Origin of the sequence: Klebsiella sp. BIGb0132, from assembly GCF_024810075.1 — a bacterium.
Classification (GTDB): domain Bacteria; phylum Pseudomonadota; class Gammaproteobacteria; order Enterobacterales; family Enterobacteriaceae; genus Klebsiella; species Klebsiella terrigena.
Genome location: NZ_JANUDW010000001.1, coordinates 343,644 through 1,266,389, shown reverse-complemented (window position 1 = coordinate 1,266,389; position 922,746 = coordinate 343,644). Strand labels below are relative to the sequence as shown.

829 protein-coding genes, 16 tRNA genes, 2 other RNA genes, 15 pseudogenes, 1 riboswitch and 1 other annotated feature (2 of these 864 running past the window's edge) are annotated in these 922,746 nt (G+C 58.4%); of the genes and pseudogenes, 443 read left to right on the top strand and 419 right to left on the bottom strand.

From position 1 onward, the window contains the following. Positions 1-277: the 3' portion of an ammonium transporter AmtB gene (amtB, locus tag M2416_RS05845; RefSeq protein ID WP_041144331.1), read on the top strand. Its footprint begins 1,013 nt before the window's first position; the window shows 277 of its 1,290 coding nt (coding positions 1,014-1,290); its start codon lies off the left edge, out of view; it ends in the stop codon at positions 275-277. A 65-nt stretch (positions 278-342) separates the two neighbouring features. On the opposite strand, the gene tesB is transcribed toward amtB, so the two are convergent. Further along, a complete protein-coding gene (gene tesB, locus M2416_RS05840) occupies positions 343-1,206 on the bottom strand; it encodes an acyl-CoA thioesterase II (RefSeq protein ID WP_076944679.1) in 864 nt (287 codons plus the stop codon). 219 nt (positions 1,207-1,425) lie between these two features. On the opposite strand from tesB, the gene M2416_RS05835 reads away from it, so the two are divergent. Next, on the top strand, positions 1,426-1,953 hold the full coding sequence (locus M2416_RS05835; protein ID WP_259222628.1) for a YbaY family lipoprotein: 528 nt from the start codon (positions 1,426-1,428) through the stop codon (positions 1,951-1,953). A gap of 33 nt (positions 1,954-1,986) precedes the next feature. Here the strand turns inward: M2416_RS05835 and M2416_RS05830 are convergent, their stop codons facing one another. The 3 genes from M2416_RS05830 to M2416_RS05820 all read right to left on the bottom strand — a co-directional run bounded on the left by M2416_RS05830 (position 1,987) and on the right by M2416_RS05820 (position 3,037). After that, positions 1,987-2,298, bottom strand: a complete 312-nt coding sequence (locus tag M2416_RS05830) for an MGMT family protein (RefSeq protein ID WP_041144334.1) — start codon at positions 2,296-2,298, stop codon at positions 1,987-1,989. A gap of 65 nt (positions 2,299-2,363) precedes the next feature. Then, on the bottom strand, positions 2,364-2,771 hold the full coding sequence (locus tag M2416_RS05825; RefSeq protein WP_045854230.1) for a hypothetical protein: 408 nt from the start codon (positions 2,769-2,771) through the stop codon (positions 2,364-2,366). Further along, positions 2,768-3,037 carry a hypothetical protein gene (locus tag M2416_RS05820; RefSeq protein ID WP_139339368.1) on the bottom strand — a complete coding sequence of 90 codons (270 nt, stop codon included), beginning with the start codon at positions 3,035-3,037 and terminating at the stop codon, positions 2,768-2,770. Before M2416_RS05820 ends, M2416_RS05825 begins: the two co-directional genes overlap by 4 nt. A gap of 18 nt (positions 3,038-3,055) precedes the next feature. On the opposite strand from M2416_RS05820, the gene ffs reads away from it, so the two are divergent. Continuing rightward, positions 3,056-3,152: signal recognition particle sRNA small type (gene ffs / locus M2416_RS05815), an RNA gene on the top strand. Between the two features lie 142 nt (positions 3,153-3,294). On the opposite strand, the gene M2416_RS05810 is transcribed toward ffs, so the two are convergent. The 3 genes from M2416_RS05810 to rihB all read right to left on the bottom strand — a co-directional run bounded on the left by M2416_RS05810 (position 3,295) and on the right by rihB (position 6,257). Beyond that, positions 3,295-3,861 carry an HD domain-containing protein gene (locus M2416_RS05810; RefSeq protein ID WP_083708695.1) on the bottom strand — a complete coding sequence of 189 codons (567 nt, stop codon included), beginning with the start codon at positions 3,859-3,861 and terminating at the stop codon, positions 3,295-3,297. Positions 3,862-3,997: 136 nt separating this feature from the next. Continuing rightward, positions 3,998-5,248, bottom strand: a complete 1,251-nt coding sequence (locus M2416_RS05805) for a NupC/NupG family nucleoside CNT transporter (protein WP_259222623.1) — start codon at positions 5,246-5,248, stop codon at positions 3,998-4,000. A gap of 76 nt (positions 5,249-5,324) precedes the next feature. After that, entirely contained in the window at positions 5,325-6,257 is a 933-nt protein-coding gene (gene rihB, locus M2416_RS05800; RefSeq protein WP_076944682.1) for a ribosylpyrimidine nucleosidase, read from the bottom strand. A 139-nt stretch (positions 6,258-6,396) separates the two neighbouring features. On the opposite strand from rihB, the gene yeiL reads away from it, so the two are divergent. The 3 genes from yeiL to M2416_RS05785 all read left to right on the top strand — a co-directional run bounded on the left by yeiL (position 6,397) and on the right by M2416_RS05785 (position 8,036). Continuing rightward, complete coding sequence (yeiL, locus tag M2416_RS05795) at positions 6,397-7,092, top strand: transcriptional regulator YeiL (RefSeq protein WP_076944683.1); 696 nt, start codon at positions 6,397-6,399, stop codon at positions 7,090-7,092. A 474-nt stretch (positions 7,093-7,566) separates the two neighbouring features. Then, positions 7,567-7,824, top strand: a complete 258-nt coding sequence (locus tag M2416_RS05790) for a hypothetical protein (RefSeq protein ID WP_045854235.1) — start codon at positions 7,567-7,569, stop codon at positions 7,822-7,824. Then, entirely contained in the window at positions 7,821-8,036 is a 216-nt protein-coding gene (locus M2416_RS05785; protein ID WP_045854236.1) for a hypothetical protein, read from the top strand. Before M2416_RS05790 ends, M2416_RS05785 begins: the two co-directional genes overlap by 4 nt. A gap of 132 nt (positions 8,037-8,168) precedes the next feature. Here the strand turns inward: M2416_RS05785 and yczR are convergent, their stop codons facing one another. Beyond that, positions 8,169-9,596, bottom strand: coding sequence for a MocR-like transcription factor YczR (gene yczR, locus M2416_RS05780; protein ID WP_259222620.1), 1,428 nt, complete (start codon positions 9,594-9,596; stop codon positions 8,169-8,171). 87 nt (positions 9,597-9,683) lie between these two features. On the opposite strand from yczR, the gene yczE reads away from it, so the two are divergent. Both yczE and M2416_RS05770 read left to right on the top strand, forming a co-directional pair. Further along, on the top strand, positions 9,684-10,298 hold the full coding sequence (gene yczE / locus M2416_RS05775; protein ID WP_076944685.1) for a membrane protein YczE: 615 nt from the start codon (positions 9,684-9,686) through the stop codon (positions 10,296-10,298). A 92-nt stretch (positions 10,299-10,390) separates the two neighbouring features. Continuing rightward, positions 10,391-10,744 (top strand): DUF1428 domain-containing protein, encoded by a 354-nt coding sequence (locus tag M2416_RS05770; protein WP_076945463.1) that lies wholly within the window; start codon positions 10,391-10,393, stop codon positions 10,742-10,744. 66 nt (positions 10,745-10,810) lie between these two features. Here M2416_RS05770 and M2416_RS05765 read toward each other — a convergent pair whose 3' ends face one another. After that, the gene (locus M2416_RS05765) at positions 10,811-12,370 is read right to left on the bottom strand and encodes an EAL domain-containing protein (RefSeq protein ID WP_259222617.1); all 1,560 of its coding nucleotides are present in this window, start codon (positions 12,368-12,370) and stop codon (positions 10,811-10,813) included. A 264-nt stretch (positions 12,371-12,634) separates the two neighbouring features. Continuing rightward, on the bottom strand, positions 12,635-13,744 hold the full coding sequence (locus M2416_RS05760) for an ABC transporter ATP-binding protein (protein WP_259222615.1): 1,110 nt from the start codon (positions 13,742-13,744) through the stop codon (positions 12,635-12,637). Between the two features lie 354 nt (positions 13,745-14,098). Here M2416_RS05760 and M2416_RS05755 point away from each other — a divergent pair, with 354 nt between their 5' ends. The 6 genes from M2416_RS05755 to M2416_RS05730 all read left to right on the top strand — a co-directional run bounded on the left by M2416_RS05755 (position 14,099) and on the right by M2416_RS05730 (position 21,412). Further along, positions 14,099-15,331: an extracellular solute-binding protein gene (locus M2416_RS05755; protein ID WP_041144343.1), complete on the top strand. Its 1,233-nt coding sequence runs from the start codon at positions 14,099-14,101 to the stop codon at positions 15,329-15,331. 134 nt (positions 15,332-15,465) lie between these two features. Next, a complete protein-coding gene (locus M2416_RS05750; RefSeq protein ID WP_076944689.1) occupies positions 15,466-16,773 on the top strand; it encodes a carbohydrate ABC transporter permease in 1,308 nt (435 codons plus the stop codon). Positions 16,774-16,783: 10 nt separating this feature from the next. Further along, entirely contained in the window at positions 16,784-17,635 is an 852-nt protein-coding gene (locus M2416_RS05745; protein ID WP_041144345.1) for a sugar ABC transporter permease, read from the top strand. Between the two features lie 4 nt (positions 17,636-17,639). Continuing rightward, positions 17,640-18,842, top strand: coding sequence for a glycoside hydrolase family 53 protein (locus M2416_RS05740; protein WP_259222612.1), 1,203 nt, complete (start codon positions 17,640-17,642; stop codon positions 18,840-18,842). A gap of 130 nt (positions 18,843-18,972) precedes the next feature. After that, entirely contained in the window at positions 18,973-21,030 is a 2,058-nt protein-coding gene (locus tag M2416_RS05735; protein WP_123551461.1) for a beta-galactosidase, read from the top strand. A 67-nt stretch (positions 21,031-21,097) separates the two neighbouring features. Next, entirely contained in the window at positions 21,098-21,412 is a 315-nt protein-coding gene (locus M2416_RS05730; protein ID WP_041144347.1) for a glucose PTS transporter subunit EIIB, read from the top strand. A 218-nt stretch (positions 21,413-21,630) separates the two neighbouring features. Here the strand turns inward: M2416_RS05730 and M2416_RS05725 are convergent, their stop codons facing one another. After that, on the bottom strand, positions 21,631-22,902 hold the full coding sequence (locus tag M2416_RS05725) for a maltoporin (protein ID WP_076944691.1): 1,272 nt from the start codon (positions 22,900-22,902) through the stop codon (positions 21,631-21,633). A 269-nt stretch (positions 22,903-23,171) separates the two neighbouring features. Between M2416_RS05725 and M2416_RS05720 the strand changes: the two genes are divergently transcribed. The 3 genes from M2416_RS05720 to ykgO all read left to right on the top strand — a co-directional run bounded on the left by M2416_RS05720 (position 23,172) and on the right by ykgO (position 24,767). Then, on the top strand, positions 23,172-24,245 hold the full coding sequence (locus M2416_RS05720; protein WP_076944692.1) for a LacI family DNA-binding transcriptional regulator: 1,074 nt from the start codon (positions 23,172-23,174) through the stop codon (positions 24,243-24,245). A 118-nt stretch (positions 24,246-24,363) separates the two neighbouring features. Then, positions 24,364-24,627 (top strand): type B 50S ribosomal protein L31, encoded by a 264-nt coding sequence (locus tag M2416_RS05715; RefSeq protein WP_076944693.1) that lies wholly within the window; start codon positions 24,364-24,366, stop codon positions 24,625-24,627. Further along, positions 24,627-24,767, top strand: a complete 141-nt coding sequence (gene ykgO / locus M2416_RS05710) for a type B 50S ribosomal protein L36 (protein ID WP_003859006.1) — start codon at positions 24,627-24,629, stop codon at positions 24,765-24,767. Before M2416_RS05715 ends, ykgO begins: the two co-directional genes overlap by 1 nt. Here the strand turns inward: ykgO and M2416_RS05705 are convergent. Next, entirely contained in the window at positions 24,764-25,474 is a 711-nt protein-coding gene (locus M2416_RS05705; protein ID WP_259222602.1) for a GNAT family N-acetyltransferase, read from the bottom strand. The genes ykgO and M2416_RS05705 overlap by 4 nt on opposite strands. Before the next feature lie 101 nt (positions 25,475-25,575). Here M2416_RS05705 and pdxR (M2416_RS05700) point away from each other — a divergent pair, with 101 nt between their 5' ends. Next, the gene (gene pdxR, locus M2416_RS05700; RefSeq protein WP_259222601.1) at positions 25,576-27,033 is read left to right on the top strand and encodes a MocR-like pyridoxine biosynthesis transcription factor PdxR; all 1,458 of its coding nucleotides are present in this window, start codon (positions 25,576-25,578) and stop codon (positions 27,031-27,033) included. Here the strand turns inward: pdxR (M2416_RS05700) and M2416_RS05695 are convergent. Then, positions 27,005-27,472, bottom strand: coding sequence for a YlaC family protein (locus tag M2416_RS05695; RefSeq protein ID WP_133596456.1), 468 nt, complete (start codon positions 27,470-27,472; stop codon positions 27,005-27,007). The genes pdxR (M2416_RS05700) and M2416_RS05695 overlap by 29 nt on opposite strands. Between M2416_RS05695 and M2416_RS26965 the strand changes: the two genes are divergently transcribed. After that, complete coding sequence (locus M2416_RS26965; RefSeq protein WP_371823018.1) at positions 27,462-27,599, top strand: hypothetical protein; 138 nt, start codon at positions 27,462-27,464, stop codon at positions 27,597-27,599. The genes M2416_RS05695 and M2416_RS26965 overlap by 11 nt on opposite strands. Here the strand turns inward: M2416_RS26965 and maa are convergent. From maa to acrA, 5 genes are all read right to left on the bottom strand, one after another. Next, entirely contained in the window at positions 27,571-28,137 is a 567-nt protein-coding gene (maa, locus tag M2416_RS05690; protein ID WP_259222598.1) for a maltose O-acetyltransferase, read from the bottom strand. The two genes, M2416_RS26965 and maa, sit on opposite strands and share 29 nt — an antisense overlap. Before the next feature lie 148 nt (positions 28,138-28,285). Then, positions 28,286-28,504 (bottom strand): HHA domain-containing protein, encoded by a 219-nt coding sequence (locus tag M2416_RS05685; protein ID WP_041144355.1) that lies wholly within the window; start codon positions 28,502-28,504, stop codon positions 28,286-28,288. 26 nt (positions 28,505-28,530) lie between these two features. After that, positions 28,531-28,905: an Hha toxicity modulator TomB gene (gene tomB / locus M2416_RS05680; protein ID WP_041144356.1), complete on the bottom strand. Its 375-nt coding sequence runs from the start codon at positions 28,903-28,905 to the stop codon at positions 28,531-28,533. Positions 28,906-29,380: 475 nt separating this feature from the next. Then, entirely contained in the window at positions 29,381-32,527 is a 3,147-nt protein-coding gene (acrB, locus tag M2416_RS05675) for a multidrug efflux RND transporter permease subunit AcrB (protein ID WP_041144357.1), read from the bottom strand. A gap of 34 nt (positions 32,528-32,561) precedes the next feature. Beyond that, positions 32,562-33,743: a multidrug efflux RND transporter periplasmic adaptor subunit AcrA gene (gene acrA, locus M2416_RS05670; RefSeq protein ID WP_076944698.1), complete on the bottom strand. Its 1,182-nt coding sequence runs from the start codon at positions 33,741-33,743 to the stop codon at positions 32,562-32,564. A gap of 142 nt (positions 33,744-33,885) precedes the next feature. Here acrA and acrR point away from each other — a divergent pair, with 142 nt between their 5' ends. Together acrR and mscK are read left to right on the top strand one after the other, a co-directional pair. After that, entirely contained in the window at positions 33,886-34,536 is a 651-nt protein-coding gene (acrR, locus tag M2416_RS05665; RefSeq protein ID WP_041144359.1) for a multidrug efflux transporter transcriptional repressor AcrR, read from the top strand. A 142-nt stretch (positions 34,537-34,678) separates the two neighbouring features. Further along, entirely contained in the window at positions 34,679-38,023 is a 3,345-nt protein-coding gene (gene mscK / locus M2416_RS05660) for a mechanosensitive channel MscK (RefSeq protein WP_076944699.1), read from the top strand. 39 nt (positions 38,024-38,062) lie between these two features. Here the strand turns inward: mscK and rsmS are convergent, their stop codons facing one another. After that, entirely contained in the window at positions 38,063-38,239 is a 177-nt protein-coding gene (gene rsmS / locus M2416_RS05655; protein ID WP_071844892.1) for a pleiotropic regulatory protein RsmS, read from the bottom strand. A gap of 14 nt (positions 38,240-38,253) precedes the next feature. Next, a complete protein-coding gene (gene priC / locus M2416_RS05650) occupies positions 38,254-38,781 on the bottom strand; it encodes a primosomal replication protein N'' (protein ID WP_041144361.1) in 528 nt (175 codons plus the stop codon). Positions 38,782-38,850: 69 nt separating this feature from the next. Between priC and M2416_RS05645 the strand changes: the two genes are divergently transcribed. The 9 genes from M2416_RS05645 (at position 38,851) to M2416_RS05605 (ending at position 48,251) form a co-directional block, all read left to right on the top strand. Beyond that, entirely contained in the window at positions 38,851-39,228 is a 378-nt protein-coding gene (locus tag M2416_RS05645; RefSeq protein WP_041147537.1) for a DUF454 family protein, read from the top strand. A 150-nt stretch (positions 39,229-39,378) separates the two neighbouring features. After that, entirely contained in the window at positions 39,379-39,930 is a 552-nt protein-coding gene (apt, locus tag M2416_RS05640; RefSeq protein ID WP_041144362.1) for an adenine phosphoribosyltransferase, read from the top strand. 92 nt (positions 39,931-40,022) lie between these two features. After that, on the top strand, positions 40,023-41,927 hold the full coding sequence (gene dnaX, locus M2416_RS05635; RefSeq protein ID WP_076944701.1) for a DNA polymerase III subunit gamma/tau: 1,905 nt from the start codon (positions 40,023-40,025) through the stop codon (positions 41,925-41,927). Continuing rightward, positions 41,260-41,324 (top strand) — a sequence feature (DnaX frameshifting element). (Overlaps the previous gene by 65 nt.) 57 nt (positions 41,928-41,984) lie before the next feature. Next, complete coding sequence (locus M2416_RS05630; RefSeq protein ID WP_041144364.1) at positions 41,985-42,317, top strand: YbaB/EbfC family nucleoid-associated protein; 333 nt, start codon at positions 41,985-41,987, stop codon at positions 42,315-42,317. Next, a complete protein-coding gene (gene recR / locus M2416_RS05625; protein WP_041144365.1) occupies positions 42,317-42,922 on the top strand; it encodes a recombination mediator RecR in 606 nt (201 codons plus the stop codon). The genes M2416_RS05630 and recR overlap by 1 nt, the downstream gene beginning before the upstream one ends. Before the next feature lie 159 nt (positions 42,923-43,081). After that, a complete protein-coding gene (htpG, locus tag M2416_RS05620) occupies positions 43,082-44,956 on the top strand; it encodes a molecular chaperone HtpG (RefSeq protein WP_259222587.1) in 1,875 nt (624 codons plus the stop codon). A gap of 192 nt (positions 44,957-45,148) precedes the next feature. Next, positions 45,149-45,793 (top strand): adenylate kinase, encoded by a 645-nt coding sequence (gene adk / locus M2416_RS05615; RefSeq protein ID WP_041144367.1) that lies wholly within the window; start codon positions 45,149-45,151, stop codon positions 45,791-45,793. A gap of 127 nt (positions 45,794-45,920) precedes the next feature. Continuing rightward, a complete protein-coding gene (hemH, locus tag M2416_RS05610) occupies positions 45,921-46,883 on the top strand; it encodes a ferrochelatase (RefSeq protein ID WP_259222584.1) in 963 nt (320 codons plus the stop codon). Between the two features lie 63 nt (positions 46,884-46,946). Beyond that, on the top strand, positions 46,947-48,251 hold the full coding sequence (locus M2416_RS05605; protein ID WP_041144369.1) for an inosine/guanosine kinase: 1,305 nt from the start codon (positions 46,947-46,949) through the stop codon (positions 48,249-48,251). Between the two features lie 83 nt (positions 48,252-48,334). On the opposite strand, the gene ybaL is transcribed toward M2416_RS05605, so the two are convergent. Both ybaL and M2416_RS05595 read right to left on the bottom strand, forming a co-directional pair. Continuing rightward, positions 48,335-50,011 carry a YbaL family putative K(+) efflux transporter gene (gene ybaL / locus M2416_RS05600; RefSeq protein WP_045854259.1) on the bottom strand — a complete coding sequence of 559 codons (1,677 nt, stop codon included), beginning with the start codon at positions 50,009-50,011 and terminating at the stop codon, positions 48,335-48,337. Positions 50,012-50,334: 323 nt separating this feature from the next. Beyond that, entirely contained in the window at positions 50,335-51,555 is a 1,221-nt protein-coding gene (locus M2416_RS05595) for an MFS transporter (protein ID WP_259222580.1), read from the bottom strand. A gap of 163 nt (positions 51,556-51,718) precedes the next feature. On the opposite strand from M2416_RS05595, the gene ushA reads away from it, so the two are divergent. Next, positions 51,719-53,371, top strand: coding sequence for a bifunctional UDP-sugar hydrolase/5'-nucleotidase UshA (gene ushA, locus M2416_RS05590; protein ID WP_259222578.1), 1,653 nt, complete (start codon positions 51,719-51,721; stop codon positions 53,369-53,371). A gap of 68 nt (positions 53,372-53,439) precedes the next feature. On the opposite strand, the gene ybaK is transcribed toward ushA, so the two are convergent. From ybaK to M2416_RS05530, 12 genes and pseudogenes are all read right to left on the bottom strand, one after another. Further along, on the bottom strand, positions 53,440-53,919 hold the full coding sequence (gene ybaK, locus M2416_RS05585; protein WP_076944707.1) for a Cys-tRNA(Pro)/Cys-tRNA(Cys) deacylase YbaK: 480 nt from the start codon (positions 53,917-53,919) through the stop codon (positions 53,440-53,442). A 201-nt stretch (positions 53,920-54,120) separates the two neighbouring features. Further along, positions 54,121-54,915, bottom strand: coding sequence for a TraB/GumN family protein (locus M2416_RS05580; RefSeq protein WP_076944708.1), 795 nt, complete (start codon positions 54,913-54,915; stop codon positions 54,121-54,123). Between the two features lie 143 nt (positions 54,916-55,058). Then, on the bottom strand, positions 55,059-57,560 hold the full coding sequence (gene copA / locus M2416_RS05575; protein WP_259222574.1) for a copper-exporting P-type ATPase CopA: 2,502 nt from the start codon (positions 57,558-57,560) through the stop codon (positions 55,059-55,061). 424 nt (positions 57,561-57,984) lie between these two features. Next, positions 57,985-58,332, bottom strand: coding sequence for a DUF1493 family protein (locus M2416_RS05570; protein ID WP_259222573.1), 348 nt, complete (start codon positions 58,330-58,332; stop codon positions 57,985-57,987). Further along, positions 58,317-58,583, bottom strand: a pseudogene (locus tag M2416_RS05565) (STM2901 family protein); the annotation flags it as partial. The gene M2416_RS05570 and the pseudogene M2416_RS05565, both read right to left, overlap by 16 nt. Positions 58,584-58,883: 300 nt before the next feature. After that, a complete protein-coding gene (locus M2416_RS05560; protein WP_076944711.1) occupies positions 58,884-59,654 on the bottom strand; it encodes a heme ABC transporter ATP-binding protein in 771 nt (256 codons plus the stop codon). After that, positions 59,651-60,643 carry a FecCD family ABC transporter permease gene (locus M2416_RS05555; RefSeq protein ID WP_259222571.1) on the bottom strand — a complete coding sequence of 331 codons (993 nt, stop codon included), beginning with the start codon at positions 60,641-60,643 and terminating at the stop codon, positions 59,651-59,653. Before M2416_RS05555 ends, M2416_RS05560 begins: the two co-directional genes overlap by 4 nt. Before the next feature lie 51 nt (positions 60,644-60,694). After that, complete coding sequence (gene chuY, locus M2416_RS05550; protein ID WP_259222569.1) at positions 60,695-61,318, bottom strand: anaerobilin reductase; 624 nt, start codon at positions 61,316-61,318, stop codon at positions 60,695-60,697. Beyond that, complete coding sequence (gene hutX, locus M2416_RS05545) at positions 61,318-61,812, bottom strand: heme utilization cystosolic carrier protein HutX (protein WP_045854271.1); 495 nt, start codon at positions 61,810-61,812, stop codon at positions 61,318-61,320. Before hutX ends, chuY begins: the two co-directional genes overlap by 1 nt. A 3-nt stretch (positions 61,813-61,815) precedes the next feature. Then, positions 61,816-63,162: a heme anaerobic degradation radical SAM methyltransferase ChuW/HutW gene (hutW, locus tag M2416_RS05540; RefSeq protein WP_259222567.1), complete on the bottom strand. Its 1,347-nt coding sequence runs from the start codon at positions 63,160-63,162 to the stop codon at positions 61,816-61,818. 20 nt (positions 63,163-63,182) lie between these two features. Continuing rightward, positions 63,183-64,010 (bottom strand): heme/hemin ABC transporter substrate-binding protein, encoded by an 828-nt coding sequence (locus M2416_RS05535; RefSeq protein ID WP_259222565.1) that lies wholly within the window; start codon positions 64,008-64,010, stop codon positions 63,183-63,185. Continuing rightward, on the bottom strand, positions 64,010-66,142 hold the full coding sequence (locus M2416_RS05530; RefSeq protein ID WP_259222564.1) for a TonB-dependent receptor plug domain-containing protein: 2,133 nt from the start codon (positions 66,140-66,142) through the stop codon (positions 64,010-64,012). Before M2416_RS05530 ends, M2416_RS05535 begins: the two co-directional genes overlap by 1 nt. 287 nt (positions 66,143-66,429) lie before the next feature. Between M2416_RS05530 and cueR the strand changes: the two genes are divergently transcribed. Continuing rightward, entirely contained in the window at positions 66,430-66,840 is a 411-nt protein-coding gene (gene cueR, locus M2416_RS05525; protein WP_041144379.1) for a Cu(I)-responsive transcriptional regulator, read from the top strand. Here the strand turns inward: cueR and M2416_RS05520 are convergent. Continuing rightward, complete coding sequence (locus M2416_RS05520; RefSeq protein ID WP_076944717.1) at positions 66,837-67,301, bottom strand: NfeD family protein; 465 nt, start codon at positions 67,299-67,301, stop codon at positions 66,837-66,839. The genes cueR and M2416_RS05520 overlap by 4 nt on opposite strands. Then, complete coding sequence (locus tag M2416_RS05515) at positions 67,298-68,215, bottom strand: SPFH domain-containing protein (RefSeq protein ID WP_041144381.1); 918 nt, start codon at positions 68,213-68,215, stop codon at positions 67,298-67,300. The genes M2416_RS05520 and M2416_RS05515 overlap by 4 nt, the downstream gene beginning before the upstream one ends. 137 nt (positions 68,216-68,352) lie before the next feature. Here M2416_RS05515 and fetA point away from each other — a divergent pair, with 137 nt between their 5' ends. Together fetA and fetB are read left to right on the top strand one after the other, a co-directional pair. Then, positions 68,353-69,030, top strand: coding sequence for an iron efflux ABC transporter ATP-binding subunit FetA (gene fetA / locus M2416_RS05510; RefSeq protein ID WP_115193425.1), 678 nt, complete (start codon positions 68,353-68,355; stop codon positions 69,028-69,030). Beyond that, positions 69,017-69,799 carry an iron efflux ABC transporter permease subunit FetB gene (gene fetB / locus M2416_RS05505; protein ID WP_041144383.1) on the top strand — a complete coding sequence of 261 codons (783 nt, stop codon included), beginning with the start codon at positions 69,017-69,019 and terminating at the stop codon, positions 69,797-69,799. Before fetA ends, fetB begins: the two co-directional genes overlap by 14 nt. Before the next feature lie 53 nt (positions 69,800-69,852). On the opposite strand, the gene M2416_RS05500 is transcribed toward fetB, so the two are convergent. The 3 genes from M2416_RS05500 to tesA are packed head-to-tail and all read right to left on the bottom strand — an operon-like array spanning position 69,853 to position 72,191. After that, a complete protein-coding gene (locus tag M2416_RS05500; protein WP_041144384.1) occupies positions 69,853-70,707 on the bottom strand; it encodes a thioredoxin family protein in 855 nt (284 codons plus the stop codon). A gap of 58 nt (positions 70,708-70,765) precedes the next feature. Next, complete coding sequence (locus tag M2416_RS05495; RefSeq protein ID WP_175636930.1) at positions 70,766-71,575, bottom strand: SDR family oxidoreductase; 810 nt, start codon at positions 71,573-71,575, stop codon at positions 70,766-70,768. Then, positions 71,565-72,191 (bottom strand): multifunctional acyl-CoA thioesterase I/protease I/lysophospholipase L1, encoded by a 627-nt coding sequence (gene tesA / locus M2416_RS05490; RefSeq protein ID WP_095094542.1) that lies wholly within the window; start codon positions 72,189-72,191, stop codon positions 71,565-71,567. The genes M2416_RS05495 and tesA overlap by 11 nt, the downstream gene beginning before the upstream one ends. On the opposite strand from tesA, the gene ybbA reads away from it, so the two are divergent. After that, positions 72,159-72,845: a putative ABC transporter ATP-binding protein YbbA gene (gene ybbA, locus M2416_RS05485; protein ID WP_076944721.1), complete on the top strand. Its 687-nt coding sequence runs from the start codon at positions 72,159-72,161 to the stop codon at positions 72,843-72,845. The genes tesA and ybbA overlap by 33 nt on opposite strands. Further along, positions 72,842-75,256, top strand: a complete 2,415-nt coding sequence (gene ybbP, locus M2416_RS05480) for a putative ABC transporter permease subunit YbbP (RefSeq protein WP_259222556.1) — start codon at positions 72,842-72,844, stop codon at positions 75,254-75,256. Before ybbA ends, ybbP begins: the two co-directional genes overlap by 4 nt. 86 nt (positions 75,257-75,342) lie before the next feature. On the opposite strand, the gene M2416_RS05475 is transcribed toward ybbP, so the two are convergent. After that, complete coding sequence (locus M2416_RS05475; protein WP_041144389.1) at positions 75,343-75,651, bottom strand: monooxygenase; 309 nt, start codon at positions 75,649-75,651, stop codon at positions 75,343-75,345. 313 nt (positions 75,652-75,964) lie between these two features. On the opposite strand from M2416_RS05475, the gene M2416_RS05470 reads away from it, so the two are divergent. Continuing rightward, positions 75,965-77,110 carry a porin gene (locus tag M2416_RS05470; protein ID WP_041144390.1) on the top strand — a complete coding sequence of 382 codons (1,146 nt, stop codon included), beginning with the start codon at positions 75,965-75,967 and terminating at the stop codon, positions 77,108-77,110. A 60-nt stretch (positions 77,111-77,170) separates the two neighbouring features. Here the strand turns inward: M2416_RS05470 and mnmH are convergent, their stop codons facing one another. The 5 genes from mnmH to ppiB all read right to left on the bottom strand — a co-directional run bounded on the left by mnmH (position 77,171) and on the right by ppiB (position 81,272). Continuing rightward, entirely contained in the window at positions 77,171-78,247 is a 1,077-nt protein-coding gene (gene mnmH / locus M2416_RS05465; RefSeq protein ID WP_148250935.1) for a tRNA 2-selenouridine(34) synthase MnmH, read from the bottom strand. Between the two features lie 111 nt (positions 78,248-78,358). Beyond that, the gene (gene purK, locus M2416_RS05460) at positions 78,359-79,426 is read right to left on the bottom strand and encodes a 5-(carboxyamino)imidazole ribonucleotide synthase (RefSeq protein WP_041144392.1); all 1,068 of its coding nucleotides are present in this window, start codon (positions 79,424-79,426) and stop codon (positions 78,359-78,361) included. After that, a complete protein-coding gene (gene purE, locus M2416_RS05455; protein WP_045854285.1) occupies positions 79,423-79,932 on the bottom strand; it encodes a 5-(carboxyamino)imidazole ribonucleotide mutase in 510 nt (169 codons plus the stop codon). The genes purK and purE overlap by 4 nt, the downstream gene beginning before the upstream one ends. Positions 79,933-80,051: 119 nt before the next feature. Further along, positions 80,052-80,774 carry a UDP-2,3-diacylglucosamine diphosphatase gene (gene lpxH, locus M2416_RS05450; RefSeq protein WP_259222550.1) on the bottom strand — a complete coding sequence of 241 codons (723 nt, stop codon included), beginning with the start codon at positions 80,772-80,774 and terminating at the stop codon, positions 80,052-80,054. A gap of 3 nt (positions 80,775-80,777) precedes the next feature. Next, a complete protein-coding gene (gene ppiB / locus M2416_RS05445) occupies positions 80,778-81,272 on the bottom strand; it encodes a peptidylprolyl isomerase B (protein ID WP_041144395.1) in 495 nt (164 codons plus the stop codon). A 173-nt stretch (positions 81,273-81,445) separates the two neighbouring features. On the opposite strand from ppiB, the gene cysS reads away from it, so the two are divergent. After that, positions 81,446-82,831 carry a cysteine--tRNA ligase gene (gene cysS, locus M2416_RS05440; RefSeq protein ID WP_259222548.1) on the top strand — a complete coding sequence of 462 codons (1,386 nt, stop codon included), beginning with the start codon at positions 81,446-81,448 and terminating at the stop codon, positions 82,829-82,831. A gap of 105 nt (positions 82,832-82,936) precedes the next feature. Here cysS and ybcJ read toward each other — a convergent pair whose 3' ends face one another. Both ybcJ and folD read right to left on the bottom strand, forming a co-directional pair. After that, complete coding sequence (gene ybcJ, locus M2416_RS05435; RefSeq protein WP_041144397.1) at positions 82,937-83,149, bottom strand: ribosome-associated protein YbcJ; 213 nt, start codon at positions 83,147-83,149, stop codon at positions 82,937-82,939. A gap of 1 nt (position 83,150) precedes the next feature. Then, entirely contained in the window at positions 83,151-84,017 is an 867-nt protein-coding gene (folD, locus tag M2416_RS05430) for a bifunctional methylenetetrahydrofolate dehydrogenase/methenyltetrahydrofolate cyclohydrolase FolD (protein ID WP_041144398.1), read from the bottom strand. A gap of 353 nt (positions 84,018-84,370) precedes the next feature. Between folD and M2416_RS05425 the strand changes: the two genes are divergently transcribed. Next, positions 84,371-84,447 (top strand) — tRNA-Arg (locus M2416_RS05425). A gap of 36 nt (positions 84,448-84,483) precedes the next feature. On the opposite strand, the pseudogene M2416_RS05420 reads toward M2416_RS05425, so the two are convergent. Together M2416_RS05420 and M2416_RS05415 are read right to left on the bottom strand one after the other, a co-directional pair. Continuing rightward, a pseudogene (locus M2416_RS05420) lies at positions 84,484-84,904 on the bottom strand (tyrosine-type recombinase/integrase); the annotation flags it as partial. A 30-nt stretch (positions 84,905-84,934) separates the two neighbouring features. Beyond that, the gene (locus tag M2416_RS05415) at positions 84,935-85,144 is read right to left on the bottom strand and encodes a hypothetical protein (protein WP_259222545.1); all 210 of its coding nucleotides are present in this window, start codon (positions 85,142-85,144) and stop codon (positions 84,935-84,937) included. Positions 85,145-85,188: 44 nt separating this feature from the next. Here M2416_RS05415 and M2416_RS05410 point away from each other — a divergent pair, with 44 nt between their 5' ends. The 6 genes from M2416_RS05410 to M2416_RS05385 all read left to right on the top strand — a co-directional run bounded on the left by M2416_RS05410 (position 85,189) and on the right by M2416_RS05385 (position 99,516). Then, on the top strand, positions 85,189-86,850 hold the full coding sequence (locus M2416_RS05410; RefSeq protein WP_259222544.1) for a ShlB/FhaC/HecB family hemolysin secretion/activation protein: 1,662 nt from the start codon (positions 85,189-85,191) through the stop codon (positions 86,848-86,850). Positions 86,851-86,862: 12 nt separating this feature from the next. After that, positions 86,863-97,620 (top strand): hemagglutinin repeat-containing protein, encoded by a 10,758-nt coding sequence (locus tag M2416_RS05405; RefSeq protein ID WP_259222543.1) that lies wholly within the window; start codon positions 86,863-86,865, stop codon positions 97,618-97,620. Beyond that, a complete protein-coding gene (locus M2416_RS05400) occupies positions 97,617-97,955 on the top strand; it encodes a hypothetical protein (RefSeq protein ID WP_259222541.1) in 339 nt (112 codons plus the stop codon). Before M2416_RS05405 ends, M2416_RS05400 begins: the two co-directional genes overlap by 4 nt. A gap of 121 nt (positions 97,956-98,076) precedes the next feature. Further along, positions 98,077-98,628 carry an immunity 42 family protein gene (locus M2416_RS05395; RefSeq protein WP_259222540.1) on the top strand — a complete coding sequence of 184 codons (552 nt, stop codon included), beginning with the start codon at positions 98,077-98,079 and terminating at the stop codon, positions 98,626-98,628. A gap of 465 nt (positions 98,629-99,093) precedes the next feature. After that, entirely contained in the window at positions 99,094-99,300 is a 207-nt protein-coding gene (locus M2416_RS05390; RefSeq protein WP_259222539.1) for a hypothetical protein, read from the top strand. A gap of 21 nt (positions 99,301-99,321) precedes the next feature. Continuing rightward, positions 99,322-99,516 (top strand): DUF4926 domain-containing protein, encoded by a 195-nt coding sequence (locus M2416_RS05385; protein ID WP_259222537.1) that lies wholly within the window; start codon positions 99,322-99,324, stop codon positions 99,514-99,516. A gap of 51 nt (positions 99,517-99,567) precedes the next feature. Here the strand turns inward: M2416_RS05385 and M2416_RS05380 are convergent. Next, positions 99,568-99,795: pseudogene (locus tag M2416_RS05380) on the bottom strand (SymE family type I addiction module toxin); the annotation flags it as partial. A 21-nt stretch (positions 99,796-99,816) separates the two neighbouring features. Beyond that, on the bottom strand, positions 99,817-100,014 hold the full coding sequence (locus M2416_RS05375; protein WP_259222536.1) for a hypothetical protein: 198 nt from the start codon (positions 100,012-100,014) through the stop codon (positions 99,817-99,819). Positions 100,015-100,833: 819 nt separating this feature from the next. Here M2416_RS05375 and M2416_RS05370 point away from each other — a divergent pair. The 3 genes from M2416_RS05370 to M2416_RS05360 are packed head-to-tail and all read left to right on the top strand — an operon-like array spanning position 100,834 to position 102,546. Beyond that, entirely contained in the window at positions 100,834-101,511 is a 678-nt protein-coding gene (locus M2416_RS05370) for a CsgG/HfaB family protein (RefSeq protein WP_141334886.1), read from the top strand. A gap of 12 nt (positions 101,512-101,523) precedes the next feature. Continuing rightward, a complete protein-coding gene (locus tag M2416_RS05365) occupies positions 101,524-101,868 on the top strand; it encodes a DUF4810 domain-containing protein (RefSeq protein ID WP_076944770.1) in 345 nt (114 codons plus the stop codon). A 12-nt stretch (positions 101,869-101,880) separates the two neighbouring features. After that, the gene (locus M2416_RS05360; protein WP_259222530.1) at positions 101,881-102,546 is read left to right on the top strand and encodes a DUF799 domain-containing protein; all 666 of its coding nucleotides are present in this window, start codon (positions 101,881-101,883) and stop codon (positions 102,544-102,546) included. A 428-nt stretch (positions 102,547-102,974) separates the two neighbouring features. Here M2416_RS05360 and M2416_RS05355 read toward each other — a convergent pair whose 3' ends face one another. Continuing rightward, the gene (locus M2416_RS05355; protein ID WP_259222529.1) at positions 102,975-103,895 is read right to left on the bottom strand and encodes a LysR family transcriptional regulator; all 921 of its coding nucleotides are present in this window, start codon (positions 103,893-103,895) and stop codon (positions 102,975-102,977) included. Positions 103,896-104,011: 116 nt separating this feature from the next. On the opposite strand from M2416_RS05355, the gene M2416_RS05350 reads away from it, so the two are divergent. Further along, a complete protein-coding gene (locus M2416_RS05350) occupies positions 104,012-105,205 on the top strand; it encodes a serine hydrolase domain-containing protein (RefSeq protein WP_259222528.1) in 1,194 nt (397 codons plus the stop codon). Continuing rightward, positions 105,202-106,374, top strand: a complete 1,173-nt coding sequence (locus tag M2416_RS05345) for an MFS transporter (protein ID WP_259222527.1) — start codon at positions 105,202-105,204, stop codon at positions 106,372-106,374. The genes M2416_RS05350 and M2416_RS05345 overlap by 4 nt, the downstream gene beginning before the upstream one ends. A gap of 23 nt (positions 106,375-106,397) precedes the next feature. On the opposite strand, the gene M2416_RS05340 is transcribed toward M2416_RS05345, so the two are convergent. Together M2416_RS05340 and M2416_RS05335 are read right to left on the bottom strand one after the other, a co-directional pair. Further along, a complete protein-coding gene (locus M2416_RS05340; RefSeq protein ID WP_259222525.1) occupies positions 106,398-107,006 on the bottom strand; it encodes a nucleotidyltransferase domain-containing protein in 609 nt (202 codons plus the stop codon). Between the two features lie 161 nt (positions 107,007-107,167). Then, complete coding sequence (locus M2416_RS05335) at positions 107,168-107,749, bottom strand: DUF308 domain-containing protein (protein ID WP_259222523.1); 582 nt, start codon at positions 107,747-107,749, stop codon at positions 107,168-107,170. A gap of 213 nt (positions 107,750-107,962) precedes the next feature. Between M2416_RS05335 and M2416_RS05330 the strand changes: the two genes are divergently transcribed. The 5 genes from M2416_RS05330 (at position 107,963) to M2416_RS05310 (ending at position 112,968) form a co-directional block, all read left to right on the top strand. Next, positions 107,963-108,241 (top strand): LysR substrate-binding domain-containing protein, encoded by a 279-nt coding sequence (locus tag M2416_RS05330; RefSeq protein ID WP_310504009.1) that lies wholly within the window; start codon positions 107,963-107,965, stop codon positions 108,239-108,241. A 141-nt stretch (positions 108,242-108,382) separates the two neighbouring features. Then, positions 108,383-109,735 (top strand): NtaA/DmoA family FMN-dependent monooxygenase, encoded by a 1,353-nt coding sequence (locus M2416_RS05325; RefSeq protein WP_076944778.1) that lies wholly within the window; start codon positions 108,383-108,385, stop codon positions 109,733-109,735. Positions 109,736-109,742: 7 nt separating this feature from the next. Then, positions 109,743-110,696, top strand: coding sequence for a glycine betaine ABC transporter substrate-binding protein (locus tag M2416_RS05320; protein WP_045854303.1), 954 nt, complete (start codon positions 109,743-109,745; stop codon positions 110,694-110,696). Continuing rightward, a complete protein-coding gene (locus tag M2416_RS05315) occupies positions 110,693-111,505 on the top strand; it encodes an ATP-binding cassette domain-containing protein (protein ID WP_076944779.1) in 813 nt (270 codons plus the stop codon). Before M2416_RS05320 ends, M2416_RS05315 begins: the two co-directional genes overlap by 4 nt. Then, on the top strand, positions 111,502-112,968 hold the full coding sequence (locus M2416_RS05310; protein WP_076944780.1) for an ABC transporter permease: 1,467 nt from the start codon (positions 111,502-111,504) through the stop codon (positions 112,966-112,968). The genes M2416_RS05315 and M2416_RS05310 overlap by 4 nt, the downstream gene beginning before the upstream one ends. A 200-nt stretch (positions 112,969-113,168) precedes the next feature. Here M2416_RS05310 and M2416_RS05305 read toward each other — a convergent pair whose 3' ends face one another. Continuing rightward, positions 113,169-114,158, bottom strand: coding sequence for a GlxA family transcriptional regulator (locus M2416_RS05305; RefSeq protein WP_259222519.1), 990 nt, complete (start codon positions 114,156-114,158; stop codon positions 113,169-113,171). Between the two features lie 253 nt (positions 114,159-114,411). On the opposite strand from M2416_RS05305, the gene M2416_RS05300 reads away from it, so the two are divergent. The 4 genes from M2416_RS05300 to M2416_RS05285 all read left to right on the top strand — a co-directional run bounded on the left by M2416_RS05300 (position 114,412) and on the right by M2416_RS05285 (position 118,297). Then, complete coding sequence (locus M2416_RS05300) at positions 114,412-115,248, top strand: alpha/beta fold hydrolase (RefSeq protein WP_076944788.1); 837 nt, start codon at positions 114,412-114,414, stop codon at positions 115,246-115,248. A gap of 212 nt (positions 115,249-115,460) precedes the next feature. Further along, positions 115,461-116,162 (top strand): winged helix-turn-helix domain-containing protein, encoded by a 702-nt coding sequence (locus M2416_RS05295; protein ID WP_123706853.1) that lies wholly within the window; start codon positions 115,461-115,463, stop codon positions 116,160-116,162. Between the two features lie 20 nt (positions 116,163-116,182). After that, complete coding sequence (locus M2416_RS05290) at positions 116,183-117,427, top strand: sensor histidine kinase (RefSeq protein ID WP_175636933.1); 1,245 nt, start codon at positions 116,183-116,185, stop codon at positions 117,425-117,427. Positions 117,428-117,517: 90 nt separating this feature from the next. Next, positions 117,518-118,297, top strand: a complete 780-nt coding sequence (locus M2416_RS05285) for a MipA/OmpV family protein (RefSeq protein WP_259222517.1) — start codon at positions 117,518-117,520, stop codon at positions 118,295-118,297. A gap of 350 nt (positions 118,298-118,647) precedes the next feature. Here the strand turns inward: M2416_RS05285 and M2416_RS05280 are convergent, their stop codons facing one another. Continuing rightward, positions 118,648-118,998: a DUF1304 domain-containing protein gene (locus tag M2416_RS05280; RefSeq protein ID WP_076944791.1), complete on the bottom strand. Its 351-nt coding sequence runs from the start codon at positions 118,996-118,998 to the stop codon at positions 118,648-118,650. Between the two features lie 383 nt (positions 118,999-119,381). Between M2416_RS05280 and M2416_RS05275 the strand changes: the two genes are divergently transcribed. The 3 genes from M2416_RS05275 to M2416_RS05265 are packed head-to-tail and all read left to right on the top strand — an operon-like array spanning position 119,382 to position 120,861. Then, the gene (locus M2416_RS05275) at positions 119,382-119,885 is read left to right on the top strand and encodes a hypothetical protein (protein ID WP_041144411.1); all 504 of its coding nucleotides are present in this window, start codon (positions 119,382-119,384) and stop codon (positions 119,883-119,885) included. A gap of 9 nt (positions 119,886-119,894) precedes the next feature. Further along, positions 119,895-120,341 (top strand): DUF421 domain-containing protein, encoded by a 447-nt coding sequence (locus tag M2416_RS05270; RefSeq protein ID WP_041144412.1) that lies wholly within the window; start codon positions 119,895-119,897, stop codon positions 120,339-120,341. Positions 120,342-120,354: 13 nt separating this feature from the next. Further along, on the top strand, positions 120,355-120,861 hold the full coding sequence (locus tag M2416_RS05265) for a 2-oxo-tetronate isomerase (protein WP_259222509.1): 507 nt from the start codon (positions 120,355-120,357) through the stop codon (positions 120,859-120,861). A gap of 149 nt (positions 120,862-121,010) precedes the next feature. On the opposite strand, the gene M2416_RS05260 is transcribed toward M2416_RS05265, so the two are convergent. The 4 genes from M2416_RS05260 to M2416_RS05245 all read right to left on the bottom strand — a co-directional run bounded on the left by M2416_RS05260 (position 121,011) and on the right by M2416_RS05245 (position 125,037). Further along, complete coding sequence (locus M2416_RS05260; RefSeq protein WP_259222508.1) at positions 121,011-121,637, bottom strand: IbrB-like domain-containing protein; 627 nt, start codon at positions 121,635-121,637, stop codon at positions 121,011-121,013. Next, positions 121,637-122,851 (bottom strand): phosphoadenosine phosphosulfate reductase, encoded by a 1,215-nt coding sequence (locus M2416_RS05255; RefSeq protein WP_259222874.1) that lies wholly within the window; start codon positions 122,849-122,851, stop codon positions 121,637-121,639. The genes M2416_RS05260 and M2416_RS05255 overlap by 1 nt, the downstream gene beginning before the upstream one ends. 48 nt (positions 122,852-122,899) lie before the next feature. Next, positions 122,900-123,562, bottom strand: a complete 663-nt coding sequence (locus M2416_RS05250) for a hypothetical protein (RefSeq protein ID WP_139339371.1) — start codon at positions 123,560-123,562, stop codon at positions 122,900-122,902. 608 nt (positions 123,563-124,170) lie between these two features. Then, positions 124,171-125,037, bottom strand: a complete 867-nt coding sequence (locus M2416_RS05245) for a GNAT family N-acetyltransferase (protein WP_123706862.1) — start codon at positions 125,035-125,037, stop codon at positions 124,171-124,173. An 841-nt stretch (positions 125,038-125,878) separates the two neighbouring features. Here M2416_RS05245 and M2416_RS05240 point away from each other — a divergent pair. The 7 genes from M2416_RS05240 to lysS all read left to right on the top strand — a co-directional run bounded on the left by M2416_RS05240 (position 125,879) and on the right by lysS (position 136,710). After that, positions 125,879-126,799 carry a Kdo(2)-lipid IV(A) acyltransferase gene (locus M2416_RS05240; RefSeq protein ID WP_259222507.1) on the top strand — a complete coding sequence of 307 codons (921 nt, stop codon included), beginning with the start codon at positions 125,879-125,881 and terminating at the stop codon, positions 126,797-126,799. A gap of 73 nt (positions 126,800-126,872) precedes the next feature. Further along, positions 126,873-127,499: a CatB-related O-acetyltransferase gene (locus M2416_RS05235; protein WP_259222506.1), complete on the top strand. Its 627-nt coding sequence runs from the start codon at positions 126,873-126,875 to the stop codon at positions 127,497-127,499. Positions 127,500-127,945: 446 nt separating this feature from the next. Beyond that, positions 127,946-129,469 (top strand): lysine decarboxylation/transport transcriptional activator CadC, encoded by a 1,524-nt coding sequence (gene cadC, locus M2416_RS05230; RefSeq protein ID WP_041144420.1) that lies wholly within the window; start codon positions 127,946-127,948, stop codon positions 129,467-129,469. A gap of 365 nt (positions 129,470-129,834) precedes the next feature. After that, on the top strand, positions 129,835-131,172 hold the full coding sequence (gene cadB, locus M2416_RS05225) for a cadaverine/lysine antiporter (RefSeq protein WP_041144421.1): 1,338 nt from the start codon (positions 129,835-129,837) through the stop codon (positions 131,170-131,172). Positions 131,173-131,254: 82 nt separating this feature from the next. Continuing rightward, a complete protein-coding gene (gene cadA / locus M2416_RS05220; RefSeq protein WP_259222505.1) occupies positions 131,255-133,402 on the top strand; it encodes a lysine decarboxylase CadA in 2,148 nt (715 codons plus the stop codon). Positions 133,403-133,461: 59 nt separating this feature from the next. Continuing rightward, positions 133,462-134,934, top strand: coding sequence for a dipeptide permease DtpD (gene dtpD / locus M2416_RS05215; RefSeq protein WP_195709729.1), 1,473 nt, complete (start codon positions 133,462-133,464; stop codon positions 134,932-134,934). 258 nt (positions 134,935-135,192) lie between these two features. Further along, complete coding sequence (gene lysS, locus M2416_RS05210) at positions 135,193-136,710, top strand: lysine--tRNA ligase (RefSeq protein ID WP_041144424.1); 1,518 nt, start codon at positions 135,193-135,195, stop codon at positions 136,708-136,710. 79 nt (positions 136,711-136,789) lie between these two features. On the opposite strand, the gene M2416_RS05205 is transcribed toward lysS, so the two are convergent. The 6 genes from M2416_RS05205 to M2416_RS05180 form a co-directional block, all read right to left on the bottom strand. Continuing rightward, positions 136,790-138,178, bottom strand: a complete 1,389-nt coding sequence (locus M2416_RS05205) for an amidohydrolase family protein (RefSeq protein WP_259222502.1) — start codon at positions 138,176-138,178, stop codon at positions 136,790-136,792. Positions 138,179-138,202: 24 nt separating this feature from the next. Further along, positions 138,203-139,153, bottom strand: coding sequence for a carbamate kinase family protein (locus M2416_RS05200; RefSeq protein ID WP_259222500.1), 951 nt, complete (start codon positions 139,151-139,153; stop codon positions 138,203-138,205). A gap of 80 nt (positions 139,154-139,233) precedes the next feature. Then, positions 139,234-140,652 carry a YlbE family protein gene (locus M2416_RS05195; protein ID WP_259222498.1) on the bottom strand — a complete coding sequence of 473 codons (1,419 nt, stop codon included), beginning with the start codon at positions 140,650-140,652 and terminating at the stop codon, positions 139,234-139,236. Next, positions 140,652-142,199 carry an acyl-CoA synthetase FdrA gene (gene fdrA / locus M2416_RS05190; protein ID WP_259222497.1) on the bottom strand — a complete coding sequence of 516 codons (1,548 nt, stop codon included), beginning with the start codon at positions 142,197-142,199 and terminating at the stop codon, positions 140,652-140,654. The genes M2416_RS05195 and fdrA overlap by 1 nt, the downstream gene beginning before the upstream one ends. Continuing rightward, entirely contained in the window at positions 142,177-143,052 is an 876-nt protein-coding gene (locus tag M2416_RS05185; RefSeq protein ID WP_259222495.1) for an oxamate carbamoyltransferase subunit AllH family protein, read from the bottom strand. The genes fdrA and M2416_RS05185 overlap by 23 nt, the downstream gene beginning before the upstream one ends. 39 nt (positions 143,053-143,091) lie before the next feature. Further along, positions 143,092-143,697, bottom strand: a complete 606-nt coding sequence (locus M2416_RS05180) for an ankyrin repeat domain-containing protein (protein ID WP_259222493.1) — start codon at positions 143,695-143,697, stop codon at positions 143,092-143,094. A gap of 264 nt (positions 143,698-143,961) precedes the next feature. On the opposite strand from M2416_RS05180, the gene M2416_RS05175 reads away from it, so the two are divergent. The 7 genes from M2416_RS05175 (at position 143,962) to M2416_RS05145 (ending at position 150,202) form a co-directional block, all read left to right on the top strand. Further along, positions 143,962-144,456 (top strand): DUF1097 domain-containing protein, encoded by a 495-nt coding sequence (locus tag M2416_RS05175; RefSeq protein WP_259222491.1) that lies wholly within the window; start codon positions 143,962-143,964, stop codon positions 144,454-144,456. 158 nt (positions 144,457-144,614) lie between these two features. Continuing rightward, positions 144,615-145,547 (top strand): LysR substrate-binding domain-containing protein, encoded by a 933-nt coding sequence (locus M2416_RS05170; RefSeq protein ID WP_041144432.1) that lies wholly within the window; start codon positions 144,615-144,617, stop codon positions 145,545-145,547. A 134-nt stretch (positions 145,548-145,681) separates the two neighbouring features. Further along, entirely contained in the window at positions 145,682-146,026 is a 345-nt protein-coding gene (locus M2416_RS05165) for a DNA breaking-rejoining protein (protein WP_259222488.1), read from the top strand. A 72-nt stretch (positions 146,027-146,098) separates the two neighbouring features. Further along, a complete protein-coding gene (locus M2416_RS05160; protein WP_259222487.1) occupies positions 146,099-146,266 on the top strand; it encodes a hypothetical protein in 168 nt (55 codons plus the stop codon). A 452-nt stretch (positions 146,267-146,718) separates the two neighbouring features. Continuing rightward, on the top strand, positions 146,719-147,642 hold the full coding sequence (locus M2416_RS05155; RefSeq protein ID WP_041147543.1) for a sugar ABC transporter substrate-binding protein: 924 nt from the start codon (positions 146,719-146,721) through the stop codon (positions 147,640-147,642). A 33-nt stretch (positions 147,643-147,675) separates the two neighbouring features. Continuing rightward, positions 147,676-149,160, top strand: a complete 1,485-nt coding sequence (locus M2416_RS05150; RefSeq protein WP_259222485.1) for a sugar ABC transporter ATP-binding protein — start codon at positions 147,676-147,678, stop codon at positions 149,158-149,160. A gap of 19 nt (positions 149,161-149,179) precedes the next feature. Then, complete coding sequence (locus M2416_RS05145; protein ID WP_175636947.1) at positions 149,180-150,202, top strand: ABC transporter permease; 1,023 nt, start codon at positions 149,180-149,182, stop codon at positions 150,200-150,202. A 44-nt stretch (positions 150,203-150,246) separates the two neighbouring features. Here the strand turns inward: M2416_RS05145 and M2416_RS05140 are convergent, their stop codons facing one another. From M2416_RS05140 to M2416_RS05105, 8 genes are all read right to left on the bottom strand, one after another. Continuing rightward, on the bottom strand, positions 150,247-151,944 hold the full coding sequence (locus M2416_RS05140; protein ID WP_259222483.1) for a GGDEF domain-containing protein: 1,698 nt from the start codon (positions 151,942-151,944) through the stop codon (positions 150,247-150,249). A 319-nt stretch (positions 151,945-152,263) separates the two neighbouring features. Next, on the bottom strand, positions 152,264-153,493 hold the full coding sequence (locus tag M2416_RS05135) for a Zn-dependent hydrolase (protein ID WP_259222482.1): 1,230 nt from the start codon (positions 153,491-153,493) through the stop codon (positions 152,264-152,266). Continuing rightward, a complete protein-coding gene (locus M2416_RS05130; protein WP_041144439.1) occupies positions 153,490-153,972 on the bottom strand; it encodes an L-2-amino-thiazoline-4-carboxylic acid hydrolase in 483 nt (160 codons plus the stop codon). The genes M2416_RS05135 and M2416_RS05130 overlap by 4 nt, the downstream gene beginning before the upstream one ends. A gap of 17 nt (positions 153,973-153,989) precedes the next feature. Continuing rightward, positions 153,990-155,147 carry a branched-chain amino acid ABC transporter substrate-binding protein gene (locus tag M2416_RS05125; RefSeq protein WP_259222481.1) on the bottom strand — a complete coding sequence of 386 codons (1,158 nt, stop codon included), beginning with the start codon at positions 155,145-155,147 and terminating at the stop codon, positions 153,990-153,992. Between the two features lie 27 nt (positions 155,148-155,174). After that, a complete protein-coding gene (locus M2416_RS05120) occupies positions 155,175-155,894 on the bottom strand; it encodes an ABC transporter ATP-binding protein (protein ID WP_167692083.1) in 720 nt (239 codons plus the stop codon). After that, positions 155,887-156,654 (bottom strand): ABC transporter ATP-binding protein, encoded by a 768-nt coding sequence (locus M2416_RS05115; RefSeq protein ID WP_041144442.1) that lies wholly within the window; start codon positions 156,652-156,654, stop codon positions 155,887-155,889. Before M2416_RS05115 ends, M2416_RS05120 begins: the two co-directional genes overlap by 8 nt. Then, a complete protein-coding gene (locus tag M2416_RS05110; protein WP_076944814.1) occupies positions 156,651-157,760 on the bottom strand; it encodes a branched-chain amino acid ABC transporter permease in 1,110 nt (369 codons plus the stop codon). Before M2416_RS05110 ends, M2416_RS05115 begins: the two co-directional genes overlap by 4 nt. Positions 157,761-157,768: 8 nt before the next feature. Continuing rightward, the gene (locus tag M2416_RS05105) at positions 157,769-158,683 is read right to left on the bottom strand and encodes a branched-chain amino acid ABC transporter permease (RefSeq protein WP_227503288.1); all 915 of its coding nucleotides are present in this window, start codon (positions 158,681-158,683) and stop codon (positions 157,769-157,771) included. Positions 158,684-158,890: 207 nt separating this feature from the next. Between M2416_RS05105 and M2416_RS05100 the strand changes: the two genes are divergently transcribed. Continuing rightward, entirely contained in the window at positions 158,891-159,820 is a 930-nt protein-coding gene (locus M2416_RS05100) for a LysR substrate-binding domain-containing protein (protein WP_041144445.1), read from the top strand. A 4-nt stretch (positions 159,821-159,824) separates the two neighbouring features. Here the strand turns inward: M2416_RS05100 and M2416_RS05095 are convergent, their stop codons facing one another. The 6 genes from M2416_RS05095 to M2416_RS05070 all read right to left on the bottom strand — a co-directional run bounded on the left by M2416_RS05095 (position 159,825) and on the right by M2416_RS05070 (position 166,943). Continuing rightward, the gene (locus M2416_RS05095) at positions 159,825-160,367 is read right to left on the bottom strand and encodes a hypothetical protein (protein WP_259222475.1); all 543 of its coding nucleotides are present in this window, start codon (positions 160,365-160,367) and stop codon (positions 159,825-159,827) included. 54 nt (positions 160,368-160,421) lie between these two features. Continuing rightward, positions 160,422-161,435, bottom strand: a complete 1,014-nt coding sequence (locus M2416_RS05090; protein ID WP_041144447.1) for a LacI family DNA-binding transcriptional regulator — start codon at positions 161,433-161,435, stop codon at positions 160,422-160,424. Positions 161,436-161,456: 21 nt separating this feature from the next. Beyond that, positions 161,457-162,866, bottom strand: coding sequence for a sucrose-6-phosphate hydrolase (locus tag M2416_RS05085; protein WP_259222473.1), 1,410 nt, complete (start codon positions 162,864-162,866; stop codon positions 161,457-161,459). Further along, a complete protein-coding gene (locus M2416_RS05080; protein WP_076944818.1) occupies positions 162,866-164,236 on the bottom strand; it encodes a sucrose-specific PTS transporter subunit IIBC in 1,371 nt (456 codons plus the stop codon). The genes M2416_RS05085 and M2416_RS05080 overlap by 1 nt, the downstream gene beginning before the upstream one ends. A gap of 94 nt (positions 164,237-164,330) precedes the next feature. Then, positions 164,331-165,848 carry a carbohydrate porin gene (locus M2416_RS05075; RefSeq protein WP_259222469.1) on the bottom strand — a complete coding sequence of 506 codons (1,518 nt, stop codon included), beginning with the start codon at positions 165,846-165,848 and terminating at the stop codon, positions 164,331-164,333. A gap of 171 nt (positions 165,849-166,019) precedes the next feature. Beyond that, on the bottom strand, positions 166,020-166,943 hold the full coding sequence (locus M2416_RS05070; RefSeq protein WP_076944820.1) for an aminoimidazole riboside kinase: 924 nt from the start codon (positions 166,941-166,943) through the stop codon (positions 166,020-166,022). A 255-nt stretch (positions 166,944-167,198) separates the two neighbouring features. Between M2416_RS05070 and M2416_RS05065 the strand changes: the two genes are divergently transcribed. The 3 genes from M2416_RS05065 to M2416_RS05055 all read left to right on the top strand — a co-directional run bounded on the left by M2416_RS05065 (position 167,199) and on the right by M2416_RS05055 (position 169,508). Beyond that, positions 167,199-167,840 (top strand): helix-turn-helix domain-containing protein, encoded by a 642-nt coding sequence (locus M2416_RS05065; protein ID WP_115193392.1) that lies wholly within the window; start codon positions 167,199-167,201, stop codon positions 167,838-167,840. A gap of 142 nt (positions 167,841-167,982) precedes the next feature. Next, positions 167,983-168,366, top strand: a complete 384-nt coding sequence (locus M2416_RS05060) for a DUF3302 domain-containing protein (protein WP_076944822.1) — start codon at positions 167,983-167,985, stop codon at positions 168,364-168,366. Next, a complete protein-coding gene (locus M2416_RS05055) occupies positions 168,366-169,508 on the top strand; it encodes an HlyD family secretion protein (protein ID WP_259222464.1) in 1,143 nt (380 codons plus the stop codon). Before M2416_RS05060 ends, M2416_RS05055 begins: the two co-directional genes overlap by 1 nt. A gap of 57 nt (positions 169,509-169,565) precedes the next feature. Here the strand turns inward: M2416_RS05055 and M2416_RS05050 are convergent, their stop codons facing one another. Genes M2416_RS05050 through M2416_RS05040 form a run of 3 tightly spaced genes read right to left on the bottom strand, consistent with a single transcriptional unit; the run spans position 169,566 to position 172,573 of the window. After that, positions 169,566-170,372: an ABC transporter ATP-binding protein gene (locus M2416_RS05050; protein WP_259222463.1), complete on the bottom strand. Its 807-nt coding sequence runs from the start codon at positions 170,370-170,372 to the stop codon at positions 169,566-169,568. Continuing rightward, positions 170,369-171,397 carry a FecCD family ABC transporter permease gene (locus M2416_RS05045; RefSeq protein ID WP_175636948.1) on the bottom strand — a complete coding sequence of 343 codons (1,029 nt, stop codon included), beginning with the start codon at positions 171,395-171,397 and terminating at the stop codon, positions 170,369-170,371. The genes M2416_RS05050 and M2416_RS05045 overlap by 4 nt, the downstream gene beginning before the upstream one ends. Before the next feature lie 57 nt (positions 171,398-171,454). Continuing rightward, a complete protein-coding gene (locus tag M2416_RS05040; protein WP_259222461.1) occupies positions 171,455-172,573 on the bottom strand; it encodes an ABC transporter substrate-binding protein in 1,119 nt (372 codons plus the stop codon). A 270-nt stretch (positions 172,574-172,843) separates the two neighbouring features. Between M2416_RS05040 and M2416_RS05035 the strand changes: the two genes are divergently transcribed. Both M2416_RS05035 and M2416_RS05030 read left to right on the top strand, forming a co-directional pair. Further along, a complete protein-coding gene (locus M2416_RS05035; protein WP_041144458.1) occupies positions 172,844-173,239 on the top strand; it encodes a hypothetical protein in 396 nt (131 codons plus the stop codon). Between the two features lie 188 nt (positions 173,240-173,427). Beyond that, positions 173,428-173,931: an RcnB family protein gene (locus tag M2416_RS05030; RefSeq protein ID WP_259222459.1), complete on the top strand. Its 504-nt coding sequence runs from the start codon at positions 173,428-173,430 to the stop codon at positions 173,929-173,931. Between the two features lie 57 nt (positions 173,932-173,988). Here the strand turns inward: M2416_RS05030 and M2416_RS05025 are convergent, their stop codons facing one another. Next, the gene (locus M2416_RS05025; RefSeq protein ID WP_259222458.1) at positions 173,989-174,579 is read right to left on the bottom strand and encodes a lipid-binding SYLF domain-containing protein; all 591 of its coding nucleotides are present in this window, start codon (positions 174,577-174,579) and stop codon (positions 173,989-173,991) included. A 530-nt stretch (positions 174,580-175,109) separates the two neighbouring features. Here M2416_RS05025 and M2416_RS05020 point away from each other — a divergent pair. From M2416_RS05020 to M2416_RS04970, 11 genes and pseudogenes are all read left to right on the top strand, one after another. Then, positions 175,110-176,288, top strand: coding sequence for a M20 aminoacylase family protein (locus M2416_RS05020; RefSeq protein WP_076944829.1), 1,179 nt, complete (start codon positions 175,110-175,112; stop codon positions 176,286-176,288). Between the two features lie 19 nt (positions 176,289-176,307). Further along, the gene (locus M2416_RS05015; RefSeq protein ID WP_041144462.1) at positions 176,308-177,084 is read left to right on the top strand and encodes an ABC transporter substrate-binding protein; all 777 of its coding nucleotides are present in this window, start codon (positions 176,308-176,310) and stop codon (positions 177,082-177,084) included. A gap of 181 nt (positions 177,085-177,265) precedes the next feature. After that, positions 177,266-178,219 (top strand): aldo/keto reductase, encoded by a 954-nt coding sequence (locus M2416_RS05010; protein ID WP_259222456.1) that lies wholly within the window; start codon positions 177,266-177,268, stop codon positions 178,217-178,219. Between the two features lie 79 nt (positions 178,220-178,298). After that, positions 178,299-178,412, top strand: a pseudogene (locus M2416_RS05005) (aldehyde dehydrogenase family protein); the annotation flags it as partial. A gap of 349 nt (positions 178,413-178,761) precedes the next feature. Then, a complete protein-coding gene (locus tag M2416_RS05000; RefSeq protein WP_076944843.1) occupies positions 178,762-180,066 on the top strand; it encodes an NAD(P)/FAD-dependent oxidoreductase in 1,305 nt (434 codons plus the stop codon). A 333-nt stretch (positions 180,067-180,399) separates the two neighbouring features. Next, positions 180,400-181,485, top strand: coding sequence for a YncE family protein (locus M2416_RS04995; RefSeq protein WP_076944844.1), 1,086 nt, complete (start codon positions 180,400-180,402; stop codon positions 181,483-181,485). Between the two features lie 59 nt (positions 181,486-181,544). Beyond that, positions 181,545-183,743: a TonB-dependent receptor gene (locus M2416_RS04990; RefSeq protein ID WP_259222450.1), complete on the top strand. Its 2,199-nt coding sequence runs from the start codon at positions 181,545-181,547 to the stop codon at positions 183,741-183,743. Positions 183,744-183,870: 127 nt separating this feature from the next. Next, a complete protein-coding gene (gene pheP / locus M2416_RS04985) occupies positions 183,871-185,247 on the top strand; it encodes a phenylalanine transporter (protein ID WP_041144467.1) in 1,377 nt (458 codons plus the stop codon). A gap of 186 nt (positions 185,248-185,433) precedes the next feature. After that, complete coding sequence (locus M2416_RS04980; protein ID WP_166793768.1) at positions 185,434-186,639, top strand: MFS transporter; 1,206 nt, start codon at positions 185,434-185,436, stop codon at positions 186,637-186,639. 17 nt (positions 186,640-186,656) lie between these two features. Continuing rightward, positions 186,657-187,685 carry a sugar phosphate isomerase/epimerase family protein gene (locus M2416_RS04975; RefSeq protein ID WP_076944846.1) on the top strand — a complete coding sequence of 343 codons (1,029 nt, stop codon included), beginning with the start codon at positions 186,657-186,659 and terminating at the stop codon, positions 187,683-187,685. Further along, the gene (locus M2416_RS04970; RefSeq protein ID WP_259222449.1) at positions 187,682-188,833 is read left to right on the top strand and encodes a Gfo/Idh/MocA family protein; all 1,152 of its coding nucleotides are present in this window, start codon (positions 187,682-187,684) and stop codon (positions 188,831-188,833) included. Before M2416_RS04975 ends, M2416_RS04970 begins: the two co-directional genes overlap by 4 nt. 38 nt (positions 188,834-188,871) lie before the next feature. On the opposite strand, the gene M2416_RS04965 is transcribed toward M2416_RS04970, so the two are convergent. Next, positions 188,872-189,288, bottom strand: coding sequence for an Exc2 family lipoprotein (locus M2416_RS04965; RefSeq protein ID WP_259222446.1), 417 nt, complete (start codon positions 189,286-189,288; stop codon positions 188,872-188,874). 308 nt (positions 189,289-189,596) lie between these two features. Between M2416_RS04965 and M2416_RS04960 the strand changes: the two genes are divergently transcribed. Further along, complete coding sequence (locus tag M2416_RS04960) at positions 189,597-190,577, top strand: LacI family DNA-binding transcriptional regulator (RefSeq protein WP_076944849.1); 981 nt, start codon at positions 189,597-189,599, stop codon at positions 190,575-190,577. 2 nt (positions 190,578-190,579) lie between these two features. Here M2416_RS04960 and M2416_RS04955 read toward each other — a convergent pair whose 3' ends face one another. Together M2416_RS04955 and M2416_RS04950 are read right to left on the bottom strand one after the other, a co-directional pair. Then, positions 190,580-191,824: a mechanosensitive ion channel family protein gene (locus tag M2416_RS04955; protein WP_076944850.1), complete on the bottom strand. Its 1,245-nt coding sequence runs from the start codon at positions 191,822-191,824 to the stop codon at positions 190,580-190,582. Positions 191,825-191,901: 77 nt separating this feature from the next. Then, positions 191,902-193,329, bottom strand: coding sequence for an MFS transporter (locus M2416_RS04950; RefSeq protein WP_259222444.1), 1,428 nt, complete (start codon positions 193,327-193,329; stop codon positions 191,902-191,904). 109 nt (positions 193,330-193,438) lie between these two features. Between M2416_RS04950 and M2416_RS04945 the strand changes: the two genes are divergently transcribed. Both M2416_RS04945 and M2416_RS04940 read left to right on the top strand, forming a co-directional pair. Further along, a complete protein-coding gene (locus M2416_RS04945) occupies positions 193,439-194,308 on the top strand; it encodes a helix-turn-helix transcriptional regulator (RefSeq protein WP_259222443.1) in 870 nt (289 codons plus the stop codon). 174 nt (positions 194,309-194,482) lie between these two features. Then, positions 194,483-195,445, top strand: coding sequence for a DUF2157 domain-containing protein (locus tag M2416_RS04940; protein ID WP_374761784.1), 963 nt, complete (start codon positions 194,483-194,485; stop codon positions 195,443-195,445). Here M2416_RS04940 and nfsB read toward each other — a convergent pair. The 3 genes from nfsB to M2416_RS04925 all read right to left on the bottom strand — a co-directional run bounded on the left by nfsB (position 195,442) and on the right by M2416_RS04925 (position 197,184). Then, positions 195,442-196,095, bottom strand: coding sequence for an oxygen-insensitive NAD(P)H nitroreductase (gene nfsB / locus M2416_RS04935; protein ID WP_259222441.1), 654 nt, complete (start codon positions 196,093-196,095; stop codon positions 195,442-195,444). The genes M2416_RS04940 and nfsB overlap by 4 nt on opposite strands. Before the next feature lie 139 nt (positions 196,096-196,234). Next, positions 196,235-196,603, bottom strand: a complete 369-nt coding sequence (locus M2416_RS04930; protein WP_076944855.1) for an MmcQ/YjbR family DNA-binding protein — start codon at positions 196,601-196,603, stop codon at positions 196,235-196,237. After that, positions 196,603-197,184, bottom strand: a complete 582-nt coding sequence (locus M2416_RS04925) for a TetR/AcrR family transcriptional regulator (RefSeq protein WP_076944856.1) — start codon at positions 197,182-197,184, stop codon at positions 196,603-196,605. Before M2416_RS04925 ends, M2416_RS04930 begins: the two co-directional genes overlap by 1 nt. Before the next feature lie 193 nt (positions 197,185-197,377). Here M2416_RS04925 and M2416_RS04920 point away from each other — a divergent pair, with 193 nt between their 5' ends. Together M2416_RS04920 and M2416_RS04915 are read left to right on the top strand one after the other, a co-directional pair. Then, positions 197,378-198,478, top strand: a complete 1,101-nt coding sequence (locus M2416_RS04920; protein ID WP_259222439.1) for an MBL fold metallo-hydrolase — start codon at positions 197,378-197,380, stop codon at positions 198,476-198,478. A gap of 32 nt (positions 198,479-198,510) precedes the next feature. Next, positions 198,511-198,852 (top strand): RamA family antibiotic efflux transcriptional regulator, encoded by a 342-nt coding sequence (locus M2416_RS04915; protein WP_041144482.1) that lies wholly within the window; start codon positions 198,511-198,513, stop codon positions 198,850-198,852. A 36-nt stretch (positions 198,853-198,888) separates the two neighbouring features. Here the strand turns inward: M2416_RS04915 and M2416_RS04910 are convergent, their stop codons facing one another. Then, positions 198,889-201,033: a TonB-dependent siderophore receptor gene (locus M2416_RS04910; RefSeq protein ID WP_076945469.1), complete on the bottom strand. Its 2,145-nt coding sequence runs from the start codon at positions 201,031-201,033 to the stop codon at positions 198,889-198,891. Between the two features lie 154 nt (positions 201,034-201,187). Between M2416_RS04910 and M2416_RS04905 the strand changes: the two genes are divergently transcribed. Beyond that, positions 201,188-202,810 (top strand): alpha/beta hydrolase-fold protein, encoded by a 1,623-nt coding sequence (locus tag M2416_RS04905; protein WP_259222437.1) that lies wholly within the window; start codon positions 201,188-201,190, stop codon positions 202,808-202,810. On the opposite strand, the gene M2416_RS04900 is transcribed toward M2416_RS04905, so the two are convergent. Continuing rightward, the gene (locus M2416_RS04900; RefSeq protein ID WP_045854375.1) at positions 202,739-202,987 is read right to left on the bottom strand and encodes a DUF1158 domain-containing protein; all 249 of its coding nucleotides are present in this window, start codon (positions 202,985-202,987) and stop codon (positions 202,739-202,741) included. The two genes, M2416_RS04905 and M2416_RS04900, sit on opposite strands and share 72 nt — an antisense overlap. A gap of 498 nt (positions 202,988-203,485) precedes the next feature. Here M2416_RS04900 and M2416_RS04895 point away from each other — a divergent pair, with 498 nt between their 5' ends. From M2416_RS04895 to M2416_RS04885, 3 genes are read left to right on the top strand one after another with little or no spacing between them, the layout of a single operon-like run. Beyond that, a complete protein-coding gene (locus M2416_RS04895; RefSeq protein ID WP_259222435.1) occupies positions 203,486-206,209 on the top strand; it encodes a cation-transporting P-type ATPase in 2,724 nt (907 codons plus the stop codon). A 58-nt stretch (positions 206,210-206,267) separates the two neighbouring features. Next, the gene (locus M2416_RS04890; protein WP_259222434.1) at positions 206,268-207,347 is read left to right on the top strand and encodes an efflux RND transporter periplasmic adaptor subunit; all 1,080 of its coding nucleotides are present in this window, start codon (positions 206,268-206,270) and stop codon (positions 207,345-207,347) included. 13 nt (positions 207,348-207,360) lie between these two features. After that, positions 207,361-210,465 carry an efflux RND transporter permease subunit gene (locus tag M2416_RS04885; protein WP_259222433.1) on the top strand — a complete coding sequence of 1,035 codons (3,105 nt, stop codon included), beginning with the start codon at positions 207,361-207,363 and terminating at the stop codon, positions 210,463-210,465. Here the strand turns inward: M2416_RS04885 and M2416_RS04880 are convergent. Continuing rightward, the gene (locus M2416_RS04880; RefSeq protein ID WP_041144488.1) at positions 210,462-211,190 is read right to left on the bottom strand and encodes a phosphodiester glycosidase family protein; all 729 of its coding nucleotides are present in this window, start codon (positions 211,188-211,190) and stop codon (positions 210,462-210,464) included. The genes M2416_RS04885 and M2416_RS04880 overlap by 4 nt on opposite strands. Before the next feature lie 49 nt (positions 211,191-211,239). Continuing rightward, positions 211,240-212,355, bottom strand: a complete 1,116-nt coding sequence (locus tag M2416_RS04875; RefSeq protein WP_041144489.1) for a YbdK family carboxylate-amine ligase — start codon at positions 212,353-212,355, stop codon at positions 211,240-211,242. Positions 212,356-212,718: 363 nt separating this feature from the next. Between M2416_RS04875 and M2416_RS04870 the strand changes: the two genes are divergently transcribed. The 7 genes from M2416_RS04870 to M2416_RS04840 are packed head-to-tail and all read left to right on the top strand — an operon-like array spanning position 212,719 to position 220,759. After that, positions 212,719-214,383, top strand: a complete 1,665-nt coding sequence (locus M2416_RS04870; RefSeq protein ID WP_115193372.1) for an ABC transporter substrate-binding protein — start codon at positions 212,719-212,721, stop codon at positions 214,381-214,383. Between the two features lie 18 nt (positions 214,384-214,401). Beyond that, on the top strand, positions 214,402-215,355 hold the full coding sequence (locus tag M2416_RS04865) for an ABC transporter permease (protein ID WP_041144491.1): 954 nt from the start codon (positions 214,402-214,404) through the stop codon (positions 215,353-215,355). 2 nt (positions 215,356-215,357) lie between these two features. Continuing rightward, positions 215,358-216,251, top strand: coding sequence for an ABC transporter permease (locus M2416_RS04860; RefSeq protein ID WP_041144492.1), 894 nt, complete (start codon positions 215,358-215,360; stop codon positions 216,249-216,251). A gap of 3 nt (positions 216,252-216,254) precedes the next feature. After that, a complete protein-coding gene (locus tag M2416_RS04855; protein WP_259222428.1) occupies positions 216,255-217,298 on the top strand; it encodes an ABC transporter ATP-binding protein in 1,044 nt (347 codons plus the stop codon). Further along, positions 217,288-218,298, top strand: a complete 1,011-nt coding sequence (locus M2416_RS04850; protein ID WP_041144494.1) for an ABC transporter ATP-binding protein — start codon at positions 217,288-217,290, stop codon at positions 218,296-218,298. The genes M2416_RS04855 and M2416_RS04850 overlap by 11 nt, the downstream gene beginning before the upstream one ends. Positions 218,299-218,316: 18 nt before the next feature. Continuing rightward, positions 218,317-219,501, top strand: coding sequence for an amidase (locus M2416_RS04845; protein ID WP_115193370.1), 1,185 nt, complete (start codon positions 218,317-218,319; stop codon positions 219,499-219,501). Next, complete coding sequence (locus tag M2416_RS04840; protein WP_143717074.1) at positions 219,491-220,759, top strand: Zn-dependent hydrolase; 1,269 nt, start codon at positions 219,491-219,493, stop codon at positions 220,757-220,759. Before M2416_RS04845 ends, M2416_RS04840 begins: the two co-directional genes overlap by 11 nt. 32 nt (positions 220,760-220,791) lie before the next feature. Here the strand turns inward: M2416_RS04840 and pdxR (M2416_RS04835) are convergent, their stop codons facing one another. Beyond that, positions 220,792-222,258 (bottom strand): MocR-like pyridoxine biosynthesis transcription factor PdxR, encoded by a 1,467-nt coding sequence (pdxR, locus tag M2416_RS04835; protein ID WP_041144497.1) that lies wholly within the window; start codon positions 222,256-222,258, stop codon positions 220,792-220,794. 232 nt (positions 222,259-222,490) lie between these two features. Here pdxR (M2416_RS04835) and M2416_RS04830 point away from each other — a divergent pair, with 232 nt between their 5' ends. The 4 genes from M2416_RS04830 to M2416_RS04815 are packed head-to-tail and all read left to right on the top strand — an operon-like array spanning position 222,491 to position 225,464. Next, positions 222,491-223,342, top strand: coding sequence for a transporter substrate-binding domain-containing protein (locus tag M2416_RS04830; protein ID WP_259222423.1), 852 nt, complete (start codon positions 222,491-222,493; stop codon positions 223,340-223,342). A gap of 47 nt (positions 223,343-223,389) precedes the next feature. Further along, positions 223,390-224,031: an amino acid ABC transporter permease gene (locus M2416_RS04825; protein WP_041144499.1), complete on the top strand. Its 642-nt coding sequence runs from the start codon at positions 223,390-223,392 to the stop codon at positions 224,029-224,031. Between the two features lie 13 nt (positions 224,032-224,044). After that, on the top strand, positions 224,045-224,710 hold the full coding sequence (locus tag M2416_RS04820) for an amino acid ABC transporter permease (RefSeq protein ID WP_041144500.1): 666 nt from the start codon (positions 224,045-224,047) through the stop codon (positions 224,708-224,710). Then, complete coding sequence (locus M2416_RS04815; protein WP_041144501.1) at positions 224,703-225,464, top strand: amino acid ABC transporter ATP-binding protein; 762 nt, start codon at positions 224,703-224,705, stop codon at positions 225,462-225,464. The genes M2416_RS04820 and M2416_RS04815 overlap by 8 nt, the downstream gene beginning before the upstream one ends. 50 nt (positions 225,465-225,514) lie before the next feature. Here M2416_RS04815 and M2416_RS04810 read toward each other — a convergent pair whose 3' ends face one another. Next, a complete protein-coding gene (locus M2416_RS04810) occupies positions 225,515-226,279 on the bottom strand; it encodes an SDR family NAD(P)-dependent oxidoreductase (protein ID WP_259222420.1) in 765 nt (254 codons plus the stop codon). Between the two features lie 180 nt (positions 226,280-226,459). On the opposite strand from M2416_RS04810, the gene M2416_RS04805 reads away from it, so the two are divergent. Further along, positions 226,460-227,797 carry an aspartate aminotransferase family protein gene (locus M2416_RS04805; protein WP_076944870.1) on the top strand — a complete coding sequence of 446 codons (1,338 nt, stop codon included), beginning with the start codon at positions 226,460-226,462 and terminating at the stop codon, positions 227,795-227,797. Between the two features lie 66 nt (positions 227,798-227,863). Here the strand turns inward: M2416_RS04805 and M2416_RS04800 are convergent, their stop codons facing one another. The 5 genes from M2416_RS04800 to M2416_RS04780 form a co-directional block, all read right to left on the bottom strand. Further along, positions 227,864-228,568: an ABC transporter ATP-binding protein gene (locus tag M2416_RS04800; RefSeq protein WP_259222417.1), complete on the bottom strand. Its 705-nt coding sequence runs from the start codon at positions 228,566-228,568 to the stop codon at positions 227,864-227,866. Further along, positions 228,555-229,391, bottom strand: coding sequence for an ABC transporter ATP-binding protein (locus tag M2416_RS04795; RefSeq protein ID WP_259222415.1), 837 nt, complete (start codon positions 229,389-229,391; stop codon positions 228,555-228,557). Before M2416_RS04795 ends, M2416_RS04800 begins: the two co-directional genes overlap by 14 nt. Further along, on the bottom strand, positions 229,384-230,217 hold the full coding sequence (locus tag M2416_RS04790; protein ID WP_076944873.1) for an ABC transporter permease: 834 nt from the start codon (positions 230,215-230,217) through the stop codon (positions 229,384-229,386). Before M2416_RS04790 ends, M2416_RS04795 begins: the two co-directional genes overlap by 8 nt. Further along, positions 230,217-231,266 carry an ABC transporter permease gene (locus M2416_RS04785; RefSeq protein ID WP_076944874.1) on the bottom strand — a complete coding sequence of 350 codons (1,050 nt, stop codon included), beginning with the start codon at positions 231,264-231,266 and terminating at the stop codon, positions 230,217-230,219. The genes M2416_RS04790 and M2416_RS04785 overlap by 1 nt, the downstream gene beginning before the upstream one ends. Before the next feature lie 92 nt (positions 231,267-231,358). Beyond that, positions 231,359-232,927, bottom strand: coding sequence for an ABC transporter substrate-binding protein (locus M2416_RS04780; protein WP_259222411.1), 1,569 nt, complete (start codon positions 232,925-232,927; stop codon positions 231,359-231,361). Between the two features lie 210 nt (positions 232,928-233,137). Here M2416_RS04780 and M2416_RS04775 point away from each other — a divergent pair, with 210 nt between their 5' ends. The 7 genes and pseudogenes from M2416_RS04775 to M2416_RS04750 all read left to right on the top strand — a co-directional run. Further along, a complete protein-coding gene (locus M2416_RS04775; protein WP_259222409.1) occupies positions 233,138-233,851 on the top strand; it encodes a GNAT family N-acetyltransferase in 714 nt (237 codons plus the stop codon). A gap of 4 nt (positions 233,852-233,855) precedes the next feature. Then, a pseudogene (locus M2416_RS04770) lies at positions 233,856-234,340 on the top strand (recombinase family protein). A 158-nt stretch (positions 234,341-234,498) separates the two neighbouring features. Further along, positions 234,499-234,864 (top strand): hypothetical protein, encoded by a 366-nt coding sequence (locus tag M2416_RS04765; protein ID WP_259222407.1) that lies wholly within the window; start codon positions 234,499-234,501, stop codon positions 234,862-234,864. 294 nt (positions 234,865-235,158) lie between these two features. Continuing rightward, entirely contained in the window at positions 235,159-235,812 is a 654-nt protein-coding gene (locus M2416_RS26960; RefSeq protein WP_374761782.1) for a CPBP family intramembrane glutamic endopeptidase, read from the top strand. Between the two features lie 101 nt (positions 235,813-235,913). Further along, on the top strand, positions 235,914-237,167 hold the full coding sequence (locus M2416_RS04760) for an HlyD family secretion protein (RefSeq protein ID WP_259222871.1): 1,254 nt from the start codon (positions 235,914-235,916) through the stop codon (positions 237,165-237,167). Next, positions 237,167-239,359 carry a peptidase domain-containing ABC transporter gene (locus M2416_RS04755; protein WP_259222405.1) on the top strand — a complete coding sequence of 731 codons (2,193 nt, stop codon included), beginning with the start codon at positions 237,167-237,169 and terminating at the stop codon, positions 239,357-239,359. Before M2416_RS04760 ends, M2416_RS04755 begins: the two co-directional genes overlap by 1 nt. Positions 239,360-239,422: 63 nt before the next feature. Next, positions 239,423-239,704 (top strand): annotated as a pseudogene (locus M2416_RS04750) (GNAT family N-acetyltransferase); the annotation flags it as partial. Between the two features lie 68 nt (positions 239,705-239,772). Here the strand turns inward: M2416_RS04750 and M2416_RS04745 are convergent. The 8 genes from M2416_RS04745 to M2416_RS04710 form a co-directional block, all read right to left on the bottom strand. Then, positions 239,773-240,558, bottom strand: coding sequence for an SDR family oxidoreductase (locus tag M2416_RS04745; RefSeq protein ID WP_076944877.1), 786 nt, complete (start codon positions 240,556-240,558; stop codon positions 239,773-239,775). Positions 240,559-240,668: 110 nt separating this feature from the next. Then, on the bottom strand, positions 240,669-241,466 hold the full coding sequence (locus tag M2416_RS04740; protein ID WP_041144511.1) for an SDR family oxidoreductase: 798 nt from the start codon (positions 241,464-241,466) through the stop codon (positions 240,669-240,671). A 66-nt stretch (positions 241,467-241,532) separates the two neighbouring features. Next, positions 241,533-242,600 (bottom strand): ABC transporter permease, encoded by a 1,068-nt coding sequence (locus tag M2416_RS04735; RefSeq protein ID WP_076944878.1) that lies wholly within the window; start codon positions 242,598-242,600, stop codon positions 241,533-241,535. A gap of 17 nt (positions 242,601-242,617) precedes the next feature. Next, positions 242,618-244,162, bottom strand: coding sequence for a sugar ABC transporter ATP-binding protein (locus M2416_RS04730; protein WP_076944879.1), 1,545 nt, complete (start codon positions 244,160-244,162; stop codon positions 242,618-242,620). Position 244,163: 1 nt separating this feature from the next. Beyond that, the gene (locus M2416_RS04725; RefSeq protein WP_076944880.1) at positions 244,164-244,784 is read right to left on the bottom strand and encodes a DUF2291 family protein; all 621 of its coding nucleotides are present in this window, start codon (positions 244,782-244,784) and stop codon (positions 244,164-244,166) included. Positions 244,785-244,827: 43 nt separating this feature from the next. Then, positions 244,828-245,763, bottom strand: a complete 936-nt coding sequence (locus M2416_RS04720; RefSeq protein ID WP_045854405.1) for a D-ribose ABC transporter substrate-binding protein — start codon at positions 245,761-245,763, stop codon at positions 244,828-244,830. A 132-nt stretch (positions 245,764-245,895) separates the two neighbouring features. Then, positions 245,896-247,416, bottom strand: a complete 1,521-nt coding sequence (locus tag M2416_RS04715) for an FGGY family carbohydrate kinase (protein WP_076944881.1) — start codon at positions 247,414-247,416, stop codon at positions 245,896-245,898. Between the two features lie 359 nt (positions 247,417-247,775). After that, positions 247,776-248,726, bottom strand: coding sequence for a sugar-binding transcriptional regulator (locus M2416_RS04710; protein WP_076944882.1), 951 nt, complete (start codon positions 248,724-248,726; stop codon positions 247,776-247,778). A 463-nt stretch (positions 248,727-249,189) separates the two neighbouring features. Here M2416_RS04710 and M2416_RS04705 point away from each other — a divergent pair, with 463 nt between their 5' ends. Both M2416_RS04705 and M2416_RS04700 read left to right on the top strand, forming a co-directional pair. Further along, positions 249,190-250,020 (top strand): transketolase, encoded by an 831-nt coding sequence (locus M2416_RS04705; protein ID WP_045854408.1) that lies wholly within the window; start codon positions 249,190-249,192, stop codon positions 250,018-250,020. After that, the gene (locus tag M2416_RS04700) at positions 250,013-250,948 is read left to right on the top strand and encodes a transketolase family protein (RefSeq protein WP_259222394.1); all 936 of its coding nucleotides are present in this window, start codon (positions 250,013-250,015) and stop codon (positions 250,946-250,948) included. Before M2416_RS04705 ends, M2416_RS04700 begins: the two co-directional genes overlap by 8 nt. 30 nt (positions 250,949-250,978) lie before the next feature. Here the strand turns inward: M2416_RS04700 and entD are convergent, their stop codons facing one another. Further along, positions 250,979-251,608 carry an enterobactin synthase subunit EntD gene (gene entD, locus M2416_RS04695; protein WP_259222392.1) on the bottom strand — a complete coding sequence of 210 codons (630 nt, stop codon included), beginning with the start codon at positions 251,606-251,608 and terminating at the stop codon, positions 250,979-250,981. A 67-nt stretch (positions 251,609-251,675) separates the two neighbouring features. After that, positions 251,676-253,901 (bottom strand): siderophore enterobactin receptor FepA, encoded by a 2,226-nt coding sequence (gene fepA / locus M2416_RS04690; protein WP_259222391.1) that lies wholly within the window; start codon positions 253,899-253,901, stop codon positions 251,676-251,678. A 242-nt stretch (positions 253,902-254,143) separates the two neighbouring features. On the opposite strand from fepA, the gene fes reads away from it, so the two are divergent. The 3 genes from fes to entF are packed head-to-tail and all read left to right on the top strand — an operon-like array spanning position 254,144 to position 259,531. Next, positions 254,144-255,376: an enterochelin esterase gene (fes, locus tag M2416_RS04685; protein ID WP_259222390.1), complete on the top strand. Its 1,233-nt coding sequence runs from the start codon at positions 254,144-254,146 to the stop codon at positions 255,374-255,376. 59 nt (positions 255,377-255,435) lie between these two features. Continuing rightward, complete coding sequence (locus M2416_RS04680) at positions 255,436-255,639, top strand: MbtH family protein (RefSeq protein WP_045854413.1); 204 nt, start codon at positions 255,436-255,438, stop codon at positions 255,637-255,639. A 10-nt stretch (positions 255,640-255,649) separates the two neighbouring features. Further along, positions 255,650-259,531, top strand: a complete 3,882-nt coding sequence (entF, locus tag M2416_RS04675) for an enterobactin non-ribosomal peptide synthetase EntF (RefSeq protein ID WP_259222389.1) — start codon at positions 255,650-255,652, stop codon at positions 259,529-259,531. A 113-nt stretch (positions 259,532-259,644) separates the two neighbouring features. Here the strand turns inward: entF and fepC are convergent, their stop codons facing one another. The 3 genes from fepC to fepD are packed head-to-tail and all read right to left on the bottom strand — an operon-like array spanning position 259,645 to position 262,432. Continuing rightward, positions 259,645-260,439: an iron-enterobactin ABC transporter ATP-binding protein gene (fepC, locus tag M2416_RS04670; RefSeq protein WP_041144524.1), complete on the bottom strand. Its 795-nt coding sequence runs from the start codon at positions 260,437-260,439 to the stop codon at positions 259,645-259,647. Then, on the bottom strand, positions 260,436-261,428 hold the full coding sequence (gene fepG, locus M2416_RS04665) for an iron-enterobactin ABC transporter permease (RefSeq protein ID WP_041144525.1): 993 nt from the start codon (positions 261,426-261,428) through the stop codon (positions 260,436-260,438). Before fepG ends, fepC begins: the two co-directional genes overlap by 4 nt. Continuing rightward, a complete protein-coding gene (gene fepD, locus M2416_RS04660) occupies positions 261,425-262,432 on the bottom strand; it encodes a Fe(3+)-siderophore ABC transporter permease (protein WP_133596741.1) in 1,008 nt (335 codons plus the stop codon). The genes fepG and fepD overlap by 4 nt, the downstream gene beginning before the upstream one ends. Positions 262,433-262,712: 280 nt before the next feature. Between fepD and entS the strand changes: the two genes are divergently transcribed. Then, positions 262,713-263,954 (top strand): enterobactin transporter EntS, encoded by a 1,242-nt coding sequence (entS, locus tag M2416_RS04655; protein WP_076944890.1) that lies wholly within the window; start codon positions 262,713-262,715, stop codon positions 263,952-263,954. Between the two features lie 41 nt (positions 263,955-263,995). Here the strand turns inward: entS and fepB are convergent, their stop codons facing one another. Next, on the bottom strand, positions 263,996-264,955 hold the full coding sequence (gene fepB, locus M2416_RS04650) for a Fe2+-enterobactin ABC transporter substrate-binding protein (protein WP_076944891.1): 960 nt from the start codon (positions 264,953-264,955) through the stop codon (positions 263,996-263,998). Positions 264,956-265,142: 187 nt separating this feature from the next. On the opposite strand from fepB, the gene entC reads away from it, so the two are divergent. The 7 genes from entC to M2416_RS04615 all read left to right on the top strand — a co-directional run bounded on the left by entC (position 265,143) and on the right by M2416_RS04615 (position 272,593). Next, on the top strand, positions 265,143-266,318 hold the full coding sequence (gene entC, locus M2416_RS04645) for an isochorismate synthase EntC (RefSeq protein ID WP_259222384.1): 1,176 nt from the start codon (positions 265,143-265,145) through the stop codon (positions 266,316-266,318). Between the two features lie 9 nt (positions 266,319-266,327). Beyond that, complete coding sequence (entE, locus tag M2416_RS04640; RefSeq protein ID WP_259222382.1) at positions 266,328-267,935, top strand: (2,3-dihydroxybenzoyl)adenylate synthase EntE; 1,608 nt, start codon at positions 266,328-266,330, stop codon at positions 267,933-267,935. Between the two features lie 13 nt (positions 267,936-267,948). After that, positions 267,949-268,800, top strand: a complete 852-nt coding sequence (locus tag M2416_RS04635; RefSeq protein ID WP_045854420.1) for an isochorismatase — start codon at positions 267,949-267,951, stop codon at positions 268,798-268,800. Beyond that, positions 268,800-269,555: a 2,3-dihydro-2,3-dihydroxybenzoate dehydrogenase EntA gene (gene entA / locus M2416_RS04630; protein WP_041144531.1), complete on the top strand. Its 756-nt coding sequence runs from the start codon at positions 268,800-268,802 to the stop codon at positions 269,553-269,555. Before M2416_RS04635 ends, entA begins: the two co-directional genes overlap by 1 nt. Then, complete coding sequence (gene entH / locus M2416_RS04625; protein ID WP_259222379.1) at positions 269,556-269,969, top strand: proofreading thioesterase EntH; 414 nt, start codon at positions 269,556-269,558, stop codon at positions 269,967-269,969. It begins immediately after the preceding gene. A gap of 258 nt (positions 269,970-270,227) precedes the next feature. Further along, positions 270,228-272,333, top strand: coding sequence for a pyruvate/proton symporter CstA (cstA, locus tag M2416_RS04620; protein ID WP_259222376.1), 2,106 nt, complete (start codon positions 270,228-270,230; stop codon positions 272,331-272,333). Between the two features lie 62 nt (positions 272,334-272,395). Then, positions 272,396-272,593 carry a YbdD/YjiX family protein gene (locus M2416_RS04615; RefSeq protein ID WP_041144534.1) on the top strand — a complete coding sequence of 66 codons (198 nt, stop codon included), beginning with the start codon at positions 272,396-272,398 and terminating at the stop codon, positions 272,591-272,593. A 9-nt stretch (positions 272,594-272,602) separates the two neighbouring features. Here the strand turns inward: M2416_RS04615 and M2416_RS04610 are convergent, their stop codons facing one another. Continuing rightward, entirely contained in the window at positions 272,603-273,346 is a 744-nt protein-coding gene (locus M2416_RS04610) for an SDR family NAD(P)-dependent oxidoreductase (protein WP_259222363.1), read from the bottom strand. A gap of 104 nt (positions 273,347-273,450) precedes the next feature. Further along, on the bottom strand, positions 273,451-274,542 hold the full coding sequence (locus tag M2416_RS04605; protein WP_259222361.1) for an oxidoreductase: 1,092 nt from the start codon (positions 274,540-274,542) through the stop codon (positions 273,451-273,453). Positions 274,543-274,705: 163 nt separating this feature from the next. Here M2416_RS04605 and M2416_RS04600 point away from each other — a divergent pair, with 163 nt between their 5' ends. Genes M2416_RS04600 through M2416_RS04585 form a run of 4 tightly spaced genes read left to right on the top strand, consistent with a single transcriptional unit; the run spans position 274,706 to position 279,542 of the window. Further along, complete coding sequence (locus tag M2416_RS04600) at positions 274,706-276,208, top strand: sugar ABC transporter ATP-binding protein (protein WP_241722048.1); 1,503 nt, start codon at positions 274,706-274,708, stop codon at positions 276,206-276,208. After that, positions 276,205-277,203, top strand: a complete 999-nt coding sequence (locus tag M2416_RS04595; RefSeq protein WP_259222358.1) for an ABC transporter permease — start codon at positions 276,205-276,207, stop codon at positions 277,201-277,203. The genes M2416_RS04600 and M2416_RS04595 overlap by 4 nt, the downstream gene beginning before the upstream one ends. Before the next feature lie 20 nt (positions 277,204-277,223). After that, positions 277,224-278,288 (top strand): sugar ABC transporter substrate-binding protein, encoded by a 1,065-nt coding sequence (locus M2416_RS04590; RefSeq protein WP_076944898.1) that lies wholly within the window; start codon positions 277,224-277,226, stop codon positions 278,286-278,288. Between the two features lie 9 nt (positions 278,289-278,297). Continuing rightward, positions 278,298-279,542, top strand: coding sequence for an LVIVD repeat-containing protein (locus tag M2416_RS04585; protein WP_076944899.1), 1,245 nt, complete (start codon positions 278,298-278,300; stop codon positions 279,540-279,542). 59 nt (positions 279,543-279,601) lie between these two features. On the opposite strand, the gene mtnK is transcribed toward M2416_RS04585, so the two are convergent. Next, entirely contained in the window at positions 279,602-280,801 is a 1,200-nt protein-coding gene (mtnK, locus tag M2416_RS04580; RefSeq protein WP_076944900.1) for an S-methyl-5-thioribose kinase, read from the bottom strand. 103 nt (positions 280,802-280,904) lie between these two features. On the opposite strand from mtnK, the gene mtnA reads away from it, so the two are divergent. Next, positions 280,905-281,933 carry an S-methyl-5-thioribose-1-phosphate isomerase gene (gene mtnA / locus M2416_RS04575; RefSeq protein ID WP_259222353.1) on the top strand — a complete coding sequence of 343 codons (1,029 nt, stop codon included), beginning with the start codon at positions 280,905-280,907 and terminating at the stop codon, positions 281,931-281,933. A 40-nt stretch (positions 281,934-281,973) separates the two neighbouring features. On the opposite strand, the gene M2416_RS04570 is transcribed toward mtnA, so the two are convergent. The 7 genes from M2416_RS04570 to codB all read right to left on the bottom strand — a co-directional run bounded on the left by M2416_RS04570 (position 281,974) and on the right by codB (position 290,532). Further along, positions 281,974-283,242, bottom strand: coding sequence for a histidine-type phosphatase (locus M2416_RS04570; RefSeq protein WP_259222352.1), 1,269 nt, complete (start codon positions 283,240-283,242; stop codon positions 281,974-281,976). A 25-nt stretch (positions 283,243-283,267) separates the two neighbouring features. Continuing rightward, positions 283,268-284,623, bottom strand: a complete 1,356-nt coding sequence (locus M2416_RS04565) for an MFS transporter (protein WP_041144543.1) — start codon at positions 284,621-284,623, stop codon at positions 283,268-283,270. 111 nt (positions 284,624-284,734) lie between these two features. Beyond that, positions 284,735-285,544 carry an inositol monophosphatase family protein gene (locus tag M2416_RS04560; protein WP_259222350.1) on the bottom strand — a complete coding sequence of 270 codons (810 nt, stop codon included), beginning with the start codon at positions 285,542-285,544 and terminating at the stop codon, positions 284,735-284,737. A 119-nt stretch (positions 285,545-285,663) separates the two neighbouring features. Beyond that, positions 285,664-286,653 (bottom strand): LacI family DNA-binding transcriptional regulator, encoded by a 990-nt coding sequence (locus M2416_RS04555; RefSeq protein ID WP_259222348.1) that lies wholly within the window; start codon positions 286,651-286,653, stop codon positions 285,664-285,666. A gap of 143 nt (positions 286,654-286,796) precedes the next feature. Next, positions 286,797-288,035 (bottom strand): cytosine deaminase, encoded by a 1,239-nt coding sequence (gene codA / locus M2416_RS04550; RefSeq protein ID WP_259222347.1) that lies wholly within the window; start codon positions 288,033-288,035, stop codon positions 286,797-286,799. Beyond that, entirely contained in the window at positions 288,032-289,267 is a 1,236-nt protein-coding gene (locus M2416_RS04545; protein ID WP_259222346.1) for a PucR family transcriptional regulator, read from the bottom strand. The genes codA and M2416_RS04545 overlap by 4 nt, the downstream gene beginning before the upstream one ends. A 2-nt stretch (positions 289,268-289,269) precedes the next feature. Continuing rightward, positions 289,270-290,532 (bottom strand): cytosine permease, encoded by a 1,263-nt coding sequence (gene codB / locus M2416_RS04540; protein WP_115193339.1) that lies wholly within the window; start codon positions 290,530-290,532, stop codon positions 289,270-289,272. Between the two features lie 566 nt (positions 290,533-291,098). Between codB and M2416_RS04535 the strand changes: the two genes are divergently transcribed. From M2416_RS04535 to M2416_RS04525, 3 genes are read left to right on the top strand one after another with little or no spacing between them, the layout of a single operon-like run. After that, a complete protein-coding gene (locus M2416_RS04535; protein WP_041144548.1) occupies positions 291,099-291,710 on the top strand; it encodes a methylthioribulose 1-phosphate dehydratase in 612 nt (203 codons plus the stop codon). A 25-nt stretch (positions 291,711-291,735) separates the two neighbouring features. Then, on the top strand, positions 291,736-293,232 hold the full coding sequence (locus M2416_RS04530) for an FGGY-family carbohydrate kinase (protein ID WP_259222343.1): 1,497 nt from the start codon (positions 291,736-291,738) through the stop codon (positions 293,230-293,232). Then, positions 293,229-294,257, top strand: a complete 1,029-nt coding sequence (locus tag M2416_RS04525) for a 2-hydroxyacid dehydrogenase (RefSeq protein ID WP_259222341.1) — start codon at positions 293,229-293,231, stop codon at positions 294,255-294,257. The genes M2416_RS04530 and M2416_RS04525 overlap by 4 nt, the downstream gene beginning before the upstream one ends. 15 nt (positions 294,258-294,272) lie before the next feature. On the opposite strand, the gene M2416_RS04520 is transcribed toward M2416_RS04525, so the two are convergent. Genes M2416_RS04520 through M2416_RS04500 form a run of 5 tightly spaced genes read right to left on the bottom strand, consistent with a single transcriptional unit; the run spans position 294,273 to position 299,742 of the window. Further along, a complete protein-coding gene (locus M2416_RS04520) occupies positions 294,273-295,217 on the bottom strand; it encodes a carbohydrate kinase family protein (RefSeq protein ID WP_259222340.1) in 945 nt (314 codons plus the stop codon). 10 nt (positions 295,218-295,227) lie between these two features. Then, positions 295,228-296,229 carry an ABC transporter permease gene (locus M2416_RS04515; protein WP_259222338.1) on the bottom strand — a complete coding sequence of 334 codons (1,002 nt, stop codon included), beginning with the start codon at positions 296,227-296,229 and terminating at the stop codon, positions 295,228-295,230. After that, positions 296,226-297,215 (bottom strand): ABC transporter permease, encoded by a 990-nt coding sequence (locus M2416_RS04510; RefSeq protein ID WP_041144553.1) that lies wholly within the window; start codon positions 297,213-297,215, stop codon positions 296,226-296,228. Before M2416_RS04510 ends, M2416_RS04515 begins: the two co-directional genes overlap by 4 nt. Beyond that, positions 297,212-298,717, bottom strand: a complete 1,506-nt coding sequence (locus M2416_RS04505) for a sugar ABC transporter ATP-binding protein (RefSeq protein WP_175636949.1) — start codon at positions 298,715-298,717, stop codon at positions 297,212-297,214. The genes M2416_RS04510 and M2416_RS04505 overlap by 4 nt, the downstream gene beginning before the upstream one ends. 44 nt (positions 298,718-298,761) lie before the next feature. Further along, a complete protein-coding gene (locus tag M2416_RS04500) occupies positions 298,762-299,742 on the bottom strand; it encodes a sugar ABC transporter substrate-binding protein (protein WP_076944913.1) in 981 nt (326 codons plus the stop codon). Between the two features lie 415 nt (positions 299,743-300,157). On the opposite strand from M2416_RS04500, the gene M2416_RS04495 reads away from it, so the two are divergent. After that, entirely contained in the window at positions 300,158-302,479 is a 2,322-nt protein-coding gene (locus tag M2416_RS04495; RefSeq protein WP_259222335.1) for a molybdopterin-dependent oxidoreductase, read from the top strand. Between the two features lie 44 nt (positions 302,480-302,523). Here M2416_RS04495 and M2416_RS04490 read toward each other — a convergent pair whose 3' ends face one another. Both M2416_RS04490 and mtnC read right to left on the bottom strand, forming a co-directional pair. Beyond that, positions 302,524-303,066 carry a 1,2-dihydroxy-3-keto-5-methylthiopentene dioxygenase gene (locus tag M2416_RS04490; RefSeq protein WP_259222333.1) on the bottom strand — a complete coding sequence of 181 codons (543 nt, stop codon included), beginning with the start codon at positions 303,064-303,066 and terminating at the stop codon, positions 302,524-302,526. Continuing rightward, on the bottom strand, positions 303,063-303,752 hold the full coding sequence (mtnC, locus tag M2416_RS04485) for an acireductone synthase (RefSeq protein ID WP_041144558.1): 690 nt from the start codon (positions 303,750-303,752) through the stop codon (positions 303,063-303,065). Before mtnC ends, M2416_RS04490 begins: the two co-directional genes overlap by 4 nt. A gap of 222 nt (positions 303,753-303,974) precedes the next feature. On the opposite strand from mtnC, the gene M2416_RS04480 reads away from it, so the two are divergent. Then, positions 303,975-305,120 carry a pyridoxal phosphate-dependent aminotransferase gene (locus tag M2416_RS04480; protein WP_175636950.1) on the top strand — a complete coding sequence of 382 codons (1,146 nt, stop codon included), beginning with the start codon at positions 303,975-303,977 and terminating at the stop codon, positions 305,118-305,120. Positions 305,121-305,269: 149 nt separating this feature from the next. Here M2416_RS04480 and citR read toward each other — a convergent pair whose 3' ends face one another. Both citR and dsbG read right to left on the bottom strand, forming a co-directional pair. Next, entirely contained in the window at positions 305,270-306,169 is a 900-nt protein-coding gene (gene citR, locus M2416_RS04475; protein WP_041144560.1) for a DNA-binding transcriptional repressor CitR, read from the bottom strand. A 205-nt stretch (positions 306,170-306,374) separates the two neighbouring features. Continuing rightward, entirely contained in the window at positions 306,375-307,121 is a 747-nt protein-coding gene (gene dsbG, locus M2416_RS04470) for a thiol:disulfide interchange protein DsbG (protein WP_259222331.1), read from the bottom strand. A gap of 403 nt (positions 307,122-307,524) precedes the next feature. Here dsbG and ahpC point away from each other — a divergent pair, with 403 nt between their 5' ends. Continuing rightward, entirely contained in the window at positions 307,525-308,088 is a 564-nt protein-coding gene (gene ahpC / locus M2416_RS04465; RefSeq protein ID WP_045854446.1) for an alkyl hydroperoxide reductase subunit C, read from the top strand. 244 nt (positions 308,089-308,332) lie between these two features. Then, positions 308,333-309,898, top strand: a complete 1,566-nt coding sequence (gene ahpF / locus M2416_RS04460) for an alkyl hydroperoxide reductase subunit F (protein ID WP_259222328.1) — start codon at positions 308,333-308,335, stop codon at positions 309,896-309,898. 104 nt (positions 309,899-310,002) lie between these two features. Here ahpF and uspG read toward each other — a convergent pair whose 3' ends face one another. After that, a complete protein-coding gene (gene uspG, locus M2416_RS04455) occupies positions 310,003-310,431 on the bottom strand; it encodes a universal stress protein UspG (RefSeq protein ID WP_041144564.1) in 429 nt (142 codons plus the stop codon). Between the two features lie 185 nt (positions 310,432-310,616). Continuing rightward, positions 310,617-311,027: a nucleoside diphosphate kinase regulator gene (rnk, locus tag M2416_RS04450; protein WP_041144565.1), complete on the bottom strand. Its 411-nt coding sequence runs from the start codon at positions 311,025-311,027 to the stop codon at positions 310,617-310,619. Between the two features lie 244 nt (positions 311,028-311,271). Between rnk and M2416_RS04445 the strand changes: the two genes are divergently transcribed. Further along, positions 311,272-312,102 (top strand): alpha/beta fold hydrolase, encoded by an 831-nt coding sequence (locus M2416_RS04445; RefSeq protein WP_259222325.1) that lies wholly within the window; start codon positions 311,272-311,274, stop codon positions 312,100-312,102. A gap of 31 nt (positions 312,103-312,133) precedes the next feature. Here the strand turns inward: M2416_RS04445 and rna are convergent, their stop codons facing one another. After that, positions 312,134-312,931: a ribonuclease I gene (gene rna, locus M2416_RS04440; RefSeq protein ID WP_076944920.1), complete on the bottom strand. Its 798-nt coding sequence runs from the start codon at positions 312,929-312,931 to the stop codon at positions 312,134-312,136. Positions 312,932-313,012: 81 nt separating this feature from the next. Beyond that, entirely contained in the window at positions 313,013-314,386 is a 1,374-nt protein-coding gene (dcuC, locus tag M2416_RS04435; RefSeq protein WP_259222324.1) for an anaerobic C4-dicarboxylate transporter DcuC, read from the bottom strand. 292 nt (positions 314,387-314,678) lie between these two features. Between dcuC and pagP the strand changes: the two genes are divergently transcribed. Next, positions 314,679-315,254, top strand: a complete 576-nt coding sequence (gene pagP, locus M2416_RS04430; protein ID WP_374761781.1) for a lipid IV(A) palmitoyltransferase PagP — start codon at positions 314,679-314,681, stop codon at positions 315,252-315,254. A gap of 193 nt (positions 315,255-315,447) precedes the next feature. Beyond that, a complete protein-coding gene (gene cspE, locus M2416_RS04425; RefSeq protein ID WP_004859511.1) occupies positions 315,448-315,657 on the top strand; it encodes a transcription antiterminator/RNA stability regulator CspE in 210 nt (69 codons plus the stop codon). Between the two features lie 57 nt (positions 315,658-315,714). Here the strand turns inward: cspE and crcB are convergent, their stop codons facing one another. Further along, positions 315,715-316,098 (bottom strand): fluoride efflux transporter CrcB, encoded by a 384-nt coding sequence (crcB, locus tag M2416_RS04420; RefSeq protein WP_041144570.1) that lies wholly within the window; start codon positions 316,096-316,098, stop codon positions 315,715-315,717. Positions 316,099-316,188: 90 nt separating this feature from the next. Between crcB and M2416_RS04415 the strand changes: the two genes are divergently transcribed. Continuing rightward, complete coding sequence (locus tag M2416_RS04415) at positions 316,189-316,977, top strand: deaminated glutathione amidase (protein WP_076944923.1); 789 nt, start codon at positions 316,189-316,191, stop codon at positions 316,975-316,977. 127 nt (positions 316,978-317,104) lie between these two features. Next, positions 317,105-317,311, top strand: coding sequence for a twin-arginine translocase subunit TatE (tatE, locus tag M2416_RS04410; RefSeq protein ID WP_041144572.1), 207 nt, complete (start codon positions 317,105-317,107; stop codon positions 317,309-317,311). A gap of 238 nt (positions 317,312-317,549) precedes the next feature. Here tatE and lipA read toward each other — a convergent pair whose 3' ends face one another. The 15 genes from lipA to leuS form a co-directional block, all read right to left on the bottom strand. After that, on the bottom strand, positions 317,550-318,515 hold the full coding sequence (gene lipA / locus M2416_RS04405; protein ID WP_041144573.1) for a lipoyl synthase: 966 nt from the start codon (positions 318,513-318,515) through the stop codon (positions 317,550-317,552). Positions 318,516-318,700: 185 nt separating this feature from the next. After that, the gene (locus tag M2416_RS04400) at positions 318,701-319,654 is read right to left on the bottom strand and encodes a YbeF family transcriptional regulator (protein WP_259222320.1); all 954 of its coding nucleotides are present in this window, start codon (positions 319,652-319,654) and stop codon (positions 318,701-318,703) included. A gap of 138 nt (positions 319,655-319,792) precedes the next feature. Further along, complete coding sequence (gene lipB, locus M2416_RS04395; RefSeq protein WP_237372851.1) at positions 319,793-320,437, bottom strand: lipoyl(octanoyl) transferase LipB; 645 nt, start codon at positions 320,435-320,437, stop codon at positions 319,793-319,795. A 94-nt stretch (positions 320,438-320,531) separates the two neighbouring features. After that, positions 320,532-320,795: a DUF493 family protein YbeD gene (ybeD, locus tag M2416_RS04390; protein ID WP_041144576.1), complete on the bottom strand. Its 264-nt coding sequence runs from the start codon at positions 320,793-320,795 to the stop codon at positions 320,532-320,534. 114 nt (positions 320,796-320,909) lie between these two features. After that, positions 320,910-322,109: a D-alanyl-D-alanine carboxypeptidase DacA gene (gene dacA, locus M2416_RS04385; RefSeq protein WP_041144577.1), complete on the bottom strand. Its 1,200-nt coding sequence runs from the start codon at positions 322,107-322,109 to the stop codon at positions 320,910-320,912. A gap of 142 nt (positions 322,110-322,251) precedes the next feature. Further along, the gene (gene rlpA / locus M2416_RS04380; protein ID WP_259222314.1) at positions 322,252-323,385 is read right to left on the bottom strand and encodes an endolytic peptidoglycan transglycosylase RlpA; all 1,134 of its coding nucleotides are present in this window, start codon (positions 323,383-323,385) and stop codon (positions 322,252-322,254) included. Positions 323,386-323,395: 10 nt separating this feature from the next. Beyond that, positions 323,396-324,508, bottom strand: a complete 1,113-nt coding sequence (mrdB, locus tag M2416_RS04375) for a peptidoglycan glycosyltransferase MrdB (protein WP_041144579.1) — start codon at positions 324,506-324,508, stop codon at positions 323,396-323,398. Continuing rightward, complete coding sequence (mrdA, locus tag M2416_RS04370) at positions 324,508-326,409, bottom strand: peptidoglycan DD-transpeptidase MrdA (protein WP_041144580.1); 1,902 nt, start codon at positions 326,407-326,409, stop codon at positions 324,508-324,510. The genes mrdB and mrdA overlap by 1 nt, the downstream gene beginning before the upstream one ends. A 27-nt stretch (positions 326,410-326,436) precedes the next feature. Continuing rightward, positions 326,437-326,904 (bottom strand): 23S rRNA (pseudouridine(1915)-N(3))-methyltransferase RlmH, encoded by a 468-nt coding sequence (gene rlmH / locus M2416_RS04365; RefSeq protein WP_041144581.1) that lies wholly within the window; start codon positions 326,902-326,904, stop codon positions 326,437-326,439. A gap of 3 nt (positions 326,905-326,907) precedes the next feature. Further along, positions 326,908-327,225, bottom strand: coding sequence for a ribosome silencing factor (rsfS, locus tag M2416_RS04360; protein WP_004859547.1), 318 nt, complete (start codon positions 327,223-327,225; stop codon positions 326,908-326,910). Positions 327,226-327,434: 209 nt separating this feature from the next. After that, positions 327,435-328,064: an adenosylcobalamin/alpha-ribazole phosphatase gene (locus M2416_RS04355; protein ID WP_259222305.1), complete on the bottom strand. Its 630-nt coding sequence runs from the start codon at positions 328,062-328,064 to the stop codon at positions 327,435-327,437. 56 nt (positions 328,065-328,120) lie between these two features. After that, positions 328,121-328,771, bottom strand: a complete 651-nt coding sequence (nadD, locus tag M2416_RS04350; RefSeq protein ID WP_167692051.1) for a nicotinate-nucleotide adenylyltransferase — start codon at positions 328,769-328,771, stop codon at positions 328,121-328,123. Then, positions 328,764-329,795 carry a DNA polymerase III subunit delta gene (gene holA, locus M2416_RS04345; protein WP_259222301.1) on the bottom strand — a complete coding sequence of 344 codons (1,032 nt, stop codon included), beginning with the start codon at positions 329,793-329,795 and terminating at the stop codon, positions 328,764-328,766. The genes nadD and holA overlap by 8 nt, the downstream gene beginning before the upstream one ends. Then, complete coding sequence (lptE, locus tag M2416_RS04340) at positions 329,795-330,385, bottom strand: LPS assembly lipoprotein LptE (RefSeq protein ID WP_237372845.1); 591 nt, start codon at positions 330,383-330,385, stop codon at positions 329,795-329,797. The genes holA and lptE overlap by 1 nt, the downstream gene beginning before the upstream one ends. 14 nt (positions 330,386-330,399) lie before the next feature. Continuing rightward, a complete protein-coding gene (gene leuS / locus M2416_RS04335; RefSeq protein ID WP_259222299.1) occupies positions 330,400-332,982 on the bottom strand; it encodes a leucine--tRNA ligase in 2,583 nt (860 codons plus the stop codon). Between the two features lie 225 nt (positions 332,983-333,207). On the opposite strand from leuS, the gene M2416_RS04330 reads away from it, so the two are divergent. Next, on the top strand, positions 333,208-333,690 hold the full coding sequence (locus M2416_RS04330; RefSeq protein ID WP_041147547.1) for a zinc ribbon-containing protein: 483 nt from the start codon (positions 333,208-333,210) through the stop codon (positions 333,688-333,690). Between the two features lie 58 nt (positions 333,691-333,748). Here M2416_RS04330 and M2416_RS04325 read toward each other — a convergent pair whose 3' ends face one another. The 9 genes from M2416_RS04325 to miaB all read right to left on the bottom strand — a co-directional run bounded on the left by M2416_RS04325 (position 333,749) and on the right by miaB (position 342,995). After that, on the bottom strand, positions 333,749-334,474 hold the full coding sequence (locus tag M2416_RS04325; RefSeq protein ID WP_076944931.1) for an amino acid ABC transporter ATP-binding protein: 726 nt from the start codon (positions 334,472-334,474) through the stop codon (positions 333,749-333,751). Beyond that, positions 334,474-335,148 (bottom strand): glutamate/aspartate ABC transporter permease GltK, encoded by a 675-nt coding sequence (gene gltK / locus M2416_RS04320; RefSeq protein ID WP_041144588.1) that lies wholly within the window; start codon positions 335,146-335,148, stop codon positions 334,474-334,476. The genes M2416_RS04325 and gltK overlap by 1 nt, the downstream gene beginning before the upstream one ends. A 2-nt stretch (positions 335,149-335,150) precedes the next feature. Next, on the bottom strand, positions 335,151-335,891 hold the full coding sequence (locus tag M2416_RS04315; RefSeq protein WP_041144589.1) for an amino acid ABC transporter permease: 741 nt from the start codon (positions 335,889-335,891) through the stop codon (positions 335,151-335,153). A 163-nt stretch (positions 335,892-336,054) separates the two neighbouring features. After that, positions 336,055-336,966 (bottom strand): amino acid ABC transporter substrate-binding protein, encoded by a 912-nt coding sequence (locus tag M2416_RS04310; protein ID WP_041144590.1) that lies wholly within the window; start codon positions 336,964-336,966, stop codon positions 336,055-336,057. A gap of 375 nt (positions 336,967-337,341) precedes the next feature. Further along, complete coding sequence (lnt, locus tag M2416_RS04305) at positions 337,342-338,880, bottom strand: apolipoprotein N-acyltransferase (protein WP_041144591.1); 1,539 nt, start codon at positions 338,878-338,880, stop codon at positions 337,342-337,344. Positions 338,881-338,902: 22 nt separating this feature from the next. Beyond that, on the bottom strand, positions 338,903-339,781 hold the full coding sequence (gene corC, locus M2416_RS04300) for a CNNM family magnesium/cobalt transport protein CorC (protein ID WP_041144592.1): 879 nt from the start codon (positions 339,779-339,781) through the stop codon (positions 338,903-338,905). 98 nt (positions 339,782-339,879) lie between these two features. Then, positions 339,880-340,347, bottom strand: a complete 468-nt coding sequence (gene ybeY, locus M2416_RS04295) for an rRNA maturation RNase YbeY (protein ID WP_041144593.1) — start codon at positions 340,345-340,347, stop codon at positions 339,880-339,882. Continuing rightward, positions 340,344-341,390, bottom strand: a complete 1,047-nt coding sequence (locus M2416_RS04290) for a PhoH family protein (RefSeq protein ID WP_041144594.1) — start codon at positions 341,388-341,390, stop codon at positions 340,344-340,346. Before M2416_RS04290 ends, ybeY begins: the two co-directional genes overlap by 4 nt. 180 nt (positions 341,391-341,570) lie before the next feature. After that, positions 341,571-342,995, bottom strand: coding sequence for a tRNA (N6-isopentenyl adenosine(37)-C2)-methylthiotransferase MiaB (gene miaB / locus M2416_RS04285; RefSeq protein ID WP_041144595.1), 1,425 nt, complete (start codon positions 342,993-342,995; stop codon positions 341,571-341,573). Between the two features lie 291 nt (positions 342,996-343,286). On the opposite strand from miaB, the gene ubiF reads away from it, so the two are divergent. Further along, positions 343,287-344,462 (top strand): 3-demethoxyubiquinol 3-hydroxylase, encoded by a 1,176-nt coding sequence (gene ubiF / locus M2416_RS04280; protein WP_076944933.1) that lies wholly within the window; start codon positions 343,287-343,289, stop codon positions 344,460-344,462. Between the two features lie 122 nt (positions 344,463-344,584). Here the strand turns inward: ubiF and M2416_RS04275 are convergent. The 12 genes from M2416_RS04275 to nagB form a co-directional block, all read right to left on the bottom strand. Further along, positions 344,585-344,659, bottom strand: a tRNA-Gln gene (locus M2416_RS04275). 35 nt (positions 344,660-344,694) lie between these two features. Next, positions 344,695-344,769 (bottom strand) — tRNA-Gln (locus M2416_RS04270). 45 nt (positions 344,770-344,814) lie between these two features. After that, positions 344,815-344,891: transfer RNA gene (locus M2416_RS04265), tRNA-Met, on the bottom strand. Between the two features lie 21 nt (positions 344,892-344,912). Further along, a tRNA-Gln gene (locus M2416_RS04260) sits at positions 344,913-344,987 on the bottom strand. A gap of 37 nt (positions 344,988-345,024) precedes the next feature. Then, positions 345,025-345,099: transfer RNA gene (locus tag M2416_RS04255), tRNA-Gln, on the bottom strand. 22 nt (positions 345,100-345,121) lie between these two features. After that, positions 345,122-345,206 (bottom strand) — tRNA-Leu (locus M2416_RS04250). A gap of 10 nt (positions 345,207-345,216) precedes the next feature. Then, a tRNA-Met gene (locus tag M2416_RS04245) sits at positions 345,217-345,293 on the bottom strand. 227 nt (positions 345,294-345,520) lie between these two features. Next, positions 345,521-347,185 carry an asparagine synthase B gene (gene asnB / locus M2416_RS04240; RefSeq protein WP_041144597.1) on the bottom strand — a complete coding sequence of 555 codons (1,665 nt, stop codon included), beginning with the start codon at positions 347,183-347,185 and terminating at the stop codon, positions 345,521-345,523. 278 nt (positions 347,186-347,463) lie between these two features. Then, complete coding sequence (locus tag M2416_RS04235) at positions 347,464-348,216, bottom strand: HAD-IIA family hydrolase (RefSeq protein ID WP_041147548.1); 753 nt, start codon at positions 348,214-348,216, stop codon at positions 347,464-347,466. A gap of 52 nt (positions 348,217-348,268) precedes the next feature. Further along, the gene (nagC, locus tag M2416_RS04230) at positions 348,269-349,489 is read right to left on the bottom strand and encodes a DNA-binding transcriptional regulator NagC (RefSeq protein WP_123707013.1); all 1,221 of its coding nucleotides are present in this window, start codon (positions 349,487-349,489) and stop codon (positions 348,269-348,271) included. Positions 349,490-349,497: 8 nt separating this feature from the next. Next, a complete protein-coding gene (nagA, locus tag M2416_RS04225; RefSeq protein WP_076944935.1) occupies positions 349,498-350,646 on the bottom strand; it encodes an N-acetylglucosamine-6-phosphate deacetylase in 1,149 nt (382 codons plus the stop codon). A gap of 141 nt (positions 350,647-350,787) precedes the next feature. Beyond that, a complete protein-coding gene (nagB, locus tag M2416_RS04220; RefSeq protein ID WP_259222283.1) occupies positions 350,788-351,588 on the bottom strand; it encodes a glucosamine-6-phosphate deaminase in 801 nt (266 codons plus the stop codon). Between the two features lie 312 nt (positions 351,589-351,900). Between nagB and nagE the strand changes: the two genes are divergently transcribed. The 4 genes from nagE to M2416_RS04195 all read left to right on the top strand — a co-directional run bounded on the left by nagE (position 351,901) and on the right by M2416_RS04195 (position 357,922). Further along, positions 351,901-353,853: a PTS N-acetyl glucosamine transporter subunit IIABC gene (gene nagE / locus M2416_RS04215; protein WP_076944936.1), complete on the top strand. Its 1,953-nt coding sequence runs from the start codon at positions 351,901-351,903 to the stop codon at positions 353,851-353,853. A gap of 179 nt (positions 353,854-354,032) precedes the next feature. After that, positions 354,033-355,700, top strand: a complete 1,668-nt coding sequence (gene glnS, locus M2416_RS04210) for a glutamine--tRNA ligase (RefSeq protein WP_259222281.1) — start codon at positions 354,033-354,035, stop codon at positions 355,698-355,700. 438 nt (positions 355,701-356,138) lie between these two features. Then, complete coding sequence (chiP, locus tag M2416_RS04200) at positions 356,139-357,542, top strand: chitoporin ChiP (RefSeq protein WP_237372834.1); 1,404 nt, start codon at positions 356,139-356,141, stop codon at positions 357,540-357,542. A gap of 47 nt (positions 357,543-357,589) precedes the next feature. Continuing rightward, a complete protein-coding gene (locus tag M2416_RS04195) occupies positions 357,590-357,922 on the top strand; it encodes a ChiQ/YbfN family lipoprotein (RefSeq protein WP_259222276.1) in 333 nt (110 codons plus the stop codon). Between the two features lie 79 nt (positions 357,923-358,001). Here M2416_RS04195 and fur read toward each other — a convergent pair whose 3' ends face one another. The 4 genes from fur to ybfF form a co-directional block, all read right to left on the bottom strand. Then, entirely contained in the window at positions 358,002-358,454 is a 453-nt protein-coding gene (fur, locus tag M2416_RS04190; protein WP_045854481.1) for a ferric iron uptake transcriptional regulator, read from the bottom strand. A gap of 292 nt (positions 358,455-358,746) precedes the next feature. Continuing rightward, the gene (fldA, locus tag M2416_RS04185) at positions 358,747-359,277 is read right to left on the bottom strand and encodes a flavodoxin FldA (RefSeq protein WP_148250773.1); all 531 of its coding nucleotides are present in this window, start codon (positions 359,275-359,277) and stop codon (positions 358,747-358,749) included. A 150-nt stretch (positions 359,278-359,427) separates the two neighbouring features. Continuing rightward, entirely contained in the window at positions 359,428-359,721 is a 294-nt protein-coding gene (ybfE, locus tag M2416_RS04180; RefSeq protein WP_041144611.1) for a LexA regulated protein, read from the bottom strand. 133 nt (positions 359,722-359,854) lie between these two features. Beyond that, on the bottom strand, positions 359,855-360,628 hold the full coding sequence (ybfF, locus tag M2416_RS04175; protein WP_259222275.1) for an esterase: 774 nt from the start codon (positions 360,626-360,628) through the stop codon (positions 359,855-359,857). Between the two features lie 183 nt (positions 360,629-360,811). Here ybfF and seqA point away from each other — a divergent pair, with 183 nt between their 5' ends. Together seqA and pgm are read left to right on the top strand one after the other, a co-directional pair. After that, positions 360,812-361,360: a replication initiation negative regulator SeqA gene (gene seqA, locus M2416_RS04170; protein ID WP_076944944.1), complete on the top strand. Its 549-nt coding sequence runs from the start codon at positions 360,812-360,814 to the stop codon at positions 361,358-361,360. Positions 361,361-361,393: 33 nt separating this feature from the next. Continuing rightward, a complete protein-coding gene (gene pgm, locus M2416_RS04165; protein ID WP_041144614.1) occupies positions 361,394-363,034 on the top strand; it encodes a phosphoglucomutase (alpha-D-glucose-1,6-bisphosphate-dependent) in 1,641 nt (546 codons plus the stop codon). Positions 363,035-363,140: 106 nt separating this feature from the next. Here pgm and kdpE read toward each other — a convergent pair whose 3' ends face one another. Genes kdpE through kdpF form a run of 6 tightly spaced genes read right to left on the bottom strand, consistent with a single transcriptional unit; the run spans position 363,141 to position 370,960 of the window. Continuing rightward, positions 363,141-363,818, bottom strand: coding sequence for a two-component system response regulator KdpE (gene kdpE, locus M2416_RS04160; RefSeq protein ID WP_076944945.1), 678 nt, complete (start codon positions 363,816-363,818; stop codon positions 363,141-363,143). Between the two features lie 19 nt (positions 363,819-363,837). After that, the gene (gene kdpD / locus M2416_RS04155; RefSeq protein WP_259222269.1) at positions 363,838-366,534 is read right to left on the bottom strand and encodes a two-component system sensor histidine kinase KdpD; all 2,697 of its coding nucleotides are present in this window, start codon (positions 366,532-366,534) and stop codon (positions 363,838-363,840) included. Positions 366,535-366,536: 2 nt separating this feature from the next. Then, positions 366,537-367,112 (bottom strand): potassium-transporting ATPase subunit KdpC, encoded by a 576-nt coding sequence (gene kdpC, locus M2416_RS04150; RefSeq protein ID WP_115193310.1) that lies wholly within the window; start codon positions 367,110-367,112, stop codon positions 366,537-366,539. Positions 367,113-367,122: 10 nt separating this feature from the next. Continuing rightward, positions 367,123-369,171, bottom strand: coding sequence for a potassium-transporting ATPase subunit KdpB (gene kdpB / locus M2416_RS04145; RefSeq protein WP_259222267.1), 2,049 nt, complete (start codon positions 369,169-369,171; stop codon positions 367,123-367,125). 20 nt (positions 369,172-369,191) lie between these two features. Beyond that, the gene (kdpA, locus tag M2416_RS04140; protein ID WP_259222264.1) at positions 369,192-370,871 is read right to left on the bottom strand and encodes a potassium-transporting ATPase subunit KdpA; all 1,680 of its coding nucleotides are present in this window, start codon (positions 370,869-370,871) and stop codon (positions 369,192-369,194) included. After that, positions 370,871-370,960, bottom strand: coding sequence for a K(+)-transporting ATPase subunit F (kdpF, locus tag M2416_RS04135; protein WP_015584874.1), 90 nt, complete (start codon positions 370,958-370,960; stop codon positions 370,871-370,873). Before kdpF ends, kdpA begins: the two co-directional genes overlap by 1 nt. A gap of 309 nt (positions 370,961-371,269) precedes the next feature. Between kdpF and M2416_RS04130 the strand changes: the two genes are divergently transcribed. The 3 genes and pseudogenes from M2416_RS04130 (at position 371,270) to phrB (ending at position 373,536) form a co-directional block, all read left to right on the top strand. Continuing rightward, positions 371,270-371,476: a DUF2517 family protein gene (locus tag M2416_RS04130; protein WP_076944951.1), complete on the top strand. Its 207-nt coding sequence runs from the start codon at positions 371,270-371,272 to the stop codon at positions 371,474-371,476. A gap of 101 nt (positions 371,477-371,577) precedes the next feature. After that, positions 371,578-372,066: pseudogene (locus tag M2416_RS04125) on the top strand (YbgA family protein); the annotation flags it as partial. Between the two features lie 27 nt (positions 372,067-372,093). Further along, on the top strand, positions 372,094-373,536 hold the full coding sequence (gene phrB, locus M2416_RS04120) for a deoxyribodipyrimidine photo-lyase (RefSeq protein WP_259222260.1): 1,443 nt from the start codon (positions 372,094-372,096) through the stop codon (positions 373,534-373,536). Here the strand turns inward: phrB and dtpD (M2416_RS04115) are convergent. Continuing rightward, positions 373,508-374,986 carry a dipeptide permease DtpD gene (gene dtpD / locus M2416_RS04115; protein ID WP_143717044.1) on the bottom strand — a complete coding sequence of 493 codons (1,479 nt, stop codon included), beginning with the start codon at positions 374,984-374,986 and terminating at the stop codon, positions 373,508-373,510. The genes phrB and dtpD (M2416_RS04115) overlap by 29 nt on opposite strands. Before the next feature lie 270 nt (positions 374,987-375,256). On the opposite strand from dtpD (M2416_RS04115), the gene M2416_RS04110 reads away from it, so the two are divergent. The 6 genes from M2416_RS04110 to nei are packed head-to-tail and all read left to right on the top strand — an operon-like array spanning position 375,257 to position 379,837. Further along, complete coding sequence (locus tag M2416_RS04110) at positions 375,257-376,000, top strand: type 2 GTP cyclohydrolase I (RefSeq protein ID WP_076944954.1); 744 nt, start codon at positions 375,257-375,259, stop codon at positions 375,998-376,000. Positions 376,001-376,013: 13 nt separating this feature from the next. Continuing rightward, entirely contained in the window at positions 376,014-376,670 is a 657-nt protein-coding gene (gene pxpB / locus M2416_RS04105; protein ID WP_259222256.1) for a 5-oxoprolinase subunit PxpB, read from the top strand. Beyond that, a complete protein-coding gene (gene pxpC, locus M2416_RS04100; protein WP_259222253.1) occupies positions 376,664-377,596 on the top strand; it encodes a 5-oxoprolinase subunit PxpC in 933 nt (310 codons plus the stop codon). Before pxpB ends, pxpC begins: the two co-directional genes overlap by 7 nt. Beyond that, positions 377,586-378,344, top strand: a complete 759-nt coding sequence (gene pxpA, locus M2416_RS04095) for a 5-oxoprolinase subunit PxpA (protein WP_259222252.1) — start codon at positions 377,586-377,588, stop codon at positions 378,342-378,344. The genes pxpC and pxpA overlap by 11 nt, the downstream gene beginning before the upstream one ends. 41 nt (positions 378,345-378,385) lie before the next feature. After that, a complete protein-coding gene (pcp, locus tag M2416_RS04090) occupies positions 378,386-379,030 on the top strand; it encodes a pyroglutamyl-peptidase I (RefSeq protein ID WP_259222251.1) in 645 nt (214 codons plus the stop codon). A gap of 15 nt (positions 379,031-379,045) precedes the next feature. After that, entirely contained in the window at positions 379,046-379,837 is a 792-nt protein-coding gene (nei, locus tag M2416_RS04085) for an endonuclease VIII (protein WP_259222250.1), read from the top strand. A 70-nt stretch (positions 379,838-379,907) separates the two neighbouring features. On the opposite strand, the gene M2416_RS04080 is transcribed toward nei, so the two are convergent. From M2416_RS04080 to M2416_RS04055, 6 genes are all read right to left on the bottom strand, one after another. After that, positions 379,908-381,293, bottom strand: a complete 1,386-nt coding sequence (locus M2416_RS04080) for a sugar porter family MFS transporter (protein ID WP_259222249.1) — start codon at positions 381,291-381,293, stop codon at positions 379,908-379,910. Positions 381,294-381,306: 13 nt separating this feature from the next. Beyond that, positions 381,307-381,810: an RbsD/FucU domain-containing protein gene (locus M2416_RS04075; RefSeq protein WP_259222248.1), complete on the bottom strand. Its 504-nt coding sequence runs from the start codon at positions 381,808-381,810 to the stop codon at positions 381,307-381,309. A gap of 85 nt (positions 381,811-381,895) precedes the next feature. Then, positions 381,896-383,278, bottom strand: coding sequence for a sugar porter family MFS transporter (locus M2416_RS04070; RefSeq protein ID WP_259222246.1), 1,383 nt, complete (start codon positions 383,276-383,278; stop codon positions 381,896-381,898). A 14-nt stretch (positions 383,279-383,292) separates the two neighbouring features. Continuing rightward, the gene (locus tag M2416_RS04065) at positions 383,293-384,246 is read right to left on the bottom strand and encodes a 1-phosphofructokinase family hexose kinase (protein ID WP_259222245.1); all 954 of its coding nucleotides are present in this window, start codon (positions 384,244-384,246) and stop codon (positions 383,293-383,295) included. Beyond that, positions 384,243-385,586 (bottom strand): FGGY-family carbohydrate kinase, encoded by a 1,344-nt coding sequence (locus M2416_RS04060; RefSeq protein WP_259222243.1) that lies wholly within the window; start codon positions 385,584-385,586, stop codon positions 384,243-384,245. Before M2416_RS04060 ends, M2416_RS04065 begins: the two co-directional genes overlap by 4 nt. 22 nt (positions 385,587-385,608) lie before the next feature. Beyond that, on the bottom strand, positions 385,609-387,006 hold the full coding sequence (locus M2416_RS04055) for an FAD-binding oxidoreductase (protein ID WP_259222242.1): 1,398 nt from the start codon (positions 387,004-387,006) through the stop codon (positions 385,609-385,611). Positions 387,007-387,173: 167 nt separating this feature from the next. Here M2416_RS04055 and M2416_RS04050 point away from each other — a divergent pair, with 167 nt between their 5' ends. Continuing rightward, positions 387,174-388,025 (top strand): class I fructose-bisphosphate aldolase, encoded by an 852-nt coding sequence (locus M2416_RS04050; protein WP_123707040.1) that lies wholly within the window; start codon positions 387,174-387,176, stop codon positions 388,023-388,025. Between the two features lie 15 nt (positions 388,026-388,040). Further along, on the top strand, positions 388,041-388,991 hold the full coding sequence (locus M2416_RS04045; RefSeq protein ID WP_259222239.1) for a YhfZ family protein: 951 nt from the start codon (positions 388,041-388,043) through the stop codon (positions 388,989-388,991). Positions 388,992-389,070: 79 nt separating this feature from the next. Here M2416_RS04045 and gltA read toward each other — a convergent pair whose 3' ends face one another. Then, complete coding sequence (gltA, locus tag M2416_RS04040) at positions 389,071-390,354, bottom strand: citrate synthase (RefSeq protein ID WP_041144630.1); 1,284 nt, start codon at positions 390,352-390,354, stop codon at positions 389,071-389,073. 180 nt (positions 390,355-390,534) lie between these two features. Beyond that, a complete protein-coding gene (locus M2416_RS27035; protein WP_421672170.1) occupies positions 390,535-390,666 on the bottom strand; it encodes a hypothetical protein in 132 nt (43 codons plus the stop codon). A gap of 324 nt (positions 390,667-390,990) precedes the next feature. On the opposite strand from M2416_RS27035, the gene sdhC reads away from it, so the two are divergent. The 27 genes from sdhC (at position 390,991) to pnuC (ending at position 414,907) form a co-directional block, all read left to right on the top strand. Next, positions 390,991-391,395, top strand: a complete 405-nt coding sequence (gene sdhC, locus M2416_RS04035; RefSeq protein WP_045854497.1) for a succinate dehydrogenase cytochrome b556 subunit — start codon at positions 390,991-390,993, stop codon at positions 391,393-391,395. Then, entirely contained in the window at positions 391,389-391,736 is a 348-nt protein-coding gene (gene sdhD, locus M2416_RS04030; RefSeq protein WP_041144632.1) for a succinate dehydrogenase membrane anchor subunit, read from the top strand. Before sdhC ends, sdhD begins: the two co-directional genes overlap by 7 nt. Beyond that, entirely contained in the window at positions 391,736-393,502 is a 1,767-nt protein-coding gene (sdhA, locus tag M2416_RS04025) for a succinate dehydrogenase flavoprotein subunit (RefSeq protein WP_041144633.1), read from the top strand. The genes sdhD and sdhA overlap by 1 nt, the downstream gene beginning before the upstream one ends. 15 nt (positions 393,503-393,517) lie before the next feature. After that, a complete protein-coding gene (gene sdhB, locus M2416_RS04020) occupies positions 393,518-394,234 on the top strand; it encodes a succinate dehydrogenase iron-sulfur subunit SdhB (RefSeq protein WP_076944960.1) in 717 nt (238 codons plus the stop codon). Between the two features lie 507 nt (positions 394,235-394,741). After that, on the top strand, positions 394,742-397,549 hold the full coding sequence (gene sucA, locus M2416_RS04015) for a 2-oxoglutarate dehydrogenase E1 component (protein ID WP_076944961.1): 2,808 nt from the start codon (positions 394,742-394,744) through the stop codon (positions 397,547-397,549). Positions 397,550-397,563: 14 nt separating this feature from the next. Then, on the top strand, positions 397,564-398,784 hold the full coding sequence (gene odhB / locus M2416_RS04010) for a 2-oxoglutarate dehydrogenase complex dihydrolipoyllysine-residue succinyltransferase (protein WP_076944962.1): 1,221 nt from the start codon (positions 397,564-397,566) through the stop codon (positions 398,782-398,784). 121 nt (positions 398,785-398,905) lie between these two features. Next, positions 398,906-400,072 (top strand): ADP-forming succinate--CoA ligase subunit beta, encoded by a 1,167-nt coding sequence (gene sucC, locus M2416_RS04005; protein ID WP_041144637.1) that lies wholly within the window; start codon positions 398,906-398,908, stop codon positions 400,070-400,072. Then, complete coding sequence (gene sucD / locus M2416_RS04000; RefSeq protein WP_041144638.1) at positions 400,072-400,941, top strand: succinate--CoA ligase subunit alpha; 870 nt, start codon at positions 400,072-400,074, stop codon at positions 400,939-400,941. Before sucC ends, sucD begins: the two co-directional genes overlap by 1 nt. 1,277 nt (positions 400,942-402,218) lie before the next feature. After that, entirely contained in the window at positions 402,219-403,787 is a 1,569-nt protein-coding gene (gene cydA / locus M2416_RS03995; RefSeq protein WP_041144639.1) for a cytochrome ubiquinol oxidase subunit I, read from the top strand. A 15-nt stretch (positions 403,788-403,802) separates the two neighbouring features. Further along, positions 403,803-404,942 (top strand): cytochrome d ubiquinol oxidase subunit II, encoded by a 1,140-nt coding sequence (cydB, locus tag M2416_RS03990; RefSeq protein WP_076944963.1) that lies wholly within the window; start codon positions 403,803-403,805, stop codon positions 404,940-404,942. Between the two features lie 17 nt (positions 404,943-404,959). After that, positions 404,960-405,073, top strand: coding sequence for a cytochrome bd-I oxidase subunit CydX (gene cydX / locus M2416_RS03985; RefSeq protein ID WP_004100325.1), 114 nt, complete (start codon positions 404,960-404,962; stop codon positions 405,071-405,073). Between the two features lie 130 nt (positions 405,074-405,203). Then, on the top strand, positions 405,204-405,488 hold the full coding sequence (gene ybgE, locus M2416_RS03980; RefSeq protein ID WP_041144641.1) for a cyd operon protein YbgE: 285 nt from the start codon (positions 405,204-405,206) through the stop codon (positions 405,486-405,488). 285 nt (positions 405,489-405,773) lie between these two features. Beyond that, positions 405,774-406,178, top strand: coding sequence for a tol-pal system-associated acyl-CoA thioesterase (gene ybgC, locus M2416_RS03975; RefSeq protein ID WP_041144642.1), 405 nt, complete (start codon positions 405,774-405,776; stop codon positions 406,176-406,178). Next, positions 406,175-406,867, top strand: coding sequence for a Tol-Pal system protein TolQ (gene tolQ / locus M2416_RS03970; RefSeq protein WP_115193300.1), 693 nt, complete (start codon positions 406,175-406,177; stop codon positions 406,865-406,867). The genes ybgC and tolQ overlap by 4 nt, the downstream gene beginning before the upstream one ends. A 3-nt stretch (positions 406,868-406,870) precedes the next feature. After that, the gene (gene tolR / locus M2416_RS03965) at positions 406,871-407,299 is read left to right on the top strand and encodes a colicin uptake protein TolR (RefSeq protein WP_015367661.1); all 429 of its coding nucleotides are present in this window, start codon (positions 406,871-406,873) and stop codon (positions 407,297-407,299) included. Positions 407,300-407,401: 102 nt separating this feature from the next. Continuing rightward, positions 407,402-408,736, top strand: a complete 1,335-nt coding sequence (gene tolA, locus M2416_RS03960) for a cell envelope integrity protein TolA (protein ID WP_259222227.1) — start codon at positions 407,402-407,404, stop codon at positions 408,734-408,736. Between the two features lie 129 nt (positions 408,737-408,865). Continuing rightward, a complete protein-coding gene (tolB, locus tag M2416_RS03955) occupies positions 408,866-410,158 on the top strand; it encodes a Tol-Pal system beta propeller repeat protein TolB (protein WP_041144645.1) in 1,293 nt (430 codons plus the stop codon). Positions 410,159-410,192: 34 nt separating this feature from the next. Continuing rightward, a complete protein-coding gene (pal, locus tag M2416_RS03950) occupies positions 410,193-410,717 on the top strand; it encodes a peptidoglycan-associated lipoprotein Pal (protein WP_004859700.1) in 525 nt (174 codons plus the stop codon). Positions 410,718-410,726: 9 nt separating this feature from the next. After that, a complete protein-coding gene (cpoB, locus tag M2416_RS03945) occupies positions 410,727-411,524 on the top strand; it encodes a cell division protein CpoB (RefSeq protein WP_041144646.1) in 798 nt (265 codons plus the stop codon). Positions 411,525-411,686: 162 nt separating this feature from the next. Then, a tRNA-Lys gene (locus tag M2416_RS03940) sits at positions 411,687-411,762 on the top strand. A 147-nt stretch (positions 411,763-411,909) separates the two neighbouring features. Next, positions 411,910-411,985: transfer RNA gene (locus tag M2416_RS03935), tRNA-Val, on the top strand. Between the two features lie 3 nt (positions 411,986-411,988). Further along, positions 411,989-412,064: transfer RNA gene (locus tag M2416_RS03930), tRNA-Lys, on the top strand. Between the two features lie 236 nt (positions 412,065-412,300). Next, positions 412,301-412,376, top strand: a tRNA-Lys gene (locus M2416_RS03925). A 130-nt stretch (positions 412,377-412,506) separates the two neighbouring features. Beyond that, positions 412,507-412,582, top strand: a tRNA-Lys gene (locus tag M2416_RS03920). A gap of 43 nt (positions 412,583-412,625) precedes the next feature. Continuing rightward, a non-coding RNA gene (locus M2416_RS03915) (RtT sRNA) lies at positions 412,626-412,762 on the top strand. Positions 412,763-413,110: 348 nt separating this feature from the next. Further along, complete coding sequence (gene nadA / locus M2416_RS03910; protein WP_076944966.1) at positions 413,111-414,154, top strand: quinolinate synthase NadA; 1,044 nt, start codon at positions 413,111-413,113, stop codon at positions 414,152-414,154. 33 nt (positions 414,155-414,187) lie between these two features. After that, positions 414,188-414,907, top strand: a complete 720-nt coding sequence (pnuC, locus tag M2416_RS03905; RefSeq protein WP_041144648.1) for a nicotinamide riboside transporter PnuC — start codon at positions 414,188-414,190, stop codon at positions 414,905-414,907. On the opposite strand, the gene zitB is transcribed toward pnuC, so the two are convergent. Together zitB and M2416_RS03895 are read right to left on the bottom strand one after the other, a co-directional pair. Next, positions 414,904-415,842: a CDF family zinc transporter ZitB gene (gene zitB / locus M2416_RS03900; RefSeq protein WP_259222219.1), complete on the bottom strand. Its 939-nt coding sequence runs from the start codon at positions 415,840-415,842 to the stop codon at positions 414,904-414,906. The two genes, pnuC and zitB, sit on opposite strands and share 4 nt — an antisense overlap. A gap of 121 nt (positions 415,843-415,963) precedes the next feature. Next, on the bottom strand, positions 415,964-416,311 hold the full coding sequence (locus tag M2416_RS03895) for a YbgS-like family protein (protein ID WP_259222218.1): 348 nt from the start codon (positions 416,309-416,311) through the stop codon (positions 415,964-415,966). Positions 416,312-416,629: 318 nt separating this feature from the next. On the opposite strand from M2416_RS03895, the gene aroG reads away from it, so the two are divergent. Beyond that, positions 416,630-417,682: a 3-deoxy-7-phosphoheptulonate synthase AroG gene (aroG, locus tag M2416_RS03890; protein WP_076944968.1), complete on the top strand. Its 1,053-nt coding sequence runs from the start codon at positions 416,630-416,632 to the stop codon at positions 417,680-417,682. A 90-nt stretch (positions 417,683-417,772) separates the two neighbouring features. Here the strand turns inward: aroG and gpmA are convergent, their stop codons facing one another. From gpmA to modE, 7 genes are all read right to left on the bottom strand, one after another. After that, positions 417,773-418,525: a 2,3-diphosphoglycerate-dependent phosphoglycerate mutase gene (gene gpmA / locus M2416_RS03885; protein WP_041144652.1), complete on the bottom strand. Its 753-nt coding sequence runs from the start codon at positions 418,523-418,525 to the stop codon at positions 417,773-417,775. Between the two features lie 332 nt (positions 418,526-418,857). Then, positions 418,858-419,901: a galactose-1-epimerase gene (gene galM / locus M2416_RS03880; protein ID WP_259222216.1), complete on the bottom strand. Its 1,044-nt coding sequence runs from the start codon at positions 419,899-419,901 to the stop codon at positions 418,858-418,860. Continuing rightward, entirely contained in the window at positions 419,895-421,043 is a 1,149-nt protein-coding gene (gene galK / locus M2416_RS03875) for a galactokinase (RefSeq protein ID WP_259222214.1), read from the bottom strand. Before galK ends, galM begins: the two co-directional genes overlap by 7 nt. Positions 421,044-421,045: 2 nt before the next feature. After that, on the bottom strand, positions 421,046-422,092 hold the full coding sequence (galT, locus tag M2416_RS03870; protein WP_076944971.1) for a galactose-1-phosphate uridylyltransferase: 1,047 nt from the start codon (positions 422,090-422,092) through the stop codon (positions 421,046-421,048). A gap of 9 nt (positions 422,093-422,101) precedes the next feature. Continuing rightward, positions 422,102-423,118, bottom strand: coding sequence for a UDP-glucose 4-epimerase GalE (galE, locus tag M2416_RS03865; RefSeq protein ID WP_041144656.1), 1,017 nt, complete (start codon positions 423,116-423,118; stop codon positions 422,102-422,104). Between the two features lie 206 nt (positions 423,119-423,324). Further along, entirely contained in the window at positions 423,325-424,800 is a 1,476-nt protein-coding gene (modF, locus tag M2416_RS03860) for a molybdate ABC transporter ATP-binding protein ModF (protein ID WP_259222211.1), read from the bottom strand. Between the two features lie 67 nt (positions 424,801-424,867). Continuing rightward, entirely contained in the window at positions 424,868-425,656 is a 789-nt protein-coding gene (gene modE / locus M2416_RS03855) for a molybdenum-dependent transcriptional regulator (RefSeq protein ID WP_041144658.1), read from the bottom strand. 152 nt (positions 425,657-425,808) lie between these two features. Here modE and M2416_RS03850 point away from each other — a divergent pair, with 152 nt between their 5' ends. The 4 genes from M2416_RS03850 (at position 425,809) to modC (ending at position 428,635) form a co-directional block, all read left to right on the top strand. Beyond that, on the top strand, positions 425,809-425,958 hold the full coding sequence (locus M2416_RS03850) for an AcrZ family multidrug efflux pump-associated protein (protein ID WP_041144659.1): 150 nt from the start codon (positions 425,809-425,811) through the stop codon (positions 425,956-425,958). A gap of 153 nt (positions 425,959-426,111) precedes the next feature. Beyond that, positions 426,112-426,888, top strand: coding sequence for a molybdate ABC transporter substrate-binding protein (gene modA / locus M2416_RS03845; RefSeq protein ID WP_259222209.1), 777 nt, complete (start codon positions 426,112-426,114; stop codon positions 426,886-426,888). Then, a complete protein-coding gene (gene modB / locus M2416_RS03840) occupies positions 426,885-427,574 on the top strand; it encodes a molybdate ABC transporter permease subunit (RefSeq protein ID WP_041144661.1) in 690 nt (229 codons plus the stop codon). Before modA ends, modB begins: the two co-directional genes overlap by 4 nt. Before the next feature lie 2 nt (positions 427,575-427,576). Next, positions 427,577-428,635 carry a molybdenum ABC transporter ATP-binding protein ModC gene (modC, locus tag M2416_RS03835; protein ID WP_259222207.1) on the top strand — a complete coding sequence of 353 codons (1,059 nt, stop codon included), beginning with the start codon at positions 427,577-427,579 and terminating at the stop codon, positions 428,633-428,635. Here modC and M2416_RS03830 read toward each other — a convergent pair whose 3' ends face one another. Continuing rightward, positions 428,636-429,454, bottom strand: a complete 819-nt coding sequence (locus M2416_RS03830; protein ID WP_076944976.1) for a pyridoxal phosphatase — start codon at positions 429,452-429,454, stop codon at positions 428,636-428,638. A gap of 173 nt (positions 429,455-429,627) precedes the next feature. Here M2416_RS03830 and pgl point away from each other — a divergent pair, with 173 nt between their 5' ends. After that, positions 429,628-430,623: a 6-phosphogluconolactonase gene (pgl, locus tag M2416_RS03825; protein ID WP_259222205.1), complete on the top strand. Its 996-nt coding sequence runs from the start codon at positions 429,628-429,630 to the stop codon at positions 430,621-430,623. 78 nt (positions 430,624-430,701) lie between these two features. Here the strand turns inward: pgl and M2416_RS03820 are convergent, their stop codons facing one another. The 4 genes from M2416_RS03820 to M2416_RS03805 all read right to left on the bottom strand — a co-directional run bounded on the left by M2416_RS03820 (position 430,702) and on the right by M2416_RS03805 (position 434,090). Then, positions 430,702-431,505 carry an anti-sigma factor family protein gene (locus M2416_RS03820; protein ID WP_115193289.1) on the bottom strand — a complete coding sequence of 268 codons (804 nt, stop codon included), beginning with the start codon at positions 431,503-431,505 and terminating at the stop codon, positions 430,702-430,704. Beyond that, entirely contained in the window at positions 431,502-432,053 is a 552-nt protein-coding gene (locus M2416_RS03815) for an RNA polymerase sigma factor (protein WP_071845005.1), read from the bottom strand. The genes M2416_RS03820 and M2416_RS03815 overlap by 4 nt, the downstream gene beginning before the upstream one ends. Continuing rightward, a complete protein-coding gene (locus tag M2416_RS03810; RefSeq protein WP_259222203.1) occupies positions 432,040-432,591 on the bottom strand; it encodes a tetratricopeptide repeat protein in 552 nt (183 codons plus the stop codon). The genes M2416_RS03815 and M2416_RS03810 overlap by 14 nt, the downstream gene beginning before the upstream one ends. A gap of 215 nt (positions 432,592-432,806) precedes the next feature. Continuing rightward, positions 432,807-434,090: a putative acyl-CoA thioester hydrolase gene (locus M2416_RS03805; protein ID WP_041144668.1), complete on the bottom strand. Its 1,284-nt coding sequence runs from the start codon at positions 434,088-434,090 to the stop codon at positions 432,807-432,809. Between the two features lie 275 nt (positions 434,091-434,365). On the opposite strand from M2416_RS03805, the gene hutI reads away from it, so the two are divergent. The 6 genes from hutI (at position 434,366) to M2416_RS03775 (ending at position 442,211) form a co-directional block, all read left to right on the top strand. Continuing rightward, positions 434,366-435,625 carry an imidazolonepropionase gene (gene hutI, locus M2416_RS03800; RefSeq protein ID WP_259222200.1) on the top strand — a complete coding sequence of 420 codons (1,260 nt, stop codon included), beginning with the start codon at positions 434,366-434,368 and terminating at the stop codon, positions 435,623-435,625. Further along, positions 435,622-436,578: a formimidoylglutamase gene (hutG, locus tag M2416_RS03795; RefSeq protein WP_259222198.1), complete on the top strand. Its 957-nt coding sequence runs from the start codon at positions 435,622-435,624 to the stop codon at positions 436,576-436,578. The genes hutI and hutG overlap by 4 nt, the downstream gene beginning before the upstream one ends. 56 nt (positions 436,579-436,634) lie before the next feature. After that, complete coding sequence (locus tag M2416_RS03790) at positions 436,635-437,360, top strand: histidine utilization repressor (protein ID WP_259222196.1); 726 nt, start codon at positions 436,635-436,637, stop codon at positions 437,358-437,360. 142 nt (positions 437,361-437,502) lie between these two features. After that, the gene (gene hutU / locus M2416_RS03785; RefSeq protein WP_259222194.1) at positions 437,503-439,188 is read left to right on the top strand and encodes a urocanate hydratase; all 1,686 of its coding nucleotides are present in this window, start codon (positions 437,503-437,505) and stop codon (positions 439,186-439,188) included. A 1-nt stretch (position 439,189) separates the two neighbouring features. Continuing rightward, positions 439,190-440,722 carry a histidine ammonia-lyase gene (gene hutH / locus M2416_RS03780; protein ID WP_143967529.1) on the top strand — a complete coding sequence of 511 codons (1,533 nt, stop codon included), beginning with the start codon at positions 439,190-439,192 and terminating at the stop codon, positions 440,720-440,722. A gap of 100 nt (positions 440,723-440,822) precedes the next feature. Then, entirely contained in the window at positions 440,823-442,211 is a 1,389-nt protein-coding gene (locus tag M2416_RS03775) for an amino acid permease (RefSeq protein WP_259222188.1), read from the top strand. Positions 442,212-442,261: 50 nt separating this feature from the next. Here the strand turns inward: M2416_RS03775 and M2416_RS03770 are convergent, their stop codons facing one another. After that, positions 442,262-442,738, bottom strand: coding sequence for a kinase inhibitor (locus tag M2416_RS03770; protein WP_041144674.1), 477 nt, complete (start codon positions 442,736-442,738; stop codon positions 442,262-442,264). A gap of 69 nt (positions 442,739-442,807) precedes the next feature. Further along, positions 442,808-444,097 (bottom strand): adenosylmethionine--8-amino-7-oxononanoate transaminase, encoded by a 1,290-nt coding sequence (gene bioA / locus M2416_RS03765; protein ID WP_259222184.1) that lies wholly within the window; start codon positions 444,095-444,097, stop codon positions 442,808-442,810. Positions 444,098-444,182: 85 nt separating this feature from the next. Between bioA and bioB the strand changes: the two genes are divergently transcribed. The 4 genes from bioB to bioD are packed head-to-tail and all read left to right on the top strand — an operon-like array spanning position 444,183 to position 447,831. After that, entirely contained in the window at positions 444,183-445,223 is a 1,041-nt protein-coding gene (gene bioB / locus M2416_RS03760) for a biotin synthase BioB (protein WP_071844899.1), read from the top strand. After that, positions 445,220-446,377 carry an 8-amino-7-oxononanoate synthase gene (gene bioF, locus M2416_RS03755; protein ID WP_076944985.1) on the top strand — a complete coding sequence of 386 codons (1,158 nt, stop codon included), beginning with the start codon at positions 445,220-445,222 and terminating at the stop codon, positions 446,375-446,377. Before bioB ends, bioF begins: the two co-directional genes overlap by 4 nt. Then, the gene (gene bioC / locus M2416_RS03750; RefSeq protein ID WP_259222181.1) at positions 446,361-447,116 is read left to right on the top strand and encodes a malonyl-ACP O-methyltransferase BioC; all 756 of its coding nucleotides are present in this window, start codon (positions 446,361-446,363) and stop codon (positions 447,114-447,116) included. Before bioF ends, bioC begins: the two co-directional genes overlap by 17 nt. Beyond that, positions 447,109-447,831, top strand: coding sequence for a dethiobiotin synthase (gene bioD, locus M2416_RS03745; protein WP_041144678.1), 723 nt, complete (start codon positions 447,109-447,111; stop codon positions 447,829-447,831). Before bioC ends, bioD begins: the two co-directional genes overlap by 8 nt. Here bioD and M2416_RS03740 read toward each other — a convergent pair. Then, a complete protein-coding gene (locus tag M2416_RS03740; protein ID WP_041144679.1) occupies positions 447,773-448,495 on the bottom strand; it encodes an ABC transporter ATP-binding protein in 723 nt (240 codons plus the stop codon). The two genes, bioD and M2416_RS03740, sit on opposite strands and share 59 nt — an antisense overlap. Before the next feature lie 737 nt (positions 448,496-449,232). Between M2416_RS03740 and uvrB the strand changes: the two genes are divergently transcribed. After that, positions 449,233-451,248: an excinuclease ABC subunit UvrB gene (gene uvrB / locus M2416_RS03735; protein WP_041144680.1), complete on the top strand. Its 2,016-nt coding sequence runs from the start codon at positions 449,233-449,235 to the stop codon at positions 451,246-451,248. 269 nt (positions 451,249-451,517) lie between these two features. On the opposite strand, the gene pmrB is transcribed toward uvrB, so the two are convergent. The 4 genes from pmrB to yvcK all read right to left on the bottom strand — a co-directional run bounded on the left by pmrB (position 451,518) and on the right by yvcK (position 455,955). Then, positions 451,518-452,615: a two-component system sensor histidine kinase PmrB gene (pmrB, locus tag M2416_RS03730; protein ID WP_076944989.1), complete on the bottom strand. Its 1,098-nt coding sequence runs from the start codon at positions 452,613-452,615 to the stop codon at positions 451,518-451,520. 4 nt (positions 452,616-452,619) lie between these two features. Beyond that, the gene (gene pmrA, locus M2416_RS03725; protein WP_045854540.1) at positions 452,620-453,294 is read right to left on the bottom strand and encodes a two-component system response regulator PmrA; all 675 of its coding nucleotides are present in this window, start codon (positions 453,292-453,294) and stop codon (positions 452,620-452,622) included. Then, positions 453,291-454,937, bottom strand: coding sequence for a phosphoethanolamine transferase EptA (gene eptA, locus M2416_RS03720; protein WP_259222175.1), 1,647 nt, complete (start codon positions 454,935-454,937; stop codon positions 453,291-453,293). Before eptA ends, pmrA begins: the two co-directional genes overlap by 4 nt. 112 nt (positions 454,938-455,049) lie before the next feature. After that, positions 455,050-455,955, bottom strand: a complete 906-nt coding sequence (yvcK, locus tag M2416_RS03715; protein ID WP_259222174.1) for a uridine diphosphate-N-acetylglucosamine-binding protein YvcK — start codon at positions 455,953-455,955, stop codon at positions 455,050-455,052. A gap of 209 nt (positions 455,956-456,164) precedes the next feature. Continuing rightward, positions 456,165-456,303: riboswitch (molybdenum cofactor riboswitch) on the top strand. Here yvcK and moaA point away from each other — a divergent pair. From moaA to M2416_RS03685, 6 genes are all read left to right on the top strand, one after another. Further along, positions 456,291-457,280, top strand: coding sequence for a GTP 3',8-cyclase MoaA (gene moaA, locus M2416_RS03710; protein WP_076944993.1), 990 nt, complete (start codon positions 456,291-456,293; stop codon positions 457,278-457,280). Its footprint overlaps the riboswitch before it by 13 nt. A gap of 22 nt (positions 457,281-457,302) precedes the next feature. Continuing rightward, positions 457,303-457,815, top strand: coding sequence for a molybdenum cofactor biosynthesis protein B (gene moaB, locus M2416_RS03705; protein ID WP_076944994.1), 513 nt, complete (start codon positions 457,303-457,305; stop codon positions 457,813-457,815). A gap of 3 nt (positions 457,816-457,818) precedes the next feature. Continuing rightward, entirely contained in the window at positions 457,819-458,307 is a 489-nt protein-coding gene (gene moaC, locus M2416_RS03700) for a cyclic pyranopterin monophosphate synthase MoaC (protein WP_041144687.1), read from the top strand. Continuing rightward, the gene (gene moaD / locus M2416_RS03695; RefSeq protein WP_076945475.1) at positions 458,300-458,548 is read left to right on the top strand and encodes a molybdopterin synthase sulfur carrier subunit; all 249 of its coding nucleotides are present in this window, start codon (positions 458,300-458,302) and stop codon (positions 458,546-458,548) included. Before moaC ends, moaD begins: the two co-directional genes overlap by 8 nt. A 1-nt stretch (position 458,549) precedes the next feature. Continuing rightward, positions 458,550-459,002 carry a molybdopterin synthase catalytic subunit MoaE gene (gene moaE / locus M2416_RS03690; RefSeq protein ID WP_041144688.1) on the top strand — a complete coding sequence of 151 codons (453 nt, stop codon included), beginning with the start codon at positions 458,550-458,552 and terminating at the stop codon, positions 459,000-459,002. Positions 459,003-459,046: 44 nt separating this feature from the next. Next, positions 459,047-459,751, top strand: a complete 705-nt coding sequence (locus M2416_RS03685) for a Bax inhibitor-1/YccA family protein (RefSeq protein WP_041144689.1) — start codon at positions 459,047-459,049, stop codon at positions 459,749-459,751. A gap of 64 nt (positions 459,752-459,815) precedes the next feature. On the opposite strand, the gene M2416_RS03680 is transcribed toward M2416_RS03685, so the two are convergent. From M2416_RS03680 to M2416_RS03670, 3 genes are read right to left on the bottom strand one after another with little or no spacing between them, the layout of a single operon-like run. Further along, on the bottom strand, positions 459,816-460,781 hold the full coding sequence (locus M2416_RS03680; protein WP_076944995.1) for a lysylphosphatidylglycerol synthase domain-containing protein: 966 nt from the start codon (positions 460,779-460,781) through the stop codon (positions 459,816-459,818). Next, a complete protein-coding gene (gene clsB / locus M2416_RS03675; protein WP_259222167.1) occupies positions 460,781-462,025 on the bottom strand; it encodes a cardiolipin synthase ClsB in 1,245 nt (414 codons plus the stop codon). The genes M2416_RS03680 and clsB overlap by 1 nt, the downstream gene beginning before the upstream one ends. After that, positions 462,022-462,783 (bottom strand): endonuclease/exonuclease/phosphatase family protein, encoded by a 762-nt coding sequence (locus tag M2416_RS03670; RefSeq protein WP_259222166.1) that lies wholly within the window; start codon positions 462,781-462,783, stop codon positions 462,022-462,024. The genes clsB and M2416_RS03670 overlap by 4 nt, the downstream gene beginning before the upstream one ends. A 131-nt stretch (positions 462,784-462,914) precedes the next feature. Here M2416_RS03670 and M2416_RS03665 point away from each other — a divergent pair, with 131 nt between their 5' ends. Beyond that, positions 462,915-463,349, top strand: a complete 435-nt coding sequence (locus M2416_RS03665; RefSeq protein WP_041144693.1) for a YbhQ family protein — start codon at positions 462,915-462,917, stop codon at positions 463,347-463,349. A gap of 431 nt (positions 463,350-463,780) precedes the next feature. Here M2416_RS03665 and M2416_RS03660 read toward each other — a convergent pair whose 3' ends face one another. Genes M2416_RS03660 through cecR form a run of 5 tightly spaced genes read right to left on the bottom strand, consistent with a single transcriptional unit; the run spans position 463,781 to position 469,470 of the window. Further along, positions 463,781-464,887 (bottom strand): ABC transporter permease, encoded by a 1,107-nt coding sequence (locus M2416_RS03660; RefSeq protein WP_041144694.1) that lies wholly within the window; start codon positions 464,885-464,887, stop codon positions 463,781-463,783. A gap of 58 nt (positions 464,888-464,945) precedes the next feature. Beyond that, entirely contained in the window at positions 464,946-466,067 is a 1,122-nt protein-coding gene (locus M2416_RS03655) for an ABC transporter permease (RefSeq protein WP_045855428.1), read from the bottom strand. 1 nt (position 466,068) lies between these two features. Beyond that, the gene (locus M2416_RS03650) at positions 466,069-467,808 is read right to left on the bottom strand and encodes an ATP-binding cassette domain-containing protein (RefSeq protein WP_195709631.1); all 1,740 of its coding nucleotides are present in this window, start codon (positions 467,806-467,808) and stop codon (positions 466,069-466,071) included. After that, a complete protein-coding gene (gene hlyD, locus M2416_RS03645) occupies positions 467,801-468,796 on the bottom strand; it encodes a secretion protein HlyD (protein WP_259222162.1) in 996 nt (331 codons plus the stop codon). Before hlyD ends, M2416_RS03650 begins: the two co-directional genes overlap by 8 nt. Further along, complete coding sequence (gene cecR / locus M2416_RS03640) at positions 468,793-469,470, bottom strand: transcriptional regulator CecR (protein ID WP_135185005.1); 678 nt, start codon at positions 469,468-469,470, stop codon at positions 468,793-468,795. Before cecR ends, hlyD begins: the two co-directional genes overlap by 4 nt. Positions 469,471-469,727: 257 nt before the next feature. Between cecR and rhlE the strand changes: the two genes are divergently transcribed. The 3 genes from rhlE to ybiB all read left to right on the top strand — a co-directional run bounded on the left by rhlE (position 469,728) and on the right by ybiB (position 474,546). Beyond that, a complete protein-coding gene (gene rhlE / locus M2416_RS03635) occupies positions 469,728-471,101 on the top strand; it encodes an ATP-dependent RNA helicase RhlE (protein WP_259222157.1) in 1,374 nt (457 codons plus the stop codon). Positions 471,102-471,308: 207 nt separating this feature from the next. Then, entirely contained in the window at positions 471,309-473,453 is a 2,145-nt protein-coding gene (dinG, locus tag M2416_RS03630) for an ATP-dependent DNA helicase DinG (protein WP_076945002.1), read from the top strand. A 124-nt stretch (positions 473,454-473,577) separates the two neighbouring features. Next, entirely contained in the window at positions 473,578-474,546 is a 969-nt protein-coding gene (gene ybiB, locus M2416_RS03625) for a DNA-binding protein YbiB (RefSeq protein WP_076945003.1), read from the top strand. A gap of 249 nt (positions 474,547-474,795) precedes the next feature. On the opposite strand, the gene ybiJ is transcribed toward ybiB, so the two are convergent. The 6 genes from ybiJ to M2416_RS03595 form a co-directional block, all read right to left on the bottom strand. Then, positions 474,796-475,056, bottom strand: a complete 261-nt coding sequence (ybiJ, locus tag M2416_RS03620) for a DUF1471 family protein YbiJ (protein ID WP_041144702.1) — start codon at positions 475,054-475,056, stop codon at positions 474,796-474,798. 285 nt (positions 475,057-475,341) lie between these two features. Beyond that, positions 475,342-475,608, bottom strand: a complete 267-nt coding sequence (locus tag M2416_RS03615; RefSeq protein ID WP_076945477.1) for a DksA/TraR family C4-type zinc finger protein — start codon at positions 475,606-475,608, stop codon at positions 475,342-475,344. A 192-nt stretch (positions 475,609-475,800) separates the two neighbouring features. Beyond that, a complete protein-coding gene (gene ybiX / locus M2416_RS03610) occupies positions 475,801-476,478 on the bottom strand; it encodes a PKHD-type hydroxylase YbiX (RefSeq protein ID WP_041144703.1) in 678 nt (225 codons plus the stop codon). A 45-nt stretch (positions 476,479-476,523) separates the two neighbouring features. Beyond that, a complete protein-coding gene (locus tag M2416_RS03605; protein ID WP_076945478.1) occupies positions 476,524-478,812 on the bottom strand; it encodes a catecholate siderophore receptor Fiu in 2,289 nt (762 codons plus the stop codon). A 286-nt stretch (positions 478,813-479,098) separates the two neighbouring features. Beyond that, a complete protein-coding gene (locus M2416_RS03600; protein WP_259222154.1) occupies positions 479,099-479,362 on the bottom strand; it encodes a YdgH/BhsA/McbA family protein in 264 nt (87 codons plus the stop codon). 171 nt (positions 479,363-479,533) lie between these two features. Beyond that, a complete protein-coding gene (locus M2416_RS03595; protein WP_076945005.1) occupies positions 479,534-480,148 on the bottom strand; it encodes a flavin reductase family protein in 615 nt (204 codons plus the stop codon). 95 nt (positions 480,149-480,243) lie between these two features. Here M2416_RS03595 and rlmF point away from each other — a divergent pair, with 95 nt between their 5' ends. Beyond that, on the top strand, positions 480,244-481,158 hold the full coding sequence (gene rlmF, locus M2416_RS03590) for a 23S rRNA (adenine(1618)-N(6))-methyltransferase RlmF (RefSeq protein WP_259222153.1): 915 nt from the start codon (positions 480,244-480,246) through the stop codon (positions 481,156-481,158). Positions 481,159-481,219: 61 nt separating this feature from the next. Here the strand turns inward: rlmF and ybiO are convergent, their stop codons facing one another. The 6 genes from ybiO to rhtA form a co-directional block, all read right to left on the bottom strand. Further along, complete coding sequence (gene ybiO / locus M2416_RS03585) at positions 481,220-483,436, bottom strand: mechanosensitive channel protein (protein WP_259222151.1); 2,217 nt, start codon at positions 483,434-483,436, stop codon at positions 481,220-481,222. 109 nt (positions 483,437-483,545) lie between these two features. Then, positions 483,546-484,268 (bottom strand): glutamine ABC transporter ATP-binding protein GlnQ, encoded by a 723-nt coding sequence (gene glnQ / locus M2416_RS03580; protein WP_259222148.1) that lies wholly within the window; start codon positions 484,266-484,268, stop codon positions 483,546-483,548. Beyond that, positions 484,265-484,924 (bottom strand): glutamine ABC transporter permease GlnP, encoded by a 660-nt coding sequence (gene glnP, locus M2416_RS03575; protein ID WP_041144708.1) that lies wholly within the window; start codon positions 484,922-484,924, stop codon positions 484,265-484,267. The genes glnQ and glnP overlap by 4 nt, the downstream gene beginning before the upstream one ends. 165 nt (positions 484,925-485,089) lie before the next feature. Further along, complete coding sequence (gene glnH / locus M2416_RS03570) at positions 485,090-485,836, bottom strand: glutamine ABC transporter substrate-binding protein GlnH (RefSeq protein WP_041144709.1); 747 nt, start codon at positions 485,834-485,836, stop codon at positions 485,090-485,092. A 407-nt stretch (positions 485,837-486,243) separates the two neighbouring features. Beyond that, a complete protein-coding gene (dps, locus tag M2416_RS03565) occupies positions 486,244-486,747 on the bottom strand; it encodes a DNA starvation/stationary phase protection protein Dps (RefSeq protein ID WP_259222146.1) in 504 nt (167 codons plus the stop codon). Positions 486,748-486,990: 243 nt separating this feature from the next. Further along, complete coding sequence (gene rhtA / locus M2416_RS03560) at positions 486,991-487,878, bottom strand: threonine/homoserine exporter RhtA (protein ID WP_076945007.1); 888 nt, start codon at positions 487,876-487,878, stop codon at positions 486,991-486,993. A 353-nt stretch (positions 487,879-488,231) separates the two neighbouring features. On the opposite strand from rhtA, the gene ompX reads away from it, so the two are divergent. Further along, on the top strand, positions 488,232-488,741 hold the full coding sequence (gene ompX / locus M2416_RS03555; protein ID WP_076945008.1) for an outer membrane protein OmpX: 510 nt from the start codon (positions 488,232-488,234) through the stop codon (positions 488,739-488,741). A gap of 104 nt (positions 488,742-488,845) precedes the next feature. Here ompX and M2416_RS03550 read toward each other — a convergent pair whose 3' ends face one another. Further along, complete coding sequence (locus M2416_RS03550; protein ID WP_076945009.1) at positions 488,846-490,423, bottom strand: phosphoethanolamine transferase; 1,578 nt, start codon at positions 490,421-490,423, stop codon at positions 488,846-488,848. 268 nt (positions 490,424-490,691) lie between these two features. Further along, the gene (mntS, locus tag M2416_RS03545; protein WP_041144714.1) at positions 490,692-490,817 is read right to left on the bottom strand and encodes a manganase accumulation protein MntS; all 126 of its coding nucleotides are present in this window, start codon (positions 490,815-490,817) and stop codon (positions 490,692-490,694) included. Positions 490,818-491,000: 183 nt separating this feature from the next. Between mntS and mntR the strand changes: the two genes are divergently transcribed. From mntR to M2416_RS03515, 6 genes are all read left to right on the top strand, one after another. Continuing rightward, positions 491,001-491,474 carry a manganese-binding transcriptional regulator MntR gene (mntR, locus tag M2416_RS03540; RefSeq protein WP_076945010.1) on the top strand — a complete coding sequence of 158 codons (474 nt, stop codon included), beginning with the start codon at positions 491,001-491,003 and terminating at the stop codon, positions 491,472-491,474. Then, positions 491,471-492,583 (top strand): anion transporter, encoded by a 1,113-nt coding sequence (locus M2416_RS03535; RefSeq protein ID WP_259222141.1) that lies wholly within the window; start codon positions 491,471-491,473, stop codon positions 492,581-492,583. Before mntR ends, M2416_RS03535 begins: the two co-directional genes overlap by 4 nt. A 107-nt stretch (positions 492,584-492,690) precedes the next feature. Continuing rightward, a complete protein-coding gene (locus tag M2416_RS03530) occupies positions 492,691-493,728 on the top strand; it encodes an aldo/keto reductase (RefSeq protein WP_259222140.1) in 1,038 nt (345 codons plus the stop codon). Between the two features lie 161 nt (positions 493,729-493,889). Next, positions 493,890-495,263, top strand: coding sequence for a glycoside hydrolase family 1 protein (locus tag M2416_RS03525; protein WP_259222139.1), 1,374 nt, complete (start codon positions 493,890-493,892; stop codon positions 495,261-495,263). Positions 495,264-495,368: 105 nt separating this feature from the next. Next, entirely contained in the window at positions 495,369-496,688 is a 1,320-nt protein-coding gene (locus M2416_RS03520) for a PTS sugar transporter subunit IIC (protein WP_045854577.1), read from the top strand. 12 nt (positions 496,689-496,700) lie between these two features. Further along, the gene (locus M2416_RS03515) at positions 496,701-497,414 is read left to right on the top strand and encodes a GntR family transcriptional regulator (RefSeq protein ID WP_076945013.1); all 714 of its coding nucleotides are present in this window, start codon (positions 496,701-496,703) and stop codon (positions 497,412-497,414) included. A 63-nt stretch (positions 497,415-497,477) separates the two neighbouring features. Here M2416_RS03515 and ldtB read toward each other — a convergent pair whose 3' ends face one another. Then, complete coding sequence (ldtB, locus tag M2416_RS03510) at positions 497,478-498,398, bottom strand: L,D-transpeptidase (protein WP_115193996.1); 921 nt, start codon at positions 498,396-498,398, stop codon at positions 497,478-497,480. Positions 498,399-498,767: 369 nt separating this feature from the next. On the opposite strand from ldtB, the gene M2416_RS03505 reads away from it, so the two are divergent. Then, the gene (locus tag M2416_RS03505; RefSeq protein WP_076945014.1) at positions 498,768-500,363 is read left to right on the top strand and encodes an ABC-F family ATPase; all 1,596 of its coding nucleotides are present in this window, start codon (positions 498,768-498,770) and stop codon (positions 500,361-500,363) included. Positions 500,364-500,455: 92 nt separating this feature from the next. On the opposite strand, the gene M2416_RS03500 is transcribed toward M2416_RS03505, so the two are convergent. Both M2416_RS03500 and M2416_RS03495 read right to left on the bottom strand, forming a co-directional pair. After that, complete coding sequence (locus M2416_RS03500; protein ID WP_259222132.1) at positions 500,456-502,822, bottom strand: glycoside hydrolase family 31 protein; 2,367 nt, start codon at positions 502,820-502,822, stop codon at positions 500,456-500,458. Positions 502,823-502,836: 14 nt separating this feature from the next. Beyond that, positions 502,837-504,138 (bottom strand): MFS transporter, encoded by a 1,302-nt coding sequence (locus tag M2416_RS03495; protein WP_259222130.1) that lies wholly within the window; start codon positions 504,136-504,138, stop codon positions 502,837-502,839. Between the two features lie 301 nt (positions 504,139-504,439). Between M2416_RS03495 and M2416_RS03490 the strand changes: the two genes are divergently transcribed. Next, positions 504,440-505,513, top strand: coding sequence for a LacI family DNA-binding transcriptional regulator (locus M2416_RS03490; RefSeq protein WP_041144723.1), 1,074 nt, complete (start codon positions 504,440-504,442; stop codon positions 505,511-505,513). On the opposite strand, the gene M2416_RS03485 is transcribed toward M2416_RS03490, so the two are convergent. From M2416_RS03485 to moeA, 6 genes are all read right to left on the bottom strand, one after another. Next, positions 505,510-506,775 (bottom strand): DUF1479 domain-containing protein, encoded by a 1,266-nt coding sequence (locus M2416_RS03485; RefSeq protein WP_041144724.1) that lies wholly within the window; start codon positions 506,773-506,775, stop codon positions 505,510-505,512. The two genes, M2416_RS03490 and M2416_RS03485, sit on opposite strands and share 4 nt — an antisense overlap. 140 nt (positions 506,776-506,915) lie before the next feature. Next, a complete protein-coding gene (locus M2416_RS03480; protein ID WP_259222125.1) occupies positions 506,916-507,731 on the bottom strand; it encodes a Cof-type HAD-IIB family hydrolase in 816 nt (271 codons plus the stop codon). 202 nt (positions 507,732-507,933) lie between these two features. Then, positions 507,934-510,366 (bottom strand): formate C-acetyltransferase/glycerol dehydratase family glycyl radical enzyme, encoded by a 2,433-nt coding sequence (locus tag M2416_RS03475; RefSeq protein WP_259222123.1) that lies wholly within the window; start codon positions 510,364-510,366, stop codon positions 507,934-507,936. A 4-nt stretch (positions 510,367-510,370) separates the two neighbouring features. Continuing rightward, positions 510,371-511,270 (bottom strand): glycyl-radical enzyme activating protein, encoded by a 900-nt coding sequence (locus M2416_RS03470; protein WP_259222121.1) that lies wholly within the window; start codon positions 511,268-511,270, stop codon positions 510,371-510,373. A 152-nt stretch (positions 511,271-511,422) separates the two neighbouring features. Beyond that, a complete protein-coding gene (moeB, locus tag M2416_RS03465) occupies positions 511,423-512,178 on the bottom strand; it encodes a molybdopterin-synthase adenylyltransferase MoeB (RefSeq protein WP_041144727.1) in 756 nt (251 codons plus the stop codon). After that, positions 512,178-513,413, bottom strand: a complete 1,236-nt coding sequence (gene moeA / locus M2416_RS03460) for a molybdopterin molybdotransferase MoeA (RefSeq protein ID WP_041144728.1) — start codon at positions 513,411-513,413, stop codon at positions 512,178-512,180. Before moeA ends, moeB begins: the two co-directional genes overlap by 1 nt. A 254-nt stretch (positions 513,414-513,667) precedes the next feature. Between moeA and iaaA the strand changes: the two genes are divergently transcribed. From iaaA to gsiD, 5 genes are all read left to right on the top strand, one after another. After that, on the top strand, positions 513,668-514,609 hold the full coding sequence (gene iaaA / locus M2416_RS03455) for a beta-aspartyl-peptidase (RefSeq protein ID WP_041144729.1): 942 nt from the start codon (positions 513,668-513,670) through the stop codon (positions 514,607-514,609). A 13-nt stretch (positions 514,610-514,622) separates the two neighbouring features. After that, a complete protein-coding gene (gene gsiA, locus M2416_RS03450; protein WP_041144730.1) occupies positions 514,623-516,479 on the top strand; it encodes a glutathione ABC transporter ATP-binding protein GsiA in 1,857 nt (618 codons plus the stop codon). A 37-nt stretch (positions 516,480-516,516) separates the two neighbouring features. Then, entirely contained in the window at positions 516,517-518,058 is a 1,542-nt protein-coding gene (gsiB, locus tag M2416_RS03445) for a glutathione ABC transporter substrate-binding protein GsiB (RefSeq protein ID WP_076945020.1), read from the top strand. 97 nt (positions 518,059-518,155) lie between these two features. Beyond that, entirely contained in the window at positions 518,156-519,076 is a 921-nt protein-coding gene (gene gsiC / locus M2416_RS03440; RefSeq protein ID WP_076945021.1) for a glutathione ABC transporter permease GsiC, read from the top strand. 1 nt (position 519,077) lies between these two features. Further along, positions 519,078-519,989, top strand: a complete 912-nt coding sequence (gsiD, locus tag M2416_RS03435) for a glutathione ABC transporter permease GsiD (protein WP_259222119.1) — start codon at positions 519,078-519,080, stop codon at positions 519,987-519,989. A gap of 86 nt (positions 519,990-520,075) precedes the next feature. Here the strand turns inward: gsiD and rimO are convergent, their stop codons facing one another. Together rimO and M2416_RS03425 are read right to left on the bottom strand one after the other, a co-directional pair. Then, positions 520,076-521,401 carry a 30S ribosomal protein S12 methylthiotransferase RimO gene (rimO, locus tag M2416_RS03430; protein ID WP_076945022.1) on the bottom strand — a complete coding sequence of 442 codons (1,326 nt, stop codon included), beginning with the start codon at positions 521,399-521,401 and terminating at the stop codon, positions 520,076-520,078. Positions 521,402-521,528: 127 nt separating this feature from the next. Then, the gene (locus M2416_RS03425) at positions 521,529-522,767 is read right to left on the bottom strand and encodes an oligosaccharide MFS transporter (protein WP_170197853.1); all 1,239 of its coding nucleotides are present in this window, start codon (positions 522,765-522,767) and stop codon (positions 521,529-521,531) included. A gap of 408 nt (positions 522,768-523,175) precedes the next feature. On the opposite strand from M2416_RS03425, the gene bssR reads away from it, so the two are divergent. Both bssR and M2416_RS03415 read left to right on the top strand, forming a co-directional pair. After that, positions 523,176-523,559 (top strand): biofilm formation regulator BssR, encoded by a 384-nt coding sequence (gene bssR / locus M2416_RS03420; protein ID WP_133596998.1) that lies wholly within the window; start codon positions 523,176-523,178, stop codon positions 523,557-523,559. 102 nt (positions 523,560-523,661) lie between these two features. Continuing rightward, positions 523,662-524,777: a PQQ-dependent sugar dehydrogenase gene (locus M2416_RS03415; RefSeq protein WP_259222118.1), complete on the top strand. Its 1,116-nt coding sequence runs from the start codon at positions 523,662-523,664 to the stop codon at positions 524,775-524,777. A gap of 2 nt (positions 524,778-524,779) precedes the next feature. Here the strand turns inward: M2416_RS03415 and M2416_RS03410 are convergent, their stop codons facing one another. Continuing rightward, positions 524,780-525,400, bottom strand: a complete 621-nt coding sequence (locus M2416_RS03410) for a glutathione S-transferase family protein (protein ID WP_041144737.1) — start codon at positions 525,398-525,400, stop codon at positions 524,780-524,782. A 256-nt stretch (positions 525,401-525,656) separates the two neighbouring features. Here M2416_RS03410 and dacC point away from each other — a divergent pair, with 256 nt between their 5' ends. Continuing rightward, positions 525,657-526,859 carry a serine-type D-Ala-D-Ala carboxypeptidase gene (gene dacC, locus M2416_RS03405; RefSeq protein WP_041144738.1) on the top strand — a complete coding sequence of 401 codons (1,203 nt, stop codon included), beginning with the start codon at positions 525,657-525,659 and terminating at the stop codon, positions 526,857-526,859. A gap of 28 nt (positions 526,860-526,887) precedes the next feature. On the opposite strand, the gene deoR is transcribed toward dacC, so the two are convergent. Both deoR and ybjG read right to left on the bottom strand, forming a co-directional pair. Then, entirely contained in the window at positions 526,888-527,646 is a 759-nt protein-coding gene (gene deoR / locus M2416_RS03400) for a DNA-binding transcriptional repressor DeoR (protein WP_045854601.1), read from the bottom strand. A gap of 120 nt (positions 527,647-527,766) precedes the next feature. After that, positions 527,767-528,360 carry an undecaprenyl-diphosphate phosphatase gene (gene ybjG, locus M2416_RS03395; RefSeq protein ID WP_259222117.1) on the bottom strand — a complete coding sequence of 198 codons (594 nt, stop codon included), beginning with the start codon at positions 528,358-528,360 and terminating at the stop codon, positions 527,767-527,769. 323 nt (positions 528,361-528,683) lie between these two features. Here ybjG and M2416_RS03390 point away from each other — a divergent pair, with 323 nt between their 5' ends. Further along, positions 528,684-529,919 (top strand): MFS transporter, encoded by a 1,236-nt coding sequence (locus M2416_RS03390; RefSeq protein ID WP_045854603.1) that lies wholly within the window; start codon positions 528,684-528,686, stop codon positions 529,917-529,919. Positions 529,920-529,967: 48 nt separating this feature from the next. Here the strand turns inward: M2416_RS03390 and M2416_RS03385 are convergent, their stop codons facing one another. Both M2416_RS03385 and M2416_RS03380 read right to left on the bottom strand, forming a co-directional pair. After that, positions 529,968-530,780 carry a Cof-type HAD-IIB family hydrolase gene (locus tag M2416_RS03385; RefSeq protein WP_076945028.1) on the bottom strand — a complete coding sequence of 271 codons (813 nt, stop codon included), beginning with the start codon at positions 530,778-530,780 and terminating at the stop codon, positions 529,968-529,970. Then, a complete protein-coding gene (locus M2416_RS03380) occupies positions 530,780-531,982 on the bottom strand; it encodes an MFS transporter (RefSeq protein ID WP_076945029.1) in 1,203 nt (400 codons plus the stop codon). The genes M2416_RS03385 and M2416_RS03380 overlap by 1 nt, the downstream gene beginning before the upstream one ends. 152 nt (positions 531,983-532,134) lie before the next feature. On the opposite strand from M2416_RS03380, the gene M2416_RS03375 reads away from it, so the two are divergent. Continuing rightward, positions 532,135-532,680 (top strand): TetR/AcrR family transcriptional regulator, encoded by a 546-nt coding sequence (locus M2416_RS03375; protein ID WP_195709620.1) that lies wholly within the window; start codon positions 532,135-532,137, stop codon positions 532,678-532,680. A 278-nt stretch (positions 532,681-532,958) separates the two neighbouring features. Here the strand turns inward: M2416_RS03375 and M2416_RS03370 are convergent, their stop codons facing one another. Beyond that, a complete protein-coding gene (locus M2416_RS03370) occupies positions 532,959-534,644 on the bottom strand; it encodes an aspartate:alanine antiporter (protein ID WP_041147558.1) in 1,686 nt (561 codons plus the stop codon). Positions 534,645-534,913: 269 nt separating this feature from the next. On the opposite strand from M2416_RS03370, the gene ybjM reads away from it, so the two are divergent. Next, entirely contained in the window at positions 534,914-535,297 is a 384-nt protein-coding gene (ybjM, locus tag M2416_RS03365) for an inner membrane protein YbjM (RefSeq protein WP_076945031.1), read from the top strand. A 6-nt stretch (positions 535,298-535,303) separates the two neighbouring features. Here the strand turns inward: ybjM and M2416_RS03360 are convergent, their stop codons facing one another. Then, positions 535,304-535,567, bottom strand: a complete 264-nt coding sequence (locus M2416_RS03360) for a GrxA family glutaredoxin (protein WP_004859945.1) — start codon at positions 535,565-535,567, stop codon at positions 535,304-535,306. A 204-nt stretch (positions 535,568-535,771) separates the two neighbouring features. On the opposite strand from M2416_RS03360, the gene M2416_RS03355 reads away from it, so the two are divergent. From M2416_RS03355 to M2416_RS03300, 12 genes are all read left to right on the top strand, one after another. Then, complete coding sequence (locus M2416_RS03355; protein WP_041144746.1) at positions 535,772-536,062, top strand: YbjC family protein; 291 nt, start codon at positions 535,772-535,774, stop codon at positions 536,060-536,062. Beyond that, positions 536,046-536,768, top strand: coding sequence for a nitroreductase NfsA (gene nfsA, locus M2416_RS03350; RefSeq protein WP_076945032.1), 723 nt, complete (start codon positions 536,046-536,048; stop codon positions 536,766-536,768). The genes M2416_RS03355 and nfsA overlap by 17 nt, the downstream gene beginning before the upstream one ends. 116 nt (positions 536,769-536,884) lie before the next feature. After that, the gene (rimK, locus tag M2416_RS03345; RefSeq protein WP_259222105.1) at positions 536,885-537,787 is read left to right on the top strand and encodes a 30S ribosomal protein S6--L-glutamate ligase; all 903 of its coding nucleotides are present in this window, start codon (positions 536,885-536,887) and stop codon (positions 537,785-537,787) included. 88 nt (positions 537,788-537,875) lie between these two features. Further along, entirely contained in the window at positions 537,876-538,358 is a 483-nt protein-coding gene (locus tag M2416_RS03340) for a type III secretion system chaperone family protein (protein ID WP_259222102.1), read from the top strand. A gap of 347 nt (positions 538,359-538,705) precedes the next feature. Continuing rightward, positions 538,706-539,818: a spermidine/putrescine ABC transporter substrate-binding protein PotF gene (gene potF, locus M2416_RS03335; RefSeq protein WP_041144750.1), complete on the top strand. Its 1,113-nt coding sequence runs from the start codon at positions 538,706-538,708 to the stop codon at positions 539,816-539,818. 163 nt (positions 539,819-539,981) lie between these two features. Further along, entirely contained in the window at positions 539,982-541,115 is a 1,134-nt protein-coding gene (gene potG / locus M2416_RS03330; protein ID WP_259222100.1) for a putrescine ABC transporter ATP-binding subunit PotG, read from the top strand. Between the two features lie 10 nt (positions 541,116-541,125). Then, positions 541,126-542,079 carry a putrescine ABC transporter permease PotH gene (potH, locus tag M2416_RS03325; RefSeq protein ID WP_076945033.1) on the top strand — a complete coding sequence of 318 codons (954 nt, stop codon included), beginning with the start codon at positions 541,126-541,128 and terminating at the stop codon, positions 542,077-542,079. After that, on the top strand, positions 542,076-542,921 hold the full coding sequence (gene potI / locus M2416_RS03320; RefSeq protein ID WP_041144752.1) for a putrescine ABC transporter permease PotI: 846 nt from the start codon (positions 542,076-542,078) through the stop codon (positions 542,919-542,921). Before potH ends, potI begins: the two co-directional genes overlap by 4 nt. A 76-nt stretch (positions 542,922-542,997) precedes the next feature. Next, a complete protein-coding gene (locus tag M2416_RS03315; protein WP_041144753.1) occupies positions 542,998-543,471 on the top strand; it encodes a YbjO family protein in 474 nt (157 codons plus the stop codon). A 42-nt stretch (positions 543,472-543,513) separates the two neighbouring features. Next, positions 543,514-544,644 carry a 23S rRNA (uracil(747)-C(5))-methyltransferase RlmC gene (rlmC, locus tag M2416_RS03310; protein WP_259222098.1) on the top strand — a complete coding sequence of 377 codons (1,131 nt, stop codon included), beginning with the start codon at positions 543,514-543,516 and terminating at the stop codon, positions 544,642-544,644. A 78-nt stretch (positions 544,645-544,722) separates the two neighbouring features. Further along, the gene (locus M2416_RS03305) at positions 544,723-545,439 is read left to right on the top strand and encodes a response regulator transcription factor (RefSeq protein WP_135184990.1); all 717 of its coding nucleotides are present in this window, start codon (positions 544,723-544,725) and stop codon (positions 545,437-545,439) included. Next, positions 545,436-546,908: a sensor histidine kinase gene (locus tag M2416_RS03300; protein ID WP_259222094.1), complete on the top strand. Its 1,473-nt coding sequence runs from the start codon at positions 545,436-545,438 to the stop codon at positions 546,906-546,908. Before M2416_RS03305 ends, M2416_RS03300 begins: the two co-directional genes overlap by 4 nt. Before the next feature lie 75 nt (positions 546,909-546,983). Here M2416_RS03300 and artJ read toward each other — a convergent pair whose 3' ends face one another. The 6 genes from artJ to M2416_RS03270 form a co-directional block, all read right to left on the bottom strand. Continuing rightward, the gene (artJ, locus tag M2416_RS03295) at positions 546,984-547,715 is read right to left on the bottom strand and encodes an arginine ABC transporter substrate-binding protein ArtJ (protein WP_241721914.1); all 732 of its coding nucleotides are present in this window, start codon (positions 547,713-547,715) and stop codon (positions 546,984-546,986) included. 181 nt (positions 547,716-547,896) lie between these two features. After that, positions 547,897-548,565 (bottom strand): arginine ABC transporter permease ArtM, encoded by a 669-nt coding sequence (gene artM, locus M2416_RS03290; protein ID WP_076945036.1) that lies wholly within the window; start codon positions 548,563-548,565, stop codon positions 547,897-547,899. After that, positions 548,565-549,281: an arginine ABC transporter permease ArtQ gene (gene artQ / locus M2416_RS03285; RefSeq protein WP_076945037.1), complete on the bottom strand. Its 717-nt coding sequence runs from the start codon at positions 549,279-549,281 to the stop codon at positions 548,565-548,567. Before artQ ends, artM begins: the two co-directional genes overlap by 1 nt. A gap of 6 nt (positions 549,282-549,287) precedes the next feature. Further along, positions 549,288-550,019: an arginine ABC transporter substrate-binding protein ArtI gene (gene artI / locus M2416_RS03280; RefSeq protein WP_041147560.1), complete on the bottom strand. Its 732-nt coding sequence runs from the start codon at positions 550,017-550,019 to the stop codon at positions 549,288-549,290. Between the two features lie 20 nt (positions 550,020-550,039). Continuing rightward, complete coding sequence (gene artP / locus M2416_RS03275) at positions 550,040-550,768, bottom strand: arginine ABC transporter ATP-binding protein ArtP (RefSeq protein WP_076945038.1); 729 nt, start codon at positions 550,766-550,768, stop codon at positions 550,040-550,042. A 223-nt stretch (positions 550,769-550,991) separates the two neighbouring features. Beyond that, a complete protein-coding gene (locus M2416_RS03270; protein ID WP_041144761.1) occupies positions 550,992-551,510 on the bottom strand; it encodes a lipoprotein in 519 nt (172 codons plus the stop codon). 308 nt (positions 551,511-551,818) lie between these two features. Here M2416_RS03270 and M2416_RS03265 point away from each other — a divergent pair, with 308 nt between their 5' ends. Then, the gene (locus M2416_RS03265) at positions 551,819-552,685 is read left to right on the top strand and encodes a hypothetical protein (protein ID WP_259222086.1); all 867 of its coding nucleotides are present in this window, start codon (positions 551,819-551,821) and stop codon (positions 552,683-552,685) included. 52 nt (positions 552,686-552,737) lie between these two features. On the opposite strand, the gene M2416_RS03260 is transcribed toward M2416_RS03265, so the two are convergent. Together M2416_RS03260 and yahO are read right to left on the bottom strand one after the other, a co-directional pair. Then, positions 552,738-553,925, bottom strand: a complete 1,188-nt coding sequence (locus M2416_RS03260) for an OmpP1/FadL family transporter (protein WP_076945039.1) — start codon at positions 553,923-553,925, stop codon at positions 552,738-552,740. A gap of 305 nt (positions 553,926-554,230) precedes the next feature. Beyond that, a complete protein-coding gene (yahO, locus tag M2416_RS03255; RefSeq protein ID WP_041147562.1) occupies positions 554,231-554,503 on the bottom strand; it encodes a DUF1471 family periplasmic protein YahO in 273 nt (90 codons plus the stop codon). A 530-nt stretch (positions 554,504-555,033) separates the two neighbouring features. Here yahO and M2416_RS03250 point away from each other — a divergent pair. After that, positions 555,034-555,864, top strand: a complete 831-nt coding sequence (locus M2416_RS03250; RefSeq protein ID WP_259222082.1) for an N-acetylmuramoyl-L-alanine amidase — start codon at positions 555,034-555,036, stop codon at positions 555,862-555,864. Positions 555,865-555,871: 7 nt separating this feature from the next. On the opposite strand, the gene M2416_RS03245 is transcribed toward M2416_RS03250, so the two are convergent. From M2416_RS03245 to poxB, 4 genes and pseudogenes are all read right to left on the bottom strand, one after another. After that, positions 555,872-556,885: an NAD-dependent epimerase/dehydratase family protein gene (locus M2416_RS03245; protein ID WP_259222080.1), complete on the bottom strand. Its 1,014-nt coding sequence runs from the start codon at positions 556,883-556,885 to the stop codon at positions 555,872-555,874. 96 nt (positions 556,886-556,981) lie between these two features. Next, positions 556,982-558,415 (bottom strand): SDR family oxidoreductase, encoded by a 1,434-nt coding sequence (locus M2416_RS03240; protein WP_259222078.1) that lies wholly within the window; start codon positions 558,413-558,415, stop codon positions 556,982-556,984. 10 nt (positions 558,416-558,425) lie between these two features. Beyond that, entirely contained in the window at positions 558,426-559,427 is a 1,002-nt protein-coding gene (gene ltaE / locus M2416_RS03235) for a low-specificity L-threonine aldolase (RefSeq protein WP_259222076.1), read from the bottom strand. A 116-nt stretch (positions 559,428-559,543) separates the two neighbouring features. Continuing rightward, positions 559,544-561,252: pseudogene (gene poxB, locus M2416_RS03230) on the bottom strand (ubiquinone-dependent pyruvate dehydrogenase). A gap of 151 nt (positions 561,253-561,403) precedes the next feature. On the opposite strand from poxB, the gene M2416_RS03225 reads away from it, so the two are divergent. Continuing rightward, positions 561,404-561,838: a DoxX family protein gene (locus M2416_RS03225; RefSeq protein ID WP_259222074.1), complete on the top strand. Its 435-nt coding sequence runs from the start codon at positions 561,404-561,406 to the stop codon at positions 561,836-561,838. A 46-nt stretch (positions 561,839-561,884) separates the two neighbouring features. Here the strand turns inward: M2416_RS03225 and hcr are convergent, their stop codons facing one another. From hcr to aqpZ, 4 genes are all read right to left on the bottom strand, one after another. Beyond that, entirely contained in the window at positions 561,885-562,853 is a 969-nt protein-coding gene (gene hcr, locus M2416_RS03220) for an NADH oxidoreductase (protein ID WP_259222073.1), read from the bottom strand. A gap of 11 nt (positions 562,854-562,864) precedes the next feature. Next, complete coding sequence (gene hcp, locus M2416_RS03215; protein WP_259222071.1) at positions 562,865-564,517, bottom strand: hydroxylamine reductase; 1,653 nt, start codon at positions 564,515-564,517, stop codon at positions 562,865-562,867. Positions 564,518-564,662: 145 nt separating this feature from the next. Next, positions 564,663-565,562: a LysO family transporter gene (locus M2416_RS03210; RefSeq protein WP_076945045.1), complete on the bottom strand. Its 900-nt coding sequence runs from the start codon at positions 565,560-565,562 to the stop codon at positions 564,663-564,665. Positions 565,563-565,688: 126 nt separating this feature from the next. Continuing rightward, positions 565,689-566,384, bottom strand: coding sequence for an aquaporin Z (gene aqpZ, locus M2416_RS03205; RefSeq protein ID WP_041144770.1), 696 nt, complete (start codon positions 566,382-566,384; stop codon positions 565,689-565,691). A 392-nt stretch (positions 566,385-566,776) separates the two neighbouring features. Here aqpZ and M2416_RS03200 point away from each other — a divergent pair, with 392 nt between their 5' ends. The 3 genes from M2416_RS03200 (at position 566,777) to macB (ending at position 571,595) form a co-directional block, all read left to right on the top strand. Beyond that, complete coding sequence (locus M2416_RS03200; protein ID WP_076945046.1) at positions 566,777-568,435, top strand: ATP-dependent endonuclease; 1,659 nt, start codon at positions 566,777-566,779, stop codon at positions 568,433-568,435. Between the two features lie 101 nt (positions 568,436-568,536). Continuing rightward, the gene (macA, locus tag M2416_RS03195; protein WP_076945047.1) at positions 568,537-569,652 is read left to right on the top strand and encodes a macrolide transporter subunit MacA; all 1,116 of its coding nucleotides are present in this window, start codon (positions 568,537-568,539) and stop codon (positions 569,650-569,652) included. Next, the gene (gene macB / locus M2416_RS03190; RefSeq protein ID WP_076945048.1) at positions 569,649-571,595 is read left to right on the top strand and encodes a macrolide ABC transporter ATP-binding protein/permease MacB; all 1,947 of its coding nucleotides are present in this window, start codon (positions 569,649-569,651) and stop codon (positions 571,593-571,595) included. The genes macA and macB overlap by 4 nt, the downstream gene beginning before the upstream one ends. 68 nt (positions 571,596-571,663) lie before the next feature. Here the strand turns inward: macB and cspD are convergent, their stop codons facing one another. Continuing rightward, positions 571,664-571,885: a cold shock-like protein CspD gene (gene cspD / locus M2416_RS03185; RefSeq protein ID WP_041144774.1), complete on the bottom strand. Its 222-nt coding sequence runs from the start codon at positions 571,883-571,885 to the stop codon at positions 571,664-571,666. 325 nt (positions 571,886-572,210) lie between these two features. Between cspD and clpS the strand changes: the two genes are divergently transcribed. Together clpS and clpA are read left to right on the top strand one after the other, a co-directional pair. Beyond that, a complete protein-coding gene (clpS, locus tag M2416_RS03180) occupies positions 572,211-572,528 on the top strand; it encodes an ATP-dependent Clp protease adapter ClpS (RefSeq protein WP_041144775.1) in 318 nt (105 codons plus the stop codon). A 30-nt stretch (positions 572,529-572,558) separates the two neighbouring features. Next, positions 572,559-574,838 carry an ATP-dependent Clp protease ATP-binding subunit ClpA gene (clpA, locus tag M2416_RS03175; RefSeq protein ID WP_076945049.1) on the top strand — a complete coding sequence of 760 codons (2,280 nt, stop codon included), beginning with the start codon at positions 572,559-572,561 and terminating at the stop codon, positions 574,836-574,838. A 136-nt stretch (positions 574,839-574,974) separates the two neighbouring features. Here clpA and infA read toward each other — a convergent pair whose 3' ends face one another. The 5 genes from infA to trxB form a co-directional block, all read right to left on the bottom strand. Beyond that, positions 574,975-575,193: a translation initiation factor IF-1 gene (gene infA / locus M2416_RS03170; protein WP_002211347.1), complete on the bottom strand. Its 219-nt coding sequence runs from the start codon at positions 575,191-575,193 to the stop codon at positions 574,975-574,977. Between the two features lie 510 nt (positions 575,194-575,703). Next, positions 575,704-576,408, bottom strand: coding sequence for a leucyl/phenylalanyl-tRNA--protein transferase (gene aat / locus M2416_RS03165; RefSeq protein WP_076945485.1), 705 nt, complete (start codon positions 576,406-576,408; stop codon positions 575,704-575,706). Between the two features lie 144 nt (positions 576,409-576,552). Further along, complete coding sequence (gene cydC, locus M2416_RS03160; RefSeq protein ID WP_259222058.1) at positions 576,553-578,274, bottom strand: heme ABC transporter ATP-binding protein/permease CydC; 1,722 nt, start codon at positions 578,272-578,274, stop codon at positions 576,553-576,555. Further along, a complete protein-coding gene (gene cydD, locus M2416_RS03155; protein ID WP_041144778.1) occupies positions 578,275-580,041 on the bottom strand; it encodes a heme ABC transporter permease/ATP-binding protein CydD in 1,767 nt (588 codons plus the stop codon). A 113-nt stretch (positions 580,042-580,154) separates the two neighbouring features. Then, entirely contained in the window at positions 580,155-581,123 is a 969-nt protein-coding gene (gene trxB, locus M2416_RS03150) for a thioredoxin-disulfide reductase (protein WP_041144779.1), read from the bottom strand. Positions 581,124-581,654: 531 nt separating this feature from the next. On the opposite strand from trxB, the gene lrp reads away from it, so the two are divergent. The 9 genes from lrp (at position 581,655) to M2416_RS03105 (ending at position 595,556) form a co-directional block, all read left to right on the top strand. After that, positions 581,655-582,149 (top strand): leucine-responsive transcriptional regulator Lrp, encoded by a 495-nt coding sequence (lrp, locus tag M2416_RS03145; protein WP_000228469.1) that lies wholly within the window; start codon positions 581,655-581,657, stop codon positions 582,147-582,149. Positions 582,150-582,284: 135 nt separating this feature from the next. Then, complete coding sequence (gene ftsK, locus M2416_RS03140) at positions 582,285-586,520, top strand: DNA translocase FtsK (RefSeq protein WP_259222053.1); 4,236 nt, start codon at positions 582,285-582,287, stop codon at positions 586,518-586,520. 132 nt (positions 586,521-586,652) lie between these two features. Next, a complete protein-coding gene (lolA, locus tag M2416_RS03135; RefSeq protein ID WP_259222051.1) occupies positions 586,653-587,264 on the top strand; it encodes an outer membrane lipoprotein periplasmic chaperone LolA in 612 nt (203 codons plus the stop codon). A gap of 8 nt (positions 587,265-587,272) precedes the next feature. After that, positions 587,273-588,616 carry a replication-associated recombination protein A gene (locus M2416_RS03130; protein WP_041144782.1) on the top strand — a complete coding sequence of 448 codons (1,344 nt, stop codon included), beginning with the start codon at positions 587,273-587,275 and terminating at the stop codon, positions 588,614-588,616. A gap of 92 nt (positions 588,617-588,708) precedes the next feature. Next, positions 588,709-590,001, top strand: coding sequence for a serine--tRNA ligase (serS, locus tag M2416_RS03125; protein WP_041144783.1), 1,293 nt, complete (start codon positions 588,709-588,711; stop codon positions 589,999-590,001). Positions 590,002-590,202: 201 nt separating this feature from the next. Beyond that, entirely contained in the window at positions 590,203-592,641 is a 2,439-nt protein-coding gene (dmsA, locus tag M2416_RS03120; protein ID WP_259222047.1) for a dimethylsulfoxide reductase subunit A, read from the top strand. Positions 592,642-592,651: 10 nt separating this feature from the next. After that, complete coding sequence (locus M2416_RS03115) at positions 592,652-593,269, top strand: DMSO/selenate family reductase complex B subunit (protein WP_041144785.1); 618 nt, start codon at positions 592,652-592,654, stop codon at positions 593,267-593,269. 1 nt (position 593,270) lies between these two features. Next, positions 593,271-594,134, top strand: a complete 864-nt coding sequence (locus M2416_RS03110; RefSeq protein WP_076945053.1) for a dimethyl sulfoxide reductase anchor subunit family protein — start codon at positions 593,271-593,273, stop codon at positions 594,132-594,134. Between the two features lie 273 nt (positions 594,135-594,407). After that, complete coding sequence (locus M2416_RS03105) at positions 594,408-595,556, top strand: MFS transporter (protein ID WP_041144787.1); 1,149 nt, start codon at positions 594,408-594,410, stop codon at positions 595,554-595,556. A gap of 37 nt (positions 595,557-595,593) precedes the next feature. Here the strand turns inward: M2416_RS03105 and M2416_RS03100 are convergent, their stop codons facing one another. Genes M2416_RS03100 through M2416_RS03080 form a run of 5 tightly spaced genes read right to left on the bottom strand, consistent with a single transcriptional unit; the run spans position 595,594 to position 599,361 of the window. Next, the gene (locus tag M2416_RS03100; RefSeq protein ID WP_259222044.1) at positions 595,594-596,034 is read right to left on the bottom strand and encodes a PTS sugar transporter subunit IIA; all 441 of its coding nucleotides are present in this window, start codon (positions 596,032-596,034) and stop codon (positions 595,594-595,596) included. Between the two features lie 48 nt (positions 596,035-596,082). Next, complete coding sequence (locus M2416_RS03095; protein ID WP_123707182.1) at positions 596,083-596,994, bottom strand: transketolase family protein; 912 nt, start codon at positions 596,992-596,994, stop codon at positions 596,083-596,085. Next, entirely contained in the window at positions 596,994-597,791 is a 798-nt protein-coding gene (locus M2416_RS03090) for a transketolase (RefSeq protein ID WP_076945056.1), read from the bottom strand. Before M2416_RS03090 ends, M2416_RS03095 begins: the two co-directional genes overlap by 1 nt. An 11-nt stretch (positions 597,792-597,802) precedes the next feature. Further along, complete coding sequence (locus M2416_RS03085; RefSeq protein WP_045854645.1) at positions 597,803-599,068, bottom strand: PTS ascorbate transporter subunit IIC; 1,266 nt, start codon at positions 599,066-599,068, stop codon at positions 597,803-597,805. A gap of 17 nt (positions 599,069-599,085) precedes the next feature. Further along, positions 599,086-599,361, bottom strand: a complete 276-nt coding sequence (locus M2416_RS03080; RefSeq protein WP_045854646.1) for a PTS sugar transporter subunit IIB — start codon at positions 599,359-599,361, stop codon at positions 599,086-599,088. Between the two features lie 122 nt (positions 599,362-599,483). Here M2416_RS03080 and M2416_RS03075 point away from each other — a divergent pair, with 122 nt between their 5' ends. Then, positions 599,484-600,332, top strand: coding sequence for a MurR/RpiR family transcriptional regulator (locus M2416_RS03075; protein ID WP_076945058.1), 849 nt, complete (start codon positions 599,484-599,486; stop codon positions 600,330-600,332). 78 nt (positions 600,333-600,410) lie between these two features. On the opposite strand, the gene pflA is transcribed toward M2416_RS03075, so the two are convergent. The 4 genes from pflA to ycaO form a co-directional block, all read right to left on the bottom strand. Continuing rightward, positions 600,411-601,151, bottom strand: coding sequence for a pyruvate formate lyase 1-activating protein (pflA, locus tag M2416_RS03070; protein WP_045854648.1), 741 nt, complete (start codon positions 601,149-601,151; stop codon positions 600,411-600,413). A gap of 205 nt (positions 601,152-601,356) precedes the next feature. Next, a complete protein-coding gene (gene pflB, locus M2416_RS03065) occupies positions 601,357-603,639 on the bottom strand; it encodes a formate C-acetyltransferase (RefSeq protein WP_041144789.1) in 2,283 nt (760 codons plus the stop codon). A 51-nt stretch (positions 603,640-603,690) separates the two neighbouring features. Then, positions 603,691-604,548 (bottom strand): formate transporter FocA, encoded by an 858-nt coding sequence (gene focA / locus M2416_RS03060; RefSeq protein WP_041144790.1) that lies wholly within the window; start codon positions 604,546-604,548, stop codon positions 603,691-603,693. Positions 604,549-604,931: 383 nt separating this feature from the next. Continuing rightward, on the bottom strand, positions 604,932-606,692 hold the full coding sequence (gene ycaO / locus M2416_RS03055; protein ID WP_259222032.1) for a 30S ribosomal protein S12 methylthiotransferase accessory factor YcaO: 1,761 nt from the start codon (positions 606,690-606,692) through the stop codon (positions 604,932-604,934). A gap of 139 nt (positions 606,693-606,831) precedes the next feature. Between ycaO and M2416_RS03050 the strand changes: the two genes are divergently transcribed. The 13 genes from M2416_RS03050 to M2416_RS02990 all read left to right on the top strand — a co-directional run bounded on the left by M2416_RS03050 (position 606,832) and on the right by M2416_RS02990 (position 622,040). Further along, positions 606,832-607,524, top strand: coding sequence for a DUF421 domain-containing protein (locus M2416_RS03050; RefSeq protein ID WP_041144792.1), 693 nt, complete (start codon positions 606,832-606,834; stop codon positions 607,522-607,524). Positions 607,525-607,835: 311 nt separating this feature from the next. After that, the gene (serC, locus tag M2416_RS03045; RefSeq protein ID WP_041144793.1) at positions 607,836-608,924 is read left to right on the top strand and encodes a 3-phosphoserine/phosphohydroxythreonine transaminase; all 1,089 of its coding nucleotides are present in this window, start codon (positions 607,836-607,838) and stop codon (positions 608,922-608,924) included. Positions 608,925-608,996: 72 nt separating this feature from the next. Next, a complete protein-coding gene (gene aroA, locus M2416_RS03040) occupies positions 608,997-610,280 on the top strand; it encodes a 3-phosphoshikimate 1-carboxyvinyltransferase (RefSeq protein ID WP_259222030.1) in 1,284 nt (427 codons plus the stop codon). Between the two features lie 193 nt (positions 610,281-610,473). After that, a complete protein-coding gene (gene cmk, locus M2416_RS03035) occupies positions 610,474-611,157 on the top strand; it encodes a (d)CMP kinase (protein WP_041144795.1) in 684 nt (227 codons plus the stop codon). A 135-nt stretch (positions 611,158-611,292) separates the two neighbouring features. Continuing rightward, positions 611,293-612,966, top strand: coding sequence for a 30S ribosomal protein S1 (gene rpsA, locus M2416_RS03030; protein WP_004860074.1), 1,674 nt, complete (start codon positions 611,293-611,295; stop codon positions 612,964-612,966). Between the two features lie 151 nt (positions 612,967-613,117). Next, positions 613,118-613,405, top strand: a complete 288-nt coding sequence (gene ihfB, locus M2416_RS03025; RefSeq protein ID WP_004100704.1) for an integration host factor subunit beta — start codon at positions 613,118-613,120, stop codon at positions 613,403-613,405. A 209-nt stretch (positions 613,406-613,614) separates the two neighbouring features. Next, entirely contained in the window at positions 613,615-615,879 is a 2,265-nt protein-coding gene (locus M2416_RS03020) for a ComEC family protein (protein ID WP_259222025.1), read from the top strand. Between the two features lie 36 nt (positions 615,880-615,915). Beyond that, the gene (gene msbA / locus M2416_RS03015; protein WP_041144797.1) at positions 615,916-617,664 is read left to right on the top strand and encodes a lipid A ABC transporter ATP-binding protein/permease MsbA; all 1,749 of its coding nucleotides are present in this window, start codon (positions 615,916-615,918) and stop codon (positions 617,662-617,664) included. After that, positions 617,661-618,641: a tetraacyldisaccharide 4'-kinase gene (gene lpxK / locus M2416_RS03010; RefSeq protein ID WP_076945065.1), complete on the top strand. Its 981-nt coding sequence runs from the start codon at positions 617,661-617,663 to the stop codon at positions 618,639-618,641. The genes msbA and lpxK overlap by 4 nt, the downstream gene beginning before the upstream one ends. Before the next feature lie 57 nt (positions 618,642-618,698). After that, complete coding sequence (locus M2416_RS03005; protein ID WP_259222022.1) at positions 618,699-619,928, top strand: winged helix-turn-helix domain-containing protein; 1,230 nt, start codon at positions 618,699-618,701, stop codon at positions 619,926-619,928. Positions 619,929-620,081: 153 nt separating this feature from the next. Next, positions 620,082-620,264 (top strand): protein YcaR, encoded by a 183-nt coding sequence (gene ycaR / locus M2416_RS03000; protein ID WP_041144800.1) that lies wholly within the window; start codon positions 620,082-620,084, stop codon positions 620,262-620,264. Next, positions 620,261-621,007, top strand: a complete 747-nt coding sequence (gene kdsB / locus M2416_RS02995; RefSeq protein WP_041144801.1) for a 3-deoxy-manno-octulosonate cytidylyltransferase — start codon at positions 620,261-620,263, stop codon at positions 621,005-621,007. The genes ycaR and kdsB overlap by 4 nt, the downstream gene beginning before the upstream one ends. 139 nt (positions 621,008-621,146) lie before the next feature. Beyond that, the gene (locus M2416_RS02990; RefSeq protein ID WP_041144802.1) at positions 621,147-622,040 is read left to right on the top strand and encodes a YcbJ family phosphotransferase; all 894 of its coding nucleotides are present in this window, start codon (positions 621,147-621,149) and stop codon (positions 622,038-622,040) included. On the opposite strand, the gene elyC is transcribed toward M2416_RS02990, so the two are convergent. Further along, on the bottom strand, positions 622,017-622,796 hold the full coding sequence (elyC, locus tag M2416_RS02985) for an envelope biogenesis factor ElyC (RefSeq protein WP_259222018.1): 780 nt from the start codon (positions 622,794-622,796) through the stop codon (positions 622,017-622,019). The two genes, M2416_RS02990 and elyC, sit on opposite strands and share 24 nt — an antisense overlap. Positions 622,797-622,916: 120 nt before the next feature. Between elyC and cmoM the strand changes: the two genes are divergently transcribed. From cmoM to M2416_RS02950, 7 genes are all read left to right on the top strand, one after another. Further along, complete coding sequence (gene cmoM, locus M2416_RS02980) at positions 622,917-623,717, top strand: tRNA uridine 5-oxyacetic acid(34) methyltransferase CmoM (protein ID WP_076945068.1); 801 nt, start codon at positions 622,917-622,919, stop codon at positions 623,715-623,717. Continuing rightward, a complete protein-coding gene (mukF, locus tag M2416_RS02975) occupies positions 623,714-625,036 on the top strand; it encodes a chromosome partition protein MukF (RefSeq protein WP_041144805.1) in 1,323 nt (440 codons plus the stop codon). The genes cmoM and mukF overlap by 4 nt, the downstream gene beginning before the upstream one ends. Further along, the gene (gene mukE / locus M2416_RS02970) at positions 625,017-625,721 is read left to right on the top strand and encodes a chromosome partition protein MukE (protein WP_041144806.1); all 705 of its coding nucleotides are present in this window, start codon (positions 625,017-625,019) and stop codon (positions 625,719-625,721) included. Before mukF ends, mukE begins: the two co-directional genes overlap by 20 nt. Then, positions 625,721-630,169 carry a chromosome partition protein MukB gene (gene mukB, locus M2416_RS02965; RefSeq protein WP_259222014.1) on the top strand — a complete coding sequence of 1,483 codons (4,449 nt, stop codon included), beginning with the start codon at positions 625,721-625,723 and terminating at the stop codon, positions 630,167-630,169. Before mukE ends, mukB begins: the two co-directional genes overlap by 1 nt. 197 nt (positions 630,170-630,366) lie before the next feature. After that, positions 630,367-632,157 (top strand): L,D-transpeptidase, encoded by a 1,791-nt coding sequence (ldtD, locus tag M2416_RS02960; RefSeq protein ID WP_259222012.1) that lies wholly within the window; start codon positions 630,367-630,369, stop codon positions 632,155-632,157. A 304-nt stretch (positions 632,158-632,461) separates the two neighbouring features. Next, complete coding sequence (locus tag M2416_RS02955) at positions 632,462-633,013, top strand: YcbK family protein (protein ID WP_041147566.1); 552 nt, start codon at positions 632,462-632,464, stop codon at positions 633,011-633,013. Positions 633,014-633,026: 13 nt separating this feature from the next. Then, the gene (locus M2416_RS02950; RefSeq protein WP_041144809.1) at positions 633,027-633,674 is read left to right on the top strand and encodes an MBL fold metallo-hydrolase; all 648 of its coding nucleotides are present in this window, start codon (positions 633,027-633,029) and stop codon (positions 633,672-633,674) included. 66 nt (positions 633,675-633,740) lie between these two features. Here the strand turns inward: M2416_RS02950 and M2416_RS02945 are convergent, their stop codons facing one another. The 4 genes from M2416_RS02945 to pncB all read right to left on the bottom strand — a co-directional run bounded on the left by M2416_RS02945 (position 633,741) and on the right by pncB (position 639,566). Beyond that, positions 633,741-634,931 (bottom strand): amino acid aminotransferase, encoded by a 1,191-nt coding sequence (locus M2416_RS02945; RefSeq protein ID WP_041144810.1) that lies wholly within the window; start codon positions 634,929-634,931, stop codon positions 633,741-633,743. A gap of 191 nt (positions 634,932-635,122) precedes the next feature. After that, complete coding sequence (locus M2416_RS02940) at positions 635,123-636,205, bottom strand: porin (protein ID WP_076945072.1); 1,083 nt, start codon at positions 636,203-636,205, stop codon at positions 635,123-635,125. 591 nt (positions 636,206-636,796) lie between these two features. Then, positions 636,797-638,197: an asparagine--tRNA ligase gene (gene asnS, locus M2416_RS02935; protein ID WP_128878676.1), complete on the bottom strand. Its 1,401-nt coding sequence runs from the start codon at positions 638,195-638,197 to the stop codon at positions 636,797-636,799. A 166-nt stretch (positions 638,198-638,363) separates the two neighbouring features. After that, positions 638,364-639,566 (bottom strand): nicotinate phosphoribosyltransferase, encoded by a 1,203-nt coding sequence (gene pncB, locus M2416_RS02930; protein WP_259222007.1) that lies wholly within the window; start codon positions 639,564-639,566, stop codon positions 638,364-638,366. A 329-nt stretch (positions 639,567-639,895) separates the two neighbouring features. Between pncB and pepN the strand changes: the two genes are divergently transcribed. Further along, the gene (gene pepN, locus M2416_RS02925) at positions 639,896-642,511 is read left to right on the top strand and encodes an aminopeptidase N (protein ID WP_259222005.1); all 2,616 of its coding nucleotides are present in this window, start codon (positions 639,896-639,898) and stop codon (positions 642,509-642,511) included. A gap of 50 nt (positions 642,512-642,561) precedes the next feature. Here pepN and ssuB read toward each other — a convergent pair whose 3' ends face one another. Genes ssuB through ssuE form a run of 5 tightly spaced genes read right to left on the bottom strand, consistent with a single transcriptional unit; the run spans position 642,562 to position 646,806 of the window. Further along, the gene (gene ssuB / locus M2416_RS02920) at positions 642,562-643,335 is read right to left on the bottom strand and encodes an aliphatic sulfonates ABC transporter ATP-binding protein (protein ID WP_259222003.1); all 774 of its coding nucleotides are present in this window, start codon (positions 643,333-643,335) and stop codon (positions 642,562-642,564) included. Next, positions 643,332-644,123 carry an aliphatic sulfonate ABC transporter permease SsuC gene (gene ssuC, locus M2416_RS02915; RefSeq protein WP_259222001.1) on the bottom strand — a complete coding sequence of 264 codons (792 nt, stop codon included), beginning with the start codon at positions 644,121-644,123 and terminating at the stop codon, positions 643,332-643,334. Before ssuC ends, ssuB begins: the two co-directional genes overlap by 4 nt. A gap of 10 nt (positions 644,124-644,133) precedes the next feature. Then, a complete protein-coding gene (gene ssuD / locus M2416_RS02910) occupies positions 644,134-645,279 on the bottom strand; it encodes an FMNH2-dependent alkanesulfonate monooxygenase (RefSeq protein WP_259221999.1) in 1,146 nt (381 codons plus the stop codon). Continuing rightward, complete coding sequence (locus tag M2416_RS02905) at positions 645,276-646,238, bottom strand: sulfonate ABC transporter substrate-binding protein (RefSeq protein WP_076945076.1); 963 nt, start codon at positions 646,236-646,238, stop codon at positions 645,276-645,278. Before M2416_RS02905 ends, ssuD begins: the two co-directional genes overlap by 4 nt. Beyond that, entirely contained in the window at positions 646,231-646,806 is a 576-nt protein-coding gene (gene ssuE, locus M2416_RS02900; RefSeq protein WP_076945077.1) for an NADPH-dependent FMN reductase, read from the bottom strand. Before ssuE ends, M2416_RS02905 begins: the two co-directional genes overlap by 8 nt. A 252-nt stretch (positions 646,807-647,058) precedes the next feature. Between ssuE and pyrD the strand changes: the two genes are divergently transcribed. Both pyrD and zapC read left to right on the top strand, forming a co-directional pair. Then, positions 647,059-648,069 carry a quinone-dependent dihydroorotate dehydrogenase gene (gene pyrD / locus M2416_RS02895; protein WP_041144820.1) on the top strand — a complete coding sequence of 337 codons (1,011 nt, stop codon included), beginning with the start codon at positions 647,059-647,061 and terminating at the stop codon, positions 648,067-648,069. A 167-nt stretch (positions 648,070-648,236) separates the two neighbouring features. Further along, the gene (gene zapC / locus M2416_RS02890; RefSeq protein WP_041144821.1) at positions 648,237-648,779 is read left to right on the top strand and encodes a cell division protein ZapC; all 543 of its coding nucleotides are present in this window, start codon (positions 648,237-648,239) and stop codon (positions 648,777-648,779) included. Positions 648,780-648,816: 37 nt separating this feature from the next. Here zapC and M2416_RS02885 read toward each other — a convergent pair whose 3' ends face one another. Beyond that, positions 648,817-649,926, bottom strand: a complete 1,110-nt coding sequence (locus M2416_RS02885; protein ID WP_259221995.1) for a YcbX family protein — start codon at positions 649,924-649,926, stop codon at positions 648,817-648,819. A 98-nt stretch (positions 649,927-650,024) separates the two neighbouring features. Here M2416_RS02885 and rlmKL point away from each other — a divergent pair, with 98 nt between their 5' ends. The 6 genes from rlmKL (at position 650,025) to rmf (ending at position 657,947) form a co-directional block, all read left to right on the top strand. Continuing rightward, positions 650,025-652,130, top strand: coding sequence for a bifunctional 23S rRNA (guanine(2069)-N(7))-methyltransferase RlmK/23S rRNA (guanine(2445)-N(2))-methyltransferase RlmL (rlmKL, locus tag M2416_RS02880; protein WP_076945079.1), 2,106 nt, complete (start codon positions 650,025-650,027; stop codon positions 652,128-652,130). A 12-nt stretch (positions 652,131-652,142) separates the two neighbouring features. Then, a complete protein-coding gene (locus M2416_RS02875) occupies positions 652,143-654,050 on the top strand; it encodes an ABC transporter ATP-binding protein (RefSeq protein WP_041144824.1) in 1,908 nt (635 codons plus the stop codon). A gap of 14 nt (positions 654,051-654,064) precedes the next feature. After that, positions 654,065-655,333, top strand: a complete 1,269-nt coding sequence (pqiA, locus tag M2416_RS02870; protein WP_115193224.1) for a membrane integrity-associated transporter subunit PqiA — start codon at positions 654,065-654,067, stop codon at positions 655,331-655,333. Next, complete coding sequence (gene pqiB / locus M2416_RS02865) at positions 655,323-656,960, top strand: intermembrane transport protein PqiB (RefSeq protein ID WP_076945081.1); 1,638 nt, start codon at positions 655,323-655,325, stop codon at positions 656,958-656,960. Before pqiA ends, pqiB begins: the two co-directional genes overlap by 11 nt. Continuing rightward, positions 656,960-657,523 (top strand): membrane integrity-associated transporter subunit PqiC, encoded by a 564-nt coding sequence (gene pqiC / locus M2416_RS02860; protein ID WP_259221990.1) that lies wholly within the window; start codon positions 656,960-656,962, stop codon positions 657,521-657,523. Before pqiB ends, pqiC begins: the two co-directional genes overlap by 1 nt. Before the next feature lie 256 nt (positions 657,524-657,779). After that, on the top strand, positions 657,780-657,947 hold the full coding sequence (rmf, locus tag M2416_RS02855; protein WP_004871568.1) for a ribosome modulation factor: 168 nt from the start codon (positions 657,780-657,782) through the stop codon (positions 657,945-657,947). Positions 657,948-658,011: 64 nt separating this feature from the next. Here the strand turns inward: rmf and fabA are convergent, their stop codons facing one another. Together fabA and M2416_RS02845 are read right to left on the bottom strand one after the other, a co-directional pair. Beyond that, positions 658,012-658,530, bottom strand: a complete 519-nt coding sequence (gene fabA, locus M2416_RS02850) for a bifunctional 3-hydroxydecanoyl-ACP dehydratase/trans-2-decenoyl-ACP isomerase (RefSeq protein WP_041144828.1) — start codon at positions 658,528-658,530, stop codon at positions 658,012-658,014. A 69-nt stretch (positions 658,531-658,599) separates the two neighbouring features. Continuing rightward, positions 658,600-660,357 (bottom strand): AAA family ATPase, encoded by a 1,758-nt coding sequence (locus M2416_RS02845; RefSeq protein ID WP_041144829.1) that lies wholly within the window; start codon positions 660,355-660,357, stop codon positions 658,600-658,602. Between the two features lie 185 nt (positions 660,358-660,542). Here M2416_RS02845 and matP point away from each other — a divergent pair, with 185 nt between their 5' ends. Further along, complete coding sequence (gene matP / locus M2416_RS02840; protein WP_041144830.1) at positions 660,543-660,995, top strand: macrodomain Ter protein MatP; 453 nt, start codon at positions 660,543-660,545, stop codon at positions 660,993-660,995. Positions 660,996-661,098: 103 nt separating this feature from the next. On the opposite strand, the gene ompA is transcribed toward matP, so the two are convergent. Beyond that, entirely contained in the window at positions 661,099-662,169 is a 1,071-nt protein-coding gene (gene ompA, locus M2416_RS02835; protein WP_259221985.1) for a porin OmpA, read from the bottom strand. Between the two features lie 352 nt (positions 662,170-662,521). Further along, positions 662,522-663,031, bottom strand: a complete 510-nt coding sequence (sulA, locus tag M2416_RS02830) for an SOS-induced cell division inhibitor SulA (RefSeq protein ID WP_041144831.1) — start codon at positions 663,029-663,031, stop codon at positions 662,522-662,524. Positions 663,032-663,495: 464 nt separating this feature from the next. Here sulA and M2416_RS02825 point away from each other — a divergent pair, with 464 nt between their 5' ends. Further along, positions 663,496-664,095 carry a TfoX/Sxy family DNA transformation protein gene (locus M2416_RS02825; RefSeq protein WP_076945085.1) on the top strand — a complete coding sequence of 200 codons (600 nt, stop codon included), beginning with the start codon at positions 663,496-663,498 and terminating at the stop codon, positions 664,093-664,095. Positions 664,096-664,108: 13 nt separating this feature from the next. Here M2416_RS02825 and yccS read toward each other — a convergent pair whose 3' ends face one another. Together yccS and M2416_RS02815 are read right to left on the bottom strand one after the other, a co-directional pair. Beyond that, positions 664,109-666,244: a YccS family putative transporter gene (gene yccS, locus M2416_RS02820; RefSeq protein WP_076945086.1), complete on the bottom strand. Its 2,136-nt coding sequence runs from the start codon at positions 666,242-666,244 to the stop codon at positions 664,109-664,111. 17 nt (positions 666,245-666,261) lie between these two features. Continuing rightward, the gene (locus tag M2416_RS02815; protein WP_041144834.1) at positions 666,262-666,708 is read right to left on the bottom strand and encodes a YccF domain-containing protein; all 447 of its coding nucleotides are present in this window, start codon (positions 666,706-666,708) and stop codon (positions 666,262-666,264) included. A gap of 122 nt (positions 666,709-666,830) precedes the next feature. Between M2416_RS02815 and helD the strand changes: the two genes are divergently transcribed. Then, a complete protein-coding gene (helD, locus tag M2416_RS02810; protein WP_259221980.1) occupies positions 666,831-668,885 on the top strand; it encodes a DNA helicase IV in 2,055 nt (684 codons plus the stop codon). Between the two features lie 28 nt (positions 668,886-668,913). Here the strand turns inward: helD and mgsA are convergent, their stop codons facing one another. Beyond that, on the bottom strand, positions 668,914-669,372 hold the full coding sequence (gene mgsA, locus M2416_RS02805; RefSeq protein ID WP_041147568.1) for a methylglyoxal synthase: 459 nt from the start codon (positions 669,370-669,372) through the stop codon (positions 668,914-668,916). Positions 669,373-669,526: 154 nt separating this feature from the next. Between mgsA and M2416_RS02800 the strand changes: the two genes are divergently transcribed. Then, the gene (locus tag M2416_RS02800; protein WP_041144836.1) at positions 669,527-669,940 is read left to right on the top strand and encodes a CoA-binding protein; all 414 of its coding nucleotides are present in this window, start codon (positions 669,527-669,529) and stop codon (positions 669,938-669,940) included. A gap of 33 nt (positions 669,941-669,973) precedes the next feature. On the opposite strand, the gene hspQ is transcribed toward M2416_RS02800, so the two are convergent. Both hspQ and rlmI read right to left on the bottom strand, forming a co-directional pair. Further along, positions 669,974-670,291, bottom strand: a complete 318-nt coding sequence (gene hspQ, locus M2416_RS02795; RefSeq protein ID WP_041144837.1) for a heat shock protein HspQ — start codon at positions 670,289-670,291, stop codon at positions 669,974-669,976. Between the two features lie 59 nt (positions 670,292-670,350). Beyond that, the gene (gene rlmI, locus M2416_RS02790) at positions 670,351-671,526 is read right to left on the bottom strand and encodes a 23S rRNA (cytosine(1962)-C(5))-methyltransferase RlmI (protein WP_172620479.1); all 1,176 of its coding nucleotides are present in this window, start codon (positions 671,524-671,526) and stop codon (positions 670,351-670,353) included. Between the two features lie 218 nt (positions 671,527-671,744). On the opposite strand from rlmI, the gene M2416_RS02785 reads away from it, so the two are divergent. From M2416_RS02785 to yccX, 3 genes are read left to right on the top strand one after another with little or no spacing between them, the layout of a single operon-like run. Next, positions 671,745-672,299, top strand: coding sequence for a YbhB/YbcL family Raf kinase inhibitor-like protein (locus M2416_RS02785; protein ID WP_259221975.1), 555 nt, complete (start codon positions 671,745-671,747; stop codon positions 672,297-672,299). An 18-nt stretch (positions 672,300-672,317) separates the two neighbouring features. Beyond that, positions 672,318-673,106: a helix-turn-helix transcriptional regulator gene (locus M2416_RS02780; RefSeq protein WP_259221973.1), complete on the top strand. Its 789-nt coding sequence runs from the start codon at positions 672,318-672,320 to the stop codon at positions 673,104-673,106. A gap of 53 nt (positions 673,107-673,159) precedes the next feature. Then, entirely contained in the window at positions 673,160-673,441 is a 282-nt protein-coding gene (yccX, locus tag M2416_RS02775) for an acylphosphatase (protein WP_041144841.1), read from the top strand. On the opposite strand, the gene tusE is transcribed toward yccX, so the two are convergent. Next, positions 673,438-673,767 carry a sulfurtransferase TusE gene (gene tusE / locus M2416_RS02770; RefSeq protein ID WP_041144842.1) on the bottom strand — a complete coding sequence of 110 codons (330 nt, stop codon included), beginning with the start codon at positions 673,765-673,767 and terminating at the stop codon, positions 673,438-673,440. The two genes, yccX and tusE, sit on opposite strands and share 4 nt — an antisense overlap. 87 nt (positions 673,768-673,854) lie before the next feature. Then, positions 673,855-674,514, bottom strand: a complete 660-nt coding sequence (gene yccA, locus M2416_RS02765; protein ID WP_041144843.1) for an FtsH protease modulator YccA — start codon at positions 674,512-674,514, stop codon at positions 673,855-673,857. Between the two features lie 267 nt (positions 674,515-674,781). Here yccA and M2416_RS02760 point away from each other — a divergent pair, with 267 nt between their 5' ends. Together M2416_RS02760 and M2416_RS02755 are read left to right on the top strand one after the other, a co-directional pair. Beyond that, entirely contained in the window at positions 674,782-676,410 is a 1,629-nt protein-coding gene (locus M2416_RS02760) for an ABC transporter substrate-binding protein (RefSeq protein ID WP_259221971.1), read from the top strand. A gap of 143 nt (positions 676,411-676,553) precedes the next feature. After that, positions 676,554-676,641 (top strand) — tRNA-Ser (locus M2416_RS02755). Between the two features lie 280 nt (positions 676,642-676,921). Here the strand turns inward: M2416_RS02755 and M2416_RS02750 are convergent. After that, positions 676,922-678,094 carry an NAD(P)-dependent alcohol dehydrogenase gene (locus M2416_RS02750; RefSeq protein ID WP_259221970.1) on the bottom strand — a complete coding sequence of 391 codons (1,173 nt, stop codon included), beginning with the start codon at positions 678,092-678,094 and terminating at the stop codon, positions 676,922-676,924. A gap of 233 nt (positions 678,095-678,327) precedes the next feature. On the opposite strand from M2416_RS02750, the gene M2416_RS02745 reads away from it, so the two are divergent. The 5 genes from M2416_RS02745 to M2416_RS02725 all read left to right on the top strand — a co-directional run bounded on the left by M2416_RS02745 (position 678,328) and on the right by M2416_RS02725 (position 682,733). Then, positions 678,328-679,284: an AraC family transcriptional regulator gene (locus M2416_RS02745; RefSeq protein ID WP_076945092.1), complete on the top strand. Its 957-nt coding sequence runs from the start codon at positions 678,328-678,330 to the stop codon at positions 679,282-679,284. Between the two features lie 335 nt (positions 679,285-679,619). After that, complete coding sequence (locus tag M2416_RS02740; RefSeq protein ID WP_076945093.1) at positions 679,620-680,669, top strand: NAD(P)-dependent alcohol dehydrogenase; 1,050 nt, start codon at positions 679,620-679,622, stop codon at positions 680,667-680,669. A 293-nt stretch (positions 680,670-680,962) separates the two neighbouring features. After that, positions 680,963-681,319 (top strand): cyclophilin-like fold protein, encoded by a 357-nt coding sequence (locus tag M2416_RS02735; RefSeq protein WP_076945094.1) that lies wholly within the window; start codon positions 680,963-680,965, stop codon positions 681,317-681,319. A gap of 125 nt (positions 681,320-681,444) precedes the next feature. Beyond that, on the top strand, positions 681,445-681,942 hold the full coding sequence (locus M2416_RS02730; RefSeq protein ID WP_374761780.1) for a (R)-mandelonitrile lyase: 498 nt from the start codon (positions 681,445-681,447) through the stop codon (positions 681,940-681,942). Next, entirely contained in the window at positions 681,942-682,733 is a 792-nt protein-coding gene (locus M2416_RS02725; RefSeq protein WP_259221968.1) for a carboxymuconolactone decarboxylase family protein, read from the top strand. The genes M2416_RS02730 and M2416_RS02725 overlap by 1 nt, the downstream gene beginning before the upstream one ends. Before the next feature lie 106 nt (positions 682,734-682,839). On the opposite strand, the gene M2416_RS02720 is transcribed toward M2416_RS02725, so the two are convergent. The 3 genes from M2416_RS02720 to M2416_RS02710 all read right to left on the bottom strand — a co-directional run bounded on the left by M2416_RS02720 (position 682,840) and on the right by M2416_RS02710 (position 685,954). After that, positions 682,840-683,739, bottom strand: a complete 900-nt coding sequence (locus tag M2416_RS02720) for a LysR family transcriptional regulator (protein ID WP_259221966.1) — start codon at positions 683,737-683,739, stop codon at positions 682,840-682,842. Between the two features lie 83 nt (positions 683,740-683,822). Further along, the gene (locus tag M2416_RS02715) at positions 683,823-684,995 is read right to left on the bottom strand and encodes a MalY/PatB family protein (RefSeq protein WP_259221963.1); all 1,173 of its coding nucleotides are present in this window, start codon (positions 684,993-684,995) and stop codon (positions 683,823-683,825) included. Beyond that, a complete protein-coding gene (locus tag M2416_RS02710) occupies positions 684,992-685,954 on the bottom strand; it encodes a DUF3737 family protein (protein ID WP_259221961.1) in 963 nt (320 codons plus the stop codon). Before M2416_RS02710 ends, M2416_RS02715 begins: the two co-directional genes overlap by 4 nt. A gap of 301 nt (positions 685,955-686,255) precedes the next feature. Between M2416_RS02710 and M2416_RS02705 the strand changes: the two genes are divergently transcribed. Continuing rightward, entirely contained in the window at positions 686,256-687,125 is an 870-nt protein-coding gene (locus tag M2416_RS02705) for an aldo/keto reductase (protein ID WP_076945100.1), read from the top strand. A gap of 98 nt (positions 687,126-687,223) precedes the next feature. On the opposite strand, the gene M2416_RS02700 is transcribed toward M2416_RS02705, so the two are convergent. The 4 genes from M2416_RS02700 to M2416_RS02685 are packed head-to-tail and all read right to left on the bottom strand — an operon-like array spanning position 687,224 to position 689,830. Beyond that, entirely contained in the window at positions 687,224-687,826 is a 603-nt protein-coding gene (locus M2416_RS02700) for an NAD(P)H-dependent oxidoreductase (RefSeq protein ID WP_076945101.1), read from the bottom strand. Positions 687,827-687,873: 47 nt separating this feature from the next. Next, complete coding sequence (locus tag M2416_RS02695) at positions 687,874-688,896, bottom strand: aldo/keto reductase (RefSeq protein WP_259221957.1); 1,023 nt, start codon at positions 688,894-688,896, stop codon at positions 687,874-687,876. Positions 688,897-688,948: 52 nt separating this feature from the next. Continuing rightward, on the bottom strand, positions 688,949-689,242 hold the full coding sequence (locus M2416_RS02690; RefSeq protein WP_259221955.1) for a YciI family protein: 294 nt from the start codon (positions 689,240-689,242) through the stop codon (positions 688,949-688,951). Positions 689,243-689,254: 12 nt separating this feature from the next. After that, a complete protein-coding gene (locus M2416_RS02685) occupies positions 689,255-689,830 on the bottom strand; it encodes an NAD(P)H-dependent oxidoreductase (RefSeq protein ID WP_259221954.1) in 576 nt (191 codons plus the stop codon). A gap of 270 nt (positions 689,831-690,100) precedes the next feature. Here M2416_RS02685 and M2416_RS02680 point away from each other — a divergent pair, with 270 nt between their 5' ends. After that, positions 690,101-691,009 carry a LysR family transcriptional regulator gene (locus tag M2416_RS02680; protein ID WP_076945105.1) on the top strand — a complete coding sequence of 303 codons (909 nt, stop codon included), beginning with the start codon at positions 690,101-690,103 and terminating at the stop codon, positions 691,007-691,009. Between the two features lie 489 nt (positions 691,010-691,498). Here the strand turns inward: M2416_RS02680 and M2416_RS02675 are convergent, their stop codons facing one another. Further along, on the bottom strand, positions 691,499-692,023 hold the full coding sequence (locus tag M2416_RS02675) for a lipocalin family protein (protein WP_076945106.1): 525 nt from the start codon (positions 692,021-692,023) through the stop codon (positions 691,499-691,501). A gap of 118 nt (positions 692,024-692,141) precedes the next feature. Between M2416_RS02675 and M2416_RS02670 the strand changes: the two genes are divergently transcribed. The 10 genes and pseudogenes from M2416_RS02670 to M2416_RS02630 all read left to right on the top strand — a co-directional run bounded on the left by M2416_RS02670 (position 692,142) and on the right by M2416_RS02630 (position 699,824). Further along, positions 692,142-692,867, top strand: a complete 726-nt coding sequence (locus tag M2416_RS02670) for a MerR family transcriptional regulator (protein WP_259221950.1) — start codon at positions 692,142-692,144, stop codon at positions 692,865-692,867. A gap of 220 nt (positions 692,868-693,087) precedes the next feature. Further along, a complete protein-coding gene (locus M2416_RS02665; protein ID WP_041144851.1) occupies positions 693,088-693,522 on the top strand; it encodes a nuclear transport factor 2 family protein in 435 nt (144 codons plus the stop codon). Then, the gene (locus tag M2416_RS02660; RefSeq protein ID WP_259221949.1) at positions 693,519-694,238 is read left to right on the top strand and encodes an SDR family NAD(P)-dependent oxidoreductase; all 720 of its coding nucleotides are present in this window, start codon (positions 693,519-693,521) and stop codon (positions 694,236-694,238) included. Before M2416_RS02665 ends, M2416_RS02660 begins: the two co-directional genes overlap by 4 nt. Next, positions 694,235-694,681: pseudogene (locus tag M2416_RS02655) on the top strand (NAD(P)-binding protein); the annotation flags it as partial. The gene M2416_RS02660 and the pseudogene M2416_RS02655, both read left to right, overlap by 4 nt. Beyond that, positions 694,677-694,769: pseudogene (locus tag M2416_RS02650) on the top strand (hypothetical protein); the annotation flags it as partial. The pseudogenes M2416_RS02655 and M2416_RS02650, both read left to right, overlap by 5 nt. A gap of 21 nt (positions 694,770-694,790) precedes the next feature. Continuing rightward, positions 694,791-694,868 (top strand): annotated as a pseudogene (locus tag M2416_RS26920) (DUF3833 domain-containing protein); the annotation flags it as partial. Positions 694,869-694,881: 13 nt separating this feature from the next. Further along, complete coding sequence (locus tag M2416_RS02645) at positions 694,882-695,841, top strand: YbgA family protein (RefSeq protein WP_076945110.1); 960 nt, start codon at positions 694,882-694,884, stop codon at positions 695,839-695,841. A 400-nt stretch (positions 695,842-696,241) separates the two neighbouring features. Further along, positions 696,242-697,891: a putative bifunctional diguanylate cyclase/phosphodiesterase gene (locus M2416_RS02640; RefSeq protein ID WP_076945487.1), complete on the top strand. Its 1,650-nt coding sequence runs from the start codon at positions 696,242-696,244 to the stop codon at positions 697,889-697,891. 341 nt (positions 697,892-698,232) lie between these two features. After that, the gene (locus tag M2416_RS02635) at positions 698,233-699,288 is read left to right on the top strand and encodes a catalase family peroxidase (protein ID WP_076945488.1); all 1,056 of its coding nucleotides are present in this window, start codon (positions 698,233-698,235) and stop codon (positions 699,286-699,288) included. Further along, positions 699,285-699,824, top strand: coding sequence for a cytochrome b (locus tag M2416_RS02630; protein WP_076945111.1), 540 nt, complete (start codon positions 699,285-699,287; stop codon positions 699,822-699,824). Before M2416_RS02635 ends, M2416_RS02630 begins: the two co-directional genes overlap by 4 nt. Positions 699,825-699,880: 56 nt before the next feature. On the opposite strand, the gene M2416_RS02625 is transcribed toward M2416_RS02630, so the two are convergent. After that, complete coding sequence (locus M2416_RS02625) at positions 699,881-700,636, bottom strand: SDR family oxidoreductase (RefSeq protein WP_259221946.1); 756 nt, start codon at positions 700,634-700,636, stop codon at positions 699,881-699,883. A gap of 355 nt (positions 700,637-700,991) precedes the next feature. Here M2416_RS02625 and M2416_RS02620 point away from each other — a divergent pair, with 355 nt between their 5' ends. After that, complete coding sequence (locus tag M2416_RS02620; protein WP_076945114.1) at positions 700,992-701,573, top strand: TetR/AcrR family transcriptional regulator; 582 nt, start codon at positions 700,992-700,994, stop codon at positions 701,571-701,573. On the opposite strand, the gene M2416_RS02615 is transcribed toward M2416_RS02620, so the two are convergent. Continuing rightward, positions 701,564-702,139: a nuclear transport factor 2 family protein gene (locus M2416_RS02615; protein ID WP_259221944.1), complete on the bottom strand. Its 576-nt coding sequence runs from the start codon at positions 702,137-702,139 to the stop codon at positions 701,564-701,566. The genes M2416_RS02620 and M2416_RS02615 overlap by 10 nt on opposite strands. 127 nt (positions 702,140-702,266) lie before the next feature. Here M2416_RS02615 and M2416_RS02610 point away from each other — a divergent pair, with 127 nt between their 5' ends. Beyond that, positions 702,267-703,223: a LysR family transcriptional regulator gene (locus M2416_RS02610; protein WP_259221943.1), complete on the top strand. Its 957-nt coding sequence runs from the start codon at positions 702,267-702,269 to the stop codon at positions 703,221-703,223. Here the strand turns inward: M2416_RS02610 and M2416_RS02605 are convergent. The 7 genes from M2416_RS02605 to M2416_RS02575 form a co-directional block, all read right to left on the bottom strand. Continuing rightward, a complete protein-coding gene (locus M2416_RS02605; RefSeq protein ID WP_259221940.1) occupies positions 703,215-703,916 on the bottom strand; it encodes a GntR family transcriptional regulator in 702 nt (233 codons plus the stop codon). The two genes, M2416_RS02610 and M2416_RS02605, sit on opposite strands and share 9 nt — an antisense overlap. A 136-nt stretch (positions 703,917-704,052) precedes the next feature. Further along, positions 704,053-705,246, bottom strand: a complete 1,194-nt coding sequence (locus M2416_RS02600; protein WP_259221938.1) for an enolase C-terminal domain-like protein — start codon at positions 705,244-705,246, stop codon at positions 704,053-704,055. A 1-nt stretch (position 705,247) separates the two neighbouring features. Continuing rightward, positions 705,248-706,567, bottom strand: coding sequence for an MFS transporter (locus tag M2416_RS02595; RefSeq protein ID WP_076945119.1), 1,320 nt, complete (start codon positions 706,565-706,567; stop codon positions 705,248-705,250). A 345-nt stretch (positions 706,568-706,912) separates the two neighbouring features. After that, positions 706,913-708,313, bottom strand: coding sequence for a heavy metal sensor histidine kinase (locus M2416_RS02590; RefSeq protein WP_259221933.1), 1,401 nt, complete (start codon positions 708,311-708,313; stop codon positions 706,913-706,915). After that, on the bottom strand, positions 708,310-708,984 hold the full coding sequence (locus M2416_RS02585; protein ID WP_259221931.1) for a heavy metal response regulator transcription factor: 675 nt from the start codon (positions 708,982-708,984) through the stop codon (positions 708,310-708,312). Before M2416_RS02585 ends, M2416_RS02590 begins: the two co-directional genes overlap by 4 nt. A 40-nt stretch (positions 708,985-709,024) precedes the next feature. Continuing rightward, a complete protein-coding gene (locus M2416_RS02580; RefSeq protein WP_374761779.1) occupies positions 709,025-709,795 on the bottom strand; it encodes an alpha/beta hydrolase in 771 nt (256 codons plus the stop codon). Positions 709,796-710,022: 227 nt separating this feature from the next. Next, entirely contained in the window at positions 710,023-710,577 is a 555-nt protein-coding gene (locus tag M2416_RS02575) for a TetR/AcrR family transcriptional regulator (RefSeq protein ID WP_259221927.1), read from the bottom strand. Positions 710,578-710,662: 85 nt separating this feature from the next. Here M2416_RS02575 and M2416_RS02570 point away from each other — a divergent pair, with 85 nt between their 5' ends. Then, the gene (locus tag M2416_RS02570) at positions 710,663-711,406 is read left to right on the top strand and encodes a glucose 1-dehydrogenase (RefSeq protein ID WP_076945123.1); all 744 of its coding nucleotides are present in this window, start codon (positions 710,663-710,665) and stop codon (positions 711,404-711,406) included. 60 nt (positions 711,407-711,466) lie between these two features. On the opposite strand, the gene M2416_RS02565 is transcribed toward M2416_RS02570, so the two are convergent. After that, on the bottom strand, positions 711,467-711,904 hold the full coding sequence (locus M2416_RS02565) for a RidA family protein (protein WP_076945124.1): 438 nt from the start codon (positions 711,902-711,904) through the stop codon (positions 711,467-711,469). 110 nt (positions 711,905-712,014) lie between these two features. Here M2416_RS02565 and M2416_RS02560 point away from each other — a divergent pair, with 110 nt between their 5' ends. The 4 genes from M2416_RS02560 to M2416_RS02545 all read left to right on the top strand — a co-directional run bounded on the left by M2416_RS02560 (position 712,015) and on the right by M2416_RS02545 (position 715,822). Further along, the gene (locus tag M2416_RS02560; RefSeq protein ID WP_076945125.1) at positions 712,015-712,614 is read left to right on the top strand and encodes a TetR/AcrR family transcriptional regulator; all 600 of its coding nucleotides are present in this window, start codon (positions 712,015-712,017) and stop codon (positions 712,612-712,614) included. 46 nt (positions 712,615-712,660) lie between these two features. Further along, on the top strand, positions 712,661-714,112 hold the full coding sequence (locus M2416_RS02555; RefSeq protein ID WP_259221923.1) for an MFS transporter: 1,452 nt from the start codon (positions 712,661-712,663) through the stop codon (positions 714,110-714,112). Between the two features lie 73 nt (positions 714,113-714,185). Next, positions 714,186-714,503, top strand: a complete 318-nt coding sequence (locus tag M2416_RS02550; protein WP_076945127.1) for an EthD family reductase — start codon at positions 714,186-714,188, stop codon at positions 714,501-714,503. Positions 714,504-714,796: 293 nt separating this feature from the next. Beyond that, positions 714,797-715,822, top strand: coding sequence for an LLM class flavin-dependent oxidoreductase (locus M2416_RS02545; RefSeq protein ID WP_076945128.1), 1,026 nt, complete (start codon positions 714,797-714,799; stop codon positions 715,820-715,822). A gap of 46 nt (positions 715,823-715,868) precedes the next feature. Here M2416_RS02545 and M2416_RS02540 read toward each other — a convergent pair whose 3' ends face one another. Both M2416_RS02540 and M2416_RS02535 read right to left on the bottom strand, forming a co-directional pair. Beyond that, on the bottom strand, positions 715,869-716,204 hold the full coding sequence (locus M2416_RS02540) for a gamma-glutamylcyclotransferase family protein (protein ID WP_045854744.1): 336 nt from the start codon (positions 716,202-716,204) through the stop codon (positions 715,869-715,871). Between the two features lie 85 nt (positions 716,205-716,289). Next, positions 716,290-716,607, bottom strand: a complete 318-nt coding sequence (locus M2416_RS02535; protein WP_259221919.1) for a putative quinol monooxygenase — start codon at positions 716,605-716,607, stop codon at positions 716,290-716,292. 572 nt (positions 716,608-717,179) lie between these two features. On the opposite strand from M2416_RS02535, the gene M2416_RS02530 reads away from it, so the two are divergent. From M2416_RS02530 to M2416_RS02500, 7 genes are all read left to right on the top strand, one after another. Continuing rightward, positions 717,180-718,004: a winged helix-turn-helix domain-containing protein gene (locus M2416_RS02530; protein ID WP_259221917.1), complete on the top strand. Its 825-nt coding sequence runs from the start codon at positions 717,180-717,182 to the stop codon at positions 718,002-718,004. Then, positions 717,994-718,488: a hypothetical protein gene (locus M2416_RS02525; protein WP_259221916.1), complete on the top strand. Its 495-nt coding sequence runs from the start codon at positions 717,994-717,996 to the stop codon at positions 718,486-718,488. Before M2416_RS02530 ends, M2416_RS02525 begins: the two co-directional genes overlap by 11 nt. Before the next feature lie 259 nt (positions 718,489-718,747). Then, a complete protein-coding gene (locus M2416_RS02520) occupies positions 718,748-719,335 on the top strand; it encodes a helix-turn-helix transcriptional regulator (RefSeq protein ID WP_259221913.1) in 588 nt (195 codons plus the stop codon). A gap of 287 nt (positions 719,336-719,622) precedes the next feature. Next, complete coding sequence (locus tag M2416_RS02515; RefSeq protein ID WP_259221911.1) at positions 719,623-720,171, top strand: fimbrial protein; 549 nt, start codon at positions 719,623-719,625, stop codon at positions 720,169-720,171. A 67-nt stretch (positions 720,172-720,238) separates the two neighbouring features. After that, positions 720,239-720,943, top strand: coding sequence for a fimbrial biogenesis chaperone (locus M2416_RS02510; protein ID WP_259221910.1), 705 nt, complete (start codon positions 720,239-720,241; stop codon positions 720,941-720,943). Between the two features lie 58 nt (positions 720,944-721,001). Continuing rightward, positions 721,002-723,491 carry a fimbria/pilus outer membrane usher protein gene (locus M2416_RS02505; protein WP_259221909.1) on the top strand — a complete coding sequence of 830 codons (2,490 nt, stop codon included), beginning with the start codon at positions 721,002-721,004 and terminating at the stop codon, positions 723,489-723,491. A 42-nt stretch (positions 723,492-723,533) separates the two neighbouring features. Further along, positions 723,534-724,622 (top strand): fimbrial protein, encoded by a 1,089-nt coding sequence (locus M2416_RS02500; protein WP_259221907.1) that lies wholly within the window; start codon positions 723,534-723,536, stop codon positions 724,620-724,622. 16 nt (positions 724,623-724,638) lie between these two features. Here M2416_RS02500 and M2416_RS02495 read toward each other — a convergent pair whose 3' ends face one another. Beyond that, a complete protein-coding gene (locus tag M2416_RS02495; protein WP_259221905.1) occupies positions 724,639-725,046 on the bottom strand; it encodes a hypothetical protein in 408 nt (135 codons plus the stop codon). A gap of 333 nt (positions 725,047-725,379) precedes the next feature. Here M2416_RS02495 and pdxR (M2416_RS02490) point away from each other — a divergent pair, with 333 nt between their 5' ends. From pdxR (M2416_RS02490) to M2416_RS02455, 8 genes and pseudogenes are all read left to right on the top strand, one after another. Then, positions 725,380-726,789, top strand: a complete 1,410-nt coding sequence (gene pdxR / locus M2416_RS02490) for a MocR-like pyridoxine biosynthesis transcription factor PdxR (protein ID WP_259221902.1) — start codon at positions 725,380-725,382, stop codon at positions 726,787-726,789. 173 nt (positions 726,790-726,962) lie between these two features. Further along, positions 726,963-727,999: pseudogene (locus tag M2416_RS02485) on the top strand (iron ABC transporter substrate-binding protein). A gap of 94 nt (positions 728,000-728,093) precedes the next feature. Continuing rightward, positions 728,094-728,339, top strand: a pseudogene (locus M2416_RS02480) (iron ABC transporter permease); the annotation flags it as partial. Between the two features lie 170 nt (positions 728,340-728,509). Next, positions 728,510-729,240: pseudogene (locus M2416_RS02475) on the top strand (ATP-binding cassette domain-containing protein). 373 nt (positions 729,241-729,613) lie between these two features. Further along, positions 729,614-730,675 carry a DUF4433 domain-containing protein gene (locus tag M2416_RS02470; RefSeq protein WP_259221901.1) on the top strand — a complete coding sequence of 354 codons (1,062 nt, stop codon included), beginning with the start codon at positions 729,614-729,616 and terminating at the stop codon, positions 730,673-730,675. Between the two features lie 4 nt (positions 730,676-730,679). Next, positions 730,680-731,405, top strand: a complete 726-nt coding sequence (locus M2416_RS02465; RefSeq protein ID WP_259221900.1) for a DarT1-associated NADAR antitoxin family protein — start codon at positions 730,680-730,682, stop codon at positions 731,403-731,405. Between the two features lie 17 nt (positions 731,406-731,422). Then, the gene (locus M2416_RS02460) at positions 731,423-731,662 is read left to right on the top strand and encodes a hypothetical protein (RefSeq protein ID WP_076945131.1); all 240 of its coding nucleotides are present in this window, start codon (positions 731,423-731,425) and stop codon (positions 731,660-731,662) included. Further along, a complete protein-coding gene (locus tag M2416_RS02455; protein ID WP_076945132.1) occupies positions 731,659-731,979 on the top strand; it encodes a hypothetical protein in 321 nt (106 codons plus the stop codon). Before M2416_RS02460 ends, M2416_RS02455 begins: the two co-directional genes overlap by 4 nt. A gap of 378 nt (positions 731,980-732,357) precedes the next feature. Here the strand turns inward: M2416_RS02455 and M2416_RS02450 are convergent, their stop codons facing one another. Both M2416_RS02450 and hpxD read right to left on the bottom strand, forming a co-directional pair. Further along, complete coding sequence (locus M2416_RS02450; RefSeq protein ID WP_259221896.1) at positions 732,358-733,329, bottom strand: PDR/VanB family oxidoreductase; 972 nt, start codon at positions 733,327-733,329, stop codon at positions 732,358-732,360. Between the two features lie 12 nt (positions 733,330-733,341). Further along, positions 733,342-734,379: a molybdenum cofactor-independent xanthine hydroxylase subunit HpxD gene (hpxD, locus tag M2416_RS02445; protein WP_259222862.1), complete on the bottom strand. Its 1,038-nt coding sequence runs from the start codon at positions 734,377-734,379 to the stop codon at positions 733,342-733,344. A 127-nt stretch (positions 734,380-734,506) separates the two neighbouring features. Here hpxD and hpxR point away from each other — a divergent pair, with 127 nt between their 5' ends. Next, on the top strand, positions 734,507-735,439 hold the full coding sequence (gene hpxR, locus M2416_RS02440) for a LysR family hpxDE operon transcriptional regulator HpxR (protein WP_259221894.1): 933 nt from the start codon (positions 734,507-734,509) through the stop codon (positions 735,437-735,439). 6 nt (positions 735,440-735,445) lie between these two features. Here the strand turns inward: hpxR and hpxO are convergent, their stop codons facing one another. Further along, positions 735,446-736,600, bottom strand: coding sequence for an FAD-dependent urate hydroxylase HpxO (gene hpxO, locus M2416_RS02435; RefSeq protein ID WP_259222861.1), 1,155 nt, complete (start codon positions 736,598-736,600; stop codon positions 735,446-735,448). Between the two features lie 329 nt (positions 736,601-736,929). Between hpxO and uraD the strand changes: the two genes are divergently transcribed. Further along, positions 736,930-737,448 (top strand): 2-oxo-4-hydroxy-4-carboxy-5-ureidoimidazoline decarboxylase, encoded by a 519-nt coding sequence (gene uraD / locus M2416_RS02430; RefSeq protein WP_259221893.1) that lies wholly within the window; start codon positions 736,930-736,932, stop codon positions 737,446-737,448. After that, a complete protein-coding gene (gene uraH, locus M2416_RS02425) occupies positions 737,445-737,771 on the top strand; it encodes a hydroxyisourate hydrolase (RefSeq protein WP_041144874.1) in 327 nt (108 codons plus the stop codon). The genes uraD and uraH overlap by 4 nt, the downstream gene beginning before the upstream one ends. A 26-nt stretch (positions 737,772-737,797) precedes the next feature. On the opposite strand, the gene guaD is transcribed toward uraH, so the two are convergent. Together guaD and M2416_RS02415 are read right to left on the bottom strand one after the other, a co-directional pair. Further along, positions 737,798-739,123, bottom strand: a complete 1,326-nt coding sequence (gene guaD / locus M2416_RS02420; RefSeq protein WP_259221892.1) for a guanine deaminase — start codon at positions 739,121-739,123, stop codon at positions 737,798-737,800. 109 nt (positions 739,124-739,232) lie between these two features. Further along, positions 739,233-740,732, bottom strand: a complete 1,500-nt coding sequence (locus tag M2416_RS02415; protein ID WP_259221890.1) for an NCS1 family nucleobase:cation symporter-1 — start codon at positions 740,730-740,732, stop codon at positions 739,233-739,235. 143 nt (positions 740,733-740,875) lie between these two features. Between M2416_RS02415 and M2416_RS02410 the strand changes: the two genes are divergently transcribed. The 3 genes from M2416_RS02410 to puuE (M2416_RS02400) are packed head-to-tail and all read left to right on the top strand — an operon-like array spanning position 740,876 to position 743,298. Then, entirely contained in the window at positions 740,876-741,592 is a 717-nt protein-coding gene (locus M2416_RS02410; RefSeq protein ID WP_259221888.1) for a GntR family transcriptional regulator, read from the top strand. After that, positions 741,592-742,329 (top strand): allantoin racemase, encoded by a 738-nt coding sequence (hpxA, locus tag M2416_RS02405; protein ID WP_259221887.1) that lies wholly within the window; start codon positions 741,592-741,594, stop codon positions 742,327-742,329. Before M2416_RS02410 ends, hpxA begins: the two co-directional genes overlap by 1 nt. Before the next feature lie 24 nt (positions 742,330-742,353). Beyond that, the gene (puuE, locus tag M2416_RS02400) at positions 742,354-743,298 is read left to right on the top strand and encodes an allantoinase PuuE (protein ID WP_259221885.1); all 945 of its coding nucleotides are present in this window, start codon (positions 742,354-742,356) and stop codon (positions 743,296-743,298) included. Positions 743,299-743,349: 51 nt separating this feature from the next. On the opposite strand, the gene hpxZ is transcribed toward puuE (M2416_RS02400), so the two are convergent. Genes hpxZ through hpxW form a run of 4 tightly spaced genes read right to left on the bottom strand, consistent with a single transcriptional unit; the run spans position 743,350 to position 746,908 of the window. Continuing rightward, positions 743,350-743,736: an oxalurate catabolism protein HpxZ gene (hpxZ, locus tag M2416_RS02395; RefSeq protein ID WP_041144880.1), complete on the bottom strand. Its 387-nt coding sequence runs from the start codon at positions 743,734-743,736 to the stop codon at positions 743,350-743,352. Continuing rightward, positions 743,733-745,130 carry an AtzE family amidohydrolase gene (locus M2416_RS02390; protein ID WP_259221883.1) on the bottom strand — a complete coding sequence of 466 codons (1,398 nt, stop codon included), beginning with the start codon at positions 745,128-745,130 and terminating at the stop codon, positions 743,733-743,735. The genes hpxZ and M2416_RS02390 overlap by 4 nt, the downstream gene beginning before the upstream one ends. Continuing rightward, complete coding sequence (gene hpxX / locus M2416_RS02385) at positions 745,127-745,315, bottom strand: oxalurate catabolism protein HpxX (RefSeq protein WP_041144882.1); 189 nt, start codon at positions 745,313-745,315, stop codon at positions 745,127-745,129. The genes M2416_RS02390 and hpxX overlap by 4 nt, the downstream gene beginning before the upstream one ends. A gap of 9 nt (positions 745,316-745,324) precedes the next feature. Then, complete coding sequence (hpxW, locus tag M2416_RS02380; RefSeq protein WP_259221881.1) at positions 745,325-746,908, bottom strand: oxamate amidohydrolase; 1,584 nt, start codon at positions 746,906-746,908, stop codon at positions 745,325-745,327. A gap of 251 nt (positions 746,909-747,159) precedes the next feature. Between hpxW and hpxU the strand changes: the two genes are divergently transcribed. The 8 genes from hpxU to M2416_RS02340 all read left to right on the top strand — a co-directional run bounded on the left by hpxU (position 747,160) and on the right by M2416_RS02340 (position 754,893). Further along, a complete protein-coding gene (hpxU, locus tag M2416_RS02375; protein WP_076945142.1) occupies positions 747,160-747,999 on the top strand; it encodes a MurR/RpiR family transcriptional regulator HpxU in 840 nt (279 codons plus the stop codon). Positions 748,000-748,213: 214 nt separating this feature from the next. Next, positions 748,214-748,999 carry a transporter substrate-binding domain-containing protein gene (locus tag M2416_RS02370; RefSeq protein ID WP_259221878.1) on the top strand — a complete coding sequence of 262 codons (786 nt, stop codon included), beginning with the start codon at positions 748,214-748,216 and terminating at the stop codon, positions 748,997-748,999. Between the two features lie 9 nt (positions 749,000-749,008). Further along, positions 749,009-749,674, top strand: a complete 666-nt coding sequence (locus M2416_RS02365; RefSeq protein WP_041144886.1) for an amino acid ABC transporter permease — start codon at positions 749,009-749,011, stop codon at positions 749,672-749,674. After that, positions 749,674-750,330 carry an amino acid ABC transporter permease gene (locus M2416_RS02360; RefSeq protein WP_041147572.1) on the top strand — a complete coding sequence of 219 codons (657 nt, stop codon included), beginning with the start codon at positions 749,674-749,676 and terminating at the stop codon, positions 750,328-750,330. The genes M2416_RS02365 and M2416_RS02360 overlap by 1 nt, the downstream gene beginning before the upstream one ends. Further along, complete coding sequence (locus M2416_RS02355) at positions 750,311-751,048, top strand: amino acid ABC transporter ATP-binding protein (protein ID WP_259221875.1); 738 nt, start codon at positions 750,311-750,313, stop codon at positions 751,046-751,048. Before M2416_RS02360 ends, M2416_RS02355 begins: the two co-directional genes overlap by 20 nt. A 157-nt stretch (positions 751,049-751,205) precedes the next feature. Then, a complete protein-coding gene (locus tag M2416_RS02350) occupies positions 751,206-752,447 on the top strand; it encodes a pyridoxal-phosphate-dependent aminotransferase family protein (protein WP_259221873.1) in 1,242 nt (413 codons plus the stop codon). Then, the gene (gene hpxK, locus M2416_RS02345; RefSeq protein WP_259222860.1) at positions 752,444-753,691 is read left to right on the top strand and encodes an allantoate amidohydrolase; all 1,248 of its coding nucleotides are present in this window, start codon (positions 752,444-752,446) and stop codon (positions 753,689-753,691) included. Before M2416_RS02350 ends, hpxK begins: the two co-directional genes overlap by 4 nt. Before the next feature lie 296 nt (positions 753,692-753,987). Continuing rightward, complete coding sequence (locus tag M2416_RS02340; RefSeq protein WP_259221871.1) at positions 753,988-754,893, top strand: GGDEF domain-containing protein; 906 nt, start codon at positions 753,988-753,990, stop codon at positions 754,891-754,893. 8 nt (positions 754,894-754,901) lie between these two features. Here the strand turns inward: M2416_RS02340 and M2416_RS02335 are convergent, their stop codons facing one another. After that, positions 754,902-755,735: a helix-turn-helix transcriptional regulator gene (locus tag M2416_RS02335; RefSeq protein WP_045854767.1), complete on the bottom strand. Its 834-nt coding sequence runs from the start codon at positions 755,733-755,735 to the stop codon at positions 754,902-754,904. A gap of 251 nt (positions 755,736-755,986) precedes the next feature. Here M2416_RS02335 and M2416_RS02330 point away from each other — a divergent pair, with 251 nt between their 5' ends. Beyond that, entirely contained in the window at positions 755,987-756,754 is a 768-nt protein-coding gene (locus tag M2416_RS02330) for a phytanoyl-CoA dioxygenase family protein (protein WP_259221868.1), read from the top strand. 52 nt (positions 756,755-756,806) lie between these two features. Here the strand turns inward: M2416_RS02330 and M2416_RS02325 are convergent, their stop codons facing one another. From M2416_RS02325 to M2416_RS02305, 5 genes are read right to left on the bottom strand one after another with little or no spacing between them, the layout of a single operon-like run. Further along, positions 756,807-757,148 carry a PTS fructose-like transporter subunit IIB gene (locus M2416_RS02325; RefSeq protein WP_045854769.1) on the bottom strand — a complete coding sequence of 114 codons (342 nt, stop codon included), beginning with the start codon at positions 757,146-757,148 and terminating at the stop codon, positions 756,807-756,809. Positions 757,149-757,163: 15 nt separating this feature from the next. Further along, positions 757,164-758,039, bottom strand: a complete 876-nt coding sequence (locus tag M2416_RS02320) for a [formate-C-acetyltransferase]-activating enzyme (RefSeq protein ID WP_259221865.1) — start codon at positions 758,037-758,039, stop codon at positions 757,164-757,166. Further along, on the bottom strand, positions 758,005-760,302 hold the full coding sequence (locus M2416_RS02315; protein ID WP_259221864.1) for a formate C-acetyltransferase: 2,298 nt from the start codon (positions 760,300-760,302) through the stop codon (positions 758,005-758,007). Before M2416_RS02315 ends, M2416_RS02320 begins: the two co-directional genes overlap by 35 nt. A gap of 48 nt (positions 760,303-760,350) precedes the next feature. Beyond that, positions 760,351-760,671: a PTS fructose-like transporter subunit IIB gene (locus tag M2416_RS02310; RefSeq protein WP_045854772.1), complete on the bottom strand. Its 321-nt coding sequence runs from the start codon at positions 760,669-760,671 to the stop codon at positions 760,351-760,353. A 20-nt stretch (positions 760,672-760,691) separates the two neighbouring features. Then, on the bottom strand, positions 760,692-761,768 hold the full coding sequence (locus M2416_RS02305) for a PTS fructose transporter subunit EIIC (protein WP_259221861.1): 1,077 nt from the start codon (positions 761,766-761,768) through the stop codon (positions 760,692-760,694). A 310-nt stretch (positions 761,769-762,078) separates the two neighbouring features. On the opposite strand from M2416_RS02305, the gene ptsP reads away from it, so the two are divergent. Further along, positions 762,079-764,580, top strand: a complete 2,502-nt coding sequence (gene ptsP / locus M2416_RS02300) for a phosphoenolpyruvate--protein phosphotransferase (RefSeq protein WP_259221860.1) — start codon at positions 762,079-762,081, stop codon at positions 764,578-764,580. A gap of 114 nt (positions 764,581-764,694) precedes the next feature. Here the strand turns inward: ptsP and M2416_RS02295 are convergent, their stop codons facing one another. Beyond that, positions 764,695-765,780 (bottom strand): tartrate dehydrogenase, encoded by a 1,086-nt coding sequence (locus M2416_RS02295; RefSeq protein WP_259221858.1) that lies wholly within the window; start codon positions 765,778-765,780, stop codon positions 764,695-764,697. A gap of 82 nt (positions 765,781-765,862) precedes the next feature. Here M2416_RS02295 and M2416_RS02290 point away from each other — a divergent pair, with 82 nt between their 5' ends. Then, complete coding sequence (locus M2416_RS02290) at positions 765,863-766,828, top strand: LysR substrate-binding domain-containing protein (protein ID WP_259221857.1); 966 nt, start codon at positions 765,863-765,865, stop codon at positions 766,826-766,828. A gap of 29 nt (positions 766,829-766,857) precedes the next feature. Here M2416_RS02290 and puuE (M2416_RS02285) read toward each other — a convergent pair whose 3' ends face one another. The 5 genes from puuE (M2416_RS02285) to puuD form a co-directional block, all read right to left on the bottom strand. Next, entirely contained in the window at positions 766,858-768,123 is a 1,266-nt protein-coding gene (gene puuE / locus M2416_RS02285; RefSeq protein ID WP_259221855.1) for a 4-aminobutyrate transaminase, read from the bottom strand. Between the two features lie 47 nt (positions 768,124-768,170). Further along, positions 768,171-769,451 carry an NAD(P)/FAD-dependent oxidoreductase gene (locus M2416_RS02280; protein ID WP_041144902.1) on the bottom strand — a complete coding sequence of 427 codons (1,281 nt, stop codon included), beginning with the start codon at positions 769,449-769,451 and terminating at the stop codon, positions 768,171-768,173. Positions 769,452-769,453: 2 nt separating this feature from the next. After that, positions 769,454-770,941, bottom strand: a complete 1,488-nt coding sequence (gene puuC / locus M2416_RS02275) for an aldehyde dehydrogenase PuuC (protein ID WP_076945151.1) — start codon at positions 770,939-770,941, stop codon at positions 769,454-769,456. Between the two features lie 304 nt (positions 770,942-771,245). Beyond that, positions 771,246-771,803, bottom strand: coding sequence for an HTH-type transcriptional regulator PuuR (gene puuR / locus M2416_RS02270; RefSeq protein WP_041144904.1), 558 nt, complete (start codon positions 771,801-771,803; stop codon positions 771,246-771,248). Between the two features lie 25 nt (positions 771,804-771,828). After that, positions 771,829-772,581 carry a gamma-glutamyl-gamma-aminobutyrate hydrolase gene (gene puuD, locus M2416_RS02265; protein WP_200851418.1) on the bottom strand — a complete coding sequence of 251 codons (753 nt, stop codon included), beginning with the start codon at positions 772,579-772,581 and terminating at the stop codon, positions 771,829-771,831. Positions 772,582-772,805: 224 nt separating this feature from the next. On the opposite strand from puuD, the gene M2416_RS02260 reads away from it, so the two are divergent. After that, complete coding sequence (locus M2416_RS02260) at positions 772,806-774,227, top strand: glutamine synthetase family protein (protein ID WP_123551196.1); 1,422 nt, start codon at positions 772,806-772,808, stop codon at positions 774,225-774,227. Positions 774,228-774,580: 353 nt separating this feature from the next. Next, on the top strand, positions 774,581-775,972 hold the full coding sequence (locus M2416_RS02255; protein ID WP_076945155.1) for an APC family permease: 1,392 nt from the start codon (positions 774,581-774,583) through the stop codon (positions 775,970-775,972). A gap of 73 nt (positions 775,973-776,045) precedes the next feature. On the opposite strand, the gene M2416_RS02250 is transcribed toward M2416_RS02255, so the two are convergent. After that, positions 776,046-776,168 carry a small membrane protein gene (locus M2416_RS02250; protein ID WP_095096195.1) on the bottom strand — a complete coding sequence of 41 codons (123 nt, stop codon included), beginning with the start codon at positions 776,166-776,168 and terminating at the stop codon, positions 776,046-776,048. A gap of 231 nt (positions 776,169-776,399) precedes the next feature. Here M2416_RS02250 and M2416_RS02245 point away from each other — a divergent pair, with 231 nt between their 5' ends. Continuing rightward, positions 776,400-776,624: a hypothetical protein gene (locus tag M2416_RS02245; RefSeq protein WP_045854783.1), complete on the top strand. Its 225-nt coding sequence runs from the start codon at positions 776,400-776,402 to the stop codon at positions 776,622-776,624. A gap of 21 nt (positions 776,625-776,645) precedes the next feature. Here the strand turns inward: M2416_RS02245 and M2416_RS02240 are convergent, their stop codons facing one another. Further along, the gene (locus M2416_RS02240) at positions 776,646-777,395 is read right to left on the bottom strand and encodes an SDR family oxidoreductase (protein ID WP_259221845.1); all 750 of its coding nucleotides are present in this window, start codon (positions 777,393-777,395) and stop codon (positions 776,646-776,648) included. Positions 777,396-777,496: 101 nt separating this feature from the next. Here M2416_RS02240 and M2416_RS02235 point away from each other — a divergent pair, with 101 nt between their 5' ends. Both M2416_RS02235 and agp read left to right on the top strand, forming a co-directional pair. Next, a complete protein-coding gene (locus tag M2416_RS02235) occupies positions 777,497-777,856 on the top strand; it encodes a winged helix-turn-helix transcriptional regulator (RefSeq protein WP_045854785.1) in 360 nt (119 codons plus the stop codon). A 99-nt stretch (positions 777,857-777,955) separates the two neighbouring features. Then, positions 777,956-779,203 (top strand): bifunctional glucose-1-phosphatase/inositol phosphatase, encoded by a 1,248-nt coding sequence (gene agp, locus M2416_RS02230; protein ID WP_259221844.1) that lies wholly within the window; start codon positions 777,956-777,958, stop codon positions 779,201-779,203. 49 nt (positions 779,204-779,252) lie between these two features. Here agp and M2416_RS02225 read toward each other — a convergent pair whose 3' ends face one another. Together M2416_RS02225 and wrbA are read right to left on the bottom strand one after the other, a co-directional pair. Next, positions 779,253-779,480, bottom strand: a complete 228-nt coding sequence (locus M2416_RS02225; RefSeq protein WP_041144910.1) for a YccJ family protein — start codon at positions 779,478-779,480, stop codon at positions 779,253-779,255. Positions 779,481-779,500: 20 nt separating this feature from the next. Continuing rightward, positions 779,501-780,097 carry an NAD(P)H:quinone oxidoreductase gene (gene wrbA, locus M2416_RS02220; protein WP_041144911.1) on the bottom strand — a complete coding sequence of 199 codons (597 nt, stop codon included), beginning with the start codon at positions 780,095-780,097 and terminating at the stop codon, positions 779,501-779,503. A 382-nt stretch (positions 780,098-780,479) separates the two neighbouring features. Here wrbA and M2416_RS02215 point away from each other — a divergent pair, with 382 nt between their 5' ends. Then, positions 780,480-780,653, top strand: a complete 174-nt coding sequence (locus tag M2416_RS02215) for a con-10 family general stress protein (protein ID WP_041144912.1) — start codon at positions 780,480-780,482, stop codon at positions 780,651-780,653. 173 nt (positions 780,654-780,826) lie between these two features. Further along, positions 780,827-781,768 carry a DMT family transporter gene (locus M2416_RS02210; protein WP_076945158.1) on the top strand — a complete coding sequence of 314 codons (942 nt, stop codon included), beginning with the start codon at positions 780,827-780,829 and terminating at the stop codon, positions 781,766-781,768. Positions 781,769-781,803: 35 nt separating this feature from the next. Here M2416_RS02210 and rutG read toward each other — a convergent pair whose 3' ends face one another. From rutG to rutA, 7 genes are read right to left on the bottom strand one after another with little or no spacing between them, the layout of a single operon-like run. Next, positions 781,804-783,123, bottom strand: a complete 1,320-nt coding sequence (gene rutG / locus M2416_RS02205) for a pyrimidine utilization transport protein G (RefSeq protein ID WP_045854790.1) — start codon at positions 783,121-783,123, stop codon at positions 781,804-781,806. Positions 783,124-783,144: 21 nt separating this feature from the next. After that, positions 783,145-783,639, bottom strand: a complete 495-nt coding sequence (gene rutF / locus M2416_RS02200) for an NADH-dependent FMN reductase RutF (RefSeq protein WP_041144915.1) — start codon at positions 783,637-783,639, stop codon at positions 783,145-783,147. 9 nt (positions 783,640-783,648) lie between these two features. Continuing rightward, positions 783,649-784,239, bottom strand: a complete 591-nt coding sequence (locus M2416_RS02195) for a malonic semialdehyde reductase (RefSeq protein WP_041144916.1) — start codon at positions 784,237-784,239, stop codon at positions 783,649-783,651. Continuing rightward, complete coding sequence (rutD, locus tag M2416_RS02190) at positions 784,236-785,036, bottom strand: pyrimidine utilization protein D (RefSeq protein ID WP_259221838.1); 801 nt, start codon at positions 785,034-785,036, stop codon at positions 784,236-784,238. The genes M2416_RS02195 and rutD overlap by 4 nt, the downstream gene beginning before the upstream one ends. Continuing rightward, positions 785,033-785,428 carry a pyrimidine utilization protein C gene (gene rutC / locus M2416_RS02185; RefSeq protein ID WP_041144918.1) on the bottom strand — a complete coding sequence of 132 codons (396 nt, stop codon included), beginning with the start codon at positions 785,426-785,428 and terminating at the stop codon, positions 785,033-785,035. Before rutC ends, rutD begins: the two co-directional genes overlap by 4 nt. Continuing rightward, entirely contained in the window at positions 785,421-786,131 is a 711-nt protein-coding gene (rutB, locus tag M2416_RS02180) for a pyrimidine utilization protein B (protein WP_259221836.1), read from the bottom strand. The genes rutC and rutB overlap by 8 nt, the downstream gene beginning before the upstream one ends. Further along, positions 786,131-787,222: a pyrimidine utilization protein A gene (rutA, locus tag M2416_RS02175; protein WP_128878545.1), complete on the bottom strand. Its 1,092-nt coding sequence runs from the start codon at positions 787,220-787,222 to the stop codon at positions 786,131-786,133. The genes rutB and rutA overlap by 1 nt, the downstream gene beginning before the upstream one ends. Before the next feature lie 285 nt (positions 787,223-787,507). On the opposite strand from rutA, the gene rutR reads away from it, so the two are divergent. Then, positions 787,508-788,146, top strand: coding sequence for an HTH-type transcriptional regulator RutR (gene rutR / locus M2416_RS02170; protein ID WP_041144920.1), 639 nt, complete (start codon positions 787,508-787,510; stop codon positions 788,144-788,146). Here rutR and M2416_RS02165 read toward each other — a convergent pair. Together M2416_RS02165 and putA are read right to left on the bottom strand one after the other, a co-directional pair. Further along, positions 788,143-788,538: a lysozyme inhibitor LprI family protein gene (locus M2416_RS02165; RefSeq protein ID WP_259221835.1), complete on the bottom strand. Its 396-nt coding sequence runs from the start codon at positions 788,536-788,538 to the stop codon at positions 788,143-788,145. The two genes, rutR and M2416_RS02165, sit on opposite strands and share 4 nt — an antisense overlap. Before the next feature lie 136 nt (positions 788,539-788,674). After that, positions 788,675-792,637 (bottom strand): trifunctional transcriptional regulator/proline dehydrogenase/L-glutamate gamma-semialdehyde dehydrogenase, encoded by a 3,963-nt coding sequence (gene putA / locus M2416_RS02160; RefSeq protein ID WP_259221834.1) that lies wholly within the window; start codon positions 792,635-792,637, stop codon positions 788,675-788,677. 481 nt (positions 792,638-793,118) lie between these two features. On the opposite strand from putA, the gene putP reads away from it, so the two are divergent. Both putP and M2416_RS02150 read left to right on the top strand, forming a co-directional pair. Further along, entirely contained in the window at positions 793,119-794,627 is a 1,509-nt protein-coding gene (putP, locus tag M2416_RS02155; protein ID WP_041144923.1) for a sodium/proline symporter PutP, read from the top strand. 147 nt (positions 794,628-794,774) lie between these two features. Next, the gene (locus M2416_RS02150) at positions 794,775-795,209 is read left to right on the top strand and encodes a DUF3574 domain-containing protein (protein WP_259221833.1); all 435 of its coding nucleotides are present in this window, start codon (positions 794,775-794,777) and stop codon (positions 795,207-795,209) included. A gap of 105 nt (positions 795,210-795,314) precedes the next feature. Here the strand turns inward: M2416_RS02150 and M2416_RS02145 are convergent, their stop codons facing one another. Further along, the gene (locus M2416_RS02145) at positions 795,315-796,499 is read right to left on the bottom strand and encodes a NupC/NupG family nucleoside CNT transporter (RefSeq protein WP_041144925.1); all 1,185 of its coding nucleotides are present in this window, start codon (positions 796,497-796,499) and stop codon (positions 795,315-795,317) included. A 273-nt stretch (positions 796,500-796,772) separates the two neighbouring features. Here M2416_RS02145 and efeU point away from each other — a divergent pair, with 273 nt between their 5' ends. The 4 genes from efeU to phoH all read left to right on the top strand — a co-directional run bounded on the left by efeU (position 796,773) and on the right by phoH (position 801,374). After that, entirely contained in the window at positions 796,773-797,612 is an 840-nt protein-coding gene (gene efeU / locus M2416_RS02140; RefSeq protein WP_076945168.1) for an iron uptake transporter permease EfeU, read from the top strand. A 48-nt stretch (positions 797,613-797,660) separates the two neighbouring features. Then, positions 797,661-798,788, top strand: a complete 1,128-nt coding sequence (gene efeO, locus M2416_RS02135; RefSeq protein ID WP_076945491.1) for an iron uptake system protein EfeO — start codon at positions 797,661-797,663, stop codon at positions 798,786-798,788. 4 nt (positions 798,789-798,792) lie between these two features. After that, positions 798,793-800,076 (top strand): iron uptake transporter deferrochelatase/peroxidase subunit, encoded by a 1,284-nt coding sequence (gene efeB, locus M2416_RS02130; protein WP_259221832.1) that lies wholly within the window; start codon positions 798,793-798,795, stop codon positions 800,074-800,076. 509 nt (positions 800,077-800,585) lie between these two features. Further along, complete coding sequence (gene phoH / locus M2416_RS02125) at positions 800,586-801,374, top strand: phosphate starvation-inducible protein PhoH (RefSeq protein WP_041144929.1); 789 nt, start codon at positions 800,586-800,588, stop codon at positions 801,372-801,374. A 92-nt stretch (positions 801,375-801,466) separates the two neighbouring features. Here the strand turns inward: phoH and M2416_RS02120 are convergent, their stop codons facing one another. From M2416_RS02120 to M2416_RS02110, 3 genes are all read right to left on the bottom strand, one after another. Continuing rightward, positions 801,467-802,708: an MFS transporter gene (locus tag M2416_RS02120; RefSeq protein WP_041144930.1), complete on the bottom strand. Its 1,242-nt coding sequence runs from the start codon at positions 802,706-802,708 to the stop codon at positions 801,467-801,469. A gap of 203 nt (positions 802,709-802,911) precedes the next feature. After that, a complete protein-coding gene (locus tag M2416_RS02115; RefSeq protein ID WP_259221831.1) occupies positions 802,912-804,195 on the bottom strand; it encodes a Zn-dependent hydrolase in 1,284 nt (427 codons plus the stop codon). A 13-nt stretch (positions 804,196-804,208) separates the two neighbouring features. After that, complete coding sequence (locus tag M2416_RS02110) at positions 804,209-805,576, bottom strand: dihydroorotase (protein ID WP_259221830.1); 1,368 nt, start codon at positions 805,574-805,576, stop codon at positions 804,209-804,211. Positions 805,577-805,750: 174 nt separating this feature from the next. On the opposite strand from M2416_RS02110, the gene M2416_RS02105 reads away from it, so the two are divergent. The 6 genes from M2416_RS02105 to M2416_RS02080 all read left to right on the top strand — a co-directional run bounded on the left by M2416_RS02105 (position 805,751) and on the right by M2416_RS02080 (position 815,264). Further along, a complete protein-coding gene (locus M2416_RS02105) occupies positions 805,751-806,647 on the top strand; it encodes a LysR family transcriptional regulator (protein ID WP_076945172.1) in 897 nt (298 codons plus the stop codon). 223 nt (positions 806,648-806,870) lie between these two features. Further along, the gene (locus M2416_RS02100) at positions 806,871-807,971 is read left to right on the top strand and encodes a DUF917 domain-containing protein (RefSeq protein WP_076945173.1); all 1,101 of its coding nucleotides are present in this window, start codon (positions 806,871-806,873) and stop codon (positions 807,969-807,971) included. Further along, complete coding sequence (locus M2416_RS02095) at positions 807,968-809,620, top strand: urocanate hydratase (protein WP_259221828.1); 1,653 nt, start codon at positions 807,968-807,970, stop codon at positions 809,618-809,620. The genes M2416_RS02100 and M2416_RS02095 overlap by 4 nt, the downstream gene beginning before the upstream one ends. A 19-nt stretch (positions 809,621-809,639) precedes the next feature. Then, positions 809,640-810,974: an MFS transporter gene (locus M2416_RS02090; protein ID WP_259221827.1), complete on the top strand. Its 1,335-nt coding sequence runs from the start codon at positions 809,640-809,642 to the stop codon at positions 810,972-810,974. Between the two features lie 88 nt (positions 810,975-811,062). Next, positions 811,063-812,727: an HAL/PAL/TAL family ammonia-lyase gene (locus tag M2416_RS02085; protein ID WP_076945175.1), complete on the top strand. Its 1,665-nt coding sequence runs from the start codon at positions 811,063-811,065 to the stop codon at positions 812,725-812,727. Between the two features lie 389 nt (positions 812,728-813,116). Further along, the gene (locus tag M2416_RS02080) at positions 813,117-815,264 is read left to right on the top strand and encodes a TonB-dependent receptor family protein (protein WP_259221826.1); all 2,148 of its coding nucleotides are present in this window, start codon (positions 813,117-813,119) and stop codon (positions 815,262-815,264) included. Between the two features lie 189 nt (positions 815,265-815,453). Here M2416_RS02080 and M2416_RS02075 read toward each other — a convergent pair. The 3 genes from M2416_RS02075 to M2416_RS02065 form a co-directional block, all read right to left on the bottom strand. After that, positions 815,454-815,541: transfer RNA gene (locus M2416_RS02075), tRNA-Ser, on the bottom strand. A gap of 145 nt (positions 815,542-815,686) precedes the next feature. Next, on the bottom strand, positions 815,687-816,364 hold the full coding sequence (locus M2416_RS02070; RefSeq protein WP_076945177.1) for an isochorismatase family protein: 678 nt from the start codon (positions 816,362-816,364) through the stop codon (positions 815,687-815,689). A gap of 19 nt (positions 816,365-816,383) precedes the next feature. Then, on the bottom strand, positions 816,384-817,244 hold the full coding sequence (locus tag M2416_RS02065) for a pirin family protein (RefSeq protein ID WP_259221825.1): 861 nt from the start codon (positions 817,242-817,244) through the stop codon (positions 816,384-816,386). A gap of 114 nt (positions 817,245-817,358) precedes the next feature. On the opposite strand from M2416_RS02065, the gene M2416_RS02060 reads away from it, so the two are divergent. Continuing rightward, positions 817,359-818,264 carry a LysR family transcriptional regulator gene (locus M2416_RS02060; protein ID WP_259221824.1) on the top strand — a complete coding sequence of 302 codons (906 nt, stop codon included), beginning with the start codon at positions 817,359-817,361 and terminating at the stop codon, positions 818,262-818,264. A 15-nt stretch (positions 818,265-818,279) separates the two neighbouring features. Here the strand turns inward: M2416_RS02060 and M2416_RS02055 are convergent. From M2416_RS02055 to M2416_RS02010, 10 genes and pseudogenes are all read right to left on the bottom strand, one after another. Continuing rightward, a pseudogene (locus M2416_RS02055) lies at positions 818,280-818,962 on the bottom strand (hypothetical protein). 197 nt (positions 818,963-819,159) lie between these two features. Further along, positions 819,160-819,570 (bottom strand): RidA family protein, encoded by a 411-nt coding sequence (locus M2416_RS02050; RefSeq protein WP_076945180.1) that lies wholly within the window; start codon positions 819,568-819,570, stop codon positions 819,160-819,162. Positions 819,571-819,597: 27 nt separating this feature from the next. Beyond that, complete coding sequence (locus M2416_RS02045) at positions 819,598-820,338, bottom strand: amino acid ABC transporter ATP-binding protein (protein ID WP_045854809.1); 741 nt, start codon at positions 820,336-820,338, stop codon at positions 819,598-819,600. After that, positions 820,338-820,991, bottom strand: coding sequence for an amino acid ABC transporter permease (locus M2416_RS02040; protein WP_045854810.1), 654 nt, complete (start codon positions 820,989-820,991; stop codon positions 820,338-820,340). Before M2416_RS02040 ends, M2416_RS02045 begins: the two co-directional genes overlap by 1 nt. 9 nt (positions 820,992-821,000) lie before the next feature. Further along, positions 821,001-821,660, bottom strand: coding sequence for an amino acid ABC transporter permease (locus M2416_RS02035; protein ID WP_076945181.1), 660 nt, complete (start codon positions 821,658-821,660; stop codon positions 821,001-821,003). Further along, positions 821,650-823,020, bottom strand: coding sequence for an MmgE/PrpD family protein (locus M2416_RS02030; RefSeq protein WP_259221821.1), 1,371 nt, complete (start codon positions 823,018-823,020; stop codon positions 821,650-821,652). Before M2416_RS02030 ends, M2416_RS02035 begins: the two co-directional genes overlap by 11 nt. Positions 823,021-823,070: 50 nt before the next feature. Continuing rightward, positions 823,071-823,859 (bottom strand): transporter substrate-binding domain-containing protein, encoded by a 789-nt coding sequence (locus M2416_RS02025; RefSeq protein ID WP_076945183.1) that lies wholly within the window; start codon positions 823,857-823,859, stop codon positions 823,071-823,073. Between the two features lie 54 nt (positions 823,860-823,913). Then, positions 823,914-824,870 carry an agmatinase gene (locus M2416_RS02020; protein WP_076945493.1) on the bottom strand — a complete coding sequence of 319 codons (957 nt, stop codon included), beginning with the start codon at positions 824,868-824,870 and terminating at the stop codon, positions 823,914-823,916. A gap of 44 nt (positions 824,871-824,914) precedes the next feature. Beyond that, positions 824,915-825,787 carry a MurR/RpiR family transcriptional regulator gene (locus M2416_RS02015; RefSeq protein ID WP_259221820.1) on the bottom strand — a complete coding sequence of 291 codons (873 nt, stop codon included), beginning with the start codon at positions 825,785-825,787 and terminating at the stop codon, positions 824,915-824,917. A 380-nt stretch (positions 825,788-826,167) separates the two neighbouring features. Continuing rightward, positions 826,168-826,255 (bottom strand) — tRNA-Ser (locus M2416_RS02010). Positions 826,256-826,523: 268 nt separating this feature from the next. Here M2416_RS02010 and ghrA point away from each other — a divergent pair. From ghrA to M2416_RS01980, 6 genes are all read left to right on the top strand, one after another. After that, positions 826,524-827,462: a glyoxylate/hydroxypyruvate reductase GhrA gene (ghrA, locus tag M2416_RS02005; protein ID WP_259221819.1), complete on the top strand. Its 939-nt coding sequence runs from the start codon at positions 826,524-826,526 to the stop codon at positions 827,460-827,462. Positions 827,463-827,546: 84 nt separating this feature from the next. Beyond that, positions 827,547-828,284, top strand: a complete 738-nt coding sequence (locus M2416_RS02000) for a phosphatase (RefSeq protein ID WP_045854817.1) — start codon at positions 827,547-827,549, stop codon at positions 828,282-828,284. A 22-nt stretch (positions 828,285-828,306) separates the two neighbouring features. Continuing rightward, positions 828,307-828,861, top strand: a complete 555-nt coding sequence (locus M2416_RS01995; protein WP_076945186.1) for a TorD/DmsD family molecular chaperone — start codon at positions 828,307-828,309, stop codon at positions 828,859-828,861. A gap of 102 nt (positions 828,862-828,963) precedes the next feature. After that, positions 828,964-829,455, top strand: a complete 492-nt coding sequence (locus M2416_RS01990) for a DUF1097 domain-containing protein (protein ID WP_123551476.1) — start codon at positions 828,964-828,966, stop codon at positions 829,453-829,455. A 369-nt stretch (positions 829,456-829,824) separates the two neighbouring features. Next, on the top strand, positions 829,825-830,349 hold the full coding sequence (gene ymdB, locus M2416_RS01985) for an O-acetyl-ADP-ribose deacetylase (RefSeq protein ID WP_133597443.1): 525 nt from the start codon (positions 829,825-829,827) through the stop codon (positions 830,347-830,349). A gap of 65 nt (positions 830,350-830,414) precedes the next feature. Beyond that, complete coding sequence (locus M2416_RS01980) at positions 830,415-831,005, top strand: TetR/AcrR family transcriptional regulator (protein ID WP_076945494.1); 591 nt, start codon at positions 830,415-830,417, stop codon at positions 831,003-831,005. 50 nt (positions 831,006-831,055) lie between these two features. Here the strand turns inward: M2416_RS01980 and mdoC are convergent, their stop codons facing one another. Beyond that, positions 831,056-832,219 (bottom strand): glucans biosynthesis protein MdoC, encoded by a 1,164-nt coding sequence (mdoC, locus tag M2416_RS01975; protein WP_076945189.1) that lies wholly within the window; start codon positions 832,217-832,219, stop codon positions 831,056-831,058. 252 nt (positions 832,220-832,471) lie between these two features. Here mdoC and mdoG point away from each other — a divergent pair, with 252 nt between their 5' ends. The 3 genes from mdoG (at position 832,472) to M2416_RS01960 (ending at position 836,840) form a co-directional block, all read left to right on the top strand. Further along, positions 832,472-834,025 (top strand): glucans biosynthesis protein MdoG, encoded by a 1,554-nt coding sequence (gene mdoG, locus M2416_RS01970; RefSeq protein WP_076945190.1) that lies wholly within the window; start codon positions 832,472-832,474, stop codon positions 834,023-834,025. Then, positions 834,018-836,546 carry a glucans biosynthesis glucosyltransferase MdoH gene (gene mdoH, locus M2416_RS01965; protein WP_259221812.1) on the top strand — a complete coding sequence of 843 codons (2,529 nt, stop codon included), beginning with the start codon at positions 834,018-834,020 and terminating at the stop codon, positions 836,544-836,546. The genes mdoG and mdoH overlap by 8 nt, the downstream gene beginning before the upstream one ends. Before the next feature lie 66 nt (positions 836,547-836,612). Further along, positions 836,613-836,840, top strand: coding sequence for a YceK/YidQ family lipoprotein (locus M2416_RS01960; RefSeq protein WP_076945192.1), 228 nt, complete (start codon positions 836,613-836,615; stop codon positions 836,838-836,840). Here the strand turns inward: M2416_RS01960 and M2416_RS01955 are convergent, their stop codons facing one another. The 3 genes from M2416_RS01955 to M2416_RS01945 form a co-directional block, all read right to left on the bottom strand. Next, positions 836,841-837,227, bottom strand: a complete 387-nt coding sequence (locus M2416_RS01955; protein ID WP_259221811.1) for a MysB family protein — start codon at positions 837,225-837,227, stop codon at positions 836,841-836,843. Positions 837,228-837,318: 91 nt separating this feature from the next. Beyond that, on the bottom strand, positions 837,319-838,569 hold the full coding sequence (mdtG, locus tag M2416_RS01950) for a multidrug efflux MFS transporter MdtG (protein WP_259221810.1): 1,251 nt from the start codon (positions 838,567-838,569) through the stop codon (positions 837,319-837,321). A gap of 149 nt (positions 838,570-838,718) precedes the next feature. Continuing rightward, complete coding sequence (locus M2416_RS01945; protein ID WP_076945195.1) at positions 838,719-839,642, bottom strand: Kdo(2)-lipid IV(A) acyltransferase; 924 nt, start codon at positions 839,640-839,642, stop codon at positions 838,719-838,721. 210 nt (positions 839,643-839,852) lie between these two features. On the opposite strand from M2416_RS01945, the gene trhO reads away from it, so the two are divergent. Beyond that, the gene (gene trhO / locus M2416_RS01940; protein ID WP_041144947.1) at positions 839,853-840,917 is read left to right on the top strand and encodes an oxygen-dependent tRNA uridine(34) hydroxylase TrhO; all 1,065 of its coding nucleotides are present in this window, start codon (positions 839,853-839,855) and stop codon (positions 840,915-840,917) included. Here the strand turns inward: trhO and M2416_RS01935 are convergent. The 7 genes from M2416_RS01935 to mdtH form a co-directional block, all read right to left on the bottom strand. After that, positions 840,903-841,016, bottom strand: a complete 114-nt coding sequence (locus M2416_RS01935; protein ID WP_071844905.1) for a DUF2770 family protein — start codon at positions 841,014-841,016, stop codon at positions 840,903-840,905. The genes trhO and M2416_RS01935 overlap by 15 nt on opposite strands. Positions 841,017-841,092: 76 nt before the next feature. Next, the gene (solA, locus tag M2416_RS01930; protein WP_259221809.1) at positions 841,093-842,211 is read right to left on the bottom strand and encodes an N-methyl-L-tryptophan oxidase; all 1,119 of its coding nucleotides are present in this window, start codon (positions 842,209-842,211) and stop codon (positions 841,093-841,095) included. Between the two features lie 125 nt (positions 842,212-842,336). Continuing rightward, entirely contained in the window at positions 842,337-842,591 is a 255-nt protein-coding gene (gene bssS, locus M2416_RS01925) for a biofilm formation regulator BssS (protein WP_041144949.1), read from the bottom strand. Between the two features lie 391 nt (positions 842,592-842,982). Next, positions 842,983-843,234, bottom strand: coding sequence for a DNA damage-inducible protein I (dinI, locus tag M2416_RS01920; protein ID WP_041144950.1), 252 nt, complete (start codon positions 843,232-843,234; stop codon positions 842,983-842,985). Positions 843,235-843,305: 71 nt separating this feature from the next. Further along, positions 843,306-844,352, bottom strand: coding sequence for a dihydroorotase (pyrC, locus tag M2416_RS01915; RefSeq protein WP_041144951.1), 1,047 nt, complete (start codon positions 844,350-844,352; stop codon positions 843,306-843,308). Between the two features lie 122 nt (positions 844,353-844,474). Further along, on the bottom strand, positions 844,475-845,035 hold the full coding sequence (locus M2416_RS01910) for a lipoprotein (protein WP_045854830.1): 561 nt from the start codon (positions 845,033-845,035) through the stop codon (positions 844,475-844,477). A gap of 113 nt (positions 845,036-845,148) precedes the next feature. After that, positions 845,149-846,357 (bottom strand): multidrug efflux MFS transporter MdtH, encoded by a 1,209-nt coding sequence (mdtH, locus tag M2416_RS01905; RefSeq protein WP_259221806.1) that lies wholly within the window; start codon positions 846,355-846,357, stop codon positions 845,149-845,151. A gap of 229 nt (positions 846,358-846,586) precedes the next feature. Between mdtH and rimJ the strand changes: the two genes are divergently transcribed. The 4 genes from rimJ to murJ all read left to right on the top strand — a co-directional run bounded on the left by rimJ (position 846,587) and on the right by murJ (position 850,401). Continuing rightward, the gene (rimJ, locus tag M2416_RS01900) at positions 846,587-847,171 is read left to right on the top strand and encodes a ribosomal protein S5-alanine N-acetyltransferase (protein WP_045854832.1); all 585 of its coding nucleotides are present in this window, start codon (positions 846,587-846,589) and stop codon (positions 847,169-847,171) included. 9 nt (positions 847,172-847,180) lie between these two features. Continuing rightward, positions 847,181-847,828, top strand: coding sequence for a YceH family protein (locus tag M2416_RS01895; RefSeq protein WP_132510992.1), 648 nt, complete (start codon positions 847,181-847,183; stop codon positions 847,826-847,828). Between the two features lie 2 nt (positions 847,829-847,830). Then, positions 847,831-848,754 (top strand): Gfo/Idh/MocA family protein, encoded by a 924-nt coding sequence (locus M2416_RS01890; protein ID WP_076945201.1) that lies wholly within the window; start codon positions 847,831-847,833, stop codon positions 848,752-848,754. 111 nt (positions 848,755-848,865) lie between these two features. Further along, entirely contained in the window at positions 848,866-850,401 is a 1,536-nt protein-coding gene (gene murJ / locus M2416_RS01885; RefSeq protein ID WP_041144957.1) for a murein biosynthesis integral membrane protein MurJ, read from the top strand. Between the two features lie 52 nt (positions 850,402-850,453). On the opposite strand, the gene M2416_RS01880 is transcribed toward murJ, so the two are convergent. Then, the gene (locus tag M2416_RS01880; RefSeq protein ID WP_259221804.1) at positions 850,454-851,668 is read right to left on the bottom strand and encodes an MFS transporter; all 1,215 of its coding nucleotides are present in this window, start codon (positions 851,666-851,668) and stop codon (positions 850,454-850,456) included. A 16-nt stretch (positions 851,669-851,684) separates the two neighbouring features. On the opposite strand from M2416_RS01880, the gene M2416_RS01875 reads away from it, so the two are divergent. Continuing rightward, positions 851,685-852,713 (top strand): LysR family transcriptional regulator, encoded by a 1,029-nt coding sequence (locus tag M2416_RS01875; protein ID WP_259221803.1) that lies wholly within the window; start codon positions 851,685-851,687, stop codon positions 852,711-852,713. Between the two features lie 40 nt (positions 852,714-852,753). Here M2416_RS01875 and rne read toward each other — a convergent pair whose 3' ends face one another. Beyond that, the gene (gene rne, locus M2416_RS01870; protein ID WP_259221802.1) at positions 852,754-856,125 is read right to left on the bottom strand and encodes a ribonuclease E; all 3,372 of its coding nucleotides are present in this window, start codon (positions 856,123-856,125) and stop codon (positions 852,754-852,756) included. Positions 856,126-856,947: 822 nt separating this feature from the next. Here rne and rluC point away from each other — a divergent pair. Further along, positions 856,948-857,901: a 23S rRNA pseudouridine(955/2504/2580) synthase RluC gene (gene rluC, locus M2416_RS01865; protein WP_166646121.1), complete on the top strand. Its 954-nt coding sequence runs from the start codon at positions 856,948-856,950 to the stop codon at positions 857,899-857,901. An 85-nt stretch (positions 857,902-857,986) separates the two neighbouring features. On the opposite strand, the gene M2416_RS01860 is transcribed toward rluC, so the two are convergent. Continuing rightward, entirely contained in the window at positions 857,987-858,571 is a 585-nt protein-coding gene (locus tag M2416_RS01860) for a Maf family protein (protein WP_259221801.1), read from the bottom strand. A gap of 141 nt (positions 858,572-858,712) precedes the next feature. On the opposite strand from M2416_RS01860, the gene yceD reads away from it, so the two are divergent. From yceD to ptsG, 14 genes are all read left to right on the top strand, one after another. Beyond that, positions 858,713-859,234 carry a 23S rRNA accumulation protein YceD gene (yceD, locus tag M2416_RS01855; protein ID WP_041144962.1) on the top strand — a complete coding sequence of 174 codons (522 nt, stop codon included), beginning with the start codon at positions 858,713-858,715 and terminating at the stop codon, positions 859,232-859,234. Positions 859,235-859,250: 16 nt separating this feature from the next. Beyond that, positions 859,251-859,424: a 50S ribosomal protein L32 gene (gene rpmF / locus M2416_RS01850; RefSeq protein ID WP_071844907.1), complete on the top strand. Its 174-nt coding sequence runs from the start codon at positions 859,251-859,253 to the stop codon at positions 859,422-859,424. Between the two features lie 150 nt (positions 859,425-859,574). Next, positions 859,575-860,672: a phosphate acyltransferase PlsX gene (gene plsX / locus M2416_RS01845; RefSeq protein WP_217698309.1), complete on the top strand. Its 1,098-nt coding sequence runs from the start codon at positions 859,575-859,577 to the stop codon at positions 860,670-860,672. A 54-nt stretch (positions 860,673-860,726) separates the two neighbouring features. Next, positions 860,727-861,680, top strand: coding sequence for a beta-ketoacyl-ACP synthase III (locus M2416_RS01840; RefSeq protein ID WP_045854840.1), 954 nt, complete (start codon positions 860,727-860,729; stop codon positions 861,678-861,680). Positions 861,681-861,695: 15 nt separating this feature from the next. Next, positions 861,696-862,625 carry an ACP S-malonyltransferase gene (fabD, locus tag M2416_RS01835; protein ID WP_259221800.1) on the top strand — a complete coding sequence of 310 codons (930 nt, stop codon included), beginning with the start codon at positions 861,696-861,698 and terminating at the stop codon, positions 862,623-862,625. A gap of 12 nt (positions 862,626-862,637) precedes the next feature. After that, the gene (gene fabG, locus M2416_RS01830; RefSeq protein WP_041144966.1) at positions 862,638-863,372 is read left to right on the top strand and encodes a 3-oxoacyl-ACP reductase FabG; all 735 of its coding nucleotides are present in this window, start codon (positions 862,638-862,640) and stop codon (positions 863,370-863,372) included. 210 nt (positions 863,373-863,582) lie between these two features. Next, positions 863,583-863,819: an acyl carrier protein gene (gene acpP / locus M2416_RS01825; RefSeq protein ID WP_000103754.1), complete on the top strand. Its 237-nt coding sequence runs from the start codon at positions 863,583-863,585 to the stop codon at positions 863,817-863,819. Positions 863,820-863,908: 89 nt separating this feature from the next. Beyond that, positions 863,909-865,150, top strand: coding sequence for a beta-ketoacyl-ACP synthase II (gene fabF, locus M2416_RS01820; protein WP_041144967.1), 1,242 nt, complete (start codon positions 863,909-863,911; stop codon positions 865,148-865,150). Between the two features lie 131 nt (positions 865,151-865,281). After that, positions 865,282-866,091 carry an aminodeoxychorismate lyase gene (gene pabC / locus M2416_RS01815; RefSeq protein ID WP_076945211.1) on the top strand — a complete coding sequence of 270 codons (810 nt, stop codon included), beginning with the start codon at positions 865,282-865,284 and terminating at the stop codon, positions 866,089-866,091. Between the two features lie 2 nt (positions 866,092-866,093). Beyond that, positions 866,094-867,116 (top strand): cell division protein YceG, encoded by a 1,023-nt coding sequence (yceG, locus tag M2416_RS01810; RefSeq protein WP_259221796.1) that lies wholly within the window; start codon positions 866,094-866,096, stop codon positions 867,114-867,116. Then, positions 867,106-867,747: a dTMP kinase gene (gene tmk / locus M2416_RS01805; protein ID WP_259221794.1), complete on the top strand. Its 642-nt coding sequence runs from the start codon at positions 867,106-867,108 to the stop codon at positions 867,745-867,747. The genes yceG and tmk overlap by 11 nt, the downstream gene beginning before the upstream one ends. Further along, positions 867,744-868,748, top strand: a complete 1,005-nt coding sequence (gene holB / locus M2416_RS01800; protein WP_259221792.1) for a DNA polymerase III subunit delta' — start codon at positions 867,744-867,746, stop codon at positions 868,746-868,748. Before tmk ends, holB begins: the two co-directional genes overlap by 4 nt. A gap of 10 nt (positions 868,749-868,758) precedes the next feature. Next, positions 868,759-869,544, top strand: a complete 786-nt coding sequence (locus M2416_RS01795; RefSeq protein WP_259221791.1) for a metal-dependent hydrolase — start codon at positions 868,759-868,761, stop codon at positions 869,542-869,544. Between the two features lie 304 nt (positions 869,545-869,848). Continuing rightward, a complete protein-coding gene (gene ptsG, locus M2416_RS01790; RefSeq protein WP_041144973.1) occupies positions 869,849-871,282 on the top strand; it encodes a PTS glucose transporter subunit IIBC in 1,434 nt (477 codons plus the stop codon). Positions 871,283-871,397: 115 nt separating this feature from the next. Here the strand turns inward: ptsG and fhuE are convergent, their stop codons facing one another. Continuing rightward, positions 871,398-873,581 carry a ferric-rhodotorulic acid/ferric-coprogen receptor FhuE gene (fhuE, locus tag M2416_RS01785; protein ID WP_259221790.1) on the bottom strand — a complete coding sequence of 728 codons (2,184 nt, stop codon included), beginning with the start codon at positions 873,579-873,581 and terminating at the stop codon, positions 871,398-871,400. Positions 873,582-873,944: 363 nt separating this feature from the next. Here fhuE and hinT point away from each other — a divergent pair, with 363 nt between their 5' ends. The 8 genes from hinT (at position 873,945) to M2416_RS01745 (ending at position 880,087) form a co-directional block, all read left to right on the top strand. After that, complete coding sequence (gene hinT / locus M2416_RS01780) at positions 873,945-874,301, top strand: purine nucleoside phosphoramidase (protein WP_041144975.1); 357 nt, start codon at positions 873,945-873,947, stop codon at positions 874,299-874,301. Positions 874,302-874,304: 3 nt separating this feature from the next. Further along, entirely contained in the window at positions 874,305-874,679 is a 375-nt protein-coding gene (locus M2416_RS01775) for a YcfL family putative periplasmic lipoprotein (RefSeq protein WP_076945219.1), read from the top strand. Between the two features lie 21 nt (positions 874,680-874,700). Continuing rightward, complete coding sequence (lpoB, locus tag M2416_RS01770) at positions 874,701-875,330, top strand: penicillin-binding protein activator LpoB (protein ID WP_161795674.1); 630 nt, start codon at positions 874,701-874,703, stop codon at positions 875,328-875,330. Next, a complete protein-coding gene (gene thiK / locus M2416_RS01765) occupies positions 875,311-876,126 on the top strand; it encodes a thiamine kinase (protein ID WP_259221788.1) in 816 nt (271 codons plus the stop codon). The genes lpoB and thiK overlap by 20 nt, the downstream gene beginning before the upstream one ends. A 28-nt stretch (positions 876,127-876,154) precedes the next feature. Next, positions 876,155-877,165, top strand: coding sequence for a beta-N-acetylhexosaminidase (gene nagZ / locus M2416_RS01760; RefSeq protein ID WP_161795650.1), 1,011 nt, complete (start codon positions 876,155-876,157; stop codon positions 877,163-877,165). A gap of 36 nt (positions 877,166-877,201) precedes the next feature. Further along, entirely contained in the window at positions 877,202-877,744 is a 543-nt protein-coding gene (gene ycfP / locus M2416_RS01755) for an alpha/beta hydrolase YcfP (RefSeq protein ID WP_041144980.1), read from the top strand. A gap of 236 nt (positions 877,745-877,980) precedes the next feature. Continuing rightward, positions 877,981-879,285: an NAD(P)/FAD-dependent oxidoreductase gene (locus tag M2416_RS01750; RefSeq protein WP_076945221.1), complete on the top strand. Its 1,305-nt coding sequence runs from the start codon at positions 877,981-877,983 to the stop codon at positions 879,283-879,285. A 262-nt stretch (positions 879,286-879,547) separates the two neighbouring features. Beyond that, a complete protein-coding gene (locus M2416_RS01745) occupies positions 879,548-880,087 on the top strand; it encodes a glycine zipper 2TM domain-containing protein (RefSeq protein WP_052698707.1) in 540 nt (179 codons plus the stop codon). A gap of 54 nt (positions 880,088-880,141) precedes the next feature. Here the strand turns inward: M2416_RS01745 and M2416_RS01740 are convergent, their stop codons facing one another. Further along, positions 880,142-882,328 carry a TonB-dependent siderophore receptor gene (locus tag M2416_RS01740; RefSeq protein WP_259221786.1) on the bottom strand — a complete coding sequence of 729 codons (2,187 nt, stop codon included), beginning with the start codon at positions 882,326-882,328 and terminating at the stop codon, positions 880,142-880,144. A 264-nt stretch (positions 882,329-882,592) separates the two neighbouring features. Then, the gene (locus tag M2416_RS01735; RefSeq protein WP_041144984.1) at positions 882,593-883,228 is read right to left on the bottom strand and encodes a TetR/AcrR family transcriptional regulator; all 636 of its coding nucleotides are present in this window, start codon (positions 883,226-883,228) and stop codon (positions 882,593-882,595) included. A 249-nt stretch (positions 883,229-883,477) separates the two neighbouring features. Between M2416_RS01735 and bhsA the strand changes: the two genes are divergently transcribed. Beyond that, a complete protein-coding gene (gene bhsA / locus M2416_RS01730; RefSeq protein ID WP_041144985.1) occupies positions 883,478-883,735 on the top strand; it encodes a multiple stress resistance protein BhsA in 258 nt (85 codons plus the stop codon). Positions 883,736-884,284: 549 nt separating this feature from the next. Here the strand turns inward: bhsA and ldtC are convergent. Together ldtC and mfd are read right to left on the bottom strand one after the other, a co-directional pair. After that, entirely contained in the window at positions 884,285-885,247 is a 963-nt protein-coding gene (ldtC, locus tag M2416_RS01725; RefSeq protein WP_259221782.1) for a L,D-transpeptidase LdtC, read from the bottom strand. Positions 885,248-885,410: 163 nt separating this feature from the next. Next, complete coding sequence (gene mfd, locus M2416_RS01720) at positions 885,411-888,857, bottom strand: transcription-repair coupling factor (RefSeq protein WP_259221781.1); 3,447 nt, start codon at positions 888,855-888,857, stop codon at positions 885,411-885,413. Between the two features lie 352 nt (positions 888,858-889,209). On the opposite strand from mfd, the gene lolC reads away from it, so the two are divergent. From lolC to M2416_RS01685, 7 genes are all read left to right on the top strand, one after another. Then, on the top strand, positions 889,210-890,409 hold the full coding sequence (lolC, locus tag M2416_RS01715; RefSeq protein WP_132510967.1) for a lipoprotein-releasing ABC transporter permease subunit LolC: 1,200 nt from the start codon (positions 889,210-889,212) through the stop codon (positions 890,407-890,409). After that, positions 890,402-891,103, top strand: coding sequence for a lipoprotein-releasing ABC transporter ATP-binding protein LolD (gene lolD / locus M2416_RS01710; RefSeq protein WP_041144989.1), 702 nt, complete (start codon positions 890,402-890,404; stop codon positions 891,101-891,103). Before lolC ends, lolD begins: the two co-directional genes overlap by 8 nt. Further along, positions 891,103-892,347, top strand: a complete 1,245-nt coding sequence (gene lolE / locus M2416_RS01705; RefSeq protein WP_259221778.1) for a lipoprotein-releasing ABC transporter permease subunit LolE — start codon at positions 891,103-891,105, stop codon at positions 892,345-892,347. The genes lolD and lolE overlap by 1 nt, the downstream gene beginning before the upstream one ends. Positions 892,348-892,420: 73 nt before the next feature. Continuing rightward, on the top strand, positions 892,421-893,332 hold the full coding sequence (gene nagK / locus M2416_RS01700; protein ID WP_259221777.1) for an N-acetylglucosamine kinase: 912 nt from the start codon (positions 892,421-892,423) through the stop codon (positions 893,330-893,332). A gap of 14 nt (positions 893,333-893,346) precedes the next feature. After that, a complete protein-coding gene (gene cobB / locus M2416_RS01695; RefSeq protein ID WP_115193146.1) occupies positions 893,347-894,171 on the top strand; it encodes a Sir2 family NAD+-dependent deacetylase in 825 nt (274 codons plus the stop codon). A 190-nt stretch (positions 894,172-894,361) separates the two neighbouring features. Beyond that, a complete protein-coding gene (locus M2416_RS01690) occupies positions 894,362-894,655 on the top strand; it encodes a hypothetical protein (protein ID WP_115193145.1) in 294 nt (97 codons plus the stop codon). A 100-nt stretch (positions 894,656-894,755) separates the two neighbouring features. Next, positions 894,756-896,387 carry a long-chain fatty acid--CoA ligase gene (locus M2416_RS01685; RefSeq protein ID WP_259221776.1) on the top strand — a complete coding sequence of 544 codons (1,632 nt, stop codon included), beginning with the start codon at positions 894,756-894,758 and terminating at the stop codon, positions 896,385-896,387. Here M2416_RS01685 and potD read toward each other — a convergent pair. From potD to potA, 4 genes are all read right to left on the bottom strand, one after another. Then, entirely contained in the window at positions 896,384-897,430 is a 1,047-nt protein-coding gene (potD, locus tag M2416_RS01680; protein ID WP_259221775.1) for a spermidine/putrescine ABC transporter substrate-binding protein PotD, read from the bottom strand. The two genes, M2416_RS01685 and potD, sit on opposite strands and share 4 nt — an antisense overlap. Before the next feature lie 80 nt (positions 897,431-897,510). Beyond that, entirely contained in the window at positions 897,511-898,302 is a 792-nt protein-coding gene (gene potC / locus M2416_RS01675) for a spermidine/putrescine ABC transporter permease PotC (RefSeq protein WP_041144996.1), read from the bottom strand. Continuing rightward, positions 898,299-899,156 (bottom strand): spermidine/putrescine ABC transporter permease PotB, encoded by an 858-nt coding sequence (gene potB, locus M2416_RS01670; protein ID WP_259221773.1) that lies wholly within the window; start codon positions 899,154-899,156, stop codon positions 898,299-898,301. The genes potC and potB overlap by 4 nt, the downstream gene beginning before the upstream one ends. Continuing rightward, positions 899,140-900,258 carry a spermidine/putrescine ABC transporter ATP-binding protein PotA gene (gene potA / locus M2416_RS01665; protein WP_133597518.1) on the bottom strand — a complete coding sequence of 373 codons (1,119 nt, stop codon included), beginning with the start codon at positions 900,256-900,258 and terminating at the stop codon, positions 899,140-899,142. Before potA ends, potB begins: the two co-directional genes overlap by 17 nt. 274 nt (positions 900,259-900,532) lie before the next feature. On the opposite strand from potA, the gene pepT reads away from it, so the two are divergent. Then, entirely contained in the window at positions 900,533-901,765 is a 1,233-nt protein-coding gene (gene pepT / locus M2416_RS01660) for a peptidase T (protein ID WP_076945228.1), read from the top strand. Positions 901,766-901,837: 72 nt separating this feature from the next. Here the strand turns inward: pepT and M2416_RS01655 are convergent, their stop codons facing one another. From M2416_RS01655 to M2416_RS01640, 4 genes are all read right to left on the bottom strand, one after another. Further along, positions 901,838-902,959 carry a ribosomal protein uL16 3-hydroxylase gene (locus M2416_RS01655; RefSeq protein WP_259221771.1) on the bottom strand — a complete coding sequence of 374 codons (1,122 nt, stop codon included), beginning with the start codon at positions 902,957-902,959 and terminating at the stop codon, positions 901,838-901,840. Positions 902,960-903,100: 141 nt separating this feature from the next. After that, entirely contained in the window at positions 903,101-904,567 is a 1,467-nt protein-coding gene (gene phoQ, locus M2416_RS01650) for a two-component system sensor histidine kinase PhoQ (RefSeq protein WP_041145005.1), read from the bottom strand. Further along, positions 904,564-905,238 (bottom strand): two-component system response regulator PhoP, encoded by a 675-nt coding sequence (phoP, locus tag M2416_RS01645; RefSeq protein WP_041145006.1) that lies wholly within the window; start codon positions 905,236-905,238, stop codon positions 904,564-904,566. Before phoP ends, phoQ begins: the two co-directional genes overlap by 4 nt. 181 nt (positions 905,239-905,419) lie before the next feature. Beyond that, positions 905,420-905,860 (bottom strand): winged helix-turn-helix transcriptional regulator, encoded by a 441-nt coding sequence (locus M2416_RS01640; RefSeq protein WP_259221768.1) that lies wholly within the window; start codon positions 905,858-905,860, stop codon positions 905,420-905,422. A gap of 116 nt (positions 905,861-905,976) precedes the next feature. Between M2416_RS01640 and M2416_RS01635 the strand changes: the two genes are divergently transcribed. After that, positions 905,977-907,191, top strand: a complete 1,215-nt coding sequence (locus M2416_RS01635) for an MFS transporter (protein ID WP_259221766.1) — start codon at positions 905,977-905,979, stop codon at positions 907,189-907,191. A gap of 33 nt (positions 907,192-907,224) precedes the next feature. Here M2416_RS01635 and M2416_RS01630 read toward each other — a convergent pair whose 3' ends face one another. Together M2416_RS01630 and M2416_RS01625 are read right to left on the bottom strand one after the other, a co-directional pair. After that, entirely contained in the window at positions 907,225-908,004 is a 780-nt protein-coding gene (locus M2416_RS01630) for an SDR family oxidoreductase (protein ID WP_076945232.1), read from the bottom strand. After that, complete coding sequence (locus M2416_RS01625) at positions 908,004-908,315, bottom strand: nuclear transport factor 2 family protein (protein ID WP_076945233.1); 312 nt, start codon at positions 908,313-908,315, stop codon at positions 908,004-908,006. Before M2416_RS01625 ends, M2416_RS01630 begins: the two co-directional genes overlap by 1 nt. A gap of 100 nt (positions 908,316-908,415) precedes the next feature. Between M2416_RS01625 and M2416_RS01620 the strand changes: the two genes are divergently transcribed. After that, positions 908,416-909,333, top strand: a complete 918-nt coding sequence (locus M2416_RS01620) for a LysR family transcriptional regulator (RefSeq protein ID WP_259221765.1) — start codon at positions 908,416-908,418, stop codon at positions 909,331-909,333. 6 nt (positions 909,334-909,339) lie between these two features. On the opposite strand, the gene purB is transcribed toward M2416_RS01620, so the two are convergent. From purB to rluE, 5 genes are all read right to left on the bottom strand, one after another. Next, positions 909,340-910,710 carry an adenylosuccinate lyase gene (purB, locus tag M2416_RS01615; RefSeq protein WP_076945235.1) on the bottom strand — a complete coding sequence of 457 codons (1,371 nt, stop codon included), beginning with the start codon at positions 910,708-910,710 and terminating at the stop codon, positions 909,340-909,342. Between the two features lie 3 nt (positions 910,711-910,713). Beyond that, positions 910,714-911,355 carry a high frequency lysogenization protein HflD gene (hflD, locus tag M2416_RS01610; RefSeq protein WP_041145013.1) on the bottom strand — a complete coding sequence of 214 codons (642 nt, stop codon included), beginning with the start codon at positions 911,353-911,355 and terminating at the stop codon, positions 910,714-910,716. Positions 911,356-911,413: 58 nt separating this feature from the next. Further along, complete coding sequence (gene mnmA, locus M2416_RS01605; protein ID WP_139339378.1) at positions 911,414-912,520, bottom strand: tRNA 2-thiouridine(34) synthase MnmA; 1,107 nt, start codon at positions 912,518-912,520, stop codon at positions 911,414-911,416. A gap of 185 nt (positions 912,521-912,705) precedes the next feature. After that, positions 912,706-913,152, bottom strand: a complete 447-nt coding sequence (locus tag M2416_RS01600) for an NUDIX hydrolase (protein WP_259221763.1) — start codon at positions 913,150-913,152, stop codon at positions 912,706-912,708. 18 nt (positions 913,153-913,170) lie between these two features. Further along, a complete protein-coding gene (rluE, locus tag M2416_RS01595) occupies positions 913,171-913,821 on the bottom strand; it encodes a 23S rRNA pseudouridine(2457) synthase RluE (protein ID WP_259221761.1) in 651 nt (216 codons plus the stop codon). Between the two features lie 233 nt (positions 913,822-914,054). On the opposite strand from rluE, the gene icd reads away from it, so the two are divergent. Continuing rightward, positions 914,055-915,305: an NADP-dependent isocitrate dehydrogenase gene (gene icd, locus M2416_RS01590; protein ID WP_041145017.1), complete on the top strand. Its 1,251-nt coding sequence runs from the start codon at positions 914,055-914,057 to the stop codon at positions 915,303-915,305. Positions 915,306-915,614: 309 nt separating this feature from the next. Here the strand turns inward: icd and M2416_RS01585 are convergent, their stop codons facing one another. Both M2416_RS01585 and M2416_RS01580 read right to left on the bottom strand, forming a co-directional pair. Continuing rightward, positions 915,615-916,241, bottom strand: coding sequence for a hypothetical protein (locus M2416_RS01585; RefSeq protein WP_259221760.1), 627 nt, complete (start codon positions 916,239-916,241; stop codon positions 915,615-915,617). A gap of 250 nt (positions 916,242-916,491) precedes the next feature. Then, on the bottom strand, positions 916,492-917,607 hold the full coding sequence (locus M2416_RS01580) for a nickel/cobalt efflux protein RcnA (protein WP_076945496.1): 1,116 nt from the start codon (positions 917,605-917,607) through the stop codon (positions 916,492-916,494). A gap of 123 nt (positions 917,608-917,730) precedes the next feature. Here M2416_RS01580 and rcnR point away from each other — a divergent pair, with 123 nt between their 5' ends. Then, positions 917,731-918,003 carry a Ni(II)/Co(II)-binding transcriptional repressor RcnR gene (rcnR, locus tag M2416_RS01575; RefSeq protein WP_045854885.1) on the top strand — a complete coding sequence of 91 codons (273 nt, stop codon included), beginning with the start codon at positions 917,731-917,733 and terminating at the stop codon, positions 918,001-918,003. 821 nt (positions 918,004-918,824) lie between these two features. Continuing rightward, complete coding sequence (locus M2416_RS01570; protein ID WP_076945239.1) at positions 918,825-920,999, top strand: TonB-dependent siderophore receptor; 2,175 nt, start codon at positions 918,825-918,827, stop codon at positions 920,997-920,999. A 62-nt stretch (positions 921,000-921,061) separates the two neighbouring features. On the opposite strand, the gene iraP is transcribed toward M2416_RS01570, so the two are convergent. Further along, positions 921,062-921,403, bottom strand: coding sequence for an anti-adapter protein IraP (gene iraP / locus M2416_RS01565; RefSeq protein WP_076945240.1), 342 nt, complete (start codon positions 921,401-921,403; stop codon positions 921,062-921,064). A gap of 481 nt (positions 921,404-921,884) precedes the next feature. On the opposite strand from iraP, the gene M2416_RS01560 reads away from it, so the two are divergent. Continuing rightward, on the top strand, positions 921,885-922,100 hold the full coding sequence (locus M2416_RS01560; protein WP_139339379.1) for a hypothetical protein: 216 nt from the start codon (positions 921,885-921,887) through the stop codon (positions 922,098-922,100). Between the two features lie 118 nt (positions 922,101-922,218). Here M2416_RS01560 and M2416_RS01555 read toward each other — a convergent pair whose 3' ends face one another. Next, positions 922,219-922,746: the 3' portion of an AraC family transcriptional regulator gene (locus M2416_RS01555; RefSeq protein WP_259221758.1), read on the bottom strand. 267 nt of this gene lie beyond the right edge of the window; the window shows 528 of its 795 coding nt (coding positions 268-795); its start codon lies off the right edge, out of view; its stop codon occupies positions 922,219-922,221.

Here is a 922,746-nt window from a genome sequence, read left to right as displayed (position 1 = left end):
CGGCGTGCACGGCGTCTGTGGGATTGTCGGCTGTATCCTGACCGGTATCTTTGCCGCGACTTCTCTGGGTGGTGTGGGTTATGCAGAAGGCGTCACCATGGGGCATCAGCTGCTGGTGCAGCTGGAAAGTATCGGCATCACCATCGTCTGGTCCGGCGTCGTCGCCTGGATCGGCTATAAAGTTGCTGATATGACCGTCGGTCTGCGCGTGCCGGAAGAGCAGGAACGCGAAGGTCTGGACGTCAACAGCCACGGCGAAAACGCCTACAACGCCTGAATCCTTGTGTTATCTCCAGTAGCAGCAAAGCCTCCCTCGGGAGGCTTTTTTTATGCCGTTACGCCCTATGCGTTGCGGTTGCGCATCACGCCTTCCTGCACCGTTGAGGCCACCAGGGTGCCGTCCTGGGTATAGAACTCGCCGCGCACGAATCCTCTGGCGCTGGAGGCTGAGGTGCTCTCAACGCTGTACAGCAGCCACTCATTAATGTTGAACGGGCGATGGAACCACATCGAGTGATCGATCGTGGCTACCTGCATTCCGGGCTCAAGGAAGCCCACGCCGTGCGGCTGCAGCGCGACCGGCAGGAAGTTAAAGTCCGAGGCGTAGCCCAGCAGGTATTGATGGATGCGGATGTCCTGCGGCACGGCGCCGTTGGCGCGCATCCATACCTGGCGGGTCGGCTCCGCGGCGTGGCCTTTTAGCGGGTTATGGAACTCAACCGGGCGGATCTCCAGCGGCTTATCGCAGAGGAACTTATCTTTGACCTGCGGCGGCAGCAGGTGCGCCAGCTTACGGGCAATATCGGTCTCTGAAGGCAGGGAGTCCGGCGCCGGGGCCGCTGGCATCGTTTTTTGATGCTCGTAGCCCGGCTCCGGGGCCTGGAAAGAGGCGGTCATATAGAAAATCGGCTTGCCGTTTTGAATCGCGGCCACCCGGCGCGCGCTGAAGCTGTTGCCATCGCGCAGGACTTCGACATCATAAATAATCGGCTTCTGGCTATCGCCGGGGCGCAGGAAGTAGCTGTGGAACGAGTGGATCAGACGCTCGGCAGGCACGGTCTCTTTCGCCGCGTACAGCGCCTGGCCGACGACCTGGCCGCCAAAAACCTGACGTAGCCCCAGATCTTCGCTCTGCCCGCGGAACAGCCCCTCTTCAATTTTTTCCAGATTTAACAATGCCAGCAGATTGGTTAGTGCCTGACTCATATTTACCCTCAATCGGTGATAACCGCTTCTCGCGGCGCGTATTGAGGCAAAGTATAACCTGGAATCGCAAGTGGTCCGATGGGTGTAATAATCTGAATAAGGGGTCGTTTGCAGGAAGAGATCTGAGATCTGTGCCACACTTATGCACGATACAAATGTTCATGCCACTCAGTCGGTAGGACATGCTCCTGTGTATATAGGGATGAAAAGGAGAACAACATGAAATTTGCCTATATGTTAAGTGCTTTAGCCGTTGCCACCGCATTGACCGCCTGTGCCAATAATCACAGCGACAGTGCGAAAAATAACGCGGCTGCCGCCGATCCTTACGGCATCGCGTCACTGACGTCCTCGCAGCAACAGCCTAACGTTTCCGGGACTATCTCTATTCGGCAGAAAGTTGCCCTGCCGCCGGATGCGGTACTGACCGTGACCTTGTCTGATGCTTCCCTGGCCGACGCGCCGTCGCGCGTGCTGGCGCAGAAAGCCGTACGTACCGAAGGCCAGCAGCCGCCGTATAACTTTGTTCTGCCGTACAACCAGGCGGATATAAAGCCTAACGCGCGTATCCTGCTGAGCTCGGCCATTACGGTCAATGGTCAGCTGATGTTTATCACCGATACGGTCCAGACGGTGGTCAACGGTGGCGGCAGTCGTGCCGATCTGCTGCTGGTACCGGTACAGCAAACCGCGGTACCTGTCGCCGGCGATGGCGCAGCGGCGAACACGCAGGCCGTCGCGCAATAAGACCTCACATGCCCCTGTTCAGGGGCATTTTTTTTAATAAATCCAGCGATAGTGCTGCAGGTCGATATGCCCGCTGCCGGAGACCTGTACCCCCTCGGCCAGCAGCGCCTGGCGCTGACGCTGCAGGTCCGGGCCCGTCAGTGAAATATCGCCATGCCGATTGACCACCCGATGCCACGGCAGAGCGGAGCCTTCCGGCAGACGCTTGAGCACGCCGCCCACCTGGCGGGCCGCGCGCGGCGAGCCTGCCAGCAGCGCGACGTCGCCGTAGGTGGCGACATAGCCTTCCGGTATAGAGGCGATAATCTGCCATACCCGCTGAGGAAATGTGTCTTGAGGATCCATGAGGCGCCCTGTTGCCGGGAAAGGTTCAGGATAAGCGCTGGATAACGGGCTGTACAGCCCGCGGCTTAAGCGGAATGCGCGAGGGTAAACTCCAGCGCCAGGCCGAGGGTCTGCATCCCGTGTATGTTGTCATGCGGAGTCAAAGCCATCAGGCTTTCGAGAAACTTCAGCCGCCGCGACTGAGCGTTAATAATCAGCTTTGCGCGCAGGGCCGGGAGCTTCTGCGAGGTGATGGGGTAAACCACGCGCCCGCAGACCGCGATAGGCAGCCTGCGTAACTCGACGCTCTGCAGCACGCCGACGGTGGAGTAGAGCAGCGCAACCGGCGTCACCGCCAGCATCGTGCCGCTGCTGATGGTGATAAAATCCAGCACCAGCTCCGGGCGCAGGTAGTGCAAGCCCTTGAAGGATACGGTCACGCCGTCAATCGCCGGCATCGCCAGAGTTGACGTCAAACGCGGTGATTCGCTCATTGATTCCCCATAACGATAAGATGTTGATTTAAAAAGAGGGCTTCGGTATCCGATGAAGTATGGATGAGCATGAAGCATTCTGCCGCGACGGCGCTCGCAATCTCTTGTATTGCCCGGTAAGGATTGGCGCGAAGTTTAACAGCCCGGCCGGCGGCGGGTTTTCGCCAGCCTGTTGGCGGCTTTGCGCAATAAACCAGCATCCGATCGACGCCAGCTTGCAATTCAGCGCCGCAGTAGGGATAATGCGCCGGCGCGTTGGTTAACAACGCTCTCAATGGGGGCTCTGTTGGTTCTCCCGCAACGCTACTCTGTTTACCAGGTCAGATCCGGAAGGAAGCAGCCAGAGCAGACGACGTGTGTGCCGGGATGTAGCTGGCAGGGCCCCCACCCAATTCTGCGCCAGAGCGCTGAAAATCCATCTTCTCCGTAGAAAAACCTCCGCTTAAGCTCGGCATGCCGGCAGCCACGTATTCCGTTGAGCCACGACTTGTCTATGCGTTGACCGTGTAACGCCCGCTAAATACTAGCAAAAATGCTTCATTATTAAACTCTCGCAGGTTTCCCATAGCGCAGGTGAGCCTCTTTTTATCGTCGGCCCATAGCGGGTTAATACCTGTTCAGGCGATACGCCGTTTTCTTGCCAGGTTCCTCCATCGGTAAAGATATTCACCAGCAGGGGCTGAAAGCGATCGAGGGCTTTAGCAAACCGCGCATCTGCGGTTTCTGCCTGCTCAAACTCCTGCCACAAATTATTGAGCTCATGGCATTGCGGCTGCGGCAGCAAACCAAACAGCCGCGCTGCAGCCGCTGACTCCTCTTGATAGAGCTCGCCTGAATAAGCGCGATGAATGGGATGATCGCCAACGTCTATTTCGACAACGTCATGCAGCAGGAGCATTTTTATCACCCGCGAGGGATTAACCGTACCGCTGGCGTATTCGCTCAGGATTAAGGCGTACATCGCCAGATGCCAGGAGTGCTCGGCGGAGTTTTCCCTGCGGCTTTTATCAAGCAACGGTGATTGGCGTATCACCGTTTTAAGTTTGTCGATTTCTCGCAGAAACGTTAACTGTTGTTCCAGGGCCGTCATGGCATTTTCCTTCATTCAGAGAATGTATTGTGAGTATGGGCGCCCGCCCAGGTTCAGGAAGCGGGTGGGTGGCAGAGGGGATCCGACCGCTGGATGATGGCCGCCCGGAGCGGCCGCCATCGCAGAGGCCTGACGCTTAGCCAATACCGATAAAGAAACCGGCGATAGTGGCGCTCATCAGATTAGACAGGGTCGCGGCGAGCAGGGCCCGCATGCCCAGGCGGGCTATTTCAGAGGTGCGCTCCGGTGCCACGGCGGAGAATGCGCCAACCACCACGCCGATGGAGCCAAAATTGGCGAATCCGCACAGGGCGAACGACACGATGGCGATAGTTTTACTATCCAACAGGCCGGGAGCGTGTAGGTAGGGTGAGAAGCTCAGATAGGCAACAAACTCATTCACCACCAGCTTCTGGCCGATCAGGCTGCCTGCCAGCGCAGCGTCGCTCCAGTCAACGCCCATCAGCCACGCCAGCGGCGCCAGCACCACGCCCAGAATAGCCTGCAGGCTTGCATGACCATAGCCAAACCAGCCGCCGACGCCGGCCAGAATCCCATTGATCAGCGCGATGATGCCAACGAACGCCATCACCACCGTTGCCAGCCCGGCGGCGATTTTCAGGCCAATGATGGCGCCGGATGCTGCAGCTTCTATAAAGCTGCGCGCGGGGGTCTCATTGAATGAGAGATTATCAAAATCGACCTTCGACTCTTCCGTGGCGGGGCTGAGTAGACGAGCGAACAGAATGCCACCAGGAATCGCCATCAGCGAGGCGGCCAGCAGGAACTCGATCGGCACGCCGAGCCCCGCGTACCCCACCATCGTTGAGCCGGCAATCGACGCCATGCCGCTGCAGATTGCGGTAAAGAGTTCATTGCGGTTGAGACGATGAATAAACGGTTTGACGATCGCCGGAATTTCATTCTGCCCAAGGAATATCGTCGTCACCGCGACAAAAGATTCGATCTTACTAATCTTCAGGGCCTTCTGAAATAATCCGCCTAATATACGAATTAAAAAACCCATGACCCCGATGTAATACAGGATACTCACCAGCGCGGTAATGAATATAATGGCTGGCAAGACGCGAAAGGCAAAAACAAAGCCGGCACCGTCAAATACCTTATCCATTTGCGGTCCGGCGAGGGCGCCAAAGATAAAGGCGCTGCCGGCGTCGCTATAGGATAATACGTGATGAATTCCGTTTGCCGCTTTCTCGGCCAGCCATTTTCCCGGCGGGAGATATAGCATGGCGCCGCCAATAATAATCTGTATTAACAGTGCCGCTCCGGTAGTGCGTAGGCTAATGCTTTTTTTATTAACTGATAGCAGAAATGCAATCGCCAGCAGTACCACCATACCAAGAATGCTTCTCAGTATATCCATAATGATCTCTCTTCATGTCATCTTTGGGATGTTTCATCGCGGTATGGGCGACTGCATTCTGCCCATGGTGGTTTAATTAATGATATTTACGCACGCACTCTTCGACCAGGTCCCAGAACCAGTCGGTATCCAGGGTTATGCCGACTTTGGTATTCGGCGCCTGGCCAAGCACGCCCAGCTCGTCGCAGACCGTGCGGCCATAGCATGGCCCGCTGTTGACGTCGATCTCGACGTACATCTCCTGCACCTTGAAGGCGTCGGGGTTGATGAGGTAGGCAACGCAGGTGGCATCGTGCACCGGGCCGCCTTCCAGGCCATAGTTGTCGTGTTGCGTCTTCAGCGTGAAGTTCATCATGTCGCTGAAGAGCTTACCTGCCGGACCGCCGGCATTCTCCATGCGCGCGATAATATCCGGGGTACAAACCGTTTGGTGGGTCAAATCGAGCCCCATCATCACCAGCGGAACGCCAGAGGTAAAGACCACGCGAGCGGCCTCGGGGTCGGCGAAAATATTAAACTCGGCGGAAGGGGTGAAGTTCCCGGTACCATAGGCGCCGCCCATCAGCACGATTTCGCGTATTTTGGGAATAATCGCCGGCTGCATCCGCATCGCCACCGCGATATTAGTTAACGGCCCCACCGGGACCAGCGTAATATCTCCTGCGCTGTCCATTAACGTATCAATAATAAAGTTAACCGCGTGCTTTTTTTCGGCCTCGCGAGTGAGCGGACCGAATACCGGGCCGTCCAGTCCGGTTTCGCCATGAATGTTATCGGCGACAATTTGCTTACGCATAATCGGCTGCGGCATCCCGGCATGTACCGGAGCATCAATATTCAGGGTTTGACAAACGTTCAGGCCGTTAATCAAGGTTTTATCGAGGGTTTGATTTCCCGCCACGATGCTGATGCCCACTAATTCAATTGCCGGATGTTTTGCGGCGAGCATGATTGCTATTGCGTCATCGTGACCCGGGTCGCAGTCCAGAATTATTTTGCGCGCTGTCATTTTTATTCCTCATCTTTTATTTTTGGCTCACCTGAATATTCTTTATGAAGAAATAAGCAGGTGCAGTAGGGTTGACGTTTTCACCTTATCAGCGGCAAAATATTGCAGGCATGAGAAATCTCATATAGGCAGGCGACAGATGAAAGAAGTACAGAATGAATCCTTTAAAAATCAATTGATAAAGGAGTCTGGCTATGCCGATAAATTTTCAATGGATGTGATCCGCAACACACATTTACTCCATGCCCAGGCCGGAGACTACATTGTGCGGGAGGGCACGTTACCGACCTTTCTTTTTTATTTGGTGCGCGGACGGACCAAACTTTACGTCACGTTAGCCAATGGCCGAATATCCCTGGTAGATTTCTTTAGCGCCCCCTGTTTTATCGGGGAAATAGAAGTATTAGATGAGCAGCATCCCTCTCGGGCGGTGCAGGCCATTGAGGAGTGCTGGTGTCTGGCATTGCCGGTCAAAACCTTACGCAGCGCACTGCTCAACGATACGTTATTTCTGCGCAACGTCTGCCTCGGGCTGGTTGGCAAGAATCATCGCAATATTGTTACGTCGACGCGTAACCAGGCCTACCCGCTGCTCAATCGCCTGGCGGCTTTTATTTTGCTGACCGAGCACGATGCGCACTACAAAGAAAAGCATACTCAGGTCGCGGAGTATCTTGGCGTAACCTATCGCCACCTGCTGTATGTGATTGCGCAGCTGTGCGCTCAGGGAATACTGCTCAAACTCAATACCGGCTATGCGATTAGTAATAAAAAAGCGCTAACGGCGCTGGCGCGCGAGATGGACCCCAATACGACTATTGCCGGCAGTGAGTGAAGCTCGCGCCGCGCCAGCCGCCCGAAGGCGGAAGCAGCAAAAGGAGCCATCCTGCGGGACGGGAAGCAGGCCGCCCGCGACAGGGATGAAACCAAACTGGATAGCCTGAGGGTGGACCTCGCAGGGGGCGGCAGTTGCCTTCCATTGAGTGAAGCTGTTCCACGCAACGCGGTGGCTGATTGTCGATCGGGATCCGTTCTTCATCTGCTTCTACGCGACCCGAAGAGGCTCGCCGTCCGGCAGCGGCAAAGAATTTATTTTTTTGCACAAACTCGACTCTTCTGCTACCCAGAAAATGAGTTGTCATAATTTTGAAATAATAATGAAATATATCCGTCATGCGTTCGTCATAAATAACTGGCAGATTAGCAGTGGGAATTTGTTGCCAGATTACAAGCCGTAAATATATGTCTGGATCAACATGTTAACTTCGTGTATTAATTATGATGAATTTATTGCACGGGAAGCGTGACTATGACCACAGTGGTTTTGAACGTAAAAATTGATGCAGAATTAAAAGAGAAACTGCGTCACTATGCGGAAGTAAATAACGAAAATCTGGGTACTGCGACGGAGAAACTGCTGCTACTCGCTTTTCAAATAGCGGATTCAGCGGACGAGGCGGGGGTTTCGGAAGAGGATATTGACAGCCAGCATACCGAAGAGGAAGCGACCCCATTAACCCCTAAAGAAATCAAAGCATTAAGAAAGATTCTGAAGAAGAGAAAATGAAACAACAACTCTCTACAGCCAGCAGCTACAGCGAAGCCTGCGACATGTTACGTTCAGGGTATGTGAAGCACGTTCGCCTGAACTGGAATATCGGCAGCGATGAGTTCTTTCGCATTGCTTCCGACTGGTGCGAAACCGGGGCAAAAATAAAAAAAGATGACGATGGTTTTATTATCTCGTTAAAAAGTTTTCCCATTCCGCGCCAGCATTAATGAAATGCGGTTAATTTTGTCATTCTGCTGACATATTGCAATGACAAGATGAACTGCAATTTTATAAAAACATCTCATATCCGTCATGGACGATGATTTTTGACGGGCTGAACCCAGCCCGTCGATATTTTATTATATTATTTTCCGCGCCCGCGTATTTTCACTGTGCTGTGCAAGACTATGCCACAGCGGCTGTAGCGTGGTGAAGGCGCTGCGCAGCGCCTCATCTTCCAGCGTAAACGGCAGCCGCAGATAGCGATCGAAAGCCCCTGCCAGGCCAAAGCGCGTCCCGGTTCCGATATGAATACCGCGGCTTTCTGCCCGCGCGGAAAGTATCGTCGCCAGCATCCCCGGTAGTTCAACCCAAAAAGAGAGCCCGCCCTCCGGCGGCGTAAAGTGCCAGTGGGGAAAATATTCAGCCATTAATTTACCGCACATATCCCGGCGGGCGGCCAGCATTGCCCGACGCGGCGGCAGCAGCTGTTTTTCATTCTCCAGCAGCCAGCAGCAGGCCAGCTGTTCGAGCAGTGGCGATCCGAGGTCAAGGGAGTCACGGGCCTGGACGAGCGAGGCGATGGTTCGGGACGAGGCGCGGATCCAGCCAATGCGCAGCCCGCCCCAGAAGCTTTTGCCGGCGGAGCCGATGGTGATAACCGGCGCCTCGGGATTGAAGGTCGCCAGCGGCGGCGGCGGCGGGGCGTTGTACCATAAATCAACCATTGTCTCATCGACCACCAGCGTGGTGCGCGTATGGGCCGCAATATCAGCCACCCGCTGGCGGGTGGCGCTATCCATGCAGCGGCCGGTGGGATTGTGAAAGTCCGGCATCAGCCAGGCCAGGCGCGGGGCGGTTTGCGCAATGGTTGCCGCCAGGCCGTCGCAGTCCCAGCCCTGGGCGGGCAGCGCTACGCCAACCGGCCGGCAGGAGGCTCCCTGAATCGCGCTGATCGCCATGGGATAGGTTGGGGCGTCGACCACCACGCGGTCGCCGGGTCCGGTCATTAAGCGCAGCACCAGCGCCAGGCCGCTAAGCGCGCCGTTAACAATCATCACTTCATCAGCCTGGGTCGCTAAACCGCGCTCGCAGTAGCGGCGAGCTATCGCCTCGCGCAGCGTCGGCAGCCCCTGCTGATCGTAGCCGGTGCTGGTCAGGTGCTGGGGCATCGCGCCCAGCGCGTGATGGTAGGCCTGATGGATTTCCGGCCCGGCGCTGAGGGCGGCGGTGGCCAGGTTCACCGACGTGGTGCTGGCGGCCTGTTCCGCCGTGGCAGCCTGGCGCTGGGGCAGGGCGATGCGCGAGCCGCTGCCCTGGCGGCTGTAAAGATACCCCTCTTCCCGCAGCTGGCCGAGCGCACTGGCGATGGTCGTGCGGCTAACGCTCAGCGCCGTCGCCAGCTCGCGCTCGCCGGGCAGGCGCGTTTCCAGCGTCAGGCGGCCGTCAAGGATCAGTAGCCTCAGGGCTTCTGCCAGCTGGCGCCAGAGCGGGGTGCGGGAGGCGGACTCCTGCCAGTTTCCCAGCAGGCGCACTAAAGATTGCGTACCAAATCGACGAGAAGCCATAGCGATCCACTTTTGTAAAACTGGCCATTAATTATCAATCCATTTTTGCCGATGATGGAAAGGTCCGCAATCATCCAGAGGTAAAAAATGTTACGTCGTCTACTGCAGCTCTATATCGGCCTCGTTCTGTACGGCGTGTCGACCGCGCTCTTTGTGCACGCCAATCTCGGAGCCGACCCGTGGGATGTTTTTCATCTCGGCATGGGTAAACAGTTTGGTCTGGATTTTGGCACGGTCATGATCCTGACCGGCGCGGCGGTCCTGCTGCTGTGGATCCCCCTGCGCCAGATGCCCGGGCTGGGCACCATCAGCAATGTGATCGTGCTGGGCCTGGCGGCAAATGCGACCCTGGCCGTTTTGCCGCCGCTTGAATCGGTGGTGGCGCGCAGCCTGCTGCTGGTCGGCGCGGTGATCCTCAACGCCCTGGCAACCGGTATGTATATTGGCGCTGGATTCGGCCCCGGGCCGCGCGACGGTCTGATGACCGGACTCCATGCCCGTACCGGCTGGTCGCTGCGCGGGATCCGCACCGCCATCGAGGTATCGGTACTGCTGATTGGCTGGATGGCCGGAGGCACCTTTGGCATCGGCACCGTGCTGTATGCGCTGACCATCGGGCCGCTTATTCAGCTCTGTTTACCCTGGTTCCGCCAGCCCGTCGCTGCGCAGCCCGTTGCCGCTGGCCGCGAAGCCGCATCCTGATTTTATGCCGTCTTCGGCGATGACAACTAAACTTAACGCTGCAGATGCCGCCGGGTTCGCCGGCTGCGCTGTTCACTTCGGAGATAATGCTCATGAAGTACGTTGATGGTTTTGTCGTTGCCGTGCCCGCGGAAAATAAGGAGGCATACCGCGAGATGGCAGCGAAGGCCGCGTCACTGTTCAGAGAGTTTGGCGCGCTGCGCGTTGTGGAGTGCTGGGCGGACGACGTGCCGCAAGGCAAGTACACCGACTTTCGGATGGCGGTAAAAGCCGAGGACGATGAAGAGGTGGTATTCAGCTGGATCGAATATCCGTCGAAAGAGGCGAGGGATAACGCCAACGCAAAACTGATGACGGACCCGCGGATGAAGGTGCTGGGAGAAGAGATGCCCTTTGACGGCCAGCGCATGATCTTTGGCGGCTTTGCGCCGCTACTCGATGAATAATCTGCCAGCAGCACCATCCCCGCGGCCCGCCGGTTTCGGGGATGGTGATAGCCAGTTACGCGGCGTTCACGATCCCTTCAGGTTATTTTCCGCCCACAGAATAAACTTCTCTTTCGGCAGCGCTTTGCTGTACAGCCAGCCCTGGGCGTATATCACGCCGTGATCGCGCAGCCAGTCGCGCTGGCGTTCGGTTTCCACGCCTTCCGCAACCGTCGCCAGGTCGAGCGCTTTTGCCATCTCGATGATGTGCGGCGTCAGCGGTTTATACTCCAGCGTGTCAACAAACGATTTATCGATTTTCAGGGTATCGACGTCCAGCCGCTGCAGGTAGCTCAGGCTGGAGTAGCCGGTACCGAAATCATCGATGGAGATGCGGTGCCCTGCCTGACGGTAGCTGGCGATCACCGGCAGCGTGGTTTGCGGGTCAACGAAGCCGCGCTCGGTAATCTCCAGAATGATCTGCTGCGCGGCGATATTCCAGTGCTGAAGCTGTTCGCGCAGAAGTATCGGCAGCTTTGGCGAGCGCAAATCATCTACTGACAGATTAATGGAAATATGGACCTCCGGCCGCCGCTGTAGCCAGGGGCCGAGGTCGGCAAAAATGGTGCGGACGATATCTTCGGTTAAGCGGGTAATCAGCCCGGTTTGCTCGGCGAGCGGGATAAAAATATCCGGCGACAGAAAGCTGCCGTCGGGCTGCTTCCAGCGCGCCAGCGCTTCCGCCCCCGCGATTTTGCCACTCTGCAGCGAAACAATCGGCTGATAGTAGACCTGGATGGCGTTGGAGTTCAGGGCATCCAGCATCCCATAGCGCGGCGAGCGCAGTCGACGCAGCAGCCGCAAAATTAAAAATGAGGCCAGCAGGCTGGTAAACAGGCCGATGGGCACCCACAGCAGCAGCTGATGCCGCCATCGCTCCTGCAGCGGCAGGGTCGAAGACCAGGTCGCAATCCCGAGGCCCAGCTCCGGGATGCGGTGAATGCGGAAAACGGTATTGTCGAGGGTCAGCGTTTTGGCACTCTGATTTTTTATTTTCTCCCAGATAAGCGGATCGATCTTTTCACTACTGACGATCGCCCGTTCGCGCCGGGTGCCAAACAGAACGGTGTGGATCTCATCCGGGCTCAGCTGGACGACGTCGATAAACGATGCGGGATCTATCATCACCATATGGTTATCGCTGCCCAGGGCCGTCATCCGGCGCTGCATGCCGAGATCGTTGAGGGTTGTCAGCCAGGCGCGGTAGCCGTCGGAGGTGATGCTATCGGGCTCGGGAAATTTGACGGGCGCGCTGCGGTCTTCAAGCGAAGAGCACTGCGGGACTGAATCATGCAGCCACAGCACTTCCTGCACGTAGCGATGGGTATAGGCAATGCGCCGCATCGCCTGTAAATGCTGCGGGCTACACGAGGCGTAGGGAATAGCCTCCGCTTCCTGCAGCGCCTCTTTCGCCTGATCGGCAACCTGCTGCACCCGCGTTAAAACGCGTGCGGAGTAGTTATCCAGCTCGCTATAAAACTGCATTTTTGCCTGACTTGTTGCCAGCCAGATGCTCAGCCCGGTGGGCAAAATAATGGCGAGAATCAGCACCCCCGTAACCAGACTCACCAGGTGTCGGGTTGTCATGAGAATATCCTTATGTCAGAGGGGGTTCGCTGAGTATACCCGATAGCGGAAAAAGGTCGCGGTGCCGGTGAATTATTATTGGATGTAAAAAATGCCCGAACCGGCAGATGCCGTCGGTTCGGGCTAAGATGGACGATCCGCTGCGTTCAAGGCGTTGAGCGCGCGGAGAAAACGAGGGCCGGAATGCCTTTCGCGCTAGCGTTCGGCACCCGGTAACAGCTTAATCGCCGATCGTGACAGCGAGATGTTGCGCATCATGAAGGACTAGTGGGCGTCCGGAGCGGCAATATCGGCGCTGATGCGCAGGTTATTTTCATCAAAGACCATGCAGAAGCTATCGTCGAAGGCGACGTCGATTTTCTGCCACGGCCGGAAGTGGACGTCGCCGGGGAGCAGGATTTTGACATTATCGTGACCGTAGCACTGGCCGAACAGATAGGTGTTGTTCCCCAGTCGTTCAACGACTTCGCACTGGAAGCCGACGACCGTCCCGCTGCGAACGTCGGTCGACAGATGCTCAGGGCGGATCCCTAACGTGACGCTATCGCCGGGCCGTACCGGGGCGGTGGTGATATTCAGCGTCAGGTGATGATCCTGCGCCATCTTCACGCTGAGCTGGCCCGGCTGCCATGCGGTGACCGTTGCGGGCAGGAAGTTCATCTTCGGCGAGCCGATAAACCCGGCAACGAATTTATTGACCGGGTTGTAGTACAGCGACATCGGCGAGCCCATCTGCTCAACCTTGCCGTAGTTCATCACCACTATCTTATCGGCAAGGGTCATAGCCTCAACCTGATCGTGGGTGACATACACCATGGTGGTTTTGAGCTCATGGTGTAGTTTGGCGATATGCAGACGCATCTCGACGCGCAGCTCGGCGTCGAGGTTAGAGAGCGGTTCGTCGAACATGAACACCCGCGGGTTGCGCACGATGGCGCGGCCGATCGCCACGCGCTGACGCTGGCCGCCGGAGAGCTGTTTGGGCTTGCGGTCCAGCAGATGCGAGAGCTGCAGGGTTTTCGCCACCATTTCAACCTGACGGCGAATCTCGTCTTTTGGCACCTTATTGACCTTCAGGCCGTAGCCCATGTTTTCCGCGACCGTCATATGCGGATAGAGCGCATAGGACTGGAATACCATCGCCACGCCGCGGTGGGCGGGAACAACGTCATTCATCACCTCATCGCCAATCAGCACCTCACCATCGCTGACCTCTTCAAGACCGGCAATCATCCGCAGCAGGGTTGACTTTCCGCAGCCGGAAGGCCCAACGAAAACCGCAAATTCACCATCTTCGATATCAAGATTAACCTGATGCAGCGTCACGGTACTGCCAAACCGTTTGGTGACATTCCTCAGTCGTATATTGGACATCAACGTTCCCCGGGGTTAGTAGTCGTTATTTGCCGTTGGGATTAGGGTTGCAGCGGGTTTTTGTATTACGTGTAACAACTCGTCTGACCGATGATCAACAGCACTGAAATCATGCTATGACTATAACTTCCAGTATTTTTGCGCCCTACACCGATGTTTCATTTCTGCAATCACGATCACACAACTGGTAGCTTCATATGGTTTTATCCGCCTTCAAAGCGTAGCGTATAACAAATCACGGAAATCGTATTTTAGCGTTATAAATCACCATAAAGTGCCTGATGTAAACATCGACAAACGTCGAATGGCTTAATAAAAACCAATAAATTGTTATACCTTCACATGAGGTTGATAATGAAAAAGAACACTCTTGCCGCACTTATCCTCACGACGCTGGCTGCCGGACAGCTGGTTAGCCTGCAGGCGCAGGCCGCCGGCCAGCTCAACGTCTGGGAAGACATCAAAAAATCCGACGGCATCAAAGCCGCGGTGAGCGATTTTGAAAAACAGTACGACGTGAAGGTCAGCGTGCAGGAAATGCCCTACGCGCAGCAGCTGGAAAAGCTGCGTCTCGATGGCCCGGCGGGTATTGGCCCTGACGTACTGGTTATCCCCAACGACCAGCTGGGCGGAGCGGTGGTTCAGGGGCTGCTGTCGCCGCTGAAGCTGGAGCAGGCGAAACAAGAGGCGTTTACGCCGGCATCGATCGGCGCTTTCCGCCTCGATAATGTGCTCTACGGCGTGCCGAAAGCCGTAGAAACCCTGGTGCTGATCTATAACAAAGACCTGATCGACAAGCCGCTGGATAGCCTGCAGGCGTGGTATGACTTCTCGAAGGCGCAGCGTGCGCAGAACAAATACGGCCTGCTGGCGAAGTTTGACCAGATTTACTACAGCTGGGGGGCGATTGGCCCGATGGGCGGCTATATCTTTGGCAAAAACGCCAACGGCGGCTTTAACCCGCAGGACGTCGGTTTGAATAAACCGGGGGCCGTCGAGGCGGTGACCTTCCTGAAAAAATTCTACAGCGATAACGTCTTCCCGGCGGGGATCCTTGGCGATAACGGCCTGAACGCGATCGACTCGCTGTTTACCGAGAAAAAAGCGGCGGCGGTGATCAACGGCCCGTGGGCCTTCCAGCCGTATGAAGCGGCAGGGATCAACTACGGCGTCGTACCGCTGCCGACGCTGCCGGACGGTAAGCCAATGAGCTCTTTCCTCGGCGTGAAAGGCTACGTGGTATCGACCTGGAGCAAAGACAAAGCGCTGGCGCAGCAGTTTATTGAGTTTATCAATCAGCCGCAGTACGCCAAGGCCCGCTACGTTGCTACCGGTGAAATCCCGGCGCTGAAGGCGATGATTGACGACCCGTTAATCAAAAATGATGAGAAGGCCAGCGCGGTGGCGGTGCAGTCGGCACGCGCGACGGCGATGCCGGGGATCCCGGAGATGGGCGAGGTTTGGGGGCCGGCTAACGCCGCGCTGGAGCTGAGTCTGACCGGCAAACAGGCGCCGCAGGCGGCGCTCGATAACGCGGAAAAACAGATCAAAATGCAAATTGAAGCGATGCAGGCCAGCAACCAGTAATTGCGATGTTCGCCACTCTGCAGGCAACGCGTAGGTTGGCGACGTTGATTCGCGCTGTAACGCAGCGCGAACGATCCAGGGTATCGCTGTAACAGAACGGGCGGGGAACCTCCCGTTTTCAGAAGGAGTCGTGTGTGATTATCAATCCCAGCGAAAATATTGCCGCAGCGCGCGGCGCGGGACGCCATGCGTGGTGCGGCCTGCTGCTGGCTGTGGTGCCGGGTTTTGGCCAGTTTTATCATCGTCAGTGGCTGAAGGGGCTGGTTTTCCTCGTGCTGCTGAGCAGTTTTATGAGCGTTTTTTACGACTTCCTGCATCAGGGGCTGTGGGGACTGTACACCCTCGGTGAAGAGGTGCCGCGAGACAACTCTATTTTCCTGCTGGCAGAGGGGATAATCAGCGTGCTGATCGTCGCTTTCGGCGTGCTGGTTTACTTTCTCTCACTGCGCGACGCCTGGGTCAACGGCAAAAAGCGCGATGAGGGCGTGGCGCTCAACAGCGTGCGCAAACAGTACCAGATGCTGCTCAAAGACGGCTTCCCGTATCTGATGATTACTCCCGGCTTTATTCTGCTGGTGTTTGTCGTGATCTTCCCGATTTTGTTCGGTTTCGCGATTGCGTTTACCAACTACAACCTCTACCACACGCCGCCGGCGAAGCTGGTGGACTGGGTGGGATTAAAGAACTTTATTAATATCTTTACCCTCTCTATCTGGCGCTCGACGTTCTTTGACGTCCTGCAGTGGACGGTGGTCTGGACCCTGCTGGCGACCACCCTGCAGTGTACCGTTGGCGTTCTGCTGGCGATCCTCGTCAACCAGAAAGACCTGCGCTTTAAGCCGATGATCCGCACCATTTTCATTCTGCCGTGGGCGGTGCCGGGCTTCGTCACCATTCTGGTGTTTGCGGGAATGTTTAACGACTCGTTTGGGGTGATTAACAACGCGATCCTCTCCTTCTTTGGCATCAGCCCGAAGGCGTGGCTGACCGATCCGTTCTGGACGAAAACCGCGCTGATTATGATGCAGACCTGGCTGGGCTTCCCGTTCGTATTCGCCATGACCACCGGAGTGCTGCAGGCGATCCCCGACGATCTGTATGAGGCGGCAACGATGGATGGCGCCAGCGCCTGGACCCGTCTGCGGACGATTACGCTGCCGCTGGTGCTGTACTCGATTGCGCCGATCATCATCACCCAGTACACCTTCAACTTTAACAACTTCAACATCATTTACCTGTTCAACAACGGCGGGCCTGCGGTGGCGGGGTCGAACGCCGGCGGGACGGATATCCTGGTGTCGTGGATCTACAAGCTGACGATGTCGTCTTCGCAATATGCCATTGCGGCGACCATTACCATCCTGCTGTCGATTTTTGTCGTCGGCCTGGCGCTGTGGCAGTTCCGCGCCACTAAATCCTTTAAAAATGACGAGATGGCGTAAGGGAAGCAACATGGCTAAATCACCCAGTATTAAACGCGAAAAGTGGATTCGCCTGTCGCTCACCTGGCTGGTTATCGCCGCGGTGTCGGCGATCATTATCTATCCGCTGGTCTGGACGGTTGGGGCGTCGCTGAACGCCGGCAACAGCCTGCTCAGCACCTCGATTATTCCGGAGAACCTCTCCTTCCAGCACTACGCCGATCTGTTCAACGGTAACGTGAACTATCTGACCTGGTACTGGAACTCGATGAAGATCAGCTTCATGACCATGGCGCTGACCCTCATCAGCGTCAGCTTCACCGCCTACGCCTTCTCCCGCTTTCGTTTTAAAGGGCGGCAGAACGGGCTGATGCTGTTTCTGCTGCTGCAGATGATCCCCCAGTTTTCGGCGCTGATTGCGATCTTTGTCCTCTCGCAGCTGCTGGGCCTGATCAACAGCCATCTGGCGCTGGTGCTGATCTACGTTGGCGGCATGATCCCGATGAACACCTGGCTGATGAAGGGCTACCTCGACGCGATCCCCAAAGATCTGGACGAGTCGGCGCGCATGGACGGCGCCAGCAGCCTGCGGATCTTTTTCGAAATCATCATGCCGTTGTCGAAGCCGATTCTGGCGGTGGTCGCGCTGTTTTCGTTCACCGGCCCGCTGGGGGACTTCATTTTATCGAGCACTATCCTGCGCACGCCGGACAAATACACGCTGCCGATCGGCCTGTATAACCTGGTGGCGCAGAAAATGGGCGCCAGCTACACCACCTATGCGGCGGGCGCGGTGCTGATTGCGGTACCGGTAGCGATTCTCTATCTGGCATTACAAAAATACTTTGTTTCCGGCCTGACCTCTGGCAGTACAAAAGGATAACCCCATGAAAAGATTAACGCCCGCGCTGCTTGCTGTTTGTCTGGCATGCAGTTTTTCCGCCAGTTTGCATGCTGCCGATACGCTGCAAACGCGCTCTTTTAACAATATGCCCGCCGACTTTATCAAAGGCGCGGATATTTCCACCCTGCTGGATGCCGAAAAGCACGGGGCAAAGTTTTATAACCACAGCAACCAGCTGCAGGACCCCATCGCGATCCTCAAGGCTGACGGCGTTAACTATGTGCGCCTGCGCCTGTGGGTTGACCCGAAAGATGCGCAGGGCCAGGCCTACGGCGGCGGCGATAACGATCTGGCGGCAACGCTGGCGCTGGCTAAGCGGGCAAAAGCGCAGGGCATGAAGCTGCTGCTCGACTTCCACTACAGCGATTTCTGGACCGACCCGGGCAAGCAGTTCAAGCCGAAAGCCTGGGAAAAGATGGATTATCCGCAGCTGAAAACCACTATCCACGACTATACCCGCGATACCATCGCCCGCTTTAAGCAGGAGGGCGTGCTGCCGGATATGGTGCAGATTGGCAATGAAATTAACGGCGGCATGTTGTGGCCGGAAGGCAAAAGCTGGGGGCAGGGCGGCGGCGAGTTTGACCGGCTGGCCGGCCTGCTGAACGCCGCCATCGATGGCCTGAAGGAGAACCTGAAGGGCGGCGAGCAGGTCAAAATCATGCTCCATCTGGCTGAAGGCACCAAAAACGATACCTTCCGCTGGTGGTTTGATGAAATCAGCAAGCGCAACGTGCCGTACGACATCATTGGCCTGTCGATGTACACCTATTGGAATGGCCCGATTAGCGCGCTGAAGGCCAATATGGACGATATCAGCAAGCGCTATAACAAAGACGTTATCGTGGTGGAGGCCGCTTACGCCTACACCCTGGAGAATTGCGACAATGCCGAAAATAGTTTCCAGGCTAAAGAGGAAAAAGACGGCGGCTATCCGGCAACGGTGCAGGGACAATATAATTACGTTCACGATTTAATGCAGGCCGTTGCCGATGTTCCTGACCATCGCGGCAAGGGCATATTTTATTGGGAGCCCACGTGGATTGCCGTGCCGGGAAATACCTGGGCCACGCCGGCGGGAATGAAATATATCCATGATGAGTGGAAGCAGGGAAATGCCCGCGAAAACCAGGCGCTGTTTGATTGCCAGGGTAAAGCATTACCGTCGATGAAAGTCTTTAATTAATATCCCCGAGACGTATTGAGCTTCGCCGGCGCCGGCGGCATTTGGCTACCGCGCCAGGGATTAATTGCCCGTCGGCCGATGCTCAAATTATTCAGGGAATATATGAATGTTAAACTTCAGGATGTTTATTATGAAAAAATTTGCGCCTTTGAGTCCGAAGGTTAATGCGCTATTGCATGGTGCGGACTACAACCCGGAACAGTGGGAAAACTATCCCGATATTATCGACCAGGATATTGCCATGATGCAGCAGGCAAACTGCAACGTCATGTCGGTGGGTATTTTCAGCTGGGCCAAACTTGAACCTCGGGAAGGCGTATTTGAGTTTGGCTGGCTGGATAGCATTCTGGATAAGCTCTATGCCGCCGGCATTCACGTATTTCTTGCCACCCCGAGCGGGGCGCGGCCGGCCTGGATGTCGCAGGCCTATCCGCAGGTGCTGCGCGTGGGGCGCGACCGCGTGCCGGCGCTGCACGGCGGGCGGCACAACCACTGCATGAGCTCGCCGGTATACCGGGAAAAAACCTTCAAAATAAACAGCCTGCTGGCGGAGCGCTATTCACGGCATCCGGCGGTGCTGGGCTGGCATATCTCCAACGAATACGGCGGCGAGTGCCACTGCGATATCTGCCAGGAGCGCTTCCGCGACTGGCTGAAGGCGCGCTATGAGACGCTGGATAATCTCAACCATGCCTGGTGGAGCACCTTCTGGAGCCACACCTATAGCGACTGGTCGCAGATTGAATCTCCGTCCCCGCAGGGGGAGGTCTCCATCCACGGCCTCAACCTCGACTGGCATCGCTTTAACACCGCCCAGGTTAGCGATTTTTGTCGCCATGAAGTTGCTCCGCTGAAAGCGGCAAATGCCGACCTGCCGGTGACCACAAACTTTATGGAATATTTCTACGATTACGACTACTGGCAGCTGGCAAAAAACCTCGATTTCATCTCCTGGGATAGCTACCCGATGTGGCATCGCGACAAGGATGAGACGACGCTGGCCTGCTACACCGCGATGTATCACGACATGATGCGTAGCCTGAAGGGCGGTAAGCCGTTTGTGCTGATGGAGTCGACGCCGAGCGCAACCAACTGGCAGCCGACCAGCAAGCTGAAAAAGCCGGGCATGCACATTCTCTCCTCCCTGCAGGCGGTGGCCCACGGCGCGGATTCGGTGCAGTACTTCCAGTGGCGCAAGAGCCGGGGTTCGGTGGAGAAATTCCACGGCGCAATTATCGATCACGTCGGGCACCTTGATACCCGCGTCGGCCGGGAAGTGACCCGGCTGGGTGAGATGCTGAGCCAGCTGCCGGAGGTGGTTGGCTGTAGCACCGATGCCAAAGTGGCGATCGTTTTCGATCAGCAAAACCGCTGGGCGTTGGACGATGCCCAGGGGCCGCGCAATATGGGTATGGAGTATGAAAATACCGTTAACGAGCACTACCGCCCGTTCTGGGAACAGGGTATTGCGGTGGATATCATCGATGCCGATGTCGATTTAAGCCCCTATCGGCTGGTGATTGCGCCGATGCTCTATATGGTTCGCGACGGCTTTGCCGAGCGCGCCGAAGCGTTCGTTGCCGGCGGCGGTCATCTGGTGACCACCTACTGGACCGGGATTGTAAACGAGAGCGATCTTTGCCACCTCGGCGGCTTCCCGGGCCCGCTGCGCAACCTGCTGGGAATTTGGGCGGAGGAGATTGACTGCCTGAATGACGGCGAACGTAATCTGGTTCAGGGGCTGGCGGGCAATGAGAGCGGCCTGCAGGGCCCTTATCAGGTGCGCCACCTCTGCGAGCTGATCCACGCTGAGGGCGCGCAGCCGCTGGCGACCTATCGGGATGATTTCTACGCCGGGCGGCCGGCGGTGACCGTTAACCGCTTTGGCAAAGGCAAGGCCTGGCACGTGGCGTCGCGCAACGACCTGGCCTTCCAGCGCGATTTCTTCGCCTCAATAAGCAAAGAGCTGGCGCTGCCGCGGGCCGTTGACGCTGATTTCCCGCCGGGCGTCGTGGCAACGGCGCGTACCGACGGTGAAACGACCTTTGTGTTCCTGCAAAACTACAGCGCCCAGCAGCATAGCGTGACGCTCCCGCAGGGCTATCGCGACTGCCTCTCCGGCGCCGCGGCTGATGCGCCTCTGAGCCTGAGCGCCTGGGATTGCCGCATCCTCAGCCGCAAAGCGTAATTCCTCTCTGCCCATGCCTGCTCTTGCGAGCAGGCTTTTTTTTATCTGTTATCATCTGGAGCGTATTATGGTGAGTTTAAAATCCTTCCTGCACTATTTCTCCCAGCCCCGCCCGACGGTTCCGCTCAGCGATGTGGAAAAGCAGCAGGTTCAGTCCCTCATTTCCGCCTTTGGCGGCGAGGAGAATATTGTTAACGTTGATGCCTGTATTACCCGCCTGCGGGTCACGGTAAATAATCTGGCGGTTGTTGACTCTCAGGCTTTACAGCAGCAGGGGGCGTTGGGCGTTATTATCCTTGGGCAGCAGGTCCATGCTATTTTTGGCAAACAGTCGGATGCCCTGCGTCAATTATTAGACGGCCATTTTACCGCTCGTCGTTAAATAAAAAAGGGATAACTCAACGGTGAGTTATCCCTGATATACGCCGCATATTTCACGCCGTAGGTGGGCAGCTGCTGTTGTTAAAAAACGCTTTCATGCCTGCCGCCGTCCTGCGACCCGAATTATTCAGGATATTAAAATAGCAATGGCAATACTCATTACCGGAGGGTAATTAACAACCTTACAGCTGGAGATAAAACGATATTACGCGATATTTATTACCACCAGGCTTCGACCTGGACACCAAAGTTCCACGTGTTGCTGGCAGTCTGATCTTCAAATGGCTTACCGTGCTCGGAATCATTCAGGTAGGAGGCAAAAATACGCAGCTCCGGGCGCGACATAAAGTCAGGACCGTCGGCGAGGCCTAGCGCAATGGTGTACTTCTCACCCGCCTGCTTGTAGTCGGTATTGTTCTTGTAGCTATCTTTCTGGTAGAACCCGCCCACCTCGCCGATCAGCCGTACGTACTCCGTAAACTGATACTGTCCGCGGGCGACGAGAGAAAGCATCCGCGTTTTATTGGTGTAGTCGGTGATGTCGTCGGCGGAACCCCAGGTCAGAACGTGGTTAATGGAGAACTTCTCGGTAATCGGGATCAGGCCGGTATTGATAACGCGATAGCCGCTGGCGTCGTTGACGTAGTTCCACATGTCGTACCAGCCGCCGCCCTGGGAGACCATATTTTGTGCCAGCCCTTTATTGGCGTACTGCAGCACCAGCTTGTTATAACCACCCAGCATATCCTGGCTTATCTCACCGGTCAGCATGACGCCGTTTTCAGCATCGTAGAGTCCGCCGTAGCTGTCCTGCTTTTTAGTGGTGTTCGGCATGGCGTAGTCGATACCGAATTCGGTCCACGAGCCGGACCACGGTTTCCAGCCGGCGTAGCGCAGATCGAGATAGTTAATATTGACGTTGCTGTCGCCATCGACGCGGTAGTCGACGTCGTTAGCGTCGCCGCGGATCCATGCGAACGAGACCGCGCCCGGGCCCAGGGTGTAGTTTTCGAGCCCGGCACCGGAGCCGGAAATGTTCCAGTATTTGGTATCAATGATGTGCAGATCGTGGCGCTGGTAATAGCGTTTACCGCCCCATATCACCGCGTTCGGGTCGCCCGGGACCAGGCCTTTAATCTGCAGGTTGAGCTGGCGCAGGCCAAACTGCGCGTCGTCGTTAAGCGTGGTTTCGTTATCGTTGGAGCCGTCTGACACCATGCTGACCATGCTATCAAGATAGAAGCTGACGTCGTCCTTTTTATAGACTTCCGAGCCGAGCTCCAGCTCGCCGTAGGTATCGGATTCGTTGCCCAGGCGGCCAATCTTATTCTTTTGCCATTCGGCGAGACTACCATCACCGGAGACCCCAACCCCGGCGCGCATATAACCATGAAAATCGATACCCGGAACCGTCGCGGTGGCTGCGATTACGGAGGGTGAAATCAGCGCGGCGGTTAACGCAGCAGAAAGAGTGCGCAGCGTAGTGTTCATGTCTATCCTCTTATTGTTTTGTATTACGTTCACATTAACGATGTCATAAAATGCCTAAACGTAAATTCAGGCAAATGAACGATCGCGATAGTGTGACTAAGTGCAAATAAAATCGCGTATTTTGTTACGGTCGGTGAGTCCATTCACAATTTAATGTATTGTGAGCGTAATACTTTTACTGACGGTTTTTCGCCGAGGGACGTCGCGGGGAGCGTTTTTTCAAATAGCCCCTGTTACAATCCAGGGATAACAACATAAGGAACCGGACCATGAAGTCTAAAAGTGCAACCTTAGAAGATGTCGCTCGCCATGCGGGGGTCTCTTATCAGACGGTGTCCAGGGTACTGAATAAATCTGCCAATGTATCCGAAGCCACGCGTCACAAGGTGGAGAAATCTATTGAGTTGCTGCGCTACGTGCCAAATCGCCTGGCTCAGCAGCTGGTGGGTAAGCAAAGTCGGACCGTGGGTCTGGTGACCATTTCGCTCGCGCTGCACGCGCCTTCGCAGGTGGCGGCGGCGGTGAAACGCTACGCTAACGTTGAAGGGTATCAGGTGCTGATCTCAATGATTGATGAGAGCGTCAACCAAAGTATCCAGGATTCGATCAACGAGCTGAAGTCTCAGCTGGTAGACAAGGTGATCATTAACGTCCCTCTGGATACCGAACAGGCGCAGAAAATCGCCGCTGACAATGACGACATCGTATGTTTGTTTTTAGACGTTGATCCCTACAGCTCGGTGTTTAACGTTTCGTTTAACCCGGCCGACGGCACCCGTGCGAGCGTGAAATATCTCTATGAGATGGGCCACCGTGAAATTGCGCTGCTGGCCGGCCCGGAAAGCTCCGTATCGGCCAGGCTGAGGCTGAAAAGCTGGCTTGAAACGCTGGAGGGCTATGGCCTGCAGCCGGTAACGGTGATCCGCGGCAACTGGGATGCGCAAAGCGGCTATGCCGGGGCTTTACAGATGCTGCGCGAGACGCCGAAATTTAGCGCGGTGCTGGTCGGCAACGACCAGATGGCGCTGGGGGTATTGAGCGCTTTCCATCAGCATCAGGTGCCGATCCCCGGTGAGAAGTCGGTCATTGGCTATGATGACACCTATGAAAGCTCCTTCTTCTATCCGGCGTTAACCACCGTTTCACTGGATCTCGATTTACAGGGGAAAGAGGCCGTGCGCCGCATCCTGGACAGCGGCGATAGCGAAAAGCTGAACACCTCCTCCATTCTTCCGGCACGGCTGGTGGTACGTCACTCTACCGGGCCCAAAATGGAGCAGGGCAAGAACCTGCAGGCCATTGCCGAGCAGCTGCGCGCGCTTGCCCATCAGCTGAATCCCTGATAGCCAGCGGACGGGCGTCTCAGCCCGCCGCCTAAATCCCTTTGCTGTTCATGGTTGATCTTTGTTGTTTACCGGCGTAACCTTATTGTTATGTTATAACATATCTAATGAGGTCATCATGAAAGCGAATATTCATCCGCATTACCGCACCGTTGTGTTTCACGACACCAGCGCTAATGAATATTTTAAAGTGGGTTCGACGATAAAAACCGAGCGTGAGATCGATCTGGAAGGGGTGACCTATCCGTACGTGCCGATTGACGTCTCCTCCAAATCGCACCCGTACTACACCGGTAAGCAGAAAACCTTCTCCAATGAAGGGAGCACCGCTCGTTTCCGCAAGCGTTTCGGCAGCTTTATTGATGCGAAAAGGAGCGAATAATGCAGGTGCTTAATTCTTTACGCAGCGCCAAACAGCGCCATCCGGACTGCCAGATAGTCAAACGCAAAGGGCGGCTGTACGTCATCTGCAAAAGCAACCCCCGCTTTAAGGCCGTGCAGGGGCGGAAAAAAAGGCGCTAGCCTGCCTGAGGGCGAAGGCTCTCAAGGGTACGGATCTGCTGGCCATCGGCGCTGAAATTGTCGCTGGCCAGCCATCTCTGCATAGCGCTATCAATCTGCGGCCACTCCGTATCGATTATCGAAAACCAGTCGGTATCCCGGTTGTGGCCCTTTATCACCAGCGCCTGACGAAAGCGCCCCTCATAGTGAAAACCTAGTCGCCGCGCCGCCCGACGTGAAGGCTCGTTCAGACTGTTACATTTCCATTCGTAGCGGCGATAGCCGAGGGTATCAAACGCGTAGCGCATCAGCCGCCAGTGCGCTTCGGTAGCCATTGCCGTTCGGCTAAGCAGCGGCGAAAAATGCACGTGCCCCACCTCGACAACGCCATTATTTGCATCAATTCTCATCAGCGCCAGCGAGCCGACGGGCAGTTGGGTCTGGCGGTCAATCACCGCAAAATGAAGCGGGTCGCTAAGTTCGGCTACGCTGGCTACCCATGCGCTAAACTCTTCGACGCTGCTATCGGGCTCACGCAGCAGCCAGGTCCAGCTGCGCGTATCCGGGGCCAGCTGATGGGCGGCGAAGAGCGCCTCAGCGTGCTTTCCGGCCAGTGGCTCCAGATAACAGAGGCGTCCTTGCAGGGTCTGCCGCTGCGGAGCGGGACGTGGCTGCCAGTCGGGCAGGGCATCGCCGACGGGTTGGCCGAAGTGGTTATGCTGACTCATTTTGCTTTCCTTATATGGACGTATGCGCTGAGACTAAGGCCTTGTTGGTTCCATAAAAAGTGCCATTGAACTATATTTTGATGGTGCCACGAGGAGCCGCAATGAATATCCCTGACGATGCCTTTTTCACTTTACTGGAACATGCCCTGCGCGACAGGGGCGATGAGACACTGCAGCGGACGCTGTACCACGCGCTGCGTGGCGCTATTTTGCAGGGGACTCTGGCAGGAGGCAGCCGTCTGCCTGGCTCACGTGCCATCGCCAGCTGGCTCAATCTGTCGCGCAACACGGTTAACGCGGCGCTGGAGCAGCTGGCGATGGAGGGCTACTTGCTGCGCAGCCGGCAGGGGACGCACGTGGCGGCGCTGAGCTCTGCGCAGGAGAGCAAGGTTACGCTACCGGCGATTGCGCTGCCGGAACGGCTGCTGGCGCTCCCGGCGGGGGCCAGGCGCGACTCTCCTGCTCTGGCCTTTACTCCCGGTACGCCGGCGATTAACTACTTTCCTCTCTCCATCTGGCGACGTCTGCTCGATCGCGTCCTGCGCGAAGAGGGCAGCACGCTGCTGGGCTACGGCGATGCGGCGGGGGAGCTGGCGCTGCGGGAGGCTATCGTGCGCCACCTCGCGCTGTCGCGCGGTATTCGCTGCGATGCCCGGCAGATTGTCATTACCGAAGGCGCGCTTGAGGGGGTCAACCTCTGTACCCACCTGCTGAGCGTCGCTGGCGACACCGCCTGGGTAGAGGAGCCGGGCTATTTAGGCGCCAAAAGCGTGTTTCTGAAGGCCGGGCTGCGGGTGAAGGGGATGGCGGTCGACAGCGAAGGTATGCGTCCGGAGGTGGATGAGGGCGAAACGCCGAGGCTCATTTTCACTTCCCCTTCGCACCAGTATCCATGCGGAGCGGTGATGAGCGCCGGGCGACGTCTGGCGCTGCTGGAGTATGCGCGCCAGCATAATGCCTGGATCGTGGAAGATGACTACGATAGCGAGTTTCGCTACAGCGGTGAGCCGATCCCGGCGATGCTGGGAATGGTAAAAGACGCGCCGGTGGTCTATCTCGGTACGTTCAGCAAAACGCTGTTCCCGGCGCTGCGGATTGGTTTTGTGGTCATGCCACCGGCGCTGGCCGCCGCGGCTCAGGGGGCGGTTAGCGCGCTGCTGCGGGGCGGCCATCGGGCTGAACAGCGGGCGCTGGCGCTCTTTATCGAAGAGGGCCACTATGCCCGTCATCTGGCCGCCATGCGCCGTTTGTACCGAAAGCGTCAGCTGCAGCTACGCGAGGCCCTGGCCAGGGAGCTGACCCAGCCTTGCGACATTCTCGGCGGCGAGGGCGGGCTGCACCTGACGGTCGCCGTTGAGGGGATTGATGATGTGGCGGTGGTTGAGCAGGCCCGCCAGTTTCAGCAGGCCCCTGCGGCGTTAAGCCGCTTCTATCTGGACGCTCGGCGCGCGCGAAGCGGGCTGGTGCTGGGATATGGCAATACGTCCGCTTCGCATTTTGCTCCGGCGCTGCGGACGTTAAATCGTCTTATCAGGCAGTGCCGACGCGGGTCAGGCTGAAGACATCGTAGAACGACAGCTCGCCTTTGGTAGCAATCATTTTTTGCAGCTGTGTTTTCTGCTCGCCCGCTACGCGCGGCGACTGCAGGATCCGTTCGATCAGCTGAGGCGGGACGAAGCGGGTGTTGTACCATTCGCCGTTGTAGCAGACGCGAAAGTCCAGGACGTCGATATCTTCGTAGCGATAGCGCGGATAGACGTCAAAGAAAAAGAAGCCGTTCAGCAGGACAAACAGCACCACCAGTAGCCATACGGAATCCACCAGCGTCTCTGAGGTGAACATGACGACGAAGGTCGCAGCAAAGGCGGCGTACATCGCGACGAACAGCCACGGATGATTGCGAATAAAACTGATACTGAAGCGCGGACGGTTGTCGCGCTTCTCTTTCACATTGAGCTCATCAATGGTATTGGTCAGCAGTTGCTGTATTTCTGTCATTTTGTCCCCGAATTCTACTAAGGCCCAGCCTGAAGGCTATTTTATGTTGCGGGAATCAGATGGAAAAGTAACAGATCAGTTGCGGAAAAGCATAACAGTTACTCTTTTTCCGCTTCCAGCATCCTGATGATTTGCGCGGGATTGCCGCCAACAACCGCATTCGGCGGAACGTCTTTGACGACCACGGCCCCGGAGGCGATGACGGCGTTATCGCCAATCGTCACGCCAGGGTTAATCACGGCGCGGCCGCCAATCCAGACGTTATTCCCGATGGTGACCGGTTTACCGTACTCTCTGCCGCTGTTGCGCTCGACCGCATCGAGAGGATGGGTGGCGGTATAGATATGTACGCCGGGTGCCAACATGCAGTTATCGCCGATCCTTATCGGGCAGACGTCGAGCATGACGCAGTCGAAATTAGCGTAGAAATTACTGCCGAGGTAAATATTGTAACCATAGTCACAGCGGAAGTTGGGCTCAATATAAGCATCGCCCGCCTGACCAAATAACGCTGTCAGACAGTTTTTGCGTAGTTCACGTTCTTCCGGCGCCGAATGGTTGTAGCGATGCAGCTCCTGCCTGGCATGCAGGCGATCCGCGCGTAGCGTCGCATCTCCGGGCTGATACAGCTCTCCGGCGATCATCTTAAGCTTCTCTTCACTCATGGGGCTTTCCTCAAATAGCGGGTGGGCCACAGTATAAAAAAGAAACCGGTTTCAGATACGCCGTTTGGCTATTTATGCGAGTAATATCACAAATATACCCGAAGTGAGGGGAGGGGCTGATTACCGCCTGGTCGTTACCTGAAATGAATTAGCGAATGAATTTCCATACCGACGTCGGGATTTTGTCGTAGAGCTTATTCATGGTCAATTCGGCAAGACGGTGATCGGCCGCTGAGTAAAATACAGCCAGTTCGTTGTCCGGAAGTTCGTATTTATTTTTTTCAATTACGCGTTCCAGCGTATCAATTGTCTGACAACGGCGTAAGCGCATCAAATAGTCTGTTTTGGTTAATGGTTCACCAGACATAAATTCACCTTTAGATTGTAATAATACTAACAAGAAAGACTCGCCGGATTTTCCCGGCTGGCGTTAACAAAACAACGGAATAACCGATTTCCCGATTTACGCCATTTCTGCAGGTCTACGCTGTTAATGCCGTAGCTGCTAAACAACATGAAAGTGTCATCAAGGTATTCATCGAGCTGAGCAATCAGTTTATTATCCTCAGCGTACTTAATTTTATAATTAAGCGCGAAGGTAGCAATGTGATCGATCAATTCATTAAGCTGAAGATTGACAGCCGACGTCGGGTCATTGACCCACCCGTGGTTGCTCTCTTCCAGGTTTGCAAGGCAATCATGATACAGGGTTTCGCAGAGAAATCGAAGCTGTGCGATATCATGTCTTTTTGGCGAGTATTCGTCCATAACACATCCCCTTTTGAGTGGTTTTAAACGACGACTAACAAGCACCGTTGTGGGATGAACACGACTAACAGACCTGGCACATACATTGTAATCCTGTTGATTTAACTATAATCCACTCTTAAACAGATTTCACCGTGCTATTACGAAAAATTACAATTATTACCCTTAATTTATCTTAACGCATCGGATTCTATTATACCGCAACATATCAAGGTGATGGCTATCGCAAAGCACACCTTATGGATCATTGGTTTAGCAGGTTATTTTGTCATGCGCCCGTCGGCAGCCACGGATAACGCTGGTATTAAGAATATTCTGAGTGAGGCCGAAGGGTAAAACCGTGAAGAATAATCTGATAAAAATAGGTTACATCATATCTTCGCTGATTATATAGCAGAACATCCGCTAAACAATCACATTGTGTGCGCTTTCATCGATAAAAAAAGGGCCGCAAATGCGGCCCTGAGTTGAGAGATTAATGATGCCCGGTCGGATGACTGTGCTCAATATCTTCCGTTTTCTTGCTGAAACGGCGACGAACGACCACGAAGAATACCGGCACGAAGAAGATTGCCAGAACCGTCGCGGTGACCATCCCGCCCATTACGCCGGTACCTACGGCGTTCTGCGCACCGGAGCCTGCGCCGGAGCTGATAACCAGCGGCATAACCCCGAGGATAAAGGCCAGCGAGGTCATCAGGATTGGACGCAGACGCATACGTACCGCCTCCAGCGTCGCCTCAATCAGGCCCTTGCCTTCTTTATCCATTAGGTCTTTGGCGAACTCTACGATAAGTATCGCGTTCTTCGCCGACAGGCCGATGGTGGTCAGCAGACCTACCTGGAAGTAGACGTCGTTAGTCAGGCCGCGGAAGGTTGCGGCCAGCAGCGCGCCGATAACCCCGAGCGGTACAACCAGCATAACCGAGAACGGAATCGACCAGCTTTCATACAGCGCTGCCAGACACAGGAATACCACAATCAACGAGATGGCATACAGTGCAGGAGCCTGGTTACCGGACAGACGTTCCTGATAGGACATACCGGTCCAGTCGTAGCCAACGCCAGCCGGCAGTTTGCCCGCCAGTTCTTCCATCAGGTTCATGGCTTCACCGGTACTTCTACCCGGAGCCGCCTGACCGAGGATTTCCATCGACGGCAGACCGTTATAGCGTTCCAGACGCGGTGAACCGTACTCCCAGTGCGACGTTGAGAAGGCCGAGAACGGCACCATCTGCCCGTCGCTACCGCGAACGTACCAGTTGCCAATATCTTCTGGCAGCATGCGGTATTTCGCTTCGGACATCACGTACACTTTCTTCACGCGACCGCGGTCGATAAAGTCGTTGACGTAGCTACCGCCCCAGGCTGCGCCCAGCGTGGTATTGATGTCACTGATGGATACGCCCAGCGCCTGCGCTTTCTCCTGATCGATATCTACCTTGAACTGCGGAGTATCTTCCAGGCCGTTCGGACGCACGCCGACCAGCAGGTCAGGGTGTTTCGCCACTTCACCAAACAGCTGGTTACGCGCCTGGGTCAGTTTTTCGTGGCCTAAGCCACCCTGGTCGATCAGCTGGAAGTCAAAGCCGGTTGCGGTACCCAGCTCGACGATAGCCGGCAGGTTAAAGGCGAAGACCATCGCATCTTTAATCTGCGAGAAGCGCGCCATCGCACGACCGGTAATCGCTTCAACCTTGTTCTCGCTGCCCGGACGTTCGCTCCAGTCTTTCAGAGAAACGAACGCAATACCGGTGTTCTGACCACGACCCGCGAAGCCAAAGCCGTTAACCGCGAACACGGATTCAACGTTGGCTTTCTCTTTCGTGAGGTAGTAGTCCGTCATCTCATCCAGCACTTTCTGCGTACGCTCCTGGGTGGCGCCAGCAGGCAGCTGCGCCATGCTCAGGAACACGCCCTGGTCTTCATCCGGCAGGAACGAGCTCGGCAGACGAACGAACAGGAATGCCATTCCGACAACGATGATCAGATACAGCACCAGATAACGACCGGTACTGCGCAGGATGTTGCCTACGCTATCGGTGTAGTGGTGGGTGCTCTTATCGAACATGCGGTTAAACCAGCCAAAGAAGCCTTTGTGCTCGCCGTGACCGCCTTTAGCGATAGGTTTCAGCATCGTGGCGCACAGCGCCGGCGTCAGAATCAATGCCACCAGTACCGACAGCGCCATCGCCGAAACGATAGTGATGGAGAACTGACGATAAATCGCCCCGGTTGAGCCGCCGAAGAAGGCCATCGGGATGAATACCGCCGACAGGACCATCGCGATACCGACCAGCGCGCCCTGGATCTGGCCCATAGATTTACGGGTTGCTTCCTTCGGCGGGAGCCCCTCCTCGGCCATGACGCGCTCGACGTTTTCTACCACCACGATGGCGTCATCCACCAACAGGCCTATCGCCAGCACCATACCAAACATGGTTAAGGTGTTTATCGAGAAGCCAAAGATGGCGAGGATGGCGAATGTCCCTAACAGGACCACCGGAACCGCGATGGTTGGAATCAGCGTGGCGCGGAAGTTCTGCAGGAACAGGTACATAACCAGGAAGACCAGGATAATTGCTTCAACCAGCGTTTTAACCACTTCATGAATGGAGATTTTCACGAACGGCGTGGTGTCATACGGGTAAACAATCTTCAGGCCTGACGGGAAGTACGGCTCCATTTTTGCCAGTTCAGCGCGAATGGCGTTTGCGGTATCCAGCGCGTTAGCGCCGGTCGCCAGTTTGATACCCAGACCGGAAGCCGGCTGGTTGTTAAACTTCGCGATGATGTCGTAGTTTTCGCCACCGAGCTCGACCTTCGCCACGTCGCGCAGGCGAACCTGCGAACCGTCCTGGTTCACTTTCAGCAGGATGTTGCTAAATTCGTCCGCAGATTTCAGACGCGTTTGCGCAATGATCGAAGCGTTCAGCTGCTGGCCTTTCACCGGCGGCGTACCGCCTAACTGACCGGCTGCAACCTGGGCGTTCTGCGCTTTAATGGCGCTAATGACATCGACCGGCGTCAGCTGGAAGTTGTTCAGCTTGTTCGGATCCATCCAGATACGCATCGCGTACTGGGAACCAAACAGCTGAACGTCGCCCACGCCCGACGTACGGCTGATCGCATCCTTCATGTTGGCGCCAACGTAGTCGGAAATATCCTCCTGCGTCATGGTGCCGTTGGTGTTGATAACGCCGACAACCATCAGGAAGCTGCTGGAGGATTTCTCCACGCTCACGCCCTGTTGCTGTACTTCCTGTGGCAGCAGCGGCATAGCGAGCTGCAGTTTGTTCTGCACCTGCACCTGCGCGATATCCGCGTCGGTACCGGACTGGAAGGTCAGCGTGATCTGAACCGTACCGGTTGAGTCACTGTTGGAGGACATGTACATCAGGTTATCGATACCGTTCATGTTCTGTTCGATAACCTGCGTGACGGTATCCTGCACCGTTTTCGCATCAGCACCAGGGTAGGTTGCGGAAATTGTCACCGCCGGCGGCGCAATCGTTGGATATTGCGCGACAGGCAGCTTCAGGATCGCAAGTCCCCCAGCTAGCATGATTATTATGGCGATCACCCATGCGAATATGGGGCGATCGATAAAGAAATTAGGCATGTCTTAACGGCTCCTGTTTAAGTTAAGACCTGGTTTACTCTGACTGAGCGTTGCTTGCAGCTTGCTGCTTATCGTCAGAGGCTACTTCCTGCGCTTTCACCTGCACGCCTGGTTTTACTTTTTGCAGCCCGGTGACGATGACGCGATCGCCCGATTTCACCCCGGTAGTGACCAGCCATTTATCGCCAATCGCCTGCGTTGCAGTGACCTGACGAACCTCGACCTTATCGCCTTCGCCCACCACCATTACGCTGGCATCACCGCGCGGAGTGCGGGTTACACCCTGCTGTGGTACCAGCAGTGCGTCAGGGTTGGTGCCTTCTTGCAAACGCGCGCGGACGAACATACCTGGCAGCAGGGAGTTATCCGGGTTCGGGAAGATAGCGCGCAGAGTGATAGAACCGGTGGTCTGATCAACGGTCACGTCAGAAAACTCCAGCGTGCCGCCCTGCGGATACTTCAGACCATCGCTGGTGACCAGCTCGACCTTAGCTTTCCCGTTTTCCTGTTTCAGCTTACCGTTTGCCAGCTCCTGTTTCAGGCGCAGGAAATCGTTGCTCGACTGGGTCACGTCAACGTAGATCGGGTCCAGCTGCTGAACGGTGGCCAGCGCGGTGGTCTGGCCGTTCTGCACCAGCGCACCTTCCGTCACTGCCGATTTACCAATACGACCGCTGATAGGCGAAGTCACTTTGGTATACGCCAGGTTAATACGCGCGGTTTCCACGGCAGCTTTTGCCGCCACGACGGCAGCATTGTTCTGCTGAGCGTCAGCAACTGCGGTGTCGTAGTCTTGTTGACTGATATATTTGGTGCCTAACAGTTTCTGGTAACGCTTGACCGTCAGCTGGGCGATGTTTGCCGCCGCCTGTGCTTTGGCTAAGTCGCCTTTCGCGCTTTCGTAGCTGGCCTGATAGGTTGCCGGATCGATCTGATAAAGGGACACGCCTGCCTGGATATCGCTACCTTCAGTGAAGTTACGTTTCAGAATAATGCCACTCACCTGAGGGCGAACTTCAGCAACGCGGTATGCACTGGTGCGGCCAGGCAGCTCGGTGGTGATTTGTAGAGGTGCGGATTTGAGCGTCACAACGCCGACTTCCGGCATTTGCTGGGCCCCTTGTTGAGCCGGTTTGTCGTCACATCCTGTTAGCGCTAAGCTGCCTGAGAGCATCAGAACGACCGCCAGAGGCGTTAACCCTCTGTTTTTGTTCATATGTAAACCTCGAGTGTCCAATTTCAAATTGTTCAGTGGCTCAAACGACCACAAACCCACTACTGTGTTTCTATTATGGTCATGCTATGGTACATACATTCATAAATGTATGTAAACGTAACCTCTGTAAACTCATCGACCTATGGCACGAAAAACCAAACAACAGGCACTTGAAACCCGGCAACACATTCTGGACGTTGCTCTGCGTTTGTTTTCGCAGCAAGGCGTATCATCTACCTCGTTGGCAGCAATTGCAAAAGCTGCAGGGGTGACGAGGGGGGCTATCTACTGGCATTTCAAGAATAAATCAGATTTATTTAATGAAATATGGGTGCTTTCGGAGGCCAGCATTAGTGACCTCGAAGTTGAGTATCGGGCAAAATTCCCCAACGATCCACTGTCAGTTGTTCGTGAGATCTTAGTCTATGTTCTTGAAGCAACGGTGACAGAAGAGCGTCGGCGGCTGATGATGGAAATCATCTTCCATAAATGCGAGTTTGTGGGCGAGATGACGGCGGCCCAGGAGGCGCAGCGCAGCCTCTGTCTCGAGAGCTACGATCGCATCGAGCACACCCTTAACGAATGTATTGCGGCGAAGATGCTGCCGGCCAATTTATTAACCCGGCGGGCGGCGATTTTAATGCGCAGCTACCTTTCGGGCCTGATGGAAAACTGGCTATTTGCGCCGGACTCTTTCGATCTGCAAAAAGACGCGCGCGAATTTGTCGAGACGCTGCTCGAGATGTATCAGTTTTGCCCGTCACTGCGGGCTCCAGCCGAGGCCGCGCTCTAGCGCTTCGCTTAAGTTCCCGACCTGAACCGGCGCGAAAAAATGCCGCTATCCGCCGCTATTCGCGCGCGGGTAGAAGTGCTATTCTGCGCGCTGCGACGACCCCCGGTATTCTCCGGCTTCTGCAACCACTCATGTTAACACTATGCTGCATACTATTCGTTGGCGAAACGCCATTTCCGCTTTTGTAATTGTACTGATGTTTTTCGTTGGCAGCCTTGGCGCAACGCGGGCCTTTGCGGCCGATTTACCCGATCGCTCCGAAGTGCAGAGCCAGCTCAATACGCTGAATAAGCAGAAAGAGCTCACTCCCCAGGACAAGCTGGTTCAGCAGGACCTGACGCAAACCCTCGAAACGCTCGATAAAATTGAGCGCATCAAGTCGGAGTCGGCCCAGTTGCGCCAGCAGGTCGATCAGGCCCCGGCGAAAATGCGCCAGGCGGTCGATGGCCTGAACGCGCTCGGCGATGTGCCTGACGATGAGGCCACGCGCAAAACGCTGGCCTCGCTGTCGCTCCGTCAGCTGGAAGCCCGCGTCACCCAGGCCCTCGACGATCTGCAAAATGCCCAGAACGATCTGGCGACGTACAACAGCCAGCTGGTTGCTTTGCAAACCCAGCCGGAGCGCGTGCAGAACGCGATGTACTCGGCGTCCCAGCAGTTGCAGCAGATCCGTAACCGGCTGAACGGCACCTCGGTGGGGGAAGAGGCCCTGCGTCCAACCCTGCAGGGGCTTCTGCTGACCCAGCAGGCGCTGCTGAACGCGCAGATCGACCAGCAGCGTAAAAGCCTGGAAGGGAATACCGTCCTGCAGGACACGCTGCAGAAGCAGCGGGACTACGTCAGCGCCAACAGCAACCGTCTGGAGCATCAGCTGCAGCTGCTGCAGGAAGCCGTTAACAGCAAGCGGCTGACGCTGACGGAAAAAACCGCGCAGGAAGCGGTGACGCCCGATGAAACCGCGCGCATTCAGGCCAATCCGCTGGTGAAGCAGGAGCTGGAGATTAACCACCAGCTTAGCCAGAGGCTGATATCGGCGACTGAAAACGGCAACCAGCTGGTGCAGCGCAATATTAAGGTCAAAAACTGGCTCGATCGCGCGCTGCAGTCGGAACGCGACATTAAAGAACAGATTTCGGTCCTCAAAGGCAGCCTGCTGCTGTCGCGTATCCTTTACCAGCAGCAGCAGACCTTGCCGTCTGCCGACGAGCTGGAGGATATGACCAACCGCATCGCCGACCTGCGCCTCGAACAATTTGAGGTTAACCAGCAGCGCGACGCCCTGTTCCAGAGCGACGCCTACGTCGCAAAACTGGAAGAAGGGCACAGCAGCGACGTGAATCAGGAAGTGCACGACGCCCTGCTGGACGTGGTAGATATGCGCCGAGAGCTGCTCGATCAGTTCAACAAACAGCTGGGTAATCAGCTGATGATGGCGATCAACCTGCAGATTAACCAGCAGCAACTGATGAGCGTCTCCAGCACCCTGAAGGCCATCCTGACCCAGCAAATTTTCTGGGTTAACAGCAACAAGCCCATGGACTGGGAGTGGATCAAATCCTTCCCTGAAGCGCTGAAAGGGCAGTTTAAGGCGATGAAAATCACCGTAAACTGGGAAAAAGCCTGGCCCGCCGTCTTTGTGGCCTTCCTTGCCGGGCTGCCGCTGCTGTTGATTGCCGGCCTTATCCGCTGGCGCCTGCAGTGGCTGCGCAGCTACCAGGCAAAGCTGGCGTCGCAGGTCGGGCAGCTGCGTAACGATACCCAGCTGCATACGCCAAAAGCGATTTTGATCGATCTGATTAGGGCTCTGCCGGTGGTGCTGCTGATCCTCGCCGCGGGCCTGATTCTGCTGACGATGCAGCTCAATATCAGCGATCTGCTGTGGGCCTACAGCAAGAAGCTGGCGCTGTTCTGGCTGGTGTTTGGCCTGTGCTGGAAGGTTCTGGAAAAAGACGGCGTGGCGGTGAGCCACTTCAATATGCCGCCGCAGCTCACCAGCCACTGGCGTCGGCAGATTGTCCGCGTCAGCCTGGCGCTGCTGCCGCTGAACCTGTGGTCGGTTATCTCCGAACTCTCTCCGCTGCATCTGATGGACGATGTGCTGGGGCAGTTCGTTATCTTTATCAACCTGCTGCTGATTGCGGTGCTGGTGTGGCCTATGTGCCGCGAAAGCTGGCGCGACAAAGAGTCGCACAGCCTGCGCCTGGTGACCGTCACCGTGCTGTCGATCGTTCCCATCGCGCTGATGGCGCTGACCGCAACCGGCTACTTCTATACCACGCTGCGCCTTGCCGGCCGCTGGATTGAAACCGTCTATCTGGTGATGCTGTGGAATCTGCTGTATCAGACCGTGCTGCGCGGCCTGAGCGTGGCGGCCCGCCGTATCGCCTGGCGTCGCGCGCTGGCTCGCCGTCAGCACCTGGTCAAAGAGGGCGCCGAAGGCGCCGAGCCGCAGGAGGAGCCGACGATCGCGCTGGAGCAGGTCAACCAGCAAACGCTGCGCATCACCATGCTGGTGATGATCGCCCTGTTCGGCATTCTGTTCTGGGCTATTTGGTCGGATCTGATCACCGTCTTCGCCTATCTCGACAGCGTCACCCTGTGGCACTACAACGGCACCGAAGCCGGCGTCAACGTGGTAAAAAGCGTCACCATGGGCAGCCTGCTGTTTGCGATAGTGGCCTCGATGGTGGCCTGGGCGCTCATCCGCAACCTGCCGGGTCTGCTGGAAGTGCTGATCCTGTCGCGGCTCAACATGCGCCAGGGGACGTCGTATGCGATAACCTCGATTCTGAACTATGCCATTATCGCCATTGGCGCGATGACGGTGTTTGGCTCGCTGGGGGTATCGTGGGACAAACTGCAGTGGCTGGCGGCCGCGCTGTCGGTAGGTTTGGGCTTTGGCCTGCAGGAAATTTTCGGTAACTTCGTTTCCGGCCTGATTATCCTCTTTGAACGCCCGGTACGCATCGGCGATACGGTGACCATCGGGACCTTCTCCGGTACCGTCAGCAAGATCCGCATCCGCGCGACCACCATTACCGACTTTGACCGCAAAGAGGTGATCATTCCGAACAAAGCGTTCGTGACGGAGCGTCTGATCAACTGGTCGCTGTCTGACACCGTTACCCGCGTCGTCATCCGCCTCGGCGTGGCGTACGGCTCGGATCTGGATAAGGTGAAGGAAGTCCTGCTGCAGGCCGCGCATGAGCATCCGAAGGTGATGCCTGAACCAGCGCCGGCGGTCTTCTTCACGACCTTTGGTGCCAGCACGCTGGATCACGAACTGCGTCTCTACGTTCGCGAACTGCGCGATCGCAGCTACACCGTGGACGAGCTAAACCGCGCCATCGATCGCCTGTGCCGTGAAAACGATATCAACATCGCCTTCAACCAGCTGGAAGTTCATCTGCGTAATGAAAAGGGTGATGAAGTGACGGAGCTGAAGCGTGAAGTTAAAGGGGACGATCCTTCCCCGGCGCTCGGTTAATTGACTCTCGGGGCGGCCGATGCGCCGCCCCGCAGCCCGCTACTGTTCCTTATTGTTCTGCGCCGATCCCGGCGCGTTCTTTAGCTTGGCTTCATAATCACGGCGAATGATTTCCAGCGCGCCGAGCACCGTGCGCGGGCTGACCTGGTTCTCTTCGAGCAGCATGATTAAATCGACGGCCAGTTTGACTTCATCCGGGGCATTTTCTAGCGACATTTTCATTCCTTCCGTTAGCGCGTCATGCGTGCCAGCACGCTCTCTATTTTTTCCAGCGCGTCGCGGCAGCGGGCCAGGCGTCCGGCATAGGCCTCGACCTCTTTCGCCAGGCGCTGTTGCTCATCGAGCGTCGTCGCCTGCAGCCACTGCCGCTGGCGATCGTTGCGCATGGCCAGCAGGCGACGCTCATACTCCTGGTGCTTCAGCCGACGCCGCTGCCAGCGGCCAAGCCCCGATGCCGCGCTGTCCCAGCTGCGCAGCGACCAGGTTGCCGTCTCGCGGCTGATGGCGACAATTTGCGCGGTCAGACGCTCTGCCAGCCAGGCAACCTGCGGCAGCTGCTGGTGGGCGACGGCCTGCTGTAATTTGGCAAAATTATCCTGGGCTTCATCCAGATAGGCCTGCATCAGCGTGCTGCGGGTACGGAACAGCTGGCGATCGAAGCGGGCACTCAGCGTTGCGTGGTTCGCCAGCGGCGCGACCTCTGCGGCCAGCCGGGCAAGCTGCTCTTCCAGCGAGTGTAAAAGCCGGGTTGTTTTCAAATAACTCCTCCCTACCCTGATAAGCAACTATGCTACAGTAGCCACATCTGCTTGATAACGATTCGCATTATGCCACGTATTATTTTAATCATCATTGGCTGGCTGGCGGTAGTTCTGGGAACGCTGGGCGTCTTCCTGCCTTTACTGCCGACGACGCCGTTTATTCTGCTGGCGGCCTGGTGCTTTGCCCGCTCATCGCCGCGTTTTCATCACTGGCTGCTGTATCGCTCGTGGTTTGGCGGCTACCTGCGCCACTGGCAGCAGCACCGCGCCATGCCGCCCGGCGCCAAGCCGCGGGCGATAGCGATGATTATACTGACCTTTGCCATTTCCCTGTGGCTGGTTAAGCTTACGTGGGTACGCATCATGCTGCTGGTGATTTTGGCCTGTCTGCTGATATTTATGTGGCGTATTCCGGTGGTTGATGCAAAGCAACAAAAGCACTGATGCGCCATAATGCCTGTTGCAATTGTCGCTGACAGTCAGTAAATTCGAGCGTTTTCGAGCGCGGGTACGCCTGGTCAAAGGTTAATCAAATGTTTCCCTGGCCCGTTTGGCGCGTCCGTGAGTAACACCGTTTTTATCAGGCATAAACTTATGACCGCAACTGCACAGCAGCTTGAATATCTGAAGAACAGCATCCAAAGCATTCAGGACTATCCGAAACCGGGTATCCTTTTCCGTGATGTCACCAGCTTGCTGGAAGACCCGCAGGCCTATGCCCTGAGCATCGAGCTGCTGACCGAGCGTTACAGAAATGCCGGCATCACCAAGGTGGTGGGTACCGAAGCGCGCGGTTTCCTGTTTGGCGCACCGGTTGCGCTGGCGCTGGGTGTTGGCTTCGTTCCGGTACGTAAACCGGGTAAGCTGCCGCGTGAAACTATCTCCGAGAGCTACGAGCTCGAGTACGGCACCGACAGCCTGGAAATCCACGTTGACGCCATCAAAGAAGGCGACAAGGTGCTGGTGGTTGACGATCTGCTGGCGACCGGCGGCACCATCGATGCGACCGTCAAGCTGATCCGCCGTCTGGGCGGTGAGGTGCAGGATGCTGCTTTCGTCATCAACCTGTTCGATCTGGGCGGCGAGCAGCGTCTGGATAAGCTGGGCATCAACAGCTACAGCCTGGTTCCGTTCCCGGGTCACTAAGCATTTCCCGATACATAGCCTCGCCGATCCGGCGGGGCTGTGATAGCATGGCCCCTTCGTGATTTCACCTTCCAGCGTTTCAGAGCCAGCCCATGAGTTATCAGGTCTTAGCCCGTAAATGGCGCCCACAAACCTTTGCTGACGTCGTCGGCCAGGAACATGTGCTGACCGCACTGGCGAACGGCTTGTCGTTAGGGCGCATCCATCACGCTTATCTCTTTTCCGGCACCCGCGGGGTAGGTAAAACCTCCATTGCGCGCCTGCTGGCAAAAGGGTTGAACTGTGAAACCGGCATTACCGCCACGCCGTGCGGCGTGTGCGACAACTGCCGTGAAATAGAGCAGGGGCGCTTCGTCGATTTGATAGAGATCGATGCCGCCTCGCGGACGAAAGTCGAAGATACCCGCGATCTGCTGGACAACGTTCAGTACGCGCCGGCCCGTGGCCGCTTCAAAGTCTACCTGATTGATGAAGTCCATATGCTGTCGCGCCACAGCTTCAACGCGTTGTTAAAGACGCTGGAGGAGCCGCCCGCGCACGTCAAATTCCTGTTGGCCACCACCGATCCGCAAAAGCTGCCGGTGACGATCCTGTCGCGCTGCCTTCAGTTCCATCTGAAGGCGCTGGACGTTGAGCAGATCCGCCATCAGCTTGAGCATATCCTCGGCGAAGAGCAGATTGCCTTTGAATCCCGCGCGCTGCAGCTGCTGTCGCGTGCGGCGGACGGCAGCCTGCGTGACGCCCTGAGCCTGACCGATCAGGCCATTGCCAGCGGCGATGGTCGCCTGACGACGGAGTCGGTCAGCGCGATGCTTGGCACCCTGGACGACGACCAGGCGCTCTCTTTAATTGAGGCGCTGGTAGCCGCCGACGGCGAGCGGGTGATGGCCGGCGTTAACGAGGCCGCGTCGCGCGGCGTTGAGTGGGAGGCGCTGCTGGTCGAAATGCAGAGCCTGCTGCACCGCATCGCGATGGTACAGCTGTCGCCCTCGGCGCTGGGTGCCGATATGGCCGCGATAGAGCAGCGCATGCGCGAGCTTGCGCGCACCGTCCCGCCAGCCGATGTACAGCTATACTATCAGACGCTGCTGATTGGCCGTAAAGAGCTGCCCTATGCCCCGGACCGGCGCATGGGCGTTGAGATGACCCTGCTGCGCGCGCTGGCTTTCCATCCGCATAAGCCGCTGCCCGAGCCTGAGGTCCGGCCGGTGCAGACCATAGCTGCCGCACCGCCGCAGGCCGCAGCGGCGCCGCCGGTTCAGCCGCCGCCGCAGAATTTGCCGCAGAATACCAGTCAGGTACTGGCGGCGCGGAGCCATCTGCAGCGTAATCAGGGAGCACCCAGCCCAAAAAAGAGTGAACCGGCAGCCGCATCCCGCGCGCGGCCGGTGAATAACTCTGCGCTGGAGCGTCTGAGTTCGATTACCGAGCGCGTGCAGGCACGACCTGCTGCAGCGGCGCTGGAGCAGGCCCCGGCGAAGAAAGAAGCCTATCGCTGGAAATCAACGACTATCGTCGAAACGGTGAAGGAAGAAGTCGCCACGCCGAAGGCGCTGAAGAAGGCGCTGGAGCATGAGAAAACCCCGGAGCTGGCGGCAAAGCTTGCCGTTGAAGCGGTCGAACGCGATAGCTGGGCGGCGGAAGTTAACCAGCTTGCGGTGCCGAAGCTGGTCGAGCAGGTGGCGCTCAACGCGTGGAAAGAGCAGGACGGTAACCGTATCTGCCTGCATCTGCGGCCGAGCCAGCGGCATCTCAACTCCGCTGGCGCGCAGCAAAAGCTGGCGGAAGCGCTCGGCGTTTTATACGGCGCAGCGGTTGAACTGACCATCGTGGAAGACGATAATCCTGCGATGCGCACGCCGCTGGAGTGGCGGCAGGCAATTTATGAAGAGAAGCTCACGCAGGCGCGTGAAGCGATTATTGCGGATAACAACATCCAGACGCTGCGCCGGTTCTTCGATGCAGACCTGGATGAAGAGAGTATTCGCCCCATTTGATGACAAGTTCGACTTGCCATCATCATCCTTAACGATGACCTACTGAGAGAGAAGCCTATGTTTGGTGGAAAAGGCGGCCTGGGTAACCTGATGAAGCAGGCCCAGCAGATGCAGGACAAAATGCAGCAGATGCAGGAAGAGATTGCCCGGCTGGAAGTGACCGGTGAATCCGGCGCAGGACTGGTTAAAGTCACCATCAACGGCGCGCACAACTGCCGTCGCGTGGAGATCGACCCAAGCCTGCTGGAAGATGACAAAGATATGCTGGAAGACCTCGTGGCTGCGGCCTTCAACGATGCGGCGCGCCGCATTGAAGAGACCCAGAAAGAGAAGATGGCCTCCGTCTCTTCCGGTATGCAGCTGCCGCCTGGCTTTAAGATGCCGTTCTGATGCAAACCAGCCCGCTGTTAACTCAGCTTATGGAAGCACTGCGCTGCCTGCCGGGCGTTGGCCCGAAGTCGGCGCAGCGCATGGCGTTTACGCTACTTCAGCGCGATCGCAGCGGCGGGATGCGTCTGGCGCAGTCATTGACGCGCGCCATGTCGGAAATCGGCCACTGTGCCGATTGCCGCACCTTCACCGAGCAGGAGGTGTGCAATATTTGCAGCAATCCGCGCCGCCGGGAGAACGGGCAGATCTGCGTGGTGGAGAGTCCAGCGGACATCTACGCCATCGAGCAGACCGGGCAGTTTTCCGGCCGCTACTTCGTGCTGATGGGCCACCTGTCGCCGCTTGACGGGATTGGACCGGATGACATCGGGCTTGACCGCCTGGAGCAGCGGCTGCGTGACGAATCGATGCAGGAAGTGATCCTCGCCACCAACCCCACGGTGGAAGGCGAAGCGACCGCGAACTACATTGCCGAACTCTGCGCGCAGTACGGCGTCGAGGCCAGCCGCATCGCCCACGGCGTGCCGGTTGGCGGCGAGCTGGAGATGGTTGACGGCACCACGCTGTCACACTCCCTCGCCGGACGGCATAAGATCCGGCTTTAGTCCGACATTCAGGCTGCTGGCGCGCGTCGTCCGCAGCCTGAATTATTTCGCGCATTCGGCATTTTTCGCGGTCATTGCTTGAAAAATTTTCCTGCCGTCCCCATCTCACACTCAACGGTTTTTTTACCATTAAACATGGCATTGTTGAGGTTAAGCTAGATGAAAGGACAAGAAACTCGCGGTTTTCAGTCAGAGGTAAAACAGCTTCTGCACCTGATGATCCACTCTCTCTATTCCAATAAAGAAATCTTCCTGCGCGAGCTTATTTCCAACGCCTCCGATGCGGCCGACAAGCTGCGCTTTCGCGCGCTGTCGCAGCCGGATCTCTACGAGGGCGACGGTGAGCTGCGCGTGCGGGTCTCTTTTAACAAAGATGAGCGCACCCTGACCATCGCCGACAACGGCATTGGGATGAATCGCGACGAGGTTATCGATCATCTCGGGACGATTGCCAAATCCGGCACCAAATCGTTCCTCGAATCGATGGGCTCCGATCAGGCAAAAGACAGCCAGCTGATTGGCCAGTTTGGCGTCGGCTTCTACTCCGCGTTTATCGTGGCCGATAAGGTCACCGTACGCACGCGCGCCGCGGGCGATAGCGCCGAAAACGGCGTATTCTGGGAGTCCGCCGGCGAAGGCGACTACACCGTTGCCGACATCACCAAGGCCGATCGCGGAACTGAGATAACCCTGCATCTGCGCGAAGGTGAGGATGATTTCCTCAACGACTGGCGCGTGCGCTCGATCATCAGCAAATACTCCGACCATATCGCGCTGCCGGTAGAGATTGAAAAACAGGAAGAAGTTGACGGTGAAACCGTTATCTCCTGGGAGAAAATCAACAAGGCGCAGGCGCTGTGGACGCGCAATAAGTCGGAAATTAAAGACGACGAGTACCACGAGTTCTATAAGCACATTGCCCACGACTATAGCGACCCGCTGACCTGGAGCCACAACCGCGTTGAAGGGAAGCAGGAGTACACCAGCCTGCTGTATATCCCGTCCCAGGCGCCGTGGGATATGTGGAACCGCGATCATAAACATGGCCTGAAGCTGTACGTTCAGCGCGTCTTCATCATGGACGACGCCGAGCAGTTCATGCCTAACTACCTGCGCTTCGTCCGCGGCCTCGTTGATTCCAACGACCTGCCGCTGAACGTATCGCGCGAAATCCTGCAGGACAGCAGCGTCACCCGCAACCTGCGCAGCGCGCTGAGCAAGCGCGTGCTGCAGATGCTGGAAAAGCTGGCGAAAGACGATGCCGAAAAATATCAGACCTTCTGGCAGCAGTTCGGCCTGGCGCTGAAAGAGGGCCCGGCGGAAGACAGCGCGAACCAGCAGACCATTGCTAAGCTGCTGCGCTTCGCCAGCACGCATACCGACTCCGCCGCGCAGACCGTGTCGCTGGAAGAGTACGTCTCCCGCATGAAAGAAGGGCAGGAGAAGATTTACTACATCACCGCCGACAGCTACGCCGCCGCGAAGAGCAGCCCGCACCTCGAGCTGCTGCGTAAGAAAGGCATCGAAGTGCTGCTGCTCTCTGACCGCATTGACGAGTGGATGATGAGCTATCTGACCGAGTTCGACGGCAAGGCGTTCCAGTCGGTAGCCAAAACCGACGAGTCGCTGGATAAGCTGGCGGATGAAGTCGATGAAAGCACCAAAGAGGCCGAAAAGGCGCTGGAGCCGTTCGTTGACCGCGTGAAAACGCTGCTGGGCGAGCGGGTGAAAGAGGTTCGCCTGACCCACCGTCTGACCGATACGCCGGCCATCGTCACCACCGATGCGGATGAGATGAGCACCCAGATGGCGAAGCTGTTCGCCGCTGCGGGCCAGGCGGCGCCGGAAGTGAAGTACATCTTTGAACTGAACCCGGCTCATCAGCTGGTTAAACGCGCCGCGGATACCCAGGATGATACTCAGTTTGGCGAATGGGTTGAGCTGCTGCTCGATCAGGCGCTGCTGGCCGAGCGCGGTACGCTGGAAGATCCTAACCAGTTTATCCGCCGCATGAACCAGCTGCTGGCATCCTAACTCCTGCCCTCAATACCCTCTCCCGAAACGGGGGAGGGTATCTGCCTCAAACCTTCTGAAATACCCTCTTCAGCCAAAATAAACTGACCATTAACCGTTTCAGCCGTTCTGCCTTCCTTGAGCCATCTGCGTTCTGGTGGTATGGTTTAGCGTTTTTGAAAAATAGAATCGACTTTTGAGGGGATTTTCGTAATGCGTATTATTCTGCTTGGCGCTCCGGGCGCGGGTAAAGGAACTCAGGCTCAGTTCATCATGGAGAAATACGGTATTCCGCAAATCTCTACCGGTGATATGCTGCGCGCGGCTGTGAAATCTGGCTCTGAGCTGGGTAAGCAAGCCAAAGACATTATGGACGCTGGCAAGCTGGTGACCGATGAGCTGGTGATTGCGCTGGTGAAAGAGCGTATTACCCAGGAAGATTGCCGCAACGGCTTCCTGCTCGACGGCTTCCCGCGCACCATTCCTCAGGCTGACGCTATGAAAGAAGCGGGCATCGCCGTCGATTACGTCCTTGAGTTTGACGTACCGGACGAGCTGATCGTCGATCGCATTATCGGTCGCCGCGTCCACGCCGCTTCCGGCCGCGTTTACCACATCAAATTCAACCCGCCGAAGGTTGAAGGCAAAGATGACGTGACCGGCGAAGAGCTGAGCACCCGTAAAGACGATCAGGAAGAGACCGTGCGTAAGCGCCTGGTGGAATACCATCAGATGACCGCGCCGCTGATCGGCTACTACCAGAAAGAAGCGCAGGCGGGCAATACCCAATACGCCAAAGTTGACGGCACCAAAGCCGTGGCTGAAGTTCGCGCTGAGCTGGAAAAAATCCTCGGCTAATCCCGTGCGTTCTCATCCCGTCATTACGGGGTGAGAACACCTCTCATTCTACCTTTTTCTATGATTGGTTCCGTTTAGCGCCATTTCAGCTACAATTGGCTGCGATTCAAATGGTTAAGAGGCGGTAATGCATCAGACGAAAACAGGTATCTTGCTGGCCAATTTAGGCACTCCCGATGCGCCCACGCCCGACGCGGTGAAGCGCTATCTGCGACAATTTCTGAGCGACAAACGGGTCGTTGATACGCCTCGTCTGCTGTGGTGGCCGCTGCTGCGCGGTGCGATCCTCCCTCTGCGCTCCCCGAGGGTGGCGAAGCTTTACCAGTCGGTCTGGATGGAAGAGGGCTCGCCGCTGATGGTCTACAGCCGTCAGCAGCAGCAGGCGCTGGCCACCCGACTGCCGGAGACGCCGGTGGCGCTGGGGATGAGCTACGGTTCCCCCTCGCTGGAAAGCGCGGTGGATGAGCTGCTGGCCCAGGGCGTTGACCATATCGTGGTGCTGCCGCTCTATCCCCAGTACTCCTGTTCCACCGTGGCGGCGGTATGGGACGAGCTGGCGCGGATCCTTGGCAAAAAGCGGGCGATCCCGGGCGTTTCCTTTATCCGTGATTACGCCGACGACGCGGACTATATTGCGGCGCTCGCCGCCAGCGTTCGCGCTTCGTTTGCCGAACACGGCGAGCCGGACGTGCTGCTGCTCTCCTATCACGGTATTCCGCAGCGCTACGCTAGCGAAGGGGATGTCTACCCGCAGCGCTGCCGCGACACCACCCGTGAGCTGGTCTCCGCGCTGGATCTCTCTCCCGACCGGGTGATGATGACCTACCAGTCGCGCTTTGGCCGCGAGCCGTGGCTGACTCCGTATACCGACGAGACGCTGAAAATGCTGGGCGAGCAGGGCGTGAAGCACGTCCAGGTTATCTGTCCTGGATTTTCCGCCGACTGTCTGGAGACGCTGGAAGAGATTGCCGTGCAGAACCGCGAGTTCTTCCTCGAGGCCGGCGGACAGAAATATGAATATATTCCCGCTCTCAACGCCGACGCGGCGCATATTGAAATGATGGTTAACCTGACGGCAGCGTATCGCTAATCGCGTGCGGCGCGGGGAATATGCTACTATTCCCCGCCTGTCCACTGCCACTAAACCACCACTATGAAATTTCCCGGTAAACGCAAATCTAAACACTACTTCCCCGTCAACGCCCGCGATCCGCTGCTGCAGCAAATTCAGCCGGAAAATGAATCCGCTATCTCCTGGGTGGTCGGCATTGACCAGACGCTGGTAGATATCGAAGCGAAAGTGGATGAGGCGTTTATCGAGCGCTACGGCCTGAGCGCCGGACATTCGCTGGTGATTGAAGATGATATCGCCGAGGCGCTTTATCAGGATCTGCTGCATAACGATCTGATCACCCACCAGTTTGCCGGTGGCACCATTGGCAATACCATGCACAACTATTCGGTGCTGGCGGACGATCGCTCGGTGCTGCTTGGCGTGATGTGCAGCAATATCGACATCGGCGGCTACGCCTATCGCTATCTTTGTAATACCTCCAGCCGTACCGATCTTAACTATCTTCAGGGCGTGGACGGGGCGATCGGCCGCTGCTTCACCCTGATCGGCGACTCCGGCGAGCGCACCTTCGCCATCAGCCCAGGGCACATGAATAAGCTGCGCCCGGAGAGTATCCCGGAAGCGGTGATTGCCGGCGCTTCAGCGCTGGTCCTGACCTCGTATCTGGTGCGCTGCAAGCCCGGCGAACCGATGCCGGACGCCACGATGAAAGCGATTGAGTATGCGAAAAAGCACGACGTGCCGGTGGTGCTGACGCTGGGCACTAAATACGTCATTGCCGACAACCCGCAGTGGTGGCAGGCCTTCCTGAAGGAAAATGTCTCGATTCTGGCGATGAACGAAGAAGAGGCCGAGGCGCTGACCGGGCTTGCCGATCCGCTGCTGGCCTCGGATAAGGCGCTGGAGTGGGTTGATCTGGTGCTATGCACCGCCGGGCCTGCGGGCCTGTATATGGCCAGCTTTACCGAAGACGAGGCGAAACGCAAAACCCAGCACCCGCTGCTGCCGGGAGCCATTGCCGAGTTTAATCAGTACGAGTTCAGCCGCGCGATGCGCCATCAGGATTGCCAAAACCCGCTGCGTATTTACTCCCACATCGCCCCGTACATGGGCGGGCCTGAGAAAATCATGAATACCAACGGTGCCGGCGACGGCGCGCTGGCGGCGCTGCTGCACGATATCACGGCCAACAACTACCACCGCAATAACGTCCCCAACTCCAGCAAGCACAAGTGCAAGTGGCTGACCTACTCATCCCTGGCGCAGGTGTGCAAATACGCGAACCGCGTGAGCTATCAGGTACTGAATCAGCACTCGCCGCGTTTAACCCGCGGGCTGCCGGAGCGGGAAGACAGCCTCGAAGAGGCGTACTGGGAGCGCTAGACGCGTTTCCCTCGCCGCAGGGGAGGGAAACCGTTAGACAGGACTGGAGCGCGCCCTCAGACGAGGTGAGAGGGCGTCAGAGCCTAGCCGGTGACCACTTCACCCGCCGGCGGCGTTTCCAGCAGCAGCAGCATGGCGCGGGCAATTTCGCGCTCGCCCATGACCACCTGGTTCGCGCCGCGTTCGACAATATAGTCCACTTCGTCATCATAGTGCGCGCGGGCGATAATCTCGATGTTCGGGCACTTCTCGCGCGCAGAGGCCACGATTTCTCCCGCCTCGTAGCCGTTAGGGATGGTCAGCAGCAGCCAGCGGGCGCAGTCCAGATGCGCCAGATTCATAATCTCTTCGTTTGCCGCATTGCCCAGCACCGCACGGATGCCGCGTTCGCGCAGCTCGTCCACGCGGGTGCGTGACGTTTCGATAACCACCAGCGGAATACCCTGCGCCATCAGCTTCTCGCCGAGCAGGCTGCCGACGCGGCCAAAGCCCACCAGCAGCGCGTGATTGCAGATATCGACCGGAATTTGCTTCTCTTCTTCCAGCACCTCTTCGAGGGTTTGCTCGTCGAGGGTTTCGGTTTTATCGAGGTATTTCTCCAGCAGCGCGAACAGCACCGGGTTGAGCATAATGGAGATAATCGCCCCGGCAAGCACCAGGTTCTGCCCGGCCTGCGGCAGCAGATCCAGCGCCATGCCGAGCCCGGCGAGGATAAAGGCGAACTCGCCGATTTGCGCCAGGCTGGCGGCGATGGTCAGCGCGGTGCGCGGAGAGTGGCCGAACATCCGCACGAGGAAGTAGGCCACTACCGATTTACCGAAGATGATAATCGCCAGCGTTGCCAGCACCGCCAGCGGCTGCTCCAGCAGGATCATCGGGTCGAACAGCATGCCGACGGAAACAAAGAACAGTACCGCGAACGCGTCGCGAAGCGGCAGCGTATCGTGGGCGGCCCGGTGGCTGAGCTCGGATTCGTTGAGCACCATGCCGGCGAAAAAGGCGCCGAGGGCAAAGGAGACGTCAAACAGCTCAACCGCGCCGAAGGCAATGCCGAGCGCCAGCGCCAGCACCGAAAGCGTAAACAGTTCGCGCGAGCCGGTTGCGGCGCTGCGCGACAAAATCCACGGCACCAGGCGGCGGCCAACCAGCATCATAATGGCGATAAAGGCGACGACTTTGCCGATAGTGATGCCCATATCCACGGCCAGCGACGCCAGGCCGACGTCGCCTTTTTCCGTCATTCCGGCGACGGCGGGCAGCAGGACCAGCGTCAGCACCATCACTAAATCTTCGACGATGAGCCAGCCGATGGCGATTTGCCCTCGCTGGCTATCAATAAGCTGGCGTTCTTCCAACGCGCGCAGCAGCACCACGGTACTGGCGGTAGAAAGACACAGACCAAAAACGATACCGGTCATCAGCGACCAGCCCAGCATCGCTGAAAGCGCCATACCTAGCAGCGTTGCCACGCCTATCTGGGCAATCGCGCCGGGGATGGCTATCGACTTTACCGCCATTAAATCTTTTAAAGAGAAATGCAGACCGACGCCGAACATCAGCAAAATGACCCCCAGCTCGGCCAGCTCTGGCGCCAGCTTGGTATCAGCAACAAAACCCGGGGTGAAAGGGCCGGAGAGTACGCCCGCTAACAGGTAGCCCACCAGTGGAGAAATACGTAGCTTATTGGCGATCATGCCAAAAATAAAAGCGAGGACCAGCCCGCCGACAATGGTGGTGATAAGCGGTGTTGCGTGGTGCATTCCGTCTCCTTGCATGTGGTGAGCCAATCCATTTTCGGTATTAAGCACCTCATCCTTCAGGCTGCCTCGGCGTTAGCTTCGCGCGTTCATCCTGCTCGCGGCCCTGATGCAACTCGAATGATAGGGTGCATAAACCTAAAAAACCGATTAATAGTTTATGACATTTTTAGCCGTTTTGTTTATGAATAATTATTGAATTATGCCGAAAACTGGAATTAGCCCGCAAAAAAGCACAGATCGGAAAACAGGGGCAGGTAATGCCGGGCGATCCTGATGGGGTAAGGGGTGACGGCAGCCAAAGTTTCACTTTGGCTGCCGTATAATCACGCTTTTTGATGATTGTTAGGGAGGAATATCGTCAATATGCCGAGCAGAGGCAGGAAAGCGCAGATTTTATAGACCAGCTCGATACTGGTGTGATCGGCTAACAGCCCCAGCACCGCGGCTCCCAGGCCGCCCATGCCGAATGCAAAGCCGAAGAACAGGCCGGAAACCATGCCAATTCGGCCCGGTAATAGCTCCTGGGCGTAAACCAGAATGGCAGAAAACGCCGATGCGAGGATAAAACCAATTATCATGGTCAAAATCCCCGTCCACTCGAGGGTGGCATAGGGTAAAATAAGGGTAAACGGCGCTACGCCGAGGATAGAACCCCAAATAACGTATTTCCGCCCAATTTTATCGCCGACAGGCCCGCCAATCACCGTTCCTGCGGCAACCGCGAACAGGAAGATAAACAGGTGAATCTGCGCGTTTTGGATCGATAAGCCAAACTTATCCATCAGATAAAAGGTGTAATAGCTGCTAATGCTCGCCATATAGAAGTATTTCGAGAAAATAAGCATCAGCAGGATGCTTACCGCCAGAATAACTTTATTTTTGGGCAGCGGATTAGCGATGACGGCCTTAGGTTTACCTTTGTTCATCCGATGCTGCGCGGCATACCAGCGGCTGATTTGCGACAGCACAACGATAGCCAGCAGCGCGGCCAGCACGAACCAGGCAACGTTGCCTTTGCCGTAAGGGGCAATGATGACCGCCGCCAGCAGCGGGCCCAGCGAGCTGCCAAAGTTTCCGCCAACCTGGAATAGCGACTGCGCCAGGCCGTGGCGTCCGCCGGAGGCCATGCGCGCCACGCGAGAAGATTCCGGATGGAAAACCGAGGAGCCGGTACCGACCAGCGCAGCGGCCAGCAGCACCGTGCCAAAGCTTCCCGCCAGCGCCAGCAGCACCAGCCCACAGAGGGTAAAGCACATGCCAATGGGCAGCGACCACGGCATCGGGTGCTTATCGGTTATATAGCCCACCACCGGCTGCAGGAGCGAAGATGCGAGCTGGAAGGTGAGGGTGATCATGCCGATCTGCACAAAGGAGAGGGAAAACTCCGACTGTAGCAGCGGGTAGATCGCGAGGATCAGCGACTGGATCATATCGTTCAGCAGGTGGGAAAGGCTGATGGCCCCCAGAATGCGAAATGAGGTGCGTGCTTTTTGCGGCGGCGCAGCGGAGCCGGATAAGGGTTGAGCGGTCTGATTCATTGCCATAGATTCACTTAAAGATTCTTATTAGAGGATGCAGGTGGAATTATTATCTGACTAACATACCCGCGCCTAAGGTTTGAAGGAAGCCGCAATTCTGAAAACATATTTGTCTAATGGCTTAACTCGCTATACTTTCGGCACTTGTTATTAAATCAGGGAGTGAAAGATGCAATTTGTGAAACAGGGCGTGGCGCTGGCGCTATTGGCGACGCTATCGCTGGGAAGTCTGTCAGCGCAGGCCTATGAGCAGGATAAAACCTATAAAATCACCATCCTGCATACCAACGATCATCACGGACATTTCTGGCGTAGCGATTACGGTGAATACGGTCTGTCGGCGCAAAAAACGCTGGTGGACGGTATTCGCAAAGAGGTTGCCAGCGAGGGCGGCAGCGTGCTGCTGCTATCCGGCGGCGATATTAATACCGGGGTTCCGGAGTCTGATTTACAGGATGCGGAACCTGATTTTCGCGGCATGAACCTGGTGGGCTACGATGCCATGGCGGTGGGCAACCACGAGTTCGATAATCCGCTCAGCGTGCTGCGCCAGCAGGAGAAGTGGGCTAAATTCCCGTTCCTGTCGGCCAATATTTACCAGAAAAGCACCGGTGAGCGCCTGTTTAAGCCCTGGGCCCTGTTTAAGCGCGGCGGGCTGAATATCGCGGTGATTGGCCTGACGACGGACGATACGGCGAAAATTGGCAACCCGGAGTACTTCACCGATATTGAATTCCGCAACCCGGCGGAAGAAGCGAAGCTGGTGATTCAGGAGCTGCAGCAGAATGAAAAGCCGGACGTCATTCTGGCGACGACCCATATGGGCCATTATGACAACGGCGCTCACGGTTCGAATGCCCCGGGTGACGTGGAGATGGCGCGCAGCCTCCCTGCCGGAGCGCTGGCGATGATCGTCGGCGGCCATTCGCAGGATCCGGTATGCATGGCGGCGGAGAATAAAAAGCAGGTGGACTACGTTCCCGGTACGCCGTGCGCGCCGGACAGGCAAAACGGTATCTGGATAGTCCAGGCGCACGAATGGGGTAAATACGTGGGCCGTGCGGATTTTGAATTCCGCAACGGCGAAATGAAGCTGGTGCACTATCAGCTGATCCCGGTCAACCTGAAGAAAAAGGTGACCTACGACAACGGCCAGAGCGAACGCGTGCTCTATACGCCGCAGATCCCGGAAAACGCGCAGATGCTGTCGCTGCTGACGCCGTTCCAGAATAAGGGCAAAGCGCAGCTGCAGGTGAAAATCGGCAGCGTCAACGGCCATCTTGAGGGCGATCGCAGCAAGGTACGCTTCGTGCAGACCAATATGGGACAGCTGCTGCTGGCGGCGCAGATGGCGCGCAGCGGCGCTGATTTTGCGGTGATGAGCGGCGGCGGTATCCGCGACTCCATCGAAGCCGGGGATATTACCTATAAAGACGTGATGAAGGTACAGCCGTTCGGCAACGTGCTGGTGTATGTCGATATGAACGGCCAGGAGGTGACGGAGTATCTCACCGCCGTGGCGCAGATGAAGCCCGATTCCGGGGCCTATCCGCAGTTCGCCAACGTCAGCTTTGTGGCGAAAGACGGCAAGCTGAATGATTTGAAAATCAAAGGCCAGCCGGTCGACCCGGCGAAAACCTACCGCATGGCGACCCTGAGCTTTAACGGCACCGGCGGCGACGGCTATCCGCACATCGACGCTAAGCCAGGCTACGTCAACACCGGGTTCATCGACGCTGAGGTGCTCAAGGAGTATATCCAGAAGAACTCCCCGCTCGACGCGGCGGCGTTTGAGCCGAAAGGCGAGGTGAGCTGGCAGTAACGGGACCGCATCGCTCGCCGGGTCGTGGGGTCAGCCCGGCGAAGCGTAGCGCGAGGTGGCTGGAAAGATTAATCGCGGCGGGCAATATCGGCGAACTTCGCATCCAGGATTTTCGCCAGATCGCTGGCCGCCAGCTCGATATCCAGCCCGCGTTTGCCGCCTGAGATATACACGCTGGCGAACTCCTGCGCCGGGGCGTCAATCACCGTCGGCAGGCGTTTTTTCTGCCCAAGCGGACTGATGCCGCCGACCAGATAGCCGGTTACCCGCTGCGCCACCATCGGGTCGGCCATATCCACTTTCTTCGCGCCCAGGGCTTTGGCCACTTTTTTCAAATCCAGCTGACCGGCAACCGGGGTGACCGCGACGGCCAGATGCTTCATATCCCCGTTGAGCGCCACCAGCAGCGTTTTATACACCCGATCGGCGTTCAGGCCGAGCTTGCGCACCACTTCGTCGCCGAAATTGGTTTCGCCGGGATCGTGATCGTAGCTGTGGATCGTAAAAGCAATTTTGTTTTTTTCGAGTAACTTAACGGCGGGAGTCATCGCTATCCTTCTTACCAACCGATCTAATGTACGTTAAGCATACGCCTGATGATTGTGTAAAAAATAGTACCATCTTGCGCAATAGTATTGGCAGTGATGGTCACTTTGAGCGACAATCGAACGATCCGAGGTGCGAATCTCGGGATAATAATAATGATGAAATTCCTCTTTGACGGGCCAATAGAAATATTGGCCATTTTTTTACGTCAGCATATCAGGCAGGTTCCCTTCACCGTATAAATGCAGCGCGCCGACGGCGACAACGTAGCGCCCCGGAGGCAGAGCCAGCAGCGTCTCGCGCCAGGCGAGGTTGCGCTGATGCATCAGAACATCGTACAGCGACTGGCTAAAGGTTGTGGGTAGCGAGGTCGCCCCTGTTGCCGGCGGCTGCTCCAGCCACCAGCCGATCATCACCTGCAGAAGACGGGCGTTGGTTCGCCAGTGGGTCAGGGTGTCTTCCAGCAGCGCCAGTCCGCCGTCGGGCAAATCGCGCAGCAGCGCAATCTGGCTATCGGTCCCCTCCAGCTCCATCACCCGCACGCGGCTTTCGCGCGCCGCCATCAGCAGTTGATAATCAATCCCGTAATCCGGACGAAGCCCCAGCTTTTGCGCCTGGGTCGCCTGCAGCACCATGGCCACCTGCCACAGCGGCTGGCTGTCGAAGAGGGCGGTTGCCAGCCCCAGCTCCGCGGCGCGGGCTTCCAGCTCAACGAGCTGTTCGCGGCTCAGGCGCTCGGCCAGCGGCGGATAAGAGGGGAGGTTGCTGAAGGGCGTTTCGTTCCCGGTTATATCGGCTTCCACAATCAGCGCATCGGCCTGGCGAATTTTTTTCAGCAGCCTGGCCGGAGGCGGCGCCATATCGCGGGTGCCCATATGAATGCTGCCGACGAGGTGCAGATAGCGCCCGCCTGGGAGGGTAACATCCAGTGCCGGCCAGGAATAAGACGAGCCAACGGCGGCTCGCCACAGCATTTTTATTCGGTTTAACAGGCCCATACGCGCTCCGCAAAGTGAAGAACTCATGCTAGCGCGCGCGGCCTGAGGGTGCAAGCGTGGGCGGGAGGATCGGCGTGCGATAGCCCGGACAGGGCGGGATGCCGCTGTCCGGGAAGGGGTCAGGTGCTGATCCGCGCGAGGGGCTACTCTTTTGGTTTAAAACGCAGCAGACGGTTGGCGTTGCTCACCACGGTAATGGAAGAGAGCGCCATCGCCGCCCCGGCAACCACCGGGTTGAGCAGCGTGCCGGTCAGCGGCCAGAGGATCCCGGCGGCAATCGGAATGCCCAGCGAGTTATAGACAAAGGCGCCCAGCAGGTTCTGCTTCATATTACGCAGCGTGGCCTTTGCAATCGCCAGCGCGTCGGCGACGCCGTTCAGACTATGGCGCATCAGGGTAATCGCCGCCGTTTCAATGGCGACGTCGCTGCCGCCGCCCATCGCAATGCCGACATCGGCCTGCGCCAGCGCCGGAGCGTCGTTAATACCATCGCCGACCATCGCGACCTGGTGGCCCTGGCTTTGCAGACGCTTGATGGCATCGGCTTTACCGTCCGGCAGGACGCCGGCAATCACCTCATCGATACCCGCCTCTTTGGCGATGGCGTTGGCCGTAATCGGGTTATCCCCGGTGAGCATCACCAGACGGTAGCCCTGGCGATGCAGGCGGGCCAGCGCTGCCACGCTGTCGCTGCGCAGCGGATCGCGAATGGCGATCAGCGCGGCAACCTCGCCGTCGACCGCCAGCAGCACCGGCGTGGCGCCCTGCGAGGCCTGAGCGTTGAGATCGCTCTCCGCCGCGTCGGTGGCAATATGCTGCTCGTTGAGCAGCGCCTGGTTACCGAGCAGGAGACGATGGCCGTCGGCTTCGCCGCTCACCCCCAGCCCGCGAAGGGTACGGAAGTTGCCGACCGTTGGCAGCGTGCTCTCCGCCGCTTTGTCGAGGATCGCCCGCGCCAGAGGGTGGCTGGAGCCCTGCTCCAGCGCGGCGGCCAGGCGTAAAGCGCTCGCCTCGTCGAGAGCGGTAAAGGTTTTCACCGCCACAACCTGCGGTTTCCCTTCGGTCAGGGTCCCGGTTTTATCGAATACGACGGTATCCAGCTGGCTGGCGCGCTGCAGCGCATCGGCATCGCGCACCAGCACGCCGTACTCCGCCGCCCGCCCGACGCCGGAAATAATCGACATCGGCGTGGCCAGGCCCAAAGCGCAGGGACAGGCGATAATCAGCACCGTGGTGGCGATGATCAGGGTATAGACGATTTGCGGCGCCGGACCGAAGAAGTACCAGATTGCCGCGCTGAACAGCGCAATAACCACCACCGTCGGGACGAAGACGGCGGAAATTTTATCCGCCAGCTGGCCGATTTCGGGCTTACTGCTCTGCGCCTGGCGCACCATGCGGATAATACGCGCCAGCGTGGTCTGACTGCCCACGGCGCTGGCGGTAAACAGGACGCTGCCGTCCTGCACAACCGTACCGGCGTGCAGGGGATCTCCGCCGCCTTTCTGCTGCGGGATCGGTTCGCCGGTCAGCATGGCTTCATCCATCCAGGCCTCGCCCTGAGAGATGATGCCGTCAACCGGCACCCGGTCGCCGGTGGTCAGACGCAGGGTCATGCCGGGCATCACGTCGGCCAGAGGGACGCTTTTTTCGCCCTCGGGCGTGACGACGCGTGCCGACGGCGGCGTCAGATCGAGCAGCTTTTCCAGCGCTCGCGAAGAGCGCTGCCGGGCGCGGGCTTCCAGCATATGGCCGAGGTTAATCAGGCCGATAATCATGGCGCTGGCTTCATAGTAGAGGTGGCGGGCTTCCATCGGGAACCACTGCGGCCACAGGTTGACGCTCATCGAGTAGAGCCAGGCGACCCCGGTGCCCAGCGCCACCAGCGTATCCATGGTGGCGGTAGCGTTTCTCAGGCTTTTCCAGGCGCTGCGGTAGAAGTGGCCGCCGGCAAAAACCATCACCGCCAGGGTGACAAGCCCGATAGCCAGCCACAGGGAGCGGTTGTCGTCGGTGACCATCATGTTGTCACCGAACATTCCCCACACCATCACCGGAACGCCCACCAGCAGGGCGACGATCGCCTGCCAGCGGAAGCGTTTCATGGTGGCGATGGCGGTTTCCTGCTGGCGCTCGCGGCGCTCCAGGTCATCTTCGATAGCCTCGGCACCGTAGCCTGCTTTCTCCACCGCCTGCACTAATTCTGCGGCGGACGCGCTGCCCATGACCAGCGCAGTGCGTTCCGCCAGGTTTACCCGCGCCTGCGCGACGCCCGGTACCGCGGCAAGCGCCTTCTGTACCCGGGAAACGCAGCTGGCGCAGCTCATGCCGTTGATCAGCAGCTGTTGGCTGTCATCGCTATCATGGGCTGCCGGAAGCGCAGGAGAGGCCGCTGTCAGTGCTTCCGACGGGAGTGTTGATTCCGCCAGCGGTTTAGCCTTTGGGTGGCTGAGCTCCGCACCGTATCCGGCTTTCTGAATCGTGTCGATGAGCGCTTCAGCGCTGGCGCTACCGGTGACGTGGGCTTCGGTCGTGGTGACCTCCGCCAGCTCAACGTCAGGACGCTGCTCCAGGCTCTCTTTTACGCGTTTGACGCAGTGGCCGCAGGTGAGGCCATCGAGCGTCAGGTCGATGGTTTGTGACATAACAAACTCCTTTATTACGTGGATGAGCTGACTGTGATAAAGGTTAAACCTTCCAGCAAGGGGAAGGTCAAGGCGTTTATTGTGTCGGGTCGGTTTCAGTGCTCCAGCGCGATAGCGCCCGAATACTCGATCCCCGAAAAACGGCCGTAGACTTCAGTTCAGGTCATTCTGTTTTCGAGTTCAATGTTAAGAACGACGTCTATTTTTCTGTTTTAATCGTGAGTCGTTACGGCATTGATACTGTTTTTATGCTTAATATTGCGGGTATTACTTCGCTAAAACGGATGCTGGACTGACAGCCACAAAATGAGCCAGGGGAATTGGCCGGCACGTAAGGACATCTAAAGTGGAATTCCAGATATTCTGATTCAGCTGGCGTGATTAACCCTCCTCGCACGGGGAGTTATTTGCAGTGATGTCTTATTCAGTCGTACAGCCATTTACCCGCTTTGGCTGATTCGGCAAACATTCTTATGGTTAAAGGCTTGCGGGTTCTCTCAATATCCTCGCGCTTAGCCTTAAACCACCGCGTTAGTTGCGGTGTGTTTTCCCATGGAAAATAAGATGACCATTTGACAGCAGATAGATCGACATTAAACCGATCCTCAAATTTATCCAAAGCATCGTGGAGGTCGTCGCCGGGAGCATCAAACAAATCATCGTCGAGCTCCAAAGGAATCTCGTTCCAGCCGCCGTCTAAATATCCTGAGATCTCTTTCCTGAAAAGCGCCAGCACCTCTTCCGATATGGGATCCATCAAAAGGATGTCCACCGTATACGATGCTTCGGGCGGGCTATGAGGTTGTATTTTTCCTGAGTTTTTCTTGCTGTCTGGTAAATTGAATTTACAAGACCTATCCAACCTAACCAGGGAATATAGCGAGCGATAACCGCAGCAAGGTTATTCGTTTTACGCATTCTCACGCCGACGGCCCCAGGAACTCTGATGCCAAATGGCGTTCGGGCATTTCTCAAAATTATTCTCCCGTATCTGGAAACAACACTCGTGCCTTTTATACCATCTTATATCAGCGGATTGTTAGTTCTTGTTTTTTAACCGTCAATAATATTCTGTTTTTCTTGAGAGTATTATAGATTGATAATTCAGGCCTATATGATGAGTTGATTTATATTTCATATCGATAATTTGCTCATTAGTATGAAATACTGAATCATCATGGCGGTAATTAAGGGAAACCCCAGCGCAAAGAAATCCGATGAGCTTTACTTTGGGAGTGCCTGAAACTTCGAACTTCAGCTAGTGAAAAAGCACCAGACCACTCTGGAGAAAAGGGGAGTTCCACCGCCGGAATCCCCCTTTGCTTAATGGTCAAGAACGATAAGCGGCGTTTGATTTTCAGACCCTTTAATTACCGTGATATCCGCGCCGTAGAGGTCTTTCAGCGCCCGCTGCTGCATAACCGCCTGCGGGCTGCCGCTATCGACGACGCGCCCCCTATCCATCAGCACCACGCGGTCGGCATAGCGGGCGGCGAGATTAAGATCGTGCAGGACGCAGCAGACGTTGAACTGCCGCTCGCGCACCAGCCGGCGCAGCAGGCGGAAAAGATGCTGCTGGTGGTGAATATCGAGGGCGGAAGTGGGCTCATCCAGAAACAGCCATTTGGGCGACGGGATCGGCTCCCAGAGCTGCACCAGCAGGCGCGCCAGCTGTACCCGCTGCTGCTCGCCGCCGGAGAGCTGTCGATAGTCGCGGGCGGCCAGCTCGCGGCAGTCGCACAGCGCCATAATGCGATCCGTTTCATCATGGGAGCCGCGCGTCCGCCAGGGGTACCTTCCCATGCGGATCACCTCCTGCACGCTGAACGGAAACGCCATATGCCCGTTCTGCCGCATCACGGCGCGGGTCTTCGCCAGCTCGGTTATCGACCACGCCTCCAGCGGCGTACCGAGCAGGGAGCATCGTCCGCCGTGCGGCCGCAGATAGCCCGTGAGCTGGCGCAGCAGCGTCGATTTTCCGGCGCCGTTCGGGCCGAGAATGGCGACGATCTCCCCGCCGGGCAGCGTCAGGGAGACGTTATCGGTCAGATGCCGTCCCTGCAGGGTATAAACCAGATTTTCGGCCTGAATCATGACGCCCTCCGGCCGCGCAGTATCAGCCACAGAAAATAGGGGCCGCCGATCAGGCTGGTCAGCAGGCCGACGGGCATCTCCGCCGGCTGCACCAGCGTGCGGGCGAGGGTATCGGCCACCAGCAGCAGGCAGGCGCCGGCCAGGGTCGAGCAGGGGATAAGCCAGCGATGGTCGGCCCCGGTGGTCATGCGGATCAGGTGCGGGACAACCAGACCAATAAAGCCGATAACGCCGCTCACCGATACCGCCGCGCCCACCAGCAGCGAGCTGAGCAGCAGCAGCTGCTGACGCTTACGGCTAACGTTAACGCCGAGATAGTGCGCCTCTTCATCGCCCAGCTGCAGCAGGTTGAGCGTCCCGGCAAGAAACAGCGTGGCGACAATGGACGGCAGAATAAACGAGCCGGCGACCAGCAGCGTAGGCCACTGCGCCTGGCCAAGATTGCCCATCATCCATAGCGTGAGCTGGCGCAGCTGCTGCTCGTCGCCGATGTAGCTCAGCACGCCGATCGCCGCGCCGCACAGCGCGTTGATGGCGATCCCGGCTAACAGGAGCTGCATCATGCCGCCGTGAGCGTGGCGCCGGCTGATGAGAAAAATCACCACGCAGACCGCCATACTGCCGGCGACGGCGAAAATCATCTGCTCGTACAGCGCCAGAACCACCGGAAATGAGAAGGGCAGAACGATCGCCACCCCCACCATCAGCGCGGAGCCGCTGCTGACGCCGAGCAGGCCGGGGTCGGCCATTGGGTTACGAAACAGGCCCTGCATAATGACGCCAGCCGTCGCCAGCGCGCTGCCTACCAGCACCGCCAGCAGAACGCGGGGCAGGCGAATATTCAGCCAGATATCGCGGTATTCTTCGTCAAACAGCGCGCTGAAGCTGATGTCCAGCGCGCCCTGGCTGGCGCCAACCAGCACCAGCGCGGCCAGCAGCAGCGAAAGGCCCGTCAGAACGCCGACGGAAGAGAGTGAATCCTTGAGCACGCAAAACTCCATTACGTCTTTGCGGCGCGGGCGAGCCGCGCCGCGAGGGGATTACGCCGGCTTCAGGCCCGGCTCAATCAGGCTGTAGCTCTGATTGTTGAGCGTCGGCGCGGCGGCCAGCTCGTGAATATGCGCGGCAACGTCCGCGCGCCTCACGAAACCGTGGCACTCCTGATTCTGCAAGCGCTGCGCTTTACCGCTCGCCTCGCCGTTGAGCAGGCCGCCGGGGCGCAGGATGGCATAATCCAGGCCGCTGGTTTGCAGCCAGCTTTCCGCCAGCGTCTTTTCGCGCACCGCCTGGCCGAACGCGGCTTTGGCACGCGGGGATAAAAAGGGCCAGCTATCGCCGCAGCCCAGCGACGTCACCAGAATCATCCGCCCGATGCCCGCCGCCTCTGCCGCATCAATAACGGTCCTGTGCGCCAGGTAGTCCTCGGCGCCGCCCATGGAGGAGACGATCAGCGCATCCGCACCGGCGGCATGACAGGCGTCAGCCACAACGTCGGCATCGCAGGCGTCGCCGGCGAAAACCCGCACGCCTTTCGCCTCCAGCCCGGTAGCGGATTGCGGATTGCGCACCACCGCCAGCAGCGGACGCCGCTCCGCCAGCGCCAGTTCAAGCACCTTTGCGCCCGTGCCGCTGCCGCCGGCGCCAAAAATTAACCACGGCGTCATCAGGCGGTTTCCTTGAGGGAAGCGGCGAGGGCCCGGAAGGCGCTAACCTGATCGGCGAGCAGCTGGCGATGCTCATCGCGGCCGAGGAAAATCTTGAACATCGCGCTACCTGCCTGGTTAAAGAAGAGAATCGACGCGGTATCCATGCCCATAAATTTACGTTCAATCAGCGCGATATGGCGGCAGTTTTCCGCTTTGATATGGCCCGTCATGCCCTTTTTGCCGCGCAGATTGAAATAGCCGTGGCGGTGGAATCCGGAAGGCAGTTCGCCGGTAAACTCGAGGATGACGTCGGCGGTATGGACCAGCGTGGTGACTTTGCCCCATTCGCTGACGGTTTCCCAGACGGCGTCAAAGCTCTCACCCGACACGAGGGTCGGAGAGGGGAGGTTTTGCACCACCTCCAGAAGGGAGGTTTGGTAGCGATCGGCGATCGCTTCCAGGGTGCCGTCCGGCTCGGTTAGCAAAAATTCCGCTAAAGAAACATGGCTCATAAATCACTCCTGTTCGGGTTGCTCTACCGCAATGCGCGGCGCGTTAAGGTGTTGAATCAGCTCATCAAGAGACTGCAAAATATTGCTCGCCCAGAAGCGGCCTTCATTGGTCAATCGCAGGCAGGTTGAGGCGTCGCGGGTGAGCCCTGCCTGATGCCACTGGGCCAGCAGCGGGGCCAGCTCCCCGGCGCGCGGCGTCAGCTCGTCCAGCGGCACGCGGGCGGTTTCCACCCCCGCCTGGAGCGTATGCCGCCACTGAAAGCCGCGCTCGGCGGCGCGCATCATCATCATCAGCGGCTTTTTCCCGGCGGCGATCGCTTCGTGCCAGGCCGTCAGGTTACGCTCCACCATCCACGAATAGCCGTTGACCGAGCCGCCCGCGCCGGAACCCAGCGCCAGGCAGTCGGCTCCTTGTTTAATCAGCAGGTTGTAGAGGTTGCGTTCGCGGGTTGTGCGGGCCCAGTGGCTGTTGCTGATACAGCGCCAGCCCGCATCCTCCATGAAATCGCAGCCCTGAAGATAGAGATCGCGCCGCTCTGCCGGAGTGGGGACGGCGGTGCGTCCGTTTTCCACGGCTTTACCCAGCGGCGTGTTGGGCAGCAGATTAAGGGCGTAGAGATCGACGCCGTCGAGCCCGATATCGCGGGCGATGCTGAGATCTTCCCCCCACAGCTTTGCGTCCTGACCGGGGAGGCCGAACAGCAGATCGCACACCACGGCCGCGCGATCCCGCCGCACCAGCCTCTGCATAAAGGCGGCGGCGGTGGGGCCGTCGGAGGTGCGGGCCATTTTCTTGCGCACCCTGCTGTTGAAGGACTGAATGCCGATGGAGAAGCGATTGGCGCCGGCGTCAAGGCAGGCGTCGATGCGGTTGTCATCGAAGTTAAGCACCCTTCCTTCGATGGTGATTTCGCAGTCCGGCGCGAGGGGCAGCTTTTCCCGCAGCGCGGTGATAATTCTCGCCAGGTCCTGCGCCGCCAGCGCGGAGGGCGTGCCGCCGCCGAAGTAAACCGCGTGGATCGGCGCCGACTGGTGCAGGACGCTATCGGCCTCCATTTCTATTTCGCGCAGCAGGGCGTCGGTATAGCGGGCGCAGTGGTCATCCTCATAGCGGTTCTGATAAAAGCCGCAAAAAGTGCAGTGGGTGGCGCAAAAGGGAATGTGCAGGTACAGCAGCCTTTTACGCTGCGGCGCGCTGCGGCTGATGACCTCCTGCCAGGTCTGCGCCAGCTGCTCTTTTGCCACCGGGATCGCGCCGCGCCACGGCATGGTGGCCCGACGATCTTTAAAGGGCTGGCTTCCCTCCAGCGCGAAGTGCGCGGAGAGATCGAGGGCGTTGTTAGTCTTCATAGCGTCAACATCACATCCAGTTATTGGGGCCAAAACTGCTGGTGCAGGGACTCAACCGCGTCGGCCACCCGCGGGCCCATTCCGAGGATCAGCGCCTGATCGATAGTGACAATGCGCTGATTTTTCCATGCGGCGGTGTGGGCTATCCCGGCGACGGCGCGCAGTCGGTTAATATCGCCGTCGACCATTTGCGAGGTCACGACAATGACCTCCGGGTTTGCCGCAATCAGCGATTCCGCGCTGTAGCTTTTATACTGCTCGTGCGAAGCCACGTTCCGCGCGCCCGCGAGGGTCAGAATGGCGTCGGCAACGCTGCCCTTACCGGCCACCTGCGGCGCGCTGCCGCCCGCGGAGAGAATAAACATCGCCCTGAGCGGCGCCTTTTGCGCCTCCGCGCTGCGCTGAACGCGCGCCAGGCGCTGCTCAATCTGGCCTACCAGCGCATCTCCTCGCTCGGGAACCTGCAGCGTCTTCGCCAGTTGGCGAACGTTGGCGTACATCTGTTCAACCGTGGCCGGCACGCGCGGCAGGGTCACGACGCTTACTTTCTGCGTTCGCAGCTGGTCCAGAACGATCTGCGGCCCGGCATCCCGCCAGGTGATAAAAACGTCCGGCCTGAGGGATAAAATGCCTTCGCTGCTGAGCTGCTTCCAGTAGCCGATATGCGGCAGCCCGGCCGTTTCCGGCGGCCAGGAGGTGGTTTCATCGACGCCGACAACCTGATTTCCGGCGCCAAGCGCGTAGACCAGCTCGCTCAGCGAGCCGCCGGCCACGACGATACGTTCGCTGGCGCAGGCTGCGCCGGCGGCACAGAGCGCCAGCAGGGCGAACAACAGTTTTTTTATCATCAGAAGTTCCACGCAAAACCGACCGCTGCGTTAAATCCGGCCGCCGGAATGGTTTCATGGGCGGTTTGATAGCGCTTGTTGGTCAGGTTGTTGAGCGCCAGGTTGACCTGATACTGCTCCTGAGGGCCAAACTCGGTATTGAACGCGAGGTTAATCGTTGCCCAGCCCGGATAGCGAATCTCCCTGCTGCCGGTTTTATCGTCGGCGCTGGAGGCGGCGCGCACGAAGAGATCGGAGGTGACGTTGGCGCTGTTCAGCAGCAGCGTATGCTTCAGCCCGGCTCTTCCCGTCAGGGCGGGTTCGCCGGTATCCCAGGTTTTAACGGTCTCGCCTTCATACTGCCGGCGGATAAGGTTGCCGCTCAGATAGGGCGAAACGGCCCAGCCGTTGTACTCCGCCGTTAGCTCCATCCCCCAGGTTTTGGCGCGTTCGATATTGTCGTAATAGAAATATTCGCCGCGGGAAGAGGTGCTGTTGCCGCTGCATATCGCCTGACCCGAACAAGGGAGGCTGGCGATATAGTCTTTGGCTTCGGAGTAGTAAATCGCCCCGTCAACCAGCCACATATTGCCTTTGTAACGGGCGCCCAGCTCGTAGTTGTTGGAGTGTTCCGCCTTCAGGCCGGTATTGCCATAGGTGACGCCGCCGCCGGCCGAGGTCTGCATAAACAGCTGGGTCAGCGTCGGGAAGACGTAGCCCTGGGCGTACGCCGCGCGCAGCTCAATATCTTTAAAGCCGGAATAGCGCAGGCTGGTTGAGGTCACCAGCTTATCGTCATGGGCCGACTCGCCGCCCGTAGACTGGCTGACCGCGCCGCTCTGGCTGTCGCTGCGGTTAAGTTCGGAGGAGAGCCAGTACTGGCGCGCGCCAACGGTCCAGGTCCAGTCATCGGCGAAGCGCCAGTCGTTTTGGGCAAACACCGAGGCGTTGCTTTGCTCCGCCTCAATATGCGACAGCGTGAGGGTCTGGATATCGAAGGCGCCGGTGGCCGCCGTCTGCCGCGTGCTGCTGCGGGTATCCTGCTTCACCTTGTCATGCTGATACTGGGTGCCGATAACCAGCTCGTTGTTCGCCGGCAGGGAGAAGTTGCCCTGCAGCGTTACGCCCTGGGTATATTGCTTATCGTTGGTATTGGTCTGGTTGCTGACCGTCAGCGCCTGGATAATCGGGCTGGGGATCTGCTGGGTGGTCTTAATCCGGTTTTCAAATTCACGCTCGATGGTCTGGCTGTAGGCGTCGAAGTGGATTTTTTTCAGGTAATCGCCGCCGGCGTCGAAGTCATAGAACGCGCCGATTTTTTCGCGTTCCAGCCTGGGAATACGGACGCTGAAGTCTTCGTATTGGCCCTCGGGATCGTCAAACCAGGTTTGCGTGGAGGTTTTGTAGCGGTCGAGCGACAGGCCGAATTTATGCCGGTCGAGATTGTAGCCAAGCCAGACGCCCTGGCTGTTGTTGCGAAAGTTGGTGTTCTGCAATCTGCCGTCCGGCGTATCGCGGTTGCCCTGATCGGAGTAGCTGCCGTTGATGCGATAGTCGAACTGGCCGATGCTGCCCCAGGCCGCTGCGGACTCTTCCCAGCCCGCGGTCGCCGAGTTATAAACGGCCTTCACCGTCCCGGCGAGGGGCTTATCCCCGCCTTTTTTGGTGATAAAGTTGACCACGCCCCCGATGGCCTGCGAGCCGTAAAGCACCGAGTAGGGGCCTTTTACCACTTCGATCCGCTCCAGCGCCGACTCATCAATCAGCAGCCCGACGCCGTAGTTTTGCCCGGCGCGCTGGTAGCTGACCACCTGGCCGTCAATCAAGATCAGCACCCGCGACGAGGCCTCGCCGCGGATGCGGATTTGCTTACGCCCGGCCAGGGAGTTGTCGGTCACCTCAACGCCGGGAATATCCTGCAGATCGTCGGCGATAGAGACGCTGGTTGAGTTGTTGAGCGTTTCCCGGTCGATAACCTGAACGGTCGCCGGGCTGTCCCAGAGGCTTGATTCTGTACGATTGGCCGTGACGATCAGCGTCTCGTCGCCGGCCGTTTTGGCTGTGCTGGTCGGGGTTGCCGCAGAAACGTTGGCGGCAACAAACAGCGACAGGCTGGAGAGTAACATGCTCCCCCGGTTTGTCCTTTTCACCATTAGAGTAACCTTTATTATAATGATAACTACTATCATTCGCATTTATATTGGTTTGTGGAGGACACGTCCAGACGCTAAGGGGTAAATGGAATGCACCTTTGATATGGGTCAATTTCTACCGGTGCGTAAATAGTTTTTTGCGAGACTCATCACGTTATGAAAAGCCGCCGACGCGCTTAACCTGATAAAAGATATGGCTTATATTTTTTTCCCCGCGCACAGGGTTGGTTATTGTGCGAATGGTCCTACAATAGGGGCTGTGCGAGAAGCAATGAGGTGCAGAGGCGATGAATATCAGCGATGTGGCAAAAAAAACCGGCTTAACCAGTAAAGCGATCCGCTTCTACGAAGAGAAGGGGCTGGTGACGCCGCCGCTGCGCAGTGAAAACGGCTACCGCAGCTACAGCCAGCGGCATCTGGACGAGCTGACCCTGCTGCGCCAGGCGCGGCAGGTTGGTTTTAATCTGGAGGAGTGCCGCGAGCTGGTGGGCCTGTTTAACGATCCGTCGCGGCATAGCGCCGACGTCAAGCGCAGAACGCTGGATAAAGTCGCTGATATTGAGCGCCATATCAGCGAGCTGCAGAGCATGCGCAGCCACCTGCTGGCGCTGGCGGAGTCCTGTCCCGGCGATGACGGCGCGGACTGCCCGATTATCGACAATCTCTCCGGCTGCTGCCATCGCAAGGCGCAGAGCTAGCGGTGGGGAGGGGCGAGCCTGATCCGCAGCGTGATGCCCTCAACGGCCAGCACCTCGACCTTACTGCCCGCCGGGAGGTCCTCGTCGGCGATCACCGGCCATGAGCTATCGCCAACGCGCACGTGGCCGCGGCCGTTAACCAGCGCCGTCTCCAGCGAGAAGATGCGGCCGATCAGCTGATTCCCGCGCTGGTTAAGCCGGGCGTCGGCCGGTTTCTGCCGCTTCACCTGGCCGCGCAGCCAGCGCGACCAGAGCCAGGCCGCCAGCAGGGTCAGCGCGGCAAACAGCGTGCCCTGCCACTCCCAGCCCAGCGGCAGCATCCAGGTCAGGACGCCGGTGATCACCCCGGCAACCCCGCTCCACAGCAGATAGCCGTTACCGCCGAGCATCTCCGCCGCCAGCAGCAGCCCGCCGAGGCTGAGCCAGAAGAGATGCGGATGGACCAGTATCATCGCAATCATAGTTTTTTCCGTTCGCCGGCGCCTTCTTTAAGCAGTTCGCTAATCCCGGCGATGGAGCCCATCAGGCTGGTCGCGTCGAGCGGCATCAGCACAACTTTGCTGTTATTTGCTGCGCCGATCTGCTGCAGCGCGTCGGTATATTTCTGCGCGACGAAGTAGTTAATCGCCTGAATATCTCCGGAGGCAATAGCAGAAGAGACCATTTGGGTGGCGCGAGCCTCCGCTTCCGCCGAACGTTCACGCGCTTCTGCCTGCAGGAACGCCGACTGGCGCTCGCCTTCGGCTTTGAGGATTTGCGACTGCTTTTCGCCTTCGGCTTTGAGGATTTCCGCCTGACGTATCCCTTCGGCCTCCAGAATATAGGCGCGCTTGGTACGCTCGGCCTTCATCTGAGCGTTCATCGAGGAGATAAGCTCCGCCGGCGGGCGCACGTCGCGAATTTCCACGCGGGTGATTTTGATCCCCCACGGGTTGGTGGCCTCATCGACGATATGCAGCAGGCGGGTGTTGATGCTGTCGCGCTGGGAGAGCATTTCGTCGAGCTCCATTGAGCCGAGCACGGTACGAATGTTGGTCATCGTCAGGTTGATGATCGCCAGCTCGAGGTTGCTGACCTCATAGGCCGCTTTCGGCGCATCAATAACCTGAATAAAGCACACCGCATCGATGGTGACGTTGGCGTTATCGCGTGAAATAACCTCCTGCGAGGGGATGTCCAGCACCTGCTCCATCATATTAATTTTCCGCCCGATGCGGTCCATAAACGGCACCACCAGGCTCAGGCCCGGCTGGAGGGTCATGGTATAGCGGCCAAAGCGCTCGACGGTCCACTGGTAACCCTGCGGGACAATTTTCACTCCGGCAATCACGATAACCAGGGCGACGAAAATGAGAACGGGGATAAAAATTAGCATCAAAAAACCTCCTGTTTAATTGCCTGCCAGGCGTCAGCAAAATGACGCATGTTTAAATCGAGTATATCTTTCTCCTCATCCTGGCGAAAGAAAAGTGGAGTAAACTAGTCGGGTTTTGGGAAATATATGGAACGATAATGAAGGAAAATAACGCTATCTTGCGCCTTGACGGCGTTGGCTTTCAGATCGATAAGTCGGTCATTTTGCATAATATTAATCTCGAGCTGGGCGCCGGGGAATTTAAGCTAATTACCGGACCCTCCGGCTGCGGTAAAAGTACGCTGCTAAAAATTATCGCCTCGCTGCTCAGCCCGACCAGCGGGCAGATTTTTTATTCCGGTAAGGATATCAATACGCTATCGCCGGAAACCTACCGCCAGCAGGTCTCATACTGTGCGCAAACCCCGGCGCTGTTCGGCGACTCGGTTTATGACAACCTCATCTTCCCGTGGCAAATTCGCAACCAGCAGCCGGACCCGCAGGCGCTGATTGCCGATTTACGCCGCTTCGGGCTGGCGGAAAATACGCTGGGCAAATCGATCAACGAACTCTCCGGCGGAGAAAAGCAGCGCGTTTCGCTGATCCGCAATTTGCAGTTTTTGCCGCAGGTGCTGCTGCTCGATGAAATTACCAGCGCCCTGGATGAGAGCAATAAGCGCAACGTCAACGATATTATTCATCGCTATACGACGGAAAAGAATATTGCGGTGCTGTGGGTGACGCATGACCGGAATGAAATAGACCACGCTGATGAAGTGATTACGCTGCAGCCGGCGAGCGCAGAGGGACAGGAGGTTATCAATGAACGGGCATAATATCACGAACGAATCGCTGGCCCTGTCGATGGTGCTGGTGCTGGTGGCCATCGTGGTGAGCTATCGCGAAAAGCTGGCGCTGGAGAAAGATATCGTCTGGAGCATTTGCCGGGCGGTGGTGCAGCTGATTATCGTCGGCTACGTGCTGAAATATATCTTCAACGTCAATCACGTCCTGCTGACGCTGCTTATGGTGCTGTTTATCTGTTTTAACGCGGCGTGGAACGCGCAAAAGCGCAGCAAATATATCGATAAGGCCTTCATCTCATCGTTTATCGCCATTACTACCGGCGCGGGGCTGACCCTGGCGGTGCTGGTCTTCTCCGGCTCGATCTCTTTCGTGCCGATGCAGGTGATCCCGATTGCCGGCATGGTCGCCGGCAACGCGATGGTGGCGGTGGGGCTGTGCTACAACAATATGGGCCAGCGCTTCAGCAGCGAACAGCAGCAGATTCAGGAGAAGCTGAGCCTCGGCGCGACGCCGAAAATGGCCTCTGCCGGATTAATTCGCGAGAGCATTCGCGCCGCGCTTATTCCGACCATTGATTCGGCGAAAACGGTGGGGCTGGTGAGCCTGCCGGGGATGATGTCGGGGCTGATTTTTGCCGGGATAGATCCGGTGAAAGCGATTAAGTATCAGATAATGGTCACGTTTATGCTGCTATCGACCGCCAGCTTATCAACCATCATCGCCGGCTATCTGACCTACCGGAAATTCTTTAACCCGCGCCACCAGCTGGTGGTGACGCAGTTGAAAAAGAGCGCTTAGCCGCATTCCCCGGTCGGCGCAGCGCCGCCGGGGAGGGTTTTGTGGCGAAACGATCAGTACAGCAGAGAGTAGAGCTGACGGCGATATTTCGCGGCCAGCGCATCGCCGGTGCCGAGGGCGGCCAGAATTTCCTGCAGCATCTTGCGCACCTGGCCGTCGCCGGCGTCTAAATCTTTCTGCAGATGGCTGAACAGCAGCGCCAGCGCCTCTTCGTTGCGGCCAACCTGATGCAGCTGCAGGGCCAGCTGGGCCGCCAGCGCCGCGTCCTGCGGGTTTTGCTCAACCTGCTGCTGGAGCAGCTGGATTTCCGGGGTATCGGCCGCCTGCTTGAGCAGTTCAATCTGCGCCACCAGCCCCTGGAAACGGGTATCCTGATCCTGCAGCGGAACGGTTTTCAGCACCGCTTCGGCCTCGTCGGAGCGCTGCAGGGCGATCAGGGTTTCCGCCAGCAGCAGGCCAATCTGGCTATCCTGAGCGGAGAGCTGCCACGCCTCTTTCAGCAGCGGCAGGGCTTCGGCGTACTTCTCTTCCTGCATCAGCGCCAGCGCCTGCTGGGCCTTTAGCTCTTCTTCGCGCGGCAGCACCTTATCAAGCAGCGCGCGCACGGCGGACTCAGGCTGCGGGCCTTCAAAGCCGTCCACCGGCTGACCGTTCTGGAACAGATAAACCGTTGGGATCGAGCGCAGGCCGAACTGTGAAGCCAGCATCTGCTCGGCATCGCAGTCCACTTTCGCCAGGATAAACTGACCGTTGTACTGCGCCGCCAGGCTTTCCAGAACCGGCGTCAGCTGCTCGCAGTGCTGGCTGCGCGCGGACCAGAAATAAAACAGCACCGGCGCGGTAACGGATTGTTCCAGCGTCTGGTGCAGGTTAGCTTCGGTAATGTTGATAATATTCTGTACTGACATAAGCGCATCTCTTTAATCAATTTTTTGTATACATGGGGGCGACGGCCGGAGCTTCAACTCAGCCCTGGATAATTTTGTCCATCATCCGCGTGGGCAACAGGCGTTTGAGCAGGGCCACCGCGTGCGTGACCAGGGTCACCGGATAGCGCAGCTTCGGTTTATCGCTAACGAAAGCATGGCGCACTTTTTCCACCACCGCCTCCGGCCCGAGGGTAAAGCGCGCGGCGATACCGGGGTTTTCCACCGGCTTATCGCTCTGGGTTTGGTTGACGTTGGTCGTAAAGCGGGTGCGAATCGGCCCCGGCTCAATCAGGCTGACCTTAATGCCGCTATAGCGCAGCTCCATGCGCAGGGCGTCGGACCAGGCCTCCAGCGCGTACTTGCTGGCGGCATAGGCGCCGCGCCCGGGACTGGAGATGATCCCCATCACCGAGGAGGTCATCACGATGCGGCCCTCGCCGTGCGGCTCCATCGCCGGAAGCAGCAGCATGGTGAGCTGATGGGCGCCAAAAAAGTTGGCGCTAAACTGCTGCTCCATCTGTCGGCGGCTGATGGTGATAAGGGAGCCATACACGCCGTAGCCGGCGTTATTAAACAGGCCGTACAGGCGGTTATCGGTCAGAGCGATAACCTCTGCCGCCGCGCGCTCCACGCTCAGCGGATCGTCGAGATCCAGCAAAATACCGGTCAGTCCGAGTTCCTGCATCCGCGCCACGTCCTCGGCCTTGCGGCAGGCCGCCAGAACGTTAAAGCCCTGACGTTTCAGATCGAGCGCGCTTTCAAGGCCAATACCGCTGGAACATCCTGTAACTAAAACCGTTTTTTGCATAACTTTACCTGCAAACAACCCCTGTGGATCAGGAGTCATGATTAACTAAGGGAGCCAGCCGTGTCGCCATCCAGTCGGCAATAAACGGCTGGGCGTCGCGGTTGGGGTGGATTCCATCATCCTGCATCCACTGCGGCTTCAGGTAGACCTCTTCCATAAAAAAGGGTAACAGAGGAATATCAAACTCTTTGGCCAGTGCGGGATACATTGCGCTAAAGGCTTCATTATAACGACGCCCGTAGTTGGCGGGCAGGCGAATTTGCATCAGCAGCGGCTGGGCGTTTGCCGCTTTGATATCCTGCAAAACGGTGCGCAGCGTCTGCTCCGTTTGCTGCGGCGGGAAGCCGCGCAGTCCGTCATTGCCGCCGAGCTCGACCAGAACCCAGCGCGGCTGATGCTGCTTAAGCAGCGCCGGCAGACGCGCCAGCCCCTGCTGCGACGTGTCGCCGCTGATGCTGGCGTTAACCACCGGCGTTTTTGCCTGCCACTTATCGTTAAGTAGTGCAGGCCACGCGGCGTTGGCCGCCATACGATAGCCGGCGCTCAGGCTATCGCCGAGAACTAACAGCGTGTCCGCCGCCATCGCGCGGCAGGTAAACAGGACCAGAAACAGGAAAGGCAAATGCCAGCGGAAAACATACTTGAAGTTCATCATCTTAAGAAGTCCGTCGGTCAGGGAGAGCATCAGCTTTCCATCCTCACCGGAGTTGAGCTGGTTGTCAAACCGGCGCAGACCATTGCCCTGATTGGCGAGTCGGGTTCCGGCAAATCCACACTGCTGGCGATCCTTGCCGGGCTGGACGACGGCAGCAGCGGGGAGGTCTCTCTACTCGGACAGCCGCTGCACCGCATGGACGAAGAGGCGAGGGCGCAGCTGCGCGCGAAGCACATCGGCTTTGTCTTTCAGTCCTTTATGCTGATCCCGACCCTGAACGCGCTGGAAAACGTCGAGCTTCCGGCGCTGCTGCGCGGCGAGAGCGATAGCCAGAGCCGGGGCAGCGCCAGAGCGCTGCTGGAGCAGCTGGGGCTGGGCAAGCGCCTGAACCATCTGCCGGCGCAGCTTTCCGGCGGCGAGCAGCAGCGTGTGGCGCTGGCCCGCGCCTTCAACGGGCGCCCGGAGCTGCTGTTTGCCGATGAGCCGACCGGCAACCTCGATCGGCAAACCGGGGATAAAATTGCCGACCTGCTGTTTTCGCTCAATCGCGAACACGGGACGACGCTTATCCTGGTGACGCACGATCCGCTGCTGGCGGCGCGCTGCGACCGGCGGCTGCGGCTGGTTGATGGTCAGCTGCGGGAGGAAGCATGATTGCCCGCTGGTTCTGGCGCGAATGGCGATCGCCGTCGCTGCTGATCGTCTGGCTGGCGCTGAGCCTGGCGGTGGCCTGCGTGCTGGCGCTGGGGTCGATAAGCGATCGCATGGAAAAGGGGCTCAGCCAGCAGAGCCGTGAGTTTATGGCCGGAGACCGGACGCTGCGCAGCTCGCGCGAGGTGCCCGCCGACTGGCTCGCGCAGGCGCGCCGGCTGGGATTAACGGTTGGCGAACAGCTCAGCTTTGCCACCATGACCTTCGCCGGCGATACGCCGCAGCTGGCCGACGTCAAGGCGGTTGATGATACCTATCCTCTTTACGGACGGCTGGAAACCCAGCCGCCGGGCTTAAAACCGCAGGCGGGCAGCGTGCTGCTGGCTCCGCGGCTAATGGCGCTGCTGAATTTAAAAACCGGCGATACCATCGACGTCGGTGACGCCACGCTGCGCATTGCCGGGGAGGTGATTCAGGAGCCGGACGCCGGGTTCAATCCTTTCCAGATGGCGCCGCGGCTGATGATGAATACCGCCGATGTGGCAAAGACCGGGGCGGTGCAGCCCGGCAGCCGCGTCTCCTGGCGCTATAAGTTTGCCGGAACCGCGCCGCAGCTGGCGGAGTATGAGCAGTGGCTGCTGCCAAAGCTGGGGACGGAACACCGCTGGATTGGCCTTGAGCAGGATGACAGCGCGCTGGGTAAATCCCTCGAACGCTCGCAGCAGTTCCTGCTGCTCTCGGCGCTGCTCACCCTCCTGCTGGCGGTGGCTGCGGTAGCGGTGGCCATGAGCCACTACTGCCGCAGCCGTTACGATCTGGTGGCGATCCTTAAAACCCTCGGCGCCGGGCGGGCGCAGCTGCGCAAGCTGATCGTCGGGCAGTGGCTACTGCTGCTGGCGCTGGCGGTCATTGCCGGCGGCGCGATGGGGATGGGGCTGGAGAAGATCCTGCTGGTGATGCTGAAACCGGTTCTCCCGGGCGCGCTGCCGGCCGCCAGCCTCTGGCCGTGGCTGTGGGCGATTGGCGCGATGGTGGTGATTTCGCTGTTGGTGGGCCTGCGTCCCTATCGGCTGCTGCTGGCGACGCTGCCGCTGCGGGTGCTGCGTCAGGACGTAGTGGCTAACGTCTGGCCGCTGAAGGTCTATATTCCGCTGGTCTGCGCGGTGGTGGTTATTCTGCTGGCCTGGCTGATGGGCGGCAGCCCGCTGCTGTGGGCGGTTCTCGCCGGCGCGGTGGTGCTGGCGCTGCTGTGCGGCCTGCTGGGATGGGGGCTACTGTGGCTGCTGAAGCGCGTGACGCTGAAGGCGCTGCCGCTGCGCCTCGCGGTCAACCGGCTGCTGCGTCAGCCGTGGTCGACGCTCAGCCAACTGGCGGCATTCTCGCTGTCGTTTATGCTGCTCGCTCTGCTGCTGGTGCTGCGCGGCGATCTGCTGGATCGCTGGCAGCAGCAGCTGCCGCCGGAAAGCCCCAACTACTTCCTGATTAATATTGCCCCGGATCAGGTCGCGCCGGTCAAAGCTTTTCTTGCCGGGCACCAGACGGCGGCGACGGAGTTTTATCCCATCGTCCGCGCGCGCCTGACGCAGATTAACGGTCAGGCGACGGAGGGCAATAAGGACGAAGCGCTGAATCGCGAGCTCAACCTGACCTGGAGCAACGACCGGCCGGATCATAATCCGCTGGTGGCCGGCAGCTGGCCGCCAAAAGCCGGTGAGGTGTCGATCGAAGAGGGGCTGGCGCAGCGGCTGGGGGTTAAGCTCGGCGATAGCGTCACCTTCACCGGCGATACCCAGGACTTCAGCGCTAAGGTCACCAGCGTGCGTAAAGTTGACTGGGAGAGTCTGCGGCCTAACTTCTTCTTTATCTTCCCGCCGAACGCGCTCGACGGACAGCCGCAGAGCTGGCTGACCAGCTTCCGCTGGGATAACGGCAGCGGCATGTTGACGCAGCTGAACCGCGAATTCCCGACCGTCAGCCTGCTGGATATCGGCGCCATTCTGCGTCAGGTGGGTCAGGTTCTGACGCAGGTCAGCCGCGCGCTGGAAGTGATGGTGGTGCTGGTGACCGCCTGCGGTATTTTACTGCTTCTGGCGCAGGTTCAGGTCGGGATGCGCCAGCGCTATCAGGAGCTGGTGGTCTGGCGCACGCTGGGGGCCGGAAAATCGCTGCTGCGTACCACGCTGTGGGCGGAGTTTGCCCTGCTGGGGGTGGTTTCCGGGATTGTGGCGGCGATAGGGGCTGAGGTGGCGCTGGCGATGCTGCAAACCAAAGTCTTTGATTTCCCGTGGTCGCCGGACTGGCGGCTGTGGGTGATGCTGCCGCTCTGCGGGGCGCTGCTGCTCTCCCTGTGCGGCGGCTGGCTGGGGCTGCGTTTGTTAAAAGGTAAGGCGCTGTTCCGCCAGTTTAGCCAGTAGTTCAGCGGGCGGATCGTCTGTAGGCCCGGGGTGGAGTATCAGCGCCCCGGGCTTTTTACTGCGTTGCGTTTAAGCCTGGCGCCCGGCTAGCGGGCGTGGCCGTGGTTCAGCGCGGTCAGCGGTTCATTAATATCAAAAAGTTTGTACTCCACGCTTTCGACGCCCAGCGACTTCAGGCGCGCGGTATGCTTCGTGAGATAGGCGAGCGCCGTCTCCTCATCCGCAAAAAGATAGATGCCTCCCGCCTCGTAGTTTTTTTCGCTTTCGGTCCAAATCTTCCAGATAAAACCCGGCTCCTGGTTGATGGACTCGGCAAGCTCCACCAGCTGACGGGACATCTCGCTGCCAAACGGGCCGTTAAAGGCAAAGTGAAGCTGCAGCAGTTTATTCGACATAACTCCTCCATGGACTCGACGTAGGGTTTGCGTGCGCCGTCGGTAGAGCGGTACTCCCCGGGAGCGCCGTGCATCGACAACTATACCCACAATCGCTCGGCGACGGCAAAGCGAGCCTCTGCGGGCGCAGGGAGATAGCGCAGGTTAATGACGGTTGGATGACATTCGCGGCGGCTTTTCGTTAACGGCACAAAATGGTAAGTTACTGATTTTTAAAAGCACGAAAGCGTAAAAAAGCGACAACACGGAGTTGGTAATCACGGTTAATATTCACCTTGCAAATATAAGGTTGCTTATTACTCAAGGAAAAAGCATGGCACATAAAATAAAAGCGCTGGCGATAACGATCGGCGCAGCGCTGGCAGTCACTTCTTTTGCTTCCCAGGCCGAGATAACGCTGCTGAAACAAGATCCGCAGGCCGGCGATCCGTTAAGCCGTCTGAACTTCACCGTCGGCGGGAGCATTCGTCCGCAGTTCAACATGATGTCCGGCGATGGCGACAAAGGCTCCTATAAGCGTAACGGCTTCGACGGCGGCACCCGTTTCCGCTTCGCCGCTGATTATTATCTGTTCGACGATATTAGCTGGATCAGTTATTACGAACTGGGGGTCAATATTCCGGCGCTGTTCGACTGGGATAATCACTATGCGGAAGGCGCTAATAATACCTCCCGTCGTATGCTCTATACCGGGCTGAAGAGCGATACCTGGGGGACGTTAACCTACGGTCAGCAAAACAGTATTTATTACGATGTAGTGGGCGCCAAAACCGATATCTGGGATTACGACATGGTTGCCCAGGCGCCGGGTAACGGTATCAACGGCGATTACGACGGTTCTTACCGCTCGCGCAATATGCTCAAGTATAAAAAATCGGCCGGTGACGTCGATCTGTATGCTTCTTATCTGTTTGAAGATAATGAGTATTTACCGGGGAATGGTCTGCGCTATAAGCGTAAAGGCGGGGGCTCCGTTGGCGTGGACTACCACATCATGAAGGACCTGACCTGGGGTACGGCGTGGAACTATACGCGTGCCGAAATGCGCGATCCGTCGAGCGCTGAGAACAAAACCTACAACCAGAATATCCTCGGTACCGCCCTAAGCTGGACGCCGGATAACTGGACCTTCTCCTTCGGCGGCGGCTGGTATCAGAACTTCCTGACCACCAAAAAAGCCGACGTGAATAACTACTTCGCCGGCGATGCCTGGGGTATTGAGTACTTCGCGGGGTATAAAATCCCGGTTGGCCAGTACGCGCTCAAATCCGTTCAGCCGTACTTTATGGGCGACCGCCTGCAATACGTGAACGGGCGTAACTATCAGCGTATTGATAACGGCCTCGGGATCAGCTTCCAGCTCGATTATGGCTTCCGCGTTGACTACGAACACGTCTTTACGTCGAGCACCGATAACCTGGGCGATATGAACCTGGTGCGTCTGCGCTACGATTTCTAAACCGCGACCTCCCGCGCAGCGCGATGCCGAAAATCCCGGCTTGCGCTGCGTTTACGCGGGCTACCGCGCCAGCCAGGAGGCAACGTCCTGCCAGGTTCCGCGAAAAATAATCTTCTCCGCTTTTTTACCCAGCTGATAGCGATACATTGGGTCGTAGTACTCTTTCAATAGCGGAACGAGCCACGCAAAATGCGCGTCGGTGCTCGCCGTACGCAGCTGTTCCGCCAGCGCGTCATCGAGCAGGGCGGTGAGCTGAGCAAAACGCTGGAGCCCCAGGCGACGGCGGATAGCAAACAGGCCGTGGTGCAGATAGGCGCTGTACTCCTGCCAGCCCTGCTCTTCACCGTACGCGGCCATAAAGTCGCGGTGCATCCGGTCAAAATACTCCTCCTGCAGCCTCGCCAGGCGGACGTCAAACGGATCCTCCACCACCGCCAGCGGCGACTGCGCCATGCGATCGCGCAGGCATTCCGGCAGATGGTTGGCGCCTATCATATGCCCTTCATCTTCCAGCACCCAGCGGCGCTGGCTGGCCGCTTTTTTCAGCATGGCCACCGCGAGATGGTTTTCAAACGTCGCCTGTGCGTGCTGCTCGCGCAGCGTGCGTCCGAAGGAGGAGCCGCGATGGTGGGCGAGCCCTTCGAGGTCGATTCCGTCAGGCCGCGCGGCGACCAGCTGGGTTTTTCCGTTGCCGGTGCAGCCGCCGATCAGCACTATTGGGCGCTGAACCAGCTCCTGCGTCAGCTGGATGGCCGCCTGGCGCAGCGCCTTATAGCCGCCGACAATCAGCGGGTAATCGATGCCCGATTCGCGCAGCCACTGCTGAACAATGTGCGAGCGCTGGCCGCCGCGGGCGCAGCAAAGATAGCCCTGAGGCGCGCGCAGGCAGGCTTCACGCCACGCCCGCAGGCGCCGGGCGCGAAGGTCGCCATTCACCAGACGATGGCCTAGCGCCAGGGCGGCCTCTGCCCCCTGACGTTTGTAACAGGTGCCGACGGCGGCGCGTTGTTCATCGTCCATCAGCGGCAGGTTGACTGCTGCGGGGAGCGCGCTTTGGCTGAACTCAACCGGGGCGCGCACGTCAATAAGCGGGGTATCCGCGGCGAGAATGGCGCGGTAATCCGTCCCATTATTCATGGGTCTTCCTTCTGAAGTGAAACCGAGATTTTCTGTAAAGCGAAGGAGGGATTCTACGCGCCTGAAGGCGTGCCGGGGAAGGGGTAACGCGTTTTCCCCGGCACGAAAGGCTTAGCTGAGCTGCGACTGCGCCCAGAAAATACCGCTGGCGTACTCCGGCGGCAGCAGCGGCTTCAACGCTTCGAGCGTGGCGCTCAGGCGATCGGTATCGCTGTCGGTCAGGTTCAGGTGGCCCACTTTGCGGCCCGGACGAACCTCTTTGTCGTACCAGTGCAGGTGCACCAGCGGCAGCTTCAGCCAGTCGTAGTTGAGATCGGTGCCGATCAGGTTGATCATCACCGACGGGCTGTTGACCACCGGCGGCGGCAGCGGCAGGTCGGTAATGGCCCGCAGATGCAGCTCAAACTGGCTGATAGAGGCGCCGTTCTGCGTCCAGTGGCCGCTGTTGTGCACGCGCGGGGCCAGCTCGTTGATCAGCAGACCGTCGGCGGTGACGAAGCACTCCATCGCCATGACGCCAACGTACTGCAGCTCGTCCATAATGGCGGAGAGCATGCCTTCGGCCTGGTCCTGCTGGCGGGCGTTGGCCTGCGGGAAGGCGACGCTGGTGCGCAGAATTCCGTCCTGATGCAGGTTGCGGGTCAGCGGATAGAACACCGTGCTGCCATCCTCGGCGCGGGCGCCAACCAGCGACACTTCGCCGGAGAAGTTAATTCCCCGTTCGACGATACATTCGCCGTAGTTATCGTCGGGCAGCTGCGCGCAGTCGTCTTCACGCAGGCGCCACTGGCCGCGCCCGTCGTAGCCGCCTACGCGACGCTTAACGATAGCCAGCTCGCCGAGGGTCGCGAAAATCTCCGGCCACTGGTTTTTATCCGCCAGCAGCTGCCACGGCGCGGTGGCGAGGCCCAGCCTGTCGAAGAGCTGCTTTTGCGTCAGGCGATCGGCAATGATGGGAAACACGTCGCGGTTAACAAACGCCGGGTGGCGCGCCAGTTCGCGGGTGAGGGCCGTTTCCGGCCAGCGTTCGATTTCAGCGGTGATGACGCTTTGCTGAAACGGCACCGCTTCAGGGTCGGCCTCAAGGCCAACCGGCCACACCGCGATACCCAGCGGCTCTCCGGCCTGGCGCAGCATGCGGCCAAGCTGGCCGTTGCCGAGGATACAAACCTGCTTCATGCCGCACCCCGTGGGTCTGGATTCTCCAGCACTTCATCGGTTTGCGCCTGGCGCCATGCGCTCAGACGCTGGTGCAGTTCGGCGTCGTGCACCGCCAGAATCTGCGCCGCCAGCAGGGCGGCGTTGGCGGCGCCGGCTTTACCGATGGCCAGCGTGCCGACCGGGATCCCGCGCGGCATCTGGACGATAGAGTAGAGGCTGTCAACGCCGCTCAGCGCCGCGCTCTGCACCGGCACGCCGAGCACCGGGACCAGCGTTTTCGCCGCAATCATGCCCGGCAAATGCGCCGCGCCGCCCGCACCGGCAATAATCACCTGATAGCCGTTGCTTTCTGCGCCTTCGGCGAAGCTGAACAGCTTATCGGGAGTACGGTGCGCGGAGACCACTTCAACATGGTACGGAACGTTCAGGGCATCAAGGATTTCTGCGGTAAACTGCATGGTAGCCCAGTCGCTTTTGGACCCCATCACGATGGCGATACGCGCCGAATTATTGCGGGAAGACATGCGTCTTAAAACTCCTGTGGGTGTGCTTCACACTGCTTTAGAGGCCACAGAGAATAACACGATAAACGGGCGAGGAAAACGGTTGCGTAGGCCGATAGCGGCGGAAAATAGCGCGATAATTAAAACGGGAAGGGGATCAGTTCAACGTCGTCTTTGGTGACCTTCACCATCGAGCCTTCGCTGTGCCACGCGCCGAGGACCACGCGAAAGGCCGGCATGCCGTTTGCTTCTATTTGGTGGATGGCCGGGCGATGGGTATGACCGTGGATCAGCCACTGAACGCGATGTTTTTCGAGGATTGCTGTAACCGCCTGCGGGTTAACGTCCATGATCTCCATCGACTTACTGCTATTGGCCGCGGTGCTGTTGGCGCGCATTTTTGCGGCGATGCGGCGGCGTATAAACAGCGGCAGAGCGAGGAAAAGGCGCTGGATCCACGGCGTATGCACCTTGGCGCGAAACGCCAGGTAGCCGGCATCGTCGGTGCAGAGGGTGTCGCCATGCATAATTAAAACGCGGCGGCCGTAGAGATCTAGCACGTTTTCTTCCGTCAGCAGCGTCATGCCGCAGGCGCGGGCAAAGCGCTGGCCGATAAGAAAATCGCGGTTGCCGTGGACGAAAAAGCAGGGGACGCCGGAGTCGGTCAATGCGCTGAGCGCGACGGCGATTTGCTGGTGCAGAGGGTTAGGATCGTCATCGCCGATCCAGGCTTCGAACAGATCGCCAAGGATATAGAGCGCGTCCGCCTCGCGGGCCTGGCCGCGTAAAAAGCGGAGAAAACCGGCGACGGTCGCCGGTTCTTCGGTTTGCAGATGCAGGTCTGCAATAAAAAGCGTCGCCACGAATTATTCGCTGACGGTGACGCTTTTGATCACAACATCTTCTTTCGGCACATCCTGGTGCATGCCGCTGCGGCCGGTAGAAACCGCTTTGATTTTGTCGACTACGTCCATGCCTTCAACGACTTCAGCAAATACGCAGTAGCCCCAACCCTGCAGGTTTTCACCAGAGAAGTTCAGGAAGTCGTTATCAGCAACGTTGATGAAGAACTGCGCGGTGGCGGAGTGAGGCGCCTGAGTACGGGCCATCGCCAGCGTACCGCGGGTGTTTTTCAGGCCGTTGTTGGCTTCGTTCTGGATCGGAGACTTGGTTGTTTTCTGCTCCATGCCCGGCTCAAAACCGCCGCCCTGGATCATAAAACCGTTGATAACACGGTGGAAAATGGTGTTGTTGTAGAAACCTTCGCGGCAGTAGTCCAGGAAGTTTTTAACTGTTTCCGGCGCTTTGTCGTCAAAGGTTTTGATTACGATATCGCCATGATTAGTGTGGAAAGTAACCATTTTTGCATCCTGTTCCGATGATTGTGGTGCTTGAACCCAAGGTTGGGCGTGACATAGGGGGCTGTTATAGCATAACCGCGGGGTTGGATCACCTTGCATTGTGTGCTGCTTCGGGGTTGAATTCAGGTTAGAATATGCGGCTTATCACTACACACGTTTACACGGAATCTTCGATGTTAAAAATTTTTAATACACTGACGCGCCAAAAAGAAGAGTTTAAACCTATTCATGCCGGGGAAGTTGGCATGTACGTGTGTGGTATCACCGTTTACGATCTCTGTCACATCGGCCACGGCCGTACTTTTGTCTCTTTTGACGTGGTCGCCCGCTACCTGCGTTTTCTCGGCTATAAGCTGAAGTATGTGCGTAACATCACCGATATTGACGACAAAATCATTAAGCGTGCTAATGAGAACGGCGAAAACTTCGTGGCGCTGGTCGATCGCATGATTGGCGAAATGCACAGCGATTTTGATGCGCTGAATATTCTGCGCCCGGACCTCGAGCCGCGCGCGACGCACCACATTCCGGAAATTATTGAAATCACCGAGCAGCTGATCGCCCGCGAGCACGCCTACGTGGCGGACAACGGCGACGTGATGTTCTCGGTTCCGACCGATCCGAACTACGGTCAGCTGTCGCGTCAGGATCTGGAGCAGCTGCAGGCCGGCGCTCGCGTTGACGTGGTTGACGTCAAGCGCAACCCGATGGACTTCGTGCTGTGGAAAATGTCGAAAGAGGGCGAGCCGAGCTGGCCGTCGCCGTGGGGCGCCGGGCGTCCGGGCTGGCACATCGAATGTTCGGCGATGAACTGCAAGCAGCTGGGCAACCATTTTGATATTCACGGCGGCGGTTCGGATCTGATGTTCCCGCATCACGAAAACGAAATCGCGCAGTCCACCTGCGCGCACGACGGCGAATACGTGAACTACTGGATGCACTCCGGCATGGTGATGATTGACCGCGAAAAGATGTCGAAATCGCTGGGCAACTTCTTTACCGTGCGCGACGTGCTGAAGTACTACGATGCCGAAACCATCCGCTACTTCCTGATGTCCGGCCACTATCGTAGCCAGCTGAACTACAGCGAAGAGAACCTGAAGCAGGCGCGTTCCGCGCTGGAGCGTCTGTACACCGCGCTGCGCGGTACCGACGGCGGCGCAGCACCGGCCGGCGGCGAGGCGTTTGAAGCGCGCTTTGTGGAAGCGATGGACGACGACTTCAACACCCCGGAAGCCTATTCGGTGCTGTTCGATATGGCGCGCGAAGTGAACCGGCTGAAAACCGAAGATGCCCAGGCGGCAAGCGCGCTGGCGGCGCATATGCGCAAGCTCTCCGGCGTGCTGGGCCTGCTGGAGCAGGAGCCGGACGCGTTCCTGCAGAGCGGGGCGCAGGCTGACGACGGCGAAGTGGCTGAAATTGAATCCCTGATCCAGCAGCGTCTCGACGCGCGTAAAGCCAGGGACTGGGCCGCTGCGGACGCCGCGCGTGACCGTCTCAACGAGATGGGCATCGTGCTGGAAGATGGCGCGCAGGGCACCACCTGGCGTCGCAAGTAGCCTCAGGCCTGAACCCCGGGCGAGACGCTCGGGGCTGCGGAGCCTTTAGCGAAATAAAAATGCCGGACCTTAAGGGCCCGGCATTTTTTTATTCAGCGACGGCGGTCAGGCGGTCACGGTGATGCTCTGACCTGCAAAGCTGACCGTCTGGCCGGCAACGATCTTGCAGCGCTTGCGGGTTTCAACCGCGCCGTCAACTTTCACCAGACCGTCGGCAATCACGATTTTTGCCTGCGCGCCGCTTTCGCTCCAGCCTTCGAGCTTCAGCAGATCGCACAGCTCAACGTGCGGGTGTTTACCCAGAGAAAAAGTCGCCATCTTAGGCCTCCTGAATGTCGTGATACTCTTCGCACGCCTGCAGCGTGTTCTGAATGAGGGTGGCTACAGTCATCGGGCCGACGCCGCCGGGAACCGGCGTGATGTATGACGCGCGCGCGGCGGCATCTTCATAGACCACGTCGCCAACCACTTTGCCGCTTTCCAGGCGGTTAATGCCGACATCGACCACAATCGCGCCTTCTTTAATCCATTCGCCCGGAATAAAGCCCGGCTTACCGACCGCGACGATCAGCAGATCGGCATTTTCGACGTGCTGGCGCAGATTTTTGGTGAAGCGGTGGGTCACGGTGGTGGTACAGCCTGCCAGCAGCAGCTCCATACTCATCGGACGGCCGACGATGTTAGAGGCGCCGATCACCACGGCATTCAGGCCGTAGGTGTCGATGTTGTAACGCTCAAGCAGCGTCACGATACCGCGTGGCGTACACGGGCGCAGACGCGGAGCGCGCTGGCACAGGCGGCCGACGTTGTAGGGATGGAAGCCATCGACGTCTTTGTCCGGCGCGATGCGTTCCAGCACTTTCACATTATCGATCCCGGCAGGCAGCGGCAGCTGTACCAGGATACCGTCGATAGCCGAATCGGCATTCAGCGTGTCGATAAGCTCCAGCAGCTCCGCTTCGCTGGTGGTTTCCGGGAGATCGTATGAGCGGGAGATGAACCCCACCTCTTCACACGCCTTGCGCTTGCTACCGACATAAATCTGCGATGCCGGGTTGCTGCCAACCAGCACGACGGCTAACCCTGGGGCGCGTTTTCCGGCCGCAGTGCGCGCCTTTACTTTTTCCGCGACTTCAGAGCGCACCTGCTGCGCAATCGTTTTACCGTCAATAATTTTTGCTGCCATCAGAGAGAGGATTCCATCTGTATCTTAACGAAAGGGGGTTGCTGATATTTTGTCAGAAGCCAGCCTCTCTGTCAGTCCTCGTTTGATTTTTTATCGCTTTTCGGCGCGCGGAGGGGCGATAAGTCCCGCCGTTGCGGCGCGATTAAGATGCATAGCCGGCGAACCGGCGGGCATTTAAGCCGATGTTATGCGGGGAAATGACGACGCGGATTGGATAATCCTTATGCGTCGCCTGGTGCATAAGTAGACAAGTCGGCCGCAGAAAACAGTTTGATGGCAAAATGCATTGACTCATCAGGCATGCACCGTATAATTCCCGGCGATTGCACATCATGAAGCTCCCGCTTCTCAGTGCGCCCTTAGCTCAGTTGGATAGAGCAACGGCCTTCTAAGCCGTAGGTCACAGGTTCGAGCCCTGTAGGGCGTACCATTTAAAATCAATAAGTTATCAACATCCTCCAGCCGCTCATTTTTCCTTGTGGGACATATTTGGGACATCCTCCTCAAATATCGAGTCAATTTTCCGTGTGTGTTTGGTCAAATAGTTCGCTGCCAGGTGTGCATAACGGCGCACCATCTCGATGCTCTTCCATTTCCCCATTTCCTGCAGAACAGAAAGCGGGACGTCGGACTGAATTAACCCGCTCGCCCAGGTGTGCCGGAGGCCATGAAAGCGGAAATCTTCGCTCCCGGTCTGCCTCAGGCCTGAACGTCAGGCATAATTATCATCACCCCGCATGTTTCTTAGCGCGGGCGTCAACGTTCCATCCGGCCGATATTTTGCCGTAGTGTGAACGAATACCCACCTGAAATACTTCCCTATCCGATCCCTTAATACTCTGCATATCGACCTGCTGCCACTCAAGCCCGATTATGTTTGAGCGGCGGTCATCTGCCTGGAATATATTTTCGACCTTTTATATAAGTGGCTGTCCGCAGATATATTGATTCTGCGCCTGCTCATTTGAGTTCTCTGCTATATTTAGCATCAGATTTGCTATCGCCATAATCTGATTTGCTTGAATAAAAGCACAATAAAAATCTGAAAAATGCCGCATTCCTGTTTTTGCTGTTTTAATCCCCCCGGGGCTGAGTGTAAGGTAGCCAAAGGTGTAAATAAAAGTCATTAAATACATTCATGACGTAAATAATAAAATATACAGGATCAGGGATGAAAGCTTTATATCCGGCGTGGGTATTACTGGCACTCAGTCAGCCCGTTTTGGCAGCCCCGTTGTCACCAGCCGATCGCAGCAGCATTGAACAACAGCAGCAGCAATTACTCCTTCACAACCAGCAGCAGCGCGAGTCTCTGGAGCGTGCTGTACCCCTGATCCGCCCCTCTCAACCGGAGCAGCCTGCGCTGACATCCGGGCCTTGTTTCACTATCAACCGCATTGTGCTTGATGGCGCCACCCTTATTGATGCCCGCAGGCAGCGGAATTTACTTGCGCCCTGGCAGGGCCAGTGCCTGGATATGGCGCGAATTAATAAACTCACTAATAGCGTTTCCGACTGGTACATCGGCAGAGGATATATCACCAGCCGCGCTTTCCTGACCGAACAGGATTTACGTTCAGGGGAATTACGCGTAGGTATTCTGGAAGGAAAGCTTGAGAAAATCCGCATGGACGGCGCGCCAGAGCGCGAGCTGAACATGGTATTCCCGGGCCTTGAAGGAAAAATACTTAATCTGCGCGATATTGAACAAGGCATGGAGCAGATTAACCGCACGCGCACCACGCCGGTACAAATTGAAATATTACCGGGCACGCAGCAGGGCTGGTCGGTAGTGCATCTTACCGCCACGCCGGAATTTCCTCTTTCGGCCTCCGCGAGCTTCGATAACAGCGGACAAAAAAGTACGGGCGTCGGGCAGATTAACGGCGGGCTGAACGGCAACAATTTACTGGGTCTGGCCGACAGCTGGTTCGTCAGCGGCGGGCGCAGCAGCGCGTTTTCGCATGCAAAAGACGCGCAGAATTTTGCGGCAGGCGTCAGCGTGCCCTGGGGCTACAGCCTGCTGGACTACAGCTACAGCTGGAACAACTATCTCAGCACCATCGATAACAACGGCTACTTCTGGCGCTCGAGCGGCGATACCGAAACGCACCGCGTCAATCTCTCGCACGTGCTGTTCCGCAACGGCGATATCAAAACGGGCGTCTCTCTGGGCTTAAGCCATCGCAGCAACTACAACTATCTTGACGACGTGTTGCTGGAAAGCAGCAGCCGTAAGCTCACCAGCCTGCTGTTTGGTCTGAACCACACGCAAAAAATGTTCGGTGGCGTAGCGACGTTTAACCCGACCTTCAGTCGCGGCATGCCGTGGCTCGGTGCTGAAAGCGACGGCAGCAAAAACGGTGATTTACCGAAAGCACAGTTCCGCAAATGGAGCCTGAACGCCAGCTTCCAGCGCCCGGTGGCTGACAATCTGTGGTGGCTGGCGAGCGCCTATGGGCAATGGTCGCCGGACCGCCTCTACGGCAGCGAACGTATGACCATCGGCGGCGAAAGCTCGGTGCGCGGGTTTAAAGAGCAAACCATTTCCGGTGACAACGGCGCCTGGTGGCGAAACGAGCTCAACCACACCCTGTTCACGCTGCCGGTCATCGGCCAGGTCAGCGCGCTGGCGGCCCTCGACGGCGGCTGGCTGCACTCCGACAGGCTGGATCGCTATTCCGCTGGCACCCTCTGGGGCACGGCCGCCGGGCTGAGTACCGCAAATAGCCACGTATCCAGCTCGTTCACCGTTGGACTGCCTCTCGTTTACCCGGACTGGCTTGGCCCGGATCACGTCACTGTTTATTACCGCGTTGCCGTCGCATTTTAAGGGATTATTGTCATGAATCAGCAGCCTCCCGTTCGCTTAACTTACCGCCTGCTCAGCTATCTGATGAGTGCCCTGCTCGCGACGCAGCCCTTGCTGCCTGCCGTTGCCGCTACGCTGACGCCAGTGGGGAATACCGCCACGGATAAAGCGGCAAACGGCGTGCCGGTGGTGAACATTGCCACCCCGAACGGGGCCGGGATTTCGCACAACCAGTTTAAAGATTACAACGTTGGCAAAGAAGGGCTGATCCTCAATAACGCCACGGGCAAGCTTAATCAGACGCAGCTTGGCGGGCTGATTAGCGGTAACGCCAGGCTGAAAGCGGGCAAGGAAGCGAAGGGCATCATCAACGAAGTGACCGGCGGCAACCGTTCACAGCTTCAGGGCTACACGGAAGTGGCGGGCAACGCGGCAAACGTGATGGTCGCCAACCCGTACGGCATCACCTGTAACGGCTGCGGGTTTATCAACACCCCGCAAGCCACCCTGACCACGGGCAAACCCGTCTTTGACGCCAGCGGCAATTTACAGGCGCTGGACGTGAAAAAAGGCAGCATCACCATCGAAGGGCAAGGGCTGGATGCCAGCAGCAGCGATGCGCTGTCGATCATTTCACGCGCAACCGAAGTGAACGCCGCCATTCATGCGAAGGATTTAAAGGTGGTTGCCGGGGCCAACCGCGTTGGCACCGACGGCAGCATGCAGGCGCAGCAGGGCGAAGGCAGCGCTCCCACGGTAGCGGTGGATACCGGTGCGCTCGGCGGGATGTACGCCAGTCGCATACATCTGGTGTCCAGCGAGAAAGGCGTCGGGGTTAACCTCGGCGACCTGAATGCCCGCCAGGGAGACATCACCCTGGATGCCGGTGGCAAACTCACCGTTCACAACAGCCTCGCCAGCGGGGCGCTGTCCGCTAAGGGTGAAAGCCTCGCCCTGACGGGCGACCACAAATCCAGCGGCAGTATGTCGCTGAACAGCCAGGGCGACATTGCCCTGAGCAACGGCTCGCTGAACAGCGACGGCGACCTGGTTCTGAACGCCAACGGCACGATTTCGCACGCCAGTGAAAAGCTGACCACCGGACGTGATGCAACGTTGACCGCGAAAAACATCCGCCAGGATGCTTCCAGCCAGATTAACGCTGCCCGCGATATCGCGGCTAAAGCCAGCGATACGCTGAAAACACAAGGGCAGATGACCGCCGGGCAAAACCTGACGGTGAGCAGTAACACCCTGACGCAAAACGGCAAGCTGCTGGCGCATAACCGCGCTCAGCTGAATGCCGACACGCTCAATAACAGCGGCTCCGTTCAGGGCGCTTCCCTGAGCGTGGTCAGCGCCACGCTCAGCAACTCGGGTTCCCTGCTGAGCGGCGGTAACCTGATGGTTAATACCAACGATTTTACCCAAAGCGGCAGCACCGGCGCGAAGGGCAAAGCGAGCATCACCGCCAGCGGGAAGCTGACCAATACAGGCGCTCTGGTGAGCGACGATGCGCTGGCGCTGAAGGCGCAGGATGTGACGCAGAACGGCGTGCTGTCCGGCGGCAAAGGGCTGACGATCAACGCGCAGACTCTGACTTCCGGCAAAAATTCGGTGACCCACAGCGACGCCGCCATGACGCTGAATACCGCTACGGCGACGCTCGACGGGGAAACCAGCGCGGGCGGCGATCTAGAGCTTCAGGGCGACAGGCTCACCACGGCGGCGAGTGCCCAGCTCCAGAGTGGCAATAATCTCAGTCTCAGCGTGCGGCAAGCGGCACTTGCGGGTACGCAGGCGGCACAAAAAACCATGACGGTTAACGCCCGCGAAAAACTCACCCACAGCGGCAAAAGCAGTGCCGCATCACTCAGCCTTAGTGCGCCAGAACTGACCAACAGCGGCGTGCTCGTGGCTTCCACCCTGAACACTCAGTCGCAAACTCTCACCAACAGCGGCCTGATGCAGGGCGACAGTGCGTTGCTGATTGGCACACAAAAGCTGGACAACCAGCAGAACGGCACCCTCTACAGCGCCGCAAATCTGACGCTGGATATTCCGGATATCCGCAACAGCGGGCTTATCACCAGCGATAACGGTTTAACGCTAAGCGCTGGCTCCCTCAGTAATCCAGGCAAAATCATTGCTGACACGCTGAACGTCAAATCGACCGCGCTGAATGGCAACGGCCTGCTGCAGGGAACCCGGGCGCTGACCCTTGCCGGGGATACGCTCTCGCAGGGCGCCAACGGGCGCTGGCTGACGGCGGGCGATCTCGCCTTCAACGGCAAAATACTGAATACCGCGGGGACCACGCAGGGGCAGAACCTCACCGCTCAGGCGGATAGCTGGACGAACAATGGCTCGGTGCTGGCAACCGGCAATCTTAACGCTACGCTGGGCGCCTCTCTGCTCAACAATGGCGACCTGATGAGCCAGGGCAATTTCGGGCTGAACGCGCCCGTGCTGAGCAACCACGGCAGCATTCTCTCGTCAGGCGAAATGTCGCTCGCCGGAACAACCTTCACCAGCGACGGCACGCTTCAGGGCTACACGCTTTCACTGCGTCACAACAGCATCGACAACAGAGGATCGGTCACTGGCCTGAACGGCCTGACCCTGAACAGTACGGGTCGGCTTACCAACAGCGGCGATCTGCTGAGCCAGAAATCGCTGACGCTGAGCGCAGGAGACGTGAGCAACAGCGGCCGGCTTCAGGGGCAGAACATCGCCTTAGACGGCAGCAGCCTGACCAACAGCGGCGCTATTCAGAGTGCGCTGGATTTAGCTTTGACCCTGAGCGGCGATGTTATCGCCGCCACCGGCAGCAAAATCACCGCCCTGGGCGACGCCCGCCTGACCGGCAACGCGCTGAGCAACCAGGGATTAATCAGTGCGAAAACGCTGGAGGTGAAAGGCGATTCGCTCAGCAACGGCGGCGAAATCAGCGGCGTCAACGGCCTGAACGTGACGCTCAGCGGTAACCTGCAACAGCAGGGCAAAATGCTGACCGGCGGCCTGCTTAACGTCAACGCGAAAGACGTCAGCAACAGCGGGCAGCTTCAGGGCGCGGATAGCCAAATCAGCGCCAGTTCGCTCACCAACAGCGGGCGCGTGCAGGGCGACAGCGGCCTGACGCTCACCGTGCTTAATGCGCTGACCAACCAGGCCAGCGGCGTGCTTCTCAGCCAGAATGCATTAAGCCTCACCGCGCCCGTGCTGACCAACGACGGCACCCTTCAGGGCAACGGTAAAACCACGCTCAGCGCGGCAACGCAGGCCCGCAACGGCGGCAAAATTCTCTCCGGCGGCGATCTGAACTTCACCACGCCGGACTACAGCGGCAGCGGCTGGCTGCAGGCCACTAACCTGATGCTGAACGTGGCGAAGCTTGCCAGCAACGGTACCCTGATGGCGGCGAACCAGGCGACGCTCACAGGTAACAGTTTGACCAACGGCGGCACCTTCCAGGCCGCATGGCTGAACGTCAACGCACAGACCATCACCAACAGCGGCACGCTGCTCGGCAATCAGGGTTTGACGCTCAAAGGGAACAGCCTCAATAACGCGGGCGGTAAAGTGTTCAGCGGCGGGGATATGCTTGCCGAAATGGTCTCGCTCAGCGGCGCGGGCCAACTGGTGGCGCTCGGCAACCTGACGCTGAAGCTCACCAACGGCCTGACCACCCAGGGCGTTATCGCCGCGAACAAGCAGCTCTCCGTCAGCAGCCAGGGCGATATCACCAACGGAGCCACATTACAGGGCAACGGCATCACGCTGAATGCTGCGGGCAAGCTGACCAACAATGGCCAGCTGTCCGCAGGCAGCGGCGCCACGGCATTGAGCGGCAGCCAGATTGCGATGAACGCCAGCGGCAGCCTGCAGGCAGGCGGCGACGTCAGCCTGACAAGCCGGGGCAATATCACTCTCGACGGCTTTACCGGCACGGCGGGCAGCCTGGCGTTAACGGCGGCCGGGTCGATCGTTAACACCGCGCTGCTGTATGCGGGCAACAACCTCTCGCTGTTTGCCAACAGCATCCACAACCTGCACGGCGATATGCTGGCGGGCAATAACCTGGTGATGCAGAAAGACGCCAGCGGCACGGCGAACGCCGGGGTGATCAATACCTCCGGGAATATCGAAACCACCCACGGCGATATCATCATTAAGACCGGGAGGCTTGAAAATTCATATCAACAAATCGAGTTTACCGGCTCAAAAAATGATTATCGTGACCAGATACCTGACCTGGATGGCAACTCGATAAAAGTCTGGGCAAACGAAGAGTGGCACCCGGATTATGAGGTGCTGGTGGGCGGTGGGAATTCGGGGCCTGCGCCAAAACTTTATGTCTATATTGATGAAACAACCCGCACAAAGCGTTATCTGATTGAGAGTAACACTGAGAAGGCTATTGCTACAGGCAATGCATCGCGGATCATATCTGCTGGCAAGATAAATATTGAGGCTGATTATCTTTTTAATAATGCATCTTTCATATTAGCGAACGGTGATATCAATCTTCGTGGGAATGTTTTCGAAAATAAGTCATATCAAAATAAAGTTTATGAGATCTGGCAGATATATGAATTTGACTCGGCTGGATTTAATTCAAACTGGGTACCGAAACCAGAGGATATATGGTTCCTGTATACTCTTTCAGATAACGAAGTTAATGAGGTTCAGGGCGAGACTTACAGAGCTGTCATCCAGGCGGGCGGCACGGTTAAGGCCATCTTCACCAGCAATATCAGTAACACCAATACAACCGCTAACGCCGGGCAAATCAGTAACACCATCGTAGCCCCGAACCTGAACACGCCTTCAGCGCAAAGCATCGGCGGCGGCGCAAGCCAGCTGGCGCTTGCAGACGCCGGAACCCAGACCATTACCGCTCCGGACTGGAAAGACAGCACCGCCAGCCAGGCAATTAGCGGCGGCTCGGGGCTGGCGCCAGGCGGCATGGACGGCAACTATCCTCTGCCTTCCGGCAACAACGGCTACTTCGTGCCGTCGACCGATCCGGACAGCCCGTATCTGATCACCGTGAACCCAAAACTCGATGGCCTCGGCCAGCTCGATCCGTCGCTGTTTGGCGATCTGTATAAGCTGCTCGGCATGAACCCCGGTGCTGCCCCACACGAGACGGGCAGCCAGTACACCGACATGAATCAGTTCCTCGGTTCGTCATATATGCTGGACCGCCTCAGCCTGAACCCGGACAAAGACTACCGCTTCCTCGGCGATGCGGCGTTTGATACCCGCTATGTGTCGAACTATGTGCTGAACCAGACCGGCACGCGCTATATCAACGGGATTGGTTCCGACCTCGACCAGATGCGCTACCTGATGGATAACGCCGCCGACGCGCAGAGTTCGCTTGGCCTGAAGTTTGGCGTGGCGCTGACCGCCGACCAGGTGGCGGCGCTTGACCACAGCATTCTGTGGTATGAAACCGCGACCATTAACGGCCAGACCGTGATGGTGCCGAAAGTGTATCTGTCGCCAAAAGACGTAACGGTGCAGAGCGGCAGCGCGATCGGCGGTAACAACGTGCAGCTGGCGGGCGGCAACGTCACCAACAGCGGCAGTTCGCTGCTGGCGCAGAACGCTCTGGCCATCGACAGCAGCAACAGCCTCAGCAACCTTAACGCCGGGCTTATCCAGGCGGGCGGTGGGCTGGACCTGAGCGCGCTGGGCGACATCAATAACATCGGCTCAGCCATCAGCGGCAAAACCGTCCAGCTGGAAAGCACGGGTGGCAGCATCAACAACATCACCCGGACGCAGCAGTGGAGCGTGGGCGACGACAGCCGTCGCGACAGCGTGCACGTCAGCGGTACCGACGTCGGACAAACCGCCTCCATCAGCGCCAGCGACGGTCTGTATATGGCGGCGGCAAACGACATCAACATCACCGGGGCGAAGGTGAGCGCGGGCGCGAGCCTTACGATGGGCGCAGGCAATAACATCAACATTGCCGCCAATCAGATAACCGACAGCAGCAGCCGGTCGGGCTTCGGTGGCAAAAAAGACACCAGTTCGTCAGCCACCTCAAACCAGGGCAGCAGCATTACGGCGGGCGGTAACGCGGTGATGCAGGCGGATAACGACCTGAACGTGACGGCGAGTACGCTGAAAGCTGGAGAGAGTGCTTACCTGACTGCCGGAAACGATCTGAATCTCAACGCAGCAAAAACGGCTCAGAACAACAGCTCAGGGAAAAGCGAATCGCATCGCTCAGGTTCAGATACCAGCAGTATCAATGCCGGAGAGAATCTGACGCTGTCTGCGGGTCGCGATGTGAACTCACAGGCTTCCACGCTGACTGCAGAAAATAACGTCGGCATTCAGGCAGGTCGTGACGTCAATCTGCTGGCAGAAGCCTCGACGCAGGGCGACAGCTACCGTTCGAAAAACAACACCACCATTAATGAGTCTGTACACCAGCAGGGAACGACCATTACCAGCGGTGGCAACAGCGTCATTATTGCCGGGCGTGATGTGAACTCCGAGGCAACCAGCGTACTGGCGACAAAAGATGTGGGCGTTGCCGCAGGCCGTGACATCAACCTTTCCACGGCAACTGAAAGTGATTATGCGTATCAGGAATCCCTGAAAACCAAGAAAGGATTCCTGAGCAAAAAAACCACGCACAAGATCCATGAGGAAAGCTCCACAAGCGAAAAAGGAACCCTGCTGAGCGGTGAAAACGTCACCCTCCAGGCGGGTAATGATCTGAATGTGCGTGGTTCTGCTATCGCCGCTGATCGTGATATCGCCCTGAATGCCGGGAACAATGTCACCGTGGAAGCGGCAGACAATACCGCCAGCCACTACGACATGAAGAGCACCAAAAAGAGCGGTGTCTTTGGCGGGGGAAGTCTTGGGATCACCATCGGGTCGCAATCCAGTAAATCTGAGCGTAAAGGCGCGGAAGTCACTGAAAGCGATTCGCGCAGCGTTATCGGAACCACAGGCGGCAACGTTGTTATCAATGCCGGAAAACAGGTCACGCTCAGCGCAACCGACGTAGTGGCAGGCCGGGCTGCGGGCGACACCGATCGTCAATCAGGGCATATCGCCGTTACCGGTAGCGACATTGCTATCCTGCCGGGCCGCGATCGCATCACTCAGGATACGAAGCAATCCAGCAAGAGCAGCGGCCTGACGGTTTCGGTTTCCGATCCGATTATTAACGGCATCCGCAACATCCGCGATATCGCCAACTCCGACAGCGACAGCATTACCAAAGGCAAGCAGCTAAGCAGTGAGGTGGTGGCGACGGGTGCTGATTTGGGTATGGGCGGCTCGTTACCTTTGACCTACGGCAAATCGTCGTCAAACAGCGAAAGCCATTACGAAGGTATTTTTAACTCCGGCAGCAGCCTGAATGCAGCGGGCAACGTCCAACTGACGGCGACGGGTAAAAAGGGTCAGGGCGATATTCTGATAAGCGGCAGCCAGGTCAGCGCAGGTGAAGCGGTGATCATGGATGCCAAACGTGATGTGGCGATTGTCACGTCGACGGATTCAGAGCATCTGAGCAGCAAAGCCAGCAGTAAAGGCTGGAGCATTACCGATGCCGCCGCAGGGCCGGGTGTCGGGGCCCGTATCATCAACGGCAGCCCGAATAACGGGGCGGATGCATTGCCGTATGCAATGGATAACAGCTACAGCAAGACGGACCGCAGCAGCACTCGCGAAAATGCTTCCCTGATCAGCGGCTCTGATATCTACATCAACAGTCATGAAGGCAGTGTGGACATTGCGGGGAGCGCACTCACCTCGATTAACGATCTGCTGATTGCGGCTGACAAAGGCAACATCAACATCACCACCGGGAACAACGCCACTCTCCAGAATCAGTCTGGCAGCCACTCGATGGTCGGCAACCTGGGTGGGGATGGCTACAGCGGCACCGTTGGCTGGCAAAAAAATGATTTCAGTTCGACGGCTCAGGGTAACCAGCAAAGTACGATCCGTAGCCAGATAGCCAGCCAGAACGGCAATGTCTCTCTGCAGGCCGGGAATGATGTGGCGGTACACGGGGCCGATATCAGTGCCGGAAAATCTCTGGTGGTCAGCGGCAATAACGTGCTGTTTGACGTCAGTGAAGACAGCCAGAAAAGCCACAGTGAATCGTCAACCACGCAGTACGGGCTTAAAGGCCAGGTCTCTGGCTGGGCGGCAAGTGCTGCTCAGAATGTGGAACGTGCTGCCCGCGCTGCTCAGGACGATCGCGATCCGCGTCTGACGGGTATTTATGCCGCTCAGGCCGGGCTGGATGCTGCCACGCAGACCATTCAGGGCAACATGAACCCTTCTGCGGTGAAGGTCAGCGTGTCGGCCACGGCAGGCAAGTCTGCTCAGGAACAAAATTACACCAGCAATCAGCAACAGGGCAGCACCCTGCATGCCGGGGATTCTGTGATTGTGAAGGCGAAGAACGATATCGTCGGAAACGGGGTGGATATCTCGGGTAAAAACGTGACCTTAAACGCAGGTCGCGATATCGCACTGAGTTCATCGCAGGATATCGAAACGCTAAAAAACCGTGCCAGCGGCAGTTCAGTCAGCGCAGGGGTTGGCTTCTCTCTGGGCGGTAGCCAGAACGGCTTCACCGGCGAGTTTGGCTACAGCCAGAACCAGAGTCGCGCCGACGGCAACAGTAAAACAACCCAGAACAGTAAGGTCCATGCCGACAATATCCTGAATATCATCAGCGGTCGCGATACCACCCTGACAGGGGCGGAGCTGAGTGCGGATAAGGTGATTGCGGATATTGGCCGTGACCTGACCATTGCCAGCGTGCAGGACAGCGCGAAGTTCGACAGTAAGTCCACATCCTCGGGCGTGAACCTGAGCGTGTGCGTGCCGCCGATTTGTGTGGGTAGCGTCGTGGAAGGCAGCGTCAGCGCCGACTCCACGAAGATGAACAGCAACTTCAATTCCGTCACTGATCAGAGCGGCATCTACGCCGGGAAAGGTGGTTTCGATATCACCGTGGGGAATCACACTCAGCTGGACGGCGCAGTCATCGCATCCGATGCGACGGCGGATAAAAACCGGCTGGATACCGGCACGCTGGGCTGGAGCGATATCGAGAATAAATCGGAGTGGAGCGGGAAGCAGGCGGGCTTTACTGTGTCCGGTAGCTCCGGCGCAAGCACCGGGAAAAATGGCCCTTCTTCCCAGGGGCTGCCATCAGCAAGCATGGCCAACGCTTCTGGCAGCGACAGCGGCACAACGCACAGCGCGATTGCCAACGGTACCATCACCATCCGCGACAAGGATAACCAGAAGCAGGATGTTGCCGACCTGAGCCGCGACACGGCGAATGCCAACCACAGCGTGAGCGACGGGTTTGATGCCGACAAGGTGAAGGACAAGCTGGATATTCAGACTGCGGTGACGGAGCTGGGTATTCAGGCGGCAAATGCTTACAAAGTGGCGATGGAGCAGCAGGCAGCAGGCAAAAACGCCGAGCTGAAAGCGGAGATAAGCAAGGAGCATCCGAACGCGACGCAGGCAGAGCTTGATGCGTACGTGAAAAAAGACAGTCGTTACGTCGACGCAGAGAAAGAGTACGGGCCGGGCAGCGACTTCTGGCGGGCGACATCAGGTGCAACAGGCCTGATAGCGGGTATCCTCGGCGGGAATATCCAGGGCGGCGTTGCGGCAGGTGCTGCGCCATATATGGCGAAGCTGGTGAAAGATGCCGCCGGAGACAACGAGGCCGCGCGTATTGCACTGCACGGAATTGTTTCCGCCGCGCTGACGCAGGTACAGGGCGGTAATGCTCTGGCAGGTGCGGCTGGCGGGATGATGTCTGCGGCGCTGATGGGTGACAAACTCTCTAATGCGTTTTACGGCAAAGACGTCAAAGACCTGGACGGCGACCAGAGTACGTTTATCAGCAACCTTGCAACAGCGGTCGGTGCAGCAAGCGGTGCCAGCGTGGGTGGCGATACGTTCTCAGCGGTCAGCGGGGCGAATGCGGCGCGGGTGGAAGTGGAAAACAACCATCTTAGTCCTGATAAGCGAAAACGTCGCAGCGAAGAATTTTCAGCTTGCGGCAGTGATAGCAGCTGTAAAGCTGATGTTCGCGAACGCTATGCGAAGGAATATGACAAGGTCCAGGAACAGATAAACACCTGTTCAACGGCTGCGGAATGTGTTGCTGTTGCGAAGGAAATGAAGCAATGGCAGGCTGAAAGCAGTGCCAAAAGTAATGAGCTGACAGCTAAAATACGAAATGAAGGGATTGACTCGCTCACTAAAGCAGAGCAGCTAGAATGGAAAGATCTGCGGGGTGTGTCAGCAAACATTGATGGTTCGATTAAAACGCTGATTTATCGTGCACAAATGTTTGGTGGTTCAGAGGAAACATCAGCTGAACTTGCTGATATCTTTGGTCATGCGGCGATAGCGAATGCGGCTGGTGCTGCTGCGGGGATTAGTAACGCTGCGGGTGGAAAATATACTCCCAATGCAGGTGCTGTTGGAAATATGAATGAATTTCTGAAGCAACCGGGTTTTGGTGGCGAGATCAAGAGCACGTCTCAAAAATCTAGCCAACAATATCAAGGACAAAGTGTTTACAAAGCAACAGGTGATATTGGTAGTTATATTAAAAAAGGTGATCAATTCTATCTTGATGCTCAGCATAAAGATCACATTGAAGTATTTGACAAACGTGGTAATTTCAGAGCAGTGTTGAATTTAGATGGTTCTATTAACGAAGCTAAAACCAAAGCGGCTGAGGGGCGTAAACTAAAATGACCAAAATTATAAATGATTTGACTCGCAGTCTATTAGGAATAGCACCTGAGGAAAATATTCTTGACGCTCTTAATATTAGTGATGTCAGTAATAATTTTGAAAGGTATGTGGCTGAGTTTAATATGGCAGTGGCGTTGTTAAACAGGACTGTTGAAAAAGAAGATAAAGTGGCGATTCAATGTGCGTTGACAAGAGTCAGAATAGCTTCATTAAATCTGTCAAATGCATATCAAGACATCATTGATGATGTGATATTGATTAATAAGCATGAGTCATGGCCGAAAATTCCTGATGATTATCAATTATCGGAAAAATATAGTGAGTTCAATAAGTAATATTTATTGTGAAAAACTACTTGTAGGTGAGCGTTGTGGCAGCAAAGTATGCTGCCGTGATGATTCAGATTTAAGTTATTAGTAATGAGTGAAAAGAGTTTGGTTTACCTGGGAGGTGATTATGGTTTTTGGAGATCCTTATCGTTTTGCCATTTGGGTAGATTCTGTATCTGAATGGGGAGAGTCATTTCCAAATGGGTTGCTGTATATATTGATTAACGGGAAAATGTTTCCGGATGAAATTAGGACATCAACCCTATTGGTAGATGCTTTTGAATTGATAGATGAGTCAAATCCATTGGTCTCTTTGCCTGTTAATGCGGGAATATTTAACTTAAGCGCAAATGAGGCATTTATCTCTTTAATGTCTCTGGCATACCCGGTGCCATTAAATGATGATGATTATCCTGACCAAATATTTGATTATTGCATAAACAGCTCAGATGTTAACTTATCTGGCATGAGGTTGTTTGCAGTTTCTGATGGTCTAAATACAAAGATTTTTGGCGCTAAAACAGATGAGTTATTACCTGTTGCTGGCACCGAAAGAAATGAGTGGAAAAAAATTGATAATGTGCTTGTCGAAGAAGCCATTATTTCCAATGACGAAATTGTTAAAATCATAAATGCATTTAGAGAATATGTTGCCACTATACTGAATGATGTTAGTTGAGCTTTTGTACGATGAATAGCTGTAGTTAAAACATAATTCAAGGGCGGTTAGCATCAGAACACCAGTGCGAGTCTCTTTGTGGTGTTATTGCATTATTGTGGCTTGTATTGCAAAGATCTATTTTAGCGATATGGAAGACTTTTCGAACTTTCGTATCGCGCTCTTTAAAAATAAGAACTTTCTATTCTATTTATCTTCCTGCTGCGGTCTTTCGGTTGCTTTTCTGCGCCCAGTATACCTTGCTGAATAAAAACACAGTACTGGATGAATAAGCAATATTAATAACTGCGAGGCTGCTTCAGGAAATATTGTTGATTTATGCAACGTTGCATTTTAGCTGTTTATGTAACAGCACTCTTTAATTTTAAAAGGCAACTACCCACTTCCTTCCGGTAACAACGGCTATTTCGTGCCGTCCACCGATCCGGACATCCGAACGCGACGCAGGCAGAGCTTGATGCTTACGTGAAAAAGGACAGTCGTTACGTCGACGCAGAGAAAGAGTACGGGCCGGGCAGCGACTTCTGGCAGGCGACATCAGGTGCAACAGGCCTGATAGCGGGTATCCTCGGCGGGAATATTCAGGGCGGCGTTGCGGCAGGTGCTGCGCCATATATGGCGAAGCTGGTGAAAGATGCCGCCGGAGACAACGAGGCCGCGCGTATTAAATAATCTTATATGAGATGGGCTGTTATGATTAATGAGCATGATGTTGTTATAGCAGAAAGAGATTTGTCGAAGACTGTACCGAAAGGCTGTTTGGGTGCTGTTGTGATGGTTTATCAAAATCCAGGTTTAGCATATGAGGTTGAATTCATTGATAAAGAAGGCAATACACTGGATGTGATAACAGTTTTCCCATGTGATATTGAAGTTATCTCTGATTGAATAAGCTAGTAAGAAAACCCGCCCTATTTGGGCGGGTAGTTTTTCGCAAACTCAAAATTTATCCAGTTCCACCCGAGCAATCACGCCCTGCAGAAATGCCATAACGTGCTGCTGCTCAGATTCTGGTAATTCTTTGGTTTTGTTGAGTACTTGCATTAACGGTGTTTCGGCTAGGCGAGCAGTGATTACCAGGCAACCGGGCATTACCCGAACATCTAATTTTGTGCCAGTGGTAAACCCGGCTTCTTCCATCCAGATGCCGTTCAGGCGCAGGCTGGCGCTGCGGGTGTAACGTTTTGTTCAGTTGGTTTTACGATCGTAATGACGAACGCTGACGTAGCTGACCGTCATATCCCTTAATACTTTGGGTTCTGCTTTTTTAGGCAAGCTGCGATCGTTATTTTTGCGTACTGGCTCGTGTTTTTCTGTATTACCTGACAAAAATTTCGAATGTGTTTTGGCAATAGTGTTTCCTGGCTTAGAATCAGTGTCAGCCATATTCAACTCCTTGATAGTTGCTTGTGGTCAGCGGCATGGAAGTGCTTTGAACACTTTCATGCCGCGCTCTTTAACAATCATAGCTTTCTATTTTATCGATTTTCCTGTTGCGGTCTTTCGGTTGCTTTACTGCGGCCATTATACAGTGCCGAATAAAAGATCAGTACTGTATGAAAGAACAAGGTTAATATCTTCGAGGCCGATTCAGGAAATATTACTGATTAATGTAACGTTGCATTCTTAGCTGTTTCTGTAAAAACGTTCTTTAATTCTAAACAGCAACTATCCCCTGCCAAACAGCAGCAGTTCGCTGCTGGCGCAGAACGGTCTTGCCATCGACAGCAGCAACAGCCTCAGCAACCTTAACGCCGGGCTTATCAAAGCGGGCGGTGGGCTTGACCTGAGCGCGCTGGGCGACATCAATAGTATCGGCTAAGCCATCAGCGGCAAACCGTCCACCTGGAAAGCGTGGGCGGCAGCATCAACAACATCACTCAAATGCAGTCCTGATTCTGAGGCAATGTCTAAGGCCAAGACAATCATGAACTCCTGGGGCTACCATAAATCGAATGTCAGCATTGGCGACACGCCTGTAATGTTCGGACAGTGAAAGGTATGGCAGCAAATACCGCAATTGGTGTTGGAGTTAACTCTACTGCTCAGCTTGCAGGAAAAGACCCACTTAGTTAAATAAACCATGAGGAGGTTTCAGCTATTACAACTCATCGAACTAAAAAATTTGGAAAAATCCACAATGTAACATCACTAATGTTAGTGGATAAGGATTTGTCTCATTAATGTATAAAAGGAATAATATACATGATTAAAAAGATGATAGTCGGTTCTCTCAGCTTAAGCGCCTTACTTCTGGTGGGCTGTGCTACGGAATCTTCCCGCTCTGTTGAAGTCGCTAAAGTTGAAACAGCGCAAACAGTCTGGCAGGGGCAGCGTAGCCTTATAGCGGTTGGGAAATTTGATAACCGCTCAAGCTATATGAATGGCATATTTTCAGATGGCGTGGATCGACTGGGTAATCAGTCGAAAACAATTTTGGTTACCCATCTACAACAAACAGGTCGCTTTAATGTCCTGGATCGTTCCAATATGGATGAGATCAAAACCGAAGCGAACATCAGTGGCAAAGGCCAGGCGCTAAAAGGTGCGACCTATGTTATTACGGGAGACGTAACCGAGTTTGGTCGTAAAGAAACTGGCGACAGAGCTCTGTTTGGTATTTTAGGTCGAGGTAAATCGCAGGTCGCATATGCCAAAGTTGCCCTTAACGTCGTCAATGTCAAAACGTCTGAAGTGGTGTTCACCACTCAAGGGGCCGGGGAATACGAGCTGTCGAATCGTGAAATTCTTGGTTTTGGTGGTACCGCCAGTTACGACTCCACGTTAAACGGCAAAGTATTGGATCTGGCGATCCGGGAGTCTGTAAATCATCTGGTTGCGGCTATTGGAAATGGCACCTGGAATCCAGGAAGCACTAATTAAAAGGAATTAAAAATGAAAAAAATTAATAAAGTAATGCTTTGCGCCGTGGTGTTAATACTGGCTGGTTGTGCTGCAAAAGCTCCACAAAAAATTTATAACTGGGACGGCTATCAGGATTCTGTTTATCATTTCTACACCAATGAAACCAGCCCACAGGAGCAAATCGCTACTTTGCAGAAACTGGTTGAACAGTCGAAGGCAAATAATAAACCGGTTCCCCCAGGCGTACATGCTCAACTGGGAATGCTCTACGGTAATACCGGTAATGCGGACCTGGCAATGGCGGAATTTAATGCGGAAAAAAAGCAATATCCGGAATCGGCTTCTTATATTAATTTCCTGACAGCCAAAAAATAAAAGGACAATAACATGAAAGGATTATTCGCATGCTTTACTCTTGCACTGGCACTGTTAGCAACGGGTTGTAGTACCGGGAATAAAAAATCGACTGACTATTCTGCATTCAGGGAGAGCAAGCCGCGCAGTATTCTGGTATTGCCACCTAAAAATCAGTCACCGGATGTCAATGCCAGCAATAGCTTGCTTAGCGTTGTTACTATGCCGCTGGCTGAGTCCGGGTACTATGTCTTCCCTGTTGCGGTTGTGAGCGAAACATTTAAACAAAACGGCGTGATTAACCCGGATGATATCAGCTCTGTCCCGCTTAAAAAGTTGCATGATACCTTTGGTGCCGATGCAGTGATGTATATCTCAATTACCGATTACGGTACCTCTTATCAGGTTGTGAATAGCGATACGCGAGTGACTGCAACTGCACGTCTGGTGGATTCACGCACTGGTAAAGAGTTATGGACGGGTGGGGCAACGGCATCGAGCAACGAAGGTCAAAACAATAGTGGTGGGGGATTGATTGGCATTTTGCTGACGGCAGCCATCACACAAATCGCACATACATCGACTGATAAAGCTCATGATATTGCAGAGGTTACTGGCGCACGTATGTTCAGCGCAGGTTCAAACGGTGGTCTGCTGTATGGTCCTCGTTCGCCAAATTACAATAAAACGCAGTTGTAAAATCAACTGCGTATGACGGTCAGGGTCACCAAAGGTTTGGTGACCTTTTTGAAAATACATTAACAGCGGTCTATTGCATTTTTAGTGCTTTCTGTAAGGGCGGTAACGCGGTGATGCAGGGGGCAACGACCTGAACGTCACGGCGAGCGCCATTGACGCAGGTAAAACCGCACAGCTGGTGGCGGGCAATGACCTGAACCTGAACGCGGCGGGCACCGGGCAGACCAGCCGCACGGGCGGCAGCGAAGCCATCAGAGCAGTGCCGACAGAACCACGATTTCAGCGGACGACAACCTGACGCTGGCCGCCGGGCGGGACGTTACCAGCCAGGCAGCAGGCACGGCCATTAACCGACAGGATTGCCGGTCATTTAAATGATTCTCGAGCCGCGGCTATTCATCCCTGAGGCTCGGATCACGCGCTTAACCTCAGCTTCTGCTGCTGATTATCTTCCCGCCGTTGGCGGGCGGAAACACCCGAGCGCAGAGGAAATCGACCAGCGCCCGAACCTTCGGCGAGGGGTGCCTGCTGGCGGGCCAGAGCACGTGGAAGACGCCGGCGCGTTCCACCCGATCGGCCAGAACGGCGAGCAGCCGGCCATCCGCCAGCGGTTCCGCAATCGCGAATTCCGGCAGATAGGCGATCCCCAGACCTTGCAGAGCAAAGCACACTCGCGTCTCAATGTTGTTGCAGATCATTGAGGTAGGGAGCTGCAGCTCGGGGTCTCCGGGCGTCAGCCGTAGCGCCCACGGCTCCAGCTTGCCGCTGTTGGGAAAGCGGTAGTGCAGGCAGGTATGCTCCAGCAGATCGGCCGGCGCCGTAGGGAGACCGCGCTGCGCCAGGTAATCGGGCGAGGCGACCAGCATCGAGCGGAAGGTGCCCAGCCTGCGCGCCGACAGACGCGAGTCCGTCGGGTGTCCCGTTCTGACCACCACGTCGAAGCCTTCTTCAATCACGTCGACCAGCCGGTCGGTGAAGTCCAGATCCAGCTCGATGGCCGGATATTCGCGCATGAACTCGCCGAGCACCGGCAGCACCAGCGAGCTGACCAGGGGCAGGCTGACCCGCAGCCGGCCGCGCGGCGCTGCCGTTGCCTGCGACAGCTCCAGCTCCGCCGCCTCGATCTCGGCAAGAATGCGCCGGCTGCGCTCCAGGAACAGCGTGCCCTCGGCCGTCAGCGTCACGCTGCGGGTGCTGCGGTGAAACAGGCGCACGCCGAGCTTCTCTTCCAGCCTCGCCACGCTCTTGCCGATGGCCGATGCCGAAACGCCCAGCAGCCGGCTGGCCGCGACGAAGCTGCGCGTTTCGGCGACCCGTACGAACACCACGAAGCCGTTAAGGTTGTCCACTTCACTCCTCCATTGCGGACATAGAGTTCCGCTAAGACAGGAACTGTACCCTACTTTTTCTTTAATAGCCGCGTTTCTATCATGGCGGGAACGTTCACTGATGAAAGGAATTTCCCATGTCGGTTCCCGCATTTTCTCTGCACGCAGGCGCTGCGCCTGCGCAGCTCTCCACCCGCATTCAGGCCGCCGTTCAACGGGCGCTGGACGAACGGCGTCTGGTCGGCGCCGTGGTTCTGGTGGCCCGCGACGGCGCGCTTATTTACCGCCAGGCCGCCGGCTGGGCCGATCGTGAAAGCGCTCGGACGATGGCCGCGGATGCGGTCTTCCGTCTGGCATCGGTAAGCAAGCCTATCGTCTCCACGGCGGCGCTGGTGCTGGTGGCGCAGGGGAGGCTCGGCCTGGACGACAGCCTCGAGCGCTGGCTGCCCGAGTTCAGGCCGCTGCTGCCCGACGGCCAGCCCGCGCGGATCGCCGTCCGGCAGCTGCTCAGCCATACGGCCGGGCTGGGCTATCGCTTCTTCGAGGCCGATGCCAACGGCCCCTATGCGCGGGCCGGCGTATCGGACGGCATGGATGCGTCCGGTATCAGCCTGGCGGAGAACCTGCGCCGCATCGCCAGCGTGCCGCTGCTGTACCAGCCCGGCGAGAGCTGGGGTTACTCGCTGGCGACCGACGTGCTGGGCGCGTTGATCGAGCGTGTGCAGGGCGAACCGCTTGACGCCGCCGTGCGCCAGCTGGTGACCGGCCCGCTGGGCATGGCCGATACCGGCTTTATCGCGCGGGATGCGCAGCGCGTGGCGACCGCCTACGTGAACGATACGCCTCAGCCGCATCCGCTGGCGGAAGGCGAAATCGTTTCACCCTTCGAGGGGGCGGTCGGCATTCCCTACAGCCCTGCGCGCATCTTCGACCCGCAGGCGTTTCCCTCGGGCGGTGCGGGCATGGCGGGAACCGCCGAAGACTTCCTGCGCCTGCTGGAGGCTCTGCGTCAGGGCGGCGGCGCGATCCTGCCGGATGAGTTGATTGCGGAAATGGCGCGGGATCGGGCGGAGAATCTGGAGCTGCCCAATGCGCCGGGCTGCGGCTTCGGGCTCGGTTTTTCGGTTCTGCGCGATCGGACGCTGGCCGCTTCGCCTGAATCAGAAGGCACCTGGCGCTGGGGAGGCGCCTACGGCCACTCGTGGTTCGTGGATCGGGCGCGCGGGCTGAGCGTCGTCGCTTTCACGAACACCTTATACGAAGGGATGTCGGGCCGTTTCGTCGGCGATCTGCGCGATGCGGTCTACGGCGCCCTGGAGGCTGAACGATGAATTCGGCAACCGCGCATCGCATGCCCCTCGCGTCGCTGCTGGCGCTCGCGATGGCGGCTTTCATCACCATTCTGACCGAAGCGCTGCCGGCCGGCCTGCTGCCCCAGATGGCGCAAGGCCTGGCGGTCTCCGAGGCGTGGGTCGGCCAGACGGTGACTGTCTATGCCATCGGTTCTCTGCTGGCCGCCATTCCGCTGACCGCCGCCACGCAAGGCGTTCGTCGCCGGCCGCTGCTGCTGGCCGCCATTGGCGGATTCGCCATCGCCAACACGGTCACGACGCTCTCCGCCAGCTATGCGCTGACGCTGGCGGCGCGCTTCGTGGCGGGTGTTTCGGCGGGCCTGCTGTGGGCTCTGCTGGCCGGCTACGCGGCGCGGATGGTGCCGGAGCATCAGAAGGGCCGTGCCATCGCTATCGCCATGGTGGGCACGCCGCTGGCGCTTTCTCTGGGCGTGCCTGCCGGTACCTTGCTCGGCAATCTGCTGGGATGGCGGATGTGTTTTGGCATCATCAGCCTGCTGGCGCTACTGCTGATGGGCTGGGTGAGGCTGAAAGTGCCGGACTTCGCCGGCCAGCCGGCGGGCAAACGCTTGTCGCTGCGCCAGGTGTTCACCCTGCCGGGGATCCGTCCGGTACTGTTCGTGGTGCTGGCCTTCGTGCTGGCGCATAACATCCTCTACACCTATATCGCTCCGTTTCTGGTGACGGCGGGAATGGTGGACCGCACGGATGTGGTGCTGCTGGTTTTTGGCGGGACGTCGGTAGCGGGTATCTGGATCGTCGGCGTGCTGATCGACCGCTACCTGCGCAGGCTGACCCTGGCAAGTACGATCCTGTTCGGCGCGGCGGCGTTGACGCTGGGTATGGCCGGTGGCGATCCTGTCGCGGTCTACGCGGCGGTAGGGGCGTGGGGGCTGGCTTTCGGCGGGGCGGCGACCTTGTTTCAGACCGCGCTGGCGAGGAGCGCCGGCGATGCGGCCGATATCGCGCAGTCGATGCTGGTGACCGCCTGGAATGCGGCTATTGCCAGCGGAGGTATCGTTGGCGGTGTGCTGCTGGACCGTTTTGGCGTCGGGGCATTTTCTCCTGCGCTGCTGGTGCTGCTGCTGGCCACGCTGCTGGTAGCGTGGTCGGCCAGAGATCGCGGCTTTCCCGCGTCGGTGGGATGACCGGTCGGGCGCTATCCCGGCCGTTACAGCATGTCTGCCCACGGATGGTTCGGGTGCAGGCGCTCGAGACACTCCCGCAGCCATAGGCGCTCGGCCGGGAGTAACCCCGGCATGGCCCGGGCGAAATCCTCCTCGTCCTTCGGCCGGCGGTGCTTTGCCTTGAACAGCAGCACGGCTGAGGGGCTGAGGTAAGGGATGCCGCCTGCGGTCAGCGCGACCATTTCGCTACGCGGTCGCGTGAGCTGCGGATCCCGCTTATAGGCCCAGCGCTCATCCGTTCCCGGCTCAATCATCATATCCGCCCGCCAGCGGTCAGCGGGGCGATCGAAGCACCAGATCTGCGAAATCCCGGCCTCCGGCTGCCGGTCAGCCGCCAGCCGCTCGAGCACGCCGTCGCTGACGGTGTAAAACTCCATATCGCGCAGCTCGCGGCGAAAAAGGGGCAGATCCTCGCGCAGGATCGTGAACTCGATATCCTCATGCTCGCGCGTCTTCGTTCCGTGCCACAGATCGAGCGCCCAGCCGCCCACGACGCACCACGGCCTTGATACGCGGCTTAGCCGCCGAGAGAGCTCGGCAGGGCTCCAGGAGTCCCAGCTATTCTCGTCTGGCACAATCGGACAATCGTTCATGCTATCGCTTCCCATGTCTGCGGTTGTTAGCGGCCGGCTTTGGCGCTGCTAACGGCTCAGCAACACTACCGCAGCGGTGAAGATAAGCACAGGAAAAGTCGTCCTCGTGCTTATCGCTCCACTTTGTCACCGGCGAGCCGCCGCCCAGCGAGGAGGATCGTTCAGTCGGCTAGCGCGGCGCGCTGGCGAACGTTCTTGACGGTCAGCCAGATGGCGGAGACGAGGAAGTAGAACGCGCCGAAGGCCGCATAGGGCGCGACCGTGGTCACGTCCAGCGCCATGCCGCTATGCGCCTGCTGAAACATGAAGGCGCCGGCGAGCGCGGACTGAGCGCCGCTGAGGATCATCGGCCATTGGCCGCTCGTCGTTTTCCAGCGCCGCACGGCCGTCGCCAGCTGCAGCAGGCCGGAGAAGATAGCCCAGGCGCCGAATACCGCTATCACCATAGGCATGCCGACGGTAAGCGCCCCGCAGACGGCGAGGGCGATGATGCTGCTGACCACAAAGTTGAACTTTTGCGGTGGATTCGCGCCCAGGCCGCCGCTTCTGCGCGCGTCGAGATAGTTAGCCAACGCGTCCCAGGCCGGATACAGGATCAGCAGGGCCGCACCCGCTGTGGGATTGTGCTTGCCGACGAAAACGGCAAGGGCGATCCAGGCAATCGAAACCCCGGTGCGCAGAAAGTAGTAGGTCTGGAGCCATTGGTTCAGAGATCGATTAGGGGTTGCTGGGGCGTTTTGCATGTCAGTTCTCCAGGCCGTCAGGTTATAAAAATCGTTAACGACCTATTAGTAGGTAGAGTGTCGGACGGCACCGCCGCCGCTTACGCACGGCAACTAGCCTGAGTGCAAAGCAGCCCGGGGCGAGCTGTATGAGCGGTTCGTCGTGTGATATTCCTGCTCAATGAATAAACATTAACCTACTAGTAGGTAGGTAGTCAACGTAAGAGTTTTTCCATCGCCGCCGTCAGCAGTCACCTGACGGTAAGCAGCGCCGAGGCCTATATTGCGGCCTGCGTATCAGGCATGGGGCTGATTAAGATCCCTGAATATGCTGTGAGCGAATGGCTGCCCGCAGGAGTTGTATGTCAAGTGATGCCGACCTGCCTGGCGCAGCCGCTGCCGGTAAGCATTGTCTATCCCAGCCGACGGTATCTGTCGCGGCCGCTGCAGCGATTTATTGCCTGGCTTGAGCCGCTGTTAAGGGAAAAAATGCGGCTCACCGTCGAGGCGTAATCGAGGCGCCTGCTGCCTGCCGATGGCGTATAAAATATATCAAAATGGTATTTGAGCGGCGTTTCTTATTCCAATAAGTTTAGCTGATTGTTTATCCCAGGCCGCCGCGTCTACGGTCGCCAACAATCGGAACCCGCTTCTATGAATCGCGTGAAAAAGCCGCTGGTGCTTTCGCTGCTGCAGTACCCGAGCGGCCATCATGTCGCCGCGTGGCGCCATCCGGATACGGATCCAAAGGCCAATATCTCCGTCGATGGCTATATTGCCAGCGCGCGCGCCGCCGAAGCCGCCGGGTTTGATATCACCTTTATTGCGGACCGCCTCGGCATTCCCGCCGGGCCCCTCGAGGCGACGCGGCGGGTGGATGAGTGGTCCCATGGCTTCGAGGCGCTGACCCTGGCCGCGGCGGTTGCGGCCACCACGCAGCGCATTGGCATCGTCGTCACCGCCAGCACCACCTTCAATGAACCCTACACCCTGGCGCGCCAGCTGGCTTCGCTCGATCTTATCAGCGGCGGGCGCCTGGGCTGGAATATCGTGACTTCGGGCCTGTCGAGTGAGGCCACGAATTTTAACCCGACGGAGTTTCGCCATGATAAACGCTACGCGCGCGCAGAGGAGTTTATTGCGGCGGTGCGGGCGCTGTGGGGCTCCTGGGATGCGACAAAATTTCCGCGCGATAAGCAAAGCGGCGTTTTTTTTGATGCCGATGCGCTGCGTGAGCCCGGCTTTCAGGGGCGCTGGTTCCGCGCGCTGGGCGGGCTGAACGTCTTGCCCTCGACGCAGGGACAGCCGGTGCTGGTGCAGGCCGGGGCGTCGCCTGCGGGGCGGGATCTGGCGGCCCGCCATGCGGAAGTGATTTTCGTCGCGACGCCCACCCTGGAAGAGGCGGTTGCCTATCGTCAGGATCTGCACGCCCGCCGTAAAGCGGCCGGCCGCAGCAGCGACGACCTGTATATTCTGCCCGGCATTTTTCCGGTGATTGGTAAAACCGAGGCTGAGGCCCAGGCGAAGTTTGACCAGCTGCAGGGGCTGATCGCCGAAGAGGTCGCGCTGGCGCTGCTGGGGAGCTATCTCGGCGATATTGATTTAACGGATGTCGATCCCAACGGCCCTTTGCCACCGCTGCCCGCGTCCAATTCCATTGCCAGCCGCCAGCAGCTGCTGCGGGAGCTGGCGGAGCGCGAAAACCTCAGCGTACTGCAGCTGGCGCGGCGCATTGCCGGAGCGCGCGGCCACCTGCAGATCGTCGGCACCCCGCAGCAGGTGGCGGCGGAGATGATCCGCTGGCACGAAGCGGGTGGGGCGGACGGCTTTATGCTGCTGCCTCCCACCTTCCCGGAAGGGCTGGACCTCTTTATTTCCGATGTGGTTCCCCTGCTTCGCGAACGCGGTCTGCTGACGCCGCTGGAATTTAGCGGCACGCTGCGCGAAAGGCTCGGCTTGTCCGACCCGCAACCTCTTTACCCACACCACAACGACCCGGAAGGATGATCGCCCGATGAAATTTTTAGCGAAGAAAATGATTGTCGCCCTTCTGCTGGCGACGCCCGCAGCCCACGCCGTCAGCATTGTGGATGCCGGATATGCTACCGCTCAGGGCACGGCGTATGTCGTCAAGCTGCTGCTCGAAGATCAGACGGGGGCGGAGACCAAAATTGTGCCCGTCTCTTCCGTGCCGGTTATCTGGGAAGGACTGAACCGCAACAACGGCGAGATCGATATCTGGACCGACGTTTGGCTACCGAACCAGGACGCGCTGGTGGCGAAATACGCCGGGGCGGGCAAGAACGTCACCCTGGCGAAAAACGCCTATGCCGGAACTCAGGGCTACTGCACCCTGACGGCAACCGCCGAGGCGCACAATATTCATTCCGTCTACGATCTGACCGATCCCGACAAGGCCAAAGTTTTTGCCGCGAAAGGTTCGGATCGCGGACAGATCTGGCTGGGTGCGGCGGGCTGGCTGTCCACCAATTATGAAGAGATCCGCGCCCGAACCTACGGCTTCGCGCCGTTCTTCGACCTGACCCGTTCCGATGAGGCGGTGGCGACGGCGGCGCTGGATAACGCCGCGAAAACGGGCGGCGCCTGGATCGGCTACTGCTATGCGCCGCATCAGAACTACGTCCGCTACAAGCTCACCAATCTGCAGGAGCCTAAGCATACTCCGACGACCTGGCAGGTTGCGGATCAGTCGGACCCGGACTGGTTAACGAAATCGCGCATCAGCACCGGCTATGGCGATGCGGCGATCCACATCGCCTACAGCAATCACTTTGCCCAAACGAACCCTGATGGGGTAAAAATCGTTGAAGCGATCCATTTCGACACCCAGGACGTCAGCGCCCTGGCCTATGCGATCGCCGTCGAAGGGAAGACGCCGGAGCAGGCGGCGCGCGGCTGGCTGGATGCGAATAAGGCGCGGGTGGCTGACTGGCTGAGCGCGAAATGATTCAGCTGGAAAATGTCTGGAAGGTATTCGGTTGCGATCCGCAGCATGCCGTCACGGCGCTGCGGCGCGACCCCGACGCCCGCCTGCCCGCAGGCGGCCTGGCGGCGGTGCGCGGTATCGATATGCACGTCGAGCGCGGTGAATTGCTATGCATTTTAGGCCTCTCCGGGTGCGGCAAGTCCACGCTTCTGCGCATGGTGAACCACCTGATCGCGCCCAGCATCGGCCGCGTGCGCATCGCCGGGGAGGCGATTGCCGAGCTGTCGCCCGCCAGGCTGCGCGAGCTGCGCGCCCGCCGTATCGGCATGGTGTTCCAGAGCCACGCTCTTATTGAACATATGAGCATTCAGGAAAACGTGGCATTGCCGCTGGAAATCCTCGGGGTTGCCCGCGCCCGGCGCGAAGCGCGCGCCGAAGCGCTTCTGGAACGACTGGGGCTTGCCGGGATGGGGCAGCGCGGGATCGACACGCTCTCCGGCGGGATGAAGCAGCGGGTTGGGCTGGCGCGCGCGCTGGCCTCCGATCCGGACGTATTGCTGATGGACGAGCCCTTTAGCGCCCTGGACCCGCTAATCCGCGACGACCTGCAGACCGAGTTTCGCAGCCTGTCGCGCGATCTCAATAAAACCACGCTGTTTATTACCCATGATGTCGGCGAAGCGCTGCGCATCGCGGATCGTATCGCCGTTATGCGGCAGGGCCGCTTTGAGCAGCTGGCCACGCCGGCGGAGCTGCTGGCCCGTCCGGCCAATGAATATGTCGCCCGCTTTATCCGCATTGGCATGGCGAGAGCAGAGGAAACCACATGATGCAACAGCCGGATGTCGTGACGCCGTTTTACCAGCGCGCGTTTAGCCAACTGCAGGATGAGTCGCGCAGGCTGCCGCCTTTTCATCGCAAAGCGGCGCTATTCGGCAGCCTCTGGCTTGGCGCGCACCGCTTTCGGGGGCTGTTCTGGCTATTTTTAAGCGCCGAGCTGATTGGGGCGGCGCTGATCGTGCTTGCCCTGAGCCACGGCCTGTCGCGCGACCAGCAGGCGCGCGTGACCACCCTGGTCGAACTCGCGAGCCAGCGGGCGCAGGAGGCCGCCGCGGCCCACAAGCAGGATCCGCAGAGTGCGATGACCCAATCCCTGGAGCGCTCCGCCGCGTCGCTGAGCAAAGCCGCCAGCGACGCGCGCGCGGCGCTTGAGGCCGAGCGGGGAGGGCGTGGTCTTATCCTCGGCGGGCTGGCCGCGCTGCTGGGCGCGCGCGTTATTTTAGGATTTGCCGCCGTGCCGCTGATGGCGGGGCGGCTGCGCAGAGCGCGCCTGACGGAGGATTTTAGCGGCATGACCTGTTCGACCGGCGCCGCCCTCTTCGCGGCGCTGATTTGGCTGGCGATCGTGCCGATGGCGCTCTTAAACTACGCCGGCGCGATCCCCGCTCAGATTTTCAACCCCGCCGGGTTACCCGAGCTGGCGTCGAACGCATCGCGGTGGATCGACGAGGGGATGGGGGCGCTGGCCGCCGCCCTTGCTCCCGCCGCGCAGCATATATCCCGGGTCATCGATGCGCTGCTGGGTGCCCTGGAATATGCGCTGATCGCCACGCCGTGGCCGGTGGTGTTTATCGTGCTCCTCGCCTTTGCCGCGCAGCGCGGCGGCTGGCGCCTGGCATTTGGCGTCGGGGTGGGGCTGGCCTATATCCTCGCTTTCGGCTACTGGACCAAAGCGATGCAAACCGTTGCGCTGCTGGGGACGGCATCGTTTATCGCCGTCGCCGTCGGCATTCCGCTCGGCATCTGGAGCGGCTATCGCCGGCGCGTGGCGTCCGTTATCCGACCGGTGCTTGATTTTATGCAAACCACGCCCGCTTTCGTCTACCTGATCCCGATCATCGCCCTGTTCGGTATCGGTAAGACCGCCGGGATTATTGCCACTATCATCTTCGGCATCGCCCCGGTGATTCGCCAGACGGCCTTTGGTATTGCCAACGTTCCGCCCACGGTGCGGGAGGCGGCCCTGGCCTTTGGCGCCGGGCGGGGGTTTATGCTGTTTAAAGTCGATTTGCCGATTGCCCGCCCGGCGATCCTCGCGGGCGTCAGCCAGACGGTGCTGATGAGCCTGTCGATGGTGGTCATTGCGGCGCTGATCGGCGCAAAGGGTTTAGGTGAGGATGTCCTTTCCGCGCTGCAGTACGCCGCCCAGGGTAAAGGCATACTCGCGGGGCTGGCGATCCTGATCTGCGCGATCGTGATTGACCGGATGGTGCAGTTCCGGCGGCGATCCTGAGCCAGCGCCGCGGGCGCGTTGATAAATAGCGTACCCGTTAATCGTCGGTTAAATAGTTCTGCCGCATCTGGTCAAAGGCCTGTTGTGAAAAGCCCAGCTATAAACATTCCGGCTTAAGTTCTTGCGCAGAGGCAATTAAATAATATGCCTGGCGGTTTTGTCAGCTAATTAAAATTAAGCCGGGGCAGCGCCAGGCCACGTTATTCCAGGCCAAAACGCTGCCGGTACTGGCCCGGCGTTACGCCGGTAATTTTGCGAAAAATTTTGCGGAAGGCTGAGGGATCGGTATATCCCACTTCCCAGGCAATGCGGTCGGCCGAACGCCCGGTTAACTCCAGGGCATCCCGCGCTTTCATGATGCGAACCTGCTGCAGGTACTCCGTTGGCCGCACGCCTGTCGCTTTCTGAAAGCGGCGCAGAAATGTCCGAGAGGTCATCCCCGCCAGCGCCGCCATTTCATCGATGCTCTGCTGTGCAGAATATGTCGCATGGAGGTGGTGCTGGACGCGCAGAATGACGAGGTCGCCGTGGTCAAAATGCGGAATAAATGCCGAATAGGTGTTTTGCTTGCGGCGGGGAGGATCGATAAGTAAAAAACGCGCCGTGGCCAGCATGGTACCGTTTCCCAGCAGCTTCTCTATCAGCGTCAGGCCGAGATCCGTCCAGGCAAAAATACCGCCGGCGGTGATAATATCGCCGTCGTCGATAACCATATTTTCCGCCGCGACGTCAATCTCCGGGAAACGCTCCGACAGGGCCTGAGCAAACGCCCAGTGCGTCGTTGCGCGACGATGATCGATAAGCCCGGTTTCCGCCAGCACGAACGCTCCGGCACAAACCGAACAGAGCGTCACGCCGTCATGATACAGGGCGCTCATCCAGGCGGCAGGGGCCGCCATAGGCTTCATCTGCGCGGGCATGACCAGGCTGGGCGGGGCTATCACATGGCTCAGGCGATGCGGCTCATCCGGATGGCTGTCCCAGACGCACGCCACCGTATCGCTGTCGGGCATCACCTGCCAGTGCGACACCCGGATCGCGCGAACGCGCTCCTCGCCGGAAATACTCACCGCCCAGTCCGCCGCAATCCTGAACATATCCGTCAATCCATATACCGCAGCCAGCTGACACTCGGGATAAATCAGCAGGCCCACTTCCGCCACAATGCTCTTTTCAACAGAAGGCTTCATTTGTCATTTTTGCCTTTTATAGTGTCATTTTTGACAATTCTATCTCCCGACGTATTGCATAACAATAGCCCCATCGGACAACAACGGCGATGACCTGAACGATAAAGGAGCAGCTATGCCAGACGAACGGTTTGCGATTTCACGACGGCGTCTGCTGATCCTCAGCGGCACGTTGTCTGCCGGTATCGGGCTATCACTTTCGCCCTTCGCCCGGGGTATGACCTCACTCTCATCACAGACAGGAGATATTTCTATGAGCAACGGCATTATTACCACCAAAGACGGTACCCGAATTTTCTATAAAGACTGGGGCCCTAAAAATGCGCAGCCCGTCGTTTTTCACCACGGCTGGCCGTTAAGTGCCGACGACTGGGATAATCAGATGCTGTTCTTTTTATCGCAGGGGTATCGGGTGATTGCCCACGACCGTCGCGGTCACGGGCGTTCCGACCAGACCGATACCGGCAACGAGATGGATACCTATGCCGCCGACGTCGCTGAACTTGCCGGCGCGCTGGATCTGAAAAATGCCATCCATATCGGCCACTCTACCGGCGGCGGAGAAGTGGCGCGCTATGTCGCCAGGGCCGAAAAAGGGCGCGTGGCGAAGGCGGTACTGATGGGGGCGGTCCCGCCGATTATGCTAAAAACGGCCGCTAACCCGGAAGGGCTCCCGCTCGCCGTGTTTGATGGCTTCCGCTCCGCGCTCGCCGCTAATCGCGCGCAATTCTTCATTGACGTGCCGTCGGGTCCGTTCTACGGCTTTAACCGCCCGGGGGCCAAAATCAGCCAGGGGCTGATCGATAACTGGTGGCGTCAGGGCATGGCAGGCGGCGCCAAGGCGCAATATGACTGTATCAAAGCGTTCTCTGAAACCGACTTTACGCAGGATCTACAGGCGATAGATGTACCGGTACTGGTGATGCACGGCGAAGACGATCAGGTGGTGCCTATCGATGACGCCGCGCGCAAATCAATCAAGCTGCTGAAGCACGGAAAGTTGAAAACCTACCCGGGGCTGTCGCACGGGATGTTTGCCACCCATCCTGAGGTGATTAACCCGGACCTGCTGGCGTTCGTTAAATCCTGAGCCTGACGTTATGCGCCGGACCCGCTTACCGCTGCGGGTCCGGCTTTAAGCCGTGAGCGGGCAAGCATAGCCGCCGGGTAGCATACGCGAAAGGGGGATCAAGGCGACGCGGGGAAAGTAATTAGCAGCCGCCGCGCCGAAGCCTGAAACTAACTGCCAGCCGGCGCTGTCTTTAATTCATTGGCGCAATGCTTTTGGTCCGGAAGATAAAGATGACGTCCGTTTTGTTGATTGAGGATGATAGCCGGCTGGCCGGTATGCTGATGCCCTACCTTGCCCAGTACGAATTTAGCGTGGTACACAGCGCCAGCGCGCAGGACGCGGAGAATAAGATGAAGCAGCGCGCCTTTGACGTCGTGCTGCTGGACCTGATGCTGGGCGACGCCGACGGCCTGGCGCTGTGTCGGCAAATTCGCACCCAGCTCCGGCACGACCCGGCGATTATTATGGTGACGGGGCGAGGAGATCCGGCGGATCGGATTATCGGGCTCGAAGTAGGGGCCGACGACTATCTGGCAAAACCCTTTGAACCGCGCGAGCTGCTGGCGCGCATGCGCGCGGTGCTGCGGCGCATGAGGCCCGGCGCGGCGTCGGGCGGCGACGGCGTTATTCGCTCCGGCGCGCTGGAGATTGATACCGCGGCGCGCAGCGTCACGCTTAACCAGCGGCGCTGTAGCCTGACTTCCCTACAGTTTGACCTGCTGGTCGCGCTGGCGCGCAATGCGGGCCGGGTGCTTAACCGCGAACAGATCTGGCAGTCGGTGCGCGGCGAAAGCTACGACAGCTTCGATCGCGCCATCGATGTCCATATCGGGCGCATTCGTCAGGCCATCGAGGACGATCCGCAGGCACCGCAGCGCATTATTACCGTGCGCGGCGTCGGCTACGTCTTCTCGGCCTTACCCCACGCATGAAGCGGCTCGCCTGCTTTCCCATGCATCTGCAGATTTTTTTCGCCTTTAGCTGCGCGCTGGCGCTGGTGGTGACCTGCACTATCGCGCTGTGGCTGTGGAACAACGATAACAACCGTCATCTAAAGGCGTTCGCTACCTTCTCCGAGCTGGTAGAGCAAAACCTTCCCCCGGCCTCCGCGCCGCGCGCCGCGCAGTCTCTGGCCATCGATAGCTGGATCCAGCGCACCCATACCCGCTTCTCCCTGTACGCCGCCGACGGCTCTCCGCTTAGCCGCCCGCTGGCGCCTCCGCTCTCTTTTCCGCTGCGCGTGGCGTCGGGAGGCCTATTTGATGACTGGTACGGCACGCGTTTTGTCTGGCAGCTCAAGGATAAGCGCGTGCTGGTCATTCAGCTCAGCAGCGACCGGCAAAAGCGCCCGTGGCTGTTTATCCTGCTGCTGCTGGGCATGGCGGCCAGCGTGGTGCTGGTGTCGTTTCCGGTGATCCGCCGCCTGACCGCCCGCCTGGAGTCGTTACAGCAGAGCGTCGAGTCGCTCGGCAAAGGCAACCTCGACGCGCGCGTGCAGGTTACCGGACGCGATGAGGTGGCGCAGCTCGCGGCCAGCTTTAACCGCGCCGCCGCGCAGATTGAGCAGCTGGTTCAGTCACAAAAAACCATGCTGGCCAACGCCTCGCACGAGCTGCGTTCGCCGCTGATGCGTATTCAAATGGCGGCGGCTCTGTTAGTGCAGAAGGAGTCCCCCGCCTCCCGCGAGCTGCGGCGCAGCGTCGGCGAGCTGGATGCGCTGGTGGAGGAGATTTTGACGCTGAGCCGTCTGACTCAGGCGACCGGCGTGATTACCGGCGACTTCCGGCCGGCGGATATCACCGCCATTGCGGCGGAGGAGTGCGCCAGCGCGCAGATTGAGCTGTGCGCCGAGCACGTGCTCGCCGAGGTGGACGCGCGGTTAATACGCCGCCTGCTGCGCAACCTGATTGAAAATGCGCAGCGCTATGCGGGGAGTGATATTTCGGTTGTCCTCAGGCTGATCGACCGGGAGCACTTTACCTTCGAGGTGAAAGACCGCGGACCCGGCATTCCTGAAGCGGAAATAGAACGTATCTTTGAGCCGTTTTATCGGCTCAGCAGCGGCGGAAACGGCTGCGGTCTTGGCCTGGCGCTGGTTCGTTCAATCACTGAATACCACCGGGGAACTCTTGCGGTCCGCAACCGCCGCGGCGGGGGAGCCTGTTTCCAGGTATGCATCCCTGTCGCTGTTACATAACTTTACCTGAGGTAAAAAGAGGGGTTACAGGAGCCTGTTTGAATAAGCCAATCTCATTGTCGGCTTCCTGTAACGGTAAGGATCATCTGCATGCTATCCACCCTGGCTAAACCCTTTACGCTTCTGTGTCTGCTCTCTGCGGCAGCCTTTCCCGCCGTCGCCGAGCCTGCCGAAAACGGATTCTCCGGCTTTATCGGCGGCGGCGTGGGCGTAAAGCCGAAGTATTCCGGCGCCAAAGAGTCCAAAACGACGTTCGTACCGGCAATAAAGCTGGCTTACGGACCGTTTTTTGTCGGCGGAGTGGACGATCTTACGGCGCTGGGGTGGGAGTTTGCCCGCACCGATCGCTGGACCTTTTCGCTCGGCGTGGGCGCGGATCTCTCTCCTCGCCAGGAGTCCGATGACGAACACCTCCGAGGGTTAGGAGATATTAGCGTCTCGCCGCGGGCCTTTAGCTCGGCGGTTTATGAAAATACGCTCTTCAGAGGCGGCGTGATTTTGACCCAGGATATCGGCGGGGATCGGCAGGGCCTGAGGCTCATCTCCTGGGCGCACCTGCAGTGGCGGCCGCTCGAGAGCCTGCGCTTTTATAGCGGCCCCAGCCTGAGCTGGGGGGACGGCGATTATATGCAGACGCAGTATGGCGTCACCGCCGCACAGTCGGCACGCAGCGGCCTGTCACGTTACGACAGCGGGGCCGGGCTGGAGAAAGTGGGCTGGCAGCTGGGTATGGACTACTCGATGACGCCGGCGTGGCTGATCGGTGCCCGGGTGAGCGCGCAGCGTCTGCAGAACGACGCCGCCGACAGCCCGGTGACGCAAAAGTCGGGGCAGGTTAACGGCGTCTTATTTGCCGCCTGGCGGTTCTGACAGGCGCCGATCTTTCTGTCAGCGGGGGCTTGCGCATCACATGCCGGGCGGCGCGCTTTCCCCGGCGATACGGCGTCCCTTATTTCCGTTAAAGCGACATTCCAATTACCGCGTTGACAACGGCGGAGGACATCAGCACGCCGCCAACGATAACGAACGCCCGGTTCTTCCTGGTTACGCCGAGGGCTAAGAGAACTACGGCAAGAGTAAAAAAGGGGATGGCAATAATGCTGAACGTGTTCAGAGTGACCTCCGCGAAGCGTAAGAAAAGCCGACCGTGATGAGGGCGCGGCGGGTTATTAAATCGCTGAGCGCGACCGGCTTCTTACGCCGGCTTATTGTGTCCGCCGTCAGCCGATCAACAGGGCCGCCAGCGCCGCGATGGCGGGCAAAGCCTGAACGTAGAGTATTTTCCTGCTTGCGGTGATCGAGCCGTATATTCCGGCAAGCACAATGCAGGACAGGAAAAAGACTTTAAGCTGAAACCCGCTCTCTCCCGCCCAAAGCCCCCACAGCAGGCCCGCGGCTAAAAAGCCGTTGTACAACCCCTGGTTCGCGGCCATCACCCGGGTGTCGCGAGCGAAATCAGCGCTCAGATTAAATGCCTGACGGCCCGTTTTGGTATCCCATAGAAACATCTCGAGGATCAGTATGTAGAGGTGGATGGCGGCCACCAGGGCGATAAGAAGATTGGCTAACACGGCAGGCCTCGCTGAAAATGTGGGAGCAGGGTGATTATAGTTAAAACCCTTTTGCGCCGCCGCTCGCTATTTATCAGGGCAGCGGCGGCGGAACGCTTTTTATACCTTAAATATGACGTATTAAATAGCGCGGCTATTTTAAACGCTCTGAACGAAGCGGCGTCCTGGCACATCCCTGCGCGAATGCAGCCAGTGCGTCGCGATTAAAAACGGACACAATAGCGCTACCGCCAATAACCTCGCGCTGCCTTCCTGCGGCGATCGGCTTGACATATTAAGCGTGCTTGCTATTGCTTAATCAGGCAAAGAATATGAGCCTTAAAACAATATCTAATTGTAAAATATATGGTTTATAGCTTGCAGGCGAAGCGGTGGGGTGATGAATGGCAGATAATAAGGTGAAGTTGCCGGGGATAAAAGAGAGTCAGCGCCTGCTGAATTTTGAGGCCGCTTCGAGGAACGTGGGCCTGGTTATTCTGCTGGCTATTATCTGCATTGCGCTGGCCGGCGGATTTTCTGTCGGCTATTTCAGCGAGGCTGAAAAAACCAATCCGCCGGGGACGCTAAAGATCGACTACGAGTATTTTGGCCGGCTGCAAAAAGAGTTTCGCCTCAAAATCACGGCGCACCCGCAGCGGGGCGATAAATATGTCTTCAGCCTCGGCGGCGATTTCAATGAAAACTATGAGCCTGGCAGCATCTGGCCTCAGCCGGACGGGATGTACAGCCAGGGAAAGACGCTGTATCTGATCTACAACAACGTGAAAAATAAAGGCGACTTCGCCATCTGGCTATACGTCACGCCGGCGAAGCCGGGGAGGTCGGAGAATTCTATCCAGGTGAACGCCGAGCCTGAAATCCGCTTTTGGCAGTTTATTTATCCTTAGGGGGTTGCTATGGAGATGGTCTTTCGGGCGTTAGCCATTTATTTAATCCTGCTGGTGGTATTTAAAATTGCCGGCCGCCGCGCGCTGCTGCAAATGACCAGCTTCGACCTGATCCTGCTGCTGATTATCAGCGAGGCGACGCAGCAGGCCCTGCTCGGCAACGATTTTTCGGTTACCGGGGCGATGCTGACGATTATTACGCTGGTGGTGGTCGATATCCTGTTTGGGCTAATGAAAAAGTATATTTCCGGCGCGGAGTCCGCGCTCGATGGCTCCCCCGTGGTGCTGGTGGCCGACGGGGTACCGTTAACCGATAACCTGAAAAAGGTCGATGTCTCCTGCGACGACATCCTGGTCGCCGCGCGTCAAAATCAGGGCATTACGGAGTTTCGCAAAATAAAATATGCCATTCTGGAGCGCAACGGCCATATATCGGTTATCCCGGCAGAAGAGTAAGGAGCGCATCATCATGACGGATTCGGACAAAACAACCCCACAGCTGACGGAGCGGGTGGCCGGGGCGCTGACCCGGCGAGGATTGATCCTGACCACCGCTGAGTCCTGTACCGGCGGTAACCTCGCGGTAGCGCTCTGTGCGCAGGAGAATACGGCCGCATTTTATGATATTGGCACGATTGTCTTCAGCGACTCGGCGAAGCGCAGGCTTCTCGGCGTGCGTACCAGCACGCTGGAGCACTTCACCGCCGTCAGCGGGCAAGCGGTAAGCGAGATGTCAGCCGGCGCGCTGGAACGAGCCGGGGCTGATATCAGTATTGCGATCAGCGGCTACGCCGGGCCTGACGGCGGCGAGGACGGTACCCCGGCGGGAACGGTTTGGTTTGCATGGAATTTTCGCGGGCAGATATACACCGAGCGGCTGCTGTTTTCTGGCGCCTGTCAGGAAGTGGTGGAAAAAGCGGTACGCTATTCTCTGGCCGCGCTGCTGGAGAAGCTGGACGAATGGGCGCCCGCGTGACGGCGTGCTCTTTGTGGCGGCCTGGCGGCAGCCGCGTTAGCTGCGCGGGGCCGCCGGCTGCGGTAAGGCGTGGGCGACCGGGCCGGGGCGCGTGGGCCGGATGTCGCCGCGGGCGCTAGCCCTTGCGCTCAGGCGATCCCGGCCGTGGGCTATTCAACCGTCCAGGCCTGGCTGAAGCTATCGTTGATAAAAATCTCTGCCAGCCCGCTAATCTGCTTCAGGCGTAAAACCTCATCGCTGTCCATTCCCAGCTCCTGGCCGATGCGCCGATCGTCCCAGCCCAGGCGGTAAAGATCGCGAACGATATCCGACATGGCGGCGATCTGATGCTTGCCTCGGGCGCGGTTGTGGCGAATGGTCGCGGCGATGCGCTCCTTCTTCCCCTGACGCGATACGTTGATCAGCGTAACCGGCAGATAGCCATGCAGGCGCTGGTGAATTTGCGGGTTGGCCGCGCTTATCAGATGCCGATGAAAGCCATCGACAACCAGATACTGCTCCTGCTGGCGAGCGACCACCACCGGCTGGGTGAAGCCATCCATTTCAACCGAGCGTTCCAGCAGCTTTTTCTCCGTTGCGCTCATGTTATTGGGGTTATAGTCATTCGCCGTGACCGATTCGGCGTCAACCCATAATACGCAATCCACGGGCTCGTCGCGGAAGGGGCTGTGTCGGTGGATAAGCGTCTTGAGCTGGTTTATGGCATCAATCTTGCTTTTCATATCTGAGAAAGATTCAAGGTATTCGGCCACGACCTTGCTGATATCCTTCGACATTACAGAGTCCCCCATGTCTTTCGTTTATTACTGATATTGTTGCAGTATCTTTTGTAATGCTCGGACTGGGTCGGGCTGAATGACAGCGTCCGGCACCAGTAATCATTCTTGAGGATCGTTTTGCAGATCCGGCGCCAGGAGGGAATATCGCGAAAGCCAAGGTCCTTCTCCTGGGCATCAGGAATATCCTGCGGAAAGCCGCGCGTCTGATACCAGTGCAGGTAGATGGCTATCTTGTTGCGGTAATGCTCGGCGGTTGTCTCCGGCATGCTGTCGAGCAGGAACAGCGCGTAGCTGCGCCAGGTATGCTGCTCCGGCTTGCGCATCTGCGTTCTGAGGGCGAAATAATCGCCGCTTTCGTTAGCGTACTTCGCGGCGCCGTGCGCGCCGGACACCCGGCGACACATCTTCTCCCAGGTGTCCGGTTCGAGCGTGTGGTAAAGCCATAACCCGCGGCGCTGCTCCGGGCCAAAGGGTTCGCACACGCGCATGTTTTTCAGCGTGACGCCGGCACGGTACATCAGGTCATACAGCGGGTTATAGGGGAGCTTTGATTTGGCGTTGAAGATCCAGATATCCTGAGTACGCCAGTCGTACAGAGGATAGCAGGTATAGCTTTTGCCTCCCGGCAGCGCCGTCGTCCAGGGTTTGTCATCAGCAAAACGCGATTTTGTCTGCGATGTCAGCGCCATATAGCGGTGTAGCGATTCGTCGGTGCGAATGCCGATCAGCGAGGCCAGGCTGCGTCCGGCGGCCAGCCACTGCACGAACGCCGGTACAAAGGACTCAAAGGTCATTGGGTACTGATAGAAGGGGAGGTCGCTGCCGCGGGTGACTGCCCCCGCTGGCGGCTGGCGTACCCATTCGACGCCGGGCTCCCAGCAGATCCACTCCGGCTGGTGCTGTGATACGCCGCTTACCGTGGTCAGCGGCAGGGCAATCCAGTAAAAGTGGCTGATGACGTCCTGATAGAGAGCCTGCATTTTTTCGACATGCTCAATGGTTAATAAATACTGCGCCTCCCAGTCAATAAACAGGACCACGAACTTTTTGCGCTTCTTACGCGCAACGGTTGCCGCCAGGTGAAACAGGATGGTTGAGTCCTTGCCCCCAGAGAAAGATAAACAAACCTGCTCAAATGATTCAAATACCCAGTCGAGGCGAAGCAGCGCCGCATCAAGCACATCCAGGTCGAGATTTATTTTCTTCACCAGCCCTCCAGGTTATTAAATGTAGGTTTAATTGTTCAGGCCCCGCGCGAACTAAGGGAATAGCCAACCTATATAGTTGAGCATCGCGAGCTTATTATTTATGCCAAGCTTGTCTTTTATTCTCAGATAGTAATGGGATACCTGCTTATTGCTCATGGAGAGCATCCGTTCGACGCCGCCGCGGGACGGTGAAGTATATGCGGCGCGAAGAACGTCATACTCTCTTTTTGTTAAGAGGCCGCCGCTGCGCAGCTCGCTATAATATCTCAGTAGCTTACCGATGCTGGCGGCGTTGCTGCCCTTGAGCTTTCTGCGCCACTCGCGTAATCCGGCCTGTTTAGAGATAAAGAAATCGGTCATGCCGTCTTTTATTTTGCGGTCGCTGATAATTAATATTGAGGCGTTACCGCGAATAATCAGCACCTGAATAACCGTGAGAAGAGCACAGATATTAGGGAAGTAGCTTTCTTCAAGAACAAAGAGATCCCCGGCACCGCTGGGCCGTACCGAGGCTTTTAGCGTCTCAAGGCCGTCGCTGAGGTACTGGTTCGCCATATAGGAATATGCAGAGATCGCCGCTGCCGGCGGGATATCCGTAAGGCTGCCGCCGCTATAGTTTTCCAACAATAGCTCAAGATCTAAGTAAGCGTAGTGTTCCGTATCGGGTTTAATTATCTTACTCTGTTGACCGGGTGCGCTTATTTGTTCATGCATAGAGAATGCCCGCAATTTTAATTGTTCACAGGGAGCGTCTGAACTCATGGGGAAAAATAATAAAGCGGGTTATATTGTTTTGGGTAGTTAATTTATCTTAACTAATCTTTAGTAAGGAAAATTGTCATTTTAATCACTGAAGCTCAAATCTTTTTATTTCTTATTTTTCTTTAGATGCTGATTTGCATCATTGACATTTTTAATTGTTTTTAAAACGGGTTACGATCGCGCGCTATCTTAAGGGCTGACGCGCTCTGTTTTGGCGCGAGGGGCAGAGGAATAGACCGCTTACTTTCGCCGTTGCTGCCAGGGCGGCTTATAATTAAGGGATCCTGTATCAGGCTGAAGATGAAGTCAATCCTATTTATGCCTTATTGAGCGCTTATTTAAAACGTTCTGCCGCGATAAATTAAAATAAAGCAAGGTGATTAATGGTGGTGATAAATCATAAGCGGCAGCAGAGGCGCTCATCCGCCGTTTTATCCCTGCGTGGTCCCGGTTTTGACTCAGCCTTTTCTCAGTTCTTTTTCCGCTCTGTCCTGGTTTTGCCCCTCATGACTTCTCATGAGGGGATTTTGCGCTGAGAAAAGGCTGCAGGCCGCCGCGGCTCAGGCATGGGATAGCGTCGGGAACATCAGCCTGTTGCCTTTAAAAATGTTCTCTTTGGCCGTAGAGATAAATAAGAAGTCGTCGCCCTCTATTTTTTCATACTCGCCGATGCGACCTTCGACGGGAGTGAAGCCTAAAATCGCCAGCTGGGTGCGTTGGTCGGCGAGCTCATTGACGATAGCCGACATCGAACCGCTGGCGTCGCAGAAAATATCAAAGCAGATCAGCGCACGATCGTTTTGCATCGCGATGGCCACGGCACTATTTTTTTCCGAATAGTAGACGAAGTGCTTCATAAACGCCGAGCAGTAGAACATCAGCAGGCCGAAGTTATTGTGCGCCGAGAGCTGAGAGAAGGGATTGGATTTCTGATAATAGTGCCTGAGGATTGCCACATCGCTCTCTTTATCCATATCAAGACGACGGAAGTCGCCCTGGGCTGGGGTCACCGGCAGGGTATACTGATACTCATCGTACTGCTCGAAGCCAAATCGCGGATAGAAATCGACGGTGGTAGAGTTAGCAAACAGAAAAATCGCGTCGGCCTTATCCTTCCAGTCATCGAGAATATGATTAATCAACTGTGTCGCAAGGCCTTTATCGCGATGGTCGGTATCGGTCATCACGGTGCCTATCTGAATATAGTGCACGAGCTTCCCTTGCCACTTGAGGTCGATGACGTTGGCGGAGGCGTTAGCAATTACCTTATTATTATCAACGAAAGCGTAGGGAATGTATGACTCGGTCCAGTAGCCTTTTTTGTACCAGTCCTTGAATGAGAGATCAAAGGTCTTAATAGCCAGGTCAATGAAGCTGTTCCTCAGGGCATCATTATCCATAACCTGTTTGACTAATTTGTATTTCATTGGCCGGTCTTCCTTTTTATTTATTCTGCTACACGACAGTGCTGATGATAATTTAATATTGAAAATCAATGACTCATCTATACCGGTAAGTATGAACGGTTCAGGATATTTGTACACCCCGCAGCCGAGGGTCATTTCTCAGGACGTTGGCTCGGTCACAGTAAATACGCGGGAAGCGGGTGCCTGGGCGACCCAGGGGAGGCCGCTGCGTGTGGGGAAGGCGGATAGAGCGGCGGCCAGTCGGCCTGATGCGGCATTTTTGACCCTATTTAGCGGTCGCGGTCCCAGTCGCAGATAATAAGCTTATCAAGGTCATGGCACCGAGGACGCCGGTTTGCTTCAGCAGAGCGGCTCAAAGCCTTCGGCGCCGTTCCCGGCGCGCTCCCCATGCACGAGGTCAGAAGCAGCGCCGCGCGGAGTATAAGCATTTTAACCATGGTAGCGCCTGTCAGCAGAATAAAATAGCCTGCCTGGTACCACTTCTGTTCGCTGAAATTGCAAGCGTGCTGTTTAATTTTGGATAATAAATCGCTGGTTAAACTAAAACGACAACGAGATGTATTACTTTATGATGCTATTGCCGGTAGATATCCTCGTAAGCCCATCGCGCTATTGCTATAAAACTCGCGGTTATTTAGTTAATAATAAATTTGTTACCGGGATTAAGTCATTTTATGGCGGTGAAAGACCTATAATCCCCGGCAGAAAATGGCGCGCGGCCTGTGCGGAAATAAACTTCCGTACGATGAATTCACGACCTGTTTATTGCTAAACGGTATGCCCGTCTTTTGGCCTTATACATCGAAGCGTCTATATATTTGACTGAATTAACAGGAATAATATGACCCAGTTACCGAAGTTTTCCACATCCCTGCTGCACCCTCGTTACGGCTTGATATGGCTGGGGGCCGGCCTGCTGTGGCTGGTTGTGCAGCTGCCGTATCCGCTTATTTACCGTCTCGGAACCTCGATTGGCCGCCTGGCGATGCGCTTTATGACGCGTCGTGCGCGCATTGCCCGGCGTAACGTCGAACTCTGCTTCCCGGAAATGAGCGCCGCGCAGCGCCACGAGATGGTGGTGCAGAATTTTGAATCGCTGGGCATGGGGGTAATGGAAACCGGCATGGCGTGGTTCTGGCCGGAGCGGCGGATTGCCCGCTGGACCGAGACCAGCGGGCTTGAGGCGGTCATCGATTTACAGGCGCAAAAGCAGGGAGTGCTGCTGATCGGCGTCCATTTTCTGACCCTTGAGCTCGGGGCGCGGATGTTCGGCATGCATACGCCGGGGATCGGCGTGTACCGCCCCAATGACAACCCGGTGCTTGACTGGCTGCAGACCTGCGGGCGGCTGCGTTCCAATAAGACGATGCTCGATCGCAAAAACCTGAAGGGAATGGTGCGGGTGCTGAAGGAGGGCGAAATTCTGTGGTACGCGCCCGATCATGACTACGGGCCAGGCAGCAGCGTGTTTGCGCCATTTTTTGGCGTGGAGCAGGCGGCAACGACGACTGGCACCTGGGTGCTGGCCAAAATGTCGAAGGCGACGATCGTCCCCTTCGTCCCACGGCGTAAGCCAAACGGCGGCGGATATGAGCTCATCTCTATGATCCCAGAGTCGAGGCCGCCGCTGGAGAATCCGCAAACCACGGCGACGTGGATGAACAAGATCGTCGAGAAGTGCATCCTGATGGCGCCGGAGCAATATATGTGGCTCCATCGCCGCTTTAAAACCTGCCCTGACGGCGTCGCTTCGCGCTATTGAGCGCCGGTTGAGCGTTTCCGGCTTATGATATGTCCTGACTAACAGGACATATTAACGCGGAAGGAATGCCCCCATGACCGACAAACACTGGTCGAGAACCGAACGTCTGCACCAGACGGTGACCAATCCGAATATCATTATTAAAGGCACCCACAGCTACTACAGCGACTGCTGGGACAACGGCTTTGAGCGCTCCGTGGTGCGCTATCTGCACGGGGATGCGGTTAGCCAGCAGTGGCAGCCCTTAGGACAGCTGGATAAGCTCATCATCGGCAATTTCGTCTGCATCGGCGCGGAAACGGCGATCCTGATGGGCGGCAACAGCACCCATCGGATCGACTGGATCAGCCTCTATCCGTTTATGGAGTCCATTGCCGCATCGTATCAGCACCGCGGCGATACGGTGCTCAACGATGGCTGCTGGCTTGGCATGCGGGCGATGATTATGCCCGGCGTGACGATAGGCGAAGGGGCGGTGGTTGCCGCAGGCGCGGTGGTGACTAAAGACGTGCCGCCGTATGCGGTGGTGGGCGGTAACCCGGCCAAATTTATCAAATACCGCTTTGCCGAGTCGGATATTCAGCGCCTGCTTGCGCTGAACCTCTACGCTTTGCCGGAGGACGAGCTGCTGGCGCTGCAGCCGCTGCTGTCCGGGGAGGATATTACGGCGCTGGAGCAGGCGGTGCGGCGCCTTCGCTAACGCGTGAAAGTCCCGCAGCAGAAGGGCGGCGGGCGAGTGCCGCTTGACTTCGCCGCGACGGCGAGGTCGTCAGGATAGCCTGCCTGACCCCGCCGAAGAGCGCTCGGGGGCATAACAATACGATTTTTCAGCGTCAGCGCCGGTAAAGAGTAGGAATTAAATAGCATGATGCGTCTCCGTGGAGCCCGTTCGCTATCGGCGCGTAAACCGTCGCGCCCGAGGGAATGAACGCTGAATAAACGATGGATGCAGAGTGGTTCCCGGATATTTTTAATGAAATGGCAAAAGTGTTAATAAACTATTGCTGGTTTTGTCTAAAAACAAAAAATGGCTAAACTTAATAAACGCAGAGCGATATAACGCGTTCAAGGTCATGACCCCTATCATAAATAGGTAGGGTAAATGTGGTATCATCGCGCCTTTCCCTTTTCGTTTGGGCCCTTTTTATGCAACAACCTGTTGTTCGCGTTGGAGAATGGCTGGTTACTCCCTCTGTTAACCAAATTAGCCGGAAGGGACGCCAGCTCACTCTTGAACCGCGCTTAATCGATCTTCTGGTTTTCTTTGCCCGCCATCCTGGCGAAGTGCTCAGCAGGGACGAGCTGATTGATAATGTCTGGACGCGCAACGTTGTGACCAGCCACGTCGTCACCCAGAGCATTTCTGAACTGCGCAAGTCGCTGAAGGACGGCGACGATAGCAGCCTCGAATATATCGCAACGGTACCGAAACGCGGCTATAAGCTGACGGTGCCGGTCATCTGGTGTACGGAGGAGGGGGAAGAGCTGACGCCGCTCCTTTCGCCGCTCGCGCCGCAGGCGGTGCCGGAAGCCGCTGCGCCATCCGCGCCCGTCGCGTCCGGCGTTCAACCCCCGGCCAGGCCGGAGAGACGCAAGGGGATCAGCACCTTTATCGTCTGGGGGCTGTTCCTGCTGGCGCTGGCAACCTGCGTGGCGCTGGTGGCGCTGTCGAGCATCGAATCGCGCCCGCCGGTCAATAAAGCCCGCCTGCTGTTAAACCCGCGCGACATCGATATCCACCTGCTTAACGGTAACTCCTGCACCAACTGGGCGTCTCAGCACTCCTACGCGGTGGGGCTTGGCAGCCTGGTGACCACCTCGCTGAATACCTTCTCCACCTTTATGGTGCATGACAAAACCAACTACAACATCAACGAGCCGAGCAGCTCGGGTAAAACGCTGACTATTGAGTTCGTCAACCAGCGCCACTACCGCGCCCAGCAGTGCTTTATGTCGGTGCAGATGGTGGATAACGCCGACGGTTCCACCATGATGGACAAGCGCTACTTCATCACCAGCGACAACCAGCTGTCGATTCAAAACGATCTGCTCAATAGCCTGTCGGAAGCGCTCAAGCAGCCGTGGCCGGAACGCATGCAGACCATGCTTAAGCAGTACCAGCCTTCGCAAAGCGTTGCGCTGACCCACTTCTACCAGTCGCATCAGCTATTAATGAATGGTGATGTCGAATCATTAGGAAAAGCCAGCGCGCTGCTTGATGACGTTATTAAACAGGCTCCTGACTTTACCTATGCGTATGCGGAAAAGGCGCTGGTGGACGTATTACGTCATTCGCAACAGCCGCTGGATGAACAGCAGCTCGCGGCGCTGTATGCGGAAATAAACCGGGTTGGCGATATGCCGGGTATTAAAGATCTGGCGGTGTTTTATCAAATTAAAGCCGTGGATATGCTGGGGCAGGGGAAAGTAGACGAAGCGTACCATGCGATTAATACCGGGATTGACATGGAAATGTCGTGGATGAATTACGTACTGCTGGGTAAAGTCTACGAGATGAAGGGCGAGAACCGGGAAGCAGCCGATGCTTACCTGACCGCTTTTAATTTACGCCCTGGCGAAAACACCTTTTACTGGATTGAAAACGCGGTATTCCAGACCTCGGTTACCCGGGTGGTGCCGTATCTCGATAACTTCCTCTCTTCAGAATAAGTAAACCCTCACCGTGCGAATGGTTTTTGGCATGGTGAGGTTAAACTTATGTTTCTCATGAGGCCGGCGATTGTTATATTTATGGAGTGATTTAACTGCCGCTTGCAACACATTTCCAACATAAAAATCTTCTCGTAACTGACTGTAATTTAATGATGTTTATCTTTTTATGATATCAACATGTCATCCTGATATGTTAATCAAAAAAGGTCAAAATATCATTTGTCTGATGTTTGCCGTTATTTCACTTTATCTTTAGGACTTATCTTCTTTGAATCAGTAATCTGGTTGGCAGTTGGTCGGGTCAATAAAAGGTTCACTATCATGATCTGTACCTCCCAAATAAACTTAGGAGAAAAGCAAACATGAGTTCTGCCAAGAAGATCGGGCTATTTGCCTGTACCGGCGTAGTTGCCGGTAATATGATGGGGAGCGGTATTGCATTATTACCTGCGAACCTCGCCAGTATTGGTTCAATTGCAATCTGGGGGTGGGTGATTTCTATTATTGGCGCAATGTCTCTGGCTTATGTTTATGCCCGACTGGCGACCAAGAATCCGCAGCAGGGTGGCCCAATTGCGTACGCTGGAGAAATATCTCCGGCGTTCGGTTTCCAGACCGGCGTCCTTTATTATCATGCCAACTGGATTGGTAACCTGGCTATCGGGATTACCGCCGTATCCTACCTGTCGACATTCTTCCCTATATTAAATAACCCGGTTCCAGCCGGTATTGCCTGTATTGCAATCGTCTGGATATTTACCTTCGTTAATATGCTCGGGGGGACCTGGGTAAGCCGCCTGACCACCATTGGTCTGGTGCTGGTATTAATTCCGGTGGTCATGACGGCGGTTGTCGGCTGGCACTGGTTTGACGCTGCCACCTATCAGGCAAACTGGAACACCTCCAGCACCACCGACAGCCACGCGGTCGTGAAAAGTATCCTGCTGTGCCTGTGGGCCTTCGTCGGCGTAGAATCCGCCGCCGTCAGTACCGGGATGGTGAAAAACCCGAAACGTACCGTGCCGCTGGCTACCATGCTGGGTACCGCGCTGGCAGGTATCGTTTATATCGCCGCGACTCAGGTTATTGCCGGGATGTACCCTGCTGCGCAGATGGCCGCATCGGGCGCACCGTTCGCCATTAGTGCTTCAACTATCCTCGGCGGCTGGGCGGCTCCGATGGTTTCCGCCTTCACCGCCTTTGCCTGCCTGACCTCTCTCGGTTCGTGGATGATGCTGGTTGGCCAGGCCGGCGTACGTGCCGCCAACGACGGTAACTTCCCGAAAATCTACGGCGAACTTGATAGCAACGGTAACCCGAAAAAAGGCCTGCTGCTGGCGGCGGTGAAAATGACCGTGCTGATGGTGCTGATTACCCTGATGAACTCCAGCGGCGGTAAAGCCTCTGACCTGTTCGGCGAGCTGACCGGTATCGCCGTACTGCTGACCATGCTGCCTTACTTCTACTCCTGCGTTGACCTGATTCGCTTCGAAGGCATCAACATTCGTAACCTGGTGAGCCTGATTTGTTCGGTGCTGGGCTGCGGCTTCTGCTTCATCGCCCTGATGGGGGCTAGCTCCTTCGAACTGGCCGGGACCTTTATCGTCAGCCTGATAATCCTGATGTTCTACGGCCGCAAAATGCACCAGCGCCAGCACGCCAATGACTCTGCTGACAACTCTACCGCCGGCGCACATTAATCAGTAACCCCTTTTCCTGGAGCTCCTTCCTGCACCTGTCACCACGTGGCGGGAGGGGCTTTCTCTATCTGGAGATTTGACTATGAACGTTATCGCAATCATGAATCACATGGGCGTCTACTTTAAAGAAGAGCCTATCCGTGAACTGCATCGTGCCCTTGAACGCCTGGACTTCCGTATTGTCTATCCGAACGACCGCGAAGATTTACTGAAACTTATCGAAAATAACTCCCGCCTGTGCGGCGTTATCTTTGACTGGGATAAATACAATCTTGAGCTGTGCGAAGAGATCAGCAAGCTGAACGAATATATGCCGCTGTACGCCTTCGCCAACACCTACTCCACGCTGGACGTCAGTCTCAACGATCTGCGGATGCAGGTTCGCTTCTTCGAATATGCGCTGGGCGCGGCTGACGACATCGCCGATAAAATCAAACAGAACACCGATGAGTATATCGATGCGATTCTGCCGCCGCTGACCAAGGCGCTGTTCAAATACGTGCGTGAAGGCAAATACACCTTCTGTACCCCAGGCCACATGGGCGGTACCGCCTTCCAGAAAAGCCCGGTAGGCAGCATCTTCTACGATTTCTTTGGCCCGAACACCATGAAGTCGGATATCTCGATTTCGGTTTCTGAGCTGGGCTCCCTGCTGGATCACAGCGGCCCGCACAAAGAAGCGGAAGAGTATATCGCCCGCGTCTTTAACGCTGAACGCAGCTACATGGTGACCAACGGCACCTCTACCGCCAACAAAATCGTCGGTATGTATTCGGCTCCGGCCGGCAGCACCGTGCTGATTGACCGTAACTGCCACAAATCGCTGACCCATCTGATGATGATGAGCGACATTACGCCAATCTACTTCCGCCCGACCCGTAACGCCTACGGTATCCTCGGCGGCATCCCGCAGAGCGAATTCCAGCACGCAACCATCGCGAAGCGCGTTAAAGAGACCCCGAACGCGACCTGGCCGGTGCACGCGGTTATCACCAACTCCACCTACGATGGCCTGCTGTACAACACCGATTTCATCAAGAAAACCCTCGATGTTAAATCCATCCACTTTGACTCAGCGTGGGTGCCTTACACCAACTTCTCGCCAATCTATGCCGGTAAATGCGGGATGAGCGGCGGCCGCGTGGAAGGGAAAATTATTTACGAAACCCAGTCCACCCACAAGCTGCTGGCGGCGTTCTCCCAGGCTTCAATGATCCACGTGAAAGGTGACATCAACGAAGAAACCTTTAACGAAGCCTACATGATGCACACCACCACCTCTCCGCACTACGGGATCGTGGCCTCCACCGAAACCGCCGCGGCGATGATGAAAGGCAACGCCGGTAAGCGTCTGATCGACGGCTCTATTGAGCGTTCAATCAAGTTCCGTAAAGAGATCAAGCGTCTGAAAGGCGAGTCTGAAGGCTGGTTCTTCGACGTATGGCAGCCGGAGCATATCGACGGCGCCGAATGCTGGCCGCTGCGCTCCGACAGCGCATGGCACGGTTTCAAAAACATCGATAACGAGCACATGTACCTCGACCCGATTAAGGTCACTCTGCTGACTCCGGGGATGAAAAAAGACGGCACCATGGATGAGTTCGGTATTCCGGCCAGCATCGTGGCGAAATACCTCGACGAACACGGCATCGTGGTCGAGAAAACCGGCCCGTACAACCTGCTGTTCCTGTTCAGCATTGGTATCGACAAAACTAAGGCTCTGAGCCTGCTGCGCACGCTAACCGACTTCAAACGCGCGTTCGACCTCAACCTGCGTGTGAAAAACATGCTGCCGTCTCTGTACCGCGAAGATCCTGAATTCTATGAAAACATGCGCGTTCAGGAGCTGGCACAGAACATTCACAAGCTGGTCGAGCATCACAACCTGCCGGACCTGATGTTCCGCGCGTTCGAAGTGCTGCCAAAAATGATGGTGACGCCGTACGCCGCGTTCCAGAAAGAGCTGCACGGTCAGACCGAAGAGGTCTATCTCGAAGAGATGGTTGGTCGCGTCAATGCCAACATGATCCTGCCGTATCCTCCGGGAGTTCCGCTGGTCATGCCGGGTGAGATGATCACCGAAGAGAGCCGTCCGGTGCTGGAGTTCCTGCAGATGCTGTGCGAAATCGGCGCCCACTACCCGGGCTTCGAAACCGATATCCACGGCGCATATCGTCAGGCGGATGGTCGCTACACCGTTAAGGTGCTGAAAGACGAAAACACCAAGTAACTGAAGCACCAAAGGGAAGTGGCCTGCCACTTCCCTTTTTCACGCTGCAAGGAGACCTCATGAAAACACCCTCACAGCCGCGCGCGATCTATTACATCGTAGCGATTCAAATCTGGGAATACTTCAGCTTTTACGGCATGCGTGCCCTACTTATCCTCTACCTCACCCATCAGCTTGGCTTTGATGACAGCCACGCGATCAGCCTGTTTAGCGCCTACGCCTCTCTGGTTTACGTTACCCCTATTCTCGGCGGCTGGCTTGCCGACCGCCTGCTCGGCAACCGCACGGCGGTCATTGCCGGCGCGCTGCTGATGACGCTCGGCCACGTGGTGCTCGGCGTCGAATCCGATGCAACCTGGAGCCTGTACCTCGCGCTGGCGATCATCATCTGCGGCTACGGTCTGTTCAAATCCAACATCAGCTGCCTGCTCGGCGAGCTCTACGCCGTTGACGACCCTCGTCGCGACGGCGGTTTTTCGCTGCTCTACGCGGCGGGGAACGTCGGCTCCATCGCCGCGCCGATTGCCTGCGGGCTGACCGCCCAGTGGTACGGCTGGCACATCGGCTTTGCGCTGGCGGGGATCGGCATGTTTATCGGTCTGCTGATTTTCTTAAGCGGCAGCCGCTACTTCCGCCACACCCGCGGCGTCGACAAGCAGGCGCTGCGGGCGGTGAAGTTTGTGCTGCCGACCTGGGGCTGGCTGGTGGTGATGCTGTGCGTAGCGCCGGTGTTCTTTACGCTGCTGCTGCAAAATAACTGGTCCGGCTATCTGCTGGCGATCGTCTGCGTGTTTGCCGCCCAGATGGTCGCGCGGATCATGATCGCCTCCCCGCAGCACCGCCGAGCGCTGTGGCAAATCGTTCTGCTGATGCTGACCGGGACGCTGTTCTGGGTTCTGGCGCAGCAGGGCGGCAGCTCGATTAGCCTGTTTATCGACCACTTCGTTAACCGTCGCCTGCTGAATATTGAAGTGCCGACGGCGCTGTTCCAGTCGGTCAACGCGGTGGCGGTGATGGCGGCGGGGGTGGCGCTGGCGTGGCTGATGCGCCCGGAAGGCGCCACCCGCTCCGCGCTGCGGGTATGGCTGAAATTCGCCTTTGGCCTGGTGCTGATGGGCTGCGGATTTATGCTGCTGGCGCTTAACGCCCGCCACGCAACCGTCGACGGCCAGGCCTCAATGGGGCTGATGGTCGGCGGGCTGGCGCTGATGGGGTTTGCCGAGCTGTTTATCGACCCGGTGGCGATGGCGCAGATTACCCGCCTCAACATGCCCGGTGTGACCGGGGTGCTGACCGGTATTTACATGCTCGCCACCGGCGCGGTCGCCAACTGGCTGGCGGGGATGGTGGCGCAGCAGACCACCGAATCGCAAATCAGCGAAACGGCCATTGCCGCTTATCAGCACTTTTTCTCCCAGATGGGCGCATGGACGCTCGGCTGCGTGGCGGCGATCGTGCTGCTGGCGTTTGCCGCAACCTGCAGCCTTAGCAAACGTCGCGCCGCCGGAGAAATTCCCGGCGGCGGCGCGTAAGGCCTGAGGCTATCTCAGGTGCGGGAGCGGCATGCGCTCCTTGCACCGTTCAACAATCAGGAGGAGGATATTCTGGCTGGTGCGGAAGCCTAAGATAAAAAATCGTTAGTGAAGCGATGGCTGAGTGAGATCGGCCGGAAGTGAAGCCAGGTTCGTTAAGATTGTTCTCCGGCGATAACGCCTGAGACGGGCCGCGCCGGAGGGTGACCTGGTTCAATTATCGAAGCAAGTTTGAAAGCAGGGTTATGAGGAACCAACATGTCTGAACAACAAGCACAAAGTGCCGATGAGGCAATTGACCTTAATAATGAACTGAAAAGCCGTCGTGAAAAGCTGGCTGCGCTGCGCGAGCAGGGTATCCCGTTCCCGAACGATTTTCGCCGTGACCATACCTCTGACCAGCTGCACGCTGAATTTGACGGCAAGGACAACGAAGCGCTCACCTCCTTGAACGTTGAAGTCTCCGTGGCTGGCCGCATGATGACCCGTCGTATCATGGGTAAAGCCTCCTTCGTGACCTTGCAGGACGTTGGCGGCCGCATCCAGCTGTACGTGGCGCGTGACGATCTTCCGGAAGGCGTCTACAACGAACAGTTTAAAAAGTGGGATCTCGGCGACATCATCGCCGCCCGCGGTAAGCTGTTCAAAACCCAAACCGGCGAGCTCTCTATCCACTGCAGCGAGCTGCGTCTGCTGACCAAAGCCCTGCGCCCGCTGCCGGATAAGTTCCACGGCCTGCAGGATCAGGAGGCGCGCTATCGCCAGCGCTATCTGGATCTGATTTCCAATGACGCCTCGCGCCACACCTTTAAAGTACGCTCGCAGATCCTCGCGACGATGCGTCAGTTCATGGTGGCTCGCGGTTTTATGGAAGTCGAAACCCCGATGATGCAGGTGATCCCGGGCGGCGCGTCAGCCCGTCCGTTTATCACCCACCACAACGCGCTGGACATGGACATGTACCTGCGCATTGCGCCGGAACTGTACCTTAAACGCCTGGTCGTTGGCGGCTTCGAGCGCGTCTTTGAGATCAACCGTAACTTCCGTAACGAAGGCATCTCCGTGCGCCATAACCCCGAGTTCACCATGATGGAACTCTATATGGCGTACGCGGATTACAAAGATCTGATCGAACTCACCGAGTCGCTGTTCCGCACCCTGGCGCAGACCGTGCTGGGTAAAACCGAAGTGCCTTACGGCGACCAGGTTTTCGACTTCGGCAAGCCGTTTGAAAAGCTGACCATGCGCGAGGCTATCAAGAAATATCGTCCGCAAACTGAGATGGCGGATCTCGATAGCTTCGACGCGGCGAAAGCGATTGCCGAATCTATCGGCATCAACGTTGAGAAGAGCTGGGGCCTGGGCCGCATCGTCACCGAAATCTTTGACGAAGTGGCGGAAGCGCACCTGATTCAGCCGACCTTCATCACCGAGTACCCGGCAGAAGTGTCGCCTCTGGCGCGGCGTAACGACGCCAATCCGGAGATCACCGACCGCTTTGAGTTCTTTATCGGCGGACGTGAAATCGGCAACGGCTTCAGCGAGCTCAACGACGCCGAAGACCAGGCGCAGCGCTTCCTCGACCAGGTGAACGCCAAGGCCGCCGGCGACGACGAAGCGATGTTCTATGACGAAGACTACGTGACCGCGCTGGAGTATGGTCTGCCGCCGACTGCCGGTCTGGGCATTGGTATCGACCGAATGGTGATGCTGTTTACCAACAGCCACACCATCCGCGACGTGATCCTGTTCCCGGCGATGCGTCCGCAGAAATAAGCGACCGTAAAAAGCAAAGCCCCGAGGCGCGTCGGCGTCCCGGGGCTTTTTTATGTCCGCCTGTCTGAGCCGATGGCCGTCAGGCGCGGCCCACGCTGCCCCAGGCCATTCGGCCCCGGTGGAAGGTTGCGGCGCGTGGCGAAATACGCGCCACCGCTTCGGCGGAGCAGGAGGCGTCAACCAGCACGAAGCTGGCGTCGTCCTGGACTTTAGGCCACACGCGCTCGCCCTTATCGTTCAGCGGCAGCACGTCGCCGGTGGCAATCGCCAGCGAACGGGAGAGCGTCTGCTCATTCGGGCGAATGTAGAGCTGGGCGTAGAGGTTGGCCTTCTCCAGCATGTCGCCGAGGCCGTACGGCGACCAGTGATCGATAACGCTGTCGGTACCGGTCATCACAAACACGCCTTTCTCACGCAGCTGGCTCAGCGGCATATGCAGGGTACCGATCGGCACGGTTGAGGCGATGGTTATCTGCGTGGCCGCCATGCGCTCGGCAATCGCCGCGACCTGCCGTTCGTTGAGGGTCGCCAGGGCAAAGGCGTGGCTGATGGTCAGCTTGCCCTTCAGCTGCGGGGTTTTCTCCACGGTTTCTACCATGTAGTTTATCGCCGCCACGCCCGCCGGGCTGGTTTCGTGCAGATGAATATCCACCCCTTTGTCATAGTCCAGCGCTATCTGGAACATCGTATCGAGCGACTTCTCCATTGCGCCGTCGACGTTGGTCGGATCGAGGCCGCCGACATAGTGCGCCCCGGCCTGCATCGCTTCGCGTACCAGCGACTCGGAGTGCGACAGCAACAGGCCGTGCTGCGGGAAGGCGACGATTTCACATTCGAATCCCGGACTGCGCCGCGCCAGCACCGCCTGCAGGTTTTCGAGGTTCTTTAGTCCCGAGGTCGGTTCGATATTGCAGTGGCTGCGGGCCACGGTGGAGCCTTTGGACTGGATAAGATCGATCAGCTTCTCTGCGTGCTGCTGGGTATAGGGCTGCAGCTCAGGCAGCAGCTTCTGCTCAAGCTTAATCATATCCTGAATTGTGGTGCCCGCCGGGCGGTTCAGGGAGCGCCACGGGCCGCCGTAAAAGGTTTTATCGAGGTGAATATGCATGTCGCGCATCGCCGGGAGCATCAGCATGCCCGCCGCGTCGTAGTGGGGGAGGGCGGCATCGGGATGGCTTTTATTGCTCCGCAGGGCCGCTATCTTCCCGTCGCGAATCTCCAGGGTCTGCAGCTCGGTGCGGGTATGGACCACCGCCCCGTTTTCATACTCGAAGCCGCTCTCCAGCAGCACGTTGTCGAGGTAGTAGTGTTTATCGCCGAGGCTCGTGGTCCCCTGGGGATCGCTGCAGGCGGCCGGGCTGCTGCCGTCCGCGTAGGCGGAGGGGGCCGCTGCGCCGAGCAGGGCCGCGGCGGCGGCTATTTTCCCGCTGCGGGTGAGAAACTCCCGGCGGCTATTGTCGTTATTCATCTTTCTTCCTTAAGCTATGCGCCGTTAGTTATGCACAATATGGGTGCCCGTTTCCCCGCGCAGCGCGGCGGGCAGGCGTTCGGGGGTGGTAATAATGACCCGGCTGCCGCCGTGGGCCAGGAAGGCCAGGCTGGCGACGATTTTCGGCAGCATGCTGCCCGCCGGAAAGTGGCCCTCCTGCATATAGCGGGTCATCTCGCCGACCGTCACCGTTCCCAGCGCCTGCTGGTTGGCTTTGCCAAAATGAATGCACACCTTCTCAACGCCGGTGGTAATAACCAGCACGTCGGCGTGAATTTCCTGCGCCAGCAGCGCGGTGGAGAGGTCTTTATCGATGACCGCATCCACGCTCTGATAATCGCCGCCTTCGCCGCGCACGACCGGAATACCGCCGCCGCCGGCGCCGATCACCAGGAAGCCCTGGCGGGTGAGGGTTTTAATCGCCTCGGCCTCAACGATGCGCTTTGGCTCCGGCGAGGCCACCACCCGGCGATAGCCGCGCCCGGCATCTTCGACGAAGCGCCAGTCGGGATGCGCCAGCTGCAGTTCGTCGCGCTGGGGTGCGCTAAAAAATGCGCCAATCGGCTTGGTGGGATGGGCAAAACCGGGATCGTTTTTGTCCACCTCAACCTGGGTGACGACGGTGACCGCCTTCTGCTCGCCGCGATGGGCCAGACGATTATTGAGCGCCTGCTGGATCAGATAGCCGATGCCGCCCTGGGTATCGGCAACGCAGTTGGCCAGCGGGGTGAGCGGCAGGCCTTCGCGCTCGTGGGCGATTTCGGCGCGACGGAGATCCAGCCCAACCTGCGGCCCGTTGCCGTGGGTGAGCACGATGTTATAGTCCGATGCCAGCATCTCCAGGACCGTATCCGCCACGGCTCTCACGGCTTCGGCCTGATGCTCAATCGACTGGCTGGCGTTATCTTTGATGATGCTGTTGCCGCCAATGGCAACGACCACGAGTTCTTTCATTGTCCGGGTTCCGCTACAGAGGGTAAGAGAGTTATGGTTGTTCGCCGTTGCCCGGGAGCGCCGCCCCCGGGAACCCCTGGCTAAGCGAGGTAACGCTCGCTCCAGCGCAAAATGGCCTTTTCAAAGCAGGCGAACGGCGGGTGGACAATGCCGGCGCCGATCATGCCGATCCCGGCATCCTTATGGGCGATGGCGGTATTGATCACCGGCAGAATGCCGCTGCTGCCGACGCGGGTAATATCGATGGCGGTCGGGACGCCCATAAAGCCGAGCAGCGGAATGGTGACGTTGGGGTTTTCGCCGAGGGTGATTTCACGCATCTGGCGCGAAAAGTCGATAGCCTCCTCAACCGTGCCGCCCACCAGCGCGACGATAGCCGGCGCCGTCGCCATCGCAAAGCCGCCGATGCCGTAGGTTTCGGTAATCGCGCTATCGCCGATATCCAGCCCGGAGTCTTCCGGTTTATAGCCGGCAAACATCGGGCCGATAACCTGCTGGGCCGGGCCGGTAAACCACTCTCCCGGCAGGCCGCTGACCCGCAGGCCGAACTCGACGCCGTTGCGCGCCATGGTGGTGACCACGGTGCTGTACTCAATACCGTGGGCCGCGTCCATCGCCGCTTTGCACATCGCCATCCACGTCGGGCCGGAGAAGTAGTCGCTGCTGGCGACAAACTCGAAGACCTGGCGCTGCTGCTCAACGGAGTAGCCGGCCTGGATAATGCCCGGCGTCAGCGCCTGAATCAGCAGGGTGGTGCCCGCATTGTTGCGGTTGTGGCACTCGTCGCCCATATGCAGGGCCTGGGCCAGCATCAGGCGCAGGTCGATTTCGCCGACGATCTTCATCGCCTCCCGCAGCATCGGCCCCTGCACGTCGCGCATCCAGTTAAGGCGATCGATCACGCTCTGGTCGTTGGCCCCCATGCGCAGGATCTTCGCCATCTGCTCGCTCATGTTGGTAAACGCGACGTTGCCGTAGGTTTTATTCTCGACAATATGCATGAACATTGAGGCCGAGGTGACCCCCGCCATTGAGCCGACGCAGTCGTGCTCGTGGCACGGTGAGAAGATGATCTCCCCGGAGGCCGCCAGCTCTGCGGCCTCGTCCAGATCCTGCGCCAGGCCTTCGAACACCAGCGCCCCGGTCACCGCGCCCTTCATCGCGCCGCACATCTGCTCCCATTTGACCGGCGGCCCGGCGTGGAGGATGGTTTTGGCGGTCATGCCGGGAACCACGTTAATGGCCTGATCGAAGCCGGTCAGCACAGGGTGCGACTGAATAATGCGCTCCAGCGCCTGCCGGTTGGCGGCGGCGATTTTGTCGGCCAGCGCGGAGTCGGCGATGGCGTCCAGCGCCTGCACGACCTGCATATTGCCCTGGCCCGGTGGCGTCCAGTCGAGCTGGGTAACGGCGACGTGCTGCTTTTTCAGATCTTCGCTGAACAGGGCGATCCCAACGTTAATCACGTTCAGCGGCTGGTTGAATAGTGGCTGGCTCATCAGGCTTTCTCTCCTTTGCAGATAAATTCACGCGCCAGCAGGCCGGTATGGCTGCTGCTGCTGGCCAGAATGACGCCCGCATCGCTAAGCCGGCGGCGCTGTTGTTCCAGGGAAGGGGTATCGAGGTCGGTGCCGAGCACGTAGCCGAGGATCGCCAGCGGGCGCCCGTCGGCGGCGGCAATGGCCTGCGCCTGCTTGATCGCCTCCAGCATCGCGCCGGCGGGATCTTCGTGGGAGCCGAAGCCCAGCACGAAATCCATAACGATAGCGGCGACCTGCGGATCGCGCGCCTCCTGCAATAGCCGCTGGATGCGGCTGGTCGGGTCGATCATCGGGTGCGGCCTGCCGTTGGTGAAGTCGTCATCGCCGAAGTCGAGGAAGGTATGTCCGACGCTGCGGTTGATATCCGTCAGGCGCAGGGCCGGGTCGGGCTGAATATTGCTGTAGACCTCGGCCTCGTGTTCCAGCAGCGCAAACATCGCTTCATCGCACAGGGTGCCGCCGCAGAACAGGCCGCGAATATACTTCTGCTGCGGGGTCAGGCGTGCGCGAACGTCGGCAATCAGCGCCCGATCCGCCGCCAGGCGATCGCTGCCCGCCGGCGTAATGCCGCAGAGCGCGACCGCTTTCAGCGCCGCGTCGTAGGTGCCGCGGGCAAACTGCAGGCCGCTCTCATCCGCAGGCGCTTCGGCGCGGCCGAGGAAGCAGGCCACCACCGGCTTGCGGCAGGCGCGGGCGCGTTCAATGACCCGGCGCGCCACCGCCGGAGCCGGGGGTTTTGAGATCAGGACGACGATCTCGGTCTGCGGATCGTCTTCCAGCATCCCGATGGCGTCCAGCATCATCAGTCCGCCGATTTTTTCGCTCAGATCGCGCCCGCCGGTGCCGATAAGCTGCGACACACCGCCGCCGAAATCGTGGATCCTAACGCTCAGCTCCTGGCTGCCGGTGCCGGAGGCGCCGACAATCCCGATATTGCCGCGGCGCACCGCGTTGCCAAAGCACAGGGCGGTGCCGTTAATGATGGCGGTGCCGCAGTCCGGCCCCATCATCAGCAGGCCTTTTTCATGGGCCAGCTGCTTCAGCGCCAGCTCCTCTTCCGGCGTGACGTTATCGGAAAACAGCATGACGTTAAGATCGTTTTGCAGCGCCTGGTGGGCCTCCCGGGCGGCGAACAGGCCGTTGACCGAAATCACCGCCAGATTGCTCTCGGGGAGATGCTTTTTGGCGCTGGCAAGCGTCGCGTAGCGGGCTTCATGCTGGCCGCTCTGCGCCTTGTTGTGGAACAGCTCTTCGATGGCCGCCAGGGTTTGTTCGTTGTCCGCGCCGTCGCGACCGCTAATGACGATCATCAGGTCGCCGTTTTTCGCCCCGGCCAGCTCCGGCGTCAGCAGCCCGAGATTTTTCAGCACCCCTTTGTTCATCTCCGTGGCCATCGCCACGAACGCCTGCTCTACGCCGTCGAGCTGATTGGCCCGGGTCGAAATCGACATCAGCGAAACGGAATCAAAATAGGTATTCGGCTTAACGATTATTTTGACTGACATAATTTCCTCCATACGTTTGGCTCAGGGCGCAGGCGTCCGCCATGCCGTACAGCATGTCGCAGCCGGAGCTTGAGCCAATATTTTTAATATCGGCAATAGCCTCGATAGAAAAGGACGCTGGTTCATTCAGTAAATAATGAATAAATCGCGCAATACTTTCTCGGTAACGCTGGTTTAAGGCGGCTTCTAAGGTTATGGCGCTGAGCGGGGTGGTATTATTCCCGGCACGCTGCAGGGCCAATAAAAAATCATTCCGGTATTTTTCGCCCGGATGTCCGGGGAGCAATAAAATAACGCTGAGGCCAACCAGATAATCATCCGCCGACGGCGTCAGGCCAATACCCAGCCCCAGCATAGAGGACACCGTCGGCGTAATTTCATCTCCCTGCTGCAGGGCCGCTAATAAAGCGCGGCGGCGTTGCTGTAATTGCCGGCTAATTTCCTGATGAAAAGGATTATTGCCGCGATAGAGAAATAAGGTTTCATCGTCGTGCAGCTGCTGGCGGAGCGTTTGGCTCCAGCGCCGCCACGGAATATGCCGCAGGCGCTCGTCGCTCAGCGTGGGTTTGGTCATTTGCCAGCGCCGGCATTGCGAGGTCTCTATCCATCCGCTCTCGCCAAACGCAATGCCTGAATCAAGAAAGCGAACCGGCTGGCCGGGCCGGAACAGGTTGTCAAAGTGTGTGAGTGCCAACCTACAGCTGTTGGGCGCGTTGTCGTAATCTGCGCAGAGCAGCGTCAGCATCCGCTGCGGACCCGGAACAAACAGGTTTACCGCCCGGGAAAAGCGCTGTTCAACCCGTCCGCTGCCGCGCTGCGCGAGAAACCTTTCGTCCGCAGTTAGCGCTTGCACACACCGCCGTTTGGAGGTGTCGATAGCGGTTCTCCTCGGTTAGGCGCCCGCGGCAGTCAGCAGGCGGGCTATTGCGCTAAAGCCCTTTTCCCGCGCCAGCTCCAGCGGAGTTCTGCCGTATTTATCGGTCATATGCGGGCTGGCGCCGTGCTCCAGCAGCAGCGCAACGATCGACTGCTGCGTGCTGCCGCCGTCGTTGAGCACGATGGCTTCCAGCAGCGGCGTCCAGCCGACAAAGTTGGTATGATTAACGTTAATCCCGGTCTGCGTCAGCAGCTCTTTGACGATCGCCAGATGGCCTTTTTCACAGGCCGGCGTCAGGCCGACGCCGCCAAAACGCGTTAGGCAGTTGAGGTTCGGAGCGGCGGGAAGAATTAAGCGCAGCAGCGTTAAATCATTATTCAGGCAGCTTATCAGGAAGGGGTTTAAACAGGTCTGGTCCTGTTTATTAATATCGATCCCCGCAGCAATAAGCTGCGCCACGCAGTCATAGTGCTGATGTAAGCTGGCGAGGACGATGGCGGTCTGGCCGTGGCGGTTAGCGCTATTAATATTAACGCCCTTGAGCAGGCACTGTTTTAACTGTGCGAGGTTTCCTTGCTCCGCCGCTAACAGGTATTCAGTGATGAGATTTTCCCTGGACATAAACCGGCTCCGGATAATTTGCGCTGACGATTTTGGTTGATGGGCTGAGGATAGCAATGAAAAAATGATAAAAGAACCCGCTTAAAATTTATTCGCCGGAAAGCGGCTGATTGTTGAATATTATTTAATAATAGATGCAGGCTGTGCGGTGGTGCACCCTTTGCTGGTTTCTTCGTATTCCCCTTAATGCAATCGGGTTTTATTTATATATAGTTGCCGAAGGTAATAACGACGCCTGGAAACAATTATCCGGAGGAGGACAAGATGAACGGACTCACGGCTACGGGGATTACTGTCGGAATTAGCGCTGGCGTCTGGCAGCTTATCTCCTCACACGTTGGGCTTGAGCACGGCTGGGAATTATTAGGCACGATTGGCTTTGTGGCCTTCTGCAGTTTTTATGCCGCGGGCGGGGGTAAGGCGGGGTTCGTCAGGAGCCTGTTTGTTAACTACTCCGGGGTGGTATGGGCGTTTCTTGCGGCGCTGGCCTCGGGCTGGCTCGCCGCGTTGAGCGGCATATCGGGCTTCTGGGCCAGCGTCATCGTCACGGTGCCGTTCTCGGCGGCGATCGTCTGGCAGGGGCGGTTTTCTCTGACCTCGTTTATCCCCGGCGGCTTCCTCGGCATGACGCTGTTCTTCGCCTCCGGGCTCAACTGGCCGGTGACGCTGCTGGGCTTTTTTGCCGGCAACTGCGTCGGCCTCATTTCCGAATATAGCGGCCGTCGGCTGAGCGAAGCGACGTCGAAGCCCGAAGCCTGAAGCGCCGCTGCGGCCTGAGAGGACCCGCGTTCTTTCAGGCCGATTGTGAGCGTGGCGTTAAAAGTTATTCAAAAATGGTTGCCCAATCATCCAGCAGGCAAATACATTCAGCATGAGGATCTAACGGATGGCCGGTTGACGAGAGCAGGAGCGGGCAAATGAACTCAATTTTTACCGAAGAGAATCTGCAGGCGTTCACCACGGCGGCGCGCTTTGGCAGTTTTAGCAAGGCGGCGGATGAGCTGGGGCTCACAACCTCCGCCATCAGCTACACCATTAAGCGCATGGAGACCGGGCTGGACGTGGTGCTGTTTACCCGCAATACCCGCAGCATTGAGCTCACCGAATCCGGCTACTACCTTTTTCGCAAAGCCACCGACCTGCTGAACGATTTCCACGCCATCAAGCGCAGCATCGATACTATCGCCCAGGGCATCGAGGCGCGGGTGCGAATCTGCATTAATCAGCTGCTCTATACCCCGCGGCACACCGCGCGCCTGCTGCAGGTGCTTAAAAAACAGTTCCCCACCTGCCAGATAACCGTCACCACCCAGGTCTACAACGGCGTCTGGGACGCCATTATTAATAACCAGGCCAATATTGCCATCGGCGCGCCGGATACGCTGCTCGACGGCGGCGGTATTGATTACACCGAAATCGGCGCCATTCGCTGGGTGTTCGCTATTGCGCCGGATCACCCGCTGGCGTTTATGCCGGAACCGATCTCCGAAAGCCAGCTGCGCCTCTATCCGAATATCATGGTGGAAGACACCGCGAATACGATTAATAAAAAGGTCGGCTGGCTGCTGCATGGCCAGGAGGCGATCCTGGTGCCGGATTTTAATACCAAGTGCCAGTGCCAGATCCTCGGCGAGGGAATTGGCTTCCTGCCGGATTATATGGTCAATGAAGCGATGGACGAGCGGCTGCTGGTCACGCGTCAGATCCACAACCCGCGCCAGGACTCGGGAATGCTGCTCGCCACCCAGCACGCGGCGACCGGACAGGTGACCCAGTGGATTAAAAAGGAGTTTCGTCCGGGCGGCGTGTTGACCGCTATTTATCAGGATTTGCTCCATCGCGGGAAATAATGGCAGCAGGCCCGGCCGCTTTATGTGATATAACAGCGCGTATAAAAACATAAGGTGTTAATTAAATGAAAAAATTTAAGTTAATTGTTGGTAGCCTGATCTGTGCTGGTTGTTTATTAACGCCAGTAGTATCGATGGCAAGTTATAAAATAAATACCCAGCCGATTCATTTCGATAAAGGCACCAGCGGTACCACTATTCATAATGCGGTGAGCGGAGCCGATGTAAAAGACTATACGCTGGTGGCTAAGGCAGGCCAGACGATGCGCGTCAATATGAAACGCGGCGCCCACCATCCCTATTTCAACGTCATTAACCCCGCCAATGAAACGATTTTTAATGGCGCCATGCGCGACGGCGATTTTGAGCAGCGCCTGGCGACAAGCGGCAAATATACCGTTCGCGTATACCAGATGGGCGGCGCGCGCGATGAGGGAAAAACCAGCCCCTATGAGCTGACGTTTAAAATTATCCACTAGCCAGCCCTAGCCCCAACCCCAACCGCCTGCGGGCGGTTATTTCATCGCCACCCGGCTGGCCTTCGCGCAGCTGTGTCGCGTATCCACGACGATCTGCACCTCAACGCCGCGATCCCCAGCGGCAGCCAGCGCGCGGGCAGTATCCGCAGCCTGAAAGGCGATCGTGCGGATCGAGGCGTGGGCCTGATGAATGGTTTGCAGAACCAGCCGGCGGCGACGCTCTCCCGCGTCTGTCTATGATAAAGCTTGTCCATTCATGAATGATTCCCCAATCAAATCATCTCCTGCTGAATGCCAGTCCCGCGCCCTCGGCTCGTGAGCAAACTGCTGGTTGCCTCTCATTTTTCGCTCGTTTATGCAGCAATGTTAGATATCTGTCAAAGTTCTGTTACTGCGTAGTTTTAAAATTTTCATTTCAGTTATTTAATTATAAAAGTTTCAAATAAGTTGTTAATGAAACAAAGGAACTGAAATAGAGTGCTCCGAACCAGAGATGATTAATGAACTACTGTTTTAATAATTCATTATAAATCAACCGATTTTAGCGGTTTGTGGCAAAAGATAAGCCGACGGCGCTGGCGGAGACGCGTTCTCTGGCCGAAGGACAGGCAGGTGTTTGACCCGTTTTTAATGAAATGAATCTTTCATTTATCTCAATGAACTGGCGTATCAACGACGCTCAAGGATCAACTGTGAATATCAAGAAAACGATTGTTGCCTCTTTGTTAGCCTGTATGTTGCCTGCGGTTGTTATGGCAAAAGATATCTCCGTCGGCGTTTCGATGGCGCTTTTTGATGATAACTTTCTGACCATCCTGCGTAATGCCATGCAAAAAGAGATGCAAAAAGATGGCGTTAAGTCGCAGGTTGAAGACGCAAAGGGCGACGTGGCGCAGCAGCTGCAGCAGGTACAGAACTTCATCGGTCAGGGCGTTGATGCCATCATCGTTGCCCCGGTCGACACCAACGCGGTGAAACCGATTATCGATCAGGCGACCAAAGCCGGTATCCCGCTGGTGTTCGTTAACCGTCGCCCGCAGCTGCCGCTGACGGACAAAATGGCCTACGTCGGTTCGGATTCGGTCCTCGCCGGGCGCCTGCAGATGGAAGCGCTGGCGAAGGCGATGAACGGTAAAGGAAACGTGGCGATCCTGCTGGGCGACCTGGCCAATGAATCGACCCGCGATCGGACGAAGGGCGTGGAAGAGGTGGTAGCGAAATACCCGAATATTAAAATCGTGCAGAAGCAGACCGCCAAATTTATGCGTAACGACGCGGTCGACGTGGTGAGCAACTGGATGACCAGCGGAGAAGATATCCAGGCCATTGCCTCAAACAACGATGAAATGGCCATCGGTGCGCTGCAGGCGCTGGGCAGCAACCCGAACCACATTCTGATCGCCGGCGTTGACGGCACCCCCGACGCGCTGCAGATGCTCAAAAACGGCAAGATGATCGCCACGATTTTCCAGGACGCGAAGGGGCAGGGCGAGGGCGCGGTCAACGCCGCCATCAAGCTGGCTAACGGTGAGAAAGTCGAAAAGGTCATCGACGTTCCCTACCAGCTGATCACCAAAGAAAACATGTCTGATTTCGTCAGCCGCAACCAAAAATAACGATCCCAGGCCCAGCGGTACGGAGGTTTTTCTATGAACGCTTTTGCCCTAGAAGCCGAAGGTATCAGCAAGTTCTTTCCCGGCGTGAAGGCGCTCGATAATGTCTCACTGCGCGTGCGCCCTGGAACGGTACACGCGCTGATGGGCGAAAACGGGGCCGGTAAATCCACGCTGATGAAATGCCTTATCGGGATTTACCGTCCCGATAAGGGCGCGATAAAAGTCAAAGGCCAGCCGGTTCAGTTTCAGGACACCATGGATGCGCTGCGATCGGGGATCTCGATGATCCACCAGGAGCTTAATCTGGTGCCGCATATGACGGTGGCGGAAAATATCTGGCTCGGCCGCGAGCCGATGAAGTACGGCTTCGTCGATCATCGCCAGCTCATCCGCCAGACCCAGACGCTGCTGAATAAGCTCAATATTCGCCTCTCCGCCGATCGGCTGGTGGGCGATCTGAGCATCGCCGCCCAGCAGATGGTGGAAATTGCTAAAGCGGTCTCGTGGAACGCCGATATCGTGATTATGGATGAGCCGACCTCGGCGTTAACCGAAGGGGAGGTGGCGCACCTGTTTACGATTATTCGCGACCTCCGCGCGCAGGGCAAAGCCATCATCTATATCAGCCATAAGATGGATGAGATTTTTGCTATTACCGATGAAATCAGCGTCTTTCGTGACGGCAGCTGGGTCGCCAGCCAGCAGACGGCGGAATATACCCGCCAGTCGTTAATCACTCAGATGGTCGGGCGAGAATTAACCCAGCTGTTCCCAAAATTCAATAATACGATCGGCGAGGATGTCCTGAGCGTGCGCAATCTGTCGCGCAAGGGCTACTTTGATGACGTCAGCTTCAGCGTGCGGCGCGGCGAAATCCTCGGCGTTGCCGGGCTGGTCGGGGCCGGGCGCAGCGAGGTGATGGAGTGCCTGTTCGGTATGGAGAGCTTTGACGAGGGCGAGGTGCTGATTGATGGCGTCCCGGTGAAGATAAATTCTCCTTCCGTCGCCATCGAAAAGGGGATGGCGCTGCTGACCGAGGATCGCAAAAAGTCCGGCCTGTTCCTCGTCCTGTCGGTGCTGGAGAATATGAGCATCGTGAATATGCCGGAATATGTCGGCAAAAGCGGGTTTGTTAAGCATGTGAAAATGGCGGAGGACTGTATGCAGCAGATCCGCCGTCTGAATATTAAAACCCCGACGATGGATCAAATTATTAATAACCTCAGCGGCGGTAATCAGCAAAAAGTACTGATTGCCCGCTGGCTTTTAGCCCAGCCCAAAATATTAATTCTCGATGAGCCGACCCGCGGTATTGACGTGGGCGCAAAGGCTGAAATTTACCATCTGATTAGCGAACTGGCGAACCGTGGCGTCGCGGTGATTATGGTTTCCTCTGAGCTACCGGAAATCCTCGGGATGAGTGACCGCGTGATGGTCATGCACGAAGGGCGTATTACCGGCATCCTTGAAAAAGATGAGGCCGATCAGGAAACCATTTTGTCGTTGGCATCCAATTGAGGCGTAGAGAATGAGCAATATGAAACTGACCGCAGCTCCCGTAAATGAGAAACCCTCTTTCTTGAGTCAGCTACGGCATAAAATGCCGAAAGATACCGGGATATTTATCGTCATGGTGGCGATTGCCCTGACGTTTGAAATTGCCGGCTGGTTCGTTCGCGACCAATCATTTTTAATGAATAGCAACCGCCTGGTGCTGATCGTTTTACAGGTGGCGATTATCGGTATTATCGCCGTGGGGGTGACCCAGGTGATTATTACCACCGGGATTGACCTCTCCTCCGGCTCGGTTATCGCCCTTGCGGCGGTGGTGGCGGCAAGCCTGGCGCAGACCTCGGACAGCCTCACGCCGATGTTTCCCTCGCTGGTCAACCTGCCGGCGGCGATCCCCATTTTTGCCGGGATCGGCGTCGGTCTGCTCTGTGGGTTAACCAACGGTTTTCTGGTGACCCGCACCGGGATCCCGCCGTTTATCGCCACGCTCGGGATGATGGTTTCCGCGCGCGGTCTCGCCCAGTATTACACCCAGGGAAACCCGATTAGCTTCCTGTCCGACAGCTTTACCGCCGTGGGTCAGGGGGCGATGCCGGTCATTATCTTCTTCGTCATCGCCGCGCTGTTCCATATCGCGCTCAAGCATACCCGCTACGGTAAATACGTCTACGCCATCGGCGGCAACATGACCTCGGCAAAAGTGTCCGGCATCAACGTCAACAAGTACCTGGTCATCGTTTACACCATTGCCGGCGCGCTCTCCGGTCTGGCCGGCGTGGTATTGGCCGCGCGCGTCAGCAGCGGCCAGTCGAGCATGGGGATGTCCTATGAGCTGGATGCCATCGCCGCCGCGGTGATCGGCGGCAGCAGCCTGATGGGCGGCGTTGGGCGGATTACCGGAACGCTGATTGGGGCGGTGATTCTGGGGCTGATTAAAAGCGGCTTCACCTTCGTCGGCGTCGATGCCTACGTGCAGGATATTATTAAGGGCATCATTATTGTCGCCGCGGTGACCATCGATATGCGCCGTAACCGTAAGAAGCACTAGCCCACCTCATCGGCAGTGCCCGAGCGCAGGCTTCCGGCCCGCGCTCAGGGCAGGCCGCAGATCCGGTCCCGGCCGCTGTTTTTCGCCTTATACAGTTCGCTATCTGCCCGCGACAGCAGCTCCTCCAGCGGGCACTGCCAGCCCTGAGAAACCCCGAAGCTGGCGGTGACCTTAAAGGTCTCACCGCCGCTGGTGTGGAAGGTCAGCTTGCGGATTTCATGCTGAATACGCGCGGCGTAGCTGGCAACGTCCTGCGCCGTCGGGGCCAGAAACAGCACCGCAAACTCCTCGCCGCCGAGGCGACCCACGACGTCGCTCGGGCGGCTAAACTTGCTCAGCGTTTTGGCCAACGCCACCAGCACTTCGTCGCCCATCGGGTGCCCCCAGCTATCGTTAATCGACTTGAAGCGGTCGACGTCCAGCATAATAAGCCAGGCGCTCAGGGCCTCGCTCGACTGACGCAGCAGCGCCTCGCCCCGGCTATTGAACGCCCGGCGGTTAAACAGGTGAGTGAGCGGGTCCTCCTCCGACTGGCGCTGGTACTGGCGGCTGATGCGCGCATCTTCGCGCAGCTTTTTCCCAAGGGTGCCGAGCGATGAGAACAGCTCCTGCACCTCTTCCGCGGTGTCGTCATCGATCTGGACGTGCGCCTGCTTGCCGGCGATCAGATCGGCGGCAATATTATTTAAGCGCAGAATAGGGCGCAAAACCCGCGAGCGAATATAGAAAATCATCGCGATCGTCAGGGCGTAGACCAGGGTCAGCACCAGCGAACGGATGAGCAAACTCTGCAGCGCCCGGCGCTCGCTGGCGGTGTAGTGCTTTTTGACGCCGGTCATATAGGTATTCAGCAGATTATCAAAAGCACCGAGGCTGGCGTGATAATCAATGGCGAAGCGCTCGGCGCTAATGCTGTAGGGCTGATTGCCGTCGCTCTCCTCTTTTAAGCGATTAATTAAACCAATCCCCTGCGTTTCGAAGGCCTGGCGGGTATTCTCCAACTGGCGCTGAAAGTGCGGGATATAGCTCGCCTCGTCGCCCTGGGTTTGCAGCAGCCACCAGGCGGTATTAATCCGCTCAATGCCGCGGGTGATCCCTTCGCGGTTCGCCTGGGGAATTTTTGTTTGGGTTGCCAGCGGGATCAGCAGCTGCGAGCCGAGCCTGCCGGTGGCGTCGCGCAGCTCGCCCAGCGCCTGGGCGCGCAGAATAGGCCCCAGCGCGCTGGGCTCCAGCAGTAAAAACTCGGCGGTGCGCTCAAACAGCGCCTGATGGTAAAAGTCGGTCGCCACTACCATATCGCGGATGGCGTGCTCTGCCGTCGCCGGATCGCCGAGCTCCCGGCTGCGGAAGGTATCGGCGAGGCGCCTGGCGTGGGCCAGCTGATGCTGCATTTCCACCATCAGCTCGGGGGAGAGCAGGTGCTGCGGGATGCTTTGCATATCGCGATCGGTGACCCGGCGGTGGGCCTCCAGCGCCTGCCACTGCCGCTCTTTATCCGCCAGCGGGCTCAATACCAGCTCGTTAACGAAGGCGCGTTCGCCGGCTAAATCGTTGGAGACCTGCAGGACGCGGTAAAAAATATCGAACTGAATAACGTTGTTATGCGCGCTTTTCCACATCGACCATGAGCCGGAGAGCAGCCAGAAGGAGAGAATGGTGGTTAAACAGATTGTCGCTAACGCAGACCCCCAGATATAGCGGAGTACGTTGGACGATGCGGCGGCTTTTTTTTTCGTTTTCACACGTACCCGGCGTCAGCAGTAAGAGGCGATCCCATCAGGCTATTTTCGCGGCGAGTATGACCCGGCAGCGTGCCCGGCACGTTGACCTTAAGCCCGCCAGACACCGCTTCTTTCCCTGCGTACATTGGCCATACTATAGGCGATCTTCCTGCTGATTTTAGCAGAAAATCCAAAAATAAACGTCTTTAAGCGCCGGGTAAGGTGCTGTTTTAATTTATTTATGCTGGGGTTTTCCTCTCCGCGGGCGCGCCATGCGGCCCCCGGAGAGGAGAGCGTTTGTCGCCATGCGCAATCTGTTCGCTATGACGACAGGCGGGGATCAGGAGGATTCGCACGCGGCGCTAAGCAGGCTGTTAAGCAGGACGTTGGCCCCTTTTTCGGCCCACAGAGGGAGAATGTTTTCGGCCTCATTGTGGCTAATTCCCTTCTCGCAGGGGATAAATATCATGCTGGCTGGGGCCACTTTGCTGATATAGCAGGTATCGTGTCCGGCGCCGGAAACCATCCGTTTCGCGCTGTAGCCGAGCGCCAGGGCGGCCCGCTCGCTGCGCGCCAGGCAGTCGGGGTCGAAGGCGATAGGCGCGTAGTCAAAAATACGCTCGACCTCTGCCGCGACGCCGCGCTGGCCCAGCGCCGCGGCGGCGCGGCGCAGCGCGAGCTCCATCGCTTCGAGGGCGTCGCTTTGCGGGTGGCGAAACTCGACGCTGCACTCCACGCGGCCGGGCACCACGTTACGCGACCCGGGCGTTACCTGCAGCGTGCCGACCGTCGCGCGGCCGTCGGGCTGGCGGGCGATGCCGATCTCTTCCACCGCCAGCGCCAGCTCGGCAAAAGCGGTCAGCGCATCGCGGCGGCTGTTCATCGGCGTGGTACCGGCGTGGGCGGCGAAGCCGGTCAGGGTGACGTTGAACCAGCGCTGGCCCATCGCCGCGTGCACCAGGCCGATATCAATCCCTTCGTCTTCCAGAATCGGCCCCTGTTCGATATGCACCTCGTAGCAGGCGTGCAGGGGAAACGCCGCCGTCGGGTGCTGGCCGCGATAGCCGATCGCCTCCAGCGCCTCGCCGACGCTGACGCCGCTGCGATCTTCCCGGGCAAGGGCCCACTCTTCGCTAAACTGCCCGGCCCACACGCCGGAGGCGAGCATCGCCGGGGCAAAGCGCGCGCCCTCTTCGTTGGTCCAGTTCACCAGCACGATATCGCGCTCGGTTTCGACGCCGCGCTCGTTAAGCACCCGCAGCGCCTCCAGCCCCGCCAGCACGCCGTAAATACCGTCATAGCGCCCGCCCAGCGGCTGGGAGTCAACGTGCGAACCGGTCAACACCGGCGCCAGCGCCGGGTTTTTTCCCGCCCGGCGGATAAACATATTGCCCATGCTATCGACCCGGTAGCCAAACCCCGCCGCCAGCGCCCAGTCGCGCAGCAGATCCCGGGCCCGACGGTCCTCTTCGCTCAGCGTCAGCCGGGTGACGCCGCCGGCGGGCGTCGCACCGATGGTTGCCATTTCGTTTAGCGTGGCCCACAGGCGCTCGCCGTTGACGGTTATCATGATGGGTCCTTCTTTACGCGGTAGCGGAAATCACAGCACGGTGCGCCCTGCATAATGGTCGTCGTGCGGGTCAGCTCAACCTCCGGGGCGTAGCCGACGATAAACTTGTCATCGCGGGCGCAGGAGAGCAGGTGGCCAATCTCGCCGAGGCCCATCTGGTGATACATTTCGGCGTAGCGGCAGCGATTAACGTTGTAGTTGTACTGCCGGTCGTCGGCGTCGAGCACGGTGACCTCTAGGGCATTGTCCTTTTCCCACAGGTACTGCAGGGCGACAAAGCTCTGAATATCCGCGCCGTTGGGCTCCTGGTCGGCAAAGGCTTTCCCTGCCTCGATGGCGGCGTTCTCAATCGCCTCGCCGATGACCGCCTGGGCGCGCGCTTTGCCTATCTCGCGGACCAGGATGTCGTAAATCGGCTTGATTATCTCTGCTTCAATTTTGCGGCGGGCAAGAATGCCCAGCTCATTATTATCACTCATCACATTGCCTCACTGCGTTACTTCGTGGTGGCGCCGCCGAGCACGGTTTGCGGCTGCCATTTGCCGTCGACGACTTTGTAGACGGTAAAGGTTGGCGACTTCAGATTGCCTTCTTTATCAAAGGCAATTTGCCCGGTGACGCCGGAATAGCTGATGGCGCGCAGGACGGGCAGGTAGACCGCCGGATCGACGGAGTCGGCTTTTTCCATCGCCGCCGCCAGCACGCGGGTGGCATCGTAGGCGAACGGCGCGTGCAGCTCGATATGGGTGTGATAGCGCGACTGATAGGCCTGCTCAAAGGCCTTGCCGCCCGGCATCTGCTCCACCGGCAGGCCCGGCTCCAGCGCTACCACGCCGTTGCCCTCTTTTTGCGCCAGCTGCAGGAAGGTCTGGCTGACGAAGCCGCCCGCGCCCATCAGGGTGGCGCTGATCCCCATCTGCTTGATGCGGCGCGCCAGCGGTGCGGCCTGGCTATCGACGCCGCCGAAGAAGATAAGATCGGCGTTTTTGCTGCGGATTGCCGTTAGCACGGCGCTGAAGTCCACCGTTTTATCATCGACGTACTGACGATCGACGATATCGATCCCCTGGGCCTTCAGCGACTTAATAAACTCATCCGCCAGGCCCTGGCCGAAGGCGGTACGATCGTCGATCACCGCGATGCGTTTGGCCTTCAGGGTTTGCACCGCGTACTGGCCGGCAAACTGGCCGCCGTCATCGTCGTGGCCCATCACCCTAAAGCTGGTATCGAAGCCCTGTTTGGTATACGCATGACCGGTCGCCACCGGCGCAACCTGGGCGATCCCTGCGTCGTGATAGACCCGCGCCGCCGGAATGCTGGTGCCGGTATTCCAGTGCCCGACCACCCCCGCCACGCCGCTGTCCACCAGGCGCTGGGCGACGGCTACCGCGGTGCGCGGGTCAGACTGGTCGTCCTCCGACTGCAGCTTAAAGGTCACCGCCTTGCCGCCGATCGTCGGGTGCTGCTTGTTGATATCGTCGATAGCCAGCTGAGCGCCGTTTTCCAGATCCTTGCCAATACGCGCGGAGGGGCCGGTCAGCGGGCCGGCTAGGCCGATAGTGACGGTTTCGCCGGCGGCGGACCATGCGGCGGAAGAGGCAAAACCGCTGAGCACAATAGCGGCGCTGAGCGCACTGATTTTTGCTGTTTTCATTGTTTTTCCCTGATGTTGGTTGGTGTGTTAAACGGGCATTTCGCCCAGATAAATCTGTGCAATACGGTCGTCGGCCAGCAGCGTTTGCGACGCCCCGCGCTCAACGATGCTGCCGCTGTCCATGACCCACGCGCTGTCGGTGGCCTCCAGCGCCAGGCGCGCGTTCTGCTCGATCAGCAGCAGCGCCACGCCGCGCTGGCGCAGGGTGGCGATAACGCGAAAAACGTTCTCCACCATCAGCGGCGCCAGCCCCATCGACGGCTCGTCGAGGATCAGCAGCCGCGGGCGGCTGAGCAGGGCGCGATTAAGCGCCAGCAGCTGCTGTTCGCCGCCGGAGAGCAGCCCGGCCAGCTGATGCTGGCGCTCGCCGAGGCGGGGAAACTGGCTGAAGATGTCGTCCATTTCGCGCTTCACCGCCGCACCGTCGCGGCGCAGCCAGGCGCCCATCTGCAGATTTTCCAGCACCGTCATGCGGGCAAAAATGCCGCGGCCTTCCGGCACCATCACCAGCCCTTCGCGCAGCAGCGTTTCGGCCCGCCGTTGGCGTACCGGCCTGCCGTTGAAGACGATGTCGCCGCTAAACGGCTCCAGCCCGGTCACCGCGCGTACGGTGGAGCTTTTGCCCGCGCCGTTGGCGCCGATAAGCGTCGTCTGCTCGCCCTCTTGCACGCTAAACGACACCTCGCGTACCGCCTGGATGCCGCCGTAGTGCACCCCAAGACCGCTAACGGTTAACAGATCAGACATGCGCGTTTCCTCCCAGCCAGGCGGCGATAACCGCCGGGTCACGACGTACGGTTTCAGGCGTGCCGCTGGCCAGCGTTTTGCCATAGTCCAGCACCATCAGGCGATCGCAGATCCCCATCACCAGCTTGACGTCGTGCTCAATCATCAGCAGCGTTTTGCCGTCGTTGCGGATGCGCAGCAGCAGCTCGCCAAGCGCCACTTTCTCCGCGGCGTTCATGCCGGCGGCCGGCTCGTCCAGCGCCAGCAGGCGCGGGTCGGTAGCCAGCGCGCGGGCAATCTCCAGCCGCCGCTGGTGGCCGTAGGCGAGGTCGCAGGCGCGGTAGTGGGCGAACTGGGCGATGCCGGTATACTCCAGCCAGTGCCACGCCAGCTCGCGGGTTTGCGCCTCTTCGGCGCGGGCGCGTCGGTGGCGGCTCAGCGCCGCCCACAGGCCGTTGCGGGTGCGTACGTGGCGGCCGACCATCACGTTTTCCAGCACCGACATCTGGTTAAACAGCCGCACGTTCTGGAAGGTGCGGGCGATGCCGGCGGCGGTGACTTTCTCAATGTTTTTCGGAAAGTAGGGCTGACCGGCGATGGCGAACTCGCCGCTGTCCGCCGGATAGAGCCCGGTTATCAGGTTAAAGCAGGTGGTTTTACCCGCGCCGTTGGGGCCGATAAGACCGTAGATTTCGCCCTCGTTGATGGCGAGCGAGACGTTATCGACCGCCGTCAGGCCGCCGAAGCGCTTGGACATATGGCTCACGCTGAGCAGGCTCATGCTTTGGCTCCTTTGTGTCCGGCGGGCCAGATGCCCTGCGGGCGCAGCAGCATCACCAGCACCAGCGCCAGGCCGTAGAACAGCTGGCGCAGAATTTCCGGGTCAATCAGCACTTCGCCAAACAGCGCCTGCTGCAGCGGGGCGGCCTGGCTGCGCAGCAGCTCGGGCAGGGCGGTCAGCAGAACGGCGCCGAGGATAACGCCCGGGATATGCCCCATGCCGCCGAGCACCACCATCGCCAGCACCGCAATCGACTCCTGCAGAGTGAAGGATTCGGGGGAGACGAAGCCCTGGAAAGCGCCGAACAGCGCCCCGGCGACGCCGCCGAACGAGGCGCCGATGGCGAAGGCCAGCAGCTTATAGTTACGCAGGTTAATGCCCATCGCCCGGGCAACGTCCTCATCCTCACGGATGGCGTGCCAGGCGCGGCCGATCCGCGAGTGCTGCAGGCGCAGGCAGACGAAGATAATCGCCACAATCACCAGCATCAGCAGGTAGTACCACAGCCACAGCGCCGGAACCTTAACGCCGAACCAGTGATAGACGCCGCTGAATTTAAGGCCGAACAGGCTCAGCGTATCGACGCCGGAAATACCCTTTGCGCCGTTGGTAATGTTCACCGGGCGATCGAGGTTGCGCATCAGGATGCGGATAATCTCGCCGAAGCCGAGGGTGACGATGGCCAGGTAGTCCCCGCGCAGCTTGAGGGTCGGCGCGCCCAGCACGATGCCGCAGCCCGCCGCCACCAGCGCGGCGAGCGGAATAATCAGTAGCCAGGAGGTGTGCAGGCCGTCCGGGAACCAGGCCAGCAGCTGCGGAAACGCCTCCAGCAGATGCGGGGAGGCGAGCAGCGCCGCCAGGTAGGCGCCGACGGCATAGAAGGCGATAAAGCCCATATCCAGCAGGCCGGTGTAGCCGACCACGATGTTGAGCCCCAGCGCCAGCATGATGTACAGCAGGGCGAAGTCGATAACCCGCACCCAGTAGTTGCCGCCGAGCTGGCTGGCGACCATCGGCGCCACCAGCAGCGCGCAGATAAACAGGGTCATGCCGGACCAGAAGCGACGGGATGCGGCGGGGGCCGCGACGAGTTGTGCCGTTGTCATATTTTTTCCTATGCCCGATGCGCGACGCGCTCGCCGAGTAAACCGGCGGGACGGAATACCAGCACCACTATCAGCACCATAAAGGCGAAGATATCCTGATAGTTGCTGCCAAAGACGCCGTGGGTCAGGTCGCCGAGATAGCCGGCGCCCAGCGATTCGATGATCCCCAGCAGCAGGCCGCCGAGCATCGCGCCGCGAATATTGCCGATGCCGCCGAGCACCGCTGCGGTGAAGGCCTTAATGCCGGGGAGGAAGCCCATTGAGAAGCTGGCGCTGCCGTAGTTGCTGGCCATCATGACGCCCGCCAGCGCCGCAAACGCACCGCCGATGGCAAAGGTGAGGGTGATAATGGCGTTGGGGTTGACCCCCATCAGCGTGGCGATGCGCGGGTTCTCCGCCACCGCGCGCATGCCGCGGCCTAAGCGGGTAAATTCCACCAGCAGCCACAGGCCGAGCATGACCGCAAAAGCCAGCGCAACGGTGACGATGCCGGTCACGGTGACGATTGCCGGCGGATGCGCCGCGCTGCCGTGGGTCACGGCGATCGGCTCCATCGGCAGGATCTGCGGGAACATCAGCGGGTTGCGGGTCCAGATAATCATCGCCACGGTTTGCAGCAGCACCGACACGCCGATCCCCGAGATCAGCGGCGCCAGGCGCGGAGCGTTGCGCAGGCGGCGGTAGGCAAAGCGCTCAACCGCCATCGCCAGCAGGGCGCAGACGACCATAGCCAGCATCAGCGCCAGGCTCAATTGGGCCAGCGGCGGCAGGCCGGGAAAATGGGCGTTTAGCGCGTTCATTGCCGACAGCGTCGTCAGGGCGCCGACCATCAGAATATCGCCGTGGGCAAAGTTAATGATGCGCAGGATGCCGTACACCATGGTGTAGCCGAGCGCGATAAGGGCATAGATGCTTCCCAGCATGATGCCATTGATGAATTGCTGTATGAGTGTGTCCAACCGATTTACCCGACAATATGCTCAAATTACGGCTACCATCCAATAAATGAATTAAATTGTAAAATACGGATATATTCTTTCTTATTATGATCGCGAATTTATCTATCTTTATGATATTTAATATAATTAAATAACGTGTCGGATCTCACTTAGCGCTAAGAAAATCAATATATGAAAAAAACAGAACAATCGGCGGAGCGGGAAGGCTGGGCGGAAAGCGGCCTGGCCAACGATCCGCCGCTGCGGGCGGTGCGCGCCTTTGAGGCCATCGCCCGCCTCGGCAGCATCACCCTGGCCGCTCAGGAGCTGGCGATATCGCCGTCGGCGGTCAGCCATCAGCTGAAGGTGCTGGAGGGATATCTGCAGATCCCGCTTACCGAGCGCCAGGGGCGACGGCTGACCCTCAGCCTGCAGGGGCGGGAATACTACCGCTCCATCCGCGCGGCGTTTAACGTTCTGCGCCAGGCCACCGAGCATCTGGTCGATCAGGTCCAGAGCCAGCAGGTCACGATCAGCCTGATCCCGCTGTTTGGCATGGGCTGGTTTATTCCTCGCCTGCCGTCATTCGTTCACGCCAACCCGCAGACCGAAATTAACGTGGTTTACGCCAACCACCGCAACTACCTCAGCGACGCCTCGGATATGTCGATTCGCTTCGGCAACGGGCGGTGGGCGGGATATCAGAGCGAAAAGCTGATTTCCGGCAGAATGGTGGCGGTATGCAGCCGGGCGTTTATCCGCCTGCACGGACATATTGATACCCCGGAGCAGCTGCTGCAGATGCCGCTGCTCCACGACGAGGAGCGCAGCACCTGGAACCAGTGGTTTGTGCAGCAGGGCGTGAAGCGCCCGCCGCGATCGACGGGGCCGCTGTTTGAGGACGGGCTGTTAACCCTCGCCGGGGTGCAGGCCGGGCTGGGCTGCGCGCTGATGCGCGAGCCGCTGATCGCGCCGTATCTGAACAGCGGCGAGCTGGTGAAAATCTTTGACGCGGCGATCGATGACGGCCGGGATTACTACCTGTGCGTGCGCCAGGACAGCGAAATGACGCCCAACGGCAGGCTGCTGCAGAGCTGGCTGCGCAGCGAAGCGCTGGGATAGCCCACTAGTCATCGACCGTTGACGTTTGCGCATACAGGATCACGATGCCCAGCGCGTTGCTGCGTTTTATAATCGTAATCCGGTTGTCACCGGGATAGTAGCCAAAGGGGTAGCAGATGCGGATCTCTTTTTGTAGCTCCGGTTCTTCAACGTACGCCCCGGAGCAGCTGCGCGAGCCGCCGGAGGCATACTGGTAGGGGGCGGTATAGGTTGATACTTCACCGGGCTGCAGCCAGGTCAGGGTGATCAGTATCACATGCTGAATTAACATGGCGAGGGCAAACGTCACCACAAAACTGCCGACTATGGCGTTGAACAGCTGGCGAGGAGGCATATTGCTGACGACGCCCTTACGGATGATTAACCAGATAAACAGGGCCATGATAAGCAGGGACAGCGCTAAGGCAATATACAGCATGACGCGAATCACGACCTGATTGAGAAATGTTTCACGGTCGATTTCAACGTGCCACGTCACGGCAAAAAAAATCACCAGCAGGGTGGAAACGGTGACGGATATTAACCACGGATATGAATATTTTTTCACTGATTAGCCTCCCTGCTGCAATCAGTATGCGCTTAAGAATTTACCTACTGCCGCTCACAGTTTTGCCTGGTGGCGAATTTGCAGGGTCGCCGGCAGATAGCGCTGCAGTGGCTCCGGGGTGGCGCCGTCGATAAGCTGGCTGATCAGGTCATAGCAGTGCCAGGCCAGCTGGCGATTATCCTGCTGAACGGTATCAATGCGCAGCGACAGCGAGTCGTACAGATAGTGATCGTCGAAGCTGGCGAGGTGGATGCCGGAATCGAGTAGATTATGCTGGCTCATGTAGCGCAGCACCCCTTCCAGCAGGCCGCAGGCGGCGGTGAACAGCGCCTGAGGCGGCCGCCCCAGCCGCGCGCAGAGCGCGGCAAACATTTCGTAACCGGAGCTGGGATGATAGTTGCCGTTAATCACCCATTCAGGGCGAAGCTCAACGCCCGCCTGCGCCAGCCCCTGGGTAAAGCCGGCCAGCCGGTCCCGCGAAGGCGAAAGCCGCGGCTGACCGCCGAGAAACCAGAACTCCTCGGCGTGCTGGGGCGCAATCCGTGAGATCAGCTCGGCGGTGGGGGTGATGGAGTCGGTCATCACCAGCGGCAGGCTGCTGCCGCTGGGGCTGCGGTCAAACAATACCACCGGCAGCTGCTCGCTGAGCTTGAGGTAATCCGCGTCGTTGTGCATGCAGGAGGCGACGATCAGGCCGTCAACCTGGCGGGCAATCATATTATTGACCACCATGCTTTCCTGGGCCGGGTTTTCGTCGGTGCAGGAGATAAGCAGCTGCACGCCCGCCTCGCGGCACAGCATTTCCAGCTCATGGGAGAAGACCGCGAAGCCGTAGTTGGTGATTTCAGGCACCACCAGTCCGATGGTATGGCTGCGGTTATCGCGCAGCGAGCGGGCGTGGATACTCGGCTGATAGTGCTGCTCGCGGGCGATGGTCTGGACGCGTTCGCGGGTCTCCTGCGCCACGCGCAGCTCTTTGCCACGACCGTTCAGCACGAGGCTGGCGGTCGCTTTCGAGACGCCCGCCAGCTCGGCGATATCTTTAATGGTAACGCGTTTGGTTTTCATCACGACAGCATACGCCCGAAATTAAAACGCTGATTCTACCATGCATGGCCGCAGCGGCCAGTAGCAGAATGCAGCCGGCGTCGCACCGCTGAAAATCATTTGCCCAGGATACTGCGGGAAATAGCGGCTGCTCATCACGCCTTCTCCGCCGTTAATGAAAATCTCAATGCTTGAGCTGTCGCATAAGATCCGCAGCGCCCGCACCTCTCCCCGCCAGTAGCGGTAGAGCGCGTCGTCGCAGGCCAGGCTGCGGCGTTCGAGGCGAATGCCGTCGGCGTCGAGAGTGAGCCTGAGGGCGCCGCCGAAATCAATCGCCAGCTCGTCGCCGGGCGCCACCTCAAAGACCATGTCCATCGGCGCCAGCGGTAGGCCTGGCCCCTGCCAGCCGCTGGCCTCGCCGCGCAGATCCGCCAGCTCGCGCACCGGATACTGGTAGAGTTTGCCGTCGCGCAGCTCCAGCTCCCGCAGGCAGGTCATCTGGTGGATCCAGCCGTGGGCGAGGGTTGGCTGGCGCATCTCTTCGCCGTCCGGAACCCCCATCCAGCCGACCAGCAGCCGCCGGCCGTCGGCGGCCAGCATGGTCTGCGGGGCGTAAAATTCGAAGCCGGCATCGAGCTCATAAAGCGCGCCGTGGTCAAAGCGGGCGCTGGCGTAGTCGAAGCGGCCCGCCGTCCACACGGCGGGATAGGTGTTGAGGTAGCGATCGGCCTCGCGGGCGATGCCCTGGGGGCAGCAGATCAGGATATGCTGGTCGGCGAGCGGGAAGAGGTCCGGACACTCCCACATATAGCCGGCGTCGTGCAGGCCGTTGAGATCGCTGCCGGCAATTTCGCCTGCCGCTTCCCACTGGTGTAAATCCGCGGAGCTGAACAGCAGTACCTTACCGCGCTTTTGCAGATCCTGGGCGCCGAGGACCATGAACCAGCGGCCTTCATGCTGCCAGACCTTCGGGTCGCGGACGTGGCCGGTGTAGCCCTTCGGCAGCGCCAGCACCGGGCCGGTTTTGCTAAAGGTACCGTCGGCGTTTTCCGTCGCCAGGCACTGCCACGCGGTTCTGCTGCCGTCTTCAAACTTCACGTTGCCGGTATAGCACAGGGTCAATTTGCCGTCGTTATCGACGGCGCTCCCCGAGTAGCAGCCGTTGCGGTCGTACTCTTCGTCCGGCATCAGCGCGATCGGCTCATGCTGCCAGTGCAGCAGGTCGGCGGAGCTCCAGTGCCCCCAGCACTTGAACGTATGATCGCAGGCTATCGGGTTCCACTGGTAAAACAGGTGATAGCGCCCGGCAAATTCGATAAAGCCGTTAGGATCGTTCATCAGGCCGGTGGTGGGGGCCAGGTGCCACTGCGGATAGTGGCTATCGCGCAGCGAGCGCGGCTGGCCCTGCATCACGGCGCGTAAAATTGCCGGCAAACGTGAATGAAGTGACATTATTCAGCGTCCGTTTTGTATTTCAGCAGCAGGGAAACGGTAAAGGCCACGCCGAAGGCGATAACCATCCCGATAATATAGTTCAGCAGCGAACTGGCCTGCACGATAGCCATCCCCGGGATCGCCGTCAGCCCGACCGCGGTCATGTAGACGTGCATCGATACCACCCACGCGCCGCCCGCCGCGCCGCCGATAAGAGCCGCGATAAACGGCTTCACGAAGCGCAGGTTAATACCGAATATCGCCGCTTCGGTGATCCCGAGCATCGCGGAAAAGGCCGAAGGCAGCGTGATGGCTTTGATTTTGGCATCTTTGGTTTTAAACCAGACCGCCAGACAGGCGCCGCCCTGGGCAACGTTGGCCATGGCCCAAATCGGCAGCAGGAAGTTGACGCCGATCGACGGGTTGCCCAGCAGTCCGGCCTCAATGGCGTGGAAGCTGTGGTGAATACCGGTAATCACGATAACCGAGTAGAGGCCGCCGAACAGCAGCCCGGCCAGCCAGCCGGCGTGGGCGATCAGGGTGCTAAGAACAAACGAGATGCCGTCGCCCAGCGCGCGCCCGGCGGGACCGATAATCAGCAGGGCGATAAAGCCGGAGATGATCACCGTCAGGAACGGCGTCAGGATCAGATCGAGGGCGTCAGGAATGACCCGGCGCAGTTGCTTCTCGACGATGCTCATAAACCACACCGCCAGCAGCACCGGGAATACCGTGCCCTGGTAGCCGATCATGGCGATTTCCAGACCGAAAAAGTTCATCGAATGGAAGCCGGCGGCCACGCCCCAGGCGTTGGTGAGCGCCGGGTGGGTTAAGATGCCGCCGAGGGTTGCGCCGAGATAGGGGTTGCCGCCAAATTCGCGCGCGGCGGTGAAGCCAATCAGGATCGGCAGAATGATAAAGGCCGCCGAGCTGCACATATCGAGAATGATATAGATGGCGTTACTCGGATCGACCCAGCCGTAGGTTTTTACCATCCCCAGCAGGCCCATCAGCAGGCCGGAGGCGACGATAGCCGGAATAATAGGGACGAAGATGTTCGACAGCAGGCGCGCAATGCGCTGGAACGGGTTGAGCTTTCTCGCCGCAATATTGGCGGCTTCCGACTTGCTGGACTCGCCGATCCCGGCGACCTGGATAAACGCGGCGTAGACCTTGTTGACGATGCCGGTGCCAAAGATAATCTGCATCTGACCGGCGTTATTAAAGCAGCCCTTAACCCCTTCGATTTCGCCGATGGCCTTCTTGTCGGCCAGCGAATCATCGACCAGCACCAGGCGCAGACGCGTGGCGCAGTGCGCGGCGCTGGCGATATTTTCCTTACCTCCCAACAGCGGAAGCAGCGAGCGGGAAATGTGTTCGAAATCCATAGTACCCTCTGAATGCATTATTATTTGTTGGTTTTATTTCCGCGGCAGCAGAGGACTGATGCCGCGGTTTTAAGCTGGTTTCAGACCCTTGCCGTCAGAACCAGGTCTCCATTTGCATACCGAACGACCATTCGCCGCCCGATTTAAAACCGCTGCTGCCTAAAGCGTCATCGCTGGCGTAGTTATCCAGCTTTTTGCTCCAGTCCATCCACGAGGTGTAGAGACGGATCTCCGGACGGCTGAAGAAATCACCGATGCTGCCGACCTTAAAGGTCGGTGCGAAGGTGAGTTTATAGAAGCTGCCGTTCACCGCATGACGGTCGTTATAGCCCTCGGGTTTGAGATCCATATATTGGTAGCTGCCTTCGTAAGCGAGAGCGAAGTTCTGGTTGATCTCCTGAATCAGACGCATGTTGAGGGTCGCCCACTGGTAGCTGTCGCCATCGACATAGCGGTCTTTACTGCTCTGCGCCAGCACCGCCGGAGCGATAAACCAGTTCTTGCTGAGCGGCGTGGTGCCGTAGCTGGCGAAGCGCCAGGTATTGGCTCCCGGACGCAGCGCGCCGTCGGAACCGAGGCCTTTCACTTCTGCGCCCAGGCCGTGGCCGTAGAGCAGGGCCGTTTTGCTGCTCCCTTCCCGCAGGCCGTAAAAACTGTCGTTGTGCAAACCGAGTAGCGTATGTACCCCGGTATTTGCCGCATCGCCTTTGACCAGATTGCCGTTGGTATCTTTACGATCGTCATTATCTTTCGCCCGCATCCCGCTGACCATCACCTGCACCGGGCCGATGAAGTGGTTCATGCTGAGGATGTAGTTCTGCACGCTATTGCTCGAATCATCAATATCGCCGAAGTTGCGTCCGTAGAGAGAGAAGTTACTCCGCAGGCTGTCGTTCCACTTCACGTCATAAATACCGCCGCCGGTACCCGCGAGGAAGACCACGTCGGAATCGACCCAGTGAATATCGAAGTTATCACGGTCGAAGCGTTTACCGGCCCACAGGGTGGAACCTTTAAACGCGCCTTCGAAGGTCGGCAGGTTGCCCAGCTCGACGAAGGCCTGACGAACGTTCAAATCGCTGGTGCTTGCCGTCCAGTCGTTGTAGGTGGTTTGTCCGTCGGCCACCATCACTTTGAAGCGGGTCGTCGCGCCGTTATCCAGGGTCTGCTTATGTTCAAGATTCATTTCAACATAGGTGTCGGCCTGGTTTCCCAGACGGCCGATAGCCCCCCCGGTTTCCCCCGCAGGCGTCATATAGGCGCCGGATTTAGTACTGGAGGCTGAGTCGTTCATGATTACGCCGGAGCGGGCGTAGCCGTGGAACTCAAAGCCGCTCTTTTCATCGGCTTTCTTCTCCAGCTGGGCGGTGCGCTGGGCCACCTGCTGGGTGTTGTCCTGGGTTTTCTGCTGCTGCGTGGTGAGCTGCTCAACTTTCTTCTCGGCCGAGTCGGCGCGGTTCTCCGCAGTCTGCGCCCGGTTTTCCGCATCCTGGAGGCGTTTTTCCAGGGCTATCAGGCGGGCTTCGATGGTGCTTAAATCCGTTTGCGCATGGACCGAACCGGCTCCGGTTAGCAAAGCGATAAGGACGGCAAGTGTGCTTTTTTTATACATGCTGTTCGCATCCCAAAAGTGAAATTGAATGATGTGTTGTTTTTTTTGCTAAACCGGTTTAGGTCGTATGTTAAACGCGACAAGTAACATAGATAAACGAATTTTGCTAAACCGATTTAATAATTGTGACGGAGGCAACAAAGCGGGCCATTGAGGACGGCCCGCGGGGGATCAAAACTGGCGATTGAGATCGTGCTGCCAGGGGAGGGCGGTCATGGCGCCTTTGGCGGTGGTCGCCAGCGCGCCGCAGGTTTGCGCCAGCTGCAGCGCGGGCTCCAGCGATGCCAGGTCGGTCGGCATGCCGTTGGCGGCGAGGCTGGAGAGCAGCCCGGCGACGAAGGCATCGCCCGCGCCGGTGGTATCGACGCTGACCACCGGCTTCGCCGCAAAGTGGATCGTCTGCTGCTGAAAAGCTGCCAGCACGCCGGCTTTACCCTGGGTGACCAGCAGCAGCTCCGGCCGGTAGCGCTGGCTTAAGATGGCGATACCCTGCGCCAGATCGCTGCTGCCGCTGATAAAGACCAGCTCCTCCTCAGAGAGCTTCACCACGTTAGCAAGCGACAGCGCCCTGTCGAGACAGGCCTGCAGCAGCGCCGGGTCCTGCCACAGGTCCTCGCGAATATTGGGGTCGAAGCTTACCCAGCCGCCGACGCTTTTGATCTGCTCCATCGCCGCGAAGGTGGTGCTCCGGCTTGGCTCAGCGCTGAGGGCAATAGAGCAGACGTGGAGCCACTGGCGAGGTGCGAAGGCCGGGAGATCCTCCGGCTGCAAAAAGAGGTCGGCGCTGGGGCGCACCATAAAGGTAAAGGTACGCTCACCGTGGCTGTCGAGATCGACCACCACGGTTGAGGTTCTCTGCTGCGGGTCGAGGCGCATATGGCTCACGTCAACCCGCTCCTGACTTAGGGTCTGGTGCATAAAGCGGCCGAAGGGATCGTCGCCGACGCGACCGATAAATCCGCTCTCTCCGCCGAGGCGGGCAACGCCTACCGCGACGTTGGCCGGCGCGCCGCCTGGACACTGCAGCAGCCGCCCTCCGCTCTCCGGCAGCAGGTCCACCACCGCATCTCCGACCACCCAAACTTTTGCGTTCATGCTCATCTCACCTCGTTGCTAAACTATATTAAACCGGTTTAGCTTTATTAAAGCATAGCCCCGTGCAGATCGAAACGCCGTGATGCCTAAAGTGGGAGACAGGGCAAAAAAACGCGGCCCGCGGATTGACGCTGCAAAGCGGCCGCCGATCGCGGCAGGAACTCCAGCTGTGGACTTTTACTCTCTATAAATCTTATGTATATTTTGTCAGGCAATGATTTGTTCAGCGGATTTTTCTGACGGGGAAAGAACGGGGTGAATAGCAGCTTTGGCGATATCTACTCTTCCTATCAGAATCTGGAGCTGAGCACGCATCTCCCCGAGGTTATCGCCTGCGGTGAGCAGGTTGAATGGGCCGCCGGCACGCGCTTCCAGCCCGCAGAGGGGTACATCTACTTCCTTTTGCAGGGGCAAATGACGCTGGCGGTGGGCGATGCGCAAAATCTGTTAGGGATTGTGATTGAGCATATGCCGCTGGGCCTGCCGGAACGCTACTTTCCGCAGCTGAACTGGCTCTATCAGTGCCAGGGGCAGTGTCGTTTTGCCAAAGTCACGGTCGCCGATTTTGAGCGCATATTCTTTCACTCGTCGCCAAAATATATGCAGGAGCTGACCACTATTCTGGTCTATATGGGCATCTTCGCGATTGATGCCCACAATGAACGGGGTAATCTGTCGGGTTTTCAGACCATTAAATCGATGCTTTCCCGCTACCTGTTCCGCACCGGGATTGACGATGGGCAACGTGAAAGCCTGTCCGCCTTTATTATCAAACGCACCAACCTTTCGCGCAGCTACGTTTATCAGGTACTGGCCGCTCTGAAAGAGGGAGGATATATTACGGTGAAAAAGGGCCGGCTAATATCTATCGACCGAAAAATCCCTGATAAATTTTAATTATTCCGCGAGTAGTTATTTACTCTCTCCCGCAAGCTGCCGCGTAAAATAAACTCGCAGCACGCTGTATCGCTATTTCCACCCGGCCTCGGCACGCCGTCGGGATGGTATTTATTTCTCTTATTGAACTCTGGAGTATTCGATGACTCTTGACTATATCGCTCTGGCCATCCTGATTGCGGTGGTGCTGATTCTATTTTACGGGATAATTGTGATCCACGATATCCCGTACGAAATTGCCAAAAAAAGAAACCATCCGCACCAGGATGCTATTCACTACGCCGGCTGGGTCAGCCTGTTTACGCTTCACGTGCTGTGGCCGCTGCTGTGGATCTGGGCGACGCTGTGGCGCGAGGACCGCGGCTGGGGAATGCAGAAGGCGCAGCAGGAAAGCGGCGATCTGCATCGGCAGCTGACTCAGGTATTAACGCGGCTGGATACGCTGCAGCAGGAATTAAATACCCTGAAAGGCCATCATCCGTTGCCGGTGGCTGCTGAAGGCGTCGCCACGAAGGAGGATAAATAATGGAAACGCTGCTGCTGCTGTGCTATGCCGCACTCTGTATCGTTATTTTTAAAATATTTCGTATTCCGCTCAATAAATGGACGGTACCGACCGCGGTATTAGGTGGGATTGTTATTATCGGGGCGCTTATTTTAGGGATGAATTATAACTTCCCGTATACCGAAACGGGCAAACAGGTATTTCGTACGGTGCCCATTGTGTCGCAGACGCGGGGCCGCGTGACCAGCGTTCCGGTTCAGGCCAATCAGATGCTGAAGCAGGGCGACGTGCTGTTTACTATTGACCCGACTCCGTTCCAGGCCAAAGTGGATGACCTGAAGGCACAGGTAAAAGCGGCCAGCCAGGACGCGCTATCGCTCGACTCGGCGCTAAATAGCGCCCGGGCCAGCCTCGATAAAGCCAGCGCCGAGCGCGACCGGGCCCAGCGGGAGTATGCCCGTTTTGCGGCCGGTCATGATAAGGGGGCCTTTTCCGATCAGATGGTCGATACCCGTCGGCAGACGTGGAAAGCGGACGAAGCCGCGGTAGCGGCCGCAAAAGAGAACGTTGTCCAGGCGCGGAATGCCCTGCACTCCGTGGTTCACGGGGAAAATACCCGGGTTGCCTCGCTGCTGGCGCAGCTGCGGGAAGCCGAATTTAAGCTGGAGAATACCGTGGTGCGCGCGCCGTCTGACGGCTACGTGAGCACCGTGGGCCTGCGGCCCGGCACCATGTCGACGGCCCTGGGTCTCGCGCCGGTTATGACCTTTGTGCCGGTGACGGGGAATCAGTCCCGTGAATACGTCGCGGCGTTTCGGCAGAACTCGTTGCAGCGTCTGCAGGCCGGGGAGAAGGCGGAGCTGCTGTTCCCGGCGATCCCGGGCACCGTTTTCAGCGCGGAGGTCGTCGAGGTTCTGCCGGCAATCGGTGAAAGCCAGTTCCAGGGCCAGGGCAAGCTGCTGACCACCGATGCGCTAATCGGTCACGGCCGGGCGCTGGTGGTCTTCAAAGTGAACGATCCGCGCCTGCAAAATTACCGTTTACCGCAGGGGACCGACGTCGAAGCGGCGGTCTATTCCGGACACTTCGAGCACCTGTCGCTTATTCGTAAGATCCTGATCCGCATGAAAAGCTGGGAAAACTACCTCTACCTCGATCATTAATTGCCGCCTCAGGCCGGCGCCCCGGTTCAGGGCGTCGGCGCTGCTCAAGGCCGCCGCCTACGCCGGCACCGCGCTGCCGACCAGCCCGTCAATAATCACCTGCATGACCCCCTGCGAGCAGGGCTCAATGCGTCCCCGCACGCCGTACACCTCGGCTAAGATCTCCGGCGTAATCACCCGCGACGGCGCCCCCTCGGCCAGCAGACGCCCCTCTTTTAGCATCAGCACGCGATCGGCATGGCGCAGGGCGATATTAATGTCATGCACCACCACCAGGGTGACGATATTGCGTCTTCGGGTCTCCCTGCGCACCAGATCCATCACGTGGAACTGATAGTTCAAATCCAGCGCGCTGAGCGGCTCATCGAGCAGCAGCAGCGCCGGCTGGCGGATAAGCGACTGGGCCAGGCCGACGAGCTGCTTTTGCCCGCCGGAAAGCCGGTCGAGGTAGCCGAGCGCCAGATGTTCAATGCCCAGCTGGCGCAGCAGGGACATCACCTGCTGCTGGCTTTGCGCGTCGTGCACGCCGCCGGCCGCGCGCTGGGCGACGATAATCGACTCCAGCACGTGCAGATGGACGCCCGCCGGCAGCGTTTGCGGCAGATAGACCACCTTTTCCGCCCGCCGGGCAAACGGCAGCGTCAGCAGGTTTTCCCCGTCAAGCGACAGCTCTCCCGTCGAGGGGCCCAGGCCGGCCATCGCCCGCATCAGGGTCGATTTGCCGCTGCCGTTGGGGCCCAGCAGGGCGGTGATTTCACCGCGCGGCAACCGCGGTACCGTCAGGTCGCGGATAACCTGGCGCTTCGGATAGCCGGCGCTGAAGCGCGACAGCGCCAGTCCCGTCGTAGAGATGTGCGGATTCATACGTTCCCCCGGTGGCGCAAAATGATGCTCAGAAAGAACGGAACGCCAACCAGCGAGGTGACGATCCCGACCGGAATAATGGCGCCGGGGATCAGATTCTTCGACGCCACGGAGGCCAGCGACAGCACCAGCGCACCGATCAGGGCGCTGGCAGGGAGGTAAAAGCGGTGATCTTCGCCGAAAATCAGGCGTGCGATGTGCGGGGCCACCAGGCCGATAAAGCCAATCGGACCGACGAAAGCCACCGAAATCGCCGACAGGATGCTGATCCGCAGCAGGGTGGTTAGGCGCAGGCGGCGCACGTTAATCCCGAAGCTCATGGCCCGATCTTCGCCGAGGCGCAGCGCCGTCAGCTTCCACGAGCTCAGCATCGATAGCGGCATCACTACCGCCAGCACCGCCAGCAGGATGCCGACCTTCTGCCACGAGGCGCGGTCAATGCTGCCCATGGTCCAGAACACCAGCCCCTGCAGCGTGTCTTCGTTGGCGACAAACTGCAGCATGGAGACCAGCGCGTTGAAGGTAAAGACCAGCGCGATGCCAAACAGGATAACCCCGGAGGAGGCCACCTGGGTCCAGCGGGTAATGCCGTCCAGCAGCAGGGCGGCCAGCAGCGCGAAGATAAAGGCGTTGGCCGAGATAAACCACTGGCTGGGGATCCCCGGAATGCCGATCCCCAGCACGATGGCCAGCGCCGCGCCGAAGGCCGCCGCCGAGGAGACGCCGAGGGTAAAGGGGCTGGCCAGCGGATTGTTGAGGATGGTCTGCATCTCCGCGCCGGCGAGGCCGAGCGCAAGACCAACAATGATCGCCATCAGGGCGTACGGCAGGCGGATATCCCAGACGATGACCCGCGTTCCGGCGCTGGCGCTGGCCGGATCGATCAGGGTTTGCCACAGCGTCTGCAGCGGCATCCCGGACGGACCCATCATAAAATCGAGCAGCAAAGAGGTGATAATCAGCGCCGCCAGCAGCAGCATAAAAGCGATGCGGCGGCGCACGATGTGGCGGTAGTTGGCCATCACGTCCCGCCCGGCGCCTTGGGCTATGAGGGCGGATTCAGTCGTCGAGCTCATGGGCGCTTACTCACCTTGTTTCCAGGAAAAGACGAAGGGCAGGTCGGGCAGGGTGGTGAAATGGCGCACGATATAGCGGTAGCTGTCATCCGGGCTGAGGCGGCTAAAGGTCTGCGGATAGATATCTTTCGCCAGATACTCCATACCGACGATATTCCACGGATGGTTGTAGAAGTGGTGATAGATCCCGTAGGCCCGGCCGGCCTTCACCGGTGGGATGGCGCTGACGCCGGTCCGCGAGAGCAGAACCTGAGCCTGGGCGTTCACCTCCTGCGGGTTAACCCGGTAGCCCAGCGGCAGAACCTGGCTGTTGCCGCGTTTTGAGCCGGTCATGATATAGGCGTCGGGCTTCATGCTAATTACCTTCTCCAGCGCCACAAAGCCGGAGGCGCCTGGCAGCACCTGCGCGCCGATGTTATTGGCCCCCACCGCTTCAACCAGCCCGCCCCAGCCGCTATGTCCGTGGGTAAAGCAGCAGGCGTCGCTGTTGCCCGCCAGCGCCTCGACGAAGACGTTCGCCTTCGGCGCGATGGCGGCGGTTTTCTGGCGAATCGCCTGCAGCTGCTGGCGATAGTAGTCGGTATAGGCTTTGGCGTTGCTTTCACGGTTGAGCACCTGGCCCAGCAGGTCGATGCTCGGGGCGGTATCCTTCGCCGGGTTCACTTCATAATCGACAAACAGCACCGGAATATTGAGCGCGCCGAGCTTGCTGATAATGCCGCTCTCTTCCAGCGCCGGCTTCGCACGCAGCTGGGCAATCATCAGGTCCGGCTGGCGGGAAATCACGCTTTCAAGGTCAATATTGCCCTTATCGCTAAAGCCCATATCCAGAATGCTCGCCGACTGCGGCCACTTCTGCTGCAGCATCTTCCAGGTTTCAACGTCCTGTTTTTTCGCCAGATTATTCCAGGCAACCAGCCGCTTAAAGGGGTTATCGCGGTCGAGAAGCGCCAGCGCCATAATATCCCGGCCGTCCTGCAGGATGATGCGCTGCGGCTCGTGTGGGAGAGTAATGCTTCGGCCGTCGAGGTCGGTCACGGTGAGCGGATACTGGGTGGCATAGCCGGACAGCGGGGCGGAGATTAGCGCAGTAAGAATAAGCGAACTTACTGATTTCATTGCCATAATGTGAGTTCCGTTTGCTAATTATAAATATAATGATTTTGATAATTATTCTCGTGTGAAAATAAACGGCAGATATATGAAACGTCGATTTCATAAAATGTAACAACTTTGCAGGAGTTGATGAGAATGGCCGCGATCGGCGCTTAACTGCCTAAAAAACAGGCGGTAAGCGCCAGAGGCAGTTTTAAGAACTATCCCTAAAGCCAAACGGCAGAATCTTGTGCCATGCTGAATGCGACTCATAACACTAAGCACGTTAGAGAGGAAATTATGAAAAAGGCAATGATTGCGTTATCTGCGATTCTGGTAGCAGCTCCCGTTTTTGCTGCAACCACCACCACACACGCTACTGATGAAACCGTCGCGGCGGCCCATGAAGGGGCTAACACGGCGAAGGAAAAGCTGCATAAGGCCCAGAATGAAGGCGATGAGCTGAAGCTCAAGTCTCAGCACGCGGCTGAAGGCAAAAGCGATAGCCTGGGCAGCAAGGTCAGCGAAGGCACGCAGAAAACCTGGAACAAGACCAAAGAAGGTACCGAGAAGGGTTGGGATAAGACCAAAGAAGGCACTGAAAAAGGCTGGAATAAAACCAAAGCCGTCACCGAAGAAGGCTGGGATAAAACCAAGCAAGGTGCTGACGATTTGAAAAAGAAAGTCACTGAGTAAATACTGACTGTTCTGTATAAAAGGGCCGCGCAAGCGGCCTTTTTTATTGGGTTCTGGCAAACGCCATATCCACCAGATTATTAAGATTAGCGCCCGCGACAATATGCCAGGAATACTCCTGGTTATCCCGATACTCACCGTTTCTCCACATTCCGCCGGTAAAAAGGAAATATATCAGGAGGTGGACAATGAAAAAGATTATTACTCTGGCAGTTATTTTATCCTGCACGCTCACGTCGCTGGCCTACGCCGACGGCCCGAATGGCAACAACGCTCCCGGCCAGCAGCAGGTATGGCAAAATGAGTCCGGGCACGGCAAAAACGACGGCAATCGTCAGCAGGGGCCCGGCAACGGGCCGCAGGGAAACCAGGCGAACGGCCATCAGGATAACGGCAATCATCGTGGACCGAATAGCGGCGAGCAGGGGCGCGCCGGCGCTTCGCAGCAGCATCGTCAGGATCGCCACGAGCAGGAGCATTTTGCCTGGAACGGCCACGACTTCCGCAAAGGCCAGCCCGCGCCTGAGCACTATCGCGGCAGCGCGTACCGGATTAATAACTGGAACGATCGCGGCCTGCCGGCGCCTCCTCAGGGGCAGCACTGGTCCTATATTGACGGTAACTACGTACTGATTGCGGCGGCGACCGGGATCATCACCTCAATTCTGGTGAATGGTCTTCTCAACAACTAGCCGCTAGCCTGCGGCATCCCGGAGCGGTATTGCGTACCGTCTCCGGGAGCGCCTGCCCTATCTTTTATTCAGCTCGTCATCCGGCCAGTACTTGTAGCCGTTAATCATCGCCTGGGCGGCCAGCCCTTTTTCGGTCATTTCGTAGACGTTAACCTTCGAAGGCAGGGACGCGGTCTCCTTCGCGACGCCGTTGGCCGAGGCGCCGACCGGCGCAATGCCCTTATCGTCATATTTCGCCGCCGCGTTGGCATCGGCTCCGACGACATAGCCCCGGGTGATAAAATTATTCAGCGCCGCTTTATCGTGGAACACCACCACGGTGCGCTGCTGTTTTATCCCCATTCCCACGCCGGCACCGCCCTGGGCCATTTTCATATAGGTATCTTTACCGCTGCGGATGTCTTTAACGACGCCATAGCCGCTGCCGAAGCCGAACAGCAGAATTTTGCTGCTGTTGCTGGCAAATACCGCGTAGCCGTCGGCATGCTGAATATCGGCGCGGGCTTCCGGGTGCAGGGAATAAAGTTTGCTCAGCGTTTCGGTACGCATTTTTTGAATGCTGGCGCGCTGCTGGCTGGCGGTATCGCCCTGCGCGCTGCAGCCGGCGAGCGCCAGCACCGATGCCAGAAAAAGGAGCTGATATCTCATTTTTACACTCTGCCGTATGGGTTGCGATAAACGGGATTAAGGTCGGCGATCGTAGAATGAAATTGTGATAAAGGCCCAGAACTTAAAAGTTTATATTTAAATTTTGCCTGTTTATTAGCTTATTACTCTGCTTCCTGTCGGGGCGAAATAGCCTGCCCGGCGGCGCGTTTTCTACTGCGCCAGGCGCCGGCGTATTTTCCCCAGCGCCTTTGATAAGGCGCTGAATAATCATTAGTAAATAAGATGATGGCTCCCTCAGGAATTAGAAATGCTGCTTGCAATAACCGCTTATCCAGATAAGTTATTGACTCTGAGTATATTCTTCATCCTTCAGGTTTCGGCGCCGTCGGAACCTCAATTATTGAAGATATCCTGACCCAATGAATTTTGCTCTGCAGCGCGGCGAACGCCCAGGCGTTTACCCGGATTAGCGGCCGTACACCGCGCCCGACCGGGCGAAAACGGGAGCGGCCGGACTATTGCCAACGCGGATGCAGGCAGAATGACGATCTTATTTCCCGGAGACCGGCATGACCGATTTTGTAATTCCAGAAATTAAAGCAGCTGAAGATGAAATGATTGCGATCCGTCATTATTTACATGCCAATCCGGAATTAAGCCTCGAAGAGTTTAATACCAGCGAACTGGTGGCCGGAAAGCTGACGGAGTGGGGCTATCAGGTGACCCGCGAGCTGGGAAAAACCGGGCTGGTCGGTTCATTGCGCAAGGGCGATTCGCCGCGCACCATCGGGCTGCGCGCCGATATGGACGCGCTGCCGATTTTTGAAACCACCGACCTGCCCTGGGCCAGCACCGTGGCGGGAAAAATGCACGCCTGCGGCCATGACGGCCACACCACTATTCTGCTGGCGGCGGCAAAGTATATCGCTTCTCCGGCCTGCGAATTTAACGGCACCGTGCACCTAATTTTCCAGCCCGCGGAAGAGGCCATCGGCGGGGCGGATTTAATGATTAAAGACGGGCTGTTCGATCGCTTCCCCTGCGAGCGCATCTTTGCGCTGCACAACATGCCGGGGCTGCCGGTCGGCAAGCTCGGCTTTTATGCCGGCAACTTTATGGCCTCGGCGGATACGGTCAAAATCACCGTTCACGGCTACGGCGGCCACGGCGCTCACCCTGACCGCACGGTTGACCCCATTCTGGCCGGCGCGGCGCTGGTGATGGCCCTGCAGAGCATCGTCGCGCGCAACGTGCCGCCGGGAGAAACCGCCGTCGTCACCGTCGGCACCTTCCAGTCGGGCATCGCCTCCAACGTCATTCCTGAAAGCGCGGTGATGGAGCTGACCGTAAGGGCGATGAAGCCCGAGGTCCGCGATCTGCTGATTAAACGCATCCACGAAATCACCGAGTTCACCGCCAAAAGCTACGGCGCAACCAGCGAGATCGAGGTTTATGACTCCTATCCGGTGCTGACCAACAGCGAGGAAGAGACGGCGTTTGCCAGGGCGCTGGCGCTGGAGGTCTTCGGCAGCGAGAAGGTGCTGGCGTCGATCGCGCCGATGAACGCCAGCGAAGATTTTGCCTTTATGCTGCAGGCGCGTCCGGGCTGCTACTTCCTGCTGGGCAACGGCGAGAAGGGCGGCAAGGGCAGCTGCATGGTGCATAACCCAGGCTACGACTTTAATGATGACATTATTAGCACCGGCGCGACGCTTTTCGCCCGGTTAGTTGAAACGCACTGCCGCTGATCTCTGGAGCTCGTAAATAATGAAAAAATCACTTCTGCTGTGGGTTGCGCTGATGGCCTCAACGTCGGCGCTGGCCGCAGAAAATAAGGAAATTCGCTTTGGCGTCGACCCGACCTTTGCGCCGTTTGAATGGAAGGATCCGCAGGGCAAGCTGGCGGGTTTCGATATTGATTTAGGCAACGCCATCTGCCAGCAGCTGCAGGCCAAATGCGTGTGGGTGGAAAGCAACTTCGACGGCATCATTCCGGCGCTGAAGGCGCGTAAATTTGACGCCATTCTCTCCGGTATGTATATGACCGAGAAGCGTAAAGAGCAGATTGGCTTTAGCGACAAGCTCTATAACGGCCCGGTGTTCCTCGTGGCGCGTAAAAATACGCTGAGCGGCAATACGCCGGAGCAGCTGAAGGGCAAAACCATCGGCGTGGAGCAGGGCTCGGCGCAGGAAACCTACGTGAATCAGCACTGGCGTCCGGCGGGAATTAATATCGTGGCCTACCAGGGCGCCGACAGCGTGGTGCGGGATTTGGAGTCCGGGCGTATCGACGGCGCGGTGCTTTCCGGAATGATGGCGGACTACAGCTTCCTGCAGCAGCCTCAGGGCAAAGATTTCGCCTTCGTTGGCGGTCATTTGCAGGATGATAAGCTGTTTGGCGCCGGGGCGGCCATTGGCCTGCGCAAGGACGACGACGCCTTACGTCAGGAGATTAACGGCGCAATTGCCAAAATTCTTGCCGACGGAACCTATAAAAAACTGGCCGGGAAATATTTTAGCTTTGACGTCTATTCCGGGACATAATGCGGTTATGCAGGCGGCGGGCACGGAAAGCCCGCCTCAGGCTTCCTTTCTCTACTATCATTTCTGACCCTGGCCCGATAACGCAGGACGCAGAATATAAACGAGACCCTCACTCATTCGAGTTGAACCAGGCCGGGCGCGGGCAACCTGAAGGACGACGGGTCAATAAGGAGTGAACGGCATGATGACACGTCCATTGGGCAAAACCGGATTTTCCATTGCGCCGCTGGTCTTTGGCGGCAACGTTTTCGGCTGGACCTGCGATGAAAAAACCAGTTTTGCCATTCTTGATGCTTTCGTTGACCACGGCTTTGACGCTATCGATACGGCGGACGTTTACTCCCGCTGGGCGGACGGCAATCAGGGCGGAGAGTCGGAAACGATAATCGGCCGCTGGCTGCAGGCGCGGCCGGGGATGCGTGAGCGGGTTAAAATCTTCAGCAAGGTCGGCTCAGATATGGGGCCCGACGGGCAAAAAGGGCTGAGCAAAGCCTGGATCCAGCAGGCGGTAGACCACTCCCTGCGCCGCCTGAATAGCGACTATATCGATCTCTATTTTGCCCACTGGCCGGATCCGCAAACTCCGCTGGCGGAAACCCTGGAAGCGTTCCAGGCCCTGCAGCAGGCGGGAAAAATCCGCGCGACCGGCGCCTCGAACCTCGACGCGCAGCAGCTGTCGGCGGCGCTGGAGGTGGCGCGCAAGGGCGGCCTGCCGGCCTGGCAGGTGCTGCAGCCGGAATATAATCTCTATCACCGCTCCGCCTTCGAAGGCGCGCTCTGCGATCTCTGCATCAGCCGCGAGATTGGCGTGGTGACCTACTACAGTCTGGCCTCCGGCTTTTTAACCGGCAAATACCGCCAGCAGTCCGACCTGGCGCAGAGCCAGCGCGGCGGCGGCATCGCCAAATACCTCAATCCGCGCGGGATGCGTATTCTCGATACCCTCGAAGAGGTTGCCGGGCAGCACAACGCTAAGCCGGCGGAGGTGGCCCTCGCCTGGCTGATGAGCCGGGAAGGGGTGACCGCGCCGATCGCCAGCGCCACCAGCGTCGCCCAGGTTGAGAGCTTTGCCCGCGCCGCTGGGCTGACGCTCAACGCCGCGCAGCTGGCGCGGCTCGAGATCGCCAGCGCCTGATGGCCGCCTGCCGGAGCCGTCTGGCTCCGGCCTTTCCCGGCTAGCGGTGCGTCGTTACGTTCAGCACCTGCGCGCTGGCGCCGACCCGGCGGTCCCCTTTGGCGGCATGAAAGGCTCGGGCATCGGGCGCGAGTTTGGCAGCGCGTTTATTGATGATTACACTGAACTTAAATCCGTGATGGTGCGCTATTAATAGCCGACGGGCCTGACGGAATATACTCTTTAAGGTTTAACTCTTGTCGGTAATAAAATAATACTTTGGGTTAATGTTTAAATTATCCTCCCTCCGGCCGCTAGCTAACAACTTAGTGGCCTTTTTATTTACCTCATATATGTGTGCCAGAAAATTCAGCGAAAACTTGTACAATAATAAGCGGATTAAAAATGGCGGCTTATCCATTTTGGCGTTATTACTACAGGCTGCGGAATTATTTCTTTTGCTTATTGCTATTCGGCGAAATGTTGTTAATTAAATATTGCTTAATAATTTTTAATTAACAACTTTTAATTAACATTGGTTTTTTATTTTTTAGGAGGTTGCAGTGACTGCGCCATTAAAAAAAATTGTCATTGTCGGCGGCGGTGCCGGCGGGCTGGAGCTGGCCACGCAGCTGGGGAATAAGCTTGGCCGCCGTAATAAGGCCCAGATTATCCTCGTCGATCGCAGCCACAGCCACCTGTGGAAGCCGCTGCTGCATGAGGTGGCGACCGGATCGCTGGATGCCGGCGTGGACGCTCTGAGCTTTATGGCGCATGCCAGTAAGCACTATTTTGAGTTCCAGCACGGCGCCGTTATCGATATTAATCGCGACGCGAAAACCCTCGTCCTGGCGGAACTGCGCGATGAAAACGGCGAGCTTCTGGTTGCCGAACGCACCCTCGGCTGGGATACCTTAGTGATGGCGCTGGGCAGCACCTCCAACGACTTTAATACCCCCGGGGTAAAAGAGAACTGTATTTTCCTCGACAGCGCCGAGCAGGCAAAACGCTTCCATCAGCAGATGCTTAACCTGTTCCTCAGGCATTCGGCTAACCCGCAGAACCTCGGCAAGGTGAATATTGCCATTGTCGGCGGCGGGGCGACGGGCGTCGAACTGTCGGCCGAGCTGCACAATGCGGTGAAAGAGCTGCAGCGCTACGGCTATAAGCATCTGACCAACGAGGCGCTGAACGTCAGCCTGGTTGAAGCCGGCGAGCGTATTCTGCCGGCGCTGCCGGAGCGCATCTCCCTGGCCGCGCGCGATGAGCTGACGAAGCTGGGCGTCAACGTGATGACCCAAACCCTGATTACCCGCGCCGACGAGCAGGGGCTGCACACCAAAGACGGCAGCGTAATTAGCGCGGATCTGATGGTGTGGGCGGCCGGCATTAAGGCGCCGGACTTTATGCGCGACATTGCGGGCCTTGAGACCAACCGGATTAACCAGCTGGTCGTTGAGCCGACGCTGCAGACCACCCGCGATAGCCATATTTTTGCCTTCGGCGACTGCGCCGCCTGCCCGCGCCCGGAGGGGGGATTTATTCCTCCGCGCGGCCAGGCGGCTCACCAGATGGCCCTCTTCACGGCGAATAACATTATTGCGCAGCTGAAGGGCCGACCGCTGAAATCGTTCGTCTATCGCGACCGCGGCTCGCTGGTCTCGCTCTCAGGCTATACCACCCTCGGGAGCATTATGGGCCATCTGCCGGTGGGGCCGATGATGGTGGAGGGCAGGCTCGCGCGTCTGGTCTACGATTCGCTGTACCGTATGCATCAGGTGACGCTGCACGGCTACCTGAAAACCGGCCTGCTGATGCTCTCCGGCGGGATTAACCGCATCATTCGTCCGCATCTCAAGCTGCACTAAAGATGAGATAGCCTCCCGGACGGCGTCGTCCGGGAAGGCGCAACGTCCCGCTCCCAGGCTGGCGACAAATCTCTTCGCGTATCATGTTCTAAAATCAGCAGATTATTGTTTTTACCCGCAACGGAAGCGATTACGCTTGCCTGAGTGTCGATAATGAGTATAGTTCTCATTCTTCTTTTTGTTTGCAGGCTAAGTAGGGAATGACCTGCGTCAGTGAGTCGCTCACAGGGAAACAGCGAAGGCGTAGGGTGGGGCTCGGTACGGCAAGGCTGAAGCAAAAAATATCGGCCAGGAGCTACCATCAGGTCATTGATTATGTAAAGGATTCCTCCTGTGAAATACGCTATTCCGGCCCTCGCGCTGGCTATCTCTGCGGTCCTAAGCGGCTGCGCCGCTACCCATACACCTCCCGCTGCTCAACCGGCTGTCGAAAGCGCCGCCGCTGTTACCGCGGCGCAGCCGCTGAAGCGCGAGCTGGCTGAAGGCCTCTATGAAATGGCGTTGAGCCCGAAAGGCGATGCGCTGTACGTTGCCAGCGCCGAAGGTTTTAAAGACGTGCAGGGCGGGGCGGTCTATAAGCTCGACCCGAAAACCCTGAAGACCATCGGCCTGAGCTACACCGACCTGAAAAACTTTGCCGTCCAGATATCGCCGGATGGCGCAACGCTGTTCGTCACCAACTCCCTCGACGGCGGCATCAGCGCCATTGATACCGCTACCGGCAAAGTCAAAAAGCGCCTGCTGTTTAGCGAGCGCAACGATAAAGGCCTGCCGTACGGCGCGCGCCAGATCCTGCTGCTGAACGACACTCTCTACGTGGGTGCGGTTGCCGACCCGGCGCAAATCTGGGTGGTTGACGCCAACACGCTGAAGCTGAAAACGCGGATTAAAAACACCGGCAAATGGATGACCGGCCTGCACTATTCCGCGCAAACCGGGCGCCTGTACGCGGCCAACGGCGGCGGAGAGATCCTCGTTATCAACCCGCGCAATAACCGCGTTGAGCAGCGCTGGAAGCCGCTGGGCGACAAGCCGGCGCTGCTGCTGAATATTGCCGAAGATAGCGAAACCGGCCGCCTGTTCGTCACCGATAACTCGAAAGCGAAAACCACCCTGGTGCTGGATATTCACAGCGGCAAGGTGATTAAGCAGCTCGACGTGGGCGACTCGCTGGCGGTGCTGTTCAACCCGAAACGCAATGAGATTTATATCTCCCAGCGCGAGTCCGGCAAGGTCATCAGCCTCGACGGCACCAGCTATGCGCAGAAGCGTCAGTGGGATATCCCGGCTAACCCCAACAGCCTGCTGCTCTCAGCCGATGGTCAGACGCTGTTCGTGACCGTCAAGCAGCCGTTTAATAAAGATCATTCGACCAAAGGCCCGGACAGCGTTGTCCGCCTCGACCTGGCGAATCAATAACTAAAATTGGCCCGCCAGCGGGCCCTTTGTTTCACTTTTTCTCCTCCACGGGACATATTATGCACGTCACTCATACTTCATCCTTCCCGCTGCGTAAAACGCTGCTGGCGTTAACGATTGGCGCCATCGCCCAGGGCGCTGCGGCGGCGGACGACGCCAGCGCCGGCAAAAAAAACGAAGAGGTTATGGTCGTCCAGGCGAGCGAAGGCGGCGATTTTAAAGCCGGCGGCGATCTGGTGGTGCCGGCCTTCCTCGACGGGCAGATTGCCCACGGCGGCCGGCTGGGCATGCTCGGTGAACAAAAGGCGATGGACGTCCCCTTTAACGTCATCGGCTACACCGCAAAGCTGATTCAGGACCAGCAGGCGCGCACCATTGCCGACGTGGTCAGCAACGATGCCGGGATCCAGACGGTGCAGGGCTACGGTAACTTTGCCGAAACCTACCGCATTCGCGGCTTTAAGCTCGACGGCGACGACATGACCATGGGCGGCCTCGCTGGCGTGGTGCCGCGTCAGGTGATGGATACCCAGATGCTGGAGCGGGTAGAGGTCTTCAAGGGCGCCAACGGCCTGCTCAACGGCGCGGCCAGCAGCGGCGTCGGCGGGATGATCAACCTTGAGCCGAAGCGGGCTGAGGATATCCCAACCGCCAGGGTGGGCGTCGACTATACCTCCGATTCTCAGGTCGGCGGCAGCCTCGACCTCGGCCGTCGTTTTGGCGATGACAACCAGTTCGGCGCGCGCGTCAACCTGGTGCATCGCGAAGGCGAAGCGGCGGTGGAAAACGACCGCCGTCGTACGACGCTGGCCTCCCTGGGGCTGGACTACCGCAGCGACCGCTTCCGTTCATCGCTCGACTTTGGCTACCAGAAAAAAACCTTCCACGGCGGCGAGATGGGGGTGAACGTCAGCGGCGTTGACTTCGTGCCCGCGGTGCCGGATAACCGCAAAAACTACGGCCAGAAGTGGGGCTATAGCGATATCGAGAACGAATTCGGGATGGCGAAGGCGGAATACGATCTCAGCGACAGCTGGACGCTGTACGGCTCCCTCGGCGGCCAGCACGCGCACGAGACCGGCACCTACAGCACCGCGAAGCTGCTGAATGAAAACGGCGACGCCACCGCCGGACGCCTGGACACCAACCGGATTATCGACGCTTTCAGCGGTATGGGCGGCGTGCGCGGTGATTTCAACACCGGCGCGATTTCCCATCAGGTCAACGTCGGCTACTCGGCGCAGATCAAGCGCGATAAAACCGCGTGGCGGATGTCGACGAAAAACCCGACCACCAATATTTATGACAATCACGGTGTGCCGATGCCGGATAACACCCTGTTTGGCGGCAACTACTTCGACCCCCTGACCACCTCGCGCAGCCGCACTCAGGGCTGGCTGCTGAGCGATACGCTGGGCTTCTTTAACGATAAGGTGCTGCTGACCGCCGCCGCCCGTCATCAGAAGGTGGTGGTGCGTAACTACAGCAATAAAACCGGCGTGGAGGACCCCGCTTCACTCTATACCCAAAGCCGCTGGACGCCGACCGTGGGCCTCGTCTACAAGCCGTGGGAAACGCTGTCGCTGTACGCCAACCATACCGAAGCGCTGCAGCCGGGCAGCGTGGCGCCGAATACCGCCGTCAACGCCGGGCAGAGCACCGGGATCGCGCACTCGAAGCAGGATGAAGTGGGCGTGAAGGTTGACTACGGCACCGTCGGCGGGTCGCTGGCGCTGTTTCAAATCAAAAAGCCGAACGCGATTTCCGATGCTAACGGCTACTACGGGCTGGACGGCGAACAGCGCAACCGCGGCGCCGAGCTGAACGTCTTCGGTGAGCCGATGCTGGGGCTGCGCCTCAACGGCAGCACGCAGTGGCTCGATCCCGAGCAGACCAAAACGGCTAAGGGCGTCAACGACGGAAAAGACGCGGTTGGCGTGGCGCGCTTCTATGCGGTGCTGGGGGCCGAGTATGACATCAAGCCGGTCGAGGGCCTGACGGCCACCGCTCGCGTTAACCACACCGGTTCGCAGTACGCCGATGCGGCGAATACGAAGAAGCTCGACAGCTATACCACCCTCGATCTGGGCGTGCGCTACCGCATGCGCCTCAACGCCGATGGTAACGAAATGGTCTGGCGTGCGGGGGTGACCAACGTCACCAACGAGAAGTACTGGTCCGGCGTCGATGATTCCGGCACCTACCTGTCGGTGGGCGATCCGCGCACCGTTCGCGTATCGATGAGCTACGATTTCTAAGGCCAAAGCGCGGGGCGGGCCCGGACGGCTCGCCCCTCGTCGCCGGCAACAAACGCATCTGCGGCTTGAAGTCGGGCGAGCATAAGTGTAAAAGGTGCCCCTTCACTAAAAATGACAGGGGATCGACGTGAAAGACGCGTCAACTCAGTCGGATACCGTAGAACACGGCGGCCCGACGCTTCATCGCGGTTTACAGAACCGACATATCCAGCTCATCGCCCTCGGCGGCGCTATCGGCACCGGCCTGTTTCTCGGCATTGGTCCGGCGATTCAAATGGCGGGACCGGCGGTTCTGATTGGCTACGCCGTCGCCGGGATCATCGCCTTTCTGATCATGCGCCAGCTTGGCGAAATGGTTGTTGAAGAGCCGGTATCCGGCTCGTTTGCCCACTTTGCCTATAAATACTGGGGCCCGTTTGCCGGCTTTCTTTCCGGCTGGAACTACTGGGTCATGTTCGTGCTGGTGGGCATGGCGGAGCTGACCGCCGCCGGCATCTACATGCAGTACTGGCTGCCGGACGTGCCGACCTGGGTGTGGGCCGCGGTCTTCTTTATTATCATCAACGCCGTTAACCTCGTGAACGTGCGCCTGTACGGCGAGGCGGAGTTCTGGTTCGCGCTGATTAAGGTGCTGGCAATTGTCGGGATGATCGGCTTCGGCCTGTGGATGCTGTTCGGCGGCCACGGCGGCAGCAAGGCGGGATTCGATAACCTGTGGCGTCACGGCGGCTTTCTGGCTACCGGCTGGCACGGCCTGGTGATGTCGCTGGCGGTGATTATGTTCTCCTTTGGCGGCCTGGAGCTTATCGGTATCACCGCCGCGGAAGCGCAGAATCCTGAAAAGAGCATTCCGAAAGCGGTGAACCAGGTGGTCTACCGTATCCTGCTGTTCTATATCGGTTCGCTGGTGGTGCTGCTGGCGCTCTACCCGTGGGTGGACGTGAAATCTGACAGCAGCCCGTTCGTGATGATTTTTCATAATCTCGACAGCAACGTGGTGGCTTCCGCGCTCAACTTCGTCATCCTGGTGGCCTCGCTGTCGGTTTACAACAGCGGCGTCTATTCCAACAGCCGGATGCTGTTCGGCCTGTCGGTGCAGGGCAACGCGCCGAAGTTTCTCGCCCGGGTCAGCAAGCGCGGCGTGCCGGTCAACTCGCTGATCCTCTCCGGGGTGATCACCTCCCTGGTGGTGCTGCTCAACTACCTGCTGCCGCAAAAGGCGCTGGGCCTGCTGATGGCGCTGGTGGTGGCGACGCTGCTGCTGAACTGGATAATGATCTGCATGGCGCATCTGAAATTCCGCGCCGCGCAGCGTCGTAAGGGACGCGAGTCGAAGTTCAAAGCGCTGCTGGCGCCAGGCGGAAACTATCTCTGTATCGCCTTCCTGGGGCTGATTCTGGTGCTGATGTGCACGATCGACGGAATGCGCCTGTCGGCCGTTCTGCTGCCGGTGTGGATCCTGTTCCTGTTTGTGGTCTTCAAGCTGCTGCGCCGTCCGGCGTAACGCCCGCGGCTCCGTCGTCCGACGGAGCCGTAATCCTTTATTGTGATCTTCTTCGCGCTTAGCGCATTTGCTTAAGGATCTTCATTTTGTAATCGATTACTTTGTTAATTGAGCGGTTTTGTAATCGATTACTTTTTGAGGGCGGTCAAAATGGTATCAACAGCTGAAGGTCGTGAAAGTGTTCGCGTGCAGCACCGGTTTCTGGTGCCGCGCCTGTCGTTAATGATGTTTATGCAGTTCTTTATCTGGGGGAGCTGGTCGGTCACCCTCGGCCTGGTGATGACGCGCTACGATATGGCGCTGCTGATCGGCGATGCGTTCTCCGCCGGGCCGATTGCCTCCATTTTATCGCCGTTTGTGCTGGGGATGCTGGTCGATCGCTTCTTCCCGTCGCAGAAGGTGATGGCGGTGATGCACCTGGCGGGGGCGGCGATTCTGTGGTTTGTCCCGCAGGCGCTTGTCGCGCAAAACGGCGCGCTGCTGATCGGCCTGCTGTTTGGCTATACGCTGTGCTATATGCCGACGCTGGCGCTGACCAATAATATCGCTTTCCACAGCCTGGCGAACGTCGATAAAACCTTTCCGGTGGTGCGCGTCTTCGGCACCATCGGCTGGATTATCGCCGGGATCTGCATCGGGGTGACCGGTATTTCCAACACCACCGCCATCTTCAGCCTTGCGGCGCTGTGCTCGGTGGTGCTGGCGCTCTACAGCCTGACGCTGCCCCATACGCCGGCGCCGGCGAAGGGGATGCCGGTAAAGCTGCGCGATCTGCTCTGTGCCGACGCCTTTGCGCTGCTGAAAACGCGCCACTTCTTTATCTTCTGCCTGTGCGCCACGCTGATCTCCATTCCGCTGGGGACCTACTACGCCTACACCGCCTCATACCTGGCGGATGCCGGCGTGGCTGACGTCAGCACCGCGATGTCGTTCGGCCAGATGTCGGAAATCGTCTTTATGCTGGTGATCCCGCTGCTGTTCCGCCGCCTCGGGGTGAAATATATGCTGCTGGTGGGGATGCTGGCGTGGTTCGTGCGCTACGCCTTCTTTGCCCTCGGCGTCAGCGAAGAGGGGCGCTTCCTGCTCTATCTCGGCATCCTGCTGCACGGCGTGTGCTACGACTTTTTCTTCGTCGTCGGCTTTATCTATACCGACCGGGTGGCGGGGGAGAAGGTAAAAGGCCAGGCGCAGAGCATGATCGTGATGTTCACCTACGGCATCGGCATGCTGCTCGGTTCGCAAATCTCCGGCGCGCTGTATAACCAGCTGGTTGCCGGACAGGCCGTACCGCAGGCGTGGGTCACCTTCTGGTGGATCCCGGCGGTTGCGGCGGCGGTTATCGCACTGATTTTCCTTTTCTCTTTCCAGTATAACGAGAAAGAGCCGCGCTAATTTTTTCGGAGGTGGTGATGAGAACTATCAAGGGGCCGGGCATCTTTCTGGCGCAGTTTATCGGCACGCAGCCGTCGTTTAACACCCTCGACGGGCTGGCGGAGTGGGCCGCGGGGCTGGGCTATCGGGCGCTGCAGATCCCGTGCAACCATCCGGCTATCTTTGACCTCGAGCAGGCGGCGGCGAGCCAGACCTACTGCGACGAGGTTAAGGGACGGCTGGCGGCGCACGGGCTGGTGATTAGCGAGCTCTCTACGCATCTGGAAGGGCAACTGGTGGCGGTACATCCGGCCTACGACGCGGCGTTTGACGGCTTCGCGCCCCCCGCGCTGCGCGGAAATCCGCAGGCGCGGCAGCGCTGGGCCTGCGAAAAGCTGCAGCAGGCGGCGATCGCCTCCGGGCGCTTAGGCCTGACGGCGCACGCCACCTTCTCCGGGGCGCTGGCGTGGCCCTATTTTTACCCCTGGCCGCCGCACAACCCGCAGCTGCTCGAGGAGGCGTTTAGCGAGCTGGCCCGCCGCTGGCGGCCGATCCTCGACGGCTTTGACCAGCAGGGAGTGGATCTGTGCTACGAAATTCATCCTGGGGAAGATCTGCACGATGGCGTGACCTTCGAGCGTTTTCTGCAGCTGGTGGATAACCATCCGCGCTGCAATATGCTCTACGACCCCAGCCATCTTCATCTGCAGCAGATGGACTACCTGGCCTATATCGACATCTATCATCAGCGGATAAAAGCCTTTCACGTCAAGGACGCGGAGTTCCGCCGCGACGGCCGCTGCGGCGTTTACGGCGGCTACCAGAACTGGCTTCAGCGGGCGGGGCGCTTCCGCTCGCCGGGGGACGGGGAGATCGATTTTAAGCGGATTTTTAGCAAGCTCACCGAGTACGGCTATGCCGGCTGGGCGGTGCTGGAGTGGGAATGCTGCCTGAAAGAGGCGGAGGCCGGCGCCCGCGAGGGCAGCGAGTTTATCCGCCGCCATATCATTCCGGCCTCCGGGCGCGCGTTTGATGATTTTGCCGCCGGAAGCGAGGTCCAGGGATGATCCAGGTTGGCATTATCGGCAGCGGGTTTATCGGTCCGGCGCATATTGAGGCGCTGCGCCGGGTGGGCGATATTGAGGTGGTGGCGCTGGGCGACCACAGCCTGGCGCAGGCCGAGCAGAAGGCCCGGCAGCTGAACGTGGCCCATGCCTACGGCAGCGTCGAAGACCTGCTGGCGCATCCGGGCCTGCAGGTGGTGCACAACTGCACGCCGAACCATCTGCATGCTGAGATTAATCGCCAGATCCTGCGCGCCGGGCTGCACGTCTTCTCGGAAAAGCCGCTGTGCATGCGACCGGAAGAGGCCCACGAGCTGGTGGCGCTGGCGGAAAAGGCCGGGGTGGTGCACGGCGTAAGCTTTGTCTACCGCCAGTTTGCGATGGTCCAGCAGGCGGCCAGCATGATCCGTGAGGGGCTGGTCGGGCGGCTGTTTTCGGCGCACGGCAGCTATTTGCAGGACTGGATGCTGCTGCAAACCGATTACAACTGGCGGGTGGAGTCGGCGCTGGGCGGGGCGTCGCGGGCGATGGCGGATATCGGCTCGCACTGGTGCGATACGGTGCAGTTTATGACCGGACGCCGCATCACCGAGGTCATGGCCGACCTCTCGACGGTGTGGCCGACCCGCCGGGCGGCTTTGCAGGGCGATGCCACCTTCAGCCAGCAGGGCGACGGTCGGGGCGACGAGGAGCGGGCGGTGGATACCGAAGACCGGGGATCGGTGCTGGTACGCTTTGATGACGGCAGTAAAGGCTGCTTCAGCGTCTCGCAGGTGAGCGCCGGCAGGAAGAATCAGCTGACGGTTGAAATCAGCGGCAGCGCCTGCGCCCTGGCGTGGGATCAGGAGATCCCCCAGCGGCTGTGGGTCGGCCAGCGCGACCGGCCCAATCAGACCTTCAGCGATGACCCCTCCCTGATGCAGCGCGACGTTGCCGCCAGCGCCCACTTCCCCGCCGGCCACATTGAGGGCTGGCCGGACGCCTTCAAAAACATGATGCTGAGCTTCTACCAGGCGGTGCGGGCCGGGGCGATGCCGGATGCGCGCTCCCGGCGGTTCGCTTCGTTTTATGAAGGGGCGGACGTGATGTATATCGTTGAGGCTATTTTGCGCAGCCATCAGCAGCAGCGCTGGGTCAGCGTAGAGCGGTAGCGAGGGAGATGCGCCACCTCGGGTGGCGCACTGCCGGGCTATTTCACGCCGAGATAACCATCGAGATAAGCACCGGAAAGCTCGCGGCCAAACAGCCGGGCGTCCTTATCCTCCATCGATGAGCTCCACTTATCGTCCGCCTTACCGTCAAAAGAGTGCTCGGTCTTCGTCCCCTGGCTGGCCTGCTGCTTAATCTGCTCGGCCCGGCTTCTGGCATCGCTTTCACTCATTCCCGCCGCGCGATCCGCTTTGCCGAGCTGATAGATTTTGCTGAACGTCGGCAGATTTAAGCGGTAATTATCCTGGACATTGACGGCAAAGTTGCCGCCGACAAAATCGGAGCGGTGGGAGACAAAATAGTAGGCGTGGCGTTCGGGCGAAGGCTTTGAGGCGCTGCAGCCGGAAAGAAGGGCCGCCGCGCAGCCGAGAGCGATAATCGTTGATTTTAATTTCATTGGTAACATCATCCCTAATTATGAGTTTATTAACTTATTGAAAATATAATAATTATATATTTATCGAAGGCGCAGCTAACGCACCGCTGGCGTCTTCTTTGAGCCCTATTTTGCATAAAAAAAAGACAGCGTAAACGGTCGAAGATAAGAGCCCTGATAATTGATAGTTTTCACCGCGGCTAGCCCGGCGAAGGATTTTACGCCCCGGGCGGGCCATCGCGCCGCTCCCGACGATGCTGGATGCCTGCGGCACGCTCATTTATGATAGCCTGCGTCATATTACGCTTATCGCAGGAAGTGCAGCCCCTATGTCAATTCAGAAAATTGCTCGTCTGGCGGGCGTCTCGGTGGCGACGGTATCGCGCGTGCTCAACAACAGCGAGACCGTTAAAGCGAAAAACCGCGAGCGCGTGCTGCAGGCAATTGCGGAAAGCAACTATCAGCCCAATCTGCTGGCCCGCCAGCTGCGCACCGCCCGCAGCTACATGATCCTGGTGATGGTCTCAAATATCGCCAATCCCTTTTGCGCTGAGGTGGTGAAGGGGATAGAAGAGGAGGCCGAAAAGCACGGGTATCGTATTTTGCTCTGCCACTCCGGCTCCGATTTGGCGCGATCGACCTCCGGGCTGCAGCTGCTCTCCGGGAAAATGGTCGATGGCGTGATTACGATGAACGCGCTCGCCAGCCTGCCGGAGCTGACCACGCTTATCGGCGACGCGCCGTGGGTGCAGTGCGCCGAATACGCCGACGCCGGCAATATCTCCTGCGTGGGGATCAACGATCTTGACGCGGCGCAGGGGGCGGTGCTGCGCCTGGCGCAGAGCGGTCGCCAGCGAATCGCCCTGATCAACCACGACCTGAGCTATCGCTACGCCCGCCTGCGCGAGCGCGGCTATAAAAGCGTGCTGCACGTGCGGGATCTCAGCTATCAGCAGGTGGCCTACGCCAGCGATCTCAGCGCGGCGGCCGGAAAGGCGGCGATGGAAAGCCTGCTGGCGGCGAAAGAGCGGCCTGATGCGGTTTTTGCGGTGGCGGATTCGCTGGCCGCCGGCGCGCTGCGGGCCATTGCCCAGGCCGGGCTGCGGGTGCCGGAAGATATCGCGGTGATCGGCTTTGACGGCACCGAGCTGGCGGAGATGGTCTCGCCGCAGCTGACCACCGTTGAGCAGCCGTCGCGCGATATTGGCCGCACGGCGGTCACCCTGCTGCTGAAGAAAATTGATAACCCGACGGCGCAAGCCGAGCGGGTGATGATGGACTGGCGCGTGATTACCCGCGCCAGTACCTGAGGTCAGGCGCCGATACGCCCGGCCAGCGAGCGAATGTCGTTGCCGGTAGGCGACTGGTGAATGCGCAGGCCAAACTCGTCGACCACGGCGAAGATGTGGTCGAAAATATCGGCCTGAATGCTCTCATACTCCGCCCACACCACGGTGCTGGTGAAGCAGTAGATCTCAATCGGCAGGCCGTTGGCGTCCGGGGCCAGCTGGCGCACCATCATCGTCATATCTTTACGCAGCCGCGGATGGTTGCGGAGATACTCCTGCAAATAGGCGCGGAAGGTGCCGATATTGGTCATCTTGCGCAGGTTCAGCACCGAGCGATCGGCGGCGTTTTGCTGATTCCACAGGCTGATTTCCTCATGCCGCGAGTCCATATAGGGTTTCAGCAGCTTCGCCTGGACTAAACGCTGCTGCTCCTGCTCATCGAGAAAATGGATGCTGGTGGTGTCAATATTCAGGCTGCGCTTAATTCGGCGACCGCCGGAGGCCGACATGCCGCTCCAGTTCTTAAAGGAGTCCGAAACCAGCGACCAGGTCGGCACGGTGGTGATGGTGTTATCCCAGTTGCGGACTTTGACCGTCGTCAGGCCGATATCGATAACCGCGCCGTCGGCGCCGTATTTCGGCATCTCCAGCCAGTCACCGAGCTTGAGCATGTCATTGGCGGAGAGCTGGATACCTGCCACCAGGCCGAGAATCGGGTCCTTAAACACCAGCATCAGGACCGCGGCCATGGCGCCAAGACCGCTAATCAGAATGGCCGGCGACTGGCCAATCAGCAGCGAAATCACCAGAATCCCGATGATAATGGCGCTGACCAGCTTTATGCCCTGGAATATGCCCTTCAGCGGCAGCTGCGATGCGGTGGCGAATTTTTGCGAGAGGTTGAACACTACGTCCAGCAGCGAAAAGAAGGACAGCAGGGCATATACCATCACCCACAGCTGAGCGCAGGTGGTTAATATCTCCGCGGCTTCGCTGCCTTTTTGCAGCCACAATACCGCCTGCACGTTGACGATAATACCCTGAAGGGTAAAAGCCAGCCGATGAAACAGCTTGTTCTGGGTAATGATCTGTAGCCACAGGTGGCTGCTGGCCTGCGCGCGCTTTTCGAAGGTCCTCAGTACCACCTTGTGCAATATTAAATGAACCACAATGGCGGTCAGAAAAATAATGCCGAAGATAATAATGAGCGAGGTTGTCGGGGTAATTTTGATGCCGGCTGCGGCGATTTGCGATATTAATTCCTGCATAACGTCTCCTTTACATCCAGCGGTTATGATGACCGCTGGATGTCTATTATGCAAATCTCCGGCTACGCGCCGATGAATTATGAGGCGGCAACCAGCGGGCGAATATTCAGATGATGGCGCAGGCGCAGGGCGATGGCGCCGAGCAGCAGCATCATCACCACCTCAACCGCCAGAAAGTCGATCAGCGCCAGCGCGTAGTCGCCGCCGCTGCGCCGGGCGAGGGCCAAAAAGAGCGAACCGAGCAGCGCCGGGCCGAGCCCCAGCGAGGCCTGCTGCAGGGTGCTGAGGATCGCGCTGCCGGCTCCGGCATCGCTGGCGCTAATGTCGCGCATCCCGATACGGTAAAAGCTGTTGACGATCAGCGCCTGGCCGTAGCCGACCAGCGCGGTAGCGGGCACCAGCGCCAGGGCCGAGGTGCGGATGCCGAAGTGATAAAAGGTCGCCATCAGCAGCAGCAGGCCGATAATCTGCACCGTCAGGCCGATCAGCAAAATCCGCCCCATGCTGTAGCGGGCAATCAGCTTGGGCGCGTACAGCGCGGAGACGAAATAGGCCACCCCAAGGGCGATAAAGCTGTTGCCCGACTGCCACGGCGCCATGCCCATACCGGCCTGCATGGTCAGCGCCATGCAGAACATAAACCCGGACCAGGCGCTGAAAAACAGCAGGGCGGTGGCCATGCCGAAGCGAATGCTGGTGAGTCTGAGCAGGCGCGGAGGCAGCAGCGCCTGCTCGCCGCGGCGCTGTTTGCGCAGCGCGCTCGCGCGCATCCATACCAGCAGCGGCAGCACCGCCGCCAGCATCAGCTGCAGCGTCCACGGCCAGTGCAGCTCCGGCCCCAGCGCCATCGGGAACAGCAGGCAGCAGAGGATCAGCGCCAGGCTGAAGGTGCCCTGCCAGTCGATTGTCGAGTGGCCTTCGCGCCGCGTTTCCGGCACGTAGCGCTGGCTAAAGGCCAGCACCAGCAGGCAGATCGGCACGTTGATAAAGAACGCGTTGCGCCAGCCCAGCCCGGCAATATCCGCCGAGACCAGCCAGCCGCCGCCCATCTGGCCGACGATAAACGCGATCCCGCCGATACCGCCGTAGAGGCTGATGGCGCGCGCGTGGGCGCTGCCCTTCAGGGTGACGTGCAGGGTGGCGAGGATCTGCGGGACGATCAGCGCCGCCCCGGCGCCCTGTAGTGTACGCGCCGCCAGCAGCTCGCCGATGGAGCTGGCCATCCCGCAGAGCAGAGAGGCGACGCCGAACAGCGTCACGCCCCACATAAACAGGCGCCGGCGACCGTAGTTATCGCCGAGCTTGCTGCCCATCGCGAGGCACACCGCAAAGGCGACGCCGTAGAGCGCGACGATCAGCTCCAGCTGGGTGGCGCTGGCGTCCAGCGAGCGGGTGATGGAATCCAGCGCGACGTTGGTGATCGAGGTATCGATCAGCGGCAGCATCTGACCGGTCAACAGCAGAAATAAACCGGCGCGGCCGGGTGAAACAGCAGACGAATTCATTGGATCTCTCCATTGCGTCATTCAGCGGATGGTCGTAGCATCAACGATAAATTAAACGGGTACCAGTTCCTGCTTATACTGGTATTGGCACTACCATGCTGGAGGTCATATGACCGTAATGCCGCAACGCGCGCCGCTGCCGGTCGCGCCCGACGACAGCCGTAAGCAGCTGGGCGCCTTTCTGCGCGCCCGCCGCGAGAGCCTCGATCCGCAGCGTCTCGGCCTGCCGCGCGTCGGGCGGCGGCGTACGCCCGGCCTGCGCCGCGAAGAGGTGGCGATGCTCGCTGACGTCGGCGTCACCTGGTACACCTGGCTGGAGCAGGGGCGGGACGTTAACCCCTCGGAATCGGTGCTGGTTGCGGTGGCGAATGCGCTGCAGTGCAGCCCGCTGGAGACCCGGCACCTGTTCGTGCTGGCGGGAGTGACGCCGCCGGAAACCGCGCAGGTGACGGTGTGCGAAGGGATAAGCCCCGGCACCCGGCGGATGCTCGACAGCCTGATGCCGCAGCCGGCCAGTATCCAGAAGCCGAACTTCGATATCGTGGCGTGGAACGAGAGCTTCTGCCGCCTGATGGGCCTCGATTTTGCGAGCCTCCCGGAAGAGGACCGCAACTGCATCTACCTGTATCTGACCAACGAAACCTGGCGCAGCCGGATTGAAAACCGCGACGTGCTGGCGACCTTTGTCTCCTATTTCCGCGCGGCGATGGCCGAGCATCGAGGCGATCCGCTGTGGGAAAATAAGCTGGCGCGATTTTTCGCCGCCTCGGCGGAGTTTGAGTCACTGTGGCACCAGCGCTACGAGGTCCGCGGCGTGGAGAATCAGGTGAAGAACTTCAACCATCCGCAGCTGGGACGCTTTAGCCTGCAGCAGATGTACTGGTACTCGGCGCCGCGCAACGGCTCGCGGCTGCTGGTCTATCTGCCGATGGATGAGGCCGGAGAGCGGGCGCTGGCGTGGCTGGACAATCAGGGCTGAGAGGGCTTCGCCTGCCGCCGCTCCGTGCCGGCAGGCCGCGGCGCGCTTTCCGTGTCATACTGACGCGATATTGCCGTAGGGATATGACTATCAATGAAAGTGACGCGCAGACAGGAAAAGATTATTCGCGCGGCCGTGAGCCGCTGGCGGGAAGATAACGTTATCGACGAGCGGATGCAGCAGCATTTAAACGCGCATCTAGTTCGTTCCCCCTTCGACTGGCAGCGCCTGAGCCGCTACGCCTTCTGGACGGCGCTGGCCTGCCTGCTCATTGCGCTGGGCAGCCTGTTCGCCGATAGCGACGCGATCGCCTGGCTGGTGAGCCTGTTCAGCGACTCGGCGCTGGCGCGTATTGCCCTGCCGACGGTGATTGCCCTGGCGTGTTATGCCTGGGGCTTTCGCCGCCAGCGGCGAGAAGCGCAGTGGCACTACAGCACCGAGGCGATCCTCTTTACCGGCGTTGTGTTTACCGCGGTGGCGCTCTGGCAGCTCGGCGTGCGGCTGGATGACGGCAGCGGCCATATTGCCCCGCTGTTCCTCGTCGGCTGCGCAATTTACGGCGCCATTGGCTACATCGGCCGCTCCGGACTGGTATGGCTATTTTTTCTGCTGGCGCTCGGCAACTGGTTCGGGGCGGAAACCGGCTATGTATCAGGGTGGGGCGCTTACTGGCTGGGTATGAGCTACCCGATTCGCTTCGTGCTGTTTGGCGGCGCGCTGCTGGCGCTCTGTTTTGCGCTGCAAAAGCGGCTGCGCCAGCGGCGGCTGTTTAGCGTCAGCAAGGCGACGGGCCTGACCTATCTGTTTATTGCGCTATGGATTTTGTCGATTTTTGGCAACCACGATCTGGATAGCTGGTACGGTCTTTCGCCGACGCAGCTGCTGCCGTGGGCGCTGCTGTTTGGCGTGGCGGCGGCTCTCAGTATCGCTATTAGCCTCAAAACCGATGACGGCATGCTGCGGGGGTTTGGCCTGACGTTCCTCGCCATAAATCTCTATACCCGCTTTTTCGAGTATTTCTGGGGGAGCATGCATAAGGTGGTGTTCTTCCTGATTCTGGCGGCGTCGCTGGCCGTGCTCGGCCGCTACGCGGAAAGAATCTGGCACGCCGGCGAGCGGCGTGCCGGGGGCGATTAAATTTCGGTAATGGTGGTCGTCTGCGGCAGGCGTGATTTTGGCAGCGCGGCGTTGAAATCTTCGACGCTATGATGGCCAACCGGCACCACCACCAGGCTGGTATAGCCCTGCGCCTTGAGGCCGAACTCAGCATCCAGGATGGCGAAATCGACGCCTTCGATCGGCACCGCATCGAGGCCCATCGCGGCGACGCCGAGCAGGAAGTTGCCGACGTTCAGATAGACCTGTTTGCCCATCCAGTGGCTGGCGTCGTTTAGATCTTTGCGGTGCATATCGGCGAAGAAGGTGCGGCCCTTGTGGTTACCCGCTTTGGCTTCCGGCGTCGCGAAGCGGCCGTCGGCCTCCTCCTGGTCGACCACGCGCTCCAGCCAGGCATCGTCCAGCTCGGTTTTGGCGCAGAAAACAACCACGTGGGACGCATCGAGAATTTTACGCTCGTTGAACACGTAGGTGCCGCTGGCCGCCTTCGCCACCCGCGCTTTGCCTTCGTCGGTGCTGGCAACGATAAAGTGCCACGGCTGGGAGTTGGTGCTCGACGGGCTGAACTGCAGCAGCGTTTTCAGGTTTTCCGCCTGGTCTGCGGTCAGTTTCTTGCTGGCATCAAATGCCTTGGTGGAGTAGCGTTTTAGGGCGACGGCAACGATATCCATAACTCTTCCTCAGGTTTGATCTCAAGATAATTTGAGTTTACAGCCCCTTACGGAGCGTTCAGTGAAGGAAGAGTACAGCGATGCCGGGGAAATGATAAGAGACAAAAATGCGATAACACTTATCGCGCTGCGCTGAAAATCATTCAGGGCGCAGCCGCTGCTGGACCTTTTTCGGCAGTTTGTTCACCACCTGGTTCCACGAATCGTCAATCAGCTCCGCCAGCAGATCTTCGCTGATATCGGCGCCGGGAACCACGGTAATCCAGTGCTTCTTGTTCATGTGATAGCCCGGCTCAATGCTGCGATAAATCTCCTGATTGAGCAGTGATTTTTGCGGCTCGGCCTTGAGGTTCACCAGCGCCCGGCCGCGAACGTGGGTGGTCAGCATAAAAATGCGTCCGCCCACTTTGAACACGTCGTACTCCGGGCCGAACGGCCAGCAGTGCTCGGTAAACGGGTAGGTCAGCGCGATTCGCCGGGCGCTGTCGTGCAGTGAGGCGGGGGTCATCAGGCGGTATCCTCATGCAGCGCCTGCCACATGGCCTCAAACCCGAGTGCGATCAGCTCCCTGGCGCGGTTCGGGTCGTGGCTGGCAAATTCGATGGTCGTTTCCGCCAGCGACAGAAACAGCGCGTCGCAGAAGGCGCGATAGGCGTCGCTCTGAAAGATAGCTTTGATCGATAGCTGGCACATATTGTTGAGCTCGGGAAACATCTCTTTAACGCGGGTGCGCGTTTCGTCGGTGATCCTTTCGCTAAGCGCCATTCGACGGATGGCCTTGTGCTCCATCGGGTTGCGGATACCCCAGTCGATGTAGCCGTTCCAGATATTGCGCGCGTTCTCTTTTGGCCGCGTCTCGTTCGGCGTCAGCCCGGCAACCATCGACTCCACCAGGCCCGATTTGATAGAGAGGTACAGCTCGTTGAGCAGATCGTCCTTGGTGGCGAAATAGCGGAACAGCGTCCCCTCGGCAACCCCCGCGCTGCGGGCTATGGCCGACGTTGAGGCGGCAATACCTGACTGGGCGAAGGCGGCGGTTGCGGCCTCCAGTAACGCCTGCTTTTTATCTTCACTCTTAGGACGAGCCACTGCGCTTTACCTCACACGTAATTAAACCCGGATCTAAGCATGCCTGGTGATGGCACTGCAACGGTGTATGTCAAAAATTGAAAATCGTCTTGACGACTTTCGTCTTCTTCCTAATAATGAGTGCTTACTCACTCATAATCAAGTCTTATAGCAAAACCTTTGGGTCAGTCAGAGGGTTTCGCCTGGTCCGAATATGAATCCTGTCATCGTCAGCGTGGTCGCCATCATGTTATTAGCCTCAGCAACAGCTTTACCGTTTGTGTTAAATGCCGGGTTTGGTAAGGCGCCACAGGGCGCACAGCTTAGCCTCGTTGAACAATCGCCGCACTATCATGACGGCCAGTTTCACAACCAGCTGCCGACGCCGAGCTTTACCGGGCAGAAAAATATGCTGGCCGCGATGTGGGATTTTCTGGTGACCAAACGCGAAAACGCCAGGCCGCAGCAGCCGCTGCCGCTGGTCAATACCGATCTTGCCAGCCTGCCGGCGGGGGAGGACGCGATGGTGTGGCTCGGCCACTCCTCCTGGTTTTTGCAGCTGGCGGGCAAACGCATCCTGATTGACCCGGTCTTCAGCAGCTATGCCGCACCGTTCTCGTTTATCAATAAAGCCTTCCCGGGCGACTACCCGTGGCGCGCGGAGCAGATGCCGGAAATCGATCTGCTGATTATCTCGCACGACCACTACGACCATCTCGATTACGCCACCATCAGGGCGCTGATGCCGAAAGTTAAGCGCGTGGTTACGCCGCTGGGCGTCGGCTCGCACCTGCGCTACTGGGGAATGGACGGGGCGATTATCAGCGAGGCGGACTGGAACGAGTCGGTGAAGGTCAGCGGTGAGCTCACCGTGCACGTCCTGCCGGCTCGTCACTTCTCCGGGCGCGGACTCAAGCGCAATCAGACGCTGTGGGCCAGCTTTATGCTGGTGACGCCGCAGCAGAAAATTTACTACAGCGGCGATAGCGGCTACGGCCCGCATTTCAAGGCCATCGGCGAGCGGTTTGGCGCGGTAGATCTGGCGATTATGGAAAACGGCCAGTACGACCAGGACTGGAAATATATTCATATGATGCCGGATGAGACGGCGCAGGCAGCCGACGATCTCGGCGCTCGCGCGGTATTACCGGGACATGCCGGGCGTTTCGTGCTGGCAAAGCACAGCTGGGACGACCCCTATAAACGGCTGACTGCGGCCAGTGAAAAGCGGGCATGGCGTTTGCTGACGCCGATGCTGGGCGAGCCGGTTTGGGTCGCCGATAAGACACAATCATTTAATGCCTGGTGGCGGTAATCGCCAGTGTGGTTTAAGAGGAGAGAGGACTTATGACTATTTCCGCTCAGGTGATTGAGACTATCGTCGGGTGGATTGATGACAATTTGCATCAGCCGCTGCGTATTGACGATATTGCTCGCCACTCCGGTTACTCAAAATGGCATCTGCAACGACTGTTTTTACAATATAAAGGGGAGAGTCTGGGGCGCTATATCCGCGAGCGTAAGCTGCGGCTGGCGGCGCGCGACCTGCGCGACACCGACCAGCGGGTTTACGATATCTGCCTGAAATACGGCTTTGATTCGCAGCAGACTTTTACCCGCATCTTTACCCGGACGTTTAACCAGCCGCCGGGCGCCTACCGCAAAGAAAACCATCACCGCGCGCATTGAGACGCATCCGCCGGGGGAGACCGGCGGATGCTTTTCTTACCAGGCGTAGTTGACCGTCGCCGTTACCGTCCGACCAATACCGTAGAAACAGGCGCTATCGCTGGCGCAGGATGCGACGTATTTGGTATCGGCGATATTATTGACGTTAAACTGCACCTTCGCCCCCTGCAGGCGCGGGCTAAGCTCGCCTAACTCATAGCTCACCATGGCGTCATACAGATCCACCGCCGGCACCTTGAAGGTGTTTTTGGCATCACCGTAGCTGGTGCCGATATAGCGCATGCCGACCCCGGCGGTCAGGCTTTTCAGCGCGCCGCCCGGCAGCGTATAGCTGGTGAACGCCGACGCCATATGCGTCGGGATGCGCGCCGGCGTTTTCCCTTCGGTTCCCGCCACGGTGGTGCTGACGGTTTCGGCGTCGGTCCAGGTGTAGGAGGCAATCAGGTTCAGGTTGTCGAATACCGTGGCGTGGGCCTCGGCCTCAATCCCTTTCGAGCGCACCTTGCCGCTGTTTTCAAACCAGCCCGCCGCGCTGTTGTAGGTGGCGACGTTGCTCTGCGTCAGGTCGTACATCGCGAGAGTCATCAGCGCATTCTGGTTTGGCTGATACTTTAGGCCGACCTCCACCTGCTTGCCCTCGCTCGGGTCGAAGGGACCCACCCCCGGCGCCCGGTTGGTTTGCAGGTTAGGTTCAAAGGAGGTGCTGTAGCTAATGTACGGAGAGAGGCCGAAATCAAAGGCGTAGAGCAGGCCGGTGCGCCAGGTGAACTTGCTGTCGTTTTTCTGGCTGCGGCTGGCGTCGGTAAAGTCGGTCGTTCGCACCTCCGCCCAGTCGTAGCGCCCGGAAAGCAGCAGCTCCCAGCTCTCCCAGCTCAGCTGATCCTGCAGGTAGACCCCCACCTGGTCGAGATTCTGCTGCTCGTCGCTGGCGGTGCTGAAGGTACTTTCGTCGACGTTCACGCCGTACGCCGGATGGCGCCAGTCGATATCGTACTGCGCGCCGCCGGCGCGGCCGAGGTACTGTTTATCCTTGCTGGTCTTATAGTCCAGCCCGCCGATGACGGTATGCGCCAGCTGGCCGCTGGTAAACTGCGCCTCAAGCTGGTTATCAATGCCGAACTCATCGGTCTGGCGCTCCTCGCGCTGGGCGCGGCGCGACAGTACCGAACTGTTGGCGTCGCTGGTGGTGTACACCAGATAGCGATACTTCTGCTTGATGGTGGCGTAGCGGGCGTTCTGGCGCAGCGTAAAGGTGTCGTTGAGCTGATGCTCAAACTCATAGCCGATCGCCGTTTGTTCGCGCCACGACTGGTCATAGTTAGGATCGCTGACGTTAAAATCGCGCGGAATATAGCTCCCGTCGACGCTGCTGACGGTGCCGTAGCGCGGGAGGAAGTTGCGGTAGCCGGCATCGGGATCTTTTTGATAGCTGGTGAGCAGCGTGAAGCGGGTGGCCTGGTTGGGATACCAGGTCAGCGCCGGCGCAATCGCCATCCGCGTCTCTTTATAGTCGTCAACCTGGTTATTCTGCGTGCGGGCGATACCGTTCAGGCGATACAGCAGGCTGCCGTCATCGCTCAGCGGGCCGCCGAAATCGAAGGCGCCTTCGGCGAGATGGTTGTTGCCGGTGCGGAACTGCACCTCGTGAACCGGCTGGGCGGTGGGGCGTTTGCTGGTCATGCTGATAAGCCCGCCGGGGTTGACCTGACCAAACAGCACCGAGGCCGGGCCGCGTACCAGCTCCACGCGCTCCAGCAGCCACGGGTCAACGGTGCCGGTTTGCGAGGAGGCGGTGGCGCCGTAGCTCAGGCCATCGAGATACTTTGGCACGTAGCTGAAGCCGCGCACGAAGACCTCGTCGTTGCGGTTGGACGACCCGCGATACTCGGTAAAGACGCCGGCGCTGTAGCGCAGCGCCTGGGATACCGAGGTGACGTCGAGGGCCTGCATCTGATCGCGGGTGACCACCGAGACCGACTGCGGAGTTTTGATAAGCTCGGCGGCGGTTTTGGTAGCCGAGAGCGTTTTTGTCGCCACGATGCCCTTCAGCGGCGCGGTAGGATCTTCCCCGCTGCCCGCGGTGACCACCAGCGTCTCTTCCGCCGCCTGCACCTGCCCCGCGCAGGAAGCCAGCGCCATACCCGTGACCCAGAGTTTAGTTATCTTATTATTGTTAAACATATTTTTAGCTACATCCTTGGTTTTAATTGCCATAGAAACCCGTTTTTCCGCCAGGGGAAAATGTAACGTTCATCACCAACCATCCAGATGTTATTGCAAATCATTCCTATTTGCATTAGCGTTGGTAACAAATTTTTACAGGGATAATCGGGCAATGAAGATGGCATGGAGTGGTCTGCTGGTGGGGATGAGCGCGCTACCGGCGGCGGCAATGAACTGCGAGTCTCCCTCGCTGCAGGGAGAGCTGCAGGGAAAATTCGATGCCAGCGGTGAGGTCTGTTTTGACCTGCCGACGTTGGGGGAAAACTACGTCACCGCGACCCTCTCAGGCGTAACGGATGCCCGCCTGCTGGATGAGCACAACCGCCGCCTGCGCACGCTGCTGGCGGGCGGACCGGCGGACGGCGAGCAGACGGTGCTGTTTTCTCTGCCGGTCAACCGCCCCTCGGCGCTGGTGCTGCACGGCGAAGAGGGAGCCCGCTGGCGCTTTCAGTGGCGGATGAAGGAGACGACCGCGCTGGCAAAAAACCAGCCTCTGGACCCCGTTAGCCCGCGTCTGCAGCGTCTGACGAAGGAGCTGGCGGCGGGGGGCTCAACGGCAGGCTTCTGGCAGGAGCGCGAGCAGGAGGGAACGCCGATGGTTGAGGCGCTGGACGCCGGCCATAAGCGCGTTACCTTTCTGTGGCGCGGGGCGAGCCGCAACGTGTTTCTGCTGGGATCGCCGGCGGGCGATCACGATCCGCTGTTTCGTCTCGGCAGCTCCGACGTTTGGTTTCGCAGCTACGTGGTCCCGGCGGATACGCTGATGCAGTACAAGCTGGCGCCGGACGTGCCGGTAATTGACGGCAGCACGCGCGACCAGCGGCGGGCAATTCTGGTCAGCGCCCAGGCCGATCCGCTGAATCCGCACAGCGTTAACGCCGCCCGCGATCGCTGGAACCGCTATTCGCTGCTGGCTCTCAACCCGGCGCGTTTCTGCACCCCGCAGCGGATGGCGCAGCCGCTGCGCTACGGCACCTTGACCCGCCATCAGCTCTACAGCGACTTTTTGCACAACAGCCGGGAGGTGACACTCTATCGCCCGCGCCTGCCGCAGCCGGCGCGCTGGACCCTGATGCTGTTCGATGGCAAAACCTACCAGGATGAATACCACTTCGCCAACGTCCTCGATAGCCTGATCGCCAGCCACGCGCTGCCGCCGATTAACGTGGTGTTTATCGACAGCCTCGACCACCCGCGGCGGGCCAAAGAGCTGCCGCCCAATCCCTTCTTCGCCGACTTTATGGCCCACGAGCTGCTGCCCTGGCTGCGCCAGCAGGGGCTGAACCCGACGCGGCAAAAAACCGTGGTCGCCGGTTCAAGCTACGGCGGCCTGGCCGCTTCATGGGTGGCGCTACGCTATCCGCGCCAGTTTGCCAACGTGCTCAGCCTGTCGGGGTCGTACTGGTGGGCGCCGAAGGGCGAGCTGGCGAGCTGGCTGACGCGGCAGTACCAGCAGTCGCCGCGCTATCCGGTGCGCTTCTGGCTGCAGGCGGGCAAGTTTGAGACCTCGGGGCCGGACGGCGGGATTTATGCCAATACGCTGGAGTTCGAGCAGGTGCTGCGTGACAAAGGCTATCGCGTCAGCTTCCACCCCTCCTCCAGCGGCCACGACTATGCCGCGTGGTGCGAAGCGCTGGTGGCGGGGATGCGCGATTTCACCGGACTAACGCTCAAGGGAAAACCAGCGGCGCCAGACCCAGCGCAGCACCAGGTATTCAATCGCGCCCAGCGCTAAAAACCACAGGCAAAACAACAGGGTGTAGAACTGGTTGAGATCGAGCAGGTGAAAGGTCGCAACCAGCTTCTGCGCTAGCGTGAGCCCAAGGGAAGGGGCCGGCAGCAGCAGGCAGGAGAGCAGAGCCAGCAGCAGGATACCGGCGGCGGTGATCAGCGTTTCAAGCGGATGTTTCATTACTTGTTAATCGTCAGTTAAAAAACATATTGTCGGGTAAAATATTCTTTAACGCAATATTATTTCATCGGCTATTATTTACCCTTCGCTGTATTATATCTGATGCCTCATTTTTAATTTTCCTGTTAATTTAAATCGAGACTTTTGTGATTAATTTAATAACGCTTTAATGTAAATTAAAGTCATTATTAGAGCGTCGCCTTTACAAAACTATAGGTGCTGTAGCCCACCAGCGTGGCAATCAGGATAGCCAGCACAACGTACAGCGCCAGGCGGCGTCCGCGATAGATTTTAGTCATAATGGCCCTCGTTTAATATAGGTTTATTAATCTTCTGTAATAGTTGGTCTGAGAAACAACTTAACACATATTTTGAATTTTGCGAGAGATTAAAAATTGCCACTGGATAATCTCGCGCATCCCGTGAAATTATAATCTTTCATTGGCCAGAAATGATTTCAGGCTTTCCGCTTCACGGAATTTATAAGGAAAATTTATTTTGACCAAAAAGATAAATCCCCGTAATACGCCCCCTTCAGGCGAGGCCGCATCCCGTCAGGCTTATCAGCAGACCGTGGCTGAAGTTTTGGCGCAGCAAGAGAGTCATGTCGAGGGCCTGACCGCCGCCCAGGCCGCAGAGCGCCTGAAAACCTGGGGCCCTAACGCGCTGCCGGAAAAGAAAGGCAAGCCGGGCTGGCTGCGCTTTCTCGCGCATTTTAACGACGTCCTGATTTTTGTCCTGCTGGCTGCCGCCGCGCTCACCGCGATCATGGGCCACTGGGTGGATACGCTGGTAATTCTTGGCGTCACCGTGATCAACGCCCTGATTGGCCACGTGCAGGAGAGCAACGCCGAAAAATCCCTGCAGGGCATTCGCAACATGCTCTCCAGCGATGCGCGGGTGCAGCGCAGCGGCAGGCATGAAACCGTGGCGACCCGCGAGCTGGTGCCGGGGGATATCGTCATTCTGCGCGCCGGCGACCGCGTCCCGGCGGATATGCGCCTGATTGAAACCCACAGCCTGCGGGTGGAGGAGGCGATCCTGACCGGCGAGTCGACGGTGGTGGATAAGACCACCGACGCGCTGCAGGGCGAACTGCCGCTGGGCGACCGCACCAATATGCTGTTCTCCGGCACCACCATCAGCGCCGGTGCCGGCGTGGGCGTGGTGACCGCCACGGGCCAGCAGACCGAGCTCGGCCATATCAACCAGATGATGGCGGGGATTGAGAAGCACCGCACGCCGCTGCTGGTGCAGATGGACAAGCTCGGAAAGGCGATTTTCGTCATCATCCTCGCGATGATGGCCGCGCTGTTCATCTTTAGCCTGGCGCTGCGCGACATCCCGCTTGGCGAACTGCTGCTGTCGCTGATTAGCCTCGCGGTGGCGGCGGTACCGGAAGGTTTACCGGCCATCATCTCGATTATTTTATCCCTCGGCGTGCAGGCGATGGCGCGGCAGCGGGCAATTATCCGCAAGCTGCCGACCGTCGAAACCCTCGGGGCGATGACCGTCGTGTGCTCGGATAAAACCGGCACCCTGACGATGAACGAAATGACCGTCAAAGCGATCGTGACCGCCGACTGCTGCTACCGCGTCGAAGGCGACAGCTACGAGCCGCGGGGCGATATCTGCCTCGAAGGCAGCGACGAGCCGGTGCAGATTAAGCCGGGCAGCGTGCTGGAAACCTGGCTGCGGACCATCGACCTGTGCAACGACAGCCAGATTATCCAGGACGAGCGCGGGCTGTGGGGCATTACCGGCGGACCGACCGAAGGCGCGCTGAAGGTGCTGGCGGCGAAAGCGCAGCTGGCGCCGGTGGAAACGCGCCTGATTGCCAAAATTCCATTCGACTCGCAGTACAAATATATGGCCACCCTGCAGCAGATTGGCGACGAAGAGCGGGTGCTGATGACCGGCGCGCCGGACGTTATCTTCGCCATGTGCCGCCAGCAGATGAGCAAGCAGGGCGCGGTGCCGTTCGACCTGCAGTACTGGGAAGATGAGATGGCGCGCTTCGCCCGCCAGGGCCTGCGCATGGTTGCCGCCGCCGGCAAACCGGCGACCGCCGGCAGCACGACGCTGACCCACGATGACCTGAGCGCAGGCCTGGTGTTCCTCGGCATCGCCGGGATGATGGACCCGCCGCGTCCGGAGGCCATCGAGGCCATTCACGCCTGCCAGAACGCGGGGATCCGCGTGAAGATGATCACCGGCGATCACCCGCAGACGGCGATGAGCATTGGCCAGATGCTGGGGATCACCAACAGCAGCCAGGCGATGACCGGCTACCGTCTGGAGCACATGGATGACGCCGAGCTGGCACAAGCCGCCGTCGAGTACGATATTTTCGCCCGTACCAGCCCGGAGCATAAGCTACGGCTGGTGAAAGCCCTCCAGGATAGCGGCGAAGTGGTCGGGATGACCGGCGACGGCGTCAACGACGCGCCGGCGCTGCGTCAGGCCGACGTCGGCATCGCCATGGGGATCAAAGGGACGGAGGTCACCAAAGAAGCCGCCGATATGGTGCTGACCGACGACAACTTTGCCACCATCGCCAGCTCGGTCAAAGAGGGGCGTCGGGTCTACGACAACCTGAAGAAGACCATCCTGTTTATCATGCCCACCAACCTGGCGCAGGGGCTGCTGATTATCATCGCCCTGCTGGCGGGGAACATTATTCCGCTGACGCCGGTGCTGATTCTGTGGATGAACATGGCGACCTCCGCCACGCTCTCCTTCGGCCTCGCCTTTGAAGCCGCCGAGCGCAACGCCATGAACCGTCCGCCGCGTAAAACCGGCCAGCACGTGATGGACGCCTTTGCCGTCTGGCGGGTGGCGTTCGTCGGCACGATGATCGCCGTCGCCGCCTTTATCCTTGAGGCCTGGCTGGCGCCGCGCGGCCACAGCCCGGAGTTTATCCGCACCGTGCTGCTGCAGATGCTGGTGACCGCCCAGTGGGTCTATATGATCAACTGCCGCAGCAGCGACAGCTTCTCGCTCAACATGGGCCTGCTGCGCAATAAAGGTATCTGGCTGGTGAGCGGCGTGCTGCTGCTGATGCAGCTGGTCATCATCTACGTCCCGCTGATGCAGACGATGTTCGGTACCGAAGGGCTGCCGCTGCGCTACTGGTTTGTCACCCTTGCCATCGGCATGGTGATGTTCCTGGTGGTGGAGGTTGAAAAGCGCCTGACCCGCCGTTGGCGTAAAACCGCCTGAACCTTCGCGCTCCTCCCCTCCGGGAGGGGCGCGATAACGTCAGCAAGGAATTCCCCCTATGAAAAAAATGCTCCGCTGCGCCTTCCTGGCCTGCGGCCTGGCCGGCTACGCCCTCAGCGCCGCCGCGGCGCCGGCGATTCCGGTCCGCGTAGCGACCGTCGAGCGCGCCGCCCACGTCGATGAGCGGCAGATCCCCGGACGCGTCGAGGCGATTCACGCGGTCGAGATCCGCGCCCGTACCGAAGGCGCCATCGTCGAGCGCCACTTCGCGGATGGCCAGTACGTCAGGCAGGGCGACCGCCTCTTTACCCTCGATGATGCCCAGCCCCGCGCCGCGCTGGCGCTGGCCCAGGCCGAGCTGAAAAGCGCCCGGGCTTCGCTGCGCCAGGCTGAACAGCTGCTGAGCCGCTATCAGCGCCTGAAAAACAATCACTCGATTAGCCGCAACGATGTCGATAACGCGCAGATGCAGCGCGATGTCGCCGCCGCCGCGGTGGAGCAGGCGCAGGCGCGCGTTGCCGCGCAGCAGATTACGCTCGGCTACACCCGGATTGATTCGCCGGTGACCGGGCGCGCGGGCCACAGCCTGTTTCACGTCGGCAGCCTGGTGAATCCGGCCAGCGGCACGCTGGTGGATATCGTGCAGCTCGACCCGATCCGCGTCTCTTTTGCCTTAGATGAAAACGCTTTTTACAGTAAGGCGGGGCAGCATGACGATATCAGCGCGCTGAAGCAGGCGTGGCAGGCGTTGATTGCCCCCGGCGGCGTACGCGAAGAGGGGGTGCTGACCTCGGTGGATAACCGCATCGACAGCCGCACCGCCAGCGTGGTGATGCGCGCTGAGTTTGCCAATCCGCAGCATCGCCTGCTGCCGGGCGGCAGCGTGACGGTGATTTTGCGCCCGCGCCAGCAGCAGGAAAGCCTGACTATCCCGCTGGCGGCGGTGCAGCAGGACGCGCAGGGCTTCTACAGCTGGGTGCTGACGGAAAATAACACCGCCGCGCTGCGTCGGCTGACGCTCGGCGAGCAGCAGGGACAGCGCTATGCGGTCGCGCAGGGGCTGGACGTTGGCGAGCGCGTGGTGACGGAAGGCGTACAGCGCCTGCGTGACGGCGCTGCCGTTCTGCTACTGAAATAAGAAAGGAGAAGGGATGCTGACGTTTTTTATCCGTCGCCCGCGCTTTGCGATGGTGATTGCGCTGCTGATAACTTTTGCCGGCGCGGTGGCGCTGAAGCTGATTCCGGTTGAGCAGTATCCGCAGATTACGCCGCCGGTGATAAGCGTCAGCGCCAGCTGGCCGGGCGCCAGCGCGGCAGACGTGGCCGAGGCCATCGCCGCGCCGCTGGAAACCCAGCTCAACGGCGTTGACCATATGCTCTACATGGAGTCCACCAGCTCCGACGAGGGGACCTACAGCCTGAGCCTGACCTTCGCGGCCGGCACCGACGCCGACCTGGCGGCGATCGACGTGCAGAACCGCGTCTCGCAGGCGGTGGCGCAGCTGCCCGCTGAGGTGCAGCAGAACGGGGTGCAGGTGCGCAAGCGGGCGACCAATCTGCTGATGGGGATCAGCCTCTATTCGCCGACGGAAACGCTCTCGCCGCTGTTTGTCAGCAACTATGCCAGTACCCAGGTGCGCGAGGCGCTGGCCCGGCTGCCGGGCGTCGGTGAGGTGCAGATGTTCGGCGCCCGCGACTACAGCATGCGCGTCTGGCTGCGGCCGGATCGCATGAATGCGCTCAACGTCACCAGCGAAGATATTGCCCAGGCGCTGCGCGAGCAGAACGTGCAGGGCGCCGCCGGGCAGGTGGGGACGCCGCCGGTGTTTAACGGCCAGCAGCAAACGCTGACCATCAACGGTATTGGGCGCCTGAGCGATGCGGCAAGCTTCGGCCAGATAGCGATCCGCAGCGGCGAGCAGGGGCAGCTGGTGCGCCTGGCCGAGGTGGCAACCATCGAGCTCGGCGCCCGCAGCTACAGCTCCGGCGCGCAGCTCAACGGCCGCGACTCGGCCTATCTGGGGGTTTATCCGACGCCGACCGCCAACGCGCTGCAGGTAGCCAGCGCGGTGCGCGCCGAGCTCACGCGGCTACACGCGCGCTTCCCGGCGGATCTCACCTGGGAGGTGAAGTTCGACACCACGCGTTTTGTGTCGGCGACAATCAAAGAGATTGGCGTTTCGCTGGTGCTCACCCTGCTGGCGGTAGTCGCGGTGGTTTCGCTGTTCCTGCAAAGCTGGCGGGCGACGCTGATCGTCGCGCTGGCGATCCCGGTCTCGCTGATCGGCACCTTCGCGCTGCTCTATCTGCTGGGCTACAGCGCCAATACCCTCAGCCTGTTTGCGGCGATCCTCGCCCTGACGATGGTGGTGGACGACGCCATCGTGGTGGTGGAGAGCGTCGAGAGCCAGATGGCGGAAGGCCTGGGCCGCCTTGAGGCCACCGCCCAGGCGCTGCGCCAAATCGCCGGGCCGGTTATCGCCACCACCCTGGTGCTGCTGGCGGTGTTCGTGCCGGTGGCGCTGCTGCCGGGCATCGTCGGCGAGCTCTATCGCCAGTTTGCGGTCACCCTCTCCACGGCGGTCACGCTGTCGAGCGTCGTGGCGCTGACGCTGACGCCGGCCCTGTGCGCGCTGCTGCTGCGCCCGCGTCCGGCGCAGCCTGCGGCCGTCTGGCGGCTGTTCAATCGCGGCCTCGATGGCCTGCGCGACGGCTACGGGGCGATCGTCGCCCGCATGAACCGCCGTCCGTGGCTGGCGCTGGCGGCGGTCGCGCTGGCCGCCGGGGCGGTGGCGTTCAGCTTCAGCAGCATGCCGAAGGGCTTTCTGCCCGAAGAAGATCAGGGCTACTTTTTCGCCAGCGTCCAGCTGCCGGAGGCGGCTTCGCTGGAGCGTACCGAGGCGGTAATGTCCCAGGCGCGCGAGCTGCTGCTGGCCAATCCGGCGGTGGAGGACGTCATTCAGGTGTCGGGCTTCAATATTCTGAACGGCACCAGCGCCTCAAACGGCGGGTTTATCTCGGTGATGCTGAAAGACTGGCACCGGCGGCCGCCGCTGGAGCAGGTGATGAGCAAGCTGCAGGGGCAGCTGCTGGCCCTGCCGGAGGCGACGATTATGGCCTTTGCGCCGCCGACCCTGCCGGGGTTGGGCAATGCCTCGGGCTTTAACCTGCGCATTCTGGCCCAGGCCGGGCAGTCGTCGGCGGAGCTGGAGCGCGAGGCGCTGCAGGTGCTGCAAATCGCCAACCGGCATCCGCAGCTGAGCCGGGTCTTTACCACCTGGAGCAGCAGCGTGCCGCAGCTGACGCTTACCGTTGACCGCGATCGCGCCGCCCGCCTGGATGTCCCGGTTTCGCGGATCTTCAGCAGCCTGCAGACGGCATTTGGCGGCACCCGCGCCGGGGACTTTAGCATCAATAATCGGGTCTACCACGTGGTGATACAAAACGAGATGCAGTGGCGCGAGCGGGCGGAGCAGATAAGCGAGCTCTACGCGCGCAGCAACCACGGCGAGCGGGTGCGGCTGAGCAATCTGGTCACCGTTACCCCGGCGGTGGGGGCGCCGTTTATCCAGCAGTACAATCAGTCCCCGTCGGTTTCGATAAGCGGATCGGCGGCTGAGGGCGTCAGCAGCCGGGCGGCGATGGCGGCAATGGCGGCGATTCTGCAGGCCCATCTGCCGCAGGGTTACGACTACGCCTGGAGCGGGATCTCGTGGCAGGAGCAGCAGACCGGCAACCAGGCTATCTGGATCGTGCTGGCGGCGGTGGCGATGGCGTGGCTGTTCCTCGTCGCGCAGTATGAAAGCTGGACGCTGCCGGCGAGCGTGATGCTGTCGGTGCTGTTCGCCATCGGCGGGGCGCTGCTGTGGCTGTGGGCAGCCGGCTACGCCAACGACGTGTACGTGCAGATTGGCCTGGTGCTGCTTATCGCGCTGGCGGCGAAGAACGCGATCCTGATCGTCGAGTTTGCCCGCGCGAAGCGCGAAGAGGGGATGTCGATAGCCGATGCCGCCCGGGAAGGGGCCACCCGCCGCTTCCGCGCGGTGCTGATGACCGCGGTCTCGTTTATTATCGGGATCGTGCCGATGATGTTCGCCACCGGCGCCGGGGCGCAGAGTCGGCGGATTATCGGCACCACCGTGTTCAGCGGCATGCTGGTGGCGACGGTAATCGGCATTCTGTTTATCCCCACGCTGTTCGTGCTCTTTCAGCGCCTGCGCGAGTGGGGGCACCGGCGGATGTCGGCCCGGCGCTAGCGGGCTTCCACCGTAATCATGCTGACGAACGGATGGTACTGCCAGGGCACGCCGCCGCCCTGCTGGTACATTTTCGAAATGGTGCCGTCGAGGTAGAGCATCTGCCGGACGTTGAGCTTTGACTGCGCGTAGCAGGCGAAATCGTAGAAGTTGGTTTCGCGCTCGCTGAGCATGAATATCACCTGACCCTGGCGGGTGAGGCCGACGCCGTTGCGCAGCTTGCGCGATCCGGCGGACGGCTTCAGCCGCCAGTTTATCCTGCCGTTTTCAATCAGCATCGGGCCGGACTGCACGGCGTAATCGATGGCCGGCGACGGCCGGTATTTATCGATGCTGACGATCCCCGCCTGCTGGCCTTTAACAAAAAAGACCCCGCCGGGACGAATGAAAAAGTTGCCGCCGCCGGAGGCGCGGTTGAGCGCAACCCTCTGTTTGCCCTTTTCGATATAGAGCCCCAGCGGCGCATAGGCCTTATCGTAAATCCCGCCGTTCATCGCCATCCGCACCCGGCCGTCGCGGTTGATATCCGCCAGCAGCGATCGCAGGGAGCCCCAGGCGCTGCCGTCGCCGTTTTTCCAGTACATGGCGATCCGCTCCTGCTGCGGATTGACGGCGTAGCTTTGCAGCGTCAGCGACGGGTCGGTGAGGGCGCATTTTGCGGCGGCAAAGGCCGAAAACGGCAACAGCATAAGCGCGACGAGTCGCGGCGAGAGGCGCGGGGGCATGGGTATTCCTTGAGGCGGCAAAGGCGGGCAGTATACCTTTTTGCCGCCGCTACGCCGCCCAGATCTCGCAGTGCTTTTGCACCAGGCCGATCAGCGAGCCGCCGTTGGCGACAAATTCGCGCATCCGCTGGGCCTCGCTGCGATCCTGCTGCGCCTGGCGCACGATGGCGTCAAGGGCGCTGGTGGCGTTGAGCCTGTGGGCGAAGGGCGCCAGGCGCTCCGCCAGGCGTAAAATCTCTTCCCGAATGCTGCGCTGCTCGCCGGAGTGGACGTCGGTGACGATCCCCTCAAGGCCGTAGCGGCAGGCCTGGTAGCGGTTGAAGGGATAGAGCAGATAGTCCTCGGCCTGCGGCTTAAACGGCCTTTCCGCCAGCAGCCAGCAGGCAATTATCTGAATATAGCCGGCGATATTCACCGCCTGCGCCACGGTCAGCGGGGTATCCATCACCCGCACCTCAACGGTGCCGAAGCGCGGGCTGGGGCGGATGTCCCAGTGCAGGTCCTTCATGCTGTCGATCATGCTGGTATAGCTGAGGCGCCGGAACAGCCCGTTAAACGCCTGCCAGCTGGTAACCCACGGCATCGGACCGTTGTCGGGGTAGGCGGAAAAGAGGTTCAGGCGGGCGGTGGCGAAGCCGCTGTCGGCCCCGTCGAGCCAGGGCGATGCCGCGTTAAGGGCAATGAAATGCGGCACGAAGCGCGACAGCCCGTGGACAAGGTAAATCGCATCGTCGCCGTTTTGGCAGCCAACGTGGACGTGCTGGCCGAACACCGTTGACTGCTGGGCGAGGTAGCCAAAGTGCTCGACGGTTTTCAGGTAGCGCGGGTTGCTGCTGATCTGCTGGCGCTGCCAGGCCTGGAACGGATGGGTGCCGCCGCCGCAGATTTGCAGATGCTGCTGCGCGCCGGCGCGCAGTATCTCCTGCTGAATAGTCGTCAGCTGCGCCATCGCCTGGTGGATGTCGCGGCAAATCCCGGTCGCCACCTCCAGCATGCTCTCGGTGATGTCGTGCTTCACCTCCCCGGCGGGAATGGCGTCCTCCACGGCGGCAATCAGCGCCGAGGAGTCCTGGCTCAGATCGTATCCCGGCGGGTTGACCACCTGCAGCTCCAGCTCGATACCGAGCGTAAAAGGCGCCGAAACGTGAAAATCAGGTAATGACATGGCGATTCCTTGCGTACGGATATGCAGGAAGTATAGGTAAAATTTCTCCGGCTTAGCGTCGGCCCCCGTCAGGCGATCGGCGCGGGCCCTTATAAATAAAGCAGAATTATGAATTTATTTTATATTAAGTTGCGCTGCGTTATTATTACCTGCCGCGACAAAATAGGCTGGTGCAGTTCTGCAACATATTTCACAACGGCGGTGCGCAAGCATAAGCTGTTATTATTTTATCAATACATATCATGTAGATAGTATAATTTATTCTTATTTTATAAGCGCTTTCACACTTATTTCCCTTGCTTTCAGAAGTGGTATGCATCTTGCCTGTTAAATAACGACTTTTTATTTAACAGGGACAATGTGATGCTCAAAAATACCTTACCTTTGCGTAAACGCCGCCCCCTCGTCGCCGCGGCCGGCGCGCTGGCGCTGCTGACCTCCCTGCAGGCGAGCGCCTCAACGCTGCGGATAGCGATGACCGCCGCCGATATCCCGTTAACCCTCGGCCAGCCTGACCAGGGCTATGAAGGCAACCGCTTTACCGGCATCCCGCTGTATGACGCGCTGGTGGAGTGGGACCTCTCGCAGGGGGAGAAACCGAGCGGGCTGGTGCCGGGCCTGGCGACGGAGTGGCACGTCGATCCGCAAAATCAGACCCGCTGGATCTTTACCCTGCGCCCCGGGGTGAAGTTTCATGACGGCACCGAGGTTAACGCCGACGCCATCGTCTGGAACGTCGATAAGGTCCTGAACAAAACGGCCCCGCAGTATGCGCCAGGGCAGATCGGCAATACGCTGTCCCGCATGCCGACGCTGACCGGGGCCGAAAAAATTGACGATCGCACCGTGGCGCTCACCACTTCCGAAGCCGATGCCCTGCTGCCGTACAATATTACCAACCTGTTTATCGTCTCGCCGACAGCATGGCAGAAGCTGTATGCCGCGGTGCCGGCCAGCGCCGGCGATACCGCCGCGCGCAGCAAGCTGGCATGGACGGAGTTCGCCGCCCACGCGGTGGGCAGCGGCCCGTTCAAAATGGAAAAACTGGTTCCCCGCCAGCAGCTGATCCTCGATAAAAACCCGGACTACTGGAATAAAGATCGCATCCCGCGGGTCGATAAGGTGGTGCTGATCCCGCTCCCGGAGGCCAACGCCCGCACCGCGGCGCTGCTGTCGAAGCAGGTGGACTGGATTGAGGCCCCGGCCCCGGACGCGGTTGATCAAATTAAATCCCAGGGCTTTAAAATCTACGCCAACACCCAGCCGCACCTGTGGCCGTGGCAGTTCTCATTCGAAAAGGGCTCGCCGTGGCAGGATATTCGCGTGCGCAAGGCGGCCAACCTGTGCCTTAACCGCGCGGAGCTGAAGAGCTACCTTGGCGGCTATATGACCGAAGCGACCGGCGTCTACGAGGCCGATAGCCCGTGGCACGGCAAGCCCACTTTCCAGATCAAATATGACCCGGAAACCGCCCGTAAGCTGATGACCGAAGCCGGCTACAGCGCCGGTAAACCGCTGCACGTCACCGTCGCCACCTCGGCCTCCGGCTCCGGACAGATGCAGCCGCTGCCGATGAACGAGTACATTCAGCAGAGCCTGAAAAGCTGCTTCTTTAACGTCGACATCAAGGTGACCGAATGGAACACCCTGTTCACCAACTGGCGCCTCGGGGCAAAAGACCCTTCGGCAAAAGGCATTGATGCCATCAACGTCAGCGCGGCGGTTAACGACCCTTACTTCGGCATGATCCGCTTCTCGACCGCCAAAGCCTTCCCGCCGGTGGCGACCAACTGGGGCTACTTCTCCACCCCGGAGACCGAAAAGCTGGCGACCGCGGTAAAGCACGCCTTTACCCCCGATGAGATGAATAAGGCGGCCGGCGAGCTGCACGCCGCGCTGGTGGACCAGGTGCCGTTCCTGTTCGTCGCGCACGACGTGGGGCCACGGGCCATTTCGCCGGCGGTGAGCGGCGTGGTGCAGCCGCAGAGCTGGTTTATCGATCTCAGCCTGGTAAGTAAGAAAGAGTAATCGTGACGGGAGCCAAAGATGATCAATACGCTGCTGTACCGCGTTCTGCTGGCCGTGCCGACCATGCTCGGCGTGGCGATAATCTGTTTTATGCTGGTGCAGATCGCGCCGGGGGACCCGCTGGTGTCGGTGATGCCGCCGGATGCCTCGGAGGCGCTGCGCCAGACGCTGATGCAGGCCTACGGTTTTGATAAACCGCTGCCGCTGCAGTTCGTTCACTGGCTGTGGCGAGCGCTGCACGGCGACCTGGGGATGTCGGTCGCCACCGGCCGCCCGGTGATCGGCGAAGTGATGACCGCCGTCAGCTACTCCCTGCGCCTGGCGCTGCTGGCGACGATTATCGGCTTCGTGCTCGGCAGCCTGTTCGGCTTTGTCGCCGGCTATTTTCGCAACAGCATTATCGATCGCCTGGCATCGGTGCTGTCGGTGTTTGGCGTCAGCGTGCCGCACTACTGGCTGGGAATGCTGCTGGTGATCGCCTTTAGCGTCAAGCTGGCGGTCCTGCCCGCCACCGGCGGCGGGCCGATCGGCGAAATCGGCTGGCAGTGGGACTGGCAGCATCTGCAGTTTATGCTGCTGCCGGCGATAACCCTGTCGGTTATCCCGACCGGGATCATCGCCCGCACCGTGCGCTCGCAGGTTGCCGATATTCTCAGCCAGGAGTTTATCGTCGGGCTGCGTGCCCGTGGCCTTGGCGAATCGCGCATTTTCCTCCACGTGGTGAAAAATGCCGCCCCCACCGCGCTGGCGGTGATGGGGCTGCAGGTGGGCTATCTGATGGGCGGCTCGATTCTGGTGGAAACGGTGTTCTCGTGGCCCGGCACCGGCCTGTTGCTTAACACCGCTATCTTCCAGCGCGATCTGCCGCTGCTGCAGGGCACCATCTGGGTGCTGGCGCTGTTCTTCGTGCTGCTCAATCTGCTGGTGGATATGCTGCAAACCGCCCTCGACCCGCGCATTAAGAGGAGCTAACCATGGTGGATACCTTGACGACAAAAGCGCGACCCGCATCCGTGGCCATCCCCGCCCGCCAGGGCTACTGGCACGGCGTATTCCGCCGCCTGCTGCGCGATCCCGGCGGCGTGGCGGTCGGGTCAATCATCCTGCTGCTGCTCATTCTGGCGCTGTTTGGCCCGTGGCTGATCGCAAAAGACCCTTACCAGACGTCGATGTTTCTGCGCCTGAAGCCGATTGGTACCGACGGCTTCCCGCTGGGCTCCGACGAGCTGGGTCGGGATATGCTGTCGCGGCTGATCCTCGGCACCCGGCTGTCGCTGTTTATGGGGATTGTCCCGGTGGTCTTCGCCTTTTTCATCGGCGGCGCGATCGGCATCGTTGCCGGCTACGCGGGCGGTAAAACCAACACCATTATCATGCGCACCGTTGACGTGTTCTACGCCTTTCCCTCGGTGCTGCTGGCGATCGCGCTCTCCGGCGCGCTGGGTGCCGGCATCGGCAATGCGCTGCTGTCATTAACGCTGGTATTTGTCCCGCAGGTGGCGCGCATCGCCGAAAGCGTCACCGCCCAGGTGCGGCACATGGACTATATCGACGCCGCCCGGGCAACCGGGGCCAGCGCGCTGACCATTATCCGCGTTCAGGTATTGGGCAACGTGCTGGGGCCGATCTTCGTCTTCTCAACCGGTTTAATTTCGGTCTGCATGATCCTCGCCTCCGGGCTCTCGTTCCTTGGCCTCGGCGTGCGTCCGCCCGAGCCGGAGTGGGGATTGATGCTTAACACGCTGCGCACGGCGATTTACACCCAGCCGTGGGTGGCGGCCCTGCCGGGATTGATGATTTTTATCACCTCCATTTCGTTCAATATCCTCGCCGACCGCCTGCGCGCGGCGATGGCGATCAAGGAGTAAACGATGCAACCTTTTGTCAATATTGACCTCGGCGGCCCGGCCCAGCCGCTGCTGCAGGTCAACAATCTGTTGAAGTACTTTCGCGCCGGCGGCGGAAAGGGACATGAAGTGGTGCAGGCGGTGGATGACGTCAGCTTTACGGTGGTCAAAGGCGAAACGCTGGGCGTCGTCGGGGAGTCGGGCTGCGGGAAATCAACCACCGCGCGGCTGCTGATGCAGCTCCTGAACCAGGATCGCGGCGAGCTGATTTTCGACGGGCTGGAGGTGGGATCGTCCCGCCTGCCGATGAAAGAGTACCGTCGCCAGGTGCAGATGGTGTTTCAGGATAGCTACGCCTCGCTCAACCCGCGGATGACCATGGAGGAGAGCATCGCCTTCGGCCAGCGCGTGCACGGCGTCAGCGCGCAGGAGGCCAGCGAGTACGCGCGCTATCTGCTGGCGCACGTGGGCCTCGAGCCGGGGCGCTTCGCCCACCGCTATCCGCACGAGCTCTCCGGCGGCCAGCGCCAGCGGGTGAATATCGCCCGCGCGCTGGCGATGAAGCCGCGGCTGGTGATCCTCGACGAAGCGGTGTCGGCGCTGGATAAATCGGTGGAGGCGCAGGTGCTGCAGCTGCTGCAGGAGCTGAAGCGCACGCTGGAGCTGACCTACGTATTTATCAGCCACGACCTGCACGTGGTGCGCTGGCTGTCGGACCGGATCCTGGTGATGTATCTCGGCGAGGTGGTGGAAATCGGGCCGGCGGAGCAGCTGTTTACCGCTTCGGCCCATCCCTATACCCGGGCGCTGCTGAGTTCGATGCCGTCGATGGACCCGCAAAACCGCACCCTGACCTCGCCGCTCAGCGGCGATCCGCCCAGCCCGATTTCCCCTCCGGCGGGCTGCCGCTTCCATACCCGCTGCCCGCACGCCAGAGCGGTATGCGCCGAGGTGAAACCCACTCTCGAAAGCGTGGGGGAGGGGCACCAAAGCGCCTGCCTGATGGCGCAGCCGGCATCGCCCTGGCATCAGGCTGTCACCGTCCGGGAGGTGCGCCATGTCGCATGAAGCCTTTGTCCATATCCGCGATCTGCGGGTTGAGTTCCGCCGCGACGGTCAGACGATCAATGCGGTCAACGGCGTCTCTTTTGATGTGCAAAAGGGCGAGGTGCTGGCGCTGATTGGCGAGTCTGGCTCCGGAAAAAGCGTGACCCTCAGGGCGCTGATGCGCCTGCATCCGCCTAAAAGCAGCGTTCTTTCCGGAACCCTGCGGGTGGATGGCGAAGCGGTGCTGGAGATGAACGCTTCCCGGCTGCGACGCTATCGCGGCGCGCGCTGCGCCATGATATTTCAGGAGCCGCTGCTGGCCTTCGACCCGGTCTATACCGTCGGGCAGCAGATTAGCGAAGGCCTGCGCCGTCATGAAGGGCTTTCGCGCCCGGCGGCAAGGGAGCGGGCGCTGGAGGCGCTGCGTCAGGTACGTATTCCGAGCCCCGAGCGGCGGCTGGATGCCTATCCGCACGAGATGTCCGGCGGGATGCGCCAGCGGGCGATGATCGCCCTCGCGCTGTCGTGCAACCCGCAGCTGCTGCTGGCGGATGAGCCGACCACCGCCCTCGACGCGACGGTGCAGATCCAGATCCTGATCCTGCTGCGCGAGCAGCAAAAGGAGCGCGGGCTGTCGATTATCTTTGTTACCCACGACATCGGCGCGGCGGTGGAGATTGCCGACCGCGTGGCGGTGATGTACGCCGGGCGCATCGTCGAAGAGGCGTCGATGGAGGATATTCTCTACCGTCCGCGCCACCCTTATACCCAGGTTCTGCTGGGCAGCCGCCCGAAAGAGGGGCTGAAAAAAGGCGATGCCCTGCGCTGCATCCCCGGTTCGCCGCCGGATCTGGCGCGCCTGCCGGCGGGCTGCGCGTTTGCCGACCGCTGTCCCCACGCGAGGGCAGCCTGCGGGCAAAGCCAGCCGGCGACGGAGCAGGCTGGCGAGCGCCACGTGGTGAGCTGCCATCGCTGGCGGGAGCTGGCCGCCAGCGTCGAGAGCCCGGCGCAGTACGCCTGATTAATTAAGGAGACAAGCATGCAGGATGATATTCGCGCATTTATGCCCTATCCGGCGCACCCGGTGCCGCACGCGCACGGCGGGCCGCTGAGCGGCATGACCTTTGCGGTAAAAGATCTGTTCGACGTGGCGGGCTACCCGACCGGCGGCGGCAATCCGCATCTGCTGGCGCTCTCGGGGATTAAAAGCCGCACCGCGCCGGTCGTGCAGAGGCTGCTGGATAGCGGCGCCCGCTTTATGGGTAAAACCCACACCAGCGAGCTGGCCTATTCGATGAGCGGCCACAACATGCATTACGGCACCCCGCGTAACGGCGCGGCGCCGAATCACATCCCCGGCGGCTCCTCTTCGGGGTCGGCCTCGGCGGTCTCCAGCGCGGTCTGCGATTTTGCTCTCGGCACCGACACCGGCGGCTCGGTGCGCACGCCGGCGAGCTACTGCGGGCTGTTCGGCCTGCGCCCCAGCCACGGGGGAGTCTCCCTCGACGGCTGCCAGCCGCTGTGCGCCACCATGGATACCTGCGGCTTCTTTGCCCGCTCGGCGGAGGTCTTTCGCGCCGTCGCCGAATGTCTGCTCGGCGGCGAGCGCCCGGCGGTAGATGGCGTCAGGCTGACCAGCCACGAGGCGCTGTTTTCGCGCCTGCCGCTGCGCAGCCAGCAGGCGCTGCTGCCGGTACGCCAGCGTCTGGGCCGCGCTTTTGGTGAAATCGCCTCGCTCAGCGCACCGCTGCCGGACGTCGACGAGATCTATCTCGCCTTCCGCCAGATCCAGGGCTATGAAGCCTGGCAGGCGCAGGGAGAGACGATTGAGCGCTACGGGCTGCAGCTGGGGCCGGATGTGCGCGAGCGCTTTCTGTGGGGAAAAGCGGTGACGGCGGCGCAGTTCGACAGCGCCTGTCAGCTGCGGGCCCGCTTCAGCGACTGGTGGGATCGGCAGCTGGGCGAGGCCATCTTAGTGCTGCCGACGGTGCCAGACGGCGCGCCGTTGCTGACGGCGCAGGCCGCTGAAATTGAGGCGGTGCGCCGCCTGTCGCACGATCTGCTGCTGATTTCCGTGATGACCCGGCGCCCGCAGGTGACGCTGCCGGTCGCTCAGGTGGGTGGCCTGCCGCTGGGCATTTCATTTTTGGGGCCGCGCGGCAGCGATCGTCTGCTGGTCGAGCTGGCCGCCGCATTTATGCAAGGAGAAGACCATGAGCAGTGATGTCCTTTTTACCCCGGTTGCCGGGATTGACGCCGGCCGGGTCAACGGCGAACGGCTGTGGGATTCGTTAATGGCGCTGGCGGAGATTGGCGCCACGGCGAAAGGCGGCTGCTGCCGCCTGACCTTAACCGATCTCGACAGGCAGGGGCGGGATCTGGTGATCGGCTGGGCGAAAGCGGCCGGGATGAGCGTTAGCGTGGATAAAATCGGCAACGTCTTTATGCGCCGGGAAGGGCGTAACCCGCAGCTGCCGCCGATCGTTTCCGGCAGCCATATCGATACCCAGCCCACCGGCGGCAAGTTTGACGGCAACTACGGCGTGCTGGCGGCGCTGGAGGTGGTGCGCACGCTCAACGATCTTGAGATCGAAACCGAAGCGCCGATTGAAGTGGTGTTCTGGACCAACGAGGAGGGCTCGCGCTTTGTGCCGGTGATGATGGGCTCCGGAGTCTTTGCCGGCGTGTTTGCGCTGGAAGAGATCTATGCCGTACAGGATGCGGAAGGGAAAACGGTGGGCGAAGAGCTGGCGCGCATTGGCTACATCGGCAGCCAGACGCCGGGGGAGCGGCCGATCGGCGCCTACTTTGAAGCGCATATTGAGCAGGGCCCGATCCTCGAAGCCGAAGAGAAGGTGATTGGCGTAGTGCAGGGCGTGCTGGGCATTCGCTGGTACGACTGCGTGGTCAGCGGCCAGGAGTCACACGCCGGGCCGACGCCGATGCGCCTGCGCAAAGATGCCCTGCAGGTGGCCACCCACATTATGCAGGAGGTGGTGGCGATCGCCGGGCGCAGCGAAGAGGGGCGCGGGACCGTGGGCCGGGTGCAGGTCTATCCGAACAGCCGCAACGTGGTGCCGGGCGAAGTGACCTTCTCTATTGATATGCGCAATCTCAGCGACGCGCTGGTGGATGAGATGGACCGCCAGCTGCGGGAGTTTATCGCCAAAATCGAGCAGGAGAGCGGCCTCGCGGTGGCGCTAAAGGAGGTCAGCCACTATCCGGCGGCGCCGTTCCACGCCGAGTGTCAGGCGGCGATTGCCGCAGCGGCCCAGCGGCTGGGCTATCCGGCCCGCGAGATCGTCTCCGGCGCCGGGCATGACGCTGTCTATATGAGCTATCTGGCGCCCACCGGCATGATTTTTATCCCCTGCAAGGACGGCATCAGCCATAACGAAATTGAGTACGCCTCGCCGGAGCACGTCACCGCCGGTGCTAACGTGCTGCTGCAGGTGATGCTGCAGTACGCCCGGGCGCTATAGTCCGACCCGCGCAACGGTAGCCCTTAGCCGGGCTACCCCATCTGCTCCAGCTGACCGCACAGTACCTCAACTCCCTGCTCGATGGCGTCGGGGTTGATGGCGTGAAACCCCATACGAAAGAAGTTATCCGGCGGCGCGTCGCTGAGAAAATGGCGCGCGCCGGGCTCAATCAGCACTCCCGCATGGGCGGCGCGCCAGGTGAGCTGCTGGGTATTGATGTGTTCCGGCGTCGCCAGCCAAAAGGCGTTGGCGTACTCGCTGCCGGGGATGATCCGGCACTCCGGGAGATGGTTCTGCAGGGCGCTATTGAGCCGATCCCAGCGCTGAGCCGAGTCGTAATGGTAGCGCCGCAGGTGCGTTTCATAGTGCCCCTGAGCGAGGAAGTGCGCCATCTGATACTGAATATTGGTGGGCGGATGGCGATAGATCAGGCGCCGTAGCGCCCGCGCCTCGTCGATAAGATCCGGGTCGGCCACCATAAAACCCAGGCGCAGCCCCGGCGACAGCGCTTTGGACAGGCTGCTGACGTACACCACCCGCCCGCTGCGATCGCTGGCCTTCAGCGCCGGCAGCGGGTTGAGCATAAAGTTACTCTCCGAATCGTAATCATCCTCCACGATCACCGCATCGTGGCGCGCGGCGTATTCCAGCAGCTGGCTGCGCCGGGCTTTACTCATCGCCACGCCGGTGGGGACCTGGTGGCCGGGCGTCACGTAGTAGTAATCGCAGGGGGCCTCGTTGAGCACAATCCCTTCGTCATCCACCGGATGCGGCACGATGTCGGCATCCGCCAGCAGGAAGGTATTGATCGCCTCGCGAAAGCAGGGGTTCTCCACGCCGACCCGGGTGGCGGAGGACATCAGCAGGCGGGTGAGCAGGTAGAGCGCGTTCTGTGAACCGAGGGTTATCAGAATTTCATCCGCGGCGGCCACAATCCCGCGCTTCGGCAGCACCCGGGTGCGGATTTGCTCAATCAGCATCGGCACGTCCTGGTCAACGTGATCGACCACCCACGCCGGATCGCGCACGCCGCCGTGCAGCCAGTTGGCCGCCGAGCGCCAGGTGGCCAGCGGGAACTGGCGGGTATCCGGCTGGCCGTAGATAAACGGATAGCGGTAGTTCATCCAGCCGGCGGGTTTGAGAATCGACTCCTGCTGGCTGGGCGTCATCTGCAGCCGGGCGCTCCAGCGTGGTGCAGCGGCCTCGTCCTGCGGTGCACTTTGCACGGCGGCGCCGGCGGCGGGCTGCACATAATCCGGGTGCAGATAGAACCCGCTGCGCGGCCGGCTGATGAGATAGCCTTCGTTGACCAGACTTTCAAAAACCAGCGCCGTGGTATTGCGCGAGACCCGCAGCTGGCTGGCCAGCTGACGGCAGGAGGGGAGCGGGGTATCGGCGGCGAAGAAGCCGCTCAGAATGGCGTTAATCAGCGTCTCTCGCACCTGTTCCTGCAGCCCGCGATGCGGGTCGAAATCGACGTGTAAAAGGTGACGGATCATGCTCAGCTCCTTACGCAAAAACGGTATCGGTCATGCTGCAAACTCCATACCACCCTGAAAATGACTGACACATCTGCGCGGCGAATCTGGCTCTATGGGGAAATTGAAAACGCTCCCTACAGTAAGAAACCGTCTATCAGTCGTGGACCGGAACGTCCGTCGGCACATATTTTGCACAACCTTTCCGTGTTCCGGAGTGAACCAGTCTGGCGAATTAATAAGGGGTAGATTGATGAAAAAATCATTGGGTTCAGTTTGTCTGGGTGCCGTGATGGCAATGGCCTTTTCCTGGCATGCCGCCGCCGCCGATCTTCCGGCAATAGAAAAATCGGGCACCCTGAAGGTTGCGACCGAGGATGACTACGCGCCTTTTAACTTTATGAATAACGGCCAGGCGGATGGTTTTAACAAAGATATGCTCGATGAGTTACGCAAGTACGCGAAATTCAACGTTGACCAGAGCATCCTGCCGTGGACCGGCCTGCTGGCGGCGGTCTCAACCGGCCAGTACGATATGGCCCTCACCGGCGCGGTGATTACCGACGACCGGCTGAAGGTGTTTGACTTCACTCCGCCGTGGGCGTCGGCCCAGCACTACTTCGTGAAACGCGCCGGGGACAACTCCCTCGACACCATCGCCGCCCTCAGCGGCAAAAAGGTCGGCCTGCAGGCCGGTAGCGCGCTGCTGGCGCGACTGCCGGAGCTGAAAGCGATGCTGGAGAAAACCGGCGGCAAGCTTGGGCCGGTGGTGGAGTATCCCTCTTATCCGGAAGCCTATGCCGATCTTGCCAACAAGCGCCTTGATTACGTGATTAACGTGGTGATTTCGGTAAACGATCTGGCGAAGTCGAAGCCCAAAGTCTTTGCCAAAGGGCTGGCGGTGTCCGGTCCGGGCTATATGGCGTGGCCTATTCCGAAAAACTCACCGCAGCTTTTGGCCTATATGACCAAATTTATCAACCATATGCGTGAAACGGGGCGTCTGGCTGAGCTGCAGAAAAAATGGTTTGGCGAGACCTACGATAACCTCCCGACGGAGGCGATAACCAGTCCTGAGCAGTTCCATAAGCTGGCGGGTCTGTAACACGTCGCGGCGGGCAACCGCCGCCTGTTGATGCGAAGGAGGGCCACATGGATGCAATTTCCTGGCAGTTATTGATTGAAGGCGCGTGGACGACCCTCTGGATTTCGGCCATCGCCATCGCCCTCGGGGTGGTGATTGGCCTGCTGATCGCCCTGGTTCGGATGATGAGAATTCCGCTTGTCGATCAGCTGCTGGTCGTCTATATCAGCCTCGCCCGCGCCACGCCGCTGGTGACGCTGGTGCTGTTTCTGTTCCTTTCGCTACCGACGATGGGGATTAACCTCGATAAGAACCTGTCGGCAATCGTGGCGCTGACGCTGAATACCTCGGCCTTTAACGCCGAGATCTGGCGCAACGCGTTTCGCACTTTCCCCCGCGACCAGCGCGAGGCCGCCGAATCCGTCGGCATGCGGCGCTGGACCTACTTCCGCTACATTATGCTGCCGCAGATGTGGATCGAGAGCCTGCCGGCGCTGGTGAACGAAATGTCCTTTTTGATTAAAGGCAGCCCGGCGATTGCGGTGATTGGGGTGGTGGACCTGACCCGCGTCACTAACCGCATCTCCTCGGTGACCTACGAACCCCTCTCGCCGATCCTCGCCGCGGGGCTGCTGTATGTGGTCATTATCGGGCTGCTGCTGAAGCTGCAGAGTATGGCGGAACGCAAAGCTAAACGCCTGGCGCGCTAAAACAGGAGATCCTATGAATCAGTGGGCCGTTATCTGGTCGGTGCGCGAGAGCTTTATTGCCGGTTTGCTTGCCACCCTTGAACTCTTTATCATCGCGGCGCTGGCCGGTTTATTTATCGGGATTGCGCTGTGCTATCTCAGCGAATATCAGAAGAAGTTCCTTAACCGGCTCATTATTGGCTTCGTCAGCCTGATGCGGGCCATTCCGTTTTTAATTCTCGCCTATCTGCTTTATTACGGACTGCCGGAAATCGGTATTAGCCTCGAGGCCTGGACGGCGGGGCTGGTGGCGCTGATTATTTATCACGGCGCCTATTTCTTTGAAATACTGCGCAGCCAGCGGCGGGTCTTCTCCAGCGGCTATATTGAGGCGGCGGTGGCCCAGGGCTTTTCGCGCTACAAAATATTTACCCGCATTATTCTGCCCAATATCGTCTCGTCGGCGCTGCCGCTGATGGGCAACCAGCTGATTATTTGCCTGAAAGATACCGCCTTTCTGAGCATTATCACCGTCCAGGAAATTACCGCCGCCGCCAACAGCGTCCAGGCGACCTATTTTATTCCGTTCAACGCGTTTATCGTCGCCATTGCGCTCTACTGGGCGATCGGCATTCTGCTGGAGCTGCTGATTAAGCGGCTGAGCGCCTGGGGAGCGAAAAGAGGAATGAGCCATGCCTGATTCAACCGCTGTCAGCATTAAAAACGTCTCCAAACAGTTCGATAATATTGAAGTGCTCCGCGACATCAACCTGACGGTTGAAAAAGGCTCGGTGGTCAGCATTCTGGGGTCGTCGGGCTCCGGAAAATCGACGCTGCTGCGCTGCATGAACTGGCTGGAGCAGCCGGATCGCGGCGAGATCCATATCGGCGGCCTGCGCCTCGGGGTCGATGAACACAGCGGCCGGGCGATGTCCCACCGCCAGCTGTCGAAGGTGCGAGAGCGGGTGGGCATGGTCTTCCAGAGCTTTAACCTGTGGCCGCACCTGACCGTGCAGCAGAACGTCAGCGAAGCCCTGCTGCACGTGAAGGGCATGAAGCGCGGCGAAGCCAACGAGATAGCCCTGCGCCAGCTGGAGAAGGTTGGCATGGCGCACAAGGCCGACGCCTGGCCGATCACTCTCTCCGGCGGGCAGAAGCAGCGGGTGGCGATTGCCCGCTCGCTGGCCATGTCTCCGGAGGTGATCCTGTTCGATGAACCCACTTCGGCGCTGGATCCTGAGCTGGTCAACGAAGTGCTGGGAGTGATGAAAGCGCTGGCGGCCGAGGGCTACACCATGGTGGTGGTGACCCACGAGATGGACTTTGCCCGCCAGGTCTCCGACGAGGTGGTGTTTCTGGAGAAGGGGCTGCTGATCGAGAAAGCGCCGCCGGAGAAGTTCTTCACTAACCCGGACTCCGAGCGGGTGCGGCAGTTTTTGCAGAGCAGCCGCTAGCGCTAAAAAGCCCGGTCGGCTGGCCGACCGGACTTTCTCAATACGCTGCGTTAATCGCGATCGATGGCGAACGGCTGCCAGGCCTGACGTACCGGCATCACCTCCACGCGGTTGATATTCATATGATCTGGCAGGGTGGCGATATAGAACATCTGCCCGGCAATATCCTGCGCGCTCAGCGGCGTGGTGCCGCGATAGAGGTTATCGGATGCCGCCTGGTCGCCTTTGGTGCGTACCAGAGTGAATTCGGTCTCGGCGATCCCCGGCGCGAGGTCGGTGACCCGCACGCCGGTCCCCAGCAGGTCGCAGCGGAGGTTGTAGCTGAACTGCTTCACGAACGCCTTGCTTGCGCCGTAGACGTGGCTGCCCGGATAGGGCCACTGGCCGGCGATCGAGCCGATGTTGATAATCGAGGCCCCGGCGCCGTGCTTAATCAGCGTCGGCAGCAGCGCGTGGGTGACGTTGACCAGCCCGGTGACGTTGGTATCGATCATCGTCTTCCAGTCCTGCAGGTCAACCTTTTGCGCCGGCTGCGGCGCCAGCGCCAGCCCGGCGTTGTTGATTAAGGTTTTAATATCGGCGAAATCCGCCGGCAGCGCGGCCACCGCCGCCGCCACCGCGTCGCTGTCGCGCACGTCGAGCTCGATAATATGCACCGGCACCTGCTGGCTCAGCGCATCCTTCAGCTTCTCCAGCCGCGCCAGACGGCGGCCGCTAAGCACCAGCGACCAGCCGGCCTCGGCAAAAACCTGCGCCGCCGCTTCGCCAAAACCCGAGGTTGCCCCGGTAATAAATACCACGTTGTTGGTCGTCATTTCATTCTCCTGTGTGCCTGGTCCTCCCACTATAAAAACCCGCGGCGGGCGCGCACAGGGCCAGTCGTCATGCGGCGATGTGACACCGTGTCACATCGCCTGCCGCGCACTGGCTCTATCCCTTTTTCGCCAATGCGCCCAATGATAGTGACAACAACAACGCCATCAGAGGGGCAGGGTATGAAGCTGGCACTACAAGACGATGTATCGGTAAGCAACGATGACGTACGCCAACTGGATCGCGCTTATGTATTTCACTCATGGTCGATGCAGGGCAATTTAAACCCGCTGGTGATTGCCGGAGCCAAAGGCTGCGAGCTGTGGGATTACGAAGGGAAAACGTACCTTGATTTCAGCAGCCAGCTGGTCAACGTCAATATCGGCTATCAGCATCCTCGGGTGCTGGCGGCGATGAAGGCGCAGCTGGAGGAGCTGGTGACCATCGCACCGGCTACCGCCAACCTCGCGCGCGGCGAAGCGGCAAAGCGTATCGTCGAGCTGGCGCCGGAAGGCTTTAGCAAGGTGTTCTTCACCAACGCCGGCGCGGACGCCAACGAAAACGCGATCCGCATGGCGCGGCTGTATACCGGGCGCGATAAAGTGCTCTCCGCCTACCGCTCCTATCATGGCAATACCGGCAGCGCCATTGCCGCCACCGGCGACTGGCGCCGGGTGCCGAACGAGTATTCGCGCGGCCACGTTCACTTCTTCAACCCGTACCTCTACCGCAGCGAATTCAATGCCACCAGCGAAGAGGAGGAGTGCCAGCGCGCGCTGGCGCACCTGCGCAGAATGATCGAGTGCGAAGGTCCCGGCGCGATTGCCGCGATCCTGCTGGAGTCTATTCCGGGCACCGCCGGGATCCTCGTACCGCCTGATGGCTATATGCAGGGCGTGCGGGCGCTGGCCGACGAGTTTGGCATCGTGCTGATCCTCGATGAAGTGATGTCCGGTTTTGGCCGCACCGGCAGCTGGTTTGCCTTTGAGCAGGATGGGATTGTGCCGGATCTGGTGACCTTCGCCAAAGGGGTTAATGCCGGCTACGTACCGGCGGGTGGGGTGCTGATCAGCGAGCCGATTGCCCGCCACTTTGACGACCACTTCTTTGCCGGCGGCCTGACCTACTCCGGCCATCCGCTGGCGATGGCGGCCATCGTGGCCACTATCGACGCGATGAAAGAGGAAAAGATCGTCGAAAATGCGGCGACGATTGGCAACGGCGTACTGCGCCAGGGGCTGGAGGCGCTGGCGCAGAAGCACGCTATCATCGGCGAGGTGCGCGGGCGCGGGCTGTTCCAGGCGCTGGAGCTGGTCAGCAGCCGCGCGCGTAAAATGCCGCTGGCGGCCTCCGATATGGCGGCGATCAAGGGGGCATTAACCGAGGCCGGCCTGCTGGCCTTCGTGGTGGAAAACCGCATCCACGTGGTGCCGCCGTGCACCATCAGCGCCGAGCAGGTCGCCAAAGGGCTGGCTATTTTTGACGCGGTATTCGCCCGGTTTGCCGCTCTGGCGGAGTAGAACAGACGCCGCGACCGCTTCCCGACCAGGGCGTTTACGCCGGGAGCGGCCTGCGGTTCGCGAACCTCAGCCCATCCGATGCTCGCCGTTAACCAGCGCTTCGCGGTCGAAGAAGCGCTGGATCGCCCCTTCAGCCATAAACGCCGCCCGGTCCGACATATGCGCCACCACGTCGGCGTCGTGGCTCACCAGCAGGTAGGTCATACCGTGCTCCCGCTTCAGCCGGTTCAGCAGGTTGAGGATCTCCGCCTGTACCGACATATCCAGTGCCGACGTCGGCTCATCCAGCAGCAGAATCTGCGGGCGCAGCAGCAGCGCGCGGGCAATCGCCACGCGCTGGCGCTGGCCGCCGGAAAGCTGGTGCGGATAGCGACGCGCGGCGTCGGCGGGCAGCCCAACCTGCTCCAGGGCGGTCGTCACCCGCTGCGCAATATCGCTGATGCCGTGAATCTCCAGCGGCTCCGCGAGGGTGCGCCACAGGGTATGGTTTGGATGCAGCGAGGCGTAGGGGTCCTGAAACACCATCTGCACGTTGCGCCGCAGCGGGCCCTGGAAGCGAACGCCCGGCGTAATGGCCTTGCCGAACAGCGCCACCTCGCCGCTCCAGTCGCGCTGCAGCCCGCCCAGCACCCGCAGAATGGTGGATTTTCCGCAGCCGGAAGCGCCGATCAGGCTGAAGGTTTCCCCGGCGTCAACGCTGAAGCTGGCGGCGGAAACCGCCGTTTTAGCGCCGAAAATGACCCGTAACGCCGCGAGATTAACGACCGTCATGCGTCGCCTCCGTAAAAGATTGATTTCTGTCGAGGGTCGGCAGCATCCGGCCGTAGGTCTGCGCGTCGGGACGGCAGGTCCACAGCGTGCGGGTATAGGGGTGGGTGGCCGCAGGCAGGTCGCGCGCCGCCATCCCGTCGACCTGCGCCCCCTGATACATCACCAGCACCCGATGGCAGTGCTCGGCGACCAGCGGCAGGTCGTGGCTGATCAGCAGCATCGCCATCTGGCGCTGCTCGCACTGTTCGACCAGCAGCTCGAGGATCTGGTTGCGCAGGCGGGCGTCGAGCGCCGAGGTGGGCTCATCGGCAATCAGCACCTTTGGGTTATTAAGCAGCGCCAGGGCGATCATCACCCGCTGGCCCATGCCGCCGGAGAGCTCCCCCGGATAGCGGGCCAGCACCGGTAAATCGAGGCCCACGGCGGCCACGGCGGCTTTCACCGCCTCCAGCCGCTGGCGGCGGTTCAGGCGCTGGTGGAGCGTAAGCGCCTCCTCCAGCTGCGCCTGGATGCTGAGCACCGGGTTTAGCGCATAGCGCGGGTCCTGCAGCACCATCGCCATATCGTTGCCGCGCAGGGCGCGCCAGCCGCGGCTGCTGAGGGTTAGCGCGTCGTGGCCGAGTACGTTGAGCGCACCGGCGCTGACCACACCCGGCCTGCGCACCAGCCCCATCAGGGCGCGGGCGGTCATCGATTTCCCGGAGCCCGATTCGCCCACCAGCGCCAGGCGTTCGTTGCCGAGCGTAAAGCTTAAATCGTTCACTACCCTGGCGCTGGGGTAGTCAATGGAGAGCCCCTGGACGTTGAGTCGGATATCAGTCATGTTGTGGCTCCAGTACGTCGCGCAGGCCGTCGCCCAGCAGGTTAAACGCCAGGCTGGCAATCAGGATCGCCGCGCCGGGCGCGGCGGCAATCCACCACTGGTCGAAAATCACCTGCATCCCATCGGCGATCATCGCCCCCCATTCCGCCATTGGCGGGCGGGCGCCGAGGCCGAGAAAGCCCAGTCCGGCGGCGGCGAGGATGATGCCCGCCAGATCCAGCGCCAGGCGCACGATGGCCGAAGGCAGGCACAGCGGGAGAATATGGCCCATCAGCAGCCGCCGGCCGCCAATGCCCATCATCTCCGCCGCCGCCAGGTAGTCGCTGTGGCGCAGGCGCTGAATTTCGCTGCGCGCCTGGCGGGCGTAGGCCGGCCAGGCGGTGAGCGCCAGCGCCAGCGCGCCGTTGACCAGCCCAGGGCCGAGCATGGCGACAAAGGCAAAGGCCAGAATCAGCCGCGGCATCGACATCACCACGTCGGTAAAGCGCATCAGCCCGCGCTCCAGCCAGCCGCCGTAGTAGCCGGAGAGAATACCCACCAGCAGTCCGGCGGGAAGGGTTATCAGGGTGACCAGCGCCACCAGCCCCAGCGCCGGCCGGGTGCCGTAAATCAGGCGCGAAAGCAGGTCGCGGCCGTAGCTGTCGGTGCCGAGCCAGTGTTGGGCGCTCGGCCCCTGCAGGCGGGCGGCGGCATCCTGCCAGTTGGGGTCCAGCGGCGCCAGCCACGGCGCGAACAGCGCCATCAGCACCAGCAGCAGAATAATCACCAGCCCGCAGAAGGCGGCGGGGGAGCGGCGCAGGCGGCGTAAAAACAACCAGGTCGGCATCAGCGCACCCTCGGGTCGGTTAACCGTACCAGCAGGTCGGTAAGGTTATTAATCAGGACGAAGCTGGCACCAATCAGCAGCGTACCGCCCATGATCGCCGTGGTGTCGCCGGCAAACAGCGCGGTGGTGAGATAGCGGCCGATTCCCGGCCACGAGAAGACGGTTTCGGTGAGCACCGCGCCTTCCAGCATGGCGGTCCAGGCCAGCGCAATGACCGTCAGCAGGGTGCCGCGAATATTGGGCAGCACGTGGCGAAAGAGGATCGTCATTTCGCCGGCCCCTTTGGCGCGCGCCAGCAGGACGTACTCTTTGTTCATCTCGCTCAGGCAGGCGGATCGCGTCAGGCGGGTGATGCTCGCCAGCGAGTAGTAGGCCAGCAGCAGCACCGGCAGCAGCAGGTGGCCGACGGCATTTTTAAACGCCTCTCTATCACCCGACAGCCAGGTGTCAATCAGCGCAAACCCGGTGCGCGGCTCGACGCTGTACTGATAAATATCGTCCAGCCGCCCGGGGCCAGGTGTCCACTGCAGCCTGGCGTAGAACAGCGCCAGCATCAGCAGGCCGAGCCAAAAAATCGGCACCGAGTTGCCGAGCAGGGTAAAGGTGCGTACCGCCAGGTCCCAGGGCGAGCCGACGTAGCGGGCGCAGAGCACGCCGGCAGTCACGCCAAGCAGGGCGCCAATAATCAGCGCCAGCGTCGCCAGCTCGAGCGTTGCCGGGAAGGTGGAGAGCAGGTCGTGAAGCACCGGCTGGCCGGTGGCGCTGGCGATGCCAAGATCGCCGTGCGCGAGCCGGGTCAGATAGTGCCAGAACTGGACCGGCAGCGGCCGGTCAAGGCCGAGCTGATGGCGTACCTGATCGTAGGTGGACTGGCTGGCGTGGTCGCCGACGATTTGCAAAACCCGGTCAACCGGCGACAGCGCCGAGAGGGCGAAGGTCACCAGCAGCAGGCCGAGCAGGGTCAGCGCCAGGGTCAGCAGCCCCTGAAATAGCGCGAGCAGAGGGCGTTTTGCGCGCCGCTCCGCTCCGGTGGGTGAAACAGCAGACATGGTTATTCCGTAGGTAAAGGGTGCCGTGTGAACGTTGCGGAGAACATTCCCGGAGCGCGGCGTAAATCCGCGTCCGGGTGGCTAACGCGTCGCTATTTGCTGACCCGATCGTACCAGACCATATCGGCGTTCAGGCCCTGCTGGTAGCCCTTGACGTTGTCGCGAACCACAATCTGCGTTTTCCCCTGATCGACAAACACGTACGGCGAGCTGCGCTGCAGCTCTTCCTGCATCTGTTTATAGAGTCCGAGGCGTTTGGCGGCATCCGGCTCGGCCACCGCCGCGAGGGTGGCTTTATTCAGCTCCGGGATTTGCCAGCCGTTAAGACCGGCCACGGTGCTCGACTTCCCGTCGTTGTAAGCAAAGGCGCTGGCGTTGGAGTGGGCGTCGAAGTAGTCGGGGATCCACAGGCGAATCGCCGCCTGATGCTGCTTCGCCCGCACGCGGGCGTACACCTGGCTGCCGGCCGCCGGCAGCAGATCGATCTTCACGCCGCCCTGGGCGAAGCTGGCCTGCATGGACTGGGCGATGGTGATAAACGGCGGCTTGTTTTCGACATCGAGGGTGAAGTGGGCGTCTTTAATTCCGGCTTTGGCGAGGATCGCTTTGGCCTTCGCCGGGTCGAATTTAAACGGATTGTTGTCCAGCGCCCCCGGCAGACCCACCGGCAGGAAGCTCTGGTGGACAAAATACTGGCCCTTGAGCAGGTCCTTCGTGATGCCGTCGTAATCCACCAGCCAGCGCGCGGCTTCCCACAGCGCCGGGTTTTTCAGCAGCGGGTTGGCGTCGTTGCCGGTGTTAAACGCCAGGTAGTTCTGTTCCGCCGACGGAATGCTCAGCACCTTCACGCCGGGCTTGCCCTGCAGGGCGGCAATCTGATCGGCACCCAGATCGCGCGCCACGTCGGCGTCACCCTGCTGGATCAGCAGGCGGCGGGAGGCCGGGTCTGGAACGTTTTTGATGATGATGCTTTTCAGCTTCGGCGCGCCGGTGGGTGAGCTGTCGTTGGCCTCCAGCACGATGGCCTGATGCGGCTGGTAAACGCGCATTTTGAAGGCTCCGCTGCCCGCCGAGTGCATCTTCAGCCAGCCGTTGCCGAAATCGTTATCTTTGGCATTCGGCGCCACCAGCTTTTCATCGACGATAGAGGCGATAGGCGTGGAGAGAATATTCAGCGCCACCGCCGGGCTCACCTCGGCGGTCCAGTGCAGCACCAGCGTGTGGTCATCCACCTTCTTCAGCTGGCCGGCAATATTGTCCGGCTGCCAGCCGAGGACGTTGAGGATAAAGGCCGGGGATTTATTCAGGGTCACCGCGCGGGTGTAGGAGAAGATAATATCTTCCGGGCGTACCGGGTTGCCGGAGGCGAACTTCGCCTCGGGCTTGAGCTTCACGGTCAGCGTTTTCGCCGCCGGGTCCGCCTGCCAACTTTCGGCCAGAACGGGGGTGATTTTTTCAGGATTGTCGCGGTCCGGCTGCACCAGACGCTGGTAGAGGCTCGGTACCGTTTGAATGCTGGAGAGTTCGTTGGCTTCCGCCGGGTCGAGGCTGACGATGTCGTCGAGGCCCTGGGCAACCACCAGGGTGGTTGGCGGCGTGGCGGCATGGACGGCGGCGGATAGCGCGGTCAGCACCAGTAATGACAGCAGTTTTTTAGTCATGAGCAATCCCTGAAAAATGATGTTTTGATTATTGATGTGCCGCTAAATTAGGCCCCTTCACCAAAGGCGTAAAGTCAAAATGCGGATAAGCTTATGCTTAAAAAGCATAATCAATATCATCGGGCGATGAGTGAAAAGTTACGCCGCCGGCTTTCTGCGCGCCGCGCTTCTTGATATAACAATTTGATCACAATTTAACGGAACGTGAAAATGCCGGAAATCAATCAGTATGGCCAGCAGGTGAACGATGTGGTCGTTGGCTGGCAGGGCGCCAGCGTGCTAAAGCGCAGCGCGTTAACGGGACGCTATTGCCGGCTTGAGCCGCTGGATACCCGGCGACACGCCGGCGATTTGTTTGCCGCCTACGCCCTGGGCGACGGTAGCGACTGGACCTGGCTTGCCAGCACGCGCCCCGAAACCGTGGAGGCCACCGCGCACTGGGTGGCAGGCAAAGTCGGCGACGACGCGCTGGTTCCCTTTGCGGTTATCGATCTCGGCTCCGGCCAGGCGGTGGGGCTGGTGAGCTTTATGGCCATTGAGCAAGCGATGGGCTCGGTAGAGATCGGCCACGTCACCTGGTCGCGGAAGATGAAAAATACCCCGCTGGGCACCGAGGCGGTCTGGCTGCTGCTGACGTACGCGTTCGCCGCCGGCTATCGGCGCCTGGAGTGGAAGTGCGACTCGATGAATATCGCCTCCCGCCGGGCCGCCGAGCGGCTGGGCTTTACCTGGGAGGGGCGCCTGCGCCAGAAGCTGGTGCGCAAGGCGCGCAGCCGCGACAGCGACATGCTGTCGATTATCGACGGCGAATGGCCGCAGCGCGAAGCCGAACTGCGGGCGTGGCTGGCGGCGGGCAACTTCGATGCTCATGGGCGGCAGATAAAGCGGCTGGATGAGTTCAGGGAAGCGCTCTCCCCCGCCTGAATAAATGGAGCTGGGGCGCTTACTAATGGTCAGTCAGCGTAATGATATTTTTCTGGTCGAGCAGATAGACCGTTTGATCCGCTTCAGCAACAGCGACTGGATGACACTGAAAAAGCAGGCAGATCGAACAACACGAACTGCAGATTGTCAGTCCTGATGTGCCAATACCATGGTAGGCTCTGCTAGATCAAGACCCTTCACAGGCCGACCCGATCACCCTCGCAGTAATAACCGCCATCAATAATATGCTCATTGACCTGATGGCCGCAATGCCACATAAGGACTGGCTGAGCCACCGCTAGCGCCAAAAATAGGGAGTTGAGCGTTCTCATACGTTGAGTAAATACCGGGAAACAGGCGGATCAGAAACGGCAGCAGAAAGTCATGTACGACCGGCTGGTCAAAAAACTTGGTATACGCGAAACTACATGCGCCACAGGCTACAGTACTTTTCAGATTTGCCGAATCCAGTTATTTCATAAAAAATAACTAACTGATTTAAAATAATAAATCAACTCAGAAAGGCCTGTGCTCAATAGATATCCTTTGACTGTTACATTTTATTACAAATATTTTCTATTCACACACATTTTGTGCGTGTAATAGTCAGGTGGCACATTTTGCTAAAACAATAAAAGAGGGATTTTATGTCAGGAATAAGAGAGTTAAGCCTTAATGAGATAGCGATGGTTAGTGGTGGCGAAGGGCATGGTTCTGAAGTTGCACAGGACAAAAGAGATGCCAAAAACAATGCTTCCCGTAATAATCCGGCTCGTAATTCAAATGTGCCTAATTATATCTATGGTAGTTCAAGCAATTGTGTTGATAATATGCTAATCGGCGCTGCCGGTGGTGCTGTGCTTGGCGGTTTCCCGGGGGCTGTTGTTGGTGCTGCTAATGGGGCATATATCGGGCAATGTAATCCGGGTAGCAGTAACAGCAGCAGCAATGGTAGCAATGCGGGTTCAAATAACTGTTCAGGAAATAACGCAGCCGGAACTTGCAATCGCTAATTTTTCATTAAGGAGGATGTATGATTGTAATCCGAATGATTTCTATTATTTTAGGCATGCTATTCGGAGCTTCCATACTAAGTGGTTCCTCCATATTTAACTACACTTGGTTTTCTGCGCCTCATGATATATCCATATTACTAATAAAGATAATAGTTCCTATATCTCTTATGCTATTAATAAATCGTATATTAATATATGTGTTTAAAAAATAACCATAACATGCGCTGGTTGTACTTTCCCGATTTTAAATTCCAGTGACGCTCTCATTTTCTATATTCTGTACGACAAAAAATGTCAATAAATATAAAGTTAAAAAATATATCACGTTGCAACTTCCTTGGAAAAAACATACTCACTTTAGGTTTTGTTTTTTTGTTATCTGTGTTCATTACCTTTACTCCAACATTGGTTTATCCAAAACTGTTGGATATGAATCTGTCGTTTAAGGTAATGGTTGTCCTGGAATTTATTGTTGGTTTTGTTACATATTTAATATTTTACATGAAAAGCATTGGCTCCATAAAAAACAGAATAGACATGTTCTTTATAAGCTTAGCTGTATTACTCAGCATTCAATTCTTTTCATACATATTGCAGAAACATGACATTGGATCAATAAAAATAACCTCAGATAATGCTTTATCCCTCTTCATGTTAGCTATAATGATTCCATTTTATGAAGAGGTGTTCTATAGAGGATGTCTCTTTGATGCATTGCTTTCAGGGTTCAGGGGAAACTTATATCTCCCCGCCATTATAACTTCGGTTGTATTTAGCCTTATGCACACTCAATATAGTGGGGTAATTTCATTTCTTATTATGTTCTTGATTTCATTGATTTTGATAAACGCAAAATTAAAAACAAATAATATAATTACCTCTATTTTTTTACACTCTGGGATGAACTCATTCTTCATTCTTATAAATATGCAGGGTTTCTTTTGAGTCTGTTGCTATTAAAATGAGGGACGGGCATTGTCGTAGTCTTCTCGGTTAATTTGTTGAGGTGACGGCATCATTCTATGGTCATTTGGTATGTAGGGATAATAGATATGTTCAGGAAGGAAGCAGTAGAACATCAGAATAACTCCTCCCACGGAGAGATTATTATTCCTTCATCTTTAGGTATGTCGTTCAGTGCTGTAACTACCCTCGCACTGCTCCTGTGCATTACTCTGTTTCTTTACTATAGCAGCTATACCCGTAAGGCCCATCTGACCGGTATTGTTATGCCTTCCACCGGGCTTGTAAAAATCACACCACAATATGCTGGCTATATCACCCGGCTGACTGCTTCAGAAGGTCAGCATGTTATTGCTGGTGAACCGCTCTACCATATCAGCGGCGAACATTTTAACGGGCAGGGAAATGGCACACTAGCGGCTATGAGTATCTCCCTGAAAACACAATATGCCATGCTGGCCTCTCAGCAGACGCTGGAGTCACGCGACAACCAGCAGCTACAGGAAGCGGTAAGTCAGCGAATTGCCTCCCTACAGCCACAGGTCAAAAGTGCAGAACAACGCTTGCTGCTGGCGGAACGGCAGGTCGGGCTGACCACCACTGTCATGGGGCGCTATAAAAAACTGGTCGGCACGCACTACGTCTCGGATATTGAATACCAGCAGAAGCAAATCGACGTCTCCACGGCCCAACAAAACGTCGAGGATCAGCGACAGGGACTTCTGCAGTTGCACAGCAGAATAAAAGCCGCTGAAGATGATCTCAATCACCTCATCGTTCAGGGAGAAAGCCGGAGAGCTGAACTTGACAGACAGCTGCAGGGGATCGGGCAACAGCAGGAGGAACTTGCTGGGCAGCAGAACTTCACGCTGACGGCGCCGGTATCTGGTACCGTTGCTGCGGTGTTGGTCAGGCAAGGACAGTCTGTCAGAGCATCTGAGTCGGTTATGACAGTGGTGCCCGATAATGCATGTCTGCAAATTGAGCTCTATGCCACAAGTCAGAACGCGGGTTTTATTCAGCCTGGTCAGCGTGTGGCACTGCGTTTTGCCGCCTTCCCTTATCAGAAGTTTGGTGTTCAGTACGGGACTATCCGTGAAATCAGCCGCACAACGTTGACCCCGTCGGATTTACTCTCCGTATCTCCTGTGACCTGGAAAGAAAATGAAGGACATTACCGGGTTATCGTCGAACCTGAGAATACCTTTATCCTGGCTTATGGTAAAAGAGAACCCCTGCGCCCCGGTATGACCCTGGAGGGGGATGTCAGCCTTGATACTCGTCATTTATGGGAGTGGCTGACAGAACCGCTCTGGAGTTTGAAAGGAAAACTGTAATGGAAACAATAAAATGGACAGGGAGAAAACGGCTTCCTCTCATCCGCCAGACCGAGTCAGCTGAATGCGGCTTGGCGTGTCTGGCAATGATGGCCTGCTGGCATGGCCTGCAGACGGACCTGACCACACTTCGTGAACGCTTCAGTATCAGTACTCAGGGGATGACTCTGCAGAGGCTGATTGAGTGTGCAGCCGGTATCCAGTTGTCCTCCCGTGCCGTCAGGTTAGAGCCAGAAAACCTGAAGTCCCTGTCTCTCCCTTGTATTCTCCACTGGAACATGAATCATTTCGTTGTGCTCCATAAAGTTCGCAGGAGCAGGCTGGTCATTCATGATCCGGACAAGGGAAAGATGACACTCTCTCTGCTGGACGCAGGAAAGTACTTCACTGGCGTTGCGCTTGAGTTGATGCCAGCTAGCGATTTTACGGTCAGGGATGAAAGAAAGAAAATTCGCCTGCGCCAACTGATAGGTACGACATCCGGCTTGCTGGCGGCAATGTCGCGCATCACCATTTTTGCACTCGCACTGGAGATCCTGGCGCTGGGAAGTCCTCTTCTCAATCAGCTGGTGATCGATGAAGTTCTGGTGGCTGCCGATCGGAGCCTGTTGACCGTCATTATCATTGCACTGTTGCTATTGTCACTGACTCAGATGCTGCTGTCGCTGGCCCGTCAGTGGGCCAGTATCACCCTGTCGGTCAATTTTAATATGCAGTGGACGGCCCAAGTATTCCACCATCTGGTCCGTCTCCCTCTGGCCTGGTTTGATGCGCGCAGTAAGGGGAGTATTAATGCCCGTTTTGATGCGGTAGATACCATCCAGCAGGCGCTGACCACGCAGGTTCTGGAAGGTATTCTGGATGTGCTTCTCGTGGTGACCGCGCTCTGCATGATGTTGTTATACAACCCTGAAATGACACTGATAGCGGTATTGGCAGCCGTCGTCTACGGCGTGCTGAGAGCGCTGTGGTATCCATCCCTGAGGCAGTCGGCGGAGGATGCCTGGGATGCCGGAGCCAGGGAGTCAGGACATTTTCTTGAAACCCTCAATGGGATCCTGAGCCTGAGAATTAACGGTGTGACAGCTCAGCGTGAAGTGGCGTGGTTAAATCTCAACGTCGCCCGCAGAAATACACAGTTACGCCAGAGTCGACTGTTGATGTGCTATGACATTGTGCACACCCTGACAGGTAGCGTGGTATCGGCAGTTATTCTGTGGAAAGGTGCCGGTGAAGTGCTGAATGGCACTTTTACCGTCGGTATGCTGGTCGCTTATTTGTCGTACCAGATGCGTTTTTCTTCGAGCATCAGCAGCCTGACTGATAAGTTTTTTACCTGGCGTATGCTCGATGTCTATAATGAGCGTCTGGCAGACATTGTACTCACTCCGGCAGAGGGTTATCAGCAACAACCCGTTCAGGAAGATAGCCACCCTTCAAGCATCCCCGCTGTATTCCTGGATAGTGCAGCTGAAGATACAGCCCTCCCATTATCACTCGCGCATATAATTTTCAGCCATAAAGGTAATAATAAGGCGATACTCCGTGGAGTATCGCTGACGCTGCATCCTGGTGAAGTAATGGCTATTACTGGTAAATCCGGATGCGGTAAGTCGACGCTGGTAAAGCTTATTCTGGGTATCCATATCCCTGATGAAGGGACGATCAGGACATGTGGCATATCACATACTCATCCGGATTATTTCCGGGTACGTAGGCGCATTGGTACCGTACTGCAGGAGGACCACCTTTTCAGGGGATCTATTGTAGATAATATCATTTTTTTCAGTGAAGACCGCAATCATGAACGAATGATCCAGTGCGCCCGCCTGGCGCTCATCGACAGCGATATCATAGCAATGCCGATGGGATATCAAACATTAATTGGTGAAACCGGTGGAGGTCTTTCCGGAGGGCAAAAGCAGCGTATTCTGCTGGCAAGGGCGCTGTACAAGAAACCAGCATTTTTGTTACTGGATGAAGCTACGAGCCATCTTGATGTTGAGAGTGAAATCCAGATAAGTCAGACACTACGCCAGCTGGGGCTACCTGTCCTGATGATTGCTCATCGCCCAGAAACCATTGCCTCTGCAGACCGGGTACTGTATCTGGCAGACGGATATTTTACGGAGTTGAAGCACCAGTGTGAAGTCGATGATGGCGATCTGGTTTGTAGTCTTGCAGATGAATGACAGGTCAAAAACCGGCCTTAACGTACAATGCTTTTCGATATCTAAACTGACCCCAGGTACGCGTTCGCCGCCGGCTATCGGCGCCTGGAGTGGAAGTGCGACTCGATGAATATCGCCTCCCGCCGGGCCGCCGAGCGGCTGGGCTTTACCTGGGAGGGGCGCCTGCGCCAGAAGCTGGTGCGCAAGGCGCGCAGCCGCGACAGCGACATGCTGTCGATTATCGACGGCGAATGGCCGCAGCGTGACGCCGAACTGCGGGCGTGGCTGGCGGCAGACAACTTCGATGCTCATGGGCGGCAGATAAAGCGGCTGGATGAGTTCAGGGAAGCGCTCTCCCCCGCCTGAATAACCGGAGGGGGAGGCGCGTAGCGGGCCGCGTCAAAGGGCTGACGCTGTCGAAGAGGCGGCGCGGCTTACCAGCAGATAAATCCACCGTCAACCACCAGGTCGACGCCGGTGCAGAATGACGCGGCGTCGCTGGCGAGGAACAGCGCCGGGCCCGCCATCTCCTCGACTCTCGCCATCCGCTGAATCGGCGTCTGGCTTTCGAATTCGCGGGTCTGATGGACCATTTCCGGGCGGGTGTTCATCGGCGTGGCGGTATAGCCGGGGCTGATGGAGTTCACGCGGATCCCCTTGCCGACCCACTCCATCGCCAGGCTTTTTGACAGATGGATGACGCCCGCTTTGGCGCTGTTGTAGTGCGCCTGCTCAAGGCCGCGGTTAACGATAATGCCGGACATGGAGGCGATATTAATGATCGAGCCGCCGCCGGATTCCAGCATCAGCTCCGCCTCGGCTTTACAGGAGTTCCACACCCCGGTGAGGTTGATATCAATCACACGCTGCCACTGCTCGGCTTCCATCTCCAGCGCCGGGTTGGCGTTGGCGATGCCGGCGGCGTTCACGGCGATATCCAGGCGGCCGAAGCGGCTTTTCGCCAGCGCGACGGCGGCGCGGAGATCGCCGAGCTGGCGCACGTCCCCGGTGTAGAGGCAGGCCTGGCCGCCGATGGCTTCGATGTTATTCACGGTCTCGGTGAGGCCGCCGTCTTCCCGCAGATCGAAGCACACGACCCGCGCGCCGGCGCTGGCCAGTCCGTAGGCAATGGTCTGGCCGATCCCGCTGCCCGCGCCGGTGACGAAGGCGACGCGACCCTGCAGATTAAACAGCTGTTGAGCAAAATCTTTAGCGATCATAGTAATTACTCTGTTAATGAATATTCCGTGGCCCGGCGCGGTGCGCGCGATCCGGGCTATCCGTTGTAAACCATCGCTTAGCGGCGCTGCCCGACTATCCCCTGCGGGGATCAGGACATAATCAGGCCGCCGTCGATGTTAATCGTTTGTCCGGTGAGGTAGCGCGCGTCGTCGGAGGCGAGAAACGCCACCAGCCCGGCGACATCTTCCGGTTTCCCGGCGCGTTTCATTGGAATACCTTCAACCCACTCCGCCATCAGCTCGCCTTTGGCGTAGCGCTTGCTATCGCTGCTGAGGACCTCCCCCCACACGCGGTCGTTGTAGTCCCACATTTCGCTCTCGATAATCCCGGGGCAGAAGGCGTTAACGGTGATATTCCACGGCGCCAGCTCGTGGGCGAGGCTTTGGGTAATCCCGATCACGCCCATCTTGCTGGCGGCGTAGTGCGGGGTGTAGATAAAGCCCTGGCGGCCCTGGCCCGAAGAGGTATTAATCAGGCTGCCGTGGTTTTGCTTGACCATGTACTTCGCCGCTTCGCGGCAGCATAGCCAGACGCCGGTGGTGTTGACCGCCAGCACCTTCTCAAAATCGGCCTTTGGCATGCGGTCGAAGTAGTCGATAGTGATCACCCCGGCATTTTGAATGGAGACGTCAATGGTGCCAAAGCGCGCGGCGGCCTGCTCATACAGAGACTGAACCTGGGCCTCGTCGGTGACGTCGACCTCGAGGGAGAGAATCTCCGCCTGGTAGCGCTGGCGCAGGGTTTCCGCGGTTTCATGGACGCGAGCGGCGTTAGAGACCATCACCAGCCTGGCGCCATCGCGCGCAAAGCGCTCAGCGATCCCCGCGCCAATACCGCGGCAGGCTCCGGTAATAACAATCGTTTTGTTGTGAAAATTTCTGTTCATATTAGTTTCCCTTTAGCGAGGCCGGGCGGGCGACGCCCGGCGCAATGAGTGTTGTCCGTCGGCGTATTAGCTGGAGGCGGCGCCGCCGGGCAGCGCGGCGGCCTGCTTCTCTTCGTGACGACGCATCAGGATGACTTTGTTCTGCAGCTTTTGCTGGAACTGGTCAACGACGACGGCGGTTACAATCACCACGCCTTTAATGACCATCTGCCAGAAATCGCTGACCCCCATCATGACCATGCCGTCGGCGAGGAACACGATAACGAAGGCACCAATAATCGAGCCGGTGACCCGACCCCGGCCGCCTGCCAGCGCCGTGCCGCCGAGCACGGTGGCGCCGATGGCGTCCATTTCAAACATGTTGCCGGTCATCGGGTGGGCGGTTTGCAGCTGGGAGGCGACGATCAGCCCAACGAACGCGGCGCAGAGGCCGGAGAAGGCGTAGACGAAGATCTTCGCCTTCACGATAGGCACCCCGGCGAGACGGGCGGCGGATTCGTTGCCGCCGATCGCGTAGATGTAGCGACCGAGCGGCGTTTTGGTCGTCAGCCAGTAGCCGAGCACGAGGAAGGCGATCATCAGCCAGATGGGCAGGTAAATCCCGAGCACGGTGCCGGAGCCGAGGATCGAGAAGCCGGTATTCCCCAGGGCCTCAATACCGTTGAGGTTAGGGTAGGTGCTGCCGTCGTTAAACAGCAGCGCGGAGCCGCGGGCGACGTACATCATGCCGAGCGTGCAGATAAAAGGCGCCACGCCAAAGCGGGTGATCACGGCGCCGTTAATAAAGCCGACCAGGATGCCAAAAATGGCCACGCAGAGGATCACTTCTGGCACGTTAAAGAAGATAACGCTGCCGTTCCACAGCGGCAGGCCGTTGGTCAACAGGGCGCCGGCGACCATGCCGCAGATCCCGGCGACGGCCCCGACCGAGAGGTCGATACCACCGGTGAGGATCACCAGCGTCATCCCAATGGCCAGCAGGCCGGTAATCGCCACGTGCTGGGTCATAATCAGCAGGTTCGAGGTGGTCAGGAAATTCGGTACCATCACGCTGAAGAATGCAATTACCAGCAGCAGAGCGATAAACGTTCTGGCCTTCAGCAGGTACATATAAATCATATATTTCTGGTTCATGATGGATTCCAGCCTGATTAATCTTGGGGTGTTGAAGCCGCGATAAGCTTTTCGCGGGTAACCGCATGGCGCGGCAAATCGGCGGTAATACGGCCATCGGCCATCACCAGAATGCGGTCGGCCAGGGCCATAACCTCATCCAGCTCCGAGGAGGAGAACATGACGGCCAGCCCCTGATGCGCCATTTTGCCGATCAGGTGATAGACGTCCGTTTTGGCGCCGACGTCAATCCCGCGGGTGGGTTCATCGAGGAACACCACCTGCGGCTGCGTCATCAGCGCTTTACCCAGCACGACCTTCTGCTGGTTGCCGCCGCTCAGGGAGGTAATGGGCAGCTCGGGGTCGCTGACCTTGATGGCGAGCTGGCGGATCATCTCCTTCACGCTGGCGCTCTCTTTATGCGGATTCAGCCACTTCCACGCCCGGCGAAAGCCCTGCAGGCTAAAGTCAGAGAGCGTCATGTTGGATTGAATGGACATCATCTGCACCACGCCTTCGCCCTGGCGGTCTTCCGGCACCAGCGCCAGCCCCTTTTTTAAACGGGTTTGAAAGTGGGCTTTGCCGATATTCTCGCCGTTGAGATGGACGCTGCCGGTCTGGCAGGTCATCAGGCCGATCAGCCCCTTAAACAGCTCGGTGCGCCCGGCGCCCAGCAGGCCATAGATGCCGATGACTTCGCCTTTATTGAGGGTGAAGGTCACGTCGTTAAGCTTGTAGCCGCCGCTGTGATGCAGCGCGGTCAGGCCCTCGACGGCAAGCACCGCTTCGCCCTGCGGCGCCGGCTGATAGTCGAAGTGCTTTTTCTTATCCCCAACCATCTGCTCAATGATCCAGGGAATGCTGGCGTCGCTGACGGTGCGTTCGCTGATAAAGCGGCCGTCGCGGAAAATAGTGATGTGATCGCCAATCTCCATCAGCTCTTCCAGGCGATGGGAGATATAAATAATGGTGACGCCGCGTCGTTTTAGCTGCTCAATCACGTTAAACAGGACCTTAACTTCCGACTGGCTGAGCGCCGAAGTGGGCTCATCCATAATCAGCACCCGGGTATCCTTTGACAGCGCGCGGGCGATTTCCACCAGCTGCTGATGGCCGATCCCCAGTTCGCCCAGCGGGGTGTAGGGGTCGACATCAAGCTCGAGCCTTTCCAGCAGTGATTTCGCCAGTTCGTACTGATATTTTTCGTTAATTCGGCCTTTCTGGAAAAATTCGTTCGCCATGAAAATATTATCCATGACGTTCATATTGGGGAATAAATTAAGCTCCTGGAAAATAATGCTGATCCCCTGACGTTCGGCCTGGTGAGTTGAGTTTAATGAAACTTCGGCACCGTCGAGAATAATCTGTCCGGAGGAGGGCGTTTCGACACCGGCAAGCATTTTCATCATGGTGGATTTACCCGCACCATTTTCTCCGATCAGAACGTTTACTTTATTTCGATATACCCGATAATTAACGTTATCTAAGGCGATAACCCCCGGATAAACGCGGGACAGCTCGCGCGTTTCGATAATAACTTCAGATTCGACTGGTTGGGGAGCGACGATGGGTTGCGACGGCATCTTATTGTCCTCCGGAGCGTACGATTTTGGCTGGCGTAATATCGGGAACCGTTTGCGGAATATCCCAGGCGGAGAAGACGCCATATACCTGGATCGTTTCGCCGCTTTTTACCTGCGCGGTCTGGATCATTTTCAGCGCCTGTTCATTTATGGCCCGGCCGTATTCACCAAACAGCACCTGGTCATTAAAGTCCTGATAGCTGGTGCCTTTATAGCCATCGCGCAGCTGGGTGCCGCGAAGCGTCGGGCCAATCTGCACCACTACCGGGCCGGCGGCGCTATCTGCAACCGTCATTTTGCCGCTGCGGGAGGTGGCGTCGATCTTGTCGATTTTACCCGCTACCGTGACGTAAAAAATGCACGGGTTCTCCTCCTGAGAGCGGTAGCCCAGAGCCTGACAGGCGCTGTCGAAATCTTTAGCGGCGCGCAGGGCGGCCATCAGTTCGCTGACCGGACGGGCCTGCGCCACAACCTGCGGCACGATGCTGTTCTGCCAGGTTTGATCGATATTTGCCATGTGCGGATTGGGCGGGGATTTAAGATCGGCCAGCTCCTGCTGGGAGACGATACGACAGCCCCCGAGAGCAAGAACGGCCAGTGCCAGCCAGGTTTTTTTGTACATATCACTCTCCTACGCGCCCCCGAAGGGGCGCAACAACCCGAACTCAGGATTTGATGTTGAAGTCCTGAACTTTATCTGCGTTATCTTTGGTTATCAGAATGCCGCGGAACATGACGCGCTGCTTGGCGGGCTTGACGCCTTTTTGCAGGTAGTTATCGAGGTCGGTAACGCCCTGCGCCGCAATCGACTGGGCCTGCAGCATCACGGTTGCCTGCAGCGTGCCGGCCTTGACCGCATCGCGCTCGTCGTTGCTGCCGTCGATGCCGACGACCACGACGTCAGTCCGGTTTGCCGCCTTCAGGGCGGCGATAGCGCCAAGGGCTACCGGTCCGTTGCCGCAGATCACGCCTTTGACGTCAGGATGGGCCTGCAGAATGCTGTCCATAATGCGCTTGCCGTCAATGAGCGTACCTTTGGCATCCTGTTTGGCGACGCTGACCATATCCGGATACTGGTCAATGACCTGGTGGAATGATTTAGAGCGCGTGACGCAGTTATTATCCGCAAGGTTGCAGGTCAGTTCGGCGTATTTGCCTTTTTCCGCCATTTTCTCGACAAAAACGTTAGCCACTTCCGAACCGGCCTGGAAGTTATTATGCGTAATCTGTTCAAGGGCCACGTCGTCGACAGGAATTTCCCGGTTAATTAATACAATCGGAATACCCGCTTTTTTCGCTTTTTCAATCGCCGCGACGCTGGCGGTGGAGTCGGCGTTATCCAGAATAATGCCCTGAACTTTTTTACCGATGGCGGTATCAATCAGTTCGTTCTGTTTTTTTACATCTTCGCCATGAGACAGAATGGTTGTTTTATATCCGAGTTCTTTTGCTTTCTCGCTGGCCCCTTTGGCTTCAGAAGCGTAATACGGGTTATCCAGCGAGTTAACCATGATCATGATGGTGCCTTTTTCTACTGCCTGAGCAGTAAAAGAAAACGCGGTCAGGGTTGCAGCAGTTAAAAGCGTTAAACGTAATTTCATGACAATGTTCTCTCTGTGTTGTTATTGTCGGGTACGGTGAAACAACGTAAGGCCGGAAAGGCGGTTGTATGGGCCGGAATTCTCCTTCTGTTAGTGATTAAGGTTCGTCACCCGCGGATTCCCTGGTGGGCGTCAGGCGGACGTAGCCGGTTTCCATAATGTTCTGTCCACCGCATGGCGCCACTCCTGCCATCTTGCCTGCAGGCGCTGGTGGCGGGCCATGTCGGGGCTAAATTCACCGTGTGCGGTTAAAAAGGCCGCCAAATCGACCGGTTCATCGGGATTGAGCGCCTTGCGGGCAAGCAGGGCTGCGCCAATGGCCGAGAGCTCCGGCACGTCGCTGCGCATCACCGGGCAGCCCAGCAGATCGGCCTGGTACTGCATGAGCCAGTCGTTTTTGGTCGGTCCGCCGTCGACCATCAGCGCTGAGAGGCTGAAATCATCATGCTGGCGCATGGCGACAACCACATCGGCAATCTGGTAGGTGATGGATTCCAGCGCGGCGCGGATCAGGTGCGCGCGCTTAACGCCGCGGCTCAGCCCGCAAATCACGCCGCGGGCGCTATCGTCCCACCACGGCGCGCCAAGCCCGGTCAGCGCCGGCACAAAATAGACCCCCATCGTCGACGAAACCGAAGCGGGCAGGGTGTTCAGCTCGTGAGCCAGCTCGTCGGCGGAGAGCTCGCTCAGGCCGGTGCTGTCGGCCATCCACGCCACGGCATCGCCGGTGTGGGGAATATTCCCTTCCAGCCCGTAGGTGATGCGCTCGCCGTCGTGCCAGGCAATGGTGGTGGCCAGCGCGTCAATGTCGCACTGGGCTGATTTAACCGGCGCCATCACCGACGAACCGGTGCCGTAGGTGGCCTTCACGCACCCGAGTTCCCCCAGCGCGTGGCCAAAAAGCGCGGCGTGGGAGTCGCCGACCATCGCCATGATCGGAATGCCGTCAGGTATCGCCGCGAGCCCGCGGGTGTAGCCAAACAGCCCGCTGGAAGGCTTAATCTCCGCCAGCGCGGCGCGGGGGATCTGGAACAGTGCCAGCATGTCGTCATCCCACTGCCCGCTCTGCAGATTGAGCAGCTGGGTGCGCGCGGCGTTGGAGTAGTCGCAGCAGAAGGCGTCGCCGTGGGTTAAGTTCCACAGCAGCCAGCTATCGATGGTGCCGAGGCAGATCTCGCCGCGTTCGGCGAGAAGGCGACCTTCGGGGATAGACTCCAGCAGCCAGCGCATTTTGGAGGCGGAAAACAGGGGCGCAATCGGCAGTCCGGTGGTGGTTTTAATCTGCTGCTCTTTGCCCGCATGGCGCAGCTCGTCGCAAAACGCGGCGCTGCGGGTGCATTGCCAGGTGATGGCGGCGTTAACCGGCTTTCCGCTGTGGCGATACCAGCCGATGGCGGTTTCCCGCTGGTTGCTGATGGCGAGTGCGGCCACGTTATGCGCGCCAACGTGCTCAACCGCTTTGGCAATCACCGCGAGGGAGGCCTCGATCAGCGTCTCGCCGGATTGCTCTACCCAGCCATCGCGCGGGGTTTGAATCGCCAGGGGCTGTGAAAACTTGACAATAACGTTGCCGCGGCCGTCGAGCACGACCGCTTTGGCGTTGGTCGTCCCCTCGTCGAGCGCAATAATGAACTCTTGCTGTGTTGCCGGCATTAGATAGTCTCCTGAGTCACACTGCGTCCTGGCGCTGAGGGGCGAACATTCCTCGCTATCGCGTTGCGACTGAGCAGGCCATGATGTGACATTTCGTTATCACTTTTGCAATCACTGAATATATATTCGATAGTGATTATTTATTTAATACCTTAGCCAGAAACTTTCCCCGGGGCTAGAGGGAAAGTTATCAATTGTGCTGGCAATCACACTTATCTGAATGGATAAATGCCTGGAGGGCAGAGGAGGCAAGCGCGGCGATATTCGATCAGCATCTTGAAATATAACTGTTTATTTCGCACGCCTCGGCATCTGAAGGGGGGGCGCAAAGGCATGCAAAAAAGATATCTGCTGCAAAATTAGCCGGTAACCAGCAGCCTCGCGGTCGGGTAATCGGTGATTAAAACGTCGATATAGCCGCCGGAGAGGGCGCCTTTGATCGCCGCAACCTTATCGCTACCGCCGGCCAGCGCCACGACGTTGGGGCATTTTTTTACTTTTTCCAGCGCCATGCCGATAACAGGATCTTCATCATCGCTTAACACGGCCCGGCCCTTTTTGTCGTAGTAGTGCAGGCAGATATCCCCCACCGCGCCGCGCTCGGCCAGCACCTGCAGCATATCTTCGTGGTAGTAGTTACCGGACGTTTTCAGCAGCTGTGAGGGTTCGAGAATACCGATCCCGACGATGGCAATATCAACCTCGTCGAAGCGTGAAACCACGTCGGCGACGTCCTGGCTGGCGATGAGGCGGTTTTTCTCCGCCATCGAGCCCTCAATGCTCTGCGAAGGAAGCAGCCAGGCCTGACAGTTAAGATGCTGGGCGAGAGTCTGGGTCAGGATAGTGGCCTGGACGTTGCCGTTCGGTCCGACGCCGCCGAGCAGCTGGATGACTCCGCTGGCCTTTAAGTTCTGCGCGTGGACCTCATCGACCATCGCCCTGATGGTCGAACTCCATGAGGAGACGCCGATCAGATCTTTCGGCCGCAGGCGGGTTTCCAGATAGTGGGCGGCAGCGGATCCAATCGCGCGCTTGAGGGTGTGATCGCTGGCATCCTCTTCGGTATCGACGACGATAGCCTGCTTAATTCCGTAGCGATCTTCGATGCCTTTTTCGAGGTTAAGAAAAATATTCGAGGGCTGAACGACGCTAATTTTTACCACCCCTTCTTTCTGGCAGCGAGTGATGGCGCGGGAGACAAATGACTGGGAGAGCGAAAGAAGTTGTGCAATGTCGGACTGCTTTCGTCCTTCAAGATAGTAAAGCGTGGCAATCTTAACTAACAGCCTTTGTTCATCCTGCTTAGCCATATATATCCCCGAAAATCATTAACGTATATCCATTATGTTATACCCGTCATGCCAAAACCGCATGTCTGTTGGCGCTGCGCGTTAACCGCGCCGGCCCTCTGCCTGAGCAGACTGCAGGGCGAATAATTCAGGGTATAGAGGCTTTTATCATACGTGAAAAAGAAAGAGAACTAAGTGTGATGAAACTCTAACTTTTATCAATCCTCAAAATCAGCTGTGGACAAAAACAAAACAGTCACGGCATAATTGAATAAAGAATCATTATTGAATATATATTCATGGTGATATCAAGTCAACTGAAAACTTATCCAGGCACAGACAGGCCTGATAGTTAAGGAGGCAGAATGTTCCTGAGTATGATGCAGCGGCGGAAGCCTGATGATGCGCTGCCTGGGGATGTCTGGTTTTTTTAGTCCCTGACGGAATAAATATTCCAAGTTGAAATTAAATTCAGAGGTATTAAATGAATCCCTATAGCTACGATGTCCAGGCACTTGAGCGTCAAGCTCGCGCGGTGCGCCGCCACATTATCAGATTGAATGCCAACAGCCCGGCCGGGGGGCATACCGGTGCCGACCTGTCGCAGGTGGAGCTCCTGACCGCGCTCTATTTCCGCGAGCTGAACGTCTCCCCGGAGCAGATTGCCGACCCCGAGCGGGATATTTACATCCAGTCTAAAGGCCACGCGGTAGGGTGCTACTACTGCGTGCTGGCGGAAGCCGGCTTTTTCCCGGTCGAATGGCTGGCGACCTATCAGCACGCGAACTCGCATCTTCCCGGCCACCCGGTTCGCCAAAAAACCCCCGGCATCGAGCTGAATACCGGCGCGCTGGGCCACGGTTTGCCGGTTGCGGTGGGGCTGGCGCTGGCGGCGAAAAAGAGCAACAGCCGCCGCCGCATCTTTTTAATTACCGGCGATGGCGAGCTGGCCGAAGGCAGCAACTGGGAGGCGGCGCTGGCTGCGGCGCACTACGAGCTTGATAACCTGATTATTATCAACGATAAAAACAACCTGCAGCTCGCCGGGCCGACCCGCGAGATTATGAATACCGACCCGCTTGCTGAAAAGTGGAAAGCGTTTGGCATGACCGTGACCGAGTGTCAGGGAAACGATATGGCCTCAGTGGTAGCCGCTCTGGAAGGGCTGCAGCAGGCGGGTAAACCTAACGTCATTATTGCCAACACCACCAAAGGCGCCGGTATTTCCTTTATCCAGGGACGTCCGGAATGGCACCACCGGGTACCGAAAGGCGAAGAGATTGAACTGGCACTGGAGGAACTGAAAGATGAGTAATGCAGAACACCTGGCGAGCGTAATGGTGCAGGCGTTTATTGACGCGGTAGAAAGCGGCGTCGATCTGGTGCCGGTCGTTGCTGATTCCACCTCGACGGCGAAAATTGCGCCCTTTATTAAACAATTCCCCGGCCGTCTGGTTAACGTCGGGATTGCCGAGCAAAGCATGGTCGGCATGGCGGCCGGGCTGGCGCTGGGCGGGAAAGTTGCGGTGACCTGTAACGCCGCGCCCTTCCTGATTTCGCGCGCCAATGAGCAGATCAAAGTTGACGTCTGCTACAACAACACCAACGTTAAGCTGTTTGGCCTCAACGCCGGGGCCAGCTACGGCCCGCTGGCGAGCACCCATCACTCGATTGACGACCTTGCCGTGATGCGCGGGTTCGGCAACATCCAGATCTTTGCCCCCTCTACGCCGCGCGAGTGCCGACAGATAATCGACTACGCCATCCAGTATCAGGGGCCGGTCTATATCCGCCTGGACGGCAAGGCGCTGCCGGAGCTGCACAATGAGAACTACCGCTTTGTGCCTGGGGCGGTGATTACCCTGCGCGAAGGCCGGGATATTGCGCTGGTTGCGACGGGTTCGACGGTACATGAAATCGTTGACGCTGCGGAGCTGCTGGCCGAGCAGGGCATTGAGGCGAAGGTGGTGAGCGTTCCGTCAATCCGCCCTTGCGACACTCAGGCGCTGCTGGCGGCGCTGCAGGGCTGCCGCGCGGTTATCACGGTTGAAGAGCACAACGTCAATGGCGGACTTGGCAGCCTGGTTGCCGAAGTGCTGGCCGAAGGCGGCGCCGGCATCCCCCTGAAGCGTCTGGGGATCCCTGACGGCGAGTACGCGGCGGCGGCGGACCGCGGCTGGCTTCGTCAGCACCACGGTTTCGATGCGCCGGCGATCGCGGCGCTGGCCCGGACGCTGGGCTAACCGTAGCGTTAAAAACCCGTGCGGGTGGCGCTATTTGCGCTTCCCGCAGAGGGTGATGACCCGCCCGTCGCTTTGCAGCCAGTGAACCTCAACGCTCTCATCATCAATTTGCATCCGCAGCATTCCCTCCTTTATAGACGTTATCCGCATGCGCAGAAAATCCATCCCGGTCTGACGGGGAAGGGGGAGCGCCTTAAATCCGCTCTCTTTCGCCGAGAACGCCAGCGTCAGCGCCAGCGCAAAGGGCAGGCCGCTGGCTGCCAGAGGCGCTTTTTCCGCGGCGTTGATAATGCTGCTTTCGAGCTCCGCCGCCAGCGCCGGGGTCAAGCGCCGCTCAATATCAATCCCTATCGGGTAAGAGGAGACCACCGCCAGGGCGCTATTTTCACAGTGGCTGATGCTGCCGAACCACGGCGCGGGCCACAGCGGCTGGCGCTGCTCGCCGGGCGGCGGCGGCATTTTTTCGCCAACTTCGCGCAGGGCGTGCACGGCGGCGATGCGTCCGGCAAGGTGTTCGGTCTGGCGCTTGCGGCCGCCTGCGGCGAGCAGGGCGTGATGGGGCAGCCACAGCAGATCCGCGGGCTGGAAGCTGGCAGGGTCGAAATCAATCCGCTGAAGCAGATGGCCGGCAAGGAGAAGCGTGCTGCGACGTGTGTGCATGAAAGGATGTTAACCGATTTGCCCGCCGCCCTCTATGGTCAGAGGGCGGCGGGATTCAGGCGAGCAATCAGAAGTGAGTGTTGATGCCCATATACCAGGTACGGCCCGATTCGTTATAGGTTTCGGCACCCGCGCCGTACATATAACCCGTGGCACCGCCGGTAGTTTGGGCGTTACCCGCGCGCCAGTGGCGCTTATCGAAGACGTTATCCACGCCGCCGGTCAGGCTGACGTATTTGGTTACGTCCCAGGTCGCGCTCAGGCCGAGGATGCTGTATGGGCTAACCTCGTTCTTCTCGCTGCCGGTAACCGGCTGTCCTTTATAGTTATATTTTTTCGGCTCCTGCTTGCCGTACCAGGTAAAGGTCGACTGCACGGAAACATCATCGTATACCTGCCAGCTGAGGGTCGAGTTGAGCGTATATTCCGGGATAATCGACAGACGATCGCCGGTCTCTTTGTTCTTACTCTGCAGCATGTAAGTGATGTTATTGGTCCAGTTAACGGTCTCGCTAACCGGCACGTTTAACGTCCCTTCCAGGCCCTCAACCACCGCTTTCGGCACGTTCTCCCATTTGTACAGGTCTGTACCTGCCGCGTTTTGGTAGACCGGAGAATAGCCCGCTTCGATTTTGTTGCGGTAGTCGTTACGGAACCAGGTCGCGCCAGCCAGCCAGCCGTCATGCTTGAACTCAAGCCCAATCTCTTTGTTGATGCTGGTTTCCGCCTTCAGATCTTCGTTACCCTGCAGGTAGCATCCGGCATTGCTGGCGTAGCAGCCCTGACCCCTACTGTACAGAATGTAGTTCGGGTTGGTCTGGTACAGGCTCGGCGCTTTATAGGCGCGGGCAATACCCATCTTCAGGGTAAAGTCGTCGCCCAGGCCCTGGGACAGGTTCAGCGACGGGCTCCAGTTATTGCCGACGATGCTGTGGTGATCGAAACGCAGCGCCGGCGTCAGCATGGTAGAGTCGGTCACTTCCATGTTGTTCTCGGCGAACAGCGAGAAGATTTCCGCTTTTGAATACGGGCTGCGGCCGGTGCTGTCGTAGCCTGGAATCGTTCCGCCCATTAAGGTCTGGGTATTGGAGGCGTTATCCTTCATCCGCTGCTGGTTCCATTCGCTCCCCAGGGTCAGGTTCTGATTGACCCACAGGTCGAACGGAATGCTGATTTCGCTGTGCAGCATTACGTCGGAAAGGTTGGTATCGGAGAACTGGTTGCTGTTGAAGATCCCTTCCGTGCCCCCGGCCAGGCCTTCGCCCTTACGCGAGTTGCGGGTGTGCTCGTACTGCGCCCAGTTGCTGGTGGTGATACCGTTATCCCAGCCGCCGTTCCAGGTGACGGAGTAGGTGTTACGGTAGAGGCGGTTGGTCTCTTTACCGTAGTTCTCTTTCACCAGGTCGTTGGTGTTGGTGTTCTGCGTGTCGCCCGCGTAGAGGTTGCCCTGGCGGCTGTAGCCCGACTCAAACTCCAGCGACTGCATCGGCGCGAAGTCCCAGCGCACGACGCCGTTGATGTTTTTGTTTTCGACCCCTTCACGCCCGGCCGGCAGGGTATCGGCGTAGATGCCGGTACGTTCGGACTGATGCCCCTGGTTAATATCCCAGGCATCGGCCTGCGTTTTGTCGAGGTTGCCGTAAAGGCGGAAGCTGAAATCGCCGCCCAGCGGACCGTTGAGGCTAAAGTCGGTGCGCTTGGTGGAGCCCTCATCTTTATGTTCCGGGGCGTTCATATAGGCATTCCATGAACCGTGCCACTCGTTGCTGCCTTTTTTGGTGATGATATTGACCACGCCGCCCGCCGCGCCGTTGCCGTAACGCGCCGCCGCCGGGCCGCGAATGACCTCAATGCGTTCGATCATTTCCGGCGGCACCCAGCTGGTATCGCCGCGGGTGTCGCGCTCGCCGCGCCAGCCGAGACGAATGGAGTTACGGCTGGTGACCGGCTTACCGTCAATCAGAATCAGGGTATTTTCCGGGCCCATGCCGCGAATATCAATCTGGCGGTTGTTGCCGCGCTGGCCGCTGGTGGAGTTGCCGGTCAGGTTAACGCCCGGCATGGTGCGGATGATTTCTGAGACATCGCGGGCCGGCGGACGTTTACGAATTTCATCGGCGGTGATGGTGGAGACGCCGGGCGCCTGCAGGTTCTGCTCCGCTGCGGTAACCACCATGGTTTCTTCGGCGGCCGTTTGTTTGCTGTCTGTGGTCTCTTCCGCACACAGCGGGAAGGCAACACCATAAATTCCCAGATTGACCAGCAAGGCCAGGGATTTGATCTTGTTATTCATTTTAATATCATCCTGCTGTCTGTTGCCGCTTTCCCCAAAGGCCTCTTCCCACCGGGAGAGGCGACGGCATACACAAATGTTGCCAGTAGAGGACAAATGCCTGCCATCTCTGACATGTTTTTAGAAGTTACTCATTCCTACGCGCGGTAATACGCTATTGCAAATGCAAATAGTTATCAATAATATTATCAACAAAATATTACGTTTATTGATAAATATCACGATAAACATAGGGTTATTTAATGTTAAAAACAGGAAGCGATGACTGGTGGCAGAGCCTGAGCGGCCCGCAGTCGGAGGCGGCTGGCGATGCGTACCGGGTGACGTTCTGGTGGCGGGACCCGGCGGGCAGCGAGGCCACCTCGGCGACGCGGCGGGTGTGGATCTATATCACCGGCGTCACCGACCACCACAAAAATGCCGTCCCGCAAACCCTACGGCGCGTCCCGGGCACCGATGCCTGGCAATGGCAGACCACGCTCTCGCCGACCTGGCGCGGCAGCTACTGTTTTATCCCCTCCGAACGCGATGACGATTTTTCTCCCGAGATTTTTAACGGCGACGCGCCGGACCGCACCCTGCTGCGCGAGGGCTGGCGACGCCTGCTGCCGCGCGCGGTAGCCGACCCGCTCAATGTGCAAAGCTGGAAAGGCGGGCGCGGCCATGCGGTCTCCGCGCTGGAGCTTGCGCAGGCGCCGGAGCAACCCGGCTGGGCGCTGCGCGATGAAAACTATGCCCCACCGGTCTGCATCCAGTGGCGCAGCGCGCGGCTTGGCAACAGCCGTCGGGTGTGGGTTTATGCCACCGGCGACGGCGCGGCAAAAGAGCGCCCGCTGGCGGTGCTGCTGGATGGCCAGTTCTGGGCCGAGAGCATGCCGGTATGGTCGCCGCTGGCCGGACTGACCCGCGAGGGCCGGCTGCCGGCGGCGGTGTATCTGCTGATCGACGTTATCGATAACGCGCACCGCAGCCGCGAGCTGCCGTGCAACCGCGATTTTTGGCTGGCGGTACAGGAGGAGCTCCTGCCGCAGGTGCGCCAAATCGCGGAATTTAGCGACCGGGCCGAGCGTACCGTCGTGGCCGGGCAGAGCTTTGGCGGCCTGGCGGCAATGTTCGCCGCCCTGAACTGGCCGCAGCGTTTTGGCTGCGTGCTCAGCCAGTCCGGATCCTACTGGTGGCCGCATCGCGGCGGCGCGCAGGATGGCGCGCTGATTGAAGGCCTGAAATCGGGGGAGCTGCGCGCCGACGGGCTGCGAATCTGGCTTGAAGCCGGCGAGCGGGAACCCCTTATTTTCCGCGCCAATCAGGCGCTTTTAGCCCAGCTGCCGCCGCCAAAACGGTCGGTTTTCTGGCGCCAGGTTGACGGCGGGCACGATGCGCTGTGCTGGCGCGGCGGGCTGACGGCGGGACTCATTCAGCTATGGCAATCCGCGGAGTCCGTCCCATCGGGACGCCCGGCAGAACCGAATCATTGATCGTGCGCGAGGGCTGCGGATGCGGCCAGCAGGATAGCGAGTATTAACAGGAGTTTGAAATGCAATTCAGTAACCCCTTCGATAATCCGCAAGGGCAGTTTTACATTCTGCGTAACGAGCTGCAGCAGTACAGCCTGTGGCCCCATCACTGCGCGCTGCCGGAGGGCTGGACGGTAGAGTGTTCGCCGCAGTCGCTGGAAGCGTGCAATGCCTGGCTGGCGGCGAACTGGTCAACCCTCACCCCCGCGCACTACGCGTCCTAAGGAGCCGATGATGACCACTCGTTTACCGCTGGTTGCAGCGCAGCCGGGGATCTGGATGGCGGAGCGGCTGTCAACGCTGCCCGGCGCCTGGAGCGTCGCTCACTACGTTGAGCTCAGCGGCAGCCTCGATCCGGCGCTGCTAGGCCGGGCGATCGTCGCCGGCCTGGCCCAGGCCGACACGCTAAGCCTGCGCTTTTGCGAGGACAACGGCGAAGCCTGGCAGTGGGTCGATGAGGCCCGTCGCTTCGACGAACCGCAGCACCATGACCTGCGCGAGGCGAACGATCCGCACGCCGCCGCGCTGGCCATTATGCGGGCCGACCTTGAACAGAACCTGCGTGTCGATAGCGGTAATCCGCTGGTCTGTCACCGGCTGCTGCGCACGGCGGATAATCGCTGGTACTGGTATCAGCGCTATCATCATTTACTCGTCGATGGCTTTAGTTTCCCTGCCATTACCCGCCAGATCGCCGCTATTTACCGTGCATGGCAGCGCGGAGAGGCGACGCCGGATTCGCCGTTTACGCCGTTCGCCGAGGTGGTGGAAGAGTATCAGCGCTACTACGGCAGCGACGGCTGGCAGCGGGACAAGCAGTTCTGGCAGGAGCAGCGCAGGACGCTGCCGGCGCCGGTTTCGCTCTCCGACGCGCCGCTGGCGGGACGGGCAACGGGAACGGAGATCTGGCGCCTCAAGCTTGACGCTGACGCCGCGACGTTCAGCCGCCTCGCCGCCGGCGCCCCGCAGTGCCAGCGCGCCGACCTGGCGCTGGCACTGACCGCGCTGTGGCTGGGGCGTCTCTGCGGGCGGATGGACTACGCCGCCGGCTTTATCTTTATGCGTCGCATGGGGTCCGCGGCGCTGACCGCGACCGGGCCGGTGCTTAACGTCTTGCCGCTGGCGATCAATATCGATGCCCAGGAAACGCTGGCCGAGCTGGCGCTGCGCCTCGCCGGACAGCTGAAAAAAATGCGCCGTCACCAGCGCTATGATGCGGAGCAAATCGTCCGCGATAGCGGCAAGGCCGCCGGCGATGAGCCTCTGTTTGGCCCGGTATTAAATATCAAAGTTTTCGATTACCTCCTCGATATCGACGGCGTGCAGGCGGTAACGCACACCCTGGCGACCGGCCCGGTTAACGACCTTGAGCTGGCGCTGTTCCCGGACGAATCCGGCGGCCTGTCGCTGGAAGTGCTGGCCAATAAGCAGCGCTACGATGAGGCCACGCTGCGCGCGCACGTCGAGCGCCTCTCCGCGCTGCTGGCGCAGTTTGCCGCCGACCCGACGCTGCGCTGCGGCGAAGCGAACATGCTGTCCGCGCGGGAAACGCAGCGGCTGGCGGAGATCAACCATACCGGCATTGCGCTGCCCGCCACGACGCTGAGCGCGCTGGTCGCAGAACAGGCGCGGAAGACCCCGGACGCTCCCGCGCTGGCGGACGCCCGCTGGCAGTTCAGCTACCGCGAAATGCGCCAGCAGGTGGTGGCGCTGGCCGAGGTGCTGCGCGCGCGGGGGGTTAAGCCCGGCGATAGCGTGGCGGTGGCGCTGCCGCGTTCGGTGTTCCTCACCCTGGCGCTGCACGCCATCGTTGAAGCGGGCGCCGCCTGGCTGCCGCTCGATACCGGCTATCCTGACGATCGCCTGCGCATGATGCTCGAAGACGCGCGCCCGACGCTGCTGCTGACCTCTGACGATCAGCTGGCGCGCTTTAGCGATATCCCCGGGCTTGCCAGCCTGTGCTACCAGCAGCCGCTGGCGGCGGGCGATGACGCGCCGCTGGCGCTCTCCGCACCGGAGCATACCGCCTATATCATCTTTACCTCCGGCTCCACCGGCCGCCCGAAAGGGGTGATGGTGGGGCAGACCGCGATCGTCAACCGCCTGCTGTGGATGCAAAATCACTATCCGCTCGGCGCCGATGACGTGGTGGCGCAGAAAACGCCGTGCAGCTTTGACGTCTCGGTGTGGGAGTTCTGGTGGCCGTTTATCGCCGGCGCCCGGCTGGTGATGGCGGAGCCCGAAGCGCATCGCGATCCGCTGGCGATGCAGCGCTTCTTCGCCCGCTACGGCGTGACCACCACCCACTTTGTGCCGTCGATGCTGGCGGCGTTCGTCGCTTCGCTCGACGCGGAAAACGTCGCCGCCTGCCGCACGCTGCGGCGGGTCTTCTGCAGCGGCGAAGCGCTGCCGACCGGGCTGTGCCGCGAGTGGGAAGCGCTGACCGGCGTGGCGCTGCACAACCTCTATGGCCCGACCGAAGCGGCGGTTGACGTCAGCTGGTATCCGGCCTGCGGCGCGGAGCTGGCGGCGGTGACCGGCAGCAGCGTGCCGATCGGCTGGCCGGTATGGAACACCGGATTACGCATTCTTGACGCCACTATGCGCCCGGTGCCGCCCGGCGTGGCGGGGGATTTGTACCTCACCGGCATCCAGCTGGCGCAGGGCTATCTCGGCCGACCGGACCTCACCGCCAGCCGCTTTATTGCCGACCCGTTTAGCCCAGGCGAGCGCATGTACCGCACCGGCGACGTGGCGCGCTGGCTCGACAGCGGAGCGGTGGAGTATCTGGGGCGCAGCGACGATCAGCTGAAAATTCGCGGCCAGCGCATTGAGCTCGGCGAAATAGACCGCGTCATGGCGGCGCTGCCGGACGTGGCCCAGGCGGTCACCCACGCCTGCGTCTTTAATCAGGCGGCGGCCACCGGCGGCGATGCGCGCCAGCTGGTCGGCTACCTGGTCTCTGAATCCGGGCTGCCGCTCGATACCGCGGCGCTGAAGGCGCGCCTCGGCGAACAGCTGCCGCCGCACATGGTGCCGGTGGTGCTGATCCAGCTGCCGGCGCTGCCGCTGAGCGCTAACGGCAAGCTGGATCGTAAAGCGCTCCCGCTGCCAACGCTGAGCCAGGAACGCCGCGGCCGGCCGCCGGAGTCCGAGAGCGAGCGTGCGGTCGCCGAGGCGTTCAGCCAGCTGCTGGGCTGCGACGTGAACGATATCGAAGCCGATTTCTTTGCGCTTGGCGGCCACTCGCTGCTGGCGATGCGCCTGGCGGCGCAGCTGAGCCGCCGGTTTGCGCGTCAGGTGACGCCGGGACAGGTGATGGTCGCCTCGACGGTCGGCCAGCTGAGCGCGCTGCTGGCGTCCGATCTCAGCGACGAGCAGGCGCAGCGCCTGGGCTTTGATGCGCTTTTACCCCTGCGTAAAAGCGACGGCCCGACGCTGTTCTGCTTCCATCCGGCCTCCGGCTTTGCCTGGCAGTTCAGCGTGCTGGCACGCTACCTCGACCCGCGCTGGTCAATTACCGGCATTCAGTCGCCGCGCCCGCAGGGGCCGATGGCGAGCGCCGCCAGCCTCGATGAGGTCTGCGAGTCCCATCTGCAAACGTTACTGGCGCAGCAGCCGCACGGGCCGTATTACCTGTTCGGTTACTCCCTCGGCGGCACCCTGGCGCAGGGAATTGCCGCGCGCCTGCGCCTGCGCGGTGAAGCGGTAGCGTTCCTCGGGCTGCTGGATACCTGGCCGCCGGAGTCGCAAAACTGGGCGGAAAAAGAGGCCAACGGCCTCGACCCGCAGGTGCTGGCGGAAATTGACCGCGAGCGGGAAGCGTTCCTTGCCGCGCAGCAGGGGCAGCCGTCCGGCGAGCTCTTTAGCACCATCGAGGGCAACTACGCCGACGCGGTGCGCCTGCTGACCACCGCGCACAGCGCGAAGTTCGACGGCAAGGCGACCCTGTTCGTGGCGGAAAAAACGCGCCAGCCGGGGATGGACCCGCAGGCGCTGTGGGGACCGTGGGTCGGCGAACTGGAGGTCTTCAGCCAGGCGTGCGCGCACGTGGAGATTATCTCTCCCCAGGCCTTTGAGTCGATAGGTCCGGTGGTGAGGGAGATTCTGGGATAGGTCGCGCGTCGTCCGGAGGTTTCCGGACGACCTCTGCACATCGCTCTGTAGCCCCGGTCAGCGTCGCGCGAACCGGGGTTTTTTTTATGCTTTAACCGGGGGAATATCAGAGGCTAGCGGCGGCCCAGCGGCACCACCAGCGGCGTGTGGGCGACCGGGTCGTCGATGATGGTACAGCGCAGGCCGTAAATCCGCTCGATAAGCTCGGCGGTCACGATCTCTTTCGGCGCCCCTTCGGCGATAATTTTGCCGTCGCGCAGGGCAATCAGATGGGTGGCATAGCGGCAGGCCTGGTTGAGGTCGTGCAGCACCGCCGCCAGGGTATAACCCTTCTCGCGATTCAGCTCGCTCAGCAGCTCGAGGAGATCGATCTGATGGCTGATATCCAGCCAGGTCGTCGGTTCGTCGAGCAGCATGATGGCGGTTTCCTGCGCCAGCACCATCGCAATCCACGCGCGCTGGCGCTGGCCGCCGGAGAGCGTGTCAACGCTCTGCTGCGCAAGGTCGGTGATGCCGGTGGCGCGCATCGCCTGATTGACCGCCTCATCGTCCTCTTTCCGCCAGCGGGTGAACATCGGCTGATGCGGATAGCGGCCGCGGGCGACCAGCTCCTGGACGGTAATATCGCCCGGGGTGGTGGCGTTTTGCGCCAGCAGGCCGATGCGTCTGGCGACGTCCTTGCTGGCGTAGCGCTGGATCTGCTCGCCGTCGAGGTAAACATGGCCGCTGGCCGGGGTCATCAGGCGGCTGAGGGTGCGCAGCAGCGTCGATTTTCCGCAGCCGTTGGGGCCAATGATGGCGGTGAAGTGGCCGTCGGGAATGGTCACGTTCAGCGATTCGGCGATAATCTTTTTGCCGTATGCCAGGGTCAACTGGTCGCCGCGCAAACGGGGGGTTACAGCGGTCATTTTTTGCGGGACTCCTGAATTAACAGTGCGATGAGATAGATACCGCCGAGGCTGACGGTGACGACCCCCACCGGCAGCTGATAGGGCATAAACAGGCGCTGGGCGCTGTAGTCGGCCAGCGCCAGCAGCAGCGCGCCGCACAGCGCCGACTGGGTCAGACCCCAGCGCGCGGTGCCGCTGAGGCGGCGGGCGATATGCGGGGCCACCAGCGCAATAAAGGAGATCGGGCCCGCCAGCGCGGTGGCGGCGGCGGTGAGCACCACCCCTACCAGCATCAGCAGCAGGCGAGAGCGCTCGACCCGCACGCCCAGCGCGCAGGCGGTATCGTCACCCATTTCCAGCAGGCGCATGCGCCGCACCAGCAGCACGCTGCACGCCAGCATCAGCACAATAAGCGGCGCCGACGGCCAGGTTTTACCCCACGTCAGCCCATTGAGCGAACCGGCGTTCCACAGCCCGGCGGAGAGCGCGGTCTCCAGCGACGCGCGCAGCAGCAGCCAGGTATTGAACGCCACCAGCATCGCGCGGATGCCGATACCGATAATAATCAGCCGGAAGGTTTCAATCCCGTTACGCCAGGCCAGCAGCCAGACCAGCAGGGCAGTCAGCACGCCGCCAACCATCGCCGCCAGCGCGATAGCCGTCAGGTTCTGCCCAAAGAGCACCATCGCCACCAGCACGCCGCTCCACGCGCCGGTGTTGAAGCCCATCACGTCCGGGCTGCCCAGCGGGTTGCGCATCAGCGACTGAAAAATCGCGCCGCTAACGCCCAGCGCCGCGCCGATCAGCAGCGCCATCAGCACCCGCGGCAGCCGCCATTCGGTGACCACCATGGTGATATTACGCGGCGCATCGCCCAGCAGCGCGGAGATAACCTGCTCCACCCGCAGCGGCACCAGGCCGCTGCCGAGCCCCCAGAGGGAGACGACCACGCTGGCGACAATCAGGATAAAACAGCTGAGCAGCAAACGACGGGAAGGGGCGGTCACATTGCACCTCCGCGCGGCTGACGACGCACCAGCCAGATCAGCACCGGGGCGCCGATAAAGGCGCTGACCACCGAGACCCGCAGCTCTCCGGGCACCAGCAGACGGCCAAGAACATCGGCAAACAGCAGCAGCGCCGGGGTGGCCAGCAGGGTGACCGGCAGCGACCAGCGGTGGTCGGCGCCCACCAGCCAGCGCGCCATGTGCGGCATCATCAGGCCGATAAAGGCGATAGGGCCGACCACCGCCGTAGCGCTGCCGCACAGGACGGTGATCGCCAGCAGGCCGATAAACTGCGTGCGCGCCACCCGGCTGCCGAGGGCGGTGGCGGTGTCGCTGCCGAGGCTCAGGCTGTTCAGCGCCCGGCTGAGCAGCAGCGTCACCGCGCCGGCGATCAGCACCGGGAGCAGGACGATTTTTAGCGTTTGCAGGGTGCGGATATCCAGCGAGCCGGCCTGCCAGAAGCGCAGCTGGTCGTATACGTCGGGGTTAAGCAGCGCAATGCCGTTAGAGAGCCCTTCAAGCACTGCCGCCAGGGCGACGCCGGCCAGCGTCAGGCGCACCGGGCTAAGCTGGCCTCCGCCCTGGCTGCCGGTGAAGGCCACCAGCAGCGAGGCGGCAAAGGCGCCACAAAAGGCCATCAGCAGCTGCTCCTGCGGTGAATGAATGCCGAACAGCGCGGCGCCCAGCACGATCGCGAAGCTGGCGCCGGAGTTGACGCCCAGGATACCGGGGTCGGCCAGCGGGTTGCGGGTGAGGGTTTGCATCAGCGCCCCCGCCAGCCCCAGCGCGACGCCGGCGAGCAGCCCGGCAAGGGTGCGCGGCAGGCGGGCATCGAGCACGATGGTGCAGTCAGCGCTCTGACAGGTGCCGGTAAAGGCATCCACAACGACGTTGAGTGGCAGAGGTTTGGCGCCAACGAGCAGGCTGAGCGCAATCGCAACGGCTAAGATCAGCAGCAGACCCGGCACGGCGACGGCGCGCGCCCTGGTCGTAGAAAACGACATAGTTCACATCCCTGACATGATAATGATAGTAATTATCGTTATCGATTCTATTCAGTTATGTTAGCATGGCGGCCCCTAAGAATGGTATACGCAAATCATTCGGGATGCATCGCGACGGCAGGGCGTGAGTGCCCGAGCGGTCAGCGCCCGGCCTCGTGTCGGCGTGCACCCGGCGGCCGACGCGCCGCTATCGTGAGGCCGGGATCGGCCGTCTGCCGCCAGCGTATCTGTCGCCCGACGTATAACGAGTATCGATGGAAAATAATAACAAGGTGTTGTAATGAACCGACAATCCCGGCTGCTGAACCTGAGCCTGCTGAAAACGCATCCGGCGTTTCGCGCCGTCTTTATCGCCCGCTTTATCTCTATCCTCTCGCTTGGCCTGCTGGGCGTTGCTATCCCGGTACAAATCCAGATGATGACCCACTCCACCCTGCAGGTGGGGCTCTCGGTCACCCTGACCGGCGGCTCGATGTTTATCGGCCTGATGGTGGGGGGCGTGCTGGCGGATCGCTACGAGCGTAAGCGCCTGATCCTGCTGGCGCGCGGCACCTGCGGGATCGGTTTTGTCGGCCTGTGCCTCAACGCCATGCTGCCCGAGCCTTCGCTGGCGGCTATCTACCTGCTCGGCGTCTGGGACGGCTTCTTCGCCTCGCTGGGCGTCACGGCGCTGCTGGCGGCAACCCCCGCGCTGGTTGGCCGGGAAAATCTGATGCAGGCCGGGGCGATTACCATGCTGACGGTGCGCCTGGGCTCGGTGATTTCGCCGATGATCGGCGGCCTGCTGCTGGCGACCGGCGGCGTGGCCTGGAACTACGGCCTGGCGGCGGCCGGAACCTTTATCACCACTTTAACCCTGCTGCGTTTACCGCAGCTCCCGCCGCCGCCTCAGCCGCGCGAGCATCCGCTGAAGTCGCTGCTGGCGGGGCTTAAATTCCTCTTTAATAGCCCGCTGATTGGCGGTATTGCGCTGCTCGGCGGCCTGCTGACGATGGCGAGCGCGGTGCGCGTGCTCTATCCGGCGCTGGCCGAAGGCTGGCAGATGTCGGCCTCGCAAATCGGCCTGCTGTACGCCGCGATCCCGCTGGGCGCAGCGCTCGGGGCGCTCACCAGCGGCCAGCTGGCGCAAACCGCCAGGCCTGGCGCGGTGATGCTGACCACCACCGTCGGCTCCTTTGTTGCCATCGCCCTGTTTAGCCTGATGCCGCTGTGGCAGCTGGGCGCGCTGTGCCTGGCGCTGTTTGGCTGGCTGAGCGCCATCAGTTCGCTGCTGCAGTACACCCTGATTCAAACCCAGACGCCGGAGGCGATGCTTGGGCGCATCAACGGCCTGTGGACCGCGCAGAACGTCACCGGCGATGCCGTTGGTGCCGCGCTGCTGGGCGGCCTCGGCGTGATGATGACCCCGGTCGCTTCGGCAAGCGCCAGCGGCTGGGTGCTGGTTATCGTTGGCGCAATGTTGATTGGGCTGCTGAGCGAACTACGCCGCTTTCAGCGCCCGGAGACGGTGAGCGAAAGTTGATTGGCTTCCCGGCCGGGCATGGCGCCGGCCGGGAAGAGGATTTAGCCGAAGAAGACTGCGAGGCGCTGCAGCACCAGCATGGCGCTGTAGTAGTCAAGACGGAAGGTTTCGATGCCCAGCGGATAGACGCGTTTGGCTTCGACCGCAGGCAGGTGGGCGAGCAGCGGATTGGCGTAAATCGCCTGCGCGTCCTTCTCGTCGCCGGCGAACAGGAACAGGCTTTGGCCGTTGAGGCCGGCGGCCAGGTTCTCTCCGCCCAGCTGGATGATATCGTGGCGTTTACCCTGACTCTGGCTGGCATGCAGCCCGCCGGGAAGGGTTGCCAGCGTAAAGCCCAGCTGTTCGAGCATCTGGCCCTGGGCCGACTCCGGAGTCCACAGATTGGCGCTATGGGCCGCGGCGGTATAAACCAGTGCGCTAACCGGCTGCGGCGGCAGTTTCATCTGCTGCTTCAGCGCCGCCAGCTGCTTATCAAATTCGGCAATGCGCACCGCGGCCTGCTTCTCCTGGCCGGTAATCTCTCCGAGCTGGGTGAGCAGCGCCTGCCAGCTCTTATCGTCGTAGTTAATGATAAGCGTTGGCGCAATAGTAGAAAGCTGATCGTAGAGCGCCAGCGCGGAATCGCCGCCGGTGGCGCTAATCAGGATCAGGTCCGGCATCTGTGCGGCCACGGCCTCGGCGCTCGGCTCACCGATATAGAGCCGCGCCAGCTTACGCTCGCGGGCCACGCTGCTCCACTGGCGCAGGAATCCCTGGCCATCGGCCACGCGGTTATTCGGCGTGGTGGCCCCGCTGGCTACCACCGGGGCATCAATCGCCAGCAGCGAGCCGGTGAGGGTGACGCTGGTGGAAACAATGCGCAGCGGCCGCTGTTCGAGGGTATGCGCGCCGCGGCTGTCGGTTATCTGACGCGGCCAGTCGGCGGCGAACGCTGAGGTAATTCCTAAATACGCCAGCCCGCAGGCCAGCAGGGTACGGCGGCACAAAGTGGAGAAATTCACGAATTTGCGTCCTGATTGAGTTGAGATAAATGCGTCTCATTTTCAGCTTTGTGCCGCAGGGATGCAAGCCTAAGTAGCACAACATGCTGTTTATACGGTTGACATGTAGAGCAATACCTTTTAGGTTAGCCAACCAAAATATAAATGATAATTATTCGTAATATCTTTATCGTTTTTGGAGGATGATATGGAAACGTCAATGGCCGAAGATGTACGGGAACAAAAAATGACCCTGGCACCAGAAAGCTTCTTCTTTATGTCGCCGTACCGCAGTTTTAGCACTTCAGGCTGTTTCAGGCGCTTCTCTCATTCCGCCGCCGATGGCGATGCGCTGTCCGGTGAATTCCAGCAAAAAATGGCCGCCGCGTTCCAGGAGGCGAAAGCCGCCGGGATCCGCAAGCCGGTGATGGTCGGCGCGATCCCCTTCGATACCCGCCAGCCGTCCGAACTGTTTATTCCCGAGCGCTGGGAAACCTTCTCCCGTACCGGCAAGCAGCGCTCCGCGCGCTACGCGTCGGGCCAGGCGGCGATGGACGTGGTGGCCCGCCAGGAGATCCCCGAGCAGGACGCATTTATGGCGATGGTCGAGCGCGCGAGCGCGCTGACCGCCACGGCGGAAGTCGATAAGGTCGTGCTGTCGCGGCTGATCGATATCACCACCCGCGATCGCGTGGACAGCGGTGCGCTGCTGGAGCGCCTGATCGCGCAAAACCCCGCCAGCTTTAACTTCCACGTGCCGCTCTCGGACGGCGGCGTTCTGCTCGGCGCCAGCCCGGAGCTGCTGCTGCGTAAAGAGGGCGATAGCTTTAGCTCTCTGCCGCTGGCGGGCTCGGCCCGCCGTCAGCCGGACGATGTGCTGGATCGCGAGGCGGGCAACAAGCTGCTGGCGTCCGGCAAAGATCGCCACGAGCACGAGCTGGTAACCCAGGCGATGAAGGCGGTGCTTGCGCCGCGCAGCCGCGAGCTGTCGCTGCCGGACTCTCCGCAGCTGATCACCACCCCAACCTTATGGCATCTGGCGACGCCCATCGCCGGGACCGCCGCGGCCGGAGAGAACGCCATGTCGCTGGCCTGCCTGCTGCATCCGACGCCGGCCCTCAGCGGCTTCCCGCACCAGGCCGCCACGCGCCTGATCCGCGAGCTGGAGCCGTTCGATCGCCAGCTGTTCGGCGGCATCGTTGGCTGGTGTGATGACGAAGGCAACGGCGAGTGGGTGGTGACCATTCGCTGCGCCCGCCTGCAGCAGAACACGCTGCGCCTGTTTGCCGGCGCGGGGATCGTTCCGGCCTCCTCCCCGCTGGGAGAGTGGCGCGAAACCGGCGTCAAACTGACCACTATGCTGAACGTGTTCGGCTTGTATTAAGAGGCGATGATGATTGCATTTAACCGCTGGCCGGAAAGCTTTGCCGCCCGCTACCGTGAAAAGGGCTACTGGCAGGATCTGCCGTTAACCGAGCTGATTACCCGTCACGCGGCAAGCGATGCCGTGGCGATTATCGACGGCGAGGTTCAGTACAGCTATCGCCAGTTCAACCGGTTGGTGGATAACCTTGCCAGCTCCCTGCAGGGGATGGGGCTCAAGCGCGGCGAAACCGCGCTGGTGCAGCTGGGCAACGTCGCCGAGTTCTACATCACCTTCTTTGCGCTGCTGCGCATCGGCGTGGCGCCGGTCAACGCGCTGTTCAGCCATCAGCGCAGCGAGCTCAACGCCTACGCGACGCAGATTGAACCGGCGCTGCTGGTGGCCGATCGCCAGCACGCGCTGTTTGCCGACGATAGCTTCCTCAACGGCTTTATCGAGCAGCATCCGTCGGTGCGGGTGGCGCTGCTGCGCGGCGATAGCGGCGAGTATGACCTTGCCGCGGCGATCGCCCAGCCCGCCGAGGGCTTTATCGCCAACCCAACGCCTGCCGATGAGGTGGCGTTTTTCCAGCTCTCCGGCGGCAGCACCGGCACGCCTAAGCTTATCCCGCGCACCCACAACGATTACGCATACAGCATTCGCCGCAGCAACGAAATTTGCGCGATTAGCGCCGAGACGCGCTATCTCAACGCGCTGCCCGCTGCGCATAACTATGCGATGAGCTCGCCGGGATCGCTGGGGGTGTTTCTGGCCGGAGGCCGGGTGATCCTTGCCGCCGACCCGAGCGCCACGCTCTGCTTCCCGCTGATTGAAAAGCATCAGATAAACGTCGCCTCGCTGGTGCCGCCGGCGGTCAGCCTGTGGCTGCAGGCGATCCACGAATGGGGCGGCAACGCGCAGCTGCGGTCGCTGCAGCTGCTGCAGGTTGGCGGTGCGCGCCTGTCGGCGACGCTCGCCGCGCGCATTCCGGCGGAGATTGGCTGCCAGCTGCAGCAGGTCTTCGGCATGGCGGAAGGGCTGGTGAACTACACCCGCCTCAACGATAGCCCGCAGCGCATTATCAATACCCAGGGCTGCCCGATGAGCCCCGACGACGAAGTGTGGGTCGCCGATGCCGAAGGCAACCCGCTGCCGCGCGGCGAAGTCGGCCGCCTGATGACCCGCGGGCCCTATACCTTCCGCGGCTACTATAAAAGCCCGCAGCATAATCTGGAGGCGTTTGACGCCGACGGCTTCTACTGCTCGGGGGATCTGATCTCGATCGACGAAGACGGCTATATCATCGTGCAGGGGCGCGAGAAAGATCAGATCAACCGCGGCGGGGAGAAGATCGCCGCGGAAGAGATTGAAAACCTGCTGCTGCGCCACCCGGCGACGATCCATGCCGCGCTGGTGAGCATGGAGGATAGCCTGCTGGGGGAGAAAAGCTGCGCGTACCTGGTGGTCAAAGAGCCGCTGCGCGCGGTCGCGGTACGTCGCTTCCTGCGCGAGCAGGGCGTGGCTGAATTTAAGCTGCCGGATCGGGTGGAGTGCGTGGACGCGCTGCCGCTGACGCCGGTGGGCAAAGTCGATAAAAAACAATTACGTCAGTGGCTGGCTGAACGCAAGCTGGGCTGAAGGAGAAGACACAATGGCCATTCCTCAATTACAGGCTTACGCGCTGCCGGAAGCCAGCGATATCCCGGCGAACAAAGTGAGCTGGGCCTTTGAGCCGTCCCGCGCCGCGCTGCTTATCCACGATATGCAGGAGTATTTCCTCAACTTCTGGGGTGAAGATAGCGCGATGATGGCGAAAGTGGTCGCCAACGTTGCCGCGCTGCGCGATTTCTGCAAGCAGCACGATATTCCGGTGTTCTACACCGCGCAGCCGAAGGAGCAGAGCGATGAAGACCGCGCCCTGCTGAACGATATGTGGGGACCGGGCCTGACCCGTTCGCCGGAGCAGCAGCGGGTGATTGCCGCCCTGGCGCCGGACGAAAACGACACCGTGCTGGTGAAGTGGCGCTACAGCGCGTTCCACCGTTCGCCGCTGGAAGAGATGCTGAAAGAGGCCGGGCGCGACCAGCTGATCGTCACCGGCGTGTATGCCCATATCGGCTGCATGACGACCGCGACCGACGCCTTTATGCGCGACATCAAGCCGTTCTTCGTTGCCGACGCGCTGGCGGACTTTAGCCGCGAAGAGCATCTGATGGCGCTGAAATACGTTGCCGGACGCTGCGGTCGGGTGGTGATGACCGAAGAGCTGCTGCCGCTGCCGGCGTCAAAGGCGGCGCTGCGCGCGCTGGTGCTGCCGCTGCTCGACGAGTCCGACGAGCCGATGGATGATGAAAACCTCATCGACTACGGCCTGGATTCGGTGCGCATGATGGCGCTGGCCGCGCGCTGGCGCAAAGTGCACGGCGATATCGACTTCGTGATGCTGGCGAAAAATCCGTCGATTGATGCCTGGTGGGCGCTGCTCTCCCGCGAGGTGAAATAGTGGCCGCGCTCGATTTTCAGGGTCAGACCGTATGGGTGACCGGGGCGGGTAAGGGCATCGGCTACGCCACCGCCCTGGCCTTCGTCGAGGCCGGAGCGCAGGTCACCGGTTTTGACCTCGCCTTCGCGGGCGAAAGCTATCCGTTCGCCACCGAGACGCTGGACGTGGCCGACGCGCCGCAGGTGGCCGAGGTGTGCCAGCGTCTGCTGGGCGGCATTGAGCGCCTTGACGTGCTGGTCAACGCGGCGGGCATTTTACGCATGGGCGCCACCGACGCGCTGAGCGTTGAAGAGTGGCAGCAGACCTTCGCCGTTAACGTCGGCGGCGCGTTTAACCTCTTCCAGCAGACGATGGCCCAGTTCCGCCGCCAGCGGGGCGGGGCGATCGTCACCGTGGCCTCCGACGCCGCGCATACGCCGCGCATCGGCATGAGCGCCTACGGCGCGTCGAAAGCGGCGCTGAAGAGCCTGGCGCTGACCGTCGGGCTTGAGCTGGCGGGCAGCGGAGTGCGCTGCAACCTCGTCTCGCCGGGCTCGACCGACACCGATATGCAGCGCACGCTGTGGGTTAGCGATGACGCCGAGCAGCAGCGCATTCGCGGTTTTGGCGAGCAGTTCAAGCTCGGCATTCCGCTGGGTAAGATCGCCCGGCCGCAGGAGATCGCCAGCACCATTTTATTCCTCGCCTCTCATCACGCCAGCCATATCACGCTGCAGGATATCGTGGTTGACGGCGGCTCGACGCTGGGGGCATAGATGGCCTGGAAACGTCAGCTGACGCTGGAGGCGCTGAACGCCACCAGCGCGAATACGATGGTGGCCCATCTCGGCATTATCTATACCCGGCTGGAAGAGGGCCTGCTGGAGGCCGAAATGCCGGTCGATGCCCGCACCCATCAGCCCTTTGGCCTGCTGCACGGCGGCGCGTCGGCGGCGCTGGCGGAGACGCTGGGTTCGATGGCCGGCTGGCTGATGACCGAAGAGGGCCAGTGCGTAGTCGGCACCGAGCTGAACGCCACCCATCATCGGGCGGTTTCAAGCGGGAAGGTTCGCGGCGAGTGCCGTCCTCTGCACCTCGGCCGCCAGGGGCAAAGCTGGGAAATTGCCATCTTCGACGAACGCGGACGGCGCTGCTGCACCTGCCGCCTGGGCACCGCGGTGCTCGGCTAGCGCTCCACCATCCTCCGGCTCGCGCCGCGTCCCGTCCGGGCTACGCTTCTATTTCTGTAGCCCGAGCGGGCGCGGCGCGAGCCTCTTTCTGACGCCGCTGTTTTCATCCATTTTCCTGCCAGAAGTGATCTCGCTAGCAATGTGAGATAAATCCCTGCCTGCGGGCGACATCTCCAGGGTTTCGACGTTGTTAAAGTCTGCGTTGTGTTCTAGAAACAAAATGTAACAGATTGATTACCCTACCCGTGGAACCCGATAATGAATAATTCAGGGAAATACCTCATCTGGACACTGCTCTCCGTCATTGGAGCCTTTGCCCTCGGCTACATAGCCTTAAACCGCGGCGAACAGATAAATGCGCTATGGATTGTCGTGGCGGCGGTCTGTATCTATCTGATTGCCTATCGCTTCTATGGCCTCTACATCGCCAAAAACGTGCTGGCGGTTGACCCGACGCGGATGACGCCCGCGGTGCGGCACAACGACGGTCTCGACTACGTTCCAACCGATAAGAAAGTGCTGTTCGGTCACCATTTTGCGGCCATTGCCGGCGCGGGGCCGCTGGTCGGGCCGGTGCTGGCGGCGCAGATGGGCTACCTGCCGGGGATGATCTGGATCCTCGCCGGCGTGGTGCTGGCCGGCGCGGTGCAGGACTTTATGGTGCTGTTCGTTTCGACCCGCCGCGACGGCCGCTCGCTCGGCGAGTTGGTGAAAGAGGAGATGGGGCCGACCGCCGGGGTGCTGGCGCTGGTGGCCTGCTTTATGATCATGGTGATCATCCTCGCGGTGCTGGCGATGATCGTGGTGAAAGCGCTGACCCACAGCCCGTGGGGAACCTACACCGTTGCCTTCACCATCCCGCTGGCGGTCTTTATGGGGATCTACATTCGCTATCTGCGCCCGGGGCGCATTGGCGAAGTGTCGGTGATTGGCCTGGTGATGCTGGTGTTTGCCATCGTCTCCGGCGGATGGGTTGCCGAAAGCGCGACCTGGGCGCCGTGGTTTGACTACACCGGCGTGCAGCTGACCTGGATTCTGGTGGGCTACGGCTTTATTGCCTCGGTGCTGCCGGTTTGGCTGCTGCTGGCCCCGCGCGACTACCTCTCAACTTTCCTGAAAATCGGCACCATCGTCGGGCTGGCGATTGGTATTCTGATCATGCGCCCGACGCTGACCATGCCGGCGCTGACCAAGTTTATTGACGGCACCGGCCCGGTGTGGAGCGGCAGCATGTTCCCGTTCCTGTTTATCACCATCGCCTGCGGCGCCGTGTCGGGCTTCCACGCGCTGATCGCCTCCGGCACCACGCCGAAAATGCTCGCCAACGAGGGCCAGGCCTGCTTTATCGGCTATGGCGGCATGCTGATGGAATCCTTCGTCGCCATTATGGCGCTGGTGGCGGCCTGTATTATCGATCCGGGCGTCTACTTTGCGATGAACAGCCCGCTGGCGGTGCTGGCACCTGCCGGAACCACCGACGTGGTGGCGTCCGCCGCGCAGGTGGTCAGCAGCTGGGGCTTCACCATCACGGCGGATACGCTGCACCAGATAGCCAGCGAGGTCGGCGAGCAGTCGATTATCTCGCGTGCCGGCGGCGCGCCGACGCTGGCGGTCGGGATGGCCTACATCCTGCACGGCTCGCTGGGCGGCCTGATGGACGTCGCCTTCTGGTACCACTTCGCCATTCTGTTTGAAGCGCTGTTTATTCTGACGGCGGTGGATGCCGGCACCCGCGCGGCGCGCTTTATGCTGCAGGATCTGCTCGGCGTGATAAGCCCGGGGCTGAAGAGAACCAGCTCGCTGCCGGCGAACCTGCTGGCGACGGCGCTGTGCGTGCTGGCGTGGGGCTACTTCCTGCACCAGGGGGTGGTGGACCCGCTCGGCGGGATTAACACCCTGTGGCCGCTGTTCGGCATCGCCAACCAGATGCTGGCGGGGATGGCGCTGATGCTCTGTGCGGTGGTACTGTTTAAAATGAAGCGTCAGCGCTATGCATGGGTTGCGCTGCTGCCCACGTCGTGGCTGCTGATTTGTACCCTGACCGCCGGCTGGCAGAAGTCGTTCAGCCCGGATACCAAAGTGGGCTTCCTGGCGATCGCCAATAAGTTCCAGGCGATGATCGACAGCGGCGCTATCCCGCCGCAGTACACCGAATCCCAGCTGGCGCAGCTGGTCTTTAACAATCGCCTGGATGCCGGTCTGACCATCTTCTTTATGGTGGTGGTGGTGGTACTGGCGCTGTTCTCAATCAAAACCGCGCTGGCGGCGCTGAAAGAGGACCACCCTACTGCCAGAGAGACGCCGTACGAACCGATGCCCGCCGACGCTGAGAGCCTGATTACCCAGACGAAACGCGCGCATTAGCCAGCCGGTTTTTGTTAGCCAAATCCTCTCCCGCAAGGGAGAGGATGATGTGAGAGAGAAAAATGTTCGATACCCTTTCGAAAGCGGGAAAATACTTAGGCCAGGCGGCAAAGATGATGATTGGCGTGCCTGATTACGATAACTACGTCGCCCATATTCGCCAGACCCACCCTGAGCAGACGCCGATGACCTACGAAGAGTTCTTCCGCGAGCGCCAGGACGCGCGCTACGGCGGCAAGGGCGGCGCGAAGTGCTGCTAGGACACATCCTCAGGCGTTAAGCCCCCCGTCTACGTCCAGACCGGTACCGGAAATCTGCCCGGCCGCCGGGCTTGCCAGAAAGGTCACCGCCGCGGCGATATCCTCAGGCTGACCGTAATGTCCGAGCGCAATAAGCTGCCGCAGCGGCTCGGCCTGTTCGCCGTCCGCCGGGTTCATATCGCTGTCGGTTGGCCCCGGGTGCACGAGGTTAACGGTGATGCCGCGCGGCCCCAGATCGCGCGCCAGGCCGCGGGTCAGGGCGTTAAGCGCCGATTTGGTCATCGCGTACGCCGCAATGCCGGGAGACGCGACGCGGTTGGCGAGACAGCTGCCGATATTGATAATCCGCCCGCCGTCCGGCAGATGGGGGATTGCCGCCTGAATCGCGATAACCACCCCGCGAATATTGACGTTGATCAGCGCGTCGATATCCTCCAGGGACATAGACTCCAGCGGCCCGCCGCGGGCGATCCCGGCGTTATTAACCAGAATATCCAGCCCTCCGAGGCTCTGCACCGTGCGGGCGACGGCGTGCTGAATGGCCTGCGCGCTGGCGCTGTCGGCCTGCACCGCCTCGCTGCGGCGGCCGAGAGCGCGAATTGCGTCGGCAACCGCCTGGGCCTTATCGGCGGACTTTTCGTAGGTGATAACGACATCGGCCCCGGCCTGCGCCAGCGATAGCGCAATCGCGCGGCCTAACCCCCGGCTGGCACCGGTAACCAGCGCCTTCTTACCTGTTAAATCGATCTGCATGATGACCTCGTGACGTGAGCGTTGAGATGCATCATTAGGTATATACGTAATCCTTCAAACCGCCTCTTTTTGCCGCGGCCGTTTTCACGACCGGTGCCATCGCATCAGGCGTGGCTAAAATTTTCTACCTTCGTGAAGGCGGCGTACAGGGTCTGCGGCGTCAGCTCCACCGGCAGGAAGTGGATGGACTCGACCGGGCGCAGGGTATGGGCAATGACCCGATCCAGCTCGTCCCGGTTGTGGATATCGATATCCAGCGCCGCGAGGGTGGTCGGCAGGTTAAAGCGCTGATATGCGCTCACCAGCTGGGCTAAAACTTCGTCCTGGCCGAGCAGGGCGCTCTGCACCAGAATGCCGTAGGCGACCTTGGTGCCGTGGAGAAACTTCTCCGTCTGCGGCAGCACCGTCAGGCCGTTGTGCACCGCGTGGGCCGCCGCCACTCGGGTGTAGCGCTCGCCGAGGCCGCCGACCATTCCGCCGCCGGCGATAATCGCATCGATAACGTCCAGCAGCGCCTGGCTCAGCTCGCCGCGCTGCCGGTCGGCGAGCGCCGTTTCGCTGCTCTCCAGCAGAACGTCGCGGATCGCCAGCGCGCCGTTAATCCCCAGGCGTACGGTCAGCGGCAGGGTTTCCGGCCGCGGCGCCAGCACCACCGCCTCATACCATTTCGCCAGCGTATCGCCGATCCCCGCCAGCAGATACTCCTCCGGCGCGTTGAGGACGATCCGCGGCTCCACCAGCACCAGGAAGTTGGCGTCGTCGAAAATTTCAAAATGCAGCGCCTGGCCGGCGTCGTTGTACCACACCGACAGCGGAGTCCACGCCGCGCAGGTGGCGGCGATGGTCGGGATCGCCACCACCGGTAGCGCAAGCCGCCTGGCCACCGCTTTGGCGGTATCCAGCAGCGCGCCGCCGCCGACGCCAATCACCACGGAGCGGTCTTCACCCGCCTCGTGGACCAGCCGGGCGACGTCGCTTTCGCTGCAGTGGCCCTTAAAGAGGATTTTTTTGGCGCCGGGCGCGCTGAAGGCCTCGGGTAAAAAGGGTTCTGCGCCGGCGATGGCTCGCTCGCCGTAGATCCACAGCGCCCGGGAAAGCTGCTCTGCGCTGTAAAAATCATGCAGCCGCGCGAGGCTGCCGGGATGGGAGAAGTAGTTGGCGGGGCCGGGGACCACGCGGATATCGCTGTTGCTCATAGAAGCTGCCCTTATTGTCGTTTCGCTAACCTGATGTTATGTCTGGACATCCGGATGGCTAATATTATTTCGTTTTATCTTATGCCTTTTACGCAGTTGTCAGTCAAGGACGGCTGTGAAAAATTCATTAAATCAGAATATTAATCGTAAAGGGTAGCAGGGGATGACAGCCAATCGCCTCGAGATGCACAACATTAACCTGGCCTTTTCCGGCTTTCGGGCGCTGAACAACGTGGCGTTTTCCCTGAAGGGGGGGACCGTGCACGCGCTGACCGGCGCCAACGGCGCGGGAAAATCGACGCTGATGGCGGTGCTCTGCGGGACGCACGCGCATTATGAGGGCGAGATTGTCATCAATAATCAGCCGGTCAATATTCGTTCTCCACGCGATGCAAAGCAGCTTGGCATTCATCTGGTGCAGCAGGAAGTCGACGTGGCGCTTGTTCCCGGCCTGAGCATTGCCGAAAACATCATGCTGGACCGGCTGGCGCTGCCGGGCCAGGGCTTTAGCTGGCGGCGGGTCCGCGAGCAGGCCCGGGCCGCGCTGGCCCAGCTGGATATCGTTCTTGACGTGCGGCGCTCTATCGACAGCTGCTCACTGGCCGAGAAGCAGCAAATTCTGCTGGCGCGGGCCCTGTCGCACCACTGCCGCTTCCTGATCCTTGATGAACCGACGGCGCCGCTGGATCGTCACGAAAGCGAACGCCTGTTTACCGTGGTGCGCCGCCTGCAGCAGCAGGGGATCGGCGTGGTGTTTATCTCGCACCGCATTCATGAGCTGAAGGCCATTTGCGACACCTTAACGGTGCTGCGCGACGGACGGCTGATCGAAAGCGGCCCGATGGCGGAGCTCAGCGGCGAGCAGATCGTGGAAAAGATGCTCGGCCATGAGCTTAGCGATATCTTTCCGCCGAAGCGCCCGCCGCACGGGGAAGAGGTGCTGCTCCAGGTGGAAGGGCTGCACGACGAGGGGCTGCTGCAGGATATCTCTCTGCGCCTGCGCAAGGGCGAAATTCTCGGCATCGCCGGGCTGGCGGGCGCCGGTAAAACCGAACTGTGCAAGGCGCTGTTCGGCGCCAGCAAAAGTCGCCTGACGCGCGGCGAGCTGAACAGCCAGCCGTGGCGCCCGCGCGACCCGGCGGACTCCGTTACCCGCGGGCTGGCGCTGGTGCCGGAGGAGCGGCGCAAAGAGGGTATTTTTATCGAAGAGCCTATCGCCATGAACCTCGCGGTGAGCGCCGATAGCAGCTTTTCGCGCTGGAGCCTGTTTGGCCATCGCCAGGCGTGGCGCTGGGCGGAGGAGGTGGTGGCCCGCATCGGCATTCGCACCACCGGCCCGGGTCAGACGCTGCGTCGCCTCTCCGGCGGCAATCAGCAGAAGGTCGCCATCGGTAAGTGGCTGCGCGGCAGCGCCAACGTGCTGATTTTTGATGAGCCGACCAAAGGCGTCGACGTGAAGGCAAAGACCGACCTGTTCAACCTGATCGACGGGCTGGCGCGAGAAGGCAAAGGGGTGATCTACGCCTCGGGCGAATTCTCGGAGCTGGTTGGATTGTGCGACCGCATTTGCGTGCTGTGGGATGGCCGCATTGTGGCAGAAATAGCGGGCGCAGAGGCCCGTGAAGAGACCCTACTTTATTACTCCACCGGAGGAGCAGCAGCGTGAGCAAGGCCCTGACCGCTACCGCGACGGCATCGAGCCGTCAGCGACTTTTCGATTTTCTCTACAAATGGGGCATGTTGCTAACCGTTGTGCTGCTGATCGCCGTTTTTGGCCTCGCATCGGATAACTTCCTCGACCCGTTCAACATCATCAACATTCTGCGCTCTATTGCCATCGTCACGGTGATCGCCATCGGGGTGTCGATTTCACTCACCATCGGCGGATTCGACCTGTCGGTCGGCTCGACCGCCTCGCTGGCGAACGCGCTGGTGATTTCGCTGTTCGTCTGGCACGGGTTTAGCACCACCGAGGCGATTCTGGTGACCCTGGCGCTGTGCACCCTGGTGGGGCTGTTTAACGCCTTTCTGATCGTGGTGCTGCGCATTCCCGACATGCTCGCGACCCTCGCCAGCCTGTTCGTGATCCAGGGCGTGGCGATGACCTACAGCTACGGCGGCTCGATTACCGAGAACATGGTGCTGCCGAGCGGCGAGATGGCGGAAGGGACTATTCCGGCGGCGTTCGGCCTGCTGGGGCAGGTGCCGACAATTGTCATCATTATGCTGGCGGTAACCGTGGTTGCCCAGCTGGCGCTCTCTTTCACCACCCACGGGCGGCGGATGTACGCCATCGGCGGCAACCCGCAGGCCGCGCGTCTTTCCGGCCTGCGCATCACGCGCTACAAGGTGGCGGCGTACGTTATCGCCTCGCTGCTGGCGGGCCTCGGCGGCATTTTGCTGGCGTCGCGCATCGGCTCCTCCCAGGTTAACGCCGGCGGCGGTTACCTGATGGACGCGGTGGCGGCGGCGTGGATCGGCTTCTCGCTGGCGGGCTCGGGCAAACCGAACGCGCTGGGCACGCTGGTGGGGGCGGTGATCCTCGGGGTGCTCTCTAACGGCCTGGTGATGCTCTCGGTTCCGTACTACGCAATGGACATTATTAAAGGGCTGGTGCTGGCTGGCGCGTTAGCACTGACCTATTTTCAGCGCCGCACCTAATTATAAACAGGGTAAACATGATGAAAAAAATAACGCTTTCTCTTATCGCGCTGGGGCTGCTCAACTCCGTAGCCGCCTATGCTGAGACGCCAACGCCGGTGCCGGCGGCTATCGCTGAACATAACGGGCCGATCCGTATTGCGGTGATCCGCAACCTGGGCTCCGATGATAACACTACCCAGTTTGTCTCCGGGGCTATCCAGGAAGGCAAGAAGCTCGGCTTTAAAATGAGCACCTTCCTGAGCAACGGCGACGACGCGAAATTCCAGGACTTCGTCAATCAGGCCATCAGCCAGAAATATGACGGTATTATTCTCTCCCAGGGGCGCGATCCCTACTCGACCGCGCTGGTGAAGAAGGCGGTGGACGCCGGGATCAAGGTCGCGGTATTTGATACCGCCGTCAGCAGCGAGATCCCTGGCGTGACCGTAACCCAGCAGGATGACGCCTCCCTGACCGACCTCTCCTTTGGTCAACTGGTGAAAGATTTCAACGGCAAAGCCAACATTATCAAGCTGTGGGTCGCCGGCTTCCCGCCGATGGAGCGCCGTCAGGTGGCTTACCAGGCGCTGCTCAAGCAGAACCCTGGCATCAAAGAGCTGGAGTCGATCGGCGCCGTCTCCTCCGACGTGCAGGGCGATACCGCCAACAAGGTCGGGGCGATCCTCGCGAAATACCCGAAAGGCAAAATTGACGCTATCTGGGGTACCTGGGACGCCTTCAGCCAGGGCGCCTATAAGGCGCTCAAAGAGAACGGGCGCACCGAAATTAAGCTCTACAGCATTGATATCTCTAACCAGGATCTGCAGCTGATGCGCGAATCCGGCAGCCCGTGGAAGGTGAGCGTGGCCGTCGATCCGAAGCTTATCGGGGCGACCAACGTGCGCCTGGTGGCCAACAAGATTGCCGGAGAGCCGACGCCTGCAACCTACGATTTTAAAGCGGCGGCAATTCCTCAGGCGCTGCTGGCCGCGCAGCCGGGGGCGGTGAACGTGGCCTCGCTGGGCAAAATCATTCCGGGCTGGGGCCAGACCGAAGACTTTATCGCCCCGTGGTTCGCCACCCTGGAAGCCAAAAACAAGTAAGGAGCAGGTATGGCGACGGAACTCCCGCGCCCCGACTACAGCCGCAATATGCGGCTGATTGGGCATAGCGATCAGGGCGGGCGCCCGGATGGCGTCCAGCTGATGGTGCATCGTGGTTTTGCCTATATCGGCCACATGGTATCCCAGGGTTTTTCGGTGGTGGACGTTCGCGATCCGCAAAACCCCAAAGCGGTGAACTACGTTGCCGCGCCGCCCGGTACCTGGAACGTCCACCTGCAGGCGCACGACGACCTGCTGCTGGTGATCAACGCCCGGGATCTCTTTGCCGATGCCCGCTTCGCCGACGAGAAGGTCTACTATACCCGCTCGGTGGGGGAGACGGTCAGCGACGTGCGGGAGAAGGGCTGGAGCGCCGGGCTGCGTATTTTTGATATCTCCGTTGCCGATAAGCCGAGGGAAATCAGCTTTCTGTCGCTCGACGGGATCGGTATTCATCGAATCTGGTACGTTGGCGGCCGCTGGGCCTACGTTTCCGCGCTGATCGACGGTTTTAGCGACTATATCTTCCTGACTATCGATCTCGCCGATCCGCGCAACCCGCAGGTCGCCGGGCGCTGGTGGCTGCCGGGGATGAACCAGGCGGCAGGGGAGACGGCGAGCTGGCCGCAGGGGAAACGCTACGCCCTGCATCACGCCATTATCGCCGGAGATACCGCCTACGGCAGCTGGCGCGACGGCGGCCTGACCCTGCTCGACGTCAAGGATCGCACCCAGCCGAAGCTGATTAGCCACCGCAACTGGAGCCCGCCGTTTGGCGGCGGCACCCATACCGCGCTGCCGCTGCCGGATCGCGATTTGCTGGTGGTGCTCGACGAAGCGGTGCTCGATAACCAGCAGGACGGCGAGAAGCTGATCTGGCTGTTCGATATCCGCGAACCGGCGAATCCGGTCAGCATCTCGACCTTCCCGCAGCCGAGTGAGGAGGACTATGTGGCGAAAGGGGCGCATTTTGGCCCGCATAATCTGCATGAGAACCGCCCCGGAAGCTTTGTCAGCTCGACGCTGATTTTCGCCACTTACCAAAACGCGGGGGTGCGGGCCTACGACATCTCCGACCCCTACCGGCCGGTAGAAACCGGGGCGCTGGTGCCCGCGGCGCCGGCGAAGATGATGGATACCCGACCGGGTCGCCCGCGGGTGATCCAGTCCTGCGACGTGTTCGTTGACGCGCAGGGGATTATCTACAGCACCGACTATAACGGCGGGCTGTCGGTGATCGAGTATTTGGGGTAGGGAAGGGCGGTAAATGGAGAGCCCGGGCAGCGCGCTGCCCGGGAACGACCGGGAAGGGATTAGCCGTACTGGCGAATGCGGGCGATCAGCTCGTCGACGCCGTCGATGCGTTCGGCAATCACGATCAGCGCTTTGCCGAGCGAAATCGCGTGGCGCAGGCACTCATGACGCATGGCCTCATCGCCAATGCTGTCGATATCGGCGACGTGCGACAGGCCGACGCTGCGGCGAATCAGCTCGGTTCCGCAGAAGCCAATCGCGTCCGCCCACACTTTTTTCAGGAACGCCGAGGCATAGCCGGGATAGGCCAGCGCCGCATCGCGGCTCTTCTCCGCCGCCAGCGCCTGGAAGCGCTCGGCAAAGGTCGTCCACAGCGCCTGAATATCGTTCAGCCGCTGTTCGCGTGCGGCGGCGGCGTCGCGAATGCCCAGATGGCCCGGCAGGCCGCAGTAGTTGAGCAGCAGGTTGCCGATGGCGGTGCCGATATCAAAGCCAATCGGGCCGAAATAGCCGAACTCGGCGTCGATGGCTTTAAAGCTGCCTTCGGCAACGAAAATGGAGCCGCTGTGGATATCGCCGTGCAGCAGCGCTTCCGCCTGGGAGAAGAAGCGGTGCTTGAGCGAGGCCACCGCCAGCCTGAGCTGACTATCGTGGCGCAGGGCGGCAACATCCTCCTCCAGCGCCGGCGGATAGCTGTTGCGCTCGTGCACCTGGTAGGGGTCGTTGAAGAACAGGTCTTCGGTTATTTCACACATCTCCGGGTTAATAAAGCGCGCGACCTGGGCTTTTTTATCATGGGGATGGAGATAAAAATCGCTGGTATGGAACAGCGCCTGGGCGAGATATTCCCCCAGCTGGCTCGCCGCCTGCGGATAGTAAACGTTGGCGATAAGCTCCCCGCGCCAGATGCGGTGATCGGAAAGATCTTCCATCACCATCACCGCCAGCTCGGGATCAAAATGGTGAATTTTCACCGTGTGCTGCGGGCAGTGCTGATAGTGGCTGACCAGCGTCTGCGCCTCGAGCCGGGCGCGGTCGAGCGTCAGCGGCCAGGACTCCCCGACGCAGCGGACGTAGGGCAGCGCCTGCTTAACCACAATGCGGCTCACGCCCTGGGTATCAAAAATTTTAAATACCAGGTTGAGGTTACCGTCACCCACTTCCTGCGCGGACACCAGTTCCGACGGGTTATCGATACCGCCAAATTGTTGTGCATAAGCCACCGCATCGCTGGCCGTGAAGGTATGGTATTGCGACATTGCCTCGATCCTCAAAAGTTCTGATTAAGCCGTTCAGACGTCTATACTTCTGGATTCCATCCTGACACAATGTGATACAACAACGCAACAGGGATTTAACGACATGCAGACACTACAGACCACCAGCCTGCGGGTAAGCGAAAATCAGCTTTTTATTCTTGACCAGCAGGCATTGCCGCAGGAAAAACGCTGGCTGGCGGCAGATAACGTCCCGTTACTGGTTGACCATATTCACGCTCTGCGGGTGCGCGGGGCGCCGTTAATCGGTCTTTCTGCCAGTCTGCTGTTAGCGCTTTTGGCGCAGCGCGGCCTGACCCGCGATGAGCTATCGCAGGCGCTGGAAACGCTGCGCGCCGCGCGTCCGACGGCGGTTAACCTGATGAATAACCTCGATCGCATGAAGCTGGCGCTGGCTGAGGAAAACTATATTCCGGCCCTCGAAGAGGAGGCGCTGCGCCTGATTGAGGAAGATAAGCAGCTGTGCGCCAACATCGCGGAAACCGGCGTTAGCCTGGTCAACGCGGGCAGCCGCCTGCTGACTCATTGCAACACCGGCGGCCTGGCGACGGCCGGAGTGGGTACGGCGTTAGGGGTGATTGCGCTGGCCCATCAGCGCGGCCTGGTGGATAACGTGTGGGTCGACGAGACCCGCCCGCTGCTGCAGGGCGGCCGCCTGACCGCCTGGGAGCTGGGCGAGCTGGGGGTGCCCTATCAGCTGATTACCGATTCGATGGCCGCCAGCCTGATGGCTAAAGGGCAGGTCGACGCGGTGTGGGTTGGCGCCGACCGCATTGCCGCCAACGGCGACGTGGCGAACAAAATCGGTACCTATTCGCTGGCGGTGCTGGCGAAATATCACGGTATTCCGTTCTACGTCGCCGCGCCGCAAACCACCCTCGACCGCCGCTGTCCGAACGGCGAGGCCATTCCTATTGAGCAGCGCGCGCCGGCGGAGGTGACCGGGGTGGCCGGCAGCTTCGGCGCGGTGCAGTGGGCGCCGGCGGATGCGTCGGTTTATAACCCGGCGTTTGACGTCACGCCGGCGGCATTAATCAGCGGCTGGGTGCTGGACAGCGGCGTCGTTACCCAGGAGCAGGTGGCGGCCGGCGCATTTGCGCCCAGCGTTGCTTAGGAAAAAAGGCGAAGCGATGCCCCATCGCTTCGCGGTTGGCTTAGGGTAGCTCGAGGTTTACCGCGCTGACCGACTGCCGGTCAACGTTTTTGCCTAAGGCCGTAAGCGCCTGCCGGTAGGGACATAGCGTACCCACTTGCGTGAGCCGGCATCCCGGCTGGCTCCACTCCTGGCGCAGCAGCGGATGCTGGCGATCCGGCGTCTGCAGGTGGCGCAGGTCGTCGAGACTTTGCGCCTGGAAATAGACCCGGAGATAGCGTTCGCCGTTACTCGCATCGCGCCAGCGTTCAAGCACCAGGCTGCTGCCCGGCGGGATATTCCCCCGACTGTAGCCCGGCAGCTGCCAGCTAAACGCCATCAGCGTGCGCACCATCGCAATATTGGTATCGTGAGCCACCAGCAGCAGCCAGCGAACGTCCGGCTTAGCGCCCTCCTCGACGCCTTGCAGCATCGCATTCAGCAGGATTGAACCGCGCTTTTGCGCCGTATAGAAAACGTCGTTGCTCAGATCGTAGTTTGCCGTCAGCAGCGGTAGCAGGGCGCTAATCTGCGCGGAGCGGGTAATGTTTCCCCACGCCAGCTGGCTGAGCGGCAGGTTTTCGCTCCAGCCGAGGCGCAGCGTTTCGACCATATTAGCCATCACGCTAAGGCCTTCAATTGAGACTTTACCGCTTTTCCCCTGCTTAACCTGCCAGGGCTGGTCAAAGACCGGACAGGGCTTGCCGGCGATGCAGACGGCATTTTTCAACAGCTGGATGGTGGGCTCCAGGGCCCGGCGGCGCAGCGCCAGGTCACCGGCTTTTTTTTGCACCTCCGCCAGCTGCCGGGAGGGATCGGTCCGGGTTGCCGCGAATTGATCGGTCTGGAATAGCGGGTCAGCGTCGCCGGCGACGTAGTGAATGCGCGTCCCGCATCCCGGAAACGCGCCGTCAACCAGGGCCTCAGCGGTGGCTCGCGTGCGCTGCAGCGGGCTGGCGCGGACGTAGATGTCGCCCGGGGTCGGGCAGCCGGCGCTCAGCAGCCCGAGCGCGCGGTAGTGCGCGCCCTCGGCCCGCCCTTTGTTCACGACCGCCGCGTAGCCGTGGCCGGTTAATTCCCCGTCGCGGGTTGTCCACTGCGTCCACGGGCGTTGGGTGGCGGCCTCGATGGCTTCGCGGTTGCCCGCCGTCGGCGGGCGGATCCCGTGGCGACTGAGCTCAACCACTTTTTCCAGCTGGTAGCGTTCGGCGGCACTGGTTTGCCCCGCGCCGAACGCGACGGCGCAGGTGATAAACAGGCGCAGCAATACCTGATGGCGTGTCGTCATCATAGAATATTCCTTATAGATTATTGGGTTATGATGGCAGCGATATCTGCTGTTCCGCGGCGTGGCGACGGGCTACGATGGCGGCGGTCACAAAGCAGAACAGGGCGGAGGCCAGGCCGGTCGCCACCCAGAACTGCGATAGCGTGCTGAAATTATACAGCGTAGTGCCGTTTTCGATGACCGCCGTTTTATCAATGATGATCCCGGTCAGAAACTCGCCCAGACCGGCGCCGGCGTAGCTGGCGATGCCGATGGTTCCGAGGGCGGCGCCGGCCGCTTTGCGCGACGAGATATCGACGGCAATCAGCCCGCCGAGGAAGCAGGTTAAGGCTCCGATGGTCGCGCCAAAAATAATCATCGCCAGAATATCCGTGACGTAGCCGTGGGGTGACCACAGCATCAGGGCGAATCCGGCGGTGTTCAGCAGGCTGATAAAGCCGGCCATCACGCTGCGGTTTCGGGGGAAGAAACGGTCGGAGAGCATCCCGGCGATAATGGTCCCGGCAATGCCGGCGATAGCGTTGACGCCAATGATCCCGGAGGCCTCAATGGTCGAATAGGCCTTATCCTGCTGCAGGAAGAAGATCCCCCACGAGTTCACCGCGTAGCGATCGATATACATAAACGCCGAGGCCAGCGCCAGCGTCCATAGCGCCGGGTTGCGCATGGCGAACAGCTGGTTTTTAAACACCGAACCGCCCGCTTCCTCCTGCTGCGGCTCATCGCGAATGATGTTGATTGGTGGAAAACCGCAGCTTTGCGGCGAGTCGCGCATAAACAGCAGCATAAGCACGACGCCTGCGGCGCCGAGGGCCGCCGTTGACAGGTAGCCCATCTGCCAGCCAAAGCCGGCAATGACCGCCGCGATCACCATATAGGTCATGGCTTCGCCAATATTATGCGCCGTTGACCAGATGGCGTAGAACGTCCCGCGCTCTTTACAGCCGTACCAGCGCGCCAGCGAGACGGCGCAGGGGCCGACGCCCATGGATTGCGCCCAGCCGTTGATCCCCCAGAAGATCGCCAGCAGCAGGGCGTTGGTGGTCATCCCCATCAGCAGATTCATCCCGGCGCTCAGCAGCAGGCCGAGGCTCATATAGCGCACCACGTTGGCATGATCGGCAATAAACCCGTTAACCAGCTTGCCGATGGCGTAGCTGAAAAAGAGCGCCGAGCCGATCATCCCGAGCTCGGTGGGCGTAATACCGAGCTCAACGAGCGCGCTTTTAGCAACGGTAAACGACAGGCGGCAGACGTAAAACGTCACGTAGGCGACCGTCATCGCCAGAAACGTTTGCCAGCGCACAAAGCGAAAGCGCTGCTCGCTGAACGGAGCGACGGCTTTGGGCGGCGTCGCGCGAAAAAAAGCAAAAAATCCAGACATGGTGTTATCTCCGAAGGTCGGAGGCCCGACTGATTAATGTGCTTCGTCCTTGAACTGAATTATCGTTGCTATGTAGGGTACATAATCAGATAAAGCCTGACCCTTAGCGGGTTAGTGTAACGGTTGCCGAAGCATGTTTTTTAACTGCGGGTAGAGCGTTTTGCCGGCCAGCAGCAGCGGGCTGCCGTTGATGATGCCGTCGTTGGCGAGATAATCATTCGTCTGCCCCCCCGCCTCGCGCATCAGCACCAGCCCGGGCAGGGCATCCCACGGGTTCATGTGCGGTTCGTAATAGCCGATTAAGCGTCCGGCCGCCGCCCAGGCGCTCATCAGGGCGCCGGACCCGTTGCGCACAAACATGCCGCCATCGCTGAGCAGCGCGTCGAGGAACGGCAGGAAGTCCGCCGGCGTGACGCGGTGGGATGTTCCCACGCCCATCACGCCCTCTTTGACCGTTCCGGCCGGATGGGGGGCGATCGGCGTCTCGTTGAGCCACGCGCCGTGCCCCTTCAGGGCATGAAATATTTCCTGATGGTTGGGGTCGTAAACCACTCCGATTACCGGTTCGCCGTCGGCCACGATAGCCAGCGACAGGCACCAGGTGTGCAGGCCGTTAAGAAAGCAGCTGGTGCCGTCAATCGGGTCGACTACCCACAGAATGGGCGCTTCCGTCAGCTGCGCGCCGCTCTCTTCGCCGAGAAAGCCGTCCTGCGGGAACGCGTTCACAATTTGCTGCTTAACAAACTCTTCGACCTGCTTATCGGCGATGCTCACCACGTCCTGCAGGTCGTGGCCCTTGTGATCGACCGCGAGGCTGCCGCGCTGCTGATAGAAGCGAAAGGCCAGCTCGGCGCCGGCTTTTGCCAGTTCACAGGCGAAGAGATAGCGGGCGTGCAGCGGGTCTGAGTCCAGTGATGTCATGTTTCCTCCGTTTTGCACACGTGTGCAATCAGTGATAAAAAAAGAGCCCCGAAAGGCAAAGTGAGTGTGGCGGGGAACGGCGGATTATTCTGTGATCGCTTTGGCATAAAATGAATTTTTCATTTTGCGCTTTCGCGAATAATTAATTTCACCGGCACTTCCCGGTGGCGAGAGGGAAGATCGAACCTGGCGATGCGGGTCACCAGCATCTCGACGGCGTGATGCGCCAGCAGCTCCGTATTCTGCTGAATTGTCGAGAGTTGATAGGGTTGCCAGGCGGCCTGGGGGATATCATCGAAGCCAATAACGGCCGGAAGCGGGGCGCTCGATTTGGCGGCGCGCAGGCCGTCCAGCGCCCCAAGGGCCAGCATATCGGTGGCGCAAAACAGCGCCTGCAGGCCGTGATTATCCAGCAGCAGCCGCCTGGCGGCATCAAAGCCGGCCTGATAGCCGGCGCTGGCGCAGAAGTGCGCGCTGACCTGCATTCCCCCGGCGTGGGCGATAAACGCCTCGTAGCGCTGGCGGGTGCTGAAGTTTTCGCCGTCCTCGCCGAGAAAGCCGACCTGCTGCCAGCGGCGGTGGCTAAACAGATCCGCGACCAGCTTCGCCCCCTGCGCGTTATCGCTGGACACCCGGTCACAGCCGGCGAGTTCGGCATGGCGGTTAATCAAGGTGACGGGGATTTTACGTTCCAGGTACTCCTCCGCCAGCGACAGCGGCGGCGCGCCGGAGGTGATGATCACTCCGGCTACGTGATAGCTCAGGAGCTGTTTAAGCGAAGGGGCCAGCTGCTGCGGATCGTCGGCGTTCATCAGCAGGGGCATAAAGCCGTTGAGCGCCAGCTGATGCACCAGCGGGGCGAGCAGCTTGCTGCGAAAAGGGTTATCAAAACCGGCGGTGACGATGCCGATAAAGTTGCTGCTGCCGGTGATCATCGTGCGGGCGATAATATTGACCTGGTAGCCCAGCTCCTCCGCCGCGGCGAGAACTTTCTGCCGCGTTTTGTCCGCCACCGACGCTCCGGGAGTAAAGGTTCGGGAGACGGCGGAGCGGGAGACGCCGGCAAGCCTGGCCACGTCCTCAGCCTTAATCCATTTTTTTTCGCTCATAGTGTCCGGGTACGGGTTGTTCTCAGGGAGCCCGCGCCGACTCCGGAACCCATCGTCGGCGCGCAAAAGTAGTAAGAAGGTACCACAGAAATCCCTGCGCGAGCAGGGGAGTGACGCGCTATGGGCGCCGCGTCACCCGCGGCTTATGCCGGATAGCGGATCTGCTCCGGCTGGCGCTGCAGGATAATTTTGCCGTGGCGGATGGAGGTCAGCACTTTGGCCTGACGCCGCACGGCGTCATAGTCATTTTCCGCATCGAGGATCAGCAGGTTCGCCGGGCGGCCTTCGGCGAGGCCGTAGTTATCGCCGAGGCACAGGGCCCGGGCGCTGTTATCGGTAATCAAATCGAGACAGCGCTGTAAATCTTCGTACCCCAGCATGTGGCAGATGTGCAGCCCGGCATCGAGGATGCGCATGATGTTGCCGTTGCCCAGCGGGTACCACGGGTCCTGAATGGAGTCCTGGGCAAAGCAGACGTTAATCCCGGCGCGGTCCAGCTCCGCCACTCGCGTCACGCCGCGGCGTTTTGGCCAGCCGTCGAAGCGCCCCTGCAGGTGGATGCTTTCGGTGGGGCAGGAGATAAAGTTGATGCCCGAGGCCTTGAGCAGGCGGAACAGCTTCGAGCAGTAGGCATTATCGTAGGAGCCCATCGCACAGGTGTGGCTGGCGGTGACCTGCGCGCCCATGCCGCGTACCCGGGCCTCTTCCGCCAGCACTTCCAGAAAGCGCGACTGCGGGTCATCGATCTCATCGCAGTGCACGTCCACCAGGCAGCCGTGGCGCTGGGCCAGATCCATCAGAAACACCAGCGAGCTGACGCCCTTGTCGCGGGTGTTCTCGTAGTGCGGAATGCCGCCCACCACGTCGGCGCCCATCTCGATGGCGCGGGTCATCAGCTCGCGTCCGCCGGGGAACGACTCGATCCCCTCCTGCGGAAAGGCGACGATTTGCAGGTCGATAAGATGGGAGGCCTCTTTTTTCACCGCCAGCATCGCCTCCAGCGCCGTCAGGGAAGGATCGGTGACGTCGATGTGGGTGCGCACGTGCTGCACGCCGTTGTCGCGCAGCATGCCGATGGTTTTCAGCGCGCGCTGGCGCGTATCTTCCACGGTGACGCTCGCTTTACGCTGGCTCCAGCGGGTGATGCCCTCAAACAGGGTGCCGCTCATATTCCACTCCGGCTCGCCCGCCGTCAGGGTAGCGTCAAGATGGATATGCGGCTCGACGAACGGCGGAATAACCAGCTTTTGCTGCGCGTCGATATCGCCGGCGTCAGCCGCCAGAGTGGCGGTTTGGGGAGCGATGCTCTTAATCACGCCGTCCCGGAGCTCAAGGGAATAGAGCGCTTCTTTGTGGCGCAGGCGCGCGTTGATAATTTTCATGGTTGTTCCCGTAAATGGTTTTGCGACATACGCCAGATAGCCAGGGCGACCGAGGCGTTGAGATGAAACTGCGGATGGCTGACCGGATAGCGGGTCAGCTTTTCAATACGCTGAATGCGCTGATGGAGGGTGTTGCGGTGAATGCCCAGACGCTCGGCGGCCCTCATCACGTTGCCGTTCTCCTGGAGCAGCGTTTCCAGGGTCTCCATCAGCAGCCACGGGCTTTTGCGATCGGGTTCAATCAGGCAGCCGAGGGTGTCGTGCATAAAATCGCTCAGCAGCGTGGGGTCGCCGACGGCGGAGAGCAGCTTGATAAAGCCCAGCTGCTGATAGTCGCTGATGCGCTGAGTCGGGCGCAGGGTATCGCTGAGATCCAGCGCCTGGCGCGCCTGCGACAGCGCCCGCGGGTAGCCCTGCAGCTCCTGCACCGGTGCGGAGAGGCCGCACAGCAGCGACAGCCCGTCGTCGCCCTCCGCAAGCTCAAGCAGCCACTGCTGCAGCCACTTTTTCTGCTGATAAAATTCGCCTTCCTCATCCGGGAGCAGGAAGAGAAACATATTGCTGCGCTCAACCAGCGGAAAGGGGTTGCCCTGCTGGTTGAGCTGCTGCTGCAGCCGCTGGCGCAGGGTGCGGCGGGCCTGCTGTAGCCAGGCTTCGGCCTGCTCCGGCGGAAACTGGCGAAACAGGCGCTGAATGCCCTCAAGGCGCAGCGCCGCCACCCGCAGCGGGCGGGTAAAGTCCAGCTGCTGGTGGAGCGCGCGCTGATGCAGGATCTGCAGGTCGGGATAGTCGCCGGTTAACAGCTGCAGCAGAATATCGCGCTGCGACTGCAGCGCGTTTTCGCTGCGCACCAGCGCGGTGCCGATACGCTCGGTGACGATCACCATTTTCAGCAGATAGGGCTGTTCGATCAGCGGAATGCCCAGCTCGTCGGCGAGGGCAATCAGTCGCGGCGGGATCGCCTGGATATAGGCGTCGCCGGTGAGGATCACCATGCCGGCGATCCCGTGCTGCTTGCCCTCCATCAGCAGGTGGATCAGGTTCTCCTCGCTGCGGGGGTGGTTGATCCCGGTGATAAACACCAGCTCTCCGCCCATGATCCACTCGGCGATATTTTCATTTTCCGCGACGTAGTACCAGCGCACCGCCAGCTGGAGCCCCTGCTGCCCCGCGCGCAGCCGCATCGCCGAGAGTCCATCAAGCGCGAGAATTTCGCTGACCGTCAGGCTCATGGCTACTGCTCCGCCGCCGGATCGGCCGCCGGCTGGCGTTTGCTCAGGCGGGTCAGGACGATATAGACCAGCGCGGAGACGGAGATGCCCACCAGCGGCGCAATCCACGGCGACAGGTAAGCCACCAGCGCGCCGACGGCATAAGCGCCGAGCCCCAGCCAGTTAAAACGCGGCAGGCGCGCGGTTTGCAGCAGAGGATAGCGTCCGCCGCGGTAGAACCAGTAGTCGGCGAGGATCACGCCGCCGATGGGCGGGATGATGCTGCCCAGCAGAACCAGGAACGGGATCAGCATTTCGTACATCCCGCCAATGGCCAGCAGAATGCCGACGCCGGCGGCGACAACGGTCAGGGTCCGCCGGCGTTCGCTGCGCAGCAGATGGCAGGCGGCGGCAGAAACGTTATAGATGGTCGGCCCCTGAATGGTCAGCAGATTGAGGCACAGCATGACCACCGCGGCGACGGAGAGCCCCTGCAAAATCAGCACTTCGACGATATCGGCCTGCTGATAAACGATGGCGCACCAGGCCCCGGCGACAATCATCAGCCCGTTGCCGATAAGGAAGCTGCCCATGCTGGCGACGATGGCGGTGCGGCTGGAGTTAGCCAGCCGCGTCCAGTTCGTCGCCTGGGTTGCGCCGCTGGCGAAGGTGCCAAACACCATGGTGATGGCCGCTGACCAGGTCATGGTTTCGCCCGGTTCGATTTTGGTCATCGCCTGCCAGCCGCCGGCGTGGTGGGCGGCAAGGTACATGGAGACCACCAGCAGGATAAACATCAGCGGAACCGAAACCCGCGAGAGCGCATCCAGCCCCTTATAGCCCACCAGCGCGGTGACGCAGAACAGGATACCGAACAGCACCATCAGCGGAACGGTCAGGGCCTCCGGCAGGGCGAGGATTTTGACCAGCGAAATCGCCACCGTAGCGGTACCCCAGGCGTACCAGCCCAGCTCGGCGAAGCCGAGAATAAAATCGGCGAGCCTGCTGCCGATCTCGCCGAAGCAAAAACGCCCCATCAGTACGGTGTTCAGCCCGCTGCGGGCGGCAATCCAGCCGAGCGACGCCGCGTAGAGGGCCAGCAGAAAGTTACCGATAACCGCAATCCACAGCAGGTTAACGATGGAAAATGAGACGCCGAGCTTCCCGCCCGCGAACATGGTGCCGGTAAAAAAGGTAAAGCTGAACAGAACCATGGAGATTGAAAACAGGCCCTTGCGCCCTGAGGTCGGCGCTTCGACGAGCGGGAAATCGTTGCTGTTTGACATAGTGGAACCTCTGTGTGGTCATCCGAATAGCGATGCCAGAGGGGTAGCAAGAGGTGTGCCAAAAAAAGCGGGGCAGCAGGAACATAGCGAAGTGGGCAGTGTGCACATAAAAAGCCGTTAAACGGCGCGGTTTTGCCAGAAGGGTGTGCAGGGTGCAAAGTTTTGCACCAGCGTGGGGCAGAGCGTTCGGCGCTGCTCGTCGCGGGCGGTCGCCAGCGTCGCTGCCGAAATTTACCCCTGCCGCGTGCAGAACGATCCCCCGTCTTTTTAGCGGCCCGCAGCGGGTAATATTGGCGTTATGAAAACGCTCAGTTGTATCACTGTTAAAAACGGCAATTTCATATTCTTTTCTGATATAACCATTCTTAATGTAAGCCTTTCCTGAAATATTGTTCAGCCGGGCAGGCGGTGTTAGTATCGGGTAAATAGCCATTTAGATGGCTAAAGAACCTTGTCTCGGGTTATCCTGCTGGCCGTTGTGCCTCAGCGCAGCGACGCCGCTGCCTGCCGCAGCATCCCCCGAGCGTAAGGTTCTCCAAATACCATCGCTAAACTAAGGAACTGCTATGTGGCAAGAAAGACTCGCGCAACTGGTCACCACCTGTCATTGGATCGGTGCGAAGGGCTGGGCGCCGGCGACCGGCGGCAATATGTCCGTGCGCCAGGATGAGACCTGGTGCTGGCTCAGCGAGTCGGGACGCGATAAGGGCAGCCTGACCAGCGAAGATTTTCTGCAGGTGGATATTGCCAGCAATACCGCGCCTTCCGGGCGCAAGCCTTCGGCGGAAACCGGGCTGCATACCCTGGTCTATCGTCTGTTCCCTGAGGCTAACGTCGTGCTGCACGTCCATACCGTCAACGCGACGGTGCTGTCGCGCATCGAGAAGAGCGGGACGCTGGCGCTGCAGGGCTACGAAATGCAGAAAACGCTGACCGGCCAGCACAGCCATCTCGACACCGTCCCGGTGGCGATTTTTGATAACGACCAGGATATCGACGCCCTGGCGGCGCGCATCGAAGATTATGCGCAGACCCATCCGCTGCGCTACGGCTTCCTGCTGCGCGGCCACGGCCTGACCTGCTGGGGGAAAGATATCAACGAGGCGCGTCGTCAGCTGGAAGGTCTGGAATTCCTGTTCGAGTGCGAGCTGATGCGTCGCCGCTACGAGCGCGACTAATATTCAACGGGCGATCGGGTCAGGCATGGATTTTTATCTGGGTATCGATATCGGCACCTCGCGAGTTAAGGCGGTGCTGTTTGACGAACATTTTCAGGCGCGGGCCAGCGCGGCGGAGAATACCGGGCCGCGTCTGTCGGCTAACGGCTACGCTGAGCAGGATATGGCGCAGCTGTGGCAGTCGGTGATCGCTATTTTGCGCCAGATTGCGCAATGCCCGGAGCTGCAGGGCGGGCGCTTAAGGGCCATTGGCCTTGCCGGACAGGGCGAAGGGGTGTGGCTAAGCGATGCCGAAGGCGAGCCGGTCGGACCGGGGATCCTGTGGAGCGATACCCGCAGTCGGGAGCTGATGAGCGTTCTGCTGCGCCGTCCGGACTTCGATCGCCGCTTCTTTGCCGAGACCGGCACCCACCTGCAGCCGTGCAATACCAGCATGCAGCTATGCTGGCTGCGGCACTATCAGCCGGAGCGGCTGGCGGCGGCGCGCTATCTGTTTTTTGCCAAAGACTGGATCCGCTTTCGCCTGACCGGCGTCGCGGCGCTGGATATCACCGATGCCAGCACTTCGCTGCTCAATCAGCAGAGCGGGGAGCTCTCGGCGGTGGTGCTGAATGAAATGGGGCTTGCCGATCTGCAGCACCTGTTCCCGCCGCTGCTGGCGCCGGATGCGCAGGCCGGCACCCTGCGCGACGAGGTGGCGGCGCTGACCGGACTGGCGGCCGGCACGCCGGTGGCCGCCGGCGCGCTCGACGTGTGCAGCGCGGCGCTCGGCTGCGGCGCGGTGAACGACGGTGATATCTATACCATCCTCGGCACCACCTGCTGCACCGGCGTCGTGTGCCACGGTCGCCAGACGGTGAACGAGGCGACGCGCTACGTCACCCATACCGAAGCGGGGAGCTTTATTAACCTCTTCCCGATGCAGGCCGGGACGCCGAATATTGACTGGCTGCAGCAGCATATCTCCCTGAACCCGGATCTCCAGCAGCTTGAGCAGGCGATTGCCGACGTCGAGCCGGGCAGCGGGGGCGTGTTCTGGCAGCCCTATCTGAACGGTGAGCGCGCGCCGTTTTATAGCCCGGACGCGCGGGCCGGCTACTTTGGCATCAGCCAGCACACCACCCGCGCCGAACTGCAGCGGGCGGTCTTTGAGGGGCTGGCCTACGCCATCGTCGATTCGCTGCAGGGCTATCCGCAGGGCGGAGAGCTCTACCTGACCGGCGGCGGCGCGGCCTCCGCGACCTGGCTACAGATTATTGCCGACTGTAGCGGCAGAACGGTGGTCTCCAGCACCTTTAACGAACTCAGCGCCCGCGGGGCGGCGATTCTGGCAGCCCGCAGCGTTGACGGGCTTGCGCACTACCCGCAGCTGGAGCAGACGCGCTATCAGCCACATCCGCGGGCGCACGCCCGCTACGCCGCGCTCTATCCGGTCTATCGTCTGCTGCGCGAACAGATGCTGCCCGTCTGGCAGGCCAGGCAGGAGGCGCTTCAACGTATTTCTCAGGAATCAGACCAATGAAAATTGTTTTTACCGCCGAACACTCCGGCGATCTTACGGCGTTCCAGCAGCTGGGCGAGCTGCGGGTTGAGGGATGGGCGCTGGGCAAGCCGAAGCTTAGCGCCGGCCAGCTGATCGACCTGGCCCACGATGCCGACGTGCTGGTGACCAGCTACGACGACGTCACGGAAGAGGTGATTGCCGCCTGTCCGCGCCTGAAGGTGATTGCCTGTACCCGCGCCAATCCGGTGAATATCGACGTTAAAGCCGCCGCGGCGCGCGACATCCGCGTGCTCTATACGCCTGGCCGCAACGCCGACGCCGCGGCGGAGCTGACGCTTGGGCTGATGCTGAGCCTGGCGCGGCATATCCCGCAGGCGCACGCGGCGCTGAAGCGCGGCGAATTTACCCACGCCGACAACGCGGCGGCGGTGACGCAGGCCGGGCTGCGCCGCGACGTGGTGTGGGACGTGAGCCCGCAGAGCCCTTACGAGGTGTTTAAGGGCAGCGAGCTGCGCAATAAGACGCTGGGGCTAATTGGCTACGGCAATATTGGTCGCCGGGTGGCGCGTATCGCCCGCGCCTTCGGCATGTCGGTGCTGGTGGTGGACCCGTTCGTGGCGGCCGAGGAGATTAACGAGCCGGGGCTGCAGAAAACCACCCTCGAAGCGCTGTTCCGCGAGGCTGATATCGTCAGCCTGCACCTGAGCAGCGGCGCCGGCAGCGACGGGCTGGTGAACGCGCCGCTGCTGAACAGCATGAAGCCCGGCGCGCTGCTGATTAATACTTCCCGCGCGGCGGTGGTTGACGAGGAGGCGCTTATTCACGCCCTGCGCCACGGGCCGCTGGGCGGCGCGGCGCTGGACGTCTATCATCGCGAACCGCTGTGGCGCGATCACCCGTTTGTCACCGAGTTTGATAACGTGATTATCACGCCGCATATTGCCGGCGCAACCCGCGAAAGCATCAGCAAGCACACGGCGATGATTGCCGCCGATCTCCAGCGCTATGCGGCCGGTGAGCCGCTGCTGTATCAGTGGCGCTAAGCGCGGGGCCGCAGGCTATTCGGCCCGATTAGCGGCCATAAACGCCAGGGTGTGGTTCCAGTCGACCACGCCCGCATCCGATCCCAGGCCGGTGGCCACCAGCGCCGCCACGGCTGACGCCACTTCGCAGGCCTCTTTTTCATTCAGCCCCCGGGCCAGGGCGGCAATAAAGCCGCCGCAGTAGCCGTCGCCGCAGCCGGTGGTGTCCAGTGCCTCAACGCGCCACGGGGCGATATGTTCGACGCGGCCATCGCGGGTCAGCAGCCAGGAGCCGTTCTCGCCGTCTTTCAAAATGCAGGTCCCGACGCCAAGGTCGAAGAAGAAGCGGGCGATTTCGGCGGGCTCGCTGCGTCCCGAGAGATAGGCGGCCTCCTCCAGCGAGGGCATAAAGTAGTCTACCGACGGCAGCAGCGGGCGCAGCAGATCCAGGGTTCGCTCATCGGGGGCGATCAGGTCGAAGCTGGTGGTGACGCCGCGCGCTTTAGCGGCCGCCAGCAGCCGCGCGCTCTGACCCTGGTCCATTGCCGCCAGCAGCCCGGTGCCGCCGTGATGCAGGAAGCGACAGTCGAGAATCGAGGCAAACGCCTCTTCGTCGACGAACAGGGCGTCGGAGGCGCCGCGACAGTGCAGCGCGGGCCGCTCGCCGTTCGGGCGGATGGGCAGGATGGTTGCCGAGGTTTCCATTTGCGTCGTGCGCTGAATCAGCGAGCAGTCGATCCCCTGGCGCGCGTAGCTGGCGAGAATAAAATCGGCCTTTTCATCGTGGCCAAGGCAGGCGACGGCGGCGGTGCGAACGCCGAGCTTCGCGGCGTTGATATTCGCCCCCGCAGCGGTGCCCGCGGGGTTAAGGCGAATTTGTTCGATAAAGGCTACCCCGCCGCGGGGCGGGATGTCGAGAACCGGACGGCCGGCGATATCAAGGATCGTCAGGCCGACAAAAACGGCGTCAAAGGCTGCCATAGATACTCCGTTAACGATGCTGCTGACGCAGACGCGCCTGCCAGAAAGAGAGGGCCAGCGCGACCACCAGAATAACGCCCACCAGCGCGTCTTTGACCAGGTAGTTAAGACCCATCAGGTTCAGGCCGTTATCAATAATCGCGAGGAACAGCACCCCGCCGAGGGTACCGGCGATGCTGGCCCGGCCCTGACGGTTAAAGGCGGTGCCGATAAAGACGGCGGCAATCGCATCCATCAGATAGGACTGGCCGGCCAGCGGCGTAAACTGCCGCAGGTTTGCGGAGAGGATCACGCCGCCGATGGCGCACATGGCGGAGGCCGCCACCAGCACCCACAGCATGGTCAGCCGATCGCGGATCCCGGCGATCCGCGCCGCTTCCCCGTTCTGGCCAATGGCGCGAACGTACTTGCCAAACAGCGTGCGTTCGGTAATCAGCCACGCCACCAGCCACAGCGCCAGCACGATAACCACCGGCGTCGGAATGCCGGCGATATTGCCCACCGCCAGATCGTGGTACTCCGGCGCCATCCGACGATAGGAGATTGAGCCGCCGCCGTCGGTGTAGATCCGCTCGACGCTGCTGGCAATAAACCAGGTCCCGAGCGTGGCAAGGAACGGGCGGATCTGGCAAATCAGGATCAGAAAGGCGTTCAGCAGACCGATGATGGTTCCGCCGAGCAGGGCGTAGCCCACCGCGGCCTGCCACGGAAGGTGCCAGGTTTTCAGGGCTACCAGCGCAAAGGCGGCGCCAAAGTCGAGCGCGACGCCCACCGAGAGATCGATGGCCCCGGCGCTGACGATAAGGGTCATCGCCATCGCCACAATCAGCAGGATCGCGCTGCCCTGCAGCAGGTTGGCCCAGTTATCAACGGTCAGAAATACCGGGTTGGCCCAGCCGAACAGGGCGATGGCCAGCAGGGTGATAACGCCGAAGCCCGCCCGCGACAGATAGGCCAGCGGGCCGCCGGCGCTCTGGCCCGGCGATGAGGATTTGAGCGTCAGCTGGCTCATTGATTGCCTCCCTGATGCCTGACCGCAGACGCCGCCAGCACGATAAGGATCAGGGTGCCTTTGATGGCGCCCATCCAGAAAATATTGACCCCCAGCAGCCCGAGGCCGTTGGAGAGAGCGTTGACCAGCACCGCGCCAAGCAGCGCGCCCCAGATGGTGACGACGCGCCGGCGCGAGAAGGCGGCGCCGATAAAGGTTGCCAGCACGGTCTCCAGCAGCAGCGGCGTGGCGGTGCCGCTGGAGCTGCCCGAGCCCTGGCTTAAGAGCGGCAGGATCGCCAGACCGGCGGCGATGCCGGCCAGCAGCCAGACGTAAACCGTCAGCCGGCGCACGTTAAGCCCGCTCATTTGCGCCATATCGCGATTGCCGCCGACCGCCTGCAGATGCTGGCCGAAGCGCGAGTGGTGCACCAGCAGCTGGAACAGGGCGAATACCGCCAGCAGGTAGATCAGCGGCCAGGGAATGCCGAGCAGCGTCTGGTCGCGAAAAGCCACCATCAGCGGATCGCTGACCGCAATGCGCCGCTGGCCGGTGAGCAAATCGGTCAGGCCGGTAAAGGCGACGGAGGTTGAGAGCGTTGCCAGCAGCGGCGGCAGCCCGGCGACCAGCACCAGCCCGGCGTTGATCGCCCCGCAGGCGAGGCACACCGCCAGCGGCAGGAGGAGGAGCCACAGATAGGAGATCTGCCACTCCACCATGCCGAGGCTCAGAAGCGCGACCCCGAGCACCGCGATGGCGGGCAGCGAGAGGTCGATCCCGCCGGTGACCACGTCATCGCCGCCGACGGCAATCACGCAAACCAGTCCGAAGCACAGAATGGCCAGCGGCACGCTCTGCACCAGCATCATGCTGATATTCTGCCAGCTTAAAAAGAAGGGCGACTGGAGGCTGAGCCAGACCAGCAGGGCGAAGAAGAGGATCAGCGGAAATTTTTCAATAAGCGTCGTCATGCCCGGCAGGCCGCGGCGCTGGATACCCGTACTCATAGCTGTTGTTCCTGTCCACCGTTAATCGTTGCCAGCAGGGCGTCGAGCGTCAGCCCCTGGGTGGCGAGATTCGCCACCAGCTCGCCGCGCCACATCACGAGGATCCGATCGCACAATCCCAGCAGCTCCGGCGCATCGCTGGAGGAGACCAGCACCGCGCGTCCGCGATCCGCCAGCTGGCGGGTACGCTGATAGATATCGCTGCGGGCGCCGATATCGACCCCGAGAGTCGGTTCATCGAGAATAAAGAGCCGCGCATCGGTGCCCAGCCAGCGGGCCAGAATCGCCTTTTGCTGGTTGCCGCCGCTCATCAAGCGCACCGGCAGCTCCGGGCGGCCGGGGCGAATAGAGAGCTGCTCAATCCAGCTGCGGGCTTTCTCCAGCGCCCGGCCCCGATGCTCCCAGCCGAGGGTGGCGGTATCCGACAGGGAGGCCAGGTTAATGTTGTCGGCGGTGGAGAAGGGGAGGATCAGCCCCTGATGGCGGCGGTCGCGGGGCACCAGCGCCATACCGGCGCGAATTGCCTGCTTCGGCGTGCGGATGCGACGCGGCTGACCGTCGATGCTAATGACGCCGCTGTCCACGCGCTTGAGACCGTAGAGAAGGTCAACCAGCACGTCGCGCCCGGCGCCCAGCAGGCCGGCGATACCGACGATTTCGCCGGGCTGAATATCAAAGGTAATATCGCGCAGCTGATGGCCGTCGCCGAGCGCGCGCACCGACAGCAGCGGGGTGCCGGCGTCGGCTTCAGGCGGCGCGGACTGGCGCGGGGTATAGAGCTGCTCGATTTCCCGGCCGACCATCATTTTGATCAGCGCATCGGTATCCTGCAGCAGCGAGCGGTCAGGGTAGCCCACCACCTCGCCGTTGCGCAGCACGGTTCCGCGATCGCAGAGGGCGGCGATTTCGTTCAGATAGTGGGAAATATAGAGAATGGCGATCCCCTGCTCGCGCAGGCGCAGGATCGCCGAGGAGACCAGGCTGGCCTCCTGCGCTTCCAGCGGCGCGGTAGGCTCGTCAAACACCACCAGCTTGGCGGCACCGTCGATCAGCGCCCGGGCGATTTGCACCAGCTTGCGTTCGGCAAGGCTGAGATCGCGAATCAGCCGCCGCGGGTTAATGCTCAGCTGCCAGCTGTCGCGGAAAAAGGCCTCGGTGGCGGCGTTCATGCGCTTTCTGTCCAGCGCTCCCCAGCGGTGGCGATACTCCTGGCCGAGAAAAACGGACTCCGCCACGGTGAAGTGGGCGATCAGGTTGAGCTCCTGGTGGATAACGCGGATGCCCATCGCTTCGATGGCGGCAGGGTTGCCGAACGGGATCGGCGCGCCGTCGAGGGTGGCGCTGCCGCTATCGGCCTGGTACACGCCGGCAAGGATCTTGATCAGGGTGGATTTTCCAGCCCCGTTTTCGCCGATCAGGCCGTGAATTTCACCGGGATTCAGAAGCAGCGTGACCGCATTTAATGCAGTCACGTTGGCAAAGCTTTTGCCGATCTGGCTCATGACCAGACCAGCGGCGGGGCGCTCCCCGCCGAAGGGTTGATTAATCACTGCAGTTCGCCATATCCCAGCTGTTTGTAGACCGCTTTCGCTTCCTGCGGACCCTTCACCGGGACCACCGGAATAAAGGTTTGCAGCGGCAGAGCCTGCTTAGCGAAGTAGTGCGCGACGTTGTCGGCCGAGGTCTGGCCAATCAGGTGCGGCTGCTGGGCGACGTTAGCGACGAACGGGCTGCCGGGCTCGGCCATAATTTCCAGGGTTTCCGGGCCGGCATCGATGGCGGTGACCTTCACGTCCTTATCGCGGCCGGTCTCTTCCAGCGCCTGCACGATCCCGATGGCCGGCTGATCCCAGCAGGCGACGTGGATAGCGTCCAGTTTGCCTTTCGGATACTGGCTGAGCAGCTCGAGAGTTTTCTTACGCGCATCTTCCGGCGAGTTTGCAAACTGTTCGGCCAGCTCCGGCTGAATAATATGAATATCCGGATAATCTTTAAGGACATATTTCCACTGGTCGTAGCGGATGCCGCAAATTCGCAGCGAGCTGGAGAACGCATTAAATACTGCAACGTTGCCTTTGCCGCCTAATTCATCGGCCATATAGCGACCAATGGTTGAACCCAGGGTGTAGTTGTCGGAGGTCGTGTTATTGACGGAGTATTTGGAAACGTGGTCCACGGTAAATACCGGGATGCCGGCATCGCGCAGCGCTTTAAATTTAGGTTCAACGGCGCTGTCGCCGAGAATACTAATTACGGCATCAACCTTACGTGATAATAAAATATCGTGGTTATTGGCATGTACCTGATTATCACGACCGCCGTCAACGCCGATGACTTTACCGCCCAGCTTTTCCACTTCCTCGGTGGCGCCTTTATAGGCTTCACGATCCCAGAAATGCTGGGTACCGACAACGGCGACGCCGATGGTTTTACCCTGTAGCGACAGGGGTTCTGCGGCGGAGGCGCTGACGGAGACGAGCGTCATCAGACCCAGGGCGGCGGGCAGTAATTTTTTTCTCTGCGACATTCTTATTATAGTCCTGTGATGAAGGTGTTTGCGGATTCGTAGCATGACAATAACGACCACGCAACCTCAAATACAAAATATGTCTAAGTTATACCAATAATGGTATATCGGCGGAGCGGTGCAGGAAAACTTAATTTTGCCGGATGCAACCTGAAAATATTTCATGATGGTTAAATTAAGCCATTTTTATATTGTGGGTATAAAGAAAAAGAGCTCGCTTTTATTGCAAACGGTAATTGCTGCTTAATTATGGCTATATTTATGGTGGGATGTGGTGAATATATTCCATGGGGCACGTAATGCGGGCGGCTGTCGGCCTGAGTGGCAGGATATTATAGCGCTGCCGGCATTTTATCTTCAGCCAGCTCCCGACTTATTATAGCGGTCTTGATCGGGTGACAACAAAACGGGCAACATGAATAAACAACATAATCTGGCGGTGATGCACTGGGGGACCTGGCAGGTGCAAACCCGCGATGGCGCCATTGACGCCGTCGTGCCGGTCGCCTGGGATAAAAATCCCTCGCGCATTGGCCAGTCCCTCACCGACGCGGTCACCGGCAATACGCGCATTCGTCGTCCGGCGGTGCGGGCCGGCTATCTCAAAAATGGCCCCGCGTCGCGAGAAGGTCGCGGCAAAGAGCCCTTTGTCGAGGTGAGCTGGGAGGTCGCGCTCGATCTGCTGGCCCGTGAGCTGACCTCGGTGAAGACGCGCTGCGGGAACGAAGCCATATACGGCGGCTCCTACGGCTGGGCCAGCGCCGGGCGCTTCCACCATGCCCAGAGCCAGCTGCACCGCTTCCTCAAGTCTTTCGGCGGCTACACCGCCAGCACCAATACCTACAGCAGCGCCGCGGGAGAGCGTATTTTGCCGCACGTGCTGGGGCCGCTTAGCCCGCTGCATCGCCAGCACACGCACTTCTCCGAGCTGGCGCGGGAGTGTCAGCTGTTCGTGGCGATTGGCGGCCTGCCGCTGCGCAACTCTCAGGTGAGCGGCGGCGGCGCCAACGATCATATGCTGAAGCACTGGCTGGAGAAGATGCAGGCCAACGGCACGCGCTTCGTCAATATCAGCCCGGTCAGCAACGATCTGAGCGCCGTGAGCTCGGCGCAGTGGCTGGCGGTGCGTCCGGGGACCGATACCGCGCTGCTGCTGGCGCTGTGCTACGTCCTGATTACCGAATCCCTTTACGACAGCGGCTTTGTGGCCAGCCACACGGTGGGCTTTGCTCCCTACCGCGCCTATCTGCTGGGAGAGCGCGACGGAGTGGCAAAAACGCCGCGCTGGGCGGCGGAAATCGTGGGGATTTCCGAGCAGCAGATTATCTCCCTGGCGCGCGCGATGGCCAGCCAGCGCACGATGGTTAATATCTCCTGGTCCATCCAGCGCGCCCGCCAGGGGGAGCAGGCCTACTGGGCAACGGTCGCCCTGACCGCGCTGCTGGGGCAGATAGGCACCCCGGGCGGCGGGTTGGGCTTCGGCTACGCCTGTACCAACCTGGCGGGCGCGGCGCGCAAAGCCTTTTCCGGCCCTCGTCTGCCGGCGGGGAAAAATAGGGTTAACGGCGCGATCCCGGTGGCCCGGCTGGCGGATATGCTGCTGCATCCCGGCGGTGAGTATGAGTTTGACGGCCAGCATCTGCGCTACCCCGATATCCGCCTGGTCTACTGGGCGGGAGGCAACGCCTTTCACCATCACCAGGACCTTAACCGACTCTGCGAAGCGTGGCGACGGCCGGAAACGGTGGTGGCGCACGAGCAGTACTGGACCGCGCAGGCCAAGTTTTCCGATATTGTGCTGCCTGTGACCACCTCCCTCGAGCGGGAGGATATCGGCAGCGGCGGGCACGACGGATTTATGATTGCCATGAGCGCGCAGATCCCGCCGGTGGCCGAAGCCCGCGACGACTACGCGATTTTCTGCGATCTTGCCGCCCGCTTAGGCTGCGATGAGCGCTTCAGCGAAGGGCGAAGCGTCGAAGAGTGGCTGCGGCATATTTATGATGAGTCGCGCCCCCGGGCCCGGGAAGAGGGCATTGAGCTGCCGTCGTTTGATGATTTCTGGCAGCAGGGGGTGCTGGAGTACAGCGCGCCGGAGCAGCCGCAGGTCTTTCTGGCCGACTTTCGCGCCGACCCGCTGGGCTCGCCGCTCTCCACGCCGTCCGGCAAGATTGAGCTCTTCTCGCAAACCGTCGCCGACTTCGGCTACCGCGAGTGCCCCGGCCATCCGTGGTGGGACGAAGAAGAGGCGAGCTGGCAGCGGGAAGAGGCCAGCCGCTGGCCGCTGCATCTGCTCTCCAGCCAGCCGCGCACGCGTCTGCACAGCCAGTACGATCACGGTAGCGTCAGCCGGGAGACCAAAATTCAGGGGCGCGAGCCGCTGTGGATGCATCCCCAGGATGCGCAGGCGCGGGGCGTCACCGAAGGCAGCGTGGTGAAAGTGCATAACGCCCGCGGAGCGATTCTGGCCGGGGTGCATCTCAGCGACGGGATCCGTCAGGGGGTGGTGCAGATGGCGACCGGTGCCTGGTACGATCCGCTGGATCCCAACGAGAAAGGCTCGCTGGACAAGCACGGTAATCCGAACGTCCTGACCGAAGATCGCGGCAGCTCGCGGCTGGGTCAGGGCTGCAGCGCGCAGAGCTGCTGGGTTGAGATTGTCCCGTGGCGCGAGGCGCTGCCGGCGATTACCGCTTTCGATCCGCCAGCGTTTATCAGCGCGGACGCGCTGTCCTGAACGCCAGCCCGGTGGCGCAGGGCCGCCGGGCTGGACAAAGATGACTACGCCAGCCGCGGGTAGGCGTCGGCAATATCATCCCCGGTAAACTTCGCCACCCAGCCTTCCGGATTATCGAAAATGCGGATGGCGGTGAAGTTCGGTTCCGAGCCCATATCAAACCAGTGCGGCGTGTCGGCGGGGACGGAGATCAAATCGTTCTTCTCGCACAGCACCTGGAACACCTCATTGCCGATATGCAGGCAAAACAGCCCGGCGCCCTCGACGAAGAAACGCACCTCGTCTTCGCCGTGGGTATGTTCGTTGAGGAACTTCGCGCGCAGCGCCTCTTTCTGCGGGTTGTCCGCGCGCAGGCTGATGACGTCCCAGCTCTGGTAGCCCTTTTCGGCAACCAGCTTATCAATCGCGTGCTGGTAGGCTTCAATCACCGTTTCCGGCGCAGGCGCGATGCCCAGGTCGCGGTCGGCCTGCCAGCGTTCAAAGCGGACGCCTTTGGCGTTTAGCTGCTGCTGAATCTCTTCGGCGTCGGTGCTGTGCCAGATGGACTTCCCGGCGTCGTGGTCAGAAAAAATCGTTAATGCGCTCATGCAGGTATCTGCTCCGGATGAATGTCGTCAAAACGCTGAATCTGCGGATGATGGCTGGCGGGGTCGCGATCGCCGCGTACCAGCTGCAGGGTGCGAAAACCGGCCTCCTCGGCGGCATCCAGCTCCTGATGGATATCGGAAAGGAACAGGATGGCGGCGGGGTGATGACCCAGCTGCTCAGCAATGTTGCGGTAGGACTGCGCGTCGCGCTTCGCCCCGACCAGGGTATCGAAATAGCCGCTGAACAGATGAGTAATATCACCTTCATCGCTGTAGCCAAATAACAATTTCTGCGCGGCGACCGAGCCTGAGGAATATACATATAAATCAATCCCCTGCGACTTCCATTTTTCCAGCGCCGGCAGAACATCGGGGTACAGATGGCCGGTAAAGTCGCCGTTCAGGTAGCCATCGCGCCAGATAATCCCCTGCAGCGCCTTCAGCGCGGTGGATTTGCGATCCTCCTGCATAAAGGCAAACAGCGTCTCGATAAGCTCGGCGGTGCTGGCGGCGGGGGCGGCGATTTCGTGACGCAGGTTATCGAGGATCGTTTTGACCGGCTCAGCGTACTGCTGGGCGGTCACGAAGCCTGCTAACCGTTCACGGGCGTACGGAAACAGAATGTTGTGTACGAAGCGAATGTCGCTGGTGGTACCTTCAATATCGGTCACGATGGCGCGGATCATGGTTTCTCCAGAGTGGGCGTTACGCCGCATTGACGGTGGCGGCAGACGGTAGCCGGCCAGACCTCATTATTTATACACGGCATTGCGCAAACCGCAGCGTGGCTTTTTGCATAACGGCGCATATAGACGTCTAAGCGTCTCGATTGCCAAATATTAACATCGTGTTATAGTGGCTTCAACAACAGCATTACAATCGGTAATAACAAAATGAGCAATAAGCCACTGATTCCTGAGAGTAAACTCCCTTCACTGGGCACCACTATTTTTAGCCAGATGAGCGCGCTGGCGCAGCAGCATCAGGCGATAAATCTTTCACAGGGCTTCCCGGATTTTGACGGGCCGCGCTACCTGCAGGAGCGGCTGGCTTTTCATGTCGCCCAGGGGGCCAACCAGTACGCCCCGATGACCGGCGTGCCGGCGCTGCGTGAAGCTATCGCCGATAAAACCGCCGAGCTTTACGGCTACCGACCGGATGCCGACAGCGATGTGACCGTGACGGCGGGCGCCACTGAGGCCCTGTATGCGGCCATTACCGCCCTGGTGCGCGCCGGGGATGAGGTTATCTGCTTTGACCCGAGCTACGACAGCTATGCCCCGGCGGTTGAGCTTTCCGGCGGCGTGCTGAAGCGCATTGCCCTGCAGCCGCCGCATTTTCGCGTGGACTGGCCGCAGTTTGCCGCTGCGCTGAGCGAGCGTACCCGGCTGGTGATCCTCAATACCCCGCATAACCCGTCGGCGACGGTCTGGCAGCGCGAGGATTTCGCCGCGCTGTGGCAGGCGATTGCCGAGCGTGAGATTTACGTGGTCAGCGATGAGGTTTACGAGCATATCTGCTTTGCGGCGCAGGGACACGCCAGCGTGCTGGCCCATCCGCAGCTGCGCGAGCGGGCGGTGGCGGTCTCTTCGTTTGGGAAAACCTTCCATATGACCGGCTGGAAGGTCGGCTACTGCGTCGCCCCGGCGGCAATCAGCGCCGAGCTGCGCAAAGTGCATCAGTATCTGACGTTCTCGGTGAATACGCCGGCGCAGCTGGCTATCGCCGATATGCTGCGCCACGAGCCGGAGCACTATCGCCAGCTGCCCGAGTTTTACCAGCAGCGCCGCGACCTGTTTATCGAGGCCCTGCGCGCCAGTCGCCTCGAGATATTACCCTGCGAGGGCACCTACTTCCTGCTGGCAGACTACAGCGCGGTTTCCGATCTCGACGACGTCAGCTTTTGCCGCTGGCTGACGACGGAAATCGGCGTGGCGGCGATCCCGCTGTCGGTATTCTGCGCCGATCCGTTCCCGCACCGCCTGATTCGGCTGTGCTTTGCCAAGCAGCCGGCAACGCTGCTGGCCGCCGCAGAGCGTCTGCGCCAGCTGTAGCGTGCGGAAGTCATGTCGCTGAGAGAATTAACGATCGCCGGGCGTGATAGGCCGATCGTTAATTCTCGCCTATTACCGCTTTCGCTATTTTAATTTTTGGTAAGTGGTTGGCAGATATTCATGTGGCCGATAATTAACGGCGGCCGCTATTATGTCAACGCCGCCTTTTCAATCAGCGAAGCTAAAACCGGGTGGGCCATCTGCACTCGATTATAAATCATATGAATCATCGCCCGGGGAATATCCGCCGGGGCAGGGAGCACTTTCAGCCGGTGGTCAAATAGCGGTGGGCCTGACGCGACTTTGGGAATAAAACCGATGAAATCAGTCTGACTAATAATATTGAGGATGGCAATGTGTGAGTCGCTGCTGAAGGCGATATTCCGCTCGGGGAACAGTTTTTCAAGCCGGTAGTCAACCGCCTGCATTCCGGCTTCTTTGGTCAGATAGTCGGTAAAGCGCTCGCGGGCAATGGCTTTCGCAGAGGTGAGGTCGGCTATGCGCGGATGATTCTGCCGGCAGACCAGCACCATCTCTATTTCCGCAAACGGCAGACACAGGGTAGTGGGAGTGGCAAGCGGCGAGAGGCTAAAAATCAGGTCGGCTTTGCGGTAGGCGAGCAGGCTCTCCGCCGACTCCGAGGCGAGCTGAAGGTCGTGGTGCTCCACCTGCAGGTTGGGATCGCCGTAGAGCGCGCTGATAAGCGTTGCCGAGCAGGGCGAGAGGAAAAACTGCGGGCTGTAAATAACAAAGCGTTTACTCAGCTCGGCGCCGTGGACGATATTAATCGTCTGCTCCAGCTGGTTGAGGTTTTGCTCGAGATGGCGATGAAGGTTCACCGCCAGGGTGGTGGGGCTCATCCCTTTACCGGAGCGGATAAACAGCGGATCGTTGAGCTGATTGCGCAGGCGCTGCAGCGACTGGCTGACGGCTGAAGGGGTAATAAATAAGGTTCCCGCGGCCTGGCTGATACTTAAATGCTGATAGATACATTCAAAAATAACCAGTAGGTTAAGATCGAACTTTTTAAGTTCGTAAAGTTTAGCCATGGCTAGCATCCTGTCCGTTGCTGTGTCCGGTGCGAATTATTATTTTTATTCCATTTGTTTATTATATTTAATTTGTGCGGTAATTGATGGGCTGAATTGTTTGAGGCCGGGTTTATGGGTGACTCTGAATGTATATGACCAAAAGTGATTTAGCCAGACCCTTTTTTGGCGAATAGTCTGGCTATGCGAAATATGACGGGACGCTTTATTTTTCGCCCATCATCACCTGCAGCTTATCCGCTTCCGGCAGGCCGACAACCTGCTGCAGCATATTTTCTTTATTCATATAGTAAATAGCCGGCGTGGCGTTCGCCCCCAGCTGGTCCATCAGCTGCTGGTTCTGGTTGAGGGTGCGTAGTTTCTCCTCGGGGAGGTTCGCCGGGATCGCAATTTTCATTTTCCCGGCCGATTTTTCGTAATCGTGCCAGGTTTGTGCCGGATCGCGGCTGGCGAGAATGGCGGCGGCCACCGGCGTACTCTCCGGTTTGATAACCCCGACCAGCAGCGTGCGAATCTGCACTTTCCCCGACTCTACCCAGGGCCGGGCCTGCTGCCAGAACTGCTTGCAGTACGGGCAGAAGGGGTCGGCGAAGACGTAGAGAATAATCGGCGCCTCTTTTTTCCCGTCAAGCAGCCAGCTGGCGGCCTCCATCTGCTGCCACATCTTCTGGCCTGCCGGCGTATAGAGCTCCTTCTGGAACAGCTGTTCGCTAAGGTTGGTGCCGTTTTCGTCATACATGTAGCCGGAGATGGCGTGCTTGCCGTCGGGGGTGAGATAGATAGCGACGCCCATATCCTGATATTTACCCAGCCAGCCTTTCACTCCGCCCGGCGCTTCGAAGGGTTTAATGATGGTAATACCCTGTTTTTCTATCGCTTTTACGGGGGCAGGGAGATCTTCTGCATAGCTGTTTAAGGGTAAAAGACTCAGGAAAAGCAGACGTTTTAACATGATTATTCCTTGTAAAATCAATGTAGAAGGTACAGAAGATGATGGAACCTATCGCAGCTATAGGCAAGACCTGCGCCCGGACAGATTGCCCTTTGCTGAGGCGGATGGTGTAATCGCCCATGCTGTTACATTAAGGTAATGTAGAGCGCAACGCATAGCCAGCCTGCCTGGCCCTGAATCTACCCTCGGGTATTTCAGGTAATAGGGCCGCCTGAAAGGGCGGCCTTTTTACTTTATCGGCCTGGCGAGTATCGCCGATTGCGCGACTTGTCCCGACGGGTTCACAAAGTTGTCTTGTTGCGGTTGTTAGATATTGCTTATTGATTTGATAATGCAAACGCATTGGTCGGGTCAGGAAAAATTCGTTACCTTAGACCTCAACGAAAACACGGAGGAAGTATAGATGTCCTTAATTAACACTAAAATCAAACCTTTCAAAAACCAGGCGTTCAAAAACGGTGAATTCATCGAAGTAACCGAGAAAGACACCGAAGGCCGCTGGAGCGTTTTCTTCTTCTATCCGGCTGACTTCACCTTCGTATGCCCGACTGAACTGGGTGACGTTGCTGACCATCACGAAGAGCTGCAGAAGCTGGGCGTAGACGTCTACTCTGTTTCCACCGATACCCACTTTACTCACAAAGCATGGCACAGCAGCTCTGACACCATCGCTAAAATCAAGTATGCGATGATTGGTGACCCGACTGGCGCCCTGACCCGTAACTTCGAAAACATGCGTGAAGACGAAGGCCTGGCCGACCGCGGCACCTTTATCGTTGACCCGCAGGGCATCATTCAGGCTATCGAAGTTACCGCTGAAGGTATCGGCCGCGATGCGTCTGACCTGCTGCGTAAAATCAAAGCGGCGCAGTACGTTGCTTCCCACCCAGGCGAAGTTTGCCCGGCGAAATGGAAAGAAGGCGATGCGACTCTGGCTCCGTCTCTGGACCTGGTCGGCAAAATCTAAAATTTCCATGTCTTTCACGCCATGGCGGCGTTGGCGACACCTGCTCACCCCGGTTACTTATTTATGTAAGCTCCCGGGGATTCCCAGGCTAGCCGCCTTGCCCTGACGTGAAATTCAGGGGAAATTGATACCGAATAACGGGTGTTTTATTACGCCCGTTTTTCTTCCAAACCCCATGATGCAAGCCGCATTCAGGCAGCCGCGAGGCCGCTTGCATGATGACGTTTTAAGAGAGGGATACGAGATGCTCGAAGCAACCATGAAAACCCAGCTCAGGGCCTACCTTGAGAAACTGACTAAGCCCGTTGAACTGATTGCGACGCTGGACGACAGCGCTAAATCGGCAGAAATCAAAGAACTGCTGGCAGAAATCGCCGAGCTGTCTGAGAAAGTGACCTTTAAAGAAGACAACACGCTCGCCGTGCGCAAACCGTCTTTCCTGATTACGAACCCAGGTTCTACCCAGGGGCCGCGCTTTGCCGGCTCTCCGCTGGGGCACGAGTTTACCTCTCTGGTTCTGGCGCTGCTTTGGACCGGCGGCCATCCGTCGAAAGAGGCCCAGGCCCTGCTGGAACAGATCCGCGACCTCGACGGTGGTTTTGAGTTTGAAACCTACTACTCGCTCACCTGCCATAACTGCCCGGACGTGGTGCAGGCGCTGAACCTGATGGCGGTGCTGAACCCGCGTATTAAGCATACGGCGATTGACGGCGGGACGTTCCAGAATGAGATTACCGATCGTAACGTGATGGGCGTTCCGGCGGTCTTTGTCAACGGGAAGGAGTTTGGCCAGGGGCGCATGACGCTGGCGGAGATCGTCGCGAAAGTTGACACCGGCGCGGAGAAACGTGCCGCGGAAGAGCTGAACAAGCGCGACGCTTACGACGTGCTGATCGTCGGCTCCGGCCCGTCCGGCGCGGCGGCGGCGGTTTACTCGGCGCGTAAAGGGATTCGTACCGGCCTGATGGGCGAACGCTTCGGCGGCCAGGTGCTGGATACCGTGGATATCGAAAACTACATTTCGGTACCGAAAACTGAAGGTCAGAAGCTGGCCGGGGCGCTGAAGGCTCACGTCAGTGAATATGATGTGGACGTCATTGACTCTCAGAGCGCGTCGAAACTGGTTCCGGCGGCGGTAGAAGGCGGCCTGCATCAGATTGAAACCGCCTCCGGCGCGGTGCTGAAGGCGCGCAGTATCATCATCGCCACCGGCGCTAAATGGCGCAACATGAACGTGCCGGGTGAAGACCAGTACCGGACGAAAGGGGTGACCTATTGCCCGCACTGCGACGGCCCGCTGTTTAAAGGCAAGCGCGTGGCGGTGATCGGCGGCGGCAACTCCGGCGTCGAGGCGGCAATCGATCTGGCGGGCGTGGTTGAACACGTGACGCTGCTGGAATTTGCCCCTGAAATGAAGGCGGATCAGGTGCTGCAGGACAAAGTACGCAGCCTGAAAAACGTCGACATTATTCTTAACGCGCAGACGACGGAAGTGGTCGGTGATGGCAGTAAGGTGACCGGACTGCAGTATCGCGATCGGCTGAGCGGTGATGAGCATCACGTCGAGCTGGCGGGGATCTTCGTACAGATTGGCCTGCTGCCTAATACCACCTGGCTGGAAGGCGCGATTGAGCGTAACCGGATGGGTGAAATTATCATCGATGCGAAGTGCGAAACTAACGTCAAGGGCGTGTTTGCCGCGGGCGACTGCACCACCGTACCGTACAAGCAGATTATTATCGCCGCCGGCGAAGGGGCAAAAGCGTCTCTGAGCTCGTTCGATTATCTGATTCGTACCAAAACCGCATAATAAAAGAAAGTAAGACCGACCTGCACAGCAAAGAGGCTACCCTTGGGTAGCCTCTTTTTTATCGCCTTTCTACACGTCGTCGCAGGCGAAGCGGCGTATCCCGCTTATCGGACAACCATTACCGGAATATGCGCGTGGCGAATAACGCTCGAGGCGTTAGAACCGAGCAGATGGGTGCTGATAGACGGATTGCGTGAGCCAATGACCACCACGTCGGCTTTAATTTCGTTGGCCAGCTCGTTAACCATATCCCGCACGTTGCCGAAGCGTACGTGCTTTTTAATGCGTGAGGGATCGATGCTGAAGTGCCCGGCCATGGTGGTTAGCCGCGTTTCCGCTTCATGCTGCAGATGCTCTTCAAAGCGGCGCAGGTCGGCGGTGAATCGGCTCATAGTGAAGCTGGATGAGCCTGGCAATACGTGGAGCAGGTGAATAATTCCGTCCTGCTGAGCCAAAAACTCCGCGTGGCGGACGGCTTTGTCGCTTAACTCCATCTCAAAAACGTCAACCGGCATAATGATTGTTTTATACATATGCATTCCTCCTTGTTCGACTGTTTCTATATCAACATATTATACAAATACATTGTGCCATTCAGGTCGCAAAACTGTCAGATCGGGTTCAGGGAGGCGTAAAAGTTTGTCAGGGCGGGGAGGGCAGAAAGAGGATGCGAAGACACCCTCTGATAAAGCGCAGAACGCCTCAGGCGGCGGGAGAGTTAGCGGTGAAATTCACCCGCGGCTTCCGGCTGGTACAGCAGCTCGAGGACTTCGAGGTGCGCAGAGGCGCCGCCCGGTAATTCCCAGTGAATGGCGCTGCCGACCTTCAGGCCGAGCAGTGCAGCACCGACGGGGGCGAGTACCGAAAGCTGGGTGGCGCTATCGGTGACCTGGGAGGGGAAAACCAGGGTGCGCACGCGCTCTTCGCCGTTGGACAAATCACGGAATCTGACGGTGCTGTTCATGCTGACAACATCATGCGGCATCGCTTCTGGCGCCAGCATTTGCGCGCGATCCAGCTCGTCGTTTAGCGCATCGGCAACCGGAGAACTGGCGAACGCCGGCTGCTCGAGCAGCCTGTCGATGCGTTCGGCATCGAGCTCATTAATGATGATTGTGGGTCTGGTCATTGCATACTCCATGTTATCCAGGAACCTGTCCGTAAAAGAAAACCCTCGCCGAAAATGGCAAGGGTTAATGTCTTCCCATCATACTGAGACTTGTCGGCGGTTTGAAGTGATTAAACGCACATTCAGCAACGATCGCCAAAGGAGCCATATGAAATTTATGCCACTGCCGTCACAGCAGGAAAAATTGTCTTATCCTTTTTAGGCGGTATCAGGCACGTCCCTTCCACTACATGCAGGAGACTCTATGAGCGGTTTTGACAAACTTACTCTTAATGACGGCAGCTATCTGTATTTCAAAGACTGGGGGAGCGGGCAGCCGGTTGTTTTTAGCCACGGCTGGCCGCTAACGGCTGACGCTTTTGAAGACCAGATGCTGTTTCTGGCTGATAACGGGTTTCGGGCGATCGCCCACGATCGCCGCGGCCATGGTCGATCGGCCCAGCCCTGGGACGGCCACAACATGGATACCTATGCTGACGATCTGGCTCAGCTGACGGCGCATCTTGACCTGCGCGATGCGGTGCACGTGGGCCACTCCACCGGCGGTGGCGAGGTGGCGCGCTATATTGGGCGCCACGGGACCGAAAGGGTGGCCAAAGCGGTGCTTATCAGCGCCGTGACGCCGATAATGATCCGCACGGATTTCAACCCGGACGGCGTGCCGAAGGAGGTGTTTGACAGCATCAGGGAGGGGGTTATCGAGGACCGCGGAGCGTTCTTCTATGAGCTGACCGCCGCGTTCTACGGCTACAACCGCGACGGGGCCAAAGAGTCAAAAGCGGTACGCGAAGGGTTCGTCGAACAGGGGCTGCAGGGGTCGATTAAAGCGCTTTATGACTGTATCAAAGCCTTCTCGGAAACCGATCTGCGCGAGGACCTGCGTAAGATGACCATTCCAACCCTGGTTATCCACGGCGATGACGACCAGATCGTGCCTTTCGAAACCTGCGGTAAAGCGGCGGCGCAAATATTGCCTGACGCCAGATTAACCGTCTACAAAGGCGGGTCGCACGGGATTTGTACGACCCACAAGCATCAGATTAATCAGGATTTACTGGCGTTTATTCGCGAATGAAGTCCCTGCGGCGGCTGACGCCGCCGCATGATTAGCTGCCAACCTTATCCACCACAAACTGCTTGCCGCAGTTGCCCGGATGGGGCTGGGGCAGGAAGGCATCGGCGGAGAGCGGCGTATTGATGGCCGTGGCCTTGATGGCTATTTGTATTTCGGTTAAATAGGCCGGATTGCCGCTGCAGGTCAGCTTGAAGGCCTTAACGCTCTGTTTCCCCCAGGCCTCGGCGATGGCTGCATCGAAGTCGTCGCGGCTGACGCTCTGTCCGTAGTGCTTCGCGAGGAATGCCCCGATGGCGCTGTGCTTCACCTCGCCGCCGAGGCGGACCATGGTGCCGAAGTAGCTGTCAGGATCGAAGCCAAAACAGACGCCGTGTTTCGCGTACTCGTAGCGCTCAAGGCAGGAGTTGCCGCCGGAGCCGGGCATCACGCCGTTGAGCTTATTGGCCATCTCCAGCGACAGGCCGGTTTCCGCAGCCTGGCATTTCCGCCCGGCTTTGACCTCCGGCATATTGGGGATCGGGCGCGTGGCGCAGCCATAACGCATCCAGCGGCGATCGTCCACGCCGCGAGCGGCGATGGATTTCGGCAGACCCGGCCACAGGCCGTGTACGGTGAGATAATCGGTTTTGTTGGCCATTTCCTGCTGCAGGCGGCACTCTTCCGGTTCGCCGCGGTTGCGGTCATGCATGCTCTGGCAGAAACCGGTTTGCCAGGATAAGGCCAGTACGTAGCGGTCGAAATCGCCGTATTGCGTTGCGGTGAGCGGTTCAGCGCCGACCTGAGTTGCCGTTAGCAAGAGGGCAATGGCGACGAAATCCTTCCTGAACATTTTTATTCCTGATAGTGGATGGTAATGAGTTCCTCGAATTATTAAAGCATAAAAAAGGCGCCTGCTGGCGCCTTTTCACGTTTATTGAACGGTGCTTCCGGGCACCAGAATTTCGGTGGCGATAATCACCACCAGCAGGCCGACAAGAACCGGTACCGAGGTCCGCTTCACCACCTCAAACGGCGAGATTTTTGCCATCCCGGCCACGGCAACCACCACGCCCGATACCGGGGAAATGGTCCGGCCGAGGTTGGATGCCTGCAGCATCGGGATCGACAGATAGGCCGGGTTAATACCCGACGAGTGCGCCAGCTTGGGGATCATCTCAACGAAGGCGTAAAACGGGGCGTTGCCCGAACCGGTCGTCATGGCAGCCAGCATCGTCAGCACCACCAGCACCAGCATCAGAATGATGCTGGCTGAGCCAAACGAGGTCGCAATCGAAATCAGGCTATTGATAAAGCCGATGGTGCTCAGGCCCTGGGCAAACACGCCGGCGGCGACCAGCAGCATGACCACGCCGGCAAAGGCGTCGGCCATCCCGCGATAGGCGGCTTCCAGCCCGCTGAAGACGTTTTTGGTGTTAAAGCCGCGGCAGAATTCCAGCACCGCAGCCAGCAGCATGCACATCACCAGGATGGCAATAATATGCAGCTCCGGGCCCCATTTCCCGTCGAAGATCAGCACGCCGATAATGGGCGTGAAGGGCAGAATGGCATAGAAGGAGGGGGCGGTGGTGGTTATCTCGTTCACGTCGAGCATTTCGTGGGAGACGTTCTCTTTCTTATCCAGATAGCGCTGCCAGAAAAAGTGGGCAATCGCCATGGCGACAATCGCCGCGATGGAGATCGGCAGCGTGGTCTTAAAGGCAAAATCGATGAGCGGCATTTCGGCGGCCTTCGCCGCGAGAACGACATCGCCGGAGGTCGGGGAGAGGATAATGGCCGCCGGGGAGGCGCAAATGGCCGCCGCTGCGCCGCGGCTGATCCCAACGTTGACCATCACCGGGAACAGCGTTGCCATCAGCAGGACGCCGAGTCCGGTCGCCGAAGAGACGGCCAGCGACATCAGGCAGGCGACAAAATAGGCGGCGATCATCAGCAGGTAGGGAGAGTTAATGTAGCGCAGGGGCTTTGAGGCCAGTTTGACCACCATATCGTTGGCGCCGATATGCGTCATGTAGGTGGCAAATCCGCAGAGCATCATGATCATCATGCCGAGGTCGCCGCCGCGGCTCATCAGCAGAATTTTGATGTATTCGATGATGTCGGTCGCGGAATAGCCCGTGCTTTTCGCCTCGCCGGGTAAAATTTTATGTCCCATCAGCGCGCTGACGATAAGCAGCGTCAGACCGCCAACAAAGAGCACGCCGGTGGCGGAATACCCTTTGATGATATAGCGGGCGACGCCCACAATGACCACGACCCCAATAAGGATCTCAACTAGCGTAAGCATTATTTTACCCCTGAACCATTAACCCAAAGAATCTGCTGATAAATATGATTGTACAAAAATTAAGGGAGGGAATGTGCCGAATAAATCGACGAAACATGCTGATGCAAATCAATAAACCGATGAGAATTACCTAATCAGCGGCCGGCGCGCGGGCGCTATCACAAAGTCGACAGGCAGGGTTGTTGCGATTTCGTGGGCGGTAAATCAAGACTTTGCCGTATTTCGTTAAGGTTATATTAAGATTATATTTGCTACTTTATTCCGCTTTAAAATCGATATTGGTAATTGAGAAGTGTTTAGACTAGGTTATGTTGTACTGTTTTTGCTCAGTTTTTCCGGGCTGCTGCTCTCCAGCGGGATAGCAAATGCGTCATTCAGCTCGACGATTCGCGATGGCTATAACACCTTAAGCGATAACGTTGCTGAGACCTGGCAGGAGCCAGAACACTACGACCTGTATGTTCCCGCGATCACCTGGCACGCCCGTTTTGCCTATGACAAAGAAAAGACCGATGAGTATAACGAGCGTCCCTGGGGGGCCGGTTTCGGCGTGTCGCGCTGGGATGATAAAGGTAACTGGCACGGCCTCTACCTGATGGCGTTTAAGGACTCATTTAACAAGTGGGAACCTATCGCGGGCTACGGCTGGGAGAAAACCTGGCGTCCGCTGGCCGACGATAACTTTCATCTTGGGCTCGGCTATACGCTCGGGGTAACCGCGCGCGATAACTGGCACTATATTCCGCTGCCGGTGGTACTGCCGATGGCGTCTATCGGCTACGGCCCGGCGACGTTCCAGATGACCTACATCCCCGGTACCTATAACAACGGTAACGTTTACTTTGCCTGGGCCCGCTTTCAGTTTTAATCCGCAATAGCTTAGTGATAAAAGAGCTGAGCATTATGTTATGTGGAAAAACAATAACTAAAGCGCAACCACTAAAAAAGATAGCGACTTTTGTCACTTTTTAGCAAAGTTCGACTGGACAAAAGGCACCACAATTGATGTACTGGATCGCGACACAGTATCAGTGTCTTTTTTTCATATAAAGGTAATTTTGATGTCTAAGATTAAAGGTAACGTTAAGTGGTTTAATGAGTCCAAAGGATTCGGTTTCATTACTCCGGAAGATGGCAGCAAAGATGTATTCGTACATTTCTCTGCAATCCAGTCCAACGGTTTCAAAACTCTGGCTGAAGGTCAGCGTGTAGAGTTCGAAATCACTAACGGTGCCAAAGGCCCTTCTGCTGCAAACGTAAACGCTATCTAAGCAACGCGTCAGTAGAATATAAAAACCCGCGCTTAGCGGGTTTTTTTTTGCCTGTTTTTAACGGCTGGCGGTATGCGAAAAGAGCCAGAACGCCGCCGCCGTCATGGCGAATGAGCCCAGCAGGTTGACCAGAATATTGAGCAGGGCCCAGCTGAAGCGCCCCTGCTGCAGCAGAAACACCACTTCCGCTGAGAAGGTGGAGAAGGTCGTCAATCCGCCGCAAAAGCCGGTGGTGATGAGCAGCTTCCACATCGGGTCGATATCGCTCAGACGGTTAAACCAGGCCAGGCCGGCGCCAATGATAAATGCGCCCAGCAGGTTGGCCGTTAGCGTGCCAATCGGAATGGCATGGTGCAGGGGGTTAAACTTCATTCCCAGCCACCAGCGCAATACGCTGCCGGTACCGCCGCCAACAAAAACGGCTAAAAGTAGTTGTGACACTCTCATTCCCTGCTATTTGGTTAATACTGGGGAATGAGTGTAGCGCGCAAAATGCGTCGCTGGCTATGAATTCGCGAACGGGAGATTAAGATGCTGGTTGCTGCTGGACAATTTGCCGTCACCCCTGACTGGCGGGCGAATGCGCAGACCTGCGTAGCGCTGATGGCCCAGGCCGCTGAGCAGGGCGCGTCGCTGCTGGTGCTGCCCGAGGCGCTGCTGGCGCGCGACGATAGCGACCCGGATCTCTCGGTTAAATCGGCGCAGGAGATAGATGGCGGCTTCCTGGGGCTACTGCGCGAGGAGAGCCGTAATAACGGCTTAACCACCGTGCTGACGATTCACGTGCCTTCCGGCGAGGGACGCGCGGCTAATACGCTGGTGGCGATACGCCGCGGCGAGGTTATCGCACAATACCAGAAGCTACACTTATACGATGCGTTTAATATACAGGAGTCACGGCGCGTTGATGCCGGCCTGCAGATCCCGGCGCTGATTGACGTCGACGGGGTTCGGGTTGGCCTGATGACCTGCTATGATTTGCGCTTCCCGGAGCTGGCGTTAAGCCTTGCGCTGAGCGGCGCCGAGATCCTTGTTCTCCCCACCGCTTGGGTGAGAGGGCCGATGAAGGAGCATCACTGGGCGACGCTGCTGGCCGCCCGCGCGCTGGACACGACCTGCTATATCGTGGCGGCAGGAGAGTGCGGCAACCGTAATATCGGCCAGAGCCGAATTATCGATCCCCTCGGCACGACGCTGGCCGGTGCGGCGGATCGGCCGCAGATGATTTTTGCCGACGTTTCCGTGGATTATCTACGCCAGGTGCGCGAGCGCTTACCGGTGCTGCAGAACCGCCGCTTTGCGCCACCGCAATTATTGTGACGTTTTTTTAAACAGAGCTTGATTCACCTTGTTACAGATTGCTATTGTGTCCGCGCGTCAAATAGCCGTTAATTGTTCGCGTGTATGATGGCGTATTCGCAGATTGTTTTAGAGAAGAAGGTTAGCTATGGGTGAGATTAGTATTACCAAACTGCTGGTTGTCGCAGCACTGATTATTTTAGTGTTTGGTACCAAAAAACTACGTACGCTGGGTGGAGACCTGGGTTCGGCTATCAAAGGCTTTAAGAAGGCCATGAACGACGACGACGATAGCGCGAAGAAAACCAGTGCGGAAGAAGAAACTCCGGCACAGAAGCTCTCTCATAAAGAGTAATTAAACGCCTGCTCCCCGACAGCGGGAGCAGGCTGCCGGCAGGCTATCGGCCTGCACGGATAAGAGGCCGCAGCGATTATCGTTGCGGCCTCTTTTTGTATCCTGCAAGGTCATTGGCAAAAAAAATGCAACCGACTGTAACCGCGCTGGCGGATTTATTGGGGGCAAAAGATGAGGTAGCGCAAGGAGAGCTGACCGCCGCACGCGGGAAACGCGCAGCGGTCGAGGACGGCGTGAACTACTTCACTTCCATCCCTTTGGCCTGCAGGTCGGCATGATAGGACGAGCGGACGAACGGGCCACAGGCGGCATGGGTGAAGCCCATGGCCATCGCTTCGGCTTTCATCTCTTCGAACTCATCCGGGCTAACATAGCGCTGTACCGGCAGGTGGTGACGGCTCGGCTGCAGGTACTGACCGAGGGTCAGCATCGTCACGCCGTGGCGACGCAGATCGCGCATAACTTCGACGATTTCAGCGTTGGTTTCACCGAGGCCGACCATCAGACCCGATTTGGTTGGGATCTCCGGATGCGCTTCTTTGAAGCTTTCCAGCAGCTTTAACGACCAGTTGTAATCGGCGCCCGGGCGTACCTGGCGATAGAGACGCGGCACGTTTTCCAGGTTGTGGTTAAAGACGTCCGGCGGCGTAACCTTGAGGATATCCAGCGCGCGATCCATACGGCCGCGGAAGTCCGGAACCAGGGTTTCAATCTTAATCGACGGGCTTTTCTCACGGATGGCGCTGATGCAGTCGGCGAAATGCTGAGCACCGCCGTCGCGAAGGTCATCGCGGTCGACAGAGGTGACAACGACGTACTTCAGGCCCATGTCGGCGATGGTTTGCGCGAGCTTCTGCGGTTCATTAGCATCCGGCGTCACCGGACGACCGTGGGCGACATCGCAGAACGGGCAGCGGCGGGTGCAGATAGCACCGAGGATCATAAAGGTTGCCGTTCCGTGGTTGAAGCATTCCGCAAGATTCGGGCAAGAAGCTTCTTCGCACACGGAGTGCAAACCGTTCTTACGCATCGCTGCTTTGATACCCTGGATACGGGACGAGTCAGCCGGAAGTTTGATTTTCATCCATTCCGGTTTTCTGAGCAGAGCTTCACGCTCAGTTGCCACGTTTTTCACCGGGATAAGGGCCATTTTATCGGCGTCGCGATATTTAACACCGCGTTCCATCACAATGGGTTTACTCATAGCGTGCGTGTTCCAGTTGCGAGTACGAAGGAAAACGAATTAATTCAAGTAAATGTTGTATTTATCAACTATTTTTGAATCAAGGATAGGCAGTATACCATTGATACGGACCAGAAAGCAGCCTGCCTGTTCGGCAAATTGTAAAATAGTTGTTGTTTTATGCTTTCCCTCACGTGCGGTATAGCTTAAAAAGCCTGGCGAACCGCCTCAATCACCTCATTGAGCAGCGGTTCCTGGGCGCTGAGCTTGTTGTAATGCAGCGAAATGTCGATGGTTTCATCGGCGAGAGGCGGGTAGTCCAGCGCCGCCAGCGGCCAGGTTTTGGCCAACAGCGAAAACATCCGGTTCGGCATCAGCCCAAGCATATCGCTGGCGCTCACCAGCGCGGCCTGAGTTAACAGGTTGTAGCTGCTAAAGCCGCAGCGCCGCTCCCCTAGCTGCTCCTGCAGCCGACGGTGCAGCGCCGGATAGCGCTGGCCCTCGGGCAGCAGCAGGGCAAACTCGTACTGACGAAGGTGCTCTTCGCTGTGCGGCATAGCCAGCGCCGGATGCGCCTCGCGGCAGTACATCATCACCCGATCCTGGAACAGAACGTGGTGCACGATCGACTGGCCGCTGTGCGCGTAGCTGTCGATCAGCAGATCCACCTGACGCTGGTTAAGCTGGCTGGGGGCATCGGTAATGGCGATATTGTGCAGCAGCACCTGCGGGAAGCGAGGCTTCAGCGCCTGCGCAATCGTCGGCATGACCAGCGCGCCGACGGTGGGCGAGGTGGCGATGGTGATGACCCGCTGCTGATGCGGGCTGCCGGTTAAATCCAGCGCGCTGAGGAAGGCCTCCATTCCCTGACTGATGTACTGATGGAGGTGCGTCGCGTAGGCGGTCGGCGTCACGCCCTGGCCCTTGCGAATAAACAGCGGGTCGGGAAAAAGCGCGCGGAGCTTGTTAATCGACTGGCTAATAGCCGAAGGGGTGATATTCAGCACCTTAGCCGCATTCACGATGCCCTTGTGGACGTACACGGCTTCGAAAATCGTTAGTAAATTGAGGTTAATATTACGCAGAATGCGGAATACCTGGCGATCGTGGCGATCGTCGAGCCGTTCGGTGAGTTCCGGTTGCGGATGATTTTTTTCCACTCTGCGCCTCCTGTCATAGCGAATAGCGCAAGTATAGCGGTCAGCGACGCCGCCGTTTGTGGCAATTAATTGCAAATAGAATGGCTTAACGAAAGCCAGGCGCAAAAACGGCGCCCCGGGAAGCCGGGACGCCCGAATTTACTCTGCGGAAATGAACTCGTGCGGCGGGTTGTCGAGCAGCGCCAGCAGGTTGGCAACCAGCCGTGGTGCGACAATTTGCGGCGCCGCTTCGGGCTGCCACTGGCGCATTTGCGCCATCTCCATTCCGGCGTAGCCGCAGGGATTAATCCGCAGGAACGGCGAAAGGTCCATCGCGATATTGAGCGCCAGGCCATGGAACGAGCACCCTTTGCGAATGCGCAGGCCCAGCGAGCAGATCTTTTGCTCACCGACGTAAACGCCGGGCGCATCGGCGCGCGGGTGCGACTCAATAGCATACTCCGCCAGAGTGTTGACCACGGTCTGCTCCAGGAGCGTCACCAGCTCGCGTACGCCAAGCTTGCGGCGTTTGAGATTGAGCAGGACATACATCACCTGCTGCCCCGGTCCGTGGTAGGTCACCTGGCCGCCGCGATCGCTTTGAATGACAGGAATATCGCCCGCTACCAGAACGTGCTCCGCTTTTCCCGCCTGGCCCTGGGTAAAGACCGGATGATGTTCAACCAGCCAGATTTCATCGAGGGTTGTTTCATCGCGCGAGTCGGTAAAGTCGTGCATTGCCTGCGAGACAGGGGCGTAAGGTTGCAGGCCGAGTTGGCGAATGAGGATTTTATTGTGCTGCAAAACAACGTCTCCGCACAGAGAAGTGATTTAAGGCAGCGAGTATATCACAGCGGGGAAGGGGATGACCCGGCGCGAGGCCGGGTAGCAGAATGGGTTACAGCACCATCCGGACGATCTCAATATTACCCAGCTCTTCGTACAGGGTTTCTACCTGCTCGATATGGGTGGCGTTGATGGTGATAGAAACCGAGTGGTAGTTACCTTTGCTGCTCGGCTTTACCTGCGGAGAGTAATCACCAGGCGCATGGCGCTGTACCACTTCCACCACCTGATCAACCAGCTCAGGCAACGCCTGCCCCATTACTTTGTAAGTAAATGGAGTAGGGAATTCAAGCAGTTCGTTAAGTTTGGTTTTCATGTCAGCTCCGGTGTTACGACAAAAAATAATAACTCCCACAAGATGTGGGAGTTATCAGGTTACTTTGATAGTTAGTATATGGGGATGTAAATCACACTTTCAAGCGTTCGATTTTTAACCAAACCAGTGGTGGAACATTAACTTAATGTAATCAATCATTTTGCCGAAGAAATTACCTTCCGGGATCTCCTGCAGCACCACCAGCGGGCGCTGATCGATAGTTTTGCCGTCCAGCTGGAAGTTAATGGTGCCGACAACCTGGTTTTTCTGCAGCGGTGCGTGCAGTTCGGTATTGTTCAGCACGTAGCTGGCCTTCAGATCTTTCATGCGGCCGCGGGGAATGGTCAGATACACGTCTTTATCGACGCCCAGCGATGCGCGATCGCTATCGCCAAACCAGGCCGGCTCGGAGGAGAACTCTTTGCCCGCTTTCAGCGGATTGACGGTTTCAAAGAAGCGGAAGCCCCAGGTCAGCAGCTTTTTGCTTTCGGATTCACGACCTTTATAGGTGCGACCCCCCATCACGGCGGAGATCAGGCGCATCTGGCCTTCGGTTGCCGAGGCGACGAGGTTATAGCCCGCTTTATCCGTGTGGCCGGTTTTAATGCCGTCGACGTTGAGGCTGTTATCCCACAGCAGCCCGTTACGGTTGAGCTGGCGGATGCCGTTAAAGGTGAACTCTTTTTCTTTGTAGATGGTGTATTCGTTCGGCACGTCGCGGATCAGCGCCTGGCCAATCAGCGCCATATCGCGCGCGGAGCTGTACTGACCTTCGGCATCCAGGCCATGAACGGTCTGGAAGTGGCTGTTTTTCAGGCCAAGGGCGTTGACGTAGCTGTTCATCAGGCTGACGAAAGCGTCCTGGCTACCGGCAACGAAGTCCGCCATCGCGACGCAGGCGTCGTTGCCTGACTGCAGGTTGATACCGCGAATCAGCTGAGAAACCGGCACCTGCATTCCTGGCTTGAGGAACATCAGGGAGGAGCCTTTAAATACCGGGTTACCGGTTGCCCATGCGTCGTTGCCCACGGTGACCAGATCGGACTCTTTGAATTTACCCGCTTTCATTGCCTGACCAATGACGTAGCTGGTCATCATTTTGGTCAGACTCGCCGGGTCGCGGCGGGAATCGGCGTTATTTTCCGCCAGCACTTTGCCTGAATTGTAATCGATAAGTACCCAGGATTCGGCGTCAATCTGCGGCGCGCCTGGGATCATGGTTTTAAGATTCAGGTCATCGGCGTGGGCTGCGGAGGAGAGCGCGGCAACGGAGAGGGCCGTAACGAGTAAACGTGCGGTGAAAGAGATCTTCATGGTCTGAACAACGGCATCCGTGATGGAGTTAAAAAAGTGCCTTACTATAACAAATGCTCTGCGGACCGGCATCCGACATTGCGCATGACTTTGTTAACGATTTTGTCATGCCCAATGCGATGCGGACGGCGGTCCGACGCGTTTAGTTGGCGTGAGTAATAAATGACTGCAGCTGAGCTTCGCTCTGCAGGCGCTGCTGAACGGTGCTGGCCTGTGACTTGCTGGCGAACGGGCCCAGCTGAATACGCCACACCGCGCCGTTTTGCACTACGCGGCCGGGAACGGAGAACTGCTGGCTCAGGCGCTGCTGGTACTGCTGAGCGCGGGCCTGGTCGCTAACGGCGCCAACCTGTACCACATAGTCACCGCTGGCAGCAGCGCTGGTCGAGGTCGAGGTAGAAGCGGCGGCAACCGCAACCGCAGTCGTCGCAGCGGCGGCTGGCGCAACGCTGCCCTGGATTGATCCCGGCGCGGTGACCGGCGCGGTTGATGCGGCGGCCTGAGCGACGGGTTCACTGCCCTCCAGCACGCCGTTATTCAACGGCGTCGGGGCGCCGAGGAAGCCGCTGCTGTTGACCGGCGCGCCGACGCTATCGTCGGATTTCAGCGTTGAGTTACTGATGGCGCGCACGTCGGTTTGCACCGGCTGCTCGGTTGAGGCGCCGGTACCGCCGTCCAGATCCGGACGCGCCGGCAAGGCATAGGTTTGTTTCGCCACGGTGGTACAGGCCATTCCCGGACCCGAGAGCGAACCGTCCTGCGCGACGATAATAGGATCGATGCGCACCTTGGTATTATTCGAGGTGTTCAGCCGGTCGGCGGAGGCGCGCGAAAGCGATATCACGCGATCGTTGCCGTACGGGCCGCGATCGTTGATACGCACCACGATCATGCGGCCATTAGCGACGTTGGTAATACGCGCGTAGCTGGGGATCGGCAGCGTAGGGTGCGCAGCGGTGAGCTGGGTAGGATCGAAGGCCTCACCGGATGCGGTTAGGTTGCTGTTGGGCTCAGCATCATAAATCGCCGCCAGGCCAGTCTGGGTAAAATTAGACGGATCCTGCACGATTTTAAAGCTTTTACCGTCGCGTTCGTAATCCTGATTTGCCGTCGGATTCGGCGCTTCATAGTGCGGATCGGCGCCGCTGATTTCTACGCTTGGGCCATTACAAACCGCCGGCTGCGGTGTGCTGACGGTTTTTTGTTGAACGTCTTCACCCGAACATGCCGCCAGCAGCCCTGCTGCTATGCAGATCCCCAGCCATTGCTTACGCATTGCGAACCCCTTAAACGCTTTTCGACAACATTTTTCTGTGGGTGTGGATCGACATTACGATACCAAACCCGGCCATCAATACGATCAGGGCTGAGCCCCCGTAGCTGACCAGCGGCAACGGTACCCCCACCACTGGCAAAATACCACTCACCATACCAATATTTACGAAGACATAAACGAATAAAATCAACATTAAACCACCGGCCATTACCCGGCCAAAGGTGGTTTGCGCCTGGGCGGCGATCCACAGCCCGCGCATAATGAGCAGGATATAGAGCGCCAGCAGAACCAGCACGCCAATCAGCCCAAGCTCTTCGGCCAGCACCGCGAAGATAAAGTCGGTGTGGCGCTCCGGCAGAAACTCCAGCTGCGACTGGGTGCCGTGTAGCCAGCCTTTCCCGCGCAGTCCGCCGGAGCCAATAGCAATTTTAGACTGGATAATGTGATAGCCAGCGCCCAGCGGGTCAGTTTCCGGATCGAGCAGCATCATAACGCGCTGACGCTGGTAGTCGTGCATCAGGAAGAACCACAGAATCGGGATAAACGCCGCGACCAGCACCACCGCTACGCCGATCAGGCGCCAGCTCAGCCCGGAAAGGAACAGCACAAACAGGCCGGACAGGGCGATAAGAATTGAGGTCCCAAGGTCAGGCTGCGCCGCAACCAGCAGGGTCGGCAGGAAAATCAGCACCAGCGCAATGGCGGTATTTTTCAGCGAGGGCGGGCAGACGTCGCGGTTAATAAAGCGCGCCACCATCAGCGGAACGGCGATTTTAGCAATTTCCGAGGGCTGGAAACGGACGATGCCGAGATCCAGCCAGCGCTGGGCGCCTTTCGAGATAGCGCCGAAGGCATCCACCGCCACCAGTAAAATAATACAGAAGATATAGAGATAGGGCGCCCAGCCTTCATACACGCGCGGCGGGATTTGCGCCATGACGATCATAATCACGATACCCATCGCGATCTGGCCAATTTTACGTTCCATCATCCCGATATCCTGGCCGCTCGCGCTCCAGATAACCAGCGCGCTATAGGTCAGCAGCGCCAGCAGTATCAGCACCATGGTGGGATCGAGATGGATTTTATCCCACAGCGATTTTTTGTTTGGATTATCGGTCATTATTGATCCTCCCCCGCCGTCACCGCCGGATTTTCACTCGGCAGATTCGTATTGTTATCACCCAGCATAATGTGATCGAGAATCTGGCGCATAATCGTCCCGACCGCCGGGCCTGCGCCGCCGTTCTCGAGAATGATCGCCACGGCAACCTGGGGGTTGTTGTAAGGAGCAAACGCCGTCATGAGTTTGTGGTCACGCAGGCGCTCAGCGATTCTGTGCGCGTTATAGGTTTCATTGGCCTTCAGGCCGAATACCTGTGCCGTACCGGATTTCGCCGCGATTTTATAAGGCGCGCTGGCGAAGTACTTATGCGCGGTACCGTTGCCGCGGTTGGCCACGCCGAACATTCCGTCTTTGGCTATCTCCCAGAAGCCGGAGTGAATATCGCCCACCGGCGGCTCGTGCGGCTGAACCCAGGGTACCTGCTTGCCGTCTTCGACGGTGCTTTGCAGCAGATGGGGCACTTTTACCACGCCGTCGTTAATCAGGATCATCAGCGCCTTGTTCATCTGAATCGGCGTTGCGGTCCAGTAGCCCTGGCCGATACCGACCGGAATGGTGTCCCCCTGATACCAGGGCTTTTTAAAGCGCTTCAGCTTCCATTCACGGGTGGGCATATTCCCGGAGCGCTCTTCCGATAGATCGATGCCGGTATAGTGGCCATAGCCGAATTTATTCATCCATTCCGACAGGCGGTCGATGCCCATATCATAGGCAACCTGATAGAAATAGGTATCCGCAGACTCTTCCAGCGCTTTGGTCACGTTCAGGTGACCGTGGCCCCATTTTTTCCAGTCGCGATAGCGTTTATCTGAACCGGGCAGCTGCCACCAGCCGGGATCGAACAGGCTGGTATTGCGGGTGATGACGTTGGCGCTCAGCGCCGAGACGGCAACGTAAGGTTTCACCGTCGAGGCCGGCGGATAGACCCCCTGCGTGGCGCGGTTGACCAGCGGCGTATTCGGATCGTTGAGCAGCCCGGAGTAGTCCTTGCTGGAGATCCCGTCGACGAACAGGTTCGGATCGTAGCTCGGGGTGGAAACCAGCGCCAGAACGCTGCCGGTGCGCGGGTCGGTAACCACCACCGCGGCGCGGCTGCCGGCCAGCAGCGTTTCAATATACTGCTGCAGCTTGAGATCGAGGGTTAAATAGATATCGCGCCCGGCCTGCGGCGGCACCTCTTTGAGCTGACGAATGACGCGGCCGCGGTTGTTGACCTCGACCTCCTCGTAGCCGGTCTGCCCGTGCAGGACGTCTTCATAGTAGCGTTCGATACCCAGCTTGCCGATATCGTGGGTTGAAGCGTAGTTAGCCAGCTTGCCCTCTTTATCCAGGCGATCGACGTCTTTATCGTTAATTTTTGAGACATAGCCGATAACGTGGGTGAGGGCGGAGTTGTAGGGATAGTAGCGGCGCTTATAGCCTTTCACTTCGACGCCGGGAAAGCGGTACTGATTGACCGCGAAGCGGGCAACCTGCACTTCGGTCAGGTTAACTTTGACCGGAATAGAGGTGAAGCGGTGGGAACGCGAGCGCTCCTTTTTAAAACCAGCAATGTCATCATCCGTGAGATCAATGACGTCACGCAGCGCGTCCAGCGTCTGCTGCACGTTATCGACCTTCTCCGGCATCATTTCCAGCTGATAGATGGTGCGGTTCAGCGCCAGCGGCGTGCCGTTACGGTCATAGATAATGCCGCGACTTGGCGGGATGGGAACCAGCTTGATGCGGTTTTCGTTCGAGCGCGTCTGGTAGTCCGTGTAACGAACTATCTGCACGTTATAAAGATTGGCAACCAGTATGCCGGTAAGCAGCAAAATCCCCAAAAAAGCGACCAGCGCCCGGCGCACAAACAGCGAGGATTCAGCCGTATAGTCGCGGAAAGAATTCTGTAATTTCATTCGCTGCTTAGTCTACCCTGGTCATCATTATTCACGGTGGTAAGGGTGGTTGGTTGTAATACTCCACGCCCGATACAGGCTCTCCGCAACCAGTACGCGTACCAGCGGGTGAGGCAAGGTCAGGGTGGAGAGCGACCAGCTCTGTTCCGCCGCGGCTTTACACGCCGGAGAAAGCCCCTCCGGGCCGCCGATCAGCAGGCTGACGTCGCGGCCATCTTGCTTCCAGCGCTCCAGCTCACGCGCCACCTGCGGCGTATCCCAGGGTTTCCCCGGAATATCCAGGGTCACGATGCGGTTTTTACCCGCGGCTGCCAGCATCATCTCCCCCTCTTTTTCGAGGATACGCTTGATATCGGCATTTTTACCGCGCTTACCGGCGGGGATTTCCAACAGCTCGAACGGCATATCTTTTGGAAAACGACGCAGATATTCACTAAAGCCGGTCTGAACCCAGTCCGGCATTTTGGTGCCAACGGCCACCAGCTGCAGCTTCACGCATTAACTCCAGAGTTTTTCCAGCTCGTAAAGACGACGGCTCTCTTCCTGCATGACGTGAACCATGACGTCGCCAAGATCGACAACAATCCAGTCGGCGGCGCTTTCACCTTCTACGCCCAGCGGCAGCATGCCGGCGGCGCGAGACTCTTGTACCACGTGGTCGGCGATGGACATTACGTGGCGCGTAGACGTGCCGGTGCAAATAATCATGCAATCTGTAATGCTGGATTTGCCATGAACGTCAATGGCTACGATGTCCTGACCTTTCAGGTCATCAATTTTGTCGATAACAAAATCCTGGAGTGCTTTACCCTGCAAGAGTTCCCCCTGGGTGAGTGAAGAGTGAAAATAATAAACAGCCTGGCAGTATACCTGAACTCATAAAAAAGTCGGGATAAATGTCTGCCAACCGGCGTTGGAGGCGGCTATCATCCCATCCATCGCCGTTGATTGCATCGCCATTTTTGTAAAACATCTGTATGGCGGATACCTTCAGGCTGCGGAGAATAGCAGCCTGCTCCGACCTGTCAATGGTCTGGACTGAATTCTTCTTCTGCCCGCCAGACGGCCCGGCTATTTAGTACCCGCAGCGTGGCGAAATCTGCGCGCAGATCGAGCATGCTCCACGCGCCGTGTTCGATGGGGAAACGCCACATCGCCGCCGCCGGCATCTCCAGCAGCAGGGCGGTTAACAGGCTAAGCGCTCCCTGATGGCCGACGATGAGCAGATGGTCAAGATGCTGATACTGCGCCAGCGCCTCGCTAAATGCCGCGACCCGCCGGGCAAAATTCTGAAAACTTTCGCCGTTGGTGGGCGCCGCGTTCTGCCAGTCCGCGCACCAGGCGGCATAGTTTTCCGCATCTTCATGCTGCAAATCACGATGGTGGCGCATTTCCCAGTCGCCGAAGAACATCTCATTGAGGTCGGGGATAAGCTCGCGGGGGAGCGCCCGATCGCCCAGCAGCAGGTCGGCGGTACGCTGGGTGCGCTCGAGCTCGCTGCAAAGAACGCGGTCAAACGCCACCGCCTGCAGCTGCTGACCAAGCCGGAGGGCCTGAGCTTCGCCGCGTTCGGTGAGGGGAGTGGGCGCGCGTCCGCTGTACAGACCGGCTGCGTTAGCCTGGGTTTCGCCATGACGAACTAACCATAATCTCATGATTATCCTCACTGAGCCGAAAGGGGAGACGCTAAATTACCCGGCAGCGCCGAGGGTTAGCCATAAAGCTTTTGCTGATGAATGTAGTCCAGGACGGTCGCCGGCAGCATATCGGCACAGGATTCGCCGCGTTCAAGGCGCTGGCGAATGAGGGTGGCCGAAATATCAAACCACGGCGTTTCAGCCAGATAGATAGCCCCGGCGGGGCGGCGGTGCAGTTGCTCGACATCGTGGGTTAAATGCTTATCGAGCCACTGCTGGTCCTCCGGGCGCGGCATCACCAGCGGATAGCCCGGACGTCGGCAGACGATCAGGTGCACGTTATCCAGAATGCTGGCGTAGTTGTGCCAGGTGGGGAAGGTGAGCAAAGAGTCCTGGCCGATGATAAATGAGAGCGACGGCTTTGGCCCCTGCTCCCGGCGCCACTCCTGCAGCGTTTGCGCCGACCAGGACGGCGTCTGGCGCTGCAGCTCGCGATCGTCGAGCACGAACAGCGGCTTATCCGCGATAGCCAGTTCCAGCATATGCCAGCGCTGGGCGCTGGTTGCCTCAGGTTGGGGACGATGCGGCGGCACGTTGTTAGGAACGATAATCACTTTTCCCAGACCTATCTGATTCGCCAGAATTTCGACCGGTTTGAGGTGACCGTAATGCACCGGATCGAAGGTACCGCCGTACATTGCCTGCAGCTGAGTCATATCAACCATCGATAAACACGTCCGCCAGCGCTTTGTGGCAGAGCAGTAAAGAGAGGCTCTCTAATTCGGGCCAGATGCTGGTTCCGTAATCCTGCTTGAAGGTGAGCTCCGCTCGGGTAAGCAGGGTAACGGCCTGACGCAGCTGATCGCCGCCGAGGCGGGTGAGCGCGTCGGTTAACAGCGGCCGGCGGTTTTGCCACACGCGATGCTTATCGAACAGCGAGCGCAGCGGCGTATGGGCCGACTGGCGCTTCAGGTTCACCAGCAGCAGCAGCTCTCGCTGCAGCGTGCGTAGAAGGATTGCGGGTTCGCTCCCCTCCAGGCGCAGCTGCTGCAGAATATGCAGCACGCGCTTGCTTTTGCCTGCCAGCAGCGCATCGACCCAGTGATACGGCGTAAAGTGGGCGGCATCGTTAACCGCCTGCTCTACGCGCGGCAGCGTGAGCTTGCCGTCCGGCCATAGCAGGGAGAGCCGCTCCAGCGCCTGCGACAGCGCCAGCAGGTTGCCTTCGTAGCAGTAGCACAGCAGCTGGCTGGCCGCGTCGTCAAGCTGCAGGTTGTTTTGCTTAGCACGCGCGGCGAGCCAGCGCGGCAGCTGGGCATATTCCGGCGTCTGACAACTAACCTGCACCGCGCGGCTGGCGAGCGCGGTGACCCACGCGGCATTCTCCTGCGCTTTGGTCAACTTATTGCCGCGCACAATCAGCAGCAAATCGTCATGCAGCATGCCGATAAGGGTTGCCAGCTGTTCGTTAATGGCCGCATTGGGGCCATTTTCAGGCAGGATCAGGAGCAGCGTTTGGCGGCTGGAGAACAGGCTCATTGCCTGACTCAGCGAGAAGAGAGCGTGCCAGTCGGTGCTGGCATCAATCGTCGCGGTATGGTGTTCGATAAAGCCCTGAACGGCAGCGGCTTCGCGAATTGCATCCTGACTTTCCTGCAGCAGCAGAGGATCGCTACCCAGCAGTAAATAAGCCGCGCGCAGCCCTTCATTGAGCTGCGTGCGGAGCTGTTCCGGGTACAACCGAATCATCAGTTACCCAGCGTGGTGGAGACGCGACCACCGGAGGTGGAGGAGGCGGGGGGCGTCGTGACCGGCTTCTCCTCGCCTTTGGTGGCTTCGACATCCGCAACGTGAACGCTTGGCAGCTTACGAATCAGCTGCTCTGCCGCTTTGTCGTACATCTCCTGGATAATCATATCCTGCTCGGCATCTTTCGCTAACGCCGCCTGCGGGTTATCGAAGAACGAGCGGTAGACTTTCGTCGTGATCGGATAGATATCATGACCCGGGATCAGCACGCTGGCGTGAACCGTCATCACCATCTGGTACTCAGCGGTACGTCCGTCCTGGAAAATGGAGGCCGTATCTTTCTGAATAGACGATGATTCCAGACGCAGAGAAGGAACATCCTTACGCAGCGTGCTGCCATCGATCAGTTCAACCCCGTTCAGGCGCAGCTGGTTACGCACCGAACGGCTCAGCGGCCCGTTTGGATCGCCCGACTGGAAGATCATGGTTTTCATGGCGGTTGGGACCTGGGTAGTACTGCGCAGGTGCCAGCCGCATCCGGCGGTGATTAACACCGCCAGAGATAACAACAATGTTGCCAGATATCGCACGCTTCCTCCTGCACTTAGCCAACGACCAGATTGAGCAGTTTGCCCGGAACGTAGATCACTTTACGTACGGTGACGCCGTCGAGATACTTCGCGACCAGATGTTCCTGACCCGCGCGGGCACGGACCTGATCTTCGGTGGCATCGACCGGTACGGTAATTTTACCACGAACCTTACCATTAACCTGGACGACAACCAGGGTAGTATTTTCAACCATGGCGCTCTCGTCGGCGACCGGCCACGGTGCGCTGTCGATATCGCCTTCGCCGCCCAGCTCCTGCCATAAGGTGAAGCTCGCGTGCGGGGTGAACGGGTTGAGCATACGCACGACCGCCAGCAGCGCTTCACGCATCAGCGCGCGATCCTGCTCGCCTTCCTGCGGAGCTTTCGCCAGCTTGTTCATCAGCTCCATGATCGCCGCGATCGCGGTGTTGAAGGTCTGACGGCGGCCGATATCATCGGTCACTTTCGCGATGGTTTTGTGCACGTCGCGGCGCAGCGCCTGCTGATCTTCGCTCAGGCTGGCAGCGTCGAGGGCAATGGCCGGGCCCTGAGTCGTGTGCTCGTAGACCAGCTTCCAGACGCGCTTCAGGAAACGGTTTGCCCCTTCAACGCCGGACTCCTGCCATTCGAGAGTCATATCTGCCGGAGAGGCGAACATCATGAACAGACGCACGGTATCCGCGCCGTAGCGCTCAACCATCACCTGCGGGTCGATGCCGTTGTTTTTCGACTTGGACATTTTGCTCATGCCGGTATACACCAGCTCGCGGCCCTGCGGATCGAAGGCTTTAACGATACGGCCTTTCTCGTCGCGCTCGACGGTAGCATCAACCGGGGAGACCCAGTTACGCTCGCCGTTTTCGCCGACGTAGTAGAACGCGTCCGCCAGAACCATCCCCTGACACAGCAGCTGCTTAGCCGGCTCGTCAGAGTTAACCATGCCCGCGTCGCGCATCAGCTTGTGGAAGAAGCGGAAGTACAGCAGGTGCATGATCGCGTGTTCGATGCCGCCGATATAGATATCAACCGGCAGCCAGTAGTTCGCCGCTTCCGGATCCAGCATGCCCTGGTCGTACTGCGGGCAGGTGTAGCGCGCGTAGTACCAGGAGGATTCCATAAAGGTATCAAAGGTGTCTGTTTCACGCAGCGCAGGCTGGCCGTTGACGGTGGTTTTAGCCCACTCAGGGTCGGCCTTAATCGGGCTGGTGATGCCGTCCATGACCACGTCTTCAGGCAGGATAACCGGCAGCTGATCTTCCGGCGTCGGCATGACCGTGCCGTCTTCCAGGGTGACCATCGGGATTGGTGCGCCCCAGTAGCGCTGACGGGATACGCCCCAGTCGCGCAGACGGTAGTTTACCTTACGCTCGCCGACGCCCATCGCCGCCAGCTTGTCGGCGATGGCGTTGAAGCCCGCTTCAAAGCTCAGCCCGCTGAATTCGCCGGAGTTGAACAGCACGCCTTTTTCCGTCAGCGCCTGCTCGGAGAGATCGGGCTCAGAGCCGTCTGCCGCGAGGATAACCGGCTTGATGTTGAGGCCATATTTTGTGGCAAACTCATAGTCGCGCTGGTCGTGGCCTGGAACCGCCATCACCGCGCCGGTACCGTACTCCATCAGCACGAAGTTGGCCGCCCATACCGGAATAGCTTCGCCGGTCAGCGGATGGATGGCTTTAAAGCCGGTGTCGACGCCTTTTTTCTCCATCGTCGCCATTTCAGCTTCTGCGACTTTGGTGTTGCGGCATTCGTCGATAAATGCAGCCAGCGCCGGGTTATTGGCCGCCGCCTGCTGCGCCAGCGGGTGACCCGCGGCTACGGCCAGGTAGGAGCAGCCCATGAAGGTATCAGGACGCGTGGTGTAGACGGTCAGCTTATCGGCGTAGTCGTTGACGTTGAAGGAGATTTCGACCCCTTCAGAACGGCCGATCCAGTTGCGCTGCATGGTCTTGACGGTATCCGGCCAGTGATCCAGATTATCCAGATCTCTCAGCAGTTCGTCGGCGTAGGCGGTAATTTTGATAAACCACTGCGGGATCTCTTTACGCTCAACTTTGGTATCGCAGCGCCAGCAGCAGCCGTCGATAACCTGTTCGTTGGCGAGCACGGTCTGGTCGTTAGGGCACCAGTTCACCGCGGAGGTTTTCTTATATACCAGGCTTTTTTTATACAGTTCGGTGAAGAACTTCTGCTCCCAGCGGTAGTATTCCGGGGTGCAGGTCGCCACTTCACGGCTCCAGTCGTAGCCGAAGCCCAGCTTTTTCAGCTGGTTTTTCATGTAGGCGATGTTGTCATAGGTCCACGGCGCCGGCGCCGTATTGTTTTTCACCGCCGCGCCTTCTGCAGGCAGGCCGAACGCATCCCAGCCGATAGGCTGCAGGACGTTTTTACCGAGCATACGCTGGTAGCGGGCAATCACATCGCCGATGGTGTAGTTACGCACGTGGCCCATGTGTAGTCGGCCAGAAGGATAAGGTAGCATCGACAGGCAGTAGTACTTCTCTTTGCTCTCGTCTTCAGTGACTTCAAATGTACGATTATCGTCCCAGTGAAGCTGGACTTTCGATTCTATCTCTTCCGGGCGGTATTGCTCTTGCATGGCAGCCAGTGGTCCTGTTTTCAATACAGCTACAAATGTAGCCAATGGATGTGTTATCTCAGATCGGCATAGCATAGCCCAAACGCCCACGTCAAAACAGCCTTTCGCACATTAACATCGGCAAAAGCGGCGCAGAATATTTAGCGACTCTGTGGCCTGAATGGCAAAGCAACCGACAGATAACGTCTATTATTAGAATAAGTTAACCACACAGGAGGCGAAATGATGAACAAGGTTGCTCAATTCTACCGCGAGCTGGTGTCAACGCTCAGCGAACGGTTACGCAGTGGAGAGCGTGATATAGACGCGCTGGTGGAGCAGGCGCGGGTGAGAATCAGCCAGTCCGGTGAGTTAACGCATCGCGAAGTTGAGACGCTGACTAAGGCGGTAAGGCGCGATCTGGAAGAGTTCGCCCGCAGCTATGAAGAGAGCCATGATGAGCTAACGGACAGCGTATTCATGCGGGTTATAAAGGAGAGCCTGTGGCAGGAGCTGGCCGATATTACCGATAAAACCCAGCTGGAGTGGCGCGAGGTGTTTCAGGACCTGAATCACCACGGCGTGTACCAGAGCGGCGAGGTCGTCGGGCTGGGCAATCTGGTGTGCGAGAAGTGCCACCACCATCTGGCGGTTTACACTCCGGACGTGCTGCCGCGCTGCCCGAAGTGCGGCCACGATCAGTTCCAGCGCCGGCCGTTTGAACCTTGATATTCCGCGTGAGTATCGCCGTAAGCAGCGCGCACGAGATCCCGTGCGCGCCTGACCGTTAGTGGAGGATTTTGGCGAGGAAGTCTTTGGCGCGATCGGACTGAGGGTTGGCGAAAAATGCTTCCTTGTCAGCATCTTCGACGATTTTCCCTTCATCCATAAAGATAACCCGGTTGGCGACCTTGCGCGCGAAGCCCATTTCGTGGGTGACGACCATCATGGTCATGCCTTCGTTTGCCAGTTCGACCATGACGTCGAGCACTTCGTTGATCATCTCCGGATCCAGCGCCGAAGTTGGTTCGTCAAACAGCATGGCAATCGGGTCCATGCACAGCGCGCGGGCGATGGCGACGCGCTGCTGCTGGCCGCCTGAAAGCTGCGCCGGATATTTTTCCGCATGGGCGGAAAGCCCCACGCGCTCCAGTAGCTTCAGGCCTTTGGCGCGGGAAGCGGCTTTATCGCGGTTGAGCACTTTTACCTGCGCCAGCGTCAGGTTGTCGATAATCGACAGATGCGGAAACAGCTCGAAGTGCTGGAAGACCATCCCGACGCGGGAGCGCAGCTTCGCGAGGTTGGTCTTTTTATCGTTCACCCTGGTGCCGTCAACGGTTATCTCGCCCTGTTGAATCGGCTCGAGGCCGTTAACGGTTTTAATCAGCGTCGATTTTCCCGAGCCTGACGGCCCGCAAACCACCACCACTTCGCCTTTTTTCACTTCCGTGGAGCAGTCGGTCAGCACCTGAAAGTGACCATACCATTTTGAAACGTTTTTCAGGGTAATCATTACACAGTCCTTTTCTTCAACCAGCTGACCAACAGCGATGCGCTGAGACTAATTGCAAAATAAACGGCACCTGCGAACAGGATCATTTCGACCTGGGTTCCGTCACGCTCGCCGATAGTGGACGCGGTGCGGAAGAAATCTGCCAGGCTCAGAACATAGACCAGCGAGGTATCCTGGAACAGGACGATCCCCTGGGTTAACAGCAGCGGCACCATCGCGCGAAAGGCCTGCGGCAGGATAATCAGCTTCATCGACTGCCAGTGGGTCATCCCCAGCGCCAGCGCGGCGCTGGACTGGCCGCGGGAGATACTCTGGATGCCGGCGCGGATAATTTCCGAATAGTACGCTGCTTCAAACATGGAGAACGCAATCATGGCCGAGATTAGCCGGATATCGGTCTTCGGCGACAGGCCAAGCACGTTCTGTAAAAAGCCGGGAACAATCAGATAAAACCACAGCAGCACCATCACCAGCGGGATGGAGCGGAAGACGTTGACGTAGGTTTTGGCAAACCACGCCAGCGGTAAAAAGCTCGACAGACGCATGACCGCCAGCAGGGTGCCCCAGACGATACCGATAACGATGGCGATAACGGTGATTTTCAGGGTGATAACCAGTCCCGCCAGCAGATACGGCATGGACGGAACGATAGAACTCCAGTCAAAATCATACATAGCTATTTGCCCCCCAAATTGCCCGGCAGGCGAACTTTGCGCTCAACCACATACATAATCAGCATAATCACCGCGTTAATGAACACATAGGCGAGGGTAATGGCGGTAAACGACTCCCAGGCGTGGGCGGAGTAGTCCAGCAGCTTGCCCGCCTGCGCCGCCATGTCAGCCAGCCCGATGGTGGAGGCAATGGCCGAGTTTTTTACCAGGTTCATCATTTCCGACGTCATCGGCGGGACGATAACCCGATAGGCGTTGGGCAGCAGAACGTAGCGGTAGGTTTGCGGCAGGGTGAGGCCCATTGCCAGCCCGGCGTTTTTCTGCCCGCGCGGCAGCGACTGGATCGCCGCACGTACCTGCTCACACACGCGTGCGGCGGTAAACAGCCCGAGGCAGAGCATGGAGGAGATAAAGAACTGAATATTGGGATCCAGCTCGGATTTAAACCACATGCCGATATTTTCCGGCAGCAGCTCCGGCACCACCAGGTACCAGGTAAAGAACTGCACGATCAGCGGAACGTTACGGAACAGTTCGACGTAGCAGGTACCGATGCTGGAGAGCAGTCGATTCGGGGCGGTACGTAAAATACCGAATAGCGAGCCGACGAGAAAAGCGATGATCCAGGCGGTAACCGACAGAGCGACGGTGACCTGAAAGCCGCTCCATAGCCAGCCCAGATAGGTGGTATTGCCGAACGGGGCCTGTTGCAGGAATATCCCCCAGTTCCAGTCTATTGACATAAATGACTCCTGGAAAAAAAAGGGTAGCAGCGCTACCCTCGAAGATCCTTGCCCAGCGTACTTCGGTGTTCGCGGCGGCTGGGGAACGACCAGCCACCGTATAGTCTGTCCGTGCTGTGACAACAATCGGGAGGGCAGGATTTCCCGCCCCTTGTTCTTTTAATTAGTTAAGAGCCTTGTCATTCGGTGATTTGAACAGCGCCTTCATATCTTCAGAGAGTTCGAAGTTCATATTCAGGTTCTTCGGCGGGATGGGGTTTTTGAACCACTTGTCGAACCATTTTGCCGCTTCGCCAGAGGTCTGCGCCTTGGCAACGGTGTCGTCTACCAGGGTTTTGAACTGCGGGTCATCCTTACGCAGCATACAGCCGTAGGCTTCTTTGGACTGCGGCGTGCCGATGATTTCCCAGTTGTCCGGCTTCTTGGCCTTGGCACGTTCGCCGGCCAGCAGCGCGTCATCCATCATAAAGGCCACCGCGCGGCCGCTTTCCAGAGTACGGAAGGAGTCGCCGTGATCTTTAGCGCTGATGATGCGCATATTCATTTTTTTCTCGTCGTTCAGCTTGTGCAGCAGAATTTCTGAGGTAGTCCCGGAAGTCACCACCACGGCTTTATCTTTCAGGTCAGCAAAGTCTTTGATCGCGCCGCCCTTTTTCGCCAGCAGGCGGGTGCCGACGACAAAAATGGTGTCAGAGAAAGCCGCCTGTTTCTGCCGCTCCAGGTTGTTGGTGGTGGAGCCGCATTCGAAATCGTAGGTGCCGTTTTGCAGCAGCGGAATACGGTTCTGCGAGGTGACAGGAATCAGTTTTACCTGCAGGTCAGGTTTGTTCAGCTTCTTCTTGATAGCATCGACGATGGCGTTGGAGTAATCCTGCGAGTAGCCGACGACCTGCTGCTGGTTATCGTAGTAGGAGAACGGTACGGATGATTCACGATGGCCAACCACGATTACGCCGTTTTTGGCAATTTTATCCAGAGTGCTCTGGCCTGTAGCCGGTGCGGCATCTTCCGCGTGCGCCAGGCCGGCGGTCATACCCATGACCAGCATTGCTGTGGCCAGTTTACGTAATTGCATATCCAACTCCTTATCCGCAGCGCCAGGGACGCCATTGATGCCCATTGTGATTGTGTGTGAGCTTTATTATCGCTGCCGCCTTTAAGTGCAGCGTTTGTATGTGTTTGTTAGCATTTAGTTTGGCTTAATGTAAAGATTTTGCTGTGATATTGTTTATTTTTGCGAAGTGCTCCGCACCATTTAAAGGCAAAAATCGCTCATTGCACCAAAATAGCGCGCGGCTGGTCTGCCTGTGGTGCAACCCGGTTGTACCAGCAGCCATAGCGGCGCGACGTAGGTATATTAAGCAATGGGCGTGCCAGATTGGGCGGGAAGGGAGAATTCCCCGGTGACGGGCATCACCGGGGCGGGCGGAGAGTATCCGCTAAGCAGGGATTAGCGGCGGCGCTGACGCAGGCTCATCAGCAGGGCGCCAAAGCCAAACAGCGCGGTCAGCGCCCACAGCGGCCAGTTGCCGGTACGGGCGTACGGCGTCAGGCCCGTCGTCGGAGTGACCTTAGTGGTGAGCACGGCGCGGGTGAACTGCGGGATCATGTCCTGAATTTCACCCCGTGGGCCAATGACGGCGGTAATGCCGTTATTGGTGCTGCGCAGCAGCGGACGCGCCAGCTCCAGCGCGCGCATGCGCGCCATCTGGAAGTGCTGCCACGGGCCTATCGACTTGCCAAACCAGGCGTCGTTGGAGATGGTCAGCAGGAAGTCGGTATCCGGGCGGAAATTATCGCGCACCTGCTCGCCGAGGATTATCTCGTAGCAGATAGCGGCCGTTAGCTTCAGGTTATGCGCCACCAGCTGCGGCTGAACGTACGGGCCGCGGCTAAAGGAGGACATCGGCAGATCGAAGAACGGTGCCAGCGGGCGCAGAATCGATTCCAGCGGTACAAACTCGCCAAACGGAACCAGATGGTTCTTGTTATAGCGATCCGTGGAGTCGTAGCTGTAAGGGTTATCCTTGCCCAGCGTAATGATGGTGTTGTAGGTGTCGTATCGGTTCTGCTTGTTCAGTCGGGCATCGACGATGCCGGTGACCAGCGAACTGTTTTTCGACCGCAGCAGGTCATCCATCATAGTGAGGAAATTCTGCTGATTGATCTCCAGATCCGGAATGGCGGATTCAGGCCAGATAATCAGCTGGGATGAGCCCATATGCGGCTGGGTCAGATCCATATAGGTCTTCAGCGTGTTGAACAGCTGCTTTTCATCCCACTTCAGGGCCTGCGGAATATCCCCCTGCACCAGCGACACTTCGGTCGCGCGCTCGGGCAGCAGCTGATACCACTGAATGTAGCGCAGCGGGAAGGGCAGGGCGAAGAGCACCGCGGCGATAATCAGCGGTTTCCAGCGGCGCTCGACGGCGGCCAGCACCAGCAGACCGCTGACGACCATCAGCAGGAAGTTAATCGCCTCGACGCCCGCGATCGGGGCTAAGCCCTTCAGCGGGCCGTCAATCTGGCTGTAGCCGAACTGCAGCCACGGGAAGCCGGTCAGCACCCAGCCGCGCAGAAACTCGGTGATTTGCCAGACTACCGGCGCGGCGATGGCGACGCGCAGCCAGCTGGTTTTAGGCCACAGGCGGGAGAGCAGGCCGGCGAACAGGCCGGTGTACAGCGACATATACGCTGCCAGCAGCACCACGAGGAATACGTTGACCGGGCCAGGCATGCCGCCAAACTGCGCGATGCTGACGTAAACCCAGTTAATCCCCGAGCCGAACAGCCCCATGCCCCAGAAGAAACCAATCCAGGCGCTCTGTAAAGGACGACGGTTAAGGGTTAAGCCCTGCAGGCCGATGAGCGAAATAATCGCCGCGGGCCAGATGTCATAAGGAGAAAAAGCCAGCGTTCCGCTGGCTCCGAATAATAGCGCCAGCAGCAGACGTACGCGCTGGCGTTCGAGAAGAGAGGCAAATACCATTTAGGTTAATCGTCCCGTGTGATTAGTCTTCCAGCTTCGGCTGCGGTGCGTCGTCAGGAAGTTTGACATGTACCTGGATAATACGTCGGCTATCAGCCATTGCGACCTTGAATTGGTAACCATCAATGTCGATAGACTCGCCGCGAGCCGGCAGATGGCCAAAGGCCTGCATCACCAGTCCGCCAATGGTATCAACTTCTTCATCGCTGAAGTGGGTGCCGTAGGCTTCGTTGAAGTCTTCAATCGAGGCCAGCGCGCGGACCGTCCAGGTGTGGCGGCTCAGCTGACGAAAATCGATATCTTCTTCTTCATCGTATTCGTCTTCGATTTCACCGACGATAAGCTCAAGGATGTCTTCAATGGTCACCAGACCGGAGACGCCGCCAAACTCATCGATAACGATAGCCATATGATAACGCTGGGAGCGGAACTCTTTCAGCATGCGGTCAACCCGCTTGCTTTCAGGCACGACAACCGCCGGGCGTAACACTTGTTCCATGCTGAAGGCTTCGGAATTGCTGCGCATAAACGGCAGCAGATCTTTGGCCATCAGAATCCCTTCGATGTGATCTTTGTCTTCGCTGATCACCGGGAAACGCGAGTGGGCGGATTCGATGATGACATCGAGGCACTCGTCCAGGGTCTGGTTGCGTTTTAGGGTAATCATCTGCGAGCGGGGGATCATTATGTCGCGGACGCGCTGGTCGGCGATATCCATTACCCCTTCGAGCATATCGCGCGTATCTTCGTCGATAAGGTCGTTTTGCCCGGAATCACGGATCAGCGCCAGCAGTTCATCACGGTTTTTGGGTTCTCCGTGAAAGAGCTGGCTGAGTAACAGGGAGAAGAATCCCTTTTTGCTGTTTACTGTGTCACTACTGTGTGAGTTGTCGTCGCTCATGGCGTCGTGTGGGTTCTCATGTTAATTAAATCGTCGCCCGTCGCGCGTGTACTCAGCGCCCGGCATAGCGGCCAGTCGCCGGCAAAGCCGGCGGCAGGTTATTCCTTCTCGGCAATGTACGGATCCTCATAGCCCAGAGCAAGCATTATCTCTGTTTCGAGGCTTTCCATCTCTTCCGCTTCTTCATCAACGATGTGGTCATAGCCCAGCAGGTGCAGGCTGCCGTGAATAACCATATGCGCCCAGTGCGCTTCCAGCGGTTTTTCCTGCTCTTTCGCTTCCTGCTCAACCACCTGGCGGCAGATGATCAAATCACCGAGCAGCGGCAGCTCGATGCCCGGCGGGGCTTCGAAGGGGAATGACAGCACGTTAGTCGGCTTATCCTTGCCGCGATAGGTCAGATTTAGCTCGTGGCTCTCGGCTTCGTCTACCAGGCGAACGGTCACTTCCGACTCTTCCTGGAACTGAGGGATCACGGCATCCAGCCAGCGCTGAAACTGCGCTTCATCCGGCAGCCCGCCGTTCTCTTCGCAAGCCAGCTGTAAATCGAGAATAACCTGACTCATTTTTGCTCCTGTTCCTGGGCTTCGCGTTTGCGCTCGGCGGCCAGTTCTGCTTTACGTTTTTGATCCGCCTCTTCCCACGCCTCATAGGCGTTAACGATGCGGGCCACCACCGGGTGGCGCACGACGTCTTCGCTATTGAAGAAGTTGAAGCTGATTTCATCGACTTCCGCCAGCACTTCGATAGCGTGACGCAGGCCAGATTTGGTGCTGCGCGGCAGGTCAATCTGGGTGACGTCGCCGGTTATCACCGCTTTAGAGTTAAAACCGATACGGGTCAGGAACATCTTCATCTGCTCGATGGTGGTGTTCTGGCTCTCATCGAGAATGATAAAGGCGTCGTTCAGCGTTCGGCCGCGCATATAGGCCAGCGGCGCGACTTCAATCACGTTGCGCTCGATCAGCTTCTCAACTTTCTCAAAGCCCATCATTTCGAACAGCGCGTCGTACAGCGGGCGCAGGTAGGGATCGACCTTCTGGCTCAGATCCCCCGGCAGGAAGCCCAGCTTCTCACCGGCCTCAACGGCGGGGCGGGTCAGCAGAATACGGCGCACGTCCTGACGCTCCAGGGCATCGACCGCGGCGGCAACCGCCAGATAGGTTTTCCCGGTGCCGGCAGGGCCAACCCCGAAGGTGATATCGTGGTCGAGGATGTTGGCGACGTACTGCGCCTGGTTTGGCGTGCGGGGCTTAATCACGCCGCGCTTGGTCTTGATATTAATGGCCTTGCCGTACTCCGGGACGCTCTCGGCGCTCTGCTCGAGCACGCGGGCCTCTTTGATGGCAAGGTGAATCTGCTCCGGCTCGATATCGTTAATCTGCCCGCGCATGGGGGCGGTATCGACGTACAGGCTGCGCAGAATATCCGCCGCCGCGTTGACGCATATTGGGCGTCCGGTCAGCTTAAAGTGATTGTCACGGCGGTTGATTTCGATGCCCAACCGGCGCTCAAGCTGTTTGATGTTGTCGTCAAACGGGCCGCACAGCCCAAGCAGGCGTGCGTTGTCCGCTGGTTCCAGGGTGATTTCGCGAGTTTCTGTGTTCAAGCTGTTCCTCTTATCTGCGTTTTGCCGGGCGATAAACGGGTATAGCCGCCATCTTGCAGGCGATACCCCGGCGGGTAAGGAAATTATTCACGTCACGGGAATATGGCGCAAGCATTGCTATGAATATTGGGTCCGGGAGAGGAAATACAAGGCCTGCCGGAGCCGGCAGGCCTGAACGGATTAAGGCTGATAAAGCGTGGCGCCCGAATCGTTTTCTTTGCGGGTCCGCGCGATAACCGATTGCGGTGATTCCACAATGCGCAGGCCCATCTCCTCTTCGGTACGCACGATTTTTCCGCGCAGCGAGTTGGTATAGACGTCGACGATCTCGACGTCGACAAACTTGCCGACCATATCCGGCGTCCCTTCGAAGTTGACGACCCGGTTATTTTCGGTGCGCCCGGTGAGCTCCATAATGCTCTTGCGGGAGGTGCCTTCGACCAGAATACGCTGGGTGGTGCCGAGCATCCGGCGGCTCCAGGCCATCGCCTGCTGGTTGATGCGCTCCTGCAGAATATAGAGGCGCTGTTTCTTATCTTTTTCCGGGACGTCGTCGACCATATCCGCCGCCGGCGTGCCCGGGCGCGCGGAGAAGACAAAGCTGTAGCTGACGTCGAGATTCACGTCGGCAATCAGCTTCATGGTCTTCTCGAAATCGTCGTTGGTTTCACCGGGGAAGCCGACGATAAAGTCGGAGCTTATCTGGATATTTGGCCGCGCTTCGTACAGCTTGCGCACGATGCCTTTATATTCCAGCGCCGTGTGGGTGCGTCCCATCAGGTTCAGCACGCGGTCAGAGCCGCTCTGTACCGGCAGATGCAGGAAGCTTACCAGCTCCGGGGTGTCGCGATAGACGTCAATAATGTCATCGGTAAATTCAATCGGGTGGCTGGTGGTAAAGCGAATGCGGTCGATCCCGTCGATCGCCGCCACCAGACGCAGCAGATCGGCAAAGCTGCCGGTGGTGCCGTCGTAGTTTTCGCCGCGCCAGGCGTTAACGTTCTGCCCCAGCAGGTTGACCTCGCGGACGCCCTGAGCCGCCAGTTGGGCAATCTCGAACAGGATATCATCAGAAGGACGGCTGACCTCTTCACCGCGGGTATAGGGCACCACGCAGTAGGTACAGTATTTGTTGCAGCCTTCCATAATCGAGACGAACGCGGTTGGCCCGTCGGCGCGGGGTTCTGGCAGGCGGTCAAACTTTTCGATCTCCGGGAAGCTGACGTCAACCACCGGCCGGCGGTTGCCGCGCACCGAGTTAATCATTTCCGGCAGGCGATGGAGCGTCTGCGGGCCAAAAATAATATCGACGTAGTGGGCGCGCTGACGGATGAGCTTGCCCTCCTGCGAGGCGACGCAGCCGCCGACGCCGATAATCAGGTTGGGATTTTTTTCTTTCAGTAATTTCCAGCGGCCCAGCTGGTGGAAGACTTTTTCCTGGGCCTTCTCGCGAATTGAGCAGGTATTGAGCAGCAGGACGTCCGCTTCTTCCGCGATTTCAGTGAGCTGATACCCGTGCGTGGCATCCAGCAGATCGGCCATCTTTGATGAATCGTATTCGTTCATCTGACAGCCCCAGGTTTTAATATGGAGTTTTTTTGTCATCGACATGCTCATGCTCAATTATAGATATCCAAAATGACGGGTACAGACGCTCTATGAATTTCGAATTGCAGGCGGCAGGCCCGGGAGGTCCCAGCATCATAGGTCGCTATGCGACTGGGGCGAGCGGGTGCAGCCAGGGCACCTGCAATTTGAAAAACGACGAGTATAGCCAGGATTGCAGGGGGCACATTGTAATGCTTTGGGGGTGCCCTGACCAGCGCGAGCGTAATCACCGCAGGGCGCCTGAAAATCCGGTAAACTGAATGGATTGAGGTTTTAAGGATAATTGCCATGACAACTCACGCAACGGATGTCGCCATTATTGGCGGTGGAATGGTCGGCGGCGCCCTGGCGCTAGGGCTGGCACAGCACGGTTTTACGGTAACGGTCATCGAGAAGGCCGCGCCGGCGGCTTTTGACCCGACGCAGCCGCCGGACGTGCGCATTTCGGCGATCGGCTCTTCTTCCGTCGGGCTGTTAAAAAGCCTCGGCGTCTGGGAGACGATGCGCGCGATGCGCGTGCATCCGTATCGTCGGCTGGAGACATGGGAGTGGGAAGCGGCCCACGTCTCCTTCGACGCCGCGGAGCTGGCGCTCTCTGAGCTGGGCTATATGGTGGAGAATAACGTGCTGCAGCTGGCTCTGTGGCAGGCGCTGGAGGCGCATGAGCAGGTTACGCTGCGGGTTGGCGTTTCGCTGCAGGCGCTGCAGCGTGAATCTGCGCATACGCTATTGTGCCTGAGCGACGGCAGCGAGTGTGCGGCCCGGCTGGTTATTGGCGCCGACGGCGCAAACTCCGAGGTGCGTCGGCTGGCCGGGATTGGCGTACAGGCGTGGCAGTACCAGCAATCCTGCATGTTGATTAGCGTCCAGTGCGCCGACGATCCCGGCGACAGCACCTGGCAACAGTTTACGCCCTCCGGACCGCGCGCGTTTCTGCCGCTGTTCGATCGCTGGGCCTCGCTGGTCTGGTACGACACCCCCGCGCGAATTCGTCAGCTGCAGGGGATGAGCATGGCGCAGCTCCAGCAGGAGATCGGGCGCCACTTTCCGTCGCGCTGCGGTGAGGTCACGCCGCTAAGCGCCGGCGCGTTTCCGCTGACCCGCCGCCACGCGCTGCAGTACGTGCAGCCGGGGCTGGCGCTGGTGGGCGACGCGGCGCACACCATTCATCCACTGGCGGGGCAGGGAGTGAATCTCGGCTATCGCGACGTCGATGCGCTGCTGGATGTCTTAACGCGCGCGCGGGATCGCGGTGAAGAGTGGGACAGCCTGCCGGTGCTCAAACGCTATCAGACGCGGCGCAGAACCGATAATTTCATTATGCAGTCGGGGATGGATCTGTTTTACGTTGGCTTCAGCAACGATCTGGCGCCGGTGCGCGCGCTGCGCAATATCGGCCTGATGGCGGCGGCGCGGGCGGGTATTTTAAAGCGTCAGGCGCTGAAGTACGCGCTGGGGCTGTAGCTAAGAGCTTCCCCGGCCCGCGCCAGGCTAAGCCGGGGAGTCGCGTTGGTATGAGCGTGCGCTGAAAGTGGCGGACGACAAAAACAAAAAAGCTCGCCGAAGCGAGCTTTTTTGTTACTAAGTGGCTGGGGTACGAGGATTCGAACCTCGGAATGCTGGTATCAGAAACCAGAGCCTTACCGCTTGGCGATACCCCAACGGGTGCGCTCACAAGTGAACGACTTTTTTAAATTGGCTGGGGTACGAGGATTCGAACCTCGGAATGCTGGTATCAGAAACCAGAGCCTTACCGCTTGGCGATACCCCAACAATTTTTTTGGATTTATCGAACTGAATCAATAATTCCTTTATATGGTGGCTACGACGGGATTCGAACCTGTGACCCCATCATTATGAGTGATGTGCTCTAACCAGCTGAGCTACGTAGCCAAATCTTATCACATTCTTCGATGGCTGGGGTACCTGGATTCGAACCAGGGAATGCCGGTATCAAAAACCGGTGCCTTACCGCTTGGCGATACCCCAATAACCGTCGCGGTGAACCGCTAACCTCGAAGAAATATGGCTGGGGTACCTGGATTCGAACCAGGGAATGCCGGTATCAAAAACCGGTGCCTTACCGCTTGGCGATACCCCATCCGTGCAACGCTTTCGGTGAATGGTGCGGGAGGCGAGACTTGAACTCGCACACCTTGCGGCGCCAGAACCTAAATCTGGTGCGTCTACCAATTTCGCCACTCCCGCAAAAAAAAGATGGTGGCTACGACGGGATTCGAACCTGTGACCCCATCATTATGAGTGATGTGCTCTAACCAGCTGAGCTACGTAGCCATCTTTTTTTTCGCGTTACCTTATCGGCGTTGCGGGGCGCATTATGCGTATTGGGCCTGCGAGCGTCAACCTCTTTTTCAAGGAAAATCGCTGGAATGTGACTGTTTGGTTAGGTTGCGAGCAGCGTGGTGTAATAATCGGCAATTATTGGTTATTTATCGCTTTTAACCCGTAAATAAAGACATAAAAAAACGGACCCCGCGGGGTCCGTTTGTCGTCTGACTCGATTATTTATAGGCCGACTGGTGCACGCCTACCGCGCGTCCTGACGGATCGTTCATGGTTTTGAACGTTTCATCCCATTCGATCGCTTTAGCCGAAGAGCAGGCGACTGACGGGCCACCGGGGACACACTCCGCGGCGCTCGGCAGCGGGAACAGCTCTTCGAAGATTTCACGGTACAGATACGCCTCTTTCGACGACGGCGTGTTGTACGGGAAGCGGAAGGCGGCGGTTTCCAGCTGCTGATCGGAAATCTGCCCGGCCGCCACTTCTTTCAGCGTATCGATCCAGCTGTAGCCAACGCCGTCTGAGAACTGCTCCTTCTGGCGCCACGCCACGCTTGCCGGCAGGTAGGATTCAAAGCATTCGCGCAGGATATGCTTTTCCATTTTGCCGTTGCCGCACATCTTATCCTGCGGGTTGATGCGCATAGCGACGTCGAGGAACTGCTTGTCGAGGAACGGCACGCGGGCTTCGACGCCCCACGCGGACATCGCTTTGTTCGCACGGGCGCAGTCAAACATATGCAGCGCCTGCAGTTTGCGCACGGTTTCTTCATGCAGCTCTTTGGCGTTTGGCGCTTTGTGGAAATAGAGATAGCCGCCAAAGACCTCATCAGAACCTTCGCCTGACAGCACCATTTTGATGCCCATCGCTTTGATTTTACGGGACATCAGGTACATCGGGGTCGACGCACGGATGGTGGTCACGTCGTAAGTTTCGATGTGATAAATCACGTCGCGAATGGCGTCGAGACCTTCCTGCACGGTGAAGTGGATCTCGTGGTGCACGGTGCCCAGATGGTTTGCCACTTCCTGCGCGGCTTTCAGATCCGGCGATCCGACCAGGCCGACGGCAAAGGAGTGCAGCTGCGGCCACCAGGCTTCACTACGCTCCTGATCTTCAACGCGACGGGCGGCAAACTTTTTGGTGATTGCGGAGATGACCGAAGAGTCCAGGCCGCCGGAAAGCAGCACGCCGTAAGGAACGTCGGACATCAGGTGGCTTTTCACCGACTCTTCCAGCGCTTGACGCAGCTCGTTTTTATCGGTCACGTTGTCTTTTACCGCGTCGTAATCAAACCAGTCGCGCTGGTAATACTCGCGGATTTCGCCATCTTTGCTCCACAGGTAGCTGCCGGCCGGGAACTCTTTAATGGTGCGGCACACCGGAACCAGCGCCTTCATTTCTGATGCGACGTAGAAGTTACCGTGTTCGTCGTGACCCATATACAGCGGAATGATGCCGATATGGTCGCGGCCGATCAGGTAAGCATCCTGCTCGCTGTCGTACAGCGCGAAGGCAAACATGCCCTGCAGATCGTCAAGGAAGGCCGGGCCTTTTTCCTGATACAGGGCGAGGATGACTTCGCAGTCTGAACCGGTCTGGAAGGCATAGCGGTCGCCGTATTCTGCGCGCAGCGCCTGGTGGTTATAAATTTCACCGTTCACCGCCAGGGCGTGGGTTTTTTGTTGGTTATACAGCGGCTGAGCGCCGGCGTTAACGTCAACGATAGAGAGACGTTCATGGACCAGAATGGCTTTATCGCTGGCGTAGACGCCGGACCAGTCCGGCCCGCGGTGGCGCATCAGGCGGGAAAGCTCCAGTGCCTTTTTACGCAGTTCTACCGCGTCAGTTTTAATATCCAGTACGCCGAAAATTGAACACATAGCCTTCTCCGTTACCCTGTCGTATTTGATGTTGTGCAGACGTCGTCTTGTTGCGAGGTCTTAGTGCGTGTTTAAGAAAATGCCGCAAAGGAGAGGGCGGTGCAAGGGATTTACGGGGGCAACAGGAAAAAACGCAATTGTGATTGTTGAATATTAAAAAAAGAACATGTTTTGAGCGACTTTATTGACGGATATTCAAAAATAAGCCGCTTTCATTAGATGGAGGCTTTTCATTGAGGGCGAAAAATGAAAAACCACGTCCCGGGACGTGGTTTGGCTTAGAAAATATCGATTTCGGCCACCGACGGATAGATCCACGACGGTCGGAACGGCAGGCTGTCGATGTCGTCGAGCGTCGAGACGCCGGAGAGCACGAGGATCGTTTCCAGGCCGGCCTGGAAGCCCGCCAGAATATCGGTACGCAGGTTATCTCCGACGATGACGGTTTGCTCGGAGTGGGCCTGCATCTTGTTCAGCGCGGAGCGGATAATCCACGGGCTCGGCTTGCCGACGTAAAACGGCTTGCGGCCGGAGATCTTCTCAATCCCCGCGCACAGCGCGCCGCAGGCCGGGTAGAAGCCGCGGCCGTGGGTGTCCGGATTGGTGGCAATAAAGCGCGCGCCGTTTGCTACAAAGAAGGCCGCCTTGTGCATCATCTCCCAGTTAAAGGAGCGGGTCTCGCCGACGATGACAAAATCCGGGTTGACGTCGGTGATGGTGAAGCCCGCCTTATAAAGCTCGTGGATCAGCGCGCCTTCGCCCACCACGTAGGCTTTTTTCCCCTCCTGACGGCGCAGAAAGTCGGCGGTCGCCATGGCTGAGGTGTAAAAGGCGCTATCCGGGACGTCAATGCCCGCCGTGGCGAAGCGGTTGGCCAGGTCCTGGCCGGTCTGAGACGGATAGTTGGTCAACATCACCAGCGGCATCTCTTTTTCGAGAATGCGTTTGATAAATTCCGCAGCGCCCGGTACGGCCACATTGTCGTGCATCAGCACGCCGTCAATATCACAAATTACGTTTTGAATGGTCATGGACAGTCCGACATCGTTGAAGAAAGGCACAAATGGGTGAACAAAAAACAGGCTAACTTTCCAGCAGGCGCTGGAGCAGGATCCCGTTGAGCATCGCGCGTTTTACCAGCGCAAAGGCGCCGATCGCCGAACGATGATCGAGCGTGGATCGCACCACCGGCAGATTTTTGCGAAACGCTTTTAGCGCCTGGGCGTTAATGCAGCCTTCGATAGCCGGGAGCAAAACCTTTTCTGCTTCGATGATTTCGCCGGCGATCACCACCTTCTGCGGATTGAACAGGTTAATGGCGATGGCAATGGTTTTTCCCAGGTGGCGGCCGACGTGTTCGATAACCTCGCAGGCCAGGGTATCGCCCTTATTGGCGGCTTTGCAGATGGCTTTAATATTGCACTCGTCCACGCTAAGGCGACTCTGGTAGCCCTGTTCCAGCAGATGGCGCACCCGCTGTTCGATGGCCGCATTGGCGGCGACGGTCTCCAGGCAGCCGAAGTTGCCGCAGTGGCAGCGCTCGCCGAGCGGGTCGACCTGGATGTGGCCTATCTCACCCACGTTACCGTTGCGGCCGATAAAAATGCGGCCGTTGGAGATAATTCCCGCCCCAGTGCCGCGATGGACGCGCACCAGAATAGAGTCTTCGCAGTCCTGACTTGCGCCAAAGTAGTGCTCCGCCAGCGCCAGGCTGCGGATATCATGGCCGACAAAACAGGTCACTTTAAAGCGTTTTTCCAGCGCCTCTACCAGGCCCCAGTTCTCAACCTGAATATGCGGCATGTAGCGAATGACGCCGCTTTCCGGATCGACAAGACCGGGTAAAATGACCGAAATAGCGATGAGCTCACGGATCTTGCGCTGGCAGCGTTCGCTAAAGGCGGCGATGATGTTCAGCAGCGCGTGCTCGAGGGTTTCCTGAGTGCGCTCCGGCAGCGGGAAGTGCTCCTCTTCCAGCGTCTTGCTGCTTAAATCGTACAGGGTCAGGGTGGCGTCGTGGCGGCCAAGGCGTATGCCAATGGCCTGGAAGCTGCGGGTCTCGGCAATAATGGAGATAGCGCGGCGGCCTCCGGTGGAGGCCTGCTGATCGACTTCTTTGATCAGCCCGCGTTCAATCAGTTGACGCGTGATTTTCGTCACGCTGGCAGGGGCAAGCTGGCTTTGTTCCGCGATCTGAATGCGCGAGATGGGGCCATGCTGGTCAATCAGGCGGTATACGGCCGCGCTGTTCAGCTGTTTTACGAGATCAACGTTACCAATTTGAGCATGTCCGCCTGCTGTCATACTTTTACTTACTCAGTGACGACCTCGTTACCATTAACGATGGTCTTGATGATTTTATAGTCGCGGGTAAAGGCGGTCAGGTTAGCGACCATTCCCGGCGCGATGCTGCCGAGCTGCTTTTCCACGCCAATGGCACGCGCAGGGTAGAGGGTTGCCATACGCAACACTTCTTCCAGCGCGATACCGCAATGTTCAACGAGATTACGCACGCCTTCAATCATGGTCAGCGAAGAACCACTGAGGGTACCGTTTTCATCTACGCACAGTCCGTTACGGTAGTATATTGTTTTACCAGCAAAAATGAACTGCTCAATATTGGCACCCGCCGGCGCAGTGGCATCGGTCACGAGGCAAAGCTTGTCGCCCTTCAGGCGCTTCGCATTGCGTACGTTAGCATAATCAACGTGCATACCGTCGACGATAATACCGCAGTAAACGTCCGGCTCGTCAAAAATAGCGCCCGCCAGGCCCGGCTCGCGTCCGGTAATATACGGCATGGCGTTATAAAGATGGGTTGCGAAAGTGATGCCCGCGCGGAAACCGATTTTGGCTTCCTTGAGGGTGGCGTTGGAGTGCCCTGCGGAGACGATAATCCCGGCGTTGACCAGCTGGCGAATCACTTCTGGGCCGACGCGCTCCGGCGCAAGGGTCACCTTGGTGATGACATCGGCATTTTCGCACAGGAACTCCACCAGCGCGGCGTCCGGTTTACGCACGTAGTCCGGGTTGTGGGTCCCTTTTTTGACGATGTTCAGCCACGGACCTTCAAGATGCAGGCCCAGCGCCTGGTTAGGATACTTTTGCAGGTACTCGCGCATGACGCGCACGCCCTGTTTCATCAGATCGTCGCTGGAGGTAATAAGCGTTGGCAGGTAGCTGGTGCAGCCGGAGCGTTCGTTGGCCTTCTGCATAATTTCCAGCGTTTCGACGGTCACCGCATCCGGGCTGTCGTTAAACTGCACGCCGCCGCAGCCGTTCAGCTGGACGTCGATAAAACCGGGGGCGAGAACGGCGCCGTTGACCGAGCGTTGCTCAATCCCGGACGGTAAATCAGCCAGTGAACAGATCCGTTCGATAAGGCCATCAGCGATAACTATCGCATGGTCATCCAGAATTTCATGACCGGTATAGATCCGGCCTTGGGTTAATGCATACATACGACCCCCGGTTTACGCACGCTTTTCTTCAAGCCGGCCTGATGAGCAGACCGTTAACTGACCGTTTTGCTGCCGGCTGAATGATGGCGTGCATCAAAAAAAAGAAATGTCCCGCGGGGGTAGCCGCAGGACGGGACCAGATTACAGCCCTTTGACGTTTTCGGCTTCTAATTCGTTGAAGTATTTCAGCGTCTTCACTTTCAGTTCCATAGTGGACGGCTCGTCGCAAACCACCACGGCTTTCGGGTGCAGCTGCAGACAGGTGATGGTCCACATGTGGTTGACGTTGCCTTCTACCGCCGCCTGCAGCGCCAGCGCTTTCTGATGGCCCAGCACCAGAATCATCACCTCTTCGGCATCCAGCAGGGTGCCAACGCCCACGGTCAGCGCATATTTCGGCACCAGGTCAACGTCGCCGTCGAAGAAGCGGGAGTTTGCCACGCGGGTGTCATGGGTCAGAGTTTTAATGCGGGTACGGGAAGCCAGAGAAGAAGCCGGCTCGTTGAACGCGATGTGACCGTCGTTACCCACGCCGCCCATAAACAGGTTAATTTTGCCGTAGGAGCGGATTTTCTCTTCATAGCGGCGGCATTCTGCATCGATGTCTGGCGCATTACCGTTGAGCAGGTTAATGTTTTCTGCCTGAATATCAACGTGATCAAAGAAGTTGCGGTGCATAAAGCTATGATAGCTCTCCGGATGCTCCTTCGGCAGGCCAACGTACTCATCCATGTTGAAAGTGACAATGTGTTCGAAGCTAACCTGGCCCGCTTTGTGCATCTCAACCAGAGCTTTGTAGGCGGTAAGAGGTGTACCACCGGTAGGCAGACCCAGTACAAACGGACGGTCCGCAGTCGGTTTGAACGCATTGATGCGGTTAACGATGTGGCGAGCAGCCCATTTACCTACTTGTTCAGCTGTTACCAGGGGAATCAGTCTCATTCTTCACCTCTATAGTTAAATTAGAACCTGGCGGATTGGCGCCAGTACTCTATGAAGAGTATTGCAGTAACTACGCCGACCGGCTCAATCCGTGTTGATTTTTTGAATGATAAAATAAGTTTTCGTTGTTAGCCAGTCCAGGGGAGGGGTTAATACGATATTTGGTGATTATAGTCACAAAAAATACGCGTTTAATTTGCGATACGAATTAAATTTTCACACACTTTGCGGGTAAGTTAAAAAACTGACCTTTTTACACAATAAAAAAATGGCTTTGAGTGAGCCTCATCGGGGTCTCATAGGGGGAATAAGATGAATATTTTAGGTTTTTTTCAGCGGCTAGGTAGGGCGTTACAGCTCCCTATCGCCGTGCTGCCCGTCGCAGCGCTGCTGCTGCGATTCGGTCAACCCGATCTGCTTAACGTGCCGTTTATCGCGCAGGCAGGCGGGGCAATCTTTGATAACCTGGCGCTGATTTTTGCGATCGGCGTGGCGTCCAGTTGGTCTAAAGACAGCGCCGGCGCGGCGGCGCTGGCCGGTGCGGTAGGTTATTTCGTATTAACCAAAGCAATGGTCACCATCAACCCAGAAATTAACATGGGCGTGCTGGCGGGGATCATTACCGGTCTGGTTGCCGGTGCCGTCTATAACCGCTGGTCTGGCATCAAGCTGCCTGACTTCCTGAGCTTCTTCGGCGGGAAACGTTTTGTTCCTATCGCGACCGGCTTCTTCTGTCTGGTGCTGGCGGCCATCTTCGGCTACGTCTGGCCTCCGGTACAGCACGCTATTCACGCCGGCGGCGAGTGGATCGTGTCCGAGGGCGCGCTGGGTTCCGGTATCTTCGGTTTCATCAACCGTCTGCTGATCCCAACCGGCCTGCATCAGGTGCTGAACACCATTGCCTGGTTCCAGATCGGTGAGTTCACCAACGCCGCAGGCGCGGTGTTCCACGGCGACATCAACCGCTTCTACGCCGGTGACGGCACCGCGGGGATGTTCATGTCCGGCTTCTTCCCGATCATGATGTTTGGTCTGCCGGGTGCGGCGCTGGCGATGTACTTCGCTGCGCCGAAAGAGCGTCGTCCGATGGTTGGCGGTATGCTGCTGTCCGTGGCTATCACCGCGTTCCTGACCGGTGTGACCGAGCCGCTGGAATTCCTGTTCATGTTCCTGGCTCCGCTGCTGTACCTCCTGCACGCTGTCCTGACCGGCATCAGCCTGTTTGTGGCCACGTCGCTGGGTATCCATGCGGGCTTCTCCTTCTCCGCAGGGGCCATTGACTACGTTCTGATGTACAGCCTGCCGGCAGCCAGCAAAAACGTCTGGATGCTGCTGGTCATGGGCGTGGTGTTCTTCTTCATCTACTTCCTGCTGTTCACCGCGGTAATCCGCATGTTCAACCTGAAAACGCCGGGTCGTGAAGATAAAACTGATGACGTGGTGACTTCTGAAGCCAACAGCAACACCGAAGAGGGTTTGACCCAGCTGGCTACGCAGTACATTGCGGCCGTCGGCGGGACTGACAACCTGAAAGCGATTGATGCCTGTATTACCCGTCTGCGTCTGACCGTTGCGGATTCCGCGCGCGTTAACGATGCGGCCTGTAAACGCCTTGGCGCTTCCGGCGTGGTTAAGCTGAACAAACAAACCATCCAGGTTATCGTCGGTGCGAAAGCAGAGTCGGTCGGTGATGAGATGAAAAAAGTGGTTGCGCGCGGCCCGGTAGCGGCCACCGCCGCTGCAACCGACAGCGCGCCTGTCGCCGCTGCGGCTGCAAAACCGCAGGCCGTGGCTAACGCCAAAACCATCGCCGCGCTGGTTTCGCCGATTACCGGTGATATCGTGGCGCTGGAGCAGGTTCCGGACGAAGCGTTCGCCAGCAAAGCCGTCGGTGACGGCGTGGCGGTGAAACCGACCGATAAGATAGTGGTCTCCCCGGCTGCGGGTACCATCGTTAAGATCTTCAATACCAACCACGCGTTCTGTCTGGAAACGGAAAACGGCGCGGAAATCGTTGTCCATATGGGCATTGATACCGTCGCGCTGAACGGCCAGGGCTTCAAGCGCCTGGTCGAAGAGGGCGCGGAAGTGAAGGCAGGCCAGCCGATTCTGGAAATGGATCTGGACTTCCTCAACGCGAACGCCCGCTCGATGATTAGCCCGGTAGTCTGCAGCAACAGCGACGATTACAGCGCGCTGGTGATTCAGGCGAGCGGTAAAGTTGTCGCCGGCCAGACGCCACTGTATGAGATTAAAGGCAAGTAGGGCTCCTGAGTAGAGTTTATGCCTGTGCGGCGGGGGGAAACCTCCGCCGCTTTTTTTTGCAGCAAATGACCCCCATAATCTCCTTCAGTTACGTATTTTCAGTAACTAATAGTTGTCTCCACGTCCTGCTTGTAAGATCATGTCCCGTTATACGTTGTTTACGCTTTGAGGAACCCACGATGAGTGAGGCAGAAGCCCGCCCAACTAACTTTATTCGTCAGATCATCGATGAAGATCTGGCTACTGGTAAGCACACCACCGTTCATACGCGCTTCCCGCCGGAGCCGAACGGTTATCTGCACATTGGCCACGCGAAATCAATTTGCCTGAACTTCGGCATTGCTCAGGATTATCAAGGCCAATGCAACCTGCGCTTCGATGACACCAACCCGGTGAAAGAAGATATCGAATACGTTGAGTCGATTAAAAACGACGTGCAGTGGTTAGGTTTCCACTGGTCCGGGAAAGTTTGCTACTCGTCTGATTATTTCGATCAGCTGCACAGCTACGCCGTTGAGCTGATCAATAAAGGTCTGGCCTACGTCGACGAGCTGTCGGCGGAAGAGATCCGCGAATACCGCGGCTCGCTGAAAGCGCCGGGCAAAAACAGCCCGTACCGCGATCGCAGCGTAGAAGAGAACCTGGCGCTGTTTGAAAAAATGCGCGCCGGTGGTTTTGCGGAAGGCAAAGCCTGCCTGCGTGCGAAAATCGATATGGCCTCGCCGTTTATCGTCATGCGCGATCCGGTGCTGTACCGCATTAAGTTCGCCGATCACCATCAGACCGGCAGCAAGTGGTGCATCTACCCGATGTATGACTTTACCCACTGCATCAGCGATGCGCTGGAAGGTATTACGCACTCTCTGTGTACCCTGGAGTTCCAGGATAACCGTCGCCTGTACGATTGGGTGCTGGATAACATCAGCATCCCGGTTCACCCGCGCCAGTACGAATTCTCGCGCCTGAATCTCGAATATACCGTGATGTCCAAGCGCAAGCTCAACCTGCTGGTCACCGATAAGCACGTTGAGGGCTGGGACGATCCGCGTATGCCGACGATTTCCGGCCTGCGTCGCCGCGGCTATACCGCCGAATCGATTCGCGAATTCTGTAAGCGCATCGGCGTGACCAAACAGGACAACACCATTGAAATGGCGTCGCTGGAATCCTGCATTCGTGAAGACCTCAACGAAAACGCCCCGCGCGCGATGGCCGTTATCGATCCGGTAAAACTGGTTATCGAAAACTATCCGCAGGGCGGCAGTGAAAATGTGACCATGCCGAATCATCCGAGCAAGCCGGAAATGGGCAGCCGCGACGTGCCGTTCAGCGGTGAAATCTGGATCGATCGCGCGGACTTCCGTGAGGAAGCCAACAAGCAGTACAAGCGTCTGGTGCTGGGCAAAGAGGTTCGCCTGCGCAACGCCTACGTGATCAAAGCCGAGCGCGTAGAGAAGGATGCAGAGGGCAATATCACCACCATCTTCTGCACCTATGATGCCGATACGCTGAGCAAAGATCCCGCTGACGGCCGCAAGGTCAAGGGCGTTATCCATTGGGTGAGCGTGGCGCACGCGCTGCCGGTAGAAATTCGCCTGTACGACCGTCTGTTCAGCGTGCCGAATCCGGGCGCCGAAGAGGACTTCCTTGCCGTAATGAACCCTGAATCGCTGGTTATCAAGCACGGCTTTGCCGAGCCGAGCCTGGCGCAGGCGCAGGCCGGTAAGGCGCTGCAGTTCGAGCGCGAAGGCTACTTCTGCCTCGACAGCCGCTATGCTACCGCTGACCGTCTGGTGTTCAACCGCACCGTTGGCCTGCGCGATACCTGGGCGAAGATCGGCGCATAAGCCCGCGTCCCCGCCTCGTTAGCAAAAACGCCGCCTCCCGCGGCGTTTTTTATTTCCGTCTTCCGCGGCCGAATCTGGTTATTTTCGCGATGCGAATTAATCTTGTTTACAACCTGTAATATATCCCGCCTGGCCGCTCGGCGATTATCGCGTAAAAAACTGCTGTAAGCGTTTTCATTTCCCGTTTTATCCTGATTTTGCAAACACTTCCGTACTAAATCTACGAAATTTAACGCTGTAACAAAAAGACATAGAATATGTGCGCTTTGTCATAATCTTAAGCTTTGATCGGCGAAAGAGATTGATAATTCGCGTCACGAAAAATAGTCTATCCATAGTGGATTTGCGGACTTTTCCGCACCGCTTTTTAGCAGTCTTATTTATTTTTCGCGGCTTGCCCTTGGCTCCGCGTTTTAAAACGTCAAAGAGGATATGCACATGCGTACGTTTAGTGGCAAACGTAGTACGCTGGCGCTGGCTATTGCCGCCGTCACCGCGATGTCGAGCTGGATCGTTGTTCCGCAGGCCAGCGCAGCAGGTTTTATTGATGATTCCACATTAACCGGCGGTATCTATTACTGGCAGCGTGAGCGCGACCGTAAAGACGTCACCGACGGCGATAAATACAAAACCAACCTTTCGCATTCAACCTGGAACGCCAACCTGGACTTCCAGTCCGGCTATGCCGCCGATATGTTTGGTATCGACGTGGCGGCCTTTACCGCCATTGAAATGGCGGAAAGCAGCGAAAGCGGCCACCCGAACGAAATTGCCTTCTCCTCCAGAAATAAAGCCTACGACGAAGATTACTCCGGCGATAAGAGCGGGATCAGCCTCTATAAAGCGGCGGCAAAATTTAAGTATGGCCCGGCGTGGGCGCGCGCTGGCTACATTCAGCCAACCGGGCAAACGCTGCTGGCTCCGCACTGGAGCTTTATGCCGGGCACTTATCAAGGTGCTGAAGCCGGAGCCAACTTTGATTACGGTGATTCCGGCGCGCTGAGTTTCTCCTATATGTGGACGAACGAATACAAAGCGCCGTGGCACATTGAGATGGATGATTTCTACCAGAACGATAAGAAGACGAAAGTCGATTATCTGCACTCTCTGGGCGCCAAATATGATTTTAAAAACGACCTCGTGCTGGAGGCCGCGTTTGGCCAGGCCCAGGGGTATATCGACCAGTATTTTGCCAAGGCCAGCTATAAATTTGACGTTGCCGGTACCCCGTTAAACACCAGCTATCAGTTCTACGGCACCCGCGATAAGGTCAGCAACGGCGGCGCCAACGATATTTACGACGGCACCGCCTGGCTGCAGGCGCTGACCTTTGGCTACAAGGTTGCCGACGTGCTGGACCTGCGTCTGGAAGGTACCTGGGTTAAGGCCGAAGGCCAGCAGGGTTACTTCCTGCAGCGCATGACTCCAACCTACGCCTCCTCTAACGGCCGCCTGGACGTGTGGTGGGATAACCGCTCCGACTTTAACGCCAACGGCGAAAAGGCCGTGTTCTTCGGCGCGATGTACGACATGAAAAACTGGAATATGCCGGGCTGGGCGTTTGGTGCATCTTACGTTTACGCATGGGATGCGAAACCGGGCAAAATGGCGACGCCTGACGCGTACTACAACGCGGACAAACGTCTGGAAGAGTCGGCCTACAGCCTCGACGCCATGTATACCGTACAGGACGGCCGGGCAAAAGGAACGCTGTTCAAACTCCACTTCACTCAGTACGACAACCACTCCGACATTCCAAGCTGGAGCGGCGGTTACGGCAACATCTTCCAGGATGAGCGTGACGTGAAGTTTATGGTTATTGCCCCGTTCACTATTTTCTGATGCCGCAGCGGCGGGCGTAAGCCTGCCGCCAGCCTGTGAGGTTGATTATGAAAAAGCTATTGCTCATCGCCATCATGGCATCGGGTCTGGTGGCCTGTGCGCAGTCACCGGCGCCAAAAGAAGACACTAAGTTGAAGGATGCCTACAGCGCCTGCATCAATACGGCAGAAGGGAATCCGGATAAAGTTCAGGCCTGCCAGAGCGTGCTGAACGTTCTCAAAGAGGATAAGCAGCACCAGCAGTTCGCCACTCAGGAAAGCGTGCGGGTGCTGGATTATCAGCAGTGTATCCTGGCAACCCGCACCGGGAACGATCAGGCGGTCAAAGCCCGCTGCGACCAGATCTGGAAAGAGATCCGCAGCAATAATACCCAGCCCTGATCCTCCGCGTACTGCCTTATTACGGGCATAAAAAAAGCCAACCTTCGGGTTGGCTTTTTGCTGCTTACGCTGTGGGAAACTACTTTTCCACCGCGTCGTGCGCGTGTTCATTTTCGCGGCAGTCGCCTTCAGCACAGTGACCGTACAGATACAGGCTGTGGTTGGTCAGGCGGATACCGTGACGGTGGGCAATTTCACGCTGACGCGCTTCGATGGAGTCATCGCTGAATTCGATCACTTTGCCACAATCGAGGCAAATCAGGTGATCGTGATGATGCTGCTGCGTCAGTTCGAAAACGGATTTACCGCCTTCAAAATTATGGCGGGTAACAATGCCGGCATCATCAAACTGGTTCAGTACGCGATAAACGGTAGCCAGACCGATCTCTTCCCCCATGTCGATCAGGCGTTTGTATAAATCTTCCGCGCTGACGTGATGGTTATCCGGCCCCTGCAGCACTTCCAGAATTTTTAATCGTGGAAGTGTGACTTTCAGGCCAGCCTTCTTCAATGCGGTATTGTTGTCAGTCATGCGGAATCTGTCCTGTTGCTAAACGATCTACTTCCATTAGCGGAAGTAATACAGAGAATCACCCGATGTAACGCGTCTCATTATAGAACTGCCATGATGAAATGAAAACCGCAAGCATCGAGCCTTGTATGCTGTCAAAAACGAGGCACAGGCTACAAACTGTGTCACGTCTCCTCGTTAAATCAGAGGACATTGTACAGATATGTGATTAAAAGTTAAAAACTTGTAGCTATTAGTTTTATTGCTTTTACCTATTAATACGACGATACCCGAAGGTATCGCCGCTTAACCATCAGGCGTTTTTGATTTCTTCGAGATGCAGTTCTTCAGAAATCTGCTTAACCCATTTCTCAACGCGCTCGTTGGTCAGCTCAGGCTGACGGTCTTCATCGATAGCGAGACCGACGAAATGGTCGTCATCGGCGAGACCTTTAGAGGCTTCGAAATGGTAGCCCGCCGTTGGCCAGTGGCCGACGATGGTTGCACCGCGCGGTTCGATGATGTCGCGAATGGTTCCCAGCGCATCACAGAAGTATTCAGCATAATCTTCCTGGTCACCGCAGCCAAACAGGGCGACCAGCTTACCGTTGAAGTCGACCTCTTCCAGCGTCGGGAAGAAATCATCCCAGTCACACTGCGCTTCACCGTAGTACCAGGTTGGGATGCCCAGCAGCAGAATGTCATGACCCTGCAGGTCTTCTTTGCTGCTTTTGGCAATGTCGTGAACATCAGCAACGTCTTTACCGAGCTGCTTTTGGATCATTTTTGCAATATTTTCGGTGTTGCCGGTGTCGCTGCCAAAAAAGATGCCGATGATTGCCATGAGTAAAATAACCTCTTGAAACTTAATGATGTGGTAGTGGCGTAATGCCCGCAGATAACGGCAATCATAGCAGAACAGGGAAGGGCGCGGAAACAGCAATCACACCCGACTGCACACTCTGCTACATGAAAGTGTTGTTTTTGAGGTTTCTCAGACTTTACCCTGGCTATGCAGGGCTGCCAGCTGGTTCATCAACATCTCTTCAATCAGATCGCTACGGTTCATATTGCGGGCATCAGCTAGCTCATTGAGCGCATCAACCGCTTCAGCGTTGAGCTTGAGCTCCACGCGCTTTAAGCCGCGAACTTTGTCGCGTTTAAGCTGGTTGCGTTTATTGATGCGCAGCTGCTCGTCGCGCGAAAGCGGATTGGTCTTTGGTCTACCCGGGCGACGCTCGGTTGCGAACAAATCTAATGTCGTACGGTCCGTTTGTTCTTTTGCCATGATTCAGAGTGACTTCGGGGAAACGAGTTGTCGGGCCATTGCCGACACAGATAGCGCGCCATAATACATCAGGCGAACCGCTGCGCCAACGACCGCGGGCATTCTGCGGCGCGGTCGGGCAGTTTTTAGCCAGTTATGCCGCTAAAGAGGAGAGATATCGGCGAATTGCGCGCAGTACCGCCTCCGGTTTCTCCGCATGGACCCAATGGCCCGCACCGGCAATCACGTGCGCGCGGGCCTGCGGGAACTGCGCCAGCAGCGCGTCGCGATACTCATCGGACACGTAGGGAGAGTTGCCGCCCGGGATAAACAGGACCGGATGCGGCCAGGCGGGAACCGACTGCCAGCCAACGATATGGCTATATTGATCCCACAGGACCGGTACGTTAAACCGCCACTGGCCGTCAACGAAGGACTTCAGCAGGAACTGAATCACGCCCTCTTCCTGCAGGTGCTCGCGCATGACCGCCGCCGCCTGCTGGCGGGTTGCGGCGCTGGCGGCGGTCACGGCGTTGATGGCGGCAAAGATTTCGTCGTGGCGGCGGACGTGATAATCCACCGGCGCGATATCGATAGCCACCAGGCCGTCGATGCGTTCCGGCGCGAGGGCGCTAAGCGCCATCACCGCTTTACCGCCCATTGAGTGGCCGATAAAGGTCGCTTTTTCCAGCTGCAGGTCGTCAAGGGTGTCGAGCAGATCCTGAGCCATCGCGGCGTAGGTCATCTGCGGATCGCGCGGGGAAAGACCGTGATTGCGCATATCGACCTGCAGGATATCGTAGTCGGCGACCAGGTCGCGTGCGAGGATACCCAGGTTATCAAGGCTGCCAAACAGGCCGTGAACCAGGACGACAGGGGAATTATTGTGCGGATTTTGTGCAGATTGCGCGCGGCTATTTAATTTCATGGCAAAGTTCTTTTTTTCGCTCCGTCGGGTTAGGGTATTATGTTGGACATTCTGCCATCCGGCTGCAAGACCCAGAGCTATCTGAGTTTTACCGCCATCCTGGTTTGACGCTATCCGCGGTTAGGATTTGTCCTTATAATCCTGACAACTTGTATTCAGAATAAGATATCGCACTGGATTAAGATGAAAACAATTGAAGTTGATGATGATCTCTATCGCTATATTGCCAGCCACACCCAGCATATTGGTGAGAGTGCATCCGACATTTTACGGCGCATGCTGAAATTTTCCGCCGCTTCCCAGACTGCCACCGCCGTTGCAAAAGCCGCGCCGGCGCCGGCTCCGACCGCCGTTGTTGAGGCCAGGCCCGTTAACCCGGTGAAGGATAAAGTCCGCGCCGTGCGCGAACTGCTGTTATCTGATGAATACGCCGAGCAAAAGCGCGCGGTAAACCGTTTTATGCTGGTGCTGACGACGCTCTACTCGCTGGACAGCAAAGCGTTTGCTGCGGCCACCGAGTCTCTGCACGGGCGTACGCGAACCTATTTCGCTGAAGATGCACGCATCCTGTTGAAAAGCGGCAATCAGACCAAGCCTAAGCAGGTCCCCGGCACGCCGTGGTGGGTGATCACCAATACCAATACTGGCCGTAAATGCAGCATGATTGAACATATCATGCAGTCAATGCAATTCCCTGCGGAGTTGATTGAGAAGGTTTGCGGCACGATCTAGCTTTATTCACCTTTGCATCAGAAGGATCAGGCAATGGCAATCGATAAGCGTGCGGGGCAGCCTGCACAACAGAGTGATTTGATTAACGTCGCCCAGCTGACTGCCCAGTACTACGTACTGAAGCCGGAAGCAGGCAACGCGGAGCATGCGGTGAAGTTCGGGACCTCTGGCCATCGCGGCAGCGCAGGTCGCCATAACTTCAACGAGCAGCATATTCTGGCGATTGCTCAGGCGATTGCGGAAGATCGCGCGAAGAACGGCATTACCGGTCCATGCTACGTCGGTAAGGATACCCACGCGCTCTCCGAGCCGGCCTTTATTTCCGTACTGGAAGTACTGGCGGCTAACGGTGTTGATGTGATCGTGCAGGAAAACAACGGCTTCACCCCGACGCCGGCGATTTCCAACGCCATTCTGGTGCACAACAAAAAGGGTGGTCCGCTGGCGGATGGCATCGTCATTACGCCGTCGCATAACCCGCCGGAAGATGGCGGTATCAAGTACAACCCGCCGAACGGCGGTCCGGCTGATACCAACGTCACCAAGGTGGTGGAGAACCGGGCTAACGAACTGCTGGCTTCCGGCCTGCAGGGCGTGAAGCGCATCTCCCTCGATGCCGCTCTGGCCTCCGGCCACGTGAAAGAGCAGGATCTGGTTCAGCCGTTTATTGAAGGTCTGGCGGATATTGTCGATATGGCGGCGATTCAAAAAGCGGGCCTTAAGCTTGGCGTCGATCCGCTGGGCGGCTCCGGGATTGAATACTGGAAGCGCATCGCCGAGTACTACAAGCTGAATCTGACCATCGTTAACGATCATGTCGATCAAACCTTCCGCTTTATGCACCTGGATAAAGACGGCGCTATCCGCATGGACTGCTCGTCCGAGTGCGCGATGGCCGGCCTGCTGGCGCTGCGCGACAAGTTTGATCTGGCCTTCGCCAACGATCCGGATTACGACCGTCACGGCATCGTAACCCCGGCCGGGCTGATGAACCCGAACCACTATCTGGCGGTGGCGATTAACTATCTGTTCCAGCACCGTCCGCAGTGGGGCAAAGAGGTTGCCGTCGGCAAAACGCTGGTCTCTTCGGCGATGATCGACCGCGTGGTCGGCGATCTTGGCCGTAAGCTGGTGGAAGTGCCGGTGGGCTTTAAGTGGTTCGTTGACGGCCTGTTTGACGGCAGCTTTGGCTTCGGCGGTGAAGAGAGCGCGGGCGCTTCGTTCCTGCGTTTTGACGGCACGCCGTGGTCTACAGATAAAGACGGGATCATCATGTGCCTGCTGGCCGCGGAAATCACCGCTGTCACCGGTAAAAACCCGCAGCAGCACTATGATGAGCTGGCCGCACGCTTCGGTGCGCCGAGCTATAACCGCCTGCAGGCATCGGCAACCTCCGCGCAAAAAGCGGCGCTGTCGAAGCTGTCGCCGGAGATGGTCAGCGCAAGCACGCTGGCGGGCGATCCGATCACCGCTCGCCTGACCGCCGCGCCGGGTAACGGTGCGTCGATCGGCGGTCTGAAGGTGATGACCGACAACGGCTGGTTTGCCGCCCGTCCGTCAGGCACGGAAGATGCCTACAAGATCTACTGCGAAAGTTTCCTCGGCGAAGAACATCGCAAGCAGATTGAGAAAGAGGCGGTAGAAATTGTCAGCGAAGTGCTGAAAAACGCCTGATAGCCTGGTGAACCCTCTCCCGATAGCGCGACGCTAGCCGGGAAGAGGGGATGCTCCCGCTCGGGCCCGACGCTTTCGCCGCGGCCCGACGCTCTTCCAACCGAACCTAAGGCATAAAGCGATAGCCAATGCCGGTCTCGGTCAGCAGATGCTGCGGTCGCGCAGGATCAACCTCCAGCTTTTGCCGCAGATGCCCCATATAAATTCGCAGATAGTGGCTGTGCTCCACCGCATTCGGCCCCCAGACGTGATTCAGTAGATGGCGCTGGGTCAGCACCTTGCCGGCATTATTCAGCAGCGCAGCCAGCAGGCGGAACTCAATCGGGGTCAGATGAATCTCCTCCTCGCCGCGCAGGATCCGCCGCGCCGGGATATCAACCTGAATAGTGGAAAAGCGGACGATGGGCTCATCGGCCTGGGCTCCGGCGTGACGGCGCAGCGCGACCCGCAGCCGCGCCTGCAGCTCGCCAATGCCAAACGGCTTGCTCAGGTAGTCATCTGCGCCGGCATCGAGGGCGGTAATTTTATCCTGCTCTTCCGTGCGCGCCGACAGCACGATAATCGGCATCTGGCTCCACTGGCGCACTTCGCGAATAAAATCGCTGCCGTCGCCATCGGGCAGGCCAAGATCAAGGATCGTCAGGTCAGGCTTGCGGGTTGCGGCTTCGAGAAGACCGCGCTGCAGCGTTTCGGCTTCAAATACGCGCATGCCGTCGGCTTCCAGCGCGGTGCGCAGAAAGCGACGAATAGCATGTTCATCTTCAATAATAAGAACGTTGATCACGGTTCCTCGGCTAGTGCTTTCAGTCAGTTCGCGCGTCGCCGCACCACTCATCCAGCTCCGGCGGCGCCTCTCGCGGCAGTGTAACACGGAAGCAGGCGCCGCCCTCAGGGCGCGTTTGCGCGCCGATGGTGCCGCCGTGGACTTCGACGATCGCCTGGCAGATCGCCAGCCCCAGCCCTACGCCTGGGATGGCTGACTCTTTATGACCGCGGGCGAACTTATCAAAGATAGCCTGTTCCTGGCCCTGGGGGATCCCCGGACCGTTATCCCACACGTCGAGCTGCAGCTGGCGATCGTCGGCCTGCGCCGTAATGCCGATTTGCGCCTGCGGTCCGGCGTACTTCAGCGCATTCTCCAGCAGATTGATCAGCACCCGCTCAAACAGCGGCCCGTCTACGTGAACCAGCAGCAGCGGGTCGGGCAGCGCCAGATGAATATGCTGGCCGCCGAGACCCGGCTCCAGCATCCGCAGCGCGCTGCCAACCACCTCTTCGAGAGTGAGCCACTCTTTGTGTAAATTAAAGCCGCCGGACTGGATCCGCGCCATATCCAGCAGATTATTCACCAGCCGGGTGGTGTTGAGCACGTGCTGGCGAATTTCATTGGCCTGCGGCGCGTGTTTAGACCCTTCGCTCGCCAGGTCGAGGGTCAGTATTTCCGCCTGACCGAAGAGGATCGTCAGCGGGGTGCGTAAATCATGCGACAGCGCCGCCAGCAGGGAGTTACGCAGGCTCTCGCGCTCGCTGTTGAGCCGGGCCTGCTCTTCGCTGGCGGTGAGCGTCAGTCGCTCGAGGGCGCTGGCCACCAGCAGGGTAAAGGTCTCCAGCAGCCGCTGCTGCTCGGGGATCATCAGCTGGCGCAGGTTATCCGGCTCAACCACCAGCAGCCCCCAGCTGCGGGCGGCGCTTTTCAGCGGCAGGATCTGGTAGGGAACGCCGGGCAGCGTATCGGTGCCCGCACCGGCGGGCTGGCCTTTATCGAAGCTCCAGCGCGCAATCGCATCATCCCACGAGGTGAGCCCCGGCTGCTGAGTCAGCGGGCGCAGAGCGCCGCTCTCGTCGGGCAGCAGAAGCTGGCCCCTGGCCTGGAAAGTCGAGGCGATAAAGCGTTCGCTGGTCAGCGCGATATCTTCCCGGCTGCGTCCGACCGCCAGCGCTTTTGACATCTCATACAGATGACGGGTGCGCTGCTCGCGATAGCGGGCGACGCGGGCCTGGTAGCGCACGCCGGCGGTGAGGTTACCGATTACCAGGCCAACGGTGAGCATCACTCCGAAGGTCAGGAGATACTGGACGTCGGAAACCGCCAGCGTCCCGCGCGGGGCGATAAAGAACAGATCGAAGCTGACGACGTTGATAACCGTCGCCAGCACCGACGGCCAGCGGCCGTACAGCAGGGCGATAACCACCACCCCGAGCAGGTAGATCATCACCAGGTTGGCGGCCTCAAAGGCCACCAGCCACTGCATGGCGACGAGGGTAATCACCGCGCAGATGGCCACCGCGACGCAGCAGCCCTGCAGCTGCAGCCGCCACTTATCCATCGTGCTGCGGCTATCGCCGGCGCGGGCGGGCAGGGGGGCGCTCTTTTCATCAAGGGCAATCACCACCAGATCGAGATCCGGCGCGTGGCGGGCCAGACGGTCGGCAAAACCCTGCCGATCCCACCAGCGGCGCTGGCGCTGACGGCCAATAACAATTTTTCCGAGGTTATGCTCCCGGGCGTAGTGCAAAACCGCCTTCTCTTCCGAAGGATCGGACAAGGTGGCGGTCTCCGCGCCCAGCTCCTGGGCGAGCCTGAGCGCCGCGAGGATCGCCCGCCGTTTGGCTTCCGGCAGGCGATGCAGAGACGGAGTTTCAACGTAGACCGCGTGCCAGATGCTGCCGAGCCTGGCGGCGAGGCGGGCGGCGGCGCGTACCAGCTTCTCGCTGCCGGTATTGTGGCCGATGCACAGCAGGATAGCGTCGCGGGTGTGCCAGACTTTCTCCTGACCCTGACGGTCGCGCCAGGCGCGCATCTGCTCATCGACCCGGTCAGCGGTGCGGCGCAGCGCCAGCTCGCGCAGGGCAATCAGGTTGCCTTTGCGAAAGAAGTTCTCGATGGCGCGTTCGGCCTGGCCGCCGATATACACTTTCCCTTCATTAAGACGCTGGCGAAGATCGTCGGGTGGGAGGTCCACCAGCACCACGTCATCGGCGGCATCAAAGAACGGGTCGGGGACGGTTTCGCGGACCTGCACGCCGGTGATGCCGCTCACCACGTCGTTCAGGCTTTCCAGATGCTGGACGTTAACGGTGGTAAAGACGTCGATGCCGGCTTCAAGCAGCTCTTCAACGTCCTGCCAGCGCTTAGGGTGGCGTGAGCCGGGGGCGTTGCTGTGCGCCAGCTCATCGACCAGAATCAGCGCCGGGCGGCGGGCCAGGGCGGCGTCGAGATCGAATTCGTGAACGTAGCGCCCGCGGTGGGAGAAACGGCGCGGGGGGAGGGTGCTTAGCCCCTCCAGCATCGCCGCCGTCTCTTTGCGCCCGTGGGTTTCCGCCACGCCAATCAGAATATCGAGCCCCTGGGCGCGAAGCCGCTGCGCCTCGGCCAGCATCGCCCAGGTTTTACCAACGCCCGCGCAGGCGCCAAAGAATACCTTTAGCTTGCCGCGATGCGGATCGGCGGCGTGTTGCAGCAGACGGTCAGGGTCCGGGCGCAGCGGCTCGTCACTCATTTTTAGTTATCCTTCAGGGCATCCAGCGCCATATTCAGCTGCAGTATATTTACCACAGGTTGGCCGAGAAAACTGGCCAGCGGTTTTTGCGTCGCCTCATTCACCAGCCGGGTGACCTGCTCGGCGCTCAGCTGGCGGGCTTTGGCGATGCGTGGAACCTGCCACAGCGCGGCCGCCGGCGTCAGGCCATTATCCAGCCCGCTTGCCGAGGTGGTGACCAGCTCCACCGGCACCCGTGGGCTGGCGTCGGGGTTGGCGCGCCGCAGCGCCTCTACGCGTTCGCCAATGGCTTTATCCAGCGCCGGGTTGCTGGCGGCGAGGTTGCTCCCGCCGGACGCCAGCGGACTATCCGCCGTCTGGGTGACGGCTGAAGGCCGCCCCTGGAAATAGCCTGCGGCGGTAAAGTTTTGCCCAATCAGGCTGGAGCCGCGCACCTCGCCATCAATGCGGATCAGCGAACCGTTCGCCTGCTGGGGGAACCACCACTGCCCGAGGGCGGTGGTCAGCAGCGGATAGAGCCCGCCGGTGAGCAGCGTTAACAGAATAAATAGCACAACGGCCGGACGAATGAATGACATGGTATTTTCCTCACACCAACCCGGTCAGGGTCAGCAGCAGATCGATGATTTTGATGCCGACAAACGGCACCAGCAGCCCGCCAAGACCGTAGACCCACAGGTTACGGCGCAGCATGGCCGATGCTGACAGCGGGCGATAGCTCACGCCCTTCAGCGCCAGCGGGATCAGGAAGACGATAATCAGCGCGTTAAAGATAACCGCGCTGAGGATCGCCGATGACGGCGAGTGCAGGCGCATCACGTTGAGCATGGCGAGCTGCGGGTAAACGGCGGCAAAGGCGGCCGGTATAATGGCAAAGTATTTCGCCACGTCGTTGGCGATACTGAAGGTGGTTAACGAACCCCGGGTCATCAGCATCTGTTTACCGATATGCACCACCTCGATTAATTTGGTCGGGTTGGAGTCGAGGTCGACCATATTTCCGGCCTCTTTTGCCGCCTGGGTGCCGGAGTTCATCGCCACCGCGACGTCGGCCTGGGCCAGCGCCGGGGCATCGTTGGTGCCGTCGCCGGTCATCGCCACCAGCCGACCCTCTGACTGGTACTGGCGAATCAGCGCCAGCTTGGCTTCCGGCGTCGCTTCGGCGAGAAAATCATCGACCCCCGCTTCGGCGGCAATCGCCGCCGCGGTCAGGCGGTTATCGCCGGTGATCATCACCGTTTTGATGCCCATCTTGCGCAGCTGGGCAAAGCGCTCCTTGATCCCGCCCTTGACGATATCTTTCAGCGAGATAACCCCCAGCACGCGCTCGCCTTCGGCCACCACCAGCGGCGTGGCGCCCAGGCGGGCAACCTCTTCCACCTGCTTATCGACGTCCGCCGGGAAGTGGCCACCGTTGGCCTCGACGTGGCGACGAATGGCATCGACCGAACCTTTGCGGATCATGCGCTGGTCGATGTTGATGCCGCTCATCCGCGTCTGGGCGGTGAAGGGTACGAAGGTCGCCTGCAGCGACTGCAGGTCGCGTTCGCGGAGGTTAAAGCGCTGTTTCGCCAGCACCACGATGCTGCGGCCTTCGGGGGTCTCATCGGCCAGGGAGGAGAGCTGCGCCGCGTCGGCGAGGGTTCGCTCCTCCACGCCGCGGGCCGGCAGGAAGGCCGAGGCCTGACGATTGCCGAGGGTAATGGTGCCGGTTTTATCCAGCAGCAGGACGTCAACGTCGCCGGCGGCTTCAACCGCGCGCCCGCTGGTGGCGATGACGTTCGCGCCCAGCATGCGGCTCATCCCGGCGACGCCGATGGCCGACAGCAGGCCGCCGATGGTGGTGGGGATCAGGCATACCAGCAGCGCCACCAGTACCGTTACGCTGACCGCGCTGCCGCTCCACGCGGAGAAGGGCCAGATAGTGGCGGTGGCCAGCAGGAACACCAGCGTCAGGGCGATGAGCAGGATCGTCAGCGCGATCTCGTTCGGCGTTTTGCGCCGCTGGGCGCCTTCCACCATCGCGATCATCCGGTCAAGGAAGGTTTCGCCGGGGTTAACGCTGCAGCGGATCACCAGCCAGTCGGAGAGAATGCGCGTCCCGCCGGTGACCGACGCGAAGTCGCCGCCGGATTCGCGGATCACCGGCGCCGATTCCCCGGTGATGGCGCTCTCATCCACCGACGCGCCGCCTTCGATCACTTCGCCATCGCAGGGAATGATATCCCCGGCTTCCACCAGCACCACGTCGCCTTTGCGCAGGTCCTCGGCCGGAATATGGTCGATCTGGGCGTCGTGCTGCGGGGCGCGCAGCTTACGGGCGAATGAGGTCTTTTTCACGCCTTTCAGGCTGTTGGCCTGGGCCTTACTGCGCCCCTCGGCCATCGCTTCGGCAAAGTTGGCGAACAGCACGGTAAACCACAGCCAGACGCTCACGGCGGCGGTAAAACCGGCGCTGCCGGCGATATGTCCGCTGGTCATGCCGACGGCGAGCAGGGTGGTGACCAGGCTGCCGATCCAGACAATGAACATCACCGGGTTACGCCACTGCACCGCAGGGTTGAGCTTTTTCACCGCGTCCAGCAGCGCCTGGCGCACCAGCGTCGGCTCCAGCAGGGCTAATTGTTTGCGACTCATAACAGGTTGCTCCGCATCGCTTAAAGTAAGGAGAAGTGTTCCGCCAGCGGGCCGAGTGCCAGCGCGGGGATAAAGGTCAGGGCGCCAACCAGCAGCACGGTACCGATCAGCAGGCCGATAAACAGCACGTCATGGGTGGCGAGCGTGCCGGTGCTGGCGGGCTGAATTTTTTTGCCGACCAGCGAACCAGCAATCGCCATCACCGGAATGATGACCGCGAAACGACCGACCAGCATGCAGAACGCCAGCAGCAGGTTCCAGAACGGGGTGGCCGCGCTCAGGCCGGCGAAGGCGCTGCCGTTGTTATTGGCCGCCGAGGTGACGGCGTACAGCACTTCGCTAAAGCCGTGCGGGCCGGGGTTAAACATCGCCGCCCGTCCGGCATCGGTCATCATCGCCAGCGCGGTACCGAGCAGAACCAGGGTCGGGGTGACGAGGATCGCCAGGGCGATCATTTTCATCTCGCGCACGTCTATCTTTTTCCCCAGATATTCCGGCGTCCGGCCGATCATCAGTCCGGCGATAAATACCGCCAGCATGACGAACAGCAGCATGCCGTACAGGCCCGATCCGACGCCGCCGAAGACCACTTCACCGATCTGCATCAGCCACATCGGCACCATGCCGCCCAGAGCGGTAAAGGAGTCATGCATGGCGTTCACCGCGCCGCAGGAGGCGGCGGTGGTCACCACCGCAAACAGGCTGCTGGCTAAAATGCCAAAGCGGCTCTCTTTACCCTCCATATTGACGCTGCTATCGGCGCCAAGCGTCAACAGATGCGGGTTGCCGTGGGTTTCCGCCCACATCACTACCGCCGCGCAGACGATGAAGATAAGCGTCATGGCCCACAAAATTGCCCGGCCCTGACGGCGATCGCCCACCGCTTCACCGAAGGCAAAGCACAGCGCCGCCGGGATCAGAAAGATCGCCAGCATCTGCACCATATTGCTTAGCGCCGTCGGGTTTTCGAACGGGTGCGCCGAGTTGGCGTTAAAGAAGCCGCCGCCGTTGGTCCCCAGCATTTTAATCGCCTCCTGCGACGCCACCGGCCCCATCGGCAGCGACTGGCGCACGCCTTCCAGGGAGGTGAACGCCTGGTACGGCAGCAGATTTTGCGGTACCCCCTGCTGAATAAAGAACAGGGCGATCAGCAGCGAGATCGGCAGCAGCAGCCAGAGCGTGATGCGGGTGAGGTCGACCCAGGCGTTGCCGAGGGTGCTCACCTGCTGGCGTGACCAGGCGCGGGAGAAGGCGAAGATCACCGCAATGCCGGTTGCCGCCGAAAGGAAGTTCTGCACCGCCAGGCCCACCATTTGGCTGAGATAGCTCATGGTGGTTTCACCGGCGTAGGCCTGCCAGTTGGTGTTGCTGACAAAGCTCACCGCCGTGTTCAGCGCCAGGTCCCAGGAGAGGCCGGGCAGATGCTGAGGGTTAAGCGGCAGCGATCCCTGCAGCATCAGCAGCGTAAACAGCGCCGCCAGCCCGAGGGCGTTAAACAGCAGAATGGCAAACAGATACTGATACCAGTTCATCTCCTGCGAACGAATACCTGCGACGCGCCAGATCCCGCGCTCTATCCCGGCGAGGCCGGGCAGCGGGGTATCGGCGATCATTCTGGCAAGCACCGTTCCCAGCGGACGGGCCAGAACCATCAGCAGCAGAATAAAACTGGCGATAAGTAAAAATCCTTGAGCGGCCATCAGAATGCCTCCGCGTTGATCAGGGCATAAACCAAATAAGCCAGCAACAGGAACACCAGCGCCACGCCAGCGATTACGCCTGCACTCACAATCCACCTCCGGGTGTATTTACGATTTACCCGCAGGATAGGAATTACGGCGCAAAGATTTTGCAAAAATCGACGGGGGCGGTGTAAAAAAAGTATAAAAATGCAAAAGACCATTATTTAACTAATGGTTAGTATTAATTTAACTTTTATGTAACTCAGTTACCGGATGAATGTAAATAAAGGCTAAATAGGCCGCTTTTAGTGGTCGGATGAGTAGTAAAATTACAACCAAAGCGCTATTATTTTGCACAGAGAAACATTGAAACTTTACCGGCGTTGATTGCCGGCCTGACATAAGGGAGAGAAATTATGGCGTTATACAAAACCTATCCTGCTCACGTAGTCTTCTTACGTCGTGCTTTCGCCGTCGTGGCCGGCGTTGCGGCACTTCCGCTGATGCTGTTCTGGAAAGACAGAGCCCGCTACTACAGCTGGCTGCACCGCGTATGGGCTAAGACCAGCGAACAGCCGGTATGGATGGCGCAGGCCGAAAAGGCCGCCGCTGATTTTTACTGATAGCCAGCCTGTCGACTGATAAAGCAACCGCCGGAAAACCGGCGGTTTTTTTTCGCCCGTAGTGGCTTACACTGAGAGCTCTTAACGATAAAGGAGCCGTCATGAGCGATAACTGGCTAGAGGACGATGAGCAAACCCGTCTTTACACCCTGCGCGAGCTGGATAATTTGCGCCGAGACGGGCTGACCCGCGGCCGGCTAATGGATTTTCACAGCCGTTATAAGCTGTTACTGCTGGCCCATTCACAGCCTGAATACCGCCAGATCGGTCCCTTCGTGGCGGAGATCGCCCGCTGGCCGTCGCTGGAGGAATTTTTTGTGGCCTACCGCGAGCGGCTGGTGAAGCTGCTGGCCCATCCCTCCACCCGCGCCAACCACACCAACGTGCTGATGCACGTTCAGGGCTATTTCCGCGAACATTTGACCGCGCAGCAGAAGCAGGAGCTGACCTCGCTGATTGACCAGTATCGCCGCGGCGAGCAGCCGCTGCTTGCGCCGGTGAGCCTCCTCCAACACTATATGAGCGAATTTCCCGATCCCTGGCTCGCCGGCCAGCGCTATTTCAATCCCTGGCCCGAGGCGCAGGACTAACGAGACGCTATTAAGAGCAGGAGTTTTATGGCCACCCATCTGGTCTGGTTTCGCGCGGATCTGCGCATTCACGATAATCTGGCGCTGGCTGCGGCCTGCCGCGATCCCGACGCCAGGGTTCTGGCGCTGTTTATCGCCACGCCCGAACAGTGGCGTCAGCACGCGATGGCGCCGCGTCAGGCGGCGTTTATCGTCAGCCATCTGCGCAGCCTGCAGGCCGCGCTGGCCGAGCGCGGTATCGCCCTGCAGGTGGCGCAGGCGACAGATTTCTCCGCCAGCGTCGCCCTGCTGGCCCGCTTCTGCGAGGAGCAGCAGGTCAGCCATCTGTTTTACAACTATCAGTATGAAATTAACGAGCGCCAGCGCGACGCGGCGGCGGAGAAAACGCTGAGCCGCGTGGTGTGTCAGGGGTTTGACGACAGCCTGCTGCTGCCGCCCGGCAGCGTGCTGACCGGCAGTCGTGAAATGTATAAGGTGTTCACGCCCTTCAAAAATGCCTTTGTTCGCCGCCTGCGCGAGACGCTGCCGGAGTGCGTGGCGGCGCCGAAGGTGCGTAAAAGCGGGCCGCTGACGCCCGCCGCCCTGCCGGAGATTGACTACCCCCAGACGGCGTTCGATCCGCTGCTGTTTGCCGCCGACGAAAAAGCGGCCATCGCCGGCCTGCGCGCTTTTTGCCAGCATAAGGCCGCCGATTATGACCAGCAGCGCGACTTCCCGGCGCTGGAGGGCACCAGCCGGCTTTCGCCGTGCCTGGCTACGGGCGTACTCTCGCCGCGCCAGTGCCTGCATCGTCTGCTGGTGGAGCTGCCCGGCGCGCTGGACGGCGAGGGCGGGTCGGTGTGGCTCAACGAGCTTATCTGGCGCGAGTTCTACCGCCACCTGATGGTTTACTATCCGGGGCTGTGCAAGGGGCGACCGTTTATCGCCTGGACCGACCGGGTGGCGTGGCGCGACGATGCGCCGGGGCTGCAGGCGTGGCAGGAGGGGCGCACCGGCTTTCCGATTGTCGATGCCGCGATGCGTCAGCTCAACGCAACGGGCTGGATGCACAACCGCCTGCGGATGATTGTTGCCAGCTTTCTGGTTAAAGATCTGCGCGTCGACTGGCGTGCCGGCGAGCGCTATTTCATCAGCCAGCTGATCGACGGCGATTTAGCCGCCAATAACGGCGGCTGGCAATGGGCGGCGTCTACCGGGACCGATGCGGCGCCCTATTTCCGCATCTTCAACCCCACGACTCAGGGCGAGAAGTTTGATAAAGCGGGACGGTTTATTCGCCAATGGCTGCCGGAGCTGGCAGCGGTGCCGGAAAAGGCCCAGCACCAGCCGTGGCTCTGGGCCGATAAGCAGGGCGTAACCCTGGCGTACCCGCGCCCACTGGTCGATCACAAGCAGGCGCGGCTGGAGACGCTGGCAGCCTGGGAAGCCGCCAGCAAAGGCGCTACTCCAGCGCCAGGCGGCGGGTCCTGACCCGCAGGGAGTGATAGAGCCAGATTGCCAGCACCAGGCCGACGCAGGCCAGCGAGCCCCAGGTAATCTGGCTAAATACGTCGATGTAGGCCTCAATCGCGTAGTGCGCCGCCCCGGCTGAATCGAACGAAGCCTGCGACGTCTGGTCGGCGATAACCCCCGCCAGATAGTTGGCGATGGCGCCGGAGAGCAGCATATAGATGCCGGTCAGCACGCCGGTGACGCCGGGTATTTCAATCCGCGTAATCTGCGACATCGCCACCGGATCGATAAACAGTTCGGCAAAGCCCATCACCGCCAGCCCCAGCACCATCAGCGGCATTGAGGAGTGGCCGTAGGTTGCCGACCAGCGGGCGCTCAGGGTCAGGATACAAAAGCCGGCGCTCATCAGGCCAAGGCCGAGCGCAAATTTGCCCCAGATGCGCACGGTGCGGTTGCCGCTGATATTCTCTTTGACCAGCCACGCCAGCACCATTCCGCAGAGCATCACCGCAAAGGCGTTCACCGACTGGAACATTGCGGTCGGGACTTCGTAGCTCATCACGTGGCGGTTAACGAAGCGGTCGATGTAGAGGCTAATGGAGCTGCCGCCCTGCTGGGCAAAGGCCCAGAACAGCAGGCTGAAGCCGGTCAGGATAATAATCAGCCGCAGATCCCGGCGCTGTTTGGCGGTATCCGCCCGCAGATAGATCCTTGTCAGCACCGCGAGGCCAATGACGGTGGCGACAATCAGCGCATAGAGCGACCACTCCTGCCAGAACAGCACCGTAATCAGCAGCGGCGTAGCCACCAGCAGCACCAGCAGCCAGCCCCAGTTCGGCAGCAGAAAGTGGCGGGCGCGCAGCGCCTCGCGATTGACGCCGGAGGTGTGGCGGAAATGACGGCTGCCGCAGAGGAAAATCACCAGCCCGGCGATCATGCCGATGGCCGCCAGCGCGAAGCCCATTGCCCAGCTGTACTCTTCCTGCACGTATCCGCAGGCGATAGGCGCGATAATCGAGCCGATATTGCCCGCGGCGTACATCAGCGAGAAGCCGCCGTCGCGACGCGGATCGGTCGGTTCGTATAGCTCACCGAGCAGGCAGCTGACGTTGGACTTAAACAGCCCGTAGCCGCAAACGATAATGGCCAGCGACAGGTAGAGGAAGGTGGGGGCGATTTCGCTGGCACCGAGCACCAGGTGGCCAATGGCCATCAGCAGCGCGCCGATCATCACCGCCATGCGGTTGCCTAACAGCTTATCGGCCAGAAAGCCGCCGAGGATCGGCGTAACGTAAACCAGGGAACAGTAGGCGCTGAAGAGGGCGTAGGCGTGGTTATCATCATACTTAAGCTGATTGGTGAGGTACAAAATCAGCAGCGCCCGCATACCGTAAAAACTGAAATATTCCCAGATTTGCAGCGCGACGACGTAGTAGATGGCGCGCGGCTGCGATGATTGTGTGTTCATGTAACGCTCAGTTCCTGCCGTAAAACGAAAGTCGATCTTCCTGCATGAACAGCGCTTTAGTAGTGAAATTCATGGTCTAAAAGGCTTTCTGCTTATTTAATATGCTGTAATAGTGCATAAATATACACGAATGCGCGAAGTGGTGGGTAGACAAATTGCGGCTTTAAGCTAAAAGTCAAAATAGAGCGCGTCGCGCGCGTGCTATCGACGGTCAGCGAGGTTATCGTTATGTTATCTTCGCAGATAACCTGACGACCTGATGGAGCGGCAATGAAAAATAGCGAACTGGAACAACTCATTAACGAAAAGCTCAATAGCGCGGCCTTTAGCGACTATGCGCCGAACGGCCTGCAGGTGGAAGGACGCGAGACGGTGCAACGAATTGTCACCGGCGTGACCGCCAGCCAGGCGCTGCTGGATGAGGCCGTCCGCCTGCAGGCGGACGCGGTGATTGTCCATCACGGCTATTTCTGGAAGGGAGAGGCGCCGGCGATTCGCGGTATAAAACGCCAGCGCCTGAAAACCCTATTGGCCAACGATATCAACCTCTACGGCTGGCACCTGCCGCTGGATGCTCACCCTGAACTGGGCAATAACGCGCAGCTGGCCCAGCTGCTGGGTATTACTATCAAGGGCGAAATTGAACCCCTGGTGCCGTGGGGCGAACTGTCGATGCCGGTCTCCGGCCTCGAGCTGGCCTCGTGGGTTGAAGCGCGTCTGGGCCGCAAACCGCTGTGGTGCGGCGATACCGGGCCGGAAAAAGTCTCCCGGGTGGCGTGGTGCACCGGCGGCGGCCAGGGCTTTATCGACAGCGCGGCGCGCTTTGGCGTCGATGCTTTTATTACCGGCGAAGTGTCGGAGCAAACCATTCACTCGGCGCGCGAGCAGTCGCTGCATTTTTATGCCGCCGGGCACCATGCCACCGAGCGAGGCGGCATTCGCGCCCTCAGCGAATGGCTGACGGAAAATACCGATCTGGACGTCACGTTTATTGATATCCCCAACCCGGCCTAAGGGAGAGAGAAAAGTGCAGCGAGCGCGTTGTTATCTGCTAGGCGAAACGGCGGTAGTTCTGGAGCTGGAGCCCCCGGTGACGCTGGAAAGCCAAAAGCGCATCTGGCGCCTGGCCCAGCGGTTGGCGGACCATGAAGATGCGGTGGATGTGATACCGGGGATGAACAATATCACCGTGGTGCTGCGCCATCCGCAGCTCATGGCGTGGGATGCGATTGAACGTTTACAGCGCTGGTGGGAAGAGAGTGAAGCCCTGGAGCCTGAGTCGCGGGAGATTGCGATCCCGGTTATCTACGGCGGAGAGGCGGGTCCCGACCTCGGCGAGGTGGCGCGCCACTGCGGGTTGACGGAGAAGCAGGTGGTGGAGCTGCATTCGTCGGTGGAGTACGTGGTGTGGTTCCTCGGCTTCCAGCCGGGCTTCCCCTATCTCGGCGGCCTGCCGGAGCAGCTGGCAATGCCGCGTCGTGCGGAGCCGCGCCTGCAGGTTGCGGCGGGTTCAGTCGGCATCGGCGGCGCGCAAACCGGCGTCTATCCGCTGGCGACGCCGGGCGGCTGGCAGCTGCTGGGGCGCACGCCGCTGGCGCTATTTGATGCCCAGCATCAAGAGCCGGCGCTGCTGCGATCTGGCGACCGGGTACGCTTTGTGCCGCAAAAGGAGGGCCTATGTTGAAGATGATCCGCGCAGGGATGTACACCTCGGTGCAGGACGGCGGACGGGAAGGGCTGCGTCGGTCGGCCATCAGCCGCTGCGGCGCCCTGGATAAGCCGTCGCTGACGATCGCTAACCTGCTGGTAGGGAATGACGCCAATGCGGCCGCTCTGGAGATCACCCTTGGGCAGGTGGATATTGCGTTTGAACGCGACTGCTGGTTTGCGCTGACCGGCGCCGCCTGTGAGGCGACGGTGGACGGCAGGCCGGTATGGGTCGGCTGGCGGACGGCGGCGAAAGCCGGTCAGCATCTGGTGCTAAAAAATCCTCAGTACGGTATCCGCAGCTATCTGGCGGTGGCGGGGGGCATCGACGTGCCGGTGGTGCTGGGATCGCGCAGCACGGACCTGAAGGTCGGCATTGGCGGGCTGGAAGGGCGTCGTCTGCAGGACGGCGATCGGCTCAAGACGGGTAAAGCGTCCCGCGAGTTTAGCGGCCCGCAGGGCGTCAGGCAGCTGCCGATCGGCAACCGCATTCGCGCGCTGCCGGGGCCGGAATATCATGAATTCGACAGCGCCTCGCAGGCCTCCTTCTGGCGCTCTCCGTGGCAGTTGAGCGCCCAGAGCAACCGAATGGGCTATCGCCTGCAGGGACAGCCGCTCATACGCACCACCGATCGCGAAATGCTCTCTCACGGCCTGCTGCCCGGCGTGGTGCAGGTGCCGCATAGCGGTCAGCCGATCGTGCTGATGAACGATGCGCAAACCACCGGCGGCTATCCGCGGATTGCGAGCATCATTGAGGCGGATATGTACCAGCTGGCGCAAATTCCTTTGGGTCAGCCCATTCACTTTGTTCCCTGCTCGCTGGAGGAGGCGCTGAAAGCGCGCGCCGACCGCCAGCGCTACCTGGACCAGCTGGCGTGGAGGCTTAACGATGATAATTGACCTTAATGCCGATCTTGGCGAAGGTTGTGCCAACGACAGCGCTCTTTTACAGCTGGTCTCTTCCGCCAATATCGCCTGCGGTTTTCACGCCGGCGATGCGCTGCTGATGCACCAGTGCGTGCGCGAGGCGCTAAAATACGGCGTTGCCGTCGGGGCGCACCCCAGCTTCCCGGACCGGGAAAACTTCGGCCGCACCGCGATGCAGCTGCCGCCGGAGACGGTTTACGTCCAGACGCTGTACCAGATTGGCGCTCTGGCCGCGATTGTCCGCGCCGAGGGCGGCGAGCTGCGGCACGTCAAGCCGCACGGAATGCTCTACAACCAGGCGGCAAAAGAGGCTCCGCTGGCGGATGCGATTGCCAGAGCCGTTCGCGACTTTAACCCCGAGCTGGTGCTGGTGGGGCTGGCGGGCAGCGAGCTGATTCGGGCGGGCCAGCATTACCGGCTAGCCACCCGCCAGGAGGTGTTTGCCGACCGGGGATACCTGGCCGACGGCAGTCTGGTGCCGCGTTCACAGCCCGGCGCGCTGATTGCCGACGAGGAGCAGGCGCTGGCGCAGACCCTGGAAATGGTGCAGCACCACCGGGTGCGCAGCGTCACCGGCGAGTGGGCGCACGTTATGGCGGAAACCGTCTGCCTGCACGGCGACGGGGAGCACGCGCTGGAGTTTGCCCGTCGTCTACGGGCGGCGTTTGCCGGACGTCACGTTCAGGTCAGCGCGGCGGTGGAAGACCAGACGGGTAGATAGTTACAACATACTATAACGATGCCGGGAGAGGAGAAGGGAGCATGGCGGGCGTATTGATCACCGGTTTCGAACCGTTTGACGGCGAAGCGGTTAACCCTTCATGGGAAGTGGTAAAGCGACTCGATGGCGCTATCATTGCCGGAGAGCGCGTCGTGGCGCGGCAGCTGCCCTGCGTTTTTAACGAGGCGCTGACGGTACTTCACGCCGCGCTGGATGAATTCAGGCCCGTGTTAACCCTTGCTATTGGCCAGGCGGGAGGGCGGGCTGATATTACCGTTGAACGCGTGGCGATCAACGTCGACGATGCGCGGATCCCGGATAACAAGGGCCAGCAGCCGATCGATCGGCCGATCGTGGCCGATGGTCCGGCCGCCTGGTTCAGCAGCGTGCCGATCAAAGCGATCGTCGCCGCGCTGCGCCAGCAGGGCATTCCCGCATCGGTATCACAAACGGCGGGGACCTTCGTGTGTAATCACGTGATGTACGGTCTGTTGCATAAGCTGCAGGGTCAGGCTGGCGTAAAAGGCGGCTTTATTCATATTCCGTATCTGCCGGAGCAGGCTGCGGCCCATCCCGGCGAGGCGAGTATGGCGCTGGAAACGATACGCGCGGCGCTGGAAACGGCGATTGCCGTATCATTGACTCATGACGACGATCTCAGCGTTACCGGCGGCGCGACGCACTAACAGAAGGACGATATTATGCCGGAAGGTCCGGAAATCCGCCGCGCGGCGGATAGCCTGGAATTGGCGATTAAAGGCAAACCTCTGACCGAGGTGTGGTTTGCCTTCCCGCAGCTGCAGCCCTGGCAGTCTGAGCTGGTGGGCCAGCAGGTGACGCATATTGAGACGCGCGGTAAAGCGCTGTTGACGCATTTCTCCGGCGGGCTGACGCTGTACAGCCACAATCAGCTGTACGGCGTGTGGCGCGTGGTCGCGGCAGGAGAGCAGCCGTCGACCAACCGCATTCTGCGCGTCAGGCTGCAGACGGCGGAGAAGGCGGTGCTGCTCTACAGCGCTTCGGATATTGAAATATTGACCCCGGCGCAGCTGGCGGTTCACCCTTTCTTACTCCGGGTCGGCCCTGACGTGCTGGATATGAGCCTGACGGTGGAAGAGGTCAAGGCCCGCCTGCTGTCGGCAAAATTCCGTCAGCGTCAGTTTTCCGGCCTGCTGCTGGACCAGGCATTCCTCGCCGGGCTGGGCAACTATCTGCGCGTTGAGATTCTCTGGCAGGTGGGATTGACCGGGTGGCACAAGGCCTCGGCGCTGACGGACAGCCAGCTCGATGCCCTGGCGCAGGCGCTGCTGGCGATCCCGCGTCTGTCCTACACTACCCGCGGCCAGGTGGATGAAAATCGGCACCACGGGGCGCTGTTTCGCTTTAAGGTTTTCCACCGCGACGGCGAGCCCTGCGAACGCTGCGGCACGCTTATCGAGAGAACCATGCTCTCCTCGAGGCCGTTCTACTGGTGCCCAGGCTGCCAGCACTAAAGCGGCTTGCAAACCCTGTGCGTAGGCGGGCAGGGTTAGCGTGATTTTTTGCCGGCGGGTCGTGTCGTATTCAGGCCGAGCTCATCTCGGCGCTGATTTGCTCTAGGGATTTATCTTTGGTCTCCGTTACGCAGAAGAGATTGAGTAAAAACCACAGCAGACAGCACAACCCATAGAGCAGGAAAGGGAAACTGCCGTTGAACCACTCGTTGAGCACGCGGCTATCCGTCAGCATCGGGAAAGTCTGGGAGACAATAAAACTACCGCTCCAGATTAAAAATGTCGCCCATGACATCAGCTTACCGCGAATAATGTTCGGTGACAGCTCCGGGATAATTATCCATAGAATAGGTCCGACGGTTCCGCCAAAAAATAAAATATAGATAATCATAATCACCAGCATAAAGATGCTGGTGACGCCCATCCAGATTAAAATTCCGAGCAGCGTAAGCGATACAAAGCAGACAAACGATCCGACGACCAGGAGCTTACGTCGGCCATATTTATCCACCCGATACACGGCCCATACCGCAGCGGCAAAAAATGCGATTCCGATAATAATTTGCTGATAATAGGCGGTGCGTTCGTTGGCGATGCCAATATTTTCAAGTAATACGTTGCCATAATACAGGACGGCGTTAATGCCACAAAGATTTGCCAGCAGTGCCATGGCGAAGATCGTAAATGATACCCGGCGGTATTTTTTCGATAATAGTGAGGTGGTGGCCCCTGAGTTTCCGGCTCCGCAATCGGCAAATGAGCGTTTAATTTCCGACAATTCAGCGGTACAGTCATAGCCCTCGCCATTAATATATTTCATTATCTTATTTGCTTCGGCATCCCTGTTTTTACCCATTAGCCAACGTGGGGATTCTGGCAAAAAGCAGACGAGGACCATAAACAAACAGCCGGGAAGCGCCATCGCGCCTAACATAAAGCGCCATGAATATTGAGTCGCCCACGCCTGGTCTGGCGCCTGGGCGGCGACCAGCGCATTGACCAGATAGACCAGCAGGATGCCGAAAGCGATCATCATCTGATAAAACCCCAGCGTTTTACCGCGTATTTCCGGTGCCGATATTTCGCCGATATACACGGGGGCGGTAGCCGAACCCAGGCCGACGCCGACGCCACCAAGGATCCTGAACAGGATAAACAGGGTAAAGTTATAGGGGAACGCGGTAAATATCCCCGCTAAAAAAACCAGTAACCCGGAGATTAGCAAGGCTTTTTTCCTCCCCAAAGCGTTATTGATAAACTGCCCGCTCAGCGCGCCTATCATAAACCCTAACACTACCGAAGAAACCGCCCACCCTGTACCGATAGCATCGAGTGAAAAATATTTACTGAGATGAGAGATTGCCCCGGCGATAACTGCGGAATCAAATCCATACAACAACCCCGCTAATGAGGCAATGAGGGACAGTTTATAACTCATATGATGTGTTGTATTCATGTGCAGGCATCCGTCAGTAAATTTTTTTTATTCTGGGTACGGCCTTGTCGGTAATCCGTCGGGAACGTTCAATATATTCCGGGATGATTTTCATGGAGTCGTCGAACCAGGCATCAGGATCGGTGCTGGCAACCAGCGCAAAGTTTCCCCAGGGCATCAGTGAACCGGAACGAATAGTCACTTTAGCCCGCGGATAAATATCGGTAACAAGATTGCTGTGCGGAATCAAGGTGAAGTCGGCACCGCTGCCGGTAAATATCTCGGTTACGCAGGTGAGTAGTTTTGGATTATTATCCGGGACCTCGTCGGCAAAAATAACTTCTTCGATGAAAATTTCATTGCGCAGGACGGCGAGAATTTCAAGAAGATCGATGCTCCCGGAATAAAAGGCAAGATCGATGCGGTTCGCGTTAGCGGGAATCGGTGCACCAGCATCGGTAACTAATATAATGTCGCCATGTCCTAAACTGGCTAGCGCTGAGGCGATTTGCGGATGTAGGATTTTTCCAGGTCTCATAATGTACTCCGGATAGTGTTATGTATATAAGTAAAATAGGGTACAGGGTGTCAGGTGGTGAAACGCTCCCGCCGTGGGCAAAGGATTATTTATGGTGTAATTCGAGTTCTATTTCCTCCAGGGTCTTGCCTTTAGTTTCAGGAACCATAGTCAGGACAAAAATTAGCGCGACCGCCGAGGTGGCGGCAAAAATAAAGAATGTGCCTGCCGCACTGATATTTTCCACGAGGACCGGGAAAAAGCGTGACACGAAGAAGTTGCCTCCCCAAAGGGCAAACGTTGCGATAGAAACCGCCACGCCGCGGACCTGAATAGGGAATATTTCTGCGATGATGACGTAGGCCACGGTGCCATAAGAGACGGCGAAGATAGCCACATAGGCGAGAATACTCAGCAGCAGCAGGGTGGTGTGCGCTTCGCTGGCGCGGAACAGCATCCCAATGCAGGTTAGCGCAATGGTCATACCGATAGAGCCGAAAATCAGCAGCGAACGGCGTCCGACTCTATCAATGATCCACATGGAGAGCAGGGTCGAAATAACCAGCGTCAGGCCAATCAGCACGGTAAAAGACATCGCGCCGCTGACATCCACACCCGCTGTTTTAAAGATTTCCGGGGCGTAGTAAAAAATGGCGTTAATCCCGGTAATTTGTTGAAACAGCGCCACGCAAAAGCCGACGATCAGCGCCTTACGCAGGCGGGGGGCAAACAGCTCGCTCAGCCGGGACTGGCTTTCATTTTGTAACGCGGATTGGATCGCCGCCAGCTGCTGCCTGGCCGTTGCTTCATCCGGATTAATTTTTCGCAGCACCTCGAGCCCCTTCGCATCATGCCCCTTGCGCAGCAGCCAGCGTGGGCTTTCCGGCACCCATGCCAGCAGGATCAGAAAGATTACCGCCGGGGCGATGCCGGTCGCGAAGATAATCCGCCAGCCGTATTCGATATTCCACGCTTCGCTGGCGCTACTGGCGATGATTGCCGCAATCGAAAAAATGGCCAGATTGCCCACGCAGTTAAAAAGCTGATTTAACGACACCAGCCGACCGCGAATGTGCGCCGGGGACACCTCGGCGATGTAGAGCGGCGCGATGGTTGTTTCCACGCCGATACCCACCCCCACGAGGATGCGAAACCACACCAGCATCTCCGCCGAGGTCGCCATGGCCTGGCCGAGTACGCCAAAAATAAAAATCAGCGCCGTCAGCAGCAGAACTTTTTTTCGTCCTACCGCATCGGAAATCGGCCCCGCCAGCGCAACGCCGATGATACAGCCCACGATAATCGACGACGTCACCCAGCCGATACCGTTCGCATCAAGGGTGAATTTGCTTTGTAAAAAACCGACGGAGCCGGAAATACTGCCGTTATCAAAACCAAACAGAAACCCGCCGACGGCGGTCACAATGGAGATCAACAGAACGTTACGCATCCAGGCGTTTTTTGCTGAGATAGAGGCATGACTGACCATAATACACTCCGTTATTAAGCGGGTGAGCGTACCGCGCTTACCGCGCAGCGTTGTTGTAATACATGAAGGCTGACGTCGGCGGCCAGGCCTGCCGTTGAGCTGGCCGCATTGGCCGCGCCGCAGGCCGCCGCGAGCGTCAGGTGCGCCGCCCAGCCCAACTGCGGCCGGGCCAGCAGGCTGGCGATGAGCCCGGCGCAGTACGCATCGCCAGAGCCAACCGCGCTGAGCGTCGCCACGGCGGGGGCGGTGACTGTAAAATTTCCGTCCGGGGTAAGCGCCTGGGTTGGCTGCTGTCCATCGGTAATAATCACGCAGCGCACGCCCTGCGTGAGCCAGTAGCCGGGTAAATCGTCCGCCGTCTCTGCATTGGCCTGCCGCAGCTCATCGCGGTTGATTTTGATGATGTCAGGCAGCGCGGCGGCGGATTGCAGCAGCGCGGCCCCGTGGGTATCGAGCAGCGAAAGGACGCCGTGTTCGCGGGCCAGGGATATCCAGCGCCCGTACTCGTCCGGCGTCAGGTTCTGCGCCAGAGAACCGGTGCAAACAACGGCGCTGGCGCGAGGAAGCTCCGTCGCCAGCATGCTCCACAAACGACGGTATTCCTCGGGCTGAATAGCCGGGCCAACGGCGTTGTAGACGCTGGCTTTGTCCGGTGCTTTTTGCTCCGTCACCACCTCGCAGATGCGGGTGCTCGCGGCAATCTCGCACCAGCGTCCGTCCAGCCTTTCCTCGGCCAACAGCTCGCGGCATAGCCGACCCGTCGCGCCGCCAAGAAAACCGAGCAGCAGGGGCTCCGGCGCGTTTTCCAGCTGTCGCTGAAGCTGGCGTAAAACGCGCGCCACGTTTACCCCTTTCCCGCCGGCCAGGGTTTTATCGTTCAGCAGGCGATGGACCGTTCCGGGGCACTGTTGGTCGACCAGCAGCAGGCGTTCAATAGCCGTATTCAGCGAGGCGATAAGCACGTTCACAGGCGGTTCTCCCGGTGAGTGGTAATGAGCCAGCTTTCGCGAGCGATCATGGCGGCACCCGTGGCAACCGGTTCAGCGAGCTCGCTGACGAACAGCGGCATTTTCCAACGGCGTTTGCGGTGCTCAAGCATCTCCTTACGCTGGAATAGCGAGCCCATCAGCACGGCATCCTGAGGGCGGATTGCGCCAATCTCGCACATCCTGGTCAGCAGTCGAAATGCGCGATCGGCGATATGGTTCAGGGTTGCCTGCACGATGCTTGCCGGCTGAACACCGGCAGGCAAATGGTGCAGTGAAAACAGGCCCAGAGATTCGTCTTCATTAACCGAGACCGACACGCCAGGCGTGTGCGCCTCCTCGAGCAGCTCGCGAAACAGCGGATCGTAATCCCCCTGATAGAGCAGTTCCGCCAGCGTCTGAATGATTTTCCCCGACGGCGTCGCACAGCCCATGACAAATTCTCCCGGCTGCCAGGTTCGTTCGATATCCACGCCAAGCTGCCAGGCGATCGGCGTATCCGGGAAGTGGGGCGTCAGCACCATCAGATATTCCGAGGTGCCGATCGAATCGAAGACGTGAGTGGGCTGGCGACTCTGAACCGCCCAGGCGGCAATAATTTGATCGTGCCCGCCGGCAAAAACGCAGGCTGCCGGGTGCAGCGCCACTCCGGGAAGAGCCTGAGGGCTAATCTCCCCGCAGTGCTCGCCGGTGTTAACCGTCGCCGGGAAAATTTCGGGGCGCAGTCCGAGCCTATCCAGCGTGGGTTCATGGAGGCGCATCGATTGTAAATCGACGCACTGCGAGTGGGTTATTTGCGACGTGCAGGCCCGCCATTCGCCGGTTAAACGCCACATGGTGTAGCTGCCGAAATCTACCCACTGGTCGATTTGCCTCCAGAGATCGGGATGCTGCTGGCGTATCCAGCTCAGCCGTTCCGGACTCTGGTTCGGGCGCGATCGCATCCCGGAAACAGCGTAATGCGCCTGGCTATCCAGCCAGAGATGAACGTCGTCGGGCAGCGCGGCGGCAGGGTAGTTCTCCCACCACGCCAGCGATGGATAGATAACATCACCATAGCGATTGACCGCCACCGACTCCTCCTGGCCGAAGGTGCCGATGGAGATCGCCGCCAGCGGACCGCAGGAGCGGGCCTCGCTGCGGGAGTAGTCGATGATAAGCGCCGCCACGGTTTGCCAAACCGCCTGAGCATCGTGGAAGGTCAGCCCGTCGCGCTGGAGGACGGGCGTGCGGCACTTTTTCACCGCCAGCGGCTGACCGTCTTCGTCGATGCCGATAATTTTTATATGCGTGGTGCCAATATCAATGCCGAGAAACCACATGGTGATGACCCTCAGTTAAGCGTTACAGCCCCAATTTGCCTGGGTTGAGAATGCCGTTTGGATCGAGCGCCTGCTTGACGCGTCGCAGCAGAATATGCGCCGAAGCAAGCGATTCCCGGGCATAGGGTGAGCGTACCAGTCCGCCGCCGTGGTGGTGCGAGAGCTCGGCGCCGTGCGCCAGGCAGATGCGCATCGCCTCCCGCCAGATAGTGCGCAGCTTATCGACCGCCTCAGCATCGTTGGCTTCGTGCCCGAGAAGGATCATGTACATGGAGGTCCCCTGCGGATAGACGTGGGAGAAATGCGAGAGAACTTCGCCGGCCAGCGGCGTCAGCGTTTGATTCAGGTCGTGATACAGGCCGGCAATACCGTCCCAGGTATGAGCGACTTCGATGGTTTCGGCAAAGCCGCCGCTGCAATCCAGCAGCTTTTCGACCGTTGAGAAGTCGAAGCGGCGATCCATCCACTGCAGTACGCCCTGAGGGCCGATCGATTTGCCGCCGTGACGCTGGACAAGGGTCATAAATGCGTCCATTTCTGCGCGGGCGACGGCCTCAACGCCCTGAGTGCCGAGGAACATCACCGGCTTGTCCTGAGCCGGATTTTGCATCGCGTGGCGGGCCTCGGTGGGATCGTACAGCCGGAGGAGGAAAGGGCGCAGCCCGGCCATCGCCTGTTCGCGCATGATCTGCAGTCCGGCTTCGACGGAGGGCAGCTCCAGGGTGTCGTAAAGACGGGTTTGCGGCAGCGGGAATATCTTAAGCTGCACCGAGGTTACGACGCCCAGCGTTCCTTCGGCGCCGATAAAAAGCTGGCGTAGATCCGGCCCCATCGCCGCGCGCGGCGAGGCTTTCAGCCGTACCTTTTCGCCCGTTGCGAGGATAACCGTATAGCCGGTAATGAGATCTTCAATTCCGCCGTAGTAAGAGGAGAACTGGCCGGTCGCCAGCGTTGATAGCCAGCCGCCAACGCTGGACTGGTACAGCGATTGCGGTGAGTGTCCTAGCGTCCAGCCCATCTGCTGCAGTTCATCTTCCAACTGACCGCCGTTGTAGCCGGCGGAGACTTCGACGGTCAGGTTGGTCGTATTGATTGCGCGCTGATGCGCCATGCCGCTGAGATCGAGGACGATACCGCCCCGCGTGGGTAGCGGCTGTCCGGTGACCGAAGATGCCAGGGCCCGAGGGGTGACCGGCGTATCGTTCGCCGTCGCCAGCGCCAGCACCTGCTGGATCTGTTGCTCATCGGTGACCTTCACCACAACGTCCGCCTGGTAATCATGGCACCCTAAGCGCCTGAGCTTTGTCGACAGTGGCCAGGTATCGTGGCTTGAGGCCTGAAGGGTTTCGCGGTCGCTCAGTACCTGCTGTTCTGGCAATATATTTTTCAAGGCGCTAATGAGATGAGAAATGTCCGGCATACCAACTCCTGCATTGACAATTGTAGAGAACATCCTGGCGGTCTGGCGGAGAAAACGCGCTCAGGGATAATTCATTGACATCGTGTTGATGGCTAATATACGATCAATTTGCAGAAAGCTGCAAATTGCATTTTATTTTTTTAGTCAACTTTGTGAAGGAGAGCAAGATGGATTCCCGTACCGGCAAGGCAGTTCGTTTAAGTCGTATTTTGCGCCCGGAAACAGGGCACGCGGTGGTCGTCGCCGCCTCCCACGGGGTGATGTCCGGCCCACCGTCGGGGCTGAAAACCCGCAGGGATATTGAAACCGTCTTTGCCCAGCTGCGCGGCGCGGATGGGGTGATGGTTTCGCCGGGGATGATCCCGCTGGTGGATCAGACGTTTATGGGGCGCGACAGGCCGGGGTTTGTGCTGCATCTCGACTGGAAAAACCACGCGCGTTCGATCTATACGCCGGGAAAAGATGGCCGCAGCGAAGGCGTGCTGGTGCAGCTGGCAGAAATTAGCGAGGTGGCCGCCAGCGGTATTGATGCAGTGATGACCTATATGTACCTCGGGCAGAAGGATACGGCGCTGGAACAGGCGGAAATTGCGCGCAACGCGCGTATTGTTCGCGAATGTGAACGATACGGTATCGCGGTGATTATCGAACCCCGCTCGGCGCTGGAGGGCATCGATCCCGACGCGCTTAGCGCCGGGGTGATGAGTATGTACTGCCGCATTGCCGCCGATATCGGCGCGGATCTGGTGAAGGCGCTTTGGCCCGGCTCGGTGGAGGATTTTGCTGCGGTAACAAGCACCTGCTATACTCCGGTGCTGCTGGCAGGCGGTGCGGGCGGCGAAGATCCGCAGTCAACGCTGCAGCTGGCGGCCGATGCCATGCAGGCGGGAGCGAAAGGGGTCATGTTTGGACGACGTATTTTCCGCGCGCAGCGGCCGGCCGGCGTGCTTCGCGCGCTGAATGCCGTGGTGCATGAAAACCACAGCGTTGAACGGGCGCTGCGGCTTCTGGAACAGTAAGAGTTGACGGAAACAATGACGGTTATTGCGCACGATGCGAAACAGCTTTCTCCGGTCGCATTTATTGCCCGCACGATTATCTCGCTTGGGCTATCCGGCCGTCTGCCGACCACCTCCTGGTTTCAGGAGGTGCTGGATATTGGCTCTGGTACGGTGCAAAAGGCGCTGCAGGAGCTGAAAAAAGACGGCGCGGTCAATCTCGTCTCTCGCGGGCACCAGGGGACGTTTGTGGTCTCCTGGGATTTCCCGACGCTCTGGGACGCCGCGCGCATGCCGCCGGTGCATATCCTGCTGCCGCCTCGAGGCTCCCTCGAAGCGACGCAGGTGGCCTCCGCGTTTGTACAACAGTCCGAATGCTGGGGTGTGGTCACCACCGTCGGCTATCTGCGCGGCGCGCGTTCGCGCCTGGCCGCTTTTGAGCATCATGCGGTGGATATTGTTCTGCTCTCTTCCGGCTCTGCACAAATGCTGATGGCGGATGCCGCCGAACAGGGCTTCGAGCTCTTTGACGTCGGCTACGGAAGCTACTATCGACCGGGTAGTCTGGTGGTGGTGGAGAAAACCGATGCGGCATTATCCCGGCGCCCGCGCGTCGGCATCGATTTTCATTCCAGCGATCATCAGCGGCTGACGCGAGCCCAGTTCCCGGAAGCGGATTATGAGTATGTGGAAGTGGATTTTACCCTGCTGCCGCGTTCCGTTTTTCTCGGCGAAATTGATACCGGCGTCTGGCATCAGCAGGCATCGCTGATTCCGCTGGATAAGGTCGGGTTGAACATTTGTCCGCTGGATAATCCGTCCGCGCAGGCGCTGGCCAAAGAGATTTCCAGCGCGGTGCTGGTGGTCCGCTCGTCCTCTCCCGTAGCCCAACTGCTGCATCAGCTCGATCTTCCGCGCCTGCAGCAGCAATCATCTCAGGCGTTCGATAGCCTCAATGACGTTCAACTGGCGTTTCGTCTGCCCTGAAGGGTGCTCAGATAGCGGCGATATCGCAGCCATAAAAAAACGCGCCCTTAAGGCGCGTTTTTTGTTGCCGAAACCTGGCTTAGTGCTTGATGTCGCACTTGAAATCGCGTTTGTCGTAGCCGGTGTACAGCTGACGCGGACGGGCAATTTTCATGCCGTCGCTGTGCATTTCGTTCCAGTGGGCAATCCAGCCTACGGTACGCGCCATCGCGAAGATAACGGTAAACATGGAGGACGGAATACCCATCGCTTTCAGGATGATACCGGAGTAGAAATCGACGTTCGGATAGAGTTTCTTCTCGATGAAGTACGGGTCGTTGAGCGCAATGTGCTCAAGCTCCATCGCCACTTCCAGCAGATCGTCTTTGGTGCCCAGCTCTTTCAGCACTTCATGGCAGGTTTCACGCATGACGGTGGCGCGCGGGTCGTAGTTTTTGTACACGCGGTGGCCAAAGCCCATCAGGCGGAAAGAGTCATTTTTATCTTTCGCGCGACGAACGAATTCCGGAATGTGCTCAACGGAGCTGATCTCTTCCAGCATCTTCAGCGCCGCTTCGTTCGCGCCGCCGTGCGCCGGTCCCCACAGGGAGGCGATGCCCGCAGCGATACAGGCGAACGGGTTCGCGCCTGAGGAGCCTGCGGTACGGACGGTTGAGGTTGACGCGTTCTGCTCGTGGTCAGCGTGCAGGATCAGAATACGGTCCATGGCGCGTTCCAGTACCGGATTAACCTCGTAGGTTTCACACGGCGTGGAGAACATCATATTCAGGAAGTTACCCGCGTAGGAGAGGTCGTTGCGCGGATAAACAAAAGGCTGGCCGATTGAATATTTGTAACACATCGCTGCCATTGTCGGCATTTTGGACAGCAGGCGGAACGCCGCGATATCTCGGTGGCGTGGATTATTAACGTCCAGGGAGTCGTGATAGAACGCCGCCAGCGCGCCGGTAATACCGCACATCACCGCCATCGGGTGCGAGTCGCGACGAAACGCGTGGAACAGACGGGTAATCTGCTCGTGGATCATGGTGTGGCGGGTAACGGTGGTTTTGAACTCTTCGTACTGGGCTTGATTCGGCTTTTCGCCGTTCAGCAGGATGTAGCAGACTTCAAGGTAGTTGGACTCGGTCGCTAACTGATCGATCGGGAAACCACGGTGGAGCAGAATACCTTCATCACCGTCGATAAACGTGATTTTAGATTCACACGATGCGGTTGAAGTGAAACCAGGGTCAAAGGTAAATACGCCTTTTGAACCAAGACTACGAATATCAATAACATCCTGGCCTAGCGTGCCTTTTAGCACATCCAGTTCGATAGCAGTATCACCACCTAGGGTGATTTTTGCTTTTGCATCAGACATTTATGGTCTCCTTAGCGCCTTTATTGCTTAAGACTGCCGGGGGGGATTTGCCTTCGGCTCGTGCCTGATTACGTTACCAGTTTGTTATGTTGCACACAGCTCTGCGACAGCGGAATTGGCAGGGTACAGAGCAAAGGCGCTTGATGGAACGTTTTCAGTTTACGACGAAATAACAGCAAATCAGCGTTTTAGCAGCCCGAATTTAAAAATCGTTATACCACTAATAACCGTCCTGATTACATTGGTCAATACCGTCACACTGTTGCATAACTTATTCTCAGGTGAAAGAGTGACCCCATAACTTTTGAGCATTATTGCATTTATCTGGTAATGGTTGTAACAAGAATGTTTAATATTTGTCAAATCAGGTGATTAAATTTTAAAATAATGTTGTTATCGTGACTTTGATCACTGTTCGGGACAAAACCCGACAAACTATATGTAGGTTAATTGTAATGATTTTGTGAACGGCCTATACTGCCGCCAGGTCTCCGGAACACCCTGCAATCCCGAGCCACCCAGCGTTGTTTGGTCACGTTTTCGCTCCTGAAAAGGAGTTTATTCATGACTACAGGTTATAGAAAGGACGCTGTCTGACCCGCAAGCAGACCGGAGGAAGGAAACAATAAGAACAGCATGTGGGCGTTATTCATGGTAAGAAATGTGAAAAAACAAAGACCTGTCAATCTGGATCTGCAAACGATCCGGTTCCCAATCACGGCGATAGCGTCCATTCTCCATCGCGTATCCGGTGTGATCACCTTCGTGGCGGTCGGGATTCTGCTTTGGTTGCTGGGCACCAGCCTTTCCTCTCCCGAAGGTTTCCTCACTGCGGCATCCATTATGGATAGCTTCTTCGTGAAATTCATTATGTGGGGCATTCTGACCGCATTGGCTTATCACGCAGTGGTCGGTATCCGCCACCTGATGATGGACTTTGGCTACCTGGAAGAAACCCTCGAAGTAGGGACACGCTCCGCCAAGATTTCTTTTGTTATTACTGTCGTGCTTTCACTTCTCGCAGGAGTCCTCGTATGGTAAGCAACGCCTCAGCACTGGGACGCAACGGCGTACATGACTTCATTCTGGTTCGTGCTACCGCCATCGTTCTGACCCTCTACATCATCTATATGGTCGGCTTCTTTGCCACCACGGGTGAAATCTCATGGGAAGTCTGGACGGGTTTTTTCTCCTCCGCGTTCACTAAAGTCTTCACCCTGTTGGCCCTCGTCTCCATCCTGATCCACGCCTGGATCGGTATGTGGCAGGTGCTGACGGACTACGTTAAACCACTGGCTGTGCGCCTGGTTCTGCAACTGCTTATCGTCGTTGCGCTGGTGGCTTACGTTCTTTATGGATTTGTTGTGGTGTGGGGTGTGTAATGAAATTGCCTGTCAGAGAATTTGATGCTGTTGTGATTGGTGCCGGTGGCGCAGGTATGCGCGCGGCGCTGCAGATTTCCCAGAGCGGCCAGTCCTGTGCGCTGCTCTCCAAAGTGTTCCCTACTCGTTCCCATACCGTTTCCGCGCAGGGTGGCATCACCGTTGCGCTCGGTAATACCCATGAAGATAACTGGGAATGGCACATGTACGACACCGTTAAAGGGTCGGACTACATTGGTGACCAGGACGCCATTGAATATATGTGCAAAACCGGTCCGGAAGCGATTCTTGAACTGGATCATATGGGCCTGCCGTTCTCGCGCCTCGAAGATGGCACCATTTATCAACGTCCGTTTGGCGGCCAGTCGAAAAACTTCGGCGGCGAGCAGGCGGCACGTACCGCGGCGGCAGCTGACCGTACCGGCCACGCCCTGCTGCATACGCTGTATCAGCAAAACCTGAAAAACCACACCACTATCTTCTCCGAATGGTACGCGCTGGATCTGGTGAAAAACGCCGACGGTGCCATCGTTGGCTGTACCGCGCTGTGTATCGAAACCGGCGAAGTGGTGTACTTCAAGGCCCGCGCAACCGTGCTGGCTACCGGTGGTGCAGGTCGTATTTATCAATCCACCACCAACGCCCACATCAATACCGGTGATGGCGTTGGGATGGCGATCCGCGCCGGCGTGCCGGTGCAGGATATGGAAATGTGGCAGTTCCACCCAACCGGTATCGCCGGGGCCGGGGTTCTGGTCACCGAAGGCTGCCGCGGTGAAGGCGGCTATCTGCTGAATAAACACGGCGAGCGCTTTATGGAGCGCTATGCTCCGAATGCGAAAGACCTGGCGGGTCGTGACGTGGTGGCGCGTTCCATCATGATCGAAATCCGCGAAGGTCGCGGCTGCGACGGTCCGTGGGGCCCGCACGCCAAGCTGAAGCTTGACCACCTGGGTAAAGAAGTTCTCGAATCCCGCCTGCCGGGTATCCTTGAACTGTCCCGTACCTTTGCGCACGTTGACCCGGTGAAAGAGCCGATTCCGGTTATCCCAACCTGCCACTACATGATGGGCGGTATTCCGACCCGCGTAAGCGGCCAGGCGCTGACCGTTAACGCGCAGGGCGAAGATGTGGTTATTCCTGGGCTGTTCGCCGTCGGTGAAATCGCCTGCGTATCGGTTCACGGCGCTAACCGTCTGGGCGGTAACTCGCTGCTTGACCTGGTGGTGTTCGGCCGCGCGGTCGGCGTACATCTGCAGGAATCTATCGCCGAACAGGGCGAGCTTCGCGACGCGACGGAAGAAGAGATCGACGCTTCTCTGGCGCGCCTCAACCGCTGGAACGGCAACCGTAACGGTGAAGACCCGGCCGAGATCCGCAAAGCGCTGCAGGAATGTATGCAGCACAACTTCTCGGTGTTCCGCGAAGGTGATGCGATGGCGAAAGGGCTTGAGCAGCTGAAGGCAATCCGCGAGCGTCTGAAAAATGCGCGCCTGGACGATACCTCCAGCGAGTTCAACACCCAGCGCGTCGAGTGCCTGGAGCTGGATAACCTGATGGAAACTGCTTACGCCACCGCGGTGTCGGCAAACTTCCGTACCGAAAGCCGTGGCGCGCATAGCCGCTTCGACTTCCCGGAACGTGACGATGAAAACTGGCTGTGCCATTCCCTGTACCTGCCAGAGTCGGAAGCGATGACGCGTCGTAGCGTTAACATGCAACCGAAGCTGCGCCCGGCATTCCCGCCGAAGATTCGTACTTATTAATGCGGAGACAGGAAAATGAAACTCGAGTTTTCAGTTTATCGTTATAACCCGGACGTTGACGATGCTCCGCATATGCAGGATTACACCCTGGAAGCGGAAGAAGGTCGCGACATGATGCTGCTGGACGCGCTGATGCAGCTGAAGGAAAAAGACCCGTCGCTCTCATTTCGTCGTTCCTGCCGTGAAGGGGTCTGTGGCTCCGACGGTCTGAACATGAATGGTAAAAACGGTCTGGCGTGCATCACGCCGATCTCCGCGCTGAATCAGCCGGGCAAGAAAATTGTTATCCGTCCGCTGCCAGGTTTACCGGTTATCCGCGATTTGGTTGTAGACATGGGGCAATTCTATGCACAATATGAGAAGATTAAGCCTTACTTGTTGAATAATGGGCAAAATCCTCCTGCTCGTGAGCATCTGCAGATGCCGGAGCAGCGTGAGAAACTCGACGGACTGTACGAGTGTATTCTGTGCGCATGTTGTTCAACGTCCTGCCCGTCGTTCTGGTGGAACCCGGACAAGTTTGTCGGCCCGGCAGGTTTACTGGCGGCGTATCGCTTCCTGATCGACAGCCGCGATACCGAAACCGACAGCCGCCTGGAAGGGTTAAGCGATGCTTTCAGCGTATTCCGCTGTCATAGCATTATGAACTGCGTCAGTGTTTGTCCTAAGGGATTGAACCCGACGCGCGCCATCGGCCATATCAAGTCGATGCTGCTGCAGCGCAGTGCGTAAGTAACCCGGTCTGTCCCGGATGGCGCTATCGCTTATCCGGGCTACCCGAAGCAGTAGCCCCGGCAGCGTTTGTGCCGCCGGGAAATGAATACCCTAAATAATTCGAGTTACAGGAAGGCGGCGACGCCGCGAATCCCCAGGAGCTTACTCAGGTAAGTGACTGGGGTGAGTGAGGAAAGCCAACGCACATGTAACTTGAAGTATGAAGGGGATGGCAGGAAATCTTTAAAAACCGCCAAATATGTACCAGTAATCAAGGCGTTCAGAGCGAGGTAAGGCGGCAACTGAACGCATCCCCGGGAGCATAGTGAACGATGTGACCGGGGTAAGTGAAGGCAGCTAACGCAACCGCAGCCTGAACGCCGAAGATTAATGGCAGTTTTTAAAGGTTCCTTAGCGGACGCAGAAGCCACAACTCGTCCGTAATGAGTGAACCCCGGCACGTACAATCCATGTGCGTGGTAGTTTCTACGGCGAAATAAGCATATAAATGCTTAAGGGATCACGATGCAGAACGGCGCAATGAAAGCCTGGCTGGACTCTTCTTACCTCTCTGGTTCGAACCAGAGCTGGATAGAACAGCTCTATGAAGACTTCTTAACCGATCCTGACTCTGTTGACGCCAACTGGCGTTCTATGTTCCAGCAGTTACCTGGCACCGGAGTCAAACCGGATCAATTTCATTCCAAAACGCGTGATTATTTCCGTCGATTGGCGAAGGATGCCTCACGTTACACTTCTTCGATTTCCGACCCTGACACCAATGTGAAGCAGGTTAAAGTCCTGCAGCTCATCAACGCCTATCGCTTCCGCGGTCATCAGCATGCGAATCTCGATCCGCTGGGACTGTGGAAACAGGATAGAGTGGCAGATTTAGACCCGGCATACCACGATTTGACCGAGGCCGATTTCCAGGAAAGTTATAACGTAGGTTCCTTTGCCATCGGTAAAGATACGATGAAGCTGGGCGAGCTGCTGTCAGCGCTCAAACAGACCTACTGCGGCGCTATCGGCGCGGAATACATGCATATCACCTCTACCGAAGAGAAGCGCTGGATCCAGCAGCGTATTGAATCGGTAGCAGGGAAAGCCAGCTTTAGCGCGGCAGAGAAAAAACGCTTCTTAAGCGAACTGACCGCCGCTGAAGGTCTGGAACGCTACCTCGGCGCGAAATTCCCGGGCGCGAAACGCTTCTCGCTGGAAGGCGGCGATGCGCTAATCCCGATGCTCAAAGAGATGATCCGCCACGCTGGCAAAAGCGGCACCCGCGAAGTGGTGCTGGGTATGGCGCACCGCGGTCGTCTGAACGTGCTGGTCAACGTCCTCGGTAAAAAGCCGCAGGATCTGTTTGACGAGTTCGCCGGCAAGCATAAAGAACACCTCGGCACCGGCGACGTGAAGTACCACATGGGCTTCTCTTCCGATATGGAAACCGAAGGCGGTCTGGTACACCTTGCGCTGGCGTTTAACCCGTCGCACCTTGAAATCGTCAGCCCGGTGGTTATCGGTTCCGTGCGCGCCCGTCTGGATCGTCTGGACGAGCCAGGCAGCAATAAAGTGCTGCCGATTACCATTCACGGCGACGCCGCGATCACCGGTCAGGGCGTGGTTCAGGAAACCCTGAACATGTCGAAAGCCCGCGGTTACGAAGTGGGCGGTACCGTACGTATTGTTATCAACAATCAGGTGGGCTTCACGACCTCGAACCCGCTGGACGCGCGCTCTACGCCGTACTGTACCGATATCGGTAAGATGGTTCAGGCGCCGATCTTCCACGTTAACGCGGATGACCCGGAAGCCGTGGCTTTCGTTACCCGCCTGGCGCTGGATTTCCGCAATACCTTTAAACGCGATGTTCTGATCGACCTGGTGTGCTACCGCCGTCACGGCCATAATGAAGCCGACGAGCCGAGCGCAACCCAGCCGCTGATGTATCAGAAAATCAAAAAGCATCCGACTCCGCGCAAAATCTATGCTGACAAACTCGAGCAGGACAAAGTTTCGACGCTGGAAGATGCAACCGAGCAGGTCAACCTCTACCGCGATGCGCTGGATGCCGGCGAATGCGTGGTAGAAGAGTGGCGTCCGATGAACCTGCACTCCTTTACCTGGTCGCCGTACCTCAACCACGAGTGGGATGAGAGCTACCCGAGCAAGGTAGAGATGAAGCGCCTGCAGGAACTGGCTAAGCGCATCAGCACCGTGCCTGAAAGCATTGAAATGCAGTCTCGCGTCGCCAAAATTTACGGCGATCGCCAGGCGATGGCGGCCGGCGAGAAGCTGTTTGACTGGGGCGGGGCGGAGAACCTGGCCTACGCGACGCTGGTTGATGAAGGCATTCCGATTCGTCTGTCCGGTGAGGACTCCGGTCGTGGCACCTTCTTCCACCGCCACTCGGTTATTCATAACCAGGTGAACGGCTCAACCTATATTCCGCTGCAGCACGTGCACAACGGTCAGGAGCATTTCAAAGTCTGGGACTCCGTGCTCTCTGAAGAAGCGGTACTGGCGTTTGAATACGGCTATGCCACCGCGGAACCGCGTACCCTGACTATCTGGGAAGCGCAGTTCGGTGACTTCGCCAACGGCGCTCAGGTTGTGATCGACCAGTTCATCAGCTCCGGCGAGCAGAAGTGGGGCCGGATGTGTGGCCTGGTGATGCTGCTGCCGCACGGCTACGAAGGCCAGGGCCCGGAGCACTCCTCCGCGCGTCTGGAGCGCTATCTGCAGCTCTGCGCCGAGCAGAACATGCAGGTTTGCGTCCCGTCTACCCCGGCACAGGTTTACCACATGCTGCGTCGTCAGGCGCTGCGCGGTATGCGCCGTCCGCTGGTGGTGATGTCACCGAAGTCGCTGCTGCGCCACCCGCTGGCGGTTTCCAGCCTCGACGAGCTGGCAAACGGCACCTTCCTGCCGGCTATCGGCGAAGTGGACGATCTCGACCCGAAAGCCGTGAAGCGCGTGGTACTGTGCTCTGGTAAAGTTTATTACGACCTGCTGGAGCAGCGTCGTAAGAACGACCAAAAAGATGTCGCTATCGTGCGCGTAGAGCAGCTCTATCCGTTCCCGCATCAGGCGGTACAGGAAGCGCTGAAGCCTTATGCGCAGGTGCATGATTTTGTCTGGTGTCAGGAAGAACCGCTCAACCAGGGCGCGTGGTACTGCAGCCAGCATCACTTCCGCGAAGTGATTCCGTTTGGGGCCTCTCTGCGTTATGCAGGCCGCCCGGCCTCCGCCTCTCCGGCGGTAGGATATATGTCCGTTCACCAGAAACAGCAACAAGATCTGGTCAATGACGCGCTGAACGTCGATTAATTAAAGGATACATAATGAGTAGCGTAGATATTCTGGTTCCCGACCTGCCTGAGTCCGTAGCTGACGCGACCGTTGCGACCTGGCATAAAAAACCGGGCGATAGCGTCCAGCGTGATGAAGTGCTGGTGGAAATCGAAACTGACAAAGTGGTACTGGAAGTACCGGCATCAGCGGACGGCATTCTGGAAGCAGTGCTGGAAGACGAAGGCGCAACCGTGCTTTCTCGTCAAATTCTGGGCCGCCTGCGTGAAGGCAACAGCGCGGGCAAAGAGTCCGGTGCGAAGGCCGATGCGAAAGAGTCCACCCCGGCTCAGCGTCAGCAGGCTTCTCTGGAAGAGCAGAGTAACGATGCGCTCAGCCCGGCGATCCGTCGCCTGCTGGCTGAACATAACCTCGATGCGAGCGCGATCAAAGGCTCCGGCGTTGGCGGCCGTCTGACCCGTGAAGATGTTGAAAAACATCTGGCGGCAGCGCCGGCTAAAGCGGAAACCAAGGCGCCGGCTGCGGCCGCTGCTCCGGTTGCTCAGCTGGGCCACCGCTCTGAAAAACGCGTTCCAATGACCCGCCTGCGCAAACGCGTGGCCGAGCGTCTGCTGGAAGCGAAAAACTCTACCGCCATGCTGACGACCTTCAACGAAGTCAACATGAAGCCGATTATGGATCTGCGTAAGCAGTACGGCGACGCGTTCGAAAAACGTCACGGCATCCGCCTGGGCTTTATGTCTTTCTACGTGAAAGCGGTCGTGGAAGCGCTGAAGCGCTATCCGGAAGTGAACGCCTCCATCGATGGCGACGACGTGGTTTATCACAACTACTTCGACGTCAGCATGGCCGTATCGACGCCGCGTGGCCTGGTTACGCCGGTTCTGCGCGATGTCGATCTGCTGGGCATGGCGGATATCGAAAAGAATATTAAAGAGCTGGCACTGAAAGGCCGCGACGGCAAGCTGACCGTTGACGATCTGATCGGCGGTAACTTCACCATTACCAACGGCGGCGTCTTCGGGTCTCTGATGTCTACGCCAATCATCAACCCACCGCAGAGCGCAATTCTGGGTATGCATGCTATTAAAGATCGTCCGATGGCGGTCAATGGCAAGGTAGAAATTCTGCCGATGATGTACCTCGCGCTCTCCTACGACCACCGTCTGATCGATGGACGTGAATCGGTAGGCTTCCTGGTAGCGATTAAAGATCTGCTGGAAGACCCGACTCGTCTGCTGCTGGACGTGTAGCGATCATGGCCCGGCAGCGTTCAGCGTGCCGGGCCAATAAAAACATTATCAGCGCTGTAAACGGCGATTTGTCGCCTTACAGACTCAATGATAACGATTACCTGAAGGATGGACTGAACACATGAACTTACATGAATATCAGGCAAAACAACTGTTTGCCCGCTATGGCTTACCGGCGCCGGTGGGTTATGCCTGTACTACTCCGCGCGAAGCAGAAGAAGCCGCTTCAAAAATCGGTGCGGGTCCGTGGGTAGTGAAATGTCAGGTTCACGCTGGCGGCCGCGGTAAAGCGGGCGGTGTGAAAGTAGTTAACAGCAAAGAAGACATTCGCGCATTTGCTGAACATTGGCTGGGCAAACGCCTGGTGACCTACCAGACGGATGCGCACGGCCAGCCGGTTAACCAAATCCTGGTTGAAGCGGCGACCGATATCGCCAAAGAGCTCTATCTTGGCGCCGTGGTTGACCGTAGCTCCCGTCGCGTGGTGTTCATGGCTTCCACAGAAGGCGGCGTGGAAATCGAAAAAGTGGCGGAAGAGACGCCGCACCTGATCCACAAAATTGCTATCGACCCGCTGGCGGGCCCGATGCCTTACCAGGGCCGTGAGCTGGCGTTCAAACTGGGTCTGGAGGGTAAGCAGGTTCAGCAGTTCACCAAAATCTTCATGGGCCTGGCGAACATTTTCCTCGAGCGCGATCTGGCGCTGATTGAAATCAACCCGCTGGTTATCACCAAACAGGGCGACCTGATCTGCCTCGACGGCAAGCTGGGCGCCGATGGCAATGCCCTGTTCCGTCAGCCGGATCTGCGTGAAATGCGCGACCAGTCTCAGGAAGATCCGCGTGAAGCCCAGGCTGCACAGTGGGAGCTGAACTACGTTGCGCTGGACGGCAACATCGGCTGTATGGTTAACGGCGCAGGCCTGGCGATGGGTACCATGGACATCGTTAAGCTGCACGGCGGCGAACCGGCTAACTTCCTTGACGTTGGCGGCGGCGCAACCAAAGAGCGCGTTACCGAAGCGTTCAAAATCATCCTTTCCGACAGCAATGTTAAAGCCGTACTGGTTAACATCTTCGGCGGTATCGTGCGTTGCGACCTGATCGCTGACGGCATTATCGGCGCGGTAGAGGAAGTGGGCGTTAACGTTCCGGTGGTCGTTCGTCTGGAAGGTAATAACGCCGAACTGGGCGCGAAGAAACTGGCTGACAGCGGCCTGAATATTATTGCAGCGAAAAGTCTGACGGACGCAGCGCAGCAGGTTGTTGCTGCAGTGGAGGGGAAATAATGTCCATTTTAATTGATAAAAACACCAAGGTTATCTGCCAGGGCTTCACCGGTAGCCAGGGGACTTTCCACTCTGAACAAGCGATCGCTTACGGTACGCAAATGGTCGGCGGCGTGACGCCGGGCAAAGGCGGCACCACGCATCTGGGCCTGCCGGTGTTCAACACCGTGCGCGAAGCCGTAGACGCAACCGGCGCCACCGCGACCGTTATCTACGTACCGGCTCCGTTCTGCAAAGACTCCATTCTGGAAGCTATCGATGCGGGCATTAAGCTCATCATCACCATCACCGAAGGTATCCCGACGCTGGATATGCTGACCGTGAAGGTGAAGCTTGATGAAGCCGGCGTGCGCATGATCGGCCCTAACTGCCCGGGCGTTATCACCCCAGGCGCATGCAAAATCGGCATCATGCCGGGCCACATTCACCAGCCGGGTAAAGTGGGTATCGTTTCCCGTTCCGGTACGCTGACCTATGAAGCGGTTAAGCAGACTACTGACTACGGCTTCGGCCAGTCTACCTGCGTCGGTATCGGCGGTGACCCGATCCCGGGCTCTAACTTCATCGATATCCTGAAGCTGTTCCAGGAAGACCCGCAGACCGAAGCGATCGTGATGATCGGTGAGATCGGCGGCAGCGCTGAAGAAGAAGCGGCAGCCTACATCAAAGAGCACGTGACCAAGCCGGTAGTGGGTTATATCGCCGGTGTGACCGCGCCGAAAGGCAAGCGTATGGGCCACGCAGGCGCCATCATCGCCGGCGGTAAAGGCACGGCTGACGAGAAGTTTGCTGCCCTGGAAGCGGCCGGTGTGAAAACCGTTCGTAGCCTGGCAGACATCGGCGAAGCGCTGAAATCTATCATTAAGTAAATGTAATAAAACGGCCCCTGCTATTCGATCGCTGAGAGTGAATAGCTCGGGGCCGGTCCAGTTTCGACATGGTTGGCCACCTTCCGGTGGCCTTTTTTATGCGCCGCTCCCGCTGATATTGCCGACCTTTTCCGTTACGCCGACTACGGTGAACAACAACGCCCGTGACTCGGGCCGTTTTTTTACGCACCCTCCTCAGGAGCATCGGCTATCAATGCAGGATGAGTTGAAGGTTTAATGACCTCATTTAAATCAATGTTAATCAAGGGGTTACTTTAATTTTGTTTGCAGGGTATAGGCCATAAATAGAGGCTTAAATAAGGCTGAGTTTATATTTTTACACGATATTTTATTTTTATCATCGATGTTAAATAACGATTTAATAACGTTATAAAATCGTTTTTAAATTAATTCTCAACGGGTATAAAACGGTGCCTGGGCGAGGGCGGTTTTCTGCATATGTTCTTTTAAACCCCGGAGGTGATGGCAGAACCCTTTGTTATATATTTATTTTTTTGTAGGGTGGAAGAGGGGAGGGCTGACCAGCATGGGGCATGATTCATTACGCCGTCAGCGTAGTGGCGCGAGGCATGGCCAGAACTTCACGGCGGTAGCGGAGCGGCATCCCTGCTGCGTCGATTGTGAGATAGTTTCCCTGCGGTGTTAAGTGTTGGTAAAAACAATGATAAATAAAATAAGTTGAAAATAAATAGGCAATAACTTGATAAAAAAAATCCGTGAGCTATGCGGCATTATTTGCCGATAGTCTCCCGTCCCGGCATTGTCCCTTCCGCTTAAAAGACGATCCGGCTTTAAATAAATCGACTATCATTTTCAGTAACTGATGACACCTTCGCAAAACATATCTTTAACCTATCGTTTACTAGCGTTGTACATAGTAAACATAATTAACATTCAAAATGAAAATTGATTTAAATCAAAGTTTAACTGTTGGAAAAAAATGAGAAATGGAGTTAAATTGTCGCCGATCAAATTGGCCGAAAACCGGTATTTTCGCTATAAATTGATCGCTGTCGAAAAGCGCAAATTTATCTCAATAAAAACCTATTTATTGTAAGGGATTTGCAGCGTAATATAACCACGGGATCAATTTGGGTGTTTTTTTAACATGTTTGTAACTTTTCTCCATTACCGTTTCCTCTCAGGAAGAAAGGGTACGGCGAAAAGGCGCAAATAAATTTGTATTGGGGCATGTGTGTGACCCTTTCTAACGGGGTTCACTCTCGGAGTCTTCATGCGATGAGCAAGGAGTCATGATGTTAGATATAGTCGAACTGTCGCGCTTACAGTTTGCCTTGACCGCGATGTACCACTTCCTTTTTGTGCCACTGACGCTCGGTATGGCGTTCCTGCTGGCCATCATGGAAACGGTTTACGTCCTTTCCGGCAAACAGATTTATAAAGATATGACCAAATTCTGGGGCAAGTTGTTTGGTATCAACTTTGCGCTGGGTGTAGCAACCGGTTTGACCATGGAGTTCCAGTTCGGGACAAACTGGTCTTATTACTCTCACTACGTGGGCGATATCTTCGGTGCGCCGCTGGCCATTGAAGGGCTGATGGCCTTCTTCCTCGAATCCACCTTTGTCGGTCTGTTCTTCTTCGGCTGGGATCGTCTGGGCAAAGTACAGCACATGGCGGTGACCTGGCTGGTCGCTCTGGGGTCCAACCTTTCCGCACTGTGGATCCTCGTGGCTAACGGCTGGATGCAAAACCCGATCGCTTCGGACTTCAACTTCGAAACCATGCGTATGGAGATGGTCAGCTTCTCCGAGCTGGTGTTGAACCCGGTTGCTCAGGTGAAGTTTGTCCACACCGTCGCCTCTGGTTACGTCTGCGGCGCGATGTTCGTTCTGGGCATCAGCTCCTACTATATGCTGCGCGGTCGCGACTTCGCCTTCGCTAAACGCTCCTTTGCCATCGCGGCAAGCTTCGGTATGGCCGCTATTCTCTCCGTTATCGTTCTCGGTGATGAGTCCGGTTACGAAATGGGCGACGTGCAGAAGACCAAACTCGCGGCTATCGAAGCCGAATGGGAAACGCAGCCGGCACCGGCCGCCTTCACCCTGTTTGGTATTCCCGATCAGGATGCGCAAAAAAACCGCTTCGCGATTCAAATTCCGTATGCGTTGGGGATTATTGCCACCCGTTCCGTGGATAAGCAGGTTACCGGTCTGAAAGAGCTGCTCGTTCAGCACGAAGCGCGTATCCGCAACGGCATGAAGGCCTACACCCTGCTTGAAGAGCTGCGTGCCGGTTCGAAAGATCAGGCCGTTCGTGACGAATTCAACAGCGTCAAGAAAGACCTTGGCTACGGGCTGCTGCTGAAACGCTATACGCCGAACGTCTCCGACGCGACGGAAGCTCAGATTGCGCTGGCAACGAAGGACTCGATCCCTCGCGTGGCTCCGCTGTACTTTGCCTTCCGTATCATGGTTGCCTGCGGCATCCTGATGCTGGGTATCATTGCAGCCTCCTTCTGGACGGTTATCCGCAACCAGGTCGGCGAGAAAAAATGGCTGCTGCGCATCGCGCTTTACGCTATTCCGCTGCCGTGGATTGCCATCGAATCCGGCTGGTTCGTTGCTGAATACGGCCGTCAGCCGTGGGCGATAGGTGAGGTCTTGCCGACCGCGGTGGCGAACTCCTCGCTGACCGCCGCTGACCTGATCTTCTCGATGTTGCTGATTTGCGGTCTGTACACCCTGTTCCTGGTGGCGGAGCTGTACCTGATGTTCAAATTCGCACGCCGTGGCCCAAGCAGCCTGAAAACCGGTCGCTACCATTTTGAGCAGTCTTCCGCGACTACTCAGCCGGCACGCTAAGACAGGAGTCGTCAAATGATCGATTATGAAGTATTGCGTTTAATCTGGTGGCTGCTGATCGGCATTCTGCTGATTGGTTTTGCCGTCACCGATGGCTTCGACATGGGGGTGGGCATGCTCACCCGCTTCCTCGGTCGTAACGACACCGAGCGTCGAATCATGATCAACTCCATTGCTCCACACTGGGACGGAAACCAGGTATGGCTGATTACCGCGGGCGGCGCGCTGTTTGCTGCCTGGCCGACGGTCTATGCCGCGGCGTTTTCCGGCTTCTACGTGGCAATGATTCTGGTGTTGGCGTCTCTGTTCTTCCGTCCGGTTGGTTTCGACTACCGCTCGAAGATTGAAGACACCCGCTGGCGTAACATGTGGGACTGGGGCATCTTCATCGGTAGCTTCGTGCCGCCACTGGTGATCGGCGTGGCGTTCGGTAACCTGCTGCAGGGCGTGCCGTTCCACATGGATGAATACATGCGCCTGTACTACACGGGTAACTTCTTCCAGCTGCTGAATCCGTTTGGCCTGCTGGCCGGCGTTGTGAGCGTGGCGATGATCCTGACCCAGGGCGCGACCTACCTGCAGATGCGTACCGTCGGTGAACTGCACCTGCGTGCTCGCGTCACCTCACAGGTTGCGGCACTGGTCACGCTGGTCTGCTTCCTGCTGGCAGGCGTTTGGGTGGTCTACGGTATCGATGGTTACGTGGTGACCTCGGTTATCGACCGCGCAGCGCCGTCTAACCCGCTGACCAAAGAAGTGGCGCGTCAGGCCGGTGCGTGGATGGTCAACTTCAACAACATGCCGTCGCTGTGGGCCATCCCTGCGCTGGGCGTCGTGCTGCCGCTGTTGACTATTCTGACCTCACGACTGGAGAAGGGCGCTCTGGCGTTTGTCTCTTCCTCCATCACTCTGGCGTGTATCATCCTGACTGCGGGTATCGCTATGTTCCCATTCATCATGCCGTCCAGCACGATGATGAATGTTAGCCTGACCATGTGGGATGCGACCTCCAGCCAGCTGACGCTGAACCTGATGACCTATGTGGCGATTGTCTTCGTGCCGATTATTCTGGGCTACACCAGCTGGTGTTACTGGAAAATGTTTGGCCGCATCACCAGAGAAGACATCGAAAAGAACACCCACTCGCTGTACTAAGGTAAGGAGCTATATATATGTGGTATTTCGCATGGATTTTGGGAACGCTTCTTGCCTGTGCTTTTGGGGTTATCACCGCGCTGGCGCTTGAGCACGTGGAAGCCACCAAAGCAGGTAAAGAAGAACACTGATGAGAGTTATCGCAACGCGATATACGAAATCAGTCGGGTTGCATCGAGGCGGCAAGCCAGGGAATCCCCGGGAGCTTACGGAGGTAAGCGACTGGGGTAAGCGGACGCAGCCAACAAGGAGGCAACACGAATGATAAAATATATCTATGCGATAATGGATAAGCGCCCGCTCAGGGCGCTTTCTCTGGTGATGGCGCTGCTGCTGGCGGGCTGCATTTTCTGGGATCCGTCGCGCTTTGCGGCGAAAACCAGCGAGCTTGAAATCTGGCATGGTTTCCTGCTGATGTGGGCCGTTTGTGCCGGCGTTATCCACGGCGTGGGCTTTCGCCCGCGCGCCGTTTTCTGGCAGGGGATTTTCTGTCCACTTATCGCTGATATTGTCCTCATTACCGGGCTTTTCTTTTTCTTCTTTTGAAAGATAAGAGTATAAGAGAACTCTGGTAACCTCATGGGCTTGCATAAGCCCATAAAAATTTACTCGCCGTTTACTTTCTCCCATTCCAAACCACGATTCCCGCGCGTATAGTAGCGAAGTTTGAAAGCACTAATCTTTTTTTGCATTACCGGGATGTAAAGTGAACACAACGCGATATACAACGGCATTCTCAATGCATCGCGGCGGCAGGTACGCAAATCACCGGGAGCTTACAAGAGTAAGTGACTGGCGTGAGTGGACGAAGCCAACAAAGAGGCAGCAGGAATGAATAAGTATATGTTTCGATGGCCGGTTCGGGTCTACTACGAAGATACCGATGCCGGTGGTGTGGTTTACCACGCCAGCTACGTCGCTTTTTATGAAAGAGCACGTACAGAGATGCTGCGCCACCATCACTTCAGTCAGCAGGTTTTGTTGGCTGAGCGAGTTGCCTTCGTGGTTCGCAAAATGACGCTTGAATATTTTGCGCCCGCCAGACTCGACGACATGCTCGAAATCCAGACGGAAATATCTTCGATGCGAGGCACCTCTTTGGTCTTCACGCAGCGAATCGTCAACGCCGAGAATACAGTGTTAAACGAAGCTGAGGTTCTCATTGTGTGCGTTGATCCACTCTTAATGAAGCCTCGTGCGCTTCCCAAGTCTATTGTCGCGGAGTTTAAGCAGTGACTGACATGAATATCCTTGATTTGTTCCTGAAGGCCAGCCTTCTGGTTAAACTTATCATGTTGATTTTGATTGGTTTTTCTATCGCTTCCTGGGCTATCATTATTCAGAGAACGCGTATCCTCAATACCGCAACCCGCGAGGCTGAGGCCTTTGAAGACAAGTTCTGGTCGGGTATTGAGCTTTCTCGCCTGTACCAGGAAAGCCAGGGGCGTCGCGATAACCTGGCCGGTTCGGAACAGATTTTCTATAGTGGTTTCAAAGAGTTTGCTCGTCTGCATCGCGCAAACAACCATGCGCCAGAGGCGGTGGTTGAAGGGGCATCGCGCGCCATGCGTATCTCCATGAACCGCGAGCTGGAAACCCTGGAAACGCATATCCCGTTCCTCGGAACCGTCGGCTCCATCAGTCCGTATATCGGCCTGTTTGGTACCGTTTGGGGGATTATGCATGCCTTCATCGCCCTCGGGGCGGTGAAGCAGGCGACTCTGCAGATGGTTGCGCCGGGTATCGCCGAAGCGCTTATCGCCACGGCAATCGGCCTGTTTGCAGCAATCCCGGCGGTAATGGCCTATAACCGTTTGAACCAGCGGGTGAACAAACTTGAACTGAACTACGACAACTTTATGGAAGAGTTCACCGCGATTCTGCACCGTCAGGCGTTTACCAGCAGCGAAAGCAATAAGGGGTAAGCCATGGCCAGAGCACGTGGACGCGGACGTCGCGAACTGAAGTCCGAGATCAACATCGTTCCGCTGCTGGATGTCTTGTTGGTGCTGCTGCTGATCTTTATGGCAACAGCGCCGATCATTACGCAGAGCGTAGAGGTCGACCTGCCGGATGCTACCGAATCGCAGGCGGTTAAAAGCAACGACGAACCGCCGGTGATCGTTGAAGTTTCCGGCGTCGGGCAGTACAGCGTGAAAGTTGGCCAGGAAACGCTGTCGCAGCTGCCGCCGGAGCAGGTTATTGCCGAAGCGAAGCGCCGACTCGAGGCCAATGAGAAAACGGTGTTCCTGATCGGCGGTGCGAAGGACGTACCTTACGATGAAATTATTAAAGCGCTTAACCTGTTGCATAGCGCAGGGGTTAAATCGGTTGGCTTAATGACCAAGCCTATTTAATCGCTTCAGATATGTGCGCCCGCCGGACGCAGGCGACGAGATAAACAGGCTCGTCGCCTGCGAGAAAAGCGGGAACAGGCGAACAGTTTTTGGGAACCGATAGTGTCAAAGGCAACCGAACAAAACGACAAGCTTAAACGAGCCATCATAGTTTCAGTCGTGCTGCACATCATTCTGATCGCGCTGCTGATCTGGAGTTCGTTCGATGAGCATCTGGATACTTCGTCCGGTGGAGGAGGAGGCTCTTCCATTGATGCGGTGATGGTCGATCCTGGGGCGGTTGTTAACAACTACAACCGTCAGCAGCAGCAGCAGGCCAGTTCACGCCGCGCCGCGGAGCAACGCGAAAAGCAGGCTCAGCAGCAGGCCGAAGAGCTGCGTGAAAAACAAGCCGCAGAGCAGGAGCGCCTGAAGCAGCTGGAGCAGGATCGTCTGCAGGCTCAGGAAGCGGCTAAAGAAGCGAAAGAACAGCAGAAGCAGGCTGAAGAGGCGGCAGAGAAAGCGGCTGCAGCGGCGAAAGCGCAAGCTGACACTCAGGCAAAAGAAGCGCAGGAAGCGGCGGCGAAAGCCGCTGCCGATGCAAAAGCGAAGGCTGATGCCCAGGCTAAAGTAGCGGAAGCTGCGGCAGCCAAGGCCGCCGCCGATGCGAAAAGGCAGGCGGAAGCTGAAGCGGCGAAAGCCGCAGCTGATGCGCAGAAGAAGGCCGAGGCGAAAGCGGCGGCAGACGCGCAGAAGAAAGCTGAGGCCGATGCGGCTAAAAAAGCGCAGCAGCAGGCTGAGAAGAAAGCCCAGCAGGACGCGGCTAAACAGGCCGCCGCCGAGAAGGCTGCGGCAGAGAAAGCCGCAGAGAAAGCGGCTGCAGCCAAAGCCGCCTCTGAAAAGGCCGCGGCTGATAAAGCCGCAGCGGCTGCAGAGAAGGCAGCAGCAGCCAAAGCCGAGGCCGCCGAAAAAGCTGCCGCCGAAAAAGCGGCTAAGGCCGCCGCAGCGAAAGCCGCAGCCGGTAAAGCCGCTGCTGCGAAGAAGGCCGCGGCGGCTAAAGAGGCTGACGGCGTTGACGACCTGCTCGGCGACCTGAGTTCGGGTAAGAATGCGCCGAAAGGTGGCGGAGCGAAAGGTCAGGGGCAGCCGTCGAACTCAACCGGCACCTCGGGCAGCAACGGCGGGGCGTCTGGCGCAGATATCAGCGGCTACGCGTCGCAGATTCGTAATGCTATTCAGAGCCGATTGTACGGTGCTGATTTGTATGCAGGAAAGTCTTGTGTGCTGCATATCAAGCTGGGTCCTGATGGGCAATTGCTTGATATACAACAGGAAGGTGGGGATCCGGCTCTTTGCCAGGCAGCATTGACTGCGGCCAAAACGGCGAGGATTCCGAAACCACCTAGCCAGGCAGTTTATGAGAAAGTAAAAGATGCCAAACTAGACTTTAAACTGTGATAGTTTTCCCCGTGAAAACGGGGCAAAACAATCTATGGTTGTTACCGGGTTTTGGTAGTTTTGTGAATTTGAGTTTGTTAACATTCTGCTAAATTATCGTGGGCCTTCCGCCCGGATAAGGGAGATATGATGAAGCAGGCATTACGAGTAGCATTTGGTTTTTTAATGCTGTGGGCAGCTGTGCTGCACGCAGAAGTACGTATCGAGATCACCCAAGGGGTGGACTCGGCACGCCCGATCGGCGTTGTACCGTTCCAGTGGGCCGGACCGGGTGCTGCACCTGAAGATATTGGCGGTGTGGTGGCGGCTGACCTGCGCAACAGCGGTAAATTCAACCCGCTGGATCGCTCGCGCCTGCCTCAACAGCCGGGAACCGCGCAGGAAGTTCAACCTGCCGCATGGTCCGCGCTGGGTATTGACGCCGTGGTCGTCGGTCAGGTCACGCCAAACCCGGACGGTTCTTACAACGTTGCTTACCAGCTGGTTGACACCGGCGGTGCGCCGGGCACGATTCTGGCACAAAACTCTTATAAGGTGACTAAACAGTACCTTCGCTATGCGGGTCACACCGCCAGCGATGCGGTATTTGAGAAGCTGACCTCTATTAAGGGCGCGTTCCGTACCCGTATTGCTTACGTTGTACAGACCAACGGCGGCCAGTTCCCGTATGAGCTGCGCGTTTCCGACTACGATGGCTACAACCAGTTCGTTGTCCACCGTTCGCCGCAGCCGCTGATGTCTCCGGCATGGTCTCCGGACGGTTCTAAGCTGGCTTACGTTACCTTCGAAAGCGGTCGTTCTGCGCTGGTCGTTCAGACCCTGGCTAACGGCGCGGTGCGTCAGATTGCCTCGTTCCCGCAGCATAACGGCGCGCCGGCGTTCTCGCCGGACGGCAGCAAGCTGGCCTTCGCGCTGTCGAAAACCGGTAGCCTGAACCTGTACGTGATGGATCTGGGCTCTGGTCAGATTCGCCAGGTGACCAACGGTCGCAGCAACAACACCGAACCGACCTGGTTCCCGGACAGTCAAAACCTGGCCTTTACTTCTGACCAGGCCGGTCGTCCGCAGGTGTACAAAGTCAGCGTTGGCGGCGGTACTCCGCAGCGTATTTCCTGGGAAGGTTCGCAGAACCAGGATGCGGACGTCAGCAGTGACGGTAAATTTATGGTAATGGTGAGCTCGGCCAGCGGCCAGCAACACATTGCCAAACAAGATCTGGTAGCGGGTGGCGTACAAGTTCTGTCGTCAACGTTCCTGGACGAAACGCCAAGTCTGGCACCTAACGGCACTATGGTAATCTACAGCTCTTCTCAGGGGATGGGATCCGTGCTGAATCTGGTTTCTACAGATGGGCGTTTCAAAGCGCGTCTTCCGGCGACTGATGGACAGGTAAAATTCCCTGCCTGGTCTCCGTATCTGTGATAATAAATAATTGATTATTAAAGGAATCAAAGAAATGCAACTGAACAAAGTGCTGAAAGGGCTGATGATCGCTCTGCCGGTTATGGCAATCGCGGCGTGTTCTTCCAACAAGAACGCCAGCAACGACCAGAGCGGTGAAGGCATGCTGGGTGCCGGCACTGGTATGGATGCTAACGCTAACGGCGGCAACATGTCTTCCGAAGAGCAGGCTCGTCTGCAGATGCAGCAGCTGCAGCAGAACAACATCGTTTACTTCGATCTGGACAAGTACGATATCCGTTCTGACTTCGCTGCAATGCTGGATGCGCACGCTAACTTCCTGCGTAGCAACCCGTCCTATAAAGTGACCGTTGAAGGTCACGCGGATGAGCGCGGTACTCCGGAATACAACATCGCTCTGGGTGAGCGTCGTGCTAACGCCGTTAAGATGTATCTGCAGGGCAAAGGTGTTTCTGCTGACCAGATCTCCATCGTTTCTTACGGTAAAGAAAAACCTGCAGTACTGGGCCACGACGAAGCGGCTTACGCCAAAAACCGTCGCGCCGTACTGGTTTACTAAGAGAATTGCATGAGCAGTAACTTCAGACATCATCTGTTGAGTCTGTCGTTACTGGTTGGCATAGCGGCCCCCTGGGCCGCTTTTGCTCAGGCGCCAATCAGTAGTGTCGGCTCAGGCTCGGTCGAAGACCGCGTCACTCAACTCGAGCGTATTTCTAACGCTCACAGTCAACTTTTAACTCAGCTTCAGCAACAGCTCTCCGATAACCAGAACGATATTGATTCCCTGCGCGGTCAGATTCAGGAAAGTCAGTATCAGCTTAATCAGGTTGTTGAGCGCCAGAAACAGATCCTGCTGCAAATTAACGGTATGAGCAGCGGTGGGGCTACGCCGGATGCACAGGCGCCGGCGGCATCGTCCGGCGACGCGCAGGGCGCAGCGGCCGCTACGGCGGCTCCAGCGGCGAACTCCGGCGCTCCGGCGCTGACCGGAGATGCCAATACCGATTACAACGCCGCGATTGCGCTGGTGAAGGATTCGTCCCGCCAGGATGATGCGATGGCTGCGTTTCAGAATTTCGTTAAAAAGTACCCGGATTCAACCTATCAACCGAACGCCAACTACTGGCTCGGTCAGCTGAATTACAACAAGGGGAAAAAAGACGATGCGGCCTACTATTTTGCTTCGGTGGTGAAGAATTACCCTAAATCCCCAAAAGCGCCGGATGCGATGTTTAAAGTCGGCGTGATCATGCAGGACAAAGGTGATACCGCAAAAGCGAAAGCCGTTTACCAGCAGGTGGTCGGTAAATTTCCTGGGACCGATGGCGCGAAACAAGCGCAGAAACGCCTTAACGCGCTCGGATGATTATGCCATGACCAGAAATTGCAGTATTTCTGGTCGTGTCGCGTGAATCATAAGCAGTTAGATGTTTTTTATCGAAATACTTGTTGCGCTGAATTCTTAAATCAGTAATATATGCCGCCGTTGCCAAGGGATATCGAACAGGCCTGAAGTGACGAAAAAAGTGGGTCGTTAGCTCAGTTGGTAGAGCAGTTGACTTTTAATCAATTGGTCGCAGGTTCGAATCCTGCACGACCCACCAATCGTTCTGGTGGAACGCGATAGTAAAACGTGAAGGATAACGTTGCATTAGCAACGGCCCGTAGGGCGAGGCGCAGCCGAGTCATCCTGCACGACCCACCACTAGTTAATTACTAAGTTAATTAGTAGCAGTATCCAGCGTAGTATCGGGTGATTAGCTCAGCTGGGAGAGCACCTCCCTTACAAGGAGGGGGTCGGCGGTTCGATCCCGTCATCACCCACCACTCGGGTCGTTAGCTCAGTTGGTAGAGCAGTTGACTTTTAATCAATTGGTCGCAGGTTCGAATCCTGCACGACCCACCAATCGTTCTGGTGGAACGCGATAGTAAAACGTGAAGGATAACGTTGCATTAGCAACGGCCCGTAGGGCGAGGCGAAGCCGAGTCATCCTGCACGACCCACCAATTTTAACGTCTTACTCAGATGTTAACGTGAAGGATAACATTGCGCAGCAATGGCCCGTAGGGCGAGCGCAAGCGAGTCGTTCTGCACGACCCACCAATTTTATTGGTGACGAGTGATTCAGGTAGTACCCGAGCGGGTCGTTAGCTCAGTTGGTAGAGCAGTTGACTTTTAATCAATTGGTCGCAGGTTCGAATCCTGCACGACCCACCAACGCTTAGGGTATTTATCGGTAGAGATAGTGAAGGATAACGTTGCGCAGCAACGGCCCATAGGGCGAGGCAAAGCCGAGTCATCCTGCACGACCCGCCAGCCTGAATGATTAAAGTAGTAAACCCGCAAGGGGTCGTTAGCTCAGTTGGTAGAGCAGTTGACTTTTAATCAATTGGTCGCAGGTTCGAATCCTGCACGACCCACCAAATTTAGAAAAAAGCGCCTTTAGGCGCTTTTTTCGTTTCTGCGCACTATGCTCAACCGTGCAGGATGAGAACCTGCTGCAGGTTCGACAAAATCGCCGGGAGCGATTTTGCATCGCCACTGGTGGCGACCCGCAGGGCGAGTCTCAGGATGAGACGAGTGATATCCTGCACGACCCACCAATGTAGAAAGGTGCCCTAAAGGCGCCTTTTTACTATCTGCGATATATAAGATTCGAACCTGCAGCACGTTCGACAAAATCGCCACCTGTGGCGACCCGCAGGGCGAGTCTCAGGATCAGACGAGTGATATCCTGCACGACCCACCAATGTAGAAAGGCGCCTTTTTACTCTCTGCGATATACAAGCTTCAACCCGCCGCGTTATCCCTTTTTCTGCGGATAAATTCCCCACGACATTTTCTGTACAATCGGCTATCTTGTTTAGCATATAAAACACTACGGCCGTCCCGGTGCCGCGTGAAGGCATTTTAACGGTCTTTGAGTTAAGCCAGTAAAACGAGATTGCAAGATGAGCGTAATGTTTGACCCTGAAACGGCGATTTATCCTTTTCCGCCCAAGCCGATGCCGTTAAGCCGCGATGAAAAACACTTTTATCGCGAAAAGATCAAGCGCCTGCTGCGCGAACGCGATGCGGTCATGGTTGCCCACTACTATACCGACCCCGAAATTCAGCAGCTGGCGGAAGAGACCGGCGGGTGTATCTCTGACTCTCTGGAAATGGCGCGCTTTGGCGCCCGGCACCCGGCATCCACGCTGCTGGTTGCCGGCGTGCGTTTCATGGGGGAAACGGCAAAAATCCTCAGTCCGGAAAAAACCATCCTGATGCCGACGCTCCACGCCGAGTGCTCCCTCGATCTCGGCTGCCCCATCGATGAGTTCAGCCAGTTTTGCGATGCGCATCCGGACCGCACCGTGGTGGTCTACGCCAATACCTCCGCGGCGGTTAAGGCCCGCGCTGACTGGGTGGTGACCTCCAGCATTGCGGTTGAGCTGATTGAGCATCTTGATAGCCTGGGCGAAAAGATTATCTGGGCGCCGGACCGCCACCTGGGCAACTACGTGCAAAAACAGACCGGCGCAGACGTCCTGTGCTGGCAGGGCGCCTGCATCGTTCACGATGAATTTAAAACCCAGGCGCTGAGCAGAATGAAAGCGCTATACCCCGACGCCGCGGTGCTGGTGCATCCGGAATCGCCGCAGTCGATTGTGGATATGGCCGATGCCGTCGGTTCTACCAGCCAGCTCATCAATGCGGCGAGAACGCTGCCTCAGCGCCAGCTGATTGTCGCCACCGATCGCGGCATCTTCTATAAAATGCAGCAGGCGGTGCCGGAGAAAGAGCTGCTGGAGGCGCCGACGGCCGGTGAGGGCGCTACCTGCCGCAGCTGCGCCCACTGCCCGTGGATGGCGATGAACGGCCTGAAGGCGATTGCCGAAGGTCTGGAACACGGCGGCGCGGCGCACGAGATTCAGGTTGACGAGCAGCTGCGGACCGGCGCATTAATCCCGCTTAACAGAATGCTGGATTTTGCGGCTACACTACGGGGATAACCGACAACGCGTGCAATACGCTCTGGGGATAAGATGGATTTTTTAAGTACGCAGAATATTTTGGTACATATACCCATTGGTGCCGGGGGATACGACCTCTCGTGGATTGAGGCCGTCGGGACGATTGCCGGACTGCTGTGCATCTGGCTGGCGAGTCTGGAAAAGATCGGCAACTATGCCTTTGGGCTGATTAACGTCACCCTGTTTGCCATTATCTTCTTTCAGATCCAGCTCTATGCCAGCCTGCTGCTGCAGGTATTTTTCTTCGTGGCTAACGTCTACGGCTGGTACGCCTGGTCGCGGCAGACCAGCAGCCATGAGGCCGCGCTGCAAATCCGTTGGCTACCGCTGCCCAAAGCGCTGGGCTGGCTGGCGGCGTGCGTGGTGGCGATTGGCCTGATGACGGTATTTATCGATCCGGTGTTCGCATTCCTGACGCGGGTGGCGGTGACGCTAATGCAGGGGCTGGGGCTGCAGGTCGCTATGCCGGCGCTACAGCCGGATGCCTTCCCGTTCTGGGACTCCTGCATGATGGTGCTGTCGATAGCCGCCATGATCCTGATGACCCGCAAATACGTTGAGAACTGGCTGCTGTGGGTGATCATTAACGTGATCAGCGTGGTCATTTTTGCGCGCCAGGGCGTCTATGCGATGTCGCTGGAATACCTGCTGCTGACCTTTATTGCTCTCAACGGTAGCCGGATGTGGATCAACAGCGCGCGTGAGCGGGGTTCTCACGCGTTTTCTCGCTAATGATGATGCTGATGGGCGTGTCCGGAGTGAGCCATGTTAAGGCGGCACTCCGGGCCGCTGCAGGGCTGATACTCCATCTGCACGGTCGCGTGCTCAACGTCATACTTGTGGTGCAAAAATTCCTGAATACGATTCAGCAGGGCGTCGTGATCGTGCGGTGGGACGACCTGGACGTGCAGCGTCATCACCGTTTTTTCTCCGACCAGCCAGACGTGGACATGATGCACGTCGCGGACTTCGGCCACCGAGCGGCGTAAATCACGCTTCAGGAGTTCAACATCCAGCGAACGCGGCGCGCCTTCCAGCAGCTCGTTCAGGCTCTCCTGCAGCAGGCGCCAGGCGCTGCGCAGCACCAGGCATGAGACCAGCACCGACAGAATCGGGTCAATCGGCGTCCAGCCGGTGGTTAAAATCACTATTGCGGCGACGATCGCCCCTACCGAACCGAGTAAATCACCCAGCACGTGCAGCGCCGCGGCGCGAACGTTTAGGTTGCGATCCTCGCCGCCGCGGTGAAGGATCCAGAAGGCCATAATATTGGCCAGCAGCCCGGCAACGGCGATCGCCATCATCGGCGCCCCGGCAACGGGCTGCGGATGATTAAAACGCTGAATCGCTTCCCATACGATAAGAATGGTAATCACCACCAGCGCGATGGCGTTGACGAAGGCGGCGAGGGTCGTCAGACGCAGCCAGCCGAAGGTATGGCGGGCGTTGGGCGGGCGGTGGGCAAAACGGACGGCCAGCAGGGCGAAGAGCAGGGCGGCGGAGTCGGTGAGCATATGGCCGGCGTCGGCCAGCAGCGCCAGAGAGCCTGAGAGCGCACCGCCAATGGCTTCAACCACCATAAAGCCGGCGGTGATGATAAAGGCCAGCAGCAGGCGGCGAGCGTTATTATCCTGCGGCTGCTGAGCGGAAGTATGCGAGTGCGCCATGGTGTCATCCCCTGATTATTATCATTATTACTGTATGACATCATACCGATTTTCGGTGAATAAAATAAAAAAGGAGAGCCGCGGCTCCCCTTATTTTCAGCCCTTATTTCAGGCGTGGATGCTACTGTGTCGTCCCGTCCGTTTTGCTGCCGTTATCGCTCGGGGTGCTTTCCGGGCAGCGGCCATCCTTGCACATCGCGTTTTTATGCGCTTCGTCGCTGGTCATCCCGTCATGGTTCATGGTTGAACCGTCGGAGTTAAGCATCTTGTCGCCAGAGTTGATCTTGTCGTTATCAACCTTGTTTGGCGCGACGTTGGCGCGGGCATCAGGTGCGACCTGCCCGGCATCGGCGGAGGCGTTGGCCTGTCCGTTGTTGGATTGGGCGCCGGTATCTGCAGCCAGCGCGGCGGCGCTGCTCAGGCCAAGGGTGGCGGCTAAAAAGAGTGGGGTGAGGGTAGTCATTTTCATAGGATGCTCCTGTTATGGTCGATATGTCGGATAACCTCTTCCAACAGTGCATGTGCCAGCGCTCGCTCGCGCTCTATGGTTAAAAGATTCACATCAATAAGTTACATCAGCACGGAATACTGATTAGTGGCGTGAAGATTGCTCTTAACAGTTAAAAATTGTAGCTCATGGCCTGTTTTTCGCTTCTTTATGGCGAATTTTAATCTATTTTCAGGATTAATCTGTTGTCACTGTAAAATCACGTTTACACTTTTTGAACGAAGAGATAGATTGGAGGGATTGCATTTAAATAGATAAGATGGCAGAGCTGGAAAGAAAATGAATTATCAGAACGACGATTTACGCATTAAAGAGATCAACGAATTACTCCCTCCCGTTGCGCTTCTCGAAAAGTTTCCCGCGACCGAAAATGCTGCTAACACCGTTGCGCATGCTCGTAAAGCGATCCACCAGATCCTCAAGGGCAACGACGATCGCCTGCTGGTGGTGATTGGGCCCTGCTCAATTCACGATACAGCTGCGGCGAAAGAGTACGCTGAGCGACTGCTGACGCTGCGAGAAGAGCTGAAAGGCGAGCTGGAAGTGGTGATGCGCGTCTATTTCGAGAAACCGCGCACTACCGTCGGCTGGAAGGGGCTTATCAACGATCCGCACATGGATAACAGCTTCCGCATCAACGACGGCCTGCGCATTGCGCGTAAGCTGCTGCTGGAGATTAACGACAGCGGGCTGCCGGCGGCGGGCGAATTCCTTGATATGATCACCCCCCAGTACGTGGCTGACCTGATGAGCTGGGGCGCAATCGGCGCGCGCACCACCGAATCTCAGGTGCACCGCGAGCTCTCCTCAGGTCTCTCCTGCCCGGTTGGCTTTAAGAACGGCACCGACGGGACGATTAAAGTCGCGATTGATGCGATTAACGCCGCCGGGGCGCCACACTGCTTCCTGTCGGTGACCAAGTGGGGTCATTCGGCGATTGTGAACACCAGCGGCAACAGCGACTGCCATATCATCCTGCGCGGGGGTAAAGAGCCGAACTACAGCGCGAAGCACGTTGCTGAAGTGAAGGTCGGGCTGGCGAAAGCCGGTCTGCCGGCGCAGATCATGATTGATTTCAGCCACGCCAACTCCAGCAAACAGTTTAAGAGACAAATGGACGTGGGGAGCGACGTTTGCCAGCAGATTGCCGGCGGCGAGCAGGCGATTATGGGCGTGATGATTGAAAGCCATCTGGTGGAAGGGAGCCAGAGCCTGGAGAGCGGAGAGCCGCTGACCTACGGTAAGAGCGTGACCGATGCCTGCATTGGCTGGGAAGACACCGATACCATCCTGCGCCAGCTGGCGAATGCGGTGAAAGCCCGCCGCGGATAGTACCGTTCGCCGTCCGTGCGCGAAGCGCGGGCGGAATTAAGAACAAAAAAAAGCGTGGAGCAATCCACGCTTTTTTAATGCCAGCGAAAATTACTTCGCTTTACCCTGGTTCGCTACTGCCGCCGCTTTTGCCGCGATTTCGTCAGCGTTGCCCAGATAGTAGTGTTTGATCGGCTTGAAGTTTTCGTCGAACTCATACACCAGCGGTACGCCGGTCGGGATGTTCAGTTCGAGGATTTCTTCTTCACCCATGTTGTCGAGGTATTTAACCAGCGCACGCAGGGAGTTGCCGTGAGCGGCAATGATAACGCGCTCGCCGCTTTTCAGACGCGGCAGAATGGTTTCATTCCAGTAAGGCACCACGCGCTCGATGGTCAGCGCCAGGCTTTCGGTTACCGGCAGCTCGGCATCGGTCAGCTTCGCGTAACGCGGATCGTGGCCCGGGAAGCGCTCATCGTCTTTGGTCAGCTCCGGCGGCGTAATGGCAAAACCACGGCGCCACTGCTTAACCTGCTCGTCACCGTATTTTTCAGCGGTTTCCGCTTTGTTCAGACCCTGCAGCGCGCCGTAGTGGCGTTCGTTCAGTTTCCAGGATTTCTCAACCGGCAGCCAGGCCTGATCCAGTTCGTCCAGCACGTTCCACAGGGTATGGATGGCACGTTTCAGCACAGAGGTATAAGCGAAGTCGAAGCTGAAGCCTTCCTCTTTCAGCAGTTTACCTGCCGCTTTTGCTTCACCCACGCCTTTCTCGGACAGATCGACATCGTACCAACCGGTGAAACGGTTTTCGTTGTTCCATTGGCTTTCGCCGTGACGGACCAGTACCAGCTTAGTTACAGCCATTCTCTCACTCCTCAATACAACACGCCGTCCTTCGCGCTGTGGCTCAGCGGCCGCCCTGTTCATCCTGCGTGCATAGTTAGCTATGTTTTGCGGGACTCACTCAGTGGCCGAATCGATACAACCCGAACGCTGCGGTGTATGCGTTTATTGATTGATAACTATTCTCATTATATTGCTGTGATTTACCTCACGGCAACGCTTATCCCTAACCATAGCGAAAATAGTGGCTCAGTGTAAGATGCTTGTAAATCAGCGGTTATATTTTTGTCTGCAGGTGGCGCAATTTACGCCAAAGTGGCGAAAAAAAGCCCTCCATCAGGAGGGCGGGGGGATTATCTGGCGATAAACTGGTATTCCGTCAGGCTGACGTACTCCTCGCCCGGGCGCAATACGCAATCCGGCTGCGGCCAGTGCGGATGGTTTGGCGAGTCGGGCAGGAATTCGCTTTCGAGCGCCAGGCCCTGCCAGTCGGCGTACGGCTGCTCCGTGCGCGACGGCGTGCCGCCGAGATAGTTGCCGGAATAGAACTGCAGCGCCGGGGCGGAGGTGTAGACCGTCATCTGCAGCTTTTCATCCTGCGACCACAGGTGAGCCGCCGGCTGGCCTGCGTCGCCCTGCGCCTGCAGCAGGAACGCATGATCGTAGCCTTTCACCTTGCGTTGATCGTCATCGCTCAGGAAACGCTCCGCCAGCAGCTGAGGCTCGCGGAAGTCAAAGCTGGTTTCGGCCACGTCGCGCAGATCGCCGCCGGGGATCCCGTCGCTCTCTACCGGCAAATAGCGGTCGGCGAAGAGCTGCAGCCGATGCTGGCGAACGTCGGTCTGCTGGCCATCAAGGTTAAAGTAGACGTGGTTGGTCAGGTTCACCGGGCAGGGCCGATCGACGGTGGCGCGGTATTCGATGGCAATACGGTTATCGTCGGTCAGGCGATAGTGCGCCGTAGCCTGCAAAGCCCCCGGGAATCCCTGGTCGCCGTCGGCGGAAGAGAGTGAAAACAGCGCCTGACGCTCGTCGGCGCTGACTATCTGCCAGCGGCGCTTATCAAATCCGTCCGGTCCGCCGTGCAGCTGGTGGCCGGCGTCAGTAGACGGCACCAGGTTGACGGTATGGCCATCGAGCATAAAGCGGCTGTTGGCGATGCGGTTGGCATAGCGGCCGACCGAGGCGCCGAGAAAGGCCGCCTGGCGGGTATACTGCTGCGGCGAGGCGCAGCCGAGCAGGGCTTCGCGGACGCTGCCGTCAGCCAGAGTGACCCTGGCGGAGAGCAGCGTAGCGCCCCAGTCCATCAGCGTGACTACCATCCCGGCGTCGTTGCGCAGGGTAATGAGCCGCCACGGCTGGCCGTCCGGCGCGCGTTCTGTGGTTTGATTTAGCACTGGCCGGCTCCCTGGGAAGGTTTGCAAACGTAGAAGGTCTCTTTAATCCCGGTTTTCGCTTCATACTGCGCGGCAACGGCCTGCTGAACGGTATCCACCAGCTCTTCCGGTACCAGCGCGACGATGCAACCGCCGAAGCCGCCGCCGGTCATGCGTACGCCGCCTTTGTCGCCGATGGTGGCTTTAACGATCTCAACCAGGGCGTCAATTTGCGGGACGGTGATTTCAAAATCATCGCGCATCGAGGCGTGGGATTCCGCCATCAGCTCGCCCATCCGCTTCAGGTCGCCTTTCTCCAGCGCGGTTGCCGCTTCGACGGTACGGGCGTTTTCGGTCAGCACGTGGCGAACGCGCTGAGCAACGATCGGATCCAGCTCCGCGGCCACGGCGTTGAACTCGGCAAGGGTGACGTCACGCAGCGCCGGCTGCTGGAAGAAGCGCGCGCCGGTTTCACACTGTTCGCGGCGGGTATTGTATTCGCTGCCGACCAGGGTGCGTTTAAAGTTACTGTTGATGATCACCACCGCCACGCCTTTCGGCATCGAGACGGCCCTGGTGCCCAGCGTGCGGCAGTCAATCAGCAGAGCATGGTCCTTCTTGCCCAGCGCGGAGATCAGCTGGTCCATTATGCCGCAGTTACAGCCGACGAACTGGTTTTCCGCCTCCTGGCCGTTCAGAGCGATTTGCGCGCCGTCCAGCGGCAGATGATAGAGCTGCTGGAATACGGTGCCGACGGCAACCTCCAGCGAAGCGGAGGAGCTTAGGCCGGCGCCCTGGGGAACGTCTCCGGCAATAACCAGATCCGCGCCGCCGAAATGGCTGTTGCGCTTCTGCAGATGTTTCACCACGCCGCGCACGTAGTTGGACCACTGCTGGGTATCGTGGCTGACAATTTTCGCATCCAGCGAGAACTCGTCGGACTGATTTTCATAATCCGCGGCAATCACGCGTACCACGCGGTCGGTGCGCGGCGCGCAGCTGATGACCGTTTGATAGTCAATGGCGCAGGGCAGCACGAAGCCGTCGTTATAGTCGGTATGTTCGCCGATCAAATTAACGCGGCCCGGAGCCTGAATGGTGTGGCTGGCAGGGTAGCCAAATTTCTCGGCAAACAGGGCTTGGGTTTTCTCTTTCAGACTCATTGTTATTCTCCGGATTCGCGAAAATGAACGTCGCTGACCGCGCGCAGACGCTCGGCGGCTTGTTCCGCCGTCAGGTCACGCTGGGTTTCGGCCAGCATTTCGTAGCCGACCATAAATTTGCGTACCGTAGCGGAACGCAGCAGCGGCGGATAAAAGTGGGCGTGAAGCTGCCAGTGATTATTGTCTTCACCGTTAAACGGCGCGCCGTGCCAGCCCATCGAGTAGGGGAATGAGCACTGGAACAGGTTGTCGTAACGGCTGGTCAGCTTTTTCAGCGCCAGCGCCAGATCGCTGCGCTGGGCGTCGGTTAAGTCGGTCAGGCGCAGGACGTGCGCCTTCGGCAGCAGCAGGGTCTCAAATGGCCAGGCCGCCCAGTAGGGAACGACGGCCAGCCAGTGTTCAGTTTCGACCACCGTACGGCTGCCGTCGGCGAGCTCACGCCGGGCGTAATCCACCAGCATCGGTGAACCGTAGTCGGCGTAGTGCGCTTTCTGCAGGCGATCTTCGCGTTCGGCTTCGTTCGGCAGGAAGCTGTTGGCCCAGACCTGGCCGTGCGGATGCGGGTTGGAGCAGCCCATCGCGGCGCCTTTATTCTCAAACACCTGCACCCACGGGTAGTGCTGGCCGAGATCGGCCGTCTGTTCCTGCCACGCTTTAACCACGCCTTCCAGGGCTTCAACGCTCAGCTCAGGCAGCGTTTTGCTGTGGTCTGGCGAGAAGCAGATGACCCGGCTGGTCCCGCGCGCGCTTTGACAGCGCATCAGGGGATCGTCGCTTTCCGGTGCGTCCGGGGTATCGGTCATCAAGGCCGCAAAGTCGTTAGTAAACACGTACGTGCCGGCGTAGTTCGGGTTGGTATCACCGGTGACGCGGGTGTTACCCGGGCACAGGAAACAATCCGGATCGTGCGCGGGCAAGGTCAGTTTTGCCGGCGTCTCCTGCGCCCCCTGCCAGGGGCGCTTGGCGCGATGCGGGGAAACCAAAATCCACTGCCCGGTTAACGGGTTATAGCGACGGTGCGGATGGTCGACGGGGTTAAATACGCTCATGACGGTTCCTTAGTCTGGGTAACCCTGAGGATGACGGGACTGCCAGTGCCAGGTGTCCTGTGCCATCTCGTCAAGGTTGCGCGTGACGCGCCAGTTCAGTTCACGGTCGGCCTTTTCGGCGTCAGCCCAGTAGGCCGGGAGATCGCCTTCACGGCGCGGCGCGAAGTGGTAGTTAATCGGTTTGCCGCAGGCTTTGCTGAAGGCATTAATGACGTCAAGGACGCTGCTGCCCACGCCTGCACCAAGGTTATAAATATGCACGCCTGACTTACCGGCCAGTTTTTCCATCGCCGCAACGTGGCCGTCCGCAAGGTCCATAACGTGGATATAGTCGCGCACGCCGGTGCCATCCTCGGTCGGATAGTCGTTACCGAATACCGCCAGCGATTCGCGACGACCCACCGCCACCTGCGCAATGTACGGCATCAGGTTGTTAGGGATGCCCTGCGGGTCTTCGCCCATATCGCCGGACTGGTGAGCGCCAACCGGGTTGAAGTAGCGCAGCAGCGCAATGCTCCAGTCCGGCTGAGCTTTCTGCAGGTCGGCAAGAATTTGCTCGACCATCAGCTTGCTTTTGCCGTACGGGCTTTGCGGCGTGCCGGTCGGGAAGCTTTCAACGTAAGGGATTTTTGGCTGGTCGCCGTAGACGGTGGCGGAGGAGCTGAAAATAAAGTTTTTGACGCCGGCGGCGCGCATAGCGGCAACTAATTTTAATGTGCCGGTCACATTATTGTCGTAGTATTCCAGCGGTTTGGCGACGGATTCGCCGACGGCTTTCAGCCCGGCAAAGTGGATCACCGCCTCAATGGCGTGATCGTGCAGGATCTCGGTCATCAACGCTTCATTGCGGATATCGCCCTCAACAAAGGTCGCTTTTTTCCCGCCAAGACGTTCAATCACCGGCAGCACGCTGCGCTTACTGTTGCAGAGGTTGTCGAGGATAATCACCTCATGCCCCTGCAGCAGCAGCTGCACGCAGGTATGACTTCCAATGTAACCGCTACCACCTGTAACCAATACTTTCATGACTCGCTCCAATAGGCTTATCGTATGTGAAGACGATAGCATATCAAAGAACGAAAAAGTGTGACACAGACCAAATTGGTGGTATCGCTTACACTAAAATACATAAACGCTATATTTAAATTATTATCATTTTAAAACATGGTCTTAGTTGCTATTTGTGAACTTTTTCTGAAAAAAATCAGGGATCCGCAGACCCCTGAATTGGCCTATTTTGCCAGCGGACCGATTCGATAAGTGTAATCGTCTCCACTGGGGATAAACTCGAGGCGATGGGTGATGCAGTCCGGGGCATCCTCGGCGTGGTGGGAGACAAACAGCAGCTGGGTTGCCCCTTCGCTAATCAGCACGTCAACAAAGCGGCGTACCAGCTGGCGGTTAAGAGGGTCGAGCCCCTGCAGCGGCTCGTCGAGGATCAGCAGCGTCGGGTGTTTCACCAGCGCGCGCACAATCAGCGCCAGGCGCTGCTGGCCCCACGACAGGCTGTGGAACGGGGCGTCGGCGGTGCGGCCGTCGATACCCAGAATATCCAGCCAGGTCTGCACCAGCTTGCGCTGCTTATCGGAAACGGCCTGATAGATGCCTATCGAGTCGAAATAGCCCGACAGAATGACGTTGCGCACGGTGGTGCTGACGCGATACTCCAGGTGCAGGCTGCTGCTGACGTAGCCGATATGCTTTTTGATATCCCAGATGGTTTCGCCGCTGCCGCGACGGCAGCCAAACAGGGTCAGATCGTTGCTGTATCCCTGCGGATGATCGCCGGTTATCAGGCTGAGCAGGGTCGATTTCCCGGCGCCGTTGGGCCCGACTATCTGCCAGTGCTCGCCGGGATTGACCTGCCAGCTCAGGTGATTGAGGATTGCCCGGTCGTTATAGGACACCACCCCGTCGTTGAGGATAATGCGCGGCGTATCGGCGACCAGAGAGTGGCGGGCGGCAGGGGCATCCGGCTCCGGCAGTGCGATCCCGTCAAGCTGCTCGCTGTGGGCCAGCTGAGCGATCAGCGCCTGCTGCAGCAGGGTCTGCTTCTCCCCGATTTCGCTTAGCGTACAGTCCGCCAGCACGCCGGCAAACTGGACGAAGGCGGGGATCTCGTCGAACCGGTTGAGCACCAGCACGAGAGCGATGCCCTCGCCGTGCAGGGTCGCCAGCAGCTCGGCCAGCTGGTGGCGGGAGGCCACGTCAAGGCCATCGAAAGGCTCATCGAGGATCAGTAAATCCGGCTTCGCCATCAGCGCCTGGCACAGCAGCGTTTTGCGCGTCTCGCCGGTAGAGAGATATTTAAAACGGCGCTGCAGCAGGTTGGAAATGCCAAACAGCCCGGCAAGATGCGCGCAGCGCGCGGCATCCTTATACTCATCCTGGATTATCTCATGGGTAAAGCGGCCGGTGTCGTCTTCACCCGGGCTGAGCAGATCGGTGTTGTTGCGCTGCCACTCGTCGCTGACCAGCTTCTGTAGCTGTTCAAAGGAGAGGCGGGTGATGCGGGTAAAATCACTTTCACGCTCGCCGGAGAGCAGGGTGAGTTCGCCGGATAGCGCGCGGGCCAGCGCGGATTTACCGCTGCCGTTGCTACCGACGAAGGCCCAGCTTTCGCCGGCGCCAACGGTGAGGTGTTCAATATTTAACGTTTTTGTGTCGCTCAGGCGGAACGTGCCTTGCGATATTTGCAATGATGCCATTGTGTATCCCACTTTTTGCAGCAATATGCTTCAGGGATACGTCTTCAGGCGGGCAATGTCAATCCCGTCAGCACAAGGTGGCAATAATGATGCGGTCGGCATTGAAATAGGCGATCGCCTCGGCGCCTTCAGCCAGCCCTTCGGTCTGCTCCCGCGGCAGGGTTGCGCACAGGTTCTGACCGTCCGGCAGCGCCATCAGCACTTCGCACTGCTCCGGCCCGTATTCAATATGGTCGATCCGTCCCGTCAGCTGGTTGTCGGCCTCTGCCGCCACGGTCGGGTCCTGGGTCATACCGACCCACGGCGCTTTCAGCAAAACCAGCACCTCCTGGCCTTCATCCAGGCCGAGCCGTTCGGCGCTCCGGGCGGTGATCGCGACTTTTAGGCGGGTTTGGCCGTCGGCCAGCAAAACCTCAACGTGCTGCTGCACCTGCTGATGGTCGCGGCCGGTGATGGTGCCAAACCACTGGTTACGGGCGCTGGTTTGCAGGGAGAAGCGGGAGATGGCGGCGAGCAGGCTGTCGAGGGGCAGCGCGTCGTCGTCGCTCAGGACGTCAAACGCTTTCTGTTGGATCTGCGCCAGCAGGTCGTAAAGCTGGATCAGCCGCTGGCCGTAGCGGGTCAGCACCGCGCCGCCGCCGCCTTTACCGCCGGTGGCGCGGTCAACCAGCGCCTGCTCGCTAAGCTGATTCATTTCATTAATGGCATCCCACGCGCTTTTATAGCTGATGCCGGCATTTTTCGCGCCCTGGCTAATGGAACCCGTCTGGTCAATTTGCTTCAGCAGGGAGATGCGGCGAGGGTCGGCGAACAGGCGCTGCTGTAATTTCAGGGTGAGGAGAATTTCGGCCTGCATAATAATATCCTGGCAAAAAGGGTATTGTGACCGATAGCGGGCATCTTGCAAGATAGTTCTCTGGCGGTAGTCGGTGAGGCATCGCACAAATGGGGCGTGTTTTTCCTGCTGAAACGGTTACACTTAAGCATTCGTACTTTCTGGAGCCCACTATGTTAGAGCTATTGAAAAGTCTGGTTTTTGCCGTGGTCATGGTCCCGGTGGTGATGGCTATCATCCTCGGTCTGATTTACGGTCTGGGCGAAGTGTTCAACATCTTCTCCGGCGTCGGTCATAAAGATCGCGGCCAGCAAAAAAACTGATTTCCTGACGCCCGGTTTCGCCGGGCGTTTTTTTATCCCTCCCTTTTTATCTCTCCCTTTTGATCCTCATCTGGTTACCACCAATTGGCGCTGGGAAAACTCTGCGCACATCGTTATATTGTTGTTTACATAACGTACGCACAGGAGTTTCAGATGGCACGTCAATGGTTACGTTTTTTTGTTGGAGCAACCTTAACGCTCTCCGTCGCCGGGCAGGCGCTGGCAGAAGAGGGAAAGATAACGGTCTTCGCGGCGGCTTCATTAACCAACGCGATGCAGGATATCGCGAAGGCCTATAAGCAGGAGAAAAAGGTTGATGTGGTCTCATCTTTTGCCTCCTCTTCAACGCTGGCACGGCAAATTGAGGCGGGCGCTCCTGCTGACCTGTTTATCTCCGCAGACCAGAAGTGGATGGATTACGCGGTCGAGAAAAAAGCGATCGATACCGCCACGCGCGCCACGCTGTTGGGTAACAGCCTGGTCGTCGTTGCGCCTAAGGCCAGCACGCAAAGTGAGATTACCATTAGCAGCAAGACCGACTGGACCAGCCTGCTGAAGGGCGGCCGTCTGGCGGTGGGCGATCCGGAGCACGTGCCGGCCGGGATCTATGCTAAAGAAGCGCTGCAGAAGCTGGGCGCGTGGGATACTTTGTCAGCAAAACTGGCTCCGGCGGAAGACGTGCGCGGGGCGCTGGCGCTGGTTGAACGTGACGAAGCGCCGCTGGGCATTGTTTACGGCTCGGATGCGGTTGCCAGCAAAGGGGTTAAAGTCGTGGGCACCTTCCCGGAAGATTCGCATAAGAAGGTTGAGTATCCGCTGGCTATCGTTGATGGACATAAAAATGCAACCGTCAGCGCATTCTATGACTACCTGAAAGGGCCCGAGGCGTCAGCCATCTTCAAACAATACGGATTTACTACGCGCCAATGATTTTAAGCGATCCCGAATGGCAGGCGGTGCTGCTGAGCCTCAAAGTGTCATCCCTGGCGGTGGTGTTTAGCTTACCTTTTGGGATCTTCTTTTCCTGGCTGCTGGTCAGGCGCAGCTTCCCCGGAAAAGCGCTGCTCGACAGCCTTCTCCACCTGCCGCTGGTGCTGCCGCCGGTGGTGGTTGGCTATCTGCTGCTGATTGCAATGGGCAGGCGCGGGTTTATCGGCAGCTGGCTGTATGACTGGTTTGGCCTGACGTTTGCTTTCAGCTGGCGCGGCGCGGTGCTGGCGGCGGCGGTGATGTCGTTTCCCTTAATGGTACGGGCGATTCGCCTGGCGCTTGAAGGGGTCGATATCAAGCTGGAGCAGGCGGCGCGCACCCTGGGCGCCGGGCGCTGGCGGGTGTTCTTTACCATCACCCTGCCGCTGACGCTGCCGGGCATTATCGTCGGCACCGTGCTGGCCTTCGCCCGTTCGCTGGGCGAGTTTGGCGCAACCATTACCTTCGTTTCCAATATTCCCGGCGAAACGCGCACCATCCCCTCGGCAATGTATACCCTGATCCAAACCCCGGGCGGGGAGGGTGCCGCCGCGCGCTTATGCTTAATTTCCATCGTGCTGGCGCTGATCTCGCTGCTGGTTTCCGAATGGCTGGCGCGGCTCAGCCGCGCGCGGATGGGCAAATAACGATGCTGGAACTCGATTTTACCCAGACGCTGGGAACCCACTGCCTGAGCATTCAGGAGACGCTGCCCGCCAGCGGTATTACCGCGGTGTTTGGCGTATCCGGCGCCGGTAAAACCTCGCTTATCAACGCCATCAGCGGCCTGACCCGGCCGCAGAAAGGGCGCATCGTGCTCAACGGCAGGGTGCTGAACGATGTCGAAAAGCGCATCTGCCTGGCGCCGGAAAAACGGCGCATTGGCTACGTTTTCCAGGACGCCCGCCTGTTCCCGCACTACAAAGTGCGCGGCAATTTGCAGTATGGCATGGCGAAGAGTATGGCCGGCCAGTTCGATAAGCTGGTGGCGCTGCTGGGGATTGCGCCGCTGCTCGATCGTCTGCCGGGCGGGCTCTCCGGCGGCGAGAAGCAGCGGGTGGCCATCGGTCGGGCGCTGCTGACCGCCCCCGAGCTGCTGCTGCTTGATGAGCCGCTGGCCTCGCTGGATATTCCGCGCAAGCGCGAGCTGCTGCCCTATCTGCAGCGGCTGGCGCGCGAAATCAACATCCCGATGCTCTACGTCAGCCATTCGCTGGATGAGATCCAGCATCTGGCGGATAAGGTGCTGGTGCTGGAAAACGGCAGCGTGAAGGCGTTTGGCGATCTCGAAGAGGTGTGGAGCAGCAGCGTGATGCACCCGTGGCTGTCGCAGGAGCAGCAGAGCACGATTCTCACCGTTTCGGTTGTCGCCCAGCATCCGCAGTATGCGATGACCGCTTTGGCTCTCGGCGAGCAGCGGCTGTGGGTTAATCAGCTTGACCGGCCTGCGGGCGAATCGGCGCGCATTCGCGTTCAGGCCTCCGACGTATCGCTGGTGCTCGAACAACCGCAGCGGACCAGCATTCGCAATATTTTACGCGCGCAGGTCGTGCAGTGTATTGAAACCAACGGGCAGGTTGAGGTGCAGCTGGAGGTTAGCGGCCGCACGCTGTGGGCGCGCATCAGCCCGTGGGCCAGAGATGACCTGGGGGTGAAGCCAGGTCAGTGGCTGTATGCGCAAATCAAGAGCGTGTCGATTAGCGCCTGATTACAGCAGGTTGCGGTTGATAAAGTCGGCAATACTGTTGCTTTCGTTCTCGCCAATCACCACGTTCGCGCGCGCTTTGACTTCGTCGACCGCGTTACCCATCGCCACGCCGGTACCGGCGGCTTCCAGCATGCTGAGGTCGTTATAGTTGTCGCCGAAGGCCACTACGTCCTGCATTGATAGCCCCTGGGCTTCAACCCACTGCGCCAGGCGCTTGCCTTTGCTGTTGCCGGCGCGGGCAATATCGACCTGATCGTGCCACGACCACTCGCACTCCAGCCCCAGCGTCTGGCCGACGTGCTGCGCGAACTGCTGCAGCTTAGGAATGTTTTCGTCGGTGAGGGCGAACTTCCACACCGCCTTCACCTCGCGCGCCGCCTGCGCCAGGGAGTCAACCTGGGTGAAGACCGGGCGCTGCTCCGGCGGCAGCGACTCTGCCCAGCGGGCGGTACGGATGACGTGCCCGGTCGGGTGTTCGTAGAGCATGGCGTCGTCGACGTACATCAGGCCGTGAACGTCGTGGTCGGCGAGCATCGCGGTGAGGCTCAGCGCCTTATCGACCGCCATCGGATCGGCCTGCAGAACCTTTTTTGCCTGATAATCATACAAATAAGTGCCATTACAACAAATTGCAGGTGTATCCAGAGCCAGTGCCTGATAAAAAGGATGGATCGCGACGTGATGTCGACCCGTGACGACGATCACCCGGTAACCGGCCGCGCGGGCACGAGCCAGCGCCTCGAGCGAGGCGGGCAGGATGGTCTTGCTGGAGGTCAGTAGGGTGCCGTCTAAATCCAGGGCAATCACGCGTGAGGTCATGTGTTGTTTCCGGTTAATGGTGAAAAGTGAGCAGGCCATGATGGTACACCGCTGTGCCTCAGGGGCAAATTTTTCAGCATCTACCGTTAAAAGAGTCTATACATTGCATCGAACCAGCAGTTTGATGAATGAAATGTATAAGTTTTCCACGTGCAGTGAGGAAAGGAGCAGTCATGAAACAAACCGTTTATACCGCCAGCCCGGAAAGCCAGCAGATCCACGTCTGGAGCCTGGATCTTGAGGGAAAGCTGACCCTGGTGCAGGTTGTCGACGCCCCGGGCCAGGTGCAGCCGATGGTGGTGAGCCCGAATAAAGAGTATCTCTACGTCGGCGTGCGTCCGGAGTTTCGCGTACTGGCCTACCGCATTGCGCCAGATAACGGGGCGCTGACCTTCGCCGGTGAAGCCGCGCTGCCGGGAAGCCCGACGCATATCTCCACCGACCGGCTGGGCCGCTTTGTGTTCAGCGCCTCGTATAATTCGGGCTGCGTGAGCGTCACTCCGCTGACCGACGGTCTGCCGGGTGAAACGGTGGCGGTCGTTGAAGGTCTGGAAGGCTGCCACTCTGCCAATATCTCTCCGGATAACCGCACGCTGTGGGTTCCGGCGCTCAAGCAGGACCGCATCTGTCTGTTTTCCCTCAGCGATGACGGTTTCCTGGCCGCACAGGATCCGGCGGAAGTCACCACCGTTGAAGGCGCCGGCCCGCGTCATATGGTGTTCCATCCGAACCAGCAGTACGGCTACTGCGTGAACGAGCTGAACAGCTCCGTTGACGTCTGGGAGCTGAAGGATCCGCACGGCAAAATTGAGTGCGTGCAGACGCTGGATATGATGCCTGCCGACTTTACCGGCGTGCGCTGGGCGGCGGATATCCACCTGACCGCCGACGGCCGTCATCTCTACGCCTGCGATCGTACCGCCAGCATTATCACCATCTTCAGCGTCTCCGAAGACGGCAGCGTGCTGGCGATTGAAGGCTACCAGCCGACCGAGGCCCAGCCGCGCGGCTTTAACCTCGATCACAGCGGCAAATACCTGATTGCCGCCGGGCAGAAATCCCACCACGTCGCGGTGTATGAAATCAGCGGCGAGCAGGGCCTGCTGCAGGAGAAAGGGCGCTATGCCGTCGGCCAGGGGCCGATGTGGGTCGTTGTTAACGCTCACTAAGCCAAAGTGGCCGACAAAACCTCGCTGCGGCGAGGTTTTTTTATGCGCCGAGCACCCTCCGAGCGGGCGGCGTTGCGCTTATGACAGCGCCGCCTGCAGCGTCCGGGCGCTGTTTTGCAGCTCTGCGCCGGGGTTGCGGCCAATTAAGACGAACTGATATCCCCGATCGTGCCACCAGGCGAGATTCATCCCGTGGCGCTGTTCGCTGCTAATCTCCGCGCTGCCCGGCTGGCGTTGCGCAGAGATGCACAGCGCCATGGGGCCATACTCGGCGTGCATCCAGGCAATCTGCGCGATGGAGGTGCTGTCGTAGCGCAGCATGCGGACCATTTTAAGCTCCGCGCCCTGCAGCCTGAGCTGTTGTTCATTGAGATGCAGGCCAAGATCCTCGGCGGTGCGCGTCAGCCCGCGCTGCAGAAGCGGCGGCGAGCTGTCGAGATCGAGCAGCGTTTCGGCGCTATAGAGCGACATGTAGCGGGCCTCAAGATCGCGAATGTTGTCGCTCTCATCCTGCTCGTCCGCCGCCGGGCGCGCCAGATAGCCGACTCCGCTACCGATCAGCAAAAAGCTGATCGACGCGGCAATCATTGCGCGGCGGCTAAACGACGGACGCGGCGCGGCCGTGCGGCTATCCTCGGCCTCTGCCAGCTGCGCGTCGAGCCTTGCCTGCATGCGCTCCAGCGGCGCCTCATCGAGCAGGGGCGCAAAGGCCTGGCGATAGTTCTCATTGCTGCTCATCAGCTCGGCGGTGCGGGCGGCAAGCTGGCCATCGCTCTTGAACGCTGCCTCGAAGCTGCGGGCGTCGGCGTTGCTCATCTCACCGTCCAGCCAGGCGACGATGGCTTCATCGTTATAGGGAGGCGTAAAACTTAACGATTTCAAGAGCGTTTCTCCTTCGCTGAGGGCGGGGTAGCTATCGATTTTGCCAGCGTCAGCCTTGCCGCCGCCAGCCGGCTCATAATGGTACCGACCGGCACCGACAGGGTGTCAGCCGCCTCCTGATAGGTAAAGCCTTCGACATACACCAAAAATACGGCATTGCGCTGGGCTTCCGCCAGCGCGCCCACGCGGCGCATAATTTGCCGGTACTGCAGGCTATCTTCCGCCATTTCGCGGTAATCAGGCGCAACCAGCTCTTCGCTGTCGACGAATCCTTGCCCCATCCGCACGTGGCGCGCGCGCAGCTCTGAAATCCAGATGGAGTGGAGAATAGAAAACAGCCATCTGTCGATACGCGTGCCCGGCGTATACTGCGCGCTCCTTTCGAGCGCGCGTACGCAGGTGGACTGTACCAGCTCCTCGGCGACATCGCGGCTGCGCGACAGGACCAGCCCGTAGCGCCAAAGGCGCGAGAGGTGCGCGGCGAGCTGTGAGCGAACTTCACTGGTTGTGATTTTCTTACCCTCGTGACGATAATCAGGATTCAGGATGCCCGTTAATGGCCGCCTGCAGATCGCGATACTCCTCGCAGCCCTGGCCGCAGATCCCGGCAATCACCTTCAGCTGCTCCTTGGCGAGATCCGGACGACCTTTTATCATCCATGCTTCACCCAGATACTCCCGGGCTTTGGCATAGTTCGGCGCCAGCGCCAGCGAGCGCTGATAATAACCGATGCCTTCGTCCGTGCGTCCGAGTTTGCGGGTCGCATAGCCGCGGTAGTTCCAGGCCTCGGCCGTATTGCCGTTTTTTAACGAATCCAGCAGGTTCAGCGCCGTCTGGTATTCGCCTTTTTTCGCCAGATGGTAGGCGTAGTTAGTTTTATCCTGGTCGCTGAGGCTGCTGGTTTTCTCCGGCACGCACTGTTTAGTGGCGCTGTCATAAACCTGCCCGCTCGGGCAGTCAGGCGTTTTACTCTCGGTACTATTATCGCCCATGGCAAAAACCGGCGGCACGGACAGGAAAAATAGCAGTGCCGGAACGGCCATGCGGCGCGAGGCAGGGCGTAAGACGGATGAAAGTACGTTCATTTTAGTCTCCAGAATGGGCGAATGCGCGACCGGGCGCGGCGCCTGGGCGTAGAGCCGAACCGCAGGAGGTAAGCGCCGTCGTTGTCTTTCATCGTGTAAACGCGCCAGCGGGCATTTTTATTCGCCTAAAAAGCGTCTTTTTTTGCGCAGGGGGAAAGCCGGGCGGGAAGAGGAGGGCAAAGGGGGAAGCGGCTCCCCCCCTTTAGGCAGGACGATTACTGCTTAGGTTCAGCCACGATAAAGCTTCCCACGCCGCGGTTGTTGTATTCCCACATGCGGTTGAAGCCGTCGTCGTTGAGGTTACGCTGCGCAACGCCTTTGGCGTCTACCGCGCCGGTATTACCGCTGAAGGCGCGGTTAGAGGCAGCCGCATCGGCCCACGGCTTAGCGATATTAAAGCCTTCGTTAATCACGCTATCGCGGATAACCACCTGACCGTTGGTGTTGCTATCAACGTCCAGAGAGCGGCCCAGCTGCGCGACGCCATCGCCGGAAGCGGTGAAGCGGCTGTTGATGGCGAGGAAGCCGTAGGTGACGCTCTTCAGCGTCGCCGGCGCAAAGACGTAGCCCTCTTTCTGCGTGCGGGAATTCACGACGCGGAAATCGGTGTTATCAAAGACAACGGCGCCGCGGCCGGCAACGATATCAACGTCGCCTTCAATATAGCTGTTGCTGACCAGCGTGCGGGTCTGGCGATCGTTCTGCAGACGGTTCTGCACGCCGCTGTTGGTCACGAAGAAGGTGTTCTGGCGGCCGAGAATATTGACGTTGTTAATCTGCACCTGGTCGCCATCGCTGCGCAGCGCGACGGCCTGGTGGGTGCCGGCATCAACGCTATCGCCGAGGTTGTTAGCGATGGTCAGGTTCTGCAGCTGCAGGCCGTTATTCTGCGACCAGAAGACCGCAGAGCACATCACGCCGACGGTGGCCGTACGCTTGCTCTGGCAGCTGTCGAACATATACCACGCCGGTTTGCCTGGCATATATTTTCCGGCCGGATTGACCAGATGACGCCAGCTGGTGACGTCCATTTCTGAATCGATCGCCTGGCTAATTTTCACATCCAGCGGCTTCTCGCCGGTACCGTAGAGGGTCAGCGCGCCGGGGGCGGCCGGGACATACACGGTACCGGTATATTCACCCGGCATAATTGCAATGAACTGACGGCGGTCAGAGTGACGGGCAATTGCCGCATCGACGGCGGCCTGGATCGTGGTGTGGGTCACGCCCTGAGTCCCCGCAGGCCCGACGACGAAGTCAGGCTGGGCCGGCGCGGCAATGGCCGCCGGCGTCCACGCCGCGGCGTTCGGATTGAGCGACTGGAAATAGCTCGCCGGCAGGAAATTCTTCGCTTCATCGGCGCTTAAAACGGGGCGAGAGGCGGTACCCGGCGCTGCCTGGGTAGAGGGTTTCTGATCGGCAGGGGTTGAGCTGCAGGCGGATAACGTCACGCCGAAGGCCAGCGCCAGCGTCAGTCGGGAAACTGAAAATGTGTTCATGTTGCTCCGGGCAAGAATCAATTAGCTATACCCGCCATACTTCAAGCCGCTTCTTTGCTGGCAGCGTGCGCCTGCCACCTCGATACGGGCCGAATTATTTGGGGTGTGTGAATAGATAAGCTCTTTAAAACCTGCTTTTTTATACTAAGTTGAGCAAAACGGGAAGACGCTGAGCCAAAAAGTTAGCGTTATGCTGTTTTGCACCCGCAGGCGGAGCCGTTCGCAGTCACAAAAAAATAACAATAATCCCTGCTTTTATTGACATTCATGGTGGAATGAAAATAAATGTCTATACAACCCATGACAAGCTGACCGCTATGACTGAAGCCACTTCCGATCTCGTTATCTGGCGAAACGCCCGCCTCGCCACGTTGAACCCACAGGACTCGCGGCCTTATGGCCTGCTGGATCGCCACGCGCTGCTGGTCCGCAATGGCCGGATTGAGGCCGTGATCCCCGAAGACGACGCCCCGGCAGGGCGCAGCGTTGACCTTGGCGGCAGGCTGGTGACGCCGGGGCTGATTGATTGCCATACCCACCTGATCTTCGGCGGCAGCCGGGCGCAGGAGTGGGAGCAGCGGCTCAACGGCGTCTCTTATCAGACCATCAGCGCTAACGGCGGCGGCATTAACTCGACGGTGCGCGCCACCCGCGAGAGCAGCGAAGCGCAGCTGCTGGCGCTGGCGCAGCCGCGCCTCGATCGCCTGCTGCGTGAAGGGGTGACGACGGTTGAAATTAAGTCCGGCTACGGGCTGGATCTGGAAAGCGAACGCAAGATGCTGCGCGTGGCGCGACGGCTGAGCGAAAGCAATGTGTTTGAGCTGTCGGCCACGCTGCTCTCCGCCCACGCGACGCCGCCGGAGTATAACGGTGACCCCGACGGCTATATCACCCTGGTCTGCGAAACGCTGCTGCCGGTGCTGTGGGAAGAGGGGCTGTTTGAAAGCGTCGACGTGTTCTGTGAAAACGTCGGCTTCAGCCCGCAGCAAACCGAGCGCGTATTCCAGGCGGCGCAGGCGCGCGGAATTCCGCTGAAAGGCCACGTCGAACAGCTCTCCTCCCTCGGCGGCGCCCAGCTGGTGAGCCGCTATCGCGGGCTCTCTGCCGACCATATCGAATATCTGACGGAAGAGGGCGTGGCGGCGATGAGCCACAGCGGGACGGTCGCGGTGCTGCTGCCCGGCGCGTTCTATTTCCTCAACGAGACCCGCCGGCCGCCGGTAGAGCTGCTGCGGCAGTATCAGGTCCCGATGGCGGTGGCGACGGACTACAACCCGGGCACCAGCCCCTTTGCCAGCCTGCATCTGGCGATGAATATGGCCTGCGTCAAGTTCGGTCTGACGCCGGAGGAGGCGTGGGCCGGCGTGACCCGCCACGCGGCGAGGGCGCTGGGGCGTCAGGCGAGCCACGGCCAGCTGGCGGCGGGATTCGTCGCCGATTTTGCCATCTGGGACGCCGAACATCCGGTAGAGATGGTGTATGAACCGGGGCGCAGTCCGCTCTGGCATCGCGTAGTACGAGGAGAGATGCAATGAAGCTGTGGCAACCGACGCCCGCCGGGCTGTGGCAAGGGCGTGACGACAGCGGCGAAGCCGCCAACGCGCTGCGCCTGTTTCAAACGATAGCGCGGGCGGAGCGTTTCGCCCCCGACGAGCAGCCGGGCGACATTGCCCTGCTGGGCTTTGCCTGCGATGAGGGCGTACGGCGCAACCTCGGGCGTACCGGAGCGGAAAAGGGGCCCGAGACGCTGCGGCGGGCGCTGGCGAATATGGCCAGCCACGGCGGCCACGACCGCTGCGTGGATATGGGCACCGTTAGCGTGATGGGCGAGGCGCTGGAGGAGGCTCAGCAGGTGCTGCGCGAGGCGGTGGCCGCCTGCCAGCGCGCCGGCAAACGCACTCTGGTGCTGGGCGGGGGCCACGAAACGGCCTTTGGCCACGGCGCCGGCGTGCTGGACGCGTTCCCCGACCAAAAGGTCGGCATTATCAACCTCGACGCGCATCTCGATTTACGCTTTGCCGAACGGGCCAGCTCGGGGACGCCGTTCCGCCAGCTGGCGCTGGAGTGCGAGGCGCAGGGGCGCGGCTTTCACTACGCCTGCATCGGCGCCAGCCGCGCGGCGAATACCCAGGCCCTGTGGGATGAAGCGGCGCGTCGCGAGGTGCGGGTCATTGAGGATCTGGACGTTCTGCAGGCCTATGACGAACGGGTTGCGCCGGAAATCGCGCGCCAAATCGCCCTCTACGATCGCCTCTACCTGACCATCGACCTTGACGTCATGCCGGCCCGCGAAATGCCGGCGGTCTCGGCTCCCGCGGCGCTGGGCGTGCCGCTGACCACGCTGCTGCGCATCGTTGAACCGCTGTGCCGCAGCGGCAAGCTGCAGGCGGTGGATCTGGTGGAGTTTAATCCGCAGTTTGACATCGATAGCCAGGGCGCCCGCACGGCGGCCCGGCTGGCATGGCAAATCGCCCATTGGTGGCGCTGACGATTCAGTATATTCTGATCGTTTCGCCGCCCATTGAGAATAAGGAAAGCCAGGCTATGTTTTCACAGCAATCTCGCTCCGCGCCGGCACCGTTCTATGAAAAGGTGAAGCAGGCGATCAGCGAAAAGATCCAAAGCGGCGTCTGGCGCCCGCACGATCGCATCCCTTCGGAAGCGGAGCTGGTGGCGCAGTTTGGTTTTAGCCGTATGACCATCAACCGGGCGCTTCGCGAGCTCACCGACGAAGGCCTGCTGGTGCGCCTGCAGGGCGTGGGGACCTTCGTGGCGGAGCCGAAGGGGCAGTCGGCGCTGTTTGAAGTCCGCAGCATCGCCGATGAAATCGTCTCCCGCCACCACCTGCACCGCTGTGAGGTGCTGCTGCTGGAAGAGACCCAGGCCGACCTTATTCAGGCGGCGGCGCTCAACGTCGCCGAAGGCACGCGGATATTTCACTCCCTGATGGTGCATTTCGAAAACGACGTGCCGGTACAAATTGAGGACCGCTGCGTCAACGCCACCGTGGTGCCGGACTATTTGCGCCAGGACTACACCGCCACCACGCCGCACGACTACCTGTCGCTGATAGCCCCGCTAACCGAGGGGGAGCATATTGTCGAAGCGGTGCAGGCGAGCGCGAAGGAGTGCGAGCTGCTGCACATTCATGCCCAGGATCCCTGCCTGATGATTCGTCGCCGCACCTGGTCGACGACGCATATTGTTTCCCACGCCCGCCTGCTGTTTCCCGGCAGCCGCTATCGCCTGCAGGGACGCTTCGGCTCCTGATCCTCAGCGCGTCGGCAAAAGCGTGATTGCTGACGCAATATAACAAAATTGTATCATTTCTGTTAAATCCTGGCTTGCGTAGAGTTGTATAGACAAGTATATGTATCTACGTAAACAACGTTAATAGTCAGGAGAAACCCCGATGTCGCAAAGCAAATACCGCCAGCTGGACGTCCGTGCACCGCGAGGCACGACGCTGAGTGCGAAGAGCTGGCTGACCGAAGCGCCGCTGCGTATGTTAATGAATAACCTCGATCCGGACGTCGCCGAAAACCCGCATGAGCTGGTGGTTTACGGCGGCATTGGACGCGCGGCGCGTAACTGGGAATGCTATGACGCTATCGTGAAGGCGCTGAAAAACCTGGAAAACGATGAGACCCTTTTGGTGCAGTCCGGCAAGCCGGTAGGCGTATTTAAAACCCATGAAAATTCACCCCGCGTGCTGATCGCCAACTCTAACCTGGTCCCGCACTGGGCGACCTGGGAGCACTTCAACGAACTCGACGCCAAAGGCCTGGCCATGTACGGCCAGATGACCGCCGGAAGCTGGATTTATATCGGCAGCCAGGGCATCGTGCAGGGCACCTACGAAACCTTCGTCGAAGCCGGCCGCCAGCACTACGAGGGCAGCCTGAAAGGCCGCTGGGTACTCACCGCCGGCCTGGGCGGAATGGGCGGCGCGCAGCCGCTGGCCGCGACCCTGGCGGGCGCCTGCTCGCTGAACATTGAGTGCCAGCAGAGCCGTATCGATTTCCGCCTGCGTACCCGCTACGTTGACGAGCAGGCGACGTCGCTGGATGACGCCCTGGCCCGCATCAAGAAATATACCGCTGAAGGCCGCGCCGTCTCTATCGCGCTGTGCGGCAACGCCGCCGACATCGTGCCGGAAATGGTAAAACGCGGCGTGCGCCCGGACATGGTCACCGACCAGACCAGCGCCCACGACCCGCTGCACGGCTATCTGCCGAAAGGCTGGAGCTGGGAAGAGTATCAGGAAAAAGCGGTCTCCGACCCGCAGGGCACCATTCAGGCCGCCAAACGCTCGATGGCCGACCACGTTCAGGCCATGCTGGCCTTCCATGAGATGGGCATTCCGACCTTCGACTACGGCAATAACATTCGCCAGATGGCTCAGGAAATGGGCGTCGCCAAGGCCTTCGACTTCCCGGGCTTCGTGCCCGCCTATATTCGCCCGCTGTTCTGCCGCGGTATCGGCCCGTTCCGCTGGGTGGCGCTCTCCGGCGACCCGCAGGATATTTATAAGACCGATGCCAAAGTGAAAGAGATTGTCAAAGACGACAAGCATCTGCACCACTGGCTGGATATGGCGCGCGAGCGCATCAGCTTCCAGGGCCTGCCGGCGCGTATCTGCTGGGTTGGCCTCGAGTGGCGCCAGAAGCTGGGCCTGGCCTTTAACGAAATGGTCCGCAGCGGCGAAGTCTCCGCGCCGATCGTTATCGGTCGCGACCACCTGGATTCCGGATCGGTGGCCAGCCCGAACCGCGAAACCGAATCGATGCGCGATGGCTCCGACGCGGTGTCCGACTGGCCGCTGCTTAACGCCCTGCTGAATACGGCCAGCGGCGCGACCTGGGTCTCTCTGCACCACGGCGGCGGCGTTGGCATGGGCTTCTCTCAGCACTCCGGAATGGTTATCGTCTGCGACGGAACCGACGAAGCGGCCGCGCGAATCGCTCGCGTTCTGCATAACGACCCGGCAACCGGCGTGATGCGTCACGCGGATGCGGGCTATGAGATTGCGATTGAATGCTCAGCGGAACAAGGACTGAATCTTCCTATGGTGTCAGCAACGCAGGGGCAACGCTGAAATGAAAACTTTAACTCTTATTCCCGGCCAACTGAGCCTGACGCAGCTGCGCGATATCTATAGCCACCCGCTGAACGTCGTGCTCGACGAGCGCGCCTTTGCGGCGATTGATGAGAGCGTGGCCTGCGTCAACGCGATCCTCGCGGAAGGGCGCACCGCTTACGGCATCAACACCGGTTTTGGCCTGCTGGCGCAAACCCGCATCTCGACCGAAGATCTTGAAAACCTGCAGCGCTCGCTGGTGCTCTCCCACGCCGCCGGTATCGGCGAGCCGCTGGATGAGGCGATGGCGCGCCTGATCATGGTGCTGAAGATTAACAGCCTCTCCCGCGGCTTTTCCGGCATTCGTCTGAGCGTGATCCAGGCGCTGGCGGAGCTGGTGAACAAAGGCGTTACGCCGTGGATCCCGGCGAAAGGCTCGGTGGGAGCATCCGGCGATCTGGCGCCGCTGGCGCATATGTCGCTGACGCTGCTGGGAGAAGGGAAAGCCCGCTGGCAGGGTGAGTGGATGCCGGCCGCGCAGGCGCTGGAAAAAGCCGGCCTCAGGCCGATTACCCTGGCGGCGAAAGAGGGGCTGGCGCTGCTTAACGGCACCCAGGCTTCGACGGCGTTCGCGCTGCGCGGCCTGTTTGAAGCCGAAGACCTGTTTACCTCCGCGGTGGTGTGCGGCGCGCTAACCACCGAAGCGGCGCTGGGCTCGCGTCGTCCGTTTGACTCGCGTATCCACGAGGCTCGCGGCCAGCGCGGGCAGATTGACGCCGCCGCGCTCTACCGCCACGTGCTGACCGACGACAGCGCGATTTCTCAGTCGCACCACGGCTGCACCAAGGTGCAGGACCCGTACTCTCTGCGCTGTCAGCCGCAGGTGATGGGCGCCTGCCTGACGCAGATCCGTCAGGCGGCGGAAGTGCTGTTGGTTGAGGCCAACGCGGTCTCCGACAACCCGCTGGTGTTTGCCAGCGAGAATGAGGTGATTTCCGGCGGCAACTTCCACGCCGAGCCGGTGGCGATGGCGGCGGACAACATCGCCCTGGCGATTGCCGAAATCGGCTCGCTCTCCGAGCGCCGCATCGCGCTGATGATGGACAGCCATATGTCGCAGCTGCCGCCGTTCCTCGTGAAAAACGGCGGCGTCAACTCCGGCTTTATGATTGCCCAGGTCACCGCGGCGGCGTTAGCCAGCGAAAACAAAGCGCTTTCCCACCCGCATAGCGTTGATAGCCTGCCGACCTCCGCGAACCAGGAGGATCACGTTTCGATGGCCCCGGCCGCCGGTCGTCGCCTGTGGGCGATGGCGGAAAACACCCGCGGCGTGCTGGCCGTCGAGTGGCTGGCCTCCGTTCAGGGGCTGGATATGCGCGAGGGTCTTACCAGCAGCCCGCTGCTGGAAAAGGCGCGTCATCTGCTGCGCGAGCGCGTATCGCACTACACCGAAGACCGCTTCTTCGCGCCGGATATTGAAAACGCTATTGAGCTTTTGGCCGCGCGTCACCTGACGCGACTGCTGCCTGCCGTACTGCCCGATCACAACTAACCATTCGCTGTTCTCTGTACCCGCGTCGGGGGGATGCCTTCCCCCCGACCGTCCTACACGCATATTTGTCGTCGTATAAAAATTATCAGGACACTTGCATATGCAACAACAATCGCAACAAAAGCCACATCTGCTGCGCGGGCTGAACGCTCGCCATATTCGCTTTATCGCGCTCGGTTCCGCCATCGGCACCGGGCTGTTCTACGGGTCGGCCGCCGCCATCAAGGCCGCCGGTCCGGCGGTGCTGCTGGCCTATCTTATCGGCGGCGCGGCGGTCTTTATCGTGATGCGTGCGCTGGGGGAAATGGCGGTGCGCAACCCCGTTTCCGGATCCTTCGGCAGCTATGCGCGCCAGTATCTCGGCCCGCTGGCCGGGTTTATCACCGGCTGGACCTACACCTTCGAAATGGTCATTGTGGCCCTCGCCGACGTGACCGCGTTTGGGATCTATATGGGACTGTGGTATCCCGACGTCCCGCGCTGGATCTGGGTGCTGAGCATTATCTTTTTCATCGGCGCGATGAACCTGTGCCACGTGCGAATTTTTGGCGAGATGGAGTTTTGGCTCTCGCTGATTAAAGTGGTGGCCATAATTGCGATGATCGCGGCGGGCGGCGCCATCATCTTCTTTGGCTTTGGCAACGCCTTTCCGGCGACGGGGCTGGAGAATCTGTGGAGCCACGGCGGCTTTGCGCCGAACGGCTGGCAGGGGATTATCGCTTCGCTGGGGATTGTGATGTTTGCCTTCGGCGGGGTCGAAATCATTGGCGTCACCGCCGCAGAGGCGCAGGACCCGAAAAAGGTGATCCCGCAGGCAATCAATACCATCCCGCTGCGCATCGTGCTGTTCTACGTCTGCACGCTGGCGATCCTGATGGCTATTTTCCCGTGGAACAGCTTTGGCGAGCAGGGCAGCCCGTTTGTACTGATCTTCAGCGGCCTGGGCATTCCGGCGGCGGCGACAATCCTCAATATTATCGTCATTAGCGCCAGCATTTCGGCCATCAACAGCGATATATTTGGCGCGGGCCGCATGATGTACGGCATGGCGAAAGAGGGCATGGCGCCGAAAAGCTTCCAGCGCATCGCCAGCAACGGCGTGCCGTGGATGACGGTGGTGGTGATGGGCGTGGCGCTGCTGGCGGCGGTGGTGCTGAACTACCTGATGCCGGAGCAGATCTTCGTGCTCATCGCCTCGCTGGCGGCGTTTGCCACGGTGTGGGTCTGGCTGATGATCCTGCTGGCCCACTTTGCGATGCGCCGCGGCCTGTCGGCGGAGGAGCGGCGCAATATCGAGTTCCCGGTGCCGTTCTGGCCGGTGGCGCCGCTGCTGACCCTGCTGTTTATGGGGCTGGTGATTGCGGTGCTGGGAATGGTGGAAGAGACGCGCATTGCGCTGATCGCCGGCCTGGTCTGGCTGGGTCTGCTGACGGTGGTGTGGTATGCGCGAGTGCGCAAAAACGCGGTTGTCGCGGTGACGGAGCAGTAATCAGATAGGCCCGGACCAGGCGTGAGCGCTGGCCCGGGGAAGCGCCGAGTTTAGCTAAACAGGGCGGTTATTGAGGCGCTGCCGAGGCTGTGGAAATGGACGTTAAAACCGACCATCGCGCCGCTTGCGCCTTCATCGACCTCAATTTTATCAACGTCCAGCGCGTGCACCGTAAAGATGTAGCGATGACTTTCACCCTTCGGCGGCGCCGCGCCGCCGTAGCCCGTCTGACCGAAATCGGTGCGGGTCTGAACCGCCTCTTCGGGCAGCGGCGCCAGGCCGGAACCGGCGCCCTGGGGCAGCACGCGCGTATCGGCAGGGAGGTTCGCCACAATCCAGTGCCACCAGCCGGAGCCGGTCGGCGCGTCGGGATCGTAGCAGGTCACCACAAAGCTTTTGCAGCCCGCCGGCACATCATCCCACGTCAGATGCGGTGAAATATTGTCCCCCGCGTAGCCCATACCGTTGAATACATGACGGTTGGGCAGCTTCTCGCCATCCTGCAAATCATGACTGATGAGTTTCATCGTCTCTCCTCAAGTTAATCGCCTGATTGGCAAAGAAGTGTAGCGCGCAGGGCGCGGCATTACCGTCTCTTAATCGCTAAAAAATGTTTCTTCCAGCACCGCGGCGTTAACCGCCCGGGTCAGGCGCGTCAGCTGTTCGGCGCTAATGATATACGGCGGCATCAGGTAGATAAGCTTGCCGAACGGGCGCACCCATACGCCTTGCTCCACGAAGAAGCGCTGCAGGGCGGCCATGTTCACCGGACGGCGGGTTTCTACCACGCCAATCGCGCCGAGCACGCGCACGTCGGCCACCAGCCCGGAGTCGCGCGCCGGCGCCAGCTCGGCCTTCAGCTGCGCTTCGATGGCGGCAACCTGGGTCTGCCACTCGCCGCTTGCCAGCAGGTTCAGGCTCTCTGCGGCCACCGCGCAGGCCAGCGGGTTGCCCATAAAGGTCGGGCCGTGCATAAAGCAGCCGGCCTCGCCGTTGCTGATGGTCTCCGCGACCGTGCGGGTGGTCAGCGTCGCGGAGAGCGTCATGGTTCCGCCGGTCAGCGCTTTGCCGAGGCACAGTATATCCGATGCGATGCCCGCATGTTCGCAGGCAAACAGCTTACCGGTACGGCCAAAGCCGGTGGCAATCTCATCGGCAATCAGCAGGATACCTTCGCGATCGCACATCTTACGGATGCGCCTTAACCACTCCGGATGGTACATCCGCATTCCGCCGGCGCCCTGCACGATGGGTTCGAGGATCACCGCGGCAATTTCATGGCGATGGGCGGCCATCAGGCGGGCAAAGGGAACCATGTCGAGCTCGTCCCACTCGCCGTCAAAGCGGCTTTGCGGCGCCGGCGCGAACAGGTTGTCCGGCAGATAGCCCTGCCACAGGCTGTGCATGGAGTTGTCCGGATCGCACACCGACATCGCGCCGAAGGTGTCGCCGTGATAGCCGTTGCGGAAGGTGAGAAAACGCCGGCGCGGTTCGCCCTTTGCCTGCCAGTACTGCAGAGCCATTTTCATCGCCACTTCGACCGCCACGGAACCGGAGTCGGCAAGGAACACGCACTCCAGCGAGGGCGGCGTCATCGCCACCAGCTGGCGGCAGAGCGCAACCGCCGAGGGGTGGGTGATGCCGCCAAACATCACGTGCGACATCTGGTCGATCTGCGCTTTCATCGCCGCATTCAGCCGCGGATGGTTGTAGCCGTGGATCGCCGCCCACCATGACGACATGCCGTCAATCAGCCGTTCGCCGCCGGCCAGTGAAAGCTCGCAGCCGTGGGCGGATTCCACCGGGTAAACCGGCAGGGGAGAGGTCATGGAAGTGTAGGGGTGCCAGATGTGGCGCCGATCGAAGGCGAGATCGTCCATTGTCATAAGCGACTTGTAAACCATTTTGAAAACATTTAGGTTTACGAGTATAAACCGAACCGACAGTTAACAAAACCCTTTGGAGAAGCCAATGGCTCACCACGCACGCTGGACAATGTCGCAAGTCACCGAGTTATTTAATAAACCACTGCTGGATCTGCTGTTCGAAGCCCAGCAGATCCATCGCCAGCACTTTGACCCGCGCCAGGTGCAGGTCAGCACGCTGCTGTCGATTAAGACCGGCGCCTGCCCGGAAGACTGTAAATACTGCCCGCAGAGCGCGCGCTATAAAACCGGCCTTGAGTCCGAGCGTCTGATGGAGGTTGAACAGGTGCTGGAGTCGGCGCGGCAGGCCAAAAATGCCGGTTCGACCCGTTTCTGCATGGGCGCGGCGTGGAAGAATCCGAATGACCGCGATATGCCCTATCTTGAGCAGATGGTCAAAGGGGTGAAGGCGATGGGGCTGGAGTCCTGTATGACCCTCGGCACCCTGACCGATAGCCAGGCGCAGCGCCTTGCCGGTGCCGGTCTCGACTACTACAACCACAACCTCGATACCTCTCCGGAGTTCTACGGCAATATCATTACCACCCGCACCTACCAGGAGCGCCTCGATACCCTCGGCAAGGTGCGCGGGGCGGGCATTAAGGTGTGCTCCGGCGGCATCGTCGGGCTGGGCGAAACGGAAAAAGATCGCGCCGGACTGCTGCTGCAGCTGGCCAACCTGCCGACGCCGCCGGAAAGCGTGCCCATCAACATGCTGGTGAAGGTGAAGGGCACGCCGCTGGCTGAAAACGATGACGTCGACGCGTTTGACTTTATCCGCACCATTGCGGTGGCGCGCATCATGATGCCAACCTCCTACGTGCGCCTCTCCGCCGGCCGCGAGCAGATGAACGAACAGACCCAGGCGATGTGCTTTATGGCCGGGGCCAACTCCATTTTCTACGGCTGCAAGCTGCTGACGACGCCGAACCCGGAAGAGGATAAGGACCTGCAGCTGTTCCGCAAGCTGGGGCTTAACCCGCAGCAGACGGCGGTGCTGGAAGGCGATAACGAGCAGCAGCAGCGTCTGGAGCAGGCGCTAAACAACCCCGATACCGAGGAATATTACAACGCGGCGGCGCTATGAGCTGGCAGCAACGCATCGAGCAGGCGCTGAGCGAACGGCGGCAGGCGGATGCTTTCCGCTCTCGCCAGCCGGTGGCGCAGGGTGCCGGGCGTTGGCTGACTCATGAGGGGCAGCGCTGGCTCAACTTTTCCAGCAACGATTATCTGGGCCTGAGCCAGCATCCGCAGATCGTTGCCGCCTGGCAGCAGGGCGCCGAGCGCTACGGCGTCGGCAGCGGCGGCTCGGGCCACGTTAGCGGCTACAGCGACGCGCATCGTCAGCTGGAGGAGGCGCTGGCCGACTGGCTGGGCTATCCGCGCGCGCTGCTGTTTATCTCCGGTTTTGCCGCTAACCAGGCGCTGATTGCCGCCCTGCTCGGCAAGGACGATCGCGCGGTAGCGGACCGTCTGAGCCACGCTTCGCTGCTGGAAGCGGCCAGCTTCAGCCCGGCGCAGCTGCGGCGCTTTCAGCACAACGACGTTCAGCAGCTGAAAGCGCTGCTGGAGAAACCGCTGGCGGGCCAGCAGCTGACGATCACCGAAGGCGTCTTCAGCATGGACGGCGATAGCGCGCCCCTCGGCCCCATTCAGCAGATCACCGCCGAAGCCGGCGGCTGGCTGCTGGTCGATGATGCCCACGGCATTGGCGTGCTGGGCGACGAGGGGAGGGGCAGCTGCGACGCGCAAAACGTTCACCCTGAGCTGCTGGTGGTGACCTTCGGCAAGGCCTTTGGCGTCAGCGGTGCGGCGGTACTGTGCAGCGAGGCGCTGGCGGATTATCTGCTGCAGTTTGCCCGCCATCTGATTTACAGCACCGCCATGCCGCCGGCCCAGGCCGTTGCGCTCAGCGCCGCGCTGCGCGCGATTCGCGGCGATGAGGGCCAGCGGCGGCGAGAGGCGCTGGCCTGCCGGATTGCCCAGTTCAGGGACGGTATGCGCGACTATCCTGGGCAGCTTACCGAATCGACCAGCGCCATTCAGCCGCTGATCGTTGGAGACAATGCGCGGGCTCTGCGCCTGGCAGCGCGCCTGCGCGAGCAGGGCTGCTGGGCGACGGCGATCCGCCCGCCGACGGTGCCGGTCGGCAGCGCCCGGCTGCGGCTGACCCTGAGCGCGGCCCATGAATCGGCGGATATTGAGCGTCTGCTGGAGGTCCTGCATGACGGCGGTGAATAAACGCGCGGTGGCCGCCGCCTTCGGCCGGGCGGCGAGCCGCTATACGCAGCACGATGAGCTGCAGCGGCGCAGCGCCGGGCTGCTGCTGCGCCAGCTTGGCGGCCGGCGCTTTGCCGAGGTTCTGGACGCGGGCTGTGGCCCAGGCAGCATGAGCCGCTACTGGCGCGAGGCGGGCAGCCGCGTCACCGCGCTGGATATCTCCGTTGATATGCTGGCGGAGGCCCGGCGCCAGCAGGTCGCGCACGGCTACGTCGAGGGCGATATTGAATCCCTGCCGCTGCCGGCGGTCTGCGTGGACCTGGCGTGGAGTAATCTGGCGGTGCAGTGGTGCGACGACCTCGGCGCCGCGCTGGCTGAGCTGTATCGGGTGGTGCGTCCCGGCGGACGGGTGGCCTTCACCACTCTGTTGGCCGGTTCGCTCCCCGAGCTCAACCAGGCCTGGGCGACGATTGACCGGCATCCGCACGCCAATCGTTTCCTCAGCGAGCAGGCGGTACGCAGCGTGATGAGCGGCTGGCGGGGCGAGGCGCAGGTGCATGCCGTGACGCTGCCGTTCCCCGACGCCCTGTGCGCAATGCGTTCGCTAAAGGGGATCGGCGCCACCCATTTACACCAGGGACGCAGCGCGGCACCGCTGAGTCGCACAAAGCTGCAGCAGCTTCAGCTGGCGTGGCCGAAACGGCACGGGCAGTGCCCGCTGACCTACCATCTTTTTACAGGAGTAATTGAACGTGATTGAGCGTTATTTCGTCACCGGAACCGATACTGAAGTCGGCAAAACGGTGAGCAGCTGCGCCCTGCTGCAGGCGGCAAACCTGCGGGGTCGGAACAGCGCCGGCTATAAGCCGGTGGCCTCCGGCAGCGAGTACACGGCGCAGGGCCTGCGCAACGACGACGCCCTGGCCCTGCAGCGCAACAGCCGCGTGGCGCTGAGCTACGAGCAGGTTAACCCGTTAACCTTCGCTGAACCCACTTCGCCGCATATTATCAGCGCCGATGAGGGGCGCCCCATTACCGCCGCCGCGCTCTCCGCCGGGCTGCGCGAGCTGGAGCCGCTGGCCGACTGGCTGCTGGTGGAAGGGGCTGGGGGCTGGTTTACGCCGCTGTCTGAAACCCTGAGCTTTGCCGACTGGGTGCAGGAAGAGCGGCTGCCGGTGATTCTGGTGGTAGGAATAAAGCTGGGCTGCATTAATCATGCCCTGCTGACGGCGCAGGCGGTGCGCCAGGCAGGGCTGCCGCTGGTGGGCTGGATTGCCAACGACGTCCAGCCGCCGGGGAAGCGGCATAGCGAATACCTCGCGACCCTCAAACGGCTGCTGCCCGCGCCCATGCTGGGCGAGATCCCGTGGCTGGAGGAGGCATCCCGGCGGGAAGACCTCGGCCAGTACCTCGATCTTAGCGCGCTGGATCGGGCGTCATCCACTGCGCCAGCAGCGGCTCATCCAGCTGTATAACGTCGCCCTGCGCCACGCTGCGCCCGCGGTGTAGCAGGCAGAAGCGGTCGGCCACCCGGCGAATGAACGGCAGGTGCTGCTCGGCGAGCAGCACCGTTAAACCGATATCCCGATTCAGGCGCACCAGCAGATCCCCCAGCTTATGCATAAAGTGCTGCCCGCTCCCGCGCGATGGCTCATCGAGTATCAACAGGCGCGGTCGGACGATCAGCGCCCTCGCCAGCGCCAGCTGGTACCTGTCGTCTTCCGAGAGCGCGGCGCCTTTGCTCTGGCGCAGGGCGTAGAGCTGCGGAAAGAGATCGTAAATCTCGCTATTCACCACGGCGCCGGGCGTGCCTCCGGCCGCCAGCGCAATATGCAGATTCTCCTCTACGCTGAGCTGCGAAAAGATGCGCCGGTCCTGCGGCACGTAGCCGATGCCGATGACGCTGCGTGAATGGGCGGAGAGCGGCATCAGGTCGCAGGGCGGCGCGCCGCGCTCCTGCCAGGTGATGCTGCCGCTGGCGACCGGGAGGTTCCCGGTAATGCAGTTGACCAGCGTGGTTTTCCCCATTCCCTGACTTCCCATCACGCAGGTACACTCTCCTGACCTGAGCTCAAGATCGACGTTCCACAGCGTGTGCTGGCTTCCATAGTACTGATTGACGGCGCGTAGACTCAACATAGACGTTTTCTCCTTTTTGACGACGGCGAGCGAGACAAACATTCTGCAAATCTCTTGCCAGGAAAAAGAAGTGACGGCATTTTTCCGCCAGCGCAGGTCGCGGCGGCCACCGCCGGCAGGGAACAGCGAAGCGGCTGCACTTTCCCGGTGCTAAACGGCGTGAAACGTGGTGCAGAAAGCAGCAAAAAGGCGGGCGTCCTTAGCTGATAAATATCAAAAATAATTCAATAATATTTTTTAGCCGCGTGATTTTTGCCAGCGGGCAATTTTGGCCGGGTGGCGGAGGTCATGGCCTGCAGCGAGTTATCCACTATTCCTGTGGATAACCTTGTGTATTAGAGTTAGAGAACTTGCGGTAAGCTAGAGATTACGCGGCCTGCGGCTGAATTGGCGCGAAACCCATCTTTTATTAAATTTTATTTAATATCAATTGGTTGTATAAAATCAATGGCTGTAAGGAAAGTGTCACCTGCTGCCATAAAAGATTCATCGCCTTGCTTGACAAATGTTAAATGACAAAATTTTCTGGGGATAACCTTACACAGTGGCGGATTATTCCGCATGGCGCGCTTTTTTTGCCCAAATGCGGCCGCCCGGGGCAAGGTCTACAGGGCAAACAGTAATATGATACTGGTTTTATATCCAGTATTATTTATTGGCAAAAGCGCTGGCGACGGGTAGAATTAAACACCTGCCGTTTCGCGCCGGGCGCTTCATCCTCCTTCAGGGTCAGACATATGAGTAAAACGTTCACGCTGCATTCCGCTTTCCGTCCCTCTGGCGATCAGCCAGAAGCCATTCGTCGCCTCGAAGAGGGGCTGGAAGATGGCCTGGCGCACCAAACGCTGCTGGGGGTAACCGGGTCGGGTAAAACCTTCACCATCGCTAACGTCATTGCCGATCTGCAGCGTCCAACGATGGTCCTCGCGCCCAACAAGACCCTGGCGGCGCAGCTGTATGGCGAAATGAAGGAGTTTTTCCCGGAGAATGCCGTCGAGTATTTCGTCTCCTACTACGACTACTACCAGCCTGAAGCCTACGTGCCGAGCTCGGACACCTTCATCGAGAAGGACGCCTCGGTCAACGAACATATTGAACAGATGCGCCTGTCGGCAACCAAGGCGCTGCTGGAGCGCCGCGACGTCATCGTGGTGGCCTCGGTCTCGGCGATTTATGGCCTCGGCGATCCTGATCTGTACCTGAAGATGATGCTGCACCTGACCACCGGCATGCTGATTGACCAGCGGGCCATTCTGCGCCGCCTCGCGGAGCTGCAGTACACCCGTAACGATCAGGCTTTCCAGCGCGGGACCTTCCGCGTTCGCGGGGAGGTCATTGACGTCTTCCCGGCGGAGTCAGACGATATTGCCCTGCGTATTGAGCTGTTTGATGAAGAAGTTGAGCGCCTGTCGCTCTTTGACCCGCTGACCGGGCAGGTTGAGTCGTCCATCCCGCGCTATACCATCTACCCGAAAACGCACTACGTTACCCCGCGCGAGCGAATCGTTCAGGCGATGGAAGAGATAAAAGTCGAGCTGGCGGAGCGGCGTAAAGTGCTGCTGGAAAACAACAAGCTGCTGGAAGAGCAGCGCCTGAGCCAGCGTACCCAGTTCGACCTCGAAATGATGAACGAGCTGGGCTACTGCTCGGGGATTGAAAACTACTCGCGCTATCTTTCCGGGCGCGGGCCGGGCGAGCCGCCGCCGACCCTGTTCGACTACCTGCCGGCGGATGGCCTGCTGGTTATCGATGAGTCCCACGTGACCATTCCGCAAATCGGCGGGATGTACCGCGGCGACCGGGCGCGTAAAGAGACGCTGGTGGAGTACGGTTTCCGCCTGCCGTCGGCGCTGGATAACCGCCCGATGAAGTTTGAAGAGTTTGAGGCACTGGCGCCGCAGACCATCTACGTTTCGGCGACGCCCGGCGCCTACGAGCTGGATAAATCCGGCGATGAGGTGGTCGATCAGGTGGTCCGACCGACCGGCCTGCTTGACCCGGTTATCGAAGTGCGCCCGGTGGGGACCCAGGTCGACGATCTGCTGTCGGAGATTCGCCTGCGCGCCGCCATCAACGAGCGCGTGCTGGTGACGACCCTGACCAAGCGGATGGCCGAAGACCTCACCGAGTACCTCGAGGAGCACGGCGAGCGCGTGCGCTATCTGCATTCGGATATCGACACCGTCGAGCGTATGGAGATCATCCGCGATCTGCGCCTCGGCGAGTTTGACGTGCTGGTCGGCATCAACCTGCTGCGTGAAGGGCTGGATATGCCGGAGGTCTCGCTGGTGGCAATCCTTGATGCCGACAAAGAGGGCTTTCTGCGCTCCGAGCGCTCGCTGATCCAGACCATCGGCCGTGCGGCGCGTAACATCAACGGTAAGGCGATTCTCTATGGCGACAGGATCACCGCCTCGATGGCGAAGGCCATCAGCGAAACCGAACGCCGTCGCGAGAAGCAGCAGCGCTATAACGAAGAGCACGGCATCACCCCGCAGGGCCTGAATAAGAAGGTGGTCGATATCCTGGCGCTGGGCAGCGGCCTGGCGAAGACCAAGGCCAAGGGGCGCGGCAAGTCGCGTTCACCGGTCGAGGCGGATACGCCGGTGCTGACGCCAAAAGCGCTGCAGCAGCGAATTCACGAGCTGGAAGGGCAGATGATGCAGCATGCGCAGAACCTGGAGTTCGAAGAGGCGGCCCAGATCCGCGACCAGCTGCATAAGCTGCGGGATCTGTTTATCGCCGCGTCGTAGGCCGTCGCGCCGGGCGTCTATGCTGTGGCCAGACCGGGCTCTGACCGGGCGCAGCGGTGGCGATCGACGGGCAGCGCCTGCGGATGCGAGGGCTGCCTGGCGCCAAACTGGCAAATAAAATAGCCCGGCTGGGCCGGCTCTTAATATCCACTTAATCTTGTTCGGGGACACTATCTTCATTCTAATGAGGATAGCACCATGCAAAAACTACACTTTCGCCAATATCTGGCCATTACCTGCGCCTTTATTATCGTCGTTGCCTTCTTCCATCAGTGGGTGCTGACCTTCTGACGCGACGGCCTCGGGAAAAGCACCCAGGCGCGAACGCCGGGGCCCGGCTGGCGGTTATGCAAAAAGAACTGGGTATCGTGCAGCTGGGCGATACGGGTGACGATGCTTAATCCCAGACCAATGCCGCCGTAGCGGCTGTCCATGCGGACAAACGCTTTGCTCAGCTCGCCGCTTTTCGCTTCATCAATTCCCGGCCCTTCATCCTCCACCGCCAGAATCGGCGTTGCCCCCGCCTGAATCGAGACGCGGATCGTTGAGTCCGTCGGGCTATAGCGGTGCGCATTCTCCACCAGATTGCGCAGCACCACGCGCAGCAGCGTGGCGTCGCCGGACACCATCACCTCCTCGTCCGCACCGGCTATCTCAAGCTTTTGCCGGCGCGGCGCCAGCATCGCTTCCAGCTCCTCCTCGAGCGGCTCAACGACATCCTCCATCAGCTGCACCTGCTGGTAGCTACCGGCGGAAAACGACTGCCCTACGCGGGCCAGCTGCAGGAGCTGTGAGATGCTGTTGGTCATCTGATCGAGGCGCTGAATAAGCGGATCGACCCCAACCCCGTGCACTTTGGCCAGCAGCTCGAGGTGCAGGCGCAGCCCGGCCAGCGGCGTGCGCAGCTCGTGGGCCACGTCGGCGGTAAACAGGCGTTCGCGGTCGAGCGTCAGGTTGAGGCGCGATACCAGCTGATTCAGCGCGGTGGTTACGGCGGTCACTTCCGGCACCGACTCGCTGAGCTCGATAGGCTGGAGGTTATCCGGGGTGCGGTTCTCCAGTTCGCTCTGCAGGCGAGAGAGCGGGCGGGTTATCTTTTTCACCGCCAGCAGGCTGATATAGAGCGCGAGGCCGATAATCAGCAGGCTTGGGATCAGCAGGCTGGCGACCGCTTCCCGCACCTCGTGCTCAACGTGCTTCTGGTTGTTGTGCCCCTCGATGGCGCTGGCCACCAGCAGCTGAATCTGCTCCTTGCTTTCATGCCACAGCCAGAACACGCTGATAATCTGGCAGACCGCCAGAATCGTGCCGATGGTCAGCAGCAGGCGAAAGCGCATGGTCCATTTTTCGGTGGCTAACAGCGGCATCTCTTTATGACTCCGATTCGGTATTGTTCACCAGCATATAGCCAAAGCCCCTGACGGTACGGATCCGCGCTTTACCGACCTTATCGCGCAGGTTGTGGATATGGACCTCGAGGGTATTGGTCGCCGGCTCGTTATCCCAGCTGTAGATATCGTTGTAGAGAATTTCCCGATGTACCGGACTGCCCGCCTTCATCATCAGGCGCGACAGCAGGGAGTACTCTTTTGGCGTCAGCTCCAGCGAATCCCCGCCCAGCCACACCTGACGGCGGGTGATATTGAGGCGCAGGTTGCCGACCACCATTTCGCTGTCGCCCTGGTTATTGTGGCGGCGGAGCAGCGCGCGGATGCGGGCGTTAAGCTCCTCCAGCGCAAAGGGCTTCACCAGATAGTCGTCGGCGCCGGTATCGAGACCGTCGATGCGGTCTTCGACGGTATCGCGGGCGGTAAGGATCAGCACCGGCTGGCTGAATTTCTCCCGCCGCATCCGCGCGAGGAAGTGCAGGCCGTCCTCATCCGGCAGCCCGAGGTCGAGGACCACCAGGCTGTAGTGGTTGCTGGCCAGCGACAGCGCGGCCTCATGCGCGCTGGCGACGCCGTCGCAGGCGTATCCTTCGCTCTGCATGGCCAGAATTAATCCCTGTAACAGGAGCGCGTCGTCTTCAATGACTAAGATTTTCATCTGCCGGCCTCGCTTATGCATGGCGTTAAAATATCGTCTGACGGCCGGTATTCGCGGGTATTGACCCCGAGCAGGCCGAGCAGGGTGGAGAACAAGTTATCCTGCGAATAGGGCGCCGTTTTTGCCTTTTGCTGCAGGCACCGGCTGGAGACGCCGTAGCGCTGCTGGTAATCCTGCGACAGCCACATCAGCATCGGAACGTGCTTTTGCGTATCCGGCGCGATGGACCACGGCAGCCCGTGCAGATACACGCCATCTTCCCCCAGCGACTCGCCGTGGTCGGAAAGATAGACCAGGCTGGTGGTAAATTTATCCTGCTTTGACTGCAGCAGCTTGATGGCCTTATCCACCACGTAATCGACGTACAAAATGGTGTTGTCGTAGGTGTTGGTCAGCTGCTGCTGCGTGCAGCCCTGAATTTCGTTGGTATCGCAGGTTGGGGTGAATTTTTTGAATTCAGCCGGGTAGCGATTGTAGTACGTCGGGCCGTGGCTGCCGATAGTGTGCAGAACGATAATGCCGTCCTGTTGCAAACCGTCGATGTAGCTTTCCAGATTATGGAATAAGACCTCATCGTAGCACTCGCCGTCGATGCACTGGCCCGTCAGTTTGAGATCGGTGACGTTCTGATGCGGAACGCGATCGCAGGCGCCTTTACAGCCGCCGTCGTTGTCGTTCCACAATACCTGAATACCGGCGCGCTGCAGAATGTCCAGCACGCCCTCCTGGTGATGCGCCAGCTCTTCATCATAGTGCTCGCGCGGCATGTTGGAGAACATGCACGGCACGGAAACGGCGGTGGCGGTACCGCAGGAGGTGGTGTCGGGAAAATAGATAACGTTATCCTGCTGCAGGCGCGGGTTGGTTTCGCGGGGGTAGCCGCCGAGGGAGAAATTTTGCGCCCGCGAGGTCTCACCCAGCACCAGAATGGTCAGGTTTTTTCGCGGCCCGTCGCGCATTTGCGGCTTCTGCTGCGCATCTTCGCCAATTTTGACCAGCGGCAGATTGTCCATCTTATTGTGTGCATACCACGAATTGATCGCCACGATGCTGTTTGACGGGCTCAGCGACTTCACCAGCTCTTTATTATTGCGGAACACCGAGGCGTAATCTTTATAAAACAGGGCGGCAATCAGCATGATAAGGAGAGCCGACAGCGCCACGTTGAGCAGCCGCACGGCGACGCCGCGGGCGAAGGTTTTCGGCTTACGCACCTTAATCCACCAGGCCGCCAGTACCGCCAGCACGCCGGAAAGCCCGAGCGTCAGCACCATGCTGCCCGACATCAGGGCGAAGCTCTCCGCCGGCGTGGTATCCAGAATGTTGGCGATCATCGCCCGGTCGATAATGACCCCGAAGGTCCAGATAAAATACTGCGCCGAGGCGCTAAGCAGAATAAACAGGGTGATAACGACCCGGTCGAGCTTCAGAAAAGAGGCCAGGGTAGTGAGGATATTCATCACGCTGAAGGCGACCAGCGGCATGCTGAGGAACACCAGCCAGCTATGCAGGTTATTGACCGGCAGCAGGGTGAAGACCTGGTGGTAGAAGGCGATATTGAGGAATAGCCCGACGTAGGCGGCAAAGAGAATCAGGTAAACCGTGCGGCTCACTACCGGTCGACGCAGTGGAAATAACGACATAGCAAAAGTCCTGGTGAAAACATGCTCGCTATGCTGCCACGTCTATTTTAAGACAACCTTAAGATTTTAATGTGGGGAGTCGATGCTCCCCACGCTATGCAGCCATTCGGAATTAGCCGGGTATCTGAATCGCTTTTTCCAGCGCGTTGCGCAGCAGCAGGCGATCGTGGCGATAGGGCACGTCGCTGGCATCCAGCGGCGTCTGGATGACCATCCGGTCTTCAAGGCCGCGGATATCGGCCTTTGGTCCGACGACCACGGCATCAATCACCCGCTTGCCCACGTGGTGCTCCATAATCGCGATGCGGTCCGCCAGCGTCAGGGTGGCGGCCGGGCTGTGCTCTTTGCCGAGGTTGTCGATAAAAACCATCGGTGCCGGCGTGCGGCGCAGCGCCTGCGCCATATCGTCGAGCAGCAAAATAGGCAGCAGGCTGGTGTAGAAGCTGCCGGGGCCGATCAGAATGAGATCGGCTTCGGCGATCGCCGCAACCGCTTCGCGGGTAGCGGGAACCGGCGGCGTCAGCATCAGCTCGCGCGGCACGCGGGGAAGCTGGTCGATATTGACTTCGCCATAAACTTCGTGGCCTTCGTCGTCAATCGCCATCAGGTCCACCGGTTGTTCGGACATCGGTATCAGAAATACGTCAACTTTTAGCAGGTTTCTGATTAAATTAATCGCCTCTAAGGGCCTGACGCTGAGGTGATCGAGGGCCTTTAACATCAGATTTCCGAGGTTATGCCCGGAAAGTTCGCCGTTACCGGCAAAACGGTACTCAAACATGGCGGATGCCACGCTGGGTTCGGCGATCAGCTGGTTAATACAGTTGCGCATATCCCCCCAGGCAATGCCGCCTTCGGCACGGCGAATACGCCCCGTCGATCCGCCGTTATCGGTGGTGGTGACGATGCCGGTCAGGCGCGATCCGAGCGATGAGAGTGACGACATCACCCGGCCCAAACCATGCCCTCCGCCAAGAGCCACTACCCGATCGAGGTCGGCGAAAGTCCGATTGCGCATACTAATTCCTTATCTCAAATGAACGGGCTCACAGTAACCGATCTACCCCTAAAAGACGATGCTCCGATCCTGACAAACTGACCGACATCAATGCAAAACCCTGAATTTTGGCTATTCTGTTACGAAAATGCACGATCGTAGCGATATATACATAATTATATAGCGAAATCGAAAATGGCGAAACGGTCGTTTCCGCGCTACTATCGGCATAAACCAGTTAACACTCTAGCCTCTGTGCCTGTGTCGCAAGATATGGTGCTTTGGCCGTGACAGCTCAGCTTGTCACCAGGGCGTGGGAAGAAATGACCGCGTCTCCCGTACTTGGAAAGGTGTATATGGCCTCACAGCTTACCGATGCATTTGCGCGTAAGTTTTACTACTTGCGCCTGTCGATTACCGACGTGTGTAACTTTCGTTGCACCTACTGTCTCCCGGACGGCTACAAGCCCGGCTCGGTGACCAATAAAGGCTTTCTCAGCGTAGATGAAGTGCGCCGCGTGACGCGCGCGTTTTCCGCCCTCGGCACCGAAAAGGTGCGCCTGACCGGCGGTGAACCCTCGCTGCGCCGCGATTTCGCCGACGTTATCGCCGCCGTACGTGAAAACAGCGCCATTCGGCAGATTGCGGTCACCACCAACGGCTATCGCCTGGCGCGGGACGTCGAACGCTGGCGCGACGCCGGGCTGACGGCCATCAACGTCAGCGTGGACAGCCTCGACGCCCGCCAGTTTCACGCCATCACCGGGCAGGATAAATTTCAGCAGGTGATGGACGGCATCGATGCCGCCTTCGCCGCCGGCTTTGAGAAAGTGAAGGTCAACACCGTGCTGATGCGCGATGTGAACCACCACCAGCTCGACACCTTCCTCGCCTGGATCCAGCCGCGCCGTATTCAGCTGCGCTTTATTGAACTGATGGAAACCGGAGAGGGCAGCGACCTGTTTCGCCGGCACCATATCTCCGGCATGGTGCTGCGCGACGAGCTGCTCAGACGCGGCTGGATCCACCAGATCAGCCAGCGCAGCGACGGCCCGGCTCAGGTCTTCTGTCATCCGGACTACGCCGGAGAGATCGGCCTGATCATGCCCTATGAAAAAGACTTCTGCGCCACCTGCAACCGCCTGCGCGTCTCCTCCGTGGGCAAGCTGCATCTGTGCCTGTTCGGCGACGGCGGCGTAGATCTACGCGATCTGCTGGCCGAGGACTGCCAGCAGGCGGTGCTGGAAGCGCGCATCTCCGAAGCATTAACCCATAAAAAACAAACCCATTTCCTGCATCAGGGCAACACCGGTATTACGCAAAACCTGTCGTATATTGGCGGATAATTGATTCTAAAGGAGCGAACAGATGAGTCAGGCCAGCGCTGAGTTTATCCCGACCCGTATTGCTATTCTCACCGTTTCCAGCCGCCGTGGCGAAGAGGACGATACCTCTGGCCACTGGCTGCGCGACGCGGCGCAGGAAGCGGGGCATGCGGTTATGGATAAGGCGATTGTGAAAGAGAACCGCTACGCCATTCGCGCCCGGGTTTCGGCGTGGATTGCCAGCGACGACGTTCAGGTGGTGCTCATTACCGGCGGGACCGGCTTTACCGAAGGCGATCAGGCTCCGGAAGCGCTGCTGCCGCTGTTTGATCGGGAAGTTGAAGGCTTTGGCGAGGTGTTCCGCATGCTCTCTTTTGAAGAGATCGGCACCTCGACGCTGCAGTCCCGCGCCGTTGCCGGCGTGGCCAACGGCACGCTTATTTTCGCGATGCCCGGTTCGACCAAAGCCTGCCGCACCGCGTGGGAAAATATCATTGCGCCCCAGCTCGATGCCCGCACCCGCCCGTGTAACTTTATCCCTCATTTGAAGAAATAATTTATGTCACAACTGACCCATATTAACGCCGCCGGCGAGGCGCACATGGTCGACGTCTCGGCGAAGGCCGAAACGGTTCGCGAGGCGCGGGCTGAAGTATTTGTCGACATGCAGGCGACCACGCTGGCGATGATTATCGACGGCAGCCACCACAAGGGTGACGTTTTCGCCACCGCCCGCATTGCCGGGATCCAGGCGGCGAAGCGGACGTGGGAGCTGATCCCGCTGTGCCATCCGCTGATGCTAAGTAAAGTGGAGGTTAACCTGCAGGCGCAGCCTGAACATAGCCGGGTGCGGATCGAATCCCTCTGTCGGCTGACCGGGAAAACCGGCGTGGAGATGGAGGCGCTGACCGCGGCCTCCGTGGCGGCGCTGACGATTTACGATATGTGCAAAGCCGTGCAAAAAGATATGACGATCGGCCCGCTGCGCCTGCTGGCGAAAAGCGGCGGTAAATCCGGCGACTTTAAGGCGGACGATGCTCATGATTAAGGTTCTGTTTTTTGCCCAGGTGCGCGAGCTGGTGGGCACCGATGCGTTAACCCTCGACGCGAGCGAGGCCGCGACGGTGGAGGCGGTTCGCCGTCAGCTCATTGCCCGCGGCGACCGCTGGGCGCTGGCGCTGGAAGAGGGCAAGCTGCTGGCGGCGGTGAACCAGACGCTGACCAGTTTTGATCATCCGGTCACCGCCGGCGACGAAGTGGCGTTTTTCCCGCCGGTTACGGGAGGCTGAGATGACGCAAACCCGCATTATCGTCAGCCCGGCGCGCTTTCGCGTTGGCGACGAATATCCGTGGCTTGCCGAGCGCGATGAGGACGGCGCCGTCGTCACCTTCACCGGCAAAGTGCGTAACCACAATCTTGGCGAGAGCGTGAAGGCGCTGACCCTCGAACACTATCCGGGCATGACCGAAAAATCGCTGGCGGAGATTGTCGAACTGGCGCGCGAGCGCTGGCCGCTGGGGCGGGTCACGGTGATTCACCGCATCGGTGAAATGTGGCCGGGCGAAGAGATTGTGTTTGTCGGCGTCACCAGCGCGCACCGCAGCAGCGCCTTTGCCGCCGGCGAATTCATTATGGATTATCTGAAAACCCGCGCGCCGTTCTGGAAGCGTGAGGCCACGCCGGAAGGCGAACGCTGGGTTGACGCGCGCGACAGCGATCGTCAGGCGGCAGAGCGCTGGTAGTATGATACGCTTAAAGGGTTAATTTCGTTAATCAGGAGATAGTCATGGACAGATTCCCCCGTTCCGATTCCATCGTCCAGGCGCGCGGCGGCCTGCAAACCTATATGGCCCAGGTGTACGGCTGGATGACGGTCGGCCTGCTGCTAACGGCGTTTATCGCCTGGTTTGCCGCCAACACGCCGGCGGTGATGATGTTTGTCTTTTCCAGCAAAATTACCTTCTTCGGGCTGATTATCGCCCAGCTGGCGCTGGTCTTCGTGCTCTCCGGGATGGTGCAGCGCCTGAGCGCGGGCATGGCGACGACGCTATTTATGCTCTATTCGGCGCTGACCGGGCTCACGCTATCCAGCATTTTCATCGCCTACACCTATTCGTCGATTGCCAGCACCTTTGTGGTCAGCGGCGGGATGTTTGGCGCCATGAGCCTCTACGGCTACACCACCAAACGCGATCTCAGCGGCTTTGGTAATATGCTGTTTATGGCGCTGATTGGTATCGTTCTGGCCTCGCTGGTGAACTTCTGGCTGAAGAGCGAAGCGCTGATGTGGGCGGTGACCTATATCGGGGTGATTGTGTTCGTGGGCCTCACCGCCTATGACACCCAGAGGCTGAAAAATATCGGCGAGCAGATCGACACCCGCGATACCTCGACGCTGCGCAAATACTCGATCCTTGGCGCGCTGACGCTGTATCTGGACTTTATCAACCTGTTCCTGATGATGCTGCGTATTTTAGGCAACCGTCGTTAAGATCGCAAAACCCCGGTGAGCCTTACGCCGCCGGGGTTCTCTTTCTCTCTCATCTCATCTCCTCTCATCCGTCCGCCAGCTTGCGCTGATTTTTCTCCCGCAGCTTTTTGGCCTGACTTTCCAGAATCAGATAGCCCATCGTGGCGATCGCCAGCGGCAGGAAGTAATAGAGCAGGCGGTACGCGAGCAGAGCGGCAATCACCGCTCCCCGGGAGACAGGCTCTGCGGAGAGCATCGCGATAAACACCGCCTCCAGCACGCCAATACCGGCGGGGATGTGCACCACCACCCCGACGATGCTGCTCACCAGTAGCGCTCCCAGCACGAGGAAGTAGCTCACCTCCTGACCCAGCAGCAGCCAGATAATGACCCCCATCACCAGCCAGTTGGTGCAGGAAAGCGCGGCCTGCAGCAGCGCGAAGCGCCAGGAGGGAAGCACCAGCCGCTGCCCCTTTATCGTCAGATGGCGGCGTTTGGCGAACGCGCAGGCCCACAGATAGAGGATCGAAATCAGCAGCATCGCGATGCCGATGATGCGCAGCGTCTCCTGGCTGATGTACCAGCGCGCAGGAAGCTGCACCAGACCGGCGCTAAAAACCACCCCGCCGAGCACTACGTAGCCCAGCCAGTTGGTGGTAATGCTCAGCGAAAAGATGCGGGTTATGGTTGCGCCACGCAGGCCGAGGCGGGAATAGAGGCGATAGCGCATCCCGATGCCGCCGATCCAGGTGCTAAGGGTCAGGTTAAAGGCGTAGCAGATAAACGACACCAGCATCACCTGGCGCTTAGCCAGCCGGTGCCCGCAGTAGGCGCGCCCGAGCAGGTCATAGCAGCCGTAGATCAGATAGCTGACGATAACCAGGCCAAAGGCGCCGAGCAGCGCCGCGCGGTTGTAGCCGCGAATCACTTTCCATACTTCCGGCCAGTCTATTTTTTGCGCATAGACCACCAGCAGTACGGCAACGGCGATAAAAAAAAGTCCGCTGAGGATGCGCCTGGCCAGCCGCCAGCGAGGGTGTGATTTGGCCATCAGGATTTTACCTCCGGGCTCTGCGTCTGCGTCCGATCCTGAGTTTCCATTTCCGGCTGCGCCGGCGGTTTGACCTGCGCCATCTTCGGCGTATGGGCGGGCAACCAGCCTACCCACGCCGGGAAGTGGCGCAGGAAGTGGAAGGCCAGCACGCTGCGGCCCAGATTCCACCAGCTGCGTTTGGGCAGCATGGAACGGTCTACCTGCTTGCAGTCCTGCTGGATAAGCGTATTCAGATTATCGCGCAGGGTTTGGTTGAACTCCCGGTCGTGAACGATCAGGTTGGCCTCGAGGTTTAATGACAGGCTGAGCGGGTCGAGATTGCTGGAGCCGACGGTAGCCCAGTGGTCGTCCGCGAGGGCGACCTTGCCGTGCAGCGGGCGGCGGCGATACTCAAAAACCTGCACGCCGCCCTTCACCAGATAGTTGTACAGCAGCCGCGCGCCAACCTTGACGATGGGAATATCGGGTTCACCCTGCACGATAAGCTTTACCCGCACGCCGCGCCGGGCGGCGCTGCGCATCGCGTGCAGCAGCCGGTAGCCGGGGAAGAAATAGGCGTTGGCGATAATCACCTCCCGCCGCGCGTTGGCCAGCATTTTCAGGTAGTGACGTTCGATATCGTCCCGATGTTCGAGGTTGTCCCGCCAGACGAACAGCGCCTGCGCTTCGCCGGGATGCTGGTTAACCTCCGGCTGGTGGCGACGTCGGCGCCAGCGACGGCGTCCGCCTTCGCTGGCGGGCAGGTTTTGCTGCACAAACTGCGCAATATCCAGCACCACCGGTCCCTCCACCTGGACGGCATAGTCCTGCTTAGCCTCCGGGCCGTAGTCGGTCATATGCTCCGCGGAGTAGTTAATCCCGCCAACAAACGCCGTGGTGTCATCCACGACGACAATTTTACGGTGCATGCGGCGAAACAGGTTGGTGCGCATCCCCAGCAGGCGCGGGCGCGGGTCGTAGTAGCGAAATATCACGCCCGCCGAGATGAGTTCGTTAACGAAGCCATCGCTCAGGTCAGGGGAGCCGTAGCCGTCGAGCAGCACCTCCACTTCGACGCCGCGACGCGCGGCCTTCAGCAGCACCGCGTGGAGCTGCCAGCCCACGTCGTCCTCGAACCAGATGAAGGTTTCAAGGGTTACCTTGCGCTTTGCGCGGTCGACGGCGCGAAACAGCGCCGGATAGTAGCTATCGCCGTTCTCCAGAAGCTGGATCCGGTTTCCATTCTGCCAGCTGCATTTCACAGATGAAGCTCCACGCTGAGCGGGGCGTGATCGGAAAGATGACGCCATTGCTGAAGATCCAACGCCCGTGGCTGACCGGCGTGGACGTTTTTGACATAGATGCGGTCAAGGCGCAGCAGCGGAAAGCGCGCCGGGAACGTGCGCGCCGGGCGACCGTGGGCGCGGGTGAAGATCTCCTCCAGCCCGGCCAGCGCCTTGAGCGGACGGTTAGCCTGCTGGCGCCAGTCGTTAAAATCACCCGCGACCACCACCGGCTCTCCCTCCGGCAGGCGGTTAACCCGCTCGGCCAGCATCGCCAACTGGGCCCGCCGCTGCCCCGCGCTGAGCCCTAAATGAGCGCAAATCAGATGCAGATTCACGCCGCTTTCCGGCACCACGATCCGACAGTAGAGCAGGCCGCGCTTTTCGCTCTGGCCGACTGAAATATCGAGATTCTCATAGTGTTCGATGGGGAATCGGGAGAGCACGGCGTTGCCGTGATGTCCCTGCGGGTACACTGCGTTGCGTCCGTAGGCATAATCGCTCCACATCGCATCGGCCAGAAACTCATAGTGGGTGGTATCCGGCCAGTTTTCGATATGCAGGGGGTGAATCTCATGCGCGCCCATCACCTCCTGGAGGCAAACAATGTCGGCGCCGATGCTGCGTACCGCGTCGCGAAGTTCGGGCAGAATGAAGCGTCGGTTAAACGTCGTAAAGCCTTTATGGGTGTTAATTGTCAGCACGTTTACTGAGAATAAAGGATTTTTCTCGGCCATATTTCTCCGGTTAACATCTCTTTCCTGAATGAAATAGTGTAGTAGCTGTCACAAAAAGATGCGGTGATACGGAATTTTCCGTAAAGTGCGGTACTCTGAGTTACAGATAAAGATCCTTCAGGAGAGAAGCCATGAAGTGGCAACAACGTGTACGCGTCGCAACTGGCCTCAGTTGCTGGCAGATTATGTTGCATCTACTGGTCGTGGCAGTACTGGTGATGGGTTGGATGGGCGGCGCGCTGGTTCGTGTCGGATTAGGGCTGTGCGTGCTGTACGGCGTTACGCTGCTGTCAATGCTGTTTTTACAGCGTCACCACGAAGAGCGCTGGCGCGATGTCGGTGATTTCCTTGAGGAACTCACCACCACCTGGTACTTTGGCGCCGCGGTTATCGTGCTGTGGCTGCTGTCACGGGTGCTGCACAATAATCTGCTGCTGGCGCTCGCCGGGCTGGTTATTCTGGCCGGTCCGGCGGTGGTATCGCTGCTGGCGAAAGATAAAAACCGCTACTCTAAGTTTGGGCTGCATCAGGGCGGCAGCGCCGCGAACCCGCCGAAGCATAGATAATAGCTATGTGGCCGGGGGCAAAGAAAGGCAAGCCAGCGCCGAGGCAGCCTGAGCAATGGCGGGGATCCCCTAAAGCGTTCGGACTGCATCAGGGCGGCAGCGCAGCGAATCCTCGTGATAATAGATAGCTGTGTGACCGGGGTGAGTAAGGAAGTCAACGCCGAGGCAGCCTGAACGATAGCAAGGATCCCCTAAAGCGTTCGGACTGCATCAAGGCGGCGACGCAGCGAATCCCCGGGAGCATAGATAGCTATGTGACCGGGGTGAGTAAGGAAGCCAACGCCGAGGCAGCCTGAACGATAGCAAGGATCCCCTAAAGCGTTCGGACTGCATCAAGGCGGCGACGCAGCGAATCCCCGGGAGCATAGATAGCTATGTGACCGGGGTGAGTAAGGAAGCCAACGCCAAGGCAGCCTGAACGATGACGGGGATCAGGCGATCTTCCTGCGAAACATCGCATACGCCGCTGACCCCGTGGTGGCCGCTATGACCAGTAGCGGCCACAAACTTCCCCACACAATCTCCAGACTCGCGTCCTTCAAATAAATCTGCTTGGTAATATCGGTAAAGTGACGAATGGGGTTTATCCACGTCACGTCCTGCAGCCATTGCGGCATGTTTTCGACCGGTGAAACGTAGCCGGAGAGCAGGATTGCCGGCATCATAAAGACAAATACGCCAATAAACGCCTGCTGCTGGGTCGAGCACAGCGACGAAATCAGCAGGCCAAATCCCACCAGCGAAAGCCCGTAAATCAGCATCGTAAAGTAAAACAGCAGCAGCGAGCCGGCGAAGGGGATCTGATAGGCCCAGATCCCGACCCCCAGCACGATGCTGGCCTGCAGGGTGGCAACGATCAGCGCCGGTATCGCTTTACCGACGAAAATTTGCCAGGTCGCCAGCGGCGAGACCAGCAGCTGGTCGAGGGTTCCCTGTTCGCGCTCGCGGGCAACCGATAGCGAGGTGACGATCATCACGCCGATGGTGGTGATCATGGCGATCAGCGACGGGACCACGAACCACTTATAGTCGAGGTTGGGGTTATACCAGTTGCGTACGACCAGCTCGCTGTTGTTAGGCCTGGCTTTCCCCTCCAGCAGCTCCTGCTGATACTCTTTGACGATTTGCTGCAGGTAGTTGGCGGCGATTTGCGCGCTGTTTGAGTTGCGGCCGTCCAGCAGCAGCTGGAGCGGGGCGGTCTGATAGTTATCGAGGTTGCGCGAGAAATCAGCCGGGAAACGGATCAGCAGCAGCGCCTTCTGCTCATCAATAGTGGGCTGGATCTCCTGCGGACTTTTGAGGATCAGGATGTGGGTGAAGGCCCTGGCGCGCGCAAAGCGCTGCGTCAGCTCAACCGCGTGGCTGCCATTGTCTTCGTTATAGATAGCAATGGTGGCATTGGTCACCTCCAGCGTCGCGGCGAAGGGGAACAGCAGCACCTGAATCAGCACCGGCATAATCAAAATCGCCCGCGTCTGCGGCTCGCGCAGCAGCGACTGTAGTTCTTTGCGAATCAACGTCCATAAGCGATGAAACATCTTCAGTTCTCTCTTTACGCTGCCCCCGGATAGCCACCGCAGGGGAATGGCTAATGCCCTAATCGAGCCGCCGTTTGGTTTTCAGCCACGTCAGGCCGATAAACATCACCGCCGAGGCGATCAGAAACATCACGTTTACCAGCAGCACCACCGGAATATTGCCTGCCAGGAACAGGCTTTGCAGGGTGCTGACAAAATAGCGGGCCGGGATAACGTAGGTCACCGCGCGGATTATCGCCGGCATGCTGTCTATCTGGAAAATAAACCCGGACAGCATAATCGATGGCAGAAAGGCGGCGTTGAGCGCCACCTGGGCGGCGTTAAACTGGTTGCGGGTGATGGTCGAAATCAGCAGCCCCATCCCCAGGGTACTGAGCAAAAACAGGCTGGTGATGAAAAACAGAATCACCAGCGAGCCGCGGTAGGGCACATCGAGAATAAACACCGCCACCAGCATGCACAGCAGCATCGCCAGCATGCCGAGAAAATAGTAGGGGATAAGCTTACACAGCAGCAGTTCGACGCGGGTAATTTCGGTGGAGAGCAGCGCCTCCATGGTGCCGCGCTCCCATTCGCGGGCGATAACCAGCGAGGTGAGGATCGCCCCAATGACCGTCATAATGATGGTGATCGCGCCGGGAATAATAAAATGCTGGCTGATCGCCGCCGGGTTAAACCAGTAGCGGGTCTGTACGTCGATCAGCGGCTCAAAGGTTTCACCGCGATCCTCCGCCCGCTGCTGCTGCCAGATCTGCCAGATACCTTCGATATAGCCCTGGGCAAAGTTGGCGGTATTGGGCTCGCTGCCGTCGGTAATGAGCTGAATAGGGGCATCGTCGCCGGGGCGGGCCATCTTCTGGTCAAAATCCGCCGGAATGGTCACCAGCGCGCGGATCCGCCCGGCCTGCATAAGCTGAATCAGCTGCTGGCGATTGTCGCTGATGGTGGCGTCAATGTAAGGCGAGCCGGTCATGGTGTGGACGAAATCCAGCGCCTCTTCGCTCTGCTGCTCCAGCAGCACGCCGACCCGCAGCCGGCTGGAGTCAAGGTTGATGCCGTAGCCAAAGATAAACAGCAGCATCAGCGGGATAACCACCGCAATCAGCCAGCTGCTGGGATCGCGTACGATCTGCCGCGTCTCCTTGACGCACAGGGCGCGCACGCGCCGCCATGACAGCATTTTAGCGCTCACTGCTGTTCTCCTTATCCCAGTCGTGAATCAGGGTGATAAACGCCTGCTCCATGGTCGGGTCCGGCTGCTCATCGCTGGCCGCCAGCGCTTTTAGCGCATCCGGGGTGCCGCTGGCGATAAGCTTGCCGCGATAGACCAGGCCGATTCGGTCGCAGTATTCGGCCTCGTCCATAAAGTGGGTGGTAACCATTACCGTCACGCCTTTATCGACCATGCTATTGATATGCAGCCAGAACTCGCGGCGGGTGAGGGGGTCGACGCCGGAGGTCGGCTCGTCGAGAAACAGGATATCCGGCTCGTGCATCAGCGAGCAGGCCAGGGCCAGGCGCTGCTTGTAGCCCAGCGGCAGCTCGTCGGCGGCGTGGTTGGCTATCTCCTTCAGGCCGAAGGCTTCGCTCATGCGCTCAATTTTTTCGTTCTGCACCCGGCCGCGCAGGCCGTAAACGCCGGAGAAGAAGCGCAGGTTCTGCTCAACGCTCAGGTTGCCGTAGAGCGAAAACTTCTGCGCCATATAGCCGAGATGCTGACGGGCCTTGCCGGAGCTGACCTTCAGATCCATGCCCAGCACCAGCGCCTTACCGGAGGTGGGCACCAGCAGGCCGCACATCATTTTAAAGGTGGTTGATTTACCCGCGCCGTTGGGGCCGAGGAGGCCAAAAATTTCGCCGCGCTTAACCTTGAAATCAACGTGATCGGTGGCGGCGAAATCGCCGAATTTTTTGGTGAGGGTTTGTGCTTCGATAACCGTTTCATCATGGGAGCCTTCGACGCTGTGAATAATAGCCCCCAGCGGCGACTCTGCGGTCCCGGCGCCGCCCAGCAGGTCAATAAACGCATCCTCAAAGCGCGGCGAGGTTTCGGCGATCTCCAGCGGCGGCAGGCTGGCGTGGCTGCGCACCTCCTCGATGCTGGCCTCCTTCTTGAGGATCAGGCGCACCGATTTGCCCTGAATGACACCGTCGCTGATTTGCTCCAGCTTCAGCGCCCGCTGCAGGAGGCGGCGGTTGTTCTCTTCGCGGCTGGAGACCAAAAAGCTGCGTCCGGCCATCGTTTGGGTCAGGGAACGGGGTTCCCCCTGATACAGCAGCTGGCCTTCGTTCATCAGCAGCACCTCGCGGCACTGCTCCGCTTCATCAAGGTACGATGTGCTCCAGAGGATCAGCATTCCGTCCCCCGCCAGCTCGTGGACCATTTGCCACAGCTCGCGGCGCGAGATGGGGTCAACGCCGACGCCCGGTTCGTCAAGCAGCAGCACCTTCGGCTCGCCCACCAGCGTACAGGCCAGCCCCAGCTTCTGCTTCATGCCGCCGGAGAGCTTACCGGCCAGCCGGTCGGTGAAGGGGCCGAGGGAGGTGAACTCGAGCAGGCGGTCGAAAATTTTCCGCCGCGCTTCGCCGGTCACGCTGCGCAGATCGGCATACAGGGTCAGGTTCTCCATCACCGTCAGGTCTTCGTACAGGCCGAACTTTTGCGGCATATAGCCGAGCACTGCGTGCAGGGCGCTATCGTCGCGAATCGGATCGAAGCCGATGACGCTGGCGCTGCCGCTGTCCGCCTTGAGCAGCCCGGCGAGCATGCGCATCAGGGTGGTTTTCCCCGCGCCGTCGGGCCCGACCAGCCCGGTGACGTAGCCGGAGCGCACGGTGCAGCTCAGCGGGGCAACGGCGGGCCGCGTCATGCCGGCGAAGCTGCGGGTCAGCCCGTCAAGGGTGATGAGCTCGTCACTCATGTCCGTTTCCGCTGCTGAAGGTGACGGTGACCGGCATCCCCTGGCGCAGCGCGTCGTCGGGGTCGGTCACCACGATACGCAGGCGGTAGACCAGGTCGGTTCGCAGGTCTGGCGTCTCTACGGTCTTCGGCGTAAATTCAGCCGTCGGCGAAACGAAGCCAATCCTGCCGCGATAGGGCTGACTGGGGCGGCTATCGGTGTACAGCAGCACCTCGCGTCCTGGCTGCGCGTTGCCGAGATTTTTTTCATCGATGTAGGCACGAACCCATACCGGGCGGGTTAACGACAGCGTCATGACGGTAGCGCCGGCGCTGAGCATGCTGCCCGGCTCAACGGCGCGGGTCATCAGCGTGCCGTCGGAAGGCGCGGCCAGCGTGGTATCGTGCAGATCGAGCTTCGCCTGCGCCAGGGCGGCCTGCGCCTGTTCAAGGTTGGCTTTGGCCTGGGCTATCTCCTGCGGACGGTTACCCGCGAGATACTGGCGCAGCTTATCCTGCGCCGATTTCAGCGTTGCCTGAGCCTGGTCGCGCGCGGATCGCGCGTTGTCGAGATCGTTGACGGAAATGGCGCTGCTTTTGCGCAGGCCCAGCTGGCGCTGATAGAAGTTCTGCGCGTATTCATAGGCCGCCTGCGCCTGGTTCACCGCCGCCGCGGCCTGGGCAATCTCTTCCGCCCGGTAGCCGGCCATCATCAGGTCATACTGCGCCTGGGCGGTTGAGACGTTGGCCTGCGCCTGCTGCAGCGCATTTTCATAAGGGGCGCGGTCGAGCTGGCCCAGAGTTTGCCCGGCCTTGATAGCGTCGCCCTCGTCCACGCTCAGCGAGGCCAGCCGCCCGCCGACGCGGAAGCTCATGTTAACGGTACGAATATCGACGTTGCCATACAGGGTCAGCCCCTTCTGCTGGCTGCTTTGATACCACCACCAGCCGCCGCCCGTAGCAACGATCAGCAGCAGCACCACCAGGACGACGATGAGCGGTTTTTTCATGATCCCAAACTCCTTTGCGATAATCCTTGCAGAACGAAATCGATATGGCAGGTAATAACCTGATAAATTTGCTCGGTTTTTTCAGCATCAAACTGCGCCCATCCGGTGCGCAGCAAAATGGTTTCTCGGCCAAGGCGAAAGGCGAGGATCTCCCCCAGCAGCGCGTGGGTATGCAGGACCATCCGCGTGTCGTCCGCCTCAAGCCCGGTAAAGGCGGCGATTAATCGCGTCAGGTAGCAGTGTAGCGGAGCGATCACCTGGTCATGGATTAACTGGTACGCCGGGGTGGGCGACAGCTGCTCCCGGGAGATAAATTTGCTCAGGTTGACCGTGTCATCCTGGGTGAGCAGCAGGATCATGTTCCGGCAGGCGCCGAGGATCAGCGTCCGCATGGCCTCTTTATCCGGGTGCGGCTCGGCAAGCAGCCGCTCCGCCGCTTCGGCGTGAGGGCGAAAATTGTGGCCAATAAAGTCGGCTATCCACTGCGCGCAGGCGAGATAGAGATCGTCCTTTGAGCCGAAGTAGTAAGGAATTGCGGCGATGTTTTGCCCGGCCTGGGCGGCAATATCGCGGGTGGTGGCATGCAGGCCATATTCGCCAAACTGGGCGATGGCTGCGCTAATCAACTGGCTTTTTGCCTGTTCGCCTTTGCTGGTCGCGGGAGTGGTATTCATCGCACCTGAAAAAATTAATCAATCGATTGATTAAGAGTATGACCAATTCGCGGAACTGTCCAGAATGGTGAATACTCTATTTATCGCCAAATAGAGGAGCTTGATTTCGCAGAAAAACCCCGAGGGGATTTTTATGCGATACGTCACAAAACCTGCTAGACTGCGCCCCTTCATGGCATTGTGGTTTTTGCCATCTCTTTCGCAATAATCTCCCCGAAAACTACGCCTGTAAAAGGCCGGGGCGGTTTGGAGTTGTTATGTCTTTTGATTCCCTTGGCCTTAATCCTGAAATCCTGCGTGCCGTAGCCGAGCAGGGTTATGTTGAGCCAACCCCCATTCAGCAGCAGGCTATCCCTGCGGTGTTGCAGGGGCGCGATCTGATGGCCAGCGCCCAGACCGGCACCGGCAAAACGGCGGGCTTTACCCTGCCGCTGCTTCAGCATCTGATCCAGCAAGAGCCGCACGCGAAGGGCCGTCGCCCGGTGCGCGCGCTGATCCTCACCCCTACGCGTGAGCTGGCCGCTCAGATTGGCGAAAACGTTCGTGATTACAGCAAGTATCTGAACGTTCGCTCGCTGGTGGTATTCGGCGGCGTGAGCATTAACCCGCAGATGATGAAACTGCGCAGCGGCGTCGATATCCTGGTGGCAACGCCGGGCCGCCTGCTGGATCTGGAACACCAGAACGCCGTCAGCCTGGATAAGGTTGAAGTGCTGGTGCTGGATGAAGCCGACCGGATGCTGGACATGGGCTTTATCCATGATATTCGCCGCGTGCTGTCGAAGCTGCCGGCGAAGCGCCAGAACCTGCTGTTCTCGGCAACCTTCTCCGACGAGATTAAATCGCTGGCGGAAAAGCTGCTGCATAACCCGCTGGAAATCGAAGTTGCTCGTCGCAACACGGCCTCCGAGCAGGTTAGCCAGTACGTGCATTTCGTTGATAAGAAGCGCAAGCGCGAGCTGCTGTCGCAGATGATCGGCGAAGGCAACTGGCAGCAGGTGCTGGTCTTTACCCGTACCAAGCATGGCGCCAACCACCTGGCGGAACAGCTGAACAAAGACGGCATTCGCAGCGCCGCCATCCACGGTAACAAAAGCCAGGGCGCGCGTACCCGCGCATTAGCTGATTTTAAATCCGGCGGCATTCGCGTGCTGGTGGCGACCGATATCGCCGCGCGCGGCCTGGATATCGAAGAGCTGCCGCACGTGGTGAACTACGAGCTGCCGAACGTGCCGGAAGATTATGTCCACCGTATTGGCCGTACCGGCCGCGCCGCCGCTACCGGCGAAGCGCTGTCGCTGGTCTGCGTTGATGAGCATAAGCTGCTGCACGATATCGAACGCCTGCTGAAAAAAGAGATCCCACGCATTAGTGTTGCCGGCTATGAGCCGGATCCGTCCATCAGAGCGGAGCCGATTCAAAACGGTCGTCAGCAGCGCAGCGGCGGCGGCGGCGGTGGTCGCGGTCAGGGCCAGGGACGCGGCGGCCAGAGTCAGGGTCGCGCCGGTCAGAGCCAGGGTCGTGGTCAGCAGTCTTCACCGCGCCGCAGCGAGGGTGATGCGCCGAAGGCGCGTACTCAGGACGGCAAACCGCAGCGTCGTCGCTCGCGCAAGCCAGCGGCCGCTGAGTAACCGCACTTCCGCAAACCCGCTATCCCCGCGGCAGCCCGACGCTGCCCGAGGGTACAGGTTTGCCTCTCCGGGCGGGTCTCCCTGCCCGGAACTCCCCCGCCTGATGCTAAACCTCGAGCACGATCCCCGTTTGTTCAGAAAGAAATTCCTCCAGCCAGGCAAAAAGTGTCACAATAGTGGCTGTTTATACAGTATTCAGGTTTTCTCATGGCTTTGACCACTGCGCTAAAAACGCAAATCGCCGCCTGGTATAAGGCGCTCCAGGAACAGATTCCGGACTTTATTCCCCGCACCCCGCAGCGGCAGATGATTGCTGACGTCGCGAAAACGCTCGCCGGGGAAGAGGGAAGGCACCTGGCGATCGAGGCGCCGACCGGCGTCGGGAAAACCCTGTCGTACCTGATCCCCGGTATTGCCATCGCCCGCGAAGAGCAAAAAACGCTGGTGGTCAGCACCGCCAACGTTGCCCTGCAGGACCAGATCTTCAGCAAAGACCTGCCGCTGCTGCGTAAAATTATTCCCGACCTGCGCTTCACCGCCGCCTTTGGCCGCGGGCGCTACGTGTGTCCGCGCAACCTCAACGCGATGGCCAGCACCGAGCCAACGCAGCAGGACCTGCTCGCGTTTCTTGACGACGATCTCACGCCGAATAACCAGGCGGAGCAGAAGCTGTGCGCCACGCTGAAGAGCGATCTTGATAGCTATAAATGGGACGGCCTGCGCGATCACAGCGACAAGGCCATCGATGACGCGCTCTGGGGCCGTCTGAGCACCGATAAGGCAAGCTGCCTGAACCGCAACTGCCACTACTATCGCGAATGCCCGTTCTTCGTCGCCCGGCGTGAGATTCAGGAAGCCGAAGTGGTGGTGGCAAACCACGCGCTGGTGATGGCGGCGATGGAGAGCGAAGCGGTGCTGCCGGAGCCGAAAAACCTGCTGCTGGTGCTCGATGAGGGCCACCATCTGCCCGATGTCGCCCGGGATGCGCTGGAGATGAGCGCTGAAATTACCGCCCCCTGGTATCGGCTACAGCTCGATCTTTTCACACGCCTGGTGGCGACCTGCATGGAGCAGTTTCGGCCGAAAACGACGCCGCCGCTGGCGAACCCCGAGCGGCTGAACGCCCACTGCGAGGAGCTGTCCGAGCTCATCTCCTCGCTGAATAACATTTTGAATCTGTATATGCCTGCCGGTCAGGAAGCCGAGCACCGCTTCCCGATGGGGGAGCTGCCGCAGGAGGTGATGGATATCTGCCAGCGGCTGGCCAAACTGACCGAGACGCTGCGCGGCCTGGCGGAGCTGTTTCTTAACGATCTCAGCGAAAAAACCGGCAGCCATGACGTGGTCCGCCTGCACCGGGTGCTGCTGCAAATGAACCGCGCGCTGGGCATGTTTGAAAGCCAAAGCAAGCTGTGGCGGCTGGCGTCGCTGGCGCAGTCATCCGGCGCGCCGGTCACCAAGTGGGCCTCCCGCGATCTGCGCGACGGCCAGGCGCATATCTGGTTCCACTGCGTCGGGATTCGCGTTAGCGAACAGCTGGAACGGTTGCTGTGGCGCAGCGTGCCGCATATTGTCGTCACTTCCGCCACCCTGCGTTCGCTGAACAGCTTTTCTCGCCTGCAGGAGATGAGCGGCCTTAAGGAGAAGGCCGGAGATCGCTTCGTCGCCCTGGATTCGCCCTTCAACCACGTTGAGCAGGGAAAAATTATCATCCCGCAGATGCACTATGAGCCGGTCATCGACAACGAAGAGCAGCATATTGCCGAAATGGCGGCCTGCTTTCGCGAGCACGTCGAGAGCAAAAAGCACCTCGGGATGCTGGTGCTGTTTGCCAGCGGGCGGGCGATGCAGCGCTTTCTCGAGCACGTCACCGATCTGCGCCTGATGCTGCTGGTGCAGGGCGATAAGCCCCGCTACCGGCTTGTGGAGCTGCACCGTAAAAAGGTCGAGAGCGGCGAGCGCAGCGTGCTGGTCGGGCTACAGTCGTTTGCCGAGGGGCTGGACCTCAAGGGCGAGCTGCTGAGCCAGGTCCATATCCACAAAATTGCCTTCCCACCGATAGACAGCCCGGTGGTGATCACCGAAGGCGAGTGGCTTAAAAGCCTGAACCGCTACCCCTTCGAGGTACAAAGCCTGCCGAGCGCCTCCTTTAACCTGATTCAGCAGGTCGGCCGTCTGATCCGCAGCCACAGCTGCTGGGGGGAGGTGGTGATTTACGATAAGCGTTTGTTGACCAAAAATTACGGCAAGCGTTTACTGAATGCATTACCCGTATTTCCGATAGAGCAGCCTGCCGTCCCGGAGGTTATAGTAAAAAGTAAAACCAAACAGACGCGTCGCAAACGTCGCTAGCGGCGCAGGTCGGCAATGTGAGCAGCACGACTCGTCCTCCTTCGCGCATCGGTAAAGGGCAGCCGCAAGGGTACTGTGGCCAGCCGTTTATCGCGTGAAGCAGGGCGGATAAGAGGAATCTTCGATGGATTACACCAAGATCGTTAAAGAAGTCGGGCGGGGGAAAAATCACGCCCGCGACCTGGATGTGGAGACCGCCCGCGCGCTGTACGTGCGGATGCTCAACGGTGAGGTTGCCGAGCTGGAGCTGGGTGCAATTCTGATTGCCCTGCGCATTAAGGGCGAAGGCGAAGCGGAGATGAGGGGCTTCTATGAGGCGATGCAGCAGCAAACGCTGCGCCTGACGCCGCCGGTGGCGCGGCCGATGCCGATTGTGATCCCCAGCTACAACGGCGCGCGTAAGCAGGCGAACCTGACGCCGCTGCTTGCCGTTCTGCTGCATAAGCTCGGCTTCCCGGTGCTGGTGCACGGCGTCAGCCACGATCCAACCCGGGTGCTGACGGAGACGATTTTTGAGCTGATGGGGATCCCGATTACGCAGCACGCCGGCCAGGCCCAGGCGCGTCTGGACGGCCACGAGCCGGTCTATATCCCGGTTGGTGCCCTCTGTCCGCCGCTGGAGAAGCAGCTGGCTCTGCGCTGGCGGCTGGGCGTTCGCAACAGCGCGCATACGCTGGCCAAGCTGGCGACGCCGTTTGCCGAAGACGCGGCCCTGCGATTGTCGAGCGTGTCGCATCCGGAATACATCGGCAAGGTGGCAAAATTCTTTAGCGAAACCGGCGGTCGCGCGCTGCTGATGCACGGTACCGAAGGCGAGGTGTATGCCAACCCTCAGCGCTGTCCGCAAATTAGCCTGATTGACGGGAGCGGAACGCGGGCGCTGTACGAGCGGCAGAATGATACACCGGCACAGGCCCCAGCGCTGCCTGAGTCAAAAGATCCGGCGGTGACCGCGCGCTGGACCGAGCGCTGCGCGGCGGGCCTTGAGCCGCTGCCGCAGCCGCTGCGGATCCAGCTGGCGTGCTGCCTGCTGGCGACCGGAGAGGTGGCATCTCTGGAGGCGGGGCTGGCTAAGGTTGCGGACCGCTGGTAGCGCGCGGACAGCTCAACGCTGTGGGAACATCAAGGAGCGCGGAGGGCATAGTGAACGGAACATTCCCTCTGCGCGAGCATAGACAGAAGTCAATCACGCGATAAGACTTTGCAATACCACCGCCTGAATGCATCACTCGGCCCAGAAAAAAACCAAAAAAAAGCCCGTCCGGTGGCACGGACGGGCAAAACAAGGGTATTAAAGGGTATTTCAGGGGTAATACAGTGGCACTACAGGGTCGGGCGGCGATTATTTATAGATAACCGCGGTACCGCTAACTTTGTTGTTGGTGTTAGCGGAGGTGATGCTGTAACCGGTCGCGCCAGCGGCATCCGCTTTAGCAGCCAGTTTGGCCTCCAGGCCATCCAGAGTCGTTGCGCCTTCAGCAGAAACGACGCCGATTTTGTTCATGCTCTCTGCCTGAGCCGGGGTGACCGACTGAGCGGCGAAAGCACCAAAGGACAGAGCGGACAGGGCGATAGCAGCGGCAGCATATTTGATGGTTTTCATAGTTAATCTCTCGCAGGTTGTTCTGTTAGGGTGACGATGTTCCGTCGATGTGAGAAGTATCACGTTTTTCTGCGAGATATAAAATCGAAGGAAATTAACAGTCTCCATCGAATTTTTTGAATGATTATTAATTTATTGATTATTAATAAATTATTTATCAGCAACGGGGCGTCGGCATTGGCAGAAAAGTGCTGCGGGCTTTTAGGGCACATTTTGCTACTTTATTCGCCAAAAAACGTGCGCGAAAAGATAATGCGATCTGTGGTAATGAACGGTAAAGGAAGGTCAGCGTAGCTGGCTATCCTTGGAACCACGACGATTATATCCTGAAAATGTATTGTTATGTAAGTCTTTATCCTGTTGGCATCTCACGCAGTACCTGACCCCGGCAATGGCCCTGCGTCGGGCCTCAGGAATGGGCTCCCCGCATTCATCACAAAATTTGTGGCTCTCGCCGCCCGGCAGCTCGCTTCGCGCCCGCGCAACCGCATCGTCAATCGTGCTGTCGATCTGCTGCTGCACCGCGTCATCATTTGCCCAGCCTGATGCCATGATGTACCTCCCAACTGATGCTGTATCAATTAACAAAGAGTCAAAATCGTTCACTCTGCCGCCTGGCGGCGGGGGCCGCGCTTTCCCGGAACGCGGAAAACGGCGCGGCGTGAGCGCGCTTTATCCGCGCGACGGCCGCCGGAAATAAGAAGAGTATAGATAAGATGGGGGCAGAAAAGGGTCAGACAAGGCTTAGATCTCTGACCATTCCCGCAGCAGGTTATGGTACAGGTTGAGCAGCGACAGGACCTCTTCACTCTCGCCGTGGCGGCTCTTCAGCGCCTGGATAGTGCCGTCCAGCTCAAACAGCATCGCGCGCCGTTTATCATCGCGGATCATCGACTGAACCCACAGGAAGGAGGCGACGCGGGCGCCCTGGGTCACCGGGGTCACGCAGTGCAGGCTGCTGGAAGGGTAGAGCACCAGATCGCCCGCCGGGAGCTTCACCGCGTGCTGTCCGTAGGTATCGTTGATCACCAGCTCGCCGCCGGTATAGTCCTCCGGGGCGCTCAGAAACAGGGTGGCGGAAAGGTCGGTGCGCATCCAGCCGCCCTGGGCCTGGCTGCGGACCGCGCCGTCAACGTGAAAACCGTAGGTTTCGCTCTGCTGGTAGCGGTTGAACAGCGGGCTGGAGAGAGTTTTTGGCAGCGCGGCGGCGAAAAACAGCGAGCTGCGGTTGAGCGCCGCCAGCACTTTACCCTGCAGCTCGTCGTACAGCGCGCTGCGGGTATCTACCTGCTGATTATTTTTTACCTGCGCGCCCTGATCGCCGGTGGTTGCGCGTCCGTCAACCCACTCGGCCTGCTGCAGCCGCCCGCTAAAATAGTCAACTTCCTGTGGGCTGAGGACGGCGGGAATATGGTACATCATGGTTATTTCTCCTGAACAAGCGGGGCGCAAGCGCCCCGCTGCGGATTAGAAGTGCATATTGGCGGTCAGCAGGAACGTACGCGGCTCGCCCGGATGATAACGGTAGCCGCTTTTGTTGATTGAGGCGACATAGTTGGTATCAAACAGGTTATAGACGTTCAGCTGCAGATCGAGGTTACGGTTAATGCGATAGCCGACCTTCGCATCTGCCACCCAGTAGCCTTCGGTATAGGACGGCGTGCCGACGGCGCCATCGCTGCCGCGGTGCATACTGCCGATATAGCGCGCGCCGGCGCCAAGGGCAAGGGCATCGGTGGCCTGATACTGGCTCCAGACGGTAAAGGCGTGCTCAGGCGTGTACGGCAGCGCGCTGGTGCCATCCTGGGCGACGTTGTTGCCTTCTCTGATGCTGGCGTGCTGCTGGGTATATCCGCCGATAACCTGCCAGTCCGGCGTGATGTTGCCTGCCAGCGACAGCTCGTAGCCTTCAACGCGTTTTTTACCGTACTGCGAGTAGGTGCCGTCGTCGTTTTGCTCGACTTCGTTTTCAATATCGGTACGGAACAGGGCCGCCGTCAGCAGCAGGCGCTTGTCCATCAGCTCCCACTTGGTGCCCACTTCGCTGGTTTTCGCTTTCTGCGGCTGGAAATCAGTGCGGTTAGCGCTATTTCCCGTTCCGCTCTGCGCCAGGGCAAAGTTGTTGCCGCCCGGAGGCTGCTGAGAGATGGCGTAGTTGACGTAGACGTTGCCGTTATCGGTCAGGTGATACAGCGCGCCGGCTTTCCAGTTAACCAGGTTGCCGCTGGTTGAGGTATCAACGGTGGTTACCGGACTGTTTCTTGCCACGCCGGCCGGGCAGGCCACTGCGCCACGACCGGTACCGCCGCACAGGCTCGCGCTATCGTATTTAGTCTGGTAGTTATCCAGACGAATGCCGCCGTTGATCTCAAAGTCCCGGGTAATCTGCAGGGTATCAAAGGCGTATACCCCGAAGGTGTCGGTCTGGCCGTTGGCATTGGCGCCGCTGCGATCCAGGCCGCCGATGGAGATCGCGCTGTTCGGGTGGTAAATATTCACCGCCGGAGGCGTGATGGGATAAACCCCGTAGTTGGTCTGCGTTTCGCGGGTCAGCTCGAAGCCGGTGCTGATGTCATGACCGATCGATCCGGTATAGAACTTTGTGGTCAGGTTAGTCTGGTTGGTCAGGATTTTGTTGCTGACGTCCTTGGTGTTAGCCAGGCGCGACCAGGTCCAGGTGCCGACGTCGTTCGGGTTCGGCTGGGTAATGTTCGAGGCGCCGCCCATCACCGCGGTGAGCAAATAATCCTGCTTCACGCGCGACCAGCGGGTGGTGTTGCGGATGGTCGTGGTATCGCTCAGGTCGTGCTCAAAGCGCATGGTCACCGTATCGGTCGTGGAATCGTCGTAATCCGACTCGGTGCCGTAGAAGTTGCTGGTTGCGACTTTACCGGAGTGGTTCAGGGCCGCGGTTCCCGCGCTCGGCGCGGAGTATCCCGGCAGGCCGATGGTCGGAATACCGCCGTCCGGCGTGTTGTGCTGGGTCACGTGCAGATAGTTGAGATAGAGACGGTTCTCAGTACCGAGGCCGAAGGCGGCCGACGGCGCAATCCCGTAGCGTTCATTTTTAACGTTATCGCGACCGGCGTCGTGGGTTTTCTCCCCCATCAGGTTCAGACGCACCGCGCTGGTTTCGCCGACCGCCTGGTTGATGTCGAGCGTACCGCGGCGGAACCAGGCGCTGCCGACGCTGGCGGAGGCGTCAATGCCGGAGTCCAGGCGCGGCTGCTTGCTGATCATATTGATCGAGCCGGTTGGCGCGCTGCGGCCGTAGTCAGAACCCGATGGCCCCTTAATGACTTCTACCTGCTCGGTGTTAAAGGTATCGCGGGTCACGCTACCGATATCGCGAACGCCATCAACGTAGATGCTGTTTGACGTATCGGCACCGCGCATATAGATGGAGTCGCCGGTGGAGGAGTTGCCGTTTTCACCGGCATAAAAGGCCCCCACGCCCGGCACGTTTTTCAACGCATCGGTGAGGTTGGTGACGCCCTGATCTTTCATCACCTGTTCGGAAACCACCGTTACCGTACGGGTGGTGTCGACCAGCGGTCGGGAAAACTTGGGGTCAGCGGACTGGGTTGGGGCATACAGCGAGGGCGCCTGCGCCTCTACCACCAGCGTTTCACCGCCGTTTTTTTCAGTGCTATCGGCTGCCAGCACCTGGCCTGTCGGCGACAGGCTCAGACACAGGCCGGTAAAGATCGTCAGCGAGCCAAAACTGCTGAACGGTAAATTATGTTTTTTATCCATATCCATGAGCAACTTATAGTTTTAATTTGAGCCATTAAGACCGCAGGCAAAGCCAGGCCGTGCCTCGGCCACTGCAGGTGTTGTTACAACAACAATGATTTTGATAATGATTGTGATAAGCATTATCAAATAACGGCAGATTTCTATCACTCATTTATAAAAAAATAAATACATTTGTTTACATTCACTGCATTTTTTCTACATAAACCGATTTTGTCAGCAGAGAACAGGGCGAACGCGGGCCAGAGAGGTGGGAAATTCGCTGCCTGTCCGGGCCGTCGGAGCGTTATTTATAGATGATGGCGGTGCCTGCCATCCTGTTTGTGCCGCCGGCAGCGTTGATTCGCCAGGCTATCGCCCCCTGCTGATGCGCTTTTTGCGCCAGCTGTGCCTGCAGATCGTCAAGATTGCTGGCGCCGGAGGCGGAGACGGTGCCTGAAGGCCGCAGCGGGCCGGTGTCGGCGGGAGCGGAGAGGGGGGCTGCGGGCTGGGCAGTAAAAGAGGCGGCGGCAAGGGCGACAGTCGCGAGTAGCAGCAGAGATTTTCTCATGAGCATATCCTCATTAACGGCATGGGACATACTCTAAGTTTAGGCCTTTGCCACAGGATATTCAGGATAAAAAATTGAGGCTAAACAACGATTCTTTGGGGCAAACGCCGCTCGCCGGCCCGTGCGAATAACGTCGCGTCGGACGGACGGCGAGTCGGCGCCGGGACAGCGCTAGCGGGCGTCGGGGCGGATCAGGTCAAAACGCTGGCTTTCATCAATACCGTAGTAGGCGCTCGGGCCACCGGCGCGCAGGATCGGCTGGGCTTTGGCGGTCTGATAGATGCCCTCTTCCAGCAGCGACTCGTCGATATGGACCGCGACAACCTCGCCAAGTACCAGCCAGCTGTCTACGGGGGTACCGTCGGCGGCGGTCAGGCGGATGCACTGCGAGAGGCGGCACTCAAAGTTCACCGGGCTTTGCGCAACCCGCGGAGCGGCGACGATCCGGCTGGCGGCGGCGGTCAGCCCGGCGCGGGTGAATTCATCTTCGTGGCGCGGGAGGCTGGCAGAGGTCTCGTTCATGGCTTCGGCCAGCGGGCGGGTCGCCAGGTTCCAGACAAATTCTTTCGTTTCGACAATATTCTGTACGCTATCCTTCCAACCGCTGCTGGCAAAGCCGATAATTGGTGGCCGATAGTTGAAGCAGTTAAAGAAACTGTAGGGCGCGAGATTGCGCTGTCCTGCCGCATCCAGCGAGGCGATCCAGCCGATAGGACGCGGCCCGATAATGGCGTTAAGCGGGTCGTGCGGCAGACCGTGTCCCTGCGAAGGTTGATAGAAATACATAGAATACCCGTAACCGAAGAGGAGATATCCAGACTCCCTTATTTACCGCGCCGCCGTCAACGGGTATCTTACGCGGCTGTTCAAAGGAGATTGCCATGAAAGCCCAGAAACCGGGGTTACACCCGCGTAACCGTCACCATCAACGTTATGATTTGCCCGAGCTCTGCCTGGCTCACCCCGAGCTCGAGGGTTTTATCACCCTGAATCCGGCGGGCGAGCAGACCGTTGACTTTGCCAACCCACTCGCGGTGAAGGCGCTGAATAAGGCGCTGCTGGCGCACTTTTACGCGGTGAAACACTGGGACATTCCGGATGGCTTCCTGTGTCCGCCGGTGCCGGGAAGGGCGGATTATATCCACCATCTCGCCGACCTGCTGGCGCTGGATACCGGCACGATCCCCGAGAGTGCGAGCATTTTGGATATCGGTACCGGCGCAAACTGCATCTATCCGCTGATCGGTGCGCATGAATACGGCTGGCGCTTTACCGGCAGCGAAACCAGCCAGGAAGCGCTTTCCAGCGCGCTGGCCATTATCAGCGGCAACCCGGGAATGAGCCGCCAGATTCGCCTGCGTCGTCAAAAAGACGCCACGGCGATCTTTAGCGGCGTAATCCATAAAAACGAATGCTTTGACGCGACGCTGTGCAACCCGCCGTTCCACGATTCTGCCGCCAGCGCGCAGGCGGGCGGCGAGCGCAAGCGCCGTAACCTGGGCCTGGGCGCCGATAGCGTGATGAACTTTGGCGGCCAGCAGCAGGAGCTATGGTGCGAAGGCGGCGAAGTGGCCTTCATTACCCGCATGATTGAGGAGAGCCAGCAGTTTGGGCGCCAGGTGAAATGGTTTACGTCGCTGGTCTCCCGCGGCGACAACCTGCCGCCGCTGTATCGTGCCCTGACCGAAGTCGGCGCGGTGAAGGTGGTGAAAAAAGAGATGGCGCAGGGGCAGAAACAGAGCCGCTTTATCGCCTGGACCTTTATGGATGAAGCAAAGCGCCGACGCGCGTTTTAAGCCGTTCGGCGCCTCTGCCTGGCGTTGTTAGCGCCCCGGTCTGCTCCGTGCTGCCGGGGTGCTATAGCGTTGGCTCCGCCGGGGCCGGCGGCCCGTCAACGGCGGCGGGCGTCATCGGCAGCAGCTGGTAGGTTTGCACCGGGGCGCGCACCCCGGCCAGGTCGAAATGCCTTTTAACCTGCGTATCCAGCGCAAAACGCACCGTCCACTGCTTCAGCGGCAGCGTGGTAAAGGTCACCCGTAGGGTAAAGGCGGTATTGCTCAGGCCGACAAGCCCGGCAAACGACGGCTCGCCAATCACCAGCCCGCGCACCTCCTCCTGGGCCATCACGTCCGCCACCGCATCCTTCAGCGCCTGATTGGCCTTATCCAGATCCTCATGGCGGTCGACGTCGTAGTTAGCCACCACCGAGCCGATCCCGCGCACGAAGTTGGCGAAGGTGGTGATCGAAGACCACGGAATAATGTGATAGGCGCCGGTATCCTGGCGCACCCCGACCGAGCGAATCGACATCCGCTCCACCGTGCCGGTTAACGGCCCGATCGTCACCAGATCGCCGGTGTTCATCCCGTTTTCAAACTGGATAAAAATGCCGGTGATAATATCTTTCACCAGCGTTTGCGCGCCGAAGGAGATTGCCAGCCCCAGCGCCCCCGCGCCTGCCAGCAGCGGGGCGATATTGACCCCCACTTCCGAGAGCAGGATCATCACGGTGATGGTGCTGATGATCACCGCCAGCGCGTTGCGAAACAGCGTCAGCAGCGTTCTCGCCCGGGCGCCGGGCAGCGGACGGCCGTGAATATCCGAGGCGAGGCGGTTTTCTATCAGGCTGGCGAGCAGCGTCCAGCCGATGGCGGAGAAGAACAGGATCAGCGCGATGCGGATCATCACATCTACCGCCTTCTGCCCGGCGCCGTTATGCATCCAGTTCCAGAAATCGAACAGTCCCCAGGCGCTGAGCAGCAGCATAATGGCGACGGCGACCACCAAAATGCGCGCCACCTTCAGCGCCACGGAGATCCAGCCGTTGAGCCGCTTCTGCAGCTCAGGATAGCTGCGCTGGGTTTGCGGCGACAGGGTGATGGTTTTGGCTATCCAGCGCGACAAAATGCCGGAGATCAGCGCCGCGGCGCCGACGATCGCCAGGCTGCGCACCGTGGCGCCCATCATAAACTTCAGGCTGTTGCCCGGGTCGAAAAGCGAAAAGAAAAACAGCACGATAAAATAGGCGCAGGCCAGCCAGTGCCAGACCAGCGCGAAGGCGCGGATAAACAGGCTGAAGAAGGCCAGCGAGCGGTCCGCCAGATGAATCAGCCCTTCGGTAATCACGTGCTTGTTATGAAAAATCAGGTACAGCGCCCACAGGGTGATGCACAGCATAATGGCCACGTTGGCCAGCGCGCCGACCTGGACGTTGACCTGGTTGGAGATAATCGGCACGGCGACGATCAGGCCGTAGCCAATCAGGCTGCTGAGCGCGCTCAGGCGCAGGTTCCAGTATTTTGCACTGTCATCGCTGAGGTTAAACGGCCGCAGATCCGCCACCCGTGGGCAGAAAATCAGCCGCAGAATAGCTTTGAAGAACTCGATCAGCGCGAAGGCGTTCAGGAACAGGCTTTGCTGGAAGGCGATGGTGCGGTTGCCGCCGTTGAGCCTGTCGCTGAGCAGCTGACCAACGAACAGCGTGAGCGCCAGCAGGATCAGGTCGAAGATAAAGGCGCCGGCAATCGTGGCCGGCAGCTGCAGCCAGTTGCTGCGATCGTGGTTTTTATGCCGCCCCCACTGGCCCATTTTGCGATACAGCGGCAGCGCGGCCAGCCGCACCAGCCACCAGAAGGCAAAGACCAGCGCTGCCAGCATCAGGAAGGTGCTTGCGGCGTGGCGGAAGGTATCGGCATGGAAAGGCTTATGCGGCGCGCCGGTAATATTGCGCCACAGCTGCGAGAAACGCGACGAGAAGCGCTCGCCGTATTCGCGGCTGATGTGGGTGACGTTTTCCAGCACCGTCGGCTGCTCTTCCTCTTTCGGCGGCGTCAGCGTTGGCGTGCTGGCCGGCGGCGGCGTGGCGGCGGCGGTGCGCAGCTGGTCGATGAGCTCCTTGCGAGCGGCGTCGTTATCCAGCACGTCGGCCAGCGCCGCGTAGGCGGCCTTTTTCTTCTCAAGGTCGGGTTCGTTGCTGGCGGACTGCTGCGGGGCGGCGGTCGGGACGCCGGGCAGGGCTGCGGCCGAAAGCGGGGCGGTAAATAGAGCGGCAAGCAGTAACAGGATCCACGGCACGAGCACCTCCATTGCGTCTCAAACCAGTAAGTATAGAAGACGATGTCGGGAGGACGGGGGTGGGATGAATCTGGAAAGCGGCTCCCCGCGACGGGGGAGCCGGTGGCTATCAGGCGACGTGCTGCAGGAATTCGCGCAGGCGCGGGCTTGGCGGGTTCTTGACCAGAATCTGCGGATCGCCATCTTCCGCGATACGCCCTTTGTCGATGAAGATCAGGCGCGAGGCCACTTTTTCGGCGAAGCCGATTTCGTGGGTCACGATAACCATCGTCATCCCTTCCTCTGCCAGATCCTGCATCACCTTCAGCACTTCATGACGCAGCTCCGGATCCAGCGCGGAGGTAGGTTCATCGAACAGCATCATCTTCGGCTTCACCGCCAGCGCGCGGGCGATGGCTACACGCTGCTGCTGGCCGCCGGAGAGCTCTGAAGGATAGTGGTGCGCGCGTTCCGCCAGCCCCACTTTTTCCAGCAGATCTTTCGCCAGCTTCTCGGCCGCCTCTTTCTTCGCGCCGCGCACGCGCAGCGGTCCGAACATGACGTTCTCCAGCGCCGTCAGGTGCGGGAACAGATAGAACTGCTGGAACACCATGCCCGCTTCCTGGCGGATCAGGCGATCGTCTACCTTCGGATCGTTGACCTTCAGGCCGTCGACGATCAGCTCGCCGCTGGTTATCTCTTCCAGTTTGTTGATGCAGCGCAGTAGGGTTGATTTACCGGAGCCGGAAGGCCCGATAATCACCACGACTTCACCTTGGTTAATCTTCAGATCGATATCGTGCAGCACCTTGGTTGGGCCAAAGTGCTTGGAAACGTTTTTAAATTCAATCACAGGATTTTCATCCTTCTTTCAAGACGGCGCAGAATAAAGCTCAGAACCAGGGTGATAATGAGATAGATAACGGCAACGGCGCTCCAGATCTCCAGCGCGCGGAAGTTACCGGCAATAATCTCCTGTCCCTGGCGGGTCAGTTCGGCAACGCCGATGACGATAAAGAGCGAGGTATCTTTGATGCTGATGATCCACTGGTTACCCAGCGGCGGCAGCATGCGGCGCAGCGCCAGCGGCAGGATCACGTGGCGAATCGTTTCGCTTCGTGACAGGCCGAGCGCCAGGCCGGCTTCGCGGAAGCCTTTGTGGATAGAGAGCACCGCGCCGCGGGTAATTTCCGCGATGTAGGCGCCGGAGTTGATCATGATGGTCACCACCGCGGCGGAGAACGGATCGATGCGCAAATCATTAAACGCCATCGGCAGGGCGAAGTAGATAAACATCACCTGCACCACGATCGGGGTGCCGCGAATAATTTCAATAAAGACCAGCGCGATGTGGTTCGCTATCCAGCCGCCAAAGCAGCGGGCGAAACCGGCGACGAGGCCGATTATCAGACCGCCAGCCAGGCCGAGGACCGAGATCCACAGCGTCATTTTGGCGCCTTCCAGCAAAATTGGAATGGCGGGCCAGATGGCACTCCAGTCAAACTGCATAATTCGTTCCTGTTACCGTGTCGAAAACAGAGGATGGCCCTCTGAGAAAAAATGACTCAGGCCTGCTGCGAGGCGATCCCCGGCAGAGGGCGCAAGCGCCTATGCCGGGCTACCAGACCTCAGCAGGCCGGTAAGAGATATATCCGTGCGGATACGGTCTGATTATTATTTTGGCTCAGTACCGAACCATTTTTTATAAATTTCGTTGTAGGTGCCGTTTTCGCGCAGGGTTTTCAGCGCGCCGTTCACTTTTTCACGCAGTTCGTCGCTGCCTTTCGGGAACGCGATGCCGTAGCTCTGCGCTTCCAGCGAGTCACCTACCGCTTTGAACTGGCCGTGGCCGGCGGTTTTGATGAAGTAGAGGATGTTTGGCGTATCGTGCAGCACGGCATCGGCGCGGCCGGTACCCAGCTCCATGTAGGCGTTATCGATGTTCGGGAACTGGCGCAGGTCTTTGGTTTTGATGTTAGCCTTGGCGTAATCAACGGAGCCGGTGCCGCCTTTAACCGCGACCACTTTGCCGTTCAGATCCTTCACGTCTTTGATATCGTTGTTGTTCGCTTTCACCATCACCAGCAGGCCGCTTTTATAGTAGCCATCGGAGAAGTCGATCGCTTTTTTACGCTCTTCGGTAATGGTAATCCCCGCCAGCGCGAGGTCGATGTTTTTCGTTTGCAGCGCCGGGATGATGCCGCTGAAATCCATTGGCTTCAGGGCATAGTCCAGCTTCAGCTCTTTGGCGATGGCGGCCCACAGGTCGACATCGAAGCCAACGTACTTATCGCCTTGCTTAAATTCAAACGGAACAAACGCCGTATCGGTCGCAACAATCAGTTGTTTTTCAGCGGCCTGGGAAGAAACCGCAAAAGCCAGGGTCAGTGCAGCCAGTGAAACTTTTAATACAGACTTCATAGCATTTCCTTTTATATCCACGGGACGATCCCCTGCGAGAACGAGTAACCCTATGAAAAAATCGTGCCAGTTTTACAACTTGTTGTTTTATAACAACCAGAGTGGTTCCTGTTGCACGCTTTCGGGTCTGGCAAACGCAATCTGCACCACGACGGGGCGTCGTTTTGGTGCGTCATAAATATGCCGAATAACAAGAGCATTTTTAACGCAAACACCGATGGGAAAACAATCTTGCTGTAACGATTGTGTGAGGTGATTATTACATTTGATTTACTTTAGTACGCATTTTGACCATTGTGATGCACTAAAATAGTGCGATGGAGCGAGGCGATAAAAAAAACGGGAAACGTGAGGCGAGGAGGGTGGGGCAATGCCGCCAGCGGAGCTGACGGCAGTCGGGGTGGTGATTATTCGATATTAGATTCGATAAACCACAGGAATTTATCCAGATCGCGAGAAGCGGCGGTGAAGATATCGGCCGTATCTTCGTCTTTTGCCTCGCTAATCGCTTTGCGCACGTCGTTCGCCACAATCGCGTAGCGGTCGGCCAGCTCTTTCAGGTGGTCCTGGACGGTGTGAATGTCCAGCGGGTAGCTTTTCAGCGGAGTTTTGCTGTTGATAACCTGAGTGGTACCCAGCGCAACGCCGCCGAGCTGGACGGCGCGTTCGGCCATCGTATCGAGGTGATCGGTCAGCGCCGTGCGGAAGCCGTCCAGCATTTCATGAACGGCAATAAAGTTGGCACCGCGCATATTCCAGTGAGCCTGTTTGGTGATCAGCGACAGGTCGATGAACTGGATAACCTGACGATTGAGCAGCTCAACGGTGGCTTTCTTTTCGCTGTCGGTCATATCGTTGCGGGTATAGAGCAGGTTAGATGCTTTAGTTTTAACCAGTTTTGCGGTACTCATAGTTTCATATCCTCTTGATATTTATACTCGTCATACTTCAAATCGAATTATATGGAGCGCTTGCCCCCGGTAACTCATGGGGACAAGTATAGCAACGGATACGCAGAAGGCGGTGTCGGTAGTCTCTATCGGTTTGATAGCGCAGGCTTGTTGATAATTTAAAAAGGTATTTAACTCAATGGGTTGAGTTTTTTATGCGTCAGCGCTGTACGGCGCGGCGGCCGTACAGAACCGTCTGACAATTTAGCCAATATCGACTTTTTTGAGCTTCGTTTCCCGCCGCATGGTCAGCGTCGAACCCATCGAGGCGAGGATAATTGCCCCCAGCGCCAGGGTTTGCGTGAAGGTCAGCGTCTCGCCAAGGAACACCATTCCCGACAGCGCGGCAAGGGCGGGCTCCATGCTCATCAGCGTGCCGAACGTTTTGGTCGGCATGCGGGTCAGGGCGATCATTTCCAGCGAGTAGGGGAGCGCGGTAGAGAGCACGGCGATCGCCAGGCCCAGCGGCAGCAGCGACCACTGGAATAGCGTATCCGTTGCCTGCAGCATACCCAGTGGCACAAAAATCACCGCGGCAATGAGCGAGCCCATCGCCACCGTTGCCGGGCCGTGCTCTTCGCCCGCGCGCTGGCCGGTAAGAATATAGACCGCCCAGCAGGCCCCGGCGCCCAGCGCCAACAGCGCACCGGTGAGATCGACCTGCGCCACGTCCTGCCCCAGCGGCAGGAGATACCATAGCCCCAGAACCGCCAGAACCACCCATACGAAGTCGAGCGGACGCCGCGAGCCAAAGAGGGCCACCGCCAGCGGGCCGGTAAACTCGAGGGCCACCGCAATGCCCAGCGGTATGCGCTGAATTGAGAGATAGAACAGATAGTTCATCGCCCCCAGCGCGAGGCCGTAAAAGAGCAGCGGCAGGCGCTGTTCGCGGGCGAAGCGCAGCCGCCAGGGCTTGAAAATGACCACCAGAATCAGGGTGCCTAGCGCCAGGCGCAGGGCCGTCACGCCGGGCGCGCCAACCAGAGGGAAGAGCGATTTCGCCAGCGACGCGCCGCTCTGAATAGAGATCATGGCGATTAAAATAACAGCCGTCGGCAACCACGCCGGGACCTTACGGGACGAGCCGGGCATCCTTTCTCCTGTCAAAATTTGTCAAAACCGGTAAAGGTTCCAGTGTAAATGAATTACCCAACCGCAGTTGAGCTATTGTTGAAAAAATCCCCGGAGAGAGGAGTACAATCGGAAGCGCGCCGCTGAAACACTCGTCTGGTGATTAGGAATAATCTGGATGCACGTCCGGCGAGCGACGCGCATAAATATGATTGTATCCGCTAAAAACGGTTGTTTTCCAGTTTGTTATAGTTTTGTGGAAACTTTTGGTTACATGAAAAAGTATGTTAGACAGTGTAAAGCGGAAAGAGTTTCCCGAAAGTTTTTGATATATTTAAGACTTAGGACTTATTAGAAACACATTTGAGGTGGTTATGAATAAAATTGCACGTTTTTCAGCACTGGCTGTTGTACTGGCTGCATCCGTAGGTACCGCGTTCGCTGCAACTTCTACCGTGACCGGTGGTTATGCTCAGAGCGACATGCAGGGCGAAGCGAATAAAGCAGGCGGTTTCAACCTGAAGTACCGTTACGAGCAAGACAATAGCCCGCTGGGTGTTATCGGTTCCTTCACCTACACTGCAAAAGATCGCACCGAATCTGGCGTATACGAAAAAGGCCAGTACTACGGCATCACCGCTGGTCCAGCTTACCGCATCAACGACTGGGCAAGCATCTACGGCGTAGTGGGTGTGGGTTACGGTAAATTCCAGGACAACAGCTACCCGAACAAAGCTGACATGAGCGACTACGGTTTCTCCTACGGCGCTGGTCTGCAGTTCAACCCGATCGAAAACGTTGCTCTGGACTTCTCTTACGAGCAGTCTCGCATTCGTAACGTTGACGTTGGTACCTGGATCGCGGGCGTTGGTTACCGCTTCTAATCACTTCGGTGATATAAAAAATCCGCCTCACAGGGGCGGATTTTTTTTGTCTGTCATTCGGTAAAACCCGTCGCCATCAGCATCCCGATGGCGAATGAGGTGGCCTACTGGGTGGTGAACAGGTCGCTACCCAGATGGGTATAGTCCACTTTTTGCAGCTGGAAGTTGGTGATGAAAACCGGTCCGGCCTTTTGCTCGGAGATAAAGCGATAGCGCGGCTTTATTTCCTCGGCGGCAATCCCGGTCCACTGCGAGAAGAAGCCGAGGAAATCGTTGGCCGAGCGGCGGGCTTTGATAACCTTGTGCGCTTTATCATCGCTGGACAGCACCATGAACGGCACCTGGAAGTTCTGCTGGAACTTATCGTCGTGCGCCAGGTACTGCACCTCTTTCCCGCGCTCCTTGAAGGCCAGGCCGTGATCGGAGAAATAGGTCATCGAGAAGCTGTCGCCGGAGTTCTGCAGCTGGCTATAGAGTTTGCCCAGCAGGGCGTCGGTTTGCGTCATGCTGTAGAGGTAGCACGAGGTCTCCTTCGACTGCACGAATACCGTATATTTTCCCCTGGTGCGGTCGCAGGCCTGCGGGTGTGAGCCCATCAGGTGCAGAACGATCAGCTGCGGCTGAGTGCGCTGGGTCGACAGGACCTGCTCGGTTAGCTTCAGCAGCTGCTCGTCCTGGGTGTTTTTGTTGGCCTCAAAATCGCCGTTTTTGAGGAACTGCACCTCGTCGGCGCGTTTGGCAATACTGGCAATCGCCGTATCGTACTCACCGATTTGCCCCTGATTCGAGAACCACCAGGTCTGGAAGCCCGCGCGGTTGGCCAGCGTGACGAAGTTATCCTGGTACTGCGGCTTGCCGTCAACGACCCGGTTAAGCGTCAGGCCCAGCGACTTTTGCGTTGAACCGCTGGCCGCAATGTAGTCGTTGAACAGATAGCCGTTCACCGAGCTGGCGAAAGGGGTGTTGTCCCAGTGGCCGCCGAAGGCGCCGAGCGCGTCGCGCCGCGCGCTTTCGCCAATCACCACCACGTACAGGTGATATTTGGGCTTCACCGCCACGACGTGCCAGCTGTCCTTGATATTCGCCAGCTGCGCCATGCGCGCCTGCTCATCCAGCACCTCGTTGTTATTTACCACCACGTCTTTGACGAAGCGCAGAGCCGGGTAGCCGGTATCAATCACCTTGAAGACGCCGCCCCAGGCCAGATTTTGTACCGGCTGGAGGAAGAAGATACCGACGCTGAACAGCAGGCCGAGGCTGTCCATTTTGCTCCAGCGCTTGCGTTCGTCCGGCTTGCGACGTACGGCAATGACGCCCAGCGCAAAAATAAACACCGCCAGCAGATAGCTGTACCACGGGAAGATGGTCAAAATTTCGGTGGATTCTTCGACGTTGGTGGCGTGCAGCGCCAGCAGCGTATTGAAATTGGGCGCACCGTAGGCCTGGCCAAACGGATAATAGAGCGCGGCAAGCAGCGAGTAGCCGCCGACCACTACCTTCTGCGCGCGCGGAAAGCTGCGCCACAGCAGATGTAGCACGCATGTAAAGGCAACGGCATAGAGCAGGCTAAAATCGTAGCCAAGGGCCAGGTTAATCAGCAGAGACTGTAAAAAGTAGAATCCGGTCCACGGGTTCAGGACCAATCCACGAGCGACCAGCGTTTCTTTCAGGGTGAGGTTCATAGTTAACAATCAAAAAGACGCCATGTGCATCCCCTGGCATCAAGGGGTAAAACCTGCTGGACAGTGCCGGAAGAGGGTCTCTGCGAGCCGCAGTAGTGGCAGGGCTGACAAACGATAGGGCTTGCAAATGCTAAGGTCAACTAGCCATAACGGATTGTTTTGGGAGAAAGCTTACAAAACTTGAAAAAAGCGGGTGAAAGGCGGGGAAACGGACCAGTATGACGGGGAATTATGACCGAAAAATGAAGCGGCGTGCCGCGACGCCGCGTTAGTTGCCCGGTTTGTCCTGCTCTTTTTTGCCGTTGAGCAGGTCACACAGCATGCCGATTAGCATTAAGCGTACTTTAAATGGAGAGTGGGTAAACACCTGTAAGCACCTCTTGAGTTCGTTCATCGTAACCTCCTGTGCTTTCGCCCTTCGTTCGCTGAAGGATGTCTGCATTACATACAGATATAGCACAGGCTATATTTTATAGCTATGGCTAAAAAGTTAATTTTTTGTGCTACGGGCCCAATCATTTACAATGGCCCTCTTTGAGATGACGCTTGCTGCGTCACACGTATTTGAGGAAGCACAATGAACCGTCGCGCAGGCAAACAAATAACAAAAAAAGTGACGCAGCTAGTGAATGTTGAAGAGCACGTTGAGGGGTTTCGTCAGGTGCGTGAGGCGCATCGTCGCGAGCTGATTGACGACTACGTTGAGTTGATTTCCGATCTGATCCGCGAGGTGGGCGAAGCGCGTCAGGTCGATATGGCCGCGCGTCTGGGCGTTTCGCAGCCGACGGTCGCGAAAATGCTCAAGCGCCTGGCCACCGTAGGTTTGATCGAGCAGATCCCGTGGCGCGGGGTCTTTTTAACCCCGGAAGGCGAGAAGCTGGCGCACGAAAGCCGCGAACGTCATCAGATTGTGGAAAACTTCCTGCTGGTGATCGGCGTCAGCCCGGAGATTGCCCGTCGCGATGCCGAAGGGATGGAGCATCACGTGAGCCAGGAGACGCTGGAGGCTTTTAGCCAGTTCACGCTCAAGTACGGGCCGCACGGAGAATGAACCTGCCCTTTATTCAGGCGCTGGCGGGTGACCGCTTCCTCCATTTACTGCTGATTATTGCCGGCGTATTAAGCATTTTTGTGCCCTTTGCCCCTGCCAGCTGGCCTCAGGCTATCGACTGGCAGACGATTATTACCCTCAGCGGGCTGATGCTGCTGACCAAAGGGGTCGAGCTGAGCGGCTATTTTGACGTGCTGGGCCGCAAAATGGCGCGGCGGTTTGTGACCGAACGGCAGTTGGCCATCTTTATGGTGCTGGCGGCGGCGCTGCTTTCCACCTTCTTAACCAACGATGTGGCGCTTTTTATCGTCGTTCCGCTGACCCTGACGTTAAAAAAATGGTGCGCTATTCCGGTTAACCGGCTGATTATTTTCGAGGCGCTGGCGGTGAACGCCGGCTCGCTGCTGACGCCGATCGGCAATCCGCAAAACATTCTGCTGTGGGGACGCTCCGGCCTCAGCTTCCCGGCATTTATCGGGCAGATGCTGCCGCTGGCGGCGGCGATGATGGTAACGCTGCTGGCGCTGTGCTGGTGCTGTTTTTCAGCCGTACGCCTCACTTATCACAGCGGCGAGCGGGTGCCCTCCTGGCGGCCAAAGCTGGTCTGGGGCTGCCTGGCGCTGTATCTGGTTTTCCTGACGGCGTTAGAGATGAAGCAGGGACTTTGGGGCCTCGCGCTGATCGTCATCGGCTTTTTGCTGCTGGCGCGGGTGGTGATTATCAACGTTGACTGGTCCCTGCTGCTGGTCTTTATGGTGATGTTTATTGACGTTCACCTGCTGATCCAGCTGCCGGCCCTGCATCAGCTGCTGAGCAGCGTCGGCCAGCTCTCCCCAGGCGGCCTGTGGCTGACGGCGATCGGCCTGTCGCAGTTCATCAGCAACGTCCCGGCAACTATTCTGCTGCTCAACTACGTTCCGCCGTCGACGCTGCTGGCCTGGGCGGTGAACGTCGGCGGCTTTGGCCTGCTTCCCGGCTCGCTGGCCAACCTGATTGCCCTGCGCATGGCGGCGGACAGGCGCATCTGGTGGCGCTTTCATCTTTACTCTCTGCCGATGCTGCTGTGGGCGGCGTTGGTGGGCTACGCCATCCTGCACTTCGGGTTCTGATATTCGGAGGATTGGGCAAGAAACGGACAGAATCTCCCCATTCGCACTCGTGCGGGCGGGAGTATAACTATAGCGCTGACGTTCATTATCCTGATGAGGAGAGTCCGATGCGTTATAAAAAACTCGGAAATACCGGTCTGTTTGTCTCTGAACTGTGCCTTGGCACCATGACCTTTGGCGGTGAAGAGGGGATGTGGGGCAAAATTGGCCAGCTGCGCCAGGCGGAAGCCGAGCAGCTGGTGGGCAGCGCGCTGGATGCTGGCATTAACTTTATCGACACCGCAAACGTCTATTCGGAAGGGCGTTCGGAAGAGATAACCGGCCAGGCGCTAAAAAATCTCAAGGTCCCGCGCGAAAACGTGGTGGTCGCCACCAAGGTGTTCGGTGAAACCGGCACCGCTGGCGTTAACTCCCGCGGTAGCTCCCGCTACCACATTCTCAGCAGCGTCAAAGAGAGCCTGCGCCGCCTGCAGCTCGATCATATCGATCTCTACCAGCTGCATGGCTTCGATCCGGCGACACCCGTCGAAGAGACCCTCTACGCCCTCGATACCCTGGTCCGCCAGGGGCACGTCCGCTATATCGGCATATCGAACTGGGCGGCCTGGCAGATCGTCAAGGCGCTGGGTATTGCTGAACGCCTCGGGCTGGCGCGCTTTGCCTCCCTGCAGGCTTACTACACCATCGCCGGGCGCGACCTCGAGCGCGAGCTGGTGCCGATGATGCAGAGTGAAGGGCTGGGGCTGATGGTCTGGAGCCCGCTGGCGGGCGGATTGCTGAGCGGCAAATATACCCGCGATGGCCAGGGGGAAGCGGGCGGCCGTCGGCTGGAATTTGATTTCCCGCCGGTGAATAAGGATCGCGCCTTCGATTGCGTGGACGCGATGCGCGAGGTGGCGGACGCCAAAGGCGCGACGGTCGCGCAGGTCGCGCTCGCGTGGCTGCTCCATCAGCAGGCGGTGACCAGCGTGATTATCGGCGCCAAACGCGCGGATCAGCTGGCGGATAATATTGCCGCCACTCAAATCCAGCTCAGCGAAGAGGATCTGCGGAAGCTGGATGCGGTGAGCGCGCTGCCGCGCGAATATCCCGGCTGGATGCTCGAGCGGCAGGGCGAATATCGCCGCAATCAGCTTAACGATTAATCCTGTTCGTTCCTCAACGGCGGGCGCTGTCCCGCCGCTTTCTACCCTCTCTTTTCGAAATCGCTCACAAAAACGACACAACCCCTTTGCGTGATTTATCATTTCATTCTATATGACTAGTCATGAATTTTTAATGACTAGTCATAGTAACGGAGCGAACGATGAAGGCACTGGCAAAGGATTTTTTATGGGGCAACTCGGTTTCCAGCATGCAGACGGAGGGGGCGTGGAATGAAGGTGGAAAGGGGATGTCGGTTTACGACATTCGCGAGCCCTCAGAGTTTGCCTCTGACTGGAAGGTGGCGACCGACTCCTACCATCGCTATGAAGAAGACTTTGATTTAATGCAGGATCTAGGGATGAACTGCTACCGCTTCCAGATTTCGTGGAGCCGCATTTGCCCGACCGGCGATGGCGAGTTCAACGAAGAAGGTATCGCCTTCTACCACCGCTTTATCGACGCTCTGATTGCCCGCGGCATTGAACCGATGATTTGCCTGTACCATTTTGACATGCCGCTGGCGCTGGCGAATGAGTACAACGGCTTTATCGATCGCCGCGTGATGGAGGCGTTTGTACGCTACGGCAAGAAAATGATCGACTGCTACGGCGACAAGGTGAAGTACTGGCTGACCTTCAATGAGCAGAATATTTTCCACATGCCGATTGCGTTCCGCATTGCGGGCTATATGCATGGCGATGAAACGCTCCGCGAGCTGTACGCGATCCAGCATTACACCATGATGGCGCACGTCCATCTGACCGCGTACCTGCACGAAACCCAGCCCGGCAGGCTGATGGGCGGAATGCTGGCGCATCAGCTTATCTACCCGGCGACCTGCCGGCCGCGCGATATTTTCTGCGCTCAGCAGCATGATGAGTTTCTCAACCAGAACCTGCTGCGCGTCTATGCCGGCCAGGGCTACAGCCCCGAGGTCATGGCCGTGGTCGCCCGTGAAGGCTTCGAGGATATCTATCGCGCAGAGGATTTAGCCCTGATTGCGCAGAATAAAAATGACTATATGGCCTTTAGCTATTACGCCAGCCGCACGCTCAGCAGCGATCCGATCCCGGAAGGCACCGAGGTGAACTACTACATGCAGTTTGGCGATAAGGACAACCCGTACCTGAAGTCTACGGAATGGAACTGGCAAATCGATCCGCTCGGCTTTCGTACCATCATCACCCGCTACTACAACGACTGGCGCCTGCCGGTATTCCCGATTGAAAACGGTATCGGGGTGATTGAGTCCTGGGATGGCGAAAACATGATTGCCGACGACTATCGTATCGCCTATCACCGCGACCATATCAACGCCATGAAAGAGGCGATTTTTGAGGACGGCGCGGAGGTGATTGGCTATCTCGGCTGGGGGCTTATCGACATTCTCAGCTCGCAGGGCGATATGCGTAAACGCTACGGGGTGGTGTACGTCAACCGTGAAAACCACGATCTTAAAGACCTAAACCGCGTGCCGAAGAAAAGCTATGCCTGGCTGAAACGTGCGATCCACAGCAACGGCGAAGAGATGTAGTTCGCGCGGGCCGCACCGGGTTACCTCCGTCAGATTTCAGGCTGCGGGCGCGCTGCCTGCAGCCTGACGGGGAATACGGGTAAGTGATGAAGAGGATTCTGCAAAATGTCTGATAATACAACGTCCAGTATGCAGTCTTTGACCGATCGCTTTGTTGAGTTTTCCGCGCGTATCGCCAACCAGGTACACCTGCGTTCGCTGCGCGATGCGTTTGCCGGGGTCATGCCAATTTTCATTCTGGCAGGGCTGGCGGTGCTGGTGAACAACGTGGTGTTTCCCTGGATCCTGGAGGGCGAGACGCTGGTGCGCTTTAAGGTATGGGGCGATGCGATTATCAACGGGACGTTGAATATCGCCGCGCTGCTGATTGCGCCGATGATCGCGTGGTCGCTGGCGCGCAACAAAAACTTCGCTAACCCGGTTTCGACCGTCGTTATCGCTATTTGCAGCTTTATTATTATGATGCCGATGCAGGTGGATCTGGTGCCGGTTGGCGGGAAGGCGACGGTCAGCCTGACGTCGGTACTGACCTTCGCCAATATCGGCTCTACCGGCATTTTCGCCGGCGTGCTCATCGGCCTGGTGGCGACGGAACTCTTTATGCGCATCGCCGGGATCAAGCGCCTGACCATCAATCTCGGGGAGAACGTGCCGCCGGCGGTGGGCCAGTCGTTTTCTTCGCTCATCCCAGCCATTCTTACGCTGTCGCTGTTTGCGGCGCTGGCCGCCCTGCTGAATAACCTGCTGCACACCGATCTTATCCATCTGATCACCACGCTTATCCAGCAGCCGCTGCGCTTGATTAATACCAGCCTGCCGGGGACTATTTTTATCTACAGCTTCGGCAACTTCCTGTTTACGCTGGGTATTCATCAATCGGTTGTGAATAGCGTGGTGCTGGAACCGTTCCTGCTAATTAATACCAACGAGAATATGCTGGCCTACGCCAGCGGCCAGCCGATTCCACATATTATTAACAATATTTTCGTGCCGACCTTCGGCATGGTGGGCGGCACCGGCAGCACCATTTCTCTGCTGATCGCCATTTTTCTCTTCTCGCGTCAGCAGGCCTCGAAGCAGGTGGCGCGTCTGGCCATTACCCCGGGGCTGTTCAATATCAACGAACCGGTGATTTTCGGTCTGCCGATCGTTTTCAACGTGCCGCTGATGATCCCGTTCGTGCTGCTTCCCGCCATCGGTATATTTTTCGCCTGGATGTGTACCACGCTCGGGCTTATGTCGCGCTGCGTGGTGATGATCCCGTGGACCACGCCGCCGGTACTCAGCGCCTGGCTGGCAACGGCGGGGGACTGGCGGGCGGTGGTGGTGCAGTTGATAATCATCATCTTTGGTGTATTCTTCTACCTGCCATTTCTCAAAATATCTGAGAGAGTGGCCTTAAAAAACAATGGGATAAATGAATAATAAGGAAGGACGATGGCGGCGAAGTATCTTTTGATCGCGCGGGAAATTAAAAAGCGGATTATCAGCCAGCAGTACCCCGCCAGCATGCCATTACCCGACCAGTTTGCGCTGGCGGCGGAGTTTAACACCAGCAGGATGACCATCCAGCAGGCGATGCGCCAGCTTATTGTTGAAGGATTGATTTATACCCGCAAGGGGCAGGGCACCTTCGTGCGTAAAAACTTTCTTCAGCTTTCGCAGTGGGATCTTCCGGGAAGCGACTATTTTGGCGCCACCAAAACCTGGGCCCACCTGGGGGCGGTCAGCAGCAAGGTGGTGCGCTTCGAGCTGCGCTTTCCCAGCGAGAAGGAGCAGACTTCGCTGCTGATTAATGCCGATTCGCCGGTTTATGACTTCGTGCGCCTGCGGTTGCTCAACGACGAGCCGATGTCGCTGGACGCCACGGTGATGCCGGTGAATCTGGTACCCGGCCTGAATAAAAGCCACCTCGAAAGCTCCGTATTCCAGTATGTTGAAACGCTTGGGCTGAAGATAATGGGGTCGTACCGCGTGGTGCGCGCCATTAAGCCCGGCGAGCTCGAACAGCAGCACCTGGTGTGCGAAGCCGGCGATCCGGTGCTGGAAGTTGAGCAGGTTATCTACCTGGAGGACGGTACGCCGCTGGAGTATGCCCACTGTCACTACCGCTACGATCACGGCGGCATCGTTATCGTGAACAACGGCTGACGTCAGGCGAAAAGAAAAGGGCGAGGTTTTCACCTCGCCCTTTTTTGCGCACGGCGCTCAGGATCAGTTCAGACGTACCGGCATACCGGAACGGTTCTGCACCGCCTGCTCAACCACGCTCTGATCGACGTCTGACTGGCCGGTGACGGCCTGTACGGATTTGTTCAGCGTAATCGGGACGATCTCACCGCCCTGGAACTGGGCTTCGGTGGTCGACAGCGGGTTGTGGACTTCAACATAGCGGCTGCCGTCCGGCTCGCTGGTGGCTTTCACCGGCTCATCGATAAATTCGACTCGGGTGCCGACCGGCACGTTCTCAAACAGGAATTTGATATCGTCGTTGCGCAGACGCACGCAGCCGTGGCTGACGCGCAGGCCGATACCGAAGTTGGCGTTGGTGCCGTGGATCGCGTACAGACGACCGATGTAGAGCGCGTACAGACCCATCGGGTTGTCAGGACCGGCCGGCACTACGGCCGGCAGCGGGTTACCGGCTGCGACGTATTCGGCGTGCATTTTCGCCGTCGGCGTCCAGGTCGGGCCAGCTTTCTTGCGCTCAACCTTGGTCACCCAGTTGATCGGCGTATCTTTGCCCAGCTGGCCGATACCAATCGGCAGCACGATCACGGTGTTGGTGCCTTTCGGGTAGTAGTAAAGACGCATTTCCGCGCTGTTGATCACGATACCTTCATGCACGGTGTCCGGCAGAATCAGCTGCTGCGGGATATTCAGCACGGTACCGCCTTTCGGCAGGTAGGTATCGACGCCCGGGTTCGCTTCCAGCATGTTGGACAGACCCATCTGGTATTTGGCGGCGAAGTATTCCAGCGGCTGTTTGTTGTCGTCCGGAACCGTGACAACCTGGTTCTGGCCAATCAGTCGGCTACCGTCGGTCGGCAGAGGATAGGTTACAGCGGATGCTGTGTTGCAAAAGCCCACGATGGCGAAGGCTGCCGCAAGGAGTGTCGATAATTTCATATTCATCATGTCGTGTGCGATGTTAAAGCCACACAGGCCTTTGTTAGATTTTTCAGGGAGTAGATGGGAGCGCATTATATGTGCATTCCCGCCAACAGGGAAATGAGATGTGTACGAAATCACACTTTTTTGCTGCTTGTTTCAAGTGTCGTCCTTTAACCGGCGAAGCCGCGCCGTCACAGGGGCGATCGCACGGCATGCCTGGGGCCGCCGGGCCGCCGCTGAGGCCTGCAGGACGCCGGCGGCGGGGGGCAAAAGGCGCCGTACGCGGCGTCAGCGGTAAGGGAATTCACCGCAGACCGTGAAAAGAGATGGTTTTGCTGGCATAATGTCCGATGTGTCACACTTCTCATTCTCTTTTTTCAGGATAACCCCGTGCTAGTATCCAGCAACGTCACCATGCAGTTTGGCAGCAAGCCGCTGTTCGAAAACATCTCCGTCAAATTTGGCGGCGGCAACCGTTACGGCCTGATTGGCGCCAACGGTAGCGGTAAATCTACCTTTATGAAGATCCTCGGCAACGATCTGGAGCCAACGCTGGGCAACGTGTCCCTCGATCCGAACGAGCGTATCGGTAAGCTGCGTCAGGACCAGTTCGCGTTCGAAGAGTTCACCGTGCTGGATACGGTCATCATGGGCCACGGCGAGCTGTGGGAAGTGAAGCAGGAGCGCGATCGCATCTACGGCCTGGCGGAAATGAGCGAAGCCGACGGCTATAAGGTGGCGGATCTGGAAGTGACCTACGGCGAGATGGACGGCTACTCCGCTGAAGCCCGCGCCGGTGAACTGCTGCTCGGCGTTGGTATCCCGGTAGAACAGCATTACGGCCCGATGAGCGAAGTCGCTCCCGGCTGGAAGCTGCGCGTCCTGCTGGCCCAGGCGCTGTTCTCAAACCCGGACATCCTGCTGCTCGATGAACCGACGAACAACCTCGACATCGACACCATTCGCTGGCTGGAGCAGACGCTCAACGAACGTGACAGCACCATGATCATCATTTCGCACGACCGTCATTTCCTTAACATGGTGTGTACCCACATGGCGGATCTCGACTACGGCGAACTGCGCGTGTATGCCGGTAACTACGACGAATACATGACCGCGGCCACCCAGGCTCGCGAGCGTCTGCTGTCTGATAACGCCAAGAAAAAGGCGCAGATTGCCGACCTGCAATCCTTCGTCAGCCGCTTTAGCGCCAACGCCTCTAAATCACGTCAGGCGACTTCTCGCGCCCGTCAGATTGATAAAATCAAGCTCGACGAAGTGAAGGCCTCCAGCCGTCAGAACCCGTTCATGCGCTTCGAGCAGGACAAGAAGCTGTTCCGTAACGCGCTGGCTGTCGAAGAACTGGCGAAAGGTTTTGATAACGGCCCGCTGTTTAAAAAATTCAATCTGCTGCTGGAAGTGGGCGAGAAGATTGCCATTCTGGGTGCCAACGGCGTGGGTAAAACTACCATGCTGAAAACCCTGGTTGGTGAACTGACGCCGGATAACGGTACCGTTAAATGGTCCGAGAATGCGCAGATTGGCTACTACGCGCAGGATCACGCCGAAGACTTCGATAACGATCTGAGCGTGTTCGACTGGATGAGCCAGTGGAAGCAGGATGGTGACGACGAGCAGGTTGTGCGCAGCTTCCTCGGCCGCCTGCTGTTCAGCCAGGACGATATCAAAAAGCCGGCCAAAGTGCTGTCAGGTGGCGAAAAGGGCCGCATGCTGTTCGGTAAGCTGATGATGCAGAAACCCAACATTCTGGTGATGGACGAACCGACCAACCACCTGGATATGGAATCTATCGAATCGCTGAACATGGCGCTGGAGATGTATCAGGGCACCCTGATTTTCGTCTCCCACGACCGCGAGTTTGTCAGCTCGCTGGCGACCCGCGTGATTGAAATTACGCCGCAGCGCGTCATCGACTTTAGCGGTAATTACGAAGATTATCTGCGCAGCAAAGGCATCGACGGTTAACGTCCGCCGCCCGCCCCGGCACGCGCCTGCGCTGCCGGGGAGTGAACATAAAGCCCCGGTCAGCCTCGCGCGACCGGGGTTTTTTATTGCCTTTAGTCCAGCAGCCACTCGCCGACGTCTTTACCATTCACCAACAGCCGGCGCTTTTCACCGGCGGGGAGCGTTATCTTCAGCGCCTTCCACGCCGGGCGGTAGCGGCCGCGCGCGTTCACCTGCAGATTGATGGTGCTGGCGCTGCAGGTCATCTCCCACCCCAGCCACAGCGCGTCGCCGTCGCGATAGCCCCAGCTCTCGCCGTCATCTTCAAAGAGCAGGCCGCTCGTTGAGCCCGCACCCTTGAGCGGAAACAGCTTCAGCTCGCGGCTGTCGTCTTTTTTGGCGTCAACGTGGACGATCCTCTCGCTGAGCGGCAGACCCGCCCCGGCGCGCACCATCAGCGGCAGTTTTTCCAGCGGCGCATCAAGCGTTATCCACTGGCCGCCGGCGAACCACTCCCCGCTATAAAAGTCGTACCAGCCGGACTCGTTTTCCGGCAGCCACGTCGGGCGCTGGCGCTGGCCGGGCTCCACGACGCTGGCGACGAGGAGATCGCGGCCGAGCAGGAAGTCGTCGCACTCCTCGAAGGTCTGCGGGTCATGCTGGTGATCGAGGAAGGTCGGGCGCAGCATCGGCTCATCGTCAGCGTGCGCCTGCCACAGCAGGGTGTAGAGGTAGGGCAGCAGGCGATAGCGCAGCTCAATCGCGCCGCGAATCGCCGGCAGGACCGCCGGATACATCCACGCCTCGTTGACCGTGCGATCGTCGTTCCATGAGTGGATCGTAAAGCGCGGATGCATCACCCCGTTCTGCACCCAGCGCACGAACAGCTCGGCGTCCGGCTTATCGCCGGAGAAGCCGCCGACGTCGTGGCCGACGTTATAGAGACCGGAGAGGCTCATTCCCAGCCCCATGCGGGTGTTGTAGCGCAGGGTATCCCAATTAGTGCGGTTATCGCCGCTCCAGGTTTGCACGTAGCGCTGCATCCCGGCGCAGCCGGAGCGTGAGATCAGGTACGGGCGTTTCTCCGGGGCAAAGCGCTGCTGGGCCTCCAGCGACGCGCGCATCATCAGCAGCGGCATTACCGGGCGGATATGCTTGATAGCAATCTCCTGGCCAAAACCGTGGCAGCGCGCCTCGCCGTCCCAGACTTCAAATTCGTTATTGTCGTTCCACGTCGAATCAATCCCCATCTCCAGCAGCTGAGCGGTGACTCCCTCCTGCCACCAGGCGACGGTTTGCGGGTTGGTGAAGTCGAGGTGCGACCCTTCGTCATCCCAGAAGCTGGAGCGCTCCGGGGATTCGCTTTCGGAGTCCTGAATAAACAGCCCGCGCTCCGCGACCTCGCGATAGCGCGGGTGATCCTGCAGCAGGCAGGGCTTGATGTTGGCCGCCAGCTTGATGCCCGCGTCGTGGAAGCGCTGGCTCATCACCTTCGGCTGCGGAACCTTGTCGTAATTCCAGTTAAAGACGTAGCGCTTACCGCCGATCGAGGTATAGCCGGAGGAGAGCTGGAACGAGTCGCACGGAATGGCGTGCTCTTCGCAGAGGCGGATAAAGTTCATCAGCTGGTTTTGCGCATCCGGCGCGTCGGTATAGTGCATCGTCGAGCCGCTGTAGCCCAGGCTCCACTTCGGCCCGAACAGCGTTTTCCCGGTCAGGCGGACAAAGGCTTTGGTGACGTCCAGCACGCGCTTGCCGGTAAACATGTAGTAATCAATATCGCCCGCTTCGGCCTGCCAGCGGCGATAGGCGGTGTGGTAGTTGTCGATTTCGTTGCCCAGATCCAGCCAGCAGCTGCTGAGGTTATCGTAGAACAGGCCGTAGCTGATATCGCTGCGCTGGGCGATGGTGAAGGGGATGTGCTTATACAGCGGATCGGTGCTGACGGCGTTATAGCCCATCGCATCCAGGTTGCGCATCTCGTAGCGATTCCCGTTGCGCTGCAGGTTGCCCGCCTTTTCGCCCAGTCCGTAGAAGCGTTCATCTTGACGCCGGCTCTGGTAGTGGGCGACGCCGTCGCTGTGGGCGTTGACCAGATAGGCGCTGGTCGGACGGTCGTTAACCAGCGGCTGCCACTCTCCGGCATCGTCGCGGTAGCTCCACTCCAGCCACAGCGGCTGGTGGACGGTGACGCGCAGCCGTTCGGTGGCCACCGTCAGGGTCTCCTGCTGCTGCTCCAGGCTCCAGGCGGGGAGGGTAAATCCGCTGATGTCGTCGCGGCTGCGCCCCTCCCAGGGGACGTCCTGCTGCGGGGCGATGCTCCAGGTGCGGTCCAGCGCCAGCTCTCCTCTGCGTTTAAGCAGGACGCGGAACAGGTTTTCTTCCAGCACGTACAGGCACAGGGTGTGCTGCCCGTCCACCGCCAGCTCAACGTGGTGGGCCAGCTGCTGTTGCAATTTCCAGTGTTTCAACGTTTTCATTTTTACATCCACTCTCAGGCGCGTTTGGCGCGACGTTCAGCAATAAAAGCGACCAGGAAGACCGCGCCAATCAGGTCAAAGAAGCCCATGGCGACGAATAGCGGGTTGAAGCCAATCTTGTCGGCGGTCACCCCGATTAATAAGGAGAACAGGAAGCTGGCGATCCAGGCGGCGGAGCCGCGCATGCCGTTGACGGTCGCCATCTGGCCCTTATCGAACGACTCCACCACCAGCGCGCTCAGCATGCAGGAGATAATCTGGTGGCCGAAGCCGCCGATGGAGATCAGGACGATGGTGACGTAGGGGTCGCGGGTAATGGCGACGAGGGCCAGCGAAATCATCAGGAACGCGCCGGTCAGCGAGCTTGCCACCACCGAGTTAACCCGTGAACAGCCGAACCAGCGGGTATAGAGTCTGGTCAGATAGCCGCTCACCACGCTGCCGAGATCGGCGGCGAGGAACGGCAGCCAGGCGAACATGGCTATTTGTTTGAGATCCATGCCGTGCTCTTTGGCGAGGTACAGCGGCACCCAAAAGCTCAGGACCGCCCAGGCGGGCTCAGCCATAAAGGCCGGGATCGCAATACCGTAGAAGCGCTTATTTTTCGACACGGTTTTCAGCGCGGTAAAGAACGGCAGCTTTACCGCCGGCGGCTCGTTATCCTGACGGATAAACTCCAGCTCCGACTTGCCCAGATTCGGATGCTTTTCCGGATTGTGGTAAAAGGCCCACCACAGGATCACCCACAGCAGCGCCAGCACCCCGGTGAACATAAACGCGCCCTGCCAGCCGAAAGAGGCGTGAGCAAAATAGATGATCGGCGGCGCCAGCATCGCGCCGATGGAGAAACCGACGCCGGCCCAGCCGGCGGCTATCGGGCGTTCAGATTTTGGAAACCATTCGCCGATGGTTTTGGCGTTGGCCGGGGTGGCGGCGGCTTCTGCTCCGCCCATGAAAAAACGCAGCAGCGCGAGGTGCAGCCAGCTGCCGGCACCGGCGTGGGCGATACAGGCGACGGCCCACAGGGTGGCGCAGATCATAAAGCCCAGCTTCAGGCCAATCACGTCAATCAGCCAGCCGCAGAGAGGCTGGAAGAGGGTGTAGGCCAGCTGAAAAGCGCCGACGATCCATGAGTACTGCTCGGTGGTGATGCCCAGCGTTGTCTTCAGCTCGGGGGCGATAATGCCTAAGGAGTTGCGGGTAATGTAGTTAACGGTGACGCCGAGCAGAAACAGGGTCAGCATCCACCAGCGCAGGTTTTTGACCACGCGGCGAGATTTGCTGACCGCCATATCGTTGTTGAGGCCTTGGCTCATAGAACTCTCCACAAGAACTTTGTAGGGGGAAATGACCGATGCTCAATCCCTGAGTTGTCATACCTGTTTTATTAACGTTATGAATATTATTGTTTTATTTATTCGTCTTTCCGTATAACTAGTATGGAAGTTATCGGACCAATTCAGGTTAAGATAGAAAATGAGCGGCCAATAGCCTTATTTATGCAAGTTTTTTCATGAGGTGAGGAGATGCTCACGACAGGTAGCGAATCTGGCTTGATAAACTGCTTTTTGGCGCCATGAAAATTCTTTCATTTGCAAGATAGAGCTGGATCACAAAATGGATAAAAAGCTGAGAATTGCCGAAATCGCGGCCCGTACGGGGATGTCGGCGAGTACCGTTTCCCGGGTGCTGGCGGGTAAAGCGAACACCAGCGAAAAGGCGCGCCAGCGGGTCCTGCAGTGTGCCCGCGAAATGGGGGTAATGGAGGGGCTCGCCGCCGGACGCATGCTGCTGAACAGCCTGGTGGTTTTCGCCCCTTCCCGGGCGTTTGATGAGCGCTCCGATATCTATTACTACCGCGTGATTCAGAGCATCAATAATGCGCTGGCGCCGCATGAGGTCCGCCTGCGGACCTGCGCGCTGGAAGAGAACGACAGCGACGCCAACCTGTTTTTGGCCCGCATGAACGAAGCGGAGACCGAGGCGGCCATTCTGCTGGGTATTGACGATCCGCATATTCACGATCTGGCCGCCGATTTTGCCAAACCCTGCGTGCTGATCAACTGCCGGGATGAGGGCATGCGCCTGTCGTCGATCGCCCCGGATCACCGGCTGATCGGCCAGTTTGCCGCGCGCTATCTGTTTGAGATGGGGCATCGGGCGGTCATGAACGTGATGTGCCTGCGCCGCTACACCATGGAGCTGCGGCTGGTGGGCATCAAGGAGGCCTGGCGCGCGCGCAACCTGCGTTTTACCGACGGGCGGGATCTGATCGGCGTGGCGAACTTCAGCGCCAGGGAGACGGAGGAGCAGGTGGGGGAGTGGCTCGACGCTCAGGCCGGGAAGCCGCTGCCGACGGCCTTTCTGGTCGGCGGAGACTATATGGCGGTGGGGGCCGTCAATGCCCTGCAAAAGCGCGGCCTGCGGGTTCCTCAGGACATCTCGGTCATGAGCATTGACGGGTTTAACCTCGCCGCCATCCAGGATGTGCCGCTTACCGCCGTTCACGTCCCGCGCGATGAGCTCGGCACGGAGGCGGTGCAGCTTCTGCAGCAGCGGCTGATCCGCCCCCAGGCCCCGAGCGGCTCGCTGCTGCTAAACGGCACGCTGGCGGTGCGGGATTCGGTACGGCGGATACGGCCCGGTAGCCGCCGCACCGCCGTTGAGCAACAGGGGCTGTACGACGATTAAACCTCGATGCCCAGCGCGCGTTTGCCGTGGACGTTGAGATCGTCGAGGGTAAAGCGCGCCTGCCAGTCGGCTTCATAGTCTTCACGCGGAAAATCACCCGGCGACGCGCCTTTCTCCAGCGCGATTTTAACCTTGTGCGCGTAGGCGAGATTCTTCTCGCACAGCGGCGCGGCGGGGATATACATCACGTTGCCCCAGCCCTGCTGGTTTTCGACCGGCGCCACCGAGTGGATCACGTCGCAGTGCCACCACACCGAATCGCCGGCGCTGATGGCCGGGATCGCGCTCAGCGCTTTAATCAGCAGCGGGTGCCATTTCTCGGAAATCGGCAGCACTTTACCCGGCGCCACGCCGCACAGCTCGTCGTCAGGGACGTCATCGAGCAGCGGACGCAGCAGAACGTAGGCCATCGCCTCCGGAATCGGCACCACGTGCAGCAGGCCCTGATCCGGGATCATATCGGAGAGCGCGGTCCAGCCCTGGAAGGTGCGGAATACCGAGCATTTGGTGGTGTTATCGACGGTGTACTCTTCCACCTCGGTGCGGTGCGCCGCATCCCACGGGTCGTAAGCGTCGATATTGCCGTTAAAGACGTTGGCAAACACCTGCTGATAAGCCGGCAGCAGCCAGCGCTCGAGGGCGCCTGAATCGGTATGCGCTCCCAGCCCCTTCGAGGTGGTGCCCGGCGGGCGGCGGCGGATGCGGTCAGGGTAGATAACGCTGACGTCAGGGTCGAACCACTGCTTGCCGTCCCGGCTAAAGGTCCACAGGCGGTTGAGGAACGACTGCACCGCGGCCATTTCGTCGCTCTGCCGCGCCTGCATCTGCGCCTGTGACCAGTAAATCGGGTAAATCTCCGGGCGCGAGGCGTCGAGGGAGCCGAAGAAGGTATCGCCCGGTCCTTTGTAGACGTCGTCGAAGCGGTTGAGGTCGAGGTATTCCAGCATCGAGTTGTCCCACGCCAGCGCCCGTTCGCGTGAGAAGTGGCCTCTGATCACCGCGCAGCCGCGGCGCCTGATGGCCTCGCGCTGGGCATCGCTCACTTTGCCCTGTGCAATATCGCTGAACGGGATAATCGGCCACACCTCTTCCCCGCGCGCCTTGACGGCGTCAATTTCGTCCAGACGTGCGCTAATCCTCGCCGTCAGCCGATCGAACACGGCCTGCACGTCGCCAATTTGCGCGCGCAGATCCTGTTTTATTTGTCGAATCGCCGCTTTGTGGTCGGCGGGGAGCGTTTCGCTGGTATGAATAACCGTCATGATGGCCTCACTTTGCTTTCATTCGAAAGTATTAAATCTTACAAACGTTAATTTAAGTTAAATTTAAGTTAATGCAAGTTTAAAAAAAGGATGGGGTTCACAAAATGGGAAAATCCGGGGCAGGGGGCCCCGGCGGCAGGCTATTCGTTGAAGGGGGCGGAGTGGTCCAGCACGGCCTGAATCACATTCAGTGCACCCTGGTGGTTATTGTCATCGGTGGCAAAGCGGGAGATGGCCTTGATGCTATCGGCGGCGTTGGCCATGGCGAAAGAGTACTTCACCAGCTTGAGCATTTCGGCATCGTTGCCGCTGTCGCCAATCGCCACGCACTCCTGGGGCGAGATCTGCCAGCGTTTCAGCAGGCGACTGATGCCGTTGGCCTTATGCAGGCCGGGGATAATTAAATCGACGAAGCCGAAGCCGCTGGTCACCGGCTTCATGATGCCGTCCAGCGAGACGTGCAGCTTATCAATGAGCTGTGGAATATCGCTGTCCGGCAGGTTAAGCGAGAACTTAAACAGCGTGTCGTCGATATCATGGTAGTTCGCGATGCGCTGCAGGCGGTGGTAGTGCTTTGACATCAGCGCGACGAAGCTGTCGGGCGCGCGGTCGCTGACGTAGGCGCTTTCAAGGCCGCAGGCGACGAAGTTGAGCTGCGGGTCTTTGAGCAGTTCGCCGATCACAATCTGCGACTCATGGCGGGTCAGCTCGCCGTGAAACAGCTGCTGGCCGTGCTCGTAGACCAGCGCGCCGTTCTCGGCGACGAACGAGATCTGCTCGCGAATTTCCGGGAAAAAGGAGATCAGCTGGTAGTACTGGTTGCCGCTGGCGACAACGAATTCAATACCCTGCTTGTTGAGCTGCGCGAACTGCGCGAGAAAACGCGAGCGGTCATACTGCTTGGCGTCATTGAGAAAAGTTCCGTCCATATCAGTGACGATAACTTTAACGGTCATACCTGTGCTCCTGGCTTAACTGCGACCAGTAACATTCTAATTACAATGTGACCCAAAGCACAAATTTATTTCGAATGAAAGTTTACCCGTCGGCTTTGGTGGCGTACTGCCGCTCAAAACCTAACGGCCAAACCCGCCGGGGAAGCGGGTAGCCCGGCCGGGCATCGCGCCAGCCGGGGGGGATTGACGGCGGGGAGCCGACCTACAGCGTATGCTCGGTACGGGCGATAATATCGTCCTGGGCATCCGGCGACAGGGCGGTAAAGAACGCCGAGTAGCCGGCGACGCGAACCACTAAATCGCGGTACTGGTCGGGATGCTTTTTCGCTTCCAGCAGCGTCTCGCGGGAGACGATGTTGTACTGAATATGCCAGCCTTTGTGCACCTCGAAGAAGGTACGCAACAGCACCATTAGCTTCTGCTTATCGGACTCGTTCTCCAGCGTTGCCGGGTTGAGCTTCTGATTCAGCAGCACGCCGCCGAGAATCGCCCCGGTTGGCAGCTTACCGACCGAGTTGATGACCGCGGTTGGCCCGAGGTGGTCGGTGCCGGAAGCCGGGCTCGCGCCTTCGGCCAGCGGAGAGTGGGCTTTACGTCCGTCCGGCGTGGCCATCGTCTGGGCGCCAAACGGCACGTTGGCGGAAATCGACGAGGTTCCGGCGTAGTAGTTGCCGCCTATCGGGCCGCGGCCGTAGCGCGGATTATGGTAATTCTTCAGCTCGTCGATATAGGTCTGGTAGGCGCGGGCCAGCAGAGTATCGACGCTATCGTCATCGTTGCCGTACTTCGGCGCGCCGTTGATTAAGCGCTGGCGCAGCTGCTCGTGGGTCAGCCCATCGAAGTCCTCCGCGAGGGCTTTCGCCAGCTGCTGCTGACCAATGGCGCCCTGGTCAAAGACCAGCTTTTTCACCGCCGCCAGGCTGTTGCCGAGGTTGGCGATCCCGACCTGCAGACCGGAAACCCAGTCATACTTCGCGCCGCCCTGCTTGATGCTTTTCGCCCGCTCGATGCAGTCATCCACCAGCGCGGAGCAGAGAATATCGTGCACGTTCTCCTCCAGCATGGTATCGACAACGTACTCAATCTCGATGGACTTGCGCGTGTAGTAGCGGATCTGCGTATCCCAGTCGGCCAGCACCTGCTCGAAGCTGCTGAAGTTGCCTTTCGATAGCGCATGCTCCTGCGGGAGGAAGATTTGACCGCTGGTGGCATCGCGGCCGCCTTCCAGCGTGGCCAGCATGACGCGGGCGAAGTTGATAAAGCTCATCCCGGTGCAGCGATAGCCCCATTTGCCGCCCACGGCGGTTTCGATACAGCCGATCGCCGCGTAGTCGTAGGCGTCCTGCGGCTCAATCCCGAGCTTGATAAACTCCGGGATCACTATCTCATCGTTATTGAACGCCGGCATGCCGAAGCCGCAGCGAATGACCTGCACGCAGGCGTCGAGGAAGTCGTTGCTCATCCCGGCGTGGTAGCGCACGCTCAGGTTAGGCTGGGTCGAGCGCAGGCGCCCGCAGGATTCGAGGATCGCGTACGAGAGCGGGTTTACCGCATCCTGCGGCTGGCCGTTGTGCAGGGTCTGGCCGCCGATGGTGACGTTCTGATACAGCGGGCTGCCCGCGGAGGCTTTGGAGTGCGAGCCAGAGCGGATCTTGTTCACTTCCAGCAGCTTCAGCCAGCAGCTGTGCAGCAGCTCGATGGCGTGCTCGCGGTCCAGCGACTGCTGGAGCTCAACGTCGCGACGGTAGTACGGGTACAGGTACTGGTCCATACGGCCGAAGGAGACCGAGTGGCCGTTGGATTCAATCTGCAGGATCAGCTGAATGAAGTAGCACAGCTGCAGCGCCTGCCAGAAGGTTTTTGGCGGCTCGTGGGCGATGATTTCGCAGCCTTCGGCGATAGTCAGCAGCTCGTCGCGGCGGGAGGGGCGGGTTTCTTCTGCCGCCATGGTGCGCGCCAGTTCGGCAAAGCGTCGGCTGTGATCGCTGACCGCCTCCAGCACGATATCAATGGCCTTCAGGAACTGCTCGCCGTGCAGATCTTCCAGCACGGTCAGGTTAATACGCGAGCGGCGTTCGGCGACCTTAGCGCGCATGCCGTCGAGGCCTTTTTCCAGCAGCAGCGGGTAGTTCACCGCGAGGTGAGCATCACCGGAAGTCATGTTGCCTTCCGCCTTAATAATCCCGGTGGCGAGCAGCGCTTTTTGCTCGTCGGTAAACATCCCGTAGCAGCGGTCCTGCACGGTCTGGCCGCGCCACCACGGGCAGATGTCATGCAGGATGCGCTTATTCTCTTCGCTGACCGCAAAGCCGGCGCCGGGGCGATCGGCGAGATCGTCAATCTCCTTTTCAATCCAGCTGACGGTGTACTCCGGGAAGATGGGCGCCGCGCGCACTTCGCTGGCCTGGTTGCCGACGATCAGCTCGTCGTGTTTGATCCAGATGGTGCGCTCTGCCAGATGGTGAGCCAGCGCCAGCGCGCGGCGTACCGGGATTGGCTTATCCAGGTGCTGCTGATAAGCGGCGGTGTAGTGACGGGCGCGCTCGGTGCACACCGGCGGCTTAACGATATGTACCAGCGCCGTTTTATGCGCCTGAATGCGGGCGCTTAGCGTGTCCAGTTTCAGAGTGGTCATCATTTTATCCTCGTAGAGTAGCCGTTAAACCTTTGCTCTGAGCGTAGTTCTGCGCGAAGGCGAGCAGCTCGGTGGCAGCAAGGGGTTTGTCCGGAGCGGTATAGGGCTGACTGAGTAGCTGATATTTGTTCATTCCCAGCGTGTGGTACGGCAGGAAGTGGATCTCGCCAACCCGCAGGCGGTCGGCGGCAAAATCGGTAATCGCGGCGATCGTCGCCTCATCGGCGTTAAAGCCCTGAATCAGCGGGACGCGGATGATGATTTTTTTCCCCGCCTGCGCCACGCGCTGCAGGTTATCGAGCACCCGACCGGCGCTGCCGTCGGTCCACTCTTTGAAAATGGCTTCGTTGACGTGCTTGAGGTCGGCGAGGAACAGGTCAACCCAGGGCAGCGAGGGCGCAACGTATTTCCACGGCACGTGCAGGCAGGTTTCAACCGCGGTGTGAATTTCCGCCGCGCGGCTGGCCTGCAGCAGCTGCTGCGCCAGCTCGGGATTCATAAACGGCTCGCCGCCGGAAAGGGTGACTCCGCCGCCGCTGCGATCGTAAAAAGGCTTATCGCGCAGCACCGTGGCCATAATCTGCGCCACCTCTTTTTCTTCGCCGCACACGCTGAGGGCGGTGGTCGGGCAGCAGTCGCGCAGCCGATCGTAGTGGTCTTCGGTGAGCTTCTGGCGGTGGATAATCAGGCCGTCGAGGCTGCGGGTTATGGCATCCGGCGCCGCCTGCTGGCACAGATTGCAGCCGGCAAGGCACAGGCGGGGGTCGTACAGCAGATCCGCGCTGCGGGAGCGGCTTTCCGGGTTTTGACACCAGCGGCAGCCCAGCGAGCAGCCTTTGAGGAATACGACGGTGCGGATCCCTGGGCCGTCATGGGTTGAGTAGCGCTGAATGTTGAAAATCATGAGACCCCCTTATTTTGCATATGAAGATTAAATTACTTTCGAATGAAGGTTGCATTGATGCAAATCAACAAGCAGGGCGGGTGGCTGCGCTGAAGAGGGGAATGTCGCCGTCGGTCACAAATTTTCCGGCGACGGCCGCCGCCGGAGAAGGATTAGCGGCTGGCGCAAACCTCGCACTGCGGGTCGCGCATCAGCTTCATTTCGCGGAACTGGCAGGTCATGGCGTCGTACATGACCAGCCTGCCCGCGGCAGGCGTGCCGTACTGGGCCAGGACCTTAATGGCCTCCATCGCCTGCAGGGAGCCAATGACGCCGACCAGCGGCGCCATCACCCCGGCCTCAACGCAGGTGAGGGCGTTCTCGCCGAACAGCCGGCTCAGGCAGCGATAGCAGGGCTCGTTATCCTGATACATAAAGACGCTGATTTGCCCCTCCATGCGGATCGCGGCGCCGGAGACCAGCGGCGTTTTATGCTGAAAGCAGCCGGCGTTAAGCTGATTGCGTATCGCCACGTTATCGGTACAGTCGAGCACCAGGTCGTGGGCGGCGATCTGCGCCGCCAGCGCCGGCTGGTCGAGCAGCGCATTAAGCGGGGTGAGCCGCACGTGAGGGTTGATTCGCGCCAGCGAGTCGCGGGCGGAGTCCACCTTCGGCAAACCAATCGTGGCATCGCTGTGCAGCGTCTGGCGCTGTAGATTGGAGAGCGAGACGCTATCGAAATCGAGCAGGGTAAGCGCGCCGACGCCGGCCGCCGCCAGATACTGGGCGGCAGCGCAGCCCAGCCCGCCGAGGCCGACCACCAGCACCCGGGCGCCCTTCAGCCGCTCCTGACCGTCAAAATCGAAGTTGCGCAGGATTATCTGCCGGTTGTAGCGCAGCATCTCCTCATCGCTCAGCTCGACGTCCATTACAGCCCTCCGAAGAGGTGGTTAAAGGGTTCGACTTCGACCCACTCGCCCGCTTCGACGTGACCGCGCTCGCGCTCCAGCACGATAAAGCAGTTACCCTGGCTGAAGGAGCTGAAGATGTGCGAACCCTGATGGCCGGTGGACGTTACCACCAGCTCGCCGTCCGGATTGCGCTGCAGCACGCCGCGCTGGAAGTCGAGACGCCCCGGGGATTTTTTCAGCCGCGTCGCCGCGCGCGCGCGAAGGCGCATCGGCTGCGCGCCGCTCGCGCTGCCGCTCAGTTTTGCCAGCAGCGGCAGCACCAGCTGGTAGAAGGTGAGGGTGGCGGAAACCGGGTTGCCCGGCAGGCCGCAGAACCAGCTGCTGCTGAGCTTGCCGAAAGCAAAGGGTTTGCCCGGCTTGATCGCCAGCTTCCAGAAGCCGATTTCGCCTAACTCTTCGAGGATCTCTTTGGTGTAATCCGCTTCGCCGACCGAGACGCCACCCGAACTGATAACCACGTCGGCCTGCTGGTCGGCAGCGATAAACGCCGCCCGTAGCTTTGCCGGGTCGTCGGCGATAATGCCGAGGTTGATCACCTCGCAGCCCAGCTGCTGAAGCATCAGGTGCACCGCCAGGCGGTTGGTATCGTAGATTTGCCCGTCGCCAAGCGGCTGGCCCGGCAGCTGCAGCTCGTCGCCGGTAGAGAAGACCGCCACGCGAACTTTACGCACCACCTCGACGTCGGCGATGCCCAGCGATGCCAGCACCGGCAGCTCCGCGACGGTCAGCGGCGTACCGGCCGGGAACACCACCGCGCCGTGAGCGATATCTTCCCCGCGCCGACGAATATTCTGTCCGGCCTTTACCGCGGCGATGAAGCGAACGCCGTCGGCGCTTTGCTCGGTCTCTTCCTGCATCACCACCGCATCGCAGCCCTGCGGCACCGGCGCGCCGGTCATAATGCGAATGCAGGTGCCTGCGGGCCAGGCATCGTGGAACGGCTGGCCGGCGAATGCTTTCCCGGCGATCGGCAGCGCCGCGCCGTCGGCAAGATCGGCGAGGCGTACGGCGTAGCCGTCCATTGCCGAGTTATCAAACCCGGGGACGTCCAGCGGCGAAACGAGATCATGGGCGGTGACGCGCGAAAAGGCCTGCAACAGCGGCACGGTTTCCACCGCATTCAGCGGCGTAATACGGTTGAGCATCTGGGTCAGGGCTGTGTCGAGAGGCATCAGTCCGGCGGTAAAATCCATGGGTTTCTCCTGCGGGCAAACATCGAAAACGCCTATTATGGCAGAAAAGTGCGGGCGGCTATATGCCACCTGGGTACAGGCTTTACATCACCGTCCGCTCTTTCTATATTCAAAAATTGTATAGGACAGTCAGCACGATAATGATATCTATACACTTTATTATTTAAGCTCGCTTTGCGAGGGCAGAGACCTGGTGCGGCGTGAATCAATAGCGCAACCCACGGCGGATCGGCGCAGCAGGAAGGAATGGCGGAATGAGCAAGGCGGTGATAGCAATTCACGGCGGCGCGGGGGCAATTAGCCGCGCGCAGCTGACGCCGGAACGCGAGCGGCAGTTCGTGGCGGCGCTGTCGGCGATTGTCGATAGCGGGCAGAAAATGCTGGCGGCGGGCGCCAGCGCGCTGGATACGGTGACCGAGGCGGTGCGCCAGCTGGAGGAGTGTCCGCTGTTTAACGCCGGCATCGGGTCGGTGTTTACCCGGGACGCCACCCATGAGCTCGACGCCTGCGTAATGGACGGCAACAGCCTGCACGCCGGGGCGGTTGCCGGCGTTAAGCATCTGCGCAACCCGATCCTGGCGGCGCGGCTGGTACTGGAGCAGAGCCCGCACGTGCTGCTGATCGGCGAAGGGGCGGAGGCGTTTGCCGCCTCTCACGGGATGGCGCGGGTGGAAAACGATCTCTTCTCGACGACCGAGCGCCGCCTGCAGCTGCAGCAGGCGCAGGCGGACGATGAGATACTCCTCGACCACGGCGTCGCGCCGCTGGACGAGCGGCATAAAATGGGCACCGTCGGCGCGGTGGCGCTGGATATCGCCGGCAACCTTGCCGCCGCGACCTCCACCGGCGGGATGACCAACAAGCTTCCCGGACGCGTTGGCGATAGCCCGCTGCCCGGCGCCGGCTGCTACGCCAATAACGCCAGCGTGGCGGTCTCCTGTACCGGCACCGGCGAGGTGTTTATCCGCACCCTGGCGGCCTACGATATCGCCGCGCTGATGGAGTACGCGAACCTGAGCCTGCATGAGGCCTGCGAGCGGGTGGTGATGGAGAAGCTGCCGGCCCTCGGCGGCAGCGGCGGCCTGATTGCCATCGACAGAGAGGGTAACGTGGTGCTGCCGTTTAACAGCGAAGGCATGTATCGGGCCTGGTGCTACGCGGGCGATACGCCCACTATTGGAATTTATCGGGAATAAGGGGGTAGGGACGTTGCCGCATAGTCAAGAAATCGACGCCAGTGATGTTCTGGTGGTGCGCGATCTGAACGTGGCGTTCAGCCAGGAGCAGCAGACCTTTTCTGCGGTGCGGCATCTTTCGTTCAACCTGCGGCGCGGCGAAACGTTAGCTATCGTCGGCGAGTCGGGCTCGGGGAAGTCGGTCACCGCGCTGGCGCTGATGCGCCTGCTCGATGACGCCGCCAGCCAGGTCAGCAGCGACGCGCTGTGGCTGCGTCGGCGCAATCGTCAGGTCATTGCGCTGAGCGACCAGTCGGCTTCGGCAATGCGCCACGTGCGCGGGGCGGATATCGCGATGATTTTCCAGGAGCCAATGACCTCGCTGAATCCGGTATTTACCATCGGGGAACAGATCGCCGAGTCCATTCGCCTGCACCAGAATCTGGGCCATGACGAGGCCCTGCGCGAAGCGAAGAAAATGCTCGACCAGGTGCGGATACCGGAGGCTGAAGCGATGCTGTCGCGCTATCCGCATCAGCTCTCCGGCGGGATGCGCCAGAGGGTGATGATCGCCATGGCGCTCTCCTGCCGTCCGGCGGTGCTGATTGCCGACGAACCCACCACCGCGCTGGATGTCACCGTTCAGGCGCAGATCCTCCAGCTGATTGCCGTGCTGCAAAAAGAGATGGAGATGGGGGTTATTTTTATTACTCACGATATGGGCGTGGTGGCCGATATTGCCGACCGCGTGCTGGTGATGTACCGCGGCGAAGCGGTGGAGAGCGGAACGGTCGAGGAGATTTTCCGCGCGCCTGCTCACCCTTATACCCAGGCGCTGCTGGCGGCGGTCCCGCGCTTAGGCTCGATGCGCGGCAGCGATTTGCCGCGCCGCTTCCCGCTGCTCAACCAGAGCGCGCCCGATGACGGCGAACAGGATACCGTCGTCGCCGGCGAGCCGATTCTGCAGGTGCGCGATCTGGTGGCGCGCTTCCCGCTGCGCAGCGGCATTTTGAACCGGGTGACCCGCGAGGTGCATGCGGTTGAAAAAGTCAGCTTTGACCTCTGGCCGGGGGAAACCCTGGCGCTGGTCGGCGAGTCCGGCTGCGGTAAATCCACCACCGGTCGGGCGCTGCTGCGGCTGGTGGCGACCGAGAGCGGGACTATCGTGTTTAACGGCGAGCGTATCGATACCCTGGCAAGCGGTAAGCTGCAGGCGCTGCGCCGCGATATACAGTTTATTTTCCAGGACCCGTACGCCTCGCTCGATCCGCGGCAAACGGTGGGCTACTCGATAATGGAGCCGCTGCGCGTGCACGGGCTGCTGGCAGGCGAGGCGGCACGTCAGCGCGTGGCCTGGCTACTTGAGCGCGTCGGCCTGCAGCCGGAGCACGCCTGGCGCTATCCGCACGAGTTTTCCGGCGGCCAGCGCCAGCGCGTATGCATTGCGCGGGCGCTGGCGCTGAATCCCAAAGTGGTGATTGCCGATGAGTCGGTTTCGGCGCTCGACGTCTCGATTCGCGCGCAGATTATTAACCTGATGCTCGATCTCCAGCGTGAAATGGGCATCGCCTTTCTGTTTATTTCCCACGATATGGCGGTGGTTGAACGCATCAGCCATCGCGTTGCGGTGATGTATCGCGGGCGCATCGTTGAGATTGGCCCGCGCCGCGCCGTATTTGAAAACCCGCAGCATCCCTATACCCGCAAGCTGATGGCCGCCGTACCGGTGGCCGACCCGGCGCATCGTCATCCGCAGCGCGTACTGCTTTCAGACGAGCTGCCGGGCAACATCTATAAGCGAGGGGAAGAGGTAGCCAGCGCGCCGCTACAACAGGTAGGGCCCGGGCATTTCGTTGCCAGGGAACCTGCCGCCGACGTGCTGGGCAGATAACAACGACACCAATAACGCAGCATTTCAGGAGAACAACATGACACAACGCGTATCACGCAAATGGTTGCTGGCGCTGGGCGTCGCTTCGGCGCTGGCGACGGCGCCGGCGCTGGCCGCAAAAGATGTGGTGGTGGCGGTCGGCTCTAACTTCACGACCCTCGATCCTTATGATGCCAACGACACCTTATCCCAGGCGGTGGCCAAATCGTTCTATCAGGGGCTGTTCGGCCTCGATAAAGAGATGAAGCTGGAAAACGTTCTTGCGCAGAGCTATACCGTTTCACCCGACGGTCTGGTCTACACCATTAAGCTGCACCCGGGCGTCAAGTTCCAGGACGGCACCGATTTTAACGCCGAGGCGGTGAAGGCCAACCTCGACCGCGCCAGCAATCCGGAAAACCATCTCAAGCGCTATAACCTGTACAAAAATATCGCCAGCACCGAAGCGGTTGACCCGGCGACGGTAAAAATCACCCTTAAGCAGCCTTTCTCGGCGTTTATCAACGTCCTGGCCCACCCGGCTACGGCGATGATCTCTCCGGCGGCGCTGAAAAAATATGGCAAAGAGATTGGCTTCCATCCGGTCGGCACCGGGCCGTATCAGCTCGATACCTGGAACCAGACCGATTTTGTGAAGGTGACGAAGTTTGCCGGCTACTGGCAGCCGGGCCTGCCGAAGCTGGACTCTATTACCTGGCGTCCGGTGGTGGATAACAACACCCGCGCCGCGATGCTGCAAACCGGCGAAGCGCAGTTTGCCTTCCCAATCCCCTACGAGCAGGCGCCACTGCTGGCGAAAAACGACAAGCTGGAGCTGGTTGCCAGCCCGTCGATCATGCAGCGTTATATCAGCATGAACGTCACGCAGAAGCCGTTTGATAATCCGAAGGTGCGCGAGGCGATTAACTACGCCATCAACCGCCAGGCGCTGGTGAAGGTTGCCTTCGCCGGGTACGCCACGCCGGCGACCGGCGTCGTGCCGCCGTCCATCGCCTATGCCGAGACCTTTAAACCCTGGCCGTACGATCCGGCTAAGGCCCGCGAGCTGCTTAAAGAGGCCGGTTTCCCTAACGGATTCAGCACCACGCTGTGGTCATCGCATAACCACAGCACCGCCCAGAAGGTGCTGCAGTTTACCCAGCAGCAGCTGGCGCAGGTGGGCATTAAGGCGCAGCTGACGGCGATGGATGCCGGCCAGCGCGCGGCGGAAGTGGAAGGTAAAGGGCAGAAAGAGAGCGGGGTGCGCATGTTCTACACCGGCTGGTCGGCCTCGACCGGTGAAGCCGACTGGGCGCTGTCGCCGCTGTTCGCCTCGCAAAACTGGCCGCCAACCCTGTTTAATACCGCCTTCTACGGCAATCCGCAGGTGGATAAAGACCTCACCGATGCCCTGAAGACGACCGACGCGCAGGAAAAAACGCGGCTCTACAAGCAGGCCCAGGAGATTATCTGGAAAGAGTCGCCGTGGGTGCCGCTGGTGGTGGAAAAACTGGTCTCCGCGCACAGTAAGAAGCTGAGCGGTTTTTATATCCAGCCGGATACCGGATTCAGCTTTGAGCAGGCGGATTTAGCCCAGTGACGGTGGTTACCTTTATCCCAACCCTCTCTTTCGGAGAGAGGGTGCCGGGCCTTGCTCCCTCAGCCGTTCGCGCAGAGGGTTCGGGTGAGGAGGGGCGATGCTGAATTATGTGCTTAAACGCCTGCTGGGGCTGATTCCCACCCTGCTGATCGTGGCGGTGCTGGTTTTTCTGTTTGTGCATATGCTGCCCGGCGACCCGGCGCGGCTGATTGCCGGACCGGAGGCCGATGCGCAGGTTGTTGCGATGGTGCGCGAGCAGTTGGGGCTCGATCGGCCGCTGCACGTCCAGTTCTGGCACTATATCACCAGCGTGCTGCAGGGCGATTTCGGTACCTCGATGGCCTCGCGACGCCCGGTGAGCAGCGAGATCGCCAGCCGCTTTATGCCGACGCTGTGGCTGACGCTGGCCAGCATGAGCTGGGCGGTGGTGTTTGGTATGGCGGCGGGAATTGCCGCCGCGGTGTGGCGCAATCGCTGGCCGGACAGGCTGGGGATGGCGCTGGCGGTGACCGGGATCTCCTTTCCGGCGTTTGCCCTCGGGATGCTGCTGATGCAGGTCTTCTCCGTCGAACTTGGCTGGCTGCCGACGGTGGGTGCCGATAGCTGGCGGCACTATATTCTGCCCTCCGTGACCCTCGGAGCGGCGGTTGCGGCGGTGATGGCGCGTTTCACCCGCGCCTCTTTCGTCGATGTGCTGCACGAAGACTATATGCGCACCGCGCGGGCGAAAGGGGTCAGCGAGACGCTGGTGGTGCTTAAGCACGGCCTGCGCAATGCGATGATCCCGGTAGTGACGATGATGGGGCTGCAGTTTGGCTTCCTGCTCGGCGGCTCGATCGTGGTGGAGAAAGTCTTCAACTGGCCGGGGCTTGGCAGGCTGCTGGTGGATTCGGTCGAGATGCGCGACTATCCGGTGATTCAGGCGGAAGTCCTGCTGTTTTCGCTGGAATTTATTCTTATCAATTTAGTGGTGGACGTGCTGTACGCCGCCATTAACCCGGCTATCAGGTACAAGTAAGGTGCGATTGCTCAACTGGAGAAGGCAGGCGGTTATCAACGCCATGCCGGGGATCAAACCCGGTAAGATACGTACGCCGTGGCACGAATTCTGGCGGCGCTTTCGCCGTCAGCCGGTAGCGATGGGCGCCGGCGTGTTTGTGCTGCTGCTGATCGCGGTAGCCGTGGTGGCGCCATGGGTAGCGCCGTTCGATGCGGAAAACTACTTTGACTACGATCGCCTCAACGACGGCCCGTCGGCGCTGCACTGGTTCGGCGTTGATTCGCTGGGCCGGGATATCTTCAGCCGGGTGCTGGTCGGGGCGCAGATTTCGCTGGCGGCGGGGGTGCTGGCGGTGCTGATCGGCGCGGCAATCGGCACCGTGCTTGGGCTGCTGGCTGGCTACTATGAAGGCTGGTGGGACCGGATAATAATGCGCATCTGCGACGTGCTGTTTGCGTTCCCGGGGATCCTGCTGGCGATCGCCGTGGTGGCGGTCATGGGGAGCGGGATGTCGAACGTGATCATCGCGGTGGCAATCTTCTCCATTCCGGCGTTTGCTCGCCTGGTGCGCGGCAATACGCTGGTGCTCAAGCAGCAGACCTTTATCGAGTCGGCGCGCAGCATCGGCGCCAGCGACGCGACGATCCTCTTCAGCCATATTCTGCCCGGCACGGTGTCGTCGATTGTGGTCTATTTCACCATGCGGATCGGGGTGTCGATAATCTCCGCCGCCAGCCTCTCATTCCTCGGCCTCGGCGCGCAGCCGCCGACCCCGGAGTGGGGAGCGATGCTCAACGAAGCGCGAGCGGACATGGTGATGGCGCCGCACGTGGCGCTGTTCCCGGCGATCGCTATTTTTCTGACGGTGCTGGCGTTTAATCTGCTGGGGGACGGCCTGCGCGATGCGCTGGATCCGAAAATAAAGGGATAGGCTGAGAAGGAGTCCGGAGAGGACGCGCCGCGCCGCCTCCGGAAGGCTCCGGCTGGCGCTAACGCGTAGCCGGAGTAAGAAGCGGTTTAAACCCGGCTTCCCCACAGGTCGTACTCGTCGGCGTGCTCGACTTTAACCCGCAGCACGTCGCCCGGTTTGACCTTAGTTTCGCCGTTCAGGTACACCGCGCCGTCGATTTCCGGGGCGTCGGCCATGCTGCGGCCAATGGCGCCTTCTTCGTCAACTTCGTCGATCAGTACCATGATTTCGCGGCCAACCTTCTCCTGCAGACGTTCGGCGGAGATCTGCTGCTGCAGCTGCATAAAGCGGTTCCAGCGCTCCTCTTTCACCTCTTCTTCTACCTGATCCGCCAGCTCGTTGGCGGTTGCGCCATCGACCGGGCTGTATTTAAAGCAGCCAACGCGGTCAAGGCGGGCTTCTTTCAGGAAGTCGAGCAGCATCTGGAAATCTTCTTCCGTTTCGCCAGGGAAGCCGACGATAAAGGTAGAGCGCAGGGTCAGCTCAGGGCAGACTTCACGCCACTGCTTGATGCGCGCCAGCTGGCGATCGGCGGAACCCGGGCGTTTCATCATCTTGAGGATCCGCGGGCTGGCGTGCTGCAGCGGGATATCGAGATACGGCAGGATTTTACCTTCCGCCATCAGCGGGATCACGTCGTCAACGTGCGGGTAGGGATAGACGTAGTGCAGGCGCACCCAGATACCCAGCTTTGCCAGCTCTTCGCACAGGCTGACCATGCTGGTTTTCACCGGCATGCCGTTGTGGAAACCGGTGCGGTGCTTCACGTCAACGCCGTAGGCGGAGGTATCCTGAGAGATAACCAGCAGCTCTTTTACCCCGGCGTCGGCCAGGCGCTTAGCTTCTGACAGCACTTCGCCGATCGGACGGCTCACCAGATCGCCGCGCATGGACGGAATGATGCAGAACGTGCAGCGATGGTTACAGCCTTCGGAAATTTTCAGGTAAGCGTAGTGGCGCGGGGTCAGCTTAACGCCCTGTTCCGGCACCAGGCTCAGGAACGGGTTGTGCTTCGGCTTCGGCGTGTAGTGGTGGACGTGCTCAAGAACCTTTTCATAGCTGTGCGGGCCGGTTATCTCCAGCACCTTGGGGTGAACTTCGCGGATCTGGTCGACTTTCGCGCCCAGGCAGCCGGTAACGATCACTTTGCCGTTTTCTTTTAAAGCTTCGCCAATCGCTTCCAGCGACTCCTGAACGGCGCTGTCGATAAAGCCGCAGGTGTTGACGATAACCATATCGGCGTTCTCGTAGGTAGGAACCACGTCATAACCTTCGGTGCGCAGTTCGGTCAGGATGCGTTCTGAGTCCACAAGGTTTTTTGGACAGCCAAGGGAGACGAAGCCGATCTTCGGCTGGTGCGTTACATTGCTCATAGCTTAAAAATTCATCATAAAGGAAGGTGTCAGGGCGGGATTTTACAGGTGTTTATCAAAAAAAGTATAGCAATGGTGCGTCAGATGATGAAAAAGCCCGGGAAAGGCTCCCGGGCGCGATGAGACTCTAGGATTGGGCGGCGTCTCCCGCGGGCGCAGCGCCCGGTGCGCGGGGCTCTCGCTTATCACGCAGCGTGAAAACGGAGATCAGCGTGAACAGGCCGGCGATGCCGCCGAGGATATAATAGGTGCGGGCGAAGCCGATGGTGTCGTACAGATAGCCGGCCAGCGGAGAGTAAATGGCGGTGGCAATAGAGGCGACAAACAGCACCAGCAAATAGACCGTGGAGGACAGCTTATTATCAAAGTTGGCGGCAATAAACTTGAACACGGATACCAGGATCAGCGGCTTTTCAAGGGCGTGCATCATTTTCACCGCGCCAATCCACACCGGGCCGAGCGGGATCGCGGAGCCGACGATCCTGACCGACATAATCAATCCGGCGATAATCAGCGCCCATTTCGCGCCGGTACGGTTCACGAACCACGGCATCAGGCATAAAAAGAGCGTTTCGCCGCAGACCTGAATGGAGGCGAGGATGCCGTACCAGCGGTTACCTTCTTCCGGCGTGGCAAATTGCAGAGAAAAGTACTGGGCGAACTGCTGATCGTAGGTGTCGTAGATTTGCGTCACGAACAGGGTAAAGATTAGCAGCATCCAGAACTGACTGTTCTTCGCGAGCTCCAGCGCGTGGCTCACCTTCAGGGCGCTGGTTTTTTCAATCTCGGCCTCGGTCAGCTCGACTTTGGTCAGCATGAAGCACAGGGCGGCAATAACGATGGCAATGCTGGCCAGCCAGAAGGCGAGGTTGGGGTTGCTATCGATATATTTTCCGACGATCCATGCCGCCGCGGCCCAGCCTAAAGAGCCCCACATCCGCACCCGGCCATACTCAAAGTGATAGCGGCGGGAGATTTTGTCGATATAGGAATCGATAACCCCGCAGCCGGAGTTAAAGATAATCCCCAGGTAGACGCCACCCAGCAGCGCCCCCAGCCAGAAGCTGTGGACCAGAAGCGGGGCGTACAGATAGATAAAGAACGGGCCAACCGGCAGCAGCATGGCTACCAGAATCCAGATCAGCCGCTTTTTCAGGCCGAACTTATCAGAAATAAAGCCGAAGAAAGGCTGCATCAACAGGGCGATAAAGGCGTTTACCGAATACAGCAGGCCGGTTTTGGTGGCGCTGATTCCCAGATGCTGGGTTGTCCAGATAACGAAGAACGCCATGGTAGATGACCAGGCGAACAGGTAGAGGAAATCGAAAAGACTCAACAAGATATAGTTTCTTTTGCCGGGCGTAATCATTTCAGTTCCTTCAAACGGGTAGAGGTTAGCGCCGCGAAGCGGAGAGGTTCGCGTTTTTTATTTGTTTGTTATACGTATTACATTTAACGGAGTGATATGACACCCGCCGGCGCTAACGAGCAACAAAAATAGACGTTATTTGTGATCTTTGCTGCAAAAAATGGCTTTATGTCCAATCTTTCCAACCGGTGATAATTATTCTCAAAATGAGAGCGTATAACAAATTTGTGTTTTTTTGTTGGTTGTGTAACCGCGGAAGCAGCGCGTCTGACGCAGGCAGTGTAAACATTGCTGTAACATTGTAAATGATGTTAATTAACCGGGAATTATTGACCTCGCGCATGATTTTGCGCAAAAAACGACCATATTATGATTATGGTAATGGATGACAGAGGAGGAACCATGATGACCGTTGACAGACTGTATCGTAACCTTTTGAATAAGCTGATTAATGCCAACATTGATCTCGATGCTTATCTGCAGCTTCGTAAAGCTAAAGGCTATATGTCAGTCAGCGAGAATGAGCATCTGCGTGATAACCTGTTTGAGCTTTGTCGTGAATTGCGTGAAGGTGCGCCGCGATTGCAGCACGCCGTTACGCCGGAGGAAAGGGAAGCTCTTCGTCTTGCGGGTGAAGCCGTTGCTTCCGCGGCGGTTTGCCTGATGAGCGGGCATCACGATTGTCCGTCTTACATTGCGGTTAACGTAGAGACGCTAGAACGCTGCCTGGCGGGCTTGTCGCTAAACATTCATAAACTGAATGCATCAGCGCCAACGACCCGCGTCTGAACTCAGGGGGGCACGCCCCCCTGCTTAATGTTATGTAAAACTCCTCCTGCCGATCCCCTGCGCTGGCTACCCTTATCCCATTGCTGATAAAAGGAGTTCGCCATGCGCCAGACCGTCGCCCTGATAACCCTTGCCGCTCTGCTGTTACCTACCGCCGCTGTCGCCGCCCAGAAGGTGCGCGTCGAGGTCCTGCAAAACAAGCTCGACCATCCGTGGGCGCTGGCGTTTCTCCCCGACCAGCAGGGGATACTGATCACCCTGCGCGGCGGTGAGCTGAGGCTTTGGCGCCAGGGAGAGGGGCTGTCGCCGGCTATTTCCGGCGTACCGCAGGTGTGGGCCAGCGGGCAGGGCGGATTGCTGGATGTGGCGCTGGCGCCGGACTTTGCCCACTCGCGCAAGGTGTGGCTGAGCTACGCGGAGGCCGGGGAGGATGGCAAAGCGGGAACCGCGGCAGGATACGGTCGCCTGAGTGAGGATCGCCGGCGGCTGGAGAATTTCCGGGTGGTGTTTCGCCAGCAGCCAAAGCTCTCCACCGGCAACCACTTTGGCGGACGTCTGGTATTTGACGGTAAGGGGCATCTGTTTATCGGCTTAGGCGAGAATAACCAGCGCGCAACGGCCCAGGATCTCGATAAGCTGCAGGGAAAGGTGGTGCGCTTGACCGAGACGGGGGAGGTGCCGGCGGACAATCCGTTTGTCGGTCGCGCCGACGCCAGGCCGGAAATTTGGGCCTACGGTATTCGTAACCCGCAGGGGATGGCGATCAATCCGTGGAGCGATACCCTGTGGCTCAACGAGCACGGTCCGCGCGGCGGGGATGAGATTAACATCCCGCAGAAAGGTAAGAACTACGGCTGGCCGCTGGCGACGCACGGCATAAATTACAGCGGTCTGCCTATTCCGGAAGCTAAGGGGACGGCGGTGGACGGAACCGAAGCGCCGCTGTTTGTCTGGAAAACGTCGCCCGCCGTCAGCGGCATGGCCTTCTACGATTCGGCAACCTTCCCCCAGTGGCGGCACAAGCTGTTTATCGGCGCGCTGAAGGACCAGTCGCTGATTGTCCTCGACGTCAAGGGCGATAGCGTCAGCGAAGAGGCGCGAATTCTGCGCGATCGCGGCCAGCGTATTCGCGACGTGCGCGTCGGACCCGATGGCTATCTGTACGTCCTGACCGACGAATCCAACGGTGAACTGCTGAAGGTTAGCCCGCAGGGCTAGCCTCAGGTGACCGGGATCGCCACCACGCTGCGCCAGGCCTGACGTTCGCTAATCTGCTGATACCAGCGCTGCAGGTTCGGGCGCGGTTGCCAGCTCGGCACGATGCTCATCAGGTTATAGACGAACGGCGCAACGGCGATATCGCCGAGGCCGAATGATTCGCCGGAGAGCCATGGGAACGCCGCCAGCTCGTCGTCGAGGATGGCAAAGAGCGCTTCACAGGCGGCAATACCGGCGGCAATCGCTGCGGGATCGCGTTTCTCCTCCGGCGTTCTCACCAGCCCCATCAACACCGGACGGTGGGCGGGAGAGAGCGAGCCGTTGGCCCAGTCCATCCATTTGTCGCCCTGCGCCCGCCGTAGCGGATCGTCGACCCACAGGCGGTTTTGCCCATACTGCGCCGCCAGATAGCGAATAATGGCGTTCGACTCCCACAGTACGAGGTCGCCGTCCTTCAGCAGCGGCACCAGGCCGTTCGGGTTCATCGCCAGATACTCCGCGTCGTGATTCACACCAAACTCGAGCCCCGCCAAAATCTGCTGATAGGGAAGATCCAGCTCTTCCAGTACCCAGCGTACTTTTTTCACGTTAGTTGAATTGTTTCTGCCCCATAGCGTAATCATATCGGTTCCCGTTAGTTATTGAGCCGTCGTTGCAGCAAGGTGAGTCATCATGTTGGAATAAAGTTAATATATAGGCAATCGCGATCAAAAAAATTGCTCTGTTTTCAGCAAGACGCGAGGTTATTGCGTAAACTTTAAAAACTTTACCAACTCGCTGTTTCTTTAAGGTCATTTGTACGCTTTACTCACCGGCTGCTGCTGCGCCGATAGAGTGCTGCGGCATATTTTGTTTGGAAAGGATACTTGGGTGGCTCTTATGACGCATGATGCTTTTTCCCTTCGCGGCCTCGCGGCAGGCTGCGCTCTTCTCGTTCTCGTTGCACCTGCGGTACAGGCTGCAGACCAACTCCCCGACGCCCCTTCGATTGATGCGCGAGCCTGGGTCCTGATGGACTACGCCAGCGGCAAGGTGCTCAGCGAAGGCAATGCCGATGAAAAACTCGACCCGGCAAGTCTGACCAAGATTATGACCAGCTACGTCGTCGGGCAGGCGCTGAAAGCGGGCAAAATTAAATCTACCGATATGGTGACCGTCGGCCGCGATGCCTGGGCCACCGGCAACCCGGCGCTGCGCGGCTCGTCGGTGATGTTCCTCAAGCCGGGTATGCAGGTATCGGTTGAGGACCTCAATAAAGGCGTCATCATCCAGTCCGGCAACGATGCCAGCATCGCGATTGCTGACTACGTCGCGGGTAGCCAGGATGCGTTTGTTAGCCTGATGAACGGCTATGCGCAAAAAATGGGCCTGACCAATACCACCTTTATGACCGTCCACGGCCTTGATGCGCCGGGCCAGTTCAGTACCGCCCGCGATATGGCGCTGCTGACCAAAGCGATGATCCACGACGTCCCTGAAGAGTACGCCATTCATAAAGAAAAAGAGTTTACCTTCAATAAGATTCGCCAGCCGAACCGTAACCGCCTGCTGTGGAGCACCAACCTCAACGCCGACGGCGTGAAAACGGGCACCACCACCGGCGCGGGCTATAATCTGGTCTCCTCGGCCACGCAGGGCGATATGCGCCTGATTGCCGTGGTGCTGGGGACCAAAACCGACCGTATTCGCTTTAACGAGTCAGAAAAGCTGCTGACCTGGGGCTTCCGCTTCTATGAAACCGTGACGCCAATTAAGCCGGACGCCACCTTTATCACTCAGCGCGTGTGGTTTGGCGACAGCAGCGAAGCGAAGCTCGGTGCGGGTGAAGCCGGCTCGATTACCATTCCGCGCGGCCAGATGAAGAACCTGAAAGCCAGCTATGCCCTGAAGGATACGCAGCTGACGGCGCCGCTGACCAAAGGGCAGGTGGTAGGGACTATCGACTTTAAGCTCAATGACAAAACCATCGAGCAGCGCCCGCTTATCGTGATGGAAGCGGTCAACGAAGGCGGCTTCTTTAGCCGAATGATGGACTTCGTGCTGATGAAACTGCACGGCTGGTTCGGCGGCTGGTTCTCGTAATCCGCCGGTCGCGCCCTGCGGGGCGCGATCAGTACAGCAGTGAAATCTGTTTTTGCTTCGCCAGCGCCAGCAGGTCGTCGTCGGGACAGACGTCGCTGGCAATCACGTCAAAACGCGATAAATCGCCCATCCTCGCCGGCCTGACCTTACCGAATTTACTGTGATCCACCACCAGCACGTGGTAGCGCGCGCTGCTCATCGCCCAGTGCTTAACCGGCAGCTCCTCGAGGTTGTAGCAGGTCGCCCCCTGCTCGCAGTCAATGCCCGCCGCCGAGTAGAAGGCGATGTCCGGGCACAGATGGCTCAGGGTATCCTGCAGGCTCAGCGGCTTAAAAATCGCGTTGCTGGCGTGAAACTCGCCGCCGCAGAGGATGGCCCGACAGTGGGGCTTTTCCTGCAGCGCAAGAAAGGTATTCAGCGAATAGCAGACGCCGGTAAACGGCAGGGCGTTATCAATCGCGTCAATGATCCACGGCGTGGTGGTCCCGCAGTCAAAAAAGGCCATCTGGTGGGCTTCAAGCAGGCCGGCTGCGTGGCGGGCGGCGCGGCGTTTTTCATCCACCAGGCGCGTCTTCTGGTCGCTAAGCAGGTAGTGCGTGGCGCTGCGCGGCTCGAGGACGATGTAACCGCCCAGCAGGACAACGGGCCCATTATGGCCGTTCAGGTCGCGACGGATGGTCATTTCAGAAACGCCAAGCAGCGCTGCGGCTTCTTTTAGGTGAAGCTTATCGCTGCGCTTGAGTGCCTGAATAAGCTGGCTGATGCGTTCATCACGACGTGTTTCCATAATCCCTCTAAGCTGAAATCGCCCTGCATTGGCAGGGCGTCAGTGGGCAATTTTACCTGCCGGAAGGGGGTTAGTCACGCGTCTGCAATGCGCGCCAAACGAGGAGCCGCCCGGCGCGGGCTATTCGCTGACCCAGCCTTTGCGGATCGGCAGGGAGAAACAGAGGCGGTACAGGCGCTGTAGGTATTGATAGAGCGGACGGCCGCCGCTGTGCCACAGCAGCTGCGCGCCCAGGCAGCCGCACATGGCGGTCAGCAGGCCGCCGAGCATATCCATCGGCCAGTGCACGCCGAGATAGACCCGAGACCACGCGATAGCCGCCGCCGCGGCCAGCAGCGCGAGCCCGGAGCCCAGCCGATGCCAGAATAAGAAGGCCAGCGCGAAGGTAAAGCTGATGGTGCCGTGATTGCTGGGGAACGAGTTATTCGGCGAGTGGTGCAGGAACTGATAGCCAACGTCGGCGGCAAAGGGGCGCTCGTGCGGGAAGAGAAGGCCGAATATCCACGACAGCGTCAGGCTTATTGCCAGGGCCAGCATCACCTTAAATACCAGCTGGCGCTGATTCGGTCTCCACAGCCACAGCGCGGCCGTCAGTAGAGGAACAATCAAAATCAAATCTTTGGCGATCAGGGTGGCCAGCGTAATAGCCCATGAGGATGAGGCGGGCGTAGCGTTGATCGCGGCGAACAGCGCGTAGTTGATATTTTCCAGCATACTTTCAGGCTCTTGGGGTCCGATAACAATAAGCCGCCCACCTTAAGAGACGGAGGCGATGAATTAAAGCAGTATTGTCTTAATTATCAGCTTGTTATGATTTTTTTCGGCTGGCATCTTTGCTAACACGCCGGCTGCAATGAGTATAAGGCCTGTAACCTAATTGAAATATAAACGAAATATAGACAGGGATAATAAAAATTGCGCAGGGCGGGGGAGAGGTGAAAGGTTGTGCTATTTTTTTAATTGTCACTCACAATTCACTATCTCCCCGGCAAGACTTTCATTAAACTTTGCGCGATTTTTTATAAATAAGAGATTTCATGCAGAATTATTCGCTTTCAGGCAAACGCCTCGGACGGCAGGCGCTACTTTTCCCGCTGTGCCTGGTTTTATACGAATTCTCCACCTATATCGCCAACGACATGATCCAGCCGGGCATGCTCTCGGTGGTCGCCGAGTTTCAGGTCGGTAATGAGTGGGTTCCAACTTCCATGACCGCCTACCTTGCGGGCGGAATGTTTTTACAGTGGCTGCTCGGCCCGTTGTCGGACCGTATTGGTCGCCGCCCGGTCATGCTGACCGGCGTCGTGTGGTTTATCGTCACCTGCCTGGCGACGCTGCTGGCCCAGTCCATCGAGCAGTTCACGCTGCTGCGTTTTTTACAGGGCATCAGCCTGTGCTTTATCGGTGCGGTTGGCTACGCGGCGATTCAGGAGTCGTTTGATGAGGCGATGTGTATCAAAATCACCGCCCTGATGGCTAACGTCGCGCTGATTGCGCCGCTGCTCGGGCCGCTGGTCGGCGCGGCATGGGTCCACATCCTGCCGTGGGAAATGATGTTCGTGCTCTTCGCCGTGCTGGCGGCCATCGCCTTCTTCGGGCTGCAGCGGGCGATGCCGGAAACCGCCACCCGCATGGGCGAGAAGCTGTCGATGAAAGAGCTGGGTCGTGACTACGGCCTGGTACTGAAGAATCTGCGCTTTGTCGCCGGGGCGCTGGCCACCGGTTTTGTCAGCCTGCCGCTGCTGGCATGGATTGCCCAGTCGCCGGTCATTATTATCAGCGGTGAGCAGGCGACCAGCTATGAGTACGGCCTGCTGCAGGTGCCTATTTTTGGCGCGCTGATTGCCGGTAATCTGGTGCTGGCGCGGCTGACCTCCCGCCGCACGGTGCGCTCGCTGATTATTCTCGGCGGCTGGCCGATTATGTTTGGCCTGCTGCTCTCCGCGGTGGCGACGGTGGTGTCGACCCACGCCTATCTGTGGATGACCGCCGGGCTGAGCGTCTACGCCTTCGGAATTGGTCTGGCTAACGCCGGCCTGGTTCGCCTGACGCTGTTTGCCAGCGATATGAGCAAAGGGACGGTGTCGGCGGCGATGGGGATGCTGCAAATGCTGATCTTCACCGTTGGGATTGAAGTCAGCAAACATGCCTATGAGCTGGGGGGAAGCGGGATATTCAGCCTGTTTAACCTGCTAAGCGGCGTGCTGTGGCTGGCGATGATTATCTATTTTCTGCACGATAAAAGCGTCGGCAGCGGCCACGATCCGCAGTAGCCCATGCTAATAACCCCGGGTGCGGGCGACGCCTCACCCGGGAGCGTATCAGGCGAACGGCGCTTCGCGATTCAGCACCTTATCGATAATATGCAGCACCCCTTCCTCATTGTTATGCGGCGCATCGTAACCGGCAACGGCTTTTACCGGCGCGGCGGCGTTGGCCATGGCGTAGCCGAATCCGGCGTGTTGCAGCATTTCAATATCATTCCCGCTGTCGCCAAAGGCGACGACCTGATGATTTTCAATCCCCCAGCGCTCCTGCAGGATGCGCAGGCCGTTGGCCTTGTGCACGCCGGGCATAATCAGATCGATGCTGCCGTAGCCGGTGGAGACGGCGTTGACCATCTCGCCGAGCGCCGCATGCAGCTTTGGCTGCATCTCGGGGATCAGATTATCGGGCACGTTAAGGCCAAATTTAAGGATCGCATCGTCGAGGTTATTGAAGTCATCCACCAGCTCAAGGCGGTGATAATACTTTGCCGCGACCGCTTTTAGCTCATCATTGTAGCGATTGAGCGTATAGGCGCTGCGCTTGCCGCAGGCGATAATTTCAATTTCCGGCAGCGTCTGCAGAAAGTCGATAACCGCGTGAAAGTGATCTTTCGGCATCTGGCAGTTAAATACGTCATCGCCGGCGTTGACCACCCAGCCGCCGTTTTCGGCGACGAAGGCAATCTCATCCGCCACTTCGGGGAAAAACGAAATCAGCTGGTAGTACTGGTTACCGCTGGCGACGACGAAGCGGATATCCTGCTCGCGCATCCGCCGATACTGGCTGAGGAAGCGCTGGCGATTATAGGTTTTGGCATCGCTTAAAAAGGTACCGTCCATATCTACCGCAATCAGTTTGATGCTCATTAGCTGTTCTCCATGACAGGTTCAGGCTGCGGCTTAGCCACCGCACGAGCGACCAGAGCCGCCACCATGACCAGCCCCAGCACCACCATCATGGCGCTGCGCAGGCCGAAATGTTCGCCGAGGAAGCCCAGCAGCGGCGGCCCGACGAGGAAGGCGAGGTAGCCGGTGATCGCCACCACGCTGACGCGCTTCGGCGCATCCGGCCCGGTGTCGCTTGCCGCCGAAATGGTCAGCGGGAAACCGAGCGAAGCGCCAAGCCCCCAGAGCAGCACGGAGATCCCGGCGACCCATGGGTTATCAACAAAAATAATCAGACCAATGCCCAGCGCGCCCATTACCGCGCTGGCGCGCACCACCGTTACCCGGCTGTAGCGGTCAATGAACCAGCCGCCGGTAAAGCGGCCAACGGTCATGCCGAGGGTGAATCCAGCGTAAATTAAGGAGCCGGAGGTTGGGCTAAAGCCGTGGCCGTCCACCATCAGCAGCGGCAGCCAGTCGTTGGCGGAGCCTTCGGCAAACGCCATTGCCAGCACCACGACGCCAATCAGCAGCAGCTGAACGTCGCGCCAGACCGGCAGACCTTTTTCCCCCTGCTGAGCGGCCTCGGCGGCATTTTTGCCGGTACCGTCGGGGATCGCGCGGATGGCGATCGCAATGGGCGCGATGGCGACCAGCGCGGCCAGCAGAATGTGCGGCGCGGCGGGCAGGCCAAAGCCGGTGACCGCCATGCCGATACCGGCGCCGATCAGGGTGCCGAAGCTGTAGAAGCCGTGCATCATCGGCAGCACGGTTTTATTCATTTCGCGTTCGACGGCGGCGCCTTCAACGTTGATGGCCACCTCTGCCGAACCGAAGCTGGCGCCAAAAATCGCCAGGCCGATGGCAAACAGGGTCGCCGAAGCGAACCACAGCGCGACGCTCAGCACCGCCATGCCCACCACCGCACAGGACATGGTGGTGCGAATCACCTTGCGGGTGCCGAAGCGCTTAACCAGCCACGCCGAGCAGAGAATGCCGCTCATGGAGCCAATCGACAGGCCAAACAGAACGATGCCCATTTCCGCCGTCGATAGCGCCAGCAGATCGCGAATGGCCGGCGTGCGCGTGGCCCATGAGGCCATCAGTAATCCGGGGATAAAGAAGAACATAAATAGCGCCCATAGCCGAAGCTGGAGGGTTCTGCGGGAGTTTTGCGCTGTCATCCGTAAACGCCAGTGAAAGAGAAGATGCAGACAACACTAGCAAGTTTGTGTACATTTGTACATACACCGGATGGCCTTCAGGTTAGCGAATGTTTGGCCGTCGTTATCCCCATCATCACCCGTGATGGGGGCGCAATTGAAAAGAGATAAATATGGCCCGTCGACCGAACGACCCCCAGCGTCGGGAGCGCATTTTGAACGCGACCCTGGACACGATTGCCGCCCACGGTATTCATGCGGTCACGCACCGCAAGATTGCCTGCTGCGCCGAAGTCCCGCTGGGTTCGCTGACCTACTATTTCAGCGGCATAGACGCGCTGATTGAGGAGGCGTTTTGCATTTTTACCGTCGAGATGTCCGCTCAGTATCAGCAGTTTTTTGCCGGGGTGAGCAGTCGCGATGAGGCCTGCGACGCCATCGCCGAACTTATTTTTAGCGCCCAGGTGACCACCGCGCGCAACATGGAGCTGATGTATCAGCTGTATGCCTTCTGCAGCAGCCGTCCGGCGCTCAAGGCGGTGATGCAGAGCTGGATGCAGCGCAGCCAGCAGACGCTGGAGCAGTGGTTCGAACCGCAGACCGCCCGCGGGCTGGATGCGTTTATTGAGGGCATGACCCTGCATTTCGTCACCGACAGCGCGCCGCTGTCAAAAGAGGCGATTCGCCTGATGGTCGGCCGCCTGGCCGGGGAGGCGTAGCGCCGCCGAAGATCTGTCTTTAGCTAAGAGAGCTTCTGCCCCGTTAGCGCAAAACTATGGGGAATAAACGGCATGGCGCACGCCGGCGTCGGCGCTGTAAAACGGCGGGGTCATTCAGGATGGGGAATTTCAGGCAACAAAAAACCCATCAACCTTGAACCTAAGTGGCGGGGTTGATGGGCTCCACAAAATGGGGACATCAAAGAAAAGCAGTGGCACTACTTATGACTGATGCCCGTAAGAAAAGTTCTGCCGATGTGCATTTTTTTCTCAAAAAATTACTGAAGCCCTGGCCAGATGATGACAATCAGCGTCCCGGCGAGAGTTAGCAGCACGTTGGCTATCGCGTAGGTCCCCGCATATCCCAGCGCCGGAATGTTGCTGCGCGCGGTGTCGCTGATAATCTCCATCGCCGGCGCGCAGGTTCGCGCCCCCATCATCGCGCCAAACAGCATTGCGCGGTTCATGCGCAGAACGTAGGCGCCGAACAGGAAGCAGATCACTACCGGCACCAGGCTGACCACCAGGCCCGCCGCCAGCATCTGTCCGCCGACGGCGCCGAGGCCGTGGCCAATCCCGGCGCCGGCGCTCAGGCCGACCCCGGCCATAAAGACCATCAGACCGAACTCTTTCACCATATTCAGCGCCCCCTGCGGGATGTAGCCGAAAGTCGGGTGGTTGGCCCGCAGGAAGCCAAGCATGATCCCGGCGAACAGCAGCCCCGCGGCGTTGCCGATCCCGAAGCTGAACGAGCTGAACTGGAAAGTGATCATCCCGATCATCAGGCCGACGATGAAAAAGGCGCAGAAGGCGAGCAGGTCGGTGACCTGGCTGTGAATGGAGATAAAGCCGATGCGGTCGGCCACGGTTTTTACCCGTCGCGCGTCGCCGCTGACCTGCAGAACGTCGCCTTTGTTGAGCACCACGTTATCGTCAATCGGCATCTCAATCTGGCTGCGGATCACGCGGTTTAAGAAACAGCCGTGATCGGTCAGCTTCAGCTGGGCGAGACGACGGCCCACCGCATTGTGGTTTTTCACCACGATCTCTTCGGTGACGATGCGCATATCCAGCAGGTCGCGGTCGAAGACCTCCTTGCCGTTGCGAAAGCTGGGGTCGAGGCGGGCGTGGGCGTCCGGATAGCCTACCAGCGCGATATCATCCCCTTTCTGCAGCACCGCATCGCCGTCCGGGTTGGCCAGAATGCCGTTACGCCGAATACGTTCGATATAGCAGCCGGTCTGACGGTAGATGCCCAGCTCGCGCAGATTTTTACCGTCCGCCCAGGCCACCAGCTCCGGACCAACGCGATAGGCGCGGATCACCGGCAGGTAGACCTTACGCTTGGAGTCGGTATCCAGCCCGCGCTCGCGGGCAATCTGCTGGGCGCTGGTTTGCAGATCCTGATGCTGCAGCTTGGGCATATAGCGCGCGCCGACGATCAGGCTCACCAGGCCAACCAGGTAGGTCAGGGCGTAGCCGAGGCTCAGATGATCGAGCGAAAGCGCCAGCTGGTCGGCGGGCAGGCCGAAGTGGCGCAGCGTGTCGCCAGCGCCCACCAGCACCGGCGTGGAGGTCATGGCGCCGGCGAGCATCCCGGCGGTCAGGCCGATATCCCAGCCGAAGAGTTTACCCAGCCCTAAGGCCAGCAGCATCGCGCTGCCGACCATCACCAGGGCGAGCATCAAATAGTTTTTCCCGTCGCGGAAAAAAATAGAAAAAAAGTTGGGGCCGGCTTCGACGCCGACGCAAAAAATAAACAACATAAAGCCCAGATTCAGCGCATCAGTGTTAATACTGAAATGCTGCTGACCTAATAATAAGGAAACCACTAAAACGCCAATGGAATTACCAAGTTGTACTGACCCGAGGCGCAGTTTCCCGAGACAGAGACCGAGTGCAAGGACAACGAATAATAACAGGATGTAATTCCCGTTTAACAAATCTGCGACGTTTATATTCACGAAAACCAACTTCTCATTTACTAGTAAGTTGTTGAAGGAAATGGTTATTTGGTCTAAGGTTGCTCCAGTGTTCGCGTTGTCCCGAACCCTATTCTGGCATCCCGTTATAACCGGCAAAAATATAGTCGATAGTTTAATCCTTCCTGGATGCTGCGGCTAGTCACAATCGTATTTACTCCGGCGGGAGCCTTTATTGGCATGGATTGCCAGAATGCTTTATCTGACTGGGCTAATTGGAAGTGGGTTAGAGGCAGAATCAGGAGGATGTTGTGAAAGCTGAGCGTGCCTGGACGGGTGCCGTCTGCGGATTTTTTCTGTTTATCGTGGTCTGTTTATCGCTGTTACTACATATGAAAGGCACCTTTCGGGCTGGCGGTAACCCAGAGCTCGGGCTGCTGCTTTTTTTGCTGCCCGGTGCGCTGGCGAGCTCTCTCTCTCCGGGACGACGCGTGATACAGCCGCTGGTCGGCGCAATTCTGGCGGCGCCGGTTTGCCTGGCGATGATGCGGATTTTCTTTGTTACTCAGCGGACGTTCTGGCAGGAGCTGGCGTGGCTGTTTAGCGCGGTATTCTGGTGCGCGCTCGGCGCGCTGTGCTTTATGTTTATCTGCGCCTGGCTCGATACCAGACGCAGCAACTCATCGGAGCATTAAACCGTCTCAGGCAAACAGGCCGAGGTTCTCTTTGGCCCAGGCTTCAAAGTCTGTGCAGCCGCCGATGTGCTTCTGATCGACGAAAATCTGCGGCACGGTTTCAACCGGTTTACCTACGGTCTTTTCCAGATCGCTTTTGCTGATGCCCTCAGCGTGAATATCAACGTAGCGGTAGTTAAAATCGTCGCGCTCGTTGGTCAGCTTTTCAGCCAGCTCTTTGGCACGGACGCAATAGGGGCAACCTGGACGACCAAAAATTACGGTAAACATTATTTCTCTCCTTAAATCTCAGCCGGATGGCGAATGACCGCTATGATGCCGCGTTCTGCCGGCGAGTAAAAGAAGGTTCTGCCTTTTGCTTCGATGGTTTAAGGCTATGTTTGATAAATGGCTTTGCTTTTAAACCGTTATACTAACCTCGTTGCGCGACGATTTTTGCTTCGCCGCGCCAAGCCCACGGACTGGAGGAGAGCGATGCGATCGCCCGCTGTGTTACCCAAAAGCGTTCTGGTGATAGAGATCGTCGGCATCGTACTGCTGACGCTGGCCTGGCTCTCGCTTAATCAGTACCTGCAGCTGCCGGCGCCTTTTGCCAGCCCAACCGCTGCGCTAATAATGATCTTTGCCGGCGTCCTGCTGATGATCCCGGCCGCCATCGCGCTGGTGTGGCGGATGGCGAAGATCGTTGCTCCCCAGTTAACCGAAAGCAAAAAAACACCTTCTTCATTGTCAGACAGAGAAAAACGAGATGACGCCGACCATTGAGCTGCTGTGTAGCCACCGCTCCATTCGCCACTTTACCGACGCACCGGTCAGCGATGAGCAGCGCGCGGCGATTATTGCCAGCGCGCAGGGAGCCTCCAGTTCCAGCTTTTTACAGTGTACTTCGATTATCCGTATTACCGACCCGCGCCTGCGCGAGCAGCTGGCGGAGATGAGCGGCGGCCAGCAGCACGTGGTGCAGGCGGCGGAGTTTTGGCTATTCTGCGCCGACTTTAACCGCCTGCTGCAGATTTGCCCCGACGCCCAGCTGGGCCTCGCGGAGCAGCTTCTGCTTGGCGCCGTCGATACCGCGATGCTGGCGCAGAACGCGCTGGTGGCCGCGGAGTCGCTGGGTCTTGGCGGGGTCTATATCGGCGGCATTCGCAACAGCATTGAGGCGGTGACCGAGCTGCTGAACCTGCCGCAGCACGTTCTGCCGCTGTTTGGCATGTGTCTCGGCTGGCCGGCCGATAATCCGGACGTCAAGCCGCGCATGCCGGCGGCGATGCTGGTCCATGAAAACGGCTATCAGCCGGTCGATGACGAGGTGCTGGCCCAGTATGATGAGCAGCTGGCGCAGTACTACCTGTCGCGCAGCAGCAACGCGCGCCGGGATACCTGGAGCGACCATATCCGCCGCACCATCATTAAAGAAAGCCGCCCGTTTATTCTCGACTATCTGCATAAGCAGGGCTGGGCAACGCGCTGATTGCGTGTAAACTGCAGCCGGACTGGCATCCGGGGGTTGCGCCAGACCAGCGCGAATGTTGAGACTTATCAGCTATCAACGGCCCGTCTGAACGGGCCTTTTTGCCGAGGTGCAGGGTGAAAATTGCCATATTATCCCGGGACGGGACGTTCTATTCATGTCGCCGCCTGACCGAAGCCGCGCACAAATGCGGCCACCAGGTGGAAATCCTCGATCCGCTCTCCTGCTATATGAACGTCAGTCCGGTGGCCTCATCGATTCACTATAAAGGCCGCCAGCTGCCGCATTTCGATGCGGTGATCCCGCGCATCGGCTCGGCCATTACCTATTACGGTACCGCCGCGCTGCGCCAGTTCGAGCTGCTGGGCAGCTATCCGCTGAATGAATCCGTCGCCATTACCCGCGCGCGCGACAAGCTGCGCTCGCTGCAGCTGCTGGCGCGTCAGGGGATCGACCTGCCGCTGACCGGTATTGCCCACTCCCCGGACGACACCAGCGACCTGATCGCCATGGTCGGCGGCGCGCCGCTGGTGGTCAAGCTGGTCGAGGGCACGCAGGGGATCGGCGTGGTGCTGGCAGAGACCCGCCAGGCGGCGGAGAGCGTGATTGACGCCTTCCGCGTGCTCAACGCCCATATTCTGGTGCAGGAGTATATCGCCGAGGCGAAAGGGCGGGATATTCGCTGCCTGGTGGTGGGGGACGAAGTCGTGGCGGCCATTGAGCGGCGGGCGAAAGAGGGCGATTTCCGCTCCAATCTGCACCGCGGCGGCGTCGCTACGGTGGCAACGATTAGCGAGCAGGAGAGAGCGATCGCCATCAAGGCGGCAAAAACGCTCGGTCTGGACGTTGCGGGGGTCGATATTCTGCGCGCTAACCGCGGGCCGCTGGTAATGGAGGTTAACGCCTCGCCGGGCCTTGAGGGCATTGAAACCACCACCGGGGTGGATATCGCCGGGCACATGATTGCCTGGATTGAGCGCCAGGCGACGCCAGAATTCTGCCTGAAAATGGGCGGATAGCGCGCATTGATGACACTTTCATGGTATGCGCCGCGTTTTTTGCGTAAGCTATGACGTCGTTTTTCCACAGCAAGAGGTTACAGGTCATATGGATTCTCTGGTCGTTCCGGGTCTGGATACGTTACGTCACTGGCTCGACGAATTAGGCATCAGCTTTTTTGAGTGTGATTCCTGCCAGGCATTGCACCTGCCGCACATGCAGAACTTCGACGGCATTTTTGACGCCAAGCTCGATCTGGTGGATAACGTGGTGCTCTTTTCCGCGCTGGCCGAGGTGAAGCCGTCCGCGCTGCTGCCTCTGGCGGCGGATCTCTCGGCGATTAACGCCAGTTCGCTGACCGCCAAAGCCTTCCTCGATATCCAGGACGACAATCTGCCCAAGCTGGTGGTTTGTCAGGCGCTGCCGGTGGGCGTCGGCATTACCCTCGAGCAGTTCGGCTGGTTCTTCCGCCAGGGCGAGGAGCAGATCTCGATGGTTATCCTCGAAGCCGCGGCCAACCAGCTGCTGTATAAGGCCGATGAGGAAGATGATCTCGCGGTGCAGGAGGTTCAGCACCATTTTCTTCACTAGCCTCGCCGGTGAATAGCGCAGCCACTGCCAGAGCGGCTGCGTATTACACGCTTTTATTCTGCTATTAACCCGCCGTTAAAGAATTATTCACCGCCATTCTGCCGCTTTCGGCTTATCACATAGACCCATATTGCATAAAAAATTGATAAAAGCCGTTATTTTACCTGGGCTATAGCCTCTTATTCTGGCTACAGTTATTCTGACGCTGCTTCCAGTTGCGGGCAACCATTCCGGGAGAGGTCCTCTCTCCTTTTCTTAGACAATGAAAAAATATGCATGATTTTTGCATGCGGATAATTGCGTATATTAAGTCCGTGGTTAACGGGCATTGAGAAGGAATAAGAGATATGACCGCCTTTGGTAAAAAATGGTTAACAGGCTTGGTTACCGGCGCGCTGATGGCCGTCTCTGCCGGTTCGCTCGCCGCTGAACAGAAAACCCTGCACGTTTATAACTGGTCTGACTATATTGCCCCGGACACGGTGGCCGATTTTGAAAAAGAGACCGGGATTAAAGTGGTGTACGACGTTTTTGATTCCAACGAAGTGCTGGAAGGCAAACTGATGGCGGGCAGCACCGGCTTTGACCTGGTGGTACCCTCAGCCAGCTTCCTCGAGCGCCAGCTGGCGGCGGGCGTGTTCCAGCCGCTGGATAAAAGCAAGCTGCCCAACTGGAAAAACCTCGACCCGGAAGTCTTAAAGCTGGTCGCTAAGCACGACCCGGAAAATAAATACGCGATGCCGTATCTGTGGGCCACCACCGGGATTGGCTATAACGTCGATAAAGTGAAGGCCGCGCTGGGTAAAGACGCGCCGCTGGATAGCTGGGATCTGGTGCTGAAGCCGGAAAACCTCGAAAAACTGAAAAGCTGCGGCGTCTCCTTCCTTGACGCACCGGAAGAGATTTTTGCCACCGTGCTTAACTACCTCGGCAAAGACCCGAACAGCATGAAGGCCGATGACTATACCGGTCCGGCGACCGACCTGCTGCTCAAGCTGCGGCCGAACATCCGCTACTTCCACTCCTCGCAGTATATTAACGACCTGGCCAACGGCGATATCTGCGTCGCGATCGGCTGGGCGGGCGACGTATGGCAGGCCGCAAACCGCGCCAAAGAGGCGAAAAATGGCGTCAACGTCTCCTACTTTATTCCGAAAGAGGGGGCGATGGCGTTCTTTGACGTCTTTGCGATGCCGGCAGATGCGAAGAATAAAGATGAAGCCTATCAGTTCCTTAACTATCTGATGCGCCCTGAAGTTATCGCTAAGATTAGCGATCAGGTGTACTACGCCAACGGCAACAAGGCCTCAACGCCGCTGGTCAGCGAAGCCATCCGCAGCAATCCGGCAATTTATCCGCCGGCCGACGTGTTCGCCAAGCTGTTCACCCTGAAGGTGCAGGAGCCGAAAATTGACCGCGTGCGCACCCGCGCGTGGACCAAGGTAAAAAGCGGGAAATAAAACCTGATGGCCCGGTTCGCCGGGCCTGAAAAGGGTATAAATAGCCGGAGTATTGCAGTATGCCCGGCTAAAAAAACGCACCAGGATGGTGCGACTGCACGATAAAGAATGATGTATGGCAACCGGGCCATACGGTGGTGAGTTTTTGCCGGAGAGCGCTTAAGTGAATGACCTAATTTCCCGCCCACAAATGAAAGCCCCGAAAGCGCTGACCCCGCTGCTGGAAATCCGTAACCTGACCAAATCGTTCGATGGTCAGCACGCCGTCGATGACGTCAATCTCACGATTTATAAAGGCGAAATCTTCGCCCTGCTGGGCGCGTCCGGCTGCGGGAAATCAACGCTGCTGCGCATGCTGGCGGGCTTTGAGCAGCCGACCGCCGGACAGATTATGCTCGATGGCGTCGACCTGTCGCGCGTCCCGCCGTACCAGCGGCCTATTAACATGATGTTTCAGTCCTACGCGCTGTTCCCCCATATGACGGTGGAGCAGAACATCGCCTTTGGCCTGAAGCAGGACAAGCTGCCGAAAACCGAAATCGCCAGCCGGGTGCAGGAGATGCTGGCGCTGGTGCATATGCAGGAGTTTGCCAAACGTAAGCCGCACCAGCTTTCCGGCGGCCAGCGTCAGCGCGTGGCCCTGGCCCGCAGCCTGGCAAAAAGACCGAAGCTGCTGCTGCTCGACGAACCGATGGGCGCGCTGGATAAAAAGCTGCGTGACCGAATGCAGCTGGAGGTAGTGGACATCCTCGAGCGCGTGGGGGCGACCTGCGTCATGGTGACCCACGATCAGGAAGAGGCGATGACCATGGCGGGGCGCATTGCGATCATGAATCGCGGCAAGTTCGTGCAAATCGGCGAACCGGAGGAGATCTACGAGCACCCGACGACCCGCTACAGCGCGGAGTTTATCGGCTCGGTCAACGTCTTCGAAGGGCTGGTGCAGGAGCGGCTGGAGGACGGCCTGGTGCTGAAGTCGCCGGGGCTGGTGCATCCGCTCAAGGTTGACCCCGACGCTTCCGTCGTCGATAACGTGCCGGTGTGGGTCGCCCTGCGTCCGGAGAAAATCATGCTCTGCGACGAGCCGCCGGCGGACGGCTATAACTTTGCCGTCGGGGAAGTTATCTACATTGCCTACCTCGGCGATCTGTCTATCTACCACGTGCGCCTGCAAAGCGGGCAGATGCTCAGCGCCCAGCTGCAGAACGAACATCGTCATCGCAAAGGTTCGCCAACCTGGGGTGATGAAGTCCGTTTATGCTGGGACGCGGATAGCTGCGTTGTTCTGACGGTGTAAGGAGAGGGCGATGAGTACATTAGAACCACCGGCAGGGGCGAAAAAGCCGGGCGGCGCAACGCCGTGGCTAACGCGCCTGCAAATGGCCCACGGCCGCAAGCTGGTGATTGCGCTGCCGTATCTGTGGATGACGCTGCTGTTTCTGCTGCCGTTCCTGATCGTCTTTAAAATCAGCCTCGCGGAGATGGCGCGGGCTATTCCGCCCTATACCGATCTGCTGGAGTGGGCCGACGGTCAGCTGACGATTACCCTTAATCTGGCGAACTTCCTGCAGCTCACCGACGATCCGCTCTACTTTGAGGCCTATTTGCAGTCGCTGCAGGTGGCCGGGATCTCCACCTTCTGCTGCCTGCTGCTGGGCTACCCGCTGGCGTGGGCGGTGGCGCACAGCAAGCCCTCAACGCGCAATATCCTGCTGCTGCTGGTGATCCTGCCGTCGTGGACCTCGTTCTTAATCCGCGTATACGCGTGGATGGGGCTGCTGAAAAGCAACGGCGTGCTGAATAACTTTCTGCTGTGGCTGGGGGTTATTGACCAGCCGCTGGAGATCCTGCACACCAACCTGGCGGTCTATATCGGCATCGTTTACGCCTACCTGCCGTTTATGGTGCTGCCTATTTACACCGCGCTGACGCGCATCGACTACTCGCTGGTGGAGGCCTCGCTGGATCTGGGCGCTCGCCCGCTGAAAACCTTCTTCCAGGTGATCGTGCCGTTAACCAAGGGCGGAATTATCGCCGGCTCGATGCTGGTCTTCATTCCGGCCGTGGGCGAGTTCGTTATCCCTGAGCTGCTCGGCGGCCCGGACAGCATCATGATCGGCCGCGTGCTGTGGCAGGAGTTCTTTAACAACCGCGACTGGCCGGTCGCGTCGGCGGTGGCCATCGTGATGCTGCTGCTGCTGATCGTACCGATTATGTGGTTCCACAAGCATCAGCAAAAACAGATAGGGGAACACGGATGAATGATTTGCCGGTAGTGCGTTCGCCGTGGCGAATATTAATCCTCGTGATCGGGTTTACCTTCCTGTATGCGCCGATGCTGATGCTGGTTATCTACTCGTTTAACAGCTCGAAGCTGGTGACGGTGTGGGCCGGCTGGTCAACGCGCTGGTACAGCGAGCTGTTCCACGACGATGCGATGATGAGCGCCGTGGGTCTGAGCCTGACTATCGCCACCTGCGCGGCGACGGCGGCGGCGATCCTCGGCACCATCGCCGCGGTGGTGCTGGTGCGCTTTGGCCGCTTTCGCGGGTCGAGCGGCTTTGCGTTTATGATCACCGCGCCGCTGGTGATGCCGGACGTGATCACCGGGCTGTCGCTGCTGCTGCTTTTCGTCGCGTTGGGACACGCGATTGGCTGGCCGTCGGATCGCGGTATGCTGACCATCTGGCTGGCGCACGTGACCTTCTGTACCGCCTACGTTGCGGTGGTGATTTCGTCGCGGCTGCGCGAGCTGGATCACTCCATCGAGGAGGCGGCGATGGATCTGGGCGCCGCGCCGCTGAAGGTATTTTTCATCATCACGCTGCCGATGATCATGCCGGCGGTGATTTCCGGCTGGCTGCTGGCATTCACCCTGTCGCTGGACGATCTGGTGATTGCCAGCTTTGTTTCCGGTCCTGGCGCCACCACGCTGCCGATGCTGGTTTTCTCCAGCGTGCGCATGGGCGTCAATCCGGAAATCAACGCCCTGGCGACGCTTATCCTCGGCGTGGTCGGGATTGTTGGTTTTATCGCCTGGTATTTGATGGCCCGCGCAGAAAAGCAGCGAGTACGCGATATCCAGCGTGCAAGACGCGGCTGAAGCCCCTAAAATCGATAACAAGACCTGGTGCCGGCGTCGCGATTGTGCGACGCCGTTTTCATGGAAGACTCAACCGTTGGGATTGTTTACTAAAGCTCGCTCATCTCATGCTCGCCTGAACGTCCCTGCGCTGGTGCAGGTGGCGGCGTTCGCCATTATTTTAATTCGCGCCCTCGACCTGCTGATGATCCTCAATCAGCTTGGCGTGCGGGGGATGAGTGAGTTTATCCACCGCAGCGTGCAGACGTGGCCCCTGACGCTGGTTTTCTTCTCAAGCCTGCTGCTGGTGTTTATTGAAATCTGGTGCGCGTTTTCCCTGGTCAAAGGGCAGAACCGGGCGCGCTGGATCTACCTGCTGACGCAGATTATCGTCAGCGGCTATCTGTGGGCCGCCTCGCTGGGCTACGGCTACCCTGAACTGTTCAGCATTGCCGGCGAATCGAAGCGGGAAATTTTCCGTTCCCTGGTGATGCAGAAGCTGCCGGACCTGCTGGTGCTGGCGCTGCTGTTTATCCCGGCATCGTGCCGACGCTTTTTCCAACTGCAATAACGGTGATACAATCCCCGCCCCTGATTTTTTGAAGGTCTTTTTATGCACTGCGCACTCTATGACGCGGGCCGCTGCCGCTCCTGTCAGTGGCTGGAACTGCCGGCAGAACAACAGCTCGCCGATAAAATGGCCGATCTGCGGTCGCTGCTGGCAGAACGCCCGGTGGCGACGTGGTGCCAATCGGTCTCCGGTCCAGAAACCGGCTTTCGCAATAAGGCCAAAATGGTGGTCAGCGGCAGCGTTGAGCGCCCGCTGCTCGGCATGCTGCACCGCGACGGCAACCCTGAAGACCTCACCGATTGTCCGCTCTACCCGGCAAGCTTTGCGCCGGTCTTCGCCCTGCTGAAGCCGTTTATCGCCCGCGCCGGCCTCACGCCCTATCAGGTGGCCCGCCGACGCGGAGAGCTGAAGTATCTGCTGCTCACCGAAAGCCGCCTCGACGGCGGCATGATGCTGCGCTTTGTGCTGCGCTCTGAGGCGAAGCTCGCCCAGCTGCGCGCCGCGCTGCCGTGGCTGCAGGCGCAGCTGCCGCAGCTGAAGGTGATTACCGCCAATATTCAGCCGGTGCATATGGCGATTATGGAAGGGGAGCAGGAGATTTTCCTCACCTCGCAGCAGGCGCTGGCGGAGCGCTTCAACGAGGTACCGCTGTGGATCCGCCCGCAAAGCTTCTTTCAAACCAACCCCGAAGTCGCCAGCTGGCTGTACGCCACCGCCCGGGACTGGGTGCGCCAGCTGCCGGTAGACCACATGTGGGATCTGTTCTGCGGCGTCGGCGGTTTCGGCCTGCACTGCGCCACCCCGCAGATGCGGCTGACCGGCATTGAGATTGCGCCAGAGGCCATTGCCTGCGCGCGGCAGTCCGCCGCCGAGCTTGGCCTCAGCAACCTCCGCTTCCAGGCGCTGGACTCCACCCGTTTTGCTACCGGCGAGGGCGAAGTTCCGCAGCTGGTGCTGGTGAACCCGCCGCGTCGTGGGATTGGCAGCGAGCTGTGCGACTACTTAAGCCGCATGGCTCCGCCCTATATCATCTACTCCAGCTGCAACGCCCGCACGATGGCGAAAGATATCGCTCAGCTGGCGGGCTATCGCACCGAGCGGGTGCAGCTGTTCGATATGTTCCCCCACACCGCGCACTATGAGGTGCTGACGCTGCTGGTCCGCGAAGTTTAAACAAAATGTGAACTCTTCTGCCGGCCAAAATCGGGTAAGCTTTGCTAATAAGAGCATGATATTAGCGGAGCGACACCGGTGGCGAAGAAAATCCTGTTAGTTGAAGATGACGATGATATTGCCGCCCTGCTGCGCCTGAATTTGCAGGACGAGGGGTATCAGATTGCCCACGTAGCGGACGGCGCAGAGGCCCTGAGGCTGCTGGAAAAAAGCCCCTGGGATGCGGTGATCCTTGACCTGATGCTGCCGAACGTTGACGGCCTGGAGATCTGCCGGCGCATCCGCCAGATGACCCGCTATCTGCCGGTGATCATCATCAGCGCCCGATCCAGCGAAACCCAGCGCGTGCAGGGGCTGGAGATGGGGGCGGATGATTATCTGGCCAAACCCTTCTCCGTTCTGGAGCTTATCGCCCGCGTCAAAGCGGTGTTCCGCCGCCAGGAGGCGATGGGGCTAAATCTGCTGATGGATGCCGGGCGCATCGCCTGCCACGGCCTCAATATCGACCCGCTGTCGCGCGAAGTCAGACTGCGCGGCGAGCCGGTTGATTTGACCCCGCGCGAGTTCGATCTGCTGTACTACTTCGCCCGCCATCCGGGAGAGGTCTTCTCTCGCCTCTCCCTGCTCGACAGCGTCTGGGGCTACCAGCATGAAGGCTACGAGCATACGGTCAATACCCATATCAACCGCCTGCGCAGCAAAATCGAGCACGAGCCGACGGAGCCTGAAATTATCCTCACCGTGTGGGGAAAGGGCTATAAGTTTGCCGTGGAGCGCAAGGAGGTGGGGCAATGATGCGCCGTCTCAGCCTGAGCCAGCGCCTGGCGCTGGTCTTCACCTCGCTGCTGCTGCTGTGCGCGGCGGCGGTGTGCCTCGTTCAGCTCTATACCAGCGCGCAGTACGGTAACGCGATGGTGCAGCGTCTTTCCGCCGGGCTGGCGCAGCAAATTGTCGCCCGCGAGCCGCTGCTGGATGCGCAGGGGCAGGTCGATCGTCAGGCGCTGAAGCCGCTGTTCGATCGGCTGATGGTGTTTAACCCCAGCGTTGAGCTCTATCTGGTTTCTCCCGACGGCGAGCTGTTAGCCGATGCCGCGCCGCCGGGCCATATCAAACGCCAGCGCATCGATCTGGCGCCGGTGCAGGCGTTCCTCTCCGGCGCCGCGTGGCCGGTGTACGGCGACGATCCCCGCAGCCTCGGGCAGCAGAAAGTCTTTAGCGTTGCGCCGCTGCGCCAGGAGGGCCAGCTGCGCGGCTATCTCTATATTATTCTGCAGGGCGAAACCTTTAACGAACTGGCGGCCACGGCCTGGCAGCAGACGCTGTGGAGTCTGCTGCTGTGGACGCTGCTGCTGGTGGCGCTGTTTGGCCTGCTGGCGGGCGGGCTGGCGTGGTTCTGGGTCACGCGCCCGGTGCGTCAGCTGACCGCCCAGGTAGCGATCTCCGGCCCGGACAGCATGGTGGCGATCAAAGCGCTGGCGGCCCAGGCGCCCGACCCGCATCCCGGGAATGAGGTGGCGATCCTGCATAATCGCTTTATTGCGCTGGCCCGCCAGATTGCCGACCAGTGGGATCGTCTGGCCGATAGCGACCGCCAGCGGCGCGAGTTTATCGCCAATATCTCCCACGATCTGCGCACGCCGCTGACCTCGCTGCTGGGCTATCTGGAGACCCTGACGCTGAAGGCTGACCGGCTCAACGCCGAGGATCGCCAGCAGTATCTGAATATCGCGCTGCGCCAGGGCAATAAGGTTCGCCATCTGTCGCAGCAGCTGTTTGAGCTGGCCCGGCTCGAACACGGCGGCATCAAACCGCAGCCGGAGAAATTTATCTTCGCCGAGCTGGTTCAGGACGTCGCGCAGAAATTCGATTTGGCGATTGCGACCCGCGGCATCGGTTTACAGCTGTCGCTGGCCGAGGGATTGCCGCCGGTGGTGGCCGATTTATCGATGATGGAGCGGGTGCTGACCAATTTGCTCGATAACGCCATTCGCCACACGCCGCAAGGAGGAGTGATTCGCCTGACGGCGCGCCAGCAGGCGTCGCAGATAGTGGTTGAGGTGGCGGACAGCGGCCCCGGCGTCGCCAGCGAGCTGCGGGCAACCCTCTTCGAACGGCCTTCGGTACTTGAACCTGGTCAGCGTCGGGAGTCTGCGGGGGGATTGGGGCTGATGATCGTGCGCCGCATGCTGCAGCTGCACGGGGGCGATATTCGCCTGCAGGAGGCGGCGGCAGGGGCCAGCTTCCGCTTTACCCTGCCGCTGTAAGGTTTTCCCGGCCGCGCCGTGCTGGCCGGGCGCCCGCCTCAGGCGCTCACGCCCGGAGTCGGGAAGGGCCCGCGCTTACTCAGGGAACCACTGGCTGCTGATTTTCTGATAGGTGCCGTCCGCTTTAATCGCTTTCAGCGCGCCGTTCAGCTTCTCCAGCAGCGCTTTGTTATCCGGACGAACCGCGATCCCAAGGCCGGTACCGAAGTACTGCGCATCGGTTACTTTCGGCGTGGCGACGCCGAGCTGCGGGTTGGTTTTCAGCCACTCGTTAACCACCGCGGTATCGCCAAATACGCCATCAATACGGCCGTTTTTCAGGTCGATAAACGCATTCTGGTAGCTGTCATAGGCGACGGTTTTCACTTCAGGATGCTTATCCTGCAGGTATTTCTGATGAGTGGTGCCGTTTTCCATGCCGATACGTTTGCCTTTCAGATCGGCAAAGGAGTGGAAGGCGTCTTTTTTGGCGATAACCAGCGCGGAGTTAGCGTAGTACGGGTCGGTAAACGACACCTGCTTGCTGCGCTCCGGAGTAATGTCCATGCCGGAAATCACCGCATCATATTTTTTAAATTTTAGCGCCGGGATCAGGCTGTCGAAGGCGTGGTTGGTAAAAGTACACTCCGCCTGCATCTGTTTGCACAGCGCTTTCGCCAGATCGAGATCGAAGCCAACGATCTGATTATTGGCATCCATGGATTCAAACGGTGGATAGGTAGCGGAAACGCCAAAGCTGATTTTTTCTGCGCCAACGGCGCCAAAAGCGAAAGTGGAAAGCAGTGCAGCCAGAACTAACTTTTTCATCGTCGAACTCCCGTCGGTCAATCTTATGATGTCGTGCCGTGCTTGCGGCCGGGTTTCACAATGCCATTAAATGAATTTATATTCAATAAAGATGTATAAGTATTTTTTATTTATATGAAAAAGGCGGGTAATTCATCAGCATTACCCGCCTTTCTATTTACTAATTATGCATTTCAGAACGTTAGCTTCGACGCTCAAATGCCAGCGCCCTGTGCTCCACCAGACGCATGAGCAGCGTCAGCAGGCCGTTGACGATCAGGTACACGATACCGGCCGCGCCGAAGACCATAACGTCGTAGGTTCGTCCGTACAGCAGCTGGCTGTGGCCCATCACCTCCATCAGCGTAATGGTATAAGCCAGGGAGGTACTCTTGAAGACCAGCACCACCTCGTTGGAGTAGGAGGAGAGGGCGCGCTTAAAGGCGTACGGCAGCAGGATCGCCAGGGTGTCCTTCTTGCTCATCCCCAGCGCGCCGCAGGATTGCCACTGGCCCTCAGGAATGGCGCGTATCGCGCCATAAAAGAGCTGGGTGGTATAGGCGGCGCTGTTGAGCGACAGGGCAATCAGGGCGCACAGCCACGGCTCAGAAATCAGATGCCACAGCACCGGGTACTCCTGCAGCGACGGAAACTGGCCCGGACCGTAGTAAATCAGGAAGATCTGCACCAGCAGCGGCGTACCGGTAAAGAGCGTGATATACCCGCGCACAATCCATACCAGCACCGGCGTTTTCAGCGTCAGGATGATGGTAAAGATCAGCGACAGAATCAGCGCGACGACGATCGAGGCCGCGGTCAGCGTCAGGCTGGTATGCAGCCCTTTGAGCAGTTCTGGTAAGTAGTCGAGCATCAGCCGGGCCTCCGTTCAAAGCGCGTCGCACGCTGGTCAATACGCTTGAGGATGTACTGACTGAGCAGAGTGATCACCAGGTAGATTGCCGCCGCGATGATGTACCAGTTAAACGGCTCCTGGGTGCGGGTGGCAATGCTCTTGGTTTGCAGCATCAGATCGTTAACGCTGATTAAGCTGACCAGAGCGGTATCTTTAAGCAGCACCAGCCACTGGTTGCCGAGCCCCGGCAGGGCGTGACGCCACATTTGCGGCATCACCAGGCGGAAGAAAATCGCGCTTTGCGACAGCCCCAGCGCCTGGCCCGACTCCCACTGTCCCTGCGGCACCGCTTTCAGCGCGCCGCGCAGGGTTTGCGAGGCGTAGGCGGCGTACAGCAGAGAGAGCGCCACCGCGCCGCACAGGAACGGGCTGACGTCGAAGTTCTCAATCTGCATCTGCACCGGGATCTGCGCAAAGCCGAGATTGAGGGTAAAGCCGTCAGAGAGCGTGAGCAGCAGCTGCGACGATCCGAAATAGATAAACAGGACCACCAGAATTTCCGGCAGCCCGCGGAGGATCGTTACCACGCCGGTGGTCAGCCACGCCAGCGGGCGCCATTTGACTGACTCCAGCACGGCAAAAAGCATCGCCAGGGCGAGGCCGATAATCAGCGCGCAGACCGCAAGGCCGACGGTCATCCCGGCGGCGCTTGCTAATGGAAAAAATTCGTTCATTGAGGATTACTTCTGAAACCATTTGCTATAGATGGTCTGGTAAGTCCCATCCTTTTTCACTTTTTCCAGCGCAGCGTTAAATTTCTGCTGCAGCTCGGTATTGCCCTGACGAAGCGCAATGCCAAGGCCGGTACCGAAGTAGTCTTTGTCCGTCACCTTATCGCCCACCGCTGCCAGCTTCGGATTGCTCTTCAGCCATTCGGTGACCACGGCGTTGTCGCCAAATACGGCATCGATGCGGCCGTTTTGCAGATCCAGCTTCGCATTCTGGTAGCTGTCGTACGGAACGGTGGTGATTTCCGGATGCTTGTCGTTAATGAACTTCTGGTGGGTGGTGCCGTTCTGGACGCCGACCTTTTTGCCCTTCAGCTGCTCGATGCTGGTAAATTTGCCCTGCTGGCCCACGAACAGCGCGGAGTTTTCATAGTAAGGGGCGGTAAACAGCACCTGCTTTTCGCGCTCAGGCGTAATGTCCATCCCGGCCATCACCGCGTCGAAGCGGCGGAATTTCAGGCCAGGGATCAGGCTGTCGAAAGCCTGGTTGGTAAAGGTACAGGTGGCATCGATCTCTTTACACAGCGCGTTAGCCAGATCGACGTCGAAGCCGACGATTTTGTTGTTGGCGTCGGTCGTTTCAAACGGAGGATAGGACGCCTCGGTGGCAAAACGGATGGTCTGGGCTGCGGTAGCAGAAAGGCTCATGCTGGCCAGAAGCGCGGCAATCAGTACTTTTTTCATCGTCATTTCCCCGAAAAACATCAATGTGAAAGATAGTTTTTAAACGCGTCGGTCTGCGGATGCGCGAAGCAGTCAGCATTCCCTTGTTCAACGATATGGCCATTTTCCATATACACCACGCGGCTGGCCGTTTTACGCGCCACTTCCACTTCGTGGGTGACGATGACCTGCGTAATGCCGGTACCCGCCAGCTCGCGGATAATGCTGACGATCTGGGCGGTAATTTCCGGATCGAGCGCCGCCGTTGGCTCATCAAACAGCAGCACCTGCGGCTCCATCATCAACGCCCGCGCAATGGCGACGCGCTGCTGCTGGCCGCCGGAAAGGTGCAGTGGATAGCGGTCGCTGTAGGGTTTCAGGCGCAAACGTTCCAGCAGCTTATCGGCGCGGGCCAGAGCGCTATCTTTGCTGAGACCCAGCACGCGGCAGGGAGCTTCAATCAGGTTTTGCTGCACGGTCAGGTGCGGCCACAGATTGTACTGCTGGAAAACCATACCGACGTTCTGGCGCAGCTCACGGATGGCTTTGTCAGACGGCGCTTTGGTAAAGTCGAAGTGGTTACCGGCGATATGTAGCGTACCGGAACGCGGCATCTCCAGCAGGTTGAGTACGCGAAGCAGCGAGCTTTTCCCGGCGCCGCTTGGGCCGAGCAGCACCAGCGTTTCCCCCTGCGGGCAATCCAGCGTGATGTCGAACAGCGCCTGGTGCGCGCCGTAGAAGCAGTTAATGCCGTTTAGTTTAATACTCATCTGGGCAGTCTGATACGAATAGCTATTGAGGCCGCAAATACTACCTTTGACAGAATAGTTATGCAATATTTATGCGTTAAAAGTTAAATGTAACCCGCATTTACCTCTAAACTTAGCACAAAATATGGGTTCGTGGGGGAGGCGGGAGCAAATGTCGGCATTACCGCATGAAATACCGACATTTTACCGGGGTTATCGGTTTTGTAGAGCAGGTTCAGCGCCCTTATCCGCGTTTTTCGAGACTCTGTTGCAGTGAACCCGCCGGCGCGTGGGCGTTAATGCCGAGGTAGCGAACGTCATCTACCGCCCAGCACTGGCCTTCCTGAATCATCAGCACCTCATCTTTCCAGATTTTGCTGCCCTGCCTGAACTCAACGCGCAGCGGAATATTGCGCGCATCGCTGTTCGGGATGGTGGAGGCGCTGGCGACATCCGCGCTATCGGCCGGGGTGGCCGAGCTGGAGAACGGGTTGGACTGCAGCACGGCGTTGCGGGAAGGATCCTGGCGCGCGTCGTTGAGCAGCTTCGCCAGATCGTCGCTCAGGTAGGGACGCAGCGCCGTCAGGTCACTATTGCGGTGCTGGATCTGATAATCATAAAATTTCTGCGCAACCGCGTCCGGGCCGCCTTCGATGCAGGGACCGCTGCGGGTGCCGTTATCTTTATAGGCCGGCGTGACGGTGGTACAGGCGCTAAGTACCAGCGCGCAGGGGATAATAAAGGCCATGATTTTGTAGCGCATGATGATTTCCTTATAAGCTCACTACGTTATTAGTTGCTGTTCAAGCATAGCGCACTGGCTCCAGAATGCGCTTGACTCTAAGAGCTAAGCTATTAAGTTATCGCCGTTATCCGACTGCATTAATGCATCTGGCTCAGCGCGAGCGCTATTTTCTGGTGCCAGAACGCAGCTTTTATATTGATAAATGCCGCTTTGTAAAACCTGTTCTTAGCTAAAAATAAACCACCGATCGGGCTTAATGCTAAAAGATTGAGTCAATCTCAGGCTATATTTATAGCCAGTATTAACCTACCTCGACGGAATATATTATGTTAAGAAAAACGCTGGCCAGCCTGAAGGCCAGGATCTGGGCCGCGCATTTACCAAAGCTGGTGGCCAAAAATGAACGCGGCGGCGATCCTTACGATTATTACGCGGTCTATTTTGCCGACGTTGAGCGTAACCGCTATCAGTTAACGGGTTTTAACGGCAGCGATGTCAGCATGCGCTGTTTAAATCCAACTGGGGCCGCTGCCAATAGCGATATTGCTTTCCCTGTCGCCCGCCTGGCCGCAATGGAGAGTGAGATTGTTAGCTATAAAAAATATGGCAAGATAACCTTCACAAACGTTTTTGGCTATTTTGTTAACTGCTACCTACCTATTTTTAATATAAAAACAGCCCTCTTAAGGGGTAAGGCTGCGGTGGTGTCCGCTTTTTTCCGCGAGCGCGAGGTGAGGAGCCAGGACCGTATTTACCTGCTCGGCCTGATCGTTAACGAGTTTGTGCATCAGCGGCCTTCAAGGCTCTCATCCGGGATTACGGTCGATGAAGTTATCGATATTTTATACGGCAAGCTGTGGTATCAGCATATTCGCAACGAGCAGTTTCGCCGGAAGGTGACGTTGTTAATGGCGTCGCTGGTTTTTTCCGGCGAGCTGGCGGTAGATAATAACGTATATAGGGTCCAGGGAAACGCCATTGCCACCCTGGTCGAGCATGAGAAGGATGAGCGCCGGGCGAAGCAGCAGGATAAAATTCAGCGTAATATGGTGCGCCTGATGTTGATCATTACCGCTGCGACGGTACTGATTACGCTGGCACTGCTGGGGCTGGCGGGAGTGATTGATTTACATAAAATCTGGCAGGATATTCTGCAGATTAAACCGGTAAGATTTCTATTCAAACTGATTTAAGTCCATGAAAATATTGCCCGATGCGCGATGGAGCAGCGGGCGATATTCGCTATCAGAACTGGTAGCTGTAGTTGACGCTGGCGAACCACAGGTACGGATGATCGTAATCCCCGGCGATAATTTCCGGCGATTTCACGTGCGACGACTGCATGTGCAGGTAGGAGACCGCGACGCCGATATTGCTTGCCGGCGTAATTTGATACTGCGCGCCGGTGGCAAAGCGCCATTCGTCGCCGGTCGGAAGAGTGAGCGCCACGTCGCTCTGCGAGTCGTATACCGTGCTATCGAAACCTACCCCGGCGTTCAAACGCCACTGCTCGGTCGGCCGGTACTGGACGCCCACCGCGGTATGCCAGGAGTCCTTCAGGCGGTTTTGTTTGTCGCTCTCCTTGCCGGCAACGGTGATTTGCGGGCTACCGAACTGGCTCCAGTCCTGCCAGCCTAAATCCCCCATCACCGACCACTGCTTGTTGATGTCGTGCACAAGGCTCAGCATGATCTGCTGCGGTGCGCGAACCTGGGCTGAAATCGGCAGGTCGTACTCGGTATTCGGCAGATTGGGTAAGCGGGCCTTACCGTCAATATTGAAGTTGTAGTCCGTCTTGCTGGTCCAGGTGATACCGGCGCGGGTTTGCTCCGTCAGCTGCATCAGCAGACCCAGGCGATAGCTCATGGCCCAGTCGTGATCTTTGTCCTTTTGGTCGGTTCCATCAACGCTGCGGGTCAGGGAAAGGAAGCCGTAGTTAAGGTTAGCGGACGCGCCAATGGAGAGACGGTCGTTGAGCTTATAGGCCAGCGACGGGCTCAGCGTCATCGCGACCATGGTGCTTTTCTTGATCAGCCGATCGCCCGCCCAGTTGCCAAAATCGATCCCTAAGCCGTAGTTGCCGTAGAGACCAATGCCGGCGTAAAGGTCGTCATTGATTTTTTGCGTATAGAAGCCGCTGGCGTTAGGAAATACGTTCATCACGTTGCCGGGGCTGCTTCTGCCGTTCTCATCCTTAAGCTGATACGAGATATCCCCGCCCATCGCCTGCATCCCGCCGGTGAACATATGGTCCGGCAGGCGGGTCATTCCTGCGGGGTTAGTCACGATCGTTGACGCATCCTGCGCCCTCGCGGCCTGGCCCGCGCCGGCAAGGCCGACATCTTCGGTACCTATTTCATAAAAATAGAGCGCGCTTGCCTGTGAAAGACCGGAATAGAGGAGCCCAGAGATAATTAACGCGATTTTTTTCATTTTCTACCTGCAATGTTTAAAATTGAGTCTCATTTTTATACCCCAGAAGTATAGACAGCATTGACTCACCGGCAGGGGCTTATGCGTTTAAACATGAGTTTGCTGGAAAACATAAAGACGCTGGCGCAGCGATTGACTTTCTGCGTGACGTTTGAGCGTTTGATTCGGGGACGTTGCGGGTATTTGATGACAGAATGCGATAGCGGTAAATAGTCATGCTATCTAAAAATAAATATTGCTCGCGCGGTTCTGGATGGGAAACATTATCATCTGACGATGATAATGTTTCTTTCGAAAAGAATTAATTACTTCTTCTTATAGATATTGGCGCTGACGTGCAGCTTTTTATCAGTATTGCCGGAGGACAGAACGATAACGTCTGCGCCTTTTTCATCGGCTTTCTTAATCAGCTCAGCACGCGCATCGCTTGGTGCGGTCTGGCCGGTAGAAGAGATCGTACCGACTTTCTGATACTGAGTCTCAACCTTGGCAAAATCTTCTTTAGATAAGATTTCTGCGGAGAAGGCGTTTGCGGTCAAAAACAATGCTGCACCTGCCACTAAAGCTGCATATTTCATATTTTTAAACTCCATTGTTTATCTTGCTATCATCATGCTCTTATTTTAACTACTCATGAGCGAACTCAGATTGAATCAAATAAGAAAAAATTTCAAGCAAAATACTACAAAACCATGACCGCTAACTCGCGAATTCGTAAGGAAAAGATGAACCCGGCTTCGTTGCAGGCGGCGACCTGCATGATGCCTGTGGTTGAGCATCGTCTTATCATCATTTTATAACTGTCGTTAGTATAAATTTATCTTATATAAAATGGTCGTTCCGATCGTTGAATCACCCCTGGCAGACAGCGCCGAGCTTATCGTTTATCATAAAACAGGTTGTTATTAACGCCGCCGCAAATGGGAAAACGTATTTGTTGCCGTCCGTAATTATTATAATTTCGTGTTAACGGTTGCACCTTTTACTGAATGCGGGAGAGATGTGAGCGCTTTGCCCCGCCTTATGTCGCAACGCTCAGGCTCTCTTAGGCCAAAAGGAAGGATTTTGTGATGGTATGTTTCACCGCACGCGCCGGGAGGGCCTCCCGATGAAGCTCAGGGGAGTGATGGTTCTCGTTGCGCTGCTGTTGGCCGGCTGCGCAACGGAAAAGGGGATTATCGATCGTGACGGCTATCAGCTGGATACCCGCCATCCGGCGCAGGCCGCCTACCCGCGGGTGAAGGTGCTGGTCATTCACTATACCGCCGATGATTTTGACGTCTCGCTGGCGACCTTGACCGACAACCAGGTGAGCTCCCACTACCTGATCCCTGAACGACCGCCGCTGCACCGCGGTAAGCCGCGCATCTGGCAGCTGGTGCCGGAAGAGGATTTGGCCTGGCATGCGGGGATTAGCTTCTGGCGCGGCAGTACGCGCATTAACGACACCTCTATCGGCATTGAGCTGGAAAACCGCGGCTGGCAGAAAGCGGCGGGGGTAAAAAGCTTTACGCCGTTTAGCCCGGCGCAGATTGATGCCCTGATCCCCCTGGCGAAGGATATTATCGCCCGCTACCACATTGCGCCGCAAAACGTGGTGGCTCATGCCGATATTGCGCCACAGCGTAAGGACGATCCCGGGCCGCTATTCCCCTGGCGCCAGCTGGCCGAACAGGGCATTGGCGCCTGGCCGGATGAAGATCGGGTCGCGTTTTATCTCAACGGTCGCCCGACCTGGCAGCCGGTCGATAGCGCAGAGTTGCTGGATTTACTCGCCCGTTACGGCTATCAGGTGACGCCGGAGATGACGCCAGCGCAGCAGAAACGGGTGATGATGGCCTTTCAGATGCATTTCCGGCCGGCGCGCTGGGACGGCGTCGCCGATGCGGAAACCCAGGCCATCGCCGAAGCGCTGCTGGAGAAATACGGCCAGGGTTAATTTGGCGCTAGAGGTGCAGCTTGCCGTGATCTTTCAGCCAGGCCGCGGTGCGGATAATTCCCTCATCCAGCGTCACTACCGGGCGGTAGCCCAGCTCTTCCTCAGCGCGGGAAATATCAAGGGTAAAATCAAAGTTCAGCTTGGAGACGCCGTAGTGGGTAAAGGCCGGCTCCTTGGCTGACTTATTGCCAAAATGCTCCATGCTGCGGGCGATGATATCCAGCATCGGATAGGGGACCGAGCGAATACGGCACTTTATTCCCAGCTCATCAATCAGCTTTTGCACGATGCTGCGCAGGGTGCGCGGTTCACCGTTGGTGATATTCCACGCCCGGGCGGAAGGCAGGTGGTCGCACTGCGGCTGGCTGGCAAGCCACATCGCGTGCACCGCATTCTCATAGTAGGTCATATCAACCAGCGCGCGGCCGCCGCGGGGCAGCATTACGCTGCCGTAGTGCTGCATCATCTGCGCGAGGCGGGGGATGAACACTTTGTCGTGGGCGCCGAACAGACCCTGCGGGCGCAGGATGGCAAAGCGGGTATTGGGGTTCGCCTGGGCCAGCAGATTAATCACCTCTTCGCTCGCCGCCTTGCTGCGGGCAAATTCGTTGGCAAAGCGGTGCGGGCGAAAATCTTCCTGTACGTCGCGATGGTGGTGATAATCAAAATAGAGCGAAGGAGAGGAGATATGAACGAAGTTGCGTACGCCCCAGGCCACGGCCCATTCGCCAAGGCGACGGGTGGCGCGGACGTTGGCTAAATCGAAGGCCTGCTGCGTGCCCCACGGCGAGGTAAAACTTGAGCAGTGCCATAGGGTATCGATACCGGCAAGCATCACCTTGGCCTGGGATGAAACCAGTTCGGTTAAATCTGCAGGGACAAATTCGGCGCCCATTTTGCTCAGAAGCTTGCCCATCGCTTCGTTTCGCCCGGTCGCTCTGACGCTGATGCCTTTGTTACGCAGATATTCCACCGCGTTGCGGCCTAACCCGCTGGTCGCACCGGTAACCAGTACCTTCATATCAACCTACTGTCCCAGAAAAGAATTTCGTGCGCATTTTTCCGTGATTCTCCTCACGATGCAATGAGAATGATAGCAGAATGACGTAGATACTTCCTATTTGCCTGTGATTTGCTCTGCCAGCCGGACAATACGTCGCGCCATGCCGCGAAAGATAAACAGATGGGCGGGGATCATCAGCAGCCAGTAGAACAGCCCCGGCATACCGTGAGGGTGCCACCAGGCCCGGACGTCGAGCTCGCGGTGGTCGCCTTTATCGCTGAGGGTCAAGCTCAGGCGCCCCAGGCCGGGCGCCTTCATGCCAAAGAGTAAGGTGAGCTGCTTTTCCGGTTCGACAATAATCACCTTCCAGCTGTCAACCGCGTCGCCGGTCTGCAGAAGGTCGCGCGACGGTCGGCCTTTCGCCAGGCGATGGCCTACCAGCAGGTCCATGGCGCCGCGAATTTTCCACAGCGCGTTGCCGAAGAAGTAGCCCTCTTTGCCGCCGATCTGGTTGACGACCTGCCAGATTGCCGCCGCGCTGGCGGTGGTGCTAACCGTGCAGCCGGCCTGCTTAGGGTAGTAGCCGTACTCCGGCCGCCAGCGGGCGAAGGCCTGCGCGTCGTAGCCCCAGTCGCTGGAGTTCACGAGCTGCTCCTCTTCTTTAAGCGTGCGGCGTACCGCTTCGTCAAAGGAGATCAGCGGCTGGGGGATCAGCGCCCGTAGCGCGCGATCGTCGGCGATCAGATCGTGCTTCAGCCCCTGAATCAGCGCCTTGGCGATGGTCGGCGGAACCGAAGTAATCACGTTGAGGAACCACACCGAAATCCAGCGGGTGGGAAAAGGGATCGGGATCAGCAGGCGATGCTTGCCGCTGACCGCCATAAAGTGGGTGAACTGCTGCTGGTAGCTTAAAACATCCGGCCCGGCGGCTTCGAAGACGCGATGTTCCGCGCACGGATGGTTGAGCAGCTGCACCAGATAATAGAGCAGGTTTTCAAGATCGATAGGCGTGGTGCGCGAGCGCACCCAGCGCGGCGGTGTTAAAACCGGCAGGTTGTAGACCATGTCGCGCATCACCTCGAACGCGGCGGAGCCGGCGCCCACGATGATGCCCGCCCGCAGCTCGGTGACCGGCACGCCGGACTCGCGCAGAACGTCGGCGGTGACCTGCCTGGCGCGCAGGTGGTCAGACTGTTCCGCCGCCGGTACCTGCAGCGAGCTGAGAAATATCAGCTGCTTTACCGGCGTCGCGCGCAGGGCGTCGCGCACGTTTTGCGCCACCTCGCGCTCGTGCCGAATAAAGTCGCCGCCTTCGCCCATGCCGTGCACCAGATAGTAAACGGTGTCCGCCTGCGCCAGCAGGGCAGAAAGCCCCTGCGGCCGGGTGAGGTCGATGGCATGGCAGCTCACTCCCGGGAGATTGCGTTTTTTTAGCCGCTCGATATGGCGCGCCGCCGCCAGCACGCAATAGCCCCGATCGCTCAATGCCTGCACCAGATGCTGGCCGATATAGCCGCTGGCGCCGAGCACCAGAATTCGTTGCGACACGCCTGACTCCTTAGCGGTTCAAAAATTCCTGCCAGTGGCCAACCACTTCCGCCAGCTGTTGACGATTGACGTCGATATGGGTGACCAGACGGACAACCGGCGAGGCGTTGATCAGCACGCCGCGCTGCTGCATAAACGCGCCCAGCGCCTGGGCCTGCTCTTCGCCAACGCGGATGAACAGCATATTGGTGTCGTTGCGGGTGACGTCTGCGCCGATGGCGCGCAGCTCCCCGGCCATCCACGCGGCGTTGTCGTGGTCCTCCTGCAGGCGCGCGACGTTATTTTGCAGAGCGTACAGGCCCGCAGCCGCCAGAATTCCGGCCTGGCGCATGCCGCCGCCGACCATTTTACGCCAGCGGGTGGCGCGGTGAATGTAGTCGTGGCTGCCGACCAGCAGCGAGCCTACCGGCGTTCCCAGACCTTTAGAGAGGCAGATGGTGAAGGAGTCGCAGTATTGGGCGATATCGCGCAGCTCGCAGCCGTACTCCACCACCGCGTTAAAGATGCGCGCGCCGTCGACGTGCAGCGCCAGGCCGCGTTCGCGGGTAAACTCCCACGCCTGTTTGAGGTATTCGCGCGGCAGCACCTTGCCGTTATGGGTATTTTCGAGGCTCAGCAGGCGAGTGGGGGCAAAATGGACATCGTCAGGCTTAATCTTTGCCGCGACCTTATCCAGCGGCAGGGTGCCGTCAGCCGCCGCGTCGATGGGCTGCGGCTGAATGCTGCCGAGCACCGCCGCGCCGCCGGCTTCGTACAGATAGTTATGCGCGCCCTGGCCGACGATATACTCTTCGCCGCGCTGGCAGTGGCTCAGCAGGCCCACCAGGTTCGCCTGGGTGCCGGACGGCAGGAACAGCGCCGCCTCTTTGCCGGCCAGCTCTGCGGCGTAGCGCTGGAGCGCGTTAACGGTCGGGTCGTCGCCATAAACGTCGTCGCCGACCGGGGCTGACATCATGGCATCCAGCATGGCGCGCCCCGGACGGGTTACGGTATCACTGCGGAGATCTATCACGGCATTTCCTTGTTAGTGTTTCATCCTTCACGCTGTATCCGCGTTAGCCGCATAAACCACCCCAGCGGGGCCTTCGATGCATCATGAATGATGTTGTGTGGGCTCAAAAGGATGTTTTACCTGAGCCAGTTGGTTTTCGCCAGTTCGATAACTTCATCTCCGCGTCCGCTGATGATGGCGCGCAGCATATACAGGCTGAAACCCTTGGCCTGATCCAGCTTGATTTGCGGCGGGATCGCCAGCTCTTCCTTAGCGACCACCACGTCGACCAGCACCGGGCCGTCGGTGCTAAACGCGGTTTGCAGCGCCTCGTCAACCTCAGAGGCTTTTTCGACGCGAATGCCTTTAATGCCGCAGGCTTCGGCAATGCGGGCGAAATTGGTGTCGTGCAGCTCGGTGCCGTCGGTCAGATAGCCCCCGGCCTTCATCTCCATTGCGACAAATCCCAGCACGCTGTTATTAAAGATCACGATTTTTACCGGCAGCTTCATCTGCGCCAGCGAGAGGAAGTCGCCCATCAGCATGCTGAAGCCGCCGTCGCCGCACATCGCCACCACCTGACGCTCCGGCGCCGTTGCCTTCGCGCCAATCGCTTGCGGCATGGCGTTGGCCATTGAGCCGTGGTTAAACGAGCCGATCAGCCGGCGCCTGCCGTTCATCTTCAGATAGCGGGCGGCCCAGACGGTTGGCGTACCGACATCGCAGGTGAAAATGGCATCGTCAGCGGCGAAGCGGCTAATCTGCTGCGCCAGGTACTGGGGGTGAATGGCCTTATCGCTGGGCTTGGCCAGATCGTCGAGCCCCTTACGCGCCTCGCGGTAGTGCTCAAGCGCTTTGTCGAGGAAGCGGCGATCCGTCTTCTCTTCCAGATGCGGCAGCAGCGCTTTTAGGGTCGATTTGATATCGCCGATCAGCGCCATATCGACTTTGCTGTGCGCGCCGATGCTGCCGGGATTGATATCAATCTGAATGATTTTCGCGCTGCTGGGATAGAAGGGCCGGTAGGGGAACTGGGTGCCGAGAAGCACCAGGGTGTCGGCGTTCATCATGGTGTGGAAGCCGGACGAGAAGCCGATCAGCCCGGTCATTCCGACATCATAAGGGTTGTCGTACTCAACGTGCTCCTTGCCGCGCAGGGCATGGACGATGGGCACCTTGAGCTTAGCGGCGAACGCGACCAGCTTCCGGCACAGCCGCTGCCGCACATCAGGGCAATGTTGCTGGAGTAGCGCAGCAGCTGCGCCAGGCGAGCGATCTCTTCCGCCGGCGGCGTCACTTCCGGCAGCGGGGCGGAGTACCAGTGGCTGCTGGCGCCTTCCGGGGCCGCCTTCAGAGCCACGTCTCCCGGCAGCACCACCACCGAAACGCCGCGGTTGAGGACCGCTTTGCGCATGGCGATGGCCAGCACCTGCGGGATCTGTTCCGGGGTGGAGACCAGCTCACAATAGTGGCTGCATTCGCGGAACAGCTCCTGCGGATGGGTTTCCTGAAAATAGCCGCTGCCGATTTCGCTGGAGGGAATGTGGGCAGCGATGGCCAGCACCGGAACGTGGTTGCGGTGACAGTCAAAAAGGCCGTTGATCAGATGAAGATTGCCCGGGCCGCAGGAGCCCGCGCAGACCGCCAGCTCGCCGGTAAGCTGGGCTTCGGCGCCGGCGGCAAACGCGGCAACTTCTTCATGGCGCGTCGGCATCCATGCAATGGTGCCCATGCGGTTCAGGCTGTCGCTCAATCCGTTGAGTGAATCGCCGGTGACGCCCCAGATGCGCTTCACGCCGGCCTGTTCAAGAGTTTTCGCTACGTATGCGGCCACGGTCTGTTTCATGGTTCTCCATCTCCTTTATGTGATAACGCTTACAAGCTTAGATGAAACTCATCGTTACGCCCGCATCTCCCTCCCATTTTCAGCTGGTATTCTTGTGCGAAAATTGCGCATAATCTGTAACCACTAAAGGGGTAAACAGGAATCATTTCAAATGGTTAAATCACTGTTAAATGCTGTTAATAAAATGCTAGCTCACGACGATTTTGGCAAACTCTTGTTACGACTTGCCGTGGGCGGGCTGATGCTATTCCACGGGCTGCATAAGCTGTTTGACGGCGTCGCGGGGATTGGCGGGATGCTGGTGGCGAAAGGGGTACCGGGCTTTATTGCCTATGGCGTGCTGGTGGGCGAGGTGCTGGCGCCGTGCCTGCTGATTCTGGGGATCCTCACCCGACCGGCGGCGCTGGTGCTGGCGTTTACCATGGTGGTGGCGTGGCTGATGGTCGGTACGGGAGAAACCTGGCAGCTGGATAAAACCGGCGCCTGGGCGATTGAGAGCCTGGTCTACTTCTTTATTGGCGCGCTGGCGATTGCCTTTATGGGCGCCGGCCGCTATTCGCTGGTAAAAGACCCAGCGTGGAAATAAAAAAAGCCCCGCCAGGGCGGGGCTTGCCGTTGAGGATGATTCCCCGCTAGGCCAGAACCAGATCGCCCTGCGGATGGCAGGAGCAGGCCAGCACGTAGCCGTCGGCGATCTCCTGCCCGGTCAGCGTCATGGTGCTGCTGACCGTATAGTCGCCGGCAACGACTTTGGTTTTGCAGCAGCCGCAGACGCCGGCACGGCAGGCGACGGTAACCGGAACCTTGTTGCTTTCCAGCGCCTCCAGCAGGGTGGTGCCTGGCGGCGCATAGAACTCCTGCGCCGGCTGCAGTTTGGTAAACTTCAGCCCGCTGGTGGCCGCCTGGGCAACCGGCGTAAAGAACTTCTCTTTAAAGAAGCGCGTGACGCCCAGCGCGCTGACCTCCCGCTCAACCATTTCCATATAAGGCGCAGGCCCGCAGGTCATCACGGTACGCGAGGCCAGATCCGGTATGCTTTTCAGCAGATCGGCGGTCAGGCGGCCGGCAACAAAGCCGTGGGTGGCGTTGTTTTCCGCCACCAGGGTGACCGCGTACTGGCGCCACTCTTCGGCGAAAATAACGTCCTCAGGCGAACGCACGTTGAAAATGACCTGCACATCCGCCTCGGGGCGGTACTTCGCCAACCAGCGACGCATCGACATAATCGGCGTCACGCCGCAGCCGGCTGCCAGCATCAGGAAACGGTCCGCCGGCTTATCTGCACAGGTAAACTCACCCATCGCATCGGACAGCCAGATATAGTCACCGCGCTTGACGTCACGGGTTAACCACTGAGAGCCGGCACCGTCATCAATACGACGCACGGTCAGCGTAATGTACTCGCTGACGCCCGGCGTAGAGGAGATAGTGTAGGCACGCAGCGTATCCGCCGAGTTGCGTACGCTGACCAGCGCATACTGCCCGGCCTGATAGGGATAGTAGTCGTGGCACAGCAACGATACCGTCCAGACGTCGGGGGTTTCCTGATGGATGTGGTGTACCTGCATCCGCCATGGGCACTGCTGGGTTGGCATAGTCATTCGATCGCTCCTTACGCGCTCAACAGTTGCTGCATGTCTTGTTCAACGGTCGTCACAGAGCGCAGGCCAAATTTCTCGTTGAGGATTGCCAGCAGATCCGGGGTGAAGAAGCCCGGAGCGGTTGGGCCGGTGACGATGTTTTTCACGCCGAGTGAGAGCAGGGTCAGCAGGATAACGATCGCTTTCTGTTCGAACCAGGAGAGCACCAGCGACAGCGGCAGGTCGTTCACGCCGCAGCCCAGTTTTTCAGCCAGGGTGACGGCCAGAATAATAGCCGAGTAGGCGTCGTTACACTGACCGGCATCCACCAGGCGCGGCAGGCCTTCGATATCGCCGAAGTCGAGCTTGTTGAAGCGATATTTACCGCAGGCCAGGGTCAGGATCAGGCAGTCGTCCGGAACGCTGGTCGCGAAGTCGGTGAAGTAGTTGCGCTCGCCGCGCGCGCCGTCGCAGCCGCCGACCAGGAAGATATGACGCAGTTTTTCGCGGCTGACCAGGTCGATCAGCGTATCCGCCGCGCCCAGCAGGGTCTGACGGCCGAAGCCTACGGTGATCAGGTGCGGAATTTCGCTATACGGGAAGCCCGCCATCTGCTGCGCCTGGGCGATCACCGGCGCGAAGTTTTCGCCTTCAAGGTGGCTCACGCCCGGCCAGCCGACGATGCTGCGGGTCCAGATACGGTCGTCATAGGCGCCAACGGTCGGATCGATAATGCAGTTGGAGGTCATCACGATAGGGCCAGGGAAGCGGGCAAATTCAACCTGCTGATTCTGCCAGCCGCTGCCGTAGTTACCGACCAGGTGTTTGAATTTACGCAGCTCGGGGTAGCCGTGCGCCGGCAGCATTTCACCGTGGGTATAGACGTTAACGCCGGTGCCTTCGGTTTGTTCGAGCAGGCTATACAGATCTTTCAGGTCGTGACCAGAGATCAGGATGCACTTACCTTCAACCGACTTCACGTTGACCTGAGTCGGGGTCGGGTGGCCGTATTTGGTGGTTTCACCGGCGTCCAGAATGCTCATCACTTTGAAGTTCATCTGGCCGATTTCCATTGAGCACTCCAGCAGAGCGTTCAGATCGGCAGGCCAGGTGCCCAGCCACGCCATAATTTTGTGGTACTGAGCGTAGATATCGTTGTCGTACTGACCCAGAACGTGAGCGTGCTCCATATAGGCCGCGGCGCCTTTCAGGCCGTACAGGCACAGCAAACGCAGGCCGAGGATGTTTTCGCCGATGGTTGCTTTGTCTTTGTTGGGGGTAAATTCTGCCGCCTGACGCTGCAGGTCGCCCAAATCGTCGCTAACCAGCTCCAGGCTGGCCATCGGGTTGTCTGGCGCCGCGCCGGCGTCAATATTCAGGCACTGGGCCTTCAGCGCATCGCGCATCGCGATGGCCTCACGCGCGTAGCCCACGATGCGCGGAGAGTCGAAGTTAACGTTGGTCAGCGTGGAGAAGAAGGCACGCGGCGCAAAATTATCAATTTCATGGTCAACGATGCCATATTCACGAGCCTTAACGGCCCAGGCGGAGAGGCCCTGCAGGGAGGCAATCAGCAGATCCTGCAGATCGGAGGTTTCGGCCGTTTTACCGCACATACCCTGCGCGTAAGAGCAGCCGTTCCCTGCGGGGGTACGGATGGTTTGTTCACATTGCACACAAAACATGGTCACACCTTTTTTAAAGTTATATTTAATATACATGTTTAAGGTTATGCCCGGGCGCGCAGGGATTAAAGGGATTTCTAATACAATTTACAGGGAGATTGATTTAGCGCAATTTTGGCGGTAGATGACTACCGCCACAGGGGTATTAAGCGGAGAAAAAGGCCATCAGCACGGGCACCAGCAGGCTGAGAATAAAGCCATGAACAATCGCCGCCGGCACGATTTCAACGCCGCCGGAGCGCTGTAATACCGGCAGCGTAAAGTCCATCGAGGTCGCGCCGCAGAGGCCTAAGGCCGTTGAGCGGCTGCGGCGAACCAGGCCGGGAATAAGCATAATCGCCAGCAGCTCACGGGAGAGATCGTTAAAAAACGCGGCGCTGCCAATCACCGGCCCGTAGGATTCGGTCAGCAGGATCCCTGAGAGCGAATACCAGCCAAATCCTGAAGCCATTGCCAGCCCGGTTTTGAGCGGCAGGTCGAGAATAAAGGCGTTGATCATCCCGCCGAGTAATGAGCTGGCCATGACGACGACCGCCACAATCATTCCCCGGCGATTAAGCACTATTTGCCGCAGGGTCATACCGTTATTGCGCAGCTGAATACCAATCAGCAACAGCAGGAAAATCAGCGTATATTCGCTGGCTTCGGTGGCGTGCTGCAGAAATGACAGACCGCTTAAGCCAATCAGGAAACCAATAAGTACCACGCCGCATAGCTGCAGTGATTCCATTGCCATCGCCACGCGCGAAGGTAATTTCTCCTGCCGATGCTGGCTGCGCCACGGCATCTTCTGCTCGAGCCACATTAATGCCGCAATATTACACAGCATAATAACGACGACGCTTACCGCGGCGTAATGAAGAATGGAAAGCAGGTTGCTGGCTAAATTGTCGAGGAAGGCGAGGCTGATCCCCATGAAAAAGAGGATAACGTAGACAATCCAGCTCAAAAGTCGCGCGATGACTTTAAGCGCTACCGGCTGACGAAGTGGAATGATATAGCCGATAATCAACGGCAGCAGAATGATTAATAATCCCGAAAACATGAACGGCTGGTCCTTGCAGAATGAAAATAGCGCCACTGACACTACCCAAATCATGGTACCGAGTAAAGCCGTCACCAAAAAGAAAGGCCCGGCATAGCCGGGCCTGAGCGCAAGTCTACGGTGAGACTAGCTGCGTTTTTCCAGCAGCGTGCGGTAGAGCACGCCGCCGAGGATCCCGCCGATGATTGGCATCACCCAGAACAGCCACAGCTGCTGCAGCGCCCAGCCGCCCTGGAAGATAGCGACCGCGGTGCTACGCGCCGGGTTGACGGAGGTATTGGTTACCGGAATGCTGATGAGGTGAATTAAGGTCAGCGCCAGGCCGATAGCGATCGGTGCAAAGCCCGCCGGGGCGTTTTTATCCGTTGCGCCGTGAATAACCAGCAGGAAGCCGCAGGTCAGCACAATTTCGATGACAATCGCCGAAAGCATTGAGTAGCCGCCCGGAGAGTGTTCGCCAAAGCCGTTGGACGCAAAGCCGCTGGCCGCTGCGTCAAAGCCCGCTTTACCGCTGGCAACCACGTACAGAACGCCCGCTGCAATAATACCGCCAACTACCTGGGCGATAATATAACCGATCACGTCCTTGGCCGGGAAACGACCGCCGGCCCACAGGCCTAAGGTCACCGCCGGGTTAAAGTGCCCGCCGGAAATATGCCCCACGGCAAACGCCATCGTTAATACGGTTAAACCAAAGGCCAGAGCGACCCCGGCAAACCCTATTCCCAGCTCCGGGAAGGCTGCTGCCAGAACTGCGCTACCGCAGCCACCGAACACAAGCCAGAATGTACCAAAACATTCCGCTGCTAATTTTCTAAACATAACCACCTCAAATAATAATGTTAATGAGCACGATTTAACGTGCCGATCTTTATTTATCAACTAAAGGATGAAGATAAAAATAAAGCGTCGCTATTTTATGGACGATCGTCATCCCGTAACCAGTTAAATAAATAGATGTAATTTGATTTAGGGCAAGGTGATGTTAATCCTTATACCATTCACTGTGCAAGAAAAGAGTAGTACAAAAATAATAGATGTAACCACTGCAATGAATGAATTATTTTTTAAACAAATACCCTTATCAATAATCATATTGAAAACGTTATTTTTCGCCTCTGCTGATATTGGCGTTTGCGGTAGTGTCATGTTCCAGCATGTGTCGCTATACTGCTGATAACTGAAGGAGAAAGTGGTGACTGAGCGGAGGGGATATGCTTCTTGAGCGCGTGGAGATCGTCGGTTTTCGCGGTATCAATCGTTTATCATTGATGCTGGAGCAAAATAACGTGCTGATCGGCGAGAATGCGTGGGGAAAATCCAGCCTTCTGGATGCCCTGACGCTGCTCTTGTCGCCAGAGTTCGAGCTTTATCATTTTGTCCGGGATGATTTCTGGTTTCCGCCCGGCGACGTGCAGGGACGTGAGCACCATCTGCACATCATTCTGACCTTCCGCGAGAGCGAGCCTGGCCACCATCGGGTGCGGCGCTTTCGCCCGCTCAGCGACAGCTGGGTCCCCTGTGATGACGGCTATCAGCGAATTTTCTATCGCCTGGAGGGCGAGCTGGCCGATGACGGCAGCGTAATGACGCTGCGCAGCTTCATTGACGGCAAAGGGGAAGCGCTGGAGCTGGAGGATATCGACGAGCTCGTGCGCCACCTGGTGCGCCTGATGCCGGTTCTGCGCCTGCGCGACGCCCGCTTTATGCGGCGCATTCATAACGACAGCGTGCCGCACTCTCCGCAAATTGAAATCACCGCCCGCCAGCTGGATTATCTCTCCCGCGAGCTGGTGAGCCATCCGCAAAATTTAACCGACGGCCAGATTCGTCAGGGGCTGTCGGCCATGGTGCAGCTCCTTGAACACTATTTTGCCGAGCAGAGCAGCGTGCAGTCCCGCAACCGCCTGATGCGCCGCCATTCCCACGATGAACAGCGCAGCTGGCGCTATCTGGATATCATCAACCGGATGATTGATAAGCCCGGCGGGCGAAGCCACCGAGTCATCCTGCTCGGCCTGTTCTCTACTCTGCTGCAGGCCAAGGGCACGGTCCGGCTCGACCGCGACGCGCGGCCGCTGCTGCTGATTGAAGATCCGGAAACCCGGCTGCACCCGATTATGCTCTCCGTCGCCTGGCATCTGCTCAACCTGCTGCCACTGCAGCGCGTGACCACCACCAACTCCGGCGAGCTGCTGTCGCTGACTCCCGTTGAGCACGTCTGCCGCCTGGTGCGCGAATCGTCGCGCGTCTCGGCATGGCGGCTTGGGCCGGGGGGAATGAATGCCGAAGACAGCCGGCGCATCGCTTTTCACATTCGCTTCAACCGCGCTTCGTCGCTGTTTGCCCGCTGCTGGCTGCTGGTGGAAGGGGAGACCGAAACCTGGGTTATCAACGAACTGGCCAGACAGTGCGGGCATCACTTTGATGCGGAAGGGGTGAAGGTCATTGAGTTTGCCCAGTCGGGACTAAAGCCGTTGATTAAGTTCGCCCGCCGGATGGGTATTCAATGGCACGTTCTGGTCGATGGCGACGAGGCAGGGAAGAAATACGCCGCGACGGTGCGCAGTCTGCTTAACGACGATCGCGACCTGGAGCGTGACCATCTGACAACGCTGCCGGCGCTGGACATGGAACACTTTATGTATCGCCAGGGCTTTAGCGATGTTTATCATCGGGTGGCGCAGCTGCCGCCAAACGTGCCGATGAATCTGCGGCGGGTGATCACCAAAGCTATCCATCGCTCATCAAAGCCGGACCTGGCGATTGAAGTGGCGATGGAAGCCGGGAGGCGCGGGGTTGAATCCGTGCCGGCGCTGCTGAAGAAAATGTTCTCCCGCGTGCTGTGGCTGGCGCGTGGCCGGGCGGATTAAGCGCGCTGGCGGTAAGGATGCAGCAAATTCAGGGTTATGTTTTCGCTATCTCCAGATAGAATCATCGGCTTGCGCTGCGGTTTAAAACATCAGGAATTTTTATGAAGCTCAATGGAAAACGCAGGAAAGTCTGGTGGCTACTGGCCATTATCGTACTGGCTCTGGCCATCTGGGGATGGCGGGTGCTGAATGCGCCGCTGCCGCAGTATCAGACTCTGGTGGTGCGTAAAGGCGATCTCCAGCAGAGCGTGCTGGCGACCGGTAAGCTGGACGCGGTACGTAAAGTCGACGTTGGCGCGCAGGTGAGCGGGCAGCTGAAAACGCTGCGCGTGAGCATCGGCGATAAGGTACAGAAGGATCAGCTGCTGGGGGTTATCGATCCCGAACAGGCGGAGAACCAAATTAAGGAAGTCGAAGCGACGCTGATGGAGCTGCGCGCGCAGCTGAATCAGGCCCGCGCCGAGCGTCAGCTGGCCGCCGTGACCTTAGCCCGTCAGCAGCAGCTGGCGCAGCGCCAGCTGGTCTCGCGTCAGGAGCTGGATACCGCGGCCACCGATTTAGCGGTCAAAGAGGCGCAGATTGGCACCATCGAGGCGCAGGTTAAGCGCAACCAGGCCACGCTGGATACCGCGAAAACTAACCTCGATTACACCAAAATTCTGGCGCCGATGTCCGGGGAAGTGACGCAAATCACCACCCTGCAGGGGCAGACGGTGATTGCCGCCCAGCAGGCGCCAAATATTCTGACCCTCGCCGATCTCAGCACCATGCTGGTGAAAGCGCAGGTCTCTGAGGCGGACGTGATCCACCTTCGCGCCGGGCAAAAGGCGTGGTTCACCGTGCTTGGCGACCCGCTTACCCGCTACGAAGGGACCCTGAAAGATATTTTACCCACTCCGGAAAAGGTCAACGACGCTATCTTCTACTACGCCCGCTTTGAGGTTCCGAACCCGCAGGGGATCCTGCGCCTCGAAATGACGGCTCAGGTCCATATCCAGATGGCGGAAGTGAAAAACGTGATCACTATTCCGCTGAGCGCGCTGGGGGATGCCATCGGCGAAAACCGCTATCGCGTGCGGCTGCTGCGCACCGGCGAGGTCAAAGAGCGCGAGGTCACCATCGGCGCGCGCAACGATATTGATGTGGCGATAGTCAAGGGCTTAGACGAAGGCGATGAGGTCATCGTCGGGGAAAGCGCGCCCGGGACGGCTAAATGACGGCCCTGCTCGAACTGCGTGATATACGCCGCAGCTATCTCTCCGGCGACGGGAGCGTCGATGTCCTGAAGGGGGTCACGCTGAGCATCAACGCCGGAGAGATGGTGGCCATTGTCGGCGCTTCCGGCTCCGGTAAATCGACCCTGATGAACATCCTCGGCTGCCTCGATAAGCCGAGCAGCGGCACCTATCGGGTGGCGGGAACCGACGTATCGCGGCTCAACGGTGACGAGCTGGCCCGGCTGCGGCGAGAGCATTTTGGCTTTATCTTCCAGCGCTACCATCTGCTGTCGCACCTGACGGCGGTACAGAACGTCGAGGTGCCGGCGGTCTACGCCGGTACTGAGCGACGGGCTCGCCTGGAGCGCGCGCGCGAGCTGCTGGTGCGCCTGGGGCTCGGCGATCGGGCGGAGTATCAGCCTTCGCAGCTCTCCGGCGGCCAGCAGCAGCGGGTGAGCATTGCCCGTGCGCTAATGAACGGCGGGGAAGTTATTCTGGCGGATGAGCCGACCGGCGCGCTGGACAGCCATTCCGGCGAAGAGGTGATGGCTATCCTGCATCAGCTGAAATCGCAGGGGCATACGGTGATCATCGTCACCCACGATCCGCTGGTGGCGGCGCAGGCCGAGCGGATCATTGAGATCCACGACGGCGAGATCGTGCGTAATCCGCCGCCTAAGGGCGCGAGCAGCGCCGGCGTTATTCGCCAGAGCGCTGCGGCCGAACCCTCCGCATGGCGTCAGTTCAGCAGCGGCTTTCGCGAAGCGCTGGTAATGGCCTGGCGGGCAATGACCGCCAATAAAATGCGCACCCTGCTCACCATGCTCGGCATTATTATCGGCATCGCTTCGGTGGTGTCGATTGTGGTGGTGGGCGATGCGGCGAAGCAGATGGTGCTGGCGGACATTCGCGCCATCGGCACTAACACGATTGATGTCTATCCCGGGAAGGATTTCGGCGATGACGATCCCCGCTATCAGCAGGCGCTGAAGTATGACGATCTGCTGGCTATTCAGAAGCAGCCCTGGGTCAGCTCGGCGACGCCTGCAGTATCGAAAAACCTGCGCCTGCGCGCCGATAATATCGACGTTGCCGCCAGCGCCGAGGGCGTCGGGGCGCAGTATTTCAACGTCTACGGCATGACCTTTAGCGAAGGCAATACCTTCAATGAGCTGCAGCTAAGCAGCCGGGCGCAGGTGGTGGTGCTGGACAGTAATACCCGACGCCAGCTCTTTCCGCACAAGGCGCGGGTGGTGGGCGAGGTTGTTCTGGTTGGCAATATGCCCGCGACGGTGATTGGCGTGGCGGATGAGAAGCAGTCGATGTTCGGCAGCAGCAAAATCCTCCGCGTCTGGCTGCCTTATACCACCATGGCCGGGAGGGTGATGGGGCAGTCGTGGCTGAACTCAATCACCGTGCGGGTACATGAAGGATACGATAGCTCAACCGCCGAACAGCAGCTGCTGCGTCTGTTCGAACTGCGGCACGGCAAAAAAGATGTTTTCACCTGGAATATGGACAGCATCTTGAAAACGGCGGAACGGACCACACATACACTACAGCTGTTTCTGACTTTGGTGGCGGTTATCGCGCTGGTGGTTGGCGGTATTGGCGTGATGAATATTATGCTGGTATCGGTCACCGAACGGACCCGCGAGATAGGTATCCGCATGGCGGTCGGGGCGCGGGCCAGCGACGTGCTGCAGCAGTTTCTGATTGAGGCTGTTTTAGTCTGTCTGGTGGGCGGCGCGCTGGGTGTGACCCTATCGCTAATGATTGCCTTTGTGCTGCAGCTCTTTTTACCCGGCTGGGAGATTGGCTTCTCACCGCTGGCGCTGCTGACGGCGTTTTTATGTTCGACGCTAACCGGCGTGCTGTTTGGCTGGCTTCCTGCGCGAAATGCCGCACGCCTTGACCCGGTGGACGCGCTGGCTCGCGAGTAGCGCTAAAAAAATGCCAGTCAGAAGGACTGGCATTTTACTGGCGGGATGTACACAATGAAGCGAAAGAGTTATGCAGCCGCTTCCGCTTCTACAGGAACAATCACGCTGGCGTGATTACCTTTCGGTCCCTGGTGAACATCAAACTGAACGGCTTGTCCGGCTTTTAGCGTTCTGTAACCATCCATCTGGATGGTCGAGTAATGGGCGAAAATGTCTTCGCCTCCGCCCTCAGGGCAAATAAAACCAAACCCTTTGGCATTGTTGAACCACTTAACAGTACCCATTTCCATACTTCGACATCCTTCGTAATTCTTTATAAGTAAGATGGAATGAACCGGTAGTGGAGTGACGAGTTGTTCAAATGCTCGCCAACTCTCGCCAGTACAATTTAGAGAAATACGAAAAGGCGTCAAGCGATTGACGCCAGGGGACGGTGAAAAATGCGTCAAAATTTGAAGCAGTTAACGCTATTGCCGGGGAATGTGACAGACATCGCGGATGGAAGTAATAGATGATAGTTATCTATGATCTATTGTAGATTTGTGATGGGCATAACTTTTGGTCATCGACAGGCCACCGCCTGTTGGCAACAGCAACCGATGATGAATACTGACGATGAGTAAGAGAGATTGGCTGGACTTCGATCAGCTGGTAGAAGACGAAGTACGTAATGAGCTTAAACCACCATCGATGTATAAAGTGATATTGCTCAATGATGACTACACTCCAATGGAGTTTGTTATTGACGTGTTACAAAAATTCTTTTCTTATGATGTAGAACGTGCAACGCAGCTGATGTTGACGGTTCACTATCAAGGTAAAGCGATTTGTGGTGTATTTACCGCAGAGGTTGCGGAAACCAAAGTTGCGATGGTGAGCCAGTATGCGAAGGAGAACGAGCATCCATTGCTGTGTACGCTAGAGAAAGCCTGAAGACAGGCAAGAAAATTGGGGGAGGTGCCTATGCTCAATCAAGAACTGGAACTCAGTTTAAACATGGCTTTCGCCAGAGCGCGCGAGCACCGTCATGAGTTCATGACCGTCGAGCACTTGCTGCTGGCGTTGCTCAGTAACCCTTCGGCCCGCGAAGCGCTGGAAGCGTGTTCCGTGGACCTGGTGGCGCTGCGTCAGGAACTTGAAGCCTTCATCGAACAGACCACGCCTGTTCTACCCGCCACGGAAGAAGAGCGCGACACTCAGCCGACGCTGAGCTTCCAGCGTGTACTGCAGCGTGCCGTCTTCCACGTACAATCCTCTGGCCGCAGCGAAGTGACCGGTGCCAACGTTTTGGTCGCTATTTTTAGCGAGCAGGAGTCGCAGGCGGCCTATCTGCTGCGTAAACATGAAGTCAGCCGCCTTGATGTGGTGAACTTCATCTCTCACGGTACGCGTAAAGACGAGCCGAGCCAGCCTTCCGAAAACAGCGGAAGCCAGCCCAGCAACGAAGAGCAAGCAGGCGGGGAGGATCGTATGGAAAACTTCACCACCAATCTCAATCAGCTTGCTCGCGTTGGCGGAATCGATCCGCTGATTGGTCGCGAAAAAGAGCTGGAGCGTGCCATTCAGGTTCTGTGCCGCCGTCGTAAGAATAACCCGCTGCTGGTGGGTGAGTCCGGCGTGGGTAAAACCGCGATTGCCGAAGGGCTGGCATGGCGAATCGTGCAGGGCGACGTGCCGGAAATCATGGCCGATTGCACGATCTATTCGCTGGATATCGGCTCCCTGCTGGCAGGGACAAAATACCGCGGCGATTTTGAAAAACGCTTCAAAGCGCTGCTGAAACAGCTGGAGCAGGATACCAACAGTATTCTGTTTATCGATGAAATCCACACCATCATCGGTGCGGGCGCCGCATCCGGCGGCCAGGTCGATGCCGCCAACCTGATTAAACCGCTGCTCTCCAGCGGCAAGATTCGGGTGATGGGTTCGACGACCTACCAGGAGTTCAGCAATATCTTCGAAAAAGACCGCGCGTTAGCCCGGCGTTTCCAGAAGATAGACATTACTGAACCTTCGGTAGAAGAGACGGTACAGATTATTAACGGCCTGAAGCCGAAGTACGAAGCGCACCACGACGTGCGCTACACGGCGAAAGCGGTGCGTGCGGCGGTTGAACTGGCGGTGAAATACATTAACGATCGTCATCTGCCGGACAAGGCGATAGATGTTATCGACGAAGCGGGCGCGCGGGCGCGGCTGATGCCGGCCAGCAAGCGTAAGAAAACGGTTAACGTGGCGGATATCGAATCGGTGGTGGCGCGCATTGCCCGCATCCCTGAGAAGAGCGTCTCCCAAAGCGACCGCGATACGCTGAGAAATCTTGGCGATCGGCTGAAAATGCTGGTCTTTGGTCAGGGCAAGGCGATTGAGGCGTTAACCGAAGCCATCAAGATGGCGCGTGCCGGACTGGGCCATGAGCATAAGCCGGTGGGCTCCTTCCTGTTCGCCGGACCTACCGGCGTCGGGAAAACCGAGGTCACCGTACAGCTGGCCAAGGCGCTGGGTATTGAGCTGCTGCGCTTTGATATGTCCGAGTATATGGAGCGTCACACCGTGAGCCGTTTGATCGGTGCGCCTCCGGGCTACGTTGGTTTCGATCAGGGCGGGCTGCTGACCGATGCGGTTATTAAACATCCGCACGCGGTGCTGCTGCTTGATGAGATTGAAAAAGCGCACCCTGACGTCTTTAACCTGCTGCTGCAGGTGATGGACAACGGTACGCTGACCGACAACAACGGCCGCAAGGCGGACTTCCGCAACGTGGTGCTGGTGATGACCACCAACGCCGGCGTGCGCGAAACCGAGCGTAAGTCGATTGGCCTTATCCATCAGGATAACAGTCCGGATGCGATGGATGAGATCAAGAAGATCTTCACGCCGGAGTTCCGTAACCGCCTCGACAACATTATCTGGTTCGATCACCTGTCAACGACGGTCATCCATCAGGTGGTGGATAAGTTTATCGTCGAGCTGCAGGTTCAGCTGGATCAGAAAGGCGTGTCGCTGGAAGTGAGTCAGGAAGCGCGAGACTGGCTGGCAGAGAAAGGCTATGACCGGGCGATGGGCGCGCGTCCAATGGCGCGGGTGATTCAGGATAACCTGAAGAAACCGCTGGCCAACGAGCTGCTGTTTGGGTCGTTAGTCGACGGCGGCCAGGTGACCGTTGCGCTGGATAAAGAGAAGAGTTCGCTGACCTATGATTTCCAGAGTGCGCAGAAGCACAAACCGGAAACAGCGCATTAATTCTTACTCTGAAACGTCAAAAACCGGCCTGTGGGCCGGTTTTTTTATATCCGCAGTCGCTTAGCGGAAAGGGGATGTAAAAAGACCGGGAAATATCCCGGCCTTTAGCATCTGACGCCACGAGGGCGGAAAACTATCAGCGACTACGGAAGACAATGCGGCCTTTGCTCAGGTCGTACGGGGTCAGCTCAACAGTCACTTTGTCGCCCGTCAGAATGCGGATGTAGTTCTTACGCATTTTACCGGAAATATGCGCAGTTACCACGTGACCGTTTTCCAGTTCTACGCGGAACATTGTGTTAGGCAACGTGTCAAGTACGGTGCCCTGCATTTCAATATTGTCTTCTTTGGCCATCTAGTCCTCTGGGGTATCACTACCGTAGTTTTGAACCGGCAAGATAATGCCGAAGTTCAGCGAGTAAGTAAAGTTTTACGTTTATACCCGTCACACTTCGCGTTGCGTCCACGTTGGCTGCGTTCTTCGATCCCGGCTACTTTTTTCAGTAAGCGCTGGGGATCCGTTCACTTGCCGCCCGCCTGCAACCCGAGCTGTTGCGAGTCTATATACTTTATCTTTCTGGCTGTCTTAGTTCTCACGGTCACATAGTTATTGATGCTGCCTGGCGTTTGGTTTGTCGTCCCGGCGCATCATGAATAAGTTTGGGTTTAAATCACTGAAGTAGTTTTGGCGCATTGCCCGGAACGCACGCGGATAAACCGCACGACAGGCGCAAACGTAAAGGGGGAGTGACAGAACGATGGGCGTTATCTGACTCTTATTATTCCCAAACGGCGGCGGGGCAACGGGCAGAAGCTACTCTACCGCGCAATTATACCATCCCGGCGAAGAATGTGCTGAAAACATTTACACATTGCCGGTAAATAGCACCCTCGGCACCCAAAATCTTTCCGGTAAACGCTGGCTGCGCAATTGCGCCAGCCGATCGAGATAGTCGCGGCGGGGAATTTCAACGGCGCCCAGCGACGCGGTATGGTTATTTAGCACCTGACAGTCAATTAACTGGCCACCGTCGCGCATAAATGCCTGGCAGAATACCAGCAGGGCCGTTTTCGACGCGTTTTCCGCGTGGCTGAACATCGACTCGCCGCAAAACAGCGCCCCCTGAGCCACGCCGTACATGCCGCCAACCAGCGTCTCATCGCGCCACACCTCAATTGAGTGCGCGTGCCCGAGCTCGTGCAGCTGGTGATAGGCCTTGACGATGCTGGCGGTTATCCAGGTGCCCTCATCGCGATTGGCGGCGCAGCCTTCAATCACCTCGCCAAAAGCATGGTTCAGCGTCACGCGATAGGGAGAGTGCTGGTGGAAGCGTTTCATGCTGCGGCTGAGATGAAACTGCCCGGGCCACAGAACCGCGCGGGGATCGGGAGACCACCATAAAATAGGATCCCCCGGTGAAAACCACGGAAAGATGCCGTGCTGATAGGCCATAAGCAGGCGCGCGGGGCTAAGATCGCCACCCAGCGCCAGCAGGCCGTTCGGTTCACGCAGGGCGCCTTCCGGCGCGGGGAAGGCAATGGACTGACGGGAGAGCTGAACCAGACGCATTTTAACCTCAATACGCACCAGCAATTGTCCAGTATATTCGCTGTCTTTCAGGCGTCAGCGCAGTATGCGCGCACCTGAAACTCATAGAGTATATACACAAAATCATTCGGGATGCCCTGCGGCGATGGCCCGATAACGACTGACCTACAGGCGCTGCTTAAACTGGTAGTAGCGCCCTTGTTGAGCCAGCAGTTCTGCGTGACTACCTTGCTCAATAATCTTGCCGTTGTCCATGATAATTATCTGATTAAAACGCGCCAGCCCGCGCAGGCGGTGGGTGACCATCAGCACGGTTTTTTCTTTCATCACTTCGGCCAGTAAATCAAGGATTTGGCTTTCGGTCGTGGCGTCCAGGCCTTCGGTCGGCTCATCAAGCAGCATCAGCGGCGCGTCGTGAAGGAGGGCGCGGGCAATGGCTAACCGGCGCAGCTCGCCGCCGGAAAGCTGGCGACCGCCTTCTCCCAGCCAGCTGTTGAGGCCGCTGTCGTCGAGTAGCTTGCCGAGCCCAACCCGCTCGAGGATGTTGACCAGGTGCGCATCGCTCGCCTGCGGTGCCGCCAGCAGCAGGTTGTCGCGCAGCGTTGCGCTAAACAGGTGCACGCGCTGAGGAACCACGCTCATTGCCCGGCGCAAGGTTGTCTCGTTGAGCTGCGCAAGCGGCTGGTCGTTGAGTAAAATCTCGCCCTGGGCCGGATCCCAGGCGCGGGTAAGCAGCTGCAGCAGGGTTGATTTCCCGCAGCCGGTGCGTCCGAGAATAGCGATATGATCGCCGGCAGAAACCTGTAAAGAGATATTCTCCAGCGCCGCGGTGGGCTGCTGCGGATAGCTAAAGGTGACCTGATTCAGCGTCAACGCCACGCGTGAGAAGGTCTGGTCCGCGCTCTGCGCAAAGGAGACTTCCGGCTGCTGCTCGGTGATTTGCGTAATCCGCCGCGCGGAGGCGATGACCTGCCCGAGGTGCTGGAACGCGCCGGTGACCGGTGCCAGCGCCTCAAACGCCGCCAGGGCGCAGAAAACGAAGAGCGCGATCAGCGCGCCCGGCTGGCTATTGCCGCCCACGCCGGCGGAGGTCAGCCACAGCATCGCAATCACCGCAACGCCGCCAATCAGCAGCATCAGCGCCTGGGAAAGCGCGGTGAGTTCGGCCTGACGGCGCTGGCCATCCTGCCAGCGCTGTTCGGTTTTCTCCAGCTGCTCGCGGTAGCGATCGCTGGCGTTAAACAGCATCAGCTCCGCCTGGCCCTGCAGCCAGGCGGTGAGCTGCTGGCGGTACTGGCCGCGCATTTGGGTTATGCACTCACCGGCGGGCTTACCGGCACGGTAAAACAGCGGCGGGAGTATCAGCACGGTTAGCAGCATGATGCCGCCCAGCATCAGGGCCAGGGTGACGTCCAGAATACTCAGGCCGGCGGTGACGACCAGAATGACCACTAGCGCCCCAACCAGCGGCGAGATGACCCGCAGATAGAGGTGATCCAGGGTATCGACGTCGGCAACGATGCGGTTAAGCAGCTCGCCCTGGCGAAAACGCGCCAGCCCGGCAGGGGAGAGCGGCAGCAGCTTGCTGAACGTGAAAACGCGCAGATGTTGCAGGACGCGGAAAGTCGCGTCGTGGCTCACCAGGCGTTCAAAGTAGCGCCCGGCGGTACGAATAATCGCCGCGCCGCGTACGCCGGCGGCGGGCAGCATATAGTTAAAGCTGTAAATACCGGCAACGCCGACAACGGCCGATGCCGAGAGGAACCAGCCCGACAGCGTCAGCAGCCCGATGCTCGCCAGCAGGGTGACGATCGCCAGCACCACGCCGAGCATCAGCAGCCATATGTGCCGCTTGTACAACGCCAGATAAGGTAATAATGCGCGCATTTAAATCTCCTCCTGACGATGGGCCAGCAGGGTCGCGAAGGGCCCTTCGGCGGCGGCAAGCTGCGAATACTCGCCCTGTTCGACAATCTGTCCGTTTTGCATTACCCAGATAGCATCCCAGCCGGCTATACCTTCTAGCTGGTGAGTGACCATCAGCGTGGTTTGCTGCGAAGAGGCGTTTGACAGGGCCTGCATCACCCGCTGTTCGCTGTGGGCGTCAAGGCTGGCGCCAGGCTCATCGAGCAGCAGCAGACGGCAGGGAACCAGCAGCGCACGCGCGACGGCGATGCGCTGCGCCTGGCCCACCGATATGCGGGCCGCCTGATCGCCCACCGGCGTATTAATGCCCTGCGGCAGCTGCGAGATGAATTCGCTTACCCAGGCTTTATCCAGCGCCAGCTGAAGCTGCGCCTCGGTTGCTTCAGGCCACGCCAGAAGCACGTTTTCACGCAGCGTGGCCGCCGGCAGCTGCGGGTTTTGTCCAACCCAGCTCAGCATGCGATGCCAGCGCTGGCTATCAAGATCGCGCAGCTCAACGCCGTTGACCATCAGCGAACCGTCATAGGGTAGAAAGCCCGCCAGCGTATTCAGCAGCGAGCTTTTGCCTGAGCCGCTTTGCCCAACCAGCACCACCCGCTTACCGGCAGGCAGGGAGAAGTTCAGCGGCCCTGCCAGCACCTTGCCTTCCGGTGATTTGATCCGCAGATCGCGCGCTTCAAGACTCACCAGCTCGTTGTCGCTAAGCACCTTCTCGCCGCGCTCGGCCTGCGCCAGCGGCGTTTCCATAAAGGTTTTCAGGCTGTCCGCCGCGCCGATAGCCTGCGCCTTAGCGTGGTAGAAGGTGCCCAGATCGCGAAGGGGCTGGAAAAACTCCGGCGCGAGGATCAGGGTCAAAAAGCCGGCCATCAGGGTAACGCCTGCGCCGTAATGACCAAAGTTCAGCTCGCCCAGGTAGGAGAAACCGAAATAGACCGCCACCAGCGCAATGGAGAGGGAAGTGAAAAATTCCAGTACCCCGGAGGAGAGGAAGGCCAGACGCAGGACGTCCATCGTGCGCTGGCGGAAATCCTGCGAAGCCTCGCGGATATTGTCGGTTTCCGCGGCGCCGCGGTCGAAAATACGCAGCGTTTCCATACCCCGCAGGCGGTCGAGGAAGTGGCCGCTCAGCCGCGCCAGCGCCTGGAAGTTGCGGCGGTTTGCATCCGCGGCACCCATTCCGACCAGCGCCATAAACATTGGGATCAGCGGCGCGGTGCCGAGAAGGATCAGCGCTGCCGCCCAGTTAATCGGGAAAATAGTGATAACGATGAGCAGCGGCACGCACGCGGCCAGCGTCATCTGCGGCAGATAGCGCGCATAGTAATCGTGCATATCGTCGATTTGCTCGAGGATAAGCGTGGCCCAGCTGCCCGCAGGCTTGCCCTGGATCCAAGCCGGACCGGCCTCCTGCAGGCGGTCGAGCACCTGGCGACGGATCTCATAGCGGATATGCTGCCCGGCATAAAATCCGACCCGCTCGCGCAGCCATACCACCCACGCGCGGAGGACGAAAATCAGCACCAGCACGGTAAACGGCAGCACCAGCGCCGTCGCCGGAATATTCTCCATGATCATGCGGTGAAGGATCCGCGCCAGCAGCCAGGCCTGAGCGACGATCAGCAGTCCGCTAATGACGCCCAGCGTGCGGGAAATCATCAACCAGCGACGGGAGAGAATGCTCTGTTCTTTTAACCAGCGGGTTAACTCTTGTTGACGGGTTTTATTCATTGCGCACTTAGCAGGTGGAGTTATAGGTTTTTGGGCACGGCAATGTTACAACGCGGAAAAAATAAAGGCGACTTTTCGTCGCCTTCTTTACCTTTGTTACTGACTTGTAAAGATTATTTGCAAGCGTCAGCCAGGCCGTCGAGATAGCGCTCGGCGTCCAGCGCGGCCATGCAGCCGGTGCCGGCAGAGGTAATAGCCTGACGGTAGATATGGTCCATCACGTCGCCGGCGGCGAAGACGCCAGCAACGCTGGTTTGGGTCGCGTTGCCGTGAATGCCGGACTGAACTTTGATATAGCCGTTTTCCAGCTCCAGCTGACCGGCAAAAATCGCCGTGTTCGGGCTGTGGCCGATAGCGACAAACAGGCCCGCGACTTCCAGCGATTCGACGTTGTCAGTATTCTGCGTATCGCGCAGGCGCAGGCCGCTGACGCCCATCTGGTCGCCGGTCACTTCTTCCAGGGTGCGGTGGGTATGCAGCACGATGTTGCCGCTTGCCACTTTGTCCATCAGGCGATTGATAAGAATTTTTTCAGCGCGGAAGGTGTCGCGACGGTGGATCAGGTGGACCTCAGACGCGATGTTAGAGAGATACAGCGCTTCTTCAACCGCGGTGTTGCCGCCGCCGATAACCGCGACCTTTTGGTTACGGTAGAAGAAACCGTCGCAGGTGGCGCAGGCGGAAACGCCGCGGCCCTTAAAGGCTTCTTCAGACGGCAGGCCGAGATAGCGCGCGGAAGCGCCGGTAGCGATAATCAGCGCGTCGCAGGTGTATTCGCCGCTGTCGCCGACCAGGCGGAACGGACGGTTCTGCAGATCGACGCTGTTGATATGATCGAAAAGAATTTCGGTTTCGAACTTGGCCGCATGCTCGTGCATACGTTCCATCAGCAGCGGCCCGGTCAGATCGTTCGGATCCCCAGGCCAGTTTTCCACTTCCGTGGTGGTGGTCAGCTGACCCCCTTTTTCCATCCCGGTAATCAGCACCGGATGCAGGTTTGCACGTGCGGCATAGACCGCAGCGGTGTATCCCGCAGGTCCAGAACCAAGAATTAGCAGCTTACTGTGTTTGGCCGTGCCCATGAGAACCCCATAATTTATTGGCATACATTGGGCTGGATTGTAGGGAATTTGTTGGCGTAAAAAAAGAGCATAGCGATTTTGTTAACGATATGTGCAATAGCATCCGCCGATGAACTGGCGATTTAACGAACGGAGAATATAACTAATTCTACTGTCAGCAGCACAATTATAAGAGGAAAACATGAGAATCAACGGGGGGGGATAATGAATATCTGGCATCTTGTACTAAAAATCGATGTTTTGCTTTGACAATCCCCTGTGCTTTTGCGAAAACATTCATGGAAGAAGAAAAGCAGCGTTTTGCGTGTGGCGAATTTTCATGCATGCAAATGCCATTTTTATCCGGGTTAGCGAAATCTACGCATGGTGTGGACAGACGCCATGCGTGATGTCGGTGGCTGCCGTCAGGCAACGGGCTTCTCACGTACCCCTGGGTTACTCAAGTCGTACGGGTAAGAACAGGATGGGCTCTGGCAGTGAAGGCTCAGAGTCAGAACAGGAGTAGGGAAGGAATACAGAGAGACAATAATAATGGTAGATAGCAAGAAGCGCCCTGGCAAAGATCTCGACCGCATCGATCGTAACATTCTGAATGAGTTACAAAAAGATGGACGTATTTCTAACGTCGAACTTTCTAAACGGGTGGGACTTTCTCCGACGCCTTGCCTTGAGCGCGTGCGTCGACTGGAAAGACAGGGTTTTATTCAGGGCTATACGGCGCTGCTTAACCCGCATTATCTGGATGCATCACTTCTGGTATTTGTTGAGATTACTCTGAATCGTGGCGCGCCGGATGTGTTTGAGCAATTTAACGCCGCTGTGCAAAAACTTGAAGAAATTCAAGAGTGTCATCTGGTATCCGGCGATTTCGACTACCTGTTGAAAACTCGCGTACCGGACATGTCAGCGTATCGTAAACTACTGGGCGAAACCCTGCTGCGCCTGCCGGGCGTAAACGACACCCGTACCTACGTGGTAATGGAAGAGGTCAAGCAGAGCAATCGTCTGGTAATTAAGACGCGCTAACACGGAACAGGTGCAAAATCGACGTAGTTTGATTACACTCCTGTTAATCCATACAGCAACAGTGCCGGGGAGACCCGGCACTGTTGTCCGTTTTAGCAGCAGGCAGGAAACAGCCTGATACCTGGAGAGCCTTTTTTGAGCCAGGAATACACCGAAGACAAAGAAGTCAAACTGACGAAGCTAAGCAGCGGGCGCCGACTCCTTGAGGCGTTACTTATCCTTTGCACCCTTTTTGCTATCTGGCTGATGGCGGCCTTACTCAGCTTTAATCCCTCGGATCCAAGCTGGTCGCAAACGGCCTGGCACGAGCCTATCCACAACATCGGCGGTACGCCGGGAGCCTGGCTTGCCGATACGCTATTTTTCATTTTTGGCGTAATGGCTTACACCATTCCCGTGATTATTATCGGCGGCTGCTGGTTTGCCTGGCGCAATCAAACTAACGACGAATACATCGACTATTTCGCCGTTTCGCTGCGCTTAATTGGCGCGCTGGCGCTGATCCTCACCTCCTGTGGCCTGGCCTCTATCAATGCCGATGATATTTGGTATTTCGCTTCGGGCGGGGTCATTGGCAGCTTGCTGAGCACCACCCTGCAACCGCTGCTGCACAGCAGCGGCGGAACGATTGCGCTGCTCTGCATCTGGGCGGCGGGTTTAACCCTGTTTACCGGCTGGTCGTGGGTCAGCATTGCCGAAAAACTCGGCGGCGTGATCCTTTCCGTCCTTACCTTTGCCAGCAACCGTACCCGTCGGGACGACACCTGGGTTGATGAGGACGACTATGAGGATGACGAAGACGACGATACGGCGAAACCGCAGGGCTCGCGTCGCGCGCGAATTCTACGCAGCGCCTTAGCGCGTCGCCAGCGTCTGGCAGAGAAATTCTCCAATCCGCTGGGGCGCAAGACCGACGCCGCGCTGTTTTCCGGTAAGCGTATGGATGATGCCGAGGAAGAGGTTCAGTTCAGCGCCAACGGCGCGCCGGTTGCGGCAGACGATGTGCTGTTTTCTGGCGCCAGCGCCGCGCGCCCGACAGATGCGGACGATGTCTTATTCTCCGGTGCCAGCGCAACGCGTCCGGGGGATTTTGACCCCTACGATCCGCTGCTGAACGGCCATAGCATTGCCGATCCTGTGAGCGCGGCTGCGGCAGCCACCGCGGCGCCGCAGGCGTGGGCTGAGCCGGTAGCCGGCCAGGCTCCACAGGCCGGCTGGCAGCCAGAGGCCCAGGCTTATCAGCCTGGGCAGGCGCCGGTACAGCAACCGCACTACCAGCCGGAAGCCGCATATCAGCCGCAGCAGGCTTATCAGCCTGAACAGGCGCCGGTACAGCAACCTCACTACCAGCCTGAAGCCGCATATCAGCCGCAGCAGGCGTATCAGCCTGAACAGGCGCCGGTACAGCAGCCTCACTACCAGCCGGAAGCCGCATATCAGCCGCAGCAGGCTTATCAGCCTGAGCAGGCGCCGGTACAGCAGCCTCACTACCAGCCTGAGGCCGCGTATCAGCCGCAGCAGGCGTATCAGCCTGAGCAGGCGCCGGTCCAGCAGCCTCACTACCAGCCTGAAGCCGCGTATCAGCCGCAGCAGGCGTATCAGCCTGAGCAGATGCCGGTACAGCAGCCTCACTACCAGCCTGAAGCCGCATATCAGCCGCAGCAGGCGTATCAGCCTGAACAGGCACCGGTACAGCAGCCTCACTACCAGCCTGAGGCCGCATATCAGCCGCAGCAGGCGTATCAGCCTGAACAGGCGCCCGTCCAGCAGCCTCATTACCAGCCGCAAGCCGCTTATCAGCCTGAACCTTCTGCCGCCTCGCCTGTTATTGAGCCAGAAGCTCCCCAGGAAGAGGTCAAGCCGCAGCGTCCGCCGATGTACTATTTCGAAGAGGTTGAAGAGAAGCGCGCGCGTGAGCGCGAACAGCTTGCCGCCTGGTATCAGCCGATTCCGGAGCCTGCGAGTCCGGTTGCGACACGGCCTGTCTCGCCGCCGCCATCTTCTCCGGTTGATGCCGCCGCGGTGACTACGCTCGCCGCCAGCGTACATCAGGCCGCGGGCGCTGGTGCAACCGCCGCCGCGGTGGTCTCCGCTGCCTCATCCGCCGCGCCGCTGTTCAGTCCGGCCGCGGGCGGGCCGCGCGTGCAGGTCAAAGAGGGCATTGGTCCGAAGCTGCCGCGTCCTAACCACGTTCGCGTACCGACGCGCCGTGAGCTGGCATCGTATGGCATTAAGCTGCCTTCGCAGCGCATCGCGGAAGAGCGCGCCCGCCAGGCGGAGCTTGATCAAAATTATGACGATGAGCCGCTCACCGATGAAGAAGTTAACGAGCTGGAGCAGGGCGAGCTGGCGCGTCAGTTTGCCGCCACCCAGCAGCAGCGCTACGGTGAGGTCTACCAGGCTGACGACGGCGGAGATGACGATTCAGCCGCCGAAGCCGAGCTGGCTCGCCAGTTTGCCGCCACCCAACAGCAGCGCTACAGCAGCGAGCAGCCGCGCGGGGCGAATCCGTTCTCTCCGGCTGATTATGACTTCTCGCCGATGAAAACGCTGGTGGACGACGGCCCGAGCGAGCCGCTGTTTACGCCGATGCCGGAGGTTCAGCCGTCGGCACCGCAATACCAGCAGCCGGCGCAGCATCAGCATCAGCCGGTACAGCAGCCGCAGCCCGTGCAGCACTATCAGCAGCCGACGCCGCAGCCTGCTTACCAGCAGCCTCAGGCTCAGCAGCCGGTACAATCTGCGCCAGCGGCGCAGAGCTACCAGCCGCAGCAGGCCCCTCAGGCCCCGATACAGCCGCCGGTCCAACAGCCGGCGCCGCAGCCGCAGGAGAGCCTGATTCACCCGCTCCTGATGCGTAACGGCAACAGCCATCCGCTGCAGCGGCCGACGACGCCGCTGCCGTCTCTGGATCTGCTGACGCCGCCGCCGAGTGAGATAGAGCCGGTTGATACCTTCGCGCTGGAGCAAATGGCGCGCCTGGTGGAAGCTCGCCTTGCTGATTTCCGTATTAAAGCGGACGTCGTGAACTACTCGCCAGGCCCGGTTATCACCCGCTTTGAGCTGAACCTGGCACCGGGCGTTAAGGCCGCGCGTATTTCTAACCTGTCGCGCGACCTTGCCCGTTCGCTCTCTACGGTTGCCGTGCGCGTCGTGGAAGTGATTCCCGGCAAGCCGTACGTTGGCCTGGAGCTGCCGAATAAGAAGCGTCAGACCGTCTACCTGCGCGAAGTGCTGGATAATACCAAGTTCCGCGATAACCCCTCGCCGCTGACCGTGGTGCTGGGCAAAGATATTGCCGGCGATCCGGTGGTCGCCGACCTGGCAAAAATGCCGCATCTGTTGGTTGCCGGTACCACCGGCTCCGGTAAATCGGTCGGCGTCAACGCCATGATCCTCAGCATGCTCTACAAGGCACAGCCGGAAGACGTGCGCTTCATTATGATCGACCCCAAAATGCTCGAACTGTCGGTCTATGAAGGGATCCCGCATCTGCTGACGGAAGTGGTTACCGATATGAAAGACGCCGCCAACGCTCTGCGCTGGAGCGTGAACGAGATGGAACGCCGCTACAAGCTGATGTCAGCGTTGGGCGTGCGTAACCTGGCGGGCTACAACGAGAAGATTGCCGAGGCGGCGCGCATGGGGCGCCCAATTCCGGATCCGTACTGGAAGCCGGGCGACAGCATGGATGCGGTTCATCCGGTGCTGGAAAAACTGCCTTACATCGTGGTGCTGGTGGATGAATTCGCCGACCTGATGATGACCGTGGGTAAAAAAGTGGAAGAGCTGATTGCTCGTCTGGCGCAGAAAGCGCGTGCGGCGGGTATTCACCTCGTGCTGGCGACCCAGCGTCCGTCGGTTGACGTGATCACCGGCCTGATTAAGGCCAACATCCCGACGCGTATTGCGTTCACCGTGTCGAGTAAAATTGACTCGCGTACCATTCTTGATCAGAGCGGTGCCGAATCGCTGCTGGGGATGGGGGATATGCTCTACTCCGGGCCGAACTCCACGATCCCGGTGCGCGTTCACGGCGCATTCGTACGCGATCAGGAAGTCCATGCGGTAGTCCAGGACTGGAAAGCGCGCGGGCGTCCGCAGTATGTCGACGGCATCACTTCGGATAGCGAAAGCGAAGGCGGCGGCGGTGGATTTGACGGCGGAGAAGAGCTGGATCCGCTGTTCGACCAGGCGGTTAATTTCGTGACCGAGAAGCGTAAAGCCTCTATCTCCGGGGTTCAGCGTCAGTTCCGTATCGGCTATAACCGCGCCGCGCGCATCATCGAACAGATGGAAGCGCAGGGGATCGTCAGCGAGCAGGGCCATAACGGAAACCGCGAAGTGCTGGCGCCGCCGCCCTTCGAGTGAGTGCAAAGTTGGGTAAATAAGAGCAAAATCAGCCTATTCTTCTGTCCCGCCGCGCCAGGCGGTCCTACATTAGGGGCAGAAGAGGCTCCCGCGCAGGGAGCGACGCACATTGACGGACATTAAGGAATAACAATGAAAAAACTCGCAATCACCTGTGCATTACTGTCTGGATTTGTTGTCAGCCAGGTTTGGGCTGACGCCGCCGGCGATTTGAAAAGCCGTCTGGATAAGGTGAGCAGCTTCCACGCCAGCTTTACGCAGAAAGTGACCGATGGCAGCGGCAATGCGGTACAGGACGGACAGGGCGACCTGTGGGTGAAGCGCCCGAATCTGTTCAACTGGCACATGACCCAGCCGGATGAAAGCATTCTGGTCTCTGACGGCAAAACGCTGTGGTTCTATAACCCGTTCGTTGAGCAGGCGACCGTCACCTGGCTGAAAGATGCCACCAGCAACACGCCGTTTATGCTGATTGCGCGTAACCAGTCTAACGACTGGCAGCAGTACAATATTAAGCAAAACGGCGATGACTTTGTCCTGACGCCGAAAAGCGGCAGCGGTAACCTGAAGCAGTTCACCATTAACGTAGGGCGTGATGGCACCATTCATCAGTTCAGCGCGGTAGAGCAGGACGACCAGCGCAGCAGCTACCAGCTGAAGTCGCAGCAAAACGGTGCGATAGACGCATCCAGGTTTACCTTTACGCCGCCGCAAGGGGTTACGGTGGACGATCAACGTAAATAGAGGCGAATGTGGGCAATCTGTCGCTCGATTTTTCCGACAATGCGTTTCAACCTCTGGCCGCCCGTATGCGGCCAGAAAATTTAGCGCAGTACATCGGCCAGCAGCATCTGCTGGCACCGGGTAAACCTTTGCCGCGGGCAATTGAGGCCGGGCATCTTCATTCGATGATTCTGTGGGGTCCGCCGGGTACCGGGAAAACGACCTTAGCGGAAGTGATTGCTCGCTATGCCAGCGCCGACGTTGAGCGTATTTCGGCCGTGACCTCCGGCGTGAAGGAGATCCGTGAAGCCATCGAACGCGCCCGGCAGAATCGTAACGCCGGTCGGCGCACCATCCTGTTTGTCGACGAAGTCCACCGCTTCAATAAAAGCCAGCAGGACGCGTTTCTGCCACATATCGAAGATGGCACCATCACCTTTATCGGCGCGACGACGGAAAATCCCTCTTTTGAACTCAACTCCGCGCTGTTATCGAGAGCGCGCGTTTATCTGCTGAAATCACTGACCACGGAAGATATCGAGCAGGTGCTCACGCAGGCGATGAGCGATGCGGGCCGCGGCTACGGCGGGCAGAATATTGTACTGCCTGACGACACGCGTCGGGCGATCGCCGAGCTGGTAAACGGCGATGCGCGCCGGGCGCTCAACACGCTGGAGATGATGGCCGATATGGCCGAAACCGACGCCGCCGGTCAGCGGGTGCTGCAGGCCAAACTGTTGACCGAAATTGCCGGCGAGCGTAGCGCGCGTTTTGATAACAAGGGCGATCGCTTTTACGATTTAATTTCGGCGCTGCATAAGTCCGTGCGCGGCAGCGCGCCGGACGCCGCGCTGTACTGGTATGCGCGGATCATTAGCGCCGGCGGCGATCCGCTGTACGTTGCTCGCCGCTGCCTGGCGATTGCTTCGGAAGACGTCGGCAACGCCGACCCTCGGGCCATGCAGGTTGCTATCTCTGCCTGGGACTGCTTTACCCGAGTCGGCCCTGCGGAAGGCGAGCGGGCGATTGCTCAGGCCATTGTGTACCTCGCCTGCGCGCCGAAGAGCAACGCGGTTTACAGCGCCTTTAAGGCCGCAATGGCCGATGCCCGCGAACGCCCGGACTACGACGTGCCGGTCCACCTGCGCAACGCGCCGACGAAGCTGATGAAAGAGATGGGCTATGGCCAGCAGTATCGCTACGCCCACGATGAGCCCAACGCCTATGCCGCCGGCGAGGAATACTTCCCGCAGGAAATGGCGCAAACGCGCTATTATCGGCCAACAAACCGAGGGCTTGAGGGGAAAATTGGCGAAAAGCTCGCCTGGCTTGCCGAACAGGATCAAAATAGCCCCACAAAACGCTACCGCTAACAGAGGCGTTGCGGTAAGGTTACCAGGATATTCCGGTGGTCGTAGTCTGCGGCCACTTTTCATTTTATTAATTCGATAAGCACAGGATAAGCATGCTCGATCCCAATCTGCTGCGTACCGAGCCAGACGCAGTCGCTGAAAAACTGGCACGCCGGGGCTTTAAGCTGGATGTAGATAAACTGCGCGCTCTGGAAGAGCGTCGTAAAGTTCTGCAGGTTGAAACTGAAAATCTGCAGGCGGAGCGTAACTCCCGATCGAAATCCATTGGCCAGGCGAAAGCGCGTGGGGAAGATATCGAGCCGTTACGCCTGGAAGTGAACAAGCTTGGCGAACAGCTGGATGCGGCGAAAACCGATCTGGACGCGCTGCTGGCCGAGATCCGCGATATCGCGCTGACCATTCCTAACGTCCCGCATGATGACGTTCCGCTGGGTAAAAGTGAAAACGACAACGTCGAAGTGAGCCGCTGGGGAACCCCGCGCGAGTTCGATTTTGACGTACGCGATCACGTGACTCTGGGCGAAATGCACGGCGGGCTGGACTTCGCTGCGGCGGTTAAACTGACCGGCTCGCGCTTTGTGGTCATGAAGGGCCAGCTGGCTCGTCTGCACCGCGCGCTGTCGCAGTTTATGCTGGACCTGCATACCGAACAGCACGGCTATAGTGAAAACTATGTCCCGTATCTGGTAAACCAGGAAACGCTGTATGGCACCGGCCAGCTGCCGAAATTCGCCGGCGACCTGTTCCATACTCGTCCGCTGGAAGAAGAGGCGGATAGCAGCAACTATGCGCTGATCCCGACTGCCGAAGTTCCGCTGACTAACCTGGTTCGCGATGAGATCATCGATGAAGACGATCTGCCGATCAAAATGACCGCGCATACGCCGTGCTTCCGCTCTGAAGCGGGATCCTACGGTCGTGATACCCGTGGTCTGATCCGTATGCACCAGTTCGACAAAGTTGAGATGGTGCAGATCGTCCGTCCGGAAGATTCCATGGCGGCGCTGGAAGAGATGACCGGCCACGCGGAGAAAGTTCTGCAGCTGCTGGGTCTGCCATACCGTAAAGTGGCGCTCTGCACCGGCGATATGGGCTTCAGCGCATGCAAAACCTACGATCTGGAAGTGTGGGTACCGGCGCAGAATACCTACCGCGAAATTTCGTCCTGCTCGAACGTCTGGGATTTCCAGGCGCGCCGCATGCAGGCACGCTGCCGCAGCAAGTCTGATAAGAAAACGCGCCTGGTCCATACGCTGAACGGCTCTGGCCTGGCAGTGGGTCGTACCCTGGTTGCGCTGATGGAAAACTATCAGCAGGCTGACGGCCGTATTGAAATCCCGGAAATTCTGCGCCCGTATATGCGCGGCCTTGAGTTCATCGGCTGATTTTTCTACCCCCTTCTCAAAAGCGCCTACGGGCGCTTTTTTTTCATCTCCTTCTTGATGCCGGGCAATAACCCGTCCGTTCAATACCCCCATACTCCCTTGGTGTTAAAGCAGCATAAAAAACTAATAAAAGCTAGTTACGTTATATATAAGTCTATATAGCGATTATCAGTAAATTGTGAGCAACCAAAGCGAGTATCCATGAAAATTAAAGCCCCCGATGCTTTACTGGCTGCCGAAGTAAGCCGGCGTGGTTTAATGAAAACCACGGCGATTGGCGGTCTGGCAGTGGCCAGTAACGCATTTACTTTACCCTTCACGCGCATTGCCCATGCCGCAGACACCCTGTCACCGGCAGGCGAAACGGTGACCTGGAGCGCCTGTACCGTGAACTGCGGTAGCCGCTGCCCGCTGCGCATGCATGTCGTTGATGGCGAAATTAAATACGTTGAAACAGACAATACCGGTGACGATAACTACGACGGCCTGCACCAGGTGCGTGCGTGCCTGCGCGGACGCTCGATGCGTCGTCGCGTCTACAATCCCGATCGCCTGAAGTACCCGATGAAGCGCGTGGGTAAACGCGGCGAGGGGAAATTTGAGCGCATCAGCTGGGAAGAGGCGTTCGATACCATTGCCGGCAATATGCAGCGCCTGATCAAAGACTATGGCAACGAGTCTATCTACCTGAATTACGGCACCGGAACCCTGGGCGGGACTATGACCCGCTCCTGGCCGCCGGGAAAAACGCTCATTGCTCGCCTGATGAACTGCTGCGGGGGCTATCTTAATCACTACGGCGACTACTCCTCCGCGCAGATCGCCGCCGGGCTGAATTACACCTACGGCGGCTGGGCCGACGGCAATAGCCCGTCGGATATTGAAAACAGCCAGCTGGTGGTTCTGTTTGGCAATAACCCGGGCGAAACGCGGATGAGCGGCGGCGGAGTGACCTACTATCTGGAGCAGGCGCGACAAAAATCCAATGCGCGGATGATCATTGTCGATCCCCGCTATACGGATACCGGGGCCGGTCGTGAGGACGAGTGGATCCCGATTCGCCCGGGTACCGACGCGGCGCTGGTCTCCGCGCTGGCGTGGGTGATGATTAGCGAAAACCTGGTCGATACCCCGTTCCTCGATAAATACTGCGTTGGCTATGATGAGAAAACGCTCCCTGCCGATGCGCCGGCAAACGGCCACTATAAGGCCTGGATCCTCGGCCATGGCAGCGACGGTACCGCTAAAACGCCAGCATGGGCGTCAACCATCACCGGCATTCCGGCCGATCGCATCGTCAAGCTGGCGCGTGAGATTGCCAGCGCGAAGCCCGCCTATATTAGCCAGGGCTGGGGGCCGCAGCGCCACGCTAACGGTGAAATTGCGACTCGGGCGATCTCGATGCTCTCTATTCTTACCGGCAACGTCGGCATTAACGGCGGCAACAGCGGCGCGCGAGAGGGCTCATACGATCTGCCGTTTGAGCGTATGCCGACGCTGGAAAACCCGGTTGAGACCAGCATCTCCATGTTTATGTGGACCGACGCCATCGAGCGTGGTCCGGAGATGACGGCGCTCCGCGACGGGGTTCGCGGCAAAGACAAGCTCGATGTGCCGATCAAGATGATCTGGAACTATGCGGGCAACTGCCTGATTAACCAGCACTCTGATATCAACCGCACCCATGAAATTCTGCAGGACGACAAGAAGTGCGAGATGATCGTGGTGATCGATTGCCATATGACCTCGTCGGCAAAATATGCCGATATCCTGCTGCCGGACTGCACCGCCTCCGAACAGATGGACTTCGCGCTGGATGCCTCCTGCGGCAATATGTCGTACGTTATCTTCACCGATGAGGCGATTAAGCCGCGCTTTGAATGCAAAACGATTTATGACATGACGACGGCGCTGGCGAAACGCATGGGCGTGGAGCAGCAGTTTACGGAAGGCCGTAGCCAGGAAGGCTGGATGCGCTATCTGCACGAGCTCTCCCGCAAAGCGATCCCCGATCTCCCGGACTTTGAGACCTTCCGCAAGCAGGGGATCTATAAGCAGCGTGACCCTGAAGGCCACCATGTTGCCTATAAGGCGTTCCGTGAAGATCCGCAGGCTAACCCGCTGACCACGCCGTCGGGAAAAATCGAAATCTATTCGCAGGAGCTGGCGAAAATTGCCGCCACCTGGGAGTTACCCGAAGGGGACGTTATCGATCCGCTGCCGATTTATACCCCCGGCTTTGAGAACTATAACGATCCGCTGACCGAGAAGTTCCCGCTGCAGCTGACCGGCTTCCACTATAAATCTCGCGTGCACTCGACCTACGGCAACGTAGACGTGCTGCAGGCGGCCTGTCGCCAGGAGATGTGGATTAACCCGCTTGATGCGAAGACGCGAGGTATCGCCAACGGCGACCGAATTCGTATTTTCAACGCCCGTGGTGAGGTACATATCGAAGCCAAAGTGACGCCGCGTATGATGCCTGGCGTTGTCGCGCTGGGTGAGGGCGCCTGGTATAGCCCGGACGCAGGCCGCGTGGATCAGGCGGGGAGTATTAACGTGCTCACCACCCAACGCCCGTCGCCGCTGGCGAAAGGAAATCCGTCGCATACCAACCTCGTCCAGGTTGAAAAGCTGTAAGGAATAACCGATGACAACTCAATATGGATTTTTTATCGATTCCGCCCGTTGCACCGGTTGTAAAACCTGCGAACTGGCTTGTAAAGACTATAAGAACCTGACGCCGGACGTCAGCTTCCGCCGCATTTATGAATACGCGGGCGGCGACTGGCAGGAGGATAACGGCGTCTGGCAGCAGAACGTGTTTGCCTACTACCTCTCTATCGCCTGTAACCACTGCGAGGATCCGGCCTGTACCAAGGTCTGTCCGAGCGGCGCAATGCACAAGCGCGACGATGGCTTTGTGGTGGTGGATGAAGACGTCTGTATCGGCTGCCGCTATTGCCATATGGCCTGTCCGTACGGCGCGCCGCAGTACAACGCGGCGAAAGGGCATATGACCAAGTGCGACGGCTGCCACGAGCGCGTCGCCGTTGGGAAAAAACCGATCTGCGTCGAGTCCTGCCCGCTGCGGGCGCTGGACTTTGGCCCAATCGAAGAGCTGCGGCAGAAGCATGGCAAGCTGGCCGCCGTTGCGCCGCTGCCGTCGGCGCATTTTACGCAACCCAGCATTGTCATTAAACCGAACGCCAACAGTCGTCCGTGTGGCGATACAACCGGCTATCTGGCCAACCCGAAGGAGGTGTGAGATGGGAAGTGGATGGCATGAATGGCCGCTGATGATCTTCACGGTCTTTGGTCAGTGCGTAGTGGGGGGCTTCATTGTCCTGGCGCTGGCGCTTATGAAAGGCAGCCTGTCGCGTGAGCAGCAGCAGCGCGTGGTGCTGAGTATGTTTGGCCTGTGGGTGCTGATGGGGATTGGATTTATCGCCTCGACGCTGCACCTGGGGTCGCCGATGCGGGCCTTCAATTCGCTCAACCGCGTCGGAGCATCGTCGCTGAGTAATGAAATCGCCAGCGGAGCGCTCTTCTTCGCCGTTGGCGGCATTGGCTGGCTGCTGGCGGCGGTTAAGAAGCTTCCGGCCGGGCTGCGCAGCCTGTGGCTGATCGTCACGATGGTGCTGGGCGTCATCTTCGTCTGGATGATGGTGCGGGTGTACAACACCATTGATACGGTCCCGACCTGGTATAGCGTCTGGACGCCGCTGAGCTTCTTCCTGACGCTGTTTATCGGCGGACCGCTGCTGGGCTATCTGCTGCTGCGCGTGGCCGGCGTGAACGGCTGGGCGATGCGTCTGCTGCCCGTCGTCACGCTGGTGGCCCTGGTGGCGAGCGTGGCCGTGGCGCTGATGCAGGGAAGCGAGCTGTCGACTATCCACAGCTCTATCCAGCAGGCGTCTGCGCTGGTGCCGGACTACGGCTCGCTGATGGCGTGGCGCGTTGCGGCCCTGGCGCTGGCCCTGGCGTGCTGGGTTGCGCCAATGCTTAAAGGATATCAGCCGGCGCTGCCGCTGCTAGGCCTGGCATTTGTGCTGGTGCTGGCGGGTGAGATGGTGGGCCGCGGGGTCTTCTACGGTCTGCATATGACGGTGGGTATGGCGATCGCCAGCTAAGCCTTTATTCGCGCCGGAACTTCGCGGTTCCGGCGCGATAAAAAATGCGCTCTCTTCATGAAATATTTCAACTGATATTCCCGCCCGTTAATTCCAATAAATTAATAAAAACAATGGAATAATATAAAGAATAATTCTGCCGCCTCGCCGATGGATAAAAAACTTCAATCGTTGCCCGACAAACCGCGTCCTGCCTGATTTCAGGTGGATTGACAATGTTTATAGCGGTGGCATGATGCGCACGAAATCCGAACTTCCTCACGGTTTATATCCATGTCCATCTACACCCGGCCGGTGCAAATGTTGCTCTGCGGCCTGCTTTTGTTGACGCTGGCGATAGCGGTTTTAAATACCCTCGTCCCGCTGTGGCTCGCCCATGAAAACATGCCTACCTGGCAGGTCGGGATGGTCGGTTCATCCTATTTCACCGGTAACCTTGTCGGAACCCTGCTGGCCGGATGGGTCATTAAGCATCTCGGATTTAACCGCAGCTACTATCTTGCCTCGCTGATTTTTGCCGTCGGCTGCGTTGGGCTTGGCGTAACGATGGGGTTCTGGACCTGGTTCAGCTGGCGCTTTGTGGCCGGCGTGGGCTGCGCAATGATTTGGGTTGTGGTAGAGAGCGCGCTGGTGTGCAGCGGTACCTCCCGCAGCCGCGGTCGCCTGCTGGCGGCGTACATGATGGTTTACTACGTCGGTACCGTGCTGGGCCAGCTGATGGTGAGCAAGCTGCCGACGGATCTGATGAGCGTTCTGCCGTGGGTGACCGGTCTGGCGCTGGCCGCCATCCTTCCTCTGCTGTTTACGCGCGTGGTCAATCAGACGGACGAGCCGCACGAGCCGGCGCGCATCTGGCCAATGCTCAGGCTGCGCCAGGCTCGCCACGGCGTCAACGGCTGTATTATTTCCGGGATCGTCCTCGGCTCGCTGTACGGACTTATGCCGCTGTGGCTGAACCATCAGGGAGTGAGCGACGCCGGGATTGGCTTCTGGATGGCGGTGATGGTGAGCGCCGGGATCCTCGGCCAGTGGCCGGTGGGTCGCCTGGCGGATCGCTATGGTCGCCTGCTGGTGCTGCGCGTTCAGGTGTTTATCGTCATTCTCGGCTGTCTGGCCATGCTTAGCCAGGCCGCGATGGCGCCCGCGCTGTTTATCCTTGGCGCCTCAGGCTTTACGCTGTATCCGGTGGCAATGGCCTGGGCATGCGAAAAAGTTGAGCGCCATCAGCTGGTGGCGATGAACCAGGCGCTATTGATGAGCTACACCATCGGCAGCCTGCTTGGGCCAACGCTGACCGCGATGCTGATGCAGAACTTCTCCGATAACTTGCTGTTTATTATGATCGCGAGCGTGTCGTTTATTTACCTGCTGACGCTGCTGCGCAAAGCGGGGCACCACCCGACGCCGGTGGCCCACGCCTGATTTTCTCAAGCCATAGCCGGCGGGATACCTCCGCTGGCTATGGCTGAGAAGCGATAAGCGCCGCAAGCTGGCTGCGCTCCTCAATCGCAGCGAGCCGCTGTAGCCGGTTCTCCTCATCTAACCAGCACACCAGTCGCTGGATCGTTTGAATATGCTGTTCGCTATCCGCGGCCGCCAGCACGACTATCAGCCGGATAGCGGAATAGCCGGGAAACTCAACGCCTTCCCTGCAACAGAGCAGCGAAAGCGTGCTGCTGTGGCTTAACACCCCGTCTTCCGGTCGCGCGTGCGGTAGCGCAAATTCAGGGCTCAGTATGTACCAGGGACCGTGCTGTTCCGTGGCGCTGATAATCGCCTGTGCATATTCCGCGGTGACCTTTCCCTGCAGCTCTAAAGGCTGACAGGCGAGCCGAACAGCGCTGCGCCAGTCGAGAGCGTGCTGCGTATACTGGCAGGCGGCAAAAAGCTTGTCGTCCATATCGATTCCTCAGATAACGAGCCGGCCACGGCCGGCTCGTACTGCGCCTTAGCTCAGTGCGTGATACAGCGCCTCGCCGGAGATGCCATATTTCTCTTTTAGCTGACGGCTATTGCCAGATTCGGTGAAGGTATCCTGAGTTCCCAGGCGTATCAGACGCGCCGGGTGGGCCGCCTGCGCCATCGCTTCGGCAATCTGGCCGCCGAGGCCTCCGTTTACGCTATGATTCTCAAGGGTGGCGATGAGCGGACAGTCGGCAACCAGCGCAGCGAACGCCTTATGGTTGAAGGGTTTGAGCTGCGCCACGTGAATCAGCCTGCCTCTTTTACCGCTGGCGAGCAGCTTCTCGTAGCCATCGGTGGCCTGCTCCAGCACCGTACCTTCAAAGAGAATGGCAAAATCGTTCCCGCTGCTGGCGATGGCCGCGATATCCGTAACCCGCGGAATCGTGCTCTTATCGCGAACCGGCATCGGCTCGCGGGCGACGCGGATATAGACCGGACCCGTAATATTGGCCGCCTGTTCGAAGGCTTCCGCAATTTCTTCGGCATCCGCAGGCGTCAGGACCGTCAATCCAGGCAGCACGCGGGTCAGGGCGAGATCTTCCAGCGCATGGTGCGAGGCGCCGTCCGGTCCGTCATCCATACCTGGATGGCTACCGACCAGCTTGACGTTAGCTTTGGCATAGCAGGCCTGCCGCAGCTGAGTCCAGGCGGTGCCCGTTACAAACATCGCAAAATTGACGTAGAAGGGCATAAACCCCTCAAGCGCCTGGCCGGTAGCGAAGCTCATTGCCGAGCCCTCCGCAATACCCATTTCGAAAAACGCCTCGGGATAGAGGGCCTGAAACTGGTCCGTGCGGGTTGAGCTGGCTAAGTCGCTGTCGATGGCAACCACGGGATAGCCCTTTTGTTTCAGGGCGATCAGCGCGTTACCGATTTCATCGCGTGGGGCTTTCATCACTGTAACTCCTCCATTGCCTGCTGATACTGTTCCCGGGTGGGGGTTTTTGAGTGCCAGTCACCGTTATTTTCCATATAGCTAACGCCGGAGCCTTTGGTGGTATGCGCAATAATAGCCACCGGCTTGCCTTTTAGATGGCGGGAGAGCATCAGGGTATCGGCAACCTGGTGCATGTCATTGCCGTTAAGAAGCTCCAGCACATGCCAGCCAAAACAGCGGATTTTGTCAGCCAGCGGCTCGAGGTTGACCACCTCATTGACCGGATCGTGTGACGAGAAGCGGTTGTAATCGACGATGGCGACCAGGTTGTCCATTTTCATATGAGCGGCCTGCTGCAGGGTTTCCCAGATTTGCCCTTCGTGCATCTCGCCGTCGCCGAGGATCGCAAATACCCGATGGGGATCGTTACGGCGCTTTTTCGCGGCCGCCATTCCCAGGGCAACCGACAGGCCCTGGCCGAGCAGGCCGGTGGTGGCATCGACGTCGGGTAGCGCCTTGATGCTGGGGTGGCCCTGCAGGCGGGAATCGATCTGGCGGAAGGTGCTGAACTCCCGGCGTTCAATTTTGCCCATCTGATAAAGCATGGCGTACTGGGCGGCGACGGCATGGCCTTTACTCATGACGATGCGCGAACGGGGGGAGCGACTGAGGTCCACTTCCTCATAGTAGAGCCAGGTCAGAATATCGATAATTGACAGGGCGCCGCCCGGATGGCCGATCCCTGATTCATAGATCATGCTAACGATATCGCGTCGTGCAGCGAGCGCGTGGGACTTTAGTTCTGCAATATTCACGTATTTTCCTCCTATGGCAGCATTTTGCCGATGTAGTACACGACCAGGCCAAGCGCGACGAAATCCGTTTCCGGGAAGCTGGTTCCCGACAGCCCAACGGACTCCATAATCGGGTAGATCAGGGCCGGTCCGATGCCGATGAGGATCCCGGTGATAAAGCTCCCGGCAATCGCGCCTTTCCAGCCGCCGGACGCGTTACCAAACACCGCGGCGGTGGCGCCGATAAAGAAATAGGGGATGGCAACCGGGATAATGACGGTTTGACCGAGGATCGCGAGGAACCCCATCACCACCAGCCCGCCGATAAATGAAGAGATAAATCCCAGCACCGTAGCGGTTGGCGCGTAGGGGAAGACCACGGGACAGTCGAGCGCGGGTTTGGCGTTAGGAATGAATTTCTCCGAAATACCGAGGAACGCGGGGACGATTTCGGAGAGCAGCAGGCGTACGCCGGTAATAATGATGTACAGCGAAGCGGTGAACGTCAGCGACTGGAACAGCGGGTAAACCAGCCAGTGCATCCCGCCTGCCGCCGCCGTTACGGCCTCTTTTCCGGCCGCGAGAGCGGCGATGTAGTAGAAGATACTGACCGAGATCGAAACGGAGACAATATAATCTTTAAAGATCCCCAGCCAGCCGGGCAGATTCAGCTTCTCCGTCGACTGTTTCGGATCGCCGACTTTCGAACCAATCCATCCTGATGCCGCGTAGGCCAGCGTAACGTAGTGCCCCATGGCGATTTCGTCATTGCCGGTGATTTTCCTCATCCAGGGTTGGGCGATGGCCGGATAAAGGCACGCGGCGAGGCCAAGCAGAACTGAGCCGACAATAATCGTGGTCATATCGCTATAGCCAAGCGCTTTCAGCGTGACGGTGAGCAGGGCCGAGAGATAGAGATTATGCTGCCCGGTGAGAAAAATGTACTTAAACGGGGTGACGCGAGCAAAGAACAGATTCCAGCCAAAACCGATGACCATAATCAGCGACACGCACATCGCGAATTTAGTCTGCGCCAGCCCGGTGAGCGCTTCCGCCAGCGGCATCACGCCTTTCAGACCAAACCCATCGCTGAACAGCGTCTGAAAGTTGCCAAGTGAGGTTACCGCCAGCCCGGCGCCGCCAGCAAAAACCAGAAACCCGACGATAGTTTTGAAAGTGCCGGAGAGCACCTTTTCAATCGGTTTGCGTTGAATTAACAAGCCAATTAATGCGATAAAACCAACTAAAAGTGGGGTAACGCCCAGAATGTCGAATACAATAAATCTGAGGAAATCCATATTGCCTCCGGGAGAATTTAGTTGCCCTGGATGACGCTGATGAGCGCAGATTCCATCTCTTCGCTGTTCATCAGATCGGTTATCCCGATGGCCCTGAACCCAGCGGCTTCGACTTCATCGGTGAGATCGCGCATAGTGATAACGAAATCGATATCTCGCCAGGTCCTCAGGCCGGAGAGTACGTCATGTTCCAGTTCGACATCCCAGCGGTGCTTATCGATGATTTTTTGTGCTTTTATTTTGAGCATCAGAGAGCTGCCCATACCGGTACGACAGACGATGAGACCTTTCATTAGATGTTCTCCTGTTTGTAAAAATAATTATTTTTATTTTGTCTTGTGAGATAATAATTATTATCCTCGATGTGAGATGAAAGATGTGACTGTGTTTGCATTTTGAGCAATAAAGGCGAAAAATGAGCCATATAGACAGTAATTTATTGATAAACATAAGAAATGAGTCTGCAGGCCTTAGCCCGATACTGGAAAAGGTCGGCCGCTTTATCACCGAAAATCCTGATTTTGTGATGCGGCATACCATTTCGGAACTGGCCGACTCCGTCGATACCAGCGAGGGCAGCATTACGCGTTTTTGCCGGGCGTTTGGCTTTAAAGGCTTTTCTGATTTCAGAACGGCGTTGGCGATTGAGCAGGGGGCGACGCGATCGGAGGACGGCGGTAATGAAGAGATAGCTCCCGTGCTGGCAAGCATTCGTGATAGCAACGCCATCATTGACGCTCAGGAGCTTCAGGCTGCGGCAATTTGGCTTAATTCGCTGAATAATATTGCAATTTATGCGGTAGGTACGGCGGTGCCGGTGGCGCTATTTCTCCAGATGAACTTAATCAACATGGGGAAAGCCGCTAGTTTTGTCGATCGCTCTTACCCGGCGGCGCTGCCGATGTCGTCTGATAGTCAAAAAACCGGGATTATCGTTATTCATACCGAGCAGGCCTCGGCGGATATGATGCAGGCACTATCGCTGGCGAAGCTGCAGGGGGTTAAAATACTGTCGCTGACTCGCGGTACGTTTGCGCCCCTGGCGCGCCTCTCTGACTGGAATCTACAGGCAGCCGTGGCTTTACAGGGGGAGGGGGAATCAGGGTTTGCCGAGATTGCGGGGGCAATGATGGTGGCCGATCGGATCCTTAGCGCCCTGGAGGAGCAGGACGAGCGCTACGCTGAGTACCGTAAAGCGCATCAAAAACGTATTTTCTCAATTGAGAGCGTGACCAGCAAGCTGTCGCAATACTTTATGTCCTGATACCGCTGAAGAAAGGCCTGGCCCGGATAGGACCTCCAGCGTCGTTATCCGGGGCTCTTGCTAAGAGGCAAGCTTTAGCTAGTACATCACCTTATGACCATACTGCTCGAGAATGCCTTTTACGCGCTCCATGGTCTCTTTCTTCGGCGGATGCACGCCGTCAAGCTTGTACTCTTCACCCATCGCCACCCATTTATGCTTGCCCAGCTCGTGATACGGCAGTAGCTCGATTTTTTCGACGTTGCCCATATCGCGGGTAAACTCGCCGAGGCGGTGCGCGGAATCATCATCATCTGACCAGCCGGGTACCACTACATAGCGGATCCAGACGTTGATATTTTTGTTCGCCAGATAGCGGCAAAACTCCAGCGTACGGTGGTTAGAGACGCCGACCAGATTTTGGTGGATTTCATCATTCATCTGCTTAAGGTCAAGCATCACCAGATCGGTCACTTCGAGCAGCTCGTCAATCACCGGATCGTAGCGACGAACGAAGCCGTTGGTATCGAGGCAGGTGTGGATGCCCTCCTTGCGGCAGGCGCGGAACCAGTCGCGTACGAATTCAGCCTGCAGGATAGCCTCACCGCCGGAGGCGGTCACGCCGCCGCCGGATGCGTTCATAAAGTGACGGTAGGTGACAACCTCTTTCATCAGGCTTTCGACGGTGACTTCGGTACCGCCGTGGGTATCCCAGGTATCGCGATTATGGCAGTACAGGCAGCGCATCAGGCAGCCCTGGAAGAAGGTGATGAAGCGGATCCCTGGCCCATCGACGGTGCCACAGGATTCAAAGGAGTGAATGCGACCAATAGTTGACATTGCGGTGGTATCTCCAGATTCGGCCCGTCCGGGACCTGTGATGCACAGCTCAAACCGGCTGTGTTAAGTCTGTTTTGGCAGTTATCCATTGAGTATAGATAGCGGACAAAAGAGACTGGGGGGCAGGGAGGTATTGCTAAAAAGGCCCCACTTGCGTGGAGCCTTTATTGTACGCTTTTTATATCGCGATTTCAGTCAAAACCCGTTACATGGTCTGAGTGAAGGTACGAGTGATAACGTCCTGCTGCTGCTCTTTAGTCAGGGAGTTAAAACGTACTGCATAGCCGGATACGCGGATGGTCAGCTGCGGATATTTTTCCGGGTTTTCCATCGCGTCGAGCAGCATTTCACGGTTCATAACGTTGACGTTCAGGTGCTGACCGCCTTCGATAGAAGCTTCGTGGTGGAAGTAACCGTCCATCAGACCGGCCAGGTTAGTTTTACGAACTTCGTCGTCTTTACCCAGAGCGTTAGGAACGATAGAGAAGGTGTAAGAGATACCATCTTTAGCGTACGCAAACGGCAGTTTTGCAACGGAGGTCAGAGAGGCAACGGCACCTTTCTGGTCACGACCGTGCATCGGGTTAGCACCTGGTCCGAACGGAGCGCCAGCGCGACGGCCGTCAGGGGTGTTACCGGTTTTCTTACCATACACAACGTTAGAAGTGATGGTCAGAACGGACTGAGTCGGGATAGCGTTGCGGTAGGTAGTCAGTTTCTGAATTTTCTTCATGAAACGTTCAACCAGATCGACCGCCATGTCATCTACGCGAGAGTCGTTGTTGCCAAACTGCGGGTATTCGCCTTCGATTTCGAAGTCGACAGCCAGACCGTCTTCGTCACGAATCGGTTTAACTTTCGCATATTTGATAGCGGACAGGGAGTCAGCGGCAACGGACAGACCGGCGATACCACATGCCATGGTGCGAACAACGTCACGATCGTGCAGCGCCATCAGAGAAGCTTCGTAGCTGTACTTGTCGTGCATGTAGTGGATGATGTTCAGCGCGGTGACGTACTGTTTAGCCAGCCAGTCCATGAAGTGATCCATGCGATCCATGACTTCGTCAAAGTTCAGAACGTCGCCTTTGATCGGTTCAGACTTAGGACCAACCTGCATTTTCAGTTTTTCATCAACGCCGCCGTTGATAGCGTACAGCATGGTTTTCGCGAGGTTAGCGCGAGCACCGAAGAACTGCATTTGCTTACCAACAACCATCGGGCTTACGCAGCAAGCGATAGCGTAGTCATCGTTGTTAAAGTCAGGGCGCATCAGATCGTCGTTCTCATACTGCAGAGAAGAGGTATCGATGGAGACTTTAGCCGCGTATTTTTTGAAGCTCAGCGGCAGTTTTTCAGACCACAGAATAGTGATGTTCGGCTCCGGAGACGGCCCCATGGTGTACAGGGTGTTCAGGAAGCGGAAGCTGTTTTTGGTTACCAGAGTACGGCCATCAACGCCCATACCACCGATTGATTCAGTTGCCCAAATCGGGTCACCGGAGAACAGTTCATCATACTCAGGAGTACGCAGGAAGCGAACCATACGCAGCTTCATGACCAGGTGGTCAATCATTTCCTGAGCGTCTTGCTCGGTGATTTTACCGGCTTTCAGGTCGCGTTCGATGAAGATATCCAGGAAGCTGGAGGTACGGCCGAAGGACATTGCCGCGCCGTTCTGAGACTTAACGGCAGCCAGGTAACCGAAGTAGGTCCACTGGATAGCTTCCTGCGCGGTTTTTGCCGGAGCAGAGATATCGCAGCCGTATTTGGCCGCCATTTCTTTGATCTGGCCCAGCGCACGGTACTGCTCGGAGATCTCTTCGCGCAGACGGATGGTTGCTTCCAGATCTTCGCCGTTTTCCAGTTTGCCTTGCAGAGACAGGAACTGAGCGTATTTGTCTTTCATCAGGAAGTCGATGCCGTACAGCGCAACGCGGCGGTAGTCACCGATGATACGGCCACGGCCGTAGGCATCCGGCAGACCGGTCAGCACGCCGGATTTACGGCAGTTCAGGATGTCTTTGGTGTAAACATCAAAAACGCCCTGGTTGTGAGTTTTACGGTACTCGGTGAAGATTTTTTTCAGCATCGGGTCCAGCTCGCGATCGTACGCTTTGCAAGAACCTTCAACCATTTTAATGCCGCCGAACGGGATAATGGCACGTTTCAGCGGAGCTTCAGTCTGCAGACCAACGATTTTCTCGAGCGCTTTCTCGATGTAGCCTGCGTCGTGAGAAGTGATGGTGGATGCAAGGGAAGTGTCAAAATCAACAGGCGCGTGAGTGCGGTTTTCCTGTTTAACACCTTCCATTACGTTGTCCCACAGCTTGGTGGTCGCGTCAGTTGCGCCAGCCAGGAAGGACTCGTCACCTTCGTACGGGGTATAGTTTTTCTGGATAAAGTCACGGACGTTGACTTCGTTCTGCCAGTCACCTTTCGCAAAACCTTCCCAGGCTGTGGCTAACTTTTCATTAAGCTCGGACATGTAACACCTACCTTCTTAAGTGGATTTTTTATTTACTGCCTGAAACAACCCTTAGTGATGGTCGTCGCCACGCAGGTAAATGACCCAGTATGTCAACCCAACCAGCAGACCACCGCCAATAATGTTCCCGATAGTTACCGGAATCAGGTTATCAGTGATGAAGTTCATGACGGTCAGGTGAGAGAAACTTTCCGGAGTTGAACCAACGGCGGTCCAGAATTCCGGGCTTGCAAAGTCGCGGATTACGATACCCATCGGGATCATAAACATGTTAGCGATACTGTGCTCAAAGCCGCTGGCAACGAACATGGCGACGGGCAGAACCATAATCATTGCTTTGTCCATCAGGCTGCGGCCGGAGTAGCTCATCCACACTGCGAGGCAGACCATCAGGTTCGCCAGGATACCGAGGCAGACGGCTTCAATAAATGTATGATGCATTTTGTGGTCAGCGGTTTGCAGGACGTTGAGCCCCCAACCGCCGTTAGCGGCCATATATTCACCCGATAGCCACATCAGCAGCACGAACAGCAGCGCGCCTATCAGGTTACCAACATAGACGTTGAGCCAGTTTATTGCCAGTTGACCCCAGGTAATCCTGCCGCTGGCTTTCGCCACAACGATAAGTACGGTGGAGGTAAACAGGTCAGCACCGCAGATGACGCACAGAATCAGGCCGAGTGAAAAGCAGATCCCCCCAATAAGCTTGGCAATACCGAAAGGCATCGCGGCAGTACCGGTCGTCGCGGTGATGTAGAAGACAAAAGCAATGGAGATAAAGACACCAGCGGTAATCGCCAGATAAAAGGTCTTCATCGGGTGCTTTGTCGCTTTATAGACACCCGCTTCTTCGGCGACTTTCGCCATCGCAGCGGGGAGTAATAGATCAAAAGGGTTGTCAGCTTTCACACTAACTCTCTCTTTATATAAGTTGGCGGTGAGATACTAACAAAGCATTATAGAAGGGAAATTGATGTAGATCATATCCCACCGGAACTATAAGCCCGTTTAGCGTATGGTTTTTGCGGTAATTAATGATAATTTATTGTTTTTTAAAAAGAAAATAAAGTTTAATATTTATAAATTATGTTGATTTTTTTCATTTTTGGGCACAGGCCACGGTTAATTAAAATGGGGTATTTTTATTAAAATTAACATCTCCAAACTGTTGCGCGATCAATTTTCACTGTAAATTAACTTCACAACTACAAATTATTGGTCCCGTGAATAAAATATAAAAAAACGGAGCCGTAAACGACTCCGTGATGGGGCACTTCAGGCGGCGCTAAAGGCTATTTAGCCCAGTACGCCGCTTTAGCACGCTGCAGCTTCTCGTAGGCTTTCAGTAAGGACTGATGGGCCGGGAACGCATGCAGATCGCTATCTACCGCCTGCAGGCCGTAGAACGGCGCTTCGCCGCTTAGCGCAGCGCTGGCGGCTTCCACCGCATCTGCGCCGTACATGCGCACAAAGGCGTTCAGGTACTGCAGCGGCTGACGCTCTTCTTCCTGGCTCAGCAGCAGCAGCGTTTGCAGGCAGCGGTAGTAGTTGGCGCGCTCTGCGCTGAAGATTGACGCATTGAACTCGATCGTCCACTCCGTCCAGATCAGCGCCTGCTCCAGATCGCCGCCGGCCAGCGCCAGCATCGCTTTCAGTTCGCCAATACGCAGCGTATACCAGCCGTTGTCTTTGCCCGTTGCCAGGCCCAGCAGTTCGCGAACGCGGGTGAAGTCGTCATTACCTTCATCGTCCAACTGCTCAATCAGCGCCAGATAGTCCTCTTTCTCCCACTCGCTGCCCGGCAGAGAGAGGAGCGTTTCGCGCAGATGGCTGCCCATGCTGTTGTTCGCCAGCCACAGGTCTTCTGCCGGATAGATATCCGACATCCCCGGAACGATAATCCGGCAGGCGTAGACGCTCAGGTGCTCGTAATCGGCGATGTAGACCTCTTTATCTTCTTCTTTAAAGATGGCCATCAGGGTAGCGAACTCTTCTTCCGTGGTACCGGAGAAGCTCCAGTCGACGAACGGATAGTCGGCATCCTGTTTGAACATATCCCAGGAGATCAGGCCGCTGGAGTCGATAAAGTGGGTTTCAAGGTTGGCGTGTTCAGCCACTTCTTCGTCATCGAAGGTTGGCGGCGTGAAGACGTCGAGATCCTTCAGGCTACGGCCCTGCAGCAGCTCGGTGACGGTGCGCTCCAGCGCGACGCCGAAGTCAGGGTGCGCGCCGAAGGAAGCGAAGCAGGTTCCGTTTTGCGGGTTAAACAGCACCACGCAGATCACCGGATACTTGCCGCCCAGCGAGCCGTCGTAAGCAAAAATTGGGAAACCTTCCGCTTCCAGCTTATTAATCGATTCCACCACGCCCGGATAGCGGGCCATCACTTCGGCAGGGATCTCCGGCAGGCTGATACTCTCAGCAATGATGCGGTTCTTGATATGGCGCTCAAAGACTTCCGACAGGGCCTGAACGCGCGCTTCGTTCGCGGTGTTGCCCGCGGACATCCCGTTAGAAACGTACAGGTTGCCAATGATATTCATCGGAATATAAACGGTTTCGCCATCGGATTGACGGGTGAACGGCAGGCCGCAAACGCCGCGATCGTCATTACCCGACTGCAGGTCAACCAGCATGCCGGCGGTCAGCTGATCGTCAGGATCGTAGAAGGCGCGCAGGCGAGGATCGAGCAGCCCCTGCGGAACTTCATCATCTTCGGTCAGCGGAAACCATTTTTCGTTTGGATAGTGAACAAACGGCCCGTTAGCGATGGTTTCGCCTAACCAGAAGTCAGCGAAGAAATAGTTGGTCGACAGACGTTCGAAGTACTCGCCCAGCGCAGAGGCCAGCGCCGCTTTTTTGGTCGCGCCTTTGCCGTTGGTGAAGCACAGCGAGCAGGCTTTATCGCGGATATGAACTGACCACACGTGCGGTACCGGATTCAGCCACGAGGCCTCTTCAATATCAAATCCGAGGTCGAGCAATTTCTGCTGGAAGCGAGCGATGGAATCTTCCAGGGCGGCGTCTTTGCCGGGGATAAACGTTTGAGTCATAGCGGTCACTTTTTTCGTACGTAAAGCGCGCAATGATACGGGGTTTGTGTGTCAGGCGCTATCTTCGTGAAGGCCCCGGCGAAAATAAAAGCCTGGGCTATGCTTACAGGCAGTAACCTACTGTTAAGGCATTAAAAAAATGAAAGCGTTCGATCTTCACCGCATGGCGTTTGATAAAGTTCCGCCGGAGTTTTTAGGGGAGGTCGCGCTGCGCAGCCTCTTTACCTTCCTGCTGGTTTTCCTGTTCCTGAAAATTACCGGACGGCGCGGCGTCCGCCAGATGTCGCTCTTTGAAGTGCTGATCATTTTGACGCTAGGCTCTGCGGCCGGTGACGTTGCCTTTTATGACGACGTGCCGCTGATCCCGGTATTCGTCGTGTTTGTCACCCTGGCGCTGCTCTACCGGCTGGTGATGTGGCTGATGTCAAAAAGCGAGAAGCTGGAAAACCTGCTGGAAGGGAAGCCGGTGGTCATCGTCGAAGAAGGGGAGCTGGCGTGGGAGAAAGTCCACAGCGCCAATATGACCGAGTTCGAGTTTTTTATGGAGCTTCGCCTCTACAGCGTAGAGCAGCTCGGCCAGGTTCGGCTGGCGATAATGGAAACTAACGGCCAAATCAGCATGTACTATTACGCTGATGAAGAGGTTAAGCCGGGGCTATGTATTCTGCCGGAGAGCTGCTATGAACGTTTTGTGACCATTCCTGAGACCGGCGAATACGCCTGCGTGCGCTGTAGCCAGGTGATCGTCATTCAGGCCGGTAAAAAACAATTATGTCGGCGCTGTCAAAATCCAGAATGGGCGAGGGTTAGCAGAGCTAAACGCATCACCTGACAGCCTTTTTGTCGGTTTTGTTACGGAGGGCTAGTGAATTGTTTTGTGTGAAGCCGATCATATTTTTCCGCTCATAAGTTTTAAGCATTGCGATGCGTGTCGCTGAATGATAAAACCGATGTACCCGTCATACTTCAGGCTGCATGTGCGCTGGCCGCACTCGTGCAAGCCGGCCGCTGACTTCAGCAGGCGCCAGCGGAAGAATCCACTGGCCGTCCGTCCGCAGCTCGAATTATCATGGTTCAGATACCGGAATAACTTATGCACGCGACGGTTCGCGGGCAAATAACATAGCAACGTGGTGAGGGGAAATGGCTCAGGTCTATAACTTTAGTTCGGGCCCGGCAATGCTGCCGGCGGAAGTTCTCAAACTGGCTCAGCAGGAGCTTTGCGACTGGCAGGGTCTGGGAACGTCGGTAATGGAGATCAGTCACCGTGGTAAAGAGTTTATCCAGGTGGCCGAGGCGGCGGAGCAGGATTTTCGCGATCTGCTCAACATCCCCTCCAACTACAAAGTTTTATTCTGCCATGGCGGCGGTCGCGGCCAGTTCGCCGGCGTCCCGCTGAACCTGCTCGGCGATAAAACCACCGCTGACTACGTTGACGCTGGCTACTGGGCAGCAAGCGCCATCAAAGAAGCGAAAAAATACTGTTCGCCAAATACCATTGACGCCAAAGTCACCGTTGATGGCCTGCGTGCCGTCCGGCCGATGAGCGAATGGCAGCTGACCCCGGGCGCGGCCTACCTGCACTATTGCCCGAATGAAACCATCGACGGCATCGCCATTGACGAAACGCCGAACTTTGGTGATGACGTCGTTGTTGCCGCCGATTTCTCCTCGACTATTTTGTCCGCGCCGATCGATGTTAGCCGCTTTGGCGTTATCTACGCCGGTGCGCAGAAAAACATTGGCCCGGCAGGACTGACGCTGGTGATCGTTCGCGAAGACCTGCTGGGTAAAGCGAACGTCGCCTGTCCGTCAATACTCGATTACTCCGTGCTTGATGCCAATGATTCCATGTTCAACACGCCGCCGACCTTTGCCTGGTACCTCTCTGGCCTGGTATTCAAATGGCTGAAAGAGCACGGCGGTGTGGCGGCAATGGATAAAATCAACCAGCAAAAAGCCGATCTGCTCTACGGCACCATCGACGGCAGCAGCTTCTATCGTAACGACGTCGCGGCGGCCAACCGCTCGCGCATGAACGTTCCGTTCCAGCTGGCCGACAGCGCGCTGGACAAGCTGTTCCTCGAAGAGTCCTTCGCCGCTGGCCTGCATTCACTGAAAGGGCACCGCGTCGTGGGCGGCATGCGCGCATCTATCTATAACGCAATGCCGCTGGCGGGCGTGCAGGCGCTGACCGACTTTATGCAGGACTTTGAACGTCGTCACGGCTAATCAATGTTGTGCTTTTCATCCCCGCAGCCGGCCTGCGGGGTTTTTATTCCGTTTTTTTGAGAGTTGAGTTTGATGGAATCCCTGACGTTACACCCCATCGCGCGCGTGGATGGCACCGTAAACCTGCCTGGGTCTAAAAGTGTCTCTAACCGCGCTTTGCTGCTGGCGGCATTAGCCCGTGGCACCACGGTGCTGACCAACCTGCTGGACAGCGACGATGTTCGCCACATGCTGAATGCCCTGAGCGCCCTGGGAATTCATTACACCCTGTCCTCCGATCGTACCCGCTGCGAAGTGACCGGCAACGGTGGTCCGCTGCGGGCGAATAGCGCGCTGGAGCTGTTCCTTGGCAACGCCGGGACCGCCATGCGCCCGCTGGCGGCAGCCCTGTGCCTGGGCAGCAACGATATCGTGCTGACCGGTGAACCGCGGATGAAAGAGCGTCCGATTGGTCATCTGGTTGATGCGCTACGTCAGGGGGGCGCCCAAATTGAGTATCTGGAGCAGGAAAACTATCCGCCTCTGCGCCTGCGCGGCGGCTTTGCCGGCGGCAGCGTTGAGGTTGACGGTAGCGTTTCCAGCCAGTTCCTTACCGCTCTGCTGATGGCTGCGCCGCTGGCGCCGCAGGATACCGTTATCACCATTAAAGGCGATCTGGTTTCCAAACCGTATATTGATATTACGCTGCACCTGATGAAGACCTTCGGCGTGGACGTTGAAAACCAGTCCTATCAGCGTTTTGTCGTTCGCGGCAATCAGCAGTACCGCTCTGCGGGCGACTACCTGGTTGAGGGCGATGCCTCTTCGGCATCCTACTTCCTCGCGGCGGGCGCCATTAAGGGCGGTACGGTGAAAGTCACCGGTATCGGTCGTAACAGCGTGCAGGGCGATATCCGCTTTGCCGACGTGCTGGAAAAAATGGGTGCTATCGTCAGCTGGGGCGATGACTATATCGCCTGCACCCGCGGCGAGCTGAACGCCATCGATATGGATATGAACCATATTCCGGATGCAGCCATGACTATTGCCACCGCGGCGCTGTTTGCCAAAGGCACCACCACGCTGCGTAATATTTATAACTGGCGGGTAAAAGAGACCGATCGTCTGTTCGCGATGGCCACCGAACTGCGCAAAGTCGGCGCTGAGGTGGAAGAGGGCGAGGATTACATCCGCATTACGCCTCCGCTGGCGCTGCAGTTCGCTGAGATTGGCACCTATAACGATCACCGCATGGCGATGTGCTTCTCGCTGGTGGCGCTTTCCGACACGCCGGTGACGATCCTCGATCCGAAGTGTACGGCAAAAACCTTCCCTGACTACTTCGAGCAGCTGGCGCGGATTAGCACCCAGGCGTAAGCGCCTGCGGTTGCGCCAACGTAAAGCTTTGTCATCTGCGGGCTGATATTCCGTCAGCCCGCTATAATTGCGCAATTATTCTGCATTTCATTTCCGGTCGTCCGTATTTTGCATCCAATGCTCACTTTCCGTCGTATAGATGCGTATAATGCGCGGCGTTTATATTCTATGCGCCTTGCTGAAGGAGAAAAAGATGACGGCAGCTATTCCGGTAATCACCATTGATGGGCCTGGCGGTGCGGGTAAGGGAACGTTGTGCAAGGCGATGGCGGAAGCGTTAGGCTGGCATTTGCTCGATTCCGGCGCCATCTATCGCGTTCTGGCGCTGGCCGCGCTGCATCATCATGTGGACGTCGAGTCTGAAGAAGCCCTGGTGCCGCTGGCCGCGCACCTGGACGTGCGCTTTATTTCCACCGATGGCAGCCTCGAAGTTATCCTTGAAGGTGAGGACGTCAGCGCGGCAATCCGCACGCAGGAAGTGGCCAATACCGCTTCGAAAGCGGCGGCTTTTCCTCGGGTGCGTGAAGCCCTGCTGCGCCGCCAGCGTGCGTTTCGCGAACTGCCGGGTCTGATTGCCGACGGACGAGATATGGGCACCGTGGTGTTCCCCGATGCGCCGGTGAAAATTTTCCTTGATGCGTCCGCGCAAGAACGTGCGCATCGGCGCATGCTGCAGTTGCAGGAAAAGGGCTTTAGTGTTAACTTTGACCGCCTTTTATCCGAGATAAAAGAGCGTGACGACCGCGATCGTAATCGCAGCGTGGCGCCACTTGTCCCGGCTGCCGATGCTTTAGTTCTCGATTCAACTGAACTAAACATTGAGCAAGTAATTGAAAAAGCGCTACAATATGCGCGCGAGAAATTGGCAGTCGCTTAACCGTTACCGGCAAAGCGCAGCGGCCTCCGAATTATAGCAGTACCCCCGCAGCAACGGAGTGTTAGCGGGTATGTTAAACAACCCCATCCGGCACGGAGCCAGGTGGACGTTAAATATGAAACCTGAAGATTAAACATGACTGAATCTTTTGCTCAACTATTTGAAGAATCCTTAAAAACAATCGAAACCCGTCCGGGTTCCATCGTTCGTGGTGTTGTTGTTGCTATCGACAAAGATATCGTACTGGTTGACGCCGGTCTGAAATCTGAGTCTGCCATTCCGGCAGAGCAGTTCAAAAACGCCCAGGGCGAGCTGGAAATCCAGGTCGGTGACGAAGTTGACGTTGCTCTGGATGCAGTAGAAGACGGCTTCGGTGAAACCCTGCTGTCCCGTGAAAAAGCTAAACGTCACGAAGCTTGGATCACGCTGGAAAAAGCTTACGAAGAAGCTGAAACTGTAGTCGGTGTTATCAACGGCAAAGTTAAAGGTGGCTTCACTGTTGAGCTGAATGGTATTCGCGCGTTCCTGCCGGGTTCCCTGGTTGACGTTCGTCCGGTTCGCGACACGCTGCACCTGGAAGGCAAAGAGCTTGAGTTCAAAGTAATCAAGCTGGACCAGAAGCGTAACAACGTTGTTGTTTCCCGTCGTGCCGTTATCGAATCCGAGAACAGCGCAGAACGCGATCAGCTGCTGGAAAACCTGCAGGAAGGCATGGAAGTCAAAGGTATCGTTAAGAACCTCACTGACTACGGCGCATTCGTTGATCTGGGCGGCGTCGATGGCCTGCTGCACATCACCGATATGGCGTGGAAACGCGTTAAGCACCCGAGCGAAATCGTAAACGTTGGCGACGAAATCACTGTTAAAGTGCTGAAGTTCGACCGCGAGCGTACCCGTGTATCTCTGGGCCTGAAACAGCTGGGCGAAGATCCGTGGGTAGCTATCGCTAAGCGTTATCCGGAAGGTACCAAACTGACCGGTCGCGTGACCAACCTGACCGACTACGGCTGCTTCGTTGAAATCGAAGAAGGCGTTGAAGGCCTGGTTCACGTTTCCGAAATGGATTGGACCAACAAAAACATCCACCCGTCCAAAGTTGTTAACGTTGGCGACGTAGTGGAAGTTATGGTTCTGGATATCGACGAAGAACGTCGTCGTATCTCCCTGGGCCTGAAGCAGTGCAAAAACAACCCATGGCAGCAGTTCGCGGAAACCCACAACAAGGGCGACCGTGTTGAAGGTAAAATCAAGTCTATCACTGACTTCGGTATCTTCATCGGCCTGGACGGCGGCATCGATGGCCTGGTTCACCTGTCTGACATCTCCTGGAACGTTGCAGGCGAAGAAGCAGTACGTGAATACAAAAAAGGCGACGAAATCGCAGCAGTTGTTCTGCAGGTTGACGCAGAACGTGAGCGTATCTCTCTGGGCGTTAAGCAGCTCGCAGAAGATCCGTTCAACAACTGGGTTGCACTGAACAAGAAAGGCGCAATCGTAAACGGTAAAGTCACTGCAGTTGACGCTAAAGGCGCAACCGTAGAACTGGCTGACGGCGTTGAAGGTTACCTGCGTGCTTCTGAAGCATCCCGTGACCGCGTTGAAGATGCGACTCTGGTTCTGAGCGTTGGCGATGACGTTGAAGCTAAATTCACCGGCGTTGATCGTAAAAACCGCGCAATCAGCCTGTCTGTTCGTGCGAAAGACGAAGCTGACGAGAAAGATGCAATCGCAACTGTTAACAAACAGGAAGATGCAAACTTCTCTAACAACGCAATGGCTGAAGCTTTCAAAGCAGCTAAAGGCGAGTAATCTTAGTCTTTCGGGTTACAACAACCTGAATTACGACGAGTTTACTTGACAGATTGCAGGATTCGTCCTGTAATCAAGCACAAAGGGCGGCTACGGCCGCCCTTGTTTAAAGCTGTTAGCTAATCTGGCCTTGAAGGAAACCGGAGGAAAAATGACCAAGTCAGAATTGATAGAAAGACTTGCCAGCCAGCAATCCCACATTCCTGCGAAAGCGGTTGAGGATGCTGTTAAAGAAATGCTGGAACATATGGCCTCAACGCTTGCTCAAGGTGAGCGCATTGAAATCCGCGGTTTCGGCAGCTTCTCTTTGCATTACCGAGCACCTCGCACCGGGCGTAACCCGAAAACTGGCGATAAAGTCGAACTGGAAGGCAAGTACGTTCCGCACTTTAAGCCTGGGAAAGAACTACGCGACCGCGCCAATATTTACGAAGAGTAAGTTCCGCTGAACGGCGTTAACCTACTCCGAAGATAAAAAAAGCACCTGAGGGTGCTTTTTTTATGCCCGCAATTCGACCTTCCTCGCAAACCTCTGCCTGCTCTGGCGCAACGCGCCGATATTCCCGGAAGCCGGCACCCGCGCCGCGACGTTGCTGGATGACTATCGACTGACCCGACGCGATACTTCCCTGAAACAGGGAGGTTGGCATGCGTTTACCCCAGCTTGCGGGTTGTGCGATCGTCGGAGTCTTGCCGCTGCTGCTGCTCGCGCGGCTGCCCGAGCTGGCTACCCTGTGGTGGCTGACGGGCCTGGCGCTTGTGCCATTGCTACTGCGCTGGCGGCCCCTGCGCTTTGCGGCGCTGACGCTGCTTTTTTTCCTCTGGGGCGTGCTGAGCGCTCACCAGGTCATCTGGCCGACGCAGGCTTTACCCGGTAGCCCTCGGCGGGTAGAGGTTGAGCTGACGGCGACGGACGAGGGGACCCGCCATCAGGCAAATATCCTCCGGGTGGAGGGGCGGCGGCTGTTCCCGGCGCCGGGGATCGCGCTCTACGGCCAGGCGTTTCCCGAACCGCCGTGCGCGGGGCAGCGCTGGATGATGACGGTTCATATTCGTCCGGTACACGGCCAGCTTAACGACGGCGGTTTTGACAGCCAGCGCTTTGCCCTGGCGCAATACCGTCCCGTGACCGGGCGCTTCACGTCCGCACAGGCCCTCGACCTGCGCTGCAGCCGACGCGCAGCCTATCTGCGCTCGTTAACCCGCACCCTCGATGCGCTGCCGTGGCGGTCGGTGATATTAGGATTAGGGATGGGGGAGCGGCTGGTGGTGCCGAAGGAGATCAAGCTCCTGATGCAGCAAACCGGGACCTCCCATCTGATGGCCATCTCCGGTTTACATATTGCGTTGGGTGCCATACTGGGTGGGCTACTGACTCGCGGCGCGCAGTTCTTTCTCCCCTGCCGCTGGATTGTCTGGCAGCTGCCGCTGCTGATTGGCCTGGCCTGCGCGCTGTTCTATGCCTGGCTTACCGGCATGCAGCCACCCGCGCTGCGAACCTGCGTCGCACTTGCCGTTGGCTGCGGGCTGCGGCTATCCGGCAGGCGCTGGTCGTCATGGCAGATAGGGATATGCTGCGTGGGTGCTATTCTGTTTGCCGATCCGCTGGCCGCACTATCCGACAGCCTGTGGCTCTCGGTGTTTGCCGTGGCGACGCTCATTTTTTGGTATCAGCTGGTGCCGCTGCCCCCGACATCGCGGGGCTGGCTGCTGCGCCAGCTGCTGGGGCTATGCCACCTGCAGTTCGGGCTGATGCTGCTGCTGTTGCCGATGCAGATTGTTATCTTTCACGGTATCAGCCTGACCTCGTGGCTGGCGAACCTGGTTGCCGTGCCGCTGGTCACTTTTGCCATCGTGCCCCTTATTCTGGCGGCGATGCTGCTGCACCTCTGCGGGCCTGCGCTGGTTGAGATGGCGCTATGGCTATCGGCAGATCGCCTGCTGGCGGCGCTGTTCTGGTTTCTACGCGGGCTGCCGCAGGGCTGGCTGCCGCTGGATTCTCGCTGGACGGGCGTCAGCGTGCTGCCCTGGCTGCTACTGATTGTCTGGCGCTTTCACGCCTGGCGCTCGCTTCCGGCGCTGTGCCTGAGCAGCATCGTGCTGCTGAGCTGGCCTTTCTGGCGGCCGATGGCGAAGGAGGAGTGGCGCGTGACGATGCTGGACGTTGGGCAGGGGCTGGCGATGGTCATCGAACGGCAGGGAGCTGCAATCCTCTATGACACCGGCCTGGCCTGGCCCGAGGGCGACAGCGGTCAGCTGATTATCATCCCCTGGCTACGCTGGCACCATCTGCGGGTAGAAGGGATTATTTTGAGCCATGAGCATCTTGACCATCGCGGCGGCCTGAATTCGCTACGCCAGGTCTGGCCAGCGGCCTGGGTACGCAGCCCTCTGGGGTGGGTGGGGCATCGCGCGTGCAGAAGGGGAGAGCGCTGGCGGTGGCGGGGCTTAACCTTTAGCGCGCTTTGGCCGCTGCCGGGAGCGACCGCAGCCGGCAATAATCGCTCCTGCGTGGTACGCGTGGATGACGGTCGGCGCAGTATTTTGCTTACCGGTGATATTGAAGCGGTAGCAGAACGGGCAATGCTGAGCCGCTACTGGCAGCATCTGGCGTCTACACTTATCCAGGTTCCACATCATGGCAGCAATACCTCTTCGACCATTGCGCTGCTGCAGCGCACCGGCGGCGAGGCGGCGCTGGCCTCGGTATCCCGCTATAATGCGTGGCGGATGCCTTCGGATAAGGTTGTCCAGCGCTACCGACAGCAGGGTTACCGCTGGTTCGATACGGCCCGTCAGGGGCAAATTACGGTTGTTTTTTCCCCGGATGGTTGGCAAATCCTTAGCTTACGAGATCAACTTTTACCTCGTTGGTATCATCAGTGGTTTGGCGAGACCGAGGATAACGGGTAGAATATGCGGCTATTTCAACATAAGCTGGTTTACTGAATGCAGAATGATAAAGATCTCTCCACGTGGCAGACCTTCCGCCGCCTCTGGCCGCTTATTGCGCCATTTAAAACCGGACTGATCGTCGCGGCAATTGCGTTAGTCTTTAACGCGGCTAGTGATACCTTCATGCTATCGCTTCTTAAACCGTTATTGGATGATGGTTTTGGTAAAACGGATCGCTCAGTGCTGCTATGGATGCCGCTGGTGGTGATTGGGCTGATGCTGCTGCGTGGCGTCACCAGCTATATTTCGAGCTACTGTATCTCGTGGGTTTCCGGCAAGGTCGTGATGACCATGCGACGCCGTTTATTCAGCCACATGATGGGGATGCCGGTCTCCTTCTTCGACAAACAGTCCACCGGTACGCTGCTGTCGCGCATCACCTATGACTCCGAACAGGTTGCCTCGTCCTCTTCCAGCGCGCTGATCACCGTCGTGCGCGAAGGTGCGTCGATCATCGGTCTGTTTATCATGATGTTCTACTACAGCTGGCAGCTGTCGCTGATCCTGATCGTGCTGGCGCCAATCGTCTCTATCGCGATCCGCGTGGTCTCGAAGCGTTTTCGTAATATCAGCAAGAATATGCAGAACACCATGGGTCAGGTGACCACCAGCGCGGAACAGATGCTCAAAGGGCATAAAGAAGTGCTGATGTTTGGCGGCCAGGCGGTAGAAACCAAGCGTTTCGATAAGGTCAGCAACAAAATGCGCCTGCAGGGGATGAAAATGGTCTCCGCATCGTCGATCTCTGACCCTATCATTCAGCTGATCGCCTCTCTGGCGCTGGCCTTTGTGCTCTACGCCGCCAGCTTCCCAAGCGTTATGGAAACGCTGACTGCCGGTACGATTACCGTGGTCTTCTCCTCGATGATCGCCCTGATGCGTCCGCTGAAGTCACTCACCAACGTCAACGCGCAGTTCCAGCGCGGGATGGCCGCCTGCCAGACGCTGTTTGCTATTCTTGATTCCGAGCAGGAAAAAGACGAAGGCAAGCTGGTTATCGAGCGCGCGAAGGGGAGCCTTGAGTTCAATAACGTCACCTTTACCTATCCTGGCCGTGAAACGCCGGCGCTGCGTAACATCAGCCTGAATATTCCGGAAGGTAAAACCGTGGCCCTGGTGGGGCGTTCGGGATCGGGCAAATCGACAATCGCGAGCCTGATCACGCGCTTTTATGATATCGATGAAGGCCAGATCCTGCTCGACGGTCACGACCTGCGCGAATACACCCTGGCCTCCCTGCGCGATCAGGTCGCCCTGGTTTCGCAAAACGTGCACCTGTTCAACGATACCGTAGCCAACAACATTGCCTACGCGCGCAACGAAGAGTACAGCCGCGAGCAGATCGAAGAGGCGGCGCGGATGGCCTACGCCATGGACTTTATCAGTAAAATGGATAACGGCCTCGATACCGTCATCGGCGAGAACGGCGTGCTGCTTTCCGGCGGCCAGCGCCAGCGTATCGCCATCGCGCGTGCGCTGCTGCGCAACAGCCCAATCCTGATCCTCGATGAGGCAACGTCGGCGCTGGATACCGAATCTGAACGCGCCATTCAGGCGGCGCTGGACGAGCTGCAGAAAAACCGCACCTCGCTGGTTATCGCTCACCGCCTGTCAACCATCGAGAAGGCCGATGAAATCGTGGTGGTCGAAGATGGGCGCATCGTTGAACGCGGCAGCCACGCTGACCTGCTGGAACATCGCGGCGTTTACGCTCAGCTGCATAAAATGCAATTTGGCCAATGATCGCGCGCATCTGGTCCGGTGAGTCGCCTTTATGGCGACTGCTGCTTCCGCTCTCCTGGCTTTACGGACTGGTGAGCGGCCTGATTCGTCTCAGCTACCGGCTGGGGCTGAAGAAGGCCTGGCGCGCGCCGGTTCCGGTTGTTGTTGTCGGAAACCTCACCGCCGGCGGTAACGGCAAGACGCCGGTTGTCATCTGGCTGGTGGAGCAGCTGCAGCAGCGCGGGATCCGCGTTGGTGTCGTTTCTCGCGGCTACGGCGGCAAGGCGGCGAGCTATCCGCTGGTGCTCAACAGCACCACCGGCACATCGGAAGCCGGCGACGAGCCGGTGCTGATTTATCAACGCACCGGCGCGCCGGTGGCGGTCTCCCCCCAGCGCAGCGAGGCGGTGCGGGCATTGCTTGCCGTACAGGATCTGCAGCTTATCGTCACCGACGATGGCCTGCAGCACTACGGGCTGGCGCGCGATAAAGAAATCGTGGTTATTGACGGCGTACGCCGCTTTGGCAACGGCTGGTGGCTACCGGCCGGGCCGATGCGCGAACGCGCCTCGCGCCTGCGCAGCGTCGACGCCATTATCGCTAACGGCGGCGTCGCGCGGCCGGGAGAGATAGCCATGCAGCTGCGCCCCGGGCAGGCGGTGAATGTGCTTAACGGCGAACGACGCGACGTGGCGAGCTTTGATAACGTTGTGGCGATGGCCGGGATTGGCCATCCGCCGCGCTTTTTTGCCACCCTCGAAAGCTGCGGCGTGCGGCCGGTAAAAACCGTGGCGCTGGCCGATCATCAGGCTCTCACCCGAGCCGACGTTGCCGCGCTGGTGACCGAGCGGCAAACGCTGCTGATGACCGAAAAAGACGCGGTGAAATGCCGGGCCTTTGCCGAAGCCAACTGGTGGTATCTGCCCGTCGACGCCATAATGACGGACGAACGCGCGCAGCGGCTGCTTACGGATCTGGCGACGCTGGCGCAACGTTAGTTTTCGCCACGCCTGCTTTCGGTGCCGCTGTATCGGGATCCACAACGGAGAACCTGCATGTCGGTACTAACGCTTTCACTTAAAGAAGCCCGCCATCTTCACCTCGCGGCGCAGGGCCTGCTGAAAAGGCCCCGCCGTCGCGCCCAATCGGCCGATATTCTGCAGGCTATCCGCCAGATGTCGCTACTGCAAATTGATACCATCAACGTTGTCGCCCGTAGCCCCTATCTGGTGCTTTTCAGCCGCCTTGGCAGCTATCCGCAAAGCTGGCTGGACGAGGCGCTGCGCGCGGGCGAACTCATGGAGTACTGGGCTCATGAGGCCTGCTTTTTACCGCGCAGCGATTTTTCGCTGGTGCGCCACCGCATGCTGACGCCGGATAACATGGGCTGGAAGTACCATAAGGGGTGGATGACGGAGCATGCGGATGATATCCAGCTGCTGCTGGAGCACATCGCGCAAAATGGCCCGGTACGCTCGGCCGACTTTAGCCATCCGCGTAAAGGTGCCAGCGGCTGGTGGGAGTGGAAGCCGCACAAGCGTCATCTGGAGGGGCTGTTTACCGCCGGCGAAGTGATGGTTGTGGAACGGCGCAACTTTCAGCGGGTTTACGACCTGACGCAGCGGGTGATGCCGCACTGGGACGATGAGCGCGATGCGCTGTCGCAGGCACAGGCTGAAGAAATCATGTTGCGCAATAGCGCCCGCAGCCTGGGTATTTTCCGCCCGCAGTGGCTGGCCGACTATTATCGCCTGCGGCAACCGGCGCTCGCGAGCCTGCTGGCAAACTGGCAAGAAGAGGGGCTGGTGACGGCGGTGAACGTCGAAGGGCTCGGCGATATGTGGCTGCAGCGGGAGGCTCTGCAGCAGCTGGAGGCGGCGCCGGGTGGCAGGCTTTCGGCGAGCCATAGCGCGGTGCTGTCGCCGTTCGACCCGGTCGTCTGGGACCGTAAGCGCGCCGAGCAGCTGTTTAATTTTAGCTATCGTCTTGAGTGCTACACGCCGGCGCCAAAGCGCCAGTATGGCTACTTCGTGCTGCCGCTGCTGCATCAGGGCAGGCTGGTGGGCCGCATGGACAGCAAAATGCATCGCAAAACCGGGGTTCTGGAAATTTTCTCGCTATGGCTGGAAGAGGGCGTGAAGGTGACCTCTGGCCTGGAGAGCGGGCTGCAGCGGGCCATCGACGATTTCGCCCGCTGGCAGGAAGCCGAACGCGTGAGCTTCGGCCAACTGCCGCCGGAACTCTTTGCCGACCGCCGGCAGGGCTGGCAGCTCGAAGCGAGTTGAGCGCCGGCATCCGTCCGGTCGCATCGCCAAACGCCGCGCGGCAGCGGCACGTCGGCGGGTTTTCGCCCCTTCGCTGCTCGCGCAAACGGATCCCGGTGTCAGGTATCCTGTGCTATGCTGCTGCGGAATCTATTCGGTCCATCAGGAGGAAACATGGATCACCGTTTACTTGAAATTATCGCCTGTCCTGTTTGCAACGGTAAACTGTATTACAGCCAGGATAAGCAAGAGCTGATCTGCAAAATTGACAGCCTGGCCTTTCCTCTGCGCGACGGTATTCCCGTATTGCTGGAAACCGAAGCCCGCTCGCTAGCCGTTGGAGAGAGCCACTCATGAGTTTTGTGGTCATCATTCCTGCGCGCTTTGCCTCCACGCGTTTGCCCGGCAAGCCATTGCAGGATATCAACGGCAAACCGATGATTGTCCACGTGCTGGAGCGTGCGCGCGAGTCCGGGGCCGAGCGTATTATCGTCGCTACCGACCATGAAGAGGTGGCGCGTGCGGTGGAAGCTGCCGGCGGCGAAGTGTGCATGACGCGCGCCGATCATCAGTCCGGCACTGAACGCCTGGCGGAAGTTGTCGAGAAGTGCGCCTTCAGTGATGAGACGATTATCGTCAATATTCAGGGCGACGAGCCGATGATCCCGCCGGCGATTGTACGCCAGGTGGCCGAGAATCTGGCCTCCAGCACCAGCGGGATGGCGACGCTGGCGGTGCCGATCCACGATGCCGAAGAGGCGTTTAATCCGAATGCGGTGAAGGTGGTGATGGATGCCGAAGGCTACGCCCTCTACTTCTCCCGCGCCACCATTCCCTGGGATCGCGATCGCTTCGCGCAGTCTCGCGACGCCATCGGCGATTCGCTGCTGCGTCATATCGGCATCTACGGCTACCGCGCAGGCTTTATCCGCCGCTATGTCAGCTGGGCGCCGAGCCCGCTGGAGCAGATCGAAATGCTCGAGCAGCTGCGCGTGCTGTGGTACGGCGAAAAAATCCATGTCGCGGTAGCGGAAGTTGTCCCGGGCACCGGCGTCGATACGCCGGAAGATCTGGAGCGCGTTCGCGCCGAGCTGCGTTAATTCCCCGATCCCCTCCGTCAGGAGGGGATATCCTCAGGCTATTTTTCCATACTTTTCGCCGCAATTTTTGATCTCACCCGATGACAACCTCGCGACCGACGCTCATGATGAAACCAGTAGTGTTCATGAGGGTAATTCAATGGAACAGTTGCGAACCGAGCTGAGTCACCTGCTGGGCGAAAAGCTCAGCCGGGTAGAGTGCGTGAGCGAGAAGCCCTTAACGGCGCTGTGGGCGCTCTATGATGCACAGGGAAATCCGCTGCCGCTGCTTGCGAGAAGCTTCACCACGCCCGGCGTTGCGCGCCAGCTGGCGTGGAAGATATCAACCCTTGCCCGCAGCGGCTCCGTGCGTATGCCGGTGGTCTACGGCGTGATGACGCATGAGGAGCACCCCGGGCCGGACGTCCTGCTGATTGAGCGGCTGCGCGGCGTCTCCGTCGAAGCTCCGGCCCGCACCCCCCAGCGCTGGGAGCAGCTGCAGGAGCAGATCGTCGAAGCGCTGCTGTCGTGGCACCGTCAGGATAGCGGCGGCTGCGTCGGGGTGGTGGATTGTACGCAGGAAAATCTGTGGCCGAACTGGTACCGCCAGCGGGTGGAGGTCCTGTGGGGAACGCTTAACCTATATCAGGATACCGGCCTGACGATGCAGGACAAGCGGATCCTCTTCCGCGCGCGCGAGTGCCTTGGCGAATTATTTAAAGACTTCAACGACAACTGCGTGCTGGTGCACGGCAGCTTCACGCTGCGCAGCATGCTGAAGGACGCGCGTAGCGACCAGCTGCTGGCCATGGTGGGGCCGGGGATGATGCTGTGGGCTCCGCGTGAATATGAGCTGTTTCGCCTCTGCGACGGCGGCCAGGCGGAACAGCTGCTGTGGCACTATCTGCACCGCGCGCCGGTCGCGGAATCCTTCCTCTGGCGGCGCTGGCTCTATCTGCTGTGGGACGAGGTCGACAGCCTGGTCAACACCGGGCGCTTCGATCGCGCCCGCTTTGATTTGGCCGCCAAATCACTCCTGCCCTGGCTCGCCTGACGCGCCTTTGAGCCACTGCCAGATGCGCCCCAGCGTTTCATAGCCGACGCGATCGCTGTGCATCAGCCAGAAGGGCGACGGGATTGCGCGCTCCCAGGGATTTAGCGGCGATTCGATAGCCAGCTGGTTGGCCGGCGCCGGCAGCGGGTTTAGCCCGGCATTGCGAAAGAAGATCATCGCTCGCGGCAGATGCGACGCGGAGGTGACCAGCAGGAAGGGCGCATCGCCAATCGCCTGTTTTACCGCCTGAGCCTCTTCTTCCGTATCCTTTGGCCGATCGAGGACGATAATGTCGCTGGCCGGCACGCCGAGGCTCTCCGCCACGCGGGCGCCGGCCAGCGCGGTGCTGACCGGGTTGGTTTTCGCCGCGGCGCCGGTAAAGATCATCTTCGATCCCGGATTCTCGTGCCACAGGCGGATCCCTTCGGTCAGCCGCGGCAGGCTGTTGTTAATCAGGTTCGAGCTGGGCGCCCACGCCGGATTCCACGTATACCCGCCGCCGAGCACCACCACATACTGAACCTTTTCGCCGCCGCGCCATGTCGGATAGGTATCTTCAATCGGCTTGAGTAAGCTGTCGGCCACCGGCTGCAGGCTGAGCAGGGCCAGCACCAGCCAGCCGATGCTGACGCAGGCCTTGCCGGTTTTTTGCCAACGGCTAAACCACAGTAGCGCAATGCCGAAAGCTATCAGCATCAGCAGCAGGGGAAGGGGCAGCATCATGCCGCCCAAATACTTTTTCAGCGTAAAAAGCATGCCAGATGGGTCCTTTTTAACCACATAACCAAACTTATGCCCCGATCTTATAACAGATCGCTTCACTCTCAGCGCGGGTATGACAAAATAGCGGCTTTGTGTTGGCTTGTGGAGTCGCCCGTGCAGGATCGCAATTTCGATGACATTGCCGAAAAGTTTTCGCGCAATATATACGGCACCACCAAGGGCGAACTGCGCCAGGCTATCCTCTGGCAGGATCTGCAGCCGCTGCTGGATCGGCTGGGTCCCGGGCCGCTGCGCGTTCTTGACGCCGGCGGCGGCGAAGGGCAAACGGCGGTAAAGGTGGCGCAGATGGGTCATCACGTCACGCTCTGCGATCTTTCTGCCGAGATGGTTGCCCGCGCCCGACAGGCGGCAGTCGATAAAGGTGTGATCGACAACATGCATTTTGTACAATGCGCGGCTCAGGATATTGCGCAGCATTTGGAAAGCCCGGTCGATCTGATACTGTTTCATGCGGTGCTGGAATGGGTGGCCGAGCCTCAGGAGATGCTGCAGGCGCTGTGGTCGGTGCTGCGTCCCGGCGGCGCTCTGTCGCTAATGTTCTACAATGCTAACGGTCTGCTGATGCACAACATGGTTGTCGGAAACTTCGATTACGTGCAGATCGGGATGCCAAAAAAGAAAAAACGCACGCTATCGCCGGACTATCCGCGTTCCCCGGAGCAGGTGTACGGCTGGCTGGAAGAGCAGGGCTGGCAAATTACCGGCAAAACCGGCGTGCGGGTGTTTCATGACTATCTGCGTGAAAAACGCAGACAGCGCGACAATTTTGCGGCGCTGCTGGAGCTGGAGACGCGCTACTGTCGCCAGGAGCCGTATATTAGCCTGGGTCGCTATATTCACGTCACCGCGATGAAGAACCAGGCTCAGAGCTGCAGATGCAAGGATAAAGTATGAGTGAATTTTCCCAGACAGTCCCCGAACTGGTTGCCTGGGCCAGAAAAAATGATTTTTCTATTTCGCTGCCGGTCGACAGACTCTCTTTTCTGCTGGCGGTTGCCACGCTGAACGGCGAGCGGCTTGAAGGGGAAATGACCGAGGGAGAACTGGTGGACGCGTTCCGCCACGTTAGTGATGCGTTTGAGCAGACCAGCGAAACCATCAGCCAGCGCGCCAATAACGCGATTAACGATATGGTGCGCCAGCGTCTGCTGAACCGCTTTACCAGCGAACTCACGGAAGGCAACGCTATTTATCGCCTGACGCCGTTAGGTATTGGGATTACCGACTACTATATTCGCCAGCGCGAGTTCTCCACGCTGCGCCTGTCGATGCAGCTCTCGATCGTCGCCGGCGAGCTCAAGCGCGCCGCCGATTCTGCGGAAGAGGGCGGGGATGAGTTTCACTGGCATCGTAACGTCTTCGCGCCGCTGAAATATTCGGTCGCGGAAATTTTTGACAGCATCGATCTGACCCAGAGGATCATGGATGAACAGCAGCAACTGGTGAAGGACGACATCGCCCAGCTGCTGAACAAAGACTGGCGAGCGGCGATCTCCAGCTGCGAGCTGCTGCTTTCGGAAACCTCCGGGACGCTGCGCGAACTGCAGGATACGCTGGACGCGGCGGGCGATAAGCTGCAGGCTAACCTGCTGCGGATCCAGGACGCAACTATCGCGCGGGACGACCTGCATTTTGTCGATCGCCTGGTGTTCGATCTGCAAAGCAAGCTGGATCGTATCGTAAGCTGGGGCCAGCAGGCCATCGACCTGTGGATCGGCTACGATCGCCACGTGCACAAGTTTATCCGTACCGCCATTGATATGGATAAAAACCGCGTCTTTGCTCAGCGTCTACGCCAGTCGGTGCAGACCTACTTCGATGCGCCGTGGGCCCTGACCCACGCCAGCGCCGACCGCCTGCTCGATATGCGTGATGAAGAGATGGCGCTGCTCGACGAAGAGGTCACCGGGGAGCTCCCTGAGGATCTGGAGTACGAAGAGTTTAATGAGATCCGTGAACAGCTGGCGGCCCTGATTGAAGCGCAGCTGGTTATCTATAAAGACAAAGGTCTGCCGCTGGACCTCGGCCTGGTCGTTCGCGAGTATCTGGCGCAGTATCCGCGCGCGCGGCACTTCGATGTGGCGAGAATCGTCGTCGATCAGGCGGTACGCCTGGGCGTAGCGCAAGCAGATTTCACCGGACTGCCGGCACAATGGCAGCCGATTAATGATTACGGAGCCAAGGTACAGGCGCATGTCATCGACAAATATTGAACAAGTGATGCCAGTTAAGCTGGCGCTGGCGTTGGGCAATCCGTTATTTCCGGCGCTGGATAGCGCCCTGCGTGCGGGCCGCCATATCGGCCTGGACGAACTGGATAATCACGCATTTTTGATGGATTTTCAGGACTACCTGGAAGAGTTTTACGCTCGCTATAACGTTGAGCTGATTCGCGCGCCGGAAGGGTTCTTCTACCTGCGTCCGCGCTCCACCACGCTGATCCCGCGCTCGGTGCTGTCAGAGCTGGATATGATGGTCGGCAAAATTCTCTGCTACCTCTATCTTAGCCCGGAGCGTCTGGCGAATGAGGGGATCTTCACCCAGCAGGAGCTCTATGACGAGCTGCTGAGCCTGGCGGACGAAGCCAAGCTGCTGAAGCTGGTGAATAACCGCTCCACCGGCTCCGACCTCGACAGGCAGAAGCTGCAGGAAAAAATGCGCGCGTCGCTTAACCGCCTGCGCCGTCTCGGCATGGTGTGGTTTATGGGCCATGACAGCAGCAAATTCCGCATTACCGAATCGGTGTTCCGCTTCGGCGCTGACGTTCGCGCCGGCGACGATCCGCGCGAGGCGCAGAAGCGCCTGATCCGCGACGGCGAAGCGATGGCGCTGGAGAATCACCTGCAGCTCAACGATGAGAATGAAGAGAATCAGCCGGATAGCGGGGAGGAAGAGTAATGATTGAACGCGGTAAATTTCGCTCGCTAACGCTGGTTAACTGGAACGGCTTTTTTGCCCGAACGTTTGACCTGGATGAACTGGTTACCACGCTTTCTGGGGGGAACGGCGCCGGGAAATCAACCACCATGGCGGCCTTCGTCACGGCCCTGATCCCGGACCTGACCCTGCTGCACTTCCGTAACACCACCGAAGCAGGCGCCACCAGCGGCTCGCGCGATAAGGGCCTGCACGGCAAGCTTCGCGCCGGGGTGTGCTACTCGGTGCTGGACGTTATCAACTCTCACCACCAGCGGGTGGTGGTGGGCGTACGCCTGCAGCAGATCGCCGGTCGCGATCGCAAAGTGGATATTAAGCCGTTTGCCATTCAGGGCCTGCCGGACGCTATCCAACCGACGCAGCTGCTGACGGAAACCCTTAACGAACGCCAGGCGCGCGTCCTGAGCCTCAACGAGCTGAAAGATAAGCTGGAAGAGATCGAAGGGGTGCAGTTCAAGCAGTTCAACTCGATAACCGACTACCACTCGCTGATGTTCGATCTGGGCGTGGTCGCCCGTCGTCTGCGCTCGGCCTCTGACCGTAGCAAATACTATCGCCTGATCGAAGCCTCGCTGTACGGCGGGATCTCCAACACCATTACCCGCTCGCTGCGCGACTACCTGCTGCCGGAAAACAGCGGCGTGCGTAAGGCGTTCCAGGATATGGAAGCCGCGCTGCGTGAAAACCGCATGACCCTGGAGGCTATTCGCGTCACGCAGTCCGACCGCGATCTGTTTAAGCACCTGATCAGCGAGGCCACCAACTACGTGGCGGCGGACTACATGCGTCACGCCAACGAGCGTCGCGTCCATCTGGATAAGGCGCTGGAGTATCGCCGCGATCTGTTCACCTCCCGCGCACAGCTGGCGGCAGAGCAGTATAAGCACGTCGATATGGCCCGCGAGCTGCAGGAGCATAACGGGGCAGAAGGCGATCTTGAGGCCGACTATCAGGCCGCCAGCGATCATCTGAACCTGGTGCAAACCGCGCTTCGCCAGCAGGAAAAAATCGAGCGCTACGAAGCGGATCTCGATGAGCTGCAGATCCGTCTTGAAGAGCAGAACGAAGTGGTGGCGGAAGCGACCGATCTGCAGGAAGAGAACGAGGCTCGTGCGGAAGCCGCAGAGCTGGAAGTGGATGAGCTGAAAAGCCAGCTTGCCGACTACCAGCAGGCGCTGGACGTCCAGCAGACCCGCGCGATCCAGTACAACCAGGCGCTGCAGGCCTTAGACCGTGCGAAGGCGCTGTGCCATCTGCCGGATTTAACTGCGGAAAGCGCCGGCGAGTGGCTGGAAACCTTCCAGGCGAAGGAGCAGGAAGCGACGGAGAAAATGCTGTCGCTGGAACAAAAAATGAGCGTTGCGCAAACCGCGCACGGTCAGTTTGAGCAGGCTTTCCAGCTGGTGGTGGCCATCAACGGCCCGCTGGCGCGTAATGAAGCCTGGAACGTGGCGCGCGAGCTGCTGCGCGACGGCGTCAACCAGCGCCATCACGCCGAACAGGCCGCGGGGCTGCGTAGCCGCCTGACCGAGCTGGAGCAGCGCCTGCGCGAGCAGCAGGAAGCTGAACGCCAGCTCAACGAATTCTGCAAGCGCCAGGGCAAGCGTTACGATATTGACCGCCTGGAAACGCTGCACGAGGAGCTGGAAGCGCGAATTGCCTCCTTGTCCGACGGCGTCTCCTCCGCCAGCGAGCAGCGAATGACGCTGCGTCAGGAGCTGGAGCAGCTGCAGTCCCGTACCCAGACGCTGCTGCGTCGGGCGCCGATCTGGCTGGCGGCGCAGAACAGCCTCAGCCAGCTTTGCGAGCAGAGCGGGGAGCAGTTTGAATCAAGCCAGGACGTGACCGAATATCTCCAGCAGCTGCTGGAGCGCGAGCGCGAGGCTATCGTTGAGCGCGACGAAGTCGGCGCGCGTAAGCGGGCCATTGATGAAGAGATTGAGCGTCTTAGCCAGCCGGGCGGCTCGGAAGATCCGCGGCTGAATGCCCTGGCAGAGCGTTTTGGCGGCGTGCTGTTGTCGGAAATTTATGACGACGTTAGCCTCGAAGATGCGCCGTACTACTCGGCCCTGTACGGCCCGTCGCGTCATGCCATCGTGGTTCCCGACCTGTCGCAGCTCACCGGGCAGCTTGAAGGCCTGGAGGATTGCCCGGAAGACCTCTACCTGATCGAAGGCGATCCGCAGTCGTTCGATGACAGCGTCTTTAGCGTTGATGAGCTGGAAAAAGCGGTGGTCGTCAAGGTTGCCGATCGCCAGTGGCGCTACTCGCGCTTCCCGACGCTGCCGCTATTTGGCCGCGCCGCCCGTGAAAGCCGTATTGAAAGCCTGCACGCCGAGCGGGAAGATCTCTCCGAGCGTTTTGCGACCCTGTCGTTCGACGTGCAGAAGACCCAGCGTCAGCACCAGGCCTTCAGCCGCTTTATCGGCAGCCATCTGGCGGTGGCCTTTGAAGACGATCCGGAAGAAGAGATCCGTAAGCTGAACGGCCGCCGCGGCGAGCTGGAGCGGGCGCTTAACGCGCACGAGAGCGATAACCAGCAGAACCGGGTGCAGTACGAGCAGGCGAAAGAGGGCGTTTCCGCGCTTAACCGCCTGCTGCCGCGCCTTAGCCTGCTGGCGGACGATACGCTGGCCGATCGCGTCGACGAAATTCAGGAGCGCCTCGACGAAGCCGAGGAAGCGGCTCGCTTTATCCAGCAGCACGGCAATCAGCTGGCGAAGCTGGAACCGATGCTCTCGGTACTGCAGAGCGATCCGCAGCAGTTCGAGCAGCTGAAAGAAGATTACGCTTACTCGCAGCAAACCCAGCGTGAAGCGCGCCAGCAGGCGTTTGCGCTCAGCGAAGTGGTGCAGCGTCGCGCTCACTTTAGCTACTCTGATTCCGCCGAGATGCTCAGCGGCAACAGCGATCTCAACGAAAAGCTGCGCCAGCGTCTGGAGCAGGCGGAGGGCGAACGCAGCCGGGCTCGTGACGCCACGCGTACGCATACCGCGCAGCTGAACCAGTACAACCAGGTTCTGGCCTCGCTGAAAAGCTCGTATGACACCAAAAAAGAGCTGCTGGGCGATCTGTATAAAGAGCTGCAGGATATCGGCGTGCGCGCCGATAGCGGGGCGGAAGAGCGCGCCCGCGTGCGTCGTGATGAGCTGCATACGCGCCTGAGCAATAACCGCTCGCGGCGCAATCAGCTGGAAAAAGCCCTGACCTTCTGCGAAGCGGAGATGGACAACCTGACCCGCAGGCTGCGCAAGCTTGAGCGCGATTACTGCGAAATGCGTGAGCAAGTGGTCAGCGCCAAAGCCGGCTGGTGTGCGGTGATGCGGCTGGTGAAAGACAACGGCGTTGAGCGCCGACTGCACCGTCGCGAGCTGGCCTACCTCTCGGCAGACGAGCTGCGTTCGATGTCGGATAAAGCGCTCGGCGCGCTGCGTCTGGCGGTCTCCGATAACGAACACCTGCGCGACGTGCTGCGAGTCTCTGAAGATCCGAAGCGTCCTGAGCGCAAAATTCAGTTCTTCGTCGCCGTCTACCAGCACCTGCGCGAGCGTATCCGTCAGGATATTATCCGCACCGACGACCCGGTCGAGGCGATTGAGCAGATGGAGATCGAGCTCAGCCGTCTGACCGAAGAGCTGACCAACCGCGAGCAGAAGCTGGCGATCAGCTCCCGCAGCGTGGCCAATATCATCCGCAAGACCATTCAGCGCGAGCAGAACCGTATTCGGATGCTCAACCAGGGTCTGCAGAGCGTCTCCTTTGGTCAGGTCAACAGCGTGCGTCTCAACGTCAACGTGCGGGAAACCCACTCGATGCTGCTCGACGTGCTGTCTGAGCAGCATGAGCAGCACCAGGACCTGTTCAATAGCAATCGCCTGACCTTCTCGGAAGCGCTGGCGAAGCTCTATCAGCGCCTCAATCCGCAGATTGATATGGGCCAGCGTACCCCACAAACCATCGGTGAAGAGCTGCTGGACTACCGCAACTATCTGGAGATGGAAGTGGAAGTTAACCGTGGCTCCGACGGCTGGCTGCGCGCGGAGTCCGGCGCGCTGTCGACCGGGGAAGCGATCGGTACCGGGATGTCGATTCTGGTGATGGTCGTTCAGAGCTGGGAAGACGAGTCCCGCCGCCTGCGCGGTAAAGACCTGTCGCCGTGCCGCCTGCTGTTCCTCGACGAAGCGGCGCGTCTTGACGCCCGCTCTATCGCCACCCTGTTTGAGCTGTGCGAACGTCTGGAAATGCAGCTGATTATTGCCGCCCCGGAAAATATCAGTCCGGAAAAAGGCACCACCTATAAGCTGGTGCGTAAGGTGTTCAATAACCATGAGCACGTGCACGTGGTTGGCCTGCGCGGTTTCGCGGCCCAGCTGCCCCAAACGCTGCCGGGCACGGCGGACGCTTCCTGACCGATCTGCTGCGGTAGGGAGTGAGTAGTCTAAAAGGGCGACATGATGTCGCCCTTTTTGTTAGCCGGTATGATGTGTTAACGTTGTATAATCTTTAAACTTCTTTACATTTGGGAAGGCAAAAGCGTTTTCGCCTTTATATACTGAGAGTGAGCCCTATTTTTAAGGGCGGCAATGTGTCAACAGGGGGGCAAGGGATGTTGCTAAAGAAACGGTATGGTCGTCAATTGTCGGCGCTGAGCTTGAGCCTGGCTTTTGCATTTGCTCCACTGTTCAATGTCCAGGCCGAAGAGCCTGAAGTCGTACCCACGGACAGCTCCGCCACGCTGGGAGAGCTTTCGTCAGCGCTGCTGCAAAACAACGGCCAGTCTGCCACGGTGGCGAAAATGGCCGGCGAGCAGCCTCTGGCGACCGAGGTCGCCGCGAAAAGCCGGGCTGAGATTGAAGCACTGCTTCCGGCTGGCTATAAGCCCGTCTTTATGAATCCGCTGGTGTCGCTGTATGCGGCCAGGGATATGAAACCGATGTGGGATAGCCGTGAGGCGGTGCAGGCGTTTCAGCAGCAGCTGGCCGAAGTCGCTATCGCCGGTTTCCAGCCGCAGTTCACCACCTGGGTGAGCCTGCTGACCGATCCTGCGGTGAGCGGAATGGCGCGTGATGTCGTGCTGTCCGACGCCATGATGGGCTACCTGCATTTTATTAGCGGTATTCCGATTCAGGGCAACCGCTGGCTATACGGAACCAAACCCTACGTCATGGCCACGCCGCCGCTATCGGTCATCAATCAGTGGCAGCTGGCGCTGGACAACGGCTCTTTGCCGCAGTTTATTGCCGGACTCACGCCGCGTCATCCGCAGTATGAAGCGATGCATCAGGCGCTGCTGCAGCTGGTGGCCGATTCGCGGCCGTGGCCGCAGATGACCGGCAGCGCATCGCTGCGTCCGGGCGAGTGGAGTAATGATATCGGCGCGCTGCGCGAGATATTACAGCGTACCGGCATGCTGGATGATTCGGCGAAAATTACCCTCCCGGGCGACGTTGTCAGCCCGTCGGCGGGCAAGAAAAGCAAGCCGGCCGCCCGCGGCATTTACGATCGCCAGCTGGCTGAGGGCGTAAAGCGCTTTCAGGCCTGGCAGGGGCTGGGCGCGGACGGCGTGATCGGCCAATCTACGCGCGATGGGCTGAACGTCTCCGCGGCGCAGCGTGCCGGGGTGGTGGCGCTCAACATTCAGCGCTTGCGCCTGCTGCCTGGCAAGCTGTCGACCGGCATTATGGTGAATATTCCGGCCTTTTCGCTGGTCTATTACCAGGACGGTAGCCAGGTGCTGGCATCGCGGGTGATCGTCGGTCGTCCGGACCGTAAAACGCCGATGATGAGCAGCGCGCTGAATAACGTGGTGGTCAATCCGCCGTGGAACGTGCCGCCGACGCTGGCGCGCAAAGATATTCTGCCGAAGGTGCGCAACGATCCGGGCTATCTTGAGCAGCATGGCTATACCCTGATGCGCGGCTGGAACAGCAAAGAGGCGATCGACCCTTATCGCGTTGACTGGTCGACAATCACCGAGAGCAATCTTCCGTTCCGCTTCCAGCAGGCTCCGGGCGCGCGCAACTCGCTGGGGCGCTACAAATTCAACATGCCGAGTTCTGACGCTATCTATCTGCACGATACGCCGAACCATAACCTGTTCCAGAAAGACGTACGGGCGCTGAGCTCCGGCTGCGTGCGCGTGAATAAGGCCTCCGAGCTGGCAAATATGCTGCTGCAGGATGCGGGCTGGAACGATACGCGAATTTCCGCCGCGCTTAAGCAGGGCGATACCCGCTATGTGAATATCCGTAACAATATCCCGGTGAATCTTTATTATCTCACCGCCTTTGTTGGCGCTGATGGACGCACACAATATCGAACAGATATTTACAATTACGATCTCACCGCGCGATCTGGCGCACAAATTCTGGCAAAAGCCGAACAATTAATCAGGTAAATGAAGTAGTTCAACGGATATCGTTGTCCTAACTCTGGGTGAAAACAGGCGCTGTTCGTCTACAGGGCCCGTTTTCACTGGGGTTAGGCCGCCTTGACGTTGGCAATAATGCCCGGTAAGGTGCCTTTCGTGCGCCAGAAGTGCATATTACACAACACCATTAAAACTGCATTGAGGTGACAGGTCTGGGAACCTCCTGACGCTTGCTACGGTGAGTGCGCGGGGGAGAAGACGTCGCCAGTAAAGAGGCAGCTTGAAGGATGGCGTGTATATTTCGATTCATTTACTTGTAGACCTGATTATCATGGACAAATTTGACGCTAATCGCCGCAAACTGCTGGCGCTAGGTGGCGCTGCGCTAGGTGCAGCAGCCATTTTGCCTGCGCCGGCATTTGCCACCCTCTCGACCCCCCGACCGCGTATTTTGACGCTGAATAACCTGCATACCGGTGAATCACTCAAAGCGGAGTTCTTCGATGGCAGAGGCTATATTCAGGATGAATTAGCAAGACTTAACCATTTCTTCCGTGATTTCCGCGCGAATAAAATAAAGTCCATCGATCCGAGCTTATTCGATCATCTTTATCGCCTGCAGGGATTACTTGGCACCAGTAAGCCTGTCCAGCTTATCTCCGGCTATCGCTCCCTCGATACCAACGATGAGCTACGTGCACGAAGCCGCGGTGTAGCCAAACATAGCTACCACACCAAAGGCCAGGCCATGGATTTTCATATTGAAGGCATTTCGTTGAGCAATGTTCGCAAAGCGGCGTTATCTATGGGCGCGGGTGGTGTAGGATACTACCCACGTAGCAACTTTGTGCATATTGATACCGGTCCGGTAAGGCACTGGTAACGAAAGGAGCGTCATGAACTATCGTATTATTCCGGTTACCGCGTTCGCCCAGAACTGCTCTTTAATCTGGTGTGAGCAAACCCGACTTGCTGCGCTGGTCGATCCTGGCGGTGATGCAGAGCGAATCAAACAGGAAGTGGCGGCAGCGGGCGTTAGCCTGATGCAGATTTTGCTCACTCACGGTCATCTCGATCACGTTGGTGCGGCAGCCGAGCTGGCGCAACATTACGGCGTGCCGATTATCGGGCCGGAAAAAGAAGATGAGTTCTGGCTGGAAGGACTCCCTGCGCAAAGCCGGATGTTCGGCCTGGAGGATTGCCAGCCGCTGCATCCTGACCGCTGGCTCAATGAAGGCGATGTCGTCAGCGTGGGGAACGTTTCTCTGCAGGTTCTGCACTGCCCGGGCCATACGCCGGGACACGTTGTTTTCTTCGATGACGCGTCGCGGCTGCTGGTTTCCGGCGACGTTATCTTTAAAGGTGGCGTCGGGCGTAGCGACTTCCCGCGCGGCGACCACGGCCAGCTGATCGACGCGATTAAACGCAAGCTGTTGCCTTTGGGCGATGACGTGACGTTTATCCCCGGCCACGGGCCGATGTCAACGCTGGGTCATGAGCGTTTGCACAATCCCTTCCTGCAGGATGAAATGCCGGTCTGGTAACCATGCCGGACGCTAAATACAAAAAAGGCCGCAAATGCGGCCTTCTTTTTTTAGGGTCCTGCGGCGTTACAGTACGGCGACGATCGCTTCACACAGCGGCGCCATGTTGTCCGGCGTCATGCCAGCAACGTTGATACGCCCGGAAGCCACGGCGTAAATAGCGAACTCTTCGCGCAGGCGCAGAACCTGCTCTTTGGTCAGGCCGCTAAACGAGAACATGCCGTTTTGCTTAATGATGAAGGAGAAGTCGCGGTTAGCGCCTTTTTCCTGCAGGGTATTGACGAACAGCAGGCGCATACGCTGAATGCGCTGGCGCATATCGGTCAGCTCCTGCTCCCAGATAGCACGTAGCGCATCGTTGCTGAGGATCGTTGCCACAACGGCAGCGCCGTGCGCCGGCGGGTTGGAGTAGTTAGCGCGGATCGCTGACTTCATCTGGCTGAACGCGCGGTCAACGGTGTCGCTATCGCTCGCGACCAGCGTACAGGCGCCAACGCGCTCATTGTACAGGCCGAAGTTCTTCGAGTAGGAGCTGGCAACCAGCAGCTCTTTGTGCAGCGCGGCAAAGGCGCGCAGGCCTTCGGCATCTTCTTCCAGACCGCGGGCAAAGCCCTGGTAGGCGAAGTCGAACAGCGGCAGCCAGCCCTTATCAACCGAGAGCTGTGCCAGCTGTTGCCACTGCTCCAGCGTCGGATCGATACCGGTTGGGTTGTGGCAGCAGCCGTGGAACAGAACAACGTCACCCGCCTGAGCTTCATTGAGGCTTGCCAGCAGGCCGGCAAAGTCGAGCGTGCGGCTAGCCGCATCGTAGTAGGTGTACTCGCGAACCTCGAGGCCGGCGGAATTGAATACGCTCTTGTGGTTCGGCCAGCTCGGGTTGCTCACCCAAACGCGCTTAACGTCGGTATTTTTGGCAAGGAAGTCGGCGGCAACGCGCAGGGCACCGGTACCACCAGGGGTTTGGGCGGTACGCGCACGCCTGTCGCTGATGATAGCGCTTCCTTTACCGAACAGCAGCTCCTGCGTGCATTGACCAAATTCCGGAATACCGTCGATACCCAGATAATTTTTTGTGGTCTCATTCTCCAGCAGATATTGCTCTGCCTTCTTCACGCTGGTCAGGACCGGGGTTTTACCCGTTTCATCTTTATAAACGCCAATCCCGAGGTTAATTTTTGTAGGACGGTCATCGGCACGAAACAGATCGGCCAGGCCCAGAATAGGGTCGGCAGGGGCGGCAGTAATGTTCTCAAACATGACGAGGTTCCATTGTGATTACTGAAGGGAGTTCCGCTATCAGGGTAACGGGAGAATGACCAATTGCCAACCGTTTGCGACAAAAAGCGCGAAGGTTTTCCAAAGTTACGATCTTTGCCTTAGTAACGTAGAAAAGCAGGACCGAAGTCCTGCTTTTTAGGCATATCACGAAGGGGTGTACTGCTGAAAACTTAGAACTGGTAAACGATACCCACTGCCGCCTGGTCGTCGGTGGCTACGCCAGCAGTTTTGGTGTATTCGTTGTCGTCCAGCAGGTTGAATTTGTATGCTGCGTAGACGTTCATGTTCTTGTTGAAGTAGTACCAGGTACCCAGTTCTACGTATTTAACCAGGTCAGCATCGCCGCCGGAGAAGCCAGCGCGGCCCTGCAGGTCTTTGCCTTTGGTCTGAACGTAGCCCACGGACGGACGCAGACCGAAGTCGAACTGGTACTGAGCAACGGCTTCAAAGTTCTGAGTTTTGCCAGCGAAGTAGTTAGCCTGGTTTTCCGGAGTCATGTTGTAAGTCTGGGAGTACATCACTGCCGCATAGACGTTGTTTGCATCGTACTTAGCGGAGGTTGCCCATGCTTCAGCTTTGTCACCGTTGCCATCAGCTTTCTGAGCGATGCTGCGGTTAGAGCTCGCGTAGCCTGCAGACAGCGCGATACCGTTTTCGAATGCGTAGGTTGCAGAGGTGCTGACGCCGTCGCCGTTTTGTTTCTGGATAGCACGGCTTGCGTCGTTTTTACCCTGATACTGCAGCGCGAAGCTCAGGCCGTCAACCAGACCGAAGAAGTCAGAGTTACGGTAGGTAGCAACGCCGTTGGTACGGCCAGTCATGAAGTTGTCGGTGTAGTTCCAGCCGTCGCCGCCCCACTCAACCAGCATATCGGTTGCAGCTTCAACGTCATAGATGGCACCGTAGTTACGGCCGTAGTCGAATGAACCGTATTCGCCAGCCTTCAGGCCTGCGAATGCCAGACGGGTTTTAGTCCCCTGGGAACCTTCAACGTTGGACGCATCCATGTTGTATTCCCACTGGCCGTAACCGGTCAACTGATCGTTGATCTGGGTTTCGCCCTTCAGGCCGATACGTGCATAGGTGGTGTCGGAGCTGTTGGTGTCGCCGTTTGTTGTCCAAACGTGCTCGCCAACCATTTTCCCGTAAAAGTCCAGTTTGTTGCCGTTTTTGTTATAGATTTCTGCAGCATTTGCTGCGCCGGCTACCAGCAGAGCAGGGATTACCACTGCCAGAATATTGCGCTTCATCATTATTTATTACCCTCATTAGTATTTTTATATGAACACTTGCCACTGCCGTCAATACATTCTGTCAATAAAAATTTACAGAACCATTGATGATAGTTTGGTGTCTGAAGGCATCTTTCCATCCGAGCCAGCGTTTCGCTAGCCTGAAAATGCTACCAATGTCGCATATGAGTAACAATAAGAAAGAGTGTGTAACTAAATGTGAATTTTTGGGAACTTTGTGAACTCAATCAAAATTCCGTTCCACTTTGCGCATAAAATCACCATGTCTTATATATCTATATGAATTAATTATGATTAATTTAGATAAGTGGCGATTTGTGCATTTTGTGGCTGGATTTCGCTTTTTTTTCACGCAGCATTTGTCTTTGCATGTTGTGCGGCGAGTGATTAAAAAATGAGCAAAACAATCAGTCATTTCACCGATGAATGAACATAAGGTGCGCTTTCTTGTTTCGATGGAGGTCGAAATAGTGAGTAACATAAATGTGACGCGGAAGGGTTGATGTTTAAGTTTCTAGATATTCGTTAACAATAATTGACATAAAAAAGGGCCAGCTTACGCTGACCCTTTTTGCAAGGCGGGAATAAAAATCAGAATGTCGCGCTGCGCGGAGTACGCGGGAACGCAATCACGTCGCGAACGTTCTGAACGCCGGTGACGTAGGCAATCAGACGCTCAAAGCCCAGGCCGAAGCCAGAGTGTGGCACGGTGCCGTAGCGACGCAGGTCGCGATACCACCAGTAGTCTTCTTTATTAAGACCCATTTCCGCCATACGTGCGTCAAGCACGTCCAGGCGTTCTTCACGCTGCGAACCACCGATAATTTCACCGATGCCCGGTGCCAGAACGTCCATTGCGGCGACGGTTTTGCCGTCTTCGTTAAGGCGCATGTAGAACGCCTTAATGTCTTTCGGATAGTTTTTGACCACCACCGGCGCTTTGAAGTGCTCTTCTGCCAGGTAGCGCTCATGCTCGGAAGAGAGGTCCACGCCCCAGTACACCGGGTTTTCGAACTGCTTGCCGCAGTTTTCGAGGATCGTGACCGCGTCGGTATAATCGACCTGGGCGAAATCGGCAGAGACGAAACGCTCGAGGCGGTCGACCGCATCTTTATCCACGCGCTCGGCGAAGAATTTCATGTCGTCCGCGCGCTCTTCCAGTACGGCCTTGAAGACGTACTTCAGCATCGCTTCAGCCAGACCTGCCACATCGTTCAGGTTGGCGAAGGCCACTTCCGGCTCCAGCATCCAGAACTCCGCCAGATGGCGGCTGGTGTTGGAGTTTTCCGCGCGGAAGGTCGGGCCGAAGGTGTAGATTTTCGACAGCGCGCAGGCGTAGGTTTCGCCGTTCAGCTGGCCGGAAACGGTAAGGAACGACTCTTTGCCGAAGAAATCCTTATCGAAATCTACTTTGCCCTGGTCGTTACGCGGCAGGTTTTCCAGATCCAGCGTCGAGACGCGGAACATTTCGCCTGCGCCTTCGGTATCAGAAGCGGTGATCAGCGGAGTAGAAACCCAGAAGAAGCCCTGCTCGTCAAAGAAACGATGCAGCGCCTGCGCCAGGGTATGACGCACGCGGGCAACCGCGCCAATCAGGTTGGTACGCGGACGCAGGTGGGCGACTTCGCGCAGATACTCGATGCTGTGGCGTTTGGCCGCCATCGGGTAGGTATCCGGATCTTCGACCCAGCCGGTAACTTCGACGCTGCTGGCCTGAATTTCGAAGCTCTGGCCCTGGCCCTGAGATGCCACGACTTTACCGGTGACGATGACCGAGCAGCCGGTAGTCAGACGCAGCACTTCCTGATTGTAATTGGGAAGAGAATTACTAATGACGGCCTGTACAGGATCAAAGCAGGAACCGTCATAGACGGCCAGGAAGGAAAAGCCAGCTTTTGAATCTCGGCGGGTACGTACCCATCCGCGGACGGTGACTTCGCTGTCAACCGCAACACGGCCCTGGAGTACGTCGGCTACAGGCACAACGCTCATAATAGTCTCTCTATTCGTAGTCCAATAAAAATATCTGTTTCCCCCTGCAATGGGGGGATATCTATGTTACCTGTCATCTTCCGTCAGACAAGCAGATTTCGCACCGCGAGAGGGAGTTTTCGGAAATAAATAAAGAACAAGGAGCCAGAACGGCTCCTTGTGGTGATTAACTGGCCTTTTTGATCGGCGGCAGGTCGAAGGCTTCGCGCAGGGCGCGCACGAATGCTTTATCGTGACAGATGGTCTTGCCAGGGCTGTCTGAGAGCTTGGCCACCGGCTTGCCGTTGCACTCCACCAGCTTTATCACGATATTGAGCGGCTTAACCTGTGGAATATCGCAGGTTAAGCGCGTTCCGATGCCAAAGCTGAGATTCACCCGCGATGAGAAGTGACGATAGAGATCGACGGCTTTCGTCAGATCGAGGTTATCGGAGAAGACCAGTACCTTACTCAGCGGGTCGATACCCAGCTTCTGGTAATGGGCAATGGCTTTCTCGCCCCATTCAACCGGGTCTCCGGAGTCGTGGCGCAGCCCCTGATAGCGTTCGGCGAATTCCGGGCCGAAATCACGCAGGAAGGCATCCATCGTAATACAGTCGGTCAGGGCAATACCCAGCTGGTCCGGATACTCTTCCAGCCAGGCGGCAAGGGCCGCGCGCTGGCTGCTGGCAAGGCTTGGGCTGATCTGCTGATGGGCCTGGAACCACTCATGAGCCTGGGTACCCATCGGCGTAAGATGCAGGCGACGCGCCAGGTCGTAGTTGCTGGTGCCGGTAAACCACGGCTCCTGCTGCAGGCGTTTGACGATAGCCTGCTGGACCTCGCGCGAGAAGCGACGACGGGTGCCGAAGTCCATCAGACGGAAGCGGCTCATATCGATATCGGCGGTGATTTCCCTGAAGTCGCTCAGCTTGCGCTCGAGGGTCTCCAGCGCCAGCTCAACGCCGATTTCCGGCGAGCGGTAGTGATGAACCAGCTCGCTGATCACCGCCAGCAGCGGGACTTCCCACATAATCACTTCGCGCCAGGGGCCGGATAGACGAATGTTCAGCTTGCCGTTGTCGTTGCTGACGGTGACCTGCCGCGGGTCGTAGCGGAAGTCGCGCAGCCAGTCGAGGTAATCCTCGGCAAAGAACGGCAGGGTCGACAGCCAGTGATACTCATCGTCCTGCAGCTTCAGGTCGCGCATAGTCTCAACCTGTTCGCGAATCGCGTCGGCATAGATGCCGAGCAAATCATCCCCGCGGCAGCGGAACTCCGCCGCAACGTGTACCTCGTTATAGCGGTGGAACACGGCCTGCTGCATGTGCAGCTTATAGGCATCCGTATCAAGCAGCGAGTGCAGTACAGGAGCAGTGAATTGTGTCATGGTGCGCAGTAGCATCCTCTCACTGGAGCGTATCCATCAAAACCAGAGCAGAAAAAAGGAGGCGGAGTATAGCTTTATTCCCCGACTCTGTCCCGCAGTGAAGGCCGATGGCGACGCTGACGGTCATTTGCGAGGCCTAGTTTAATATATTGAACACGGATCACACCACAAGCTTTGCACCGGGTCGAGCGCATTTCGTGCCTCCTGTGTTATCAATATGTAGCGATTTTCGTGTTTGACGTTGAAAAGATGAAGATTCTGCATAGCGAGAACATCACAACAGGAATAGACTGGGTTTGACACTTTATGGAACATGCTAAAGGTTTTTTATGACACAACAGCCCCAAGCCAAATACCGCCACGACTATCGTGCGCCGGACTATCTGATTAGCGATATCGATTTGACCTTTGACCTGGATGCCGCGAAAACCGTTGTTACGGCCGAGAGTAAAGTCTCCCGTCACGCGGCTGCGTCTGATGTGCCATTGCGTCTGGATGGCGAAGACCTGACGTTGGTCTCTCTGCAGGTTAACGGTCAACCGTGGAGCGACTATAAAGAAGAAAATAACCAGCTGGTTATTGGCGGATTACCGGAACATTTCACCCTGACTATCGTCAATGAAATCAGCCCGGCGGCCAATACCGCGCTCGAAGGGCTGTATCAGTCTGGCGAAGCGCTGTGCACGCAGTGTGAAGCGGAAGGTTTCCGCCATATTACCTGGTATCTGGACCGCCCGGACGTTCTGGCGCGCTTCACCACCAAAATTATCGCCGATAAGGCGAAATACCCGTACCTGCTCTCTAACGGCAACCGCGTGGCGCAGGGCGAGCTGGAAAATGGCCGTCACTGGACTCAGTGGCAGGATCCGTTCCCAAAACCGTGCTACCTGTTCGCGCTGGTGGCCGGTGATTTCGACGTTCTACGCGATACCTTCACCACCCGTTCCGGACGCGAAGTGGCGCTGGAGCTGTTCGTCGATCGCGGCAACCTTGACCGCGCGCCGTGGGCGATGACGTCGCTCAAAAACTCGATGAAATGGGACGAAACCCGTTTCGGCCTCGAGTACGATCTCGACATCTACATGATTGTCGCCGTCGACTTCTTTAATATGGGCGCCATGGAGAACAAAGGGCTGAACGTCTTTAACTCTAAATACGTGCTGGCCCGCACCGATACCGCCACCGATAAAGACTACCTCGATATCGAGCGCGTGATTGGCCACGAATATTTCCACAACTGGACCGGCAACCGCGTGACCTGCCGCGACTGGTTCCAACTGAGCCTCAAAGAGGGGCTGACCGTGTTCCGCGATCAGGAGTTCAGCTCCGATCTGGGCTCGCGCGCGGTGAACCGTATTAACAATGTCCGCACCATGCGCGGGCTGCAGTTTGCCGAAGACGCCAGCCCGATGGCCCATCCGATTCGTCCGGATAAGGTTATCGAGATGAACAACTTCTACACCCTGACGGTATATGAAAAGGGTGCGGAAGTGATCCGCATGCTGCATACCCTGCTGGGTGAGGCCAACTTCCAGAAAGGCATGCAGCTGTACTTCGAGCGCCATGACGGCAGCGCCGCCACCTGCGACGATTTCGTTCAGGCGATGGAAGACGCGTCGAACGTTGACCTGTCGCACTTTCGCCGCTGGTACAGCCAGTCCGGTACGCCGGTGGTGAGCGTGCATGACGACTACAACCCTGAAACCGAGCAGTACCGGCTGACCATCAGCCAGCGTACGCCGCCGACCTCCGAGCAGGCGGAAAAGCAGCCGCTGCATATTCCGTTCGATATCGAGCTCTACGATAACGAAGGCAAGGTGATTCCGCTGCAGAAGGGCGGGCACCCGGTGCATCACGTGCTGAACGTCACCCAGGCCGAGCAGACGTTTGTCTTTGATAACGTCTACTTCCAGCCGGTTCCGGCGCTGCTGTGCGAGTTCTCCGCGCCGGTGAAGCTGGAATATAAGTGGAGCGATCAGCAGCTGACGTTCCTGATGCGCCACGCGCGCAACGACTTCTCCCGCTGGGATGCCGCGCAGAGCCTGCTGGCGACCTACATCAAGCTCAACGTCAATCGTCATCAGCAGGGCCAGCCCCTGTCGCTGCCGGTTCACGTCGCCGATGCGTTCCGCGCGATCCTGCTGGATGAGAAGATCGATCCGGCGCTGGCGGCAGAGATCCTGACGCTACCGTCCGCCAGTGAAATCGCCGAGCTGTTTGCGATTATCGATCCGCTGGCCATTGTGGCGGTGCGCGAAGCGCTCACCCGCACGCTGGCGAAAGAGCTGGCGGATGAGTTCCTCGCTATCTACAACGTCAATAAGCTCGACGGCTATCGCGTAGAGCATGCCGATATTGGCAAGCGTTCGCTGCGCAATACCTGCCTGCGCTACCTGGCGTTTGGCGACGCAGAGCTGGCGGATAAGCTGGTCGTCGCCCAGTACCATCAGGCCGATAACATGACCGACGCGCTGGCGGCTCTGTCGGCAGCGGTGGCGGCGCAGCTGCCGTGCCGCGATGCGCTGATGCAGGAGTATGACGATAAATGGCATCAGGACGGCCTGGTGATGGACAAATGGCTGATCCTGCAGGCCACCAGCCCGGCGGATAACGCCGTGGAGACGGTGCGCGCGCTGCTGAACCACCGTTCGTTCAGCATGAACAACCCGAACCGCGTTCGCTCGCTGATTGGCGCCTTTGCCGGCAGCAACCCGGCGGCCTTCCACGCCGAAGATGGCAGCGGATATCAGTTCCTGGTGGAGATGCTGACCGAGCTCAACAGCCGCAACCCGCAGGTGGCGTCGCGCCTGATTGAGCCGTTGATTCGTCTGAAGCGTTATGATGCCAAACGCCAGACGCTGATGCGCGCGGCGCTGGAGCAACTGAAAGGTCTGGAGAATCTCTCCGGCGATCTGTTCGAGAAAATCAGTAAAGCGCTGGCGTAATAGCGTCCCGCTCCCGAAGTGCGGCGTCGGTGCCGCGCTTCGGGAGTCGTTTAGCCATGACTAAACAGGCGCGGGGAGGCTTCGTGCCTGCCGCGCTTCATTACCCGGTTGAGAACCTCAGCCTCCAGCTCCGCCAGCCGCGCCGAACCGGTATGCCGCGGGCGCGGAATATCCACCGTAACGTCCAGCCCAATCTTGCCCTCTTCAATCAACAGCACCCGATCGGCCATCGCCACCGCTTCGCTCACGTCGTGAGTCACCAGCAGGACGGTGAAGCCATGTTCCTGCCAGAGCGAGACGATTAAATCCTGCATCTCGAGGCGGGTGAGAGCGTCCAGGGCGCCGAGCGGCTCGTCGAGCAGCAGCAGGCCGGGGCGATGGATCAGCGTCCGGGCCAGCGCCACGCGCTGCTTTTGTCCGCCGGAAAGCGCCGCCGGCCACTCGTTGGCGCGGTTTTCGAGGCCGACGCTGGCCAACGCCTGCAGGGCCGCCTCACGCCACGAGCCTTTAAGCCCGAGACCGACGTTATCGATCACCGTTTTCCACGGCAGCAGGCGCGAATCCTGAAACATCATGCGGGTATCGTCCTGGATTTGCGCCAGCGGCGTGGATCCCGCCAGCAGCTCGCCGGCGTTGGGTTTCTCCAGTCCGGCCAGCAGGCGCAGCAGGGTACTTTTACCGCCGCCGCTGCGCCCGACCACCGCGACGAACTGCCCGGTAGGAATATGTAAATCTAGCGCGTTAAGAATGGTGTTTTCGCCGTAGCGTTTGGTCACGCCGTTAAGCAACAGCGGGATCCCTGGGTTCAGACGGGCGGTAGTCATGCGTTAGCCTCCTGAAGATGATAGGCCGGATTCCAGCGCAGCCAGACGCGTTCCAGCAGCTGCGCGCTGAAGTCGGCCAGTTTGCCCAGAATGGCGTAGAGAATGATGGCCACGACCACCACGTCGGTTTGCAGAAACTCGCGCGCGTTCATCGCCAGGTAGCCGATGCCGGCGTTTGCCGAGATGGTCTCGGCGACGATCAACGTTAGCCACATCAGGCCGAGTGCGAAGCGGATACCGACCATGATTGACGGCAGGGCTCCGGGAAGAATCACGTGACGAAATAGCGCAAAGCCGGATAAGCCGTAGCTGCGCGCCATCTCGACCAGCCCGCGGTCAATGTTGCGGATACCGTGCCAGGTGTTGATATAGATTGGGAACATGGTGCCCAGCGCGACGAGAAAAATCTTGGCGCTCTCGTCGATGCCGAACCATAAAATAACCAGCGGGATCAGAGCCAGGTGCGGCACGTTGCGCAGCATCTGAATCGAGGTGTCCAGCAGACGCTCTCCCCAGCGCGAGAGGCCGCTGATCATCCCCAACGCCAGCCCAATGGAGCCGCCGATAGCGAAGCCAAGCAGCGCGCGCCACGAGCTGATGGCCAGATGTTGCCAAAGCTCGCCGCTGGCGGAGAGCGTCCAGAAGGCTTTCAGCACCCCTTCCGGCGAAGGCAGGATCCGGGTGGAGAGCCAGCCCACCGAAGAGGCGAGCTGCCAGACGATAACGGTGCCGGCCGGTAAAAACCAGGGGGCAAGGCGGATCAGCAGTTTTTGCCCAGCAATAGCCATATGTCGCTCCTCAGCTCTGCGCCGCTTTACGCGGGATAAATTCATTCGCTACCGCTTCGCCCTGCGGACGCAGGCTCTGCGGCTGCGGGATTGACGGAATATTGACATCCAGCAGCGGGAACAGCAGCTCGCCGACGCGCAGGGCTTCCTCAAGGTGCGGATAGCCGGAAAGCACGAAGCTATCGATGCCGAGTTCGGCATATTCGTTGATGCGTTCGGCAACCGTGGCGGCATCGCCGACCAGCGCGGTTCCGGCGCCGCCGCGCGCCAGTCCGACGCCGGCCCACAGGTTAGGGCTGATTTCGAGCCTGTCGCGCTGGCCGTTGTGCAGGGCGGCCATGCGGTGCTGGCCGACGGAATCGGTTTGCGCAAAGGCGGCCTGCGCCCGGGCGATGGTGTCATCATCCAGATGGGAAATTAAGCTCTCTGCCGCCTGCCAGGCCTCTTCGTTGGTTTCACGCACGATGACGTGCAGGCGGATGCCGAAACGAACCTTACGGCCGTGACGGGCGGCCTTTTCGCGCACCTGGGCGATTTTTTCCGCCACCTGCACCGGCGGCTCTCCCCAGGTCAGATAGAGATCGACCTGCTCGGCGGCGAGATCCTGCGCCACCTCAGAGGATCCGCCGAAGTAGAGCGGGGGACGCGGCTGCTGCAGCGGCGGGAACATCAGCTTCGCACCGCGCACGCGCTGGTGCTTGCCGTTGAAGGTGACGGTTTCGCCCTCCATCAGCCGGCGCCAGATATGGGTAAATTCCGCCGAGGCTTCATAGCGCTCGGTATGATCGAGGAATACGCCGTCGCCGGCGAGCTCCTGCGGATCGCTCCCGGTCACCAGGTTAAACAGCGCCCGGCCGTTGGAGAGCCGATCCAGCGTCGCCGCCTGGCGCGCGGCGACCGTTGGCGACACCACGCTCGGACGCAGGGCGACGAGAAACTTCAGGCGCTGAGTCACCGGGATCATCGAGGCGGCCACCAGCCAGGCGTCTTCACATGAGCGTCCGGTGGGGATCAGGACGCCGGTATATCCGAGGCGATCGGCGGTCTGCGCAATCTGCTGCAGATAGCCGTAATCAACCGGACGCGCGCCTTGCTCGGTACCAAGATAGCGGCCGTCACCGTGAGTAGGTAAAAACCAGAACATATTCAGACTCATGATTTCGCTCCCTGAAGGGCTGCGGGCTGCCAGATGCGCGCGCGGATATCGACTTTTTTCGGCACCAGCTTGTTCTCATAGAACAGGTCGGCGGTTTGCTGCTGGCGAGCGGCGGTTTCGGCGCTAACCGGCGTAATGGTGGTCGGCGGGCGATGGTCGAGATAGCTGGCTATCACCGCCTCAGGAAGACCCATGATTTTGGCTAACAGGGTGATGCTTTGCGCACGCTGGCTGAGCGTCAGCGCATCGGCCTGGCTAAAGGTCTGCAGCACGCCCTCAATAAAGGCGCCGTTTTTTTGCGCATAAGGGCGTGAAGCGAGATAGAAAGAGCCGGTTTGCTTCAGGTCGGTACCGTCTTTCAGAACTCGGGCGCCGCCCTGCTGGAGAGCCGCGGAGTAGTAGGGGTCCCAGATGGCCCAGGCGTCGACGTTACCCTGCTGGAAAGCCGCACGCGCGTCGGCGGGAGCAAGATAAACCGCCTGGATATCGCTGAACGTCAGGCCCGCCTGCTGTAAGGCGCGCAGCAGCAGGTTGTGGGAGCTGGAGCCGCGCTGAAAGGCGACCTTACGGCCCTTTAGCTGGGCGACGTCTTTGATCGGGCTGTTTTCCGCCACCAGAATCACTTCGGCTTTGGGTTTCGGCGGTTCGGCGCCGACGTACACCAGATCGGCCCCGGCGGCCTGGGCAAAGATAGGCGGAATATCGCCGGTGCTGCCAATATCAATACTGCCGACGTTTAACGCTTCGAGCATCTGCGGGCCGGCGGGAAACTCCACCCAGGAGATTTTGGTGCCCGGGTAGCGCTGTTCCAGCAGCTGGTGGCTTTTTGCCAGCACCATGCTGACGCTGCCTTTTTGATAGCCGATACGCAGCGCGTCCGGTGCCGACTGCGCCGCGTGGCTCAGGGCGGAGAGCATCAGCAGCCCGCCGAGCGCCAGGGGAGCGAGGAGTTTACGCATGTTCGACTCCGTGAGTTGCTTTCAGGGCCGGCGCGCGGCTGGTTGGCCGATGAAGCGCCTGCCAGAAGGTCTCCAGGGCGTGGTCGAGGCGACCCTGCAGGTTTGGCGTAAACTGCGGCTTGTGCTGATAGTCAGTCACCTGGCTATCATCGGCAAACACGCCGTGGAGGATCTCCTGGGCCTTCAGGGCGTTAAGAACCGGCTTCAGGGCATAGTCCACCGCCAGCATATGGGCGATGGTGCCGCCGGTCGCGAGGGGCAGGACGATTTTGCCTTCCAGCGCGCGTTCCGGCAGCAGGTCGAGCAGCGTCTTCAGCGCGCCGGAAAAAGAGGCCTTGTAGACCGGGGTGGCGATAATCAGGCCATCCGCGCCGGCCAGCTGTTCATTAAGCGTCTGCAGCGCCGGATTATCGAAACGCGCATAAAGAAGATCTTCCGGATCAAAATTCTGCAGGTGCCAGTGGCAGACTTCAACATCAGCGGCGGAGAGCGTCTCTCTGGCATATTCCAGAAGGGCGCTGGAACGGGAAGGGTAGCGCGGGCTGCCCGCAAGTGTGATGACACGCATGTTCTCTCTCTCCTTATAACCAAATGTTCGCATTTATCTATTATTGATAACATTTACCGGCAGTGTGACAGAGGCGATTTATTTACCTAAATGATTTTTCCACCCTTGTTTTGTCAGAATTTGCATAAAGCAGGGCGGAAAAGTAAACGTTTGCGTCGGATGGACGATTTTTTGTCACAGGTCAATTCCCTTTCCGCTGAGGATCGAACATAATACGCCCCCGGTTTGCACACCGGGAATCCAGGAGAGTTCATGTACTACCCCTTCGTTCGTAAAGCTCTTTTTCAGCTCGATCCTGAGCGCGCTCATGAAGTAACCTTCCAACAATTACGCCGTGTATCGGGAACACCGCTTGAAATGCTGATCCGCCAGAAGGTGCCGTCTAAACCGGTGACCTGCATGGGGCTCACGTTTAAGAATCCGCTGGGCCTTGCCGCCGGGCTGGATAAAAACGGCGAGTGTATCGATGCGCTCGGGGCAATGGGTTTTGGTTCAATCGAAATTGGTACCGTGACGCCGCGCGCGCAGCCGGGGAACGATAAGCCGAGGATCTTCCGCCTGGTGGCGGCAGAAGGTTTGATCAACCGTATGGGCTTTAATAATCTCGGCGTTGATAACCTCGTCGAGAACGTTAAAAAGGCGCATTTTGACGGTATTCTTGGGATTAATATCGGGAAAAATAAAGATACCCCGGTTGAGCAGGGCAAAGATGATTACCTGATTTGTATGGAAAAAGTCTATCCCTACGCCGGCTATATCGCCATTAATATCTCCTCACCGAATACCCCAGGGCTGCGTACTTTACAATATGGCGACGCGCTCGATGATTTACTTTCCGGTATTAAAAATAAGCAGCTTGAGCTGCAGCAAAAGCATCAAAAATATGTCCCGGTGGCCGTGAAGATCGCCCCGGATCTTTCCCTTGAGGAATTGATCCAGGTGGCCGATAGCCTGGTTCGCCATAATATTGACGGCGTGATTGCCACCAATACCACCCTCGATCGATCGCTGGTGCAGGGAATGCAATATTGCGATGAAACCGGTGGCCTCAGCGGTCGTCCTCTGCAATTAAAAAGCACTGAGATTATCCGCATGCTGGCGACAGAATTAAACGGCCGCTTGCCAATTATCGGAGTCGGCGGGATTGACTCTGCGATTGCGGCTCGGGAAAAAATCGCCGCCGGCGCGACGCTGGTTCAGATTTATTCTGGCTTTATTTTTAAAGGTCCGCCGCTGATTAAAGAAATTGTTACCAATATCTAATCTTTTCCCCCTCTGAAACACCACCAGGGCTTTATTTCCGGCCCTGGTTGTTTTATATTCCCTCATTGTTGCTTATTTAGACATTTTAGTCTTTTCTTAATTTTGGAAATAATTCTGTTGCCGTATGCCGTGCATTACAGATGGAAGTGAAAGAGGACGGGGGAAAAATGCGGATTAAACCTGACGATAACTGGCGTTGGTATTACGATGAAGAGCACGATCGTATGATGCTCGATTTGGCCAATGGCATGTTGTTCCGCTCGCGCTTTGCGCGCCGGATGCTCACGCCCGATGCATTCGCGCCATCCGGATTTTGCGTTGACGACGCCGCTCTTTATTTTTCCTTCGAAGAAAAATGCCGGGATATAGAATTATCTAAAGAGCAGCGCGCTGAATTAGTCCTTAACGCGCTGGTCGCCATTCGTTTTCTTAAACCCCAGATGCCGAAAAGCTGGCATTTCACCAGCCATGAAGAGAGCTGGCAGCCCAGCGGCGGCGATACCGCCAGCGCCTGGCTCAGCGATACCGGGCAGCAGGTGAATCTGCTGGTGGTGGAGCCCGGCGAAAACGCCGCGCTGTGCCTGCTGGCCCAGCCGGGGTTAACCCTGGCCGGACGGGTGATGCAGCTTGGCGACGTGATTAAAATTATGAACGACAGGCTGCAGCCCGCACCGGGTCTCTCCAGCTACAGCCTCGGCGAGGCGGTTTAGGCCGACGAGTCTCTTTGCCCGCCAGCCGCTGCAGGCCTCAGGGCGCCAGGCGCAGGTCGGTCTTCGGTACGCAGCTGCAGCACAGAATAGTGCCATCCGCCGCCACGGCGTTTTTCTTCAGCGGGTTGACTTCCCCCTCTTCAAGCCGAATGCGGCAGCTGCCGCAGATGCCCGCCCGGCAGGAGTAGGGCACGCGGATCCCCTGTTGCTCGAGCTGTTCCAGCAGAACCTGCTGGTTATTCCCGGTAAAGCGCTGCCCCTGCCACTCAATATCAACCGTCGCTTCCTGCTGGGCTGCGGTGGGTTCACCGTCATCGCTTTCGCCCGCGCCGTAGGCCTTCGCCGGGCCACGCGTCAGCACCTCGACTTCGTCACCGACGCGAATAACGCCGCTGCTGCGGGCAATCAGGTTTTGACCGAAATCGACATCGCCATTATCCACCGCGGTGCGGAAGCGTTGCAGCGTGGTCAGCGGCTCGCCGGACGGGTGCTTTTGCCCGCGTTCCGGGCTGACGGTGGTAAAAATGCAGCGGCTGCAGGGCTTAGCGACATCAAAAATCACTTCGCCAATGCGGATCACCTTCCAGCTATCCTCCTCCCACGCCTCGGCGCCGGTGACCACCAGGTTAGGGCGAAACTGCTCCATACGGACGCTGGCAGGACAGCGCTGCTGCAGATCGCGCAGCGAGGCTTCGTTGGTGAGTAAATAGGGGTAACCGTCGGCAAAGGTGAGCGGGACGGCGTCATGGCGCTTCACGCGGCGGGTCAGCTGCGGGCCCAGCCAGCGAAGCTGAACCTGGCGATTAAAGAAGCCGCTTAGCCAATGGTTAACCGTTGACGGCGCCACCAGGGCGGTGAAATGGTTTCCCCACACCTCGGTAGGCTCGCCCTGAGGCGCAAAATCAGCGAAGCGAACGATCGCGCTGCTGCCGTCAGGCGCGGTCAGGTGAATGCCATCCTGCAGCACAGAGGGGGTGAATTTCACCATTTGCGGAAACTGGCGGGCGGTAATGAAGGTGCCATCCGTTTCCGTCACCATAAACAGGCGATCGAAGGCGAGGCCGCTGATATCGGCAAACGCGTGCGTCAGGCCAATTCCACGCATGGATTTGACGGGATGAATAAAAAGTCGCGATAGCGTTTTCATGCGGAGTCTCTGGGCTTAAAAATAAGCCTTTAACTTTATGACATGAGGCTCATATTGGCTATAATGCGCACCAATTTTCTTTTAGTAAAAGTGACGATATGAATTCTCTGTTTGCCAGTACGGCTCGTGGGCTTGAAGAGCTGTTAAAAACTGAACTGGAATCACTTGGCGCAGCGGACTGCCAGGTAGTCCAGGGCGGGGTCCATTTTCAGGGAGATACGCGCCTGCTGTATCAAAGCCTGATGTGGAGCCGGCTGGCCTCACGTATCATGATGCCGTTAGGCCAGTGTAGCGTGTATAGCGATTTGGACCTTTACCTCGGCGTACAGGCCATTCCATGGACGGAGATTTTCACCCCTGACGCCACTTTCGCCGTGCACTTTAGCGGCCTGAACGAAGAGATTCGTAACAGCCAGTACGGTGCGCTGAAGGTAAAAGATGCCATCGTCGACAGCTTTACGCGTAAAAATCTGCCGCGGCCGAACGTCGATCGTGAAAATCCCGATCTGCGGATCAACGTCTGGCTGAACAAAGAGACGGCGCACATCTCGTTAGATCTGAGCGGCGAAGGCCTGCATCTGCGCGGCTACCGTGACGGTACCGGTATGGCGCCAATCAAAGAGACGCTCGCCTCGGCGATCGTCATGCGTTCCGGCTGGGTGCCGGGTACGCCGCTGCTCGATCCGCTGTGCGGTTCCGGTACCCTGCTGATCGAAGCCGCAATGCTGGCTACCGATCGCGCACCGGGCCTGCATCGCGGCCACTGGGGCTTCAACGGCTGGCTCCAGCACGATGATGCGGTATGGCAAGAAGTGAAAACCGAAGCCCAGACCCGCGCTCGCGCAGGCCTCGCGGCGTATGAGTCCCGCTTCTACGGATCCGATGTCGACGCGCGGGTTATTGAACGCGCGCGCAGCAACGCCCGTCGCGCGGGCGTAGGCGAGCTGATTACGTTTGCCGCTAAAGACGTTGCTCAGCTGAGCAACCCGCTGCCGAAAGGCCCGTACGGAACGGTGATCGGTAACCCGCCGTACGGCGAGCGTCTGGAGAGCGAGCCGGCGCTGATTGCGCTGCACAGCCTGCTTGGCCGGACGATGAAAAGCCAGTTTGGCGGCTGGAACCTGTCGCTGTTCAGCGCTTCTCCGGATCTGTTGAGCTGCCTGCAGCTGCGGGCCGACAAGCAGTTTAAGGCTAAAAACGGCCCGCTGGACTGCGTGCAGAAAAACTATCACATTGCCGAAAACGAAGGCGGTAAAGCGGTTTCGCTTGCCGAAGATTTCGCTAACCGTCTGCGTAAAAACCTGAAGAAATTTGAGAAATGGGCGCGCCAGGAAGGTATCGAATGCTACCGCCTGTACGATGCCGATCTCCCGGAATATAACGTCGCTATCGACCGCTACGGCGAGTGGGTCGTCGTGCAGGAGTACGCGCCGCCGAAAACGGTCGACGCGCATAAAGCCCGCCAGCGCCTGTTTGATATTATCGCCGCGACGATTTCGGTCTTAGGTATCGCGCCGAATAAGCTGGTGTTGAAAACCCGTGAACGGCAGAAAGGCAAAAACCAGTACCAGAAAATGGCCGAAAAAGGCGATTTTATCGAGGTGCAGGAGTATAACGCTCGTCTGTGGGTCAACCTGACCGATTACCTCGACACCGGTCTGTTCCTCGACCACCGCATCGCGCGGCGTATGCTTGGCGAGATGAGCAAAGGCAAAGATTTCCTCAACCTCTTTGCCTATACCGGCAGCGCCAGCGTTCATGCCGGTCTCGGCGGCGCGCGCTCAACGACCACCGTCGATATGTCTCGCACCTACCTTGAGTGGGCCGAGCGAAATCTGCGCCTCAACGGCTTAACCGGCCGTTCGCACCGCCTGATGCAGGCCGACGTGCTGGGCTGGCTGCGTGAGAGCGATGAACAGTTTGACCTGATCTTTATCGATCCGCCGACGTTTTCTAACTCAAAGCGTATGGAAGAAACCTTCGACGTACAGAGCGATCACCTGCGCCTGCTGACCGATCTTAAGCGTCTGCTGCGTAAAGGCGGCACGATTATGTTCTCGAACAATAAACGCGGTTTCCGTATGGATCATGACGGGCTGGCGCAGCTTGGCCTGAAAGCGCAGGAAATTACGCAAAAAACGCAATCTCAGGATTTTGCCCGTAACCGTCAGATTCACAACTGCTGGCTGATTACCGCAGCCTGAAAGGAATAAAGAATGTCATTAATTAGTATGCATGGTGCCTGGCTCTCCTTCAGCGACTCTCCGCTGCTGGATAACGCCGAGTTGCATATCGAAGATAACGAGCGCGTGTGCCTGGTTGGGCGTAACGGCGCGGGCAAATCCACCCTGATGAAGATCCTCAACCGCGAGCAGGGTCTGGATGACGGGCGCATTATTTATGAACAGGATCTGGTTGTTGCGCGTCTGCAGCAGGATCCGCCGCGCAATATTGCGGGCACCGTGTACGACTTCGTTGCCGAAGGCATCGAAGAGCAGGCGGCGTACCTTAAAGGCTATCACGACGTTTCGCGTCTGGTGATGACCGACCCGAGCAATAAAAACCTCAACGAGCTGGCGCGTCTGCAGGATCTGCTGGATAACCTCGGTCTGTGGCAGCTGGAGAGCCGCATTAACGAAGTGCTGGAGCAGCTGGGCCTCGATGCCAACGCCGAGCTGGCTTCGCTGTCCGGCGGCTGGCTGCGTAAAGCGGCCCTCGGCCGCGCGCTGGTTAGCGGCCCGCGCGTGCTGCTGCTGGATGAACCGACTAACCACCTCGATATCGAAACCATCGACTGGCTGGAAGGCTTCCTGAAGACCTTCAAAGGCACCATTATTTTCATTTCGCACGACCGTTCATTTATTCGCAATATGGCAACGCGGATCGTCGACCTCGATCGCGGCAAGCTGGTGACCTATCCGGGCAACTACGATCAGTATCTGCTGGAAAAAGAAGAAGCGCTGCGCGTTGAAGAGCTGCAGAACGCGGAGTTCGATCGCAAGCTGGCGCAGGAAGAGGTGTGGATCCGTCAGGGGATCAAAGCGCGTCGTACCCGTAACGAAGGCCGCGTGCGCGCCCTGAAGGCGATGCGTCGCGAGCGCGGCGAGCGCCGCGAAGTGATGGGCAGCGCGAAGATGCAGGTAGAAGAGGCGTCACGCTCGGGTAAAATTGTCTTCGAGATGGAGAACGTTGACTACCAGGTTGGCGGCAAGGTGCTGGTCAAAGACTTCTCGGCGCAGATCCAGCGCGGTGACAAAATAGCGCTGATTGGCCCTAACGGCTGCGGTAAAACGACCCTGCTGAAGCTGATGCTCGGTCAGCTGCAGGCGGACAGCGGACGGGTTCACGTCGGCACCAAGCTGGAAGTGGCCTACTTCGATCAGCACCGCGCCGAGCTGGATCCGGACCGCACGGTGATGGATAACCTCGCTGAAGGCAAGCAGGAAGTGCTGGTTAACGGTAAGCCGCGCCACGTGCTGGGCTATCTGCAGGACTTCCTGTTCCATCCGAAGCGGGCGATGACGCCAGTTCGTGCGCTCTCCGGCGGGGAGCGTAACCGTCTGCTGCTGGCGCGTCTGTTCCTGAAGCCCAGCAACCTGCTGATTCTCGATGAACCGACCAACGACCTGGATGTCGAAACTCTGGAGCTGCTGGAAGAGCTTATCGACGGCTATCAGGGCAGCGTGATGCTGGTCAGCCACGATCGTCAGTTCGTCGATAACACCGTGACCGAATGCTGGATCTTCGAAGGTGAAGGGCGCATCGGTCAGTACGTTGGCGGCTACCACGACGCGCGCGGACAGCAGTCTCAGTCTTTGGCGCAAAAACAGTCCGTGGCTAAAAAAAATGTTGAAGCAACGCCGGCGAAAACGGAAAGTGTCAAACGTGCAGCGAGCAAACTAAGCTATAACCTGCAGCGCGAGCTGGAGCAGCTGCCGCAGCGTCTGGAAGAGCTGGAGGCCGAGCTGCAGAGCTTGCAGGATCAGGTTGCCGACGCCTCCTTCTTTGGTCAGTCGCATGACCATACGCAGCAGGTGCTGGCGCAGCTGTCTGAAGCGGAACAGGCTCTGGAAAAGGCCTTTGAGCGCTGGGAATATCTCGAAGGATTAAAAAACGGCGCATAAGCTGAGGAGTTTTCATGTGCGATCATCATCATGCTGCGCGGCATATCCTGTGTCCACAATGTGATCTTCTGGTGGCTTTGCCCCAGCTGGAGCATCGCCAGAAAGCCGTATGTCCGCGCTGCGGAACAACGTTAACGACTTCATGGGACGCGCCTCGGCAGCGTCCCACAGCCTATGCGCTGGTCGCGTTGTTTATGCTGCTGCTGGCAAACCTGTTTCCCTTCGTCTACATGAAAGTAGGGGGCCTCAACAGTGAAATTGGGCTGCTGGAGATCCCCGACGTGCTGTTTAGCGAAGATTACGCCAGCCTCGGCACCTTCTTTCTCCTCTTTGTGCAGCTGGTGCCGGCCTTTTGCCTGATATCGATTTTGCTGTTGGTCAATCGCGTTCATATGCCCGCTGGGCTAAAGGCTTTCCTCGCGCGAATCCTGTTCCACCTCAAAACCTGGGGAATGGCGGAAATCTTTCTCGCCGGGGTGCTGGTGAGCTTCGTGAAGCTTATGGCCTACGGCGATATTGGCGTTGGCCTGAGCTTTTTCCCCTGGTGTATGTTCTGCCTGCTGCAGCTGCGCGCGCTGCAGTGCGTAGACCGACGCTGGCTGTGGGACGACATTGCGCCAATGCCTGCGGTTAAACAGCCGCTGAAGATTGGCGTCTCGGGCATTCGCCAGGGCCTGCGCTCCTGCTCCTGCTGTACGGCCATTTTACCCGCTGACGCCGCGGTATGCCCGCGCTGCCAGACGAAAGGGACGGCGCGGCGCAAGCATAGCCTGCAGTGGACGCTGGCGCTGCTGATAACCTCGTGCCTGCTCTATCTCCCCGCCAATATCATGCCCATCATGATAACCGACCTGCTGGGCGATAAAATGCCGTCGACGATCATGGCCGGGGTGATCCTGCTGTGGAGTGAAGGATCGTATCCGGTGGCGCTGGTGATATTTATCGCCAGTATTATGGTGCCGACCTTAAAAATGATCGCGATTGGCTGGCTGTGCTGGAACGCCAACGGCAATGGTTCGCGTGATTCAGAGCGCATGCATCTGATTTATGAAGTAGTGGAGTTTGTTGGCCGCTGGTCAATGATTGATGTCTTTGTCATCGCGGTACTCTCGGCGCTGGTGCGCATGGGAGGGTTGATGAATATCTATCCTGCGATAGGGGCGGTGATGTTTGCGCTGGTTGTTGTGATGACAATGTTTTCGGCGATGACGTTCGACCCTCGTTTGTTGTGGGACCGTGAACCAGATTCAAGCCATGAGGAAATACAGCAGCATGGAAAATAATAGCGGAGAAGCAAAAGTGCAAAAGGTGAAGAACTGGTCACCAGTATGGATCTTCCCCATCGTCACTGTGCTAATCGGCGCGTGGATTCTTTTTTATCACTATAGCCATCAGGGGCCGGAGGTGACGCTGATCACCACCAACGCCGAGGGCATTGAGGGTGGTAAAACCCGGATTAAAAGCCGCAGCGTTGACGTCGGCGTGGTAGAAACCGCCACCCTGACGGACGACCTGACGCACGTAGAGATTAAGGCTCGCCTGAACTCCGGTATGGAGAAGCTGTTGCATCAGGATACGGTGTTTTGGGTGGTAAAACCGCAGGTCGGGCGTGAAGGGATCAGCGGGCTTGGCACGCTGCTATCCGGCGCCTTTATCGAGCTGCAGCCGGGAACGAAAGGCTCGGATGCTGCGCAGTACCCGCTGCTGGACTCGCCGCCGCTGGCCTCGCCGGATGCCAAGGGTATCCGCATCCTGCTGGAAAGCAATAAAGCCGGCCAGCTCTCTCCAGGCGATCCGGTGCTCTTTCGCGGCTATCGGGTCGGGTCGGTTGAAACCAGCACCTTCGATCCGCAAAAGCGCAATATTACCTATCAGCTGTTCATCAACGCGCCGAACGATCGGCTGGTTACCACCAACGTTCGCTTCTGGAAAGACAGCGGTATTGCCGTGGATCTGACCTCCGCCGGGATGCGGGTAGAAATGGGATCGCTGTCGACGCTGTTTGGCGGCGGGGTGAGCTTTGATATTCCGGAAGGGCTGGATCTTGGCGAGCCGGTGGCGAACAAAACCGGTTACCATCTTTTTGACGATCAGAAAAGTATTCAGGATTCGGTCTTTACTCAGCACATTGACTACGTGATGTTCTTTAAAGATTCGATTCGCGGCCTTCAGCCCGGCGCGCCGGTGGAGTTCCGCGGGATACGCCTGGGCACGGTCGGCAAGGTGCCGTTCTTTATTCCAGGACTGCATCAGCGGCTGAATGACGATTATCGTATTCCGGTAGAGGTGCGCATCGAGCCGGAGCGGCTGATCAACCAGCTTGGCGGCGATCCGGATATCCGCACCCATATGGACGATCTGATCAATCGCGGCCTGCGCGGTTCGCTGAAAACGGGCAATCTGATCACCGGGGCGCTGTTTATCGATCTCGACTTCTATCCGAAAGCGCCGCCGCGCGGCAAGATGCATGATTTTGGCTCGTATCCGATCATTCCAACGGTCAGCGGCGGTCTTGCGCAAATTCAGCAGCGCCTGATGGATGCGCTGGATAAGATTAACAATCTGCCGATTAACCCGCTGCTTGAGCAGGCGACCAGTACGCTGGCGCAGAGCGAAAAAACGATGCAGCACGTTCAGACGACGCTGGATAGCCTGAATAAGATCACCTCAAGCCAGTCGATGCAGCAGCTGCCTGGCGATATGCAGAATACGCTGCGCGAACTGAACCGCAGTATGCAGGGCTTCCAGCCGGGGTCTGCGGCATACAATAAGATGGTTGCCGATATGCAGCGACTGGATCAGGTTCTTCGTGAACTGCAGCCGGTACTGAAAACGCTCAATGATAAGAGCAACGCGCTGGTATTTGAGGCCAAGGGTAAAAAAGATCCGCAGCCGAAGGGAGCGAAATAATGAAAAAGTGGTTAGTAGCGGCAGCGGTATGCGTGCTGGCGGCCTGCAGCAGCAGCGGGGAGGATAAAACCTACTATCAGCTGCCGGTTGCCCAAAGCGGTGCGCAAAGCGCCGCCCATCAGGGGAAGAATCTGCTGTGGGTTGAGCAGGTCACTATCCCTGACTATCTGGCGGGTAACGGGGTGGTCTACCAGACCACCGACGTGCAGTACGTGATCGCGAGTAATAATCTGTGGGCCAGTCCGCTCGATCAGCAGCTGCGCACCACCCTGGTCGCTAATCTGAGCAATCAGCTGCCCGGCTGGGTGGTGGCATCGCAGCCGCTGGGCAACGATCAGGATACGCTGAACGTCTCGGTTAACGGCTTCCATGGCCGTTATGACGGGCGAGTTATCGTCAGCGGAGAGTGGCTGCTGAAGCACCAGGGGCAGCTGATTAAGCGTCCGTTTAATATTGAGCTTAAGCAGCAGCAGGACGGCTATGATGCGATGGTGAAAACGATGGCCCAGGCCTGGACTCAGGAAGCGACCGCTATTGCCAACGAGCTGAATCGACTGCCATAAGTATAATTAATGAAGCTAAATAGCCGCCGTGGTCTGAAAAACCGCGACGGTTTTTTTATTTGTCCCGTCAGATTGTTACTTGTGCTGGTTCACAGTTTTTGTACAAATGAACTTTCATGTAGCTCACAAATATGACAATGGCGTGAATTTTGCGCATTGACGTTACCTCTGATTCGCGGTATTCGTTAACCGTGGTTGCATATTTAGTGACCACTGTTTTCTTTTCCACCAGATCAAAGAATGAGGGAAACGAGGCATGAAGAGACAAAAACGAGATCGCCTGGAACGGGCACATCAACGTGGATATCAGGCCGGGATAACCGGAAGATCGAAAGAAATGTGTCCTTACCAGACCCTGAATCAAAGGTCATACTGGCTAGGAGGCTGGCGAGAAGCCATGGAGGACAGGGTACAAACTGCCTGACTGTCTCTTTAAAAAAGAAGCCTCCGCAAGCGGGGGCTTCGCCTTTTTTAAGCGTTACTGCTTATCAGAACGCAGAAGTGTCCTGGAACAGGCCCACTTTCAGATCGGCTGCGGTGTAGATCAGACGATCGTCAACCAGTACTTCACCATCCGCCAGGCCCATAATCAGACGACGGTTAACAACGCGTTTAAAGTGAATACGATAGGTCACTTTCTTCGCAGTCGGCAGTACCTGACCGGTGAATTTAACTTCACCTACGCCCAGCGCGCGGCCTTTGCCTTCGCCGCCGAGCCAGCCCAGATAGAAGCCGACGAGCTGCCACATTGCGTCGAGGCCCAGACAGCCTGGCATCACCGGATCGCCGATAAAGTGGCAACCGAAGAACCACAGGTCCGGGTTGATATCGAGTTCTGCTTCGACATAACCTTTATCGTAGTTGCCACCGGTTTCGCTCATTTTGATGACGCGGTCCATCATCAGCATACTTGGCGCGGGCAGCTGCGGGCCTTTTGCGCCAAACAGTTCACCACGGCCAGAGGCAAGAAGGTCTTCTTTCGTATAGGATTCGCGTTTATCTACCATGTTTTCAGTAAGCCTTATTTTGAGTTCGGGACGCAGGATAGCTAACACGTGTAAGCTGAACAAGTCCGATCAGTTAGAACCTGAACCACCTAACCAGCGTAGCGGCCACGGAAAACGATGACGACTCTCTTGCTGCGTCGCCTGCGCAATCCGCTCCTGAATGGTTTGCCGTAAGGTTTGCCCTTCACCATCCCACAACAGCTGGGTCAGCATAGGCAGCGCTTCCGTGACGTCTTCCACCGCCCAGATGAAAAACTTCTCTTCAGCGACAGCCTGCTGTAGTTCTGGCGCCAGGCTCAGATGGCGAACATTCGCCGCAGGAATGATGACTCCCTGTTTGCCGGTCAGCTCGCGCTGCTGGCAAATGGTGAAGAAGCCTTCAATTTTTTCGTTAAGCCCGCCCACCGGCTGTACGCGGCCGAACTGGTCGACTGAGCCGGTGACGGCGATACTTTGGTTGATAGGCACGCCGGCGAGGGCGCTGATTAAAGCGCACAGTTCGGCCATGGAGGCGCTATCGCCGTCCACTTCGCTGTAGGATTGCTCGAAGGTCAGCGATGCGGAGAAGGGGAGCTGCTGCTCGAGTTCCAGTTCGGACATCAGGAACGCCTGCATAATCATCATGCCTTTGGCATGGATGTTACCGCCCAGCTCGGCCTTGCGCTCAACGTCGATGAATTCACCGTCGCCGATATGGACGACGCAGCTGATGCGTGATGGCTCACCAAAGGCCCGCGGATGACCGGGGAATTCGATCACCGACAGCGCGTTGATTTGCCCGATGCATTCGCCATCGGTCTCAATCAAAATTTGCTCTTGCAGGATTTCGTCCTGGATCCGCTCGGCAAGGTAGCCTTCGCGCCATTCACGACGAGCAAGCATGGTCTGCATCTCTTCCGCGGAGATAAGCTCACCTTCGCTGAAAGCGGCGGCTTCGCGCAGCTGGCGGGCAATCCACAGCGGACACAGCGGCAGGGTTTCCTGATCGCCGGTATAGCGTGCGCCTTCCTGAATCAGCAGCGGCCAGGCATCGGCGGCCGGCCCAGGCAGCTCAAGCTGCTGCGCGTTTTGCCATACCCACTGACACCACTGTTTCAGGGTGTCGCCGTCGGCGATTTGCAGGTTGTCTTCATACTCGCTGTAAATCGCCTGGGCCGAGAGCTCAGGTTCCATATCCTGAAAATCAGCCAATGAATCGCGTTCACCGACCAGAATAATCTTCAGGTTGAGCGGCATCGACGGAATGCTGACCGGCAGCGGGCGAGACTCATCGATGGAGAGCCAGTCAAAGCGCTGGCGGGTAACGATGTTCTTCAGGCGCATCCACAGCAGCGGTTGGGCTAATAACGCGCGCAGGGCGATAATAAGCACGCCGCCGTTGCTGCGATGGACCAGACCCGGCTGCAGGGATATTTCGCCGTTAAACTGGCGCACGCAGCCAAAAAGCTGCTCTGCTTCAATCCAGTCGGCTGATTCAACCGGCGCGGTGCTGGCAAAATTATCATCGGCGCTTTTGGCTGGCGAAAGGGTGACGTTTCCACCGTTCACCTGGTAGCGCACGCCGTATAGCGGCGCGGCCGGTTGGTATAGGCTGCGAGTCTCTGCCGCTAACCACTGCAGGTATTCCGGCTCTTCCGGGGCCTTAACCAGCATGAACGGTGAAATGGTCGGAGTCACCAGTAGCTGCTCCAACGCATAGAATAAACGGGGCTGCAGTTCGCCTGACAGGGAAGCCTCTGGCTGGGCTAAATCAGCTTGTGCAAACAGCGCCTGATAACTTTCCGTATCAGGAGCAAGGTCGTTTCGGGTAAGTTTCGTAATGGTCAAAGTCGCTGTTTTTTAGTGAGATGTAAAACGCGCGATTATACCTTATGCCGCGTCCGAGCACACGGAGGATCGTGTTTGCGTTAACGATAACGACGCAACGCAGGTCACGAATGATGATTTATTCTCAGCACAGCGAGAAAAAACTGATATCCTGAAGTGAGTTACACGGTCACATTGAGATCGCAATGAAATATCAACAACTGGAAAATCTTGAAAGCGGCTGGAAATGGAAATACCTGGTTAAAAAGCACCGGGAAGGTGAGCTGATTACCCGCTATATTGAAGCCAGCGCAGCGCAAGCCGCGGTCGATGTCTTGCTGACGCTCGAAAATGAACCGGTTCTGGTGAACACCTGGATTGATCAGCATATTAATCCGGAGCTAATGAACCGGATGAAGCAGACTATCCGCGCGCGTCGCAAGCGTCATTTTAACGCTGAGCATCAGCATACGCGTAAAAAGTCTATCGACCTGGAGTTTGTGGTTTGGCAGCGTCTCGCGGGTCTGGCGCAGCGACGGGGAAAAACGCTGTCGGAAACTATCGTACAGCTGATTGAGGATGCTGAGCATAAAGAGAAGTATGCCAGCAAGATGTCCAGCCTGAAGCACGACCTGCAGGTATTGCTAGGTAAAGAGTAGTCCGCAAGGCTGATAGCGCGATACGCGAGCGTTTTTCGCGTTAGCGCCAAATTTGAGACAAAAAAAACCCCGCATCAGCGGGGTTTTTTATCGGTAGTAAAACTTAAGCCTGCGGCTGAGCTACTACTTCTTTGTAACCTTTAACTTCGATCTCTACGCGACGATCCGGACCCAGGCAATCGATCAGTGCAGCGCGAGCTTTCACGTTGTCACAGGTGTTGCCAGTAACTGGGTTGGATTCGCCCATACCGCGAGCGGAGATTTTACCAGCCGGGATACCTTTAGATACCAGGTAATCAACAACGGACTGAGCACGTTTCTCAGACAGCTGCTGGTTGTAAGCGTCAGAACCGATGCGGTCAGTGTAGCCCAGAACAACTGCGGAACCGTCTTTCGGATCCATGTTGCTCAGCTGGGTGTACAGCTGATCCAGAGCCTGCTGGCCTTCCGGTTTCAGAGTAGATTTGTTGAAGTTGAACAGTACGTCAGACTTCAGAGTGAAGTGCTTGGTAGTCACTTCCGGAGCCGGAGCCGGAGCAGGAGCTACAACCGGAGCTGCTTCTTCCTGACCGAAACGGTAGGAAACACCTACGCTCAGCATGCCGTTATCAGGACGTGCGCCAACGGTACCTGCATCACCGATGTTGTTAACCCACTGGTATTCCAGACGGGTAGCGATGTCGCGAGTCATTGCCCACTCGATACCACCAGCAAATACTGGGGATACGCCAGTGTCGTGTTCGCTGCGGGAAGTACCGGTAGAACCGTAGTTGCCGTCAGCATCTGCACGCCAGACCATCCCACCCAGACGGGTGTAGATGTCCAGATCGTCAGTGATCGGGTAACCCAGTTTAGCTGTCAGCTGAACGCCCTGAGCTTTGAAAGCACCGTTATCAACGCTGCCTTTATATGCTACGCGGCCCAGCCAGTCGTAACCCATTTCAAAACCGAGGTACGGGTTAACCTGGTAACCACCGAACGCACCAGCACCGAGCTGGCTGTTGTGGGTCGGGCCATTGTTGTTCTGGAAACCGTTACCGTAGAAACCGGTATCGTGATACTGGGACCAACCCAGTTTACCACCTGCATACCAGGTGTTATCTTTCGGTGCGGCCTGCGCTACGGTAGCGAAGCCAGCCAGTGCCACTGCAATCGCGATAGCTGTCTTTTTCATTTTCTGCGCCTCATTATCATCCAAAATTCGCCATGAAGGTACAAAAGACCTCACGGTTAGATCCTTCACCCGGGGCGTGACTTGTTGTTAACTATGCTGATACATGCAGCGTAAGCCGATCACCCCTGGCGATGTAAAGTCTACAACTTAGTTCGAAACTTACAAGTGTGAACTCCGTCAGGCATATGAAAAAAAAGGGTTGTATACACAATATTTAACAAATATGGTTGGTTTTCGTTCACCGGAGAAACCTGCGAGACCGCATCAGACAGGCATCCGCACAAAAACAACCCTTATAAAAGTATGCCTTTGGACTGCGCAAAAAAAATTCCAGGATTAATCCTAATTTGCCTTAATGATACAAATTAGAGTGAATTTTTAGCCCGCTCAGTTGTCTCCCATGCTGGCTCGTATTTCCTACAGGCCTCATGATGAACCCCATCGCATGACCTTCTTCCGCGGCACTAACCAGCCGTTCATGTTCTTCGGCCGTCAGCTCATCCGCCAGCCAGCCGATTACCACGCTATAGTTACCTGTGCGCAGGGCGCGAATCATCGACTCTACCGTGTTGTAAGGGGAGAGCTGGTTTATCTGCATGACTTTCGACAGCGGCAGGCCGGAGGATTGCACCCACTCGCGGCTCAGCTTCTGCTTTGGCGTAAGCCAGAGCTGCCAGCGGGATTGCTGGCCCAGCTGCTGTAATAAAGGAAGTAGCAGCAGCTGCGTCATCATCGGCTGGTCTTCACGGTAAACAATCTCACTAATCAGCCCGCTGGCTGGTTGTTCGACGGCGTCATGGGAGTGGCGACGTACTGAAGCAGAAGTCAGTGATGAACGATTTGCGTAAGCTGAAGTAAGCATTGTCTATTTCCGCTGTGGTTACTGTATGCATATACAGTATATCCGAGCAGCGAAAAGATCAACCTCATTTATCGTGTTGTCGCTCGAAATTTGTTCGACGTTGTCGGCCATGCCCACCGCGACCTGCTCTCGCCAGGCTAAAGCCGTGGCATAAATTTTTGCGCAATAAACAGCAAGTCCTGCGAGCCTGGTCGCACATTTTTACGATGCTCCAGGTTTAGCGCTGCTCTCACTGAGCACAAACTATTTGTGCGACTATTAATTAATGCTCCGTTTATATTTTATCTTTAATACATCAGGCTTCGCGCAGGCGTAATTTCTTGAAAGCACCTCGCAAAATGGCGAGTTGATTGAGCCGAACGTTAAAATCACCTTGCTGCAATAAAAGAACTCACTTATTTTCTGAACTAACGGATCCGTTAACTAAATGACTCAGTATTCGCATGATTAACCAAGGAATAATCATGAAAAAAATATCATCCCTACGGTTTCATAAATTTCAGAAGTGCTTGTCGCCATTAGGAAAAATAATCTGCCGTCCTTTGTTTGGTGGCTATAGCCTGGCAATAGACGACACCGTATTTGCGATGGTTGCAGAGGGGGAGATCTATCTTAAGATTTGTGAGCAGGGCGCCGCATATTGCGTTGCTCATGAAAATCCGCTTTTAAAAATGCGAAAAAACGGGCGGCCAATTTTGCTTAAATATTATCAGATAAATGAAACGCTTTGGTGTGACAGTAAAATGCTTTTTAACCTATCGTCGCTTTCATTACAGGCGGCGCAAAAAGAAAAGAACCAGCAGCGTTATTCCGGCAGGTTGAAAGATCTGCCAAATATTAGTTTTCATATGGAGTTACTATTAATTAACTCGGGGGTAATAGATCAGCAGGCGCTGCGTCATATTGGTGCACAGCGTGCGTGGCTAAAGCTGCGAGAGTCGAATAAGGCCGTCACGCTGAATATTCTCTATTCACTGGAAGGGGCAATTACCGGCGTTCACGCCGCTGCGCTCCCGACGGCACGGCGTCAGGAGCTGCAGGAGTGGGCGCTTAACCAGCGGTAAGGCTGGCCGCTATTTACTCTGGCCGAACTGCCACCTGCTGCTGCAGGCGGCAGATTTCAGGTAATAGTGCTAACAACAGACCGATTTGTTGGAGCACCAGCGGCTCTTTGCTATCGGCGCGAGGTTCGAGGTGTTGGATCCGGGTCTGCAGGCGGGTGAGAGCCTGCTGGACCCGCAGTTCGTCGGCCGGGGAATGATGGAGTGCATCATCTACGTAGCAGACTGCGTCGTCCAGCAGCGCCAACGTCTCCGGCGTAGTCAGCTTCTCCCGATGCGCCCCCAGCGCTGAAATGTAGCTGGTAAAGGTATGATTCAGGCAGAGCAAGCGGAAGGCCGTTTCACGAATATCGGCATTAGCCCGGGGCTCCGTTGATAAATTCGATACCACTGAAGCCAGCTCACCGTCCCGGCTATGGGCATCCCGTCGCGCAACCCGATACGCCAGGCGGTTATCGCGCCCCTGGTGATACTGTTCAAGAATGGCGTCGAGGTATCGGCAGTTGGCGTTTATGGCCTGATCCAGAACCCGCGGCAGGTTACGGAATTTCCAGTCCGGCCAAATAAAGCTGACCGCAGCCCAGGCAATCGCACAGCCGATGAGGGTATCGAAGATGCGCGGCAGAGCGACTTCAAAACCTTCCCCCAGCAGGTTAAAGCAGAGCAGAACCAGTAGGGTAATAAACATTGTGGCGTGGGCATATTGTACATTGCGAAAGGCAAAGAACAGGACGCCGGTAAGGACTATCAGCAGCAGCTGGCCTTCGACCGAGGGTACCAGCAGCAGTATCGGTAGACCGATGGCCACCCCTACCAGGGTGCCAATAATCCTCAGGGCCAGGCGGTGACGGGTGGCGTTATAGTTTGGCTGACAAACAAACAGGCTGGTAAGCAGTATCCAGTAGCCGTGATTAAGCCCGGTTAGCTGGATAAACGCATAGCCTGCGCACAGTACCAGCGACATTCTCACCGCGTGGCGGAAGAGGGCCGATTCCGGTGACAGATTGCGGCGTAAGCGTAGCCAGATATCGCTGAATCCGCTAAGACGGTCCTCTGCGAGTAAATTTTCCGTCGTCCCGTGCGCGGGTGCGGCAACCTGAGCGGACTCGATGGTTGCCAGCTGAGCATCAATTGCTCTCAGGTTGTTCAGCAGGAAGCCCAGCGCTTTGACCTGCTCTAACGGCTCTCCGCTGGCCCGTACGCGGTCGAGTGCGGCGTCAAGATGCATAAATGCGCGCTCGAAATGCGCATCGTGCTGGTAGGGTTCGCGCAGCAAAATAGCGCGGGATAACTTCTGACACGCCTGAGCCTGCATCGATAGCATGCGCTGAAAGCGGAACATGATGTCGCTGTAGCGAAAACGGTCGCGGAGCGTTTGGTACTGGATATGCGACGAGCTGGCGCGTTCGTGGATATCCTGGGCAACGAAGTAATACTGCAGCGTCCGTCGGGTACCTCGCTGCCCGCGGTCGCCGCGCAGGCGGGTGAGCAGCGAGGTTTTTGTCTGGTTAAGCGTCGTAACCAGCTGGCCATTAGCGATAGCGAGATCGTAGAGTGGCGCCTGGCTTTCGTCTTCAATATCCGGGTCAAACATGCGTGATTTGAGATCCAGATAGCGCGCCAAGAGCTCATAGCTGCGCGCAAGGTTGTCCTGAAGCGGGCGAATCGGGAAAATTATATGTCCGGCCAGCGTCAGCAGGTTGTACCAAACGGCGCCGGTCAGCAAAAATAACGGCTGTAGATACCAGCGATCGTAGAGCGTGACCCCCAGCATGGTGTAGATAGCGATCAGCAGAGCGCCGAAGGCAATCGTGGCGTAACGCTGCCCCAGACCGCCGAGCAAAATAAACCCGGTGGTCGAGAGGGTTAAACCGATAGCAAATAGCCACGGCCAGGGAAAGAGCAGCTCCACCGAAGCCGATGCGATAAAAAAGCACACCAGGGTGATGGCCAGATTGCGCAACCGCCCGGTCAGGCGGTCATCGAGATCGGTTAACGCGGCGGCAACGACTCCGAGCGTTAATGGAATCGTTAGTTTTACTTCGCCAAGCCACCATGGAACGGCGGTTGTGCCGCAAAGTGCGATGAAAATCCTGGCGTTATAGAGCCAGGCGCTGTTCCATGTATAACGGCGTAGCAGGGGGCTAAGCATGTCAGTATTCCGTCCGATTACTGGAAGCGACGGCGCGCATTCGCTTCACGCGCGGCGCGGGCGGTTTCGACGGAAACAACCCGGCGTCCCACGGGCCACAGCGCAATAGCGGCAATTTTAAAGTTAGCGATGCCCACCGGGATACCGATAATGGTCAGGCACTGGGCGATACCGCTAAAGATATGCATCAGGCACAGCCACCAGCCGAAGAAAATAAACCATAAAATATTCAGCACGGTACCGCCTGCATTCAGCAGGCTATTCTTGCCCTGCGGCTCGAGCTCATCGACGTGAATGGCTTCATTCCCATAGGGTAAAAGAGAGAGTCGGGTAATTTCCCAGCATGAGCGGGTCAGCGGCAGCGTGAAGATCAGAATGATGCTGACCAGCGTCGCCAGCAGCCAGCCCAGCGTAGTGGCGAAACCGCCGAGGATAAAGTTCAAAATATTCAGAATGGTACGCATAAACCCTCCGTTCACTCCTGTGGATAATAAGACCCGGCCATTGTAACGTTTTTTACGCTGGAGCACCCGGTCACTGGCGGTTAAACTTAAAAACATCCAACCTGATTGAAATTCGGCATGATATGGAACTTAAAGCGACAACATTGGGCAAACGCATGGCGCAGCATCCCTATGATCGGGTGCAGCTGCTTAACGCCGGGGTAAAAGTTTCCGGCGATAGCCACGAGTATCTTATACCTTTCAATCAGTTATTGTCAGTTCATTGTCGGCGTGGGCTGGTCTGGGGCGAGCTTGAGTTCGTGCTGCCGGATGGCAAGGTTGTGCGTTTGCATGGTACCGAATGGAATGAAACCCAGCGTTTCTTTCATCATCTGAATACGCTCTGGCAGCAGTGGAGCGCGGACATGAGCGCCATTGCCGCCGACGTGCTGAGCCAGCAGCTGGCTGAGATCGCCCGCTCCAGCGCAGAAGGCAAGTGGCTGACCCGTCAGCAGGTCAGCGAGGTGCAGGGGAAAATTCGGCGGGCGCTCACCGGACTGCCGATACCGACCAGCCGGCTTGACGCTTTCGACAACTGCCGCGAGCTGTGGCGTCAATGTCAGAGCTGGCTGGGTGATACCGAGGTGGCCCGGCTGGCCCACAATCAGGCTTTCACGGCCTCGATGCTTGAGCAGTACGGCGCATTTTTTGCGGGCGTGGAGTCGTCACCGCTTAACCCGGCGCAGGCGCGAGCGGTAGTTAACGGCGAGCGCTCTCTGCTGGTTCTTGCCGGCGCCGGCAGCGGCAAGACCTCGGTGCTGGTTGCCCGTGCCGGATGGCTGCTGACCAGAGGTGAAGCGGCGGCGGAGCAGATCCTGCTGCTGGCGTTTGGTCGTCAGGCGGCGCAGGAGATGGATGAGCGCATCCGCGAGCGGTTGGGCTCCGAAGATATTTCGGCGCGGACATTTCACTCCCTGGCTCTGCATATCATCCAGCAGGGCAGTAAAAAAGTACCGTCTATTAGTCGGCTTGAGAGCGATAGTCCGGCGCGCCAGGCGCTGCTGCTGAAAAACTGGCAGCAGCAGTGCCGCGAGAAAAAAGCTCACGCCAAAGGTTGGCGACAGTGGCTGGAAGAAGAGATGGGCTGGCAGGTTCCGGAAACCGATTTCTGGCAGGACAAAAAAATAGAGCGGCGAATGGCGAGCCGCCTCGATCGCTGGGTCAGCCTGATGCGTATGCACGGCGGTTCACAGGCGGAGATGATCGCCGGCGCGCCGGAGGAGATACGCGAGCTTTTTACTAAGCGCGTAAAATTAATGGCGCCGCTGTTGAAAGCGTGGAAAACGGCGCTGAAAGAGGAAAGTGCGGTCGATTTCTCCGGCCTGATCCATCAGGCCATCAATATTCTTGATAAAGGCCGCTTTGTCAGCCCGTGGAAGCATATTCTGGTCGATGAATTTCAGGATATTTCACCGCAGCGGGCCTCACTGCTGGCCGCGCTGCGCCGGCAGAATACCCAGACCACGCTATTTGCGGTTGGCGACGACTGGCAGGCAATCTATCGCTTCAGCGGTGCCCAGCTTTCGCTGACTACCGCTTTCAATCACTACTTTGGCGAAGGGGACTGCTGCGCGCTGGATACGACGTACCGCTTTAATGGTCGCATTGGTGAAGTGGCGAACGGTTTTATTCAACAGAACCCGCACCAGTTAAGCAAGCCGCTCAACAGCCTGACCGCCGGGGATAAAAAAGCCGTTACGCTGCTGGCGGACGATAAGCTTGATGATTTGCTCGATAAGCTGAGCGGCTACGTGAAACCAGACCAGCGGATCCTGCTATTGGCGCGCTACCATCATCTGAAACCCGCCGCGCTGGAGAAGGCCGCTACGCGATGGCCGAATCTGCAGCTCGATTTTATGACGATTCATGCCAGCAAAGGGCAGCAGGCAGATTACGTGATTGTCCTTGGGCTTCAGGATGGTGATGATGCGTTCCCGGCTCCGGCGCGGGAGTCGATCATGGAAGAGGCGCTGCTGCCGCAGCCGGAGGATTTTCCCGATGCAGAAGAGCGGCGCTTGCTGTACGTTGCCATCACTCGTGCACGTCTTCGCGTTTGGCTGCTGTTCAACAAAGAGCGGCCGTCTGCGTTTGTGGAGATGCTGGAAGCGCTGGATGTACCGGTAGCAAGAAAACCTTAACGGCTGGCGGCCTGGCCGCCAGCAGGGGCTACTTAAGGCGTTCCGCCAGGTAACGCTGATAATCCGGGATCAGAATATCGAGAGGCTCGCCAAAGTGCGGCGACAGGATAATAAAGTCGGCGGTTGAGGCATTGGTCGCAACGGGAATATTCCATACCGTCGCCAGACGCAGCAGCGCCTTAACGTCCGGGTCATGAGGCACGGCGTTTAGCGGATCCCAGAAGAAAATCAGCACATCAATTTTCCCCTCTGCAATCAGCGCACCGACCTGCTGGTCGCCGCCCATCGGGCCGCTCAGCATCGCGTTCACTTCAAGCCCGGTTGCCCTGGAGATAAGGTTTCCGGTAGTACCTGTTGCGTAGAGTTCGTGTTGAGCCAGCAGCGCCTGGTGGCGAGCAACCCACTTCATCAGCATATCTTTACAGTGATCGTGAGCAACCAGAGCGATATGTTTGCGCGCGGGTAGCGTACGTGTCGTCAGTTCCATAATTTCATTCCACATTTTAGCCTGCAGACAGATTACTGGAAGTGACTGCTGCTGCAAGCATCAGGGTGAAAAATTTTGACGTAGCCGCTAGTCAGAGTGGATGGCCGGTTAGCCTGGATTAGCTTACACTTGGGCTAAATAGCGGGAGGATAAAATGAAAGAGAACGATATCGCAGGCATTCTGACCTCAACACGGACGATTGCGCTGGTGGGAGCCAGTGACAAACCGGACCGCCCAAGCTACCGGGTGATGAAATATCTGCTGGAGCAGGGGTACCACGTGATCCCGGTTTCACCGAAGGTGGCGGGTAAAACGCTCATGGGGCAACAGGGCTACGCAACGCTGGCAGATGTTGCGGAAAAAGTGGATATGGTCGACGTCTTTCGCAACTCCGATGCGGCGCTGGGCGTCGCTCAGGAGGCCATTGCCATCGGTGCGAAAACGCTGTGGCTGCAGCTAGGCGTGATTAACGAGCAGGCGGCTGTTCTGGCGCGAGAGGCAGGGCTAACCGTAGTGATGGACCGCTGTCCGGCGATTGAAATCCCGAGATTAGGTCTGGCGAAGTAAATAAAAAACCCCGCCGTTGCGGGGTTTTTTCTGCTAGTTGCGCAGTCGAGGCGCCTGAAGCTGCTGGCGAATGGTCCTTGCCAATTCGTCCATTGACGGCTGCTCCGGATGCTCATCGCTGGGCTCGCTGCTGAGCTGAGCTTCGGCAAGATAGGTATGAACGGGCTGACCATCCTCATCTTCCATCACCACATGATACCAGGGCAATGCCCGCAGCTCGTCGTTAGCCGCAATTTCGTCCTCCGCCGGCTCTGCAAGCGAATATTCTGGATCGATATCAACGACCACGCCGAGGAAGCCTAACAGAGTATGGCGAACCTGCTGGCCGATACCGAATTTGCTGGCAATCATAGGCACCTCCTGGGAAACGTTATTACCTGCTATATGCGGGCAACGTTGCGCTTTTCAAGTTACATGATGCGGCAGGCAAACCCTTTCAGATACAAACCTTCCGGGTAGGTTGCGATCACGGGATGGTCGGCAGCCTGGCGGAACTGTTCTATAAATTGTACATCACGTCCGGCGTCAATTGCGGCATCGGCGATGATTTTCTGAAATAAATCGGTAGCCATCAGACCCGAGCAGGAGAAGGTCAGGAGGATCCCGCCGGGATTGAGCAGCTGGATAGCCAGCATGTTGATATCTTTATAGCCGCGGCAGGCGCCCATCAGCTGGCTTTTGTTCTCAACAAACTTCGGCGGATCCATCACGATCACGTCAAATTTTTCATTCTGGTCACGATACTTACGCAGCAGCTTAAAGACGTCATCGCGGACAAATTCAGCCTTGGAGAGATCGAGCTGGTTCAGCTCGATATTCTGCTTCGCCACGTCCAGCGCTTCCTGAGAGGTGTCCACGCTGATGACCTGGCTGCAGCCGCCCATCAGGGCAGAAACGGCAAAACCGCCGGTATAGGAGAAGCAGTTGAGGACGCGTTTGTCGGCAACATAGCGGCGGGTCGCCAGGCGGCTATCGCGCTGATCGAGATAGTAGCCGGTTTTGTGGCCGCCCTGAATATCAACCAGCAGCTGCATTCCGTGCTCGGTGATGGGCAGCAGCGCAGGCGGCATTTCGCCGGTAACCAGGCCCTGTGCCAGATCCAAACCCTCTTTTTTACGTACCGCGACATCGCTGCGATCGTAGATGGAACAGGTCGGGAACAGCGTTTGTAGCGCGCTAACGATAGAGGCACGCTGATATTCTGCGCCAGCGCTAAGCAGCTGCAGAACGAAAAAATTGCCGAAGCGGTCGATAGTCACGCCCGGAAGCCCGTCAGACTCGCCGGCAATCAGACGATAGCTGTCGAGGCCATCGCGCTCCGCCAGCCATTCGCGCCAGGTTTGCGCCTGCTGCAGACGGCGTTCAAAAAAGGCAATATCGATCTCCTCGCTGCGGTCAAAACTCCAGACGCGAGCGCGGATCTGCGACGAGGGAGAGAACGCGCCGCGAGCAAGCCATTTCCCCTGCGAATCAACGATATCGATAGTTTCGCCGGAACGGGCTTTACCTTCCATACGGGCGACGGCGCCGGAGAAAATCCAGGGATGGCGACGCAGCAGGGATTTCTCGCGTCCTTTGGTCAACACTAAGCGGGGGAAAATGGAATCTGTCATGGGGCTACCTTTAGCAACGGGAATGTCGGCACCGAAAAATGGCGCGTAGGTTAGCACATGTGGCCGCCGCAAGCACCATGCCCGCAGTGCAGGCAGGTGAGCGTTTCGGCACAAAACACAGGCACTTTGGCACAATAAAAATCACCTGCGGATCTTACAGTGTTTTCCTCAACCCAATGGAGGAAAATACAATGAAAACAGGATCCGGCTTAGCAGCGGTTTTGATGTTAGCGATAAGCGGCAGCGCGGCAGCGGCGCAGTTTCAGGTCACCAGCGGCGATATGCGTGATGAAGGCAGCCTCGCTCAGATACATTGGTTCAGCGGTTTTGGCTGCACCGGCGGCAACGTCTCCCCGCAGCTGGCCTGGCAAAACGCGCCGTCGGGGACCCGCAGCTTTGCCGTCACCGCCTACGATCCGGATGCACCAACCGGCAGCGGCTGGTGGCACTGGACGGTGGTGAATATCAGCAGCAGCGTGACGAGCTTAGCCGCTGGCGCCGGAGATAAAAACAGCGCTAAACTGCCGGACGGAGCGGTTCAGGGGCGCAATGATTTTGGCTATGCCGGATTTGGCGGCGCCTGTCCGCCCGCTGGCGATAAGCCTCACCGCTACCACTTTACCGTGTGGGCGCTTGATACGCCGACATTACCCATCGATGCCCAGGCCAGCGGTGCGCTGGTGGGATTTATGTTGCATAGCCACGCTATCGCCAGCGCGCAGCTGACGGCAAGGGCAGGGCGCTAACCCCGTAAGGATGGCCAGATGCAGAACATAAACTTTCGCCATAACGCCTTAAGCGCGGCGGAAATTACCTCCAGGCGCCTGTATAAACTGCATCGCGTGACCCTATTTACCCCCGCGCTGTGCCGGGTCAATCGCGGTAGCAAAATTATCGTTCAGGGCGTTAGCCAGATGCTGGCGACGCCGCAGCAGCTGATTATTCTGCCTGCCGATCTTGAGCTCGAGGTGATAAATCAGCCTGATAACGGACTGTTTTGCTCCGATCTGCTCTCTCTGACGCCGGACCTGCTGGTGGATTTTAAAGCCCGCTATATGAGCGAGCCGCAGCCCGGACGGCTCACCTCCCTGTGCGCACCGGCGACCCCGGACCTGCTGTTTATGTGGCAAAACGTCCTGCAGGCGGTGCGCAGCGGGCTGTCGGCAGAGCTGCAGCATCATCAGGCTATGGGGCTGCTGCTGGCGCTGCATCAGGCGGGCTACGCCGGGCCGCTGCTCAATGAGCGCCAGCAGAACCTGAGCGGTCAGGTGCGGCAAATTATCATGCTGTCGCCCGCGCAGGCCTGGAGCGTCCCGCGGGTGGCGAAGATGCTGTTTCTTGGGGAATCGACGCTGCGCCGTCGCCTGCAGCAGGAAGATCAAAGTTTTCGCCAGATTGTTGAGGAGGTGCGTATGGCCTATGCCCTCGGCCAGCTACAATCGACCTCGTTACCGATAGGTGAAATCGCCCTCAACAGCGGCTATCAGTCCGGCTCGCGCTTCACGGCGCGCTTTCGCCAGCACTATGGCCTGTTGCCGAAGCACGTACGCTAGCCAGAATTTGCTATTCTCAGCGTAGAGTTATTGGCAATAAAAGGAGAGCAATCATGGCGACACTCTGCACGATGGCATGGGTATATGGTTCAGTTCAGGGGGTTGGCTTTCGCTACACGACGCAGCGGGAGGCGTTACGCCTGGGGCTGACGGGCTACGCGCGCAATCTGGACGACGGCAGCGTCGAGGTTTTGGCCTGCGGCGAGGCGGAGCAGGTAGCGGCGCTGGTGAGCTGGCTGAAGGAGGGCGGGCCTCGCAGCGCGCGGGTCGACCGGGTGCACACCGAGCCCCATCAGCCCACCAGAGAGTGGCAAAAGTTCTCTATTCTGTACTAGATGCATTTCACCGGTTTGGGCAGCCCGGCAATTTTCGTTGCCTGTTTGGCGGGGCCTTTGGGGAACAGGCGGTAGAGATAGCGGCTGTTGCCTTTCTCCTCGCCGAACTTATTTGCCATCGCCTTCACCAGCATCCGAATGGCCGGCGAGGTGTTGAACTCCAGATAAAAGTCGCGGACAAAACGCACGACCTCCCAGTGTTCAGTCGACAGGACAATACCTTCCCGCTCGGCAATGGCGGTCGCCAGGGCTTCGCTCCAGAGGGTGGTATCCTTCAGATAGCCTTCGCTATCGGTCTCAATTTCATTGCCTTCAAAGATAAACATAATTCTTCACACACAGCTAAAACTGGCGGCAGTTTAGCAAAAAAAAAGGCCCCGCATAAGCAGGGCCCGAGAAGAACGTAGGAGAGATTAGTCTTTGCTGGCGAAGCCCAGAATGCTGAGCAGGCTGACAAAGATGTTGTACAGCGATACGTACAGGCTCACGGTGGCGCGGATATAGTTGGTTTCACCGCCGCGGATGATGTTGCTGGTTTCAAACAGGATGGCGCCGGATGAAATCAGAATAAACACCGCGCTGATGGCCAGATGCAGAGCCGGCAGCTGCAGGAAGATATTCGCCACCATACCGATCAGCACCACCACTACGCCTGCCATCAGCATTCCGCCAAGGAAAGACATATCTTTGCGGGTCGTGAGCACATAGGCCGAGCAGCAGAAGAACACCAGTGCCGTACCGCCCAGCGCCAGGCCGATCAAATCTCCCATACCCGCCGACAGATAGGCGTTAAGCATCGGCCCAAGGATATAGCCCAGGAAGCCGGTAAAGGCGAAGGCCGCGAGGATGCCCGATGGCTTGTCGGCCAGCTTATAGGTCAGGAACATCAGCCCGTACATGCCGACCAGGGTCAGAATCAGCCCGGGAGACGGCAGCATCAGGACCGTGCTTGCCGTTGCCGTAATGGCAGAAAATGCCAGCGTCAGGCTGAGCAGGAAATAGGTGTTCCGCAGAACTTTGTGCGTGCTGAGCAGCGATGAACGGTCACGCGACGACGTAATTATACGATCCATGAGTCACTCTCTTATGACAGATGTTATTAATAACGAAGCATAAAAAAACCACGCCAGAAGCCATAGTGCTTTTACCCATCTTTACTTAGACCTCAGCGCAGAGAACCAGCATATTATTCTAATAAATGACGGTAAGGCGGCGCGTTTGTGCGTTTGGCGTCAGGAACCCGATCGGAATCTGATAGGTCACTGAAAAATATTGCGTTATGGCGATTCTGTGGCTAAGTGTGGAGAGGGTACAAACGAAGCACCATAAAGGCAAGGGATATGAAATTACAAAAATATAACGACATCACGCGGGCGCTACTGGTGGTGGGTTTACTCGCCGCAGCGGCGCCGACACTCGCTGCACAGGTCCCGGCCGGCACCGCGCTGGCAGAGAAGCAGGAGCTGGTCAGAAATAACGGCAGCGAGCCCTCATCGCTGGATCCGCATAAAGTCGAAAGTGACGTTGAATTCAACATCATCAGCGATCTCTTCGAAGGGCTGGTCAGCGTCTCTCCGGCAGGCGAGATTCAGCCTCGTCTGGCGGCAAAATGGGAGAATAAAGATAACACCGTCTGGACGTTCCACCTGCGTCCTGGCGTCACCTGGTCAGACGGGACCGCGATTACCGCCCAGGATATTGTCTGGAGCTGGCAGCGGCTGGTTTCCCCGGCGACGGCATCACCCTATGCCAGCTATCCGGGAAATATGCATATTGTGAATGCTCAGGATATCGCGCAGGGTAAAAAAACGCCCGATACGCTGGGGGTGAAGGCTATCGATGACGCCACGCTGGAAGTCACCTTAAGCCAGCCTAACGCGGCGTTCTTGCCGATGCTGGCGCACCCGTCTCTGGTACCGATTGATAAAGTGCTGGTCAGCCGCTTCGGCGAGAAGTGGACCAAACCGGAGCATATGGTGACCAGTGGTGCCTATAAGCTGTCCCAGTGGGTGGTGAACGAGCGCATCGTGGCCGAGCGCAATCCGCGCTATTGGGATAATGCCGACACCGTCATCAATAAAGTGACCTATTTACCTATTAGCTCCGAGGCGGCAGACGTTAACCGCTATAAGGCGGGAGAAATCGACATCGTTTATACGGTGCCGATCAACCAGTTCACGCAGTTGAAAAAAACCATGGGCGATCAGCTGGACGTCTCCCCGCAGCTGGCGACGTACTATTACGAGTTCAATACCACTAAGCCGCCGTTTAACGATCCGCGAGTGCGGCTGGCGCTGAATATGGCGCTGGATAAAGACATCATCGCAGAGAAGGTCCTGGGGCAGGGGCAGCGTCCGGCATGGTTAATTAGCCAGCCTGATATTGGCGGCGTAAAGCTGCATAACCCGGACTATGCCAGCTGGCCGCGCGACAAGCGTATTGCCGAGGCTAAAAAGCTGCTGAGCGAAGCCGGTTATAATGACAGCCACCCGCTGGTGTTTAATTTGCTCTACAACACTTCTGAATCGCATCAGCGCGTGGCCATTGCCGCCAGTTCGATGTGGAAGAAAAACCTCGGCGTTGAGGCGAAGCTACAAAACCAGGAGTGGAAAACGATGCTCGACACCATGCATACGCATAATTTTGATGCGGTGCGCTACGCGTGGATTGCCGATTATGACGATGCCGCCACCTTCCTCAATAACTTCCGCACCGGCGATAGTGAAAATACCAGCCAGTACAGCAACCCTGCGTACGATGAAGCGTTGCGTAATGCGGCCAAAGCGCCGGACGTAGCCACCCGCGGCAAGTTTTATCAGCAGGCAGAGGATCTGTTGGGCAAAGATGTCCCGGCAGTCCCGGTTTACCACTATGTCCGTACGCATCTGGTGAAGCCGTGGGTAGGCGGGTTTACGCCGGATAAGCTGGGGTATTACTTTACCCGCGATATGTACATCAAAAAACATTAACGCCGGGAGGGCGGTTGGCGCTGGAATTCTGCGCAAACCGCCTGATTTTCAGACGAATAACACGGTTTTGTTTGTTTTTAAGGCAGTTGAACGAAATCGTGCTTTACAGCCTGAACAGAGGTGTTTATAGTGCGCCCCATACCGGAAGCGTGGCCGAGCGGTTGAAGGCACCGGTCTTGAAAACCGGCGACCCGAAAGGGTTCTAGAGTTCGAATCTCTACGCTTCCGCCAAATATAAGCCCCAAGCTATTAATTAGCTTGGGGCTTTTTGTTTTATGCGGTTTTTGTTGTGCCATTTTTCTTTAGTCTGGAGCGTTCCAGGCTAGCTTGCATCGGATAAAGAATGAGTTTTTAGCTCTGTGTTGATACATCTTCGGATAGGCTCCGGCGATAGAATAGGGAGCACTACAGGCGGCTGGCGATAAGCCGTTTTAGGCGATCGCTTTAGCGACCGCCTAAAACATGGTGACAGTGACACTGAATTATTAACAGGCTCAAGCAGGCCTACGTATCAAATCGTTGAAGTATCAATCACGTAGCGATAACGTGCTTTCTTATTGACAACGCTTTCCCATGCCTCATTAATTTGTTCAGCTTTAATTATCTGAATTTTCGGCACGATTTTATTATCGGCACAATAGTTGACGACCTCCTGAGTCTCTTTCATTCCCCCAATCAGTGAGGCATTGAAGTTAACTCTGGATGCAGCCAGCCCGATCGCGCTTACGGTCAGTTGAAAGCCCTCGGGCATTCCAACCTGGGTAAACGTTCCATAGGGTTTGACAACAGAGACATAGGCCGCAACATCATACTGATAGGGGATGGTGGAAATCATATAATCCAGTTTCCGCTGATATGGCGCCATTTTTTCAGGTCCATCCACCACAATCACTTCTTTAGCCCCGAAGGATAAAATGTCCTGGACCTTGGATGCTGAAGTGGTAAAGGCATAAACTTCAGCACCCAGTGATACCGCCAGCTTGATTGCCATGTGTCCCAATCCGCCGATACCTGCAACGCCGACTTTCGTGCCTTTGCTAATGTTGGCTTGCATTAACGGGGAATAGGTCGTAATTCCTGCACAGAGCAAAGGAGCCGCTTCTTCGAAGCTGATATTTTCCGGGATATGTACGGCGAAATGGTCACGCACGACGATGTTTGTCGAATATCCCCCCTGGGAAATGCCGCTCGGGGAATCCGCCTCGGGGTAGCCATAGGTAAATATTGTCGCAGGGTCATATTGTTCAATGTTTTCCAGACGTTCAAGTTGATTTCTGGAAAGCGTGCTGTTCACCATACATCCGACACCTGCACGATCGCCGGGCTTGAAGCGGGTGACATTTTTCCCGACGGCGGCGACCACGCCGACAATTTCATGACCCGGGACCTGAGGATATTTCTGTACGCCCCAGTGTCCTTTCATTTGGTGAATATCAGAGTGGCAGATACTCGCATATCTGGTCTCTATAAGGATATCGTTATCACCCAGAGGACGACGTTCGAATGACCATGGCGCAAGTTTACCTGAGGTATCAAATGCGGCATAACCACGGGATTTAATATTTTCATGGGGATTATTTGCCGCCAGCGCCGTTAATGGACTATTTAGTAACATGCCCGCACCAATGACGGCACCGGAACGGACAACAAAATCCCTGCGGCTCAACTTGTTATCTTCAGCCATATTTTTTCTCCTGCAATAGACGGTCTAGTCTCAATTAAGGGGCGGCCGCCGCGGCCCTGGTGTTTTTAAACCAGGCAGAAAACACGGGTCAAAAATATCCTATCGAGTGGGGTTGGTTATCGATAGACAAAAACGGTGAATTTATTGCCCGATCCTCCAGATTTTCCGTTTACAGGTAGTGCTGAGTTGGTGATGGAATATACTAGACCGCCTAATCATCCAGAGACATTACGATGCCTGTAAAATATCCATCGACGCTAAGCGAGGGGGCTGTATCTGAATACTTACGTACAGCGATGACGGAAAGTATCGCGCGGCGCACGGTTGGTAATAGCGATATTCCTTGCGATTTTGCAGGATTGACGCTGTTTCGTCGTGAGATGCCAATGCCACCTACACTTTGCCTTGTTGAGACCAGCATCGTTTTCGCGGTTCAGGGGGAAAAGCAGATGTTGGTGGCCGGTAAAAGCTACCCTTATAACGCCGAGCGCTTCTTAATTACTTCGCTGGATATTCCAGCCAATTCGCAGGTGCTGGAGGCCAGTCAGGAGAAGCCATGTCTGGGTTTTTCCTTCCGGCTTGATTTGCGGATTATGGCAGAGTTGATGGCGCAGGATGGGGTAAACGACTCAGTCGATCGTTCAGAGGGTGAGGCGTCAGGGATTGGTCTGGGAGTCGTAACGCCTGCGCTACTGGGGACATTTAAACGGATGATCGACCTGTTGGATGAGCCTCAGTCAATCCCCGTACTTGCACCATTGATTGAACGAGAAATCCATTATCGATTGATTCAGAGCGATCAAGGTGCACGTCTACGAAATATCGCATCAGTGGGTAGTCAGGGGCACAGGATTGTCCGCGCGATTAGCTGGCTTAAGTCAAATTACTGTCAGACGATGCGTATCGAAGAACTCGCCGCACATGTGCAAATGAGCCCATCCAGTTTGTATCAGCATTTTCGCCAGCTAACGTCCTTAAGCCCTTTGCAATATCAGAAATGGCTGCGACTCAATGAGGCGCGTCGCCTGATGTTTAGCGAGGGAATGAATGCCGCCAGCGCGGCTTTTCAGGTCGGCTATGAGAGCCCTTCGCAGTTCAGTCGCGAGTATACAAGTTTGTTTGGTGCTCCCCCGCGTCGTGATATCGAAGCGTTACGCCGGAAGTTGTTTGGCCAGAATATTGAGATGTAAGAGGGGGAGCGCAGTCATGATACCTGCGATTTATTAAATTTGTTCATTACTGATATTTCTATTGCGTGGTTGTGTCGATGTCGTGGTTGTTGATACCGTTATTCAGCGTTACGACGAGGGTTTCTTAATTAATTCATTGATGCTGGTTCGCCCGAAGCGTTAATTATTCTGCTTTGATGTCGTTTATTCGCTGTGCTACCTGGATGATAATGCAGAATTATTCATATCCGGCTTGCGGTTTGGTGTGCTCAGGAAATAAATCCATTTTTTCACGGCTATATTTTCTTGATTTCAGTATTTTTCACATCAGCGCTTGCCATTATATAAGGTCTTTTATGAAAACGGTTGGTTATGCAGCACACTCTCGCGATGCGAAACTGGTTCCTTATCATTTTGAACGTCGTGATTTACGTGAAAACGATGTTGTGATTGAAATTCTCTACTGCGGCGTGTGCCATTCAGACTTACACACGGTGAATGGTGACTGGGGCGTGCAGCCTTATCCATTGGTTCCTGGCCACGAAATTGTCGGTATCGTGACGTCAGTCGGTCCGAGTGTCACCAAATATCATCAGGGTGACCATGTTGCCGTTGGCTGTATGGTGGATAGCTGTATGCACTGCGATCAATGTGAGCACGGTGAAGAACAGTTTTGCCGTCACGGGATGACGCCAACGTACGGCGCGCCAGACCGGATTAGCGGCGAAGTGACTCAGGGCGGTTACTCCAAACATATTATTGTGCGCGAAGAGTTTGTGCTACGGATCCCGGAAAATATGGATTTGGCGAGAACCGCGCCGATTCTTTGCGCAGGTATCACCACTTTCTCCCCGCTGCGTACCTGGAATATCGGCCCGGGAAGTCGTGTTGGCGTTATCGGTTTGGGCGGGTTAGGTCATATGGCCGTTAAGCTGGCCGTTGCGATGGGCGCCGATGTTACCGTCATCAGTCGTACTAACAGCAAAGAGAAAGAGGCCAAAGCGCTCGGTGCGAAAAGCATCTTGCCTTCTTCTGACTCGCAGGCATTACAAGCATCAGCGTGCGCATTCGATTTAATCATCGATACAGCACCCGTTAAGCATGATCTGAATATTTATACTCCGCTGTTAGATATTGATGGTTCGTTAGTTATTGTCGGCCAAATTGGCCTGATGAATGAACCGCTGACGATCCCGCTGGTTATGGGGCGCCGTCGGGTTGCTGGTTCGCTGATTGGGGGGATTGCCGAAACTCAGGAAGTTCTGGACTTCTGCGCAGAGCATAACGTTTATCCTGAATGCGAAATGATCAATATTGATCAAATCAACGATGCTTTCGCACGTCTTGAACAGGGCGATATGGCGCATCGTTTTGTTATTGATATGGCATCATTGAACGCAGGGTAACCTGCCGTTCAGCGACTGTAGCGCGATCCTACCGCCGCTGATACATAAACCAGCTGCCAGCAATAGCGCTGCACGATTAATGAAATTTACTCATTATTCTATTCTGATAACAGCTATTAACAGGCTGTATTATTCGGTTAAGAATAGGTGCAGGTACCCAGGGCGAGTGGTTTCTCATGCTTAATGATGCTAAAGCACAACGTGTTTTACCCGGGCGTTCACGATGGTTAGTGCTGATATTGATATCGGTATTTGCGCCTGCGGTAATCGCGAGTCATACACAGGTAAACCCGATGAAGTTAAAAATAATACTCCAGAACAAGACTCTTACGGCAACGTTGAATGATAGTCAAACCAGCCGTGAATTTGCTGCACTGCTACCGCTGACATTACAGCTGAAAGATTATGCCGCGGAGGAGAAAATAAGCGATTTGCCCGCCAGGCTGACGACGGCAGGCTCACCTGCAGGGACGGCAGCAAAAAAAGGCGATTTAACGATATATGCTCCATGGGGAAATCTGGCTATTTTCTATAAACCTCATGGCTATGTGACCGGTTTAATTAAGCTGGGGCAACTAGATCAGCCGGATGCTTTGCCTGTACAACCTGATTCATATACTGCCAGATTTGAATTGCAAACTGAAGAATAGTCACCAGAGCATGCTGTCACCGGCATCGCCATCATTTTAATTTACCAGCGTCTTTTCACCATAATGCGTTAAATCCTTTTCTATTCCCGGTACTGGGTTAGCCGTTTCATTCACAACAGGAGAGTATGATGATCCGTTTCACCTCTGTAGCAGCATCACTACTGTTATTTGCAGGTATGTCCGCGCACGGCGAAACCGCCACCTCAGCTCAGATGACCCTGTCGGAAACCGGCAGTCGCGCAACGATTGCCGAACCCGCTGACCACTTTACCGGGCGTGCTTATATTGACCCTCTTTTTTCGCCTGTCGCACCACAAAGAACCGGGGCCGCCTATGTGACCTTTGTACCCGGTGCGCGCTCTGACTGGCATATCCATCCATTGGGACAAACGCTGGTTATCACATCCGGTACGGGCTGGGTTCAGGAGTGGGGCGGGGAACGAAAAACGGTACACGCAGGAGACGTTATTCAATGTCCGCCAGGCGTTAAACACTGGCATGGCGCAACGGATAAAACCACGATGGTTCATCTCGCGATTCAGGAGTCGAATGACCAGGGGGAAAACGTAAACTGGCTTGAAAAAGTCAGCGATGAACAATACCTGCGGGCGGGCGAAATGTAATGATCAACAAGAAATTTATGGTCATTTTTTCTATGATATTGATGAGTGGATGTGTTTCCCAGACCACGCAAAACAGGAGTTCAAAAGTGATACCAGAAGATGCGAAACACGCAGTAGCAGAAGTCGCACCAGCGATGGCGGCGTATTCTGCGCGATTTATCGAAAAAGACCTTTGGAATCGCCCGGAATTATCGCGTCGCGACCGTAGTCTGGTGACGGTTACCGCATTGATCGGTCGCAATGATACAGCTGAACTTCCTCATTATCTCAATGTGGCGCTGGATAGTGGTGTAAAGCCTGCCGAAATATCCGAGATGATTACCCACTTAGCTTTTTATGCCGGCTGGCCGAATGCCACCTCGGCGGCGTTGGTCACCCGTGATGTATTTGCTCAACGCCATATTGATACCGCGTCATTGCCGGGTGAGAAAGTGGATTTTCTGCCGCTAGATAAAGAGACGGAAAACAAACGTGCCACGCTGGTTGAGTCAAACTTTGGCAAGGTATCACCAGGTGTGGTGAAGTACACGACAGATGCACTGTTTCAGGATCTGTGGTTGAGACCTGGCCTGGCACCACGGGACAGAAGTTTGGTGACGGTCAGTGCGCTGGTTACCGCCGGGCAAGTGGCTCAGGTTCCCTATCATCTCAATCGGGCGATGGATAATGGCTTGACGCAGCTCCAGGCCTCTGAGGTGTTGACGCAACTGGCTTTTGTTGCGGGCTGGCCAAATATTTTCTCAGCCTTACCGGTATTTAAAGAGGTGTTTGCCGGTAGAAACGCTGCCTGACAATCAACAGATAACACAAACAAGCCAGACCGCTGATGCAGGGTCTGGCTTTTCTGCTTTGTAAATCAAAACGCTGTAGCGCTAATTTTTTTGCCAGAGCATCGCGTCAGGGATGTTGGTAGTGGCGTAGTGCATCAATAACGATCTGGAATGCCTTCGAGAGATTTCGGTTTTCCGGGTAGTAGATGTAATAACCGTCCCAGTAAGGACACCAGTCGTCCAGTACGCTAATTAGTTCGCCGCGGGCAATGTGCTTTTCAGCGATGTCGCGGGGAACATGCGCCAGCCCGTATCCTTCCACGGCGGCCTGAAGATTCTGATAGATGCGGCTAAACACCAACTGACCGCTCACTTTGACATTCAGGCTTTTTCCCTCTTTTTCGAACTCCCAGACGTACAGATTGCCGTGGGTGGGAAATCGCAAATTAATGCAGTTATGATCGATAAGATCGTTAGGATGCTGCGGGCAGGGATATCGGGAAAAATAATCGGGAGAACCGACGACCGCAAAGCGAATGTCCGGACCGATACGCACTGAAATCATGCCATTGGATATTTGCTCTCCGAGGCGGGTTCCTGCATCAAACCGACCGGACACAATATCTGTCAAGGCATAGTCATCGATCAGCTCAATATTAATTTCAGGGTATTCTTTCAGCAGCGGTTCAAGTTTTGGCCAGATGACAGAGCCGAGAGCGTAATCCGACGTTGAGATACGCACGGTTCCTGCTGCCTGACTGTTGAGATCTTTTAGCGATTGCAATCGTCGCTGGATGCCATCGATATAGGGGCCGAGGTCATCCAGCATGGCTTGCCCGATATCCGTCAGCGAAATACTTCGGGTGGTGCGGGTCAGAAGCTTCATCCCCAGTCGGGATTCAAGGGTTCGCATGCTGTGGCTCAAAGCCGACTGGGAGACACCTAAATGAGCCGCCGCTTTGGTGAAACTCTTTTCACGCGCGACGACAATAAACGCCATCAAATCATTAAGGTTTTCTCTTGCCAATCTGCGTCCCTCATTGCTGAAAGAGAATAATGTCCCAGTGTATCGTAACTAACGCATAAATGGCGCGTCTCAGGCGATGCATTTTACGGCGTTAACATTCTTTCAAAAGCCGCTTTGATTCTGTTCAGACCGTCGAGTAGACGGGATCTCGGGCAAGCAAAATTTAACCGGATAAAGTGCTCACCTTCTTCCCCATAGATTGTGCCTTCGTTCACCCACAACTTTTCTTCTGCTTTAAGCAAGGCGGTGATTTCTGCAGATGAACAAGAAAGGGCTCGGCAATCTATCCAGGCCAGATAGGTACCCTCAAGTGGAATAACCGGGAAGGCGGGTAGGTGCTGATGAAAGAATGCTTTCAGACACTCGAAGTTGTCATGCAGATACAGATTCAGGGCATCCAGCCACGTTTCACCATGATTCCATGCGGCAATCAGCGCCTCTACTGCGAAAGGATTAATCTCACAGACTTCATGGATGTTCAGGACGTTATCGATTTTCTGGCGCATGTCGTCATTTGCCGTATGAATAGCGGCGACCTGTAACCCGGCCAGGTTGAATGCCTTACTGGGGGACATACAGGTTATGGCATTTTGCATGAAACGTTCATTCACGGAGGCAAATGGCGTATAGCGAAAGCCGGGTTGCACCAGATCGCCGTGTATTTCATCGGCGATCGCAATGACGTTGTGTTGCAGGCAGATCTCCCCGATACGCAGCAACTCTTCCGGTTTCCATACCCGGCCGACAGGATTATGAGGATTACACAATAACAATAATCTGGCCTGCGGATCGGCCGCTTTCTGCTCCAGATCGTCGAAATTGATTGTGTAGGTATCCCCTTGACGCAGCAGAGGGTTGGTGATTATCTCGCACCCCTGGTTACGTACAGAGGAAAAAAAACAATTATAAACCGGCGTTTGAACAATAACTTTTTCGCCGGGTTGTGTCAGGGCGCGCACCACAGCGGATAGCGCCGGTACCACACCGGTGGTGTAGAGCAGATGCTGTGGATTCAGGGTAAAGCCATGCCGGCGAGAAAACCAGTTAACGATTGCGGCATAAAAATCCGGCGGGACCTGGGTATAACCGAAAATCCCGTGCCTGGCGCGAGCTTCCAGGGCTTTAATGACCGCAGGGGCGGTGCGGAAATCCATATCGGCAACCCACATTGGCAGAATATTATCTTCCGCTGCTGCATCCCATTTGACGGCATTTGTCCCGCGACGGATGATTAACGGATCAAAATCATCATTCATGATTGTGCCCCGGCATTGGTGGATACCACGATTTCACAGTGCCCGGGATCAATGCAGTTCTCGTCAATAACGATCTCTTCGATGCGTTCAGCGTGGATAAATCCTCCCCGTGGGTTTTTTACGCTCAGTATCGTTCCGCGAATATCCGCCCGCAGCGTGCTGTACTCAAAGCAGAGATCGGTATCGACCATCGTGCAATTTTCCATTACCAGGTCGGTGGCATAGCATAAGGGTTGTTCACCTGAAATCGTGCAGTTAACCAGACGCAGATTTTTGGAATGCCAGCCCAGATACTCGCCGTTGATCACCGAATCATAGACAGTGACATTTTCGGTATTCCAGAAGGCATCTTTTGAATCGAGATGGGCATTTCGAATAACAACGTTACGCGCATCCTGAAACGCATAGTTTCCCTGCAGGCGAAAACCATCAATATCTATTTCTGTACCATTCATAAACAGATAGTCGCCACCGTGGATCTCAACATGACGAAATTTTGCATGGTGACAATTCCAGCAGCATTCGGCGGCATTAGCTAAGCGCGTATTTTCAAGATAAAAGTGGCTTACTTCGCGGAACATTTTCGGCGCATCAACCGTACAGTTAATCATCCGGAGATGACTGGAGTACCAAATCGCTGCACGTGAGTAGACGGTAAACCGGCAGTCTTCGATCTCGGTATTGGTATTATGCCAGAAAGGATATTTCCCCATAAATTCACAGTGTAATGCCTTAATATTTTCGCTCTGCTTCAGTGCTGAATCTCCCGGGTAAAATTTGACATTTTCCAGGCTGATGTTCCGGGAGGAAAACAGGGCGCGCTCACCTTCATAAAAAGTATTTCGGATAGTATTCATTGGTTCACTTTTTCCCATTTGGATGGTGTCCTTCGCCGCAATAGAAGCACAGATGAGTCCCCAGTACTGTCTGATACGAGGACGGCTGGCGAGGTCTGGCATTTATCGGAATCCCGCGGTTAACCTGCTGACGATCGTAAAATGAGAGGCTTTAGAAAATAAACAGGCTAAAACGGCATTCAAATATGAGAAATTTTCATATATATACCGGCATGAGAAGGCGAGGGGTTGACGGGTGACGTCTAAACTGGCGGTGAGGGAGAAATCGACGAAGGCAGAATGAATTATGAATTTTACTCATTACTTCATTTCGATTTATGAGGTTTTAACTCTCACCAGATTCAACCACAATGGATTTACTCAATGTTAGATGATGCCATTAACATGGCGGAGGTATTCAACAGTGGAATATTCAGTATTAAGCAACAACCTTAAAATGCCGATGGCTGGTTTTGGTGTCTTTCAGGTAACCGATAAAGAAGAATGCAAACAGTCAGTGTTGAGTGCTATTCGTGCTGGCTATCGTCTTATTGACACTGCCGCAGTGTACGGCAATGAAGATGCCGTGGGTGACGCCGTTCGTGAAGCCATTGCGTTAGGTTTGTGTCGCCGTGACGAGCTCTTTATTACCTCAAAACTGTGGGTGCAGGACATGGCCAGCTACGATATGGCCAGCGCAGGAATTGAGGCATCGTTAAAAAAATCAGGGTTGGAGTACTTTGACCTGTATTTATTGCATCAGGCCATGGGGGATTATTTCAGCGCCTGGCGTGCGTTGGAAGATGCCTACGACGCAGGAAAACTGAAAGCGATTGGGGTGTCCAATTTCTACGCTCATGTGTTAGTCAACTTCTGCGAAACGGTCAGAATCAAGCCGATGGTGAACCAGGTCGAATTGCATCCTTACTTTGCGCAACCTGCGGCACTTGAAACAATGAAGCAATATAATATTCAGCCAGAAGCATGGGCGCCACTAGGTGGCGGCAGACATAAGCCATATGAAAGTGAAATGCTTCAGGGGATTGCTGATGCCCACAACAAAACGATTGCTCAGGTTGTGCTTCGCTGGAACGTGCAGCGTGGCGTCACCGTCATCCCTAAATCCACTCGTCAGCAGCGTATTGAAGAGAACATGGCTATCTGGGATTTCGCACTGACGGATGCTGAAATGGCTGAAATCGATACCCTTGATTTAGGCTACGTTGGTGATGCGGTAAAACACTTTAACCCTGAATTTGTTCGCGGTTGCCTTGGCTTAAAAATCCATGATTGATTGCCGTCATTCTTGATGTCTTCCCTCCAGCAAGGGTAAAGATAGCGGCAGGCATTGATCTGAAGAGTACCGCCATCTTTCCCCCTTGCTGGAGCGAATTACTGTTTAAGACGCTCAATCAACTGACGCTGGTACTCCGGCAACTGACTGCTGCTGGCTCCCTCAAAGACCAGCGGCGGCAGCCAGGTCATGCCGGCGTGCAGGGCGCTGGCTTTCATCGGTAAAAACACATCTGCAAGCGTCACACCGATCCTACCATCAGGGCCATAAGTCGATGCACCGCCCGCCGCCGTACTGACCACCATCATCTCTTTTCCTTGCCATAAACCGGGTCCTACGCTCCCCCAGGTTTCGTTCAGCCAGGCTTTCATCATTGGCGTAATATTGAACCAGTGGGTCGGGAACATAAACACGATACGCGTATGTTCGCGCATCATTTCTCGTTCTGTTTCACCATTAATATTTCGGGTGTCAAAACCATACAGTGTTTCAAGATTACGCACCGTCACGCCCGCTATGCTTTCTGCTGCCTCCTGTAATCCTTTGGTTAAAACCGAACGCTCGGGATAGGGATGGGAGACAATAACGAGCGTTTTAATATCGGTTTTTTCGCGACTCAGGGCGTGACTGACGGGGAACAGGCCGATAATAACTAAAATGAGACAAAATTCGACCGCCCTGCGTAAGTGTATCCAGTTCATAAAAGCTCCCTCCTCCGGTGTGCAAATGTGCAAGGTATGCGGGTTCTTTAGCGCGTCCACACCTGTTTTGCGTCTTTGGTTCGCAGAGTGTTTTGCGCCATGATCCCGGTCAGATCATGCGGCTGGTAGCACGCTTCCAGATACTGAATATCCTCGGGGAACAGCTGCAGATCGACCGCGTCTGTTGCACCGTCAATGTGCTGTTTTCGAGTCGCACCGACGACCGGCGCAGTCGCTTTTGTCAGCAGCCATGCGAGAGAAACAGCAGTCATGGAAACCTGATATCGTCCGGCAAGTTCAGCTACACGGTCAATGATCTTGCGATCCAGATCCGCCGTTGCATCGTACTTCCCTTTGGCATAATCATCCTCAGCGGCTCGTAGGGTTTGAGTATCAGCCTGACGGGTAAGACGACCACTGGCCAGCGCACTGTAGGGCGTCATCGCAATACCGTCCTCAGCGCATAAGCCGAAAAGCTCCCGTTCATCTTCACGCATAATCAGGTTGTAGTGGCTCTGTACGGAAACAAACGGGGTCAGTCGATGGTGTGCGGCAAGGGCGTTTGCTTTAGCCAGCTGCCATGCAAAGCAGTTGGATATACCAATGGCGCGGATCTTACCGGCGCTAATGGCCTCATGCAGCGCTTCGAGCACCTCAATAATCGGCGTGTTATAATCCCAGATGTGATAGATATAAAGATCGATATAGTCCATGCCGAGATTGCGCAGGCTCTGATTAAGCGACTGTGCAATGGCCTGTTTACCGCTGACGCCGTTGGCAATCTGTTCCGACGTACGGGGCAGGAACTTAGTGGCGACCACCACGTCTTCACGTTTTGCCATGTCACGCAGCGCCTTGCCCACGTATCGCTCGCTGGAGCCGTTTTGATAGGCAATGGCGGTATCGTAGAAATTGATGCCCCGCTCAAGACCATAGCGAATAATGTCGCGGCTTTCTGCTTCGCCCAACGTCCAGCGATGCTGGCCCGTCGACGGGTCGCCAAACCCCATGCACCCCATACAAATACGGGATACCGTTAAGTCACTTTTACCAAGCCGGATATATTGCATTGTTTTTTACTCCGTCTTATCTGGTTCAGGAATGAGCTTATGATTGCTGAAGCTATTGCTGAAGCTGATGCAGGTTTTCCGCAACCATTGCGGGCACAAACTCCCGGATGTCATACGTCGCCATGTCGGGGTAATAGGGATCCTCTTCCAGGATCGCCATCAGGGCATCGCGGCTTTCTGTGTTGGCCATAATGACTCCCGATCTTTCGCGGTCGCTATAAGGCCCGACGACCACAAATGCACCGGTTGAGAAATGATGTCTGAACCACTGAACATGCCCGGGGAACAACGAATCATGCTGTTCTGGTGAGAGCGCATCGCTGACCGTAATGGTGATGATAAACATCGTCTTTTCTCCTTAGCCGGCCACATTCGTGTCAACAGATAAGGTACTCAGCATTGCGACCAGGCGAGAGGCGTGGTCTTGAGCAAGGATTTTCTGTTGGGTGATTTTATCTGTATCCCTGTCGGCATAGCTGATGCCGCAGGTATAAACCGGTTTTTGCCATTGCAGATTGCAAAGTCTGGCCGTGGTTTCGAACGGGGCGAGGTAATCCTCGACGTTGTGTTCAAAGAAGCCATCTGCTGAATACAGTGCCTGTGGCGCGCCGGTTGTGAATGACAGGATCAGTTTTTTACCACCCAGTTTTGCCGTTGAGCCATGCGCGAAGCCATGAACAAAAACCTCGTCCAGCCAGCATTTCATGAGCCCAGGGAGCCCATACCAGGAAAAAGGGAACTGCCAGACAATCACATCTGCCTTCAGCAGGCTTTCCTGCTCAGCGCTAATGTTGATTTTGCCGTCAGGATATAACCAGTCCAGTCGGCGTATTTCAGCGTCAGGCAGGGCAGTCGCCACCTCGTCCAGAATGGTGGCATTGGCCACAGAGTGGTTCAGATCTGGATGCCCGGAAACGATCAGGATATTTTTCATTTTCAATGTGTTAATTAGCCGTTGTTTATCTTGTATTCAGTATAGGGCGACAGCATTGTTTTTTTTAGAGCAGTAATGGCTTAATCACTTTTAGCCTGTAGCTAAAAGTGATTTTTCCTCATTCCAGGATATGTTCCTGAATCCTCACCTTCGAGGATAGCGTGATGAGCTGACCACGCTTCCATGCGTGAAGGTATGGCAAGTGCCATTGACTTGGGTATATTTAGCCTGTAGTTAAAAATTGGCCGGCCATTGCTTAAGGATGATCCTATGAATAACGCCATTTATAATCAGATACGTATCTTTCAAAGCATTGCGCGTGAAGGCAGTATCTCGGCGGCGGCCAGGAAACTTGAAATTACTCCGCCATCGGTCAGCAATGCCCTCAAGCTTTTAGAACAGCACATCGGGCATCCTCTTTTCCTGCGCACCACCCGACGTATTGAGCTGACAGAAACAGGACAACAGTTGCTTGAGCAAACCGCAGCAGCGGTGGACTCGCTGGAAAAGTCGCTGGAAAGTATCCGCGACCAGAATCAGGAACCGTCGGGCCTGGTGCGGATTACGCTCTCACGCTTCGCCTATCTGTTGATTTTTAAGCCCGCGATGGCTGAATTCTGCCGTGAATACCCGGGTATTCAGCTTGAGGTTTCGGTCTACGATGGCACCGTGAACATCATCGACGACCGTTTTGATCTGGGGATTCGCTTTGGCGATATTCTGGAGGGCGGGGTGGTGGCGCGTCCTTTAATGAAACCGTTTCGTGAAGGACTGTATGCTTCTGCAGCCTATCTTGCCGAATATGGTATGCCTGCGGTGCCGGCCGATCTCCGCCAGCACCGGCTTATCGGCTATCGCTTCATCACCAATAACCGCATCCTCCCTCTGATCCTGAATGACAACGGAGAACAACTGACCGTTGAAATGCCCGGCCAGCTTATCAGCAACGATATTGACGTCATGGCCGACGGTATCCGCAACGGGCTGGGGATTGGTCGCTTATTCGAACCCATTCACCGGTTACAGCCAGACAGGGGGACGTTCCTTCCCGTCATGGAGCGCTACTGGAAAACTTATCCCCCGGTTTATCTCTATTACCCGAAAAGCGCAGGCAAAATGAAAAGAGTGAAGGCCCTCATTGAATTTCTGATCGCTCATACAGAAAGATCGAAAGAATGAGTGGCTCTCTCGTTTATACGCCATGACCCGCAGCGAGCATTCGGATGTCATTATTCAGAGTTAAAACAGCGCTTTTGCCTGACATAATGAATATTCCTTACCCGTTTTGGGATTAATGAATTTTTTCTCTCAGCGATCGATCGCTGCCTCCCGTTCCTGGGGATAAAGCTCCCTGGATATCAATGGTCGAAAATTGAGTATCGATTTGTTCTAAATCGGTTTCGCTCAACTCCAGGCTGGCTGCGGGCAAGTTGTCATCCAGATGCTCAATGGTGGTCGCCCCTGGGATGGGAACAACTCAGGACTTTTTAGTCAGCAGCCATACTCAACATATCGCAGTCATCATTGAGCCAGACCGTGGGCTGGCTTGAGGCCGGGCCGGCATCGCTGCCGTTCTTCGCCTGTCGCGCCACGGCTCGTGATTTCTGCTGCCGTTTCCGGATGAAATAACCTAAGAGCCGCGTCAGCGAGGGCGCGGCGATCGCCTGTTTACTGCTTAACCCACACTAACCGATCGACCCGGAAGCCCAGAGCACGGGCGGTGTTAAGGTAGTCCTGCTTGACTGCTTCCGGAAGGGTTGGCGTACGCGACAGGATCCACAGATAGTCGCGGTTCGGGCCGCTGACCAGCGCGTACTGGTAATCTTCATCGAGCTTAATCACGTTATAGCCGCCGTAAAACGGCCCAAAGAACGAGACCTTCAGCGCCGCAGTGGTCGCCGGACCGGTGAAATAGGCCTTTCCTTCGCTCTCATTCCACCTGTTTTTCTGCGGATCGTAGCCGCGGTTCAGCACGCTAAGACCACCGTCGCTGCGTTTGCCGTAGGTGGCGCTCACCTGCTCAAGGCCGCGCTCGAAGCGGTTTTCCAGGCGCGCGATTTCGTACCATTTACCCAGATAACGGCCAGCGTCAAAGCCGGTGACAGGCTGCACACCTTTTGGCGGCGTGGGGGATTTACAGGCCACCAGGGTCAAGGCGATTGCAACACCGGTTGCAACGGGCCATAGCTTCATGAGAACTCCTTTCATCTGCGCAGTTGGGAGTAAAGTGTAGTGCAAACTTTCCGCACTTCATTCAACCCGAAATGATTCGTAGTATATTGAGAGTATTCTTTATGATCAGGTACCCGCTATGTCTTACTCCATCGGGGAATTTGCCCGGCTTTGCGGAATCAACGCCACCACGCTTCGCGCCTGGCAGCGTCGCTACGGCCTGCTAAAACCGCTGCGCACCGACGGCGGACATCGCCAGTACAGCGACGACGATATCCAGCAGGCGCTAAAAATTCTCGACTGGGTCAAAAAAGGGGTGCCTGTCAGCCAGGTTAAGCCGCTGCTGGCCCGCCCCGGCCCGCGACGTACCAACAACTGGGTCAACCTCCAGGAGACGATGCTACAGCGTCTCAAAGAGGGGAAAATCGAATCCCTGCGCCAGTTTATTTACGATTCTGGCCGCGAATATCCTCGCCCTGAGCTGGTCACTGAAGTGTTGCGCCCCCTGCGCAGTAAAGTCTCGGCCAATGTTCCTGCCATGATGACCCTGCGCGAAATCCTCGACGGCATTATTATCGCCTACACCTCGTTTTGCCTTGAAGGGGATAAAAAAGCGCCCGGCGATAACGTCCTGATTACCGGCTGGCACCTGGCCGATCCGTGTGAAATCTGGCTCGAAGCGCTCAAGCGCACCGGCCAGGGGCAGCGCATTGACGTACTTCCCGTCCCGCCCGCCGCGCTGGCTCCGGAAATCTTCCCGGAGCGCAAATGGCTGCTGGTCACCAGCGGCAAGCTTACCGCCGTTCGCAAAAAGCAGATCGTTCTCTGGCAGCAGGGCGTTTCCCTCGACGTTATTTCTCTGTAGTTTCTTTCGTCCACTGCCGATGTTGTTCCTCACGCGCCACCGCAAAGGTGGCGTGCCTGCGTGTGATTATCAGAAATTAAGCGCCTAAAGAACTTAATTTAATTGATTGAAATACATTAAGTAAAAAAATAATATCATTATAAACTTGGACAAATAAACTTAATTGTCTAAGTTTTAACTATGCGAGTGCGCTACGTTGTTTAACGTCAGGGTGAGACTTATGAGCACAATGCCGTCCGTTATCAATCGGTTTGTTGAGTACTACGCCGGACTGGATAACCAGCCGCCATCGGCGCTGGCCGCGCTCTATGAGGCTGACGCCACGCTTATCGATCCGTTTGGCGAGCACCGGGGGCTTTACGCCATCCAGCGCTACTTCACCCATCTTCTGGCCAACGTGGAGCACTGTCGCTTTTCCATCGATCCGCCGCTGTGCGACGGCCACTTTTTTGTCGTGACCTGGACCATGCACTGGTCGCACCCGCGCATTGACGGAGGCGCGATCCTGACGTTGCCGGGATGCTCGGTAGTAAAGATTCAGGGCGAGATGATTACTAGCCAGCGCGACTACTACGATGCTGGCGAGATGATCTACGAGCACCTCCCGCTGCTGGGGTGGGCGGTGCGCAGCGTGAAGCGCAGGGTGCGCCCATGATGACTGTCCTCATCACGGGCGCAAGCTCCGGGATTGGGGCCGGACTCGCCAAATCCTGGGCCGATGACGGCTACCGCGTCATCGCCTGCGGGCGGGATCGGGCCCGCCTGGAGGCCCTGCAGCGCTGCAGCCCAAACATCGCCATACGCCTGTTCGATATGACAGACAGGGACGCCTGTCGCCAGGCGCTGGCGGGCTATTCCGCCGAGCTGACGATCCTCTGCGCGGGGACCTGTGAATATCTGCAAAATGGGGTGGTGGATGCCGCCCTGGTGGAACGGGTCATCACCACCAATTTTCTGGGCCCCGTCAACTGCCTGGCCGCGCTTGAACCGCAGCTGGTTTCGGGAAATCGCGTGGTGCTGGTCAGCTCGATGGCGCACTGGCTGCACTTCCCACGCGCCGAGGCATACGGTGCGTCAAAAGCTGCGTTGACCTGGTTTGCTAACAGCCTGCGGCTGGACTGGGAGCCCAGGGGTATCGCCATCACCGTGGTTTCGCCGGGCTTTGTCGATACCCCCCTGACGCGTAAAAATGATTTCCCTATGCCCGGACGGGTCAGCGTGGAGAGCGCAGTGAAGGCTATCCGGCGCGGCTTGTCCAAAGGGAAAGACGATATCGCTTTCCCGACGGGGTTCGGTCTTATCCTGCGCCTGCTTGCTGCTCTTCCTGTCGGTCTTCAGCGTACATTTCTGCGCAGGATGGTACGCTCATGAACATCGCCATTATCGACAGCGGCATCGCCGGGCTGACCTGCGCCTGGCGGCTCGCCGGGCATCATCAGGTGACGCTTTTCGAAGCAGAGCCCACTGTTGGCGGGCATACCGCGACGGTCGATGTCGCGACGCCGCAGGGCATCTGGGCCATTGATACCGGGTTTATCGTCTACAACGACCGCACCTATCCCCGTTTTATCGGCCTGGAGTACAACGAACATACCTTAAGCTCGTTGTTTGCCCGGCGTCGCAATCTGGTGAGCCCGAGGTTCTGGGGATTGCTAAAAGAGATCGCCCGTTTTAATCGGCTGGCAAAAGGGACGTTAGGCAACGTCGATCGGCACGCCACGCTCGCCACCTTTCTGGAACAGCACCGCTTCAGCGCGTTTTTCGCCCGCCATTACATTCTGCCGATGGGGGCCGCTATCTGGTCATCGTCGCTGCATGTGGCTGTATTACCTCAGCTACTGCGAAGCGGGGTTCAACGCCCGCACCATTAGCGTGGTGCAACTGACCGCAGAACGCGTATGAAGCGCCGCTATTTGCCGGTCTTTTAACAAAACCGAGATGAAGAAATTCGACCTAACCGTGGGAACCGCCACGCTTTTCTTCACACGCAAAACGCCGTAAAGAGGATAGAGTCATGAATACGCAACCTGTTGTTGGGATCAGCGGCTGTTTAACCGGCTCGGCCGTACGGTTTGATGGCGGACATAAGCGGATGGCCTTTGTGATGGATGAGCTGGCACGGTGCGTGACCTTCAAACCCATCTGCCCGGAGATGGCCATCGGCCTGCCGGTTCCTCGCCCGGCGCTGCGTTTGTTGCAAACTCGGGAAGGGGATATTCGCATGCGTTTCAGCCACGCACCGCACGACGATGTCACGCAGAAAATGGCTGATTTCACCGAGCATGCTCTTCCGCGCCTGGGCGAATTGTCGGGGTTCATCGTTTGCGCTAAATCGCCGAGCTGCGGCATGGAGCGCGTGCGGCTGTACGATGAAGAAGGCAATCGCGGGCGTAAAGAGGGCGTGGGGCTTTTCACCAGGGCGCTGCTGGAGAAATACCCGTGGCTACCGATAGAAGAGGATGGCCGCCTGCACGACCCGCAGCTGCGTGAAAATTTTGTCGAGCGCGTTTTCGCCCTGCATGAGCTCAATAGCCTACGAGCTAACGGCCTGAATCGTCGTGGTCTGCTCGATTTCCACAGCCGCTACAAACTGCAGCTGCTTGCGCACCATCAGGCGCGCTACCGTGAGATCGGGCCGTTCGTCGCCTCGCTGCACGAATGGCAGGATCTGGACGCTTTTTTCGTGGCCTACCGCGAAAAACTGATGGCGATCCTCAAGCAACCCGCTTCGCGGAAAAATCACACTAACGTGCTGATGCATATTCAGGGCTACTTTCGTGAGCAGTTGAATACCCGTCAGCGCGGTGAACTGCGCGACGCAATCCTCCACTATCGTGCCGGGCTGCTGCCGTTACTCGCTCCCTTAACGCTGCTGAAGCATTACCTGGCGGAATACCCGGATCGCTACCTGTTAACGCAGAACTACTTTGATCCCTATCCGCAGGATTTAGCCCTGCGCCTGACGGTAAATTAAACCGGCCGCCCGGCATAGCGCCTTTCTGAGCCACTATTTTACCGGTACTTAACGTCGCTAACGCGCGTTTTGAAATAACAGCATCACTTTTGTGCTTAACTTTTTTTGTCATGAACCAGGTTGCTGAGCTTATTTTTTTCATCATCAATGCCGATGCTGTTTATTAATATGGTTGACGACAGTTCCGGCGATAAATAATGAAAGCGGGCTTTTTCAGGCGCATCGTCCCTTGAGGTACAAGAAGGGGCGACGCGCGCGCTGGCGGCGGATGCGGCGAAACTACGGGCCAGAGATGCTTGTGGCAAGAGCGGTAGCGATGGGTTACATTGTGATTAACACATTTTCACATTTCTGTTCCGTGATTCTGTCAATACACTGCTACGCCGTTGGGTTGGTTTATATGGATAACAGAATGTTAACTGATATTTCATATCGTCATTTCGTCGAAAATGTGAAAGATTACGCTATCTATATGCTGGAGTTGGATGGGACGATTGCCAGCTGGAATGAGGGCGCGCGCCAGGCTAAGGGCTACACCAGCGATGAGATTATTGGCAGTAACTTCAGCATATTTTACAGCGAAGGCGAGCAGCAATCAGGAGAGCCGGCGAGAAACCTGGCGCTGGCGTTGAAAACCGGCAAATTCGAGGGGGAAGGGTGGCGCTACAGAAAGGACGGTTCGTCATTTTGGGCGCACGTAGTAATAGACGCTATCCGCAATGACGACGGGACTTTACAGGGTTTCGCCAAAATAACCCGGGATATTACCGAACATAAGCAAGTGATAGATAAGCTCTCGTGGATGGCGAGGTATGATTCTCTGACCGGGCTACCTAATCGGGTGGCGTTTTTTGCGTTTGTCGAAGGATTGATCGCGGGTAATAACTATCCTCAGCTGGCTATTTTCACTATAGACCTTGATAAGTTCAAGGAAATAAATGACGTTGAGGGCCATCTTATTGGCGATCTGCTGCTGCAAAGAGTTTCGGCAAATGTCGCTAAAATGGTCAAGAACGATGAGCTGGTGGCCCGGTTTGGTGGTGATGAGTTTGTGGCGGTAAAGCCGTTTGAGTCTGCTGAAGAACTCGATCTCTTTACCGAGAAGCTGCAGGGGTGCTTTAGCGGAATACATGATTTTGCCACTACCTCGGTTTCAGTCATTGCGAGCATCGGCTTTTCTGTTTTTCCTCGCGACGGTACCGATCTTAATACCTTAATCAGCAACTCAGATCTGGCTATGTATCGTGCCAAATCTGATATCGACAATAAGGTATGCCGCTACGAGCCTGAGATGGACGAGCGAACGCGTAAGCGCAATCAAATGATTTCGGATATCAGGCAGGGGATCAAGGAGGACCAGTTTTATCTGCATTATCAAGAAAAGCGCTCGATCTCCGGAAAGCAGGTGACGGGATATGAGGCTTTACTACGCTGGCAGCACCCAGAACTCGGGCTGATATACCCTGACGAATTTATTCCCCTGGCGGAAGAGAGCGCGACGATTATACCGCTGGGCTATTGGGTATTAGAGCAGGTATGTCGTGAAGCACTGGTGAATAAAATTCACAAGAAGGTTTCGGTAAATATCTCTCCGGTGCAGCTGCGCCATCGTGATTTTATAGACAACGTCCGCGGAATTTTAATGAGAACCTGTTTTCCGGTTAGCCTCCTTGAATTCGAGGTCACGGAGACGGCGTTTATTGTCGATAAAAAGCTGGTGTTTAACGTTCTCAATCAAATAAAAAACATGGGGATCAGTATCGCCCTTGATGATTTTGGCACCGGCTACTCCTCCATTAGCATGCTGCGTGAATTTCATTTTGACCTCATCAAAATGGACCGCAGTTTTCTGCAAAACATTGAGAACGACACCGAAGTTCGCTCCTTCGTGAGGGCGGTTATCTCGCTCAGTAAATCGATTAATACCCCGCTGATTGCCGAGGGCGTTGAGACCCTGGAGCAGCTGAAAATCCTGAAAGATGAAGGCTGCAACGAAGTCCAGGGCTTTCTTTTTGGCAAGCCGACGATCATTGGGCAATTAAAAAAGTAGCCTCTCAGGCCCTTCATCGCGGCGCCGTAAGCGGGCCCGAGAGGTCTGCCTGCCGGCAGGAAGCCGGCTTCTGCTGCGGCTCACTCAGCCAATAAAACCTGCCAATGAAAAACCTCCGGACCCCCGATGGGGCAAGCGCGAGAGCATTGACATTAAAACTACCAACTAGTAGGTTTGTTTTCACCGATCGCAAAATCACCCGCCGATTATGGCCGATGCGCGTCGGTTGATTAACGCCAGCCTCGGCCTTTAAAGCGGCTGGCGGCCATTAGATTTTTCCTGCGGGAATCGCTTCTCGCGTTTTTGTTTGTCGGTTCAATGTTAATAGTGTGAGCGAAAATATGACAACCTCTTCACTTTCCGCTGGCCAGAAAATAGCGCGCCTGCTGCTGGTGGGCCTTATTCCTTTAGGCGTGATACTGCTCTTTCTGTGGGCTGGCGGCTGGCTGGCACCGAACCGCCTCAGCGCAGACAAGCTGGTGACGGTTCTGCAAAAATCGGGCGGCGAGCACCCGGGCTTTCGACGCAATCATGCCAAAGGCGTCTGTGTTGTGGGCCGTTTTATCTCTAACGGCAACGCCAGCGGGCTGTCGCGTGCGGCGCTGTTCGCCGCCGGAGAAACCCCGGTAACGGGCCGCTTTGCCATCGCCGGCGGCAACCCCAACGCGCCGGATTATGCCGTTCCCGTGCGCAGCATGGCGCTGGAGTTCAGGCAGGGGAACGGGGAGCAGTGGCGCACGGGAATGAACGCCATGCCGCTGTTCCCGGTCTCCACCGTGGAAGAGTTCTACGAACTGCAAACCGTCACTTTGCCCGACCCGGCAACCGGCAAGCCTGACCCTGACAGACTGAAGGCGTTTGTCGGCTCGCACCCTCAGCTGCAGCGCTATCTGGCCTGGGCAAAGCAGTACGTCCCCTCGTCCAGCTGGGCGAGCGATCGCTATAACAGCCTGAATGCGTTTCGCTTTATTGATAAGGCCGGGGCCGGGCATCTGGTTCGCTGGAGCATGGTGCCGCGTACCGGCTATCAGCCCCTGAGCGAGGCGGATAAAAGCGATAAGGATTTCCTGCAGCACGATATCACGCAGCGCCTGGCTCAGGGGCCGCTGCGCTGGGATCTGCTGATTACCGTCGCCCAACCGGGGGATGCAAGCAACGATGCGGCGAAGCTCTGGCCTGACGATCGCCAAACCATCAATGCCGGTACGCTCGAGCTGGTGAGCGCCACCGCGCAGGAGAGTGGCCCCTGCAACGATATCAACTACGATCCGCTGATCCTGCCGACCGGGATCGCCGCCTCGGACGATCCTCTACTCAACGCGCGGTCGTCGGCCTACGCCAAATCGTATAACGCGCGCACCCGCGAACAGTCCCAACGGTCAGGAGCCCACTTATGAAACAGGTAACCCATTTTCATCCGGCGCTGCGCTGGCTGCACTGGCTGATGGCCGCGGCAATCGTGGCGATGCTGTTTATTGGCGTGGCGATGGTGTCCACGGTTTCGTCCCTGCACGCGCTGCTGGTGTCCATTCACAAGCCGCTGGGCCTGATGATCCTGCTGCTGGTGGTGGCGCGGCTGTGGCTGCGTTTTTACACCGCGGTGCCGCCTCTGCCGGGCACCATACCCGGCTGGCAGCGGCGGCTGGCCCATCTTTCGCACTGGATGCTCTACGCCATGATGATCCTCCAACCGCTGGTCGGCTGGGCGATGCAGTCGGCCGCGGGGTATCCCGTCTCCGTCGGCGGGGCCTTTATTTTACCGCCGATCGCGCCGGTGAATAATGACTGGTATGCGCTCCTGCGCCCGCTGCACTCAGCGGTTGCGTTGCTGCTGTTTATCACCGTGATGCTGCATCTGGCCGCCGCGCTATTTCATGCTTTAGTGCGCCGCGACGGCGTCTTTGAAAGTATGTCCGGCGGCGGCAGGCGATAAGCGCCTGAGGTCGGCGAAAACCGTGCCGAACGATTTTCGGCACGGGGCAGGGGGGATTAATCCGGGTTCATGGCGCGGAAAAGCGTATCAAACGAGCCCTCTTTTTCCGCCCAGCGGCGGCCTTTATCGCCGTCAAGCAGGATCTCCCCGCGCGGGTGCTGTTGGTTTTCAATTAATACCATTACGCGGGAGATGTATTCCGCCAGCGGCATCGCCCTCGGGTCCACGGCCTGCGCGCTGCCCGTCAGCCCGGTCTGCACGTACGGCGGCGACAGCTCAAGAACCTCAACCGGGATATGTCGCATCTGATGACGTAACGAGATCAGCCACGAGTGCAGGAACGCCTTGCTGGCGCAGTAGGTTGGGAAATCTGCCTTAGGCACAAATGCCAGCGCGGAGCTGGTTGCCATAAAGGTGGCGTCAGCCTGGCCCTGAATCAGCGGCAGGAAGGCCGCCGCGAAGCGGAGGGTGCCAAGTATGTTGGTCCTGACTATCTCCTCTGCGACGGACGTATTCCCGCCGTCGGTGAGGAAATTTTCGCTGCGCGAAATACCGGCGTTGGCGATCAGCACGTTGAGCTGCGGAAAGCGCGTTTTGACCTCTGAGGCCACGGCGGCAGGCATCGTCTCATCGTCCGTATCGAGCCTGAAGCCCGTCATTCCGGGATGCGCGCGGGTGATGTCATCGAGCAGGGCCCGGCTGCGCCCGGTGATGATGACCCGGTTGCCGCGGGCGTAAAACGCTTCGGCCAGCGCGCGGCCGATACCGCGGGTGGCGCCAGTAATCAGAATGGTGTTACCGCTAATATTCATAACATTGTCCTCTCCGGATAGAGCAGATGGAAAGGCGGCGAGGGGCTATCGGATCGGTTGTCGTCGCTGATAGCCGCCTGAGATGGGAACGTCGCCGCAGAGATCCCCTATTCTCTGCTGAGACCCTGGGGTATCCGGGCGCGTTGGATGACGGTAACGCCTACGGCATTGTGGCAATGCCCGATGAGTATATTGACGCCCTCTGAGATCGGCAAGTGAATTATCTGGCCAGCGACCGTCGGCTCGATCCCGGCCCCAGTTTGGGCATTAGCAGGTCTACCTGTTGGTAGGTTTCCTGCCAACGCTCTGATAATATGCACCTTATTCAGTACGATATGCACATGCGGATCCGACTATGACGACTGAGCGTTCACCGAAAGCAAACGAGATTATTTCCTATACCCGACAGCTACTTACCTCCGGTGGCTACCAGAGCTTCAGCTTTGCCGATATCTCTGCCAAGGTGAATATTCGCAAGGCGAGCATTCATCACCACTTCCCGAGCAAGGCGGAGCTGGTGAAGGTGGTGGTCACCGAGTATCGGGAAGAGGCCCGGGCCGGAATGCAGGCGATGACCCGGCAGATGAATGACCCGCTGGCTGAACTTCAGGCCTACGTCGACTACTGGGCGACCTGCATTCGCGAGGGCTCCTCACCGTTTTGCATCTGCGCCATGCTTGCCGTTGAGCTGCCGACGCTGCCGGCGGAAGTGGCCCGCGAAGTGAGCGGTCATTTCGCCGATCTTAGCGAATGGCTGGCCACGTTGCTGCGCAGAGGGGAAAGCGAAAAGCGCCTGCGGCTCCCCGTCAGCCCTGCGGATGAGGCTAGCCTGCTGATGGCCACGGTGCACGGCGCGATGCTGTCGGCGCGCGCCTTTAACGATGCGGATATTTTCCGCAGGATCGTGCAACCGCTGATCGACAACCTTCACGCATGATCCTGCTCCGTAGCGGTTAATGGATGCTGGTATGTCGCCTTTAGAACGTCGGAGAGGCCTTGCGCCAGCAGCTGACGCGGGGCATCGCTCCCGTCAACGGGGAGTAGCGTCCTGCTGCATATTCTCCAGCGTCCGTCGCGGCACTCAAGCTCCCAGCGGTTAACGACAACCCGATGGATGCGGTATCCGGTGGAGGTGCCGTGGTTGGCCATTTCCCGCGGCGTGCCTTCTTTATCCAGCTGCAAAAGCTGCAGATAGGAGGTGACCACCGCCGTATCGCCGCGCAGGTCGATAAGCGGTAATCCGGCAAAATGCGCCAGCCCGCCCTGGATAGCCTCTTCGTGCTCCGGCCTGAGAATAAAGGCCGCAATCGCCTCCACGCCCTGCGCGCCGTCCAGCCCCGCGCCGCGGTTGAAAACGCCGTCCTCGGTATAGACGGACGCCGTATATTCAGCGACCCCGCTGTCGGCGCTGGGCGGATGAGAAGCAATAAGTTCATAGATCGCTAATTTGGCCTCGATTATTCGCAGCCGTTGTTCGGTCGTCAGTTGATTTTCATTAGCCATACGGCGTCTCCTCCTGGTATTGCAAACCTGATTGAAGCGGTATGAGCATAATAATTGTTTTGTACGGCTATATAATCGGCTACAAACTTGATGCAGTGATTAGCCAGATTTAATAAAGGAGCGACGGATGATAAGCCGCGCGCAGTTCCCTGCGCTTAATACCTTTGTGATGGTCGCCGAGAAGCTCAACTTCAGGGCCGTTGCGGACGCCCTGGGCGTCTCCGCATCCGCCGTCAGCCAGCAAATTAACGGCCTGGAGGAGCAGCTGGGGCTGCGGCTTTTCAACCGAACAACGCGTTCCGTCAGCCTCACCGAGGACGGCAGGGGGCTGTATCTCCAGGTCGCCCCGCTGCTGGAGAACCTTGCCGGCGCGCTGATGCAGGCGCAGTCCCGCAGCCGAATCATCAAGGGGCATATTCGTCTTCACGCCTTTCGCTCGGCGGCGGAAATGTTCCTCGACGGCAGGATCCCCGCTTTTCTTGCCGCTTTTCCCGACGTGCACGTGGATATTGCTGTCCACGATTCTCCCGTCGATCTCATCGCCGGCGGGTACGATCTTTCGCTGCGCCTCGGGGAGGTGCTGGCGCCCGGATTAGTGGCGGTCCCGGTCGGCGGGCCGCTGCATCAGATAGTCGTGGCAGCGCCCTCCTGGCTGCAAACGCATGGCGGCATCGAGAGGCCAGAGGATTTAAGCCACCACAACTGCATCGGCTGGCGGTGGCCGGGCGCGGCAGTGCCGGAGCCCTGGCAGTTTTCTTATAACGGCCGGCTAAAAAATATTGCGGTGAGCGGGAATCTGGTGGTGGACGATCGCGAGCGCCAGTATCAGGCGGCCATCGCCGGCGTCGGGGTGGCTCAGGTTACCGCAGAGAGGGTGAGGCCGCACCTGCTTTCCGGCGCCCTGCAGCGCATTCTTAGCGCCTGGGAAACGGAATTCGCCGGATATTACCTGTGCTGGACGGCGGGGAGGGCGATGTCGCCGGCGATGAGGGCCTGTATCGACTGGTTACGCGATGAGCCGCAGATGTCTCAGGCCTCAGGCGGCTCTTGTCCGGGTGGAGAACCTCAAGGAAAATTACCCTGAGGCGGGCGGCTCCTTGCCGAATTTTTCATGAAATCTGCGCACTATGCCGCCAAGATGCCAGTGCAGCTTCTCCTGCGCCTGCTGGTCCCGCTCCTGCTCCAACAGCCCAACGATGGTTTCATGATCGACCTGGGAGTTTTGAAACTCTTCCGGCGTTCTGGTCAGATGGTTCAGGAAGGCGCGGATGCGGTTGATGCTGGTTTTATAAAAGCCGATCAGCTCCCGGTTCTGGCTGGATTCAATAATCGCCATATGGAACGCTGCATCTGCCTGGCGGTAGCTCTCCGGCGCGTTTTGTAGCGCCTCGCGTCCCCGGGCTACGTGCTCTTTCAGCAGAGTGATTAGCGCGTTGCGGTCGTGGCGAAGCGCCAGCGTTAGCGCGCCGGCCTCCAGAATTTGCCGCATTTCGCAGGTTTCCCGCATCTCCTGCTCGTTGAACTCAAACACGAAGGTGCCGCGCTGGGGGAATATTTGTACCAGGCGTTCCATTTCCAGCTTTTGCAGCGCGGCTCTGACCGGCGTACGGCTCACGTTGAGCTGGGCCGCAATATCATTTTCTGAAATTAACGAGCCGGGCTCTATTTGGCAATTAACGATGAGGTCACGAATGTGATCGGCCAGAATACTACTCAGTGACTGAGGGCGGATTATCTTCTTTGAGGACCAGTCAATAAGTAGTTTATCGGAGGACATAGCGTGGCGTACTTCCTTAATACAAATAGCCTTTATTGCCGCCATAGTTGCACGATCCGATTTAAGATGCAAGGTGTAGTATACAAGATACATCCCCCTCAAACGGTGGCCCATTCGCCGTGTGAGGGGGAGAGAATCAGGAGGTGAAGAGGTACTCCTGATGCCGGATGTGCTCAGGGTTGAGCGCCATCCCCATGCCCGGCACTTCAGGCACCCGAATCAGGCCATTTTCCGGGACCAGCGGTTCGCTGAGGAAATACTGGTGAATATCGTTCCACTTCACCAGGTACTCCTGATACGGCGTGTGGATCGGCGACTGGGTGCTGGTAAAGTGGGCCGTCGCGATGGTGGAGTGGCCGTGCGGAATGACCTGCAGGTCGTACATCGTGGCGGCCGCGGCGATTTTTAAGGTTTCAGACAGGCCGCCGCACCAGTAGATATCCGGCTGAATAACGTCCAGCACGTCGGCCTCAAAGAAGCGTTTGAAGCCCCAGCGGGTATATTCATGCTCGGCCCCAGCCAGCGGGATAGTCAGCCGCTCCTTCAGGCGGCGCATGCTGTCGATTCTGTCCGGCATCACGCACTCTTCCAGCCAGCGCGGGCGGTAGGGCTCGATGGCCTTTGCCAGTTCGATGACGTAGGTCACGTCCATCGACTGCCAGCAGTCAAACATCAGATCGTAATCCTCGCCCACCGCCTCGCGCAGGGTTTTCACCAGCTCAACGTTCTTCTTTAATCCCTCTCTGCCGCTCATCGTGCCGTGGCGGAAGAACCATTTTTGTCCGCGATAGCCCAGCGCTTTATACTGCAGCGCGCGCTCGCGCACTAATCCCATATCCTGGACGGCAAAGCCCAGCATCGAGGCGTAGGCTGGGATCTCCTCGCGAATCGAGCCGCCCAGCAGACGATAAACCGGCTGCTGCATCCACTTGCCGCGAAGGTCCCACAGCGCGCAGTCGATCGCGCTGATCGCCAGCATGGCGTCGCCCTGGCGGCCGTGAATCAGCGCCCGATGCATCTGGTCCCACAGGCGCTCGCTGTCGCGCGGGTCCTGGCCCAGCAGTAAAGGGCGCAGCTGGCCGTGGACAATCGAGGCGACGGCGTGGGGAACGGGGCCCGCCAGCCCTTCAACGCCTTCGTCGGAGATAATTTCCACAAACACGGTGGAGATAGAAAATCCCTCTTTCAGCTGCACGCCGCCGTCATGGTTGTCGACGACGCGATACTGGGCGTACACGTCGGTCGGACGAGCGAGGCGCTCCTCCCAAAAATCCACTTCCCCGGGCAATACGCCCTTAACCTGAAGTAACCGGACGTCGATAATCTTCATCTTACTGACCCTCACGTTGTTCATTGCTGTTTTGATATGCCGATGATTGCTGGCGACGGAAAATGATGCTCAGGGTGATGATGGAGAGCAGGGCCATTGCCGCCAGCCAGTAGAATCCGCCGTTATAGCTGCCGCTGCGATCGCGGATCACGCCGATGACCCACGGGTTAACGACGCTGGCAATGCTGCCGAGGGCGTTAATCAGCGCGATGCTGCCCGCCACCACCGAGGCGGGGAAGAACTGCGCCGGCAGGCCCCAGAACACGGGCATCGCGCCGAAAAAGCCGAACGCCGAGCCGCAGAGGAACGCCATTTTGAGCAGTGAGTTATCGAACCACGCCACGCAGAGCAGCCCGAGGCATGAGATAAGCAGCGCGGCATAGTTAGCCAGCAGCCGTGAGCCGGGACGGTCGGCGATGCGCCCCAGTACCAGCATGCCAATCAGGCCGAAGATGTAGGGAATGATGGTGATAAAGCCGGTTTGCACGTGGCTTAAACCCGTTTCGCTGATGATTAACGGCAGGAAGGTGCTGACCGCGCCGTTGAGGTTAGCCAGCCCGTAGTAGGTGAGGCTGAATAGCAGCACCAGCGGGCTGAATAGCGCTTTGAGCAGGCCGCCGTGTCCGCGCGGCGGCAGCTTTTTTTGTTCCGCGGCGAGGGTGGCCATCAGCCAGCGCTGCTCCTCTGCTTCGAGGAATTTGGCATCTTTGGGCTTGTCGGGCAGCGCGAAGGGGACAATCAGCCCCAGAACGATGGCCGGAATGGCTTCGATCAGGAACATGATCTGCCAGCCGCTAAGCCCCATCCATCCGTGTAGCTCAAGCAGCAGGCTGGAAATCGGCGTGCCGATAATCAGCGCAATCGGGATGCCGGTCATGAAGGAGGCAATAATGCGTCCGCGCCAGGCGGCAGGGAACCACATGGTGAGGTAAAAGACGATCCCGGGGAAAAAGCCGGCTTCGGCGGCGCCGAGCAGGGCGCGCATGACGTAGAGGCTATTTTCGTTCCAGACGAAGATATGCGCGCCGGAAATAATCCCCCAGGTCACCATAATTCTGGCTATCCACCAGCGGGCGCCAATCCTCTCCATCAGCAGGTTTGAGGGCAGCTCAAGCAGCGCGTAGGGAACAAAAAACAGCCCTGCGGCCAGGCCAAAGCTTGCGGCGCTGAGGCCGATATCCGCATTCATGGTTAACGCGGCCACCCCGATATTGGCGCGATCGATAACGGCGATGACGTAGCAAGCAATCAGCAGCGGGATCAGCCGCCAGGAAAGTTTGCGTATAACCCTTTTTTCAATTTCAGAATCTGTGGTTTGCATGGTGTGTCCTGATGATGAGGTTATAAGTACCTAAGGTTCTTGTATACAAGTTCTGTTGTATTCATCTCCGGCCTGGAGTTCAACATCGTCATTAGCGAAATGAGATATGAAACGTTTCAGCAGGCGATTCTTGACCCGGCGCGATCGCTAACTCTGAGCGGGAGCGGTCAAAGTGTGGGGTGGGGTTTGGCGCCAGAAGCCGCAGCGCAGCCCGATGAGCCAGAGAAGCGGGAAGAACAGGCGTGGAGAAAGGAACGAAGAAGGACTGGAGAAGCTACGGCGAAGGCGCGGAGAGTGGCGCGGGCGATGAGCGGCTGGCGCCCGCAGATCGGCTGGCGCCAGCCGCTACTTCGCCGGAGCGTGGGGAAAGAGCAGCCAGAAGCGCGTTCGCCGCTGCCCGGAGCTTACGCCGCAGCGCCCCTGGTGCAGCTGCATAATTCCGCGCACGATAGACAGCCCCAGCCCGCTGCTGTTGTTCGAGGCGTGGCGGGCGCTGTCGGCGCGCCAGAAGCGATCGAACAGTCGCTCCTGCTGCTCCGGCGAAATCACCTCGCCGCGGTTGGTGACGCTAAGCAGCACGCCATCGGGCTGGTATTGCGCCTCAACCTGGACTTCGCTATCGCCGTCGGCGTAGCGAATCGCGTTATCGAGCAGATTGGCGACCGCCCGCCGGAGCAGGTCGGCATCGGCGGTGATCCCCCCGCTGGCGGAAAAGCGCAGGGCTATCCGCCGCTCTTCCGCCGGGCCTTCAAAATATTCCGCCAGCGGAAGCAGAACGTCATTCAGCGACAGCGTCGCTTTGTTAATCGCCTGGCTGGCGTTTTCCGCCCGGGCGAGGAACAGCATTTTGTCGATCATGGTGGAAAGGCGCACCAGCTCTTCAAAGTTGGAGCCCAGCAGCGCGGTGTAATAGGCTGCGCTGCGCTTTTGCGTCAGGGCGATTTCGGTCTGCCCCAGCAGATTGCCGATAGGCGTGCGCAGATCGTGGGCCATATCCGCGCTGACCTGGCTGAGCTGCTGAAAGCTGTTTTCCAGCCTGTCGAGCATCTTATTAAAGGCGCTGATAAGCGGCTGCAGCTCGGCCGGCGGGTTGGGCAGCGCGATACGCCTTCCCAGGTGACGTACGTCAATCGTCGAGGTCTCCTGGGCTAGGCGCTGCAAAGGGCGCAGGCTGCGCCGGGCAAACAGGGCGCTGAGCGCGACGGCCGCCAGGGCCGCGCACAGCGTGATCAGCGCGATCTGGCGCAGATAGCCGGCCTGGGTTTGCGTACGCTCGGTCATCAGCCTGCCGGTAATAATTTCCAGCTGGCGGGAGGGCGCGTGGCCGGTAACCGCCATTGCGGAAGCCGAGATAAAGGGCACGCCGCCCGGCGTCTGCTGGTGGTGCACGTCCTGGGGGACGATGGGCCGGCTGGCGGCCACCGGCACGATGTCCGGCAGCGGGCGCCTGCCCGGATTGACCTCAATCAGCGGCGGCTGCCCTGGAAAGCGCAGCACCAGCAGCGATTCGGTGTTGCCCAGCATGTTGGTAAACAAATGCGGCTTTTCGCGGATCATCCGCTGGACGTCCTCGTTAAGCACCAGCGTGCGGATTTGATCCAGGCGGTTGGTTAAGGCGATGTCGTCGCGGATGCTGAGCTGCTGGCAGAGGGAGCGGTAGAGCGCGGTACCGACGCCGAGCAGCACCAGCAGAACCGCGGCGCCCACCATCAGCGATAATCGGGTGCTGATCGACAGGCCCTTCATTTCTGCTCCTCGCAGCAGTAGCCCACGCCGTGAACGGTATGAATCAGCGGAAGGTCAAAGGGCGCATCGACCTTTTGCCGCAGACGGCGCACCGCCACGTCAACCACGTTGGTGTCGCTATCAAAATTCATGTCCCAGACCCGCGAGGCGATCAGGGTTCGGGTCAATACCTGCCCGGAGTTGAGCATAAAGAGCTGCAGCAGGTTGAACTCTTTATTGGTCAGGTCCAGCCGCACGCCGGCGCGCTCCACCCGCCGCGTGGTGATGTTGAGACGCAAATCGCCGACCGTCAGCTGCTCTTCGCGCTTCGCCTGTCCGCCGCGGCGCAGGGCGGTGCGGATGCGCGCCAGCAGCTCGGCAAACGAGAAGGGCTTGACCAGATAGTCATCGGCGCCGAGCTCCAGCCCTTTGATTTTGTCCTCGACGGTGCCTTTGGCGGTGAGGAAAATCACCGGGGTATCAAGCTGCTTGTCCAGCTGCGCCATCACCTCCCAGCCGTTCATCTGCGGCATCATCACGTCCAGCAGGATGAGATCGTAATGGTGCTCCCGGGCCATAAACAGCCCCTCCTGGCCGTTTACGGCAACGTCGACCACGTAGCCGGACTCGGTCAGGCCGCTGCGCATGTACTCACGCGCTTTGGGTTCGTCTTCTATCACCAGTATTTTCACCATGGCTCCTGAACGCGTTTCCCCGCGCAGCGGCAGCGACTCACTTCTGCGCGCCGTTGGCCGCCTGCTCAATCAGCGCGGCGACCTCTTTGGGATGAGACTGAAAAACGGAATGGCTGCCGTCAACTTCCACGGTATGGCTTTTCGCGCGTTTAGCGTACATGCGCTCCAGATCGGGGTTAATAATTTTGTCCGCTTTCGCCACCATATACCAGCTCGGCTTGGTTCGCCACGCGGCCTGCGTCACCACGGCAGCAAGCGAGGTCGGTGAGGTGGGGATTTGCGACTGGGCGCCAAACTGAGCCTGCTCGCGCGGCAGGTCGGCGGCAAAATCCTCCGGGAAGTAGCGAGGATCGAGCATCACGTAGCCGTCAGACGTCTTGATAAACGGGTGCGCGGAGTTGGGATATTTTTTGCTAACTTCTGCCCGGTTCTCTCCGGCATCCAGCGCGTGGGCGGCGATATAAACCAGCCCGGCCACCTTCGGGTCATTACCGGCCTGGGTAATAATCGCCCCGCCGTAGCTGTGGCCGACCAGAATGACCGGACCCTCCTGACGATCCAGAATACGCCGGGTGGCGGCGACATCGTCGGCAAACGAGGTCAGCGGCTCCTGCACCAGCGTGACCCTGTAGCCGTCGCGGCTCAGGATGTCGTAGACCGGCTTCCACCCGGAACCATCAACAAAGGCGCCGTGCACCAATACGATATTTTTCACCGGCGCGGCCTCGGCCGCGTGGCTGGCGCCGGCCATCATCATGGCCGCGGCGACAAGGCTCATTGCAGCTTTATGTTTTATTTTCATGCTCATTCTCTCCTCAACGGGGATTTGTTCGATGTGGGAGTGAGTGTAGCGAGAGGGTTCTGACAGGAAGGTGAGTCAGTTATGACAAAAAAATGACGGGCCGGGCGCGGGCCTTTGGCGCACGGGGAGAGGTGCGGAGGCAGACGTGGCTAAAGGCGCGCGGCGGCGTTTAGGGCCCTGTTCGTGACCCGGAGAGCCGCCTGGGGTTCACGGCATTACCGCGCGTGGCGACTTCAGCGCTCGCTGATACCAACGAGAAACAGGTTAACCAAATGTTCGATGCGCGACGGCGGCGAGCCATCCTGCTCCGCGGCCAGAGAGATTGCCGTGACGACATACACCAGATCGTCAAAGGTCACGTCGCGACGCAGGATGCCGGCCTGCTGCCCGCGGCGCAGCAGGCGCTGACCCTCTTCGGTTATCGCGTGGCAGCCGGGCGTCCCGCTTTGCAGAACCGTTCCGAGCGAGGCGGCAAGGCTGCGATAGAGAGTGGTGTTGGTCACCAGCTCTTCAAGGTAGAGGCGTACGGCGCTGCCCGCATCGACCTCGGCATCCCGGACGCGGCTGGCCTCAGCCAGCGACAGGAACCGCTCGCTGCAGGCGGCTGCCAGCAGGGCTTCACGGGTCGGAAAGCGCCGATAGAGCGTACCGATGCCGACGCCCGCCCGTTTCGCCACGTCCTCCAGCGACACGGCGGCGCCCTTGGTCAGAAAAATCTCTTCAGCGGCGGCAAGAATACGCTCGCGGTTGCGCAGCGCGTCAGCGCGCAGTATGGATTCGTCGTTCAATTTTCTCTCTCCCTTTGACAAGTGGAGGATACCTCCGTATTTTAAGTGGAGCAACACTCCACTTATTGTTTGAGAGGGCGATAAAATGACGAAGCGGTTTGAGAACAAGGTTGTGGTCATCACCGGCGGCAGCGACGGGATTGGCCTGGAGACGGCGAAACGGTTCGCCGCTGAAGGCGCCCACGTCTATATCACCGGGCGCCGGCAGGAACATCTTGCTGCCGCCGTGCGGGAGATTGGTAACGGTGCGGTGGGCGTGCAGGGGGATGTCGCCATCGCCGCCGATCTCGATCGACTCTACGCGCGGATCCAGCATGACCACGGCAGGGTGGACGTTGTCTTTGCCAATGCGGGGATTGCCGAAACGCAGCCGCTGGAGGCGATCGATGAAGCCCATTTCGACCGAATGTTTGCGGTGAATGTTAAAGGCCTGCTTTTCACCGTGCAGAAGGCGCTGCCGTTGATGGGCGCGGGAGGGGCGATCGTTCTCAACGGATCGGTTGCCGGCAGCAAAGGCTTTGCCGGCCAGTCGCTGTACAACGCGAGCAAGGCCGCGGTGCGCTCGTTCGCGCGAACCTGGACCAACGATCTGAAAGAGCGGGGCATTCGCGTCAATGTCGTCGCACCGGGCGGCACGGAAACGCCTCTGATGCGCGGCGTTCTTGACGCGCGTCCGGGATTTGAAGAGGCGCTGAATCAGCAGGTTCCGCTCGGCAGGCTGGGGCGGCCGGACGAAGTGGCTAAGGCCGTGCTGTTCCTGGCATCCGCTGAGAGCAGCTTTATTGCCGGCAGCGAACTCTTTGTCGATGGCGGCAGCCTCGCCGTTTAGCCGCCTGGCGCAGAGCCTTCGATAAAACAAAAGCGCGGGGAACGATCCGTGCTTCTGTTTTTATGGGACGCTATCTTTCAGTTTTATTACCACGGGGCCGCCTTTACGCACCCGAACGGCAATACATTTTATTTCGACCAGCAGGCCCGGATGGGCCAGACTCGTCACCTCTACGCAGGTCCATGCGCTTCTGCCTCGCGGGAAAAGGCCGTCCTTCACGCGGCGAAAGGTGCCCATATGTTCAGCCATATTGACGTGATAAGTGGTCATCTCCACCACGTCATCAAAGCTACAGCCCGCTTCGTTGAGCACTAATTCCAGGTTGCGCCAGCAGGCAATAAACTGCTGCTCCGGGTCGCTAATCACCTCGAGGTCGGCCGTGCGGCCCACCTGCCCGGCGCAGTACAGCGTGTTGCCGACCAGCACGGCGGGCACGTAGCCGGTGCGTTCCGAAAGCGTCCGCATGGTGGCGGGGATAATGAATGTTCTATCGGTCATGACGTCTTTAATCCTTCGTTGCGCGGCGGGCGGCTTGCGTTTGTCCTTCAGCCGCTGTTAGTATAGGAACCAATCGGTTTATAATCTAAGCCTCTTATCTGGGTTTATCAATGAAAAATCTGCCTGCTATCGGGCGTCCGCGGGAGTTTGAGCTTGAAGAAGCCGCCCGCGACGCGATGAACGTATTTTGGGATCTCGGCTATGAGGCGGCGTCGCTGCCGGATCTAATCGCCGGGACCGGCCTGTCGCGCGGCAGCCTTTACAAGGCGTTCGGCGATAAAAAGGGGCTGCTGCTGGCGGCGCTGGATCTCTATACCGCCGACGGGCTGAAGGCGACGGCGGATATTCTGTCGCAGCCCGGCTCCGTCGCCGAGGCGATCCGCGCCTCGCTGCTGCGCTATGCCGCGCTCTCATCGGGCGAGAAGGGGCGGCGCGGCTGCCTGGTGGTGTCGCTGACCACCGAAATGGCCGCGCGCGACGAGCAGGTGGCCGAGCGAACCGGGCGCATGTTCCGCCGGCTGCAGCAGCTCTACGCCGCGGCGATCGTGCGCGGTCAGATCGGCGGCGAGCTGCCCGAGTGCGATGAGCAGGCGATGGCGCGTTTCCTGGTTTGTCAGATTGAAGGTATGCGGGTGCTGGGCAAAACCGGCGCACGCGAAGAGGAGATGCTCGCCGTGGTTGATTGCACGATGCGCGTTATCGCGGGTTAAATTTTTATCTAATTTGGAACCGATTAGTTCCATTTGGAGGCCGTATATGTCCCACTTAAATCCTGACTCAGCCGAGCCTCACCGCTGGGCGATGTTTATTGTCCTGCTGGTGGGGGCCTTTTTACCGCCGCTGGATTTCTTCATTGTGAACGTGGCGCTGCCTTCTATTCAGGGGGAGCTGGGGACCTCGGCGTCGGCCGAGCAGTTCGTGATATCGTCCTATGCAGGATTGTATGCCGTGACGCTGATCACCGGCGGGCGGCTGGGCGACCTGTTTGGCCGCGGGCGGATGTTTTTCACCGGCTTGATTGGCTTTGCCGCGGCGTCGGCGCTGTGCGGTTTTGCCTGGTCACCCGGGGCGCTGATCGGCGGCCGCGTGTTGCAGGGAATCACCGCCGCGATTATGGCTCCGCAGGCGCTGGCGTCGATTCAGGCGATTTTCCCGGAAGCGGAAAAATCGCGTGCGCTCGGCCTTTACGGGGCGGTATTCGGCCTGGCATCGGTTATCGGCCAGGCGTTGGGCGGCATTCTGATCTCTTTAAATCTCTTTGATAGCGGCTGGCGGGCCATTTTCCTCGTCAACCTGCCGATTGCGCTACTGGTCCTGCTGTTCGGTATTCCACTAATCAAAGAGACTCGCGCGCGGCAGGCCCGCCGGTTAGACATGGGCGGGATGGCGCTCTCCGTCATCGCCCTGGGTCTGCTTATCGTGCCGCTGATCGAAGGCCGGGAAGCGGGCTGGCCGTGGTGGTCCTGGCTGGCGCTGGCGCTCACCCCGGCCGCCGCCTGTCTGTTCTGGCGCTATGAAAACCGGCTTGCGCGCCGGGGCGGCGATCCGCTCATCGACCCGATAATTTTTCGTCAGCCGGGCATGGGGCTCTCCCTGCTGTTGGCGCTGCTGTTCTACTCGATCGGCGTCTTTTTCCTGCTGTTTTCGATCTATTTACAGAGCGCTCTGCAGCAAAGCGTGCTGCGGGCTGGCCTGATCTTTCTGCCGTTCGGCATCGGTTTTTTGCTGGGCCCGCTGTCAACGCCGTTTGGCAGACGGATTGTCGGTCCTTACGTCAATCCCATCGGCATGGGGCTGGAAACGCTGGGTCTGCTCGGTTTTGCCGGGCTGATGATGACGACGGCGGACGGTATCCCGCCGGCGGCGGCTCCTCTGTCAGCGGCGCTGTTCATCATCGGCTTCGGCCAGGGGCTGGCGCTCCCGACGCTGATGCACATTATTACCGGCCGCGTTGCGCCGGCCTACGCCGGGATGATTGCCGGCGTGGTTAGCTCAACGCTGCAGCTCAGCACCGCCCTTAGCGTGGCGATTATTGGCGGCATTTTCTATGCCGTGCTGGGTTCTCGCGGCGATCCTGGTGCCATCACCCACGCGTTTATCGTCGCCGTTCTGTGCATCGCCTGCTGCCTGGCGGCCGGGGCAGGGTTGAGTATCAGCCTCGCCCGGAAGTCGGCGGCTGCGCTGAAGCTTAGCCAATCGAACGCATGAGTCATCCCGGCCGCGCTTAGGCGAATCCTGCTGCTGCGCGGCTATTTCAAAATCCCTTTAACAGAAGAGCATTATGAATACAGAGAATACGCAGGTTGTTATCTATGTCAGCTACCAGGGCCGCGCGGAGGATCGTTTCGATCGGCAATACTATGTTGACGGCCACCTTCCGCTGGTGATGAAGCTGTGGGAAAAATATGGCCTGGTCAGCGTGGCCGCCTTCTTCCCATTGCGGGAGCAGCCGGGAACCCTGGCCATTTGCGAATGCATTTTCCGCGACGAGGCGGCGGTGACCGCGGTATTTTCCTCGCCGGAAGTCGCCGAAGTGATGGCGGACGTGCCGCTGTTTACCGAGATCCACCCCGTGCGTATGCGGGCGCGTCCTCTTTGATTATGTAAATAAGCCACCTGCGGGCAGGTGGCATTCATCTACTTTGCGGAAATATTCAGAACCTTATGGGCGCGACGACAGGGGGCCGTATGCTCAGGCACAGGCCCAAAACCTGGCGCTCCAGACCCGCCGCCACTCGGTCAATTTATTTGATGCATTATGTTAAACAAACGATATTTATTCCCATCAGCGAATGCGTAAAGTAGACGTAAACCTCGGCAGGCGCTGATTTACGGCATCGCGGTTAATGCCGGCCTGCGGATAATTTCCCTGCAAACCAGGATCAATACGTCATGAAAAAGATTGGATTTTTGTCATTTGGCCACTGGACGCCGTCGGCGCAGTCCGCCACCCGCTCGGCGGCTGACGCGCTGCTGCAGTCCATCGATCTGGCGGTTGCCGCCGAAGAGCTGGGCGCGGATGGCGCCTATTTTCGGGTGCATCATTTTGCCCGTCAGCTCAGCTCGCCGTTTCCTCTGCTGGCCGCGATAGGCGCAAAAACCAGCAGGATTGAAATCGGCACCGGCGTTATCGATATGCGCTATGAAAATCCGCTCTATATGGCCGAGGATGCGGGGGCGGCGGATCTGATCTCCGGCGGTCGCCTGCAGCTTGGCATCAGCCGCGGCTCTCCGGAGCAGGTGATTGACGGCTGGCGTCATTTTGGCTACGTGCCCGCCGACGGAGAAAACGAGTCAGACATGGCGCGTCGTCATACCGAAGTGCTGCTGGACGTGCTGCGAGGGGAGGGGTTTGCCCAACCGAATCCGCAGCCGATGTTCCCCAACCCGCCGGGCCTGCTGCGCCCCGAGCCGTATGCCGAAGGGCTGCGCGAGCGTATCTGGTGGGGCGCGGGTTCCAACGCCACGGCGGTGTGGGCGGCGAAGCTGGGGATGAACCTGCAAAGCTCGACGCTGAAAGATGACGAAACCGGCGAGCCTTTCCATATTCAGCAGGCAAAACAGATCCGGGCATACCGCGAGGCCTGGGCGCAGGCGGGGCATTCCCGTACGCCGCGCGTCTCGGTCAGCCGCAGTATTTTTGCCCTGATGAACGATCGCGACCGGATGTATTTCGGTACAGGTCGGGATGACGGGGATACGATTGGCCAGCTTGATGAGAAAACGCGGGCGATTTTCGGGCGCAGCTATGCCGCCGAGCCGGACCGGCTGATCGAGCTGCTGAAGAGAGACGAAGCGATTGCCGAAGCCGACACCTTATTGCTGACCGTGCCGAATCAGCTGGGCGTGGATTACAACGTGCACGTTATTGAGTCGATCCTCAAACAGGTTGCGCCGGCGCTGGGCTGGCGCGACTAATAGGCGATCGCGCCAGCGCCCCGTGAGCCATGCGGGGCGTTAACCCCTACGGCTGAGCCGGCGGCTGGAGCTGATAGATCCACGCGGACAGGCGCCGACCATCGGCCGTCGTCACCTCAACTTCCACCCGGTCGTAGCCCTCTTCAAACTCGTCCAGCGCGGGCCAGAACTCCGCCAGCTTTGCGGACGCAAACAGATAGCCGTGGACCTGCGGCCCGCTTTCACTCAGGACGATCCCCGGAAAATCAGCGGCAGCGCCCCAGCCGCGCGCATAAAAGGTTCCGGTCACCGTGCCTGGCAGCCACTCTCCGCCGATATTTTCCAGAATATAGGCATTCGCGTGGCCCGGACGCAGCGTACCGTAGACAAATAAGCGTTCCATTATTCCTCATTAAGCAAGGTGATAAATTCCCCGGCGGGCGGGGGAGATAGCTCATACTGGCGGAATAATGACGTTTTTTAAAGCGCTACAGGCGGCTCAGCCGCTGAACGTTCAGACTCTCCAGCCTGCCGTCGAGGATCGCGAGAAAATCATCGTGGTAGGACATGGCGACGTGCTTTTTCAGATCCTCCTCTGACTTCCAGCGCTCGATAAAGATAAATGACGCCTTGCCCTCATTCTGCAGCTGGCGGACGTCGGCAATCGCCCGGCTTTCATGCAGATCGTACTGCAGACAGCCTGCTTCCTGATGCGTCAGGGGGACCATTTCCAGGGCAGCGGCCCTGACCGCTTCGATATGCTCAGGGAGCGGGGTTAGGGTGGCAATAATATTGACTTCGCTCATGGGGGCTCCTTCGACTCAGCGATAAGAATTCCCGGCTGAGCGAGCAAAAAGCGCAGCCCGGGAGTGAATTATTCAGCGTAGCGATGAATTGAGGGATCCACCAGCCGCGATGAAGAAGCGCGGTTCGCCGGAAAGGTTCAGAATTACCGTCACCTTTTGCTTGCCGTGAGATAAACGACGGCAGCAGGAGAGCAGCCACCCGGCCAAAGCGCGCATCGCTATTCCCCTGCCGGTCGGGCGGCCATTGAGGATAGATAATCTGATTTTTGCGGCTTTAGGATTTTTAGCACAACTTTATGATTGCTGATGATAAAAAAAAGGATATTATCGGGACTGTGAATGGATTGAATTTATCAGCTAGCGATTAGCGCCAATATATCATTTTTTCGTTCTCTGCCTGCCGCCGCTATCGTATTTTTTATCGTAAGTGAAATGCGAATTATTCGCCCTTATTTCCTTTAACGAATAACCCACCGTCTATCCTTTTAGCGCTGCAGGGAGTGAGAGTATGCTGTGTCGCAAAATAATTATCCCTGAAGCCGATCGGCTGTTGAACTATTGTTAATATTGTTATGAAATACGTTATTCAACATACCATTTATTATGATTCTCTGGAAGGAACGCTGCGCTCTGATAATACGGATGAGGATATCGTCACGTTGACGAAAACGGCCTCGGCATTATTATCCGTATTACTTGATAACGACGGGGTGATGACCCGCGAATTTCTGCTGACGCACGTCTGGGAAAATCAAGGACTAAGCGGCAGTTACAACAATCTTAATCAGTATCTGAGCATATTGCGCCGCGTTTTTCGGCGCTATGGGCTTGACGATATTATTATTTCGCTGCCGCGCCTCGGTGTGCAGCTGAATCCCGATATCCACGTTAGCCGAGCGGCTAATGCACCGGTGAATATTGCCGAAATTATTCCGCCAGAAGCGGATGCGCTACCGCTAACAGAAACGCCCGCGGCGGGCGCCAAAGCGCGTCGCGCAGCAAAAAAACCGTATGTCTGTCGCTATTGTTATCATATTGTCCCCGGCGTGATTCTCTTAGTCCTCTCTTTTATTATCCTCTTTTATCTCGTCGACTCCTCTGCCTCCTCGCCGGCGCCCTATCTGAGCGCGCTGCCGGTGCCGAACTGCCGCGTCGATGCTTTAGAAAATGTGCAGAACAAATGGCGACCGGTGATTGCCGATGATTTTTCCCGCGTACGGCGGAGCCTGTCGCTGGCGTGTAATGAATACCATCATTTCTTTTTTTATTATGACGCCAGACTTAAAAAGGGCGGGATGGGGAATACCTTGCTGTCGCAGTGTATTCCGCGAGGCGATAACCCTGACGGCTATTGTGATAGCTATTTTTTCTATAACTGGAAGGACCATGAGTCATAAAAGCATAACGTTCCTTGGGCTCTCTATTGCTATCTTCACCCTCAGCAGCGCGGCTCTGGTCTGGCAGTGGCTGGATAAAAGTGACGATACTTTTCGCTGCTCGGGCGATTTGTCGATATATCAGGATAACGTCTCCTTACCGCTAATTAAGGGCCGGCTGTCTATTACCTTTGAGCCGGGGGGAAAAGGATATATTCGCATGGACGGTATTTCCCACCTGCAAACGGAAAAGGCGGCGCTGCATCGTTTTATCTTTTTTGATTATCGGGTTGGACCATCGCCGTTCGGCGATGACTATATTATGGAAAACTATCGTATTGTTCGGGCTCCGGCCGACGCCTCGGCTGACAAGACGTTTCTTGGTCTGGTCAATATCATCAGCCTGGGTTCGCAGAAGCTGCGAGTTCGGGTGCGTAAACTCAATCCGAGAACCAACCTGATCGGTTCAGTTAACTCCCCTCTGCTGGTTTGCACCTCCTATTAAGCCTTTTTGTCCGCAGCCTCCCTCTTTAGCGTCCGGAGGAGGCGCGGCGTTCCCTTCATAAATATTTCATGCCCGTCAATGACCCATTGCGCTGGGGGATACGCCACGTAATGCCCCGGGGTTTCTCGGTATAAAAAGCTTAATATTTCTTAAATATGGTTGTGATTTGGAGTTTTTAAATAAATATAGCATTACAATTAGAATAATGTTTTGCGTGTGGCTTCCTGTTGGCATAATGAGCGCAACAAGGAGGTGATGCATGATGTATATCCTGTCGGATGACGATTTTTTTTCGCTTGGCGTAAGGTCTGTATTCAGAAAAGCAGGTGAAGAGGTGTCCGTTCTGCTGTTTGATCGGGATAGCTGGCGGACGCAGGTGTCGAAGATCGATGATGGCGATATTCTCCTGCTGGCCGTTGATTTTATTGATGTGGTTAACGAAATCCTCCAGGGCGTCTCTGGAAAAGATATCAAGATTTGTTTGTTTATTAATAGCGCCAGCGGATACGACAGCTTTACCGGCGCGCAGGGGATTGTTTCCCGAGGTATCCCGCTTAATCTTATCGTCTGGGCCGTTAATCGGGCGGTGAGAAAAAATGCCTTACGCCGGATCACCGAAAGGCTGACGCCTGCAGAACGCGTGGTCATGGACCAGCTGGCGACGGGATTAACCGTTTCACAGGTGGCGACGTGCCTGAATGTGGGTGAAAAAACGGTATATAGCCATAAGCGACGGGCCACCGAACGAATGGGTATCAATAAATTAAAGGCGCGCTCAGTACTTATTTATGACTGCGTCAAGCATCTTTTTTCGCACCCGGCGGTTGATGACTGCGTAAAGGTTTAATGGCCTGTGATGCCTGGTGCTGAATAATAAAATCAGCGATTAAGCGCTGCTATAAATTATGCAGCTGGCAGCCTGTTTTCTGAGGGGAGTCGCTGTAAATATCAGCTTCTATATTCGTCGAAGTGCGTAAGTTAATTCTGAGTTGCTCTCGACGGCTGTGCGGGAAATAAAAGCTGAACCTTATATAAAATCTATCCCATGCGGCATGAAGCTATGTCTGTAAGCGGTAGTGGTGAGCCTGGAGAAAAATCTCGGGTGAATGTTATCAATAAAAGGAGTTTTATAATATGAAACTGAAAAGTGCAATGGTTTCCGCCGCCGTGACAACGGCATTAATGGCCTCATCCGCGTTGGCAGTTGACGGCACGATTAATTTCCAGGGAGAACTGGTGGCCAGCACCTGTGATATTACGGTGGATGGTATGGCTTCTCCGGCAACCGTAGTTCTGCCTACCGTATCGGCAGCAAGCCTGGCGGCAGCTGGCTCAACCGCAGGCAAAACCCAGTTTGATATCGGGCTGACAAACTGTCAGGGCGTGACCAGCTCCACCACAGCAGCGGCGTTCTTTGAAAACGGCTCTACGGTCCATACCAGCACCTTCAACCTGATTAACACCGATACCAGCGGCGCTGATAACGTTCAGCTGCAGCTGCTGGACGCGACTACCAGTACGGCGATTAACGTCGGTAACAGCAATCAGAAAGCGAATACCAGCCGCATTAGCGCCGATACTCCGTCGGTGGTGCTGCCGTATGCCGTTCAGTACTACTCGATGGGTGCGGCGACCGCTGGCAATGTGCAAAGTCAGGTCAACTTCAGTATCGACTACGACTAATTGCACGATGCGGTTGAATACAAGACGGCGGCATTTATGCCGCCGCTATAGATAGCGGAAGAATATGATGAAAAGGAATTTACTTTGCGCCCTGGCGCTATTATCGCTCGCCAGCTTTGTGCTCCCGGCTAACGCTACGGTGGTTATTACCGGCACGCGGATTATCTATCCGGCAGCGGAAAAAGAAGTGTCGGTGAAGATGAATAATAACGGTTCCTCGCCGGTGCTGGTCCAGTCGTGGATCGATGATGGCGATCGCGATTCGACGCCAGAAACGGCCAATGCCCCCTTTTTTATTACCCCGCCGGTGAACCGCGTTAACGCCGGTCGCGGCCAGGTATTACGCCTTCGCTATACCGGCGAAGCGCTGCCTCAGGACAAGGAATCCGTTTTCTACCTTAACGTCCTGGAAGTCCCTCCAAAGGTAAAAAGCAGCGAAGGAAAGAACATGCTGCACATGGCCTTCCGTTCGCGCCTGAAGCTCTTTTTCCGCCCGGCCGGGCTCACCGGTAGCGCGCTTGAAGCGCCGGATAAGGTGACCTGGAGCCGGTCCGGAAACCGCGTCTCAACCCATAACCCAACGCCTTTTCATATCACCGTCGCGCTCTTCACCGAAGACCTGAAAGGGGAAATTCCGATCGGCGAGGGCGGCATGATTGCTCCTGGCAGCACCCGAACCTTTACGCTCGGCAAATCTTCGACCCGATTCTATCCGGTCATTATCAATGACTATGGGGCTATGAAGGTCATAAAACCGCAGGGAAATCGATAACGGATAGCGCCCGGCCCCTTCTCCGGGCGGGTAATGACGGGATAAACGGAGCATATTCATGTCTGACAGACCGGTACTCAGGCCATTAGCCGCTGCCATCGCCTTATTTGCGGGCCAAACCGGTGCGGAAGAGGTTGAGTTCAACACCGCCTTTATGAGCCCTGGCAGCCAGCAAAAAATCGATATCAGCCGCTATGAGCGCGGTCTGGCGGTCCCCGGCGTTTATCGGGTCAGGATCCTGGTGAACGGCGTATCGCGCGGCGTCCACGACGTCACGGTTCAGCATGACGGCCCGGTACGCCACGCGACGCAGCTGTGCCTGGCGGCCCGTACGCTGAATCAGCTCGAACTGGATGTCGACAAGCTGGAGCCCGCAGCTGGCGAGCGGCTACGGCACAGCGAGCCCGATACCTGCCTGCCGCTGAAAGAGATTATCCCTCAGGCTACGCTTGCTTTTGAGGCTGGCGAACAGCTGGATATTGATATTCCCGGTCTCTACTTACAGCATAATCCGCGCGGCTATGTGAACCCTGAGCGTTGGGATCGCGGCATTACCGCCGGCATGCTGAGCTACAACGCTAACTACTACGGCTCGCAGAACCACGCCAGCAATATGGATAGCGCCTACCTTGGCCTAAACAGCGGTTTTAACCTCGCGGGCTGGTACCTGCGGCATAACGGCAGCTGGAGCTGGAGCAACAGCACCGGCAGCAGCTATCAAACCCTTGATACCTACCTCCAGCGGGATATCCCGGCGATTGAGGGGCGCCTGACCCTCGGCGACACCAGCACCAGCGGAGAACTGTTCGATACCCTGGCGTTCCGCGGACTGCAGCTGGCAAACGAGACCCTGATGCGGCCAAATTCGCAGCGCGGCTATGCGCCGCTCATTCGCGGAAACGCGCGCACCAACGCCAGGGTGCAGGTGATGCAGCAGGACCGCCTGCTGTACGAGACCACCGTCCCGCCGGGCGACTTTGAGATAAACGATCTTTACCCCACCGGCTACGGAGGCGAGCTGGAGGTCGTTATCCTCGAAGCCGACGGAACGACACAGCGTCAGACTATCCCGTTTGCGCCGACCAGCAACCTACTGCGGCCGGGCATGAGCAACTATAGCGCCACGCTGGGCAAGCTCAGAAAAGGGTGGATCGGCAACGAGCCGCTGCTGGGTGAGGTAACCTGGCAGCGGGGGCTGAACAACTTTCTTACCGGCTACCTCGGCCTTCAGGGAAATAAAGATTATCAGGCCGCACAGCTGGGCTCCGCGCTGGGCACGCCGGTAGGGGCATTCTCTCTCGACGTGACCCATGCCAAAGCGTCGCTGGCAGAGGAGATGAGCGGGCGCAAGGAGATGAGCGGACAGAGCTATCAGCTGAAGTATAGCCAGCATATCCAGCGCACCAACAGCCACGTTAGCCTGGCGGCGTACCGCTTTTCTACCGCCAGCTATCTTGACTACGTCACCACCATGCAAATTCGCGAACAGCAAAGCCGGGGGGATAACAGCGACCTGATCCAGCGGCCAAAAAGCCGCCTCGGCATCACCGCGACGCAGATCCTGGCGGAAGGCTGGGGGAGTTTTTACCTCAACGCCTACCAGCAAAACTACTGGAACACCGGCACCCGCGATCGCCAGTATCAGCTGGGTTACAACAATCGCCTGGGGAAATGGAGTTACAGCATCAGCGCCAGCCGGACCCGCAACGGCAGCAACGACTTTGAAAACCGCTACATGCTGAACGTCAGCATTCCGCTAGGCAGCGAAGGGCCGTTCCGCCAGATGTCGGTAAATATGAGCCGCGAACCGAAAGGCGTCATGCGTGAGCAGGTCAATATGAGCGGATCGGCGCTGGCCGATAGCGCCCTAAGCTATAGCCTCTCCGGGTCCGGTTCGAATAAAGGCGGGTCGCCTGGCGTTTCGGCCAGCAGCGCGCTGCGTACGGTGAACTCGACGCTGCAGGCCTCCGCCGGCAGCGGGAAAAACTACCACAACTACTCGCTGGGCATGAGCGGAGCGGTTATCGCCCACGGCGGCGGGCTGACGCTTACGCCCTACAGCGGAGACACCCAGGCGCTGGTGGAGGCAAAAGGCGCCAGCGGCGCGGCGGTTAGCGGCTATCCCGGGGTCCGAATTGATGACGCCGGCTATGCGATTGTGCCCTATCTGAACGCCTATCAGATCAATGAAATCAGCATCGATCCGAAAGGCCTGTCGCAGGACATCGCCCTCGATGACACCAGCCAAAAGGTGGTGCCGTACAACGGCGCGGTGGTGAAGCTGCGTTTCAATACCACTCAAGGTCGTGCGGTGATGATCCAGCTGCAGGGTAACGATGCGCTGCCTTTCGGCGCCGACGTGCTGGACGAACAGCAGAACGTGGTGGGCGTCGTAGGGCAGGGGAAACGCGCGTTTGCTCGGCTGGAAAACGACGCGGGCAAGCTGACCGTCCGCTGGGGTGGCGCCGAGGATGAACGCTGCCGGATAACCTACCGGCTGCCCGCCAAAGGCCCGGATATGACCGTGATGACGGCACTCTGTCGCTAACGCCGCGACGCGGTCCGCAGGATTAAGAATTAAGGATGAATGATGATGATTTTACGCTTACTGATACTGCCGCTGCTGTGCCTGTGGTCGGCAAACGCGCTGGCAACGGGCTGCTACGTGGCGCTGGGAAGCATTGTGAATAAAGAGAGCTCGCTGGGGAATGTGACTATCTCCGTGCCGCCTGACGTGCCGATGGGGACGGAGGTCTACCGCATCCGCGCGGTGAGCCCGACAGAAGCCGGCGACGCGGGGATTATTTGCTCTGCGTTGGAGCCGGTGTACTGGTATTTTGATTACGGGGACATCATGTACCCCGAGTCCGCGGCGGCGAGTCCCTACGGCGGGCGGATGTTTGAGACCAATATTCCCGGGATCAGCGTGGTCTATCTGGCCAGCGGCGTTGTCTCCAGCGGCGGCTATACCCGAGGTTTTCCCTATCAGCACGCGCCCGGACCCTACTCCGATATATTTTTGAAAAATAACCCGGTAGTCAAAGAGTTTGCTCTGATTAAAACGGCAGAGGTCCAGCCGGGGATCATCACCGGTGCCAGCCTGCCAACGGCGGTATTTTCGGGCGGACAAAGCGGGGATATGCATGAATTTTTAAAATATCGCTTCACCGGCCACATCACCGTTACCGTACCGACCTGTCAGATAGAGTCGCCCAATCGGGTCGTGCCGATGGGGCGTCATTTTATCGGCGGCACGTTTAGCGGCATCGGGTCGGCGACGGAGTGGCAGGATGCCAGCATTCGACTGATCAACTGCCCGACCTTTTACGGCAACCGCGGGCGGCCTGAGGGGCTGACCTCGTACGGCGTGGCGCCGGCGAGGGCCAACGGCTGGGCGCTATCGCTGCAGCCAGTATTTGGCACCATTGACGACGAGCGCGGGATTATCAGCCTTGATAGCTCGGCGGCGGGCAGCGCCAGCGGAGTGGGGATCCAGCTCTCTACCGCGCAAAACGAGGCCGCGTTCATCAGGCTAAATCAGGAGCTGAGCGGCGACTTTCCCCTTGACGGCAGCGCGTCGGTGACCGTGCCGGTCTACGCCCGCTACATTCAGACCGAAGCCAGCGTCCAGCCGGGCCGGGCCGACAGCAGCATTATTTACCGACTGGAGTACCGCTAGCTTGGGCGATGCCGGGCTACACCGGATACTGGGTGTTGTGATGGGCGTTGCTCACCAGGCGATTTATTTTCAGGTACGCCATGCAGTGCAGAATACCTTTATCGTTGATGTTGGCTAAACCAAAGCGGGTGAACACTCTTTTCTTGAGGTTATAGAGGTTAAAAAGATTAAGGTTAAATATTTCAACCGCCGCCTGCGTCGAGGTGCCGCTATAAAGGGCTTTAAAAATAGCGTAGGTATTATCAGAAACTTTTCCCGGAGAAGGGTAGCATCTTATTTTGCTGCTGACGGCGAGGATCTCATGCAGCGTTGAGCGGGAGCATATTCGCAGCGGATAGGATGCGGCCATATCGTGCTCGAATTCAGAATCGACCATAATGACAATATGGCTGGAAATGAGCGCCAGGCGGCTGAGGATAGCCATTCTTGTTGCTTCATTGTAAATGAAGATAATAATCCCCGCATTACGGGCGATCTCATGCTGCGCAAAGTTAATATCATGCGTTTTTATTGGCGGGTATTCCGCCGAGGGAGGCGTGGTTGCGACCTGTTCAATAATGCCGCGCAGAAATAAAGGATTATCTGAAATAATATGAATCGTCATGTCCGGTGAACTTGCCGCTGGTGGTGTTGTAGACTAGAATTAAATGTTAAATATCAATGCTAACAGTCGTTTAAAAAACGTTCCGCAGTGATTTTATCGGGCGAAGGGCATGAGGATAAATAACCAATTTTGGATTATTTTTAAGAACCAGTTATGAAAATTAATACACTGACGATGAGGTTGGAGAAAAAACCTGCTATTTATAAGCAACTTTTTGAATTCATTAAAGGAAATATCATTGAGGGGCGCTTTTTACCCGGTGATAGCCTGCCTTCCAGTCGCAACCTCGCCTGCGATATGTCAATCTCGCGAACCAGCGTGCTCAATGCCTATAATGCACTGATTGCTGAAGGATTTATCGTCAGCCAACAGGGCTCGGGTTACCGAGTAAACGCCCGGCCCGGCGGTACGCCTGCTGGCGCAGCGCACGCTCCTGCCGTCGCCCGCAGCCACCGTCAGCGCTATTTACCCTTTAGCCCGTGGCCCGTTGATACCTCTTTTTTCCCCGCGCATAAGTGGGCGAAAATAATAGCGAAAGTCGCCCGAACCACGCCCCTGTCGCTGGTTAACACCAGTCAATATGACCAGTTTGGCAATCGTCAGTTGCGTGAAGTGCTGTGCCATTATCTGTATGAAAAGAAAGGCATAATTTGCACTCCGCAGCAGGTGATCGTGACGACCGGATCGATGGAGTCGCTGGAGATGTGTCTCAATGCCGTCACCGCCGCCGGACAAATGGTCAGTATTGAAGATCCGTTCTATCCTTCGCTGCGCCGCTATCTGCTGAAAAATAACCGCCTGGTCCACTATATGGCGGTGGACGAGCAGGGCGCCCGCTGCGACACAATACCGGGCAATAGCCGCCTGGCGATTATTACCCCGGGAAATCAATTTCCGCTAGGCGTCACCATGTCGACACCACGAAAGCGCGCGTTCGCTGAATGGGCCGAGCGAAACCACGCCTGGATTATTGAAGATGATTACGATACTGATTTTAATCAGCAGCCGCAGCCGGCGCTTGCCGCCGAGGATAAATATCGCCGAACCATCTATCTGGGTAATTTCTCCAAGCTGATTACCAGCGATCTGCGGATCGGATTTATTGTGTTACCCGAAGGCCTGGTGCCCTCGTTTCAGCGCATGGAGTATGCGTTAAAAACCTCCTATCTGCCCCAGCTTATCCTGGCCGAATTCATTCGCAGCGGTGATTTTTATCGCCACCTGCTGAAGGCCAGAAGCATCTATAGCGAAAAGCGGGCCTTTTTTATCAGCCTGCTGGAAAGGGAGCTGGCGGCTTACGGACGGGTATTCAGGGACCCGGCGGGCAGCCTGGTGGTGTTTGAGCTGGCCCCGGAGCGGGTGGATACCGATATCGCCCGGCGCGCCGAGGAGCAAGGCCTCTCTCTGCGGGCGCTCTCGCCGCTGTGTCAGGATGTAAGGCGCAACGGTCTGGTGCTCGGCTTTATCTACTTTAACAGGGAAGTGCTCAGAATAGCCGTTCGGGAGCTGAAGAGTATTCTCGCCGGAAGTGCTAAAGATGACCTGCCGGGCGTGGCGCAATAAAATGCCACGCCGCGCGTATTTTTAAATATTGTGCTTAAAAATCAATATCGTCTTAAGCTTTAGTTGTTCCTTAATTTAAAACAAGAATAATCAAACAACCGGTCTGTTAAACGGAGTGTTTTTAACCATGTTATTTTGATGGTTATTTTTTTCATTATCATTCCCGTTTCGCTATGCTTTGGTTGCCATTTCCGCCTATAACTTCCCACCTCTTATTCTGTTGCTCTGCGGCTCTGGTCGCTTCGGCAATGTTCCTTGCAGCGCAGGTTTTGGCAGCTGATAGCGGCGAAGGCATGCTATTTATAATGCGCAGCATAAAAACTGGGTTAAGTCGTGGGGAGGTGGCTTTACTTTACCAAAGGGACCGGTATGAAAGTGACCTTAGGTAACGGTAGCGACAGCGAGCTGGGCAACCAGCTGGTGCAGGGAGGGGCGGCATCGCCCGCAGACGTCTTCCTGATCGAAAACTCGCCGTCGATGGTACTGGTTGATAACGCCAGACTGTTTGCCCCCCTTGATGCCGATACCCTGAAGCAGGTGGCGCCAGAGTATCGCCCGGAACATGGGCGCTGGATTGGCATTGCCGCACGCAGCACAGTGTTCGTCTAAAACCCGCAAAAAATCAGCGAATCTCAGCTGCCGCTCTCGCTGATGGATCTGGCAAAGCCGAAGTGGAAAGGGCGCTGGGCGGCCTTTCCGTCAGGGGCAGACTTCCAGGCTATCGTTAGCGCGATGCTGGCGCTGAAAGGCGAGAAGGCCACCCTCGACTGGCTCAAAGCCATGAAAGCCAACTTTGTGGCCTATAAAGGCAACAGCACGGTGATGAAGGCGGTCAACGCCGGCCAGATTGACGGCGGCGTTCTCTACCACTACTACCGCTTTGTCGATCTGGCTAAAACCGGCGAAAACAGCAAGAACACCGGGCTCTATTACATCAAACATCAGGACCCGGGCGCATTCGTCAGCATTTCCGGCGGTGGCGTCCTGGCTTCCAGCAAGCATCCTCAGCAGGCTCAGCCCTTTATCAAGTGGCTCACCGGCAAGTAGGGCCAGGAAGAGCTGCGCACCAATAACGCCTTTGAATATACCGTATGCGGTCTCCAACCCGAAGCTGACGCCGCTGCGTGAGCTGGATGCGCCAAAAGTTGAGCCTTCTTCGCTGAACGGTAAAAAGGTTATCGATCTGATGACGCCGGCTGGCCTGCTGTAATCTCTGCTGAAGTGAAAAATTTATGTCTGGTCTGAGTCTTATACTTGGAAAATAAGTTGGACGCCTGCCTGAGCGCAGGCGTCCTGCGTTTCCGATGGTGGCATTAGCCGCTCTGTTTTCATTACTTGCGCTGCTGCCGTCCGGTTTTGTCATCGCCGTCGGCATTGAAACCGGCTGGGAGACAATCAAGGCGCTGGTATTTCGCCCGCAGGTGGGGGAGTTGCTCAGCAACACGCTGTGGCTGACCGCGCTGACGATCCCGCTGTGCATTACGCTCGGGCTGACGAAGCGCACGACGCTGGCGGGGCGCGGGGTATGGTCGGCGCTGGCCGTTGCGCCATAACCAGCTCGCTGCCGGGTATCGTCACGGCGCTGGTGACGGTCACCATCCACTACGCGCGGCCGGTCTATCCGCGGCCGCCGCGCCCTACGCGATGTTAATGATTCTGATCTCGCTTCCGCTGACCGGCATTCTTTATGTACAGTCGAAAAAAATTGCAGGTTTTTAATATGCTGGAACTCACCGCGCTCTCTAAATCTTTTGCTGTGCTCAGGTGCTGGATAACCTCAATCTGACGGTGGCTCCGGGCAGCCGTACGGCGATCGTCGGGCCTTCAGGCTCCGGAAAAACCACCATGCTGCGCATTCTTGCTGGATTTGAAACCCCGGATACGGGGCGGATCGTGATGCAGGGGAAAACGCTGTACGGCGACGGGATTTTCATTCCCGCTCACCAGCGTGGTATCGGCTTTGTGCCGCAGGAGGGGCGCTTTTCCCTTATCTTAGCGTGGCGGACAATAATGCCTGGGGGCTGGACGATACCCGTCAGGAGAAGCGGCGTGAGGTGGCGTCGTTTCACTCAGGTCGGTAGCCCCTTCACGGTTTACTCGCAACCGGTCGATGAAGCGACCGCGCTCTTTCTTGGCGATGCCCTGGTGCTTCCCGCCCGGCTCAGCGCCGGCCGCGCGGAGTGCATTATTGGCGAGGTGCTCACCGATGGTGACCATGCCACGGGGAGCGGCCGGATTATGCTGCGTCCGGAGGTCACCCTCTGTCAGGAGGATGAAAGCGCCATGGCCATCGTTGACGTTGATTTTTATGGCCATCTCTCAACTCTCAGTCTGGCTGCTCCGGGGATGAGTGAACCGCTGATCCTCAAAACCGTCAGCCAGGCAGGTTGGACGACGGGGGCCAGGGTGCGTTTAGCGGTCGCCGGGAAAGCGCGGGTATTTATGCGTTGAAAGAGCGATACTTTTTTGTCGAGGATTGTTCTGCCCGGGACGCTAAATGAGCGGGCAGAGCGCTGCATATCTGCGGCCAGATAATGATAACGCGATATTTTTGCGGTGAATGCGCCATATTACGCTGCGGTTGCTTGCTATAAAATAGCTGAAATCCGCAGCGTAACGGCGTATTGATTACCCTTGAGTTCACCCAATGAATGGATTACTGTAGAGCGCGCCTGTTTATTATTGCACGTTATTGCACGCTCCGTGCCTCCGACGATCGGCGTAAAAATACTAATAAGATAATCCTTGCCCGCACCCATTATTGGGGAGGCGGCGCTGTTCATTTTTACACACAACAAATCATAATGCGGCTGCTGGAGTTCATATGTGGACGGTGATTGGCATTCTAATTGTGCTGGCTGTTATTGGTAATTTAATAAAAAAGAAGGACGTTCCCCCTACTAAATCAGGTAGTCAACCGCCGGTCGTGCGGCCGCCGACGATCGTAAGGCCTGAGTCGCGCCAGCGAGAGGCAGACCCGTTCCGCGAGACGGCACAGCGGCGCAATTCGCTATTTAATAATCTCGATGTCGTTAATAAAGAAAAACCGGCGCTAAGTAGCGAGCCTGATAATGGCGCAGTGTCGATTACGATGACCGAGGCGTTGGCTATTATTATGCATGTCGTCGGCTTTAAGGACTATATGCTCACGCGCTACGCGATTACCGGGTTGACCAATTTGGCACCGGCCTATACATCTGATTTACACTACGCATTTATGCAGCAGGTTCCGGGCAAACCGTTCTATGCCATTCAGCAATTTAACTGGGCGCGGGCGATAGATTTTTCACAGATAAAACGCCGAAATATCTCTGCGCTATATCACTTTACGCACCTGGATAATTTAAAAGGGATATTTTCCTTAGGTATTATGACGCGCCAGCAAATTGAAAGTGCGGGTTACCCCTTTCATTATAATGACGAACTGCGGCTGGATGGGGTACGAGACTCAATCTCTCTGTCGGTGGGGCATATTAATAATAAGATGCTCTACAAATATTCTCAGGGGTTAAGCCACGGCGATTGGGTGATTTTGAAGATCAAAAAAGAGCTAATCAGCGGACCGACCCAGCCCTCATTTGATTTTTCACAGCTGCTTAACCGGGCCGTATTCTGCAAAAGCAACGCGGCGTCGAATGCGGTGAGGGCCGTCAGCCTCGGCGAGCGTAAAAAGCATACGGCGTTTCAAACCATGTTTGTTGGGGATAATGACGAGGAGTCCGGGGATCGCCCGCATGATATTCAGGCGGAAATTCTCTATCTTGGCAATATTCCCCCCGGGTTTATCAGTGAGGTTATTTTCTACAGCGCCGATAATATTCCTTTATGGCTACGCGAGAGTCCGGTGATAATCACGGTCGATCCTTCTCGTTTTTCTTTCAGGTGAATTTATGGCCGTACGCCCCGTGTTTATCCCGAGAAGCCAGGGGGATACCCTGGTTGATATCGCTAACGTCGATTTCAGCTGGTCTGCCGGGCTGGCGGTGACGCAAAAGCAGAAATCAATTGCCTCCCTGCACGAGAACTATCGGCTACATGCCCCGGGCGCGAAAATTCTTGAGGTATCGAGTAAGTCCACGCAGACCCTGGGCCGGGAGCTGAGCGCCTTTAATATGGGCGTGCAGAGCAGCGGCGGACAGTTTATTAGCGTGGAATCGCTCTTTCAGTCTTCGAAAGTATTTACTGACAGCGGGATGGTGCGTGGGCCTTTCCGCGAACTGATGCGCATGTCGCCGAAAGAGGCAAAGCGTGCGGAGCAGTTGAAAATATCCGGGCGACTGGCGCACTTTTCCTTCCAGCCGAACGAACAGCGCGCGGCCATCATCTGGGAATTAGAACCGAAAACCGCTTTCTACGACTGGCTGTACCTCAATGCCCTCAACCATTCGCCGATTAAAGAGAGCGTGCTGGAGTACTCGGCGTTTACGGATATTGAATTCAATCCGGAAAAATCGGTGAATTGTCAGGCCTACTCGGTGGCGCTGTGGTGCGCCCTGAGCCAGCGTAAGCTGCTGGCGAACGGAATCCCGCCGCGCGACGAGTTTATTGAGCTGATCGAGCAATTCACGATTTACAACACCAGCGACGGCGATCTGCGCAATATGCGCCTGTTTTAAACTATCAGGAGGCTCTTATGGTCAGGCGACTCCCTGGCACGCTTTTCCCCCCCGACTCGTCAGCAACGGACGCCTTTACCGATATTCCCGCCGAGCGGCGACGGGAGATCCGGGCAGAAGTGCAGCAGGCATACTTCGACCGCGTGAACGCGGTTAAAAAAGAGCTGGATGCCCTGAGCGTCGCCCAGCGTGATATGTTTCATCGCCAGCTGGCAGAGACGCTGATGCTGGCCTCGGCCGGGGGAACTGAGCAATGAGTGAGAATAAAATACTGGCCGCCGTCGCCGAATCGCTGCAAAAAAGCAGCACCGCGATTAACCAGGCCAATAGCAAAATGGGCGTGCTGGCGCGGGAGTTTCTCTATCGCTCAAAGCTTGAAAGCGAGCTGGCAGGGGAGCTTATTGCCATGGAGGCGGCGCTAAAGTCGGTGCAGGAGAGTATCCGCAGGCAGGCGCAGCGCGAGGCGCTGGTGGCGGAGTTAGACCCGCAGAGCCGCGAGACGTTTAACGCGCTCTTAGCGCAAAACCGCGCCAGATTAAGCGACCTGCTGAAAAACGAAAAATCAGGCCGGTAACGGCCAAAAAAAGCCAGCCAAAAGCTGGCTGGCAAATACTCGGATAGTACTCAATTTTATAGTGGATGTTCAGAATGTTCCCTGAGCACCGGTCTGGAAGCTGCGACAGGCAATATCCAGACAGCTGGTCAGGTTCGTCACGCTTATTGTGCGCCGGGAGAGATCGTCTCTTCCCCTCAGCCAGCAGCAGGCGTCTGGCGATGCCGGATTTGTCATACAAATATGACGGCATTTTATTCAGAAGGGAAATGAATAATTTTTATTAAAATTATTCGATTAGGGAATGATTGGCCGGTTTTTGATGGCTTTTAAGATTTGTCAGCGAGCAGGGCGCCAGCCTGCTCCACGGCAGCCCGGCGCCGGTGAAAAGCGACCCCGCTAGAGATCGATCACCAGGTTGGGCGAACGGCTGCGGGAGCAGCAGAGCGCGATGCGCTGCGCGGCGGCGGCTTTCTCCGCCGGGGACTGCACCGTATCCCGGTGATCGACCACGCCCTCGATAACCGGCGTGAGGCAGGCGCCGCACATTCCCATCTCGCACGAGAGCGGGACCGCAACCCCCTGCTGCTGGAGCACCTGGGCAATGGTCTGGTGCGCCGGCACCGGCCACTGTGCGCCTGACGACGCCAGGGTGACGGTAAAGGTATCGGCCTCGCCGCGGGCGTCGGCGACCGGCGCGGTTGCCTGAAACGCTTCGCTGTGGATCTGCGCCTCCTGCCAACCCTTTTGTACCGCGACCTCGCGCGCGCAGGCCATAAAACCCTGGGGCCCACAGAGGTACAGAAGCTCTCCGGCCTGCGCCCCGGCGAGCGTCGTGGCGAGGTGCTGACGCGGGCTTTGCCCCTCCTCAGAGCAGTAAAGGGCGCCGCTTCCCTGGCTGAAGCGCTGCGCCAGCGGGCGGACGAAGGCCGCGTTTTCGCGACGCTTGACGTAGTAGTGCAGCTCACAGGGCACGCCATCCGCTTCGAGCTGCAGCAGCATCGCGTACAGCGGCGTAATGCCGATACCGGCGGCCAGCAGCACAACGCGCTCCGCGGGCTGCAGCATAAACAGGTTGCGCGGGGGAGAGATGCGCAGCGTCTGCCCCGGGCGCAGCGCCTCGTGGATATAGCGCGATCCGCCGCGCGATTTACGATCCCGCGCGACGCAGATCAGATAGCCCTCAGCGCCGGTCGTGGGGCCGGTCAGCGAGTACTGGCGCTGTGTCCCATCCGGCAGATGCAGATCGATATGCGCCCCTGGCCGCCACGCGGGCAGCGGCTCCCCGCGGCTGGAGACCAGCCTGACGGCGAGGCTGGTATCGCCCTCGCGCCACATTCCGTCAACGACTACCTGCAGCAGTTCACTCATTTACGCCTCCGCCTATACGAGGAAAAAGTCGCCAAAGCCCATCTTCTGCAGCCCGCGACGATAGGCAATCGAGCTGCGGTCGGCGGGAATGTGCGCCTCAAGGGTTAAGTCCAGCGGCAGCCTCTCCGGACGCTGGGTTTCGACCATCAGCCGGTCCTCCTCGAAGACGCGCAGATTGAACGCGTGCACGTCCGCGACCGGAACGTGGAGATCGAAGTTGCGCGCAATCGGGGCGAACATGCGGGTGATGCGCGATGATACCGGCGAAGCGGCGTTCATAATCACCAGCCGGGCTTCGCCGGGGAAGTGGATGGTTAGCGTCGCGGTGAAGGGCAGGTGCATCTCGAAATGACGCAGCCACTGAAACCCTTCCGGCGCGTGGAAACCGGCGCTGGCCGGATAGTTGCCGACCGAGCTCCAGTAGTCGGCAATAAAGCCGAAGGGCGTCTCCTGCGGGCTGTAGGCCGGCACTTCCTGATTCTCCGGGTCGGCGAAGGTATCGGTATGGATCCACGCGAAATGGGCCACGTCGAGAAACCCCTCCACCTGGCGGCCGGCGAAGCCGTTGACTTCAAACGCCGGGCAGTTGATCTGCTGAAACCCCTCATCGTGCCAGTGCGGCATGGTGGGCAGCGGCATCGGGTTCTCCGGGTCGAAGGCCATGCACACCCAGATCAGCCCAAAGCGCTCCTCCACCGCGTAGTGGGTCAGGTGGAGCCTGGCCGGCACCGGCTGGTCGGGGCTGGAGGGGATCCGGTTGCAGCGCCCCTCTTCGCCGAAGCGCAGGCCGTGATAGGGGCAAATAATCCCTTCGTCGTCGTGCGAGCCGAGGGTCAGCGGGACGCCGCGATGAGGGCAGACGTCGCGGGCCGCCACCACCGAACCTTTAATCCGGTAGAGAACCAGCGGTTCGTCCAGCAGGGTTGCCTTCAGCGGAGCGCCGCCGACGTCCTCGGCGCGGGCGACCGGGTGCCAGCATTTCGCCAGCCGGAGCCAGTCGTCCGGCTCGAAGGTGCAGCGGGCCGGTGGGGTGGGATGGGTTCTGTTCATCATGTTCCTTCCTGCTCACGGAAAAGCATTTGTTTAATTGTTGTGAGTTTATTGTTGTCATATTAGGGTGTTGACATCCATCGCCATTAATTCACTAACCCGTTGCAAAAAAGAGTACAGGGGGAATATGAGTCCGTTTTCGCGTTTCGCTATCTATTTCGCCGCGGTGGCACGCTGCGGCAGCCTGCGCCGGGCGGCTGAAAAGCTGCATATCTCGGCCTCGGCGATAAACCGCCAGATCCTGCAGGCCGAAGAGGAGTTCGGCACGCCGCTGTTTGAACGGCTGCCGGAGGGGCTGCGCATGACCACCGCCGGAGAGCTGCTCTATGACAACCTGCTGCGCTGGCAAAAGGAGTTTCAGCTGACCCGCCAGCAGTTTGACGAGCTGCAGGGGCTAAAGCGCGGCAGCGTCAGCATCGGCATGGTGCAGGCGCTGGCGGAGGGCAGCTTTGCCGCGGCGCTGGCCGATATCATTACCGGGTGGCAGTGGCTGGAGCTCAATCTACGGGTGGCGGATAGCCACGCGGTGAGTGAAAAGGTTCGCCAGGCTGACGTCGATTTTGGCCTGATCCTCGACCCGGAGGGCCAGGCGGGGCTCAGCGTGCTGGCGTTCGTTGAGCTGGCGATGGGGGTGGTGATGCGCCCGGACTGTGCGCTCGCGCAGGCTGCGGCGCTGTCGTTAGGCGACCTTAGCCACCTGCGGCACATCGTTCCCGGCGCGCCGCTTATCGTGCACGATCGGGTGGCGATGCTCTATCGGCACTACGACTTTTCCCCGGCAAACAGCATCAGCTGCAATGATATTCGGCTGATTAAATCGCTGGTCCTCAAAGGCAGCGGCGTAACGATCCTGAGCCTGCTGGACGTGCTGGATGAGGTCAACAGCGGGCAGCTGGCGTTTATCCCTTTGCGCAACAAGCTGCTGCGCCCGCTGACCCTGGCGCTGTGCACCGCGCCATCGCGCCAGCTCTCTCGTCCGGCGCAGATGGCGATTCAGAAGCTGACGGCGGTGATGGAGGCGATGCGGGCCGTCGGCGAAAGCCGGGAGCCGCGGCCCTGAAGGCGGCTAGCCGAGCGGGCCGCCCTGTATCGTCTCGCACAGGCCGTTGATGATCCGCTCGCCGCTCTCCTCTTCAAGCTCCCGGTACCAGGCCTCGGTGAGCGCCATCTCCTTGCCGTGGGTGATATCGCAGCGCTTGCGCGCTTTCAGGATTAGGTCGCGAACCCGCTCGCAGCGCCGGGCTTCGTACTGGCGCAGCGCGGCGGCGATATCCCCGCCGTCGCGGAACGTCTCCCCCAGCACCACCGCGTCTTCCAGCGCCGCGCAGCCGCCCTGGCCGATATCCGGGGTGGTGCTGTGTCCGGCATCTCCCAGCAGCGCCACCCTGCCGCGTACCAGGCGGTCGAAGGGCTCAATATCGTGAATTTCGATTCGGTTGGTGGTGGCCGGATCGAGGCGGGCGATCAGCTCTTGCACCGGCGCTGCCCAGCCGCTGAAGTAGCGGCTAAGATCCGCCTTCAGGGTGCTACGATCTTCCGCCAGCCCGGCCGGCAGAGGGACATCAAAGAAAAAATAGAAGCGCCCGTTGGCGACCGGCATCAGCGAGACGCGCTTGCCCTCACCGACAAAGGTGGTCCACTGATCGGCGGGGGCGATGGCCTCATCAATCTCCACCAGCCCGTTCCAGTTAACGTAGCCCGCGTAGCGTCGTTCGGGGGTAAAACCGAGCACGTACGGGCGCAGGGCAGAGTGGCTGCCGTCGGCGGCGATCAGCATATCGCCGCGGGCGGTGGTTCCGTCGCTAAACCATGCCGTCACGCCGTCATCATCCTCCTCCACGCGGGTGGCCCGCTTACCGAACCGTACCGCGTCGCGGCCCCAGAAGTTCAGCATCTCGCCCTGCAGCTCGCTGCGCGAGACCGGGCAGGGGCGGCCGCCGGTGCGTTCGACCAGCGGCGCAAGGCTAAAGCGGGTCAGGGTTTTGCCATGTCGGTGATCCTGATAGGCCATATAGCGCAGCGGCCCGCCGTAGGTCTCGGTGATGTCACCCATGCCCAGCAGGTTCATGCACTTCACCCCGTTGGGCCAGATTGAGATGGCGGCGCCAACCGGCTTAATCTCCTGCACTGCCTCAAACACCTCACAGCTAATTCCGGCCGCTTTAAGCGCGACCGCCGCGCTCAGGCCGCCGATACCGGCACCCATCACTAATGCTTTCATCATCTTCTCCTGTGGCATGCGTAGTGAAGAGCCGAGCAATTTGCGTACCAGCTTGCCGGCAGGCGCCACGAGGCGGCTGCCGGAGGCGCCGGCGGAGGTTATGCGCTAAAGTGGTGCGTTATCGGGCAATAATTGCCTTTTATTGCATCAAAAATTTTAAACCGGGCACTTGCGAATCGACCGTTTCACCCGCCCGCGGCATCCGGACCCGCACGGAGGGAATGTGGCCTGCTTTGTGCAAGCCGCTTTATGTAAGCTGATTTGCGCAATATTGCGCTAACGCTATTAACGACGGGCCGCATGGGCCGTTTGGTATAAGGAGCGACAACATGTCCGAAGTGGCCGCGACGATCGCGATTGAGGACTTTAACCGGCTGGACGACGAGGCGGCCTGCGGCCTGCTGCAGCCCTGCGTGGCGATCCCCGCCTGGGTGACGGCGCTGGTGCGGGGCCGTCCCTATCCTGACCGCGCCGCGCTGCTGGCCGCCGCGAAGGAGGCCGCGGAGCGCTGGGGAGAGGCCGAGCTGGATCGGGCGCTGAGCGCCCATCCGCGCATTGGTGAAAAGCTGCCCGAAGAGAGGCCGCACGCCGCGCTGTCGCGGCACGAGCAGGGGGCCATCAACGATGAAGATGCGCCTCTTGCCCGGGCGCTGAAAGAGGGCAACGCCCGCTACGAAGCCCGCTTCGGGCGGGTCTTCCTGATCCGCGCCAAAGGCCGCAGCGGGGAAGAGATCCTGCAGGCGCTGACGCAGCGGCTGAACCACGACGAGGCGGAAGAGACGCGGGTGGCGCTGGCGCAGCTGCGCGAAATTACCTTATTAAGACTGACGGGAGTCATAGGCGAATGAATACGTTGAGTACCCATATTCTCGATATCTCCAGCGGCAGGCCCGCACAGGGCGTGGCGGTGAACCTGCTGCTGGGCGGGCAAACGATCGCCAGCGGGCTGACCGATGAGCAGGGCCGCATTGCGCTGCTGGCGCCCGGTATGCTGAGCGCCGGGCGCTATCGGCTGGTGGCGGAGATCGGTGACTGGTTTTCGCGCGACGGGCGGGAAACGCTCTACCTCAGCGCGCAGATCGATTTTGCGATCGCCGAAGACGCCGATGAGCACTTCCACCTGCCGTTTTTGATTGCCCCCGGCGGCTGGTCGACCTATCGGGGGAGCTAATGTTGCGTTCTGGCCCGGCGGGGGCGTCAGCCCTGCTGGTGCCAGACGCGTTCGCCGTTGACCCAGGTCTCGCTGATATTGCGCTCGTCGCCGAGGGTCATCAGCACAAACAGCTGCTCGTAGATATCTTTGCAGCGTCCGATGCGCAGCCGCTGTAAAGGGGTGGCGGCCGTGTCGATAACCACGAAGTCGGCCTCTTTTCCCGGTTCGAAATTACCAATTTTATCGTCAAGGCGCAGGGCGTGCGCGCCGCCGAGCGTGGCGTGGTAAAAGGCCTCGCAGGCGGGCAGGCGATAGCTCTGAAGCTGGGCAACTTTATAGGCTTCCCCTAGCGTGCGCAGCATGCTGAAGGTGGTTCCCGCCCCCACGTCGGTGCCAATGCCGATCCGCACCCGCTGCTGCCAGCTGGCGGGCAGGCGAAACAGGCCGCTGCCGAGGAACAGGTTTGAGGTTGGGCAGAAGGCCAGCGCGGAGCCGGTTTCGTGCAGGCAGCGCCACTCGGCGTCGGCGAGGTGAATGCCGTGCGCAAATACGCTGCGCTCGCCGGTCAGCCGGTAGTGGTGATAGACGTCGAGATAGTGCTCATGCTCCGGCCACAGGCTTTTCACCCACGCGACCTCGCTGAGATTTTCGCTCAGATGGGTGTGTAGCCAGGTATCCGGAAACTCCTCCCGCAGTTGCTGAATGGCCGACAGCAGCTCCGGCGTGGAGGTGGGGGCAAAGCGCGGGGTAATGGCGTAGCCCAGGCGCCCGCAGTGGTGCCAGCGCTGGATCAGCTCACGGGTTTGCCGGTAGCTTTGTTCCGCCGTTTCCGTCAGGTATTCCGGCGCGTGGCGGTCCATCATCACCTTCCCGGCGAGAATGCGCATATTCAGCCGCAGCGCTTCGCTAAACAGCGCATCGACGGACTCGGGATGCAGAGTGCAGAACACCAGCGCGGTGGTGGTGCCGTGGCTGAGCAGCTGGTTGACAAAAAAGCGGGCGATCTCCGCGCTATAGGCCTCGTCCGCGAACTGGCTTTCGACCGGGAAGGTGTAGGTGGTTAACCACTCCAGCAGCTGTTCGCCGTAGGCACCAATCATCTCCGTTTGCGGATAGTGGACGTGGGCATCGATAAAGCCCGGCAGCAGCAGCCTGCCGCGCAGGTCGGTGTATCCCTTGTGCGGATGGAGAAACTGCTCTCCCTCCTGCCACGGCAGCAGCGTCTGGATCGTGCCGTTCTCAATAAACAGCAGGCCGTCGGCAAGATAGCGCGCGTGGCGGGCGATATCGTCGGCGCCGTCGGCGACCCGGGCGATATCAAAAAACGCCCCGCGAATTGCAGCATCGTACGACTTGATGGTTTCCGCCATGTTGGCTCCCTGTTGAATCGCGCATTGAGCAAGATCTAAAGCAATATTAATGCCAGCCGTCGCGGTTGCGGGGTATGCCGCGCCGGCGGGCGCGGCCAGAGAGGGGAAACTACTCTTTCTGCGCCACGGCGCGGGCGTCATAGCGCGCGGTGGCGGAGAGGGCGACGCGATCGTCGCGGGCAATCCAGCGGTAGGCGGCGCCGCTCAGGAAGACGCCGATAAACCAGCTGAAGTTGGCGACCTCATGCAGGGCGGGGATAAAGCTGATCGTCAGGCCGATGGCCACGGAGGGGACCAGCGCGGCGATGGCCTTCGGGTTAAAGCCGCTGCGATACCAGTATTGCCCTTTCGGCGTATCGTCAAACAGATCGTCCACCGAGATTTTCCCGCGCTTAATCAGGTAGAAGTCGACCAGCAGAATGCCGAACAGCGGGCCGATAAACGCCCCCAGCACGTCGAGGGTGTAGTGGATAAGCTCCGGGGAGTTAAACAGGTTCCACGGGGTGAGCAGGATTGAACCCACCGCGGCGATCATCCCGCCGGTACGGAAGCTGATTTTCTGCGGCGAGCAGTTGGAGAAGTCGAAGGCCGGGGAGACGAAGTTGGCGACAATGTTGATCCCGATGGTCGCGGTGATCATCGTCAGCAGGCCGATGGCCACCGCCAGGTCGTTGCCTACGCGGCTTACGGTTTCAATCGGGTCGGTTATCATGCGGCCGAACAGCGACTGCGTCCCGGAGACAATCACCACGGTAACGATAGAGAACAGCAGGAAGTTGAACGGCAGGCCCCAGCGGTTGCCGCGGCGGATTTCACCCATGCTTTTGCCATAGCGCGAGAAGTCGCCAAAGTTAAGCAGCGGGCCGGAGAAGTAGGAGACCACCAGCGCGGTCGCGGTGATCATCTGCCAGGTTTGTTCCCCGGCGCTCAGCGACTTGCTGGCGAGGGTAAAGGAGATCCCGTCGAAACCGGTCTTGTATACAATCCAGCCCGCCAGCGCCAGCATTACCACGTAGACCGCCGGACCGGCGATATCAATGAAGCGCTTGATGGCGCTCATCCCGTGCCAGAACACCATCGCCTGCAGCAGCCACATGGTGGCGAAGCACAGCCAGCCAAGATGCGACAGCCCGAGGAAGCTGCTCGCGGTGAGCGTCGCCAGCGACGGCCAGAACTTTAGCACCACCAGCATCAGCGCGTTGGCGGCCAGATAGGTCTGGATCCCGTACCAGGCAAAGGCGATAAGCCCGCGGATCACCGCCGGAATATTGGCGCCGAAGACGCCAAACGCCTGGCGGCAGATCACCGCATAGGGCACGCCCGCCATCTGGCTCGGCCGGGCCACCAGGTTGGCGCACAGCTGAACGATACAGATGCCGACCAGCAGGCACAGCAGCACCTGCCAGCTGGCTAAGCCCAGGGTAAAGAAACTCGCCGCCACGACGTAGCCCCCCATGCTATGCACGTCCGACATCCAGAAGGAAAAGATGTTGTACCAGCTCCAGTTCTGGTCGCGCGTCGGCGCCAGATCCTCGTTGCACAGCCGTGGACTGTAGCCGGCGCTGGAGCCCGCGGCCTTAACCTGATGCGTATTTTGTGAATGTGGCATGAAACCTGCTCCTCTTGATGAAACCCCTGAATATGGATTGCTGAGGCTGTTGCAGGAATTAGGCCAAAATAGTTAATCTTGTATGCAATATTTAATTTTTATGTATACAGTCTGATATCGAAACGTGAATACGGAGCCGGTTAATGAGTCACGAAAATAGTCTGCACGCCGCGTCAGGCCTGCAGGACAAGGATGAAGCCATCTATCAGGCGCTGATGACCGCCATCGTTGAACACCAGCTGCCGCCGGGCAGCAAGCTGCCGGAAGAGGCGCTGGCTGAGGTCTTTGGCGTCAGCCGCACGGGGATCCGCAAGGTGCTGCAGCGACTCGCCGCTGTGCAAATGGTCACCCTGACGCCCAAGCGTGGTGCACAGGTTGCCAGCCCCACGGAAGAAGAGGCGCGGGAGATCTTCCGCACCCGAGAGCTGCTGGAGGTCGCCAATCTGCCCGACGTGCTGGCCCGCTGCCAGCCGCCGCATCTGGCGGCGCTGGAGGCGATTATTCGCCAGGAGCAGCAGGCGCATGAGGCCTGCAACGGCCCGGCGGCGATCCGCTACTCCGCCGAATTCCATATTCAGCTGCAGGCGATCTCCGCCAACCAGGTGCTTACCGAGATGGTCACCCGCCTGAGCCAGCGCTCGTCATTAGCCGTTGCGGCATGGGGATCGCCGTGGCGACAGGGCTGCCGCTGCGACGATCACGGGCAGCTGATCGGGCTGCTGCGCGCCGGGGCGCTGCAGCCGCTGAGCGCGGCGCTGACCCACCACTTTGCCCATATCGTTGCCAGCCTGCGCTTTGACACCGCGGGCGTTTCCCTGCCCGATTTCGCCCGGCTGTTTGCCGGCTACAAGGAGTCGTAATGTCCTCTGTTTGTATACAAGTGATTAATCCCAACACCAGCCGCGCCATGACCGAGACCATCGGCGCCGCCGCGCGGGCGGCCGCCGCGCCGGGGACCGAGATTGTGGCGGTCTGCCCGACGGAGGGCGTGCCCTCCATCGAAGGGCACTTCGATGAAGCCATCGCCGCGGTCGGGGTGCTCGAACAAATTAAGGCCGGGCGCCAGCAGGGGGTTTCGGGTCATGTGATCGCCTGCTTTGGCGATCCGGGGCTGCTGGCGGCGCGGGAGCTGGCGCAAGGGCCGGTGGTTGGCATCGCCGAGGCGGCGATGCATATGGCCACCCTGGTCGCCACCCGCTTTTCCATCGTCACCACGCTGCCGCGCACGCTGATTATCGCCCGCCACCTGCTGCACCAGTATGGCTTCTACCACCACTGCGCCGGGCTGCACGCTATCGATCTGCCGGTGCTGGCGCTGGAGGACGGCAGCGGTCGGGCGCAGGAGCAGGTACGTCAGCGCTGCGTTCAGGCGCTGAAGGAGGACGGCTGCGGGGCAATTGTGCTGGGCTGCGGCGGGATGGCGACGCTGGCGCAGGAGCTCACTCGCGAGCTGCGGGTGCCGGTCATCGACGGCGTCAGCGCGGCGGTAAAAATGGTCGAGTCGCTGGTGGCGCTCGGCCTGTCGACCAGCAAGCAGGGCGACCTGGCCTTCCCGGAAGCGAAAGATTTAGGCGGCAGGTTTCAGTCATTTAACTGATGGTGATGAGTAAAGAGGTGGGAGATGGATCAGCAGTCAGCGCTTTTTAATCAGGATTATCCTCGCGATCTGCGCGGCTATGCCGGCCAGACGCCGCGCGCGCCATGGCCGCAGAATGCGCGTATCGCCGTACAGTTTGTTTTAAATTATGAAGAGGGGGCGGAAAACCACGTCCTGCACGGCGACGCGGGCTCCGAGCAGTTTCTCTCCGACATTATCGGCGCGGCCAGCTACCCTGACCGACATATGTCGATGGACTCGCTGTATGAGTACGGCAGCCGCGCCGGGTTCTGGCGCATTCACCGCGAGTTCAGCCAGCGCGGGCTACCGCTGACCGTGTTCGGCGTGGCGATGGCGCTGGCGCGGCATCCCGATATCGTGGCGGCGATTAAGGCCGCCAACTACGATGTGGTCAGCCACGGCTGGCGCTGGATCCACTATCAGCATATGGATATCGAGACCGAGCGCGCGCATCTGCAGCAGGCGGTGCAGGTGTTAACCGATCTCTTCGGCAGGCCGCCCACCGGCTGGTACACCGGGCGCGACAGCCCCAATACTCGCCGGCTGGTGGTCGAGCACGGCGGCTTTGATTACGACAGCGATTACTACGGCGACGATCTGCCGTTTTGGGTCGAGGTGCCGTGCGGCGACGGTTCGCGCAGGCCGCATCTGATCGTGCCCTATACCCTTGATACCAACGACATGCGTTTTGCCACCGCGCAGGGGTTCAATACCGCTGAGCAGTTTTATACCTACCTCAAAGATAGCTTTGACGTGCTGTATGAAGAGGGGCGCGAGGCGCCGAAGATGATGTCTGTCGGCATGCACTGCCGCCTGCTGGGCCGGCCGGGGCGCTTTCGGGCCCTGCAGCGCTTCCTTGATTACGTCCAGCAGCATGAGCAGGTGTGGGTCTGCACCCGCCAGCAGATTGCCGACCGCTGGCGGGAAAACTATCCGTTTCGTCGCTAGCCGATAGCCGGGCCGGAGTTCGCTCCGGTCCGGCCAGGGCGGCCGCGTTCATTAGCTCATCAGGCTCACCTGGGCGGCGACAATGCGCCAGCCGAAGGGAAAGCGCACCCAGGTCTGCTGCTGGCGGCCCACGCGATCGCTGCCCTCGCGGGTGAACTCGGTGCTGCAGACCGCGTAATCCTCGCCGAAGCTGACGATCACCGTGTGGCGCAGTTCGCGCTGGAGTCCGGCCGCCGGACGGGCGGCGCGGAAAGCGCGGATCTCGTCGGCACCGTAGAGATTCTCCCCGGCGCCGAGGCGCACCGTGCGTTTATCCTCCCAGAACAGCTCGTCGAGCACCGCGACGTTGTTGCTGACCAGCGCCTCTTCATAGCGATAAAAGGCGGCCGTGACCTCGGCCAGAACGCGAGGCCGGTTAATATTGTCCTGATCGATCATGCTATTACCTCCGCAGGGCTGGCATCGGTCAGCCCCATCTCTTCCAGTACGCGCGCCGCCCGCAGGCAGGCCTGTTCATTAAACGGGGCCGCGATCAGCTGCAGGCCAATCGGCCGCCCGGCGGCGCTGCGCAGCGGCACCGTGGTGACCGGCAGGCCCACGAAGGAGATGGGCTGGGTGAGCATCCCCATGCTGGCGCGGACCGGCAGCTGCTGGCCGTTGATCTCCATGGTCTGCTCGCCAATGAGCGTGGCGCTGCACGGCGTTGCCGGCGCGATCAGAATATCGGCGTGGGCAAACAGCACCTGGAACGCCTGCCGGGCGTGGCGGCGAAAGCGCTGGGCCTGAATATACCAGCTCGCCGGGACCATCGCCCCGGCCAGCAGCCGCTCCCGGGAGTGGGGCTCGAAGCGCTCCGGCTCGCGGCGCAGGGCGGGCAGGTAGTGGTTGCCGCCTTCGGAGGCGCTGATGATAAACGCCGCCGAGCGGGAGAGCTCGGCTTCGGGGAACTGCAGCTCCTCGCGGGCGTCGAGCGCCTGCGCTACCCGGGCGACGGCGGCGCGGGCGTCGTCATCGCACCAGCGGCTAAAATAGCCGCCGAGCACCGCGCAGCGCAGGCCTTCGAGACCGCGCGGCAGCAGGTTGCTGGTGCGCTCGCTGGCCTTATCGGCCTGGAAACCGTCGCCGGGATCGCGCCCCTGCAGCGCATCGTAGACCGCGGCGAGGTCGCCGACGCTGCGGGCGAGGGGGCCGATGTGGTCGAGGCTGGCAACAAACGGATGGCTGCCGGATCGCGACAGGCGGCCAAAGGTCGGCTTGAGGCCAAAAATACCGCATAAGGAGGCCGGCACGCGGATGGAGCCGTTGGTATCGCTGCCCAGCGCGAACTGCACCAGCCCGGCCGCTACCGCCGCCGCCGAACCGCCGGACGAGCCGCCGGCGATGCGCGCCAGGTCGTGCGGGTTACGCGTCGCGCCGTAGTGGCTATTTTCGGTGGTAAAGCCGTAGGCGTAGGCGTCCATATTCAGCATCCCTGACAGCAGCCCGCCCGCGGCGTGGAGCTGGCGCACCGCCCAGCCGTCGGCCGCGGCGGGGGCGCGTTCGCTAAACAGCCGGGCGCCGGCGAGGGTGGTCTGTCCGGAAACATCGAACAGATTCTTTACCGCGTAGGGGACGCCGGCCAGCGGCGGCAGCGGCTGCTTGCCCCGGCGCAGGGTATCAATGCTGTCCGCTTCGGCCAGCATTCGCGCTTCCGTCACCGTGGTCCAGGCGTTGATGTGCGGGTTGACCCGCGCAATGTCGTCCAGAGTCCGGCGGGCGATCTCCCGGGCGCTGAGCTCCCCGGTCTGCAGGGCGCGCTGGATCTCGCTAATCGTCATTTGGTTAAGCGTCATGCTTTATACACTCCGGCGATTTCCAGGCGTTCGTCGAGGGGGAAGGCCATCAGCGGTTCGGCCATGGCGGCGATGCGGCTGAACTGCAGCTGAAGCTCGGCGCGGCGGGTTTCATCCAGCTCCAGGCCGAGGATCTGCTCCATTTGTGCCAGGTACGTGCTCCAGTCGAGCGTCACTTTTTGCATGCTGAACTCCTAATAACCGGCGGCTGAGCCGTTGCTGCGCGGATCGGATGCCCCTTCGAAGAGGCCATTTGGATGACGGACGATGGCGCCGGCGTGGCCCATGGCCTCGCTGAAATCGTCCAGCACTTCGACCTCATGCCCCAGCGCCCGCAGGCGGGCGATGCTCTGCGGCGTAAAGCGGCCCTCCAGCTTCAGCGAGTCGGAGGTTTGTCCCCAGGTGCGGCCCAGCAGCCAGCGCGGCCGGGAGATGCTCTCCTGCAGCGGCACGCCCTGCAGGATGTAGCGGGTAAAGAGGGCGGCCTGAGTCTGCGGCTGGCCGTCGCCGCCCATCGAGCCGTACACCATCACCCGGCCGTCGCTGAGGCGGGCCGCCGCCGGATTAAGGGTATGGAACGGCTGCTTGCCGGGGGCCAGCGCCAGAAGATGCTGCGGATCGAGGCTGAACGAGGCGCCGCGGTTCTGCCAGACAATCCCGCTCTCCGGCAGCACCACGCCGCTGCCGAACTCGTGGTAGATACTCTGAATAAAGGAGACCGCCAGCCCGCTGTCGTCCATGACCCCCATCCATACGGTATCGCCGGGACCTTTGCCGGCGCCCCACGGGGCGGCCTGCTGGTCGCTGACCCGCTCAGCCAGCGCCTGCAGCGCCGCCGGTTCCAGCAGGCTCTGAATATCGACATCGAGGTGGCGCGGGTCGGTGATATGGGCGTCGCGCAGGCCAAAGGCCAGCTTGGTGGCCTCAACGATGCGGTGGACGGTCATCGCCTCGTCGGCCTCGGCCATCGCCAGGCGGTCGGTAATGCCGAGAATGGCCAGCGATACCAGCCCCTGGGTCGGCGGCGCGAGGTTCCACAGCTCGCCGTTCTGATGGGTCAGTTTCAGCGGCGCAGGGCGGCGGGCGCGGTGCTGGCGGAGATCGTCGAGGGTGACGGGCAGTCCGTACTGCGCCATGCCCCCGGCCAGGGTTTCAGCCAGCGGGCCGCGATAGAAGCTGTCCAGCCCCTCGTCGACCAGCCGCCTGAGGGTGTTGGCCAGCGCGGGCTGGCGAAAGCGACTGCCGGCAACCGGCGGCTGGCCGTCGACCAGAAAGGTTTCGGCAAATCCCGGCAGCGAGCGGAGCTCGGCAAACTTGCCGGCGGTGGCGCTGGCCTGGGATTCGGTGACCGGGATCCCGTCGCTGGCGTAGCCGATAGCGTCTTCCAGCAGACGCGCCAGCGGCAGCGCCTTGCCGCTCAGGGAGTGCGATACCCGGAGCGCTTCGTCCCAGCCGCTGACGGTCCCGGCGACGGTCAGCGCGGCGCGCGGGCCGCGGTGCGGGATCTGCCTGAGGTCGGAATAGGCCTCAGGCGTCGCCCCCGAGCCCGCCGCGCCGCTGGCGTCTATTGCTATCGGCTCCCCTTGTGGAGGGACGATGAGCCAGAAGCCGTCGCCGCCGAGCCCGTTCATATGGGGATAAACCACGGCGATGGTGGCCGCCGCGGCGACCATTGCTTCGATTGCGCTTCCGCCTTCGCGCAGTACGGCAAGCGCGCTTTGGCTGGCAAGGTGATGGGGGGCGACCGCCATCCCGCGGGTGGATACATGACTGTGCATTCGTTGTCCTCGTGACGCGATGTATTCTCTCAGACTGCAAAAGCCGTTCCACTTCTGAACCCAAAGTTTCATTCCCTGCCGCCGGCGCTTTTTGCCGGAGTGGCACGCATCGTGAAAGGAGAGGTATTCAAGGTCATACGCGCCGCGGGTCGGGTATCAACGGCGACAACCGCGCGAGACGCAGCGCCAGCGCATAGGCAACGCGGAGTATGACGGGTATAGTGCGATGAAACAAAAGTTACAGGGGCCTTATGCAACAGCTTGATGAACGACTCAAAGGGCAGTACGCCTCCCTGTCGCCCCAGGAGCAGCGGGTGGCGGATTTTATTTTCGATCACTTTGACGACCTGATTAGCTACAACAGCGCCGAGCTGGCGCAGCTGAGCGGGGTGTCAAAAGCGACGGTGAGCCGCCTGTTCAAGCGGCTGGGCTACGAGAAGTATAAGGATATGCGCGACGAGCTGCGCACCCTGCGCCAGAGCGGGATGCCGCTGACCGATAACCGCGACGCGGTGCAGGGCAACACGCTGCTGGCGCGCCATTATAAGCAGGAGATGGCCAACCTGACCCAGTGGGTCAACGCCCTCGACGCGCGCCAGTTTGCCGAAGCGATTAACGCGATGGTGAGCGCCGAACGGGTGGTCATCGTCGGCATGCGCAACGCCTATCCGGCGGCGCTGCACCTGCGCCAGCAGCTGCTGCAGGCGCGCGGGCAGGTGCAGGTGCTGCCCCAGCCGGGGCAAAGTTTAAGCGAGGAGCTGGTGGATCTGTCGGCCAGGGATGTGGTGGTGGTGATGGCCTTTCGCCGCCGCCCGCGCCTTATTCGGCCGCTGCTGCAGCAGCTCCAGGCCAGCGGCGTGCCGGTGCTGCTGATGTGCGAGCCGCAGGCACACGGCCTGTTCCCGCTGGCGCGCTGGCAGCTCTGCGCGCCGCTCGATAGCGTCTCGGCCTACGATAGCTACGCCTCGGTCAACAGCCTGATCAACCTGCTGGCCAACGCTTTTCTGCATGAGATCCTCGATAAGGGCCGCCCGCGGATTCACGATATCGCCACCCTTTATCAGCAGCTGGACGAGCTCGAGCAGCGATAATGGGGCGTCAGTCTGGTGCTTTGCATTATTTTAGTGCGGGTTTCCGGCGGTGAGAGAAGGCGATATTGCCGCGCATTCTCTCTCTCTTCCTTGTTTCATCACTCTTTTATGGCATCTTCCGCCTCGGCAGCGGCGCGGCGTATATCTGGCACATTAGTTGCAGAAGTTTATTTAAAGAATCTTTTGTTTCATACTAACGTAACGGGTAAACATCATGAAAAAACTGTTGATCGCACTGGCCGGGGCCGCCTGTCTGTTTACGCAAATGAGCGCGGCCAGAGCCGACCAGCTGCAGGATATCGAAAAGCGCGAGGTTATCCGTATCGCGGTGCCGCAGGATTTCCCGCCGTTTGGCTCGGTGGGCACCGATCTCCAGCCTCAGGGTTATGACATCGATATGGCTCGCTACCTGGCGAAGCAGATGAAGCTCAAGCTGCAGCTGGTGCCGGTAACCAGCGCCAACCGGGTGCCCTATCTGCAGACCGATAAGGTCGATCTGGTGATCTCCAGCCTCGGCAAGAATGCGGAGCGCGAGAAGGTGATTGCGTTCAGCCGCGCCTACGCGCCGTTCTTCCTCGGCGTTTTCGGGCCGAAGGGTGCCGAGCTGAAGGATGCGGCGGCGCTGAGCGGGAAAACCGTCGGCGTCACCCGCGGCGCGGTGGAGGACATGGTGCTGAGCGAGCTGGCGCCGAAAGAGGCGCAGATCAAGCGCTACGAGGATAACAACACCACGCTGTCAGCCTACCTCTCGGGGCAGGTGCAGTACCTGGCGACCGGCAACCTCGTGGTGGCGGCTATCTCCCGGCAAAATGCGCAGAAGGCGCCGGTACCGAGCTTTATGCTGAAAGATTCGCCGTGCTTTATCGGCCTGAAAAAGAACGAGCCGGCGCTGAAGGAGAAGGTGGACGCGCTGATTGAGCAGGGAGTTAAGGACGGCACGCTCAACGCGCTGTCGCAGCAGTGGCTGAAAGCGCCGCTGCCCGCAGGCTTTGGCGCATAAGGCCCCGGCATGACGGAGCAACTTCATTTTTCTGAGCTCTGGCCACACTGGCCAGAGCTGCTGGCGGGGCTGTGGGTCACCGTGCAACTGACGGTGCTGGCGACGGCGGGCGGCCTGGCGATAGGCATTTTCGGTGCCGCCATTCGCAGCGGGCGGGCGACGTGGTTCAGCCGCATCTGGGGCGGCTACGTGGAGCTGATACGCAATACGCCGTTCGTAGTGCAGCTGTTTTTTATCGTCTTTGGCCTGCCCAACCTGGGCTTAAAGATGACCGCCGGTGAAGCCGCGCTGCTGGCGATGGTGATCAACCTCGGGGCCTACAGCACCGAGATCGTGCGCGCCGGGATTCAGGTGACCCCCAAGGGGCAGTGGGAGGCCGGGCGCGTGCTGGGGCTGAGCCGCACGCAGACCTTTATCCAGGTGGTTCTGCCGCCGGCACTGCAGCGGATTTATCCGGCGCTGGTGAGCCAGTGCATCATCGTGATGCTGGGATCGTCGGTGGTTTCGCAGGTTTCCTATGAGGAGCTGACCTTCGCGGCGAACCTGATCCAGTCGCGAACCTTCCTCAGCTTTGAGGTCTATCTGGTTACCACGGGGATCTACCTGGTGCTGTCGATAACAATGCGCCAGCTGCTGATGGCAGCAGGGCGAAAATGGCTGGGAGTACGGGCATGATGGTCACCTTTACCGACTGGGACATTATTCGCAATCTGCTGCTGGCCGGGCGCTGGACGGTGCTGCTGTCGCTGGTGGCGTTTCTCGGCGGCGCGCTGGTGACGCTCCCGCTGCTGCTGCTGCGCCTCACCGGCGGCCGCCAGGTCAGGCGGCTGATCCGCGGCTACGTTGAGCTGTTCCAGGGAACGCCGCTATTAATGCAGCTGTTCCTCGCCTTCTTCGGCGTGGCGCTGTTCGGCATCGACGTCTCGCCGTGGACCGCCGCGTCGATGGCGCTGACCTTCTACACCAGCGCCTTTTTACTCGATATCTGGTTCGGTAGCATCCGCGCGCTGCCGAAAGGGCAGTGGGAGGCCTCGCGCTGCCTGGGGCTGAACTTCACCCAGACGCTGTGCCGGGTCGTTGCGCCGCAGGCGCTGCGCATCGCCATTGCCCCGACGGTGGGCTTCGCGGTGCAGGTGGTAAAAGGTACCGCCCTGGCGTCGATTATCGGCTTCGTCGAGCTGACCAAGGCCGGGACGATGCTGACCAACGTCACCTACCAGCCGTTTAAGGTCTTTGCGCTGGTGGCGCTGGGCTACTTCATTCTGTGCTACCCGCTGTCCCGCTACAGCCGCTATCTGGAGAACAAATTCAATGCCTCTCATCACCATTAATCAGATGCAGAAGTACTACGGCGACAACCACGTGCTCAAAGGCGTCGATCTGGATATCGATATGGGCGAGGTTATCTCGATTATCGGCCGCAGCGGGTCGGGTAAAAGCACGCTGCTGCGCTGCATCAATGGCCTGGAAGGGTATCAGGACGGCAGCATTAAGCTGGGCGGGATGACCATCACCGACCGCGATTCGCAGGCCCGCGAGATCAGCCGCTCCGTCGGGATGGTGTTCCAGAACTTTAACCTGTTCCCGCACATGACGGCGCTGGAAAACGTGATGCTGGCCCCGCGGCGGGTGCTGAAAAAGAGCGCCGCCGAGTGCCGCGAGCTGGCGCGGCAGATGCTGGAAAAAGTGGGGCTCGGCGACCGCCTGGACTACTATCCGGCCAATCTTTCCGGCGGCCAGCAGCAGCGGGTGGCGATTGCCCGGGCGCTGGCGATGTCGCCGAAGGTCCTGCTCTGCGACGAGATAACCTCGGCGCTGGACCCCGAGCTGGTTGGCGAAGTGCTCAAGGTCCTTGAGCAGCTGGCCGCCGAGGGCATGACGCTGATCCTCGTGACCCATGAAATGAATTTTGCCCGTGAAGTGGGCGACCGCGTGGTGTTTATGCATCAGGGGCGCGTCTGGGAGCAGGGCGACAGCAAGACGCTGTTCGCCAACCCGCAGACCCTCGAGCTGAAGCAGTTTATCTCCTCCGTGCGCGGTCTCAGCTAAGAGCCTGACCGCCGGGCTATTTTATTCGGCAATTTGAACCTGGGCTGCGCTCAACATCCTACGGACTGCGGTTACGCTCCGGTTTTTCCGCGCTGTCCGTGTTCAAACTGCCTTCAACAATTACGCCTACCGGGATAGGCACACTAAGGAAACTAAGATGGATATCGCTCAATTTGCTCCCATCAACCCGCCGCCGCGCCTGCTGATGGGGCCGGGACCGATCAACGCCGACCCGCGCGTGCTGCGCGCCATGTCGAGCCAGCTTATCGGCCAGTATGACCCGGCGATGACCCACTATATGAACGAAGTGATGGCCCTGTATCGCGGCGTGTTTCGCACCGATAACCGCTGGACGATGCTGGTAGACGGCACCTCGCGCGCCGGCATCGAGGCGATTCTGGTCTCCGCCATCCGCCCCGGCGACAGGGTGCTGGTGCCGGTATTTGGCCGCTTCGGCCACCTGCTGTGCGAAATCGCCCGCCGCTGCCGCGCCGAGGTCCATACCATTGAGGTGCCGTGGGGAGAGGTCTTCAGCCCGCAGCAGATTGAGGATACCATCCGGCGCGTGCGCCCGCGCCTGCTGCTCACGGTGCAGGGCGATACCTCCACCACCATGCTGCAGCCGCTGGCCGAGCTGGGCGAAATCTGCCGCCGCCACGACGTGCTGTTCTATACCGATGCCACCGCGTCGCTGGGCGGTAACGCTCTCGAAAGCGATGCCTGGGGGCTGGATGCGGTATCGGCGGGAATGCAGAAGTGCCTTGGCGGCCCGTCCGGGACCTCGCCCGTGACCCTGAGCGCGCGGATGGAGGAGGCTATTCGTCGCCGCCGGTGCGTTGAAGAGGGGATCCGCACCGAGGCCCATCTCGACGGCGTTGATGAGGCTATCTACTCCAACTACTTCGATCTGGGCATGATCATGGACTACTGGGGGCCGGAGCGCCTCAACCACCATACCGAGGCCACCTCAGCGCTGTTTGCCGCCCGCGAATGCGCCCGCCTGATCCTTGAGGAGGGGCTGGATAACGGCATTGCCCGGCATAAGCTACACGGCGATGCGCTGCTGAAGGGGATCCAGGCGATGGGGCTGGAGACCTTCGGCGACCTCAGGCACAAGATGAACAACGTCCTCGGGGTCGTTATCCCGCAGGGGATCAACGGCGACCAGCTGCGTAAAATCATGCTCGACGATTTCGCGATAGAGATTGGCACCTCGTTCGGCCCGCTGCACGGCAAGGTATGGCGTATCGGCACGATGGGCTACAACGCGCGCAAAGATTGCGTGATGACCACCCTCAGCGCCCTTGAGTCGGTGCTGAACCACCTCAAGTTTGCCACCACCCAGGGCGCCGGCATGCAGGCGGCATGGGATCACTACCGCAGCGAGACTCCGCAATGAGCCAGGCGGAGTGGGCGCAGGCTGCGGCGAGGGTGATGGCGCGGGCCGACGAGCTGGCCGCGATCAGCGAAAGCGCGGATGCGCTGACCCGGGTCTATCTTTCACCGCAGCATCTGCAGGCTAACCAGCAGGTCGCCCGCTGGATGAGCGAGGCCGGGATGCGCGTCTGGCAGGATAGCGTCGGCAATATCTGCGGCCGCTACGAAGGTGAGCAGGAGGGAGCGGCGGCTATTTTGCTGGGTTCGCATCTCGATACCGTGCGCAACGCCGGGCGCTACGACGGCATGCTGGGGGTGCTGACGGCGATCGAGGTCGTACACCGCCTCTATCTGCAGGGACGACGGTCGGCGCGGGCGATTGAGATTGTCGGCTTCTGCGATGAGGAGGGGACCCGTTTCGGCATCACCCTGCTCGGCAGCCGGGGGGTGACCGGCACCTGGCCCGAGGGCTGGCTGGCGCAAACCGACGCCAAAGGTATCAGCGTGGCGCAGGCGATGGCGCAGGCCGGGCTCGATCCGACGCGGGTCGCGCATTCTGCCCGCCGGGTGGAGGAGATTGCCGCCTATCTGGAGCTGCATATTGAACAGGGGCCGTGCCTCGAACAGGCGGGGCTGGCGCTGGGCGTGGTTGAGGCCATCAACGGCGCACGCCGCCTGAACTGCCGTTTTCTCGGCGAGGCGGGCCACGCGGGGACGGTACCGATGAGCCACCGCCGGGACGCGCTGGCCGCCGCCGCCGAATGGATGACGCTGATTGAGAGCCGTACCCGCCAGCAGGGGGGCAACCTCGTGGCGACGGTGGGCACCCTGCACTGCGCGCCGGGGGCGGTCAACGTGATCCCCGGCGAAGTCACGCTGAGCCTTGATATTCGCGGCCCGCACGAGGATCCGCTGGAGGCGCTGCTGGATACGCTGCTCGACGATGCGCACAAGGTTGCCGACCGCCGCGGCCTGCAGTTTGGCTGCGAGGAGTTCTACCGGATTGCGGCCACCGCCTGCGATGAGCGGCTGCAGCAGGTGCTGAGTACGGCCGTGTGCCGGGTGCAGGATTGCTCCCTGTCGCTGCCGAGCGGCGCCGGACACGACGCCATCGCGATGGCCGAACGCTGGCCGGTAGGCATGCTGTTTGTCCGCTGCAAAGGCGGCGTCAGCCATCACCCGGCGGAGTCGGTGACGGCGGCGGACGTTGCGCTGGCGATCGCCGCGTTTAGCCAGGCAACCCTCGCCCTGAGCGATATGACCTGACGCTCTTCCCCCCGCGTTGGCACGGGAAAACCGGGGGGATGTGTAAAGAAATTAGCACTAAAAGCTAAAAATGCCGCAGGCGATCGCTATACCATCCGCGGCACTGACCTCGTCGCCATGGATTGGTAGTCAGTTGGAAAAATTCCGCGGGGTCAGTCCACTCTCTTCCTCCACCGTTGATACCCCCTTAGTGCCCCTGATTTACGCTGCCGCAATGCGGGTTTTTGATGTGCCGAATCTCATCGGGCTGGTATGCTGCGTTTTGAGAGAGACAACGTTGTTTGAGAGACATGCCAATGCCTGATTTACAAAAACATTTGCCTCCCAAGGCCCCGCTGGCCGCTTCCCGGGCCAACCTGCTGCCCGCGCTATTGGTGATTATCGCCGTATCGGCGCTCTGTATTTTCATCTCAAAACCTTTAGGCCCCTGGAACGTGATATTTACCAACTCCGGACTCTATATCGATCTGCTGGCCCTGCTGTTTCTGGTGTTTATGCTGTGGAATTCGGCAAAAGTGAGAATGAGCCACGTGGCGGTGAACTGGGTGCGCTACGGGCTGCTGCTGTGGATCGCCGGCGGCACCTTCGATTTAATGGATGAGATTTTCGTCCAGCCGCGATGGATGGGCTACTACTGCGAAGATCTGCTGCGCCTGTCCGGCATGCTCCTGACCACTATCGGGATCTACAAAATTATCGATCGCATTAACATCCTCTACGTCGACGCGCGCTCGCAGTCGCTGAAGGATGAATTAACCCAGCTGCCCAACCGGCGCTTCTTTATCGATACCATTCGCGAAAAGCAGGGCCACCAGCTGGCGCTGATGATTCTCGATATCGACTTCTTCAAGAAAATAAATGACACCTACGGCCACCTGATGGGCGATGAGGTGCTGTTTGCGCTCGGCAAGCAGCTGGCAAAATTAACCAGCGACAAAATACAGCCGGCGAGGATTGGCGGGGAAGAGTTCGCCATTATCGTTGACGGGATGTCGCCAGAAGAGGTGCGCAGCCTGGCGCAGTCGATTCTGGAGAACGTCCGCACCATTCTGATTAATAGCGACTATCCGCTGTCGGTGAGCATTGGCGTCGGCATGCGCGGGCGCGATGAGCCGCAGGATGCGTTTATCAAGAAAGTGGATGAAGCGCTCTACAAGGCGAAAAATAACGGCCGCGGCCGGGTGGAGTGGGCCGCAGCCTGAGGCGGATATTACGCCTGCTGCGCGCTGCGGCAGTGGCGACGATATTCTGAAGGAGAGCGCTCGGTGTAGCGTTTAAAGACCCGGCAAAAATAGTTGCTGTCAACGAAGCCGCAGTTATGGGCGATCTCTTTGACCTTTAAATCATAGCCGCGCAGCAGCTTTTTAGCTTTTTCCAGCCGGACGCTGGTCAGGTATTCGTTGAACCCAACGGATCCCGATTTCTGGAATATATGCGAGAGGTAGTTGGGGGTAATATGGAAACGTTTTGCCACCGACTCCCGGGTTAAGGGCTGGCTGAGATTGTCCTCCAGAAAATCCTGGACGGCCAAAAACAGATCGCGGCTCCGGCTGACCTGCATCTCAAGGCCGACGAGCTGCTCAAGACAATGGTTTAATAGTGCAGACACCACCAGCCTGGCGGTGACCGGGTCCGGCTGAAGGCAGATCTCATTCAGCGCCAACAGCAGATACGATCCGACGCGAGGCCCCAGTCGGGCGACGTTCTGCTTCTCCGTGTGCAGCTGCTTGCCATCCCAGCGCTGGATACAGAATCCCAGCTTTTGCCTACCGAACAGGATACTCAGCGTAGAAGCCGGGCCGGTCCACTCCGGTAGCGTCCATTTACCTGCCTGCACGTACAGCACCTGCGATAGCGTTAGCTGGCTATCAGACAGCGGCAAACCGCGCTCTTTAAGCTCGCCATCGAGGACAATTTCCAGCCGAGGGAAGGGTACTTTATAGGCCAGATCGGGGACCGATACGTCCGGCTCCGGGAATCTGACCTGCAGCGTATCCTGCTGATTGACCAGGCGATGTAGAATTTCAGGCAGATCCGCAATCATCCTCTAAACCCCGAAAGATAGCTATTATCCTTTTGATTATAAACTATTTTATAAATTAATGACGCTATTGGATCACCTTGCAGCGCGCCGACTTCACCGCGGGCGGTAGCAGATGCGGAGATTTTGATGGCAATCACAGTTTGCTCTCCCGCGTACGGATATCCAGTTTTTCGTAGGATTAGCCTCATGTATTTCCGCAGGCCGGCGTTTAAAGTTTATTTCGTGTTATCGAAAGGTTAAAGGAAATAAATATGGAACATCAGTCTGCCGTATATCTGGATGCGCTTGGCGCCAATATTGCGCTCACCGAAAAGATGAAAGAGGAGCTGAATACCCTCGGCTACACCGTGGTGCATCGCGTCGCCGATCCGCAATGGCTGGAAGCAATGCGGGACCTTATCGACGCGATTGTTGAGAAAGAGGGGGATAATCTCGCCATCGAACACCATCAGGAAGCCACGGCGACCCGTATTGCCAACCTGATTAATAAGGGGGTGATTTGGGAGAAAGTCTGGTCTCATCCGCTGATCCTCTCCGCCTGCCGCTATATTTTTCAGGGCGATTTTAAGGTTTCCAGCCTCAACGCGCGGGAAGCGTTGCTCAACGGCGGCAGCCAGCCACTACATGCCGACTGGAAAAAGCCGCGGCCGGATTTTCCGAAGGTGCATCTGGTCAATACGATTTGGGCTATTGATGATTTAAGCGCCGAAAATGGCGCACCGCGCATTATTCCCGGCACTCATCTGCGGCCGGAACTGCCGGAGGAGGTGCTGGAGGACCCCGAGCAGCCGCATCCTGACGAGGTGGTGTTCGCCGCGCCAGCGGGAAGCGTGATGATTTATAACGCCCATACCTGGCATGGCGGCACCTGTAATAACATCGGCAGCAGAAGGCGCGTGCTGCACGGCCTCTATATTGACAGACAGGATACGCCGCAGCAGGATCAGCAGCGCTGGCTCAGGCCCGAAACGGCAAGTCGTCTCACGCCGGCGCAAAAATGGTTGCTTGATGTGAAGTAGTCCGGCGCAATAAGGGCGGATTCAGGGGATCCGCCCTTTTCTGAAGAGAAGCTCAGGGAATGTCCAGATAGACGACCGGTTTTTTCATGATGCACTTCACCGCCTCAATAACCTGCTGCGGCTGAAGTAAAAAAGTTTTGATGCTGGTTTTAATGGTTCGTACGCCGATAAACCGTTGCGCATCGTCAATTTCAATATCTGTCACCAGCAGCACCACGTCAGCACGGGTAATATCGTCAGGGGTGATCTTATTCTCAACGCCTAATGCGCCCTGGGTTTCAATTTTCATATGCCATTTTTCATGGTGCGCGACTTTTACCAAACGTTCCGCCGCCATATAGGTATGCGCCACGCCGCTGACGCAGGCGGTCACCGCTACGATATTCAGTTCCATATTCTCCTCCGGGCGCTAGCCGCCGATGGTGACGTGAAAACCCGCTTTCTCAGCCATAATCCTGAATGGCTCAATCTGTGACGCGTCCGGGGCCTTAATTTTCGCCATCGACCACTTCCTGCCGAGCAGCGCGTATTTAGGCTCGCCATATTGATGGAACGGGAGAAGATGGATTTCAGGAAGCTTAAAGGGTGCCAGAAACGCCAGGATTTGCCGGAAATTCTCTTCGCTAAGCGTGTACCCGGGAATGAGCGGGACCCTGGGAATAACCTGAATATGCTTGTCCACCAGCCTGCTGAAATTATCTAACACCCGCGGTACATCGATCCGCAGTAGAGTCTGCGCTTGTTCAATATCCATGATTTTCAGATCGAACAGCACCTCATTGCACTGTCTGGCGAGCGGGTAAAAGCGGCTGAATGCCGCATCGCCTGCCGTTTCAATTGCCGTGCGTATTCCCAGCTGGCGTAAGGTTTGCAGGAAGCGGGTTGCAAACCCGGCCTGCATTAATACTTCGCCGCCTGACAGGGTGACGCCGCCGCCGGAGGCGCGAAAGAAAACGTCATCCTTGAGGACTTCCTTAACTAAATCACTTAGCGTGACGTCGCGGCCGATTTGCTCCCATGCGCCGGAGGGGCACTCTTCGACATCCTGCTGGCAGCGCGTACAGCGCAGGCATTTGCTCTCCCGGCGTACGGTCTCTATTTTAGCTGAGATCGATTCCGGGTTAGCGCACCACGGACAGACGTGCGGGCAGCCTTTAAAAAAGACCACCGTCCTGATCCCCAGGCCGTCGTTCAGCGAGTAGCGCTGGATATTAAAAATGCGCGCCCGATCGGCGCGCGTCTCCAGAACCTCACAGCTGATGCGCGGTGCGGTGGATAATGTCATCCTGAATCTCCTTTGATAGCTCGACAAAGAAGGCGCTGTAACCGGCGACGCGTACCACCAGACCGGCAAAATCCTGGGGACGCTGCTGCGCTTCGCGCAGGGTATCGGCATTGACCACGTTGAACTGGATATGCTGAAGCTTGAGCTTGCTGAATGCCTGCAAAAAGTCAGCCAGCTTGTTGAGGCCGCCGTCGCCGGCAAGGGTAGCCGGCGTAAACTTCACGTTAAGCAGCGTACCGTTGGATAAAAGATAGTTATCCAGCTTGCTGACGGATTTCAGTACCGCCGTCGGCCCTTGAGAGTCCTGGCCGAACATGGGTGAGAGCCCGCCGTCGGCTAGCCGATCGCCGGCCAGACGACCGTCGGGCGTTGCGCCGACTACGGACCCCAGGGGCACATGCGCTGAGACGGTGTAGGAACCCGGCGTGAAATGTCCGCCGCGCGGATTGAGATGTTGCTCGACTTCTTTACAGTAAAAACGCAGCAAATCGGCGCTGATATTGTCGACTTCATCGATATCATTGCCATATTTTTCAAAACGGTTAATCAGCCGCGCGCGGATTTTTTCCCCTTCCTTGGTTTTGAAATTGGCCTTAAGAACCTGGATGAGCTCATCAAAACTCATCCGCTGCTGCTCGAAAACCATTCCCTTTAGGGCATGCAAAGAGTCGCTAAGGTTGGCGATACCAATGCCCTGCACGCCGGAGAAGTTATAGCGCGCTCCGCCCTCGGTGATATCTTTACCGCGTTCAATACAGTCCAGAATAAAAGAGGAGAGCAGGGGAACCGGCGCCTGGTCGCGATGGCCGATATCGCAAATATTGCTGCCGTTAATCATCAGCTTGATGTAGTGGCGAATTTTTTCGCGGATTTGGTTGAGCAGCCCGTTCCAGCTCACGTCGGGATTGCCTTCATTCTCCAGGATGACGATCTCCATAACCTTGAGCAGGTTAAACATCGCAATATCGTGCAGTCCGTAAGTTCGCCCGGGGATCGACAGCTCGACGCAGCCGACGACGGCGTAGTCGCGGGCATCCTCGAGCGATACCCCGCGATTCAGAAACGCCGGAATCACGACTTCATCATTAAAGACCTGCGGGATACCTGTCCCAAAGCGGATCGTTTCCGCGGTCTTACGCAGGAACGCACGGTCGATCAGCTCATTGACGCGAACGCCAAGGTTAGGCTGCGGTAGCCGGACTTCCTGATACGCATCCAGAGCCAGAAACGAGAGTACGTTCACCGCGCTGCGCCCGGTTTCGCTTAGTCCGCCGAGCAACGCGGTGTAGCCGGTTGGGAAGCCGGCAAAGTAGCGAGCGCTGCTTGACGAGCGCAGCAGGACGATATCGTTGCACTTGACCCACAATGACTCCAGCAGCTCCTGCAGGAAAGCCGGATCCTGGCCCCGATTTAACGATGTCTGATAGAACGGCAGCATGTACTGGTCGAAGCGCCCCAGCGAGAGGGAGCTGGCGTTAGACTCATGCTGCAAAATAATATTCATATACCAGAACAGCTGACAGGCCTGGTAGAAATCCTCCGGGCGATGAACCGCGTTATGCCGGGAGATCGCGGCGATGGCGGCGAGCTCCTGACGCCGCCTGGCGTCGCTGCAGGCGGCGGCCATCTCGTCGGCCAGCAGCGCATAGCGCAGAATGTGCCGCTGCGAGGCCTCCAGCAGAATCAGCGCGGCCTGATAGAAGTGGTTGCATGGCGCGCTTTCGGCTGCAGCCCTGAGTTCTGCAACCAGGGCCGCGAGGCCATTATTGAGCAGTCGGGGGTAGTCGATAATGATATGCCCCTGGCCTTTATCGGTCTGGTTGACGCTGAAAATCTGGGTGCTGACGGCCGCTTTGACCTCATCGGTCATGCGGGCGTTAATAAAGTCTTTCATCGAGCGCTTTTCCCAGTAAGGGAACAGCGCTTCGCGGTAAATACGCTTATCTTCTTCGCTGATGGCAAAACGATCCTGGGGGCGAGAGGCGAAACCGTCCAGTTCGTTCAGTAACCAATACGGGTCCATTTCCGGGGAGACTATGCCGGCCCGCGGCTTGACCGTGCGGTTGCCGGCAATGAGTTCATCCTCACGAATCGAGATCTGCACATGGTCAAGGATCCACGCGGTGGCTTTCGCCCGGCGTAACAGTACCGGCTCACCCGCCGTTTGTTTGTGGCTTGCGGTATACAGCAGCGCCCGCTCAAGCGAGATCTCCCGCGGCTGGGCGAACAAACTCTCTTTTAAGCGTTGAGTACGATTCGTCATGACAAACTCCATGTTAGTCCGGCGGAGCGCCAGGGCGCTCCGCTCTGTTCAGGCTTTCTGTGCAAGATGGCCGTCGATTTTTTGCATGATGGCCTCCGCGCGTTTCACCGCATCGCTGATATTGACGCGGACGATGGTTTTAGCGGAAAAACGCTCTTCAAACTTGATGCCGATATCCCTGGTCAGGATCACGATATCGGCGCGGGCGACATCCTCCGCCGTCAGTTCGTTTTCGATCCCGATAGAGCCCTGGGTCTCGACTTTGATCTGCCAGCCTTTAGCTTTGGCGGCGCCCTCCAGCGACTCGGCGGCCATATAGGTATGCGCGACTCCTGACGGGCAGGCGGTGACGGCAATAATGTGGGTCATAGACTTATCCTCTCTGCTTCTCAGTTAATTTCGAAATCAAGATCCAGCTCGTCATCGGCTTTAGCGGCCGGCGTTTTCTTTTTTGTCAGCGCCTTAAGAGCGATGACGCAGGCGGCGGTGACGCATGCGCCGACCAGCAGGCCAGCGATAAATCCGCCCTTACCCTGCACGACCGGCAGCACGATTAGCCCGCCCCAGCCGGCATAGCACTGTGCGCCGAGCAGGGCGGTGGTGACGCATCCGCTGGCGGCGCCAATCATAATTGAGGGGATCACCCGCAACGGGTCGGCGGCGGCAAAGGGGATGGCGCCTTCGGAGACGCCTACGCAGCCCATTACCAGCGCGGCTTTGCCGGTTTCACGCTCTTCGGCGCTGAAGTATTTGCGGCCGACAAGCGTTGCCAGCCCCATGCCCAGCGGCGGAATGGCGATACCGACGGCGGCGATGGCCACGACGCTGTAAATGCCCTGTGAGACGCAAATCAACATAAAGGCGTAAGCCACTTTATTCACCGGGCCGCCCATGTCGAAGGCCAGCATCAGGCCCATGATGATGGCGAGCAGGACAATACTGCCCTCGCGCATTCCCTGGAGCCATCCAGTCAGGCTAGCGGTCAGCGCGCCGACCGGCTCGCCTAAACCCCACATCATGATCCCGGCGGTTATAAATGTGCCGACGATCGGGATGACAAATATAGGCATCACCGAGCGCAGCACCTTGTGGACCGGGATCTTCTTGAGGTAATAGACCACCAGACCGCCGATCATCCCGGCGATCAGCGCGCCAAAGAAGCCGGCGCCAAAGCTGTTGCCTACCCACGCGCCGATAGCGCAGGGCGCCAGAGCCGCGCGGTCCGCAATGGAGTAGCCGATATAGGCCGCCAGAAAGGGCACCATCAGCGTTAAACCGGCGACGCCAATATCAAATAGCTTTTTCAGATTCGGATCGGTGGCGACGTCCGGGACCGCGCCCTTGCCGTACAGCATCACGGAGATGGCGAGCAGGATGCCGCCGGAGACTACGAAGGGGATCATATGTGAAACGCCGGTCATGAGATGCTGGCGTGTATTTTTTAGTATTTGCACCAGTTCGTTCATTGCTTGCTCCTGAGCGTGCTCTTCGCTCGTGACGGTATTGATGCCTCAACAGTAGGAAAATGGCGGTACAGAAAATAGAAGAGAAAAAGTGCATTTACTGGATATTTGTAAGGTGAGAATAAAATTGCGATCCACCTCAAATCTTAGCGCTGGCGGGTATGGAGGCAATTTAAGCGCTGCATTTGTGACCGCGGGCATGAAAAAGAATGCTGTGTACAATAGTCCAGTAATTAAGAGTTATTTCGCGTAGTGCCGTCGGGGTTCTTTCTTTACCTTTTGGGTAACTAACGTATTGCTCAGGAGAGAGGCGATGGCTCAGGTCATTAAATTCATATGCGATTTGTCGAATGGCGTTCATGCCCGCCCGGCCAGTCTGGTCGAAACGCGCTGTAATACCTTTTCGTCCACCGTTGACTGGCTGAATACGCGCAGCGGAAGGCGCGGGAATGCGAAAAGCGCGCTGGCCATCATCGGTAGCGATACGATTAAGGGGGATGAGTGTCAGCTAATCATCAGCGGCGATGACGAGCAGCAGGCGTTTGCCGCGCTGTCGACGTTTATTGTGGAGGAGTTTCCGCACTGCGATACGCCGCTGGCAAGAGTGAACAGCGTGGATGTGCAGCCGGTTCCTGAATCGCTTTCCCGCCTGAACCCGACGCTATTTCGCGGTCAGTCCGTCTGCGGAGGGAGTGCGGGAGGCAGGCTCAGTCATCTGAAGTCCCTTGCGCTTAGCGATCTCGGGCCGCTGCCCGCTGCCGGCAGTATCGAAGAGGAGCAGGCGCTGCTGGATAAGGGATTGCTGCTCCTGGTGAGGAATATCGAACTCCGCCTGCTGGACAACGACGGTACCGCCGGCGCCATCCTTGAAGCGCATCGTTCTCTGGCGACCGATGCTTCCTTGCGCCAGCATCTGCTCGACGGGCTGCTTGACGGATTGAGTTGCGCACAGGCGGTTGTCGCCAGCGGCGAGCACTTTTGCTCCCGGTTTAGCGAATCCGCGAATAGCTACCTGCAGGAAAGGGTGCTCGACGTCCGCGATATCTGCTTTCAGCTGCTGCAGCATATCTACGGCGAGGCCCGTTTTTCGGCGCCGGGACAGCTGAACGCGGCCTCTGTTTGTCTGGCAGAAGAGCTAACGCCCGGCCAGTTTCTTGAACTGGACAAGACCCTGCTCAAAGGCCTGCTGCTGCGCAGCGGCGGGACCACCTCGCATACCGTGATTCTGGCGCGCTCGTTTAATATTCCTACGCTGGTTGGCGTTGATATGGACGCGCTGCTCCCCTGGGTCGGCCAGGCGGTGCATATCGACGGCAACGCCGGGCTGGTGGTGGTCAATCCCGATGAGGCGGTCGCGCGCTATTATCAGCAGGAGGCCTGGGTTCAGGCGCAGGTGCATAGCCAGCAGCAGGCGTGGCTGGACAAGGAAGGGCAGACCCAGGACGGCCTGCGTCTGGAGGTGGCGGCAAATATCGCGCACTCCGTTGAAGCCGCTGCGGCATTCAATAACGGGGCGCAGTCGGTAGGTTTGTTCCGCACTGAAATGCTGTATATGGACCGGCCCGGCGCGCCGTCCGAGTCCGAGCTCTATAATATTTTCTGCCAGGCGCAGGAGCCGGCCGCTGGGCGCAGCATTATCATCCGCACGATGGATATCGGTGGCGATAAGCCGGTGCCCTATCTGAATATTCCGGCTGAAAACAATCCGTTCCTCGGCTACCGTGCGGTGCGGATTTATGAAGAGTATCAGGCGCTGTTTCATACCCAGCTCAGGGCCATTCTGCGCGCCTCCGCGCACGGTTCGCTGAAAATCATGATCCCGATGATTTCGTCGATGGAGGAGATTCTGTGGGTGAAAGATCGGCTGGCGGAAGCCAGGCAATCGCTGCGCGATGAACATATCCCGTTTGATGAGAAGATCCCGCTCGGCATCATGCTGGAAGTGCCGTCGGTGATGTTCATCATCGATCAGTGCTGCGAAGAGGTCGATTTCTTTAGTATCGGGAGTAATGACCTGACGCAATATTTGCTGGCGGTAGACCGCGATAACGCGAAAGTGACGCGTCACTATAACAGCCTCAACCCCGCTTTTTTACGCGCGCTGGACTACGCGGTTCAGGCCGTGCATCGCCAGGGTAAGTGGATCGGTCTTTGCGGCGAGCTGGGCGCGAAGGGCTCCGTTTTGCCGCTGCTGGTCGGCCTCGGAGTGGATGAGCTGAGCATGAGCTCGCCGTCAATTCCGGCCGCGAAATCGCGCCTGGCGCAGCTCGACAGCCGGGCGTGTCGCCAGCTGCTGAACCAGGCGATGCGGTGCCGAACCTCGCTGGAGGTGGAGCATCTGCTGGCCCAGTTCCGTATGACCCAGCAGGATGCCCCGCTGATCGCCAGCCAGTGCATCACCCTGAACAGCGACTGGCGCAGCAAAGAGGAGGTGATCAAAGGCATGACTGACAACCTTCTGCTGGCGGGCCGCTGCCGGTATCCGCGCAAGCTGGAGGCCGATCTCTGGGCGCGGGAGGCCGTGTTCTCCACCGGGCTGGGCTTCAGTTTCGCCATTCCGCACAGCAAGTCGGAACATATCGAACAATCGACCATCAGCGTTGCCCGCCTGGCTCAGCCGGTGGCGTGGGGCGACGACGAGGTGCAGTTTGTCATTATGCTGACGCTGAATAAGCACGCCGCCGGCGACCAGCATATGCGCATTTTCTCCCGTTTGGCGCGGCGCATTATGCATGAAGCGTTCAGAAACTCGCTGGTGATGGCACAGAGCAGCGACGCTATTGCTGAACTGCTACACCGCGAACTCGAACTGTAAAGCGCTGCGGACTCTGCGGACCTGAATAGGGCGCGGAAAAAGCAGATACCCGAGCCCGGCGTCTTCGAGAGTCAGGCCGCGTCAGCGACGCGGCCTCTATTTGCTCTGCGGCCCTCAGCGCAGAATGGCCTGACAAATCGCCTCGCTGACCTGCTGAGTTGAGGCCGTGCCCTGCATATCCGGCGTTTTTGGCCCGCTGGCAATCACCTGCTCGATGGCTGCCAGAATGCCGCTGTGCGCCGCGTCGTAGCGCGCGTCGCCGGCGCCGAGGAAATCAAGCATCATCGCCCCGGCCCAGATGGTCGCTATCGGGTTGGCGATATTTTTGCCGTAAATATCCGGCGCCGAGCCGTGGACCGGTTCAAACAGCGACGGGAAGGTGCGCTCGGGGTTGAGGTTTGCCGAAGGGGCGATACCGATGGTGCCGGTACAGGCCGGGCCGAGATCGGAGAGAATATCGCCGAACAGGTTCGAGGCCACCACCACGTCAAAGCGTTCGGGCTGCAGCACGAAGCGGGCGCAGAGAATATCGATATGCTGCTTGTCCCAGCGGATCTCCGGGTAGTGCTCAGCCATCGCCTCAACCCGCTCGTCCCAGTAAGGCATGCTGATGGCCAGACCGTTGGACTTGGTCGCCGAGGTCAGGGTTTTACGCGGCCGACTCTGCGCCAGCTCAAAGGCGTAGCGCAGGATGCGGTCGACGCCGCGACGGGTGAACACCGACTCCTGAATCACCACCTCGTGCTCGGTGCCCGGATTCACGCGTCCGCCGAGGGAGGAATACTCGCCTTCGGTATTCTCACGCACCACGTAGAAGTCGATATCACCGGCCTTTTTCCCCGCCAGCGGGCAGGGGACGCCGGCGAACAGGCGCACCGGGCGCAGGTTGACGTACTGATCGAACTCGCGGCGAAACTTCAGCAGCGATCCCCACAGGGAGACGTGGTCCGGCACGGCGTCGGGCCAGCCGACGGCGCCGAAATAGATGGCGTCGAATTCATTGAGCTGAGCATGCCAGTCGTCCGGCATCATTTTGCCGTGGCGGGCATAGTAGTCGCAGCTCGCCCAGTCAATCTGCTCAAAGCTGAGCGCCAGGTCCCAGCGCTCGGCCGCGGCCTGTAAGACGCGAATACCTTCGGGCAGAACTTCTTTACCAATACCGTCGCCGGGAATGGCGGCAATGCGCCAGGTTTTCTTCATACGGGGTCTCATTTGTTGGCCTGCGAAATTGACTTCCCCTCTATCCTATAATTGACTGGTTCATAATTAATCATGCCAACTGGTGAAACATAAAACACACTTTATGAATAATCTGCCGCTGCTTAACGATCTCCGCGTGTTTATGCTGGTCGCCCGCCGCGCCGGTTTTGCCGCCGCCGCCGAAGAGCTGGGCGTCTCACCGGCCTACGTCAGCAAGCGGATCGCCCTGCTTGAGCAGGCCCTGAACGTGGTGCTTTTGCATCGCACCACCCGGCGCGTCGCCATTACCGAAGAGGGCGAGCGCATCTACGAATGGGCGCAGCGCATTTTGCAGGATGTGGATCAGATGATGGACGAACTCTCCGACGTCCGTCAGGTCCCGCAGGGGACGCTACGGATTATCAGCAGCTTCGGTTTCGGCCGGCGGGTGGTGGCGCCCGCGCTGTCGGCGCTGGCCCGGGAGTATCCCCAGCTGGAACTGCGCTTCGATGTTGAGGACCGGCTGGTGGATCTGGTCAGCGAAGGGGTGGATTTAGATATTCGCGTCGGGGACGATATTGCCCCGAACCTGATTGCCCGCAAGCTGGCGAGCAATCAGCGCATTCTCTGCGCCTCGCCGGGCTTTCTGGCGCGCTATCCGCAGCCTAAACAGCTTAGCGATCTGGCGGCCCTGCCGTGCCTGGTGATTAAAGAGCGCGATCGGCCCTTCGGCGTGTGGCAGCTGCAGGGTAAAGAGGGGGAAAGGGCGATTAAGGTCACCGGTCCGCTGTCGTCGAACCACGGCGAAATTGTCCATCAGTGGTGCCTTGACGGGCAGGGGATCGCTTTACGCTCCCGGTGGGATGTGAATGAAAATATCGCCAGCGGCCATCTGGTTCACGTGCTGCCGGACTATTACCAGCCCGCCAACGTCTGGGCGGTATACGTGTCGCGGCTGGCGACCTCAGCTAAAATTCGCGCAACCGTGGAGTTTTTGCGCCACTATTTTCAGCAGCACTATCCCCGGCAAGATCCGCAGCAGCGCATGGTCAGCGACGAGGCGAAATAGCCGGCGGCGCAGGCCGCCGGCCGAGGGCGCTACGGGCGGGTCACGTTGTGCAAAATAGCCAGCGCGCTGGCGAACTGCGCGTCCGGGATGGTCAGCGGATAGAGGAAGCGGATCACGTTGCCGTACTGGCCGCAGGTCAGCAGCAGCAGGCCCTGCTCCAGCGCCCGGCGCTGGATCGCCTGCGCCAGCGCCGGCGCAGGCTCGCCGCTTGCCGGGTCAACGAACTCGGCGGCAATCATCGAACCCACGCCGCGTACCTCCGCCAGCCCCGGACACCAGGCCTTTGCCTCTTCCAGGCTTGCCGTCAGGCGCTCGCCGAGGGCGGTGGCGCGGGCGCACAGCCCCTCTTTATCAATGATATTAAGCACCGCGTGGGCGGCGGCCACCGCCAGCGGGTTACCGGCATAGGTGCCGCCTAATCCGCCCGGCGCCGGGGCGTCCATAATCTGCGCGTTGCCGACCACTCCGGAGAGCGGCATGCCGCCTGCCAGGCTCTTTGCCATGGTCATCAGGTCCGGCTTATCGGCATAGCGATCCATGGCGAACAGCTTACCGGTGCGGGCAAAGCCGCTCTGCACCTCATCGGCAATCATCACGATGCCGTGCTCGTCGCACAGGCGGCGAACGGCGGCGACCAGCTCTTTCGGCGCGACGTTAAAGCCGCCTTCGCCCTGTACCGGTTCAAAAATAATCGCCGCCACCTGTTTGGCTTCAATATCGGCCTTGAACAGGCGTTCGATGGCGGTTAGCGCGTCCTGGGTGGTGATGCCGTGCAGGGCCGACGGATAGGGGACGTGGTAGACGGAGCCGGGGAACGGCCCGAAGCCCAGTTTATAGGGCGCCACTTTACCGGTCAGCGCCATCGTCATGTAGGTGCGGCCGTGGAAGCCGCCGCTAAAGGCGATAACGCCGGGGCGTCCGGTATGGGCGCGGGCAATTTTAATCGCGTTTTCTACCGCTTCGGCGCCGGTAGAAAAGAAGGCGGTTTTGGCCGGGCCCCGCACCGGCGCCAGCTCGTTAAGCTTCTCGGCCAGCGCCACGTAGCTCTCGTAGGGCACAATCTGGTAGGCGGTATGGGTAAACTGCTGCAGCTGCTGCTGCACGGCGGCGACCAGTTCCGGATGGCGATGCCCGGTATTCAGCACGGCGATCCCGGCGGCAAAGTCGATGTAATCCCGACCTTCGACGTCGATCAGGGTGGCGTTTTGCGCCGATTGGGCAAAGAAGTTGCACATCACGCCCACGCCGCGCGGGGTCGCTGCAAGACGACGCTGATGAAATTCGCTGTTGCTCATGTTTAACACCTTTTAGCAAAATTAATGATGTTGACCGGCGCGGAGGCTTACACCCCGAGGCGATCGCGCAGGCTGTAGTAGGCGGCGCCCATTGCGGTGAACGGAATGCGCAGGCTGCGCCCGCCCGGGAACGGGTAGTGCGGCAGTTTGGCAAAGGCGTCGAAGCGCTCGGCGTCGCCGCGCAGCAGCTCGGAAATCAGCCTGCCGGCGAGGTGCGTACAGGTCACGCCGTGACCGCTGTAGCCCTGCATGTAGTAAATGTTCTTATCGAGACGGCCGAACTGCGGCATCCGCGACAGGGTCAGCAGGAAGTTGCCGGTCCAGCGATAGTCGATCTTCACGCCCTTCAGCTGGGGGAAGGTTTTCAGCAGCTTGGGCATAATCAGGCGCTCGACGTCGTCCGGATCGCGGGCGCCGTAGACCACGCCGCCGCCGTAGAGCAGGCGGTTATCGCCGGTTAAGCGGTAGTAATCCAGCAGGTAGTTGCAGTCCTCCACGCAGTAGTTCTGCGGGATCAGCGAACGCGCGACCTCATCAGAGAGCGGCTCGGTGGTGACCACCTGGGTGCCGCAGGGCATGCTGCGCTTCGCCAGCTCCGGCTCGACCTTATCGCCGAGATAGGCGTTACCGGCGACGATAACGTAGCGCGCGGTGACCTGGCCGCGGGCGGTGCTGACCACCGCCGGGCTGGTGTGCTGAATCTGCGTGACCGGCGACTGCTCGTACACCCGGCCGCCGTTGAGGCGGATGGCATCCGCTTCGCCAATAGCCAGATTCAGGGGATGAATATGGCCACCGCTGCGGTCGAGCAGCGCGCCGGTGTAGCGATCGCTGTTAACTTCGCGACGGATAGCGTTGGCGTCCAGCAGCTCCAGTTGGCTATTGCCGTAGCGCTCCCAGTTCTCTTTTTGCTCTTCCAGCGTCTCCATCTGCTTAGGGTTCATCGCCACAAACAGGCCGCCAGGGCGGTAGTCGCAGGCAATCTGATAGCGCTTGATGCGCTCGCGGATAATATCCCCGCCCTCAAACATCATGCTGCCCAGCATCTTTGCCGCATCCGGGCCGTAGGTGCGTTCAATCACGTCGATATCGCGGCTGTAGGAGTTAACCAGCTGGCCGCCGTTGCGGCCGCTGGCGCCGAAGCCGATGCGCGCGCCTTCCAGCAGCACCACGTCATAGCCCATCTCCGCAAGATGCAGGGCCGAGGAGAGGCCGGTATAGCCGCCGCCGACGACGCAGACGTCGCAGCTGATGGATTCATCCAGCGTCGGGAACGGCTCATAGGCGTTGGCGCTGGCGGCGTAATAGCTGGTGGTATGTTCGGTCATGATTAGGACTCCAGAGCAATCCAGATGGTTTTCAGTTCGGTGAATTTTTCCAGCGCATGCAGGGATTTATCGCGTCCGTTTCCGCTCTGCTTGTAGCCGCCGAAAGGTACGGTCATATCACCATCGTTATAGTTGTTGACGAAGACCGAGCCGGCCTTCAGGCGGCGGCTCAGGCGGTGGGCGCGGGAGAGATCGCGGGTCCACACCGCGGCGCCGAGGCCGTAGCGGCTGTCGTTGGCCAGCTGCAGCGCCTGTTCTTCCGTTTTGAAGCGGGTCACCACCAGCACCGGGCCGAAGATCTCTTCCCGGCTGATGGTCGAGGCGGGATCGACGTCGACAAAAATGGTTGGCCCAATGGCCGCCGGCCACGGGTTTTTGCGCCCGTCGAGCAGCAGGGTGCTTTTGCTCTCTCCGGCGCGAATAAAGCTGTGAACGCTATCGGCGTGGGTGTTATCGATAAGCATCCCCATGGTGGTGTTCGGATCGAGCGGATTGCCCGGCTGCCAGAGGCTCGCCTGCTCCTGCAGACGCGCGAGAAACTCGTCGGCGATGCTCTCTTCCACTAGCAGGCGGGTGCCGGCAATGCACACCTGGCCCTGGTTATAGAAGATGCCGCCGGCGGTAGCGTTCACCGCTTTTTGCAGATCGGGGCAGTCGGCGAAGACGATGTTGGCGCTTTTGCCGCCGGCCTCCAGCCACACGCGCTTCATATTGCTGTCGCCGGCATCTTTTAACAGCTGCTTGCCGGTGCGGGTCGAGCCGGTAAAGGTGATGACTTCAACGTCCGGGTGCAGGGAGAGGGCCTGGCCCGCTTCGTGGCCGAAGCCGCTGATGACGTTGAGCACGCCGTCCGGCAGCCCGGCCTCTTTTGCCAGCCCGGCAAGGCGCAGCGCGCTGAGCGGCGATTTTTCTGACGGCTTAAGGATCACGCTATTGCCGGCCGCCAGCGCCGGGCCCAGCTTCCAGCAGGCCAGCAGCAGGGGGAAGTTCCACGGCACCACCGCGGCGACGACGCCAATCGGCTCGCGGACGATCATCGCCAGCTCGTTCACGCCGGTCGGGGCAACTTCGCCATAGACTTTATCGATAGCCTCGGCGTACCAGCGGATCGCGCGGGCCGCGCCGGGAATATCATCGCGCAGGCTGTGGCGAATCGGTTTGCCGGTGTCGAGGGTTTCCAGCAGGGCCAGCTCTTCGCGATGGGATTCCATCAGGTCGGCAAATTTATGCAGCACCGCTTTACGTCGGGCCGGCGAGGCCTGGGACCAGTCGCCGCGATCGAAGACGCTGCGCGCGGCCTGAACGGCAAGCTCGACGTCGGCTTTTTTACCGCGCGCCACGTGGGCCAGCGTTTGCTGAGCGGCGGGGTCGATGGTTTCAAAGGTGCTATTATCGGCAGCGGCGCAATATTCACCATTAATAAATAAACGGGTTTCCGGTTGCAGGCTATTTGCTTTTTCCTGCCAGTAGTTTAGATGCTGAAAATCCATATATAGACTCCATCATAATATAAGCGGGTAAGAGTATTCATAAAGTAATCGGATAATAATATTCGGTATTTTCAGACAGCGCGGGGCGGCTTCGGCCGGAGTGCAAGCCGATGCGTTGGGATACAGATGTTCCCCGGAGTCAGATACCGTTCAGCGCTATTTATTGGCGCATTTTATTGAGGCCGGCGGAGAGTGATATTACCGCGCTGCGCAAATAGATTATTTGCGTACTCTTCGCGCCGGTGGAAATATTTCATCCGCCGGCGCGGGCCTGAAGAAAACCTGAAACCTGCTCAGGCTAAAATTAGAACGTGGTGGGGGTATGGGCACTGATAATTCGGCAAATACCGGCCGAAGTGTTGCTGAAGCTGTGCGGTATGCCGGTATTAATGGCATAGCTTTGCCCGGCAACCAGGTGATACGACTGACCGTTAACAATCAGCACAACTTCACCTTCCAGTACGGTGCCTATCTCTTCACCCTGATGTTTGATCCTCTCCCCGGTAGTGGTTCCAGGCTGGTAAGTTTCAAAAATCATCGCCAGCGTACGGTTCGGATTTCCGTTGTGAACCAGCTTCATCGAAACGCCCTGACTGCCCATTTCGATAAGGTCATCCTGATTAATAACCACCTGCGGTTCATCAGGTTTTTCTGGTTCAGAAAAGAATTCCGAGAGCGACAGCCCATAGACTTTCAGCAGCTTTTGCAGCGTGCTGATGGCAGGACTGACTTTATCCTGCTCTATGGTACTGATGGCACTATGTGTTAACCCAGACAGTTCGGCGGCACGACGTTGTGAGAGACCCAGCTGTTGCCGGATCGCTGACAGACGTTTCCCTGGCGCCAGTCCGTCATCGCTCATATTTGCATTTCCTTAACTGTAGTGGTCAGAGCCGCTGCTTTTCAGCAACGTGGTTCTGACAGGCGGTGATAAAACCTTCAAACAACATACGTGACAGGGCGTATTCGCTACTGTTCCATTCAGGATGCCACTGTACGCCCAGCGCGAAAGGGTGGTCGTTAACGCTGACCGCTTCCGCCAGCCCGTCCGAAGAGCGGGCCTCCACGCGCAGACGTGGGCCTAATGTTTTTGCTCCCTGCCCGTGTAGCGAGTTTACCCAAAACGTGTTGCAGCCCGGTATTAACTGAGAAAGTAATCCTCCTTCCTGCACCTGAACCTCGTGAGAGGGAGCGTACTGCTCCTCTACCGGAAGCTCGGGGTCTTCGCGATGTTCAAGCAGTTCCGGCTGCTCGAAAAGACGACGATACAGAGTCCCGCCGGTGGCGACAACCAGTTCCTGCAACCCACGGCAGATGGCGAAAATGGGGATGCGCCTTTCGAGTGCGGCGGCAATTAATGCCATGCTCAGAAGATCACGCCCGGGATCGGCGTCAGGCTCATCGCCGTTTTCACCATAAAGGTGCGGCTGGACGTTGCTGGGGCTGCCTGGCAGGTAGATTCCGTCCAGCCTGGGTAACAGAGCGGCAAGCATTTCCGGTTCGGCCAGGGCGTGCGGCAGGGCAATCGGCAGCCCGCCGGCGTTAATAATCGCATTCAGGTACTTCTCCTGCAGGGTCTGGGTCTGGTGACCCTTAAGCCTGTTCCTGCACATCACGACGCCAATAACTGGCTTGTACATTATATTTTCCATGATCGCCCTCACAAAGTGGACTAAATTATGACCATTTAGAGTGTTAAAAGGCCATATCGTTCAATATTTTCTCAATCTAGCAGCGCAAATAGCCGTTTGCAAACTTAATTTAACATTTGACAAACATTTTGTTTGCATACACATTCGAAGGGTGGACATTATATTTAACGGCAGCAGGCCGAAGTCCGAAACCAACACAACGGCGGTGAATGATGGAAACCAATATCGTAGAAGTTGAGAATTTTGTTCAGCAGTCAGAAGAGAGACGGGGCAGCGCATTTACTTCTGAAGTAAAGCGCTACCTTGAACGCTACCCTGATACCCAGTACGTCGACGTGCTGTTAACCGACCTGAACGGCTGCTTCCGCGGCAAGCGCATCCCGGTCTCCAGCCTCAGCAAGCTGGAGAAGGGCTGCTACTTCCCGGCGTCGGTTTTTGCGATGGATATTTTGGGCAACGTGGTTGAAGAGGCGGGCCTTGGCCAGGATATGGGCGAGCCGGACTGCACCTGCGTCCCGGTGCCGGGCACCTTAACGCCTTCCGCCGCCGATCCGCAGTATGTCGGCCAGGTGCTGCTGACCATGATTGATGAAGATGGCGCTCCCTTTGACGTTGAGCCGCGGAACGTACTTAACCGCCTCTGGCAGCAGCTGCGCCAGCGCGGGCTGTTCCCCGTGGTAGCGGTAGAGCTGGAGTTCTATTTACTCGATCGCAAACGCGATGCCGAAGGCTATCTCCAGCCGCCCTGCGCGCCGGGCACCGACGTGCGCAACACCCAAAGCCAGGTTTACTCCGTGGATAACCTCAACCACTTCGCCGACGTGCTGAATGATATCGACGAGCTGGCCCAGCTGCAGCTGATCCCGGCCGACGGCGCGGTCGCGGAAGCCTCGCCGGGGCAGTTTGAAATCAACCTTTACCACACCGATAACGTGCTCGACGCCTGCGATGATGCGCTGGCGTTAAAACGCCTCGTGCGTTTAATGGCAGAGAAGCATAAGATGCACGCCACTTTTATGGCCAAGCCTTATGAAGAGCACGCCGGTAGCGGGATGCACATCCATATCAGCATGCAGAACAATAAGGGTGAAAACGTGCTGGCGGACGCGCAGGGCGAAGACTCCGCGCTGCTCAAGCGCGCGCTGGCCGGAATGATTGACCTGATGCCGGCGTCGATGGCGCTGCTGGCACCAAACGTGAACTCGTACCGTCGCTTCCAGCCGGGAATGTACGTCCCGACCCAGGCATCGTGGGGACACAACAACCGCACCGTGGCGCTGCGCATTCCCTGCGGCGATCGCCATAACCACCGCGTTGAGTATCGGGTGGCGGGAGCGGATGCCAACCCGTATCTGGTGATGGCGGCCATCTTCGCCGGGATTTTACACGGCCTGGACAACAATACGCTGCCGCTGCAGGAAGAGGTGGAGGGCAACGGCCTCGAGCAGGAAGGGCTGCCGTTCCCGATTCGCCAAAGCGACGCGCTGTGGGAGTTTATGCAAAACGACTCTCTGCGAGCGCTGCTCGGCGAGCGCTTCTGCCACGTTTACCATGCCTGTAAGCATGATGAGCTGCTGCAGTTTGAGCGCCTGATCACCGAAACAGAGATTGACTGGATGTTGAAAAACGCCTGATCGCCGCCCCGCAAGGGGCCAACGGGTGAGAACTATCGGTAGCATCATACGGCCTGAGCGGAGCCTGGCCGAAAATTTTGCTGGGGATCCAGCCGTTTCCCGAATGTCGCGTTAAGGAGCGCAGGCGACAGCGGGGCTTCAGTTAACGACACAGTGTGTGACGAGGTAGGAGATGATGCAGATGTTCAAATATCCGCAGGGAGAAGGGGGCCAAGAGGGCCGCTATGAATGTGAACCCGCCGCCGTTCGCCGGTGCGTTTTGCCCAGCTATCTACGATTAACCCCCTTGCTAAGCAGGTTTGTAACCCGGTCGCTGTACCCACAAACCCGTGCCTGCCTGGGGGAGAGCGTCTATGGCTGCTAATACTTCTCTTAACCTCCCGGCCGAGGCGGCAAAGCCCCGGCTGCGCAAGTCGCTCAAGCTTTGGCAGGTGGTGATGATGGGCCTCGCCTACCTGACGCCGATGACGGTGTTTGATACCTTCGGTATTGTCTCCGGTATCAGCAACGGCCACGTCCCCGCCTCCTACCTGCTGGCGCTGGCGGGGGTGCTGTTTACCGCCATCAGCTACGGCAAGCTGGTGCGTCAGTTCCCGGAAGCGGGGTCGGCGTATACCTACGCGCAAAAATCAATCAGCCCCCACGTCGGCTTTATGGTCGGCTGGTCGTCGCTGCTGGACTATCTGTTCCTGCCGATGATCAACGTCCTGCTGGCTAAAATCTATCTTTCCGCCCTGTTCCCCGAGGTTCCGCCGTGGGTGTGGGTGGTGTCGTTTGTGGCGATCCTTACCGCCGCGAACCTGAAGAGCGTGAGCCTGGTCGCCAACTTCAACACCCTGTTTGTGCTGGTGCAGATTTCGATCATGGTGGTCTTTATCGTGCTGGTGGTGCAGGGGCTGCATAAAGGTGAAGGCGTGGGGACCGTCTGGTCGCTGCAGCCGTTTATCAGCCAGAACGCGCATCTGATCCCGATCATCACCGGGGCGACGATCGTCTGCTTCTCGTTTCTCGGCTTTGATGCGGTGACCACGCTGTCGGAGGAGACTCCGGACGCCGCGCGGGTGATCCCGAAGGCCATTTTCCTCACCGCCATGTACGGCGGCATTATCTTTATCGCCGCCTCGTTCTTTATGCAGCTCTTTTTCCCCGATATCAGCCGCTTTAAGGACCCCGACGCGGCGCTGCCGGAGATTGCGCTGTACGTTGGCGGCAAGCTGTTCCAGTCAATTTTCCTCTGCACCACCTTCGTCAATACCCTGGCGTCGGGGCTGGCTTCGCACGCCAGCGTCTCGCGTCTGCTGTACGTGATGGGGCGTGATAACGTCTTCCCGGAGCGCGTTTTCGGCTATATCCACCCGAAATGGCGGACGCCGGCGCTGAACGTGATTATGGTCGGCATTGTCGCCCTGTCGGCGCTGTTCTTTGACCTGGTCACCGCCACGGCGCTGATCAACTTCGGCGCGCTGGTGGCCTTTACCTTTGTCAACCTGTCGGTGTTCAACCACTTCTGGCGGCGCAAGGGCTATAACAAAACCTGGAAGGACCGCTTCCACTATCTGCTGCTGCCGCTGATTGGCGCGGTGACGGTAGGCGTGCTATGGGTGAACCTGGAGGCGACGTCCCTGACGCTGGGACTGGTGTGGGCTGCGGTCGGTCTGCTGTACCTGACCTGGCTGACCCGGCGCTTTCGCAAGCCGCCGCCGCAGTTTGACGGCGCCAGGACGGAGCAGGCCTGGGAGTCGTAGCGCAAAGGTGGACGCTGAATAAAGAAAAGCAGGCATAGCCTGCTTTTCTTTTGTCGCTATCGTGGAACGGGGGTTATTTTTTCTTCTTGTGAAAAGGCAGCTGGCTGGCGCGACGCTCTTTGACGTATGACACCAGACTGTAAAGCGCAACCCCCAGCAAAATGACCGCGGCGAGAAGGAGAATAATACCGGACATACACAATCCTGGGTCCTGGTTGAAAAGGATGCACTCTATAAATACGCGGCTAAGATAGCATCGGGATATGTCTGAAATATGACTCTTCCATAGGTAAAACCTAACAACTGCCGCAGAGTAAATCTGTTGTTTTGTCGGGCGGGGTAACACTCCGTTAAGCGATTTTACAGACGCGCGGCCTTCAGGCTGCTACTCTGCACGCGAGTACGAATTGTCTGAGAATAATATTGAATGCGTAATAAACATGTCGTCAGCCTGTCAGGGGTGGCACTTATCCTGGTCTCGTTTGCTTCACAGGCAGAGACCGAACGTCAGCAAACCCGGGAACGGATCGTCGATCAGGTGCTCAAGCCCTGCGAAGGCAAGAAGGCCGGAGACAAAGTGGTGATGGTCGATCGCCGCGGCGGAGAGCATGAGGCTATCTGCACCCTGGCGGCGGTGCCGCTGCCGGAGTAGCCTCTACCGCCGCCGGGGAGATTAGAGATTTCCCGTGCCGCCATCCACCAGCAGCTCGCTTCCCACCACGTAGCTGGACTCGTCCGAGGCGAGATAGAGCGCGGCCTTCGCCAGCTCCTGCGGGGTGCCCATTCGCCCGAGCGGGACCAGGTTTTTGATCTCCTCCTGCAGGGCGCTAAGCGCCTGCGCGCTGAGGCCGAGCTTATCTAACGCCGGCGTGCGCACCGGACCCGGGCTCAGGCCGTTCACGCGAACGCCGCGCGGCAGCAGCTCCGCCGACAGGGTGCGGGCCAGCGACAGCAGCCCGGCCTTGCTGGCGGCGTAGGCGCTGCTGGTCGGCAGGCCAATATGGGCGCTCACCGAGCCGCAGAGGATCACCGACGCCGGGTTCGCCAGCAGCGGCAGCAGAGCCTGTAGCAGAAAGAACGGCCCTTTGAGATTGGTATTCATCAACCGATCCCAGCTCTCTTCACGCCAGTCGCCAATATTCGCGTGGCTGACGTCGCCGGCGTTAATGAACACCGCATCGAGGCGCTCCCAGCGGCCGGCAAGAGTTTGCGCGAGCCGGCGCTGGTCTGCGACGTCGCCCGCATCGGCGGCGATAGCCCATCCCCGATCCCCCAATAGCGCCTGCGTCCGTTCCAGCGCCTCAGGGCTGCGGCCGGTGACCGCCACCTGGGCGCCCTCGGCGATAAACTCCTGCGCCGTCGCGAGGCCGATGCCGCTGGTTCCTCCGGTAATTAAGGCTAGTTTTCCTGCTAAACGTCCCATCGTGGTGCTCCCGTTCGCTTACTGGAAATCCCACTATAAAAGCATTAGTATCCAAAAGGTACCAGGTACCAATTGGATACTAATGAGGGAAGAGGTGTGCTATGGCGAAAACAGCGGCGCAGGCTGCGGAAAATAATTTTGTCCCCCCGGTCTGCCCGATGACCAGCTTCGTTAACCTGATCGCCGGGAAGTGGGCGATCCCGGTGCTCTATCGGCTGATCGTGCTGAATGCTCCATTGCGCTTCGGCGAACTGCTGCGCGCCATCGCCCCGATTACGCAAAAAGAGCTGACCCGCCAGCTGCGGCTGTTTGAGCAGCGCGGGCTGGTGTCGCGCCGCGTCTATCCGGAGATCCCGCCGCGGGTTGAGTACCAGATAACCGAGCTCGGGCTGTCGATGCGCGAAGCGCTGCAGCCGCTGGCGGAGTGGATGAACCACAACGGCCATCGGCTTAAACGATAAAAGAATGCCCGCGGCCTCAGTTTGCGCGCTGTCGTCTGGCAAAATGTCATAAATTTGTCACAATCAGGACGATGCTAATCACTGACTGAGGGTTAAGGGATGAGAAAAAGTCTACTCGCCGGCGCGATTGCCGCTGGCGTTTTACTGTCCGCGGGCGTCCAGGCTCAGGATCAGGCGGCCCCGCAGGGCTATCAGCTCCAGCAGGTGCTGATCATGAGCCGCCACAACCTGCGCGCGCCGCTGGCGAATAACGGCAGCGTGCTGGAGCAGTCAACGCCGAAATCCTGGCCGGAGTGGGACGTTCCGGGCGGACAGCTGACCACCAAGGGCGGGGTGCTGGAAGTCTATATGGGGCACTATATGCGGGAGTGGCTGGCGCAGCAGAAGCTGGTGACCAGCGGCGAGTGCCCGCCGGACAACGCGGTGTATGCCTATGCCAATAGCCTGCAGCGCACCGTCGCTACCGCCCAGTTCTTTATCACCGGCGCCTTTCCCGGCTGCGGCGTAACCGTCCACCACCAGCCGCAAATGGGCACCATGGACCCGACCTTTAACCCGGTTATCACCGATGACTCCGCGGCGTTTAGCGAGAAAGCGGTGCAGGCCATGGAGAAAGAGCGGCAAAAAATGCAGCTCACCGAGAGCTATAAGCTGCTCGAAGAGATGACCGACTATCGCAATTCGCCCTCCTGCAAAGAGAAGCAGCAGTGCTCGCTGAGCGACGGGAAGGACACCTTCAGCGCCAAATATCAGCAGGAGCCGGGCGTTTCCGGGCCGCTGAAGGTCGGTAATTCGCTGGTGGACGCGTTCACCCTGCAGTATTACGAAGGCTTCCCGCAGGACCAGGTGGCGTGGGGCGAAATCAAAACCGATAAGCAGTGGCAGGTGCTGTCGAAGCTGAAAAACGGCTATCAGGATAGCCTGTTTACCTCAACGGAAGTGGCGCGCAACGTCGCGAAGCCGCTGGTGAAGTATATCGACAAGGCGCTGGTAGGCGACGCGGCGCAGGCGGCGAAGGTGACGCTGCTGGTGGGGCATGATTCCAATATCGCCTCGCTGCTGACGGCGCTGGATTTTAAACCCTATCAGCTGCACGATCAGAACGAGCGCACGCCGATTGGCGGCAAAATTGTCTTCCAGCGCTGGCACGACAGCGGCAGCAACCGCGAGCTGATGAAGATTGAGTACGTCTATCAAAGCACCGCGCAGCTGCGCAATGCCGACGCCCTGACGCTGCAGTCTCCGCCGCAGCGGGTGACCCTGGCGCTGAACGGCTGTCCGGTGGACGCCGACGGGTTCTGCCCGATGGAGACCTTTAAAACGGTGATGAACCAGGCGGCAAAATAAAACAAAAAACCCGGAGCAATCCGGGTTTTTTTATTCTGCTGCGTCGTGGTTATACGTTTTTACGTTCGATGGTTTGCTCGCCCCAGAACAGCGAATCTTTATCGGTTTTCGCAAAGGCCAGCGGCAGCACTTCATCGCTGCCTTCTTCCCAGATTTTTTCCGCTAATTTTTCATCGTATTTAGCTAATTCGAAAATCGCTTCGGCGATCTCCACCGAGGTATTGCGTAAACTTGCCCATTCACCGACGCGGTGAGCTTTTGCTTCTTGAGTTGGCATGCAAATCCTCCTGCTAAGGGTTAACCGTGTAATTTAACCGCCAGGCCGGCGACGTGTTCGCCCTGGTAGCGGGCGATCGCCAGCTCTTCCTCGCTCGGCTGGCGAGAGCCGTCGCCGCCGGCAATAGTGGTGGCGCCGTACGGCGTACCGCCGCGCACCACCGAGACGTCAAACAGTTCCTGCGCGCCGTAGCCAATCGGCACGATCACCATCCCGTGATGGGCGAGGGTGGTCCAGGTCGAGGTAATGGTCTGCTCCTGTCCGCCGCCGGTGCCGGTGGAGCTGAATACGCTGGCCAGCTTGCCGTACAGCGCGCCGGATGCCCACAGACCGCCCGTCTGATCGAGGAAGGTGCGCATCTGTCCGGACATGTTGCCGAAACGGGTTGGGGTACCAAAGATGATGGCGTCATACTCTGCCAGCTCCTGCGGCGTGGCGACGGGCGCATTTTGCGTTTTCCCGCCTGCTTTGGCAAATGCCTCAGCATGCATAGTTTCCGGCACGCGCTTCACCACCACTTCCACGCCGTCTACTCTGTTCGCCCCTTCGGCGACGGCATGAGCCATGGTTTCGATGTGTCCATACATTGAGTAATAAAGCACCAGAATTTTAGCCATTTGCATCACTCCTCGGTTGCGTTATAGGCCAGCCAAACGACTGGCTACCTTTAAAGATAAGGCGTCTGGCGGAGAGTGCAAATCTAACAATCATTTATTTGATTTATAACAAAATTGCAAAGATTGCCTTTGTCGCAAAAAGATACATTTTCCGCTGCGCTGTTTTCGTCTGCCATAAGAGTAGCTTAGCGCACTGGCGGGGCGGGAATATTCCGACAGCGCCGAAAGCTGTTGCAGGATGTTACTATTTGCCGGATGAATGAGTTTCATTCACTACGCTTAAAAGCACGCGATACGCTAATGGTCATGCCATAGGCCGCAGACGCTGCGGCTGCGTATTGCGCGTAATGCAGCATGATGTCTAACCAAGCGGAGGTCAGTGATGGCAAACCATCGTGGCGGTTCCGGCAACTTTGCCGAGGATCGTGAAAGAGCATCAGAAGCAGGTCGTAAAGGTGGACAGCACAGCGGGGGGAACTTTAAAAACGATCCCCAGCGCGCCTCGGATGCGGGCAAAAAAGGGGGCAAAAACAGCCACGGCAATCGTCATAGCTGATTTATCGCCAATGACGCAGGTCGGGCGTTTTATGATGCGGGGTTAATCTCCCTGGTACCCTGCGCATCGCCCTCGCCGCCGGCAGCTGCCGGCGGTTTTTTTATTGCCAACGGTTGCGCTCCCGGCGGGCTAATTGCACACTATCCGGCTAATCATTCGCTACCGGCCGCGCTATGTCTTCGTTCAAATTCTCCATCAAACCCCAGGAAGCGATCCTTATCGTTATCACCATGTTCTGGGGCGGTACCTTCCTCGCCGTACAGTACGCCGTGACGCTCAGCGGGCCGTTCTTTTTTGTCGGCGTGCGTTTCGCGACCGCGGCTTTGGCGGTTGCCCTGCTATCGCTTCGCGTCCTGCGCGGGCTGACGTGGCTTGAACTGAAGGCCGGGGTGGCGATTGGCGTCTCGATAGCGCTGGGGTACAGCCTGCAAACCTGGGGTCTGCAGTCGATCTCCAGCAGCAAGTCGGCCTTTATTACCGCTATGTACGTTCCGCTGGTGCCGCTGCTGCAGTGGCTGTGCCTCGGCAAAATGCCGGGAGTGATGTCCTGCCTGGGCGTGGTGCTGGCCTTTACGGGCCTGATCCTGCTGGCCGGGCCGGAAAATAATCTGCTGGCGCTCGGCGTCGGCGAAGCGATCACCCTCGCCAGCGCGCTGGCGATCGCCGCAGAGATTATCTTAATTAGCGCCTGGGCCGGAAAGGTGGACGTTCGGCGGGTGACGGTGGTGCAGCTGGCCACCGCGTCGCTGGTGGCGTTTGCGGCGATGGTGCCGGCAGGGGAAGCGATCCCTGCGATGTCGCCGGGGCTGCTGGGCGTTGCGCTGGGGCTGGGTATTTTCAGCGCCATTATTCAGGTCACCATGAACTGGGCGCAGCGCAGCGTCTCGCCGACCAGGGCGACGCTTATTTATACCGGCGAGCCGGTGTGGGCGGGGATTTTTGGCCGTATTGCCGGCGAGCGCTTACCGCTGCTGGCGCTGGTGGGCTGCGCCTTTATTCTGGCCGGCGTTCTGGTGAGCGAGCTGAAGCTTAAGCGGAAAAAGGCCTCCGCTACGCAGGAGGCCCCGGCGGAGGCCGGGGCGCTGTCCGAGCTTGCGGAGCGCCCGGATCCCTAATCCCGGTCGGCCTGGCGCGACCGGGAAAGCGCCGTTTATACCGTGGCGTTAGGCGCTTCTGCTACCCGCGCGCGGCGGCTAAGCAGAGCGTGCAGGAGAATGGCACCAAAGGTCGCGGTGCCGATCCCGCCGAGGGTGAAGCCGCCCAGCGAGAGGGCAAAATCGCCGGCGCCGAGCACCAGGGTCACCGCCACCATAATCAGGTTCCCGTTCTGACTCAGGTCGACCCGGTTCTGCACCCAGATCCGCGCCCCGGCCACCGCAATCAGCCCAAATACCACGATCGAGGCCCCGCCGATGACCGGCCCGGGAATGGTGTGGATCAGCGCGCCAAACTTGGGCGAAAACCCGAGCAGGACGGCAATCAGCGCGGCGGCAACGAACACCAGCGTCGAGTAGACTTTGGTGACCGCCATCACCCCGATATTCTCCGCATAGGTGGTGACGCCGCTGCCGCCGACGGCGCCGGAAAGCATCGTCGCCAGCCCGTCGCCGACGAACGCCCGGCCCATATACGGGTCCATATTGCGCCCGGTCATTCCGGCTACGGCCTTCAGGTGGCCGAGGTTTTCAGCAACCAGAATCACCGCCACGGGCGCAATCAGCATCATCGCCTGGCCGTTAAAGGTCGGGGAGGTAAAGTGGGGAAGACCAAACCACGCGGCCTGTTCCAGCAGAGAAAAGTCGAGCGGCTTGCCCAGCCCGAGGCCGTTTGCCAGCAGCGCGTAGAGCACGCAGGCCGCAATCAGGCCGACGAGGATCAGCAGCCGCTGCAGCATGCCGCTGGTGAAGACCGCCACGAGGCCGATGCACAGCACGGTCAGCACCGCCATCCAGCCGTCAAACGGCGTCGCTGAAACGCTGCGCACCGCAATCGGCGCGAGGTTCAGGCCAATCGCCATCACCACCGCGCCGGTGACCACCGGCGGCATCAGGCGCTCAATCCAGCGGGTGCCTGCCTTCATCACCACCAGGCCAATCAGGGTATAGAGCAGGCCGCAGACGATAATCCCGCCGAGGGCGACGTCCAGGTGCGGGTTCAGCCCCTGGCCGTTAAAGCCGGTGACGGCGATGACCACCCCAACAAAGGCCGCGCTGGAGCCCAGATAGCTTGGCACCCGGCCGCCGGTCACCAGAAAGAACAGCAGGGTGCCAATGCCCGACATCAGGATCGACAGGTTGGGGTCGAGCCCCATCAGTATCGGCATCAGCACGGTGGCGCCGAACATCGCGACCGCGTGCTGCACGCCCATAACCACGGTTTGCCCGACGGAAAGACGTTCATCGGGAGCCACCACGCCGGAAGCGGCGGAGGGGGAGGTCAACTGCCAGCGAGGAAAATCGAAAAGTGCCATGATGATATCCCGGGTTCAAGGTTAACAGGCTGGGCGCATAAGCGTGTGATAGCCGCGATCGAACCACATCAGCCCGCGCGGCTGCGGATGCTTGACGATGGCGGCGACCTCGCAGAACAGAATGTCGTGGCTGCCGACGCTGACGACCTGGCTGATGCGGCAGTCGAAGCTCACCAGCGCATCGTTCAGTCGCGGGCAGCCGGTGACGCCGGGCTGCCATTGCGCGGCGGCGAAGCGCTCCGCCATCGGCGTTTTACCGCCGAACAGGTTGGAGAGCGGTTCCTGTCCCGCCGCCAGGGTATTGACGCACAGCGCCTGATGCTGGCTAAAGGTCGGCCACACCGAGGCGGAGCGGTTCAGGCACACCAGCAGCGTCGGCGGCTCGTCGGTCACGCTGCACACCGCGCTGGCGGTAAAGCCGGCCCGGCCCGCCGGACCGTCGGTGGTAATGATGTTCACCGCGGCGCCGACCTGGGCCATGGCGTCGCGAAAGCTTTGTTTATCCGCAATAGGCATGGAGGCTCCTTATGCCAGCCGGCAGGCGTCGTCAAAGGAGAGACGCGGCAGGCGATCGTAGAGCTTTGTCTCATCGCCATAGCCGATGTTAATCAACAGGTTGCTTTTCCAGGCGCCGTCGGCAAAGAAGGCCGCGTCGACCTTTTCCCGATCGAACCCCGACATCGGCCCGGTATCGAGGCCAAGGGCGCGGCAGGCGAAAATGAGATAGGCCGCCTGCAGGGAGCTATTGCGAAAGGCGGTCTCCTCGGCGTGCTGGGGGCTGGAGGTAAACCAGCTGCGGGCGTCGCCGTGGGGGAACAGCGCCGGCAGGCGATCGTAAAAGGCGCTGTCCCAGGCCACGATGGCGGTGACCGGCGCGCTGAGGGTTTTTTGCAGATTGCCGCTGGAGAGCGTCGGGCGCAGCTTCTCTTTGCCTTCCGGGGTGCGGACAAAAACGATCCGCGCCGGCGAGCAGTTGGCCGAGGTCGGGCCCATTTTCATCAGCGCGTAAATCTCCTCCAGCAGGCCGTCGGACACCGGCTTATCCAGCCAGCTGCCGTGGGTTCTGGCGTGTCTGAACAGCGTGTCGCACGCGCTTTGGCTAATACTCTCACTCATAAACTCTCCTGGCCGGCGGGCAGCATTGCGGCCAGCCCGTCGCATAAAATGGGGTTAAAGGTAGCGGTATCGGTGACGTTACAAGCATGGCCGCCCCAGGCCATCTCCACCAGCTGGCTGCCCGGGATCGCGGCCTGCAGCGAACGCGAGCAGGAGGCGGGCACCAGTAGATCGTCACGGGCGCTGATCACCAGGGTCGGACAGGTCACCGCCGCCGCCTGACGAGAGAAATCGGCCTGCTTCAGCGCCTGTAGCCGCTTCAGCAGGTTGTCCTTACCCTGAAAATGGCTGAGCGCAAGGGCGTCCTCCGCCTCCATGCGCAGCGCGCGCGCGGCCATCCACTCCGCCGGATAGAGGAACAGCGGCTGCGCCTCCACCCACGCCTGGGCGCCGCCGGTATGCAGCAGGCGCTCGCGCACCTGGAAGCAGCGGCGAGTGTGGGTCGACAGCGTCAGCCAGGCATTAACCAGCACCAGGGCGCTGATCGCCCGGGGTTTGTCGAGCGCCAGCTGCAGGCCGATCAGCCCGCCCAGCGCATGGCCCACCAGCGCGAAGCGCGTGATCCCGGCCTTCTCCAGCGCCTGCCACAGCTCCTGGGCCATGGTTGCCATACTGTAGGCGGCGGGCAGCGGGCCGGCGTTTTCGCCGGTGCCGTTCTGGTCATAGGTCACCAGCTGGTATTGCTCGGCCAGCGACGCGCGCTGCGCGGTCCAGTAGCTGCCGGCTCCGCCCAGTCCGGCGCTCAGCACCACCACCGGGGCGCCGGCATAAGGCGCAGGGGCGATATTGAGCTTCATAGCGCCGGCTTCCCGATATGCGCCACCGTGGCGATCTCCACCAGCGCCTCTGGCTTCACCAGGCCGCACTGAATGCAGAACCGGGCCGGCTTATCGCCGGGGAAGAACTCGGCGTAAACTTCGTTAATCGCGGCGTAGTTTTTCCAGTCGGTGATAAAGATGCTGTTGAAGGTCACATCCTCCATACTGCCCCCCGCCGTTTCGATAACGCTGCGGATGGTCTCCAGAACGTGACGGGTTTGCGCCTTTGGGTCGCCGATATAGACCACGTTGTTTTGCTTATCGAACGGCAGCGTACCGGAGACGTACACCACGCCATCGGCCAGCGTGCCGGGAACGAAAGGGGCGATCGGCGTGGTGGTGCCGGGTGGAATAATGACCTGTTTAGGCATAACGTTTCTCCTCCGGGAACGGGATGGGGCTGGCGGGCTGCAGGGCATCGCAGAAGCTGGCGACGTCGCTGACCCAGCCAAAGAAGGTCTCAATATTGAACAGCGCCGCCTGCTGGGCGAAGGCCGGCCCGGCCTGATGGGTGGCATCCTCCAGCACGATGCCGAAATATTCGAGGAAGAAGCCGTCGCGCAGGGTGGACTCCACGCAGACGTTGGTGGCGATACCGGTGAACACCAGGTGGCGAACGCCGCGGCTGCGCAAAATGCTGTCCAACTGGGTGTTGTAGAAGCCGCTGTAGCGCGGTTTCGGCAGCACCACGTCGCCCGGCTGCGGCCTGAGCTCATCGACCAGCTGGTAGTCCCAGCCGCCTTTAGCCAGCAGCTTGCCCTGCAGCTCTGGGCGGCGGCGCATGGTCTTCAGGGCGTTGGATTTATGGTAATTGGGCGAGCCGGGGCCGCCGGCCTCCATGTACTGGTCGTCCCAGCCGTTCTGAAACCAGATAATCAGCATCCCGGCGGCGCGGGCGGCGGCGACGGCGGTGTTAATGTTGTCGATAACCGGTCGGGTGGCGGAGACGTCAAACCCGGCCAGATCGAGATAGCCGCCCTGGCTTGCGTAGGCGTTTTGCATATCCACCACGATCAGCGCGCTGTTTTGCGCCGCGAAGGTTAAGGGTTCCGGGCGAGCGGGAAGGGTAATCATCAGGCAACCTCGCGAGTAGCGGTGGCAATATGGTCGCGGCAGCGCATCAGCGGCTGAATGCGCTCGCCGAAGGCGTCAATGCCGGAAAGGAAATCATCAAAGGTCAGCAGCACGCCGTCGGTACCGGGGACCGCGGCGACTTCATCGAGCATACGGGCGACGCTGGCGTAGGAGCCGACGAGGGTGCCCATGTTGATATTGACCGCCGAGGTGGGGTCGGCCATCTGGCGGACGTTGGTGTCGCTGCCGGAGCGGGTATCCTTCTGGCTCTGCTCGGTGAGCCACGCCAGCGCCTCTTCGTCGGCGCCGGCCTTGTAGTGCTCCCATTTCGCGCGGGCGGCTTCATCCGTTTCGTCGGCGATAACCATAAACAGCACGTACGAGCCGACGTCGCGGCCGGTTTTTTCCGCCGCCTGCATCATGCGCGCGGCGGTCGGAGCGAAGGCCGCCGGGGTGTTGACCCCTTTGCCGAAGCAGAAGTTGTAGTCGGCGTACTGGGCGGAGAAGGCCATGCCGGCATCGCTTTGCCCGGCGCAGATAACCTTCATCGGCTGCGACGGCTGCGGGCTGACGCGGCAGTCGTTCATCGTGAAGTGGTCGCCCTTAAAGTCGCTCTTCCCGGTACCCCACAGATCGCGCAGCACCTGGACATATTCGCTGAGATAGTCGTAGCGGCTGGCGAAATAGTCGTCACCCGGCCAGATCCCCATCTGCTCGTACTCCGGCTTTTGCCAGCCGGTGACCAGGTTAACGCCGAAGCGGCCGCCGGAAATGGAGTCGATGGTGGAGGCCATCCGGGCGACGATGGCCGGAGGCAGGGTCAGGGTGGCGGCGGTGGCGTAGATCTGGATCCGCGACGTCACCGCTGCCAGGCCCGCCATCAGGGTGAAGGATTCGAGATTGTGATCCCAGAATTCGGTTTTACCGCCAAAGCCGCGCAGCTTGATCATCGACAGCGCGAAGTCAAAGTTGTAGTGCTCGGCTTTCTGCACAATCGCTTTATTCAGCTCAAACGTCGGCATGTACTGCGGGGCATGGGTGGAAATGAGCCAGCCGTTATTGCCGATCGGAACGAAGACACCAATTTTCATATGCACCTCTTTGCGGTCGTTAAACAAGAAGGCGTGCGGCGCTGCATCCTGCATCTTCCTGAGCCACCTCGCTAATCTGATAAAGCAAAGACGATGCCAGTTTTACAAAAGCCAATGTTATTAATGTGTTGCTTAATGGTTGCCGGATGTGAGCTCTGAAAAAGTAGACTAAATGGTCAAAATCGGTGCACGAAAAAACGGCAGTCATGCGCAATTGGGGTGCAGGAGGTCGTGTCGGCGATGGGCTTTTGCTATGCTGATGGCGGTGAAACAAGGAGATAACAAATGGCACAGGGCGCCGAGAAAAAAAGCGGCAAGCGTTCGCTGGCGGTGAGCGCAAAGAAAGAGGCTATCCTCGCCGCCGCGCTGGACGCGTTTTCGCAATTTGGCATTCACGGCACGCGGCTCGAGCAGGTTGCGGAGCTGTCCGGGGTATCGAAAACCAATTTGCTTTACTACTACCCGTCGAAAGAGGCGCTGTACGTTGCCGTTTTGCAGCAGATCCTCACCATCTGGCTGGCACCGCTGAAGGCCTTTCGCGAAGATATCAGCCCGCTGGTGGCGATCCGCGAGTACATTCGCCTGAAGCTGGAGGTCTCCCGCGACCATCCGCAGGCGTCAAAGCTGTTCTGCCTCGAGATGCTGCAGGGCGCGCCGCTGCTGATGGGGGAGCTGACCGGCGATCTGAAAGCGCTGGTGGATGAAAAGTCGGCGATCGTTTCCGGCTGGGTTGAAAGCGGCAAGCTGGCGCCGGTCGATCCCCAGCACCTGATCTTTATGATCTGGGCCACCACGCAGCATTACGCCGATTTTGCCACCCAGATTGAGGCGGTGACCGGCGCAACGCTGCGTGATGAAGCGTTCTTTCAGCAGACCGTGGAAAACGTTCAGCGGATGATCGTTGAAGGGATCCGGGTACGCTAGTTGGCCGGCGGCAGCGGGCAGCTCTGATCGCCATCTTCGCACTGCAGCAGCGAGGAGAGGTACGATTCCCGCTCCACGGTTTTGTCCGCCATGCACTGGTTGACGAGCATCGGCTGGATGCTGCCGCCTTCGGCTCCGGAGGCCAAAAACGCGCAGTCGGCGTCGCGCAGCGCGATCCACGCCAGCTGGGATTTTTTCAGCAGCGCCTGCTGGCTGGCTGAGGCACGCTTCAGGGCCTGCTGGTAGGTCTGGTTGAGCTTGCCGTCGGCCGCCTGATACTGCGCCGCCGTGCACTGGTTCATCTCCATTTGATTGTTGGCGTTGGCGCATTCGTCCGCCAGCGCCTGCCCGCTTGCTAACAGGGCGGCAAGTGCGAGTAAAGTGCGTTTCATTGTTCCACTCCCATACATAAAAAAGGCCCCCGTCCGGGAGCCTTAATTAACCACAGCTTTGGCCTGCTGTCATCTGGTCTGCGATCCCCCGGCGGCGGGCTACGGTTTTGCCCGACGCCGCCTGCGGGAATCGGCCTTAGCCGATGGTCATCAGGCTGGCGTTGCCGCCCGCCGCCGCGGTATTGACGCTCAGCGAGCGCTCGATATAGAGGCGCTCGAGCAGCAGGTTGGTTTCGCCGCGGGCGAATCCCTGTACCGAAACAATCGCCCCGTCCCGCGCCGCCACCTGCTCGCACAGCGCGCGCAGCTGATCGGAGTCGCCGTGGTAAATCACCGCGTCGAAGGACTGGGCGGTGAGATCGGCCTCTTTGGCGAAGTGGATGCGCTCGCTGACTTCGCGCGGCAGCTTCTTCGCCAGTTCGCGATGCAGGGCGTTGTCCGGCCACAGGATCTCGCAGCCGACGGCGGCAACCGCCGCCAGCTGGGTCAGCGCATCCTGTTCATTATCCGCCACGCACAGCACGCGGTCGCGGGGGATAAAGGTCAGGGTGTTGCGCTCGCCGGTTGGCCCTGGCAGCAGGCGCTGGGTGCCGGCCTGCGCCTGTTCGCTATACTGCTGGCACAGCGCCTGCAGCTCCGGCCGGCCTGTGGCCCACTGCTGTAGGGCAACCAGCGGTTTTTCCAGCAGGGTTTTCAGCTGGGCGTCCAGCGGACGTTCAGCGTCCTGGCGGGCGAGGGTTGCACCGACGGCGTTCTGCGGACGGCTTGAGAGCAGGCGGTACAGATACAGCGGGCCGCCCGCTTTCGGACCGGTGCCCGACAGGCCTTCGCCGCCAAACGGCTGAACGCCAACCACCGCGCCGACCATATTACGGTTGACGTACAGGTTGCCGACTTTTGCGCTGCCGGTGACCTGGGCAATGGTTTCGTCGATGCGGGTATGGACCCCGAGCGTCAGGCCGTAGCCGGAAGCGTTGATCTGCTCAACCAGCCGATCCAGCGCGTTGCGGTTGTAGCGCACCACGTGCAGAACCGGGCCAAAGACCTCTTTTTTCAGCTCGTCAAAGCTGTCGAGCTCGATAAGCGTCGGCGGAACGAAGGTTCCGCTCTGCCATTCGCGCGCGTCGTCGCTGTTCTCGCGCACCGCCTGGAAGACGTTGCGCCCCTTGGCGCGTAGCGTCTGAATGTGGCGCTCGATATTCTCTTTCGCTTCGGCATCAATCACCGGCCCGATATCGGTGGTCAGACGGCCAGGGTTGCCCATCCGGCATTCGCCCATCGCGCCGCGCAGCATGGTCAGCGTATGGTCGGCAATCTCCTCCTGCAGGCACAGCACCCGCAGCGCGGAGCAGCGCTGGCCGGCGCTGTCGAAGGCGGAGGCCAGCACGTCGACCACCACCTGCTCGGACAGCGCCGACGAGTCGACGATCATCGCGTTCATGCCGCCGGTTTCAGCGATCAGCGGCGTCGGACGCCCCTGGGCATCAAGGCGGCTGGCGATATTGCGCTGCAGCAGCGTCGCGACCTCGGTGGAGCCGGTAAACATCACCCCGCGCACGCGGTGGTCGCCGGTGAGCGCGGCGCCAACGGTTTCCCCGCGGCCCGGCAGCAGCTGGATAACGCCCGGCGGGACGCCGGCCTCCAGCAGAATCGCTACGCCCTGAGCGGCGATCAGCGGCGTCTGCTCGGCGGGTTTCGCCAGCACGCTGTTGCCTGCGGCCAGCGCGGCGGCAATTTGCCCGGTGAAGATCGCCAGCGGGAAGTTCCACGGGCTGATGCACACCACCGGCCCCAGCGGACGGTGGGTTTCATTATCAAAGTCGTCGCGAACCTGGCCGGCGTAGTAGTGCAGGAAGTCGACCGCTTCGCGAACTTCGGCGATGGCGTTGCTGAAGGTTTTACCCGCTTCGCGCACCAGAATCCCGATCAGCGTCTGCGTTTGGCCTTCCATCAGGATCGCCGCGCGTTCGAGGATGGCCGCACGCTCCTGCGGCGGGGTGGCGAACCAGATCGGCGCGCAGCTGACCGCGCTGGTCAGCGCCTGCTGTACCTCTTCGTCGCTGGCTTCGCGTACGTGACCGACGATATCCTTCGGCTCGGCAGGGTTAACGATCGCCTGGAGCTCGCCTTCGGCAGCCGGATGCTCCAGCATCGGCAGGGCCTGCCACTTGTGCAGGGCGCTGTTGAGTAAAGAGGAGGAGAGGGAGGCGAGGCGGTGCTCGTTCGCCAGATCCAGCCCCGCGGAGTTGCTGCGGCCCTGACCATAGAGGTCGCGTGGCAGCGGAATTTTCGGATGCGGCAGGCCGGCCTGGCCCTCCTGCTGCGCCAGCTTCTCGACCGCGCTGACCGGGTCGGCGACCAGTTCGTCAAGCGGCAGGCTGGTATCGGCGATGCGGTTGACGAAGGAGGTGTTGGCGCCGTTCTCCAGCAGGCGGCGTACCAGGTAGGCCAGCAGGGTTTCATGGGTGCCGACCGGGGCATAGATTCGGCACGGTCGGTTGAGCTTGCCGTCGGCCACTTTGCCTACCACCTGCTCATACAGCGGCTCGCCCATGCCGTGCAGGCACTGGAACTCGTACTGACCCGGGTAATAGTTCTGCCCCGCCAACTGGTAAATGGCCGCCAGGGTATGGGCGTTGTGGGTGGCGAACTGCGGGTAAATCAGGCTCGGTACCGTCAGCAGCTTTTTCGCGCAGGCGAGATAGGAGACGTCGGTGTAAACCTTGCGGGTATAAACCGGGTAGCCTTCCAGGCCGTCCATCTGCGCGCGCTTGATTTCACTGTCCCAGTAGGCGCCCTTGACCAGGCGGATCATCAGACGGCGGCGGCTGCGGGTGGCGAGATCGATCAGCGAGTCGATCACGAACGGACAGCGCTTCTGATAGGCCTGAATAACGAAGCCGATCCCGTTCCAGCCCGCCAGCTCTGGCTCAAAGCACAGCTTCTCCAGCAGGTCGAGAGAGATCTCCAGGCGATCGGCCTCTTCGGCGTCGATGTTAAGGCCGATATCGTACTGGCGCGCCAGCAGGGTCAGCGACTTCAGGCGCGGATAGAGCTCATCCATCACCCGATCGTACTGCGCGCGGCTGTAGCGCGGATGCAGGGCGGAAAGCTTGATGGAGATCCCCGGCCCTTCATAGATGCCGCGGCCGTTGGAGGCTTTGCCGATCGCGTGAATGGCCTGCTGATAGGAGACCATATAGGCCTGGGCGTCGGCGGCGGTAAGCGCCGCTTCCCCGAGCATATCGTAGGAGTAGCGGAAGCCTTTCTCTTCGAGCTTGCGGGCGTTGGCCAGCGCTTCGGCGATGGTTTCGCCGGTGACGAACTGTTCGCCCATCAGGCGCATCGCCATATCGACGCCTTTGCGGATCAGCGGTTCGCCGCTTTTGCCAATGATGCGGTTCAGCGAGCGCGACAGGCTGGTTTCATTGTGGGTGGAGACCAGCTTGCCGGTAAACAGCAGCCCCCAGGTGGCGGCGTTAACGAACAGCGACGGGCTGCGGCCGATATGCGACTGCCAGTTACCGTTGCTGATCTTGTCGCGGATCAGGGCGTCGCGGGTGGCTTTATCCGGAATACGCAGCAGCGCCTCCGCGAGGCACATCAGCGCCACGCCCTCCTGCGAAGAGAGGGAGAACTCCTGCAGCAGGCTCTGCACCATCCCGGCGCGCCCGCTGGCGTTTTTTTGATTGCGCAGCTTTTCCGCCAGCGTCCAGGCGAGCTTGTGCGCCTGTTCGCCCAGCGCCTGCGGCAGGCGGGCCTGCTCGAGGAGCATCGGCACGGCGTCGGTTTCGGCGCGGCGATAAGCGGCGGTAATGTCCGCCCGCGCCACCGACTGCGGCAGGATCTGCTCGGCAAATTCAAGGAACGGCTGGTACGGCTCTTCGCTCAGCGGACCCGCTTCGTCGCTTTCGTTGGCCGCGCCGGAGAGCAGCGCCGGAAGCTCGGGCAGCGATTCATCATTCTCCAGCTTTTCCAGATAGTTGAAAATCGCCTGCTTAATTAGCCAGTGCGGCGTGCGGTCGATACGGCTGGCGGCGGACTTGATGCGTTCGCGCGTAGCTTCGTCAAGTTTAACGCCCATGGTGGTGGTGCCCATGTCATGAACTCCTGTTATTGGTCATTCGCTTCATCCATGACCCGACCCGTATTGTGGCGGCATGATTCGGCGAGCTGAGCTTCTGTGCGGTTATGCGGTTGCGTAGGAATATCTACTATGTTGCAACTTTGTGCAACCTTGTTAATCGCAACTTGTGGGACAGGCTGAAAAATGCTTTTGTTGTTAAATTTAATGATGGGATTAGCGGTAATTTAACCTTTATTTAAAGGCGTATTTACCTGCGTCAGTTAACAGTTTTACCAGGTGCAACCAATAAAAACGTGAGGAAGTGCAACCTATAACAAAATGAGGTTTGGTCATTGGCGGAATTAGTGTAAATGCTGTGTTAAATCGTTTGTGAAAAACCGCAGCTTCCGTCAGGATACGGTCGCCCAATACAACCATTGTGCCATTACCCCGTTCCGGTAGTGGAATAAAACGACAAATCTGGACGCTGTCGACAAAAAATCTGGAGATTTGCATGGCTATTAGCACCCCGATGTTGGTGACTTTTACTATTTATATATTTGGCATGGTACTGATCGGGTTTATTGCCTGGCGTTCGACGAAGAACTTCGATGATTATATTCTCGGTGGCCGTAGCCTCGGTCCCTTTGTGACCGCGCTGTCCGCTGGAGCCTCGGATATGAGCGGCTGGCTGCTGATGGGGCTGCCGGGAGCCATATTTCTTTCCGGTATTTCCGAGAGCTGGATTGCCATCGGCCTGACGCTGGGGGCGTGGGTTAACTGGAAGCTGGTAGCCGGTCGCCTGCGCGTTCATACCGAGGTGAATAATAACGCGCTGACCCTGCCGGACTATTTCACCGGCCGCTTTGAAGATAAAAGCCGAGTGCTGCGTATTATCTCCGCGCTGGTTATTTTGCTGTTCTTCACTATTTATTGTGCCTCCGGCATCGTTGCCGGCGCGCGTCTGTTTGAAAGCACCTTTGGCATGAGCTACGAAACGGCGCTGTGGGCCGGTGCTGCCGCGACGATTATTTATACCTTCGTCGGCGGATTCCTCGCGGTAAGCTGGACCGATACCGTGCAGGCCAGCCTGATGATTTTCGCGCTGATCCTGACGCCGGTGATGGTGATTATTTCCGTCGGCGGCTTCGGCGATTCGCTGGAGGTGATTAAGCAAAAGAGCATTGAAAACGTCGATATGCTGAAGGGGCTTAATTTCGTCGCCATTATCTCGCTGATGGGCTGGGGGCTGGGCTACTTTGGTCAACCGCATATTCTGGCTCGCTTTATGGCGGCGGACTCCCATCACAGCATCGTCCACGCTCGCCGTATCAGCATGACCTGGATGATCTTCTGCCTGGCGGGCGCCGTGGCGGTTGGCTTCTTCGGCATCGCGTGGTTTAACAACAACCCGGCGCTGGCCGGGGCGGTAAATCAGAACTCCGAGCGCGTGTTTATTGAACTGGCGCAAATCCTGTTTAACCCGTGGATTGCCGGTATCCTGCTGTCGGCGATTCTGGCGGCGGTGATGTCAACCCTGAGCTGCCAGCTGCTGGTCTGTTCCAGCGCGATCACCGAGGATTTGTATAAGGCCTTCCTGCGCAAGAACGCCGGGCAGAAAGAGCTGGTGTGGGTGGGTCGGATGATGGTGCTGGTGGTGGCGCTGATTGCTATCGCGCTGGCGGCCAATCCGGACAACCGCGTGCTGGGCCTGGTGAGCTACGCGTGGGCGGGCTTCGGTGCGGCCTTCGGTCCGGTGGTGCTGTTCTCCGTTATGTGGTCACGCATGACCCGCAACGGCGCGCTGGCCGGCATGGTTATCGGCGCGCTGACCGTTATCGTCTGGAAACAGTTTGGCTGGCTAGGCCTGTACGAAATCATCCCTGGCTTCATCTTTGGCAGCCTCGGGATTGTGGTCTTCAGCCTGCTGAGCAAAGCGCCTTCGGCATCCATGCAGCAGCGTTTTGCCGAGGCCGACGCCCACTATCACTCCGCGCCGCCGGTCCGCGCGACCGCAGAGTAAGCACAGGCTTTCTGCTAAAGCCCGCCTCCGGCGGGCTTTTTTGTCTCCGCGGTTCGCCGCAGCCGGACCGAGAGCGACGGGAACCCTCTTGCTAATTCTCTGAAAATACGCTGATATCTGAGCACAAATAACAATGAGGATAGCAATATGAGTTTCAAACAGGGTGCAATGGCGCTGGTGCTGGCAGGGCTGCTTGGCGGCTGCGTGGCGCCGGCCAAAACGACCGTTTCAGCGCCGGCTACCGGCGCCTGCCCGGCGGACAATGCCATGGAGCAGACCACGCTGTACTTTGGCCTCAGCCGTCCGGCGGGTAAAGATATCACCCCCGCGGAGTGGCAGCAGTTTGTTGACCGTGACGTCACCCCGCGCTTTCGCGACGGCCTGACGGCGTTTGACGCCCGGGGCCAGTGGCTGGGTAACGACGGGAGCGTGGCGCGCGAGCAGAGCAAGGCGCTGATGCTGATCCACGGGAAAGATGCGAAGAGCGAAGAGGGGATTGAGGCGCTGCGCACGATCTATAAGTCGCGCTTCGCCCAGGAGTCAGTGATGCGCGTCGATGGCCAGGTTTGCGTTCATTTCTAAATAAGCGTTATTGCTGAATAAGGCTTTTTGCTTAAGAAAAGGCGGGGCGATGCCCCGCCTTAATTGCGGCGATATTGCGGCGATATTCGCGGCGCAAGCTCGCGCTTACAGCACCAGACCGGCGAAGCTGGCGGAGAGCAGGCTGACCAGCGTCGCGCCGTAGACCAGGCGCAGGCCGAAGCGGGAAACAATGTTGCCCTGCGGCTCGTTAAGCCCCTTAATGGCGCCGGCGATAATGCCAATCGAGGCAAAGTTAGCAAAAGAGACCAGGAAGACCGACAGAATGCCCAGCCCCCGCGGCGTCATGCCGGCGGCAATTTTCTGCAACTCGATCATGGCGACAAATTCGTTGGCCACCAGCTTGGTCGCCATAATGCTCCCGGCGTTCAGCGCATCGCTGAGCGGAATACCGATCAGCCACGCCAGCGGGTAAAAGACGTAGCCCAGAATCTGCTGGAAGCTGAGGCCAAATACGGTAGCGAAGAGGGCGTTAACGGCGCTGATTAAGGCAATAAAGCCCATCAGCATTGCCAGAATAATCATCGCCACCTTGAAGCCAGCCAGAATATATTCGCCGAGCATTTCAAAGAAGCTCTGCGACTCATGCAGCTTCTCCAGCTTAATCTCTTCTTCGCTGCCCGGTCGCGTCGGGTTAATAATGGACAGCACAATAAAGGTGCTGAACATATTGAGGATCAGCGCCGCGACGACGTATTTCGCGTCCAGCATACTCATATAGGCGCCGACAATCGACAGCGACACCGTCGACATCGCGGTGGCGGCCATGGTGAACAGCCGGCGAGAGGAGAGATCGCCGAGCACGCCCTTATAGGCAATGAAGTTTTCCGACTGTCCGAGGATCAGCGAGCTGACGGCGTTAAAGGACTCGAGCTTGCCCATGCCGTTGACTTTTGACAGTAGGGTGCCGATGACGCGAATAAAAATGGGCAGAATGCGCCAGTGCTGGAGAATACCAATCAGCGCGGAGATAAAGACAATCGGGCACAGCACGCCGAGGAAAATAAAGGCCAGGCCTTTTTCACTCATGCCGCCAAATACAAAGTTGGTGCCCTCAGCGGCAAAGCCGAGTAATGAGGTGAAAAAGCCGGAGATATTTTTAACTATCCACAGGCCGCTTTCGGCGTGGAGAAAAAAGAAAGCCAGGGCGATTTCAATAACAATTAACTGGATAATATAGCGAAAGCGGATTTTTTGTCGGTCATAGCTGGCAAGCCAGGCAAGGCCGAGGATAACCACCAGCGCCAGCAGGAAGTGTAAAAACTGAGTCATATTATTCTTTTCGCAGGTAAATAAGGCCGCTATTTAGCCACAGCCGCTACCTCCGGTAAATATCTGCTGCGAAAAAACCGGCGATCCTGTTCGCTGCCGCAGGCGCAGGCGAATAATTGCCTAAGTAATTATTTTCCAGCGATTAATTTACAACTCGTCATCATTCTCTACACATTTCACTTGTGTTTCTGATTATTGTAATGATAATCACTATCAGAAATATTTACCTATCTTTGCATCCGTTGACCGCGGCTCACATTTAAGGATGTCGGCATGTTTGTTCCATTTCTCATCATGTTACGTGAAGGCCTGGAAGCAGCGCTGATTGTCAGCCTGATCGCCAGCTATCTGAAACGCACTCAGCGCGGAAACTGGATTGGCGTAATGTGGATTGGGGTCATCCTCGCGGCGGCGCTGTGCCTCGGCCTGGGGATCTTTATCAACGAAACAACCGGCGAATTCCCGCAGCGTGAACAGGAGCTGTTTGAGGGCATCGTGGCGCTGGTGGCGGTCTTTATCCTGACCTGGATGGTGTTCTGGATGCGCAAGGTGTCGCGCAACGTGAAGCAGCAGCTGGAGCAGGCGGTGGATAACGCCCTGCAGCGCGGTAACAACCACGGCTGGGCGCTGGTGATGATGGTCTTTTTTGCCGTGGCGCGCGAAGGCCTGGAGTCGGTATTTTTCCTGCTGGCGGCGTTCCAGCAGGATGTCGGTATCTGGCCGCCGCTGGGCGCGATACTTGGCCTAGCCACCGCCGTCGTCCTCGGTTTCCTGCTGTACTGGGGCGGTATCCGCCTTAATCTCGGCGCCTTCTTCAAGTGGACCAGCCTGTTCATCCTGCTGGTCGCCGCGGGCCTTGCCGCCGGCGCCATTCGCGCCTTTCACGAGGCCGGGCTGTGGAACCACTTCCAGGACGTGGCGTTCGATCTGAGCGGCGTGCTGTCGACGCACAGCCTGTTCGGTACGCTGCTTGAAGGCATCTTCGGCTATCAGGAAGCGCCGACCGTCAGCGAAGTGGCGGTGTACTTTATCTATTTGATTCCGGCGCTGGTGCTGTTTGCGCTGCCGCCGCGTAGCAATCCAGCAGCCTCGCGTACCGCTCCGCTTAAGTAGGGCGCCGCAGGATATATCGTTACCACATACTTACCGAAAGGGATGATCATGATGACTCATTTTCGCCGTAATGCGCTGCAGCTTGCCGTCGCAGCGTTGTTCAGCTCCGCCTTTTGCGCCCAGGCTGCGGATATTCCGCAGGTAAAAGTGACCGTTAATGACAAGCAGTGTGAACCGATGAACGTGACCGTGAAAGCGGGTAAAACGCAGTTCATCATTCAGAACCACAGTCAGAAGGCGCTGGAGTGGGAGATCCTTAAAGGCGTGATGGTCGTGGAAGAGCGCGAAAACATTGCGCCGGGCTTTACGCAAAAGCTGACGGCTAACCTGCAGCCGGGCGAATACGATATGACCTGCGGCCTGCTGACTAACCCGAAAGGGAAGCTGATTGTCACCGGCGCGGCCACCAAAGACGCGGCGAAAGCCGACGCGCTGCTGAGCCTCGGCGAAGCGATTACCGCCTATAAAGCCTACGTCACGGCACAAACCGCCCAGCTGGTTAGCGGCACGAAGGCCTTCACCGACGCGGTGAAAGCGGGCGATATCGAAAAAGCGAAAGCGCTGTATGCCCCGACGCGTCAGCACTACGAGCGCATCGAACCGATCGCCGAGCTGTTCTCCGATCTTGACGGCAGCATTGATGCCCGTGAAGACGACTACGAGAAGAAGGCGGAAGATCCGAAATTCACCGGCTTCCACCGTCTGGAAAAAGCCCTGTTTGGCGACAACAGCACCAAGGGCATGGAGAGCTACGCCGACCGTCTGAATACCGACGTGCTGGAGCTGCAAAAACGCATCAGCGAGCTGGCGTTCCCGCCGTCTAAAGTGGTGGGCGGCGCCGCGGGCCTGATTGAAGAAGTGGCCGCCAGCAAAATCAGCGGCGAAGAAGATCGCTACAGCCACACCGACCTGTGGGACTTCCAGGCCAACGTTGACGGCGCGCAGAAAATTGTCGACCTGCTGCGTCCGCAGTTGCAGAAAGAGAACGCCGCGCTGCTGGCGAAAGTTGACGCTAACTTCAAGAAAGTTGACGCGATCCTCGCGAAATACCGCACCAAAGACGGCTATGAGACCTATGACAAGCTGACCGATGCGGATCGTAACGCGCTGAAAGGCCCGATCACCACCCTGGCGGAAGATCTGGCTCAGCTGCGCGGGATCCTGGGTCTGGACTAAAGCAATGGCAGAGCAGAAGCAATTCGAGGTGAATGAACCGTCACGTCGGCGGTTATTAAAAGGGATCGGTGCGCTAGGCGGCGCGCTGGCCATCGCCGGCGGCTGTCCGGTTGCGCATGCGGCCAAAAGCACCAGCTCGCCGGGCACGCTGTCGCCCAACGCGCGTATGGAGGAGCAGCCCTTTTATGGCCTGCACCAGGCGGGGATCCTCACCCCGCAGCAAACCGCGATGATGCTGGTGGCCTTCGACGTGCTGGCCAGCGATAAGGCCGACCTCGAGCGGCTGTTTCGTCTGCTGACCCAGCGTATTGCCTTCCTGACCAAGGGCGGGCCGGCGCCGGATACACCGAATCCGCGCCTGCCGCCGATGGACTCGGGCATTCTCGGGCCGTGGATCGCCCCGGATAACCTGACGATGACCGTTTCGGTCGGCCATTCGCTGTTTGACGAGCGCTATGGCTTAGCGAGTCTCGCGCCGAAGAAGCTGCAGAAGATGACGCGCTTTCCCAACGATTCGCTGGATGCCGCGCTCTGTCACGGCGATCTGCTGCTACAGATTTGCGCCAACACCCAGGATACGGTGATCCACGCGCTGCGCGATGTGATTAAGCATACCCCGGATCTGCTGAGCGTCCGCTGGAAGCGCGAGGGCTTTATCTCCGATAGCGCCGCGCGGAGCAAAGGTAAGGAGACGCCGGTTAACCTGCTGGGCTTTAAGGACGGCACGGCGAACCCGGTGAGCACCGACAGCGCGCTGATGGACGAGGTGGTATGGGTTACCGCCGGGCAGGGAGAACCGGCGTGGGCGACGGGCGGCAGCTATCAGGCGGCGCGCATTATCCAGTTCCACGTTGAGTTCTGGGATCGTACGCCGCTGAAAGAGCAGCAGACGATTTTCGGCCGCGACAAGCACAGCGGCGCGCCGCTGGGGATGCAGCATGAGCACGACGTGCCGGATTACGCGAAGGATCCCGATGGCGATATTATCGCCCTCGATAGCCACATTCGGCTGGCTAACCCGCGCACGCCGCAGACGCAGTCGAACCTGATGATGCGCCGCGGCTATAGCTATTCGCTGGGGGTGACCAACTCCGGGCAGCTGGATATGGGGCTGCTGTTTGTCTGCTATCAGCACGATCTGGAAAAAGGTTTCCTGACGGTGCAAAAGCGTCTCAACGGCGAAGCGCTGGAGGAGTACGTCAAGCCGATCGGCGGCGGTTACTTCTTTGCGCTGCCGGGGGTCAAGGATAGCCAGCACTACCTGGCGCAGTCCCTGCTTGAAGCCTGACGTTCCTGCCCGCAAGGGCAGGGCGTTTTCTGCTGTTTTTCCATTCTTTTTTTGTATTTCCTGCCTTGTGTTATTTTTCTGTAATCTAATTGTCGGAAACTCTCCAGAGCTGCAATGAAAATTATTTGTTGTCTGTATGTGAAAAATAAGTTGCATTAAGAATTATTTTTGATGTACTTATTACAGACGCGGTAGTTCCCGGCAGTGATGTCGTTTCACTATGGAGATCGCGAATGCCCGATTGCTGTAACGGAAAATGTAAAACTTCTTACCGTACTCATCAGCACGGGGGCCACACTTCCGGCCGCGATTCCCACACCCCTAATATTTCTCCAGTCACTACAGACCATCCGAACCCAGACCGGGTGAGCGGTGCGCGTAGCCGTGACCCGTTGTCAATTCGACAGGCAAGCAATGGCTTAAAAGGAAGCCAAACCTCAATCGTTCGTGCGCATAATCGCGTCGATATTGACGCGTGTGATGTAAACCAACAACGCAAGGTGCTATCCATGGGAAGACAAAAAGCAGTGACCAAAGCTCGTCGTGAGGCCAAACGTGTGCTGAGACAGGATTCGCGCAGCCATAAGCAGCGCGAAGAAGAATCGGTCACATCGCTTGTGCAAATGAGTGGCGTAGAAGCCATTGGCATGGCGCGGGACAGCCGCGATTTATCGCCGATTGAAGCGCGCAATGACGCTCAGGTGCATTATTTGAATGCCATCGACAATAAACAGCTGATCTTTGCCACCGGTGAAGCCGGGTGCGGGAAGACCTGGATTAGCGCGGCAAAAGCAGCTGAAGCCCTGATCCATAAGGATGTGGACAGAATTATTGTTACCCGTCCCGTTCTGCAAGCCGATGAAGACCTCGGCTTCTTACCGGGAGATATCGCCGAGAAATTCGCCCCCTATTTCCGCCCCGTTTATGACGTGCTGGTGAGAAGGCTGGGCGCTTCCTTTATGCAATACTGCCTGCGTCCGGAAATCGGCAAGGTGGAAATCGCGCCGTTCGCCTATATGCGTGGACGTACATTTGAAAATGCGGTTGTGATTCTGGACGAGGCTCAGAACGTGACCGCTGCGCAAATGAAAATGTTTTTGACCCGCCTCGGGGAGAACGTGACGGTTATCGTCAACGGCGACATTACCCAGTGTGATTTACCCTCTGGCGTAAGGTCTGGCCTGGTCGATGCGCTGGCGCGTTTTGAAGAAGACGAGATGGTTGGTATTGTCCGCTTTACGACCGACGACTGCGTCCGCTCGATGCTCTGCCAGCGAGCGCTGAAAGCCTACTACTAGCGGTTATATTTAGTGCAAAGCCCGGGGAAACCCGGGCTTTGTTTTTTCTGCGCGGAGCCTATCCCGACGCCGTCGCCGACGCGGTGCGTGGCTTAGCCAATCGCCCCCAGCGCATCTTCGCTGCCCTGATTTTTCGGCAGCAGGTACAGGGTGGCGAAAATGTCCAGCAGATAGAGCAGGGCCAGCAGGGTGATCGCCGCGGTAAACGACCAGTGGCTGACGAACAGGCCAATCACCAGCGGGCCAAATCCGCCGACGCCGCGCCCCAGATTAAACAGCACGTTCTGCGCGGTGGCGCGCACTTTCAGCGGGTAGGTATCGGAGATAAGCGCCCCGTAGCCGCCGATCATCCCGTTGACGAACATTCCCATCAGCGCCCCGGTAAACAGCATGACGACGGGGTCGCGCAGCTGGGCGTAGATAATGACCATCACCACGGCGCCGACCTGGTATATAAGGAAGATTTTCCAGCGCGGGAAGCGATCCGCCAGCACGCCAAACAGCCAGATGCCGAAGGTCATCCCCACCACGGTGACCGCCGTCCACAGCCCGGATTTGGTCAGCGAGAAGCCAAAGCTGGAGGAGAGATAGCTCGGCATCCAGATCATCAGGCCGTAGTAGCCAAAATTCTGCACCGAACACAGGATCAGAATGCCGATACTGGCCTTCGAGGTGGCTCTGTCGGCAAACAGCATCTTGATCCGCGCCGTGAACGACATCTCCTCAGCGACGCGGCTATCTTTGGTAAACGCCTCGGGTTCGCCCATGCCGCGACGGATGGCAAATGAGACCAGCGCCGGCAGCAGGCCGACCAGAAACATTCCGCGCCAGCCGATGATGTCCAGCAGCAGCGGGGTGATAAAGGCGGCAAGCAGGACTCCTAGCTGCCAGCCGATGCCGACCCATGCCGAGGCCCGGTTGCGCTTATGGGCGGGCCAGACTTCGGCAATCAGCGCCATGCCGATACCGAATTCGCCGCCGAGGCCCATGCCCGCCAGGGTGCGATAGGCCAGCAGATCCCAATAGCCCTGGGCGACCGCACAAAGACCGGTAAAAACGGAGAACATCAAAATTGTGAAGGTCAGGACGCGAATGCGCCCCAGGCGATCGCTGAGATGACCGAACAGGATCCCGCCCAGCACCGCGCCAATGAGCGTCCAGGTGACGAGAGAACCCGCCTGAGAGGTGCTGAGCGCCAGAGAAGCGCTGATTGCCGGCAGCATGAAGCCGAGGATCAGCAGGTCGAAACCATCCATTGCGTAGCCGCTGATCGCCGCGACCATGGCTTTAGCCGGCGTCACGCCGCGTTTGTTTTGTGGGGAAGAGAAGGTCATGTCCAGGCCTTAGGATTAAATTGTGCGCCAAGTATAGATTTGTCAGCGATCGTAATCTACTGCAAAGAGGGGCCCAGGGTCAGGAGGCGCGAGCAAAGCTGGAGCATCGTCAGATGCTCCGCCGCGTCGATAAACGAGACGAAATAGTGATGAATCGCGGGAGGAGCGACCGGCGCCGCTCCTCTGAGTGGGCGTGGGGGTCATTAGCCGGCCAGCTGGTGGTCCAGGTTGAGCAGAGTTTGCGCCATCACCGCGGCGCCATCCGCCAGCTGCCGTTCGGTAATCGACTCTTCCGGGCAGTGGCTGCGCCCGCCGAGGCATGGAATAAACACCATCCCCACCGGGCCGGTAGGGGAGACGTACACCGCATCGTGCCCGGCTCCGCTAGGCAGGCGCTGGTATTCCAGCTGCAGGTGCTCGGCGGCTGCGGCGATCGCCCGCATCACAACGTCCGAGCAGGGCGTTGGGCTGGCGCGGCTCACGTGCTCCAACGTTGCGGACAGCCCCAGAGCCGCCAGCTCTGATGCGCACAGCCGCATAATGTCTTCCGGGAAAATGTCGAGAACCTGCTGGCTGTCGCTGCGGACCTCAAGCATCAGCTCAACCCAGCCCGGAACCGCGTTAGGCACATTCGGCGTCATCGCGATGCGGCCAATCGTCGCCACCACGTAATGCGGGTTGCCGCTTCGCGCGCTGGCCTGCTGATGGACGCGGGTTATCACCTGCGCGGCGCCGACCAGGGCATCGCGGCGGATATCCATCGGCGTGGTGCCAGAGTGGTCCGGCTGGCCGTGAACCATAATCCGCACCCGGCGGATCCCCACGATATGCGTCACGATGCCAATGGGTAAGCCCGCGTTTTCCAGTACCGGGCCTTGCTCAATGTGCAGCTCAATATACGCCGCCGTGCCGCCCGGGCCGCGCAGCGGCGCGGTTAATAGCTGCGGCTTAGCGCCAACGCGCAGCATCGCCTCCGCCAGCGTCTCCCCGGCATGGTTTTTAGCCGCCAGCATGCCGCTATCGAGCGCGCCGCAAAAGGCGCGGCTGCCCACGCAGGAGATGCCGTAGTCGCTCGGCTCTTCAGAGAGGAAGTCGATCACCTCCAGCGGATGCTCAAGCTGTATATCCCGTTCCTGCAGGCTTAAGGCGATCTCAATGCCGGCCAGGACGCCGATAATGCCGTCATAGCGTCCGCCGCCAACCACCGTATCGCTGTGCGAGCCGATCGTTATCGGCGCCAAATCCATGCGCCGTCCTGCCCGCCGGCCGATCAGGTTGCCGCCCGCGTCGAGGGTGACGCTAAGCCCGGCCTGCTCCATTTTCTGCTGCAGCCACTGGCGGCCCTCGCTGAACAGCGGCGTGAAGGCGCGGCGCGTCCAGGGCGTACCCGGTAGCGTCATGGTCGCTAGGGTGTTGGCGTTTTCCCACAGGCGGGAAGCGTTGATGAGAGGGCGATCCTTTAGTCTTTCAGCGTTTATGTTTGTCATGGCGTTGTCTCCGTTATGCGGCGCTGCGCGGGCGCAGGAATCGACCGTCACCAGGCTGATTGACGATTTTTCCGTGGTTAAATACCGGCATGCCGCGGCACCATGTCTGCTCAACGCGCACCGTAAACTCCATGTCGGCGAACGAGCTCCAGGTTACCGCCGACAGGCTGGTGGCGGGATCGAAGCGATAGGTTTCGCGGTTCAGAATCACGAAGTCGGCATCTTTACCCGCAGTAAATGACCCTTTGCGGTCATCGAGAAGGAAGTGCTGCGCCGGATTGCGGCACAGCAGTTGCACGACCGTCGTGGGCGAGATCCCATGCTGTTCGCAGCCGGTCCACAGCGCAGGCAGCAAGGTCTCGAGGCCCGGTCCGCCGGAGGCGTTTTTGAAAATGTTCTCATCCCCTTTGCGCTCCAGCCCCCAGCTGACGTGGTCGGAAGAGACGAACGTGCAGTCCCCCTGCGCGATATGCACCCACAGCCGTTCGGACTCAGATTTGGGCCGGATGGGCGGGTAGTGTTTGGTTTTTGCCCCCAGGCGGAACGAGTGCTCTTCATGGTTAAGCATCAGATACTGAACGCAGGTTTCGATTGAGACCGGATAGCCGGCATTTTTGTACATTTTATAGATCTCAAACCCGCGCGAGGTTGACACGTGGACCGCATGGGCGCGGGCGCCGGTAACCGCGCCAATTTCATACAGCTGCGAGGTGGCCAGATCTTCGATCAGGGGCGTATGCGCGCGCAGGAACGCGTCCCAGCCGGTATCGTTTTCAGCAACCATGCGCTGGATGTTTTTGCGCGTCATTTCCTGCATCTGATTGTGCACCGCGCAGGCCAGGCCGCTCGGGGCGATCAGCTGGAACGCATGCCGCAGATCGTCCTCCTCGACCCGAGGGAAACGGCCGGGAGTGGCTTCGAACGTCGAGAATTTAAACGCGCAGACCCCTCCCTCGATGAGTCCCGCCGCCGCGTCGAAGCCGTGCTTTTGGTTTAACGTGCCGAACAGGGCCACGTCGACGTGGCAGTCGCGTTCGACCTCGGCAATTTTATTGTCCAGCTGGCCGCGGCTGGCGACCGGCTCGGGATCGTCATAAGGCATATCAACCATCACCGTCACGCCTCCGGCGGCGGCGGCGCGTGAGGCCCAGCCGAGGCCCTCCTGATTGGCCTGACTACCGGAGTGTACCTGACCGTCAATTACTCCGGGAATAACCCACCTGCCGCTGGCATCGATAACTTTTTCAGCCTGCGGCAGCGGGCCGCTGCCGGTGGCAGCGATTTTTCCCTGCTCGATAGCCAGCCATCCGTCGAGTGTGATGCCGTCGGCATCAACCAGATTGCCCTTTACGACTATGTCCCATCTCTTCTGCACACTCATAACGCACACCCTTATAACTTTTACCGAAAATTTTGCATAAAAATGCATATGTGGCTGATGGATAATCAGCCTCTTTTCCAAAGTCTGCGTCTAGTGTAGGGTGGCTGTACGTATTATGTCTTATGCTTATTTATCACTCTTGCATAACATTATGTTAACCTTTAAGGGAATTGAATGCGCTTAAATCTCAAACAAATTGAAGTTTTTCGCGCCATTATGCTGACGGGTTCCATCAGCGGCGCGGCAAAGCTGCTGCACGTTTCGCAGCCGGCCGTTTCCCGCCTCATCGGCTATACCGAACAGCGGCTGGGGCTATCGCTGTTTGAACGGATAAAAGGGCGGCTTTATCCAACGCCAGAGGCGCGGCACCTCTTTATTGAAGTCAACTCGGTCTATCTCGGCGTGCAGCGCGTTAATGAGGTTGCTGAGGACCTGATTCAAAACCGCATGGGCCATCTGCGGATTGCCTGTAGCCCCAGCCTCGGGCAGGGGTTAATACCCAACGCTATTGCCAAATTTCACCGTACGCTGCCCGATACCCGGGTGATTCTGCATACCATGATCCCCGACGTGTTAATGCAGGCGGTGCTGACCCAGCAGGTTGAGCTGGGGATTGCCTTCCTCCATGAGGGCCACCCAAACGTGCAGTCCCGGGTGTTATATGAAAATCATCTGGTCGTTGCGCTTCCGGCGACGCATCCGCTGACCGCCAAAAATACGATCAATGTCGAAGATCTGGTTGGTCAGCCGTTTATTGGCTACGGCTCTGATATCCCTATCGGGCAGATAGTCAGACAACTCTTTAATGATGAAGGCATTGTTGTCCGGCCAATCGTTGAATCACAGCAGATTCATGTGGCCTGCGCCCTGGTTCAGGCGGGGGTGGGCATCGCGCTGATCGATGAGATTACCGCCAGTGGCCCGGTATGGACCAACGTCGTCTTTCGTCCTCTCTCACCAACGGCTAAAACGCCAATCAGCATTATCCACGGCATGTACGAACCACTTTCGCGGCTGGCTCAGGAATTTATCAGCACGCTGGAGTCGATTCAGGTTCACTGGTCGAGATAGCTCGTCGCCTCCATCGGCGCCGAAAATGCCTAACTTCTCTTCGCGCAAATTAGCGCGCGGTGGCTTTTTTTGATCGTTAACATTGTGTTATACGCTGTGGCCAAAAAGTAATATGACATTTTGACATTCCGCCCTCTAGTATCGAACCAGGGCCGCGATGATTATTCATTAATTATGCACTTTAGCGCCTGCTTACGAGTTCTGTACTTCTGGAGGAATAGCAATGGGTCGAATTTTAACACTGGCTGACGTCGAAGCTGCCGTTAAGGGTGGTTCAGTGTTTGCCTGCGGCGGCGGCGGTTGGGTCGAACACGGGCTGGAGTTAGGCAGAATGGCGGTCACCGTTGGCCGCCCCGAGCTGGTCACCATGGATGAGGTCGACGATAGCGCCTGGATTGCCACCGCCGCGGCGATTGGCGCCCCCGGCGGGCTGACCGACTGGGAAATGCTCGGGATAGATTATGTTAAGGCCGTCCAGCTGGTGCAAAAAGAGCTGGGTGAGCCCATTTATGGCCTGATTATCGGGCAAAACGGGATGTCCAGTACGCTAAACGGCTGGCTGCCGTCCGCCATTCTCGGCACCAAAGTGGTCGATGCGGTGGGGGATCTGCGCGCCCATCCCACCGGCGATATGGGCTCGCTGGGCCTTGCTTCCAGCAGCGAGCCGATGATTCAGGCGGCGGTGGGCGGCAATCGAAAGAATCATGCCTATATTGAACTGGTCGTTAAAGGCGCCACCGCCAAAGTCTCCCCCATATTGCGTAAAGCCTCGGACATGTCCGGGGGCTTCATCGCCAGCTGTCGTAACCCGATTCGCGGCGCCTACGTGCGCCAGCACGCCGCGCATGGCGGTATCAGCCGCGCCATTTCCCTTGGCGAAACCATTATCGCCGCCGGTAAAAAGGGCGGCAGCGCGGTCATCGATGCGATATGCAACCACACCGGCGGGCAGATCATCGGCAGCGGGAAAGTGACGCAAACCACGCTGCAATATACCAGTGAGGCCTTTGACGTCGGCGTTATCGACGTCGGCGAGGGCGAAAACCTGCGCCGCATCCACGTGATGAATGAACATATGGCGGTGGAGGATCGCCACGGCCAGCGCATGGCCACCTATCCGGACGTCATCACCACGCTGGATATGCAGGGCAACCCGGTCAGCGCCGGGCAGCTGAAGCCGGGCCTCGAAATCGTTATTTTTCACCAGCACCATAGCCAAATTCCGCTCTCTTCCTCCGTTACCGATCCGGCGGTTTATCCTGCCGTTGAGAAGATCCTGGGGATCGAGCTGTTCAGCCATATTCAGCAGGGAGTCGCAAAATGAAAAAGAGCTATAGCGTGACCTCGGGTACCCAGCTTCGCTGCCTCGGCTGGCGTCAGGAAGCCCTGCTTCGCCTTCTGGAAAACGTGCTGGCGGTGGGGGAAAACCCTGACGAGCTGGTGGTCTACGCCGCGCTAGGCCGCGCCGCGCGCGACTGGCCGTCGCACGACGCCATCGTGCAGGCGCTGAAAACCATGCGCGAAGACCAAACCCTACTGGTGCAGTCCGGCAAGCCGATTGGCCTGCTGCAAACCCACGCCAACGCTCCGCTGGTGATTATGGCGAACTGCAATATGGTCGGCCAGTGGGCCAAAGCGGACAACTTCTATCGCTGGGAGAAGGACAATCTGATCTGCTGGGGCGGCCTAACCGCCGGCGACTGGCAGTATATCGGCTCGCAGGGCGTCATTCAGGGGACCTATGAGATTTTTTCCCGCATTGCCGAACGCGACTTTGATAACGATCTGCGCGGGCGCTTTATTCTGACCGCCGGTTTAGGGGGGATGGGCGGGGCGCAGCCGCTGGCCGGCACCATGGCCGGGGCCGCGATCCTCACGGTAGAGGTCAACCAAAAGAGCATCGACAAGCGGTTGAAAAACGGCTTTCTGCAGCATCAGGCGCGGGACCTTGAACATGCGCTCACCCTTATCAGCGATGCGCAGACCAATCGGCAGCCCGTCTCCGTTGGCTTACTGGGCAATGCCGCCGACGTTTTTCCGGCTATTTTAGCCAAAGGCATCACTCCCGATATCGTCACCGACCAGACCGCGGCCCATGATTTAGTCTACGGCTACGTGCCTTCCGGCTACTCTCCGGAGCAGGTTGTCGCCCAGCGTGAAAAGGATATCGACGTGCTGATGGATGCCGGCCGCCGCTCGATCGTCCGGCACGTCACCGCCATGCTCGGATTTATGGATCGCGGCGCCGTGGTGTTTGATAACGGCAACCTTATTCGTACCCATGCCTGTCAGGGAGGGGTTGAGCGCGCCTTTGAGATCCCGATTTTTACCGAGGCCTTCCTGCGCCCGCTGTTCTGCCGCGCTATCGGCCCCTTCCGCTGGATAGCGCTGTCCAATAATCGCGACGACATCAGGGTCATCGACGATTATCTGCTGACGCGCTTTGCCGACAACCAAATCGTCAGCAACTGGATCCGCCTGGCCCGCGAGAAGGTGCCGTTCGAAGGTCTGCCTGCGCGTATTGCCTGGCTTGGCCACGGCGAACGAACGGAGCTGGCGCTGGAGGTGAACCGCATGGTGGCCGACGGCCGCCTGAGCGGGCCGATTGCCTTCACTCGCGACCATCTCGACGCCGGGGCGATGGCGCATCCCAATATCATGACCGAGAAGATGAAGGATGGCTCGGACGCTATCGCCGACTGGCCGCTGCTCAACGCCCTGGTGAACTGCGCGTCGATGGCCGATCTGGTGGCGATTCACTCCGGCGGCGGCGGGTATAGCGGCTATATGACCAGCTCCGGCGTGACGGTGGTGGCCGACGGTTCAGACGCCGCGGCGCAGCGCCTGCAGCTCTCCATGACCAATGATACCAGTACCGGCGTGATGCGCTATGCCGACGCGGGTTATCAGGAGTCCCTGGATGAAGTAAAAGAAAAATCAATCTCTTATATCAATTTATCTGCGGCCGGCTAGCCCTGCGTATGAGGTCATTATGACAAAAACCACGACTTCCCCCCTGAGCGCCGAGGCTATCCGGTCGGTACCGGAGCCGCGCAGCAAGGGGTATAAAGCGATTGCTGCGGCATCAATAGGTAATGCGCTGGAATGGTATGACTTTTCAATCTATGCCTTTTTCGCGGTCTATATCGCGCAGAACTTTTTCCATCAGCAGGATGCCGGGGCGCAGCTGTTTGAGGCGTTTTTAGCTTTCGGTCTCGGTTTTGTGATTCGGCCTCTGGGGGCGTTGGTCATCGGCGTCTATGGCGATCGGGTAGGGCGCAAGGCCGCCCTGACGCTGACCATTATGACCATGGCCGTGGGCACGGCGATCATCGCCTTTGCTCCGCCCTACAGTGCGATCGGCATTGGCGCGCCGCTGCTGATTCTGTGCGGTCGGGTGCTGCAGGGCTTCTCCGCCGGGGGCGAAGTGGGCGGCGCGGCGGCCTTTTTGGTCGAACATGCGCCGGCCGAGAAAAAGGGCCAGTACGCCTCCTGGCTGCAGGCCAGCATGGGGATCTCCAATATCTTTGGCGCGCTGGTGGCCACGGTGGTGACCCTGACCCTCAGCCACGAACAGATCGGTGACTGGGGCTGGCGCATTCCGTTCATTATTGGCCTCTCCATCGCGCCTATCGGTTTGTGGATGCGTAAAACACTGGAGGAAACGCCGCTCTTTATTGAGGAGCAGGCCCGCCGCAAGGTGGAGAAGGTCAGGCCGGAAATGCCCCTGCTGCAGCTTTTTAAAGCGCACGGCAACGCGGTGTTGCTCGGTACCGGGCTATCGATACTGTGGGCCGTTAGCGTCTACGCGCTGATTATCTACATGCCGATTTACGTTCAGCGCCAGCTGCATTTTGAGAGCCACCAGGCGTTCCTCGCGGCGCTGATTGGCAACTGCTTTATGGTGGTGTGCTGCGTCGCCGCTGGCACTTACTCCGATCGTATCGGCACGCATAAGCTGCTGATGATCGGCGCCGGCCTGCTGCTTATCTGCAGCTATCCGCTGCTGCTGCTGCTCGACGCTTCGCATACCACGCTGACGCTGATTGTGGTGCAAAGCCTGTTCTGCATCCTGGTCTCGCTGTTCGTCGGCGTGGCCCCCCTGGCGCTGTCCGAGCTTTTCCCCACCGACGTTCGTGCCAGCGGCATGTCCGTTTCTTATAACCTTGCGGTAACCCTGTTTGGCGGCTTTGCGCCGGCGGTGTTGACCTGGCTGACTGAGAATACCGGGACGCGCTTTGCGCCGGCGTGGTACGTGATGATCGCCAGCGTGCTGGCGATGGTTGCGTTGCTCAGGATCGAGCGGCAAAAGGAAAAAAAACGCTGATCGGCGAGTGGCTATAAAACAAAGTTATTTAATTTCAATAAGATTGCCTGATTAACATGACAGCATAAATAATAAGAGGGTTGGATCTATGTCAGCAAAATTGTCGCTTTTGATGATTGCACTGCTCACTCTGAGCTACAGCAAGGTAGGTTTATCCGCGGTCACTCTGGATGGACACTCGATTACGCCAGCAATTATTGCCAGCGTGGCGGACGGCGAAGCCGTGGCGATCTCTCCTGCGGCCACGGCGCGGGTGGAAAAGGCCCACCAGGTGCTGATTGAGGCGGCGCAGAATGGGCAAAAAATCTATGGTCTAACGGTCGGCGTCGGTCTTAATAAGGACCGGCCGATGGTCGACGTCCACGGTAAGCTGACCGATGAGGTGATCGCCGCGTCGAAGAAATTCAACGTCGGCCTGCTACATGCCCATTCGGGCGCTATCGGCGAGCCGATGAGCCAGCGTATCGCCCGGGCAACGATGGTAACCCGCCTAAACACGCTGTTGACCGGCGGCGGGGGCGTGCAGCCGGAGGTGATTGACGCGTACGTCGACTTCCTCAATAAAGGCATCACGCCGGTTATCCCGAGCGAAGGCTCTATTGGCGAGGGGGATATCACCATTATCAGCCATATCGGGCTGGCGATGATCGGCGAAGGCGATGTCTACTACCAGGGGAAAAAGGTTCCGGCTAAGGTCGCGCTGGAGCGCAGCAAAACGTCGGCGGTGGTGCCTTATGCCAAAGATGCGCTATCCATCCTGAGCTCCAACGCTTATTCGGCCTCCAGCGGCGCGCTGGCGCTGAATTCGCTGGCTCATCTGCTGCCGCTTAATTCTCTGATTTATGCCACCAGCCTTGAGGCGTTAAACGGCAACGTTTCGCCTTTCCTCGAGAATACGCTGGCGCTGCGCCCCTACCCGGAGGTGGTGGCGATGGGCAGTCATCTGCGCACGCTGCTTGCCGGCTCCAGCCTGTGGGAGCATGACGACAGCCGCCCGCTGCAGGATCCGCTGAGCTTCCGCTCCGGCGTCTATTTACTGGCCGAGCTGCAGCGTAGCTACCAGCAGGCCTGGGACCAGCTGCTGGTGCAGCTCAACAGTTCGGACGATAACCCCGGCGTCGCGATCGGCGTTTCCGCTCCGTCGGACCGCCCGCAGGATCGGCTGGGCTATGTGGATCAAAACGGGGTGAAAGGCGCCGTTTTGCCAACCGCCAACTTTGAACCTTTGCCGTGGGTCATCTCCTTTGAACAGCTGAGCCTGGCGCTGGCCCATAGCGCGTTGGCCAACGCGCAGCAGGTCGTGAAGCTCAATAACCCGTCGTTTACCGGACTGACGCGTTTCCTCGGCACGGACAATACCGTTCACGCCTTTGGGGCGATGGAAAAACCGGTGATGTCGCTGGCGATGCGTAACAAAGAGCTGGCCATGCCGGTGTCGATGGACTTTATGCCGGTCGCTGGCGATATTGAGGATATCGCGACGAATGCGCCGGAAGTCGCGCAGCGCCTGCAGCAGCAAATCGATAACAGCTATCAGCTTTTGGGGATTTTGCTGGTGCATGACGCGCAGGCTATCGATCTGCGTAAGCAGAAGAACAGCGGCTTCAGGATGTCGCCGCCGACCGGCGCCCTGTACGATGCGCTCAGGCGCCAGGTGAAATTTATGGATAGCGATCGCCCGCTTAGCCCGGACTTTGCCGCTGCGGCCCAGGTCCTGAAAACATTCGATGTGCGGGATGTGGCGGTGAAGTAGCGCTCGCCTTGCGGACCGGTCAGTATGATCGGGAGCCGGCAGCCTCTCCGGAGGCGCCGGCTAACGAGTAAAACGCGACGACTACCTGGCCTGTAGCCAGATTCCGGCAATATCCGTCACCGTGACGGGGGATGCCTGCAGATTTGCTGCTAAGAGTAAATACAGCCGGTTAACGCCAGCTGCCACCAAAGTTTCTCTCTCATTTTCCCAATCCAAATAGCAGCGACACAGCCCGACCTGCTGGCTGGCGTGTAAAACGACCGTCGGTTCAAAAAATAGTTTACATTGACATGTATTGCTAATTATTATCATTGCGTTTCTCATAATGCAAACCATTCATAATTTAAATCATTAATAATTAGCATATTTATTTTTACAGGGGATCTTTCATGTCTGGTCACTTCCGGCACTCGCTGCTTGCTACCGCTATTGTTTTAGCCTTCCCGGCCCTGGCTATTGATAAAAATGATGACTCTTCGTCAACCGATCGTACGGATACGCTGACGGTCGTGGGTAACTGGCTTGATTCGCCGGATTACAGCACGGTTGTGCTCGATCATCCTGGCGCAAGAACCATCGTGACGGAGCAGCAGGTTAAGGAAAAGGGCGGGGAGACGATTTCAGAAGCCCTGCGCGGTATTCCCGGCGTTCAGGTTCAGGAGAATAACGGCACCGGCGGGAGCGATGTCTCCTTGAACGTGGGCGTGCGCGGTCTGACATCGCGCCTGTCGCCTCGTTCTACCATCATGATGGATGGCGTCCCGCTTTCCGTTGCCCCTTACGGCCAGCCGCAGCTGTCAATGGCGCCTCTTTCAATGGGCAATATTCAATCCATTGATGTGATCCGGGGCGGTAGCGCCGTCCGTTACGGGCCGCAGAACGTGGGCGGCGTGATCAATTTCGTCTCGAAGGATATCCCGGAAGAGTTCGGCGGCGCGGTAAGCGCGCAAACGGAAGGCGCATCGCACGGGGGGTTAAAAACGCTGACCAGCGCTTCCGTTGGCGGAACGGCGGAGAATGGTCTGGGGGCTGAGCTGCTGTACTCCGGTTTGCACGGGCAGGGGTACAGAGAAAACAATGACAACACCGATATTGACGATTTTATGCTGAAAACGCGTTATCGTTTTACCCCGAAGGACGAACTGACGGGTAACTTTCATTACTATAACGCCTCCGCAGGTATGCCCGGCGGCCTGACGAAAGAGCAGTATCAGCAAAATCCCTTCCAGTCCGTACGACCCTTCGATCAGTTTGCGGGGCGCCGTCAGGATATGTCTTTCAAATATCGCCATCAGGAAGAGGATAGCCAGTTTGAAGTGCTGACCTATTTCACGAAAAGTTTCCGTACCAGCGATATTCAGACCGACGGCACCGGGGCGCAGACAGGACAGAGCCGCCTGGCGGCAGCGCCGCGTCACTATACGACCTGGGCTATCGAGCCGACGTATTCACATCTGTTCCGCTTCTGGGATATGGCTCATGAGATAACCCTGGGCTACCGTTATCTGAATGAGACCTCGGATGAAAAAGGCTATCGCTCTGACTGGTACGATCCGACCACCACCACCTCCGCACCGAATTCAAAAGAGAACTACTACCAGCATACTTCCGGCGGTACGGAAGCTAACGCGTTTTATATTGATGATGCCGTCAACGTCGGTAACTGGACCATCACCCCCGGGCTACGCTATGAAAGCATCCGTACGCATGTAAATGATTCTTTCGCCGACATTTCACGAGAAAAATCGTATAGCGAACCTTTGCCTTCGATCAACGTGATGTACCACCTGTCCGACAGCTGGAAGCTGTTTGCTAACGCCAATACTTCTTTCGGCAGTTTGCAGTATTTCCAGCTAACGCGCGGGGGGAATCACGGCCAGCCGGCTCCTGGCCTGCAGCCTGAAAAAGCGCACACCTATGAGGTCGGTACCCGCTATGACGATTCCGTACTTAAAGCGGAGCTGACGGCTTTCTACATTGATTTTGATAATCAGCTGCAGTACATCAACAACACCATCGGCTGGACCACGCTGGGCGCGACCAAACATCAAGGCGTCGAGCTGGCTCTGAACTACGATCTCAGCGAACTGGCGCATAGTCTGGATGGGCTCAGCCTCTATTCCACCTATACCTATACGCGCGCCGTATCCGTTAGCGGAGAGTTTTCGGGTAAAGATCTGCCGTTCTATTCCCGTCAGGTGCTGACGGTGGGCTCCCGCTATGCAACGGGCAGCTGGGTGTGGAACGTTGATGGCTATTCGCAATCGCGCCAGCATTCTCCGGGGTCGTCTGATGCCGGCAACGGTTATATCACTCAGGAGAGTGATGATGGCCAGTACGGCAATATTGCGGGCTATATGGTGTGGAATATGCGCGGCGAATATGACATGGGGCCGTCATGGTCAAATTTGAAACTGGGCGCCGGGATTAAAAACCTTTTCGATCAGCGCTACTACACGCGTTCAACGGATAATAACTACGGGAAATATGTTGGCGAGCCGAGAACGTTCTTTGTTCAGGCGTCACTGGCATTCTAAAAGTGCTCATCTTCGCGGTGTATTTGATACACCGCGAAGCGGCTAATAGAGGGTCATCGCGTTATGTGCGCTTAACATAATGGTTCATCACATCTTCCTCAGTGTGTGAGTAAAATGTGTCAACGCTATTCAGGACGGGTCACAGGCGAAAAAAAAGCCCGTACTTGCGTACGAGCTCTTCTTCAAATATGGCGGTGAGAGAGGGGTTCGAACCCTCGATACGTTGCCGTATACACACTTTCCAGGCGTGCTCCTTCAGCCACTCGGACACCTCACCATATTGTTTCGCTGCACACCTTGGGTGGGCAACGGGGCGGTACTATAGGGAGTTGCGCTAAAACGGTCAAGCAGTATTTATTCTTTCCTTACCGTTCGCTCAAGCAATGAACACCGCCCCGGCAAAAAACGCCGGGGCGGTGGCTTTAACGCTGTGAATCAAGCTGTTCGCCGTTCTTCACCACGTCCTGTGCTTTGGCGTAGCTCTCAATCAGCAGCTGATAGGCCGGGAACACTTTAGTATAAACCTCGGCCCACTCGGCGGCGTCGGGACGGTTCCAGGTCCGCTGCAGCTCGGATGCCACCGCGGCGGTATCCATCGGGATGACGCCGGCCTGAACGACGCGAGCCAGCGTTATCTCCTGCGCCATCTTGCTGTAGGTGCCTGAAGCGTCGATAACCGCGAAGACCTTATAGCCATCGGCGACGGCCGCAATAGACGGAAACGCCATGCACACGCTGGTAATGGTGCCCGCGATAATCAGCGTTTTGCGCCCGGTGGCCTTCACTGCCGCCACGAAATCCGGGTTATCCCAGGCGTTAATTTCACCCTTGCGCGCAATATAGTGAGCATGCGGCGCATTCTCATGGATCTCAGGGATCAGCGGACCATTAGGCCCCTGCGGTACCGAGGCGGTGGTGATGACCGGGATCCCTGCAAGGGAGGCCATCTTCGCCAACGCGGCGGCCCGGGCGCGCAGTTCCGGCATGGGCATATCGCCAACGGTCTGGAACAGGCCGCTCTGATGGTCAATCAGCAGCATGGCGCTGTCGTTTACGTCAATCACCGGGCGAGACCCGTTAAAATTAGCTGGAGTAGACATTTTTTGTACCTCTGTAGCGTCAGATTTGGCCAAAGCGGCCGCTATTAAAATCGCGCACCGCTTCGGCGATTTGCGTTTTGCTGTTCATGACAAATGGGCCATAGCCGACGATAGGCTCACCCAGCGGTTCGCCGGCCAGTAGCAGGACTTTGGCATCAGCGGTAGCGCTCAGGTGCAGCGTTTCACCCTGCTGACTCAACACCACCAGCTGCCCTTCGCGCGCATTTTCAGCGCCGTTAACGCTGATTTCACCTTCAAGAACAACCAGCGCGGTGCTCCAGCCGGCAGGCAGGCGTAACGAGACGTCGCGGTCCTGCGTCAGCTGCATATCCCAGACGTTCAGCGGCGAAAAGGTGCGCGCCGGGCCGGAAACGTCGGCATAATCACCGGCGATGACCCGAACGTGGCCTGCGTTATCCGGCAGCGCGACGCGGGGAATGAGGTCCGCGGTGATGCTCTGGTAGCCGGGCGCGGCCATTTTGTCTTTGGCCGGCAGGTTGACCCACAGCTGGATCATCTTCAGCTCACCGCCGCTACGGGTAAATTCCGCCGAGTGGAACTCTTCGTGCAGGATCCCGGCGCCCGCCGTCATCCACTGCACATCGCCGGGGCCAATCACGCCGCCTTTGCCGGTCGAGTCGCGGTGCTCAACTTCACCTGAATACACGACGGTTACGGTTTCAAACCCGCGATGCGGATGCTCGCCAACGCCGCGTTTGCCGCTTCCCGCCGGGAAGCTATGCGGCCCGGCGTAATCCAGCAGCAGGAAGGGGCTCAGCTGCTCGCCGTGGGTTTGATAAGAAAACAGCGAGCGTACCGGGAAACCGTTACCCACCCAGTGCGGGGATGGCGCGGTATAGACGCCTGTAATCTGTTTCATTGTTCTCTCCTGTACGGTTGTTTCGATGTCGATAAGCTTAGATGCGCGGCTAATAGCCCGGTAGATAGCAAAAATGACCTATACTGTTCTAAAAATGGAACGATGGGGGGAAGGATGCAGGATCTCAACGACTTAGCCTGGTTTGTCCAGGTGGTGGATCATGGCGGATTCGCCGCCGCGGGTCGGGCGCTCGATCAGCCTAAATCGAAGCTCAGCCGCCGCATTGCCCAGCTGGAAGAGCGGCTCGGCGTGCGCCTGATTCATCGCACCACAAGGCAGTTCGCGGTAACCGAAGTGGGGCAGACGTTTTATCAGCACTGCAAAGCGATGCTGATCGAGGCCGAGGCGGCGCAGCAGGCGGTGGATACTCTGCGTTCTGAGCCGCGCGGCAGCGTGAAGCTCACCTGTCCGGTTACCCTCCTGCATGTGCATATTGGCCCGATGCTGGCGCGCTTTATGCAGCGCTATCCGGGGGTGAACGTGCATCTGGAGGCAACCAACCGGCGGGTTGATGTGGTCGGTGAGGGGGTTGACGTGGCTATTCGCGTGCGGCCGCGGCCCTTCGATGATAGCGATCTGGTGATGCGGGTGCTGGCCGATCGCGGGCACCGGCTGTTTGCCAGCCCGGCGCTGGTGGCGCGCATGGGGCAGCCGCAGGCGCCGTCTGAACTCAGCGAGTGGCCGGGACTGAGCCTGGCCGCCGGCAAACATCAGCATAAATGGCAGCTGAGCGGTCCGCAGGGCGCTCGCGCGGAGGTCTATTTTACGCCGCGAATGGTGACCACCGACATGCTGGCGCTGTGCGAAGCGGCGGTCGCCGGCATTGGCGTTGTTCAGCTGCCGCTATTAATGGTGCGCGATCGGCTAGCGGCGGGTGAGCTGGTAGTGGTACTTGACGAGTGGCAGCCGCGCCGGGAGGTGATTCATGCGGTCTTTGCCTCACGCCGCGGGCTATTGCCGTCGGTGCGCGCGCTGGTGGATTTCCTCAGCGAAGAGTATCAGCGGATGGAGGAGGATTAGCGCCGGGCTGGAGGTTTATGATGACTTTTGCTCTCTGAAAGCGAGGACCGCATCCCATGCGGTTTGCTGCAGGGCGCGGGCCGTCCGTTCGGTCATATCGCCGTCGACGGGCAGGGCGCCGCCTACCGGAGAGTGATGATAGAGGGTGGCAAACAGCACGCAGGCCGTCAGGTAGGTGCCGGCCAGCGATGGGGGGTTGCCCTCGCTGTGGTATAAATTTATCTCCGGGGGCTGCTCAACGGTGCGCGCAAAAGCGAGGCCGACAGGGGCCACGTAGCCGTGTGTCTGGGGGCGATAGCAAGACAGGCCTTTTCCAGTTTATCCGTCAGCTCCGGTTTATTTTTGCTGGCCCAGGTCATGAACCAGACAACCTTTTCATTCTCTTTGTGCGCAATTTCCGCCATGGTTATCGCCGATTGGGTAAAATACTCCCGGGTTGCGGCCCTTTTGGTGATGGCTTCCGTCGAGTTTCTCTGGAAGACGATCAGGTCCCACTTTTGCAGACCGTTCTGGAACTGCTGGCTGAGAATATGCCGACCCCGATGTCCGGTCGAGAGGGTAATATCGCGATACGCATAGCCTTTGCCACTTTCGGGCAGCAGCGAGCGGGCGAGGTCGCGCAGGCGAGTGTTCACGTTGTTATTGTAATGGCTGTCCGAGTTCCCATACATTGCGACGGTTTTATTTTCGCCGTCCATATCTGGCCAGCAGGGAGTATCCATGTATGAGGAGAGGCCCGAGCGGGTAAACTGCGGGGGACTCACTTTAGACCGCCACGAAATCGACAAACCCTGCCTCAGGCTTAAAGGGACGAATATAAGGGAGCGTCGGGAAATCCTGCTGTTCGTTTATCCCCCTCCCTTAATTCATAGGTGAGCGTATCACTGACGGTTTATCAACCCGCCTTCACGGCAATCACGTCGATCTCAACCTGCCATTCCGGACGCGCCAGATGTGAAATCATCAGCCCGGTAGAGACCGGGAACACGCCTTTCAACCAGCGACCCATGATATTGTATACCGTTTCACGGTGGCGAACGTCGGTCAGATAAACGGTGATTTTGCAGATCTCTTGCAGGTTGCTGCCGCTCTCTTCCAGCAGCATGTTGATGTTGTACATTGCCTGCTCGGTTTGCGCCGCAATATCACCAATGCCCACTGATTCACGGGTGTCTAAGTTTTGCCCAATTTGCCCGCGTAGAAAGACCATGTTTCCGGCGATGACGGCCTGACACAGATCGTTATCCAGATTTTGCTCCGGATAGGTCTCTTTGGTATTAAACGGACGAATACGCGTGTGTACCATTTTTTGCTCCAGGTGTATAAGCGGCCCTCAGGCCAGGAATTGACGAAGTTCTGCCGTTTGCGGCTGAGTAAACAGTGTGTCCGGGCTACCCACTTCGTGGACGCGCCCTTGATGCATAAACACCACCCGGTCACTGACTTTGCGCGCGAAATTCATTTCGTGCGTGACCATGATGATGGTCATGCCTTCCTGCGCCAGCGACTCAATCACCTGCAGTACTTCGCCGACCAGCTCCGGATCCAGCGCGGAGGTTATTTCATCGCACAGCAAGATTTCCGGATTCATCGCCAGCGAGCGGGCAATCGCGACGCGCTGCTGTTGACCGCCGGAGAGGCTATCCGGCCAGGCATCAAATTTATCGGCCAGGCCGACGCGTTCCAGTAACCGTCTGGCCGTGCGCTCGGCTTCACCTTTGGCCATCTTTTTCACCAGCGTCGGGGCCAGCATCACGTTCTTACCCACGGTAAGGTGAGGAAAAAGATTAAAGCTCTGAAAAATCATGCCGACGTTTTGCCGCAGTTCGCGCAGAGCGGTGCCGTTGTCCTGCTGCACCGGCTGTCCGTCCACCAGCAGCTCTCCCGCCTGATAGGCATCCAGGCCATTAATGCAGCGTAATAAGGTGCTTTTCCCCGAGCCGCTTTTGCCGATAATGCACACCACTTCCTGGCGTTTTATCTGCAAATCAATGCCTTTCAGCACCTCGTTTTCGCCAAAACGCTTATGCAGCGCGCGTATATCCACCAGGGAAAAATCGGCTGTCTGGGTCATCAGTTGGTTCTCCGTGACAAACGTTGTTCAAGATGCCGGCTCCATATGGAGAGCGGAAAGCACAGGAAGAAGTAAAACAGGGCCACGCTGCCGTAAATCAGGAAGGGTGAAAACGTGGCGTTCGAGATGATCTGCCCGGCGCGCGTCAGTTCGACAAAACCAATCACCGACGCCAGAGCCGTGTTCTTAATGGCCTGCACCAAAAAGCCGACGGTAGGGGCGATGGCCACACGCAGGGCCTGGGGCAGAATGATGTAGCGTAGCTGTTCGCGAAAGTTGAGCGCCAGGCTCTGGGCTGCCTCCCACTGCTGGCGTGGAATGGCTTCCACGCTGCCGCGCCAGATTTCGGTTAAATAGGCGCTGGCGTACAGCGTCAGGCAGAAACTGGCAGTAAATAGTGGCGAAGTATTAATGCCGGCGATCGCCAGGCCGAAATAGACCAGAAAGAGCTGCAGCAGCAGCGGCGTTCCCTGAAACAGCTGCACATAGCCGCGAACGAAATAGCTGGCGATACGCGAACCAGAGAGGCGTAGTACCAGCAGTAACCCACCGACGACGCCACCGCCAATAAATGCGATAGCGGACAATCCAACCGTCCAGCGCAGCGCCAGCAGCAAGTTGCGATAGATATCCCATAAGGAAAAGTCGCTCATCATGGATCCTCAAGGTCGACGGAAAATAAAGCGCGGGCCTATCCAGTTCAGAATCTGGCGCACGGCGATTGCTAATACCAGATAGGCAGCGGCGGCGATAATATAGGCTTCGAAATTACGAAAGGTGCGGCTGGCAATCAGGTTGGCGCTGAACGACAGCTCTTCGGTTGAGATCTGGCTGCATACCGCCGAACCCAGCATGATGATAATGACCTGACTGACCAACGCGGGCCAGACTCTGCCAAGAGCCGGAGGCAGCACCACGCGGGTAAAAATTTGCCAGCGGTTTAACGCAAGGCTCTGTGCCGCTTCGATTTGGCTGCGCGGCGTGTTCTCAATACCGGCACGGGCGATCTCACTGGCGTACGCGCCAAGGTTGAGGATCAGCGACAGCACGCTGGCCGTCAGCGCCGACATCTGTACGCCTACCGCCGGCAGGCCAAAAAAGATAAAAAACAGCTGGATGATATAGGGAGTATTGCGGACCAGCTCGACATAGCTGGCAATGAGCCACCGTAACGGGCGCGGGCCGTTGGCGCGTCCCCAGCCGCAGGCAATCCCCAGGGTAATGCCCAGCAGCGTGGCCGCCAGCGTCATCATGAGGGTGATGGCGATGCCGTTAAGCAGCATCGGCCACTGGCTCAATACCGGCGAAAAATCAAAGCTCATGTTCTGGTTTCTCCAGTAGTCGTGACAGCTGCGCCACGGAGGGCAGGGCGATAACCTGGCGTAGCTGGTCCAGAAGGTGACGACTCGTGGTCGCGGGTAGGGCTCGCTGGGCGCATGACAGGAACTTGTCATCCAGGGCCTCATCGCTCAGGGGATTGGCGGCATTGCCCAGAGCGCGATCGACACGGCAGCTGAGCTGCCGCCCCGATTTCAGATTCAGGGTGACGCAGGCACCTTCCGGGGCTGTTTGCAAACTCTGCGGGTGTTGCCACTGCGTGCTGCTGGTGATGCTGACTTTCGCCATCAGGGCATGTAGCCCTGCCGGTTTCAGCGACGCCTGCGTCAACTGGTTAAGGGTTAACTCACCATAAAATAGCGTGGCGGCGATGGCATAGGGCAGGCTGAATTGCGCCTGTTGCGGAGTCAATGGATCGGCGTAAATCAAGTTCGCGAGCACGATCTGCGGCACATCGCAGCGGATCTGCTCTATTTCATCCACCGCAAGCGTATGCCGTTGCATCAGGGTGACAACCGCATCGACGGCCGCGTGAGCAGACAGGCATACCGGGATGCGTTTAACGTCCAGCCCCGGCCGCAGCAAGCGCCAGCCGTGCACGGTTAACCGCTCCGGCTGCCATTGGGCATCGTTCATCAGCACCGGCAATCCGTAATGATGCTCCAGCGTATCGAGCGGACCAGTGATTCCCGCTTGCGCCATCAGCGCCGCCTGAATGCCTCGTTCGGCGGCCAGTCCGGCCATCACGGCTTTCGCATCGCTGCCAAAGGCGCTTTTACTGCCGCCAGCGGCGGCAAGAGCTAACGCAATAGCATGGGCAACCTGCTGAGGAGCCAGGCGTAGCAGGTGGGCGGCGGCAACGGCGGCGCCGACCACACCCAGAACCCCGGTTGTCCACCATCCGCGTTGATACAGCTGCTGGCCCAGCGCTTCGCCGAGCCGGTATTGGCATTCGCTGCCCGAGACAATGGCCGTCAGCAGACTGGCGCCGTCGCGGTCATACTGCTGAGCCACTGCCAGTGCGGCCGGGATGATGACTGCGGAGCCATGGACGAATCCGGCGTAGCAGTTGTCATCAAAATCCAGAGCGTGGGCGGCACAACCGTTGATCCGCGCGGCGTCCAGCGGGCTGACGCGCAGCGTGCCGCCCAGCGTGCAGGCCTTACCCTCGCTCATTACCGTCCGTTTCAGACGCTGCACTATCGGCATCGTGCTGCCAGCCAGCGCCACGCCCAGCGTGTCGATCAGCGCGCGACAGGCGATCCGTCGCACGTCGCCTGGGATCGACGACAGCGTTATGGCCGCCGCCTGCCGGGCCAAAATATGGGTTGCATAATGGTTCATGTTGTTCCCCACCAGAGAAAAGACTCCCCGCCCACAGGGAGCCACAATGCTTAGGATTCAGGCAGATCGCCTGCTGGCGCACCCAGCCACTTCTGCGAAATCTGATTGATGGTGCCGTCGGCTTTCGCGGCACGCAGGATTTCGTTCACTTTGGCAACCAGCGCAGGGTTACCTTTTGGCAGGCCGACGTAGCACGGGGCGTTAGCCAGAATCACTTTTAACTGGATATCCAGACCGGGGTTTTTCTGCTTCAGTGCGCCGGCGACGGTGGTACCGATTGCCACTAATTGCGTTTGGCCGGACATGAACGAGGCGATAGTGCTGTTGTTATCTTCAAAGCGTTTGACGTTAGCTTTTGGTGCCAGGGTCGTTAACTCTTCATCCTGCATCGAGCCGCGGGTTACCGAGACCGTTTTGCCGGCCAGCTCGTCGGCGTTGCTGGCTTTCACCTCAGCCTTGCCAAACACCGCATCAAAGAAAGGCGCATAGGCGATGCTGTAGTCGATCACTTTGGCGCGCTCTGCGGTTTTACCCAGCGAAGAGATGGTCATATCCGCTTTACCGCTTTGCAGATAGGGGACGCGATTTGGTCCTGTGACCGGCACCAGCTGCAGCTTCACGCCCAGTTTATCGGCTATCAGTTTGGCGGTGTCGATATCAATGCCCTGCGGCTGCATATCACTCCCCACAAAGCCATAGGGGGCGTAATCCTGAGGGACCGCGATACGCACCACTTTTTGCTGCATAATAGTATCCAGCAAATCGGCGGCGCTGGCGGAGAGGCTGGAGAATGCGCAAGCGAGCCCCAGCATTGCTGCAAATGCAAACTGTTTTTTCATCTCATTATTTCCCGTTCAGGTTATTGTTACGTAAATACGCGGTCATGAGGCGGATTAACTATTTTTATTGAAATAACCCGCGCGCACCGCAGTGCCAATTAAATTGACAAAGAACCGACAGGCGGTAATGGCGGTAATTTGGTTAATATCTTTCTTCGGCGTGATTTCAACCAGATCCATGCCCACGACTTTGCCTTTTGCCACCAGGCCGTGAATTAATTTACGCATTTGGTGATAAGTTACCCCGCCTAATGCCGGGCCGTTGACCGCGGGCATAATCGTTGGGTCAATACCATCGGCGTCACAGGTAATATAATAATGACCGCCATCAGGAATACGTGCTAACAGGCTGTCGATACCTTCATCATGCAGCTGATGGGCAGGAATCAATTTCGCACCATATTCCAGCGCTGCGTCCACCTCTTCCTGGCGCGCCGAACCGTTTGCACGCAGGCCAATTTGCCAGATTTCGCCGATGTGCTCCATTTCCGAGGCCCGGCGAATGGGGCTGGAGTAACCATCGGTCACGCCGTTGACATCCTGACGCCAGTCCAGGTGAGCATCGACATGAATCAGGGTGATGGTTTCATTCAGTTCATCCAGCGCGCGCAGCACCGGAATCGGAATACCGTGATCGCCGCCAATCACCAGCGGCATGCCGCCCAGTTGCAGAATTTTACGTACTACCGCTTCGGCCGCTTCGTAATGTTGACCCAGGGCGCGGGCATCGCCGGCGATATCGCCGCAATCGATCATGCGAATATCCTGATTATCCATCAGCGGGCCGCCAATATCGAAATCGTAACGCTCAATGCTGCGCACCGCGCGATCGGTCGCCTGACGCACTGCCGTTGGTCCATTAGTTTGATCGTTGGTGACCTCATCAATGGAATAAGGCGAGCCATAAGGAATCCCTAATACGGCGATATCTACACGATCCAACGTATTTAAATCACTGACTACTTCGGAATAAAGCAGGCTCTTATGACCATGTTTCGGTGCGGTGGTCATTTCGGATTTATATCTCATTTTATCCTCTGGTCTGTCGTGAATAACTAGTTAAGACTCCACCACTCTCCGGTGGCCCATAATTGCTCTTCGGTTCTTTTCACTGCCGAGTGAATATCGGTCCGGGCGTTGGCGGCAAATAATGCCACCAGTAATTCACTAACTAATAAGGCTGGCGTAATCGTGTCGAAAAACGACGCCGTTTTCTTTTGTACCATTATTGATTCCGCGGCCAGTCTTGCGACAGGCGAACTGGCATTATCGGTAATTGCGACAACACGGATTTTCCGCTGGGCTAAATAGCGGGCCAGCGTGACAGCACGTCGGGAATAGGGGGCCAGACTGACCACCAGCAGCACATCTTTGGCATTAATCTCCCCCATCAGCGTCATCATGCCGCTTTCGCCTGCGCCATCAATCAGGCGCACATTGTTGGCGAACCAGGCGCTGACATGTTGAAAATGGAAGACGACAGGAAACGACGAGCGAAGCCCCAGACAGTAAATGGTCCGCGCTTCTGCAAGGAGCCTGCTGGCTCGAATCATCGCCTCAAGATTCTCCTGACGACACAGTGTTTCAATATGGGCCTGCGTGGTGGCGGCCAGGTCGCGCAGCAAAGAGTCTTCTCCCTGCTTATTCATCGCAACCAGTCCCGGCACTCGTGATTCATAGATGCTGCTTTTGGTACGCAAGGCGGCGATAAACACTTCGCGCAGTGCATCGTAGCCGCCGAGTCCGAGGCGTTTTGCCAAACGGGTCATCGTGGAAGGCGGAACGCCGGCAAGACGCGACTGCTCACGCATCGACATTACCGCTACTTCCTGGGCGTGGTCTAACACAAAGCTGGCCGCCAGCCGTTCCTGACGGGGAAGCTGTTCGTACATTGCTTTTAGCCTGGAAATAACTTCAGCCTGTTCCATATGTGATTCCCTTTCGGTTTGACTCAATCACAATTGCAACGGTTGTGCCAAAGAGGATTATCATTGATTGGAATGAATCAAATTTAACCCCGCAGCAGGACACCCTGGCGGCATAGGGAGGGAACGCTGATTCCAGGAATGATTAGTCTGATTCAAAACCGCGTGAAAAAAGGGGCGGGCGTTATTTTTTCAGGTTGTTAGCAGCGGGGAACTGTGCATTTTTTACGCACTAGCGTGGAGCATCGACTGCATGCTGCCAGGGCAAAGGAGCGTTCATGAAGCAAATAGCTGTCGACCCTGGTCGAGGCTTCTTATCCCTCCCGGCGGGTGCAATATGCGAAAAAAAAGCCCGTACTTGCGTACGAGCTCTTCTTCAAATATGGCGGTGAGGGAGGGGTTCGAACCCTCGATACGTTGCCGTATACACACTTTCCAGGCGTGCTCCTTCAGCCACTCGGACACCTCACCATATTGTCGTTCCCGTTGCTGCCGGGAACGGGCGCTAATTTAGGGAAATACGTATCTCTCGTCAATCAACTTTTTAAAAAAAACGCGCGTTTAGCCAAACTTCGCGCAACCTGCTGGCGAAACGCACGACAATCGTTTTTTTTGTCGCCACTCTCTTTTTACCCGCCGGCCAGGCGAAATTTGCTATGCTGGCAAACCAATAGAAAACAACAAGTAAAATACGGCGCTAACGCAAACCTGCTTAAGACATTAGCTATCAGGAGTGACAATGGAGATTATCTTTTACCACCCGACGTTTGATATCCCGTACTGGATTGCCGAGCTGGAAAAACAGCTCCCCGGTTCGCGCGTACGCGAGTGGAAGCCTGGTGACGATCGGCCCGCCGACTATGCGCTGGTCTGGCACCCGCCGGTGGAAATGCTCCAGGGCCGCGACCTAAAGGCCGTCTTTGCGCTCGGCGCGGGGGTGGACTCGATCCTCAGCAAGCTGCGCGAACATCCGCAGATGCTGCCGCTATCGATTCCGCTGTTCCGCCTGGAAGATACCGGTATGGGGCTGCAGATGCAGGAGTATGCGGTCAGCCAGGTACTGCACTGGTTCCGCCGGTTTGACGATTATCAGGCGCTGAAGCAGCAGGCGCGCTGGCAGCCGCTCGATGAATACCGGCGCGAAGATTTTACCATCGGCATCATGGGAGCCGGCGTGCTCGGCGCGAAGGTTGCGCAAGGGCTACAGGCATGGGGCTTCCCGCTGCGCAGCTGGAGCCGCAGCCGCAAGGCGTGGCCGGAGGTGCAAAGCTTTGCCGGGGCCGATGAGCTGAATGAATTCCTGCGCGAAACCCGGGTCCTGATCAACCTGCTGCCCAACACGGCCGAGACGGTCGGCATTATTAATCAGCAGCTACTGGCGCAGCTTCCGGACGGCAGCTATGTTCTCAACCTGGCGCGCGGCGTCCATGTCGTTGAAGACGATCTGCTGGCGGCGCTGGAAAGCGGTAAACTTAAAGGCGCCATGCTTGATGTCTTTAGCCGCGAGCCGCTCCCGGCGGCAAGCCCGCTGTGGGCGCATCCGCGGGTGGCAATGACGCCGCATATCGCCGCGGTGACGCGGCCGCAGGAAGCGATTACCTATATAGCCGGTACGATTAGCCAGCTCGAGCGAGGGGAAACTGTCAGCGGGCAGGTCGATCGCCAGCGAGGTTATTAAAAGAGAACCCCGCTGCGGCGGGGTTTTGCTAATCATACGTCCTGATTCCTGCTATTCTTGCCACAAACAGAGAAGGAGATTGTGATGTATCCTGTTGACCTGCACATGCATACCGTCGCCAGTACCCACGCCTACAGCACCCTGCACGATTACATTGCCGAAGCAAAGCGCAAGGGGATCAAACTCTTTGCGATCACTGACCATGGCCCGGATATGGCCGATGCGCCGCACTACTGGCACTTCGTCAATATGCGCATCTGGCCGCGGCTGGTGGACGGCGTTGGCATTCTGCGCGGTATTGAAGCCAATATTAAAAATATTCACGGTGAAATTGACTGCTCCGGTCCGATGCTCACCTCCCTGGACCTGTTCATTGCGGGCTTCCATGAGCCGGTCTTTCCGCCGCAGGACAAAGCAACCCATACCGAGGCGATGATCGCCGCGATGGCGAGCGGCGCGGTGCACATTATCAGCCACCCGGGCAACCCTAAATTCCCGGTCGATATCCCGGCCATCGCCGAAGCGGCGGCAAAATACCAGGTGGCGTTGGAGATCAACAACTCCTCATTTATCTCCTCACGCGTAGGCAGCGAAGATAACTGCCGGGCCATCGCCGCCGCGGTGCGCGACGCCGGAGGCTGGGTGGCCCTCGGCTCTGATTCGCATACTGCCTTTACGCTGGGCGAGTTCAGGGAGTGTCGCAAGATCCTCGATGAGGTGAATTTCCCCGAGGAGAGGATCCTTAACGTTTCTCCGCGCCGGCTGCTGAACTTCCTTGAATCTCGCGGGATGCCGGCGATCGCTGAGTTTGCCGATCTTTAATTTGTCTAACTGGAATAAATGAATGAACGAGTTTTCAATCCTCTGCCGCGTGCTGGGCTCCCTGTACTATCGTCAGCCACAGGACCCGCTGCTGGTGCCGCTGTTTACCCTTATTCGTGAAGGCAAGCTGGCGGCAAGCTGGCCGCTGGAGCAGGATGAGCAGCTGGAGCGCCTGCAAAAAAGCTGCGACGTGCAGCCGCTGGCCGCCGATTACAACGCGCTGTTTGTCGGCGAAGAGTGCAGCGTCCCGCCGTACCGTAGCGCCTGGGTTGAGGGCGCTACGGAGGCCGAAGTTCGCGGCTTTCTGAGCGAGCACGGGATCCCAACCGGGGAGGGGCGGGCCGATCATATTGGTTCCCTGCTGCTGGCCGCTTCGTGGCTTGAGGATCATGCGACGGAAGATGAAAGCGAGACCCTGGAAACGCTGTTTGCCGACTATATTCTGCCGTGGTGCGGGATCTTCCTCGGCAAGGTCGAAGCCCATGCGGTGACGCCTTTCTGGCGGACAATGGCGCCGCTGACGCGCGAGGCCCTCTCCGCCATGTGGGACGAGCTGCAGGAAGAGAATGAAGAGTAATTGTGATTTAAATCACAATTAAAATGCAACGAAGAGTACGCCATTTCAGATTGTGTGCTCAGGATCGCATTTGAAGGGTGCGTATCTGCTATGATACGCGCCATGAACATACTTCTCGCAATTGCAATAACGACGGGCATTCTCTCCGGGATCTGGGGATGGGTGGCGGTCGCGCTCGGCCTGCTGAGCTGGGCTGGCTTTCTCGGCTGCACGGCCTATTTTGCCTGCCCGCAGGGCGGCCTGAAAGGGCTGCTGATCTCTACCTGTACGGTGATGAGCGGCGTGATATGGGCCCAGGCGATCGTCTACGGCAGCGCGCTGGCGCCGCATCTGGAAATCCTCGGCTATATGATAACCGGCATAGTGGCGTTTCTGATGTGCATTCAGGCGCGTCAGGTGCTGCTCTCCTTCGTGCCCGGAACCTTTATCGGCGCCTGCGCAACCTTTGCCGGCGGCGGCGACTGGCGCCTGATTGTGCCTTCTCTGGCGCTGGGGCTGGTTTTTGGCTATGCGATGAAAAACAGCGGACTCTGGCTGGCGGCGCGGGCGGAAAAGAGTAAATCGTTGGCCCACGAAACCCCCGACGAAGCCTGAGCGGCGCTATTCCTCACCTAAAACCGGACCTCAGGTCCTGTTTTGCTTTTCTGTCAATCACCTTTTCCTGCTGGCGCAGGGCTCCCCCGAACAGTGCTCTCGAAGCCATTTTATTCGACGGCTAATCATATTGTTACGCCCGGGCCCTGGCGAAAAATTAAACGGATTGCCGGTCGGCAGCCCGCAAAAGGGTGCCTGCGCGAGGAAAACCGCAGGGCAGCGCAATTAAAGTATATTAATCCGCAACATACCCTTGCTATTCTGGCAAGCGGATATCGCGCATTGCCGGGCCTCGGGCTTTCGTCCTCGGGGCCGTCATGCGATATTACCGCTAAGCTTTACTTAAGACGTTTGCCGACAGGAGGCGAAATGGCTGTTAAACCTGAGGTTATTCTCGGAGACATCACGACGCTGGCAGTCGATGTTATCGTCAACGCTGCTAACCCTTCACTGCTCGGCGGCGGCGGGGTCGATGGCGCTATTCATCGGGCCGCCGGGCCGGAGCTGCTGGCCGCGTGCAAAATAGTGCGTCAGCAGCAGGGCGAGTGCGCTCCCGGTCATGCGGTGATCACCACCGCCGGCCAGCTCCCGGCCAGCGCGGTTATTCACGCCGTTGGGCCGATCTGGCACGGCGGCGATCGCCAGGAGGCTGAACTGCTGGCCGATGCCTATAAAAACAGCCTGCAGCTGGCGGCGGCGAATAGCTACCGCTCTATTGCCTTCCCGGCAATCAGCACCGGCGTGTACGGTTACCCTAAGCAGGCTGCGGCGGAGATCGCCGTGCGGACGGTGAACGCCTTTCTCACGCGCTACAATCCGCTGGAACGCGTCTGCTTTGTCTGTTTTGATGCCGAAACGGCTGAGATTTATCACCGCCTGCTGCAGGCACAATAAGCGCAGCGCAGCCGACGCTGCTGGCAAGGCAGGCGTTGGCAATTATCAATGAAGGAGATCCGTTGGTGGCTGAGGGAAAGGTAGCGCAAAAGCAGCTCGTTCGGCGGGTGGAGATTGTTTCTGCGGCACAAGCATGTTTTGCCGCAAAAGGGCTCCACGGCGCGTCCGTTGCCGATATTGCCCGCGAGGCCGGGCTTAGCGTAGGGCAGCTGTACCGCATTTTTGCGAGCAAAGAGGAGATTATCGAGGCGATAGTCAGCGAAATTGTTCACGCCAGGGTGGAGGAGATGATTCGCGACAATCACGACCTCGAGCGGATGGCATCGCTGCTGGCTGGCGTCATTCCGCCGTCGGCCGCCACGATAACCGATAATTATCTGCTGATGGAAATTAACGCCGAAGCCTCGAGAAACCCGCGCCTGCGCGAAATTTTACAGCAGGCCGACCGGCGCCTGAAAGAGGAGGGCGGGCGGCTTACCCGTCACTCTCATCCCGAGATGTCGGCGGCGCAGATCGATGCCGCCAGTGAACTGATTGCGGTATTAACCGAGGGCGCGGCATATCGTCGCGAGCTGACCACCGCCGCGGAAGCCAATAAGCCGGCAATGGCCGCGCTCTATCGCGACCTGTTCCAGCTTCTGTTTGACAAAAAATAATCTTCGCTGGCCTGCTCCGGGGCCGCGCGCCTGGCGCAGCCCCGGCGGGACTAGCCGTTGGCCGAAACCTGCGGCTTCGGCGTTTTACTCTGGAATTTCCCCGAAAAGAGGAAGCGCAGCAGCGGGATCCGTAGATGAATTTCGTAGAGGATCAGCGCAATGCCCACCACAAAAATCAGCCCGGCAATAAACCCTAAGGTGTTCGATTGGATGGCCGGAGCAATCCACGCGCCGTACAGCAGGGTGAGCGGGTGGTGCACCAGATAGATAAACAGCGAGGCATTGACAAAATAGGTCACCCGCGCCGACTGGAAGTTCAGCAGGCGGTGCCCAAGGGAAAACACCACGTTAACCATCCACAGTCCGAGCACCATGGTAATAACGTACTCGGTTTCAAACATCCACGCGTCCCCGGAGCCGTACTGCTGGTTCAGGCGGTAGGCGATAAAGCCCAGCAGCGCTCCGACGTAGCACCACGGCGACGGCCGGGTGAACAGCGCTTTCAGGCGCGGGTTGATAAAGGTCTGCGCGCCGAGAATAAAGAACGGCAGGTAGAACAGGGTCTGCATGACGATAAAATTAAACAGGCCGTTGCTGAGAATCGGCGGATAGAGAATGAACAGCGTGCGGCGGATCAGCGCGTAGAGCACGCCGAGCGCGAGGAAAATCATCGACAGCTGAGACAATGTGACGGTGTCACCAAGGCTCGGGCCGCCTTCCGTGCGGCGCCCGGTGAGCCATTTGAACAGCACCACCCCGAGGGTGGTGAGAACGACCAGCACCAGTAAAAACCACAGATGCGAGATGAGCTCCCAGGCGAGGGTGTTGAATTTGTCGTACCCTGAGAGCGCGTGCCAGCTATCGGCTTTGCCGTTGACGTACTGCAGCATAATAAACTGCGGCAGGGTCAGCAGCGGAATGGCGGTTAACAGGGGGATGCCCACGCGCTCGACCCGCACTTTCCACCATTTTTTTAGCGGATAGCGCAGAAAAAGCATGTAGGAGAAGTAGCCGGAGATGACGAAGAAAACCTGCATGCGAAATGCATGAATAAAATCGTTGAACAGCGTCAGCCACCACGAGGGTTCGGCGCTATTAACATGCCAGCTGTGGCTGGAATAGATAAGCGATATGTGAAAAGGTATCCCCAGCAACATTAACCATGCGCGGATGCTATCGAAGAAATATTCACGTTCTACTGGCGCATTATTCATACAGTTTCACTACATTCTCAGACAATTCGTCTTATCACTCAAGGTGATAACGTTTAAATTCTCAGCAACCCTACATCAACTCTGGATACCTGTCTCCAGGATAAGCACGCAAAGTGCAAAAGTGACAGAGAACTGTCCATTACCTGTACTGCTAAGCTGAACAATGCAGGGATTATGTTGTCGGATTGCCTGAATTTCCATTAAAATAGATCGGATCGATTTAAGCACACAAAGGGGGAAGTGCTTACTTATATGAAACATAAACCACAGATGATGAAAATGCGCTGGTTAAGCGCAGCCGTAATGTTGTCCCTGTGTACTTCATCTGCATGGGCGTTTAGCATTGATGACGTTGCAAAAGAGGCAAAATCGTTAGCCGGGAAGGGCTATGAAGCGCCGAAGAGCAACCTGCCCTCCGTTTTCCGTGACATGAAATACGCGGACTACCAGCAAATCCAGTTTAACCACGATAAAGCATACTGGAATAACCAGAAGACCCCGTTCAAACTTGAATTTTATCATCAGGGCATGTACTTCGACACGCCGGTCACTATCAACGAAGTGACTGCAAGTAGCGTGCATAAGATCAAATATAACCCGGACTACTTCAATTTTGGCAGCGTCCAGCATGACAAAGACACGGTCAAAGACCTTGGCTTTGCCGGGTTTAAAGTGCTGTACCCGATCAACAGCAAAGATAAGAATGACGAAATTGTCAGCATGCTCGGAGCCAGCTATTTCCGCGTACTGGGCCAGGGCCAGGTTTACGGGCTCTCCGCTCGCGGCCTTGCTATCGATACCGCGCTGCCTTCAGGCGAAGAGTTCCCGCGTTTTCGCGAGTTCTGGATCGAGCGTCCAAAAGCGACCGACAAGCGTCTGACGATTTATGCTCTGCTCGATTCCCCGCGCGCAACCGGAGCGTATCGTTTTGTCATTATGCCGGGTCGCGATACCGTGGTTGACGTGCAGTCCAAGGTTTATCTGCGTGACAAGGTCGGTAAGCTGGGCGTTGCACCGCTGACCAGCATGTTCCTGTTTGGGCCGAATCAGCCCTCTCCGGCGACAAACTACCGTCCGGCGCTGCACGACTCTAACGGTCTCTCTATTCTCGCCGGCAATGGGGAGTGGATCTGGCGTCCGCTGAACAATCCGAAGCATCTGGCCGTCAGCAGCTACGCGATGGAAAATCCGCAAGGGTTTGGCCTGCTGCAGCGCGGACGTCAGTTCTCTCGCTTTGAAGATCTCGACGACCGCTACGATCTGCGCCCGAGCGCATGGATCACGCCGAAAGGTGATTGGGGTAAAGGTAAAATCGAACTGGTTGAGATTCCAACCAACGATGAAACTAACGATAACATCGTGACCTACTGGACGCCGGATCAGCTGCCGGAGCCGGGTAAAGAGATGAACTTCAAATACTCTATTACCTTCAGCCGCGATGAAGACAAGCTGCATGCGCCGGATAACGCCTACGTGATGCAGACCCGTCGTTCCACCGGCGATGTGAAGCAGTCGAACCTGATTCGTCAGCCGGACGGCACTATTGCCTTCATCGTTGATTTCACCGGCGCTGAGATGAAAAAACTGCCGTCAGATACGCCGGTAACGGCGCAGGCGAGCATTGGCGATAACGCGGAGATCGTTGAGAACGCGGTGCGTTACAACCCGATCACCAAGGGCTGGCGTATGATTCTGCGCGTGAAAGTGAAAGATCCGAAGAAAACCACGGAAATGCGCGCTGCGCTGGTCAATGCCGACCAGACGCTGAGTGAAACCTGGAGCTATCAGCTGCCTGCTAATGAATAACATAACCAAGTACATTGACGCCTTACCGCTGTCGGGTGCAGAGAAGTCTGCACTTCCTGATACCAGCCTGAAGGCGGTACATGAAGCGCTGGACGCCGATCGTCACGATTTTCCCCGCGAAGACGATTCCCCTCTCGGGTCGGTGAAAGCGCGGCTGGAGCATAGCTGGCCGGACGCGCTGGCGGGCGATCAGCTCATCAAAGATGATGAAGGTCGCACCCAGCTGCACGCCATGCCGAAGGCGAAGCGCTCCTCTATGTTCCCGGATCCGTGGCGGACCAACCCGGTCGGCCGCTTCTGGGATCGGCTGCGTGGACGCGATGTCACCCCGCGCTATCTTTCTCGTCTGACCAAAGAAGAGCAGGAAAACGAACAGAAATGGCGTACCGCCGGTACCATCCGTCGCTACACGCTGCTGCTGCTAACGCTGGCGCAGACCGTCGTTGCGACCTGGTACATGAAAACCATTCTGCCGTATCAGGGCTGGGCGTTAATCAACCCCGCCGACATGGTAGGGCAGAACCTGTGGGTTTCATTTATGCAGCTGCTGCCGTATATGCTGCAAACCGGCATTCTGATCCTCTTCGCGGTCCTCTTCTGCTGGGTATCAGCGGGGTTCTGGACGGCGCTGATGGGCTTCCTGCAGCTGCTGATGGGGCGCGATAAGTACAGTATTTCCGCCTCCACCGTCGGCGACGAGCCGCTGAATCCGTCGCATCGGACGGCGCTTATCATGCCTATCTGTAACGAGGACGTCGATCGCGTATTCGCCGGTCTGCGCGCCACCTGGGAATCGGTGAAGGCGACGGGCCAGCAGCAGCACTTCGACGTTTACATCCTCAGCGACAGCTACAACCCGGATATCTGCGTAGCGGAGCAAAAGGCGTGGATGGAGCTGATTGCTGAAGTCCAGGGGGAAGGGCAGATTTTCTATCGCCGCCGCCGTCGTCGCGTGAAGCGTAAAAGCGGCAACATCGATGACTTCTGCCGTCGCTGGGGCAGCCAGTATAGCTACATGGTGGTGCTGGACGCCGATTCGGTGATGTCCGGCGAGTGCCTGACCGGCCTGGTGCGCCTGATGGAAGCGAACCCGAACGCCGGGATCATCCAGTCCTCGCCGCGCGCCTCCGGAATGGACACCCTCTACGCCCGCTGCCAGCAGTTCGCTACCCGCGTATACGGCCCGCTGTTTACCGCCGGTCTGCACTTCTGGCAGCTTGGTGAGTCGCACTACTGGGGTCATAACGCCATTATCCGCGTAAAACCGTTCATTGAGCACTGCGCGCTGGCGCCGCTGCCGGGTGAAGGCTCTTTCGCCGGATCGATTCTGTCGCACGACTTCGTGGAAGCCGCGCTGATGCGTCGCGCCGGCTGGGGCGTGTGGATTGCCTATGACCTGCCGGGCTCCTATGAAGAGCTGCCGCCGAACCTGCTGGATGAGCTGAAGCGTGACCGTCGCTGGTGCCACGGTAACCTGATGAACTTCCGCTTGTTCCTGGTTAAAGGTATGCACCCGGTACACCGGGCGGTGTTCCTGACCGGCGTCATGTCCTATCTCTCCGCGCCGCTGTGGTTTATGTTCCTCGCCCTGTCGACCGCTCTGCAGGTAGTGCACGCGCTCACCGAGCCGCAGTACTTCCTGCAGCCGCGTCAGCTGTTCCCGGTGTGGCCGCAGTGGCGTCCGGAGCTGGCGATAGCCCTGTTTGCCTCAACCATGGTGCTGCTGTTCCTGCCGAAGCTGCTGAGCATCATTCTGGTGTGGTGCAAAGGGTCGAAAGAGTACGGCGGGTTTATCCGCGTGACCCTCTCTCTGCTGCTGGAGGTGCTGTTCTCCGTGCTGCTGGCGCCGGTACGTATGCTGTTCCACACCGTATTTGTGGTCAGCGCGTTCCTTGGCTGGGAAGTGGTTTGGAACTCGCCGCAGCGTGATGACGACTCCACCCCGTGGGGCGAAGCGTTTATGCGCCACGGTTCACAGCTGCTGCTGGGTCTGGTTTGGGCCGTCGGCATGGCGTGGCTGGATCTGCGCTTCCTGTTCTGGCTGGCGCCGATCGTCTTCTCGCTGATTCTGTCGCCGTTTGTGTCGGTGATCTCCAGCCGGGCGACCATTGGTCTGCGTACCAAACGCTGGAAGCTGTTCCTGATCCCGGAAGAGTACTCCCCGCCGCAGGTGCTGAAGGATACCGACGCCTACCTGACCCTGAACCGTCAGCGTTCGCTGGATGATGGCTTTATGCACGCCGTGTTTAACCCGTCGTTTAACGCGCTGGCAACGGCAATGGCTACCGCTCGTCACCGCCACGGTCGGATCCTCGATATCGCCCGTGAACGTCACGTTGAGCAGGCGCTGAATGAGACGCCGGATAAACTTAACCGCGACCGTCGTCTGGTGCTGTTAAGCGATCCGGTGACCCTGTCGCGCCTGCACTATCGCGTCTGGGCCGCGCCGGAGAAATACTCTTCGTGGGTGGATGCCTATGGCAAGCTGGCGCTGAATCCGCTGGCGTTAAAAACGAAGTAAGCCGCACGTTAAGAAAAATACCGGCAATTTTGCCGGTATTTTTTTCTCCAGGAATTGAGGTTACAGATGAGAATTTTGCTGGTCATCGTCATGACCGTGCTACTCAGCGGCTGCGGCAGCATTATTAGCCGCACGGTGCCGGGGCAGGGGCACGGCAATCAGTATTACCCCGGCGTTCAGTGGGACGTTCGCGACTCGCCGTGGCGCTATATCACCATCCTCGACCTGCCTTTTTCGCTGGTGTTCGACACGCTGCTGCTGCCGCTTGATGCGAGCCACGGCCCCTACAATTAGCTAGCGTTCGTCCCACTCATCGGCCGCCGTCTGACCCTCTTCCGTATCCAGAGAGGGTTCAAGCTGAAACTCACCCTCGTCCCATTCATGGAGCGTATTCTCTTCCAGCCACTCCTGGCGGAGCTCTATCTCGTCGTAGTCGCCGTCAAAAACGCTCTGCGCCGCTTCGCCACTGAGCATCGGCAGGCACTCGCCTTCCCCCTCATCGTCGGCAAAGAACTCGGCCTGCCAGGCGATATCGCCATCCTGCAAGACGTACTTCTGGATATTCAGCTGCTCGACGCTGGCGCTCTCCTCGTCGCTCTCCGGATTATTGGCCAGGTACTCTTCGCGGGCCGCATCGATAGCTTCTTCGAGCGTGGCATAGAAAACGGAATCCTTTGGCATGGCTAACCCCCTAAGAAGAATGAGAAATGGACACGATCCAATCTATAGAAGGCGGAGGGCGATGCGTCAAGGGCAAGGAGGCTTTGCGGACTTAATTTACCGAACGATCGCCGGAGCCCCGGCCGTCAGAGGGTTCGCTGCTTCGCGGCTGACGTAAGGTGATGGTCGAGTAGATAGCGTTGAACAGCACCACGCAGGCGGTGACCAAAAAGACCGCCCGGAAGCCATAGTTGGCGGAGACGGAGGCGCCGATGAGCGGGCCGGTGACGTTGCCAATATCGCGAAACGACTGGTTATAGCTGAAGATGCGGCCGGCGACCTGGCTGGTGGAGTTGTACACCAGCAGCGTTTGCACCGCCGGCAGCAGCGCACCGTCGGCGGCGCCGAGCAGGAAACGCAAAATGCCCAGCTGCAGCGGAGTCTGGACGAATGACATCGGAATAAGCAGCAGAACGGAGAGGATCAGCGCCACGATGAGGATTTTTTCCGGCCCGATCCGATCTCCCAGCCGGCCGAGACGCGGGGCGCTGATCAGGGCAGCCACGCCGGGCACGGAGGCGATCATCCCGCTGATAAAGGCAATATTGCCGATGTCTCCGCTCAGATCCCGCACGTACAGCGTCAGGATCGGCGCAATCGACCCGGTCGCAACCTGGATAATCAGGGTAGTGACGAACAGGCTGAGCACCAGTTTTGGGCTTTTCAGGGAGGAGAAGACGTCTCTGGCGCTAAGCATCTCTTTTTTCGCCACCGGCACAAACTGCTCGCGAATGAAGAACAGCGTCAGGAGGAAACAGATAAACAGGACGCTGGCGGTGAGAAAGAAGACGGGGCGCAGGCCCCACAGGTCAGCGAGAAAACCGCCGGCCAGCGGGCCAAGCAGGGCGCCGCTGACCGCCCCGGTGGAGAGCGTACCCAGCGCCCATCCGCTCTTCTGGCGAGGAATTTGGGTGGCGATAAGGGCGTTGGCGTTCGGGATAAACCCGCCTAACAGTCCCAGCAGCGCGCGAAGCAGCAGAAATTGCCAGATATTTTGCGCCAGCCCCATCAGCGCCATGACGATAGCCATTCCGAGCGCGGAACGGAGCAGCATGATTTTGCGACCTTTTCGGTCGGCCAGGCCGCCCCAGAACGGTGAGGCAACGGCAGAGAAAAGAAAGGTAATGCTGAAGACCAGACCCGACCACATATTGAGGGCGCCGTGGCCCGTTACGCCGAGCTGTTCAACGTAAAGCGGAAGGAACGGCATCACGAGGCTGAACGCCGCGCCGGTTAAAAAACAGCCGAACCAGGTGACGGTAAGATTGCGTTTCCAGTTAACAGGTAGATCGGCAGACGACATAGGATCCCACTGGCCTGCGCCGCAGGTCAAAAGTTGAAAATATGAGCCTGCTAATTATGCGCCTGAGAAAGGATTGCTGCAACGGAGGAGGGCTTTTAATGCTAAGGTCGTGGCCCCCCGAACGGGGGCTTTGGGCGTAATAACGGCAGCTATTCGTAGCGCGAAGGAACGCCGGGCGGGCGCGACTTGAAGCGGCGATGCATCCACATATACTGCTCCGGCGCCATCAGAATGCACTTCTCGACGATGTGGTTCATCCACAGGGCGGTCGTCTGCGGATCGTCCAGCGGCGGATCGCACTCCGGCGGCAGAATAATCAGCTCATAGCCTTTACCGTCGGGCTTACGCCGCGGCACGAAGGGAACGATGCAGGCTTTCGACATTTTTGCCAGCATCCAGGTACCGGAGGTGGTGGCGGCCTGTTCGACGGCGAAAAAAGGCACGAAGACGCTGGAGGCCGGGCCGTAGTCGTGGTCCGGCGCGTACCAGATAACATCGCCTTTTTTCAGCGCCCGCACCATGCCCTTCAGGTCCTTACGGTCGATCATATCTTTGTTGGAGCGCAGTCGTCCCCACGTCTGCAGCCAGTCGATAACCGGATTATCATTCGGGCGATAGACGCCAATACCCGGCTCATTCATCCCGAACATGCGGGCGCCCATTTCGAGAGTGAGGAAGTGGATACCGATCAGCAGAATGCCGCGTTTTTGCGCCTGTACGGCCCTGATATGTTCGACGCCGATAGAATCGGTCCAGCGCGCAATGCGGTGCGCAGGCCAGAACCAGGCCATACCGGTTTCCATCAGGCCCATGCCAACGGATTCAAAATTTTGTTTTATCAACTGATGACGTTCCTGCTCGCTCTTCTCGGGAAAGCAGAGCTCCAGGTTACGGTAGGCAATTTTTGCGCGCCGGGTCATCAGGCGCATCGCGAGTCGACCCAGGGCGGTACCCAGGCGATAAATCAGCGGATAGGGGAGTTGGACAACGAGCCACAGCAGGCCGATTCCTGGCCAAAGTAGCCAATAGCGCGGATGCAGCAACGCCACGGAAAATTTAGGTAAATGGGTCATCTCATACCTGTTTAATTAAGCAACGCGTTCTATTATCGCATTTTTTTATGGTTCAGCCAAAACCAGCGGTCAGGTTGGCATTTATTGTTAAATCATAGCTAAGGTTGCTGTAAAAAATGTAGCGTGAAATGTATGGATGTAAATTAATGCCTTTTTACTATATGATGCCGGCCGTTTGTTTTACTCATTTTTATGTCGAGCAGGTACACCATGCCAGTGTTACATAACCGCATTTCAAATGAGACGTTAAAAGCGCAGATGTTGGCCGAGAGCGAGCCGCGCACGACGATCTCTTTCTATAAGTACTTCACCATCGTTGACCCAAAAGCGACGCGCGACGCCCTGTGGATTGCGCTGACTAAGCTGAACGTGTTTGGCCGTATTTACCTGGCCCACGAAGGGATCAATGCGCAAATCAGCGTCCCGCAAAGCCGCGTTGAGGCCCTGCGCGAATATCTGTACGCCTTCAACCCGGCGCTGGAAGGGCTGCGCATGAACGTCGCCCTCGACGACGACGGCAAATCGTTCTGGGTGCTGCGCCTGAAGGTGCGTGACCGAATTGTTGCCGACGGTATCGATGATGAGACCTTTGATGCCTCTGACGTTGGTGACTACCTGAAGGCGGCGGAAGTGAACGCGATGCTGGACGATCCCGACGCGATCTTTATCGATATGCGTAACCATTACGAATACGAAGTGGGGCATTTCGAGCAGGCGCTGGAAATTCCCGCCGACACCTTCCGCGATCAGCTGCCGAAGGCGGTTGAGATGATGCAGGAGCATAAAGATAAAAAAATCGTTATGTACTGTACCGGCGGTATCCGCTGCGAAAAAGCCAGCGCGTGGATGAAACACAACGGCTTCAGCAAGGTCTGGCACATTGAAGGCGGCATCATTGAGTACGCGCGTCGCGCGCGCGAGCAGGGTTTGCCGGTGCGTTTTATCGGTAAAAACTTTGTTTTTGATGAGCGCATGGGCGAGCGTATTTCTGACGACATTATCGCGCACTGCCACCAGTGCGGTGAGCCCTGCGATAGCCACACCAACTGCCTGAACGACGGCTGCCATCTGCTGTTTATTCAGTGTCCGAGCTGCGCGGAGAAGTTTGCCGGATGCTGCAGTGAATCCTGTATGGAAGAGCATAAGCTGCCGGAAGAGGAGCAGCGTCAGCTGCGGGCCGGGCGTGAGAATGGGAATAAGATCTTCAATAAATCCCGCGGGCGTCTGAATACCAAGCTGGGGATCCCGGATCCTGAGACGTCAGAAAAACCATAGCCAGACGAGGTCGATAATCGCCAGCAGCAGCCACAGAGCGAGATAGATCATAAAGTGCTCGCGGACGTTGTTGATCAGTAAGTCATACAGGCGACGCATAGGATCTCTCAGTGATAAACGGCCTCCGATGAGGCCGTTTTTTTATCGGTGCGGTGGCGGCACCGCGGGTGGGCTATTATTGCTGAAAGCGGGCCAGCGAGAAGGGGGTCAGATCAAACGCTGGCGATTCTCCGCGGGCAAACTGGACGGCGATTTCGCCCAAAACCGGCGCAAATTTAAAGCCATGGCCGCTTAATCCGCTGATGAGCAGCGTTTGCGGATGACCGGGGAGCGTATCGATAATGAAGTCCTCATCCGGCGTATTGTCATAGGTGCAGGATGCGCCGTGCAGGCAGCCGCCGATACCGGGCAGGACGTTGCGCAGGAAACTGAACGATTCCGAACCGTCCGTTGCCACGCTGCCAAACGGCGTGCGCTCCTGGGCACTGGAGATAAGCTGCCCGCCGTTGTGCTTGCCTATCTTGAGTTCATTATCTTCCGCCGGGAAGCCGTAGAACTGGTCGCCGTTGGGCAGCTCGCCGGTAAACGCCGGGAAGTTGTTTTTGCTGCTATAGCGGCCATCGGCCTGGAACCAGGCAAAGATTTTGCGTACCGGCTGCACCGGCAGTTCCGGCAGCAGGCGGGTTACCCAGGTACCGGCGCTGATCAGCAGCTTTTGCGCGCTGTACTGGCCATCCGCGGTGTCGATAGTGACGCCGTCCTGGTGATGGTCGATAGCGGTGACCGGACAGTTGAACAGCTGCGCGCAGCCCGCTTCACGGGCCAGGCGAATCCAGGTTTCAATGGCCAGCTCGCTGCGCAGAACGCCTGATGCCGGCTCAAAAACCCCGCGATAGCCCTCAGGCACGCGAATCTCCGGCCAGCGGGCCATAATGGTCTGGGCGTCCATCTCTTCAACGTTGAGCTCAAATTCACGAGCGCTGTTCATGACGTTGCTGAGAAACGAGGATTCCGCCGGGCCAAGATTGATAACCCCGGTACGCTCAAAAACGGCTTCACCGCTGAGGGTCGCCAATTCATCCCACAGCTGCTGCGCCCGCAGCACCAGAGGGACATATTTTTCACCCTCACCATAGGCGTGGCGGATAAGACGCGTATTGCCGTGATGACTGCCTTCCTGATGCGGAGGCTGGTGGGCGTCGACCATCAGCACGTTGAGTCCTGCGCGACGAGCGTAATAGCCTGCGGCGGCGCCGGTTGAACCGCTGCCGATAATGATGAGGTCGTATTGCATGGTATGTTCCGGGTTTTTGTTTTATTAGCAGGGTAATTAACAACCCACACTTATTCAAGCCCGAAAATAAATCAGGCACCAATCGGTGCCCGTTTAGTTAGAGTATATGGATGACAGCAGAATCACTAATGTCTTCGGTACTCATTGACCTGGTATTCACCTGCTTCAATCTTCGCAATACCGGCTTCAAGAATAGAAATAAATTGACGTGCGACGTCCGTCGTCAGCCATAAAGTCTGGCCAATTTCAGCTTCATTACTGCTTTCATGAGTGGGGTTCTGGTAGTGCAGGCGCAACATCAGCGCGTCGTAGCTGTCTACGGTGCTGATGTCCCATCCGACGAGGGGATGGGTCTGGATGACTTCATTATTCTTTTCCATCATAACCCCTTATTCATATGTTAAAAGACAACAATTCTCGAGGTTTAATGCATATTTTTTGAAGCAAGTTAATTATATCAGGTGTTAAGAATAAACTCGAGAAATTAACGCGCGCGGGGCGAGCTTTTCTCTTTTTGCCGCTTTTTTGCGCAAATTTTGTCCCGCTGTACGTTATTTTGTAAGGAAATAATCAGGAAATTAAAGAAAAGTCTGAGTATTCAGGAAGAGGGAATAAAAAAGCCGGGGCGACCCGGCAAAAGAAGCACAATGAGGGAGCAAATTAATTTGCTGTACCGGTCAGACTTCGAGATGAATGAGTCTGGAGCAGGCAAAAACCTCGATGAACGACCTGAGGTATTTTGCGCCGCCGTCTGCATACAACCCGAATGACTCAGGGTACGTCGTGGATAAACCAGTCATCAGCGCTTTCCCAGGTTTCTTGCAGGATTTCGCTTATCCGGTCTTTATCTTCTTTAAGGCCACCAATAACAGAAAGATTGTTAGCGGTGGCGAAGCGTACGGTTACCTGGCTTGGTTTGGCCGGGAACTGCTGATCGATACGTCGGGAGAGTTCATTATTCAGCGCTTCTAAAGCGCCGCTCGGTAAGGCGGTAGTTTTGGCGATAGACACTTCGATGCGCATGATAGCCCCCTGTGTAATATACTGTTTATTTATACAGTATCATTTGCATATTTACAACAGAGGGCGGCGTTTTATTTTTTCATCGTCCAGCGTACGGTTTCACCGGCGAGGAAGGGGACCAGCGTGTCGCCAGGCAGCGCGATGCTCTCTGCCACAACGCTCTCTTCGCGCACCAGCTCAACAAAGGTCTCGTTGACCGGCAGGCCGTAGAAGCGCGGGCCGTTAAGCGAACAAAACGCCTCGAAGTGCTGCAGCGCATTCATCTCTTCAAACACCGTCGCGTAGCTGCCCAGCGCGGTCGGCGCATTAAAGCAGCCGGCGCATCCGCAGCTGGCTTCTTTACGATGACGGGCGTGCGGCGCGGAGTCGGTGCCGAGAAACGCGCGCGTAAAGCCGCTGGCGACCAGCTCGCGCAGTGCCTGCTGGTGAATATTGCGTTTGAGGATCGGCAGGCAGTAAAGGTGCGGACGAATACCGCCGACCAGCATGTGGTTACGGTTAAACATCAGATGCTGCGGCGTAATGGTGGCGGCCAGCAGCTCGTTGCCATCGCGAACGTACTCTGCGGCGTCTTTGGTGGTGATATGTTCGAACACCACCTTCAGGCCCGGCAGGCGCTGGCGCAACGGCTCCATGACCGTCTCGATAAAGCGCGCTTCGCGATCGAAAATATCGATTTCCGCGTGCGTGACTTCGCCGTGGACCAGCAGCGGCATGCCGAGTTTTTCCATGCGCTCAAGCACCGGCATAATGGCGTCGATGCTGGTCACGCCGTGGCTGGAGTTAGTGGTGGCATTGGCCGGGTAGAGTTTAGCCGCGGTGAAAACGCCGGCCTCAAATCCGCGCTCCAGCTCGGCTGGGTCGAGCGTATCGGTGAGGTAGCAGGTCATCAAAGGGGTAAAGTCATGCCCGGCGGGCACAGCGTTAAGGATCCGCTGGCGATAGGCGACGGCGGCTTCAACGGTGGTGACAGGCGGCGCCAGATTCGGCATCACGATCGCCCGACCGTAAAACTCGCTGGTGTAAGGCACGACGGTTTCCAGCATATCGTCATCGCGCAGATGGATGTGCCAGTCGTCAGGGCGACGGATTTTCAGTACCTGGGGTTGTGCTGTCATGGAAGGCTCCGGCTAATAGGTTCAGTCATCAGGGCTGTTTTTCACCGGGCACAAAGGATAAGCGTAAACGTTTTCCTTTGCATCAACTTCCGTAAAAAAACGGGCGCCTGGCGCCCGTGATGCTAATTGGTGAAGGGGATGATTATCTCACCCGGCTTGACCTCTATGCCTTTCGCGTACTTTTTCGCCAGCGCTTCGCCGGTGCTGGCGTCTTCGCGCAGAACGTAGGCGGGCTGCTGGTTAAAATAGCTGCGCAGGGATTGATTCAGGTAGGGGATCAGCGTCTGCACGACCGACTGCAGCTTCTCAGGCGCGACTTTGGCATCGACGACTTCCATCTCCTGCAGGAAGATCGCCCCTTTTTCCTTGTTGAATACAGGCAGCGCTTTCAGCTTAAGGTCAATCGTGGCTTTTTGATTACCGAACAGCGAATTGAGATCCAGGCTGGCAACGCCGCTCAGAGTCACCTTATTCGGCTCCTCGCGACCAATCGCGCTGGTTAAATCGTGCAGTTCAATATGCGCATCCGCCACGCCCGGCAGGCCGATATCCTTGGCGAAGTGATTACGTTTCTGCAGCGCCTGATTAATTTCCTGTTCGCTTACCGAATACTGCGTAAGCTGATTACAGCCGCTCAGGAGGCCGCTCACGATAAGCGCGGCCACGATAAACATCTTTTTCATTGGGTTCCTTAACGTAATGCCATGGACTCATCCTGACACAAAGCAGCATGGCCTGCCAGCACCACAGGCGCTAGCGGAAAATGCTGAAAATCAGCCCGGCATGACGCATCGAATCAGGTTCGCGGCTCCAGCATGCCGGAGGCCGAGCGCCTGGCGCTGAATTGCCACCACAGGGCGATAAAGGTGATGAAGCCGATAATACCCAGCATCAGCCACGGCAGCTCCGGCTGATTGACCGCTTTACCGGCGTCAAACAGCCACCCGCCGCCGGCGTAGCCAAAGGCCCCACCAAAGGCCAATCCCAGTCGACTAAAGCCCATGTAGCTGCCGCGCGCGCGGGCGTCGGCCAGCGATGCGCCCAGAGTTTCACGCGCCGGCTCGGCGATGATCGACCCCATATAGAAAATGCAAATCAGCGTAAACAGCTGCTGCAGGTTGCTGGTTAAGCCGATCGGCAGCATGGCCAGCGTCATGACCAGCAGGCCGGCCATCAGCCGATGCTCCAGCCGATAGCGTTTTTCACTCCAGCGGGCAATCGGATAGAGCAGCGTCAGGGAGATAGCCGCTTCAATGGCATACATCCATTTGACGGCGGTAGGGGAGCCGGCGATGTCGTTGACCATAATTGGCAGCATCAGCATGACCTGCACCGCCAGCATGTAATAGCCGGTTAGCGTCAGGACATAGGTCACGAAGCGCCTGTCGCGCAGCACGCGCCCCAGCCCCTCGCGCACCGGCGTTTTCACCGTCGACAGCTTCCACGCCGGGAGATACCAGGCGTTAAAGCCGGCGCAGGCGACGAACAGCGCCGCGCCTACGCTGCAGACGAGGCGGAAATCGTACTGTAACAACCAGCTGCCGAGCAGGGCGCCGATGACCGCGCCGGCGCTGTCCTGCATCATCAGAAGCGAAAAGAAGCGGCCGCGCTGATGCGGACGCACCAGCTTAACGACCAGCGCCGCGCGCGGCGGGTCAAACAGCGTCCCGCCGAGGCCAGAGAGAATGCAGGATAGCCAGAGTACCCACGGCTCGTGGGCCACCGCCATCGCGGCAAAGCCGCCCGCGCGCATCAGCATACCGGTGACGATCATCGGCTTGGCACCGAAGCGGTCGGCAACCGCGCCGCCAAAAATCCCCAGACCCTGCTGAACCAGCTGGCGCAGGCCGAGGGCGATCCCGACCATCAGCGCGGCCCAGCCCATTTGGTCAACAAAGCGAATGGAAATCAGCGGGAAGACGACAAAAAAGCCGAGAACGACCAGCATATTGTCGACCAACAGGAAGTATTTACCCAGGCTCCTTGCCTGCGATACGCGGGACATTTCCCCTCCTGGGAAAATAAAGATTAGCCCTTCTAGTGTGCGGGGAAGAGCGGGCGTTTCCCAGCGTACCTGCGACAATATTTTTTTATCAAAAAGCAAGTTTGATAGAGGCTATTCATCGAAAAGGGGAGATGGTGCAGAAAATGGTATGTTGCTGTTTTCACACCGTCGTTCAGGACAGGTATAGTGAAGGGAGCAGGGTAATAAGTCAGGGGAACAGGAGAGGGGAATGTTTGGCTACCGCAGTAACGTACCAAAGGTGCGTTTGACGACGGACAGGCTGGTGACGCGGCTGGTCCACGATCGTGACGCCTGGCGTCTGGCCGACTACTACGCGGAGAATAAAGGGTTCTTAAAACCCTGGGAGCCGGTGCGCGATGACAGCCACTGCTACCCCTCCGGCTGGCAGGCGCGCTTGTCGATGATTTCGGAGTTTCATAAGCAGGGATCGGCGTTCTACTTTGCGCTCCTCGATCCGGAAGAAAAAGAGATAGTCGGCGTGGCGAATTTTTCGAACGTGGTGCGCGGCTCGTTTCATGCCTGCTACCTCGGCTACTCTATCGGCGAGAAGTGGCAGGGGCAGGGCCTGATGTTTGAAGCGCTGACTTCGGCGATTCGCTATATGCAGCGCACGCAGCATATCCATCGCATTATGGCCAACTATATGCCGCACAACCAGCGCAGCGGCGATTTGCTGGCGCGTCTTGGCTTTGAAAAAGAGGGTTACGCCAAAGATTATCTGCTAATCGATGGCCAGTGGCGTGACCACGTATTGACGGCGTTGACGACACCGGACTGGATCCCGGGTCGCTAAGGAGAGAGCATGAAATATCAGTTAACCGCGCACGAAGCGCGCGTTATTGGCTGCCTGCTGGAGAAACAGGTCACGACGCCGGAGCAGTATCCTCTATCGGTTAACGCGGTGGTGACCGCCTGCAACCAGAAAACCAACCGCGAGCCGGTGATGTCGCTCAGCGAAAGCGATATCCAGGATCTGCTGGATACGTTAGTTAAGCGCCATTTCCTGCGCACGGTGAGCGGGTTTGGCAATCGGGTGACCAAATACGAACAGCGCTTTTGCAACTCCGAGTTCGGCGATCTGAAGCTGACCCCGGCGGAGGTCGCGGTGGTCACGACGCTGCTGCTGCGCGGCGCGCAGACCCCGGGTGAACTGCGCAGCCGGGCGCAGAGAATGTACGAATTTAGCGATATGGCGGAAATCGAAGGCGTGCTCGAGACGCTGGCTGGCCGCGAAGATGGTCCGTTCGTCGCGCGTCTGCCTCGCGAGCCGGGGAAGCGCGAATGCCGCTACATGCATCTGTTCTGCGATGATATGGACTCGCTGATTACGGCGGTAGAAGCGGTATCGCCGTCGGGAGACGATCTCCAGACCCGGGTTGAGGTGCTGGAGGCCGAAGTGGCGGAACTTAAAGAGCGGCTGGCCTCGCTGCTGGCTCATCTGGGGGATTAATCGTGACGGCAAAACTACGCGTTGGAGTGGTGGGGCTGGGCGGCATTGCGCAGAAGGCCTGGCTGCCGGTGTTAGGCGCCGCAGACGGCTGGACGCTGCAGGCGGCGTGGTCTCCGGGGAAAGAGAAGGCGCTGCGCGTCTGCGAAACCTGGCGCATACCCTACGCTGACTCTCTGGAGCAGCTGGCGGCGCAGTGCGATGCGGTATTTGTCCATACCTCAACGGCCTCGCATTTTGAGGTTGTCAGCCGGCTGCTTGGCGCCGGGGTGCACGTCTGCGTGGATAAGCCGCTGGCGGATAAGCTCAGCGACGCCGAATCCCTGGTCGAGCTGGCCGCCCGCCGCGGGCTGACGCTGATGGTCGGATTTAACCGTCGCTTTGCGCCTCTTTATCGCGAGCTGAAAGCGCATCTGGACGATGCCGCCTCGCTGCGTATGGATAAGCATCGCAGCGACAGCGTCGGTCACGACCTGCGCTTTACGCTGCTTGATGACTACCTGCATGTGGTCGATACCGCGCTGTGGCTGGCCGGCGGGAAGGCGCGTCTCAGCGGCGGTTTGCTGCAAACCACCGCCCAGGGCGAAATGCTCTATGCTGAGCACCACTTCAGCTCGCCGCAGCTGGAGGTCACCACCAGCATGCACCGCCGCGCCGGCAGCCAGCGGGAGTGGGTGCAGGCGGTTACCGACGGCGGTCTGTATGAGGTTCGCGATATGCGCGAGTGGCAGGAAGAGCGCGGTCAGGGCGTGGTTCAGCGTCCGGTTCCCGGCTGGCAAACCACCCTTGAGCAGCGCGGCTTTGTCGGCTGCGCGCGTCATTTTATCGAATGCGTGCAAAATCAGACGGTTCCCGAAACCGCTGGCGAACAGGCGCTGCTGGCCCAGCGCATCGTTGAAAAGCTGTGGCGCGAGGCGATGAGCGAATAATTCGTTGTAACATCTGGCAGTAGTAATTCATGACGAACCCGGTAGACTATCGCCACTTTCCAGCGCCCGCCATTGCGGGCGTTTTACTTCAGGGTTGTGGAAAACACCTCAATGAACCTTTTAAAATCACTGGCGGCAGTCAGTTCGATGACCATGTTTTCGCGCGTGCTGGGCTTTGCGCGAGACGCCATCGTCGCGCGTATTTTTGGTGCCGGCATGGCGACGGACGCCTTTTTTGTGGCGTTCAAATTACCGAATCTGCTGCGGCGCATTTTTGCCGAAGGCGCGTTTTCTCAGGCGTTTGTACCGATACTGGCTGAATATAAAAGCAAGCAGGGCGAAGACGCCACCCGCGTATTTGTCTCCTACGTTTCAGGCCTGCTGACGCTGGTTCTGGCGGTAGTCACCGTGCTTGGCATGCTGGCCGCGCCGTGGGTCATCACCGTGACCGCGCCAGGGTTTGCCGACTCCCCGGATAAGTTTGCGCTGACGACCCAGCTGCTGCGTATCACCTTTCCCTATATTTTGCTTATCTCGCTGGCCTCGTTAGCTGGCGCAATCCTGAATACCTGGAACCGTTTTTCGGTCCCCGCCTTTGCGCCGACTTTTCTTAACGTCAGCATGATTGGCTTTGCGCTATTTGCGGCGCCGTATTTCCACCCGCCGATGCTGGCAATGGCGTGGGCGGTCACCGTCGGCGGCGTGCTGCAGCTGGCGTATCAGCTGCCGCATCTGAAAAAAATCGGCATGCTGGTGCTGCCGCGTATCAGCCTGAAAGACGCCGGTGCGGTGCGGGTAGTAAAACAGATGGGGCCGGCAATCCTCGGCGTATCCGTCAGCCAGATCTCACTGATTATCAACACCATATTCGCCTCTTTCCTCGTTTCCGGGTCGGTCTCCTGGATGTACTACGCCGATCGCCTGATGGAGTTTCCCTCCGGCGTGCTGGGCGTGGCGCTGGGGACTATCCTGCTGCCGTCGCTGTCGAAAAGCTTTGCCAGCGGCAATCATGATGAGTACTGCCGTTTGATGGACTGGGGGCTGCGCCTGTGCTTCCTGCTGGCCTTGCCGAGCGCGGTGGCGCTGGGGATCCTCGCGAAGCCGCTGACGGTAGCCCTGTTCCAGTACGGCAAGTTTAGCGCCTTTGATGCAGCGATGACCCAGCGCGCGCTGGTGGCCTATTCCGTCGGCCTGATGGGGCTAATTGTCGTCAAGGTCCTGGCGCCGGGGTTCTACTCGCGCCAGGATATTAAAACGCCGGTTAAAATCGCCATCGTCACCCTGATTATGACCCAGGTGATGAACCTGATCTTTATCGGCCCGCTGAAGCATGCCGGCCTGTCGCTCTCTATCGGGCTTGCCGCCTGCCTCAACGCCGCGCTGCTCTACTGGCAGCTGCGTAAGCAAAAAATATTCACTCCGCAGCCGGGCTGGTTTACCTTCCTGCTGCGTCTGGTGATTGCGGTGCTGGTGATGTCTGCGGCGCTGCTCGGGATGATGTATATCATGCCGGAGTGGTCCCAGGGGACCATGCCGTTCCGTCTGCTGCGCCTGATGGCGGTGGTGGGGGTTGGCGTGGTGGCCTATTTTGCCAGCCTGCTGCTGCTGGGCTTTAGGGTGAAAGAGTTTGCCCGACGCACGGCCTGAAGCTAAACGCCGGGTAGAAACAGACCCGTTCCGCAGCGCGGAGCGGGTTTTTTTATTCTCCTGCGCGCTGCAGCGCCGCGATCCGTGCATTTTCCAGCAGGCGAATGGCAAGGGCGATTGCGCCCGCGGCGACGGCCAGAATCACCACGCCGTTCCAGCCGGCTATCACGTACAGCCTGCTGCCGAGCACGGAGCCGAGCGACATACCGACAAAGACCCCGGTGAACAGCAGGGCGTTCAGCCTGCCGCGGGCCTGCGGCTCCAGGCCGTAGACGAGGTTCTGGTGCGCCACGAGGCTTGACTGCAGGCCAAGGTCGAAGCCGATAGCCGCGATGGCGATCAGCACCAGCTGGCCGTGAGGCGGCAGTACCGGCATCAGGAACATCAGGGTAAAAGAGAGGGTAACCAGCGCGGCGCCCAGCTGGGTGACCTTCCCGGCGCCATACTTATCCGCCAGGCCACCGGCCAGCGGTGCGGCGAGCGCGCCTGCGGCCCCGGCGATGCCGAATCCACCGGCAACGGCGCTGCCCATCTGATAGCGTTCGAACAGCATGACCGCCAGCGTTGACCAGAAGGCGCTGAAGGCGACGGAGAGGAACCCCTGCGCCAGCGCGGCGCGGCGCAGAGCGGGGTAGCGCTGCCACAGATGCGCCATCGACTTCATCAGCTGCGGATAGCTCAGCGCGGAGTGAATTTCAAACCGCGGCACCACCCGCCACATCAGCAGGCCAATCAGCGCGATGCTCACCGCCGCCGCCTGGTACATCACCCGCCAGCCAAATAGCGCGCCGACCACGCCGCTCACCGTTCTTGAGAGCAGGATCCCCAGCAGCAGGCCGGTCATGACGGTGCCGACCATTTTCCCCTGTTTTCCCGCCGGGGCGAGGATTGCGGCCGCCGGCACGATGTCCTGGGCCATCGTCGCCGCCATACCGATAAGCAGGCTGACAATCAGCAGGGAAGTGAGCTGCCCCGTCAGGCTACACAGCAGCAGGAGCACGGCCAGCGCCGCGCTTTTCAGCAAAATTAGCGTACGGCGGTCATGACGATCGCCCAGCGGCAGAAGAAACAGAATGCCGAGCGCGTAGCCCGCCTGAGTCAGGGTAGGAACCAGCCCCATGCCTTCGACGCTAAGATGCAGATTGGCACCCATCAGCGGCAGCAGCGGCTGCGCGTAGTAAATAGAGGCGACGCTAAAACCTGCGCCAAGTGCGAGTATGAAGATAATCCAGCCGGCTTCGCGGGAGGATAGGGTTGTCGGTGCCATGATAAAGCCCTCGTAGATGCGATGGCGCTATTTTTCCCTGAATCCGGCTGGCGCGGTAGATAGCGTGGTGGTAAAACGGTTATACGCAAAACGTATAGGCATAGTGGGTATGAAACGGCAGGAACGTATAGACCGAATTGAACTGATGCGCACCTTTATTCGAATCGTCGAAGCCGGCTCGCTTTCTGCCGCTGCGCTGCAGATGGCCACCACCCAGGCGACGGTGAGCCGGCGCCTGCAGTCGCTGGAGGGGCTGCTGGGCAGCAAGCTTATTCTGCGCACCACCCATGCGATGAAGCTGACCGACGACGGCGAGCGCTGCTATCAGCATGCGCGTCGGGTGGTTGATGCGTGGCTGGCGCTGGAGGACGACCTGAGCATTGCCGATGACCGACCCGTCGGCGTGCTGCGGGTACGTGCGCCGCACGCGTTTGGTCAGCAGCAGCTGCTGGAGCCGCTGGTAAGCTTTCTGCAGCGCTATCCTCAGCTCTCCGTAGAGTGGATGCTCAATGACAAAAACGTCGATTTTCTCAGCGATAATATCGATTGTGCGATACGCGTCGGGGCCGAAGTCGATCCGGAGACGGTATCGGTGCTGCTGGCTGAAGTACCGCGCAGCGTAGTTGCCTCTCCCTCGCTGCTGGCGCGCTACCCGGCATTAGAAACGCCCCAGCAGCTGTCGCAGCTGCCGTGGGTGGCGATCAGCACCTTTTATCAGCATGAGGTGAAATTATTCCATCAGGAGCAAAGTCAGCAGCAGGTCTTCGGCATCGTGCCGTGCCTGAGCACCGACAGCGTGTACGTGGCGCGCAATACCGCGCTGGCGGGATTGGGAGTGGCTATCGTTTCAAGCTGGGCGGTGGTGGAGGATATCGCCGCCGGGCGGCTGGTCGAGCCGTTCCCGCAGTGGCGAGCCTCTTCGCTGCCGGTCCACCTGGTCTATCCGTGGGCGCGGTACTATCCGACCCGTTTACGCAAGTTTCTCGACCTGATGCGCGAGGTCATGCCGCAGGTGGCGGGTATGCAGCGCCCGGAAGGGGAATAAAAAAAAACCGGCCAGAGGCCGGTTTTTTTAGACTTAACGCTTACTCGACGGACTGTGGACGGGTTGGTTCCGCCGTAGCCTGATGAGTTGCGCTATGACCGCCGGCAGAACCTTTGCCGTCGAACGCGAACGACGGGCGAACCCAGTCGCTGCGACGCGGTGCTTCCGGTTCGTAAGCCGGAGCCGGGGCGCGGGTCATCGGCGCGGTAGCGTGGCGGTCAGTATCGATAACCGCTGCAGCGACGGGAGCGGGTGCTACCGCGGCAACAGGGGCCGGCGCCTGGTCAACGACCTGCGGTGCCACAGCTTCTTCCACTTCAGCTGGCGCTTCTGCCTGGACTGCAGGCTCGGCGTCAACGACGGCGGTTTCAGGCTCGGCAGCCGGCTGCTCAACCACGGCTTCTTCGTCTACGGCCGCAGACTCAGCGGCGATGACAGGCTCAGCAGCGATAACCGGCTCAGCGATAGCTTCAGCTTTAACCTCAACTTCAGCTTCAGCTGCGGCTTCTGCTACGGTCTCAGCAACGACTTCCTCAGGCGCCGCCTGCGGTTCGCTGGCGATAACCTGCGCAGCCGCTTCCGGCGCTTCCGGCGCTTCGGCTTCGCTGGCAGCGACGTCAGCCGCGACCGGAGCGATGACTTCCGCAACGGCCGGTTCGCTAACGATCTGCTCGGCAATAGCCGGCTCGGCAACGACAGCTGGCGCGACGGTTTCGGCAACAAAAGCCTGAACCTGCGGCTCTTCCTGCTGCTGGTCGTTCGGGCGGGCTACCGGGTAACGGATCCAGATTTTACCTGAAGCCATTTCCGGCGACGCGCAGGCTACGGTCAGCGGCATCGGTGATTGGGTCGGATAACGCTCGTCACGGTAACGACGACGACGCTGGCCGCTCACGCGCAGATGGCGCGGCGAACGACGGGAGCGGCGCGGCATACCGTTAGCATCACGGGATTCGTTGCTCTCTTCGTGCTCAACGTGAGTCTCAACCACCGCAGGCAGGTCAACTTTCGCCAGTTCAGTACGCGGAGCCACAACAACGTCTGGCTGCGCTTTCTCAACTACGGCTTCAGCTGCTTCTACGGCGACTTCCGCTACCGCAGATTCGATGCGAACCTTGTGGGCCAGCTGGCGAGGTTTACGACGCGGCATGTTCTGAACGCGTTCTTCCAGCTCAGCTTCCTGCAGAACAACCGGCTCATCCTGTACCTTAACGGCAACGGCTTCCAGCGGTGCCTGACGCTTATCGTCATTATTACGACGACGGTTACGTTCACGGCGCGGCTGCTGCTCGTCACGAGATTTCGCTTTTTCCGCTTCGTCGCCGGTGGCCTGGCGAGGTTCGCGCAGCTCGACGTTCTGCTGCTGCTTCTCACGACGGTTACGGCGGTTCTCCTCACGGGATTCACGAGACTCACGGCCTTCGCCGTTTTCGCTGCGGTTATCGCGGTCAGCACGCTCTACACGGTTATCGCGCTCGGCACGGTTGTCGCGGTTATCACGATTTTCACGGTTATCGCGACTATCACGGCCTTCGCGGTTGTCACGACGATCGTTACGATCGCGGCGATTATTGGTACGCGGTTTACGACGTTCCTGCTGGCGTTCCGGCTTCTCTTCGACTTTCTTCTCTTCCTGGACTTCAGCCGGTTTGGCTTCTTCCGTACCAGAGAAGATATTTTTCAAGGCGCCAAAGAAGCGAGAGATCAGGCCCGGCTGGGCCGGCGCTGAGGCCACGACCGCTGTCGGTGCGCTGGCGGCTGCGGGGACGGCTGCAGGCTCTTCATATGTCGGTGCAGGCGGAGCATCCGGCATCACGAAGGTTGCCAGTGCCGGCTGTTCCGGACGTTTACGTTCCGCCGGTTCTTCATCAGCTGGCAGCGCCATCTCTTCTTCATGCAGCTTCGGCAGCAGATAGCTCAGGGTAGAGGTCTCTTCGCCTTTGCGCACGCGCAGCACGGAATAGTGCGGGGTTTCCATCTGATCGTTCGGCACGATGATAACGCGCACGTCGCCCTGACGGGTTTCGATAGCGCTTACCGCCGCACGTTTTTCGTTCAGCAGATAGGACGCGATTGGCACAGGAACAATCGCGTGAACTTCCTGGGTGTTCTCCTTCAGCGCTTCTTCTTCAATCAGACGCAGAATGGAGAGCGACAGGGATTCATTATCGCGCACGGTGCCGGTGCCGCTACAGCGCGGGCAGACGTGATGGCTGGATTCGCCGAGCGACGGGCTCAGGCGCTGACGCGACATTTCGAGCAGGCCAAAGCGAGAAATATGGCTGATCTGGATGCGCGCGCGATCCTGACGTACGGCTTCGCGCAGGCGGTTTTCTACCGCGCGCTGGTGGCGTACCGGGGTCATATCGATAAAGTCGATAACGATAAGACCGCCGAGGTCGCGCAGACGCAGCTGGCGGGCAATCTCATCGGATGCTTCAAGGTTGGTGTTGAAGGCGGTTTCTTCGATATCGCCGCCGCGGGTTGCGCGTGCGGAGTTGATATCGATCGCGGTCAACGCCTCGGTGCTATCGATAACGATAGAGCCGCCGGACGGCAGACGAACTTCACGCTGGAAAGCGGATTCGATCTGCGATTCGATTTGGTAGTGGCTGAACAGCGGGATTTCACCGGTGTAGAGCTTAATTTTGCTGCTGAAGTCCGGACGACCCAGCGCGGCGATGTGCTGGCGAGCCAGCTCAAGCACTTTCGGGTTATCGATAAGAATTTCACCGATATCCTGACGCAGGTAGTCGCGGAACGCGCGCACGATGACGTTGCTTTCCTGGTGGATCAGGAACGGCGCCGGGCGGCTTTCTGCGGCTTTCTGGATAGCTTCCCAGTGCTTCAGGCGGAAGCTAAGGTCCCACTGCAGCGCTTCGGCAGATTTGCCGACGCCCGCGGTGCGTACAATTAGCCCCATACCGTCCGGCAGCTCGAGGCTGGCCAGCGCTTCTTTCAGCTCGGTGCGATCGTCACCCTCGATACGGCGGGAAATACCGCCAGCGCGCGGGTTATTCGGCATCAGTACCAGATAGCTGCCTGCCAGGCTGATAAAGGTGGTGAGCGCGGCGCCTTTGTTGCCACGTTCTTCTTTATCAATCTGGACAATAACTTCCTGACCTTCACGCAGCACATCCTTAATGTTAGGACGGCCGTGAGCGTTGTAGCTGGCTGGGAAGTATTCGCGGGCAATTTCTTTAAGAGGGAGGAAACCATGACGCTCGGCGCCGTAATCAACAAATGCGGCCTCCAGGCTAGGTTCAATACGGGTGATTTTGCCTTTGTAGATGTTCGCTTTTTTCTGTTCGTGCCCGGGGCTTTCGATATCCAGGTCGTACAGGCGCTGCCCATCAACAAGGGCGACGCGCAACTCTTCCTGCTGAGTTGCGTTGATTAACATTCTTTTCATCGTAACTTACTCATTATTCTTACATTGACGACTAAGCTGCGGGCAGAGTAACGCCTTGCCGGGGGAAACCGATGGCCTCGTGTCTGTTTCACGTCGCCAACCTCACGGTTGTCGCGCGCTTAAGAGGCGCAGAGTGTCGGTCGCCTGCATTTCAAACGGAAACACAGCGCAATTGTCAGGGGAATTGCCTGGGATGTATCACCAGAGAAGATTCCATTTATACACTTCATGCATCGAGCTGCTTTTGCACTGGCTGCGCTCGTTCATCCCTGTTACCTGGCGATGCAGGTTTCCGGGGATTCACTCTCTTGCTGCCATGACGCATCTCGAATAATTTTGCGTATATTCTATCGTTTTTCACGTTGCAGGCGTGTTGGCTTAACCTGCTCATCACAATCATGCGATTATCATGAGCTCCCGGGGATACCCGGAGTCGACGCCTTCCTGCGACGTGAAATCCATAGAGCCTGTACCGGTAAGGACTGCAACCCGCAGCCCGCTAACTGTCTGAAAGATCAATACGTCTTACGCCATTGCTGCGTTGATGATCGGTCAGACAAAATTGGTCATTCCGCTAATCTCTTGTTCTAACAAGATTCAACACGGAAAACGGCATCATTATTCCATTGCTAAGCTTGTTATAGCAAGTTGACTTTTACCTTTTATCACCCGGTTACTCACAGTTTTATCACCTACGTATACAGATTGTTCTAATAACAAACAAAACGACGATGACGCATACGATGAAAACCGGATAATGATAAATATAAGCATATAAAAATGAGTGGCGCTAATGCGTCGGGCTATTTAGAATCGCGCACCATGAAAACTGAGACCCCAACCGTAAAAATGGTTGCCATTACCGCTGATGAAGCGGGGCAACGCATCGATAACTTTTTGCGTACGCAGCTTAAGGGCGTACCGAAGAGCATGATTTATCGCATCCTGCGTAAGGGCGAGGTGCGGGTAAACAAAAAACGCGTCAAGCCTGAGTACAAGCTGGAAGCGGGCGACGAGATCCGTATTCCGCCGGTCCGCGTAGCCGAGCGTGAGGAAGACGCGGTCTCCCCGCATCTGCAAAAAGTCGCGGCTCTGGCGGACGTGATTCTGTATGAAGACGATCATATCCTGGTGCTCAACAAGCCTTCCGGTACCGCGGTTCACGGCGGCAGCGGCCTGAGCTTTGGCGTGATTGAGGGCCTGCGTGCGCTGCGTCCTGAGGCGCGCTTCCTCGAGCTGGTGCACCGTCTTGACCGTGATACCTCCGGCGTGCTGCTGGTGGCGAAGAAGCGTTCCGCGCTGCGTTCGCTGCATGAGCAGCTGCGCGAGAAGGGGATGCAAAAGGATTATCTGGCGCTGGTGCGCGGGCAGTGGCAGTCGCATACCAAAGTGGTGCAGGCGCCGCTGCTGAAAAACATCCTGCAAAGCGGCGAGCGTATCGTGCGCGTGAATCAGGAAGGCAAGCCGTCGGAAACCCGCTTTAAGGTAGAAGAGCGCTTTACCGACGCCACGCTGGTGCGCTGCAGCCCGGTGACCGGTCGAACCCATCAGATTCGCGTGCACACGCAGTATGCCGGGCACCCGATCGCGTTTGACGATCGTTACGGCGATCGGGAATTTGATAAGCAGCTAACGGGAACCGGCCTCAATCGCCTGTTCCTGCACGCCGCGGCGCTGAAGTTTACCCACCCGGGCACGGGTGAGGTGATGCGCGTTGAAGCGCCGCTGGACGGCCAGCTGAAGCGCTGCCTGCAGGTGCTACGCGACAAGAAGTAACGGAACGGCGGGTGCACTCTCCGCCGCTTGCACCGCGCGGGCCGATAAGCCCGCAGCGGTGATGCTCAGAACGGGGATCCGCGCTTCAGGCGAGCAGCGGGTTATAGCCTTCTCTGCGCAGCATCTGACAAAGCGCAATCAGCGGCAGGCCGACCAGCGTATTGGGGTCCCGGCCTTCTAAGCGCTCGAAAAGCGTGATCCCCAGCCCTTCGCTTTTAAAGCTCCCGGCGCACTGCAGCGGGTTCTCTTTACGCACGTAGGTCTCTATCTCCCGGTCGCTTAAATGGCGAAAGTGAACGTCAAAGGGCTCGCATTCGGTTTGCAAATGGCCGTTCGCCGAGTTGTAGAGCGCCAGCCCGGTGTAAAACGTCACGATGGTGCCGCTGGCTTTTCTTAACTGCAGGCGGGCGTTCGCTTCGCTATGCGGTTTACCGGTGATTTCGCCGTCAAGGACGCAAACCTGATCGGAGCCTATAATGAGATGCTGCGGGTAGCGCGCGGCGAGAGCCTGCGCCTTAGCCTGCGCCAGACGCACGACCAGCTGGCGAGCGGACTCGCCGGGGTGAGACGTTTCATCGACCTCAGGCGCCGCGCACTCAAACGGCACGGCCAGTTTTTCCAGCAGCATGCGCCGCCAGGGCGAGGTCGACGCCAGGATAAGCTCAGACATATTTTTTCATCCACATATAGCGCTTCGAAGAGCATCATTTTAAACTATGGGCCGCAATGTGTGCGAATAAATGGCAAAAGGCAACCTGAGGCTGCCTTTTTCTTTGACTCTATGACATTACAAAGTTAATATGCGCGCCCTATGCAAAAAGTAAAATTACCCCTGACTCTTGACCCGGTTCGCACGGCTCAAAAACGCCTTGATTACCAGGGCATTTATGCTCGCGATCAGGTAGCACGTGTGGCCGATTCTGTAGTCAGCGTGGACACCGATGTGGAATGCAGCATGTCGTTCGCTATTGATAACCAGCGTCTTGCCGTTATAACCGGCGATGCGACGGTGTCAGTAACCCTCGAATGTCAGCGTTGCGGGAAACCGTTCCCTCGTCATGTCCACACAACGTATTGTTTCAGCCCGGTCAGAAATGACGAACAGGCCGAAGCACTGCCGGAAGCGTATGAGCCGATTGAGGTTAACGAATTCGGTGAAATCGATCTGCAAGCGTTGGTTGAGGATGAAATTATTCTCTCCTTGCCTGTAGTTCCGGTGCATGATTCTGAACACTGTGAAGTGTCCGACGCGGACATGGTTTTTGGTGAACTGCCTGCAGAGGCACAGAAGCCAAACCCATTTGCCGTATTAGCCAGCTTAAAGAATAAGTAATTGAGGAGTAAGGTCCATGGCCGTACAACAGAATAAACCAACCCGTTCCAAACGTGGCATGCGTCGTTCCCATGACGCTCTGACCGCAGTCACCAGCCTGTCTGTAGACAAAACTTCTGGTGAGAAACACCTGCGTCACCACATGACTGCCGACGGTTTCTACCGCGGTCGCAAGGTTATCACTAAGTAATCACGCGATACTCTATGAACTTCGTGTTGTATGAAGCCCGCGCAGTTAACGGTGCTGCAGCGTGAAGGACAACGAGTATAAGCGTGGTGAAGCTTAGTGAGGATTTCCCCAGGTAACTGGGGAATAACCGAACCGGGCAGCGACGATACCTTGACACGTCTAACCCTGGCGTTAGATGTCATGGGGGGCGATTTTGGTCCCTCCGTGACGGTGCCTGCAGCACTGCAGGCACTGATCTCTAATTCGCAACTCACACTTCTTTTAGTCGGCGACCCCGACGCCATCACGCCATTACTTGCCAAAGCTGATTTCGAACAACGTTCACGTCTGCAGGTTATCCCTGCGCAGTCAGTTATTGCCAGTGATGCGCGACCCGCGCAGGCGATTCGCAGCAGCCGCGGAAGCTCAATGCGCATGGCGCTCGAGCTGGTGAAAGAGGGGCGGGCAGAGGCCTGCGTCAGCGCGGGCAATACCGGCGCGCTGATGGGGCTGGCAAAACTATTACTCAAGCCCATTGAGGGAATTGAGCGCCCGGCGCTGGTGACGGTGCTGCCGCACCAGCAGAAGGGGAAAACGGTGGTGCTGGATCTTGGCGCCAACGTCGACTGCGACAGCACCATGCTGGTCCAGTTTGCGGTGATGGGGGCGGTACTGGCGGAAGAAGTTGTCGGTATTGAAAATCCCCGCGTCGCGCTGCTGAATATTGGCGAAGAAGAAATGAAGGGCCTCAGCAGCATTCGCGACGCCGCGGCGGTTTTGAAAACGCTGCCGTCTCTCAACTATATAGGCTATCTTGAAGCCAATGAACTATTGACGGGCAAAACCGATGTTCTGGTTTGTGATGGATTCACGGGCAACGTCACATTAAAAACCATGGAAGGTGTTGTCAGAATGTTTCTTTCGCTGCTGAAATCGCAGGGAGAGGGCAAAAAACGGTCGTGGTGGCTGCTGTTATTGAAACGTTGGTTACAAAAAAGCCTCGCAAGGCGATTCAGTCACCTCAACCCCGACCAGTATAATGGCGCCTGTCTGTTAGGATTGCGCGGTTCCGTGATTAAGAGTCATGGTGCTGCCAATCAGCGCGCCTTTAGCGTTGCAATAGAGCAGGCAGTGCAGGCGGTGCAGCGGCAGATACCTCAACGGATCGCCGCTCGCCTGGAATCTTTATACCCAGCAGGCTTTGAACTGCCGGGGGGCGGCAGAAACGGGAACTCCCGACAGCAACGTGGGACGAACGAGCAGGATTGACGCCCCAGCGGTTTGAACAAGGCGGGTATGTTACCCAAGAGTGACTGAGCGTACATGTATACGAAGATTATTGGTACCGGCAGTTATCTGCCTGAGCAAGTGCGTACTAACGCCGACCTGGAAAAAATGGTAGATACGTCTGACGAGTGGATTGTCACCCGTACGGGTATCCGTGAACGTCGTATTGCCGCGCCGAATGAGACCGTTGCTACGCTGGGTTTTGAAGCTGCAAAAAATGCGCTGGAGATGGCGGGCGTTAAGCCGGAGCAAATTGGTCTGATTATTGTTGCGACCACCTCCGGCACCCACGCGTTCCCGAGCTCGGCCTGTCAGATTCAGTCTATGCTGGGCATTAACGGCTGCCCGGCGTTTGACGTTGCCGCGGCCTGTGCCGGCTTCACCTACGCCCTGAGCATCGCCGACCAGTATGTCAAAAACGGTGCGGTAGACTACGCGCTGGTTATTGGCGCTGACGTTCTGGCGCGCACCTGCGATCCAACCGATCGCGGGACGATCATTATTTTTGGCGACGGCGCGGGCGCCGTTGTGCTGGGCGCGTCCAGCGAGCCGGGCATTATTTCGACCCATCTGCACGCCGACGGCCGCTACGGCGAGCTGTTAACGCTGCCGAATGCCGATCGCGTAGATCCGGAAAATCCGATCTATCTGACGATGGCGGGTAACGAAGTCTTTAAAGTGGCCGTGACCGAGCTGGCGCATATCGTTGACGAAACGCTGGCGGCGAACAATCTCGATCGCTCCGCGCTCGATTGGCTGGTCCCGCACCAGGCCAACCTGCGTATTATCAGCGCGACGGCGAGAAAGCTCGGGATGTCGATGGACAACGTGGTGGTGACGCTCGATCGTCACGGCAATACCTCCGCCGCCTCCGTCCCCTGCGCGCTGGACGAAGCGGTGCGCGATGGCCGCATTCAGCGCGGTCAGCTGATTCTGCTGGAAGCCTTTGGTGGCGGTTTCACCTGGGGTTCCGCGCTGGTTCGTTTTTAGTATAAGGATTTAGAGATGACGCAATTTGCTTTTGTGTTCCCGGGACAGGGCTCGCAGGCGGTCGGCATGTTGTCAGAAATGGCAGCCGCTTATCCGGTGATTGAAGAGACTTTCCGCGAAGCCTCCGCGGCGTTGGGTTACGATCTGTGGGCTCTTGCCCAGCAGGGCCCGGCAGAAGAACTGAATAAAACCTGGCAGACCCAGCCCGCGCTGCTGACCGCCTCCGTGGCGCTGTATCGCGCGTGGCAGCAGCAGGGCGGCCAGGCGCCGGCTCTGCTGGCAGGCCATAGCCTTGGCGAATACTCCGCGCTGGTTTGTGCCGGAGTCCTCGACTTTACCGACGCCGTGCGTCTGGTTGAGATGCGTGGCAAATTCATGCAGGAAGCGGTACCGGAAGGTACCGGCGCTATGTCGGCCATCATTGGCCTCGACGATGCCTCAATTGCCAAAGCCTGCGAAGAGTCTGCCGAAGGCCAGGTGGTTTCACCGGTCAACTTCAACTCCCCGGGTCAGGTGGTTATCGCGGGCAACAAAGAAGCCGTAGAACGCGCTGGCGCCGCCTGTAAAGCTGCCGGCGCCAAACGCGCGCTGCCGCTGCCGGTAAGCGTCCCGTCCCACTGCGCGCTGATGAAACCTGCGGCGGAAAAGCTGGCGGTTGAGCTGCAAAAAATTACCTTTAACACCCCGGCTATTGCGGTGGTGAACAACGTTGATGTGAAGTGCGAAACCGCGCCTGACGCGATTCGGGACGCGCTGATCCGCCAGCTTTACAGCCCGGTTCAGTGGACCAAAAGCGTCGAGTTTATGGCCTCTCAGGGCGTAGAACATCTGTATGAAGTGGGCCCGGGTAAAGTCCTCACCGGCCTGACTAAACGTATTGTTGACACCCTGACCGCTTCCGCGCTTAACGAGCCTGCAGCGCTGTCTGCGGCGCTTGAGCAATAAAAGAGGAATATCATGAGTTTTGAAGGAAAAATCGCGCTGGTTACCGGTGCAAGTCGCGGGATTGGCCGTGCAATCGCTGAAACGCTCGTCGCCCGTGGCGCGAAGGTTATCGGTACTGCCACCAGCGAGAGCGGTGCGCAGGCGATCAGCGACTATTTAGGTGCTAACGGTAAAGGTCTGCTGCTGAATGTGACCGACCCGGCATCTATCGAATCCGTTCTGGGAAATATTCGCGCAGAGTTTGGTGAAGTTGATATCCTGGTTAATAATGCCGGTATTACTCGTGATAACCTGTTAATGCGGATGAAAGATGACGAGTGGAACGATATTATCGAAACCAATCTGTCATCAGTTTTCCGTCTGTCAAAAGCAGTAATGCGCGCTATGATGAAAAAGCGTCATGGCCGCATTATTACTATCGGTTCTGTGGTCGGTACCATGGGAAATGCTGGTCAGGCTAACTACGCTGCGGCGAAAGCGGGTCTGATCGGTTTTAGTAAGTCGCTGGCACGTGAAGTCGCGTCCCGCGGTATTACGGTTAACGTTGTTGCTCCGGGCTTTATTGAAACGGACATGACGCGTGCGCTATCTGACGATCAGCGTGCGGGTATTCTGGCGCAAGTTCCGGCGGGTCGCCTCGGCGATGCAAAAGAAATCGCCAGTGCGGTTGCGTTTTTAGCTTCTGACGAAGCGGGTTACATCTCTGGTGAAACCCTGCACGTCAACGGCGGAATGTATATGGTCTGACCGAGTTTTGTGCAAAACGTTCAGGAACCGCGCAGTCTGTGCGGTTCCGGGTACGGTTTTGTGCAAAATGATTTGCGTTATGAGGGCAAACAGCCGCAAAATAGCGTAAAATCGTGGTACGACCTGCCGGGATTTAGTTGCAAATTTTTCAACATTTTATACACTACGAAAACCATCGCGAAAGCGAGTTTTGATAGGAAATTTAAGAGTATGAGCACTATCGAAGAACGCGTTAAGAAAATCATCGGCGAACAGCTGGGCGTTAAGCAGGAAGAAGTTACCAACAATGCTTCCTTCGTTGAAGATCTGGGCGCTGATTCTCTTGACACCGTTGAGCTGGTAATGGCTCTGGAAGAAGAGTTTGATACTGAGATTCCGGACGAAGAAGCTGAGAAAATCACCACTGTTCAGGCTGCCATTGATTACATCAACGGTCACCAGGCGTAAGTGAACATCTCCAGGCGGTCATTCGACCGCCTGAGTTTTATCTTTAGTTTGTCCCACAAGAATCTATTTTCCCTCCCTGGAGGACAACCGTGTCTAAGCGTCGTGTAGTTGTGACCGGACTGGGCATGTTGTCTCCTGTCGGCAATACCGTAGAGTCTACCTGGAAAGCTCTCCTTGCCGGTCAGAGTGGCATCAGCCTGATCGACCATTTCGATACTAGCGCCTATGCAACAAAATTTGCTGGCTTAGTAAAGGATTTTAACTGTGATGACATTATCTCGCGCAAAGAACAGCGCAAGATGGATGCCTTCATTCAATATGGAATTGTCGCTGGCGTTCAGGCCATGCAGGATTCTGGTCTTGAAATAACGGAAGAGAACGCGGACCGCATCGGCGCAGCTATTGGCTCCGGCATCGGCGGCCTCGGCCTGATTGAGGAAAACCACAGCTCGCTGACCAACGGCGGACCTCGTAAAATCAGCCCGTTCTTTGTACCGTCTACAATTGTTAACATGGTGGCCGGACATCTGACCATCATGTTTGGTCTGCGCGGGCCGAGCATCTCCATCGCGACCGCCTGTACTTCCGGTGTGCATAATATCGGTCAGGCCGCGCGTATCATTGCCTACGGCGATGCTGACGCTATGGTTGCCGGCGGTGCGGAAAAAGCCAGTACCCCGCTTGGCGTGGGCGGCTTTGGCGCAGCGCGTGCGCTCTCTACCCGCAACGACAATCCGCAGGCGGCAAGCCGTCCGTGGGATAAAGATCGCGACGGCTTCGTGCTTGGCGACGGCGCGGGCATGGTGGTGCTGGAAGAGTACGAGCACGCTAAAAAACGCGGCGCGAAAATCTACGCGGAAATCGTCGGTTTTGGTATGAGTAGCGATGCCTACCATATGACTTCTCCTCCGGAGAACGGTGCGGGTGCCGCGCTGGCAATGGTTAACGCTATTCGCGATGCGGGCATTGAACCGGGCCAGATCGCCTACGTCAACGCGCACGGTACCTCGACGCCAGCGGGCGATAAAGCGGAAACTCAGGCCGTTAAGTCAGTCTTTGGCGATGCGGCTCGCAGCGTAATGGTTAGCTCGACCAAATCGATGACCGGGCATCTGCTGGGCGCTGCAGGAGCGGTAGAATCTATCTACTCAATCCTTGCGCTGCGCGATAGCGTGGTTCCGCCGACCATCAACCTGGATAACCCGGACGATGGCTGCGACCTGGACTTTGTTCCGCACGAAGCCCGCCAGGTTTCCGGTATGGAGTACACGCTGTGTAACTCCTTCGGCTTTGGTGGCACCAACGGTTCGCTGATCTTTAAAAAGGTCTAAGCGCGCTAGTCGCCTCATCCAGCCATGACTCAGGCCTGCATTTATGCGGGCCTTCTTTTTTCTTCAGCTTTCTCTGCTTGTCCTGCGTAATTCATCCTGCGACACTAGCGGGCCACCGATAAGGAGCCACTATGTTCTTGATTAATGGCCTTGAACAGGACGTCCTGGCCGCTAACGACCGGGCGATACAGTTTGGCGATGGATGCTTTACCACCGCGCGGATTGTAGATAGTCAGGTGCAGATGCTGCCTGCCCACCTTCGGCGTTTGCAGCAGGCCTGCGAAAAGCTGATGATCCCCTATACCCACTGGCAAACGCTGGAACAGGAAATGCTGCGCCTGGCGCAGGTCCAGAAAAGCGGCGTCCTCAAGGTTATCCTGACGCGCGGTTCCGGCGGCCGCGGCTATAGCGGTACGCTGTGCCAGCAGCCGACCCGTATCCTCAGCGTATCCCCGCTGCCGGCGCACTACTCCCGCTGGCGTGAAGAGGGCATCACCCTGGCCCTGAGCCCGATACGGCTGGGGCGTAACCCATCGCTTGCCGGCCTTAAGCACCTTAACCGCCTCGAGCAGGTGCTGATCCGCTCTCATCTTGAGCAGACGGACGCCGACGAGGCGCTGGTTCTTGACAGCGAAGGGTGGCTTACGGAATGCTGTGCCGCGAATCTGTTCTGGCGCAAGGGAATGGCGGTATTTACGCCGCGCCTTGACCAGGCGGGCGTGAACGGGATCATGCGCCAGTATTGTATCGCGCGGCTGGCACAATCGCCGTTTCGCGTTGTCGAAGTCACCGCGGGCCCTGATGCGTTGCGCGATGCCGATGAAGTGCTGATTTGCAACGCCCTGATGCCGCTGGTGCCGGTTCGCCGCTGGGACGAGAGCCGTTGGTCCTCGCGCGAGCTTTATCATTTTTTAGCCCCACTGTGTGAGCTGTCTGGTTAGTCATGAAGAAAATGTTACGTTTTATCCTGCTGTTGTTAGTGGTGTTTGGCATTGCCGCAGGCGTGGGCATGTGGAAAGTCCGCCATCTCGCTGACAGCAAGCTGCTTATCAAAGAAGAGACCATCTTCACCCTGGAAGCCGGCACCGGGCGCATCGCGCTGGGCCAGCAGCTGTATGGTGACAAGGTCATCAACCGGCCTCGCGTCTTCCAGTGGCTGCTGCGCATTGAGCCGGAGCTGTCGCACTTCAAAGCCGGGACCTACCGCTTTACGCCGCAAATGACGGTGCGCGAAATGCTCCAGCTGCTGGGCAGCGGCAAAGAGGCCCAGTTCCCGCTGCGCTTTGTTGAAGGAATGCGGGTGAGCGACTATCTGCGCCAGCTGCGCGATGCGCCGTATGTGAAGCATACGCTGGCCGACGACAGCTACGAAACGGTGGCGAAAACGCTCGACCTTGAACATCCTGAGTGGGTTGAAGGCTGGTTCTGGCCGGATACCTGGATGTATACCGCCAATACCAGCGATGTAGCGATCCTCAAGCGGGCGCATCAGAAGATGGTCGCCGAGGTGGACAAGGCGTGGGAAGGGCGGATGGATAACCTGCCGTACGAGGACCAAAACCAGCTGCTGACCATGGCGTCAATTATCGAAAAAGAGACGGCGGTAGCGGAAGAGCGCGATCGCGTGGCGTCGGTATTTATCAACCGCCTGCGCATCGGCATGCGTTTGCAGACCGACCCGACGGTGATTTACGGCATGGGTGAGAGCTATAATGGCAGGCTGACGCGCAAGGATCTCGACACCCCGACGGCCTATAATACCTATGTGATTAGCGGTATGCCGCCGGGGCCGATCGCTGCGCCCGGGGAGGCCTCGCTGACCGCCGCCGCGCATCCGGCGAAAACGCCGTACCTCTATTTTGTCGCTGACGGCAAGGGCGGACATACGTTTAATACCAATCTGTCCAGCCACAACCGCTCGGTTCAGGATTATCTAAAAGTTCTTAAGGAAAAAAATGCGCAGTAATTACATCGTTATCGAAGGCCTGGAGGGCGCAGGGAAAACCACAGCGCGTAACCTGGTGGTGGAGGCGCTGGAACAGTCTGGCGTCAGCGATCTGCTGTTTACCCGTGAACCGGGCGGCACCATCCTCGCCGAGAAACTGCGCAGCCTGGTACTCGATATCCAGTCGACCGGCGATGAAGTGATTAATGATAAAGCCGAAGTGCTGATGTTTTATGCCGCCCGCGTTCAGCTGGTGGAGACGGTGATTAAGCCGGCCCTGGCCCGCGGGCAGTGGGTGGTTGGCGATCGCCACGATCTCTCAACCCAGGCGTACCAGGGCGGCGGCCGCGGCATTGACCAGACGATGCTGGCGACGCTGCGCGACGCGGTGCTCGGCGATTTTCGCCCGAACCTGACGCTCTATCTCGACGTGACGCCTGAGGTGGGCCTCAAGCGTGCCCGCGCCCGCGGTGAACTCGATCGCATTGAGCAGGAGTCGCTGGACTTCTTTAACCGGACCCGCGCGCGCTATCTTGAGCTGGCGGCGCAGGACCCGACGATCCGCACCATCGACGCCACCCAGCCGCTGGAAGCGGTCGCGCGCGATATCCGTGCGACGATCGGCCAGTGGGTGGCGGAGCAGCGCGCATGAAATGGTATCCGTGGTTACGCCCGCCGTTCGAGCAGTTAGTCACCAGCTATCAGGCCGGGCGGGGTCACCATGCGTTACTGCTTCAGGCGCTGCCCGGAATGGGCGGCGATGCGCTGCTCTACGCGCTGTGCCGCTACCTGATGTGCCGACAGCCGGAAGGACACAAAAGCTGCGGCCACTGCCATAGCTGCCAGCTGATGCAGGCCGGTACCCACCCCGACTACTACACGCTGGTGCCGGAGAAGGGCAAAAGCGCTCTCGGCATTGATGCCGTTCGCGAAGTGAATGAAAAGCTCTACGAACGCTCGCGCCTCGGCGGAGCCAAGGTGGTGTGGATTAGCGACGCGGCGCTGCTGACCGATGCGGCGGCCAATGCCCTGCTGAAAACGCTGGAAGAGCCGCCGGAAAATACCTGGTTCTTCCTCGCCTGTCAGGAGCCGGCGCGGCTGCTGGCCACGCTGCGCAGCCGCTGCCGCCTGTATCATCTTGCTCCGCCGGCGGAGTCCTATGGACTGGCGTGGCTGGAGCGCGAAGTAACGCTTGAGCAAAACGCCTTGCTGGCCGCGCTGCGCCTGAGCGCTAATGCGCCAGCGGCGGCGCTGGAGCTGCTCGAGGAGAGCCGCTGGGCCGCCCGGCAGCAGCTCATCCAGACTCTGGCAAACGCGCTAACCGGCGGCGACTGGCTAACGCTGCTGCCGATCCTCAATCATGAACAGGCCGCCGTTCGCCTGCACTGGCTGGCATCGCTGCTGCTGGATGCACAAAAAAGGCAGCAGGGGATCTCTTTGCTGAGCAACCCCGATGCCTGGACGCTGATCAACCAGCTGGCGCAGGCGCTGCCTGCCAGCCGCCTGCAGGCCATTACGCAGGACGTCAGCGCCTGCCGCGAGCAGCTGCTGAGCGTGGTCGGCGTCAACCGCGAACTGCTGCTAACCGAGCGCCTTTTGCGCTGGGAACATTACCTGCAACCTGGGGCGGTCCTGCCCGTTTCCCACCTCTGAGCGAGACATTATGTTTTTAGTCGACTCCCACTGCCATCTCGATGGCCTGGATTATGAAACCCTGCATAAAGACGTGGACGATGTGCTGGCAAAAGCCGCCGCGCGTGACGTGAAGTTCTTCCTTGCCGTTGCGACTACGCTGCCGGGATATCGCGGGATGCGCGAGCTGGTCGGACAGCGTGACAACGTGGTTTTCTCCTGCGGCGTGCATCCGCTCAACCAGGATGAAGCGTACGACGTTGACGAGCTGCGCAAGCTGGCCGCGGAAGAGGGCGTGGTGGCGATGGGGGAGACCGGGCTGGACTATTTTTACACCCCGGAAACCAGGCCTCGCCAGCAGGAGTCCTTCCGCGATCATATCCGCATCGGTCGCGAGCTCAACAAGCCGGTGATTGTGCACACCCGCGACGCGCGGGCCGATACGCTGACAATTTTGCAGGAAGAAAAAGTGACGGATTGCGGCGGCGTACTACACTGTTTCACAGAGGATAGAGAGACAGCGGGTAAATTGCTGGACATGGGGTTCTATATCTCGTTTTCCGGTATTGTCACGTTCCGCAACGCCGAACAGCTGCGCGACGCCGCGCGCTATGTTCCCCTCGATCGCCTGCTGGTGGAGACCGATTCGCCGTACCTCGCGCCGGTACCCCATCGTGGGAAAGAGAACCAGCCGGCGATGGTCCGTGACGTTGCCGAATATATGGCGGTTCTGAAGGGCGTTTCGCTGGAGCACCTGGCGCAGCAGACCACCGATAATTTCGCCAGATTGTTCCATATCGCCCCCTCCCGCCTGTAACCCGCCGATCTTCCTATTATTTTAAGGCTCGTAATTAATACTTAAAGCGAGTAAAGTTCACCGCCACAAAAGGGGCGGTGAACGGATTTTGGCAACATTTAGATACAGCTTGTGTAAGTTGATGTAAATTTTCCCACGCCGACTGATTGAAACGTGATAGCCGTCAAACAATCATTCCGCCAATTATTTTACTCTGTGTAATAAATAAAGGGCGCTTAGATGTCCTGTCCACGGCATGGTTCTCCCCCCGTGCCAATGCGTGAAAACGTAAAAAAGTACCAAATACTCAGGAGCACTCTCAATTATGTTTAAGAATGCATTTGCTAACCTGCAGAAGGTCGGTAAATCGCTGATGCTGCCGGTCTCCGTGCTGCCTATCGCAGGTATCCTGCTGGGCGTCGGTTCCGCAAACTTCAGCTGGCTGCCAGAAGTCGTTTCCCACGTCATGGCAGAGGCAGGCGGTTCAGTATTCGCTAATATGCCGCTGATCTTTGCTATCGGTGTCGCGCTTGGCTTCACCAATAACGACGGCGTATCCGCGCTGGCTTCGGTCGTTGCTTACGGCATCATGGTGAAAACCATGGCGGTTGTTGCCCCTCTGGTTCTGCATTTACCTGCTGAAGAGATTGCGGCTAAACACCTGGCTGATACCGGCGTACTTGGCGGTATTATTTCCGGTGCAATCGCAGCGTACATGTTCAACCGCTTCTATCGCATCAAGCTGCCAGAGTATCTGGGCTTCTTTGCGGGCAAGCGTTTTGTGCCGATTATCTCCGGTCTGGCCGCTATTTTCACCGGCGTGATCCTCTCCTTTATCTGGCCACCGATCGGTACTGCTATCCAGACCTTCTCTCAGTGGGCTGCGTACCAGAACCCGGTTGTGGCGTTCGGTATCTACGGCTTCATTGAACGTTGCCTGGTACCGTTTGGCCTGCACCACATCTGGAACGTTCCATTCCAGATGCAGATTGGTGAATACACCAACGCGGCAGGTCAGGTCTTCCACGGCGATATCCCGCGCTACATGGCAGGCGACCCGACTGCGGGCAAACTGTCCGGCGGCTTCCTGTTCAAAATGTACGGCCTGCCGGCTGCGGCTATCGCTATCTGGCACTCCGCTAAACCGGAAAACCGCGCGAAAGTGGGCGGTATCATGATCTCCGCAGCGCTGACCTCGTTCCTGACCGGTATTACCGAGCCGATCGAGTTCTCCTTCATGTTCGTTGCGCCGATCCTCTACGTTATCCACGCAATTCTTGCAGGTCTGGCATTCCCGATCTGTATCCTGCTGGGTATGCGTGACGGTACATCGTTCTCTCACGGCCTGATCGACTTTATCGTCCTGTCCGGTAACAGCAGCAAGCTGTGGCTGTTCCCGATTGTCGGTATTTGCTATGCGATCGTGTACTACGTTGTCTTCCGCGTGCTGATTAAAGCACTGGACCTGAAAACTCCGGGTCGTGAAGATTCAACCGAAGACAGCAAAGTGGGCACCACCAGCGAAATGGCTCCGGCTCTGATCGCGGCGTTCGGCGGTAAAGAAAACATCACTAACCTTGATGCGTGCATCACCCGTCTGCGCGTTAGCGTTGCTGACGTAGCGAAAGTTGATCAGGCTGGCCTGAAAAAACTGGGTGCTGCCGGTGTGGTCGTTGCAGGTTCAGGCGTTCAGGCGATCTTCGGGACTAAATCCGATAACCTGAAAACTGAAATGGACGAGTACATCCGCGCCAACTAAGTTGTGATGTGGGGAGACTAAGGCAGCCGAATGGCTGCCTTTTTTATTGGCTTAAGCGAGTAAAAAGGGAGCCGGCTGGGCTCCCTCGGTTCTGCTGGTCAGCGCTGAGGATAAATCAGAACTGGTAGCTGGCGGTGATGCTGAAGTTGCGCGGCTCGCCGTAAACAATCGAGCCGTCAATGTTGGTGTCGTAGGTTTTATCGAACAGGTTGTTGATATTACCCTGCAAGGCAAAGTTTTTGCTGACCTGGTAGCGGCTGAATAAATCAACCAGCGCGTAGCTGCCCTGCTCGGCGCGGAAGGTACCGTACGGCGTGACGGTATCTTTATAGACGCGGTTCTGCCAGTTCACACCGCCGCCAACGGTCAGCTCAGGCATCGCCGGCAGACGGTAGCGGGTGAACAGCTTGACGCTGGTACGCGGCAGGTTGGGGTTCACCGCCTTGCCTTCGTTATCTTCCGCTACGTAGCGCGTGGCCCCAAAGGTCATCTGCCAGTTATCCGTTAAGGCGCCGTTAATCTCGAACTCGACCCCTTTACTGACCGTGCCGTCCGCCGTTCTGTAGGCCGTTTCGCCGTTGCTACCGGCAATCGGCGTCCCGGTAGACTGGCCCAGATTATCCTGCTCGATACGGAAAATCGCCAGGGTGGTGGTCAGCCGGCTGTTCATCCAGTCCGACTTCAGACCAAGCTCATAGTTGTTACCGGTGATCGGCGTCAGATATTTACCCGAGCTGTCGCGGACGTTCTGCGGCTGGAAGACGGAGGTGTAGCTGGCGTAGGTCGACCAGTTATCATCGATGTCGTAAACCAGGCCCGCGTACGGCGTCGTATGGTTTTTCTCCATGCTGTAGGAGAGGGTGTCGATACGCCAGTTGGTATAGCGAACGCCAAGAATCAAGTGCAGCGGATCGGCCAGCGAGAAGCGCGTCGCGGCGTACAGGGACTTCATCCGCGTGGTGTCGTCCTGGGCGAGGCTTTGTGGGCCCCAGCTGGTTTCAGGGAAGTTAGCCGCATTGAAGCCAGAGAAGCTGCCGATCTCATCCGGGAATACGTTTGCCCAGGAGCTAAGGTAGCGGTTGTTCTGCTTGCTGTAGCTGCCGCCGATCATCAGGTTATGCTGGCGGCCGAACAGATCGAAGCCGCCGTCGGTAAACAGATCCACGGCATCGACTTTACGTTTGCCGCTGTTCCAGCCCGTTCCGCCGACGTAATCGTAGCCCGGACCATAGCTGCCGTAGGGGCCGACCAGCATTCCCGTCTCTTTGTTAACGTACGCATCGACGTACATCATTTTGCTGTCGAATTTGACCTCGGAGTGGGTTGCCGTCATGGTCGCCTGCCAGGTATCGGCAAAGCGCTGTTTCAGCGTGACGAAGACTTTGTTGAACTCTTTATCGTTATAGGCCCAGTCCGGCGCGGTGCTGTGGGCGCGATCGTAGTGGTTCTTGCTGCCGTCGGTATTCCAGCGCGGCAGGCCGCCCCAGGTTGGGCTATTGACGTCGATACGCTGATATTCGTAGCCGGCGGAGAGGCTGGTTGCGCTACCGAGGTCGGCATCGAGAATACCGGAGAAGAACGTCTTTTCGCTATTGTAGCGATCGAGCCAGGAGTCATTATTCTGATAGCCGGCGACAATACGCGCCCGCACGTTACCGTCCTCGGTCAGCGGGCTCTGCATATCGGCGACGTAGCGCTGCTTGTTCCAGCTGCCGTACTCGGTGGAGATATTGCCGGTAAACTCGCGGCTGGTGGCATGCTTGCGGATCATGTTGATCGATGCGGAGGGGTTGCCCGTCCCGGTCAGCAGGCCGTTGGCGCCGCGTACGACCTCGACCCGCTCGAAAAGCGCGGTATCGGAGAGCGCGTCGCCGAGGTTCCAGCGGGACTCAAACCAGGTCGGAATGCCGTCGACCATATAGTTGTCTATCAGAAAACCGCGTGAGTAATAGCTGCTGCGATCGGAGTCCGCCTGGCTGCGGCTGATGCCGAGCGTGTTGTCCATCACGTCGCCGAGGGTTTGCAGCTGCTGATCCTGCATCCGCTGCTCGCTGATGATGCTGACCGACTGCGGAATATCGCGCTGGGTCATCAGCATTTTTGTTCCGGCAGAGGTGGTTTTAACGCTGTAATCCTGCCGCTGTTCGTCGGTGCCGGCTGGCGTTGTTCCTTCTACAATGATGGTGTCGTCGGCCGCGTCGGCGGCAAGGCCGAGGGTGGGGTAGAGCGCTAACGCAATGCCGACGGCGAGGAGAGACGGCGCGCGGCTGCCGTCCCGTGAGCTGGTAGTGAAAGACATGATTAACCCTTAATGAGGAGACTGTCGTTATACGCCGGGGCTCTGTGGCCGCGGTCGAATCATTCCCGAAGTGCGGTGCGTCCATGTGGTGAATACAAATGAGAAATATACGCATTTATATTTAATGTGTAAACAGACGTAAGAGGGGTGGTCAAAAAGTCGCGTTATCGACGGCGATACCGGGACATAATCAGGGATATGCTTAATCCATCATCAGCTAAGTCCGCCGCCGCGTAAGAAAAAGTGCATTCGGGTTGAAAGAGGGGGAGTAACTCGCTCATACTCTTAGACGAATCCTGTGCATCCGCGTTTATCTGCAGAGGCAGGCCAGAGCACGGTATAAAAATTAATAAGGAATCAGTCATGGCAGAAGAAACGATTTTTAGCAAAATCATTCGCCGGGAGATCCCGTCGGATATTGTGTATCAGGATGAGCTTGTTACCGCCTTTCGCGATATTTCTCCGCAGGCGCCGACCCATATTCTGATTATCCCCAATATCCTGATTCCTACCGTCAATGACGTCACCACGGAGCACGAGCTGGCGCTGGGTCGCATGATGACCGTCGCGGCGAAAATTGCGCGTGATGAAGGTCTTGCCGACGACGGCTATCGCCTGATCGTCAACTGTAACCGCCACGGCGGCCAGGAAGTCTACCATATCCATATGCACCTGCTGGGCGGTCGCCCGCTGGGTCCCATGCTGGCTCACAAAGGCTAATCAATGCGCGCAGCTCATTTCGGCACTCTTCTGGCGGCGGCGCTGCTGGCCGGCTGCGGTTCTCACGCGGAAATTCCGGTGGGAGAGCAGCAGACGCTGGTGATGGAATCTAACGTCTTAGCCGCAGGTGTCAGCGCCGATGCGCCTGAGGTCACCGCCTCAGAGATTCAGGCCACCGCGACCTCAAGGCTGTTCAACGAACGCCAGGAGCCGATCGTCGTGCATTACCGCTTTTTCTGGTATGACGCCAGAGGGCTGGAGATGCACCCGCTGGAGCCGGCACGCAGCATAACGGTGCCCGCACGCTCATCGGTGACGCTTTACGGTAGCGCAAATATTTTGGGGGCGCATAAGGCCCGACTCTATCTTTATCTGTAAGAGGTAATTGTGATGATTAAAATGTGTCGCTATGCGTTGATCACAGCACTGGCGATATTCCTTGCCGGGTGCGTTGGGCAGCGTCAGGAGCCCGCGCCGGTAGGGGAGGCGCAGCCGAAACCGGAGCAGCCCGCTCAGCCTACGGTACCAACGGTGCCGGGCATTCCGGCAGTGCCGGCGCAGCCGGGTCCGATTGAGCATGAACAGCAGCCGACTCAGCCAACCCCGCGCGTTCGCCACTATGACTGGAGCGGTGCGGTACAGCCGATGGTCGGGCAGATGCTGCAGGCGGGCGGCGTGAATGCGGGCAGCATTCTGCTGGTCGATAGCGTCAATAACCGCACGAACGGCACGCTAAACGCGGGTGAGGCGACCGAGGCCCTGCGCAATGCGCTAACGGGAAACGGCAAGTTTACGCTGGTCTCGCAGCAGCAGCTCGGCGTAGCGAAACAGCAGCTTGGCCTGTCACCGCAGGATAGCCTCGGCAGCCGCAGCAAAGCGATGGGCATTGCGCGCACCGTTGGCGCCCAGTACGTGCTCTACTCTAATGCCACCGGCAACGTCAACTCACCTGAGCTGAAGATGCAGCTGATGCTGGTACAAACCGGCGAGATTATTTGGTCAGGTAAAGGTGCAGTTCAGCAACAGTAAGCTAACGCGCGATGAGCTATTGTCGCGCTTTTTCCCCCGCTATTCGCCGCTCGACGATCCGGCCTTTTCCGGTCTGAGCGGCGGTAGCTGCATCGTCAGCGATGGCACCCGGCGGCTGGTATTACGCCAGCCGCACGATCCTGCCGCCCCCACCAGCGATTTCCTTCGTCAATATCGCGCGTTATCCCGGATGCCGGATACGCTTGCGCCGTCGCCGATTTTTTACTCCCCGCGCTGGATGGTGGTGGAATACTGCGTCGGTGAAATGAAAAGCGCGCTGCCGCCGTGCCCGCAGCTGGCCGGGGTGCTGTATCATCTGCACCTGCAGCCGTGCCTGGGCTGGCGTATCGCGCTGGCGCCGCTGCTGGAACGCTACTGGCAGCAGAGCGATTGCTCGCGCCGAACCCCGCGATGGCTGCGCTGGTATAAGCGCCTGCTACGCCGCGGAGAGCCCCGGCCGCTGCGCCTGGCGCCGCTGCATATGGACGTGCATGCGGGCAATCTGGTTCATACCGCGGGCGGGCTGCGGCTGATCGACTGGGAATATGCCGGCGACGGCGATATTGCGCTGGAGCTTGCCGCCGTGTGGATTGATTCCGCACGGCAGCGACGGCTGACGGCGGAGTATGCCCGGCTGGCGAAGATGAATGAACGTCAGCTGTGGCGACAAATTCAGCGCTGGCGCCCGTGGGTATTGATGCTCATGGCAGGCTGGTACGAGCGTCGCTGGCAGCAAACCGGCGACCGGCAGTTTATCGCCCTGGCAGATGCGGCCTGGCGTCAGTTAGACACATAATATAAGAGAGGTCAGTGTGGGTCCGGTAATGTTGGATGTCGAAGGTTTTGAACTGGATGCGGAAGAGCGGGAGATCCTCGCGCACCCTTTGGTTGGCGGGCTGATTCTCTTCACCCGCAACTATCACGATCCGGCGCAGCTGCGCGAGCTGGTGCGTCAGATCCGCGAAGCTTCGCACAATCATCTGGCGATCGCGGTCGATCAGGAAGGCGGGCGCGTCCAGCGTTTTCGCGAGGGCTTTACCCACCTGCCGGCCGCGCAGTCCTTTGCCGCGCTGCTGGGAATGGAAGAGGGCGGCAGGCTGGCGGCGCAGGCCGGCTGGCTGATGGCCAGCGAAATGATCGCTATGGACATTGATATCAGCTTTGCGCCGGTGCTCGACGTCGGCCACATCAGCGCCGCCATCGGCGAGCGCTCTTATCATGAGGATCCCGAGAAGGCGCTGGCCATCGCGCGCTGCTTTATTGACGGCATGCATGAAGCGGGCATGAAGGCGACCGGGAAGCATTTCCCAGGCCACGGCGCGGTAACCGCGGATTCGCATAAAGAGACGCCGCGCGATCCGCGCGCTGAGGCGGAAATTCGCGCCCGGGATATGGCCGTTTTCCGCACCCTGGTGGCGGAGCAGCGCCTTGATGCGATTATGCCTGCCCACGTCATTTATACTGACGTTGACCCGCGTCCGGCCAGCGGCTCGCCGCACTGGCTGAAGACGGTACTGCGCGGGGAGTTAGGCTTTGACGGCGTGATTTTCTCCGACGACCTGTCGATGGAAGGCGCGGCGATTATGGGCAGCTATGCCGAACGCGGACAGGCTTCCCTGGATGCAGGTTGCGATATGATCCTGGTCTGCAATAATCGTAAGGGTGCGGTCAGCGTGCTGGATAACCTGTCGCCGATCAAAGCAGAGCGTGTTACGAAATTGTATCATAAAGGTTCCTTTACCCGTCAGGAGCTAAGGGATTCCGCCCGTTGGAAGAGGGTCAACGCGCAGCTGGAGCAGCTCCACGCGCGCTGGCAGGAGGCGAAGTCCGCGTAGCGAACCTGAAGGGCGTTGTTGTCTGGTGAGGATGCGATGATTATCTATTTACACGGTTTTGACTCTAACAGCCCCGGTAACCATGAAAAGGTGCTGCAGCTGCAGTTTATCGATCCCGACGTGCGGTTGATTAGCTACAGTACGCGGCATCCGAAACACGATATGCAGCACTTGTTAAAAGAAGTCGATAAGATGCTGCAGCTCAACGCCGACGATCGGCCACTGATTTGCGGCGTCGGTCTGGGCGGCTACTGGGCGGAACGGATTGGCTTCCTCTGCGATATCCGCCAGGCTATTTTTAACCCGAACCTGTTTCCCGATGAGAATATGGAAGGGAAGATCGATCGCCCGGAAGAGTACGCGGATATCGGCACGAAGTGCGTGAATAACTTCCGTGAGAAAAATCGCGACCGTTGCCTGGTGATGCTTTCCCGCAAGGATGAAGCGCTCGACAGCCAGCGTTCGGCTGAGCTGCTGCACCACTACTATGAAATCATCTGGGATAACGAGCAGGGCCATAAATTCAAGAGTATCTCCCCGCACCTGCAGCGGATAAAGGCCTTTAAAACCCTCGGCTGATAGCCCCCTCCAGCCCGCTGTGTGAACGCACCGCGGGCTTTTTTTTATCCATCCCGTGATTGCCTGTGCAAAAAATATGCGGTAAAACTTGATGCATATCAATTTTGGTATGACCAATGAACCGTTCATGTTATTCTCAATTTCGCTGAATGGTTTCAATGCTGTAACTTGTTGTTAATTAAAGGCTATTTCTATAACTTTTAATTAACAATTGGTTAATAATTTTAGGGGGTCACGTGACTACACCATTGAAAAAAATAGTAATCGTTGGTGGCGGCGCCGGCGGACTGGAACTGGCTACTCAGCTGGGTAAAAAGCTAGGCCGCAGCAAAAAAGCGAAAATCACCCTGGTGGATCGCAACCATAGCCACCTGTGGAAACCGCTGCTGCATGAAGTGGCAACGGGTTCGCTCGACGAAGGTGTAGATGCGCTGAGCTACCTGGCTCATGCCCGCAATCACGGTTTCCAGTTCCAGCTTGGGTCAGTCGCGGATATCAATCGCGAAACCAAAACCATCACGCTCAGTGAACTGCGTGATGAAAAGGGCGAGCTGCTGGTGGCCGAGCGCAAGCTGCCTTACGACACCCTGGTGATGGCGCTGGGCAGTACCTCTAATGACTTTAATACACCGGGCGTTAAAGAGAACTGCATCTTCCTCGATAACCCGCACCAGGCGCGTCGTTTCCACCAGGAAATGCTGAACCTGTTCCTGAAATACTCCGCAGATCTCGGCGCCAGCGGCAAAGTGAATATTGCTATCGTCGGCGGCGGGGCCACCGGCGTAGAGCTCTCTGCCGAGCTGCATAATGCGGTTAAGCAACTGCATAGCTACGGCTACAAAGGGCTGACCAACGAAGCGCTGAACGTCACGCTGGTTGAGGCCGGTGAGCGTATTCTGCCGGCGCTGCCGCCGCGTATTTCCGGCGCCGCGCACAGCGAGCTGACCAAGCTCGGCGTGCGGGTGCTGACGAAAACCATGGTCACCAGTGCCGATGCTAACGGCCTGCACACCAAAGACGGCGAGTTTATTAAGGCCGATCTGATGGTCTGGGCTGCCGGGATTAAGGCGCCGGACTTTATGAAAGAGATCGGCGGTCTGGAAACCAACCGCATCAACCAGCTGGTGGTTGAGCCGACGCTGCAAACGACCCGCGATGCGGATATCTACGCCATCGGCGACTGCGCTTCCTGCGCCCGTCCGGAAGGCGGATTCGTGCCGCCGCGCGCACAGGCCGCTCACCAGATGGCAACCTGCGCGCTGCATAACATCCTCGCGCAGATGAAAAACAAGCCTTTGAAACCTTATGCTTATAAGGATCACGGTTCGCTGGTTTCGCTCTCCAACTACTCGACCGTCGGCAGCCTGATGGGTAACCTGATGCGCGGTTCAATGATGATCGAAGGCCGCATTGCGCGCTTCGTTTACATCTCTCTGTACCGCATGCACCAGATTGCGCTGCACGGTTACTTTAAAACCGGCCTGATGATGCTGGTAGGGCGCATCAACCGCATCATTCGTCCGCGCCTGAAGCTGCACTAATTCTCGGGCGCTCCGCTCCCGGATGACGGCGTTAACGCCTTGTTCGGGTTCGCGGAGCGCGACGAGCTGTCGCCTGGTCAGATAACGCGCTGCCGGGCGATTATCCGGAATATCGTCCTGTAAGATTCGCTATATCCTCTCGGATTCCTCTGAATCCCCGCTGTTTGCTGCAGATCCTCGCATTTTTCATCCGCTTTCTCATTTGCAAGCTCCCCGGGTAGATAGCAAAATTATCGCTATCAGCAACAACGGAGGATGCCCCGTGAATAAATCAATGTTGGCGGGTATAGGGATTGGCGTGGCCGCCGCGCTGGGTGTGGCAGCTGTCGCCGGTCTGAACGTACTGGATCGCGGACCGCAGTATGCGCAGGTGGTCTCCAGTACGCCGATTAAAGAAAGTGTAAAAACGCCGCGTCAGGAGTGCCGCAACGTCACCGTAACCCACCGTCGTCCGGTACAGGATGAAAACCGCATTGCCGGTTCGGTACTCGGCGCGGTTGCCGGCGGGGTTATTGGCCACCAGTTTGGCGGCGGCCGTGGCCGCAGCGTTGCCACCGTCGTGGGCGCGCTGGGCGGCGGCTATGCCGGTAACCAGATTCAGGGATCGATGCAGGAAGGCGATACCTACACCACCACGCAGCAGCGCTGCAAAACGGTGTATGACAAATCGGATAAAATGCTGGGCTATGACGTCACCTACAAAATTGGCGGACAGCAGGGCAAGATTCGCATGGAACATGACCCCGGCACGCAAATTCCGCTGGATAGTAACGGTCAGCTGATCCTGAATAACAAAGCGTAAAAAAGACGTTTATTGATATTTGCCCCTCACGCTCAGGGTGAGGGGCTTTTTTTATCAGAAGCTCAGGGCGTAGTTCAGACCAAAGGTGCGGCCGCGGCCTTTGTACTCATACAGCGAACTGCTGCCGTAGGTTGGGCTGTAGAGCAGCGGCGCGCGCTGGCCCCAGATGGTGACGTAGTCTTCGTTCAGCAGGTTTTCGATGCTGAAGGTCAGCTTACCCAGCGGCAGCGCGTAGCTGCCGATAAAGTCGACGGTGTTGTAGCCCTCAAGCTTGTTGCCGCTGGCGTCGCTAAGATCGAACACCTGCTGGGTTTGCACGCGCAGCGACCACGGGTCCGGCGCCCAGCCGACCCAGGCGGTGGCTTTCGACGGTGAGGCGAGGGTCACATCCCATTTCTGCCAGCTTCCTTCGCTCTTCACCTGCGATTTCAGGACGTTGAAGTTAGCTCCTGTACTCCAGTTGCTCTGCGGGAAGGCGTAATCTACCGCCCCTTCAACGCCGTAAATACGCCGCTTATCGGACTCAACGTCAATCGTCATATCGGTACGGTTGACGACGATGGTTTTGTCCGACGTTGAGTAGTAGGCCGCCAGCTGCGTGCGCAGGTTGTCGCCGGTGTAGCGCCAGCCCAGCTCGTAAGAGTTAACTTTTATCCCCTGCAGCGGTGAATCACCGACGTTGACGCTCGACAGCAGCGGAAGGTTGCCGTTAACGGCGGCGCCGTATTTACCGATGCCGTAGTATTTACCCGGATCCGGCAGCTCGACGCCCTGGGAGAAGTTAAACCAGGTCTGCTGGCGGTCGGTAATGTGGGCAACAATCCCGGCATTAAACAGGAAGTTATCGTAATCAGTTTTCCCGCCGGGAATGGCGTCCGCCGAGCGGGCTTTCCCGTTGGCGACGTCCTGCTGCTGCGCATAGCCGACAAAATCATTCACCCGGTTTTCCGTCCACTGGTAGCGCACGCCGCCGCTGACGGTGAAGATATCGTTCAGGTCGTAGCTGCTCTGCAGGAACGGCGCGAGATTGGTGATGCTGTAACCCGGGTAGCGGCCGGTGGTGTAGATGGCCTGATTATTCAGCCCGCCGGAGGCCATCGATTCGTTGAGGTCGAAGAACATCTGGTTGGCGTTGAAGGTTTCATGATCGGCGTCGAGCCCCCAGGTCAGGTCCCAGCCCGCCAGCGGCTGGCTGTTGAGGGTAATTTTGGCTCCGTACTGATCGGTATCCTGCTTCGATGAGGAGAAGCTGCTGACCTGGCCCCTGGCGAGGGTCGGGAAGGGGTAGAAGGTCAGGGATTCGTCGCGATAGTAGATCTGGCTGACCAGATTCTGACCGTAGAAGTCGGCGTCGGAATACTGGAGGCTGATCAGGTGGCGCTCGGTGCCGGGTACGCGGTCGGAGTCCAGCCCGTCGGTGGTGTAGGCCTTGCCGTCGCCGGTCACCGCCGACATGTTTTTCCCCAGGTACAGGCCGTAGTCGTCGCCCTGGCTTTTATAGTACTGCGTGACCAGCTGAAGCTGACGATTATCGTCAATGTTGATGGTGCCGGTGCCCATCACGTCGAGGCGATCGGAGTGCTGTAAGCCGGTCTGGGTATTATCGAGGATCAGCGCATCGTTATTGCCGTCATACCAGCCGCCGAAGCGCTGATAAGCCACCGATAATCTGCCGGAGGCGTGGTCGGTACCGCCGCTCACCGCTGCCGCCACCCGCTCATCATGATCGTTGCTGTTAGCAAAACCCGTTTTGCCGCCCAGTTCGAGATCGACCTGGCGATCCTGCTGGCCTTTTTTGGTCACAATATTGATAAGCCCGCCGGTACTGCCACCGCCGTACAGCGAGGTGGCGCCGGAGATGACCTCGATGTGTTCAATGTTGAACGGATCGATGGCGTCGAGCTGACGGCTGTCGGTGCGGGAGGAGTTTAGCCGCACGCCGTCGATCAGCACCACGATCGCGCGACCGCGCATATTCATGCCGTAGTTTGTCCGTCCCTGGCTGCTGACGTCGATGCCCGGAATAAGCTGCGCCAGCACATCTTTGAACTCCTTGCCGCCCTGAACCTGCTGTTCAATTTCGTGACCTTCAATAACCCAGGTGGTCTGCGCCATTTCGGCAACGGTACGGTGCGTACGGTTGGCGCTAACGATCAGGTTTTCTTCCGCCGCCTGGGTGCTAAAGACGGGAAGGGTGGTAGCCAGCAGCAGTGGGTTAAGCACCCAGAGACGCGTGTTCATTCGCATTCCTTTTATGAGTTAATTGCTTTGTTGTTAAGCATTGTTGTTCTATTTTTTCGGCGCGGGCGCACCGATTGTTACAGGGTGAAACATATTGAAAAACTCAAATGCGAATTCTGCATGCAGTGATTATTGTTATCAATATCATTTACAACAAATTAACGCTTAAGGGTGTGAAAACATTAGTGAAAATGGGGTTAAGGCAGAGGGTGTTACCGGGGAGACGCAGGCCCGGTGACTGAGATCACCGGGCAGCAGAGCGGGTTAGTGCTGGAGGATTTGCCGCCACAGGCGCAGGGTGGTCTCGGCAATTTGCATTAATTTGCTGAAATCGGCGCCTTCGCGAGCGCTGATCGACATCCCCTGCAGGACGCAGTTTAAGAACTGCGCGAGCTGGCGAACGTCGCCGTTTTCCGGGAGCTCGCCGCGCAGCTGGCGCTGCTGCAGGAACTGGGTCAGCGTCTGCTCCTGCATAGCGTGCCGCGACTTAATGGTGTTGGCGATATCGGTAGAGGAGGCCGCCAGCGCCGCGGAGGTGTTGATCATAAAGCAGCCCGCCGGGGTATCTTTACTGGTAAAGCAGGTAGCGATCGCGGTGAAATAGTCCCGCAGGGCCTGGTCGACCGACTTCTCTTCGTCAAACAGTTGCGCTTCGTGTCTGGCGGCAAAGCGCGAGATATAGCGATCGAGCACCGCGCGAAACAGCCCCTCTTTATTGACGAATTCGGCGTAGAGCGTAGGGGCCTTTGCCCCGGTGGCTTCCACCAGGTCGGCAAGGGAGGTTGCCTCATACCCATGCTGCCAGAACAGCGTCATGGCCTTATCCAGCGCCGCTTCCTTGTCGAACACTTTAGGTCGGCCACGGCTTTTTTTTGTGCAACTTTGAACGTCAGTTGTCATGATGCCGCCTGTACCTATGTTGGTTTGTTGAAGGGCCATTATAAAAATAAACGGCATAACCTGCCAGCAGAGTCAGTCCAAAAATAAATAATTCATATATGTATGAATTTTAAGTTGTTTATAAATAATTAAACGATCGTTATAAAAATGCGTTGACGTGTGATGCAGGTCACATTATTATTTACCTATCGATCGTTAAGTTAATTCTTGCGACCCTAATAAAAAATCATCTGCATAGGTATAATAATCATGAAAACCATCAAAACTCTGACCCTCGCTGCCGTACTAAGCTCACTCTCTTTCGCAAGCTTTGCCGCCGTGGAAGTGCAATCCACTCCTGCTGGCCAGCAAAAAATCGGCACCGTTTCCGCTTCTGCCGGTACCAACCTGGGCTCTCTGGAAGACCAGCTGGCGCAGAAAGCTGAAGAAATGGGCGCGACTTCATTCCGCATTACGTCGGTAACCGGTCCTAACACCCTGCACGGGACTGCGGTTATCTATAAATAAGCTGTTCCCTCTGTCATGCCACTGACAAACGCGGTTCTGACCCCTTTATCAGGCCGCGGTAGTAAGCAGTAAGTTGTTCCCCTGTTATGCCAATATTGCGAAGCGGTCCACACCCTTATGGACCGCGACTCGCTGTCTGAATGTCCGGCTCTCCCCCCAATAAAACGCCATACAGAACCCCTCAGTTAAGCGGTTTTCCGCTCAGCGGACGCCTTGCATCGCTGCGATCCCCGTTTCCTCGCGTGAGGTTGCAGGCAGTCCCGTCGCTCTCTTGCGGCGGATAATATCGGTTGTTTCGACCGACGCTTTCGCGCTGATAAACCGATGCAGAGGAAAAGGCGAACCGAAGGCCGCAAGAGGTGAATTGAGGCAGGAGCGAGTAGGGCGAATTGAGCCGAGCGCAGCGCGCAGCAGCGATTTCGGCGCGGGATTGCGAAGATGGTTACATGAGGTTAAAGGGGAAGAGGCTTCTCTTCCCACAAATCCGCTCACCCGGCGCCGGGGAAGGACGTCCTGCCTGACGGAAAGACGCCTGGCAGAATAGGGCGATTACAGCGCCTGCCCGCTATCCGGCTGATGGCGGGTCACGTCAATCGGCATACCCGAACGCAGTTCGATAGCGCGCTCCATAACCGGCCGGTTGGTCAGCTGTGCCTCCTTGAAGTCCAGCATTTCGGCGTTAAGCACGATGGGCAGCGTCTGCGGATCGTCATCAAGGTGCTTCGACAGCGGCTGATGAATCTCAACCAGCCGGCTGCCGTTTGGCTCAACGGAAGCCTTAATCGGCGTGTTGATAATATTCACCCGGGTTCCGGGAGTAATTTTATTGAACAGCGTCTTAATATCATTATCGCGCAGGCGAATGCAGCCCGAGCTTACGCGCATACCGATGCCGAAATCGGCGTTGGTACCGTGCAGCAGATAGACGCCGCCGTAGGCCGCCAGGCGGATCGCGTGGTGCCCCATCGGGTTATCCGGCCCGGCGGGAACCACGGCAGGCAGCTCGATGCCCATCGCCTTGTAGCGGGCGCGGATATTGGCCGTCGGCGTCCAGGTCGGGTTGGCGCGCTTATCCGAGACGGTCGTGACCATCGTTGGCGTAAGGGTATCGCCCCCAAGCTGGCCAATACCGATAGGGTAGACGGTCACCTCATTCTTGCCCGGCGGATAGTAGTACAGACGAAGTTCGGCGAGATTAATCACCAGTCCTTCGCGCGGCGCGTCCGGCAGCAGCGTCTGCAGCGGAATGGTCAGCACGCTGCCGGCGCGGGGAACGTAGGGGTCGACGCCGGGGTTGGCCTGCAGGAGCGCCAGAAAACCGACGTTATATTTTTTGGCAATGGCTTCCAGCGAGCCGCCGTTATCCTGCACCACGTGGAACTGATTTTGCCCCACCAGACGGCTTCCCGGCGGCGGTAAAGGCCAGGTGTTAGCATGGGCCGGAAGCGCCAGCGCGGCGACAACGGCAACCAGCGCCAGCCACAGAGAGATACGCGAAGAGTGTATGACCATAATAATTAAGTGGTTATTTTTCTACGAAAACAGAAACAAATTATGGCGCGGGGGAGTGTGGGGAAACCCTGGTGGATTGCAAAACATTTGTAAAGTTTGCTGAATGTGTCGGATGAAAAAATGGATACGATGAATATCACCGTACCCATTTTCTCCGTCACGGTCAGGCGACGGCGTTCTCTTCCAGCTGGCGCATAAACTGGCGAACCCACTCCATGCGCGTTTTCCGCTCGGCGAGATCCTGCATAAACTTCAGCCGCGTCGGCCCGTCGAGGCGGAAGTGCTGCGGCTGTTTCTGCAGCAGGCCAATCAGCCACACCGGGTTGACGTGGTTCTTTTCGTTAAACTCAATCATGCCGCCTTTTTCGTTCCCCTCCAGCTTGCGAATGCCAAGCTTCTGCGCCTGCTGGCGCAGACGGGCGATATCCAGCAGATTTCTGGCCGCGTCCGGCAGCAGGCCGAAGCGGTCGATAAGCTCCACCTTGATCTCCTCCAGCTCGTGCTCGCTTTTGGCGCTGGCGATGCGCTTGTAGAAGGAGAGTCGGGTATTTACATCCGGGATAAAGTCGTCCGGCAGCAGGGACGGCATCCGCAGTTCGACCTCCGTTTGCTGGCTGGTCAGGTCCTCCAGCGACGGCTCGCGCCCGGCCTTCAGGGCATCAACGGCGTTCTCCAGCAGCTCCATATACAGCGAGAAGCCGATGGTGGTCATCTGCCCGCTCTGGTCTTCGCCCAGCAGCTCGCCGGCGCCACGAATTTCCAGATCGTGGGTGGCCAGGGCGAACCCGGCGCCGAGGTCCTCCAGCGAGGCGATCGCTTCCAGACGCTTTTGCGCATCGGTGGACATCGCTTTCGGATGCGGAGTCAGCAGCCAGGCGTAGGCCTGATGGTGTGAACGCCCGACGCGCCCGCGCAGCTGGTGCAGCTGAGCAAGGCCGAAATGATCGGCTCGCTCGATGATGATCGTATTGGCGGTCGGAATATCAATCCCGGTTTCAATAATGGTGGTGCAGACCAGCACGTTAAAGCGCTGGTGGTGGAAATCGTTCATCACCCGCTCAAGCTCGCGTTCGCGCATCTGCCCGTGACCGATGGCGATGCGGGCCTCAGGCACCAGCTCGGCCAGGCGGTCGGCGGCTTTCTGGATGTTCTCCACGTCATTGTAGAGATAGTAGACCTGGCCGCCGCGCAGTATTTCACGCAGCATGGCCTCGCGTACCACCAGCGCATCGTACTCGCGAACGAAGGTTTTCACCGCCAGACGGCGCGCCGGAGGAGTGGCGATAATCGACAGATCGCGCATGCCGCTCATGGCCATATTCAGGGTACGCGGGATCGGCGTCGCGGTGAGCGTCAGAATATCGACATCGGCGCGCATGGCCTTGATGCGCTCCTTATGCCGCACGCCGAAGCGGTGCTCCTCATCGACGATCAGCAGCCCAAGATCGCGCAGCTTCACTTCGCTCTGCAGCAGCTTATGGGTGCCGATCAGAATATCGATTTTGCCCTCGGCCGCCTGTTCCAGAATCTGCGCCTGTTCTTTGGCGCTGCGGAAGCGAGACAACATTTCGATGCGCACCGGCCAGTTGGCGAAGCGATCGCGGAAGTTGTCGAAGTGCTGCTGAGCGAGCAGGGTCGTCGGCACCAGCACCGCCACCTGCTTATGGTTTTCTACCGCCAGGAAGGCGGCGCGCATGGCAACTTCGGTTTTACCAAAGCCCACGTCGCCGCAGACCAGACGATCCATCGCCAGCGGCTGGCACATATCGCTCAGCACCGCGTTGATGGCCTGGGCCTGATCGGGGGTGGTTTCAAACGGAAAGCCGTCGCAAAAGAGCTGATACTGTTCGCGATCGTGCTTGAAGGCAAACCCGGATTTGACCGCGCGCTGGGCATAAATATCCAGCAGCTCCGCCGCCACGTCGCGCACCTTCTCCGCCGCTTTTTGCCGCGCTCGCGCCCAGGCGTCGCCGCCGAGCTTGTGCAGCGGGGCGCTCTCCTCCGCGCCGCCGGCATAGCGGCTAATCAGATGGAGCGAGGAGACCGGGACGTACAGTTTGGCGTCATTGGCGTAGGTGAGCATCAGGTATTCACCCTTGATGCCGCCGGCCTCGAGGGTGGTCATTCCCGCATAGCGGCCGACGCCGTGCTCAAGATGCACCACCGGCTGGCCGATATGCAGCTCCGCGAGGTTGCGAATCAGGGTATCGGGGTTGATGGTGCGCCGCGAGTCCTGGCGTCGGCGCGCCACGCGCTCGCCCAGCAGATCGCTTTCACAAATCAGCGCCAGGCCGCGCGGGCTATCGATAAAGCCGTGCTCGGCGGCGCCAATCATCAGATAGCGGCCGCTGCCGGTCGCTTCTTCGAGACGCAGGATATGCTTTGGCGCAACCTTAATGCGCGCCAGCATTTCGCCCAACGCTTCGCGACGGCCCTCGCTCTCGACCGAGAAGATAACCGGCCCGCTAAAGGATTCGAGGAAGCGGCGCAGGTTATCCAGCGGCGCTTTGTTCTGCGCCTGAATCGCCAGCTCTGGCAGCTTCTGATAGCCGAGGTTGGTATGGGCCGCTTTCTCCGCCAGGCGGTCGGTTTTTAACTGCACGCGCGGCCATTTTTTCAGCTCGCTGAACAGCTCATCGCTGCGCAGCCAGAGCAGCTCCGGCGGAAGCAGCGGGCGCATTGGATCAACGCCGCGGCTCTCAAAGCGGGCGTGAGTTTCGCTCTGGAAACGTTCGGCGCTGGCTTCCAGCTCGCCGGTATTGACGATCAGCGTGTTCGCCGGGAAGTAGCTAAACAGCGGCGGCAGCGGCTCGTTGAAAAACAGCGGCTGCCAGTATTCGATGCCGGTGGGCAGGGTGCCTTTGCTGACCTGCTGATAGATATGCTCGGCATCGCGCTTGACCTCGAAGCGATCGCGCCACTGGCTGCGGAACAGCTCGATGGCGGCCTGATCGGTCGGGAATTCGTGGGCGGGCAGCAGATTGATCGCCGCCACCTCTTCGAGCGTGCGCTGGCTGTCAACGTCAAACAGGCGCAGGCTGTCTATCTCATCATCGAAGAAATCGAGGCGATACGGCTGCTCGCTGCCCATCGGGTAGAGGTCGAGCAGGGCGCCGCGGGTCGCGTATTCGCCGTGCTCCATGACCTGATCGACGTGGCGATAGCCCGCGCTATCCAGCTGCTCGCGCAGGGTATCCCGCGACAGGCGCTGGCCTTTTTTCATCACCAGCGCGTGGCCGTGCAGGTAGTTATGCGGACAGACGCGCTGCATCAGCGTGCTGACCGGTACGATCAGCACGCCGCGCTGCATGGTCGGCAGCTGATAAAGGGTCGCCAGACGGGAGGAGATAATATCCTGATGCGGCGAGAAGCTATCGTAGGGCAGGGTTTCCCAGTCCGCCAGGGCGATGACCATGCTGTCGGTAAACTGCCGAATTTCATCATTCAGGCGCAGGGCGTTTTGCATATCGGGGGCGACGAGGATCACCGGGCCGTCGTGGCGCTCGGTCATTTCTGCGACCAGGGTCGCGCAGGCCGCACCGGTGAGTTCGCCGAGCTGCCGCTGATCGCCGGGTTTGACCGGCAGTGAGTATCGATATTGTTGAGACATAGCGGTTGTCAGGATCCCTTAGAGCCTATCCCATTAGGCTTTTTTATTTGCCAGCAAAGTACGCCTACCGCAATAGGCTCTGAGTGATTCGCTCTACGATGTAGGGGCAAATCGCTGATATTCAATGCCCCTGATTATCCGCGATTGGCCTTAATTCGCCAACCCGAATGACAAAAGGATGTTCGTTTGCGGGGAAAGATTCTGATAGATAAGAACTGACATATCAAATATCCGATTGATTTATCTTTACTTTTTCTCCGCCTGGCGACAAAAACTTACCGTTTCAGTGATTTACGCGTTGTGCTATGACATATATACTCGTGCATCGGCTATCAGCAACCAGATGGAATACATGTACCAACCTGCCGCACTCTTTATCGGCCTTCGCTACATGCGCGGGCGCGCAGCTGACCGCTTCGGTCGTTTCGTCTCCTGGCTTTCAACCATTGGCATTACGCTCGGCGTGATGGCGCTGGTGACCGTCCTGTCGGTGATGAACGGCTTTGAACGCGAGCTGCAGAACAACATCCTGGGGCTGATGCCGCAGGCCATTCTTAGCGCCCAGCAGGGCTCAATCAATCCGCAAACGCTGCCGGAAAGCGCCGTCAAGCTGCAGGGCGTCAGCCGGGTCGCGCCGCTGACCACCGGCGACGTGGTGCTGCAAAGCGCGCGCAGCGTCGCGGTTGGGGTGATGCTCGGCATCGACCCGGCGCAAAAAGATCCGCTGACGCCGTACCTCGTTAACGTCAAGCAGAGCGACCTGCAGGCCGGGAAATATAACGTTATTCTCGGCGAGCAGCTGGCCGGCCAGCTCGGGGTTAATCGCGGCGACCAGATCCGCGTGATGGTGCCGTCCGCCAGCCAGTTTACGCCGATGGGCCGCGTGCCGAGCCAGCGCCTGTTTAACGTTATCGGCACCTTCGCCGCCAGTAGTGAAGTCGACGGCTACCAGATGCTGACCAATATTGACGACGCGTCGCGCCTGATGCGCTACCCGCTGGGAAATATTACCGGCTGGCGCCTGTGGCTGAATCAGCCGCTGCAGGTGGATACGCTCAGCCAGCAAACCCTGCCTGAAGGCACGAAGTGGCAGGACTGGCGCGAGCGCAAGGGCGAGCTGTTCCAGGCCGTGCGGATGGAAAAAAATATGATGGGCCTGCTGCTGAGCCTGATTGTGGCGGTGGCGGCCTTTAATATCATCACCTCACTCGGGATGATGGTGATGGAAAAACAGGGCGAGGTGGCGATTCTGCAAACCCTCGGCCTGACGCCGCGGCAGATTATGCTGGTCTTTATGGTACAGGGCGCCAGCGCCGGTATCGTCGGCGCGCTGCTCGGCGCGTTGCTCGGCGTGCTGCTCGCCAGCCAGCTGAACAATTTGATGCCGATTATCGGCGCGTTTCTTGACGGCGCCGCGCTGCCGGTTGCCATCGAACCGCTGCAGGTGACGATGATTGCGCTGGTGGCGATGGTGCTGGCACTGTTGTCAACGTTGTACCCTTCCTGGCGCGCTGCCGCCACCCAACCCGCTGAGGCTTTACGTTATGAATAAGATCCTGCTGCAATGCGACAATCTGTGCAAACGCTATCAGGAAGGCAACGTGCAAACGGATGTACTGCACGATGTCAGCTTCAGCATTGAAGAGGGCGAGATGATGGCGATTGTCGGCACCTCGGGTTCCGGCAAAAGTACGCTCCTGCATCTGCTCGGCGGCCTTGATACGCCGACCTCAGGCGACGTTATTTTCTCCGGCCAGCCGATGAGCCAGCTCTCCGCCGCGGCCCGCGCCGACCTGCGCAACCGCGAGCTGGGCTTTATCTATCAGTTCCACCACCTGCTGCCGGATTTCACCGCCCTCGAAAACGTGGCGATGCCGCTGCTGATCGGCAAGCAGAAGGCGGCCGATATCGAACGCCAGGCAAAAGAGATGCTGCGCGCGGTTGGCCTTGAGCACCGCAGCAGCCACCGTCCGTCCGAGCTCTCCGGCGGCGAACGCCAGCGCGTGGCGATTGCCCGTGCGCTGGTTAACAAGCCGCGGCTGGTGCTGGCAGATGAGCCGACCGGTAACCTTGACGCCCGCAATGCCGACAGCATCTTCCAGCTGCTGGGCGAGCTCAATATCGCGCAGCGCACCGCTTTCCTGGTGGTGACCCACGATCTGCAGCTGGCCAAACGGATGAACCGTCAGCTGGAGATGCGTGATGGCCACCTGAACGCGGAACTGACCCTGATGGGGGCCGAGTAATGGCCTCTCCGTTATCCCTATTGATCGCCCTGCGCTTTAGCCGGGGCCGTCGACGCGGCGGCATGGTATCGCTTATTTCGGTGATTTCGACCGTCGGCATTGCGCTGGGCGTGGCGGTGCTGATCGTCGGCCTGAGCGCTATGAACGGCTTTGAGCGCGAGCTCAATAACCGCATTCTGGCTGTGGTTCCCCACGGGGAAATCGAGCCGGTTAAGCAGCCCTGGAGCAACTGGAACGAGGCGCTGGCGAAGGTTGAGAAGGTCAAGGGCATCGTTGCGGCGGCACCCTATATCAACTTTACCGGGCTGGTGGAGAGCGGCAGCAACATGCGCGCCATTCAGGTCAAGGGCGTCGATCCTCAGCAGGAGAGCCGCCTGAGCTCGCTGCCGACCTTCGTGCAGAACAACGCCTGGGCCGGTTTTAAGCCCGGCGAGCAGCAGATTATTTTAGGCAAGGGCGTCGCCGATGCGCTGCACGTTAAGCAGGGCGACTGGGTATCGATAATGATCCCGAACTCCGACGCCGAGCACCAGCTGCTGCAGCCGAAACGCGTCAGGCTGCACGTCACCGGGATCCTGCAGCTGAGCGGCCAGCTCGATCACAGCTTCGCCATGATCCCGATGCCGGATGCTCAGCAGTATCTGGATATGGGCAGCAGCGTCACCGGGATCGCGATTAAAGTTACCGACGTCTTCCACGCCAACACCCTGGTGCGCGACGCCGGTGAAGTCACCAACAGCTACGTCTATATCAAGAGCTGGATCGGCACCTACGGCTATATGTATCGCGATATCCAGATGATCCGCGCCATTATGTATCTCGCGATGGTGCTGGTTATCGGCGTTGCCTGCTTTAATATCGTCTCCACCCTGGTGATGGCGGTGAAAGATAAAAGCAGCGATATTGCGGTACTGCGCACGCTCGGCGCGAAAGACGGCCTGATCCGCGCGATTTTCGTATGGTATGGTTTACTTGCCGGTTCGGTCGGAAGCCTGATCGGGGTCGCCATTGGCGTGGTTTGCGCGCTGAAGCTGACGTCGATTATTAACGGCCTTGAAGCCCTGATTGGGCATAAATTCCTCTCCGGCGACATCTATTTTATCGACTTCCTGCCGTCTGAACTGCACTGGCTGGACGTCATTTACGTGCTGGTGACGGCACTGTTGCTGAGTTTGCTGGCCAGCTGGTATCCCGCCCGCCGCGCCAGCCGCATTGACCCGGCGAGGGTGCTGAGTGGCCAGTAATTTATCGTCATGACCCGCTAATGCGCTTCATTTTGCAAGGTGAAGCGCAGGGTTAGAAAGAGGAATTGCTGAAATGTATTACGGATTTGACATTGGCGGCAGCAAGATTGCGTTGGGCGTATTTAACAAGGAGCGGCGGCTGCAGTGGGAAAAGCGCGTCGCCACTCCGCAGGACAGTTATGAAGATTTTCTCCAGGCGGTAGAGGCGCTGGTGCTTGAGGCGGACGCCCGCTTCGATTGTCAGGGCTCGGTCGGGATCGGCATTCCGGGAATGCCGGAGACCGCGGACGGCACTCTGTACGCCGCAAACGTGCCTGCCGCCAGCGGTAAACCGCTGCGCGCCGACCTCAGCGCCCGGCTGGGGCGTGAAGTGCGTCTGGATAACGACGCCAACTGTTTTGCGCTCTCGGAAGCCTGGGACGACGAGTTTACCCGCTATCCGCTGGTGATGGGGCTGATTCTTGGCACCGGCGTAGGCGGCGGCCTGATCCTCAACGGCAAATCGATTAGCGGACATAGCTATATCACCGGCGAATTTGGCCATATCCGCCTGCCGGTGGATGCCCTGGAGGTGGTGGGGCGTGACTTTCCGCTGACCCGCTGCGGCTGCGGCCAGCTGGGCTGCATCGAAAACTACCTTTCCGGCCGCGGCTTTGCCTGGCTGTACCAGCACTTTTATCACCAATCCCTGACCTCACCCGAAATCGTCGCGCTGTGGCAGCAGGGCGATGAAAAAGCGCGCGCCCACGTCGAGCGTTATCTTGATCTGCTGGCGGTGTGTCTGGGGAATATTTTAACCATCGTTGACCCGGATCTGCTGGTAGTTGGCGGAGGATTGTCTAACTTTACTGCAATAACCGAAGGGCTGGCGCAGCGCCTGCCGCGTCACTTACTTCCCGTTGCCCGGGTGCCTCGGATTGAGCGGGCGCGCCACGGCGATGCGGGAGGAATGCGCGGTGCGGCCTTCCTTCATTTGACTGATTAATCACAGAGGTAGCTATGTTGTCGCGCCGCTTACATCGATTGAGCCGTTTTCGCCGCAATAAACGACGCCTGCGCGAGCGACTGCGTCAGCGAATTTTCTTTAAAGAGGATAAGGTGGCTCCGGAAACGATGGAAAAACCCAGGGTAGTGGTGCTCACCGGCGCAGGCATTTCCGCTGAGTCGGGGATTAAAACCTTCCGCGCGGCCGACGGCCTGTGGGAAGAACATCGGGTGGAAGACGTGGCGACGCCGGAAGGCTTTGCCCGCGATCCCGCGCTGGTGCAGGCGTTTTACAACGCCCGCCGTCGTCAGCTGCAGGGGCAGGATATCGCTCCTAACGCCGCGCATCTGGCGCTGGCGCGGCTGGAAGAGGCGCTGGGGGATCGCTTTGTGCTGGTGACGCAGAATATCGATAACCTGCACGAGCGCGCCGGCAACCGCCGGGTTATCCATATGCACGGCGAGCTGCTGAAGGTGCGCTGTTCGTGGAGCGGACAGGTGCTGGAGTGGACCGGGGACGTCAACGTGGACGACAAGTGCCATTGCTGCCAGTTCCCGGCGCCGCTGCGCCCGCACGTGGTCTGGTTTGGCGAGATGCCGCTGGGAATGGACGACATTTACAGCGCGCTGGCTGATGCCGATATTTTCATCGCCATCGGCACTTCCGGGCACGTCTATCCGGCGGCGGGCTTCGTTCACGAGGCTCGCCTGCAGGGGGCGCATACGGTTGAGCTCAACCTTGAGCCGAGCCAGGTGGGCAGCGAGTTTGCCGAAAAACGCTATGGCCTCGCAAGCCAGGTGGTACCGGAGTTTATCGACCAGCTGCTCAAAGATCTCTGATCGCGCGACGCGGATCTCAGGGCCGGAGGGCGTTACCGGGTAGCGCCCTCCGGCGTATTGCCGCTCGGGGCGCTCCCGGCATTATCGTCTGAGGTTGTGGAATTGATGCGATGATGTGACAGGGAAAACAGTATTGCGTGCTCTTTTATGACATCTTCTTACATTCTTGCAACAGAAAGGGAGTGTAAGCATGCGCACAGAGTATTTTGACTACCTGATCCTCGGGGATGAACATCACGGCGAGATCTACAGCGGCGTTAAAACCCACCGTCTGGAAGTGCGTTCGAAATACCCGCTGGCGAATCATGCCCATTCCCCTGCTGAAGAAGCCTCCGGCACCCAGCCGCGAACGGTGAATTACAACGTCCACGAATATCCAGCCCAGGATGGCCGCTTCTATATGGTGGCGACGAACTACCCGCTGAGCGATTTTGACGTGGAAGATGCGTTGATTAAATCGCGGGCGCATCCCGTGCGCGCCTGATCGCTGGCCGCGAAACCGAAAATTTGCATCATCCCCTAAGGCGCCCGTATCGGCGCTTTTTTTTGCCCGAAAAGCGCGCCAACGCCGCGGAGAACCTGCCATGCACCCATCGATGATGTATCAGGATTTAACCACCGGAACGTTAATCAATCACGCGGCGCGCTATCATGCCGATAGCGAAATCGTCTCCGTGTCCACGGACGGGGAGAGGGAGTACAGCAGCTGGGGAGCGGTGGCGGATAACGCGCGCCGCCTGGCGTCTGCCGTCGATCGGCTGGGCATCCCCGCCGGCGCCCGCTGCGCTACCCTGGCGTGGAATAATCGCCGTCATCTGGAGATCTATTTCGCCATCGGCTCGGGAGGGCGGGTTACCCATACCCTCAACCCGCGGCTGTCGATTGAGCACCTGACGTTTATCATCAACGACGCTGAGGACCAGGTGCTGTTTTTTGACGCCACCTTCCTGCCGCTGCTGCGCCAGCTGCGACCCCATCTGACCACCGTGCGCTACTTTGTGCTGATGGAAGCCCGCAGCGAAGAGGCGCTCAGCGAGCTCGATTCGCTGCTGTTTTACGATGAGCTGCTGGCCTCAGGGGATCCCGGCTACGACTGGCCGGCGCTGAGCGAAACCACTCCCGCATCTCTGTGCTACACCTCGGGCACCACGGGGAAACCCAAAGGGGTGCTCAATACCCATCGTTCGCTGGTGCTGCACGCGCTGAGCGGCAATCAGCCCGATGCCGCCGGGATCTCCGCCTGCGACTCCCTGCTGCCGGTGGTGCCGATGTTTCACGTCAACGCCTGGGGAACGCCGTTTATCGCCGCGATGGTCGGGGCGCGGCTGGTGCTGCCGGGGCCGCATCTCGACGGCGAGAGCCTGCTGCGGCTGCTGAGCGCCGAGCGGGTCAGCGTGGCCTTTGGCGTGCCGGTGATTTGGGCCGGACTGCTGGCGGCGCTGCGTAAATCGGATATCCGCCTGCCCTGTTTTAAACGCTCGTTCGTCGGCGGTTCCGCGCTGCCTCCCTCGATGGCGGAGGCGTTTCGCCGCGACTACGGTATCGAGCTGATCCACGCCTGGGGGATGACCGAAACGTCGCCCATCGGCACCATCAATACGCCGTTGGGTAAACATCAGGCGCTGACCGAGGCGCAGCGCCAGCGGGTGGCCGAGGGGCAGGGAAGGGCTATCTTTGGCATCGATCTGCGGGTGGTGGACGTTGACGGAGAGCCGCTGCCCGACGATGGCGAAAGCCGCGGGTATCTGCAGGTCCGCGGTCACTGGGTGGTGGCCAGCTACTTTGGTCGCAGCGAAACGGCGCTCACCGACGACGGCTGGTTTGATACCGGCGATATCGGCACCGTCGATGCGAACGGCTATCTGACGATTCAGGATCGGGCCAAAGACATTATCAAGTCCGGCGGGGAGTGGATCTCAACGGTGGAGCTGGAAAATATTGCCCTTGCCCACCCGGCGATTCGCAGCGCGGCGGCGATTGCCGCGCAGCATCCGCGCTGGGATGAGCGTCCGGTGCTGCTGTGCGTCAGGGCGGAAGGGGGAGAGGTCGAGGAGCAGGCGCTGCTGGCGTGGTACCAGCAGCGGGTGCCGAAATGGCAGGTACCGGACCGCATCGTTTTCATTGATGCCTTGCCGGTGAGCGCCACCGGCAAGGTTCTGAAGAATCAGCTGCGGGCCGAATTCGGCCAGATACTGATGCGCGAGCCGCGGGATTAACGACCGGCCTTAAGCTTTTGATAATACTCTTCGTACAGGGTGCTGGCGCTGCCGACGTCGTTCTGCCATTCGCCTTTCTGGATGGTTTCCGCATCCGGGTAGAGCGACTTATCGTTGGCAACGCTCGGGCTGAGCATCCGGCGCGCGGCGAGGTTCGGCGTCGGATAGCCGATGGTCTCGGCAACCTGTTTGGCGACGTCCGGGCGCAGCAGGAAGTTGATAAGCTTCAGCGCGCCGTCGACGTTTTTGGCATTGGCCGGAATCGACAGGCTATCCATCCAGAAGATGCCGCCTTCTTTCGGCCATACCACCTCCAGCGGCGTCCCGGCCTGGCGAGCGACGAACGCCGAGCCGTTCCATACCATGCCGAGATTCACTTCCCCTTCCATATAGGGGTTCGCCGGGTTATCGGAATTGAACGCCGCGACGTTTGGCATCAGCTTTTTCAGTTCGTTATACGCGGCGGCAATCTCTTGCGGATCGGTGGTGTTGCCGGAGTAGCCCAGCTTGCGCAGCGCAATCTGGAACACTTCCCGGGCATCGTCGGTCAGCAGCAGGCTGCTTTTGTACTCGGGCTTCCACAGGTCGGCCCAGCTGGTCACGGTTTTAGGGTCGATGGCGTCGCTGTTTACGCCGATCGCCGTTGCGCCCCAGATATAGGGAATGGAGTAGTCGTTATTCGGGTCGAAAGGCTTATTCAGCATCTGCGGATCGAGGTTGCTGAAATTGGTTAGCTTGCTCTTATCGATCTTCTGCAGCATGCCCTCTTTGCGCATCTTATCGACGAAATAGGTCGACGGCACCACCAGGTCGTAGGCGCCGTCTTTATAGGTTTTGAGCTTGGCGTACATGGTTTCATTCGACTCGTAGGTCGAATAGATAACCTTGATCCCGGTCTCTTTGGTGAACTGTTCCAGCAGCCCCGGCGGCACGTATTCGGTCCAGTTGTAGAAATAGAGCGTTTTGCTATCGTCCGCGTGCGCGGCGCTCATCCCGACTGCCAGAGCACCCGCCGCGAGCAGGTGGCGTGACCATTTTTTCATTTAACGTCCCCTGGTTTAAGCCTGTTCAGCAGGCTATGGTAGTTGCCGGTCCGGGACGAGGCCCGAACCGGCTGCAGTAATCAGGCCCGTTTGGGTGAGCCTTTGGTACCGTCGCGGGCAATAAGCTGGCTGGCGACAACCATCACCAGCGACAGAATCAGCAGGATGGTTGCCAGCGCGTTCACCTCCGGCGACACGCCCACTTTGACCATCGAGTAGATCTTCAGCGGCAGTATTTCGTAGCCCGGTCCGGTGACGAACGATGACACCACGACGTCATCCATCGATAGCGTAAAGCTCAGCAGCCATCCCGCCGCCACCGCCGGCAGCGCCAGCGGCAGGATTATCTTGCGCAAAATGGTTAACTCGCTGGCGCCGAGATCCTTCGCGGCTTCCAGCATCCGCACGTCGAACCCCTTGAGCCGCGAAAACACCGTCACCACCACGAAGGGCAGGCAGAAGGTGATATGCGAGAACAGCAGCGACCAGAAGCCCAGCTGAATGCCAATCAGCATAAACAACACCAGCAGGGAGATCGCCATCACGATATCCGGCGACATCATCACCACAAACAGCATTCCGCTGACGAAGGGCTTACCGCGAAAGCGGTAGCGGTAGAGCGCAACGGCGGTCAGCGAACCGATCAGGGTGGCAAAGGTCGCCGACAGCACCGCCATGGTGAGCGAGTGCTGCGCGGCCTGCAGCAGGCTGTCGTTGTTCATCAGCAGGCTATACCAATGGGTGGTAAACCCCTGCCAGCTGATGCCGAAGCGCGAACTGTTAAACGAGTTAACGATCAGAATAATAATGGGAATGTAGAGATACGCGTAAATGGCGGTCATAAAACCGCCGCGCAGCAGTCGACCGATCATTCCAGCTCCACCTTGTTGTTAAGCAGCCTTGCCGCGCGCCAGTAAATCAGCAGCATCAGGCCCATCACGAGGGTTAACGTAATGCTGGTGGCCGCGCCAAACGGCCAGTCGCGAATATTGAGGAACTGGCTCTTAATGACGTTGCCGATCAGCAGGTTCTTCGCGCCGCCCATCAGGTCGGAGACGTAGAACAGCCCCATCGCCGGCAGCATCACCAGCAGGCAGCCGGCAATAATCCCCGGCATGGTCAGCGGGATAATAATGCGGATAAAGGTTTGCAGCCGGCTGGCGCCGAGGTCCTTCGCCGCTTCCAGCAGCGGGCGATCCAGCTTCTCAATGCTGGAGTAGAGCGGCATCACCATAAACGGCAGCAGAATATAGACCAGGCCGATAATCACCGCCGACGGGGTGTACATAATGCGCAGAGGCGTTTCAATAACCCCCAGCCACAGCAGAAACTCGTTGAGGTAGCCCCTGGTGCTGAGAAAGATTTTCAGCCCGTAGATGCGGATCAGCGAGTTGGTCCAGAACGGGACGATCAGCAGAAACAGCAGCAGCGGACGGACCTTTTCCGGCAGCCTGGCGAGAAACCAGGCAAAGGGGTAGCCGAGCAGCAGGCAGGCGAGCGTCGCCATCAGCGCCATATTCAGCGAGTGCAGCAGCACCGAGTAATAGAGCGGGTCCAGCAGGCGCGCATAGTTATCCAGCGTAAAGACCAATTTGACGAAGTTAGCGTCGTCGCGGGTCAAAAAGCTGGTGCCGATAATCATCAGGTTGGGCAGGAAAACAAACAGCACCAGCCAGCTGACGATGGTGGCAATCACCACGCTTTGGAATTTACTGGTGTTCTTCATTAGCCAGTACAACCTCCCAGCTCTCGACCCAGTTGATGGCCATTTTCTGATCAAGCGGGTGGTCAAAGTCGGGATCGTCCTCGTTAAAGAATTCGCTGACCAGCACCATTTTGCCGTTTTCCAGTTCGACCACCGATTCGAGGGTCATGCCTTTGTAATTGCGCTCGCGGATATAGCCTATCAGGCCATCGGCTTCGCTGGCGTCGTGAACCTCATCGACGCGCAGATCCTCAGGACGCAGCATGACGTTCAGCGACTGCCCCTGCTCAACGGCAAAGTTAACGTAGATATTGCATTCGCGGCCCTCAACGCAGGCGCGAACGCGCTGCTCGTCGAGGCGCTCAATCACCGTCGCGCTAAAGATATTGATCTCGCCGATAAAGCTGGCAACAAACAGGTTCTTCGGCTCTTCGTAAATTTCGCGCGGGGTGCCGTCCTGCTCAATTTTGCCATCGCGCATCACCACGATGCGGTCGGACATCGTCAGCGCCTCTTCCTGATCGTGGGTGACGAAGACGAAGGTGATGCCGAGCTTGCGCTGGAGCGCTTTGAGCTCGTTTTGCATCTGCTTGCGCAGCTTGTAGTCCAGCGCCGAGAGGGATTCATCGAGCAGCAGCAGGCGCGGCTTGTTGACCACCGCTCTGGCGATGGCTACGCGCTGCTGCTGGCCGCCGGAGAGCTGGTGCGGCTTGCGCTGGGCAAACTCCTCCAGCTGCACCATGCGCAGGGCGTCGACGACGCGGGGCGCTATCTGCGCCGCCGGCGTTTTTTGCATCCGCAGGCCGAAAGCGACGTTTTCGAATACCGTCATATGCGGGAACAGGGCGTAGCTTTGAAAGACGGTATTGACGTGACGGTTTTCCGCCGGAACGTGGGTGATATCGTGGTCTTCGAGATGAATGTGTCCGCTATCGACATTTTCCAGCCCGGCAATAAGGCGGAGAACGGTTGTTTTACCGCAGCCAGAAGGGCCAAGCAGAGTGAGAAACTCACCGTTATTGATGGTCAGATTCAGATCGGCGATAACCGTTTTGCCATCAAAGCTTTTACCAATTCCCGCCAGCTGAACCAGCGGAGAACGTGAACGCGGTTGTATATTCAATTTTTGACTCTGTCCCGTGTAGACGCAGCGGAAGGCTTACCGATGCGGGGTTTGTGGTTAACCACCTTTGGGGCTGCACATAATTAATAAGGGCAAGCATTCTACGGCAAAGGTTACCGATCGCCAATCCTTGTCGCCTGCAGATAGCTTACCTTTACAACATTACGCGAGTTAATGTATTAAATTCCTGTTTGCCGGGTTAAAAATGACCTGACGCAATATTTGTCTTTTCGGGCTTATCAATAATGTTGTCACAAAAGATGAGGGTGGCCACATGGATAAATTGCTTGAGCGTTTTTTACAGTACGTTTCTTTAGACACGCAGTCGAAGGCCGGCGTGCGTCAGGTTCCGAGCACGGAAGGGCAGTGGAAGTTGTTGCGCCTGCTGCAGGCGCAGCTGGAAGAAATGGGGCTGGTTAACGTGACGCTAAGCGAGAAAGGGACGGTGATGGGGACCCTGGCCGCGAACGTGGCGGGGGATATTCCGCCCATCGGCTTTATCTCCCACGTCGATACCGCGCCTGACTTCAGCGGCAAGCACGTCAGCCCGCAAATTGTCGAAAACTACCGCGGCGGCGATATCGCCCTCGGCATCGGCGACGAGGTGCTCTCGCCGGTGATGTTCCCGGTGCTGCATCAGTTGCTGGGGCAAACGCTGATCACCACCGATGGCAAAACGCTGCTCGGGGCGGACGATAAGGCCGGCATTGCCGAGATTATGACCGCGCTGGCGACGCTGAAGGCGAAAAATATTCCCCACGGCGATATCCGCGTGGCGTTTACCCCCGACGAAGAGGTGGGGAAGGGGGCGAAGCACTTCGACGTTGCCGCCTTCGACGCGCGCTGGGCCTATACCGTTGACGGCGGCGGCGTCGGCGAGCTGGAGTTTGAAAACTTCAACGCCGCCTCGGTGACCATCAAAATCGTCGGCAATAACGTTCACCCCGGCACCGCCAAAGGGGTGATGGTTAACGCCCTGTCGCTGGCGGCAAGAATTCATGCCGAAGTCCCGGCCGATGAGGCGCCGGAAACCACCGAAGGCTATGAAGGCTTTTACCACCTGTCGACTATCAAGGGCAGCGTTGACCGCGCCGAGATGCACTATATTATCCGCGATTTTGACCGCAAGCAGTTTGAAGCCCGCAAGCGCAGGATGATGGAGATCGCCAAAAAGGTCGGCAAAGGGCTGCATCCGGACTGCTATATCGAGCTGGTGATTGAAGACAGCTACTACAACATGCATGAAAAAGTGATCGCGCATCCGCACGTCGTGGAGATTGCCCGCCAGGCGATGGTCGATTGCCATATCGAACCGGAAATGAAGCCCATTCGCGGCGGCACCGACGGGGCGCAGCTCTCTTTTATGGGCTTGCCCTGCCCGAACCTGTTTACCGGCGGCTATAACTACCACGGCAAGCATGAGTTTGTGACGCTGGAAGGGATGGAGAAGGCGGTACAGGTTATCGTGCGGATCGCCGAGCTGACGGCAAAGCGGGGCGCACAGTAGCGCCCGGCTGAACCGGGCTGCCGGCAGCGTGCTCGCAGCCCGTAGCCCGGCCCGCAGGCCGGGAAAGCTCGCTTAGTCTTCGAAAAACCAGTAGCCGCTGTTGACCAGCGCCGCCAGCATCGCGAGGAACGACGGATCTTCCAGCGCATCGCCGAAGTGCTCCGCGTTGAGCGCCAGGTGCATGGCCAGCGCGTCCAGCGCCGGACGATGCGGGGAGTTAATCCTCTCGCCGTTGACGAACACTTCGCCGTCAATGCGCACCACGCGCAGTCCGCCGAGCCTCACCAGCTTGTCGCCCTGCTGCAGCGCGTCGTAAATTTCATCCGGCTGATACGGCGGCTCCGCAGGGGCCACGTCCAGCTCGTGACGGGACTGGGTAATAAACTCGCCATACCACTGTTTGAAATGATCAGGCTGGTTAATCAGCTCCAGCATCATTTCGCGCAGGCGATCCAGCTCAACGGGTAAAATATCCGCCGGATGCTCGCGCGACGGCACGTCAGGATCGGCGTAGCGCTGGCTGCCGAGCTCGCGCTGCAGGATATAGTCGGCAAAGCCGCTGAACAGCTCGCGGGCGTTCGGCGCGCGGTAGCCCACGGAATAGTTCAGCGAGTTTTCCAGCGAATAGCCTTCGTGCGGGAATCCCGGCGGAATATAAAGGATATCGCCCGGCTCCATCTCTTCATCGATGATCGCCTCGAACGGGTCAACCTGCAGCAGATCCGGATGCGGGCAGTGCTGCTTCATCGGCACCTTGTCGCCCACGCGCCAGCGCCGGCGTCCGGTCCCCTGAATAATAAACACGTCGTACTGATCGAGATGCGGGCCTACGCCGCCGCCGGGAACCGAGAAGGAGATCATCAGATCGTCGATACGCCAGTCCGGCAGGGCGCGGAACGGGTGCATCAGCGCTGCCGTCGGCTCGTGCCAGTTGTTGACCGCCTGCACCAGCAGCGACCAGTTGTTCTCGCTCAGGTGATCGTAGCTTTCGAACGGGCCGTGGCTGACCTGCCATTTTCCGTCCTGATGGCTGACCAGGCGGCTATCGACTTCGTTTTCCATCGCCAGTCCGGCCAGCTCATCCGGGCTAATGGGATCGACGAAATTGGCAAAGCCCCGCTTTAATACCACCGGGCGTTTTTGCCAGTAGCGTTCGATAAAGTCAGGCCAGTTAAGCGTTAATTGATAATCCATTTTTATATTCCACAGCAGGTGTCTGTTTGGGATTATACACGCCATCCCTCAAACTGCCTCTTTGTTGGCAGCGTTTGTTCGTCTGGTCACAGAGATCCGCGACGCCCGCAGGACGCAGGCGTCATTGGAGGAGAAGGGCGGTTAGCCTTCGCTCTCGTCGGGCAGCTGGCGGCCGAAAATCACCTCCATACAGGCGCCGCCGAGCAGGCTGTCGCCGGTAAGAATATCGCCATCGTACTGCTCGACGATATCGCGGGCGACGGCGAGGCCTACGCCCTGGCCTGGACGCAGCGTATCGGCGCGCTGTCCGCGATCGAACACCACGCTCCGCTGGCCGTGCGGGATCCCCGGGCCGTCGTCTTCGACCAGAATATGCAGGTAGTTATCGTTCGCCTGGCGGACGGAGACTTCAACAAACTCCAGGCAGTATTTACAGGCGTTATCCAGCACGTTGCCCATCACCTCCATAAAGTCGTTCTGTTCGCCGACGAAGCTAATTTCGGGCGAGATATCGAGGGTGATGTTGACCCCTTTGCGCTGATAAACCTTATTCAGCGCCGAGGTGAGGCTGTCGAGCAGCGGGGCAATAGGATGCAGCTCGCGGCTGAGCAGGGTTCCGCCGCTGCGCATGCTGGCGCGGTGCAGGTAGTAGCCAATCTGCTGCGAGATGCGGCTGATCTGCTCGAGCATTACCGGCTCCGCGGCGTTGACGTCAATCTTTTCGCTGCGCAGCGAGCGCAGGGTGCTCTGCATCACCGCCAGCGGCGTTTTCAGGCTGTGGGTGAGATCGGTCAGCGTCGTGCGGTACTTGTCGTAGCGCTCGCGCTCGCTTTTCAGCAGGCGGTTCAGGTTGCTGACCAGCCGCGTCAGCTCCCGGGTGGTATTCGGGTTGAGCATTTCGCGGTGGTGCTCTTCCAGCTCGCGGACCTCTTTCGCCAGCGATTCGATGGGCCGCAGGCTCCACCACGCGGCGACCCACAGCAGCGGAATCACCAGCAGCAGGTTGGCGACCAGGACGTAGATAAACCAGCTCCACACCATATAGGAGCGTTTGAGCTCCACCGGGATGGTGTCGACCACCACGATGCTCAGCTGCGGCATCTTATCGGTTGCCGGATAGATATTGATAGCCACCGAGTGGGTCATCTCGGAACCATCGTCCTGCTGGCGCAGCGCGTCCAGCTCCTCCTGCACCTCATGGTTATTGCGCAGCAGCATGCTGGTGCTGTCGACGTCGGATTCAATTTCGTGGAAGCCGTTGCTCTTCAGCCACTCCGGCTGAATGCGTTTGGTCAGCCACGGGACGTCGTGCTGGGTCCACAGCAGCTTGCCGTTAGCGTCGTAGATAAGGGTGACCGTCGGGCTCTGCATATTGAGGTTTTCGGGGATATCAACGTCGATGCGGTTGTTTTCCCACTTCGCCAGCATATAGAACAAATTGCTTTCGCCGCGCAGCAGGCGGAAGGTGGTTTTATCGAAGCTGACGCTATAGCCGACCAGCGCGACCATGCCGTAGGCCAGCGAGAGCACCAGCACCACGGCCGCCGTCGCCAGCAGAAAGCGGACGCGCAGGGAAAGCGGCAAAATATGCCGTAGCGGACCCTTCATCCGCGAAGTTCGAACAGATAGCCCTGACCGCGCACCGTGGTAATCACGTCGTGCGGATGCTGAGCCTGGATTTTTTTGCGCAGACGCCCCATCAGCACGTCGATAGTGTGGCTTTCGCGCAGCTCGGCGTCAGGATAGAGCTGCAGCATCAGCGAATCTTTGCTGACCACTTTGCCGCGGTTGCGGATCAGCGTTTCCATAATGGTGTACTCAAACGCCGTCAGCTTAATCGGCTGCTCGTTGACCGACAGCTCGCGCCGCGACAGGTCGACCTGGAAAGGCGGCAGGGAGATAACCTGCGACGCCAGGCCGCTGTTGCGGCGCAGCAGGGCCTGCATGCGGGCGGCGACCTCTTCGATATGGAAGGGTTTGGTGACGTAGTCGTCCGCACCGGCGCTCAGCACCTCGACCTTATCCTGCCAGCCTTCGCGGGCGGTGAGCACCAGTACCGGCACCGACACCTCGTGGCTGCGCCAGCGGCGGATCAGCGACAGGCCGTCTTCATCCGGCAGGCCGAGGTCGACAATGGCAATATCCGGCACGTGTTCGCCGAGATAGTAGTCGGCCTCTTTTGCATCTTCCGCCGCATCGACCTGGTGGCCTAACTCCTGAAGCTGAACTTTCAGGTGATGGCGCAGTAAAGCGTTATCTTCAACCACGAGTACGCGCATGCCGGTTCTCCATATTCATTATTTGATTTGAATAGTTTAGCGCTAATTATACACGTTGAATATAAACGGCTGTTAAATAACGAATTTCAATTATTTTTCCCCGCGCTTTCTCGCTGGGGCGCTATTTTCGCAGCAGGTCATTGATAAGCGGGCGGAATATTTAAACGCGCGGCGCCGGCCGCTATCCGTCCGCCTGCACCTTGCGGACCTCGGTCGCCGAAGGCGACAGCGGGGCACCGTCTTCGGCCGTCGGCGCCATGGGCGGAACCGCCTGCAGCGTGCGTTTATCGATCAGGACGGAATGTGGCTCGCCGCTGGCGAAAAGATAGCGCTCCCCCCACTGACGCAGCGCGACCACGAGGGGAAACAGGCGCTCTCCCTTTTCCGTCAGGACATACTCCTGATACGCGGTGCCGTCCGAGGCGGCCTGGGTTCTGAGGATGCCGGCGGCAACCAGCTTTTGCAGGCGGTCGGAGAGAATATTGCGCGCCATTCCCAGGCTGCGCTGAAAGTCGCTAAACCGGCTCATGCCATCAAAAGCGTCGCGCACGATCAGCAGCGACCAGCGGTCGCCGATAATATCCACGCTGCGGGCGACGGGACAGGTTTCGTTTTTCATCATGTTATGCCGCGCGATGCGCGCTCCTCGGCGTGATGCAATGTGGTTGCATTTTAAAACTACATGCTCTAGCCTTCAAGTGGTTTTATTTTGAAACCAGATTAGTGAGGCAGAGAATCATGAAGGCATCCATTGCATCCCTGGCACCCGCTGACCCGGCCGCGGCTATGCCCGCAGGCCTGGTCTGGCTGTTCGCTATCGCCAGCGGCCTGAGCGTCGCAAACGTCTATTACGCCCAGCCGTTGCTCGATGCCCTGGGGAGGGAGTTTGCTATCAGCGACGCCTCCGTCGGCGGCGTGGTAACGGCGACCCAGATTGGCTGCGCGCTGGCGCTATTGCTGCTGGTGCCGCTTGGCGATCGGCTAAATCGCCGTCGGCTGATGGGCGCGCAGCTGATCCTGCTGATCGCCGCGCTGGTGGCGGTCAGCGCCGCAACGTCGGCGCTTATGCTGCTGGTCAGCATGCTGGCGGTAGGCCTGCTGGGCACCGCGATGACCCAGGGGCTGATTGCCTATGCCGCCAGCGCCGCCGGGAGGCACGAGCAGGGGCGGGTGGTCGGCGCCGCCCAGAGCGGGGTGTTTATCGGCCTGCTGCTGGCGCGGGTATTCTCCGGCGGCATCAGCGACCTCGTCGGCTGGCGCGGGGTCTATCTCTGCGCCGCGCTGCTGATGCTGGGTATTGCCCTGCCGCTCTGGCGACGGCTGCCGGCGCTGGCTGCGGCAAGGAGTCCGCTGAGCTATGCCCAGCTGCTGGCATCGATGCTGACGCTGCTGCGTCAGGAGAAAATACTCCAGGTTCGCGGCGTGCTGGCGCTGCTGATGTTTGCCGCCTTCAATATCTTCTGGTGCGCGCTGGTGCTGCCGCTGAGCGCGCCGCCCTATAGCTACTCCCATACCGCTATCGGTGCCCTGGGGCTGGTGGGGGTTATCGGGGCGCTGGCCGCCGGCCGAGCCGGGAAGTGGGCCGACAGGGGCTACGGGCAGCGCACCAGCGCCGCGGCGCTGGCGATCCTGCTGCTCGCCTGGTGGCCGCTGGCGCTGATGGCGTGGTCGCCGGTGGCGCTGCTTCTCGGCATCGTGCTGCTGGATCTGGGCGGCCAGGCGCTGCACGTGACCAATCAGAGTATGATTTTTCGCACCCGGCCAGAAGCCCACGGCCGGCTGGTGGGCCTCTATATGCTGTTTTATGCCGCCGGCAGCGGCATGGGCGCCGCCGCTACGACGGCGGTATACGCCGCCGCCGGATGGCAGGGGGTGTGCCTGCTGGGGTCCGCCGTCAGCCTGCTGGCGCTCATGTTCTGGTTTGCGACCCGCCGCGTGGCGTCCGGCAAATAGGCCGCCACGCGCGCCGTTCCCCGCACGCTGAGCTTAGACGGTTGGGATGGTGCCGCCGTCAATAACGTACTCGGCGCCGGTGATGGCGCTGGCGCGCTCGGAGGCCAGGAAGGCGATCAGATTGGCTATCTCATCTGGCCGGCAGGGGCGGCCGAGCGGAATGCCGCCGAGGGCGTCCATGATGATCTTTTGTCCGCCGGCGTAGTCAGTACCCGCCTGCGCCGCCAGCCGGTTGGCTAAGCCGACGGCGGCTTCGGTTTCAATCCAGCCGGGGGAGACGCTAAGCACGCGCACGCCTGCCGGCGAAACCTCCTTGGAGAGGCTTTTGCTGTACACCGATAGCGCGGCCTTGGCGGCGGCGTAGGCGGTGGTCGCTTCCGGCAGCGGCAGGGTCCGCTGGATGGAGGAGACGTGAATAATCACCCCGGACCGTCTTTCGAGCATCTCAGGCAGCAGGAGCCGATCGAGGCGCACCGCCGGAAACAGATTAAGCGCCAGCTCCCGCTGCCACTGCGCGTCGTCGAGCGCGGCAAACCCGCCCGCCGGCGCGGAAGAGCCTCCCAGCATATGCACGATAATATCGACGCCGCCCAGCTGCTCCTGTACCCCCTTTGCCAGCAGGGCGCAGCCCGCCTCGTCGCTCAGATCGGCTTTGACAAAGAGCGCCTCCGAGGGGACGGCGGGCGGATGGCGGGCGCAGGTGAGCACCCGCGCGCCGAGCTGGCTGAACAGCGCGACGGTGGCGGCGCCGGCGCCTTTGGTTCCGGAGGTGATCAGCACGCGTTTGCCGCTGAAAGTCAGAAAGTCAGCCATTATTTAATCTCCAGGCGGGCGATGCGCGCATCCGCCAGCTGAAAGCGGTAGTCGAGCACCACCGGGCTGCCGGGGAAATTACCGCTCACCCTGGCGCGTACCGTCACGATATCGTCCTGGCTCAGGGCTTCGAAGGGCTCGGCAACGAACTGATACTGCGCTCTTGCCGCGATCCGCCATGCCCGAATGGCCTGACGTCCGCGGTAGGTATGACCCTCATCGCGGACCACGGCGTCGGCGGTGAACGCTTCGGCAATCGAATCTTCATCATGGGCGGTAAAAAAAAGCTGGACGGCTGCGGGTATATTCATCGGTAAACTCCGGTAATTAAATGACCCGCTTACTGTAAGAACTCTTTATAATTTAAACAATTGGGCCCAGCCGGGATGCCACAATGAAGGAATCGGGATAATGTCGCGTATTGCGCTCACTGATTTAGATGCTGTGATGGCGATTGCTCGCCGGGGAACGTTTCGGGCGGCGGCCATTGAACTCGGGGTGTCCACTACCGCGCTGAGCCATGCCGTTGCCAAGTTTGAGGCCAGCCTCGGCGTGCGGCTATTTAATCGCACCTCGCGCAGCGTGGCGTTGACCGATGCCGGGCAGCTGTTCATCGCGCGCATGGGCCCTTCGCTGCAGGGCGTTCACGACGCGCTGACGGAGGTGCGTTCGCGGCGGAAGACCCCGTCGGGCGTGCTGCGGATAAACGCGCCGCCGTTTGCCGGGCGCGCGATTCTGACTCCGCTGGTGCTGGAGTTTCTGCGGCGCTATCCGGAGATGCACGTCGATCTGGTGACGGAGGGGCGGCTGATAGATATCGTCGCCGAGGGTTTTGATATCGGAGTCCGCGTCGCCCATTTGATACCCAATGACATGATCGCCCTCTCCCTCGGCCAGCCGCAGCGCTATGCGGTGGTCGCCTCCCCGGGCTATTTGGCCAACCGCGAGGCGCCGCGCGAGCCGGCGGACCTGCAAAATCATCCGTGCATTCGCGTGCGGCTGCCGGACGGCTCTCTTTATCGCTGGCATCTGGAAAAGCAGGGGGAGGTGGTCCATCCGCAGATCGATGGCCCGCTAACGCTGGACGAGGCCTCTCTGGCCCGCGCTGCGGTGCTTGAAAACGTCGGGATCGGTTTTTTTCTGCAGCAAAACGTGATGGATGACATTGCCGCCGGGCGGCTGGTTCGGCTGCTGTCGGACTGGACGCCGCCGTTTCCGGGGCTGTGTCTTTACTATCCCGGTCGGCGCAATCCGTCTGCCGGACTGACCGCTTTTTTGGCGCTGGCGCGCGAGGTGGCAAAACCCTCTTCCCCTGCGGGAAGAGGGTAGCGGGGCTTACTTCAGCTCGTCAACCATGGTGGTCGCGCGGCCGATATAGTTGGCCGGCGTCATGGCCTTGAGGCGCACTTTTTCGTCTTCCGGCAGCGGCAGACTGTCGATGAACTGCTGCATGCCTTCGGCGTCCACGCGCTTACCGCGGGTCAGCTCTTTCAGCTTTTCGTACGGCTTCTCGATCCCGTAGCGGCGCATCACGGTCTGAATCGGCTCGGCCAGAACTTCCCAGTTGTGATCCAGCTCGTCGAGCAGGCGATCGCCGTTCAGCTCCAGCTTGCTGATGCCTTTCAGAGTGGATTGATAGGCGATCAGGGAGTAGCCGATACCGACGCCGAGGTTACGCAGGACGGTGGAGTCGGTCAGGTCGCGCTGCCAGCGGGAGACCGGCAGCTTGCTTGCCAGGTGCTGCATCATGGCGTTAGCCAGGCCCAGGTTGCCTTCGGAGTTTTCGAAGTCGATAGGGTTGACCTTGTGCGGCATGGTGGAAGAGCCGATTTCACCGGCGATGGTTTTCTGCTTGAAGTGGTTGAGCGCGATGTAGCCCCACACGTCGCGATCGAAATCGATCAGGATGGTGTTGAAGCGCGCCATGCAGTCGAATAGCTCGGCGATATAGTCGTGCGGCTCGATCTGCGTGGTGTACGGGTTCCACTGAATACCCAGGGAGGTGACAAACTCTTCGCTGAACTGGTGCCAGTCCACTTCCGGATAGGCGACGATGTGGGCGTTATAGTTGCCGACCGCGCCGTTAATTTTGCCGAGGATCTCGACCTGGTTCAGCTGACGGTACTGACGCTCCATGCGGTAAGCGACGTTAGCCATCTCTTTACCCATGGTGGACGGCGTCGCCGGCTGGCCGTGAGTACGGGAGAGCAGCGGCACGTCGCGGTACTGCGTGGCGAGATTTTTTACCGCGTCAATCATCTGGCGCCAGTAGGGCAGGATCACTTCGTCGCGGGCGGTTTTCAGCATCAGCGCGTGGGACAGGTTGTTGATGTCCTCGGAGGTGCAGGCGAAGTGAATAAATTCGGAAACCGCGTGCAGCTCGGCAATGTCGGCCACTTTTTCCTTGAGGAAATACTCTACCGCCTTCACGTCGTGGTTAGTGGTGCGCTCGATGGTTTTGATACGCTGCGCATCTTCTACGCTGAAATCAGCAACGATTTTATCAAGGAAACCGATTGCGTCAGCAGCAAAAGCAGGAACTTCCTTGATCGCTGCGTGCGCGGCTAGTTTTTGCAGCCAGCGTACTTCTACCTGAACACGGAACTTCAGCAAACCGAATTCGCTGAAGATACCGCGCAGCGCGCTGACTTTATCGCCGTAGCGTCCATCGACAGGGGAAACGGCGGTCAGTGAGGATAATTCCATAGATCATAACTCCGGGGTTAAATGAGCAAGAATTTGTTTTGCCTGGTTAACCAGACGATTACGAGAAAACATGAGCTGCAGACGTCCGCCGCCAACCTGGTTCCACAGCACCGCCGCGCGGATGCCGGCCAGCAGCGAGGCGCGAACCTTCGCCTGCACCTGCGGGCTTTGCAGCACGGCGGGAGAACCGGTGACCTGGATGCGCGGTCCCAGCGGGCTGATAACGTCTACGTAGATGCCCGCCATGGCGCTGAGCAGGGTTTCAGACTGCAGATCGAAATGTTCCAGCTGGCGGTGCAGGCCGGCGATGCGGTTGCCAAGGGTATCCATGGCGCCTTTGCCTGCCGCAAGCTTACGTTCAAGCACCATCATGCTTAAGGTGTAGCGGGTCAGTTCGGCGTTCAGCCCCTGACGGCTGCCGGTGTTGAGGACGCCGAGCAGGGTTTCAAGCCCGAGGCGAAGATTGGCTTCACTGCCACCGAACACCGCCAGGGTTGAATCCGGGTTGAGGTCGATGATGCTGTTCAGCGAGACGTGCAGGGCGTCGCTATCGCAATGCCCCTGGTGCGCCAGCTGCTGAACCAGACGGGCTGCCTGGCAAACGCCAGCCAGCGCCAGCGTGATGTCATAGTAATTCTTCGCCACACGTGCTCCTTGTAAGCCGCCGGTAGCGGATTCAGCTATCGGCGGTAAAAACTGTCTGTCAGGCCTGCAGCGGCAGGCGCTGTTCGATAACGCCGCCGCCGAGGCACACTTCACCGCTGTAGAAGACCGCCGACTGGCCCGGCGTCACCGCCGCAACCGGCTCATCAAAGATGACTTCGATGCGCTCGTCGTCCAGCGCCTTCACGGTGCAGGGGATATCGGTCTGGCGGTAGCGGGTTTTCACCGTGCAGCGCAGGGTGCCTTGCACCGGCTGGCGATCGACCCAGTGCAGCTGCTGGGCAATCAGCCCCACCGACATCAGGCGCGGGTGATCGTGACCCTGAGCGACCACCAGAATATTATTCTCGACGTCTTTATCGACGACGTACCACGGATCTTCGCTGCCCTCTTTGGTGCCGCCGATGCCGAGGCCCTTACGCTGACCGAGGGTATGGTACATCAGCCCCTGATGCTCGCCGATCTCCTCGCCGTCCACGGTGAGGATTTTACCCGGCTGGGCGGGCAGGTAGCGGCCAAGGAATTCGCGGAACTTGCGTTCGCCGATAAAGCAGATGCCGGTAGAGTCTTTTTTCTTCGCGGTGATGAGGTCCAGCTCTTCGGCGATTTTACGTACCTGCGGCTTTTCCAGCTCGCCGACCGGGAACAGGCTCTGGGCGATCTGTTCGTGGCCGAGGGTGTAGAGGAAGTAGCTCTGGTCTTTGTTACCGTCGAGCCCGCGCAGCAGCTGGCTTTTGCCGTTAACGTCGGCGCGGCGCACGTAGTGGCCGGTGGCGATATAGTCGGCGCCAAGATCTTCTGCCGCGAACTCGAGGAAGGCTTTAAATTTGATCTCTTTGTTGCACAGAATATCCGGGTTCGGCGTGCGTCCGGCTTTATATTCAGCCAGGAACAGTTCAAACACGTTGTCCCAGTATTCGGCGGCAAAGTTGACGGTGTGAAGCTCAATGCCGAGCTTATCGCAGACGGCCTGCGCGTCAGCGAGATCGGCGGCGGCTGTACAGTATTCCTCACCATCGTCTTCTTCCCAGTTCTTCATGAACAGGCCTTCGACCTTGTAGCCTTGCTGGATCAGCAGCCAGGCGGAAACCGAGGAGTCGACGCCGCCGGACATGCCGACGATCACTTTTTTTGGATTTTCTGACATTGGAATACTCACCACATTGAACTTCAAGGCGGCATATTCTAGCACGCAGTCGCGGCTCAGGCACCCCCTCAAGGGGGCATACTTTGCGTGCCGCTGCGTTGACCGGCCTTATCTCCGCGGGGATAGCGCGCGTGCGCGCCAAAAGTGCCGCCGCCTCCCGCCAGCGCCGGCTCCGGTTTTGCGTGTTAAAACGGCCAGTTAAAGGCGCCGATCAGCGACAGCGGGTGGCGCGGATCGCCCTGGTAGCTGCGGATACTTTCTGCCACCAGCTGAGAGCGCAGGTTGGGCGCGTGGAGTATCTCCTCGGCGCTTAGCCACAGGCAGCGGTCGATATCGTCGTCGTGCGGTTCGGTAGCGCAGGGTTCGTCAAGCTCGATGGCGAACAGAAAGCGCAGAAACGGCGTGCGGTCCGGGGCGATCCACTGATGCATGCGGATAAAGTGCTGGGGAGTAGCGCGGATCCCGGTCTCTTCCCACAGCTCGCGTTCGGCCGCCTGCACCAGGGTTTCATCCGCCTCGAGATGACCGGCCGGCTGGTTCCACAGCGCTTTGCCGTTGATGGTCTCTTCTACCACTAAAAACTTATCTTTAGCGTGCACGATGCAGGCTACGGTGACGTGCGGTTTAAACATATTCCACTCCTGGGATGATTATTCGACCTGACGCCACTGGCCGTTGTCCAGACCGTCGAGAGTATAGCCGCCCATCGCGTAGCGAATCAGGCGCAGCGTGGGGTAGCCCACGAGCGCGGTCATGCGGCGTACCTGACGGTTGCGGCCTTCATAGAGGGTGATTTGCAGCCAGCTGGTGGGGATCGCCTTGCGTTCACGGATGGGAGGATTGCGCGGCCACAGCCATTCGGGCTGCGCGACGCGCTCAATTTCGGCGGGCAGGGTGGGGCCGTCGTTAAGGGTGACACCGTCACGCAGCGCGGCCAGCGCTTCTGGCGTCGGTTCGCCTTCCACCTGGACGTAGTAAATTTTACCGGTGCGCTTGCCCGGCTGGGTGAGCCGCGCCTGGAGCGCACCGTCGTTGGTTAACACCAGCAGCCCTTCGCTATCGCGGTCAAGACGGCCCGCCGCGTAGACATTGGCGTGCGGAATAAAATCTTTTAGCGTGCTGCGTCCGGCTTCGTCGGTAAACTGCGGCAACACATCATAGGGTTTATTGAACAAGATCACGCTGGTTGGTTGGCGTTCTTTACGTTGTCTGGTGACTTGTTGTGAGCTGAATCGCTCAACGCGATGTTTTCTAAATGAAGTTTTCTGCATGGTATTTTCAGGCCCCGTCAATTGCCGCATTATAGCCTAATTACGAATGCCTTTCATGGATGCAAACATTCAGGTAGTATTGACATGCTCATCACAATTTTTTAACAAAAATATTGCTCAAACTGATTCGCGCTACTAGAAGGCGGCACGGACGCGAATCTCCGGTTAGCGGGATCACCCGGTAGCGGAGTGGGCGGATAAAGCCAACGCTCGGTTAGTGTGAAAAGGAAGAGCAGAACCAGAAGCGCTCGAAGGAGAGGTTAATGGAAAGCAAAGTAGTAGTTCCGGCGGAAGGTCAAAAAATCACCCTGAAAGATGGCAAACTGAACGTCCCTAACAACCCGATTATCCCGTTTATCGAGGGTGATGGTATCGGTGTTGATGTGACCCCAGCGATGCTGAAAGTGGTGGATGCCGCCGTTGAGAAAGCCTATAAAGGCGAGCGTAAAATTTCCTGGATGGAAGTTTACACCGGCGAAAAATCGACCCAGGTTTATGGCCAGGACGTCTGGCTGCCTGCCGAAACTCTTGATCTGATTCGTGACTATCGTGTTGCTATCAAAGGCCCTCTGACGACGCCAGTTGGCGGCGGTATTCGTTCTCTGAACGTTGCCCTGCGCCAGGAGCTGGACCTGTACGTCTGCCTGCGCCCGGTACGCTACTACCAGGGTACGCCGAGCCCGGTTAAACATCCTGAACTGACCGATATGGTTATCTTCCGTGAAAACTCAGAAGATATCTATGCGGGCATCGAATGGAAAGCAGACTCCGCTGAAGCCGAAAAAGTCATCAAATTCCTGCGTGATGAGATGGGCGTGAAGAAAATTCGCTTCCCGGAACATTGCGGCATCGGCATCAAGCCGTGCTCCGAAGAAGGCACCAAACGCCTGGTTCGTGCTGCTATCGAATATGCGATCACCAACGACCGTGATTCGCTGACGCTGGTACACAAAGGCAACATCATGAAGTTCACCGAAGGCGCCTTTAAAGACTGGGGCTACGAGCTGATTCGCGAAGAATTCGGCGGTGAACTGATTGACGGCGGCCCGTGGCAGAAGGTTAAAAACCCGAACACCGGTAAAGAGATCATCATCAAAGACGTTATCGCTGATGCCTTCCTGCAGCAGATCCTGCTGCGTCCGGCCGAGTATGACGTTATTGCCTGTATGAACCTGAACGGCGACTACATCTCTGACGCCCTGGCGGCGCAGGTTGGCGGTATCGGTATTGCACCGGGCGCGAACATCGGCGACGAGTGTGCGCTGTTCGAAGCGACCCACGGTACTGCACCGAAATACGCAGGTCAGGACAAAGTGAACCCAGGTTCTATTATCCTGTCCGCTGAGATGATGCTGCGCCACCTGCAGTGGTTCGAAGCCGCAGACCTGATCGTTAAAGGCACCGAAGGCGCAATCGCCGCTAAGACCGTGACCTATGACTTTGAACGTCTGATGGAAGGCGCTAAACTGCTGAAATGTAGCGAGTTTGGCGACGCGATCATCGCGAACATGTAATCCAGCCTCTGGGTTAGACAAAAACGGGAGCCATTGAGCTCCCGTTTTTTATGATTAGCTTTCGCATGGATATCTAAGCTTTATTAAGACAGGCTGTCAAAACCCCGCTATAACCTTCAGCACCTGCCCGGCGATAAGGTTTCGACAGCGAAACCGCCGGCTGAGACAGAAGTTATTCAGGCACAATAATCCAGGTTGTTGAAGGTCGAATCCCGGCGGCGGACCAGGGCTTTCTGGTTCACACCGGCGTCTGATTGCCTACATTTTCTAATCGAGAAATTATCAATAGTGACTACAGAAGAAAAATAACTAAAACTTTTCATTTTTTAGTTTTAATAAATAGGCATGAACTATTTTTCTGTTTTCCTCGCCGGAATCATAAAATTCTTTCAGCGGACAAATGATAGCGACTTTCCCTATATCCTCCTCCCGGAAAGGGTTTATTGATTCAGCGCAATAATTTTCACCGCTTAAAGCTTTTAAGTTAAATTTCTTATCCGCATGCGGCTTTTCTTTGAATTTATTTATGCCAATGAGAGTAAATCCATTGGCTGTTGAATAAACGATGTACCATGTTTTAATTGAATAGAAGATGGATCGTTTTAGCTTGAATATATCAGTAAGATCAAGTTCCTCCTGAGCGTGTAATTTTTTTAAAGCTCTTGATATGCATGTGCTAACTAACACAGAGTCTATCGCTATATTTAAAAATGCTATAGAGAATAAGGCAATGAATGAGATTGATAATAAATACACGAAAGCCTGGATAGCATTCTCTGAGTAAGAGATATAGGCAATAGAGAAAGCAAGAGCCAACCAGGTTAAAATATTTAAAATGGAGTCTTTTTTATTCGGCGACTTTATTAAGTTTATGATCACGTAAATCAGCAGGCTTAATATTATCGCACCAAAAAATATCAAAGAAAAATCTGGCATAGTGTTTCCTGACGGTTGACTTCTTTTTCCGGTTAACATCATACAGTTGAAAATACACCATTGTAAAACGCATACGCATTTATGCTTATCCCTAATTTAAGCTGGACGTTGATGGTAGCTGTTCAGATGGCAACTTTATGCCTGAAGGTGGAGCTTTAGCGCTCAATGGAAATTAGACGGAATATTCGACCTCAGCAAGCACATACTCAGGTCGAATTGCAAAGCGGGGCTGGAGAGAGTCTTCAGCGCGTTACTGCATGACGCCGCTCCAGCCGTGATAACCCATATAAATCCCCACCACAGCAATCAACACGCAGGAAAAATAGGGCGCACGTCGCGCCAGCGTATCGAGGCCACTCCAGCGCTTTGTCGCCTGCCGCACGCTGTATGCCGCAGCAGCACCGACCGTGACCAGGGTGATCGCCAGACCGACGCTGAAGCATAAAACCAGCGCCGCACCGAGCGAAAATTCTTTCACCTGGATGCAAAGCAGAAGCACTGTGATGGCCGCCGGGCACGGGATCAGTCCGCCCGTCAGACCAAAGAGGATTATCTGACCCGTGGTCACATTCCGGTTGGCAAAACGTTTTGCAATGTCGTTGGCGTGCGCTTTTTCATGCGCATCCTGGTACTCCTTTGATGATGCATCTACTCCTGCCAGCGCCGAACGATCGTGATGGTGCTCATGGAATGTCAGGTCGTAGTCATGAACATGGCCGCGATGGCCCAGCGTCAGACGAACATCAAAGCTGTGCGGTTCAGGGATAGTCTTTGTGGACTCCATGAAACCGTCCATGTCGACAAAATCGAAAACCTGCGCGAAAGTGCCTTGCCCCCGGTTTGTCACCAGTGACACATCCCGTGCCTGCCAGCTGCGCCCGCTCAGGGTACGCAAACGCCAGTGCGCTAGCCGTCCTTCTGCAAAAATAGAGAGTTCGACTCTACCGTGGCCGGTATCAATAATCCGCGTTTCGGCATGATGATGGCCGTGCGTATGCTCTTCTTGCTGCTCCCGTTGCCACAGGCGCTCACCGCGCCAGGTACGCCAGAACATCCAGGCCGCAGTGCCCAGAATGATGACGGCAGAAATTAGCTGAAACCAGGGTTCGGCCGATTCAGCGGTAAATTTGCGGCTTATATACATGCCGCCTGCCGCAATCATCCAGACTATTACCGTATGCGAAAGCGTGGCGGCAAGACCCAGCATCACGGCCTGCTTCACCGTTCCGCGGATAGCGATGATAAAAGCCGCCATCATCGTTTTTGAGTGACCGGGCTCCAGTCCGTGCATGGCGCCGAGAAGGATCGCGCTGGGGATGAAGATCCAGGCGTTGCCCTGCTGCAAAAGCGTTGTGAATTCAAACATGAGGATGATCGACATCGTAGAATACGTGACAGGAATTCTACTCCCCCCCAGTACCAAATACTACCCCCCAGTAGAACGGCAATGATATAATCTCTAATAATTTACAGCTTTTAAGAGGGCGGCATGTCCCACACTATTCGTGATAAACAGAAACTTAAGGCCCGGGCGAGTAAAATCCAGGGACAGGTCGTTGCGCTAAAAAAGATGCTCGATGAACCTCATGAATGCGCTGCCGTACTGCAGCAAATTGCCGCCATTCGCGGAGCGGTCAATGGCTTGATGCGTGAGGTTATTAAAGGTCATCTGAGCGAACACATTGTTCATGAAGATAGTGAAGCAAAACGTGAGGGTGATTTAGACGTAGTGCTAAAAGTTTTAGACTCTTATATTAAATAATTCAGTTACCTGGCCCTCGCCTGCATTGTGGATTAATCAGGCAGCCTGGGCGATAAACTGAAGCGGTCAGCGGATGAGTGATTTTTAAACCTTAAATCATCCTCCGACGCCCTCGAAGCCACTACATGGCATATGTTGAAATCAGTCATCGGCTGGCAATTTTGGTGCTTGAAACCAGGCACTAATAATTCCGCACGATCCTCTCTGTAGCCCGACCCGGAATTCCTCTTCAGTTTGTACTTAATTCAAAATTAATATTGATCCTTGTATCCAGAATCGTGGACGGTTATTCGAACGGGCGGTCCTCGGCGCCAACGTCTGATTGTGACTGCAGCACATTGGTCAGGTCAGGGTCACAGCATTAGATTTAACTCATTCATCCGCAGGGTATTATGGCGCAATCGGGCGGGCCAGCGTCGGGCGTTGATGAAGGGCCAGTATTGGCGAAATAATGGTGCTCAATGTAAAGCTTTGTATGACCTTCTGCACAGTTTCTCCTCAATTTTCGGGCATTCACGGCAGCTGTTTTTGGCGCAACGCCGCTGCCATCGGGAAAAACCAGATAATTACAGGGCGTTATTACAGTTTTCATTACTATGATTTTTAAGAACATTAATTAATGTGCTGTGATTGAGTATTTTCCGATACGGGGTTCTTTTTTTAGTCCGGCGGCCGACTTACGTTTATTTACATATAAACCGCAACGCCATCAAATAATGTAGAAAAAAAGGAGGAGCTATTGCGGCATGTGTACAATGAGAATCACTCTCATTATCATAATCATTTACTTACAGATATTAACTCTTCTGGGGATTATTTAAGTGAATGTAACTTTAGATAAAAAGCGCCCAATTGCGCTGTTTTTGGCCGGCCTGCTCAGCTCACCCGTTTTTGCGCAAGAAGCCACGGAGAAATTGGCTGACGATGAAACGATGCTCGTCACCGCCGAGCAGGGGCTGAAACAGCAGCCCGGCGTATCGATCATCACCGAAGAAGATATTCAAAAAAGCCCTCCTGTTAACGATCTTGCCGACATCATTCGCAAAATGCCGGGCGTGAACCTGACCGGCAATGGCGCCAGCGGCAGCCGCGGTAACAATCGGCAAATCGACATCCGTGGCATGGGCCCGGAAAACACCCTGGTGCTGATTGACGGCGTGCCGGTGAGCTCTCGTAACTCCGTGCGCTACAGCTGGCGCGGCGAACGCGACTCTCGCGGCGATACCAACTGGGTGCCGGCGGAAATGGTGGAACGTATTGAGGTGATTCGCGGCCCGGCAGCGGCCCGCTATGGTTCTGGCGCTGCGGGCGGCGTGGTCAATATTATTACTAAACGCCCCACCAATGACTGGCATGGCTCGCTGTCTCTCTTCACCAATCAGCCGGAAAGCAGCAAAGAAGGTGACACCCGACGCGCTAACTTCAACCTCAGCGGCCCGCTGGCGGGTGACGCGCTAACGATGCGTCTGTATGGCAATATCAACCGCACCGATGCCGATGCCTATGACATCAATACTGCACAAAACGGTTCCTATGCTGCGGGTCGCGAAGGCGTGCGTAATAAAGATATCAGCGGCGTGCTCTCGTGGAAAATTACCCCGGCCCAGATCGTTGATTTCTCCTATGGCTATAGCCGTCAGGGCAATATCTACGCGGGCGATACGCAAAACAGCAACAGTAATAGCAGCGCTGGTGGCTTAGTCGAGTCGCTTTATGGCGATGAAACCAACCGTTTATACCGTCAAAACTATGGCATCACTCACAACGGTATTTGGGACTGGGGGACGTCCAGGCTTAACTTTAACTATGAAAAGACCAATAACACCCGCTTAAAAGAGGGCACCGGCGGCAGTACGGAAGGGATGATCAACAGCGATGTCTATTCGACCAGCCGGCTGGAAAGCTATCGGGCGGGTGGGGAGGTCAGCTTCCCGCTGCAGCTGCTGGTCGATCAAACGGTGACCCTGGGCGCGGAGTGGAACCGAGATGAGCTCAACGATCCCGCCTCTATGCAGTCGTCGAGCACTGACTTCTATTTACCGGGGAGCTCAGGCGATCCTTCCCAGCGCAGCAGTGAAAACTCGGCCACGATTAGCTCCCTCTATTTCGAGGATAATATTGCTGCGACCGACAGCACCGAGGTGATTCCGGGGCTGCGCTTTGACTATCACGATAATTTCGGCGCTAACTGGAGCCCAAGCCTGAATATTTCGCAGGGGCTGGGGGAATATTTCACCATGAAAGCCGGTATTGCCCGCGCGTTCAAAGCGCCAAATCTTTATCAGTCAACGCCGGGCTACCTGCTTTCTACGCGCGGCAACGGTTGCCCGATTGGCCTCAGTCAATGTTATTTACTGGGTAACGATAATCTCGATCCTGAAATTAGCGTGAACAAAGAGGTGGGGATTGAATTCAGTCATGCCGGCTACGCCGCTGGCATTACCTACTTCCGTAATGACTACAAAAATAAAATCGTGTCCGGCACTTCGGCTATTTACAGCAACGGTACCTATAACGTGCTGCAGTGGGAAAACGGCGGTAAAGCCATCGTTGAAGGGCTCGAAGGCAACCTGACCATTCCTCTGATTGCCGATACGCTGGAGTGGCGCTCTAACGCCACCTACATGTTCCGTTCTGAAAGCAAGAAGACCGGCAATCCGCTGTCGGTGATCCCGGAATTTACCATCAACTCCCAGCTGGAATGGCAGGCCACTGAAGATCTGAGCGCGAACGTTAACTGGACGCAATATGGCCGCCAGAAACCACGCCAGTATGCGGAAACGTCCCTGGAAAACAATAACGGTCTTTCACAACGTGAAATTAGCCCTTATTCCATCGTTGGCCTGAACGTTAACTATGATATCACCAAAAATCTGCGCGCCAATGCGGGTATCAACAACCTGTTTGATAAGCAGATCTACCGTGAGAACGCGGGGGCTTCAACCTATAACGAACCGGGGCGCGCTTATTACGCCGGCGTAACCATGTCGTTTTAATCAACGGGGCGGTCTTCAGGCCGCCCTCATTGTTTTTATTGCTCAGCTATTGGCTTGCCAGCTCAATCAGGGCGCGGATCGGAAGAGGGGGAAGAACCGCCCGTCGCTTCCGGGTTTATCTCATCGGCATGCGTGCTGATCAGCTGCGTCAGCGCGATTTGCTCCTGGAATTTTGTCAACAGAAGCTCAGCGTCCGTTTTCAGAACCTCTTCGGAAGATTCGAGAACGGAATTTATCGCCTTAGAAACGCTGCCAACCAGTTCTGAGACGCCGCCTTCCTTGCCGATGGCCAGCATTAAGGCGCTGATAAGTAATGACTGAGCTTCAACCTGAGCAGCAAGCTGTTTGCTTTCCGCGTCCATAGAAGAGATTTTCGCGATTATGCTGAGAATGACATTGTTCATGATACTCCTCAAATCAATAAGATAAACGGGGTTGCCGATGGCTATCTTCGTTGTTGGTGCGGCGAAATACCCATAGCACATAAATATGCCAGAAAAAATATCTTCAGTGTTAGCAGGGCCGCGATCTTGTCGTCATGTCGTCACAACACGGGCCGTGTTCCCGATGCGGATATCCTCAACCAGCGTTCACCGTCGGGCGTTCACCGGGGTCGGTACGCGAGCATACGTCATCTGAAAAAAGAGAATCAAGCAGAGAAGTACGTGTTTATATTAAGATGGTGCGGCTGTTATTTATCCTCATGCCTTAATAATGCCTATTTTGTTTAATTTTAAATAATTTTAGCGCTGCGGTGATGTGTAAAAATAAACTTTATCAATGCGGTTGTTCTGCTCTGAAAATAACAATAAGATATTTTTTAGCAATAAGTTTCAACAACGTCCGGCGCTGATAATATCAGGCCAGCTTAATAGAGATAATACGATGAAAAAAATCATTCTGGCCCTGGCCTTCGCTACCGTTGCGCTTCCTGCCTTTGCTAATCATCCCGTCGCCCGCACCACCATTGTGGCTAAGTCCGACCACCCCGTTGCCGCCGCTGCCGTCACCGGCGATAACACCAAACATCCTGTCGCCACCGCCGATGCGCTGAGCTGCAATGACGGGCACTGTATTAAAGACGATAGCGTCCGCCGTTAATTCCGCAGATTGCTGAACCTATTTTTAGCCGGGCGCTGAGCGAGCAAGGAGCGGAATTTCCGCCCCAAATGCGGTGGTTAAAATATCGCCGTGAGCGCACGTTCATTCGTCTGCGCGGTCAGGAAGCCGCGGTTTTACGCTCGGCGAAATAGTGCGCCGGGGTGCTGCCCATCATTTTTCTGAACATGGTGATGAAGGCATTCACGGACTCATAGCCCAATTGAGCCGCGACGTTCTGCACGGAGGTGCCGCTGGCCAGCTCCCGTAGCGCAATAATCAGGTGCAGCTGCTGGCGCCAGCGCCCGAAGGTCAGACCCGTCTCGCGCTGCATCAGCCGCGCCAGCGAGCGCTCGCTGAGCGCCAGGCGCTTCGCCCATGCCTGCAGCGTGCTGCGATCCTCCGGATGACTCACCAGCGCATCGGCCATGGCGCGTATTTTGGCATTCGCCGAGACCGGCAGGCTGAAGTTCTGCTGCGGCATGGCGGCCAGCTCATCGAGCGTTACTCGGGTCAGCCTGGCGGCGTGGCTGTCTGCCGAATAGCCGACCTCCTCGCGGGTTAAGCGCTCGACCAGCTCTTTGATCAGCCCGGATACCGCCAGGGTACAGCAGCGTTCCGGCAGCGCCGCGGCGCCGGGCTCAATGAA

Excerpts from the sequence above, each read along its gene's own strand:
- tesB (WP_076944679.1), bottom strand. The coding sequence starts at position 1,206 with ATGAGTCAGGCACTAACCAATCTGCTGGCATTGTTAAATCTGGAAAAA.
- M2416_RS05835 (WP_259222628.1), top strand. The coding sequence starts at position 1,426 with ATGAAATTTGCCTATATGTTAAGTGCTTTAGCCGTTGCCACCGCATTG.
- M2416_RS05830 (WP_041144334.1), bottom strand. The coding sequence starts at position 2,298 with ATGGATCCTCAAGACACATTTCCTCAGCGGGTATGGCAGATTATCGCC.
- M2416_RS05825 (WP_045854230.1), bottom strand. The coding sequence starts at position 2,771 with ATGAGCGAATCACCGCGTTTGACGTCAACTCTGGCGATGCCGGCGATT.
- M2416_RS05810 (WP_083708695.1), bottom strand. The coding sequence starts at position 3,861 with ATGACGGCCCTGGAACAACAGTTAACGTTTCTGCGAGAAATCGACAAA.
- M2416_RS05805 (WP_259222623.1), bottom strand. The coding sequence starts at position 5,248 with ATGGATATACTGAGAAGCATTCTTGGTATGGTGGTACTGCTGGCGATT.
- rihB (WP_076944682.1), bottom strand. The coding sequence starts at position 6,257 with ATGACAGCGCGCAAAATAATTCTGGACTGCGACCCGGGTCACGATGAC.
- yeiL (WP_076944683.1), top strand. The coding sequence starts at position 6,397 with ATGAAAGAAGTACAGAATGAATCCTTTAAAAATCAATTGATAAAGGAG.
- M2416_RS05790 (WP_045854235.1), top strand. The coding sequence starts at position 7,567 with ATGACCACAGTGGTTTTGAACGTAAAAATTGATGCAGAATTAAAAGAG.
- M2416_RS05785 (WP_045854236.1), top strand. The coding sequence starts at position 7,821 with ATGAAACAACAACTCTCTACAGCCAGCAGCTACAGCGAAGCCTGCGAC.
- yczR (WP_259222620.1), bottom strand. The coding sequence starts at position 9,596 with ATGGCTTCTCGTCGATTTGGTACGCAATCTTTAGTGCGCCTGCTGGGA.
- yczE (WP_076944685.1), top strand. The coding sequence starts at position 9,684 with ATGTTACGTCGTCTACTGCAGCTCTATATCGGCCTCGTTCTGTACGGC.
- M2416_RS05770 (WP_076945463.1), top strand. The coding sequence starts at position 10,391 with ATGAAGTACGTTGATGGTTTTGTCGTTGCCGTGCCCGCGGAAAATAAG.
- M2416_RS05765 (WP_259222617.1), bottom strand. The coding sequence starts at position 12,370 with ATGACAACCCGACACCTGGTGAGTCTGGTTACGGGGGTGCTGATTCTC.
- M2416_RS05760 (WP_259222615.1), bottom strand. The coding sequence starts at position 13,744 with ATGTCCAATATACGACTGAGGAATGTCACCAAACGGTTTGGCAGTACC.
- M2416_RS05755 (WP_041144343.1), top strand. The coding sequence starts at position 14,099 with ATGAAAAAGAACACTCTTGCCGCACTTATCCTCACGACGCTGGCTGCC.
- M2416_RS05745 (WP_041144345.1), top strand. The coding sequence starts at position 16,784 with ATGGCTAAATCACCCAGTATTAAACGCGAAAAGTGGATTCGCCTGTCG.
- M2416_RS05740 (WP_259222612.1), top strand. The coding sequence starts at position 17,640 with ATGAAAAGATTAACGCCCGCGCTGCTTGCTGTTTGTCTGGCATGCAGT.
- M2416_RS05735 (WP_123551461.1), top strand. The coding sequence starts at position 18,973 with ATGAAAAAATTTGCGCCTTTGAGTCCGAAGGTTAATGCGCTATTGCAT.
- M2416_RS05730 (WP_041144347.1), top strand. The coding sequence starts at position 21,098 with ATGGTGAGTTTAAAATCCTTCCTGCACTATTTCTCCCAGCCCCGCCCG.
- M2416_RS05725 (WP_076944691.1), bottom strand. The coding sequence starts at position 22,902 with ATGAACACTACGCTGCGCACTCTTTCTGCTGCGTTAACCGCCGCGCTG.
- M2416_RS05720 (WP_076944692.1), top strand. The coding sequence starts at position 23,172 with ATGAAGTCTAAAAGTGCAACCTTAGAAGATGTCGCTCGCCATGCGGGG.
- M2416_RS05715 (WP_076944693.1), top strand. The coding sequence starts at position 24,364 with ATGAAAGCGAATATTCATCCGCATTACCGCACCGTTGTGTTTCACGAC.
- ykgO (WP_003859006.1), top strand. The coding sequence starts at position 24,627 with ATGCAGGTGCTTAATTCTTTACGCAGCGCCAAACAGCGCCATCCGGAC.
- M2416_RS05705 (WP_259222602.1), bottom strand. The coding sequence starts at position 25,474 with ATGAGTCAGCATAACCACTTCGGCCAACCCGTCGGCGATGCCCTGCCC.
- pdxR (WP_259222601.1), top strand. The coding sequence starts at position 25,576 with ATGAATATCCCTGACGATGCCTTTTTCACTTTACTGGAACATGCCCTG.
- M2416_RS05695 (WP_133596456.1), bottom strand. The coding sequence starts at position 27,472 with ATGACAGAAATACAGCAACTGCTGACCAATACCATTGATGAGCTCAAT.
- maa (WP_259222598.1), bottom strand. The coding sequence starts at position 28,137 with ATGAGTGAAGAGAAGCTTAAGATGATCGCCGGAGAGCTGTATCAGCCC.
- M2416_RS05685 (WP_041144355.1), bottom strand. The coding sequence starts at position 28,504 with ATGTCTGGTGAACCATTAACCAAAACAGACTATTTGATGCGCTTACGC.
- tomB (WP_041144356.1), bottom strand. The coding sequence starts at position 28,905 with ATGGACGAATACTCGCCAAAAAGACATGATATCGCACAGCTTCGATTT.
- acrB (WP_041144357.1), bottom strand. The coding sequence starts at position 32,527 with ATGCCTAATTTCTTTATCGATCGCCCCATATTCGCATGGGTGATCGCC.
- acrA (WP_076944698.1), bottom strand. The coding sequence starts at position 33,743 with ATGAACAAAAACAGAGGGTTAACGCCTCTGGCGGTCGTTCTGATGCTC.
- acrR (WP_041144359.1), top strand. The coding sequence starts at position 33,886 with ATGGCACGAAAAACCAAACAACAGGCACTTGAAACCCGGCAACACATT.
- mscK (WP_076944699.1), top strand. The coding sequence starts at position 34,679 with ATGCTGCATACTATTCGTTGGCGAAACGCCATTTCCGCTTTTGTAATT.
- rsmS (WP_071844892.1), bottom strand. The coding sequence starts at position 38,239 with ATGTCGCTAGAAAATGCCCCGGATGAAGTCAAACTGGCCGTCGATTTA.
- M2416_RS05645 (WP_041147537.1), top strand. The coding sequence starts at position 38,851 with ATGCCACGTATTATTTTAATCATCATTGGCTGGCTGGCGGTAGTTCTG.
- apt (WP_041144362.1), top strand. The coding sequence starts at position 39,379 with ATGACCGCAACTGCACAGCAGCTTGAATATCTGAAGAACAGCATCCAA.
- dnaX (WP_076944701.1), top strand. The coding sequence starts at position 40,023 with ATGAGTTATCAGGTCTTAGCCCGTAAATGGCGCCCACAAACCTTTGCT.
- M2416_RS05630 (WP_041144364.1), top strand. The coding sequence starts at position 41,985 with ATGTTTGGTGGAAAAGGCGGCCTGGGTAACCTGATGAAGCAGGCCCAG.
- recR (WP_041144365.1), top strand. The coding sequence starts at position 42,317 with ATGCAAACCAGCCCGCTGTTAACTCAGCTTATGGAAGCACTGCGCTGC.
- htpG (WP_259222587.1), top strand. The coding sequence starts at position 43,082 with ATGAAAGGACAAGAAACTCGCGGTTTTCAGTCAGAGGTAAAACAGCTT.
- adk (WP_041144367.1), top strand. The coding sequence starts at position 45,149 with ATGCGTATTATTCTGCTTGGCGCTCCGGGCGCGGGTAAAGGAACTCAG.
- hemH (WP_259222584.1), top strand. The coding sequence starts at position 45,921 with ATGCATCAGACGAAAACAGGTATCTTGCTGGCCAATTTAGGCACTCCC.
- M2416_RS05605 (WP_041144369.1), top strand. The coding sequence starts at position 46,947 with ATGAAATTTCCCGGTAAACGCAAATCTAAACACTACTTCCCCGTCAAC.
- ybaL (WP_045854259.1), bottom strand. The coding sequence starts at position 50,011 with ATGCACCACGCAACACCGCTTATCACCACCATTGTCGGCGGGCTGGTC.
- M2416_RS05595 (WP_259222580.1), bottom strand. The coding sequence starts at position 51,555 with ATGGCAATGAATCAGACCGCTCAACCCTTATCCGGCTCCGCTGCGCCG.
- ushA (WP_259222578.1), top strand. The coding sequence starts at position 51,719 with ATGCAATTTGTGAAACAGGGCGTGGCGCTGGCGCTATTGGCGACGCTA.
- ybaK (WP_076944707.1), bottom strand. The coding sequence starts at position 53,919 with ATGACTCCCGCCGTTAAGTTACTCGAAAAAAACAAAATTGCTTTTACG.
- M2416_RS05580 (WP_076944708.1), bottom strand. The coding sequence starts at position 54,915 with ATGGGCCTGTTAAACCGAATAAAAATGCTGTGGCGAGCCGCCGTTGGC.
- copA (WP_259222574.1), bottom strand. The coding sequence starts at position 57,560 with ATGTCACAAACCATCGACCTGACGCTCGATGGCCTCACCTGCGGCCAC.
- M2416_RS05560 (WP_076944711.1), bottom strand. The coding sequence starts at position 59,654 with ATGATTCAGGCCGAAAATCTGGTTTATACCCTGCAGGGACGGCATCTG.
- chuY (WP_259222569.1), bottom strand. The coding sequence starts at position 61,318 with ATGACGCCGTGGTTAATTTTTGGCGCCGGCGGCAGCGGCACGGGCGCA.
- hutX (WP_045854271.1), bottom strand. The coding sequence starts at position 61,812 with ATGAGCCATGTTTCTTTAGCGGAATTTTTGCTAACCGAGCCGGACGGC.
- hutW (WP_259222567.1), bottom strand. The coding sequence starts at position 63,162 with ATGAAGACTAACAACGCCCTCGATCTCTCCGCGCACTTCGCGCTGGAG.
- M2416_RS05535 (WP_259222565.1), bottom strand. The coding sequence starts at position 64,010 with ATGATAAAAAAACTGTTGTTCGCCCTGCTGGCGCTCTGTGCCGCCGGC.
- M2416_RS05530 (WP_259222564.1), bottom strand. The coding sequence starts at position 66,142 with ATGGTGAAAAGGACAAACCGGGGGAGCATGTTACTCTCCAGCCTGTCG.
- cueR (WP_041144379.1), top strand. The coding sequence starts at position 66,430 with ATGAATATCAGCGATGTGGCAAAAAAAACCGGCTTAACCAGTAAAGCG.
- M2416_RS05520 (WP_076944717.1), bottom strand. The coding sequence starts at position 67,301 with ATGATTGCGATGATACTGGTCCATCCGCATCTCTTCTGGCTCAGCCTC.
- M2416_RS05515 (WP_041144381.1), bottom strand. The coding sequence starts at position 68,215 with ATGCTAATTTTTATCCCCGTTCTCATTTTCGTCGCCCTGGTTATCGTG.
- fetA (WP_115193425.1), top strand. The coding sequence starts at position 68,353 with ATGAAGGAAAATAACGCTATCTTGCGCCTTGACGGCGTTGGCTTTCAG.
- fetB (WP_041144383.1), top strand. The coding sequence starts at position 69,017 with ATGAACGGGCATAATATCACGAACGAATCGCTGGCCCTGTCGATGGTG.
- M2416_RS05500 (WP_041144384.1), bottom strand. The coding sequence starts at position 70,707 with ATGTCAGTACAGAATATTATCAACATTACCGAAGCTAACCTGCACCAG.
- M2416_RS05495 (WP_175636930.1), bottom strand. The coding sequence starts at position 71,575 with ATGACTCCTGATCCACAGGGGTTGTTTGCAGGTAAAGTTATGCAAAAA.
- ybbA (WP_076944721.1), top strand. The coding sequence starts at position 72,159 with ATGCCAGCGGAAAACATACTTGAAGTTCATCATCTTAAGAAGTCCGTC.
- tesA (WP_095094542.1), bottom strand. The coding sequence starts at position 72,191 with ATGATGAACTTCAAGTATGTTTTCCGCTGGCATTTGCCTTTCCTGTTT.
- ybbP (WP_259222556.1), top strand. The coding sequence starts at position 72,842 with ATGATTGCCCGCTGGTTCTGGCGCGAATGGCGATCGCCGTCGCTGCTG.
- M2416_RS05475 (WP_041144389.1), bottom strand. The coding sequence starts at position 75,651 with ATGTCGAATAAACTGCTGCAGCTTCACTTTGCCTTTAACGGCCCGTTT.
- M2416_RS05470 (WP_041144390.1), top strand. The coding sequence starts at position 75,965 with ATGGCACATAAAATAAAAGCGCTGGCGATAACGATCGGCGCAGCGCTG.
- mnmH (WP_148250935.1), bottom strand. The coding sequence starts at position 78,247 with ATGAATAATGGGACGGATTACCGCGCCATTCTCGCCGCGGATACCCCG.
- purK (WP_041144392.1), bottom strand. The coding sequence starts at position 79,426 with ATGAAGCAGGTTTGTATCCTCGGCAACGGCCAGCTTGGCCGCATGCTG.
- purE (WP_045854285.1), bottom strand. The coding sequence starts at position 79,932 with ATGTCTTCCCGCAATAATTCGGCGCGTATCGCCATCGTGATGGGGTCC.
- ppiB (WP_041144395.1), bottom strand. The coding sequence starts at position 81,272 with ATGGTTACTTTCCACACTAATCATGGCGATATCGTAATCAAAACCTTT.
- cysS (WP_259222548.1), top strand. The coding sequence starts at position 81,446 with ATGTTAAAAATTTTTAATACACTGACGCGCCAAAAAGAAGAGTTTAAA.
- ybcJ (WP_041144397.1), bottom strand. The coding sequence starts at position 83,149 with ATGGCGACTTTTTCTCTGGGTAAACACCCGCACGTTGAGCTGTGCGAT.
- folD (WP_041144398.1), bottom strand. The coding sequence starts at position 84,017 with ATGGCAGCAAAAATTATTGACGGTAAAACGATTGCGCAGCAGGTGCGC.
- M2416_RS05415 (WP_259222545.1), bottom strand. The coding sequence starts at position 85,144 with ATGACTTTTATTTACACCTTTGGCTACCTTACACTCAGCCCCGGGGGG.
- M2416_RS05410 (WP_259222544.1), top strand. The coding sequence starts at position 85,189 with ATGAAAGCTTTATATCCGGCGTGGGTATTACTGGCACTCAGTCAGCCC.
- M2416_RS05405 (WP_259222543.1), top strand. The coding sequence starts at position 86,863 with ATGAATCAGCAGCCTCCCGTTCGCTTAACTTACCGCCTGCTCAGCTAT.
- M2416_RS05400 (WP_259222541.1), top strand. The coding sequence starts at position 97,617 with ATGACCAAAATTATAAATGATTTGACTCGCAGTCTATTAGGAATAGCA.
- M2416_RS05395 (WP_259222540.1), top strand. The coding sequence starts at position 98,077 with ATGGTTTTTGGAGATCCTTATCGTTTTGCCATTTGGGTAGATTCTGTA.
- M2416_RS05385 (WP_259222537.1), top strand. The coding sequence starts at position 99,322 with ATGATTAATGAGCATGATGTTGTTATAGCAGAAAGAGATTTGTCGAAG.
- M2416_RS05375 (WP_259222536.1), bottom strand. The coding sequence starts at position 100,014 with ATGGCTGACACTGATTCTAAGCCAGGAAACACTATTGCCAAAACACAT.
- M2416_RS05370 (WP_141334886.1), top strand. The coding sequence starts at position 100,834 with ATGATTAAAAAGATGATAGTCGGTTCTCTCAGCTTAAGCGCCTTACTT.
- M2416_RS05365 (WP_076944770.1), top strand. The coding sequence starts at position 101,524 with ATGAAAAAAATTAATAAAGTAATGCTTTGCGCCGTGGTGTTAATACTG.
- M2416_RS05360 (WP_259222530.1), top strand. The coding sequence starts at position 101,881 with ATGAAAGGATTATTCGCATGCTTTACTCTTGCACTGGCACTGTTAGCA.
- M2416_RS05350 (WP_259222528.1), top strand. The coding sequence starts at position 104,012 with ATGTCGGTTCCCGCATTTTCTCTGCACGCAGGCGCTGCGCCTGCGCAG.
- M2416_RS05345 (WP_259222527.1), top strand. The coding sequence starts at position 105,202 with ATGAATTCGGCAACCGCGCATCGCATGCCCCTCGCGTCGCTGCTGGCG.
- M2416_RS05340 (WP_259222525.1), bottom strand. The coding sequence starts at position 107,006 with ATGAACGATTGTCCGATTGTGCCAGACGAGAATAGCTGGGACTCCTGG.
- M2416_RS05335 (WP_259222523.1), bottom strand. The coding sequence starts at position 107,749 with ATGCAAAACGCCCCAGCAACCCCTAATCGATCTCTGAACCAATGGCTC.
- M2416_RS05325 (WP_076944778.1), top strand. The coding sequence starts at position 108,383 with ATGAATCGCGTGAAAAAGCCGCTGGTGCTTTCGCTGCTGCAGTACCCG.
- M2416_RS05320 (WP_045854303.1), top strand. The coding sequence starts at position 109,743 with ATGAAATTTTTAGCGAAGAAAATGATTGTCGCCCTTCTGCTGGCGACG.
- M2416_RS05315 (WP_076944779.1), top strand. The coding sequence starts at position 110,693 with ATGATTCAGCTGGAAAATGTCTGGAAGGTATTCGGTTGCGATCCGCAG.
- M2416_RS05310 (WP_076944780.1), top strand. The coding sequence starts at position 111,502 with ATGATGCAACAGCCGGATGTCGTGACGCCGTTTTACCAGCGCGCGTTT.
- M2416_RS05305 (WP_259222519.1), bottom strand. The coding sequence starts at position 114,158 with ATGAAGCCTTCTGTTGAAAAGAGCATTGTGGCGGAAGTGGGCCTGCTG.
- M2416_RS05300 (WP_076944788.1), top strand. The coding sequence starts at position 114,412 with ATGAGCAACGGCATTATTACCACCAAAGACGGTACCCGAATTTTCTAT.
- M2416_RS05295 (WP_123706853.1), top strand. The coding sequence starts at position 115,461 with ATGACGTCCGTTTTGTTGATTGAGGATGATAGCCGGCTGGCCGGTATG.
- M2416_RS05290 (WP_175636933.1), top strand. The coding sequence starts at position 116,183 with ATGCATCTGCAGATTTTTTTCGCCTTTAGCTGCGCGCTGGCGCTGGTG.
- M2416_RS05285 (WP_259222517.1), top strand. The coding sequence starts at position 117,518 with ATGCTATCCACCCTGGCTAAACCCTTTACGCTTCTGTGTCTGCTCTCT.
- M2416_RS05275 (WP_041144411.1), top strand. The coding sequence starts at position 119,382 with ATGGCAGATAATAAGGTGAAGTTGCCGGGGATAAAAGAGAGTCAGCGC.
- M2416_RS05270 (WP_041144412.1), top strand. The coding sequence starts at position 119,895 with ATGGAGATGGTCTTTCGGGCGTTAGCCATTTATTTAATCCTGCTGGTG.
- M2416_RS05265 (WP_259222509.1), top strand. The coding sequence starts at position 120,355 with ATGACGGATTCGGACAAAACAACCCCACAGCTGACGGAGCGGGTGGCC.
- M2416_RS05260 (WP_259222508.1), bottom strand. The coding sequence starts at position 121,637 with ATGTCGAAGGATATCAGCAAGGTCGTGGCCGAATACCTTGAATCTTTC.
- M2416_RS05250 (WP_139339371.1), bottom strand. The coding sequence starts at position 123,562 with ATGCATGAACAAATAAGCGCACCCGGTCAACAGAGTAAGATAATTAAA.
- M2416_RS05245 (WP_123706862.1), bottom strand. The coding sequence starts at position 125,037 with ATGAAATACAAATTAGTCAAACAGGTTATGGATAATGATGCCCTGAGG.
- M2416_RS05240 (WP_259222507.1), top strand. The coding sequence starts at position 125,879 with ATGACCCAGTTACCGAAGTTTTCCACATCCCTGCTGCACCCTCGTTAC.
- M2416_RS05235 (WP_259222506.1), top strand. The coding sequence starts at position 126,873 with ATGACCGACAAACACTGGTCGAGAACCGAACGTCTGCACCAGACGGTG.
- cadC (WP_041144420.1), top strand. The coding sequence starts at position 127,946 with ATGCAACAACCTGTTGTTCGCGTTGGAGAATGGCTGGTTACTCCCTCT.
- cadB (WP_041144421.1), top strand. The coding sequence starts at position 129,835 with ATGAGTTCTGCCAAGAAGATCGGGCTATTTGCCTGTACCGGCGTAGTT.
- cadA (WP_259222505.1), top strand. The coding sequence starts at position 131,255 with ATGAACGTTATCGCAATCATGAATCACATGGGCGTCTACTTTAAAGAA.
- dtpD (WP_195709729.1), top strand. The coding sequence starts at position 133,462 with ATGAAAACACCCTCACAGCCGCGCGCGATCTATTACATCGTAGCGATT.
- lysS (WP_041144424.1), top strand. The coding sequence starts at position 135,193 with ATGTCTGAACAACAAGCACAAAGTGCCGATGAGGCAATTGACCTTAAT.
- M2416_RS05205 (WP_259222502.1), bottom strand. The coding sequence starts at position 138,178 with ATGAATAACGACAATAGCCGCCGGGAGTTTCTCACCCGCAGCGGGAAA.
- M2416_RS05200 (WP_259222500.1), bottom strand. The coding sequence starts at position 139,153 with ATGAAAGAACTCGTGGTCGTTGCCATTGGCGGCAACAGCATCATCAAA.
- M2416_RS05195 (WP_259222498.1), bottom strand. The coding sequence starts at position 140,652 with ATGAGCCAGCCACTATTCAACCAGCCGCTGAACGTGATTAACGTTGGG.
- fdrA (WP_259222497.1), bottom strand. The coding sequence starts at position 142,199 with ATGTCAGTCAAAATAATCGTTAAGCCGAATACCTATTTTGATTCCGTT.
- M2416_RS05180 (WP_259222493.1), bottom strand. The coding sequence starts at position 143,697 with ATGTCCAGGGAAAATCTCATCACTGAATACCTGTTAGCGGCGGAGCAA.
- M2416_RS05175 (WP_259222491.1), top strand. The coding sequence starts at position 143,962 with ATGAACGGACTCACGGCTACGGGGATTACTGTCGGAATTAGCGCTGGC.
- M2416_RS05170 (WP_041144432.1), top strand. The coding sequence starts at position 144,615 with ATGAACTCAATTTTTACCGAAGAGAATCTGCAGGCGTTCACCACGGCG.
- M2416_RS05165 (WP_259222488.1), top strand. The coding sequence starts at position 145,682 with ATGGCAAGTTATAAAATAAATACCCAGCCGATTCATTTCGATAAAGGC.
- M2416_RS05150 (WP_259222485.1), top strand. The coding sequence starts at position 147,676 with ATGAACGCTTTTGCCCTAGAAGCCGAAGGTATCAGCAAGTTCTTTCCC.
- M2416_RS05145 (WP_175636947.1), top strand. The coding sequence starts at position 149,180 with ATGAAACTGACCGCAGCTCCCGTAAATGAGAAACCCTCTTTCTTGAGT.
- M2416_RS05135 (WP_259222482.1), bottom strand. The coding sequence starts at position 153,493 with ATGATAACCGTCAACGGCGAGCGCCTGTGGGCCACGCTAAACGAAATG.
- M2416_RS05130 (WP_041144439.1), bottom strand. The coding sequence starts at position 153,972 with ATGAGTGATAATAATGAGCTGGGCATTCTTGCCCGCCGCAAAATTGAA.
- M2416_RS05125 (WP_259222481.1), bottom strand. The coding sequence starts at position 155,147 with ATGAAAACAGCAAAAATCAGTGCGCTCAGCGCCGCTATTGTGCTCAGC.
- M2416_RS05120 (WP_167692083.1), bottom strand. The coding sequence starts at position 155,894 with ATGTCTGATCTGTTAACCGTTAGCGGTCTTGGGGTGCACTACGGCGGC.
- M2416_RS05115 (WP_041144442.1), bottom strand. The coding sequence starts at position 156,654 with ATGAGCCTGCTCAGCGTGAGCCATATGTCCAAGCGCTTCGGCGGCCTG.
- M2416_RS05110 (WP_076944814.1), bottom strand. The coding sequence starts at position 157,760 with ATGACAACGGCACAACTCGTCGCGGCCCCCGCCGCATCCCGTCGCTTC.
- M2416_RS05105 (WP_227503288.1), bottom strand. The coding sequence starts at position 158,683 with ATGCTGGGAAGCATCTATGCCCTTATCGCGCTCGGCTACACCATGGTG.
- M2416_RS05100 (WP_041144445.1), top strand. The coding sequence starts at position 158,891 with ATGAAAAAAACAGAACAATCGGCGGAGCGGGAAGGCTGGGCGGAAAGC.
- M2416_RS05090 (WP_041144447.1), bottom strand. The coding sequence starts at position 161,435 with ATGAAAACCAAACGCGTTACCATTAAAGATATCGCCGAGCTGGCGGGC.
- M2416_RS05085 (WP_259222473.1), bottom strand. The coding sequence starts at position 162,866 with ATGTCACTTCATTCACGTTTGCCGGCAATTTTACGCGCCGTGATGCAG.
- M2416_RS05080 (WP_076944818.1), bottom strand. The coding sequence starts at position 164,236 with ATGGATTTCGAACACATTTCCCGCTCGCTGCTTCCGCTGTTGGGAGGT.
- M2416_RS05075 (WP_259222469.1), bottom strand. The coding sequence starts at position 165,848 with ATGTATAAAAAAAGCACACTTGCCGTCCTTATCGCTTTGCTAACCGGA.
- M2416_RS05070 (WP_076944820.1), bottom strand. The coding sequence starts at position 166,943 with ATGAACGCAAAAGTTTGGGTGGTCGGAGATGCGGTGGTGGACCTGCTG.
- M2416_RS05060 (WP_076944822.1), top strand. The coding sequence starts at position 167,983 with ATGACTCTTGACTATATCGCTCTGGCCATCCTGATTGCGGTGGTGCTG.
- M2416_RS05055 (WP_259222464.1), top strand. The coding sequence starts at position 168,366 with ATGGAAACGCTGCTGCTGCTGTGCTATGCCGCACTCTGTATCGTTATT.
- M2416_RS05050 (WP_259222463.1), bottom strand. The coding sequence starts at position 170,372 with ATGAATCCGCACATCTCTACGACGGGACTGGCGCTGTCGCGCTTCAGC.
- M2416_RS05040 (WP_259222461.1), bottom strand. The coding sequence starts at position 172,573 with ATGGCAATGAAATCAGTAAGTTCGCTTATTCTTACTGCGCTAATCTCC.
- M2416_RS05035 (WP_041144458.1), top strand. The coding sequence starts at position 172,844 with ATGAAAAAGGCAATGATTGCGTTATCTGCGATTCTGGTAGCAGCTCCC.
- M2416_RS05030 (WP_259222459.1), top strand. The coding sequence starts at position 173,428 with ATGAAAAAGATTATTACTCTGGCAGTTATTTTATCCTGCACGCTCACG.
- M2416_RS05025 (WP_259222458.1), bottom strand. The coding sequence starts at position 174,579 with ATGAGATATCAGCTCCTTTTTCTGGCATCGGTGCTGGCGCTCGCCGGC.
- M2416_RS05020 (WP_076944829.1), top strand. The coding sequence starts at position 175,110 with ATGACCGATTTTGTAATTCCAGAAATTAAAGCAGCTGAAGATGAAATG.
- M2416_RS05015 (WP_041144462.1), top strand. The coding sequence starts at position 176,308 with ATGAAAAAATCACTTCTGCTGTGGGTTGCGCTGATGGCCTCAACGTCG.
- M2416_RS05010 (WP_259222456.1), top strand. The coding sequence starts at position 177,266 with ATGATGACACGTCCATTGGGCAAAACCGGATTTTCCATTGCGCCGCTG.
- M2416_RS04990 (WP_259222450.1), top strand. The coding sequence starts at position 181,545 with ATGCACGTCACTCATACTTCATCCTTCCCGCTGCGTAAAACGCTGCTG.
- M2416_RS04975 (WP_076944846.1), top strand. The coding sequence starts at position 186,657 with ATGAGAACTATCAAGGGGCCGGGCATCTTTCTGGCGCAGTTTATCGGC.
- M2416_RS04970 (WP_259222449.1), top strand. The coding sequence starts at position 187,682 with ATGATCCAGGTTGGCATTATCGGCAGCGGGTTTATCGGTCCGGCGCAT.
- M2416_RS04965 (WP_259222446.1), bottom strand. The coding sequence starts at position 189,288 with ATGAAATTAAAATCAACGATTATCGCTCTCGGCTGCGCGGCGGCCCTT.
- M2416_RS04960 (WP_076944849.1), top strand. The coding sequence starts at position 189,597 with ATGTCAATTCAGAAAATTGCTCGTCTGGCGGGCGTCTCGGTGGCGACG.
- M2416_RS04955 (WP_076944850.1), bottom strand. The coding sequence starts at position 191,824 with ATGCAGGAATTAATATCGCAAATCGCCGCAGCCGGCATCAAAATTACC.
- M2416_RS04950 (WP_259222444.1), bottom strand. The coding sequence starts at position 193,329 with ATGAATTCGTCTGCTGTTTCACCCGGCCGCGCCGGTTTATTTCTGCTG.
- M2416_RS04945 (WP_259222443.1), top strand. The coding sequence starts at position 193,439 with ATGACCGTAATGCCGCAACGCGCGCCGCTGCCGGTCGCGCCCGACGAC.
- M2416_RS04940 (WP_374761784.1), top strand. The coding sequence starts at position 194,483 with ATGCAGCAGCATTTAAACGCGCATCTAGTTCGTTCCCCCTTCGACTGG.
- nfsB (WP_259222441.1), bottom strand. The coding sequence starts at position 196,095 with ATGGATATCGTTGCCGTCGCCCTAAAACGCTACTCCACCAAGGCATTT.
- M2416_RS04930 (WP_076944855.1), bottom strand. The coding sequence starts at position 196,603 with ATGACCCCCGCCTCACTGCACGACAGCGCCCGGCGAATCGCGCTGACC.
- M2416_RS04920 (WP_259222439.1), top strand. The coding sequence starts at position 197,378 with ATGAATCCTGTCATCGTCAGCGTGGTCGCCATCATGTTATTAGCCTCA.
- M2416_RS04915 (WP_041144482.1), top strand. The coding sequence starts at position 198,511 with ATGACTATTTCCGCTCAGGTGATTGAGACTATCGTCGGGTGGATTGAT.
- M2416_RS04910 (WP_076945469.1), bottom strand. The coding sequence starts at position 201,033 with ATGTTTAACAATAATAAGATAACTAAACTCTGGGTCACGGGTATGGCG.
- M2416_RS04905 (WP_259222437.1), top strand. The coding sequence starts at position 201,188 with ATGAAGATGGCATGGAGTGGTCTGCTGGTGGGGATGAGCGCGCTACCG.
- M2416_RS04900 (WP_045854375.1), bottom strand. The coding sequence starts at position 202,987 with ATGAAACATCCGCTTGAAACGCTGATCACCGCCGCCGGTATCCTGCTG.
- M2416_RS04890 (WP_259222434.1), top strand. The coding sequence starts at position 206,268 with ATGAAAAAAATGCTCCGCTGCGCCTTCCTGGCCTGCGGCCTGGCCGGC.
- M2416_RS04885 (WP_259222433.1), top strand. The coding sequence starts at position 207,361 with ATGCTGACGTTTTTTATCCGTCGCCCGCGCTTTGCGATGGTGATTGCG.
- M2416_RS04880 (WP_041144488.1), bottom strand. The coding sequence starts at position 211,190 with ATGCCCCCGCGCCTCTCGCCGCGACTCGTCGCGCTTATGCTGTTGCCG.
- M2416_RS04875 (WP_041144489.1), bottom strand. The coding sequence starts at position 212,355 with ATGTCATTACCTGATTTTCACGTTTCGGCGCCTTTTACGCTCGGTATC.
- M2416_RS04870 (WP_115193372.1), top strand. The coding sequence starts at position 212,719 with ATGCTCAAAAATACCTTACCTTTGCGTAAACGCCGCCCCCTCGTCGCC.
- M2416_RS04865 (WP_041144491.1), top strand. The coding sequence starts at position 214,402 with ATGATCAATACGCTGCTGTACCGCGTTCTGCTGGCCGTGCCGACCATG.
- M2416_RS04860 (WP_041144492.1), top strand. The coding sequence starts at position 215,358 with ATGGTGGATACCTTGACGACAAAAGCGCGACCCGCATCCGTGGCCATC.
- M2416_RS04855 (WP_259222428.1), top strand. The coding sequence starts at position 216,255 with ATGCAACCTTTTGTCAATATTGACCTCGGCGGCCCGGCCCAGCCGCTG.
- M2416_RS04850 (WP_041144494.1), top strand. The coding sequence starts at position 217,288 with ATGTCGCATGAAGCCTTTGTCCATATCCGCGATCTGCGGGTTGAGTTC.
- M2416_RS04845 (WP_115193370.1), top strand. The coding sequence starts at position 218,317 with ATGCAGGATGATATTCGCGCATTTATGCCCTATCCGGCGCACCCGGTG.
- M2416_RS04840 (WP_143717074.1), top strand. The coding sequence starts at position 219,491 with ATGAGCAGTGATGTCCTTTTTACCCCGGTTGCCGGGATTGACGCCGGC.
- pdxR (WP_041144497.1), bottom strand. The coding sequence starts at position 222,258 with ATGATCCGTCACCTTTTACACGTCGATTTCGACCCGCATCGCGGGCTG.
- M2416_RS04830 (WP_259222423.1), top strand. The coding sequence starts at position 222,491 with ATGAAAAAATCATTGGGTTCAGTTTGTCTGGGTGCCGTGATGGCAATG.
- M2416_RS04825 (WP_041144499.1), top strand. The coding sequence starts at position 223,390 with ATGGATGCAATTTCCTGGCAGTTATTGATTGAAGGCGCGTGGACGACC.
- M2416_RS04820 (WP_041144500.1), top strand. The coding sequence starts at position 224,045 with ATGAATCAGTGGGCCGTTATCTGGTCGGTGCGCGAGAGCTTTATTGCC.
- M2416_RS04815 (WP_041144501.1), top strand. The coding sequence starts at position 224,703 with ATGCCTGATTCAACCGCTGTCAGCATTAAAAACGTCTCCAAACAGTTC.
- M2416_RS04810 (WP_259222420.1), bottom strand. The coding sequence starts at position 226,279 with ATGACGACCAACAACGTGGTATTTATTACCGGGGCAACCTCGGGTTTT.
- M2416_RS04805 (WP_076944870.1), top strand. The coding sequence starts at position 226,460 with ATGAAGCTGGCACTACAAGACGATGTATCGGTAAGCAACGATGACGTA.
- M2416_RS04800 (WP_259222417.1), bottom strand. The coding sequence starts at position 228,568 with ATGACGGTCGTTAATCTCGCGGCGTTACGGGTCATTTTCGGCGCTAAA.
- M2416_RS04795 (WP_259222415.1), bottom strand. The coding sequence starts at position 229,391 with ATGACTGATATCCGACTCAACGTCCAGGGGCTCTCCATTGACTACCCC.
- M2416_RS04790 (WP_076944873.1), bottom strand. The coding sequence starts at position 230,217 with ATGCCGACCTGGTTGTTTTTACGCCGCCTGCGCCGCTCCCCCGCCGCC.
- M2416_RS04785 (WP_076944874.1), bottom strand. The coding sequence starts at position 231,266 with ATGTCTGCTGTTTCACCCACCGGAGCGGAGCGGCGCGCAAAACGCCCT.
- M2416_RS04780 (WP_259222411.1), bottom strand. The coding sequence starts at position 232,927 with ATGACTAAAAAACTGCTGTCATTACTGGTGCTGACCGCGCTATCCGCC.
- M2416_RS04775 (WP_259222409.1), top strand. The coding sequence starts at position 233,138 with ATGCCGGAAATCAATCAGTATGGCCAGCAGGTGAACGATGTGGTCGTT.
- M2416_RS04765 (WP_259222407.1), top strand. The coding sequence starts at position 234,499 with ATGTCAGGAATAAGAGAGTTAAGCCTTAATGAGATAGCGATGGTTAGT.
- M2416_RS26960 (WP_374761782.1), top strand. The coding sequence starts at position 235,159 with ATGTCAATAAATATAAAGTTAAAAAATATATCACGTTGCAACTTCCTT.
- M2416_RS04755 (WP_259222405.1), top strand. The coding sequence starts at position 237,167 with ATGGAAACAATAAAATGGACAGGGAGAAAACGGCTTCCTCTCATCCGC.
- M2416_RS04745 (WP_076944877.1), bottom strand. The coding sequence starts at position 240,558 with ATGATCGCTAAAGATTTTGCTCAACAGCTGTTTAATCTGCAGGGTCGC.
- M2416_RS04740 (WP_041144511.1), bottom strand. The coding sequence starts at position 241,466 with ATGAACAGAAATTTTCACAACAAAACGATTGTTATTACCGGAGCCTGC.
- M2416_RS04735 (WP_076944878.1), bottom strand. The coding sequence starts at position 242,600 with ATGAACCAGAAATATATGATTTATATGTACCTGCTGAAGGCCAGAACG.
- M2416_RS04730 (WP_076944879.1), bottom strand. The coding sequence starts at position 244,162 with ATGCCGTCGCAACCCATCGTCGCTCCCCAACCAGTCGAATCTGAAGTT.
- M2416_RS04725 (WP_076944880.1), bottom strand. The coding sequence starts at position 244,784 with ATGTACAAAAAAACCTGGCTGGCACTGGCCGTTCTTGCTCTCGGGGGC.
- M2416_RS04720 (WP_045854405.1), bottom strand. The coding sequence starts at position 245,763 with ATGAAATTACGTTTAACGCTTTTAACTGCTGCAACCCTGACCGCGTTT.
- M2416_RS04715 (WP_076944881.1), bottom strand. The coding sequence starts at position 247,416 with ATGCCGGCAACACAGCAAGAGTTCATTATTGCGCTCGACGAGGGGACG.
- M2416_RS04710 (WP_076944882.1), bottom strand. The coding sequence starts at position 248,726 with ATGGCTAAGCAGGATGAACAAAGGCTGTTAGTTAAGATTGCCACGCTT.
- M2416_RS04705 (WP_045854408.1), top strand. The coding sequence starts at position 249,190 with ATGAATCCCTATAGCTACGATGTCCAGGCACTTGAGCGTCAAGCTCGC.
- M2416_RS04700 (WP_259222394.1), top strand. The coding sequence starts at position 250,013 with ATGAGTAATGCAGAACACCTGGCGAGCGTAATGGTGCAGGCGTTTATT.
- entD (WP_259222392.1), bottom strand. The coding sequence starts at position 251,608 with ATGCACACACGTCGCAGCACGCTTCTCCTTGCCGGCCATCTGCTTCAG.
- fepA (WP_259222391.1), bottom strand. The coding sequence starts at position 253,901 with ATGAATAACAAGATCAAATCCCTGGCCTTGCTGGTCAATCTGGGAATT.
- fes (WP_259222390.1), top strand. The coding sequence starts at position 254,144 with ATGTTAAAAACAGGAAGCGATGACTGGTGGCAGAGCCTGAGCGGCCCG.
- M2416_RS04680 (WP_045854413.1), top strand. The coding sequence starts at position 255,436 with ATGCAATTCAGTAACCCCTTCGATAATCCGCAAGGGCAGTTTTACATT.
- entF (WP_259222389.1), top strand. The coding sequence starts at position 255,650 with ATGACCACTCGTTTACCGCTGGTTGCAGCGCAGCCGGGGATCTGGATG.
- fepC (WP_041144524.1), bottom strand. The coding sequence starts at position 260,439 with ATGACCGCTGTAACCCCCCGTTTGCGCGGCGACCAGTTGACCCTGGCA.
- fepD (WP_133596741.1), bottom strand. The coding sequence starts at position 262,432 with ATGTCGTTTTCTACGACCAGGGCGCGCGCCGTCGCCGTGCCGGGTCTG.
- entS (WP_076944890.1), top strand. The coding sequence starts at position 262,713 with ATGAACCGACAATCCCGGCTGCTGAACCTGAGCCTGCTGAAAACGCAT.
- entC (WP_259222384.1), top strand. The coding sequence starts at position 265,143 with ATGGAAACGTCAATGGCCGAAGATGTACGGGAACAAAAAATGACCCTG.
- entE (WP_259222382.1), top strand. The coding sequence starts at position 266,328 with ATGATTGCATTTAACCGCTGGCCGGAAAGCTTTGCCGCCCGCTACCGT.
- M2416_RS04635 (WP_045854420.1), top strand. The coding sequence starts at position 267,949 with ATGGCCATTCCTCAATTACAGGCTTACGCGCTGCCGGAAGCCAGCGAT.
- entH (WP_259222379.1), top strand. The coding sequence starts at position 269,556 with ATGGCCTGGAAACGTCAGCTGACGCTGGAGGCGCTGAACGCCACCAGC.
- cstA (WP_259222376.1), top strand. The coding sequence starts at position 270,228 with ATGAATAATTCAGGGAAATACCTCATCTGGACACTGCTCTCCGTCATT.
- M2416_RS04615 (WP_041144534.1), top strand. The coding sequence starts at position 272,396 with ATGTTCGATACCCTTTCGAAAGCGGGAAAATACTTAGGCCAGGCGGCA.
- M2416_RS04610 (WP_259222363.1), bottom strand. The coding sequence starts at position 273,346 with ATGCAGATCGATTTAACAGGTAAGAAGGCGCTGGTTACCGGTGCCAGC.
- M2416_RS04605 (WP_259222361.1), bottom strand. The coding sequence starts at position 274,542 with ATGAGCAACAGCGATATCCGCGTGGTCCCCGGCCCCGCCAACTACTTC.
- M2416_RS04600 (WP_241722048.1), top strand. The coding sequence starts at position 274,706 with ATGACAGCCAATCGCCTCGAGATGCACAACATTAACCTGGCCTTTTCC.
- M2416_RS04590 (WP_076944898.1), top strand. The coding sequence starts at position 277,224 with ATGAAAAAAATAACGCTTTCTCTTATCGCGCTGGGGCTGCTCAACTCC.
- M2416_RS04585 (WP_076944899.1), top strand. The coding sequence starts at position 278,298 with ATGGCGACGGAACTCCCGCGCCCCGACTACAGCCGCAATATGCGGCTG.
- mtnK (WP_076944900.1), bottom strand. The coding sequence starts at position 280,801 with ATGTCGCAATACCATACCTTCACGGCCAGCGATGCGGTGGCTTATGCA.
- mtnA (WP_259222353.1), top strand. The coding sequence starts at position 280,905 with ATGCAGACACTACAGACCACCAGCCTGCGGGTAAGCGAAAATCAGCTT.
- M2416_RS04570 (WP_259222352.1), bottom strand. The coding sequence starts at position 283,242 with ATGATGACGACACGCCATCAGGTATTGCTGCGCCTGTTTATCACCTGC.
- M2416_RS04565 (WP_041144543.1), bottom strand. The coding sequence starts at position 284,623 with ATGTCTGGATTTTTTGCTTTTTTTCGCGCGACGCCGCCCAAAGCCGTC.
- M2416_RS04560 (WP_259222350.1), bottom strand. The coding sequence starts at position 285,544 with ATGACATCACTGGACTCAGACCCGCTGCACGCCCGCTATCTCTTCGCC.
- M2416_RS04555 (WP_259222348.1), bottom strand. The coding sequence starts at position 286,653 with ATGAGCGAAAAAAAATGGATTAAGGCTGAGGACGTGGCCAGGCTTGCC.
- codA (WP_259222347.1), bottom strand. The coding sequence starts at position 288,035 with ATGAAAATTATCAACGCGCGCCTGCGCCACAAAGAAGCGCTCTATTCC.
- M2416_RS04545 (WP_259222346.1), bottom strand. The coding sequence starts at position 289,267 with ATGAGCCTGACGGTCAGCGAAATTCTCGCGCTTGATGGACTCTCGGCG.
- codB (WP_115193339.1), bottom strand. The coding sequence starts at position 290,532 with ATGTCAAACAGCAACGATTTCCCGCTCGTCGAAGCGCCGACCTCAGGG.
- M2416_RS04535 (WP_041144548.1), top strand. The coding sequence starts at position 291,099 with ATGTGGCAAGAAAGACTCGCGCAACTGGTCACCACCTGTCATTGGATC.
- M2416_RS04530 (WP_259222343.1), top strand. The coding sequence starts at position 291,736 with ATGGATTTTTATCTGGGTATCGATATCGGCACCTCGCGAGTTAAGGCG.
- M2416_RS04525 (WP_259222341.1), top strand. The coding sequence starts at position 293,229 with ATGAAAATTGTTTTTACCGCCGAACACTCCGGCGATCTTACGGCGTTC.
- M2416_RS04520 (WP_259222340.1), bottom strand. The coding sequence starts at position 295,217 with ATGGCAGCCTTTGACGCCGTTTTTGTCGGCCTGACGATCCTTGATATC.
- M2416_RS04515 (WP_259222338.1), bottom strand. The coding sequence starts at position 296,229 with ATGAGCCAGCTGACGCTCAAATCCTCATCGCCGGGCCAGAGCGCCGGC.
- M2416_RS04510 (WP_041144553.1), bottom strand. The coding sequence starts at position 297,215 with ATGAGTACGGGTATCCAGCGCCGCGGCCTGCCGGGCATGACGACGCTT.
- M2416_RS04505 (WP_175636949.1), bottom strand. The coding sequence starts at position 298,717 with ATGAGCCAGATCGGCAAAAGCTTTGCCAACGTGACTGCATTAAATGCG.
- M2416_RS04500 (WP_076944913.1), bottom strand. The coding sequence starts at position 299,742 with ATGTCGCAGAGAAAAAAATTACTGCCCGCCGCCCTGGGTCTGATGACG.
- M2416_RS04495 (WP_259222335.1), top strand. The coding sequence starts at position 300,158 with ATGAATAAACAACATAATCTGGCGGTGATGCACTGGGGGACCTGGCAG.
- M2416_RS04490 (WP_259222333.1), bottom strand. The coding sequence starts at position 303,066 with ATGAGCGCATTAACGATTTTTTCTGACCACGACGCCGGGAAGTCCATC.
- mtnC (WP_041144558.1), bottom strand. The coding sequence starts at position 303,752 with ATGATCCGCGCCATCGTGACCGATATTGAAGGTACCACCAGCGACATT.
- citR (WP_041144560.1), bottom strand. The coding sequence starts at position 306,169 with ATGGCTAAACTTTACGAACTTAAAAAGTTCGATCTTAACCTACTGGTT.
- dsbG (WP_259222331.1), bottom strand. The coding sequence starts at position 307,121 with ATGTTAAAACGTCTGCTTTTCCTGAGTCTTTTACCCTTAAACAGCTAT.
- ahpC (WP_045854446.1), top strand. The coding sequence starts at position 307,525 with ATGTCCTTAATTAACACTAAAATCAAACCTTTCAAAAACCAGGCGTTC.
- ahpF (WP_259222328.1), top strand. The coding sequence starts at position 308,333 with ATGCTCGAAGCAACCATGAAAACCCAGCTCAGGGCCTACCTTGAGAAA.
- uspG (WP_041144564.1), bottom strand. The coding sequence starts at position 310,431 with ATGTATAAAACAATCATTATGCCGGTTGACGTTTTTGAGATGGAGTTA.
- rnk (WP_041144565.1), bottom strand. The coding sequence starts at position 311,027 with ATGACCAGACCCACAATCATCATTAATGAGCTCGATGCCGAACGCATC.
- M2416_RS04445 (WP_259222325.1), top strand. The coding sequence starts at position 311,272 with ATGAGCGGTTTTGACAAACTTACTCTTAATGACGGCAGCTATCTGTAT.
- rna (WP_076944920.1), bottom strand. The coding sequence starts at position 312,931 with ATGTTCAGGAAGGATTTCGTCGCCATTGCCCTCTTGCTAACGGCAACT.
- dcuC (WP_259222324.1), bottom strand. The coding sequence starts at position 314,386 with ATGCTTACGCTAGTTGAGATCCTTATTGGGGTCGTGGTCATTGTGGGC.
- cspE (WP_004859511.1), top strand. The coding sequence starts at position 315,448 with ATGTCTAAGATTAAAGGTAACGTTAAGTGGTTTAATGAGTCCAAAGGA.
- M2416_RS04415 (WP_076944923.1), top strand. The coding sequence starts at position 316,189 with ATGCTGGTTGCTGCTGGACAATTTGCCGTCACCCCTGACTGGCGGGCG.
- tatE (WP_041144572.1), top strand. The coding sequence starts at position 317,105 with ATGGGTGAGATTAGTATTACCAAACTGCTGGTTGTCGCAGCACTGATT.
- lipA (WP_041144573.1), bottom strand. The coding sequence starts at position 318,515 with ATGAGTAAACCCATTGTGATGGAACGCGGTGTTAAATATCGCGACGCC.
- ybeD (WP_041144576.1), bottom strand. The coding sequence starts at position 320,795 with ATGAAAACCAAACTTAACGAACTGCTTGAATTCCCTACTCCATTTACT.
- dacA (WP_041144577.1), bottom strand. The coding sequence starts at position 322,109 with ATGAAGATCTCTTTCACCGCACGTTTACTCGTTACGGCCCTCTCCGTT.
- rlpA (WP_259222314.1), bottom strand. The coding sequence starts at position 323,385 with ATGCGTAAGCAATGGCTGGGGATCTGCATAGCAGCAGGGCTGCTGGCG.
- mrdB (WP_041144579.1), bottom strand. The coding sequence starts at position 324,508 with ATGACCGATAATCCAAACAAAAAATCGCTGTGGGATAAAATCCATCTC.
- mrdA (WP_041144580.1), bottom strand. The coding sequence starts at position 326,409 with ATGAAATTACAGAATTCTTTCCGCGACTATACGGCTGAATCCTCGCTG.
- M2416_RS04355 (WP_259222305.1), bottom strand. The coding sequence starts at position 328,064 with ATGAGATTATGGTTAGTTCGTCATGGCGAAACCCAGGCTAACGCAGCC.
- nadD (WP_167692051.1), bottom strand. The coding sequence starts at position 328,771 with ATGGTTGATATGACTCAGCTGCAGGCAATGTACGGCGGTACCTTCGAT.
- holA (WP_259222301.1), bottom strand. The coding sequence starts at position 329,795 with ATGATTCGGTTGTACCCGGAACAGCTCCGCACGCAGCTCAATGAAGGG.
- leuS (WP_259222299.1), bottom strand. The coding sequence starts at position 332,982 with ATGCAAGAGCAATACCGCCCGGAAGAGATAGAATCGAAAGTCCAGCTT.
- M2416_RS04330 (WP_041147547.1), top strand. The coding sequence starts at position 333,208 with ATGAACAAGGTTGCTCAATTCTACCGCGAGCTGGTGTCAACGCTCAGC.
- M2416_RS04325 (WP_076944931.1), bottom strand. The coding sequence starts at position 334,474 with ATGATTACCCTGAAAAACGTTTCAAAATGGTATGGTCACTTTCAGGTG.
- gltK (WP_041144588.1), bottom strand. The coding sequence starts at position 335,148 with ATGTATGATTTTGACTGGAGTTCTATCGTTCCGTCCATGCCGTATCTG.
- M2416_RS04315 (WP_041144589.1), bottom strand. The coding sequence starts at position 335,891 with ATGTCAATAGACTGGAACTGGGGGATATTCCTGCAACAGGCCCCGTTC.
- M2416_RS04310 (WP_041144590.1), bottom strand. The coding sequence starts at position 336,966 with ATGCAATTACGTAAACTGGCCACAGCAATGCTGGTCATGGGTATGACC.
- lnt (WP_041144591.1), bottom strand. The coding sequence starts at position 338,880 with ATGGTATTTGCCTCTCTTCTCGAACGCCAGCGCGTACGTCTGCTGCTG.
- corC (WP_041144592.1), bottom strand. The coding sequence starts at position 339,781 with ATGAGCGACGACAACTCACACAGTAGTGACACAGTAAACAGCAAAAAG.
- ybeY (WP_041144593.1), bottom strand. The coding sequence starts at position 340,347 with ATGAGTCAGGTTATTCTCGATTTACAGCTGGCTTGCGAAGAGAACGGC.
- miaB (WP_041144595.1), bottom strand. The coding sequence starts at position 342,995 with ATGACAAAAAAACTCCATATTAAAACCTGGGGCTGTCAGATGAACGAA.
- ubiF (WP_076944933.1), top strand. The coding sequence starts at position 343,287 with ATGACAACTCACGCAACGGATGTCGCCATTATTGGCGGTGGAATGGTC.
- asnB (WP_041144597.1), bottom strand. The coding sequence starts at position 347,185 with ATGTGTTCAATTTTCGGCGTACTGGATATTAAAACTGACGCGGTAGAA.
- M2416_RS04235 (WP_041147548.1), bottom strand. The coding sequence starts at position 348,216 with ATGACCATTCAAAACGTAATTTGTGATATTGACGGCGTGCTGATGCAC.
- nagC (WP_123707013.1), bottom strand. The coding sequence starts at position 349,489 with ATGACAGCAGGCGGACATGCTCAAATTGGTAACGTTGATCTCGTAAAA.
- nagA (WP_076944935.1), bottom strand. The coding sequence starts at position 350,646 with ATGTATGCATTAACCCAAGGCCGGATCTATACCGGTCATGAAATTCTG.
- nagB (WP_259222283.1), bottom strand. The coding sequence starts at position 351,588 with ATGAGACTGATTCCCCTGGTAACAGCTGAACAAGTAGGTAAATGGGCT.
- nagE (WP_076944936.1), top strand. The coding sequence starts at position 351,901 with ATGAATATTTTAGGTTTTTTTCAGCGGCTAGGTAGGGCGTTACAGCTC.
- glnS (WP_259222281.1), top strand. The coding sequence starts at position 354,033 with ATGAGTGAGGCAGAAGCCCGCCCAACTAACTTTATTCGTCAGATCATC.
- chiP (WP_237372834.1), top strand. The coding sequence starts at position 356,139 with ATGCGTACGTTTAGTGGCAAACGTAGTACGCTGGCGCTGGCTATTGCC.
- M2416_RS04195 (WP_259222276.1), top strand. The coding sequence starts at position 357,590 with ATGAAAAAGCTATTGCTCATCGCCATCATGGCATCGGGTCTGGTGGCC.
- fur (WP_045854481.1), bottom strand. The coding sequence starts at position 358,454 with ATGACTGACAACAATACCGCATTGAAGAAGGCTGGCCTGAAAGTCACA.
- fldA (WP_148250773.1), bottom strand. The coding sequence starts at position 359,277 with ATGGCAATCATCGGCATCTTTTTTGGCAGCGACACCGGCAACACCGAA.
- ybfE (WP_041144611.1), bottom strand. The coding sequence starts at position 359,721 with ATGGCAAAAGAACAAACGGACCGTACGACATTAGATTTGTTCGCAACC.
- ybfF (WP_259222275.1), bottom strand. The coding sequence starts at position 360,628 with ATGAAATTAAATAGCCGCGCGCAATCTGCACAAAATCCGCACAATAAT.
- seqA (WP_076944944.1), top strand. The coding sequence starts at position 360,812 with ATGAAAACAATTGAAGTTGATGATGATCTCTATCGCTATATTGCCAGC.
- pgm (WP_041144614.1), top strand. The coding sequence starts at position 361,394 with ATGGCAATCGATAAGCGTGCGGGGCAGCCTGCACAACAGAGTGATTTG.
- kdpD (WP_259222269.1), bottom strand. The coding sequence starts at position 366,534 with ATGAGTGACGAGCCGCTGCGCCCGGACCCTGACCGTCTGCTGCAACAC.
- kdpC (WP_115193310.1), bottom strand. The coding sequence starts at position 367,112 with ATGTCATTCATTCGTCCGGCCGTTGTGCTATTTATTCTGTTAACGCTG.
- kdpB (WP_259222267.1), bottom strand. The coding sequence starts at position 369,171 with ATGAGTCGCAAACAATTAGCCCTGCTGGAGCCGACGCTGGTGCGCCAG.
- kdpA (WP_259222264.1), bottom strand. The coding sequence starts at position 370,871 with ATGGCCGCTCAAGGATTTTTACTTATCGCCAGTTTTATTCTGCTGCTG.
- M2416_RS04130 (WP_076944951.1), top strand. The coding sequence starts at position 371,270 with ATGGCGTTATACAAAACCTATCCTGCTCACGTAGTCTTCTTACGTCGT.
- phrB (WP_259222260.1), top strand. The coding sequence starts at position 372,094 with ATGGCCACCCATCTGGTCTGGTTTCGCGCGGATCTGCGCATTCACGAT.
- dtpD (WP_143717044.1), bottom strand. The coding sequence starts at position 374,986 with ATGAACACACAATCATCGCAGCCGCGCGCCATCTACTACGTCGTCGCG.
- M2416_RS04110 (WP_076944954.1), top strand. The coding sequence starts at position 375,257 with ATGAAAAATAGCGAACTGGAACAACTCATTAACGAAAAGCTCAATAGC.
- pxpC (WP_259222253.1), top strand. The coding sequence starts at position 376,664 with ATGTTGAAGATGATCCGCGCAGGGATGTACACCTCGGTGCAGGACGGC.
- pxpA (WP_259222252.1), top strand. The coding sequence starts at position 377,586 with ATGATAATTGACCTTAATGCCGATCTTGGCGAAGGTTGTGCCAACGAC.
- pcp (WP_259222251.1), top strand. The coding sequence starts at position 378,386 with ATGGCGGGCGTATTGATCACCGGTTTCGAACCGTTTGACGGCGAAGCG.
- nei (WP_259222250.1), top strand. The coding sequence starts at position 379,046 with ATGCCGGAAGGTCCGGAAATCCGCCGCGCGGCGGATAGCCTGGAATTG.
- M2416_RS04080 (WP_259222249.1), bottom strand. The coding sequence starts at position 381,293 with ATGAATACAACACATCATATGAGTTATAAACTGTCCCTCATTGCCTCA.
- M2416_RS04075 (WP_259222248.1), bottom strand. The coding sequence starts at position 381,810 with ATGAGACCTGGAAAAATCCTACATCCGCAAATCGCCTCAGCGCTAGCC.
- M2416_RS04070 (WP_259222246.1), bottom strand. The coding sequence starts at position 383,278 with ATGGTCAGTCATGCCTCTATCTCAGCAAAAAACGCCTGGATGCGTAAC.
- M2416_RS04060 (WP_259222243.1), bottom strand. The coding sequence starts at position 385,586 with ATGTGGTTTCTCGGCATTGATATTGGCACCACGCATATAAAAATTATC.
- M2416_RS04055 (WP_259222242.1), bottom strand. The coding sequence starts at position 387,006 with ATGCCGGACATTTCTCATCTCATTAGCGCCTTGAAAAATATATTGCCA.
- M2416_RS04050 (WP_123707040.1), top strand. The coding sequence starts at position 387,174 with ATGGATTCCCGTACCGGCAAGGCAGTTCGTTTAAGTCGTATTTTGCGC.
- M2416_RS04045 (WP_259222239.1), top strand. The coding sequence starts at position 388,041 with ATGACGGTTATTGCGCACGATGCGAAACAGCTTTCTCCGGTCGCATTT.
- gltA (WP_041144630.1), bottom strand. The coding sequence starts at position 390,354 with ATGTCTGATGCAAAAGCAAAAATCACCCTAGGTGGTGATACTGCTATC.
- M2416_RS27035 (WP_421672170.1), bottom strand. The coding sequence starts at position 390,666 with ATGCTCAAAAGTTATGGGGTCACTCTTTCACCTGAGAATAAGTTATGC.
- sdhC (WP_045854497.1), top strand. The coding sequence starts at position 390,991 with ATGTGGGCGTTATTCATGGTAAGAAATGTGAAAAAACAAAGACCTGTC.
- sdhD (WP_041144632.1), top strand. The coding sequence starts at position 391,389 with ATGGTAAGCAACGCCTCAGCACTGGGACGCAACGGCGTACATGACTTC.
- sdhA (WP_041144633.1), top strand. The coding sequence starts at position 391,736 with ATGAAATTGCCTGTCAGAGAATTTGATGCTGTTGTGATTGGTGCCGGT.
- sdhB (WP_076944960.1), top strand. The coding sequence starts at position 393,518 with ATGAAACTCGAGTTTTCAGTTTATCGTTATAACCCGGACGTTGACGAT.
- sucA (WP_076944961.1), top strand. The coding sequence starts at position 394,742 with ATGCAGAACGGCGCAATGAAAGCCTGGCTGGACTCTTCTTACCTCTCT.
- odhB (WP_076944962.1), top strand. The coding sequence starts at position 397,564 with ATGAGTAGCGTAGATATTCTGGTTCCCGACCTGCCTGAGTCCGTAGCT.
- sucC (WP_041144637.1), top strand. The coding sequence starts at position 398,906 with ATGAACTTACATGAATATCAGGCAAAACAACTGTTTGCCCGCTATGGC.
- sucD (WP_041144638.1), top strand. The coding sequence starts at position 400,072 with ATGTCCATTTTAATTGATAAAAACACCAAGGTTATCTGCCAGGGCTTC.
- cydA (WP_041144639.1), top strand. The coding sequence starts at position 402,219 with ATGTTAGATATAGTCGAACTGTCGCGCTTACAGTTTGCCTTGACCGCG.
- cydB (WP_076944963.1), top strand. The coding sequence starts at position 403,803 with ATGATCGATTATGAAGTATTGCGTTTAATCTGGTGGCTGCTGATCGGC.
- cydX (WP_004100325.1), top strand. The coding sequence starts at position 404,960 with ATGTGGTATTTCGCATGGATTTTGGGAACGCTTCTTGCCTGTGCTTTT.
- ybgE (WP_041144641.1), top strand. The coding sequence starts at position 405,204 with ATGATAAAATATATCTATGCGATAATGGATAAGCGCCCGCTCAGGGCG.
- ybgC (WP_041144642.1), top strand. The coding sequence starts at position 405,774 with ATGAATAAGTATATGTTTCGATGGCCGGTTCGGGTCTACTACGAAGAT.
- tolR (WP_015367661.1), top strand. The coding sequence starts at position 406,871 with ATGGCCAGAGCACGTGGACGCGGACGTCGCGAACTGAAGTCCGAGATC.
- tolB (WP_041144645.1), top strand. The coding sequence starts at position 408,866 with ATGAAGCAGGCATTACGAGTAGCATTTGGTTTTTTAATGCTGTGGGCA.
- pal (WP_004859700.1), top strand. The coding sequence starts at position 410,193 with ATGCAACTGAACAAAGTGCTGAAAGGGCTGATGATCGCTCTGCCGGTT.
- cpoB (WP_041144646.1), top strand. The coding sequence starts at position 410,727 with ATGAGCAGTAACTTCAGACATCATCTGTTGAGTCTGTCGTTACTGGTT.
- nadA (WP_076944966.1), top strand. The coding sequence starts at position 413,111 with ATGAGCGTAATGTTTGACCCTGAAACGGCGATTTATCCTTTTCCGCCC.
- pnuC (WP_041144648.1), top strand. The coding sequence starts at position 414,188 with ATGGATTTTTTAAGTACGCAGAATATTTTGGTACATATACCCATTGGT.
- zitB (WP_259222219.1), bottom strand. The coding sequence starts at position 415,842 with ATGGCGCACTCGCATACTTCCGCTCAGCAGCCGCAGGATAATAACGCT.
- M2416_RS03895 (WP_259222218.1), bottom strand. The coding sequence starts at position 416,311 with ATGAAAATGACTACCCTCACCCCACTCTTTTTAGCCGCCACCCTTGGC.
- aroG (WP_076944968.1), top strand. The coding sequence starts at position 416,630 with ATGAATTATCAGAACGACGATTTACGCATTAAAGAGATCAACGAATTA.
- gpmA (WP_041144652.1), bottom strand. The coding sequence starts at position 418,525 with ATGGCTGTAACTAAGCTGGTACTGGTCCGTCACGGCGAAAGCCAATGG.
- galK (WP_259222214.1), bottom strand. The coding sequence starts at position 421,043 with ATGAGTCTGAAAGAGAAAACCCAAGCCCTGTTTGCCGAGAAATTTGGC.
- galT (WP_076944971.1), bottom strand. The coding sequence starts at position 422,092 with ATGAGCGTATTTAACCCCGTCGACCATCCGCACCGTCGCTATAACCCG.
- galE (WP_041144656.1), bottom strand. The coding sequence starts at position 423,118 with ATGAAAGTATTGGTTACAGGTGGTAGCGGTTACATTGGAAGTCATACC.
- modF (WP_259222211.1), bottom strand. The coding sequence starts at position 424,800 with ATGGCATCATTGCAAATATCGCAAGGCACGTTCCGCCTGAGCGACACA.
- modE (WP_041144658.1), bottom strand. The coding sequence starts at position 425,656 with ATGCAGGCCGAAATTCTCCTCACCCTGAAATTACAGCAGCGCCTGTTC.
- M2416_RS03850 (WP_041144659.1), top strand. The coding sequence starts at position 425,809 with ATGTTAGAGCTATTGAAAAGTCTGGTTTTTGCCGTGGTCATGGTCCCG.
- modA (WP_259222209.1), top strand. The coding sequence starts at position 426,112 with ATGGCACGTCAATGGTTACGTTTTTTTGTTGGAGCAACCTTAACGCTC.
- modB (WP_041144661.1), top strand. The coding sequence starts at position 426,885 with ATGATTTTAAGCGATCCCGAATGGCAGGCGGTGCTGCTGAGCCTCAAA.
- modC (WP_259222207.1), top strand. The coding sequence starts at position 427,577 with ATGCTGGAACTCGATTTTACCCAGACGCTGGGAACCCACTGCCTGAGC.
- M2416_RS03830 (WP_076944976.1), bottom strand. The coding sequence starts at position 429,454 with ATGACCTCACGCGTGATTGCCCTGGATTTAGACGGCACCCTACTGACC.
- pgl (WP_259222205.1), top strand. The coding sequence starts at position 429,628 with ATGAAACAAACCGTTTATACCGCCAGCCCGGAAAGCCAGCAGATCCAC.
- M2416_RS03810 (WP_259222203.1), bottom strand. The coding sequence starts at position 432,591 with ATGAACGTACTTTCATCCGTCTTACGCCCTGCCTCGCGCCGCATGGCC.
- M2416_RS03805 (WP_041144668.1), bottom strand. The coding sequence starts at position 434,090 with ATGAACACATTTTCAGTTTCCCGACTGACGCTGGCGCTGGCCTTCGGC.
- hutI (WP_259222200.1), top strand. The coding sequence starts at position 434,366 with ATGAAAATAAATGTCTATACAACCCATGACAAGCTGACCGCTATGACT.
- hutG (WP_259222198.1), top strand. The coding sequence starts at position 435,622 with ATGAAGCTGTGGCAACCGACGCCCGCCGGGCTGTGGCAAGGGCGTGAC.
- M2416_RS03790 (WP_259222196.1), top strand. The coding sequence starts at position 436,635 with ATGTTTTCACAGCAATCTCGCTCCGCGCCGGCACCGTTCTATGAAAAG.
- hutU (WP_259222194.1), top strand. The coding sequence starts at position 437,503 with ATGTCGCAAAGCAAATACCGCCAGCTGGACGTCCGTGCACCGCGAGGC.
- hutH (WP_143967529.1), top strand. The coding sequence starts at position 439,190 with ATGAAAACTTTAACTCTTATTCCCGGCCAACTGAGCCTGACGCAGCTG.
- M2416_RS03775 (WP_259222188.1), top strand. The coding sequence starts at position 440,823 with ATGCAACAACAATCGCAACAAAAGCCACATCTGCTGCGCGGGCTGAAC.
- M2416_RS03770 (WP_041144674.1), bottom strand. The coding sequence starts at position 442,738 with ATGAAACTCATCAGTCATGATTTGCAGGATGGCGAGAAGCTGCCCAAC.
- bioA (WP_259222184.1), bottom strand. The coding sequence starts at position 444,097 with ATGACAATGGACGATCTCGCCTTCGATCGGCGCCACATCTGGCACCCC.
- bioB (WP_071844899.1), top strand. The coding sequence starts at position 444,183 with ATGGCTCACCACGCACGCTGGACAATGTCGCAAGTCACCGAGTTATTT.
- bioF (WP_076944985.1), top strand. The coding sequence starts at position 445,220 with ATGAGCTGGCAGCAACGCATCGAGCAGGCGCTGAGCGAACGGCGGCAG.
- bioC (WP_259222181.1), top strand. The coding sequence starts at position 446,361 with ATGACGGCGGTGAATAAACGCGCGGTGGCCGCCGCCTTCGGCCGGGCG.
- M2416_RS03740 (WP_041144679.1), bottom strand. The coding sequence starts at position 448,495 with ATGTTGAGTCTACGCGCCGTCAATCAGTACTATGGAAGCCAGCACACG.
- uvrB (WP_041144680.1), top strand. The coding sequence starts at position 449,233 with ATGAGTAAAACGTTCACGCTGCATTCCGCTTTCCGTCCCTCTGGCGAT.
- pmrB (WP_076944989.1), bottom strand. The coding sequence starts at position 452,615 with ATGCCGCTGTTAGCCACCGAAAAATGGACCATGCGCTTTCGCCTGCTG.
- pmrA (WP_045854540.1), bottom strand. The coding sequence starts at position 453,294 with ATGAAAATCTTAGTCATTGAAGACGACGCGCTCCTGTTACAGGGATTA.
- eptA (WP_259222175.1), bottom strand. The coding sequence starts at position 454,937 with ATGTCGTTATTTCCACTGCGTCGACCGGTAGTGAGCCGCACGGTTTAC.
- yvcK (WP_259222174.1), bottom strand. The coding sequence starts at position 455,955 with ATGCGCAATCGGACTTTCGCCGACCTCGATCGGGTAGTGGCTCTTGGC.
- moaA (WP_076944993.1), top strand. The coding sequence starts at position 456,291 with ATGGCCTCACAGCTTACCGATGCATTTGCGCGTAAGTTTTACTACTTG.
- moaB (WP_076944994.1), top strand. The coding sequence starts at position 457,303 with ATGAGTCAGGCCAGCGCTGAGTTTATCCCGACCCGTATTGCTATTCTC.
- moaC (WP_041144687.1), top strand. The coding sequence starts at position 457,819 with ATGTCACAACTGACCCATATTAACGCCGCCGGCGAGGCGCACATGGTC.
- moaD (WP_076945475.1), top strand. The coding sequence starts at position 458,300 with ATGATTAAGGTTCTGTTTTTTGCCCAGGTGCGCGAGCTGGTGGGCACC.
- moaE (WP_041144688.1), top strand. The coding sequence starts at position 458,550 with ATGACGCAAACCCGCATTATCGTCAGCCCGGCGCGCTTTCGCGTTGGC.
- M2416_RS03685 (WP_041144689.1), top strand. The coding sequence starts at position 459,047 with ATGGACAGATTCCCCCGTTCCGATTCCATCGTCCAGGCGCGCGGCGGC.
- M2416_RS03680 (WP_076944995.1), bottom strand. The coding sequence starts at position 460,781 with ATGGCCAAATCACACCCTCGCTGGCGGCTGGCCAGGCGCATCCTCAGC.
- M2416_RS03670 (WP_259222166.1), bottom strand. The coding sequence starts at position 462,783 with ATGGCCGAGAAAAATCCTTTATTCTCAGTAAACGTGCTGACAATTAAC.
- M2416_RS03665 (WP_041144693.1), top strand. The coding sequence starts at position 462,915 with ATGAAGTGGCAACAACGTGTACGCGTCGCAACTGGCCTCAGTTGCTGG.
- M2416_RS03660 (WP_041144694.1), bottom strand. The coding sequence starts at position 464,887 with ATGTTTCATCGCTTATGGACGTTGATTCGCAAAGAACTACAGTCGCTG.
- M2416_RS03655 (WP_045855428.1), bottom strand. The coding sequence starts at position 466,067 with ATGCTGTCATGGCGGCGCGTGCGCGCCCTGTGCGTCAAGGAGACGCGG.
- M2416_RS03650 (WP_195709631.1), bottom strand. The coding sequence starts at position 467,808 with ATGAGTGACGAGCTCATCACCCTTGACGGGCTGACCCGCAGCTTCGCC.
- hlyD (WP_259222162.1), bottom strand. The coding sequence starts at position 468,796 with ATGAAAAAACCGCTCATCGTCGTCCTGGTGGTGCTGCTGCTGATCGTT.
- cecR (WP_135185005.1), bottom strand. The coding sequence starts at position 469,470 with ATGAATACCACTCCCGCGACCAGCAAAGGCGAACAGGCAAAAAGCCAG.
- rhlE (WP_259222157.1), top strand. The coding sequence starts at position 469,728 with ATGTCTTTTGATTCCCTTGGCCTTAATCCTGAAATCCTGCGTGCCGTA.
- dinG (WP_076945002.1), top strand. The coding sequence starts at position 471,309 with ATGGCTTTGACCACTGCGCTAAAAACGCAAATCGCCGCCTGGTATAAG.
- ybiB (WP_076945003.1), top strand. The coding sequence starts at position 473,578 with ATGGATTACACCAAGATCGTTAAAGAAGTCGGGCGGGGGAAAAATCAC.
- ybiJ (WP_041144702.1), bottom strand. The coding sequence starts at position 475,056 with ATGAAAACCATCAAATATGCTGCCGCTGCTATCGCCCTGTCCGCTCTG.
- M2416_RS03615 (WP_076945477.1), bottom strand. The coding sequence starts at position 475,608 with ATGGCATCAGGCTGGGCAAATGATGACGCGGTGCAGCAGCAGATCGAC.
- ybiX (WP_041144703.1), bottom strand. The coding sequence starts at position 476,478 with ATGATGTACCATATTCCCGCCGTCCTCAGCCCACAGGAAGTTGACTAT.
- M2416_RS03605 (WP_076945478.1), bottom strand. The coding sequence starts at position 478,812 with ATGGATAAAAAACATAATTTACCGTTCAGCAGTTTTGGCTCGCTGACG.
- M2416_RS03600 (WP_259222154.1), bottom strand. The coding sequence starts at position 479,362 with ATGAGAAAATCTCTGCTGCTACTCGCGACTGTCGCCCTTGCCGCCGCC.
- M2416_RS03595 (WP_076945005.1), bottom strand. The coding sequence starts at position 480,148 with ATGTATTTCTATCAACCTTCGCAGGGACACGGTCTGCCGCACGACCCG.
- rlmF (WP_259222153.1), top strand. The coding sequence starts at position 480,244 with ATGAAAGCCCAGAAACCGGGGTTACACCCGCGTAACCGTCACCATCAA.
- glnP (WP_041144708.1), bottom strand. The coding sequence starts at position 484,924 with ATGCAGTTTGACTGGAGTGCCATCTGGCCCGCCATTCCAATTTTGCTG.
- glnH (WP_041144709.1), bottom strand. The coding sequence starts at position 485,836 with ATGAAGTCTGTATTAAAAGTTTCACTGGCTGCACTGACCCTGGCTTTT.
- dps (WP_259222146.1), bottom strand. The coding sequence starts at position 486,747 with ATGAGTACCGCAAAACTGGTTAAAACTAAAGCATCTAACCTGCTCTAT.
- rhtA (WP_076945007.1), bottom strand. The coding sequence starts at position 487,878 with ATGCCCGGCTCGTCCCGTAAGGTCCCGGCGTGGTTGCCGACGGCTGTT.
- ompX (WP_076945008.1), top strand. The coding sequence starts at position 488,232 with ATGAATAAAATTGCACGTTTTTCAGCACTGGCTGTTGTACTGGCTGCA.
- M2416_RS03550 (WP_076945009.1), bottom strand. The coding sequence starts at position 490,423 with ATGAACCTCACCCTGAAAGAAACGCTGGTCGCTCGTGGATTGGTCCTG.
- mntS (WP_041144714.1), bottom strand. The coding sequence starts at position 490,817 with ATGAACGAACTCAAGAGGTGCTTACAGGTGTTTACCCACTCTCCATTT.
- mntR (WP_076945010.1), top strand. The coding sequence starts at position 491,001 with ATGAACCGTCGCGCAGGCAAACAAATAACAAAAAAAGTGACGCAGCTA.
- M2416_RS03535 (WP_259222141.1), top strand. The coding sequence starts at position 491,471 with ATGAACCTGCCCTTTATTCAGGCGCTGGCGGGTGACCGCTTCCTCCAT.
- M2416_RS03530 (WP_259222140.1), top strand. The coding sequence starts at position 492,691 with ATGCGTTATAAAAAACTCGGAAATACCGGTCTGTTTGTCTCTGAACTG.
- M2416_RS03525 (WP_259222139.1), top strand. The coding sequence starts at position 493,890 with ATGAAGGCACTGGCAAAGGATTTTTTATGGGGCAACTCGGTTTCCAGC.
- M2416_RS03520 (WP_045854577.1), top strand. The coding sequence starts at position 495,369 with ATGTCTGATAATACAACGTCCAGTATGCAGTCTTTGACCGATCGCTTT.
- M2416_RS03515 (WP_076945013.1), top strand. The coding sequence starts at position 496,701 with ATGGCGGCGAAGTATCTTTTGATCGCGCGGGAAATTAAAAAGCGGATT.
- ldtB (WP_115193996.1), bottom strand. The coding sequence starts at position 498,398 with ATGAATATGAAATTATCGACACTCCTTGCGGCAGCCTTCGCCATCGTG.
- M2416_RS03500 (WP_259222132.1), bottom strand. The coding sequence starts at position 502,822 with ATGAAAACGTTGAAACACTGGAAATTGCAACAGCAGCTGGCCCACCAC.
- M2416_RS03495 (WP_259222130.1), bottom strand. The coding sequence starts at position 504,138 with ATGAGCCAAGGCCTCAACAACGATATGGCGGTCAGCAAATCTCGCCGC.
- M2416_RS03490 (WP_041144723.1), top strand. The coding sequence starts at position 504,440 with ATGGATAAAAAGCTGAGAATTGCCGAAATCGCGGCCCGTACGGGGATG.
- M2416_RS03485 (WP_041144724.1), bottom strand. The coding sequence starts at position 506,775 with ATGACGGTTATTCATACCAGCGAAACGCTCCCCGCCGACCACAAAGCG.
- M2416_RS03480 (WP_259222125.1), bottom strand. The coding sequence starts at position 507,731 with ATGACCGTTAAAGTTATCGTCACTGATATGGACGGAACTTTTCTCAAT.
- M2416_RS03475 (WP_259222123.1), bottom strand. The coding sequence starts at position 510,366 with ATGACCACTCTGAAACTGGACACGCTAAGCGCCCGCATTCAGGCGCAT.
- M2416_RS03470 (WP_259222121.1), bottom strand. The coding sequence starts at position 511,270 with ATGATTTTCAACATTCAGCGCTACTCAACCCATGACGGCCCAGGGATC.
- moeB (WP_041144727.1), bottom strand. The coding sequence starts at position 512,178 with ATGGACGTCGAGCTGAGCGATGAGGAGATGCTGCGCTACAACCGGCAG.
- moeA (WP_041144728.1), bottom strand. The coding sequence starts at position 513,413 with ATGGATTTTACCGCCGGACTGATGCCTCTCGACACAGCCCTGACCCAG.
- iaaA (WP_041144729.1), top strand. The coding sequence starts at position 513,668 with ATGAGCAAGGCGGTGATAGCAATTCACGGCGGCGCGGGGGCAATTAGC.
- gsiB (WP_076945020.1), top strand. The coding sequence starts at position 516,517 with ATGACACAACGCGTATCACGCAAATGGTTGCTGGCGCTGGGCGTCGCT.
- gsiC (WP_076945021.1), top strand. The coding sequence starts at position 518,156 with ATGCTGAATTATGTGCTTAAACGCCTGCTGGGGCTGATTCCCACCCTG.
- rimO (WP_076945022.1), bottom strand. The coding sequence starts at position 521,401 with ATGAGCAATGTAACGCACCAGCCGAAGATCGGCTTCGTCTCCCTTGGC.
- bssR (WP_133596998.1), top strand. The coding sequence starts at position 523,176 with ATGACCGTTGACAGACTGTATCGTAACCTTTTGAATAAGCTGATTAAT.
- M2416_RS03415 (WP_259222118.1), top strand. The coding sequence starts at position 523,662 with ATGCGCCAGACCGTCGCCCTGATAACCCTTGCCGCTCTGCTGTTACCT.
- M2416_RS03410 (WP_041144737.1), bottom strand. The coding sequence starts at position 525,400 with ATGATTACGCTATGGGGCAGAAACAATTCAACTAACGTGAAAAAAGTA.
- dacC (WP_041144738.1), top strand. The coding sequence starts at position 525,657 with ATGACGCATGATGCTTTTTCCCTTCGCGGCCTCGCGGCAGGCTGCGCT.
- deoR (WP_045854601.1), bottom strand. The coding sequence starts at position 527,646 with ATGGAAACACGTCGTGATGAACGCATCAGCCAGCTTATTCAGGCACTC.
- ybjG (WP_259222117.1), bottom strand. The coding sequence starts at position 528,360 with ATGCTGGAAAATATCAACTACGCGCTGTTCGCCGCGATCAACGCTACG.
- M2416_RS03390 (WP_045854603.1), top strand. The coding sequence starts at position 528,684 with ATGCAGAATTATTCGCTTTCAGGCAAACGCCTCGGACGGCAGGCGCTA.
- M2416_RS03385 (WP_076945028.1), bottom strand. The coding sequence starts at position 530,780 with ATGAGCATCAAACTGATTGCGGTAGATATGGACGGTACCTTTTTAAGC.
- M2416_RS03380 (WP_076945029.1), bottom strand. The coding sequence starts at position 531,982 with ATGACAGCGCAAAACTCCCGCAGAACCCTCCAGCTTCGGCTATGGGCG.
- M2416_RS03375 (WP_195709620.1), top strand. The coding sequence starts at position 532,135 with ATGGCCCGTCGACCGAACGACCCCCAGCGTCGGGAGCGCATTTTGAAC.
- M2416_RS03360 (WP_004859945.1), bottom strand. The coding sequence starts at position 535,567 with ATGTTTACCGTAATTTTTGGTCGTCCAGGTTGCCCCTATTGCGTCCGT.
- M2416_RS03355 (WP_041144746.1), top strand. The coding sequence starts at position 535,772 with ATGCGATCGCCCGCTGTGTTACCCAAAAGCGTTCTGGTGATAGAGATC.
- nfsA (WP_076945032.1), top strand. The coding sequence starts at position 536,046 with ATGACGCCGACCATTGAGCTGCTGTGTAGCCACCGCTCCATTCGCCAC.
- M2416_RS03340 (WP_259222102.1), top strand. The coding sequence starts at position 537,876 with ATGGATTCTCTGGTCGTTCCGGGTCTGGATACGTTACGTCACTGGCTC.
- potF (WP_041144750.1), top strand. The coding sequence starts at position 538,706 with ATGACCGCCTTTGGTAAAAAATGGTTAACAGGCTTGGTTACCGGCGCG.
- potH (WP_076945033.1), top strand. The coding sequence starts at position 541,126 with ATGAGTACATTAGAACCACCGGCAGGGGCGAAAAAGCCGGGCGGCGCA.
- potI (WP_041144752.1), top strand. The coding sequence starts at position 542,076 with ATGAATGATTTGCCGGTAGTGCGTTCGCCGTGGCGAATATTAATCCTC.
- rlmC (WP_259222098.1), top strand. The coding sequence starts at position 543,514 with ATGCACTGCGCACTCTATGACGCGGGCCGCTGCCGCTCCTGTCAGTGG.
- M2416_RS03300 (WP_259222094.1), top strand. The coding sequence starts at position 545,436 with ATGATGCGCCGTCTCAGCCTGAGCCAGCGCCTGGCGCTGGTCTTCACC.
- artJ (WP_241721914.1), bottom strand. The coding sequence starts at position 547,715 with ATGAAAAAGTTAGTTCTGGCTGCACTGCTTTCCACTTTCGCTTTTGGC.
- artM (WP_076945036.1), bottom strand. The coding sequence starts at position 548,565 with ATGCTCGACTACTTACCAGAACTGCTCAAAGGGCTGCATACCAGCCTG.
- artQ (WP_076945037.1), bottom strand. The coding sequence starts at position 549,281 with ATGAACGAATTTTTTCCATTAGCAAGCGCCGCCGGGATGACCGTCGGC.
- artI (WP_041147560.1), bottom strand. The coding sequence starts at position 550,019 with ATGAAAAAAGTACTGATTGCCGCGCTTCTGGCCAGCATGAGCCTTTCT.
- artP (WP_076945038.1), bottom strand. The coding sequence starts at position 550,768 with ATGAGTATTAAACTAAACGGCATTAACTGCTTCTACGGCGCGCACCAG.
- M2416_RS03270 (WP_041144761.1), bottom strand. The coding sequence starts at position 551,510 with ATGCGCTACAAAATCATGGCCTTTATTATCCCCTGCGCGCTGGTACTT.
- M2416_RS03265 (WP_259222086.1), top strand. The coding sequence starts at position 551,819 with ATGTTAAGAAAAACGCTGGCCAGCCTGAAGGCCAGGATCTGGGCCGCG.
- M2416_RS03260 (WP_076945039.1), bottom strand. The coding sequence starts at position 553,925 with ATGAAAAAAATCGCGTTAATTATCTCTGGGCTCCTCTATTCCGGTCTT.
- yahO (WP_041147562.1), bottom strand. The coding sequence starts at position 554,503 with ATGAAATATGCAGCTTTAGTGGCAGGTGCAGCATTGTTTTTGACCGCA.
- M2416_RS03250 (WP_259222082.1), top strand. The coding sequence starts at position 555,034 with ATGAAGCTCAGGGGAGTGATGGTTCTCGTTGCGCTGCTGTTGGCCGGC.
- M2416_RS03245 (WP_259222080.1), bottom strand. The coding sequence starts at position 556,885 with ATGAAGGTACTGGTTACCGGTGCGACCAGCGGGTTAGGCCGCAACGCG.
- M2416_RS03225 (WP_259222074.1), top strand. The coding sequence starts at position 561,404 with ATGGTTAAATCACTGTTAAATGCTGTTAATAAAATGCTAGCTCACGAC.
- hcr (WP_259222073.1), bottom strand. The coding sequence starts at position 562,853 with ATGACTATGCCAACCCAGCAGTGCCCATGGCGGATGCAGGTACACCAC.
- hcp (WP_259222071.1), bottom strand. The coding sequence starts at position 564,517 with ATGTTTTGTGTGCAATGTGAACAAACCATCCGTACCCCCGCAGGGAAC.
- M2416_RS03210 (WP_076945045.1), bottom strand. The coding sequence starts at position 565,562 with ATGTTTTCGGGATTATTAATCATTCTGCTGCCGTTGATTATCGGCTAT.
- aqpZ (WP_041144770.1), bottom strand. The coding sequence starts at position 566,384 with ATGTTTAGAAAATTAGCAGCGGAATGTTTTGGTACATTCTGGCTTGTG.
- M2416_RS03200 (WP_076945046.1), top strand. The coding sequence starts at position 566,777 with ATGCTTCTTGAGCGCGTGGAGATCGTCGGTTTTCGCGGTATCAATCGT.
- macA (WP_076945047.1), top strand. The coding sequence starts at position 568,537 with ATGAAGCTCAATGGAAAACGCAGGAAAGTCTGGTGGCTACTGGCCATT.
- macB (WP_076945048.1), top strand. The coding sequence starts at position 569,649 with ATGACGGCCCTGCTCGAACTGCGTGATATACGCCGCAGCTATCTCTCC.
- cspD (WP_041144774.1), bottom strand. The coding sequence starts at position 571,885 with ATGGAAATGGGTACTGTTAAGTGGTTCAACAATGCCAAAGGGTTTGGT.
- clpS (WP_041144775.1), top strand. The coding sequence starts at position 572,211 with ATGAGTAAGAGAGATTGGCTGGACTTCGATCAGCTGGTAGAAGACGAA.
- clpA (WP_076945049.1), top strand. The coding sequence starts at position 572,559 with ATGCTCAATCAAGAACTGGAACTCAGTTTAAACATGGCTTTCGCCAGA.
- infA (WP_002211347.1), bottom strand. The coding sequence starts at position 575,193 with ATGGCCAAAGAAGACAATATTGAAATGCAGGGCACCGTACTTGACACG.
- aat (WP_076945485.1), bottom strand. The coding sequence starts at position 576,408 with ATGCGTCTGGTTCAGCTCTCCCGTCAGTCCATTGCCTTCCCCGCGCCG.
- cydC (WP_259222058.1), bottom strand. The coding sequence starts at position 578,274 with ATGCGCGCATTATTACCTTATCTGGCGTTGTACAAGCGGCACATATGG.
- cydD (WP_041144778.1), bottom strand. The coding sequence starts at position 580,041 with ATGAATAAAACCCGTCAACAAGAGTTAACCCGCTGGTTAAAAGAACAG.
- trxB (WP_041144779.1), bottom strand. The coding sequence starts at position 581,123 with ATGGGCACGGCCAAACACAGTAAGCTGCTAATTCTTGGTTCTGGACCT.
- lrp (WP_000228469.1), top strand. The coding sequence starts at position 581,655 with ATGGTAGATAGCAAGAAGCGCCCTGGCAAAGATCTCGACCGCATCGAT.
- lolA (WP_259222051.1), top strand. The coding sequence starts at position 586,653 with ATGAAAAAACTCGCAATCACCTGTGCATTACTGTCTGGATTTGTTGTC.
- serS (WP_041144783.1), top strand. The coding sequence starts at position 588,709 with ATGCTCGATCCCAATCTGCTGCGTACCGAGCCAGACGCAGTCGCTGAA.
- dmsA (WP_259222047.1), top strand. The coding sequence starts at position 590,203 with ATGAAAATTAAAGCCCCCGATGCTTTACTGGCTGCCGAAGTAAGCCGG.
- M2416_RS03115 (WP_041144785.1), top strand. The coding sequence starts at position 592,652 with ATGACAACTCAATATGGATTTTTTATCGATTCCGCCCGTTGCACCGGT.
- M2416_RS03110 (WP_076945053.1), top strand. The coding sequence starts at position 593,271 with ATGGGAAGTGGATGGCATGAATGGCCGCTGATGATCTTCACGGTCTTT.
- M2416_RS03105 (WP_041144787.1), top strand. The coding sequence starts at position 594,408 with ATGTCCATCTACACCCGGCCGGTGCAAATGTTGCTCTGCGGCCTGCTT.
- M2416_RS03100 (WP_259222044.1), bottom strand. The coding sequence starts at position 596,034 with ATGGACGACAAGCTTTTTGCCGCCTGCCAGTATACGCAGCACGCTCTC.
- M2416_RS03095 (WP_123707182.1), bottom strand. The coding sequence starts at position 596,994 with ATGAAAGCCCCACGCGATGAAATCGGTAACGCGCTGATCGCCCTGAAA.
- M2416_RS03085 (WP_045854645.1), bottom strand. The coding sequence starts at position 599,068 with ATGGATTTCCTCAGATTTATTGTATTCGACATTCTGGGCGTTACCCCA.
- M2416_RS03080 (WP_045854646.1), bottom strand. The coding sequence starts at position 599,361 with ATGAAAGGTCTCATCGTCTGTCGTACCGGTATGGGCAGCTCTCTGATG.
- M2416_RS03075 (WP_076945058.1), top strand. The coding sequence starts at position 599,484 with ATGAGCCATATAGACAGTAATTTATTGATAAACATAAGAAATGAGTCT.
- pflA (WP_045854648.1), bottom strand. The coding sequence starts at position 601,151 with ATGTCAACTATTGGTCGCATTCACTCCTTTGAATCCTGTGGCACCGTC.
- pflB (WP_041144789.1), bottom strand. The coding sequence starts at position 603,639 with ATGTCCGAGCTTAATGAAAAGTTAGCCACAGCCTGGGAAGGTTTTGCG.
- ycaO (WP_259222032.1), bottom strand. The coding sequence starts at position 606,692 with ATGACTCAAACGTTTATCCCCGGCAAAGACGCCGCCCTGGAAGATTCC.
- M2416_RS03050 (WP_041144792.1), top strand. The coding sequence starts at position 606,832 with ATGAAAGCGTTCGATCTTCACCGCATGGCGTTTGATAAAGTTCCGCCG.
- serC (WP_041144793.1), top strand. The coding sequence starts at position 607,836 with ATGGCTCAGGTCTATAACTTTAGTTCGGGCCCGGCAATGCTGCCGGCG.
- aroA (WP_259222030.1), top strand. The coding sequence starts at position 608,997 with ATGGAATCCCTGACGTTACACCCCATCGCGCGCGTGGATGGCACCGTA.
- cmk (WP_041144795.1), top strand. The coding sequence starts at position 610,474 with ATGACGGCAGCTATTCCGGTAATCACCATTGATGGGCCTGGCGGTGCG.
- rpsA (WP_004860074.1), top strand. The coding sequence starts at position 611,293 with ATGACTGAATCTTTTGCTCAACTATTTGAAGAATCCTTAAAAACAATC.
- ihfB (WP_004100704.1), top strand. The coding sequence starts at position 613,118 with ATGACCAAGTCAGAATTGATAGAAAGACTTGCCAGCCAGCAATCCCAC.
- M2416_RS03020 (WP_259222025.1), top strand. The coding sequence starts at position 613,615 with ATGCGTTTACCCCAGCTTGCGGGTTGTGCGATCGTCGGAGTCTTGCCG.
- msbA (WP_041144797.1), top strand. The coding sequence starts at position 615,916 with ATGCAGAATGATAAAGATCTCTCCACGTGGCAGACCTTCCGCCGCCTC.
- lpxK (WP_076945065.1), top strand. The coding sequence starts at position 617,661 with ATGATCGCGCGCATCTGGTCCGGTGAGTCGCCTTTATGGCGACTGCTG.
- M2416_RS03005 (WP_259222022.1), top strand. The coding sequence starts at position 618,699 with ATGTCGGTACTAACGCTTTCACTTAAAGAAGCCCGCCATCTTCACCTC.
- ycaR (WP_041144800.1), top strand. The coding sequence starts at position 620,082 with ATGGATCACCGTTTACTTGAAATTATCGCCTGTCCTGTTTGCAACGGT.
- kdsB (WP_041144801.1), top strand. The coding sequence starts at position 620,261 with ATGAGTTTTGTGGTCATCATTCCTGCGCGCTTTGCCTCCACGCGTTTG.
- M2416_RS02990 (WP_041144802.1), top strand. The coding sequence starts at position 621,147 with ATGGAACAGTTGCGAACCGAGCTGAGTCACCTGCTGGGCGAAAAGCTC.
- elyC (WP_259222018.1), bottom strand. The coding sequence starts at position 622,796 with ATGCTTTTTACGCTGAAAAAGTATTTGGGCGGCATGATGCTGCCCCTT.
- mukF (WP_041144805.1), top strand. The coding sequence starts at position 623,714 with ATGAGTGAATTTTCCCAGACAGTCCCCGAACTGGTTGCCTGGGCCAGA.
- mukE (WP_041144806.1), top strand. The coding sequence starts at position 625,017 with ATGTCATCGACAAATATTGAACAAGTGATGCCAGTTAAGCTGGCGCTG.
- mukB (WP_259222014.1), top strand. The coding sequence starts at position 625,721 with ATGATTGAACGCGGTAAATTTCGCTCGCTAACGCTGGTTAACTGGAAC.
- ldtD (WP_259222012.1), top strand. The coding sequence starts at position 630,367 with ATGTTGCTAAAGAAACGGTATGGTCGTCAATTGTCGGCGCTGAGCTTG.
- M2416_RS02955 (WP_041147566.1), top strand. The coding sequence starts at position 632,462 with ATGGACAAATTTGACGCTAATCGCCGCAAACTGCTGGCGCTAGGTGGC.
- M2416_RS02950 (WP_041144809.1), top strand. The coding sequence starts at position 633,027 with ATGAACTATCGTATTATTCCGGTTACCGCGTTCGCCCAGAACTGCTCT.
- M2416_RS02945 (WP_041144810.1), bottom strand. The coding sequence starts at position 634,931 with ATGTTTGAGAACATTACTGCCGCCCCTGCCGACCCTATTCTGGGCCTG.
- M2416_RS02940 (WP_076945072.1), bottom strand. The coding sequence starts at position 636,205 with ATGATGAAGCGCAATATTCTGGCAGTGGTAATCCCTGCTCTGCTGGTA.
- asnS (WP_128878676.1), bottom strand. The coding sequence starts at position 638,197 with ATGAGCGTTGTGCCTGTAGCCGACGTACTCCAGGGCCGTGTTGCGGTT.
- pncB (WP_259222007.1), bottom strand. The coding sequence starts at position 639,566 with ATGACACAATTCACTGCTCCTGTACTGCACTCGCTGCTTGATACGGAT.
- pepN (WP_259222005.1), top strand. The coding sequence starts at position 639,896 with ATGACACAACAGCCCCAAGCCAAATACCGCCACGACTATCGTGCGCCG.
- ssuB (WP_259222003.1), bottom strand. The coding sequence starts at position 643,335 with ATGACTACCGCCCGTCTGAACCCAGGGATCCCGCTGTTGCTTAACGGC.
- ssuC (WP_259222001.1), bottom strand. The coding sequence starts at position 644,123 with ATGGCTATTGCTGGGCAAAAACTGCTGATCCGCCTTGCCCCCTGGTTT.
- ssuD (WP_259221999.1), bottom strand. The coding sequence starts at position 645,279 with ATGAGTCTGAATATGTTCTGGTTTTTACCTACTCACGGTGACGGCCGC.
- M2416_RS02905 (WP_076945076.1), bottom strand. The coding sequence starts at position 646,238 with ATGCGTAAACTCCTCGCTCCCCTGGCGCTCGGCGGGCTGCTGATGCTC.
- ssuE (WP_076945077.1), bottom strand. The coding sequence starts at position 646,806 with ATGCGTGTCATCACACTTGCGGGCAGCCCGCGCTACCCTTCCCGTTCC.
- pyrD (WP_041144820.1), top strand. The coding sequence starts at position 647,059 with ATGTACTACCCCTTCGTTCGTAAAGCTCTTTTTCAGCTCGATCCTGAG.
- zapC (WP_041144821.1), top strand. The coding sequence starts at position 648,237 with ATGCGGATTAAACCTGACGATAACTGGCGTTGGTATTACGATGAAGAG.
- M2416_RS02885 (WP_259221995.1), bottom strand. The coding sequence starts at position 649,926 with ATGAAAACGCTATCGCGACTTTTTATTCATCCCGTCAAATCCATGCGT.
- rlmKL (WP_076945079.1), top strand. The coding sequence starts at position 650,025 with ATGAATTCTCTGTTTGCCAGTACGGCTCGTGGGCTTGAAGAGCTGTTA.
- M2416_RS02875 (WP_041144824.1), top strand. The coding sequence starts at position 652,143 with ATGTCATTAATTAGTATGCATGGTGCCTGGCTCTCCTTCAGCGACTCT.
- pqiA (WP_115193224.1), top strand. The coding sequence starts at position 654,065 with ATGTGCGATCATCATCATGCTGCGCGGCATATCCTGTGTCCACAATGT.
- pqiB (WP_076945081.1), top strand. The coding sequence starts at position 655,323 with ATGGAAAATAATAGCGGAGAAGCAAAAGTGCAAAAGGTGAAGAACTGG.
- pqiC (WP_259221990.1), top strand. The coding sequence starts at position 656,960 with ATGAAAAAGTGGTTAGTAGCGGCAGCGGTATGCGTGCTGGCGGCCTGC.
- rmf (WP_004871568.1), top strand. The coding sequence starts at position 657,780 with ATGAAGAGACAAAAACGAGATCGCCTGGAACGGGCACATCAACGTGGA.
- fabA (WP_041144828.1), bottom strand. The coding sequence starts at position 658,530 with ATGGTAGATAAACGCGAATCCTATACGAAAGAAGACCTTCTTGCCTCT.
- matP (WP_041144830.1), top strand. The coding sequence starts at position 660,543 with ATGAAATATCAACAACTGGAAAATCTTGAAAGCGGCTGGAAATGGAAA.
- ompA (WP_259221985.1), bottom strand. The coding sequence starts at position 662,169 with ATGAAAAAGACAGCTATCGCGATTGCAGTGGCACTGGCTGGCTTCGCT.
- sulA (WP_041144831.1), bottom strand. The coding sequence starts at position 663,031 with ATGCTTACTTCAGCTTACGCAAATCGTTCATCACTGACTTCTGCTTCA.
- M2416_RS02825 (WP_076945085.1), top strand. The coding sequence starts at position 663,496 with ATGAAAAAAATATCATCCCTACGGTTTCATAAATTTCAGAAGTGCTTG.
- yccS (WP_076945086.1), bottom strand. The coding sequence starts at position 666,244 with ATGCTTAGCCCCCTGCTACGCCGTTATACATGGAACAGCGCCTGGCTC.
- M2416_RS02815 (WP_041144834.1), bottom strand. The coding sequence starts at position 666,708 with ATGCGTACCATTCTGAATATTTTGAACTTTATCCTCGGCGGTTTCGCC.
- helD (WP_259221980.1), top strand. The coding sequence starts at position 666,831 with ATGGAACTTAAAGCGACAACATTGGGCAAACGCATGGCGCAGCATCCC.
- mgsA (WP_041147568.1), bottom strand. The coding sequence starts at position 669,372 with ATGGAACTGACGACACGTACGCTACCCGCGCGCAAACATATCGCTCTG.
- M2416_RS02800 (WP_041144836.1), top strand. The coding sequence starts at position 669,527 with ATGAAAGAGAACGATATCGCAGGCATTCTGACCTCAACACGGACGATT.
- hspQ (WP_041144837.1), bottom strand. The coding sequence starts at position 670,291 with ATGATTGCCAGCAAATTCGGTATCGGCCAGCAGGTTCGCCATACTCTG.
- M2416_RS02785 (WP_259221975.1), top strand. The coding sequence starts at position 671,745 with ATGAAAACAGGATCCGGCTTAGCAGCGGTTTTGATGTTAGCGATAAGC.
- M2416_RS02780 (WP_259221973.1), top strand. The coding sequence starts at position 672,318 with ATGCAGAACATAAACTTTCGCCATAACGCCTTAAGCGCGGCGGAAATT.
- yccX (WP_041144841.1), top strand. The coding sequence starts at position 673,160 with ATGGCGACACTCTGCACGATGGCATGGGTATATGGTTCAGTTCAGGGG.
- tusE (WP_041144842.1), bottom strand. The coding sequence starts at position 673,767 with ATGTTTATCTTTGAAGGCAATGAAATTGAGACCGATAGCGAAGGCTAT.
- yccA (WP_041144843.1), bottom strand. The coding sequence starts at position 674,514 with ATGGATCGTATAATTACGTCGTCGCGTGACCGTTCATCGCTGCTCAGC.
- M2416_RS02760 (WP_259221971.1), top strand. The coding sequence starts at position 674,782 with ATGAAATTACAAAAATATAACGACATCACGCGGGCGCTACTGGTGGTG.
- M2416_RS02750 (WP_259221970.1), bottom strand. The coding sequence starts at position 678,094 with ATGGCTGAAGATAACAAGTTGAGCCGCAGGGATTTTGTTGTCCGTTCC.
- M2416_RS02745 (WP_076945092.1), top strand. The coding sequence starts at position 678,328 with ATGCCTGTAAAATATCCATCGACGCTAAGCGAGGGGGCTGTATCTGAA.
- M2416_RS02740 (WP_076945093.1), top strand. The coding sequence starts at position 679,620 with ATGAAAACGGTTGGTTATGCAGCACACTCTCGCGATGCGAAACTGGTT.
- M2416_RS02735 (WP_076945094.1), top strand. The coding sequence starts at position 680,963 with ATGAAGTTAAAAATAATACTCCAGAACAAGACTCTTACGGCAACGTTG.
- M2416_RS02730 (WP_374761780.1), top strand. The coding sequence starts at position 681,445 with ATGATGATCCGTTTCACCTCTGTAGCAGCATCACTACTGTTATTTGCA.
- M2416_RS02725 (WP_259221968.1), top strand. The coding sequence starts at position 681,942 with ATGATCAACAAGAAATTTATGGTCATTTTTTCTATGATATTGATGAGT.
- M2416_RS02715 (WP_259221963.1), bottom strand. The coding sequence starts at position 684,995 with ATGAATGATGATTTTGATCCGTTAATCATCCGTCGCGGGACAAATGCC.
- M2416_RS02710 (WP_259221961.1), bottom strand. The coding sequence starts at position 685,954 with ATGCCAGACCTCGCCAGCCGTCCTCGTATCAGACAGTACTGGGGACTC.
- M2416_RS02700 (WP_076945101.1), bottom strand. The coding sequence starts at position 687,826 with ATGAACTGGATACACTTACGCAGGGCGGTCGAATTTTGTCTCATTTTA.
- M2416_RS02695 (WP_259221957.1), bottom strand. The coding sequence starts at position 688,896 with ATGCAATATATCCGGCTTGGTAAAAGTGACTTAACGGTATCCCGTATT.
- M2416_RS02690 (WP_259221955.1), bottom strand. The coding sequence starts at position 689,242 with ATGTTTATCATCACCATTACGGTCAGCGATGCGCTCTCACCAGAACAG.
- M2416_RS02685 (WP_259221954.1), bottom strand. The coding sequence starts at position 689,830 with ATGAAAAATATCCTGATCGTTTCCGGGCATCCAGATCTGAACCACTCT.
- M2416_RS02680 (WP_076945105.1), top strand. The coding sequence starts at position 690,101 with ATGAATAACGCCATTTATAATCAGATACGTATCTTTCAAAGCATTGCG.
- M2416_RS02675 (WP_076945106.1), bottom strand. The coding sequence starts at position 692,023 with ATGAAGCTATGGCCCGTTGCAACCGGTGTTGCAATCGCCTTGACCCTG.
- M2416_RS02670 (WP_259221950.1), top strand. The coding sequence starts at position 692,142 with ATGTCTTACTCCATCGGGGAATTTGCCCGGCTTTGCGGAATCAACGCC.
- M2416_RS02665 (WP_041144851.1), top strand. The coding sequence starts at position 693,088 with ATGAGCACAATGCCGTCCGTTATCAATCGGTTTGTTGAGTACTACGCC.
- M2416_RS02660 (WP_259221949.1), top strand. The coding sequence starts at position 693,519 with ATGATGACTGTCCTCATCACGGGCGCAAGCTCCGGGATTGGGGCCGGA.
- M2416_RS02645 (WP_076945110.1), top strand. The coding sequence starts at position 694,882 with ATGAATACGCAACCTGTTGTTGGGATCAGCGGCTGTTTAACCGGCTCG.
- M2416_RS02640 (WP_076945487.1), top strand. The coding sequence starts at position 696,242 with ATGGATAACAGAATGTTAACTGATATTTCATATCGTCATTTCGTCGAA.
- M2416_RS02635 (WP_076945488.1), top strand. The coding sequence starts at position 698,233 with ATGACAACCTCTTCACTTTCCGCTGGCCAGAAAATAGCGCGCCTGCTG.
- M2416_RS02630 (WP_076945111.1), top strand. The coding sequence starts at position 699,285 with ATGAAACAGGTAACCCATTTTCATCCGGCGCTGCGCTGGCTGCACTGG.
- M2416_RS02625 (WP_259221946.1), bottom strand. The coding sequence starts at position 700,636 with ATGAATATTAGCGGTAACACCATTCTGATTACTGGCGCCACCCGCGGT.
- M2416_RS02620 (WP_076945114.1), top strand. The coding sequence starts at position 700,992 with ATGACGACTGAGCGTTCACCGAAAGCAAACGAGATTATTTCCTATACC.
- M2416_RS02615 (WP_259221944.1), bottom strand. The coding sequence starts at position 702,139 with ATGGCTAATGAAAATCAACTGACGACCGAACAACGGCTGCGAATAATC.
- M2416_RS02610 (WP_259221943.1), top strand. The coding sequence starts at position 702,267 with ATGATAAGCCGCGCGCAGTTCCCTGCGCTTAATACCTTTGTGATGGTC.
- M2416_RS02605 (WP_259221940.1), bottom strand. The coding sequence starts at position 703,916 with ATGTCCTCCGATAAACTACTTATTGACTGGTCCTCAAAGAAGATAATC.
- M2416_RS02600 (WP_259221938.1), bottom strand. The coding sequence starts at position 705,246 with ATGAAGATTATCGACGTCCGGTTACTTCAGGTTAAGGGCGTATTGCCC.
- M2416_RS02595 (WP_076945119.1), bottom strand. The coding sequence starts at position 706,567 with ATGCAAACCACAGATTCTGAAATTGAAAAAAGGGTTATACGCAAACTT.
- M2416_RS02590 (WP_259221933.1), bottom strand. The coding sequence starts at position 708,313 with ATGAAGGGCCTGTCGATCAGCACCCGATTATCGCTGATGGTGGGCGCC.
- M2416_RS02580 (WP_374761779.1), bottom strand. The coding sequence starts at position 709,795 with ATGAGCATGAAAATAAAACATAAAGCTGCAATGAGCCTTGTCGCCGCG.
- M2416_RS02570 (WP_076945123.1), top strand. The coding sequence starts at position 710,663 with ATGACGAAGCGGTTTGAGAACAAGGTTGTGGTCATCACCGGCGGCAGC.
- M2416_RS02565 (WP_076945124.1), bottom strand. The coding sequence starts at position 711,904 with ATGACCGATAGAACATTCATTATCCCCGCCACCATGCGGACGCTTTCG.
- M2416_RS02560 (WP_076945125.1), top strand. The coding sequence starts at position 712,015 with ATGAAAAATCTGCCTGCTATCGGGCGTCCGCGGGAGTTTGAGCTTGAA.
- M2416_RS02555 (WP_259221923.1), top strand. The coding sequence starts at position 712,661 with ATGTCCCACTTAAATCCTGACTCAGCCGAGCCTCACCGCTGGGCGATG.
- M2416_RS02550 (WP_076945127.1), top strand. The coding sequence starts at position 714,186 with ATGAATACAGAGAATACGCAGGTTGTTATCTATGTCAGCTACCAGGGC.
- M2416_RS02545 (WP_076945128.1), top strand. The coding sequence starts at position 714,797 with ATGAAAAAGATTGGATTTTTGTCATTTGGCCACTGGACGCCGTCGGCG.
- M2416_RS02540 (WP_045854744.1), bottom strand. The coding sequence starts at position 716,204 with ATGGAACGCTTATTTGTCTACGGTACGCTGCGTCCGGGCCACGCGAAT.
- M2416_RS02535 (WP_259221919.1), bottom strand. The coding sequence starts at position 716,607 with ATGAGCGAAGTCAATATTATTGCCACCCTAACCCCGCTCCCTGAGCAT.
- M2416_RS02530 (WP_259221917.1), top strand. The coding sequence starts at position 717,180 with ATGAAATACGTTATTCAACATACCATTTATTATGATTCTCTGGAAGGA.
- M2416_RS02525 (WP_259221916.1), top strand. The coding sequence starts at position 717,994 with ATGAGTCATAAAAGCATAACGTTCCTTGGGCTCTCTATTGCTATCTTC.
- M2416_RS02520 (WP_259221913.1), top strand. The coding sequence starts at position 718,748 with ATGATGTATATCCTGTCGGATGACGATTTTTTTTCGCTTGGCGTAAGG.
- M2416_RS02515 (WP_259221911.1), top strand. The coding sequence starts at position 719,623 with ATGAAACTGAAAAGTGCAATGGTTTCCGCCGCCGTGACAACGGCATTA.
- M2416_RS02510 (WP_259221910.1), top strand. The coding sequence starts at position 720,239 with ATGAAAAGGAATTTACTTTGCGCCCTGGCGCTATTATCGCTCGCCAGC.
- M2416_RS02505 (WP_259221909.1), top strand. The coding sequence starts at position 721,002 with ATGTCTGACAGACCGGTACTCAGGCCATTAGCCGCTGCCATCGCCTTA.
- M2416_RS02500 (WP_259221907.1), top strand. The coding sequence starts at position 723,534 with ATGATGATTTTACGCTTACTGATACTGCCGCTGCTGTGCCTGTGGTCG.
- M2416_RS02495 (WP_259221905.1), bottom strand. The coding sequence starts at position 725,046 with ATGGCTATCCTCAGCCGCCTGGCGCTCATTTCCAGCCATATTGTCATT.
- pdxR (WP_259221902.1), top strand. The coding sequence starts at position 725,380 with ATGAAAATTAATACACTGACGATGAGGTTGGAGAAAAAACCTGCTATT.
- M2416_RS02470 (WP_259221901.1), top strand. The coding sequence starts at position 729,614 with ATGTGGACGGTGATTGGCATTCTAATTGTGCTGGCTGTTATTGGTAAT.
- M2416_RS02465 (WP_259221900.1), top strand. The coding sequence starts at position 730,680 with ATGGCCGTACGCCCCGTGTTTATCCCGAGAAGCCAGGGGGATACCCTG.
- M2416_RS02460 (WP_076945131.1), top strand. The coding sequence starts at position 731,423 with ATGGTCAGGCGACTCCCTGGCACGCTTTTCCCCCCCGACTCGTCAGCA.
- M2416_RS02455 (WP_076945132.1), top strand. The coding sequence starts at position 731,659 with ATGAGTGAGAATAAAATACTGGCCGCCGTCGCCGAATCGCTGCAAAAA.
- M2416_RS02450 (WP_259221896.1), bottom strand. The coding sequence starts at position 733,329 with ATGAGTGAACTGCTGCAGGTAGTCGTTGACGGAATGTGGCGCGAGGGC.
- hpxD (WP_259222862.1), bottom strand. The coding sequence starts at position 734,379 with ATGAACAGAACCCATCCCACCCCACCGGCCCGCTGCACCTTCGAGCCG.
- hpxR (WP_259221894.1), top strand. The coding sequence starts at position 734,507 with ATGAGTCCGTTTTCGCGTTTCGCTATCTATTTCGCCGCGGTGGCACGC.
- hpxO (WP_259222861.1), bottom strand. The coding sequence starts at position 736,600 with ATGAAAGCATTAGTGATGGGTGCCGGTATCGGCGGCCTGAGCGCGGCG.
- uraD (WP_259221893.1), top strand. The coding sequence starts at position 736,930 with ATGTCCGAAGTGGCCGCGACGATCGCGATTGAGGACTTTAACCGGCTG.
- uraH (WP_041144874.1), top strand. The coding sequence starts at position 737,445 with ATGAATACGTTGAGTACCCATATTCTCGATATCTCCAGCGGCAGGCCC.
- guaD (WP_259221892.1), bottom strand. The coding sequence starts at position 739,123 with ATGGCGGAAACCATCAAGTCGTACGATGCTGCAATTCGCGGGGCGTTT.
- M2416_RS02415 (WP_259221890.1), bottom strand. The coding sequence starts at position 740,732 with ATGCCACATTCACAAAATACGCATCAGGTTAAGGCCGCGGGCTCCAGC.
- M2416_RS02410 (WP_259221888.1), top strand. The coding sequence starts at position 740,876 with ATGAGTCACGAAAATAGTCTGCACGCCGCGTCAGGCCTGCAGGACAAG.
- hpxA (WP_259221887.1), top strand. The coding sequence starts at position 741,592 with ATGTCCTCTGTTTGTATACAAGTGATTAATCCCAACACCAGCCGCGCC.
- puuE (WP_259221885.1), top strand. The coding sequence starts at position 742,354 with ATGGATCAGCAGTCAGCGCTTTTTAATCAGGATTATCCTCGCGATCTG.
- hpxZ (WP_041144880.1), bottom strand. The coding sequence starts at position 743,736 with ATGATCGATCAGGACAATATTAACCGGCCTCGCGTTCTGGCCGAGGTC.
- M2416_RS02390 (WP_259221883.1), bottom strand. The coding sequence starts at position 745,130 with ATGACGCTTAACCAAATGACGATTAGCGAGATCCAGCGCGCCCTGCAG.
- hpxX (WP_041144882.1), bottom strand. The coding sequence starts at position 745,315 with ATGCAAAAAGTGACGCTCGACTGGAGCACGTACCTGGCACAAATGGAG.
- hpxW (WP_259221881.1), bottom strand. The coding sequence starts at position 746,908 with ATGCACAGTCATGTATCCACCCGCGGGATGGCGGTCGCCCCCCATCAC.
- hpxU (WP_076945142.1), top strand. The coding sequence starts at position 747,160 with ATGCAACAGCTTGATGAACGACTCAAAGGGCAGTACGCCTCCCTGTCG.
- M2416_RS02370 (WP_259221878.1), top strand. The coding sequence starts at position 748,214 with ATGAAAAAACTGTTGATCGCACTGGCCGGGGCCGCCTGTCTGTTTACG.
- M2416_RS02365 (WP_041144886.1), top strand. The coding sequence starts at position 749,009 with ATGACGGAGCAACTTCATTTTTCTGAGCTCTGGCCACACTGGCCAGAG.
- M2416_RS02360 (WP_041147572.1), top strand. The coding sequence starts at position 749,674 with ATGGTCACCTTTACCGACTGGGACATTATTCGCAATCTGCTGCTGGCC.
- M2416_RS02355 (WP_259221875.1), top strand. The coding sequence starts at position 750,311 with ATGCCTCTCATCACCATTAATCAGATGCAGAAGTACTACGGCGACAAC.
- M2416_RS02350 (WP_259221873.1), top strand. The coding sequence starts at position 751,206 with ATGGATATCGCTCAATTTGCTCCCATCAACCCGCCGCCGCGCCTGCTG.
- hpxK (WP_259222860.1), top strand. The coding sequence starts at position 752,444 with ATGAGCCAGGCGGAGTGGGCGCAGGCTGCGGCGAGGGTGATGGCGCGG.
- M2416_RS02340 (WP_259221871.1), top strand. The coding sequence starts at position 753,988 with ATGCCTGATTTACAAAAACATTTGCCTCCCAAGGCCCCGCTGGCCGCT.
- M2416_RS02335 (WP_045854767.1), bottom strand. The coding sequence starts at position 755,735 with ATGATTGCGGATCTGCCTGAAATTCTACATCGCCTGGTCAATCAGCAG.
- M2416_RS02330 (WP_259221868.1), top strand. The coding sequence starts at position 755,987 with ATGGAACATCAGTCTGCCGTATATCTGGATGCGCTTGGCGCCAATATT.
- M2416_RS02325 (WP_045854769.1), bottom strand. The coding sequence starts at position 757,148 with ATGGAACTGAATATCGTAGCGGTGACCGCCTGCGTCAGCGGCGTGGCG.
- M2416_RS02320 (WP_259221865.1), bottom strand. The coding sequence starts at position 758,039 with ATGACATTATCCACCGCACCGCGCATCAGCTGTGAGGTTCTGGAGACG.
- M2416_RS02315 (WP_259221864.1), bottom strand. The coding sequence starts at position 760,302 with ATGACGAATCGTACTCAACGCTTAAAAGAGAGTTTGTTCGCCCAGCCG.
- M2416_RS02310 (WP_045854772.1), bottom strand. The coding sequence starts at position 760,671 with ATGACCCACATTATTGCCGTCACCGCCTGCCCGTCAGGAGTCGCGCAT.
- M2416_RS02305 (WP_259221861.1), bottom strand. The coding sequence starts at position 761,768 with ATGAACGAACTGGTGCAAATACTAAAAAATACACGCCAGCATCTCATG.
- ptsP (WP_259221860.1), top strand. The coding sequence starts at position 762,079 with ATGGCTCAGGTCATTAAATTCATATGCGATTTGTCGAATGGCGTTCAT.
- M2416_RS02295 (WP_259221858.1), bottom strand. The coding sequence starts at position 765,780 with ATGAAGAAAACCTGGCGCATTGCCGCCATTCCCGGCGACGGTATTGGT.
- puuE (WP_259221855.1), bottom strand. The coding sequence starts at position 768,123 with ATGAGCAACAGCGAATTTCATCAGCGTCGTCTTGCAGCGACCCCGCGC.
- M2416_RS02280 (WP_041144902.1), bottom strand. The coding sequence starts at position 769,451 with ATGACCGAACATACCACCAGCTATTACGCCGCCAGCGCCAACGCCTAT.
- puuC (WP_076945151.1), bottom strand. The coding sequence starts at position 770,941 with ATGGATTTTCAGCATCTAAACTACTGGCAGGAAAAAGCAAATAGCCTG.
- puuR (WP_041144904.1), bottom strand. The coding sequence starts at position 771,803 with ATGAGCGATGACGGACTGGCGCCAGGGAAACGTCTGTCAGCGATCCGG.
- puuD (WP_200851418.1), bottom strand. The coding sequence starts at position 772,581 with ATGTACAAGCCAGTTATTGGCGTCGTGATGTGCAGGAACAGGCTTAAG.
- M2416_RS02260 (WP_123551196.1), top strand. The coding sequence starts at position 772,806 with ATGGAAACCAATATCGTAGAAGTTGAGAATTTTGTTCAGCAGTCAGAA.
- M2416_RS02255 (WP_076945155.1), top strand. The coding sequence starts at position 774,581 with ATGGCTGCTAATACTTCTCTTAACCTCCCGGCCGAGGCGGCAAAGCCC.
- M2416_RS02250 (WP_095096195.1), bottom strand. The coding sequence starts at position 776,168 with ATGTCCGGTATTATTCTCCTTCTCGCCGCGGTCATTTTGCTGGGGGTT.
- M2416_RS02245 (WP_045854783.1), top strand. The coding sequence starts at position 776,400 with ATGCGTAATAAACATGTCGTCAGCCTGTCAGGGGTGGCACTTATCCTG.
- M2416_RS02240 (WP_259221845.1), bottom strand. The coding sequence starts at position 777,395 with ATGGGACGTTTAGCAGGAAAACTAGCCTTAATTACCGGAGGAACCAGC.
- M2416_RS02235 (WP_045854785.1), top strand. The coding sequence starts at position 777,497 with ATGGCGAAAACAGCGGCGCAGGCTGCGGAAAATAATTTTGTCCCCCCG.
- agp (WP_259221844.1), top strand. The coding sequence starts at position 777,956 with ATGAGAAAAAGTCTACTCGCCGGCGCGATTGCCGCTGGCGTTTTACTG.
- M2416_RS02225 (WP_041144910.1), bottom strand. The coding sequence starts at position 779,480 with ATGCCAACTCAAGAAGCAAAAGCTCACCGCGTCGGTGAATGGGCAAGT.
- wrbA (WP_041144911.1), bottom strand. The coding sequence starts at position 780,097 with ATGGCTAAAATTCTGGTGCTTTATTACTCAATGTATGGACACATCGAA.
- M2416_RS02215 (WP_041144912.1), top strand. The coding sequence starts at position 780,480 with ATGGCAAACCATCGTGGCGGTTCCGGCAACTTTGCCGAGGATCGTGAA.
- M2416_RS02210 (WP_076945158.1), top strand. The coding sequence starts at position 780,827 with ATGTCTTCGTTCAAATTCTCCATCAAACCCCAGGAAGCGATCCTTATC.
- rutG (WP_045854790.1), bottom strand. The coding sequence starts at position 783,123 with ATGGCACTTTTCGATTTTCCTCGCTGGCAGTTGACCTCCCCCTCCGCC.
- rutF (WP_041144915.1), bottom strand. The coding sequence starts at position 783,639 with ATGCCTATTGCGGATAAACAAAGCTTTCGCGACGCCATGGCCCAGGTC.
- M2416_RS02195 (WP_041144916.1), bottom strand. The coding sequence starts at position 784,239 with ATGAGTGAGAGTATTAGCCAAAGCGCGTGCGACACGCTGTTCAGACAC.
- rutD (WP_259221838.1), bottom strand. The coding sequence starts at position 785,036 with ATGAAGCTCAATATCGCCCCTGCGCCTTATGCCGGCGCCCCGGTGGTG.
- rutC (WP_041144918.1), bottom strand. The coding sequence starts at position 785,428 with ATGCCTAAACAGGTCATTATTCCACCCGGCACCACCACGCCGATCGCC.
- rutB (WP_259221836.1), bottom strand. The coding sequence starts at position 786,131 with ATGATTACCCTTCCCGCTCGCCCGGAACCCTTAACCTTCGCGGCGCAA.
- rutA (WP_128878545.1), bottom strand. The coding sequence starts at position 787,222 with ATGAAAATTGGTGTCTTCGTTCCGATCGGCAATAACGGCTGGCTCATT.
- rutR (WP_041144920.1), top strand. The coding sequence starts at position 787,508 with ATGGCACAGGGCGCCGAGAAAAAAAGCGGCAAGCGTTCGCTGGCGGTG.
- M2416_RS02165 (WP_259221835.1), bottom strand. The coding sequence starts at position 788,538 with ATGAAACGCACTTTACTCGCACTTGCCGCCCTGTTAGCAAGCGGGCAG.
- putA (WP_259221834.1), bottom strand. The coding sequence starts at position 792,637 with ATGGGCACCACCACCATGGGCGTTAAACTTGACGAAGCTACGCGCGAA.
- putP (WP_041144923.1), top strand. The coding sequence starts at position 793,119 with ATGGCTATTAGCACCCCGATGTTGGTGACTTTTACTATTTATATATTT.
- M2416_RS02150 (WP_259221833.1), top strand. The coding sequence starts at position 794,775 with ATGAGTTTCAAACAGGGTGCAATGGCGCTGGTGCTGGCAGGGCTGCTT.
- M2416_RS02145 (WP_041144925.1), bottom strand. The coding sequence starts at position 796,499 with ATGACTCAGTTTTTACACTTCCTGCTGGCGCTGGTGGTTATCCTCGGC.
- efeU (WP_076945168.1), top strand. The coding sequence starts at position 796,773 with ATGTTTGTTCCATTTCTCATCATGTTACGTGAAGGCCTGGAAGCAGCG.
- efeO (WP_076945491.1), top strand. The coding sequence starts at position 797,661 with ATGATGACTCATTTTCGCCGTAATGCGCTGCAGCTTGCCGTCGCAGCG.
- efeB (WP_259221832.1), top strand. The coding sequence starts at position 798,793 with ATGGCAGAGCAGAAGCAATTCGAGGTGAATGAACCGTCACGTCGGCGG.
- phoH (WP_041144929.1), top strand. The coding sequence starts at position 800,586 with ATGGGAAGACAAAAAGCAGTGACCAAAGCTCGTCGTGAGGCCAAACGT.
- M2416_RS02120 (WP_041144930.1), bottom strand. The coding sequence starts at position 802,708 with ATGACCTTCTCTTCCCCACAAAACAAACGCGGCGTGACGCCGGCTAAA.
- M2416_RS02115 (WP_259221831.1), bottom strand. The coding sequence starts at position 804,195 with ATGACAAACATAAACGCTGAAAGACTAAAGGATCGCCCTCTCATCAAC.
- M2416_RS02110 (WP_259221830.1), bottom strand. The coding sequence starts at position 805,576 with ATGAGTGTGCAGAAGAGATGGGACATAGTCGTAAAGGGCAATCTGGTT.
- M2416_RS02105 (WP_076945172.1), top strand. The coding sequence starts at position 805,751 with ATGCGCTTAAATCTCAAACAAATTGAAGTTTTTCGCGCCATTATGCTG.
- M2416_RS02100 (WP_076945173.1), top strand. The coding sequence starts at position 806,871 with ATGGGTCGAATTTTAACACTGGCTGACGTCGAAGCTGCCGTTAAGGGT.
- M2416_RS02095 (WP_259221828.1), top strand. The coding sequence starts at position 807,968 with ATGAAAAAGAGCTATAGCGTGACCTCGGGTACCCAGCTTCGCTGCCTC.
- M2416_RS02090 (WP_259221827.1), top strand. The coding sequence starts at position 809,640 with ATGACAAAAACCACGACTTCCCCCCTGAGCGCCGAGGCTATCCGGTCG.
- M2416_RS02085 (WP_076945175.1), top strand. The coding sequence starts at position 811,063 with ATGTCAGCAAAATTGTCGCTTTTGATGATTGCACTGCTCACTCTGAGC.
- M2416_RS02080 (WP_259221826.1), top strand. The coding sequence starts at position 813,117 with ATGTCTGGTCACTTCCGGCACTCGCTGCTTGCTACCGCTATTGTTTTA.
- M2416_RS02070 (WP_076945177.1), bottom strand. The coding sequence starts at position 816,364 with ATGTCTACTCCAGCTAATTTTAACGGGTCTCGCCCGGTGATTGACGTA.
- M2416_RS02065 (WP_259221825.1), bottom strand. The coding sequence starts at position 817,244 with ATGAAACAGATTACAGGCGTCTATACCGCGCCATCCCCGCACTGGGTG.
- M2416_RS02060 (WP_259221824.1), top strand. The coding sequence starts at position 817,359 with ATGCAGGATCTCAACGACTTAGCCTGGTTTGTCCAGGTGGTGGATCAT.
- M2416_RS02050 (WP_076945180.1), bottom strand. The coding sequence starts at position 819,570 with ATGGTACACACGCGTATTCGTCCGTTTAATACCAAAGAGACCTATCCG.
- M2416_RS02045 (WP_045854809.1), bottom strand. The coding sequence starts at position 820,338 with ATGACCCAGACAGCCGATTTTTCCCTGGTGGATATACGCGCGCTGCAT.
- M2416_RS02040 (WP_045854810.1), bottom strand. The coding sequence starts at position 820,991 with ATGAGCGACTTTTCCTTATGGGATATCTATCGCAACTTGCTGCTGGCG.
- M2416_RS02035 (WP_076945181.1), bottom strand. The coding sequence starts at position 821,660 with ATGAGCTTTGATTTTTCGCCGGTATTGAGCCAGTGGCCGATGCTGCTT.
- M2416_RS02030 (WP_259221821.1), bottom strand. The coding sequence starts at position 823,020 with ATGAACCATTATGCAACCCATATTTTGGCCCGGCAGGCGGCGGCCATA.
- M2416_RS02025 (WP_076945183.1), bottom strand. The coding sequence starts at position 823,859 with ATGAAAAAACAGTTTGCATTTGCAGCAATGCTGGGGCTCGCTTGCGCA.
- M2416_RS02020 (WP_076945493.1), bottom strand. The coding sequence starts at position 824,870 with ATGACCACCGCACCGAAACATGGTCATAAGAGCCTGCTTTATTCCGAA.
- M2416_RS02015 (WP_259221820.1), bottom strand. The coding sequence starts at position 825,787 with ATGGAACAGGCTGAAGTTATTTCCAGGCTAAAAGCAATGTACGAACAG.
- ghrA (WP_259221819.1), top strand. The coding sequence starts at position 826,524 with ATGGAGATTATCTTTTACCACCCGACGTTTGATATCCCGTACTGGATT.
- M2416_RS02000 (WP_045854817.1), top strand. The coding sequence starts at position 827,547 with ATGTATCCTGTTGACCTGCACATGCATACCGTCGCCAGTACCCACGCC.
- M2416_RS01995 (WP_076945186.1), top strand. The coding sequence starts at position 828,307 with ATGAACGAGTTTTCAATCCTCTGCCGCGTGCTGGGCTCCCTGTACTAT.
- M2416_RS01990 (WP_123551476.1), top strand. The coding sequence starts at position 828,964 with ATGAACATACTTCTCGCAATTGCAATAACGACGGGCATTCTCTCCGGG.
- ymdB (WP_133597443.1), top strand. The coding sequence starts at position 829,825 with ATGGCTGTTAAACCTGAGGTTATTCTCGGAGACATCACGACGCTGGCA.
- mdoC (WP_076945189.1), bottom strand. The coding sequence starts at position 832,219 with ATGAATAATGCGCCAGTAGAACGTGAATATTTCTTCGATAGCATCCGC.
- mdoG (WP_076945190.1), top strand. The coding sequence starts at position 832,472 with ATGAAACATAAACCACAGATGATGAAAATGCGCTGGTTAAGCGCAGCC.
- mdoH (WP_259221812.1), top strand. The coding sequence starts at position 834,018 with ATGAATAACATAACCAAGTACATTGACGCCTTACCGCTGTCGGGTGCA.
- M2416_RS01960 (WP_076945192.1), top strand. The coding sequence starts at position 836,613 with ATGAGAATTTTGCTGGTCATCGTCATGACCGTGCTACTCAGCGGCTGC.
- M2416_RS01955 (WP_259221811.1), bottom strand. The coding sequence starts at position 837,227 with ATGCCAAAGGATTCCGTTTTCTATGCCACGCTCGAAGAAGCTATCGAT.
- mdtG (WP_259221810.1), bottom strand. The coding sequence starts at position 838,569 with ATGTCGTCTGCCGATCTACCTGTTAACTGGAAACGCAATCTTACCGTC.
- M2416_RS01945 (WP_076945195.1), bottom strand. The coding sequence starts at position 839,642 with ATGACCCATTTACCTAAATTTTCCGTGGCGTTGCTGCATCCGCGCTAT.
- trhO (WP_041144947.1), top strand. The coding sequence starts at position 839,853 with ATGCCAGTGTTACATAACCGCATTTCAAATGAGACGTTAAAAGCGCAG.
- M2416_RS01935 (WP_071844905.1), bottom strand. The coding sequence starts at position 841,016 with ATGCGTCGCCTGTATGACTTACTGATCAACAACGTCCGCGAGCACTTT.
- solA (WP_259221809.1), bottom strand. The coding sequence starts at position 842,211 with ATGCAATACGACCTCATCATTATCGGCAGCGGTTCAACCGGCGCCGCC.
- bssS (WP_041144949.1), bottom strand. The coding sequence starts at position 842,591 with ATGGAAAAGAATAATGAAGTCATCCAGACCCATCCCCTCGTCGGATGG.
- dinI (WP_041144950.1), bottom strand. The coding sequence starts at position 843,234 with ATGCGCATCGAAGTGTCTATCGCCAAAACTACCGCCTTACCGAGCGGC.
- pyrC (WP_041144951.1), bottom strand. The coding sequence starts at position 844,352 with ATGACAGCACAACCCCAGGTACTGAAAATCCGTCGCCCTGACGACTGG.
- M2416_RS01910 (WP_045854830.1), bottom strand. The coding sequence starts at position 845,035 with ATGAAAAAGATGTTTATCGTGGCCGCGCTTATCGTGAGCGGCCTCCTG.
- mdtH (WP_259221806.1), bottom strand. The coding sequence starts at position 846,357 with ATGTCCCGCGTATCGCAGGCAAGGAGCCTGGGTAAATACTTCCTGTTG.
- rimJ (WP_045854832.1), top strand. The coding sequence starts at position 846,587 with ATGTTTGGCTACCGCAGTAACGTACCAAAGGTGCGTTTGACGACGGAC.
- M2416_RS01895 (WP_132510992.1), top strand. The coding sequence starts at position 847,181 with ATGAAATATCAGTTAACCGCGCACGAAGCGCGCGTTATTGGCTGCCTG.
- murJ (WP_041144957.1), top strand. The coding sequence starts at position 848,866 with ATGAACCTTTTAAAATCACTGGCGGCAGTCAGTTCGATGACCATGTTT.
- M2416_RS01880 (WP_259221804.1), bottom strand. The coding sequence starts at position 851,668 with ATGGCACCGACAACCCTATCCTCCCGCGAAGCCGGCTGGATTATCTTC.
- M2416_RS01875 (WP_259221803.1), top strand. The coding sequence starts at position 851,685 with ATGCGATGGCGCTATTTTTCCCTGAATCCGGCTGGCGCGGTAGATAGC.
- rne (WP_259221802.1), bottom strand. The coding sequence starts at position 856,125 with ATGAAAAGAATGTTAATCAACGCAACTCAGCAGGAAGAGTTGCGCGTC.
- rluC (WP_166646121.1), top strand. The coding sequence starts at position 856,948 with ATGAAAACTGAGACCCCAACCGTAAAAATGGTTGCCATTACCGCTGAT.
- M2416_RS01860 (WP_259221801.1), bottom strand. The coding sequence starts at position 858,571 with ATGTCTGAGCTTATCCTGGCGTCGACCTCGCCCTGGCGGCGCATGCTG.
- yceD (WP_041144962.1), top strand. The coding sequence starts at position 858,713 with ATGCAAAAAGTAAAATTACCCCTGACTCTTGACCCGGTTCGCACGGCT.
- rpmF (WP_071844907.1), top strand. The coding sequence starts at position 859,251 with ATGGCCGTACAACAGAATAAACCAACCCGTTCCAAACGTGGCATGCGT.
- M2416_RS01840 (WP_045854840.1), top strand. The coding sequence starts at position 860,727 with ATGTATACGAAGATTATTGGTACCGGCAGTTATCTGCCTGAGCAAGTG.
- fabD (WP_259221800.1), top strand. The coding sequence starts at position 861,696 with ATGACGCAATTTGCTTTTGTGTTCCCGGGACAGGGCTCGCAGGCGGTC.
- fabG (WP_041144966.1), top strand. The coding sequence starts at position 862,638 with ATGAGTTTTGAAGGAAAAATCGCGCTGGTTACCGGTGCAAGTCGCGGG.
- acpP (WP_000103754.1), top strand. The coding sequence starts at position 863,583 with ATGAGCACTATCGAAGAACGCGTTAAGAAAATCATCGGCGAACAGCTG.
- pabC (WP_076945211.1), top strand. The coding sequence starts at position 865,282 with ATGTTCTTGATTAATGGCCTTGAACAGGACGTCCTGGCCGCTAACGAC.
- yceG (WP_259221796.1), top strand. The coding sequence starts at position 866,094 with ATGAAGAAAATGTTACGTTTTATCCTGCTGTTGTTAGTGGTGTTTGGC.
- tmk (WP_259221794.1), top strand. The coding sequence starts at position 867,106 with ATGCGCAGTAATTACATCGTTATCGAAGGCCTGGAGGGCGCAGGGAAA.
- holB (WP_259221792.1), top strand. The coding sequence starts at position 867,744 with ATGAAATGGTATCCGTGGTTACGCCCGCCGTTCGAGCAGTTAGTCACC.
- M2416_RS01795 (WP_259221791.1), top strand. The coding sequence starts at position 868,759 with ATGTTTTTAGTCGACTCCCACTGCCATCTCGATGGCCTGGATTATGAA.
- ptsG (WP_041144973.1), top strand. The coding sequence starts at position 869,849 with ATGTTTAAGAATGCATTTGCTAACCTGCAGAAGGTCGGTAAATCGCTG.
- fhuE (WP_259221790.1), bottom strand. The coding sequence starts at position 873,581 with ATGTCTTTCACTACCAGCTCACGGGACGGCAGCCGCGCGCCGTCTCTC.
- hinT (WP_041144975.1), top strand. The coding sequence starts at position 873,945 with ATGGCAGAAGAAACGATTTTTAGCAAAATCATTCGCCGGGAGATCCCG.
- M2416_RS01775 (WP_076945219.1), top strand. The coding sequence starts at position 874,305 with ATGCGCGCAGCTCATTTCGGCACTCTTCTGGCGGCGGCGCTGCTGGCC.
- lpoB (WP_161795674.1), top strand. The coding sequence starts at position 874,701 with ATGTGTCGCTATGCGTTGATCACAGCACTGGCGATATTCCTTGCCGGG.
- nagZ (WP_161795650.1), top strand. The coding sequence starts at position 876,155 with ATGTTGGATGTCGAAGGTTTTGAACTGGATGCGGAAGAGCGGGAGATC.
- ycfP (WP_041144980.1), top strand. The coding sequence starts at position 877,202 with ATGATTATCTATTTACACGGTTTTGACTCTAACAGCCCCGGTAACCAT.
- M2416_RS01740 (WP_259221786.1), bottom strand. The coding sequence starts at position 882,328 with ATGAACACGCGTCTCTGGGTGCTTAACCCACTGCTGCTGGCTACCACC.
- M2416_RS01735 (WP_041144984.1), bottom strand. The coding sequence starts at position 883,228 with ATGACAACTGACGTTCAAAGTTGCACAAAAAAAAGCCGTGGCCGACCT.
- bhsA (WP_041144985.1), top strand. The coding sequence starts at position 883,478 with ATGAAAACCATCAAAACTCTGACCCTCGCTGCCGTACTAAGCTCACTC.
- ldtC (WP_259221782.1), bottom strand. The coding sequence starts at position 885,247 with ATGGTCATACACTCTTCGCGTATCTCTCTGTGGCTGGCGCTGGTTGCC.
- mfd (WP_259221781.1), bottom strand. The coding sequence starts at position 888,857 with ATGTCTCAACAATATCGATACTCACTGCCGGTCAAACCCGGCGATCAG.
- lolC (WP_132510967.1), top strand. The coding sequence starts at position 889,210 with ATGTACCAACCTGCCGCACTCTTTATCGGCCTTCGCTACATGCGCGGG.
- lolD (WP_041144989.1), top strand. The coding sequence starts at position 890,402 with ATGAATAAGATCCTGCTGCAATGCGACAATCTGTGCAAACGCTATCAG.
- lolE (WP_259221778.1), top strand. The coding sequence starts at position 891,103 with ATGGCCTCTCCGTTATCCCTATTGATCGCCCTGCGCTTTAGCCGGGGC.
- nagK (WP_259221777.1), top strand. The coding sequence starts at position 892,421 with ATGTATTACGGATTTGACATTGGCGGCAGCAAGATTGCGTTGGGCGTA.
- cobB (WP_115193146.1), top strand. The coding sequence starts at position 893,347 with ATGTTGTCGCGCCGCTTACATCGATTGAGCCGTTTTCGCCGCAATAAA.
- M2416_RS01690 (WP_115193145.1), top strand. The coding sequence starts at position 894,362 with ATGCGCACAGAGTATTTTGACTACCTGATCCTCGGGGATGAACATCAC.
- M2416_RS01685 (WP_259221776.1), top strand. The coding sequence starts at position 894,756 with ATGCACCCATCGATGATGTATCAGGATTTAACCACCGGAACGTTAATC.
- potD (WP_259221775.1), bottom strand. The coding sequence starts at position 897,430 with ATGAAAAAATGGTCACGCCACCTGCTCGCGGCGGGTGCTCTGGCAGTC.
- potC (WP_041144996.1), bottom strand. The coding sequence starts at position 898,302 with ATGATCGGTCGACTGCTGCGCGGCGGTTTTATGACCGCCATTTACGCG.
- potB (WP_259221773.1), bottom strand. The coding sequence starts at position 899,156 with ATGAAGAACACCAGTAAATTCCAAAGCGTGGTGATTGCCACCATCGTC.
- pepT (WP_076945228.1), top strand. The coding sequence starts at position 900,533 with ATGGATAAATTGCTTGAGCGTTTTTTACAGTACGTTTCTTTAGACACG.
- M2416_RS01655 (WP_259221771.1), bottom strand. The coding sequence starts at position 902,959 with ATGGATTATCAATTAACGCTTAACTGGCCTGACTTTATCGAACGCTAC.
- phoQ (WP_041145005.1), bottom strand. The coding sequence starts at position 904,567 with ATGAAGGGTCCGCTACGGCATATTTTGCCGCTTTCCCTGCGCGTCCGC.
- phoP (WP_041145006.1), bottom strand. The coding sequence starts at position 905,238 with ATGCGCGTACTCGTGGTTGAAGATAACGCTTTACTGCGCCATCACCTG.
- M2416_RS01640 (WP_259221768.1), bottom strand. The coding sequence starts at position 905,860 with ATGATGAAAAACGAAACCTGTCCCGTCGCCCGCAGCGTGGATATTATC.
- M2416_RS01635 (WP_259221766.1), top strand. The coding sequence starts at position 905,977 with ATGAAGGCATCCATTGCATCCCTGGCACCCGCTGACCCGGCCGCGGCT.
- M2416_RS01630 (WP_076945232.1), bottom strand. The coding sequence starts at position 908,004 with ATGGCTGACTTTCTGACTTTCAGCGGCAAACGCGTGCTGATCACCTCC.
- M2416_RS01625 (WP_076945233.1), bottom strand. The coding sequence starts at position 908,315 with ATGAATATACCCGCAGCCGTCCAGCTTTTTTTTACCGCCCATGATGAA.
- M2416_RS01620 (WP_259221765.1), top strand. The coding sequence starts at position 908,416 with ATGTCGCGTATTGCGCTCACTGATTTAGATGCTGTGATGGCGATTGCT.
- purB (WP_076945235.1), bottom strand. The coding sequence starts at position 910,710 with ATGGAATTATCCTCACTGACCGCCGTTTCCCCTGTCGATGGACGCTAC.
- mnmA (WP_139339378.1), bottom strand. The coding sequence starts at position 912,520 with ATGTCAGAAAATCCAAAAAAAGTGATCGTCGGCATGTCCGGCGGCGTC.
- M2416_RS01600 (WP_259221763.1), bottom strand. The coding sequence starts at position 913,152 with ATGTTTAAACCGCACGTCACCGTAGCCTGCATCGTGCACGCTAAAGAT.
- rluE (WP_259221761.1), bottom strand. The coding sequence starts at position 913,821 with ATGCGGCAATTGACGGGGCCTGAAAATACCATGCAGAAAACTTCATTT.
- icd (WP_041145017.1), top strand. The coding sequence starts at position 914,055 with ATGGAAAGCAAAGTAGTAGTTCCGGCGGAAGGTCAAAAAATCACCCTG.
- M2416_RS01585 (WP_259221760.1), bottom strand. The coding sequence starts at position 916,241 with ATGCCAGATTTTTCTTTGATATTTTTTGGTGCGATAATATTAAGCCTG.
- M2416_RS01580 (WP_076945496.1), bottom strand. The coding sequence starts at position 917,607 with ATGTTTGAATTCACAACGCTTTTGCAGCAGGGCAACGCCTGGATCTTC.
- rcnR (WP_045854885.1), top strand. The coding sequence starts at position 917,731 with ATGTCCCACACTATTCGTGATAAACAGAAACTTAAGGCCCGGGCGAGT.
- iraP (WP_076945240.1), bottom strand. The coding sequence starts at position 921,403 with ATGAACAATGTCATTCTCAGCATAATCGCGAAAATCTCTTCTATGGAC.
- M2416_RS01560 (WP_139339379.1), top strand. The coding sequence starts at position 921,885 with ATGAAAAAAATCATTCTGGCCCTGGCCTTCGCTACCGTTGCGCTTCCT.